Raw genomic sequence first — 814994 nt, 5'->3', positions numbered from 1 at the left:
TAATCCGTTGACCGATTTCCCACGTTGATGCTCTCTAACCAGCTTCAGTTTAAATTCGGCCTTGTGTTTTTTGTATTTAACCATAAAAATGCCCCCAAATAGTGTCTAACTTTTTGGGGGCAGTGTATTTGATGATACAGACTCTTTTTTTTGGAGCGGATTTTATTTAGAATAGAACATATATTTTAAAGCCTAGGTTGTTGATGAAACCTTCGCTTTTGAAATTGAATGTGGTTCTTTTGTTGGTGTAAAAGGTTGAAGTTGTATTGGTAGTTGATTGATTTATTTCGCTGTACAGGATATCAGCTGATAATAAATTCGTTTCGAGTGCAAATCTTTTGGATAAAAACCAGGTTATGCCACCATAGGCTCCAACAGCATATTGATTAGAGGTATAATCCTGATTTGAAATACTTTGTGTATTGCTTTCTTCTAATTTGCCATACGTATAAGCCGCTTTTCCGCCGGCGTAAGCAAATAAAGTTTTAAAGAGAGGGAAATACCTTTGATAACTTACATTACCGCCATAACTTTTGGTCTCTTGGGCTGTCCCGGAAAAGTTGTATTTATTCGTTCCATAGCTCAATTCTACTCCAATTTTGCTGTTATCTTGAATAAAATAACCATAACCTAAAGAAAATGAGCTGTTTTTTGTTGTGCTTTCAGTAGGTAAATTTTCATTGGTTTTATCGGTTGTAACATTTACCCCGAAACTTAAAGCATTTGTTCCTTTGGTTTGTGAAAAACCAGCCACAGAAAGGCATAGCACTGCCATAGCAGTTAATAATAATTGTTTTTTCATTTGTGTGTTTTTTTTGTGTATTCAATGATAGATAAAAAAATCAATTAACTATATGAATAGTTTTGTAATTTTTGAGTTACTGATTATTCGTGCACACAATTCATTTTATAAATGGAAACTCACCCCGATAGATGGCGTGAAGTTCTCCAAGGCAAGCTTGAAATTATGTTGTTGTTGATAGTTATAGGCTGAAAATTCATCATAATAATTTTGATGAAAATAGCTTACCATGGGAAAAGAGAATTCAATTGCAAATTTTTCGCTTGGAAAAAAAGCAAAGCCTGGACTTAAGCTCACGCCGTACCCTTTTAGGCGATTATTATAGCCAATTAAATAGTCTTCATTGTCAATAATTTTGGTGCTGTTAATTTGAAATAGGATGTTGGCTTGTGCATAAAATTTTAAAAAGGATTTTATGTTGAGGTATTTTCTTACAAATGGCGATAGCCCAATATTCAGTTCTTTAGAACCATAGGTATCTTGATAGACACCATACTCGCTGTTCCATTCGGTGTAGTGAACGCCTCTAAGTTTTGATAAGTTAAATGAAAGATCTAAGCCTATGGCAAAGTTATCTTGTAAAAAATAGGCGCCTTTGGTTGTAAAAGTAAAGTTGTTAATGCTACTGCTGTAGTCTTTTTGCTTTTCGGTTCCAAAGCTTAGATTAAGCCCCAAGAAGCCGGAGCCTTTGTCGGTTTGAGCATGCGCGCCCAAACCGATGGCGCATAAAGCGGCCATGATGGTTAATTTTGGTTTCATTTTTCATTTTTTGTGTGTAATCAATAATAAAGATTATTGCCACAAAAAACAAAAAAAATAACGTTTACGAAATCTTATTCTTTATTTTAATGTTCTGATAATCAGATCTTAAAAAAGAAATCCTGCGGAAGGTTATTCCGCAGGATTTGGTTTGATTTGCTTACGCTTATTTTTGGTTTACGAACACAAAATTATGATCGAACATATCCAGCTTTATTTTGCTGTCTTTGTCTATTTTGCCCGCCAGTATCTCTTTAGAGAGTTCGTTCAGAATTCTTTTTTGAATAACTCTTTTTAAAGGTCGCGCGCCAAACTGTGGGTCGTAACCCAACTGTGCCAACCAATCTAAAGCTTCATCACTGGCATCCATTTCGATACCCATTTCGGCGAGTGTTTGCTGTACTTGTTTAAATTGTAAGCTTACTATGTTTCGAATTTCGCTTCGATTTAATGGCGTAAACATAATCAGCTCATCAATACGGTTTAAAAATTCCGGACGAATGGTCTGTTTTAGTACTTCAAACAGCTCGTTTTTAGTTTTGGCGATGACCTCATCTCGGTTTTCATCACTCAAATCTTTGAAGTTATCTTGAATTAGGTGTGCACCAATATTGGAAGTCATGATGATGATTGTATTCTTGAAATTAACTGTTCTGCCCTTATTATCCGTTAAGCGGCCATCATCTAATACTTGCAACAAGATGTTAAATACATCTGGATGGGCTTTTTCAATCTCATCAAGCAATACAACAGAATAGGGTTTGCGTCTTACGGCTTCGGTGAGTTGTCCGCCCTCGTCATAACCAACATATCCTGGAGGCGCTCCAATTAGGCGAGAAACGGCATGTCTTTCTTGATATTCACTCATATCAATTCTCGTCAGCGCATTTTCATCGTTGAACAAAAATTCTGCTAATGCCTTTGCCAGCTCTGTTTTACCAACTCCAGTTGTACCCAAGAAAATGAAAGAACCGATTGGCTTACGCTTATCTTGCAAGCCAGCACGCGATCGACGAATGGCATCAGAAATGGCTTCGATGGCTTCATCTTGTCCGGCAACACGTTGGTGAAGTTCTGATTCCAAGTTGAGTAGTTTTTCGCGTTCGCTAGCAATCAATTTCGTAACCGGAATTCCAGTCCACCTGCCAACAACGCCGGCAATATCGTCAGCAGTAACTTCTTCTTTAAGCATTCTGCTATCGCTTTGCTGACTTTCTAGCTGCGCTTTTAGTTGCTCAAAGGTGTCTTGCGCCTCCTTAATTTTTCCGTAGCGGATTTCGGCAACCTTGCCATAATCTCCTGCACGCTCGGCCTGTTCTGCTTCGAGTTTATAGTGTTCTATTTGCTCTAGCTGATTGTTAATGTTATCTACAAGATCTTTTTCGCCTTGCCACTTCGCTTTTAATTCATCGCGCTCGGCAGATAAATTGGCAATTTCTTCTGATAAATCTTTAACTTTTTTATCGTCCTTTTCACGTTTAATGGCCTCACGTTCAATTTCTAATCGCATAATTTCACGATCGAGTGCATCAACGTTTTCTGGCACACTGTCCATTTCCATACGCAGTTTAGACGCCGCTTCATCCATCAAGTCAATTGCCTTATCGGGTAAGAAACGATCGGCAATGTAGCGTTGACTCATCTCTACAGCCGCAATAATGGCTTCATCTTTAATCCTTACTTTGTGATGCGTTTCGTAGCGTTCTTTTAATCCACGTAAAATTGAAATCGCATCTTGAGTATCGGGCTCATTAACCATTACCTTTTGGAAACGACGCTCTAAGGCTTTGTCTTTTTCTAAATATTTTTGGTATTCATCTAGCGTAGTGGCGCCAATTGCACGTAGCTCGCCACGCGCCAAGGCTGGTTTTAAAATATTAGCAGCATCCATTGCGCCTTCGCCACCACCTGCACCTACTAATGTGTGTATTTCATCAATGAAAAGGATAATTTCTCCATCACTTTGGGTTACTTCTTTTACCACTGCTTTCAAACGCTCTTCAAACTCACCCTTATATTTTGCACCGGCAATTAACGAGCCCATATCAAGCGAATACACTACTTTGCTTTTTAAATTTTCTGGTACGTCGCCTTTTATAATTCTGAATGCAATACCTTCTGCTATAGCGGTTTTACCCACGCCCGGCTCACCGATTAAAATTGGGTTGTTTTTTGTTCTACGTGATAAGATTTGAATTACCCGACGAATTTCTTCATCGCGACCGATTACTGGATCTAGTTTACCACTTTCTGCATATTCGTTTAAATTACGGGCATATTTGCTTAGCGCTTGGTAGGTTGCTTCCGCATTTTGGTCGGTTACGCGATTATCGCCACGTAATTCGGTTATCGCTTTTTTTAGATCTTTTTCGTTGACACCTTGTTCTTTTAAAAGTTTCGATGTGCTGTCGTTAACGCTTAGTATTCCAAGTAGCAAGTGTTCAACTGACACAAATTCATCTTTAAATTCTTTTAAAAAAGTTTGTGCTTTCTGTAATACACTATTGGTATTGGATGACAGATAGACATTGCTTCCGCTTACTTTCGGGAATTTGGCAATTTCTGCATCTAGATTTTGGTTTAAAGAATTTAGGTTAACGTTTAGTTTCTTCAAAACATAAGAAACCACATTCTCATCAACAGTAAGCAAACCTTTAAGTAGGTGTGCTGTTTCAATAGCTTGTTGCTGATTGCCTTGCGCTATTTCAGAAGCCTGCTGAATTGCTTCCTGGGCTTTTATTGTAAAATTGTTGAAGTTCATATTCCTTTTAGCTCAAAACAGATGCCATGTTAAATTTTGATTTTGTATCGGAAATTTTGTCTGCATCTTAATTTATTTTAAGACTAATTGTCTGTAAGCTAATGGATTATCATGAAATTTTGTCTGGCGTAAATGGGTAGCGCCTACGGCGCATGTTCTACGATCGTTTGTGGGAGGGTACAGATGGGTAGCACCTCGGGCGCATGGTTTGCGACATGGTTTGTTGGGGGTTACAAATGGGTAGCACCTACGGCGCATGTTTTACGATCGTTTGTTGGGGCTTACAAATGGGCAGCCTTATGCCTAACGTTTATTTTGCAAAACATCAATTATGTTTGTTTTACAACCAGTTGCATAGAATGCCCCATCGGGGCTACCCATTTGTAGAAAAATGCATTTGGTAAAATGTATTTTGATGGTGTTGGTTTTTTTATGCCCCGTAGGGGCTACCCATTTAAGTATCGATTAAATCTTTGAAGACATATTTTTCGTCATATTTGATTTTATTATCACGTAGGATTGCTAAATATTCAGTTTTAAAGTTTTTCTTTTTATGATGTTGTTTTTGGTTTAAAATATATCGAACTACGGCATCAATTTGGGAATGGCTATTGCTGAAAGCGCCATAACCTTCTTGCCATCGAAATTTATGTTTCGTGAAGCCCTGAGCATTTACAAATTCAGAACTATCGCCCTTTACCAATCTCATTAAATCGGATATTGACTGATTCGGATTTAAACCGATGAACATGTGCAGGTGATCCGGAACGGAATTAATGGCCAGCATTTTATGCCCATTATTTTGAACAATACCTGTAATGTATTGATGTAACCGATCTTCCCAATCGGCTAAAATTACAGATTTACGGTATTTAACTGCGAAAACAAGGTGGATGTGTAAGCGGGTGTAAGTGTTTGGCATAAAGTAATTTGGTTAAAAAGATAAACCAAAATACAAAATATGATCAAATCAGCGAACAGCCATGAAAGCTTTGAATTCTAGTGCAGTTCAATCTTATCTCAGAATTGTGCTTTTGCAAATAACAAAAGCTGGCTTTTGATAGGAGACAAGATTTTGCTGTTTTCGATTTACTTCCAATCAAAAGTATAGGTGCCAGATGCTAACTGCGCTACACCCTCCGTGATGACTTTGCCATTTAGATAAACTTTTAGGTTTTCCTCTTGCGGAAGCATTAGGGATGCAGTGGAATTTGGCGGTACAACAACTTTATAGGAAATTTCATTCCCATTTCGGATCCAAGATGATATAATTTCTCCATAAGGGCCTGTATGCTTAGCTTCAAATTGACCGAGTCCTTTCACAAAATGTGGGGCTAGAATCACATTCTTGAAACCAGTTTTTTCAGGATCTGGCTTGATGCCACCTGGAGATTTATATAACCAAGCACCAATTTCGCCGAACATGATGTGATTCATCGAGATGTCTGATTTTGCATCGATGGGCCAATTTTCGTACAGGGTTGTTGCACCATTTTCCATCCACCAACCCCAGCTTGGATAAGTTTTTTGGGCGGCAACTTTGTAGGCAACGTCACTGTAACCATTTTCGGATAATGCATTTAAAATGGCTTTTGTGCCTAATAATCCAACATCTAGATGGAAGCCATCTGCTTCTACCTTTTTTGCTAAATTGCTTGCAACTACAGCGATTGATTCTTCAGGAACAATTTTCCAATACAGCGGAACACTCATTTCGGTTTGTACACCCGAGGCATAAATTCCGGTTTGTTTATTGAAATACTTTGCGTTAAAAGCATCTTTAATTTTCTGAGCAAGAATCGTGTATTTTTCGAAATCGGCAGTTTTACCTAAAATTTTGGCTGCTTTTGCTAGAATTACGACATCCGCATAATAGTAACAAGTTGAGGTCAATTCGACCGGAGATTTAGATTTAACGGGAATCCAATCACCTAAACCCCAAGTGGTTAAGCCGCTAGGGTAGGTTTCATCTATATGATTCACATATTTACGAATGTTTTCATAACAATCGGCCAAGAGTTTGTCATCACCATAAAATAGATAAATATTCCAAGGGATAATGGCAATTGTACTGGTCCAATCTGGTCCATTTCCCCATTCGTAGCCCCAACCATCTGTTGGAATAATTGATGGAAGTACGCCATTCGGTTGTTGTTCATCTCGGTGATCGGCAAGCCATTTTTCGTAAATGGTAATTCCATCAAAACCATAAAGACCGGTTTCAATTGCGATTTGTGCATCGCCTGTCCAACCGTTTTTCTCTCTTTGCGGACAATCAGTAGGGTAACCAAACAAGTTTGAGAGGTATGAGTTGTTGGTGGCGGAGTAAATTTTGTTGATGATGGGTTCAGAGGAGTTGATATTTCCTGAAACAGGTACATCACTGTGCATAAAGTAGCCAACTAGATTTTTTTGACTCAACTGCACTGGCGCACTACTGTTTACTTCTACATATTGAAAACCCTTATAATTGAAATGAGGCATAAAAGTTTGTTCGCCTTTTCCGTTTAAAATTAAAATATCTGTTTGAAATGGGTCTGTATTATCTGTTGGACGATAGTGCGCATCAATATTTGAAATATCAACGTGTCCGTTGCCGTATAAACGTTCACCATGTTTCAATTTGATGATGGTTCCTGCTGGACCTTTGACCGTGATTTTACTTACCCCTGAAATATTTCTACCCAAATCGAATAGGTAATTGGTATCATTAAATTTCTTTAAACTTTTGCTGGCAATTTCTTCAACGTTACGGATGGGATGGAGCGCCTGCGTTACGATATTTTTGGAAGGCGCAGAACGATAAATCACATTTTTCCACTTAGAATCATCGTAATTTGCTGTATTCCAGCCATCTTTTTCTAATCTGGCATCATAATGTTCGGCAGTGTAAATGCTATTGAAAACAATCGGACTCAATGCTGTTTTCCAGTTTTTGCCTGATTTAATGGTTTCGACCGTGCCGTCATCGTAGGTAATACGAAGGTCTAAACAAAATGTGGGGCGGTTGCGCCATGGAGCTTTATCGAAATCCCAAACGGCGTTAGATTGATGATTGTACCAACCGTTACCCAATAATACACCAATTGCATTCTTGCCATCCACCAAATTTTTAGTTACATCGTAACTTACATAAAGTGTACGACGATCAAATCTGGTGTACATGGGATCCATGCGATGGTTTCCTACTTTTTCTCCGTTGATGGACAGTTCATATAATCCACCTGCGGCAATATAAGCCCTAGCCGATTTAATTTTTTTCTCTGTTGTAAATGTATTTCTGAAATAAGGAGCAGGTTTCAATTTCTCATTTTCATTATCAGATATCCATGCGCCTTGCCAATTTGCCATATCCATCATCCCAGTTTCAAAACTTGTTATATAAAATTGGTTTGACTTTTTCTTGTGCTCATCCGCAATCTCCACCCGCCAAAAATATTTAGTAAAAGGTTTTAGTGATTGGCCCGAATAAGTTATCAGTTGTTTTTCTGATTTTAACCAACCTGTATTCCATAAGCTTCCATCTGCTTTGGTGAGTGCTGTAGAATCTGTATCCACTAAAATTCGAAATGAAGTTTGTTTGGCGCCATTTTTAGTGCTTTGCATTTGCCAGGTGAAACGTGGTGCCGGGTTATCTATCCCGATTGGGTTTTGAAGATATTCTGTTTTTAAGTTGCTTAGGTTAAAAGCTTGGGCAAGTGCACCCGAAACAGGAGATAGGCAAAATACTAAGGCGCAGGCTTTCAGAAAATCAAATTTCATAGTTTAGGGATTACAGAAACTAAGTTATTAAAATTATATCCCTTTGAAAGTAAGACAGTAGAAATTTTACCAAATAAAAAAAGGCTAAGAAATTGTCTTAGCCCTGTGGTATCTTGTATGTGTTAGAAAATCTCAATTAGCCAAGCACTTCTTTCAATTTTTCAGTTTGATGATCTGCAAGTTTTTGAAGAGGCCCAGAGGCTAGCATCTTCATCATCATGTTTAAATCTGCAGAAATAATGTGTTTTGCGGTTGTGGTACCATTTCCATTGTCTTCAACAGTCCACTTCAATTCTAAGTCAAATGGTGCCTTTTCGGTTGGAATGGCAACAATTTCTTTATTTTCGATGCGATTAGAGATTTTGATTGCCAATTTTGCCATGTTTTGGATGGTAAATCGGGCTTCATCTTCCGTAGATTCCCAGTTGTAAATATTTTCTGGCATCAATTGTTGATGATTGTTCATATTGGAGAGAAAAGCATAAACCTCATGTGCAGGTTTATTAACTTCTACGGCGCTTTCAATAATCGTCATTATCTATTTAGGTTTTTAAGTGTTGTTTTTATTGATTTAGGATTCGGACGTTAATGCCTGACCCTGACCCCATTCTGCTGGATTTAAACGCCATTTACTCAACAATTCCATTTCGCTTTTAGCAATAATGCTGTGTTCTGCGGCATAATCAATTAATGCGCCATAACTTGATAAGGTTTGGAAGCGACATTTTGCAGCCGCGAAATTTTCATCAGCTTGTTCAAAGCCATAGGTAAAAATTGCAGCTAAACCCGCTACAGATAAACCTGCTTTGCGCAAAGCATCTACCGCTTGCAAACTGCTTTTCCCTGTAGAAATTAAGTCTTCGATTACAACAACGCGTTGTCCTTCTACAACTTCGCCTTCTATTAAGCTACCAGTTCCGTGTTCTTTAGCTTTTGATCTTACATAAATAAATGGCAAACCCAATTCTTGTGCCACCAAAACACCTTGAGGAATACCAGCAGTTGCAACACCTGCAATTACATCTACCGAGCCAAATTCTTCTTGAATCAGTTGAGCTAATTTTTGACGGATGAATGTTCTAACTTGTGGATGGGATAGGGTGATTCGATTATCGCAATAAATGGGTGACTTCCAACCCGAAGCCCAAGTAAAAGGATTATTAGGTTGTAATTTAATTGCTTTTATTTGTAATAAAAATTCCGCTACCTTTAATTCAATATCACTTTTATTATACATGGCCCAAAATTACAGAATTTATATTAACGATAACACCTTGTTTATCGCAGATGTTTTACCAGAGCAGAAAGAAAAAATACAACAACTTGAAATTCAGGATTTTGATTTGCAAACTTTTTACAAAAAATTAAAAAACGGGTCGAAGAAAAGCTACATTTTTATAACTAAAAAACCTGAAGAAACCTTTAAGAAGCTTAAAAAAGATTGTGAGGTAATTAAAGCAGCTGGTGGCTTGGTAGAGAGTGTAAATGGAAACTACTTGTTCATTTTTAGAAATAAAAAGTGGGATTTACCAAAAGGCAAGCTGGAAGACGGCGAAAATATGAAAGAAACGGCCGTTCGGGAGGTAGAGGAAGAGTGTGGAATTAAAGTTGCCAAACGCGAAAAAAAGCTGTGCAAAACCTACCACGTTTATCCAAATGGTTCCAAATTGGTTATCAAAAAAACAAACTGGTACAAAATGAAAGTCAAAGGTGAGCCAAAACTTATCCCTCAAAAAGAAGAAGGTATTGATGAAGCCGTTTGGTTAGATAAAAATCATCTTTCCAAAGTGATCAAAAACACCTTCCCGTCTATCATGGATGTTATGCGAGTTGGTGGCTTATTGTAAGGCAATGGCCATTTGAGGTTCTTTGTTTGAACTACCTAAATGGAACTGGATTTCGCTAACTTTCGAAATCCAGTTCATCCACTATATTTTTTACCCTTTTCAAATACTTACCATAATAATACCATGCCCACAATTCGGTAATTGCGCCGATGATTAAAATGGTGGCGAAACAGTTTAAAAGAATGTAAACTGGAGAGAGTTTGGTTGCGATTTTAACAAATATCGATTCCTGTTCTACAAATAGATAAGCCGAAATAAAGGCTACGCCAATAAATGCAATGATGTAAGTTAATGCTTTGTAAAGTTCGATGTTCAGTTTCATCTCATAATAAAACCAGAGGATGCTTTTTCTACTGTCCATGCTCATATCATAAGAATTTTTGTAAAACCGATAGAATTTTAAAAAGTAATAGGCTGTAAACCCACAGGTAATGGCATAAAATGCCAAATACATCAATTTCATATTTGGAGAAAAATTTAATAAGTATGGGAGTAATGCCAAGATAATCAATGCGACCACTTGATAATTAAATTCATGTTTCATTTTTCTTCTAATGATATCAATTGGTGTACGCGCTTCCTTTATTTTTAGCAAATCTGGAGAGATGTTTGTCTCTTCAACATCTTTAGCGTTCCAGTCATTTTTTAAACTATCAAAATTCATAACCGTTTTTCTTTATAATGGATTGTAATTTATCTTTGGTTCTGCTTAGCCGTACCCTCGCATTTACCTCACTAATGCCTAAATTTTCAGCAATTTCTCTATGCGATTGATCTTCTAGAAATAAAAATATTAATGCTTTTTCTACTGCGTTTAATTCTTGAACGGCTTTGTACAGGTAAGCGAGCCTTTCTTCTTTATCTGCACCATCACTTTCGTCAATTAAATCAATGCCATCCTCTAATGGCGATTTATCAACCTTGCGAATTTCCTTTTTAAAATAAACCAAAGCGGTATTTAGAGCCACACGATACATCCATGTGGTAAATTTGCTGTGTCCTTTAAAAGTTGGATAGGCTTTCCACAACTGCAATACAATTTCCTGAAATAGATCCCGCCGTTCTTCATCACCATGCATATACATCCTTGAAATTTTATGTATAATCGCCTTATGTTGATTAATTAGCGTAAGAAATGATTGCTCAGTTGTATTCATTTATAGCATTCGATTACTAAGTGAGCAGAAACTAATTTGAAATTGAGGTAATGGAACTGGCTGCCGTAAAAATATTGATCAAGTTACTTTTCATAATGGAGTTAATTTACACCATAAGTAATCGATTTTGCGAAACGTTACGAAAAAAAATAATTAATCTTCAGTTCTTGATTAAGAACTGAATAAAGCAGTGTATAAACTCATTCCCAGAAACAATAGAAAAGTTATCGCTAATATTATCGAACCTGTATAAAGATATATTGGAGTTGGCGATAGTTTCTCATACATTTTGGCATTTTCACTCATCACCTTACTATGGTTGTAACCACAGTTGGTGCAATTCATCGACGTAAATTTTTCTTCTGGAAGGATGGGAATGTTGAGAACATAAAAATAATTTTGGACAATTCTATACGTCACTTCAGTTTCGCCACATTGATCGCAGGGCGTAAACTGATCCTCATAGTAATTGAGCAGTTTTTCGGTTTTACCAAAGTTGATGAGCATTTTTAAATCGGTTACAAAAAGCTTAGTGCTTCTTTGGGTACAAATGGACTTACATCGCCATGGTTTCTTAAAATATCCCTAACAATGGTAGAGCTGATTGCAGAATATTCTGGCTTGCTCAAAAGTAAAATGGTTTCTACTTCAGGCATCATGGTTTGGTTAATTTGTGCAATTGCTCTTTCATATTCAAAATCAGATGCAGAGCGGATCCCACGCACCATGTAGGTTGCGTTTATTTTGCGACAAAAATCCACTGTTAAACCTTCGTAAGTTTGAATTTCGATGTTTTTATAACCCTTAAAAACGGTTTCTAAAATTTGCAAGCGCTGGTCTGCACTTAAAAAATTCTGTTTAGCACTGTTTAAACCAATGCCAACCACAATTTTATCAAAAAGGGGAGTTGCACGTTGTAGAATGTTGACGTGGGCAATGGTAATGGGATCAAAAGAACCTGGAAAAAGCGCTATTTTCATATTCAAATATAGTTAAAACTTGAAATTTACCATCCGAATTGGATATTTCTTTGGATAATTGGGTTCGAAATGAATTAGTTTTAGTGAAGCGTCGCGATTTGTAAACTGGTTATCCTAAAACTTCCTGTGCTAACCGAAACCGGCATTTTCGCCAAATTTATTTAAGGGAACTCGAAAAAGCTAAACGATGAATTACCGTATTTTCGGGTTTCGGTGAAGCCAATTTGATTGTTCATTTTCATGTGGCTTTGATGTTCAACAATCAATAAACCATTCGGTTTAAGTAGTTTTTGCTCTAAAACCATAATTGGAATTTGCGGAATATTTGGGAGATTATAAGGCGGATCGGCAAAAATTAAATCGTAAGCGCCCGTCATTTGCTTTAACAATTTGAAAACATCACCCTTGCGAACATCTATTTGATCGAAGTTATATTGCTTTGTGGCATTTTTAACCCAATTTACACAACCATAATCCTGATCGATGGCTAAAATACTTTCCGCTCCGCGTGATGCAAATTCGAATGTAAGATTGCCTGTACCACAGAATAAATCGAGCACCGTGCAATTTTCGATGTCGTATTGGTTGTTTAAAATATTGAAAAGCGCTTCCTTTGCCATATCGGTGGTTGGTCTAACCGGCAAATTAGCAGGGGGTTGTAAACGGATACCCTTTAGTTTTCCTCCAATTATTCGCATAAATCTAAAGCAAGCAAACTGCTGAAATAATGTTTTGGCATATCGGCCAGTAATTCGCTATTCTGTTTTTGAGTTGGAAGGAAAAAATAAAGCTGATTGAAGTATTTTAATAGGCAATTGTAGTAATCATCATCTTCATTAATGATACCTTGTAAGTAAACGGGAATATTTTCGGTAAGTTCCAGTTGTTCGATAATGAGGAGGAGGAAGTAATTAAATTCTTCTGCCGTTTCTGATGGATAATGATTTTGGAATTGTACTTTGTTATCTTTTAAATATAGTACGTTAAAAGACACAGAAGTAAAATCGATTAGCAGTGAATCATTTTCCAGATGATTGGATAATGCTAAGAGAGGGGCAGATTGAGGATAAACATTAGCGTGTTCTGGTAGTTGTTGTTGTATCTGCTCACCTAACGAAAATATGGTATTAAAGCCTAAAGCGCTATTGTGTTTAGTGTAAATTTTGCCTTCTGTATCTAAATACTTGGAGTAAACCGCTAGCTTGTCTGCATCAAACCACTCATCTGGAATAAAAACAAAACTGCTGGTATGGACGGCAACTTTTATACTGCTGTAATTGAGTGCTAAATAGGCATCTGTTTCAAAAGCTGTTTTGAGAGCTTGCTCAACATCTGCACAGCCTTGTTTGTCAAAAATGACATTAATCTCCTCATTATCATTACTTAATACCGCATAAGAAAAGCTATCGTTTGTTATTTTTAACAACAGATGGCAGTTCACCGATAATTCAGCTTTAAAATTCGGATCGACTAACAAAAGGCTGTTTTTACTCATTGAAACAAAAATAGAGTTTTTTGGTCATTATTGACAAAGAAATTAAAGGAGTTCTAATATCAATCGTTTTTCGCCACTTTAGGCCCATTGATCACAATCCGATGTTGTAGTCAAAATCTTTTTACCAAAATCAAACCTTCCACTTATCCGAAATTTAAAATATTCGCCTTAAATTCGAAACATGAGCTATAAACCTACTTATAAAGCTGCAAACACAATTGCAGGTACAATAGAGGAACATTTTGTAAAACTGCATGAAAATGCGGTGGCACAAGGTGAGGTAGATTTGGCAACTCAACCAGAGAAAAAAACAATCGAGGCTATAATTGATGTTGCTTTTTGGAGCAGTTTGCGAAAAGAAGAAGGGCATTCGCCCAGAATTTCCATTGCATTTTTGCCGCCATCGCAAACATCTAAACCTTTAATGTTTGCCCATAAATTAGCTTTAAATGCCAATACGCTTACCAAAATAGCGCCCGGAATAGAACGTTCTGGTATTCATTTAGGGGTTTGGGAAGAGGATGGCGAATTGTACATCTGGGGCACAACTTTGAATATTCCAAATTTTTGCTTTGTAGTAGATGTTTCCGAGCCAGGACTCATCGTAATTAAACATAGGCGCATTTATGGGATAGGAAAATATACCAATGTAGCCGTTTTAAAGGGCGAACAAATCAGAATTGTTGATGATACCAGTTGCAAAAACCGCGATTGTCCGCCAATTTTAAAGGCACTTTTAGATTTGACTGTTTTAGCCAGTTGGAACGATCCAATTAATATTTTAATCCAATTTTCGGTTTCCATGCGTGGGCATGGGAGAGGTGGGGCCTTGCTGATTGTTCCAAAAGATGATCAGAATTGGGAAGAATCTATCATTCACCCAATTACTTATTTAGTAGAGCCTCCTTTTTGCGGTTTATCTAACTTAGCCAAACAAAGTGGCAATCAAAGTGAAATTTTTTCGCAGGGCGCATTACGTCGAGAGGTTGAACATTTAGCAGGCTTAACTGCTGTAGATGGCGCCACCATCATAAACGACCAGTTTGATTTACTTGCCTTTGGTGCGAAGATTGGACGGGCAAAAGGCAAACCAACCGTCGATCAAATCGCTTTTTCAGAACCAATTGTTGGTGGAGAAGATAAAATTTTATTTCCGGGCCAATTAGGTGGTACAAGGCATTTTTCTGTGGCGCAGTTCGTAAACGATCAACATCAAGCGATTGGATTGGTTGCTTCGCAAGATGGTCATTTTACCATTTTTAGTTGGAGCAAGCAGCAAAACATGGTTATGGCCCACAGAATCGAAACTTTGCTCTTGTAAATTTATCTACCTTAAAAGCCAATTTTCCCTCAACGTAAACCGAATGTTGTTGGGCTAAATACTATTTTTTTCAGAAAATCCGTTTTCGAATTATCATTAAGCCAATCATTCCGTAGTTCATGTACATCGATAAAACTCAACTTATTGCACAAGCGTACCAACACACACCTACAAAAGAGCAATTGCTGTTTTGTCAGCGGATGTCGGTTTTTTTGCAGGAACAAGATGAGGACCGATGTTTTATTTTGAAGGGCTATGCTGGAACGGGTAAAACCACCTCAGTAGCCGCCTTGGTAAAAGTTTTAGGCCGTTTCGGTTTGCGGAGCGAATTATTGGCGCCAACTGGTCGTGCGGCGAAGGTGATGAGTCAGTATTCTTTTCGTAAGGCCTTAACCATTCATAAAAAAATTTACCGCAAACGTTCATCTACCTCGCCCGAATTACAATTTCAGATTGCCCCAAACTTAGCCGAGCATACCCTCTTCATTATTGATGAGGCTTCGATGATTGCCGATGAATTTAATGAAACGGGATCATCCATTCTTCGAGATTTACTCGAATTTGTGTACAATGGCAAAAATTGCTTTTTACTTTTTGTTGGAGATACCGCTCAACTTCCTCCGGTGGGAAGTTTAGAAAGCCCTGCCTTAAACGAAAAATACATTAAAGATAAGTTTGCGCTATCGGTAACCTCGGTAGAACTTAAAGAGGTGGTTCGGCAGGAAAAAAAGTCGGGCATTTTGGCCAATGCAACTATGTTAAGGAATCAAATTTCTAAAAACCCTGAGCACCCGATGCCCAAGTTCTTAACCAAAAACTACACGGATATTTACAATATGGCTGGGGCCCGCTTGGTAGAAGGTTTAGAATATGCTTACCGCAAATTTGGCATGGAAAATACTTTGGTGGTGTGCAGATCGAATAAATCGGCTAATGTTTACAATCAGCAAATTAGGGCTCGATTGCTTTACCGTGAGGAAGAATTAACGGGTGGAGACCAGATTATGGTGGTGCGCAACAATTACTTTTGGCTTCCAGAAAACGAAGAAACGGCGTTTATTGCCAATGGCGATATGGCGAAAGTGATTCGGGTGCGTGGCGAGGAAGAGCGTTATGGCTTTCGCTTCGCTGATGCCACTTTAGAGTTTATGGACTTTCCTGCTGCTGGGCAAATTAGTTGTAAGGTGCTTTTAGATACACTTAATTTGGAAACTGCAAATCTCCCTTACGAACAAAATAAAAAGCTTTTTGATGGCTTGGATGAAGATTACAGCCACATTGCCAACAAGCGCCAGAGAATGTTGGCCATCAAACAAGATCCATTTTACAATGCCCTGCAAATTAAGTTTGCCTATGCCGTAACTTGCCATAAAGCACAGGGCGGGCAATGGGACGCAGTTTTCGCCGATCAAGGGTATTTAACAGAAGAAATGATTGATTTGGATTTTCTCCGTTGGTTGTACACAGCGATTACGCGTGCAAAAAAGGAGTTGTATCTGGTAAATTTCGCTCCACAACTTTTCTCAAAAACTGCGCTCGAAGATTATTTTTAAAAGAAAGCTTTTGCTACGAAAACACATCAAATTTAAAAGAGTTCTGTATTTCCGTAGCAGATTAATCTATTTACTCGGCTTCGTCATCAGTAAGAAGCTTAATGTCTGTATCTGAGATGCTAATTAGACGCTCTTTATACAGCGAACCGATGGTTTTTTTGAACGCGCTTTTGCTGATTTGGAAACGGTGGTAAATTTCTTCGGGGGTACTTTTATCGCCCAATTCTATTAAGCCATTGTTTTTTTTTAGTTCGTTCATAATCATCACTTTCGAATCCAAGATATGACCATAACCACTTGGTTGTAAAGTCAAATCTATTTTACCTTCCACTCTAATTTTCTTAATCCACCCTTTACGAATTTCTCCCGGTTGAATATTATCAAAAACCTCGTTGTTGTATAGCAGTCCGATAAAAGTATTATTAATGATGGCATTATAACCTAAATCGGTTTCTTCCGTAATTAATAAACTTACTTCATCACCTTCCTCAAAATCAAAACCCTCTTCTTCAACAAAATCGTATAATTTTGAGGAGGCCAACAAACGATCGTTGGTTTCATCTAAATACAAGTAAACTACATATTTGTACCCTTTTTGCATCGGTCTTTTCTGCTCGCGAGTAGGCACATACACATCTTTATCGATACCTAAATCCATAAAAACACCATCGTCGCCATCAGAAACAACTTTTAAGAAAGCAAAATCGCCCACCTCTGCATAAGCCTTTTGTGTTGTACCTGTTAAGCGGCCATCTTTTTGTACAAAAACAAAAACTTTAATGTTATCGCCAATTTCTACGCCAGCGGGTACATATTGGTAAGGTAAAATCACCAGCTTATCGCCATCGGTTAAATTTAATCCAGCTTCTGTTTTGCTTAAAATTCTGAGTACGTTGTATTTTCCTATTTCAATCATTTTGTGATGGTTAACCATTTTCTTCAATGGCTTTTGTTTTTTGCAAAGTTAGCAATTTAACCGGAGTAGGTGTGTTTATTAATTATTAGCGGCCTATGCATTTAATTATTGCAACAAAAACAAATATTTGAATAATTGAGTTAAATTTGGAATTACATTAAAGGAATTTTATCCGCATGGAAAAACCCAAAAAGGCCAAAAAACCCAGTATATTCAGTTTGCTTTCTCAGTACAGAGGATTGATATTTCTGCTCATTTTTTTTGCTTTACTCAGTAACGGTATCAACCTATTGTTACCCAAAATTATAGCCGAAGGAATTGATACTTATACCGCTGGCACTTTCAAAATTGAGCCGATTTTAATCAAATTTGCGCTTGCCATTGTGCTCATTTTTATTTTTACGTATTTGCAAAGTGTGGTGCAAACTTATGCCTCCGAAAGGGTGGCTAAAGATTTGAGAACAAAACTTTCTGACCAGATTTCAAGGCAAAGCCATGCGTATGTATTAGAGGCGAACCCTTCAAAATTGCTTACCAATTTAACCTCTGATGCAGATTCGATTAAGATGTTTGTATCTCAGGCCATTGTTTCCATTGCATCATCCATTTTTTTAATTGTTGGAGCAAGCGTCCTACTTTTAATGATCAATTGGAAACTTGCACTTTGTGTAATTGCAATTGTTCCGATTATTGGAGGGGCATTTTACTATGTTTTAAGCAAGGTTAGGGTGCTTTTTACAAAAAGCAGGGAAGTTATCGATTGGTTAAACAAGGTTATTAGCGAAAGCATTCTGGGTTCAGCCTTAATTCGTGTAATCAACTCGCAACAGCTTGAGTATAATAAGTTTATTGATGCCAATTCTAAAGCCAGAGATTTAGGATTATCTATTTTGCGCCTTTTTGCCGGACTTATCCCGATTATTATTTTCGTGGCCAATTTGTCGAGCTTAAGTATCTTGGTTTTAGGTGGTCATTTTGTTATAAACGATAGCATGACTTTGGGAGAATTTACAGCTTTTAGTAGTTACTTATCCCTAATTGTTTTCCCGATTCTGGTTATTGGCTTTATGAGTAACGTAATTGCACAGGCCACGGCTTCTTACCAAAGAATTGAGGGTGTATTAAATGCACCAAAAATTAAGCATCCTGGTACCTTAACTAATTCTTTAAAGGGCAACATCGATGTAAAGGATGTGTCGCTTAGTTTTGGCCAAAAGCCCGTCTTAAAAAATGTTTCGTTCTCGGCCATGGGTGGAACGAAAACGGCCGTAATTGGTCCGACGGCGGCAGGTAAAACACAGTTGCTGTATATTTTAACAGGTTTAATTGAGCCCAACAGTGGCGAGGTTCTGTTTGATGAACGGCGGATTAACGAGTACAATCAAGAAAATTTTCACCAACAGGTGGGCTTTGTATTTCAGGATAGCATTATTTTTAACATGAGTATTCGGGAAAATATTGCCTTTAGCGATACGGTAACGGATGAATCGTTAGCCAAAGCCATTGAAACGGCAGAACTTAGGGATTTTGTAGATGCCCTGCCCGAAAAACTCAATACCATTGTTTCGGAAAGAGGAAGCAGCCTTTCTGGCGGACAAAAACAACGCATTATGTTGGCGAGGGCCTTGGCGGTAAATCCAAAAATTTTATTGCTGGATGATTTCACTGCCCGAGTGGATGCCAATACCGAAAAAAGAATACTGGCTAATATCCAAGAGAATTATCCCGGTTTAACCTTATTATCCATTACCCAAAAAATAGCATCTGTTGAGCATTATGATAAAGTTGTATTATTAATGCAGGGCGAAGTTATCGCAGAAGGAACACACACCGAGTTGCTCGCAAGCAGCCCAGAATATGTTCAGATTTACAATTCACAGCAGAGCACAAGCAATTATGAATTACAATCTTAACCAGCTTACTGCCAAGCAGGAAAAGCAATCTACCCTTAAAGCACTAAAACGCTTGCTTAGAATGATTTCGGCAGAAAGGAAGAACCTTTGGCTGGCCTTGATTGCTATTCTAATCAATTCCGGCCTTTTACTGGTTGGCCCACTCATTGTTGGTCACACGGTTGATGCCTACATTCGAACCAAGCAATTTCATGGGGTGCTGGTTTTTGGTGGTCTTTTACTTGCAGTTTATATGTTGGCAATGGTAACGGGTTATATTCAAACCAAAATGATGGGAGGCGTTGGTCAACGAATGTTGTTTACCCTAAGAAATGCCATCTTCAACAAACTTCAAGAGTTTCCTGTTTCCTTTTTCAATCAAAACAAGGCAGGCGATTTAATTTCGAGAATTAATAATGATACGGATAAACTGAATCAGTTTTTCTCTCAATCCTTAATGCAATTCATTGGCAGTATTGTGACTATGATTGGTGCAGGAATTTTTCTATTAAGCATAAATATAGATTTAGGTGCTGCCGCACTATCGCCAGCAGTATTGATTGTTTTGTTTACGGTTATCTTGTCCCCATGGGTTAAACGGAAAAATGCAATCAATTTAAAAAGTGTTGGTGCGCTAAGTGCCGAAGTACAGGAAAGTCTTAACAATTTTAAGGTCATTATTGCCTTCAATAGGCGCGATTATTTTAGGAAACGCTTTGACCAAGCCAATAAAGAAAATTATCGTACCGCAATAGGGGCTGGCTTATCCAATAACATTTTTGTGCCGGTTTATGGCATGTTTTCGAGCATGGCCCAATTGATTGTTTTGCTTTACGGCATTCATTTAATTTCTATCGGCGAGTTTTCCATTGGTTTATTGGTGAGTTATGTATCCTATGCCACAAATTTTTATAACCCTTTACGTCAACTGGCTGCACTGTGGACAAGTTTCCAGGTGGCTATGGCAAGTTGGGACAGAATTTCGCAAATTTTACTTTTAGAAACTGATTTAAATCAAATTGAGGCCAATACCGCAGAAACTTCAGATGCATTGTTGGAATTTAAAAATGTTCATTTCTCTTATGATGATTCGAAAGAAATTCTACACAATATTAATTTGAAATTTGAGAAGGGTAAAACCTATGCTCTAATCGGCCCGACAGGGGGAGGTAAAACCACTACAGCATCTCTTATATCTCGTTTGTACGATGCAACAAAAGGCACGGTTTTGCTTAATGGGAAAGATATTCGCTCCTTCAGCGCTGCCGAACGGACTCAAAAAATAGGTTTTATTTTGCAAGAGCCATTTCTATTTACCGGAACAGTTAAAGACAACATTTTGTATGGAAATAGCCAATACGCCAATGTGAGTGATGAAGCTTTAGAAAAAATTATAGAGGATGCTAATCTGAATGCACTTTTGGCCATCTTCGATCAAGGTTTAAAAACACCTGTTACTTCAAATTCGGATGGAATAAGTTTGGGGCAGAAACAGCTTATTGCCTTTATGCGAGCCGTTTTGCGAAATCCAGAACTGTTGATTTTGGATGAAGCCACTGCAAACATTGATACCATAACAGAGCAGTTGCTGAGTAGCATATTGAATAAGCTCTCTAAAGAAACTACTTTGGTAATTATTGCCCATCGTTTAAATACCATCGAAAATGCGGATGAAATTTATTTTGTAAACGAAGGTGAGGTACAGAAAGCTGGAACTTTGAATGATGCCTTGGGCATGTTGCTTAAAGGCAAAAGGGTAAGCTAAATCTCTCAAAAATCATTGGTAATCCATTATAGGCGATTAATTTATATGGTGTATTCACAAATCAAATCCATGAAAAAATATCTTATTCTTTTTTCACTACTCATTCAGACAATTTATTCCTTTGGGCAATTAACCCAAAAACCAATTTTTGTGCAAGATAGCCTGAAGCTTATTTCTTCGCAGTTTAAGTTTACAGAGGGTGCATCGGTTGATCAACAGGGGAACGTATTCTTTACCGATCAGCCGAATGATAAGATCTGGAAATACGATACGAATGGGAAACTCAGCTTATACATGGATAAAGCGGGTCGCGCCAACGGCACTTATTTTGACAAAAAGGGCAAGTTAATTGTTTGTGCCGATGAGCATAATGAAATCTGGTCTATTGATAAACACAAAAAAGTTAAGGTGTTATTCTCTGATTATGAGGGTAAAAAAGTAAATGGACCTAATGATATTTGGTTGGATGCCAAAGGAGGGATTTATTTTACTGATCCATATTACCAAAGGGATTACTGGACAAGAAAGCAACCAGAATTGGAGAGACAATTGGTTTATTATCTTCCGAAAGGAAAAAAAGAGGCCAGAATTGTGGCTGTTGATGTAGTTAAACCAAACGGCATTGTGGGCACACCCGATGGGAAGTTTTTATATGTGGCAGATATGGGTGCAAATCAAACGTATTGTTATACCATTAATGCAGATGCAAGCTTGAGCAATAAAAGGGTTGTATTGCCTCAGCATTCGGATGGGATGACTTTAGATAGCGAGGGGAATATTTACGTAACTGGAAAGGGCGTTACAATTTATACTGCTACAGGCGACAAAATTGGTCATATCGATGTACCGGAAGAATGGTGTGGAAATGTTTGCTTTGGAGGGAAAGATCGAGATGTTTTGTTTATTACGGCTTCGAAAGCTCTGTACACCATTAAAACCAATGCAAAAGGTATAGAGTAGATGTAATTTAATAGTTAAATTATATTTTCAGTAATTATTGAAAGTTTAATAATTTATTGCGTATTTTTGGGCTGAACTTAAAATAAGTGCTATGAATCCATCATCTAAATCCAATAAAGTTTTAGGCTTTATCATTTCCAATCTCATCATTCTTGCAATTATCGCTATAAACAGATCATTGCATGTAGAAAAAACAGGGGTATTGGTGTACTCACAATTCGTAATCCTGCCAATGCTGATGGGGATCATCAGCGCTTGGTTTTGGCGCGACTATAAATTAAAAACCAAAACAATTGTTGGCTATGCTGTAATCAACAGTTTACTTGCCATTGCGCTGAGCTATCTATTTTTAGGGGAGGGCGTGATTTGCTTAATTATTGTGTCTCCACTGATTCTCGTTTTTGTGATTACGGGTTCCTTTATCGGTAAGATGATGTTTAGGAAAAAGAATCAAACCCTAAATGTAAGTATTGTCTCTCTACTCTTTATGGTTTTTGTTGTTGATTCCATTTCCGATCATCACTATGAAAACATGGTATCTGATGAGATAATTATCAATGCACCCGCTTCCACCATCTGGAAAAATGTAGTCGCTTTCGAAAAAATCAACGCGCCAAATCAATATTGGTTATTCAAAATTGGTATGCCAAGTCCAAAGCAAACTACTGTAACTGGTTACCATAACGGGGCTGGGCGAAAATGCATATTTAGTAACGGCTATACGTTCGATGAAAAAATAGTAGCCTTTGATGTGAACAAAAATTTAACGTTTGATATTGTTGCTCAGCCGCAAGATCCAGAAATTATGGGGCATATAGACATTAAACGCGGTCAGTTTTTGCTAAAAGACAATGGCAATGGAACGACCACACTTATTGGCAATAGCTGGTATAAACTTCGGGTATTTCCCATTTGGTATTACGATGTTTGGGCAGAGAGCATCACTAGAAATGTTCATTTAAGGGTTATGGATCATATTAAAGAACTGAGCGAGCAATAATGTTTTCTTTTGTAGTTAAAAAACTTGGCTTCATTAAAAGCATCCCATTAACAGCTTTAATCTTCGACAGCGGAATAAAGCTTTGGCAGTATATTTTTGAACCTAAAAAACTAATTTTGCTTGATTCGTTAGAGGATATTGTTTTGAGTTGGGAAGGTGTAGATATTTCCTTGCACAAATTTGGCGGAACCCAATTTAACTTTCACAAAAATGAAATTGGCCATGTTCACAGCAACGGGATTTTAGATATTTTATTTGATCGTGAGACTAAAAACAATCTAATTTTGGAAGGAAAGGCAGAACAACATCATGTATTTGAAAAATCTGGTTGGATCAGTTTCTACATCAAAAGTGAAGCAGATATTCAACCTGCTGCACATTTGCTTAGAGAGTCTTATTTAAGAATTGCTCAAAAATCTACCTGAGCAATTCTTACATGGATTAACCCAGTTTTCTACCCGTATTAATTACACTTACACCATCAAATCTAGAGGTTGCGCTGCCGTGAGATACCGCACTAACTTGACTTGGTTGCCCTTTCCCATCAGAAAATGTTCCACCTAAACGGTAATCACTTTTGTCGCAAAGTTGCGTGCAGGAATTCCAAAATTCTTGAGTATTAGCTTGGTAGGCCGCATCTTTTACCATGCCAACTATTTTACCCTCTTTAATTTCGTAGGCCAGTTGAGAACTGAATTGAAAATTATAGCGTTGCTGATCGATTGAGTAGGAATTACGGCCGAACATGTAAATTCCCTTCTCTACATTTTTGACCATATCTGCTGCTGTTAAAGCAACTTTACCTGGGGCAAGCGATACATTTGGCATTCTTTGAAATTGAATACTATCCCAACTATCAGCATAACAACAGGCTTGCGATTCTTTCAATCCGATGATATGGGCTTGATCTCTAATGGTTTGATAATTAACGAGGATGCCATCTTTTATGATATCCCAATTGCCACATTTAACGCCTTCATCATCATAACCAACGGCGCCAAGAGAGCCCACTTCAGTTTTATCGGCTAGGATATTTACGTTTTTACTTCCGAAATTAAACTTTTTCGATTCCCATTTATCCAGTGTAAGGAAACTTGTTCCGGCGTAGTTGGCTTCGTAACCCAACACTCGATCCAGTTCTGTAGGATGACCAACTGATTCGTGGATGGTGAGGAAGAGGTGAGTAGGATCTAAAATTAAATCGTATTTGCCAGGCTGAACAGGTTTTGCTTTCAGTTTCTCATCAATATGGGCGGTTGCTTCCTTAACATCTTCAAAAATATCATAACGTTTTTTGTACATGGTAACGGGACCGCCTTTAATTTTTTCATCGTCTTTTGGGCTCAGGTATTCGTAGCCCATACCCATAGGGGCACTTAGCGCATTTCGGGTTTCAAATTTCCCGCCAGCGGCATCAATTTTGGTTACGGTAAATGTTGGCCAAATGCGGTGAATGTCTTGATCAATGTATGAACCATCTGTAGAGGCAAAATATTTTTGCTCATTTACCATAAACAGATTCGAATTGATGTATTTAGCGCCACCCTTTAAAGCCTCGTTATTTACGTTGAGCAGTAACTCAACTTTTTCGGTAATGGGTACTTCAAACGCATTTTTTTCGAGCGGTGTTTTCCAGCTTACTTCTCCATAACCCTTTTGTGGGGCAAGTTGAACGGGCTCGCTCATGATTTTTGAATTGCCTTTTGCAATGGCAACAGCCATAGCGGCCGCTTTGGCAATGCTATCGTTATCTAGGTTATTGGTGGCGGCAAAACCCCAAGAACCAAATGCCAGCACGCGAACCCCCAAGCCGTATGATTCTGCATTGGCCACATTTTCAACACGTTTTTCTTTGGTTGCAATTACTTGGTTCAAATATCTTCCAATTCGAACATCGGCATAGGTTGCCCCCTTAGATTTTGCTGCATTTAAGGCAACATCTGCCATTTTCTTTTTAAGCGCAACATCAACTGGTGTTAAAGCTTCCTCTACTGAAATTAATCGACCAAAAACAGGTACGCTTTCGAGCATTGAGGCACCAACGCCAACACCCGTCATAAATAAAAAATCCCTTCTTCTCAATTTTCGGAAATTTGATGGTAAAAAATATCGTAATGTAATAAGCGCTGACAAATTCACGATTTTGGCTGGAATTTGTCAACGCTATTTTGATGGATTTAATGATTTAATTATATCGCGTCTGATAAAGAAGTAAAGGTGAAATCTCTAATTTTCATTGGAGGAATCATTCCGCTTCCAGTTCTTACCGGTTTGCCCAATGCTTCTACATTGTTTAGCATAATTACAGGACTTTCATTAAACCTGAAATTTTTAATTGGGAATTTAATCTCACCGTTTTCGATGTAAAAAGTACCATCACGGGTAAGTCCGGTTAGGAGTAAAGTTTGAGGATCAACCGATCGGATGTACCAGAAACGGGTAACCAATATGCCTCTTTCTGTGCTTTTGATAAGGTCTTCAAGGCTCTGTGTTCCACCCTCTACCACGATGCTTCTACTAAAAGGCACAGGTTCTACACCTTTTTGTGCTGCCCAATATCTCGAATAGGACAGGTTTTTAACCACGCCATCTTTAACCCATTGGGTTCTTTTAATAGGCAATCCGTCCCCATTCCAAGGTGCAGAAGGGATGTCTAAATTAAGCGGATCGGAGTAAATGTTTACATTTTCTGAGAACAGTTGTTCGCCTAAGCGTGTACCACCGCCTTTTTTACTCATAAAGCTTCGGCCTTCATCTGCGCTGCGTGCATCAAAGCCTCTGAACATATTGCCCAGCATATCGCTTGCGGCTAAGGGTTCTAAAATAACAGTATATTTTCCGGGTTCAATTGCTTTTGCACCGGCAGATCCATTGGCTTTACTTGCAGCAATTTTGCTCAAGGCAAGCGTATCCATTTTGGATAAATCGTTAAAATCTTGCTCAACATAGCCCGATCCAGTACCTTGCTTATTTCTTACGGTAACCGAAAAAGAAACATTGGTGCCCTTGTTGTACGCAAATAAACCTTTCGAATTCATGATTGAATTAAATCGGGTAGAATTTTCTAAAAAGCCAGCCGCATCTAAATTTGCCGCTTTTGATACACTTAAGCTTTTGCCCACCATTTCGGCTCTGGTATCAGGCGTCATAGCGGCAGTATTTGCATTGTAAGTGGTAGATTCTGGGAAGGTTTGTGGGCCCAAAGGTGGCATAAACTCTGGATTTTCTGGAGCCAGCATCGCCAGTTCTTCTGCTCTTTTTACCACTTTTTGAAGGGAGGCATCATCAAACTCGTTTATGGTTGCCGAACCTGTTTTTTTGCCGAAGGTAGAACTCACACCAAGACTCATTACGCTGATTTGCCCTGCAGTTGAAACGGCATTGCGTGCATAGCGAATATTTCCTCCATCAGAGCCATTTAAACTTACCTCACAGAAATCTGCTTTGGAAAAACTGAGAACTTTTTTGAGTATTGCCTGGGCTTCTTCTTTACTTAATATGGCCATAATTATATTTTTCTTGCTGTGTTGATAACATTAACTCCATTAAATCTTGTTGTTGAGCTTCCATGAGAAACGGCACTGCTTTGTGCGGGCTGACCTTTTCCGTCATTAAATGAACCGCCCAAACGATAATCGCTTTCATCGCAAACCGCTGTACAGCTGTTCCAAAACTCTTGTGTATTGCTTTGGTAAGCCACATCATTCAGCATACCTACAATTTTCCCCTCTTTAATTTCGTAGAAAATTTGACCGCCGAACTGGAAATTGTAACGTTGCTGATCGATTGAAAAACTGCCATCACCGATGATGTAAATGCCCTTTTCTACGTTTTTAATCATATCATCCACACTTAATTTTTCTTTTCCCGGTTGTAATGAAACATTTGGCATGCGCTGAAACTGAACATCATCCCAGCCTTGCGAGTAACAGCAACCTTGCGATTCTGTTAAGCCAATAATGTGCGCCTGATCGCGAATGGCCTGATAATTTACCAGAACACCTTCTTTAATCAAATCCCATTTTTTACATTTCACACCTTCATCATCATATCCAACCGCGCCTAAAGAACCCACCTGAGTTTTATCGGCTACGATGTTTACTTTATCGCTTCCAAATTTGAATTTTTTCGATTCCCATTTATCTAGTGTTAGGAAACTCGTACCTGCATAGTTTGCCTCATAACCCAGAACGCGATCCAATTCGGTAGGGTGCCCAACAGACTCGTGAATGGTTAACCAAAGGTGAGAAGGATCTAAAACGAGATCGTACTTTCCAGGCTCAACAGATTTTGCTTTCACTTTCTCGCCAGCAACAATTGCAGCCGCCTTTGCATCTTCCAGCATGTCGTATCGGCCTTTATACCGCGTAACAATACCTGCAACTTTATCTTCTGGGCGGGCATTCATGTATTCGTAACCCATTCCCATTGGCGAACTTAAAGAGTTACGGGTTTTAAACTTGCCCGATTCTTTATCAATTCTGGTTACGTTGAAGTTTGGATAAATGCGATGAACGTCCTGATCGATGTATGAACCATCGGTTGATGCGAAATATTTTTGCTCGTTAACAGCAAAGAGCACAGAATTTACAAAATTAGCACCATTTTGCATGGCCACATTATTTACATTGAGCAAAAGATCTACCTTTTCTTTAACCGGTACTTCAAAAGCGTTAATTTCAATAGGCGTTTTCCAGCTTACTTCGCCAAATCCTTTTTGTGGCGCCAGTTGAACGGGCTCGCCCTGAATTTTAGAATTTGCTTTTGCAACGGCAACGGCTTGCTCTGCAGCTTTGGCAATGTCTTCTTTGGTTACCTTATTGGTGGCCGCAAAACCCCAACATCCATTTGCCAAAACGCGAATTCCGACACCATAAGATTCGGTGTTGGCTACGCCTTGAACACGTTTTTCTCGCGTGGCTACGAATTGGTTTAAATATCTGCCAATGCGTACATCAACATAGGTTGCGCCTTTAGATTTAGCTGCGTTTAGTGCAACATCAGCCAGTTCTTTTTTGATTTTTACATCTACTCGATCTAGGGCTTGTAGTGGGTCGATTGGATTTGCAAACGCAGAGAAGTCTGGTAGCATCAAAGCGCCCATACCCATTCCGGATAGGTAGAGGAAGTCTTTTCTTTTCAATTGGTTCGGTTTAGGTGATTTAACAACCCAATATAGCGAACTTTTTAAAGCGAAAGGCTTAGTGTTTATAACATTTTAGTTTCAATTGCTTATTTGTTCGCTAAAACCCTCAATTCGTACCAAAGAAATGCCGAGGTAGCCAAAAACAACAGCAAAAACCACCATTTAGAAATTTCTTCTTCAGCTGAATATTCAATTTTAGATGATTTCCAGTTCTTGCGCTCTTGATTTTTGATGAAATTGAAATTTTTGGATTGCTTCAACATAGATTTTACACTTAACCAATCTGATTTTTGATAGATGTAAATGGATGAGGACTCTTGATTAATTGTAGCATTTGCCCAACCCGAACGCTTTGGCCAGTAGAAACCATCCCATTCAAAAGGAAGTTCTATGTTTTGCCTAGGAGATATGTCAGTACCATCTATTGTCAATTTGGGCAATTTTTGATTGGCTAAATCAACAATTATTCTGAGTTTTTCATTAACCGATGGGAATTGCGGTTGAATCTCGATAGATTGATTTTCAATTTTCTTTCTTGAAGATTTAGCAAACAACATCGACCAAAACTCCCCATAATCTGCTGGCTTGCCGCCCAACTGCCATTGGTAAGTGGATGAAATAGAAGAAGTTAAAATTTTACCCATTCCACTTATTTGGCTGTTTACAACAACTTTTCCAGGTTCATCTGTGATGATGGGTTGATGATTTCCGGCTAATTTCAAGAAAAGAGTTTGGGTAAAGGGCAGGCTATTGAATTTAAAACCGTCGGTAGATTTTAATCCAGCTGGTTTTTCAGTTGAAGGAAGAACTTCGTATGAACCGAAGCTTTGTTTGGTTCCATCGGCCTTAGCATTTGTAACCCTCACAATTAATCCCATTCCGTTATTCACAGCACCGTATATTGCGGCTTTATCCGATGAGGAAATGGATGTAAGTTCTTGATCATCGATAACAACCACATCAATATTTTTCAGCATCGACTGATTAATTTGATTGAGGTTAGTAGCCTTAGTATTCAAAAAATCGGTACTGAATTTATTCTTACTAATTTGGCTTCTAAACGCAACAGGATATCCGTTTTCGAACAGCCATTTTTTAATAAATTTATATTCAAAATCAGGAAAAGAGGCCAATATTAAAACCCTGATGGCTTGCTTTTTCACTACTTCAAAAGGAATAGGATCAGCAGATAGCGTATCACTTTTCTGCAAGGAGATGAGCTGATAAACCGCTTTCCCACTCTGCTTTGGCTTGGTTTGGAGGGAAAAATTAATCTTGGCATTTGGCATCACCTCTACAGAATCTAAATTAGCACCTAAACCGCGCAACTTTAGCCAAACGGACTGATTTGTTTGATTGTTGTAAGCACCTTGCACCGTTAAATCTTCAGAAGCGTTCAGTTTTTTAGGCCAGTTAGCAGCAATAACACCAGTTGGGTTGGCGGATGGATGGAAAGAGCGTTGATAATTTGATAAAGCCTGTAATTGTGCGTCTTCAAGGCCATCGCCGTAAACATTAACCTTTTTAATTTCCGGATGCGCCTTTAAAAAGTACGCTAAATCAGGAATATGGTTGATTTTTAAATTTCTTTTACTCGGAAATAGACTCGAATCCAAATCAAACTTAGGCCCCTTAATGGCTGAAACTGAATCTATTGAAACCCCTGGCGTTAAAAGGTTCATCTCATAGGCAGGTTCTTCTTTTTTTACGGAATAGGTAATGGGAAGGATTAAAAGCGCAAAACTTGCCACCATTAATACCGATGATATCAATCTCCAAGTCAATCTCGCTTTATCTGCACGGCGAATTTCTTTAAACACCAAAAATGCCGCAAATGCAAGGGAAAGAAGGGTAATGATGAGCTTAAATTCCATACTTATCGGCCTGCATTTTTAAGATGATTAAAATAACTCCTGTATAAATTTACGTCTGGCCCAGCCACTTTCGCCTGTGGTTTGAGGGGTTCAAATCCAATTAATTTCTGAATGGCTTTCTGCACGGATTCAACATCTTTCAAATTAGCCACATTGGATGTGCTTATCTTGCGTAAACTTTTTAAAGCCGCTAAATAGGATAGGGGTTGACTGGAAGCAAGAACGATTAACTGCTTTTCGCCATCGCGTAACAATTGCCGCTCGCCTAAACTAAATGATTTTCCTGTTTTTTTATTTTCTAAAACGGATAGCAGAATCTTTAAATCATCAATAGAACGGTTTTTTTGTTCAAATGTAGCGTTTTGAACCGGTTCGGTAATTTTATCCAGCTCGCCAGTTAACCGCTTTTCTAATTTCAATTTTGAAGTTTTAACCGTTGTTTTTGCCACATAAGCTCTTGATTTTTGTTGCAAATCTTTGAGTAAACGCAGGGCCTTATACTCAAAAGGCAAAGCTTCTTGTGGTTTGTACGTTCTTAGGCGCAATTCAGAAGTCCACATTTCTGCTAAAACTGCCTTTAATTGCGCTTTCATTTCGGGTTCAAAAAAGGTGGCATCTTCTGCAACATCATGTTTATGCGAGTATTTATCTGCAATGGCCTGTGCATCCCCAAATTTCTCCTCCTCGTGCCTGTCACCTTCTTCATGTTCATGGTCGCCACCAATTTCGGTTTCCGATTCTTCACCCAAAAACTGACCATATCTTAACCTCAACAGCTTTTGATCTATTCCGAGCGTATTGCTTCTGTTTTTAAATTCTGCCGGAGATAGCGATCCCTGTTCCTTCAACAGTTTCTCCGTATCAATAATGATCTGCCTTTGGCTTCTAAAATACTCTGGAACCAGATTCACCCCATTCGTCATTCCAGCCATGCTCATTAACTCCGTTGTGTCAACAATAGACACAAAATAAACATCCGATCGGCTCGATTGGCCATGATTATCTTTCGCCTGGACGAAAAAGTAAAGTTCATCGCCGGGCTTCATACCCAACGATTTTAAGTCGATTAGCTTATTCAGCTTGATGTTGGTTTTGTTATTCACCTCAACACCAAAGTTTAATTTTTTTTCAGTAAAACTTACCCCTTCGCCCTTTCCACTAGCCATCGTGGCCGAAATGTACGTTTCGCTAATTCCATAATCATCAGTTAGTGTAACATCTAAAATTACTCTAGCTGCCTGTCCAATATCAATGGTGGTGTGGGGTTTAGGTTGAGTAATTTTGATGCGAACAGGAAAATCGGGAATTACTTCCATTTGGTAGAGGTCGGATTTTTTTCCATTCAATTCCAATTGATAAAAGCCAGATTGCGAGATTACTCTACTGAAATTCCAGTTTAGATGATCGGAAGTGCTTAAGTTCCAGGCATTCTTATCATTAAAAATGATTCTGAGTTTTTTGACTGAACCATTGGTTTTAATGCTCCAAGATATTTTAGCTCCCGTTTCTGCTTTAAGTGTAAATTGTTTTTGGGTTCTTTCTGCTCTTCTGGTGTAACTCGGCGGCGCAATGCGAAGCTGACAACTTTCAATTTCGGGAAGGATCACTTCTTTAATTTGATTTGCTTTACTTGGGGTTGGAAAGATATCTTCAATAACTTGCTCATACCAATAATATTTGTCCATCAAAACAACCCCTCCAAGTGTGATCAATAGGAAGGCAAGGCAAAGCGCCAACTTTTTCCAAGCTTCGTTTAGGCTTCCTGGAATTGGTAAATGTTGATTGATTTTTTCGACCTGGAGCTGTTCCAGCAAAGTAAGTTCAGATTTTGGTTTTAAGAACAGTTCGGCACTCTCTTCTAATTGTACAAACTTCGTATTCAGGTATTTTGCGACATCTGCGCTGTTAATTTTCCAAGTTGGTTTGAGCAATACAAAACAAATCAACACAGCGCTAAATGCGAGAATTAGATGCCAAATTTCGAATGTATAAGGGTAGCATAGGGCAATGATAATCAATAAAATAAAGGCGATAGCCAAACTTAGAAAAGCAATCTGCGCAAAATAAAGGGCAATCCACTTCCATCTAAAGCGCTCAATCCAATTCCTTCCTTCAGTTTTTAACATCATTTATATTTGTTTTTTTCTGAATGATAAAATTCGTTCGACCATTAATGCTAAAAACGCAATACACCAGATGATGTGATCCAAATTTTCATTTTCGATTTTATTGTAGGGCCCTGATTGACCGATTTTTGGTGCATTAAATTGCGTTTTATGTATAACCCTTTGATCGAGCGCGTGATCTTCAAAACCAAAATATGCTACATCTTGGTTGCTTAAAACAATCGGAATCAAAGCTTTTACAAATTGCTCGTTCCAAATCAAATCTGTCCATTGTGGGTTAAAACGACTGTAAAAATGAAATTGCTTTCTAGGTTTTTGGTTTTCCAGTATCAAAATGGCTTGCCCAAAACCATCCGACCAAATGTGCGCACCCCTTATTTTATCCAGCGCAATTCTTTTTCTTAATTCTATAGGTTGACTTTGGCTTTGATTTAAAAGCAATGTTGTGTGTTGAGTGATAATTTTACCCTTTTGATAACTGAGCACACGGGCGCTATCTTTCAGCCTGCTTAAATTCAATTCGGCAATAGGCTGATCGGATAGCCAAAAGCCAACATCAGCTTTGGTTTGCACAGGACTATTCCAATTCCTGATTTCTATTTTTCGTTTGGTAAAATCACTTATTGCGTTTAAACCTGCCCTTATATATTTAGAATCAGCCCCTTCAGGATCAAAAATCAGCACAGACATGGGCGGCAAGTTTTGCGATTCTTGTATTACATAACTTGTTTGGCTAGGTGTTGATTTTGCATCGTAATTTCTGCCCAAAAAGCTTTTCTGCCAGGTTTTTAGGGTATCGGTATGTGCTGTTTCTTTCCAAATTAACTTAAAGTTTGGTTTGGGTAAATTACTATCGAAATGCTTAAGTTGATGATCGGCAAAAAGGTAAACCGATGAACCGGTGGGTACTTGCTTGTTCAGTTGATTAAAAAGCGATGTATAGCTTAAATTGCTTTGTGGTTTAGCTTGTAACAGGCTGTCTGTCAGTTGGAATTGAGTAAAGCCCATATCGAAATTATGTAGCTCAAAACCAAGTTTTAAAAGCGAATCGACTGTTTTTTTGTTGGATTTGTAAACCTCATTAAACTGATTTTTTTGTACTAAAATCCAGCCAGAATCTTTATTGATGTTGATCCTTTTTTTGAGGTAGGGCTGCGCCAAAACAAAGGCAATTAAAATGAGGATTAAACACCTTAAAAAGAACAAGAGTAAATCGGTTATCTTTAAGCTTTTAGCGCTCGATGTGGCGCTTTCGCCCAGCAAGGCTACACTGCCAATTTTTAGGGTTTTGCCTTGTTTTATACTCCATAGATGGACAACTACAGGAATAATTAAACCTGCAAGTGCCAGTAAACCAATGGGATATAATAACTGCAACTTAAATTCTTTGCTTATTTCTTTGTTTTAAAAAATCTCTCAAAGCCTCATCCAAAGGCTCATTTGTAAAAACCATTCTATAATAGATTCTCCTGTCAAGCATCTTTATTCGGGTGTCTTCCAGATATAGATTGAGCTTGTTTTTATAATCAGTTCGGGCCTTTGCTAAGTCGATTTGTATCGTTTCACCCGTTTCCAAATCTTCAAAAGCAGTATAGCCTTTAAAATCTAACTCCATTTCATTTCTCGATACCACATGGAACACTACAATTTCGTGCCTCAATGTATTTAAGGTATCCAACAAATTGAAAATTTCGTTATCGGTTTGATAAAGATCGGTTACGAAAACAAGCAACTCTCTTTTTTGTGTACCGGCAAAAATCTCTTTATAATGAATGGGTTTTGTAAACTTTCCTTCCGGTTTAATTTGTTCCAATTGAAAGAACAGTCTTGCCAAGTGTTGATAATCCTGTTTGGCCGCCATGGAAAACAGTTCGGCATTTTTAAAAATGTACAGACCAATGGCATCGCCCTGCAAATTAGCCAAATAGGCTAGGCATGCTGTTAAATATCTTGAATATTCAATTTTGGTTACATCGCCATCACTATGATTCATAGATGCACTGGCATCCACTAAAAACCGAATCGAAATATTGGTTTCTACTTCCGATTCTCGAATGTAATATCGATCAGATCGGGCAAACATTTTCCAATCGAGAGAACGTAAATCGTCGCCCGGTTGATAGCTTCTATATTGACTAAACTCTAACCCAGCACCTTTTACGGTACTTTTATTAATGCCATTCATAAAGCCATCTATCGTAGTTTTCGCCGATAGATTAAGGTCTTTAATCGCCATTAATATTTTAGGATCGAGTAGTTTACTCATTAAATGTTTGTTTTGGGTCTTGCAATCGCTTTCACTAATTCATCCGTAACCTGATCAGACGATACATTTTCTGCCTCAGCCTTGAAGTTCATTAAAACGCGATGTCTCAAAACTGGGTAGGCCATGATTTGTAAATCTTCCATCATCACCGCGTACCTTCCGTGAAAAAGTGCTCTTGCCTTTGCGGTTAAAATTAAGGCTTGGCCAGCTCTCGGTCCGGCACCCCATCGAACCCATTCCTTTACAAATGGAACGGTTGTGGTATCTGGTCTGGTGGCACGGATAAATTCGCTGACATAGCTAATCAAATCATCGCTGATACTTACCTCACGCGTAAGCGTTTGTAGCTGTTTAATCTCTTCGGCGCCAATAATCGGATTTACAACCGCTTTTTTGGCTCCTGTGGTACTACTCAAAATCTGTGCTTCTTCAACAGCCGTGGGGTAACCTATTTTAATGTACAAGAGAAAACGATCGAGTTGCGCCTCTGGCAGGGGATAGGTACCTGCCTGTTCTATAGGGTTTTGTGTAGCCAAAATAAAAAACGGACGATCGAGCGGGTAGGTTTGTCCTCCGTAAGTTACCTCAAATTCTTGCATGGCTTCTAAAAGTGCCGATTGTGTTTTTGGAGGGGTTCTGTTCACCTCATCAGCAAGTACAATATTGGCAAACAAAGGTCCTTTGTTAAATTTGAAAAAGCGTTTGCCTGTAACGTGGTCTTCTTCTAAAATCTCCGTACCCACAATATCAGTCGGCATTAAATCGGGAGTAAATTGAATTCTTCTAAAAGATAAATCTAAGGCTTGCGACATTGTTCTAACCATCAGCGTTTTAGCTAAGCCGGGCACACCCTCCAATAAGCAATGTCCACCAGCCATTAAGGCTATTAGCATTTCTTCAATAATGAGGTCTTGGCCGACGATTACTTTCTGGATTTCGCTTTTTAACGCACTTAATTTGCCAATTAAATTTTTTATGTTGCTTTCTGAAGTCTCCAATACAATTATTTTTTTGATTTGAACTTATTGTGCCTCAATATAGGTCATATTGCCATTATTTTTGCCCTTGCGTTTAAACAATATCAAAAAATTTACAAGATATGTAACTTTAAAATCTGAATTAATGAAAATTGGCGCTATTTTAGAACGATGCAAAGATCTAAGTTTACTTTTGCGAGAATAAAATATAATTCTGGAGATTGGGATACCGACCAACGGATGCCCTCCAATTTGCTGAATTCCCTTTTAGAGTACACCACCATCCCTTTGGATGAAGAAGAAAAGATTGTGGATTTAAGCACCAACGACATTTTTAAATATCCATTTTGCTACTTAAGTGGTCATAAACTCGTTCAGTTTAGTAAGCAAGAGGCCAATAATTTTAAAACCTATGTGCATAATGGCGGCTTCGTTTTTGTTGACGATTGTAATCACGATGTAGATGGTTTGTTTGCCCGTTCGTTTGAAACGCAAATGAGCAATCTTTTTGGTGCACAGGCTTTGAAGAAAATCCCCAATAGTCACGCCATCTACAATTCTTTTTTTAAGTTCGAAAAAGGACCACCCACTACATCATTCGAGCTTAATGGTTGGGGCGATGATTTGGTACACGATTACTTAAAAGCCATCACCATAAACAATAGGATAGCGGTTTTATACAGCAATAAGGATTATGGATGCGAATGGGACTATGATTTTAAAAATAAGCGTTTCTTAGCAGAAGACAACACTAAATTTGGCGTCAATATTATTCTGTATGCGATGGGAGTGGGTTAATTAGGTTTATCAACTAGCTTTATTCAATTAGCTAATGAAGTAATGTGATAATTAGCTAATTGGCGAAGCGCCTTATCAATGAGGTTATTAATTAGCTAATGAGCCAATGTGATCTACCAATTAGCTAATGAGATAATGTGTTAATTAGCTAATTGGCAAAGCGCCTAATTAATGAGGTTATTAATTAGCTAATGAGCCATTGTGATCTACCAATTAGCTAATGAGATAATGTGGTAATTAGCTAATTGGCAAAGCGCCTAATCAATACGTTGATAATCAGACAATTGGTAAAGCGCCTAATTAATGAGGTAATAATTAGCTAATTGACAAAGCATCACATTAACAAATTATTTAATGATTAAATCAATACATTAGCACATTAACAAATTATCCAATTAGCTAATTCTCTCCTCCACTCATTCATTCATTCATTCAGTCATTCACTCACTCATTCATTCGGTCATTCACTCACTCATTCATTCAGTCACTCATTCATTCACTCATTCTCTAATTCAGTCATTCTTTAATTCATTCAAAAACTTAATCGTGAAAGCTACCTTTATCAAATTCGCATTATCTATTCTTGTACTTATAATGGTAAGTTCTAGTAAATCAGATGCTAAAACGCCATATTATTATCAATTAAAAATCTATCACATTAAAGGTCAGGCGCAAGAAAGTACGGTAGATGGCTATTTAAAGGACGCCTATTTGCCCGCCCTACATCGTGCAGGAATAGCCAACATTGGAGTGTTTAAGCCAATTGCAAAAGATACCGCCGAGCAATTGATTTATGTTTTTATCCCATTTAAAAAGTTTGATACTTTTTTGAAATTAGATGAAGCGCTAGCTAAAGATCAAAGCTATTTGGAGCAGGGAAAATCTTATTTAAACGCAGCCTATAACAATGCGCCATACAACAGAATCGAAACTATTTTATTAAAAGCCTTTAGTGCAATGCCCGAGCCAGCACTTCCGCAATTAACCTCATCTAAAAACGAAAGGGTTTATGAATTAAGGAGTTACGAAGCTGCAACCGAAAATTTATCGCTCAATAAAATCGGGATGTTTAACGATGCCGAAATCAGCATTTTTACCAATTTAAACTTCAACGCCGTTTTTTACGGTCAGGTGATTTCGGGTAGTCATTCGCCAAATTTAATGTACCTAACCACCTTTAACAATAAAGAAGATCGGGATAAACACTGGGCTGCATTTGGAGCAGAGTATAAAAAAATAAGCGGATTGCCTCAGTATCAGCATAATGTGTCAAAAAATGTTACGCTGTTTATTTATCCTACAGATTATTCAGATCTATAATCCAAATATGAACAGGCCGTTTTGTCTGTTCAGTTTGTTCATACCCAGAATAAGTTAATTGATCTGGTTAAATTTGATTTCCTATTCATATAGGGATAGACAACTAAGAAAGCCTTATCAGGATTGAAAGGCTTTCTTATTTTTTTACCCCAACAAAACCTATTCTTCGCACAAATTTGGCTAGATATTTGTATCTTTGTGGCTTCAGGCTATGATTTCTACTGTAGTTTGAAAACTTTTGCTGGGGCCGTTCTTGGATTTGACGGGGTGGCGAAAGTTATGTTAGCATGCAGTGCGTTGTACGGAGAGCACTTAAAGTGAACGTTCACATTTTAGTTGGCGAAAATACTTACGCCTTAGCTGCTTAGTTTAGAACTAATTAGCTTTTGTCCCTCTAGTTGCTGCATTGTTAGGCTAGAATCTGGGGCATCGAAATAACAAAGCTGGCCTTCGTGGAGATACGACGCAAGGTGAGATCAAGTATCTAAGGATTTAAATAAGGTCGGTTTTCAGCCCGTTTATTTCCCTAAAATCAATTGAAAAATAAGCATGTAGAAGGTATAATTTATCTCACAACTGGACAAGGGTTCGACTCCCTTCGGCTCCACCATCGAATAACCGTCATAGTAAATATGGCGGTTATTTTAGTTTAAACGAATATTTGAGGTATATCCAAGAATAATAAAAGATAACTAAATGTAATAAATTTGTACACCAGCCAAAAAAATCCATGTACCCACGAGCCTATCCATAAGGCTCCACTATTCCTCTAGCGCAAGCGTCCGATTGTGCTGATGTGATCTCTTTGATTGCCATAAATAATACCCACAGGCCCAAGCGAATCCTTGCGCCAGATGTGTTGATTTAACTAATTACTCTTCCCCAGCCCACAAAAAAAAGGGAACGATTTTTCAATCCTTCCCTTTAAAATAAAATTAATAATTATTTAAACTGTTCTGCCTGGGTATTGCTTTAAGGCCACTTCGAGGCAATCCATTGCGGTATTTAAATCATCTATGTTGAGCACATAAGCCATTCTCACTTCATTTTTACCAGAGCCAGGGGTCGAATAAAAACCAGTTGCGGGTGCCATCATAACCGTTTGATTGTTGTAATTAAAGTCTTCCAAAATCCACTGACAAAATTTGTCTGCATCATCAATCGGGAATTTAGCCACTACGTAAAATGCACCACCCGGATTTGGACAAAACACACCCTCAATTTTATTCAATCTGCCAACTAAGGTATCACGTCTTAAAGTATATTCCTTATTTACTTTTTCAAAATAAATGTCGGGCGTGTCCACAGCGGCGGTACCTGCAATTTGCTCTACCATTCCAGGACTTAACCGGGCTTGAGCAAACTTTAAACCCGAAGCAATCACTTCCTTATTTTTGGTAATTAAACAGCCCAAACGAGCACCACAAGCACTGTAACGTTTAGAAACGGTATCCATAATCACCACATTTTCATCTAAGCCTTCCATGTGCATTGGGGAAATAAATTCCCGCCCATCGTAACAAAATTCCCGATATGCCTCATCCGAAAACAAGAAAAGATCGTATTTCAGGCAAAGCGTTTTTAAGGCTTCCAATTCCTCTTTAGAGTATAAATAGCCAGTCGGGTTATTTGGGTTACAGATGATGATGGCTTTGGTTTTCTCCGTAATTAATTTTTCAAACTCTGCAATTGGAGGCAATGCAAAACCATTTTCGATGTATGATAGAATGGGTTTCACCACAACATTACTCATGCATGCAAAGCCATTGTAATTGGCGTAAAAAGGCTCAGGAATGATAATTTCATCGCCCTCATTTACACAGGTTTGCATGGCAATGGTAATCGCTTCTGATCCACCAACGGTAACCAAAATATTTTCTGGCTTAATGTTGTAACCCAGTTTGTTGTAGTATTCGGTAAGTTTTGTACGGTAAGCTAGGGTACCTTCTGATGGGGTATAGGCCCAAACATTAAAGTCGATATTTTTAATTGCATTTAGCATTCCTTCCGGTGTTTCAATATCAGGTTGACCGATATTTAAGTGAAAAACCTTCTTTCCGTCTTGTTTAGCTTGATCTGCAAAGGGGGTTAACTTTCTGATTGGCGATGCAGGCATCTGCAAGCCTTTTTGTGAAATTTTTGGCATGCCACAAAAATAAAAAAGTCCCGATGAAAATCGGGACTTTTTAAATATTATCAACTAAAATATTACTTTGATGATGCGGCTACCGTTTCACCTTTAATGTAAAGGACTTTAACAGGTGTTTTAGCATTAGAAGTAATGGTTACAGTTTTAGAAAAGGCAGATGGACCAGCCGCTGCGTTAAAGGTTACCGAAATTACACCAGTTTCTCCTTTTTTCAATGGAGTATTGGTATATTTAGGAACTGTACAGCCACAGCTACCTTCAGCTTTGCTGATAATTAAGGGCTCTTCGCCAACGTTGGTGTATTTAAAATCGTAAGTAACAGGTTTACCCATTACAATTTTACCGAAATCATGTGTTTCAGCTTCAAATTTAAATTCTGCAGGTTTAGTTTGTGCATTAGCAGCAATACCGAAACCCAATACAAAAGCGAATAATACTAAGATCTTTTTCATCATTTTATGTGTTTGATGGTGTTTATAAATTTTATAAAACAAATTTAATGTTTTAAGATGGAAACAAAAAGTATTCCAATTTTATTTTTTTCAGCTTCCAGAGGAAAATAAAACCATTCTAATAATAATTTGCTAACCCATATATAATTTTACAATTAAGGATAAAGGCAAACTTTTAATTTTGTATATATTTGCCGCAACCAATATTTGATTACGATGCAGAATGAAAAACTGATAACCAATTCTATTGATGCTTCTGAATTAAGTTTTAACGATTTTAAATCAATTGTTATAAACGACTACAAAATTGCTTACGAGAGTAGGCAAGCAAGTGTTTTAGGGCGGAGAGAAGTGTTAACAGGTAAGGCGAAGTTTGGCATCTTTGGAGATGGTAAAGAAGTACCACAAATCGCTATGGCTAAGGCTTTTAAAAATGGCGATTGGCGTTCTGGATACTATCGTGATCAAACCTTTGCCTTTGCAACGGGCATCTCCACCATCAAAGAGTTTTTTGCCCAGCTTTATGCAAACCCAACCGAAGGAGCAGATCCCTTTTCGGCCGGGCGACAAATGAATTGCCATTTTGCTACAAAATCGATCAATGAAGATGGAAGCTGGAACGATTTAACGCAAATTAAAAATTGTTCATCAGATATATCTCCAACAGGCGGACAAATGGCTCGTTTAGTTGGCTTGGCGTATGCTTCTAAGCTTTTTAGAAATAATAAAGAACTCGATTATTTAAAAAACTTCTCCGTACAAGGCAATGAAGTGGCCTTTGGTACAATCGGCAATGCATCTACATCCGAAGGGGTATTTTTCGAAGCCATAAATGCCGCGGGTGTTTTACAAATTCCGATGGCCATTTCCATTTGGGATGATGCCTATGGGATTTCCGTTCCTGCAAAATACCAAACCACCAAAGAAGATATTTCTGAAGTGCTAAAGGGCTTCCAACGCGATGCTGAGCATTTGGGATATGAAATTTACAAGGTTAAAGGTTGGGATTATCCGGCCCTTTGCGAAGTTTACGAGAATGCAATAAAGGTTTGTAGAGACGAGCATGTACCTGTTTTAATTCATGTTACAGAGCTTACTCAGCCCCAAGGTCATTCTACTTCGGGCTCTCACGAGCGTTATAAATCAAAAGATCGCTTGGCTTGGGAAACCGAACACGATTGTATTTTAAAAATGCGGGAGTGGATGTTAGAATCGGCTATCGTAACCGAAGATGAAATTGCCGAAATAGAAAAAAATGCAAAGATTTTTGTTAGAAATGCTCAAAAAGAAGCTTGGAATGAGTTTTTGGATAGCATTAAACCAGAACAAAAGCAAGTAATCGATTTTGTAAATGGTTTGGCAAAACACCAACCAGAATTATCAAAAGTAAGTGCCGCCTTAGCCTCTACCGCAGATGCACAGCGCAGAGAAGTATTTACAGCGGCACGCAAAGCCATTCGTTTATCCGCTAAGGTAAGTTCTCCAGAGCGAGATGCATTTTTGGCTTGGTATAAAAAACAAACCGAATTAAATTTCGAAAGATATAATTCAAAACTGCATACCGGCGGGAAAGAAAGTCCCGATCAAATTGCAGTTGTTGAAGCAGAATACAATCATCTTTCAAAAATGGTTGATGGGCGTGAAGTTTTAAACGCTTGTTTCAACGAAAATTTTGCAAGAGATCAACGACTTGTGGCATTTGGGGAAGATTTGGGGAATATTGGGGATGTTAACCAAGGTTTTGCCGGTTTACAGGCGAAATTTGGGGAATTAAGAATTACCGATACTGGAATTCGTGAGATGACCATTATGGGGCAAGGGATTGGCCTAGCCATGCGAGGTTTAAAACCAATTGCCGAAATTCAATACCTAGATTATTTAATTTTTGCCTTGAATGTGCTAAGCGATGATTTGGCTTCGCTATCGTATAGAACGAAAGGCATTCAAAAAGCACCGGTTATTGTGCGTACCAGGGGTCACCGTTTAGAAGGCGTTTGGCATTCAGGCTCGCCAATTAGCATGCTTTTGGGTTCTTTAAGAGGCTTGCATTTATGTGTACCACGTAACATGACTCAGGCTGCTGGAATGTACAATACGCTTTTCAGAGCAGATGAACCTGCTGTGGTAATTGAATGTTTAAATGGATACCGTTTAAAGGAAAAGCTGCCTAATAATGTGGGTAGTTTCACAGTTCCATTGGGTCAAGCTGAAGTGCTAGAGGAAGGTACCGACATTACGGTGGTATCTTATGGTTCTACACTTAGAATTATTCAAGAAGCAGCAGAAGAATTGGCAACAATGGGTATCTCGGTGGAAATTATTGATCCTCAAACACTTTTGCCTTTCGATAAAACAAACGTTTGCGCAACATCTTTAGCCAAAACAAACAAGCTTTTAGTGGTTGATGAAGATGTACCTGGTGGGGCTTCAGCATATATTTTGCAACAAATTTTAGAAAAACAAAAAGGGTATTTTCTGCTTGATGGTCAGCCGGAAACATTAACAGCAAAGGCACATCGCCCACCTTTTGGGTCTGATGGAGATTATTTCAGTAAACCATCCGTAGATGATGTGATTGAAACCATATACAAAATGATGCACGATGCCAATCCATCAAAATACCCAAGCATCTTTTAAAAAAAAATGTGAATTGGCGGCTGTATGATGTCTTAATTTACGTCTTACGTCGCCAAAATAGCCTTTTGCAACAAAAAGCACAGGGATTTAAAACTCATCTTTTGCGCCTGAGATTTGTTTCACTACTTTTCTGCCCTTTGGTGTCCTAGATGGTCCAAAATAAAATTTTGTCCGCTTTATTCACTTCTGAAGACAGACCTTTTCCTCCAAACGATATGAAAAATAGCGGCTTTCAATGTCATCGGCAGTTGGAAGTGCATGTATTGATGTTTTGGCTCGCTAAAAATGCTTTATCGAAGAAAACATACACTAAGGCGTCATTTTCCGAAGATTTTCATTGATGGTGAGTGGATAAATTTTATCAAAATGTATGAATCTTGTTGTGTAGTAATGACAATTTTATCTTACTTTTATTTAATTATCCTTAAACTCTGTCCCGCTATGCTCTATAACCATCCCAAAAAGAGAGATGTAATTCTCTGTACCCAAAATTTTAAGGTCGATATTGATTAGTTATTCATTTTTTTGTGTTTAACCAACTAAAATATTGTACAATCTCTCAATCAAATGAGCTGTTAACCCTAATTACAAAAAGGGTTAGCATTTTGTTATGTCTGGTATTTTTCGTTTCATCGTATTGCTTTTCTCAAACTCAGCAGCAACAAAAAGAGCTGGATGCACTTTTACTCTTGAATCAGAACAATACCAAATCAGATTCAACCAAGCTAATCATCTTAACAAAAGTGTATCGGCAGTACATGAAAATGCGGAACTTTGAAAAGGTGGATGAGTATGTGGACGAAACCATTGAACTGGCGCAGAAATTAAACCTGAGAAGATATTCCTTTAATGCCTATTACCGCAGAGGCCTATTCAATCATGGCTTTAATAAGTATCAAAAGGCAGAGGAAAATTATTTTGATGCCATTAAAGAAGCTACGGCTTTAAAAGATCAAAATCAGGTTGCTGGCTGCTATTTAAGCTTAGGTGCGCTGTACATGGAAATTCCTGATTATGCGAAATCCTTGGGTATGAATCAGAAAGCTTTAGAGCTTTACCAAAAATATGGTGATGAGGAAGATTTGGCGAATTGCTTCACCAATATTGCAGGGGTTTATCAAGATTTACATCAAGAAGCAAAATCATTAGAATATTTAAAAAAGGCACTTACCGTATATTTAAAAGAGGGCGATAAAAGCAGGGGCACAGCAGTAGTCCATCTAAGTATGGGCTTGGCTTATTTTACAGCATCAAAAGAAGAACAGATTAAAATTGGAATCCCCCCAAACCAAAGGCTAACCATTGCCTTAGACTATTTTAATAAATCATTAAAAGGTGGTGAAGATATTGACGATCAGGGTATTGTGGCGGAGTCGATCAAGTCTATTGGGGATGTGTATGCCGAAATGGGCGATAAAAATCTCGCCTTAAAATCTTATCAAAAGGCCATTCAGATTAGCAAAACGGCCGATAATAAAATCAATTATTCAGAAAGCCTGTATGCCTTGGGCGACTTTTACAAAAAACAAAAAGACTATGATAATGCTGTTGTTTTGCTGAGCAACAGTTTCAAGGTTGCCGAAGAAAATAAGTTTTTTGAGAACCAAAAGAACTCTGCCTATGCCTTGAGTGAGGCTTACGAAGAATTGGGCGATTTTGATCGATCTTTAGCTTATTACAAGCAATATGTCGAGATTAAAGATCAGATTTTCAATGAAGATAAGGAAAAGGAAATTACCCGCCAGCAAATGAGGATTGATTTTGGTGTGAAGGAAAAGGACTACTTATTGAGGCAAAAGATAACGGATGGAGAACTTCAAAGGCAATTCTTATTGGCCAAACAACAGCAACAACTTTTAATTCTGCGAAAGCAGGAACTTGCAATCAGCGATCGGGATAAGGATTTGCAAAGAATTAATTATTTGACGAAGAAACACGAGTTGGAAAACGCAAAGAAGCTCCAAAAAAGCGATTCCATAAGTGCTCAACTTCAGGCCATCATTTCTAATAAAAAAATCAGCAGTCAAGAGCAGCAAATTAGGTTCGATTGGAAGGTGAAAATCTTTTTAACGGTAGGCATTACATTGGTGCTTTTAACGGCGGTTATCATATTCTTCAATCAGCGAAAAACCACGCGATTAAATAAAATTATTAATCTGCAAAAACGCGAATTGGAGCAGTTGAGTAGGGTTAAGGATCGTATTTTTAGTGTGGTGAGCCACGATATGCGCACGCCTGTTAACTCGCTCATTTCCTTTATCCAAATGTTGGAGGATGGAAATATAGAGCAGGAAAAATTAAGTCGTTATGCGGCTTCCCTCAAGAATAATTTAACCTACACCTCTACCATGATGGAAAACCTGCTGAATTGGGCAGCAAGCCAAATGCAGGGATTTAATCCATATTTGGAAGAGTTAAACGTGCAGGAAACTGCTGATGAGGTAATTAACACCCTTAAGCAGCACGCCTCGCAGAAGAACATCATCGTAAACAATCACATCGAAAAAGATACTTATTGCAGCGCCGATTTAAACATGCTCTCGCTGGTTTTAAGAAATTTAATTAGCAACGCCATTAAGTTTACACCGAATGGGGGCAGCGTAACCATTGATACAGAACGCGCCAACGGCTACTTGAATGTTAAAGTTTCTGATACAGGCGTGGGCATGTCGCCAGCACAGATTAATCATTTTAACAAGCCAGGCTATCTTGGTTCTGGAGTGAGCACCTTAGGCACCAACAAAGAAAAAGGTACAGGTTTAGGACTATTATTATGCAGAACCTTTATCAGTTTAATGGATGGCAAAATAGCCGTTAATGCAGCTTATAAACAAGGAAGCCAGTTTATCATTTCTTTAAGAGAAAATCCAAAGTCAAGCGAATCAAAGCATAAAGTTATTTCATAAATCTAGAGAGCGTTTTTTTCTCGATAGATTTTTCTAACAACTCTTGTCTGTTGGAAGAACTTATGGGTACCGTAAAATTGAAATCCAAATGTACTTCGTGGTTGGTTAAGGTAGTAATGTGGTCGATATTGATGATGTACTGCTTATGTACTCTTCTAAACATGGAAGATGGCAACTGTTTTTCTAAATTCTTTAAACTCACCAATACAACATGCTTATCCAGACCGGTGTAGATTTTAGAGAAATCGCCCATGCTTTCAATATAAATTACATCATGGTATTTCAGTTTGCTAATCCCTTTGGTTTCTCTAAAGAAAAAGAAATCATCCGAATTGGACGGAGTGGGTTCTTCAATAACCTCTTTTCCTACCAAATTTTTTAAATCGATGTATTCGATGGCCTTATTTGCGGCTTTTAATAGTCTTTCGAAAGTTGCAGGCTTTACAATAAAGTCGATTGCATCAAGATTAAAACTTTCTGCGGCGTAGTGGCTATGTGAAGTGATAAATATAAACTGAGGGTGTTTTTTTAATGTTTTGAGTAAAGACATCCCCGAGAGTTCAGGCATATCAATATCAGAAAAGACGATATCAACATCGTTTTTATTCAAAAATTCTGCTGCTTCTATTCCGTTGGTACACACGGCAACAATTTGTAGAGACGAGATTTTCTTGAGGTGCATTTCAATGGCATCTCTTTCGATCTCGTTGTCATCTACTATTAAACAACTATACATCATTTAGGAACTGTTTTATAAAGGGTACTGATAATACAGGAATTAAAGATAAAGGTTTAAACTTTAACTAAAAAAGGTATTTTTAACCTTTTTGTAAACAATAATTGACATGAGTTGATCGCATTTATATAAATTTAATGCTTTTTTTCTCCTGTATAAAGTTTTTCTCCAGCTAAAATTTGAATTTGTAAGTCATTTTCTTCTGGAGGAACCGGACACCTATACCCACCACTGTAAGCACAGTAGGGATTGTAGGCCTTATTGAAATCGATTTCTATGGTTTCGTTTTTGATATCACTCATTTTCAAATCGATATATCTGCCGCCCCCATAAGTCTCTTTATTATTGGTTTCATCTGTAAAAGGAAGGAATAATAAGTCTTTGTATAAAGGATTGTTCGCCAATGCAATGCTCTTATATAAAGTAAGCTGATAATCTTTTCCATTTAAGTTGAAAGCTACCCTGGCATAGCGAGAAAATTCTTTGCTAGTGCCATCGTAGGTAGGCATTTTAAATATCTTTTCATTTTTCAAAATTTCGACTTTAGCCTCAATTTTATAGGTGCTATCTGCATCATAGAAATTCAAGTTCTTTAGGTCTTTTTCTTTTAAAGGAGAGTAGGATTCTTTAATGAAATCCTGCTTATAATTTTCACGATGTTTGGCAATTTGCTCCGCGTAGCTTTGTGCAAATGAGTTTAAACTACATAAAACCAATAAAATAGGGAGTATTTTGATCATGGGTGAAGCTTTATATTTAAACAATACTTACTTTATTCCTTAAAAACTGATCAGCTAAAACCAGCGCAGCCATAGCCTCTACAATAACAACCGCTCTTGGCACAACACATGGGTCGTGGCGGCCTTTTCCTTTAATTTCAGAAGCTTCACCTGCTGCATTAATGGTTTGTTGGTTATGCATAATGGTGGCAACAGGTTTAAAAGCAACTTTAAAAGTAATGTCCATTCCATTTGAAATGCCTCCAAGTATGCCACCTGCAAAATTCGTTCTGGTTTGAAAAACTTTCGAATCGGCTGCTTTTGGTTGAGGAATATCGTTGTGTTGCGAGCCTAGTAATTCGCTTCCGGCAAAGCCTGAGCCATATTCAAAACCATGTACTGCGTTGATACTCAGCATGGCTTTTCCTAAATCTGCGTGCAACTTATCAAAAACAGGTTCGCCCAAACCAGCTGGGCAACCTTTTACAATGCATGATATTTTACCACCCACGGTATCGCCATCTTTACGCACGGCATCAATAAATTCAATCATTTCATGCGCTGTTGCAGGATCAGCACAACGTACAATATTTTCTTCTCTAATTTGAAGCAGGGCGCTTAGATCGTTGGTTTCTAAATTTGGTGCATCAATTTTTCCAACTGAGGTTACATGGGCAAAAACTTCAATACCATGCTGTTTAAGCAATAATTTGGCAACTGCTCCGGCGGCAACGCGTGCTGCGGTTTCTCTGGCTGATGATCGACCTCCGCCACGATGATCGCGAATGCCATATTTGGCGTCGTAAACGTAATCGGCATGACTCGGGCGATACACATCTACATTATGGCCATAATCTTTAGATCGCTGATCTTCGTTCGGAATCAAAAGTGCAATTGGTGTACCAGTACTTTTCCCTTCAAAAACACCCGATAAAATTTGAACAGTATCACTTTCTTTTCTTTGGGTAGTAATTTTAGATTGACCTGGCTTACGCTTATCCAATTCTGACTGAATAAAATCGATGTCGATGTCTAATTGTGCCGGGCATCCATCAATAATTACACCGATGGCTATACCATGAGATTCTCCAAAAGTGGTGATGCGAAATAGTTGTCCGAATGAGTTGCCTGCCATGTTTTTTGTTGGATTATAGATTTTAGATGTGAGACTTGAGATTTTAGATATGAGATATTAGATGGAAGATATGAGACATAAAATGCTTGAGATATGAGATATTGATCTTATTTCTTTTGTTTAACATTTGGATGCTTCGTTTTACAGTTCTTTTACGTCGAAACCTGCTTTTTTCAAATCTTCCCAAAAATAAGGATAAGATTTTTCTACCACCTGCATTTCTTCAATCTCTACTTCATTTATCAGCAATGCTAGTGGAGCGAAAGCCATAGCCATGCGGTGATCTTCATACGTGGCAATCGTAATTTTATCTGGGAAATGAAGCTCATCTGTATTCAGCGTATAAATCAGGTTTTCTTCTGTTAAAGTGACACCGATTTTTGCCAATTCGTTTTGTAAAGCGGCAATGCGGTCTGTTTCCTTGATTTTTAAGGTTTCTAAGCCCGTAAAAGCCATGTTTTTACCTAAGGCAGCAGCAATAACAATTACCGTTTGGGCTAAATCAGGACATGTTTTCAAATCTAAAATTTGATTGGTTTCTAAAGACAAGCCTAAATTGCTGATCGAGATTCCGTTTTCAGTTTTGCTTGTTGCAATGCCAAAAATCTTCATGATTTTTTGAATCTGGCTATCGCCTTGAAGACTTTTATCTTTTAAAGCGGGCAAGCTAATTTCTGCTTCTTCTGCCAAGGCGGCAATGCTATACCAATAAGACGCTGCACTCCAATCTGGCTCTACAACTAATGTTCCTATTTTAAATGGCTGTGCTGCAATGGTAATGGAATTGCCTTCCCAAGCATGGCTGATGCCAACCTCAGCAAGCATGTCCAAAGTCATATCAACATAAGGTTTTGAGGTTAATTCACCTTCAATTTGCAACGTTAATCCTTGTGGAAGTATAGGCGCGATCATCAGCAATGCTGAAATGTATTGACTGCTTACATCGCCTTTAATTTTAACTTGTGAGGTTTTTTGGTGTAGTGGCCCAATGATGTTTAAAGGTGGAAAACCTTCATTTTCTGCGTAAGAAATATCTGCACCAATGGTTTTCAATGCTTCTGCAAGAATTCCGATGGGGCGTTGTTTCATTCTTTCTGTTCCGGTTAACAAAAAGTTGCCGTTTTTTGCAGATAAGTAGGCTGATAAGAAGCGCATAGCTGTACCCGCCGGACCAACATCTACCAGTGTAGAATCTTGTGTTTGCGGTTCAGAACTTTCTCCAGTTTCATCGCTCCATACCCCTAACTTATTCAGAATTCCGTTTAAAGTAACCGTATCGGCAGCATTGGATAGATTTTCTACCTTGACTAAGTTTTTGCTTAAAGCACTAATTATCAGCGCTCTATTGCATTCACTTTTAGAACCGGTAAGTTGGATTTCCGTATGAATATTCTTATTTCCTTTAAAAGAAACTAAGGCGTTTTTCGACATTATATTATTTATTTATGCTTAAATGCGTTGTTTTCAAATGCTTACCACGTTGACCAAAAAAGCGATTTGCATTTTAAAGGTTTCCATGAGCATTCGTATCTACAATACGTTTATATTTTAAATCAGCATTGCGAGGGAAAAGTAGTGTTTACGTCTTTTCCGTCATGTGAGTTCGGGCTTACAAACGATCTTTTAAAACCAAAAAGACCCTGAAATAAATTCAGGGTGACAACGCCTTATAGCTATCTTTTATAATTTGTCAGTCATGCTGAATTTATTTCAGCATCCTAATGATGTTTTATTGCTTTATTCTTAATTATTTGGGTGTTAAAATTGAACCCAGATTATATTAAGCCCGCCTTTTTACCTCGCAATGCGCTGGTGTAAAGGATTTGTCGTTAGCGCTGAACTTTTTATGCTCAACATCAAAACGACCAATCCTAAACTTATTTATTCACTTCTTGGTGTTGTTCAGCAGCTATACCTTGAGCCACTTTACCCGCATTCATAATTTCAGTTTGCTTACGAATGGATTCTCCGTGCACCAATTCTAAGAATTTCTCTGTAAAGTTTAAATCTAATTTTAAAGCTTTTGCAAAGGCATGACCTTTTTTAATGATGGCATCCCAACGGTTAACTTGCAAAATGGTTACTTGATTGTCGCGCTTGAATTCGCCAATTTTTTCTACAATGGCCATACGCTCACCTAATTTCTGCAATAAGATGTCATCGATTTTATCAATTGATTTACGTAAATCAGCCAATTTATCTACGAAAGCTTCGTTGGTAGATTCAGGTTCGCGAACGGTTAAACGATCTACCAATTCGGCTAATGCAGCTGGTGTAACTTGTTGTTTTGCATCTGTCCAGGCAACTGAAGGATCTACGTGAGATTCGATCATCAAGCCTTGCATATCTAAGTCTAATGCTTTTTGAGAGATGTAAGGGATCAATTCGCGGTTACCACAAATATGACTTGGATCATTGATAATTGGCAACTCAGGGCATAATGTTTTCAATTGAATGGCAAGTTCCCACATTGGCTCATTACGGAAAGAGCTTTTCTCAAAAGAGGAGAAACCACGGTGAATTGCACCAATTTTAGTAATTCCAGCACCGTTTATACGTTCTATGGCGCCAATCCACAATTGTAAATCAGGATTTACAGGGTTTTTAATTAAAACCGGAACATCATGTCCTTTTAAAGCATCTGCAATTTCTTGCACAGTGAACGGATTAACGGTGGAGCGTGCACCAATCCAAAGAATATCTACACCAGCAGCTAAAGCTTCTTCAACATGTTTTGCATTTGCAACTTCAACGGCAGTAGGTAAACCTGTTTCTGCTTTTGCACGTTTTAACCATTCTAAACCTATACTTCCGATACCTTCAAACTCTCCCGGACGGGTACGTGGTTTCCAAATTCCGGCTCTTAAAACAGATACTTTACCTGTTGCGGCCAATAAATGCGCTGTTGTTAATAATTGTTCTTCGGTTTCTGCGCTGCATGGTCCTGAAATGATTAAAGGCTCATTGTTAATGTTCAACCAAGTGTTTAAAGGTTGGATGTTTAAATTAAGTTTCATGATATTGAGGTGTTTTAAGGTCCAGCGTCCTTGTGGAAAGTCTGGAGTTATATTTTAATTATTTTATTGTTCTGTTAATTTTTTTTTGGATTCCAAACGTCGGATTCCTTTTTTTTTAAACTTTATCGTTTTTTTGATATTCTCCGAGGATATTAAAATTCGAGGTGTATTTTAACGCCTTTCTTACGGCCTTGTCATACTTTTCTGTACTTGGCCATTCTAAATCCACGTAAAAGTAATATTCGTTTCTTTTACCCAATACAGGCATAGATTGTATTTTTGTTAAGCTTACTTCTTGTTCTGCAAAGATATTTAACACCGTTGCCAACGAGCCCGCTTTGTGGCCAACTTGAAAACAAATTGAGGCTTTATTAATTTTCTTGCCTTCATCTGTTTTATCCTTTTTGAGGATGAGGAAACGGGTGAAGTTTTTCTTGTTGGATTCAACACGTCTTTCTAAAATATTTAAACCGTAAAGCTCTGCGGCTAAACTATTTGCAATGGCCATTGTGTCGGTAAGCTTTTCTTCTTGAATGCGCTTAGCGCAAGCAGCAGTATCGTTACTTTCAACAATTTTAATGTGCGGATAATCGTAAAAAAAATCGATACACTGGCGAATGGCGATGGGGTGGGAGGTTACAATTTTAATGTCTTCAAATTTAACCCCAGGCAGCGCCATTAAATGCAGTTGAATAGGCAAATATACCTCTCCAACTACCGAGAAGCCATAATCGCGAATCAGCGTGTAGTTTGGTAGCAAACTGCCGGCAATAGAATTTTCGATTGCCATAACTACAAAGTCAGCTTCGTTTTTTTCAAGCTTATCGCAAGTTTCTTTGAAAGAATTGCATTCAACGGCCTCAATCTCCTTCCCGAAGAATTTATAAGCCGCCTCTTCGTGAAAAGATGCTTTAATGCCTTGAATTGCTACTCGTTTTTTTGTTTCCATTTTTGCCTTAAACAAAAAAAAGTCCCAGCTATTTGCCGGGACTTTCTTATACATTTTAATATTTTTTATATATCTTTTTGCATATTAGCCCCGGTTCTTACTAAAATAGTAAAAGTAACCAAAGCTGTAATATGTGTTTTTATTTTGCATTTCTTTTTTTGTTGAGCCAAATGTAATAACAAAATTTAATTTGTCAAAAAGAAAATGAAAATAAATTTGATAGAATTAAATTCTCTTTGATTTAGACCGTTTCACAAACGGGTATGAATTGCTTTCTGATTGTAGATTAGATTGTTCGAAGCTGGTAAATCTTTGAAAGTTAGATCGGGAAACGTCAATGCATTTTCCTCAAACATCTCGCTACCAAAATCTAAAATTTTGTTTTAGGCCATCGAGCGTAATTGCGTTGCCTCATTTTCTAAATTGGATGATTTTTGCTTTCCCAATTGCTCGGCCTCATGCAATTCTCGTTGCATAATTTTTGCAATTTTGGTGCTTCCATCATGGCTCCATCCGGGAGGATTTAAGATGTACCGCACTTTATCCATAAAGGTTGGTGCTTTTTTAACATCGGCGGTTAAGGCTATAAATTCGTGGAAAATGATGTTTAACGGTCCAGTATCTTTAGGTTGTGTAGTTAAACCATACTTTACTTCATCTTCTGGTAATTCTGCTTGGAAAGTGCCAAACCATCTGTCCCAAAGGATTAAAACCATACCCATGTTCTTATCCAGATAGCGTACATTGCTGGCATGGTGAACACGGTGGTGTGATGGTGTAACGAAAACATACTCATACCATTTGGGAAATTTTATTTGGTATTGGGTGTGCACCAAGTTACCATAAATCTGCGTAACCAAATAGGCAAACAAGATATCCATTGCCGTAAAGCCCATAAATGCCAATGGCAAATAAAAGAACACGCGGTAAAGGGGTTCAAAAACGGTTGAGCGAAAGCCGGTGGTTAAATTAAAATGTTCTGACGAGTGGTGGGTAACGTGCATGGCCCAAAAAAACCGTACGTAATGCCCAACGGTATGCAAAAACCAATACAGAAAATCTTGCGCAAGAATCAAAACTGTCCAGTAAATCCAAATATTGGAAATTTGGAACAAACGAAATTGGTAGCAATATTCCAGTAAAAAGAAGGTTGCGGTTTTCATCCCCAGGTTAATTACAATGGCGGTAACCATGAGGTAAATATTGGTCCAGGTATCTTTTTTGGTGTATAATTTTCTATCGTGTGCATAGCTGAAATACATTTCAACCAAGGTTAAAACAATTACAAACCCAAATAGTGCTCCTACAGAAATATCGCTTCCGGTATATTTCATTTTATAAACTGTTATAATAATCCAAACTGCTTAAAATATCGGCGTTTGTTACACGGCAGTTAAACGTGCATTTGCCCGTGCTTTCTAAAAGTGAAAATAAGATGTTGCCATCCTCATTTTTTTTATCGCTTTGCATTAACTCCAACAACGCATCAAAACTGTCTTTTTTAATGTGATATTTCGGATATAGCAATAAAAGGTAGTCGCTAATGTCTTTCAGTTCTTCTTTTGTTAAAGTGCTGTTTTTGATGGAAAGTGCTGCTTCACAGATAAATCCAATGGCAATTGCTTCTCCATGCGTTAACGGATTTTCATCATTGGCTAAGGAGTATCCTTCTATGGCATGACCGATGGTGTGACCGAAATTTAAAATCTTTCTGAGGTTTTTCTCATGCGGATCAATCGTTACCACTTCGTTTTTAATCTCTACTGATCGGTAAATATCTGCTGCGGTTGGTGTTAAATAGTTACTTGCTTTAAGCTTTTCGTAATAGGCTTTATCGTAAATTAAACCATGCTTAATCATTTCGGCAAAGCCAGATAGAAGCTCTCGTTGTGGTAAGGTTTTTAAAAACTCGGTTTCGATGAAAACCATTTGTGGTAAGGTAAATGTGCCCACCATGTTTTTAACGTTATCGATATCAATTCCGGTTTTACCGCCTACCGATGCATCTACTTGAGAGAGTAGTGTTGTGGGTACGTTTATAAAATCGATGCCTCTTTTATAGGTTGATGCAATAAAACCACCCATATCGGTAATTACGCCTCCACCAAGGTTAATCAATAAGCTTTTACGGTCTGCTTCGAAATCCAACAGCGTTTTCCAAATGCCGATGCAAAAATCGATATTCTTATTTTCTTCTCCGGCAGAGGTTTCTATCAAATCAAAGTCAGAAAAATCGTCCATCAAGGCTTGAAAAACAGGCAGACAGATTTCGCTTGTATGTTCATCAGCAAGGATAAATACTTTGCTGTAGGTATTGCTTTCTAAAAGGGTTTTAAGTGCTTCTAAACCGCTTTCAAAATATAGGCTATGGCCAGCGCTGGTTAAGGTTTCCATTAAATTACTTCAATTTTATCTTGTCCGAATGTGATGATATCGCCAATTCTAACTTTATAGCGCTTACGGAACTCCACTTCGCCATTACATTTTACTTCACCATCTTCTACGGCGGTTTGGGCATCGCCACCACTTCCAACTAAGCCTGTTGCTTTTAGCAGTTGGATTAATGGAATAAATTCGCCCTCTAATTTGAATTGTATCATTTTGTTGCAAAAATACAATTATTTACAGCTTTTTGGTTTTAACAATCGATGCTTTTTATAATTTTGCATCCGTCTGACTTATTAAACATTTCATAAATGGAATTATCCCCCAATAAACAACCCAACTTTGATAATACTGAAGTTGCTTTCCGCCAAAAAACCAATGCAGAACTTAAAAAAGCTTATTGGCTTTTTAAAATGATTGGAAATAATTTCTTAACTCAAGTCGGCCCTGCAATCACTAACTTTTTTTTAAATATTGGCCTGCCCATTCAAGGTGCAATTAAGGCTACCATTTTTCAGCAGTTTTGTGGTGGCGAAACCATTGCAGAGTGCGATAAAGCGGTAAATCAATTGGCAAAGGGTGGTGTGGGTACTATTTTAGATTATTCTGTTGAGGGTGAAGAGGAGGAGCAGGTGTTTGATGAAACTTGCGAGGAAATCATCCGCACCATTTTAAGGGCCGATGGCGATGCGAACATTCCCATTACGGTTTTCAAGATTACAGGGATAGGTCGGTTTGCCTTATTGCAAAAGTTAGATGCCAAACAGCATCTTTCTGACGTAGAAAAGGCTGAGTTTGAAAAGGTAAAGCTCCGTTGTGAAATGATTTGTAGAACAGCCTTTGATAAAAAGGTACCAATTATGATTGATGCGGAAGAAACATGGATTCAAAATACCATTGATGAGCTGGCTTTGGATATGATGCGTAAATTTAACCGCGAAGGCATAATCGTTTACAACACCTATCAAATGTACCGCCACGATAAGCTAGCCGATATGAAGGCAGATCATTTAATTGCAAAGGCCGATGGTTTTATTTTGGGTGTTAAAATGGTTCGTGGGGCATACATGGAAAAGGAGCGTAAACGAGCTTTGGAAATGGGCTATCCATCACCTATTCAGAAAGATAAGGAGGCTACCGATTACGATTACAACCAATCGTTACGTTATTGTGTAGATCATATTGAGGAAATTGCCATCGTTGCCGGCACTCATAATGAAGACAGTAGTCGTTTGTTAACTTACCTTTTGGACGAGAAAAAAGTTCCTCATAACCATCCGCATGTATATTTTGCTCAACTTTTGGGGATGAGTGATAACTTAAGTTTTAACCTTGCCGATGCGAGCTATAATGTAGCGAAATATGTTCCTTATGGCCCAATAAAAGCGGTTATGCCGTATTTATTCAGACGTGCACAGGAGAATACATCCGTTGCCGGACAGACTGGGAGAGAGCTGGGCTTAATCGAACGAGAGTTAAAACGTAGGAAACTTTAATTCGCAGAAGCATGGTTGGTGTATTTGGGGGCGCGCCAACTCTTTACGCACAGTTACTATTTAAATTATAATTTTTTGTTTGGAAACGAAGGTTCTGTAATTCTTGCATCCTGTAAAGATTCGTGCACGAGCAACTTGCGTTAATTCATCAACTTAAGCATTATATTTTATTTGGAAATGAACGTTCTGTAATTCTTCCAATCCGACAGTCCCTCTGTACACTAAAGCCTCGCTGAAAAAGCTCGGGCTACCGTTTCCATAGGGTTTATAAACAGAGGTCTGTTTTTCAAATGTGTTAATGATATTGGGCGCTGGGAAACCGACCGATGGCGACAGTTCTCTCATTCCGTAGCTGATTGGTGCAATTATTTACGCACAACTACTATTTAAATTATAATTTTTTGTTTGGAAAGGAACGTTCTGTAATTCTTCCAATCCGACAGTCCCTCTGTACACTAAAGCCTCGCTGAAAAGCTCGGGCTACCGTTTCCATAGGGTTTATAAACAGGAGTCTATTTTTCAAATGTGTTTATGATATTGGGCGCTGGGAAACCGACCGATGGCGACAGTTCTCTCATTCCGTAGCTGATTGGTGCAATTATTTACGCACAACTACTATTTAAATTATAATTTTTTATTTGGAAACAAACGTTCTGTAATTCTTCCAATCTTACAGTCCCTCTGTACACTAAAGCCTCGCTGACAAAGCTCGGGCTACCGTTTCCATAGGGTTTATAAACAGGGGTCTGTTTTTCAAATGTGTTTAAAGGAATGCGTTGAGTTTGTTAATTTATTGGTGAGTTGCCCACTAAAGACGCTATGAATATCCCCTGCGCTATAGCACTGACCTTTCAAAATAAACCCGATAGTACGAATGCCAATTTTCTTCAAATTGGCAGCAGGATAGCGGGACTGGTGTTTCAAATGAAATACTGAACGTTCATTTTCAAATTTTTTTGAATTATGCCATAATAAAGCTAATAGTTAATTAGTTATAATCATCTGTTTATCAATAACTTATAAAATTTAGCAAACCTTATTTCTTCACTGAAAAGCCCTGCTTCCCGGTTAATAAGTCGTAAAATAGGATAAAATCGCTGGCTAAGCTGTAACCGGGATATTTAAATGTGGCTGGTTTGTTTTTTTCGAAGAAGAAATGCCCAACCCATGCAAAACCATAACCTAAAACGGGCATTGCCAAGAAAAAATGCCAATTGTGAAATAAGAAGCCTGTAAAAAATGCAAGCGCAACCAAGCCAGTACCAATAAAATGTAAAATTCGCGAGGTTGTATTGGTATGTTCTGTTAAATAGTAAGGATAAAATTCCTTTAGTGACTTAATTTTTTTTTCTGACATAGGTAAATTTACAGAATTCCGTGCGCTTTTAAGAATGCTTCTAGTTGAGCAGGTTTTTCTGTCATTAATAAGGTGTTTAGGCCAACTTTTTTAGCGCCTTCTATGTGCTGCGGACTATCATCAATAAATAAAGTTTCGGCTGGGTTTAAGTTATTTTCGTTTAAAACCTGCTCAAAAATATTGGTGTTGGGTTTGCGCAATTTCATGTGTTGAGAGAAATAAGCTTTCTCGAAATAGGCATCGTAGTTATTAATTTGGAAAGTTGTTTTTAGGTAATTGATAATCCAATTGTAGTGGATTTCGTTGTTATTACTTAATAGAAAAGTGCGATAATTGGCCTTTACTTTTAATAAAACATCATGGTTTTCTTGAATGGTGCCAATTAACAAGCTGTTCCAGGCTTCATCAATTTGAGCATCAGTTAAATCGGGATTGTTGGCGGCTTTTCTAATTCCGGCTCTAAATTCTGCAGGCGAAATGGCAGCGGTTTCAAAATCATCAAATAGTTGATTGTGCGCTTTATGTGCAAAGAAATTCTCGATATCTGCAATGCCTAATTTTTGGAAAGAAGCTTGGGCAATTTTAAAATCTATATCGAATATTACGTTTCCGTAATCAAAAATGATGTTTTTGATGTGTTGCATAAAGGATTATAATATGGTGCAAAGATATTATTGCTAAGTGAAGGTGGCGTATTAAATTTGTGTTTTTTACATAAAAATGCCTCGCAGATCATTTCCGCAAGGCATTTTTATGGCTATTAAAGTGATTCTACAAGAAGAGATTGGATTATTGGCTTCTCTCCGCTGCTTGCTTTAAAAATAAAATACACCGTATGAAATTTACCATCAGTAACTGGTTGGATGCTTACCGTGCTTTTTGACTCAGACTTGCCTAAAAGTTCTCCATCTAACCGATCTAATCGAACTTCAATTTCATAATTGCTGTTATTGCCGAAATTAAATTTGAATCCGCTGAGTTTGGTTAAATCAATCTTATTTAAACTGAAATGGCCTTCGTTTGCGGTCATGGCCAATGCATCAGCGCCTGACACTTCTTTTGTTTCAAATCCTTTTATGTTTTTGAGATCAGTGGCATCGATTTGATTGCTTTTTAGATTTACGGAATTGGTTGTGGTTAAAGGCTTTAGCTTGGCTGTGCCGGCATCGGTATAGGTGGCTTTTAGGTTTAACACAGATTTCTTTTTATCGACCGTGCCGCTTGGTGTTATTTTGCCAGATGTTGGTAAAGAGGCTACTACTTCTTTATTGCTCAAGGTCATGATCCACTCTGTAATTTTTTTCACTTCAGCTTCTTTCATTGCTGGATGGGCAGGCATTGGAATTTCTCCCCAAACGCCAGAACTACCTTTGAGCACTTTATTTGCCAAATAATCTACCGCGTTTGGATCGCCTTGATATTTAGAAGACACTTTTTCGAAAGCTGGGCCTATGGAGGTTGTTGATATTTTATGGCATGTGCTGCAATCAGATTTCAGCATTAAGGTTTTACCAATAAGGGTTTGAGCGGCCTGCTGATGACCCAATTGCGCCCCTGCTAAGTCCATTCCTTCAGTATAAGTATTGGAGATATAAACCCTTTGGTTATTTATTGATGCTCCTTTATCACTAATTAATACTTGGTAATCAATCGCTTTATTGGGAAACCAAAAACTTTTATTGCCACTTAAAACGATATCGACATTTGGCTGCTCATTGCCAGCGAATACTGGAATGGTTTGACTTTTTGCTGAAGCCTTGCTTTTGTCTGAAACGGTAACACTTACTGGATATTCGCCCGCAACTGTATAAGTATTGGTCAATTCGGGGCTTGTTGTGGTTTTCTTAATTCCGTTACCTAGGTTCCAAATATAGGTTAATGCGTCTCCATCAGGATCTACCGCTTTAACTTTTGCTGTAAGTTTATAGGGCAATAGGCCGCTTGTTTTGGCAATTTCCAAGCTTTCAATCTTTGGAGGTCGGTTGCCTTTTAAATAATCTATTCTGGTAATTCCGGCATCTGGATTTTTAGAGAACCATCCTTTTCCATATTCTAGAATATACAATTTGCCATCTGGCCCAAGTTCCATATCTATTGGTGCCGCTAAAGAAATTTTGGAAAGCATAGGCTCCATGCTAATGTAATCGCCTTGTGGCGACATGGTTATCGCTTTTACCCATCCCCGAATCCACTCATAAATAATTAATTTTCCGTTGTAGTAGGCCGGATAGGGCGATACACCTGGCTTTGCATAATATACAGGGCCTGCCATAGCCGTTCTGCCACCAGAACCTACTTGAGGGAATTCTTTCGATTCGCCATAAGGATACCAAATAAATGCGGGTTGGGCAGGGGGTACAACACCTAAGCCGGTATTGTTTGGGGAATTGTTTGTCGCACCGGCTGGATCAAAAGGGTTTCCATTTTGCCCGTTGGTATAATCGTAAGCCCGGTATGGATAGTTATTGCCAATGAAATAAGGCCATCCAAAATTGCCTGCTTTACGTGCCTGATTTACTTCATCATAACCTCGTGGTCCACGTGCTGCATCGTCGTTCGATGCATCGGGTCCCACCTCGCCCCAATATAAATAGCCTGTTTTTTGATCTACAGAAATTCGATATGGATTTCTGTTACCCATCACATAAATCTCCGGCTTTGCTTTTGGATCATTTTTGGGGAAAAGATTACCATCTGGTATGCTGTACGTTCCGTCGTCCTTTAACTTTATTCTCAAGATTTTTCCTCTTAAATCGTTCGTATTTCCGGCTGATCGTCTGGCATCGTATTGTTCTAAACCTTTCCTATTATCGAGCGGAGCGTAACCATTATTTACATATTGTTGTTTGGGAACATCGAAAGGGGTGGAGTTATCGCCGGTAGAAACATATAAAAGATTATCGGCCCCAAAAGCTATTGAACCGCCTGTATGACAACAAATTTCTCTTTGAGAATAAAATTGAAGGATAATTTTTTCTGATGCCTTGTCTATTTTATCGTTAACCATTTTAAAACGCGATAAACGGTTTACTGATTTGTCAAAAGGACTGTAAAAGAGGTAGATAAACTTGTTTATGGCGAATTTTGGATCTGCCGCCATGCCCAATAAACCTTCTTCTGCATTTACATCTGGGGTATTGGTTTTAAAGTAAACATCGAGTTTTCCAGCTAAGGAAAGTTTTTTAGTTTGGTTTTTATAGAGCATAATCTCGCCGCGGCGTTGCGCTACAAGGATGTCTAAATTAGGCAAAACGGTAAGTTCTGTAGGTTCAGTAAATTCACCCTGTACTAACTTCACACTTACAAACCGATCTTGGTCTGGCGTGTCTATTCGGGATTCACTTTTTAGTGCTATTTTCTTTTGGGTATAGCGATTGCTATTTAGGGTGGTTGCGTATAAGAAAGTTATGGCAAGAAACGAAATCGACAGGGTAAAAAATGTTTTCATCTATTTGGTTATGTATGTGACTTGATAAATATAGAGATTGTTTTCTAACTCGAAAAATTATTGCAGCTATCGCCTTATGCATTGCAAACATAGGCCTTATTTTGTGGCTGTAATGATGTAATCGGCTAATCCTTCAATCTCTTTTTTGCTAATCGCTCCGTTCCATGCGGGCATTCCCTTTGCAACAACCCCATTTGTTATGGTTTTTACGATTGATTTTTTGTCTGAACCGTAGGTGAATTTGCCACCGATTAACGATTTAACCACTTCAGTTCCTTGAAGTTTATCGCCATGGCAAGAGGCACACAGTTGTTTGAAAAGATTTTGAGGTGTGTTTGTAACCAAAGTGTTCTTAATGTTCGAAGTGATTTGCTGTGCCATTGTAGTTGTTTTATCGGTAGATGGGCGCAACCTCAAAATCATATCATAGGGGCGTTCGCCTTTGCTTTCAGGTAAATCAAAATTAGATGTGGACAGGTAAATAAATCCATCAGGCCCAACCACCAGCGATCGGATTCTTCCAAATTGTTTTTTGAGAAAGATTTCCTGGTCATTTTGCTTGTTTAAGGAGATGCTTAGTATAGATTCGCCTCGTAAACATGCAACTAACAAATTTCCTTCTAAAGCAGGAAATGCTTTGCCAGTATAAAATAATGCTTCTGATGGGCCTATAGAAGGTGTGTATTCAAAAAGTGGCGCCTTCATTCCTGCTTTGATATTTTGATGATGAATGATTGGCCAACCGTAATTTGCACCTTTCTCTATTACATTAACTTCATCGCCACCTGTGGGGCCATGTTCGGTTTCGTATAAATGGTTTGTGCCTGGTTGGAAAGTAAGTCCCTGTGGATTTCTATGTCCGTAAGACCAAATTTCTTTGTGGGCGGTATCATTCTTAACAAAGGGATTGTCGGTGGGGATGCTGCCATCGTAATTGATGCGAAGGATTTTACCGTTGTAAGCTTTTAAATCCTGTGCAAGCGCGGGTTGGTCGGCATCCCCAGTAGTGATATATAGTTTTTTATCGGGGCCAAAAACGAGTCTGCAACCCGTATGGTTTCGAGCTGCAGGAATGCCCTGAATTAAAATTTTAGGATGGATTAGCGTATCGTTTTTATATTCATATCGTATTACTTTTAACCATAAGCCGTTATGCTCTGCATAATTATGGGCTAAATAAATAAAGTGATTTCTTATAAAATCGGGGTGAATAACCATACCCAATAAACCTGTTTTTGATTCGGCTTTAATATCGTTAACGTTAAAAATTGGCTTATCTAAAAGTTTGCCGTTTCTGTACAGCCTTATCTGTCCGGGCCGTTCAGTGAACAACATCGATTTATCGGGCAAAAAAGTAATTTGCCAAGGCACAATGAGGTTGGTTGCCAGGGTATCAATCTTAAGAGAAAAAGCCGTGTTTTGTTGTTGATGTGCACTATTTATGAAGCTGGTTGCGAGCGCAAAAAGGCCTATGATTAAAAGATAGGTAAATGGTTTTCTCATAAGGTAAAGGGTTTGTTAAAACGTTTTACTATTTCGTTTAAATATAGGTAATTACTTGAAAATAAGTAGATATAGAGCTGTAAGTATGTTGAGGCTATTATTTTAAGATGAGAATGGTACCATCATTTTTTAATTTATAGTAGTATTGTTTTTCGTGTTTGCGTTTTAACACCTCAATATCTTCTACTTCGCCTTGTTTTCCGGTGTCATCTTTAATGGCATCGCCTTCTTTAACATTATCTAAGTCTTTCTCAGAACTGTTTTTACCCAATTTTTTCATTTTGATTAGATTATTTGAAGCAATATTAAGACAACGTTTTATAGTAGAATAAGTTTCGTTTTAAGAATCCCCGTTCTTGAGTTTGCTATAACGTGGGTAATAACCGCTTATATTAAAACTTTGAGATCGAGTTAAGTGAAACAAGGATCGCTTCGTCAGCTCGTGGTGGGGTGTTTATTTTCTTTAATGAATATCCCCTTATCTATTGTCAACATCTATTAATTTGAATGTGTAATCTACTCTCGTAGTCGCAAAATTCAGTTTTTTATACATTTATATATCTAATCCCTAATTAAAACAGTATGGAAGGCGTAATCACAGCTTACAATAAGCAGCGAGGCTTTGGCCTGATTTCTCAGTTCATGGTAGAGCAAAGCATTTACTTTGATATTGTTGAATGCAAAGTAAAAGGTTTGTATATCGGAAGTTCGGTTTTATTTGATGTGGCTATTACCAAGCGAGGTAGGGTTGCTAAAAACATTACGGCAGCGCCAAAGGTTAGAGTTCGGCGGAGAAAGAAGCAGATTTCTCAGGTTTCACTCTAACATGATCCTTTATCGGTACGAAGATTAGAACATCTAAGTTTACACCTTATTCGTTCCTATTTAAAATTTGGTTTTTTGGAAGTCCGAATTTTGATAGTTTGCGGTTTATACCCTAGCAAACTTTGTCGTCCGTTTTCGTAATTCGCACAACTCAAAGGGGTAAAGATTACATTATTATGATGAAAAATGGCCTCAGCGATTAATTAAAGTAATCTTCTTAAAATATTGTGTCTAAAGCAAAATAAAATAATTAGAATTGGATGACATTTATGCCTACATTAGGATATGGGCGATACAGTTAATTTTGTTTTAGGCGTAGTTTTCATACTAAGCGGTTTTAGTGTTTTTTGTGTAATTTTTGGCGGTAAAAATGCTGGGTAATTTCAGCTTCGTTTAAAAAAATTATCCTTCAATTCCTTCCGGAGCTCTATTTAAAAGCAACCTTCATGCTATGATTGGCTTTTCAATTTTGATATGGCCCATTATCAGCCTGCAATTTCCATTTTGACTATTCGCTTTTGCCGATTCCGAGCTGTATGAAAGTGTTTTTCAATTATCATAAAAAATTTTCGGCAAACATTACTTTTACAAGGGCGTTAATGAAATAGAATTAATCAATTTTATTTTACTCAAGACATATTATGGGAAATACATCATTAACCTTTAAACTAGGCGAATTAGAAATCAATCGATTAGGATATGGTGCAATGCAATTAACAGGAACGGGTGTTTTTGGTGAGGTTGCTGATAGAGAAAATGCGAAAAAAGTATTGCAAAAAGCTGTAGAACATGGTGTTAACTTTATCGATACTGCCGAGGCTTATGGGCCACAGTTTAATGAAACACTTATTGCCGATGCCCTTTATCCATACAAAGAAAACATTGTAGTTGCAACAAAGGGTGGCTTTAACCGGCCAGGCCCCAACAATTGGGTGCCCAACGGTACGCCAGATTTTATAAGGCAAAACATTGAAGGCAGCTTGCAGCGTTTGAAGGTTGAAACCATCGATTTGTGGCAATTACACCGCATTGATCCAAAGGTTAATGTGGAAGAAACTTTAGCTCCAGTTGTTGAAGCGGTTAAAGCTGGTAAGATTCGTTATGTAGGGTTATCAGAAGTGACTATAGAACAAATTAAGCAGGTACAGAATATTTTGCCAATCGTATCGGTTCAGAATATGTACAATTTAGCCAATAGGCAATGGGAAAATGTTTTAGATTTTACGGCGGAGGAAGGTCTTGCTTTTATCCCGTGGTTTCCATTGGCTTCTGGTCCTGCAAAATTGGAAGATAAAATTAAACAGATTGCCGAAAAGCATCAAGCAACAGTTGCTCAAATCGCATTGGCATGGTTGCTTAAACGATCGGCCAATATTTTATTAATACCCGGAACAAAATCTATTGTGCATTTAGAGGAAAACATGAAGGCTTCGGAAATTGAATTGAGTGCGGAAGAGTTTTCATCATTATCGAACTAAGTAGATTTAAACCCTCATTAAAAAAGAAATCCCGGCTTAAAAAAGGCTGGGATTTCGTGTTTTTATGGTGTGCCTGCCCAACGCGGATCTCCCGCTCACAGGACTTTTTTATCTCTATTTTTATATTCAACAATTTATGATTTTATTGGTTTTGTTTTGCACAATAATTTTGCACAATCTGTTAGTAACTAACATTTTGAAGATGCGCTTTGCATTTCTATTTGTTGGCCATTCATTTCAGTCATTATACTCCTTTTCGCTATAGAATATTTTAAATGCTTTCTGATCATTTTTTTCGCGTAAAGTTTTCGGAGTATCCTTAATTGAAAAATTGCCTTAAAATTTCGGAAATGGGTAAATTTTAATCTTAAAGAAATAGGCAATAATCTATTAATGAGGTAGCTACATCTATTTTTTTTATAAAACAATCCGATTTTTTTTATGTTTAAATAATAAATCTAATTGAAATGAAACTAGGAACGGTAAAATTTTATGATAAGGAGAAAGGTTTCGGATTTATAACCTCTTCAAATGGTTATTTCGAGTTGAGAGTTTATGCTCATGGGGTAGTTGATCAGATCGAATCCAATAACATTGTTCAATTTGATGTTGAGCAAACCAAGCTTGGTGTAGAGGCTGTAAAAGTTACTGTTTTAAGCGCATAAACTAATCATTGTTCAGTTTGTTCAAACCCATACATTTCTAAATGTATTGCCTAAGTTTATTACAAGCTTATCAGGATTGAGAGCGATATAGAAAAAATGACAAAGGGTAGGATAAAATTCCTGCCCTTTTTTATTTTAAAACCAATATTGTTCCTCGGTTTTTTAGCTTAAAATAGTACTGGTTGCTTTCTCTATATTTCAGGATTTCGATTTCTTCAACAAAGCCTTCTTTTCCGTATTCATCTTTTACCTTATCTCCAATCTTAATGGATTCGAGTTCTTTGATTGAGCTACTATGTTTGATAATCATGAGGCAATAATTATTAATTAATAGATATAATAATTACGAAACCCGCTAATTATCAGATTTTTATACTCTTAAAAAGAATATGTTTTTCTTCTGATTCAAAATTTTTAACATGGGTAGATGGCAAGCGCAAATTCATTCCTTTTAGCTGCAATCATTGTAAGATATTTCTTTGGGTTGATGTAGGCAGAAACCGGATAGGAGCGTTAAACGTGATTTACAAAAAATGGGGAAATAAAAAAGGCTCAATTTGAGCCTCTTAATTTGGTTTTTGTTACCTAACTTCTTCAAGTTTAGAATAGGTTTTTAGGTATTTCTTCAGCATTTCTCTCGCCACGTGGATTCTGGTTTTTACAGTACCAAGCGGGATTCCAAGTTCATCGGCAATTTCGTGGTATTTAAATCCTTCAAAATACTTAACAAAAGGAACACTGTAAACGTCGGGTAAGTGATTTAGCGCTTTTTGAATGTCATCAACAATCATTTTACTAATCGAACCATTCTTTTCGGCACTATACATTAAATTTGTGGAAGAAATATCTTCTTCCTGGGTAATCAGGGTTTTTGATTTGGCTATTTTACGGTAGTTGTTGATGAAGGTGTTCTTCATGATTACAAACAACCAGCCTTTAAAATTAGTGCCCTCTTCAAAATTGTTATAAAAGCGAATCGCTTTAAGCATTGTGTCTTGTACCAAATCATTAGCATCTTCTGCATCCTTCGTAAAATTTAACGCATGCATTTTTAATGATGTGGAGTGGCTGTTAACCATGTTGTTAAATTCAATCTGAGTCATGATGTTTATAGGTTAGGGGTGACGCCGAAATTTTATCAAACGCTGTACCATTCCAAAAAAAAGTTAATGTGTAAAATACTCGATTAATTACGGTTAAGTAGGCTTTAAGGCACGTGGGATGGAAAATCAGTAAAGTATAATAATTCTGTTATGTTTGATATTGGGTATTTATACGCAATTCATTTTGCTCTTTCTACGTGGTAAAGATTTTAATAATTGTACACTAATTAGCGCTAAAAGAAATACATTTTTTGTCGAAAAAGCTGTTGGCATGGGGGAGGGAAAAATCTTTTTAACCCAAACCAGAGCAGCCAATCCTTTCACCCATTTAATCTTTCTGGAAACCAATAGATTGTTTTATTGTTCTCAAATAGCAATGTAAGGTGTATAATGGTAGTAGATATTCTCGAAAGAAAAATAGGTGTAAATTTTAATGATGATGGCAGCGCTGAAATCTGGCTGTGGGCACCGCCTGCTACAGCAGTTTCTGTTTGGGTAAACGATTCGAAGTTGCCTTTAATCATGAAAAAGATGGATTTAGGTTATTGGTTTTTGCAAACGAGCTTAATTAAACCATTAGATATGTATCACTTTGAAATTTGCAAGGCGGATGGAGGTTTTACAGACCCAGCAGAAAAAGTGTTGAACCTTCCTGATCCCGCTTCGTTATTTCAATATGATGGCGTGGCTGGAAACTCCAAAGCATTTGATTTAAAAGGTTTTAATTGGACGGATGATGGCTGGGTTGGACTTGATTTGCAGGATTTCATCATTTACGAACTACATACCGGAACCTTTACACCAAATGGAGATTTCGAATCGATTGAAAGTAAATTGGATTACCTGCTAGGGCTTGGCATTACGGCAATCGAACTGATGCCCATTGCTCAGTTTCCGGGTAATCGCAACTGGGGATACGATGGTGTTTTCCCTTTCGCTGTTCAAAATACTTATGGTGGGCCTCTAGCCTTGCAACATTTAGTAAATGCATGCCATAAAAAAGGCTTAGCTGTCATACTAGATGTTGTTTATAATCATTTTGGGCCAGAAGGCAATTACTTTGCTGAATTTGGACCCTATTTTACAGATAAACATCAAACCCCGTGGGGATCAGCCATCAATTTTGATGATGCAGGTGCCCATGGCGTGAGAAACTATTTTATAGAGAACGCTTTAATGTGGTTTAGAGATTTCCATATTGACGCCCTTAGGTTGGATGCTGTTCATGCCATTCAAGATTTTGGCGAGGTACATATCTTATCGGAAATAAAATCAAGCGTTTCAAAACTTGCTGAATTAAAAGGTAAAAAATATGAGCTGATTGTTGAGCTCGACTTGAATGATAACCAATACATTAATCCACAAAATAAAGGTGGTTATGGAATGGATGGCCAATGGATTGACGAATTTCACCACGCTTTAAGGGTATCGGCTGGGCAAAAGCCCCATGGTTATTATGCAGATTTTAGTGGGGTAGCGCATTTAGCTAAATCTTACAATGATGCTTACGTTTACGATGGACAATTTTCTCCCCATCGTAAAAAGCATTTTGGAAAGCCCGCAAATGGTAACGGGGGCAAGCAATTTGTGGTTTTTTCTCAAAACCACGATCAGATTGGTAACCGAATGCTGGGCGAAAGAACCAGCACCTTAGTTAGTTTTGAAATGTTAAAATTGCTGGCAGGAGCCGTATTTTGCAGCCCATTTATACCTTTAATTTTTATGGGTGAAGAATGGGCGGAAACCAATCCTTTCCAATTTTTCATTAGTCACAGCGATAAGGATTTAATTGCTGCGGTTAGAAAGGGTAGAAAAGCAGAATTCGCCGCCTTTCACCATGAAGAGGATACGCCTGATCCACAAAGTGAAACAACTTTCAACCATTCCAAATTGGACTGGAACAGGTTAGATACGGGCCAACACAATAGCCTATTTACGTATTACAAACACCTCATTTCCTTGAGAAAAACCAATCCAATTTTAGCAGACCTTAATAGGGATAATGTAAAGGCTGAGGCTTTGAGTAATCAACAATGTGTTTTACTAACCCGTTGGTATACAAGTCAAAAAATGATTTGTTTGATGAATTTTTCCAATCAAGAGCAACACACCATCGTGCCAGAATATTCCAAAGATTGGTCTTTACTGTTAGATTCTTCTTCAACATCGTGGAACGGACCCACGTCAGATTTAAAAACAATATCGCCAGAAGGCAACATTATAATTTCACCAGAATCCATCCTTATATTTATTTGCGACCATGTTTAAGCCGAGCACTACCTATCGAATCCAATTCCATAAAGATTTCAACTTCAATTCGTTTGAAGAGATTATTCCTTACCTCGCTAACTTGGGGATTGATACGCTTTATGCATCGCCGATTTTTGAAGCCATTCCAGGCAGTACACATGGATATGATGTGGTTAATCCCTTAAAAATTAATCCGGAGATTGGGACAGAAAAGCAACTTTTAAAAATTTCCAAAAAACTTAAAGAGGCTGGAATTTCTTGGCTACAGGATATTGTGCCCAACCACATGGCATTCCATTTTGATAATAAGTGGTTGATGGATGTTTTGGAAAATGGCCCGAAATCGGATTTTGCTTCTTTTTTCGATGTAAATTTTAACCAAGCCGATGGAAAACTAATGGTTCCGTTTTTGGGTGAAGATTTAGAAGATGCCATAAAACATCATGCGCTGCAATTGGATGAAGGGGATGGAAAATTTGTGTTAAAGAGCGGTGATGCATGTTGGCCACTTAATGGCGAAACGACTAAAAAACTAAAAAAAGGAGACTTAAAAACATATAATCAGGATCCGGATTTTCTAATCGAATTGGCGCAGGCACAGCACTATCGTTTATGCAATTGGCAAGAAACCAATAGCAATATAAACTATCGTCGGTTTTTTACGGTTAACAGCTTAATTTGTCTTAATATCCAAAACCAAGAATCTTTTGACCTTTATCATCAATATATTTTTGAACTGGTAGAAAAGGGTATTTTTCAAGGCCTAAGGATTGACCACGTTGATGGGCTTTATGATCCGAAACAATACCTAGATCGACTTAGGAAAGCAGTGGGTGAGGATGTTTATATTGTTGTTGAAAAGATTTTAGAAGATGGCGAAGAAATGCCGAGCGATTGGCAGGCACAAGGCACTACAGGCTACGAGTTTTTGGCTATGGAGAACAATTTGCTTACCAATACGGCAGCGAAAAAGCCGTTTGACAATTTGTATCAGCAGGTTATAGGCAAAAAATTAAATCCACAAGCGCTCATTTACGAAAAGAAAAAGGCCATTTTATTTGAGCACATGCATGGCGAATTGGACAATCTATTTTCGCTGCTGATGTCTTTGGAAATCATTGAAGTTTCGAAGGCTGAATTGGTTCATTTAAAGCTGGCTTTGGCAGAAATGCTGATTCAAATGCCCGTTTATCGGTATTACAATCACAGTTTTCCATTAAGTGCGGAAGATGCAAAACGCGTTGAGCAACTTTTCCATCCAATACTTAAAGATAAAAACTTAGCTAAGGCGGCTGGCCAACTTCAAGAGTTATTGCTTAAAAAGCCCCTTGATGGCGATCAAAAATTAAATGCTAAAATTGGGCAATTTTACCAGCGCTGCATGCAATTTACAGGCCCCTTGATGGCGAAAGGCGTTGAAGATACGGTGATGTTTACCTACAATCGTTTCATTGGGCATAATGAGGTGGGCGATGCGCCAGATGCATTTGGAATTTCGACTTCAGAATTCCACGATAAAATGAGCAAACGACAGGAGCACTGGCCGTTAAGCTTAAATGGGAGCTCTACCCACGACACCAAAAAAGGGGAAGATGTAAGGGCAAGGTTAAATGTGTTAAGCGATTTGCCAACAGAATGGACGGCATTGGTGGATGATTTAATGCAGTTTGTCGGGGCATTGCAAGTCGCACAGCCCTCATTTAAGTGGCTTCATCCAAACGATCTATACCTAATTATTCAAACGCTAATTGGTGCTTTACCTTTTGAGGGAACCGATGGTGACGATTTTGAAAATCGCTTTGAACAATTTATTCAAAAAGCACTTAGAGAGGCTAAGAAAAGATCAGATTGGGCAGAACCCAATGAAAAGTATGAGGAAGAATTGAACAAATTTTCTCAGACCATTCTAAGCGACAAGCAGGATAGCTGGATAAAAATTAAGGTATTTTTGCAAGAAATTTCCGACTATTCGGTGGTGAATAGTTTGGCTCAAGTCGCCTTGAAATTTACTTGTCCGGGTATTCCAGATGTTTATCAGGGAACCGAACTTTGGGATTTGAGCTTAGTTGACCCAGATAACAGGAGGCCTGTAAATTATGCACTCAGGGCCAAGTATTTGGATGAAATTGAAAATGGCTCAAATCAAAAACTTTGGGGCGATCGCTTTTCGGGTAAGATAAAACTTTGGCTAACCAAGAAATTAATTGAAGTTAGAAAATCTAACCGTGATGTTTTTGAAAAGGGCGCTTATATTCCCCTAAAGGTAAAAGGAAAATATGCAAAGCATGTAATTGCCTATGGAAGAAAGCATCAACAAAGTTGGATTATCTCTGCCATACCGCTTGGAATGGCGCAGCTTTGCAAGTCGGCAAATACAACACCTCAAACAATAGATTGGGCAGATACTGAAATCATCCTCCCTGTTGAAGCCGCATTTAATTGGGAAGACTTACTTGCAGAAAAACATGCACATAAAGAGCTTGTAAATCAAGCTATCCCTGTGGGCGAAATTTTTGCGAGCTTTCCTGTAGCCATTTTAAAGCTTACACCAAAAAATAACAAACGTTCTGCGGGCATATTAATGCACATCAGTTGTCTGCCTTCCACCTTCGGAATTGGAGATTTTGGGCGTAATGCTTTTGAGTTTGTTGATTTCCTCCATCAATGCAGGCAAAAATATTGGCAAATTTTACCGCTTAATCCAACAAAATCAGAAAACGGCCATTCGCCCTATTCAAGCAATTCTGCAATGGCTGGAAATGACTTGCTCATTAGTCCGGAAAGTTTAGTGGAGGATGGATTGCTGACGGATGCTGATCTTTCAACTTTTCACATTCCAGAAAAGTCTTCCGTTGATTTTGAACAAGTTGAAAAAGCAAAAGATAATCTGTTAACAAAGGCTTATCAAAATTTTCTCCAATTAACTAATGATGAATTGGTTAAAGAATATACCTCTTTTTGCATTACAGCTAGCGATTGGTTGGATGATTTCTCTGTGTACAGCTCCATCAAGCAACGATTTAATAATCTAGAGTGGTACAATTGGCCTGAAGCATTCAAAAGGCGACATCCAAAAACGCTGGCTGATTTTGAAAAGGAGCATCATAAAGAGATTGAAGAAATGAAATGGCGGCAATTTATTTTTTATCGCCAGTGGAATAAATTAAAGGATTATGCAAATAGGAGACATATTCAAATTGTTGGCGATTTGCCTTTTTACTTGGATTACGATTCCGTCGAAGTTTGGTCGCAGCCGGGCAACTTTTTGCTGGATGATCATTTGAATAAAGTAATGGTTGCAGGCGTTCCGCCAGATTATTTTAATGAAAAAGGGCAACTGTGGGGAATGCCAATTTTTAATTGGGAAACCATGAAAAAGGATGGCTTTTCTTGGTGGGTTAACCGTTTAAAAAAGAACATAACGCTTTTCGATATTATTCGTTTGGACCATTTTAGGGCCTTCTCATCATATTGGGCGGTACCAGCAGAGGCTGAAGATGCTACTTATGGAAAGTGGATTGAAGGTCCGGGTACTTCATTTTTCGATATTATCAAAGAAAACTTGGGCCAATTGCCATTTATTGCAGAAGATTTGGGAGAAATTACGGATGATGTGGAAGAGCTGAGGGCAAAATTTGAATTGCCTGGGATGAAAGTGCTTCAATTTTCTTTTGGGGCAGATATTGCCTCTTCAACTCATATCCCGCACAATTATCAATCAACAAAATGCATCGCCTATTCGGGCACTCATGATAACAATACCGTATTGGGATGGTTTAAAACTGAAATTGATTCAGAAACCCGAAAGCGGGTATCGGATTATTTGGGTATAGCGGCTACAGAAGACAATTTGGCTAAAATGATTCTTAAAACCTGCTATGCTTCCATAGCCGAGGTTGCCATTGTTCCAATACAGGATTTACTGAATTTGGATGAAACTGCCAGAATGAATGTGCCGGGAACGAATGAGGGGAACTGGTTGTGGAAACTAAAGCGCAATGAAATCAGCTCGGTATTAAGTGCTTGGTTGCGGGCACAAACAGAAATGTATGGAAGAACCGTTTAGTTCTCCCATACATATACATTAACCTAAATTCGGTTCGGCGTCGTCATAAATTAGTACAGAGGCTTTTGGGTTTTAAAAGATATCCTATTTTCACCCAAACGCCCCTTAATTTGCTGTTTATTCCGCAGCAGCGTCTTGGTTTACAAAACCTTCTGCAATTTCGGTTAAGGCAACATCAGTTGCTTTTTCGTTTTCAAGGGTTTGACTCAAAAGATCAGCCACTTCTGTATGGCCCATGTTTTCAGCAAAAACCTTCAGCGTTCCATAGGTTGCAATTTCATAATGTTCTACTTTTTGAGCCGCTAAAATTAATCCCGCATCGCGAATCATTGTGCCTTCTTCAGTTTCCTCAATTATTCCATTGGCTTCTTCTAGCAAACCTGCCATGGCATCACATTTTTTAGCCACCGCTTTTTCTTCCAATAAAGAGAAAATTTGCTCTAAGGTATCGATGTGGCTTTCTGTTTCTGCAGTATGTTTATCAAATGCAGCTGCCAATTCTGGGCTAGTTGCAGCCTTTTTCATTTTAGGTAAAGCTTTAGATAAATGCTTTTCAGCCCAATAAATGTCTTTAAGTTCATCAACAAAAAACTTGTGAAACTCAGAATCTTCCATTTTGCCCGTTTCGTTTTGAGGCTTAGGAGCAGTCGATTTTGTAGTAGCTGTAGATTTTGTTGCTGCTTTTGCAGCTGGGGTGGCTTTAGTTGCAGCAGTTTTGGTATTTGTTTTTTTTGTGGTAGTTGCCATAATATTTATTTTAAGATGTATATGGACAACCATCTATTTTTAGAAAAGGTTTGAAGTATTTTGATTAGACCTCAAATTGCCTAAAATTGAATCAATAGGTAAGTATTAAAAGAAAAATCAAGCCTGGTGTGGATTGATTTTGATGTAAGATATATCGTAACTGCTGTGGTTCAATAAGTTACGTATTGTTGATGTGGCTGATAAAAAAATGAAAATTAGGCAAACTGACTGCTGTTTTGCTGATTTAGGTAGGCGGTTATGTGGTGGAGTGTAATGCTTTTAGTAGCCCTTATTGCCGATTTCAAGGTCTCTGCGGTAACGCCTAATCTGGTAGTCCAATAATTTCGATCTGTTTCTTCAGAGATTAAAATTATTTCTTCTTTCGTTTGGTTAAAATTTTTCATCGTAGCGGATTAATGTATCATTAACATACAAATGCGGGATTTTGTTTTACATTTTTAATTTTGTTTAAGTTGAAATTCGGCAATTGGCATATTCCATTCTGTTGTGCTTTCGATACGAATTTTGGAAACAAACTTTCGGCTAACTGGGTATTATTTACATAAAACACCAATTATGAAAAACACAATTGTACTGATACACGGCATGTTCCAGAATCCTAAAAGTTGGAAGAACTGGATTGCATTTTTTGAAAGCAAAGGTTATGAAGTTATTGCACCCGCATGGCCATTACACGAAGGCGAGCCTTCAGTTTTAAGAGAACAAGTTCCACTTGGTTTGGGCGATCTTGAATTGGATACCATTATCACATCGATAGAAACACTTATTTATAAACTCCCAGAGAAACCAATTGTAATTGGACACTCAGTTGGCGGCTTAATTGTGCAATTGTTGGTGAATAGGGGATTAGCGAAGCTTGGCGTTGCAATCAGTTCCGTTGCGCCAAATGGAATGGTAACCTTCGATTGGTCGTTTGTTAAAAATGCAGCAACCATCGCCAATCCGCTAAAAGGAGATGAGCCCATTTATATGGATGAAGAAACCTTCCAAGGTGCATTTGCGAATACCTTATCAGAAGCAGAGGCTAAATTAGCATTTGATGAAACGGCTACTCACGATAGTAGAAATGTGTTTAGAGATTGTATGGGAAGTTCGGCACAACTGGATGTAGAGTTGCCACATGTGCCCTTATTGTTTATTGCTGGCGAGCAAGATAAAATTTGTCCGGCCGATTTAAATGAGAAAAATGCAAAAGCCTATACAGATGTAGCCAGTGTAACTGAAATACAAGAGTTTCCTAACAGAAGTCATTTCATTTGCAACGAGCCAGGATGGGAAGAGGTTGCCACTTATATCAATAACTGGCTAGATGCTCAAGGAGTAGGAACTAATGACTACATAACAGCGTCTTAAATAATTTATAATAAACTTTTTATTCATTAGCCCGATGGAAATTTCATCGGGCTTTTTAGGTGATAGATATCCTCATCCCCTCCACAAAAAAGCCCTTATCGCTCTACAAATACAATGTAAAAAGCAATTGAAGTTAGCGGTAATTAAATTCATCAATTCTGTGTGTTGTGCGATTTTGTGGCGAAAATATGTGTTTTCGAATGTTTCGTGAGCTATAATTCAATAGCAAATAGATAAAAATGATGTGCAAAAATTGATGCTTATTCAAAAGATACCTTTCTTGGGCCCATCTCTCGTTATAAAATAAGCACCGTGTTTTCATAAAAATTCTCAAACCTTTTAAACAGTTTCCTGTTTTGCATGAGTGAGTATAAAATCATCTTAACCAAAACAAATAAACATGTCTGAATTTAGCAACGACCTCTTTTATAAGCTAGGTGAACTTTCCAATGATGGATATTTTATTTACAACCATTCTATAAAGCAATTTGAATACGTTAACGATGCCTTTTCAAGGATATTTGAAACGCAAACAATTGATTTTAAGTATAAAGCGCAATCCCTGCTCGCAAAAATTCACCCCGAAGATGTAGAGCATGTGATTAGCTGTTACGAAGAATGTTTAACAGATGGAATTTCAAAAAAATATGAATTTCGTTTACTACATGAAATCAATAGAGAAAAATATGTACGTGTAAATGTTGCGCCAATTGCTGCGGATCATAAGCTCGTTTTAGTAGGTACGGTAGAAGATATAACCGTAATGCGCCACAACAAAATTCATATTGAGCAAATTAACGCCCGAAAAAACATCACCTTAGAAGTATTGGCTCACGACCTTAAAGAACCCCTTGGCATGATGAGTTTAGCGGCGTCATCAATGGAAGATGGCATAGCCCAAACAGGCGATCGCTACATGATGAACTCGCTAGAATTTATTAAGGATATGTGCTCCAGAAACTTACTTTTGGTTAGAAGCATGATTAATAAGGAGTTCTTAAAATCAGCGGAGATAGAAATTGGAAAAGAGCGGGCCGATTTGGTTTGGGAACTTAGGGATGTGGTTCGGTTTTACAAAAGATCTAGATTGAGCGATACCAAACAATTTAGCTTTACTACTTCTGCGGATAAAATTTACATTCATGTGGACAGCATGAAATTTCTTCAGGTGATTAACAATCTAATCTCCAATTCATTAAAATTTACAGATGATAATGGAGCCATCCACGTTCACATCGAAGAACATCCCAATTCGGTAATTATATCTGTGGCAGATAATGGTATTGGTATTCCGGAAGAAGTACAAGATGGACTTTTCGATCGAATTCAAGAAGCACTCAGACCCGGTTTAAAGGGAGAAGAAAGTGGCGGTTTCGGAATGCGAATTATTAAAGCAATTGTTGATTTACACCGAGGGAAAATTTGGTTTAAGAGTAAAGTTGGCACCGGAACCACCTTTTACATCGAGCTTCCAAAGTAGGCATTTTAATATTCAAAAATCCGTAATTAAATTTGGGTTATGATTAAAATTATCCTAGTGGATGACCACCACATTATTCGTACTTCGTTACACGCACTTTTAGAAAAATTTGAGGGCATAAAAGTAGTAGCAGAAGTAGAAAATGGCTTCGAAGTTTTAAGGGTTTTGGATGAGGGTGTAGAAGCTGACATTATTTTATCAGATGTGGTGATGCCGGAGATGGATGGGCTAAGTTTAATCAAAGCGTTAAAGGAAAAAGGAAATGAAACAAAAGTGGTTTTACTTTCCATTTTAGAAGAAGATAAATATGCTTCAAATGCTTTTGTTTCAGGGGCTTTTGGTTACTTAACCAAGAATGTTGAAGCGGATGAATTGCTGTTTTGCCTGCAACATGTTATGAAGGGCAAACGCTATTTATCGTCCAATTTGTGCATATCTATACTCGAAAGATTTAATAAATATTTGGGCAGATTATCCGAAAATTCGAACCATCACATCGATTTCTCGGAGCGCGAAATTAACGTACTTAAGCTTATAGCCGATGGTTTAACCAACCAAGAAATTGCCAATCAGCTTTACCTTAGCAGGCGAACGGTAGAGAGTCAAAGAGAGGCATTGATTAACAAAACCGGGACAAAAAACTCAGTCTCCTTAATCCGTTTTGCCATGAGAAATGGTTACATTCAGTAAATTTCTATTCAAAATACCCCCGTTTTTTGCCCCTTTTTTAGGATGAAAAAATATTCCGTAAAAAAACGGGTATTTCTCCCTTAACTAAAACAGTTTAGTAGTTGTTAGGTATTCAATCAAAAGAATATACCTATGGAAAGCTTAAACTTTAAACTGGACATCTATCAGTACAAACAATCTCTTTTTGATCGTGCTTTTGCTTATACCAAAGATGAAGATGATGCAGCAGACTTAGTGCAAGATACCTTTATGAAAGCATTTCGCTTTTCCAATAAATTTGAGTTGGGCAGTAATGTAAGGGCTTGGCTTTTTACCATTCTAAAAAACACTTTCCTAAATCATTATCATAAAGTTAAGCGTAAAAATGAGGTGGTTACTCAAGGTGAAGAACTCACGTCGGTACAGCTTTTTCAAAGCGCAACCATCAATAAGGGTACGAATAAGTTTATGATGGAAGACATCCAAAAGGCACTTTCACTTTTGCCCGAAGATGGCAGAATTTGTTTTACCCGATATTTTGAGGGTTACAAATACCATGAAATTGCAGATGAAATGAAAATCCCATTGGGTACGGTGAAAACCAAAATCCATGTTGCCAGAATTTTGCTGAAAAAGATGCTCAAGAATTATAATGTTGGCGTTAACAATTAAGCCATGTTATCAAAGGCATTTGAAAGACTTGTTTAAAGGTCGGCCAAGATGATAAAATCGATTCTCCCTAGCTATTGAGCCAATTAAGGATTCTTATAAGTTGTTTTGCGGTTCTTGGCTCGCGCTTTGCTTTTTGGCAGCATATAACCGAATAGATGAAAGCCTCAACCTCACCCAAATATAGATGTGCAGTTATTGATGATGACCGAATGACTGTTGATATCCTGAGCAATTACATTTCTAAAATTGATAAATTAGAGATAACATACACATTTACCGACCCAAAAGAAGCCATCAATCAAATCGCTGAGCGTGATTTAATCGATTTCCTATTTCTTGATATTAGGATGGATATTTCTGGAATAGACGTGGCAAAAGTGCTACGCAATAAGGTTAAATATTTAATATTCGTAACCAGTTATCCAGAATATGCACTCGATGCCTTTACAGTTGACTGTGATAAATATCTCGTTAAGCCAGTGCTTTTCGCCGAATTTTTAAATGCCATAAACGAGATTATTCTTCGCGAGAAAAAACTCGCCCGAAAACCCAATAATCAAAGTTAGTTTCATTCTGGGTTATCATTTAGTTAAGTTTGAGCTTAAGTTGTCTTCACATCAAACATTGGCATTATCTTGCTGTTATATTTTTGATTTCCGTTATTTTCGGTTACCTTACTATAACAAAATATGAAACACTTTGATGCCATTATAATCGGTTCAGGTCAGGCTGGAGTTCCCCTAGCTAAAAAACTAGCACAAGCCGGAAAGAAAACTGCAATAATTGAAAAAAATAATATCGGTGGTACCTGCATAAATGTGGGTTGTACCCCAACAAAGGCCATGGTTGCCTGTGCCCGTGCCGTATATCAAGCCAGAAAGGCTAATGAATTGGGTGTAGAGATTGGACAAATTAAGGTTAATTTAAAGAAAATAAAAGGACGTAAAGATGAAATCGTTAACTCATTTAGAAACGGTGCGCAAAAAGGCTTAGAAACTACAAAGGGCCTCAAAATTATTTTCGGCGAAGCCAGATTTTCGGCCCCTAAAGAAATTACGGTTACCGCACAGGATGGTACCGAAGAAAAACTCACTGCAGATTGGATTTTTATTGATACAGGTGCTAAAACCGTTATTCCAGAGGTAGATGGCCTCGAATCAGTAGATTACCTAACCTCAACCAGTATTCTCGATTTAGAAGAAATTCCCGAACATTTAGTGGTTTTAGGCGGTAATTACATTGGTTTAGAATTTGGCCAAATGTTCCGCCGTTTTGGAAGTAAAGTAACCATCATCGAAAAATCTAAACGCATCATGTCTCGCGAAGATGAAGATATTTCGGATGAATTGAGTGAAATTTTAAAAGGAGAGGGCATCGACATTTTAACCGAAACTCACATTGCACACATCGAAAGTGAAAAGAAAAATCATCTGATTATTGATGTAAAATCTGGAACAAAAAGCGATAAAATAATATGCAGTCATGTACTAATTGCCACAGGTAGGGCACCTCAAACCGAAAAATTAGGTTTGGATTTGGCGGGAATAAAAACCGATGAAAAAGGCTACATTGTTGTAAATAAGAAACTAGAAACCAATGTTGATGGCGTTTTCGCCTTGGGCGATGTTAAAGGTGGACCAGCTTTTACCCATATTGCCTACAACGATTACACCATAGTTTATCGTAACTTAATCGAAAAAACAAATTACAGCATTTCCAATAGGCCAGTGCCTTACTGTATGTTTACCGACCCACAATTGGGGCGAATCGGACTATCGGAAAACGAAGCGAAAGAAAAAGGAATTAAATATAAAGTGGCTAAACTTCCAATGTCGCAAGTGGCAAGAGGGATAGAAACCAATGAAACTTTGGGTGTGATGAAGGCCATTGTAGATCCAGATACAAAAAAAATATTGGGTGCCTCTATTCTTGCGCCAGAAGGTGGCGAAATTATGTCGGTGCTCCAATTGGCTATCGAAGGCGGAATTACGTATGATCGGATTAGGTACTGTGTATTTGCGCATCCAACCTATTCCGAATCGTTAAACAATCTATTTATGAAAATAGAAGATTAACCAAACAAATGATTGAACTAAAAGGCGTTAGTAAAAGTTTTGGGCACACACAGGCTGTGAAACAAATTTCTTTTAAAGTTAACGAAAAGGAAAATTTGGTATTGCTAGGCACCAGCGGTTGTGGTAAAACAACAACGCTTAAAATGATTAATCGCCTAATTGAACCCGATGCTGGCGAAATCATAATCGGCGGTCAAAACATCACCCACCAAAACCCCGAAATTTTACGTCGAGGCATTGGCTATGTGATGCAAAATATCGGTCTTTTTCCGCATTATAACGTATCCGAAAATATTGCCGTTGTACCTAAATTATTGAAATGGGATGCTATAAAAACCAATCAACGGATTACAGAATTGGTTGAAAAACTACACTTGCCAAAACAGTGCTTAACCATGTTTCCGCATGAGTTAAGTGGGGGGCAACAACAAAGGGTGGGTTTGGCCCGCGCCTTGGTTACAGATCCGGCGGTACTTTTAATGGATGAACCCTTTGGTGCCCTTGATAATGTAACCCGATCGAGCATTCAAGCAGAATTTAAAGCCTTAGAAGAATTAAAGAGAAAAACCATTGTGATGGTTACGCACGATGTTCAGGAAGCGTTTGAACTCGCCGATCGCATTTGCTTGATGGATAAGGGCGAAATTGTTCAAATAGGCACACCCAAAGAATTACTGTACCATCCCACAAATGATTTTGCAAGAAAATTTTTAGATGGGCAGCGTTTGGCGCTCGAGTTTAAAGTGATTAAGATTAACGATTTGTGGGATTTCTTACCCAAACAACAAAGTTTAGAAACAGAAAAGGCAGACCAATTGAACCCAAGCATTTGGGATGCAATGGAAAGCATCCGCAAGGTAGAATCAGGCAAAATTCAAGTCGCAAATATACAAAGCGAACATAAAACGATTGATTTTCAGCAATTAACACAAGCCTTTAATCAATATAAATACCATAAGGCCCATGAATGAGCAACAGCAAAGTTTATGGAGCTTCATGCATGAGCAATCCGATAAACTGTTTAATCAAACTTTACAGCATCTGGGTTTAACCTTTATTTCCTTGTTATTTGCCATTATCATCGGTCTTCCCTTAGGCATTTTAATTGCCCGAAAACGAAAGTTATCCAGTAGCATTTTGGGCTTGGCAGGCATTTTGCAAACCATACCGAGCATTGCATTATTGGGTTTTATGATTCCTGTATTAGGCATTGGCGCGAAGCCAGCCATTGTAGCGCTATTAATTTATGCCCTGCTGCCCATCATCAGAAATACTTATACGGGCATTATCGGGATAGATCGGCACATTATTGAATCGGCAAGAGCGCTTGGCATGAGCAAAATGCAAATTTTATTCAAAGTAGAATTGCCCTTGGCTATGCCCGTAATTCTTGCTGGCATTCGCACCGCAACTGTAATTAATGTGGGGGTAGCTACTTTGGCATCGTACATTGCTGCGGGTGGATTGGGCGAATTTATTTTTGGAGGTATATCCTTAAATAACACCAATATGATTTTAGCAGGTGCAATCCCGGCAGCGCTGTTGGCCGTGATCTTGGATTTTCTTTTATCCATCATCCAGAAACTCGATTTTAAAAAGCTCAAAAAAGTGCTCTATGTTTTTCCTTTGCTGATTATTGTGTTAAGTATATTTTACATTTTACCTTCGGCATATGGCTCGAAACTAACCGCAGGTTTTACGCCCGAATTTATGGGTAGGCAAGATGGAGATTTGGGATTGAAATCTGAATACGGACTTAAAATCCATACCATTGTGATTAGCGATGCTGTAATGTACAAGGCGGCTTATGCAAAAGAACTTGATGTGATTAGCGGTTACTCAACAGACGGCAGATTGAAAGCCTTTGACCTAACAATTTTAAAAGATGACAAGGGAATTTTTCCGCCCTACTACGCGGCACCAATTGTACGCACAAGCTCTTTAAATAAGTTTCCCGAATTGGAAAAGGTGCTCAATCTCTTATCCGGAAAGATTACCGATTCGATTATGACCGATTTAAATTATCGAACTGATTATCTTCATCAGGCACCAGAACGTGTGGCAAAAGATTTTTTGGTTCGTAACAACTTGTACAAAGCGCCAAGAAATGGCAAAGAAGGTACGGTGAGAATTGGTTCTAAAATTTTTGGAGAGCAATATATTTTAGCAGAAATGTACAGCATGTTGATTCAGGGCAATACGGCTTATGGCGTTTCTACCAAAACAGGTTTAGGCGGTACAAAAATTTGCTTTGATGCTTTGGTGAACGACCAAATTGATTTCTATCCGGAATACACCGGAACGGGGCTTTTAGTGCTCTTGCAGCCAAATCCGAAATTATCAAAAGAAATTGCACACGATAAAGACCGAACCTACAATTACGTAAGCCGAGAATTTGCAAACAAATTCAAAATAAAATGGTTAAAGCCGATAGGATTTAACAATTCTTATGCGCTTATGATGAGGCAAAAACAATCAAAAGCCTTAAATGTTAATACCATTACAGACCTAGCAAACTATCAAGATAAAAATTAATGAATCTGGCCGAACAATACACTCAGATCAGGAAATATTCCGAAAAAATTTGTGCGCCATTAGCCACTGAAGATTATGTGGTTCAGCCAATTGTGGATGTAAGTCCGCCGAAATGGCATTTGGGGCACACCACTTGGTTTTTCGAAACTTTCATTCTTAAACCACACGCGCCAGCCTATCAAGAATTTGATGAAAATTACAATTACGTTTTCAATAGCTATTATGAAACTGTAGGCAATCGCGTGATTCGTACCGATCGGGGAAATTTAAGCCGACCAAGCGTAGCCGATGTGTATCGATACCGGGCATACGTGGATGAAGCCATGACTAAATTTTTAAATTCCGACATTGATGCCACTCTGATAGAACTAATTTTATTGGGTTTTAATCATGAACAGCAACATCAGGAACTTCTAATTACAGATATTAAATACATTTTAGGCAACAATCCACTTTTCCCTGCTTACGATACAAATTGGAAGGAAGTAGATTTACTTAAACCAGAAGTCGGTTTTATTAACATTGAAGAGGGAGTTTATGAAATTGGTTATCAAGGAAACGATTTCCATTTTGATAACGAACTTAACAGGCATAAGGTTTATCTGAACGCTTTTTCCATAAGCACAACTTTGATTACCAATGCCGAATATTTAGAATTTATTGATGCAGGTGGCTATCAGAACTTTAACTATTGGCATGCAGAAGGTTGGGACTGGGTGAAAACCAATCATGTAGTTTCACCTATGTATTGGCATAATATTGATGGAGCGTGGCATAATTATACTTTTGCAGGTTTAGAAAAGTTAAACCCGAACCAAGCCTTAGCCCATGTAAGCTATTACGAAGCCTATGCTTTTGCAAGCTGGAAGGGTATGAGATTACCAACAGAATTTGAATGGGAAATTGCGGCAAAGCACTTCAATTGGGGGCAACGGTGGGAGTGGACAGAAAGCGCATATTTACCTTATCCAGGTTTTAGTAAAGCGCCGGGAGCAATCGGCGAATACAATGGAAAATTTATGGTTAATCAGAAGGTTTTGCGTGGTGCATCTGTAGCTACACCCGAAAATCACAGTCGCATTACGTATCGCAATTTTTTTCATCCACCCCTAAGGTGGCAATTCACAGGCATTCGCTTGGTTAAATAATCAAATTTTATGAGCACGATTACCACTGAAACAACAACAACAAACAAAACACAATTTTTGGAAGAAACATTAATCGGCTTAAAATCTGAACCGAAGTTTATGCAGTCCAAATATTTTTACGATGAAAAAGGCGATTACATCTTCCAACAGATTATGAATATGGAAGAATATTACCTAACCGATGCGGAAATGGATATTCTTTCCAATCAAACTGCCCAATTGGCGAAGGTGATTACCGCACCAGGCGACCCATTTGATTTAATTGAACTTGGAGCGGGTGATGCAACAAAATCCGTACATCTACTTAAAGCGTTAATCGAGCAAAAGCATGATTTTACCTATTTTCCAATTGATATTTCTGAACACGTCATAGCAGATTTGGAAGAAAATCTGCCTTTGAAACTCCCAACACTAAATTTACAAGGCTTAAATGGAGATTATTTTGCGATGCTTAAACGGGCAACTGAAATTTCTAGTCGCCGAAAAGTAATGTTGTTTATGGGGGCAAACATTGGGAATATGAATGTAGATGAAGCCCGCGATTTTTGCATCGACCTTAGAAATCTGCTTTCGAAAGGCGATATGCTTATTGTTGGCTTCGATTTAAAGAAAAATCCACAGCAAATTTTAGCCGCTTATGATGATGAGGCAGGGATAACAAGTTCTTTTAACTTGAATCTGTTACAACGCATTAACAGGGAGTTGGAGGGCGATTTTGATTTGGATGGTTTTGAACACTATGCTTCTTACGATCCTGAAACCGGCGCTTGCAAAAGCTATCTTATTAGTTTGAAAAATCAAGAGGTAAAAATCGGCCAAAAGGAACGCATCAGCTTTGCGGCAAATGAATATATCTTTATGGAAATTTCTCAAAAGTATTCTTTAAAAGAAATTGAGCAATTGGCAAAATCGTCAGGTTTTAATGTGCTTACACATTTCTCTGATGCTAAAGGCTATTTTGTAGATGCAGTTTGGACGTTAAATTAGTCAGCATTAGGTTGGATTTGTTTGTTGGAATTAAGAATCCACAGCTCAAAGGTAGAGAAAACATTTCCCGACCAACACCCGGATTTTTGTTTTTAGCTTCAAGGATCTCTCCATTCCGCTGCGCTCCAGTCGAGAAGACGGATTGCTGAGGGGTTCTTGCGACCGTATTAAAGGGACGTTCATTTCGACCGTAGTGGAGAAATCCTTGAACTTTGGTAATTTCAAGGATCTCTCCATTCCGCTTCGCTCCAGTAGAGGAGACGGATCACTGAGGGATTCTTTCGATATTATCTAAGAAATCATTCAAAGATGTTTTTATTAAATCTCTAAATCTCTAACTAGTTAAAGTGATACAGAAAAACCACCTCGCCAGTGTATGCCGGCTTTGGCTGATCTTTAATGCATAAAATAGATTCGATAACCACTTTAGTAATGCCTCTTAAGTTAGTAATAGAAATGAGTTTGGCCTTAAGTTGAACTTCGTGATCGACCAAAACAGGCTGGCCAAATTTAAAATATTCTATGCCATAGTTGATTTCCATTTTGGTATTGCGAATGTCTGCAATCTGCTTCCATAAGTACGGAATGAGCGACAAGGTTAGATAGCCATGGGCAATTGTAGATTTAAACGGACCTTCGTTTTCCGCTTTAGTCTTATCTACATGAATCCATTGATGATCTAAAGTCGCATCAGCAAATCTATTGATCTGTTCCTGGTCAATTTTATGCCATTGGGAAATACCAAGTTGCTTGCCCAAATACGACTCATATTCCTCAAAACTCTCTACAATAAGCATAAACTTGTTTTTTACCAAAACTATATTAATTTCTTAATGAAAGTGAGCGTGTCTCCAAAAACTTTAAAACTTATAGGTGTATCATGGTCGGTAATCTTGGCATTGGCTTCGCTGATGGAGATTCTACATTCAGTCTTAAGGAGATGGCATAAATTCTTAATGAATAAATAGGCTAAACAAATAATCAAAATGTAGTGTTGTTGATATGACGCTCAATCACACATCATTTATCAAAAAGATTATACTCTAGCTGAAACTGTAACGCCAACTCAATCAAAACCTATGAATCAAAATTTACCCATTCAGGCTGACCATCTTTTTTGCTCAGAACCGAATACTTCACTACGCCTATCCGTTATTGTGCCGGCAAAAAACGAAGCTGACTTCATCGTTCAGGCGCTTGATGCCTTGCGGATGCAGGTAGATGAACAGGGTATGCCCATTAATGCTTCTACCTACGAAGTGTTGGTTTTGGCTAATAATTGCAGCGATAGCACCTATGCAATTTGCATGGAATATAAAAAACAGCATCCTGATTTTAATCTTTTTGCTGCATGCATTCAGCTTGAAGCGCCATATGCACACATCGGTACTGCAAGACGTTTGCTAATGGATGCCGCTTATCGTAGGTTGATGAGCGTTGCTGGCGCAAAAGGAATCATTGTATCTACAGATGCAGATAGTGAGGTTGCTCCAGATTGGGTGCATCATATCACATCTGAAATTGATGGCGGTGCAGATGTTATCGGTGGTCGAATTTTACCCAAAAACACACCTGCAATTAGCAAGCGCCAGCATTTAAGAGATGTAACCTATCGTTTCTTAAAAACGCGGTTAGAATCTGTTATCGATCCCAGAGAAACCGATCCGTGGCCACGCCATTTTCAATGTTATGGGCCAAGTTTGGCGGTTACTTGCGAAATTTATGATAAAGCTGGACGATTACCCGTTATCCCATATCTGGAAGATGAAGAATTTAGGAAAGCATTGAATAGAATTGATGCCAAAATTCGCCACTCGCCAAAGGTTCGCATTTATACATCAGGGAGGTTAGAGGGGCGTGTAGAATTCGGATTCTCCGTTCAGTTACAGCAATGGTCTGATATGAGTTTGAGAAGCGAACAGCAAAAGGTAGAATCGTTGGCTACACTGATGTTTAAATTTGAATTTAAAAATCGTTTACGAAGCATTTGGAAACTTGCAAGTACTGGTGGATGTTCCATGATAAATATTACAAGGTTGGCAAGCTGGGCAAAGGTAAACGATAGCGAATTACTTAAGGTTTTTGATGAAAGCGTGTATTTTGAATCGCTTTGGGAAAAGGTTGATCAATTGCTCTTACAACTCGATCACCCGGCATTGGCATTAGAATCTATCGACTCGGCCATCAAAACCATGCGGATGCATTTTAATCAGAAAAGCACGCCCCGTTTAAGGAAACTGGAAGGTGAATTATTACAGGGCACTGGCGCTATGGCAGGGTAGGATGGACAAATTACTTATTTCGGTTTTAACGTTGGTGAGCGGGAGGGAAAAGGCCTTCCGTAATTTTGTAGAGGGATTAAAACAAAGCACAACGCCACCCCATGAAGTTATTGTGGTGTTCATGAACCAAGAGCCCTGCGCAATTGAAGTGTTACCATTTCAAGTTAAAACCATTCGGCTTAACCACACAGGTACGCTACCGCTTGCTTCTGCGCGTAACCGTGCGGCAAAAGAGGCGAGTGGAGATTTGTTGATTTTCTTGGATGTTGACTGTATCGCAGATGCCAACCTAATCGCTAATTATGCATCTGCCAAGCAATCAGAAAGTTTGTTGGTTGGCCAAGTTAGATATTTGCAGAATAACGCCGATGAGCATCCTCAATTTTTAAAACAACTCATTGCTTTAAGCAGGCCCGATCCCATTCGGGCGGGTGTAAATCCTCTTCCCTATGAATTGTTTTGGTCGCTTAATTTCGCCTGTAGCAAATCAATCTTTAATTCAATTGGAGGTTTTGATGAAGATTTTATAGGCTACGGCGGTGAGGATACCGATTTTGCTTTCAAGGCGAGGGCCGTACAAATCCCATTAAAAACAATTGATGCACTTGCATTTCACCAGCATCATCCAAGCTATTCGCCACCCTTAAATCATTTTAGGGATATCATTTCCAATGCTGAATGCTTTTACCAAAAATGGAAAATCTGGCCTATGGAGGGTTGGATTAATAAATTTGAAGAAATGGGGTTGGTGATCAGGAAGCCTGATAAAATCGAGGTGCTGAGACTTCCGAAACCCTTGCAAATTGAACAGGCCGTTAAAGATTAATGCCCCGAAAATAGCTTTTGCGCTGTAGTCAAAATCACTTGAGCCAGCTCTTCCAATGCCTTTGGGTTTATGGTTTCTTCCCAGTTTACCTTTTTCGCTTTTAATTCCGTTATTAAGCCGAACCAATTTGCAGATAAAAGTTCATCAGGAGATAAAATCGCAATACCAGAAAGGTGGCGAATAGCTTCTCCTTTACACACCTGCTCATCAAATGGGCGATTTTCGGGTACGCCAATAAAGCGCTTATTTAATGTGGCTACTTCCATAACCGTATTATGACCCGTGTTGCCAATAATCAAATCAGATGCATTCATCAACTCAATTGGCTTTGTCGTTTGTCCGTGGAAAACAACATTGTTCAGCCCCAAATCTTGACTTGCTTGCAGTCCGATTACATGAAAGCGATAAGATGGGCAACATTTTGCGATATATTCTATAACAGATAAGTTAAATGAAGTGCCACCTTTGCCAATTAAGATTGAAACCGTTTTTCCATCAGTTTTATCCGTAGGCCCCAGCTGGTCAAACCTCGAAAAGCCACCCGTAAAAAAGGTTTTTTGATAGTTTTCGTCTTTCTGGCCCTGGTACATCGATTCGGAAAATGGGGCAACCAGCAGTTCCGCACTGCGGTAGGCCAATACATGGGGTAGGTCGTCGCGTTTACCATGCTGACGCATGATGATTGTCGGAATTCCTGAGAGGCGTGCGAGCAACGCAACTTCTACCGAAACATCTACCACTAAAATTAATGGATAAGCTTCTCGAAAAATGGCCGTCATCATTGCCGCTCTTTCTCTAATTCCCTTTACACCAATTGGAGCGTAATGAAAACCCATGGATGTGTCTTCCAAAACCAATTGTTCATCATCATTTTGGGCTGTATCAAATGGTAAATGCACAATCGATACATTTACGGGCAAATCTTTAACATTTGATAGTCCACTTCCCATCAAGATTATTGGAACATCACCCAGGGCTTTAACAATTTGCAAAGCCCTCATTAAATGACCAGAACCATGGTGGTGGATGTAAAATGCAATGGAGGTAGCCATTTCGTAATTATTTTTGGAAAACATCTATTCGGTAATCTGGCGTTCGGGAGCCATTTAAATGTTTTAAAGAAGAATTTAAAAAACAGGCGTGTACTTCATCACCAGATAAAGGATAATCCACTACAAAGTGCGTCCAGTGTACCAAAAGTAAAATTCCGCCTGCATTCAATTGTTTTTCAATCAAATTTTTGGTCACCATCAAATCGTCCATGGATAGATAATAGCCAACTTCACTCATCACCATCAAATCGAAGTGTTCTGAAGGAAAATTTTGAGGAATGCCACCAAGCCTAAATTCCACATGATTTTGATTTGCCAAGCGGATTTTCGCTTCTTGCAAAGCGGTGCCGCTAATGTCCATCGCGATGAGCTTGCTACAAAGCGCCTGAATCATATTGGTGAAAATACCTATCGAACAGCCGATTTCCAAACCCATTTCATACTGTCTTTGTGGGATTGCCTGTATGGATGTAGCATATTTTTCGCGTTCGTATTCACTTTTTTCAAAGTTCCAAGGATCGATGTTACTGCTATAAAGCGTCTCAAAATAATCTTCGGAGAGGCTTGCATTGGGATTGATCTTGCCTCTTTCCATGAAATATTCTCGCCCTGTAGTAAAATTGGCGATCATTTTTTCACTTAATATAAATCCAGTCGGATCATCGTCAATCAATTTTGTGGTTTGAGAGCTATGCGCATTAATGCATTTCTTTTTTAATTCAATTTCTGATGCGATGTTCAGGTACTTTAGTTCGTCATTTCCGAGTTTGGGTAAATCCCTTTCATCGGCAAGTTCGTAAAGCCATATTGGATATTCCCAAATTCTTGGTCGGTTAACATTTCCCCGTTCTAATGCCGCCATCAGCATTTGCCAAGTTGCACGGTGATCGCGATGTGGGTCGAGCTCGTAAGGCACCAACACCAAATCGGGTTTAAATCCATCCAAATCTGTAGCCAAACGGGATACCAAATTTTCAAAGCCATCTTCACCGCGGGCTGGCAATGCAGAATCTCGACCTTTGTAAAAGCTTATGGTATTGGGGCTCAATCCCAATAGAGTAATGGCTTCCTTGAGTTCTTCTTCGCGGAGCTTCGCCAATCTTTGTGCGGGATACAACTTTGAATTTGGATGCGATTGGCTACCATCTGTGGTTAAAATAAATTTCACCTGCGCCCCCTGCTTATTTAGTTTCGCAATTAAGCCTGCGCAAGCCAATGATTCATCGTCAGGATGCGGAACCAATACTAAGCATCGATTTATGGATTTTAAATCTGACACACTGATTTCTTTAGCAGACTGCTCGAAGCTTTCTATCTTAAATGCCGAATCCATAGGTTTTCTTTTGTTTGATGAAAAAATCGGCTACGTTTAATCGGGTGGCATCTGGTGCCGGCTGGCGGAGATAGAAAGTAAGATCTCTAAAAATGCGTTCCAGTTGGTAGGGCGCCATAAGTCCTCTAGCACCCACGCACTTATTGCTTTCGTCCATAATCTGCAAACAGATATCTTCAATGCTTACCCTTGTCATATTTGCAAAGGCAATAAGTTTTTCACTTTCCCCGCTTGTGTTGGACCATTCATCGTAATTGTGTCCAGCTTTTTCCAACCAAAGCCTGCCAGAAACCAATTGCATCATTATTTTAGCAATTCTCATTCGCTGAATTGGATCTTCGGTCCTGCCCAACTCCTTTAAATAGGTAATGGTATGCTCGGCAACGGCTTCCGCACCACCAAGGTGCACGGCAGCAAATCGAATGGCTCCACCACTAAAGTAAGGCTGTGTGAGGTATGTTCCTGGCGGAGATATAAAGTCTGATGCATCAATTACATAGCCAGAAAAATCAACTGTATAACTTCTTGATGCCTTCATGCCCAATGGTTTCCAACTGTCTTGATCGACTCTATCAATGCCAATTTTAGACATATCAACAATGCTCATTTGCCAGCCTTTTCTATCCTCGCTATCTATATTTCCGGTAACCAGTGCACGGTCAACTATACCCACGCCAGAGCAGAAGGTTTTGCTTCCCTGTATTTGGAATTGCTCTTCATTCTTTAAAAACACGATGCCATTTTGGGCTTGGGTGTTCCATACGCCAAAGAGATGCCCATGGTCTCTAACGCCATCGTACCACTTGGTGCGTTGCTCGGGGCTGGCATAAAGATGAATCAAATACAACGTATTAATGTGTCCTTCAAAAATTCGCCCCACCGAAAGGTTTGCTTTACCTACCTCTTTCAATAGCTCGAGCATTGCAGTCATATTGGGGAAATTAAAATCCAATGGTTCTCCAGGCAATACTACAGCCAACAGGCCACTCTTTTTAAGCCATTGAAACTCTTTTTTTAGTCCCTCTGGATCATGTTCTGATGCAGCAGCATGCGCCTCAATTTCCTTTAGGGTTTCTCTAAGGCCCTCCAAAAGGTAGGTTTTGCTTGTATATTGTTGTTCTATCTCAATCATTAGGATGCGGTCATGGCCATTTGTTTATTCGCTACTTGTTCAAGCAGTTGCTCGTATCTAGCTGTCATTTTTTTGATGTCGTATTGTTGTGCAGCCGCTGCCACCTTTTTTCTGTCCAATAATTGCGATTTATTAATGGCTTCGGCTAAGGCTGTTGAATCTTTAAAATCAACCAATATCCCCGAAAATTCATCGATTAATTCTGGAAGAGCACCCATTTTAAAGCCAGCAATTGGCGTACCGCATGCCATGGCTTCAGCCACCACTAAACCGAAAGGTTCTTGCCAACAAGGGGTAATTACGCAAACGCGTGCGCCGCAAATTAGTTTATTCAATTCCTTTTGATTTAAGAGTCCTAGGAATTCGACATTTTCATCAACCAATGGAAGAATTTTATGTCTATGATAATCGCGATCTGCAATTCCGCCTGCAACTTTTAATTTGATGCCCGCTTTTTTGCAAGCTTCAATAGCGAAGTGCAAACCTTTATCAGGGTGTATTCTTCCAAACCATACTGCATAACACTCTTCATTTGGATGCAAACTGCTTGTCCAATCGTCAATCATAATTCCATTCGGTATTACAGGGCAACTTTCAATTAAATGTTTCCAATTAATGGCACTTTGCTCCGAAACGGTTACGTAATTTATTACCGGGTGTTTACGTTCGGCTTGAATGGCTAAACCGAGTTCGTAAAATGGTGGGGTATGCAGAACCGTTAACATTGGCGTTTTTATGGTATTTGCCATTGTAATTGGAATATAGTGAAGGGAGTTGTTAAAAATAACGTCGAACCCAAAATCATCAATCGAGTTCATCAGTTTGAAATAAGCATGATGTTCTGCAATATATTCTGAAGGAAGATCTTTTCTCTTAATCCTGAATCCGCTATCCTCATCATAATCGTCATCCGATAGAATAGCATGTACAGGCAGGGTTTCGTCTGATTTGGAACTGGCAAATAGTAGCACTTCATGCCCTTGTTCGACTAATAATGTTGTAATTTGATGGGTGAAGACTTCTAAGCCACCTGCAAAGGGTGTTTTTATTGGATGTTTTAAATGAGCGATAATGCCGATTTTCATATTGTAGGTGGAGTATAATTGATCTTTACCTTTATTAACTCCGAAATCTTGCGATTGTTTAATTTTTCGCCAATCATATCCTTCATGTTGTGTTTTCCAATCCATGTGATAAAAACGTAAGCTTTACAGGTAGGTGCGTTTTTTACCAGTAAATCAGCTAGGTAATCAATTGTGGGCCAATTCCTTCCCTCAAAATGTATAAAAATGTTATTTATAGGGGCAAAAGGTTTAGTCGAAAAGCACTATTATTCGAAACTATTTGCCGATATGCTCTAACCAAGTACAACAATTTTCTTTTTCTAGTGTTGGTTTATAAAAAAGGAAAATGAATAAACCCGAATGGACCACCATCTTTTTAAACGACCTTGATCTTTCGCTAACCTTAGAGATTGTAATTAGAACTGTAATCATGTTCGTGTTAGTGCTATTATTTCTCCGCTCCACAGGCAAGAAAGGTGTGCGTCAGTTAAGTATATTTGAGGTTGCCATTATCATTGCGCTGGGCTCGGCCGCGGGCGACCCGATGTTTAATCAAGATGTTGCGATATTGCCGGCATTGGTGGTATTTGCGGTTATCTTAATGGTTTACAGGTTAATTACCTATCTCACATCAAAGAGCGAAAAAGTAGAACGTTTACTGGAAGGTGAACCGATGTACATCATAGAAGAAGGTAAATTTAGTCTTTCGGAAGCGGGCGATTCCAACTTTGCAAAGGATGAATTTTTTGCGGAGATGCGCGTGCAGAATATTGAGCACTTGGGGCAGGTTAGAATAGCCGTGCTAGAAACCAACGGCCAAGTGAGTTTTTTATACTATGATGTGAAAGAAACCAAGCAAGGGCTTCCCATATTCCCTAAGCCCTATAGTCTTAGGTCGGAGCATATTGCACAAAAGGGTTTGTATGCCTGTACCCGCTGTGGAAATGTGGAGGAGCTGGAAAGTAAACAGCAATGTACGCGCTGTGGCAAACACGAATGGGTACCAGCAATAAACACTATCCGTACGGTTTAGCGCATCTTAATCGGCATTAATTTGCTCCATTTCAAGGCTCATGTTCTTTGTTACAATCCTTTGGGCGGTTTTAATGTTATATATAAAAAGAAAAATATATGTGGATTTTATGGGCGGTGCTTGCGGCAATATCTGCTGCACTTGTTATCGTATTAACAAAAGCTGGATTAAAAAATGTAGATCCTAGTTTAGCATTTGCCATTCAGGCGCTGCTTATTGTATTCATTACCTGGGCAGTAGTGCTGTATCAAGGAAACTTTGAATCGTGGAGAGGGATAGAAAAAAACGCATGGATTTTTCTACTTTCAGCTGGTGTGTTTACTACGCTTTCAACCTTGTTTTCTTATAAGGCATTGAGTATGGGGCCTGCTTCATACGTGGCTACCATCGAGCGCATGTCGTTGGTGGTGGCAATTGTGCTCTCTGTAATTTTTTTGAAAGAAAAACTTACCTGGCAAATTGTAGTTGGAGGAACCGTGATGCTCGGGGGAGCCATTTTAATTGCATTATCAGATAGCGGAGAATAAATTTCGATTACAATCGCATCGAAAATAATGCCTGCTACAAAATTTAGATTAAACTTCACCGATCGGTTATATTCACGTTTCGTATGATTAGATGTGGTGCAACAAGATGGCCCATAACATCCATAAACGCAATTTTTTTTAAGCTGAATAGAAATGTTAAAACCTAGAGGCGGAAAAAAGGTGCCAGTTGAGCATCAGCTTGAAGTTTAATCAATTGCTGTTCGTTAAGTGGCTTGGTGCAGAAACCTTTAACCAAGCTGTAAGCGTTTGCTTTTTCTCTTTCGCTAGCTTCTGTAGATGAAGTTACAATAACCACTTTTGTATTGTTGTCATTAGCATGATCTTTTATCGCTTCTAAAAACGACCATCCATTCATTACCGGCATGTTAATGTCTAAGAATATGAGGTTAGCCACATTGTCATCATCTTTTTCGAAATGTTTTAGCGCCGGCAGTGCCGAATTGAATACCTCAGGTTCGGTTACCATGCCATAATCGTTTAATATGGTTGAATGTAAAAAGAGTGCGATATTATCATCATCAATAATCATGATTTTATAAATCTTTTTCAATTGGCTTCGACAAATTTGAGGGTTATAGATAAGACAACTAACATCAATAGAACACTACTTTTGCGCCTGTTGTTTTGTCGAAGCCATTTTTGATTAGGATTTATTTTCTTGGCCGGTGCCAATGTCATCTACAATCCCTTTTACCACGCCATCAAGCTTAATTGCACTTTCTACAATCATCGTACATATTGATTTTAACTCCTCGCTATCAGAGCGTTTCTCCAATATCTCGGTAAGGGCAAGGATGTTGGTTAAGGGAGCACGAATTAAATGGGCTTGCTGATAGGAAATTTTGTTCAAAAGAGAATTTGTTTGCTCAATTTTATTGATTGCACCTTCCAGATGCTCGCGATCGGACACAAATTGGGTGATGTTGTAACCTAAGCAAAAAATACCGAGTGGTTGCCCCGCATCATCAAAAATGGCCTTGTACTCCCATTGGGTATAAAGATAACCTCCTTTACCATCGTGCTTGCGGATTGTAGCCGGGTAAAGGTGACCTGGGTTTTCAAAGCATTTTATGGATACCTCCTGACAGGTTTGGCGGTCGTCTTCGTGCATCGTAACGTGATAGGGTTGGCCCACGAAGTCGTCAGATATGTAAGAGAATTGTTCAGCATAGTGTGGATTTACATAAGCGTAATTTCCATCCATACCGGCGATAATGATATAAAAATAATTAGACGATTCGAGCAGCGCCTTAGTTTCTGTCATTGATTTCATAGAAGATAGGGAAGTTGTTTGGTATTAAATAGCCTTAATTTCGAGCCGATTTATACATTCGTTTTACGGAAACGATATTAGCCTTTATATGCTATCGATCATCTGGAGCGTTTGAGTTTGTTTGAAAGGGTTAATTTTCTACAAAATAAATAATTTTTTACGCAGGTTGTATTTTTTTATTTAAATAAATGGCATCAGAATTTTTCCCTAGCGGTCGCTCTACCAGCCATCAAGTTTTGATATCCTTACACATATTTTAATCGGCATGTAGTGAAAGGTCAACTAAAATATCAATCACATACAGATAAGATTTGAGCTATTTGCCATCTTTTAAAACAAGTTATAAACAAAAATAAAGATTATTAAATTCATCATTAACAGCCTATTAGCTTTGGTTGTAAGCAAAGTATCCACATCTCTTTATTTTGCTAATATTTTTAGTATTTTTGATCTATAATTCAACCCTGTTATGATTAGAGAACTAGAGATACCCAAAAATAATGTACTTGATACGCTTGACAATCCAGGCCGTGTTTCAGGCTTCATATCTCCCGCAGAGGATTACAAACAAAGAAGATTGCATATTGCACAGCGGATTGTGAGCGATCCAACAAACACTTTTTATTTTGAAGCCGACGACGATCACATGAGGTATTTCGGCATTATGAAAGGCAGCATCATCATTGTAGATAAATCTATCCAAGTAAAATCTGGTATGTTAATCGTTTGCTGCGTAGATGATGAATGGCTTACCCGAAAGCTTCTTGTAAATGGTGCCCATACTTATCTGTGCATTAACGATGGGATGGACGCCTGCATGAACATTACAGGTAAAAACATCACCGTATTTGGAGCAGTTACATGGACCTGTTTACCCCATTCAAATCAGAACCATGTTCGCACTGGCCGATTGTAATAATTTCTATGCAAGCTGCCACAGGCTCTTCGAACCACAGTACAACGGCCTTCCGGTAGTGGTGTTGAGCAATAATGATGGCTGTGTAATTGCCCGTAGCAACGAGGCGAAGGCATGTGGTATTGCAATGGGCGCACCGTTTTTCAAAATTAAATCAGAAATTGAGAAGCACAAGATTGCCGTATTCAGCAGTCACTATACCCTCTACGGAGACATTAGCGCAAGGGTAATGACTAATTTGGCACGGTTTACCCCCGATGTGGAGGTGTACAGCATAGACGAATGCTTTCTGGGTTTAAGTGGTTTCGATAATTTATACGAGTATGGAAAGGAGATTAGAGAAACCGTAATTAAAAATACTGGGATTCCCATTAGCGTGGGCATAGCCCCAACCAAAGTGCTGGCCAAGGTGGCAAATAAAACCTCAAAAAAACACAATGGCGTAATGGTGCTTCAAACCGAAGCACAAATTGCAAATGCCCTTAGCGATTACCCTGTAGAAGATTTATGGGGCGTGGGTAGGCAGTTTGCGCACAAACTGATTAAAGGCGGAATAGAAACAGCCGCACAGTTTAGAGCCTTGCCTATGGATTGGGTGCAGAGCAACATGACCATTGTGGGCTTAAGAATGTGGCGAGAACTTTGGGGCGAAAGTTGCATTCCGCTAAAAACCGTACTCGATCCAAAAAAAGGCATGTGCACCAGCAGAGCCTTCGGAAAATTGACCACAGATTACAACCAACTTAAAGAAGCCACATCAAGTTATGCAGCACGCTTAGGCGTTAAACTCCGACGCGAAAAGCTCTGTGCCAGTGTAATTTCGGTTCGTTTGTTAACCAACAAATTTGGTCCCGAAGCTTTGCAAGCCTACCCAGCCATTACCATCCCCTTAGCCCATCCGGTTAACAACACGGTCAATCTCGTAAACACCGCATTGTTCGGCTTAAAAAAAATTTACCTCCGCGGTTATCTCTTTCAAAAGGTAGAAGTTACCGCCACAGGCTTGCTTCCAGAAACCGAAGTACAGCTGAATATTTTTACGGCATTTAAGGGCGTAAAACACGATCAGGTATCGAAAGTATTAGATCGACTTAATTTACACTATGGCTCAGGAACCTTAAGAATGGCTGGCGAAGGTAAAGCGCAAGAATGGACGATGAAGCGAGAATTTCTAAGACCCAGCTATACAACCAATTGGAACGACATTATAAAAGTTAAATAAGATGGAAGCATTAATCGAATTAATTAAACAGTACTTATTAAAGGAAGCATCAACCCTTAACCAAATTAACGATAAACCTAAGCCTAAAGGCAAGCCGTAAAACTATAGCACTGGTTGGCGTGTTATCCATTAAATGTAAAACATGTGCGCCAGATATACATTAACAGCCGAAGAAAAGGAAATCCTAAAAAGCCATCCACACCAAATTCAAGGTGAGTGGACCCCAAACTATAACCTCGCCATTACACAGAAAGGATTAGTAATTACTGCGGATGAGCCTGACATCATCCAGCAGATGACTTTTGGTATTGTACCTTACTTTGCCGATAGCTTAAAGCTAACGCGCGACACTTGGAACATTAAAAGCGAAACGGCAATGGAAAGCAAGCTCTGGCGGCCACTTTTGGTCAATCATAAAACCTGTTTGGTTATGGCCGATAGCTTTTACGAATGGAAAGAACTTGGGGTAGGCGATAAGCAACCTTACCGCTTTACCGTAAAAGACAGAAAGTTATTCTGTTTCGCAGGTTTATGGTCGCAATGGGTTGATCCTGAAACGAAAGAGAAATTCCGTACCTACGGCATTTTAACAACCGAGGCTAACCCTCTGGTTGCAGAAATACATGCTAAAAAACGCATGTCCGTAATTTTAACCAAAGCCGAAGAAGAAATTTGGTTGAGCAAAACTTTACCGCTTAATACCAAGCTTACTGTGCTCGATACGTTCCCGCAAGAGTTAATGAAACGAGAAATGGTGAGCAAACGCGTTAATGCGGTTTCAACCTTAAAAAAACCAAACAACGATTCCGATTTGTTATTGCCTTTGAATACGGACGAGGATTTGTAAATTCTGCTAGTCGGTATTTGCAATCCCTCAAGCTAGTCGGGATTTGCAAGACCGTCTTGGGAACTAAGGATTTTTAATCCTTTATAAATGATTGTACCAGTGGATTGCAAATCCACAGCTCTATGGACGAGATTTTTTGCTAGTCGGGATTTGCAATCCCGTCTTGGGAACTAAGGATTTTTAATCCTTCATAAATGATTGTATCAGTGGATTGCAAATCCACAGCTCTACGGACGAGATTGCAAATCTCGTCCAGCTTTTGCTAGTCGGGATTTGCAATCCCGTCTTGGGAACTAAGGATTTTTAATCCTTCATAAATACTTGTATCAGTGGATTGCAAATCCACAGCTCTATGGACGAGATTGCAAATCTCGACCAATCTGCTATTCGGGATTTGTAATCCCGTCTTGGGAACTAAGGATTTTTAATCCTTTATAAATGATTGTATCAGTGGATTGCAAATCCACAGCTCTAAGGACGAGATTGCAAATCTCGACCAGCTTTTGCTATTCGGGATTTGTAATCCCGTCTTGGGAACTAAGGATTTTTAATCCTTCATAAATACTTATATCAGTGGATTGCGATCCACAGCTCTATGGACGAGATTGCCAACCTCGACCAATCTGCCAGTCGGGATTTGCAATCCCGTCTTGGGAACTAAGGATTTTTAATCCTTCATAAATGATTGTATTAGTGGATTGCAAATCCACAGCTCTACGGACGAGATTGCAAATCTCGACCAGCTTTTGCTAGTCGGGATTTGCAATCCCGTCTTGGGAACTAAGGATTTTTAATCCTTCATAAATGATTGTGTTAGTGGATTGCAAATCTCGACCAGCTTTTGCTAGTCGGGATTTGTAATCCCGTCTTGGGAACTAAGGATTTTTAATCCTTCATAAATACTTATATCAGTGGATTGCGATCCACAGCTCTATGGACGAGATTGCCTATCTCCACCAAATCTGCTAATCGGGATTTGCAATTCCGTCTTTTTAAATGCTGTCTTTTTATCAATTATCTTGATAGTTTGGAAAAGGATGTTCAAATTCGTCATTGGAAATCAACCCCTTAGAAACACCATGAGCATCAAAAAAAATAGATTACGCGTATTAACGCCATCCAGAATTGTAGCACCTATTTTTATGATGCTATGCTTTCTTAAAGGTGCAGATGCGCAGAATACCGTAACCAAAGTTATTCCGGCAGAACTCAGCGAAATCTCAGGCTTGGTGATCTCTAAAAACAACCTTTTTTACGTACATAACGATAGCGGAGACACCTCGCGCATCTTTGCCATGGATGCCAAAGGCAATTTGGTATCTACAATATACTTTAAGGGCGATCCATCGATAAAACAACTTGGCGTTGCCGATTGCGAAGACATCGCTGCTGGCCCTGGCCCAATAAAAAATAAGAGTTATATCTATTTAGGCGACATCGGAGACAACGCCTCTAATCGTCCTTATGTTACCGTATATAGATTGCCAGAGCCGAGCAACTTTACCAAGAAGATGCAAATCGTAGGAGAAGCAATCCATCTAAAATATCCAAATGGACCGCAAGATGCCGAAACACTGATGGTTGATCCCATTACGAATGAGCTTCTCATCATATCCAAACGACAAGATACAGTTGGCATTTATTCGGCATCACTAAAGTTTAAAAAAAATGATACCGTTACCATGAAAAAGCAAGGCGGTCTTTTTCTTCCAGGCAAAGGTTTGCTGAAGTATATTGTTGCAGGTGATATCTCCCGTGATGGGCAGCAAATCATCATAAAAACTTATACGACTGTGTATTATTGGTTAAGAAAGGGAAACGAACCAATTGCTGAAACCTTAAAACGGACGCCCACAAAACTACCCTACACACTAGAGCGACAAGGGGAGGCCATTGGTTTTACTCCAGATGGAAAGTCATACTACTGCATAAGCGAAGGAAAAAACGCTATAATTTACAAGTATGCGCTCCCTGCTAAATGAAATTAGACATTCTTAATTAAGAAAAAATCTAAGAGCCCCGCCTTTCATACCTTACACAACTTAGGGGGTTCAAATTAAATGTTCTCAAAAAACTAATTTTAACTAATAAATCACCTCAACCATTAAGTTTTTCTAACTTATACCCATCAGCCAAAAAACTACCATCAATCAAAAATTAAAATCCACAAAAAAACCCTCCAGTTTTCACTGAAGGGTTTGTGGGCCCAGCTGGGCTCGAACCAGCGACCAAAAGATTATGAGTCTTCTACTCTAACCAACTGAGCTATAGGCCCCGGAAAAAACATTTGTTTTTTGCGAGTGCAATGTTACAAATTTGCATTCAAATTTCGAAAAAGATTTGCCCTAAAAATTAAATAAATATAAATAATAACTCATTTTCAATAGATTATAAGTTAAATCAAATTTAATTTGGCACAGCATAAACCTATTTGCCCTTTCATTGTTTATCGTTAAAACAAAATAAAGGAGCAGAAATAATAAGTTTTTCAGGCAATTAAAACCACAGTCAGCATACAAGCCAACACATAACTCAAAAGTAAAATAGTAGCGTATAAACTGATTGATGCAAGATGTGCTTAATATTTTATGAAATTTAGCTTAATTTTAACCTCAATCAGAAAATTATCCTCAGATTAGATTCAAAATGACATCATTCCCCATTACCCCAAACATTTTCAACACATATGCTCATGAATTATAAGCAACTCCAAGAAGATGTAGAGCAACACGTAAGCCAATACTTCGATACCCACAGCGATCCACGATTGGTTTACCACAACTATAAACACACCAAAGAAGTAGTTAACGCAGCACAGCAAATTGCCAATCACTATCAACTTAGCGAAGAAGATTTCTTTGTAGTTACCGTTGCGGCCTATTTTCACGATACCGGATACTTTGAAGACGCGCTAAACCACGAAGCAAAAGGCGCAGAACTGGCAGAAGAGTACCTAAGCAAGCACAAAGTGAACGCAGAAATTAGAAAAAGCGTAAGCGAAGCCATCTTGAGCACCAAAATCCCACAAAAGCCAAATACCCAGCTCGATAAAATTTTATGCGATGCAGACCTTTTTCATTTAGGACTGTCAGATTTTAGAGAAAAAGGCAAATTGATGCACAAAGAAGTAGAGCAGATTTATAAAAAAGACATCAATAAAAAAGAATGGCGCAAGAAAGACATCCAATTTATGGAGTCGCACCATTACCATACCGATTATGCCGCATTATTGCTTAACGATCAGAAACAGAAAAACATCGAAAAGCTTAAAAGCAAGCTAACCTCACAAGAAGTAATCGCCACAGAGATTGCAGAACCCAAAAACTTTGCCCCAGAAGTGGTAAAAAACGGCAATAAAAAATCTAAAGATAGCAGACCCGATAAAGGCATAGAAACCATGTTCAGGATTACATCGGCAAACAACCAGCGCCTGAGCGATATGGCCGATAACAAAGCACACATCCTCATCACCGTTAACTCCATTATGTTGTCCTTAATCGTAAGTTTGCTTTTAAGGCGGTTAGAAGATCATGGGAACCTTATTATCCCAACCTTTATCCTCCTAATGGTAAGTTTAACCTGTGTGGTGGTATCTATATTGTCAACCCGTCCATCCATCCCAAAGGGAGAATTTACCCAAGAAGATATGGACAACAAAAAAGTAAACCTGCTTTTCTTCGGTAACTTTTATAAAATGAGTTTGCCAAGCTATACCGATGGCATGGTTAAGGTAATGAACGATAAAGATTTCTTGTATGGAACATTAATAACCGATGTGTACTCGCAGGGCGTTGTTTTGGGGAGAAAATACAAGCTCATCCGTTTAGCCTACAATATTTTTATGTTTGGTTTAATAGCAGCCGTATTTGCATTTGTTATCGCATACGCCGTTTACGGTAAACTTTAATCACCCAAATGATTGCAACATCCCTTTTTAACAGAGATTTAAGCTGGTTAAAATTTAACGAACGAATTTTGGCCGAAGCCGAAACAAATACCGTTCCCTTATTGGAGCGAATAAAATTTCTGTCTATTTTTTCATCCAATCTAGATGAATTTTACCGCGTGCGGATGCCAGTTCTTTTAGCCTTGCAGAAGCTGAGCAATAAAGACAATAACGATATACAAATCGCTGATGATCTGTTGGTTACCGCCAATCAGCTCATTGCCAGTCAGCAACAGCGCTATGGGCAAGTCCTAAAAACCGATATCATTCCACAGCTCAAGCAGAACCACATCAACCTGATTTATGCAGAGCCATTTCCCGAAGAGATTGAAGAAGAAGTAAACCGATACTTTTTAAGTCAGGTAATGGCATTTTTGCAACCTGTGTATGTAGATGAAAAAACAGATTTCTTCCCATCCAATAACGAGCTTTATTTTTTAATCAACCTTAAAAATGGATCAAAAAATAAGGTGGTCATTTTAAATATTCCATCGAACGAGCTCCCACGCTTTTTAAAAATTGAGCAGGATAAGCAAACCTTTATTGTTTTTCTAGACGATATTTTGCGCCACCACCTGCATCAGGTTTTTCCTCACGATGAAGTGTTAGGCTGCTTTAGTTTTAAGGTAACTAGAGATGCGGAGATTGATTTAAAAGACGAATATTCGGGTAACCTATCCGATCAGTTAGAGAAGCAACTCCTCAAAAGAGATTTCGGCTTGGCAACCCGTTTCCTGCATCAACCAGGCATCCCAGCACCCATTCTAGATCTACTTAAAAAGCTTTTCAATTTAAAGAAAGCGAATATGGTAGAAGGTGGGCAATACCATAATCTTAAAGATTTGATGGCATTTCCAGTAAATGTTCCTAATCTATCAAACGATAAATGGTCGAAAATATGCAATACCGATGCAATAGGAGGAACCCTAACCGAAGAGATTTATAAAAACGACATCATCATCCATACGCCTTACCAAAGTTACGATAGCATTTTGCGTTTCTTTAATGAAGCCGCAATTGATGAAAGCGTAGAAGAAATTTGTGTAACCCTTTACCGTGTAGCCAGCGATTCTAAAATTGTAAACGCCCTAATCAGCGCAGCCAAAAATGGCAAAAAAGTTTCCGTTTTGGTCGAATTAAAAGCCCGATTTGATGAAGCCAACAACATTAAGTGGGCAAAAAAAATGAAGGCCGTAGGTGTAGAAATTATTTACAGCGTAACCGCACTAAAAGTACATGCAAAAGTAGCCCTCGTTAAAAGAAAAATTGGAGATAGAACCCGCAATGTTGGCCTCTTTGCCACAGGAAATTTTAACGAAAGTACAGCAGCATTTTATACCGATCATATTTTAATGACGGCCAATAAAGATATGCTTCGCGAAGTGGAGTTGCTATTCATTTTTCTGCGAAAGAGGGTAAAGCCCACCTCCGCCGATTTAATCAAATTCCAACACCTCTTGGTCGCACAGTTTAATCTTCAGTCAGCATTTATCAATCTAATCGATCGAGAAATTGAACATGCCAAAGCAGGTAAGCCGGCACACATTACCATTAAAATGAACAACCTCGAAGAAAAAGTTTTAATCAACAAACTTTACGAGGCATCAGAGGCAGGCGTAAAAATTGAAATGATTGTTCGAAGCATTTGCAGGTTAATTCCAGGCGTAAAGGGCATGAGCGAGAACATTCGCATAACCAGAATTGTCGATCGTTATTTAGAGCATGGCCGAATTTTCGTCTTTCATAATTTAGGCAAAGAAGAGGTGTATTTAGGCTCGGCAGATTGGATGAACAGAAACATTTACCGCCGAATAGAAGTATGCTTTCCCATTTATGATGAGCGCATTAAAGCCGAAATTTTAGAAATTATGAATATCCAAAAACAGGATAACATCCAAGCTGTTATTATAAACGAGCAAATGGAAAATATCCCTGTAAAAAAAGGAAAAGTTCCTTTTCAATCTCAAAAGGAAATTTATCAGTATCTAAAAAACAAAATTTAACACCTTATGAAAATTACAAAAATCACCATATCCTTACTATTTGTATTAACGGCTATTGCTTTTTTCGGTATTTCTTGTGTAAATGCAGAACATAAAGACAAGAATGAAGATACTGCCTCAAACTCGCTGCAACCAAAAGGCGATTTGCCGTATGATTTGGAAAATCCTGTAAAATACAACATGCCACAAAATCTTTTTGAAATATCAGGCATCGTGTTTCACAATGGAGATGCGAAAGAAGTTTTTGCCATACAAGATGAAGATGGGGATGTATTTCATTTGGGCTTAAGCGATAAGAAATCGAAGTTCACAAAATTTGGAGGTAAAGGCGATTATGAAGATGTAACCATCATCAAAAACCACGTCGTGGTACTAAAAAGCAACGGCGAGCTGCACACCTTCCCAATTTCCGAAATCAATAAACCAGAAGCCGGAAATGTAATTAAAACCAAAGATTTGGTACCAAAAGCAGAATATGAAGGCTTAGCAGCAGATGAAAAAACAGGCTTAATTTACATCTTAACCAAAGACAGTAAAGGCGATTCAAAAGCAAAAGAATCAAGCATTTACGCCTTTAGTTTTGCGGCAGACGGCAGCTTCAAAGCAAGCGGAACATTTGGTTTATCACATAAAGATATTGCTGCATCAGCAGGAAGCGATAAAACCAGATTCCGCCCATCAGCCTTAGCTAAAAACTTGAAAACCAACGAGTGGTACATCCTTTCTTCCGTAAATAAACTATTGGTGGTAACCGATGAAAACTTTAAAGTTAAAGCAACTTACCCATTAAATGGAAGTTTATTTAACCAACCCGAAGGTATTGCATTCGATAACAATAACAACCTTTACATCTCAAACGAAGGCGGAACATTAGCCGCCGGAAATATTTTAATGTTTAAAAATAAGAAACCGTAAATTAGCTTTACGATCATTGATAAATGCCCTGCTATGATTAAAAATTTTACCCTATTTTCAATTTTACTATTATTTTTTTTCACTGCATCGGCACAAAAAGATGTTAAGTACCGAGTAATTTTATTCGGCGATGCAGGCGAAATGAATACTGCACAAATGCAGGATTTAAAAAATGCCGCCAAACAAATCATCCCTAAAAAAACGACAGTAGTTTATCTCGGCGATAACATTTACCCCACAGGGATGGGCTTGCCAGGCAGTTTAGAAGAGGAGGATACTAAAAAAATCCTTCAATCGCAGTTCGAGCCAATGCGCAAAATGGGCGCTGCGGTTTATTTTATTCCGGGTAACCACGATTGGGATAAATCAGGACCAAAAGGATTGGCTAAAATTAAAGCACAAGATGATTTTTTAAAAGCGCAAAACGATCCATTGCTTAAATTGATACCCCAAAATGGTTGTCCAGATCCCGTTGCCATCCAACTTACCGATAAATTAACCATCATCGCGTACGATAGCGAATGGTGGTTGTTCCCCTATAACAAACAAAATCCAAATGGCGAATGCGATTGCAATACCAAGGACGAGGTTTTAGTAAAAATGGAAGACCTCCTAGAACAAAATAAAGGCAAAGTTATTTTGTTGGCTTCGCATCACCCGTTTCAAAGTTACGGGCCACACGGTGGATACTTCAATCTTCGCAATCACCTGTTTCCATTAACTTCCTTAAACAAAAATTTATACATCCCATTGCCTGTTTTAGGCTCGGTATATCCAATTTTAAGGTCAACCTTACTCAGTCCTGAAGATTTAAACCATCCTGCCTATAAAGATCTCATCAAATCTGTAAATGGTGTTTTTGGCGATTACCCAAATGTTACCTATGTATCCGGGCACGAACATGGTTTGCAATTAATAAAAAGCAAACAACTCCAAATTGTAAGTGGTTCTGGATCAAAGGTTTCGCCCAACAAGGAAGGTAAAAATTCCCTATTCCACGAAATGCAGCAAGGCTATGTGGTTGCAGATCAGTTGATGAACAATGATATGCGCTACGAGTATTATATTTATGCCGACTCTGGCGTGCAACGCGTTTTCAGCTACACCAAAAAATTCGAAACCATCACTCAAAAGGCGAGAAACCGAGATAAGCCAATTTTAGCCGACAGCATAACCATCAGAATAAAACCCGAATACGATAGTGTAGGCCGTTTCCACAGATATATATTTGGCGAAAATTACCGTAAAGAATATGCACAGAAAACCACCGTTCCCGTTTTAAGGATATCTAAACTTTTTGGAGGGTTAAAAGCCACCCAACGCGGAGGAGGTAATCAATCACGTTCGCTTCGTTTAGAAGATAAAAACGGCAAGGAATACGTGCTTCGAAGCGTAGAAAAGTTTCCCGAAGTGCTTCTGCCCGCACAATTGCGAGAAACCTTTGCTAAAGACATCATTAAGGACAACATGTCTGCCCAACATCCATTTTCTGCCTTAGTGGTTCCAGAATTAGCAAAAGCAGGCGGAGTGCCACATACCAACCCAATTATTGGTTGGGTATCGCCAGATGATAATTTAGGCGAATTTGAACCCGCTTTTGCAAATACCCTTTGTCTTTTAGAAGAAAGAGAACCCACAGGCGAATCGGATAGCTCGCCAAAAATGGATAAAAAACTAACTGATGATAACGACAACACACTAGATGGGCCAGCTTGGCTTCGCGCCAGAGCCTTGGATGTATTGCTCGGAGATTGGGATAGGCACGAAGATCAATGGCGATGGAAAGAAACCAAAAAAGATGGAGGCTCCCGTTACAGCCCAATTCCAAGAGATCGAGATCAAGTTTTCTTCCGGTCAGACGGTAAATTACAACGTTTTACCCAAAGCTCTTCGCTACTGCCAATGATGCAAGGCTACGAACGTAAAATTCAAAATATCGATTGGTTTTTGTGGGAAGGAAGAGAACTCAGCAGCCGTTGGACAGCCGACATTGATGAAAAAGAATGGGATGAGATTATAAAAGATTTCTGTGCGAATTATAACGATGCAGTATTCGAAAAAGCATTGAAAAAACTCCCAGAGCCTAGTTATTCGCTTCATCACGATGAGCTTTTGGCTCAAATGAGAACAAGGATTGAGATGTTGCCAAAACTGATGAACGATTACTATCATTTCTTCAATCGCATTGTAGATATAGAAGTAACCAATAAAAATGAATTGATACACATTGCTGATGCGCCCGATAATGGTATGGCCATCAAAATCAATAAAATATCCAAAGAAGGAAACATCAAAGAAGAGCTGTACAATCGCGTTTTCGATCCGAAGATAACCAAAGAAATTCGTGTTTACATGCACAATGGCAACGATAGTTTAATTTTGAACAACAAAACCTCAAAAATTAAATTGCGCATTATTGGCGGCAAAGGCACCAAATATTATGATTTTGAAAACAGCAATGCCTCTGTAACGCTCTATGGACGAAAAGATAAGGCTACTTATAAAGGTGAGGATGCAGATCGGGTGAGAAAGATCATCTCTAACGATACCTCAAACTTCAGCTACATTCCAAAAGACATGTATAAGAGAGCCTCATTAAACTTAAATGCAGGTTTCAATAACGATGATGGATTATTATTGGGCTTGGTGTACAAGCAAACCAACCCAGGCTTTAGGAAACAACCGTATGGCAATTCGCAAACCGTTTCATTTCTGCATTCATTTTCTACCTCAGCATTTAGGTTTAACTACAGAGGCGAGTGGCTCAAGGCATTGGGTAAAGGCGATTTTATTTTGAAAGCCGATGCCTATGCACCCAACAATACACAAAACTTTTTTGGTTTGGGTAACGATACCCGCTTCGATGAGCATGGCGATGAAATTAGATACTACAGAACAAGATTCAACCTCTATCAAATAGACCCCTTAATGCGTTGGAGAAGACCGAAATCAACCTTCAGTTTCGGGCCATCTTTACAATACTATAAGCTCGATGCAGATGATAATAACGGTCGCTTCATTAGAAACACAGCACAACTCCACTCATCAGATAGTTTAACCATTGATAATGAGAAGATGTTTGCCGGTGCTATTGTAAACTTTACCAACAACACCCGCGACAACGACTTACTACCAACACTTGGCAGTTATGTCGATTTTAAATTGGTCGGTTACAAAGGCATCAATAAATATTCAAATTCATTCGGACAATTAACCGCCAGCATTTCGCTGTATAAAAACTTAGATGGTAGGAAAGCATTTATCTTGGCAGATCGTTTTGGAGGAGGGGTAACCGTTGGAAAACCAGCCTTTTACCAAGCGCTTTATCTTGGTGGGCAGGGGAATTTGCTAGGCTATCGCCAATTTAGGTTTGCAGGAGAGCATATGTTCTACAACAATTTAGAACTGAGGGCTAAAATAGGCGATTTGGTCAGTTATATCTTACCCGGACAAGTTGGCTTATTGGGTTTTTATGATGTAGGGAGAGTTTGGAAACGGGATGAAGCCTCTACCACTTGGCACCATGGAGTAGGTGGGGGGGTGTATTTCGCTCCGGCATCACTCACAGTTGTGCGATTTGTTATGGGACACTCCACAGATGGTTGGTATCCATACGTTTCTATAAATTTTAGGTACTAAATTTGTGTAACATACTTATAGAGAGATTATCCAAGTATTACGTTTATCAGACTAATTTTATTTTAACCTGTATGTATCTTTGTAGAATAATCATCCAGTAAGCATATTCACCCTATAATTCACATCCCATAATAAACAAATACAATGAACACCAATGTAATACAGATTAATAAAAACGAATGTATTCATTGCCAGGTGGAATCCAATCTGTCATTCCGCCCACTTGTTGAATACCTCAAAACCAGATTGAAAACCGAGCAATCTGTAAAATCAGAGTTTTATAGGTTTTTGTTAGAAAAAATTGAGAAAAATGAAGCGCTTCTAGGCAACATTCCGGCAGAAGAATTATCGAAATATCAAGATACATTAGAATTAATTTTTACCATTCTAACCCCTTTGATGGCAAATGAAGATGATCTTTATTGGGCCCTGAGTACGCCAATTCCCGATCAGATTTTCTTTAGTACAAACGCATTTTACAACTTTTTTAAAGATCACGATCCTAAAAACAAAGTATCAAAAGATAACGAGCCCGTAGAAAAAAAGCAGTTGAAATTTATTTATAACCTAATTTTAGGTCGTTTCTATAATTTCAGTTCCGTATTAAAAAACGAGATCATCTATGCCCATATCGATACCGAAACTAAGTTAACTTCGTACTATAACATCCAAACCGATACTAAATTTGTAGAAATTTTACACAAAGGCGATTTGCCTGAAATTAATTTTGAAGAGCTTGGTCAGCATTTCCAAGACAATTCAGAGTTAGAATATTTAACAGAAGTTTTGCCACTATCAAACTTCCTCTTTGAAGGTTTCAGCGTAATTTCGATTACCGATGTTACCCTTCAACATGCAATTGATGGCATTAGAGATGCCTTGGTTAACCATAATTATCAAACCGAAGCCTATACCCATGTTATACAAGCCCTAAAAACATTGGGTGGAAATGGAAACCTAGAATTTGGTTTAATGCCATTTTTAACCGTTAACAAAAAGCTGGTATTTGACAATAAAGAGTTTTCTCAAAGCATGCTCATCAATTCGGCAAAGGCATCCAATTTGGAAGAAGAGGTATTCTATTCACTGGTAGATAAGTATAAAGAAAACCCAAGAGCCATTTTTGTCAGTTCTATTAACGACGATCAAATTGATAAAGACCCGTTTTTACGCGTGTTAAAAGCAGCAGGTGTTTGTTCTTATTCGGTATTGCCAGTTTATTACAATACTCAATTAGCGGGTGTTTTAGAAGTATATTCGAGCAAAGAAGTTTTGGTTGATGATAAATTATTATCCAGGTTGCGTCCCGCAATGCCACTTATCGGCCAACTTTTTCAGTACAGCATAGAAGAATTTGATGCCAAAATGGACGAAGTTTTGATGGATAAATTCACTGCGCTTCAACCCTCTGTAGAATGGAAGTTTAACGAAGCCATTTGGCATTTCCTTCAGCAAAACAAAAATAAAAGCTACCATAAATTAAAGGAGATAGAAACCGTTACCTTTAAACACATGTACCCATTATTTGGGGCTATTGATATTCGTAACTCAACCGTCGAGCGTAATAAGGCCTTGAAAGACGATATGGAAATTCAGCTGAACAGCCTTATCTCGACTTTAAAAGCCATTCGCAAGCATGTTTATTTAGAGCTAACCGATAAGTTGTTGTTCAATTGTAAGGATTGGATTAAACGCATCTGTGATTTTGCATCATCAAACGAAGAAAATTTACTAAAAGAGTTTTTAGAGTCAGAAGTTTACCCATTTTTATCCATCATAAAAGGGAATTATCCAAAAACTGCCGACATCATTGAAAAATATTTTGAAGTTATTGTTCCTGAAACGGGCGATGGTTTCAAAAATAGACGTCAACTGGAAGTTTCTATGCAGTTGATCAACACCGAAGTGAGTCAGTATTTAGAAACCGCTCAGCAAAATCTTCAAAGCTCTTATCCTTGTTATTTTGCCAAGTTTAGAACAGATGGTGTAGAGTACGACATTTATATCGGTCAAGAAATTGCACCAGATAAGCCATTCGATTTGATGTATTTAAAAAACATCCGCTTATGGCAATTAACATCCATGGTAGAGATTGCTCGCCTGTCTAAAGGCTTAATAGGCGAAATGCCAAGACCATTAGAAACCACACATTTGATATTTATCCACTCTAATGCAATTGATATTAGCTTTAGAAACGATGAGCGTAGATTTGATGTGGAAGGAGCGTATAATATTCGTTATGAGGTAGTTAAAAAGCGCATTGATAAAGTTTTAATCAAAAACAAAAATGAGCGTTTAACACAACCCCATAAAATTTCTATGGTTTACTTCAATGCCGAAGAAGCAAAAGAATACATGGAATACATCACCTACATGCAAGATCAAGGTTTGCTAAACGATGATTTAGAACTTTTGGAATTGGATGAGTTGCAAGGTGTTTCGGGCTTAAAAGCTTTAAGAGTTGGCGTTAAATACGTTACGGAGAAGAAACCCAAAGAAATTAAACCCATTGATGTGGATTTGATTGAAAGGGAACTTCAAAAACAATTGTAGAAAACCTTCATACCCCCCCCCTAAAAAATATAACCTCGCAGTTTCTATAAGCTGCGGGGTTTTCTTTAATGCTGAATTTATTTCAGCACCTTAATGGATGTTGATTTGCTTTTAGTTTTCAACGGCATTCGAAAAATTAAACAATTCAGTCTATTTGTACCTTAGTTTACCATCTCTAAACAAATCGAAAGCAGTTTGATAATTCGCAATACCCTGATTTACAATTTTCTTTGGTAAAGCAAAGGGTTTCTGTTCGTTTTTACTTTTGTTATACAGGTAGGTGTCAATCTTTCTATGCGGACTCAAAATAACCAAACTATCGCCTTTCATGTAAACCAATTTCTGGTAAGTGCCTAAAAAAACCCGTGATTCATATTTCTGATCCAGTACATTTTTCCCATAAAATTCACTGGTATAATTCCAACCCAATAAACTCCACAAGGTAGGGAACAAATCAATTTGAGAAGTCATTTTTGAAATGTTCCTATTTTCGGTGTTTTTCAAATTTAAGATCATACAGGGAATTTGATACTTAGAAATATCAATTTCGTTCTTACCAGCACTGCTGGCGCAATGGTCAGCAACGATGATGATTACCGTGTTTTTAAACCAAGGTTTCTTTTTAATCTGATCTATAAACTGCCCAATGGCAAAATCGGTATATTTAACAGCACCCTCTCTGCTGCCAGAAGGAATATCTATCTTGTTATTTGGGAAAGTAAAGGGTCGGTGGTTGGAGGTAGTCATAATAAAATTGTTAAACAACTGACCTTTTTTATATTTCTCATCCGCATCTTTAATGACCACATTAAAAATATCCCCATCGCAAATTCCCCATGCATTTTCGAAAGTAACTGCATCGTCTGATATTAAGGTTCTGGTACCATCGTAAGTTTCATTCAATAACTTTCTTCCCCGATCAACAATGTTGTAACCATTATTGCCGAAGAAATGATTCATGTTATCAAAATATCCATCACCACCATAAAAAAAAGTGTTCACATAGCCCTTTTCCTCAAATACATGCCCAACAGTGTAGAGGTGCTCATTATCCATGCGCCTAACTATACTGCTTCCTGGCGTAGGCGGGATGCCCAACGTTAGAGCTTCCATGCCTCTAACGGTCCGGGTTCCGGTTGCATACATATTGCTAAAGAAAACGCTGTGGTTGGCAAAAGAATCAAGCCTTGGCGTAATGTTTTGTGTATTGCCATAATGCGCCAAAAAATCGGCACTTAAACTTTCCACTGTAATCGTAATTACGTTAGGTTTATAGGCAGAATCTGTTCCTTTTAAGTTTCTTAAAATAGAAAAGCGATCATTTTTGAAGCTCGAATTGCTTTCGGTAAGTTCTTTCCTAACCAATGCAAAAGCATCTTTGTTGGCAATTAAGCTGTAAAAATCGTGGTAGTTTAATTCGTTGTTTTTAAAGGCAGCGAAGAAAGAATAGATACCCGCTTTACTAAGTTCATTTGTATATCGATTATTACCCTGTTCTGCCCAGTTATTTTTAACAATGAATAAAAAAAGCAATGCCGGTACAACGGTTAAAGTAGCATATAACAATCTGTTTTTAAATCGATTATGGCTTTTAAAACTGCTGCTGAAAATTTTGAGTTTATAAAAAAGATAAGTAAGGCCTAAAGCAATTAACAAGATTCCGCCAACCAGTAGGGGTAAAGGATAAGATTCGTTAATGTTATGAATCACCTCATAGGTATAGATGAGATAATCTACCGCAATAAAATTAAATCGGCTCTCAAATTCTTGCCAAAACGTAAGTTCAGCAAAGAAAGAAAAAAGGGTAATGACTAAGAATAGAAAAAATATAGAAAGTGTTAAAACGCGATTCCACTTTTTAACATAAAAGCGATGAGGGATTACCAACAGATATATGGAGTAAAGGGTGGTTAGGATTAATCCAGTGCCCAAGTCGAAAAGAAACCCAACCAGGTAAAATCTCATAACCTCTAAAAATTGAAATTCTGCCTTTTGCGCTGCAGAAACAAATAAAATTGTTCGGATGATGAAAGAAAATACGATGAAATAAATTAAGAAACCCAATAGAATTGAGTATCTGCCCTTAAATATTTGGTTCATTAATTGTTTGGATTTGCGCTAATGTACAAATTGATTCTGAAGAAATGCTGAAGATGATGATAGCAGGGTTTTGGTTTTAATGAAAATGCGGGCGTACAAAAATATTTTTTAAAATTCGTCCTTTCAATTTTGTCTCTCATTTGTAAAACGTCGATGAAGATTATTTAAACTCAATATTTGCCACTGAAACACAGAATATACGGAACAGCAAAATTTCATCTCTTTTAGCCTTGTACTGAAAGTTGAAGCACCTTAACTGAACATACCTACGCTAAGCCTTTAATTATATTAGGTTTGTAAAAAAATTAGAGATGTATTTTCAGAACGTACTTTTTATTATCTTTAAAGATTATTAGCCCTATAAAATCTTATGAAGAAAAAAGTTGTTCTTGTTCAGGATAACAAAGACATCCTAGACATTATGGATCAAGTTTTGGATGAGGAGGGATTTGATGTTACCGCATCATTAACAACCGAACCGATAGAAAATATAGATGAGATTGAACCCGATATCATCGTTATTGACGACCATATTAAAGGCACAAAAAAAGGATCAGAAATTATTAACGAATTAAAATCTGACCCTGAAACTGAAGATATTCCTGCCGTATTAACCTCTACATCAAACAAATTACCACAGCAGGCCGAAGACTGCAATGCTGATGATTACATAGAGAAACCTTTTGATATCGATCACATGGTTGATGTAGTTAAGAAAAACGTTTAAACCGCTTTCTCTAAAGTCGGTTTAAACGTATCGGTGTTTACAGTGGCGTTTAGCTCATGTAATATCGTATATAACCCAAAGTTGGTTCGGTTTACATAAATAAAGTGTTTAACACCTCTAGCTTGTTTAAATTCAGGCATTTTTGATATTTTTTCTCCATAAGCATACAACTGCTCAAAAAATTCTGGCTTACTAAAATCGAAAGATTTGCTGATGTAAGGTTTAGCAAAAAGCTCAATCATTTCTCTGTACGATTTATAATAGAACTCTATTTGTGCTGGGGTATCTTCCTTATGGATCATATCCAGTTTTCTAAAAGCATCTATCGTTTTATCCCGATCATTAATAACATCAGTAGATATTAGCGAGAAAAAAGGGTAATAAAAATCATCAGGCATTTCTTTTATACAGCCAAAATCGATTACACCTAAGTTCTCCTCTGGCGTAATCATAAAGTTGCCTGGATGTGGATCGGCATGTACAGCCCTTAACTCATGCTGCTGAAAATTGTAGAAATCCCACAATGCCTGTCCGATTTTATTCCTCAATTCTTGTGAAGGATTTGTTTTTAAAAACTCTTTCAAATGCAAACCATCAATCCAATCCATTGTTATAATCCGCTTACCCGATAGCTCTGGGTAATATCTCGGAAACACAACATGATCGAGATTGCTACAAGCCTCAGAAAACTCGATAGATCGTTTAACCTCCAACTCGTAATCTGTTTCTTCCAGCAATCGCTCTTCAACCTCTTTGATGTAAATATTTAATTCCTTTTCTGACATGCCAAGCAAGCGAAAGGCAAAAGGCTTAACCAATTTTAAATCAGATGAAATGCTATCGCCAACACCAGGATATTGAATTTTGACGGCTAATTTTTTTCCGTTTAAGGTGGCTTGATGCACCTGTCCGATAGAAGCCGCATTGCTGGAAACGAGATTGAAGCTGTCGTAAATGTTTTCGGGTGTTTTTCCGAAGTTCTTGGTAAAAGTTCTAACAATTAGCGGCCCAGATAAAGGCGGCGCATTGTATTGCGATTGTGTAAACTTATCAACGTAGGATTTTGGCAGGATGTTTTTATCCATGCTCAGCATTTGAGCAATTTTAAGTGCACTGCCCTTTAACTCACTTAACGATTTATAAATGTCAGTGGCATTATCTTCATTCAGCTGCGCTCTGTCCAAATCTGGATTAAAAAGCTTTTTAGAATAATGTTTAATGTAATTTCCGCCGATTTGAAAACCTGTTTTTACAAATTTCGCCGAACGCTCTACTTTTGTTGTTGGAATACTCTCTTGTGCTTTCATTAAATTTTAAAACCCCATTCTCTCTTTAAATTTTCCATTTCTAGACAAAAATTTTCCGTACTCCAGTAAATTATCAATAGGAGAGTGTTGGAAAAGATCAAAAGTTACATTGATGCCTTTTTCTATAGCCTCATCGCTTTTCTCAAAAGCCTCGCTCTCATCATTAACCCAAAAATTAACGATAAAGGCAAACTGAATCCAAAGGGCATCTTTGTATCGCTTACTTAAAAACCTACGCTCGGCCAATTCGCCGCTTTCAAGTCCTTCATTTATAATATCTTCGGCAAAGTTTTCGAAAATTGGTTTAACACCAGCAAGCACATCAGGAGTAGAAAATTTGCCTTTAAAATGCTTTAAGCTGTAAATAATAAAGCTTCGTTCGTTTTTAAGGTTTTCTAAATAACTATAAAAGAAAGAAAGCATCTTTTCTCTGGAAGTGTATTGGTTCCAAACCTCTTGCTCTTTAACCTTATTAATAGTATCGTGAGTAAGCTCAAACCAGATTGTTTTCTCAATACTTTCAAAGGAAGAAAAAAACTGGTAAAAATCAGCCTCTGTAATTTTCAATTTCTTAACAAAACTGTAAACAGTTTTTGGTTTCTCATTATGTGTTAAAACATAATCGAGATATGCAGTTCTAATTTGTTGAGCCGTTGCCATTTTGATTCTTTTTTTATTAATAACGGACAATTTACAAACTTGGTTTTGCTTGTGTATGTTTTATCAATCATTGCATTGTAATAATCATTTTCAAAATATTTGAAAGTTTATTTACAAGTCGTTCGTATTCGATTTTGAATGCTTTTGTTGAAAAATAACCGAACTAATTACTAAAAATATTAGTAAGTTTGTGTAACGTTAAATGGAATAAATTAGGGGATATGGTACAGCTAAACGATTTTTTATACGGCAATATGCAAGTGCCAAAAGTCTTTCACGATTTGTTAAATACAGATGCATTAAAACGCTTAGCTGGCGTACATCAAAGTGGAGCAATTTATTTGGTAAATCCAGATATTTGTCATTCTCGATTGGAGCATGCAATTGGTGTGATGATGTTGATACGAATGCTTGGCGGCTCAGAGCTAGAGCAAATTGCAGGGTTGTTACACGATGTTTCGCATACGGCATTTTCTCACGTGGGCGATTATGTTTTTGACAATGTAGATGAAAACTACCATGAACAGATCTTTGATGAAGTGCTTTCAAATTCCGAAATTCCGCAGGTTTTAATTCATCATGGATATACAATTGATCAAATTGTCTCAGGCAGATTTAGCATCCTTGAACAACCTTTGCCATTGCTCTGTGCAGATCGACTAGATTATACGCTTAGAGATGGCGTGTATGCAGGCATAATTTCCAGGCAACGTGCTCGGGAATTTTTAAATTCTATAAAACTAAAGGATGGAAAAATTGCGGTTACAAATGAAGTTGATGCCGATTGGATTAATCAATCTTTCAAAAAACTGAATAACGAAGTTTTTAAGCTTCCCATTTATTTATATGCAAATGGCAAAATGGCCGAGTTGATTAAGGATTTAATCCAAAAGGGTGTTTTAACTCAAAGCGACCTTTTTAAAACGGATACCATGCTGCTCAATAAGATAAGAAGTAATTTTGCAGGCTATGAAGCCATAAAATCAATCAAGCAACTTCGTGGATTTGCCGAATTTATGCGGCATGGGGCAGTTCCCAAAGTAAAAGATAGAACCTTAAAAGTATTAGTTGCCTGATGAAATAAAACCATATTATTTATTTGGCGTATATTGTAAAAAAGAAGAGCCATGTCAGTTTTAGAAATCATTTTAGTTGGAGCCGTTATTATATTAATTTTTGGTGGTAAAAAATTGCCGGAACTTATGCGGGGAATTGGTAAAAGTGTTAGATCTTTTAAAGAAGGTAAGGACGAACCCAATGGCAAATAAAATGCCTACAAACTTTATCCCATTCCAGCTGTTGTTAATTTGAATTAAATCTAAAATTATGGATGCCAAAGAGAACGCCGAAACGATTAAACAAGAAAATTCTAATTTAAAAGTGGAAAACCCTGCTAAAGGCATTAACGATTGGAACGATCGATTGGATGAGAATTTAGAACCAACAGATCATAATGATGTTGCTGCCGACGAAAAAGCGGAAGACTTTTCCAAGAAATTCGGAAGCGGAGATCAGTCTGACGATGATGGTAAATAAAAATTGATTTGGAACATCCCATCTAGTTTTCAGATGTCTTGTCTGAAATCTGAATAAACTTGTATCTTGACAAAGTCTTTGTAAATATTTTTTTACATCAACCCCTGTGAATTTTACACCAAACTCATTTTTTTGAATTTAAATGGTTAATTTATAGCAACTTGTTTTTTGTTGTATTTCATAAATAGTATATTGCATTCCGATTTTGATGAAATGCAATATTCCCCAAACAATACAAACAAGAAATGAATAAGGTCTTAATCTTTATTTTTATTCTATTTGTATCCATTACCACTCGCGTATTTGGTCAAAATATTTCAAATGAAGGAACAGATTTTTGGGCTGTTTTTCCAACCCATGTTCCGAATAGCCCGTCAACACTTGCAAATCTTGCCGTTTTTGTAACTTCAAAATTTGATACCGAAGTAACCGTAAGCTGCGGAACATACACGGCTACCAAAGCCATCCCTGCAAATACAGCTGTTCAGTTTGATGTTGATCGCAATGCGGCCTATATAAGTTTGGGTGAAGCCAATATCAATCTGATTAACAGGGGAATACATATTAAGGTTACAGATGGAAAACCGAAAGTATCGGCCTATACCCATATATATGCGGGTGCAAGATCAGCCGCTTCATTGATTTTGCCATTTGAAACACTTGGGCAAACCTATTATTCGATGAACTACACGCAATCGACAGGAGGAAATAATTTTCTTGCATTGGTGGCGGCAGAAGCAAACACAACCTTACTCATACATGAAAAAACGGGAACTGTAAAAACGATTACGCTTGCTAATGCCGGTGATGTTTACGAATATGTAGGCACAGGAAATGCAGATTTAACTGGGGTTTATGTAGAATCTGATCCAGCAACATCATCGTGTAAGCGTTTTGCCGCTTTTTCTGGCACCTCCGTTGTGATGATTGCCTGTACTGGCTCTCAAGATCCATTGTACCAACAACTTTATCCAACGGTAAGCTGGGGTAGAAATTATGGCGTTGTTCCTTTTATTGATAGACGGTATATCTTAAGAATCTTGGCACAAGACGATAATACGATTGTCAATTTCGCCGGACAAACAATTACGCTTAAAAAGGGAGAATTCTACGAAAGCACAATTTTAGTCGAACCAACTTTTATCACCTCTGATAAATTAATTAGTGTTGCGCAGTATTCATTAACCCAAGGCTGCTCCTCGGTGAATGGAACAAATTTAATTGGCGATCCGGAAATGGTTATTCTAAATCCAATTGAGTTTAACATTAAAGCGGTCACCGTGTTTTCTTCCTCACTACAAGCCATTGCGGTTCGGTATCTTAACATCTTAATCCGTGCAAATAAAACTGGCACTTTCAAAATAAATGGTGTAGCGCCAGTTGTGGCTTGGAAACCACTAACCAGTAATCCTACCTATGCCTATGCACAAATTCCGGTAAGCTCTAATAGTTTAACACTCACAGCCGATGAAGGATTCAATGCAATTGCCTACGGCTTTGGCCAGGCAGAATCTTATTCGTATTCTGCCGGAACAAACTTATCCTCTAACAATTATTTAACGGTTGTTAATGAAGCAAAAAAAGAGGAATATCCAAATGGTTGTATCGGTACTGAAGTCGATTTTAAGATTAATTTACCCTATCAACCTGATAAAATTACTTGGAGTTTAGATGGGGAGCCAGATGTGATTACACTAAACCCTGTTCCCGAAGTTAAAACCACAAACGGACAGAAAACCTACATTTATCGTTACCCAGCCAATAAAACCTACACAATAACAGGCGAATATCATTTGGGTGTGGTGGCGCATGTCCCCAACAATGCATCTAATTGCGTGAGCGGAGATTTGGTCACGAATTATGTGTTTACCATTTACGATTTGCCTACTGCTAAATTTACAGTTTCGCCCACAAGTTGCGCCAAATCTGATGTTACTTTTACCGATCAAAGTACATCAAATAATCCCGATTTCGGGATAACCAATTGGTTTTGGGATTTTGGTGATGGTAAAACATCAACAGAGCAAAACCCAAAACATCAATACGATGAAGAGGGAGATTATAACGTAACGCTATCTGTTAAATCGGGAACAGGCTGCTATTCAGATCCAACACCAGTTACTGTGGTAAGCATTTATCCATTGCCTGTTTCTGCCTTTAGTGCCCCAGCAATAAGTTGTATAAATACAGATGTATTGATTACAGATCAATCTACAATCAGCAGTGCAAAAACGCCCAATACCATCATAAATTGGCATTGGGATTTTGGCGATGGAACGCCGCCTGTAGATCAAACAACACCTGCAGCGTTTGCGCATCAGTACGCCACGCCAGGTACTTACACCATCTCTTTAACAACAACTTCGGCACGTGATTGCGTGAGTAATGTAGTAAGCGCTAGCATTACCATTACCAATTTACCTTCCGCAGATTTTTCGATCCCTGATATATGCTTGAATGATGCTTTTGCCCTTTTTGTAAATAAATCTGTTGACGCCACGGGTGGTAATGGTGCCTTTACCTACAAGTGGACTTTCGGTGATGCTGTCAATTCAACCCCATCCAACCCGAATACCAGCACGACTAAGGATGGTAAGCACAATTATTCGGTAGCAGGCACCTATAAAGTAACATTAGAAATTTCCAATGCAAATGGTTGCATTTCAACTAAAAATCAAGACTTTACGGTGAATGGAGCAGTAGAGAATGCCGAATTCACCATCCAAAACGAGGCGAATCTATGCAGCAGCGCGGATGTGGTCATCAATAATACATCCAATGCATTTTTTGGAAAGATTACCAAAATTTATATTTACAAGGACTTTCTTAATGCGCCGGGAGATTTTATCACCATTAATTATCCTACAAGTGATGATATTCGATTAAGCTACCCGTCATTTGGAGGTTTAACGGATAAAAAATACACCATTAGATTGGTAGCTTACTCTGGAGAAACCTGTTTTAAGATCAAAGATGCAGAGATCACGATTAAACCCACACCTCAGTTAGAGTTTACGGAGCTTGCTTCCGTTTGTCAGGCTGATGGCGATGTAATCATCAATCAAGCAAGGGAAACGTCCGGTATTTTAGGGAAGGGCGTTTATACTGGCGAAGGCATTGATGCTACTGGGAAGTTCGATCCTAAAAAAGTAAATATAGGCACACATACCATTACTTATACCTTTACGGCTGATAATGGCTGCCCAGCCTCTATCAGCCAAACGATAGTGGTTTATAAATCTCCAAGGGCCAATGCCGGATTCACCACCTATATTCTATCTGGTGGCGAAACAACCATTCAGGCATCTGCCGAAGGCGATAACCTAACTTATAAATGGACACCAGCTTTGGGGCTAAGTAGCGATCGGGTTTTGAATCCAGTAGCCTCACCAGTAAAAGACACCGAATATACACTCGTCGTTTCTACTGATCAGGGTTGTACGGCTACTTCAACCATTACCATAAAAGTTTTGCAGGCTTTAACTCCGCCAAATTCTTTCTCGCCAAATGGCGATAATATTAATGATGTATGGAACATCCAATATCTAGACAGCTACCCGAATGCCACTGTTGAAATTTTCAACAGACTAGGAACAAGGGTGTTCTTTAGTAATGGTTATAAAATTCCTTTTGATGGTAATTTCCAAAATGTATCTTTACCTGTGGGAGTTTATTATTTTGTCATTAATCCCAGAAATGGACGTAAATCAGTAACAGGACCGCTCACTATAATCAGATAAAATTGAAAAAATTAATTTTACTATTATCCCTCACTATTCTCTCAATAACTGGCTTTTCTCAACAAAAGCCACAATACACGCAATATATATTTAACCAGTATTTGCTTAATCCTGCATTGTCTGGCATAGAAAATTATGTTGATTTTAAAGCGGGCTATCGTAAGCAATGGGCCGGAATTTCTGATGCTCCACAAACATCTTTTGTTTCTGCGAACTGGGCGCTTGGCGATAATCAGCTCTGGAGCAATGCCTTAACCTCCTTTCCTGAGCAAACTGGAAATCCAATGGATCGAAATTATACTCAAAATTACACTTCCTCTCCATCTCATCATGGCATGGGGGTTACAGGCGTACTCGATAAAACCGGTCCAATATCACGGTTAGATGCAAATTTAACTTATGCTTATCATTTACAACTAAGTAATAATTTTAACCTATCAGTAGGTGTTGCAGCAGGGATTTCTAGAATTAGCCTAGATGTAAATGCACTTACGTTCGAAAACCCAAACGAGCCTATTTTATCAAGAGCCTTGGTAACACAAATTAAACCCGATGTAAGTGTTGGGTTGTGGCTCTATGGTGCTCGCTTGTTTGCTGGTTTGTCAGCACAGCAAATTTTACCTCAAAAATTAAGCTTCACTGGAGATGCTTCTTATAATCAGGGAAAAGAAATTCCCCATATCTTTGCAACTGCTGGTTATAAATTCTATGTAGATAATGAGATTGCAGCCATCCCTTCATTTATGGTCAAATTTGCCTCTCCAACACCTGCATCGGTAGATTTAAATATGAAATTTGCTTTTAAAGATAAGGTGTGGCTTGGTGGAAGTTATCGTAAAGGTGATTCCTTTGCTGCAATGGCCGGATTTAACATCGGTAAAATGGTCAATCTTACTTACTCATACGATTTTACCACATCCGAATTAAATCAGGTAAGCAACGGTAGTCATGAGATTGTTTTAGGTTTATTGCTAAACAACATCTACAAAGTTCCGTCTTACATCAAAATGTGGTAAAACCGATTCAAATTTTATGGATTAATCAATAGAAGCCGTTTAACGTTATAATTCTTTTCTTAAACGTGCTACCGGAATATTCATTTGTTCGCGATATTTCGCAACCGTTCGTCTGGCGATGTTGTAACCTCTTTCTTTCAAAATATCAGTTAGTTTTTCATCAGCCAAGGGTCTGCGTTTATCTTCGTTTCCAATGCAATCTTCAAGAATTTTTTTCACTTCCTTGTTGGATACTTCCTCGCCATTTTCGGTTTGAATGGCTTCAGAGAAGAAAGATTTCAATAAGAAAGTTCCAAATTCGGTTTGTACGTATTTGGAGTTGGCCACCCTCGATACGGTTGAAATATCCATATCGATTTTATCAGCTATGTCTTTCAAAATCATCGGGCGCATTTTGCGCTCATCAGCAGTGAGAAAATACTCATACTGATAGTGCATAATCGCATTCATGGTTTTAAGTAAGGTTTGCTGTCTTTGTTTTATGGCGTCAATAAACCATTTTGCCGAATCTAGCTTTTGCTTCACAAACTGAACCGCCTCCTTAAGTTTTTTATCTTTTGATGAGGCTTTATCATAGTGCTCAAACATTTCTTGATAAGAGCGACTTACTTTCAGTTCTGGTGCATTTTTAGAATTTAGCGTGAGTGTTAAAATTCCATCATTATTGCTGATGTGAAAATCAGGAATAATTTGCATTTGCTTGGTTGTTATTTGATTGGCATCACCCGGTTTAGGGTTTAAGCGCAATATTTCATTAACCACCTCCTTAAGTTCTTCGCTATCTAAGCCTAGGCTTTTTTCTAATTTATCGTAATGTTTTCGGGTAAATTCATCCAAATAATTTTCAACCACATTCATGGCTTTCACAATAATTGGGTTATTGGCATCTTTGCGCTTTAACTGAATCACCAAGCACTCTTTCAAATCTCTTGCGCCAATTCCCGGAGGATCAAAACTCTGTATCAAACGCAACATTTCAACCACATCCTCTTCCTCAACAATTACGTTCTGAGAGAAGGCCAAATCATCAATCATCGAGCCTAGCGGACGACGTAAATAACCATCATCATCTAAACTTCCAATAATTTGTTTACCAATGATAAAATCCTGATCGGATAATGGAACTAAATCGAGCTGTTCTTGCAAACTTTCGAAAAAAGTACTCTCAATCGCAATTGGGGTTTCTTTTTTCTCATCATCATCATCGCCATTATTGTAATTGGTGCTGTAATCGTTGGTATTGTCATCCTGTAGATAATCATCTACATTAAACTCATCTATGCTCGTTTCTTCCGACGATTTTTCGTAATCATCTGGCCCATCATTTAAATCGTCATACTCGCCTTTAGGCTCATCTGCCGTCATTAAACTCGGATCTTCGAGTGCCGGATTATCTTCTAATTCTTCTTTTACACGGGTATCTAAGGCAACAGTCGGTACTTGCAACAACTTTATAAATTGTATTTGTTGAGGCGATAACTTCTGTAATAATTTTTGTTGTAAATGTTGCTTTAGCATATTATGTATAAAAGAATTGGAGCAAAAATAAACAAATCATCTCAGATATTTTCCAGAATAGCATAAATGCTGACTTAATGGCTGATTTAAATTTTTGCTAAAACGTTTGTAATAACTTTAATGTTTGCTACTTTAGTAAATAAATCATTCTAAACTTCGTTCAATTATGGGATTTGTAAAAGAATTTAAAGATTTTGCCGTAAAAGGCAATGTTATCGATTTAGCAGTCGGTGTTATTATTGGAGCCGCATTTGGTAAAATTGTAAGTTCATTAGTAGAGGATATTATCACTCCAGCCGTACTGGGCCCCGCGCTAAAGGCTGCCAAGTTGGAAGATTTGACTAAACTGGTCATACCTGGAACGGCTATTAAGTATGGTAACTTCTTATCTCAGGTTATCACATTTATTATTGTTGCCTTGGTGCTGTTTATCATCATCAAAGTGGTAAATAACATGAAGAAAAAAGAAGTAGCAGCTCCTACTGCTCCTCCTGCACCAACAAAAGAAGAAATCCTTCTAACAGAAATAAGAGATTTGCTTAAAACTAAGGCATAATATTTGGAAGAGGCTGTGTCATAAACCACAAATAAGTGTGGCAAACAAAATTTTATTTTGAACCGTATAAGACACACCAGGAGCGATAGAAAATTCACACGCAAATTTGAATTTAAAATCAATTGGGCTTTTTGTTGTAAAATATTATTTAGCGACCTCAGACGTGAATTGAACTATGATGCAGCCTCTCTTACTCACTTTTTTTGCTTTTCGGCTTTGTTAAAATGATATAATCGCCTAAAATTTTGAATTTTTCCCAATCTGGTTTTTCAAGACTTTCGTCAGAAAATGAAGAAATATTTAAAATTTTTAACTTAGGCGCGTACATTTTAAGCTTTGCCAATGTGCCCAGTTTTTCGTCGCTATGAAAACGGCCGTTTAGTTGCAAAATTTTGATTCCTTTATGCGCTTTTGCAAACTTTGCAATTGACCAAGCCATAGTAGCATCCCAAAAATTTTGGGTTTGATAAACTTTCATTGTGCCCATGTTATGCCCGCCCAAAGTTTCAATAAACTTTTCGTTGTATCTACCTGTTGCAGTGTCTATTGGGAGAGGCGGTAAAAATGCCTTGGAAGTTTCAGGAAAGTTGTTTAGTGCCCCTAAACCGCTCACCGTTACCGCATTACTATATCGGGCGGCAGCATTTGCGGCAATTACCTGTAGCTGATTTAGTTTTGCATATTCAACCGCTGGGCGATAATCTATATAGTTTCCCCATGCCCTGCTTTCTTTGATAAAGTTTTTCTCTGAGATTACACCCGCTAGGTATTCATTTACAATGGGCTGAACATCAGTATGAAACATTTCGAGACTTAGGGCAATCTGTTTAGGATATTTTTCATTCAGTTTTTTAAATAGTTCTGCCTCCAAAATATGCCCGATGGAATCGTTATGCTCTTCTCCAAAAAATAAAACATCCGCTTTTTCAACGTCTAATACAATATCATCCAATGAGATGGTTTTTTGCTTTTTTACATCGTAAACCTTAAAAGTGGTATTTATATTTTGGGCATAAACTATACTCGGCAGCATAAATGCGACCATTAAAACAAGGATTTTCATGCCCTCAAAATAAGAAAATAAATTTCACCGATGAAATGACTACGCTTACCGTGTTTTAACCATTTCTTAAAGGTTCTCCGTTTAACCGCTTAATTTTTATAAATACTTTTGATTATCAATATAAATGCAAATGGAAAATCTAAATAATATAAACAAAAACTCTGGTCGGGTATGGAGCGGAGCAATAATTGTCATCATCGGATTGGCTTTTCTACTCAATAATATCGGATTAGATATTCCGAGGTGGATATTTAGCTGGCACACCTTTTTAATTGTACTGGGTTTGTTTCTTGGTTTAAGGAGAAATTTTAAGGGCATAGGCTGGTTAGTGGTACTCTTGGTTGGTATTTACAACACGCTCCAACGCATCCCCGGTCTTGATGTTGATATCTCTAAATATGCACTGGGTTTTGGCTTGGTAATCGTTGGCGCATTTCTAATTCTTAGGCCCAAATCCAATTTCGAAAAGAAGAAATTCAAGGCTAATTTCAATGATCAATTGGCGGAAACTGATGAACCCTCAACATTTAAAGGCAAAGAAAAAAATATGATGAATAACGATGTTCTTGATGTAACGGCAGTTTTTGGCGGTAGTCATCAAATCGTTTATTCGAAAGATTTTCAGGGAGGGGATATTACTGCAGTTTTTGGTGGTGCAGATATCAACCTGACCCAAACTGATTTTGTGGATACTGTTTCGCTAGATGTTACTGCTGTGTTTGGTGGAATAAAATTGGTTGTTCCGCAAAATTGGGCCATCAAATCAAATGTTACCGCCTTGTTTGGAAGTGTAGAAGACAAAAGAGCACACATGATGCCAAACGGAGAGATACATAAAACCTTAGTATTAGATGGTACAGCCATGTTTGGCGGTATCGAAATTAGAAGTTTTTAGAACGCCAAAGAAAATTGTTTACCAAAACTAACTAAACAGCTTTGATTACCAGACCTTTAACCATCCCTAAAATACAGAAAACATCATTAGCCTTCATCATCGTTTGGGTTTTTCTGTGTGCCATTGGTTTGCATTATTTTGTAAACTATTCATGGTCAATTTCTTTTACAGATAGTTTCGTCAATAATTTTCTTTTGGCATTGGCCTGCATCAGCATCAGCAACATGCTGGGCTATTATCAACCAAAAAACGAAAGGATCTTATACGTATTAATCGTAACACTGGCGCTCACCTTTGTAATCATCTACCTGGCGAAATATACGATGCAGTACATTTTTGTTGATTATAAAGACTACATCGACTTTTACAATTTCTCATTTCCCTTTCGGGGATTGATTTCTTTCATGTGCTTAGGCTGGTGTGCTTTGGCAAATATTTTATGGTATAGGCTAGAGGAACAATCTGAAACACAAGAGAGACTTTCTGCCGCGAAAGGTTTGGCAAAAGAAGCTGAATTAAACAAGCTCAGACATCAATTACAACCTCATTTTTTATTTAACAGCTTAAATTCGGTATTTGCCCTTACGATGGTAAACTCAAAAGAGGCGGGCGTGATGATTACCAAGTTGGCCTCCTTTTTACGGGGTACCTTAAAGCGGGATGATGAATTGTGGGTTTCGGTAGAAGAAGAAATGGAGTACATCCAGTTGTATTTAGATATTGAGAAAGTTCGATTTAGCCACCGCCTTAACATCGAAGTTAACGTAGCGGATGATACCTTGAACTTACGTTTGCCTGGCACGTTATTGCAACCCATTGTAGAAAATGCCATTAAGTTTGGTTTATACAATACCTCCTCAAAAATTACCATAAAGGTAGATGTAACTGTAGATGAGCAGCTTTTAAAGCTTCGAGTAGAAAACCCTTTCGATCCAGAAATGAAAGCGACCGGTGGAACTGGCTTCGGCTTAACTTCAATTAAGCGGCGATTATATCTTTTATTTGCTAACCCACATTTATTGCAAACTGAAATTGAGGCAAATAATTTATATATTACCACTCTAAAAATTCCACAAAAAAATGATCAGGACCATACTAATTGATGATGAGCCTTTAGCCAGAGATGTTGTAAAACACTACCTTTCAGATTATCCAGAAATAGAGGTAGTAGCGGAGTGTTGCGATGGTTTTGAAGGCTTAAAAGCAATTACTTTACACAAACCCGATTTAATTTTCTTGGATATTCAGATGCCTAAAATAAGTGGATTTGAAATGCTGGAACTGGTAGAGGAGAAGCCAGCGGTTATTTTTACCACCGCATTTGATGAGTATGCCATTAAAGCCTTCGAAGTTAATGCAGTAGATTACCTTCTTAAACCGATTGATAAAAGTCGCTTTGATGCCGCAATAAAAAGGCTTCCTGCGAAACTTAGCCAAGCAGATAATAATGATGCTATATTAAGTGCGGCGGCGTTAACCCCTGCTCAAAACAGTAGGGTGGTGGTTAAAAAAGACGGTGTGATTAAGATCATCCCAATTGCTGAAATAAACTACCTCGAAGCAGATGATGATTACGTTAAACTTAGCACGGTGGAGGGTAATTATTACAAAAACAAAACGATGGCCTTCTTCGAGCAGACATTAGATGCCGGACAGTTTATCCGTATTCATCGTTCGTACATCATAAACCTGGCGCAGGTAACTAAAATAGAACTTAAGGAGAAGGATAGTTATGTTGTATTACTCAAATCAGATATTTGGTTGCCGGTAAGTAAAACGGGCTATGTGAAGTTGAAGGCCGCATTGGGTTTGTAGGCCTGAGTTGGTTTATTTGAAATCCGATTCAAAGGCTACAATTTCGTTCGGCGGCTTGCTCGTTGATCCCCTCAGTCTCCATCAGATGCCAAAATTCTGAAAAGAATTACTACATTTGCTTTTCAAATAGTAAAAATAAAAACAAAACACTCTTGCAATTGTAGAGAAATCGCTTTATATTTGCACCTCTTAATTTTGAAATTATAATAGATAATATACAGTCATGAAAAGAACATACCAACCTTCGCAAAGAAAGAGAAGAAACAAACACGGCTTCCGCGAAAGAATGGCAACAGCTAACGGCAGACGAGTATTAGCATCACGTCGTGCTAAAGGAAGAAAAAGATTAACAGTTTCTGACGAACGCAAGCATAAAGCATAATTTTTGATTGCTTTTCCGAGCAATCGGAATCGGCAGATCAAATTCTGCAATTATCAATCAAAAATATATGTACACATTCAGGAAAGAAGAACGGTTATGCAGCAGAAAACATTTAGATCTGCTGTTTAAAAACGGTTCTTCTTTTTTATTATACCCATTTCGGGTTTCTTACCTCTTTATTGATGAAACTGCTGATGTACAGGCACAAGTAGTGATCAATGTTCCAAAAAAGAGATACAAAAGAGCGGTTGATCGCAATTTACTCAAGCGGCGCATTCGCGAAGCCTACCGCCTAAACAAACAAGAAAAGTTTTATAGCCAATTACCAGCAGGGAAAGGCTTACTGCTGTTTTCCATTCAATTTGTTGGGAAGGAAAAGTACGATTTTGAGTTTATTCAAAAAAAACTAATCGCAACCTTCAAACGATTTCAGAACTTAATCCAACCAAATGAAAGTCATCAATAAAATTTTCGGCTGGTTTTTTTTGGGATTAATTCGCATTTACCAATATGCAATTTCGCCTATGTTGGGTGCAAATTGCAGGTTTACACCAACATGCTCACAGTACGGTATCGAAGCAATTAGAAAGTATGGGCCTTTTAAAGGAGGTTGGATGGCTTTGAAGCGTATCGGTCGCTGCCACCCTTGGGGTAAGCATGGTCACGATCCGGTTCCTTAGTGCAGACAAAAATTCCGCCTAATTGGCTTTTAACCTTTCTGCTTTAAGCTTATCTTTGCCTTATGGCTAAAATACTTCAGATAGAATCAGCAACTTCAGTATGTTCGGTGGCAGTGTCCGTTGATGGAAAAACCGTTGCCTTAAAAGAAGAAGTAGGGCAGAATTTACATGCAAGCAGACTTACGATTTTTATCGAAGAAGTAGTTAAAATGGCTGGGTTAGCCTTAAGCGATTTAGATGCCATTGCAGTAAGTAAAGGCCCCGGTTCTTATACCGGGTTACGCATAGGCGTATCAACCGCAAAGGGATTATGCTATGCGCTTGATTGCCCCTTAATCGCCATCGAAACATTAGAAATGATGGCTGCCGGATTTTTAATCCAAAACCCGGATTATGAGGGCTTGGTTTGCCCCATGATTGATGCTCGTAGGATGGAGGTTTATACGACCATTTTCGATAGAAATCTAAATACGCTCGAATCAACCACAGCCAAAATTATCGATGAGCAAAGCTTTGCGGATTTTCTCCATCAGCAAAAAATAACTTTTATTGGAGATGGTTCTGCTAAATGTAAGGAAGCCATAACACACACAAATGCAGCCTTTTCTGAGGGGAACTTCAATTCGGCAAGTTACATGTCGTTACTTGCCGAAAAGGCCTTCAAAAATGGTAGTTTCGAAAATGTTGCCTACTTCGAGCCTTTTTATTTAAAAGACTTTGTTGTAACTCAACCCAAAAAGGCTAAAGCTTAAACACATCTGCACGTTACTTTCTGCTAAAAATAGAAAACAATTTTTTAAAGAAGCTCCCGCCCTCGTTATCGTTAATGCCTGGCATTACATCACTAAACTGAGGATGATTCACTACATCGCCGAATTTGATGCCTATGCCCATATAAAAGGAACCTCCATTCGGACCCGAACCAATGTTCGCGTCGTTCTTAATGATACCATTTACTTGGCTTGCCGTTGATAAAAGATTATCCGTTCCTAAAAACATTTCGAAGTTCGGGGTTTGATATTTAGCTTGTAAACCCACCATAAATATGTTATTGAGGTTGTAAAGGGGAGTAACGCTTCCCGAGAAATCATTGTAATTAAATGTATTTATAAAAGCAACATCGCCACCTTTATAAAAAAGATTTTTTGACACCGCCAGCGCTGGTTTGTAAAAACCATAGCTTTTAGAGAGGTAAACATCTATTTTTGCATTTGTAGGTGCTAAAAATTTGCTTCCCTGCTCTGACAAAAGAAAAATATCCTTTATTTCTTGATTGGTATTGCCCTGATTGAATGCAATATTGTTTATCGTTTTAAACGTGTTTGCTGTTGTTTTGGTTGTGTTGTTTCTCCACCAAATAAAGCCAAGATCTTTAATGTTGGCCATTAAAAATAATCCTTTTTTTGTTGTATAGTTGGTTCCAAAACTTATGGAAAGCCCTGGGTTTTTAAAGGTAGGAAAGAATGTTTTTTTATCAATTTCCTGAGTATCTGTAAAGTTGGCAGAGTAAACGCCCGCTAAGCCAATATCGAGTGAATTGGTTTCGGGGTTTATGTACAAATAAGAATCCGAAACCGATAGTTTATTATAAAGAATTCCACTTAACAAGCTTGCTTTTACGCCGAAAGCTAGTTTTTTATTGTAATTCTCTCGATAGGTAAAGCTAAATTGATGGTAGGTTTGTTGGTATCCCTTAACATTTAAAACATCGTTAAGTTCTGTAAGCGCTGGAAAACGGGTATAACTATCGAAAATAGCAATGGCATCATTGGGGTAATCAATCTGAGCATCGGATCTAATTTGCCATGCAAAACCCATTTCTTTTTGATATTTGTAGGATTTAAAAAGACGAAAGGTAGCCACATAGATGTTGCTGTTTTCAAAGAAATGGTTCATCTGTCCAGTTCCAACAGGCAAAGTTCTGGTATCATTTACCCCTTCTTGTGTAAGTTTTCTGATGATGTACTCGGCACTTCCTTTATTGGCGGCATTAAAGCCAAAGTTTGGCAAAAAGAAATTAGATGAAAATTTTCTGGAAGAATCGAGCGTGAACGATTTTTGAGATGGATTTTCAAAAGCATCGAACATGGTTTTTGTCCCAAATAAGGCATATTGCTGTGCGCTTACAGCTGTAAAGCTGATTACTGCCACAAAGGCGAGTAAAAGTTTCTTCATGTATATTGTTTTTTGTTTGGTTTGGTCTATAAACGGATATTTAAAGAATCTGGTATTTCTGGTTTTAAATATTTGTTTAAAAGTAAGTTAGTGATGAATTTTCCTTTATCTGCACTCATTTGATAATAAAAAGTGTCAAAGGTTTTTAAACCCTCATTAGCGCTCAAATGCTTGTAGTAAGGGGATAAAATGTTATTTCTAAAAATATCTGTAGAATTTTTTGTGCCAATGTAATAACTTACATTGGATGTGCTAGAAATTTGATTCAGCGCATCTTGATATCCAGCATTTTGGATTAGAAGTCTATTGTTTCTATAATCACTCAAAAAGGCTTGTATTGTACTTGCATTATTGGCTAAAACCAGCGTATTATCAATAATAGCATAATATGGTCGCCCGAATTTCTTAAAAGGTTCTCCATAAAAGCTAAACAATATATCCGACGATTTGAACAAGCGAATGTCTTCATTATAATCGGCACTTACATCCAGTAAAAGTTGTTTTACTTTCTCCCCATCGCTTAAGGCAATTGCAGCAAGTTTTTCGGTGGTGCTAAGTTGAAATACGATAAACTGATTTTTGGAATAAACCGGAAAAATCTGGTTTAAATCTACCCTAAAATTTGTTTTTACCTGTGTTACAACCTTTTTGGTATCTACCTCTTTTTTTCTGTTCTCTTGCCAAACGCTCAGTTTCTTAGCCCAACTACCGTAATTATCAAAAGCATATAAAACATAGTTTGCTGTATTATCCGGAAGTATATTGTTGAGGGTACTGTTTTGGGGAGCAATATTTTCGAATGTCTTTAGATAATTGTCTTCGTCCTTTAATTCAGTATAACCATTAAACAGGATTTTCTCTTTGCTGAAATTATAATTTAGAGCTGCAAAGCTGTTTTGTTTATTAAATATTGAAATTTCTCCATTTATATTTCCAGCGATGATATTTTTGAGCAACAGCGGTGCCTGATTAAAGTTGATGTATATGTGGGCCAGCACATTCTTATTGAGTACGTTATTGGCTTTTATATAATCAGTAAAAGGGTTTTCTGCTAACCTAATGGAAGCATCCTTAATTAATTTGAGTGAAGTGGAGGCGGTAATCACTTGATTTTGAAGCCCAACAAATAGAGATAAACTGTCATTTAACTTTACAGAATAAGCATTGCTCAAACCCTTTACCGGCGTAGATCTGCTTTTTATTTGTCCATAAAAATCTTGAATCGATTGCCGCGGTTGTATTTGGATGGTTAATAGAAAGTTAAGGCTTTTATTTGTGTCGGGTAAAACACTGATGTAAACCTCCTGATCTTTAATAAAGGCGTTCAAGCTCTTGTCGTCTATAATCAGGGTTTTAAGTTGTCTTAATAGATTGGTTTTTTCTATGCCCAATACCTGCTGGAGCAAACCTTGCCCTTCAATAATTTGGTAAAAACTCTTGTCGTTTTGAAAAGAGAAAAGCAAAGCGGCATTGTTAGTTGCAGATTGCAAAGCCAGGTCTTTAGCATTGTTCTCATTACTTAATCTTGAAAAATAAACATAAGCCAATGTTGCCACGCCTATCACCAACCCTGTCAATAAAATAATGATTCTTTTCATGTGTCTGTGCAACAAATTTAATTTATTACATCGATTAGTAAGAAGTTCTTCGTCAATTTATTAATTTAGCGATTGCTATAAGCAAAAGATTATGAATAAACGTATTATCCTTACTGCTTCTTTTTTTGGTGCTGTTGCTGTTTTACTTGGAGCTTTTGGGGCTCATGGTTTAAAAAGTTTAGTTGACGGGCCATCCTTAGAAATTTGGCAAAAAGGTGTTGATTATCAGTTCTATCATACATTTGCCCTGCTCTATCTTTCAACCTTTGCCAGATATAGGAACAAGCTTATTAATATTGCATATTTCTGTTTTACCTTTGGTATCGTTTTATTCTCAGGTTCATTATATTTGTTGGCAACCCGTAGCTTAACAAACATTGGCTTTACTGAATTTATAGGCCCAGTTACGCCAATTGGCGGACTTTTGTTTGTGCTTGGATGGATTATGTTGTTTTTTGCTGCCATTAAAGATAAATAATGAACACATTTGAAGCTGATATATTCACAGAAAGAGAAACACTTTTTGTAGAAGTTGTTTTGCCTTTATCCTTGGCTAAAAACTACACATATCGGGTACCTTTTGATCTAAATCATCAAATTCAGGTGGGTAAGCGTGTGGTTGTTCAATTCGGTAAGCATAAAATTTATACCGCGCTAATAAGTGCAATTACTACGCTTCCACCAACAATTTACGAAGCGAAATACATTATCGATGTAATTGATTCTGAGCCTGTAATTACCCCAACACAATTAAAATTTTGGGAATGGATGACGCAATATTACATGTGCAATGAAGGCGATGTAATGGCGGCAGCTTTACCCGCAAGCTTAAAATTAGCTAGTGAAACCATTCTTATTCTACGCGATGATTTTAATGAAACTACAGAACTTACAGAGAAAGAGGAGATTATTATTGCTGCACTAAAAAAACAGCACAAACTAACTGTAAATGATGTATCGAAATTACTTGGTCAAAAAACGGTTTACCCGATAATCAATCATTTACTCGATAAGGAGCTGGTTTTGGTGGCCGAGGAAGTTGTTCAGAAATACAAACCTCTGCTAAAATCCTACATCCTTTTAAATGAGTTTTACGCGGAAGAGGAAAATCTAAAGCAACTTTTTTCGATTCTGGATCGGGCTCCAAAACAGCTGGATGCTTTGCTAGCCTATTTGAAGCTACAAAAGGCAGGCTTGCCAATTTCTAAAGAGCAACTTTTAGAAGAAAGCAATTGTGGTCCTGCTGCCTTAAAGGCGCTAACGGATAAAGAGGTTTTTGTGGTGATGAAACGACCTGTTAGCCGACTGGCAAGCCACGACGATGATTTTAATGTGCATTTCACTTTAAATGATGAGCAACAAAAAGCTTATGAAAAAATTAAGCACTTTTTTGCCGAAAAGGATGTAACACTGCTTCATGGGGTCACGGCCTCGGGTAAAACTCAGGTTTACATTAAATTAATTGAAGAAATCATTCAGAATACAGATGGGCAGGTTTTATTTCTATTACCAGAAATTGCATTAACTACCCAAATTGTTGAACGGATTAAGCTATATTTTGGCAATTCTATTGGGGTTTATCATTCTAAATTTAACAACAGTGAGCGGGTAGAAATTTGGAACAAAGTTAGAAATGGTGCTTATAAAGTAATTCTGGGCGCTCGATCGGCAGTGTTTTTGCCCTTCCAGCATTTAAAACTGATTATTATAGATGAAGAGCATGAACCATCTTATAAACAATATGATCCCGCTCCACGGTACCAAGCTCGCGATTCCGCCATTTATTTGGCCCATTTACATCAGGCAAAAGTTGTACTTGGTTCTGCAACCCCTTCCTTAGAAAGCTATTACAATGCCTTACAAGGGAAGTACGGATTGGTAGAAATGAAAGAACGTTTCGGTGGTGTTCAACTACCCAACCAGCAGGTAGTAAGCATTTCCGAAGAAACGAAGCAGAAAAAGATGGTTTCGTATTTCTCTAGCGTACTAATTAAAGATATAGATTTAGCACTTTCGAAAAAGGAACAAATTGTGCTTTTCCAAAATAGGAGAGGCTATGCAACCATTTTAATCTGTGCAACTTGTGGCTATACACCCAAATGCATCAACTGCGATGTCAGTCTTACTTATCATAAAAGCAGCGGAAAGCTCCATTGTCACTACTGCGGTTACCAGCAAAGTAGCGTTAACATTTGTCCCGCCTGTGGATCTGTACATGTTGAGCAGAAAGGTTTTGGCACCGAGAGAATTGAGGAAGAACTAAAACTGCTCTATCCAGAGGTAACGATTGCCAGGTTGGATATGGATACCACTAGAACCAGAAACGGACTCCAACAAATTTTAACCGATTTTCAAGATAAAAAGACCGATATTTTAATTGGTACGCAGATGGTTGCAAAAGGTTTGGATTTTGAAAACCTAAACTTAATCGGCGTAATCAATGCCGATACTTTATTGGGTTATCCAGATTTCAGAGCATATGAAAGAAGTTTTCAATTGCTTGCGCAAGTTGCAGGCCGGGCAGGCCGACGTGCAGATCAAGGTAATGTTTGCATTCAAACCTATGATGCCGAAAATCGTATTATTAAGCAAGTTGTAAACAACGATTATGTTGGGATGTATAACGATGAAATTGCTGAAAGGGAGAAATTTCTTTATCCGCCATTTACAAAAATGATCTTTTTATCGGTTAAACATAAAGATGCTAACGTTTTAGATCTTGCAGCTACAATGCTTGCAAATACACTGAAAGCCAAATTTGGGGCACGTGTTTTAGGGCCAGAGCAACCTTTGGTAAGTAGAGTTAGAAACCTCTACATCAAACAAATCATTATAAAAGCCGATAAACATACCGCCATTCAAAAGGTGAAAAACGTACTAAAAGATACCATTACAGAATTCAATTCCATCAAGGAATTTAAAAGCGTAATGATTCAGATTGACGTAGATCCGTACTAATTTTTTTCGTTTAAGCTAAATTGAATCCCAATAGAAACAGGGTTTAAAAGATATTCCCATTTCCTATAAGTGGTAACCGTTCTGGCAACGCCATTTGGTTGCGTAAGATCCTGTTTTTCGTAGGAATAGTAAAAATCTAAATTGCTCTCTGCAAACGCGTTAATGAATGAATTTACATTAACTTTTATGCCCAAAACTGGTGTCAATACCAAACCGTTTTTGGTGGCATCAACGGTTTGCTCTGTACTGGCCACGAGTGAGTTTCTTGGTGTGATGGTTCCTGTAAAACGGTTTGAGCGATAGCCTAAGTCAAAGCCAAAGTAAGGTTGCACTCTAGAGTAATTGAAGTTTTTTTCGAAACCAATTTTGAATGAATAATCCGTTACCTTTCCTTTTCCAATCTCGCATGACGCACAGGTATTGTCGAATTCCTTATCACTTCTGTAATAATTTCCGCTAATGCGGTAACTGATTTGATTATCATTAAATTTAAACATCAAGCCATTTCCATATGCTTTAGAATAGTCTTGGGTATTAGTTTGGTTCATTACTTTTGGCAATTGCATTAAAGTAAATGCACGTAAGCCAATGGTATAGTTATAGTCGGCGCTGGATTGGGCAAACACGGTATAAGAAGTACACAAAAGAACGAGGCCAAGTAATATTTTCTTCATTGATAAGGATATTTTTGATGTAATTTTCATTCAATCTCAAAAGTAGAAATAATTCCTTACTAACTTGCAAAATATCTTTGTAAGCATAAATGAAATTAGAATATTTTTTAGTTTTGATTTACTGTTACTTACAGACCAAACAAAATTTTAAGATTGTTTCACGATTTAAAAACGCTAATTTTGAGACTTCATGGCCTATAAATTTGTTGATAATTACCGAGAACGTGGTGCGAGAAAAAAGCTTGTAGAGCTGTTAAGTAGTCGCGGTATCGAAGATGAAAATGTATTGAAAGCAATTGGCAAAGTTCCTCGCCATTTCTTTTTTGATGAAACTTTTTGGAATCAAGCATACAAAGACATTGCTTTCCCCATAGGTGATGGACAAACCATTTCTCAGCCATATACCGTTGCCTACCAAAGTGAATTGTTGCACATAAAAAAGGGCGATAAGGTTTTGGAAATCGGTACTGGCTCTGGCTATCAAACCTGCATTTTGATGGAACTCGGCGCAAATGTATTTACCATAGAAAGGCAGGAAAATATTTTTAATCGAACCATACAAGTTTTACCTGGAATGGGTTACAGGCCAACATTTTATTGTGGTGATGGATCAAAAGGTATTGCAGAGCATGCCCCATACGATAAAATTATTGTAACGGCAGGTGCTCCGTTAGTTCCGGAAATATTGCTCAAACAATTAAAAATCGGTGGAATTTTAGTAATTCCGGTGGGGGACGAGAAAACCCAGAAAATGGTTACTGTAATACGTGTGAGCGATACAGATTATGAAAAAATTGTTTTAGATACCTTTAGGTTTGTGCCTTTAGTTGGCGATCAGGCTTGGTAACTTAAAGCTACCCAAAACGCAATAGATTGATAGTTCATGTGTATTAATTGGCTGCAAGGCGATTACCTTTTCATGGCCCTGTCCATTTCGCGTTTAACGTCCTTGTCTTTCAAGCTGTCGCGTTTATCAAATTCTTTTTTACCCTGTGCCAATGAAATTTCCATTTTTGCGAAGCCACGTTCGTTAATGAAGATGCGTAACGGAACAATGGTGTAACCTTTCTCTTCTCCTTTAAGTTTAAGTTTTCTGATCTCTTTTTTCTGAAGCAATAGTGCGCGATCTCTCTTGATGTCGTGGTGATAAAAGGAACTGTGGCTATATTCCGAAATGTGAAGGTTTCTAACGTACAGGTTTCCACCGATAAACATGCAGAAAGCATCCGTCATGTTGGCTTTACCTTGCCTAATTGCTTTAATTTCCGTTCCCAAAAGGGCTATTCCTGCTACATATTTATCAATTAAATTATAGTCGAAATAAGCTCTTTTATTTTTTATGTTGATGTCGTTTTTCAAAATTTATATTCCTATCTGCAAATCAAATTCAGATCTGCGCTTTTAGTAACCGTTAATTTATGCGGAGTGCAAATATCTTAAAAATTGGGTGATAATTATTTTAAAATTAAATCAACACGCAGTATTTAACAGCTGATTTGCTCATCTGTTTGTAAAACCTCATTTTTATTTGCCGGTTAATCATTTATTCATTTAAGTTTGAAGTCTTTAAAACACCGCAATGAAATTAAAAAACATCCTTTTAGCTGTCATTTTTTTTATATCCCTGCAAGTAAAGGCACAACAGCCAACACTTTTGCCTCAATTTACGTTTTTCAAGCTTGATGGAAAACCATTCGCAAACAAGGATTTGAAACAGGGAAAAAAGAACTTGTTTATTCTATTTGATTGTACCTGCGAACATTGCCAACGGGAAGCTAAAGTGCTCAACACCAATTTTGCTAAATTTAAAGATGTAAATATTTACATGATCACCCTTGATGAGGCGTACATCATCCCTCAATTTTTCAAATCTTATGCCCCAGGCCTCAATACAAAACCTAATGTGATGGTACTTCAAGATAAAAACAAAATTTTTATTCCTGCATTTCTTCCGTCAAAATACCCTGCAATGTACCTTTACGCCACCAATAATAAGCTTTTACTCTACAACAGTGGTGATGGTGGTATTCAGAAAATTATGAAACTGCTTAAGTAACTACCTGATAATTAAAACAGGCATGTTTACCTTGTGCCTAACCGAATCTACTGTTGTACCAAAAATGAGGTCTTTAAGTCCTTTATGCCCATGCGCACCCATTACCAATAATTCTAGTTTATTCGAGTTGCTAATTTTTGCAATGGCATTTGCAGTTCCTCCAAAACCTATAAATGCCGAAGAGTTGTAGCCTAAATCGGCTAGGTTTTGCCTGTATTTTTCGAGATTTTCCCCATCGCTTTGCGTTTCATGGTCCATAACAACATCTCCGTGATAGCGCGCCGCGGCAGTTTCAACTACATGGATTAAATAGTAATGCGCATCTTTTCCACCTTGAATCAGCGCATGTCTAATCGTGTTTCTATCATTTTTCGAAAAATCAACAGCGATGCCAATCCGCTCATATGTCACTTTTTCTATATTTTCAATTTCCAGTGCATTGCCATGTGGAACCATTTGTCGCTCAGTGTTTCGCTTATTAATAATTGGATGAAAGAAAACATATAGCAACAAGAGCACAATCAGGATTACGACTGGGAAAATGATCACATAAATCCACCAATGGTTAGCCTCCTTCGTCCAGCCAGAAATTTCTTCAATAACGAGTTTAACATTCAGCGCAATTATTCCGAGTGCACTTGTCCACGCCAAAACCTTCACCCATAACTTAATGGCAAAATCTTTCATCAATTTTTTATCGGATGTGAAGTGAATCAGTGGAATAATAGCAAAGCCTAGTTGTAAACTAAGCACCACCTGACTGAGTACCAATAGTCCTCCAAGCGCATCATCGCCATAATGCAGAATGGTAAAAAATGCAGGTATAATCGCCAATAGGCGGGTAATTAATCTCCTAAGCCAAGGTTGAATCCTGAGGTTAATGTGGCCTTCCATAATAATTTGTCCGGCAAGGGTACCTGTAACCGTAGAACTTTGACCTGCAGCGATTAGGGCGATGGCAAAAAGGGCAGGGGCAATGTTCCCAAAAATATTAGACAATAGCTTATGTGCATCCTGAATTTCTGCTACTTCATGTAGGCCATTTTTATAAAACGCAGCCGCTGCTAAAATCAAAATGGCCGCATTTACAAAGAATGCGAGATTAAGCGCAACTGTAGTGTCAATTAAATTAAATTTTAATGCCTCTTGTATGCCTTTGGTTGTGCGTTCTATTTTTCTGGTTTGTACGAGTGATGAATGGAGATAGAGGTTATGCGGCATAACGGTAGCACCGATGATTCCAATTGCAATGTATAAGGCATCGCCACTTAATAGTGATGGTTCAAATCCCCTCGCAACTTCTTTCAAGGACGGCTCTACAATAAACATTTCGACTAAAAAAGAAATGCCAACAATAAAAACCATTGATACGATAAAGCCTTCCATGGCTCTCATTCCTTTATTTAGCAAGAATAAAAGTAAAATAGTATCGAAAATGGTAATGGAAATTCCCCAAATTAGGGGTAAGCCAAACAGCAACTGTAAGCCGATGGCCATTCCGATAATTTCGGCTAAATCGCACGCTATGATGGCAGTTTGCGCCAGTCCAAATAATGGAATGTTTGCCCAGCGTGGATAAGCATGTTTGGATGCTTGCGCTAAATCTAATCCTCTTACGATACCCAATCTGGCACTTAAAGATTGAAGCAAAAGCGCGATTAGATTGGACATCAACAAAACCCAAATCAGTTGATAACCAAATTTACTTCCGCCCGCCAAATCTGTTGCCCAGTTTCCTGGATCCATGTAACCTACGCTAATTAAGTAGGCTGGCCCAATAAAGGATAAAATTCGTTTCCAGCCTTTTCTTTTATCTGTTGCTACACTCTGATGTACTTCACTTAACGATTCAGATTTTGCCATTACTACTTATTAAAATATGTTTTGCCACTTCTCTACTAATATTGATTTGTTTATCGCTAGAAAGAATTTCTACTGAACCATCGAAATCCGTAACATCAGTAATTTGAATTTGTTTGCCAAGGGTTAGACCTAATTTTTCCAAGTGTTTTAAAAATGCTGAACTGTGCTGGCTTACGCCGGTAATCGTTCCAGAATCGCCAATCTTTAAGTCTATCAGTTTTATAAACTGGGTTTTTGCAAATCGTCCGTGTTTATCTGGAATGGGATCCCCGTGAGGGTCGGATTTTGGAAAACCCAAAAACTCATCTAACCTTTCAATCAAACTCACCGATTTGATGTGTTCTAATTCTTCTGCAACATCATGCACTTCGTCCCATTTAAAATTAAGCTTATCTACCAAAAATACTTCCCAAAGGCGGTGTTTACGCACAATATCAATTGCAGCTGATTTCCCTTTTTCCGTTAAACTAACCCCTTGATATTTAATATAATCGACCAATCCCTTTTCGGCTAATTTTTTAATCATATCGGTTACGGATGCTGGCTTAGTTTGAATTTGTTCAGCAATAGCGTTCGTTTGAACGGTTTCTGTTTTCTCCGCTAAGTGATAAATAACTTTAAGATAGTTCTCCTCTGTGAAACTTTGCATTTATATTTATCTAATTTAATTTTTAGGTAAATCTAAAAATTTTATTTTAAAATTTATATGATAAATTATGTTAAAATTTAGAATATAATTTGGTTATGTTTGTATTCTCAATACCTTTGAACTTATATGGCATCAGAATTAGATAAAATTGATTTTAAAATTTTAAGGATTTTACAAGAAAATGGTCGGATTACCAACCTTTTATTGTCGCAAGAAATTGGCTTATCACCAGCACCAACTTTAGAGCGTGTTCGCAAACTGGAAATGGCGGGATATATAAAAAGCTATCATGCTCTTGTTGATGAAGAAAAACTTGGATTAGGAATTAAAACCTTTATACAAATTCAACTCGATTTCCATAAAAACAATACGATCCAAATCTTTTTAGACGAGGTAAATCAAATTAAGGAAATTACGGAATGCCATCACGTAACCGGTCAGGCAGATTTTTTGCTTAAGGTTTATGTTAAGGATATAAAAGCTTACGAGCGATTAATCATGGATAAAATCAGTAAGATTTCTGTGGTTAAGACTTTCCAAACCATGATGATTATGTCAACCACTAAGAAAGAACCAATCGTTCCATTGGAGTACTAGTTTTAAAACTGTTTTCAAGTCTATTTTAAGCCTAAATTCGTTAAATAGTTGATAGGCTTTAGAAGCTTAGGTGTCTGAGGTTTCTAAGGTGGTTCATATGTGCGTGAGCAAGTTTCAGCATCAAATGCTTTCTTATCTTTCACTTTTTTTATTTTTCACCACCTAAGGTACCTAAGACACCTAAGTATTTTGTGGACATTCAATTTGCAGTAGCTAAGGGGTTTAAATTTATTATATCTTTATTTTTTCTTCCTAATTATTTGATGCAGTTAGATAGTTGTTAGGCTTTAGAGGCTTAGGTGTCTGAGGTTTCTAAGGTGGTTCATATATTCGTGTGTAATTTTATCACCAAATGCTTTCTTAATCTTTCACCTTTTTTATTTTTCACAACTAAGTTACCTAAGACACCTAAGTTGTTGATGCCAAGTGATGGTTTATGCGTATTACTGAAAGTCTTCCAGCCAATGCGTTTATGCAATCGTGGCAATCAAAGTGAAGGCCTATGCCCATGGATTGAGCCGAAACATCAATTCATTTGCAAAGGCTTTTTTCCCATTCTGAACAATATTTGTGCAATTGAAATTTATGAGTAACCCTTTGGGTACTTTCAACAATTTCATGTATGTAAGTATCTGGGCTTCGTGAATAGGTAAAATTCTTTCTACCGACTTCAGTTCTAACACCATGCAATTTTCGATAAATAGGTCTGCTCTCAATTCGCTGTCTAGCACAATATCTTTATAGGAAATCGTTATGCGTTCTTCTGCCGAGAAATTGATGTTCCTTAGTTGTAACTCTCTCATCAAGCATTTTTGATAAACACTTTCGAGCAAACCCGGACCAAGTGATTGATGCACTTCAATACAAGCGCCTGTTACTTTGTATTCTAAATTATCAAGAAAAGTTTTGTTAATCATATATAAATCAATAAAGTTTTGAACTTTTTGGGATGATTTTAACGATATAACTTTGGTTTATTTGGTTATAAAAATGAGAAGCAAATCATTGCGCTATACGTTTGGTTAGGCAAGCTTCTCTAAGGTTAACTGAGGTGTTCCAAGTGGTAAGATATTGAAATGAATATTATTTATGTTAAGAAATTTTCCGGTGTTTCGGAGTAAAATAAGCATTCATTAGCTAGGCAATTTCCAATCTATCGGACTTAAATTATTTTGTACCAACAATTGGTTTGCCTTCGAAAAATGTTTAGATCCGAAAAAACCGTTGTATGCAGAAAATGGAGAGGGGTGTGCGGCAGTAAGTACGTAATGCTTTTGCTGATCGATTAAGCTTGCTTTTTGCTGTGCGTATTTTCCCCAAAGTAAAAACACCAGGTGCTTACGTTTTTCTGAAAGCGCTTTTATAATTTCATCGGTAAAGATTTCCCAACCCCTGTTTTGGTGCGATCCGGCTTCCGATGCCCTAACCGTTAATGTTGCATTTAATAACAGTACACCTTGTTCTGCCCAATGAATTAAATTTCCATGATTTGGAGTTGTAAAACCTTCAATATCGGTTTCCAATTCTTTATAAATATTCTTTAAAGATGGCGGGGTAGCTATACCCTTTTGTACGGAAAATGATAATCCATGTGCCTGACCAACACCATGATATGGATCTTGACCTAAGATGACCACTTTCACTTCATCAAATGGGGTTGTATTTAAGGCATTGAAAATATCTGAGCCTTTTGGATAAACAGTTTTTCCATTTTGCTTTTCTTGTTGTAAAAAAGACTTCAAATTTTTCATGTAGTCCTTTTCGAACTCATCATCTAAAACGGCTAACCAACCAGGTTCTAATGCTGCTGACATATTTTTTGTTTAAGTAACTAAGCTTTCTTTTTTAAGATGGCTAACAAGTCTCCTTCTAAAGTTGTTTTAGGGCTTTCAACTATTCTCCCAAGCTCGATCCCTTTTTTATCGTAGATGATAAATGTTGGGACTCTTTGAATGTTTAAGCCATCAATAATCCCATTTTCAGCTTTTTTTGTTCCGTCAACTGCAATGATATCTACATTCTTTTCCTTGAAATGCAAAGCATCCAATACTTTAAAAAAGTTGGGAACGTTTACCTTGCTATCACCACACCATGTGCCAAAAACAATTTTTATTTTTTCCTTTTTAAGCAGTTTTTTCAGCTCGATTAAGGTTGCTGCATCTGGTGTATAGGCAGCGTAAATAGGATCGTACATTTCCTTGAATTCTGGAAAATTCACAATTCCTTCTCGCGTACAAGCATTAATTAGAATGTCTTTATTGTGAGATTGGTCGTGGATTTTTTTATTCATTTCTTGTGCAGAAACATTCATAGCAAGTACAATTAAGGTTAAGGAGAATAGAATTTTCATTTCGATATTGTTTGTATTTATGAGTTGTAAATTTTTAATGAAATTATTGTTTTAAAATCTAAATTCTGCCTTTTAAACACGATATTTGCAAAAAAAAAATAATTTAGATTAAAATTTATGCCAAATATTATCAGATTAATTGCGGGGTTTGCTTTACTGGGTGGCGCAGTAGCTTTATTTATTTTCGGGTTTTGGCCTTGGGGCATTATTGCTATACTTTTAGGTATCATTGTTATTGTAACCTATTTCTTTAATGAGAACATGCTTTTAGCGCAATGGTTTTTAAGAAAAGACAATATGCCTAAAGCCAAAATGTTTTTAAACAGGATTACCAATTACGAAACTCAATTAATTAAACTTCAACATGGTTATTACAACTTATTGGTTGGATTGATTGAAAGCAGAACTGCACCTATGCAAAGCGAGAAATATTTCAAAAAATCTTTAGCCTTGGGCATGCAAATGGATCATAATGTTGCCTTAGCTAAGTTAAGCTTAGCGGGTATTGCCATGGCAAAACGCAACAAACGTGAAGCCACAATGTATTTAGCAGAAGCCAAAAAAGCCGATAAAAATAAACTCCTTGCCGATCAGATTAAACAAATGAAAGATCAAATGGGTATGATGGACAAACAACAACAAGTTCGTTATAGATAGTAATTCTTTGCTTAATCATTGAGACAAAATTAACAATAAGTTATTTGAGATCTGAAACAAGCTCTTTTCTTTCGGCCTCCAACTGAATCTATCTTTGTCGTAGTAATCGATGTCACCATCAAATCATTTCGTAATACTTTGGCGTGTAAGTTGCTTTGCGAAAGTTTATTAGTATGCTGTCAAAAAATGTGAGCTTATAGATTTAATTCTTGTAGCATTTAAGATTTTTTCAGCTCTATAATTTCTTGTAGCTTTCCTTTATCATCCTTATAGGCTTCAATTTTACCAATGTTTGAAAGTGTAAATGAAAGCAAAGTTTTATTTGAAGAATCTATTCTATTTTCTTTCTTGTCTCTAAAGTTTCTATAAATATAGATAGGTGTTTTAAATATACCCCAAGGAATACCCCACCAACCAAATAACGCAGTAGAAATTATTGCACTATTATTGGTCTTGTCCAAACAGTTTGGGCATGCAATAGTTGGCTCAGTTTCAGATACCGTCACGAATATGAAACTCTTCACCTTATGTGAAGATGTTCCATTAAGTTTTTCTGTCTCATTATTGCAGATTGGACAGGGCAAATTCCTTAGAAATTGAGAGTAATGTTCGATTTCTTCGATTGAATACTCCATATTCTGCGCTAAAGCACCATTTAAAATATTAAGATCGAGGTTGCGTTTCTTAATTTCATTTTCAATAATTCCGAATACTTCTGGTCTTAGTCCTTGAGCACTTGTTGTAGTTATTCTAATCAACTCACTGTCCGACATCTGCTCATATGTTTTTTCAATGTCCTTTATGTCCATATATGCTTGGTTTATTTTAGAGTTTTTTTTTCAGATATGTGATTATTAAGCCATTGGTTTAGTTATAGGTTTTACAAAAAGATTAATTATATTTTTTATAATATCCTATACCTAGCTTTCTAGAGTTTATAGATTATTATTCCAGCCATCTATTTTTAGACTACAATAATCTCAGATTCTAAGTTAAATATTGGATGTATATAAATAGGGAAGGAGTCGCAAAATAGGATTTTTTCGGAATTATCTACATGGATTTTAATCGATTAATTAATATAATCTATTAAATCCAAAACTAAATCGATTTTAGGATTGTAGTTTATAGAAAATTATACACTTATGGCAACATCACAAGAAGGCAGTACTAACAATACTCAAGAAGAAAATAACATTCAAGATTTAGGCGGGTCAGAAGCGGTAAAAAAGCTTCGAGAATTGGCAGATAAAGCAGAAAGTTGCTTTTTTTGTACCAATATCAAAACAGGTATTCCATTATCAGTTCGGCCAATGGCCATACAACAGGTTGATGACGAGGGTAATATTTGGTTTATGAGCATGAAAGACAGTCACAAAAACGAAGAAATTGCTTCTGACCCTTTCACCCATTTACTTTTCCAAGCTGGTGCACATTCTGGATTCGTGAATATTTATGGCATTTCTGAAATCAGTAGAGATCAAGCTAAAATTGATGAACTTTGGAGTCCTTTTATCAAAACTTGGTTTCAAGGTGGTAAGGAAGATCCAAATATTACGTTAATTAAAGTAATTCCATCAGAAGGCTATTATTGGGATACCAAACACGGTACCGCGGTAGCCTTTTTGAAAATGGCTGCCTCTGTTATTACTGGAAGAACCATGGATGATTCAGTAGAAGGAACTTTGGATGTAGATTAAAGTAGGATGATTGGTTGGGACATGCTTGCACCAATTAAAGATAGAGCATGAGCATCAAATTTATTTATCTCCTAAATAATCAAATCCTTCTAATTCTTCTCTCACGTTTCGTTTACTCAAAAGATCCTCTTCTTCGGCTTCTGCTCTTTTGAAGAAAAAGGCTTCTGCCTGGATTCTTTTAATTAATTGATGAACTAAAGATAGATCAAAAGCATCTTTGCTCAACTTGATACAGTATTCTCTTTCATTGATTTCTAAACTTGAAATATTCATAAGTCAATCTTTTTAAATTATCGATTGCTGTAAATATAGAAAAGGCTTGCTAAACAATTGTTAGCAAGCCTTTTAAGTTTATGTTATCCTTTTGTTAAAAATAGTCTTCTTCAAAAAGTTTCGGCTACTTATGGGATAGAAATAATCCATCGTCGGTTTTCGCAACCTTTAAAATGCCTTTTCCTGTTAAGCCTTTAAGCGTAGTATCCCACTTTTTATTGCTCCAATCTGCTAGTTTCGATTTAACATCGCCAAGAAGATATTGTTCACCTTCTTTTACAAGGGCGTACAATTCCGTTTCTTCTGGAGTCAACTCAATTTTCTTCTTTTCCGGGCGCATTTGTGGGAAGAATAAAACTTCCTGTATGGTGCTTTGATTGGTCATTAACATCACAATTCTGTCGATACCAAAACCCAATCCAGAAGTTGGCGGCATTCCGTACTCTAAAGCACGAACAAAATCATCGTCCATTGCCATAGCCTCTGCATCACCGCGATCTGCAAGTTTCAATTGATCTTCAAAACGTTCTCTTTGGTCAATTGGATCGTTTAATTCTGAGTACGCATTTCCGATTTCTTTGCCGTTTACAAATATTTCAAATCGCTCTACCAAACCATCTACCGAACGGTGTTTTTTTGCTAGGGGAGTCATTTCAATCGGGTAATCGGTAATAAAAGTAGGTTGGATTAAATTCGCTTCTACCTTATCGCTAAAGATTTCATCAACTAATTTCCCACGCCCCATGGTAGAATCTGTTTCAATTCCTAAATCCTTGCAAGTTTGTAGGAGTTCTTCCTCCGTCATGGCCGAAACATCAATCCCGGTATATTTTTGAATCGATTCATACATGGTAAGTTTTTCGTATGGCCCCTCAAAATTAATATCGTTGTCGCCTACCTTAACCACTGCCGAACCATTTGTTGCAATGGCCACTTTTTCTAAACACTCTTCTACCATAGCCATCATCCAGATATAATCTTTATAGGCTACATATATTTCCATTGAAGTGTATTCCGGATTGTGCGTACGATCCATACCCTCATTACGGAACATTTTACCGAATTCGTAAACCCCGTCGAAACCAGCTACAATCAGTCTTTTTAGATATAGTTCATTTGCAATACGCAAATAAAGCGGCATATCTAGCGTATTGTGATGTGTTGCAAACGGACGAGCTGCTGCACCACCATGAATGGGCTGTAAGATTGGTGTTTCCACTTCCATCCAGCCTTGCTCATCAAAATAATTACGCATGGAGTTAATCACCTTGCTGCGTTTGATGAAGATTTGTTTATAGTCTGGATTTACCGTTAAATCTACATATCGCATTCTGTAACGCAATTCTGGATTAGTGAAGCCATCATAAACGTTTCCTTCATCGTCCCTTTTTACAATCGGTAATGGGCGAATAGATTTTGAAAGGATTTTAAATTCTGTTACGTGAATGGAGATTTCGCCAGTTTGAGTGGTGAACACATAACCTTTCACACCAATAAAATCTCCAATATCTAAAAGCTTTTTGAAAACCGTATTGTATAAAGTTTTGTCTTCAGTCGGACAAATTTCATCTCGTTTTAAATATACTTGGATACGACCGGTAGCATCTTGAATTTCGGCAAAGGAAGCTGCGCCCATGATGTTACGGCCCATAATCCGACCCGCTAAACTAACTGTCTTATAGGCTGTTTTATCTTTTTCGTAGTTTGCTAAAATATCTGCTGCACTTACGTTAATCTCATAAGATTCTGCAGGATAAGGCTCGATGCCCAATTGACGCAATTGTTTTAACGACTCACGTCGTAATATTTCTTGTTCTGATAATCCTATACTCATTTCAGGTATTTTTTGCAAAAGTAATGATTTTGCAGGGTTTTATTTTTGTGTTAATGTATAATTTTAATCGGCTTGAATATATCATCTAATTAGCGTTATGCTCCGTATGCATGCAGCCTTTTAAAACCAATCATAAATGTATTGAACTCGTATTCGACATCACCACAGCATCTTAATCGATGTTAAAACTCGGTATTTTACCTATCAATAAACATTTCTAATAATTGGCGAACACCCTAAAATAAATTTTAGAACCTAAGCTTATGAAATCTTTTAAAACTGATCCAAACTGCTGAATTGATTTCAGCATCTTGGTTCTTTTTTGCTTTGATTGATATTTCCTAAGCTAAAGTCAAGCTATTGAAGTATTTCAAAACGTCTCAAGAATAGACTAAGATTCTGCTTCGACACCTTCTTCATACATTTCGTCGATGGTATCTGCATATTTTTTTTCTACAATTCGACGTTTAATTTTCAGCGTTGGCGTAATTTCCCCTTCATCTATACTGAAAGGATTACGTTTAATTTTGAAGTTTTTAATCCGTTCGAATTTTGCCAATTCGTTAGAGATTTTTTTAATGTCTTTTTCAATCCAATCAATAATCTCCTGCTCGCGGATAAATGGATCATTTTCTTCGAAGAAAGAAGGCTTAAGGTTAAAAGTTTCTTCTAGTGTTTCTCTATTTGGAATGATGATCGCCGTGATAAATTCACGCTTATCTCCAATTAAAAAAAGCTGATCGATTTTAGGGCTTTTTAAATAGATGTTCTCTACCGGCGTAGGATAAACGTTCTTGCCATAAGCATTTACAATCATGTTTTTTAGCCGATCGGTTATTTGAAGATTTCCCTTGTAAAAGCGACCAATATCACCGGTATGAAACCACATATCTCTATCAATCGCCTCTGCGGTCTCCGCGGGTTTGTTAAAGTATCCTTTCATTACACAATGCCCGCGAACAATTACTTCTCCTTCTTCACACTGAAATTCTTCGTTAAAAGTTTCATGGGTTTGAATGTTTATAATTTGCTTGCTTTCTACGTCTTGTATGCCAATTTCAATGCCCGGTATAACGCGTCCAACCGTACCATAAACCTGTCTGTGGTATTCGGTAACCGACATCACAGGCGAAGTTTCTGTCAAGCCAAAGCCCTCCAATATTTTAATGCCTAAATCTCCGAAAAACTCGCCCACATTTTTTGGCAATGCCGCTCCACCAGAAATCATAAATTTCAATCGTCCGCCAGTTTTTTCCTTTATCTTACTGAAAACTAATTTTTCTGCAATTCCTTTTTTGGCAGATAGTAAAAGTCCAGGATTTTCGCCTGCCTCTTTTGCCACGCGATATTTATTTCCGGTTTCGAGTGCCCATGTAAATATTTTGGCTTTGGTGCCTCCACCTGCTGTTCCTGATTTTATGGCTTTATCGTGAATGCGTTCCAATAACCTCGGTACACAGCTCATCACTGTTGGTCTTACCTCGCCCATATTTTTAGCCAATAACTCTAGGCTTTGCGCAAATGCGATTTTACAGCCTTGTGCACAACACACATGGTAGGTTGCCGTGCGTTCAAAAACATGTGATAGGGGTAAGAAAGACAAAAATGTTTCTGTTTGATCGATTACAGGAATCTGTTGTAAACAAACTTTAACATTCTCCACAAAATTGCTGTGGGTAAGCATAACACCTTTCGGAGTGCCAGTTGTACCTGAAGTATAAATTAGTGAAGATACATCGCTCGGTAATACCAAACTTCTGCATTGCTCAATGTCTGCTTTTTCGGCAGCTGTAATTTGATGCTTCAGTGCAAGGATGTCTGAGAAGGCAATCACTTCAACCTTAACATCGCTCGGGATGGTCACTTTTTCAAAATCTTTAAACGCAGGTATAATGTATTTAAGTTCTCTGCAATTTGAGGCAACTTTTAATATTTTGCGATAAAGAAAATTATTCCCAACAAGAATGGCTTTTATTCCAGAATCATTAATGATGTAGGCTACTTCCTGCTCGGAAAGCGTAGGATAGATGGATACATTGATTACCCCAATTTGCTGAATACCTTGGTCATAATACACATATTCTGGTGAATTTTCAATCATTAAACCTAGCCTATCGCCTTTCTTTATGCCCATTTCTAAAAAGAAGGCAGACACTGCATCAGCTCTTTTTAATGTGTCTTCATATGAAATTTCAGTCCATTCGGCACCTTGCTTATGAATTAGAAAAGTTTCTTCTGGCTTGTGGATGTTTTTTACAACATTTCTCAACAGGGTAGGGACAGTTGAAAATTCGTTAATTAATGGCATGCTCGTTAGTTGGTGTGTTCGTTATAGTTAACAATTATAAGGCTTTTTGGTTTAAAAATGCAAATTGATGCTTTACTATAAATTTTGATAGGTTAAATCTCGTCTAATCAAAAACTTTCGATTTCTAATTTTTACAGGAGGATTGTGCCCTTAATCTTCAATAATGTGTTTGTGGAGAAAATTTGCTTATAAACGCAAAAAAGGTCCCATAAATGGAACCTTTTGAAAAAATATGCTTTAATTATACAGAAAAACTTTCGCCACAACCGCAAGTTCGACTGGCATTTGGATTCACAAAGTTGAATCCTTTTCCGTTTAAGCCATCGGTAAAATCCAGTTCAGTACCGGCTAGGTACAGAAAGGATTTCATATCCAATGCAATTTTGATTCCTCTATCTTCAAAAAACTGATCTCCAGTTTTCGACTCATTGTCGAAATCCAAATTGTAAGATAAGCCTGAGCAACCACCTCCTTTTACAGAAACTCGTAGAAAATAGTCAGAGCCCATCTCGGAATCTTGCATCAAATGATCTATTTTTTCTTTTGCTTTATCAGTTATCGTTATCATCGTATTTTAGATTTTAGTAATTAGATTTGAGGTTATAGATGTGAGATATGAGATATGAGATATGAGATATGAGACTTGTACTCTAGATAAAAGCTTTCACCTCAAATCTATCATCTTCTTTCTATCGTCTCCCATCTATTGTCTCAAGTCTATTGTCTCAAGTCTCCCGTCTACTAGTGGTGAGATTTTTCTAATACAATTGCTTCTAAACCATTTTTAACGCGATAATCGTTAATGGCAGATTTAATTGCATCTTCTGCTAACACCGAGCAGTGAATTTTTACTGGAGGTAAAGCCAATTCTTCAACAATATCCATATTATCAATGGTTAAAGCTTCGTCAATTGTTTTTCCTTTTAACCATTCTGTAGCTAAAGATGATGATGCAATTGCCGAACCACAACCAAAAGTTTTGAATTTAGCATCGGTAATTACGTTATCTTCTCCAACCTCAATTTGCAAACGCATTACATCGCCACACTCTGGTGCGCCAACTAAGCCTGTACCAACAAATTTACTGTCTTTATTTAATGTACCTACGTTACGTGGGTTATTGTAATGGTCAATTACTTTTTCTGAATATGCCATGGTATTTTTCGATTTTTGGTTTACGATTTCAGATTAGCTTCCATCGCAAATTATTAAATTTATATTGTATTGTGGATGTACATGTTGTAAATCCGCCACTTAAACTAATTTTAGTGTTCTGCCCACTCAATTTTACTCAAGTCAATTCCTTCTTTAAACATTTCCCAAAGTGGAGAAAGTTCTCTTAGGTGATTAACCGCTTTTTGAGTAACTGCAATAGCTTGATCAATTTCTTCCTCAGTTGTAAACCTACCTAAACCGTAGCGGATAGAAGAGTGTGCCAAATCATCAGATAAACCTAAGCTTTTCAATACGTAAGATGGCTCTAACGAGGCAGATGTACAAGCCGAACCTGAAGAAACTGCTAAATCGCTCATTGCCATCATTAAACCCTCACCCTCAACGTATTTGAAAGAAATATTGGCTACGTGCGGTAAACGATGTTGTGTATTACCATTAACATAACTTTCTTCCATTTTGTTTAAGGTCGATTCTAACCGATCACGCAAACCAGATAAGCGAATAGATTCGCTTTCCATTTCTAAACGGCACAGCTCGCAAGCTTTTCCCAAACCCACAATACCTGGAACATTTAAAGTACCAGAACGCATACCACGTTCGTGGCCACCGCCATCCATTTGTGAAGTTACTTTAACTCTTGGGTTTTTTCTGCGTACATAAAGTGCACCAACGCCTTTCGGACCGTACATTTTGTGTGCTGTAAATGCCATTAAATCAATGCCATCCGCATTCACATCAACAGGAATTTTACCTACTGCCTGCGTTGCATCCGTCATAAATAAAGCGCCATGTTTGTGCGCAATGGCAGAAATTTCTTTTATCGGCTGGATTACACCAATTTCATTGTTTCCATACATAATGGAAACTAAAATGGTTTCAGGCGTCATAGCAGCTTCCAATTCAGCTAAATCAATTAAACCATCCGCTTTAACACCTAAATAAGTTACCCGAGCACCATTTTTTTCAAGGTGTTTACAAGTATCCAATACCGCTTTATGTTCAGTAACCGCAGTAATAATGTGGTTACCTTTTTCTTTATACATCTCAAACACTCCTTTAATACCAAGGTTATCGGCTTCAGTAGCACCAGATGTAAATATAATTTCCTTTTCAGTACAGCCGATTAATTTGGCTACTTGCTCACGAGCATAATCAACTCCCTCTTCGGCCACCCAGCCAAAAGCGTGATTACGGCTTGCGGCGTTTCCAAATTTCTCGGTAAAATATGGTAGCATTGCTTCCAACACTCTCGGATCAAGAGGTGTAGTCGCATTATTATCTAAATATATCGGCTGTTTCATTTCAGTTCTGTTATTTGCAATACAAAGATACAAAAAAACTTATTTAACAATTATAATTAATAGCTATGAGGTTATAGTTAAAACCTGCATTTTTACATTCACATAACCTTAAATCTATGAATAAGATAGAACACATCGGCATCGCCGTAAAAGACCTCAACGCTTCAATAGATCTTTATCAGAAACTCCTCAACGCCGATTGCTATAAAACAGAGGAAGTTGCATCCGAATTTGTGAATACCGCTTTTTTTAAAACTGGCGATAATAAAGTAGAACTCCTCCAGGCAACTTCGGCTGATAGTGCAATTGCTAAATTTATAGAGAAAAAAGGCGAAGGTATTCATCACCTAGCCTTCTTGGTTGATGATATTTTAGCCGAGATGGAACGTTTGCATAGCGAGGGTTTTACTTTGCTTAACGATTCGCCTAAGAAAGGTGCCGATAATAAAATGGTTTGTTTCGTCCATCCAAAAGATGCCAATGGTGTTTTAATCGAAATTTGTCAAGAAATTAAGTGGATTTAAGCGTTCCTATTCGGGGCTTCACCACGAATCATCATTGCTTTGTTTGATGATTAGCCTCAGCATGATTTAGAAATGAACGGTTCTGTATTTCATCTGTGCTGTAGTCCTGCTAACCGCTATAGCCCAGCAGAAAAAGCTGGGGCTGCCGCTATTATCAGGTTTAGTAAGGGGAGGCAGTAGTTGTTTCGTAAAATCTAGATGTTGATGGTATTATCAAGCATCATCAAATACTTTATGTGATGTTAATTTTTTAGGCTAATCTGGAAATGAACGGTTCTGTATTTCATCTGTGCTGTAGTCCTGCTAACCGCTATAGCCCAGCAGAAAAAGCTGGGGCTGCCGCTATTATTAGGTTTAGTAAGGGCAGGCAGTAGTTATGTCGTAAAATCTAGATGTTGATGTTATTATCAAGCATCATCAAATACGTTATGTGATGTTAATTTTTTAGGCTAATTTGGAAATGAACGGTTCTGTATTTCATCGGTGCTGTAGTCCTGCTAACCGCTATAGCCCAGCAGAAAAAGCTGGGGCTGCCGCTATTATCAGGTTTAGTAAGGGCAGGCAGTAGTTATGTCGTAAAGCTATGGGTTTGTTCAATAATTCAGGATTAAACTAACTTTGTATAATGAATGATCATCAATCGTTAATTAAAATCATCAATAAAGATTTCGATATCCAAGCAGATCTTTCGGAAGAACGTTTGAGGCAAGCAATCATTGATGTCTTTGCTGATCTGGTCGATCATGATTTTTCGAAATTGATTCAAATTTTATACAAGGCCGATGTAGATCAGTACAAGTTGAAAGCACTTTTAGAAACATCAGAAGGGCGAAGTTCCGCGGAAGTTATTGCCGATGCTTACATCGAAAGGCAATTGGCAAAAATCGAAACTTGGAGGAAGTATTCAGGCAGATAGATAGCAATTCCTCACAACAACCCAATTGTAGGTTTGCTGTGAGGATTTTGCCAAGATTAAAATAATTTTTCTTGCGGTGGTTTTACACCAGCTAAACGTAAATAAACCGTAGCCTGTCCGCGGTGATGAGTTTGATGCTCGAAATCTTTCGTAAAAACCATGTCTTTAGTCATTTCAAAGCGATTCATAAACTTAACTTTTTCATTTAGTTGCTCCGGGGTTAATTTTTTCAAAGCATCAATTACATAATCATAGCCCGCCATAACCACCTTGGTTACATTGGCTTTTGATTTGTCTGTAATTTTTTCCACCTCACCTAATCCATAGGGAGGTTTTTCGCCTGTAGCAGTAGCCGTAAAACCATAGTTTGCATCGGTTAGGTGCAACATTTGTTCTGCAAACGAACGCATTTCTGGAGTTGGCTTCAGCGCATAACCCGATTCTGGCATGGCATCAAGATACTCTTTTGTGTAGGCTTTAGCCCGTTCCCATTCGGCAATTTTGGTGTCTGTTTGGGTTTGAGCATTTGCGCCGCTTAACACAAAAAACAGGCATAACATGCTCATTAATAGCTTTAAATTTCTCATAATATGTTTTGTTTAGTTGAAACAAATATAAGTTAGAAAGCCTTAAATTCCACTTGAAAAATTTGAGAATTTTAAAAATTTCGGTGCAGTTCTATGTTTAGTTGCTTGTTCAAAAGCATAGGCAAAGCCGATAATTTTTGGTTCTTCATAGGCGCCGGCCATAATGGATAAGCCAACTGGAAGTTCATAAATTTTGCCCATTGGCAGGGTAATGTGCGGAAAACCCGCCATGGCTGGCGGAGAACAGAAATAAAAGCCATTACCTGCATCGCCGTTAAACAAATCGATAGGAGAAGGGATACCGTATGTGGTTCCAGCTATTGCGTCAAGTTGGTTCTTTGCCATTAAATCAGTTATAATTTTTCTGGATGAAAGCACTTTAACTAAGGCTTCTTTATAAACTGTGCTGTTTAAATCGGGTGCTTTATCACTACTTTCTAGGGTTTCCTGCTTGAAATAAGGCATTGCCGTACTTTCGTTTGTCTTGTTGTAAGCAATTACTTCAGTCAGGTTTTTAACTTTAGCATTTGTTTTCTCAAGGTAGGCATTAAGCCCATCTTTAAACTCGCATTGCAACACGGTAAAACTGGCAGCGCCAATTACGCGCATTTCTTTTAAAAGTTCAATTTCAACAACTTCTGCGCCTAACTCTTTAAATTTTTCAATTGCATTTTTATACAATGCAACAACACCTTCATGGCCAGATAAGAATGATTTTTCAAATCCAATTCGTTTGCCTTTTAATGCACCAGTTTGTAAATATTTGGTGTAGTCTTGTGGCGCTTTCCCTTGGCTATTTTTTGTTATCTCATCTTCAGAATCGACACCCGTTAACACAGAAAGTAGGGTAGCTACATCGGCAACATTTCTGCCCATCGGACCTGCGGTATCTTGGGTTTTCGAAATTGGGATAATTCCACTTCTACTCAGTAAACCTACTGTTGGCTTTAAACCCACAATTCCATTTGATGATGAAGGCGCTGTTACCGAGCCATTGGTTTCCGTTCCAATTGCAATTGCACATAGGTTTGCAGAAACGGACGAACCGGAACCAGAGCTCGACCCACTCGGACTTCTATCCAAAATAAAAGGGTTTTTGGTTTGTCCACCACGGCTGCTCCATCCGCTGCAAGAGCGAGAAGAGCGGAAGTTGGCCCACTCACTCAAATTGGTTTTTCCAAGAATTACCGCGCCTGCCTCTCTTAGTTTTTTAACGATAAAAGCATCTTCCGAAGCCATGTTGCCAGCCAGCGCTAAGGAACCAGCGGTGGTTTGCATTTTATCTGCGGTGTTAATATTGTCTTTTATCAAAACTGGGATGCCGTGCATTAAACCTCTTATTTTCCCAATTTCTCTTTCAGCATCCATTTTTGATGCGATTGCTAAGGCATCTGGATTCAGTTCTATAACTGAGTTGAGTTTTGGACCTTTCTTATCTATTTTCTCAATCCGATCGAGATACATTTTAGTTAACGATCGGCTGCTTTGCTTACCACTTTTCATCAACTCCTGTAACTCGCTGATGCTAATCTCATTTAATTGGAACGGATTGTTGAAATCATCTGAGCTTTCTTCTTCGTTGTTAGCGATAATGGCTGCACCCGCCGGAATGCCCAAAGTGGTTATTAAACCTACGGTGGAGGTGCTTTTTATAAAATTTCTTCTGTTCATGGTTGAGTTAGGATGCTTGGAGAAATAAATATAGTTTTAAAAAAGCTTCTTCTTCAACAGGTTTTAAAAATCTTACAATTTAAAATTGTTTTTTACGCTTGTATTTCAGAAATAAAATTAGGATATTTGCACCTCTTAAAAAGAATTAGAAAGACTAATAGGAAATATCATAAGCGTTGTTGCCAGGCAAATTGCAACCAATGTTCTTGATGCTTTCACACATAACTAAAATAATATTCAAATGAAAAAAGATTTGCACCCTACTAGCTACAGACCAGTTGTTTTCAAAGACATGTCTAACGAATATGCTTTTTTAACAAAATCTTGCGTAGATACTAAAGAAACTATTAAATGGGAAGATGGTAACGAATATCCTCTATACAAATTGGAGATTTCTCACACTTCACACCCTTTTTATACTGGTAAAATGAAATTGGTTGATACAGCAGGACGTATCGATAAATTCAAAAACCGTTACGCTAAGAAATAATTTAGCAACAAAAAAGCATTTTTTGAAGTCCCTTTGCCAAAAGCATCGGGACTTTTTTTATTTTTGTTGCTTATGACAATCAATCTATTTGATGATTCTAGTTGGGAATCATTACGTCCTCTTACTTTTACCAGGCCTGTTGCCGATTTACGCATTGGTATTCTAACGATTGCAGAAAAATGGGCGAAATATTTAGGTGCCGATTTTGGTTATCAAACGCAAGAATATCTCTCAAAAAAATACCCTCTAAAGGCAAATGCCCAGCTTTTCATCAATGGATCTATCTGTCCAGATGAATCTTTACTGAATGCAATTGCTGCCCTAAAAGCAGGAGAGCGTTTATGTCAAGCTGATTTGCTTATTGCCTATTGCTCAGATCGTTCTGTTAAAATTGATCCTGAAGAACTAAAGTCTTTCAAGCCTATCAATTACTCAGGCGGTTTTACTCGTATCGTTTACCCAAATGACATTTTCACTTTTAACGGTACAGAGCTGAAAAAGGATTTCACATTGTTAACCCAAGGGAGGAGCTCTGGTAAATTGAGTGCTACAAACACGTTTTTAGGCGATGATATTTTTGTAGAAGAAGGGGCTACAGCAGAATGCTCCATCTTTAATAGTTTACAGGGACCCATATATTTAGGCAAAAACGCTCAGGTTTGGGAAGGGAGCATTATTAGGGGGAGTTTTGCCTTAGGAGAAGATTCTTCTGTTAAAATGGGCGCTAAAATTTATCCAAATACAACCATTGGCCCGCACAGTCGCGTAGGGGGTGAGATTAATAATGCAGTAATTTGGGGTTTCTCTTCAAAAGGGCACGAAGGCTATTTAGGCAATGCGGTTTTAGGTCAATGGTGTAACATTGGCGCTGATAGCAACAATTCGAATTTGAAAAATAACTACGCTGAAGTAAGGCTTTGGGATTATGAAAAGCGAAGCTTCCGTAAAACGGGATTGCAGTTTTGTGGGTTAATTATGGCCGATCATTCCAAATGTGGCATCAACACCATGTTTAATACCGGAACCGTAGCTGGAGTGAGTGCAAATATTTTCGGTCCTGGTTTTCCAAGAAATTTTATTCCAGATTTTGCTTGGGGAGGCGCTCAAGGTTTCGAAGTTTACAGCTTAAAAAAGATGTTCGAAACCGCCGAAAAAGTTTACTCCAGAAGAGATCTAGCCTTTGATGATGTGGAAAAAAAAATTTTAACACAAGTTTTTGAGATGACACAGGAACACAGGCACTTTTAATATCAGGCATTAAAATGGAGTGAAGGCTCAAATATTCAACGTTCAAACTTTATAATATCAAAACTAAAATATAATGAGAAAAAAAATTGTTGCAGGTAACTGGAAAATGAATTTAGATTACAACGAAGGTGTATCGTTGTTTAGTGAAATCGTAAATATGGTGAAAGATGAACGCAAGGGCGATCAGCTGGCTGTAATTTGCGCTCCATTTATTCATTTAAACAGCTTGGCCAAACTTGGTGGTACGGACGTAGCCATCGGCGCTCAAAATATTCACGATAAGGAAAGCGGTGCATATACAGGCGAAATTTCTGCAAAAATGATCAAATCAGTTGGTGTTGAATACGTTATCTTGGGTCACTCAGAACGCAGGCAATATCAAGCAGAAAGCGATGAACTTTTAGCTGCAAAAACGAAAACTGCTTTAGCACATGATTTAAAACCAATTTTCTGCATCGGCGAAACTTTGGATGAGCGCAATAATGGAAGTTACTACGAAGTATTAAAAAAACAATTGGTTAACGGTATTTTCAGCTTAACCGAAGAAGATTTTAGAAAGGTAGTTATTGCTTATGAGCCGGTTTGGGCAATTGGTACGGGTTTAACGGCCAGTCCAGAGCAAGCGCAAGACATTCATGCCTTTATCCGCAGTGAAATTGAAGCAAATTATGGTTTCAATGTGGCAGATGATACCACCATTTTATACGGTGGAAGTTGCAACCCGAGCAATGCAGCAAGTTTATTTGCTCAGAAAGATATTGATGGCGGCTTAATTGGTGGTGCATCATTAAAATCTCGTGATTTTACAGATATTATTAAAGCATTAAACAGCTAAATGCAGTATATAAAAGCCATATTTAAATTTAAAAGTATCGAAGCGTATCAACAGGATTTGCTGATTGCTGATCTTGCCGATTTGGGCTTCGATACTTTTGAAGATAGTGAGAACGGATTTACCGCTTTTGTAATCAAGGAAAACTTTGATGATAAAGCACTTGTTGATCTGTTAGATGCTCATTCAGAAGAATTTACGACTGAATATTCTTTAATGGACGTTGCAGACGAGAATTGGAATGCGGAATGGGAGAAAAACTTTAGCCCTTTAATTATCGATGATGTTTGCTATGTAAGGGCAACATTTCACGAGCCACAACCTTCTTATCCCTACGAAATCGTTATCGATCCTAAAATGGCCTTTGGTACGGGGCATCACCAAACCACCACCATGATGATGCAGTACATTTTGGCGGCAGATTTGAAGGATAAAAATATTCTAGACATGGGTTGCGGTACTGGAATATTGGCCATCTTGGCGGCAAAGTTTGGTGCAAATAAGCTACTTGCAATAGATTACGATGATATTTGTTATCAAAGTACCATCGAAAACGCGGCGCTTAATGGTGTTGAAAATTTAACAGCACTTTGTGGCAGTAAAGAAGTTATTCCAGATGAAGAATTTGATGTAATTTTTGCCAACATCAACCGTAATATTCTTTTGGATCAGATTGGTCGTTATGCAGAAGTATTGAAATCTGAAGGAAAAATTTTCTTTAGTGGTTTCTACTTGGCGCCAGATTTAGCCATGATTACGGAAGAATGTGCCAAGCACGAAATCCGCTACATCGATCATAAGCAAAATGGCGATTGGATTGCCGCTCAGTTCGAAAAATACTAAATGAATGAGCTTTAAGTGCTTGTTGAAGCATCGGGTTCACTCATTACCATCATCTTTCAAAATTAAAAATATGCGCATACATTTTATTGCGATAGGTGGAAGTGCAATGCACAACTTAGCTATTGCCCTACATAAAAAAGGTTACCAGATTACAGGTTCAGATGATGTCATTTTCGAGCCGGCAAAATCTAGATTGGACAAGTATGGTTTGCTACCCACTGAGATGGGTTGGGATGAAAATCGCATTACGAAAGATTTGGATGCGATTATTTTAGGCATGCACGCCAGAATTGATAATCCAGAACTGCTAAAGGCACAAGAATTGGGCGTTAAAATCTATTCTTACCCCGAATATATTTATGAGCAGAGCAGGGATAAAATTCGGGTTGTAATTGGCGGTAGTCATGGTAAAACGACCATCACGAGCATGATTTTGCACGTTCTTAACTTTTATAATCGCGATTTTGATTATTTGGTAGGGGCGCAGCTTGCCGGTTTCGAAACCATGGTTAAAGTTACGCATGAGGCGCCTGTAATGATTATTGAAGGAGATGAGTATCTGTCTTCGCCGATTGACCGCAGACCAAAATTCCATCTATACAAAGCCAATGTTGCGGTAATTAGTGGCATTGCCTGGGATCATATCAATGTTTTTCCAACATACGCAGATTACACGGCTCAGTTTGATAAGTTTATTGATACAATTGAAAAAGAGGGTACTTTAATTTATTGTGAAGCAGATGCTGATTTGACTGAAATTGTTAGTCATTCTAGTGCGCACATCACAAAGATTGGCTACGGCATTCCAGCGCACGAGGTTGAAAAGGGTATCACCTATTTGCTTCCAAAGCGTACCGAACTAAAGGTTTTTGGCGATCATAACCTCATGAATTTGAACGCGGCAAAGTTGGTTTGCAAGGAACTTGAAATTTCTGAAGAACAATTTAACGCCGCAATATCCTCCTTTACAGGTGCAGCCAAGAGACTAGAAGTGATTTCTGCGGATGATTCAACCAATGTTTATAAAGATTTTGCACACTCCCCTTCGAAATTGAAGGCAACAATTGATGCTGTTAAAACACAATTTACAGATCGTAAGCTGGTTGCTTGTATCGAACTGCATACGTTTAGTAGTTTGAATAAAGATTTTCTTAAAGAGTATGCAGGTGCAATGGATAAGGCCGATGACGCCATTGTTTTTATTGATATAAAATCTTTCGAGCAAAAAAGAATGGAGCCCTTTAGTGAGGACGACGTTCAACAAGCTTTTTCTAATCCCAACTTGAAATTTTTTAATGATGCGGCAAAGTTGAAAGCCTATTTGTTGAGTTTAAATTACCAGAACACAAATTTGTTGATGATGAGTTCTGGAAATTATGCGGGTTTCGATTTGCCGGAATTGGCTTCTGAATTGCCTAGGTAGCCTTGGCTTATTTCAAAGATGAAAAGCATCGGAGATCAAATTAAACAGAGTAGGGTGGCTTTGGGTTTGAGTCAAGCCAATGCGGCTAAAATGCTTAAAATTTCGACGCCTGCATTTTGTAAGATAGAAACGGGTCAAACCGATTTGAATGTATCGAGGTTATTGCAGATTTCAAAAGTTTTCAAAATCCCATTAACTCAATTATTTTCTGGTCATGTTGCAGAGATCGGATCTAGTGATGAGCTTATTGCACTAAAAAAAGAACTTATCGAAAAAGATGAAGAGATCAATAAACTTAGAAAAAAGGTTATTGATCTTTACGATAAGCTGGGGATGTAATCCCCCATATTCTTTTTTAGAAAATCTTTCTCATGGTTAAATGCTTTTTGCCAAAAGTTGCGCCTGTAGCTTTGTGGATGGCAATCATTTGCTCATTAAAATCGCCTACCCAACTCAATTCCAGTTCTTTATATTGGTTTTTAGGTAAAACATATTCGCCTAATCGGATGAAGAGAACCGATTCTAGGCCATGTTTTTGAAATTTTGGTTTTGTGCCCATTACAATGGCACGCATCCGTGTAACGCCAACCCAGCGGCGATAGGCAAATTTTAACTTTTCTAATAAGCCTAATTTTCCATCAAAGCCTTTAATCATTTGGTTGGCATCAGGAATTAATACCACGAAAGAAGCTGGTTCTCCATTAAAATAAGCAAATTGAATTAAGTGCTCATCCATGATGGGTTCCATACTCTTAAAGCTCTCTTGCAGGGTTTCTTTTTTAATAGGAACAAAGTTTTCAAAATCCTGCCAGCCGTCGTTATAAATTTCCATAAGGTCGTTTATGTATTTCTCGGCGTTTTTCTTGTCGAAATACTCAAACGTATAACCGGGTTTATTCCTTACCCAATTGGCAATTTTTGTAAATCGCTCTGGGAATGGAATGGTTAAATTGATGTGGTTGGTAAGTTGTTCGTATTCAGTTACAAATCCGTAAGCTTCAAAAAATTTCTGATAGTAAGGGAAGTTATAGTTCATCCCGAATGATGGGGGGGTAAATCCATCAACCAATAAGCCCCAGAAAGAATCATTCTCTCCGAAATTTATGGGCCCATCCATTGCTTTCATACCATTTTCTGCCAACCATGCCTTAGCGGTATCAAACAGTAAAAAAGCGGCCTTTTCATCATCTATGCATTCGAAAAATCCCATTCCACCTGTTGGCTGCTCGTAGTTAAAGGCTTTTTTCTCATTTATAAATGCGGCTACACGGCCAATAAGTTTTCCTTGCTCATCTTTCAATACCCATCTGGTGCATTTTCCATGATTAAAGAAATTGTTTTTGTTGGGGTCGAAAACGTTTTCTACCTCACTATCCAACGGACAGATAAAATTGTGATCGTTCTTGTAAAGAATTTTTGGTGTATTTAAAAAATCCTTTTTTAATGATGGGGAGCTTACGGGTATAATTTGCATGGGTAGTTTTAAAATTAAAAAGCATCCTACCCAGCTGGGCGGATGCTTTTCAAATATATAGTATTTTAAAGATTAATAATCGTCATCGTCATCATCAAAATTATCGAAGTTATCGAGGTCGTCCAATGGTAAATCAAAATCATCGTCGTCATCGTCAACAGATTTTTTTGCATTCTTAGGAATCGTGTCCTCATCATCAAATTCATCATTATCTTCTACCTCTTTTTTGGTAGTAGGTTTTGCTGGGATTTTCTTTGGCGCTTTCATTACACAAAAATAAAAATTGCTTTTATAGTTTAAAAATACAAAAAAACTTTTTTTAATAACAAGCTGGTTCCAAATTAATTAAAATTAATTATTCTGCGTTTTCGCCCACAGTATTTTCCTCTTTAGCAATATCTTTTAGCTGCGGAAGTTGAGTTAAATTATTCAAACCAAAGTAATCCATAAATAAGGAACTGGTGCTGTATAAAATCGGTCGACCTGGTGTTTCGGCTTTGCCATCTATGCTAATAAGTTCTTTCTCCAATAAACGTTGAACGGAATAATCAGAATTAACGCCTCTTATCTGCTCAATTTCGAGTTTGGTAATGGGCTGGCGATACGCGATGATGGCTAAAGTTTCCATTGCTGCCTGGCTCAATTTTTTCTTGGAGCGATGCAATTGAAGTTGATTAACGGTTTCGTGGTATTGCTTTTTAGTTAAGAACTGATAACCGTTATTTAGATCAACTAATCCTATTGCCGAATCTTCGGCGCTGAATTTTTCTTGAAGATAATCAATGCTTTCGAAGACCTGATTTTCTACAATCTCCTCGTCAAAAACAGCATTCAAAGCCAATATAATTTCTTGAACGCTGATACTCTGAATTGAGGAAAAGATAAGCGCTTCTACGTGTTGGTTAATTTGGGTTTGGAGCATGTACAAAAATAGAATTTTTGGGCATAAAAAAAGCGGTCTCGCTTTTAAAAACAAGACCGCTTCTTAACACACAAATGAAACCTGAATTAAGATATAGTTTTAGGTTAGGTTATTAAATATCTATATCAATTCTATAAGAACGTTTTGATAAACACTATCGTTTATTTCTAGTACAAGTTTAACGCTAAAGTTTATTGCTTGTAAGTTCTATTTAGTGAGTGGTATTAATAATTGAGTAAACGGTAAATTTTCTATTTTAGAGGGATAGAAATGGTTACGGTTGTACCGTTTATACTGTTTTGGCGAACATCTAGGTGTATAGGTTTTGCTCCAATCTGGCCTAAAAGGTTTAACCTTTCTTTGGTTAATTGCATGCCTTTGCTAATGTGAGATTCTTTTTTGTTCCTCAAAGAATTTTCGATTCCAATTCCATCATCAATAATTTCTATATTCAAATAGAATTCATCTATCAACTTGATATTGATTTGAATAACCCCACCCGTTTCCTTCGGCATAATGCCATGCCATATCGCGTTTTCTACATAAGGCTGTAGGAGCATAGATGGGATGAAGGTATCTTCTTCGTCGATATTTTCATCAACAGAGAACGTGTATTTTAGTTTATCTCCAAAGCGATTTTTTTCGAGTTTTAGGTATAGGTTTAGGTATTCCAGTTCTTCTTCTAAGGAGATGTAGCTCTTGGTGCAAATTTCTAAGTTTTTACGAATTAGCCTTGCGAAGCCGGTTAAAACTTTATTTGCTGAGGTTGTATTTTGGGTATTGATGTAATGTTGAATGGAATTCATTACATTGAACACAAAGTGAGGATTCATCATGGCTTGAAGGGCCTGTTGTTCCAGCATCAATACCTTATTTTTAAGCAAGAGTTGTTCTTGTTCTTTATCTTTTTGTTTTCTGGTAATGTAAACGGCAACCTTATAAAAAATATAAGCGACCAGGAGAATTAAGATAGATAGGAACCAAAGGCTTTGCCAAAAATGCTTTTTTATGGTGAACGAAATTTTGGCGGGTGGACCCCAATTTCCATTCTGGCTTTTGGCACTTACCTCGAAATTATAATCGCCCGGTTGTAAAGAAGAGAAATCAAGCCGTCGAGTTCTGGTTTCTATCCAGGCGGTATTTTCGTTTAAACGATAGCGGTAGGTAATATCGCTGGTGGTAAAATCTACAGCGCTGAAAGTAAATAGAATGATGTTGTTGCCGGTTTCAAATGTAAAGTTATTCTTATCAATAGGCAGGCGTTCGTTATCTCTTATAATTGAAGTAACGTAAACCTTTGGCAAATTCCTGCTGATGTTTTTATTGTTGTACTTAAATAGAATTAAGCCCCTGTTGGTACCAAAATAAGCGGTGCTATCATCAATAAATAAACTATTAATATCATCACTTAACAAGTCTTTACCGTAATCAAAATTTGCTACGCTTGGTTGTTTCGGGTAGTTGGTAATTTTATTTACCCCTTTATTGGTTAACACCCAAATCTCATTATTTTTAATAAAAAGCTTTGTACAAATGTTGTTGGTTAAGCCCTCTTTCTGGGTAATTTGTTTAGAAATTTTATTGTCTTTATAAAACAATAAGCCATAACCATCAGTGGCCAAAATTAAGGTGCCATCTGGCAATTGCTGAATGTCGTTAATTCTTTTGGTGAGTAAGGGATTTTTTTCGAAATGTTTGATGAGTTTTCCGTTAGAAAACTGCGATAAACCATTGATGTTAGAAAACCATAAATTACCTGCTTTATCGTAAAAAACGTGGTAGGAGCGATCTTTAAAGAAATCTTCTTTCTCTTTATATTTAAGCGAGTTAAATTCAAATTTGTTAATTCTGTCGGATAAAAATACTACACCCGATGAAAGGGCCAAAGCCAAATGATTGTTGTTTTCGCTCAAGCTAAAATGCTTTATAACGAACATGGAATTGTTTACTTCTTTTAGATATTTAACATCGGCGGTGCTTTTGTAAATGTTATTGAAAACGCCCATGCCATAATCAGAAGCAAAATAAACTGCCTGCCTTTTCGGATCGTAAGCAATTTGCTTGATGGTTTTATATTTTTTGAAATCGTCTAGCCCAACTTCATCCACTTGGTAGTTATTGATGCTCAAAATGTCGATCACCGCATCATCTGTGCCGAGCCAAAGTCTGTTTTTATGATCTTTTGTAATGCTTTTGATTACGTTGCTGCTTAAGCCAGATTCAGCATCAATAATGGATAGCCTCGAATTTACGTTGGGCAGCATGTAAATGCCCTGCGTGGTGGCAAACCACATATTTTGATTGGCATCTTTTATAACCTGATTTACAGCAATATCTTGCAGATATTGCACTGTTTTGCCATTTTTATTTAGTGCAAAGGCTCCATTTGCATTGGCTAACCAAACTTCTTTTGATGAATTGTCGTAGTAAAAATAGCCAGACATATTCTTGATCAAATTTTGTGGGATGGATATTAAGGTGTTTGAAGCACCTCTTTTAAATTCTTGTAAACCGGATCGATCCAGATAAACCAGCGATTTGTCCCCTTGATTAGAGGCCGTCATATAAGATATTGGATCGACCTGGGAGCTGATTAAGCTAAAGTGCTTTCCATTAAATTTCTGGACAGTTAAATCGCTATAAACAAATATGTTTCCTTGCTCATCTTCGTGAATAAAGGCATTTGTAAACTTACTTTTAGTATGGGGCGATACATACTTTTTGATTGATTTTCCATCCCAGCAAACAATTAAGTTGGAGTTGGTGCCGAGCCAGAGGCGTCCAGCCTTATCTTGAAGAAATGAAACAATTACGGTATTAAAATTGAGTTTTTTTAATAGGTTGTTGTTTTCTTGATTATAAAACTTTCCATTTTGTAGAAAGCTCAATTGGCCGTTCAGGGAGAAAAACCATATTCTTCCTGAGTGGTCTTCTGTCATTTTGAGAATTTGGGTATCGGGCAACCCATCTTCTATGGTAAAGTTCTGAAAATTTGTTCCATCGAAACGGCTTACGCCATTGTCTGTAGATATCCAGATGAAACCTTTTTTATCCTGCAAAATGTAATAACAATTATTACTTGCCAAGCCATTTTTAGAGGTATAGTGGGGGAGATAGGTGGTTTGTGAATATAGACTGGGTAATAAGCCAATCAAAAGCACAAATGTTGCCAGCGCAATTTTTAAAGCGTTGGTGAGCTGGCGCTGAAATTTGTGTTGGCTTTTAGTGGTCACTGCCTATTTTTGTAAATGATTTAATTTTTTCAAAGAAGTCGCTCGCTCTTCTTCTCGAGATATTAATGCTCTCCCCATTTTTTAAGAAAACCTGCAATCCGTTTTTCGAATTGTATTCTTTCAGATGGTTAAGATTTATGATGCTTGATTTATGGATCCGCACAAATTGTTCGGTTGGTAAAAGCTCTTCAAACTCTCTTAAAACTTTTGATACAGTAATTTTATCAGCGTTGCTTAAATGCACTACAGAGTAATTGCTATCGGCTTCGATGTAGATGATGTCGTCAACATCAATCATTTTAAAGCCTTGTCCGTAGGGGAGGGTTAGTTTTCTAATTTCGCTTCTACTGCCTAAACTCGAAGCTAGATTGGTCATTCTCTCATCTTTACCGTTTTGGTTTTGGTAAAGTTTAATGTGTTCGCTTACCTTTTCAACGGCAATTTTTAACTCATCAATATCAATTGGTTTCAATAAATAATCCAGCGCATTTGCCTTAATGGCTTTAAGTGCATATTGATCGTAGGCGGTGGTGAAGATAACTGCTGCGTTATGTTTTTGCGCATCTGGAACCAATTCGAAGCCATTTCCACCAGGCATTGCAATATCCAAAAAAATGAGGTTAACGGTATGGTGTGCTAAAATGTCTTTTGCTTCCGCCACAGATCGGGCTATACCAGTAATTTCTACTTCAGGACAATTCTGTTGTAGTAAGAAAAAAAGTGATGAACGTGCAAATTCTTCATCATCAACAATAACGGCTTTTAGTGTTGTCATAGTAAAGGTTTGTGAATGTATTAAAAACGGCTTATAAAAAAAAATGCAAAAGAAAAAAACCGCGTTTATAAATGTCACGTATATATCACCAAACGAAATCAAAACCATAAAACATAAAGGATTATGAAAAACAATGAACTTATAACACAAGATGAACTTCAAGAAGAACGTTTATTTAACAGCAGCTTAGGCAGAAGATCATTTCTTCAGTTTGCTGGAGCTAGTGCTGCGGGTATCGCGTTGATGGCGGCAGGATGTAAAAAAGACCGTAATTATGGTGACGTAAGTATGGGCGCAACTTTAGATTTCAAAGATGATTTTGGTGTATTAAATTACGCTTATGCACTTGAGCAATTAGAGGCTGCATTTTACGTAAAAGTTGCTTCTGCACCACCATCGTCATTTACTACAGCACAAAAAGCTTACTTCCAAGACATTCAGTTTCACGAAGTTGCACACAGAGAGTTTTTTAAAAATGCACTGGGTACTGCTGCAATTGGAAGCTTAGAGGTTGATTTCTCTTCTATTGATTTTACAAACGCTACTAGCGTTTTAGGTGCTGCAATGGCTTTTGAAGATTTAGGTGTTGCGGCTTACAATGGCGCAGGTGTAAGAATTAAAAGTACAGATTATTTAGTTTTAGCAGGTAAAATTGTATCGGTTGAAGCTCGTCACGCTGCTTATATCCGCGATATTATTTCTAACGGAACATTTGCTGATTTAGCAAGCTTAGCTCCACTTGGTGCAGTTAATGCAAACGGACTTGACGGAGCACTTACTCCTGATAAAGTTTTAGCTATCGCTGGAAAATATGTAAAAACAAAAATTAACGTAATTAACCTTTAAAATCTACAATCATGAATATCGTAAATATATTAGAAGAAATTGAAAAAGTTGATGGTGAGATCTATGAAAGATTAAGTCCACGACGTAACGCAATGAAAGATTTTTACAACATTGGTAAGAAAATTTCTTTAGCAGCACTGCCATTAGCTATGGGTTCCATGTTCCAAAAAGCTTATGGTCAAACCAATCCAAGTACGGTTAACGATGTTTTAGGTTTTGCCTTAGCACTTGAGTATTTAGAATGGAACTACTATAACAAAGCTTTAACATTAGCCAATACAACTTACATTCCTGATGGACCTGCAAGAGCGGCCATTACAACAATCCGTAACCACGAACGTGCACACGTAGATTTGTTAAAAGGTGCTTTGGGTATTACTGGTGCTGATGGTTACGTTTATGCAGATTTCGATTTTACAGCAGGTGGTGGTTTTGCAGATGTAGATACCAACTATCAAACCTTCTTAAAAGTAGCTTTAGCTTTTGAAGATACAGGTGTAAGAGCTTATAAAGGTCAGGCGCCAATTTTGAAAGGTAATGCAGTATTAACTACAGCACTTCAAATTCACTCAGTAGAAGCTCGTCACGCAGCACACTTACGTCAAATGGTTGCAGCAAATGTAACTGGTGCAAGTGGTTTAAAACCTTGGATTGCTTATTCAGCTAATGGTAACGATACAGGTATCGCAGCAGTTGATGCGGTTTATGCAGGTGAACAAAATACAACTCAAGCTGGTATTCAAATTACAGGAATCAACGGAACTTCAGTTACGCAATCTCAAGCGGCAGAATGTTTTGATGAATTCTTAACCGGTGCAGCTGTTAAAAACATTGCCAACTTATTTATCAAAGCTGGTAAGAAATTAACATAGTAAAAAAACATTTACATTATTAGGTAATGTTTAGTTTAAGGTAGGGAGGCAAAACTTAGGTTTTGTTTCCCTTTTTTTTTGTCACAAGCAGATCAATATCCGGCAGGATGGAGTGTGATAAACCAAATTAATTATTTTGAACCACAAAAGGTGATAACAGTGGTCATTCAAAATTCAAATGTAAAAATTGAATTATTATTCCAAATTCCGGTTAAAATTTAAAAATATTTGGAAATGAGCGTGTTGTGTTCCATTTGAAACATTAGCCCCGCTATCCCTGCTGCCAATTTGAAAAAAATTGGCATTCGTACTATCGTGTTTGGTTTTAACGGTTGCTGCCCCGATAGCAAGCGATTAATAAATTCACATTCCTGCTTGGTTGGCTACTGACATTGGATGTGTTAATGGGATTAATTTTTTTCCTAAACCGGAGCATAACGGCATCCCCCAAATTTTTTATTGGGGATATAGTGTAGAGCGGGACTGCCTAACTGAAAGCGTTGCTGAGCGTTCATTTCCAAAAAATATGGCCTTTTTTAAACCTTGTTAAATGGCTTGGACTTTAAATTTAGATGGAAATTGAATTATTATCGCAAATTCCGTTTAGAATCAAAAAATATTTAGAAATGAGCGTGTTGTGTTCCATTTGAAACATTAGCCCCGCTATCCCTGCTGCCAATTTGAAAAAAATTGGCATTCGTACTATCGGGTTTGGTTTTAACGGTTGCTGCCCCGATAGCAAGCGATTAATAAATTCACATTCCTGCTTGGTTGGCTACTGACATTGGATGTGTTAATGGGATTAATTTTTTTCCTAAACCGGAGCATAACGGCATCCCCCAAATTTTTTATTGGGGATATAGTGTAGAGCGGGACTGCCTAACTGAAAGCGTTGCTGAGCGTTCATTTCCAAAAAATATGGCCTTTTTTAAACCTTGTTAAATGGTTTGGGCTTTAAATTTAGATGGAAATTGAATTATTATCCCAAATCCAGGTTAAAATTTAAAAATATTTGGAAATGAGCGTGTTGTGTTCCATTTGAAACATCAGCCCCGCTATCCCTGCTGCCAATTTGAAAAAAATTGGCATTCGTACTATCGGGTTTGGTTTTAACGGTTGCTGCCCCGATAGCAAGCGATTAATAAATTTACATTCCTGCTTGGTTGGCTACTGATATTGGGTGTGTTAACGGCTTTACTTTGTTCCTAAACCCGAGCGAAACGGCATCCCCCAATTTTATTGGGGATATAGTGTAGAGCGGGACTGCCTAACTGAAAGCGTTACTGAGCGTTCGTTTCCAAAAAAAAGTCCTTTTTTTTAGACCTTGTTAAATGGTTTGGACTTTAAACTTAGACGGAAAACAGGTGCTGGTTGGCGCGTTACCAACCATGCGGTATCGATTAGCTTTAGTAAGTGATTACTTGCTCTTCTAAATGTTCGGGCAAATCGCGGTAATTGTATTTTTGTCCACGTAGCTGCGGCTCAAAACCTGCTGCTTTGATGGATTGCTGAATGCCATTTGCGGTGAAACGATGCGGTGCACCTGCGGCAGAAACCACATTCTCTTCAATCATAATTGATCCAAAATCATTTGCTCCTGCGTGTAAGCAAAGTTGCGCTGTTGCTTTACCAACTGTTAACCAACTTGCTTGTATGTTTTTAATATTTGGTAACATGATTCTGCTTAATGCAATCATTCGGATGTATTCATCGGCAGTTACATTATTGCTAATTCCGCGTAATCTTTTTAAGAGTGTTCCATCATCTTGGAAAGGCCATGGAATAAAAGCTAAGAAACCATTTGCATCGGCAGGTTTTTCACTCTGTACTTGGCGAATCCACACTAAATGTTCAAAACGTTCTTCTATGGTTTCTACATGTCCAAACATCATGGTTGCTGAAGTGGTAATGTCTAATTGATGGCAAGCCCTCATTACATCTAACCATTCTTGTCCGCCACATTTGCCCTTACTTATTAAGCGCCTTACGCGATCATTCAAAATTTCGGCTCCGGCACCTGGTAAAGAGTCCATACCGGCTTCTTTTAGTGCTTTTAGTACTTCTGTGTGGGTTATGCCTTCTAGTTTTGCAACATGTGCAATTTCTGGGGGTCCTAGCGCATGCAGTTTTAAATCTGGATATAATTCCTTTAATTTTTTAAATAAATCGGCATAAAAAGCAAGGCCAAGATCGGGGTGGTGACCACCCTGCAATAATAACTGATCTCCTCCCAAACGAAAGGTTTCTTCAATTTTAACTTTGTAGGTTTCAATATCGGTGATGTAACTGTCTTCGTGCCCTGGTCTGCGGAAAAAATTACAGAATTTACAGTTTGCAATACAAACATTTGTAGTGTTTACGTTGCGATCTATTTGCCAGGTAACTTTACCACTCGGGACTTGAATTTTTCGCAATTCGTTGGCTACAAACATCAATGATGCAGTGTCTGCATTGTGATATAAGTAAACACCTTCTTCTTGGCTTAAAAATTCGAAATGTAATGCCCGTTGCAGTAAATCGGCTGTATTCATAGTACAAATATAAGGAAAAGGGCGTGAAGGTTAGTTGGCTTAGGTTTGCGCTTTGTAAAAAAACGGCTCTGAATTATTAAAAGTTTAGATTCAATCAAATCGTTCTAGGCTGTGAGGTCATTTTTAATATCTTTACACTTCTAAAAATAAATATGGTAGATTTTAATCGTTTTACGCTTGCTAATGGCTTGAAAGTTTTGGTGCATGAAGATGCCACAACACCGATGGCCGTTTTGAATATTTTATATGATGTTGGTGCTCGCGATGAGAATCCTGAACAAACTGGTTTTGCCCACTTATTTGAACATTTAATGTTCGGTGGATCGGTAAACATTCCTAATTATGACGAGCCTCTGCAACGTGTTGGAGGTGAAAATAATGCTTTTACCAGTAATGATATTACCAATTATTACATCACCTTGCCATCAGAAAACATAGAAACGGCCTTTTGGCTTGAAAGCGATCGGATGTTGAATTTGGCTTTTTCTGAAAAGAGTTTAGAAACTCAAAGAAATGTGGTGAGCGAAGAATTTAAGCAGCGCTACCTCAACCAGCCCTATGGCGATGTATGGTTGAAATTACGTCCCTTGGCGTTTAAAAAACATGCTTACCGCTGGGCTACCATCGGGAAAGAGCTTTCACATATCGAAAATGCCAAGATAGAAGATGTTAAGGCTTTCTTTAAAAAACATTATACGCCTCAAAATGCAATTTTAGTTGTTGGTGGAAATGTAAAAACTGAGGATGTAAAGAAACTTGCAGAGAAGTGGTTTGAGCCTATTCCCGCTGGAGAAAAATACATCAGGAATTTGGTTCAGGAAGATAAACAAACTGAGGCTAGAACCGAAACAATTACCGCCAGTGTTCCGCTTAATGCTATTTATATGGCGTTTAAAATGCCTGGAAGATTAGATGCTGATTATTATGCTTTTGATCTTTTATCAGACATTCTTTCTCGTGGACAATCTTCCCGTCTTTATAATAGCTTATTAAAAGAGCAACAGCTTTTTAGCGACATTAATGCTTATATTTCGAGTAGCATAGATCCAGGACTATTTATTGTTGAAGGTAAATTGATAGAAGGTATTTCTATTGAAACTGCTGAAAAGGCAATTTGGGCTGAATTGGATCGGCTGAAATCAGAACTGGTATCAGAAACTGAACTGACGAAAGTTAAAAACAAAGTTGAATCTGTGTTGGTGTTTTCGGAAATGAGCTTGTTGGATAAAGCCATGAATTTGGCCTATTACGAATTGTTAGGCAATGCTGATTTACTAAATCAAGAGACTACAGAATTTTTGAAGGTAACCGCAGAAGACCTTAAGCGTATTTCTAACGATACCTTTCACCACAATTCTTCATCAACACTTTATTATTTAACCGACGGAAATGCTTAACAGACAACAAGCGCCTGATTTTAAGCAGGTATCGACAATAAATTTTATCCAACCTACAGAAAAAAAACTGGATAACGGGGTGCCCGTTTTTACCATTTATTCTGGCGAGCAAGATATCGTCCGCATTGAGTTTATCTTCAACAACGTTAACTATGATGTTGATAAGCCGCTTCAGGCTGTTGCCGTAAGCAGCTTATTGAATAATGGAACCCAAAAATTAACTTCAAAGCAAATTGCTGAACAGATTGATTTTTATGGGGCATTTTTTCAAACTGAGTATGTGCAAGATCAATCCTCAGTTACGCTATATTCTCTCAAGAAACATCTTGCATCTGTATTGCCAATTGCAAAAGATGTTTTATCGGATAGTCAGTTTCCGCAAACTGAAATTGATATTTACATTCAGAACCAAAAGCAGAAGTTACAGGTTAGTTTAAAAAAGAACGATATTCTTTCTCGCAAGGCATTTGCGAAGGCGCTTTTTGGCGATACGGCTTATGGTGCAGATATAAAGGCAGCACACTACGATGCGATAAAACGCGATGATTTAGTCGCTTATTTTAAAGCAGCCTACGCGCCAAACAATTGTACAATTGTTGTTTCTGGTAAATTTGATGAGGAAAGTTTTGGCTTGTTGAACCATCACTTTGGTCATGAATGGGAGGCAAGTGATGCCGTTAAAAACCATTTCGATTTTCCGCAAACCACACAGCAATTTATTTATCAAGAAAAACCTGAAGCTTTACAATCGGCCATTAGATTAGGTAAAATCGCCATAAATCGTAAACATGAAGATTTCGCCGGGCTACAAATATTAAACTGCGTTTTGGGTGGCTACTTTGGTTCGAGGCTAATGAATAACATTAGGGAGGACAAGGGATATACCTATGGAATTGGTTCGGGTATTTCTGCTTTGCAGGATGCTGGGTATTTCTTCATCGCTACAGAAGTAGGGGCCGATGTGTGCGCCAATGCACTCACTGAAATTTACAAGGAAATTGAGCTTCTAAAAACTGAATTGGTAAGCGAGGAAGAACTTAATTTAGTTAGAAACTATATGCTGGGCTCGATGTTGGGAAGTTTGGAAAACGTGTTCTCGCATGCGGATAAATTTAAAAATATTCATTTTGCAGGCTTAGGTTACGACTACTATGAAAAATATATTCAGACAGTTAAGCGCATTACGGCAAAAGAAATACAAGCACTTGCGCAGAAATACTTAAAAGCGGATGATTTTGTGGAAGTGGTTATTGGCAAGAAATAAAATAGAAATATCGAAATCTAAAATTCCAGACTGTAGTACGTGTCTGCACGTAGCATCAAGTGAAAATCTCTTTATTGTTTCGTGAAGACACGAACCAAGGCGGTGGCAATGCAATCTTGAATTATCAAACCTCATGTTACTAAAAATCCCGCAAACGATTTAGTCTGCGGGATTTTTCTATCTGTATTGGCACAGGTAGGCGGTTTGCACTTCTGTTTTTACTTTGAAGGAGGAATTTGGCGAAACCTCAAAGGATTGGCCTGCATCAATATCCTGCCATTCGGTTTTACCTTTAAGTAGGATCGTCAGTTTTCCTTCTATTACCTGCATAATTTCTTTGTTTGCTGTTCCGAATTCGTACTCTCCGGGGTTGATAATGCCGATTGTTGATTTCCCTTCAGTTGTTTCATAGCCTAAAGATTTTACTTGGCCATCAAAATATTGGTTTTCAGTGATCATATTAGTACAGGTTGTTATAATGTTTTTGTGAGAACGGCTTTTTGCTTATCTGCCTGATAGATTTTTTTTCTAAACTCTACGTAGTCGTTGTATTTTTCTGGCGGATATTTTTTGTCGTTCATGCTTTGACTACGTACATAAGTTATCATATTATCTTTACTGGAGAACTTTGCTGTGTAAGTTCCAAACTCTGATGTAATGGTTACATCTTTCGGAATAAACTCTAAAGTGTATCCTTTTGGTAAGGTGTAAGTGATCTCGTCTTCATCCGTATAACTGAATGGAACAGAGAAATACGTTTTCCTATTTTCAATCTTTAATGGTGCACTTTCTTGGCGATTGGTCTGATTCAAAGTTAGAAAAAACTTATCTCCACCTTTTGTTAAAAGTTGGTTGCTTTTAAAGTTGATTTCTTCATTAATAACAGGTTGTGTTTTGTCTTTTTGTTCGTATTTGTAAGTTAAGAGCTCGGCACCCGGAATATTAGTATTTCTAATGATGATCTTTCTCTGTTCTGCTGGTTCTTGCAAAGTTATTCCAAAAATATTTTCAAATTGCGCATTGCCATAAGTCGTCTTAATTCCGATTTCGGCGGTTTCATCCTCATTAAACTTGATGTTGGTTTTTTTGATTTGAAAGTTATCTTTGGCAGAATATACTGGTGTATGGATAATTTTTCCACCTTCTGAAGTTACCATTAACACATTCCTATCCGCATTGTCGTAACCAATAAATCCCATGGGGTTGTATTGGCTGGTACATTCTAAAAATGTCGTATCTTTTTCTAATGGTACACATAAGATCATGTGGTTGGCTTGGCTAATGCTCGAATAGTTTGGATTCATACTTGGCATTCCACTTCCAATAATGATTAAATTAGTTGGGATCCCAGCTTCATTAAGCAGCGCTTTCATAAAGTTAGATAAAGCCTTACAATCGCCATAATTTACTTCTGCAACCTTCTCCGCCAAAATGGGTCTGTAGCCACCAATTCCCAATTGTACACTTACATACCTCGTATTTTGTTGGAGGTAATTGTAAAGAATTCGTATCTTCTCTTTGGGTGTTTTAGCGTCTTTGATTAGGTTTTGAACCACTAATTTAGTGGCTTCTGGAAGTCTATTGCCATCAGTATTCAAATTGTGAATCCAGGAGCCAAAATCTTTCCAATTATCAAGATTACCGGATGCGCCATCAAATTCGAATTGGTTTGGGGCGGCTTTAACCCAATCAGAAATATTGCTCAAGCCAATGCTTAGCGGTTCGCTTTGCACTGCAGCATTATCGGTACTGATCCATTTGTATTGAATTTTATCTCCTATAACTACAGAATCCGTTTTTAGGTTCTTACTGGTTAGGTAGCGAAAGTTATACCCTTTATTTATTTGAATGGTATAAGATGTTTTTTCAGTCGACGTACCAAAACCCTTTATTGCTTGCCAGTATGGCATAGATTTTATTCCATTAAAATTTTGCGTGAAACTATATTCTATGGTGTAAGGATATGTGTTGCTTACAAATTTTAACAACTTTACACGGTTGTCTTGCAGGAGTGAAAAACCATCTGATGAAATTCGATCTTTTATATCAGAAGATTTATAGTCTTTCACTTTTTTTCCTGTAGCATCGTAAAGCGTTGCTTTAATGTTGCTGATGGGCGAAAACCTATCATAGAATTCTTCCAATTGTGCCCAATCATCACCAGCCTTATTTAAAATGGTTACGGCAATTGTATAATCGTATTGTGCAGATCCTATGCCTGTGATATCGAAAAATTGCTCTTCATTTCTAATTACTGCACTTGCGTCTTTGGTAAGGGTTTCTGGTATTTTGCTTGCATCGTAAACGCCTTGTGTAAAAGCACTAAAATAGGTTAGTATAGTTATTGCTAAACTTAAAAAGTATTTCATTAGGCTTTCTTTTTAAATACAACTTGTTCTGCTTGCTTTTCTACAATGGCCTTAAAAAGAGCCTTCAAATCAAAATACTCTTCCGATGTATATAAAGATTTGTTTATGCTGATGGTACTCTTCACCATCAATGCTTTTCCTTCGGTTATATAATTGATTGTAAATGTACCCTTATCTTCAGGCAGTTTATAAATACCTCCTTTTGGTAATTTATCAATCTCATAGTCATCAGGAAAATTCAGTGTGATTCTATAACTTTCCTTGTGTGGATAGGCGAAATCTACAGGAAACTTGCGTTCTTCTAGTTTAAAAGGATTCTCCTTTGTACGTTCAAAAAGGAGCGGCGTAAAATAGACAAGATTGCCAGCTTCTTCTACATTATCTTCTATCACAACATCCATAGATTCTGTTAAAAGTTCATCTAAATTATCGAGATTCTCGATTTTGTAATTTGACAGCTCTAAGCCTGGTTTGTCTTTTTTAAAGTTTTTTAGAAATTCGGTTTCATTATCGCTGTGTCTGTACCGATCTCTTAGAGCAAGTGCGGAATAACCCTTTGAATATTGATTGATTTTTCCAACTAGTTTATTTTCTTTATTAAGATTTAAGGAATAAATGAACAGCTTTTCAGTAGGAATAGTTGTTTCTGTAGAAATCCAACTTCCAGTGCCGCTTTTTAGATCCACATAAAAACCATTATGGCTTAAGTTCTCTTCATCAATCAAATCGATGGGTAATTCTTTATCTGTTGCATCTAAAAAATGAAGATCCTGGCCAGTCTTTGCAACTACAACGACATTGTTAAATGCGGATATAAGGGGGTAGCCTGGATGCTCGCCATGTGATCTTGTGCTGACTAGAACAGGATAGGCATCTATTTTTGCCTCTTTTAATAAACTTAGTAAAGAAAGATTGATATCTGCCGAGGTGCCTGTTTTCTTTTCAAATACTGTTTTTGGGTTTGTTCCGGTAGCACAAATCTCATAACTATTGTTCCATTTAACATTGCTTTTAACGTAATTGTAAATCAGTTTTAAACAGGTTAATGTATCCTTTTCGCCTTTTAATATACTGGGTAAAACCGATTTTGCATAACTGTTTTTATTGATGAAATGACCAAAATCCTCACGCTCAATCAAGTTGGCTATTATTTTGGCCCACGAACCATTATAGTCAACATAAGGTCTGTTTGGAAACTGTGTGCCAGTAAGCTCAAACTGTATTTTTGGGATGTAATCATCCATGGTGGTTACAAAAGGCTCATCTTTTAGTGCCGGCACATTGGCAACTGTATATTTGTCGTAAACACAGGTAGAATTTAAACCAGGAACATAATTCGCATTGCTTGTTTCATGAATTGGATGATCGACTTGGTAATAACCGCTAAAATTATGCTTGTAGGATAAGTATTCTGGGATTCTGACATTATACTCCGACCAAAGCGTGGGGATATCTGCTTGAAAATTCCAACTCTGAATGGTGAAAATGAAGTCTGATTTAATTTTATACTTAAATTCAATGATCGATCCTTCTTTAACATTCGGTAAAGCAAATTTCTTGAAGGTAAAATTCTTATCATAGGATTCAGAAAACTTTGCTTCTTTATTGAGTTTACTAACAACAGTTTTCCCATCTACCAGATTATAAGTAGCGCCATCCATGTAGTACAAATCTTCTTTTTCAGAGCCACTACTCCTTTGAAGCGTAATGGTATAATTTGCAAAATCGTAACCATTCTTATTTAAAATTTTGTAACGAATATGTCGTTCGAAAACATATACAAAATCATTCGTAACAGGGCTCACTTCGAAGTAGCAATCGCCTACATCGAAAAGCTTTATTGCAGATGCGGCAGAGTCTGGGCCGGTTGCCTTAGTTTCAAATTCTGAAGGTAGAACTTTACCAAATTTGAATTCTCGTTTAACGGATTTTTGGGTTTGGGCATTTGATGTTCCAATTCCGATGCAAAGCATCAAAACGGTAATTTTGAGAACGTTTTTATACATTTAATTGTTTTATTTTTGTTACAATGATAGAAACAAAAATCATATCCTTAAAATATTGTGGATATTTTTATAGCTTTTAAGAATGAAAATTCACAATATAATTTTGCTCGTATGCTTATAAGTATCTGGAGAACATCTAGTTAAGCGTAAATGAATTTCCAATCCTGATTTAGTGAATCACCCTTGTTTAAAATTAAAGTCATGAAGCCGAATCTTGACCAATCGTTTTAAAATCACTTCGGCTACGCTGATGAGTTCGCTTGCCGAGAAAAGCTAATTTGGAAATGCAATGTTCATACATCTAAAATACATGTTCGATTCTATTTTAGAATTTGACTAAGTTTTCTTATCTTTGCCTGGCAAATAATAAATCCTAATTTATTTGCTATGCAACTCGATTCCACAAAATTTATTGCCACAGGTTTAACTTACGACGACGTACTTTTGGTACCTGCTTATTCTGAAATTCTACCCCGTGAAGTCAATACATCCTCATTTTTAACCAAAAAAATAAAACTTAACGTACCATTGGTTTCTGCTGCAATGGATACCGTAACAGAAGCCGAGCTTGCCATTGCGATTGCACAAAATGGTGGTTTGGGCATGTTGCATAAAAACATGACGATTGAAAGACAAGCCGAAGAAGTGCGCAAGGTTAAGCGCTCGGAAAGTGGCATGATCCAAGATCCGGTAACGTTGCTTGAAAATGCAGTTGTGGCTGATGCCTTCAAAATTATGAAGGAACATAAAATAGGAGGCATACCTGTTGTAAGCAGCGATAATAAATTGGTGGGCATCATTACCAATCGCGATTTACGCTTCCAGAAAAATATGAGCAGACCAATTGCTGAAGTAATGACCAAAGAAAATTTGATTATTGCCCCAGAAGGTACCACCCTCATTCAAGCTGAAGAAATTTTACAAAATTATAAAATCGAAAAACTACCAGTGGTTAGTGCCGATGGTTATTTGAGTGGCTTAATCACTTTTAAAGATATTCAAAAGGTGAAGAACTATCCAGCCGCTTGTAAAGATGATCGTGGGCGTTTACGTGTTGGTGCTGCGGTTGGTGTTACTGCCGATACGCTGCAACGTGTTGATGCACTTGTACATGCGGGGGTGGATGTAATTACCATTGATACTGCTCATGGTCACTCTAAAGGCGTGGTAGATAAATTGAAAGAAGTTAAGGCAAAATACCCTGACTTACAAGTTATTGTAGGGAACATTGCAACTGGTGCAGCTGCTAAATTTTTAGCTGATGCAGGTGCCGATGCGGTTAAAGTTGGTATTGGGCCAGGTTCCATCTGCACTACTCGAATTATTGCAGGTGTTGGTGTACCACAATTGTATGCCGTTTTCGAATGTGCTAAGGCTTTAAAAGGTACTGGTGTTCCGGTTATTGCCGATGGTGGAATTAAACATACTGGCGATATTGCTAAGGCGATTGCCTCTGGAGCCAGCACGGTAATGGCAGGATCGTTATTTGCAGGCGTAGAAGAATCACCAGGCGAAACCATTATTTACGAGGGACGTAAATTCAAATCATACAGAGGAATGGGCTCTATTGAAGCCATGGAGCAGGGCTCGAAAGATCGTTATTTCCAAGATGTTGAAGATGACATTAAGAAATTGGTTCCTGAAGGTATTGTAGGTAGAGTGCCATTTAAAGGTACTTTGGCAGAGGTTATGTACCAATACATTGGTGGGTTGCGTGCAAGCATGGGCTATTGTGGTGCGGCCAATATAGAAGCTTTACAAGAAGCACAATTTGTACAGATAACAGCTGCTGGCATGCGCGAAAGTCATCCACATGATATTACCATTACTAAAGAAGCACCAAATTATACTCGATAAACTGTCCGCACAGTCAGTATTATCCAAGATTGAATTTTGAAAAAACGAGGCATCCGAAAGGAGAACCTCGTTTTTTTTTGGGAGTTTATCTGTTGCAAAGGTGCACTGTGTGAATAAAAAGATTTTAACTACGATTTTATCAGCGCTTTAGTGCTGCGGCTTCTAGAAGCGGGTAATTCAATATTTTGATTTTTGATTTAGCTTATCGGTAAAATAATTGTCGGTTAGAGGGAAACAAAATAAATTATACAAAATAAAATTTGGCAAATGCTTTTTTTTAATATATTTGCCTACTAAATCGATAGGGTTTATATATTTTAATAAAGACATCTCTCAATCGTTAACATCAGCAAAAATCTAAATCAAACACATTTAATTTATTATGAAACAAATTTTACCAATTTTCTTTTCATTCTTGCTTTTCGCGGGTTCCGCTTTTGCTCAGAATACGGTAACTGGCGTAGTGAAAGGCGCTAACAACACCACCATTCCGGGTGCAACCATAACCGTTAGGGGAACAACCATAGCCACTGTTACCGATGCTAACGGCGCTTTTACCATTGATGCAAAACAACAACCTCCATTTTATATTCGAATTAGCTACGTAGGCTACAAACCGCAGGATTTTCAAATCTTAAAACTTCAGACTACACCCATCGAATTGGTTTTGGTTGAAGATACACAGTTAGACGAAATCGTAGTAACATCTAGGAGACGTTCGGAAGTATTGCAAGATGTGCCAATCCCGATAACGGTTATAGGTGGGCAAGCCGCAGAAAATGCAGGTGCGTTTAATGTTAATCGACTAAAGGAATTGGTTCCATCGGTTCAATTATATGCTTCGAATGCAAGAAATACCACACTTAACATCAGAGGATTAGGTTCTACTTTCGGTTTAACCAATGATGGGATTGACCCAGGAGTTGGCTTTTACGTTGATGGAGTGTATCATGCTCGTCCGGCAGCTACCTCAACTGATTTTCTTGATATTGAACAAATTGAAGTCATTCGTGGCCCACAGGGCACGCTGTTTGGAAAGAATACTACCGCTGGGGCTTTCAACATCACCACCACCAAACCTACTCAAACGCCAACGGCAAAAGTAGAAATGAGCGTAGGAAATTATAATTTCTTGCAAGCAAAGGCATCTGTTTCTGGTGGTTTGGCTAAAAATCTTGCCGCAAAAATTTCGCTATCGGGCACGCAGAGGGATGGTACCATTTACAACACCAAAGAGGAGCGCAGGTACAGCGGACAAAATAATTTGGGTTTTAAAGGGCAATTGTATTATACCCCCTCTGATAGATTGAAAGTTTTGCTTAGTGGTGATGTGAGTGTTCAACACCCTGCGGGTTATCCTTTAGTTATTGCGGGTGTAACCACAACAGAAAGAAGTGCTTACCGTCAATACGCGAGAATTATATCTGACTTAGGTTACCAACAACCAAAAATTGATCCTTTCGCTAGAGAAATTAATACCAATACCCCTTGGAAGCACAATCAATCTATTGGTGGTGTATCTGTAAATGTGGATTATAAAATAGGCAATGGAACCTTAACTTCTACCACGGCATGGAGATTTTGGAACTGGGATCCAACCAACGATCGAGATTTCTCTGAACTTGCTGCGCTTACAAAATCTCAAGGTAATTCGCGTCACGACCAGTATTCGCAAGAGGTTAGATACGCTGGCAATTTAAGCGAAAAATTAAGTGGTGTAATTGGCGTGTTTGTTTTGGGGCAGAATTTGAAAGGATTAAACCAAACGGAAGAGGTAGGTAAAGACCAATGGAGGTTTGTGCAAACCAGTGCCACAGGTGCACAAGCGGCTTATTCTACTCCAGGTTTATTGGATGGCTTCGGAATAAAAACCAACTCAACCATAAAATCAATCAGTGCGGCTATATTCGGACAGGTAGATTGGGAGGTAATTGAGCATTTACACGTTTTACCAGGGTTAAGGTTTACTTATGATAAAAAAGATGTTGACTATGATAGAACCACTTACGGAGGATTGCAAACTACAGATGCTGCCTTGCTTGCTCTTAAAGCCGCTGTTTATTCCAATCAACAATTTACAACCAATGTTGATAATAAAAACTTGTCAGGAAATCTTACAGTTTCTTATCGTCCAACGCCGAAAATAAATGCCTATGCTACATTTTCTACGGCTTATAAACCGGTTGGTGTAAATGTGGGGGGCTTGCCAACAACCTCAACTGGTGCGGCGGATTTATCTGTAGCGGTTGTAAAACCAGAATATGTAGAGCATTACGAATTGGGCTTAAAAACAAAGCCATTTAAAGGTGCTATACTAAATGTAACCGCATTCAATACAGATATTAAGGATTATCAAACCAATGTTCAATCACCACAATTGGGGGTTAACAGAGGTTATCTTGCAAATGCAGAAAAAGTAAAGGTTAAGGGACTGGAGATTGATGGAACTTACCAATTAGAAAGGTTTTTAACCTTAAATGCAGCATTGGCTTATTTGGACGGAAAATATGTAACCTTTACAAATGCACCACTTCCATTAGAGGAAACAGGACATACTGAACTTATAAATAATGTGGCCACGCAGGTTGCTTTTAAGGACGCATCTGGCGGAAGATTGCCTGGAATATCTAAATGGAATATTTCTGGTGGCGCAGAATTTAGTACGCCAGGTAGTTTGGCTACCAAACCAGGTAGATATTTTATCGCTGGCGATGCCAGTTATCGGTCTGATTATTCATCGAATGCCACCCCTTCAAGTGTTTTAAATGTATCGGGTTATGGCTTATTCAATGCCCGATTGGGATTTAGATCAGAAAAGTTCTCTGCGTTTATTTGGAGTAGAAATATCGGCAACAGGAACTATTATGAGCAGTTACAGGCGGCGGCAGGTAACTCCGGCTTGTACGCAGGGGTACTGGGAGATCCGAGAACCTATGGTGCAACTTTGAGATTCTCTTTTTAACATTTAATCTTTTTTCTCTCTTATATTTGGTTAGAAGGCGTCGGATGTATTCGGCGCTTTTTTTTATTCTTGATGGCTGTTAATTTGGGCACAATTTGACGATGTCATCGCTATTAATCTGAAATTTGGTGTCTTAGCAGATGAGGCCGTATCATAAACCAAAATAATGATAGCAAACAAAATTTTATTTTGAACCACAAAAGAAACAAAAGGGCATAAAAGTAGCGATGCAATATTCGCAAGCATAATTTGCCTTTTAAAAATCATTGTTGATTTCTATTGCAAAGTATTATTTGGCTACCTTAAACAAAAATTGAATTATAATACAGGCTGCACCCAATATGTTAATTTATGTACGGCAAGTGCAAACTAAACCCGATAAGGCGGAAAGCCGCTATTTTTCATAGCGCTTGGAGGTAGAGCGGGACCGAACCCAACCGAAGTATTGCTGCAATTGCTTTTCAAATTTTTATTTTACTTGCTGTGAATGATTTGCTGGGTTTCAATTAAAAATGAAAATTGTGCCTTTTGATAGGTTGCTTGACTGTAGGTGAGGGTTCCCTCGATCAAGATAACCATCATATGAACCGATGAACAGCGAAATCATCAAATCAATAAAAACTAAAATAAACTATGGTTATACTGTTATAAACCATAAAAAAAGAAACGGTAACAGTTTTGTGCAGAATTTAAAATTGTTGGGAAAGGATAAAATCTTAACTTCGATAAATTTTTCTCAGAATGAATAAGCTTAAGTCGGTTTGTGTGTATTGTGGCTCAAACTTTAACGGCGATTTACAATTGCGAAATGCAATAAAACAACTCGCTGAAACCCTTGTTAATCAAGAAATCAGATTGGTTTATGGTGGTGGTAGCGTAGGTGTTATGGGCGTTTTGGCTGATGACGTACTCGCTTTAAATGGATTGGTAACTGGCGTAATTCCTCAATTTTTGATGGATAAGGAAGTTGGACACAAAGGCGTTACCGAAATGATTATTACCGAAAACATGCACCAAAGGAAACAAAAAATGGCCGATTTAAGTGATGGCTTCATTATTTTGCCTGGAGGTTTTGGCACGTTGGAAGAGTTTTTTGAAGTGCTAACCTGGCTTCAATTGGGCTTGCATAATAAACCCATAGGTGTATTAAACGTAAACGGTTTTTACGATCCATTGTTCGCCCAAATGGACATGATGGTTCAAAGTCGGTTTCTAAAACCTGCCAACAGGGATCTTGTGTTTAACGAAGCTGAGGCCACAACCTTAATCGAAAAAATGGATGGTTTCTCTGCTATACCCGATGAGGTTTGGTTTAGAGACAGAAACTTGAGCTAGGCACCAATCGTTTACGTCCAGAAAAACAATATTTAAGAAAGAACAGTTAAGCAATAATATAATTTATAAAAATGCAAGTTATTACCAGTCACGCAGAATTTGAACAACATCTCGGTAAAGAATTAGGCGTTTCATCATGGCATACTATTACACAAGAGCAGATTAATAAGTTTGCAGATGCTACCCTCGATCACCAGTGGATTCATGTTGATGAAGAAAGAGCAAAAAATGAGGGTCCATTTGGCGCAACCATTGCCCATGGCTATTTAACACTCTCCTTAATTCCTTATCTATGGAAAGAAATTGTTGATATCCAAAATCTAAAAATGGAAATTAATTACGGCATAGAAAGTTTGCGATTTGCGCAACCTGTAACCGTTAATAGCCGTGTAAGGTTGAAAGCAAAATTAGCATCAATCATTAATCTTCGTGGCGTTACCAAAGTGAATATGGGTATTGAAATGGAAATTGAAGGACAAAAGAAACCAGCATTTAACGGCGAAGTGGTGTTTTTATATCATTTTATTACCGCCTAGTTTTTTTGTTAAAGAACTATCCCTTGCCGAGATCGGCTTTTGATCATTTTATACTAGTCTTTTTTAAATTTCTTTTTAATAAAACCACCTATGGAAGGATCTTCCAAATCTTCCAAAGTGCTTAACTCGAGTTCAAGCGCGGTGGTGCTAATCTGAATTTCAATTAATGAAATAATTAGCGAAATCATAAAAAAGATTAGGCTTAGTGCAAAAAGTATTTCGGCAACGGTTTGCCATTCTAGATAGATAAAAAACATACAAAACAAACAACTTGCAAAGCTGAGCACCCCAAAAGCCTGCATGTTTTTGATCAATTTCAAACGATACCTCAAGTTCTTGATTTGCTTGTGCAAGCCGGATGTTTTTTCTCCATCTTCATACTTGGCTTTTAAACTGCGCACTAAGGTAGCCAAAGCTAAAAATCTGTTGGTATAAGCCAGCATAATTAAACTAATGGCTGGAAATAATAATGCAGGAATATTGATGGTAAGCTCCATTGTTTTGGTTTACTCAAAATTATTATTTTAAATGTATTAACTGCGTAAATGCCAGATTTTTATTAAAGAATAAAGCAAATCAACGCATTTTCGTCACCTAAACTGGTTGATTGCTATACCAGAAACCAAATCAGTCTCACCGATATTATCTAAAAATAAATTTAAATTGCCTGCATGAATATCGAATTCAACAAAAACGAAGACATTAATAAACAGCTGGTTTACGAGCTCAAAACGAAGCTTAAAAAAATTCATTTAGGCGGAGGTGAAAAAAATGCAGCCAAACAAAAAGCGAAAGGCAAATTGTTGGCTAGAGAACGCATTGAATATCTGATTGATGCAGGATCTGAATTTTTGGAAGTTGGGGCGTTCACCGCTGATGGAATGTACGCCGAACAAGGCGGTTGCCCATCGGCAGGGGTGGTTTGCGGAATTGGATATGTGAGTGGCAGGCAGTGTATGATTATTGCTAACGATGCAACTGTAAAGGCTGGCGCTTGGTTTCCTATGACCGCCAAAAAGAATCTTCGCGCTCAAGAAATTGCTATGGAAAACCGTTTGCCTGTAATTTATCTGGTAGATAGTGCTGGCGTGTATTTACCCATGCAGGATGAAATATTTCCAGATAAAGAACATTTTGGAAGAATGTTTAGGAATAACGCCTTAATGTCGTCAGAAGGCATAGTTCAAATTTCGGCTATTATGGGTGCCTGTGTTGCTGGCGGCGCATACCTTCCAATTATGAGCGATGAAGCCATGATTGTTGAAGGCACGGGTTCGGTATTTTTAGCAGGTTCATATTTGGTTAAATCGGCCATTGGCGAAGAAGTAGATAACGAAACTTTAGGTGGTGCATCTACACACTGCGAAATATCTGGCGTAACCGATTATAAACATCCAAATGATGAAGCCTGCTTAGATAGCATCCGCAACATTATGAGCATGTTGGGCGCTCCTCAAAACGCCGGTTTCGATCGGATAGCATCCGTAAAACCAAAAGAAAAAGAATCGGAAATTTATGGCCTCTTTCCCGAAAATAGGGAGAAGCAATATGAAATGATGGACATCATCAATCGCTTGGTTGATGCTTCTGAATTTGAAGAATATAAAAAAGGCTACGGACAGAGCATCATTTGCGGCTTGGGTAGAATAGACGGGTGGGCTGTCGGAATCGTTGCCAACCAACGTAAGGTTGTAAAATCCAAAAAAGGAGAGATGCAGTTTGGTGGCGTAATATATTCTGACAGTGCCGATAAAGCTGCCCGATTTATAATGAATTGCAACCAGAAGAAAATCCCATTGGTATTTCTTCAAGATGTTACCGGATTTATGGTAGGAAGCCGCTCCGAACACGGCGGTATTATTAAAGATGGGGCCAAAATGGTGAATGCAGTTGCCAACTCTGTGGTACCGAAATTTACCATTGTAATCGGAAACTCTTATGGTGCAGGCAATTATGCCATGTGTGGAAAAGCTTACGATCCAAGGTTAATTTATGCTTGGCCATCTGCGAAAATTGCGGTAATGGGCGGTTCGCAGGCCGCAAAAACATTATTACAAATTCAAGAAGCTTCATTAAAAGCTAATGGCGAAATCATCACACCAGAAAAGGAAGCCGAACTTTTAAAAGAAATTACAGATCGGTACGACAGCCAAACCACTCCATATTATGCAGCTGCAAGACTTTGGGTAGATGGTATTATCGATCCTTTGGAAACCAGAAAGGTAATTTCTATGGGAATAGAAGCGGCTAATCAATCTCCAATAACGAAAAAATTTAATGTGGGCATGATCCAAACCTAGACAGTCGATTTCATGCTAATGTTGTTACTGGATACATTTATAGAGATTTGTTAATAAGTAAACTATGTTGACAATGCGTACTTGCTGATCATTATTTAAAGCCTTAAATTTGTACTCCAATTTATGAATTTCAAACATACGATATAATGTCACAAGAAAACGAACACGTTCAGTGTTTAATTATAGGCTCTGGTCCAGCGGGTTATACTGCAGCCATTTATGCAGCCCGAGCTGATTTAAAACCAATTATGTACACCGGAATGCAAGCCGGCGGACAACTTACCCAAACCACTGATGTAGAGAACTTTCCAGGTTACCCAGAAGGAATTATGGGGCCAGAAATGATGGAAGATTTCCGCAAGCAAGCCGAACGTTTCGGTACAGATATTCGCTTTGGTTACATCAGTTCGGTAGATTTTTCATCAACACCGCACAAAGTAGTTGTTGATGAAATTAAAACCATCACCGCTGATACGGTAATTATTGCAACTGGTGCAACTGCCAAATGGCTGGGTTTACCAAGTGAGCAACAATATAATGGTTTTGGTGTTTCAGCCTGTGCAGTTTGCGATGGTTTCTTTTTTAAAGGACAAGATGTAGCCATTGTTGGGGCAGGAGATACTGCCGCAGAAGAAGCTACCTATTTAGCTAAACTTTGTAAAACGGTACACCTATTGGTGCGTAGAGACGAATTTAGAGCATCAAAAGCAATGGTTAGTCGTGTATTGGCCACACCAAACATTATTGTGCATTACAATACCGAAACGCAAGAAATTTTAGGAAACGGAAAGAACGTTACAGCGGTTAAGGTTTTGAACAATAAAACCAATGAAGAAACTGAGATTGCAGTGGAAGGGTTTTTTGTTGCCATTGGCCACAAACCGAACACCGATATTTTTAAGGGGCAACTAAATATGGATGAAACAGGTTACCTGTTAACCAAGCCAGGTTCTACTTTAACTAATATTGAAGGTGTTTTTGCCTGTGGCGATGTTCAAGATATGTATTACAGACAAGCGGTAACTGCTGCGGGTTCTGGCTGTATGGCCGCGCTTGATGCTGAACGCTATTTGGCTGCAAAAGAACATCCTGTAGAGGCATAAGAAGATTTTGTTATCTTTTGAAAAGGAGGAATCAGAAATGGTTTCTCTTTTTTTTTGCCTTAACTTTATTAATCTATTTTAAAATAAAGCGATAACATCCTATACCCCAAAAAGATACTACCCGAACGTTTGATTGGTAGTGTAACGAAAAAGTGAGATAAATGGAGTGGTTCTAATCTCTATATTGTAATAAATAACCCAAGTATTATCCCTAAACCAATTTTAAAACATGAACAAAATTCTTTCGACTTTTATTTGTGCCCTAATCAGTACATCCGCTTATGCGCAGAGCGATGTAAATCTAGGCATTATTCCTGCACCGGTATCCATTACCAAAAACAACGGGAATTTTGTACTCGATAAAACCGTAGTATTAAAAGCTACCGGTGCTGAAGGTGCAAAAATGAGCGAATTATTAAATGCGTTTATTGTAACGAAAGCTGGCTTTTCGTTACGCGAAGTGAGAGATTTACAAGCCAATCAAAAAGCAATTGTAATCACATCTGTTGGAGCAGATCAGTTGCCTGAAGAAGGGTACAACATTAAGGTGACCCCAAACCAAATTTTACTTACGGGTAAAGGAGCAGGATTGTTTTATGCAGTGCAATCCGCCATGCAAATGTTGCCTGAAAAAGTAAATGATAAAATCAACATTCCAGCAGTAAGCATTACCGATTATCCACGTTTCAAATACCGTGGCACCATGCTGGATGTTTCCCGTCATTTCTTCCCGATTTCTTTTATCAAGAAATACATCGATCAATTGGCTTATTACAAAATTAATACCTTTCATTGGCACTTAACCGATGACCAAGGCTGGAGGCTGGAAATTAAAAAATACCCAAAACTTACTGCGGTTGGCTCATCGCGAAACGGTACCATCATCGGTCATTATCCCGGAATAGGCAACTATCTTAACGAAGTTAAAGGCTTCTACACTCAAAATGAAGCTAAAGAAATTGTAAAATATGCGGCAGAGCGATACATTACGGTAATTCCGGAAATAGAATTGCCAGGTCACGCTTCAGCTGCCATTGCATCTTATCCAGAATTGAGCTGCTTTCCCGATCGAGATACTTTTGTGAGTGATAAAACCGCTTGGGCGGGCAGCAAAAAGGGAAAGCAGGTGCAACAAACCTGGGGCGTATTTGATGATATTTTTGTTCCGTCAGAAAATACCTTTACATTTTTAGAAAATATATTGGATGAAGTGATTTCGATCTTTCCGTCCAAATACATTCACATCGGAGGCGATGAAGCCCCAAAAACCTATTGGAAAGAATCTGCTTTTTGTCAGAATTTAATGAAAGAAAAAGGCTTAAAAGATGAACATGAGTTACAGAGTTATTTTATCCAAACGATAGAAAAGCATCTTAATGAAAAGGGTCGTTCAATTATTGGTTGGGATGAAATCTTAGAAGGAGGCCTTGCGCCAAACGCTACTGTTATGAGTTGGAGGGGAGAAGCTGGAGGTATAGCGGCGGCTCAACAAAATCACGATGTAATTATGACGCCGGGTTCAATGGGTTTGTACATCGATCATAAGCAATCCAATTCGCCTGATGAACCGGTAACTATAGGTGGTTTTGCTCCTTACCAAAAAGTATATGCTTATGATCCAATTCCAAAAGTTTTGACCACCGAGCAAGGCAAACACGTTATTGGGGTACAAGCAAACCTATGGACAGAATATATTAAAACCCCAGAAAAAGCTGAAAATCATGCCTTTCCACGTTTATTGGCATTGTCAGAAATTGCTTGGAGTCCGGTTTCTCGTAAAGATTTAAAAAACTTTACTGAAGACCGCCTGCCAGTCCATTTAGCCAAAATGGATAAAGCTGGCATCAACTATTGGGTGCCTACAGCCATTGGGCAAAGTGATAAAGCACTTACTGGCGGAGAATTTACAATTGATTTAAAGGCACCTGTTGCTGGTGCAAAAATTTATTACTCGTTGGATGAATCTCGCCCATCAGAAAATGCTTTCCTATACTCGGCGCCATTTAAAGTATCGGTACCGCAGGGAGAGAAGAGAACTTTGAAAACAATTGTTATCGTGCCTAGCGGAAGAAGAAGTGTGGTTATTGAAACCCTTCTAAACAATGGTGCGCCAGATGTTAAAACCGAGGTTAAAAAATAAAATCTTTTGTTTTAAAGCGTTAAATCGCTAATTTGGGACAAACAAAATGTTCCACAAAATGAAAACTAAGAAATATACATTACAGCATCTTTTGTTAGTAGCAGGGGTGCTGTTTTGTTTTGCCTGTACAGAAGAGAAACCAAAAGAAGTAAAAGTAGAACCAACCAAAGTTGAGAAAAACCCTTTTCGATTTTATAAAGATATAGAGGTAAAACCCGGATTGAATTTTGAAGTGCTGAGCTGGGGTAAGGGAGTCGATTCTATTGGTGGTTACCAAATTCTGATGTCAGATTCTGTACATTCTAATTTTAAATCTACTGCTGTTGAACGTAAAGGCATCATGACAGATGTTTGGAATATGGATTTGGATAATGACGGCAACCCTGAGCTTTACGTACAGCTTTTGAGTAAAAAAAATGTGTACGATTTGAACGTGTTTGAATACGCAGGAAACAATTTCAATAAAATTGGCTTCCCTTCGCTAAGTACAACTCAAAAAAAAGGTTATGAGGGAAATGACAAGTTTTTTATCAAAAATGGCGATTTGTTTCGTTCCTTTCCGGTAACCGATCCTGCCGATAGCACCAAGAAGATTGTTAAAACCTACCAATATAAATTAAGCGGCAATAGTTTCTCTACGAGTGAAATTAAACCAGAGTAATTAAAGGGATGAACGAAGCAGACCCAAGATTTTCAATAGTAGATCGAATTAGGAGTTTTAAATATGCTTTTAATGGGTTGAAAGTATTCTTTCTGAACGAGCACAATGGTCGCATTCATTTAGTAGCAGCGGTATTTGCAATAGCATTATCTATATATTTAAAACTATCTGGTTTAGAGTGGATTGCCATACTTTCGGTGATTTCTGCCGTATTTGTTGCAGAAATCTTTAACACTTCTATAGAAAAGCTTGCCGATGTAGCATCTCCATCCCATCACCCCAAAATAAAGATGGTTAAAGATTTGGCTGCGGCAGCTGTTTTAGTTGCCGCGTTTTTTGCATTAGCAGTCGGGGGGATTATTTTTATTCCGAAACTATTTTTTTAGCTCAGCAAGTGCTGCTCTAGATTCGTTCATTTTATCCTGAATAATTACATCCCATCTGCCTTGCATTTTATGGTTGCTGCCATGCTCAGTTTCTTCATCATAGTTTTTCTGCATGGTGTCAAAGAAACTCCCAATTTGGTTAGCCAAATCAGAAATTTGAGCTTTGTAGGTCTTTAAGGAGTAATTTCTGTTTTTTAATACTCGATCTGCCTCCAACAACAAAATATATTGAATATTGGCATGACCCTGCTCATGGTGGAGTAGGCTGGCACTCACGTCGGGATCCCTTATTTTATCCAATTTTACCCACGATCTATCTTTATCAATCGTAATTTCATTTTCGAGATTAATAACCACCCGGTTGCGGTACGTTGTAGATTCGTAGCTATACTTCCACGTCATGGCGGTAAGTGCAAAAAAAGGAGAACGTTGGTCGGCCTTGGCTTTATAGTGCGTTTCCCAATTTAACTGTACAGGTTCTGTAAAGTCTTGTTTAAAGGCGGTAGATGGCGAAGCCAGCAAGAAAAGTATCGGGATAAGCAGTTTTTTCATGTTAACTTTTGTAACGAAAAAACCGTGCCTAAAATTACGCTCCTGTAGAAATCTGATCTGTTATGCGCTCAAACTTTTCTATTAACAAAGCAATTCTTTCCTTTTCACGTTTCATAACGGCTGTTCTTAACAGGGTAGAGCAGAATAAAATCCAAAGAAAGGTAAGTGCCACAGCAAAAATCTGTTGGAACAATGTTAATCTGGGCAGTATTTCGATAAATGTAAAAATGAAGCCTAAAGATAGGGCAGTGGTGTAGAACCAATACATTTGATTGTATAAACGATAACGATTAACCTGATAAGTTTTTAGTCCAGCTAAAAATTCCTTAGGGTGAACCGTAAAATCATTTCTGGAGATTAATTTATAATCGCGGTATAGAATAATTGTGGAAGATAAAATGGACACTAAGAAAATCACAAAGCCTGCATGCGAGGTCCACGATTCGTATTCGTAAAATAACCACACTCCTGCAATGGCAATAAATGAGGCCAGCATGCCCACAATGTTTAAAGCCGATTTAATCTTTAATCCACTAACCTCTTTCTTAGCCTGTTGCAGCATTTCATCAGCAGAAAACTTAACTTCTACCTCGTGCTTTTGCCACAACTCCTGTATTTGATCAAACGCTTGCATACTGGTTATATAGTTCTGTTAATTTTTGTTTAATGCGATGAATCTTTACCCTTAAATTGCCCTCACTGATACCAGAAATGTCAGCAATTTCGTGGTAGGGCAATTCGTCGAGCACCATGGTAATAATCAAACGGTCGTTTTCTTCAAGTTTAGAAATACAAGTATATAAAAGCGCAACCTGTTCGTTTTTTTCAGAAAACTCTTCAATTTTATTCTCAATGATATTATCTGTTAGTTCATCTTTAGCTTGTCGCTTTTCAGATCTCAAGTAAGTTAAACACGTATTTACGGCAATTCTGTAAATCCAAGTAGAGATGAGGGATTTGTTTCTGAACTTATCGAGATTTTGCCAAACTTTTAAAAATGTTTCTTGTAAGAGATCGTTGGCGGCATCAGTATCGCCGGTATAGCCATAACACAAATGGAATATTTTTTTGGAATTCGAATCGAAGATTTCCTTAAATAACTTGTCTTTTTGTTCCATTTAAATTGTTGAGGTTGCTTTTTAGATTTTATAAAGGCAGTTTTGTTACAGCAGATTTCAAAAATAGGATAAATTTGCTGGCCTAAAAAATACCCTATGATTGGTGGATAAGCAAACAGTAATCCAATCCTAATTTACATAGATTCTGTTCAATTCATTGGAAATTTACGGTTCTTTAATCCTTTGCCGATTTCAGCCCTGTGTTCCGCTAAATCCCCGATGAAAAATCGGGGGATACCGCTTCACCCAGGTTTATGGTTAGCGTTTTACTGCATGTTTGGTGGCTAAGCAAACAGTAATCCAATCCTAATTTACATAGATTTTGTTTAATTCATTGGAAATTTACGGTTCTGTAATCCTTTGCCGATTTCAGCCCCGTCTTCCGCTAAATCCCCGATGAAAAATCGGGGGATACCGCTTCACCCAGGTTTATGGTTAGCGTTTTACTGCCTGTTTGGTGGCTAATCAAACATTAATCAAAGTATGATTTACATAGATTCTGTTCAATTCATTGGAAATTTACGGTTCTGTAATCCTTTGCCGATTTCAGCCCTGTGTTCCGCTAAATCCCCGATGAAAAATCGGAGGATACCGCTTCACCCAGGTTTATGGTTAGCGTTTTATTGCGTGTTTGGTGGCCTACCAAAAAGTAATCCAATCCTAATTTACATAGATTCTGTTCAATTCATTGGAAATTGACGGTTCTGTATTCCTTTGCCGATTTCAGTCCTGTGTTCCGCTAAATCCCCGATGAAAAATCGGAGGATACCGCTTCACCGAGGTTTATGATTAGCATTTTAGTGCGTGTTTGGTGGCTTACCAAAAAGTAATCCAATCCTAATTTACATAGATTCTGTTCAATTCATTGGAAATTGACGGTTTTGTAATCCTTTGCCGATTCCAGCCCTGTGTTCCGCTAAATCCCCGATGAAAAATCGGAGGATACCGCTTCACCCAGGTTTATGGTTAGCGTTTTATTGCGTGTTTGGTGGCCTACCAAAAAGTAATCCAATCCTAATTACATAGATTCTGTTCAATCCATTGGAAATTGACGGTTCTGTAATCCTTTGCCGATTTCAGTCCTGTGTTCCGCTAAATCCCCGATGAAGAATCGGGGGATACCGCTTCACCCAGGTTTAATGGTTAGCGTTTTATTGCATGTTTAGGGGTTTAAATTACCCTATGTTTGTGGACAACCTAGTTTGTTATTTCTCTCTTAAGCCGAATGCCCGTAAATTAACCAAATTATCCACCCTACATTTGGTACTTTACCGAACAATTAAACAACCGAATGGCCAATCCGAAAATCAAAATTTGTTAGCCAAAGTAAATATCGTAGTTTTACCAAATTAAAAGGGCCACAAACTATTATCTTTTATGAAGAAAAACAAACTCACGCTTTTTATTTTCATTGCACTCATTGCAGGTGTTGCATTGGGCTATATTTTAAACGTTAATTCTATTGATGTTTACAATCAGAATATTTTAAATGCTGATGCTAAGGTTAAAAGCATCGAAGTAAGCATTGCAAAATCTACCGATACCACTACCGCTGCATTTACGCAGCTTAAAGCCGAAAAGAAAGCCACCTCTAAAATAAAAAGAGAGAACGAAGAAATTCGCGAAAAGAAATTAGAATATTTTACGCTTTTAAGCGATATTTTTTTACGCTTAATTAAAATGATTGTAGCGCCATTGGTATTTACAACATTGGTTGTTGGTGTGGCTAAAGTGGGTGATATTAAGGCCGTTGGGCGCATTGGTGGTAAAACTTTGGGCTGGTTTTTTGCCATGTCGTTAATGTCGTTGGTGTTGGGTTTAATTTTGGTAAACTTATTCGAACCTGGTAAGCACATGAAACTGACCCTTCCTGATCAATTGGTTAACACTGGCATTCAAAGGGCATCCATGAGTGTTAAAGATTTTATTGCGCATGTTTTTCCTAAAAGTATTGCCGAATCAATGGCTACTAATGAGATTTTGCAAATTGTAGTATTCTCTCTTTTCTTTGGGGTAGCCACTGCCGCCATTGGCGATTTAGGCCAAGTGGTAATCAAAGCTTTTGATGCAATTGCACATGTGATTTTGAAAATGACCGGTTATGTAATGAATTTTGCACCTCTGGCGGTTTTTGGTGCCATGACAGCCATTGTAGCCAAACAAGGACTTAACGTGCTGAACACCTATGCCATTTTTATAGGGGAGTTTTACTTTGGCTTAGCCATCCTTTGGGCTCTGCTGATCTTTTTGGGCTTCTTAATTTTAAAGAAGCGTGTTTTCCGTTTGGTAAACGACATGAAAGAGCCTGCTATTTTGGCCTTTAGTACAGCAAGTAGTGAGGCCGCCTATCCTAAAACGATGATGCTTTTAGAGCGTTTCGGTTGTAAAGATAAAATTGTAAGTTTTGTTCTTCCCTTGGGTTACTCCTTTAACTTGGATGGATCGATGATGTATATGACCTTTGCCTCTTTATTTATTGCGCAGGCTTATGGCATCCATTTAGGTTTCGAACAACAAATATCTATGCTTTTGATTTTAATGCTCACCAGTAAAGGTATCGCTGGTGTGCCAAGGGCATCTTTAGTGGTTATTGCTGGAACAATTGCGAGTTTCAATATTCCTGAGGCAGGCTTGGCTTTGTTAATTGGCATTGACCCACTCTTGGATATGGGCCGCTCTGCAACAAACGTTGTGGGCAATAGCATTGCCACGGCTGTGGTGAGCAAGTGGGAGGGCGAGCTAAAAGAAAGCTAATCGCCTTTAAATATGGATTAGCCTTTATTAAACATATGATTTTAGGATGTTTAGAAGCTCGAAAAAAATTCTGAGCTTTGCATTATTAATTTATATCATTCACATATTCAATACCAATTTCCGTGTCAAACAAAGGGAAAAAAATATTCTTAGCGCTTTCGATCATCCTTCCGATGATCATTTATTGTTATATTTATTATCGGCCAATTATCCGTAACGCACCGTTTAGAAAAAAGGATTTTGTTTCTATGCAATTTAGCTGGGGGGTAAAGGATACTTTAGAAAATCACTATAACTCTAAAAATGGTGATTATCAATATATTAACTCAAAAGATTCGACGGTTAAGAAAACAGTTTTCCTGAAAAGTGATGACATTCTTTTTATGCACAGTAAGGCTAATGAGCTTGGACTTTGGAACTTTCCAGATACCATTGGTAATAAAAGTGCGAAATCAATGGCGGTTCCGCGTTACGATATGACTTTTAATTATAAAGAGAAATCTAAACATGTGATATTGTATGGCGATTTTGATGGTAACCCAAAGTTGTTAGATGCTGCCGTTCAAATGAGAAAGGTTATTGAAGAAACCATTAATCAAGCCGAAAAAAGAAGTGGCAAATAGAAGCTGAGGCTTCGAAATGGCCCCACTTGCCTGCTGGCCCATTTTCCCAAGCAATTTCGATCGCATTCGCCGTGGCCGGTGTGTTGGAAACCGACAGCATGTATCTTCAAGTTTTTGAGCACTGCCTTCATTAAATAAACCTGATCGAAGCGGGCACGGAGTGAAACGAAGTAAAAGAGGAGAGCAGGGCTGCTTAACCCGAAGAATTACTGAGCGTTCATTTCCAAAAAAAATTATATCATCCACATTTTGATTTAAGATTTAAGTATGACCTCGTTAGTGCCTTTGTTAATTAAACCTGATCGGAGCGGGCACGGAGTGAAACGAAGTAAAAGCGTAGAGCAGGGCTGCTTAACCCGAAGAATTACTGAGCGTTCATTTCCAAAAAATTACATCATCCACATTTTGGTTTAAGATTTAAGTATGACCTCCTTAGTGCCTTCGTTAAATAAACCTGATCGGGGCGGGCACGGAGTGAAACGAAGTAAAAGCGTAGAGCAGGGCTGCTGAACCCGAAGAATTACTGAGCGTTCATTTCCTAAAATTACATCATCCACATTTTGGTTTAAGATTTAAGTATGACCTCCTTAGTGCCTTCGTTAATTAAACCTAATAGGAGCGGGCACGGAGTGAAACGAAGTAAAAGCGTAGAGCAGGGCTGCTTAACCCGAAGAATTACTGAGCGTTCATTTCCTAAAATTACATCATCCACATTTTGATTTAAGATTTAAGTATGACCTCGTTAGTGCCTTCGTTAATTAAACCTGATCGGAGCGGGCACGGAGTGAACGAAGTAAAAGCGTAGAGCAGGGCTGCTTAACCCGAAGAATTAATGAGCGTTCATTTCCGAAAAATTATATCATCTAAATTTTTGATATAAGATTTATCAATGGTTAGATTTTACGCTTAACGAGCAACCAAACTTACGATTGAGGTGTAATTTTTGTATGGCGGTGCTTTCAATTCGTTTTTAGGAGAAATGGATTTGAATGTGCCTGCATTTAATGGGGAAGAATTATAGTTTAAAATATTTTCGATATGTGTTTGTGTGTTAAGAGTATTTATTCTATATTTGCACCTCGTTAAATAAAAATTATAAAACTAATATTTAAACAATGTACGCAATAGTAAATATAGCAGGACAGCAATTTAAAGTTGCTAAAGACCAGCACCTTTTTGTACACAGATTGCAAGGAGATGAAGGCGCTAGTATTGAATTTGATAATGTATTGTTGGTTGATAATGGTGGTGCAATCACTGTAGGGGCTCCTGCAGTTAAAGGTGCTAAAGTTTCAGCTAAGATCGTATCTCATTTAAAAGGTGATAAAGTAATTATTTTCCACAAAAAACGTAGAAAAGGTTACAAAAAGAAAAATGGTCATCGCCAGTTTTTCACCAAGATTCAGATTTCTGACATCACTCTATAATTAATTGTTAACCCAATCATTCTCTTTTTAGAGATTGAAAAAAATATAAAATCATGGCACACAAAAAAGGAGCCGGTAGTTCGAAAAACGGACGTGAATCGCATAGTAAGCGTTTAGGTATTAAAGTTTTCGGTGGTCAGTTAGCTATCGCAGGAAACATTTTAGTACGTCAACGTGGTACAAAACATCATCCAGATAAAGGTGTAGGTATTGGTAAAGATCATACTCTATTTGCTTTGGTTGATGGTACTGTAGTTTTCAGAAAGAAAGCAGATAACAAATCTTACGTTTCAATTCTTCCTTATGTTGAAACTGAAGTTGTTGCAGAACCAGTAAAAAAAGCACCAGCTGCTAAAAAAGAAGCTGTAGCGGTAGATGTTGTTTCTGAAGAAGCTCCAGCTAAAAAAGCACCTGCTAAAAAAGCAACTAAAAAAGAAGAAACTACTGAAGAAGCTGCACCAGCAGAATAATTAGTAATAAATTTATAAAAAGAGCTTTCTGATTCATTTCAGAAAGCTTTTTTTTTGCCTTTAAATTTATGTTGAGTAATACCGATTTACACGCTGCTGAAAACACCTCTTATTTATGGCCTAATACGCTCAAAATGAGCAAGAAGAATAATCTAATTGCCCTTAGTTAATTTATTGGTGTTTTAAAAAGAACTGCTTTAAGTTTTTGATGTGTTTTAATATTCTCTAGCCATTAACTGGGTAGTTAGCGCCAAAAGATTCGATTTAGCATCTTGGCTAACATTGATTTGATCAAATACTTTTAAGGCCTTGTTTAAATAGCTATTCATGCTTTCTTTAGCGATATTCTGGATATCTAACTCGTCATAAATACCTCTAATGGCTCTTACTTTTTCTTGGCTGTCGAAAGTTTTGTAGTCTGTCCACGTTTGAAGCTGCTTTTTAGAAGCTTCATCAGCCAATTCGAATGCTTTTAGTAACAGGAAGGTTTTTTTATTGGCAATAATGTCTCCGCCCACTTGTTTGCCAAATTTTTCAGGATCGGCATAAACATCTAAAATATCATCGTGAAGTTGGAAAGCAATGCCGATATTCTCTCCAAATTGATGAATCAAATCGGCATCTTTTTCTGAAGCACCTGCAATAATTGCACCCAACTTTAGTGCACCACCCAACAATACAGCAGTTTTTAAGCGAATCATGTTGATGTATTCGTTAATGCTTACGTCGCTCCGTTCTTCAAATTCCATATCCAATTGTTGGCCTTCGCAAACGCCCTGTGCTGTTGCATTAAAGGTATCTAACACATCTTTTAAGAAAATTGGATTAACCTTTGCCAAATTTTTATTGGCTTCAACCATCATCACATCTCCACTTAAAATTGCGGTGTTGGTGCTCCATTTTTCGTGTACGGTTGCCTGTCCTCTGCGCAAAGGGGCATTATCCATAATGTCATCATGTACCAAAGTGAAGTTGTGAAAAACCTCTACGGCCATAGCTGCATGGATTGAATCGTTGGCGTTTTTACCGAAAAGTTCGGTAGCCATAAGCACCAAAAGTGGACGTATGCGTTTTCCACCAAGGTTGATGATGTAAGTTATCGGATCGTATAGCTGTTTTGGCTGATCGGGGAACTTAAGATTTTGTATTGCAGTTTCTAAAAGTTTTTGGAGCTGTTCTATTGTTTGCATGAAATGGTTGCCGTAACAATGTGCTTATCCGCACAATTTGGTTTTAATATTTAATCTGGAATTAAGGTGAAATCAATCTGTCGTTTAGAAAGATCTACTTTTTTAACGCGAATCATCACCTCATCGCCCAATTGGTATTTTTTCTTTTTTCTCTGACCTACAATGCAGTAATTTTTCTCGTCGAGTACATAGAAATCATCCGAAATATCTCTCAGGCGAATCATTCCTTCACATTTGTTTTCTTCTATTTCTACATACATTCCCCATTCTGTAACGCCAGAAATAATGCCTTTGTAATTTGAGCCAATGTTATTTTCGAGGTATTCGGCTTGTTTATATTTAATGGATGCTCTTTCTGCTTCAGCAGCTCTTTTTTCCATGGCTGAGGAATGTGCAGAGGCCACTTCATAAAATTCGGCATCAGCAGATTTACCTCCATCCAAATAACCTTGTAGCAGACGATGTGCCATTACATCTGGATAACGGCGAATGGGAGAGGTAAAATGGGTGTAATATTCAAATGCCAAACCGTAATGACTGGTCTTTTTTGTAGTGTAAATGGCTTTTGCCATAGAACGAATGGCTAACGACGTCAAGATGTTTTGTTCTTTTTTACCTTCTACATCTGCCATTAAATAATTTAAGGATTTGGCTATTTCTTTGTCTGATTTGGTGTTGATTTTGTATCCAAACCGCGAGGCAAAGGTTGCAAATGTGTTTAGCGTTTCCATGTTTGGCGAATCGTGTACTCGATAAACAAATGTTAACTTCTTTTCTCCTTTGACCTTTTTGGCTATAAATTCTGCTACTTTTCTATTGGCTAGGAGCATGTAATCTTCAATCAATTTATGGGCATCTTTACGCTCTTTTACGTAAACACCTATTGGCTTTCCAAACTCATCTAGCTTAAATTTTACTTCGGTGCTTTCAAAACTTATTGCGCCATTTTTAAATTTACGATCTCGAAGGATGTAAGCGAGTTCATTCAATTTTTCAATTTCTTTCGCGTAATCGCCTTGTTTGGATTCAATTACTTCTTGCGCCTCTTCATAGCTGAATCGCCTGTCAGAATGAATCACTGTTCTTCCGTACCACTCATTTACGATATTTGCTTGTTCATCCAATTCGAAAACGGCTGCAAAGCAAAGTTTATCTTCGTGCGGACGAAGTGAGCATACACCATTGCTCAGTCTCTCTGGTAGCATTGGAATTACCCGATCTACCAGATAAACAGATGTTGCCCTGCTGTATGCCTCTTTATCTAAGTCTGTTCCTTGAATTACGTAATGAGAAACATCGGCAATGTGTACGCCGATTTCGTGATTTCCGTTGGCTAGTTTTTGATAGGATATGGCATCATCAAAATCTTTTGCATCTGCCGGATCTATGGTAAAAGTTAAAACTTTTCTGAAATCTTTGCGATTGACAATTTCTTTTGCGGGGATCTCCTCCGGAATGGCATTGGCTTCTTTTTCTACCTGTGGTGGAAAGGATAGTGGAAAACCATACTGAGCCAAAATGGCATTCATTTCTGTATTGTTTTCACCTTGATTGCCAAGTACATGTTTTACCACACCTATTGGGTTTTTAGCCCCTTCTGGCCAGTCTGTTAAGTTTACCAGAACACGTTGGCCGTTTCTAGCGTCAAGAATATCGGCCAGGGGCACGAAGATGTCGTGCATCATTTTCTTATCATCTGCAATAACAAAGGCAAACCGATCGGATATTTTGATTACTCCCGTAAAATCGGATTTTGCTCTTTTAATGATTTCTATAACTTCGCCATCTCGTTTACTGCCATTCTTTTTTGCAAATACGTAAACTTTAACGGTATCTCCATGAAGGGCATTTTTAAGTTTTCGAGGGGCTACGCGTATATCTTTCTCAAATTCATCATCTGGAATAATGTAGGCAGAACCGTCTGCTGTCATATCTACGTGGCCGATGATAAAGGTTTGAAGATCTTTAAGTTTGAATTTGCCTTTCTCTGGTTCTAAATAAACGCCAGAAGCTTTTCCATCTTTTAAAATTTCGAGTATGGTATCTCTTGATTCTTGATCATTCAGGTTTAACTTGGCAGATACCTGCTTATAATTAAGCGCTTGATTATCATTTTTCTCAAATATATCACTAACCAATTGATTTAGAACCAATTTTATATTTGCAGATTTTTTCTTTGCCATATGCTAAACTGAATTTATCGAAGATACAGAAAAGATGTAAAATAGCGGGTTATCGGCATGTAAAAAGTATCTTGAGCATGAAGTTAACCTATGATTAAACGCCAAATTAAAACCATGAGCTAACTGCCTGGAATGGCCTCGATTAATTTTTTGGTATAGGCTGCCTTTGGGGCGTTAAATATTTGCTCGGAGAATCCTTCTTCTTCGATTTTCCCTTTATTCATTACCAAAATCCGATCGGAAATATGCTTTACCACAGCCAAATCATGCGAAATGAAAATATAGGTTAGGCCAAACTCTCTTTGAAGATCGCGGATTAGATTGAGCACTTGAGCTTGTACAGAAACATCCAAAGCGGAAACCGACTCATCACAGATGATAAATTTGGGCTCTAAAGCCAACGCTCTTGCGATAACCACTCTTTGGCGTTGCCCACCACTAAACTCATGTGGATAGCGATTGAAATGCTCTTCTTTTAGTCCTACCTTTTGAAGTAATTCTAACACTCTTTTCTTTCTATCGGCTTCATTATCAAATAAATTGTGCACTTGAAGTGGTTCCAATATTGATTGGCCAATACTAAGTTTAGGGTTTAGGGATGCATATGGATCTTGAAAAATGATTTGGATGTCTTTTCTGAGTTTCCTAAGTGCTGGTTTTCCGATATGTGTAATATCTTGCCCATTGAAAACGATGCTACCTGAAGTGGGCTCAATTAAGCGTAAAATTGTTCTACCTAATGTGGTTTTTCCACAACCCGATTCTCCAACCAAACCGAGTGTTTCTCCAGGAAAAACATTAAAATTCAACTGATCTACAGCCTTAACGTAATCTGTTGTTTTGCCGAAAAAGCCGTTATGTATTGGGTACCATTTACACAGATTTTTAATTTGCAGCAATGGTTCTTGATCGTATAATTTTTTTCTTCTAAGCTGAATTTCAGTTTCTGTTAGCTGATTGGAAGCTTGAAGATGTGCGGATGCATCATCAATTTTTCCTGTTAGGAAGTCGGCCACCACGGGTAATTTTTTTAATTGAAGCGCAGGAGAGGGCCGACAGGCCAGCAAACCTTTTGTATAGGGATGTTGAGGGTTTTCGAAAATCATTTTTGCAGACCCTTGTTCTACAATCTCTCCTTTGTACATTACCGCTACTTCATCGGCAATCTCATTTACCACACCCAAATCGTGTGAGATAAAAATCATCGCCATATTTCTTTCTTCTTTCAGCTTAAGGAGCAACTGAAGAATGGTTTTTTGCACGGTAACATCTAGTGCTGTTGTGGGTTCATCGGCAATTAAAAGTTTTGGATTGCAGCTTAGCGCCATTGCAATCATCACCCTTTGCTTTTGTCCGCCAGAAATTTGATGCGGATAGCTCTCGAAAATTTTTTCCGGCCTAGGCAGCTGCACTTCGTTAAAAAGTGCAATGGTTTGTCTTTTTGCTTCTGCTTTACTAACTTTTTGATGCAAAATTATAGCTTCAGCTACTTGGTAGCCACAGGTGAAAACGGGGTTCAAAGATGTCATTGGTTCCTGAAAAATCATAGAAATCTGATTTCCCCTGAATTGTCTGATTTCATTTGAACTGAGGTTAAGCAAACTGATGTTTTCGAAATCAATGTCTCCGCTAATTTTGGCAGATTTTTCATCGTGCAAGCGCATGATGGAAAATGACGTAACTGACTTACCTGAGCCTGATTCGCCTACAATGCCCAAAACTGTACCTTCTTTAACCTTAAAACTAATTTTTTTTACGGCTTTAAACCAGGTTTTCTCCTCCTGATTAAAGAAATCGATACTTAAGTCTTCTACGTTTAACATCAGACTACAATTGTAATGTTTTCTGGCGAAATTATATCCATTCCTTTGAACTTTAATAGCACTTGTGCGGTAGTTATTACATCTTTTTGGCAATAGGTTACAATTCTGTCTAAATTCCTTTCTTCATAATACACTTGCCTCACTTGACTGCCATCTATATCATCTTTTGGAGTCGGAATGTTTAATATTGTTGCCAATAAATTTAAAGAGGTGTAATGTTTATAGTCGCCAAATTTCCACAACTCCATGGTATCTAAGTGATTTACTTGCCAAGGCTTTTTGCCGGTAAGTTCTAGTTGTATGGGAATATCTATGCTATTGACTAATAGCCTTCTGCACAGGTAGGGGTAATCAAACTCCTTCCCATTATGTGCGCAAAACATTAAACTACTGGATTGTTTTTCTAAGAGCGCGGAAAATTGGGTTAAGATTTGTTTTTCATCATCACCATAAATTGATTTGACTCTTAAAGAATAGGTTTTATCCTGATAGCTAAACACACCCAGACTGATGCAGATGATTTTGCCAAACTCCGCTAAAATTCCTGCTCTTTCATAAAATTCTTCTGCGCTTTGATCTGTAGTTCTTTGGTAGTGGGTTTTAAGCTCCCAAAGTTGTTGAAGGTGGGGTGGGACGTCTTGAAAGGATGAATATTGGGGAACAGTCTCGATATCGATAACCATTACCTGACTTAAATCTAGACTTTTTAGCATAAAACAAGATAGTGATTTTTTTAAAGAGTAAAAGGGGAAGGGGAAGACTAAAGGTGGAAAGACTAAAGGGGAAAGACCAAAGACCAAAGGTGGAAAGGGGAAAGACTAAAGGTGGAAAGGGGAAAGACTAAAGGTGGAAAGGGGAAAGACTAAAGGTGGAAGACCAAAGACTAAAGGGGAAAGTCCAAAGACTGAAAGATTGAGGATTAAAATGTTCTCGGCGGCAGGGCTTTGGATTTTTAATGCCCCAGAGTTGAAAGATTTCTTCGCTACGGTGGAAATGACCCATCAGCAATTCGTCTTCTTGACTGGAGTGCAGCGTAATGAGGAGATCCTTGAAACTAGCGATAAAAATGGTGAATACCGATTAGCCTATTGCTTGATTTTTAAAGAGATAAAAAAATTATAAATTTGAAGTATGGCTAAAAGTAAATTTGAACAATCTTTAACTGATGGTGCACATAAGCGACTATCGGACTTGATCGGCAATTGGACCGGCAATACCAAAACTTGGTTTGAACCAAATATCTTATCAGATGAATCTCCTTCAACTGCTGTAATTTCTTCCATTTTAGGTGGACGGTTTATTTCCTTTGATTATCAGGGTACCTTAGATGGTAAGTTTTATGAAGGAAAAATGATTATTGGTTTTGATATTCCATATCAGAAATTTACTGCAAGTTGGATTGATAGTTTTCACATGGGAACTCAAATTATGCTTTCAACTGGTGATGCCTCGACTGATGGATTTTCCATTGTTGGCAGTTATGGTAGTCCCGAATATGGAGATTTGCCTTGGGGATGGAAGACTGAGCTACAAATTATTAATCAGAATGAAATCGTTTTTACAGCTTATAATATTTCTCCTGAAGGAGAGGAGGCTAAAGCTACTGAATCCATTTATAAGAGAATTTCTAGCTAATTCTATCATTTTGGTCTAGAAATGTTTTCTCTGCCGTGGAGCTTTGTGTTTTTTCTTCCAAAGTTCAAGGATTTCTCCACTGTGGTCGAAATGACAACGCTTTAATACGGTAGAAATGACGCGTCGGTAATCCGTTCGGCTCGATTGGAGCGCACTTTCTGTAATCCGTCATCTCGACTGGAGCGCAGCGGAACGGAGAGATCTTTAAATTAGCAAAGTTCAAGGATTTCTCCACTGCGGTCGAAATGGCGATAGCTTAATACGGTAGAAATAACGTACAGACAAGCCTGCAATTGAGGAACGTCGGAAATCTAAATGAAAATTAAAATAAGCTTGGTGGGTTTCCCATTACTGGAATTTTCAGGTCTGTTCCTGTGGCTTTGTTTAATTTTTCAATAAAATAGGCCGAAAGCAGAGGCGAAGCCAACTCTACATTTTGATGTACGAAGAAATACAAGTTTTGCAAACCTTGTTCTTTCCATTTAACGATGCGATCTACCCATTCGTCTAATCGAGCGTAATCACTTTCATGGTTTGCGCCAACGTAGCGTACAAATGCGGTAGGTGTTGTTAAACGCATGTGCAGCATATCTCTTCTTCCTGCGGTATCTACAATAATATTCGCAATGCCATTTTGCTCAAATAATTCTGCAAATTCGTTTGCTATCGTTGGGTTTGAAAACCATTCTGCATTTCTAACTTCAACCCCTAGTGGAATTACTTTTGGAAATTCATTTATTACAATTTTAAGCCTTTCAAAATCTTTCGGTTTAAAGTTGTCGTGAAGCTGTAGAAAGGCCATGCCTAGCTTATCTTCAAAATTACTAATGGCATCGCAGAATTGTTCAACGGGTTCTTTTACGTTAATTAGTCTTTTAAAGTGACTAACTGTATTGGTTAATTTTGGAAAAAATTTGAAATCAGCTGGTGTTTTTTGCGTCCAGGTAATCACTTGCTCACTGCTCGGCATGCCATAAAAAGTGGCATTTAATTCAATTGAATTAAACTGAGTTGAATAGTAGGTGAGTTCATCTTTCGTGCCTTTTGGATAGAAGCCCTTGAGGTCTGCTTTGTTCCATTTTGCACAGCCTACGGATGCATGAAAGTTTTGTTTAGATTTATTGGCTTTTAAAATAGCTTCCGTTTGTGGTGCATCACTTGGGAGCTTGAAATCTATAATCGATGGATCTTCAACTTGTCCGAATTTCATATGATATTATTTTATGTCAAATATATCTAAATCTCCATAGATTAGTTTGTCGATGGCATCGTAAATTTCAGTTTTAAGCTTTTCCCAGAATAGGCGGCTTGGACAGTTTCCGAATTTAATTGCGATTAACTTAGGGGGCGCACCTTTCCAAGCTACCAGTTCTCGGTAATCCTCGTCTTTAGAGATTATAATAACTTTTTTTTTGTTACGGGCCAGATGGTAAACTTCCAAATCAGGCGTTTGATTTAGCGTTAGTAGATGGAATGAAATGCATTTAATCTTGATTTCATCCATTAACCATTTAGATATTATAGGGGAGATATTTTCGTCTAACCAAAATTCCCAATTATTCGTAAATGTAGTCATCCCTGAGTTGTCTAGCGCTAAAAAGCAAAGCTGCTTTAATATCATCACGTTCGAGGATGGGATGTTCCTCTAAAATTTCTTCATTTGTCATTCCAGAAGATAGGAGCTCTAGGATGTCAATTACCGTAAAGCGATTACCTCTGATTGTAGGCTTTCCACCCATCAATCCTTCGATTATCGTTATCCTTTCTAGCAATTTGTTTTGTTCATCAGCCATACTCAAATATAAAAAAAATACCCCGGTTAAAAAAACTAGGGTATTTTATCATTTAATGCAGAATTGACTTTTCTAGCTAATTCTAAGCTAAAAAACGGCCAATTAAATTAGTAGCCTAAAATCTTCAACACTTGTTTACTATTTTGTTCCTCGCCAAAAACCTCAAAATTGAAGCTTTCATCTCGGTTTCTGCGAATTAATACATGTTTCGGACTTGGCAATAAGCAGTGATGTATGCCTCCGTAGCCACTCAACACCTCTTGATAGGCGCCTGTGTGGAAGAAACCAAGGTACTGAACTTTACGCGTTTTCGGCATGAATACACTGTTCATATGTGCTTCTTGATTGTAGTAATCTTGACCATCGCAGGTGATTCCTCCTAAGTTAACACGCTCATATTCAGCATCCCAATTGTTAATTGGCAATAATATGTATTTTTGATTTAGTGCCCAAACATCGGGTAGGTTGGTGATGAAAGATCCATCTAGCATTAACCAACGCTCGCGGTCGTTTTGTTGTTTTCTGCCTAAAACTTTATATAAAATTCCTGATGCTTCAGCAACGGTATATTTGCCAAATTCGGTAATGATATCTGGCTCCATAACATCGTGGATGGCACAGATTTCTTTAATCCGCTTTACAATTTCGTTTACCATATACTCGTAATCGAAATCGAAAACCAATGAATCTTTAAATGGCATTCCGCCACCAATATCCAAAGTATCTAAATCTGGATTGATTTTTTTGAACTTACAATAAAGCGTTACATACTTTTCTAGCTCATTCCAATAATATGGCGAATCGGTGATTCCTGAATTAATGAAGAAGTGCAATAGTTTTACGCGGAAATTAGGATTATGAACGATTTTGTTATTGTAGAAATCAATAATATCTTCCATACGAACGCCCAAACGCGAGGTATAGAACTGAGAATCTGGTTGTTCCTCGGCCGCTATACGGATCCCTAAATTACATGGCGTATCAATATCAACCTCATCATCAAAAAGGTTAAATTCCTCCTTATTATCAAGTACTGGGATGATGTTTTTATAGCCATCATGCAGCATATCAATAATATATTGCTTGTATTGATAGGTTTTAAAGCCGTTGCAAATGATGGTTGTTTCTTTTGTTAAATGCCCTTTTTTCTCCAGTGCGTCAACCATTGGCATATCAAATGCTGAAGAAGTTTCTAAGTGAATATTGTTTTTTAGGGCTTCTTCAACAATATGTCTAAAGTGAGAACTTTTTGTACAGTAGCAATATTTATAATCACCACGGTAATTGTTCTTTAAAATGGCAGTTTGGAATAGAATCTTCGCTTGTTGAATTTTCTTGCTCACCATTGGTAAGTACGTGAAACGTAGGGGAGTACCATAGGTTTCAATCATTTCCATCAGGTTTAAATCCTGAAAATATAATTCATCATCTATAACATCGAATCCTTCCTGTGGAAAGCCAACACTTAGATCAAGAAATTCTGAGTAACTCTGCATTTACTTTTAAATAATTTTTGCAAAAATGTAATTTTAAATCGAGAATTAATCCTTATTCAAAATATTTTTACTGTTGGGAAACGCTTGGGTTTAAGACAAAGTTTTTAGGCAATTGTTTTCTACCAAAATATAACGCGCTGTTCCGAGTAAAGCACCTAACTATTTCAAGGGCAAATGGATTTCGGCAAGCATACATCTGGCGCTTCCGCCACCATTTTTCTCGATGGTGTAAAGTGGCGCATGTATCATTCTGCAATACTTAGCCAGTGAACTAATCTGTTCTTCTGTTAAGGATAAATAGGCTTGCTCCGACATCACCAACAGGCTTTCATTATCCGCATTCGAAACTTGTAACATATTGCCAGCGAAACGATTCATTTGCTCGAGCGTAATTTCTATAATCTGCTTTCCGCTATCCACCAACGTTAAGGCCACATGTTGTCTTTCTTCTTCGTTTTTAATGCTATCTAAACAAATAACAGCAAATTTATCGCCAATGCACATCATTACGTTGGTATGGTAGATAGGAAAATTGGTACTGTCAACTGCCTGAAAAGCAACGGGTTGATAGCCTGTTAACATGCAAAAGTTATTCAACACTTCCTCATCGGTGCGCACGCTTAAACAGGCATAGGCAATTTTGTTTGTGCGATCCAAAACCATGCTCCCAGTACCTTCTAAAAAGGCATGCTGATTTTCGTAGAAGCTGATGTCGCTAACGTGGTTAACCTCAAATTTGCCTTTTAATTCTTCCAAAATTTCACTTCTGCGCTCTAGTCTTCTGTTCTCTGAAAACATAGGATATAGAAAAACGGAGCCATCTTCATGGAAGGAAACCCAATTGTTAGGGAAAATTGAGTCAGGAGTTTCCGGTTGCAAAGTATCGTCCACTATTGTTACATCTACGCCGTTTGCACGAAGCATAGCAGCAAAAGCATCAAATTCTTGTAAAGCTTGCGTTTGTACGTCGCTAGCTGTTGATGCGATTTGAAATTTATTGTTTGCCGCCGTTTGCTCATTGAACTTAAAATCAACAGGGCGGATCATTAAGATATGGTTGGTGGTTTGCATTGTTGCGGGTGTTGGGTATTAAGTATTGAGTATTTAGTATCAAGTATCAAGTATTGAGTATCAAGTGTCGAGTATTAAGTATAAAGTATTAAGTATCGGGTATCAAGCGTAGAGTATCAGGTGTAGAGTATCAAGTATTAAGTATTAAGTATCGGGTATCAAGCGTAGAGTATCAGGTGTAGAGTATCAAGTAGCAAGCATTTAGTATCGGGTATCAAGCATAGAGTATCAAGTATCAAGTTTCAAGTAGCTATTATCGAGTGGCAAGTATTGAGTAGCAAGCATTTTGTTTCTAGTGTAAAGTACGTTAACAGGTTGCTGATGTAAAGTATGCAGTTTTCACGGAATTATGGAGTGATGCTGAATTTGCTTTTACATTTCGACTTATAAATCGTCTCTACAGATGGGTAAGCTCATGCAATGGAATCCGCCGCGAGCCCTGGATAATTCTGCCGATGGCATCAAAATTAATGTATCGGTTAGGGTTTCTGCATTTGCTTTGCCACTTTCTAAATCCTGAATTAAATCTTTTACATCAACTACATCAAAACCAGCATCTTTAAAAGCATCTACGGTTTTGTCGTTTCGGTCATAGCCTAAAACAACGCCTTCTTTAATGGCCAATAGGTTGCAAGAGTCCGTCCACTGTTCTCTCGAATCGTATGGAAACTGATTGTTGCCGCTATAAATAATTTTGGTTGGCTCAGTGCACTTTAAATCATTTTGGCTAATGTCGTTCAACAATGCTTCTACATGTTCAAAATGTTTGGGCTCTTGTGGGTTCGACTTGTTAAACTGAATGGCTGTGGTAGCTTCCAATTTATCGGGTTCTTTTAAAAAGTTTATTGGCTCGTAAGGGTTGTACTTTGGTGTATGTGCTATAGAGTTCAATATAACCCATGTATCGCGCTTAACCTGCGTAAAAACTGTATCAAGGTGCATGTAATCGCGTTTACTTGGAATTTTAACTACCGTTACCTTTTCTACTACATCCTGATCGAAAAGTAACTTAATGGCCTCATTTGCACCATGTTCTGAAGTTCTTTCACTGCAACCGATGAGCACGTGGTTGGGGCTTACCATCATCACATCACCGCCTTCTAAAGTGGTGCTGAAAGCGGGTTCATCGCCTGGGCGAAGGAAATGCATGGTAACATCTGGAATTTCCAAAATGTTGTTTTGATACGCTTCAAAAAGTGGGTGGTTGAAGAAAATATAGCGCATTAAAAGGGTTTCGCGTACGCGGGCTTTTTTTGCGGGTTTGTTCAGTAGAATGTGATTGTTAATGGTGGTGCCTACATCTCGGGTAAAAATTAAATTTGGGATGGGCGCAAAAATCATGGTATCGTTCGCCAGCGTTCCTGAAATTAAAATTTCTGCCAATTGCTTCGGATCGGTATTGGTTAACTCAATTTGAACCTGATACGTGCAGCCCTCAATGGCACAAACTGCTGCGACTAACTTCTCCCGGATGGATTTATCCTCCAACATTTCACTCAACAAATTCTGAATTTCTATGACAGACTTTGAGTTGTGGAAATCAGGATGGTTGGGTTTGTAAAAGTTACGATTGTCTTCTTCTGAATCGATTTTAGCCAATTTCCCCTTAATTTTTTCGGGATCGAGAAAATACATTAATAATTTGATGTAATAATCGTACTCCCCCTTGCGGATTGTATCTAAATGTACAATATCTTCAAAAAGCCAATCTTGGGCTTTTGAGGGTACAACCTTGCCCAAGCCACTATCTGGACTATGGATTAACAATTTACGCAACCTACCGATTTCGGTCTTTACGTTGACTTTGAAATTTTGATTTTGTCCGCTCATGAATATTTAGTTGTTACAAAGCTATTAGAATTTGGTGGAGTATCAAGTAACTGATGTGCGTATTCGGTATCAAAATGCTTTTGGGTTTTGTCTTTCAGCTTTCCGCTTTAATCCCTATTTTTACAGCATGAATTTTATTATTACCGAAACACAGAAAGCCATCCTTGAGCTTTATAAGGAAGAAGTTGCTGAAAGTGTAATCAATATACAAGATACCCGTAAGGAATTTGAAGGTCAGGTAACCATCGTGGTATTTCCAATTACCAAGTTCTCTAAAAAATCGCCCGAACAAACTGCAAATGAGATTGGTACATTCTTACAAAGCCATGTTGAAGAGGTTACCAAATTTAATGTGGTAAAAGGCTTTTTAAATTTGAGCATTGCCGAAAGTTATTTCATCAAGCAGTTTAATAATGAGATTTTAAGTCCAGATTTTGGAGTTTACCCTTCAAACGGCAAGAAGGTAATGGTAGAATATTCTTCACCAAATACCAACAAACCGCTTCACCTTGGGCATGTGCGTAATAATTTATTGGGTTATTCTGTTTCTGAACTACTGAAGGCCTATGGTTACGATGTGGTAAAGGTAAATTTAGTGAACGATCGGGGCATCCACATTTGTAAATCGATGTTGGCTTGGCAAAAGTGGGGTAATGGCGAAACACCAGAAAGCTCGGGTTTAAAGGGCGATCATTTGGTGGGCAAATATTATGTCATTTTTGATCAGGAATATAAGAAAGAAATTGAGGCTTTAAAGGCTGAAGGACAAACCGAAGATGAAGCGAAGAAAAACGCTCCGCTGATTAAAGAGGCACAACAAATGCTTTTGAAATGGGAGCAGGGTGATGAGGAGGTGGTTTCGCTTTGGAAAACCATGAATGAATGGGTTTATGCTGGCTTTAATGTAACTTATAAAAACCTTGGCGTTGATTTCGATAAGTTTTACTATGAAAGCAATACCTATTTATTAGGGAAAGATACGGTTGATGAAGGTTTGGCTAAGGGTGTTTTCTTTAAAAAGGAAGATGGCTCGGTATGGATTGACTTAACAGCCGATGGCTTGGATCAAAAATTGGTGTTGCGTGCCGACGGAACTTCGGTTTACATTACTCAGGATTTAGGTACTGCGGAAATGAAACACGACGATTTTAACATGGATGAGTCGATTTATGTAGTTGGTAATGAGCAAGATTATCACTTTAAAGTGCTTTTCTTAATTTTAGAAAAACTAGGCAAAAGTTGGGCGAAAGGTTTATATCATTTATCTTATGGTATGGTCGATTTGCCTAACGGAAAAATGAAAAGTCGAGAAGGGACGGTTGTAGATGCCGATGAATTAATTGAAAGCATGGTAACTACGGCCCGTGAAAAAACGGAGGAGCTTGGTAAAACTAACGACTTTACAACGGAAGATAAAGAACAGCTTTATAAAAATATTGGTTTAGGTGCTTTAAAATACTTTTTGCTAAAGGTAGAGCCTAAGAAAAGGTTATTGTTTAACCCTGCTGAAAGTATTGATTTTCAGGGAAATACAGGGCCATTCATCCAATACACACATGCTCGAATTAAATCGCTGTTAAGCAAAGCTGAATATAAATTTGCAGTGAATAGTGCAGATTTTTCAGGTATTTCTGATGTGGAGTTGGAGATGATTCTTTTATTGGCCAAATATCCATCAGAAATTGCCATTGCGGCGAAGGCTTACAGTCCGGCGAGTTTGGCCAACTATTTATACGAACTGGCGAAGCTTTTCAATAAATTTTACCATGAAGTGCCGCCAATTGTGAAAACGGAAGATGGGGAGGAAAAACAGTTCCGTTTAAACCTCTGTAAAAAAACAGCTGATGTGATTTATACGGGTATGCTCATTTTGGGCATTACCTCTCCAGAAAGAATGTAATTAGGTGGTTTCAAAATCTATTTTTAAAGCAAATGATTTACTAACTAACCCATGGTGAATGAATTGATTTTGCTTTGCCTAGTGGCTTTTGCTGCTGGTTTTATTGATGCCATTGTAGGTGGTGGCGGTTTATTGCAAACGCCTGCCACCTTATTAATTTTACCGCATTACCCCGTGGCAACCTTATTGGGTACAACCAAAATACCTTCCATAGCAGGTACTTCTTTAGCTGCATTTAAGTATTCTAAGCAAGTTAAATTTAATTTAAAGGTATTGATTGCTTGTGCAAGCGCGGCCTTTTGCACCGCGCTGTTGGGCGCATTCTTAGTGAGCAGGATCGACAATTCGGTAATTAAGCCTATTATTTTGGTGGTGTTGATTTTGGTTGCACTGTACACTTATTTCAATAAACAATTTGGCATTCATCAAGCTAAAAATCATACCCTAAAGCAACAGGTGTTAATGGCTGCAACCTTTGGTTTGTTGATTGGCTTTTACGATGGATTGATTGGGCCGGGTACAGGATCTTTTTTGATACTTGTTTTTATTGCAGTTTTAGGCTTCGATTTTATTGGTGCAAGTGCACATGCAAAAATAGTGAACATGGCTACGAACTTGGCCGCCATTATTTATTTCAGCTCTACAGGCCATATCTTATTTCAATATGCCATACCCATGGCTATTTTTAACCTAGGTGGGGCTTATTTTGGCACTAAGCTCGCTTTGCTTAAAGGCAATAAATTTGTTCGAATCTTCTTTTTGATTGTCGTTTTCGGAACCATTTTGAAGTTCGCTTACGACATTTTATATAAGTAAGTTAGGTATGTTTGAGAGATTTGAACAAGGGCAGTTTCATACCATTTGCGATCAGCTTGCTGCACTGGATGAAGATATGAAGTTAATTTTGGATCGGTATGGCTACCCACCTTTTTGGGCTCGGCCGAACACTTTCGAATCGCTGGTTCATATTATTTTGGAGCAACAGGTTTCGCTGGCTTCGGCATTGGCTGCATTAAACAAACTTAGAGGGAAAATCGACTTGATTACTCCTGAACGGTTGTTAAGTTTAAGTAATGAAGATTTACGGGCTTGCTATTTCAGTCGGCAAAAGACCATTTATGTTCGCCATCTGGCTGAAAAATTAGTTCATGGCGAGTTGTCGCTTGAGGCTTTAGAATTGATGAATGATGATGAGGTGCGGCATCAACTTAAGCTGGTAAAAGGTATAGGCGATTGGACGGTGGATATTTATCTGATTTTCATTCTTCATCATACGGATGTGTTTCCACTAGGCGATCTTGCCGCAGTAAATGCACTAAAACAATTGAAAAAATTAGATGCTTCTTCAAGCAAAGAGGATATTTTGTTTACGGCTTTGCATTGGAAGCCCTACCGATCGGTTGCGGTGATGATGCTGTGGCATTATTATCTGGAAAAACGGCGTTTGGGGCATAAATAACGAGAGTTGGGGATAAAAAAAGTATCTCTCAAAACTAACAAAGGGGTGTGTCACGAAACAAATTAGCTATGGCAGAGAAATTTATTTTGACTTGCTAAACCTTTTAAAGCACATCGTTCCTGCTGAATTTATTTCGGGCCTATGAATTGCCTTATTTTTCCCCTCGTAAATTAAACCGAAGGCAGGTTAATTCATTTATTTATAGTATTTTAGACTCAATATCTAGTCAGTTTTTTCGACACCAGATTTTACGGGTACGGGTTTCTTTTTACGGAAGCTTGCAAAACTCATTGGGCTTTTGGCTGGTCGTTCATCGCCAAGCAACGCACCCCATTGTTTAAACATTTCGGTGCGATCGAATATAACTTTTAATACAGCCACAATCGGTAGTGCAAGGAACATCCCAGAAACGCCTGCGACACTGCCGCCAATAAATACGCCAAGAATGGCAAAAAGGGCGTTTATTTTTACTTTAGAGCCTACAATTCTAGGCATTAAAATGTTATTGTCTAAAAATTGAACAAAGGCAATTACGCCCAAAACGGTAATTACGGGCCATAATTCTTGCGAGGAGGTTAGGGTTAACAGTACTCCAATTAGGTTGCCTATTAATGCCCCCACGTATGGGATTAAGTTTAAGATTGCAAAAATTACACCGATTAGTAAGGCATGTTTTATGCCGATGAGCATTAAAATACCGCCCAACAAGATGGTCATGTAGGTGATTTGAATTAGCAAACCAATAAGGTAACTTTTTATAATCGATTCGGTTTCATAAATGGCATCTTTCACTTTTGGGTGATGATTGGGTGTAAACCACATAAAGATGAAGCGCAATAAAATGTCTTTGTAAAACAGCATTAAGTAGATGTAAATTGGGAGTAGTCCGATAAATACGAATACGCCACTGAGGGTTACGGCGGCACCACCTGCAAGGGATGTGCCCATATTCATCAAATCATCGCTTTTATCCTGTATGAATGCTTTTTGCTGTTTATCGTTATAATGGGTTATTCTACTGATCCAATCGCTTAAGGAGTTGATGTGTTGGGTAACATTGGCTTTTATTTGAGGAAAATCTTTTGCTAAAATTCCAATTTGGTTGGAGAAAAACCAAACAATTAAGGCTACGAAAAGCGCCACGAGCATAATTGGAAGGATAATGGAAAGGCTTTCTGGGAATTTCTTTTTCTTTAAGAAACGGTAAACGGGCAACAGCATAATGCTGATAAAAAATGCCATAAGAATGGGCATGATAATATCGCGACCGATTACAACTACAGTAACCAGTGCCATTAGTCCCAGAAGTTCGATTGATCTCTTTACGGTTAAAGGAAAATTATTCATATTTAGTTTTAGAGTTCCTTGTTGTAAACATAGTGATTTTGGAAATGTTTTAATAGAGGCGTTTTTTTAAGGGAAATTGTGTTTTTGAGATTTAGTCGGCTGGCCGCCGCAGACGGGCTGGAGACCGTATCATTTTTTATTTTCCCACCGGAGTGGCCAAATTATTTTTTTATAATCCATTATTATGCGCTCTACTTTTGTATTTCTGCAGTAAAGCATTTAAACTGAATATTTATGCCACGGAAACACAGAATACACGGAACAGATAAAATTAATCAAGGGAAGTTTTAATTGAGCTTGCATGATATGTTCTTATTGACCTCGGCCTGGAAAAGCGACCTATTTAGGTGTAGTTGGTTTTTTAAACCCAATAGGAGCGGCATCCATTTGGCTTTTTCTGCCAAATGATACAGCGGATAGTGGGACTGAAGCAACCGATACCCACCGAACCTTGCTTTACAAATTTTTCTTATCCCCTTGAATTTTTGCATGATGATGGGAAGATGTGACTTTCAGAAACCCTAAATAGGAGCGTTCAGTTGGGCAAGAAATCCATTTTTTAACTGACGAATTAAAAAATAAAATTACTTCTACCCCATGTTTTACCCGTGGATTAGCCTTATTTTTGCAGTTTTAGAACAGACAAATGAATACTCAAGAAACCATTATTGCTTTATCTACGCCTCCGGGTTCGGGGGCGATTGGCGTAATCCGCCTTTCTGGACCTGACGCCATTCGATTAACGAATGAAGTTTTTGTAGGAAAGGATTTGGAAAAGCAGGCTTCGCACACCTTGCATTTTGGTTTAATAAAAGATGGCGAACAGCTTATTGATGAAGTTGTGGCGGGTTTGTTTGTTGCGCCAAAATCGTACACGAAAGAAAATGTGGTCGAAATTTCTTGTCATGGTTCTAATTATATTATTCAACAGATTATAAATCTACTGATTGGTAAAGGGGCAAGGGCCGCCAAACCTGGCGAATTTACTTTGCGTGCTTTTTTAAATGGCGCTTTTGATTTAAGTCAGGCAGAGGCAGTGGCAGATTTAATTGCTTCAAATTCAAAGGCTTCGCACGATGTGGCCTTGCAGCAAATGCGAGGTGGTTTTGCGAACGAGCTGAAGGGCTTGCGTGAACAATTGATTCATTTTGCCTCGATGATTGAACTGGAACTCGATTTTGCGGAGGAGGATGTGGAATTTGCCAATCGCGATCAATTGAGAAACCTCGTAACCAAAATAAATTATGTTTTACAGCGATTGATTTCTTCTTTCGAATTGGGGAATGTGATTAAAAATGGGGTGCCCATTGTTATTGCGGGTAAACCTAATGTGGGAAAATCGACCTTGTTAAATGCCTTGCTGAATGAGGAGCGTGCCATTGTATCTGACATCGCCGGAACCACGCGTGATACCATCGAAGATGAATTGAATATTGGTGGGGTGGTTTTTAGATTTATTGATACGGCCGGCATTAGAGATACGGCTGATATTATTGAGGCTTTGGGCGTTGAACGTACCCTCGAAAAAATGAAATTGGCCAAGTTGATTATTTATATGGCAGATGCCTCGCAGACGGTACCTGAACTGGATGAACAGATTAGGGGTTTAGCGAAATTGGAAATTCCGTATCTGATTTTATTGAATAAGGCCGATTTACTCTCTTCTGAGCAACGTGAATCGTTTACAGCTCTAGGTGTGGTATTTATTGCAGCTAAAGATAAAGTTGGGATTGATGAACTAAAAGTGACTTTGTTGGAACAGGTTAATTTACACCATATTAACACCAACGAAACCTTGGTCACCAATATCAGGCACGTGGAAGCTTTAAAACAAACCGAAACTGCTTTGCAACGTGTTCTACAGAACGTGGACAACCCCGTTACTTCTGATTTTTTAGCCATGGATATTAAACAAGCCTTACATTATTTAGGCGAAATTACAGGCACCGTTACTACCGACGATTTGCTTGAGAATATTTTTACGAAGTTTTGTATTGGGAAGTAGGTTGACACTAAATAACGCAAGCAGCTATAGATAAGGGGACGGTTAAATTCAATTGCGCCTATCCGTGGGATTACGAAGTGTGGAAGTCAAATCCAAATGCTATTCATTTGTTGTAGGTTATTTTTTCTTTTTGCTATAATTATATTGGGTGGGTAGGTATGTCAATTGGTTTTCTAAAAATTGGCTTTAAAACATCTTTTGATAGTCACTTGTAGCTTATCAGTCGGTACGCTATATTATAAAGGTTTTCATAAAACAGCATCAAATAAGAAACTAGTAAACATTTTTAGGTCGCAATACTCTTGTGGTTTTAAAAATGGAAACAAAAAATAATGATACGAAAGCTGATGTTAAAAATTAGGTGGATAAATAATTTTAATGTTTTCATAGAATCTTTCTACTTTAGGAAACGCTAAAACTAAAATACGCCCGACTAACGCTTTATGTCATTATTTCAAAAACCAATGATAACTATACAACTACAAAGTCAAGATAAATTTAAATTGATTTTGCAATGGAATATATCCAAGAACAACTTTCACAATACATTTATCCAAAATAATCTTCGTGGCAGTAAAGAGGGCCAATATCAAGAAGAGTTTTTAATTGACTGCTGAAGAAATCGATATAGTCGAGAATAGCTATAATTAACTGACCCTCAAATCCTAAAATAAAAATTACTTCTCCTAAAATAAAATTTAAATACGCTCATAAAATGTATCTAATAAATCCCGATAAAACCAGTATAAAAAAATTAGAAGAGAAGAAACTAAGCCAATTAGGAGTTAAAGAACGTAATCATTTACAAGAATGGATAGCCTCTAATCCTCAAGCACTGGGAGAAGATTTATTAATCATTCAAAAAGAATTCAATGGTTTTAATGATACTAACGAAAGACTTGATTTATTAGCTTTAGATAAACAGGGTATAATTGTAGTTATAGAAAATAAACTAGATGATAGTGGAAGAGATGTTACATGGCAAGCATTAAAGTACGCATCATATTGTTCTAGCTTGACAAAAGAACAAATTAGGAACATCTTTCAAGAATATTTGAAAAAGTCATTGAGTACCGATAGTGCCGAAGAAAAACTAGCTGAATTTTTTGAAAAAGAATACGAAGAAATTAGCTTAAATATGGGTGCAGGTCAGCGCATCATTATGGTTGCAGGCAAATTCAGGAAAGAAGTCACATCAACGGTGTTATGGTTGATGAACTATAAAATTAGAATTCAATGCTTTAAGGCAACTCCTTTTGTATTAGGCGAACACTGGTTTTTAACTGTAGAACAAATACTTCCAATCCAAGGAACGGAAGATTTTACTATTGGAATGGCAGAAAAAACCCAGGAGGATATTAGTTCACAAGAAGTTTTAAAGTCAAGGCATCATATACGCCTAGATTTTTGGAGTGAGTATATAAAATATAATAACGAACGGAATTTATTATTTAAAAACTCGTCACCAAGCAAGGATAACTGGATAGGAATTGGCATAGGCATCACTGGGGTTGGAATAAATAGTGTAATCTCGAAAAACTATGCAAGAGTTGAAATTTATATAAATAGAGGAGAGAAGGACGAAAACAAGAAAGTATTTGATTTCTATTTTAAACACAAGATAGAAATTGAAAGTCTTTTTGGGCAGGAATTGATTTGGGAGAGAATGGATGATCGGGTTTCGGCAAGAATTAAATGTCAGTTGAATGGGGTAAGTATTTTTGAAAAAGATAATTGGCATGAAATGATAACCTATATGTCTATAAATATCGAAAAACTAGAAAAGATTTTTAGACCGTATTCTTCAAAACTGTCTAGTTTTTTGAAAAATCAATAAACTGGCTTTAATATTATATAAATTCAACAAAAACCTAACTAAATAGGAATATGAAAATAACGCAACTCACTGTCACCAATTTTAGATTGCTGGAAAATATTACAATCAACATAGAAGATGACATAACCTTAATAGTAGGAAAAAATAACACAGGTAAAACGTCATTATTTGAAGTTATAAATCTATTTTTTGACACCAAGAATAGGATATCATTTCATGATTTCTCTTTAAATAGTCATGATGTTTTTAAATTATGCGATGCAAAATTTCAAAATGAATTGTTAGTTGAAATTGAGGATGATAAAAAAGATGAAATTGAAAAGTCTTTGATTAATGATATACCTAAGATCACTTTAAGTATTCAAGTTGAATATGATAAGGTGAAAGATTCTTTAATTAATATAAGTGATTTTATTTCCGATTTAGATGATACGAAATCAGATGCTACAATTCTTTTTAAATACGAACCTAAAGAAACAATTAATTTGTTTAGGTCATTCCATAATAGACCCAATAAGGACGTTGAACTAATAGAGTGGTTAAATGAGAATATATCATCTTTCTACACACTCCATGTTTTTGGTGGTGAAAACTTAATAGAAGATCATGTTTTAACGAAAATACTTTCTGTAATAAATTTTGAGACAATCCAAGCATCAAGAAAACTTGATGATACAAAAATGGATAAAAACAGATCTTTGGCACTTGGATTTTCTGACTACTATCAAAACATTCATGGAGATAATAATGCAGATGTAGAAAGTTTGAAAGATACGCTGAAAAGTGTTTCTACTGTTTTAGATGGCAAGTATGAAAAGGTTCTTGAAAAAATTCTTGAGAAATTGAAGTCTTTTGGTATTGATAAGGATATTAATATTCCTGAGATCATACTGAAATCAAAATTTGATCCTGAATCAATTATTCGAAACAACATAAAGTACTATTACAAAAGTGGTGATATAGAACTGCCAGAAAATTACAATGGATTAGGTTATAGCAACCTAATATTTCTTGTTTTAAAAATTGTAGCCTTTATTGAAAATTTCAAAAAAAACAAAGAAAAAAATGCAACTGAAATTCTGACAATTTTAATAGAAGAGCCTGAAGCGCATTTACATCCCCAAATGCAACAAGTTTTTGTAGAGCAAATAAGAGAAACAATTTCTAAGGCTTTAATTGAGGATAGTATTCAAGTACAATTAATTATTAGCACTCATTCATCTCATATGATTGCCGAAGCAGGTTTAAATGTCAAACGAAGCTTTGAAAGAATACGATATTTCAATAAATATAAAAAAGAAGATAGAACAATTGTTGAGGTAAAAGATTTTAATGAATTTAAGCATAAGGAAACAGATAAAGATACATTTCGATTTTTAAAACAATATTTAAATCTGCATAAATGCGATTTGTTTTTTGCAGATAAAGTTATTATGGTTGAGGGAATCACAGAAAAAATATTAATGCCATTATTTATTAGAAAAGTAGCTAAACAACTTGAAAATGAATATGTATCCATAATTGAAGTTGGAGGAGCATATACCCATAAATTTAAAGAATTTTTTAAGTTTTTAAATACAAAGGTTTTGGTAATAACTGACATTGATTCTGTGGACGCAATGACGAATAAATCTTGTCACGTACTAAAAGAGATGGCAAACACAAGTAATTCAACATTGTCAACCTGGTTACCTCAAAAAACAAAAATTTCTGAATTATTGGCCTTGACTTTTGATGAAAAACTAGATGAATCTAAAATTATTAGAGTAGCTTTTCAAATTAAAGAAGATGATGGAGATTTTGTGCCAAGAAGTCTAGAGAATGCCATAATTAATTGTAATCAAACATTTTTTAAAAGTAAATATTTAATCGAAGATGAAATAGAAAAAGAGGTTTATAAATCTTTTTCTTTTCAAAAGTTGAAGAACATAGATGAATTGATCTATATGGATACAAGTAGAGATCAATCTGATGTAGACCCTTCTTCAAAACAAAAGACAGATTTTACATTTGATTTAATGACTTTTGATGAAAAGGGAACTAATCTTGAATGGAAAGTGCCAAAGTACATAAAAGAAGGTTTAGAATGGTTGTCAAAAAACGAACATTTATTAACAGTAAAAGTTGATTAAGATGGAGGCATTTGAGCAAATAAAGCAATGTATTGAAGTTAATTCAAGCTTTGTGGTGGAGGCTGGTGCAGGTTCTGGAAAAACTTATGCATTAATTCAAACCCTGAATTATTTAATAGAAACTAAAGGAGAGGTATTACATACTAAAAAACAAAATATAGTTTGCATTACTTACACGAATGTTGCTAAAAACGAAATCATTAAACGGATTGAATATAATGACTTAGTTGAGGTTTCTACAATTCATGAGTTCTTATGGCAGTCTATCAAACAGTTTCAGAAGCAATTGAAAATTCAACTTTGTAAACTTAATGAAATAAGATTAAAAATTGATGAAACTAAAGGTAAGGAAACAAAATACATTAAAAATCTGAATGAGCGGATTAATTTAGTTAGTGAAGTTTTTTACAACGATTCTTCTTTTCGTGATTTTGAAAAAGGTGAACTTCATCATGACGACGTGATTGAGTTGTCAAAAATGCTTTTTAAAGAATATCCATTATTAACCTCTATTATCGCTCAGAAATTTCCATATATTTTAATTGATGAGTATCAGGATACTTCAATAGAAACAATTGAAGCTTTAATAGATTGTTTATTAATGCGTAATAAAGACAAGATAATCCTTGGATTTTATGGCGACTCTCATCAAAAAATTTACGATACTGGAATCGGAAGTCTTGAAAATTATTATGAAGGAGAAAATAAAGTACTTAGGTTAATCAAAAAAGAAGAAAATTATAGATCGTCAAGAGCTGTGGTTGATCTACTTAATAACTTTAGAACAAATATTAAACAAGAACCCAAAAGGGATGTAGACGGATCTATAAAATTTATTTATTGGGGAAATCATCCTGAAAAAGAACCCAAACAAAAGGTTAGAGAGTTTGAAGATTCCTTAAAAAAGTTTAAAAATGATTTTTATGAGGAAGTCAATCATAAATTGATTGGGTTGGGCTGGGATTTCAGTAGCAATAATTTAGATAAGATTTTAGTGTTAGCTAACAGTAGAATTGCAGATAGGGCTGGATTTTTGAAATTATATAAAATTTATTCTGAACGATATGGTCAATCAACGAAAGAACGACTTTTAGATAGAAATCATTTTCTAATTAAGTTGTTTACAGGATATATTGATAAAAAGACTTCTCAAGAAAGGGAGATTGGTTTAGAACATCTGATGACTTACTGGTTGGAAAATAATCATAATAAAGCGATTAGATTTTTAAGAAGAAATGGAACTGCTTTACATGAATTTCAGCATCCAAAGAAAAAAGAAATATCTGATATATTAGATGATTTATCCAATAATAGAAACAATAAAACAGTGAAAGAAGTATTGGATGTTGTTTTGCAAAAAGGGATTGTTTATTCTAAAAATTATGAAGAATTTATTTCTCGTATTTATCAAGATTTGGAAGGCTTTGATCCAGAAATCAAAGAAAAAATTGAAAAGGACAAATCCTTTTATGAGTCGTTTATAAATCTTTCATATAGTGAAATTATGAACTTTTGGAAACATATTCAAAATGAAACAGTTTTCTCAACTAAACATGGAACAAAAGGAGATGAATATAGAAATGTATTAACTGTGATTGATGACACTGAATGGAAGCAAGAATATAATTTTAATAATTTCTTTAATAATTGTGACGAAAAGCCTGAAAGGTCGTTAAGAACTCGTAATCTTTTTTACGTTGAGTGTTCAAGAGCCAAAGAAAATTTAGTTGTTTTAATGTTATCTAAAATTGAAGATGATGCTTTAGCAAATGTTAGAAGTTGGTTTGGGAATAAGAATGTTGTTGATATAGAACAATTTTAAACGATTAATTTTTAAGACAATTAACCTATGAACTCAAGCCAATTTCAGTCAGGGGATATATTAAAAGCTAACATTTGCGATATAAATAATGGGTTTCACCCAATTATATTTATTGATGGGAATTCTGATAAAGATTTCATCGGTGCAATGATAACCCATAGCGATTACAATAATGTTAATGTTTTAATGGACGAATCTCATTTTAAGTCCACATTCGATTTTAAATTTGAAAACACCTATCTTGTTTTAGGAAGATTTATCAAACCCGAAGAATGGGGGCCATTTAAAAAGATTGGAGAATTAAGTCATGTTGGACTCGAATTCGTAAATGAGTCTATAAATAATCTGCCAATGGAAACATTTAACGATTACTTTAATAGAATGAAGTAATATCATTAATGTATTTTGTACCTTTTTTGTACCTAAATCATCTTAACTGTCTATTAATCAGTATCAATTTACTTTCTGTATTGGGAACTAGCCTACACTAGCCTTTCCTCATCCACCCACCATTAAAATCAAATGCCTGGTTTCGTTTGTTAACGTGATATGCAAAACTCTCCCGATATTTCACAGACCATTTTAGGTGTCGCTGGGCAAAGAGGGACCGAAAAAAGTACCTGTCCATCTGAAATTGCAAGGATGTTGTTTCCGGATGATTGGCGCAAGCATATGAAAGAGATCGTTGACGCGGCCATCAAACTCCAGAATGAGGGGAAAGTTCTGATTACCCAGAAAGGCAATCCTATTGATACGAAAAAGATTAAGGGGCCGATTCGGATCAAAATCAGCTGAAGTTAAAAGAAAAGAATTTCGAGAGTTGTAATGATGGAATGCACTTAAAGTGGTATTTTCCAAGATTTTTGAATCGCTTCCAAAGTATATTCAAATTTCCATTTTTTCGCTAAATTGCCCTATGCTTTTCGAATTTGGCCTGCAGAGCTGCCTGCTGTTGATTTTTTTCTTTCACATACTGGTTTATTCATTTCTGTTTTTTAAGAGAAGCTTAAATCAAGATAACTATGCAGATCGGCTGGTCGGCTGGTTTTTGCTCATTGCTGCTTTGCTTATCGTACCTTTTATGGTTGGCTTCGCTGGCTGGTACGACAATCAGCCTTACCGCGATGTCCTTTTCTTCGTTCCCTTTGTGCACAGCCTTTTTATCGGGCCGCTGCTTTATTTCTACACCAGATCCATTTTCAACTATAGTTTCCGAATAAAAGGGATGGACTGGTTACATTTTTTGCCAGGCTTTATGTATCTGATGGCCACCATTGGAACAAGCCTTATCGATATTCTTTATTACAAAGGCTACCACTTTACGAATGAGGGTGAGGATGCCGATTTTGCAGATTGGTACACCCTTCTATCTACGTTCAGCGTTTTGGCTTACCTATTCCTTGCAATACGATACTACAATCAATACAAGCGTTACACGGCGATGGCAACCTCCTTTGCAGATCAGGCAAGCTTGAAATGGCTACGGAACTTTCTGTATGCCTTTGCCTTACTGAGCGTGCTACCCGTAGTAAGATTGATCCTTGCGAACTTTGAATTTTTCGAGCGTATGCGGTATTTCGGTCCATGGTACTATTATCTCGGCTTTGCTATCGTGGTTTATTATATTGCCATCAATGCTTTTCACGCCGTTTATCTTCCATTGCATAAATTGCAGTTCTATCCGAGCCTGCTTTCTGGTTTTGAAGAAGAAAAAACTTTAGCAATCGTGGAGACGCGCGAAGAAAACAATTCGATTGCATCACCCGCCAAGCCAGATGCGAAAATGATTGGTTTGGGAAACGAACTTGTGGCACTTATGGAAAAGGAAACGCTCTTTGAGCGTTCGGACCTTACCTTAAGTGAGGTTGCAAAGAAATTAGGAACCAATCAGGTGCTACTCAGCCGTGTGGTTAACCAACAATTTGGACTCAACTTCAACGATTATATTAATAAGTATCGTGTTAATGCGGTGATTGAAAGACTTTCATTGCCAGCCTTCAAAAACCAAACACTGTTGGCCATTGCATTTGACGCAGGGTTTAACTCAAAGGCGACCTTTAATAGAAGCTTTAAAAAATTTACTGGCAAAACACCAAAAGACTATCTTGATTTATGTGAAAAGTAGCAGATTATAATCTGATACCTATAGTTGTTGTCTCAAATCGTGATTTGAGGCGATGGGGGCTATGATTATTCGGAGTTTTGAAGAAAAAACCGATTATGAAACGACCATCATTCCTCTGCGCCCTTGTGTTAATCTGCTTGTCTGCAACGGCACAACAACCAAGCCCTCCCGCCACGGAGAAAAAAATTGATACGGTTAAAACTTACCTGCTTAAAGATGTGAGTATAAAAGGCAGTGTGCCCGCTGTGCAAATCAAAACCGGAAAAATTCTATTTAATGTCGAATCCCTGCCAACTGCTGCCGGCCTAAATGCGCTCGAACTCCTACGCCAGGTTCCTGGGGTAACGGTAGATGGGCAGGACAACGTTAAAATTAGCGGAAAGAATGGGGTGCAGGTATTGCTAGACGGCCGAATGCAAACACTTAATGCCCAGCAACTGTCAATTCTCCTCAAGGGGACTTCTGGTGCGAGCCTGAAAACAATAGAGGTGATTTCAAACCCATCTTCCAAATACGATGCCGCTGGAAATGCAGGGATTATCAACCTAATTTTTAAAAAATCAGGTGCTAATGGTTTGAGTGGAAATGTATTGGCGGGCTATCAAAAAATGCAGCATTATAGGCAAGACAATGCTGTGAATCTGAATCTTAAATCGAACGGACTTACTGCTTTTTTCAACGCCAATCTCGAAAATAGCCTTCAGTTTACCAAGGTAACCAGCAATCGAATCCTTTCCGATAAGGTATTAAGCCAACTCGGAACAGAAAGACAAGGCTATAGCAACACGATGGTTCGCTCTGGAATTGAGCTCAAAATGAGTAAAAGGAGTAAAATTGGTACCATTATCTCTTTCCAACGCACTTGGGATGATTTTCCGTCGAACGCCAGTACAAATGTCTCTGGAAGCAATCCCGATCTGCTCTCCACCAACGCGCTTGCCAATTTAACGGAAAACCGGTTCGGGGTAAACCTAAACTACCAGCTTACGGGCATCAAAGGCGAAAAGTTTTCCATAGAGGGCGATTGGCTTCGCTATTGGTCGAGCTTGGGCAACAATGTAAACAATATCTTTTCAGGCACAGGGCAGTCTTCAAAATCAGAGAACGACACTCAGACTGGCATAGACTTGTTTTCCATTAAAGCGGATTATACTCAAAAATTAGGTAAAGCGAATCTTGAATCGGGCCTGAAATTTTCATCCAGTGGAACAGCAAATCTTTTGAACGGAAAACAAACTTCTAGCAACTTTGGCGAAATTTTGCAGATTAATGATTTTCGCTACACAGAGAAAATAGCAGCTGCCTATTTTACGCTTGAGCAAACTTTTGGGAAATTTAACTTTCAGGCTGGGCTTCGCGGTGAATTTACCGACATGAAGGGTATTTCAATAGATGAATCAGGGATCAGGACAAATAGGCCTGATAGTTCCTACTTCAATGTTTTTCCGACTTTTTTTTCCAGATATCAGATGAATGAAAAAAGCAGCATCGGCCTTGCCTACAGCAGGCGCTTGGGAAGGCCATCTTTTCAAGACCAGAACCCATATTTATACCGTACCGATTTTTATTATGCTTCGAGAGGAAACCCCCTTCTTTTGCCACAGTTTACTCAAAGTATCGAACTGGATTATACTTTTAACGGGCAAACGCAAATCAAAGTGAGCTACAGTTCCACTTCCGATCTGATTGAAGTGATCCGGACTCAGCAGGCAGATCAGACCTTGGAAACGCCTGTCAACGCAGGGAGGAGGAGTTTCTTGAACCTTAGCCTATCCACGCCCTTCAAATTGTTAAAAGCTTGGAGCGGATATTTTTCGGCAGAACCCTATTACCAATTCTATAAGGCAGACTTATCGGCCTACTCAGGTCTTTCTGCTATTGACCAGGGTGGTTATGGTTTCAACGGTTACCTCAGCAACACAGTGGATTTGGGGGAGGGCTGGAAAGCTGGCCTAAGTGCTTGGTTCAATTATGCAAGTCGATCTTCTATTTATGCAACCAAGCCCATTTACAGCGTTGATTTTACGCTCAAGAAGCCAATATTTAACGATCGACTGAACCTCAGTTTGGCCATGCGAGATATATTCAATACCCAAAAATGGACCCAAACGGCGGTTTTAAGCAATCTTAACCAAACAAATTCCAGAAAATGGGAAAGCAGGGGCGTTTATATTGGGGTAAATTATAATTTCGGGAATAAAAAAATCAAGTCTGCAGGCAACGGAAAACAAAAAACAGAAGAGCAGGAGCGCATCAAGTCTCGGGGTTAAAGATTATGACTTATGGAAGCGTGGAGTTCGTGCTTCCTTAATGCTTTGCTGCGGTTGGGGTGAAACGCTAGATTCGATTAATTTTGCATATCTTCTTTGTGATTGAAACTTTAAGCTGTAGCGTTAGTCGTTTGGCAATCGTTTTAAGGAAAACAACGATTAAAACTCCATGAAAAAAACCGCCTCAATTGCCCAAATCCTGTTTGTGATGTTGTCTCTTACCATTGCTTATGGCTGTAAAAAAGACTCCATGCCTGCCAACAAGCCGACTGTAGATTCCTACCTTCCTATGCAGGTTGGAAATCTTTGGTATGCAAACCAAGAAAACTACACCGAGATTCAGGATAGCGTGATTATTGGTGGGAAGCTTTTTTATAAATTTTATTCTTTAATAGGTGGAGATGGGGTAGCCATTTCGTTCTTACGTATTGATGAGCAGGGAAAACTGATTGCCGGCGACACAAGAAATCCTGCTTTTAGGGCTGTGCGTGGTGATTTCAATGCTAAGGTTGGCGACAAATTCTTTACCACTGGCGACGGTACCGACACCGACCAAGAGGTGACTGTGATACAGAAATCAGATTCAGAAATTACTTTTTCTTTCGATGCGGTTTATCATCCAAACCTAAAAGGGCACCCTTTTCAAGTGAAGTACATCAAGGGGCAGGGTTTTCCTGGCAACTGGACCAAATTGAAGATAAACGGCGTGGTTTACAAATAATCCTTATAATCGGTACCATAGCAAGGGCAACCGTGCGGGCAATAACTAACTTGAATAAGAACAGAAAGCAAAAGATAGAAAATAATCTTATCCGACCTTCACGCCCTTCCAAAAAGCAATATAACCCTTGATCTCATGAGCCGCTTCCTTCGGGTTTGGATAATACCAAGCTGCATCTTCATTTCTTTGGCCATCTACTTCTAGGGTATAATAAGATGCTTCACCTTTCCACGGGCAAGTGGTATGTTTATTTGATGGCTTAAAAAACGCTTTATTTATCGATTCAGCAGGGAAATAGTGATTGTTTTCAATCACGATTGTATCGTTGCTTTCCGCCAATGTTTGACCGTTCCAGGTTGCTTTCATGTTATTGATTTAGAGATGTTGAGCTCTAAATTACCAATTTGTTTTGAAGAATTTTGCAATTGAAAACAAATGCTTCCTATTTTTACTAAAGCGTTCTATCATAAATTCTTGTATTGTTTTAGGGCTTTCGTTACCTATTTGTGCTTATGAGCTTATTTCAGTAAAATAATTGGTATGATAAAACATAATCTACTAAAGGCTGTTATAGGCAGCGATAGGTTTTGGATATAGATTGCCCAAATCGATGCTTAGGTAAATGCTGGCAGCAAAATACTTTGTAATCAGGTAGCGAATGGGGTTTCAACAACAAGTTTTTTGAGTGCAATAGATTACTTTCCGTTCAGCAGTTTAAATTTTAAATTCAATTAAACAGTATAATTAGATTAATATATGGCGTCAGGTTTTTTTGCAGTTTTAGATGATATTGCAGCTTTAATGGATGATGTGGCGGTGAGTGCCAAACTGGCGACAAAGAAAACGGCGGGAATACTAGGGGATGACTTGGCCGTAAATGCGGAAAAGGCAACAGGATTTCTCTCCTCAAGAGAATTGCCCGTATTGTGGGCCATTACTAAGGGCTCATTCATTAATAAACTGATCATCGTACCCGTCGCACTCTTGCTGAGTTCATTTTTTCCTGCTGCAATCACAGTTATTCTTTTACTTGGCGGGTGCTACCTTGCTTATGAAGGTGTAGAAAAGGTAGTTGAATATTTTTTTCCTTCGGCAACTGTTGCTGAGGTAAAAGAAGAAAAGCAGCCTGAAAATGAAGCTTCGCTGGAGCAATCAAAAGTGAAATCTGCAATTACAACAGATTTTATACTTTCTGTTGAGATTGTTATCATTGCTTTGGGCAGTGTTTCGGGTCAAGATTTATTGCTTCAAATCTTAACCGTTTCCATTGTTGCTTTGGTGGCTACGGTAGGCGTGTATGGGATTGTCGCCCTAATCGTTAGAATGGATGACGGTGGACATGCTTTGATAAAAAAATCAAATGGAAAGGGAATTGTAAATTCGGTGGGTACGCTATTGGTTAAGGCCTTACCGCTTGTTATCCGGATGCTCAGTTTTTTCGGAACGGTAGCGCTCATTTTAGTGGCCGGCGGGATTTTTGTGCATAACCTGAACTTTCTCCATGAGCTGATGCCTAACATCCCCTCAATGATCTATGAATTTCTAATTGGATTGCTGGTTGGGCTAGTTGCCCTGGGTTTATTTGCTCTAGTTAAGCTGCTGTTGGGCTTTTTTCGTAAGTAGGCGCCCCGCGATTAATTGATTAACAGCATCATCTTGCCTTTTACTAATTTGTTGTAGGATGATTTCGAATCCAATCGAGACATTTTTGAGATTAAGTGAATAGATTTTTCTTGTATAAAAATGATATTTGGTTTCTACGTCGCCCTCAACAGAGCCCACGCCTTATAGGAATGCAGATGTTTTCTATTTTCCAAAACATTTTTTCATTTTCTGCTGTAGTAAAATAGTACATATTAAGTGGGCAATGCCTGCAAAAACTACATTACCTATGGAAAACAAAGAAACAATTACCAGACGCCAAGCAGTTGCTGGTTTGGGTTTAGGCATTGCGGGTCTAGCCGTAACGCCCAGCTTCGCGGCAGAAAATTTATCAATTTCGGAAAAAGAGGCGATGGCACTTATCGATCCGACTACAAAATATCCACGACCTCCTTTTAAAGCACAAAAGCAGCCATTCCCTGGCTTAGCCAGCAAGATGGACCCTCGTCCAGACCATGGCGAGCAGACTTACAAGGGATCTGGCAGGCTGATGGGTAGAAAGGCATTAATTACAGGAGGAGATTCGGGTATGGGAAGAGCAGCTGCCATTGCTTTTGCCAGAGAAGGCGCCGATGTGGTAGTCAACTACCTTCCTGCTGAAGAACAGGATGCAAGAGAAGTGATTGAGCTGATTACCAAGGCTGGAAGAAAGGGCTATGCCATTCCGGGAGATCTTCGTGAAGAATCTTTCTGCAAGCGCCTAGTAGAAGAAAGCGTAAGCAAACTTGGAGGGCTAGATATTGTGGTAAGCAATGCGGCAAGACAGCAAACCAAGCCTTCAATACTAGACATTAGTACAGAAGATTTTGATGCGACGATGAAAACCAACATATACGGGCCATTTTGGTTATTGAAGGCATCGATCCCTCACTTAAAACCTGGATCAAGCATTATTGTAACAACATCTGAACAGGCTACTGATCCGTCGCCAGAACTTTTTGATTACGCTCAAACGAAGGCAGCAAATACAAGTACGGTACGATCGCTTGCTAAGTCTCTAGCACCAAAAGGGGTGAGGGTAAATGGTGTAGCACCTGGTCCGATTTGGACACCGCTCCAAGTAGGCGGAGGCGCAACAGATGAAAAGCTGAAAGAATTTGGTAAAGCTACTCCGATGGGAAGACCAGGTCAGCCTGCCGAATTGGCTTCGATTTATGTCCAGCTTGCCGATAATGGAGCAAGCTACTCAACCGGACAAATTTATGGGGCAATGGGCGGCGGTGGTCAGCCGTAAGCCAATTTAATATAAGAGTTACTATTAATTCCCTGTTACATCAATACGATGTGGCAGGGTTTTTTTGTTTGTAAAATCTGTCAAGTCGTGAAAAGCGCATCTTATGTAACTGTCACTGGAGCGCATCTCCTTTAACCGTCATCACGACTGGAGCGCAGCGGAATGGAGAGATCCTTGAACCCAATAGCAAAAACACATTTAAAAGATTTCTCCACTGCGGTCGAAAGGACGATTGTTGAATGAGTCAGCTCTCTCTAGAGGTGCACAATAGATTTTAGCTATAAGCTTATCAAGTTTTATGATTAGGGTTATTCGCCTTTTTAAGGTATTTTTATCTAGTGAAATAATTTAAAACGATAACCCTATTATACTATGGATCAAATGGAAAATGATATCAGCAAATGCCCTTTTCATAACCCTAGCCTAAAGCAGAACGTTGCTGGTGGTGGAACAAGAAATAAAGATTGGTGGCCCAACCAGTTAAAACTGAATATTTTAAGACAAAACTCTCCTTTATCAAATCCTGATTTGGATTTTAATTACCGTGAAGCCTTCGAAAGTTTGGATTTGGAAGCCGTTAAAGCAGACCTTCATGCCCTAATGACGGATTCTCAGGATTGGTGGCCCGCAGATTTCGGTCACTATGGTGGTTTGTTTATAAGGATGGCCTGGCACAGTGCCGGAACTTACCGTGTTGGCGATGGTCGTGGAGGTGCAGGGGCTGGTTTACAGCGTTTTGCGCCGTTAAACAGTTGGCCAGATAACGTAAGTTTAGATAAAGCGAGACGATTGCTTTGGCCAATTAAACAAAAATACGGGCGGAAAATTTCTTGGGCAGATTTAATGATTCTGGCTGGAAATATGGCGCTGGAATCCATGGGCTTTAAAACCTTTGGCTTTGCAGGCGGTCGTGAAGATGTTTGGGAAGCAGACGAATCTGTTTACTGGGGTTCGGAAAGAACTTGGTTGGGTGGCGACATTCGTTACGCCCACGGTTCGCCAGGTGTTGAGGGCGATGGTGTTTTAGTAAGCGATGACAATGCAGATGGCGATACCCATACGCGTAACCTTGAGAAACCTCTTGCCGCCGTGCAAATGGGATTAATTTATGTAAACCCAGAAGGGCCTGATGGAAATCCAGATCCTGTTTTGGCTGCGAAAGACATTAGAGATACCTTTGCACGTATGGCCATGAACGATGAAGAAACCGTTGCCTTAATTGCTGGCGGACATAGCTTCGGTAAAACACATGGAGCTGCCTCGGCAGATCATGTTGGTAAAGAACCTGAAGCTGCGGGTATTGAAAGTCAAGGCTTTGGATGGAACAATAGTTATGCCTCAGGAAAAGGCGCTGATGCGATTACGAGCGGATTGGAGGTTACTTGGACTAAAACACCTACCCAATGGAGCAACAACTTCTTTGAAAACCTATTTGAGTTTGAGTGGGAGTTAACAAAGAGCCCTGGTGGCGCGCACCAATGGCAAGCTAAAAATGCAGATGCCATCATTCCAGATGCTTTTGATGCAAATAAAAAACATTTGCCAACCATGCTTACAACGGATTTATCTTTAAGATTTGATCCAGCGTATGAGAAAATATCAAGGCATTTCCTCGAAAATCCTGATGCTTTTGCCGATGCTTTCTCAAGGGCTTGGTTTAAACTAACGCACAGAGATATGGGCCCAATTTCCCGTTATCTAGGTGCTGATGTGCCACAAGAAGAATTGTTATGGCAAGATCCACTTCCTGCTGTAAATCATCCTTTGATTAATGAAGGAGATATTCGCGCTTTAAAATCTAAAGTATTAGAATCGGGTTTAAGCGTATCAGAACTAATTTCTACCGCATGGGCGTCGGCTTCATCTTTCAGAGGTTCTGATAAGCGCGGTGGGGCAAATGGTGCCAGAATTAGGTTGGCTCCGCAAAAGGATTGGGAGGTAAATAAACCTGCACAATTACAGAAAGTTTTGAGCGTTCTCGAGGGCATCCAAAACCAATTTAACAAAGCACAGGGTGATGGTAAAAAAATATCATTGGCCGATTTAATTGTGCTTGCTGGCGCAGCTGCCGTAGAAAAAGCAGCAAGAGATGCTGGACATAACTTAACCGTTCCTTTTACTCCAGGTCGTACAGATGCTTCGCAAGCGCAAACCGATGTGGAATCTTTCGGTTATTTGGAGCCGATTGCCGATGGTTTTAGAAATTATAAAAAATCCAAAATATCGGTGCTTACAGAAGAATTGTTGATAGACAAGGCACAACTGCTGAATTTAACGGCTCCTGAACTGACGGTTTTGGTAGGTGGATTACGCGTGTTGGACATTAATTTTGATGGTTCTAAAAATGGCGTGTTTACCCAAAACCCCGGACTGTTAACGAACGATTTCTTTGTGAATTTATTGGATATGAGTACCGCTTGGAAATCTACTTCAGCTGATGAGGAGCTTTATTTGGGTACCGACCGTAAAACAGGTCAGCCGAAATGGACCGCTACCCGTGCAGATCTTGTGTTTGGCTCACATGCAGAATTGCGTGCTATTGCTGAGGTGTATGCGAGTAGCGATGCCGCTGAGAAATTTGTACACGATTTTGTGCATGCCTGGAATAAGGTAATGAATTTGGATAGATTCGATTTAAAACACTAAATAGTTGCTCATGCTTGGTTGGTGAATAATCCAACCAAGTAAGGCAGCTAGGTTAATCGCTTCCAAAATAATCGTACGGTATTAAGCATTTGGTACCGTACGATTTATCTATACAACTTTGGTGGTTTATGGAAAATTAGCTGTGTCAGGAAAGGAAAACTGCGTAAATTGTTGAAATTTGAATCCAGATTTTGGAACGGAGGATTTTTAATCTGCACCTCCAGAAAGCCGTTGATGAATATCTTAATCTTGAATGACTTAAATCATTTGTATAGAAAAAGAAATGGGAGACCTTTAACGGATGACTAACACTCCAAGCGTTCTTAAGCGCTAGCGAAGCAAGCAATATGCTATTTCGGCAAGTTTATTTACCAGATATAATTCAACAGCAGATGACACACAATGAAACCCTTAAAAATGAAGTGCTGAAGGCTTTAAGAACTGAGCCACTACTTTATGCCGTAAAGATCGAAGTAGTAGCAAATGAAGGTATCGTAACCTTATCTGGTATGGTTGATAGTTATGTGAAGAAAAGAACAGCCGAATATGTGGCAGCTAAAGTACCGGGGGTACTTGCGGTAGCGGAAAAAATCGACGTGAAATTCGGCGATGAAGATGCGAAGACAGACGAAGCACTAGCTGCAGAGGTGTTAAGTGCCTTACGATTTTGTCCCAACTTGATTAAAGATAGCATAAACGTTCTGGTTGAGAATGGCTACGTTACCTTAAATGGGAAAGTAAATTGGTTTGCCCAAAAAGAGGAGGCAGAGCGTTCCATTCACCACCTGGCGGGTGTAAGGATGATTACCAATAACATAAGCATTCGTTCTGAAAGTGAAGATGATGTTGAGAAAGCCGAAATCGAAAATGCACTTTTAAGAAGCTGGGCCATAGATGATGAGGAAATTGAGGTTTCTGTTCTCAATAACCAAGTTACGCTGATGGGAAAGGTACATTCACTTTATCAACGAGATACAGCCGAACGGATTGCTTGGAATGCTCCTGGTGTATGTAATGTGCATAATAAACTCATTGTGGAATACACCATCCGTCATACTGAATAAACAATCCGTCGAGGCCATATCACAACCAAAAGTAAGTGTGGCAGACAAAATTTTATTTTGAACCATAAAACACCCAAGAGAACACAAAAGTAGCGATGCAAAATTCACACACAAATTTAAATTGAAAATCAATTGGGCTATTTGTTGCAAAATATTATGTGGCGAGTACATGCCTAAATTGAACTATGATATACCCTCGTGTAAATTTAAAAAAGTGGCCGTAAAAATAAATTTAGGGCCACTTTTTTGTACAATCTTATTTTAATCAAAACGAGTTCGCTTTCAATCCAAAGGGAGAAAGATCAAGCAGTTCATTAACCATTAAAATGCTGCGATAAATTCAGCAGGACAGACGAATTTTAAAAGATGGTTTTAAAATATCGTCCTGAATTTATTTTAAGGTATCAGCCAGTTTTTAAAAGATATTCTTGTGATCCCGAACGCAGATTAATTGGTTAAATTGAAAGTTGCTCCAAAAACAACGTAATTTGATTTTATTGATCTAGTAGTTTCTGGCACTGCAAATTGGCGTGAAGCTCCATTATGTGTATAGGAAACCCAAATTGGCATCGTTGATTTTTTGGAAAGCTTAAACTCTTTCGAGGCTTTTGCACCGATATTTACAAACGAAATTTTATCGGGATCACCATAAGTATAATAAGCAGCTTTGTTATTAAATACCGCTCCTACAACTGGTGATAATTTAATGCTCGCAGGTAAATCGAAATTATATCCTACTTCGGCATAACTGGTGAAATTTTGTTTGCCTTTTTCGTCAAATTCATCTTTATATCTGTAATCGTTTCCTGCAATAAATGTACTCCAAGTAAACCATAGTGGAAGTTTATATTCAGAAAAATCGAACATTAACATTAAATCTAATGTGCTTACACCTGTATTTCCGAAATCGAATAATTTGTTTGAAACACCTTCAACTTTTTCAGTTGTTGGCCAATAATAATATTGAAGTGAAGTAGTTAAGTAATTTGTAAATGCATAATTTGCAACAAGATCGATTTCCTGATAGCCTCTATATTCGGCGCCAAAATCGTTTTCTTCAAAACTTTGTTTTTGAAAGTTATGCGTTGCCCAAAAACCTAAGGATAATTTTTCCGTTAAATTGTAGGTTCCATACAGTTGTGCTACAGGATAATTGCCTCCCCATGCTTGGCCTCGCCAAATATATCGAGAAGCTAAATCGAGGTTTAAATCCCACGTTCCTTTTACTGATTCAGTTGCTGTTGAATCGGTTGTTTTTTCCTGTGAAAAACAAATTTGATAACTTAGTAAAGTTAGTGCAACAATAAATAGTGTTTTATTCATTTTAATAATTGTTTGGTTTTCCGTTAATACAAGTTTGTGTGAGCTTGCTATCTTGATGAAAGATATTGGTTTCAAAAATGTTGAAATCGGCATGGTAACCGGGTTCTATTTTCGAATTTTTAAAATTTCTATTTAATATTTCGTTAGAAAAATAGGCCGTAACGGCACTTTTTCGATCAATTTCTTGGTCTTTGCCGATGTTATTGTTTTTTGATGAAATTCGATTACAAGCCGAATTTATTCCAACAAAAGGATCTAATTGTTTTACCACGGGGCCGTCGGTAGAAAAGGCTAAAGGAATTGCATGATCAATAACTTTTTTTATGGGATATATAAAATTTAGTCGATCTTGATCCAGAGCGTCAATAAAATTTTCTCCTAATTCATTAATAAAGACGGGTTGCATAACGGCAACTGTACCGAGCTTTTTCATTTGTTCTGCGTTTTTTTCTGACAAAAAACCTAAGTGTTCAATTCTATTTGGCACTTTGTTTTCGCCCTGAATAGCTTCATATACATCTAAACAAATGTTAACGGCTTTGTCGCCAATGGCATGGGTTGCAATTTTAAAACCCGCATCGATAGATTCTTTTGCAAGCGGATAAAAGGTTTCAAAATCAAGGCGCAGCACCCCGCAGTAATCCGAATTTCGATATGGTTTGGTCATGGCTGCGGTTTTGCCACTTAATCCACCATCTGAAAAGAATTTTACCGTATCTACAATTAAAAAATCCGATTTGAATTTTTGAGGCAATGGCAATGCTTCGTTTTGCCCGTCGGGAAGCCTAATGGCGATCGCATTAATTCTAATCTTAAGCAATCCTTCTTGGTTCATTTTATGATATGCTTCCAAAAGTTCTGGATGTACAGCAGGATCGGTTGCGGCAGTAATTCCGTAGCTTAACAACAAATCTTGTGCTTTCAAAATCATACTTTTGTATTCGTTGTATGTATATTTTGGAAAATGATTTGTAATTAAACCCAAAGCGGTTTCTGTAAAAATTCCGTTTGGTTTGCCTTCGGAATTCAAACGCATTTCGCCACCCGAGGGTACAATATTATTTTGTTTAAAAATTCCGGCTACTTCCATAGCTTTGGTGTTCGCAATGCCAATGTGCGCACAGCTACGAATTACAAAAACAGGCTTTTCGGTTTGCAACTGGTTTAAATCCTCTGCGGTAGGTAATCTTTTGTCTTCAAAAGAAACTTCGTTAAAACCCCTTACGATATACCACTGGTTGTTTGGGTTTTCAGTAATGAAATTCTGAATTTTAGAGAGCATTTCCTTTATGGATTGCACTCCTCTAACATCGAGCATATAGGTAAGCAGGTTACCGACCTTCCAGATATGAATATGTTCATCGCAAAAGCCAGGGAAAACAAATTTTCCGTTTAAATCAACAACCTGATCATAATTTGAAAAATCAATGTTTTCAATATTGATTTCAGAAATATTTGTGTTTTCTACCACAAAATTGTTAATCCATTCTGGTTGCGAATTGGTGAAAATGGATCCGTTAAAATAGAGTGTTTGCATTTAATTTTTTCTGGTACTTGAGCGATTAGAAATTAATCTCGGGCAAAGAATTGATGTATTCGCTGCGATTTCGAGCTATTTATCTCGGTTACATTGCGCTTTAAGCTGGTTATTCGTAAAAAAATTAAGAGAGCTTTTTAATCGCATTTTGAATTACTTGCAAGCCTTCCACCAGTTGTTCGTTTGTCATTACAATTGGAGGTAAAAGACGAATGCAATTGCTGTAAACTCCTGCACGAATAAGAATGACACCATTTGCAACCGCTTCTTTAATTACAGCTAAAGTAAAATCGGGATCGGGTTCTTTAGTATTTTTATCTTTTACAAATTCTATAATTTGCATCGCGCCAATGCCTCTCACATCGCCAATCTTTTCGTATTTAGTTGCCCAATTATTCAAGGTTGAAGAAATGACTTCGCCCATTTGAGTTGCCTTATTTAAAAAATCTTTCGAGGTTAATTGTTTAATGGTTTCGATAGCCGCTACGCATGCCACAGGCGACCCGCCATAAGTACCGCCTAAGCCACCCAAATGGGGTTTGTCCATAATTTCGGCTTTTCCTGTAACGGCGCTAATTTGAAAACCCGATCCAATAGATTTTGCCATACACACCAAATCGGGTACTACACCACTGTGTTCAATGGATAAAAATTTCCCTGTTCTACCCGCACCGGCCTGAATTTCATCGGCAATAAAAACTATCCCATGGGTATCGCAAATGGTTCTAAGCGCTTCTAAGAACTTTTTAGGAACAGGAATAAATCCGCCCTCACCTAAAACGGGTTCAATAATAATGGCTGCAACTGCCGAAGGATCTACTTGTGTAATTAAGGCATTGTGCAGTTGGCTAATGGAATAATCGATAAATTCGTCTTCCGTCATTTGTTCTGGGCGACGGTAGATGTTTGGAAAAGGAAGTCGGTAAATATCGGAAACAAAAGAACCAAAACCTCGTTTAAACAAACCGTATTTGCTTGTTAATGAAAGTGTTAATGTGCTTCTGCCATGATAGGCTCCTTCAAAACAAATAACAGCATTGCGGCCGGTATGATATTTTGCAATATTAACGGCATTTTCTACAGCTTCGGTACCGGAATTTGCCACTAGTGTTTTTTTTAAAAAATCTCCAGGACAAAGGCTGTTTAGCATTTCGGCTAGGGCTACATAGGGTTCAATAGTGGTAACAATATTACAAGAATGCACATAATGATCGAGCTGATTTTTTACGGCATCGATAACAGCTTTTGGACGGTGGCCTAAGTTTAGCATACCTATTCCTCCTGCAAAGTCGAGCAATACATTTCCGTCAACATCGGTAACAACCGCATCTTGTGCAGAATGAACGACTATATCCGTAGCTTTTGCAGAACCACTTGGTAGCGCATTTGCTCTTCGGTTTAAAATTTCAATAGACTTTGGTCCAGGAATTTGAGTTTTAAGTGAAATCATTTCTTTTATTTTTTTTGTATTTGCTATATTTTATTCCATAACTTAAATAGATTATTATACCTATTGCCATCCATGTAAAAAAACCAAACCAGCCCAACGCAGGAATTTCAATCATTAAATACAAGCAACTAAGTGCACCTAAAATGGGTATTGCATTGAACTTTCTTATTGAAGCGAAAATGGAAAATGTGATCAAAGTTCCTGTGAAAAGCAAAAACAAAACTTCGTGAAAATTTTCGTTTTCAATGTTTAAAACAGAACCTTTTAATCTATCCCAAGTAACATATAAGAATACAGCAACAATAATTGGCAATACAAAACGAGAATTTACATAAGGAATGGAATATTTACTTGCTTCCTTTTTAATTTTTGGCAAGGCTAAAACACCCAGGCACACTAATACGAATGCAAACAGCGTTCCGATGCTTGTTAAATCTGTTACTAATGAGGATGGCATAAAAAGCGTAGGAATTCCCACCAATATTCCAGTAACTATTGTAGAATAGGAGGGGGTTTTATATTTAGGATGCAGGGTAGCAAAACGTTTAGGTAAAAGGCCATCGCGGCCCATGCTCATCCAAATTCTTGGTTGTCCGAGTTGAAAAACCAACAAAACCGAAGTTGTTGCAATAACTGCAGAAACTGAAATAATATAACCAATCCAATTTTGGCCAACGGCTTCAAAAACATAAGCTAATGGATCATCTACCTTTAATTCCTTATAGCTTACCATACCGGTTAAAACCAAGGAAATCAAAATATATAAAACGGTGCAAATTAGTAACGCATATAGCATTCCTCTTGGCAAATCGCGTTGTGGATTTTTACATTCTTCTGCCGTTGTAGAAATTGCATCAAAACCAATATAAGCAAAAAACACAGCCGAAACTCCCATAAGAACGCCTCCCATTCCGTTAGGGAAAAAGCTAGGGGTACCGTTTTGCCCAATTGGAAGCCAATTGTTTGTATCGATATAGAAAAATCCTACGCCAATTACCAAAGCAATTACCAGCATTTTTAAAATCACCATTGCGTTTGATACTTTTTTGCTTTCTTGCATTCCGATATAGGCTACCCAAGTAATGAGTACAACAATTAAAAATGCAGGCACATTTATTAATAGTTTGTGCCCAAAAAGGTCGGGTGCTTCTTTAAAACCGTTTAATACATAAGTCATTTGGCTGGTTAAGACTTCTCCGCTTGCTACATGTTTAGTAATGCTTTCAACATCTTCTAAACCTGCAAAATAACCAGTAGAAAGCCAGTAAGGTAATTCTAACCCTACACCTTTAAGCAAATTATTAAAATAGCCGCTCCAACTAATAGCGACAACAATGTTTCCAATGGCATATTCTAAAATTAGGGCCCAGCCAATTATCCATGCAAATACTTCCCCAAAGGACACATAAGCGTAGGTATATGCCGAACCACTTTGCGGTACTCGTGAGGCAAACTCTGCATAACATAGCGCCGAAAAACCGCAGGTAATAGCAATGATTATGAATAATACGGATACACCAGGGCCACCATTAAAAGAGGCTACACCAATTGTGGAAAAAATTCCTGCACCTATTACTGCTGCAACGCCCATAAGTGTAAGATCGAAAACACTTAAGGTACGGTTCATTTTTTCATGACCATCATCTGCTCCATCCGAAGTTGAGATGCTTTTTTTTCTAAAGTCTAATAGTTTCATTAGTTATCATTTGTGGTTGATTGATAGTAGATACATTTTATAATTACCTATCACTATTTATTGCTTTTATAATGGCTGTAACTGCAATTTTGCTGGTTTGAATAGAACCATTCATAAATCCTTGGAATTGATCAGAGCAATGTTCGCCGGCAAAAAACAAATTGCCAATGGGTTTCGAAACTTCCGCACCATAGCGTGTCCATTGACCTGGCTTAAATGAGGAATAACTGCATTTTGTTAAGGGATTGTTTGGCCAATCGATTAGTAGGTAATTGTTCGCTTCAGAAGAAGCTTCGGCTTTAGCTCCTTTATAAACGGTATCGAAATAATCTAAATATTTAGTTCGAAGCGATTCGAAATTTTCTTTGTTACAAAATTTCATGGCATCGTCACCACCAAAATAAAAGGTATAAGTGCTTTCTTTTATGGTATCATTTTGCAACTGACTACTATCAAAACCATTGTGAATTACGTTGTTAAACAAGTATCCTTGATATCCGTTTTGCCGCCAAGGTTTGTTGTTAAATTTTTGAATATACTTGATATTTGTTCCGTAACCTAAATCCTGAATACAGCTTTTTTTAGTATCGGTCATGTTTTTAATGTCAATTTCAATATTTTTCAATACCGAAAAAGCAATGGTGCAGAGTACATAAGGGGCCTCTACCGATGTACCATTTTCAAATTCTAAAACATAATTTTGATTAGGTTGACTTATTTTTTTCAGTTTATGGTTGAGGTTGATGTTTTTGACCCTTTTTTCAAAAGCCTCAACCAAAGTTTGTGTGCCACCTTTAATTTTTAATACTTCATCACTGATACCAAAAACTTCAAAATTTTTGCCTACTTCGGGCAACATCATACTTAAGAAATTGGTTGCCGATTGTTCTCTAATATTTCCGCCATACTCACTTTCATAGGCTTTCTCCAAACATTTAATAAACCATTCATCACCATTTAGTTGTGCCAAATAAACCTCTAAAGAGGTATAGTCGATTTTTTCCGCAAATTTTTCGTCCTTTTCAGATTGAATTTGATCGTTAATAATTTTCGGAAGAATTTTTTTGTAAGCCGCTACCACTTCTCCATCCGAGTATATTTTTCCATCGTAAAAAAAAGTGTCCTTTAGTAGTTTATCTACTCTTACATCAATTTTTTCAATGTTAAATTCTTCCAAGTAACTGAGTAAATCTTCATGTGTAGTATCTACAAATTCGCCACCACACTCGGTAGTTAAGCCCAAAACAAAGTCTCTTTTCGTTTTTATTCTGCCACCAACTCTATTATCTGCCTCAAAAATTTTGTAAGGTATATTTAATTTTTCAAGTTCATAAGCTGCCGTTAATCCTGCAATACCGCCCCCTAAAATTGCAACGTATTTGTTTTCATCTTTTGAGGCCCATGCAAAATTTGATAGCGACGAACCTACTACAATACCTGAAATTGCGAGTGTTGTTGTTTTTAAAAATTTCCGTCTAGAATTGCTTTCAATGAGCTGATTAATTAATTCTGGATTTTCATTTTTGATTTCAAAAAAGGCTTTTTTAAGATGCTTTTTCAACCCTAAAAGGGATAAGGAATGTGCCATAGTTAATTTTCTATAATGATTGATTTTACATTTGTGAGTTCTCTAATACCCAATATTCCGAGTTCTCTTCCGTAACCTGATTTTTTTACACCTCCAAAAGAAATTCGAGAATCTGAACGAACCAAGGAGTTTACGAAAACGTTTCCGCTTTCAATTTGTCGGGCAAGTTGGTAAGCCTTTTCTAAGTCAGCAGTCCAAATGGCTGTAGCAAGTCCGTAGCGATGATTATTTGCCATTTGAACAGCTTCCGTTTGGTTTTTGCAACTCGTTATTGCTGCTAGTGGCCCGAAGCTTTCTTGCTGAAAAACAGGGTTGTTTTCGGATACATTTGTTACTAGTGTTGGCGTGAAATTGCAATTGTCTTGCTTGCCTCCAAAAATTAAGTTTGCGCCCTGATTTATGGATTCGTTTAGTTGATTTTTTAATTGGTTTGCCAAATCGATTCTTGCCAACGGACCTAGATTGGTGTTTTCATCTAAAGGGTTTCCTTGCGATAGTTGACTAATTTTTTGTTGAAACAGCTGTGTAAACTCTTCTGAAACAGCCTCTTCTACAATAAATCTTTTGGCACAAATACAAGCTTGCCCAGCATTCATCATTCTTGAATTTACGGCTACCTGCACGGCCTTTTCAATATTTGCATCGGCTAAAACAATAAAAGCATCAGATCCACCTAGTTCAAGTATTGATTTTTTGATATGCTTACCTGCTAAACTAGCCACAGATGAACCCGCCATTTCGCTACCAGTAAGTGTTACTAGCTGAATACTATCATGAGCAATTACCCTTTCTACTTGGGGCACATCGATAAAAACATTTTGAAAAACGCCTTCAGGAATTCCTGCTTCTAAAAATATTTTTTCGATTAGTTTTGCGCATCCTAAAACATTTGGAGCGTGTTTTAAAATAGTTGTATTACCAGACATTAAGCATGGCGCAACATAACGAAGCACTTGCCAAATAGGGTAATTCCATGGCATAATGGCAAACACGGTTCCTATCGCATCATAAGAAATTACGCTCTTGTACAAACCCATATCTACCACCGTATCTTCTAGGTATGAAGCAGCATTTTGTGCATAAAATTCAAGATTAGAAGCCGACTTTTCAACTTCTGCACGAGATTCACCAATAATTTTGCCCATTTCGGCAGTAATCATTTGTGCAACAATTTCTTTATCTCTTCTAAAAATAGAAGCTGCTTTCATTAAACATTCGGACCGATGCTCAAAGGGAGTGCTTTTCCATTTTAAATAGGCACTATTGGCTAAACTCAACTTGCGATCTACCTGATTGTCAGAATCCAGTTGATGTTCTAGAAAAGTTTCTAATGTATATGGATTGATGCTTTTAAATATCATAATAAAAATTTTGGCGATTTTTTTTGCGCATGGTTATAAACTACAGATCGGCAATTGTCATATTTGGGTCTATTGGCCAATAAATTGAAATGCCTGCATTGCCGCTTTTAGGGTCATCTAGATAGTTGAAAAAAGGTTCAATCCAGCGGAAACCATTTTTTATTTGTGCCGAAACGGTTGGGTCTTTTAATTCGCCCAATTCTAATTTTTTGCAATACTCTTCAATAGTCATTTCGTTTCTACACAAATCATATCCGTTTGTCATACCCACTGTTAATTGCCCTTTGCATCCTAATTGTTTTGCTATTTGCTGTCTGATTTGATAAATAGCACCACCTATTCCTTGGCGTTGATAACTGGGTTCAATTGATACATCTACACCGTAGAGCCATTCGCCATTTGGGTCATGCTTCGAAAGCGACATGTTATCGGTAATTTCTAAAAAGGTGTGAAAACCGGGATGGTAATTATATCGGAAAGTTGTACTTGCTCCGATAATCTTATCACCATCAAGCACAACAAGTTGGCCTTCTTTGAAAAGTGCTAAATAGCTAATATAATCGCTTTCTGAAATCAATTCCTTATCTGAAAGGGTAGGGAAAACTACTTTTTGCAATGCAGCCATACCCGCCGCATGAGATTCATTTGGGGTTTGAATCGTGTATTGCTTAAAACTCGATTGTACCATAATTACATTGTAAATCCTAAAATTAAAAACACAATGGCTGTAATTACGGTAGTAATAATAACATAAGGCAATTGAGAAATGGCTTGGGCAGTCATATTACTTTCGGTAGAAGATGCCGTTAAAATTCGAGAATCGGAATAGAAGCAAATGTTTGCACCCATCACTCCAGCAGATATTAAGGATCCCATACCAAGCATTGGATTCATTCCTGTTTCTTTAGCTAAAGCAAAAACAATGGGTGTTACTACGGCGTACACTCCCCAAGACGAACCTGTAGCAATAGCAATGGCGCCGATGGCGAGGAAGATCATTAAAGGCAATAGTTGTACTGGAAATGCTTTGATGCCACCTACTACGTACTTGGTAAGCCCCATTTGGTCGCCTACTTCTTTTAATAAATACGTTACAATTAATACGACTAAAACAAATGTCATCGTTTTGAAACCCTCTTCAAATTGTTCGAGTATGGCACTGAAAGGCATAACTTTTAGTAGCCAATACTGAGCAATTAACACGGTAAGGGCACACATAATTCCTTTGTAAACGTCTTTATCAAAATAAACCGTTGCCACTACTAAAACGATCATAGGCACAAGGAACGACCATACTGATTTTTTTTCTGGCAATACGTATTCTTTAATATCTATGCTTAACGATTCGGAATTTGGAGCGGCATTTGAGCCACCATCATCCACACGTTTTTGTGCAGTTTTAAAAGCTCCGAAATCGGGTATTACTTTTAAAATGTATAACAAAGCCACTAGCATGGCAACCCATGCATAAATGCTGAATGGTATAGTTGCCATAAAAACATCTATTTCGCCTGCATCTGCGCTATATCCACCACCATCTTTCATTAATCCGCCTACGTAAACGGTCCAAGTTGAAATTGGGAAAAGCACTGCAATAGGTACACAAACGGCACCAATTATATATCCTATTTTTTCGCGAGGTACACCAAATTTATCAGTAACATTTCGCATGGTTGCACCCACTGAAAGTGCATTTAAATAGTCATCAACAAAAAAAACAAAACCTAAAAAGTAAGTTGCCAATAAGCTTTGTTTTCTGTTTTTTAGTTTGGTAATTAGTTTATCGCCAATGGCGGAAATTCCTCCAGAAGCAATCATCAGCTGAATAAATGGCCCAAAAAGTCCGCAAACGATTAATACCCACAGTAAACTATTATAGTAGGTGCCATTAAAATTCGGCCCTTCACCTTTTTCGTTCAGCATTAAAATTTTGTAAACTCCGTTGATGAAATTGTTTGGAAATTTGTAAACGGCTGCGGCTTCGGTGGCAGCTTCCAATGCCTTTTCTTTTGACCCCGCTTCTGCAATTTGTTTTGCTGTTACGGTAATGGTTTGTGTACCAAAAGTGGTGTTGCCTGTAACCGGATCGACATGAATGAAGGCCAGCATGAGGAAACCGACAAAGGTGCCTGCAACAAGTGGAATTAGTGATGATTTTGTTTTAATTGCTAATAATATTACAATTAGCGGTGGTATAAGTGAGTAAATTCCCATAACAAATTAGTTTGGTTGGTTAATTATAAGTTGTTAGAAAGTGCAGGAGGGTTGTAGTGAGGTTTCTTTATAAAAGACTAAAAGACTTTGATAAAAAGTGATCACTGACAGCCTACCTGTAGGGAATGACTCAAGATTTTGTTTTAATACTAACTCATAGGCAATATTTGAAAAATTAAATGATTAAATTAAAAGCCACCATAGCTGATCAGTTTTAGTTCGAGATATTCTTTCAGGCCCTCGCTACCAGACTCATGCCCTATACCGCTGTGTTTCCAGCCAGAAAAAGGAAGTTCGGTTCCATGAGGTGCCCATTCGTTAATGCCTATCATTCCAAATTCGAGGTTTTCGGCATAAAAGTTTGCTTTTGCAATGTGGTTTGTAAACACATAAGCTGCCAAGCCATATTCGGTTTGGTTTGCCCATTGCAATACTTGTTCTTGTGTATCAAAGGGAATTGCTAAAAAAATTGGTCCGAAAAATTCGGTTTGTATAAACTCCTGTTCTTGTTTGGCTTCGATTAATGTTGGTTGCACAAAAAAACCTTTTTCGAGTGTTTGTCCACCATAGTGCAAAGTTGCCCCTTGCTCTTTAGCCTTGTTTATGATAGATAGCGTGTTTAGTTGTTGAGTTTTGTTGATTAATGGCCCCATAAAATCAACCGCATTACCATTTACACCCAATTGTATTTGAGCCAATTGTTCTTTAACTACAGCAATAAATTCATTAAAAATACTGGTATGCACATAAAAGCGCTGTGGTGCCACACAAACCTGCCCGCAGTTTCGTAGTTTTGCTACTACGGCTTGTTTTGCTACAGTTGCAACATCTACATCGTTTTCAATAATAACCGGGGCATTGCCGCCAAGTTCTAATGATAATTTTGTTGCTGTTTTTGAGGCACCATCCATCAGAATTTTTCCAACACGTGTGCTTCCGGTAAAACTAATTTTATGTAGTTTCGGATTTTGGATCATCTCCGCGCCCGAAGAAATTGGTTCGGAATTGATTAGATTATAAACCCCATTAGGAATACCTGCTTGATGCAATGCCAAGGCCATATTAAAACTTGAAAAAGCGGTAAACTCCGAACCTCGCATTACTACTGTGCAGCCTGCAGCTAATGCGGCTGCAACGGCACGAGCGGGATTGTAGGCCGGAAAATTCCATGCGGTAATTACACCTACCACACCAACAGGCTGATAAATTACAGATGAACGCTTGTCTGCACGATTAGTTGGGATAATGCGACCATAGTTTCGTTTTCCTTCTTCGGCATACCATTCGAATAAATTTGCAGAAACAAGCCATTCGCCACGCGCTTCGAGCATTGGTTTGCCTGTTTCTTTTGCGGTTTCGATGGCAAAATTTTCAACATTTTCTCTAATGAAATTTGCTGCTTTCTTTAAAATTTCGGCTCTAAAATAAGGCGTAGTTTTTTTCCAGGTTGGAAAGGCTTCATAAGCAGCATCTATGGCTAGTTTGCAATCTTTATCATTTCCGAAGGGTACTTTGGCTAAAATTTCTTCGGTAGATGGGCTTTGCAAATCCCATACATTGCCATCAATACCTTCTACCCAATTTCCGTTTATGTACTGTTTTTTCATTTAAACTGCTATTTCAAAATGAACATCTGTTAGAAAACCTTATGAAGCTTTTTGAATTTCTTCTTCTATTACCGATTGAAGTATTGATAAACCTTTTTCGAGTATGGCATCTTCAATAAATAAAGGGCTTAAAATTCTTATACAGTTACCATACGTGCCAGATGTAATAACGATCAATCCTTTTTCCAAACACCTGTTTACAATTTTCTTTGTTATTTCTCCATCGGGCAATTTGGTTTTTGGATTTGAAAACTCAATGGCAAGCATGGCACCCAGGCCTCTGACATCAGTAATATGATTCGGAAAGGTGCTTTGCCATTTAACAAAATGCGCTTTTACTGTTTTTCCCACTTTTTCGCCGGCTGCATTTATGTTATTTTTTTGCATGAAATTTATACTGGCTAATGATGCTACTGCACAAAGCGGGTTACCTAAATATGTACCGCCAATTAAGCCTGGTTTAATGGCATCCATTATTTCTTGCTTGCCCATTACCGCCCCGATTGGCATACCACCTCCCATAGATTTTGCCCATGTAGATAAATCGGGCGTAACTTCATAGTGCTCATACGCAGCCCATTTGCCTGTGCGACCAAAACCAGACTGAACTTCATCAAAAATTAAAAGGATATTGTTTTCGGTACAAAATTTTCTTAAATACTGCACATATTTTTTTGATGCAACAGTAAAGCCTCCTTCGCCTTGCACCAATTCTAAAATAATTGCCGCTGTTTGAGAAACCGAAACGTTTGAAGAAAACGTTTTGTGCAATTTCATAATCATTAGATCGTCAAACTCATCTTGAGTCATTCGATTAGCCATACTCGCTTTGTAGTAAGGATATTCTAAGCGATATACTTCAGGAGCATATGGTCCGGCACCTTCTTTATATTTTACATTTGAAGTTAAGGTCATTGCCATCATAGTTCTACCATGAAAAGAACCATCGTAACAAATAATGCCCGATTTGCCTGTAACTGCTCGGGCTATTTTTATGGCGTTTTCTATAGATTCTGCCCCAGAAAGCGTAAGCATTGCTTTTGTTGGCCCGCCGTGAGGAAGTAATTCGCAAAGTTTTTCAGTTAAATCCAGATATTCTTCATAAATAGATACGTTAAAAGATGCGTGAATAAATTTTTCAGCTTGTTTTTGAATGGCTTCAATAATTTCTGGTACGCCATGGCCCGCGTTATTTACGCCAATTCCGCCAGCAAAATCTATAAGTTCTCTTCCATCGGCATCGGTAATTATTGCTCCTTTAGCCGCTACAATACTAGAAGGATTAAAAATTCCAAGTGCATTTGGTACGCTATTTTTTCGTCTTTCGTAAAGTTTATCCGTTTTTGTCATCTTTATCTATACAACTTTTAATATAATCTAAATCGGGTGGAGAAAATTTGTGGATTTTTAAATAGAAGTTTGTTAAGGTGTTGTAAACCCCATCTATATGATTGATTTTCTCGTGTAAAAGCTCTTGTAAATGGTTATTATCTTTACACATCGTGTTTACTTCAATATCGAATTCGCCAGAAACGGATGCTAGAAAGCTAATTTCTGGCATTGCCATTAGCTTTTCTATTACATTATCAATTTGGGTTTTTGGTCTAACAGATAATAAAATGCGGGCATAGGAAGTAAGCTCCATTTTTTCGGGGTTAATTCTCCCATAAACCTTCACAATGCCGTCTTGAACAAGATTGTTATATCGAGTTCGTATTGTGCTTACTGAAACATCGAGTTCTTTGGCTAAATCGGTAAAAGAAATTCTTCCATCGACTTGCAATTTTTTTAATATTTCGAAATCAAGATTGTTTGACAGCAAACTCATATATGTGATTTTGTTTTTTTCAAATAATGCAAATTTTTTTAGAAAAACAAAATTATTTCCATAAATGATGAATTTTACTGTAAAATTTAAAGAAAAAAAGAACAAATCGAGTGGTAATTGTAAATCGATGTATTTATGTAAAAACCTTCTTTTTATAAGAGCACCTCTATTTATTTTACCTCCAAAAAATATAGGCATGAAATTGCCCATTACAGTGTATCATATCCATTTTCTTGAGCAGATGAGTACTCATCGCTTTATGGTTGTTTTGGAGTATTAGAATTTATTTTGTAAGAATAGAGCTTGCATGAAGCGGTTGTAAGTCTTGATTTTCTAATAACCGATCAACATCTCCATTTCAGGTTGCTTAAAAAATCTAAAGCCTACGTAATTCTAAGGGTGCTAAGTGTGGTAGAGAAAATTTTATTTAATGCGAATTAATCCGAAGTGCTGGAATTATAACATGCTTGCTAAACGCAAAATCTAATCACCAGAATAATTTAAATCAACAAGATTGAGGGCTCGTCAAGCTTTAAAAAACTTAATTTTTCATTTTTATAAGGCCAGTAAGATCAAGCAGCGTAATCCGGCTTCCAGATCGGTCGATCAGTTTTTCGTCTTTAAAATCAGAAAGGGTACGGCTAACCGTTTCGGTAGCCATGCAAGCCATCGCCGCTAAATCTTCTCTGGTAATGGTAAAAGAATCATTGCTTAAATTTTTTTCATACAACTTAACCAAAGTAATAGCCATTTTCTTCCTTACAGAATGATAAGCCAATTGCAGCAATTGTTCTTCTTTTTCACGGTTATCTCTGGATAGGAGGTGGATAAAATTTCTAGCTACTTCGGGGTAAAGGCTAAAAACACTTTCCATTTGTTCGGTAGGAATTAGGCAAAGCAAGCTATCTTCAATAGTCGTAGCGGTGTCGCCATAAGTGCTACCACTAAGTACAGCGTTTATCCCGATGTAATCCCCTTCACCGTACATACCTGTCATCAATTCACGTCCGTCCTGTGCCAGCTTAATGGTTTTAACTTTGCCTTGCGTAATGAGGTATAGCCCTTTGCCATGGTCATCTTCATAGTAGATAACCTGATTTTTTTTAAACTCCCTGCTCTTTTTGCCCTCAATAATTTTATTAAACGCTGCCAAACCATCTGTTTTAGCCACAAGAGTTTTAAAATCGTCAGAATTGCTTTTATGCTTTTGTTCTGCCACCGCCTTTTTTCTCAAGCGAATATCAATGGCATTCAACAGCTCCATATCATCAAAAGGTTTTATCAAATAATCATCAGCCCCCAGTTCCATTCCCTTCCGTAGGTCGGCATGTTCAGCTTTTGCTGTTAAAAAAATAAAAGGAATGCCCGAAGTTTCCACATGTTTATTCAGCATGTAGAGCACCCCGTAGCCGTCGAGCTCAGGCATCATAATGTCGCATAAAATAATATCGGGGATATTTTTTAGAGCCATATCCACGCCTATTTTTCCATTTTCGGCCTGAAATACGTTGTAACAAGCCATTTCTAGAATTTCCACCACATTTGCACGAATGGCATCATGGTCTTCAATAATCAGTACGCTTTTGTTCATGGTGATTACGTTTTTGGAAAAGTGAGCGTAAATAAGGTTCCCCGATCAATCCTGCTTTTAAAGCTCACGGTTCCGTTCATTAAGCCTGTATATCGAGATAAAATGCTCAATCCAAGGCCATTTCCAGAAATTTTGCCGGTGTTGTTTGCTCTAAAAAATGCTTCAAATAGGTGTTTGTGGTCGGTATCGGGAATGCCGATGCCATTGTCGCAAATTCTGATGGTACAGTTCTTTTTGTCTATTTTGGTATAGAATTGAATTTCACTGTGCTCACCCGAATATTTGATGGCGTTGTCGATAAGAATAATGATGCAATTTTTCAGGAGGTTCTGATCCAAGTGGATCATTTCTTCGGGTCCCCTGTGCTTAAAAATAATTTTCTGATTGCCTTTCAAGGTAATTTGCATTTCTCCACTAATCTCCTCAGCCATTTCTGCAAGGTTAAAATAACTCAGTTTGGGTTTAACCATCCCCGAATCTAGCTTTTCAAGTGAAAGAAAGTCGTTTAGAATAGCCGTAATGTTCATCACAGCATCTTTAATTTTAACTACGTGCTTTCCAATACTTACCCTGTCTTGGTTTTCGGCATATCGATCAATAAGCGATGCCGATAGTTGTACCATGCTTAAAGGCGTGCGAAATTCGTGCGAGGCAATAGAAACAAATCTACTTTTAAGCTGTCCGAGTTCTTTTTCCTTATTTAAGGACAGATTCAGTTCATCTTGGGTTTTTTGGAGCACTTTTACACTAGATTTTAACGAATAGGTGCGTTCCTCTACCTGTTCTTCAAGCAAAGCCGCATAATCCTGAAGCTTACTCTCGGCCTCCTTTTCACGCGTTAAATCGTGTATGAAACCCGCATAAATAATTCGCCCAGAATATTTAACCTCACTTACACCCAGCCTAAAAGGAAATTGACTGCCGTTTTTTTTCAAACCCACCAATTCCCTTCCAATTCCGATGATGCTCGCTGTTCCAGTTTTTTTATATTGGAAAAGATAACCATCATGCCTTGCCCGGTCGGGCTGAGGCATTAACATCGAGATGTTATTTCCAACCACTTCTTCGGCACCATAATTAAAAAGTTTACAAGCGGAGGGGTTAATGGATTCAATAATCCCATGATCATCTATGGTAATTAGACCGTCTATTGCATTATCAATGATCGCTTTAAGCAATACGGTGTTTTCCATAAATAAATTTATTAACAGATAAATAATTTAACTGTTTAGGCTATGTGAAGGACAGGAGGGATGATTCTCAAATACGTAACTAACTATCTAGCAGCGTGTTATTTTCCTTTTTTTACTAACCTGTACAAGGTACACACAATTATCCGCTAATAAACCAAAAGCAGGTGAGGCAGACAAAATTTTTTTGAGCTATATAAGACACAAAAGGGCACAACAGTAGCGATACAAAATTCACACGCGAATTTGAATTCAAAATCAATTGGCTTTTTGTTGTGAAATATTATTTGGCTACCTCAAACGTAAATTGAAAGATGATACAGCCTCGCCGATGCCTGACACAATCTCCCAAAATTAATCTCATACGCCCCGTTTGGCGCCTTAATATGTTTTTGCACAACCCTCTGTAAATAAACCTGATCGGAGCGGGCACGAAGTAAAGCGGAGAGCAGGACGAACATTAAAATGAAATACAGGTTTTGCTTTCCAAATATTGATTTAGAAACCTGCGTCTTGATGTTTTTTAAACTGTTTGTTGGTGTGTCTAGATGCAGACAACGTTGCTTTAGGGTAGCAATACCTTTTAACAACTAAAGCGCCTGCAACATAAACGAAAAGTAGGTGTGGGCGACAAATTTTTTGAACCATATAAGACACAAAAGGACACAAAAGTGGCAATACAAAATTCACACGCAGATTTGAATTTAAAGAGAAATGGGCTTTTTCTTGCAAAATATTATTTGGCGACCTCAAACGTAAATAAGATGATACTGCCTCATTACTGATGACGAACATTTGCAAAGGTGACCTTTATCACCCCAAATGGCGCCCAAATTCTTCAATTTTACTAGCTGTAGAACGAAACATTGCTAAACATCCTTATAAATCTAAATCAATGGAAAACTTATTGGTGCTCACCGATTTCTCCTTGCACGCTAAACATGCGGCAGAATATGCCTATTCAGTTGCCAAAAAAATAGGTGCCAATCTCATTCTCTGCAATGCCGTTATCGTCCCCGCAGAGATGCCACAGGCGGGCTTGGTAGTTTGGCCAATGGAAGAATCATCCGTATTGGAAGAAGCCAGCAGCAGCGAACTCGAAAAATTAAAAGAGCATTTGAAAAAGATTGATGAATCTCACGATAAAAAACCACAAATCGGTATCGTAAAGCAGTCTGGCTACCTTCAAGATGTGGTAAATGGACTTCTAGCAGATGACCTGGCAGATTTAGTTGTTATGGGTACACATGCTGAAGGATTTGGAAGCTTTATCGTCGGAAATCATGTTCGCACCATGATTGAGGCGGTTGATGTACCTCTTTTACTCGTTCCCTCGAAAGTTAAAATTGCACCCTTTAAAAATATTTATTTTGCTTCCGATCTCAGCGATCCGCATGGAGATAGCGCTTTTCTGAAACAGATCATTCCCTTGGCCAGCGCATTTAAAGCAGAGGTTTTTATTGCACACATTTCTACCCCAGCAAGTATTGCCGATGATATTTCTCAGAAAACGAAAGCGATGATTCTGGATTTTAGCAGTGAGCTTGGCTATCCCGGCATTCATTTCATTCGAATAAATGAGCAAAATGCAGTAGATGGACTCAACAAACTTATGGCGAAAGCACCCATGGATTTGCTGGTGATGGTTCATCGCGAGAAGAGTTTTTTCAAAAACCTTTTAAAAGGCAGCCATACGGAAAAGCTAACGAAAGATTTAGATTTTCCAATGTTGATTTTTAAAGCTGAATCACAACCCCTACACATTGCTTAAAATGCTCTGCCCAAGTTGAAGCTATTGGTAAATGGGCTTCCGCTGATGCACATCACATCATCTCTTGATTACGATCATGGCTGGTTAAGCTTGGCTTTCGCACCTTTACGCTACTACCTAAAAAATACCTGCCCATTTTAACAATTGGGGCGTAAAAAAAATCCATCATAATCTCAAAATTTAAGAAATCTCTATCGTGAAACACCTCTACCCATGCATCATGTTCATCTTTCTGGTTTGTCCGCTTGCTGCCCAAGCGCAGCAAAAAGACCGAACCAGATTGACTGATACGCTCAAAAACTATTCTGCCTACAAAAGAAAATTAAGCTTTGCGGGGGTTCTGCAAACGCGTTATGTACTTGCTTTAGATAAAAATGTTGATATCAATGGAAAGCATTTCGATCCTGCCACATCAAAAGCCATATCCAACACCTTTCTGGTAAAACGAGCTAGAGTAATGGTAAAAGGCGATATTAACGATCACTTTTCCGCCAATATTTTGGCCAATTTAGCTGAGTTTAACAGCGACCCAAGCAATAAGGTACTGGAGAATGCCTACATCAAATACTCGCTCAATGAATATTTTCACATTCAGGCAGGTCAATTTCGTCCGTTTTTTGGGATAGAAGATGCAGTGGCTGTTGACATTATCCGCACATTAGATTTTTCCAATCAATACTATGCCTTTGGGAAAAACGGCTGGCAGAGTTTTCAAACCGGAATTTCCCTTTTGGGAAATGTTATCCCCGGAGGTAAAGTCCGCTATTTCGTGGGCGCTTACAATGGCAACAACAAAAATCAGTCTTCTGATGACAACAATACCAAAAATCTGTATGGAAGATTAGAAGCCGACTTCCTAAAGGGCTGTACCATAGTTGTTAACGCAGGTTCGGGGAGTATCGCTTCTAGCAGCATCGGAAAAGCTTATGGCGTTGATGCTACCGCTAAAATTCCATTGTCCAAAAAATTCGATTTGCTTTTAATGGCCGAATTTAAAACAGGCGCGAACTTTTTGGCTTATAATGCCGATAAGCAGGTGCTTCGCCCTGATTTAAGCGAATACCAAATGCAGGGATTTTATTTCTTTCCGACACTGCGCTACAACCACGAAAGCCGTAGGCTAAGGGCGGTAGAATTTTCTTGCAGATATGAATATTTTGATGAAAACTACAAGCTGGCGAGCAATCCACGCCAAACGCTAATTCCTAACGTATCTCTCATTTTTGCCGATGATTTTTATGCCGCCGTTCAATTTGGTGTAGCGATAGATCGGTTCAAAAACGAAGTGCCCTTAAGCACCACATACAACCACAGCTTAGGCTATGTTCAATTACAAATACGCTTTTAAAATAATATTATGAAAGAGATCAATTTTACATCGCTCATCATCACCCTTGTGGTTGGTGTGGTTATCTGGTTTATACCTGTACCTGATGGGGTGAAACCCAATGCTTGGCATTTGCTCGCAATTTTTGTAGCCACAATTGTGGGCATCATTTCCAAAGCGGCAACTATGGGTACCATGGCCATTATCGGAATTACCTTATGCGCGGCAACGCAGGTGTTGGCCCCTGGCGACCCTACTAAATCCATTCTAAACGCTTTAAGCGGTTTTGGCAACTCTACAATATGGTTAATTGGTTTGGCCTTTTTTATCGCTCGTGGATTTATCAAAACTGGCCTCGGAACGAGGATTGCATACAGTTTCATCAAAATCTTCGGTAAAAGCCCACTCGGTTTGGCTTATGGATTAAATACAGCCGACCTAATTTTAGCTCCTGCAATTCCAAGCAATACGGCCAGAGCAGGCGGGGTTATTTTTCCGATTATGAAATCTATTGCTGTAAATATGGGCTCTATCCCAGAGAAAGCGGAAACCCACCGAAAAATAGGTGCGTTTCTCACTCTGAGCAGTTACAATGCAAATATGATTACCTCGGTTATGTTCTTAACCGCAACGGCAAGTAACCCCATGGCACAGAAATTTGCGAAAGATCTTGGCGTAACCATCACTTGGGGAAGCTGGGCAATCGCTGCACTGGTACCCGGTTTAGTGTGCTTCCTGCTGGTTCCTATATTTCTGTATAAGGTTTTTCCGCCAGAACTTAAAGAAACCAAAGAAGCTCCAGCTATTGCGGCTAAACAATTAAAGGAAATGGGTCCAATAACCATTAAGGAATGGTTAATGGTTGCTACATTTTTTATTTTGCTTGTGCTTTGGATTTTCGGAAACCTGTTTTCAATAGATGCTACAACAGGTGCATTAATCGGCCTGTGTATCTTGCTGTTATGTGGCGTACTCACCTGGGAGGATGTTAAATCAGAAAAAGGCGCGTGGGATACCATAGTATGGTTTTCATCTCTGGTAATGATGGGCTCTTTCTTAAATTCTTTGGGCTTTATTGGATGGTTTGGCCACTTAGTGGGCGGACAAATGACCCATTTAAGCTGGCAATTGGCCTTTCCAGTCATCATATTGGTGTATTCTTATTGCCATTACATGTTTGCCAGTGCCACCGCTCAGGTTGCCGCCATGTATTCCGTGTTTTTGGCAGTGGGTATTGCAGTTGGCGTACCAGGAACCATGTTGGCCATATTTCTGGGCGCTTGTGCTTCATTAATGGGTTCGTTAACACATTACGGACATGGTCCGGCACCAATATTTTTCGGAAGCACCTATGTAGATTTAAAAGATTGGTGGAAACAGGGTTTCTTTATGAGTGTGCTGTTTCTACTCGTTTGGTTTCTGGTTGGAGGTGCATGGTGGAAAATTATCGGTCTTTGGTAAACCACACATTTGGCTTAACTGCGATAAAAGACTGACGTAATTTGCAATTATTTCGACTTAAAAAAAGCTATCCAACACCTAAAATATAAAAATATAGATGAAACAAACCACCTTAACCTATAAATTGGTGATGGCCGCCACAGGACTTTTCCTCTGCTTTTTCCTGGTCATACACCTGTTGGGAAACCTGCAACTTTTGTTGCCTGCATCAGAAGCAAGGGAGCAATTTAATTGGTATTCGCATCTCCTGTCGGGAAATATACTGATCAATATAATCTCTTATGTGCTCTATCTTTCACTGATTGGACATGCCATTTATGCGCTCATCATCACCAATAAAAATGCAGCCGCTAGCGGACAGAAATATGTGTACGATAAGCGCAGTGAGGTGAGTTCGTGGAATAGCCGCAACATGGGCATATTGGGAACCATTATCTTGATTTTTTTGGTTATCCACTTTAAAGATTATTGGTACGTGTATAAGTTTGGTTACCTGCCGCTCGATGCAAAAGGGAATAAAGATTTGTATGCCATTGTAAATCAATCGTTTCAGCAGGGCTGGTATATCATCATTTATGAACTCTCTTTTATTGCACTTGGGTTTCATTTACTACATGGATTTTTCAGTGCATCCAGAACGCTAGGGCTTTATCATCCTAAATACTCAAAATGGGTTCGGGTTTTTGGATGGATGTATTCGCTAGCAATTACCCTGGGCTTTATGTTAATACCCATTTACATTTACTTTAACCTAAACGCACTATGATAGATGCAAAAATCCCATCTGGCAACCTTGCCGATAAATGGAGCAATTATAAAGACAGCTCAAAACTTATTAACCCTGCAAATCGTAAAAAGCTCGATATTATTGTTGTAGGTACTGGGCTTGCAGGCTCGTCTTGCGCCGCAACTCTGGCAGAACAGGGATACAATGTAAAATCCTTTTGTTTTCAAGATTCCGCCCGAAGGGCACATTCGGTAGCAGCTCAAGGCGGTGTAAATGCAGCAAAGAATTATAAAAATGACGGCGATAGTGTATATCGAATGTTCTACGATACCATCAAGGGCGGCGATTTCCGCTCACGCGAAGCCAATGTTTATCGTTTGGCCGAATGTTCATTGGCGCTTATCGATCAAGCGGTTGCGCAAGGCGTGCCATTTGCCAGGGAGTATGGGGGTTATCTAAACAACCGCTCTTTCGGGGGCGTGCAGGTATCGAGAACTTTTTATGCTCGTGGCCAAACTGGCCAACAGCTTATGATTGGTGCCTACCAAGCGTTGATGCGACAGGTATCGGCAGGTAAAGTAAAAACTTATACACGCCACGAAATGCTGGATTTGGTTCTGGTTGAAGGAAAAGCACGAGGCATTATTGCCCGGAACTTGGAAACAGGCGCAATTGAACGACATGCCGCCCATGCGGTGGTTTTGGCCACAGGTGGCTATGGAAAAGTGTATTACCTTTCTACGCTCGCAATGGGTTGCAACAGTTCTGCCATTTGGAGGGCACACAAAAAAGGAGCGTTTATGTCTGGAGTAAGTTGGATTCAATTTCATCCAACCTGTTTGCCACAAATTGGCGAAACGCAATCTAAACTCACGTTAATGTCTGAATCTCTACGTAACGATGGGCGAATTTGGGTGCCCAAAAAAGCAGGAGATGACCGAGTGCCGAATGATATTCCCGAAGAAGAAAGGGATTATTACCTCGAACGCAGGTATCCAACCTTTGGCAATCTATCACCAAGAGACATATCATCGCGGGCAGCAAAGGAAAGGATAGACGCAGGTTGTGGGGTAGGTCCAATGAAAAATGCCGTTTGCCTTGATTTTTCAAAGGCGATTAAAGAACAGGGAAGGGATAAAATTGAAGAAAAATACGGCAACCTGTTTCGGATGTATGATAAAATTAATGGTGTAGATGCTTATAAAGAACCCATGCTAATTTCGCCTGCGGCACACTTTACCATGGGTGGCCTCTGGGTTAATTATGATTTAATGACCACCATCCCCGGACTTTTTGCCTTGGGTGAGGCTAATTTTTCAGATCATGGAGCCAATAGATTAGGCGCCAATTCGCTGCTTCAATCCTGTGTAGATGGCTATTTCATTGCACCATACACCATTCCGAATTATTTGTCGGGAGAGTTGAAAACAGAAAAGATAACTACCGAGCATGTTGCCTTTGCCATTGCAGAAAATAACGTTAGAGCAGAATTAAATCAGTTTTTAAATCGGAAAGGGCATCTTTCAGCAGATTACTTTCATAAAACATTGGGCAAATTGCTTTACGATAAATGCGGACTTTCCAGAACCAAAGAAAGTTTAGAGGCGGCGATTATTGAAATCAAGGCACTTAAAAAATCATTCGATACTGATCTCAACATTACAGGAGATGAGCAGATCAATGCGGAGCTTGAAAAGGCGGGACGGGTTTCTGATTTTCTGGAACTGGGTGAGCTGATGTGTCATGATGCCCTTCAACGGGATGAATCATGCGGTGCGCATTTTAGAGAAGAATATCAAACATCCGATGGAGAAGCCGTGCGCAACGACCAAGATTTCTGTTTCGTTTCGGCTTGGGAATGGAAAGGCAAAGGCACAGCACCCGAACTCCATAAAGAACCCTTGGTTTTTGAGACTGTACAGCTCACCGTTAGAAGTTATAAATAGTTGAAAGGCTTATTGAACATTAATAAAAATACAATAAAATGAAATTATATTTAAAGGTCTGGCGTCAGGAAGATAGGGAAGCCAAAGGAGATTTGGTTAGCTATGAAGTTGATGGGATTTCTGAACATATGTCTTTTTTAGAAATGCTTGATTTATTGAATGAGCGACTAATTGGCAAAGGGGAGCGGGTTATTGAATTCGATCACGATTGTAGGGAAGGCATTTGTGGTGCCTGCGGCATGATGATTAATGGACGGGCACATGGCCCACTAACCGGAACAACCACTTGCCAGCTACACATGAGGAGCTTTAAAGATGGGGAAACGGTTTACATTGAGCCTTTCCGAGCCGCTGCTTTTCCCGTTTTGAGAGATTTAAAAATAGATCGCTCCGCTTTCGATCACATTATCCAATCTGGCGGTTACATATCCGCATCAACAGGCCAAGCACCCGAATCAAACAGTATTCCCATAGCCCACGAAGTAACGGAAGCAGCCTTTGATGCTGCGGCATGCATCGGTTGCGGTGCATGTGTGGCCACCTGTAAAAACTCAAGTGCCGCACTGTTTACTTCGGCTAAAATATCGCATTTAGTGCTGTTACCACAGGGTAAATTAGAATCTGCCGACCGTGTAATTAATATGGTTGCACAAATGGATGCTGAAGGTTTTGGGCATTGCTCTAATACAGAAGCCTGCGAAGTAGAATGCCCACAGCAAATATCGGTACTCCACATCGGACGAATGAATTACGAATACAGTAAAGCGCTGGTATTTAGGAAGTAAGAAATGGCTATTGGTACATAACGAATCGCCCCACCTTACCCAATAAACTACAAAGGAAATTTAAACCATGCTGAGACATTTTGGAGTGAAGAGAACTTATGCGCACAACCTGAAACTGGCTGTGTTACTAAGCCTTACTGCAGGTTTTGTAAATGCGGCAGGGTTTTTGGGTTTTTCGGCCCTAACTACTAATGTTACCGGGCATGCTGCTTTATTTGCAGAAGGCATAGCCAGACAAGACTGGGCTATAGCACGAACTGTAGCCATCTGGATGATGCTTTTTTTAGCGGGAGCATTTTCAAGCAGTATAATTGTAACCAAGATTGGGCATAATGCAAGGTTCTCCTTTGCCATTCCCATTGTACTCGAAACCCTAATCCTGCTATTTTCTGCATTTTCAGCATCGATAACTTATTTAAATTTCTCTTCCAATTTTTTTGCAGGCACCCTGCTCTTTGCTATGGGCATGCAGAATGCATTGGTTTCCGTAATTTCAGGCTCAGTGGTCCGTACCACACACCTTACCGGAACTTTTACCGATTTGGGTATAGAGTTGGCCCAACTCAGAACAGACAATTATGCCGCACAAGGCGAACTGATTTCCAGAATTAAGTTGCGGATTTCTATCATCCTGTTCTTTATGGCTGGTGCACTATCCGGTGCATATCTCTTTACCTTCATCAGTTTTAGGTCGTTTTTAATACCTGCATCTCTGCTCGGCTTTACGCTGCTGTATGATGTATTCCGCATAAATATGAAAAGGTATTATTCTAATTTTAGAGCCCGAAGTAAAGGTAAAGGCTTGTTAATCAGTGCAAAGGATGTTAACTTGTATAAATAATACATACCGGGTATTAATACCTACCTTTAATTAATTATTATCCCTTTACCACTTCTTTTAAGCAGCATAATTGTGCTGTATGAATCAATTTCTACGATTGATTTTGCCATAACCATTACCGTACATAAAAATGAAAGACCCTGAGTACATTATAGCCATTGGTGCATCAGCCGGCGGTCTGGAGGAAATCAATACCTTTTTCGACCATACACCGTTGGATGGGGTTTCATATATTGTGGTGCAACATCTTTCCGCCGATTTTAAGAGCAGGATGGCAGAAGTGTTGGCCAAACACAGCAAGCTATGTGTACAGGAGGCAACCGAAGGCGTTTTAGTAGAAACAAACCGAGTATATCTGATTCCGCATGACAAATTTATGACAATTCAAAAAGGTCATTTATATTTGAGAGATAAGGAGAAAACAAAAAGTCCGCATCTTATCAGAGGGCACTGAAAAAGTAGACTTAAAAATGGTCTATTAAAAGATTAGCGGATGGGTAGGTTATAAGATCTCCATCCGCTTTTTGTTTTTTGAGTATTCTTATATTTTTACGGGGCCCAATCTATTGAGATTTCTCGCCGAATTCTGGTATTTTATGGTTTTTTATAGGTTATTTTGTGGCAATGATAATCCCGCTTTAGAATTTGAGGATTCTTTTAAGATTAACTACGAATATCGCAACTTCTCAGCTGGCGCATGCGTGTCGCGTGTGCGAAATGAATAATTGTAATGCTTTGCTGGTCAATACCACACATCAATAGCCAAAAATAATTAATTTGAACAGTAGCAGTCTGTCTGATTAAGGGTACAATATTTCTGAATTTTCGTGTTTTTTTGATAGGTCGATTTTATTTCGTCATGCAAAAACATGCTGTTGTCAAGCAAAATCGAGCGTTCGTCAAACATATTCTATATTCTTTTTTTTTCTGTGCAGTTTCGCGCAAATGTGCCCTTATTGGGCCGTGGATAAAATTAAATGACTACAGAAAAGATGAAAGCGAACATAAAAGGAAAGATAAACGCCTATACCTTAACCGAAATATTAATTGTACTGGTTATCATAGGCATATTGGTGCTTTTAGCCCTACCTAATTTAATGCCGCTCATTACAAAGGCAAAAACCACTGAAGCCAAACTTCAGCTGGAACATTTGGCTAAGTTGGAACAAGGTTATTTCTATGAGCATTCCAAATACACTAGCGACTTAGCTGAACTTGGCTTTATACAGGAAAAACTATCTACAGACGGAAAAGACGGTAAAGCAAACTACAAGGTTACGGTGAGTGCTTCTAGCAACAATACGTTTACCGCAAAGGCCGTTGCAGTAGCCGATTTTGACGGAGATGGAACCTACAATGTTTGGCAGATTGATCAGGATAAAAACCTCAAGGAAATTACCGCAGACTGATGATTTTTTTCTGGATTATTTCGACTCTCTCACTTTTCGGAATCAGCTATCAAGACTTTAAGTATCGCGCAGTATATTGGTGGCTCTTTCCTATGCTTTTATTAGCGCTTTCTGCAATTAAATATCGCGAAACGGGCATGTATGGGCTAATGGAAAGTGTATTGGTAAATTCGACATTTGTCATTTTTCAGATGTTGGCTATTTCGCTCTATTTTTCCATCAAGAATAAAAGATGGTTGAATATTTTTGATGGCTATTTTGGCTTAGGAGATCTCTTATTTCTGCTGTGCATCACCAGTTACTTTTCTTTTTGGGGCTATTTGCTTTTCTACATCGTCAGCATTTTCTTGGTAATCCTCATCGTTGTTTTTTTGAGGATATTTTTTAAAAGGCCTGACGCAAAAATACCCTTGGCTGGCTATCAAGCCATTTTCTTTATCGTCTTCGCTTGCATTCAATATGCATTAGGTAAAGCAAATTTATCAGCAGAATATCTGTTTTTTAAATATCTAAAGCTTTGATAAGGATGGAAGAACAAAATATTTTTCACGAGATTTCAAAGGATACCGCACTCCAATACAGAATTGTTCCATCAAGGTTACAAGATGGCTTATTGGAGCTTTTGTGCGACACAGATTTGGATGCGAAGCTGCTTGAAGATGAGCTAAGTGTAGTTTTAAACAGGAACATCATTTTAAAGCCAGTTTCTAAAGCGGAAATTACAAGGTTACTCTCTACCCATTATTTAAGCGAATCATCTGGAGGGGCTGGGCAAGAGAAAATATCATCACTAAGTGCGGGAGACGATTTCTTAGCGACTTTAATTGACGAAGCCAGAAGGTTAAAGAGTAGCGATATTCATATCGAAGCCTTTGAGGAAAACTCTAGAGTTCGTATCCGAATTGATGGGATGATGATTGAACGTTACCGCGTGGCTCGTGCAGATTATCTCTCTTTGGTGAACAAAATCAAGATTATGGCCAACTTGGATATCGCAGAGAAAAGGCTTCCACAGGACGGTCGAATTCAATACCGCTCTGCAAAGCACAGTGCCTTCGATATCAGGGTTTCCGTACTTCCAACCCTTCATGGAGAGAAGATTGTGTTGAGGTTGCTGAGCAGCAACAGCACCAATATCGATTTGACCACGCTAGGTCTTTCCCCATCCGATATGGAACGGTATATGGAAGGGGTGCAACGCCCAAATGGAATTATTCTCATAAGCGGGCCTACAGGCTCGGGTAAAACCACCACGCTATATGCAACGCTCAAACTTTTAAATAAATCGACCAGAAACATCCTCACCATAGAAGATCCAATTGAATACACGTTGGAGGGTGTAAACCAAGTTCAACTTAAAGAGAGCATTGGGCTTGGTTTTGCATCTGCACTTCGCACTTTTCTAAGACAGGATCCGGATGTAATTATGGTGGGAGAAATTAGAGACCCTGAAACGGCCAACATGGCCATTAGGGCCGCGCTTACCGGTCACCTGGTGCTTTCTACCATCCACACCAATTCAGCTTGGGGAACGGTGAGTCGGTTAATTGACATGGGCATTCCGAGCTTTTTGGTGGCCAGTACGCTGAACACTTCTGTAGCCCAGCGTTTGGTACGTTTGCTTTGCCCACGCTGCAAGCAAGAACAGCCATTTCAAACCTCGCTATATCCAAGACAATTTGTAGCGCCAAGAGCAATCCCTAGCCACTTTACTGCAAAAGGCTGCGAAGCATGTTATTACACAGGCTATACCGGAAGAAAAGCAGTTTACGAAGTGATTGGGATAGATGCTGAACTCTCAACAGAAATCAAATCCGAGAATATGTCAATCAATGAGCTTCTTAAACATAAACAAATCAGCATGTTAACTGATAATGCCTTTGAGCTTTTTGCTACTGGAGAAACAGCGCTCGAAGAAATTTACCCACTACTCTTATCCATTTAAATGAAAAAAAATAAAGCAATAATCAAACTACTTTATGTAGCTTTTCTGCTCATCAGCTTTTCTATGAGCGTTTCTGGGCAAACTACAAGCACCTTAAACGACAGGATTAATGCCATTGATGAAAGGCTACACAACCTAGCCGTTACAGTGCCTAGTCTTAATCAGAAAGTTCAGCTTTCTATGTCTGGAGCTTCAGCACAAGAATTTTTGAGGGCATTAGCACAGGCAGCCAATCTAAACATCAACATCGATCCTTCGCTAAGTTTTAAAGTGTACAACAACTTTAGAAATGAAACGGCGCTCAATGTACTCTTGTTCATCGCAAAAGAGAATGATTTAGACATCAATTTTATTGGTTCAATATTATCGGTCACCAAAGTGCCTGTAGCACCGCAAATTATGCCTTCAAAGCAAATTCGGGTAACTTATACTGGAGCAAACGATTATCTGGGCTTTGAATTGAATAACGATAGTTTGGGGCAGGTAGCAAAAAAAATTAGCCAATTGTCTCAAAAAAATGTGGTGGTGCCAATCGCATTAATTGCTAAACAGGTAACTGCTTACATTGCATCTGCACCGTTTGAAACCGCATTAGAGAAAATGGCTTATGCCAATAACCTAAAGCTAAAGAAAACCAATGATGGTGTTTTTCTTTTTGAAGCGCTTGCTGAAGATGAGGAACTTTATTTGAATGGCGACAATGCAACCGCGGTTAAAAAGAGCAATCGAAATTTTGGGCAATCATCAGGTGGAAGTGGAAACTTTAATCTTTCTGGTAAAAAAGATGGGAAGGGAGAACGTTTGCTAAGCATTGATGCCGTTAACAGCTCGATACTTGATTTGATTAAATCTGCCTCTACAGAAATTGGCGCAAACTATTTTATTTATTCCGATATCAGGGGGAATGTAACCACCAAGCTTAACAATATCGATTACGAAAGTTTTCTTACGGCCTTGCTTCAGGGTACCGATTATACATTTAAAAGGGAGGCAGGGATTTATCTCATCGGAGAACGGAAATTGGAGGGCTTGAGAAGTAACCGAATCATTCAATTGCAACATCGATCTCTTGATACGGTACAAAATATGATTCCTCAAGAATGGAAACGCAACGTAGAAATTAGAGAATTTAGAGAGCAGAATACCCTTTTGATATCTGGATCTGCCCCGCAGATTAATGAAATTGAAGCCTTTATTAAACAAATAGACCGCGTAGTGCCGATGGTATTGATTGAGGTTACCCTTGTTGATGTTAGAAAAGGAAAAGTGGTAAAGACAGGGATAACGGCAGGTGTTTCTGATAGTGTAAAAACAGGAGGTACGATCTTACCCGGCATAGATTATACCTTTGGGGCAAATTCCATAAATAGCTTGCTCTCCAAAATTGGTAGAAATGGGGCCGTTAATTTGGGCAGGGTAACCCCAAATTTCTATGTTAAACTTAGCGCCTTAGAAACCAATAGCAATGTGGAGATAAGGTCGGTACCAAAACTTTCTACCTTAAATGGGCACTCTGCCAGTTTGAGCATCGGAAGCTCGCGTTACTACAGTCAAAAAACCCAAAATGTAATTCCATCATTAAACGCACAAACCGTGGTTACCGAGCAATTTACTGAGGTAAATGCCAATTTAGAAATTGACATTCGTCCGGTCGTGTCTGGCGACGATCAAGTAACCTTGAACATCAATGTGAACATTTCAGATTTTATTGGCAATCCGCCACTAAACGCGCCACCACCAAAATCAACCAGTAAATTCAGTTCCATTATCCGGGCTAAAAATGAAGATATGATTGTTTTGGGCGGGCTGGAGCGCACGGAAACCAGTGAGAGTGGTTCAGGCGTTCCCCTGCTTTCTCGAATTCCGATTTTGAAATGGCTATTCAGCAGTAAAGAAAAGTCTAACAACAAAGTAGTAACGGTGGTTTTCATCAAGCCGACCATTCTATATTGATTTTTTATGCTTGGAAATCAATTAAATACCATATTGGGGATTGAAATTCGCTTTTTAAGTGAAAATGCATACAGCTGTAGGTCTTGTTTGCTTAAGCGAAATGGAAATACTGTTGATATTGAGGTTGGAAAAATAGCGGAGGGATCTTTGGCGCAGGTGCTAGAAAAGTTGCCCAGAAATTACCCTGTTGCGCTGGTACTCACGGGCAGAGGCATTATACATAAAACGTTAAGCGTTGAGCAAGATATTGCGGAACCTTTTAAAATGGCCTTTCCAACAATTGAAAGCGCTGAATTTTATGCCCAGCATTACCCGCATGCGGAAGAGTTAACCATCAGTATTACACGTAAAGAAAGTATAGACGCTTTATTGACAAGCTTGGAGCTTGCAGGTTTAAATGTACTTGCCCTTAGCCTTGGTGGAATGGTGATAAGCCACGTGATTACGCAGTTTGAAAAGGAGGAAGGAGAAGTTGCATTTGATGGCCATTTGGTAAACATTTCCAATAGAGGGATAAAAAGTGATACCGCTCAAGCTATTCAATCTGAATTCAAAAAAATAAATCTTGCTGGAAATCGTATTGACGAGCGGAGCGTACTATCCTATGCGGTTGCCTTTCAATTGATGATGCTGGACAATGTCGAACCGATTTTGGCCGATGTAGGAGCTGTGAACAATCGGAGGGCATCATTTGCAGCTACTAATGCCATCAAAAAAAGAGCTATGTATTTTCTTGCTACGCTTTTTATTTCCTTACTCATCAGCTTTTTATTGTTTACCCATTTCAATTCTATCAATGCCGAACTGGCTTTAAAAGTGGGCCGCATAACCTCTAGCGGTAACCAGACCGAGCTTTTGAAAAAGAATACGGCTGAAAATCAGCTTGTGTTGAAGGCCTTAGGTTGGAATGGCGGCTACAGCTACAGTTTCCTAGCAGACGAAATTGGTAGGAGTATGCCTAAACAGCTTGCATTGACAGAACTTTCATTTAATGGGAATCCAACTAAGCTTGAAAAGCAGTCCAAATCTACCTTGATCGACATTTTGGGATCCTCAGACAATTTAATGGCGGTAAACAATTGGATTTATATCCTCAAAGAAAAAAAATGGGTCAAAAAAGTTAGTCTCTTGAAATATGAGGAAGATCAAGAACGCGAGACCTTCCGCTTTACGCTTAGAATCGAATATTGATGCTCATACAAAAACTCGACGATAAAAAAAGGAATATCCTATTGTGGCTGGCTATGCTGGCGCTAGTTTATATCGCTTATACATGCTCATTCAGTAACACCCTGGAGAGCATTCGTTTACACAATCAGTTGCAAAATGAACAGCAAAGTGTAGATGATACGGACAGTACATTGCCGCAAACGCTGCGGGAAAATGAATTTTACGAAACGGCCCTAAAGCGCTATGAGGTAAAGAAAGAAGATCGGGAGACACAAATTTGGCAGGCTCTATCTGGCATTACGGTAGCTAAAGGGGTAAAGCTAAGCTACAGTGCAGAACCCCAAGCAGAAACCGATACTACGGCCATAAAGCTCCATATTTTTAAGCAAAAGTTCACTTTAAAGGGCGGCTATTTCGAGCTCTTAGCCACGGTGGATGCTTTACACAAAACAAAGAACATAGGTCAGATTTCCAGTTTAAAGCTTGCCTCTAAAATTGAAAATGGAGCGGAAGAAAAGCAGAAAGACCTCACCCTTCAACTAGAGATGACAGGAATAGAATTCTAGTTCACCAACTCATTTAAATGAAATTTAGAAACCCTCATATAATCAAATAATCAAAACATGAAAATTAAAGCATTACTATTTCTTGCAACCTTTCCAACATTAGCATTTTGTCAAACTGGAATGAGAGACAATGCCGGTTTAATGGGCAACGCGGGAGCAACATCTGGCTTTTTCCAAACATTTAGTCCTGTAAATTACCCTAGTGGAGCAACGGGTTGGTGGCATTTGTTGGATGTAAGACATACCAACAACGATAACAACTATGCCATGCAGTTTGCTGGGAGTTTTTTTGATCAGAATTTGTACTTCAGGAAGACTAACGATTCAGCTACACAGCCTTGGTCTAAAGTTTTAACCGAGTTGAATGGCAGTTCTGGCATAGGAACATCGGCACCATCATCTTACTTTCATGGAGGTAATAACAAAGTCTTGGAAGTTTTAAACGCGAATAGCGGAATGCATAGCCAAGCACATCTTGTATTGAGTACAAATTCTACTTTGCAAGGTTCTTCTGCGGGTACTTTGACTTGGATTTCAAAGGGGTCTGCGCAAAATCAAGGCTTAGCTTACATAGCCGTTTGCAATGCCCTAAATTCTGTTACTAATGCATCTGGTAATATGTATTTCGCAACGGCAAACACTGGAGCACCAGAAATAAAGATGACCATTGATTACACAGGCAATGTGGGCATTGGTACCACTACACCAAAAGAAAAACTCTCCGTAAACGGCAACATTCGTGCAAAGGAAGTTAAGGTAGAAACCGCTAACTGGCCAGACTATGTTTTTGAAGATGGCTATAAAGTTAGCTCCCTCCAACAACTAGAAACTTACATCAAAACCAACAAACACTTGCCAGAAATTCCATCGGCAAAAGAAGCTGAAACGAACGGCATTGATGTGGGAGAAATGAATAAGAAACTCTTACAAAAAGTAGAGGAGTTGACGCTTTATTTAATTCAGAAGGATAAAGAAATGGTGGAATTAAAAAATCAATTCTTAAAAGAAAAAGAAGCTAATCAGGCTCAATTAGATGCCATAAACGCCAAACTAAGAAATAAATAAATTCAAATTAAAACGCAAGAAAAATGAAGAAATTATTCTTTTTACTCAGTCTTTACTTCTCAATAAACTCAGCTTTTGCTCAGTTTCACGATGACAAAAACCTCTTAAAAACCAGTACAATTAATTTAATTTGGGCAAATGGCCCTTCAGCGTTACGTTATGAAGTGGCCAACCTAGCCTATAATTCACATCACTGGCAGAATGGTGGAATTATCGTTGTAGAACTTTTTCAGAAGTCTTATTCAACGGATTATCAAAAATATATTATTGAAAATGGCTTTCAGCAAGGCGCCAATAGTGGTTCACCAAAGGTCACATTGGTAGAAAGTAAAGGTATTAAACACCTTGCAAGAGTGATTTTGGGGGATCCAATATCTTTAGGAACTGAATTTGCCGGCTATCCTAACTATTCGAGATCGATCTATGTGGATTGTTTTTATTACAGTCAGTACGTGGTGAAAATCAGTTATCTGCAAGACCGTGTAGATAATTTGACTGGCCATAATCAAATCAAAATCAATTTATCACCTATTGGAACGGCGATAGAAGATTTCACAGCTCCAACAATTCCAGATATGGATTTGACTACCTCCGGCAATCTAAAAATTGAAGGAACTGGAAATCATTATGTAATGGGCAACGTTGGCATTGGTACCACTACACCAAAAGAAAAACTCGCTGTAAACGGCAACATTCGTGCAAAGGAAGTTAAGGTAGAAACCGCTAACTGGCCAGACTATGTTTTTGAAGAGGGCTATAAAGTTAGCACCCTCCAACAACTAGAAACTTACATTAAAACCAATAAACACTTGCCAGAAATGCCGTCGGCAAAAGAAGCTGAAAAAGACGGCATTGATTTGGGCGAGATGAATAAGAAACTCTTACAAAAAGTAGAGGAGCTTACGCTTTATATGATTGAAATGAAAAAGGAGAATGAACAACTTAAAAAAAGAGTTGAAGCTGTAGAAAGGACCAAAAAATAACCTATCGCCAAGAGACGCTATTATTCTAAAACAGAAAAAATACTTAAAAAATTAAATATGATAAAAATAAGGATTAATGTTTTGCTAGTCTTTGTAATCGGATTTTTGGGCATTACAACAAAAATAAATGCCCAAACCGATTATTCTAAAGTTAGCATCGCCTCACCCAATGCTGCGGCCTTGGGTAAATTTGTTGATGTACCTGTTAACTATCATACCGGAATACCACAGATCAATATCCCCATATACACACTAAAAGAGGGCTCAATTGAATTACCCATTTCTTTGAGCTACCATGCAGGTGGAATTAAAGTTGCAGAAACAGCCAGCTGGGTTGGTACAGGCTGGGCCTTAAATGCTGGTGGGGTAATTACAAGAACCATAAGGGGCATAGCCGATGAAGGCGCAAACTCCGCAAATGGAGCACATGGTTATTTTGCCAACTACGGTCTGTATAACAACTACCCTAATGGTAATATCGATCCTTTCCGAGAACATGATAATGCCGTTTACAAAGGGACTGAAGACGCTGAACCGGATTTGTTCTTTTTTAACTTCAATGGACACACTGGGCAGTTCTATTTTAATGATGATAGAAGCCCAATTTTGGTATCTGGAAATGAAGATTTGAAAATAGATTATGTATGGCAAAGAACCGCTGTCGGTACAAGTGAAAGCGTAAACATACAGGGCTTCACAATCACAACCAATGATGGCACAAAGTATTTTTTTGGCAAACCCTCCACTGGTAGCATAGAAAAGGGTGTTCCGCCAATAGAAATGTCTTTTCCTACTGTACAAACAGAGCTTGGTACATCAGTAGCGTTAGATAGAATTTATTCCAGCTGGTACCTCTATAAAATAGAATCAGCAGATCAATCAGATGTAGTTAAACTGTTTTATGAAGCTGAATCTTTTAGCACTTTTTCTTGGTCATATTTCCCTCCCGTAACGAATGATATTGCTAACATCAATGCTTCCGGTATAAGGCCGTATTCGCTTTCTAGAATGTACGTTAAAGGCGTGAGATTAGCAGAAATCGTTTCTTCTCAAGGGAATGTTGTTTTCACCGCATCAGAGCAAGCCAGACAAGACTTGGCCAATGGCAATTTTGAAGGTGCAAATCCAGAAATCGAATTACCCAACACCGAGGCTAAGGCATTAAAAGAAATCGTAGTATCTGCTAATAAGCAGGTTATAAAGAAAATGCAATTCAATACCAGTTATTTTAATGAAGACGAAGCCAACGCAGTTCCACTTCCAACTACTTTGTTAACTAATGGGCTTAAGATTGGAACCGATAAAAAAAGGCTGAAGCTAGAGTCCGTTGTTGAAGTTGGTAGCGACGGACAGGCTTTGCCGCCTTATAGATTTGATTATTTCAGTAATGTACTACCAAGACGCCTATCCTTTGCGATTGATCACTGGGGATTCTATAATGCAGCAAGAAACACCAATGTTTTACCTATTTTATCTAAAGATACCTACACCATTATAAATAAAGATGGGGCAAATCGAGATTCGGCTTGGCCGGCCATGCAAAATGGAGCGTTAACAAAAGTTACCTACCCTACAGGTGGTTTCACAAATTTTGAATTTGAGGCAAATCAAGCGAAAGTTAATGCTTTGAGATACAATTTAGAATATGTTAATAGTTATTGGGTAGGTTATAATGGAAGTTATATTTTAGACTGGCCTAATGTGACTTTTACAGGCGATGAAGCCTACGAATTGATGTTTTCAAATACGGATTGTGGCTTCAATACAAACCTATGTTTGGCCAGTTATCGCATTATTGATTCAAAAGGTAATGTTGTGGCATCTGGCGGTGCTGATCCAAATAAAACAAGCACAATGGTTAAAAACATTCCTCCTGGCACATACACCATCAAAATGTTTAGAGATAACAGCATCACCACAAAAGGTGCGACATTGACAATCAGCAAATTTAAACCCTATTCCGTTTTAGATCCAATTGTCGGGGGCTTACGCATTAAAACCATTACCAAAAATCCTGCTAATGAATTACAGCAACCAATAACAGAGCGTTACAGTTATGATGATGCCAATAGATCATCAGGTATTTTATACGACAGACCTTATTATATCTCAGCAATTAGAAATACCCTACTTGGCCTCCTAGGAACCGTAACACCTAGTGAAACCGACAATAGTCCAAATCGGTATATAGGCGGTTGCTTAAATATCGCTCCAGTTGGTATGACACAACCTCCAGTTACAGCCATCATTTCACCGGTAAGTTCATTGCCGATGCAGAATGTGCAAGGAAACCATATCGGTTATAAAACGGTAACTGTAAGTCAAGATCTGAACGGTTCTAGCGTTTATCGCTATTTTGGCTCAAGCCTATTCGAAAACAATGTTGAGGATGTAGCGTACCGTAATTTATCCTCATCTTCTTATTGCGATCCAAAAATACCGAATTATCCCGCTGCGCCATTGCCATATAATTTTGAAAGGGGTGAGCTACAAGCTTAAACACATTTTGATGCCAAAGGGCAACTCTTGCGAAGTGTGAATTATAAATTTGATTATGATAGTACTAAAGTATTTACCCCAGGATTAATTATAAGAAATATTGCGCCTAATCAAGGTGGATTAATCACCTCTATGACAGAATATAAGCTGAGAGGCTATTGGAAAAAGTACAGCATTACCAACGAAACGCTGATAGATAAAAACACCTTCAAAGAATTAAGCACTAGCGATACTTTGTTTTACACTAGTCCTTATCACAGATCGGTTACCAGAAAAGCATCTACAAAGAGCACTGGTAGCAACTTAGCTACGAATTTCAAATATGTATTCGACTTTATACCAACCTTTGCAACATCTATGTCGGATGGCTGGGATACATATCAGAGTAGCTGTAAATCATGTGATGCCATCTATTCACAAAGAATTTCTACATCAGGAATTACAACTGGAGGTAAGAAATTAGCTTGGTTTAAGAGAAGAATTTGCTTGCTTAACGCACGAAAAAATTACGTTGATTATAGGAGGACTAATTTTATGGATCCGTCTAACGTCTATGCAAATGCGCACCTGAGTGCAAAAAATAATGCTGATGCAGCATTTAAGCCAATTTTAGAGATGCAAGATCAATTTATCAATGCACCCATTGAAACAACTTCTTGGGTAAATGGTAAGTTGGCCAGTGCAAATTTCAACTCTTTTAGCATTCAGCCAAGAGTGGAGTCTCTTGGTTGGAGCATAATTCCAAACGTTTTTTTAAATTCAATCAATAGCATCAAGTTAACGATACCTTTATCAGCAAGTTTTCAGCCTTCAGGCAACTCAAACAGTACAATCACAAAAGATAGTCGCTATACTCCAGATTACTTCTACAATAGCTTTAATGGCAGAATTGTAGAACAGAACAAAGACGGCCAGCCAAAGGATGTTTACTTATGGGGATATAACCAAAAATATCCAGTAGCTAAAATTTCCAATAGTGATTACAATACGGCAAAACAGTTCGTAAATCAAGCTATTTTAAGTAACCCAGCCAGTGATGCCCAGTTGCGAGAGGAGTTGAAAAAACTTTACATCAACCTTCCCAATGCCCAAATCAGCACCTACACCTACAAGCCATTGGTTGGGATGACCTCCCAAACCGATGCCAAGGGCATGACCACCTATTACGAGTACGATGCCTTCGGAAGGTTAAAGTATGTGAAGGACCAAAACGGCAACATCGTAAAAAGCAATGATTACCATTATAAGAACTAAGCGCTCGATCATGAACAGATACACAAAATTTTTATCCATATCGCTGGCACTGGCTGTCCAGCTCGGCACGGCACGTGCACAGAACCTTGTTTTAAACACCTATTCGGGCCAGCGCACGATTACCGCAGGCAAGAGCGTAACCCTCAAGGATGGGTTCTACGTTCCAGAGGGGAATACGCTGCGCATCTTTACCGGGACAAGCTATGTAAACTGCTTCCCCTTGAGCGCTGCGCCCAGTGCGAACCAGAACTACATTATGAGCCGGGTGTTCAAGACCGCAGGCGTAAACAGTGGCAATATAGACAATGCCAGGAGCGCCTGCGAGGAGATGCGGACCATAGCCTATTTCGATGGCTTGGGACGTCCAATCCAGACGATCTCGGTACAGGCCAGCCCAACGGGCAAGGACATCATCCAGCCCATGGCCTACGATGCCCTCGGTCGGGAGCGCTTCAAGTACCTGCCCTACACCGAGGCGGGCAACAACGGCGCCTACCGTGCAGACGCGTTGAGCATCGGCCAGCCAGCCTTTTACACCAGCACGGGCGATGCGGTAAAAACGCCGAAGCCATTCTCCGAAACGGTGTTCGAGGCCAGTCCGCTCAATCGAGTGCTGCAGCAGGGTGCCCCGGGCATCATCTGGCAGCCATCGGTAGGAGTGGATACGGGCCATGTGGTGAGGACCGACTACGGAACCAATGCCACGGGCGAGGTCAGGCTCTGGACGGTGGGAACCAACGGCGCTTCCTCCCTTAACGCCTTTTACCAACCCGGGAAGCTCTACAAAACAGTTAGCAAGGATGAAAACTGGAAAACTGCCGACGGAAAGGCCGGAACCACCGAGGAGTTCAAGGACTTTGAGGGGAGGGTCGTGCTGAAGAGGACCTGGGAAACCGGCACCAAAAGCCTAAGCACCTACTATGTTTACGATGACCTCGGAAATTTGGATTATGTACTTCCGCCAGCGGTAAACGAGAACGGGATCGCGGGCTATGCCAATCTGGCTTCCTTCATCGAGACAGATGAGGCCTTCCTGCGCTATATCTATGGTTACCATTACGATGGCAGAAAGCGGCTGATCGAAAAGAAGATCCCGGGCAAGGGCTGGGAATACATGGTGTACAACAAGCTCGATCAGGTAGTGCTGACCCAGGATGCCAACCAGCAAACAAAGGGTCAGTGGCTGTTCACCAAGTACGATGCACTGGGCAGAACGGTTTATTCGGGAATCTACAACAGCCCCGATACGAGAAACAACCTACAGACATCGGTAAACGGGCAGGGTGTGCTCTGGGAAAGCAGGGACAACGGTACCACAATAGGCTACACCAACAGCGCCTTTCCTCAGACCGCCACAAGCAACCAAACCATCAGCTACTATGACGATTATGCCTTTCCGGGCAATACGCTGGGCGGTGCAGCTGCCGGGCAGATGGACGGGGCAAGGATAAAGGGACTGCCGACGGGTACCAAGATCACTACGCTCGGCACGGGGACCATGCTCCTCACTACGTTCTACTACGATGAAGAAGGGAGAACGGTGCAGACCCGCGCGGAGAACCACCTTGGCGGAAGGGACATCACCGACAATACCTACAACTTTGCAGGCGAACTGACGGCAAGCCTGAGGACCCACACCCAGACCTTGAACGGAGCGGAGACGAAGATAGCCAACCGCTACGAGTACGACCATGCGGGCAGGAAACTGGCCACCATGGAAAGCATTAACGGGCAGGATGAGGTTACCCTGAGCAAGCTGGACTACAACGAGCTTGGCCAATTGAAGGGCAAGAACCTGCACGGTACCGACGGGACAACCTTTATGCAGAACACGGGCTTTGCCTACAACGAGCGGGGCTGGATGAAGGGCAGTACGAGCAAGGAATTCTCGATGGAACTGAGGTATGCAAATGGCACCCTGCCCCAGTACAATGGTAACATTGTCGACCAGAAATGGGGCCTAGGGGCAGTACTACCAAACACTTATACCTATACCTATGATGGATTGAACAGGCTCAAAAAGGGCATAAGCACAGGCATTGTAATGAGCGAGGAACTCACCTACGATGTGATGGGCAACATCAACACCCTCAACCGAGACAACACAGGTGCCAACCAATATAGCTATACAGGTAACAGGCTGAACTCGGTAGCTGGCGTAACGGCACAGAACTACCAATACGATGCCAACGGGAACGCCACCTTGGATGGCCGGAACGGGATGGCACTCACCTACAACTACCTGAACTTGCCCGCAACGGCCAACAAAGCGGGCGTATTGGTAGCCTATACCTACGATGCTTCTGGTAAAAAACTCACCAAGAACAGCAATGGCGCAATAAGGCAGTATGTAGATGGGATTGAGTACAATGGAAACACGATCGACATTATCCACACCGAAGAAGGCGTAGCGCAAAACAATAGCGGAAACTACAGTTACCACTACAACCTTACAGATCACCTTGGAAATGTGCGATATACTTTCGATATTTACAACGGAGCGGTAAGAAGGCTTCAGGCAGATGATTACTATGCCTTTGGAAAGAGAAGGTCGGTATCGCCAGTTGGATTGGACAACAAATACCTGTACAACGGAAAAGAGGTACAGGATGAGTTAGGTGAACATTATGATTACGGAGCAAGGTTTTATGATCCTATTATTGGTAGATGGAATGTTCCGGATATGCTTGCTGAAATGGCACCAAACCTAACTCCATTCAGATATTGTTTCAATAATCCAGTTAATTATACAGATCCTTTTGGACTGTGGGAAAGAACCGCCAATGGTTATAGTACAGATAAGAAAGAAGATATAGAACGATTTCTTTCCATGATGCAAACCGAATCTGCACTGAACAATAAGCCAAATATGTCCCAAATATCAAGCTTTCTTGATGCGGAGATGAAAACGGAAGGGTCTGGAATATTAAGTAACGGAGGAAAACTAATGGAAGGGTTCAATATAAGCAGCCAAAAAGATTTTTATGGCGGCAATAATTGGGTAACTGACCACAAATCCTATAATAAGTTTTGGCATCGCATACAAGGAGATTTAACCCCAGAAGCGTTGGACCCAAGGACCTTGAATCAGCAGTGGTATGGACTACTTGGCGATCTTTCTTACCCGGGCGGGGACAATCCAAAGAAATACAATGGAAAATATGATTACTCTTACCAACCAACTAACATTGTTGAATACCCCGGAATTTGGCATGATCTCAATTATGATAAGGCTGGAATAAACGGAATCAAAGGTTTAGCAACAAGTCCAAAGGTGATTAACGCTGATTGGACCTTTGTAGGACAAGAATTGTTTTTAGCGGCACACCCGATGTTAAGTGTTAAGCAAAGAGCTCAAGCTTTAATTTTGGGAGCTGGGCTTGGAATAATAGCCTTGCCTAAAACGCAGGTGTTTCTTCCATTGAAAATAATTTATAAAAATAAATAATGAAATATATTTTTCTTTTTTTAACAGCATCAATTTTAGCTTCTTGCAATATTAGTGCTGGAACCCATGGATCATTTAAGCAGTATGATTTCAAAGTCTCAAAGACAATTTTAGAAAAAGCTGTAAATGCCTTAATTGAAAATAATCCAAATATTATGAGGGATAGCTTGAAAACCCTTGATAACTACAACGATGGAACTACCTACTTCACTATAAAGATTGCAAGTAGTGGTATAAATAATGAATATGTAGTAAGGTATTACGGCGATGAAAAAGACTGGAATAGCGAACGCTCCTCTGCGATTTTTATTTGCTATGCCTACCATAATAACTATGGAGGCACAAGTGAAACTGATAAATTAACCAACGCTGAAAAAAAGGATCTATTAATTTATTTTGAAGCGAATTTTATAGAAAAATTACATAAGGAATTGGCTTTGAGTCAGAAGTAATTTATATACGGTACTGGCCCCTCGCCGGCGCACGCGTGTCGCGTGTGGGAAATGAATAGAATTACTACAAGCCCAACGATGTAAAAAATCGTTGGGCTTTGCTGTTTTATGATGCATAAGCTTTTTTGGCTTTAAAATCTCTTATAAGTGCGTCAATTACCAGGAACACCTCAGCTGGCGCACGCGTGTCGCGTGTGCGCAATGAATAGCATTACCACAAGCCCAACGATGTAAAAAATCGTTGGGCCTTTTTAGTCCAAGTTTAAGGTGTTTTAGTATTTTCGAAATAAGTCAAATACTAGTCTCAAAAACGGTAGGCCCCCCAGCTGACCCGCGAAGGCTTTGGCACAAACAATTATACTTGCTATGAGGGGAACAAGCTTAAGGAAATAAAGGGCTTTACCAACAGTCTGTACACGTATGATGTAAACGGAAACCTCAAAACAGACAGCCAGAAAGGAATCACTTTACAGTATAATTACCTCAACCTTCCAAGCCAAGTTACCGGAAGCCAAAGCATATCGTATACTTACGATGCTACGGGAAAGAAGCTCAAAAAGGTGTCTGTTTTCTGAATGGGAAGATCTACCGTTCTTGGAAATAATGAATATCTTTACAACGAAAAGGGGATCTAGGAAGGACAAATTTACTTGTTGATGGAGCAATGTTTTTAGGGGAAACTGCTTTTGATGATTCACATTACACGGGACAAAATTATCGCGACCCTTCAAAAATGGTGACTGACAATACCGCGGTTAATACTCAAAGATAAATTAAAATTCATGAGAACTATATATTATTGGATGAACGATTTTATACGAAAAACCAGAAACGAATCTGATCCATCCTTTTCAGCCTTGATGATGATTTCTTTTTTTCAAGTCTGGAATATTATTGTCATACTAAGGCTTTTCTTTAATCCAGGTGGCAAGAAATTGGCAATTGCGTCAGAAGTAGTCCCAGTTTCTATTGTTTGTTATCTTAGCCTTTTAGCTTTTGATTTTTTTTATTTGTATAAGAGACGACAAATTTATTTTGCTAGGATTGAAAATAGAAGTGATTTTTGGTATCGATTTGGACGAACTGCCTTTTGGATATATTTTATTTATTCAGTAATCTCAACAGTTGTGGTATTGCTTTTTTTCTGATTTTATCTCCTAAGCTTGCGCACGCGTGTGGCGTGTGCGAAATGAATAGAATTACCATAAGCCCAGCAATGTAAAAATTGTTGGGCTTTTTTAATCCAAGTCTAATGTGTTTAGTATTGTCGAGTTAAGTCAAATAAAAGGCTCAAAAAAGGCATAAGCCGCCAGTTGACCCGCGAAGGCTTTGGCACAAACAATTATACTGGCTATGAGGGGAACAAGCTTAAGGAAATAAAGGGCTTTACCAACAGCTTGTACACCTATGATGTAAACGGAAACCTCAAAACAGACAGCCAGAAAGGAAACACTTTACAATATAATTATCTCAACCTTCCAAGCCAAGTTACCGGAAGCCAGAGCATATCCTACACCTACGATGCTACGGGAAAGAAGCTCAAAAAGGTGTCCGCTGCTGGAACGGTTGATTATGTGGATGGCATCCAGTACAAGACCGGAAACATTATAGACTGTGTACAGACTGAAGAGGGCATTGCCAGAAACAGCAACGGGAACTACACTTACGAATACAACCTGAGCGACCATCTAGGCAATGTGAGGGCATCATTTTACAAAAACCCGAACACACAGTTATTAGAAGTTTTACAGCGAGACAATTATTATGCTTTTGGGCTTAGAAAATCTGCCGTTTTTGGAAATAATAAATATCTTTACAATGGGAAAGAGATTCAGGAGGAGTTAGGGGAGTATGATTACGGAGCAAGATTCTATGACCCGGTTATCGGTAGATGGAACGTGGTGGATCCGTTGGCAGAATTCCATTTCAATAGTAATCCATATAATTATGTTTTAGATAATCCTATTGCGTATATGGACCCCTTTGGTTTAGATACAGTTAAAACCAATCAACTAGTGCCACCCGCTCCTGGAGTTACTCCATTCAACCCTAATGTAGACGTAATTCAGTTGGATGATATTAGTGTCGTAGTGGTAAGGCCTGTTACAACTTCTCAAGATAATACAAGAAATAATATATTACCTTTAGCTCCAAATAATGCGATATTGGCCCCAGGACAATCGAATCCTACTTTAAATGCAGCTAGTCAAGCTCAAACAGCTTTTGATTTGATAAATGAAGTTAATCCTAAGATGTGTAAATTTGCACCATACTCAGGTGGAGCCTTAAAAGTCGTCGATCTGATGAATTCAAGAAATGGAAAAGAGGCACAAGAAAAAGTCTTAAGTTTTGCAATAGAACAAATAGGTGCTAAACTTGTAGGTTCTGGAACTGGTTTTACTGCGTTACAAGGAGTTCATTATTACTACAATAATACTTTAAGAGGGCTAAGCGAAATGGCTAATGCGGAAAATAAAGAAATGTTGTTTAATAGAAATATGTATAGGGTAAGCGGTGACGAAGTTTATATAAAAAGAGAAAGCCAAGCTAATAAGCGAATGTATGAATATTTAAATAAGATGAGAGAGATAATGAATCAGGACAAACGATGAAAAAAATAGGATTTATGACGCTTTTATTAGCTTTTATGGTATCGTGCTCCCAAAGTGAGAACAACAATAAGAAAGTATCGAGTTCGATCAGCAGTATCGAAGAGAATAAAGATAGTTTATTGGTTGATACCCTTATCAAACAACAAAAATTTATTTTAGCAAATGCCAAAATAGATAGTGTTATACTTTCAAAGCCTTTGAATCAAAAAGGATATTATTATCTTCAGAAAGGTTTTAGCTGCTTAATGTTAGGACATCATAAAGAAGCGGTATCTAACTTTGAACTAGCAATTTCATTAGGGTATAAAGTTGAGGAATCTAAAGCGATGATTGTAACAGCAAAAAAAATGAAAGAAACTTATGATCAATACAATTAAGGACTTTATTATTTCTTTCAATGTATACTCTTATTATTTTGTTGAATCTTTTTGGTTAACAGATGGGAATCATTCTAAAGAGTATAAAATTGGATCTAGTTTAACTGTTTTGTTAATTGTAAATTTCGGATGGATATATTTTATAAATAATCAAATTCCATTTAATTGGAAAGCAGCTGTTTTTTTTACTGGTTGTTATAATCTTTTAATTTTTGCATTTTTTCATACAAAGATTACGGGTATAATTGAGCGTAATAAATCAAAGAGATTTGTAAGATATTATCCTTTTTTTATTGTGTATTTAACAGTTGGGATCATTCTTTTTTTTATTGACATCTTTTATTATTAGATAACTTAATCTCAGCTGGCGCACGCCTGTCGCGTATGCGAAATGAATAGAATTATCACAAGCCCAACGATGTAAAAAATCGTTGGGCTTTTTTAAGTTAAGTATAATGTGTTTAGTATTTTCGAGTTAAGTCAGATATCAAGCTCGAAAACGATATATGCCCCAGAACGGCCAACAAGGCGGGCGTATCGGTAGCCTATACCTACGATGCTTCTGGCAAAAAACTCACCAAGAACAGCAATGGCACAATAAGGCAGTATGTAGATGGGATTGAGTACAACGGCAACACGATCGACATCATCCACACCGAGGAAGGCGTAGCGCAAAACAATGCCGGAAACTATGGCTACCACTACAACCTTGCAGACCACCTTGGAAATGTGCGATATACTTTCGATATTTACAACGGAGCGGTAAGAAAGCTTCAGGCAGATGATTATTATGCCTTTGGAAAGAGAAAGTCGGTATCGCCAGTTGGCTTGGACAACAAATATCTGTACAACGGCAAAGAGGTACAGGAAGAATTGGGCGAACAATACGATTACGGAGCAAGGTTTTATGACCCGGTTATTGGTAGATGGAATGTGGTGGATCCGCTTGCGGAAGCATCAAGGAGATTTAGTCCATACAATTATAGTTTTAACAATCCGATAAGGTTTGTAGATCCAGATGGAATGCTCCCTGAAGATAAAAGTCATACTCTGACACTCGAAGAACAAGCCCAAGCTGATTCCCAAAGGGCGATTGAAGGGCAGAATTTTGTAAATGATTTTAAGATTGAATGGCAGAATTTTTTAGCGGGCGTATATGGTTTTGAAACAACCAATCAGGATAATAGTAATCTCTATCCGGAGCAGGAAAATGAGCGAAATTATATTGCCGGAGATTTATCTGATAAAGACATTGATGGGGTTGGGGTACAAAACCCAAAGGATCCAAAACAGTATAAGCAACTATCAAAAGGTGAGATTGAACAATTGATAAAGAGCGGCTTATGGGATCATAGCGATAAAGGTAAAGGAGGAGGTAAACTTGATCTCTACAAAGACAAAAATGGTAATGTCTATGAGATGCGCAAGGGTGGAAAAGGATCAGGCGAGCCGATAGGAATTAACTTGAAACATTTGGATCAAATGAGCTTATCATTAAATGGATTTTGGAATACAAAATATAGATTTACAGGTCCATTAGCACCTGCTATACTTCCTACTCCGATTATTGCTCCCTTGCCTACCTTTACGCCAATGGAAATGCCAGTTGTCCCAAGAGTAGTACTCCCTGAATTCTTTTTTTGGTAAATTTTGTATATGAAGAAGCATGAAATAATATTGACACTGGGAATATGGGATTTTGAAGATATTTCTCACGACGAAATAACCAAGGAGATTGGTGTGATTCCAATCAAGCAATATTTTAAAGGACAGAAGGTAAATAGTAAACTTCCAGAGTCTAAGCTAGCAAAAGAAAATGGCTGGATCATAGAACCACCTGGGTTTCAAAAATACGATGACTTTTCATCCCAAATGGATTCCTTTATCACGTTAGTAAAGTTCAAGTACAAGTTCTTTAATATGTTATTTGAAAAATACCATTGTGAATTTTCGTGTGCTATATTTTTATCTGAAGGAAGTGAAGATAGCACTCCATGGGTTCACCTTGGGGATGATTATAATGAGGTTTTTGGCGAAAACAATGTTCATTTCGACTTAGATTTATATAGAATCCCGTAAAATCCTCAGGTAGCCACTCAGCTGGCGCACGCATGTCTCGTGAGCGAAATGAATAGAATTACCACAAGCCCAACGATGTTACAGATCGTTGGGCTTTATTAATCCAAGTTTAATGTATTTAGTATTTTCGAGTTAAGTCAAATATCAAGCTCAAAAAAGGTATAGGCCGCCAGCTGACCCGCGAAGGCTTTAGCACAAACAATTATACAGGCTATGAGGGGAACAAGCTTAAGGGAATAAAGGGCTTTACCAACAGCTTGTACACCTATGATGTAAACGGAAACCTCAAAACAGACAGCCAGAAAGGAATCACTTTACAGTATAATTACCTCAATCTTCCAAGCCAAGTTACCGGAAGCCAGAGTATATCCTATACTTACGATGCTACGGGAAAGAAGCTCAAAAAGGTGTCCGCTGCTGGAACGGTTGATTATGTGGATGGCATCCAGTACAAGACCGGAAACATTATAGACTTTGTACAAACTGAAGAGGGCATTGCAAGAAACAGCAACGGCAACTACACCTACGAATACAACCTGAGCGACCATCTGGGCAATGTGAGGGCATCGATTTACAAAAATCCGAACACACAGTTATTAGAAGTTTTACAGCGAGACAATTATTATGCTTTGGGCTTAGAAAATCTGCCGTTTTTGGAAATAATAAATATCTTTACAATGGGAAAGAGATTCAGGAGGAGTTAGGGGATTATGATTACGGAGCAAGGTTTTATGATCCGATTATCGGCAGATGGAATGTGGTGGATCCCTTGGCGGAGAAGTATCAGCATTGGTCTCCATTTAATTATGCTACAAATGAACCTGTATCAATTATTGATCCTGATGGTAGATCGCCATACGCCTTTTCTACGAGGTATGTTGACCCTCACGGCAATACTATAATCAATACAGATGATGGTAGGAATGATTTTTTTATGGTACCTTGGAATCGTCTTAATGAATTTCGGCAAAATGCATATTGGTCAAGTTTGCCAAATACTGGTCAGTCAGATTCACAAGGTTGGAACAATTACTGGCGAAGTGAATTTAGCCAAGTTCTTACTGAGGCTCAAATTGATAGGGCGGGTATCAATACATACAGACGAGAGGCTACTAAAGCCGCATTAGTAAAATCTATAATAACACATAGTGTAGCTGATTCATATGCTGCTGCGAAAGTGGTATTAGCTGATAGGTGGGGCGACCCAGTTGTTGTAACGACTAATATTGTTAGAGGGTTACATGCCTTTGTGAACATGCCATTTCCTAAAGCTGAACCTCATTTCGGATTTCCTGAAGTTGGAAACAATTTAAATCATGCAACAAGATATTTGGTCGAATCGGGGTTAAATATTGAAAAAAGTAAAAACAGCGATAATGAACGATCTGAAGCCAGCATCTAGGTATAAAACAAGTGTCAGAATTCAAGGTGTAGTCAAGGTCGATGGGGTGACTATAAAATATAGCGGCATAAAGCTTCCGAATGGTAGAATAAATATTGGGACAATGCAACCACCAAGAAAATGATTAAAAGAAAGCTTAAACAACAAGAAATTGATTTGATTAGCTATATGATCGAAATTACAGAAGAAGGCAAACGGATTGTTTCTAAGTTACCAGAAATCTTCGTCGAAGAAATGAATGATGGGGGAATGGGAAGCCTTAGAGTTGTGGTAGATGGAGAAGATAATAGGCGCACAGGTGGTGTCCTCGTGGATAAGGACTTCTATGACGAAGATGGAATGCTCTTAATTGTATCTATAATCTTAGATGCCGATAAGAATTTTTATGAATTGGACATTTTTAAGGGAGACTTTTCTCCCTTAAGAAGATTTCCTAGCGTTCCCTAAGCTGTCTCAAGCGTATCTCGGGTGAGAAATGAATAGAATTACCATAAGCCCAGCAATGTAAAAATTGTTGGGCTTTGTTTAATCGAAGTCCAAAGGGTTTATTATTTTCGGATAAAGTTAAATAAAGGCTCAAAAAGGACATAAGAATAGGCTTAGAATGAAATACGAATATCTTTAGGTATAAGTGTTGCAGCTAGAGTCCATGAATCCAGAGTGAATAGGTTTTCAGGCGTCCGAATTCGTACCTTTAGATGATGTCAAACAGACTTTAGAAAGAGGCGTTTTTGGTCGAATTCTGAACAAGATGATGCCAATTGAATCTTCGATTGCGAACTATGTGGGTAATGGACTAAAGTAAACATAAAAATGAAAAAGATACTTATCTTGGTAATTATGATATGTCTATTTATCTGTATCAAGTTTAAAATGGACTCAAAGAAAAATGCGCCTCTTGATAAGCTTTTAATTAATCATGTTTATCTTACAGGGACTGTAGTGTCTTACGATAAATCTACTAATCATTCTTTTGGAATTGTAAGGGTTAAAGTTGGGAAATCAAATGTAGAAAACATTGACTTTTCAAAATCCGATTTTTTATTTCCTTATAGGGTAAAAAAAAACTATGCAGAATTATATGGTTACATTCCGCCAGAAATAAAGGTTGGACAAACCATAATTCTAGATTCGAATCAAAAATCGGTTAAGTTTTATCAAAATGATAGTCTTTTAACGAGATTCGGCATTTACATTACTAATGATGAACGGAATATAGTTTATGTCAGAGAAAATACAAGATTTAGGTAATTTCCCCAGCTGGCGCACGCCTGTCGCGTGTGCGAAGTAAATAAAATTACCACAAGCCCAACGATGTAAAAGATCGTTGGGCTTTTTTAGTCTAAGTTAATCGGTTTTAGTGTTTCAATCCACACCGAAGCTTCTACGTACGATTAGCGATTCTACACAAGCAATTTACCAGCACATGTCGCTTAAAAATTTTGATTCAAGCTACAATTACTTTAACAAGCATTTTATATTTTAGCTTAATGCAAGCGATTACTCTAACGCTGGCGCAGGCCAGAAAAATTATTTTAGATGCAGCAGGCTTGGCAAGTCCGGCTCAGTTTGGTTATGGAATAGAAGCGGTTAATAAGGTGATCCAGCATTTGGGATTTGTGCAGCTCGATACCAATTACGTGGTTGAGCGGGCCCATCATCATGTGCTATATACCAGAGTTCCAGATTATGAAATTGGCTGGTTGTCAGCGCTATGTGAAGAGGGGAATGTATTTGAATATTTCAGCTCGGATGCTGGCTATTTGCCGATGGAAGATTTCCGCTTTTCATTGCCGATAAAACAAGCATTTAAAACCCAGCGGAAAGAAATTAGCAAGCCCGAAATCCTTTTGATGGAGCAGATAATGGATCAAGTAGAAAGAGATGGTGCCGTACGGGTGGGCGATTTTGAAAACGATAGGGTAGAGGCAAGTACCGGATGGTGGGACTGGCGCCCCGCAAAAGTTGCCTTAGAGCGATTATATTTCGACGGTAGGCTGATGATTAGTCGCGACAGTAAGTTCCACAAAAGGTACGATGTTCCACTAAATCTGGTGCCTTTAGATACCGACATGACCCTGCCAACCAACATAGAGTTTGCCCGTTTTATCATCAAAAGAACTTTGGGCGCATTGGGCATTGCCACCGTGAAAGAAATGGCTTGGCGGGCTAGAAGAATAAAAGGAAATTTGGTAAAAACCGAGTTGCAAAAAATGGTAGAAGAAGGCGCTGTTTTAAAGGTACAGATAGAAGCCCTTAAAGGCCCACATTACATGCTTCGAGAGCAAAAGACCGACGTGCAAATATCCAATGAAGTATTTATACTTTCTCCATTCGATATTCTGAATGTTTTTCGCCATCGCCTGAGGGAATTTTTCGATTTTGATTATCAAATTGAGTGTTTTGTTCCGGCAGCAAAACGAAAATATGGATATTTTTCCTTGCCCATTTTAGCGGGCGATACCTTCATTGCAAGGATGGATGCCAAAGCCGATCGTAAAAAGAAGATGCTAATGGTGCATAACATTCATTTTGAAGAAGTTCCAATCAACAAACAGTTAATAGAAAAATTTAGTACTGCATTAAAGGCATTCGCCACATTTAACCAATGTTACGACATTCGCTTTGCAAAATCCAACCGAGCAGACGATCTCGAAAGGTTACAAAATACTTTTTGATGATGTAAAAAATTTGTTAATGGCGTTTTTAAATGTACTTCTCCAATGCCATATGATTAGAGTTGCAACACATTTTATATATTTGAGAAAAATAAAAGATAATGCAAACCGGAACAGTAAAATTTTTCAACGAAACCAAGGGCTTTGGTTTCATAAAAAGCAGTACAGGAGAAGAAGTTTTTGTACATGCTTCAGGATTGGTACACAACATTAAAGAAGGCGATGAGGTAACTTTTGAGCTGCAAGATGGCAAAAAAGGTGTAAACGCAGTTGATGTTAGAATCGCGCTAGTATAAATCAAAAAGCTCCAAAAGCAAAATGCAGTTAGATTATCTCTTGCTGCATTTTTTTTGCCTAATGGATAAGGGCGGAGAGAGACTTGAATTGTTCTGATAAATCAGCAAATTCAATTAAGCTAAGCGTTTTTCCATTCCGATAAGCACAATATGCTCCTGTTTCGGTTCGCCGAAACGCCCTTCAATATCTTCAAACGCAATCGATTTACCAGTTGCAATATATCCATGTCTTTCGTACCAAGCGATCAGTTCTGTTCTACTGCTAATTACGGTGATGGCAATCCGGTTACATCCATTAGCCAAAGCAAATGCCTCGGCTTCTTTCAATAAAGCCTTTCCAATACCTTTCGCCTGATGGCTTGGCGAAACTGCAAACAAACCTAGGTAAAGTTCTGGTTGCTTAATTTCTAAATAAACACTTCCTAAAATTGCCCCATCTGCATCGCAATACTTTAGGATGCATACCTTTTCATGGTCTAAATAGCCCTCAAGCGTTTGCTCATCAATGCGAATGCCCCCCAAAATTTCAGCTTCGGTCGTCCAGCCTTTTTTTGATTCATCACCACGATAAGCGCTGTTAATCAGTTTTTGTAATTGTGGTATATCTTTATCATTCGCTTTGCTAATCGACATTGTATTTTGTTTTAAGGAGCGAAAATAAAATAAATTACGCAGTTCGGATTCAACTAAACAAAAACAAATTTGAATTTTCTCTCAACTATTTAAGCCCAACATTGTTCTTCCTAAAAATTAAGCGATGATTGAAAAAAAACAACTCCTATCCGAAAATCTTAAAGACTTTATGGACTATTCGTTAGAAGTAATGAACAGTATGGATGGCGCGGCAGACCATAATGCAAATGAAGTTGAAATGGTTAACGACAAAATCGATAACCTTAAAGAATATTTGGAAAATTTAAAGGCATCATATAACGAACATACCCAATATGGGCACGATTCGAGTCAGGATGCCCCGATAAGCGATATCGTTTTATAATCTATTCACCCTTTTCGTAGCGTTTGTCTCCTTCCTCATCTTCATGCACAATGAGAGAATCGGGCCTTGCACCAGCAGGGTTCGATCCTGTTCCTGTAGTTTTAGGCGTATTGAGCAAATCGTTGTTGTTTTCAGGCTTTGGCTGGATGTCGTCGTTCCCTAAAGCTTTTTGATTAAGTTGTTCCTGATCTTTTCTTTCGTTGCCATTTTCTAGGCCTGTATTCTTGTTTTCTTGATTTGCCATAACTAAGGGATTTATAAAGAAACAAGAATTAACTCGGAAGGTTTAATGAAACTGCTTTTTTTGATTCATGAATGTTTTTTTTTACCCAATAAATTTTTGCTTCGATCTCTTGCTATAATGCTGTTAATGGTTTCTAAAAATTGATCGAAATTAAGTGGCTTAACCAAAAAGCGATCGCCCTCCGCAAAAGCATCCATAGCGTAATTGCGATGTGCAGTTATAAAAATTACGTAGGCAACCTTCTCCCTTAGCATTCTGGCAATATCAATACCCGAAACGCCCATTTCAATATCAATTAGAAGAAAATCTACTTTCTCAAATTTCCAGAAAGCAGCCGTGGCATCCAGTGGGTCAGTAAAGCTACATTTAAGCGCTAACTTTTCCGTTAAAGAAACATAGTGCTCTAAAATATGCACCATTGCTTTGTCATCATCAATAATCACACAACTGTAAGCTGCTCTTTTTGAGCCATTCATAAGGATTTGATTTGGGGTTTTCGATGTTAAATATACTGGAATAGTTTTTTTTGAAAAAAATCATTTTGTTCATTTTTTAATAATTGTTTCTTGAATGAACAGGTTATTTACAAATTTTAGGTTTGTAATTATAATGCATTGGTTTACAGCACGTATTTTCTGTAAAAAAGATGAGAATTGGTTTGGAAAAGATTCGGTTTTGGTATGCATAAATTCTTTACAAAAAATATTTGGCGAAAATAATATCGGATCGCATTTTTTGAATTATATTTAACCCTGGTGACGATATATCTCCTGATTTGGGTCTGGTTTGCTATTTTAAAGTTGCGGTGAGAGGTAACATTAAGCTATGATTTTATAAGCAAAAAAGACTAACACCTGGTGTCCAATCTAGATGGTACTTCAAATCCCAAAGAATGTTGCAGGGTGCTTATGCACCCTGCATTTTTTAAGGTAAAATTTTCTGTCCACAGAAGATTCTAAAATCAAATCTCCTCCCTTAAATGAAAACATCAATCGTCCTATTCTTTGTATGTATAATTCAAACATTCAATGGTTTAGCTCAGCAGCCAGATTCTGTAATCTACATCAAGGTCGATTTCAAAAAGAAAATGCAGGTAATCGAAAATATTGGTTCATCAGGCTGTTGGTTTTCTGAAGGTATCGGAAAATATTGGCCCACTGAAAAAAAGGAACGCATTGCAGAACTGCTCTTCAGCAAGCAAAGCGATGAAAATGGGCAGCCTTTAGGCATCGCACTCTCTGCTTGGAGATTTAACATTGGCGCTGGTACATTAGAACAAGGCGATAAAAGCGGAATCAAAGATTTCCGAAAAAGATCCGATTCATTTTTAAACTCAGATGGTACTTACGATTGGACAAAACAAGAAGGCTATCGCTTTTTTCTGCAAAAAGCCAAAGATTACGGCGTAGAAACGCTAATTGCATTTTCGAACTCACCTCCAGTACAATACACCAAAAACGGACTTGGTTTTAAAACCGAAAAGGATTATCAATCGAATCTTAAAGCCGATTCATATATCGATTATGCCAGGTTTTTAACAAATGTAACCAAACATTTCGACGAAGTGGGTTTTCATTTCGATTATGTAAGCCCGGTTAATGAGCCTCAGTGGGATTGGTCGCGCAAGTATATGGAGGCAGATCAGGAAGGAAGCCCTTGGACAAACGACGAGATTTTCAAAATAACCAAAGCATTAAACGATCAGTTTGAAACAGCAAAGCTGAAGAGCAAAATTATCATTCCAGAAGCTGGAATGTTAAACTATTTGTACAACGGTTCTGGCAAGGCATCCAACCAAATCCAGCAGTTTTTTGGTCAGAAAAGCCAATTTTATATAGGCAATTTAAAACATGTTTCAAAAACCATTGCAGGGCACAGTTACTTTACCGAAGGCAATAACGACGAATTATTAAGCACACGCCAACACCTGGCCGATACCGTTAAAAAGTATAACATTCATTTCTGGCAATCAGAATATTCGATGTTAGCAGACGGTTTTAAAGAAGGGCAAAAAACCGATCGCACGGCAATGGATTGTGCCTTATTCCTTTCCAAAGTTATTCATACCGATTTAACAGTAGGCAATGCCACGGCTTGGCAGTTCTGGAATGCCTACGAACCTGGTAGTGCCACCATGAATACACGCTATTACCTCATCGCCTTGCAACCAGATCCCGATTTTAAGAATGGAAATTTTACACCCACAAAAAACCTTTGGATTCTTGGTCATTTTAGCCGTTTTGTTAAACCGGGCATGACAAGACTCTCAACAGAAAACAAAACGGATTCGAAAACAAGATCAAAGGATAAAAATCTGCTAACCGCTGCATTTGTTGATGGGGCAGGAAAGTTAGTCACTGTTGCAATCAACTATGGCTATGTTGCACAACAAGTAAAAATTGAGAGGATGAATACCTTACATGCCTATAAAAAAGGCACACGCTATCTTACCACATCCGATGAGCAGGTGAATTTGCAACCAGAAAAAATCGACGCGTTAAACAGTCAATTGTTGCTTCCTGCACGTTCAATATCAACCATCATTTTTGAATAAAATTAACATTGAACACTTTAATCATCAAACCTTGGTGTTTGATTCCCAGATATTGTGGATAACAAATTGAAGTCTTAACCATAGTCGATTTTTAGAATGCCAAATAACATTTTGCAGCCTAAAAACGATGTTACGAGCGCCATTTCGAACATGAACTTCGTGCCTTACATTTCTTATGAGCTTCGAGGGAAAGAATCCGAAACGGAAAATTACGCGTTAGATTCTATCAAAAGTTTTAGTGCCTTTAACCTCCATAACAATGGTTGGTTTACCTTACTCGTGGGGTTGTGCTTAAGCGGTGTAAAATGACTTTCCAAAAAGTGTTCATAATCATTAATCTGCGTGGCCGGATTCAGCATCAATGGGATTTCGGGTTTTTCGGCCTTCGCAAAGAATTCTTCAAGTTTTTGTATGTCGGGGATGCTCATGCTGCAAAGATAGGGAATTTTGAGGGCTGGTGATTTCAATAATGCATCTTTCCATCACATTATATTTAACCCATGCACCCCTTTCAACAGGATTTAATTTTTTTCAGAATATGATATGCCATGCTTAAACAATTTGTTTAAAACACCAGCCAAGCGAATACCCGCCATTTCCATGCGTTGGTTTGCAATGCCGATATTGGCTTTATAATAGTCTTCAGTTAAAATACTACCCGATGGGGTGGAAGCATAAATCTGACTGCTAATTTGATAACTTTCAAAAATCCAGTCCATCGGTTTTGCACGTTGCCATTTTCTAATTTGGCGGCGAGAAACCGAGTCGTTTTCAGCCATTTGCTCAATGCTTAAGTTTTGATAGTCAATTAATTTACTATCCCAAAGCGAGTGTAAATTTGTACCCTTACCCATAAACTGTACTTGTATGGTATTGCCGCCTTTATCTTCTGCCCGGCTAATGTGCATCGGTTGATGGACATCACCAACCAAGTGAATGATAAATTTCAAAGCCTCAATTTTCTTTGCCTTCGATTCATTGGGATTTTGCAATAGCGAAAGATTTAGATTGTATGCCTGAAACAAATTTTCCACCTGAAGATGTTCAACCGAATCTTTAAGCTGCCCTTTGTTTAAACCAAGAGGTAAGTTGATGAAATGCCAATTCCCTGTGTTTTTATATTCTGGCTGATTTCGGATTTCATCTGCCCAAGTACTTGCATCTTGAATTGATTCGTTGCCAAGCAATTCTTTAACTGCAGCTTTTGCTTCCCCACTCAAGTGCCTATCCGCAATGCTAGCAACGGTTTTATGCCCTTTAAAACCCCAAGAAATTATTATAATTGAAACTATTAATAAAGCAAAAATGCTTAGGTATTTCTTCATGCCGCGAAGATAATCATCTGCTATTTTGTTTGGGTTAAGTTGTGATAATGTTACAAGAATCTAATTTGATACGTATTTTTCCACCCGATTGGCAAAATCATTCAAATCAAAAGGCTTGTTGATGAAGTCTTCTGCATCGCATTTGGATTTTACATCATTCAAATGATTGTTGGCAGACATCATCATAACCGGAATTTGATAGGTTTTAATGCTGTGCTTCAATTGGTTGCAAATGTCCAATCCATTGCCATCGCCCAGCATGATATCTAGGATCACCAAATCGGGCATATGCTCCTGCATTTTTTGCCAAAAGTCTTTGGTGCCAACGCAAGTCCTCACATCGTAAAGTTCTTCCGTAAGCAAAAACTCTATAATTTCCCGAATGCTTGGGTTATCCTCAACTACATAGATGCACTTTTTCATAAGCTTCTATTTTGATGTTCTGATAATATAACCCAATTGATGGCTAGAAGTTTAGCTTAATTGTTAACAATTGCGGAGTTGTTAACTTTGCTCAGATATAGATGGGAAACCAATCCTAGGAAATAAGCTAGAATTGGTTTTTATACGCGTTTACCAAGGGCTTATTCCTGTATCAGGCGCATTGTCGTCACTATAGAATTGACCACTGGGCCCATCGTCTGGTAGAAGGGCGGCCTTAACTACCCGCGCTGCGGCATCTGGCACGGTACCTGGGCCAGAATGGTTATTGAAATCGGTAGCGGTATAGCCTGGATCAACGGCATTCACTTTGAAAGCGGTATCCTTTAAATTATTGGCCAAAACAATGGTATAAGCATTTAGAGCAGCTTTTGATGCAACATAAGCTGTTGGCTTTACTGCAAAATGTTTCCAAGATGGGTCATTATGTAAGGCCAGTGAACCCAATCCCGAAGTCACATTCACAATTCTTGGTGCTAATGAGGCATTCATTAAATCGAAAAACGCCTGCGTTACCGCTATTACGCCAAAGAAATTGGTTTGAAAGACATCCGTAAATACCTTCATATCAGTTTCTAAGGCATTTTGAGGCATCGCCCCTCCAATGCCTGCATTGTTAATCAACACATCCAAAATCTTTATTTTTGCTCCCAAAACTTTGCGGGCGTTTTTAATTGATTCCAAATCATCCACATCAATTTGTATAGCTTCAACCTGCGTTAAACCTTCGGCATGGAGCTGCTTAATCGCATCCTCTCCTTTTTTAAGATCGCGGCAACCTAAATACACATAATATCCCTTTTCCAATAATTGTCTGGCTGTTTCAAAGCCAATGCTTTTGTTAGCACCTGTTATTAATACTGTTTTCATGTCTTTTTTTTATAATACAAAGCTACCTGCACAATTTTTATTGGCGGTAACACATCCAACTGTTTTAATGGTACATTTCACGGATTTGGTTTCGATATCCAGCGGGCGTTGTGGAGGTTTCGCGTTTAAAAAAGCGATTGAAATAAGAAGCATCTGAAAAGCCAAGATCATAAGCGATTTCTTTTGATGATTTTGCAGTGTGAAACAACAAACGCCGAGCTTCCAATACCAATCGGTCGTGAATGTGCTTTATGGCCGGTTTTCCACTTTGTGTTTTAACCAACTCGCTTAAATGGCCTGCCGAAATATTTAACATAGAAGCATAATCGCCCACCTCATGGCATTGCTGAAAACACTCATCTATTTTTGCGTGAAATTTTTTAAGTATAATCTGATCACCGACACAATCACTAACTTTGAACTGTTCGGTATAGAGTTTACTCAAATACGTTAGTAATAGGCTTAGGTAGGCCATCAGCATACGCTGTTGCCATTCATTGGGTTGCTGGTATTCTGCATTAATTTTGAGCAATAAATCTTCGATAAAACCCAAATCTTTCTCACTAAGCAAAAGCTCATGACCATTTTGAACATTTTGAATAAGTGGAAGACTGAGCAGCGCTTCACCACCATGTAAAGAGACAAATGAACTGGTAAAAGCCAAGCCAGTGCTCCAAAGTTCCTTAAATTCTTCTTTAACAATTATATTTTCTGGTCCTGAAAAATAAACGGTATTGTCTTTTAGGATGAAGGGTTCGAGATCTATCCATTGGCGAGTGCCTGCTTTCCGAACCAAAACAATTAAAAAATGATCTTTTCGATGAGGGATGAGCAATTCCGTTTGCTGAGGTAACGTGCCTGTAAAGTTATAAACCCTAAAATGTTGATTTCCAGTTTCATCGGGTTCTAAATGATAAATGGGAAAGTTATGGGTGGCGGTAGGGATTTGCATCAATCAAAATTAGGATTTTTCTCCTGTATTCTTCATCAATAGAAATGCAAATTTCCAAGCAAAATAAATCCGTTACTTGTTAAGATTTACAACAAAGCAAAAATTTTATTTAGATATTTGAAGGATAGGAAAGATTATGAGAATAGCAACTTACAATGTAAATGGTGTTAATGGAAGATTGCCTGTGCTTTTGCGCTGGCTAGAAGAAGCCCAGCCCGATGTGGTTTGCTTGCAGGAGCTGAAAGCGCCGCAAGAAAAATTTCCGGAACAGGCCATTAAAGATGCAGGCTACAATGCCATTTGGCTTGGGCAGAAAAGCTGGAATGGTGTCGCTATTTTAGCACGTGGACTGGAAATAAAAGAATTAAGGAGAGGATTGCCAGGCGACCCAGATGATGAACACAGCCGATACATCGAAGCCATGATAGAAGGAATTGTGGTAGGCTGTTTGTACCTGCCTAATGGCAACCCTGCCCCAGGCCCAAAACTAGAGTACAAACTGCGCTGGTTCGAACGCTTACAATTACACGCTGCAAAATTATTGAGCTACGATTTACCGACCGTGATTTGTGGTGATTATAACGTAATGCCAACAGAACTAGACGTGTACAAACCCGAACGCTGGGTAGATGATGCCTTGTTTAGACCAGAAGTTAGGCAAGCCTTTAAAACCTTGGTAGATCAGGGTTGGACAGATGCCATTCGGAAACTATACCCAACTGAAGTGATTTATACGTTTTTTGATTATTTCCGTAATGCTTATGGCCGGAATGCTGGATTGAGAATTGACCATTTTTTGTTGAGTCCGCATCTAGATAAGCGACTAAAGTCTGCAGGAGTAAATTTAGACGTTCGCGGCTGGGAGAAAACAAGCGACCATGCACCAGTTTGGATTGAGATTGACTAAAAAAACAAACCTAGAAAGCATTTAATCTCCAAAACAGACAAATGCTTAAAGGTTTGTCAATTCCTTTACCTTTTCATTAAATAAAAAACGATCCAAAACCCCATCACTTCCAATTCGCTCAATTTCTCGAAACCTTTCTTTGCTTAATCGGGTTGTCTATAAGTATTTAATAGATTTCCTATGAAAAATTATTTCTCACGAGCGGTGTTCTTTGTATTCGTATTGTACAGCACAATACCAGCAAGAGCTAAGTCAACCGAAAATAGCATTCAGGCGTATTCAATTAACCCTGTCTATCAAGATAACATCGCCCCGGATGTATTCATTAACCAGGCTGTGCTTTACGGAATGAAAGCCATTCAGATGGGTGGCTTAGCCTCAAAAAAAGCTACAAACCCAAAACTTAAAGCCATTGGGGAAATGATGATTGATCAGTACAGCAAGTCAAATCAAGAACTGATTGCACTAGCCAAAACTAAAAACATTGCTTTGCCTATGACTAAGCCACAAGGAGGGCAACGACCAGATGGACGGGTAGATTCAGCCCCAGAAAATCTTCGTGATACATCGAGAAATCAAAACCAAGGGGAGGCAGGCAATTCAGGAACCATAAGCAAAAGCAGCGCCAACACCGAAATGGTGCTGACTGACAGCGATTTAACTCAATCAGTAGAGTCACTCAATAAACGCACAGACAAAGCCTTTGACGAAGCTTACATAAATGCCACCACTCGAAACTATAAAGGCCTAATCGCGCTCTACGAAGCAGGTGCAAAATCAAAAGATAAATCAATTCGCAGCTTTTCAAGCAAATCATTACCCGCTATAAAAAAACAATTGGCAGAAATTAGTCAAATCAAATAGGTTGAAATAAATCACATACCATGAATGTAAAAGCGTTGTTGCCTGAACAAAAGGTTGGAAAACAATCTGATATAGAAGAATCTAGAACGTTTCCAACAAATGAAGAGGCACAACAATGCTTTGATCTAGCCAAGGCCCGATTATTGGATGTATCGAATTGGCATGTCATCAGCAAAATAGAGGCAAGTGCTTTTTGTTTGGTAGATGCAACAAATAGCAAGGTGCAAAGAGGCCCTCAAATAGGCGATTTTATAAGAATTGATGTTCCCGGGCCTGGAACTAAGGCCGGAAAAGGCTTCGATTGGGTTAAGATAGAGCACATGGAAAACCACCAAGAAAACGCCGACCATATTTTTACTATGCGTGCTCGTCCCGATACAGCACCAGCAACTAATGCACACGAAACGACCCATTTTTTCAAATCAGAAGCCACATCTAATTTTATAGTACGTAAGCACGGGTTAACCGTTTCAGCAGAAGTGCATGGCCGTAACGAACTTCCAAATACAGAAGCCGATCATCTTATCGATAAAGCAAGAAACTTAGCGGTTGCAACAGGTAGTTTTTTAGGCTTCTCAGTAGTGCAATGGAATTTATTGGTAAAAGGAATTTTGAGTTAATATTCTCAAAAAAGCTTACTTAAAGTCGTCAACAATTTCCCCGTATTGGTTACTTTCAATCAATCTACAAGTATTTCTTAACGAGCATTTTGATCGCAAATACTTCAGTTATGGCCATCAACGGCGTACTTAAGATCAAATCTCATCCGTTTCAAATTTCTGTCATTCTTAAATCAAAAGGCAAACCTATTGCAACTTTTTTTGTTGTGGGTTTAGTATTTTTTACCTTTACGTTTTACATCCCATTTAGTTTCAATGAGTAAGTCACCCCATCTGCTAAGTAACGAACAACTAATCGAAGTTTTTAACTTAACACCTACAGCTACTGCAATACACGTTGGTGAAACTGCGGTTATTCAAAATGCTAACAATGCAATGCTTGAAATATGGGGCAAAGATAAAAGCGTGATTGGGAAATCTTTAGAGGAAGCCCTTCCAGAACTAAAAGGCCAGCCTTTTGTCGAAATGTTCAGGCGGGTGTGGAATGAAGGACTTATCATCTCCGGAAAAGATACTGCCGCCGATTTAGAAATAGCCGGAAAAGTTCAAACTTTTTATTTCGATTTCGAATATCGAGCCATAAAAAATGATGCGGGTGAAACCATTTGCATATTACATACCGCAGTAGATGTGACAGAACGCTTCTTAAAGCAAGAAGCCATAGAAATGGCTCAAGAAAAAGCGCTCGCCCTGCAAAGAGAGCAGGCGCTTAACGAAGAACTTGCTGCAACTAATGAAGAGTTGGTAGCAACCAATGAAGAGTTACAAGAAACCCAAGAAGCCCTTTCCGTTTTAAATAGCGAACTAGAAGACCGTGTAGAAACAAGGGTAAAAGAACTGATGGAAAGTGAAGAGCGCTTTAAAAATATGGCAGAAGCCACTGATATTTTTATTGCCGTTGGCGATGAACAGGGGAATGGCACTTATTTCAACTCCACTTGGACGGAGCTTACCGCAAGATCAATGCAAGATTTATTGGCTTTCGGCTGGGCAGATTTGTTGCATCCAGATGATCGCCAAAATTATATCAACATCTATTTATCGGCATTAGAATCTCAAAAAGAATTTACAGGAGAATTTAGAATTTTAGCTAAAGATGGCAACTACCATTGGCTATTGGCCAAAGGCTCGCCACGCTTTAGGGCAGATGGGGCATTTCTTGGCTACATCAGCTCGTGCATAGATATTACCGATCGTAAATTATACGAGCTAGAACGCCAGAACCTAAACTCACTTATAGAAGCCAGTGCCGAATTTATCGGGCTTTCCGATTTGAAAGGCAATATCGAATACTTGAATCCCAGTGCCATGTCCAAACTTGGATGGGCAACCTATAACAATCGGACCATGATGGATTGTGTCTATCCCGAAGACAGAACCCAAGCCGAAAATATTTTTGAAGAATTGATTAGCAAGGGTAACGTAAGTTATGAAATTCGCTTTTGGAATGAGCAAACCGAAATTCCATTTTGGATTGATTGGAATGGTTTTTTCATTAAAGACGCACTTAGTAACGAAGTAATTGCGCTTGCAACCGTAAGTTCCGATATTACGGAAAGAAAGCTATACCAAGAAGAATTACAAGCCATAAATGAAGACCTTGCCCTTTCAAACGAAGAATTGGCAACCACTAACGAAGAACTTGCGCAAACGCATGATGACCTGATTCAATACATTAATAAACTATCAGAGAGTGATGAAAAGCTAAGGCAAGCGATTGATACGGGCAAGATGGGTACCTGGAGCATTAATCCGGTAACCATCGAAATTACCGCCTCTCCATTTGTCAAAGAAACACTCGGCATAGCAATAGATGAGCCCGCAACGATGGAAAAAGTTATGGAAGCCGTCAATCCAAAATATCGTGGAATGCTTACCGAAGCTTTAACCAATGCTTTGGAAAATTACACGCCAAGTGAGAACGAATATCTAATTAACAACCTCATTACGGGTGAGGAAAAATGGGTTAGGGCAACAGGAAGGGTGTTTTTAGATAAGGAAGGGAATCCTTTAGAATACTCTGGTTTATTCATGGACATTACAGAGCGTAAACTCGACGAATTGCGTAAAAACGACTTCATCGGCATGGTAAGCCATGAATTGAAAACCCCATTAACCGCCATCAACGGTTTCGTACAAGTATTGCAACGCAAAGCGAAGCTGGCAGATGATGCCTATGCCGCAAATGCACTCGATAAAGCCGCTAATCAGGTAAGGAAAATGACAACCATGATTAATGGATTTTTAAATGTATCCAGATTAGAATCAGGAAAAATACTCATCGAAAAAAGCACATTCAAATTGGATGAATTGTTAAAAGAAGCAATCGATGAAACTTACATCTCTCAATCCACTCATTTGGTAAACTTAGCCAACAATTGCGATGTAGAAGTTTTTGCAGATAGAGATAAAATTGGGAATGTGATTTCCAATCTTATTAGCAACGCGCACAAATATTCTGCAAACGGAAGCCGTATTGATGTGAGTTGTGCAATTAAAAATGGAGAAGTAATCGTAGCAATTAAAGATGAGGGCATTGGCATTAATACTGATGACGCCAATAAGCTTTTTGAACGATACTACCGAGTAAAAGGAAATCATACCATTTCCGGTTTCGGTATAGGCTTATATTTAAGTGCCGAAATTATTTATAGGCATAACGGTAAAATTTGGGTAGAAAGCGAATTGGATAAGGGATCTACTTTTTATTTTACAATCCCTATTAATTAATCTTACTCCAGCTTTAAAGAGGAGGGAAGAATGCGCAATCACTTCCTTCCCTCAAACACCATATCAAATTGGGTCAAGCCGCGTCTGTTTTCGACCGTACCATTTTATTTCTGATTCTGCTTAAGGTTTCCATACGCATGCCCAAATAGCTCGCAATATATTTGAGCGGAATTTGTGTTATCCCTTGCGGACTCATTTCCACAAATCTTTCATATCGTTTTTGAGCAGAAGGAATTCTCGCCAATATGGATCGCTCTGAAGCTTGATGGTATTTCATAGCAAAGATAATTCTACTCAAAATGTTCGTTTCCGGAAATTGCAAGTATAATTTATCGATAAGTTCGTAAGGAATGGCCAACAATTCACAATCGTCCAAGGCCTGTAAATATTCTATGGATGGCTTAACCGTCTGGCTAGGATCGCGAAAGGCGCCAATAATTTCTTTCCCGAAGCTAAACCAAGTGCTGATATCTTTACCATCTTCCTTGATAAATCCCCTCACCATGCCACTATTTACAAAAAATAGATAGTTGTTTGGCTCCAATGGAGAGAGCAGGAATTTATTCTTTTTAACCTGTATGGTAAAAGTTTCGGCAATCAGCGTATCAATAAAACTTTGTGTAATGGGCTGTATAGCATTGAAATAGCGTATCAATTCTATCTGTGGTAGAGCTTGTGGGGATGGCATTGTTGTTTGGTTTTGCATCTATGTACGATAAAACTTATTGGAATGGTTTTTCAAACTGCATGAATTTATCCATAAATGTTTAATGTGTCAAGTATGGTTAAAAATCCATCAAAATTGCTTAAATTTAAAAACACCTCTAAAAATGGAAATCCCATTTTTCTAATCCCACCAGAAAATGTTAAGCAAAGAACAACATGCGCAGGCAAAATCTTTCCTGTCAGAATTAAATAACGCCCGTTATGAATACAGTTTCAGTAGTGAAGATTCATGGTCTATAACAGAATGTACCAGCGCTCAAAAAGCAACAATCGAAAAGGAATTTTATCCGGTGCTCTTTGTCCAATCTGGTTTTGAATCGCTACCGGCATTTTCGAACTTGGTTTCCTCATTACTAAACAAAACGCCAGAAAGTGATTTAGTCCAATCCAATCCATCCAAAGAAAGAATTTTCTTGGTTGCCTACTGCTTGAACAAAAAAGCTTAACCCTAACTCAACCGGTATCCGTCACTTGCCATCACTATCCTAAACGATAGCGCTATCCTTTGGTATAGTAGTATCTTTTTGATCTTTGCTATGGATAATTTTACAGCTCAAAATAAAATTATTTATATGAACATATTACACATCATCTCAAGCCCACGTGGTGGCGCTTCATTCAGTATTAAACTTGGCAATGCCGTTATAGAAAAGTTACAACAGGCCAATCCATCTTCAACATTAAAAGTACATGATTTGACCAATAAGCCCTTTCCTCACTTAGAAGAGGTGCATTTGAATTCATTTTACACTCCCGCAGAACAACACAGTGCAGAAATGACTGAAGCCATCAAGCATTCCGATCAAGCCATTGCCGAACTTTTAGCGGCAGATACAATCGTAATTGGTGTTGGAATGTACAATTTTAGCATTCCCTCAACCCTAAAAGCATGGATTGATCATATTGCCCGCGCAGGCAAAACCTTCAACTATTCTGCAAACGGACCAGAGGGATTAATCAAAGGAAAAAAAGTGTATTTGGCAATTACTTCAGGCGGCATCTATTCTGAAGGACCAATGAAAGCATATGATTTCACAGAATCTTATCTAAGAGCAGTGTTAGGCTTTATGGGTATCACAGATATCACCGTCTTTAGAGCTGAAGGCGTTAATTTCCCCGACCTAAAAGAAGTTGCACTCGATAAAGCTATTGAGAGCATCGTTCTCTAATACAATAACTTGCAAGGCAGAAAGCTTGCCTTGCAAGTTCTTTAATTTTAACCCAAATTTATGGCATTGCCATTGTCGAAGTGAGGCATTTCTATTGCTTAATAGGCTATTGCCAACCAAAATCACTTTTATTTTTTCTCTTCTCGGATTTTAGTCTTAGGTTCATTAGGTGGTTCAATTTTTAAATTTAGCTAATTTTCTTTTTTTGGATTTTGTCTTAGGTATCTGAGGTTTCTTAGTGGGTCAATTTTCAATTTAGCGTACCAACTCTTGCACATACTTTTCTCTTTTTAGATTTTTGTCTCACGTTTCTGAGCTTCCTTAGGTGGATCAATTTTCCAACACATCGTATATCCTCTGTTTTGAATCAAGTAAATCGATTTAATTTGAATTATAAATATTATTTTAGCACTTAATACACCAATCGAAACCAAATATTTTATGCCTAATTTTTATAGTTATTTCACCAGCAAAATGGTTGCTTTGTCCTTTTTTGGAATAACCTGCACAACTGCTGTTTACGCGCAAAGTACAAACTACACTTTCAACAAAAAGCCTCTAGATCAAAATGTGTCTGTACAATTACCCTTAGGCAGCATAAAAGCCAAAGGTTGGTTGCTAAAGCAATTAGAATTGCAAAAGGAAGGGGCAACGGGCATGGCAGAAGAACTCTACCCAGAGGATGATAACTTAGGGAAAAATTCAGACTGGCTCGGTGGAAAAGGATCTGGTTGGGAACGCGTACCCTATTATGTAAAAGGTTTGGTGGCACTGGCCTATACAATAGATGATTTGGGCTTAAAGAACAAGGCGCAAAAATATATCGACTGGACCTTAAACAACCAGCAACCAAGCGGATTATTTGGCCCACCAAAAATGAAAGATTGGTGGCCGCGCATGCCTATGATGTATGCATTGCAAAGTTATTATGAAGCCACAAATGATAAACGGGTAATCCCGTTTCTAACAAAATACTTTAAATATGAACTGGCCAATCTCGATTCCGATCCTTTAAGAGAGTGGGGGAAAGCCAGAGCAGGCGACAATATGGAAATTGCCATTTGGCTGTACAATAAAACTGGAGATCAAGCCCTCTTGGCTTTGGTAGAGAAATTAAAGAACCAAGCTTACCCTTGGACCGATATTTACACAAACAACCAGTTCTTCTTTTACGGAGACGATTTCCAACCCAAGCACATGGTTAACGTAGCGCAGGCACTCAAGCTTCCAGCCGTTTATGCACAAGCCAATGCCTTACCCATTTACCGCAATGCCATGGCGAAGGGAATTGAACACATTATGCACGATCATGGTCAGCCAGAAGGTTTAGGGTCTGGAACAGAGTTCTTGGCAGGGAGGAGTTCAACGCAGGGGGTAGAAACTTGTACCGTTGTAGAGTGGATGCAGAGTTTGGAAACTGCAGCGCGGATTCTTTCTGATGCCTCTATTGGCGATCAATTGGAAAAGGTGGCTTTTAATGCCTTGCCCGCACAATTTAGCCGCGATTTTAAAAACCATTCCTATTACACACTTCCCAATCAGGTGCATAGCGTTGATGGAGCGCAAGGCTTTAACCAAGATTATAGCACCGGCATTATTTCCAGTCCGTATTCAGGTTTTGGTTGCTGCCGATACAACATGCACATGGGTTGGCCATATTATGTTAAAAATAGTTGGGTGGCCACCCCAGATGGTGGTTTGGCTGTGGTGAGCTATGGCCCTATGGATGTGGAAGCATTGGTAGCCAATGAACAAAAGATTAAAATATCGGAAAACACCAATTACCCATTCAATGAGCAAATTAAGCTAGGCATCGCCGTAGAAGATGGAACGAATTTCCCACTTTCCCTGCGCATTCCATCTTGGTGCACCAAGCCACAGGTTAAATTAAATGGCATTAATCTAAATGGTGTCAAAGCTGGTCAAATGTATAAAATTCAAAGAAATTGGAACAATGGCGATCAAATTGAACTAAACTTTCCAATGGAAGTTGAAACACAAACAGCAGTAAATAATTCTGTGAGTATAACCCGTGGCCCAATAGTTTATGCCTTAGAAATGCAATCTTCAAAAAAAACGATAAAAAATCATAAAGTGTTAGGCTTCTCCGATTATGAAATCATACCCACCTCAGCGTGGAATTATGGTTTGATTTTGGGTAAAGGCAAAATAGATAACATCAAGGTAGAGCAGGGGGTAATGCCAGAAAATCCTTTCGATGGAACCAATACACCAATAAAGTTAAAGTTAAGGGCAAAGCAAATTCCAGCCTGGGGATTAGCCTACAACAAGGTTTCAGCCTTCGATGTACCTTTTAGCCCAGTTTCATCAACAGAAAAGGAAGAAGACATTACACTTATACCTTACGGAGCAGAAAGCATTAGATTAACCTGCTTTCCAGTAATTGGAGAACCAAAAAAGGCCATTAAAAGTCTGGATGAAGATTTTAGCCAAGCGATGCCTACAAACTGGGTGTTCTACGGTGGCGGTTGGTATTGGAAAGAAGGGGCCATACATTCGGCTTCCAACTCAAGTTCGGGCGGCTATGGCATACATGGGTCAAAAATAGTTGCAACGGGAACCAATTTTGCTGATTTTACCTATCAAGCCAAAGTAAATGTTAATACCGCTGGAGATGCTGGATTAATGTTTAGGGTGAGCAATCCTGCCATTGGTGCTGATGCTTACCAAGGATATTACCTAGGTTTAAACCCAACAACAGGGAATATAGAATTGGGTAAGTCCAGTAATCAAAAATGGATTGTTATCCGTTCTGTAAAATATCCCGTTAAAGTAAATAGCAATTACACCTTAAAAATAGTCGCGAAGGGCAATCAATTTGATGTTTTTATTGATGGGGCAAAACAACCTATTCTTTCAGCTACCGATAGCGAGTATGCCACTGGCTGCGTCGGACTTAGAACCTACAATGCACAAGCAACATTTGATGATGTAAAAGTTAGAAATCTATGAGTTAGTAATTTCAGGAAAATAGTAAAACTAATTTAATTATTATCACAGCCTTGCTAATTATTTTCAAAGAGGTAACCGCTGTAAGCCAAACCCTTAGCAACACTTTTAAAGTTATCTCCCGCATTTAAAGTTAAATGTGGGAACTTGCTTTTGAAGATATTTTGGACGGCAACCACCATCGATGTGCCACCGGTTAAAAAAAGACTATCAATAGCTTTGCTATCGATGTTGTTTTTTAACATAAAGTGATCCAGATAATCGCTAATTCTTTGAATGTCCTTTTCAATAATTTGCTGATACTCCATTCCACTTACCTGTTCATCAATCTCAATTTCCATGTTTGAATATTGAAAAGAAGCAGAATCAAGGCTGGATAAGGTTATTTTTGTTTTTTCTATCGCTTGAAATACCGAGTACCCAAGATTATGATCCACCAGCGTAATGAGGTTCCTAAACTTTTTATCGTTGTTAGAATAATAATAATAATCTTCCATATCTTTTTTAATTCTCAAACCATTAAAAAAGTTCATCTTATCCCAAGAGCATATGTTGGCAAATAAGGATTTTGGTACATTGAGGACTTTTCCCGGAGTAGCCTCGTAAAGGGTATTTTTACCAAAATGGGGTGTCCCGCGCTCCCACATAAATGCAGAATCGAAACTATCGCCACCAATGTAAATCCCGCCAGTTGCCATCATATCGTCCTTTCTATTTTGGCTTCCCACTTTCTCAGGATCTAAAACCAAATAAGTAAAGTCTGTAGTTCCACCACCTAAATCGGCTACAAGCACATTCTCTTTTCTCTGCAATGTTTTTTCGTAAGCAAAAGCAGCCCCAATTGGTTCAAATTGAAACTTAACTTCCGTAAAACCGGCCAGCTGTGCAGCCCTACTTAAACGTGTTTGGGCGAGCGTATCCTTTTGAGTATCATCATCATCAAAGAAAACCGGCCTGCCAATAACTGCTTTTTTACAATCCTGACCAATAATCTGATCGGCCCTTTCTTTAAGCTCGATTAAAATAAGCGAAACCAAATCGGAAGCATTATAACGTTTATTTTGTATTCTGGTTTCAATAAAGCTGCTTCGGGAGAGGATTTGTTTTATGGATTTTATGAAACGACCTTTCATACCATCATTTAGGTAGGCTGAAATGGCCGATTCGCCAATTACATACCTCTTTTGGTTAGACAGCTCCACATTTTCTGGAAAATAAATTAAGGATGGAATGATAATCGTATTCACGATTTCCTTTTTATCTTCGTCGTAAATGGCTAGGGCTGAATTGGTTGTGCCAAAATCAATTCCATACAAAAAGTTTTTCATCGCAAAAAAAGGGCTAGGTAGAGTCTAAAATATTGGGGCGACGAAAGTATAAAAAAAACGGTAAAAATGGAAACGATCGAGAAGATTCAATTCCGCGCACAAATCGTAAAAACGATTAGGATGCTTGCAAATATTGATCTACTATATCAATGAAATTAATCAAATCGAAAGGTTTTTCGATAAAACCATCTGCACCGCAAGCTCTTGCAATTTCTCCAATCTTTTCATATCCCGATAACAATAATACAGGAACATGAGCCGTGTTCGGATTTGATTTGATTCTTCTGCAAATTTCACTTCCGCTTTCAAATGGCAAGAATTCTTCGATAATTAGCAATCGGGGAAATTCTTTCTCAAACTGTAGTAATATCTCCCCGTTACTTGCATTTATCACATAGTATCCGCCAGCTTCAATAATCATTTGCATGGCCTCCAAGATCGTTGTGTCAGTTTCTATAATTAGTACGGTATCTTGCATATTCTATAGCTTAAGTTGACGCCTAGATAAACAAAACCTTTGCCAAATCACATTTCACCTATCTGGTTATGAATCAACAAATAGCGAGATACACATCGAATAGAAATAGGGCTTAATTTAAAAAAAATGAGAATAGTAGGATTACTTATACGAAGTAATTCTACAAAATTTACTATTATTGCCACGTAATTTACTATCGGCAAATGAATAGTTTCAGAAAAGGGCAAATTGTTGACTTGGATTTTAATTCCAGTCTTGGAACCATAATAGATGAGAACGGTCAGGATATTCCGTTTGAGCTAAATGATCGCTTAACAGATATCGCCATTAATGCGGAAGTAGTCTTTCAAATAGAACTTAGTCAAAAGGGATTGAGGGCCGTAGAGATAGCGGTTTCTTAGCACAAAATTTGGAAGGGGAATCTAAATTGTATTTAGTTCATTTCATTCTTCGTAGCAGTTGCTCCAATTAAAGGAATAATAAAATAAAATGTAGAGCCTTTTCCCACTTCGCTCTCCATCCAAATTTTTCCCGAATGTTTTTTAATAATTTCTTCACAGATATATAAGCCTACACCGAAACCCGCAATCGTTTTTGTGTTCGGCTGGTCAACCCTAAAAAAGCGATTGAAAAGTTTAGCCTGGTCTTCTTTGTGGATCCCAATGCCCTCATCTTCAATGCTTACTTGCACGAAATTCCCGATAATTTCACATCTGATGGCAATCAGTGAATCTTTTCTTGAATATTTGGCGGCATTGTTAATTAAATTATTCACCACAGTCCCTATTTTCTGTTGATCAGCAAAAACGTTAATCCTTTCTTCATCAATAACCTGTATAAAATGGCTTGGCATCAAAATTCGGCATTCTTCAGCGACAGATTTTATCAATGCGATCAAATCGAAGTTACTTTTATTGATTGTGATGTTTCCAGTTTCCAAAACAGAAACATTTAAGAATCCATCAATCATCCCAGACATTCTTTTCAACTGTATGCTTACTTTGGTTAGTGTTTCATCGGTAAAAGTATCTCGGTGCGGGCTAAGTTTGTATTGAAGTAACTGTACATAGGCGCTGAGCGATGTGAGTGGTGTTCTGAGTTCATGGCTCACCATGCCGATGAAATCATTCTTACGAACCTCATCTTCTTTTTGTTGCGTAATGTCTAAAACTGCCCCAGCAATATATTGAGCCTTTCCTTCTAAATCGTAATAAGCTTTCCCTGTAGATCGGAGCCATTTGAATTGGCTACCCCCAATTGAATTAATTTTGTACTCGATGTTAAATGCCACACGATTATGCAAGGCCTTCCTAATACTTCCTGTGAGATATTCAAGATGTTCATCCGCAACCAACGATTTTGCCAAATCCAAATCTAGCCTACCCGTGTTTAAGCCATGAATTCTTTGAGCACGTTCTGAAAGAATCAGTTTTTTAGAAACCAAATCAATATTCCAAGAACCCATGCTAGAGGCATCCATAGCCAGTTTCAAAATATCTTTGGCTTTTTCAAGCTCCTTTCTATAATTAACCTGTTGGGTAACATCTTTAATGATAACCAAAATACTAACCACCTCGTTCTGCTCATTTTTTAAAGGTTGGTATATGGTGTCATAATAGCCCTCCATAACCAAAGTAGAAACTTTTAAAGCATTGATGTAGAGTGGTTTTCCGGTTTTAAAAATATTTTTTAACTGATTTAGTACTTCTTTTTGCGGAGCCACTTCTGGTCGGGCAATTTCCTGGGGTAAGCCAATCACCTCATCTCTTGTTCTTCCCCAAAAGGCCAGAATGTTATCGTTGGCAAATTCTGTGATGAGCTCCGGCCCTTGCAAAACACACATCCCTAAGGGTGCTTTTTCAAAAAAGCCTCTAAATCTGTTTTCACTTTTATAAAGCTCATCTAAAATTTTTTCTAAACTATTTTGGGCAGTGGCTAAAGATGCATTGCTTTCTATAAGATCTGCATTACTAATTTTTAGCTGTTCGTTAATGTTGGATAAAGATGTGTTGAGTTTCTCTACCTTTTCTCTACTCAAAACTTCTTCAGTAACCTCAGATGCAACAACCATAATACTATCAATTATCCCATCTTCATTTTTCAGCGGAAAATTAACAAAGCTGTAATACCCCTCCTTAATTTCACCATTTTTTTTCAAAAAAACTTTCGAGGCCTCACCATAATAAGGTTTTCCTGTTTCAAAAACTTCCGCCAATATTTTTGGGTAAACTTGATCGGCTAATTCGGGTAGCGAATCGATAAATGGAGATCCTACAATTGCATCCGATTGATCAATAAGTTCGAGCATTTTGGTGTTAGCCAGCTCCAGAATATGGTTTTTTCCTTTTAAAACCGCGATACCAACAGGCGCCTCGGTAATCATATATTTGAGTCTGGCTTCGTTTATTTTTAAATCTCTGGTTCTCTCTTCAACCCGTTGCTCTAGTTCTTGATTCACCAATAGAAGGGCCTGCTGGGCTTGGTTTAACTCTTCATTAGTGGCCTCCATTTCCTCAAGGGTGGTGGCCAGTTCTTCATTTAAGTTTTGTTCTCTAATTAAAACCTCAATACTTTCAGTTTCAACCCGAAGTTTTTGCTCATAAATAATCACAATAACATGTTCAACAGGCAATTCGCCATCCATTACAGGGATGAGTTCCAAAGGCCATATACTCTCTTCTGATTTGGAAAAAATCGGGTTTAATTGTAAAGTGATTTTTTCTTTGAGCTTAACGCAAGCCGATATGCGTTCGAAGAACAATTTCCTACTTTCTCTATCAAAAAAATCAGCCGGTTTAAGAATTTCTTTCGCCCTAACCAATAGCGATAATCGCTCTAAAAGATTTATGTACGCTTTGTTTTGATTAATCAATTTTGGCTCCTGCGCAACATGCAGAATACATGTTGGATTTGCTGAATGATCCAGCAAAGTTTTCAAGAAAACGTCAGATAATAAATCCATTGATAGAGACTGCGTTGGTTTATTAAAATAACTGTCAGAAGTAAGGATGATAACAATTATAATTATCACAATTTACGAATAATTATTATAAAACTTTCATTCAAAGTAACAATCCGATTTCATCAACGCTTTTCCTTTGCAAACGAGGCAAGCCAACACAATTTGCTGAGAATTAACATATTTGATATAGCCACAATGTATGCCTCCATAATTAAAATTTAGGGTGACTTTTATCCTCGCACTTTTAAGCCGAAATCAAAAAATATTCAAATCCAACCGTATATTTCCCGTCGATTTCGGTATTTATACTTTGAATTAATCAGACAAAATCGAGCTTTTCACTGCTCCTCGTCTTAGTAAATTGCCATAATACATGTAAACTTCTCATACAAATGCCTCAATATTAAGTAAATGTTAAAATTTGCAATTATTTTCACAGTTGTAATAGATTGAAATTCAGTTCATTGATTTTTGTCAACTTAAATATTTTCATTATTGAACGATTTAATGGTTAACGATTATCTTTTTTTAAAAAAATATATATATTTGTTCTTACCCTTTCGAGGGTATGTTTTTCATAGGTAGATGTAGGGTCAGAACTTTGTTCTGGCCCTTTTTTGTATTAAGTCTTCAATAAAGCCTAATTTTGTTCATTATGATAAAAAAGAAAATAATCGTTGCCATTACCGGTGCAAGTGGATCTGTTTATGCTAAAGTTTTGCTCGATCAATTGTCTAAGCTTAACAATCAACTAGAAGCCGTAGGCGTGGTGATGAGTGATAACGCCAAAGAAGTTTGGCGCTTTGAGCTGGGAAATCAAAACTATAACGATTACAACTTTACATTTTACAACAAAAGCGACTTCAATGCGCCCTTTGCCTCTGGTTCCGCAAAATATGATACCATGATTATCATTCCCTGTTCTATGGGTACCTTAGGAAGGATCGCACATGGTATTTCCAACGATTTAATTTCTCGTGCCGCAGATGTTGTATTAAAAGAACGTAGAAAACTGATTGCTGTGGTAAGGGACACACCTTTTAGTTTAATTCACATCAACAATATGAAAACCATTACCGAAGCCGGTGGGATTATTTGTCCAGCCAATCCTTCATATTATAGTCTCCCAAAAACCATTGAAGAGGTTGCCGGTACCGTTGTAAGCCGAGTGTTAGATTTAGCAGGCTTTGAACAAGAAAGTTACCGTTGGCAGGAATAATTTCAATTTTTCAAAGTTTTAAATATTTTTGCGCGAAATATTAATAATATCATGAAAATACTTTTGCGCTCTATTTTTTGTATTACATTGTTATGCACTTTTTTCACTCAGCTTCATGCTCAGGATTTTGTTGTCACTTCAACAAACGATACCATTCGAGGTGAAATTGAAAAGGAGATCTTTGGTTTTTATAGATTCAAACCGCAAGGAAGCGATAATTCAATTAAAATTAAACGTCAAGAAATCAAAGAGTTTTACAAAGCTGAAAAAGAAGTTAACTTTTTGGTAAGACAAATCCCATGGAAAAGAAGACCAGAGTTTTTGGAAAGAATTATTAAGGGTAAAATCGATCTTTTTGAATACGGATCGTATGGTGGTGGAGCATATCATCCTGGAGCCCCAGGTGGTGCAGGAAGTTTTAGTGGCAGTGGCATGTCCATCATAGAGTGGTATGCTTGTAAATCAAATGGAGAACTTTTTGAAGTAAAAAGTACTTCTTTTTTTGGTTCACGTCGCGAACGTAAGGAGAATTTTTATAAATTAATCAGTGATAAGCCTGAGTTATTAGAGAAGTTTATGAAGAATGATGATTACAGTTTAGAGGCAATAGAAGCTTGCATTAAAGAGTATAATTCAAACTAGGTAACCAAGTAATACTAGAGTTTGTTTCTAATTGATGAATTGATCATAACTATATCAAATGCATCGTCTTCAATTTGTAAGTTCTCAATACACCAAACCAACAACTCCAAACAAATTTCTTATCTTTGCAGACTCAATGAAAAAGGTCGCATTTTACACATTAGGTTGCAAATTAAACTTCTCCGAAACATCCTCCATTGGTCGATTATTCACCGATGCTGGGTATTCTGTTGTAGAGTTTCAAGATCAGGCTGATGTATATGTGATTAATACCTGTTCTGTAACCGACCACGCCGATAAAAAATGCCGTAAAGTAGTTAAAGAAGCATTGAAGTATTCACCCAATGCTTATGTAACTATCGTAGGTTGTTATGCCCAATTAAAACCGCAGGAAATTGCTGAAATTGAGGGCGTTGATATGGTATTGGGTGCCGCAGAAAAATTCAGAATAGTTGAATATATTTCCGACTTAACTAAAAATCAAAAAGCGGTAGTTCACCAACAAAGCATAGAAAAAGTTAATCATAACTTTATTGCCTCCTATTCCATTGGAGATAGAACCCGCACGTTCCTCAAAGTGCAAGATGGCTGTGATTATCCCTGCACCTATTGCACCATACCATTGGCTCGTGGAGCCAGTAGGAGCGATACCATCGAAAATGTGGTTAACCGTGCAAAATTAATTGCAGAGGGCGGAGTTAAGGAAATCGTACTCACAGGCGTAAATTTAGGCGATTTTGGCATCCGAAACGGATCAAGAGAAGATAAATTTTTCGACTTAGTTAAGGCATTGGATGAAGTTGAAGGTATTGAAAGAATCCGCATATCTTCCATTGAACCCAATCTTTTAAGTAATGAAATTATAGAATTTGTATCCACCTCAAAAAGATTTGTTCCACATTTCCATATTCCATTACAATCAGGTTCCGATAAGATTTTAGGCTTGATGAAACGTCGTTACCGCCGAGATTTATATGTAGAGCGCGTAGCAAAAATTAAGGAAGTAATGCCCAATTGCTGTATTGGGGTAGATGTTATTGTGGGTTTTCCGGGCGAAACCAAAGAAGATTTCTTGGATACTTATCAATTTCTAAATCAGCTCGATATTTCTTACCTACACGTATTTACCTATTCAGAACGCGAGCAAACATTGGCAGCCGAAATGAGTGGCAGAGTTGCCGGTAGCGAAAGAAACGATAGAAGCAAAATGCTTCACATTCTTTCCGATAAAAAACGTAGAGCATTTTACGAATCTCAAATTGGTAGCGATGCAGAGGTGCTTTTTGAGGCCGATCAGAAATCAGGGTACATGCATGGCTTTACCAAAAACTATGTAAAGGTTCGTGCCAAATACGATCCAATCATGGTAAACGAGCTAAAAGCCGTTAAGCTTCTAGAAATTACTGCCGATGGCGAAGTAGAAGTAGCTGAATTGGAAACAATTTACGCGCTTCATTAAGCAAATAATTAAAAACGTTAATTAGCTTATTTGATGTGATCATTAGCTAATTTGTTGATGTGATGATTAGCTAATTGCCTTTATGCCAACATATTAGATAATTATTAATTTTTAACGAACAGCACTAGTAAAAGTGTTGAGGTTTAGTCAGCTAGAAATATAAAGTTCTCAACTCCGGTCTTTCGTCTTTCGCCTTTAGTCTTTCGCCTTTGGTCTCTGGTCTTTCCCATTTAGTCTCCGGTCTTTGGTCTTTACCCTTTAGTCTTCGGTCTTTAGTCTTTTGCCTTTAGTCTTTAGTCTTTAGTCTTCGGTCTTTAGTCTTTTGCCTTTAGTCTTTCCCCTTTAGTCTTTAGTCTCGGGTCTCCGGTCTTTGGTCTTTCCCCTTTAGTCTTCGGTCTTTAGTTTTCGGTCTTTAGTCTTTCCCCTTTCCCCTTTAGTCTTTAGTCTTCGGTCTTTAGTCTTTCTTCTTCAATCTTTCTTTACTATCTTCGCATCAAACTTTTTGTATGTTTCCAACCGTTTCGCACTTTTTACAATACCTATTCGGGATTAATCTTCCCTTACCGTTCAATACGTTTGGCGTTTTCGTGGCGCTCGCATTTATAGCTGGCTATTGGGCCTTTACCAAAGAACTTAAGCGTAAAGAAGCACTTGGGGTTTTACATCCATTTAAGAAAACAGTGGTTGTAGGTCAGCCTGCAACAACATCAGAACTTATTTTAAACGGTTTGTTTGGATTCATAATCGGGTACAAGCTCGTTTACGCACTGGTTAATTACAGTCTGTTCGTTAACGATGCACAGTCTGTCCTCATGTCATTGAAAGGAAACATCATTGGTGGATTATTTTTTGCAGGGCTGTTTGCATACTGGGATTATAAAGAAAAAGAAAAAAATAAACTCGCAAAGGTTAAAAATGTAGAAGTAACCGTGCATCCATATCAGTTGATGAGCAACTTAATTGTTTGGGCTGCGGTGTGGGGATTTCTGGGAGCTAAGTTTTTCGATAACTTAGAATATTGGGATGACTTTGTTCAACATCCGATTGAACGACTATTGTCTTTCAGTGGCTTAACATTTTACGGGGGGTTGATTTGTGGGGGTGCAGCGGTGCTTATCATTGCCAAGAGAAACGGAATTAAGCCTTTACACATGCTTGATGTAGGCGGACCGGGTATGATGCTGGCTTATGCAGTGGGCAGAATTGGCTGCCATTTGGCTGGAGATGGAGATTGGGGAATTGTTAATAGTAATCCAAAGCCCTTTTCGTGGCTTCCAGATTGGTTATGGTCTTACAAATACCCAAATAATGTTGTAGGTGAGGGCATTCCAATCCCAGGCTGTACAGGCAAGTTTTGCGCAGAACTTGCACAGGGCGTATATCCAACACCAATCTATGAGGTAATCATTTGCTTAATTCTTTTTGCATTCCTTTGGCAAATTAGAGATAAAATAAAAGCTCCAGGCCTTATGTTCGGCATTTACATGATTTTAAATGGCGTCGAACGTTTCTGTATCGAATTGTATCGTGTAAACTCAAAATACCATGTTTTTGGTCTATCTTTCACACAAGCAGAAATGATTTCGATATTTTTAGTGTTAGGTGGCATTATCCTTTCAGCCTATGCACTGCGTAATAAAAATAAGCTTGCTTAGCCTCAAATTCATTAAAATCCAACAAGAGAGGCGTCTTTTTGTTAAATAAGTATGAATTACGAATTACTGTGCAATAAGGTTATCACCATTGTAAAGCTTACGGGAAATTTCATCCGTAAAGAAGCGATGAAATTTGATGCCAACACAATCGAATACAAAGGTTTAAACGATATGGTTTCATATGTTGATAAAACAGCGGAGCTAAAGTTGGTTCAAAACCTCGAAAAACTAATCCCAGATGCAGGCTTTATTACAGAAGAAAAAACAATAAGCCGAGAAGGAAAAACTTATACATGGATTATTGACCCCTTAGACGGAACAACCAATTTTATACACGGAATTCCCGCCTATGGAATCAGCGTAGCGCTTTACGAGGATGGCGTGGCGGTGCTTGGAGTGGTTTACGAAATCAATAGGGGAGAAATGTTTTATTCTTTTAAAGGAGGAAGTGCTTTTTTAAACAAGAAGATTATTCAGGTTTCGTCTAATCCTGATTTGAAATCGAGCTTACTCGCCACCGGATTTCCTTACTATCAATTTGATCAACAAAGTCAATACCTCAATCTTTTGCAAGAAATGATGCAGAAAAGCCACGGCGTGCGTAGAATTGGAGCTGCAGCGATTGATTTGGTTTACACCGCCTGCGGCCGCTTTGATGCTTTTTTTGAGTATAATTTGCAACAATGGGATTTTGCCGCTGGATGCTTTATCGTTCAACAAGCGGGGGGAGAAGTTTTTGATTTCTCTGGAGGTAATGATTTTTTCAATAAACGAGAAATCCTTGCAACTAATGGGAAGCTTACAAGCGAAATGTTAGCAGCCATAAAAAAACATTTCAAATAGATCTTTAAAAACAAATAAGGGCGCACAAAATTTTGTTACGCCCTTATTTATTTCAGTAAAAATAAAATTTATAGTGCTTCCGAAACAACATCAGTTACTTCAGGAACCATTCTTTGTAACAAGTTCTGAATACCAGATTTTAAAGTCATAGTAGAGGATGGGCAACCACTGCAAGAACCACGTAACTCAACCGTCACCACACCTTCATCAAAAGATTTATAACTGATTGCACCACCATCTTGCTCAACCGCTGGGCGAACATAATCGTGCAAAATTTGCTGAATTTTAATTTCAGTCTCCGTACCTTCAAAGCTAGGTGCCTCTTCTGAAGTGGCTTCCTTAATTTTTAATTCAGATTCAACTGCGCCTTTTACAAATTCTTTTAAAATGGCCTCAATATCAGCCCATTCAGCATCTTCAGTTTTGGTAACCGTAACAAAATTACTGGCAAAAAACACACCAGCAACAAAGTTAAACTTGAATAACTCTTTGGCAAATGGCGAAACTTCTGCACTTTCTTTGGTGGCAAAATCTTCACTACCATTAATTAACAGCTTGTTAACCATGAATTTCATGGTGGCTGGATTAGGAGTTTGTTCTGTATATACGTTAATCGTCATGTCTTAATCAATTTGAATAAACAAAATTAACAATTACTCATCAATAAAGCTTTTCTGCGCTGTCTGTTTAGCGTCAATTTAATTGCTAAAAAACCCCTGTGTAATTAAATGGAGTGATGCTTCTCAATTGAACCTTAACCTCCTCAGCAACCGCTAAACTCTCAATAAAATCAGCAATACTGCTGGCATTAATTTTTGAGTTTGTTCGGGTTAACTCCTTTAAGGCTTCATAAGGATTAGGGAAATTCTCTCTTCTCAAAACCGTTTGAACGGCTTCAGCAATAACGGCCCAATTGTCATCTAAATCGGCATGCAACGCTTCTTCGTTTAGGATAATTTTATTTAAACCCCTTAGCGTGGATTGAATTGCAATGAGCGTATGCGCCAATGGAACCCCAATATTTCTTAATACGGTCGAATCCGTTAAATCTCTTTGTAAACGAGAAATCGGAAGTTTGGCCGCAAAAAACTCAAATAATGCGTTAGCAATGCCGGCATTTCCCTCTGCATTTTCAAAATCGATTGGGTTAACCTTATGAGGCATAGCCGATGAACCAATCTCACCTGCCTTAATCTTTTGTTTGAAATAGTTTTTCGAAATGTAGGTCCAAATGTCTCTGTCTAAATCGATTATGATGTTATTGATTCTTTTCAAGGCATCACATTGAGCAGCAAATTGATCGTAATGTTCAATTTGAGTGGTGTGTTGCGCTCTATTTAAGCCTAAGGTTGTGTTTACAAAGTTGTTAGAGAAATCTATCCAATTTACTTGTGGATAGGCAATGTGGTGTGCATTGAAATTTCCGGTGGCACCACCAAATTTTGCACTGTTTGGGATGGCTTTTAAGTTTTCCAGCTGAATACTTAATCTTTCAGCGAAAACCAAAAACTCTTTACCCAGTTTGGTTGGAGATGCAGGTTGCCCGTGTGTAAAAGCGAGCATCGGAATGTCTTTCCATGCTGTAGCCAAAGCATTAATTTTTTCGATTAAGGCATCGATAGATGGATAGTAGCTTTCTTGTAGGGCGAGTTTAATGGTGTAAGGGATTGCTGTATTGTTTATATCTTGAGAAGTTAAACCAAAATGGATAAATTCTTTGAATTCTTGAAGATTTAACTGATCAAATTTGCTTTTAATAAAATATTCAACCGCCTTAACATCATGGTTGGTTACCTTTTCTGTCTCTTTGATTTCGAGTGCATCAGCCTCTGAAAAATTCAGGTTAATTTTCCGCAGTTGCGCATAATTACTTTTATCAAATTTTTCCAGGCCTGGTAAATTAATCTCACAAAGTGCGATGAAGTATTCAATTTCAACAAAAACACGATATTTTATTAATGCTTCTTCAGAAAAATAGGCGGCTAAACTTTCGGTAGTCTTTCTGTAACGACCATCAACTGGAGAAATGGCTTGGAGTGAGGTTAAATTCATTATGCGAAATATATTTTTTCGCAAATTTACTACAATTGATGGATTTAACGGGTTTTGATGTGTAAAGAATTCCTGTGAAAACAAAAAAGGCCTTGGATAAATCCAAAGCCTTTTTCTAATGGTAGATTTAGACTACATTTTTGAAGTTGTGTCTTTCATCATAGTGTCTTTCATCATGGTGTCTTTCATCATGGTATCTTTAACTGTAGTATCAACAACAGTTGTGTCAACTGTAGTAGAATCTGCCGCACCATCTTTTTTCTCTGAGTTACAAGCAGCTACCGATAAAGATAAAGCTAAAGCTAAAAAGCCTAATTTGAATGCATTTTTCATGTTTTTTTGTTTTGTTGTTGTTTGAAATTAATTAATTCAACCTTTTATACGAAAAATATAAAAAGGTAACCCATGTTTTTCGAAAGAAAGGTTCTTTTATCGAAAAAATAAATTTCTGGGATTAAAATCTAAGGTCTAACTACCCAAAAATCGGAATGTATAAGAATTAAGGAGCGAAATTTACACGCAAAAAAGATTTTTTAAAATCGTAATTGATATTCGTTGATGCAAACGATAATTAACTCCCTTAATGGTTTAAACGAACTCAGGTGAGTTATATGTTTTCCAGAAATCTGTTGGGAGGAAAATATAATAATGGAATGAGTAATGCTTTTGCTTCCTCTGTGGTGCTAATCGCTTTGATATACCGGATCATTCTCCAAAATTAGCAGTTGATAAAAACAAAAAAGGCTTTGGATGAAATCCAAAGCCTTTTTATATAAGTTAATCTAAAATTAGTTTTTAACTTCAGTTTTTTCTGTAGTTACTTTTACAGTAGTATCTTTTACTGTAGAATCTTTAACGATTGTATCAACTTTGTTTGTATCAGTAACGATAGCTGAAGAATCAGTTAAAGTAGTATCAGCGCCATCAGCTTTTTTTTCTGAGTTACAAGCAACAACTGATAAAGATAAAGCTAAAGCTAAAAAGCCTAATTTGAATGCATTTTTCATTTTCGAATTTTTTTTAAGTAATTAATTAATTTCAATGGTTAATACCCAAATTATAAAAAGGTAACCCAAAAAAATAAAATATAAATAAAAAGGCCTTGAAAATATTTCCAAGGCCTTTTGTATGAGATAATTAAAACTAGTTTTTAACTTCAGTTTTTTCTGTAGTTACTTTAACAGAAGTATCTTTTACTGTAGAATCTTTAACAACAGTATCAACTTTGTTTGTATCAGTAACGATAGTTGAAGAATCAGTTACAGATGTATCAGCACCTTCAGCTTTTTTTTCTGAATTACAAGCAACAACTGATAAAGATAAAGCTAAAGCTAAAAAGCCTAATTTGAATGAATTTTTCATGTTTTATTTTTTTATTTAGTAATTAATTTCTGTCATTAATGCCGCAAAGATAAAAAGGTAACCCGTTTTTTACAAAAAAATTAAAAATATTTTAATTTTCTTTTTTGGGTTACCGTTTAAAGTGTACTGGTATTAACCAATTCTAGTAGCTCTAAATATTTTTGTCTAATATTGGGTTACTATTTATCGAAAAATGTATTAACTAGTGAATAACAGTTTAAAGAGTTCAGTTCCAACAGATAGAGAGGTTATTTTAGGTATTCTAAATAACTCCGAAGACACCCTTAACAAGTTATATAAGGCATATTTTGCGATGGTTTTGCAATTTATCCTCAATAATAATGGCGATGAAGATGATGCAAAAGATGTTTATCAGGAAGCCATTATAATTTTATACAACAAAATTAAGGAAGGGAATTTTGAACTCAGCAGTAAGTTAAAAACTTATATTTATTCGGTTTGTCGACGGATTTGGCTTAAGAAATTAACTCAAAATAGCAGAAAGGCTGGCAATATAACCGATTATGAGGATGTACTTGTTGTTGAGGATGATGTTGAGCACCATGAAGAACGTGATCTTCAATTTGTTAAAATGCAACACGCACTCGAACATCTTGGTGAACCTTGCAAAACCATTATTCAGGATTTTTATATCCACAATTTATCCATGCAGGATATTTGCGAGAAGTTTGGTTACACCAATACAGATAATGCAAAAACGCAGAAGTATAAATGCCTGCAACGTTTAAAGAAAATATTTTTTCAACCATAATAATTGAAATGAGGAACGATTTAGAGTTAGATGCAATTATTGAAGATTATCTATTAGGTAAGTTAACTCCACAGGAAACTGAGGCTTTTGAACAATTGCGCACTAAGGATGCAACAGTTGATCATAAGGTGGTTTCGCATAAGGTGTTTTTACATAAGATGGAACAATACGCCGAACAATTACATTTGCGAGAACAAATGGATAAAATCCATTCGGAACTTGACGTGGATGCTTTGGCCGCAACATTAAAACCTCATCCGTCAAAAATCGTTCAGCTGTGGCGTAAACACAAATCTGCCATTGCGGTAGCCGCTTCATTCATTGTGCTTTCGTTGGTATCAATATATTCTATACAACACAATAGCCAACAAGCCGAAAAAGTGATTCAGTTGAGTTACCAAGTTAACAACGCTATTAAAACTCAAAACACTTTAATTAGAGACATTCGCAAAACGGCTAACTCATCGCTTCCAAATAAGGCTGCAAATCAGGGTCGCTATGGTGGTACAGGCTTCGCCATTTCAACAAATGGTTATATCTTAACCAATTTACACGTGATTAATGGAGCTGATTCACTTTATGTTCAAAACAGTAAAGGAGAATCATTTAAAGTTAAGGCTGTTTATACGGACAGTCAGTATGATATGGCAATCCTTAAAATCAGCGATAGAAACTTTTCTAATCTTTCTTCATTGCCTTATACCATTAAAAGGAACAGTAGCAGCATAGGCGAAAACGTTTATACCTTGGGTTATCCAAAAGATGATGCTGTATTGGGCGAAGGCTATGTGAGTTCGAAGAATGGATTTGTGGGAGATACCACGCAATACCAGGTAGCCATTTCAGTTAATCCAGGAAATAGCGGTGGCCCACTTTTAGATAATAATGGTAATTTGGTTGGCGTAATTAGCGGTAAACCAGATCAAACGGAAGGTGCAGCCTTCGCCATCAAATCAAAATATATTTTAGAAGCCATGCGGGCCATTCCGCAAGATTCATTGGGTCAGAAATTGGTTTCGAACAAAAAAAGTTTATTGTCGGGATTAAAGCGTACGAAGCAGATAGAAAAACTGCAAGATTATGTATTTATGATAAAGGTTTACTAATACCCCAAACAAATTAATATATTGAACCCTGTTGGATTATCCTTCAGGGTTTTTTTATGGAAATATAATCTGGGTGTCTTAAATTAATATGAAGTCTATGTATTTAGTATAGTATTGATTAGATTTGTTTAAATCAATCTTAAATATTAAAATTATGAGTATAAGACTAGGCGATACCGCACCAAATTTCCAAGCCAATACATCAATTGGAGAAATAGATTTTTACGATTATCTGGGTGATAGCTGGGGTGTTTTATTTTCGCATCCAGCCGATTATACACCCGTTTGCACCACCGAGTTAGGTAGAACTGCTGCACTAAAAGACGAATTTGAAAAGCGTAACGTAAAGGTTTTGGCATTGAGTGTAGATTCTGCCGAATCGCATAAAGGTTGGATTAGTGATATTAATGAAACGCAAAACACTTCAGTTGAGTTCCCGATTATTGCCGATCCAGACAAAACGGTAGCCAACCTCTATGATATGATCCATCCAAATGCATCAGAGACGCTAACAGTTCGATCTTTATTTGTGATTAGCCCAGATAAAAAAGTGAAATTAACCATTACCTATCCTGCATCAACAGGAAGAAATTTTAATGAGGTTTTAAGGGTAATCGATTCTTTACAGCTCACCGCGAAATATAGTGTGGCCACACCAGCCGATTGGACAGATGGAGAAGATGTAATCGTAGTAAATAGTATAAAAACCGAAGATATACCTGAAAAATTCCCTAAAGGACACAAAGTGATCAAGCCATATCTGCGTACAACCCCGCAACCCAATAAATAATACTGCAAAATTATTAAAACACTCAACTTTACTGTTTAAAGTGCTTAAATCAATTGTAATTTATAGGCGTTTTATTATATTTGATAGTTTTGTTTCAATATTAACGCTTTTTCTGATTGTTTAATTCCTAAAAATTCCAATTGGTTTAAAGAAATGCTGATCAAAGCATAAAAGGTTTATTTATTTAATACAATTTTTATTTTTTATGGCAACCGGAAAAGTTAAATGGTTTAACACTGAAAAAGGTTTTGGATTTATTGTTCAGGAAGACAACAAAGACATTTTTGTTCATTTTAAAGATGTTTTGGGCGGAATCGAAAGCTTAAAAGAAAACGATGCAGTTGAATTTGAAGTAGCTGAAGGCAGAAAGGGTTTACAAGCAGTAAACGTGAAGAAAGTTTAAGCGATATCTATAAAAAATTACATCATCTCTAACTAAAAGCCTTTCAAATAGAAGGGCTTTTTGCTTTTAGTAATACTGCACAATCTCCACCGATATAATTAAGTTTTCATCGTTACCTACTTTACTGAAGATGAGAAATTTTTCTTGGTGTGGCTTGATTTTGTATTTTTTTACCAGTTCTTCTGGCTTAGCCGGATAGTTGCGCACAATTACATTTCCGCTCAAATTTTTCAGCTTCTTTAAATCTCCCGTTGAGTAGGTTTCATGGATCTTAAAAATACGACCAGGAAATTTCGGTTGTAAATCAGCCGAGGTAAACAGTTGGGTTTGTGGATGCAATTTTTGTAAATTGAACCTCGAACCAATTAAATTAAATGCTCCTGATTTTAACAAGGCAGCATCTGGTTCGTATAAATACTGCCCGACGTTAATCCTATCAGTAAATTGTATAGAAACCTCTGCTTCAGATCTTGAGAACACAAATTGTTTTTCCGTATCATTTAAGGTTAGGGCAACAATTTTTACATCTGATGTTGCCTCGCGTTCTAAAATCCACAGAATTTCCTTACACTCATTTTTTACACTTACAATATGGATTTCGCTAACGTATTTTAGTTCATTTATTCCGGCGGTTAAATCTAAGAGCGGGGCCGTTTTAATGATGATTCTTTTCGCCTTTGACAGTAAAAGATCAAGGTTGCTGACCACATCAGGCGTGCAATCTTGAAGCATAAAAACTTTCCCTTTTTCAGCTCGTCTTGCAGGGTCGATATAAATGGTATCAAAAACCAAATCATCAGTTTTTAGCAGTTCGAGGCCATCAACCGCTTTAAATTCGATATTCTCTGCGTTCAAAATGCTGGCGTTGTGTTGGGCAATTTGAGACAGCTCAGCATTAATTTCACAATGGATTACTTGTTTTACTGCTTTAGAGAAGTAATAGGAATCGACCCCGAAACCGCCTGTTAAGTCGATTAAAAGTGTTCCGATGGCGAGCTTAGATTTATACTTAGCCGTTGTTTCGGATGAGGTTTGTTCAATGGATAGCGCAGGTGGGTAAAAAATGTTTTCATGCCTAAACCAAGTTGGAAGTTTTTTCTCTGATTTTTTTTTGGCTGTTATTTGGCTGGCCAGCTCGGCCGATGAAACGTTGGTGAATACACTTTTGGATAAGGCGATTTGATTTATATCTGCATTTAAATTCGCATTGATAAAGTTTTGTACAGCCGGATCTAAAATGTATGGGTTCATCGTGAAGTGTTAAAATTTAACTCGCTGTTTTTCAATCTTTAGTGCTGATGAAATATTGTTTTTCAACCGTTTACAGAATAATATGGGACGATACTAATCCTCAGTTTTTGTTTTTCATCACCATTTGGCAAGTATGTCTGCTTTTAACTTCCAATAAAATATCTTTATTAACCGTTACTCGATCGATCGTTTGCTGATTATAATATCGGATGGTTACCAATTCAAGGCCTTTGTTGTACTTTACCGTAAACTCCGTTGCTAAATCACGAATCAGCTTTTCAATTTTATTGGCATCATCATCAATGCTAACCGAAAAACTTATGGCAGAATTGAGCATCGTATTGATTTTGATTCTATGCTTATGGAAAAGTTCAAAAATATTGCTCAAATTTTCTTCGATGATAAAAGAATAATCTTTAGGGAAAATGGAGATGAGCGCTTGATTTACTTTGAAAATGAAAGATGGAACGGGCAAAGGGTTATTTTCTTTGGTTATTGCTGTTCCAACGCCTTCTGGCTGAATGAAGGAGCGTACGAACAATGGTATGCCCTTATTTTGAAGTGGCTTAATGGTTTTTGGGTGGATAACTGTTGCTCCGTAGTAGGTCAGTTCAATCGCATCATGGTAAGAAAGCTGTGGAATTTTTTCGGTTTCATCAAACCATTTAGGGTCGGCATTTAATACTCCAGGAACATCTTTCCAAATGGTTAGGGCTTCTGCATTTAAACATGAGGCGAAAATTGCGGCTGAATAATCAGAGCCTTCACGTCCGAGTGTTGTGGTGTAGTTTTCACTGGTTCCGCCAATAAAGCCTTGCGTTACCACAATATGATCTTCCAGTAAGGGGAGTAGTCCTTTTTGGATGGTCTGATTGGTTTTTTCCCAATCTACTTTGCCTTCTTTGTACGTATTATCGGTTTGAATGAAGTTACGTGCATCAACCCAAAGGGCTTTGATGCCCATTTTATTTAACCATGCGGCTACAATTTTGGTAGAAACCACTTCGCCGATGGATACGATTTGATCGTAAATATAATCTGCATTACCATCTGCCTCATCCTCAATCAGCCAATCTATTTCTACGAAAGTATTGGCTACATCATCATAAACAGGATTTGACGTGCCCTCGAAAAGGGTTTCAATCAGGTTGAAGTGAAAATGTTTGATTTCTTCAAAAATGGCATGCGTATCTTCACTTTGTGTTAAAAAAGCTTGTGTAAGTTCTTCTAACTTATTGGTGATTTTGCCCATTGCTGAAATTACAATTAACAGTTTCCCATTTTTGTAATCGCGAATAATATCACCAACATTTTTTACTCCCGCTGCATCTTTAACCGAAGCACCACCAAACTTGAAAATATCCATATTTAAAATGCCTTTACTTGTGCTTTAGAAAATGATGCGTTTAACCATCCAGCTTCTAAATGCGCATTGTATTTGTTGTAGAAATTAATTGCAGGGGCATTCCAGTCTAAAACTTGCCAAACCATGCCGTTGTAATTTCCATTTTTTGATTCTTCGATTACCTTTTCGAAAAGTAATTTGCCCACACCTTTTCCTCTGCAATCTTCCGTAACGATGAAATCTTCGAGGTAGAGTCTGCAACCTTTCCATGTAGAATAGCGGGTGTAGAATAAGGCAAAGCCGATAATTGTTCCCTCATGTTCTGCAACATAAGCTTTCCAAACTGGACTTTTTCCAAAGCCTGCATCCACAAAGTGATCCAGATCTACGGTTACTTCTTCGGGTGCGCGTTCGTAAAGGGCCAGTTCATTAATAAGTTCTAATATTCTTGGGCAATCTTCAGCAATTGCGGTTCTGATGTTCACGTTCATGTAAGTTTTAATTTGCTGAGTCTGCTTTGAAATGTTTGATAATTCTTTTTCCAAAAATGGCACTCCCAATACGAACCATTGTGCTGCCTTCTTCGATGGCAATTTTATAGTCGGCGCTCATCCCAGTAGAAATCTCTTTAAAGGAATCTTCTTTTCTAAAAAAGCTTACTTTAATTCCATCAAAAAGCACTTTCAATTCTTGAAATTCTACGGTAATTTGTTTTTCATTTTTGGTGTTGGTGGCAATGCCCATTAAGCCAACAATCCGAATGTTTTTCAATTCTGCATATTCATCTGATCGTAAAAGTTCAATCACTTCATCAAAGTCGAGGCCGAATTTTGTGTCTTCATCGGCAATGTAAACCTGTAGTAAACAGTCTATTACCCTTTTATTTTTTAAAGCCTGTTTATTAATTTCTTGTAATAGTTTCAAGCTATCTACGCCATGTATTAGTTTTACGAAAGGAGCGATATACTTAACCTTGTTACTTTGTAAATGACCAATTAAGTGCCATTCAATATCGGCTGGGAGTTCAGCCTGTTTATCAACCATTTCCTGAACGTGGTTTTCACCAAAGATTCGTTGCCCAGCGTTGTATGCCTCCAATATGGTTTCAACAGTTTGGGTTTTGGAAACCGCAATCAATTTAACGCCATCAGATTCTACTTCGCTTTTATATTTTTTAAGATTATCAGCTATGCTCATTTATAACTATTTTTGGGTAAAATTAATAACCTTGTCGCAATTTGGGCAAAAAATAATATTTTAATTAAGCATGAGACGATTATTGTGGGTTTTGGCAATTGTGTTTTTGGCGCTTGGTTGTAGGCCAGGTAAACCGAAAGATATTCTAGAACCAGAAGAAATGGAGAAGATTTTATACGATATACATATTGTAGATGGCTATCTATCTACTGTTTATATTCCAGATTCTGCTAGAAAATTGGGTTCAGAGTATTACAATGGCATATATAAAAAATTCGATACCGATTCTGCACAATACACCAGAAGCTTGGCTTATTACTATCAAAATCCAGAAGATCTAGAAAAAATTTATAAAAACATTTCTTCAAAAATTAGTAAAGAAAAAATAAAAATTGATAAAGCTGATTCCGTAGCGCAAGCTAAAATTAGAAAGGCAGATTCGCTTAAATTGGCTAAAGACCCTAAGAAGTTGAAGGCAGATTCTTTGAAAAAAGTAGATTCCTTAAAAAAGGCCGAAGCAAAAAAAGTTGAGACTGCCAAAACTGTTGAATCTCGTGAGAAAGCGATCACATCGAAAATTTCGGCAAGAGCGAGGTTAAAAGCTAGAAGATCTGCTGATTCTCTGCGCAAAGTAAAAAGCAAAAAGGCAAGGTTATTAAAAGAGCAAACTTTACGTAAATAAATTACAAACCACTGCAAGCGTGGCACCAGAATATGTTATATCCCGAAAATTGTTTAGAGCGTTTAGGTTTTGTTGAGATAAGGCAATTGATTAGCAAACATTGCATGAGCCCAATGGGGCAGGCGATGGTGCAGAAAATGCAGGTGATGAATCGTTTTGATCAGATTGATAAGTTTTTAAAACAAACCAGCGAATTCAAAAGCATCCTGCAAAATCAGGAACCCTTACAAATCAACACCTTTTTTGATATTAAATCCTTGGTCGATAAGATTAGGGTGGAGGGCACTTATCTATTAGAAGAGGAGTGGTTTCAAGTTTATACTTCTTTGCAAACCGTTTTTTCTGTATTGCGATTTTTCGAAGAGCGGGCAGAAGTTTATCCAACACTGGAAGCATTATTTGAGCATTTGCCGATAGAAAAAAACATCCTTCGTAAAATAGAAACGGTTATCGATCCGAAAGGTAAAATTAAACCCAATGCTTCGAAAGAGCTACAGGAAATTACATCAGCCATTTCCAAAGCCGAGCAAGATGTGCGGAAGCGTATGGATTCGATTTATAAGCAAGCCATTGCCAACAACTGGGTAGCAGATGGGAGCTTGACGATACGCGATGGACGAATGTGTATTCCGGTTTTGGCAGAAAACAAACGGAAGTTGAAGGGTTTTGTTCACGATGAATCTGCAACCGGCCAAACGGTTTACATTGAGCCCGAAGAAGTTTTTACGTTGAACAACAAGTTAAGGGATTTAGAATTTGACAAGCGACGTGAAATCATCAAGATTTTAATCGCTTTAACCGATGATTTGCGCCCGTACTCGCCTTTGCTACTTTCATATCACGGTTTCCTTACCAAGCTCGATTTTGTACGCGCAAAGGCCTTGTTTGCGCTGGATATTGATGCAGAAATGCCGGGTCTTTTAAGGGAACCAAAAACGAAGTTAATTAATGCAAGGCATCCGCTGTTAACCCTTTCCTTTGCCTTGGAAAAGAAAAGCGTTACGCCGTTAAACATTCATATCGATGCAGAAACTAGAGTGGTTTTGGTTTCAGGACCAAATGCCGGTGGAAAATCAGTTTGCATGAAAACGGTTGGTTTACTGCAAATTATGTTGCAAACGGGGCTATTGATACCTGTTGACGCCAATAGTGAGGTTGGAATTTTTGAAAACATCTTTGCCGATATTGGTGATGATCAATCTATTGAAAGCGATTTGAGTACCTATAGTGCACACTTAAAAAAGATGCGCTATTTTGTGGAGCACGCCTCGCCAAAAACGATGGTTTTAATTGATGAGTTTGGAACAGGTACCGATCCGCAGTTTGGCGGCCCCATGGCGGAGGCCGTTTTGGAAGTAATGAACAACAAGAAAGTTCGTGGCGTAATTACCACCCACTACTCCAATTTAAAGCTCTTTGCTGGCAATACCGAGGGTTTGGAAAATGCCTCCATGCTTTTCGATAATTCAAAAATGAAGCCCCTCTACATTTTAGAAATGGGGAAACCGGGTAGTTCTTATGCCTTTGAAATTGCCCAAAATATTGGTTTACCTAAAGAGGTTATCCAGCTGGCGAGACAAAAAACAGGCTCAAATCAAAACCGGGTAGATACCATGCTGGTTGATTTGGAAAGGGAAAAAAAGAATGTTTATGATGCCAAGGTAAGCCTTGCAAATCAACAAAATAAGGCAAAAAATTTAGTTGCCGAAAATGAAAAGCTGAAATCCTTTTTAGAGGAAAACAAAAAAATCCTAATTAAAGAAGCCAAGCAAGAAGCCCAAAACATCATTAAAAGTGCCAATAAGCTTGTTGAAAACACAATTGCAGAAATTAAGGAAAAGCAGGCAGATAAATTGGTTACCAAGGCGCTTAGGCAGAATTTACAAAAAGAATTGGTAAATAATGCGGTACCTAAAGATAAGCCAAAACCTGTTCAAATTGTAGTGGGAGGCGAAATTGAGGTAGGCGATTGGGTTAAATTTACCGACAGTGAAACCACAGGTCAGGTGTTAGAAATTAACAGGAACGAGTTGGTTTTGGCTATTGGTGATTTACGTTCAACTGTGAAGAAAAATCGTGTACAGAAGATTAGCAACAAAGAGGCCAAGAAAGTGATTCAAAGCAGTGCTAATTCTTTCGCAGGGCGAATGAACGATGCGGTTTCTAATTTCAAGGCAGAACTTGATTTGCGCGGAATGAGGACCGAAGATGCGCTGTTTGAAGTTGAAAAATACTTGGATAAAGCCATTATGCTCGGTTTTCCATCCATTAAATTGGTACATGGGAAAGGTGATGGAATCCTCCGCAAAATGATTCGGGAGTATTTGAGAAAGTACAGTCAGGTAAATAGGATGGAAGATGAACATGCCGATCGGGGTGGCGATGGCATTACTTATGTCTATCTCAATTAGGTATTTGAGGTGAGATTGGTTTGAGTCCTAACGGAGAAAATTATCTGTAGCAAACAAAAAATTATTTTGAATGATCTAATTCACAAAAGTTGCGATAAAAAATGCACAAGTAAAAATAGAATTTAAAATCATTGTGCTTTTTGTTACACTATATACCCCAATCAGCTTGTTTTAAAAGACGTTTTTATTGTCCCAAACTTAGGTTGTTCAAGATTTTATCTCAACGAAATATATAAAACTTATTAGCTGTAACGTTGTTATTTTTAAAACGTTACGGTTATGAAAGCAATGTTACTCAGCCTATTGGTAGTGATTTTAGCTACTGGTTGCAAAAAAAATAGCAATAATAGTAATGAAGAAATGGAGCCACTTCCTGATGTTGAGCTTAAATCTAAAGTGCTTGCATCTGGCCTAAATTTGCCATGGGAATTGGTGTATGGGCCAGATAATTTTATTTGGTTTACCGAAAAATCAGGTAAAATTAGTCGCCTGAATGCTTCAACTGGTCAAGTTACCCCATTGCTAACCATATCAGACGTTCGAGTGAATGGAGAAGGTGGATTATTAGGGATGGTGCTCCATCCTGAATTTGCCACAAATCCATTTGTATATGTGGTTTACGATTATGGTAATCCATACAAGGCCAAGGTAGTGCGATACACCTATTCTGGAGGGAGCTTAAATAGTCCATTAGTTTTAATCGATCAAATTCCGGCATCATCTATTCATAACGGCTCGAGGTTACTCATTAGTGGAGGCAAACTTTTTATCACCACGGGCGATGCTTCTGATACTAATCAGCCTCAAAATACGGCATCGCTTTCAGGTAAAGTTTTAAGAATCAATTTAGATGGAACAATCCCAGCTGATAATCCAATTGCAAATAATCCGCTTTGGTCTTTAGGGCACAGAAATGCGCAAGGTTTGGTTCAAGTAGGAAATAAACTCTTTGCTTCTGAACATGGTCCGGACTCAGATGATGAAATCAATTTGATAGAAAAGGGGAGAAATTACGGCTGGCCAAATATTAAAGGTTTTTGCGATGAGCCGAGCGAACAAGCATTTTGCGGTGCAAATAATGTTGCACCTCCATTAATCAAATGGACACCTACCATCGCGCCAAGTGGCCTTTCGTACTACAATTCAGATTATATTCCACAATTTAAAAACTCACTTTTATTGGCTGTGCTTAAAGGTACCAAGTTGATGCAGTTGAAGTTAGATGACGCACAAACCAAGATAACGGGTACGAAAGATTTTTATGTAAATACTTACGGCAGGTTAAGAGCGATAACACAATCGCCAGATGGAAAAATCTATTTCTGTACGAGTAATGGAAGTGATGATAAAATTATTGAACTTTCGAAATAGAATTACTTTTTCTTATTTCCAGGGCATTTTTTACAACGCTTACCTTTTTTAAATTTTTCACAACACTTTTTATGCTCTGCTGTGCAGCTAAAGATGAAACCCATTCCTTTCTGGAATTCAGGATCGGTAGGCAGTATAAAGGTGGTATCGTCTCTCTCGTAAATCATTGCTTTACAAAGGTAAGCGTTATTTAGATTAATTCCAATTAATTGATATTCCGCTAATGTTTAATTTCTTTAGTAAAGGATGCCGATTGTAAATGCACTTTTGTATTTTAGCGGACTAACCAAAATTTCATAAAATGATAAATAAAGTGGTATCAGATGCCGAAGCGGCCATTCGCGATATTTCAGACGGAGCCACAATTATGCTCGGTGGTTTTGGACTCTGTGGCATTTCAGAAAATTGTATTAACGCATTGGTTGCAAAGAATGTTAAAAATCTTACCTGTATTTCCAACAACGCTGGGGTAGATGATTTTGGAATCGGCTTGATGCTCAAGAAACGTCAGGTTAAAAAAATGATTTCTTCTTACGTAGGTGAAAATGCTGAATTTGAAAGGCAGTTGCTCAGCGGTGAATTAGAGGTTGATTTGATTCCACAAGGCACCTTGGCAACACGTTGTTTAGCGGCTGGTTACGGCATGCCTGCAATTTTTACACCGGCGGGTGTGGGTACCGAAGTTGCTGAAGGTAAAGAAATCAGAAATTTTGATGGAAAGGATTATCTAATGGAATATGCATTTGATGCAGATTTTGCCATTGTAAAAGCCTGGAAAGGGGACACTGCTGGCAATTTAATTTTTCGTTCTACCAGCCGAAATTTTAATCCTATCATGGCCATGGCAGGCAAAGTAACCATTGCAGAAGTAGAAGAATTGGTTGAAGCAGGGGAGCTCGATCCAGATTATATTCATACACCTGGCATTTACGTACACCGAATTTTCCAAGGAAAGAATTACGAGAAAAGGATTGAACAGCGGACGGTGAGGAAGGGGTAATTAGCTGATGTGTACACAGCGATAATTAATAATTAGCTGATTTGATGATTGGGTAATTAGCTAATGTATCCACAGCGATAATCAATAATTAGCTAATTTGATGATTAGATAATTAGCTAATGTGGGCACAGCGATAATTAATTAGCTGATTTGATGATTAGGTAATTAGCTAATGTGGGGACAGCGATAATTAATTAGCTAATTTGAGGATTAGATAATTAGTTAATGTGTGCAGAGCGATGAAAATGAACTTATAATTAGCTGATTTGATGATTAGATAATTAGCTAATGTATCCACAGCGATGAAAATAAACTTATAATTAGCTAATTTGATGATTAGGTAATTGGCTAATGTGGGCAAAGCGATACAAATGAAGTAAATAATTAGCTAGTTTGATGTTTGGGTGATTAGCTAATTATTAAAAAGTAAAATATGAATGATGATAAAATAAATGAAAATTTAATTGTTAAGCTGAGTTTTGAGTTTTCATTGATGATTATTGAGTTTGCGGAGGGGTTAGAGTTAAAAAGAAAGTTCGTGGTGGCTAATCAGTTATTAAAATCAGGTACAAGTGTTGGAGCCAATATATGGGAAGCTCAGAATGCGGAAAGTAAAGCCGATTTTATACATAAAATGAAGATTTCTGCTAAAGAGTGTGATGAAACCAAATATTGGCTACTCTTATGTAAGCACTCAACTCAATATCCAAATTGTGATGGTCTTTTAGAAAAGATTGAAGTTTTGCAGAAAGTGCTCAATAAAATTATTTCAACATCTAAACGGATTGGTAATTAGCTGATGAAACAATGTGCTAATTAGCTGATGAAACAATTCGATAATTAGCTGATGAGACAATTAGCAAATTACCACATTAGCTAATTAATAGGCAGTTTGATTAATTAGCTAATTAGCAAATTACCACATTAGCTAATTAATAGGCAGTTTGATTAATTAGCTAATTAGCAAATTACCACATAAGCTAATTGATAAGCTAATTAATAACATTAACAAAATAACAAACTACATATGTTTTCGAAAGAAGAAATTGCGCAACGAATCGCTAAAGAAATTAAAGATGGCTACTATGTTAACCTTGGGATTGGCATACCAACATTGGTTGCGAATTACATTCCAAAGGGTATTAATGTGGTTTTGCAATCAGAAAATGGATTGCTCGGAATGGGACCTTTTCCTTTTGAAGGGGAAGAAGATGCTGATTTGATTAATGCGGGAAAACAAACCATCACTACATTGCCAGGATCATCAATTTTTGATTCGGCGATGAGTTTCGGAATGATTAGGGCGCAAAAGGTTGATTTAACCATACTCGGCGCAATGGAAGTTTCAGAGCAGGGTGATATCGCGAACTGGAAAATACCAGGGAAAATGGTTAAAGGAATGGGTGGTGCAATGGATTTGGTTGCATCAGCCAAGAACATCATCGTCGCCATGCAGCATATCAATAAAGCGGGCGAAAGCAAGCTCCTGCCCAAATGCACGCTCCCCCTAACAGGCGTTAAATGCATCAAAAAAATTGTAACTGAACTCGCCGTTTTGGATGTTTTACCAGAAGGTGGCTTTAAACTTTTAGAACGTGCCCCAGGTGTAAGTGTCGAGTTCATCCGTCAATCTACTGCTGGTAAACTGATTGTAGAAGGGGAGATTCCAGAAATGAAATTGGATTAACCTAGTTTGGAATATTAGCGAACAACCTGAAAAAAATTTCGGGTGATGAAGCCTATAATCAAGCCCTAAAATTGGTCTTTCATGCGGAATTTAGTTCAATGTTGTAATGGATGCTTTAAATCGAAGCCACGTTGAATTAAACTCATTTTCAGCCTAATACAAAAGCACACAACTTAATACCCAGCTGTTAAGGGCATTTATTTGTGTGCTTTCATTGTTAAAAGGGAATAAGGGTTGAGCCCCTTATCATTCACCTCGTTCTTATGACTCTAATCCGGTAAGAATGCTGTTTCTTAAATCAACTGATATTTGTTCTGTAATGGAGATAAGCTCGTCGGGTTCATTGGTATTGTTCATTATTACCTTGTCACAGCTTTCTCTGTAGGGTAAAAGATATTCCTTATAAGCGGGCAACACATGGTTATGCCATTTGTAAAGTACATCTTCTTCTGGATAGCCGCGCTCCAAGCCATCGCGTTTAATGCGTCTATCCAACGCAACTTGTTCATCAGCATCTACAAAAATTTGATGGTCTAGCAATTCTGCAATTTCTTTGAAGTGAAGGATAAACAGGCCTTCAACAATAATGATGGGCGCAGATTTGATCTCCAAAATTTTAACCACAGCTAGTGGATTATTGAAATTATATTCCTTTTTGTAAACCACTTCACCACTCAAAAGCTGTTTAATATCTCTTAAAAACTGATCGCTATCAATTGTTGAAGGCAAATCAAAATTGTAGAGTTTATTTTCTTCCTGTGTCATTTCTCCTGCTGGGATGTAATAATCATCCTGAGAAACTAGGGTTACTTCATCTTGCTTAAAGTGGTGTAGAAAGCAGTTCAGAAAAAATGTTTTGCCCGATCCGCTTCCGCCGGCAATACCAATTATAAATGGCTTTTTATTTAAACTCATTGGGCACTATACGTTAAATTGCAAAAAAATCTTTTGTCTAGAGCACCTAATGAATCGGCTACGGCTTTAGTCATCACAATTATAACATCTTTTGTAGATTCGTTCTCTGTAAATTTACCAACAACTTTTGCAAAGGTTGTGCGGTTTGTCATGGGGTTGGTAATTTTTATCACTCTTCCAATCGGAGCCGTTCTGTGCAATACCAACATTTTTGAGGCATCAAGATCCTGATCCTGAATCCAAACTGCTGTTCCTTTTTCTTCAATTTGGCTTAAACCATATACACTTGGATCACGACGAAGCTTTGGATCTTTCACCATTGTGCTATCAGGATTTCCTTCTTGGTCTTCCTTTGAGGCCTCGTTAACCGATTTCGGTTGTGGTGGTTTCGGGATGATTAACTTTTGGCCATTCGTTAGGATATTATCCTTCATCTTATTGGCAACCCTAATTTGGTAAGCAGTTAGATTGTATTTTTTTGCGATACTGAAAATGTTATCTCCATCTACTACTGTATAAATAAAACTTTCTTCTTTATTCGCAGGGATTTCTTTAATGGCTTCAGCCGGTTTTTCAACTTGTTTAGGTACTTCTACCACAATATCCGAAGGGATTTTCAACACTTGCCCTGTAGATAAGGTGTTGTCATCTAAATTGTTCAACTTTCTGATTTGGTAGGCGGTTATGCCATACTGTTTCGCAATTGAAAAAATACTTTCGCCTTTCAGAACGGTATGTGTACCAGCTGCATCTTTAGATGGATTGGCTTGAATAGATTGTTCCGGCGCTGCGCTTACAACAGTACCATCTTCAACATTTTTGGTTGCAGGAATTTTTAACTTTTGCCCGATGCGGAGGTTGTTGCCAGAAAGATTATTTGCTTTTTTAATTTCTTCAACTGTTGTGCCGTACTTTTCTGCAATTTTCCCTAAAAACTCTTTCGGCTGAACGGAGTGCTCAATCATGGTTTGGCTACCATTTTCAACTGGCGCTGAGCTTGTTTCTTGAAGTTTCGTTGCAGGGGTTTCTACACGTTCTGGTGTTTGTGCAGAAGTGTTTTTGGCGGGGATTTTTAATACCTGGCCAATGCTCAAATTGCTACTGGTTAGATTATTTAAAGCTTTAATCGCATTTACGGTTGTTCCGTATTTTTCGGCCAGCATGTTAAGGTTGTCTTTTGCCTTAACTGTATGTTCGATTATATCATTGGTGTTTGCGGCGCTTGGGAGTGCATTGCTCATCCCCGTTGAAGTGAATGGGATATTTGTGGGAACCTTAATGATTACACCTACTTTAAGGTATTTGTTATCATTAAAAGCCATAATATCTTTAGGGGAGACATTGTATCTTCTGGCTATGGAATAGTAAGTGTCTTTTGCTACGGCCTGATGAACGATAAGTTTCTTGCCATTATTGTTTTCGACACCGATGGAGTCTGTTACTGCGACTGACTTGGCTTTGGCTACATTTAAAGCAAGTATAAGTACAGCAGTTATGTATATTTTGTGCATTTATTTTTTATGTAAATTTTCTAGTCAAAGGGAGCAATTATACGAATAATAATATTAAACGGGTAGTAGTTTGTTGTTGGCATACGAGTAAAAATCAGATTACTTTTTTGCCGCAAAACGCGTATTCGCTTTATAAACAAACACTTGCAATATTACCTTTTCTTACAATTACGATTAATAAACGAACATATAAATCAGGTATTGTTCAAAATGCAATTCGGCAGCAAACTTTTCTCTAATTGATTTGTTACGTAGGCAATAAAAACAAAAATAAAATGGACGCTAAAGAAATAAGTTTAAACGAAAAAGAAGTTAAACCAGTTGTAGATCTTTTAAATGATTATCTGGCAAACTACCATATTCATTACCAAAAGTTAAGAGGCTGTCACTGGAACATCAAAGGGCAAAATTTCTTCACCTTACATGTTAAGTTTGAAGAGTTATATACCAATGCACAACTTACTATTGATGAAATTGCTGAGCGTGTTTTAACCTTAGGTAAACCACCACATAGCCGTTTTGCAGATTACATTAAAGAATCTAAAATCAAAGAAATTGATACCATCGGAATGGTTGATTTGGATATGGTTGATGCAATTCTGGAGGATATGGCAACCTTAATCGAACTTGAAAGAGAACTTTTAGAGGCAACTGACCAAGCTGGTGATGACGGATCGAATGACATGGTTAACCGTTTTATGCAGTTTAAAGAGAAAAATACCTGGATGTTGCGCTCTTTTGCAGGTAAAAAATAAATTTCAGAACTTCTCGGCCACAGATTGACAGATTAATCTAATAATCCATCGATCTGTGGCTTTTTTGTTTTAAAGAACTGCTATTTATTTATCTTTGATTCATGGCATATAGAAGTTTAGCAGAGTGTGTAAAAGACCTTGAAAAACACGGTCATTTAATTAGAATCAAAGAAGAAGTAGATCCACATCTAGAAATGGCAGCCATCCATTTAAGGGTTTACGAGAATAAGGGTCCAGCCATATTATTTGAAAAAGTTAAGGGTAGTCCGTTTCCTGCGCTATCTAATCTTTTCGGAACTTTAGATCGATCGAAATTCATTTTTAGAGATACCCTGCCAAAGGTGCAACAATTGGTTTCGCTAAGAAACGATCCGATGAAAGCACTAAAAAATCCATTCAAATATGCAGGTTCTGCTATGTCTGCCTTATCTGCATTGCCTCTAAAAACGCCATCAGCGAAACGTAACTTCCAAAAAACAAGCATTAGCGCCTTACCCCAAATTATTAATTGGCCAATGGATGGCGGGCCATTTGTAACCATGCCTCAAGTTTATACTGAGGATGTAGAAAAGCCAGGTATTTTAAATGCGAACTTAGGGATGTACCGCATTCAGTTGGGTGGAAACGATTACATTCAAGATAAAGAAATTGGTCTTCATTATCAAATACATAGGGGAATTGGTGTTCATCAATCCAAAGCAAATGCACGGGGCTTACCGCTTAAGGTGAGTATTTTTGTAGGTGGCCCGCCCTCGCATCCATTGGCTGCGGTGATGCCCTTACCTGAAGGCTTATCTGAAATGACTTTTGCAGGCGCACTCGGAGATCGGAGGTTCAGATATTTTTATGATGAGGAAGGCTTCTGCATTTCTGCGGATGCCGATTTCATCATTACGGGAACTGTACAGCCGAATGAAAATAAACCAGAAGGACCATTTGGCGATCACTTGGGTTATTACAGTTTAACGCACCCTTTCCCTTTAATGAAAGTACATAATGTGTATCATAAAAAGGATGCCATTTGGTCTTTTACAGTGGTTGGTAGGCCTCCGCAGGAAGATACCAGTTTTGGTGCCTTAATACACGAAATAACCGGAAGCGCGATTCCGCAGGAAATTCATGGCTTAAAAGAGGTGCATGCTGTGGATGCAGCTGGTGTACACCCGCTTCTGTTTGCTATTGGGAGCGAGCGCTATACGCCTTATTTAAAGGATAGGAAACCGCAAGAAATTTTAACTATTGCCAATCACATTCTGGGGAAAAATCAATTGAGCCTTGCAAAATATGTCTTTATTGCGGCCAGGGAAGATGACGAAAACTTAAGTACCCATCACATCGAATCCTTTCTCAGTCACATTTTGGAAAGAATTGACTTAACAACAGATTTGCATTTTTACACCAATACCACCATTGATACTTTAGATTATAGTGGTGATGGCTTAAACAGTGGATCGAAAGTTGTATTCGCAGCTGCAGGAAGTAAAAAGCGAACGTTGTGGGATACTGTTCCTCATGATTTAAACCTACCAACAGAATTTAGCCGTCCTAACATTGCCATGCCTGGGGTTTTGGTTTTGAAAGCAGATGCTTATGTGAATGCTGAAAAAACTGCTGCCGAAATTGCTTTGCTTAACATGGCACTAATGGGCACCAATTTGGAAGGTTTGCCGCTTATTGTATTGGCCGATGACGCTGATTTTGTAGCAAAAACCATTGATAATTTGGTATGGGTAACCTTTACAAGGAGTAACCCTGCGGCCGATATTTATGGCATCAACGATTTTATCGTAAACAAACATTGGGGTTGTAAAGGTTCTTTAATTATTGACGCTAGAAGAAAACCACACCATGCACCTGAGTTAATTAAGGATGTTGAAACGGAAAAATTGGTAGATCGCATGGCGCAGCAGGGTGGAGCGTTGCAAGGGATAATTTAATTTGAATATTTCAAATAATATTTGGATTTTTAGAAACATCCCCTTGAAATGCAAAAAAAAAATCCTAAAGTTATTTTTCTTATCGTGCTGTTGATTTGTTCTTCCGCTAAGCTGAACGCACAGATTAAGGCAATAGATAGTCTTGCAAATCAATTGGGTACTTATGCACTTAAAAATAAAACAGCTGAACTTTTTATCCATTTTGATAAGAATATTTACACCAATAATGACCGAGTTTGGTTTACTGGTTACCTGCTCAAAACGGCAACGGATTTAGAACGATACACCACCTTATATTTGTCGTTAATTAGCAATCAAGATAGTAGCGTAATCTTGCATAAAAAGTTCTTGATTGAAAAGGGTTTTGTTTTTGGAAACATGATTTTGCCAGATTCCATTTTTAGTGGAAATTATAGGTTTGTTGCCAGTACCAATGTTAAATTTAAGAGTAAGCCAGACGTTGAATTTATTCAGCAAGTAAGCATAAAATCTACAATCATCGATCCGATGGTCCCGAACCTATCGTTGTTTAATCGCAATAGCGATCAAACGGGAAATGGTACCGTTCTCCTAAAAGTATTATCGAGCGATAATCGTTTTGTTTCTGATGCAGATGTGAGCTACACAATTGGTAGAAATAATAACATTATAAAAACAGGTAAGGCCAAAACCAGTATTATTGGTGAGCTGATGATTGATTATCCAGTTGACAAAATTCATGCAGAGAATAATGAAGTTTCAGCAGTAATCAAGAAGAAAAACGAGTTTAGGCAAATCAAATTTACAATTCCAATTGAGAATTTTCAACCTTACCGCGTAAATTTCTATCCCGAAGGCGGTTATCTGATTGAGGGCATCAAAAATAAAATTGGTTTAGAGATTAAAAACGTTGAGGGCATTCCCATTCAGGCTTCCGCAGTTTTGTGCGTCAACGACCGAATCTTAGACACCTTAAACACCAACTCTACCGGTTTGGGAAGCTTTTCGATGATTCCTGCTCAAGGCTCAAAATACACGATCAAATTGCTAAAAAACAGTGAGTTAGTTGGAAATTATCAGCTGCCAAAACCTTTAAGTAAGGGAACAAATGTTAAATTAACTCGTGCCTTAGCCACAAATGAATTGCGATTTATTGCAGAGAGCAATTTTAAAAATAAGGTCCATGTTGTGGTTCACGATTTCCAAAACATCTTTCTATTCTCGGATTTAAATTTAGACCCGAAAATACCCACAAGAGTAATTTTAAAATTAGAATCGGTGCCAAAAGGCCTAAATGCCATCACTATTTTAGACAGTCTTTATAACCCAATTGCAGAACGAATTTTCTTTGCACATTACGATGAAATAAGTCGCTTTCAAATTAATTTGGACAAGGAAAGCTACTCCACTAGAGATTCTATCAATCTAAACTTAAAAATTCTTGGAAAAGATGATACAGCATTCAATGGGCTGGTTTCAATTGCGCTTGTACAGAAAAATAGATTAGCCTTGGTTAATAAAAAGAATATTGTTGATTACGCCTATTTGGAAAATGAGTTGAATCCTTTACCACAGAATTTGCTGGGTGTAAAATATGATGATGAAAAATACTTAGAAGATATCTTATTAATTAAAGGGTGGCGCAAATTCAAATGGCCCGAAGAAAAAGAGTCGTTATCCAATGAGGAAAAAGAGGTGTCTGAATATGAGTATGTTGGAAAGATCACCAGAAATAAAAAGCCTCTAAGTAAAGTGGTTTCAGTTCAAACTTTTGCTGGCTATAACATCAATTCGTTTAATACAGACAGTACTGGCAGATTCTTGTTGCCTACTCAGGCGCTTTTAGCGGAAGATAATACCAAGGTTTGGCTTACACTTTCCGATCAAAAATATGCCGGTTATACCATTAAACTGACAGATCCATCTGATGAAATAAAATCCATTCAAAAGAATATTCGTTTTCAGCAAAACACGCTTGATGTAAATGTTATTCCCAAATTTTCCGAACAAATTACTTCTGTAGCTGGAATAAAGTTGAATGAAGTAAACATTAAAAAAACAAAAGATACGCAGTTTGGATTTAACAATGCCGTGCTGGGCGTAAACAGCTGTGGAGATTATGTATGTGTTGCTAACATTCTAAATTGCCAAAATCATATGGTTGGAACCATGCCTGTAAAGGGTAAAAGCTACTATTCAAATGGTAGGATGATTGTTTATGCGGGTTGTAGCGAAAATGAAGATAAACCCAATTTTGTTTTTCTAAATAAGATTAATGTTGCCAAGGAATTTTATATGGCAGATTTAACAAATAAAAATGAGCCGATAAACTTTCCAACGCTCTACTGGAACTATCAATTTCAGATAAACAAAGCAGGGCAAAATTCCTTGAAGTTTACCACGGGAGATTTAATTGGTGATTTTGATTTGATTATTCAAGGGATTTCTGAAAATGGAGTAGTGTATGGCGAAAAGACAATCCAAATCAATAAGCCTTAAAAGGGCATATCGAAACAATTTTTTCAATAGCAAATCTTTCAATAATAGTTTGATTTCAAACGATGCCTTTGGGTAATTTAAAATGCCATCAAACAAAAAAAGGTTTTGAGTTAATGCCTCAAAACCTTTTTTTATGATTTGCTTAAACTTAGAATCTTACTCCGAAAGTTAAGAATACATTGTTTCTGGTGGTTTTAACATCAGCCAATGGTTCAGAATAATCGTTTAATTCATATGGACTAGAATTGAAATTGGTCTGTAAGTTTTGATAGGTTACATCAACATAGTAATTGTCAATGCGATAGCCTATACCGCCTGAATAATATTTCTGTTCGTAAAATTTATCTGCGCCATCTTTAATTCCACTTCCATTTACGCCGTAACCGCCCCTTAAGCTTAATTCGTTGCTCACTTTGATTTCTGCACCGAAACGGTAATTAATTGCTTCTTTGTAAGAATTTTTAATGAAGGCATTATTGCTATTAATGGTTGTTAAATCTGAGCCCTGATCTGCGGAGAATCTCATTGTTGAGTAATCTATATAATCAATATCAGCCGAAATTAAAGCTCTACCAGCAATAATGTAGCTCGCACCAGCAGATGCCTTTAATGGTGTACGTAAGTTATAGGTGAATGTATAGTTCTGACCTGGATTGTTGGAATTGTAACCAGTCAACTGGCTATTCACACTCTCATTAGTATTATCTTGAACATTCATCCAAGTAGGTGATTGGAAATTAACGCCTATACGAAAATCGTTAGTCGGTTTAAAGATCATACCCACTTTTAGATTAATACCACCACCTTTCGTCTCTTGATTTCTCACATAGTTTAAAAGGTAGTTTTCATTTCCTTCATACAAATTGGTGTTTTCGTTAAAGGAATTCAAAGTACCCGATTCTGTATAAGTTGCATCGCTAATGTACCTCACATTTACGAAGCTTACTGCAGCACCTAAGTAAAACTTATTTGAGAAGTTTAGAGCTCCGGCAACATTAAATTCTGACGTTGAACCCAAGCGAGATTCGTTCCAGTTTTGATTAAAGCTTGTGCCTGTATAAGGCTCGGCCGAAAACGAATTAGGATAATTGGTGGCATTGCGATTGATTAAATAGCTATTATAGGCATCACCCGCTAAGGTATTATCAATTCCGAAAGCATTTGCCTGCTCCGCTAGGGCATCGCGGAAAGAGCTGTTAGCATTCGTACCGCTATATTGAAATTGATTAAAGAAATCATTATTTCTATTGTAACCAACACCCAATACTGCACTTACAACACCTTGCTCAGTGTTAGAGCCTTTAGCTTTATAAGTCGGCGTATAAAAAACCACACCTAAATTATTTAAATTCAGTTGCCCTTTAGAATCTTTAGTGGTATTGCCTAAAAAAGCATTTTGAGTGCTTACGCCATTATATTCTGGTGTAATGCTGAATTCCGATTTGGTAAATAAACCCAAACCAGCTGGATTTGCACCTATAGAACCCATATCTCCACCTACACCAATTTGTGCGCCACCCATGGCTTTAAATCTTGCAGTGCTTCCATAACTACTTTGAGAGAAACGATAAGCATCAGGCGCGTAACTCTGCGCATATAGTGTCCCGGTAGCGGCTACTGTAACCGCTATACAGGTTAAAATTATTCTTTTCATCTTATGTTTAATTGTGTGTCGCTGATACTATCCTCTTCCTGCTCTACCTGGTCTGGCACCACCGCCGCCACCAGAACTTCCTCCGCCGCCATTAGATCCACCGTTTGATGGAGGTGGCGAATAACTTGGAGCTGGTCTTTCCTCACGAGAAGGTCTGCTCATTTGAGGTTGTGGCCTACTTGGTTGATTATTCGGTTGAACGTTTCTAGAAGGACGTCCGTTTGGATTGCTAGAGCTAATTGCTCCGTTATTGCCTCCAACAGTTGATGATCTTCCTGGTCTTCCATAATTCGGACTAAAAGTATTTGATCCTCTAGGTATACCAGTATCATTGCTTCCTGGTCTAGCTCTATAAGTTCTGTTGGTTGCTACACCACCACCGTAGAAGCCGCCGCCGCCGTAATATCCGCCACCGCCATAATAACCTCCGCCCCAACCGAAACGGTCATAGTAGGAGTTAAGCCCCCAAGAATTCCAGCCATAGAAAGGGCTATTCCACCCATAACCGAAGTTACCGTAGTAAAAAGGATTGTTCCAGATGCTGCCATAATAGCCACCGCCCCAGTTCAAGCCATAACCATTGTTCCAGCCTAAGCCGTAACCTAAATAATTGTTATTGTAGTAATAATTGTCGAAATATGGGTCGTAATAACCTCTCCATGAGTAGCCATTATAAAAACGGTTAATTCTGGAAGAATAATCCATGTCGTAATACGGATTACTTGTGCCATAATATTCATCATATTCGGCTTGATTTTGGCCTTGACCTTGGGCTTGCTGTGTTTGCACAGGCGCCATATATTCTACCTCCTTGGCTTTTGCAACGCTGTTATAAACATCGTCGTTAACAGTTTTTTGAGCCAATTTCGGTGTTGAGCATGATGCAACCAACCCAGCGGCCGCAATCATAACAATGGGTAAAAATTTAATTGGTTTCATTGTGTTTATATTTAGTTGTGTGTGTCAACAAGTTGAAGATGATTACAAATTTATTTGCCTTTAACGAGATTCTCGGTCAGATTATTGTTTTAAAAACATTGACATCGATTCTTAATCGTTTTGTAGGCATAAATTTATAAATTTGTGGCTCAATTTCACATTATTTAACACACAAATTACGTTCCAAATACATAATATGAGCAAAGAAATTACAAGTAGAGAAGCAGATTATTCCCAATGGTATAACGATATTGTACTGAAGGCAGACTTGGCAGAGCACTCGGCCGTGCGTGGATGTATGGTTATTAAGCCTAATGGCTATGCTATCTGGGAAAAAATGCAAGCGGTTTTAGATAAAATGTTTAAAGACACAGGGCACCAAAATGCATATTTTCCATTATTCATTCCTAAGTCATTTTTTTCTAAAGAAGCATCTCACGTAGAAGGCTTTGCCACTGAGTGTGCAGTTGTAACACATTACCGATTAAAAAATGACGGAAATGGCAACATCGTTGTTGATGAAACAGCCAAATTGGAAGAAGAATTAATTGTTCGCCCAACCTCAGAAACCATCATTTGGAATACCTACAGAGGTTGGATTCAATCTTATCGCGATTTGCCAATTTTAATTAACCAATGGGCTAATGTGGTGCGTTGGGAAATGCGTACGCGGTTATTTTTACGCACGGCAGAATTCTTGTGGCAGGAGGGACATACCGCTCATGCAACCGCTCAGGAAGCCATTGAAGAAACTGAACGTATGCTTCATATTTATGCCGATTTTGCTGAAAACTGGTTGGCAGTTCCTGTAATTAGAGGCCGAAAATCTCCCAACGAGCGATTCGCTGGTGCCTTAGATACTTATTGCATTGAAGCGCTCATGCAAGATGGAAAAGCCTTACAAGCTGGAACATCACATTTCTTGGGGCAAAATTTCGCTAAAGCTTTTGATGTTAAATTTACCGGTAAAGATGGTAAGTTGGATTACGTTTGGGCTTCATCTTGGGGTGTTTCTACCCGATTGATGGGTGCATTAATTATGGCGCATAGCGATGATTCTGGATTAATCATTCCACCAAAACTGGCGCCAATTCAAGTGGTAATTGTGCCAATTTACAAAGGAGATGAAGACCTGGCGAAAATTACATCCTATGTTAATGAGTTAACAATGAGGTTGAAAGGTTTAGGCGTTTCGGTAAAATACGATGATCGTGATACGCAACGCCCAGGTTTTAAGTTTGCCGACTACGAATTGAAAGGTGTGCCAATCCGTATTGCTATTGGTGGACGCGATTTAGAAAATAAAACTGTTGAAATTGCCCGTAGAGATACTAAACTAAAGCAAACCATCCCACAGGAAGGCCTAGATATTTATATTGTTAAATTGCTGGAAGACATCCAAACGGCTATGTTTAACAAGGCATTGGCTTACAGGGATGAACACATTACCGAAGCCAATAGCTACGAAGAATTTAAGGCCTTGCTAGATGGTAAGGCAGGTTTTATTTCTGCCCATTGGGATGGTACATCAGAAACCGAGCAGAAGATTAAAGAAGAAACCAAAGCAACCATCCGTTGTATTCCACTAGATAACAAATTGGAAAATGGTGTTTGTATTTATTCAGGCAAACCATCAACGCAAAGGGTATTGTTTGCAAGAGCTTATTAAATGATCTGAGCACCGAGATATAGAATTGGAAGTTAAATCTTCTTTAAATTTTAAGTGCTCAAATCTCTTATCCCATATTTTAGATTTTAATTTATAATGAAATTCGCAACAAAGGCTATCCATGCAGGCCAAGAGCCTGACCCAACAACTGGGGCGGTAATGACACCAATATATCAAACCTCTACTTACTGGCAAAAATCTCCCGGAGATAACAAAGGCTATGAATATTCTAGAGGAACCAATCCAACCCGTAAAGCGTTGGAAGATTGCCTTGCGGCTTTAGAGAATGCCAAATACGGCTTGGCATTTTCGAGTGGAATGGGCGCAACAGATGCAGTTTTAAAGTTGCTGCAACCTGGCGACGAAGTGATTACTGGTAACGATTTATACGGAGGTTCTTATCGAATTTTCACCAAAATCTTTACTAAATATGGCATCAAATTCCATTTTCTTGATCTTTCTAAGCCTGAAAATATGTTGCCATACATCAATGACAAAACCAAGCTGGTTTGGATAGAAACGCCTACCAACCCAACCATGCAAATTATTGATATTGAGGGTATAGCAAAAATTACCAAAGAGAAAAATTTAATTTTAACCGTTGATAATACTTTCGCTTCGCCATACCTGCAAAACCCGATTGATTTAGGTGCCGATATTGTGATGCACTCGGTTACGAAATATATTGGCGGTCACTCTGACGTAGTAATGGGCGCTTTGGTAACCAATGATGAAAACCTTTACAAAGAACTTTGGTTTGTGTACAATGCCTGCGGTGCAACCCCTGGGCCACAAGATGCCTTTTTAGTTTTAAGAGGCATTAAAACCCTGCATTTAAGAATGAAGGCTCATTGTGAGAATGGCGAACGCATTGCCCGCTATTTAAAAACGCACCCAAAAGTGGATAAAATTTATTGGCCAGGTTTTGAAGATCATCCAAACCACGATATAGCAAAAAAACAAATGCGTGGTTTCGGTGGTATGATTTCGATAACGTTAAAGGGGGCGGATCTTCAAGAGACATTTAGAATTTCTTCCAACTTTAAAGTATTTACCCTGGCCGAGTCATTAGGCGGTGTAGAATCCTTAATTAACCACCCCGCAACCATGACGCACGGATCAATACCAAAAGAAGAACGTGAAAAAGTGGGGGTTACAGACAACTTATTGCGTTTAAGTGTTGGTGTTGAAGATATTGACGATTTATTAGAAGATTTAGAACGCGCCTTAAAATAAGTTCTTTTGATCTTTGAATCGAGTCATTCGATAAGTGAAAGCAATTGCTGATTTTCTTCGAATGACTTTTTAGTTTGTATATAAATGGATTTTTTAGAACTGCGTAATTTTCTCGATCAAAAGGTAGAACAATACAATCAACCTAATTTTATTGCAAATGATCCGGTTTGTATTCCGCACTTGTTCGAAAGAAAACAGGATATAGAAATCTCTGGTTTTTTTGCTGCGATTTTGGCCTGGGGACAGCGGAAAACCATCATCAATAAGTGTAAAGCGTTATTGGAGCGGATGGATTTTGCACCATATGATTTTGTACTCAATCATGGCGATGGTGATTTAAAGTCGCTTTTAGGATTTAAGCACAGAACCTTCAACGATACAGATTTACTTTATTTCATTGCTTTTTTTAAACAGCACTACTCGCAGTTTAATAGTTTGGAAGATGCTTTTATTCCGCATTACAACATTTATCCATCTGCTTATCTGGAACTTGATAGGCTTGAACCCATAGTTGAAGCATCATTGGATGACTCTTCAAACGGTGCGTTAAATTTTACGATAGAGGCGGCTTTGAATCATTTTAGGACCTACTTCTTTTCGTTGGAGGATTTTCCACATCGAACCAAGAAGCACATTTCATCGCCAAGGCAAAAATCTACTTGTAAACGTTTAAATATGTTTCTGAGATGGATGGTCAGGAAGGATAAAATGGGTGTTGATTTTGGTATTTGGAATACCATTAAACCCGAAGATTTAATTTGCCCATGCGACGTTCACGTAGATCGGGTTGGGCGTTTGTTGGGCTTGATTCAAAGAAAGCAAACCGATTGGCAAACTGCTGTAGAATTAACCCAGCATTTGAAGGAATTTGATGCGCAAGACCCTGTAAAATACGACTTTGCACTTTTTGGCTTAGGTGTTGAAAAAATATTATAGATTGACATTTTATTGAGAAATGTCAAAAAAAAGTTCGATATATCAATCAATCTTCTTAATATTACAGTATTGTTTTGTTGAAACATAAAACATGCCTATCCTTATAATCGTATTGAACAATGATTGCAGTTAACCTCTCGGATGAAGATAGATGGAAGAGATACAACAATTTTTCACCGCTAATCTCTATCTTCAAAAAATTTCATCCACTAAATGATGAGATGGAGGAACGGATCAATCAATATACTTTTCCAGTTAGTTATAAAAAAAATAAATTCCTTGTTTCCCCAGTCGATCGGAATAAATACTTGTTCCTGATTGTAAAGGGGGTTGTTAGAGGTTTTGTGAAGGACGGCAAAGCCGAAATTACCACTTGGATTGCGAAAGAAAACGAAGTGGTTGGTACCATCCGCAACCTATGGCTAGTAGGAGATTCGGAAGAATATCTTCAGGCTTTGGAGGATGTGGAATTAATTGCTATCCCACATGTGTTATCCGATTACCTCTACGAGAATTTCCCCGAAGCTAACATCGTCGGCAGAAAGATGATGGAATTGTATTATCGATCTGCTGAAGAACGTGCTTTCTTGTGTCGGATTTCATCTGCTGAAAAAAGATATAAGAGATTTTTACTTTCCTTTCCCGATTTAATTAATCGAGTTTCCCTCAAACACATCGCTTCATTTTTAGCTGTCCGGCTGGAAACCTTAAGTAGGATTCGAGCAAAGATTTAATGATAGTAATCGATGTTCCAATCTTATCTTCGATTTAGGAGACTTGAGGCATTTTCTGACAGCATTTTCTAATTTTGATTCTTCAGCTAACACTGGGAAGTTACCTATTTTGGAGAATTTTGAATTATAGATGATGATTTGATATGCTTTACAATTTATGTTTTATTTCCTATGAGCTCAAATGACATACTATTTCCTCATGGCCGCAAAATACACTGAGTGCGTTGGTAAATGATTTTAAAAAAATTAATAACTAGCCATGATTACGACCTTTCTGTAGGGCCATTAAGCGGATAAAGTGGCGTAATTCGAGAGCGTTGTGTATCATTTTTGTTTACATAGGCTGGTATGATTGCAGGAACGGTGGGGGTGTTTTAAGTTAGCCTAAAGTAGATGTAATGTACTAAACTGTAGATTTTGAACCTGCATGGATAGATTTAGTGAGTAAATAGATAGACAAAAAAAATGGAATTGAATTGTATGATTAATTATATAAAAATCATAATTTTGGTAGAATAAAATATAATTTTATTAAATTGCACCATATATCAAATAAAAATGAAAGCAAAGAATGCCGGAAGTACATTTACAGTACTTATAGCTGATGATCATGAAATCATCCGTCGTGGACTAAAAAGTTTAATATCTGATTTTTGGGTAGGTGTAGAAATCATTCATGCATCAACTATGGAGCAGGCTTTGGTTGAGGTTCAAAAATCCCCGAACTTGATCATTATAGATGTTAATTTGCCGGGCGGAAATAATTTGAAAGTAATCGATCAAATTAAATCGGTTCAATCGAACGCTAAAATCCTTGTGTTTTCATCCCTGAACGAAAACATATACGCCGTACCATACTTGAAATCTGGGGCATCGGGTTACCTAACTAAAAATGCAGAAGAGTCTGAGATTGTAACGGCAATCACAACCATTTTAGCAGGAAGTCGCTATTCGAGTAGAAATGTGAAAGAAAACATGTTCAACAGCATTCTTGGTAACGATGGCGATAACCCTTTTACGAAACTATCTGGCAGAGAATTAGAGGTTGCTGAACTTTTAACCAAAGGCATTGGCGTCCTAGAAATTTCTAACCAGCTGAATTTACAAATGGGTACCGTAAGTACGTACAAACTCAGACTTTTCCAAAAACTTAAGATCAAAAGCATCATTGAGTTGGCAGAAAAAATGAGCATTTACGAAAAATAAAATAGAGGCTGTCTCATAAATCATTTTGCGCTTGTGCTTGCCAAGTAATATTCTGCAACAAATAGCTCATTGATTTTAAATGCAAATTTGCATGTGAATTTTGCATCGCTACTTTTGTGTCCTTTTGTATGTTTTGTGGTTCAAAATAAAATTTTGTCTGCCACATTTACTTTTGGTTATGATACAGCCTCTTCCAATAAAAGCCCTCGAAGCAAAAAGAAACAGGAGTCTCTTTAGTTTTGGCATATAAAATATCTTTCAGTGCCCCTGCATTGCTTGTTGTCTAGTACCTAATTTCTCCGTGCCTTCATTACCTCCGTGGTAACAACTTTTGCAGCGTACTTATTTTTTATCTTTCTTAGCCGTTCCTACGCCATTTTCGTCACCACCCTCGTTTGGTGTGCTTCCTGCTTTTCCAAACTTCTCTGAGGCACCCTCTCCATTTTGATCAAACGAAGCCTTCTCCTTAGATGTGCCGGATGTTTTCGTGTTTTTTTTCTCGTCTTTATCCAATTGGCTATCTTTTTCAGTTTTCATAATTCGTAGATTTTATAAAAATAGAACAGCCTTGAGCGCTAAAAGTTTCATTTGATTTCAATTGCTGTGCTCTTGATAATGATGGCTGAGGAGATTGTTCAAATCAAAAATCTAAAATTTCTCCCGCTCGCAATCGTATTGTATCATTAGGTGGCGATAGCTTTATTAAACAAAATTAAGTTTTGAAACCTATAAGAAACCTAAATTGCAAATAGAGCTAGGCTTCATTTTATTGTTAAATACAATTTTTAATCCCAATTTTCTATCTTTAAATATGATTCATTTTAAAGCTGAAATTGAGCGTTTTGACAACATGGGAGAGAAGACCGGGTGGAGCTATGTTTTTATCCCTGAAAATTTGGCAACTCAAATTAAAGCAAATTGCAGAGTGAGCTTTAGGGTAAAAGGGAAAATTGATCAGCTTGAAATTTCAGGAATGGCAACCATGCCGATGGGTGAGGGCGATTTTATTCTTGCGCTTAAAACAGCGCTGAGAAAAAAATTAAAGAAAGAAGCAGGCGCTCAAGTAGAACTGTTTTTAGAAGAAGATAAAGATTTTAAAGTAGAAATGCCTGAAGATTTGGAACTGTGCTTATTGGATGAGGCATACCTCATGGACAACTTTTTAAAGCAACCAAAGTCACATCAGAATTATTACATCAACTGGATCAATCAGGCAAAAACCGATACCACCAGAACCAAAAGATTAGCCATGACTGTTACGGCAATGCAAAAACAGCAAGATTTTGGAGCAATGATCAGGGAAAGTAAATCCAAAAATTAATGTTGCTCAAAATTAGCATTCGAAAAACGAAGATATTTTTAGTTTAGAAAGTGAATTAAACCGTTCGCTTATAATTTCTAAACCAACTGCTTACCTTCATTTGGATTACCCCCAAAAATGCTTCTCTAAATATACGAGTACTCATTTTTGACGTTCCTTCCGTTCGATCGGTAAAAATGATGGGTACTTCTACAACATTAAATCCAAATTTAATGGCGGTAAATTTCATTTCGATTTGAAAGGCATAGCCCACAAATTTTATTTTATCTAAGGGAATGGTTTGAAGCACAATCCTCCGATAGCATTTAAAGCCTGCGGTAGCATCTTGAATGTTAATTCTGGTAATCAGGCGCACGTACATGGAGGCAAAGTACGACATCAAAACCCTGCCCATAGGCCAGTTCACCACGTTTACGCCCTTAACATATCTCGACCCTATGGCTAGGTCAGCACCATTTACGCAAGCCTCACGTAGGCGAGACAAATCATCAGGATTATGAGAGAAATCCGCATCCATTTCGAAAATGTACTGGTATTCCCTTGCCTTCGCCCAGTTAAACCCATAAATATAGGCCGTTCCTAAACCCTGTTTGCCAGCACGTTCTTCAATAAATAAATGGCCAGAATACTCAGCCTGTAACGACTTTACAATATCAGCAGTGCCATCCGGCGATCCATCATCTATAATTAAAACATGAAAAGGTTGGGTCAAAGAAAATACCTTTCGGATTATCTTTTCGATATTTTCCTTTTCGTTATAAGTTGGAATAATGACTAAACTATCTGACACAATAAAGTATGTAAATTAAAATCCTTTGTCGGTTTATGCTGGCGAAAGTAAATATTAAAAATGAAAACATCACGATTTTTCATCATTTAGAAAGGCCTTAGTTGCTATCTAACTTCTTGCATTAATTTTTTAATCAACTGCGAAAATAGGATTAAAGCTACGCCTGCAATTAGAGAATAGAGCGCCAAAGCCTTATAACCTTCTGTATAGGCAATTAGCTTAGTCGGCAAAGTCGCATCATCTATGCTCGACATTTCCGCACCCAATTTTCCGGCAGCAAGTTGCCCGAAAGCGCTAAACAGGAACCAAAGCCCCATCATCATACCAAACATCCTTTTTGGTGATAGTTTGGTAATAATCGACATGCCAATTGGGCCGATGCACAACTCTCCAAGTGTAAGCAATAAATAAGCAAAGGTGAACACGTTTAGCGAGCTAATTCCGTCCACATTGGCAAAGAAACGAGTTGCATAAAAGGCGTAAAAACTTGCGGCTAAAAGAATAAAGCCCAAACCAAACTTAACCACCGTATTCGGCTCAAGCTTACGTTTGTACAGTCCCAACCATAAAATCCCAACAATAGGACTAAATACAATTACAAAAAACGAATTGACGCTGTTGTTTACAACATTCGGGTCGATATTAAAGAATAAGATTTTGTGGTCTAAATTATCTTTAGCAAACAAGGATAGAGAGCCACCGCTTTGCTCTGATATTGCCATGAAAATGAAGTAGCAAAATATAAATACAAATGCAGCCAATAATTTATACTGAGCCTTTTTATCTTTTATTTTAACTGTTTCATAAATGAAGTAAATCATTGCAATAACACCAAGCGTGTACATGAAATAATCGGTAAAGGAAGTATTGCGCACCATGATGAAAATCAGAGGAATACACAATAATGAACCAACATAAACTGCTATTTCATAAATTTTTTGCTTGGTTTTTGCGAGGTGCAACAATGGCGAAATCCCAATAGGGCCCAAATGTTTTTTGGTAAAAATGAATGTACCTAAACCAAATGCCATCACTAAAGCCGCAGAAAGGAAACAGTAATGCCAGTTATAGTATTTGCCTAAGTAAATGCACAGCGCACCGCCCAATAAACCTCCAACGTTAATTCCAGCGTAAAAAAGGCCGTAACCCGCATCTCTGCGGTTATCTTTTTCGTGGTAGAGTTCTCCAACCATCGAAGAAATATTGGGTTTAAAAAAGCCTGTTCCAATGATAGATAGGGTTATGCCTACATAAAATAAATCTTGGGGTGAAAAGGCCAAGATTAGGTTTCCAATAATCATTAGTGAGCCACCCCAAAACAAAGATTTCCTAAAACCTAAAATTTTATCGGCAAAGATTCCACCTATAAAAGTAAAGGCATAAACAAAGGCTTGGATAGCACCATATTGTAAATTCGATTTTTGATCGCTAAGGTGCAGTTGATCGACCATGAAAAAGGCCAATACACCACGCATCCCGTAGAAACAGAAACGTTCCCACATTTCAACCAGTGATAAATACCAAAGTTGCTTAGGGTATTTTCCTTCAAAATTCTGAATCTCTTCTAAAGAAATCGTTTTGTCAGTCGCAATTGCCATACTATTTTACGCCGTGCATTAATTTTTTGATGATAGGCGTAAGGAGCATAATAAAAATTCCAAGACCTACAGGAATTAAAGTAAAAATTAAAAAGAAGGTTGACATGGAATACTGTGCGGTGATTTTATCAATCATGCCACCCATGGTACCTGCAATTTTATTTCCAATAGCAATCGCTAAATACCAAATGCCAAACATAATTCCGATCATTCGGCCTGGTACCAATTTAGAAACATAAGAAAGACCAACAGGAGAGATAAAAAGCTCACCCATGGTATGGAAGAAATAAGCTAAAATAAGCCAAATCATGCTTACAGATGCTATTTTTGCACCCGACGGTATCGAACTAGAACCATAAGCCAAAGCGGCGAAGCCTATACCTAGTAAAATCATGCCTAAACCATTTTTAACAGTGGCAGTTGGGTTGTATTTGCTTTCCCAAATCTTTGATACAAGCGGTGCAAAAGAAATGATAAATAATGAATTTAATACACCAAACCAAGTTGCAGGAACTTCAGCTTTAACATCGCTATATTGATTTTTAAGCATGTAGATAACGATAATCCAGATCAGGGCGAAGCCGAAGGCCAGAATAATATTGCCTAATGCAAATTTGCCGAAGGTTTTTCTAAATAAACTGAAAAGTACGTAGGTAATGATGACTAAAGGTACCACCGTAATTAAGGTATTGGCAATATTGAAAATAATTTTGGCATTTCCTTCCAGTAACCTTGCGGTGTAATCTTTCGCAAAAATGGTCATCGATCCACCTGCTTGCTCAAAAGCAGCCCAAAAGAATATGGTGATAAAGGCGAGTACAATAACCACAATCATCTTATCTCTAAGTTTTGAGGTGTATTGCGCAATTCTTTTGATTAGGATAAAAATAAATAAACTCAGTGCAACAATGATCGCGAAGTTATCGCCCGTTAATTTCCCAACGGTAAAATTAAAAACGGTATGCCCCGAAATTTTTGAGTAGGGGTCGTTGATGATCCAAACCAATCCAATTACAGAAATTAGAACGATTAAAACAATATCGAATAAAGAGAACGGGTTCTTTTTAGCCTCTGCTGGGTCTTCATCCTCATCAACAACTTCAACATTGTTAACAGGTTTCAAACCAATAGATCCGAAAATATTTTTGGTAAAGTAGAATTGGAGCATGCCCACAAACATAAAGATACCAGCGAGGCCGAAACCATAACTCCAACCCCAATTCGGGCTTTCGCCAATGTAACCGCAAAGTAGCATACCTAAGAATGCGCCCGAATTTACACCCATGTAAAATATGGTATAAGCACCATCTTTTTTCTCTGGATGTTTTTTGTACATGTGCGATAAAATTGATGTCATGTTAGGTTTGAAAAAACCATTTCCCACCACTAAAAGGCATAAACCTAAGTACATGAAAATGGGATTAACCTCAAAAGCCATCGAAAGGTGGCCCAAAGTCATTAAAAATGCGCCAAGAATAACTGCCCAACGGTATCCAATTAACCTATCGGCAATGTAGCCACCCAAAATTGGCGTTAAATAAGCCAAAGAAGTGTAAGATCCATAAATGGCCAAAGCATGCTCTCGTGGCCATCCCCAACCTTTGTTTTCACCAAAAATTGATGAGGTTAAAAACAATACCAATAAGGCACGCATCCCATAATACGAAAATCTCTCCCACATTTCGGTAAAGAAAAGTACGAACAGACCTGCCGGGTGACCCAATACCTTTTCTTTAAAGAAATCGTCCTTGGTTTCAATAGTTGTTTGCATAAAACTTTTGTTGGTTTTAGTTTATGAATTCAGAATTTGTGTGTTGTTTAAGTTAGTTTAGCAGGGCGCAATATAGTCAGCGATTGGCAAACTCACAAATTTTTAACCTTTGATGAACGTAATGAAAATGTTAGAATGATGGCCTATTCAAACTTTCTAACGGGTTTTACATTTTTCTTGGGATCTGCATAGAGCTCATCACTCGCATTTGGATTGTTTTTAAGTTCCAAATTTTCTTGAAGTTTTAGCCTTCCGCCAATTACTTTTAAACCATCGGTATTCCCGTCTGATCCATAATATTCATATCGGCCTACCATTTCTGGATCAAAAGGAGCGAGGTGATCAAAAACGATTGCGCCTGCACTGGCTTCGGTTTTCAAAACCATGGCATTGGATTTTGTATATTCAAAAATCACTCGGTTTTTCCCCTTCAAATCTTTGCCATCAAACACAGGCGCACCAAATATGGCCTTTTCTTTATCGAAAGATAAAATCTCGATTACCTTTTTAGTGGTGCTTTGCGTATTTCCTTTCCAGCCTAAAAGCACATAATAAGGTAATCTGCCACCAGAGGTGATGGGGATAATTTCATAATATCGGGCACCAAACCACTTTAAATTATCGCCAATGGCATTTGGGTCTTGGATGTTTTCGGTTTGATCAATTAAAGGGAAAAGTTTTAGCGGTCCATTTCCAGTATTCATTTGTATGGCCCCATAGTAGCGATAGGTTCCATTTTCCAATTGAAGGTACCAACTCAAAATTCGAAATGCCTGGTCGGAAGATTTTACAATGGATACATTTTTTAAAGAATCAAAAGAGTAGCTGAAGGAGTTGGGGACTTTCAGTGCTTCTACCAATGTTTTTACAAATTTGCCGTTTTTTGCAAGTCGCTGTTCATCACTATCTTCCATTTTTATAGAAGCATTCGTTTTGATTAAGCTATCTTGAAAAACATCGAGCTTGCCATTTGTTTGCTGTGCTTTTAAAGCATTGCTTGTAAAAACAATAAAAATTAAGATGTAGAATTTAGCACTTTTCATGTATAATGTATAAAGATAAGTTTGCTGGCAGATATGCCAGCAACTTGATATAATTACCTTACAATTTTTCGATCACCAGAGCACTTGCACCACCACCACCATTACAAATTCCCGCCACGCCGATTTTACCGTTATTTTGCGCCAAAACGGAGAGTAAGGTGACCACAATTCTAGCGCCCGATGCGCCAAGTGGGTGACCAAGAGAAACTGCCCCACCATTTACATTTACCTGTTTATCGTTCAAATTGAGGAGTTGATTATTGGCGATTGACACAACAGAAAAAGCCTCGTTGATTTCAAAAAAATCTACATTTTTAATGTCAATATTGGCTTTAGCTAAAGCTAGTGGAATCGCTTTCGAAGGTGATGTGGTAAACCATTCTGGCGCTTGTTGGGCATCAGCAAAACCTAAAACCTTAGCTAAAGGGCTTATACCGAGTTCTTTTGCTTTTTCTGCGCTCATTAAAACTAAGGCAGCAGCACCATCATTCAAGGTTGATGCGTTTGCGGCAGTAACCGTTCCATCTTTCTTAAATACAGGTTTTAAGCCCGGTATTTTATCAAATTTAACCGCCGAAGGTTCATCATCTGTATCAATGATACTAATTTCGCCCTTGCGGTCTTTAACCTCTATGGCTACAATTTCATTCTTAAATTTCCCTGCGGTTTGAGCAGATTGTGCTCTTTTGTACGATTCGATGGCGAAATTATCTTGTTCCTCACGTGTGATGTTGCATTCGCTTGCACAAAGTTCTGCTGCCGAACCCATGTGGTAGTCGTTATAAACATCCCAAAGCCCATCTTTCACCAAACCGTCGGTAACCTGTCCGTGACCCAATCTGTAGCCATTTCTAGCCTTATCCAAGTAATATGGTACATTGCTCATGCTTTCCATTCCGCCTGCTACAATAATGTCGTGATCGCCATTGGCAATACTTTGTGCCGCCAACATGATGGCTTTAGTACCCGATGCACATACCTTATTGATACTGGTTGAAGGTAAATCGGGTAAACCGGCATATTTCGCTGCCTGTGTGGCTGGCGCTTGACCTAAATTTGCAGAAAGCACGTTTCCCATGTACACTTCTTCAATTTGGTTTGGACTTAAGCCTGCCTGATCTACTGCGGCTTTAATTGCAAAACCACCCAATTGGCTTGCCGAGAATTGAGCCAATGACCCTCCGAAACTTCCAATAGGGGTTCTTACAGCCGATACAATTACAACTTCTTTCATGTAAACTATTTTTTATGAATTTTTGGTTAGGCCACTAAGGTAGGCATTTTTTGATATTGCATAAGCGCTCAATCGTTCATTTTAGCGTGTTGTAGCCCAGCACTCATCATAATTTTGGCCTAATACAAACACATCTGCCTCTTTTGCTTGATTTAAAACCCAATTGAGTAGAAAATCCTTTTAACTCATGGCAATTGCAAACAAAAACAGTAAAATGTATATTAGATAAAAATGTTATTTTTGACAGCATCTTAATTGTATTGTTTTGGCCAAAATCAAAAGAAATTCCCATAAAATCCTATATCGTAAATATTCGTCCAATTTAAAATACGTGATGATGATTTTTGCGGTATTCATCATCACCTTGTTCTTACCTAAGCAACCCCGCTTTCGCTATGAATTTGAAAAGGGCAAAGTTTGGATGAATAAGGATTTGATTTCTCCATTTAGTTTCGCCATCCTTAAAACCAATCCTCAGGTTAGCAATGATAAAAAGAACGCGTTAAAGGACATATTACCGATTTATCAGTTCGATAAAAGTATAACAGATAACGCTTTAGAAGAATTTTCAAACGAGTTCGACATCAAATGGCGATCTACCCAATTGGATGAAAAAGAAAAAATTCAATATAAAGCTGAGGCTTATAAGTTACTACAGAATATATATGCCAAGGGAATTATTGGCTTGAATGTAAAGCATCAGATTGGTGGCAAGAACTACGATTTTTCGTTCATTGAAAACAACATATCAAAACAAAAAAACACACAGGATATTTTTACCGCTGAAACGGCTCTTCAGTTTTTTAAGGCGAGCTTCAAGGCACCTAATCAAGTTATGGGCGATTTGATTGCCAATTTGGCCGAAGATCACATCACACCAAACATCATTTTTGATGAAAGATTAACGCAAACTGTGCAAGACAATACCGTTAATAATGTATCAACCACCAAAGGGATGGTGCAGAAAGGGGAACTTATTGTGGCTAAGAATGATATGGTTGATGATGAGATCTATCAGAAGCTAGAATCTTACAAGGCAACTTACGATGCACAAACCAAAACAATAGGAAGCCAAAGCTTGGTGTATTTGGGTCAGGTAATCTTAGTGGCTTTTATTATTACCATCCTGATTTCGTTCCTATTTTTATTTCGAAAAGATATTTTTGCAGACAACCGCCAGCTTTCGCTCATTTTAATTGTAACTACGGGAATGTTGCTCTCGCTGACTTGGGCGCTTAAAATGAACCTTTCCAGTTTGTATTACATTCCATTTTGCGTAGTGCCGATCATCATCAGAATTCTATTTGATACCCGATTGGCGCTCTACCTGCACATGCTGGTAATTTTAATTGCGGGTTTTTTTGTAGCCAACAGCTTTGAGTTTGTGTTCTATCAGGTAACAGCCGGTATGGTTGCCATTTTTAGCATCAAAAACTTTGTAAAAAGAGAACGATTTTTGGTCTCAGCGATGTTCATTTTGCTGGCCTATTTTGTATCATTTGTCGGGATTGCCTTATTGCGTGAGGGATCGTTTAGAGAGATAGAATGGATTAATTTTGTGCCTTTTGTATTTAGTGTATTGCTTTCCTTATTGGCCTATCCTTTAATTTACTTGTTCGAAAGGGTGTTTGGTATTACTTCTGATGTGGCCTTGATTGAGCTGACCAATACCAACAATAAGCTTTTAAGAGAGCTTGCCTTTAAAGCCCCAGGAACTTTTCAGCATTCTTTGCAAGTGGCAAACTTAGCCGAGGCGGCTATTTTCAAAATCGGGGGGAACTCGGTTTTGGTTAGGGCAGGCGCACTTTACCACGATATTGGTAAGGTAGATAATCCACAATATTTTATTGAGAACCAGAATACGGCCGTGAGTCCACATGATAAGTTGCCTTACGAGCAAAGTGCTCAGATTATCATTCAACACGTGCACAAAGGAATTGAGATTTTAAGGAAGAATCAAATCCCAGAGGCCATTATCGATTTTATTAGAACGCACCACGGAAATACAAGGGTAGATTATTTTTATCAATCGTTCTTGAAAAATTCGCCAGAAAAATTTGTGGATGAAAACATTTTCCGTTATCCGGGCCCAATTCCATTTAGTAAAGAAACAGGTGTTTTAATGTTGGCCGATTCGGTTGAAGCCGCCTCAAGAAGTCTGAAAAATCCGGATGCCCAGAACATAAATGACATTGTTGAGCGGATAATTAACTATAAATTGGAACAAAATCAGTTAGATGATTGCGATTTAACATTAAAAGATATTGAAACTATCAAATTGATTTTCAAGACGATGCTGATGAGTATCTATCATGTGCGAATAGATTATCAACAACTTTAGTAAAATTTTTTTTGCAGAATAGGTTGTTTTACTATATTTGCACACCGAAAAACAAGTCGGATGACGAGTTTTAAAGAAAAAAGGAGAGGTGCCTGAGTGGCCGAAAGGAACAGTTTGCTAAACTGTCGTACTGGTAACGGTACCGCGGGTTCGAATCCCGCCCTCTCCGCAAAATAAATTGGCAAAATTACTCGGATTTATCATTTTAAAACCGTTACTTTGCAATCCCTTCGAAAGAGGGTAAAAAAAGGAGATACCAAGTTCGGGATGTAGCGTAGCCCGGTATCGCGCCTGCTTTGGGAGCAGGAGGTCGTAGGTTCGAATCCTGCCATCCCGACAAAAGTTCAATCCACTTTACAAAAGGATTAAAAAAAGGTGATACCAAAGTTCGGGATGTAGCGTAGCCCGGTATCGCGCCTGCTTTGGGAGCAGGAGGTCGTAGGTTCGAATCCTGCCATCCCGACATCAAATCGAAAGATTGAAGAATAAGCCCTCTAGATGAAAATTTAGAGGGTTTTTTTGTGTCAGGCTCTTTGGTTAATCAAAAAATAACCGCAATAAATTTAGGCTAATTAAATTTCCTTTTCTGGGTATTAGTCAAGCAAATATTCTAGTCATAATCCTTACCTTCGTCATCAACCCTACTATTAAATTATTGTATTACAGTTGTATATGCCCTATTTAAAAAAAATAGCCAAAGTTTTGGGCTTTGGTGCGGTCTACGCTCATCTGAAAGATCTGCGCATTAAACTAAAAGGATACAATGTTTTAGATGCCGAGCAGACATTCACTTTTCTAAAACCATTTTTGATAAAAATAGCTCTGGGAAAAGAATATGCGCTGCCAAATGTGATGGATTGTTCAGACCATTTAAAGTATATTTTTAAAGATCTTAAGATTTCTACTGACCATTTATATGTTTGGAATTACACTAACCCTAAAGTTAAGGCCTATCTTTCTAAGTTCGGCTCAGTAATCATCGGAAATAAAGTAATGTTAACTCATCGAGATCACAGTGGTTTTTATAAAGATGTTTATGATAATGACAATAGGGAAACCATTGCTGTAGCTACAGTTATTGCGCCGTTTAGTCATAACCAGGATGAGTATGGCTACTATGGCTATTACGATTATCTGTTTTTTGTTGCCGTAAAAATAGCTCGTATTGTTCAGGCTCTTCCACAGATTGACCGCTCAACTACATACGTTTCTTATGCTCTTTTTGGCGGTAGCTACGAAACTGAATACTTAGAACTTTTCGGGTTAATGCCTGAGAAATTAATGGACAGTCAGAAGTACAAATTGATATCTCCCCAAGTGCTTATGGCAAACGGCACCAGTTGGCATCCCAATTTGGAGGATATTCAAACCATGAAAAACCTAATTAAAAAAAATCATCAAATTGAAAAGACAGAAGCCAAAAGAGTTTACATAAGCCGTGCTGGAAGAAGAAAAATTATAAACGAGGCTGAATTAATTACCTTGCTTAAAAAATTCAATTTCGAAATTGTAGAAGATAAAAAAAGATCTGTTAAAGAACAGATTTCCATTTACAGTAATGCGTCATTTGTAATTGGTCCTCATGGCGCTTCATTTGCAAATATTATATGGTGTTCGCCTCATGCGCACTTATTTGAATTGTTTTCCAGCAATTATGTGCCTGATTACTTTGCTTATCTAGCCAATTTGATGCAAATGGACTATTCGGCTTATTATGAAGGCACGCCAGATGTAAACGTAAGTTTTCGAGATGGATCTATTGAAAATATTTATGTATCAATACCTAAGTTGGAAGTTTGTTTAAATAACATCTTCAAAACATAGCTTATTATTGATTGATTTACGGATGTAATAACCTCAGCGAAAGCCGAATAAATTTATTCCTCAAGTCACATCGGATTTTGGAGCGCTGAAGATAATTATTTAAACTTTTTTAACCTAAATTCAAAAAGAAGAAGTTTAATTGTATATTTGAGAATTCATCTTAACAATCTTTTAATCCCTATTATTAATTAATGAAAAATCTATTCAAAATCGCTTTAACTGCTCTGATGCTTTTAAGTGTAGAGTCTTACGCTCAAGAATCAATAATCCCTGAGATTAAATATGCAGATCTAGAAAAATACATTGATTTAGCAAAACAAAATTATACTAAAATCAAAATTCTAGACGCCAAAACCGAAAGCATTAAAACCGCAATTCCAATAGCAGCAGTATCTTATTTGGACCCTTTTAGTGGATCGTATTTTTACAGACCTACGGGAAAAACGGTAATTGATCCCTTAAATCCTTACAATGTAAACGGATTTCAATTTGGAATTAACCTTAATCTTGGTGCTTATTTGCAAAAGCCATTTCAAGCCAAAAAAGCCAAATACGATTACAAAGTAGCCCAGCTAGAGCAAAAGGATAATGAAATCCAAGTAACGTTAGAGGTGAAAAAAAGATACTACGATTATATTCAACAAATTGCAGCACTTAAAATTTTTACCCAAAGCGCTCAAGACAGTAAGAGTGTAGCCGAGAGTTTGCGAAATAGATTTGAAAAAGGTGAAATTACCTTGGAAGCTTATAACCAATCTAGAATCATCCAAACCAATGCTTTTACTTCAAAAATTCAAGCTGAAGCAAACTATTTAAGAGCAAAAGATCTTTTAGAGGAGATTGTAGGTCAAAAACTTTCTGATATTAAATAATACAGTCAATTAGTATAGATGGATATTAAGTCTTTTTTAAAGCTGGTTAATAAATATAAATGGGTTCTAATTTTAGTACCCATTATTGCTGTAACAATAACCTACTTTTTAGTACAAAAATTACCTAAACAATACGCTTCTGAAGTTCAAATCTCAACAGGGATTTTGGATCCTTCTAAAAAAGTTATCAGCACGGAAAACGTCGATTTCTTTAAAGTAAGCCAGCAGTTTAGCAGCATTATGGAAAAGTTTAGGATGAAGAAAATCATCAATATTCTATCCTATAATTTGATCCTGCACGACTTGGAGCAGCCAAAAAAAACCTTTAGACCTTACAGTAAGAAAATCGATTCCCTAAATGCAACTGCTAAGCAAGAAGTTATCCAAGTGCTTAAAGAGAAATTGGCTACAAAATCAATTTTAACCTTAGGTGATAACAAGGGCAAGTACAAGCTGTACGATATTGTTGGCTCAATGGGCTATGGTGAAGAGGATTTACTAAAAAAATTGAGCGTTACGCATGCGGATAACAGTGATTACATCAACGTTGAATTTATCTCAGAAGATCCAGATCTTTCAGCATATGTAGTGAATACCCTTGCTAGTGAATTTATTAGTAATTACAGTGCCGATGTCAATATCAATCAAACCAATTCGATTGTTTTGTTGGATTCTTTACTGAAGGCCAAAGAATTGGTGATGAATGAAAAAAACACTGCATTGTCTTCATTTAAGAGGAATAAGGGTGTACTCAATTTGAATGAACAATCAGCAACTGTTTATGGTCAAATTTCTCAATATGAAGCACAACGAACAGATGCGATAAGGCAAATGCAATCCAACCAAGGGGCAATTGCTACCATTGAAGCAAAATTAAGAGGGAGCGATGCCTTTATTGGAGGAAGCAGCAGAGCTGATAATCGTGAGATCATCAATTTAAAGAGACAACTTAAAATTGCAAGTGATGCCTACGTTGATGGGGGCTTTAAAGCATCAGATCAGAAAAAAATTGACTCTTTAAATAGAATAATTAGCTCCAGAAGCGCCGATAATGAGGATCAAAATGTATTAGATCCACGAGCTTCAAAGCAGGCACTTGTTCAACAGAAAATTAATTTGGAGATTGCCATGCAACAAGCTAAAAGCAGCTTGAACTCAATTAATTCAGAGTTATCTGTTTTGAGGGCTAGATACAGCAGTATGGTTCCTTTTGATGCAGACATTTCCAATTATGAAAGGGATGCAGATTTAGCTACGAAAGACTACACAGCCGCTTTAGAGCAATATAACCAAAGTAAAACAGATCAGAATTTAGGCTTGCACCTACAAATTGAAGAACCTGGCTTACCAGGAAATCCTTTACCATCAAAAAAGATTTTATATCTGGCGGGATCGGGCATAGGTAGCTTCGCTTTGTGTTTATCTGCACTTTTTCTGTTGTTTATGTCAGATAGCTCCATTACAACTGTACAGCAGTTAGAAAAACTAACGAAATCAAAATCGATCGGTATTCTCAATAAAATTGAAGGAGATGAACGAAACATCCGCGATATCTGGAATGATAAAAGTGATAATTTGAATTATGAAGTTTATCGCGATTTATTAAGATCAATTCGGTTTGAAATTACCAAACAGCTTGAAAAAGACGATAGTAAAATTGTCGGTATCACCAGTTTAGGCTCAGGCGAAGGAAAAACATTAGTTGGCTACAGCTTAGCCTACGCATTTGCCGCAATAGGTAAAAAAGTTTTGCTAATAGCAGATGAATTACCTGTGGTACAAGCGCAAAGCAAACAGTTGGCTACCAATCAGAATTTTCAAACCTTTTTAATTAAAAAGCAGATTCAAACTGAAGATTTGATCACAGTAATGAATAAAAATACGGCAAGAAGTTCACTTTTAGAAAGCCAAAGTATGGAAAGTTTAAAAGGTGGCTTTGAGGTATTGAGAAAAGAGTTTGATATCATTTTAGTTGATGTTAACAGTTTAAGAGATATTAATATTGCTAAAGAGTGGTTACTGTTTACTGAAAAAAATATAGCGGTATTTGAATCAGGAAAGTCAATGGCCAGTACGGATATGAAGCTTGTTGAATATGTAAAAGAATTACCAGATTTCTCTGGTTGGATTTTGAATAAAGTGGCCAATTCCAAGTAATGAAAATCGGCTTGTTAACCTCTATGATGAAGAAAAAAACTTCTTAAATCAGCATGCATAGAATTTTACTTTATACGCTAGTTGCATATTGTTTTCTGTATGGGATCATTGCCCGAGAAATCGGGGGGATTCCTGTTGGAATTTTTATTGAAGTTTTTTTAGTTTTAATATTTATTGCAGCTACAATAAAATCATCGGGCGACGATTGGAAGGATTTAAAACAAGACATTCTTTATGTGATCTTGTTTTGGTTCGTAATTAGTGTTTTAGAAATTGTTAATCCAGGGTCTGCTACAATTGGATGGTTGGCAGAAATCAGAACTACTGCGCTGTACCCCTTGTTGATGGTTATGGCAGGTTTCTTAATTTTTAAAACCAATCGTGATCTTGACATATTTCTAATCATCATCATTGGCTTATCAACGCTTGCCTCCTTAAATGGCATTAAGCAATTGTACATAGGTTTATCCAAAGGAGAACAAGCATTTTTAATACAAAATGCGAGCACCCACTTACTATGGGGGAGGTTAAGGGTATTTTCTTTCTATTCTGATGCCGGACAATTTGGTGCTGCACAGGCTCATATTGGGGTTATGGCCTTAATACTTTCTTTTATACCCATGAAACTTTGGAAAAGATTGTTGTTACTGGCTTGTGCCTTCTTAAATCTTTATGGAATGCTAATTTCGGGTACCAGAGGTGCACTCTTTGCCTTAGTTGCAGGCGTGCTCTTGGCCATATTATTAAGCAAGAATTTAAAAGCGATATTAATTGGTGGTTTTGTTGCCTTGAGTTTTTTATGTGTTTTAAAGTTTACGCACATTGGAGATGGAAACTATCAAATTTTCAGACTCAGAACAGCATTAAATCCTGAGGACGCATCGTTAAATGTTAGAATGAACACTCAAAGAAATCTTCGCCTTTATATGGAAGATTTGCCATTTGGCGGTGGCTTAGGTGTAATCGGATTTAATGGCGTAATGTATAATTCCGATAAATATTTATCTACCGTTCAACCCGATAGTTATTATGTTAAAGTGTGGGCCATGTACGGTATAGTTGGCTTTACCATTTGGTTTTGCATTATGATGTTTATTTTGGGTAAGTGCTGTGGTATTACATGGCGTATTAAGAATCAAGCGCTAAAAATTAAAATGATAGCGCTTACGGCTGGCTTTGCTGGTATTTTGGTTTGTAGCTATGGTAATGAAGTAATCAATATCATGCCTACATCCATTGTAGTGTATTTATCATGGGTATTTATTGCAATTGCACCAAAATTAGATCGTAAAGAACAAAGTTTATTGTTGTCTTAAAAAAGAAAATTATGCCATTTGAAATTTTTGTACTTCCTGGTATCATCTGCTTAATTTTCGCATTTGTAAAAGGTTATAAATACTATGATCAAGTTGCTGAGGAGGATAACGACAATTATTAATTGATATTCATGGTAGCGATTCACTATATATGGTTTGTTTTTCAAATATTAATTGGGTATAATCTTGTATTGCCCATTATTTTATTTGTGGCCTATTGGTTCACAAAGAAAAAGAACCAACACCTTCAAAGCATTAGTAATTATGATTATGCCATCATCGTTACCGCTTACGAGCAAACCGATTTATTGCATCCAGCAATTGCATCGATCCTAAAACTCAACTATTCAAATTATCTCGTTTATATTGTTGCAGATAAATGTGACATTTCAAATTTGAGATTTGATGATCCAAGAATCATATTATTGCGCCCGGAAACTACTTTGGCCAGCAATACCAGATCTCACCTTTATGCCATAGCTAATTTTAAACGCCAGCATGAAATTTTAACCATTATCGATAGTGATAATTTAACGGATCCAGAATACATCAATAAGCTTAATGTTTATTTCGATAAGGGTTTTGAAGCAGTTCAAGGCATTCGGAATGCCAAGAATTTAAATACAACATATGCCTGCTTAGATGCTGCCAGAGATCTATATTATCATTTTTATGATGGAGAGGTTTTATTTAATGTCGGTTCGTCGGCTACGCTTTCAGGTTCAGGAATGGCTTTTAAAACAGCGTTATATCAAGCCTGTTTTCAAAATTATGATTTAACCGGAGCTGGTTTTGACAAAGTTTTGCAAGCGAAGATTCTATTGATGAACAAAAGAATTGCCTTTGCTGAGGATGCAATTGTTTATGATGAAAAAACAAGCAATTCTAAACAACTGGTTAGCCAACGTTCTAGGTGGATAAACACCTGGTTTAAGTACTCAAAGTTCGGATTTGGAATTATGTTTAAGGGCTTGAAAAACTGGAATTTAAATCAGTTTCTATTTGGCTTAATCATTATACGTCCGCCTTTGTTTATCTTTATTTTATTGTCTGGCATGTGTCTTGTTGCCAACATTTTTTTAAGTGCTTCTGTATTTTTGGTATGGATATTGGCTTTCTTGTTATTTATTTTAGGTTTCTGGATTTCATTGAGATATCACTCTGCCGATCCCCGTATTTACAAATCACTAGTCAACATTCCAAAATTTATATACTTCCAATTGCTCTCGTTATTACATTCAAAAAAAGCCAATCAAAGATCTGTTGCCACAAAACATAACGTAAATTGATGTGCAGAAATTTAGCGATCTATTCATGAACCAAAATTGTAATATTTAAAGTCAAAGCATCTTGAAAAACAGAGATATCATAATTGTTGGGCAGCAGGCTTGGGATACTGAGATTGGAAGTAATTGTAAAAACATTGCTTTAGAATTCTCGAAGACCAATCGGGTTTTGTATGTAAATCCGCCACTGGATCGAATTACTAAGTTTCGAGGAAAATCTGATCCTAAAGTTCAAAAAAGATTAGATGTTATCTCTGGTGACCAAAACGGTTTAGAGAAAATTGCGCCAAATTTATATAACCTTTACCCCAATAAACTTATCGAATCTATCAACTGGCTGCCGGGAGATTTTATCTTTGATTTGTTTAATAAAATAAACAATAAGCGCTTTGCCAGTTGCATCAAAGCGGCAATCACTGAACTCGGGCTTAAAGATTATATTTTGTTTAACGATAGTGATATTTTTAGGAGTTTCTATCTTAAGGAATTGATTCATCCATCATTGAGCATCTATTATTCTAGAGATAATATGATTGCGACCGAATACTATCGCAAACACGGACTAAAATTAGAGCCCAAAATTATTGCCAAAAATGATTTGTGTACGGCAAATTCTGAATATCTTAAAAACTACTGCAAACAATTTAATCCCAACGCTGAATATGTAGGGCAAGGCTGCGACTTAAGTATTTTTAATGATTTTCATGATGATACAGAGACGGAAGAATTTAACAATATAAAATTACCTATAATTGGTTACGTTGGGGTACTTACCTCTGCCCGGTTGGATATAGATTTAATTTCTCATTTGGCTACCAATAAGCCTGAATGGAGCATTGTTTTGGTAGGACCAGAAGATGAAGCATTTAAAAACAGTAATTTACATCAACTGCCTAACGTTCACTTTTTAGGACCAAAGTCGCCAGAAGATTTGCCTAAATATGTCAATCTATTTGACGTTTGTTTTAATCCACAGGCCATTAACCCCCTAACCATTGGTAACTATCCACGCAAAATAGATGAATATTTAGCAATGGGTAAGCCAACAGTAGCTACCAGAACCGAATCGATGGTTGTTTTTAAGGACTATGTTTCTTTGGTAGATGACAAATTTGAATATGTACCAGCCATTGAGAAATTACTTGAGGGTAATAATTCGGATTTAATTGAAGCCAGAAAGCGCTTTGCTTTATCTCATAGTTGGGAAAATTCGGTGAATTTAATTTACAAAGCTATAGATCAAACATTAAAGAGTTGAAATGAAAGTCGCGCATCTAATCATGGCCTATAAAAATCCAGCTCAACTGGAAAGGATGATCAAATCAATGCATCATCCCGACTTTTATTTTTTTATTCATCTTGATAAAAAAATAGATATCGCACCATTCATTTATCTGCAAAATTTAGAGCATGTGAAATTTATTGAGAATCGGGTTTTGTGTAATTGGGGTGGTTTTTCTTTTGTTAATGCAATTTTATCTTCCATTGAAGAACTACTGGTTACCCAACAGCAATTCGATTTTTATAATCTTATGAGTTCTCAGGATTATCCAATTAAACCGGTATCTCATATTCATAATTTCTATCAAAATCATGTTGGTAAAAGTTTTGTATCTTATGATGAAGAAAGCGATAAAACCTGGTGGGCTCATGCCGTTACTAGGTTCCAAATGTATCACTTTACAGATCTTAATTTCAAGGGAAGATATTTTATTCAGGCGTTGATGAATAAGTATTTACCTAAAAGAAAATTCCCTCTTCCTTTAAAATTGTACGGCAGTTCTATTTCCAGCTGGTGGAGTATTTCGAATGAGGCAGCGCATTATTTAGTAAATTACATGAAGAAAAGCGCTAAGCTCAAAAAGTTCATGAGATTTACTTGGGGTTCTGATGAATTTATCATCGCTACAGTTTTAATGAATTCTGATCTTCAAAAAACCATAATAAACAATAACTTACGCTTTATTACTTGGGAGGATGGTTCTGCCAATCCACGAATTTTAACCATCAACGATATGGAATCGATTAAAAAATCAGATAAGCTGTTTGCCAGAAAGTTTGATATTTTGGTTGACGATAAAGTGCTGGATTCAATTGATCTGGAGAATCAGAAATTAGATTAACTTTTCAGCGATTTCATCAGTAATATATCGTAATTGTACTTAATTTGACGATAAACATCTCTCATTACTCTGATTAAAAAGTTTGGATTTTCTTTCCAACTGCTCCTCTGCATGGTGCTGGGTTCATTTTCTGAGTTTTTCTGAAGGAAAAGATTTGCATAATCATTATAGAACAAGCCTTTACCTCTGTTTTGGATAAAAGAAATACACATTTTATATTCTGTTACATCGCCTTTAATGCCCTCAGGGTATCTTCCAAACTTGGTGAAAAATGACGATCTTCTTAAATGAGGGTGATCTGTATAATAATAAATCTTAGTATAGTTTGAAGCAAATTTATTGATGTACATCTCAGAAAAATCACTGCTAAACGGTTTAAGATATGGGTATGGATAATATGCATAGAATTTAACAATATCTAACGCATCATCATGTTCCATAAAATTTAAGGCCAACTTAAACTTCTCAGGAAATTCTGCACTGGGTTCAAAATCCTCCTGCACATATAAGGTATAAGGCTTATCAACAGCGTCCTGTCCTTTATTGATGTTGTTTCCCAAACCTTTGTTTTTTGGGGTTGTAACGAGCTTAAAATTGTAATCTCTGCTCAGCTTGTTCAATTTATCTAAATGCTCCACTTTACTTCCATCATCGGAAACAACGATTTGACCAAAGGAACAGTTTAAGTTCTTATACGATTTTAAAAGATGTTCTAAAGATTCACTACGGTTATAGTGGGTAATTAAAAGAGATACTTGAGGGAAGCTATGCATTAATGATAAAAATAATTTTAGAAAATTTATTGATTATTCATTTTTACTCGTCTTTGTATCATGCGGTTCATGCGGTTTTAAAAGCGATAATAAATTTCTAAATTCTAATGAAATTCTTGATGTGATGGCTTGCGTAAATGTACCATCTCTCTGTAGCGTGCGTGGGGCAGTCCAGGCTCTTGCAGCATTTGATCTTACTTGCTTTACTTTGCCGTATTGCATCAAATCAAAACAAAATCTGCCATCGTCTCCACGGGTATTGTGCATAATGTAACCCACCTTTAAACCATATTCTTTAACATAGCCCATGCTAATTCCAAATGCATTTAAATACGGCCTATTAATGTGCCTTAACTCTGCTGCAACATCTTTAAGACGTTCTAACATAAACAATTTCCATCTCGGAAAACCAGCCTCTGGGATAAAAGAATATCTACCATACACACAAACAACACCTGGTTCTGTTAGTACCGCCATCATTTTATCTAACCAACAAGTCGGATAAACACAATCGGCATCAGCCAGCATAATGTATTTACCCTTGGCATGCTCCATGCCCATTTGACGGGCAGGACCACAGCCTTGTATAACTTGAAAAAAAGTGGTTATTTTTAGTTTATCTAGCGTTTTTTGAGTGTTGTCTTGCGAATTATTATTAACTACAATAATCTCTAAAGGTATTTTAGTTTCCAAATTGGCTATACTGGCCAAATTTCTCAAAATGTTTATTTCTTCATTCCAAGCAGCAATCAAAATGGTTACTAATGGTGTTCCCTGCTGGAGTTTTTCGAGTTTCGAATTGATTTCTTCAAAAACTTGTTCAGGAACTTCGTCCACGTTTTTGTAAGGAAAATGATATTGGGCAATCCAATCGGGCTTATTGAATAAATACATTGAAGAGGGATGATTGTAAATTTTATTGTAAAAATATGAATCTTTTACTTTTCCTTATCAAAATATCGAATTATTTTAAAACTATTAACACAGAAATGGTTAAATTCTTTAGCTATTTTAAAATTTAGATTTAATTTAGCTGCTTAAAGCTGTTATGGGAATTAGAAAGTACATTTTGCAAGATTGGCATGCCAATTTAGTTAACCCTACAAAAGGAAAATATATTGTAGTGCTATTTAGAATTGCCCAACTTATTGTAAGGCACAAAGCAACAAAAATTATTTTCTTTTGGTATTTACTTTTCTACCGAATTACCATCGAATGGTTTATGTGTGTAGAACTTTCATGGAAAACTTCCATTGGCCCAAACTTCCAATTGTGGCACGGTACAGGGCTCGTTATCCATCCGAATACAATTATAGGATCCAATTGCAGCGTTCGCCAGTGCACAACCATCGGGGTAAAACAAGATGCGGAGGGTGCATATTCAGGTCAGGCCCCTGTTCTAGGTGATTTTGTTGATGTAGGTTGCAATAGTGTAATTATTGGCAACATCCGTATAGAAGATCATGTTTCTATTGGCGCGGGCTCCGTGGTGGTGAAATCTATAGCCAGAAATTCCGTTGCGGTTGGAAATCCTGCAAGAATAATCCGCTCAAGTGAAAACTTAAATTAAGGCGAGTTCGGCCTAAAAAATATCTTTTAATAATGAAGGACCCTGAAATAAATTTAGGGTTGATGACCGGCATTGAGCCTCTTCCAAAGGTCGTTCGTCATGCTGAATTTATTTCAGCATCTTAATGGATATTCCCTTGTTTTGCTTTTTTCTTCCTTATTGCGCAAACTGAACTGATCTGAAATTAGAATTTAAGCACCTTAACCGCTTTTTTAACGATTTTATTATAAAGTTTTTTGAGGAATCTCACCAAGTCACTTTTAGGCTTTACGTCTGACCATTTTGTTTGCTTCAGGTATTGAAAGAAAAGATCCTTATAATGCTCATTTGCCTCGTAGCCTTTATAAATAGGCTTCATCCCAGTAAAATGGATGAGGTAAGGGTTTTCAATTTCATTTTGAGCGTAACAATTCCATAAACGATCCAATTCGAACCACTTTTCATTAAAAGTAACATTGAGGCTGTACTGGTCTGCAAAATTTACGTAACGAATGTTTTCTTCAGCACATTCAAACACTTTTTTTGGGATATTCAAATTGCGCCATTCTTGAGGCTTTAAGATAAAAAGCCCTGAATTAAAATATTTACTTTGCGGATCAAGACCAAGTTCTTGATAATTTTTTATGCCACCCCATGGAGAACTTACCACCTCCGATCGATCGCTAACGGCAGCGATTGAAAACTCACCAATATCGGTATTCCACAATTTAGATATATCTTCCAAAACAATCATGTCAACATCTAAATAAATTGCTTTTGTGGCCTCAGGGTCAATAAAATACGGAATACAAATTCTAGCGTAGGTATTGGCCGGAAAAGTCGTGTTGTCTAAAGGAAGTTTTAAATCTTTAGGAATCGCCTCCTCCATTGTTTTCCAAATGATATTTAGTCGATTTGTTGTTAGGCTTTCAATTAGTTTTTGCTGGTTTGCTTTCGAAATTCCATCATTAACAATGTATAGATTGATGGGCTCATTGGTTATATGATTGGTTTCAATTGATTTTAATAAAGCCGCCATTAAGACAACAAACTGATTATCACAAACGGTTACTAAGGTTATTGGTTCCTCATTTCTCATGCAAAGTAATATTAAATCGTTCCTTGTTTTCTAAAATTTTTAAATGTGCTCGAAATCAGAGACTTCAATTCTTTGTAGCCCAAAAAGTAGATATCAATAATAGAAAATTTATGATAGTCTTTTTGGATAACATAATTGGAGATAATGATGGCTGCTAGAATTGGGAAAACAGCGCCTACAACTACACCGTAGATATTCCCGAAGATGTAAATCCCAATGATATCGGAAAGGAAGTTTACGGCCAGCATAACAATTATTTTAACAAAATTAACCTGAGGCTTATGGATGGCATCTAGGGTAACGGCCATAAATCGGTCGAGTGGATAGAATAAGGAAAACGCAATGCAGATTCTAAAAATATTAACAGCTTCCATTCCCGCAACTGTACCTTTATATTGCCCTCCACCAATTAAACTCATGGCAATGCCGGCAAATAAATAAGCTATTATTGAGATGGGTATGAGTGCAATTGTAATCATACCAATATATTTCTTCATGATATAAATTACCTGCGCTCTATCACCAATATTGAAAGCCTTTGAAAGTGAGGGCATAGCCGTTGCAACAAAGCTTCTAAGCGGAATTTCCACAACTTCCATTAGCCTTCTTCCTAAATTATAAATGGCCAAAGATGAAGGACTTAACATGAAGTTTATCACAAACGTATCGGTTACGCCAAATAAATTACTACTTATTGATGTACCTACAGTGTACTTTCCGAAATCGAACAGCTCTTTTATGCAAGCTTTACTTTTTGCAAAAAAGAACTTAATGCCTGACCAGCCCATGAAAATAGTGAGCAAGCTTGTAATTAAAGATGATGCTAGATTAGCCATCATCAAGTTTTGCAAATTATTCAGTTTGAAAAAGATTAAACCAACTAGGAAGATGATAAGGAGCAATACTTGAGTCACTCTGATGTAAAGCAACCTATCAAAACGGAGTTCGCCTTGCGTAATGCACATGGCGATAATCATTGGTAACGAAAAAAGTAGGTTTAAAGCGAAGTATTTCAAAAAATAACTCAAACTTTCATCTTTAACATAGCTTAAAAAGAAAAGAATTGGAATATTTACGAGGATAAATATTAAGGTTATGGTTGATGCAATAAACCAAGTAGAGCCAATCACTTCTTTTCCTCGTTCTTCTGTAGTTCCAGAATAAAACTTTATAAATGCCGTGGTGAGAAAACCTTGTCTAAAGGTATCTAGAAATGAAAGCATGGTTTGGAAAAAAAACCAGATGCCCATATCAGCAACACTTAATGATCTGTAAAGTATTGCTGTAAATACAAAGATTAGTACAGACATACCGCCAGTTCCTAAAAGAGATAGAAAATGGACGTTTTTTAATTTTGGGATGATGTTCATCAATTTACTCGATTATCTTTATTATCTTTTTTCAATTAGGGATGTTTACAAGATATTTAATAATCAATTTTGCTTTTATTAAAAGAGCATATCATATTTATCATAATAAAGTTTAAATTTATAACAAATAAATCAAACCCCGAAGTGAATAGAAGAAATGCCGTTAAAAATGTGCTTGCGCTAAGTTTTTTATCTGTTGCTGGTTTTTCTGGATATAAATATTACAGTCGTTTTAAGGAAGCCAACATAAAAGAAATTTACAGCTATAAAAATCTGATTGCCGAGTTGGCAGAAACCATAATTCCTAAAACGGATACGCCAGGAGCCAAACAGGCTAACGTTCAAGACTTTATAATCAATATCATTACCAATTGTTCTTCTGTACCAGAGCAGAATACTTTCTTAGATGGTTTGGATGATGTACAAGACTATTGCAAATCAAATTATCAAACGGATTTCGTTAAATGTACAGCAGAACAGAAAATAGAGGTAATGCGCCATTTTGAAGAAAAAAGCCTATACAAAATCGGCATCTTGAATAAAATTAATAAAAAACTATTGGGGCAGCCATTTTTTGTAAGGCTAAAAGCTTTAACCGTAATTGGTTATTGTAATTCTTTCTATGGCGCTACAGAAGGCTTAGCTTACGACTATATTCCTGGTGCCTATCAGGCTTGTATCGCAATTCAACCTAATCAAAAATCTTGGGCAACAAAATAAACGATGAATATTAATACAGGTTCGAATTTGGAAAATACATTTGATGCCATTGTAATTGGTTCTGGAATAAGTGGTGGATGGGCAGCAAAAGAACTGACACAAAAGGGATTGAAAACTTTGGTGCTTGAGAGAGGGCGAGACGTAAAACACGTTTCAGATTATCCGACGGCTAATTTGAAGCCATGGGAATTTAAAAATGGCCTATTCAATACCCAAAAAGATATTATGGAAAGCCCCATCCAAAGCGGTGGTTTCGATCCAGGCGATCGACATTTTTATGTGAATGATACCGAACACCCTTATATTCAGGAAAAACCCTTCAACTGGATACGGGGCTATCAAGTAGGGGGGCGCTCATTGATTTGGGGAAGGCAATGTTACCGCCTAAGTGATTTGGATTTTGAAGCCAATGCAAAAGATGGCAATGGTGTAGATTGGCCTATTCGATATCAGGATATTGCACCCTGGTATGATTATGTAGAAAAATATATTGGTGTAAGTGGGCAGGTGGAAAACCTTTCTCAGCTTCCCGATGGACATTTCTTACCTCCCATGGATTTAAATTGTGTTGAAAAACACTTGGCATCATCTCTCAAAAATAAAAATGGAGATAGATTGCTTACTATTGCAAGGGTGGCCAATTTAACTAAAGGCTGGGACAATAGAGGGCCATGTCAATATCGAAATCTCTGCTCAAGGGGATGTCCGTTTGGGGGATATTTTAGCAGCAATAGCTCAACTTTGCCAGTAGCTTTTGCCACAGGCAATTTAACACTCAGAGATTTTTCTATCGTTACCGAAATTATTTATGACGACACAACGAAGAAAGCCACAGGCGTACGAGTAATTGACAAAATAACTAAAAAAGAGTATGAGTACTTTGCTAAAATTATCTTCTTAAATGCCTCTACCATTGGTACAGCCTCTATCTTGTTAAATTCCAAATCCAAACGTTTTCCTGATGGATTGGGAAATGACAGCCAACAAGTAGGTAGAAACTTAATGGATCATCATTCCTCAGCAGGAGCTGGAGGTATGTATGAGGGTTTCAAAGACCAATATTACAAGGGTAGAAGGCCCGCAGGATTTTTAATACCGAGGTATAGAAATTTAAAACATGAAAAAACAGATTTAGGTTTTTTACGCGGTTATAATTTACAAGGCCACGGAGAAAGACAAGAATGGCCCGATCGCTTTCAAAACACAGACGGTTTTGGGGTAGATTTTAAAAGCAAATTAACAACACCAGGCCCTTGGACAGTTTGGATGGCTGGTTGGGGAGAGTGTTTGCCCTACCAGGAAAATAGAATTACATTAAATAATGAAAAGAAGGATGCTTGGGGGCAACCATTGGTTAATATCGATTTTTCATTTAAGGATAATGAAGAGAAGATGATGGAGGATATTCAGACTACATCTGCCGAAATGTTAGAAAAAGCTGGTTTCAAAGATATTGGTACCTTCAACTATAAAAAGCCCGGTGGCTCTACCGTTCATGAAATGGGCACTGCAAGGATGGGCCGAGATGCTAAGACCTCTGTTCTTAATGCCCATAATCAATTACATGATGTGAAAAACGTATTTATTACGGATGGAAGCTTCATGACTTCCTCAGCATGCCAAAATCCTTCATTAACTTACATGGCAATGACGGCCAGAGCTTGCGAATTCGCCTACCAGCAGTTAAAAGCAGGTTTGCTTTAATCATATTTAGCCATAAAAAAAGGGAATGACTGTTAAGATCATTCCCTTTTTTTATGATGTCTTTTCGAATTATAATTTGCCGATTCCTGGAATTAAAGATTTGAACGCCGTTAAATCTTCAACAGCGTCTTGTGCGGTTGCCTTATAAACATTATCTGAGTTCCTCGTAATGACCGTAGCCTTACTTGACATTTGATTTAGAATTAAGCCATCAACATTATTGAAAACCAAGTTGTTGTAAACCTCAATTGTGCTATAAGTGTCGTAAACATCCAATAAACGTCCTTCAAAGTATTTTGGAAGACCAGTATTTAATTTACCTACAGTATTATTGTAAATTTTAGAAGTACCTGGTTTAAAAGTAGTAATGGCCTTGAGGTATGGCGGTACCTGAACTTCAAACGCGCCATAACGGGTTGAATTCCAAACTACATTGTTATAAATCTCTACGCCGGCATCTTTCGTAATGCTACACACCCATGCCCGAACCATATTGCCTTGGTGGTTGGTACATTTATTATCAAATATTTTACCATTTCCAATTAAATGAAATATACCATTATGGTTTCCATTTGTAGAATTTACATTATTAATCGTGTTGTTAGAAAATTCATAGTCTTCAGCTAAACCTAAGAAAACACCATCAGATAAATTTGGCGAATTTGTGATTGAGCAACCGCTCATTTTGAAATTTTTGATTAGGCCAGAAAAACCATCATTGGTATGAGTACCCTGTGAGGCAAAGAAAGTAGATATATTATCAGCTTTAATGTTAATCAATTGGATATTATTGGAGAAGCTGGCTGGCGTTCCGTCATATTTTTTATTTATTGAAAAAACCATACAAACGTCGCCGATATTGGAAAGCGTCATATCTTTAAGCGTCAAGTCGTTAGCTTCATTATAAAAGTTAAATGCCCTATAGGCACTATTTTCAATAGAAATACCGCTGATGGTTACACCATTCATTGTGGTCAAACTAACATTACCCCCTACAATTTTTACCGCATTGGCTCCGTTAACGGTGCAATCTTTTAAATTATCGAATTGAAAGTATGAATATGTTCCGGGTTTAACGATAAAGTTTTTACCAACCTGGTTTTTCAGTACTAATGGTCCTGTACCTGTTCCAACTTCAACAGTTACTATGGAAGGCTGTGGTACAACTACCACAGGTGGAGTTGGTACTTCTACAGTTGTTGAGCTAATTTCTTCGATAACATCCTTTTTTTTACATGCCGTAAACCAGAGCAATAGAAAATATAAAGGGATCATTTTGTTTGTCATTCTGAGTAATTTTAATGTTACGTTTTAGCTCATTAAACGAGATAGGAATTATTATATTGCTCTAATATAGTGTATTTTAAAAAAAATAAAACTTTTTTTGAATTTAGGTGTTGATAATAATCAATTTTTAAAAAAATGACTAAAGAAATGCATTTTTTTGACTGATAAAAAAGACATGCTTAGGATTTCAGCTTTTTCTTATTGTAATTGAAACGCATTTCAATGTGCTGGTAAGTAAAAGACGCAACCAAATAAACCACCAAGAAGTTAAGCAGAAATAAATAAGAATAGGCAGTATTTGGTAGTTTAAGCAATCGGATAAAAAATACATTGAAAACACTAATGAACAGGGTGTGAATCATGTATATCGAATAAGAGTATTTACCGAGGTTTTTTAACAACGTCGGCTTGTTCAGAATTTGAGAAATGAATCCCTTTTCGAATGCAAAAATTAGAATAGCTACGAAAAATATAATTTCGAAAATATAGCCAAATGATTTTAACGTTTCTCCATTTACAACAGCTACCAATACGAGTGATAAGATAAAGATTTCTAAGATTGTGAATACAGATTTCCTAATTTGGCTTAATTCTGAATAAATTAGATTAAAGGTATAAAAGCATACTGTGCCGATGAAAAAGCCTGTCAATCCCCTTAAAAATCCATAGTCAAAGGTGTAATTCAACTTTGTTGCTCCAGTTATTGTGAAGATTATGAGCAGAGAAAGTAACGCAATAATCAAATATACAAAGGGCTTTATTTTAGTGTATTTCTTGCTCAATAACAGACAAGTAATCCCAAAAACGAGGTAACTTATTACTTCTGCGCTAATGGACCAACTCACCATATTCCAACTTAAATTATTGATGCCAGGCATTTTGATTGAATTTAAAAGCAACAGGGAAGAAAAAAAAGTAGCTGGAGTATTTTCAAGCGAATTGTTAATTTGGATGTGATTTTGCATTCCAATTTTAATGCCTTCAACAATCAAAAAGATGAGCAACAGAATTATGTGAAGGGGATAGAGCCTGTAAAGTCTCTTTTTAACAAATAATTTCAAGTCACTTAAAGTTTCAATAGACTGGTAAGAATAGCATACCACGAAACCACTTAATACAAAGAAAAAATCTACAAAAACATCAGCGTTGTAAATAAAACTATTGTTAAGAATTGGGGTGTCAGAAAAGGCACTCATGTGATAAAACACAACCAAACTCGCAAAAATGCCTCTAAAAATATCGAGAACCGTAAATCTATGTTTCATCAAATAGTCTGTGTAGGGATTTAGCTAAATTATTTATCTAAATTTCTAAATAGATATAATAAGTAGTTTTGCAATTATAGTGATTTAACTGAAATTTTTGGTATCATAAGATAGATGCTTAAATCTTTTTTGGAAAATTTTTTGATAACGAAGTAATTTTTAGAAAACCTACGGAGTAAAATAGTCTGCGCAGCATCCTTTCGATTATAATACCATTTTGGTTCGTCTATTTTATCGCCAATATCTGTTAAAAAATGGGTGTTAAAAACAATCCAAACCCGCGGATTGGCGGCAAATTTTTCGAAGTCTGGTTTCAGATTTTCTAAGTATCCATCAAAATCTCCCGATTTATTTCTAAAATCGTGCCCTTCTATAGCCTTAAACTTAAAGGAATACATTTCTTTGTAGAGTTTGTAACCAGGTAAGTTGTTCCAATACACATATACTGCATCACCTTTCTCATAATGATTGTTTATGTAAAATAAGGCCTCCCTTTGATAAGACTTTTTGTGTATATAGAACAGATCTGGGTTAATGGTGAATGCAAAAGATTGACTTACAGGGCCAACTAAAATTAAGCAAAAGAGGGCTGTAATTAAGGTTTTGGCCTGGTATCGATTGGTAAATGCTTCAAAGCCCTTGGCTAAAATAATGATGAATAGGGGTGATATGAATACCCAGAAGCGTTCAGTTAGGGGGTAAAGTTCAAGGCCCGACGCTAAAAACATTAATAAAATGGCAATACTTAGGATAATGATGTCATATTTATTCTTTTTAAAAAAAACGAAGAAGCCCAATATCAAAAACGCAATGGGTAAAAAAGGCATTTTTAGGATTACATTAACAATTTGATGCTTAGATAGACTATTGAAATTCCACAGTAGGCCTAATGGATAATCAATCATTCTGTAAAAGTTCATCAGAAACCATTTTAAATCTGATATAGAATTGGGTGGAAATGGCATAAAATTATCATAAGCTCTAAACCAATATGCAATCCACTCAGATTCGGCGTGTTTATGTGTAAAAAGAAGGTAGTTTAAGCCAAAACTTAAAATCCAAATAAATGAAGGAATGAGATTAAGGAGGAACAGATTCCAATTTTTCTGTAGAAGATATTTTATAGATAGGCCAATGCCGATACCAGCGAGAATAAAAATAGAAGAATAAGAAAACCAAATGATGCAAGCCCCATAAAGTCCCCATAAGAAAATCGATTTTTTTTGTGTTCGCTCTCTAAATTTAATCATCAACCAAAGGCAAAGTACCGTTCCCAACAGTTCGGTAGAATATTGCTTAATCTCTACAGAATGATAGATGAGCGCTGGCGACAAGCTTAAAATGGCAAGGGCAAGAAGGGAAGCGCGATTGTTTAAATAAAATTTGCTTACTGGAATAAAAAACAATAGAGATAGGAGGCCGGAAAGCAATGGTATAGTTCTTAATGCCATCTCATTGTTGCCAAATAGAGAAGTGCAAAGCTTTACTAAAATTAAAAATCCGATGGGTGCTTTTTGCTGATAATATAAAGGTTGCGTAATTAAATCATGTAAGTTTAACTTAACGATACTCGTAGATAGATACACCTCATCCATCCATAAAGATCGATTATCGAAAAAATGAAAAAATCGAATACCAATGCCCAAAAGTAAAATCGCAAACAATAGCGTATTTTGTTTCTTGGTATTGAAGGAGAAATCGTTAATGTTCAATATATTCATTTATAGGGTGATAAAGATTCGCAATATCGGATTTTTTAATAATTTTACGTTCATAAATGATGACCGAAAATAGTATAGATTGGCGAAAAATTAAACTTGTTATTTTTGACGTTGATGGAACGCTTTACGATCAATCCAAATTAAGGTGGCGCATGTTATTTGCGCTTTTGGGTTATTATTTTTTTAGACCTTGGAGATATAAAGATTTTTTAATTTTACATCATTTTAGGGCAGAAAGAGAAAAGAAAGCGGGCTTTTTTGGAGATAACCTTAATCAATTGCAGTATGAGTGGTGCAAAGAGCAGGTTAATCTTCCTTTAAGTAGAATAAAAAAGGTAGTGGATAAGTGGATATTCGATTATCCAAATCAATATCTGGCCAGTTGTAAATACCCTGATTTGGATTTTTTTTTTCAATCTTTGAGAAATCAACACATCAGGATTGCAGTATATTCTGACTATGATGCAGAACTGAAATTGAAGGCAATGAACTTAAATGTTGATTTGAGTGTTGCCTCAACCGATCAATCTGTAAACGCAATGAAGCCTTTGCCAAATGGATTGATAAAAATTTTAACTAAATTTAGCATTGAAGATAAAAATTCTTGTCTTTTTATCGGAGACAGGGTGGAACTGGATGGGGAGTGTGCGAAGCGTGCAGGAGTTCCATATTTAATTATAACTAAACAACAAGCCAAAATAAACCTTTACAAATCACTCTCAAATAACCTGCTTAACGAAAGTTAGGCCATCCCTATTATGACAGATCAATTTACATTGCCAGACGATTCCTTTTCGTCTGACGAATCAGATGCGACAGAAATGCGCCCAGCATCGGTAAAAGAGTACGTAGCAATTGCTCGTCCAGATAATTGGATTAAAAATCTTTTTATGTTTCCGGGAATGCTGTTTGCCTTGTCTATTTTTCACACGCCATTTTCATTAGAGTTAGTAGTAAAAATTGTTATTGGGTTAGCCAGTATATGCCTAATTGCCTCTGCTAACTATGTAATTAACGAATATTTAGATGCTGGGTTTGACAAATACCATCCTTTAAAGAATACGCGTTCATCCGTAATTACGATCATCAACCCGAAAATACTATATAGCGAATATTTAGTATTAGCCGTTATCGGCATTTTGTTAGCATATTTCGTTTCCTCTAAATTCCTTTTTACGGCCTCCTTCTTATTGATCATGGGGATTATTTATAATGTAAAACCTTTTAGAAGCAAGGATCGTGTTTTTTTAGATGTTTTAAGTGAGTCAGTTAACAATCCCATTCGGTTTGCTGCAGGCTGGTTTATATTTAGCCCTGCCTTGGGCATCCCCAATAGCAAATGGGATTTGAATTGGATTAATACCTTTCCACCGGTGAGCATCATTATAGCCTATTGGATGGGCGGGGCATTTTTGATGGCTACTAAGCGCTTTGCAGAGTTTAGACTAATTGATAATCCACATGTTGCGGGATTGTATCGTAAATCTTTCAAAATTTATACAGAAAATAGCCTCTTGGTATCTATGTTCTTTTATGCAATAACCTGTGCCTTTTTTATGGGGATATTTTTGGTAAAAGATAGAATAGAGCTCTTGGTTAGTTTCCCATTCTTTGCGTTGTTATTTTCTTGGTATTTGCGCATTGGATTGCTTAATGACTCGCCCGTACAGGGTTCTGAGAAATTGTACACCAGAAAGTGGTTTATGTTGTATTTAGTGCTTTTTACCATGTTGTTATGTGGATTGATGTTTATCGACATACCTTGGCTACATTGGTTTTTGAAAAATGCAAACAATTATTAAGGAACAAGGAATTGAAATGTAGATGAAAAGAGCACATTATGACTTAGTTGTAGTAGGTACAGGTTTTGCATCGAGTTTTTTCTTAAAAAAGTATCTGTCAAAGGCCAAACCTGATCAAAAAATTCTTGTTTTAGAACGCGGGCATTTCTATCCGCATGAGGAGCGATTAAAGGCTAAAAGGAAAGAGCCTACCGATTATCAAAAATACGAGGAACCTTGGGAAAAGGCCATAAACAACCACAGCACCTATAAAAAATGGCCTTTTACAACGGGCTTAGGTGGATGCTCTAACTGTTGGTGGGGCTGTACACCTCGGTTTATGCCCAACGATTTCAAAATGAAAACCCTTTACGGCATTGGGGAAGATTGGCCTATTGATTATGATGATTTAGATGCTTACTATTACGAAGCAGAAGATTTAATGCACGTTTCTGGACCCGAAGGCACTCCATTTCCAAGAGTCGGCAAATACCCGCTGCCTGCCCATGAATTTAGTGTAGTGGATAAAATACTCCATAGAAAATACGGCAATCAGTACATCAGTCAACCCACAGCCAGAGCAAGCAGAAGCACTGTTGGAAGAAACAGATGCATGACCTCTAGCACTTGTGATACGTGCCCCGTTAACGCAAAATTTACGATTGAAAATTCTAATCTGGGTGTTTATGAAGATGAGCGTGTAGAGTTGGTTTATGGTGCGCAAGTTTACAGTTTGGAATTCGTAGGAGACATGGTGAAAAAGGTGTACTTCAAACAAGAAGGAAAAGAGCAAAGCATTGGAGGAGAGGTTATTGTGCTAGGTGCCAATCCGTTTTTTAACACTAATATTTTACAAAATGCAGGAGATCAAAATCCATTTGTGGGTAAAGGGGTTGGAGAGCAATTGGGGGTACAGGTACTAATCTATTTAGATAACATGAGTAACGCTGGAGGAAGCACATGGGTAAATGCAAATGGCTATATGCTTTATGATGGTGATCACAGAAAAGATTTTGCAGCCTGTTTGATGGAAGTTAGTAATGCACCATATTACATTCGGCTAGAAAGGGGTAAGTATTTAAATATTGCGAGCTTCCGTTTGTTGTTTGAAGATATACCACTTGATGATAATTATGTGAAACACACAGCAAATAAATTTGTGCCAGACGTGTTTCATACAAAAAGATCAGACTATACATTCAAAGCGTTAGATAATATGAAGCAGAAACTTCCAGATATTTTATCTTGTTTGCCGGTAGAAAAACTAAAGTTTCTAGATCCTTTTCCAAACGAAGGGCATATCATTGGCGGAACAAGAATGAGCGCAGACCCTAAGTTGGGTGTTGTTGATAAATACATGATTCATCATCAGTATAGAAATTTATTTGTTTTAGGGGCTGGAGCATTTACAACCTATAGTGCTTCTAACCCTACGCTAACGCTTTCTGCAATGTCGCTATTTGCTGCCGATAAAGTATTTTAACATGGATAGAAGGAAGTTTTTAATTTTAACTGGTGTTGCCATTGGGGGAGTGGCAATCCCATCGTCGGTTTTTTTTGTTTCTAATTCTGTTAAAAAATATGCGGTATTGTTTATAGAAAGAGAGTTAGATTATTTGATCTTGGAGCCAGGGAGTGTTGTAAAATATGTTGACGAGTATTTTACACAGACGAATAATTTACTAGAGCGCGTAAAATGGAAGGCCATGTACTATTTGCATGTGGGTTGGCAAAAATCAGATCAAATTTTAGAATTGATTAAATATTATTTACTCTCGAGCGATTTTTTTATAAATAAAATGGATGAAAGTAAGATGGTCAAATATTTGGGTTTGTATAGTCCTTATAAAAGTCCCGTACCCAATCCTTTCGCTTATACTTTGCATCCGCCATCAGAAATTAAGAACGGTTAGTTTTAAGCTTATCTAATATTTTGGTTCTGAACGATTTCATAAAAATGATTGGCATCGCCCTAAAGGTATAAGCAATATCCAATTTGAATGATCTTCTTAATAACTTAATGGCATGGGCAAATTCAAATTCGCGAAGGAGATTATGTTTTGCAAGCTCTACCAAGCTCAACATATACCGTTTTTGAAAAATTCGCAGTTCATTTTTTCGAAGAACGTCTTTGAATTTTTCTATTTTAATTTCTAGGTCAGCAATGTAGAGAAATTCAAGTATTTCGCTTCTCTTGCGTCCGTCGTACACGTTTATTTCATCTAATCTTTTTAACCAAAGCCTATCCAATGTATAAGCAACCCTGGCTTCTTTTGATAAAATGGTTTCGAGATATAGGCACCAATCATCTCCAATATGTATCCTTTCATCCCATCCCGATATTATCGATGATTTTCTCATAATTACCGAAGAAGAAGGGGCTGGGCAGGTATCTATATAAAGTGCTCTGAGTTCATCGCTTTCCAAGTTTATCCAATCATTTTTAACCCTGTTGTTGTAAGGAATTAGCGCATCATCATTCATTAAAAAATCAATAACCTTTCCATCAATCGTTTGCTGATCCCAGTTGGTGAAAACAAAGTCAAGATTTTCGCTTTCGAGTTTTTCTACAGAGCGTGTTAAAAAATCAGGGTACCAGATGTCATCAGAATCGAGCGTTGCAATAATCGATCCTTTAGCGTATTTAAAACCGACATTCCTTGCAGATGCCTGTCCGCCATTTTCTTTATAATGATATTCAATGCTTGGGTACTTTTTTAAAATTTCTACTGTATTATCAGTAGAGCCATCATCTATCACTAAAATTTGAACGAATTGATAAGTTTGGTTAAGAACACTTTCTATGGCATCAGGTAACTTATCGGCTCTGTTGTATGTGGCAATAATAACGGTAACTAAATTGGATGGCTTAATCATTAGGGAAGATGAAAGTGTGGATGCTCTTTAGTATTTATAAAATTATTGGGGTTTCTATCTTGTATTGTTGATGTCAATTATCAAAGGGGCACTTTTTTACTGATGATTGTAAAAAAATAACGTAAATCTTGTAGTATAGTAATTATTTTCTGGTGGAATAAAAGAAGATGTATGCAAAAAATGAGCCAACCATAAGGCTTAGTTACAGCCTGCGCTAAAAGCAACGAAATTGGTGCGAAAACTAAATAAAAATCGTTCATTATTAACTCATATGGCGCAGAAACTGGACAAATAATAATACAAATTTTGTACTTGAATGCTAATCTTCTGATAAAAACTAGGGTAAAATAAGACAGGATGGCTAAAAAAATCCAAATATTAAAAATATAGTATATGATTGCACTCAGTCCTGCAATTTCAAATATTAAAATAAATCTTTCCCATGTCTTAAAACGTTTTGGTTCAATAGATACTGCAAAGGTTTTGGTATTGGATAATATGTCGTTTTCCCGATCGAAATATTGATGCCATAAAATCCCACGTAATCCATAAAATAATGACCAAGTTCCAATTGCAAAAATCCAGATCATATTGAGTTCAGTTTTGCACCAAAAAAACAGGTTTGTTGTCATCAGCAATGATGGGAAAAAGTGGGCGCCCATTGCATCGCACATCGGTCCGAAAAAACCTCTCTTTTTTAACCTAATAGGTGGAACAGAATATAGGGTAAACACGACGTAAGCAAGAATATAGAATGTTAGCGAGATCAGATCTGGATAAATAAAATAGCCAAAAACCGCTCCCATCACAAGGCAGGTTGCTAAAATTACACCACGCCAAATCGGTTTAAGATTTGCCATTCTGTTTTTCTTGCAGGCTATTGCATCTTCCTTAATATCAGTTACATCGTTTACTACGCTTACGTAAATGGCTCCTGTTACAATTGCTCCCAATAAAAAAAGAATACGTAGGCCAACTGTTTCTAAAGAATAATTATTAAGCATTGATGTGGCATAACCCACAAATAGTAAGGGTACCAGTTTGTATTCCCACCATTCTCCATACCGCGTAAACTTCAGTAGTTTCATGCCTTTGGTTTAATTAAAAGGGCCTTTTTGTAACTTACGAGCGCTTCGATACAAAAGGCGGTGATGATTTCCTCCGATCCCCAACCTACCGTTTTGGAAGGCCCGGCATAAAAAAAGATGTGCCTTTTCCAACATCCTGTTTCCGATTGTATGTTTAGCAGCTGATTCACAGCAATTTCCAATTGAAAATCTGTATGCCTCAGATTAATTAAGGTTAATATTGCGAGCGCATTTTCAAATGCGCAGGTGCCGAACATACCATTTGCATCTATTTGCTTATAGATCCGATCAACAATCATTTCTTTAACTGGCTCTAATTGTTGAACGTTAGGATAATTTCTAGATACAAAATAATAAATTGAAAAAGGATTTTTGTACCATTTGTCGCTATGAGCTTCTTTATTCTCGGTAAGTATTCCTATCAAATAATTGATAATTGGTTTAGTTTTTTCATTTAAACCGAGATAGAATAATGTGTTTGCGTTGACTACGGCGTCAATATCATTTCGCCCAACCTCATACTTAAGCCAAAATGCTGAAGAGTGTATGGGCCGTTTAAGTTCTCTTCCAGTTATCTTCCAGAAATTTAAATCCTTGTTAAATGTTGGCCTTAAAACGATCCAGGTATAAAATAATCCTTTCCTGTTTCTACTGCCATAAAATATCTTGGAGTTTTCTGGAAAATCGATTTCCAAGGCCCTTAAAAAATAAGAAGCAATTGCAGTATCATCTAAATCTGCAGGCATATATTTAAATAGAGGATTCCACTTAGTGAAGTAATTCCAAACGCCACCACCCATCATTTGATATTGTAAAAAACCGGTGGTTAAGCTCAACATTTTACTCACCTTGGGCAACTCCTTAATGCCTAAAAGGCAACAGGCAATAATTGATGTTGGGAATACCGTACTATCAGGAACACACCATTCCAGCATTTCGTCATCAGGTGCGTAATAGCAACAAAATTCACCATTTGGAAATTGATGCTCGTAGAGATAATCTACACCTTTATCAATCGCATTGTCAATTTTACCCAGCAAATCTTCACCTTTCCTTTCCATTGATTTATTTTTTAATCAGTTGCTTTTATGGCTTCGTTAATTAAATCGGCAAATATTTTCTCTGGTTTCTTGGGGATTGTTTTACGGATATATTCTGCCGATTTTTTCCCCATCAATTCCCAGCCATCTCGTTTTTGCCAGGCTCTTTCCATCGCTTCTTCAAAATCCTTTTCATTGCATTCACCAATAAATCCAGTTTCACCTTCCTCTAGTACTTCAGCATTTCCTCCAGCATTGGTAACAATTGAAACTCTACCTAAAGACATCGCTTCGATTATTGTAAGGGGCAAACCTTCACTTCTAGAGGGTAAAATTAAAGCGTGATGATGTTTCCATATTTCATTTAGATCGCCATTAAATCCTCCAAAAGAAATGTTCTGAACATTTAAGAGTTTTGCCATTTCCATAATGCCCTCTTGATCTGGTCCCTTTCCTATAAATGAAACAGAAATATTTCTAGCTCTCCACTTTGGCTGATCTAATATCCTCAATAACACATCCTGTCCTTTATCAATTACAAATAAACGACCAATGCAGGCGAGTTTAAATCCATTTGACACCTCTGGATAGGGTTGGGGATGTACTTCTACCTTAACGGGATTGATTACTACGCTGCTATTTGGAAGTCTAATTCCGAATTGCTCCTCTGTTAACTTGAGATTATGTTTTGAAACGAAAAGACATTTCGCAGCTTTTAAAAGCGTTTCACGCATGAAATCTCGATCTCTTTGATCCGGCCAATAAAAATCAACCGCTTTATGGCAAACGATGATATAAGGTATTTTTAATTTCAGGCACTCATAAGCGAATGCTAAGCCATCGAAATTTATCCCTTGAGAAATGACCGCAAAATCTGGTCTGTTTTTTCTTAAAAATTTAGCCAATTGGCTTGCAACTCGATTTGGCTGATAGGGAGTGATTTTCAATTTCGCGCCAAACTGGTAAATCAAATCTGTGAGTTTTAAATAAACAGTTCTGGCCAAGCTGTTTTGAGGCCATAATTCTTTCAAATGAATATTGGTGTCCGTTAATTTTATAAACTCAGGGTGTTGCTTGTTGATTTCGTTTTTATAAATCGTAATGTCAGAAAGGCCATGCTTTAAAAGCTCCGGAACACTTTTAGCCCAAAGTTCTTCGCTTCCGCCCCAATCATCAAGACAACAGGTAATTATTGCTAATTTCTTTTTGTGTGCAACCATAATTAAGTTGATGAATTAGGTGTTTTAAAAAGTTTGGCATAATCACCTTCCATATTTAATAATTCGGTATCGGTTCCATGTTGCAATATTTTGCCGCCAGAAAGTACATAAATGTAATCAGCATGTTTTATGGCTGAGTGCCTGTGGCTTATGATAACGGCACTTCTATTATCGATTCTTTTTCGGAACGAATCATAAAGCTCTTTTTCTGCAACCGCATCCAAGGCACTTGTTGCTTCATCAAAAATTAATATTCGAGCCGAACTAAATAATGCTCTAGCAATTGCTAATTTTTGCCATTGTCCGATACTCACTTCATGACCGTCTTCGAACAAACGGCCCATCATTGTTTTATACTGATTCGGGAATTGCGTTATAAAATTGTGCGCACCAGATTTTTTAGCAGCATCGATAACATCCTCTTCTGCAAAAGGTTTGGATATGTTACCAAAGCGAATATTATCTTCTACGCTAACATTGTACTTTGAAAAGTCCTGGAATACAGGGCTGATCTGATTTCGGTAGTCCGATTCATCAAGTTCATTAATATTCACTTCTCCGAGTGTTATCTCACCCAAATTTGGCTTGTATAACTTGCATAAAAGTTTAATCAAGGTCGATTTTCCGGCGCCGTTTAGTCCAACGATGGCAATAATTTTGCCTGATGGAATTTTTAAATTGATATTGGTTAATGTTGCCTTGGCGGCATGCGGGTAAGTAAACGATACATTTTTAAATTCTAAATCAAGATCGATGTTTTTAGAAATGGATTTAAAATTAGTGGCTTCGGATTCTTCAGCCTTCAAATTAAACAATTCGAATATGCTGTTGATGAAAATATTGTTATGATATAGAATTGAGATGCCTGAAGAAATATTTTGAATGAGCGTGAACGACTGAGGGAAGATAACCAAGAACAGTACAATATCACCTACGCTCGTTGTTCCTCTTACGGTGCCAACGGCAATGTAGCCAATGCAAGCGAAGAAACCCATACTCGCCATTGATGTAGTTACCGTTTCACTCAACGTTCTTTTATAAGATAGTTTGAGATTTTGCTGGAAAACCTCGACCCGAATTTTTTTATACAGATTGTTGAGGTAATTGCCTAAACCAAAAGCCCTTATTTCTTTGGCAGATACATCAGATGTAAGCAAATTACTTAAATAGGCAGATTTTCTTTCTAAAGGGGTGTGTTTAATTCTCCATATATTTTGCTTGTTGGAAAAAAAGATCCGAACAAAGAGCGTAGGCAGCACAAAAGCCACTAAGAGGGGTAAAAGTAGCCAGTTAATGGTGAAGATGAGTGAGCCAACTGCGGCTAGGTTTAAAATATTCTTAGCAATTTCCAGCATGGTTGTAATCACCAAGTTTGGCCGATCGGAACCTGCTTCTTTCGCTCTACTTAAAACATCGTAATAATCTGGACTTTCAAAATAAGAAAGATCTAATGATATGGCTGTTAGATGTATCTTTTCATCGATGTAATGCGCAACTTTTGTTGCCTGCACCTCTGTAATATAAGCTGATATTGCCTTGGCAATGGCATAGCCCACAGCTAGTAAAGCGGCAATTAATACATATTTTATAACATCACTTTCAGAATTTTTATCTGCGAGGTTGACATGAGATATTTTATCAACGAGAATTTTGAGGGCATAAATAGATCCTAAAAATAAAATTGTTTCGGTAAAAATCATCATCACCGAAAGAAAAAGCCAACCTTTTGAAGCTTTTAAAACTAAAAGAAATGTTTTTTTTAGATTAAGATTGGTTGTTAGCTTTTTAACTTTTTCAGTAAAAATGTTAATCATTTAGAATTCGCGATACAATATAATACAATAGGGGGATCTTGTTAACAAAAATGCAACCCTATAAAGGTAAATATTTTAGTCTTAAAAAAAATCAAAAAGTAAGAATGTAAGTAAACTTTAGCGGTATGATGGCCTGTTTGGCTCAATTATACACCTAGATTGTCTTTCAGTACAATTTTCCTATTATATCTATTGTATTTTCTTCATCATCATATTCCTTTTATGAAATTGTAACATAGATTCCTTACTTTTACGGTAAATGATCCCCGTTTCCATTATTACAGTTAATTTCAATCAACATCAGGTGAACATCGATTTCCTAAAATCGATTAAATTATCCAATCCTAATTATCCCATTGAGCTTATTTTTGTTGATAACGGGAGTGCGATAGAGCATGAAGCCGAATACAAAAGTATATATCCAGAATTGGTTTACATCCGGTCGGATCGGAATTTAGGCTTTGCTGGTGGCAATAATTTAGGCATTCAAGCTGCTACAGGAAAATATCTTTTATTGCTTAACAACGATACAGAAATTACACCAAATTTGGTTGAAGTTTTAGTGAGCGAGATGGAGGCCAATCCGTCAATTGGTTTAATTTCCCCTTTGATTTTATATTTCGATCAGCCCAAAACAATTCAATATGCGGGTTTTACAGAAATGAACTACCTCACTTGCAGAAATGAAGGGATTGGCAATATGCAAATTGATAGTGGTCAATACGATAAAGACAGCAGAGAAACCGGCTATTGCCATGGTGCTGCCATGATGTGTAGAAAGGCTGACTTGGAAACTGTAGGCTTAATGGCTGAAGAGTTTTTTCTATACTATGAGGAGTTGGATTGGTGCGAAAAATTTAAAAAGCAGGGTAAAAAAATCTGGTTTACAGGTAAAACCAAAATTTATCATAAAGAATCTATAAGCGTAGGTAAGGAAAGTAAGATTAAGACTTATTTTATGACTCGCAATAGGATGCTTTTTATAAGAAGAAATACAGGCTTCCTAAACACCACATTATTCAGCATTTACTTTGTTTTATTGGTTTGCAGCAGGGATGCACTCGCTTACCTATCCAAAGGAAGAAAAGATTTAATTAAGTGGATGTATCAAGGGGTTTTCTGGAATGTAATGCATTCAAAAAACAGTAAAAATTTAGGATTTAAAATTTAGTATCAAATGATAGTTGCGCTCTGGATTGCACTCTTTTTAGTTATTTACACGTTTGTGGGCTATGGCTTTTTACTTTACCTCCTAATTTTAATTAAGCGGATATTTAAAAAGCCGATACAATTTAAATATAGTGAAAGCCTGCCAACGGTAACCTTGCTAATTGCAGCTTATAATGAAGAGGGGATCATTGTCGAAAAAATTCACAATACTTTAGCGCTAGATTACCCAAAAAATAAACTTCAAATCGTTTTTATAACGGACGGATCTAATGATCGCACTCCAGAACTCATCAAACCCTTTTCTGAGGTTTTACTCCTACATAGTTCTGAACGCACTGGTAAAATGGCTGCAATTAAACGTGCAATTCCGTACGCGAATGGAGAAATTATGATTTTTACGGATGCCAACACCTTTTTAAACAAATTGGCCATAAAAGAACTGGTTAAACACTACCAGAATGAAAAGGTTGGGGCAGTAGCTGGTGAAAAACGAATTTTAGTTGATGAAAAGGCGGATGCCAGCTCTGCGGGTGAAGGTTTTTACTGGAAGTATGAATCGAAACTTAAAAAATGGGACTACGAACTGTATTCGAACGTAGGTGCTGCAGGAGAATTGTTTAGCATTAGAACGGCACTTTACCAGCCTGTTGAAAGTGACACCATCATCGACGATCATATGATTGCCATGCGAATTGCAGAGAATGGATACATTATTGCTTACGAACCTGAAGCCTACGCTATGGAAACGGCCTCGGCTGATACAAAAGAGGAGCTAAAACGAAAAATTAGGATAGCTGCTGGTGGTATTCAATCTATTTTCAGATTAAAGAAAGCTGCAAATCCTTTTCACTACCCTTTGCTAACCTTTCAATACATCTCCCACCGAGTTTTGCGGTGGACAATAACCCCGTTTTTACTTATTTTGGTTTTTGTACTCAATATCCTAATCGTTGCAGAAACTAACTTACTGTTTTACAAGCTATTATTGCTTGCGCAAAGTGCATTTTACCTACTCAGCTTGCTGGGGCTTTTCTTCGAGCGTAGGAACATTAAAATAAAGGCTTTTTTTATTCCATATTATTTCTGCGTGATGAATTATGCAGTAGTTGCCGGTATTTTTAGATACCTTAAAAAAAATCAAAGTGCGGCTTGGGAAAAATCAAAAAGGAAATAGATTTCCTAATATCTCCAATAATTAACATGCACAGTCGAATTGCTGAGCATTGCTAATGAAGCGATATAGTTTTCTTCCAGAATAAAACTCTGAATTTGATATTGAGCATTATTTCTTAAAACGGAATTTGACAAGCAGTCTATTGACGAAAGATCATCAACTAAGCCTTCTCCAGTTGCTTTCAACAAAGCTTCTTTTCTTGTCCAAAGTTGGTAGAAGGTTAAAATCTTATTTTCAGATTGATTTATTGTACTGATTTCAATATCGTTGAAGCAATTTTCAAAAAGGGGGCTGAAATCAAAGTTTTCATTCATCAATTCAATATCCACACCAACTTCAGATGCATTAATTACAAACAGCAATAGGTTGCCGCTATGGGAGCTATTAAACTCAATTCCATCTACAGCAGGTTTTTTATTCTTTTTCGATTTAAAACAAATCTCCGATGGAATGCCTCCATTTGTGAATTGGCTCAAAATCTTCCGTGCAAAATATCTGCTGGTAATGTAGGTAATTTTTGAATGGTGATGCGAATACCTTTCACTTTTTGCTATTTCTTCGTCGTTTAAAACCGCTTTATAGTTTGATATTTTGTTAAAATAAGCTTCAATGGAAACACAGAAAACGTGTGTTTCTTTAATGTTCAAATCTTCTTCTTCTCTAAAATCTTTCCAATTAATGGGGTCAATTGAAGCTTGTTCCATCAAGTTAATTAGGATTTAGAATCTAATGTTCTTTGTAAAATTTCTGCAAATTCTTTATCGTTTGGAGGGAAAAGGAAAGTTTTATGATCGCCGGGCACTTCGTGTATGTTTACACCATCTAAAGCATAATCCTTCCAGCCTAGGTAGATAGGGTCGTCCAGAAAGTAAATTCTTTTCTTAACCCTGAATAAATCTACTTTTATGTCGAAAGGTTTCATTGCGTAATTTTGATAGGCCGTTTCGTAACTTTTAACAATTTCTTCCTTAAAATTAACTTCTTCTTTTTTCGTTTCTGATTTCGCTCCAAATAGGACTTTAAGTTTATAGGTAATTGATTTCTTCTGATATACGTAAACTTCTCGAGGATTGACCAAAAATGATTTGCCGAAGAAGCTTAATTTACGAAATTGTCTAAAAATCTTTTTTGCTATTTTTTGGAGTTTTGTTTGCTCAAAGTCTCTTCCTGCTGCATTTGTATCCAAAATGCCGAGCATTTTAACTTCTTTGCCCATCTCACGTAGTTTTTTTGCCATCTCATAGGCAATTAACCCTCCATACGAATAGCCTGCAATAGCATACGGTCCAATGGGATCATTGTTAATGATTTCAGCATTATAGCGTTCAGCGAGTTCTTCAATAGAATATCTAAATTCAGTTTTACCATCTAATCCCAGTGCTTGCATTCCATAAACAGGTTGTTCACTGTGCATATATTTACCTAATGAACTGAATACCAATACATTCAATCCGCCTCCGTGTATGAGGTAAATGGGTATTTTATTACCTGTTTTTTTAATTGCTACTAAAGAATCCCATTTAATTTCTTTCTCATCGATATCAATCATCCTCGCAAGTTTCTCAATAGTCGAATTTTCGAAAAGGGTTGCCAGCGGTAAGCGTCTTTGCGTTTCTTTTTCAATGGCTATCATTACCTTTACAGCCAACAAGGAATGCCCGCCAAGTTCAAAAAAATCACTTTTAGTGCTGATGCTTCCCAGATTGAGAATATCTTTCCAGATTTTTAATATCAACTTTTCTGATGGGGTTACAGCTTCAGAAAATACCGTGTTGTGATCTACTGATTCAAAATTGATGTAAGGGAGTTCCTTCCGATTTACTTTACCCGTTTTGGAAAGTGGAATTTTGTTTAAAATCACCAACTCGCTCGGCACCATGTATTCTGGCAAGGTTGAAATTAAATTGCTCTTCCAATTCTTAATGATTTCACTGGTATCAGATGTGCCAATAATATTGATGGAATCTTCATTAATTTGAAGCTTATCCTCAGCAATAGAAAGCTCGCTTGGAATTGGCGTCCCGATTTTTTTATTGGTGTTCGGAATAAATACGGCTTCGAAATTGCCATCTGTTCCATCGTTAGACCATCTTACATGGGTTTGGAAGCCCAGTTTCTCTCCTAATGCCCAAAAAATATCTGGCTCTAAGCCCTCGTTTTCTATATGATTTAATTTGTTTCTTAGAATACCAACTGTATCCGTTTCAGATAATGATTTCAACTGTTCTATTAATTCAAAATCACTTCTCAGTCTTAAGTTTGGAATGTTTTTTAATAAAATGGCTTTTAATGGTAGCGTGCTTAGCTTTTGCTCCAATTCAGAAAAATCATATAAACTATTCCAATCGATTGTTTTTTCAGGCTCAATTACTTCGATGTTGGAATTAACGTACAGCCAAACATCATAATGATATTTTGTTGTCTCATTCAGGTGACGGCCTTTTCTAAGTTGAATTTCTACATGATTGATTTTTGGCAATTCTTTTTGAAGTTGATAGAAAAAATCAGGATCTACCATCAGCTCATCTTCAATTTCGATTCTCCTGTTAATCCTTTCTTCAAAATCGGCAATGCTTAAGTGATCTGAGCTATGCAAGAATTGATCGGCCGCATGGTGCATCCTTAATGAATGTTTACCTTGAACGTCGCCAATAAAAATACAGCCAGATTCGATCGTGTTTGCGGCCTTTGCAATAACATCAAACAAATAATCGCTACTCGAAAAATATTGAACTACACTATTAATCAGCACAAGATCAGGAGAAACCTTGTTAACCTGACTAAAATCATTTGCTTCAGCTACCAATGCAGAAACGTTTTTCCACTTATTCGGGTTTGCTTCTATTTTTTTGTTGATGTAGTCTATCGCAACAGGTGAATAATCGGTTGCGATGTAAAGCTCTGTTTGTGGTGAGAGTTCTGAAATCAGTTGTCCATCTCCACAGCCAATTTCTACAATTCGTTTGGCTCCAATTTCTTTGATTCGATTGATGGATTCGGAAAGCCATTCTTCAGTATGCGTATCATATTCATCAGAATTGCTGATTTGCTTTAAAATAGATTTTGTGATGCTGCCCTCTGGTGCAATTTCATCTTTGGGGATAGCGCTGATACCTGCATCATACAAAATATTCCATCTTTCTAGCCAGGAAACGGTTTCTTTCTTTGAAGCTTTCGCGGCATCGACGGTTAAATAGGCGATAAGTTTTTTATCTCCATTTTTATCTTCTTGAACGTTAACAACAGCTTGTCTAACTCCCTCTTGTTCAGTTAAACGGGCTTCAATTTCTCCCAGTTCTATTCTGTAACCTCGAATTTTAACCTGATGATCAATCCTGCCTAAGCAAATAAATTCTCCTGATGGCATTAGTTTTCCCAAATCGCCCGTGCCGTACATTTTTGCATTTGCTTGAGTGGAAAAGGGATCGCTTATGAATTTTTCTGTCGTTAGTTCATCTCTATTTAAATAACCTTGCGCAACGCCCAATCCACCAATGTATATTTCGCCTGCTTCGTTGGTTCCAACAATGTTTTTATGCTGATCTAGAATATAAACTTGGGTATTGTTTATTGGTGTGCCAATAGTGATGATTTCGTCTTCTGCGGTAATTTGCTTAAGTGTTGACCAAACTGTGGTTTCTGTTGGGCCATACATGTTCCATAACTGGGCACAGTTTTTAAGTAATTTTATTGAAAGCTGTTTTGTTAAAGCTTCGCCACCGCATAAAACTTTAATAGGCATGGCTTTTTCCCAACCAGAATCTAATATCATTTGCCAGGTAGATGGCGTGGCCTGCATTAGGGTAATGCCTTCCTGTTGCATAATATCGAGCAAAATCCGCCCATCCTTAACGGCTTCATTATCGGCAATAACGACTTCTGCTCCAGAAATTAAGGGCAATAGCAATTCTAATCCAGAGATATCGAAACAAATGGTGGTTATGGCCAAAACTTTATCACTTTCTGATATACCCGGCTTGTTTTTCATGCTGAGTAGAAAGTTTAACATATTTAGCCGAGTAATTTTAGTTCCCTTTGGTTTACCTGTTGTACCAGATGTGTATAGTATGTAGGCTAAGGATTGTTCATCAAACTTATCGTTGCTAAGGCTGGTTGAATATTGACCTAAATTGTCGAAAATATTTTCAATCGCAAGTTCCTTTGTATGGGCTTTAAGCTTGCCATGATGTTTTCTTGAAACCAAAAGCATTTTCGCTGCCGAATCTTGGAGCATAAAGTCTATTCGTTCAAGCGGATATTCAGGATCTAGAGGGAGGTATGCCGCACCAGACTTAATTATTGCCACTATAGAGATGAGCATTTCTACCGACCTATCGATTAAAACCCCTACAATGGCTCCAACGCCAATACCTTCTTGCTTTAAGAAATTTGCCAACTGATTGGATTTTTCGTTTAAAGATTTATACGAAAGATGGGTTTTGTTGTAAGAAATTGCGGTTTTATTTGGATAATCAACAGCAGCCTGATTAATCAATTGTACAAGATCATAATCTTTTAAGGAGAAATGATTCTGATTTCCATCATTGTGGCTCATGTTTGGTGTTTTATCAGCGTAGGCTTTACTTACACCATTAGGTAAAAATTTAGATTTTAAATCGCTGATTATAACGTTTGGATTAGATACGATTTCCTCTAATATATCCAAATATACATTGTTAAAAGCATTTATGGTTTCTTCTTTAAATAAATCGGTATTGTACGACCACTCTAATACAAAATGTTCTTTTGAGCCCGTTATGTTTAAATAGACCTCAAAATTTTCATAAGCTCTTGGGTTACTGATTAACTTATAATCTAGTCCTTCGAAATAAACAGCCTGATCCATGCCCATATCGATATTGAAAATGACGGGCACAAGTGTAATTCTGGATGGGTCTCTTGGGATGTATAACTTTTTAATCAATTCACCAAAAGTTAAACGCTGAAAATCGTAAGCATCTAGCACTTCGCTTTTTCGTTGTTTAAGATAATCGATAAACGATTTTTGTGGATCAATTTTACTTTTGATTGGCAATAAGTTTACGCAATGGCCTACTAAATCACAAAGTTCCGAAGACTGTTGTCCGGAGGCTGGTAGGCCAATTACAATGTCTTTACTATTTGTTTTAAAATAAATGAATAACTCAAATGCTGTAAGTAGGGTGGTAACCAAACTACTGCCTACCTTAGCGCCAGTATTTTTTATCCTATTGGCAAACTCGCCCTCGATGGGATAGTCAATCCTATTTCCTTTATGTGTACGTGGCGATTTCCGTGCAAAATCGACTGGAAGATCGACTAGTGGGGTATGATCTTGATATAGGTTTAGCCAAAAATCCTCAGTTTCTTTAAACTCTTGGCTAAGTTGAAATTCTTGCTGCGCAATTGCATAATCACTTATTTGGGCAGGTTTTGCTAAGTTATTGTGCTTTCCTTCGCGGTATAAGTTGTATAATTTTGCTAAATCTTCTATAATAATGCCTATTGACCAGCCATCTCCGATTATATGATGGATGATTAAGGTGAAATAGTGTTTGGTATCGGTTAATTTTTGAATGAATACTTTAAACAATGGACCTTCATAAAGGTCTAAAGGAACTTCCATCTCCGTTCTGACGAATTTTTTAAGATATTCGTCTTGATTTTCAATTGATGAAATGTCCTCTAATTGCAGTTCTACAGGGTAATTTTTATAGATAATTAACGATTCGCCATTGGGGCTAATGGTTGATCTAAGTGCTTCATGGCGTAATACAAGATCATAAACAGATTTTTGGAATGCTTCAAAATCGAGATGTCCGTTTAACACTAACGAAATAGATTCGTTATAAGATAAATTAGCATCATTACCACCAATAACGCACGCAAGCCAGATTTCTCTTTGTGATTCGTTAACAGCGGTAATTTTCTCTATTTCTTTAGTTTCCCCAAATGGGTTAAAATCTACAGGTATAAAACTCTGCATGGTTATTCTTTATAATTTAATTTATTACTGCACTTGAAGGTATTTTCCTGGATTCACATCGTCTTTGATAAACCACGCCGGGTTACCTTCTTTATCTTTTCCTAATTTGGCGCCCTTTACTGGCGGATGATCTGCACTGATGACTACAGCAGTAGGGTCAAATAATTTATTCACCTGATTTTTTTCTGGAAAAAAGCCAGCTTCTGCCATTTCCTTTAAACCTTCTCTAAAACTTTCAATTACTTTCTCAATGTCGTGATAAGATGTGGCTTCTGTAATGAAACAAGGGAAACCATCGAGAATGTGGATGCCTTTTTCTCTTAACAAGACAAAAAGTAACTCGCTGTAGGGGATTTCTTCTTGATTTTTAATTTTCCATAAAGACCCGTAGTTGGCCACAAATATTGGCAATTGCCATTTTTCAAATTCTTTGTTAATTGCTTCAGCAATGTATTTGCCCTTTTCGTTTAGTTCTTGTTGTAAAGCTGGCCCTCTTTGTTTCATATAATTTAAAGAGGCTTTAGCTGATGCAAGCGCTAAAGGATGACGAACGAAGGTACCTGCGAAGTAGGTAACACCCACTTCAGGATAGGAGGCATCACCATAGTTCCAATTTCCACCATCTAATGCATCCATGAGATAGCTTTTCCCAGCAATAACGCCAATTGGTGTTCCGGCACCAACCACTTTTCCGTATGATGCAAGGTCGGCCTTGATGCCAAAAAGTGCCTGAGCACCTCCAGGATGAAATCTGAATCCTGTGATTACTTCATCAAATATTAAAACTGTTCCTGATTTTTCTGTTACTGCTCTTACCTCTTTCAAAAAATCGATGGGTGTAAATTCTGGTCTTCTGCTTTGAATGGGTTCAACCAAAACGGCGGCAATTTCATCGGCTCTTTCTTTGATGATGGCTAAGGATTCATCTGTTCCGTAATCCAGAACCAAAATATTTTGAACAGATTCTGGCATAATGCCCGCAGCTGCTGGGAATGATTTAAGTTTCTTCGTCCCTCTAACCAAAACTTCATCAACAATACCATGGTAAGAGCCTGTAAAAGCCACAATGAGCGATCTGCCGGTAACTGTTCTGGCAATTCTTACACAACCTAAAACGGCCTCAGAACCTGTACTACACAAGGCCGAACGGTCAAAACCTGTAAATTCGCAAATTAATTTACTTACTTCTGCTGCCAGTTCGTGTTGCGGGCCAACTTCATAACCTTTTTCAATCTGATCATGCATGGCGTTTTTGATTACATCGGGTTGGTAACCAAGCATGTTGGAGCCAAATCCATTCAGTACATCAATGTATTCATTGCCGTCCAAATCCCAAAGTTTACTGCCTTTTGATTTATTGATTACAATAGGATAAACCAATTCTTTTGTGGCAGGCTTAAACCCAGTTACAACCCTCGGATCGGCCATGTATGAACGGCTTTTGCTGGTGTAATCTTTGCTTTTGAAGGTTTTCTTATTGTATCGTTCAGTTAAATCCTTTAAAAATTGCGCTTGTTTCGGATTTAAGCTTGTAGATTGTTTTTCGATTTTTGGTGTTGCACCAAATGGTTTCTGTATCTCAGCTTTTTCTTCAACCGAGAGTTCTGAATCGTTATTTTTGGCTGGCTGTGTTGGCTTTGAAACAGATACGGCACCATTTACTTGTTGTTTTGGATAAGAAACTGGTAATTGCGTTTGCTGCATTAAAATCACCTGCTTTGATAAAATTTCCAGCTGTTGGGCTATCAGTCCTAAAGCACTGTCGCTGTTGGGTAACGAAGCTGAACCATCAAATTGCGGTGCAGAAAATTGTACTGGGCTGCCGTTGTTTTTTGTAAAGCCATTATGTGTTTCGCTTACAATATCTTGCGGTGTATTTTCGTCGAGGTATGCAACTAATGATTCAATGGTTGGGTATTCTTCATTTAACTTTCTAAATGTAATGGGTAAACCAAATTCTTTTTTCAAAGAAATTGCAACCTGTGTAAGCAGTAAAGAATCTAATCCGATTTCTAAAAAATTTGCATCTGATTCTACTCCATCCATTTCAATACCTGAGGCATTTTCGAGCACTTGCTTAACTTTAGCAGTTAGATTATCTTTTCTCATCTTCTGAGTATTTAATTTCGTTTCTTGCTGGTTTATATCGTTGTATTTGGCGATTTGATTTGCTCCCGCTATGTTTTTATTTTGAATTTCTACCCAGTATTTATTTCTATCGAACTGATAGGTTGGTAGGTTTAAAAATGCTCTCTTCTCATTTTCAAACGGACAATTTAGATTCGGTTCTGCACCATATATCCATAATTGGCCTAAGGCTTTTAAAAATGAGGCATAATCATCTTGATTGGCGCTTATGCTTGATACGACTTTAGCTGATTTTGATGAATTTGCAGCAATCTGTTTTGCTAAAGTAGCTGTAACATTTCCGGGCCCAACTTCTAAGAATAATGGATTATATTCATTTAGAATCTGTTCTATCGCCTTAGAAAACAAAACGGGTTTTCTCAAATGTGTTGTCCAGTACGCCGGATCTAATGCCTCTTGATCTGTTAAAAGGTTTCCGGTTACTGTAGATATGATTGGTGTTTTTGGTATAGATAGTTTAACTGTAAGTACAACTTCTTTAAAATGATCCAAAATTGGATCCATCATAGAAGAATGAAATGCATGGCTTGTAAACAATAGTTTGTTTATAATTTCGCTTTCATCCAATTGCTTACTTAGCGCGGCTATCTGTTCTTTCGGTCCTGCAACAACAACTAATTGTGGACTGTTAATGGCGGCTATACATACTTCATCTTTGAGGTAAGTGCTTACAGTTTCTGCAGATGCTCTTACCGAAAGCATATCGCCATTTGGCAAATTGCTGATTAAGGCTCCTCTTGTAGAAATAAGTTTTAAGCCATCTTCTAAGGAGAAAATTCCTGCCAAATGGGCTGATACATACTCGCCTATGCTATGACCGCAAAATAGGGTAGGTTCTATTCCAAAACTCATCCAGAGTTTCGCTAGGGCATATTCGGTTACAAATAATGCGGGTTGCGTCCACCTGGTATCTTTGAGTTTATCGCTCGCTTCTTCAGATACCTGATCAGGAAAAATGATTTCTTTGATGTCTTGATGGATGTATTGTAGAAGAATTTCTGCGCATTCATCTACAGCAGCTTTATAAACCGACTGGGTGTTATACAAAGCTAAACCCATGTTTAAATACTGAGCGCCTTGCCCTGGAAACATGAAAACCAGCTCGCCAGGTGTTTCGGTGAGTAGGTTGGCACTGGTAGAGGGGGCCTTCGCTAAAGTTTCCAGTAATTCTTCTTTAGATGATGCTACGGCAAATCTCCTATATCTGAAATCGACTCTCGATTTATTTAGGGTGTACGAAATATCGGCAAGGTTGACGCTTGGATTTTGTTTTATAAATTTAGCTAATGCCTCAGCATAGTTTTCTCGGCTGAGCTCGGAATTTGCAGACCATGTGATCAGCGTTTGTTTATGCTCGGGCGCAGCTTGTTGTAATTCGTTTTGATATTCTTCTAAAATGACATGAACATTTGTACCGCCTACGCCGAAAGAACTTACTCCTGCAATTCTCTTCGCATCTGTTTCCCATTCTGTTAATGAACTGTTTACAAAGAACGGACTGTTTGCAAAATCTATATTTCTATTTGGAGTGGTGAAGCCCAAAGATGCTGGCAATTTTTTATGATAGAGCGCAAGGCAAGTTTTTATTAAACCTGCAACTCCTGCGGCTTGGGTTAAGTGGCCGAAATTGCTTTTAACCGAACCGATTGCGCAATACTGGTTTTTATCCTGTTCTCCAAATGCATCTACCAACCCTTCAAATTCAATCGGATCGCCGATTGGGGTTCCGGTTCCATGTGTTTCTACATAGCTAATTGCGGAAGGATCAACTCCGGCATCTTCAATGGCACAGGCTATAGCGTCTGCTTGTCCTTCCGAACTTGGGGCGGTAAAACTGCCTTTTCCCAAGCCATCATTATTTATGCCTACGCCTTTTATTACCGCAAAGATGGTGTCTCCATCTTGTTTAGCATCCTCTAATCTCTTTAAAAGTACCACACCTGCACCATCACTAAAAACAGTTCCTGTTGCAGTATCATCGAAAGGTTTGCAATGGCCATCTTCACTTAACATACTGCCTTCTTGGTAGATGTGTCCGCTATTAATTGGCGAAGTAATGCTAGCTCCCCCTGCCAAAGCAACAGTGCATTGTCCTGCTCTTAAACTGTTAACGGCCTGTGTAATGGCCAATAAGGATGTTGAACAAGCGGAATTTACACTGACCGCAGGCCCTTTTAAATTTAAATGATAGGCCGTTCTGGATGCGGCATAATCTTTCTCGTTTACCGATAAAACTTGCATCTTACCTTGGTTTTCTACCTGATCGGGATGCGAGAGCACATTGTTTTCGTAGTAGGTATTGGTTCCAAAGCCTGCAAAAACACCAACTTTCTGGTCGTATTTTGTGGGTAAATGGCCAGTTTTTTCTAACGTTTCCCAAGCGATTTCTAAGAAAACTCTTTGCTGTGGATCCATTAACGCTGCAAGTTTAGCGTTGATGCCGAAAAATGCAGGATCGAACTGAGTAGCATCGGTTATAATTCCTCTGGCTTTTACATAAGATGGGTCGTTTCTATCGTCTTCTGGAATACTTTCATCTAATTCTGACGCCGTAAAGAAGGTTGTCGTTTCTTTTCCTTGTACAATAAAGTCCCAAAAATCTTCAATGGTATCCGCTCCTGGGAAACGGCCAGACATGCCAATTACCGCAATATCTGAAGATGTTGATGTATTTGTGGCGCTTAGCGTTTTGGATTTGCTGCTCGCTGCCGTTTTATCAATAAACTTAGCCAATTCAGAAATGGTTGGGTATTGATAAAGTTTGGTAACACCCAAATTGTAAGCAAATTGATGTTTAATTGCTGCAACGGTTCTTTGCGCCAATAGTGAATTGCCACCAAGATCGAAGAAATTATCGTTAACACCGATTTTTTCTATTTCCAAAAATTCAGTCCATACGCTGTAAAGTTTCTGTTCGGTTTGAGTTTTTGATTTTTTATAGATTGTGTTAAGGTCTGGCCTGTTTATCTTGATTTTATTTAATACCTTTTTATCAACTTTGCCATTACTGGTAAGTGGAATTTCATCAATTTTGATATAAATCCGTGGCACCATGTAATCGGGCATTTTTTTCTGCAAAAATTTAATCAACAATTGCTGATCTATTTTAGCGTTCGTTTTAATGTAAGCCACAAGTTTTTTTTCGCCTAACGAACTTTCTTTGGCTAAAACCACACTTTGTTCAATTCCTGCAAAGTGGCTAATGTTGGTCTCAATTTCGCCAAGTTCGATACGATAGCCATTTATTTTAACTTGATCGTCTATCCTGCCCATGTATTCAAAACTTCCATCAGGCATCAACTTGGCTAAATCTCCTGTTCTGTATAGGCGGGCATTCAAATCATTGCTAAAATGATCTTTAATAAAACGATACTCGGTTAAATCTGGGCGGTTTAGATATCCTCTTGCCAATCCTTCGCCACCGATATAAAGCTCACCTTCTTCCTCGAGGTGGGTTTTTTGCTGTGCATCATTTAGCACATAGGCATAAAGTGTTGGAATTGGCGATCCGATAACACTTTTGCTGCTTTCACAATGTTCGTTTGTAATTTCGATATACGTTACATGTACGGTGGTTTCTGTAATGCCATACATATTGATGAGCTTGCATTGCTCGTAACGATTTTTCCAAACTTTTAACTTTGATGGATTTAAAGCTTCGCCTCCAAAAATTACATAGCTTAATGGTAAGGCTATCTCTTTTTGATTTAAGATATATTCCTGTAAAATATAGAAGGCCGATGGCGTTTGATTTAACACCGTAACATTTTCCTTTATAAGCAAATCGCCAAAAGCTTGGGCATTTTTAGCAGTTTCTTTTGGAACGATGATGAGTTTTCCTCCAAATAAAAGTGCGCCATACATTTCCCAGACCGAGAAATCGAAGCAGAAGGAGTGAAACATCGTCCATACATCGGTTTCTTTAAAGTCGAATAAGGGTTGATCGGTAAAGAACAAACGAACCACATTGTGGTGTTCGATCATAACGCCTTTTGGATTACCCGTAGAACCCGAAGTATAAATGATATAGGCTAAATTACTGGGTTTTAAATCAGTAGAAGGAACGGTTTTAGGTTGTGCAGAAATTGTTAACCAATCTGCTTCTAAATCAATAATTTGGCCGTCAAACGAAAAATCTTTTAACAAAAGGTGGCTAGACCGATCGGTTATTAGAAATTTGCTTTTTGTATCTTCCAGTATGTATTCAATTCTATCTTTAGGATATTCTGGATCTATCGGAACGTAAGCCCCGCCAGCCTTTAAAATGCCCATCAAACTAATCATCATTTCGATAGAACGATTAATGAAAACGGGTATTAGGTTATCTTCCTTAACACCTTTTAATCTTAGGTAATGTGCAAGCTGATTAGATTTTTCTTCTAATTCCAGGTAAGTTAAGGATAGGTTATTGTGTACTAAAGCAATATTCGTCGGCGTGGCTTTAGCTTGCGCAGAGAAAATATCATTTATTGTACTTCCGGTCATCATGTTATAAATAAATAGGGATATTATTTATGATTAAATTTATGCTATTGACTTAGTTTTTAACTGTTCATTGCTATAGAATGGTTAATTAACAAAATATTTCGTACTGATAAATTTTTATGATAAAGGTTAAATACCTTTTTGTGATATTGCTGAGTGAGATGAGTTTGTTTGGCATAAGAGCAAAAATATAACCTTCAGTTTATTGCCAATGCAAGGCTGAAGATTGGATGATTAATAGGGTTGATGCTATAATAAATATAATTCATGTTAATGGCTGATAAGTGTATTCAACTTAAAACCACGTCAATAAAATTTAAAATTTGTAAACCAACAACAATCCAAATATAATAAAACAAGACGTATTTATGATAACGATTGAGTGTCATAATTTGACTTTGTACATGAAAAACTACAATAAAATGGTTTATTGATTAAGTATTTTATTCTTAATTGGTGTAAAACAACTAATTAATTGATTTGTATTTTTTTGTAAAAATGCGATTACACAATTGGATTAGCAATACTGAAAATTTGGTATATCTGAAAGTTTTGAGGAGCATGAGAAAGGGGGCTTAAATCCATAAGTCCCCTTTAAACCAAACAAACTATTTATGAAGTGATAGTATAACCAATAGCTGAAAAAAATGTTTTAAAAAAAAAGAGATTAAAATAAATTAATCCCTTTCTGATGGCAATCAAAATCGTCCCGTTGATTTTGTTGTTAACATACAAACTTGTTTAAATTTTATGGTGCAATCAATACCAAGATATTGGTATTTTACATAAGCTGAATTTAGAAAAGATTAAGCTGGGCAGGCTGGTACAAATCTGGATTGAAGCTATAAACTTCATCATGGCTGGTTTCGGCTTTTACATAGTAAACTTCGCTTTCTTCATGCCTGGATGCTACCTTAACAAAGGTATCTCCCGCAACGGCTTTAAACAAGGTTTCTACCAATTGTGGGTTATTGTTGTCTTTTGATAAATGCGCCAGCAATAAGTGGCTCATTTTCTCGTGTTTGTGTTTCAAGAATAAATCCAGAGCTTCGGCATTGCTTAGGTGGCCTTTGCCGCTGGTAATTCTTCTTTTTAGAAAATAGGGGTAACTACCGTTTTGCAACATTTCGGTATCGTAATTTGCTTCTAAGAATGCCGCATTACAATCTTTAAAGTGATGGATCAAGCGATCGCAAACGGAACCAATATCTGTAAATACGCCCACTTTGACCTTGTTGCATTCTACAGTAAAGCTATAGGGATCTGCTGCATCGTGATGTTTTGAAAAAGCAACTACCTTAAGGTTGCCGATGTTGATGGATTGATGATGGCTAAGTGAAAACACATTTCCTTCATCAAGCATCAGTCTGCTGTTTTTTAGGGTGCTGGTACTGATATAAACAGGGAGTTTGTATTTTTTCGCAAAAACCGCAAGCCCCTTTATGTGGTCGCTATGTTCGTGAGAGATAAAAATGGCTTTTATTTTGGAAGGGGATAGACCTAGCCTTAACATTCTTTTTTCTACTTCTTTGCAGGTTAGGCCAACATCAACCAAAATGGCTTCATTGGCGTTACCAACATAGTAACAGTTGCCATTGCTGCCCGAATTAATTGATGTAAAGTGTAATGCCATTTTCAGTGTGCAAGTTAAGGCTTATTTGCATGCAAACAAGAATTGGGGAGGAATAAAATGGATTTTAAAGCTGTTCAAATTAAATAGGAGTGCCATTGTATTCTGCTAATCGGGTTAATAGCGGCAAAAAGGCCTGGATTAAATTAATTTCTTCGGGGGAAAAGATTTTCTCCATGGTTTGGCTAAGCCATTCTTCCTTAATTCTTCTGGTGGCAACAATGTGTTTCTCGCCCAATGGGGTTAATCCGATAAATACTTTTCGCTTGTCTTCTGCACTGGGGAATCTTTCTACACACTTGGCTTCAAACAATCTGTTTATGATTTGGGAGATGGCTTGCTTAGAAACGCGCTCCATATCCGCTAGTTCTGTGGAAAGTACTTTGCCATGCTGTTCTAATAAAGACATGGTCAGTAATTCTGCATTGCTAAATTCCGAGCTCACGTTCTGTTTGCGTAGCTGCCGGGTAAGGCGGGTAACTGTGCTTCTCAATTGTGCTGCAATTTCTTGTGTGGGACTTGGCATGTTAATGGTAAATGTACTTTACAAATATAGTGGATATTTATTTGATATTAAAATGGTAGGTATAGAAGAAACACCGTTTTATGATCTAAATATGATATATTTTTAGATTATAGATTTCTGGAATCAATAGGTTTTATTTAAATTTGTAAAGTTACTTTACTAATTATTCATGAGCATTTTTCGATCCTTAAGGCATTACAACTATAGATTATTTTTTACAGGCCAATCCATCTCCTTAGTGGGAACGTGGATGCAACGCGTCGCAATCAGTTGGCTGATTTATCGCTTAACGGGCTCTGCATTTTTATTGGGTTTGGTTACTTTTTTAAGTTTAATTCCATCATTGGTTTTGGCGCCCTATGCCGGCAGCTATGTCGATAGGCACAATAAATTCAAGATCCTTATCATAACGCAGGTAATTTTAATGCTTCAAGCAGGGGCGCTTGCATTAATGATTTGGTTTAAGCATTACGATATTTTTTGGATCGCCGCACTTTCATTGGTGCAGGGTTTGGTTAATGCTTTTGATGTAACTGCAAGGCAATCTTTGATGGTGAACCTGGTGGAAGATAAGGAAGATTTACCGAATGCCATCGCTTTAAATTCTTCTGTATTTAACGCCGCAAGATTGGTTGGACCTGCTTTAGCAGGCGTGATTCTCAGTACATTGGGCGAAGATATCTGTTTTATCATCAACTTTGTCAGTTTTATTGCGGTATTGGGCTGTTTGCTGATGATGAAGTTGAAATTAGCGGAACATAAAAAATCGACAGAAAACATTTGGGTTGATTTGAAGAAGGGGTATGCGTATTTGAGAACTTCCCCTGATTTAGCTTCCATGATCTTGATGATGGCCGCGTCCAGTTTATTGGTAATTCCATTTACGACCCTGCTTCCTGTTTTTGCCAAGGATATTTTTAGTGGTACGGCAACCACGTTTGGATGGTTTGAGAGTGCGGCAGGTTTCGGTGCTTTTTTCGGTGCCATTTACATGGCTACGCTGAAAGCTGGTCAACACCTTCAAAAAATCATCATCATATCTGCGCTTTTGCTTGCTGTTTCTGTAATTGCACTGGCCATATCACCCTCATTAATATTGGCTTTAATTTGTACGGGTTTGGCAGCACTTGGTTTGATGGCGCAAACCTCATCTATCAATACATATTTGCAAACTCATGCTGATGATTTGATGCGCGGTAGAACGTTAAGCTATTACATTATGGCTTATCAAGGTGTTTTACCAATAGGAAGTTTGCTAATGGGCTATTTTGCGCATCAATTTGGAACCCAACTTGTTGTAGCCTTCGAAGGTGTTGCTGGCTTACTGATTGTCGCCGCTTACGTTTATTACGAAAAACACAAAAGTGAGTTTAGGCAAAACGCTGTATCGGTAAGTTAGTGCACTACCAATTGGCAATCGACCATGATTTTTTGATAATCCTGAAGTTCAATTTCTCTATTAATGAGTTGAAGCAAAAGTTTTATCGCATTTTCGCCTACTGATTCTGGGTTTTCCTCTATGGAGGCTATCGGTGGGGAGTCTAAATAACTGATAAAGGGCGTGTTTCCAAAACCGATACATTCTATTTCATCAAATTTCGGGTGATGGATGGATTTGAGGTATTTAATGGCATCGAACAGAATGGGTTCTTTAAATGCAACCAAAGCGGTGGGCATGTTTTCGCTGTCTTTGAAAAGATTTTGAATGGCCGATACCGTATTTTCCTTATCAAAATCGGTGTATGCAACCAATTCGGCTTGAAATGGTACTTGATTGTCTTTTAAGGCATTAATGTATCCATTAAAACGATCGTGGGTAAAATTAATCATTTTGGGTCCGCCAAGATAGGCTATTTTTTGATGGCCTCGGTTGATTAAAAATTTGGTCGCTTGATAGCATCCCTGAAAAGTATTCCCTAAAACTTTATGGCAACTGAGGTTAAAGCTTGGGTTACGTGTATAGTAAACCACCGGAATGCCCATGTTTTCAAACTGATCTAAATGACTAAAATCTTGAGTGTTTTTTGATATGGCAACAATTAGCCCATCCACACGGCTTTTTAATAACATATCGGCCAGTTGGATTTCTTTTTCAAGTTCATCGTGAGATTGGCTGATGATGACATTGTATCCGTTTTTCATGGCGAACTGCTCTACACCATAAATGCTTCGGGTAAAAAAGTAATCCAATAAATTGGGTAAAATGATTCCGATAATCCTCGATTTTCTTTCTTTTAAATTAATGGCAGATTTGTTTGGCGTAAAGTGTAAATCGCGCGCCATTTCCTGTACACGTTTCTTCGTGTATTCATTAATTGTGGGGTAATTGTTAAGGGCTTTAGATACTGTTGATACGGACATCTTGAGCTTTTCGGCCAAGAACTTAAGGGTAATAGGGGTGTTTTGCATCTGCTTTTCCAATCTCTATGCATAGATAAGAAAAATTTCTCAATTATTTCAAACGTTTGAAATGCTATACAAGTTCATTTTGTGCCTTTTAAAGCATTTTATTAATGATTTTTATCTTGACAACTTTCTACATTCGTATAACCTAAATCACCCTAACCAAATCAATATGAAGGAATCTCTACTAAAAGCCCCAGATGCTTTAAAATTACTGGAAACACAACATTTTCTTTGTCGTAACACCCAGCTTTTTTTATGGGTTAATGATTACGCTTAAAAGACAAAATCGTACAATCTTTTTTAATTATCTGATTTCAACATTCAGTGCAATTTAATCTTCTGCAAAATTTCTTTTGCAGAAAATTCAGCCTTGCGAGTGGATTTAATCAGTGTTGACTACGCTTTACATTTCAACCAAATAGATTTAATTTTTTTATAATTATGGATAGACTTTACATTTTGAAAAGGATTTTGCCATTTTTTAAATTTGAGGCCACTCAAAAAGCAAAAATTCTTTACTCATTAACTTTCCTGATGCTTTTTTCTCTTGCCGCAGTTGCCCAAACAACGATTACAGGTACCGTGAAAGATGCAAAAGGGGTAACCTTACCGGGCGTAAGTGTTAGGGTTAAGGGAACACAAACGGGTGCAGTAACCGATGACAATGGAAAGTTTTCCATCAGGGCTGCATCTACCACTGGCATATTAGTTTTTGTGTATGTGGGTTACATCAACAAAGAGATTCCCATCAATGGCAAAAACACCATCAACGTAAGTTTAGATGAAGATTCGCAAGGCTTAGATGAGGTGGTGGTTGTGGGTTATGGTGCACAGAAGAAATCAACTTTAACCGGTGCCGTTGCGCAAATTGGTGCAGAAGAGATTATGAAATCGCCTACGCCGAACCCAACCAATAGCTTAATCGGTCGGTTGCCTGGTTTACTTGCAGTACAAACCAGTGGACAGCCAGGTGCCGATGGAGCATCATTAAAAGTAAGGGGAGTTGCAACCTATGGGGTAAACAATGCGGCTATCGTGGTGGTAGATGGAATTGAGCGTCCGAGTTTTTCGGATGTAGATCCAAGTGAAATTGAAACGGTTACGGTGTTGAAAGATGCTGCCTCTACCGCCATTTACGGGATTAGAGGTGCAAATGGTATTATTGTAATTACCACCAAACAAGGTAAAATTGGCAAACCAAAAGTTACCTATACCGGGAACTATGCGCTGCAAACCTACACGGGCTTAGCCGTGGGCCTAGGTGCTTATGATAGCGCAGTGCTCTTAAATCAATCCTATGTAAACGATGGTAAAGCACCTTTCTTTACAGATTTAGATATCCAGAAGTTTCAGGATGGTTCTGACCCACTGGGTCATCCAGATGTGAAGTGGTTTGATTATCTGACTAAAAAATTCTATTCGCAAACGCAACACAACATCAATATTAATGGTGGAACTAAAATTGCAAAATACTTTGTTTCTGCGGGTTATGCCTTTCAGGATGGTATTTTCAAAAAATTTGATTCTCCATACGGCATTAATACGGTACCCAACTACAACCGTTACAATTTCCGTTCAAACGTAGATTTAACTTTGAATAAGGATTTTACTGTTGGCATTAAATTGGGCGGTCGTTTTGCAGATCGATACCAACCTGCCGGATTATTGTCTTCTTCAGCTTTCTCTTATGATACGATTGAGGGGATGATTTCTAGGATTTTGCAAGTGCCTGCTTATGCCTATCCGGTTACTTTACCCGATGGCAGAATTACTGCCAATCCAAATATAGGTACCAACATTTGGAACCCTTACGCGGTGCTCACCCGTTTCGGTACACGTAATGATGACATCAATACAATTGAAAGTACATTCAATTTGGATTACAAATTGGGCTTCATTACCAAAGGATTATCATTCAAAACCAATTTTGGATACGATTCTTATTATAACAACGTAGCCAGAAGAAATGCCAACTGGGCAGCATATGTGTATAATGCAGCAACAGGGGCAGCAACTTTATCTACCGATACCAGAAACCGTGATGAACCTTTGGGCGAAGTGCAAGGTGGTGGGGTTACTTCAGGTAGCACCAACATGAACCTACAATCTGGTTTCTATTACGATCGTAGTTTTGGTGGTCATGCAGTATCGGCATTGGTTTTGGGCACACGTCAATTAATTCGTTCTACAGGTAGCACTGCCTTTACCGCTCCGCCAAGGGCTTCGCAAGGTGTTGCTGGTCGGGTAACGTATAATTACAACGAACGTTATTTTGCAGAGTTTAATGCCGCGTATAACGGATCGGAAAATTTTGCTCCGGGTTTACGTTATGGATTCTTCCCGGCCGTTTCGGCAGGGTGGACCTTAACCAACGAGCCTTTTTGGAAAAAGAACAATGCCTTAACCTATTTAAAAGTAAGAGGTAGTTATGGTTTGGTGGGAAATGACCGCGTGTCAGATTCTCGTTTCCTGTACTTAACCAGTTATGCGGCCAATTCATCGGCACCGTTTGGCAATCCGCTGTCCATTTCAAATTTTCCAACCATCTGGATTCCAGATCCTCAATTTGCCAACGTATCCAATGCATTGGGTAACGATGAGTTAACCTGGGAAACGGGTACTAAAAGAAATATTGGTTTAGAAGCCCGTTTTATAAAAGATGCCTTAAAACTGAACGTAGATTTCTTTGACGAAACCCGTAGAGATATTTTAACGCCAACATTAAGTGGTTCGGCACTTTTCGGTCATACCTATCCAAACCTAAATAAAGGCGTTGTGTATAACAAAGGTTATGAAGTAGAACTCGATTACCAAAAAATGGTTGGTGCAGTTACTTTAGGTATCAATGCGCAATTGAGTTATGCAAAAAACAAAATTGTTGAAAATGATGAACCGGATGGATTGCCGGCCGCCTCAATAAGAAAAGGAACAAGCGTTGGTCAGTTTTTTGGCTATGTAACCGATGGTTTCTATCAATCTGCTGCGGATATTGCTGCTTCTCCAAAACAACAAGGATATAGCCCAATATCTGGCGATTTAAAAATGAAAGATTTAGACGGTGATGGATTAATTACCACTTTAGATCAGCAGGCCATCGGTTATACCAATAACCCAGAATACATTTACAGTTTTAGCCCAAGAATTACGTATAAAGGCATATCGCTTTCGGTACTTTTTCAAGGAGTTGCCAACGTAAGCTCGAATGTAATTTTAACTGAACAGAACAACGGGCAACAGATGTATCCATTCATGCTAGAATCTTGGACACCTGCCAATGCCGCAACTGCAACTTGGCCAGCACTTCACGCTAGAGGTACCGCTTCCTTAAATTATGCTTTAAACGATTTTACCCTACAAAATTCTGCTTATCTGAAAATTAGAAACGTAGAACTGGCTTGGACTTTACCAAAAGAATGGTCTGCAGCATTAAAATTAAGTAATGTAAGGGTTTACCTAAACGGACAAAACTTGTACACCTGGACTAAATACAGAATGTACGTTGACCCAGAAAATGTGAATACAGTGAATACAGCTTTCCCGTTACAGGCGCTTTATCCAACGTCTAAGGTCTTCAATTTTGGTATGAACATTAATTTTTAAGATAATGAAAAAATATACGATACATATAACAATCCTTTTGTTAACACTCTTCTCGGTATCTTGTAAAAAGGATTACTTAGAAAGAACACCTGGAGTGGCTTTGGATGAAGATCAAATCTTTTCCGATCCGGCACAAGCCGCTCGATTTGCCGACAACGCTTACAACTATGTTATTACCAAATATGTAAGGTTTAACGATCACCGTGGCTGCACTGCTCAGGCATCTGACGAGGCCGTATCAGGAAACTCAGAAGGATCGGTAACTTCCTTAAATAGAGGATTATATCACGACCATTCTACAGGGCCATCTTTAAATGATATTTATGGTGTTTGGAGATTGATGTACGCAGGTATAGCCATTGAAAACAAAATGCTTGCCCGCTTAGCCGAAGTGCCAGCGGCGCCCCCTGCAACGGTTCCAATCTTCGATCCGGTTAGAGTAGAAGGCGAAATGCGGTTTTTAAGGGCTTTATCATACTTCGAACTGACCAAAAGATTTGGAGGCGTGCCACTTGTTACGCAAGCCTTTGATGTAAATGATGATGTGAATTTCCCACGCAATTCATTTGATGAGGTAACTAAATTTATTGTTAGTGAGTTGGATGTGGCCGTAACTAAATTGGGTAACGATGCAGATTATACCGCATCGATGTATGGCAGACCAACAAAAGGTGCTGCACAAGCCCTAAAAGCACGTGTACTCTTATACGCGGCTAGCCCTTTAAATAATCCAACCGGCGATAAAAGCAAATGGAAAGCTGCAGCTGATGCAGCACAGGTGTTGATGGATGGCAGATATTTGTTACAACCTACTTATGGCGATTTATTAAATCTGCCGAATTCTCCTGAGTACATTATGATTAGGATTAAGGGACCAACACCTCTTGCCGGAGAAATGATGCAAGATTTTTCAATGTCGCCAGGATCTGGCGGTGCGCAAGGACAAATGAATCCGACTCAAAATCATGTTGATATGTATGAGATGGCTAATGGAAAAGCAATTACCGACCCTACATCGGGCTATGATCCTCAAAAGCCTTATGCCAACCGTGAGCCTCGTTTCTATAACAACATCATTTATAATGATTTAGATTGGCAAGGCAGAAAAATCCAAATGTGGTCAACACCTGCTGGGGCTTTAGATTACAATACCACCATTACCTATACCGCAACCAGATACTATTGTAAAAAATACTGGCCAGAGGTTTATCGTACTGTTGGAGGCAGCACAACTTTACTCAATTACATCTATTTCCGTTATGGCGAGGTTTTGTTAAACTATGCCGAAGCTCAAAATGAAGCGGTAGGGCCTGATGCCTCTGTATATGCGCAATTGATTGCCATTCGTAAACGTGCAGGTATTGCAGCCGGAACAGATAATCTTTATGGCTTGAAAGCAAATATGACTGCCGACGAGATGCGTGTTGCAATTAGGCACGAACGTGCTATCGAATTGGCTTTTGAAGATCACCGATGGTACGACATCATGCGATGGAAAATCGGCGCATCAACCATCGCTGTACCAATGAGAGGTATGGATGTGGTAAGACAAACCAATGGAACTTTCGTTTATACGCCTTTTGTACTCAGCCCAACTTTCCAAAAAACGTGGACTGAAAAACAGAATTTATACCCAATCCCTAGGGCAGAGATTTATAAAAGCAAAGGGATATTAACCCAAAATCCGGGTTGGGAATAGTCAGTTAATCAATATAACGCTAAAAAGATTTATTTAAGATGAAATTATCAAAATCAAAATATATTGTTTGCCTGCTCTTTTTCTTAGCAGGTATGCTTAAAGTTTATGGGCAAAACCCCGACGAACTGTTAACCATTAAAGGAAAAGTGGTCGATCAGGATAAACGCCCTATACCTGGTGTGGTGGTATCCATTCAGGAAGATAAAAAGAACAAAACCGTTAACACTGATGCGGATGGTGCATTTAGCATCGAAGCCACCACAACTGATGTGCTTGTATTCAAATTTGTGGGTTATGGTACTGTTTTAAAGCCTGCATCGGAAATTAACAATGGCGCAGTGGCGATGAAGAAAAGCTTAATTGATGCTGGCGATGATGATGATGTTTATATCCCATTCGGAATTAGAAAGCGGAGAGAGGTTACCGCATCCATTAGTACAGTTAGTTCTGATAACCTTCCGCAAATTCCATCATCATCTTTAACCAATGTGTTTGCAGGGCGTTTACCGGGCTTAGCCATTTATCCAAGTGGTTCTCAGCAACCGGGTTACGATGTATCTAGTTTTTTAATCCGCGGACGCTCATCTTACAACAGCAATCAAGATCCTTTGGTTCTGGTTGATGGTATCGAACGTGATTTCAGATCGATGGATTTGGGTGAGATAGAAAGTGTTAGCGTGTTGAAAGATGCCGCAACCCTCGCTTGGTACGGTATGTATGCCGCCAACGGTGTAATCTATGTTAAAACCAAAAGAGGTAGCGCAACATCAACAAAAGTAACCTTCGATGCTCAGGCAGGCTTACAAGCACCCCTTCAAGTGGCAAGCCCATTAGATTCTTATACCTATGCAACCTTATATAATGAAGCTTCTGTAAACAGTGGCGGTGCTGCCGTGTATTCTCCTGTAGCACTTCAGGCCTATCAAGATGGTTCTGACCCGTTTAAATATCCAAATAATAATTTCGTAAGAGATTTTACCAAAAAAGTTGCCCCAACACAGCGATATGTAGCTACGGTTACAGGCGGTAATGCCTTCATTAAATATTATACCTTACTGAGCGCCTATCAACAAGGTGGTTTTTATAAAGGCGGTAAAAATGATACCTACAACGCCAATGCCGATTTTACGAGATATAATTTGAGAACAAATCTGGATTTGCATGTCAATAAAAATTTAGATGTTGCTTTGGATATTGGTGGGCGTATTACCAACCTTAATTTCCCAGCAGTGGGTACAGGCGGTTTTTTAAGTGCCGTTTATTCTACACCGCCAAATGCATTCCCGGTTTTAAATCGTGATGGTTCTTATGGTGGCAATTCCATCTTTACAAGCTCTAATCCACAGGCAATGCTTGAAGCCAATGGGGCCAGTACCGATTTGGTTCGGAACATGATTGCAACCATTAGTGCTAAGCAAAAAATGGATGGAATTTTAAAAGGCCTATCTGCTGAAGTATTTTATGCTTATGATATTTTTGGTTTGTATCGTTCTGGATTTACACAGAGTTATGCCACCTCCGAAATGCTATCATCAGGGAGCTACCAAACCTATGGAACGGCTGCCAAGGTAGATTACCTGCCAAACACCTTCTCAGGGAACATCAGAAAAAGTGAATTTTGGGCTGGTTTTGATTACAATAGAACTTTCGGTAAAAACGATATTAAATTTACGACTAGAGTATCCAGACAAAACTATGCATCTTTCGGAAGTTTAGATGTACGACGTGAAGGTTGGTCTAACCGCTTGTCTTACAATTATAACCAGCGTTATTTTCTAGATTTTACAGGCACATATTCAGGTTCAGAGAACTTTGCGCCGGGTAAACGCTATGGTTTCTTCCCGGCTATTTCAGGCGGATGGATTCTATCTGACGAAAGCTTTATGAAGGGCACTTCAAATTTTCTTGATTTCTTAAAAATCAGAGGTTCCTACGGACTGGTAGGGAACGATGCCCTAGGTAATGCCAGAAGGTTTGCCTTTAACGATTTTTATAGTAGAAGTACAACAGGTTATACCTTCGGAACTACTTTTGCTGGTGTTGGTGGTACTGCACAATTGGCAGCGGCAAATCCAGATTTAACCTGGGAAAGGGCTTATAAATCAAGCATCGGATTTGATGCCAGATTGTTTAAGCAAGCCCTATCCATCAGTGCAGATTATTTTTATGAAGATAGAAAAAACCTTGCCACAGCCTCTCAAATACCAAGTTTATTAGGGCAAACCGCCATTTATGTAAACGAGGGAGAAGCCGAGTATAAAGGCTTCGAAACGGGCATTAATTTCAATAAAAAGTTAGGTGAGTTGAATTTGAATGTTTTTGGAAACTTCACCTACAATGTGAGTAAAATTTTAGCCGTAAATGAGGCCGCAAATTTGCCAGCATACCAAAAATCTTTAGGCCATCCAATTAGCAGTGTAATTGCACCATCGGCTACGGCCTCTACAGCTGCGGGTTACATCACCAATATGTTAATTTCCGACGGTATTTTTCAAAGTCAAGCCGAAATTAATGCCTCACCACAACAAATTTTATCTAAAGATGTTAGGCCAGGAGACATCAAGTATGTCGATCAAAACGGTGATGGTATCATAAACGACCTCGATCGTGTAAGAACAGACTTTAACTTTGTACCTAAAGCATATTTCGGTTTTGGTGCTTCTGTTGGCTTCAAAAATTTCGATATGAATTTCTTGTTTCAAGGCACAAGCGGTCGTTCGATTTATATACAACAATTGGTTAATGCGGGTACCACAAACAACGGCTTCTTAAATCAATTTAGTGTAGATAGGTGGACACCAAGCAACACTGGTGCCGCTTTCCCAAGATTGCTTTTAGCCGATCGTGGAAACAACACAGCTGCTTCTGATTTCTGGATTCGCTCTGGAGATTACATCAGATTGAAAAATGTGGAGTTAGGCTATTCCTTACCAGCTCATTTCGTTAAAAGATTAAAACTAAGTCAGCTTAGGTTTTATGTGAGTGGTTTAAATCTTTTAACCTTCGATCAGCTTGATGGGCTTCCAATTGATCCAGAATTGCCAGAATCGGGTTACAATTCCAATATCAATGGTGTATCAAGTGCATCCTATCCATATATGAAAATATATTCTTTTGGTGTGAATTTGAAATTTTAATAGAAAAGACGATGAAAAAAAATATATTCTATTTAGTTTTTATGCTTGTAGCCGTTTGTGCAACCAGCTGTAAAAAAGAGAGTTTCCTGCAGGATGGCTCTTTTAGTGGAACAAACGATATTACAGAAGCTCAGCTTTGGGCCAATCCAGATTATTCCAGAAACTTTTTAAACAACGTGTACTCGGTTTTATCTGATCGTTACAATTTAGATGATGGCGCCCTGTTGGCTTCTGGATCAGACGAAGCGGTAAATTCCAATTTAAACTCCTCCATCAATATTTTAAATAATGGTACCTGGAGTCCATCCAGAACATTTGATGAAGTGTATGCCGCCATGTATGTGGGCATTCGTAAAGCCAATATGTTTTTAGAAAAAGTAGATGGTAGTGCCATCATTCCGATTGATGAAGTGCTTCCTGCAAATGTGCCTGCAAACCAAACTTATGCAGCCCAGGTAGATCGTTTAAAAGGACAAGCATTTTTCCTTCGGGCATTCTTTCAATTCGAGCTGCTTAAACGTTACGGGAGCTTTCCAATTGCTACCAGAACACTTAGCCTGACGGATGATTTGGACTTACCAAGAAACAGTTTTGATGAATGTGCAAAACAAATTGCAGCCGATTGTGAGGAAGCGATTTTAAGATTGCCTTTATCGCCCACAGAATGGAGAGCTACAGATAGAGGTAGGGCTACACAAACTGCTGCAATGGCACTGAAAGCCAGATTGTTGCTTTATGCTGCAAGTCCACAGTATAATCCATCAAACGATTTATCGAAATGGCAAGCGGCGGCAGATGCAGCGAAAAGAATTATGGATACAAATAAACATGCCATTTATACTTCTTACCCAAATATTTGGTTGTGGAATGTTGGTGCCTTTAACTCTGAAACGATTTTTGCAACCTCTACGTTAAACACGGTATCTATCGAAACCAATAATGCGCCAATTAGTTACGATGCGGCAAATGGGCGCACCAACCCAACACAAGAATTGGTAGATGCCTTCGAAATGAAAACAACAGGTAAACCCATTAGCGATGCGGGCTCAGGTTACCTTGCCAGCAACCCTTACGCCAACCGCGATCCACGATTGGGATTTACAGTATTCTACAACTCGGCATCCATTCAACCTGCCCTGAGTAGCAACACCGCTTATGTGGCAACTTTATTTAAAGCCAAGCCTGTTGAAACTTTTGTTGGTGGTAAAGATGGTTTGGGTTTAAATGTAAATGCAACCAAAACAGGCTATTACATGCGTAAATATTTAAGTGAAAGCGCAGTTTGGGCAGGTACAGTAACCAACGTGCGCAGACCATGGATCTTTTTTAGATACGCAGAAGTGTTATTGAATTATGCCGAAGCGCTAAACGAAGCGCAGGGCGTGGGTGCGCAAACCGAAATTTTACGTGCACTAAACTTTATTAGAGATAGAAACGGCGTAAAAATGCCGCTGCTACAAACGACCAATCCTGCCGGTAATGGATATGTAATTCCATCACAAGCAGAGTTTCGCAAAAGAATTCGCAACGAACGTAGGGTAGAGCTTTGCTTCGAAGAACACCGTTTTTACGATGTGCGCCGTTGGAAAGAGGGCGAAATAACTTTCAATAAGCCAGTTACAGGTATGAGGATTGTACAAACAAGTGCAACTACTTTTAGCTATACTCCATTTACAGTTGAGAATAGAGTGTTTACTGCAAAAAATTATTTGTACCCAATTTCACAGAATGAATTAAATAAGGCACCAAAATTGGGTCAAAACCCAGGATATTAATAGAAAACTAAATTTTGCTCAAATTTAGGCGGTCGGTAGAAATGCCGACCGTTAATTAATTAATTGTTAGTTTTAACACCTCAATTAATTTACAGCTAAAAACACAAATTATGTTAAAATCGACCTTTAGAGTATTTTTAATCTGCTTTTCGCTTCTTTCATCAATCAGTTACGCTCAAGTTAGCTCTATTCAAAACATTCAGGCACGTAAGGTTTTAAGCTTAAATGGCAAATGGAATTACATCATCGATCCTTATGAAAATGGTTACTATGATTATAGGCACGACCCTTTTGATCAATCGAAAACAGGAACAGGTGGCTACTTTGATGATAAGGTTCAGAAAGATAAATCAGAATTGATTGAGTATGATTTCGATCATTCGCCGCAAATGAACATACCGGGCGATTGGAACTCGCAGTCAGAAAAACTCGAATTGTACGAAGGCAATATTTGGTTGCGCAGAAAGTTCGATGCCAAGCCAGAAAAAGGCAAAAGGTACTATGTTTATTTTGCTGCTGTAAATTATGAAGCCCATGTTTACCTAAATGGCAAAAAATTGGGGGTACACAAGGGTGGTTTTACGCCATTTCAGTTCGATGTAACCAATAACCTCAAAGTTGGAGAAAATTCCATCGTACTTAAGGTAGATAACATCCGCAAGCAAGATGAAATTCCGACTGTGAACACCGATTGGTGGAATTATGGCGGAATAACCCGCGATGTTTATTTGGCTGAATTTCCAGATCACTTCATTAGCGATTACAAACTTCAATTGGTAAAAGGGAATAAAAACCTTTTAAATTTCTCATTAAAGTTGGCTGATGCTACATCTAATCAAGAAGTTACGCTATCCATCCCAGAATTAAAGTTAGAGAAGAAATACAAAACCGATTCGGAAGGGAAAATCTCTGATGAATTTGTATGGAACAATTTAAACCTATGGGCACCAGAAAATCCGAAACTTTATGCAGTAAACATTAAAACCGATAAAGAAAATATTGATGACAAAATTGGTTTCAGAACCATTCAGGTAGAAGGCGATAGCATTCTTTTAAATGGAAAATCGGTTTTTTTGAGGGGAATTTCTTTGCATGATGAAAACCCCTTGCTGGCTGGGCGCTTGCGCTCAGAAGGCGATATGCGAATGATGCTGCAATGGGCCAAAGATATGAACTGTAATTATGTTCGCCTGGCGCACTATCCACACAACGAAGAAATGATTCGTTTGGCAGATGAAATGGGCTTATTGGTTTGGGCTGAAGTTCCGGTGTATTGGACCATCAGTTGGACCAATCCAGCTACCTATGCCAATGCTAAACAACAACTTACTGATTTAATTGTACGCGATAAAAATAGAGCCAGTGTTATTGTTTGGTCTATCGGGAACGAAACGCCGTTAAGTGATGCCCGATTGAGTTTTATGAGCAATTTGGCCGAAACTGCTCGCGCTTTGGATGATACCCGATTGGTTGCCGCCGCTTTAGAAGTGCATAGAGAAGGCAATAACATTATTTTAAACGATCCGCTGGGCGAGAAGATAGATTTGGTGAGCTTTAACGAATATGCCGGTTGGTATTGGGGTGGGAGTCCATCAGAAATTACCAAATACAATTTCGATATAAAATATAAAAAACCAGTGGTGATTACCGAGTTTGGTGGCGATGCTTTAGGTGGCTTCCATGCAGATGAAAATACCCGTTGGAGCGAAGAATATCAAGAAGCACTTTACAAAAACCAAATTAAAATGCTCAGTAAAATTGGTGCATTAAGAGGGATGACACCTTGGATTTTGACCGATTTTAGATCGCCGAGAAGACAACATCCCATTTATCAGAATTTTTGGAACCGTAAAGGCCTAATTAGCGAAACCGGAAAGAAAAAGAAAGCCTTCTTTGTTTTGAAGGATTTTTATGCAGAAATGCAAACCAAATACAAATAGATTATACCATGAAAAATGTAGGTTCGATAACTAAATTTATGCTTTCGGTTGCATTGTTGACCTTTTCTTGCGCGAAAAATAAAGCGACCAGTATTGAGCCTACACCACAATCGGCGGCAGTGGAAACCACCTTGCAGGGGGCAATGCCTTTCCCGATGGGGGCTGCGGTTAATATAAGTTTGCTAAAAAACAATTCTGATTACCGCAATTTGGTGGTAAAAGAGTTTAATAGCGTTACCGCTGAAAATGCGATGAAATTTGCTTCCGTGCATCCATCAAAAGATGTGTATAATTTTGCAGATGCCGATTACCTTGTCGATTTTGCTCGACTAAACGGAAAGCGGGTGCATGGACATACCTTAAATTGGTATAAATCTTTGCCAGATTGGGTAAACAATTTTCAAGGCACCACGGCCGATTGGGAAAACCTATTGAAAACCCATATTCAAACGGTTGTTGGTCATTTTAAAGGAAAGATTGTATCTTGGGACGTGGTAAATGAGGCCATTAACGAAGATGGAACCATGCGAAACAGCATTTGGGTGCAGAAATTAGGTGCAGACTATATTGGACGAGCATTTCAATATGCGCATGAAGCCGATCCAGGTGCCTTATTATTTTATAATGATTACGGACATGAATTTGGTCCGACAAAACGAACAGCTATTTTAAACTTGGTTAACAGCTTAAAAATTAAAGGCATCCCGATTGATGGAATTGGATTACAGATGCATACGCGAGTAACGCAAAGCGATGATAATTTAATCAACGCCATTAACCTTGCTGCGGCAACAGGCCTAAAAATTCACCTTTCTGAGCTCGATATTGCTTTAAATCCAGAAAATAATCAAACCCTAACCTTTACAGCCGCACTTGGTGCGCAACAAGCCGCTAAGTACAAAACCATTGTGAAGGCTTACAATGCAATCCCTAAAAACCAACAATTTGGAATAACCACCTGGAACGTTACCGATGCAGACAGTTGGATACCAACAAATTATAATCGACCAGATTGGCCTTTGCCTTTTGATGCACAGTATCAAAAAAAGGCAGCTTATCAAGCAATTTTAGATGCAATTAAATAGAAATACCATATTATAAATGAAACATTATTTACCATTAGCACTCATTCTATCCCTATCTCTTTCTGCTTTTGCTCAAAATCAAAAGATAGAAAAGAAAATCGATTCTGTTTTAAAACTGATGACTTTGGATGAAAAAATTGGTCAGTTAAACCAATACAATGGAGGCGATGCAACCGGACCAATTACCAATAACGCTTCCAAAGCAAAAGAAATTAGAGATGGCAAAGTTGGTGCAATATTAAACATCAAAGGCGCAAAAGAAACACGAGCAATGCAACAGGTTGCCATGCAATCGAGGATGAAAATTCCTTTGCTTTTTGGTTTAGATGTAATTCATGGCTATCGGGTTACTTTTCCAATACCCTTGGCAGAAGCGGCAAGCTGGGATTTAGGCTCGATAGAAAATGCTGCTCGTGTGGCTGGAAGAGAAACGGCCTCATCTGGTGTGCATTGGACCTTTGCACCCATGGTTGATATTGCTCGCGATCCACGTTGGGGCAGGGTAATGGAAGGTGCAGGAGAAGATACTTATTTGGGATCTAAAATTGCCTTCGCCAGAGTAAAAGGCTTTCAAGGTAAAGGATTGGGGAATTTAGATGCCGTGATGGCCTGTGTTAAGCACTTTGCCGCCTATGGTGCTGCCATTGCAGGGCGAGATTATGCCGCGGTTGATATGAGTGAACACACCCTTTGGGAAGTGTATTTACCTCCTTTTAAAGCCGCTCTTGATGCCGGTGCAGGCACTTTTATGAATTCTTTTAACACTTTAAATGGAATCCCAGCAACTGGAAACGCTTATTTACAAAGAGATATTTTAAAAGGAAAATGGAAATTTAATGGTTTTGTGGTAAGTGATTGGGGTTCAATTGGTGAAATGATTGAGCATGGTTTTGCTAAAGATAAAAAGCAAGCCGCAGAATTGGCCATTAAAGCTGGAAGCGATATGGATATGGAAAGCCTGAGTTACCTGCCTAATTTAGCCAAGTTGGTTGCAGAAAAGAAAGTTCCGGTTGCGGTAATTGATGATGCGGTTAGAAGAATCCTCCGTAAGAAATTCGAATTGGGTTTGTTTGATGATCCATATCGTTTTAGCAATGAGGCACGCCAGGAAAAAGAACTGAACTCGCCAGAAAATAGAAAGGCTTCTTTGCAAATGGCCGAAAAAAGTATCGTTTTGTTAAAAAACAACAATCAGGTTTTACCCTTATCAAAAAATTTGAAGAAAATAGCCGTAATCGGGCCATTGGGAAAATCTGAAAAAGATATGCAGGGATTTTGGTCAATCGCTTGGGAAAATGATCAACTCGTTTCTTTGTACCAAGGCTTAAAAAATAAAGTTGGCGATAAAACCGAATTACTTTATGCAAAGGGTTGCGGAATATCGGATACCTCGAAAGCGGGTTTTGCCGAAGCCTTAGCGGTTGCCAAACAGGCAGATGTAATTGTAATGGCCGTGGGAGAAACCTTAGATATGAGCGGCGAAGCCAAAAGTAAAACCAATATCCACATGCCTGGCGTACAGGAAGATTTGATTAAAGCCATGCAGGCTACAGGAAAACCTGTTGTGGTATTGGTAATGGCAGGCAGACCTTTAATTTTTAACTGGACAGCCGATAACGTACCTGCAATTATGTACACTTGGTGGTTGGGTAGCGAAGCTGGAAATGCAATGGCCAATGTTTTATTCGGCGATTACAACCCTGCAGGAAAACTCCCGATGACTTTTCCTCGTGATGAAGGACAGATACCCTTGTACTACAATTATTTAAGTACGGGGCGCCCGGCTAAAAACGATGAAGAAACCGTTTACCGTTCAGGGTATCTCGATTCGCCAAATAGTCCGAAGTTTGCCTTTGGCTACGGTTTAAGCTACACCACTTTCGAATATAGCAACTTGAAATTAAGTGCCACACAACTTAAAATGGATGGCAAAATTGAAGTGAGCTTTACCTTAAAAAACACAGGTAAATATGATGGTGAAGAAGTTGCACAGTTGTATTTGCAAGATAAATTTGCTTCGGTGGTGCGTCCGGTTAAAGAGTTAAAGGACTTCCGGAAAGTATTTTTGAAAGCGGGCGAAAGCAAGAAAATTACTTTTCTAATTGATAAAGACAAACTTTCGTTTTACAACCAACAACTTAAATGGGCTGCAGAAGCGGGGGATTTTAAATTATTGATTGGCACTGCATCGAACAATATAAAATTAGAGCAAGATTTTGTGTTGGTTGAATAATTTGCTGTAATACAAACGCAGCGTTTAAAAACAAGACATTTTGAAACCATAATTTGATCTCTTTTTAGGAGGGATTGGGGCGTTTTATGCCTGAAAAATGAGGGGGAATGGGTGTTTTTTACAGGCTTTGTATTTATTAAACCCGATAGTACGGAAAGCCACAATTTTTCATTGTGCTTGGAGGGATAGCGGGACTGATGCACCCGAAGATGTACAGGCATTGCTTTTCAAATGATTTTGAGTGCGGAAATTTTAAATAACCCTTAACCTGCTGGATGCATGGCTAACCAGATTAAAAATATAGAATGTTACAAGTAAACCCATTGATAAGATCGTTAATACTCTTTTTTGCCGCCTTTTGGGTGATAAATGCTGATGCACAAGATGCCGGTCGGAAAACGATTAGCTTAAACGACCAATGGGAATTCCACAAGGAAAATGGCTCGGTTGAAAAAGTAAACATTCCGCATACTTGGAATGATCAGGATGTTTTGGATGATGTTTCGGGTTATTATCGTGGCTTGGGCATTTACAAGCGTAAGCTTAATCTGGATGAAAGCGCCAAGGGCAAGGCTGTTTTTCTGGTTTTTAATGGTGTTGCACAAGAGGCCGAAGTTTTGGTAAATGGAAAATTGGCGGGTAAACATATTGGCAGTTACACCCGTTTTATTGTACCGATTAGCCCATATTTAAACTACAGCGATGATGTAATTGAGGTGAGGGCCAATAACCGCTTTAACGAAGACATTGCACCCTTAACGGCCGATTTTACCTTTTTTGGTGGGATGTACCGAAATGTTACCTTGCTGATAACCAATCCAGTGCACTTTTCTCAAAGGGAAAACGGAAGTTCTGGCGTTTTTATCACTACACCACAGGTTTCTGCAACAACGGCAAGTGTGCAAATCAAAAGTTCTATTGATAAGCCCTCCACGGGAGTGAAAAAAGTGCAGCTTTTAACAACCGTGTTTGATGCTCGCGGTAGGGCAGTAGCCAGCCAAACAACTGCTTTAAACTTGGTTAACGGCAATGCAATTTATGTACAAGATATAAAATCAATTAAAAACCCTGAGCTATGGTCGCCAGAAAACCCCTATTTGTACCGGGTGGTGAGCAAAATAATTGATGTTAAAACGAAGGCGATTATCGATCAGGTTTCTAATCCGCTTGGTTTTAGATGGTTTAAATTTGATGCCGATAAGGGCTTCTTTTTGAATGATAAACCTTTGAAGTTGATTGGGGCAAGCCGGCACCAAGATTATGAAAACTTAGGCAACGCCACGCCAGATGCCCTGCAAACCCGTGACATAGAATTGCTTAAAAACATGGGCGGCAATTTTTTAAGGGTTGCGCACTATCCGCAAGACCCCTTAATTTTAGAAGCCTGCGATAGATTAGGCATTTTAGCCTCAGTTGAAATTCCGGTAGTAAATACCATTACCGAATCGGAAGCATTTACAGCCAACTGTTTAAACATGCAAACTGAAATGATTAAGCAAAACTTTAACCACCCAAGCATTATTATTTGGGCCTACATGAATGAAGTTTTGCTTCGTCCTAAGTTTTCTAATGATAAGCCACGCCAACAAATTTATTATGAGCACATTCGGGAGCTTGCGCAAAAATTAGATGATTTGACTAGAAAAGAAGATCCATCTCGATATACTTTGTTGGTGAACCACGGAGCTTTTGATGTGTACAATAAAGTAGGCTTAACCAAAATACCAATGATTGTGGGTTGGAACTTGTACTCTGGATGGTACTCTGGCGCTCCGGCAGATTTTGCTAAGTTTCTGGATCGGCACCACAAAGAGCTGGCCGACAAACCGATGTTGGTAACGGAATATGGTGCTGATGCTGATCCTAGAATCCGCTCGTTTTTGCCTGTTCGGTTTGATAAAAGTATAGAATATGCCATTCAATTTAATCAAGTGTATTTGAATGCCATGTTGAGCCGACCTTTTGTAAGCGGTGGCATGGCTTGGAATTTAGCCGATTTTAATTCCGAAACCCGTGAAGAAACTATGCCACACATTAATAACAAAGGCTTATTAACCATTGGGCGTGAACCAAAAGATACGTACTTTCTTTATCAAGCCTATTTGGCCAGCAAACCCTATCTTAAAATTACATCCGCACAATGGAAAGAAAGAGGTGGTGTGGCAGATTCGGCTTATGCTAGCTGCTCGCAACCCTTGCAAGTGGCTACAAATTTATTATCTGTAGAGTTATTTCTAAACGGCAAAAGTTTGGGCGTTAAAACAGCTATAGATCACATTTGCCAGTGGGATGTGCCTTTTGTAGATGGAAATAACCAAATAAAAGCCGTTTCTGGAGAAAATAGTGATCAAATTGACGTGAATTTTCAGCTTCAGCCTTACCGCTTTGCAGATCAAATTCAGTTTAAAAACATAAATGTGCTTTTGGGTTCAAAACGATTTTACATTGATGAGAAAGAACATCAGCTTTGGATGCCTGATCAGCCTTACCGAACCGGAAGTTGGGGCTGGATTGGTGGAGAGCCGTTTAAAGGAACCAACAACCGCATTACTTACGGTAGCGATAAAAATATTTTAGGAACCGATAACGACCCGATTTATCAAACTCAACAAGTTGGCATTAAGCAATTTAAGTTTGATGTTCCAGATGGTGAATACGAGCTTTCGTTACATTTTGCCGAGTTGGTTGGCGGAGAAACTAAAGAGGCATTGGCTTATAATTTAGATAACAACCACAAAAAGGAAGTGGTAGAACAGCGCATTTTTGATGTGGCAATAAATGGCGTTTCCTTTATGAGCAAGCTGAACATGGCAAAGGATTTTGGTTATACTACGGCAGTTAAAAAGAAAACCACCATAACCGTTCAAAACGGGAAGGGGATTGCGATAGATTTCAATGCGATTGAGGGTAAGCCTGTTTTAAATGCCATTCAACTCAGAAAAATATATTAAAATTTGCTCGTTAAAGTTGCCCATTTAATTGTTTAAGCGTACCCTGTTAAATTAAAGAAACCTACGTTTTTTAAAAGCTTAAGAATATTGATTGATGTTAAAGAAAATTAAATATATAACCTTATTAAGCCTACTGTTTACGAGCAAGTTATTGTTGGCACAACAATCTGTTCGATTAAATAACAATTGGGAATTTTTGCGTCAAGATTTGGGCGGCATTTGGGAGGCCGTTCGTCCCGTTGGGCTCGGTAATCCTGAAGCGGTGCCGATTTGGCAAAGTGTTACCCTGCCACACTGCGTTAATGCCTTAGATGCTGTAGATCCTGAGGTGAATTATTATCAGGGGCCATCTTGGTATCGTACCCAATTGGCTATAAATAATCCGTATCAAAAGGGCAGAACCATTTTGCATTTTGAAGGTGCCGGACAAAAAACAGAAGTTTATGTGTACACCACCAAAGTGGCTGCGCATGTTGGCGGTTACGATGAATGGACGGTTGACATTACCGATGCAGTAGCAGAATTTGAAAAAACGGAGGTTTATAAAAAACAATTTAAAGGAAAGATTCCGGTGTCAATCCGCACAGATAATAGCAGAGATTTGGAAATGATTCCTTCTGATTTATCTGATTTCAATGTGTATGGCGGCATTTATCGCTATTTAAACTTGGTATATGCCCCTGCGCTTTCTGTAGATAAACTTTTTGCGAAAGCAGAAGTTGATGCGCAAGGCAAATTGGGTAAATTGAATGTTCATGCTCAATTTTATAATCCAAAAGGTATAGATAAGGCCACCATTCAACTTCAGTTATTAGATCCCAGCGGAAAGTTGCTTGCAAAATCAAATAAGAAATTAGATGCATTGTCAGGCAATTTAGATTTGTGGACTTTTGAATTGAAAAAACCTCAACTCTGGTCAACGGATAAACCAGCACAATACACGGTTCAATATGAAGTCATTTCATCAGCAGGAAATGCCAAAGGCGAAGAAAAAGTAGGCTTCAGACACATCGATTTTATAGAAAAAGGCCCTTTCAATCTAAATGGCAAGAGATTGCTCCTCAGGGGCACGCATCGCCATGAAGACCATGCAGGGGTAGGCTCGGCAATGACGGAGCCCATGATTCGCCAAGAAATGCAAATGATGAAAGATATGGGCGTAAATTTCATTCGCTTAGGCCATTACCAACAGTCCAGAATTGTATTGAATCTTTGTGACAGTTTGGGCATTTTGGTTTGGGAGGAAATTCCATGGTGCAGAGGTGGCTTAGGTGGAGAAGTTTATAAGCAACAAGCACGCAGAATGCTAACCAACATGGTTGAGCAACACTATAACCACCCAAGCATTGTGATTTGGGGTTTGGGTAACGAAAACGATTGGCCAGGAGATTTTCCTGAATTTGATAAGGAAAAGATTAGAACCTTTATGAAAGAATTGAACGACCTTTCGCATAAAATAGATCCCGCTCGTTACACGGCCATTAGGCGTTGCGACTTTTGTAGCGACATTGTAGATGTGTATTCACCATCCATTTGGGCAGGCTGGTATCGAGGTGCCTACACCGATTACAAAAAGGCTACAGAAGAAGAATTTGCTAAGGTTAAGCGTTTTTTGCATGTAGAATGGGGTGGCGATAGCCATGCTTTACGTCACTCTGAAAATCCAGATAAAGCACTCAGTAAAATTAAAACAGGTGGAAGCGCAGATGAGCGAGCAGGCGATGCTTCACTTTATGGTGGTGCAGCCAGAATTTCTAAAGATGGCGACTGGAGCGAATCATACATCGCTAATTTAATTGATTGGCACCTGAAAGAACAAGAAAACATGCCTTGGTTAAGCGGAACTGCATATTGGCCTTTTAAAGATTTCTCGACAGCGATACGTCCAGATAACCCGGTACCTTACATGAATCAAAAGGGGGTAGTAGAAAGAGATTTTACCAAAAAAGAATCCTATTATGTGTTTCAGTCCTACTGGACAGAAAAACCAATGGTGCACATTTACGGTCACACTTGGCCGGTTCGCTGGGGCGATGAGGGCGAAGAAAAAATGGTCAAAGTATATTCAAACTGTAGCGAAGCGGAAATCTTCTTAAATGGTAAAAGCTTTGGTTCGAAAAAAAGAAACAGCCAGGATTATCCTGCTGCAGGCTTACGATGGAATCTTCCGTTTTTAAAAGGCGAAAATACGGTGAATGTGATCGCCAAAAAAGGTAAAGAAACCGTAACCGATGAAATTAAGTTCAACTATCAAACCGAGAAATGGGGCAAGCCAAACCGATTGGTGCTGAAGAAAATTGCTCAACAAGATGATGTTGCCACAGTAGAAGTTAAGCTATATGACGATAAAAATGTGCAGTGTTTGGACGCCATTAATTGGATAAATTTCGGTTTAACTGGAGATGGTAAACTAATTGATAATCAAGGTACTTCATCTGGTTCAAGAAAAGTGCAAGCCTACAATGGTAGAGCCATAATTAAAGTAAAATTAAACAAAGGTACAAGCATTGTTTCTGTAAGGTCTGATGGATTGAAAACTGTATTTACCGAATTATAAGCTTATGAAAAAAATCATCCCAACCCTAATACTAATCATCTCACTTTTCGTAATAACAGGTTTCACCAGGATTAAAACTCCTGCTGAAATGGACATAATCGCCTTGAAAACCGAAGCCAAAAAGCTGTTGCAAAAGCAAATCTTACAAGAGGCCGCATGGGCTATGCAACAAACACCCATTACGGTAACCGCATCATCATCACCAAGAAGTGCGGGTGGAAAGCACGATTTTTTTTCAGAAGCCGACTACTTTTGGCCCGACCCCAAAAACCCAGATGGACCATACATTAACCGAGATGGATTGACCAACCCCGATAACTTTGTAGAACACCGTAAGGCCTTGATTCGTTTAAGCAAAATTGTTGGCGCATTGGCATCAGCGTATAAACTTACGGGCGATGAAAAATATGTGAAACAAGCAGTAAAGCATTTAAGCGCTTGGTTTATTAATACCGAAACCAAAATGAACCCCAATTTGCTTTTTGCCCAGGCCGTCAAAGGCAAATTTACTGGTCGCAACTATGGTATTATTGATACCATTCACCTAATGGAAGTAGCTCAGGGCGCTTTGATTATGGAAAATGCAAAAACATTCGACAAAAAAACAGCTCAAGGCGTAAAGCAATGGTTTGCCGATTACATCCTTTGGCTCAATACCAGTAAACCCGGTATTCAAGAAAAAACGGTAAAGAATAATCATGCCACGTGCTGGGCCATGCAAGTAGCCGCTTTCGCTAAACTCTGCAAAGATGAAAACATGCTCGATTCTTTGCGCATAAGTTATAAAACCATTCTACTGCCTAATCAAATGGCAGTTGATGGCAGTTTTCCATTGGAAATGGCTCGCACAAAACCCTATGGTTATTCTATTTTTAATTTGGATGCCATGACTATGCTTTGTCAAATCCTATCTACACCGAAAGACAATCTGTGGAATTTTGAAACGGCGGATGGAAAATCTATTAAAAAAGGGATTGCTTACCTATACCCATACATTGCCGATAAAAGCAAATGGACGCTCAAACCCGATGTAATGTATTGGGAAAACTGGCCTGTAGCCCAGCCATGCCTACTTTTTGGTGCCGTGCAGTACAATCAAGATGAATGGTTTAGAACATGGAAAAAGTTAGATCACGCCCCTAAAGTCGAAGAAGTAATCCGCAATCTTCCTATCCGCAACCCTTTAATTTGGTTATAATGAGCACATTGAAATCCATAACAAACATGATAAGCTATAAGCCTAATCTCAGATTTCCTCTAGCGCTAGTGGTTTGCATGTTCTTCGTTTCAATATTTGGGACAAAAGTTGCTTTCGCGCAAGAGTGGCAATCAAAATTTGTCAAAATGAATAAGGATGGGCATTTACAATACACTGCCGACGAAAAAGGCAATACCATTCCCGATTTTAGTCGGGTAGGCTATCATCAAAACGCAAAAGCCATTCCTCAGGTTAAAGTCGTTGTAACCCTTTCAGCTACAGGCAACAATGATGAAGCTAAAATTCAAGATGCCATCAATCAATTGGCAATGAAACAACCTGATGCAAATGGTTTGAGGGGAGCAATTTTACTAAAAGAAGGCATTTACAACATCCCAGGAAGTCTCAAAATCGCTGCAAGCGGAATCGTATTGCGTGGAGAAGGTGCGGAAACTAAACTCCTAGCCACAGGCATCGGCAAGCGTAAAACCATAATCGCCTCTGGTGAAGGAAAACTAAGCGAAATTGCAGATACAAGGGTAAAAATTACCGATCATTATGTTCCCGTTGGTACAAAATCACTACATCTTGCATCAACCCAGGGCTTTGCCGTTGGCGATCAGATTGTAGTCTATCGTCCGGCAACGGCCAATTGGATTCACGATTTAAAAATGGATCAAATTGAACCGGGAACTGGCACCATTCAATGGACGCCTGAAGATTATAATTTCGAATTTGAAAGGAAGATTATCGCCATCAAAGGGAATGAAATTAAATTAGACAACCCGATTGTGATGGCTATGGAAGATCAGTACGGAGGTGGATTAGTTTATAAATGCAGTTTTAAAGGCAGGATATCTGAAGTAGGTATCGAAAACTTAGCGCTAGAGTCTGAATATAAGAGTGATACAGATGAAGAACATGGATGGGATGCAATATCATTTAACAAAATTGAAAACAGTTGGATAAGCGGTGTAAGCAGTAAATATTTTGGTTATTCGTGCGTTAATCTTTCACACGATAGTAAACAAATTACCGTGAAAGACAGCAAATGTTTGGCTCCAAAATCACAAATTACAGGCGGTAGAAGGTATTCTTTCAACAATGATGGGCAACTGAACTTATTTATAAACTGCTATGCATCAGAAGGTAGGCACGATTATGTTACAGGTGCAAAAGTTTGTGGCCCGAATGTATTTTACAACTGCGTATCAGAAAATGCAAAGGGAGACATTGGGCCTCATCACCGCTGGGCCATGGGTACTGTGTTTGATAACATTAAAACCGATGGCGAAATCAATATTCAAGATCGCGGTAATTGGGGAACAGGGCATGGTTGGGCAGGTGTAAATCAAGTGCTTTGGAATTGCACAGCCGCAAAAGTTACCGTTCAAAACCCATACGTAAGTGGGTCAAATTATGCCATTGGCGTTCAAGCAGAAAAAACTGAAGGTCGGTTAAAGGGCAGGCCAAATGGCGTTTGGGAAAATCAGAATAAAACGGGGTTAAAGCCTTCATCATTATATTTAAAACAGGTAGAAGAAAGCAAGAAATAATATGAATTTAAAAATTAAGTTATCGGCCTTAATGTTATTGTCTTTCAGTATGGTAAAGGCACAAAAAGTAGATGTTGCCAAAGCCTTTGCATCGGCACAAAAACAAACTGACCTACTTGTAAAAAATGTTGATTCTGCACGGGCAATTAAGCCCCTATTGGTTTCGCCCCGAACGGTAGAAAAAGGAGCATTTAAAATGGTGGTTTCTAAAGATTGGACAAGTGGATTCTTTCCTGCCGAACTTTGGTATTTTTATGAATATACAAAAGATAAAAAATGGTTAAATTTAGCTAAAAAATATACGCAAGATATTAAAAAAGAGCAATTTAACACGGGTACGCACGATTTGGGCTTTATGATTTACTGTCCCTTCGGAAATGGCTATAAGTTAACGAAAGATACTGCCTACCGTTCGGTTATTATTCAGGCAGCGAAATCGCTTTCTACCAGATTTAACCCAACCGCAGGTGTCTTAAAATCATGGGATCATAATGGCGATAAATGGAAATATCCAGTAATTATCGATAATATGATGAATCTTGAATTGCTTTTCGAAGCCACCAAATTCACTGGCGATTCATCTTTCTATAAAATTGCAGTATCACACGCCAATACGACGATAAAAAACCACTTCCGACCCGATTTTAGTTCATATCACGTAATTGATTATGACATTCAAACAGGTAAGGTTCTGCAAAAATTAACGGCGCAAGGCTATGCAAACGAGTCGGCATGGGCGCGAGGACAGGCTTGGGCTTTATATGGCTACACCATGTGCTTTAGAGAAACAAAAGATCCAAACTATTTGAAACAGGCCAACGGGATAGCTAACTTTATTTTAAATAGTAAAATAACACCGGCCGACGGAATTCCGTATTGGGATTACAATGACCCACAAATTCCAAATGTATCCAGAGATGCATCAGCGGCAGCAATAACCGCGTCGGCGCTGTATGAGCTGGCTAAATATAGTAAAGCCGATGCCAAGAAATACAAATTGGCCGCCGATAAGATTTTGTTATCACTTAGCACAAAATATGTAAGTAAACCAGGTGCCAATTACGGTTTTATTTTAGAGCACAGCACAGGCCATCGCCCAGCAAAATCAGAAATAGATGTTCCCATTAACTATGCTGATTATTATTATTTGGAGGCGCTGTTGAGAAGTAAAAAATAGATATGAGGGCATTTAAACGTTCATGTTTTATCGTATGGCTTAGCGTAATTGCCTTGGTGGCCTTTCGTGCCGAAAACTTGCCGAAAACCAAAGTGGTTATAGGCTATGTAGGTGGGTACAGGGGTTTGGTAGATGTTTCTAAAATTGCAGCGCAAAAGCTTACCCACATCAATTATGCCTTTGTGAACGTAAAAAATAATCGGGCTTTCTTAAATCGGGAAGCAACCGATACGCTAAATCTCCAAAATTTAAATAAACTGAAGGCGGTAAACCCCAACTTAAAAATATTGATTTCTATTGGCGGTTGGGCTTGGAGCGAAAATTTTTCTGATGCCGCACTTTCTGATACGTCTAGAAAAGCATTTGCCCAAAGTGCAGTAGCCATTATCGAACGATATAATTTAGATGGTATTGATATCGATTGGGAATACCCCGCAATTGCCGGAGAAGAGGGTAACGTTTACAGGCCAGAGGATCAACAAAACTTTACTTTATTGCTGAAGGACCTGCGCGAGGAATTAAATCGTTTAGAAGCAAATCAAAAATCGAAAAAACTACTAACGGTTGCGGTTGGTGGCTTTGTCAATTTTATCCGCCATACCGAAATGGCACAGGCACAACAATATCTGGATTTTGTAAATCTAATGACTTACGATTTCTACAATGGAGATTTTGCAGGGCACCATACCAATTTATACAATTCCAAAAGTCATCCAGCAGAAAATGATGCCGATAAAACTTTTAAAGCCTTCGTTGCAGCTGGTGTTCCTGCCCATAAATTGGTGATGGGGATTGCTTTTTACAGCCGTGCCTTTACCCTAAAAGGAAATTCAATAAAAGGTTTAGGTGATTCTGTTATAAGTAGCAGATACGGAAAGGGTTATACATTTATTAAAGACAGTTTAATAAATCAAAAAGGATTTGAGGCTTACTACGATAAAGAGGCAAAAGCATCTTATATCTTCAACCAGACAACGCGTGAGTATATGACTTACGATGACGAAAAATCCGTTCAAGAGAAATGCGAATATGTAAACAAAAATAAAATGGGTGGGGTGATGTTTTGGGAGTACGATGCAGACCTTAACAGTTACTTACTCAATCAGATAAACAAAACATTAAAGTAATCGGATTGACAAGAATAAAACAAATCATGTGATGAGGAACGTATCCGCTTAATTTATAAATTGTTAGCGTGCAAAAAAAATGTGTTAAAGATGAATCAAAAATAAAAAGCAGAAATATTTTCAATTTTTTAGGTCATTCGCCCGATTTATTCGGAAATTCGGCTGATAGGAATTGTTTAGGAACAGCCTAATTTGTGCTTCCCAAAACATAATAATAACATTAATAGAGCAAAATAAATGAAACAAAATCTCAGTATCCTTTTAATTTTGGCAAGCGCATTTGCTGCATCTGCCCAAACTAAAAAAGCAACAAAGCCTGTGGCAAAGGCCGTTCAAGTTTATACCGTTGGCAATAAAAAGGTAACGGTGTACACCACTGCCGAGAAAACAGACTATCGAATGAGTAAAACGGAAACCTTAAGTTTTACCGAAAATAAGCAACCGTTTGAAACAGAGCCTTGTATCTTTATCGATCCAACCGTAAAGTATCAAACTATGGTGGGTATTGGAGGTGCCTTAACGGATGCATCGGCAGAAACTTTTGCCAAACTTTCTAAAAAAAATCAGCAAGAGCTGCTAACAGCATATTATAGTGCTAACAATGGCATTGGATACACTTTAGCACGCACAAACATCGCCAGCTGCGATTTCTCCAGCGGAAGTTACACTTATGTTCAAGATAACGATAAAGACTTAAAAACGTTCAGCGTTAAACATGATGAGGCCTTCAAAATTCCGTTGATTAAGCAAGCCATTGCTGCCGCAGGAGGAAAATTGCCACTTTTTGTAAGTCCATGGTCTCCACCAGCTTGGATGAAGGATAATAATAGTTTGGTTCAGGGTGGTCATTTATTGCCAGCATTTCGCCAAAGTTGGGCCAACCACTACGTAAAATTTATCAAAACTTATGAGGCCATGGGTATTCCAGTTTGGGGCTTAAGCGTTCAAAACGAACCAATGGCAAAACAGAAATGGGAATCGTGTGTATTTACCGCCGAAGAAGAACGCGATTTTATCAAAAACTTTTTAGGCCCAACCTTGCAAAAACAAGGCTTAGCCTCTAAAAAATTAATTGCATGGGATCATAACCGCGATCAGATTTTCCAAAGAGCCAGCACAATTTTAAACGATAAAGATGCCGCTAAATATGTTTGGGGAATTGGTTTCCATTGGTATGAAACCTGGACAGGTAGCGAGATGCAATTTGGTAACGTACGCCAAACGCACGATGCATATCCGGATAAAGCCCTAATATTTACAGAAGGTTGTAAAGAAAAATTCGATGTTAAAAAATTAGATGATTGGACTTTAGGAGAGCGCTATGGAAACTCTATGATTAATGATTTTAACAGTGGAACAGCCGCTTGGACAGATTGGAATATTCTTTTAGATGAAAACGGTGGCCCAAACCATGTGGGTAATTTCTGTTTTGCCCCGGTACATGCCGATGTTAAAAATGATAAGTTAATTTATACCAATGCCTACTACTACATGGGGCATTTCTCCAAATTTATCCGTCCAGGCGCGAAAAGAGTGGGATCCGCATCCAGCAGAGATAAATTGCAGGCAACAGCTTTCCTAAATACAGATGGAAAATTAGCCGTGGTAGTGATGAATCAATCCGGCGATAAATTAAAATACAGCTTGTGGATTAAAGGACAAGCGGCAACAACAACAAGTTTACCGCACTCCATCACCACATTGGTAGTAGATTAAATAGAACGCTCAAAATAAAAAATCAGATGATAAAAGAAGTGGAAAGCCTATTTTCCTTAAAAAACAAAGTAGTTGTGGTAACAGGTGCTACAGGTGTTTTGGGAGAGGCTTTTGTAAATGGCCTTTGCGGAGCTGGTGCATCAATCGTAGTAATCGGTAGAAACGAAGAAATCGCCAAAAAAAGGGTAGAAGAAGCTAAAATTGCAGGTTGTAAAGCCATTTACATCATTGCCGATGTGCTGGACGAGCAGAATTTAATCGATGCGAAAGATAGAATTATTGATGAGTTTGGAAAAATAGATGCATTGGTAAATGCGGCAGGAGGAAACGTGGCAGAAGCCGTAGTTCAACCAGCCAACGATGTATTTGATTTAAATATTTCTGCCTTAAAGCAAGCTTTCGATCTTAATCTTTTTGGTACGCTCTTGCCCACCCAAATTTTTGGTAAAGAGATTGCCAAACATGGTGGGAGTTTAGTAAACATTTCTTCCGTTTCGGCAACGCAGGCGGTTACAAGAGTTTTAGGCTATTCGCTTGCTAAATCAGCAATAGATAGTTACACAAAGTGGATGGCAGTAGAGCTGGCGAACCGTTATGAGGGGAAAATCCGAATGAATGCACTGGTACCTGGTTTTTTCATCACCAATCAAAATAGGGCATTGTTAACCAATGAAGATGGTTCGTTAACGCAAAGAGGGCAGGCCATTATCTCGAAAACCCCTTTTAAACGCTTTGGCGAACCAGAAGAATTAATTGGTGCCTTGATTTACCTTTTGAGTGATGCATCAAAATTTGTAAACGGAGAAAATATTACCATAGATGGAGGTTTTTGTGCCTTCTCAGGAGTTTAAAGCTTTAACAATATAAACTGAAAATCATACAAACCTATAGCTCCTTTACAAAGCGTAATCAACCACAAAGGGCTAATCCCAAAACAAAATGAAGTACAAAAAATTAGAACAAACTTGGCGCTGGTACGGACCAAATGATCCGGTTTCTTTACAGGATGTGAAACAAGCAGGAGCAACAGGCATTGTAACAGCATTGCATCATATTCCGCATGGAGAAATTTGGCCATTGGAAGATATTCAGGAACGGAAAAAATTGATTGAGGCTTCAGGCTTAACTTGGTCGGTAGTGGAGAGTGTTCCCGTTCACGAAGCCATTAAAACGCGTAGAGCCGATGCAGACTTGTACATCGAAAATTATAAAACCTCACTTCGCAACTTATCCAAATGCGGAATCAAAGTGGTGTGCTATAATTTTATGCCCGTTTTAGATTGGACACGTACCCAGCTGGATTTGGCGATGAAAGACGGTTCTAAAGCCCTGTATTTCAATTGGATTGATTTGGCGATTTTCGATTTGTATATTTTAAAAAGGGCAGATGCAGAAGCTGATTATTCGCAATCCATTTTGCAAAGAGCTATTGACAAATATTCGAAGTTAACCGCGCAGGATCTGGATGATTTAAGAATTAATGTTTTAATGGGCATTCCGAACGAAAAAGAAATTGAATTGGAAACCCTTCGCAACAGCATTAACGAATATAAAGCAATTGGTACGCAAGGATTAAAAGAAAATTTGAAGTATTTCCTTTCCTCGATTGCTGGTGTTTGTACGGAAGAAGGCATTAAAATGACCATTCACCCCGATGATCCACCATATCCAATCTTGGGGCTTCCAAGAATTGCGAGCACCATAGAAGATTTCGAATACATCATAAATGAAGTCAATCAAGAATTTAATGGCGTATGTTTCTGTACAGGGTCATTGGGCGCAGGGATGAAAAACAATGCTTTAGAGATTTTTGAAGCCGTTAAAAAGCGTGTTTATTTTGCCCATTTGCGTAACGTAACCAAAGATGAGGATGGCAGTTTCTACGAAGCAGATCATTTAGGTGGCGATGTTAACATGTACGAGATTATGAAAGCGATTTCTGAAGAAAATGCACAGAGAGATACATCAATCCCATTTCGGCCAGATCATGGTCATCAAATGTTGGATGATTTAGCTAAGCAAACCAATCCAGGTTATTCTGCCATCGGCCGATTGAGAGGCTTAGCTGAATTAAGAGGTTTGGAAATTGGTGTAACGGGTAATTATTAAACTGTTTTAGATAAAATATTAAAGGTCTGTTTCTTTACCAGAAGCAGACCTTTTTTATATAAGCAAGCTACTGAAAATAAAGCATATCGAATACTTGAAGGTTACAGTTGCCCCAACTTTACTTTTAAAAGCGCTTTAAGTTCAGTCTGGCTCAAAATTTGTTTAGCTTTGAACATGGAAAACAGCAACACCCCTGAAAAGAAAATTCTAAAACCATCAGTTGTACACGATGATTTACCAGAGGTTAAAAAGCCAGAGCATCTGCGTAAAATGCCTTTAAGTCAAGATGATGCCTTGCCAGAAAATCCAGAGCGCAATTACCATCACGAAGAATTTCGGTCCATTTCTGGAAGCCACGACGAAATCAAACACGCTGATGATGATGTTTGGAACGGAGAAGATGCTTAATTAACTTTTCGAGCTAGAGCATTATTTATTCAGGCTCACAATGTTGTCTTAATTGCTTTGGTCCTTGAGGCCAAATGTAAGAGGTAGTTTGTTTTTTCCAGCCCAAACTTTTATAAAATCGATCTGCACCAGGTGCTGCACTTAAATTTACGAAGTGATAGTTAACAAGGGTATCATTTAAGGCTGTAACCAAATACTTGCCCAATCCCTTTCCTTGATATTCAGGATCAACAACGATATCTGCCAGCATAGCGTAATACCTACCATCACCAACAACCCTTCCAAAGGCAATAATGCGATCATCATCATAAACGAAAATGGTAGTGGTACTATTTTTAAATGCCAAGGCAATTTCCTCAGCTATTCTATGTTTCCATGCCACTTTTTGAAATAGTGAGCGTACATTGCTCCAGTCAATTTGCTCTAAATTGGGATTTAATTGGTATTGATAGGTGGTATTTGACATTGTTGTCTCCATGTTTATCATTATTTATGAGGACACAACCCCGTAACTATTCCAAAAGTTTTAAAATTTTGCTAGATCGCGTACCACCGTCGGCGTTACACCCACCAGTCTTGGGATTAAACTATTAGTACCCTTATTAGGAATGGAGCCAAACTTTGAATCAATTACAATTGTTCAATTAAAGAATTAAAAGCGAAAAAAGGATGAACAACGAAGAAAACGAGCAGGCACAATCAGCATCTGATTTACCTACTGGAATTAAAGGAGACAACACAGTTAAAAATCCTGATGATTGGACAACTGGCGATGAGCCAATGACAGGTGCGCAAGGATCATATTTAAAAACGCTTTCTGATGAAGCAGGTGAGGAGTTTGATGATAATTTAACCAAATCTGAAGCATCAAAGCGTATAGATGAGTTGCAGCACAAAACCGGGCGTGGTTTAAATAACAACCAATAAAAATTTGACCTATCCGCTTGGTGGGTGGCACGGCCTCCAGTCGTCCATTACGGTTGAGATTGCATCGACTTAGAATTACAAATGACAGGAACTTTATTGAACAAATCAGAAAAGATGATGTTGTGATAGTACACTACAAAAAAATCTATCACCATGGAAAGCAATAATCAGTACGATAAAACAAAGTCAAATGTAAAGGATTCTGAAGAAACCAAAGATTTAAAGCAAGATGACAACAAATCTCAAGCAACCGACGGAGCTAACTCATCAAGGGAGGGGACCAAAGAAAAAGATTTGGGCGATTTAAGCGAACAAGTTAAAGGCAGTGATGCAGATGCTGATCAAAGCGTTGGCGAAAAGTACAACTAGCAGCTTAGATAACTTGTTAAAAAAAAGAGCCGTCTAATTTTTAGACAGCTCTTTCTAAATGTACCCCGGAAGGGATTCGAACCCCTGACCCACGGTTTAGAAAACCGTTGCTCTATCCAACTGAGCTACCGAGGCTCATTTTTTAATGTCTGCAAATATAGAAGTTCTCTTGAATAAGAAAAAATATATTTTAAACTATTTACCGGCTATTTTTTTATATTTTTAAGTAATTCAGGATAAGTTAATTAGAGGCACGGCATCGACTGCAAATTCCAGAAACAATGAGGTTTACCTGCTCCACTTTAAAATCTTTAGGTAGTTTTAAGGTTGGAATCTTCACCTCATCCAAACAATAGACTCGTAGGCACTTACTACAATTAAAATGTACATGCCCATCCTCATGTCGATTAGCAGAGCATCCATCCGAACAAATGGCGTAATTGGCCGTTCCTTGATTATCAATTACCTTATGTATAATCCCTTTTTCCTCAAAGGCCTTTAAAATTCGATATAAGGTAACCCGGTCAATATCCTTACCCACAACGTTTTCTAAATAAGGCTGAGAAGTTGCCGAATTTCTATTCGATAAGATTTCTAAAACCTGAAGCCGAGCCCCGGTTCGCTTTAAACCGTTGCTCACCAAGAGGTCTTCGTATTTTTTTGCCTTGAGATTTTCCATCAGAAGATGAATTATTTAATCATTATCTCAACAAATATAAAGTTTTCTAATTGCAACTGTATGTCTTTTAATGATTCATTTACAATGATTTTTAAATAATCTAATTATTTTATTTGGTAAGTATAAAATTAAATTTAGATTTGTCTAAAAATATATTTAGATTAATATCGTATGAAATCCATAATTCTGTCCTTTTTATTCATAGCCTCTATCCATAATCTTTTCGCGCAAAATGGTTCCCTAACTGGTCGTGTTAAATCGGGTGATTCTGATGTGGAGAATATCACTGTAAAAATTGTGGGTTTAAATAAATCTGCCAAAACCGATCCATCCGGAAATTATCAAATCAACCAACTACCGATAGGAAAACACACCATAATTTTTTCTGGTTTAGGTTATCAATCCAAAAAAGCCGTACTGGCTTTATCAGATTCCCCTGCAATACTAAATGTAGAACTTCTTGAATCAGAGTCTAATTTAAACGATGTGGTGATTACAGGCGTTAATCGGGCAACACAATTGCGCAAAAGCCCTGTGCCTATTGCGGTTATGAGCAAAAAAGCAATGGATCAAAATATGAACACCAATTTAATAGATGCCATTGTTAAAGGTGTACCAGGCGTGAGCGCAGTTACAACGGGCCCCAATGTATCAAAGCCATTTATTCGTGGTTTGGGTTATAATAGGGTGTTAACCTTATATGATGGTGTTCGGCAGGAGGGACAGCAATGGGGCGATGAGCATGGAATAGAAGTAGATGAATATGGCATCAGCAGGGCTGAAGTTGTTAAAGGACCCGCCAGTTTAACCTATGGCTCAGATGCCTTAGCGGGGGTAATCAACATGATTCCTTACAGTCCGAATTTTGACGATGGCAATTTGAAAGGCGATTTCACCACCAATTACCAAAGCAATAACGGTATGCTGGGTGCGTCATTCGGTTTGGCTTACCATAAAAACGATTGGAAATATACCGTCCGTGCCACCGGAAAAACAGCGCATAATTATTACAATAAAATTGATGGCTTGGTTTATGGCACCGCTTTCCGCGAATACAACTTGTCAGCTTCAGCAAGGTTGGATAAAAAATGGGGATTCTCTAAAACAGCGATCACCTATTACGATAACCTGATGGAAATACCCGATGGCAGTAGAGATTCATTAACCAGAAAGTTTACGAAGCAAATTTCAGATGCGGCAGATGACATTAAAAACCGGCCAATTGTGCCAGATGATCAATTGAAAAGCTATTCCATCAATCCGCTGCATCAACACATTCAACATTATCGCCTGTACAATACCAGTCAGTTTAAATTTAGAAATAGCGATTTGAATGTTTTGCTCGGTGCACAACAAAGCGTAAGGCGAGAATATAACCACCCAACAGCGCCCAACCAAGCTGGGCTTTACGTGGTGTTAAATACCTTGAATTATGACTTTAAATATAACTTGCCAGATTTCTCGGGTATAGAAAGCACATTGGGAATCAACGGAATGTTGCAAGGCAATAGGAGTAAGGATGCCACAGATTTCCCAATACCGGATTATAATCTATTTGATATTGGAGCCTTTTATTTTGCAAAGAAATCAATGGGAAAGATCGATGTTTCAGGAGGGATTCGCTTAGACCGCAGAAAGATGCAGTGGAGCGATTTTTATGTGGGTACAAACCAACAAACCGGCTTTGGCGAACAAGCACAAGCAAGTAATCCCTTGGCCAATTTACAGTTTCCGGCATTTAAAAAAAATTACTATGGCTTGTCGGGCAGCATAGGGTTAACTTATAACGTTTCCGAAAGATTATTAATCAAGGCCAACATTGCAAGAGGCTACCGAGCACCAAACATTACTGAAATCGGCTCAAACGGATTAGATCCAGGTGCACACATTGTTTATTTGGGTAATAGGGGCTTTAAGCCAGAGTTTAACCTTCAACAAGATATTGGGCTTATCGCGTATTTGAAAGATGCCGAATTAAGTTTAGAGCTCTTTAACAATTCCATTCAGAACTACATTTACCAATCGCGGTTAACAGATGCCAATGGCAACCCAGTGGTCATTGTTCCGGGTAATTTAACCTATCAATATCAACAATCTAAAGCCAGGTTGTACGGGGCCGAAATCAGCATTAATCTTCATCCATCAAATGTGAAGTGGCTCAGTGTGAACAATAGTTTGAGTTACGTGGTTGGACTTAATAAAAACGAAGAATTATTGAAAAAGCATGGTGCAGACGCGAAATATTTGCCTTTTATACCCCCTTTGCAAATCCGTTCGGAAATTAAGGCCACTGCGCAACAAAACATCGGCGTATTTGATAAACCTTATCTTAGAATAGATGGTGCATTTTATGCAGATCAGAATCGGTTTTACGCGCTAGATGAAACGGAAACATTTACAAAGGGATATAGCTTATTTAATATAGGGATTGGTTCTACCTTAAAAACAAAAAATGGAAAGGTGCTGTTTGATGTTCTTGCCCAAGTAGATAACATCTTCAACACAGCCTACCAATCCAATTTGAATCGGTTAAAATACTTTGAATATTATAGTGAATCTCCCAATGGAAGATCGGGCATTTATAACATGGGAAGAAACATCAGCGTTAAAATAATTGTGCCGATCAATTAATCTGTCCATCTTCTATTTTAAACATTTACCGCTTACATTTACATATGGAAAATTCATTAAGCGAAGAAAGACTAGATTTTTTAAGGCAATCTCTCGGCAAAGTCATCACCAACTCGCCATCAAATTTTATGAATTGGTTGGCACCCGTGCTCCTTAAGGCAGAACATGGGATTTTAATCTGCCAATACACCATCCGTAAGGAGATGACCAATCCCTATCAAATTTTACATGGTGGGGTTACCGCCGGAATTATCGACGATTTAATTGGTGCAACCGTTTTTACGATGGGCTTAAATCAACGCTACACCACGGTAAACAATTATATAGATTATTTTGCCCCTGCCAAGGAGGGAGATGAAGTAGTGGCAGAAACCTCAATTGTGAAACGTGGTAAGACGATATTAAATCTTCAATGTGAGGTATTTTTACCCGCCAAAAAGCGTTTAATAGCAAAAGGTTATTCCAACATGTTAAACATAGGTTAAGCCAAGTTTTAAAAATGTAGAATTATTTATTAATTTCTTAAAATTGGCAAAACATTCTCGTTTATAGGTTGTTGTAACTTAACCAAAAATATTTGAGCCATGTTAGAAAATTATTCATCCCTGCAATTTATTGTAAGAGGCAAAATTTTTAAAGGATTTTGCATGCGCATTCAAGACGATTTTCACGAAACCTATGCCGTTGTTTTAGATGGCTATCATTCTTTTTGTATCTGGTTAGATAACAAAAACGAAAAGTGGTGTTCTTCAAAAAATGTTGCCATTGATCCTGACGCCATTGACGAAATTATTAATCGAATTTCTTTGCCTGCGCAGGTTTCTTAAACAAAACCAAAACTCATCTAATTCTCAAACGTTCTTTAGCCCCAATATTAAAAAAATCCCTGCTGATTAAATTTTCAGCAGGGATTTTTTGATTTAAGCTCTCAGTTAGAAACACTTAATACATTTTATATCCATTAAGATGCCGAAATAAATTCAGCATGACGAACGCCTTTTGAAAGCGGCTCATCGAAAATCGTCACCCTGAATTTATTTCAGGGTTAGTTTTTCCAACGATATTTTCATTAGTCCGAACTCACGATTTAAAGCCTCGTTGAGGCTTTATCATAATTCAATTTAGCTCTGAGGTCGCCAAATAATATTTTGCAACAAAAAGCCAAATTGATTTCAATTCAAATTGTGCTTGCAAATATTGCATCGCTACGTTTATGCCCTTTTGTTTCTTTTGTGGTTCAAAAAAATAAAATTTTGTCTGCCAAACCTACTTTTCGTTTATCATATAGCATACTTAGCTTTTTTAAACGATATTTTTCTTAGACCGACGTCTTGTGATCAAGTTTTAAAGCACCAATTATTAATCATCTTTGTGCACTATCCAAAAAACATGTAACTCAGGGCAATGGCAGTACAAACGCCAACTAAATCAGCCAATAACATCGAGCCAATGGCATAACGTGTATTTTTTATACCAACTGAGCCAAAATAAACGGCAACCACATAAAATGTAGTATCAGAAGCCCCTTGGAAAACGCCAGAAAGTTTGCTTGCAAAGGAATCCGGACCGCTAGAAATCATGGTACTCACCATCATTCCACGAGCCGCACCACCACTTAACGGCCTAATCAGCGCGGTTGGCAGCGCATCAACAAATTTTGTATCAGCACCAAAAAAAACAAAAGCATTCTTAATCCCCGTCATTACCACATCAAAGGTTCCGCTGGTTCTTAGCATACTTACCGCAACCAAGATTCCAACCAAATAGGGGATAATTTTTAAGGCTGTCTCAAATCCACCTTTGGCACCATCCACAAAAGCATCAAAAACATCAATCTTTTTATAAAGCGCACCAAGTACAATCAGTAAGAAAATCAATAAGATAATCCCACCACTCAACAAACCTGAAAAAGATTTGATGCCCTCTGCGTTTAATTTGCTTACATACCATACTAACAGTCCGATGATGGCCGAAATACTCAATACCCAGGTTATAATTACGGGTTGAAGCAGGTTAATTCGTTGCCTAAAAGATACAATGAGCATGGCAGCCATTGTGCCAACAAAAGTTACAATTAAGCAAGGAATGAAAATATCTGTAGGGTCTTGTGCATTTTGGGTAGATCGGATAGCAATTACACTCACTGGGATTAAGCAAAGCCCAGCAGCATGAAGGCACAGAAACATGATTTGGGAGTTGCTGGCCGTATCCTTATTTGGATTTAACTCCTGCAAACTCTCCATGGCCTTAATGCCAAATGGGGTAGCGGCATTATCCAATCCTAATAAATTTGCCGAAAAATTAAGGATCATATGGCCCATTGATGGATGTCCTTGAGGAATGTCAGGAAATAATTTCGAAAAGAAAGGACCTATAATTCTAGATAATAAACGAATCCCGCCCGCTTTTTCGGCAATGCTCATTAAACCCATAAACAAAGCCAGTGTTCCGATTAATTTAATACAAAGATCAACCGCAATCCAACAGGTTTCTATAATTCCATCTAATTTTAGCGGGTTCGATGGGTCAGAAGATTTTCCAATCACCATCCAGTTAAATATATCGCTCTGTCCGAAAAAGGAACATTTAATACTGGCTACAACGATAGCAATAATAATAAACGCCGACCAAATTCTGCTTAATGCCATTAGGGTTATTTAGGTTTTATTTGAGCTTGTAAATTAGTGCTTTTACTTTAAAAATCATAAAAGCGTAAGGAAGTGAATATAACCCAATCTTGGATATTTCAGTTAAAATTTAACAAAAGATTCGTGGATGAGCAGTAAAAACTACGCACCACGAATCTAATGTATTTTTTAATTCTTGATTGCCAGCAAATTAGGGTTTAGCATCCGTTAATTCAAAACCCCAGGTTTTTCCTTTTTCAGTTGCTGGAATCCCATTTGTCATCCACGCAGGGGCTTTAGCACCCTTCAAATAATAATCGAAAAATTGCTGTTCTCGAATTTGAATATCCTTACGGTTTTGGCGTTGAACCAAATTATGTGCTTCACCGTTATAATTTAACAACCAAACCGGTTTGCCCAATCTGCGTAAGCCTGTAAACATTTCAATACCTTGATACCAAGGCACAGCTCCATCTCCATCATTTGCCATAACCACTACAGGAGTATTTACCTTTGGAAACATAAAGAGAGGAGAATTTTCGATATACAATTCAGGTTTTTCCCAAAGCGTTGCACCAATTCTACTTTGTGTTTTTTCATATTGAAACTGACGGTTAGCGCCCGATTCCCAACGAATTCCACCGTATGCAGAGGTCATGTTAGCCACAGGAGCACCAGCCCAAGCGGCCGCATACAGATTGTTCTGGGTAATTAAATAAGCCACTTGGTAGCCACCCCAGCTTTGTCCTTGTATCCCTATTTTGCTGCCATCAACCCAATTGTTTTTCTTTAAGCTTTCTACACCAGAATTAATAAACTCTACAGCCGATTGACCGGGATGACCAGTTTCATAACTAATATCCGGAGCAAAAACTAAATATCCATTACTTACAAAAAATGGAATGTTTAAACGCGATGGAGTAGGCGCAGGTGCTTGATAAGTGTATAAACCTTCTGATAGTTTTTCGTAGAAATAAACAATCATTGGATATTTTTTATTTGGATCGAAATTTTCGGGTTTATACAAGATCCCTTCAGATGAATAACCCTTTGGCGTGGTCCATTTCACCAATTCGGCGGTGCCCCAATTGTAATTTTGCTGCTGAGGGTTTGTACTTGTTAGCTTTGTTTCGGTTTTGAAATCTGTAGTAACATACACATTTGGCGATTCTACATAATTTGCTTTGTCGTAAATGTACACATCGGTATCTTTAGCTTTCAACAAATTTGAATACTTGCTCTTAGCCATTACAACCAATTCTGGTGCTTTTACCGAACCCACATTGGTACGATAAAAACCATTTTCTTTGGTTAAATTATTAAACCCATCCAACCAAACCAGTTCATTAGATTTCACAAATTTGGCATCTGCATTTCTTTCTAACCGATTGGTTTCTTCGGTTCTTTGATAGCGGAACGTAATCTTATTTGCCCTTCCAAAGCCAGCTGTAATGTTTTTTGGTTGCGTTTTGCCTTCCGGCGAAAAAGACCAAATGTCGTATCTGTCATTCAGTAAAACAGCTTTGTCGTCTTCTGTCCAAGTGGCAATACCATAAGCCCAAGGCAAATCAGGAACATCATTTTCTTCGTTTACAAATTTTACATTTAAGCCCGAAGTTAGTGGGGTTATCTTTGCAGTTGCCACATTATAAGTGTACCAGTTAGCCGTTTTACGATCGAAGTATAAAACATAATTTCCAGCAGGAGAGGTCATCGCATAACCATTTAAACTTTCTATTATTTTTTTACGCTGACCCGTTTTGGTATCAACCAGATAATAATCTTTATCGGTAGAGCCACTCCATTGCGATTCAACCCGACGGCCAAAATCAGTTGATGCCAAAACAAAATTTGCATCACCCTCGGCAACCATATTCGCATCAGGTAAATTCAAATCAGTTAGAGGAATAACTTTTGGATCGCTGCTGTAAACATCAATCACTGCCAAATAACTTTTTTTACTGTCTCGCTCTGCATTTTTAAGCTGCATGGGTTGTAAGTAATCATCTTTATAATTCCATACATCAACTTTAGCCACTTCAAAATCTACAATGGTGGTATCTTTTGGCTTTTTAATTGGCGCAATGCCGAAGAACAATTTTTTACCATCCTTACTAAAGTTTACACGTCCATCGCCACTAACCGACCATTTTGCAGGTAAACCAAGCATATCAAAATCAACAATGGTTTGCGCAGTATCTAAGGTTAAAGAACTAAAATAAACGTTGTAATTTTTTATCTCTTGTTTTTCAGGACTTTGTTCTCCAACAAATGCAATGTGTTCGCTCTCACTATCAAACACAAAGTTTTTGAATGAACCTTTTCCCTTAACGAGGGTTTTTAGTGTACCTTTTTCGGTATCCAGTAAGAATACGCCTTGAGGAGCAGTTTTATCTTTTTTGGAACCGCTACAAGCAAAAACCAATTGTTTACCATTTTTGCTGAAAACATATTCGGTAACAAATTTATAGGTTTTATCCACGCCCGTTAACAAATTCTTAACCACCAAATCCGTCCCTTCATCTTTTTTTGCACTTGCACTTGGTTCATCATCAGCAAAATCAGCATCACTGTCTTTTTTGTCAACAGCGGGGGCTTTTTTAGCGGTGTCTAATTTATCCAATTGGTAAGCCATAAAACCAAAACCATCCTCCGGAAATTTGAAGGATTTAACCCGAGCTATTTTGGTGAGGGTATTGGTGGTCAAATTGACAATCCCTAAAGAATCCTTTGGCATATCATCTGCCTTTTTCTTCTTAATTTTTGCCTGACGTATATCTTTGTACAGAGGGCGGATGTTAAATGCGGCGAACTTAGAGTCGTTGCTAAATTCCCCATTCACCCCCCTCGGAATGGTCATTTTGGTATTGGTTTTCAAATTAGAAAGGTACAGTTTCGCATCGCCTTCCTGTTGTACCACACCGTATAATGCCCAAAGGCCATTGTTTGATAATTGCTTAATGCCTACAGCTTCCCAGGTATCATAAACAGAATGATCTAAAGGTTTTTTTTGTGCGTAAGCAAAGCTGACAACGAATAACAGAATTATTGTAAGTCTTTTTTGCATCTTAAGGATAAATAAATGAGTTGTTTGAGAATTCAATCTCCTAAAATTGGAAAATTTTAGCTTATTAAGAAACATGTATGCCAAATATTACAATTTCTCACCTCTTTTGACTCGATTTCTGTAATCCGTCCTCTCGACTGGAGCGCAGCGAAACGGAGAGATCTTTGAACCCAATAACAAGAATCTCTTTAAAAGATTTCTCCACGGCGGTCGAAACGATGGTGCTGTAAATGTTTTCTCGCTTACTGAGTTGTGAATCTCCAATCCACATAAGCCCAAAGGTTGGCTTTAACTAGCGCCAACAAAAAATCCCGATTGCTTCTAAACAATCGGGATTTTATACGCTTATAATTTATTATTTATTGAACAATTATTTTTTTGCTTGTTGTTGTTGACGCATGTAATCATCCAAACGCGTTTGGAATTTAGATTTTTTCTTTTTCTCATCAACAGGTCTAGCTTTGTTCTGTTGAATTAAAGCGTGAATTTTATCGTCATCAACCATTTTACGAATTAAGAACTGCTGTCCAAAAGTCATTAAGTTGGCTAAGAAATAGTAATAATTTAAACCCGCTGGGTAGCTATTTAAAACACCCAAGAAAATTACAGGCATGATATAACCAATGTACTTCATTTGTCCGGTAGCACCCGAAACCTGATTGTTGAAATAAGTCATGATTAAGGTAGAGATGGTCATCAATACACACATCAAACTTAAGTGGTCGCCAATAAAAGGTATCTTCACGCCAAAACGGATAAATTCATCATAAGTAGATAAATCTTTCATCCAAAGGAAACTTTCGCCCCTCAACTCGAACAAATTCGGGAAGAAGAAGAAGAATGCCATAACCAGCGGCAATTGTAAAACCATCGGTAAACAACCACCAAGCGGATTTACGCCAGCCTTCTTATACAATTTCAAATATTCTTGTTGTACAAGGGTCGGGTTATCTTCACCTACTTTAGCTTTAATCTCATCCATTTCAGGTTTTAAAACCCTCATTTTAGCCATCGATAAATATGACTTGTAAGTAAGTGGAGATAATGCAACTTTAAGTAAAATGGTCAGCACCAAAATGATTAAGCCATAATTCCATCCAAAGCTGTTTAAGAAATTAAACACAGGCAATACAATGAAACGGTTAATGTATTTTAATGGCCAGTAACCCATATCCACCTGTTGCTCCAAATCATATCCTTGAGCTTTTAAAGCAGAAAATTTGTTTGTGCCAAAGTAAAATTCCATTTCGTAAGCTTGGTTAGCTAAATGGCTGTATGGCAACTGCATGTGCGCACCGTAAAATTTAACTTCGCCAGGTGTAGTTGGAATTTTAACTTCTAAACTTCCTTTCTCAAAAGCCTGTTTAGCAATTAAAGAAGCCGAGAAAAAGTGTTGTTTAAACGAAAACCATTGGATTTTACCCTTCGTTAAATCTTCTTTTTCATCTTTAGAAACACTTAAGTGATTCACGTCTCCGTCCAGATATTTGTAATAAGGTGCAGAATAGCGGTGTTCGCTTTCAAGAGATTTTTCTTGTTGCAATAAAACAGTTTCCCAGTTTAAGCCGATGCTGTTACCAGAAATAACTTGTTGCATGCCCACTAAGTTAATGTTAAACCCAACCTTGTTGCTCGAAGGTTTTAAATCATAAACATATTCTACATAAGCGTTTGCACCATAATCGGCACGCATGGTTAAAGTATTACCAGCCTTTGTAGGTTTAAAAAATAAATCGTTAGTGTTAATAACCTTGCCAGCGGCGTTTAGGTTTAAACCAAAATTGTTCTGCTTACCATTAAACAAAACCAAAGGCTGACCACTAAATGTTTTCTGACCTTTAATTTCTACTGAAGATATTTTACCACCTTTATTGCTCAGGGTGATTAATAAATTTTCGTTTTCTAAGGTTACATTTTGTTCAGTACCCGTTAACGCAGTACCAAAAGGGCCCTTTAAGGCTAATGAATCAACAACTGGTTGGGTTGAAGCAACCTTTTTTGTAGTATCTAATTTAGGAGCAACTACGCCAGCTTTTTTTAAAGAGTCAGCCTTCTCTGTTTCTTTGGCCTTTTTCATTTCAGCCTCGCTAGGCTTAAAAAAGTAGAATGATCCGGCCAAAATGATCATAATCAGGAACAATCCTGTAAAGGTATTTCTATCCATTATTTATGTTTATACTGCTTTTAATTCGTTTTCTTTTTCGCAAACTCCATCGCAGCGGCCACAAATTTAACAAAAAGTGGGTGAGGATTTGCAACTGTTGATTTTAATTCGGGGTGAAATTGTCCGCCAACAAAAAATGGATGGTTTTTAAGCTCCACAATTTCAACCAAATTGGTTTGAGGATTTATACCAGAAGCAATCATTCCAGCATCTTCATATTGCTTCAAATAATCGTTGTTGAACTCGTAACGGTGGCGGTGGCGTTCCGTAATATGCTGTTTCCCATAAATAGAAAAAGCTTTTGTACCCTTTTTAATGTCGCAAGGGTAAGCACCCAAACGCATGGTGCCACCTTTGTTGGTTATTTTTTTCTGCTCCTCCATCATATTAATAACCGGATTTGCCGCATTTTCTTCGATTTCTGTCGTATGCGCATCTTTTAAACCCAAAACATTGCGCCCAAATTCGATAACCGCACACTGCATGCCCAAACAAATTCCGAAGAAAGGAATATTATGCTCGCGCACGTATTTAATGGCATCAATTTTTCCCTCAATACCACGACTACCAAAGCCGGGAGCAACTAAAACACCATGTAAGTGGCCGAGTTTTTCTTTTACGTTATCAGGAAACAAACCTTCAGAATGAATGTACTCAACCCTAACCTTACATTCGTTTTTCGAACCAGCATGTACAAAAGATTCGATAATCGATTTATAAGCATCGGGTAACTCCACATATTTACCAATCAAACCAATTTTAACATCGGCCGTTGGGTTTTTCAACCGACCAAGGAAATCTTTCCAGCTCTCCATATCCGGGTCGTTCTTCGTTGGAAGCTTTAATTTCGATAATACCGTTTTATCCAGTTGTTCTTTTAACATCAGCAATGGAACATCGTAAATGGTAGATGCATCCATCGATTCGATTACAGCATTGATGTTAACGTTACAGAAAAGCGCTATTTTTTTTCTAATGTCTTGAGAGATATGGTGTTCTGTACGGCAAACCAAAATATCGGGCTGAATACCATATTCCAATAAAGCTTTAACCGAGTGTTGTGTCGGTTTTGTTTTTAATTCGCCAGCAGCAGCCAAATAAGGCACAAGCGTTAAGTGAATTACAATGGCATTGGTGCTTCCTTCTTCCCACTTAAACTGGCGTACCGCCTCAATAAACGGTAACGATTCAATGTCGCCAACCGTACCACCAAGTTCCGTAATCACAATATCGTAGTCGCCGCTATCGCCCAAAATGCGCATGTTGCGTTTAATTTCATCGGTAATGTGCGGCACCACTTGAACCGTTTTACCCAAATATTCGCCTTTACGCTCTTTATTGATTACGTTCTGGTAAATGCGCCCTGTGGTAATGTTGTTTGCCTGAGAAGTTGGAACGTTTAAAAAACGCTCGTAATGACCAAGATCCAAATCCGTTTCAGCACCATCTTCAGTAACAAAGCATTCGCCATGTTCGTAAGGATTTAAAGTTCCCGGATCGATATTAATGTACGGATCGAATTTTTGGATGGTTACACGGTAGCCACGTGCTTGTAAAAGTTTAGCTAAAGAAGCGGAAATGATGCCCTTTCCAAGAGAGGAAGTAACACCGCCCGTAACAAAAATATACTTTGTCATGATTGTGGTTTTTTACAGCTGATGTAATAATTGCTGCTTTTTGTACGGGATACAAAGGTAAGAAAATTCCTTGTTTCTATAGTTTTTAAAGCAAGATATTTTAAAAATTATAAAGCCATGTGATTCAGAAAATTAACTAGTCCATTTGCCCAATTCTAATTTCATGTAAAGCAAATACACAGCAATTATTAAGCGTTTGTCCTGTTTTTCGCTAAATCTTTTTTGTTTGTATGGCTACGAAACGAAAAACTCTGCAACAAAAAAGGATACCGCTTCACCCAGGTTTATAAACTTAATTCGGTGCTTTGCTACTTCAGTTGCAAGGTTGCAAAATCATAATGCCTTAAACCTTTTCCTAAATACATCAATCCTTCGTTTGTTTTCTTGCTGCAATAAGGAGGGGTATAAGTTCATCAAAATGTTCACCAGCATCATAATCAACGCAAATAAGAATTTAGCTTTAAACATTAGAACGAGCGCATAAATACAAACGGCGAGGAAAGCAATTAAGTGGTTGATTTCTGCAAGCGTCATTTCGTTGCACAAATGATCCAATTCAGCAGGTTCTACCTTATTTTTAAGTTTAAGCTTCGGATTGAAGAATTTGAAGAAAGTATTTTTCACAATCCACTTAAAAATTCCGATACCTAAAAATTTGTTCAGCTTCTTGCTTTTAATGAAATTCAGATGGGTTAAGTTTTTTTCGTAGAAGGTAGTTTTAATTAATAATGCGTTGATTATCATGCCAACAATCCATGAAATAAACGCGATAGAAAGGCTGTGTGTGAAATATTTAATCACTTTATAATCAATAGGGTGTGGTAAAAGTTTAACAGCAATTATAGTAAATTTTAACTTTTTGTTCCTTTTCGCTCCAGGCAATATAAAGGTTATTCTCTTTGCCTAAGCGATATTTAAAGCCGTTCAGTCCCGATTTTTTTAATTCCTCATACAAGGCTTTATCCGGAACGTAACCATCCGCTTTATCCTCTGGCAGTACAGCAGGTTCCAAAAAGTTATCCTCACTAAAAAAATCATCCGCAATGGTTTTTACAAAAATAATCTGATCTTTTTCTTTCGATAAATCTACATTAGGATCGGTGCTACCCAACAACTCGGTGCCTTTAATTTTGGTGCTGTAAATTTCCTTGCCATCAGCATTTTTAATGCTAAAATTCAGAACCATTTCTTCTGGCTTTCGCCCGGTAAGCTCAATTTTAAACGTATCAAGCGTTTTTAAACTAGAAAATGATTTGGTAATGCTTTGGTTAACATTTTTAAATTCTATTGATGCCGACTCTTTTTTGTTGTTGGAGTTACAGGCCATCAAAGCAATTAGGCAAATAAATAGGAGCGAAAAATTTCTCATATCCAAAACTAATAATTTTATGCTAAATGGCAGTTAAAATTTGGGGTGGGGGTAGAATTCGTAGTTCCTCTTGCAATTAATTGGATTGGTAAAACCTCAATCTAACTCAACCAATATTTAAAATCTTTGTCCATCTCTATCTTGATTTGTTCCAAAGTATGATCTTTGCACATTCGCTATAGCATGACAGCTAACGTTGGAGCTTTGCGAAGGTGGGGAATTAGAAGTACAAATGTTCAATTTCTCAGAAATGTTGATTAGAATTCCAATGCTCACATTTAGTACAAATGCCCCGCTTTTGCACAACCCCTGTTATGCGTTTGTACTTTTATCTGTTCTGTTGATAATTGTTTCTATTCTGTCAAATATTTTGATTTCGTAATTGTCAAAATTTGCTTTTATATCTTTTGATTTGTCAATATTCTCGTAATATTCTAAAACACTTGAGGGTACTCCATAGTCACTAGCAATTCTTCCATTATCTGTCAAAGCATTATATTCAAGTTTGACTAAAAGTTTGTCAATACCAGCAACATCTTCAAACGCTTTACCAATGTCTTGAGCTTGTATAAAGCGATACATAATGTTAAAAACGCCAAGGTATTTTACAACCTGATATTTTAAGGTGTTATAAACAAATTCGGCTGTGTCCGAAATTGCTTTGTCAATTTTTACATTCTGTGAAATTTTATATTTTATAGAACCAATAAAACCACCTGTCAAATAGAAATGCAATAAATGAGTTAAAGTCGAAAATTCACCATTTAAACCTTTATAGTCAATTAAGAAAATTAGTTTCTGATTTTTTACTATTGGTCGAATTACTTTCAAGATAACTTGGAAACCATCATAATCAATATCCATCTTATAATTGACAACCCTAATAAGTGTTTTAATTGATTCTATTTCAGAAGCCGATAATTTTTTGATTTCATCATAAATTGTTATCTTATCAAGTCTACTTACAACCTTGTACAAGTTAAATATTTCATCTGGAATTCCTCTTATTTCTTGTTCAGCTTTTATATCTTTTTTTCTATCTTGGTCGGCTTTTGAAAGAAACTCGTCCTTTGAGTAAAACAAGTCAATTTCGTCCTTTGGTGCTTGTAAATCATAATTTTTATGTTTGATTCCTTCTGGTTCAGATTCAATTGCTTTCATAAAGTCATTCTGGAGAACGATAACTCTTCCTGAATAATGATATAAGAAACGCCCTGCTCTTCCAGCAATATTTTTGGCGTCAAATTTCTTAAGTTCTTTATCTCCTTTTTTACTATGAAGTACAATTAAGTTTTTTGCAGAAGTATTAACGCCTTCTGTAATTGTAGTTGTTGATAACAGAACTTTTAACTGACCTGTATTAAATAATGAGATAATCTCTTTTTGAATATACTTTGGTATTAAACCGTGGTGAACACCAATTCCCTTTTGTAAAGCTTTTATTATTGTCCAATCTTTGCTGAAATTTTTAGATATATGTTTTATGAAATCTGAATAATCACTGTCAGAATGATTATTCAAAACATCTGATTCTAAAAGTGTTGTAGCATATGTCTCCGAGTAATTTCTTGTCGAACAATAAATTATAGTATTTTCATTGATTTCATTGATTTTTTTGACTATCTCAATAAGTCTATCTGTTTTCTTATTGGACACAAAATCAAATTCTAAAAATTTATTAATTTCAATATGCTTCTTAGACTTAATATCTTCATACGATTTGCTTACAATTTCATACTGGTTGTAATTTATTAATTCAATTTCGTTTTGAGTAAGAAATTTGTCAAATGAGCCATTATATCCTGTTTTTGTAGAATCATAAAAATCTATATATGGACCGGCTAATAAGACATCAACATTATTTTCCAAAGCATAAAACACAGACAAACGATATGCAACATCTCTTTCATTTTCTTTTACTTCCTCATCAATTAAATATTCGTTGTCAATTTTATAAATCTCATCAACAAAAGCGAAATTAAATGTTATACTAGTTGGATTTTTTTCTTTGAAAGATAAAAATCGTTCAGGTGTGTAAATAAATAGGTTGTTTTCTTCAAATTCACTGACTTCGCTTAAAGTATGAATTTTGTATTTCCCTCTAAAATACTCATAGTTGTCATCGGATATTAACTTTTCGAGATTTTCAGAAAGTAACGCAATAGTTGGGAAAATTAACACTACGTTTTCGTAGTTCATTTTTTTAATAATTTCAAAAACAATATGAGTTTTACCAAACGAAGTGCTTGCTGATAAAAAATATCTGTTCAATTTCCCTATTTGAAACAGGTCCATAATTTTCATTTGATATTTATGGACTTTTAAATTCTCATTTGTGTGTAAAGTACTTTCGTAAAGCAATGAGGAAAAAGTGTTTAAATTATATTCTTCTATTTCTGTCTCTTGATTGAACTGGCGATTCAATATGTCAAAATAATGAGGTATGCCTGCAACATTGGAAATGTATTTTAGAAATTTTAAGTCAGATTGATTTAGGGTATCATTTTTTATTTCGTTGAAATAATCGCATACAGATTTAATAAGAATATCATCAGATATTTCTTTTGAATTGAATTTGTTTATTTGTCTTAAGACATTAGTGGTTTCTTCAATTCTATCCATTTAATTACATCTTCTTTAATTGCTTTTACGTCTTTCATGGGTACCAAAATAAAAAAAATAGAATAGTCAAGAGTTATACTGAAAGTATTCGCTGCGTATTTTTCAATAATATATTTTGGAATATTTTTAATACTATCATCATATCCTAAATCGTCTTCTTCATACAATAACATTACTGGATAAACCAGTTTCATATTATGTTGTTTAAGTTCGTCAATTATTGATAAATATGGGTTTTCTTCCCAGTCTTTAATTACTGTTTCTATTTTAGAACCTTTATAATATAGATTATTAATTTGATTTGAAATTGCAAATACATTTGTCCTCAAATAATCATCTGAAATAGCTTTATCGATATTTTTAAAAATACTATCTACTCCAGTTTTATAATTCCTATGGAATTTTACTTCTCCAAACCAGAGTTCTGTTTGATTATTATTTTCAATTAAATGGTAAGAATCATATCCTTTCGTTTCTGAATTTTCTAATGGATTATAGAAGTATCCTCTTGCAATTAATGGCTGAGATTTAAACAAAACATATAAAACACTAAACAATATAACCTCTCCTAAAAAGCCGTATTTAATTTTTTTGTCAAGGTCTAAATCTGGGTTGTATTTTAATCTTTTTTGTAAGGCTATGTAGTGTAATTTGTCATAATCCTTATTTTCAATTTCAAATTCGTTAAATGAGTATTCTAAAATTGAATTGTAGATAATTTCAGTAAAGTCGTTTTTGTTAACTGATTTGAAACATTGGTCATTATCAACTGAAACAATAGTTTTTGTTATTCCTGCAGTTGTATTTGGCAAGTCATATTGATAAACAATTGTTTTCTCTATTAGGTCAAGTAATGATTGTCTCATTCGTTCATCTGTTTTTGGTTTGCAGTCGTTAATGGCATAACGCCTAACTCTCAAATATACAAAAGTTTACATTTTCTACTAATAAATTAGGTTGAGATAACTTGCAGTAAGATAGCTTAATGACGTAATCTCTGACATCGTGTGTTCAACGGAGAAACTTGCATATTTGCATGCATCTATTTTAAATTCGATAACAAACAAGATTAAAAACTTTGCAACTGCTTAATAATTAGCACAGGCATAAAGTATATTTCATTCGCATTTCAAAGTCAATTTAGCGAAATAAAAACACAAAAAATATAACTAATTTTATAGCCACAAATTAACCGTGATAGCGTGTAAATAACTGATTATAAGAAATTTAATTGAGCTTCTATCTTAATGATTAAAGCCCTTTAACACCCCGATAATCAAACTTAGTATTTAGAAAATTAATGGAAAATAAAAAAGAGAGATACAGCCCAGAAATAGAAATCATCGACTATAAACCAGAATATCAAGCGGTATTTAAAGCACTAAATGAGGAATGGATTTCGACCTATTTCACCATGGAGGCCGCCGATTACAAGGCTTTGGATAACCCACAAGGCTATATTTTAGATCAAGGAGGCTGTATTTTAATGGCGCGGTATCAAGGCGTGGTGGTAGGCGTGTGTGCGCTAATTAAAATGGCTGATGACGAATACGATTATGAGTTGGCAAAAATGGCGGTTTCGCCGAAGGCACAAGGGAAAAATATCGGTTTTTTGCTGGCAACCGCCGTTCTGGATAAAGCCAAATCTTTAGGCGCATCTAAAGTTTACCTAGAAAGCAATACCATTTTAGAGCCAGCCATTAATTTATACCACAAATTAGGCTTTACAAAAGTTGAAGGTAAGCCAACGCCTTACAACAGATGCAATATTCAAATGGAATACACTATAAAATAAATTGTTTCGGTTTAAGCTTATAAGTGAAAGACTGGAGCAAATCAATACCCATTAAGATGCTGAAATAAATTCAGCACGACCGACGAATTTAAAAGATGGTTATTTGGCTTTTATTCTAATTTCAGGGCTTTCAAAAGTTTATTTAACTTTTTAAGATCTTCTGGCGTATCAATCGCAACCGTTTCTAAATCAGTAACTTTGGTTTGAATGTAAAATCCATTTTCTATCCATCGCAATTGCTCTAAACTTTCTGCAATTTCTAATGAGGATGGAGGGAGCTTGGTAATCGCTTTTAAGGATTCAGTTCGGTACCCATAAATACCCACGTGTTTATAAAACTGATGTTTCTCTGCCCAAACGCCTGGTTCACCGTTTCTAATAAATGGAATGGGACTTCGGCTGAAGTAAATTGCCCTTCCATTAACATCAATTACCACCTTTGGACTATTTGGGTTGTACACACTTTCCTGACTTTCTATCGATTTAATTAAAGTAGCCAGCTGTACCTTATCTTCTGTAAAGCAACTGGCCAACAAATCAATCTGAGCAGGCTCAATAAAAGGTTCATCACCCTGTATGTTGATAACAATGTCGTATTCGGGCAATTGCTCCGCAACTTCTGCACATCGATCCGTTCCGCTCTGGTGGGTTGAAGCCGTAAAAACAGACTCGCCGCCAAAACTTTTTACTTCATCAGCAATCCTTTCATCATCAGTGGCTACAACCACTTTTGATAAACTGCCGGCTTTCATGGCTTGCTCATATACCCGTCGAATCATGCTTTTTCCAGCAATATCCACTAAGGGTTTCCCAGGAAAACGGGTAGAAGCATAGCGTGCAGGGATAATTCCGATGATTTTTGGCATATGATATACTTTATTAAAACAAACCGTTTATTTCAGCTTCTATAGATTGAATTACCGTTCCTAAATCTTCAGGGTTATTGGTGAAATCCAATTTATCCTTATCCAAAATCAACAGCTTACCCAAATCGTAGCCCTTAATCCAGGCCTCGTACTTTTCGTTCAGTTTAGAAAGATAATCAATCCGAATACCCGCTTCGTACTCACGTCCACGTCTTTGGATGTTATTAACTAAAGTGGGCACCGAGGCACGTAAATACACCAACAAATCTGGCGGTTTTATAAAGGAAGTGATGTTGTCAAAAATGGCTCTATAGTTATCATGGTCTCTTGTGGTCATTAGGGCCATGTCATGCAAGTTTTCAGCAAAAATATGCGCATCCTCATAAATGGTTCTATCCTGAATAACATTTCTTTTGTTTACTTCAATTTCGGTAATCTGCTGAAAACGACTGTTCAAGAAGTAAATTTGAAGGTTAAAGCTCCAACGTTTCATGTCGCTATAAAAATCTTCCAGATAGGGGTTATTGTCCACCGCTTCGTATAAAGCTTCCCACCCATAATGCTTTGCCAATAAACCAGTTAATGTAGTTTTACCCGCGCCTATGTTTCCTACGATTGCTATGTGCATTTTTATTAGAGATTATGAGATTTGAGATAATAGATTTGAGATACGAGATAATAGATTTGAGATACGAGATATTAGATAAGAGATATTAGTTAAAAGGTATTAGATAAGAGATATTAGATTTGAGTTAAGATGCTGCTTATAAGTGAATAGATTTGAGCTTTGCGAAAGCTGTTAAAACAATTGCTTCTCAAATCTATTAAAATTATTAAAAACTTTTAAACCCAATTAAATTACGCACATCCCTAATGGTTTTTTGTGCACTTTCTCTGGCTTTTAATGCACCGTGTTTCGCTACTTGACGTAAATAGGTTTCATCTTTCGATAATTCTTCTATACGCTCGCGTATTGGAGTGTTGAAAACAATCATATCTTCTGCCAACTGCTTTTTCATATCGCCATAACGGATTTGCATTTTGTTATACAAACCGTCAAAATGTTCAATGGTATCTGGCGTAGAAACAATCTTCATCAAATCAAATAGGTTTTGAATGGCTTCCGGCTTCGTTTGGTTTTCCTCCGTTGGTCCGCTATCACTAACCGCTCTGGCAACCTTTTTACGAATAACTTCTGGGCTATCGGCCAAATAAATGCAATTGCCATCGCCGTCAGATTTGCTCATTTTACCTTTTCCTTCCAATCCCGGCACTTTTACCAGATTTTCAGCATAATTAAAAGCAAAAGATTCAGGGAAATAATCTGCATTGTATAATCTGTTAAAACGGTTTCCAAAAGTTCTGGTCATTTCCAAATGTTGCTCCTGATCTTTACCAACAGGCACTTTCGTTGCCCTGTGGATTAAAATATCGGCCGCCATTAAAGTAGGGTAGGTTAACAAACCCGCATTCACGTTTTCTGGATGCGAACGAATCTTATCTTTAAAAGAGGCACTGCGCTCCAATTCGCCCAAATAGGCATTCATGTTTAAGTATAAATAGAGCTCCGAAACCTCTGGAACGTCTGATTGAACGTAAATTGTCGTTTCCTCAGGATTTATTCCACAAGCTAAATACTCTACCAAAACGTGTTTCACATAGCCATGTAAATCACCAGGAGTAGGGTGGGTGGTTAAAGAATGTAAATCGGCGATAAAAAAATAGCAGTTGTAATCGTACTGCATCTTCACAAAATTCGTTACCGCACCAAAATAATTACCTAAATGTAGCTTTCCTGTTGGCCTAATGCCACTCACCACTGTTTCTTTCATAATGGCACGAAATTAAAAATAAATTACCAGCAATTATGGTATAGATTTAATTTTATCCGATTCTATCAAGTTGAACGGCCTAATCAAACTGAATTTGATGTTGTAGATCAATAATCTAACTGCTTTATGCTGTTGAAATTGAGTACGGTATCCATACTCCATTCAACCAATAGACCATTTGTCAGAATGGTATAGTTTGAAGATTTAGTGTATTGTAATGCGCTGGAAATGAGAGAGGGATATGACCATCTTGTTGGGATTTATGAATTATCAAACTAATTTCTATTTTTGACACATCTATGATTCACTTTCTAAGGCAAGTACACCGAATATGGTTTTTATTCTGGATACTCTTTTTCTTCGCGCTCTTTTACCCGATGTATTACTTAACATCTCGCAATCCGAAGCACTATGTATTGCTAAACTTTTGCAGAAAAGCCAATAGTTTCCTGTGTAGTCTATTTTCAGGTGTTGTTTTTCGCTATACATACGAAGAGAAATTAAGCGATAGGCAAACCTATATTTATTGTGCCAACCATACTTCAAACTTGGATATTATGGTTTTTTGCATCATGTGCCACGGTAAATTTCATTTTATGGGGAAAGAAGAGTTGCTAAACAATCCCGTTCTGGGCATTTTTTTTAAAACCATCGATATTGCCGTTAATCGAGATAGCAAAATATCGGCATTTCGAGCCTTTAAAAAGGCAGGTGAAAATTTAGAAAAGGGGATGAGCTTAATCATTTTTCCGGAGGGGAAAATAGATGATAACTATCCGCCAAAGCTCGGTGAATTTAAAAACGGGCCATTTCGATTGGCAATAGACAAAAACATTCCCTTAGTGCCTGTTAGCATTGTTAATGTTTGGAAAATCAATTGGGATGATGGCGCGAAGTATGGAAGTAAGCCGGGAATTTGCGATATTTACATTCACAAACCGATTGATACCTCAAAATTGGCTGATTTGGATGCCGATATATTGAAAGAAAAGGTTTTCCAACTGATTGATAGTAAGATAGAATAGATATGAATTTAGACGCAAAAACCATTTATAAAATTGCCGATTTGGCTAGAATTCATATTGATGAGCAAGAGGTAGATACCCTCATTCCAGAAATGAACAAGATTTTGTCTTTTATGGAAAAATTAAACGAGCTGGATACCACTCAGGTTAAACCATTGGTGTACATGAACGAAGCCGTAAATGTTTGGAGAGAAGATGTGGTTAAACAAGAAATTTCGACAGCAGATGGTTTAAAAAATTCCGCTAAACACAGCGATCAGTTTTTTATGGTTCCTAAAATTATTGAAAAGTAATTTTCCTCGACTGTAACATCTCGACCATTCAGCTTGTCTAAAAAAGAAAAAACATGGAGAAACCGCTCATTACTATAAAAGAAATTGGTCGTAAATATGTAATTGGAACAGAAGTTATACACGCTTTAAAATCGGTTTCATTAGATATTAACAAGGGAGAATTTGTGGCATTAATGGGTCCTTCAGGTTCTGGTAAATCAACTTTGATGAATATTTTAGGCTGTTTAGATACCCCATCTAGCGGCACCTATATTTTAAACGGAACCAATGTAAGCCAAATGACGGACGATGCACTTGCAGAGGTTCGAAATAAAGAGATTGGTTTTGTTTTCCAAACCTTTAACTTGCTACCACGCTCAACCTCTTTAGATAATGTTGCACTCCCTTTAATTTACGCTGGCACGAGTAAGAAGGACAGGGATGCCAGAGCGGCAAAAGCACTTGAGAATGTTGGTTTAGGTAATCGTATGGATCATAAGCCGAACGAACTCTCTGGAGGTCAGCGCCAACGTGTAGCCGTTGCCAGAGCATTAATCAACAACCCTTCTATCATCCTTGCCGATGAGCCTACAGGAAACTTAGATACAAAAACATCTATTGAGATTATGGCGCTGCTCGAAGAAATCCACAGCAAGGGCAACACCATTATTTTGGTAACCCACGAGGAAGATATTGCCCAACATGCACACCGAATTGTACGTATGAGAGATGGATTGATTGAAAACGACTATCAAAATACAGAAATTAAATCCGTATCGCCACGCTTACAGGCACTAAATGAAAGTGGTAGCGATTGGGAAAAAATTAATTAATTTCGAGGTTTATTGTGAATTTTCTGGGTTTCAAAAAATAGCCCTTAAATTATCCCATTTTTAACCTTTTTGAAATGAAAATCTATACCAAAACCGGAGATAAGGGCCAAACATCTTTAATTGGCGGAACCCGTGTACCCAAATATCATTTAAGGATTGAAACCTACGGAACCGTAGATGAGTTAAACTCGTATATTGGATTAATCATGTGTCAGGCCATTGATCCGCTTTATCAGAAGTTGCTTAAAGAAATTCAAGACAGACTTTTTACGATTGGCGCATCATTAGCGGCTGATCCGGAAAAATCTAAAATGAAGATCCCCGATTTGCATGATGCAGATATTAGCTTGTTAGAAAAGGAGATGGACGACATGAACGAACTTCTACCCGCATTACAACATTTTATTTTACCTGGCGGAAATACAGTTGTTTCATACTGCCATATTGCCAGATGCGTGTGTAGGAGAGCAGAAAGATTAACAGTAGAACTTGCAGAAAATAGCTTTGTAGAGGAGCGTGTAACCATTTATTTGAATCGTTTGAGTGATTATTTATTTGTTTTGGCACGAAAACTGAATATGGATTTTGAGGCAGAAGAAAACATTTGGATTCCTCGAATTTAATAGTTGATAAATAAGTTTGTTTTGCTCAAAAATTTTAATATACTTTGCGCATTATTAAGAACAAGAATTTAATATAATTGAAGATATGTATTGGACATTAGAACTAGCATCGCACTTGGAAGACGCACCATGGCCTGCAACTAAAGATGAATTAATTGATTACGGAATCCGCTCTGGCGCCCCTGTTGAAGTGATCGAAAACTTACAAGCATTAGAGGATGATGGCGAGCCTTATGAAACGATTGAAGAAATTTGGCCAGATTACCCGACCAAAGAAGATTTTTTCTTCAACGAAGACGAATATTAAAAACCAACATGTAAAGCCCTGAATTTGAAGTATTCAGGGCTTTTTTTTTGCCAACTAATTGCGACTTTTCTACGCCCGTAGGCTCTATACAGAAAAACAATTTCGAACTTTTCTTTACATTTTTTAAACAAAAGTATAATCATAGTGTTAATACATCAAACTTAATTACTTAAAAAAAATTAACACTATGGGAAATTTATTGTATTTGGTCGCAGTAGTATTGGTAATACTTTGGGTCATAGGATTTGTGTTTCACGGCTTCGGCGATGTGGGCGGAATAATCCACGTTTTATTGGTGATCGCAGTAATTGCAATCTTGCTTAAAGTGATTGGCAGGGCAGCATAATAAACATAAAGCGAGCATTATTGATTAGATAAGCATAGCTTAAAATCAGTAAAACTTAAAAAGGGAACCTCATTATTTTGAGCTTCCCTTTTTTTATATTTTAATGTGGGTCGGTTTAATACAAAACCCAAATGGATTAAAATGCTGAAATAAATTCAGCAGATGGTTTGACTTAGGTTTTAATTATGATTAAGGGGCTGAAATAAATTCAGCATTCCGGATGGCTTATTCAGCATCACGGATTGGCTTTAAGTGATTTCAAAAAAAAGAACTTATTTTTTAAGGAGCAATTCTGCCAATTCTAAATCGATCGGGTAAGTTATTTTAATGTTGTTTCTTTCGCCTTCGGTGATGTTAATATCATAACCAATGGCCTCTACCACGCTTGCATCATCGGTAAAGTTAGCATTAAATGCTTGTTGATAGGCTTCTTTAAGAATGGCCAAGCTGAAAGTTTGTGGCGTTTGTACCAAATAGATTTCATCTCGGTTTAAGGCCGAAGTTTTCTCACCCTTGAGCAACCGAACGCTATCGCTTGATTGTACCGCTGCAATGGCATTTCCAGTCTTCACAGCATGGTTAAAACAGTTGTCAATCAGCGTTTTTGAAACTAAAGGACGCACAGCATCATGTATCGCTACAACGCCTTCTCCTTCAATAGAATCTATTGCATTCTTTACCGAATGGAATCGTTCAGTTCCACCTGATATAACCTCATGTGGAATGCGAAAATTAAATTCCTCGCATAATCTAGCCCAATAGTTATGCTGTTCTTGATTGAGTACAATTAAAATTTTAGGTTGAGAATCGCTTAAAGCAAAAGCTTTAACCGTATGCATTAAAACCGGAAGGTTGTTAAGCAACAGAAATTGTTTTGGGGTTTCAGTCTGCATCCGATTACCAGAACCGCCTGCCACAATTATAGCGTAGTATTTTATCATTAGGGATCAAAGTTTAAATATCAAGTACCTCGTTTGAGTTAGATACTTGATATTTACTTGACTGAAAGCTAGATAATTAGCATGGCATCGCCATAACTATAAAACTTATATTTTTCTTTTACGGCAACTTCATACGCATTCATCACGTTTTCGTAACCACCAAATGCACTTACCATCATCAATAAAGTTGATTCTGGTGTATGAAAATTGGTAATCATAGAGTTGGCTATGCTGAAATCGTATGGAGGGAAGATGAATTTACTGGTCCAGTCGTTTGCCGCCTTTAAAGTTCTGTTTGCGGAAACAGCCGATTCGATAGAGCGCATAGACGTAGTTCCTACTGCACAGATTCTTCTTTTCTCTTCTAAAGCTTTATTAACGATGTTGGCGTCCTTTTGCTCAATGATAAATTGCTCAGAATCCATTTTGTGTTTAGTCAAATCTTCAACCTCCACAGTTCTAAAAGTGCCTAAACCAACGTGTAATGTTACCTCAGCAAAGTTAACGCCTTTCAGTTCTAAACGTTTCATCAACTCACGGCTAAAGTGTAAACCTGCGGTTGGAGCCGCCACAGCACCTTCATGCTTAGCAAAAATGGTTTGGTAACGTTCTTTATCTTCGGCAGTAGCCTTGCGCTTAATGTATTTTGGAAGCGGTGTTTCGCCTAAAATTTCAACATTTCTTCTAAACTCCTCGTCAGTTCCTTCAAATAAGAAACGGATGGTACGACCGCGGGAAGTTGTGTTATCTACAACCTCAGCCACCAATAAATCGTTATCACCAAAATATAACTTATTACCAACACGAATTTTACGAGCAGGATCTACTAAAACATCCCACAAACGCAACTCTTTATTTAATTCACGCAATAAGAAAACCTCGATTGTAGCACCAGTTTTTTCTTTGTTACCATATAAACGGGCTGGGAAAACTTTCGTGTTGTTTAGAATCATTACGTCTTTGTCGTCGAAATAACCTAAAACATCTTTAAATATTTTATGCTCAATTTTACCACTGTCTTTATGCAACACCATCAAACGTGCTTCGTCGCGTTGTTCGGCCGGATTGTTGGCAATAAGAGATTCTGGTAAGTTGAATTTGAATTGTGATAATTTCATTCCTGATGAATTTTTTGAGGTGCAAAAATACGAATTTAATTTTTCTTTTTCTTATTTTATCAAACGCATTTGTACTATATTATGTTTTGATTGTTATTTGGTCAAAAATGTGTTGTTATACTGCATCCATCGTATAAAATTAATTAGTTTTGAAAATGGGTTGTAACCTTTTGTTATCCTCTGTGTCTAAACTCTAATTATGATAATCTTCAGGCTAATTGGCGAGAGCTTCCGTTTTGCATTTGATGCGTTGCGTCAAAATAAGTTGCGTACTATGTTATCGCTTCTGGCAATCACTATTGGTATCTTTACCATCATTGCCGTATTTTCGGCAGTAGATAGTTTTAGGGCAAAATTGCAATCAAGTGTTGATAAGCTGGGTTCGAATACCTTATATGTTCAGAAATGGCCCTGGATTTTTGGAGATTATCCTTGGTGGAAATATGTCAATCGCCCAGAGCCCTCGCTAAGAGATTTTGCTGCACTTCGTGATAGAATGGAAAATGCAGATGGCATTACCTTTGAAATTTCGACAGGAAATAGAACGATAAAATACAGAAGTAGTTCGGTTGAGGGCATATCGGTTACAGGTGCTTCTCAAGATTTTAACAAAACTTGGAGTTTCGAATTACAAGCGGGTAGGTATTTTACAGATAATGAGAGTAAAAACGGATCGCCGGTTTGTTTAATGGGCGCGGATATTGCCGAAGGATTATTTGGAAGTGAAGATCCAATTGGCAAACAAGCTCAAATTTTAGGGCGTAGGGTTACGGTAGTTGGCGTATTCAAAAAAGAAGGTGAAGATATGCTTGGCACTTCACTGGATAAAAGTGTAAACATTCCGATTAACTTCGCCAAAGGCATTTTGGATGTTCAAAACGAAAGATACAATCCACAAATTACCGTTAGAGGTTCTACTAATGTTTCTTTAGAGGAAGTTGAAAGTGAATTAACGGGCTTAATGCGTTCTATTCACCGAATTAAACCAGGTCAGGAGGACGACTTTGCACTCAATAAAACCACTATGATTTCCAATCAGTTAGATACCATGTTCAATATGGTAAACCTTGCAGGATGGGTAATTGGGGGCTTCTCTATTTTAGTTGGGGGATTTAGTATAGCAAACATCATGTTCGTATCGGTGAAAGAGCGTACAAACATTATTGGTATTCAAAAATCGCTAGGGGCAAAAAACTACTTTATCTTGCTTCAGTTTATTTTCGAATCCATATCACTTTGTATTTTGGGCGGATTGCTCGGCTTATTCTTCGTGTTTATTTTCGCCAAAATTATCACAGCGGCATCGGGCTTCGAAGTGATTTTGGGTTTCAATAATATCATACTTGGCATCGGAATTTCCGTTATTATCGGCACCATATCAGGCTTTTGGCCAGCATACTCTGCTTCGAGGTTAGATCCTGTTGAGGCGATTAGAAGTTAACCCTAAATCATCTATCGCCGTGGTTCCTGTCTTCGCGAAACAATTAATTGATTTCTACAGGCTTTGTCGGTAAGAATATCTTTATATCGATGGTACGTGGTGACCGGTATCATACATTAAAAATTATCCAAGCCTATTAATCATGTTAATTGGCTATAGGAATTTTCCATTGGGCCTTAAACAGCGTTCACATTAATCTAGATAAAAAACAAAACCCCTCAATAATTTAATTTATCAAGGGGTTTTGTTGGTTCAGCTTTAGGTAATTAATTTAATTTTGCTAAAGCTTCTTTAATTCTCTTTAGTGCTTCCACCAAACTTTCATCTGATGCGGCATAAGATAAGCGTATGTAGTTGTTGTTTCCGAATGAATCGCCACCTACGGTAGCCACGTGTCCAACGTTTAGTAAGTAAAGTGATAAATCTGAAGAATCTTTAATCACATTGCCTTCAGCATCTTTTTTACCGAAGAAGGCATTAATCTCTGGGAAGAAATAAAATGCGCCATCAGGTAAATTGGTTTTAACACCAGGAATTTCATTTAATAAATTATAAACAAGTTCTCTTCTGCGTAAGAAAGCTTTTTTCATTTCTAAAACACTTTCTAAACCTTGCTCGTAGGCAACAATACCTGCTCTCTGTGCAATGGAGCAAGTTCCAGATGTGGTTTGACCTTGTAGTTTATCGTTAGCAGCAGCAATTTCTTTGTTAGCCGCAATGTAGCCTAAACGCCAGCCAGTCATGGCAAATGCTTTAGAGAAACCGTTTACAATAATTACGCGGTCTTTGATGCTATCAAATTGTGCGATGGATTCATGTTTATCCACAAAGTTAATGTGTTCATAAATCTCATCAGAAAGGATATAAATGTTTGGATGTTTTTCAAAAACCTTAGCTAATGCTTCAAGCTCTGCTTTGTTATAAACAGATCCAGTTGGGTTGCAAGGTGAAGAAAACATAAACAGCTTTGTTTTCGGGGTAATGGCAGCCTCTAATTGCTCGGCCGTTATTTTGAAGTTGCTCTCTAGGTCAGTATCAATAAAAACTGATTTTCCTTCGGCTAGCGTAACCATTTCTGAATACGAAACCCAATAAGGAGTTGGAATAATTACTTCATCGTCAGGATCAATTAAGGTTAAAATCACATTTGACAAAGATTGTTTGGCACCTGTAGAAACTACAATTTGTGATGCATCGTAATCTAAGTTATTTTCTGTTTTTAGTTTGTTCGCAATGGCCTGACGAAGATCAGGATAGCCTGGTACTGGCGAGTAACGAGTATAATTTTGATCTAACGCAGTTTTAGCTGCATTTTTAACATGGTCAGGCGTATTAAAATCGGGTTCGCCAACACTTAAACTGATTACATTTACGCCTTTGGCAGATAATTCACGGCCAAGTTTGGTCATTTTAAGGGTTGCAGATTCTGATAAACTGTTAATTCTTTTGGATAAGGTGCTCATGGTTAATTACTTTGAGCGCAAATATATAAACCAAATATTATTCTGCACTAAAAAAGACGGAGTTTTTGTCAATTAATTTATTTGATAACCGTATTTTTGAAAAAAAATCCTCGTGACGGTTAAGAAGAAAGCAATTGTAATTTCGTTGGTGGTGAGTGTGGTTTTGATGCTGGCCAAATTTGTGGCCTATTTCATAACAGAATCTAACGCCATTTTAACCGATGCCGCAGAAAGTATTGTAAACGTTATAGCCGGCAGTTTCGCATTTTACAGCATTTATTTGAGTACTCGACCGCGTGATGAAAATCATCCATACGGGCATGGTAAAGTAGAATTTTTCTCTGCATTTGTTGAGGGAATTTTGATTTTGATTGCAGGGGTAATTATCATTTTTAAATCTTCTTACAATTTAGTTTATCCGCATCAGGTTGGCAATTTATTAGAAGGTACGCTTATTATTGGCATCACTGGCTTAATCAATATGGTTGTAGGTTTGTATCTTATTAACGTAGGGAACAAACATCACTCCGTTACCCTAAAGGCCGATGGAAAGCACTTATTAACAGATACCTATACAAGTGTAGCTATTGTTGTTGGGCTAATTCTCATTCAAATTACAGGCATTATCTGGATGGACAGTTTATTATCCGTTCTGGTTGGCTTTTACATTGTTTACTCCGGATACAAGCTTACACGTGGCTCTGTTGGAGGCCTTATGGATGAAAGCGATTTTACTTTGGTTGAAGAGGTGGTGGATGTACTACAAAAAAACAGACATAATCCTTGGATTGATGTTCATAACCTGCGTACACAGCAGTATGGCCCAGAATTTCACATCGACTGCCACGTAACTTTGCCCTATTATTTCGATTTAAATAAAGTTCATCGCGAGATTTCTCAAATTGATGAGCTCATTAATAAAAATGGTTTCCGAAAGGCTGAGCTTTTTATACATGCCGACCCATGTTTGCCAGAGTGTTGCCACTATTGCCATATGAGTGAATGCCCTGTTAGAAAAGAGGCATTTAAAGATGAAATTGTATGGACGCCAGAAATCGTGATAAAAAATAAAAAGCATTTTGATCGTGAGTTACTTTAACGTTCGGGTATATGGTTTGCTCATTAACCACAACAATGAGGTTTTGGTAAGTGATGAGCAGGAATACGGCATCAGGTTTAGTAAGTTTCCAGGTGGTGGCTTAGAGCTTGGCGAAGGGCTTATTGATGGCTTAAAACGCGAGTTCGTAGAAGAATGCCAAGCAGAAATTGAGGTGCTCGCTCATTTTTACACCACCGATTTTTTTGAAAAATCATCATTCAACGATAGCCAGTTGATTAGTATTTACTATCTCGTAAAAGAAAAGGCGCCTTTGAAACTTGCTTTTAAAACAAAAATATACGATTTTGATGGCGATGGCGAATTGCTTCAAGCTTTCCGTTGGGTAAAAATTAATAATTTATCAATTGATGAAATTACCTTTCGAACCGATAAAACCGTTGCCGAACTTTTAAAAAAACAATTTGCAGATTCTTCAATATAAATTTCATGTCCGATTCTTTACAACCCGAAAACGCTCAACTTAATTTAACAGAAAGAGATCAAAAGGTAATCTGGCACCCTTACACCCAAATGAAAAATGCCTTGCCGCATATCCCTATTGTAAGGGGAGAAGGGGTATATGTATTTGATGAGCATGGGAAAAGATATATTGATGCGGTTTCTTCTTGGTGGGTAAATATTCACGGCCACACACACCCCCACATCGCTAAAAAAGTAGCTGAACAGCTCACCGTTTTAGAACACGTAATTTTTGCCGGCTTTACCCATGAACCAGCGGTTTTATTGGCTGAACGATTATTGCCACTTCTTCCTGGGCAGCAAGATAAGGTGTTTTATACCGATAATGGATCAACTGCGGTTGAAGTAGCACTAAAAATGTGCTTGCAATATTGGGATAACAAACAACAACCCAAGAATAAAATTCTGGCGTTTAAAAACGCCTACCATGGCGATACCTTTGGGGCAATGTCTGTTAGTGGGCGAAGTATTTTTACCGATGCTTTTAATAGTTTGTTGTTTGATGTAGCGTTTATTGATTTGCCGAATGCAGATAATATCGAAACACTGAAAGCACAGATAGCAAACCTTAAAGCAGAAGTAGCCTGCTTTATTTTCGAACCTTTAATTTTAGGTTCGGGTGGTATGTTGATGTATGAGGCCCAATATCTGGATGAATTGGTAGCCACTTGCAAACAGAATAATATTCTGACCATTGCAGATGAGGTAATGACAGGCTTCGGCCGTACAGGTACCTATTTTGCCTGCGAAAAATTAACGCATAAGCCCGATATTTTTTGCTTGAGTAAAGGTTTAACCGGTGGAACCATGCCCCTAGGCGTAACTACCTGTACAAATGAAATTTACAATGCTTTTTTAAGTGATGATAAATTGAAAACCCTGTATCATGGTCATTCTTTTACTGCAAATCCGATTTCTTGTGTCGCCTCATTAGCGAGTTTGGATATTCTTTTAGAAAGTACCACGCTGGAAAATATTAAGAGAATAGAAGCCAAACACGCTGTCTTTTTACAAGAAATAAAAAACCATGTTAAAGTAAAAGCCATCCGCCAAACCGGAACCATTATCGCAATAGAGTGGGAGACAGGTAACGAAACTTCGTATTTAAGCAATCTTCGGAATTTACTTTATGCTTATTTTTTAGATAAGGGAATAATTTTAAGACCTTTAGGAAACATCATTTATATTTTACCGCCCTACATCATCAGTAACGAGGACTTGGACTATGTTTACGGTGCTATCAAATCGGCTTTAGAGGAAATTTGATAGCAGCGGTAGGAAATTAAATTTTAATATCCATCTTTCATCCGAACTCATTTTCCATCTTAATGAATTTTAATTAACTTTTATCTTTTTTCCTTAAAACTTAAACTGAATTCAGGTTAACTTAATAATTGAGTTCGCTGTAACAAAAACATCCCTTAAAACGAGCAAAAAACCTGTAATAAATTTAAGAGATTAACGATGTTCTATGGCTCATCAACAGAAAGTTAACGACAAGAAAGTGTTATACCGCACAGAGAAGAATAACAATTACGACTCATTTTTTTATGATTTTTGTGTTATTTTTAGCAGTCTCTTTACCCCATTTTGCCATCTCGGTTAGTAGTGGTATTAATGTTGCTCCAAATTTTGTTAGCTCATATTCAACCCTTAACGGTGGCTTTGAGGTATAAACGGTGCGCTTTATAAGCCCGTCAGCTTCTAATTCTTTTAATTGTAAACTAATTGTTCGTTCAGTAACCATTGAAAGCTCCTTACGAAGTTCATTGTAACGTTTTTTTTCAATTAAATGAATAAGGATTACAGCTTTCCATTTTCCACCTATGTATTTCATTGTCAGGCTTGTGCTGCAAGGAAATTCTTTATTATCTATACAATACATCTATTACTATCAATTTTAACAGTTATTGCAAATATAAGCAACTATAATTAGGTTTGTAGCTATAAAAAATATAGTTAAAAAACTCTTTAAAGAAATGAAAAAAAATAATTTATTTCCACTGTTGGTATTCGTTGCTTTCTTTGTTGTAAACTTCAAAGTAGAGGTATATGCCCAAGTAAAAAGTGATGCAACCAAGCAATTGGTAGTAGTTTCAAAAATGAACATTCGTCCCGGAAACGTTGCCGTTAATAATCAAGGTGTTATTTTTGCAACGCTTCATCCTTTAGGAAATCCGTCCGTACAGTTAGCCCTTATCAAAGGTGAAAACAAAATTGAACCATTTCCAAACTCAAGTTGGCAGAGAGAGGCCGGAAAGATGGCCACAGCGCATTCTTTTGATACGCCTTTGGGCATTAATACTGATGAAAATGGTAATGTATGGGTAATTGATATGGGTTTGAATTTCGGACAAACAAGACTGTTTGGCTTTAATGCAAAAAGTAAAGAAAATATTTTTTCTTTAACCTTTCCTGAAGAAGTAGCTCCAAAGGGATCATTTATTCAAGATTTGGCTGTTGACATAAAAAATGGCTTTATTTATCTCGCAGATATTGCCAATCCGGGAATTCTGGTGGTTAATATCAGCAAAAAGGAGGTAAAACGTTTAAAACAACATCCTTCTTTTTTAAGCGAAGATATTGATATGATTATTGATTCAAAGGTGATCAATTTTGGAGGTAAGCCGGCACGAGTAGGTGTAAATCCAATTACGATTTCGGCAGATAAAGAAACACTGTTTTATGGCGCAATGAATGGAAAGACATGGTACAGCATTTCAGCAAGAGCAATAAGAGAAAACAAGAAAGATGATGAAATTTCATCAACGATAAAGAAAGTGGGAAGCAAGCCTATTTCAGATGGTGTTGCAACGGATAGTAATGGTAATCATTACTACACAAATTTGTGTGATAAAGGCATAGATAAATGGAATGCTAAAACAAAAAAACTAGAACCCGTAATTAGGGATGCTAGATTACTTTGGTTAGATAACGTGAGCTTGCAAGGCGGATATATCTATATGGCTGTTAATCAACTTGATAAAACACCAGCTTTTACTGGCACGACGGATTTAGGAAAACCACCATATTTTATATACAAAATGAAAATAAACTGATTGTGAATGATTTTGTACAATAGGCACCAATAAGATACTTGTTTATTAAAATTACACCTATCGGTCGAGTATTCCAATCGGCCGATAGGTAATGGGGTTAGAAATTGGTTGGCGATGCACCAACCAAAAATCACGGTCTATCGATTAGCCAAGCGGCATTTTTGTAGTATCCATATAAAGAATGTTCCAGCGGTGGCCATCTAAATCAACAAAACCACAACCATACATCCAACCATCTTTAAAGCCGGGTTCTGCATATAGTGCGCCCCCTGCATCAACTGCCTTTTTTGCCATTTCATTTACTTCTTCAACACTTTCTGCATCGATAGAAAAAAGCACTTCAGTGCCTAATTTTGGATCTGAAATTTTAGTCGCAATAAAACCCTCAAATAGAGGTTCTTCGAATAACATAACGATAAAATTGTCATCTCCAACCATAAAACAGGCAGAATCTTCGCGACTTCCGAATTTAAGGTTGAGTTTGAAACCCAATTGAGTAAAAAATTCTTTTGATTTATTCACATCCTTAACAGGAAGATTGATCCAAAGTGATTTTGTCATAACGTTTATATTTTGTTGTGTGTAAAGATAGGTGAGTAACTCAGTATTTGAGCGAGCCAATAGCGAAATTTTAGGGGGTGTTTTGAGACAGATTAGCTAAATTTTATAAAGCTCTGCAAGCTTTTTAGGTGCAACATTACAATAGGATAAGGTAAGGGCGTCTTGTATCATCTCATCTTGTAGATGTTTAATGTCAAAAATCGTCCAGCCTTGTTTCCCCCAAGCGTCTGTAGCGGGAAAGATGTACTCAGGCTTAAAATCACAAAATACAGACTGATCTATTGGAGAAAGTTTCAAGCCTACTTTTAGCTTTTCTACATCTAACGTAGCAAAAATCTTTTTATTTACCCTAAATGAAGTTTTCTCGAAATGAGGCTGCTCTATGGTTTCGTTAAATGATTGTGCTAGTGTTGTAAACGTTTCGGCATTCATTACTTTATCTGGCTTAAATTACAATTTAAATAATTTTTGCGGATGTTGTTCTGCATGGTTTAAAATTAAATTGAGAATATAGCTGTTGGATTGATAAGTTGACAGATTTTCTTTAATTGGCGCTAGTCCATCAGCCAAATAGTTTTTATCGGTAAAATAGCCCATACCATAAAACTTTCCTTTTTCTACCACGAGGCAGCTAAACTCTTCATCTTTTCTACCCTCATCAACCAATGCGAAGCTGGGCTGCATATTTTGAAGCTCTTGCAAGGCATTATTTAATCTTTTGTTGTAAATGGCAACGGTTTCAATTCCGCTGCATGCGCCAAAACATTGGCCATTTTCATGAGCGGTACATTTTGTAGCCGTTTTTTGTAAATAACAAAGTTTAGCACAAAGTTGGTATTGATTAACCAGTTGATTCAGAAAATTATAGCCATCTAATAAGTTATTAAAGCTTTGTAAGGCCTTATTATTTTTCTTATGCTTATCAATTGCTAAACGGAGGTAGCCATTCTGATCTTCAAAAACATACAGGTCATATTTATGCTCGTAGCGCTTCATTGCTCGATTATTCTCGGGCCATAAACGTTTTATTTCGTTTGCTTCTAAAATGAGCGCCATTAACTCAGTCCCGCAAATTACATAATCAACGTTATAAATGGTTCGCAGAAAATCTTGACGTTGCCTATTTGGCTTATTGCCCGTGAAATGACTGGTTACTCTCTTTTTCAGGTCTTTGGCCTTTCCTACATAAATAATTTTGCCTTTATTATCCTTAAAATAATATACACCAGGTTGATTGGGAAGATTCAGAATCGCTTTTTTATCCAAATGGGGCGGCAATACCTGTTCTTTGGATGTTTTTTTCAGCATTTCTGCAATAACCCCTTCTTGATCTGCTTCTAAAAGAAGATTGAAAAGAATGCTGGTGGCATCTGCATCTCCACCTGCACGGTGTCGGTTTTGAATTGGAATATTTAGCGCACTGCAAAGTTTACCTAAGCTATAGGAAACCTTGCCCGGAATTAATTTCCTGCTTAGCCTTACCGTACAAAGTTTTTTGGTTTGCAAATCGTACCCCGCATAAGAAAGGTGGTGTTTCAGAAAGGAATAGTCGAAATTTACATTGTGCGCAACAAAAACCTTATCATACAGTAGCTCATAAATTCTTGGCGCTACTTCTTCAAAAGTTGGCGCATTTGCAAGCATCTCATTATCGATACCTGTTAATGCGGTAATGTAAATTGGAACTTCTCGCTTAGGATTAATGAGCGTAGTGTAGGAATCAACAACTTGATTGCCATCATGGATGTTAATGGCGACTTCAGTAATGCCATTTGCTGAAGCATGACCACCTGTTGTTTCTATATCTACAATTGCATATAACATCTAAAGCTCGATTATAATACAAAGCTATACTAAAATATTTAGTAATAAAAATCTGTTTCAGGCTTTTTTACAATTTGTGGGTGTAAACAGGGTTTTGCCAAAATATGCACTCAGAAATTTTTTGAGCATAAAAAAAGCGACTGCATAATAAATGCAATCGCTTGTATATTGATATTTCGTTTTAATTAAAGCTTACTTAAAAGTTTACTCAAATTTGGTTTTATACCGATAGAGATGGGCACAGTATTGAACACCCTGTTTTGGATTTTACCAGTACCATACATATAACTGGCTTCAACAAATAAATTTGCGCCACCTATGTTGTATTCGATACCACCACCAGCTTCTATAATGCCCATAGAGTTGGTTTTGTTGTCCATATTTACTTGCAATGTTGCCGAATTTACACCTGCTTGGGGGGTTAAAATAAATCCACCGCCGCCGCCAGCGAAACCATAAAATGCCCATTTATCTACAATTTTTCTGTAACCTAAGGCAACATTTAAAAGGTATGTAGTTGCGCGACCATTTTGCAATGTGTAGGTATAACCAGCATCTGGGGTAATCTGATTAAAGGTAAAAGCATGTAAGCTAACTTTTGGATATAAAAACAATCCACCATCTCCTAAACCTAAATTTATGCCCAAACTGGTTGAGAATTTTGGTTTCAAATAGTCGGATGTTTCTCCCATGGGAAAGGCAAAACCAATTCCACTCATGGAATACAATTTATCTGGTCTTCCAGTTTGTGCTTTAACATTTGTGGTTATTGCTATAGCTAACAACATCATTCCACCTAGTAGTTTTAATTTCATATTGATCAATTTTCGGTTAACAGGTTTACTTTTTGCAGCATTTCTGCAATATCAAATGGTTTTTCTAGATAATCATCTGGATGATGTTGTTGAGATACAATATAATCTTCATCATACCTGGCAGATGCCATTATTACTGGAATGGTTTCGGTTGCTGGGTTCGATCTTAATTCTTTAAACACAGCTCTGCCATCCATGCCATTAAGCATAATGTCCAGTATGATTAAATCTGGATTGAACTCTCGAACAGTTTTAAAGATATATCTGGGCGATAATAAAGGATAAACACGGTAATTCTCAGACTCTAAGGCGAGTTGGAAAACTTCTAATATATCTGGGTCATCATCTACGACCAATATTCTTTTCAATGGAGATAATCAATTAGTTAATCAAATAAACACTCCTAATACAAATTGAATTGGATAATGTTTTATTTTGTTACTAGAATTGATTATCTCATTGATATTGAGGGGTATTTTTGACGTTTGGCCTAGCTAATCTTCTTTGTTAATGGCCTTCGATTTGTTTTTAAGCAGGTTATTTTTGATGAAATTTGTGAATATGTCTTTATAAGGATTGGTTAATGTATAAGATACACCCCCTGATAATACCACCTGATTGCCCAACACACTTTTTATGTGTTGCTTAGATACAATTGCCGTTTGACTGATCTGGATAAATGCCGGATGTTTTTTTAACATTTTGATCATCTTTACGAAGCTTACTTTAGAGCTTAGGTACGAATCTTTAATCGTTCTAAAATATATTTCTTCTTTCATTTCTTCTATAGCGATTAACTCATTTAAATCAATTCTTACCAAATCGCCTTCAGCGTTCTGGAGCGGAATGTAGAAAAAATGATCTTCAAATATTGAAAAAGGTAAAAATGTTTTTTTCCCGGTAGGATAAAGGTTATTTATGGTCTTTGCAAAATGAAGAATAGAATACGGTTTCAACAGATACGCATCTGCATCAACTTTAAAAGCGTCTATTGCATAACGGGCATGTGCGGTTGTAAAAATGAGGTGTTTGGTTTTTTTTCTGAGCAACGTAGCCAATTCAATTCCAGATATGGCAGGCATTTCTACATCCATAAAAATAATATCAACAGGATTTGATACAGAAATTTCTGCAAGGGCTTTAAGTGGCTCGGTAAAGCTTTGAACAAGTTGTAAATCAGGCAACTTGTTCATATAGGCTTTTAAGCTTTCAAGAGAATGCGGGTCATCATCGATAGCGATGCAACTTATTGACATTTAATTTAGTTTTGGTTTATCAAATTTACAATTTCAAAATCAAATATCGAAAAATCGAGATTTCATAAAGTATTGCAGTTAGTTGGTAACGGAAAAACCAATTTCCGTGTATTTAAGTTAAAAAACAATATTTGTTTGATCCGATTTAAATTTAAACTTTAATAATAACCAATTTCGCCCTAAAATATTGATTATCATCGGTATAGTAATCAAACGAAGCTAAATTATGGTAAGAATAGGCTAAACGCTTTCTAATGTTCTCCATCCCAGAATTTAAACCGCTTGCATTGGGTTTTAAATTGGCCAGGTTTGAGGTTTCTATAGTTAAATTGCCATCATTTTGGTCAATATAAATTTCGGCAGGGTGGTTCATATCATTTAGGTTGCCATGTTTAAAAATATTCTCCACGAGCGTAATCAAAACCAGAGGGATAATTTTCAAGGCCCTCACTTCGTCATCGTAATCGAATCTAATTTGGAGCGAATGGTTTTGCCGAAGCTGATGCAGATTAATTAAATTTTCTACCTGATCAATTTCATCGCCTAGTAAAATAAATTCTCCCTCTTGGTTACTATCAACGGCATACCGCATCATTTCTGACAGCGATAGAATGGTTTCTGCGGCGATGGGTGAGGCTTCTCTGGCATTGTGATAAATGAAATCCAAAGTGTTAAACAAAAAGTGAGGCTGAATCTGGGCCCTCAAAAAGGCATTTTCTGATTTTGCAATTTGAATAATGTTGTTTAAGCGTTGTTGTTCGAGCTTTGCTGTTTTTTTTCGTTCTTTAAAAAAGTTGATTAAAAAGTAATAGCCGGTTGCAAAGCCTGTAAAAAATGTCCATCTGTACAGCGGACCTATAAAATAAGATACGCTAAGCTCGAATTTCTTAATGCTCACATAGCCACCATATTTAATGGATAAAAATTCGATCCCATAAATCGCAAAAAAATAAATTCCAATCTCGGTTATCAAGAAAAGGGGAAGCCTCCAATATACTTGTTTGGCATCTTTAAGACTAAAAGTTAAAACATAATGGGCATGAACGTAAAATAAAGTAATGTTGAGCGCATAGTGTATTACATAGTTGCGCAATGTACCAAACCTACCACTTAGTAAGCCCGCTATAATTGCTTCATAGATGATGAAGAAAGTCCATGTTATGATGTGGATTCTTTTCTTCTTGATAAAGCCCAAAAAACCTTTCGTATCGGCGTTCATATTGTCCGTGTAGGATACCATATTGTATGTGTAAGGATTTTTTATCTGGTTGATTATCAGGCTATTTTCATAGAAAAAACCACTATGAAAAAGCTACAAAAAATCACCAAAAAAACAGTTTTCGTTTTTAAAAGAAACGGCTTAACCTTTAATTATTCAACCGATCCAACCGATCCAATTTCAACATCCGTATCTGGAGGAAACATGACCTTTATTCAAAAACGTTAAAATTTTATAAGAACAGGCAGCTCTATGATCTGCCTGTTCTTATTGTTTTTTCTTTGATGTATGCCTGTATTTCATCTCTATAATTGTTGCCAATATTTACCGTTAGGCCGTTAACCATTTTTAGCATGTTGCCTTCTACTTTTTCGATATAATTTTTGGCGATGATGAAAGAACGATGCGCTTGCGCAAAGTTTGAAAATTCCTTTAAAATCACTTTAATTTCTGAAAGTGCAATGTAAGTCACGATGGTTTCTTCCACCGTGTAAATCCGAACATAATTTTGCAAACTCTCTACAGCTACAATGTCGCGGTAACGCACCTTGATGAGGTTATTTCGATCATTTTTGTTCCTAACGAAAAAGTAGTCGTCTTCTTGCTGAATGTTTATAGTGGGCAGAGTTGGCGTTAGGGGGAACAATCGGTTTATGGTTTCGGCAAAGCGAGCAAAAGTGTATGGCTTTAGTAAATATGCACTTGCATGCATCTCAAATGCCTCATAAGCATATTTGGAATGCGATGTAGTGAATATCAATTTGCTGGTTTTATGACGTATGGCTTTTGAAAGTTCGATTCCAGAAATCATGGGCATATCTACATCCATAAACACAATATCTACATCGTTACCTGCGGAAATTTCAGTAAGCGCCTCTAAAGGGTCGGTATAAGCATGCGTAAGTTGAATGTTTGATAATGTGTTGATGTAAGACTTTATGCCATTAATCGCGTGAATGTCATCGTCGATTACAATACATTTTAATTTCATTTTTCGATTGAGTAGGATAATTTTATCGGCAAATTAAGGCTTGAATCTCAAATTAAGAAATAAATTGCGTTTGTAAGGGTTTTTATTACGTTCGTAAAGGATATCGTGCTGCTCATATAAAATTTATAAATGTATTTGCCTATTATTTTCTAATCAATTCATTTTGAACCAATTAAAATCCTTTCTGAATGTTTTAAAAGGATTTCCTGCTACCTCGTCTATTACAACATGCCAAATTATAATACAACATGCGCTCAGTCGAAAAAATGTTAAAAGCGAAAAATTGCAAAGCCGAATGCCAAGTATTGTAAATTGGGAAAATTGTGTTTTCTCGATTTTGCGTGTTGGCTTTTAACGGCTAAATATTGTTTAACTTTAATTGAAAAAAGAAACTTTTTAAATGTAGTTTTGTTTAAATAATGATTCTTAATGTTTAAACAAAATAAATGACTTATACCATTGCGGATCTTGAACAGCTTTCGGGCATTCAATCTCATACCATAAGGATATGGGAGCAAAGGTATAATGCGCTTACTCCAATGCGGTCTGAGGGCAATACGCGGTTTTATGATGATAAACAGCTGGTTAAACTTTTAAATATTGTAAGTTTAAATCAGTCTGGTTTAAAAATTTCCAAAATTTGTAAACTTTCTGAAGCTGATGTTAAGCGTCTTCTGGATAAAGAATACCATCAAGATTCATTAGATCTACAATCGGAATATTACATTACGCAGTTAATAAAGTTTGGGATCGATTTTGACGAAAAATCATTTTGCAGTTTACTGGATCAGGCCATCAGCATAAATGGTATATCCAACACTTATAAAAAAATTATGTACCCGATTTTGGTAAGATTGGGTTTTATGTGGTTAAAAGACGATATTTGTCCGGCCCATGAACATTTTTTAACCAACATTATCAGGCAGAAACTTTTCTCTGCCATAGATCAAATTCCAATAGTTGAAGAAGATAACAATACTTGGTTGCTTTTTCTTCCAGAGGATGAAGACCATGATATTGGCCTTCTTTATGCCAATTATTTTCTTCGATCGGTCAATCAAAAGGTGATTTTTTTAGGGAGTAAGGTTCCTTTAAGCTCGCTCGAGAAGGTTTTAGCGACACATAAAATAGATCATGTGTTGCTGTTTATGGTTAAAGCTAGGCAGATTAGTTATGCTCAGCATTATATCGACCAACTGGAAGCAATATTTCCATCAACCCCAATTCATTTGGCTGGTAATGTAAATATCTTTGAAAAAATTAGAAAATCAGATCACATCAATTGGATAAAAAGTTTAAACGATTTTGAAAATGCCATCCCAACCCATTTACCCCATGAAAGAACTGTTTGATCAATTATCCGCAGAATGCAGTAAGCTCACCACGAAAAGGTACAGCACAAGCTTTTCGCTTGGCATTTATTTTTTAGGCAAGGAGATTAGACAACCCATATATTCAATTTATGGTTTCGTTCGCCTAGCCGATGAAATTGTTGATAGTTTCCATCAATTCGATAAAAAATATTTATTGCAAAAATTTAAGGAAGATACTTTTGAGGCGATAGAAATGGGCATAAGCTTAAACCCTGTATTAAATGCTTTTCAAAAGATAATTAACCAATATCAAATTGACCATGAGTTGATTACGCTTTTTTTGAGAAGCATGGAAATGGATTTGAGTGAGCAGGTTTACACACCAGCGCTGTATGATGCGTACGTGCTGGGTTCGGCAGAGGTGGTGGGTTTAATGTGTTTAAAGGTTTTTACAAAAGGGGATGAGCAGGAATATCAACGTTTAAAACCTTACGCAATGAAGCTGGGTTCAGCTTTTCAAAAAGTTAATTTTTTAAGGGATGTAAAGGCCGATCATCAGGCATTGAAAAGAAGTTACTTCCCGAATGTAGATTTAGCGGTATTCTGTGATAACCAAAAGAAACAAATTGAGGAGGAAATTGAAGCCGAATTTAACGATGCACTTGTTGGCATAAAAATGTTACCATTACACTCAAGAAATGGCGTTTACTTAGCTTATGTTTACTACAAAAAGCTGTTTAACAAAATTAAAGGCTTAAGCGCAGAACGGATAATGACAGAGAGAATCCGAATCCCGAACCACCACAAAATTGGTTTAATGTTTGATTCTGTTATTCGCCATAAACTCAACGTGATTTAAGGACTAATTCCGCTCAATGACCGAACAAGTTATATTAGTTGATCAAAATGATCTGCCCATTGGGCATATGGAAAAAATGGAGGCTCATGTTAAGGGCGAGCTTCACAGAGCTTTTTCTATTTTCATCTTCAATTTTAATAATGAATTGCTTCTTCAACAACGTGCATTAGATAAGTACCACTCTGGTGGTTTGTGGACAAATACCTGCTGTAGTCACCAACGCGTAGGAGAAAGTAATATGGATGCCGCAAATCGCAGACTTTTCGAAGAAATGGGGATGCGTTGCAATTTAGAATATGGATTCAACTTTATCTATAAAGCACATTTTGAAAGTGGCTTGATTGAGCATGAATTCGATCATGTATTCTTTGGTATATCTGATGATCTTCCTGTAATTAATAAGGATGAGGTAGAAAGCTATCGGTATGTCAATCTAGCTTCTTTAAAATTAGATATTGATTCTCATCCTGAAATGTACACACCTTGGCTTAAAATCTGTTTAGACAAGGTGATTCTTCGTACCGAAATGGACTCAAAATAAAAACGGGCATACAGCCTAAGCCATATACCCGTATCTAAATTAACGCTCTCGAGGACAAATATAGGCTTTTTTCCATACTCGGCTAGTGATTAACAATTCTGTTACGTTTATATTATAATAGTATGATAAAAAACTTGAAGGCTGATTAAAACTTTTCACTTTTCTTTATTTAATTGTTTGACTATCATTAAAATAGATGTTTAACTATATTTTTTCTGACAATTTGAACAGTAGTAGGTTTGTCTGTGGGTTTTCCCTAATTCTTTCTTTTCTATGGGATGCCCTTTTGGACAGGTTTTCTGATTATATACTTCCCAGTGTTTGATTAAAGTTCCTTCCTTTCTCCACTTTAGAAAATCGAAACTGTAGGCGACAACCGCTTTGATGAGCAATTTGATTTTTGCAAGGGGTAAATCTTTAATTTTACTTAGAGGATGAATTTTTGCACGGTATAGTGCTTCATTTTTGATGATGTTGCCTACACCTGCAAAAATGTGTTGATCTAAAAGTATATCGCAAATGTGGGATTCTGGATTTTCTTTCAAGGTTTTGATGGCCTGTTTATCATCCCATTGATCAGACATAATATCTATCGACCAATCATATAAATCCTTGGCATTGCCTTCCAATAAATCAACTTTGCAGGTGTAGAAGTTAATTTGATCTTTTTTAAAAGTTAAGCCGAGTTTTAAGGGTGTTTTCTTGGTGTCATTAATGAGGTAGGTGCCAAAAAGCATCAAGTGGATTTGAATGGTAAAATCATTAAAACAAATTAAAAAATGCTTACCTAAAGTTCTAAATTCCTGCACTTTTTGGTGCAGAAGTCTGTCTTTAGCAATGGTTTTTACATTTCCAGAAACCTCAATAATTTCAGGCTTATGCAGAGGAAGATCATCGATCAGTTCTTTTAAAATTACAATGGATGGTCCCTCTGGCATGTTAAGCGGTTTTTACTTTTTTAAATTTGAAATTCTTTTTAATGAAATGGTTGAAATATCTCCCTTTCGATACGGAAGACTTGAGCATTTCAAAGGTTTTTAACGGTACATTTTTATACTGATAAACCATTCCGGTAACAAAGGTTATGGTTAATGATTTGGAAGTTGCATCATAACTGAAATGACTAATTACGGATGATGGCATATTTGCTAAAGTGATGTAATGCTCAGGATTCGTTCTTTAACTCTGATTCTTCTTTGGCCACCCGTATTTTTTCTTTCTTTAAGTCGATACGGATGATGTTGTACAAACTCATGTAAACATTTGCCATCCATACGATTGAAAAGCCCGCAACGATGTAGCCTCTCCAATCATCATAAAGTAGTGTATATTTAGTAATCAGCAGGATGATTAGAGTAACATAATGACTAAAACAGTATTCGCAGGTAAAAACATAAAAGAACTTGCGCTTAATGAGTTTATTGCAGTCTTTTGATTTACCCACGCAAAATTCTCTTGCTTCTCTAAAAATTTCTTCCTTGGTAACCGTCCATGCGATGCAGGCCACAGGAAGTGCGAGAATAAATAGGTTGTAAATGTGTGATTCCATGAGGATGAAAAAATGTTAAGAGGGATTGTTTAGACAACCTCAATTTGTAAATAATGTTTTGCTTAAGCCATAAACATTTTGTTTACATTTATGTTTACCAATAAACTATTATGGAAAGAACAGAAATTAGATCTCTACTTGAGGTCATCAATCAACAAGTAAGTTCTTCGGTTTTAGGCGGAATGGATGATGCGTATGAAGAACTTGAAACGATGGGTTTAATCACCATAAATCGCGATTCCATACAATGGGCATCAGCCATAACCCCTGCTGGAATTGCCTATCTGGGACACGACTAACATCAGTGCTCATTCAAAATTCTTTGATCCGATTATTCAGGTATTTCTTTTTAAATTTGCAGCATGTTGGAGGTTTTTTCTTAAATCCATCCGCTCACCTTTATGAATAATTTCGAATTAAGTTTACGAACGGTTAATGTTACCCGCTATGTTACTCCTTTGCGAGAGGGTGGCTCTATGCCCGCAATTGCCGAAGCCGACGATGGTTTTTTATACGTTTTAAAATTTCGTGGAGCGGGGCAGGGGCCTAGAGCGTTAATTGCTGAGTTGATTGGTGGCGAAATTGCCAGAATTTTAGGTTTCAAAGTGCCTGAATTGGTTTTTGCTCACTTAGATGAAGCTTTCGGCAGAACTGAACCTGATGAAGAAATTCAGGATTTATTAAAGGCTAGTGTGGGTTTAAATTTGGCCTTGCATTACCTTTCTGGCGCAATTACATTCGATCCCACTGTTACTGTGGTGGCTTCGAAATTGGCATCCCAAATTGTGTGGTTAGATTGTTTTTTAACCAATATGGACCGAACATGCCGAAATACAAATATGTTGCTATGGCATAAAGAGTTGTGGTTAATCGATCATGGTGCTGCCTTATACTTTCACCATTCTTGGCAAAATTGGAAAGTGCAAGCAGAAAAACCCTTTGTTTTAGTCAAAGATCATGTTCTGCTGCCTTGGGCATCCGAATTGGAATTGGTTGATAGGGAGTTTAAAGCCATTTTGAATACCGAAAACATTCGTGCTGTTGTTGATTTGATTCCAGATGTGTGGCTTGAAGAGGAAACAAATTTCGAAAGCAAAGAAGAACATCGTGATGCTTATGCGTATTTTTTAGAAACGCGATTGGCACATTCTGATATATTTTTAAAGGAAGCACAGCATGCAAGAGAAATTCTTATTTGAGTATGCTGTAATTCGGGTGATGCCTAGGGTAGAACGCGAAGAATTTCTTAACGTGGGTATTATTTTATTTTGCGCTAAAAAGAAATATCTCCAAAGCATTTTCTATTTAGATGAAAGCAAATTACTTGCATTCTCAAAGGATATTGATTTGGATGAAATAACCGCTAATCTGAAAGCTTTTGAGAAAATTAGTAATGGATTAGAGGGTTCTGGGCCAATAGGCAAATACGATCAGCCATCCCGCTTCAGATGGCTTACCGCAACCAGAAGTACGGTTTTACAATGTTCAAAAGTTCATCCTGGTTTCTGTGATGATCCAAATGAAACCTTGATGAAACTACATGAGGCTTTGGTTTTGTGATTTTTTTCATTTTCTTGGCTACCTAAAGGTTAGCTTTACTCATTTTTAACCCTTTTATACTGATTTCAATTGCCTAAAGAATATTTCAAAAATCTTCAAGACTTACTTCACGTAGAACGCGAAGAAGATTTACAATCATATTTAAAACTTACCGAAAATACTTCTGCTGCGGATAGGCGTGCGTTGGGTTTAACTTGGTACCCAATTGCAATCAGAAATACTGAAATTGGTCGTGGCGATTATTTAACCGTTGAATTGGAGCGCACCACACATCACGAATTTTCACATCAATTTAGATTTGGATCATCAGCTGTTTTATTTTCTAACCACGATGCTAAGGTTGATCGTATAGACGGCGTGATTACACATGTAGGTGGCCATAAAATGAAGATTAGCCTTCGGATAGATGAAATGCCCGACTGGGCAAGAGATGGTAAGCTTGGCGTTGATTTGCTATTTGATAACAACAGTTATGATGAAATGCAATTGGCGCTGAAACAAGCAACCAACCTCGCCGATCAACCATCAGAAAATAAGCTCATCAAAATATTAACCAAGGGGGATAAACCATCTTTTCAATCGGAAGAAAAGTTTATCCTCCCAAATGCCCTGAATGCATCGCAGCAACTTGCGGTAAATAAAATTGTTTCCGCAGATCATTTAGCGATTGTTCATGGTCCGCCTGGAACGGGTAAAACTACCACTCTTGTACAGGCCATTAAATCGTTGGTAAAGCACAGCGACCAAAAGATTTTGGTGGTTGCACCCAGCAATACAGCGGTTGACTTATTGACCGAAAAGCTTGCAAAAGAAGGTTTAAACGTTATTCGGGTTGGAAATCCAGCTCGGGTTTCTGAACATTTAATGGCCGCTACGCTTGATCATAAAATGGCAGACCATGCCGAAATGAAGAACATCAAAACCTTAAAAAAGCAGGCCAATGAGTATAAAAATATGGCTCATAAGTATAAGCGTAGTTTCGGTAAAGCGGAAAGAGATCAGCGCAAAGCCCTTTTTAATGAGGCACATAAGATTGGCAAGGAAGTAGAACAGTTGGAGCAATACATTATGGATAATTTGTTCAACAAGGCACAAATTATCACTGCTACTTTAGTTGGTGCAAATCATTACACGGTAAGAAACCTTACTTACAATACCATTATCATCGACGAGGCTGGCCAGGCTTTAGAACCTGCCTGTTGGATTCCTATTTTGAAAGCACAAAAGGTGGTATTGGCAGGTGATCATTTTCAATTATCACCTACTATAAAATCAAACGAAGCCGCCAGAAATGGGCTAAGCAAAACTTTGCTGGAGAAATCTGTGCACCTCCATCCAGAAGCTGTGGTATTGCTTAATGAGCAGTATAGAATGAATGAAAAAATTATGAAATACTCATCGCAGGTATTTTATGAGGATCAATTGAGCGCACATGATTCGGTTGCCCATCATTTACTTTTTGCAGAAGATGAGGCATTAAGCTTTATTGATACGGCGGGATGTAGTTTTGATGAGAAATTGGATGGAACGAGTACAACCAATCCAGATGAAGCCAATTTCTTGATTAAACACTTAGTTAAGCTTGTGGAAGATTTAGCACAAAAAAAACTAACGAATAGCTTTCCAACATTTGCAATCATTTCACCATACAAGCAACAAATTCAAATTTTACAGCGTTTGGTAAAGGAGGAAGAAAAGCTATTTCCTTATCAGGCTTATATTTCGGTAAATACGATAGATAGTTTTCAAGGGCAGGAGCGCGATGTGGTTTACATCAGTTTAACACGGAGCAATCCTGAGGGCTCAATTGGTTTTCTGGCGGATACTAGAAGAATGAATGTTGCCATGACTAGGGCCAAGAAAAAACTTGTAGTTGTTGGAGATGGCTCAACCTTATCGAAATCAGCATTTTATGCCAATTTTATTCAATATGCAGAAAATTTAGGTGGATATCACAGTGCATGGGAATTTGTGGAATTATAAAAAAAATGATCTTTATCACTTTTTGGAATACTGTTGAAATCATTAATTTTGTTAAATTTGAAAAAAATCGTCCTATATCAAAATCTCTCAAATGACTACAAATCTGAAAATTTTAATTGCTGATGATAGCGAGTTGATGCGAATTGTAATGAGGGGCTTTTTTACCAAATTGCTCATTTCGCCAGAAATCAAACAAACATCCAGTCTATCCGAAACCTTTGAATTACTAAAAGGTGAAACTTTTGACCTATTGATCTTAGATATCAACATGCCGGATGGCGATAGCAGCCCCAAGACCGTGCAAGAAATCCATGCCATGCAGCCCGATTTAAAAGTGTGCATGTTTTCTTCAAACGACAAAGCTTTGTTCGCCCACAGTTACTACGAGGCTGGTGCTGTTGGTTTTATTCAAAAGGACGAAAATATGAATGCTTCCACCACTGAACTTGTTGATCAGCTGTTTGCGAGCTAAACTTTTTGTAATTTTTGATCTTCGAGTTTGCCAGAAATTGATGCGCCGGCAACTAATAGTTCTTGGGTGATTGTTTTGGTATATTCGATAATTTCGGCTTTAAAATCTTTAACTGAAGCACCTGACCTAATTTCTTCTAGTCTTTTTTCCCACTGGCCTGTAAGTTCAGCTTGGGCAATTTGTTTGTCTTTTACAACCTCGTAAACGGCTAATCCCTTTGTTGTTGGCACCAGATTGCGTTTCTCTCTGGTAATGTATTCTCTGGTAATGAGCGTTTCTATAATTGAGGCACGCGTTGCCGGGGTACCCAATCCACTGTCTTTCATGGCATAACGAAGTTCTTCATCTTCAATTTCCTTGCCCGAAGTTTCTAATGCCTTTAACAAAGAGGCTTCGTTGTACATGGGTTTTGGCTTGGTTTGCTTTTCTAGTAAAGACTTTTCTGTTATTGGCAGTTGTTCACCAACCGCAACTTTTGGTAAGGCTGCATTGTCTTCATCTTTTTTATCATCTTCTGTTTCGTTAAAAACAGCGCGCCATCCCGCAGAGCGGATTACCGTTCCATTGGCAATAAAAGTTAGGCCAGATTGTATCGTAATCTTTGTAATTTCCTTTAAACATTCCTGATGAAAAGCTTCAATCATTCGTCCAACAACCATGTCATAAACGGCCTGTTTATCACTGCTTAGGCCATAGGCAGCTTCCCCTGTGGGTAGAACGGCATGGTGATCGGTTACTTTCTTCGCGTTGACACTGCGTTTATTCAGTTTTGCCGTTTGTAAAAACTGAGCTTGTTTTCCAAAATCGGGATGATCGGTAAATTTTGAAATCAAATCGGGTACGCCAGCGAAAACATCATCGCCAATGTAGCGGCTTCCTGTACGCGGATAGGAAACCAATTTGCTTTCGTACAAATTTTGTAAAATGTTGAGGGTTTGATCGGCTGTAAATCCTTTCTTTTTATTGGCTTCTTGTTGCAAGCTGCTTAAATCGTGCAATAAAGGTGGCGGTTCTTTCCTTGGCTTTGCTTCTACAGCCGTTATATTTCCGCCGTTTGCAAAGCCTGATGGTACATCTTCAATTAATCCAAAAAGTTTTTCGGCCTCTGCTTTATCCTTATAATTGCTAATGGAAACGGCTTTAAAGGTTTGCTCGTCTTTAATCAGTTGAATGCTAATTTGATAGTACGTTTGTGGTACAAAATTTTTTATTTCCAAAAAACGAGCACAAATCATGGCAAGGGTAGGCGTTTGGACCCTTCCTAGGGAAAGAACAGTTCTATTCCCTGCCGAAATACTAAGGGCTTGGGTAGCGTTCATACCCACCAGCCAATCAGATTCTGATCGGCAGTGTGCGGAATTGAAAAGGGTATCGTAATCTGTGCCAGGTTTTAAATTTCTAAAACCATCTTTAATGGCTTCATCCGTTTGCGATGAAATCCACAAGCGTTTAAATGGCTTTTTGCATTTCAAATAATAATAAATGTATCTAAAAATCAGTTCGCCCTCGCGTCCAGCATCCGTTGCGACAATAATTTCAGATGCTTCATCAAACAATTTTTTGATGGTGTCCAGCTGTTTTCTAACGGCAGGGTCTTCAACAAAACCATCTTTGGTTTTTATTTTCCGAATGGCGAGCTTAAATTTTTGAGGCAGCATAGGTAAATGCTGTTTTCGCCAGCCAATAAAACCATAATCTTGCGGTGGTGCCAATTGTAAGAGATGCCCAAAAGCCCAAGTAAAGGAATATCCTTTACCTTCAATGTATCCATCTTTTCTGGTAGTCGCTCCAAAAACTTTAGCAAGTTCACGACCAACAGAGGGCTTTTCTGCAATTACAATCTTCATGAATTGAAATGGTTTTCTAAACCCCAAAGATGATTAAAATTATTTGTGTACAACCTAATTTTTTACTCACAACATAACCTATTGGCTTAGAAACCTTTTCTGCATTTTTGTGTTCGCAGGGTAGCTTTTAGTAACAAAATCGATTTATTAAAATCTAAAAAATAGATATGAATCAGCTTTACGAATTAGAAGGGTGTACGATTAAGGTGGATATAGAACCTAAACTTATTCGGGTGTATGGCAATGCAGAATTGTGGCGTTTTTTGGATGGAGCGCCGAGTTTAAGGTTTGATGTGTTGATAGATACCATCAAGAAAGATTATGAAAATCATCTTGGAAAGCCATTAATGATAACCAATGATTCTCTAATTGTAGAAATTGTTGCCCATGTATATTGCGATTACATTGGATTGATCTTCAATCGTTTAGTGAAAATTAGTTTGATACAAAGGTTAGTGACCAAACTTTTGAAAAGGGCGGAAATTGTAGATTGCGGTGAAAAAGGCGTTGATAGCAATCGGTGGCTGTGGGATTATTTAGCGAGATATAAATTACAGATTGTTAAACTTTTACCCAAAAAACTCAATTCAACCAAGTTAAAACAGCATTAATCCATATTTGCTGCCAACACATCTTCTCGGTTTAAAACCATACTTGCCGCCAATTGCTCGTTTAAAAACTGTGAATTATAAGCTTGATCTGAATTGTTGATGAACATCACCGTTCGATCAGAAATGGTATTAATGACTTGATTGGCCAATTTGGAGTTTACCGCAGGGCAACCCTGACTTCTGCCCAATCTACCCAATTGATTGATACTTTCCTGGCAAACGTAATCTGCACCATGTACCACTATAGCCCTTTCTCTGGCGTTGTTGTTAAAACCCAAATCCATTCCATCTAATTTCAAAGAGCGCCCGTGCTTACCAAAGTAAGTTTCGCCTGTTAAATAGAAGCCGATGCTGCTTTGGTTTGAATTGATGTTATTGGAAAAACTGCTTGGTTTATCGCCTCCACTGTTTTGTCCATGTGCTACCCAAGTATTCAAAAGCAGTTCTTTTTTATCTAAATCAATAATATAAAGACGCTTTTTAGAACTTTCTTGATCGAAATCGGCAATGGTTAAAATGGATTTTGAATGCAGCAAACCAGCATATTTCAAGTTGTAAAATCCAGTTAAAGCCTTTTCGAAAACGACTTCGCTTAATCCAGCAGAATCTAAATGTGCGGTGTGATATAAGTTTGAAATGTAGCGACTGTATAAACTGTCTTGCGCTATATTTTTTACCGTTTGTTCTTGTGTGTGTGGAGCTTCTTTCGCTTTCCAACCTGTTCCGACAATGCTGATACTCACCAAAATAATCGTAGCAATGCCCAAGATGTTTCTCTTCATTAAAAGGATGTTTGTTTCAAATATAGAATAAGTATTACGATGAGAAAATAGATTTGTTGTGTCTGTTTAAATTGTCAGGATGTTTAGCAGTGTTCCTTTACATTAAGATGACAATAATAGATCTTTTTATAACCATTTGGAATGCCCTTTGAAATTAAATGTGTGATTATCACCAACAAAGCACGACCTTAGATGTTGTCATTTAAAGCTTTACAGAATGAAAATTTTACTTACAGGCGCAAACGGTTATATTGGAACTCGACTTTTGCCATTGCTTTTAGAAGAGAAGCACGAAGTGGTTTGTATGGTCCGCGATAAAAGAAGATTTGCGCTGCAATCTGATTTGAGTGACGAGGTTACCATTATTAATGGTGATTTATTAAATGCAGACACCTTAACAGAAATTCCTAATGATATTGATGCGGCCTATTATCTGGTGCATTCCATGTCATCAAGCGATGCAAAGTTTGAAGAGATGGAGAAAACATCTTCGGAAAATTTCTCCTCGGCGATACAAAAAACCAATTGCAAGCAAATTATCTACTTAACTGGCATTGCCAACGACGATCATTTATCAAAACATTTAGGATCTCGGTTGGCTGTTGAAGATGAACTTAAAGCATCAGGAATTGCTTGTACAATTTTGAGGGCAGCAATTATAATTGGTTCTGGAAGTGCTTCATTTGAAATTATTAGAGATTTAACCGAAAAGATTCCGGTTATGATCACCCCGAAGTGGGTGAAAACACGCTGTCAGCCCATTGGTATTAGAGATGTATTGGCTTATTTAACAGGTGTTTTGCATAATGAGAAATCATATAATGAAACCTTCGATATTGGTGGGCCTGATGTGTTAACCTATCGAGCTATGCTTCAGGGCTATGCAGATGAAAGGGGCCTGAAACGGTGGATCATTACCTTGCCCGTGTTAACACCCAGGTTATCATCTCTTTGGTTAAACATCATCACACCCGTACCTTATTCGCTTGCCCGTAGTTTGGTGGATAGCATGAAGAACGAAGTGGTTTGTAAAGACAATAGAATACACGAAGTGGTACCCAGAAAATGTTTAACCTACGCTGAAGCACTTCATTTAGCTTTCGAAAAGATTGATCAGAATTCTATTGTTTCGAGTTGGAAAGATGCGCTTAATAGAGGTTATCTGACTTCAAACTTTATGGATCAAATCAAAGTTCCGCAAAATGGCACTTTACAATATAAAGTTAGAATGCCTTTTGAGCGTAAGGCTGAAGAGGTTTTCGATAACATTTGGAGCATAGGGGGCAATCGGGGCTGGTACTATATGGATTGGCTTTGGCACTTTAGAGGATTCTTAGATAAAATGTTTGGAGGCGTTGGCACCAGAAGGGGGCGCACCAGCAATACCGATATACAAGCTGGCGATGTTTTGGATTTTTGGCGGGTACTGCTTGCCGATAAGAAAAGTAAAAGGTTGCTCTTGTTTGCCGAAATGAAAGTGCCTGGAGAAGCTTGGCTGGAACTGAAATTAATTGATTTTCATGGCAAAGCTTTTCTATCGCAAATTGCTACTTTTAGGCCAAAAGGCTTATGGGGCAGAATGTATTGGTACGCCATGTGGCCTTTCCACGTTGTGTTATTTAAGGGGATGGCGAAGCAGATTACAACATATAAACCAGAAAGTTAAATCATTTGTCTATTTTTACGGCTTAATATCAAACAAATGCCTAATCAAGATAAAGATTATTCTTTCTGGACCAAATACAAGCGTTTCGCATCTACAGAAATTATTATGTATTTGATTATGATTATTGGTATTGCCCTCGGCATTCTTATTTTGAGCTAAGTTCGGTTTAGGCCTAATTGAGAAAGGCTAAAACAAATCAACATCCATTATAAGGTGCTGAAATCAATTCGGCATTACGGACTAAGTCAAAAGATGATTATAGAATGTCTTTCAGGTTATATGCTAATTTTTCACCTAGGTTATTTTAAGCTAAGCGCCAATTTCAAATAATCTGCCGAATTTACATCCGCAATAAACTTCGAAAAGGCTTCATAACTTGTAGCGGGGAACGTACCATCATTCAGCACAAATTTTCTGTAATAAGTGAGCTTTTTGCCATCGATAGTAGTTTTTGAAATATACTCACCAAAAGGACTTTTCAAATTTTTGCGCTCTGGCTTAATAAATTCCATTTGAACGTTATCGGGTAGCGTGTAAGTAATTTCATCCTCATCGGTAAATCCACGATTCAGGTACACAGGCAAGGTTCTGTTCCGCACCTCAGGAATCGATTTTTTAATGTTGAATGCGTTCAGTTGTAAAAACATCTTCTGCGCATTAACCGGCGCGTAATTTTTAATGTTGATGTCGATATTTTCAGTAACTTCTGGATGTATATCTTTTTTTTGACTATAGATAACTGATTGAAAATCAATATTATCTATGTCGTAATAATCTTTAAGCAGTTTGTGCTGTTCGGCGACGGGTTTACCAATAATGTGCTCTTGATTATCGTACTGGGCACCAGAAAAAACAGTATTTACTTTTCCCGTAACGTTTCCATCGGCTTTCAAAATCAAATCTGCCTTTCTAATCTGAAGGTTGTTTTCTGTGGTCAATTTTGGCGTGTGGAGCAATTTTCCACCTTCAGCTGTACAGGCTAATACTAGCCTATCGTCTGTAAAATCACTTAAAAAGCCGAATGGAATTTTTTGACTCGTACATTCCAGCCAAGTGGTATCGCCCTTTAGCGGCATGCATAAAATGATGTGATTGCCTTGCACCATGCTGGCATAACTTGCATCGAAACTTTTTTTGGTACTGCCAGCCTCTACCACGCAGTAATAAGAATCGATGTTTACTGCCCTCAATAGGCTTTGCATATAGTTTACTAATGCTTTGCAATCCCCATATCCCAATCGATCTACCTCTGAGGCCGGCACGGGTTGGAAACCACCTATTCCGATTTGAACACTGATATAACGGGTTTTATCTTGGAGATATTGGTAAATTTTTCTGGCTTTATCTTGATCCGTCTTTTCATCTTTCACAAGATTTTTAATGTACTCAATTGTAGATGGAGCGAGTTCATTTCTTCCTTTCAATAAATCATCATAAATCCATTTGCCTAAATCCTGCCAATTGGAATAGCTTCCCCTTTTACCAAAATAAGTAAATTGTTGAGGGGCAATTTTTACGCTCGTTTCATAGCTTTCGGCATCCGGACTGTAGGGTTCTGTTTTTACCGCTACCACATTGCTTACTTTCCAAATGCGTGTTATTTGCTTTTCGGTACGGCTTTCTTCAGGTTCACCAGAAAAATTTTGAGCTTTAATTCTAACCACATCCGTGGGTCTACAAATAAAGGTGTACCTGCTTTTTTCAATCGAAACATCGTTACCGGGTTTCGGTACCCAGTCTGGTATAATCAGGTTTTGCTTGCTCCTAATTTCGAAATTATAAACTATGGTATATGGAAATTGATTAATAGAGGGTAGGTAGTGCTTTATACGGCTATCCACAAATAAAGAGAAACCATCTGCTGCGCTAACATCGGCGAAATTGTTTTGGTTAAATTTACTGATGAGCATGCCTGATGCGTTGTATATCTCTCCTTTGATACTTTTGATAGATACGTTTTTATCATAATGCAAAACCAATCGAGCATCTTCTTCACCATTCTCATTAAATACGGTAATTGCCTTTTTTACATTAAGCATCACATTGTCGGGAGATTGCATATCCACAACGCGTTCCTCATTCCTAATGCAAGAATTGGCCCTATTGCGCAGATTTGAAGGAATTAAATCAACGTCGTAATTGTCTTGGCAAAAAACAGGATTTGATAGGAAACAGAGCAATATAAAAGTGATGATTGACCTCATTTAGCGTTTTTTAAATAGAAGTTCTGTTTTTTGGTTTTGGATAATTTTACTGTAAAACGCCTTCAGTACCAAATATTCTTCTGCCGGGTATATGGCATTATTAAACTGTAAAATTTGGTTGCAGGAAATTGAATGATCCTGAAAAGTAGTTTGGAGCAAGTATTTTCCACCATTGTTCGGTAGGCCAATAGCCATGTCCTTGGGTTTTTCCAGTAATTCATATTGATCTGGCATGGCGATATTGATGATTATTCGTTCATCAGAAGCTGTACCTAAATCGATTGGATAGGTTCTGTCATTTAAGTTATATGGGTTTTTGGTAATGGTATTAATGAAAAACGGACTTAAATAGAATTGCGATGTAATGCCATCGTAAACCGTAAATTCTACGTCGTAACGCTCAGTTAAAGCATTTTCTACGCTATCCAAATTTTCAATTGTTTGATTTAAAATCTTAATTTTGGGCAGTCGATCATCCAATTTCTCTACATACTCATCGGTAGAACTGTAACGTTTGATGTCTTTTCTTTTGTTATAAGCTGCATATCCAAAACTGTGCGTGGTAATGGTGCCGATAATTTTACCGTCTTCATTCAGTTTGCCTGTTAAAATGTAGCTGGTCATCGTTTTTTGCGATGCTTTTAAATCCATCCAGTAAGAGGCCTTTTTTAAATTAATTACTCTACCTTGATCGTTTATGCAACGCAGTGGTAATAATCCGAAGGGTAGGAGCGGTTCTGATGCATCTAAAAGGTAGCTTTGATCGCCGATATTTACTTTGGCCACCACATAATTAAAATCGCTTACCACAGGGTACAGCTTGTTTACCGTTCCATTATCACGGGTAGAAAGAATTACGGCTTCTGCATCTAAATTTGCGGTTAGGAGTGCCGAAATTAGATTTAAGTTGATGTCGCCAGTATTTCCTGATCGAAGTTCCAAGGATTTTTTAATGTTGTCTTCAGAGTACATGCCAACATAATTGTTCCACTTAATTTGTTTTTTTACGTAATTATAAATGGCTTTGGCTTTGCTTAAATCGTCAGTTGCATCTTTCGTTATGGTTGGGATAAGATCTTTGTACACATCTTTTCGTTTCATCTGTAACCCGAAACTTTTATCGGTTGCCAACTCATAATTGATGTCTTCCCATTTTTTTGTGTAGGCTGTTTTGCCGCCATTAAGATTTTGTACCTCAGCTAATTCAAAGTAAATGGCAGATTTGAAGTTGCTCGGTGCTGTCATATTTTCTTCCTCAATAAATGCGGGCACGTTTTTCATGAGATAGGTAATTTTCGAACAATCAATGGTTGCGCCAGATAACCTTAAACATTCTTTAGCAAGTTCTACCTTTTGATCAGATAATTTTTGACTTCCGCGCAGGGAAACATTGTATGTGTAAATGCCCGGGATGTAAACCAGATATTCGCTATGTACTTTGGGGATATTGCTTTGAAATTCCCAAGTTTTGAAGTTAAATAAGTTTGGAGAGTTTAAACGATAGCTATACTCTATAACAGAACCCTCTTTAAGGTTGGGCAATGTGAATTTAGCGAGCATTAAATATTTGGATTTATTTTCAAGAAAAACACTCTTTTTATCCATAGCAGTTGCCACGAATTGGCCATTTTCAAAATTAAATGTTGATGCTTTTAAATCGGTAATGGTTTCTTCTCTGGTTTTATCCTTATACAAAGGGATGATGATGTTGGCATGATCAAAGCCTTCTTTGGAATAGATTTTGATTTTAACATGGTGTTCGAAAACGAGTTCTAAAGATCCCTTACTATCGTTTAGCTGAATAGAAGCGGTTCCAAACTCTTTTAAAACCACAGCATTGGCATTACTATCGAGTTGTTTTTTATCGAATTGATAATCATCAAATGTGATGGTTCCGAAGCTAAAGTTTTGAGCGTAAGCGGAAAAGCTTAATAGAAATAGGATAATTGTGGCTAGCGTATTTTTCATTAAGAGCGTTTAATAATTAAATGGCAATTTAAAGTTAGCAAGTAAGATTAAGAAATAATTTTACAATTATATTTTCAAATTAGTTACCGCTTTTAAGGAAGTAATGAAACCTTTTTAGCATTTTTGAATAAAAATAGTTTAGAACGTTGGTGACAAATCAATGTCTCAATCTCACATCATAAAATAATGAAATTAAATTTAAAACGTCCCTTAGCATTTTTCGATTTAGAGGCTACTGGTGTAAATGTTGGCGCGGATAGAATTGTCGAAATTGCAGTTTTAAAAGCCATGCCAGATGGTTCGGAAGTGGTTAAAACGTGGCGTGTAAATCCAGAAATGCCCATTCCACTACAAACATCCCTGATTCATGGAATTTATGATGAAGACATTGCAGATGCGCCCACATTTAAAACCCTAGCGCCAGAAATTGCCGAATTTATTGGAGAAAGCGATTTAGCCGGTTACAACTCGAACAAATTTGATATTCCAATGCTGTTAGAAGAATTTTTAAGGGCTGATGTGGATTTTGATATGAACGACAGAAAGTTTGTTGATGTGCAAAACATTTTCCACCAGATGGAGCAACGTACACTAAAGGCAGCCTATAAATTTTATTGTCAGGAAGATTTAGTTAATGCCCATGCCGCAGAGGCAGATGTTATTGCAACTTACAAGGTTTTGTTGGGACAGTTGGAAATGTACAAGGAAACGGAGTTTGAAAGTAAGCAAGGGGTAAAAAGCATTCCTGTGGTAAATGATGTTGATGCACTGCATGTTTTTACCAACATCAATAAGCCTGTAGATTTTGCGGGAAGAATGGTTTACAACGACAATAACGAAGTTTGTTTCAATTTTGGCAAGCACAAAGGTAAAACTACCGAACAGGTTTTCTCTGTGGAACCGAGCTACTATGCATGGATGAAACAAGGTGATTTTCCGTTATACACCAAAAAGAAATTGGACGAAGAATGGGCTAAGTTTAATGCCAAGAAACATGAGAATAGAGCACCACGTCCACAAAATCCATCTCCAGCAAACAAGCCTTACCAAAAACCGGCACCTCAGCCAAAAAAGGAAAAACCTGCCGAGCCGATTAACACCGACATGTTAGAGCAGTTGAAAATGAAGTTTGGGAAATAATCCTACTGCCCCAATTCGATAACATGTTATCCTTGAGTTAACTATATATGATAAAGTTTTTTAAAATTGTTTTTGCCTTATCCATTCTCGCAGGATCAGTTTGCGCACAAACACAGTTGCCTATAGAGCCAATCTTTCAAAATACGTACGCGAAAGGTACTAGAAATGTAGATGGTAAACCAGGTCAAAAATATTGGCAAAATATCGCTAATTATAACTTAAAGGTTAATTTTAACCCAGCTAGCCGACTGCTAAAAGGAAGTGTCGAGGTGGTGTACACCAACCACAGTCCAGATACCTTAAAAGAAATTTGGTTTAAGCTTTACCCTAATTTGTACAAGAAGGGTACGCCAAGAAAGACTAAATTTGCAGAATCGGATTTGGGTGAAGGGGTGAACATCAACAAAATGGTTTCCAATGGGAAAACGATAAGCAATTTTAAGATTGACGGAACCAACATGACCGTTAATGTTCCTGCGGTGTTGCCAGGAAAATCCATCACCTTTTCTATTGATTACCATTACACATTAAATCGGGGGTCGCACATGCGCACCGGACAGGTAGATGAAGGTTCGCATTTTGTGGCTTATTTTTTTCCTCGAATTGCCGTTTATGATGATGTAGATGGTTGGAATAAATTTCCATATACCGGTTCGGAAGAATTTTATAACGACTTTGATCATTTCAATGCCGAAATTACCGTACCGGGTGGTTATGGGGTTTGGGCCACTGGCGATTTAAAAAATGCATCTTCTGTTTTTCAAAAAGATGTGGTGAAACGAATGTTATCGGCCGAAAAAAATGATGCTGTTATAGATGTAATCACGGAAAAAGATTTAGCCGAAAAGAAAGTTACCCAGCCAAATCCGTTCAATACATTCAAGTTTGAAGCGAAGAATGTTACCGATTTTGTTTTTGCTTTGAGCGACCATTATTTATGGAAATCTTCCAGTTTGGTTGTAGATCCGACTACAAAAAGGAGAACCCGCGTTGATGCTGTTTTTAATCCAAAGCATAAAGATTATTATGAAGTGATTGATTTTGCCCGCAAAACGGTCGAATCCATGAGTTATAAGTTCCCAAAATGGCCCTTTCCTTACAATCACGAAACTATTTTTGATGGCTTAGACCAAATGGAATATCCAATGATGGTTAATGATAATCCAGTTGACAATCGGGCTGATGCCATTACTTTAACAGATCATGAAATTTTTCATACGATGTTCCCTTTTTACATGGGCATAAACGAAACCAAATACGGTTGGATGGATGAAGGTTGGGCCACAATAGGTGAGTGGCTTATATCGCCGATGATTGATTCTACGATAGTTGATGAATACGGCATCCAGCCAACAGCCTCATCATCAGGTGGAAAAGATGATACTCCAATTATGACGCTTACCCCAGATCTTAGAGGTTCTGGTTCCTTTACCAACTCTTACCCAAAGCCTGGTTTAGCCTATTTATACATAAAAGATTATTTGGGGGAAGAATTGTTTACAAAAGCTTTGCACACTTACATCAAAAATTGGAATGGTAAACACCCTATGCCCTATGATTTCTTTTACAGCATAAATGCTGGCAGTGGCAAAAATTTGAATTGGTTTTGGAAAGCTTGGTTCTTTGAAGGGGGCGTTACAGACATGGCCATCAAAGCCGTAAGCAAAACAGCAGATGGCTATTCAATTATCATTGAAAATAAGAGCATTAAGCCTTTACCAATCGACTTAACGCTAAGCTACAGCAACGGAACTGTTGAAAAAAATCACAGTACAATTGGCGTTTGGGAAAAAGGAAACAAACAGGTTGTAATTGACATTAAAACCAATAAAACACTTGAAAAAGTAGTGATGGGTAGTGCCCACATACCAGATAAAGTGAAAAGTGATAATAGTTATTCGGTTAATTAAGGGATTTAGTTTAAGAAGATTTTAAGAAATCGATATTTCTTTTTAAACCTTTAAACTTGGTGCGCTTAACCGCAGAACCTTTAAAGACTTTGGTGAAGACCTCATCCGTTAGCTCGATGAGGTCTTTCTCATTTAAATCCAGCAAGCCTTTTTGCGGATTAAAAGCTTCTTCATTGTGTGCTTTAGAAAAACGGTTCCAAGGGCAAACGTCCTGACAAATATCGCAGCCAAACATCCAATTGGCCATTTTATCTTTAAACTCTGTTGGGATTTCTTCTTTCAACTCGATGGTGAGGTAAGAAATACACTTTGATGCATCTACAACTTGTGGAGCAATGATGGCGTCAGTAGGGCAGGCATCCAAGCAGCGCGTACACGTACCACAGTGGTCGGTTTGGAAAGGATAATCGTAGTCCAGCTCCAAATCAATAATTAATTCTGCCAAAAAGAAGAAAGAACCATCCGTTTTGCTAATCAGATTCGAGTTTTTCCCAACCCAACCGATTCCAGATTTTTTGGCCCAAGCCCGATCCAAAACCGGAGCCGAATCAACGAAAGCTCTGCCAGATACTTCACCGATATTTTCTTCAATAAAGGATAAGAGGAATTTTAGCTTTTCTTTGATTACCGTGTGATAATCCTGCCCATAAGCGTATTTGGAAATTTTTGGTGCATGAACATCTGTTTGGTTTTCTTTTGTATAATAGTTTAAAGATAAGGAGATTACAGACTTCGCATCATCAACCAATAACCGTGGGTCTAATCGTTTATCGAAGTAATTTTCCATGTATTTCATTTCTCCATGGTGGTTATTTTTCAGCCATTTCTCTAAGCGGGGGGCTTCTTCTTCTAAAAACTCGGCTTTCGAAATTCCACAAGATAAAAAGCCTAGGCGAATGGCTTCATCTTTAATTAATTGGCTATATTTTGCAGAATTGTTGTACACAGATTTACAAAGATAGGGCTTATGTTTTAAAACCTTTTTACTAATCGCTTGTTGTAAAATAAGAAAACTAAATTAATTAATTACTGGCTTCTGAATGGTTAGAAGCCTTTACTCAAATAAGAAAATGGAAAATATAGATCCAAAACATGTCGAGTCTGGGGAAGCTCCGAAACCGATAGAGAAAGATTACGAAAGTCATAAAGAAGATCCAGGACCCGCGAAACCTGCTGTAACCGAAAGGGATGAAAATGGAGCAGGCTCGGTTTTGAAATGGATTCTGCCAATCGCCGTGATTATAGGCTTAATTGTGTGGTTAGCGCTTAGAAAATAATTAGCTTTAGATTAAATTTGAAATGCCGGTAAGTGATGTTGCCGGCATTTTTATTTTAGTTAGGATTTGCTAAGCTTTATTTTAAAAGCTTTGTTTGATACAAATCTGTTCTTCTGTCTTTTAAAACCTTTACAGTGCCATAGTGATGCAATTCATCCAATAAATGCAAATCCACATCTACCACAAGAACCATCTCCGTATTTGGGGTTGCTTCGGCCTTCACGGCATTGGTAGGAAAGGCAAAATCTGAAGGAGTAAACACCGCAGATTGTGCAAACTGTATATCCATGTTGTTTACCTTCGGGAGGTTACCCACGCAGCCTGCAATAGCTACATAACATTCATTTTCTATGGCTCTGGCTTGGGCGCAGTGGCGCACACGTGTATAGCCATTTTGGGTATCAGTTAAAAATGGAACAAATAATATTTGCATCCCTTGATCTGCATAAATACGACTCAACTCTGGAAATTCTACATCGTAACAGATCAAAATGCCCACTTTGCCACAATCGGTATCAAATACCTGTACCTTGTCGCCGCCCACCATTCCGTAATACTTTTGCTCGTTGGGTGTGATGTGGATTTTTCTATACTCATCAATTTTTCCAGTTCTATGGCATAAGTATGTAGCATTGTATAATTTACCATCTTCCAGCAAAGGCATGCTTCCGGTGATGATATTTACGTTATAACTGAGGGCATACTCGTGCATCCTATCCACAATTTCCTTCGTTTTTTCTGCCAATTTCCGCATGGCCTCAACTTCTGGTAAGTGATTGTAGGGCTGAAGGAGCGGCGTATTGAACAGCTCTGGAAACATGATAAAATCTGATTTGTAACCGCTCAATGCATCGACAAAAAATTCCACCTGCTCATAAAAAACATCCATATCGGGGAATAAGCGCATTTCCCACTGTACCAAACCTAAGCGAATGGTCATGGCCGAACGTGCCGATGCATCTATTCCTTGATAGTAAATGTTATTCCATTCAATCAAAGTTGCATATTCTTTCGACTCACGATCGCCAGGTAAATAGTTTTTTAATACCTTTCTAACGTGGAAGTCATTTGAAATTTGAAAGGTTAAGGTTGGATCGTAAATTTCTTTGGATTTTACTTTGTCTATATATTGTCTCGGACTTAATTCCTTTGCATGGGCATGGTAGCCTGGAATACGTCCGCCGGCAATGATACTTTTTAAGTTTAAGCTTTCGCAAAGTTCTTTTCGGGCTTCATATAACCTTCTACCCAATCGCAAGCCCCTAAACTCTGGATGGACAAAAATTTCGATTCCGTAAAGTGTGTCGCCATTAGGATCGTGGGTAGAAAAGGAGTAATCGCCGGTAATCAGTTTATAGGTATGCCGATCTCCATATTCATCATACTCTACAATTATGGCCAACGAACAGGCTACTACTTTATCATCAACTGCAATACAGAGTTGCCCTTCTGGAAAGATCGTTAAAAGTTTAGCGATGCTTGATTTTGGCCAAATTGATCCGCCCATACTATCATAGGCTTGCAGCATGGATTCCTTTAAATCGTTATAATCTTCGAGGGTTAATTTTCGTAATTCGATATTCATAAAATGTTTGGTTTACAATTAGGAACAGAACAGATGCTTCAATGTTTGTTTTCGGATCACTTTACCGCTAAAAAATATAAATTACCATACTCCTTTTAGGAATAAATAGTTTTATTTGGTATGTTTAATCATGACAGAAAATGAAATTATATACATTATAAGAGGGAGTATTTTTAGAGTGTACAACACGCTTGGTCCTGGACTTTTAGAATCGGCTTACGAGGCAGCTTTGAAATATGAATTGGAGAAATCTGGATTACAGGTTCGAAGTCAGGTTGCCTTACCGATGATTTACGAAAATATTTGAGTTGATGTTGGTTATAGATTGGATTTGGTAGTAGAAGTTAAAGTAATTATTGAGTTAAAATCTGTTGAAATGATGCTGAAAGTTCATCATAAGCAATTACTTACCTATTTAAAGTTATCGGGGATTAAACTCGGTTTGTTGGTTAATTTTAATACGGATAACATTGCAGATAGTATTTATAGGAAAGCTTATGGTTTGAAAGATTTTTGAAGTTGTTTTTTGCAGATAAGGGTGGGAGATTTGAGGAGATAGGAAGGATTTTTTCTTTTTTCCCCGCAGATGGACGCAGATAAGGGACGCAGATTTAAGGAGACACGAAGAATTGAACTTGGGGAAGGATTTTTTATTTTTTTCCCCGCAGATGGACGCAGATAAGGGACGCAGATTTAAGGAGATAGCACGGATTGAATCTAGGGGATGGATTTTTTTTCCCGCAGATGGGCACAGATAAGGGACGCAGATTTAAGGAGATAAATTTTAGTTTTTGGGTATAAGGGTTGGTGCGATAATAAATGTTGTGACCTAAATCTGTCTTGATTGGTCGTTTTATCGTTTGAAATTTGAGGGAAATCTTGGAACTAGAACAACTTTCCTGTTTGCCCTGGATAATTTTTCTTCAAATGTTTGTAAGCTGCCTCCGTAACCTCACGACCTCTAGATGTACGCATGATGTAGCCCTCCTGAATTAAAAATGGCTCATAAACCTCTTCGATGGTACCCTCGTCTTCTCCAACAGCAGTTGCAATGGTTTTTAAACCCACTGGGCCACCTTTAAATTTATCAATTATCGTTACCAGAATTTTGTTGTCCATTTCATCCAAGCCATGCTCATCAACATTTAACGCATTTAAGGCATAGCGAGCAATTTCGGTGTCGATGTTGCCATTACCTTTAATTTGTGCAAAATCTCTTGTTCTTCGCAGTAGTGCATTGGCGATACGGGGTGTCCCACGGCTTCTGCGGGCAATCTCATATGCACCCTCGTCGTTAATTGGAGTTTTTAAAATATCTGATGACCGTAATACGATTGTGGTTAATAGTTTGGCGTCGTAATAAGCTAAACGTGCATTGATGCCAAAACGGGCTCTTAATGGGGCCGTTAACAAACCAGAGCGTGTAGTTGCACCAACGAGCGTAAATGGGTTCAAAGAGATCTGTACAGAACGGGCATTTGGTCCAGTTTCTAACATGATGTCTATTTTGAAATCTTCCATGGCAGAATATAAATACTCTTCAACAAGGGGAGATAAACGATGAATTTCATCAATAAATAAAATATCACCGGTATCTAAACCTGTTAACAAGCCCGCTAAGTCGCCAGGTTTATCCAGCACTGGGCCAGAAGTAACTTTAATGCCAGCACCCATTTCATTCGCTATGATGTAAGAAAGTGTAGTTTTGCCCAATCCCGGAGGTCCATGCAGCAACACATGATCCAAAGCTTCGCCACGCAGTTTAGCGGCCTGAACAAAAATCCTGAGATTTTCCATTACTTTTTCCTGCCCCGTAAAATCTTCGAAAGCTTGTGGTCTTAAAACCCGCTCTATATCGCGATCAGTTGGGGTTAAGTGGCTTGCCTCTGGATCCAGATTTTCATTCATATTTGATATCAGGTGTTGGTGTTATGGTATGGTCGAATACTATACTGCAATATTTGGCTAAATTAAAACAAAATACTCAAATTATTAGCATTTTGTTTTCGGTAAAGTGGTGTTTAAGAATTCGGTTTTTTAAATTTATCAGAAACCACCATATCTTTTGATCCGGCGGTGTATTTGTAAAAGCCTTCACCAGTTTTGATGCCTTTTCTTCCAGCAGCAACCATATTAACCAATAACGGACATGGTGCATATTTAGGATTTCCAAAACCATCGTGCAAAACCTTTAAAATAGCCAAACAAACATCTAGACCGATAAAATCTGCCAATTGTAAAGGCCCCATCGGATGTGCCATCCCCAATTTCATAACGGTATCAATCTCATAAACACCTGCTATACCCTCAAACAAAGTGTATATGGCCTCATTAATCATTGGCATTAAAATTCTGTTGGCTACAAAACCAGGGTAATCGTTTACCTCAACCGGGACTTTTTGCAGGCTTTCGGAAAGTGACATAATCAGCTGAGTCGTTTCGTCACTGGTTTGATAACCTCTAATCACCTCAACCAATTTCATTACGGGTACGGGATTCATAAAGTGCATTCCAATTACTTTATCGCCACGTTGAGTAACAGATGCAATTTGAGTAATGGAAATAGAGGATGTATTTGATGCCAAAATAGCTTCATTTGGCGCTGATTGATCAATCTCTTTAAAAATCTTCAGCTTTAGATCGATGTTTTCAGTTGCCGCTTCTACTACTAAATCAGCTTCTTTTACACCCTCTGAAATAGAGGTGAAAGTGAGTATGTTTTTTAGCGTCGCTGTTTTCTGATCATCTGTCAACGTGCCTTTCGAAACTTGTCTGTCTAAATTTTTAGTGATGGTTTGCAATGCCTGATCGAGCGCATTTGGATTTACATCGATAAGATTAACTTGAAAACCGAATTGAGCAAAGGTATGTGCAATGCCATTGCCCATTGTACCCGATCCGATGACTGAAATTTTTTCTATCATTTTGGTTAGTTTTTCGACTTAAAAAGATTGAGTTTTTTTGTAAGTTGGTTTTGTCCTATAAATCTTAAATTATGGGGCTAATCTAGTTTTCACCCATTCTTTTTTGATCCATTCGTAGTTAATCCTGTCGTGTAAACGGCTGCGTCTGCCTTGCCAAAATTCTATCCTTGTTGGCTTAACAATGTACCCACCCCAGTGCGCCGGTTTGGCTACCATTTTATCCTCATTCTTTTTACTAAATTCTTCGAAACGTTCTTCTAAAAAAGCTCTGTCGGGAACTACCTGGCTTTGTGGAGATACAATGGCTCCGATTTGACTTGCTTTTGGGCGGGTAAGGAAGTAAGCCTCAGAGGTTTCCTTATCTAGTTTCTCAACAGATCCTTCTATTCTTACCTGTCTCTCCAACTCTGGCCAAAAGAAAACTAGGCAGGCATAAGGGTTCCTTTTTAATTCTTTCCCCTTTGCGCTTAAGTAATTGGTAAAGAAGCGGAATCCATCTTCATCAACACCTTTCAGTAATACGATGCGAGCATCGGGTCTGCCTGATTTATCTGCGGTAGCCAAAGTCATCACATTAGGCTCATAAATTTTTGCTTCAACGGCGTGGTCGAACCATTTTTTAAACTGAGTAATGGGGTTATCATCTACGTCAGTTTCGTCTAATGTTGCGCTTTTGTAATCTTGGCGCAGGTTTTGTAGAAATTCATTTGTAACTTGCATTTAACAAAAATAGGCATCTTTTATGGTGCTACAAATGATATTTATCATGCTGAACAATATAAAACCAAAAACAGGCCGAATACTGATCTCAGAACCCTTTATGGCCGATCCAAATTTTAAAAGATCTGTTGTTTTATTAACTCAACATGATGAGGAAGGTTCAGTTGGGTACATCTTAAATCAGGTAGGTAATCTTATTTTGAGTGATGTGATACAGGATTTATGGGAAGGCAATAATCACATTTATTTTGGGGGACCGGTAGCAACGGATACACTGCATTTTATACATAGATGTTATGATAAACTACAAAGCGGTGAACCTATTGGAAACGGACTATTTTGGGGTGGAAACTTTGAGACTTTAAAAATCTTAATCAACACCAATGCGATAAGCGAAGATGAAATTAAATTTTTTATGGGATATTCTGGATGGGATGATGGGCAATTGGCCAAGGAACTGGAACAGAATTCCTGGATGGTGAGCGATGTATCAGACCCTGATATTATTTTTAACGTGGACGATGAAAAGCTTTGGCGAGATGTGATTGTTAATTTGGGCCCTAAATATGCCCATATCAGTAATTTTCCATCCGATCCTAATTTGAATTAGTGGTGGTGGTAAAAGATTTTTGATTCTTTTTCAATGGGCAAATTGGATGAATCGCTAATTGTTCCTTCCAATTGATGTCTTAAATCATTTTTAATACTCACATTCGTATTGCTAACGAATCAAAAATCTTCAAGAATAAATAAAATCTGAATTTTGAGTTTTGGTATCTCGGTTATAACGACATCCCAAACTATATCATAATCAATTCCGAAATAATGATGGATAATTCTATTTCTCAAATCCGACATTTCTCTCCAAGAAACTAACGAGTATGCTTCTTTTAAATCAGGATGTATCTTAGAACTTGCTTCACCAATAATCTCAAGGCTTCTACAAATGGCTTTTGATAGCCTTTCGTCTTCTAAGAAATTTTGATAGGTATTTAGTTCGCTTTCTTTGAGAAGGTATTCGCATTCTTTTAAGATATGTTTTAAAAACTCAACTTGAGAAAGTAACATATTCAACAGAATTTAAAATATGAGGACCAATAAATGGACTGAGCGATTGTTTGGTTACCAAATCCACCTTCCTACCAAATAAATTTTCTAAAAAATAATTCAGTGACATGAAATTTTTGAAAGTCTTTCTATCCTTTTTAATATCCACAAGTAAATCAATATCGCTATCCAAGTTTGCGTTGTTCGTTAAAAAAGAACCAAAAAGCCCAATCTCTAATACCCCGAAAACTAAAAGGTCCTGTCTTTTATCTTGAAGATTATGAAGTATTTCACTTTTTGTTATCAACCTTTCCATGCTTTAAAAATAAGGAAATTACTCTAATTACTCATACTTTCTGCGCTTTCCTCTACCTTCCTCCTAAGTTCATCCTTATAGGCTTGCATTTTAGCAGTGAGTGCATCATCAGCAGTAGCTAAAATTTGTGCAGCCAATAAACCTGCGTTTTTAGCTGCATTTAAAGCAACTGTTGCTACCGGAATTCCATTCGGCATTTGTAAAATAGATAAAATGCTATCCCAACCATCAATAGAATTTGATGACTTTACTGGCACACCAATTACGGGCAATGTGGTAATGGAAGCCACCATTCCAGGTAAATGCGCAGCTCCACCAGCACCTGCTATAATTATCTTTAAGCCTCTACTGTGCGCTTCCTTGGCGTAAGTAAACATCCGCTCGGGTGTTCTATGTGCAGATACTACCGTAATCTCATAACTGATTCCAAATTCTTTAAGTATGTCAGCAGCGTCTTGCATAACAGGTAAATCAGATTTGCTACCCATTATAATTCCAACGCTGAAATTTTGTGAATTTGTATTGCTCATGATGTGTCTTTTACGTTTTATAGAGATAAAATTATGCGATTACTTTTAATGTTTTTTGTACGTATCTGGCTTTCTCAATAGCTTTTTCCCGATCGATATCTACAATGGTAACATGACCCATCTTGCGGAAAGGCTTAGTATATTTTTTGCCATAAAGGTGTACATAAACACCATCAATTGACAAAACCTTTTCCAAATGTTCATATTTTGCTACGCCTTCATAACCCTTCTCGCCCAATAAATTAATCATAATGGCGTTCGTAATGCTACTAGTATCGCCCAAGGGCAAATTATAAATAGCGCGTAAATGTTGTTCAAACTGCGAAACATAATTGCCTTCAATAGTGTGATGGCCACTGTTGTGCGGCCGCGGAGCAACCTCATTTACAAGTAGTTCTCCATCTTTGCAAACAAACATCTCAACCGCCAAAATTCCGGTAATATTCATGGCAGAGGCAATGTTCTTCGCAATATTTTCAGCTTTTTGCTGCAAACTTTCTGCATAGGTTGATGGAGAAATTAAAAACTCCACCAAGTTGGCTTCCGGATTAAATTCCATCTCCACCATCGGGAAAGTTTTCATATCACCTTTTGAGTTTCGAGCAACAATTACGGCGACTTCTTTTTCAAAATCTACCAGCTTCTCAATAATACAAGGTGCATCAAAAGCCTTATTTAAATCCTCTGCACTGTTAATGCGTATTACCCCTTTACCATCATAGCCATCCTTCCTAAGTTTTAGGATGTAGGGGAAATGAAAGGGGCTATTCTCCATATCTTCCTTTGTATTTACAATTTGGAAAGGAGAGGTGGGTATATCATTTTCTTTAAAAAATTGTTTCTGAACACCCTTATCCTGAATCAACCGAATTACTCTCGATTGCGGAAAAACCTGTTTGCCCTCTTTTTCGAGTTGCTCCAAGGCCTCGATATTTACTTTTTCAATTTCAATGGTAATAATATCGGCCTTTTTACCAAAATTATAAACGGTATCAAAATCTGTGATGGAGCCGTTTTCGAAATAATTTGCGATGTGCTTGCAAGGAGCGTCAGGATCGGGGTCTAAAACTAAAGAAGTAACATTATAATTAATCGCCTGTTGGATCAGCATTCTGCCCAATTGTCCACCGCCTAAAATGCCCAACTTTAATTCGCTTATTTGTTTTGCCATCAAAGAAATTGATTTTTTTAAGATGCAAAAATAATAAAAAGAATACGGATAGAGGAACAATGATTCATTTGAATGAATTAAACTTACACTAGTTGTTTTGCCGTACCACACAAAACAAAAGGAATACCGCTATGCGCTTAGAACGTAAAACTTATAACTTTGCCGAATGAATGCTGATGCAATAATTATTGGGGGAGGAGCTTGCGGGTTAATGTGCGCAGCACAAGCCGGCTACTTGGGTAAGAAAGTAATCGTACTCGAAAAAAATGAAAAGCCGGGTGCAAAAATTTTAATTTCAGGTGGCGGCCGTTGCAATTACACCAACCAATTTGCCTCAGCAGAGCAGTTTATATCCGAAAATCCACATTTCATTAAGTCTGCTTTTACACAATGGACCGTCGATGATACCATCAACTTTTTCGAAACCTATGGCATCAACGGAAAAGAGAAAACTTTAGGGCAGTTATTTCCAGATGAAAAAAATGCCAAAGATGTGGTTGCCATGTTTACTTCCATTTGCGCAGACCTTGGTCAGGAAATTAGGTGCAACGCCGATGTAAAAGACATCGAAATTTTGCCAGAAGGCTTTAAGGTATCTTACGAAAAGCATGGAAAATTAATCGCTTTAACGGCCGAAAAGTTGGTTATTGCTACAGGCGGCCTACCCATTCCGAAAATGGGCGCAACAGATTTTGCCTTGCGCTTTGCCCGCAAACATCATTTAAAAATTATCGAAACTGCACCCGCTTTGGTGCCCCTAACCATTACAGGCAAAGATGAAGAATGGTTTGCTCAACTTTCGGGTAACTCCGTGCTTTGCGAAGTGAGCAATGATGAGATTGCCTTCGAAGAGAACATTTTATTTACGCACTGGGGTTTAAGTGGCCCCGCCATTTTGCAAATCTCCTCTTTTTGGCGAAGGGGAGAAGTGGTTAATTTAAACTTGCTTCCCCATCATAATATTACCTCAATTTTGGATGATGAACGTAAATCGAACGGAAAAACAATGTTATCCACCCTGCTGAATCGGTTTTACACCAAAAAATTTACCGATGCGCTAGGGAAGTTTCTGCCTTTAACAAAGCAAGTTGCATCGTTAACCAAAGTAGAATTAGAGTTAATTGAGCAAACCATTCACCATTTCAAAGTTAAGCCAGCTGGAGATAAAGGTTATGACAAGGCAGAAGTAATGCGTGGTGGGATAGATACCAACGAAATTTCATCAAAAACTTTAGTCTGTAAGAAAATCCCGAATCTATATTTCGGTGGGGAATGTTTAGATGTTACTGGTTGGCTTGGGGGGTACAATTTTCAATGGGCCTGGGCCAGTGGTTTTGTAATCGCACAAAATCTTTAGTTAATACAAACGTTAACGCTGATTTTCTAAATCACAGCCTTTTGGCTCCATAAATCATTAATTTTTTTTTAAAATGTACGGTCAGTAATTCTTTGCCGATTGCAGCCCTGTGTTCCGCTAAATCCCCGATAGAAAAAATCGGGGGATACCGCTTCACCTAGGTTTAGAATGATTGTCCTGTCCCCTCCAGCCTTTTAGGTCTTTCGGTCTTATATTTATTAGGATTCTTAGGTGGTTCAAAACAATTTTAAGTGACGGTGATTTAGAGATAAACATTGGGCATAATTTCCCATGCCCATGGTTTTTTAAACGTTTTAAAGGTGCGCAGTTGCGAGAAATACAAAACTTCGCTCGTTTTACGGTTTGCAATATCTCTTCTGTGTAGGTTGCCCACAGTGGTATAAAGTTCACGCGTTTTAAAATCGTAAACCCGTTCAGTCATATCGCCAGAATTTTGGTTGAAGTAAAGATTTATCGCACTCGTTAAAAACCAATCCTTATTTTCAAACTTAAAGGTATAGCCCAATTCCCACCGCCATTCCGAGCCACCTTGAAATCTTAAATAAATCTGTTGATCTTTAATCGCAATTTGTTGCAAGGGATCGCCCAATTTTCCACCTTCTTCCGATCGGAGTATGAAATCGTTATTTTGGTTAGATAAATGATAAATACCAGTTGCTTTATCTTTAAAAAATATCGCCAGGATACGAGGTTTCTGGGTTTCCTTTATAATTTCAGTGGTATTGTCGCCATAAGTTCTCGTTTCATCTGTAGTTTTATCCGATTCGAAAATTACCGCTAAATCTTCAATTCCATCATTGTTTAAATCGCCATTGGCAGATTCTATTATGCCCCAATTATTGGGTGTAAGTGCTTGAACAGAAGTACCTTCAGATTTTATTTTTGGAAATGAAAAGGTATTTTGAGCAAAACCAACTTGCGTAAAAAGTAGAGATATAAGGAGATAGAAAATTTTCATTTACATGTACAACGGTTGGTATCTTTATAAAACGTTCGTATCTGGCATTTAGTTTAAATTGTAAATACCTATCGTTTTCTTTAAATGTAGGTTCTTGCAGAGCATCTTTAAGCCCTTGTGATGCCGATTTATAGACAAAAGTGTTAAAAATCACTTACTTTTGTAAAAACTATTCTCTTTTGCAGACCGATATTTTTGCCATTACGCCCCCTTTTACCCAGCTCAATACTCCGTATCCGGCAACGGCGTACATAAAAGGTTTCTTAAATACCAAGAACATTGCCTGTACACAGGCAGATTTGGGCATTGAGGTGATACTAGAACTATTTTCTAAAAAGGGTTTGCAGAATATCTTTAAGGTCGACCTGAAACCAAAAAGTGACAATGCCAAACGGATTTGGGCTTTAAAAGATGAATACCTCAAAACCATCGATTCTGTTATTGGCTTCCTTCAAGGACAAAACCCCACTTTAGCCCTTCAAATTTGTGGAGATGATTTTCTTCCTCAAGCTGCTCGGTTTAACCAATTAGAGGAGTTGGATTGGGCCTTTGGTGCAATGGGTGCTCAAGATAAAGCCAAACATTTAGCTACCCTTTATCTAGAAGATATTTCGGATTTTATTGTCGAATGCGTTGATGAAAACTTTGGTTTCAGTAGATATGCAGAACGATTGGGTAGGAGTGCAAACACTTTCGACGAGCTCTACCAAGCCCTGCAACAAGCGCCTTCCTACATCGATCAGATGCTGATTTCAATATTAAAGGAAAAAATAGAAACCATTCAACCAAAACTGTTTCTCATTTCAGTCCCTTTTCCCGGAAATTTATACAGCGCTTTCCGTTGTGCACAATGGGTAAAGGCCAATTATCCAGAAATCAAAATTTCTATGGGGGGAGGTTTTCCAAATACCGAATTACGTTCCCTATCTGATAGCAGGGTATTCGAATTTTTTGACTTCATCACCTTGGATGATGGCGAATTGCCAATTGAACTGCTCATTCAAAATATTGGCGGTACAATTCCAGCTGAAATGCAAACTTACAAAAGAACCTTTCTTTTAGAAAATGGAATAGTTACCTATAAAAACGATTCTTTTAGAAAAGACTACAAACAAGCCGATGTAGGTACTCCAGATTATTCGGGTTTATTGCTCAATCAATACATTTCTGTAATCGAAATTGTAAATCCCATGCACCGCATGTGGAGCGATGGACGTTGGAATAAACTCACCATGGCACATGGATGTTACTGGGGTAAATGTACGTTTTGCGATATTTCACTCGATTACATTAAAGTTTACGAGCCTGTACAAGCCAAGCAGATTGTAGATCGCATTGAAGATTTATGTGCCAAAACAGGTCAAAATGGTTTTCATTTTGTGGATGAGGCCGCACCGCCCGCTTTAATGAGAGAAGTTGCCTTGGAGATTTTGAGAAGGCAGTTGGCAGTTACCTGGTGGACAAACATTCGTTTCGAAAAAAGCTTTACCCAAGATTTATGTTTGCTGTTGAAGGCATCAGGCTGCATTGCCGTTTCTGGTGGTTTAGAAGTTGCTTCCGATCGTTTGTTAAAGCTTATAGATAAGGGTGTTACAGTTGAGCAGGTAGCCAAAGTAACCCGTAATTTCACCGAAGCGGGCATTATGGTGCACGCCTATTTAATGTATGGCTATCCTACACAAACCATTCAAGAAACGGTTGACAGTTTAGAAATGGTTCGTCAGCTTTTCGAAATGGGTATTTTACAATCCGGTTTCTGGCATCAATTTGCCATGACGGCGCATAGCCCCGTTGGCATGTATCCAGAAAAATTTGGCGTTGTTAAAGAAACCGAAACCATCGGCACTTTCGCCAATAACGACATCAATTACACCGATCGCACGGGTATTGATCATAATAAATTCAGCTACGGACTAAGGAAATCGCTGTTTAACTTTATGCATGGCATTTGTTTCGATTATCAATTGCAAGATTGGTTTGATTTTAAAATTCCGAGAACTACAATTCCAGCCAATTTTATTGAAAGGGCTTTAAATGATGATAACCAATTCAATACCAAGCCAACGGCAAAAATAGTTTGGATAGGCGGAAAACCGAGTTCGGAATATTTTACTAAAACTAAAAAAGGCAATTCGTGGGAAATGGCAACACTTACTTTTCACGATAAAAAACAAAGCTTTTCCATTCAAACCAATAAAGCTGAGGGCGTTTGGTTAACCTCCATTTTAGATAAACTGCACGTGTCGAAGGAAAAAGTTTATTCTTTTGCAGATATTAAAGCAGATTTTGAAACCGAAATGGAAAACTTTGAATTGTTCTGGTACTCAAAACCCATCAATACGCTTAGGGAATTTGGTTTGCTTACCTTATAGTGGAGGCATGAGATTTGAGGCATGAGATTTGAGACATGAGACGTGAGACATGAGACGTGAGATTTGAGACGTGAGACGTGAGATTTGAGACGTGAGATTTGAGACATGAGACGTGAGATTTGAGACGTGAGACATGAGACAGAAGAAATTCGGCCTAGATTAAACCTTCCCGACTCCTGACTTCAGACTCCTGGCTTCCGACTCCTGCCTATCAACTTCTCTCAGGACTATTCTTCCAAGACTATCACCTCAAATCTCATATCTATTTTCTCACATCTCCTATTACTAGTCGCAGTGGGGCACGGTGAAAGTCCAGGTTTCAGATTCTCCTGTGATGATGTAGCCATTTCCTCTAGCATTTTCAAACCACAATTTGTTGCGCAATTTTTCTCTTGTACCTACTTCGTTCATCGTGGCGCTATCGTAAAGGCGACCATTAATCATTACATATTTTATTTTCTCCGAATTGCGAATGTCATCCAATGGGTTTGCATCCATAATTACTAAATCCGCTAATTTACCCACTTCTAATGATCCAATTTCTTTATTCATGCCCAAGTAAGATGCACCGTTCAATGTTGCTGCTCTAATGGCTTGTAGTGGAGAGAAACCTCCCTGTACCAACATCCACAATTCCCAATGCGCACCCAAGCCTTGAATTTGCCCATGAGCGCCCAAATTTACTTTTGTGCCGCCTTCGGCTATTTGTTTTGCAGCTTTAGCAACGTTGATGTGGTTGTAATCGCTGTATTCTGATGTGGTTCTTCTTCTGGCTCTTGAATCTATGATGGAACGTGGGGTGTAAGTCATTAACTTTTCATTTTCCCAAACATTAGTTCTATCGTACCAATAATTTTCTCCCCACTGACCGCCATAAGCCACAATTAAGGTTGGCGTGTAGGCAACTTCGGTACTGTTCCAAAAATTAATGACATCTTTATAAACAGGCAAAACAGGTATGCTATGTTCAATTCCAGTGTGCCCATCTGCAATCATATTCATATTGGTGAAAAAGGTAGAACCACCTTCGGGTACCACTTCCATTTTTAACTGCCTAGCGGCCTCTAAAACTTGTTGGCGTTGCTCTCTTCTAGGTTGATTGTAAGATTTAACAGAAAAGGCTCCAACGGCTTTCAACCTGCGCAAATTTGCCAATGCATCCTCTAAACTGTTGATGACAACTTTGAAATCACCATCTGCACCATATAAAATAGAACCTGTAGAGTAAACCCTCGGACCAACCATTCTCCCTGCTTTAAGCATTTCACTTTGGCTGAAAACCATTTCCGTATTGCTCGATGGATCGTGAGCGGTGGTTACACCAAAGGCTAAGTTTGCCATATAACTCCAGTCGGCCTGTGGCGTAATACCATCCGGGCTTGTGCGCAAATGGGCATGAACATCAATAATTCCCGGCATGATGGTTTTTCCATTTACATCAATTACTTTAGCATTAGCCGGAATTGTAATGGCATCGGCTTTACCAATTGCCGTAATTTTATTTCCATCGGTTAAAATGGTGCCCTTTTCAATTACTTCATCACCCTTCATCGAAATAATTCTTGCACCTTTTAATGCGATAATTCCCGTAGGAACGTCAGTCTTTAAAGTCAAATTAATTTCTTTAACAGATGGTTCTATTTTGGGTGTAGTGCCATCAAAGTTAAAAGCACCATTTACATCAACCGTAAAATATTTCGGACCAAGCGTCCAATGTAAGTATCGGCTGTCTGCACTCCACTGTATGTACGTACCGCCATCTGTAGTTACTTTTGCAACCGGGATGGATTTATTTCCAGCGGAGGCATCTTGAGCACTTCCGACGTTAATCATCGGTGTAATGTAAACGTTAAATAACTCATTAAAAGCCAGCCATTTATTGTCTGGGCTTATTACAAATTGGGTGGCATATTGAGAAGTGAAATGCGTTTTTTCGTTTGCGCCATTCAAATCGATGCTTTTTAATGCCTTCTTACCATCGGCATAACTTTGAAAATAAATTCTCGTATCGGTATTGTTGAATTGAGGTCTGATGCCATTTTCTGAAACCAATGTTTTTCCTCCGCCATTAGCCGACATCACGAATATGCCTGTGCCTCTGCCGTAATTATAGCCCAAAACATCGTTTCCACTGCCTTTTCGGAATACAATTTTATCTCCCTTGGTAGCGTATTGCGGTGAGTAATAGAAGCCCTTTTCATCGCTCAACGTAATGGTTTTACCGGATTTTAAATCTGCTCGCTTGATTGCACCACGCAGCTCATCGCTCCAAGTGGTAAACACCACGAATTTTCCATCGGGACTAAAACTCGGTTCAAATTCAAAATCCAGTCCATTAGTTAGTCGTTCTGGCTTACCATTTGGAAGTTCTTGCTTGTAAAGATAACCAGCGGCATTAAATACAATGGTTTTCCCATCAGGAGAGGTGCTTAATTGCCTCAGCATTTTCGCAGAAAAATCAGTAGAAAAAACTTCTTGCTCGAAATGTAAGGCTTTTTGAACCGTTTGAATGGTATTGGCTTGGAATGGAATGTCGCTGTTGATTAAGGTTCCGATTTCTGTTTTTCTAATTTTCCCTTTGGCGTAAAAAACCAAAGCCTTACTATCTGGGGTCCACGCAAAGTTTGGGTAAACGCCGAAAATTGCCCAAGTTTCTTGCTGATCGTGAGAAAGATCTTCGTTTACAGGCCATTCTTCACCCGTTTTAAGGTTCTGTACATACAAAGTAGATTTTAATCGCACACGCTTAACAAATGCAATTAAATTTCCATCTGGAGATACCTGCGGCCTGCAGGCACCGCCTTGTTCGTTTATTAAGGTACTGAGTTTTCCTGTAGTTAAATCCAACTGGCGAATGGCATAGATGGTTCCATTTGGGTCTTTACTGTATTCAAAGTTGGGCCCCGGACTTACATCTTCACTGAAATATAAAAATTTACCATCTGGCGAAACGTTTGGCTCTCCGGCATCTTGTTGATCGTTTTTTCTTTTAGTTAATTGTACCCCATCGCCACCGTTTATGCTGTACATCCACATTTCGCCAGCGCCTAAAGATCTGCTCGCTGTAAAATGTTTTCTGGCCACCAAATATTCGCTGTTTGGCATCCACGTTGCATTATTTAATAACCTGAAACTCTCTTTTGTGACCTGTTTTTTATTAGAGCCATCTCTGCTCATTATCCAAATGTTGTCGCCTCCGCTCTTATCGCTCGTGTAAGAAATGTACTTTCCGTTAGGGCTAAATCTGGGCTGAACATCCCAAGCAATGCCACCACTTATTAATTTGGCCATCCCGCCACTAAAGGGCATTGTGTAAATATCACCAAGTAAATCGAAAACAATTTCTTGCCCATCAGGGCTTACATCAATGTTCATCCAAGTTCCCTCGTCGGTATTGATATTGATGGTTTTGGTTGTACCTTGATATTTCTCTATATCCCATTTCTTGTCTTGGGCATTCGAAGTGGAAATAATCAATAAAAAAGCGGAAAGTATGTAGAGGTTTTTCATTTAAAGGGGATTAAATTGTTGTGCAATTTAGTAATTCAAATGCTTTTTTATAGTTTTGATACTCCCGATTTATGACAGCAATAGAGATTTTACAAAAATACTGGGGACATCAAGCTTTTAGGCCCTTACAACAGGATATTATTAGCGCTGTTTTAGAAAAAAAGGATAGTTTGGCACTGCTTCCAACCGGAGGGGGTAAATCCATTTGTTTTCAGGTACCTGCTTTGGTAAACGAAGGCATTTGCATCGTCGTTTCGCCATTAATTGCCTTGATGAAAGATCAGGTAGAAAATTTGAAGGCGAAAGGGATTGAAGCGATAGCCATTTATGCAGGGATGGGCAAGCGGGAGATTGATATTTTGTTGGATAACTGCATCTATGGCAAAATCAAATTTCTGTATTTATCGCCAGAACGATTATTGTCTGATTTGGTTCGAATCAGAATCTCCTACATGAATGTCAACCTCATCGCCGTTGATGAAGCGCATTGCATTTCGCAATGGGGATATGATTTCCGACCTCCTTATCAGCAAATTGCCAAGCTAAGAGAAATTCATCCAGATGTGCCTGTTTTGGCACTTACAGCAACGGCTACCGAATTTGTTAGAAAAGATATCATAGAGAAACTTGAAATGAAAGATCCGCAAATCTTTGTGAAGAGTTTTGCTAGAGATAATCTCTCTTATGTGGTTTTTAATCAAGAAGATAAGTATAAAAAGCTCATTCAAATCTGTAAAAATGTAAACGGTACAGGCTTGGTGTATGTGCGCAATCGCAGGGAAACCGCTGAAGTTTCGAACTTCCTCAATCGCAACCAAATCAAGGCTGATTTTTATCACGCCGGCTTAGAGCGCGATGTTCGATTTAAAAAGCAAGAAGAATGGAAGCAGAATAAAATCAGAATAATGGTTGCAACCAATGCCTTTGGTATGGGTATTGACAAGGCCGATGTAAGAACCGTTGTGCATTTAGATTTACCAGAAAGTTTAGAAGCTTACTACCAAGAGGCTGGTAGAGCAGGTAGAGACGAAAAACGAAGTTATGCCGTTTTGCTGGCCAACCAGTCTGATGTTTTGAGTTTAGAAGCTCGATACATCAATAGTTTTCCTTCAGCAGACGACATCAGAAAAACCTACCATTATTTAGGTAATTATTTTCAACTTGCCTTCGGCGCAGGAGAGGGCTTAAACTTTACTTTCGATATTGCTGACTTTTGCAAACGATTTAATATCAGTGTATTAAAGACCATTTCAGCTTTAAAGTTCTTAGAACACGACGGTTATATTACCTTGTCAGAAAGTGTGTTCCTACCATCAAGGATGATGTTTACGGTGAGTCACGAAGATGTTTATCGATTTCAAATCGAGAATAAAGCTTATGATTCTGTCATTAAAACCATCCTCCGATCTCATGGCGGCGCTTTCGATGGTTTCGTAAAAATAAGTGAGTCGGATTTAGCCAAAAAGATAGGCGTATCCTATCAAGATGTGATTGGCATTTTAAATAAACTGCAATCAATAGAAATGCTCACCTACATTCAGCAAACAGATCAACCACAGTTGCAATATGTACGGGCACGTGTGGATATGGATCATTTCCACGTAGATGCTAAATACCTAGCCCTTAGAAAAGATATTTTACATAAACAAGTTAACGCAGTTGTTGCCTATGCATCTACAACTGTTTGTAGAAGCATTCAATTGCTCAATTATTTTGATGAGCACAATGCCGTAAAATGTGGCGTGTGCGATGTTTGTTTGGCAGAAAAGAGGGCTGAAAATGAAAATCAAATCAATGATCAACTCGATTTTGAAATCATTTCATTATTGCAACAGCAAGCATTAACACTCGATGATTTAGTACACAATATTAAAATTGGAACCGAAAACGATCGGATAGATGCCATTAGAGAATTATTAGATGCAGGTAAGGTAAAATCTGACGGTAAGAAATATTATATTTAGCCAGCTTTTGCAAGGTATAAAGATTAGAATTGCCTCCGCCAATCAAAAAAATACGAATTAACCTCCTTTTAATCAAATGATAGAAAAAGACAATAAGAAAACCATTCGCTCTTGGGCATTTTTCGATTGGGCAAATTCAGCCTATAACCTAGTAATTACATCCACCATTTTTCCGGTTTATTATGTGGCCATAACCACCACAAAAGAACACGGAGATGAGGTTACCTTTTTTGGTAAAACCTTCATAAACACGGTACTATCTAATTATGCACTTGCATTTGCCTATCTGGTAATGGTGGTTTTGTTGCCGATTTTATCATCCTATGCCGATGCCAGAGGGAAAAAGAAATTTTTCATGAAGCTATTTACTTACGTAGGGTCTTTTGCTTGTATGGCACTGTTTTTCTTTAAACTCGAAACTTTAGAAACTGGTATAATTTGTTTTGTGCTAGCTGCAATGGGTTATGTTGGTGGGGTGATGTTTAACAACGCTTATCTTCCAATTATTGCATCAACTGGTAATCAGGACAAAGTGAGTGCCCAAGGATTTTCTTATGGCTATGTTGGCAGCGTTATTTTACAATTGATCTGCTTTGTTTTTGTTTTGAAACCTGAGCTCTTTGGCATTACCGATAAATCTTTGCCAGCTCAAATATCCTTTTTGTTGGTTGGCATTTGGTGGTTTCTATTTGCACAAATTCCGTTTAAGGCCTTACCTAAAGATGTTCCGAACGAAGCTTCCGCAAATAAAGGATTTATAAAAAGTAGCTTTGGCGAGTTTGTCAAAGTTTGGAACCAATTGAAGCAAATGAAGTTTTTAAAAACCTATCTAATTGCTTTCTTTTTTTATTCAATGGGTGTGCAAACCATTATGCTGGCTGCCGCTGGCTTTGGTGCAAAGGTTTTGAAGTTAGAATCTGGAAGTTTAATTGCCGTTATCTTGATTATACAATTGGTAGCCATATTGGGTGCGTGGTTAATGTCGCTATTGGCTAAAAAAATGGGTAATGTAAATGTCTTAATTTTAGTGGTTTTGGTTTGGATTGCTTGTTGTATTTATGGATATACTATCGTTAACGAAACTCAGTTTTATGCTTTGGCAGCTATTGTGGGCCTAATTATGGGGGGTATCCAATCCCTATCTCGTTCTACCTATTCCAAACATATTCCAGAAAACACCACAGATACGGCTTCCTTTTTTAGCTTTTACGATGCAACAGAAAAATTAGCAATCGTAATTGGTTTATTTAGTTTTGCATCGATTGAAGGCATCACGCATAATATGCGCCAATCTATTATCGCTTTGGCATCATTTTTTGTAATAGGATTAATCTTTTTACTGGTTTTACGCAAAAACGAACGCAAAGAATTGCTAAAATCGTAAGTTTGTAGCCTGAAGATGATTATGAAAGTAGAATTATTTGTGCCCTGTTTTGTCGATCAATTATACCCTGAAACTGCTTTTAATACCTTAAGATTATTAGAAAAATCTGGATGCAAGGTAGAATATAACTCAAAACAAACTTGCTGCGGACAACCAGCCTATAACGCCGGTTATTGGGATGAGGCAAAAGAAGTTGGTACAAAATTTCTGAATGATTTCACAGAAAATACCTACGTTGTAGCACCTTCAGCTTCCTGCGTGGGTATGGTGAAAAATGGTTTTAACGATCTGTTTACCAATACCATAGTTCATAATAAGTGTAGAAGTTTACAATCAAACATTTGGGAGCTTTCTGATTTCCTGATCAATGTTGCCAAAAAGGATTATTTTGGTGCTGAGTTAGAAGGTAAAGCCGTTTACCACGATTCTTGCAGTGCTTTACGCGAGTGCAAAATAAAGGATGAACCCCGTCAATTGTTATCAAAGGTACATGGATTAGAGATGCTTGAAATGGAAGATACTGATATGTGCTGTGGTTTCGGTGGCACTTTTGCCGTTAAATTCGATGCCATCTCATCTGCAATGGCAGAGCAGAAAGTAAATCACGCGCTTGCCCAAAAAGCCGATTATATCATTTCGACTGATTTATCCTGTTTACTCCATTTACAAGGTTATATCGATAAAAATAATCTTCCTATAAGAACCATGCACATTGCCGATGTGCTTTGCAATGGTTGGTTGGAAAGTACCGAATACTAACAACTTTTTTACATCTGATTGTTAGCGATTTAACACAATTTAACATGCTTTATGTTTTATGTGCAATACCTTTGTTAAACCTTTTTACAACTTCGTTCTCTAACTCACAAAACAATCCAAAAAATGAAAAAAATAATTTTAGCTTTAATGAGTGTTTTTTCAATGGTGTCAATCGCTGATGCACAAAAGAAAACTTCAGGAGCCATACAATTTGAAACAACCGTTGACCCTTCAGCAATGGCCTCAGCAAGCGGCATTCAGTTAACCGATCAAATGAAAGCCCGAATGCCCTCAACCAGTAAATCAAATTTCGAGTTATTGTTTACAGCAACCAATGCAAGTTACATGCCTGTAGAGGAAATTGAAGACAGTAACGGCGCCGGTGGTGGAAACGGTGGTGGTATGGGCCGTATTATGATGCGCTTTGGTGGTGGCGCTGGCAATCGCGAATACTACTACACCTTTGCTGATCAGAAAATTGCAGAGGTATTCGACTTAAATGATACTACTTATTATATGCCAAGTAAGTTAACGCTTTCTACCACTGGTCCAATCGGATCAATGCGAATCGGCGGAAACAGAACTCCAGGCGATACATCTAAACCAAAACCAGTGGCTCCGCCAACTATAGAAGTGGTTAAAACAGATTCGACAAAAAAAATACTTGGATTTAACTGTAAACAAGTTATCGTGAGGTCAACAAGAGCGATTAAACTTTTAGACATGGATAAAAACGTAGTGGAAGAAACCAAAATCTGGTACACTAACGATTTAGGTTTCAACTTTTCACCAAATCCTAATATGTGGACCGAGGGAACAGTATTGGCTATTGAAGGTAGAGGAAACAGCTCAATCGCTAAAAGTATTGAATACAGGAATGTGAGTGCAAAAGATGTTACAGCACCTAAAAAAGCCAAATTAATTACCGAGGAGGAATATAAAACTAAAATGGAGAACATGATGAAACGTTTTAGAAACAACAGACCTCCAGGTGGTGGTCAAGTAAGAACATTCGGAATCAATTAATTATAAACTAGTTTTGTAAAAAACCTACTCCATTAAACCGAGTAGGTTTTTTTTTGAGCGTTTTCCCCCAAAAAATTGAGGTGTATTCCAGAAAAATTTGAGTTTATGGGTCTTGCTTTTTTAAAGCCACATCCAAAATGTTTATTATTGGGGCGCATTCCATAAAACAACCGATGAAAAACGACAGCACATTATTAACCACAAAGAAGCATTTTGAAATTCTAGATGGCTTGAGGGGTTTAGCCGCAGTGGCAGTTGTTGTTTTTCATTTCATGGAAATAGCCATTACCGATTATAGCAAGAATTTCATAGGTCATGGCTATCTGGCTGTAGATTTTTTCTTTTGTTTATCGGGTTTTGTAATTGCCTATGCCTACGATACAAAGGCCGAGGACCTAGGAATAACGCAATTTTTCAAGTTAAGACTTATACGCCTCCATCCATTGGTGGTTATTGGTTCGGTGCTAGGTTTGTTAACTTTTATTGTCGATCCCTTTGTGAGTTTATATCCGGTGTATGGTTTCGGTAAAACGCTGCTCTTGTTTTTATCATCACTTTTTCTAATTCCATATCCAATAGTACAGGAGCGTTATTTTAATTTTTTTAACCTAAATGCGCCGAGCTGGTCGTTATTTTGGGAATATATTGCGAACATCTTCTACATATTTTTATTATATAAAATCGGTAAAAAATATTTGATTAGCTTAACGCTAATTGCAGCTGCGGTACTTTTTTATGTTGCCACAAAATCAACAAACTTATCTGGTGGATGGGGTGGAACAACTTTTTGGGATGGAGGTGCGCGTGTGTTTTATTCATTCTTGGCAGGAATGCTTGTTTATCGCTCCAACTGGATCATCAAGAATAATCTAGGATTTATAGGCATTTCCATCTTATTACTCTTGGCATTTTTGATGCCATATTCTAATGAATTTAATTGGATTTCTGAACCGTTTATCGTGCTGGTATATTTTCCTTTGTTGGTTGCGCTTGGCGCAGGAGCATCATTAAAGCCCTCTTTAGAAAAGGTTTGCAAGCTGTCGGGCGAAATTTCATACCCTTTGTATATGACACATTATCCCTTCGTGTGGATTTTTTTAACCTATGTTACAACAACTAAACCAGATATGTCTGTGTTAAAAGTGGTTATTCCAGTTTCCGTTATCCTCCTTATCGCTTTTGCCTATTTGGTGATGGTGTTTTTAGATATTCCCATACGCAATTACCTAAAAGATAAATGGCTTAAGCTTAGGTCTAAAAGTGTCATTTAAAATGATTTTTTGAGTCAAAACTTGCATTTCGACCTAAAAAAGAGCATCTTCGCGTTAAATAAAAATCACTTGGTATGTGATTTAGAATTCACAATTTTTTTAAACCGTTCCGAAATTTAACAAAGGATTAGGAACAAATCATAGTTGTAGATGATTAACATTACTTTACCTGATGGCTCTGTCCGTCAGTATGAAAAGGGCACTTCTGCCCATCAAATTGCATTGTCAATTTCCGAAGGTTTAGCTCGAAATGTATTAGCCGCAGAAGTTAATGGGCAAGTTTGGGATTCAACCAGACCGATTGAAGAAGATTCAAGCGTAAAGCTTTTAACTTGGAATGATCCTGAAGGTAAAACTACTTTTTGGCATTCATCTGCGCATTTAATGGCTGAGGCATTAGAAGCACTTTATCCAGGCACCAAATTTGGTATTGGTCCGGCAATTGAAACAGGGTTTTATTACGATGTAGATTTTGGCGAAAAAGAATTTTCATCGGATGATTTCAAAGCCATTGAAACCAAAATGATTGAATTGGCTAAGCAAAAGGAAATTTTTACGCGCGAGAGTGTAAGCAAAGCCGACGCCATTAAATACTTCACCGATAAGGGCGATGAGTACAAATTAGATTTAATTGAGGGTTTAGAAGATGGCAAAATTACATTTTATACCCAAGGGCAATTTACCGATTTATGCCGTGGCCCACACATTCCAAATACCGGTTTTGTTAAAGCCGTAAAATTAATGAATGTTGCTGGTGCATATTGGCGAGGTGATGAAACCAAAAAACAGCTCACCCGTATTTATGGCGTAACTTTCCCTAAGGCAAGCGAGCTAACCGAATACCTGGCGATGATTGAAGAAGCAAAAAAACGCGATCACCGCAAATTAGGTAAGGAGTTAGAGTTGTTTATGTTCTCTGAAAAAGTTGGTGCTGGTTTACCCATGTGGTTGCCTAAGGGTACAGCCTTACGTGAGCGTTTGGTTAATTTCTTAACTAAAGCACAGTCCAAATCAGGATACGAGCAGGTGGTTACCCCACACATTGGAAATAAAAATTTATACGTAACCTCTGGCCATTGGGATAAATATGGTAAGGATTCTTTCCAACCCATAAAAACTCCGCAAGAAGGAGAGGAGTTCTTTTTAAAACCAATGAACTGTCCGCATCATTGCGAAATGTACAAGTTTAAACCCCGTTCTTACAAGGATTTGCCAGTACGGTTTGCGGAGTTTGGAACGGTGTATCGGTATGAGCAGAGTGGAGAGCTACATGGGTTAACCCGTGTACGTGGCTTTACTCAAGATGATGCACACTTGTTTTGTATGCCAGAACAAGTTAAAGATGAGTTTAAGAAAGTAATTGATTTAGTGCTTTTTGTATTTAAATCTTTGGGTTTTGAAAACTATACCGCTCAAATTTCGTTAAGAGATCCAGATAACAAATCGAAATACATAGGTTCTGATGAAAATTGGAAGCTGGCAGAAAGTGCAATTGTAGAAGCAGCCCAAGAAAAAGGGTTGAACACGGTTGTAGAATATGGTGAAGCAGCCTTTTATGGCCCTAAACTTGATTTTATGGTTAAGGATGCACTGGGCAGAAAATGGCAGTTGGGAACCATTCAGGTAGATTATAATTTGCCAGAACGTTTCGAATTGGAATATACAGGCAGCGATAATTTAAAACATCGCCCAGTAATGATTCACCGTGCACCATTTGGTTCATTAGAAAGATTTGTTGCCGTATTGATTGAACATTGTGCCGGAAATTTCCCATTATGGTTGAGTCCGGAACAGTTTACCATTCTTCCTATTTCAGAAAAATATGAAGATTATGCAAAAAAAGTTTTAGATGAGCTAAATAATTCCGATATTCGCGGGCTGATTGACTACCGAGATGAAAAAATCGGACGCAAAATTCGTGATGCGGAAGTTAAAAAAATCCCTTACATGCTCATTATCGGTGATAAAGAGATGGCCGAAGGAAAAGTTTCGGTTCGTAAACATGGTACTGGAGATTTAGGTGAAATGACGTTGGAAGAATTCAACAATTTATTAATAAAAGAAATAACAGTTTAATTAAAACAGTACAAATTTGGCATTAGGAAGACCAGGATTTAACAGGGGACCACGTCCACCTTTTAAGAAGAAAGAAGCAGAACATAACATTAATCAGTTTATTAAATCGCCCGAAGTGCGTTTAGCTGGCGATAATGTTGAACCAGGGATTTATCCTTTGGCTAAAGCTTTGGCGCTTGCTGATGAACTGGAATTGGATTTGGTAGAAATTTCTCCAAACGCAGTACCACCAGTTTGTAGGATTATTGATTACAGTAAGTTTGTTTACGAGCAGAAGAAAAAGCAGAAAGAGATTAAATCAAACGCTAAACAAACTGTTATTAAGGAGATTCGTTTTGGTCCTAACACGAACGATCACGATTTCCAGTTTAAATTAAAACACGCAGTAAGCTTTTTGGAGAACGGTGAGAAAGTTAGAGCTTATGTGCATTTTAAAGGTAGAGCAATTGTTTACAAAGAACAGGGTGAAATTTTATTATTGAAATTTGCTCAGGCTTTGGAAGATGTAGGAAAAGTAGAGTTGTTACCTAAGTTAGAAGGTAAACGTATGTTCCTAACTGTTGCCCCTAAAGTAGCAAAAAAATAAAAATAGGTTTATAAATTAAAAAACAGGTTATGCCAAAAATGAAAACCAATTCCAGTGCTAAAAAGCGTTTTTCGCTTACTGGAACAGGTAAAATCAAAAGAAACAACGCATACAAAAGTCACATCTTAACAAAGATGAGCACTAAACGTAAACGTGCACTAGGTCAAACAAGTCTAGTTTCAGACGCTGATTTAGGTAACGTTAAACGTATGCTTTGCATCGGAAAGTAATTTATTAATTTCACCAGGTATCAGGCTTTAAAGTTTCCGATTGAACGGAACGCCGCTTGCCAAAAAACAACAACAACATGCCACGTTCGGTAAACGCAGTAGCTTCGAGAAGAAGAAGAAAAAAAATCCTTAACCTAGCAAAAGGTTATTGGGGAGCAAGAAGTAAGGTTTATACTGTTGCTAAAAACACAGTAGAAAAAGGTTTGCAATATGCATACCGTGACCGTAAAGTTAAGAAAAGAGAATTCCGCGGATTATGGATCCAACGTATTAATGCAGGCGCTCGTCAGCACGGTATTTCTTACTCTCAATTAATCGGTAAATTAGCTTCAAAAGAAATCGGTTTAAACCGTAAAGTATTAGCTGATTTAGCAATGAATCATCCTGAGGCTTTCAAAGCTGTAATTGATGCAGTAAAATAGAAATCTTCGCCAAGGCGATTATAATATTTAAAAAGGGTTTTGATATTTATCAGAACCCTTTTTTGTTGCAGATGATTTTTATTTTCAATGTGCTTTGGTACCTGTCTCCAAGCACCATTCTTAGAGGGTTTTTTTTGGTTCGTAAAAACACGAAAAAAGGCATGTGGTATTTGTAATTGTTTTAGTTTACAAATCAGATTGCCATGGTACGTCCCCCCACGTACCATTGTTGGAAGATGTGTTTTTGGTTCGTGAAGACACGAACCAAGGCATTTGATTGTTTTAGTTTAAAGATCGCCATGGTACGTGTCCCCACGTACCATTTTCGGAAAATATTTTTTTGGTTCGTGAAGACACAAACCAAGGCATTTGATTGTTTTAGTTTAAAGATCGCCATGGTACGTGTCCCCACGTACCATTTTTGGAAAATATTTTTTTGGTTCGTGAAAACACTAACCTAGGCGGTGGTGCCAAAGTTTTATCGTTATGCTGATAAGACTAATTCAAACTGTTCGTGAACTTCATTCGAATTCCACTCTGAAAATTTAGGATGGTTTTAAAGATTTCAATCAGAGTTACTTTCTCTATTTTTGTAAGTGAATCAATCTCAATAAAATTATTTGGAGCCGTATTCATTTCGGTGATTAGCCTAGCCTGATGTTTTAATCTCAAACTCATGAGGTAGTAGTAAGCTTGCGATAATTCTTCAAATTGATTTTCTGTAAAAATGCCGAGTTCTTTAAGCGCTGTTAAACGTTCACCGGTATTTTCCTTTTGAAAAATTCTATTTTGAAGGGCATAAACCCTTGCCAAATCTACAATTGGAGTCATAGCCGTTTTAATATCAAATACTTCTTTCTTCTCTATCTTTTGTGTTCTGATGTTTTTAAAATAGGTGAGGGGTGGTTCGTAGAGTAATGCATTTTTTGCGAGATACACGTAAAATTTTTCTATGGGTTTTTGGAGTTCCTCATTAACGAAAGATCTTAACTTTTCCATAATGCTTAAATCACCATAAATTGCCCTGCAATCGAAAAAGGCAGCAAATTTTACAGCTGCTTCCGGTAGAGCCTCTTCAATCCAATTTTTGTAATTGTATTTCCAATGGGCTAAGGAATGAGTCCAATTCGGGTTAGAAGCCATATAATCGCCGTCGCAGTACACAAAACCTACATAGTTAAGCTTATCAGAAACCTGACCAGCGAAATCTAGAAAGTACGAACGTATGGCAGCCCGATTTTCTTCAGTCGTATCTTCATAAATAATCGCGTTATCCTGATCCGTTTTCAGACTCAATTCTTTCCTGCCTTCGCTTCCTAAAACCATAAATACAAATTTGGCAGGCGGCGGCCCAAGCTTAGCAATTACTTCTTCTATAATTTTTAGCGAAATGGTATCGGCAATGGTGGTTACCACTTCGTTTACAATTTTGGCATGTACACCCCTCTCCAATAACTGCGAAACGATGAGGGGAACTTTTTTGCCACTTGTTCTTCAAATCGTGGGTATTTACGGCCGATTTAACAGATTGAATGAAAACCAGTGGAGACTCTGCTTGCTCACTTAATAGCCTGTTCCGACTTAAAAAGCCTAAAAAATTTCCGCCGTCAGCCACCAAAAGATAACGAGAATGCGTACTAAACATCATCAGTATGGCCTCATAAACAAAGGCTTGAGGCGAAATGGTGATGATGTTTGGATCCATCACCTCGCTTATGGCTAAATTGGTACTGCGCTGCTTGGCAATTACTTCATCCCTTAGGGTAATATCGGTTACAAAACCTAAAAAGTTGTTTTGGGCATCTCTAACAAATAAACAACTCGTTTTATGTTCGGCCATTTTAGCTGCAACCTCAAAAATGGGTGTTTCGGGCAAGCAGCTTACAATTTTTTTATAGGTGATGTCGCCGATTCTGGAAGTATATATTTTATCTATTAACTTATTTTCCATGCCATAATCGATGTATAATTCTTCTAAAGAACGATTGATTGGGGAAGACTAACGCTTTAGTGAAACGGTGTTCTTGTTGATATACTGAAGTTAAGGATATTCTTTCATTGCTGAGTAGGTGAAAGAAAATTTTAGCCGTATTGAGCGCATCTGCTAAAGCGTTGTGCATATCAGCGGGCTCTTCATTAAAAAGTAAAGCATAAAACCGATTCAGTTTCAAATGGCTAAGAGCAGCTTTGTTTGCAAAATTTGCACTTGCTAACATCGTACAATAGAATTTCGAGTTTTGGAATATATTTTCTTTACCTAATCTGTACAGTTCAATATTAATCATGTGAAAATCGAGTTCAATAAAATGCCCGATAATGAGTGGCTTAAATTTAAGCATATCGTTGTTAAACAACTCCATAACCTCACTCAATGCTTCACCATGAATTTTTAAATAGTCGCTTGTGATGTGATGAATTTTTTCGGCAGACTTATCTATTTTAAAATCATCATTTTTTATGAAATGGTTTTCGCGCTTTACTTCCTGGTAATTGCTGTCATAAATAATCCATGCAATTTGCACAATGTGGGGCCAATTTTTTTCTTTCGAATAGGGCGCATTCCAGTTTTTAGGTAAACCAGAAGTTTCAGTATCAATAACGAGGAAAAAATCTTGCAAATTGGGTGATTAGTTTGGGTTTAGCTCTCAAAGTTAAGGGGCCATCAGTGGTTCTTCCATTTCAAAGATAATTAATTTAAGCATTTAATGGGCGTTTGGAGATGCCATAAATACCTAACTGATTGTGTAACCAAAGAAAAAAGGATGGTTTCGGCTTGAAAAATCAGTGGCAAAAAAAAAGCACCTTATCAATGATTTGATAAAGTGCTGATAAAAATGGGGTTATGTTTAAATATTGAGCGCCAAATACACCAACGCCGCAATGGTAGCCCCAATAATTGGCCCCACAATTGGTACCCAAGAATATGCCCAATCGCTGCTACCTTTTCCTTTCATCGGGATTAGGGCATGCACAATGCGTGGACCTAAATCTCTAATTGGATTAATGGCATAACCCGTAGTACCACCTAAGGCTAAGCCAATAACCCATACCAAAAAGGCGACAGGGATTGCGCCTAAAGAACCAAGGCCAATTGGGGTTTTATCGGTTCCCATTTCTGCGTTGGTAAAATAGAAGATTACGAAAATCAGCACAAATGTGCCCAGTATTTCTGAGAAAAGATTAGATTTCAAATTTCGAATGGCTGGCGATGTTGCAAAAGGTGCCGCCTTCAAGCCTTGATCGTCGGTTGCATCAAAATGATCTTTATACATCACCCACACTAAAAAAGAACCCACTATTGCACCGCAAAGTTGTGCCAAGATATAGTACGGAACTTTGATCCAAGCAAATTTTTGTGCCAGTGCTAAGGCTATCGTTACCGCTGGATTTAAATGCGCTCCACTATATGGTGCTGCAATAACTACACCCACAAAAACAGCCAATGCCCAAGCGGTAGTGATAACCATCCAACCGCTATCGTTGCCCTTGGTGCCCTTTAGCACCACATTAGCCACCACACCATTTCCTAAAAGAATTAAAAGCGCTGTGCCTGTAAATTCTGCTACAAATTCTGTCATGAGATTTTTGGTTAGTCGTTTTAGTCTTCAGCATTGACACGAGCGGCTTTAATTGCCCTGTTCCAGCCCTTAATTCTTTCTGTATTGTCTATACCAGCTTCAGCTACAAAAGTTCGGTTTATCTTCCATTGCGATCGGATTTGGTCGATACTATCCCAAAAACCTGTTGCTAAGCCTGCTAAATAAGCAGCACCTATGGCGGTAACCTCGGTAACTTCAGGCCTAATTACTTTAGAGTTTAGCAGGTCTGCTTGAAACTGCATTAATAAATCGTTCGCGGTTGCCCCACCATCAACTCTTAATTCGGCTATGCTCACGCCTGCATCCGCTTCCATGGCTTTCAATACATCCATCGTTTGGTAGGCGATGCTTTCTAGAGCTGCCCTTGCAATGTGCGATTTGTTTGTACCTCTCGTTAATCCGGTAATCGTTCCTCGCGCGTGTTGATCCCAATGGGGTGCACCCAAGCCTGCAAAGGCTGGAACCACATAAACACCTTGAGTATCTTTAACTTTTTTAGCCAGTGTTTCAACATCGGCTGATTTCGAAATTAAACCCATTTCATCCCTCAACCACTGCACAACGGCTCCACCAATAAAAATACTTCCTTCTAAAGCGTAAATTACTTCGTTGTTGATTTTCCATGCAATGGTGGTTAAAAGATTATTGGCCGAAATTTTAGGTTCTTTGCCAATGTTCATCAACATAAAACAACCCGTGCCGTAAGTATTTTTAACCATACCAATTTCTGTACACATTTGGCCAAATAATGCCGATTGTTGATCGCCTGCAATGCCTGCAATTGGAATTTTTGCAGCTAGAATATTACCTGCGGTTTCTCCATATACCTCGCTAGATGATTTTACCTCTGGCAGCATCTGTTTGGGAATGTTAAAAAGCGAAAGCAATTCTTCGTCCCATGATAGGGAATGGATGTTATATAGCATGGTTCGGGAAGCATTGGTTACATCCGTAACATGGGTTTGTCCGTTGGTTAATTTCCAGATTAGCCAACTGTCTACCGTTCCAAAAGCCAATTTCCCTGCATCTGCTTTTTCTCTAGCCCCCTCTACGTTTTCCAGTATCCATTTTGCTTTGGTGGCCGAAAAGTAAGAATCAATAATTAATCCTGTTTTCTCTTGGATTTTTTTTGCTAAGCCTTGTTTCTTAATTTCATCGCAATAGGTTGATGTTCTTCTATCTTGCCAAACAATGGCATTGTAAATCGGCTGTCCCGTCTCTCTATCCCAAATTACTGTTGTTTCTCTTTGATTGGTGATGCCGATAGAATTGATATCTTTTGCTGTTAAACCAGCTTTAACAATAACCTCTGCGGCAACCGAAAGCTGTGTTGACCATATTTCAGCCGGATTATGTTCTACCCAGCCTGCCTGTGGGTATATTTGGGTAAATTCTTTTTGGGCAATGGCCACAATTTCGCCATTGTGATTAAAAATAATTGCCCTCGAACTTGTGGTTCCCTGATCGAGAGACAGGATGTACTTACTCATAATGTATAATTGGTTAGGTATTAATTCGCTAGTTCTGGTTGTTCTACATTGCTGTTAGAATTATAGATATAGCCATCAGCTAAAGTATTAAAAATTTCTATTTGATTATTTTCCCAGTTTTTGTCTGCATTTAATTCTTTGGCCAGGAGGGCGGCCACTCTCGTACTCATTTGTTTTGAAGCCTGTGCATCGATAAATAATATTCTTAACCTCCTGCTCAGAATGTCTTCAACAGTCTCTGCCATTTCATGTCTGGCCGACCAAACCACCTCAGCTTCGGTATATGGATATTGAGGATGAAGTTTTACTTTGAATTCGGGTTCTGCTTCCATTAAAAACTCAATTTCAACCCGATCCGTTCCATAAATATTCATATAGCTATCTCCATTAGGTTCAGCACTTCCGTGTATGGCTAAATTTTCAGTTACACATGCTTTCGTTTCTAAACCAACATGCTTTATGGCCAAATCGACCGTTTCCTCTGCCATTCTTCTGTAGGTAGTCCATTTACCGCCAGTGATGGTGATTAAACCCGGTGCAGATATAATGAGTTTATGATCTCTGCTGATTTCCTTTGTGCTGTTACCATCGCCAGATGTTGGCGCAGCTAATGGCCTTAATCCAGAAAAAACACTTAAAATATCCCGTTCCAAAGGTTTCCTGTTGAAGTAAGCCGATGCTGTATTCATAATGAAATCAACTTCTTCTTTCAGTGCTCTAGGTTCTAAGCTGTGTTCATTTAGGGGAGTGTCGGTAGTTCCAACTAATAAATGATTGTGCCAAGGCACTGCAAAAAGCACCCTACCATCTGAAGTCTTTGGAATCATTAGGGCTGAATTACTATTTAAAAAACTTTTTTCAAATACAACATGAACACCCTGACTCGGTCGTACCATTTTTTTGGATTGGGGATTATTCATATGTAAGATTTCATCAACAAAAACGCCCGTCGCATTGATCACTACTTTTCCATGAAAAGTATTCGTCTTCCCTGTTAAGGTATCTTCTGTTTCAATGCCAGAAATCTTCCCGCTAGAATCTTTAATCAGATTGGTAACTTTGGTGTAGTTTAAAAGCGTTGCGCCCTGCTCGGTAGCGGTTTGTGCAATGTTAATGGCGAGTCTTGCATCATCAAATTTTCCGTCGAAATATCGGATAGAACCTTTTAGGCCTTCAGCTTTAATGCCAGGCATGATATTCAAAGTTTGTTCTTTCGAAAAGAATTTTGATTTTCCGAAACTAAATTTTCCCGACAGCCAATCATAGAGCGTTAATCCGACCAAATATTTAGTAACGGAAAACCAATCATAACATGGAATGATAAATTCCTCTTTATCAACCAAATGTTTTGCATTTTGTTGCAATAGGCCACGTTCTTTTAATGCATGCCTTACCAAGCCGATATCACCCTGTGCCAGATAACGTACGCCGCCGTGCACCAGTTTTGTACTTCTACTGGATGTGCCTTTTGCAAAATCAGATTGTTCTACAAGTAATGTTTTAAAGCCTCTACTGGCAGAATCTAGTGCAGTGCCCAAGCCTGTAGCACCACCTCCAATTATAACCAAATCCCATATTTCATTTTCAGGTATATTCGTGTTGTGTAATCTTTTCATTTAGGATTAAAAATAATAAATCGAAACAATACGCAAGTATATATAATTATTATCGAAACAATATTATCTATTTGTTAAATTTTATTAAATATTGGTGGAAAATATTTTAGTCGTTGTTTTATTTGCTAATTTGCAGTCGATATAACAAAAGGTTTATGATGAATTTAGCTGAGCGGCACCAGTTTATACTTAGTCGATTACAAAAGGATCAATACATTAACGTGGTTGATTTATGTAAGGAATTGAAAGTGTCGTCTGTTACCATTAGAAAGGATTTAAAACTGCTTGAAGATAAAAGCTTACTTTTCCGTACGCATGGCGGGGCAACGGTAAATAATCCTTACACGGTAGATCGACCTGTTAATGAAAAGGAAAAGATTCAATCTACCGAGAAAAATAAAATAGGCATAGCGGCAGCCTCACTTTTAAACGAAAATGATTCGATTGTAATTGCATCTGGCACTACGGTGTTATATTTTGCGAAAAATATAGCGCCTAATACCAATTTAACAGTAGTTACTTCGGCTTTAAATGTGGCGCTGGAATTAATGCGTGAGCCAAGCATAGAAGTAATACAGTTGGGCGGTTTGCTGAGGAAAAGTTCATCATCAGTGATGGGTAGTTATGCCGAGCAAGTTTTGCAAGATTTTTATTTTAATAAATTATTTTTAGGGGTTGATGGGATTGATTTAGATTTTGGCCTAACAACCACAAATGCGATGGAGGCTCATCTAAATCGGAAAATGATTGGCGCCTCTCAAAAAACAATCGTGTTGGCCGATTCTACAAAATTTGGCAAAAGAGGCTTTGGCAAAATATGCGGACTAGAAGAAATTGATCACATAATTACAGATAAAGGAATTTCTGAACAAATTGTTAAACATTTAGAGGGTTTAGGTGTTACTGTAACTATCGTATAGGAAATTCCATTCTGTACAGCTAAACCAAAAGTATAATTTGAACATGGAAAAAAAACGAATACACATTTTAGAAGACGATCAAGAAATTAGAAACGTGATCGAAATTCTCTTAAAGGAAGAAGGCTTTGAATTACAATTATCCTCGTCATTTGCTGAACTGAAAAAAAACATTCAAGATGCCATGCCCGATCTTTTTCTATTGGATGTGATGTTGCCAGACGGTAATGGGGCTGAAATTTGCGAAGATTTGAAAACAGATATTTTTACCAAACACATTCCAATCATTGTAATGTCTGCTCAAAATAACAGTGAGCAAAAAGCTATTGATGCTTTTGCTGACGATTATATCAGCAAACCATTTGATATTTACGATGTTTTGGCAAGAATCAATGCGCAGATTAAACGTAGTGAAGAAAAAAGAACCTCGAAAGCCTAGTTAGATATAGATATGCAGAAACTCCAGTCCACCCGGCTGGAGTTTTTTTGTTTTAAAGATTGAAACATTTAGGTTTTCATTTAATTAATTTTTTTCGCAACTTCAAGTTTAAATGGAAATCCCTAAACCAGAAACAAAAGCCTTAGAACCAATTATAGAAACCGAGGAAGACCTTCGTTTAGCTATTTTTTTAAAAGCTGAAATTGAAAAGGATAACTTGGCGTCATTTCTGTATGATGATGTTGCTCAGTTGTTATCTCAATTGGATGGCCAATCAAATATCAGTCTCAGCCCAGCATTACAGCTAGCCATTTCTAAAACTTTAAATCAGGTTAAAAAGGTCTCATTTGCCTTGAAACCCAGTGTTTATGAAACTCATGGACTGTTTGCTGCATTGAAGGCTTTATTTTCCAATCGCTTCAACATTGACAGTGAGGATGCTTTTAATGATTTTATTAAGTTACCTGATCATTTGAGTGAGGAATTGGAACAGGCCATATTCCGACTTACCCAACAGACCTTAGATTGTATTGATATTCATGTCCTCATCGGTTTAAATATGTCGGTTAAGCGTTTGGATGATAATGTAATTCGATTGACCTACAGCTTTGCTTTCGATCCTAAAGCCCCTTTATTGCCCAGAACAGATTTTGCAGAGCAGCTAAGGTCAATCGTGTATCTGCTTTCTGGCAAATTGATTTTTAGAGAGTATGCTCAAAACGAAGTAGAGGTTGTTGTTTATCTCGAAGGGAATAACTTTCGCTAAAGCATCGTAACAACCAATTTGGTGATCATAGACGCCATGCGTTCAAACAAAAAATGCCACCCATAATGGGCAGCATTTCAGTGCGGAGAGTGGGGGATTCGAACCCGCGGACCCTTTGACAAGTCAACAGTTTTCAAGACTGCCGCAATCGACCACTCTGCCAACTCTCCGGCGCAAAAGTACAAATCCAAGTTAAATCTGCAAACTTTAATTGAGATTTTTAACAGATATTTTTAATCCATCCAGCTTATCGTATCAAAAACTGATAATAGCAATGTCGATATATTAAACCGTCAGCAAGAATGGCAAATGAAATATTGTTGTTTAAAATCGAATCGCTTTGCCTTATTATTGTTTGCTTTCCGCTAAGATGAGGCATGTTCTTGTTTTAAGTTCAAGCGATTTAGATCGGGATAAAACAAAAAATGCCACCCGTATTGGGCAGCATTTAAGTGCGGAGAGTGGGGGATTCGAACCCGCGGACCCTTTAACAAGTCAACAGTTTTCAAGACTGCCGCAATCGACCACTCTGCCAACTCTCCGCGACAAAAGTACAAATCCCATTTAAATCTGCAAACTGTGTTGGAGATTTTTTTCACAAAAGTTGATAATTGCTTAACACAGAGCCAGAAAAAGTTATTTCTTGCTCAGATTTTCTTCAATTGGAGTGCTTTTTTTGAACAAATTGAAGGTGGGACGGATGATTTTAACGCTCCTTTTACTCACATCAACGCTGGCATTAAGCTCAAATCCGATTAAAAGAATCAAAGAATTTAGATAAAGCCAGATCATTACGACGATTAAAGTCCCGATTGACCCATATACCTTATTATACGAAGCAAAGTGATTGATGTAAAATGAAAAGCCCCAAATGGTAATAAATGCCAAGATTGTTGCCAGCCATGAGCCCGCACTAAAGAGCTTCCATTTTTTGGTATGAGATGGGCCGTACCGGTACAAAATGGAAATGGTGATAAAGTACAGGATTGCCAATAACGCCCATCTGGTAAACTGTATTGCGAACACAACTAAGCTGTCTTTAATATGCAATTCATTTTTAATGTACGTGAGCAGGATTTCTCCAAGCGCCATTGCACTAATGCAGATGATGATGGAGAAACAGATTACTGTAGTCAAAATCAAAGCAATAAGGCGTTGTTTCAGCCAACCCCGCGTTTCAATAATCAAGGATGACTTATTAAAAGCCTTCATTAAATTTTTAACGCCATTTGTAGCGAAGAAAATTGCCGAGAAAAAACCGAATGAAAGTAATCTACTATTTTGATTTTTAACGATGTCTTTCAAAGTAGTTTCAAATGCATCGTAAGCATTATGGGGTAAAACGAGCTCAATTAAACTCAATAACTGATCTTGGAAACCGTTTATCGGTATAAATGGAATTAACGTAAACAGGAAGATGATTCCAGGGAATATGGCCAGCATGAAGCTATAAGCCAATGATGATGATTTGTTTACTAAAGAATCTTTTCCAATCTCTTTAAAAAAGAAAGTTGCAACGGTGTAAAGCGGGAGTGGACTAAAACCAGGCAAAACGCAAACCTTCGTCCATTCGATAAACCGCGAATAAGGCGAAAATTTAAGAAGTTGCTTGTGTAACCATTCCATTTTTAACTATTGATTAAAAAAATACTGAGAGCTTCTGCATAAAGTTTTTAGGCGGATTTGTTGGTTTATTTCTTTTCATATCTACAAATACTAAAGTTGTAGTGCCTAGGTTGATGAGTTCTTCTTTTTCGTTGTACAATTCATATTCAAAGAAAATCCTGATGCCTGGCAACTCTCTAACAATTGTTTTGACCGTAATTTCCTGATCATACAATGCCGGCTTTATATACTTGCATTTTAACTCTAAAACAGGCATCATAATGCCTTCGGCTTCCATAGAACTGTAGCTCATACCCAAGCTACGTAACATCTCTACACGGCCAACCTCATAATACTGCGCGTAATTTCCATAATACATATAACCCATTTGGTCGGTTTCGCCATAACGAACTCTAATTTTGGTGGTGTGGGTGTACATTATTTAAAAATGTTTCTTTTATTCAAAGCTTCGCGATATTTCTTTGCGTTAATTTCATGCTGTTCTTTAGTTGCAGCAAAGTTATGGTATCCAGAAAAATCTTCCTTAGCGCACATGTATATGTAATCATTTTGATCGCGATTTAGTACCGCATCAATCGCATTAATACTCGGCATCATAATTGGTCCCGGAGGTAAGCCTGCATATTTATAAGTGTTGTAAAGCGATTGTACCTGTAAAAGCTTATTGGTTACCCTTTTTACAGTAAAATCGTTATTTGCAAAAATTACGGTTGGATCTGCTTGCAGTAATTGACCACGATTTAACCTATTTAAATATAAGCCCGCAATAATGGGCATTTCTTTATCGTAAAGGGCTTCGGCATCAACAATCGAAGCTAAGGTATAAACCTGCGCAGGGGTCAAATTTAAGGCCGATGCCTTTTGTTTGCGTTGTACATTCCAAAATTTGTCGTACTCTTTGTGCATGCGTTCAAAGAAATCAATAGGCGTCACATTCCAATACATTTCATAGGTGTTTGGAATAAACATGGCATAAACATTATCTTGATTAAATCCATATTTGCTAATCAAAGCAGTAGAATCTAATACATGAATGAAACTCAAAGAATCGGCTTCTAAATTGCTTGCCAAGTAGGCAGCAAAGTTTTCCTTCTTACGGATATTCTGAAATTTCAATTTTACAGGTTCTTGGTTCCCCGCTTTTATCATATTAATTAAAGTACGATTGGTCATACCTTTTTTTAAGCGATAACGGCCTGGTTTCACATTTGCAACCAAATTCATTTTTTCTGCAGCGGTTGTAAAAGAAGATACACTTCTAACAAGATCTTTATTTTTTAGGTTTTCTAAAAGTGCATCAAAATTACTTCCAGTTTTAATGTATAAATATTTTTGATTTTCGGTAACATTAGGGGCAAAGTAAACCTTGTATAGGTTTAAGGCAAAATATCCAGCAATTAAAATCACTACAACAGCGATGGCAAGGATTGTTTTTTTACCACTGCTCATGCTCTTTTTTTCTACTTCAGTCATTTTTGTATTCTACGTATTTATGGTTGTTGTTTGTTAGATAGTGTAATGTTGATGCGCGTTCCGATGGAAACTTTTGTTAAAGAATCAACCAACATTGGGTCTTGTTTTACAATTACTGCATTTGCACTGTCGGTAATTGGGCCATCGTATAAAATATCTCCCAGCATTAGATTTGATCCTTTAAGACTAAATTTTGCCTCATCCATGGTTAAGCCAATTAGCTGAGGAATATCTACTTCCTCGCTTCCTCTACCGTCGCCTAAAACCAAATCGATTCTGGAACCGACAGGAATGATTTCTCCTGCTTTTATCGGTTGGCCACCAAATGATGCCTGTAAAACCACATCTCTACTTACATCTGGTTTATAAGTGGTATCACCAAGCTTTAACCTCGAACTTTCTATAATCGCCTGTGCCTCCCTTAACGATTTAAACTCAATATCAGGAAATTTAGTATTCGGTGTTTTGCCCGCGTTAATGGTTAAATAAATGGTTCTGTTATCTTTAACAAAGGTATTTGGGTCTGGATCTTGATCAATTACAATGCCGGGAGGTTGATCCATGATGAAGACGGAATCTACTTCATACTTCAATCCAGCCTCTTCCAATTTGATTACGGCTTGCTCGAAGGTTAGCCCTTTAACCAACGGCACATTTAGTCCCTCGCCATGCTTGGTGTAATACCTCAAACTAAAGAAGGCGATGAGTAATAGCCCAACTACAGTTAAAATAGCGGCAATAACGTTGTTTCTAAATGATCGGGTTTTTAAATAATCTATAAATTTAGACATGAATGTTAATTTCTGGGGTTATGCGTACAAACTCAAATGTAATTAATTTAATTATTGAATAAGGAATGATAAAGGCTTTAAAAATACCGTTCAATAATAATTAAAATAATATACTCTATTTATCGCTTTTTAATTCAATAATCAGGCCATCAAAATTAAAGAATGCACAAAGATATTTATATTTTTGACGATAAATTTTTATTCAAATTCTATTTAATAAAGGATTCTCCCGATGAAGAAAACGATTGCATTGTTAACAGGCGGTACCACAGGCGAATGGGTGGTTTCAGTAAAAAGTGCAGCAACCATTGCTCAAAATATCGACGCCAATTTATACGACGTTTATAAAATAATGCTTAATGATAAAGGATGGTTTTATGAACCTTCTGATTCTGTTAAAATAGAAATTGATAAAAATGATTTTTCGTTAATGATCGAAGGTCGTAAAATTAAGTTTGATGGGGTTTTTATCGTCATTCATGGCTCGCCTGGCGAAGACGGGAAATTACAGGGCTACTTCGATATGTTGAACATTCCATACACAACCTGCAATGCTTTAACTTCGTCCATAACCATGAATAAGGGTTATACCAAAGCAATTGTTGAAGGTATAGATAATTTATACACCGCAAAATCGGTGCAGATTTTTAAGAATGGGAACTATAGCCTAAGTAAGATAAAGCAAGATTTAAGGTTGCCTTATTTTGTTAAACCCAACAGCGGTGGCAGTAGCATTGGCATGAGCAAGGTAAAACATGCTGATGATCTGAAAATAGCCATTGAGAAGGCTTTTAAAGAAGACGACCAAATCTTAATTGAAGAATTTGTAAGCGGTAGAGAATTTTCGATTGGTGTTTTTGGTGCCGATGGAAAAATTACGGTATTACCAACCACCGAAGTGATTCCAGCAAATGAATTCTTTGATTTCGAAGCAAAATACACGCCTGGTGCTACGGAAGAAATTACTCCCGGACGAATGAATGCCGAAGAATTGACGAGAGTACAGCAAGTGGTTACAGATGTATATAAAAAGCTGAATTGTAGGGGCGTTGTGCGTATTGATTATTTCTTGGAGCACGAAACAGGGAAATTCTACTTTATAGAAATCAATACCATCCCTGGCCAAACCGCCACCAGTTTTATCCCTCAACAAGTTGCGGCAATGGGCTTAACCCTAAAAGAATTTTATACAAGTTTGATGAAGGAAACCTTAGGCTAAGCCCTGATCTCATGGATGTTCAGCATTTAATCAATAAAGGATTTACGGTTAAGCATTATCCAAAAGATTCCATAATTTACGAACCTGGCGCAAAACCAAGATTTGTGTACTTTATTAAAAGCGGGGAGATCAGAATGGTTACCGTAAGCGATGAGGGAAAGGAATTTATCCAAGGCGTATTTAAAACTGGAGAATATTTTGGTGAACCTGCAATTTTAGTTAACCGACCTTATTTGGCTTATACCATTGCAAATAAAGATTCGGAAATTATAGCAGTAAGTCAAGTCGATTTTTTAAGCCTGCTCAAAAATGATCCCGAATTTAGTATGGATTTGATTAAGGTGTTGGGCAACAGACTCTTTTATAAATCGATGATGTTGGAAGAATTGGCCAATGAGAAGGCGGAGCATCGTCTGTTAACCATCATCAATTACCTTTTTAACGATGTGCAAAGTGGATCGAGTTTAGCGGTTACCCGACAAGAGCTGGCCGACATGACCGGCTTGCGTGTTGAAACCGTAATAAGAGGAGTGAAGCTTCTAGCCGATAAAAAACTCATTCAACTCAAACGCGGCAAGATTGTAAAAACCTAATCAAACTATTGTGGCAAAAAAAGGTTTGATGATATGATGTAGGTCATGTTTTAGGGCCATGCTTTTGGCTAAATTTGCATCATCAAATCAAGATTATGGCAGAGTTAACTAAATTCCAAGCGGTGTTACAATGTAAATGTCCACGTTGCCGGAAGGGCGATATTTTTACAGGCAGTGCTTACGCTTTCAGACTACAGAAAACAAACATCAATTGCCCTTATTGCAACTTGAAATTTGAGCGAGAGCCAGGTTTTTTCTATGTATCGATGTTTGTGAGCTATGCCATGAATGTAGCTGAAATTATAAGCATTGGGGTTGCATCCTATGTTTTAGGTTTGGCTTTAGTTTACGAAAATCTTTGGTACTATGTGGGTTTGATTTTATTAGGCGTTTTGCTTTTATCACCAATTAATTATCGTTACTCGAGGGTTATTCTATTACATTGGTTAACCCCCGGACTTGGTTATGTTCCTGGTAGTGGAGATAAAAAGTTTTAAAGGCGAAAAAAAGAATTTAAAACCTGCTAAATATAAAGTGCTGAAGTGAGAGATATAAAAACTTTCTTACCCAATGCTCTTAATTTAACGCTAACTCCTGGTTTAGACGGGTTATTACTCAACACAACATAAACAACTTGGAAAGCAATAGCAGCAATACTTCGGTTTAGTTCTGTCTCGCTGTACCTCCAAGCGCTATCAAAAATAGCGGCTTTCCGTCCCATCGAGTTTAAATTGCACTTGCAGTGAATCGATTACCGTTTTGGGTGCTTAAAAAGTATGAGGCGTTTATGCTTCATGAAAAGAGCATTTAAGGATTTCAACCAATGTTTTAACTCTTTCTGCGGAAGTGAGCTCAAATTGGTATTCATCTTCAATATTACCCATTTTTGTTTTATTGTTTCTATGCTGCATCTTACTGCTTACAAATTGTTTTGCTGAAGCATGAAATTCTGTAGCGCCTGTTTTATCGATAAGCTCCTTTAAATTAGTCTCATTTATGCCTGCACCAGGCATGATTGTGATTGTCCCATTGGCCAATTCAATTAAGCTGCTTAAAGTAGCTGCACCCTGAATTGCAGATGAAGAACCGCCAGATGACAATACCCTGACAATTCCCAACTCAATCAAATCTTCCAGCGCCTTTTCCAAATTAACACTCATATCAAATGCCCTATGAAAGGCAACAGGTAGGGGTTTGGCGAGGTCGATAAGTTCCGCACAACGTGTTTTATCAATATTTCCATCCGCCTGAAGTATTCCGGTAACTATTCCTGTGCAACTTAATGATTTGCAGATTTTTACGTCTTCCTTCATCAGTTCAAATTCTAGATCAGAATATAGAAAATCGCCACCCCTTGGCCGAATGATTGGCCAAACCTCAATAGATAGATACTTTGTTGACAGCGCAATTTGGGCATAGCTTGGAGTGGTTCCACCTTCAGCTAAATTATCGCAAAGTTCAACCCGTTTTGCACCCCCATTTTGGGCAGCTAATGCAGATTCATATCCATTTGCGCAAACTTCTAAACCCCATGCGCCTAAGTTATTTTTATAGATTTTGGTGGGCCTATCAACATTCATTTGGTAGAGCATTTAGATGGATATTTGAAGAAACTAATAATAACTTTTTCCTTTAATTAAAAGATCTTGCTTTTCTGCATTACAAACGGCATAACTAAAACCTTGCTGAATGGCATAGGCACCATATTCGCCCTTCTTATTGATGGCTAGGAAGCCCACTTGTATGTTTTTTGCGGTTTCGGGTTTCTTTTTAATGATTCTCATAACAGCTTCCTTGCATGCCGCTTCTGGCGTAAAACCTTGTCGCATCAGTTCTACAACTAAAAAAGATCCAACGTTTCTCACCACTTCTTCTCCAACACCGGTAGATGTTGCGCCACCAATCTCATTATCTACATATAATCCTGCACCAATTATAGGGCTATCGCCAATTCGGCCATGAAGTTTATAAGCCATTCCGCTAGTGGTGCATGCACCAGAAATATTCCCTTTATCATCAATGGCAAGCATGCCGATGGTATCATGGTTATATTGATTGCCTGGCAACTTCTGTGGGGCAGCCTTTTCATACAACTGATTTTCGATGTTCATCACGGGAGCATACTTGGCCGTTTTAAGCCATTCTTTCCAAGCCTTTTCACTTGCGGGGGTAAGTAGATTTTCTTTTTTAAAGCCTTGTTCTAAAGCAAATTGTAAAGCTCCATCTCCAGCAAGCATTACGTGAGGTGTTTTTTCCATTACCTTACGGGCCACAGAAATTGGATGTTTGATGTGCTCTAATGCTAAAACCGCACCGCAATTACCCAATTCATCCATGATACAGGCATCAAGCGTAACACGCCCATCACGATCTGGCAGGCCACCATAACCTACTGATTGATTTTTTTCATCGGCTTCAGGTACCCAAACGCCTTGTTCAACGGCATCTAAGGCCTTTCCGCCTTTTGATAAAACTTTCCAAGCATCCGCGTTGGCAGCAATTCCAAAATCCCATGTTGAGATTACGATTGGGAGATTGGCCACCTTTGTTGCTTTTGAGGGCATTAAATTAGCCATGCTGGTTTTATCCATTGCCAATAAGCCTGCTGAGAGGGCAGAGGTCTTTATAAATTTACGACGGTTGAACATTGTAGGGACTGTTAATTTTTAAGGATCGATTTTTGGTTAGGATGTGAATATTATTGGATCGTGAATTGATCAGCATCCCGAAGGAATGGAAATTGTCGTCTGATTTTCACAAGTTCTTCGTAATTGATGCTAAAAGTGTATAAATCTTCATCTTCTGGTTTGTAATAAACGGTATTTCCATAAGGATCTATACACATCGAATGGCCACTATGATATACCTGATTTCCATCATGGCCAACTCGGTTTACGCCAATCACATAGCTTTGATTTTCGATTGCCCGAGCAGTGATTAAGGCTTTCCAATGTAACGAACGTTTATCTGGCCAGCTGGCAATGAGCAATAAGATATCATATTCTTCTTTTTGATTTCTCAACCAAACTGGAAAGCGTAAATCGTAACAAATGCCCAAACGGATTTTCCATCCTTTTAGCGTTACAATAAGTTTCTCGGTACCCGCTGTGAAATTTTTATCTTCATCACCCAAACCGAATAAATGGTGCTTATCGTAGTGCTGGTGTTCACCATCTGGATGCATCCAAATTAAGCGGTTATAATATTTGCCGTTTTCTTTGATGATTAAACTACCTGTAACCACACAATTGTAAAGACCGGCCATTTTCTGCATCCATTGCATCGTTACGCCACCCATTTCTTCTGCCAAAGCCTCAGCATTCATGCTAAAGCCACTGTTGAACATCTCAGGCAAAACAATTAAATCTGTTTTTTCTCTAACCCCCATAGAAAGTCGCAAAGCAAGATTCAATAAATTCTTCTCGATGTTTTCCCAAAAAAGATAAGCCTGAAAAACAGTTACTTTCAGGTTTTCGATTTGAGTGTAAACAGGTGCTTCCATATGGTTCATTTTGTAAATTTAAACATGTCTTAATTTTTCTGCAGCTGAAGACAGGGTTGAATTTTCCTTTGCAAAACAGAATCTAATAATTTTATAATCTGTACCTTTTTGGTAGAATGCCGAAACGGGGATGGCGGCAACTCCAAATTCTTTTAATAGTCTAACGCTAAAGTCTTTATCACTTTCATCGCTTATATCACTATAACTGGCACATTGAAAATAAGAACCACTACAAGGTAGCAATTTAAAGCGACTTTCTGCTAAGAGATTTCTAAAGTAATCGCGTTTTTGTTGGAAGAAATTAGCGATGCCTGTATAATTTTCTGGTGCTTTAATGTACGTTGCTATTGCTTGTTGCATTGCACTATTAACGCTGAAAACATTAAATTGGTGTACTTTCCTAAATTCGGCAGTTAATTTCTCTGGCGCTAAACAGTAGCCTAACTTCCATCCGGTAGCGTGTAGAAGCTTGCCAAATGAGGCTATGATGAAACTTCTTTCTCTTAATTCTGGGTAAAGCATTACACTTTCGTGTTTTTTGCCGTCGTAAATGAGGTGCTCGTACACTTCATCACTCAAAATCAAAATGTCGGTACCATTGATCAGCTTAACCAAAGCCTGCATATCCTGATTAGATAAAATACTTCCTGTGGGGTTTTGCGGAGAATTTAAAATAATCATTCTGGTATTGGCCGTAAACAATTTCTTAACCATATCCCAATCAATACCATAATTGGGCGGTGTAAGTTCATAAGTTTTAACGATGCCGCCTAAAAGTTTGATGGTTGGTGCATAACTGTCGTAAGCCGGTTCAAAAATGATGACTTCGTCGCCCGGATTAATGATGGTGGCTAAGGCCGTAAATATGGCTTGGGTACCACCTGCCGTAACTGTAATTTCGGTTTCTGGATTGTATTTTACCTGATAGAGATGTTCTACCTTCTCGGCAATATTTTCTTTTAGCGCTGTATTGCCCGGCATAGGGGCGTATTGGTTAAAGCCATCTTTCATGGCTTTTGTAACTAAATCAATTAGTTTAGGGTCGCATGCATAATCTGGAAAACCTTGCGAAAGGTTAATGGCATTGTATTCATTGGCGAGTTTTGACATGACCGAGAAAATGGTTGTACCTACGCCCGGGAGTTTCGATTGTATATTCAGCATCTATAAGCGAAAATAGGAAAAAAGCAACTAAGATTAAAGTATATGTGTTTGGGAAAGGCATTACAGTGAAAGAGGAGTAATCTATTTTATCTAGGCTTCTCCCTTAAAAAATGTATGATGCGCCCTCTTCAGAATTTATTTTTGTATCATTTTAAATATTTTTAATCGTTATTAATAATTAATCCAAATAAAGCCTTTTATTTGTAACGAAATATAATCTTTCTCATTTTATGAAATATAAGCACATCCTGAGTGTTGGATTTCTCTTCACTATTGCATCTGCATTTGTCATTCCGAAGAAATCAGCACGAACTTTTGTATCCAATTACGAGAATGTATTGGGAACATCTTTAGAGTTAAAATTTAAAACCAGTAGCGAAGCAGATGCGGAACAGGCAGAACGTAATGCTTTAGCAGAAATAGATCGTTTAGATCAAGTTTTAAGTGCATACAAAGCTGATAGTGAATTTAATAAGTGGTTGAGAAACGGCCATCAAGCCACCAAAATCTCTGCTGATTTATTTGAAGTATTAAAGGCTTTCGAAAATTATAAAGTTTTAACTAATGGTGCTTTAGATGCTTCGGCAGAAGTTGTGGGCAAAGTTTGGAAAAAGGCATCAATTGAAAATCGTTTGCCAAGTACCTCCGAGTTACAGCAAGCCGTAAACCAAGTAAAGCAAAAACACTATGTTTTAGATGAAGCTAACCAAAGCGTAACCCGTTTAGATGATGCTCCTTTAGCTTTAAACTCTTTTGCTAAAAGCTACGTCATTGCTAAAGCGGCCGACAAAGCGATTCAATCGGCAGGTATAGAAAATGTAGTGGTGAATATTGGTGGCGATATGGTAATTAAAGGATCACAAGCGGAAAGGATAGCAATTGCCAACCCAATGGCTGATGCAGAAAATGATATCGCATTAACCACTGTACAGGTTTCAAATATGGCTGTTGCCACGAGCGGAAACTATCGCAGAGGTTTCAATATAGATGGTAAATGGTTTTCGCATATTGTTGATCCGCGCACAGGTAACCCAGTTTCTGAAATCATCAGTGCTACTGTAATCGCGCCAAATGCAAGTGAGGCGGGCGCATTAGCTACCTCGTTTAATGTATTATCTATCAGTGAGATAGAAAAATTAGCTTCGACCAGAAATGGTGTTGAATATATGTTGGTCACCAAAAATGGCGAAGAAGTTAAAAGTAAAGGCTGGTTTAAATATGAAGTTAATACAGCGAAGCCAGTTCTAAATGCTTCCAAGCATTCGGCAGATAAGCTATGGAATACCAAATTTGAATTGGTGGTAAATTTAGAAATTGCACAGATTGAAGGGATGCGGGTTCGCAGACCTTTTGTAGCGGTTTGGGTAGAAAACGAAGCGAAAACACCAGTTCGTAATATTGCGCTTTGGTACAATAAGCCACGTTGGTTACCAGATTTAAAATCGTGGACTCGTAGCAACGGCGATGAGTTCAAAAAAGGTGCTGATGGTAAATTGAGTTCAACCAGCTCTGCAACACGTGGACCAGGCAAATATAGCTTAGCTTGGGATGGTAAAGATGATAGCGGAAATTTAGTAAAAGCTGGTACTTATACGGTTTACATTGAAGTGGCGCGAGAACATGGTACTTACCAGATACTGTCGCAAACCATGAAATTTACAGGCACCGCCAAAAAAGTAGAATTAACCCCAAATACGGAATTAGCTTCAGCATCTCTTGACTACAGAAAAATCGGAACCCCAAAAAAATAATGTAATTGCTGCGCCAGTTGGCTTGGGCAAGAAAGCGATAAAAGAAGATAGTGGTAAAGCAAAAGGGAAAAAGCGTTTAGCAGGCTTATCTCGTTGGTTGCACATCTATTTATCCATGGTTAGTTTTACTATTCTATTGTTTTTCGCGGTTTCGGGTTTAACGCTAAACCATGCAGATTGGTTTACCTCTGGCAAAGAAGTGGTTACCAAAGATTCTGGAAATGTGGAGGTGAGGTGGGTAAATCAAACCGATACTGCAAAAATAAATAAGCTACAGTTGGTAGAATTTTTCAGGAACGAGCACCAAGTTAAAGGGGCCTTAAGTGATTTCAGAATCGATGATCGTGAATGTAGTTTAACTTTTAATGGACCAGGGTACATTGCAGATTCTTTTGTGGATCGTGAAACGGGTAAATACGAGTTAACCGTTACGCGTTTAGGCGCTGTAGCCGTAATAAACGATTTGCATAAAGGCCGAGATTCTGGAAAAGCCTGGTCGTGGATTATTGACATTTCTGCTGTATTGATGACTTTGGTGTCCATCTCTGGCATCATCTTAATTTGTTTCATTAAGAAAAAGCGCTTGAGTGGTTTCCTCATTGCAGCAGTCGGAACAATTGCTTGCTATTTGATTTACAAGTTGTTTGTACATTAGCGCTTTAACGGCCCTACTAAAACCTAAAAACCACTGTAGTATTGAACTTTCAGTGGTTTTTTTGTGGCTTGATGATTTTAAGTTTCTCTATCCAAATTTAGTGTGCAACCACAGCTGCATCAGTAGAAGCCTCAATTTCTGTCCGGATAAATCTTCTACCAATTAACAAACAAAATAAGGCTATAAAAGCCGCCATTGCCATAACCAAGGGCATCGGCACGACTGAATGTTCGCTAAACAAACTCACCATAACAGATGCTAATGCCCCTAAACCCATTTGTAAGGCACCCATCAGGGCTGAGGCACTACCTGCATTTTTGCTAAATGGTGCTAAAGATAAAGCTGCTGCATTTGGATTGATGAAACCTAAACAGCATAGAAACAGCGCGATGAAGCCTATGGTTGAATATAGATTTAATAAGTTATTTAAAGCGAAAATTAAGAAGATTAGGCTGAAAATACATTGAGCAATTAATGCCCATGTTACAATTTTCTTACTGCTAAACCACCTTAAAATGAGACTGTTTACTTGGCTCGATCCAATAAAGGAAACTGATAAAAGGGCGAAAATCCAGCCATATCCAGTTTTACTCACCTCATAAATTTTCATAAAAACCGTGGGTGAGGAAGAAACGTAGGCGAATAAGCCTGAAAAGGTTATCGAACTAATTAAGGCATAGGTATAGAACTGAGGTTCTTTCAACACAATCAAGAAATTGGTTAAAATTGGCTTAGGTTTTAGGGAATAGGTTGGGTCGGGTTTATAGCTTTCTGGTAATTTAAATATAGAAGCCAAGAGCATAAGAATGGCCATAAAACCTAAAAACACAAACACGTATTTCCAACCTAATGCTGCAATCAAATAGCCTCCGGCAGTTGGGGCAAGCATAGGTGATACTGCAATAACCAGCATTAATGAAGCAAAAACTTTAGGACTTTCTTCAACTGAAAATAAATCGCGAACCATGGCAACGGAAGCAACCGCAGTGGCGCAGCTCCCAATGGCCTGTACAAAACGAAGTACAATGAGCTGATTAATATCTGTTACGGCTAAACAACCGATTGAAGCCACGATATATAACAATAAGCCAAAATACAAAGGCTTTTTGCGACCGTATTTATCTAGTAATGGCCCGTATAATAATTGTCCGAAAGAAATTCCGATGAAGAAGCTGGATAGTGATAGCGATACGGCAGATTCTGTTGTTCCTAAATCTTTTGCAATATCAATAAACCCAGGTAAATACATGTCAATAGAAAAGGGACCAAGTGCAGCTAACGAGCCTAAAATTAAAATAAGGTAGAAGTGTTTTTTTTTAGGCATAAGAATTTCCGATTTTTTTGAAGCCGCAAAGATTGGGAGATTTATTGTCTTAAACTATTTTTAAGGTTGAATGATTGTAAAAAGGAGTAAGCCAATTGTAAATAATTCAAAATGTAGCCTTGATCTTAAAATGTGATGCATTTTATATTTAGATTTATAGTCTATGACTTTTAAAACCAAGGAAAGCCGTTTATTACTCGTTCTGGGTAGTTTTTTTGTGGCAAATGCGATTTTATCTGAATTTATTGGCGTTAAATTATTCAGTGTTGAAGAGACACTTGGGTTTAGCAAATTCGACATTAATTTGTTCGGCGTGCCACATTTGTCATTTGTAATGTCTGCAGGTGTTTTAACCTGGCCCATCATCTTTATCATGACGGATATTATTAATGAGTATTTTGGGGTTCAGCAAGTTCGATTTCTATCCATTTTAACATCAATCCTTATTGCCTTTGCTTTTCTGGTGGTTTGGGGTTCTATGCATTTAACTGCGGCCGATTTCTGGGTACATCAAACCATTAATGGGGAGGACGTGAACATGAACAATGCCTTTGCTGGCATTTTTGGGCAGGGGATGTGGATTATTGTAGGATCAATTACTGCATTTATTATCGGGCAAATGGTGGATGTAGTTATATTCCATCGGATAAAGAAATTTACAGGTGACAGATCGCTTTGGTTACGTGCAACTGGGTCAACTTTAGTTTCGCAATTTGTAGATAGTTTTGTGGTAATTTTTATCGCTTTCTACATCAATCCTCAATATCATTACAGTTGGCAGCAGGTTTTTGCCATTGGCTTAGTGGGTTACACGTATAAATTTATTGTAGCCATTTTAATGACACCAATTTTGTACCTCGTGCATAGAATTATTGATGGCTATTTAGGTAAAGATTTGGCGCATAAACTTATGGATGAGGCAGCGAAGGGTTAATCTCTCATGGAAACATTTTTGATGTTCAATTATGGGGATTTAGAAATATGATTTCACGCAAAAGGTCGGACTCGCTCCGACCTTTATGCTTAACAACAAAACAAATAAAAAAAATTAACTTAAAAATTTTTTCAGACGGCTTCAGCCTCTGCAAAGGTCGAAGTCGATATTTTTTCCTCTTTATAAATCTGTCTTCCGGTGTAAGCTATAAATACAGCCTCATCCAAAAGCAGATCACGATTTTTAATCAAATTTTCTAACTTAACTGTTCCGATTACATACTTATAGCTGCTGGCCGAATAGCGTTCGCTGATGTTATCAAATTCCAAAAGGCTAATCAAGTCTTCATCAGCATAACGTAAATAAATTTCCAACAAAATATTTTCGGTATGGCTTACACCATTCTCCTGGTGATATTTTTTATACTCGTAGCGATAATCATATCTTAAAGCGGCAATATCAGAAAGCACTGCGGCGCCTGTTGGATGACCACCTGCGCCTTTACCAAAAAAGAATTGTTTATCTGCAAAGGCAGCTTGCACGGTTACCGCATTGTACTCATTCTCAACATTATATAAAAAATCATCTTTTGCAACCAACTTAGGCAATACGTAGGTTACAATTTGTTTGGTATTCACTTTTCTAGCTGTTGGAACCAACTTAATTTTGAAGTTTTTTTCCTTCGCATAATTAATGTCATACTGAGAAAGGTTTTGAATACCAATATTTAAAATATGATCGGGATTAATGAATAAGCCATAAGCATGTGCTGTGGCAATGGCCAATTTGTATTTAGGATCGTAACCACCCACATCCAAAATTGGATCTGTTTCTGCAAAACCTAAATCCTGCGCTTCTTTTAAAGCCGAGCCATAACTCTGGTTTTCATTGAAGATTTTTGAAAGAATGTAATTTGAAGAACCATTAAAGATACCGCTTAGAGCATGGAACAATTCGTTATCGTAATATTCCTCCAAATTTCGAATGATTGGGATACTGCCACATACTGCACCTTCATACAGGAGCGATGTACCGTATTGTTTTTGCAAATCTACCAGCTCTTTTAAATGCGTAGCAATCATTTTTTTGTTTGCAGAAACCACATTCTTACCGCTTTTAAGTGCTTTAGTTACAATTTCGTAGGCAGCATCGGCATCGTTAATCAATTCTACAACGGTATTAATTTCCGTGTTATCTAAAATTTCATCCCGGTTGGTGGTAAATAATTCTTTGCTTAGCGTACGGGTTTTTCTTGGATCTTTAATTGCAATTTTAATAATTTCTAGGTTTAGGTTTTGGCTTTGAATAATATCCAATAAGCCTTGCCCTACAACACCGAAACCAAATAATCCTATTTTTAAATTTTTACTCATCTTATGTCTAATGTCAAGAATTGATTAGCATTCATCTATTGCAGATAAGTTCTACCGCTCAATTTTCATTTTTTATACTTTCTTCAACTCCAATTCGGATGTTACTGACTTTAAGCCGTATGCTGAAGTTTGATTATTTTTTTATTGCTGCTTTCTTTTATAAAGTTTCCAATAATATTAGTGAGTGCATTGGTTTCAATCAGGAAGCCATCATGGCCATAATCAGAATGTAAGGCGTAAAATTCTGCCCCCTGAATATGATCGGCCAAATATTTTTGTTCAGAAATGGGAAACAAAACATCGTTTTCAATTCCAATCACAAGGGTATTGGCTTTAATCAGGCTAAGCGCATCGGCAATACTGTTGCGATTTCTGCCCACATTGTGGCTATCCATAGCTTTAGTTAAGTAGTAGTAACTGTAAGCGTTAAAGCGATTGATTAATTTTTCACCTTGATAATTCTGATAGGAAGACGCCCGGAAATTATCGGTTTTCTCGTTTACACTTTCTACCTGTGTACTGCCGTAGGCATCGTAAGTTCTGTAACTTAACAGGGCAATACTACGTGCAACTTTCAGTCCCTTGCTGCCACCATCTGGTTGATTTGCGTAGAATGTTCTGTCGGCAGTAATGGCCAAGCGCTGACTTTCGTTAAAGGCAATGCCCCAAGGAGAATGCACGGCATTTGTAGCTACCAGAATCAAGTTTTCGATTTTACTCGGTTCAGAAATGCTCCATTCAACAGCTTGTTGGCCACCTAACGATCCTCCAATTAAAACCTTAATTCGATCTATTCCTAAATGCATGGCTAAGACCTGATGTGCAGAAACAAAATCGCGGACGGTGAATTGCGGAAAGCTCAAGTAGTATGGCGCACCCGTTACCGGATTTGTACTTAACGGACTGGTGGTACCATAATTAGAACCTAAAACATTTGCACAAATGATGAAATGATCGTTTGGGTTAAATAATGCATTGTTTCCAAATAATCCCGACCACCATTCTAACACGTCCGAATTTGCGGTTAGGGCATGACAAACCCAAATCACATTATCTTTATTCGCATTTAGCTTGCCATATGTTTGATAGGCAATTTGCAGATTTCGTATTTTTTTACCGTTTTCTAATTTAAATTGTTTGGGATGACTATATGTTGAAACTGAGCTCATTCTAAATTGTATTGTTGTAATAACTTTAATCGGAAACTATTAAGCCTGCACAGCATCTGTTTTAACTTTGGAACCAATTGCGGCAAAGGCTTGCTCAAAATCTGCCTTAATATCATCGATGTGTTCTATCCCTACAGAAACCCGTAAAGCATTTGGTTTAACCCCTGCGGCTAACTGTTCGCTATCGCTCAATTGCTGATGCGTTGTTGCAGATGGTTGTATAATTAAGGTTTTGGCATCGCCAACGTTGGCTAGGTGCGATACCAGTTTTAGGTTGTCTATTACCTGTGTTGCGTTTTCTTTGCTTCCTTCCAGTTCAAAGGAGAGCACGGCACCAAAACCATTACTCAAGTATTTTTTAGCCAAATTGTTGTATTTGCTGCTGTTTAAACCAGGATAATGCACTTCTTTAACCAATGGATGATTTTCTAACCAAATGGCCAATTCCAATGCGTTATCTACGTGGCGCTGTACCCGAAGGGATAGCGTTTCTAAACCTTGAAGCAGCAAAAATGAGTTGAAAGGCGATATTGAAGGACCCAAATCTCTCAAACCTTCTACACGGGCCCGAATAATAAATTGGATGTTTCCAAAAGGACCGCCAATTCCGAAAACATCATTAAAAATGAGTCCGTGATAGCCCTCTGATGGACTAGTGAACTGCGGGAATTTTCCATTACCCCAATTGTACGTTCCACCATCAACAATAACACCGCCAATGCTGGTACCATGTCCGCCTATCCACTTGGTTGCAGATTCTACAACGATATGTGCACCGTGTTCTAAAGGTTTAAATAGATAACCAGCAGCGCCAAACGTATTATCCACTACAAGCGGTAAATCGTGCTTTTTGGCAATGGCTGCAATTTTTTCGAAATCAGGAATACTAAAAGCCGGATTACCAATAGTTTCGAGATAAATGGCCTTGGTTTTTTCTGTTATTTTTGATTCAAATTCTTCAGGCTGATCTGGATTCGCAAAATCTACATGAATCCCAAGGCGTTTAAATGCAACCTTAAATTGATTGTATGTTCCGCCGTAAATGTGTGATGAAGAAACGATATGATCTCCTGCTTCTAAAATGTTATTCAGTGCAATAAACTGTGCAGCCTGTCCGGATGCTACAGCTAAAGCTGCTACACCACCTTCCAAAGCGGCAATTCTTTTCTCGAACACATCGGTAGTTGGATTCATTAAACGGGTGTAAATATTTCCAAATTCCTTTAATGCAAATAGATTGGCACCATGTTCTGCATTTTTAAATCCGTAAGAAGTCGTTTGGTAGATCGGAACAGCTCTAGAGCCTGTTGTTGGATCTATTTCTTGACCCGCATGTAATTGTAAGGTTTCAAATTTATATGAGGTTGACATAATTTAATCGTTTAATAAGTGAATGTTAAATGGTTTGAGTAGGACATTCTGAAAAATACGGTTGATAATTTCAAGAATCCAGAGATCGCGTACCCTTAGCTTAAGGGCCTTCCAATTTGAAAACAAGAGAGGAAGATTTTTAGTGTTATTGCATGCAACAGCACATACAATCCACAACTTGCACAGGGGAAAAAATGTTACCAGTGGTAGTTACCTTTTTGAGGTTTAAACTAGGCTCGCTTAGCGATTGAAGATTTAATGCTTTCATCAAGTTTATAATTTATATTTCCAAATAACACCATGTTACTTGGTCTGGAATTGGCACCTTCTCTTTCTGAGGGTTGCCAGTGGGTCAGGGAGCCAGTCTCTCGCCACTTCTTTATAAATCAATCCTGAAGATTGACTTTTATTTGGCTTTTGCCAAATAATATTCCAAATGTCTGAAATATATTTTAAACAACAAAATTATATTTTGAATTTTAGTTAAAGTGTTGTAAGTCAAGCTGATTCTTTGCTATAAAAATTACAATCATAAAGTTAATGCGGAGTTAACTCTAAAACTTTAAGTTTGCATAACCTAAATTATTCCTAATTAACCATGGTAAAGTTTAAATTTTGTTGTTTAGCCATGCTGCTTTGTTTTGGCTTTTTTACTGCTCAAGCCCAATTCGGTGGTTTGAAGGACAAATTATTAAAAGTTGGAGCATCACAAGGTGCAAAGGCTTTAGGCGTAGATAAACTGCTTAAACAACCAGCTGCAATTACCACGAGTTTTGAAGATGTAAATCGGGAGGGCGAAATGATGCCTGATTTTAAAAGTAAGGAAAAGGCTCAACCACTTTATTTATTGCCAAAAAACCCTGAAGGTGGTTTTGTGCTCTGTGCAGGCTTTTACGAAATGACCAACAAAAGTTATTGCCTAAAAGCGGGTACTTTTGCCCCTTCAAAAGGTGATGGCTACATGTTTGCGCCGGTTTTAGGACCAAAGGAAGACATTGTGGTGAGCATCTTAAAAAGTGCCGAAAAGCACCCTGAGGTAGAGCAGCATGATATTCAAGTGTTGTTGTGGACCATCATTGCAAGAACAAAATTTGCAGATTATTCTGGACAAGTTAAAGTTACGGCCTTGCAGTTGCTAACGCCGAAACAACTTACGCAATTAGAAGGAGGTGCATTGGGAGTTCTTCCTTTTGATGTTATGGAAAAGGCTAAAGACCAACTTCCATCGGGTGTAAAGGCGGTTTTTGAAGCCGAAAATAACATTCGGCAGTTGGTTTCATCCGGTAACTACACTTATGCCGACATGGAAAAATATGCGATAATAGTTGGTATGGCGCCACCAAGAAGCGACGTGCCTAGTGGCATTTGGACTAAACATCCTGACGGCTATTACATTCGTTATTTCCCTTCGGGATATTCAATTACAAAGGTACAGCTGTATGTGCCTACAGAACTAATTGCAACTGGAACTAAGCTGGTTTACGATGCGGCGGGAGATATTGCTTGCCCTGCAAACACGGGTTCTCAGCGTTTGGCGCAAACCAACGAGCCTTTAAATCCTAATTACGGATTAAAACTCACTACAATTTGTAATCCTAAATAATCGAAGACGGAGAAATCTTTTAACTTGGATAAATCAATATGAAAAGATTTCTCCGTTTTTTAAAAGGCGGTACGCGATTTTATACAATCTAAATCCTTAGGCTAAAGCCTGTTCTAAATCAGCGATGATATCATCCACATGCTCCAAGCCAACGGAAATTCTAAGCAAGTTTTTTGGGGTTTTGCTATCTGGGCCTTCAACTGAGTAACGGTGTTCGATTAAGCTTTCTACGCCACCTAAACTTGTGGCCTGTGCAAATAATTGAACTTTGTTTACCACCTTATTGGTTGCATCTACATCGCCCTTAACTAAAAACGACATCATTCCTCCAAAATCTTTCATTTGCTTTTTGGCAATTTCGTGCTGTGGATGACTTTCTAATCCTGGATAGAAAACAGCCTCGACATTTGGATGACTCAGTAAATATTGCGCAACCTTTTTCCCATTTTCGCAATGGCCTTTCATTCGGTAGGCCAATGTTTTTATGCTCCGGCAAAGTAAAAAACAATCGAATGGAGAGGGTACGGCACCTCCGGTTTGTTGCACATTTTTGATTTTATCCCACAAGTCATCTTTTTTTGCGGTCACTAAAATTCCGCCCAATACATCGCTGTGTCCACCAAGGTATTTTGTACTGCTGTGCATCACTAGGTCTGCACCGAGCAAAATCGGGTTCTGCAAAATAGGCGAGGCAAAGGTACTATCACAAGCCAAAGTGATCTGATTGGCTTTGGCGATTTTTGAAATTTCTTCGATATCGGTAACCTTAAGCAAGGGATTAGATGGGGTTTCGATCCAGATAAGTTTGGTATTTGGTTTAATCGATGCTTCAATTAAAGCTAAATCTGTCTGATCTACAAAATCAAATTCTAAACTTTCATTGAAAATGGTTAAGAGCTGTTTTTTGATGCCCCAATACATATCATCGGGTGCAATAATGTGGCTTCCGGGTTTCAAGGCTTGGAAAAGACTCATTCCACAATTATTACCTGATGCAAAAGCTGCAGCATCTTCTCCAAATTCTAATTTGGCCACTGTGTTTTCTAAAGCAGACCGATTTGGGTTACTTACTCTACTGTACATATGCCCGCCCGGATATCCACCATGTTCATCACGAAAGAAAGTGGTTGATAAATTTAAAGGTGTGGTTACATCACCAGTAGCACTTTTAACAAGATTAGAGGCGTGAATAGCAAGGGTTTCGGGTTTCATGATGATTTAGCTTTTTTGGAATTCTTTGGAAGCGCAATTTAATAATTTGAAGCTAATTTTTGTTTGTTATTTGTTTTGGCAAGATTTATGTGTTCTGTTTGGAGAAATTTAAATTAAAACTAAAATGAAAAGATTATTTATAGCCATTGCGATTGCATGTTCTACCTTGATTACTTTACAAAGCTGTAATACTGCGAAAAGAGTAACAGCAGGCGTTACAGGTAGCAGAGGTACTGTAGTTCGCGAATGGGTAGTGAGCAATGTTTCGCTAGATGGTTTACCTGATGGCGCAGTACAAGGTTTATTTGGTGAAAAATCTTACAAATGCTTCGAAGGCAGTACCTGGAATTTAACCAATAGCGGTAATGGATCGTACACTTTACCAGCATCAAGCACATGTGGAGCGGTAATGCAAACCATTTTCTGGTCTGCAGCACCAAAAGAAGAAACCTTCCAATTTAAAAAAATATATGAAGGTGATAAAGCTAAAAACGTTACAGAAGGTTATCGTTTAATTTTAACTGAGCTTTCTAGCACACAAATGGTGATGAAATCGCCAATTGAGTTTGGTGGTAAAACAGCCAATATCATCTTAACCTTTGTGCCTGCGGCAAGATAATTTCATTTACCTATGGAATATTTAGAGAAGCACTTCTGAAAAGAGGTGCTTTTTTTATTTACACTCCTTTTTTATGACTTGTTTGTGCAATACGGGCGGATAAACACGAACATGGGTAGCATGCATGGTTTGTTACAAGAAAATGATTTTCAAATCCCATCAATATTGTATTTTTGTTCAAAATAAATCAGAAATGAATACAACTGAGCAAGTTGAAAAAATATTAGCTGATACTTCATTATCAACTGAACTGCAAAACATAGCCAAAAAAGTCCTCAATAAAGAACGGATTAATTTTGATGAAGGTGTTTACCTTTACGAGCATGCTGAATTGGGCTATTTGGGTGTTTTGGCCAATCATATTCGAGAAGAGAAACATGGCGATAAAACCTATTTTAATCGCAATTTTCACTTAGAGCCAACCAATCTTTGCGTGTACGATTGCAAGTTTTGTTCTTACTCTCGATTAATCAAACAAAAGGAAGAAGGCTGGGCTTTAACAATGGAGCAAATGCTTGATATTGTTAAGAAATATGATGATGAGCCTGTAACCGAAGTACACATTGTTGGGGGTGTTTTGCCTCAATATGATGTTGAATTTTATTCTGCCTTATTTTCGGCCATCCAAGCACACCGACCTGAATTGCACGTTAAAGCCTTAACGCCTGTTGAGTATCACTATATTTTCAAAAAAGCAAAAATTGATTATGCAACGGGCATGAAATTAATGAAAGAGGCTGGACTTCAATCTATGCCTGGTGGCGGTGCTGAAATCTTTCACCCCGAAATTCGAGAACAAATAGCTAAAGATAAATGTACTGGCGAACAATGGCTGGCCATACATGAAGAATGGCATAAATTGGGTATGCGTAGTAACGCAACCATGCTCTACGGACACATCGAGAAATTCTGGCATCGGGTAGATCATATGGAGAAACTTCGAGCCTTACAAGATCAAACAGGTGGTTTTCAAACATTTATTCCTTTAAAATTTAGGAATCAACACAACCAAATGAGCAATGTTCCTGAGTCTTCGGTAATCGAGGATTTAAGAAACTATGCCATTGCCCGCATTTACATGGATAATTTCGATCATATTAAAGCCTATTGGGCAATGATTAGTCGCGAAACGGCCCAATTATCTCTTAATTATGGTGTTGATGATATTGATGGAACATTAGACGATACCACAAAAATTTATTCAATGGCCGGGGCCGAAGAACAAACGCCTGCCATGAGTACCCGCGAATTGGTAAACCTTATTAAGCAAGTAGGCCGGAAAGCGATAGAACGCGATACTTTATATAATGTGGTTACCGATTTTGAAAACGTTGTTTTTGAAGAAGAGAAAAAACCGCAATACTATAAGTTACCAGTGGTGAGTTAAGGAATGATCTAGTTAATGAGAGAATTAGTGAATTAGCTAATTAGTGAATTAGCTAATTTGATAATTGGATGGATTTGAAATGAAAGATTTACGCACTGCAACATTCGGAATTAATGAGTGAAGTAGGGAATTAGTGAATTAGCTAATTTGATAATGGGATGGATTTGAAATGAAAGATTTGCGCACTGCAACATCCTGAACTAATGAGTGAATTAGGGAATTAGAGAATTAGTGAATTAGCTAATTTGATAATGGGATGCCTTTGAAATAAAAGATTTGCGCACTGCAACATTCGGGATTAATTAGTGAATTAGGGAATTATTGATTTAGAGAATTGGCGAATTTGGTAATGAGACAGCGCTGAAATGAAGATTTATCCTTCGCAAAATTCAATCATTCAATCATTCAAAATTCAATCATTCAAAATTCAATCATTCAAAATTCATTCAGTCAAAATCCAATAATTAATAAAAAAAAATGAAGCAAATTTATATTATCCGCCACGGCGAGACGGAACTCAATAGACAAGGCATAGTACAAGGCAGAGGTATAAATTCTGATTTAAACGATACCGGTAGGGCTCAGGCTGAGGCATTTTATCAAAAATATAAGGATATCCCCTTTGATAAAATTTACACTTCAGATCTGAAACGCACTTGGCAAACCGTTCAAAAATTTATTGATTCTGGTTTGCCATGGGAAAAGCTTTCTGGCTTAGACGAATTGGCTTGGGGTGTTTGGGAAGGACAGCGAAACTCTGAAAGTGCACGCGAGGCTTTTCGTGCCATGTTACAATCTTGGGAAGAAGGTGATTATACAGCCCATTTTGAAGGGGGTGAAAGCGTTCAGGAAGTGTATGAGCGTTTAAAAGTGCCGATGGAAGTGTTATCTACACGGCCAGAAGAAGAAACGGTACTTTTGTGTATGCACGGAAGAGCCATGAGGGTTTTTCTTTGCCTGTTGCTTCAAAAACCTTTAAATGAAATGACTGAATTTCCACATCAAAATACAGTTCTGTATAAAATGGGTTTCGAGGATGGACAGTTTACCGTTTTAGAATTTAATAGTGCTATCCATTTAGATGGTTTAGTGATTGGATAATGTTGTAAAGCATTACAGTTTAGGCTTTAACCAAATGAGATTGGTGCTGTATTTTAGCATGAGCCTCGCTTTGTTACCATAAAATAAGATTAAGAATACCTTGAATAAAATAAAAATATCGGCTGTTGCTTACACCAACACCAAAGCTTTTATATACGGATTAGAGCATTCGGATATCATTAATAGGATAGATTTAAGTTTAGATATCCCGTCAGATTGTGCCGCGAAAGTAATTAGCGGCGAGGTAGATATGGGCCTAATGCCTGTAGCTGCAATTCCGCTAGTGCCAAATGCAAACCTCGTAGCAGATTATTGTATCGGCAGTGATGGTGCGGTAAACTCCGTTTTTATTTTCAGCGATGTACCTGTGCAGGAAATTAAAACCTTAAAATTGGATTCCCATTCCAGAACATCTAATAATCTTGCTAAAGTTTTGCTTAAATTCTACTGGAAACAGGATGTTCAATTTACAACCGATCCAAATGCAAAAACAGATGCCATCGTTTTAATCGGCGACCGTACTTTCGGTAAAAAAGATAATTATGCTTTTGCATATGATATGGGCGCCGAGTGGAAAAACTTTACCGGCTTGCCTTTTATGTACGCTGCTTGGGTAGCGAATAAACAAATTTCGCAGGCCTTTAAAGATGAATTTAATGCGGCTTTAAAATTTGGCTTGGAAAACAGAAACGAGGTGCTTAAGGATTTACCTAAGACAGAAAACTTCGATTTAGCAGATTATTTATATAACAAGCTCCAGTTTGAGGTTACGGAAGATCGAAAAAAAGCATTAAATATGTTTTTGGCATACATTGAGCAACTCTAAGTGCCAAGGCTATAAAAACAAAATGCAACCTTTGTTAAAAGATTGCATTTTGATTATGATTGTTTTGAATGCAGCTTTGAGGGCTGTCATCTAACTGAGAAATCGAATTTTGAAACTACCTTAATGACTCTTCATTTTTCCTGCTACTTTTTCCAAGGCACTTTTCATTTTGGTTAGGGCACCAGTTATAGCAAGATCGTAAGTATCTCCAAAATTAGTAACTGCAATTGGCTCTTTACCAGCAATTTTGGCTTCTAGTAAGCACCTTTTATCATCCAAGCCATCTTTGCTGCCATTTTCGTCTGATAAATGAACTTCTAATCTTGTAATTAAATCATTAAACCTGCTCAATGCATCCGTAATTTGGGTTTGAATTTTCGTTTCGTATTCTTGATGGATGGTTAAACTCTTGTCGGTATTCAGTTGAATCGTCATAATAAAAATATTAGGTTAAACTATATAAAACTAACAGTCGAGAAGCCTAAACGTTTTTAATTAGAAATGTTTAACTGTAAAATATTGGATATGAGCATCATTGATTTCTTAAATCGCGATCAAATAAAAAGGATGATACAGATTGAACATAAGTAGATCAAGCGCACAAAACTTTGTGATTAAACCTGATAGGAACGAGCACGGAGCGAAGCGGAGTAAAGTGGATAGCAGGACTAACGAAGCCACAATGTACCGAACCCATCATTTCCAAATCAACATTGAACACCTATAACCCAACAGATACGGGTTCGTGTAGATCAAGCGCACAAAACTTTGTGATTAAACCTGATAGGAACGAGCACGGAGCGAAGCGGAGTAAAGTGGATAGCAGGGCTAACGAAGCCACAATGTACCGAAGCCACAATGTACCGAAGCCATCATTTCCAAATCATCATTTAACTGATAAATCAAATCGAAGTCGATTACAGCGCTAAACAACCTAGAAACCTTCCATCAACCCCGTCATGCCTCCAAACAAACTAACAATCTTTTAACTTTTCAACAAAACAGTTGTAGAATGCCTAATCGTGCTATCTTTATAGCTTTTGCAAATTAAATTCAGTTTTGGCTAAAGATACAAATAAAGAAACCCCGTTAATGCAGCAATACAACGCCATTAAGGCGAAGTATCCGGGTGCACTTTTACTTTTTAGAGTTGGCGATTTTTATGAAACCTTTGGTGAAGATGCCATTAAGACGGCACAGATATTAGGCATTGTACTCACGCGAAGAGGCACGGGACCCAATGGCGGTGCTTTAGAACTTGCGGGTTTTCCACACCACTCGCTAGATAATTATTTATCTAAATTGGTAAGGGCAGGGCAACGTGTGGCAATTTGCGATCAGCTTGAAGATCCAAAATTGACGAAAAATATTGTTAAACGAGGTGTAACTGAACTGGTAACGCCTGGCGTTGCTTATGGCGACAATATCTTAAATCAAAAATCAAATAATTATTTAGCTTCTGTTTTCTTTGATAAAACCCAACTAGGTGTATCGTTTTTAGATATTTCTACAGGCGAATTTATGATTGCACAGGGAAATAGCGATTACATTGATAAGCTTTTACAAGGTTTTAAACCAACAGAAGTTATTTTTCAAAAATCTAAGCGACAGAATTTCATTGAGCAATTCGGAGATCGTTTCTACACTTTCGGCTTAGATGAATGGCCTTATACAACCGATTACGCCCAAGAAACCCTTACCAAACATTTTGATGTAGCCTCGTTAAAGGGATTCGGGATTGAGCGTTTACAGAGCGGAATTGTTGCTGCGGGTGTTATTTTGCATTATTTAGGCGAAACTGAGCATCGCAATTTACAGCACATTACCTCGATTAGCAGAATTGAAGAAGACCGCTACATGTGGTTGGATCGTTTTACCATTCGCAATTTAGAACTGGTGAATTCGCCAAACGATAATGCCGTTACCTTATTTGATATTTTAGACCACAGCTGTACGCCAATGGGTGCGCGTTTGCTACAAAAGTGGATTATTATGCCACTTAAAGAGCTGAAGCCCATTGAAGAACGCTTGGGTATGGTCGATTTTTTTGTGAACAACGAAGCGCTTCAGCAAGAGTTTTTAGCCCACATTAAGCAGATAGGTGATTTGGAAAGATTAATTTCGAAAGTCGGACTACAGCGTGTTGGTCCGCGGGAATTGGTAGCCTTGAAAAGAGCTTTAACACATATAGAAGCGGTTAAAAATTTGGCTGCTGGCTCAAAAAATCCATTTCTTATAAAAATTGCAGATCAGTTAAATCCGTGTTTGGCTATACGCGAGAGAATTGAAAAAGAAGTTCAACAAGACCCACCGGCATTGCTAATTAAAGGCAATGTAATTAACGATGGCATTGACGAAGATTTGGATCGATTGCGAAAAATTGCTTTTGGAGGTAAAGATTATTTGGTTCAAATTCAGAAACGTGAAGCCGAGGCGACAGGAATTCCATCTTTAAAAATTTCTTTTAACAATGTGTTTGGTTACTATTTAGAGGTTACACACACGCACAAAGATAAGGTGCCAGAGGGTTGGATTAGGAAGCAAACTTTGGTAAATGCAGAGCGATACATTACCCCTGAGCTTAAGGAATACGAGGAACAGATTTTAGGTGCTGAAGAAAAAATTCAGGCCATTGAAATTCGTTTGTATAATGAGTTGATGTATGAAACAGCCAGCTACATCAAACCCATTCAACTTGATTCTTTCTTAATTGCCCAGTTGGATTGCTTGTTGTGTTTTGCGCAGTTGGCCGAGAAAAATCATTACGTTAAGCCGAGTGTAAACAAAGCCAAGGTGCTGGATATTAAAGGGGGTAGGCATCCTGTTATTGAAAAACAACTGCCTGTTGGACAAGAGTATATCACGAATGATGTTTATTTAGATACGGATAGTCAGCAAATTATTATGATTACTGGTCCGAACATGGCGGGTAAGTCGGCAATTTTAAGGCAAACGGCCTTAATTGTTTTAATGGCACAAATGGGCTGTTTTGTGCCTGCCAAGGCTGCGGATGTTGGAATTGTAGATAAAATTTTTACCCGTGTTGGGGCATCTGATAACATTTCATCAGGAGAAAGTACCTTCATGGTGGAAATGAACGAAACGGCGAGTATTCTGAATAATATATCTGATGATAGCTTAATCCTGTTAGACGAAATAGGCCGAGGAACAAGTACTTACGATGGAATTTCTATTGCTTGGGCCATTGCCGAGTTTTTGCATCAACACCCAACTTCTCGACCGAAAACGTTGTTTGCAACCCATTACCACGAGCTAAATGAGTTGGCTAACACCATGCCTCGAATTAAGAATTTTAACGTTTCGGTAAAGGAAATGACCAATAAGGTAATCTTTTTAAGAAAATTGGTTCCTGGTGGGAGCGAGCATAGTTTCGGAATCCATGTTGCAAAAATGGCGGGTATGCCTCCAAAATTAATCGGCAGGGCAAATGAAATTTTAAAGAAATTAGAAATAGACCGCACCGAAGGGCAAAGCATTAAAGACAGCATTAAAAAGGTTCAAAATCAAGCCTATCAATTGCAAATGTTTGCGATAGACGATCCAGTTCTGGTTAAAATTAGGGATACATTAAATAATTTGGATGTAAATGCGTTAACTCCTGTAGAAGCTTTACTAAAATTGGATGAGATACAGCGGTTGATTAAAAATTAAATTTTTTGATTTGTTCGCATTTGATGGGATAAAGAATATTGATATGAAGTACGAAAAACATTCTTTTTGGCTGGTTTTAATCCTCTCTGTTTTAATGTTCTCTTGTGGTAGCCGAAAATACACCGTAAAAAGTGATACCAAGGCATCGAAAGTTGCCGATGCCATGGCAAGTTTAAAAAGTAAAGAGCTCTATCGTTTTATAACCGACTGGACCGGTGTAAAATATCGCTTCGGCGGTTTAGACAAAAGTGGGATAGATTGTTCCGGTTTTGCTTTTCTTTTGGAAAAAGAGATTTATGGAATTACCCTTCCCAGAATCTCCCGCGATCAGGCCAATGTTGTAAAGCATAAAAGTGTAGATCGTTTAAATGAGGGGGATTTAGTATTCTTCTCATTTGCCGGCAGGGATGTAGATCATGTTGGTGTGTACCTTAACAATGGTTTTTTTGTACATGCAAGCACAACCAGAGGGGTAATTGTAGATGATTTGAACTTACCAGCTTATCAAAATGTTTTGGTAAAATCGGGTTCGGTACGGTAGTAGGGATGAATAGAAAGATATGCGTTTATTTTTTATAATTATATTATTATCAGTTGCTTACATCGGTAAAGCGCAAGTTAAACTTTTAAGTTTAGATGAACTTGACGCTCGATTGGCTAATGGAAAGGACACTACCTATGTAATTAATTTTTGGGCCACTTGGTGTTCGCCATGTGTGGCCGAACTACCCGGATTTGAAAAACTGCGTTTAGCCAATGTCAACAGGCCTGTAAAAGTTTTGCTGGTGAGTTTAGATTTTAAATCGAAACTTCAAAAAGCAGTGATTCCCTTTGTTCAGAACCAAAAACTTAAAGCAGAGGTTTTCTTACTTAATGAGCCCAATCAACAAGAATACACCGGGAGGATAGACAAGAAATGGTCTGGAGCCATACCTGCTACGCTATTTGTAAAGGCCAAAAAACGTCGATTTTACGAACAGGATTTTACAGAGGCCGAATTAAATAAAGCCTTTTCGATGTTTGTGGCTAAGCCTTAAATTTTTATATCGTTACAAAACAACTGATAATGAGCGAATTACTTATCCATTAAAAGATTAACAAGCTCTTTTAATTCTTCTACTTCCTGTTCTAATTTTACTATGCGATGCTCTAGTGCCTCATTTGCTTGAAAAGTTGGTGCCTCACTTGTTTCCACAATCGTTTCCGTTTCTGCTTGTTCGCCAAGTAAGTGGATAAAACGAGCTTCTTTCTGACCGGTTTTCTTGGCCAACTGCTTTACAAATGGTAGCTCCTCGTTTGATAATTCAATTAGTTGATCTAAAATTTCTTGAATACTTTCAAACTCGAATAACCTACCCGAATTGCTATTGATTTCGCCCGGCGTTAATGGTCCCCGCAAAAGCAACAGGCAAATGATAGAAAGTGCTGATGGAACCAGCGGATAAACAATTCCCAGATTGTGTTTATATTTGATCACCCGACTTGAACCGCCTGTAACGGTAGAAATTAAGCCTTTAATTTTTAACAAATTCAATGTCAAGGTTACCGTTTCTTCATCATAATTTACCACCGGATTTCTGGAACTTTTTTGATTGCAGGCGGCTGTTAAGCTATTTAACGTCATTGGGTAGTAATCAGGCGTGGTTCTGCTTTTCTCAATCAGCGAGCCTAATACACGTTGTTCTTCAAAGGATAAATTGGGTAGCGTTTTAATATTTTCCATTTGCTAAAAATAGAAATTGAGATAACATTTTGGAAATTATTTTGTTATTGATTGTTTGCAGTGCTTATATAGAAATATTACTCAATAGAATTGTTCTAAATTTCCGAATCACTACAATTTCAACATTAAGTTTCCGAACTTTAAAAAAGGATAACCATCTCTAAATATTTTTTATGCAGTCATCAGATAATAAAAAGAATTCAGGCGATAGCAGGCGTGATTTTCTGAAAAAGAGTTCATTAATTACTGCCGTAGCCTTAACGCCCGCAGTGGCTATGAAGGCCGCAGAAAGCCAAGCAGATGAGCGCTTTGCAGCGCTCTTCGAAAAAATTCCACTTAACATTACTGTTAACAATAAAGCTTACAAAGCCTCTATTGAGCCACGGGTGTCGTTACTAGACTACCTACGTGAGGAGCTTCATTTAACGGGCACAAAAAAAGGTTGCGATCATGGTCAATGTGGTGCCTGTACGGTGCATGTGGATGGCGCTAGGGTTAATTCCTGTTTAAGTCTTGCTGTAATGAATGAAGGCAAAAAAATTACCACCATTGAAGGCTTAGCAAAGGGAGAGGAATTGCATCCCATGCAACAGGCTTTTATTAAACATGATGGTTTTCAATGTGGTTATTGCACTTCAGGACAGATTATGTCTGCTGTTGCTTGCGTAAGGGAAGGTCACGCGAATAGTCGTGCAGAAATTAGTGAATACATGAGCGGAAACATCTGTAGATGTGGTGCTTATCCAAATATTGTTGATGCAATAGTTGAAGTGAAGGAAGGAGGTGCCAACGTATGATTAACTTTCAATACTTAAGAACCACGACTGCAAAATCAGCGTTAACACTTCTGCAAAAAGATAAAAATGCCAAATTTCTTGGTGGCGGAACCAATCTAATTGATTTGATGAAAAGGGGTGTTACCGCACCCGAAAAGTTAATCGACATCAATCATGTGCCATTAAAGCAAATCGAATTGGTGGGATCAAAGATCCACATTGGCGCAATGGCGACGAACACTGCGGTTGCAGAGCATCCATTAATTCAGGAAAAGTTGCCCTTGCTCTCTTGGGCTTTAAATGCTGGTGCTTCTGCACAATTGAGAAATGTAGCAACAGTTGGTGGAAATATGATGCAAAGAACACGCTGTGGATATTTTTACGATACGGAAATGCCTTGCAATAAACGAGAAGCAGGGTCGGGTTGTGGCGCCATAGATGGCTTCAACAGGATGCACGCCATTTTTGGTACATCAGACAAGTGTATTGCGGTTCATCCAAGTGATATGTGCATTGCCTTGGTTGCTTTAGATGCAGAAGTGGTGTTAGCCACTCCAAAAGGCGAAAGGAAAATTCTATTTAAAGATTTTCATCGTTTGGCAGGAGATACCCCTCAGTTAGACAATAACTTAAAAGCGGATGAAATGATTGTTAGAGTAGAAGTTCCCTTAAATAATTTCGCCAAAAACGCCTATTATTTAAAAGTAAGGGATCGCGCATCCTATGCATTTGCTTTGGTGTCTGTGGCGGCTGGCTTAGAACTTCAAGGCAATAAAATTGTCAATGTACGCTTGGCAATGGGTGGGGTTGCTCATAAACCTTGGAGGTTGACCAGCGCAGAAGATTTCCTTAAAGGAAAAGAAGCGACTACCGAAAATTTTGAACAAGCTGCGAAGTTATCTATGACGGGTGCAAAAGGATTTGGGGAAAACGATTTCAAATTAACGCTTGCTCCAAACACAATTATTGAAGCCTTAAACCTAGCAAAATCAAAAGCGTAATGATGGAAAATCGAATTTTAAAAGACGAAAATGATCGCGTAGATGGATTTTTGAAAGTTACGGGCGGGGCAAAGTACTTTGCTGAATATGAGTTGCCTGGTTTAACTTATGGTGTTTTGGTTACCAGCACCATTACCAAAGGAAAAATAACTTCGTTAAATACAAAAGAAGCAGAGAAGGCGCCTGGTGTTATTGCCGTGCTTTCTCATCTGAATAAACCATCTGCACCAGCTTACGAGCAAGAAGGTGGCTCGCCAATGAAAATCTTTTATACCGACAAGATTTTTTACAACGGCCAACCCATTGCAATTGTAGTTGCAAACACTTTTGAAAGGGCAACTTATGCAGCATCCTTAGTGAAAGCAACCTACGCAAAAGAAGCCTTTAATACCGATTTGGAAAAGGCACTTAAAGATACAAAGGCCAAAAAATTACAAGGGCAGCCAGATTATAAACGCGGTACAGAAAATGCCTATAAAACTGCAGAAGTGAAAATTGAGCAGGAATATGTGTTGCCAATTGAAACGCATAACCCTATGGAATTGCATGGAATTATTGCTGATTGGCGACCTGCAAACAAAGTTACCGTATATGCAAAAACGCAAGGTGTAAAGGCTACACAAGGAACCATTGCCAATGTATTTAAAATTCCGATTGAGAACATTCAAGTAAATTCTGAATTTGTTGGTGGAGGTTTTGGAATGGCCTTAAGGACTTGGCCACTTGAAATTGCCACGGTTATGGCTTCCAAACATATTGGCAAACCTGTTAAACTGGTGATTACGAGGATGCAAATGTTCACCATGGTGGGCAACAGACCAGCTGCCATTCAAAAAGTTGGCTTAGGTGCAACTAAAGATGGCAAGCTGACCGGAATTACACATAAGGCATTCGGAGAAAGCTCTACCTATGAGAACTTTACAGAAGGTGTAGTGAACATGGCTAAATTTATGTACCAATGCGATAACGTGAACACATCTTATACCATAGTTCCTGTCGATTTGGGCGTGCCGATTTGGATGCGTGGACCAGGGGAAGCAACAGGAGCATTTGCGCTTGAAAGTGCTATTGATGAATTGGCGCATGAGCTGGATATGGATCCCTTGGATTTTAGAATTAAAAATGATCCAGAAATGGATCAGCAAAAAAATAAACCATTCTCTAGCAAAAACCTAAAAGAGGCCTATAAACTGGGGGCCGATAAAATAGGATGGAGTAAGCGGAAAAATAAGCCAGGAAGTTTAGTCGAAGGATCATGGAAAACCGGATATGGTGTAAGCGTTGGAGTATTCAATGCCAACAGGGGCAAAGCAAGCGTTAAGGGAATTCTTAAAGCAGACGGAACCTTAGTGCTTCAGAGTGCCACAAGTGATATTGGGCCCGGTACTGGAACGGGTATGGGCCTGATTGCGAGTAAATTACTGAATATTCCAACCAGCAAAATTACTTTTGAGCTTGGAGATTCATCACTTCCACCTGCACCTAGCCAAGGTGGCTCAGCAACTTTATCCACCATTGGTTCTGCCGTAAATGACGTTTGTGTAGCTTTAAAATCTACTATTGCAGAACTGGCTGCAAATTCCAACATGGATGCAACTTCTAAATTTGTCGATGTACTCAAGAAAAATAATCTTCCATCTATCGAAGTAACCAAAGAAAGCCAAAGCGGTAAGGAACGGGATAGCTACTCGATGTATTCTTTCTCCATTCATTTTGTGCAGGTGAAAGTTCATAGTCTTACAGGAGTTGTTAAGATTAGCAAAATCGTTTCTGTTGGAGATTCTGGAAAAATTGTGAGTCCAAAAACAGCAAGAAGTCAGATGGTTGGCGGTGCAGTTGGTGGTATTGGGATGGCACTAACCGAAGAGTCCATTTTAGATCATCGCTATGGGCGATACATAAATAATAACTTCGCCGATTACCATGTTCCGGTAAATGCCGATGTTCCAGAAATTGAGGTGATTTTTATTGATAAACCAGATTACTTGGTTAACCCAATGGGTGCAAAAGGAATGGGCGAAATTGCTTTAATTGGATTTTCAGCAGCCCTAGCTAATGCTGTATTTAATGCCACTGGTAAGCGAATTAGAAAGCTGCCAATTACCCCAGACAAAATTTTAGCTTAAGTTGCGTTTGTGATGATTAAACCGAATTCACTGTAGCTTAAAATTTTCATTAATTAAAAAAAATGCGAACCCAATCAGGTTCGCATTTTTTTTGATGTTAAATTTTTTATTTTTTGTAAGTAGCTGCTAATTTTAATGCGTTGTAAGCATTAACAATTCCACCACTCACGCATAAATCAGAAAAAGGGACAGAAACGCTTTGAGCATCTGGACCTTCGCCTTTTTTGTAGGATACGTTATGATTTACTTTTACAACTGATTTCATGATGATGTCTTTCACTTCCACAGCCGTTAATTTTGGATAGTAAGAGCGAATTAAGGCCGCTAAACCGGCCACTACTGGCGATGCCATACTTGTACCATTTTCTTCCTTGTATTTTGAACCCGGTACGGTAGAATTGATGTTTACGCCAGGTGCAAAAACATCTACTTGTGTTTTACCAAAGTTAGAGAAACTGGCTTTTAAAGTTTCATCATCTTTCCAACCAGACGCGCCTACTGTAATCCATGAACTGGCAACTGTACCGTCTAAATACTTACTGGTAGGGAAGTTGTTCTCAATTTCTAAGTCCTTATTATCATTACCGGCCGCATGTACCAAAAGTACATCTTTAGAAACTGCGTATTTTACGGCTTCATCTACAGTAGCTTTATCCCAGCTGTAAGCCTTTCCGAAACTCATGTTAATTACTTTTGCGCCATTATCTACGGCATAACGGATGGCGTTTGCAACGTCTTTATCTCGCTCATCACCATTTGGTGTACAACGAACGCCCATAATGGCTACATTATCTGCAACGCCCATGATGCCCAATTTATTGGTTCTGTCTGCTCCGATAATTCCAGATACATGAGAACCATGTAAAGCATCTGGCCCAGCTACATCATTGTTTCCATAAAATCTTTCTTTGCTGTTGTTTGGATCATCGCCAACAATTCCGCGGGGATCGAAATCTACGTTTAAGTTATAATTGGCTTGTTGCCCGTAATATTTTATACCCTCCAGGATTTGGTCGTTATAAAACTCAGTAAAGGTCATATCCTTTAAAGCGCCACCAACTGCATCTTTAATCCTGCCTTCCACATCTGTTTGTGGTTTAAAATTCTCAAAATCAGCAGCAGTAGGTACATCTTTTCCGATTTTCTTTACTACTGCATCTAAAGCATTTTTAAAACCAGTGATGCCTGATAAATTTGCTTTGGCTTCTCCAAGTTGTTGCTCTAAATCAGTTCTTTGTTTTTTGAAGGCTTCAAAATCTTTTTTATCCTTTTCAGAAACATTTGCATCCGTGGTATTTGCAAATCTAACCTGATCTCTGCGTACCAAACGGGTTAGTTCTAAGGTTTCGTTGTTGATGGATTCTTTAGCACCACCCAAGAAGTTCCAACCATGTATGTCATCGATGTAGCCGTTTTTGTCGTCATCTTTACCGTTGTCAGCAATTTCTTTAGCGTTAACCCACATTACACGCTTTAAATCTTCGTGCTGGGCATCTACACCGCCATCATTTACAGCAACAATTACTTTGGTTGATTTTTTTCCTTTCAAAAGTTCTTTATATGCTCGCTCGGTGCTAATTCCGAAGGTTGTATCGGATTTTAGATCGAGATTTTGCCAATTTGGTTTTTGCGCAGAAGCCATAAAAGGTAATGCACTTACTGTTGTAATACTCAACAGCATTTTAAAAATTTTACGCTTATTCATATTGGGATTTTTGTATTTAACGTTGAAAGATAATTTTAATTTTTTTGAAATTGATAAAATCTATCAAAAATGATTTCTGAGGGATAAAAGTTGAGGTGAAGTTTTGTTAATAAAAAAATCCCGAGTATAAAATACTCAGGATTCAATTGGTTTTGTATGGCAACTATTTTAAACTTAAAGCAATCTTTTTAGCCATTTCAGTATGCCCTTCTATAACTTTTAATGTATTCGTTGCCCAGGTTTTAATCGCTTGGTCTCTATTGGCAACACCTTGTTTAAACAAGTCCACAGTCTTATCGTGGTCAGTCACCATCATCGCAATGTAGTGTTTGTCAAAGTCTGAGCCTGTCATTTTTTTCATCTCATCCAAGTGCATCTGATCTTCAGCAGGCAGCCCATCAGCCGTAATCACTTTTTTATCTTTCGCCAATGCTTTTAATTCTGTGTTGGCTTTGGTGTGGTCGGTAAGCATTTGGCTGGCAAAGTTTTTAACTTCGGCACTTTGAGCATTTTTTAGCGCAATTTTAGCAGCTTCAACTTCCATAATGCCACCTACTGCCGCTTTTTTTAAGAAGGTAGAACCCTCTTCATCTAAACCGCTTTGTGTACTTTCAGCGCCAGTTATGTGGTTTCCGTTTACCATATTGGTGTCGCCCGCAACACTGTCTTTGGTGGTGGATGATCTTTTATCTGCGCTTTGGCAGGCTTGAAATGTTAATCCACAACTCAGTGCGAACCCTATATAAAATACCTTTTTCATGCTTTAAAATTTTGATGTAATTACAAAACAGAATTGGGTGGAAAAGGTTTTTTTATAAATTAAGGTACAGGTTTTTCATACACGTTTGGAACAACGATGCCCATCTGTCTTTCTGGGTTCTGGATGGCAGAAAAACCAAATTGTTCGTATAAGCCATGTGCATCTAAAGTGGCCAATTGGTAGCGGCGAAGCCCTTGCAAATCTGGATGGAAAATCATTAAAGCCATCAGTTTTTTGGATAAGCCCAATCCTCTATATTCTTCTTCAATATACACATCACAAAGCCATGCAAACGTGGCCTTGTCGGTAATCCAACGGGCAAATCCAACTTGTTCCCCACCTTTATAAATGCCAAAGCACAAAGCATTCTCTATGGAACGCTTTACTGTTTCTAAGGGAATATTTTTAGCCCAATAAGATTCAGTGCTAAGGTAACGATGTATTGCCTCTATTTTTAACAACTCTTTTTGATCTGAAAAAACAAAGCCGTTTTCTATAATCTCCATCCAACACTGTATTTATTATTGTTAACGAGATGATGATATTTTTGGTATAAGAAGTTAATTTACAATTAATTACGCATGTTAATGTACTGTAAAGGCTGACCAAAATCTTCGGCTCTGCAAACATTCATCACGGCTTGTAAATCATCAATTTTTTTGGCGGTAACTCGTATTTGATCATCCATGATAGCCGGCTGTACCTTTAGGCCACTTGCCTTAATTTTGGCAACAACCTTTTTCGCTGCTTCTTTATCTAAGCCTTCCTTAATTGTAATCTCTTTACGAATCATATTTCCCGAGGCGATGGTTTCTTTACCAAAATCCAAACTTTTTGGGTCCAAGTTTTGTTTCATCATCCGTGAAATTATTGAATCCGTAATGGCTTTCAACCGCATGTCATCTTCGGTAACAATGGTTACAACGTTGGTTTTTTTATCCAAATCGACCGTGCTTTTAGAACCGTTGAAATCGAAACGATTTAAAATTTCCTTTTTGGCATTATTAATCGCATTATCAAGTGTTTGCGCGTCCACTTTACTTACAATATCAAAAGAAGGCATGTTTTTAGCTTTAAAGTAAAAAAATAAGTAGATTTAAGATAAATTAATCGACCCCACAAAAAAACGAAAAATAATATGAAAACCACTAAATCAAAGTCTTTAAAAAAGCTTACTAAGAAAGATGTTAAAAAGCAGTTAGAACAATCGATTACCGATAAGTTCCTAGATGTTATCAAAAGCTTAGGGCACGATGTATCTGACATTAGCAATGAAGTGGGGAAAGCAAGTAAAAGAGTAGCTAAAAAACTAACTAAAAAATTCACGGTAATTAAAGCCGATGTTGGCCATAAAATTGATGATTTGGTTAAATCCAATAAGTCAGCTAAAAAAGAGGTAAAACCAACCGTAGCAAAGATTATAGATAAGGCAGAAAAATCTGCTCAAAAAGTTGTGAAAAAGGCTGTTTCCAAGTCGAAACCTGTGGTACAAAGCATAAAAGTAGGCGCTATCGCAACAGAGGAGAAAGCGGAAACAGCAATTTCTAAACCAGTTGCTAAAGCTGCAACCGCGGTTAAAAAGGCAGTTGCAAAGCCAGTGGCGAATGCGAAAGTTGCTGTCGAAAAGGCTGCTGCAACCAGCAAAAAAGCAACAGTTAAAGCCACATCTGTAACCAAAGATACCGCGACAAAAGCTACAACAGCCGTTAAAAAAGCCGTTACGCCAAACAAGAAAAAATAATTTGTTAACGTTAATACGCTAATGAATTAACATCGATTTAACAAATTAATTTGCAGTTTTGAGACATCCCTGTTTAGGCAGGGATTTTTATTTTTTTAGATGAGCAAGAAGAAGTTACCATTTTTTAATCGCGAGATCAGTTGGTTGTATTTTAATGAACGTGTGTTGCAGGAAGCCGCAGATGAAACCGTACCACTAATTGAGCGTATTAAGTTTCTATCTATATTTTCATCAAACTTAGAAGAATTTTATCGGGTTCGGGTGGCCACAATGACGCGGCTTACCAATCTAAACGAAAAAGCTAAAGCATTGCTTGGGTTTAATCCAAAAAAAATACTGAATGAAATTAAAAATATTGTTGTAAAGCAAGAACGTAAATTCGATCAGCTTTTTCAAGCCACGCTGATTAATGAGCTGGCGCAAAACAGAATCTTTATTTTAAATGATACCCAGCTGAACGTAAGTAGGGGCGCCTTTGTTAAAAATCACTTTCGCGATAAAATTTTGTCCAACTTGGTTCCGATTATGTTGGATATGGATAAACCCTTTCCCGAACTGAAAGATCGATTTTTGTATTTCTTCGTAAAATTATCCAGAACAGACAATAAGGTAAAGGAAAAATATGCTTTGATTGAGATGCCACCGAGCCTCCCTCGCTTTTTGGTATTACCTGAAACCAACGATTTAAAGTTCATCATTTTGGCAGAGGATATCATTCGCTATTGCTTGGACGATATATTTTATGTGTTTACCTACGATAATTTAGAAGCTTATTCAATTCAATTAACAAGAGATGCAGAACTTGATATTGATAAAAACATAAATGATAAGTTTATAGAAGATTTAAAGAATAGTTTAGAAAAGCGTAAAAAGGGGAAACCCATGCGTTTGCTCTACGATTCTGCTATGCCCCTAAACATGCTTACCGTTTTGGTAAACAAGCTAAAACTAGAGGCCGAAAGTTTAATTCCAGGTAACCGTTACCACAAATTTGGCGATTTTATTGCCTTTCCAAACGTAGGAAAAAAGGAATTGGAATATACGCCAAACGTTCCGCTGAAGGTTCATGGTTTGCATAGAACGGAGAGCGTTTTTGCAAAAGTTGCGCAACGAGATTACCTCATCAATTTGCCATATCAATCTTACGATTATATCATTTTGTTTCTGAGAGAAGCGGCCATCGATCCAAAAGTGACGGATATTCAAATCACACTGTACCGCCTTGCAGAAAATTCCAAAGTAATTAATGCCTTAATTAATGCTGCCAAAAACGGAAAAAATGTTTCTGTTTTGCTCGAATTGAAGGCCCGCTTTGATGAACAGGCCAACATCTTCTGGACTACCCGTCTAATGGAGGAGGGGGTTAAGGTAAATTATGGTTTAACTGACTATAAAGTGCACTCTAAAATATGTTTGGTTAAAAGAATGGAAAAGGATAAGCCGGTTTACTATGCCAATTTAGCTACCGGTAACTTTAATGAAAAAACAGCTGGTTTATATTGCGACCACAGCATTTTCACGGCGAAAAAAGAAATTACAAACGATTTGGTAAAGCTCTTTGATGCCTTGAGCAAAAGAACTGTAACCAAAGGATTTAAACATCTAATCGTTTCACCCTTAGAGAGCAGATCTAAATTGGTTAATTTTATTAACCGCGAAATTCGAAATGCTAAGGCTGGAAAATTAGCTTATATCTTACTGAAAGTGAATAGTTTAGCTGATGAAGGACTAATTGCCAAACTATACGAAGCAAGCAATGCAGGGGTTAAAATCCAATTAATTATTAGAGGAATTTGCTGCCTAGTGCCTGGTGTAAAGGGCTTTAGCGAAAACATTACGGCTATTAGTATCATTGATAAATTCTTAGAACATGCCCGTGTTTATATCTTCAGCAATAATGGAAAAAACGACATGTACTTATCGTCAGCCGATTTAATGAGCAGAAACTTTGAACATCGGGTAGAAGTTGGTTTTCCGGTTCTTGATCCTGACGTGAAGCAAGAGTTGCAGGACATCATCGACCTTCAGTTACAAGACAACACAAAATCACGGCAGATTAACGCGCTGAACAACAACAAATACCACAAAAACAGATTGAGTAAAAAGATACGCGCGCAGATTGATATTTATAATTATTTAAAAACCAAGCACCAATAGAATGTTAAGATACGCAGCCATAGATATCGGATCGAATGCGGTTAGATTGCTTATAGCAGACATTAGTAAACAAGATGGAAAATATAAGTACAAAAAAAATACGCTGATTCGTGTTCCACTCCGCTTGGGCGACGATGCTTTCCTAGATCAGCACATTTCATCTAGAAAGGCAGGTGATTTGGTGAAAACAATGGCTGCATTTAAAAACTTAATGGATGTTTACCATGTTACCGAATATCTAGCCTGTGCTACTTCTGCCATGCGTGAAGCTAGTAATGGTGCCGAAATTGTTAAACTAATTAAAGCAGAAACGGATTTAGACCTCGAAATTATTGAAGGTCAACGTGAAGCCAATATCATTTACGCCAACCACATTGAGGAAGAGCTGGATGAAAATAAAACTTACCTATACATTGATGTGGGTGGTGGTAGCACGGAGCTTTCAGTTTTTGTGAAAGGTGTACCCGAAGCATCGAGGTCTTTCAACATTGGAACGATCCGCATTCTCGACAATCAGGATAAAGAAGAAACTTGGGAAGAAATGAAGGTATGGGTGAAAGATAACACCAAAAATTATAAGAATTTAGCTGGAATTGGAACAGGTGGAAACATCAATAAGCTCTTTAGGATGTCTGATGAGAAAGAGCATGCACCATTATCTTTACAAAAGCTAAATGCAATGTATAACAAGCTGACCAGTTATTCTTTAAAAGAGCGAATCCATACTTTGGGTTTAAATCCAGATCGAGCTGACGTAATTGTTCCGGCTTGTGAAATTTACCTCACTTTAATGAAATGGACAGGAATTAAGCAAATTTTTGTGCCTAAAGTCGGTATGGCCGATGGGATTATCAAACTTTTAATTGAAGAAAAATTAGATTAGGTCTTAGATTAAAAAATAGGTTGGGTTTTCGTTTTTTCGACCGTATTCAAGGGTCGTCATTCAGACCGTATTAAACGATCGTCCTTTAGACCATAGCGGAGAAACCTTTGACTTTGGAGATTATAAATCTGTAATTTTTACTTGAAAAGCATTTCTCGACAAGCTTAATTATCCACATCTTAATATTATTGAGACCTCATTCAGCAGCATCTACTTTATTGTAGGCGAGACGTAAAAAATCTTTGACTTCATCATTCAAATCTTCTTCGAAATATATTCTTAAGTGGTGATTGTACTGTGGCGTGCCCGCTACTTGAACAATTTTAGTGAAACAAAAATTATCATCAAAGGGTTGCGGAAAAGGAATTACGAGGTGAATAAAATTCTTTCCAACCTGCGTAATGTAAGCGAATTGGTGCCTTCCCGCTATTGCAATCATAGTTTTAAGCGGCACTAGCTTTATTGTGCCGATTCCATTTAAGGTATCAACAAAAAAACGGAATAAGCTTAAAGCATATTCCGTTTTTCCTTCTAAAAAATGGTTTATTTCTTGATTTTGCATCTTACTAAACCTTTTAAATAAATAATGGCCAACTGTTAGCTTTCCAATAATTTTGTGGCAGCTTCATCAACAAACCATGTCAGCTTTCCATCAATTGGATCAATGAGTTGTGATGGGTAAGTGTCAAAGTCTTTCACCTCACCGCCGATAACATGTTTGATGGCTTCAGCTTTATTTTCGCCAAAAACCAAAAACGCAACATTTTCTGCTTTATTAATTAATGGTGCAGTTAAGCTAATTCTATAGGTGTTCAATTTTTCTACAAATACCGATGAAACGGTAGCCTCCTCGTTTTTAACAAGCTTAGTATGCGGAAAAATAGAAGCGGTATGCGCATCATCACCCATACCTAATAGTATAAAATCAAAGATGGGATCGCTCCCTTTAAAATGGTTGTCAATTGCTTTTTTATACTCAATTGCCGCTTTTTCTGGCGCCAAGGTTGTGTTGATGTAAAAGATATGATCTTCAGCAATTTCAAGTTTGTCAAACAGTTCCTTTTTTGCCATTAAGCCATTGTAATTTTCATCATCAGATGGAACATTCCTTTCATCGCCGAAAAAGAAATAAACCTTTTCCCAATCAATTCGATGTTTACATTCCGTTGCAAGCAGGTTATAGAGTCTTTTTGGAGAATTGCCACCAGTTAAAACGAAGTTAAACCGGTCATTTTCTTCAATCGACACTTCAGCAACTTTGATAATGTAATCAGCTAAATCTTGATTCAGTTCTTCTGGTGTTTTGTATATGAGTAAATTCATTTTTGTTGGATCACGCTTTAAATGTAAACGAAGCAATCTTTATCTCATCAAGTAGTTGAATAATAAAGATTGCCTTTTGTATCCCATGATGGGATGAGTATTATTCCTTATTCTTTAATGGTAAATTAAACCAGTGGAAGCCATCCCTTGCAATTAATGCCTCGGCTTCTTCTGGTCCCCAGCTATCTGCAGGGTAGTTCGGGAAGTTGATTGATGTTTTGCTTTCCCAAGTGTTCAAAATTGGCATTACTAGCTCCCATGCAGCTTCTACTTGATCGCCGCGCATAAATAAGGTTTGATCGCCCATCATCGCATCAAGCAATAAAGTTTCGTAAGCTTCTGGGGTATCGCTATCGTAAGTTCCTTTGTAATCAAAAACCATATCCACCGGATTTAACACCATATCCAAACCTGGTCTCTTTGCTTGCACTTGCATACGAATGCTCATTTCTGGTTGAATGCTGATTACCAAGCGGTTTTGTTGCCAGTTTTCTGTTACACCAGATGAAAAGATTTGATGCGGAACATCCCGAAACTGAATGGTTATTAAAGATGAAGTTTGGTTTAAGCGCTTTCCAGTTCTTAAGTAGAAAGGAATGCCTTGCCATCTCCAATTGTCGATATGGAATTTTACGGCAGCGAAGGTTTCTGTATTGGAATGAGGATCTACCCCTTTTTCTTGGCGGTAACCCGGCACTTCTTTACCTTCTACCCAGCCTTTACTATATTGCCCACGAACAGTGTGAAAACGGATATCTTCGGCAGAAAATGGGCGCATGGCTTTTAAAACTTCCACCTTTCTGTTCCTAATTTCATCGGCATCGAAATTGATTGGGGCTTCCATTCCAATTAAACAAAGCAATTGCAATAAATGGTTTTGAATCATATCCCGAAGTGCACCAGCACCTTCGTAATAACCACCACGATCGGCAACGCCCAATTGCTCTGTTACCGAAATCTGAACGTGATCAATATAAGATCTGTTCCATAGAGGCTCGAATAAGGAGTTTGCAAAACGGAAAGCCATCATGTTTTGCACGGTTTCTTTACCTAGATAATGATCTATTCTATAAATCTGTTTCTCGGTAAATATGTTGCTTAAAAGTTTATTCAATTCTTTAGCAGAATCCAAATCATGGCCAAAAGGTTTTTCGATTACAATTCTACTGTTGTCTTCATTCTGCGTGAGCTTGTACTTTTGCAAGCACTCGGCAATAATTGGGAAAAAGTTTGGTGCTACAGCCAAGTAGAAAATAACCTGTGTTTCTGGGCCGTATTCTTTTTGATATTTTTCTACACTTGCCTTTAAATTTTGGAAAGTTTTAGGTTGAGCAAAATCGGTAGGGCAATAACTAATTTTACTTCCAAAATCATCCCATTTATCTTTTTTCACTTTTCCTGTGCGAGAAAACTCATTAACAGCATCTTCTAGCGCTTTGTTGTAGCTATCATCTGTAAATTCCGTCCTACCTGTGCCAATAATTGCAAAATTATTGGGCATATAACCTTCAATAAAAAGATTGTATAAAGCAGGGGCTAGTTTTCTTTTGTTTAAATCACCTGTACCACCAAATATGACAAATATTGTGGGGTTTAACGCGGTTTTGGTTTTCATTTTATGTTGTATTCGTGTGGTTAATTTTAAGATAGTTTATTCCAGTCGGCATGGAAAACGCCATCTTTATCAATACGTTCGAAGGTGTGTGCACCGAAGAAATCTCGTTGTGCCTGAATTAAGTTAGATGGCATTCTACCCGTTGTAATGGTATCGAAGTAGGTTAGGGTAGAAGCAAAGGCCGGAATTCCAACACCTGCATTTATACAGGCCGAAATGGTTTTACGTGTTCCGGCAATGGTTCCGTTAATGATTTTCTGGATGCCAGCATCGCCAAATAGATGCTCCAGAGCGTTGTCCTTATCGTAAGCCTGATAAATATCTTCTAAGAATTTAGCTCTGATGATGCAACCGCCTCTCCAAATTTTAGCAATTTCTTGCAATTGTAAGTCGTATTGATATTCTTTAGATGCCTGCACCAACAGATGCATGCCTTGCGCATAAGCACTAATCATCGAGAAGTAAAACGCATTTTCCAAATCGTCAATGCTGATGTCGATTTTATTATCTTTTTTACCAAAAGCATTTTCTAAGGAAACCCTTAAGGCTTTGAACTTGGATAAATCGCGATTAGAGACGGCTTCGTTTATGGTTGGAATTGGTAGCTGAAGTTCCATAGAAACTTCTGACGTCCATTTACCTGTACCTTTAGAGCGGGCTTCATCTTTAATTTGATCCAATAAATCGTTTTGTGTTTCAGTATCCTTGAACAAAAATATTTCGGCCGTTATTTCTAAAAGGAAGGATTGGAGTCTGCCTTCGTTCCATTTTTTGAACACTTGATAAATTTGCGCATTGCTATAGCCTAAACCATTTTTAAGGATTCCATAAACTTCTGCGATGAGTTCCATGATGGCGTACTCGATACCATTATGTACCATTTTAACAAAGTGACCCGATGCGCCTGGGCCTATATACGTTACACAAGGATCGGAACCCACTTTAGCAGCTACGGCTTCAAAAATATCTTTTACCACGCTGTAGGCTTGTTTATCGCCACCTGGCATCATACTTGGTCCGAAACGAGCACCTTCTTCGCCACCAGAAATGCCCATTCCAAAGAAATGTAGGCCATCTTTTTCCAATTCATCCACCCTACGATTGGTGTCTGTGAAGTGCGAATTTCCACTATCAATTATAATATCGCCTTTGCTTAAAAGCGGCTTTAATTCTGCAATAACGCTATCTACAATTGGTCCGGCAGGAACTAAAAGAATTAGGGTGCGCGGTGTTGATAAGTGACTGATGAATGCCTGAATATCATCAAAACCTTCCAATTGATGTTTTTTACCTTCTTCTTCAAGTTTTGCAATCATTTTTTGGTCTTTATCGTAACCTGTTACGGAAAAACCTTTATCAGCCATGTTTAGTAAGAGGTTTCGGCCCATTGTGCCCAAACCAATCATTCCCAATTTATATTGTTTAGAATCGTTATTTGACATTTTTTATTTTTTATTATGCACCCAAAATTAGGGTTTACAAATTAATATTATAGTGTGTAAGGTTAAAAGATTGTAATAAAATCGGCTTATGATTTTGGTTCTACCGTAAAAATATTATACTTATCGGCAAGTTTCCAAAGTTTGGCACCTCCTTTAATTCCGTCTCTATTGCTTACAAGTTTAATATTGTCGTCGAGTTTAAAATCGATGTGTTTAGAATTTCCACCGCCTATATATAAGGCATCATAATTGAAAACTGTTTTATAAATGTCGATTACTTTCTTTAACCGTTTATTCCATCTTTCTGTACCGATTTTCTCAAAAGCTTTATTTCCGATGTAATCGTCATAATCTTCTTCTTTGTTGATTGGGAAATGTGCCAACTCTAAATGGGGCAGAAGTTCTCCATCAAAAAGTAATGCAGTACCAAAGCCTGTGCCTACCGTAAAAACAATTTCAAAACCTTTACCTTCAACAACACCCAAACCTTGTTGATCTGCATCATTCACTAATCTTACTGATTTGTTCAGTGCATTTGCAACGCGCTGGGCCAAATCAATATCTTCCCATTTGTTCTTGGCCAAATTGGGAGCTGTTTTAACAACGCCATTTTTTACATAACCTGGAAAGCCTATGGATACCCGATCATAGGTGATTGGAAAGGGTTTTATTAAATCTATTATGCCTGTAACGATATCTTTTGGTATGGCCTCTGCAGGCGTTTTACTTTTTAAATATTCGGTGAGCATGTTTCCATCTTCATCTAAAAGGACTGTTTTAATGCTTGTACCGCCGATATCTATGGATAAAATGTTGGAATTGGTAGCTTTATTTTTTGTAGCCATTGTTTTGTTTTTTTGTCAAACTGATATTTACAAATTAATCAAAACAAAAAAGATTAAACGAATAGAAAATGAACTAATTTAAAATAATAACTATAAAGTCTATGTATATTGTAGTTATTTATTATGTTTGTTGTTTATTGAAGCCCTAATTCTATCGGTTATGCATCATATAAACTACCTTGCTTTTGCCATCCCTGCGTTCTTTCTTTTTGTTTTTATCGAATATAAAATTGCGCAGCAAAAAAGAAAGGCTGCCGTTTTTAAATATGAGAGCACCGTGGCCAATTTTAGCGTAGGTATTGCAGAGCGATTGCTCAATCTTTTCATTGCGGGTAGTTTTTATCAGATATATATTTGGGTTTATAACAATTACTCCATTTTTGATATTCCTAACAAATGGTACGTTTGGATTTTACTGCTTTTGGCTACAGATTTGGTTTGGTATTGGTACCATCGTTTAGGACATGAAATTAATTTTCTATGGGCTGCACACATTGTTCACCACCAGAGCGAGGAGTTTAATTTATCGGCTGCTGCAAGGATAACCACCATTCAGGCCATTTTTAGAAATGTTTTTTGGTGCCTACTGCCCTTGGTGGGTTTTCACCCTAACATGATTATTACCATACTTTTAGCGCATGGCGCTTACTCATTTTTTACCCATACTCAACTCATTGGGAAAATAGGTTGGCTAGAAAATATTTTCATTACCCCCTCGTTACACGGGGTGCACCACGCATCAGATGAAAAATATTTAGATAAAAATTATGGTGATGTATTTGTATTTTGGGATAAACTCTTTGGAACCTTTCAAACTGAGGAGGAGCCACCAAAGTATGGTTTAACTCATCCCATTAAGAGCTTTAGCTTTTTGTGGCAACATTTTCATTATTATCTGGAAATTGGAGCGGCTTATAAGCGCGCAACTACATTTAAAGGCAAATGGAATGCGTTATTCGGAAGCCCTGCGCTGATGGATCAAAATATCCGGCCTGTACTGGAGCAAAAATATTTCCAGCATTCTCAACCGAAATCATCTAAGTTTAAATTTAAAATTTACGCCAATATTCAGCTGATTTTGGTGGTGGTTTTACTTACGCTGACAACACTTTTTTATAGCTATTTCCAATGGGTTGATGGTATGGCCATGCTGGTTTTTGTGCTGCTTACCTTAATTAACATAGGTGCCTTATTGGAGCAAAGAAAATGGATTTATTACTTGGAATGCTTTAGATTGATTTTACTTTTTGCCTTCACTTTTTACAAATTTGAGCATTTCGAATTTTCGATTTTACCCATCATCGGCTTAGTTATCTTAGAGCGAACAATTTCTTTAAGAAAAGTTTACATGAGGTATGTGGTTTACCAGCTAAAGTCCCGATAAGAACCTTTCTTTAGGTTTCGAACTTACTATACACAAGAATGTTACAGGTTTAGGTTTCATTTTGTTAAATTATGGTTGTGCAAACGTTTGTCCTTTGGGTAATGAAATTGTTACGACCTTCTACTTTGACCTTTTTCACGTGCTTGCTTTTTGATAAATCCTTTTAAAACGTTGTAAATCGCATAATTAAACTTGGCTTTGTCTTCCCAAACTTACAAAATGTATGTTTTGTGTGCCTCCTATTTCCAAGCTTCATCTCTTAAATACAAAGTTTTTTTCCGATTTCCGTAAATTGTGTTTAGTTTCGATTTGTTTTTATAATTTTATTAACGAAACCATAAAAAGTATAAAACTAAACAATCCGTAATTTATGAGCTTCCATTCCTCTTTTTTAACAATGGCTTAATATAAATTTAATGCTGATCCCATTACTTTGCCGCTAATCCGAAAAACGAAATAAGCAAAAAATTACCCTATTAATTAAACCTAGTAACCGGATTTACATATGAATAAACTTTTTACTCAAACTGTTTCTGTGCTTCGGCATAGGAAAAACCTTGTGTATGCACTCCCTAAGCATCCTCAAGAAGATGAGAAGAGATCACTTTTAACGTCGACATCCCTTTCATTTTGTTTCAAAATCTTAACCCTCAGCATTTTATTTCTGGCCACCGGCGCAGGCGAGTTATTTGCTCAGCAACCCATTAATCAAAATGTTACCATTAAAGGAAAGATATTAGATGACGAAGATGGGTTGCCGCTTATCGGAACAACGATTAGCGATAATGCCAGACGTGTTTTAGGCGTTACCAATCAAAATGGAGAGTTTTCTGTATCTATTATAAAAGGTGGTACAATCTCATTCAATATGGTGGGTTATACGCCAATTAGTAGAATTTTTTCTGCCAACCAAACAGGCGTAACCATTCGATTGAAATCTTCTAGCAGTCAACTAAATGAGGTAGTTGTAACGGCATTAGGTATCAAAAGGGAAGAAAAAGCGTTGGGTTATGCGGTAACGAAAATTGATAGCACCCAACTTACGGATGCGGTATCTACCAACTGGACAGACGCACTGTCGGGTAAAGTTGCTGGGTTAAACTTGGTTAGATCCAACAGCGGGCCAGCAGGATCAATTAAAATCATTTTGCGTGGAGAAAACAACCTGACTGGTGATAACGAAGCCTTGATAGTTGTTGATGGAGTGGTGATTAACAATAGTGGGGGTAGGCGTACTGCCAATGGATCAGATGCTGTATATGGAACAGGTAGCGATAACATGCCGGCTGATTATGGTAGCACAACCAATGATATTAATCCCGAAGATATTGAAAGTGTAACCGTGCTTAAAGGCCCTGGTGCGGCGGCCTTATACGGCCAAAGGGGGGCTAATGGTGCGATTTTAATTACCACCAAGTCCGGCAACTCTAAAAGAAAGAAAGTAGGCATTAAATTCACCTCTAACGGGTCTTTCGAGGAGGTTAACCGTTGGCCAGATTTGCAGTATGAATACGGACAAGGTTTAGACGGTGCAGCATATTATTCTTATGGGGCATCTGCCGATGGCGCCAGCACAAGTGGAACCAGTTCGGCATACGGGCCTCGTTTTGATGGACAAATGTTCTTTCAATATGACCCTGTAACACAAACACAAGGGAAAACAAGAACGCCTTGGGTGCCTTACACCAATGAAATTAGAGACTTTTTCAGCACGGGTGAAAATTTAACAAACTCATTAAGCATTGATGGAAAAATCAGAACAACAACTGCCCGTGTATCCATCACCAACCAAAACAATACTTGGATTGTTCCAAAAACGGGAATAGAGCGGACAACGGTTACGTTATCGACCAATACAGACATTACTAAAAAACTTAAATTTTCTACAAAGTTTAATTACGGGAATCGGTTTAGCGATAACTTGCCCGGTGCAGGTTACGGTAACCAATCATTAATGTATTGGTATATTTTTTGGCAGCCAAACGCAAGTTTAGATTGGATTAAAAATTATTGGGTAAATGGTCAGGAAGGCAGACAAATTAAATATCCATTTAGTTCATTCCCTGAAAATCCTTATGCGGTTGTAAATGAATTTATAAACAAAACTGGTCGTAACAACTTAACAGCGAATGCCCAATTGAGCTACCAGATTACAAAAAATCTTAGCGTTCAATTGCGTACAAGTATTGATATGGCGAAGGAGAAACGTGCGCAAGAACGTCCTTACGATGCTGGTAGTAAATTAATACAAGGTTCTATTCGTAAACAAAATATTTATTCGCAAGAAACCAACAGCGATTTCTTGGTTCGCTACGAAAAACAAGTTGGTAAAGATTTAAACTTCAATCTATCTGCCGGAGGTAGTCAGTTGAGAAATAAATACAACAAATCTGATTTACGTGCAGATGGTTTAAGAGTGCCAAACGTATATGAACTAACTAATAATTTATATCCATTGGTGTCTATTCCAGATACCAGCAGATACAGAATAAACAGTTTTTACGGAATCCTATCTACCAGCTATAAAAATTATTTGTATGTAGATGTTACCGCTCGTAAAGATTGGAGTAGCGTTTTGGCTACCGTAACTAGAACAGATAACGTTGGTTTCTTTTATCCGTCCATTAGCGGAAGTTTTGTATTGTCTGAATTCTGGAAATTGCCAAAAGCCATCAGCTTTGCTAAAATCAGAGCTTCAGTATCGCAAGTAGGTAGTGGCGGTACAACGCCATACAGAACAGCTTATACCTATTCTTTGGCCTCTAATGGAATTTACCCAGATAGTGCTTTACAAAACCCATCAATATTACCTAATGAGAATTTAAAACCTTTAAAAACAACTACTTATGAGGTTGGTACCGAAGTGAGCTTGTTTAAGAACAGATTAGGTTTTGATGTTGCAGTTTATGCGGGTAACACTAAGAATCAAATTTTAACACGTGTGGTAGATCGTTCATCTGGTTATAACCAAGCATTAATTAACGCTGGACAAGTAAATAACTTAGGGGTAGAGGTTGCTGTGAACGGAACTCCGATTACGGTTAAGAATGGATTTAAATGGACAGTGAATTTGACCTTTGCATCCAATCAAAACAAAATTAAGGCTTTAACCGATAGTTCGATCATTTTAAGAACTGGACCGGTAGCTGGCGGACAGATTGTTGCCAAAGTTGGTGGTAGTATGGGCGATTTATATGGCAGAGGCTATGTTCGCGACCCAGACGGCAATGTAGTTTATGATGCCACAACAGGATTTGCAAAAATTACTACTGATGTGGTTTACTTAGGGAATACCATGCCGAAATACAAAGGAAGTATTGGAAATAACTTCAGTTACAAAAACTTTAGCTTAAACGTTCTTTTTGATGCCCAATTGGGTGGCGTAGCGCACTCTTTATTAAACTATAAATTGGCAGAACAAGGTAAATTAGCCGTAACACTGCCAGGAAGATACGGTGGTATTATCGGTAACGGTGTGGTGCAAAAGGCAGATGGAACCTATGTGCCAAACACAACGGTTGCTTATGATATTGATGAATACTATCGCTCGCATATGGGTACGGATAATGCAGAAGGAAGCACTTTTAGAACAGATTTCATCAAATTCAGAGAGGCCTCATTCAACTATAGGTTTAATCCGAAGTTCCTTAAAAAATTAGGCTTATCAACTGCATCGTTCGGTGTGTATGGTCGTAACCTCTTCATTTGGTCGCCATGGCCAATGTTCGATCCAGAATTTGGAACACTTGCTGGTTCTGATATTGTTACCGGATTCGAAGTAGGGCAGTTTCCATCAACCAGAACGTACGGTTTCAATTTATCAATTGGCATATAATCTTTTAAACCATGAAAAAGAATCTATATAAAATTATCAGTGCGGTTTTAGTGTCCATTACAACACTTTCCTCATGCGATAAAGGGTTTCAAGAAATCAATGTTGACCCAATAAACATCATCTCTACTAAACCAGAAAAATTATTGGCTCCGGCTTTAGTAAATACTTTAACTCCGGCAATGATTCGTAACCGTAACTTCAACAATGAGTTAATGCAAGTTACGGTTGCCATTAGCGATGGCGATGGAACGGTTTTTAGATACGAATACAGAAGTACATTCTCTGATTATTTGTGGAATGCCTGGTATGTTCAGCTAACCAACTTTAAAGATATTTACAAGCTGGCTGGGCAACCTGGTATGGTTAACAAATCTTATCAAGGCATTTCGTTGGTTTGCCAATCGTGGGTGTATGCCATGCTTAGCGATACCTATGGAGATATTCCTTATTCTAAATCTAACCTAGGCAATAGCGGCGTTTTAGAAGCCCCATTTGATAAGCAAAAAGACATCTACCTAGATATGTTTAACAAGCTGGAAGAAGCCAATACACTTTTAAGTGCAGGTACAACCATTGTTCCAACAAGTGATCCTGTTTTTAATGGAGATATTGCAAAATGGCGTAAATTCTGTAACTCGTTATATTTAAGGCTTTTGTTAAGGGTTTCAGGTAAATCGGAGGTTTCGGCTCAAGTGATCGCAAAAATTAAAGAGATTGTTGATACCAAAAGCGCTACCTATCCGATTATGACCAGCAATGCAGATTGTGCAACCATAAAATGGAGCGGAACAATCGGTACCGATGCTTATGTTTCACCTTATGTAAACGGTGTTCGTGCACAGGATTTTAGGTCGCCTTCTTTAGGTAGTTTCTTCATCGAACATTTAAGAGATTGGGCTGATCCTCGTATCGATACCAACACTCCAAATGGAGATGGTGGCGCTAATAGATGGGGGATTGCACAGGGACCAAATGGATATTCTGGCGTGCCGAGTGGTTATGCAATTGGTACAGGCGTAGTGAAACAAGCCTATTTTTATTCTTACGATCAGGCATTAGGATCAGGCACATATGGGGTAAGATCATTACAACAATCTACAAAAACAGGTATTCTAATGAATTTTGCAGAGGTTCAGTTTATTTTATCTGAAGCTGCCGCTAAAGGATGGATTAATGGTTCTGCCGAAACTTTTTATAACAATGGGATTGCAAATTCTATTAATTATTGGGTACCTGCATTTCCAACTTCAACAAGCTCAAGTACATTCACAAAATATGTAACAGATGCAGATATAGATTGGGACAATAGCCTATCACTTGATGGAAAAATGGAGCAAATTCATTTGCAAAAATATTATGCCCTGTTTTTGGTAGATATGGAGCAATGGTTTGAATACCGCAGAACAGGTCATCCTATTTTGCCAAAGGGCCCAGGTTTAAGAAATGGTGGTGTTATGCCGGCAAGAATGACTTATCCTGTGTATGTTCAATCTGCAAATCCAACCAATTATCAAACAGCTGTAGCTGCTCAAGGTCCAGATTTGATTTCTACTAACGTTTGGTGGCAAAAACCGTAATCATTACCCAATAAAATTCTTAAAATGAAAAAGATAATATTTTATAGCATGATTTTACTCTCTATTCCATTTATTTGGTTGGGTTGTAAAAAATCAAATTATCCTGGCGGAGTAGTAAGTAAATACTTCCCTTTATATGATTTAAGGAATCTATATAAAGGATCGGAAGTTACTTTAAATGAAGATAATATGTTCGGTGCCAACAGTGTAACTGGCGTAGTGATATCAGATCACTCAGGTAAGAATTTACCAGCAGGATTATTAGTTATTCAAGATAAACGCAGGCTCAATCTGATTAGAGGTATCTCCATATCAATTGGCGCAGATGCAAGTAAATATGTTCCGGGTGATTCAGTAGCCGTTTCCGTTTCGGGGGCCGTGTTAAAAAGGGTTGATGGCATTTTACAAATTACTGGTGTTGATGGTAGCGCAGTATCTAAAATTGCCTCAAACGTAGTGATTCCTGCCTATCGGGTGGGCAGTAGTTTCATTTTAGCCAAGCCGAATGATTATGAAAGTACACTCGTAACCATTGTAAAAGCAGGTTTTGATCCGGTTGCTAAGCCAACGGATACCTATTTGGGTGATAAAATAATAAATGATGGTTTCGATAATTTCACGCTCCATACAGAGCCTGCCGCAACATTCGCAAATAATACCGGATTGAATTTCAATGCGAATTATTTTGGAATCGTTTTCAATACTCAGGATAAAGACGGGAACCTAAAACCTCATTTACGCATACGTACCTTAAAAGATGTTATTGCGTTAAGTTCTACACCAGATATAGCCTCGATAATCATTTCAGGTTACATGGCTGATGCAGAAGGTGGTGATGGAAATTATGAATACATGCAGTTTTTGGCTACTCGAAATATCGACTTCGCCGTAACACCATTTTCAGTAGTTGTTACCAATAATGCTGGTGCGTCCAGTCCAACGGGTATCTTTCCAACAAAAGGATGGGCTACTGGAGCAGATGCACTTGCAAGTCCTGCCGGATTGGTTTCGAGAACCTATAAATTCAATTTAACGTCGGGAACGGTTGCAAAAGGGGAATTCTTCTATGTGGGTGGTTCTACTAAGTTAATTAATGGTGCAAACTCTACATCTATTGCCGCCTCAAAATGGATTAGATCTAAAAATTACACTACTGCAACTCCTGCAAATGCGCCAGCAGGAAATGGGGATGGATTTGGCTTATACACCAGTGGCTTATTTGCAAACTCCGGTAATGCTTCTGGCTTTGCAGTGTTTGAAGGTACAACGGTTGATGTTAACTCTGTACCTATTGATGTAATCTTTATTGGAGCTGGTGGAAGTTTGTACAGCGCACCTTCTGTTGGTTATAAAATAGCCAATACCGACTTTTATGATAAGATTGATCCAATTTCACTTACTGTACAACCTTTTTACAGAAGTGGAACCAATACCTTAAGTTTCAACTACCAACTCCCTGCCGATCAAGGCTTTTGGAATAAACTTGGTGGTGTTTATAATCCAACTTTAGGTAAATGGGTGAAAGCGAGAACTCAAAATGACTTGGACTTATCGAAATCTTCACCATTATCTGCTATTGAGAGTTACCACCTTAGACAAACTTTGGATGGATCGGGTGTTGTGTTGAGAACAGATACCATTTATCAAACCAGATTAAAATAAAAAATCCCAATCAAGGAAGTCTAAATTTGGCTTCCTTGATTTTTTTCAGAAAAATCCCCTCATACAATCTAATGAATAGACGATCATTCATTCAAAAAACAGGATTGCTAACCACAACTTTGTTTGTTAGCTTAAAATCTTTTTCCGCATTTTCTTTAATTGATAGCGATAACAAAATTAGTGGGCAGGTAAGCAGTAAAGGCAAAGGCATTGCCAACGTTGTTGTTTCTGATGGCTTTAGTGTAGTTCAAACCGACAAAAAAGGGAATTACACGATAGAAGTTAATCCACTAGCCAAATTTATTTGGATTAGCACACCTTCCGGTTACGAATTTACTACCGATAGTTTTTTAGCAAAACACTATGAGCAATTGGCCAGTAAAACTACCCTTAATTTTGAACTCAAAGCGATGAAAGTTGATGATCACAAACATAACTTCATCATCTGGGCCGATCCACAGGTAAAAAACCAAAAGGACGTAGAAAAAATGATGACTACTTCGGTTCCTGATACCAAAAAGGTAATCAGTGCGATGGGTAAAATTCCCGTACACGGTATTACAGTAGGTGATATTGTTTGGGATAACCATGCGCTTTTTGAAGATTACAATAAAGCAGTGGTAGAGATGGGCATTCCATTTTTTCAATGTCTGGGTAATCATGATATGGACTATCGAATGGGTGGCGACGAAACTTCAGATAAAACCTTCCAAGAGCATTATGGGCCAACCTATTATTCATTTAATCGGGGCAAGGCACATTATGTAGTTATGGATGACGTGCGCTATCTCGGTGTAGAAAGAACCTACGACGGCTTCATCACTCAAGCACAGTTAGATTGGCTGGCAAAGGATTTGAAATATGTGGCCAAAGATGCTTTGTTGATTATCAATCTTCATATTCCGGTGCACAATTCGGTAAAAAACAATAAAGATTTATATGCCCTTTTAAAAGGCTTTACAAACGTCCACATTATGTCTGGCCATACACATTACACCCGAAATGTAATTACTGATGGTATTTTTGAACACAACCATGGAGCAGTTTGTGGTGCTTGGTGGACGGGGCCTGTTTGCGAAGATGGAACACCAAGAGGTTATGGCGTTTACCAAGTTAATGGTACCGAGCTAAAATGGTACTACCAACCCACGGGTTTGAGCCGAAAAGAGCAAGTTCACATTTATGTAGATGAACTAACCAACCAAAAAAGGCTTATTGCAAATGTTTGGAACTGGGATCCAAAGTGGAAAGTAGAATACTTTCTGGATGGGAAAGCCATGGGCGAAATGGAAAACCAAAAAGGCTATGATCCACAAACGGTAAAGCTTTACAAGGGCGATACTTTACCTGCCGGAAGAACTTTCCCTGAGCCACATTCAACGGAGCACCTGTTTGTAGCGCATTTTGCACCTGCTGTAAGCAAAGTAAAAGTTGTTGCCACAGATCGTTTTGGCGAAAGTTTCGAAGCAGAGTTTAACGGATAGTTTTTCAAATATCAACCATATTCAAATCTAAATACATGAAATTAAGCACATTTACATTTGTTTTAGTTACTGTCTGTTTGTATTCCGTGAAATCTTTTAGTCAAGCTCAATTCCCGGCTTTTAGTGCAGAAGCTCATCGAGGTGGAAGGGGTTTGATGCCTGAGAATACCATTTTGGCGATGTTGAATGCAATGAAAATTGAAGGCATCACCACCCTCGAAATGGACACGCACATTACAAAGGATGGAAAAGTTGTGGTTACACACGATGATTATTTAAGTCCTGCTTTTATGCGTACGCCAGATGGGAAAGATATTCCAGCTACCGATGCAAAGAAATATCCCATTTTTGGAATGCCTTACGCTGAGTTAAAACAATTCGATTTGGGTTCAAAGGCTTTGCCAGGTTTTCCTAAACAAGAAAAAATTAGAACTCAAATCCCACTATTGGCAGATTTAATTGATGCAGTTCAAAAGGATGTAAAAAAAAATAAAAGAAAGCCATACTTCTATAACATTGAAACGAAATGCGATGTGAAGGGGGATGGCGTTACCAATCCAGATCCTGAAACTTTTGTAAACCTATTAATGGATGTACTCAAAAAGAAAAAGGTTTTAGATTATGTGGTGATTCAATCTTTTGATAAAAGAACCATTCAAATCATCCATCATAAATATCCAAAAATAAAAACCTCATTCTTGGTGGCAAATAAAAAAACCTACGAGGAAAATATTGCCGATTTGGGTTTCAAACCCTTTATTTTAAGTCCGGCTTTACAAATGGTAAATGCCGAATTAGTTAAAAAGGCACATGATGATGGGGTTAAAATTATCCCATGGACAGCGAATACGCCCGAAGAAATAAAAAAACTTATAAATTTGAGTGTGGATGGAATTATTTCTGATTACCCAGATGTATTGGTTCAAACAAAATAGACTATAAAAAATCTAATCGCAATTATGAATTCACTTTTTAACAAAACGCTTGTCTTATTCGGTTTAATTCTTACAATCAGTTATGGGTCGGTACAGGCTCAGGCGGTTAAATGGGATAGCACGTACAGGCCAGCAAATTTCCCTAAAAAAGTTGCTGAATTTAAGGCCGATGTGAAATCTAAATCAGATGTTGTATTTTTAGGCAATAGCATCACCGCCGGGACAGATTGGGCGAAGCTGCTGGATTTACCCCAAGCTAAAAATCGAGGCATCTCGGGCGATATTTCCTTTGGCGTTTTAGAACGTCTTCAGGATGTTATTGATGGTAAACCAGCCAAAATATTTGTACTGATTGGCATAAATGACATTTCTAGAAACATCCCTGATACCGTAATTTTGGCGAATTATAAGAAAATAATTGCGAGAATTAGAAAAGGCTCTAAGAAAACAAAGATCTATTTCAACACGCTTCTGCCTGTAAATAGTTCCTTTGGAGCGTTTAAAAATCACTACCACAAAGATGAACACATCCTTTGGTTAAATGATGAGATTAGAAAGCTTTCTGCGAAGAATGTAACCATTATCGATTTATATCCAAACTTTACCGATAATGATAAGCACCTGAAGGCAGAGCTTACAAAAGATGGCTTGCATCTTATTCCCGCAGGTTATCAGGTTTGGGCAGAATTCCTTAAAAAAGGGGGCTATTTAAATTAATAAGCCATTGCCAGCCAACATAATTTGCGATTTATCAATATTTAATAAGCTAGGTATATATCCTAGCTTTTTTATTTTGCTATAATTTAAAATAAACCGTTCAGTCTCTAAATTTTCATCTCCATTAAAAATAATGCCTTTAATTTTAATTCCGTGCTGATTTAAGAGATTGATGGATAGGAGGGTATGATTAATGCTGCCCAGATAATTTTGTGAGATTAGAATTACCTCGACGTTCAATTTTTTAATTAAATCTACTATCAGCTCTTTTTCATTTAGAGGCACCATCAAACCGCCCGCACCTTCGATAATCAAATTATTCTCCGTTTGTGGAATGTTGATTTGGTTTAAATCGATTTGGATGCCGTCTAATTTGGCTGATAGATGTGGCGACAAAGGTTGCGTTAATCGATAGCTTTCTGGGTGGATGGTGGTCTGCTTATTGCTGATTAAATTGGCAATAGTCAAGCTATCGCTCATCTCTAAATCTCCAGATTGAATCGGTTTCCAATAATCTGCTTTTAGTTTTTCAGTTAGGATTGCGCTGATTAAAGTTTTGCCAATTCCCGTTCCAATTCCGGTGATAAAATATTTAGCCATTACGCTGAAGTGTTTTTAAATGTTGAACCAATAAAATGATTTCTTCATCTGTATTGAATGTATGAAGGCAAATTCTAAGCCTTTCTTTTCCCATTGGTACAGTAGGGCTTAAAATGGCACGCACATCAAAGCCTTCCCCTTGCAAATAAGCGGCTGCTTTCTTTGTTTCATCATTTGATGAAAATACAATACCTTGAATGGCACTCATACTCGGTAAAGATTGAATGTTGTTTTCTTCAATCAATCTTCTGAAAAGCTGAATTTTTTGGTGAATTTGATTGCTATCGAGCTTTGGTAAGATTTGATATGCAGACTTCACCGCCATAATATTATGGATGGGGGCGGCAGTGGTATAAATAAATGAGCGGGCGAAATTAATTAAATAATGCCTCAAACTTTTGCTCCCTAATACAATTGCCCCATGTGTGCCCATCGCTTTGCCAAAGGTTACAATTCTGGCAAAAACCTGTCCTTCGAGCTGGTTTTGAATCACCAATCCCTTGCCCAGATCACCAAAAATACCCGTTGCATGTGCTTCATCAACAATTAAATTGGCATTGTATTTCTCGCAAAGCGATGCAATTTCTTTAAGCGGAGCCAAATCTCCATCCATTGAATACACACTTTCTACAACAACAAATACGTTTCCTTTAGAAACTTTAAGCTTAGCTTCTAACTCATTTACATCGTTGTGCCCGAATTTTAGGCGAGTTGCGTGGCTTAATCTGCAACCATCAATTAAGCTTGCGTGGATAAGTTCATCGGTAATGATGGTATCTCCACGTTGAGGGATGCAAGACAGTAAACCCAGATTTGCATCGTAACCTGAATTAAAAATCAAGCCACTATCTGCTTCGTGAAATTTGGCTATAAACGCTTCCGTTTCTTCAATTTCGGCGGTATTGCCACTTAACAACCTCGATCCGCCTGAACCATTTTTATAGGTAGCAAGATTAGCAATATTGGCGGAAATCAACTCTTTTAATTCTTCAGACTTCGCAAAGCCCAAATAGTCGTTTGAACAAAAATCGATCGGGGGAAAGTGCTTGGATAATTTTCTGAGGGAAAGATGATCTGCTCTTTCTTTCAATTTTGCATTTAGAAAATCCTCAATATTGTTCATTGCTCAAAAATAAAGAAAGCGTTCCGTTTATGGGAACGCTTTCCTAAAAAAAACTATGCTTTTAAAATTTATTCAATCAATCTTCAAACTATCCTTGGCTTGGTGGATTAGATACAACAGGTGTTTTATCTTTTTTACCTCTGCCCATGCCTGGTTTTCTATCTTTCATTTTCTCTCTTTGTTCGGCCCTTAAAGTTTCCATTTTGGTTTTTTGCTCAGCCGTTAAAATGTTATCTAAGTCGGCTTTTGCTTTATCCATAGAAGCTTTCATTTCACCTCTTTTGCTTTTCATATCAGCAGGGTTTCCGGTTCTCATGGCATCCATTTTTTTCGCTCTGTCTAACTCAACCTGGTACACTTTAGTTTTTTGGTCGGCAGTTAAACCCAATCTTTTTTCCATGCCTGCCGTTGCTTTTTCAGCTCTTTGTTCAGCAGTCATTTTTGGCATTTCTCTTCTTGCCCTTTTTGTTGTGTCTTGAGCAAAGGCAGCAGTGAAACCCATTACCGCAATTGCTATTGTTAAAATCGCTTTTTTCATGTTTGTATCTTTTTATGTGTTTAATTGATAGATGGAAAAAAGTACAAACGGTTTAATCGGGTGTTGTTAAAAAATGTTAATTCTTGTTGAGTTGAGAAATTGATTTTTGCATTTGTGCCATCATTTGCGTTAAAGTTTCCATGGTTGGATCTGGTGCTGGTTCTGGCAATGAGGTAGATATATAAGCTTTAGCTTTCCAAATTTCTAAGATATCATCGGCAGCAATGGTATAAGCATCGTACACTTTATTGTCTGATATTAATTTAAGGTCTTTGTTTTCTCTAAAACGGTTCCCCGCTCTTTTATAAACCACACCTTCATTTTTACTAATTACAATATAAGTTTCTCCAGTCTTTACCTCATTCCAATTATCCAAATACTCGCCAATAATTACACTGCCAGGTTGAACAGGCAACATACTATCGCCCATAATTTCGAAGGCACGAAAAGTACCTTGGCGGAGGGCGGCTAAAGGCAACTGAAATTTAGGCAAATCGCTAATGTATTGAGGATCGGAAAAACCATTCAAATAACCTGCACTTGCTTTAACCGGAACCAGCTCAATATTCTCTCTATCGTTTTGATCAACAGAAATACTAAGTACTCTTAAGTTAGATCCTGTACTTTTTGGTTTCGGTTTCCAGCTATCAGAAATTTTTTCATTGATGAATTCATCGATGGTTAAGTCGAAATATTCAGCTATTTTTTTTAGCAAATCATATTTCGGCTCGGCACGGTCTTCTTCATAGGCACCAATAAGCGATCTCTTGATTTCCATAATATCAGCGAAATTTTGCTGTGTATGGCCTTTTTTCTTCCTGAGGTACTTTAAATTATTTGAAATATTTGACATAAAAATAAATTTTAAAATAAATTTGGAATTACTAAAATAGTTAGTAATTTTATGCTCATAAAGTTAGTAATATTATTTTGATTTGCAAGAGCATATACTAAATAGCTTAGTTTAAATTTTAAATCCGTTATTATGAAAAAGTTTGTTTACATCGTTACCGACAGAAACCGCACAACCATGCACGTGGGCATGAGCTCTGATTTAATTAAGACATTGGATTTCTATAAGCAAATGCCAAACTTATTTTTTGATAACGGTAAGCAGCTAACCCGCTTAGTTTATTTTGAAGAATTTAAAACTGAAGCACAAGCTTTAAGTCGTTTTAAATTAATTAGTCGTTTCACTAGAATGCAAAAAGAACGTTTGGTAAGGTCTTGCAATCCAGATTGGATTGATTTAACTGTTGGTTTAGATTTTGAAAACATCCTGCTGCATAGAAACATTACCAACCAAGTTAAACTGGCTTTTACAAGTCTCTCTTAAAGAACAGCTACATGATTTTCTCTATATAAAAAAAGCGATCAAGTATAATTTGATCGCTTTTTTTGTGCGTATTTAATCCGGGATCAGGACAAGCCCGAAGGGAAAAAGAACACAGCAAATTAACTTATGTCAAAATGCTGAAATGAATTCAGCTATTTGTACGGATTATAAAATAGTAATCATACATCGTCACACTCCATGTAATTTAGGATTTCAGTTCATTTTAATAGATATTTTAGTGAACCCTAAGTCAAATTATTAAACTATTTGGTGCTGAGCAACAATCCTTCTAAGTCTTCAAAATTCAATCCTTCAAAACTCATTCATTCAAAACTCATTCATTCAAAATTCAATCATTCAAAATTCAATCATTCAAAATTCAATACTTCCAAACCCCTACCAACCCGGTGCGAATGTTAAGCCAAATACTCCCGCTTTAACATCTTTACGTTGGAAAGGGATGGCATAATATGGTTCCAATACAAAGTAGCCAAACACGTTTACTCTTAAAGAAACACCAACGCTCATTGCAGGTACACGTTCAGTAGTAGATTGATATGAGCCAATGACCACTCCGTTTTGGTCTCTTACAGGTACATCGGTGTAGGTTGGCTCGCTTTTAAAAGCAACCTTGGTATCGTTCGTCCAGGCTAAGCCAGCATCAAAAAATAGGTTTAAATCGGTAAATAAGAATTTAGATGGAATTGCTGCTAATTTCTTAGGTCCAGTAAACGGCAAACGCAATTCGAAATTAAAAACTGCAATTTTACTTCCAGTTAATTGGTTAATATCGAATGATTGATCTGATCTCTGTGATGTTGTTTTGTAGATTGAGTTCGATTCATAACCTCTAATCAAGTAGGGGTAACCCACGTACATTGGATATAAGCGATCTGCATCTTTCCCAATTCTAAGGGTATTGTAAGAACGTGCCGCAATGGTTATGGGTTTCAATCTCCAATACTTTCTTAAATCTGCCGTAATGCCAGCAAAATTGTAGGTTCCGAAATATTTTTCACCGCTTACCCTGTATCTAAAACCATCCAAAGGGCCAGTTAATCCGAAAATCGAATTATCACCAACAAAACCAGCGTTTAATTGGTAAAGTGTGAAAGATCTAAAAGGAATTCCGTAATCTAATGAAGCTTGGTCGTTAGAAATTTTACTTCGATCAGAACCTAAGTAAAAACCATCTGGACTGTAATAGTTGCTATAGCGATCTATGCGGTAGCTGTAATGCGAAAACGCACCACCTAATTCAAATCTGTGAATTTTACTAAATGGATACGCACCAAAAACCTGAACTTGATCTTCAAAGGTTCTAATAATGTCCGTTCTGTAATTTATCGCATCAGTTGTTTGGTTGTTTGCGATGGGCAATTGCTCAAAACCATAAGAACTAAAACCCGATACATAAGGGATATGCGATACTGCTGCACCCCAGTTGATTCTGCTTTTTTGATTGATGTAACCAACCAATCCCCCAAAATCATAAATTTCTCCATTAACCGATAAATTGGCAACGATTTGATTTGTGCCCAAAATATCGCTAAACATACCCACTATACCACCAGAAACACCAGTTCCAAAACGACTGCTGGAAACGCCAACTCCACTATTTGCCAGATAATCTAGTCTGAATTTTGGCGTGTAAGGAATTGTTTTTAGTGAATCGGCAATTACCTTTTCGAAACGATCGTAATTGTTTAGGTTGGAATTGATGATGTTAACACCTACATTTTGCATTGGGGGAAGAATAGCTGCATCGAAATTCTCTTCTTGATTGCCAACGCGTTTCGCTTTAAAGCTATTTAATTTTGCATTGTATAAAGTGTAGCGCTGGTAGCGATAATAGCTGTACACAATATCATCAGTTGTAGAAACCGAAATCGCTGGAGAAAACTCCGTAATTCCACTAATCCCTGTAAAATAGTCTGTCAGTTGATCGACTGTGTTATCGGCAAAATTGTAGCGATACAAATTTCTGAAGCCGTCTCTATTGGACAGGAAGTAGATGTTTTGACTGTTTGAAGAAAACTGCGCGTTGAGGTTATTCGCTCCAGGAAAAACATCTAAATTGCTTACAGATTTGCTCGCAATATCATAAATGGCTAGGTTGATTGGATTAACCGCATTTACATTTTGAGCTTGGATGGCCGCTCGATCTGATGAAAACACCAATTTCTTACCGTCAGGAGAGTAGCTTGGCGCATAATCTGAATACACATCATTGGTAATTTGGGTAATGGCCTTGGTATCTAAGTTATAAGAAAATATGTCGCTTTGGCCTTCAACCATACCCGAGAAAGCAATGTCCTTACCATTTGGCGACCATGTTAGGTTACCAAATTGCTGCACTTGTACCATCGCTGTTTGCGAGACAGTACTGCCATTTGCCACATTGATAATCATCATCTGGTTTTTGCCATGACTGAAAATGCTAAATGCAAATTGCTTACTATCTGGCGACCAAGCACCGGCAGATTCAATAAAATTGAAATCATCAATATGTCCGTTGGAAATTTGACTGCTAAGTTTTCTAATGATTGTTCCTGTTTTCGCATCTGCCAAAAACAAATCTATACCGAACAGATCTTTCTCAGACATGAAGGCTAAATACTTACCATCAGGGCTAAGGGCAGGGGCTACGTTCATGTTTCCTGCATTTTTATTATCGATGATTTTGGTTCCTGTAATTTTGATTTGGGAACTATCCGCCTTTAGCATAGGCTTATAATGTTCATCAATTGCATTTTTCCATAAACCAGAAAGGGTTTTATCATCGTAACCGAACGTATATCTTATGGCATTTTCATAACCATATTTCGCTGTATTCTTAAAAAGGGGAACGATTGTGGTATCGCCGTATTGAGAACCGATGTAGGTCCAAAAGGCTTGGCCATACCGGTAAGGAAAGTATTTGTTGGAGTTGGTTAAGTCTTTCAATGAGGGAATGTCTCGGTTCAACATGGCATCGCGCATCCACATCGAAGTAAAAGCATCTTTCTTACCAATTGATAAGTATTCTGCCATACCTTCAACCATCCACAATGGGGTATTTCCAACATTTTCTAAACTTATGGAGTCTTTTTCAAGTAGAACGTGGTATTGAAAGGCATGAACCAATTCATGGCCCAAAACGTGCCTGGTTTGACTATTCAATTCCATAACAGGCATAATCACCCTGTTTTTAAGTGCCTCGGTAACCCCACCGGTACCAATGCCAATTTCACCCTGAAGTGCTGTGGTTTGCTGAAAATCTGGATGATTATTGTATAAAATGATTGGATTCTTCTTCAAAAAAGTATCTCTAAAAACTTCTTGATGCATCTTATACCAAGTTTCTGCATCTTGAGAAAATCTTTTTAATAGATTTTGATTTTTGATGTAGTAATAAATTTCGAAATGCGGGGTTTGTAAAACCTGAAAATCAAGCTTTTTGTACCTCACCTTATTTTGCCCAAAGTACTGTGCTTTAACTGATAAAGAAAGCATAAGCAGGAGTAAAATTGGGATGTATCGCCTCATTAAAGTAAAGCCTATTTTCATATGTTTGGTTTTAGTAAAAGTTATAATCATTTACGAAAATGAAATGGTGTAAGATTTGAAAAATAAAAATAGCAATTGTTTAATAAACTGTTTAAAATTTAACAATTTAAAAAGGTTTTTTATTTTAATGGTGCTTGTAGTCGCCCTTTCGCGACCTTGTGAAACCCATGTTTTGCTCAGTTTTTTTTAGTTTTTTTCAATATAGCAAAGGGGGCGGCAAAGTGAATTTCTATACGAAGCGCGATGAAGCAAGAATTTACGATGGAAAAGAAATCTATTTCGTTGAGTTGTGTACTGGAGCAAGTGGGGGATGATACTATGTAAGTTTCCAAATAGTTCTTTAAAAAGAGCTTTGCTTTAAGACGCTTTTGGAGCACTCTCCATTATACTTGAGGATTTTAACTATCTGTTAAAGCCGCAACAATATCAATGATTGAAAAGCACCATATTTCGGCAGTTTCATCATAATGTTTACGTATGTGTTTGCCTGCAAAAACGGTAAACGCTTTATTCCATTCTACTTTATTGATATTGCGTCAAAAACTTCTATTGGCTAAACCTTAAATGCTCTAACATATGCCAATAGAAATTTAAAGAAATCATCAATTCCTAATTTCAATTATCAACCTTTTTCTTTTCTCTCTCTTCTTGTCGTTGTTTTCTTTTTAGTTCTCGCTCTTCCTTTTTTGTAAGAGGAACAGTAGTTGTAGGCTGATTTTGAGTAAGTTCAGTTTTGTTTTCTTCCTTTTTCACTTCTGGCTGAACTGTTGCTGGAGAAGTAGGATTTTCAGGGTCTTCAGGAACAATAAATTCAGTTGAATCTACCAATACACTATCTGTAGATGTGGTATCGGCAACGTATTGAGGGCTTGGACAGTTAATGGTTCTGGTAATCGGAACGGTAGATTTAGGGAAAGGTCCGTAGGTATATCCGGTAGATGGATCTAAATAAACTTTCTCCATAAATTTAGCAAATATGGGAAGCGCAGTTCTCGAACCTTCGCCCTGTTCGCCATTTTTAAAGTGAGCGGTTCTTTCATCGCAACCTACCCAAACACCGGTTACTAAATCTTTGGTCAAGCCCATGTACCAAGCATCCACATAATCTGATGAGGTTCCGGTTTTGCCACCGATTTGGTTATTCTTTTTAAACAAGTTAGGCCATTCCCATAACGCCTGTGAGGTTCCGCCTGGTTCATCCATACCACCACGGAACATATAAGTCATTAACCAGGCAATTTCTTCAGTTAAAACTCTTTTTGTTTTTGGCTTAAATTCATCAATGATATTGCCATCCAGATCAGTAATTTTTTCAACCAAAATCGGATCTGTTTTAACACCCTTGTTCATAAAGGTGCTATAAGCCTTCACCATTTCGTAAACTGTAACGTCGTTTGAGCCTAAACTCACTGACGGCACTGATTCCAAATGACTGTCTATACCACACTCGTGCGCATATTTCACTACGTTATCCCATCCAACTTTTTCGGTCACTTGAGCAGTAATGGTGTTTACAGATTTAGCCATAGCCCAACGCAAACTCATCTCCCGATAGGAAATGCTATAATCGGCATTTTTAGGTTCCCAGTATTTTGTCTCTCCTTTATCTTGATATTCTATCTTTACAGGCTTATCTGTAAATTCATCACATGGGCTCATGCCTTGCTCCAATGCGGTTAAATAGGCAAATGGCTTAAAAGTAGAGCCGGCTTGGCGTTTAGACTGGTTTACGTGGTCATATTTGAAAAACTTATGATCGATTCCACCAACCCAAACTTTTATTTTTCCGCTCGACGGCTCCATGGTCATCATACCCGTATTCAAGATTTTGCCATAATAACGGATAGAATCTAAAGTGGAAAAGGATGTATCGCGATCGCCCTTGTAGGTAAAAATTTGCATCCGCTTCTTTTTATTGAAATAGGCCAAAACGGAATCAGGCTGGTTAGGAAATTTTTTCTGTAACAAGCTGTAGATGGGCAAGTTCTTCATCGCCCGATCAGGATAATCAACCTTTTGCTTTTCAGAATCGTACCAAGGGTCTTCGTTGCCCCAAACATTATAAAATCTACGTTGCAAGGTTTTCATTTGCTCGGCAACAGCCTCTTCGGCGTACTTTTGAAGCTTAGAATCAATAGTCGTGTAAATTTTCAATCCATCTTCGTAAAGGTCGTATTTATTATCGGCGCACCACTTTTCTAAGTATTTTGCAACGGCAGCACGTAAATAGGAATCGCCATCACTGCCATCTTCCATTTTTCCCTCCTTAAGTTTTATCGGTTCTTTGCTTAATAATGCAAGACTATCTTTACTTAAAAACTTATACTTATTCATTTGGCCCAAAACCACGTTTCTACGTTCTAAAGCCTTTTCGGGGTTTTTTCTTGGGTTATATAATGAAGTACCCTTCAACATCCCCACAAGCAAAGCTGCGTCTGTTGGCTCCAGTTCTTTAGCTTCCTTATCAAAATAAATACGACTTGCGGTTTTTATGCCATAAGTGTTGTTTCCAAAAGAAACCGTATTTAAATACATGGTGATGATATCGTTTTTTGAATAGTTCGATTCAAGCTTCACGGCGGTCATCCATTCCTTTAACTTGGGTATAATGGTTCTGAGCAGTGGAAGTTTAGATAACACACCTGACGATTTGTTGTAGCGTGTTCTGTAGAGGTTTTTTGCTAGCTGTTGCGTAATGGTACTGGCACCACCATCTTTACCCATACCCACCACCGCACGCACTACGGCTTGAGCATCTATTCCCCAATGTTTGTAAAAACGAACATCCTCGGTAGCCACTAAAGCATTAATAATACTTGGCGAAATTTCATTAAAATTAACAGGTGTTCTATTCTCTTTGAAGTACCTTCCAATTAGTTTTCCATCAGATGTATAAAGTTCGGAACCTACCCTTAACGTTGGTGCTTTGATATCACGATAGCTTGGGGAGTAACCAAAAAGCCATAAAAAGTTTAATTGTAATGCGGAGAAGAAAATTATTATAAAAAAAATACCGATTGCCGAATAACGTAAGTACTTGTTTTTTATCTCTTTAAACATATGGGTGAAGATGTTGTATTGGTAAATGCTTTGGGGTTAAATATAAAAAACTCCAAATGCAAATTAACGTATTTAATTTACTTATTTTTTAGTTCTATATTTAAATAAATTGATGAACTAACAATCAAAATTTACATATAAGTATGAAAAACGAATTTAAGAGCTTAATTGTACAGGGCGACAAGAAATTTTCCTTGAAAAATGTTAAAACAGATTATACAGGTGGCTATACAAAACAAAAGGCAAAAGATGCCCTGATTAATTCTAAAATTGAGATTAACCACCTTCAAGAAAAGCTTTACGCTTCTGCAACACATTCTGTTCTCATTCTTTTTCAGGCGATGGATGCCGCCGGTAAGGATAGTGCGATAGAGCATGTGATGAGCGGCTTGAACCCACAAGGCTGTCAGGTTTTTAGTTTTAAGGTGCCCACTTCAGAAGAATATCAACATGATTTTTTATGGAGACATTATAAAGCCTTGCCAGAAAGAGGACGCATCGGAATCCACAACCGTTCGCACTACGAAAATGTATTGGTTTGTAAGGTACATCCAGAATACATTTTAAGCGAAAATATCCCGGGCTTTGCCGATGTGAAGAAAATTGGTAAAGATTTTTGGAAACAGCGTTATCAAAGTATTCGCAATTTTGAAGAACACCTAACCGCAAATGGAACGGTGATTTTAAAATTTTTCTTAAATGTAAGTCGGGAAGAACAAAAAGAGCGTTTTTTGGAACGGATAGATGACCCAACAAAGAATTGGAAGTTTTCTTCTGGGGATATTAAGGAGCGTGCCTTGTGGGATGATTATATGAAGGCTTATGAGGAAGCGATAAATGAAACCAGCACCGAAAATGCACCTTGGCATATTATTCCTGCAGATAAAAAGTGGTTTGCCCGATTAGCCATAAGTGAAATTATTGAGGAGAAAATGAAAAGCTTAAATCTAAAATTTCCTATTTTAGGAGAAGAAGAACAGGGTAAGTTAAGTGAATCTAAAATGGCCTTGTTGGGGGAGTAGGCTGGTATGAACAACGTTTAAGAATCTTATAACAACAAACAAAATCAATATGGAACGTGGCGGCTGGGTTTACCTCATGACAAACGCTCATCACACCACTTTATACACAGGAGTAACATCTAATCTGCGGGTAAGAATTAAGCAGCACAAAGATAAAGTCTATAGAAACAGTTTTACTTATAAGTATAACATTGAAAAGCTGGTTTACTTCAATTTTTTCCCATCAATACAAGAGGCTATTTCTGAGGAAAAGAGAATTAAAGGCGGGAGTAGATTGAAAAAACTTAAACTTATAAATGATCAAAATCCTGAATGGATTGATTTATGGACTGAAATTGAAAAGTGGTAATTGTTTACCATAGGTCACGAAATATCCGGGATTGCTTCGGCTCACTCAAACCCAGCCTCGCAATGACGATCGCGTTTACCCACGTCATTGCGAACCGAAGCACGGGAATAGTGTGTCGGGGTGAAGCAATCCCCGCGTTACCAGCTGAAACTTTAATCAACTGCCTTCTGTAACTTAAAAAGTCCGACACAAAACTCGGGGATTGCTTCGGCTCGCTCAAACCCAGCCTCGCAATGACGATCACTTACGAGGCTCGCTCAAACCCTGCCTCAATATGACGATCACGTTTACCCACGTCATTGCGAACTGAAGAAGTGGAATAGTGTGTCGGGGTGAAGCAATCCCCGCGTTACCAGCTGAAACTTTAATTAACCGCCTTCTGCAACTTAAAGGTACTACATAAACTCAGGGATTGCTTCGGCTCTCTCAAGCCCAGCCTCGCAATGACGATCGCTTGCGAGGCTCGCCCAAACCCAGCCTCGCAATGACGATCACTTGCGAGGCTCGCGCAAACCCAGCCTCAATATGACGAGCAATTACCAACTGTAATCCATTTTAAACATACTCAAATCGGCTTGATGGGTTTTATTACGTTTAATCTCTAAATCATAAATCGTTCTACCCAAATTTTTCATAAATGGAAAACAAACGGTATCGTATTCGTACTTATTGTCGTTAAAAATGCCATCGTCATTACTTTGAATCACCGCGGTTAAAAAATATTCAATGTTGTTTTTAAAATCAACGAAGTAAGAATTGTCTATGATAAACCCATAACTGTCGCCATACTTATTGAATATTCTAATGTTTGAATCCAAAACTGCATCCTTTTCCCTTCCGTAGTACAACATTTTGGCATATGTGGGCCAAAATTCTTTGGGATTATATTTTGGGTAATCGCTCTCCGTTGGGAATTTACTCATATAAGTGTATATCAACTTATAATCTTCTGCTGTAAAGTTAAACTGTTCCTTTGTTGGGAAAGATGCAGGACAGATTAATTTCTGCATCAATTTCTGTTGATCATTTATGGCAAAAGCATTTTTATCGACTAAACTAAAAGGCTTGTTCACTAAATTGTCGGCGCTATCCAAATAACCTTTACCCATAACCAAATTGCTTAAACTTAAATCATAATTTTTTGGATCATATTGTGCGGTTTGGTTGTAAACTAACTTTTTTCCATTGTAAAACTTAATTGGATTGGTATGCCTAGCCGATTCTCCTGCGTCGCCAATAGCCAATCTATTTAAAATTCTACTGTGATTTAAGCCGTTTTGTTTCAATTTTGCATTGATTTCTGCCCTGCCAATAAATTCATAAAGTCGATTAAAAGCATCATTATCGCTGGTTAAAAGAATTTTTTTGATATAATGCTCAATGGAGGGGAAACCCTCTTTCGCGCTGAGGTCAGTCAAAACTTTAGTTTGACCTTTATATGCGCTATCGGTTATCATCATACTTTTCGAGGTTAAACCGGTAGATTTTAAACGATTTACCTTTTCCAATGCAAAAACTACAGCAGCCAGCTTTACCGTACTGGCAGGATAGAAATAATGGTTTGGGTTGAGGTTATAACTAAAGGTTTTAAAGTGGGCTATATTTTTCGCATCGCGATCAATTTGTGTGTATAAAATTTGAACCTGGTTTTGCTCTGGGTGATTTAGTACCGATTGAAATAGTTCCGGTTTCGACGCTAACAATTTTTTTAAGAAAACTGTATCTGTTTTTTGCGCCATAGCCGATAAACCAAAGAGATGAAATAAAATGAAAACTACTTTCTTCATTAGGTAAGGATTGATTTTTAAAGGTAAAATTTTAAGCCCATAAAGCTATAATCCAACATCCATTTTACAGTATGCATTATTTTACTACTTTTGCAGCGCTTTTGGTTCCCGACTTTACAATCGGGATTAAAAGGGAATGCAGTGTAACTCTGCAACTGTCCCGCAGCTGTAAGCTCCGCAACGATTTTTCAATCTTAAAGCCACTGTTAACAAAAACGGGAAGGCAGAAAACATCGGGAGTAAGTCAGAAGACCTGCCTTAGCATATAATTTCATAGCTTTCGGGGATTGAAGCTAGGATTGAGGTACTAAACGTATTACGTATTTTCATTTCCTTTTCTAATCTGTTGGCTGTGGGTAAAACTCACAATCAAATGAACAAAAAAAGAATTTTAATTGCAGCGGGCCTAGGGTTTGCTCAATTAACGCTTAGCCAATCGGCTACTGCTCAAGACAGTTTAAAACTTAAAGATGTTGTAATTTCTGCAACAAAAAACAATCAAAAACAATCGCAAACAGGTAAAGTCGTTTCCATCATTAGCCGAGAAACCTTGGATCGCAGTCATGGAAAATCCCTTCCAGAATTAATTAGCGAGCAAGCTGGAATTATCGTTGCCGGCTCCAGTAGCAACCCAGGGCAGAACAAATCGGTATTTTTTCGTGGTGCAGGGAGTGCTTATGCCGTAGTGTTAATAGATGGAATTGTTCAAAACGATCCTTCAGGTAATGGCGGTGCTTTCGATTTGCGTTTATTCTCCATAGATCAGATCGATCACATAGAAATTTTGAGAGGCGGGCAATCTACCATTTACGGATCGGATGCCATCGGGGGGGTAATCAACATCATCACCAAAAAGGGTGGACCAAAAGGAAATACCATTTACGGTGTGGCCAGTGCAGGCAGTTACGAAACCTATAAAGGTACTATCGGACTGAATGGAGCGGTAGATGGTTTTTCTTACAACATTAATTACACGCACAATAAAACCGACGGCATTTCAGAAGCAGCAAACCCAGTAGGCAATACAGCTGTATTTGATAAAGATGGCTTTAAAAGCGACGGCGTGAACGCTAACTTTGGAATTCAATTGGATAAACATTTTTCGGTTAATCCATTTGTCCGTTATTTTCATGGAAACTATAATTTCGATGGAGGCTCTTTTACTGATGCTGCCAATTATTCCATCTTAAAAAATGTTGCCGCCGGAACCAATGCCAAATATGAATTTAATACAGGCAAAGTAACCTTAAATTACAGTTACGAAAGCACGTTAAATGATTCCCGCACTTCGTTTCCAAGCGTTGGGCAAGGTAAAATATCTTTAATTGATTTATTCTATAACCAAAAGTTGGGCAGCAAGTTAGATTTATTGGTCGGTATTGATAACCGCGTAATGAAACTAACATCGGGCGTCAATCGTCCAGAAACCAATATCTTTGCCGCTTATGGTTCGCTATTCTTGCATGATTTGAGTGTATTTAACCTAGAAGTTGGTGGCCGATACAACAAACATGAGCAATATGGCGAAAACTATACTTATACCATAAGCCCAAGCATCAACATTATTAAAGAAGTTAAATTGTTTGGAACCATTTCAACGGCATTTAAAATACCCACGTTAAGCATGCTTTTCGGACAGTTTGGTGCAAATCTGGCGCTTAAGCCAGAAAAATCACAGAATTATGAGGCAGGTGTAAACTTTAACTTCGCTGATGAGAAATTTACTTTAAGAGTGGCCGGCTTTAAACGAGATTTAACCGATGCCATTATTTACGCCTATCCCGCAGGATACATCAACCAAATCAGCCAAAAAACCAAAGGTTTTGAAGTAGAACCTGCCGTTAAAATTGGTGTGTTCAACATCAATGGTTACTATGCTTATGTAGAAGGCAATGAATTTAACTTCGTTGATAATGCAATTGCAGATTATCTATTTAGAAGACCAAAGCATACTTTTGGGCTAACTGCTGGTGTTCAAGCCACCGAAAATTTATACGTCAGCGCAAATTACAGATACTTCGGGAACCGTACAGATGGTAACTTTAGTACCTACCAAGTAGAAACCTTGCCAGCCTATAAACTATTAAATGCCTATGCCGAATACGCATTGGCGAAAAAGAGAGTTAAAATCTTCTTCGATGCAAAAAATATACTAAACGAAAAGTACACCGAAATTATAGGTTACAACAGCTTAGGTTTCAACTTTAATACAGGTGTAAGTTTTAATATCCGATAAGAAAATATAACTTTGCACCTTTAAAACTTCCATACTTAATCATAACTACCAATTATAAATATGTCACATTTAAAATTTAATCCACGTACGGCTATATTGTTATTCATGATACTGGTTTTAACGGCTTTCCGCTTGTTGGTAACCTTCAATTCTGATGCATTGCAGTTTGCTAATTTTTCATCAATAGGAGCTGTTGCATTGTTTGGTGGAGCTTATTTTAAGGACAATCTTAAAGCATTTGCCTTTCCATTATTGAGTTTGTTCTTAAGCGATTTCATTCTTGCTACCACAATTTTTAGTAAATACAGCAATGGCTTTTTATACGAAGGTTGGTACTGGGTGTATGGCGCTTTTGCACTGATGGTCTTAGTGGGAAGGGTTTTGTTGAAAAACATCACTACCGTGAGTTTAGTGTCATCTACATTGGTAATCGTTTTTATCCATTGGATTGTTACCGACATACCAGTATGGTTTAGAAATCCAGCTTTTACACAAGATTTAGCGGGATTTTGGTTATGCTTAGAAAAAGCCATTCCTTTCGAAATTAGATTTTTAGAAGGAACAATTATCTATGGTGCAATCCTTTTTGGAGCATTTGAACTTCTAAAAGCAAAATACCCGGTGTTGAAACTACAAACACAAAAATTGTAAATTCAGCATCGTAAAAAAATATCAATCCTCTTTTGTTCATTCAAAAGGGGATTTTTTTTAACTTAAATCAATTTAATCACATCCCTATATGAAAGTAGTATCATTTTTGCCAGCTGCCACCAAAATGATTTACGATATGGGCTTACAAGAACATCTGTACGGTGTTACTTTCGAGTGCCCTAAAGAAGCGACAAATTTGCCAAAAATTGTGAGATGTGTTCTTGAAGGAAAACATTATAGCAGCATAGAAATTGATCGGATATTCTCCGCATCAAAAGCACAAGGCAAAAGTTTGTATTGGGTGGATGATGAATTGCTGGAGGGCATATCTCCTGATGTAATCTTCACTCAAGACATTTGCGAAGTGTGTAATATCGATACCGTTTGTACAGAAACTGCTGTAATGAAACTTAGCAAGCAGCCAAAGTTGGTTCCACTATCGCCAAACAACCTGCAAGATGTATTCGAATGTGCCATAACCATAGCAAAGGCTTTAGGTAAAGAGGAAGTTGCTTTAAATTACCTAGCCAAACTCCAAAAAAAAACCGATGACATTTTAGATCAACTTCGGGCAAACCGTGCACCATTGAAACGTGTAATGCTCATGGAATGGATAGAACCCATTTACAACTGTGGCCATTGGATTCCTTTCCAAATCGCAGCGGCAGGGGGAGTAGATATGCTTTCCAATCCTGGCGGAGATTCGATCGTTAACCAATGGGAAAAAATACGGAAGTATAACCCTGAGGTTTTGGTGATTGCGCCATGTGGTTTTGATGTTGTACGAAGCATTGAGGAGATGGAAATCCTGATTCAAAAACCCGGTTGGAAAGATTTAGAAGCAGTAAAAAATAACCAGGTGTACGTTGCAGATTTCGATATGTTTACACAGCCAAGCGTAGGTACTTTGGTAGAGGGCATAGAAGCATTGGCTTGTATGTTTCATCCAAATATTTTCACACCAAGCGAGCACATTGGTAAAAAATACATTAAGTACTCCGAACACCTAAAACAACAAGTTGCCGTTCAGAAATAATCTATATTGAACATATGATGAAATTAGTTGTTTTAACAGGCGCAGGCATCAGTGCAGAAAGCGGTCTTAAAACCTTTAGAGACTCAGATGGGCTATGGGAAGGCTACAACATCCATGATGTGGCAACGCCAGAGGCTTGGCGGCGCAATCCGCAATTGGTACAAAATTTTTACAACGAAAGAAGAGCACAAGTGCTTGCCGCACAGCCCAATCGGGCACATGAAATTCTCGCCCAGCTAGAAGAACACTTTGATGTAAACATCATTACCCAAAATATTGATGACTTACATGAAAGGGCAGGCTCCACACAAGTCACACACCTGCATGGCATCATAACCAAATCACAATCAAATCTTAATCCCAACCTCACTTATCCAATAAACGGTGCAGAAATAACGATGGGTGCTTTGTGCGAATTAGGCTCGCAGCTTAGGCCGCATGTGGTGTGGTTTGGAGAAGCAGTCCCCATGATTGAAACCGCCGCACAAATTTGCAATCAGGCCGATTTGTTTGTACTTATTGGAACCTCGCTAGCCGTTTATCCGGCGGCAGGACTAATCGATTTTGTTCCATCATCAGTTGCCAAATACATAATCGATCCCGTTATTCCTGATGTTGGGCGCTATAAAAATGTCGTCAAAATTGAACAAAGAGCCATAGCGGGCGTACAAACATTAAAAGAAATCCTGCTCAATGATTACTAAAAAGCAATGTATCTTCAATTGGAGTGGCGGGAAAGACAGCACGCTAGCACTTCACTACGCCCTGCAAAATCCAGAAATTGAGATTAAATACCTAGTCACTACGTTAAGCGAAAAATACAATCGTGTGTCGATGCATGGTGTACGAGAAGAACTCTTGATTAAGCAAGCGGAAAGCATCGGGATCCCGCTAATACAAATTAAGCTTCCAGATATGCCTGATATGGAAACGTACGACCGAATCATGCATCAGCAATTAACTTCATTAAAGGAAAAAGGCATAACCCACGCTATTTTTGGAGATATATTTCTAGCTGATTTGAGAAAATACAGAGAAGATAAACTTGCAGAGCTAGGTTTAAAAGCCATTTTCCCTTTGTGGGATAAAAACACAACGCTTTTAATTGATGAATTTTTAAAACTGCACTATAAAACCATCATTGTTTGTGCGCAACAAAATCTCCAACACCTGTGTGGAAAAGTAATCACAACTGAATTAATCAAAGCTTTATCACCTACCATTGATCCCTGCGGAGAAAACGGAGAGTTTCATACTTTTGCATTTGAAGGACCTATTTTTAAGCAGAAGATTGATTTCCAACTCGGAGACCTTGTATTCAGAACCTTTAATACGCCAATAAAATGCGCCGATTTGGATGTTGAAAATGAGGCTGTTAGTACAGAAATAGGTTTTTGGTATTCCGATTTGATTTAAATAATAGAAATTTTAAAAACTTTTTGGCATCATTTTTTCTTTAGTATGTGTAATAACTAAAAAAACACATCCCGTGAAACCTGTTTGGCTAAGGTTAGGACATCAAAAGCTGAACTCGCTTCATTACAAAAAATTGAAATTATGAAAAAGATATTTGTAGTAATCGCATTAAGTTCTGTAATGTTTGCTTGTAACAACAAAGCAAAAGAAGAAGCAGCATTAAAACAAAAAGAAGCAGAAAAACAATTGGCCATCAAAGCTGTAAAAGATAGTTTACGCTTAGACAGCTTTAAAAAAGTAGAGCTAGTTAAAAAAGAACAAGCAGAGCAAGCTAAACAAGAAGCCGCTTTAGCAGCAGCAAGAAGGTCAGGCGCTAGATCAGCATCTTACGCAAGTTCAGGTTCAGGAGGTTCATCAAGCACCTATGGTGGTACACAAGCTACCGCTAAGAAAAAAGGTTGGAGTGATGCTGCAAAAGGATCCGTAATTGGTGGTGTTGCAGGTGCAGTTGGTGGTGCTTTAATCGACAAGAAAAAAGGTAGAGGTGCAGTGATTGGTGGTTTAGTTGGAGCAGGTGGTGGTTATTTAATCGGTAGAGGCGAAGACAGAAAATCAGGTCGTGTACAACCTAAAAACTAATTTTTTTTATAATATTTTAAAGCGGTTATGTTTCATAGCCGCTTTTTTTGTGCCCATCCAAATGGTTTTATATATTTAACGCAACTTAAATTAAATATGCAGACAGAACCAACAAAAAAAGGACAGATACAGCACTATGTAATGTTTTGGCTTAAACCTCAGTTAAGCAAAGCTGAAGTAAGCAATTTCGCTAATTTTTTCGAAACCCTTAAAAAAATCTCCTACATCAAAACACTCAGTTATGGTTTGGCTGCGCACACGCCAGTTCGCCCCGTAACCGATAATTCATTTACCTATTCGCTAACCTTAACTTTCGATTCCCTAGAAGATCACAATGCTTACCAAGAAGATGAAATTCATCTTGATGCCGTAGCAGAATTCTCGCAAAACTGGTATAGGGTAGTGGTTCACGATACTGTGATTTTATAAGTGAAAAATGTGCGCTCGGAATAATAAATATATCTCTGAAAGAAAACCACGTATCTGAATTCAATTGAAGGTGACGATACTTTCAACCCATCCGACAGGCTGAATCAACAATCCGTCATGCTGAATTTATTTCAGCATCTTAAGAATACTAGATTTCTTCTAGCTCTTGTTATTATCAGTTAAAAGGGGTTTACGTTATATTATTTGGCGCTTTTTCCACTCAAAATAAAATTCTGTAAACGTATTTATTGACCTAATATTCAGTATCTTAAATTTACGATGTTAATGTAATGGTTTAAAATTTAGTCTTTATTTGCACTAACTTACCTTGAAAATGCCAAATAAAATTCTGATTGAATAGATTACGTGTTGTATATCAGTTGTTTAGAGGGTTTAATTACTTAAAATTGATGCCTTTTATACGCTAGTGTAAAATCGGAGCGCATCAGCTTAAATCTCTCTATAACCGTCGCGATGAAGGTTTCATCTAAAATCTCAAACACATCATTTACTCCCCCTCCACTCAAATCTAATTCAGCTAATTTATAGCTCTGTTCAAATGTGCCCTGTTCAAATTTTACAATGTATTTTTGGTTCATCGAGAAGATGGTGATTTTACATTCAGGATGCGGAAGCTCTGCTATTACTCTCATTTTGTTTTAATCTTAATGGTAAGCGGTGTTTAAATTATATCTCTATCGATTTTTGATTCAAGGTGCCCCGTACTTCAAGAATTTCAAAGCGGGCAAATAGTTCTTCAGAATACCACTTGCGTGCCCTAGTCATTTTGATTACATCAGCATGGTCGAAAGATTTGTAGGCGTAATTCTTCATGCTTTCAACATCCTCCCAAATGGAAAATGTAGCTTGATCGAAATAAGGGTTTTCTCCAACTCCTGCCGATAGAATAAATCCCGGAGCCGAGCGCATAGAAACTGCTGCCCTTTTAATATTATCTCTAAATTCCTTAACTTTTTTAAATTTGATTGCAGCTCGGGTAATTACCGCAACCTTTCCTATGGGTTTGTTTTTGTTATCTAGTGTAAAAGGTTGTTTTCCAGACCACAAACCATGTGCAGTTAGAGGGTTAAGTAAAATGGTAAACTCTTCCTTTCCAAACCATCTAAACCATTTCATCACGATAGAATTGTGGTTAAACTCATCATAATCCTCTCGGGTTTCCCAAGTAGTAAGGATTGCCCAATGCTTAAAATCGGGTGCTAAGTCAACCTGAGCGTCTTTCCCGCTACCCATTAACTTCCAAAAGGCGCACTTTTTATTTAACCATAAGGGCAAGCGTAAAAACGCCATTCCAATAAAAGCAAAGGGAATGGTGGCGGTTCGGTACTTCGTTATAGTTAAAGCTACAATCATGTTCAAAAGGATTAATTTGGTCAAAACTAATGATTTTAGAAACAATTGTGCGGTTAAAGAATTGCAATATTCTATCGCTTAAGGATATTTGTAATGCAAATGCCAATTTTGTTAATGTGGCATCATAAAAAACCGAAATCAGAATATGATGTTTAACTTTGTAATCCTTAATTAAAGAAATCTAATGGCAGAAGATTTAATCATCAATAAAACAGCGTCCAAAACAGAACAATATGAATCCTTGATTCCACAAATTCAAGCACTTCTCACCGGCGAAACAGATTTCGTAGCCAATATGGCGAACGTTTGTGCAGCATTAAAAGAGCAGTTTGGATGGTTTTGGGTAGGTTTCTACCTTGTTAAATCAGATGAATTAGTACTAGGCCCATTCCAAGGTCCAGTGGCTTGCACGCGGATTAAAAAAGGCAAAGGTGTGTGTGGTTCATCATGGGCAGAGGTAAAAACGATAATCGTGCCCGATGTGGATCAATTTCCAGGACATATTGCCTGTGCTACAGCATCCAAATCAGAGATTGTTCTACCCCTAATAAAAGATGGAGAAGTAGTAGGGGTGTTGGATGTAGATAGCGAATACTTAAATCATTTTGATGATACCGATCAGATTTATTTAGAGCAAGTTATACAAATCCTATTAAATAATAAGTTTAACTAATTTTGAAGTTACCACCAGCCTATTATCAAAATCAAGATGCCGTTTTTCTAGCTCAAGATTTGCTTGGTAAAGTTTTGTACACTCAAATTGAGGGGGAAATCACAGCAGGAATCATTGTTGAGACAGAAGCGTATTTTGGAGTTAAGGATAAGGCTTCTCACGCGTATGGTGGTCGTAGAACCAACCGTACCGAAATCATGTACAGTGCAGGAGGTATTGCCTATGTATATTTGTGCTACGGCATGCACAACCTATTTAATGTGGTTAGTTCTGTAAAAGATGATCCCCATGCCATTTTGATTAGAGCCATCGAACCATTGATTGGCCGAGAAATAATGGAAGAGCGAAGAAAGATGCCTTACACCAAGAGCGCGATTTCATCGGGGCCGGGTTCTGCTGCCAAAGCACTAGGCATTGATAAATCCTTTAACGCAAAAGATTTGAACGGAACGGAAATCTGGATCGAAGATCAATCCATAGCTTACACCCAAGATGAAATTTCAGTTGTGCCACGTGTAGGCGTTGCGTATGCTCAAGAACACGCACTTCTGCCTTTGCGATTTTTTGTAAAAGGAAATAAATATGTAAGTAAACCCAATAAGGTTTAAATTTCGCTCAAACATTTTGCCCCTCAGCCTGTTTTTCATTCAAATACTTAAAAGATGAAAAACGAAAAAAATATATCGATTTTAAAAGAAATGGCAGAAAGCGTGCGTACTTGTATGTTCACCACATTTTCTGCAAGCGATGAATTTGGAAGCAGACCAATGGGCACAGCCAAAATTGAAGATGATGGAAGCATTTGGTTCTACACCAATGAGTATTCACTTAAATCTAAAGAAATATCAAAAGATGATAATGTGCTTTTAGCTTACAGCGATCCTTCTAACAACACGTATTTAACTGTTAAAGGTAAGGCCGAACTCGTTGACGATAAAGTTAGGAAAGAATCATATTTCTCGCCATTTGTAAAAGCCTGGTTCCCAGATGGTGTTGAAGATCCAAGATTAATCTTAATCAAGGTAACACCAGATGAGGCTGAATATTGGGATTCATCATCTTCGAAAATTGTGGTATTATTCAGTACATTGAAAGCGATTGTGACTGGTGAAACGCCTGATTTGGGAAAACACGATACGATGAAATTTTAATTAAATATTTATTTCGGTTTAAGGCTCAATGTAAAGGTCAAGCGGCATTGCCAATTTGAGTAATCTTAAAAACCTTTTTATTATCCCGAACTCACGTTAAATATAATTTCTTTAAAAGCAGGTTTGGAAACGATACCTGCTTTTTTTGTAATATTGAGGAATGAAATTCGAAAACAGTTTAACCTTTGCCAAGGCGCAAGATAGTCATGATACCTTAAGTAAATTCAGGTCTGAATTTCACTTTCCTAAGCAGAATGATAAAGTATTTATATATCTGTGTGGTAACTCTTTAGGACTTCAACCTAAAGCAGCAAAAGAGGTGCTTAACAAGCAGTTGGATAACTGGGCTAACCTTGCCGTAGAGGGTTGGTTTGATGGAGAAGAACCTTGGATGTTTTATCATAAGGCGCTTAAAAAGTTAATGGCGCCAATAGTTGGCGCATTAGAGACTGAAGTTTGCCCAATGAACACCTTAACGGTAAACTTGCACTTGTTGATGATAAGTTTTTATCAACCCAAAGGACAACGCTTTAAAATCATAATGGAGGGCGGTGCTTTTCCTTCCGATCAGTATGCCATAGAAAGTCAAGTGAGGTATCATGGTTACGACCCAAAGGAGGCGATTATAGAGGTTTTTCCGAGGGATGGCGAAGAAACATTAAGGACGGAAGATATTGTTGCTCAAATCAAAAAAGACGGCGATGAGATTGCCTTGGTTCTCTTCGGAGGCATCAATTATTACACTGGGCAATGGTTCGATATGTCGTCCATTACCAAAGCTGGTCATGCAGTCGGCGCAATTGTTGGTTTTGATTTAGCCCATGCTGCCGGAAATGTTCCGGTAAAACTGCATGATTGGGGTGTAGATTTTGCATGTTGGTGTTCGTACAAGTATCAAAATTCTGGACCTGGGGGTATCAGTGGAATTTTTGTGCATGAAAAGCATTTTAATGGCGATTTGAGTCGTTTGGCGGGTTGGTGGGGCTATCAAGAGGATAAGCGCTTTAAGATGGAAAAGGGATTTGTTCCAGAAGCAGGTGCAGATGGTTGGCAAGTGAGTTGTACACAGGTAATACCAATGGCATTGCATCATGCAGCTTTACAAATATTTGAATCGGCAGGCTTTATTCAACCACTCCGAAATAAAAGTATTAATTTAACTGGGTATTTAGAATTTATTATTAATCAAGTAAATAAGAATTTGGGAGTGGAGCAATACAAAATTATAACGCCAAAAAATCCAGCAGATCGGGGTGCTCAGCTTTCCATCATTGCAGCAGAAAAAGGAAAACAAATTTTCGACGGACTGGTGGCTCAGCATGTACTTGGCGACTGGAGAGAACCAGATGTAATCCGCTTAAGCCCGATTCCCCTTTATAACTCTTTCGAAGACATTTATCAAACCGGAAAGGTATTGTTGGAAGTGAGTCAGAAAATCTTGAACCGCTAGTGTTACATCATCCAATTAAGCTAAAATCAATAAACAATAAGATCCATATATGATTAATTACAATCCCAAAGATTGGTTTACGTTTATATTCCACATCCATAAGGCAGATACATTTAGAAAGTTATGGCCATTGATGCTTAGCGTTGCCATTTTCTCTGGAGTGGTGGCTTTCCTTGAACTCAATTTTTTTCAGCTTTCCAAAAGCAGTTATGTAAGTAATGTGGGCATGATGCACAGCCTTTTAGGTTTTGTAATCTCTATGCTTCTGGTGTTTAGAACCAACACCTCTTACGATAGATGGTGGGACGGACGCAAGTTATTGGGCTCACTAACAAATGTAAGCCGAAACTTTGCCATGAAAATCAAAGCCCTCAAGCTACCCGAAGAAGATTTGCGCTTTTTTGAATACGGCATCCCCAAATATGCTTTCGCACTGAAAGAGCATTTAAGGGAAAAGAAGTATTTCGGTAAAAACAGCTTCCTAATTGAAGTTGAAGATGGAAAACACATTCCAAATCAAATTGCCAGCAGCATGATTACGAGGTTGTATGAACTATTGGAAAGACAATTAATATCACAAGAACAGCTGATTGTATTAACCAATGATGTGAATCAGTTTACGGATATTTGTGGAGGTTGTGAACGGATCAAGAATACCCCAATTCCATTTTCCTACAGTGCATTTATCAAGAAATTCATTTTCGTGTATGTGCTAACCATTCCAATTGGTTGGGTGTTTAGTTTAGGTTATTTTCTTGTCTTAATTGTTCCTTTTATCCTCTATGTATTAGCGAGTTTGGAGTTGATAGCTGAAGAAATAGAAGACCCTTTCGGCATTGATGCGAACGACTTGCCTGTGGACACCATCTGTAATAACATTGAAAAGCACGTAGAGGAAATTTTAAGTTAATGATTAAAATTGCATGGCATCCTATTTATGCGCATCCACTGCCTGAAGGTCATCGCTTTCCCATGCTTAAGTACGAACTTATTCCGGGACAGCTATTGCATGAGGGCACCATTACACAAGAAAATCTTTTCAGTCCAGAGCCAGTCAGCGAAGCGATTATTCTCTCTACCCACAATCGAGAGTATTGGGAACAGCTAAAGCATCTTACCTTATCGCCAAAAGAACAAAGGAGAATAGGATTCCCTTTGAGTGCACAGCTTATTGAGCGAGAGTTGCGCATTACTCAAGGCACCATTGATGGAGCAGCATTTGCCCAACAGTTCGGAATTGCATTTAATGTCGCCGGCGGCACCCACCATTCAGGAAGCAACTGGGGTGAAGGATTTTGTATGTTAAACGATCAAGCCATTTGTGCTAACTACTTATTAAATAATAAATTGGCTAATCGAATCTTAATCATCGATTTAGATGTTCATCAGGGGAATGGTACCGCAGAAATCTTTACCAACAACCCAAATGTATTTACTTTTTCCATGCATGGCGATAAGAATTTTCCTTTTAGGAAAGAAATATCAAACTTAGATGTTCCCTTGGCTGATGGCATTGAAGATGAGGAATATCTGAACCTTTTAAATGTTAACCTAAACAAGGCCCTTGAAATTTCAAAACCCGACTTTGTATTTTACTTGGCTGGTGTTGATGTTTTGGCCACGGATAAACTTGGTAAATTATCCTTATCTAAAATGGCCTGTAAAGAGCGAGATCGGCATGTGCTGGAAATGTTTAAATCAAAAGGACTTCCGGTACAGGTTAGTATGGGTGGTGGTTATTCAACGGATATTAAAGACATAGTAGATGCACACTGTAATACCTACCGATTGGCTTTTGATATTTTTAGTTAGGATTGCCTCTTAATCCCTAAACGTTTGGAATATTACTATCTTCGCGCATTATGTTGGAAATCATCTATCAAGACGAATACCTAGTTGCCATCAATAAGCCACACGGATTATTGGTGCATCAATCTTCCATTGCCAGAGATGCAACTGAATTTGCCTTGCAGATGTTGAGAGATCAAATTGGGCGCCATGTAAGTCCAGTTCATCGCTTAGATAGAAAGACAAGTGGTATTTTACTTTTTGCTTTTGATAAGGTGTCAGAAACAGCTATGCACCAGCAGTTTATGAATGCTGAAACCGAGAAAAAATATCTTGCTATTTTGAGGGGTTTCTCTCCAGATCAAATGGAAATCGATTACCCTTTAGCAAAAGAAAACGGAACCATGCAAGAGGCCGTCACCTGCTTTAAAACTTTGCAACATGCAGAAGTTGATGTGCCTTTTGGAAAACATCTAACATCTCGGTATTCGCTGGTTGAGGCCATGCCCAAAACAGGTAGGATGCACCAGCTTAGGCGACACTTTAGTCACATTCTGCATCCCATTATTGGAGATCGAACGCACGGATGCAACAAACAAAACAAATTCTTTTTAGAACAATGGGATATGACCACCATGCTACTCCATGCATCTGAATTAAGTTTTGCCCACCCAATTACCAAAGAGAAAATCCACTTGAAAGCCAACCTGCATACAGAATTTAAGCGGGTGATGAAAATTATGAATATGGAAGTCCAGCACAATTTTTCCGTTTAAAATGTGTTTATATACAATCTATGAATAAATCCCTACGTTTAGCCCTCCCAGTTTTAGCGCTTTTTATAAGCAGTTGTTCTTCAGTATATATGCCCAATGTGCCCAATACGCCGATGTTGAGCAAACAAGGAGAATTTAGCGGCGGTGGCCACATCTCTTTAAAAGGCAACACCAGCATTAACGGTGCCTATGCCGTTTCAGATCATATCGGCGTGCTGTTTAGCGGTTCAGTAATGGATAATGAACGCAAGGCGAAAGATTTTAATCATAAACTCATCGAAATTGGTGGTGGTTACTTTGATACGTTCGGACCAGACAACAATAGAATAATTGAGATTTATGCAGGGGTGGGTAAAGGCTGGAGCGACATTACCTTTAGAGATTTCAAAAATGATGTCTTAATCAGCAGTCAGTTACAAGAAGTAGATTACCGGAAATCCTTTCTCCAAGTAAACTATAGCTCAAAAAAGAAAAATAATTTCAAGCTTTTCGGTACAAACTTTCCGATCAACTACGGTACAGCGCTTCGGATTAGCCATGTGAAAATGGATAGATTTTTTTTGAATGGCGTCGTTCAACCTAAAGAGGATAACATTTTCTTTGAGCCCATCTTTTTTACTCGAATGCAATTGAGTAAGATTATTCAACTGCAATATACAACGAGCAGTAACATTGGCTTAAAAAACCGAGATTATATGTCTGCGGGTAATTCCATTTTTACAATTGGTCTTATTTTTAACGTCGGCGGAAAATAGCTGCGATTGATGCCTTATAAGTTTTTTCAATCTGAAGGGATGTTCAAAGCTCTTGTTTTGTTTTGAAACCTAAGAAATAATAGGATAGAGGCCGTTAATAAGCCAAAAGTTAAGCCATACCAGATTCCGTTTACGCCTAAGCCCAATGGAAAGCCTAGCACATAACCGACAGGAATACCTACGACCCAATAGGCTAGAAAAGTAATAAAAGTTGGAACGTTCACATCGCCTAAACCGCGTAGAACACCTAGTCCAACAACCTGAGTACCATCGAACAATTGAAAAAAACCTGCAATAATTAAGAGTTGAGCAGCAATTGGGATTACGGTTATGTCATCAGTATAAATGAACGGCAATAGGTTATGAGCCAAGGCAAAAATTATTGCCGTAAAACTCATAAATACAATAATGACATGGTAACTGGCTATTGCAGATCTGCGTAAATCAACAAAATTGCTCTTACCAAAATTATTTCCCGTTTTGATGGTTGCTGCCGAAGCTACGCCACTGGCAATCATGTAAGTCATTGCGGCCAAGCTAATGGCAATTTGGTGCGCCGCCTGTTCTACAGCGCCAATTGTTCCAATCAGAAGAGCAGCACCACTAAATGCGCTAATCTCAAATGAATATTGCATTGCCACAGGCATCCCGATTTTAATAATCTTAAGCGCCCTAACTCGATCGATAAACGTAGCCTTAAACGCTACCAGGTATTTCTTGAAATTCTTTGATCGCAGCACATAAACACTCATAGCTACGGCCATTAAAATTCTATCGATCAATGTGCTCCATCCAACCCCACTCACTCCTAATGATTTAAAGCCAAACATCCCTTTCACCAAGATTATCCCCAATATGATGTTGATGAGGTTTCCCCATAAGGAAACAAACATGGCTTGTTTGGTAAAGCCCAGACCTTCAGCAAACTGTTTAAAGGTTTGAAAAATTAATAAGGGGATAATGGAAATGGATAGTAAACCCAGATATGGTTTTGCATAGGCCACAACCGCCGGCGTTTGATCCAAATGATCAATAATTAGCAATACACCAAAGTGAACTAAAACATAGAGTAAAATGCCAATAAGGATATTAATTATTAAACTGCTGGATAAAAGCCGTCCACATTCAGCAAAATTTTGTTTTCCATTTTCTTGAGCAATAAGCGGTGTTAAGCCATAAGAAACGCCCAAGCCAATCACCAAAATCAATATAAATATGCTGTTTACCAGTGAAACTGCGGCCAGTTGGGTGGTATCAGTAAAATGACCAACAATAATACTATCAGCCATTTGAACCAAAGTATGACCAATTTGAGAGCCCACTATGGGCAATGCCAAGTGAAGATTTTCCTTATAATACGGTTTATATTTGGCGTAAAGTGTAGATAACATAGGTTTGCAAAGGTCGGTTTTTTAAGCTTTAGAAAAGCTACTTAACCAAAAGTTAATTTTGCATCCCGCTTTATGAGGGCAAAAGTTTCCTACAATGGCACAAGAACGCTTTTAATAAGGAATTACTTAACAGCTGTGAAATATTCTTCCTTTTCAGAGGTATTGGACTTAATTACATTGGTTAGAATTAAACTCACCAAAACCTTCTGTGCTTTTCGGTAGGAGCTTCTTAATAACTTGCTGTATTCTTTCAAGGTAATTTTTCCATTTGCATCAAGATACTCCAACAGTTTTTTCTCATTATCTGAATAGGAGATGAGCACCCCATCGTTTTTGTATTCTTGTTTTAAAACATCTACAATTATTCTGCTTGCGAGCACGCTTTTATCATCAATACGAATATAAGCCCACCACTTTTTATTTTCATCCATGGCATAATGTGGCTTAATGTCGCTTTCAGGAATATTGACAACGAGAACGAGTTTATCATCCACGTAAACTTCCTCAAAATTTGGTTCTATAGCGGGCTTGCAAAACTGGTGCGCCGCGGTAAGAATCATGTATTTTTCTTCTTCTTCAGATTTTACCCCTTTAATCGAGCCATCATCTGCCACGCCAATCAATAATTTACCACCTTTATTATTAGCAAATGCAACCAAGCTTTTAGCGATCTTCTCTGTATTGGTAATGGTTTTTTTAAAATCTAACCGTACCCCTTCACCCTGCAAAATCAAATTCTTTATACTCGCCATATCATCAAATTAATAAGCAACACGAGGTTTTTCACCATGATGCAAATTTCTTACATACACCTCGTTCATTACAGTGGCACAAAGCTCACCTTCTGCATTGGTAATTTCCATTGGGTAAGCTTTAACAAATTTCCCAACCGTTTTTAAGACGTGTTCAGCTTCTGCTAACATTTCATCGTTTATATTAATGGTGAAATATAAGCTAGATCGCCCTGGTTTTAAGTATTGAATAGAGGCACTTTTCAACCAAACGCGAACTTTGAAACCTTGCCTTTGCAACAATTGATCAAATAATAATGCATAAAAAGGATCGGTAGCTGCATAAATTGTACCTCCAAATATAGAGCCATTATAGTTTTTGTTTAGGAAGCTTTTGCTTAATTTAACGGTACAACTCCTAAATTCTTTATCAAATTTTTGAACCCAAATGCGTTGAAAAAATAATGGGGGATAAAAACGCATAGCCCATTTAAGGGTGTTTGGTGATACGATCATAATTACTAATATCAGAAACATTTGCCATGTTTTAAAGTTTTTATGAGGGATGTTTATTAACATTGGTTGATGGCTGGCATGTTTGGGTAATTAATGGTTGTTATCAATGTTATTTTTAAATTGTTGCAGGAACAGATAAAAAAATTAAAACCAAAATGATAGCATGGTTGTTAGCTTTATAGATAACAATAAAAAAAACTATGAAAAAAATAATCTTAAGTCTTGCTTTTGCCGGCACCTTGATGGTAGCCACATCAGCATGCAATTCATCTAAAAACATGGCCGGCTCAACGGACAGTACTACGATGGATTCTACAACAATGGCTCCAGCGGACACAACAAAAATGACTACACCGACTGACACCAATACAAAGATGCCACCGGATACAACAAAGAAAATGCCTCCAATGTAGGCTAAAGGAGCTCCAGATTTTATTCTGGAGCTTTTTTTATTTAAGAACTATTTTTTTTATTTGGGGTTATTTGTACTTTCAGCAATTAAACCAGATATAAAATAATGAACCCCAACCCAGCAAACAATCGTAATATCATTTTTCTTGTCATCGTAGCTGCCCTTGGTTATTTTGTAGATATTTATGATCTTGTTTTATTCTCCGTTGTACGCGTTAAAAGCCTTACCGAAATTGGCGTATCAGCCAGCGATTTGAAAGCAGATGGAATATTCATCATCAATGTTCAAATGTTTGGTTTGTTGCTTGGTGGCTTGTTGTGGGGGATTTTAGGCGATAAAATGGGTAGAATTAAAGTACTATTCGGGTCCATTCTACTGTACTCTTTAGCTAATATTGCCAATGGTTTTGTAACCACAGTAAACAGCTATGCTTTAATTCGTTTCATTGCAGGTATAGGTTTGGCTGGGGAGTTAGGTGCAGGAATTACGCTGGTTACCGAAACCATGGATAAAGAAAAACGTGGCTACGGCACCATGATTGTTGCGGGGATTGGATTGCTTGGTGCTGCTGCTGCCGCAACCATTTCAGAAAATTTTAGTTGGCAAACATCTTATTTTGTTGGCGGAGGGATGGGCTTGATGCTGTTGTTATTGCGTGTTGGTACTTTCGAATCAGGATTGTTCAAACATGCAGCAAACCAGAAGCAAGTTTCGAAAGGAAATTTTTTCATGCTTTTTAGTAAGAAGGAAAGGCTATTAAAATATTTATACTGCATTCTTATTGGCATTCCATTATGGTTTGTTGTTGGTATTTTGGTTACGCTATGTCGCGAGTTTGGACAAGAACTACATGCAACAGAAACCCTCGATGCAGGTAAAGGAATCATGTTTACTTACTTTGGTATTGCCATTGGCGATGTGGTGACAGGTTTATTGGCTCAATTTCTAAAATCGCGCAGAAAAACCGTATTCACTTTTCACTGCCTTTCCGTGGTCAGCGTTGTGGTATATTTAACCAGCTATGGCTTATCTGGCTCAGCTTTCATCTGGATTTGCCTATTTATGGGCTTTTCAGTTGGGTATTGGGCAACCTTTGTAACCATCGCAGCAGAGCAATTTGGTACAAATATTCGTGCAACCGTTACTACAACTGCACCTAACTTCGTTCGTGGAGCACTCATTCCCATTAACTTACTATTTGGCTATTTGGCATCTAAATACAGTAATGTTACGGCGGGCTTTATCGTTATGGGTATTTTAACACTTATTGCTATGTTTGCCCTAAGCCAACTCAAAGAAAGTTTCAATAAAGATTTAGATTATCTAGAAGAATAAGATTTTGGGTTCTAAAATCAACTGTCAATCAAATGTACTTTCTAAACTTAAATCAGCTTTGCTTTGCGAATAGCTTTAAATTTGCAGAGCTTAAAACAGCAACACCATGTTCAAAGAAGAAGTAGCGGAGAAATATCAGCAAATCCAGGATGAAATTTGTAGAGGATTAGAAATAGCTGATGGAAAAGGAAAATTTGAGGAGGAACTTTGGGAGAGGGAAGGTGGAGGAGGCGGCCGTACCCGAATTATGCAAAATGGTGCAATTATAGAAAAGGGCGGTGTTAACTTTTCTGCTGTTTATGGAAAACTTCCCGAAGCCATAAAGAAGGCTTTTAACGTTGAGGAGGAAGATTTTTTTGCCACCGGTGTTTCCATTGTGATCCATCCAAATCATCCCTTAGTGCCAATCATCCACATGAATATTCGATATTTCGAATTAAACGAAGAAACCCGATGGTTTGGCGGGGGCATTGATTTAACGCCGCATTATGTTTTCGAAAATGATGCTCGGTTTTTCCATCACAAATTGAAACTTGCCTGCAACGAACATAGCGAAAGTTTTTATCCAAAATTTAAAGCCCATGCGGATGATTACTTTTACATCAAACATCGAAATGAAACCCGTGGAATAGGAGGGATCTTCTACGATCGCTTGAAACCTGAAAATACCGATTTATCTTGGCAACAAATTTTAGATTTTTCTGTAACCATAGGTCAGAGTTTTCTGCCAATTTATACGGAATTGATGGAGCGTAATCGGGATAAAGAATTCTCAGAGCTTCAGAAACAATGGCAATATCAGCGCCGAAGCAGATATGTTGAATTTAATTTGGTTTATGATTCAGGTACTAAATTCGGACTGGAAACCAACGGACGCATAGAATCTATTTTGATGAGTTTGCCACCTCAAGCAAACTGGGGCTATAATGTTCAGCCTGGGATGGATTCAGAAGAGTATAAAACATTACAATTGCTTAAAAAGGGGATTAACTGGGTTTAATATGGTAGCGCTGAACGAGAAAGAGCTTTTAATATTAGAGACATTGGTAGAGGGCAATGCCGAAAAATTTGGCTTTTTAAAATCACATTTTGAATCTCTTTATGTAGAATCCCGAAAAACTACTGGGACTAGCTTAACCATTACTTTCGGCTATTTGAAAAATTTCGATGATGAAGAATTTGTAAATGCTTTGATTAGTGCCGAACCTAAATTAATTTGCCCAAATTTAAAAAATGAATTAACCTATTGTTTGGATATTACAAATGGTAAAATGGATTTTCTTGAAGTTGCTACTAACGGAAATGAAATTTGGGACGGTGTTTTAGACAACTGCACTCTCGTTCAAGATAAAGTCTAATCGCAAATTCATTTGTTCAAATTACTGCACATTATTTCTCAAAATTTTCGTTAAAAATCTGATTTTTTATCAACATTTCTTGAAAAAAACACTCATATATAAAGTAACAGAATAAGTTGTGCTTTAAATTGTTGATATAAGTCAAAAAGCGACCGAAATGAACTTTTTTCTGTAGTATTAATGAGATTTATTTTAAGTTTGTGTATGGAAAAGTTAGAAAAAATTCAAATGCTCAATACTTTTTTAGCCCGAGTGAAACATCTTAGAGGATACGGAGATATGAATTCCTATAATTTGGTCAAAGAATTTAAATCTTTCGGTAAATTAACAGAAAATCCATTGCCATCAAATCAAGTTGATGATATTATTAATGAATTATCTTCACCAAGGACTTGGAATAATGGTAAGAATAACTTCATCCAGAATATTGAAACGTTCATCGATGATATTAAAGGAAAATAATTTAACAAGCTAACCAAATATAAAACCCATTAAAAGCGTAAAATATCTTACGCTTTTTTTGTGGTTAAGACTTTGATTAGAACAAGCCATACAATACAGGTTGAAGCTGAAAAATCGTCATTTCGAACGTAGTGGAGAAATCCTTGAAACAATGGTATTTCAACCCCCACCGCACGTGTCTGTACGTACCATTATTGGAACTATTTTATCGATTCCTGATGAAACGAGATAAGGCAAAGAACGGTGGGGAGAAATCTGTGAACGTTGCTAACGTAAAAGATCTCTCAATTCCGCTGCGCTGCATTCGAGATGACGGATTGCTGAAACTCCCTATTAAAATAGATATTGGAATTGTCTTATAATTAATATTATGTTAAGTTAGTATTTGATGCATTCCCCACCTCGCTGTAAAATCTCGGATTTTATTAAAATTCTTGGAGTTTTCTTTTTAGCTCTTGAACCTTATCTTGAGCATTTTTACGGGTGTAGATGTCGATTAGCAATTGAGCCGTTTTCTTATCGTTTGGATTAATCTCATTGGCTCTTTGCAAGGCAAATTGAGCTCTGTTGATTAACGCTGCATACTTAGAATTCTTATCTGCCTCATTCTTTTTTAAGGTTTCGTTAGCAGTGTTGATGTAAGCCAAACTTAATTGATAGAGCGCATCAAAATAATTCTGATCTGTTGCCAAGGCTTTATCGTAAGCTAAAATGGCTGTAGGATTATTTCCATTTACTTGTTGTAGGTAGCCGTAAAGAAAGTAAAGCAATTTGCTTCCTTTCTCCACCTTCAAATTGTTTTCTATCAATCCAGTAGCTTTTGAATAGTTTTCAGTATCCAATAGCAAATTGATATAATCGTTTGTTAAGGCATGATTGTAAGGATTTAACGCCAAACCATCTTCTAATATTTTGATTGCTGTTTCATTATCTAATTTGGAAACATACATTTGAGACAGTTTTTGATAAACCGACGGATTTCTAATTCCAAACTCTTGCGCTCTTTTGAAATACTTCACGGCTTCGTCATAAGACTGAATATTTAAGGCGCAAATTGCTGTATTGAGCGCCAAAGCGGTATCTGCTGGGAAACTATCACTCACTTCCCTTAAATCATCATAGGCTTCTTTGAATTCGTTGTTGAAATACGCAGATGTGCCCTTGTCTTGTTTTTTAATTAGGATATTATGATTTGAAGCTTTTATTAAACCTGAATTATCTTCATACTTATCTAATTCTTTTGCTTTTTTTACAGCCTCCAACGAAGTGTTGTAGTACTTGTCGGCATTATTTGGATCGGTATCAATTATAGATGCAAATGATGTGAGATAAGCCTTTATTGACCAGGTTTCTGACCAATTTTTTGTTTTCCTGTCATTCTCGGCAGATTCAATGGATTTTAACCCTTCAGTTATTATACCCAGTTGTTTTTTTTCATCCTCTTTGTTTGCTATTGAGGCTTGCAACTTCCCTACCGAATTGCGTGCAATCAGAATTTGGCTCTTTTGTGCCAACGCATTAAGGGTTGTAAACGATAAAATGATGAATGAAAGTGTGAAACGATTTTGCATAGGATAAATTTGAATCTTCTAGAATTAAAACTTACGGATTGTGTAAAAATAAACATAAAAAAAAGACCCCCGAAATTTCGAGGGCCTTTTTTATGATTTGCAATTATTGTTTAGGCAAGGCGTCTAAACGTTTTTTAACGTCATCGTAATTTTTGGTGTCATTTCTGAAAGCATAAATTGTTTTCAGTGTTTCTAAAGCAGCAGCACTTTTTGGATCAATTTCAAGTGCTTTTTTATAATAAGGAAGAGATTTATCCAGTAAACCATTCATTTTGGTGGTTACCTCGTTAAATTCTTTAACCTTTTTTGAATCGATTTTATTACGATCGCCTTGTAGCTTTAAGGCTTGAGAAAAATAAATGTTTCCTAAAAGCACTTGGTAATTTGGGTTATTTGGCTCTTTAACTGCAAGTGCATTAAGCATTTGCTCTGATTTAGCCGCATCGCCCCTATTGATGTAAATTTGTGTTTCTGTTTTTATAAATTCAGCATCATCTGGATATTTCGCAATCGCTTCTTTTAAAATCTCTAAACCTGCTGTTGTATCTTTCTGTTTAGATAAAGTAATGTCAATCAATTCACCGTACAATTCTTTTGATTGTGGCGAACCTAAAGAAATCACTTTCTTGAACTGCTTAATTGTGTTTGGGTAATCATTTAAAGTTCTGGCTGCAATACCAGCATTTAAGTACATTGCTGTATCCTGAGGATTAAGCACTGTAGATTGTACAAACTTCTCATAAGCTGCTTTATAGTCCTTTTTGTTGTAGGCAATTACTCCACCGTTTCTAACTGCATTAGCGATATTGGTTTCAGAAGTTGCGATGTTGTCTTTTTCACTACCTTTTGCATCTAATTTTTTTGCTTCAACAAGTGCATCTTGTGCGATCTTGATGTTAGCATCTGCATTAGCAAAGTTCACAGTATCTAAAACGGCAATTGATGAAGCCATCAACGCACGGTAAGACCAAGCATCAGGTAAAACTTTTGATTTTTCGTCAGCAATAGCTTTATCGGTATGGGCTAAGCCAGCTTTTAAAGCTTCTAATTTTTTATCCAAAGTTGTTGATGGATTAGAATTTGAAAACTGAAAAATTCCCCATGATTTTTTTGCCTCCGCAATCTCACTTTTCTGAGCAAATGCAAAGCTTACTACACCTGCTAAAATTATACTTAGAACTACTCTTTTCATAAAATTATTATTCTTTTCTTATTTATTGGATTAATTTTCGTCTTCCGTTTCAGTATCTGAATCGCCGTCTTCCTCTTCAGTTTCATCAGCATCAGCACTTGGGTCAGCTTCCAGTTCTTCACCATCCACCACCAATACGTCGGCTAAATCTACTGTTTCTTCTTCATCTTCCTCGTGGTCTATCTTAGTTACCGACGCAATTTCATCATCTCCTTTTAACGAGATTAAACGGACGCCTTGTGTTGCGCGTCCCATAACCCTTAATGCAGATACCGGAATTCTGATTACAATGCCTGATCGGTTAATAATCATCAAATCTTCGCTATCTGTAACGTCTTTAATGGAAACTAATTGTCCGGTTTTCTCGGTAACGTTAATGGTTTTTACGCCTTTTCCGCCACGGTTGGTTACCCGGTAATCTTCAATATCGGTACGTTTTCCATATCCCTTTTCTGATACAACTAACACCGTAACTTCAGGATTGTTTACAGCAATCATGCCAACAACTTCATCTTTATCGTGTGCAAGTCTTACCCCGCGTACACCTGTAGCCGTTCTACCCATCGGACGAACAGTGCTCTCATTGAAACGGATGGCTCTGCCTGAGCGTAAGGCCATTACAATTTCACTTTGTCCATTGGTTAAGCAGGCTTCCAATAAAACGTCACCTTCGTTAATGTTAATTGCGTTGATACCGTTAACACGTGGACGAGAATAAGATTCCAGAGAGGTCTTTTTAATGGTACCTTTTTTAGTACACATAATAATAAAGTTGTTCTCTAAATAATCTTGGTCTTTAAGGTTTTTAACTTTGATGTACGCCTTAATTTTTTCATCTTTCGGGATGTTGATGATGTTTTGAATGGCCCTTCCTTTACTTGTTCTTGATCCTTCCGGAATCTCATAAACCCTTAACCAGAAACATCTTCCTGCTTCGGTAAAGAACAACATATAATTGTGGTTAGTGGCCACGAGCATGTGTTCAATAAAATCTTCATTTCTTGAGTTACTGCCTTTTGATCCTTTTCCACCTCTACCCTGCGCTCTAAATTCTGTAGCTGGCGTACGTTTCACATAACCTTCATGCGAAATTGTAATTACTACTTCTTCATCATCGATAAAATCTTCCATGCTCATATCTTCTGCTGAATGAACAATGGTTGTACGTCTTTCATCACCAAATTTCTGGCGAATATCGGCCAATTCATCTTTGATAATTTGCATACGCAAACCTTCATCAGCTAGGATAGATTTCAAATGCTCAATGGTTTTCATCAATTCAGCATATTCTTCCTTAATTTTATCACGCTCTAGTCCTGTTAAACGACGAAGCGTCATATCCAAAATTGCACGTGCCTGAAGATCGCTCAAGCCGAACTTCTCCATCAATCCAACGCGGGCTTCTTCAGGAGTTTCTGATGCACGAATTAATTTAATTACCTCATCTAAATGATCTAAAGCAATTAAATAGCCTTCTAAAATGTGGGCACGCTTTTCAGCTTCAGCCAACTCATATTTGGTACGACGAACAATTACATCATGGCGGTGATCTACGAAATGCACAATTAAATCCTTCAGATTTAGCATTTGTGGACGACCTTTAACCAGTGCAATGTTATTTACACTGAAGGAAGTTTGTAAAGCGGTGTATTTGTATAAGTTGTTTAAAACGATTGATGCATTAGAATCACGCTTGATTTCGTAAACGATGCGGATTCCATCCTTATTTGATTCATCTTTGATGTTCGAAATGCCTTCCAGTTTTTTCTCACCCACTAATTCAGCTGTACGCTCAATCATTTGTGCTTTGTTAACTTGGTAAGGAATTTCAGTTACGATGATCACTTCGCGATCTTTAATGTTTTCGATTTCTGCCTTTGCGCGCATTACGATACGTCCACGGCCTGTTTCGAAAGCTTCTTTAACCCCTGTGTAACCATAAATAATACCACCTGTTGGAAAATCTGGAGCTTTTACAAACTTCATTAATTCCTCAATGGTAATATCTTTATTATCGATGTATCCTACAACGCCATCAATAACTTCGGTTAAGTTGTGTGGAGCCATATTAGTGGCCATACCAACGGCAATACCTGACGACCCATTAACCAGAAGGTTAGGGATTTTTGCTGGAAGGACAGTTGGTTCTTGTAGAGTATCATCAAAGTTTAACTGAAAATCTACAGTGTCTTTATTGATATCTGCAAGCATTTCCTCTGCTATTTTAGAGAAACGTGCCTCAGTATAACGCATTGCTGCCGGAGAGTCACCATCAATGTGACCAAAGTTACCCTGCCCATCTACCATTGGGTAACGTAAGCTCCAATCTTGAGCCATACGAACCATGGTAAAATATACGGAAGCATCACCATGGGGGTGATATTTACCTAAAACCTCGCCCACAATACGGGCTGATTTTTTGTGTGGTTTGTTGCTGGTTACGCCAAGATCGAGCATACCGTACAAAACACGGCGGTGTACTGGTTTCAATCCATCGCGTACATCAGGCAAAGCCCTGGATACGATTACCGACATTGAATAGTCAATGTAGGCCGATTTCATCTGCTCCTCTATATTAATTTGGATGATTTTGTCGTTTTGTTGATTTTCTAAATCTTCTGCCATAAATTATTATTCTCGTTATCAAAAACGATATTTCAAAAAGGTATTATTATAACCTTGCGAATTTAACAAAATTATGGCGGATTAAGGCATTGTGGAAAAGTTTTGGGCATTGATAATGGTTTTTGAATGCTAAAGTTTTTTACAATGTTAGAGGGGCTCCTAATTGGTTTTTCAATTAATTGATGGGATGCTAGTGCGACTGCTAGAAAGGGGTATTTGGAGGGAGCAATTTACGCCAGATAAAAAAAATTCGCGAATCTTGTTTTTCCTCCGAACACAATCTTTACCTCTGAGGGATAGAAGTGTTTTGAACATTGTATGAAAGGATGCTCTGCAACAGTACATTGAGACGATTTCTTAGAGCGGATATGTAACACAGGTTTTCAATTTACTACCATCATCCTAAAATAAAATTATATTTTTGTGTGCATATCTAAATACCCAATGGCTAAAGAAAGAAAATCAGCTATGATATTTATCATGGTAACGCTCTTGATAGATTTTACCGGTTTCGGAATCATTATTCCGGTTTTACCGAAGCTCATACAAGAATTTACAGGTGGAAGTTTAAGTGTTGCTGCCGATTACGGTGGCTACCTAATGGTTGCTTTTGCCTTGGCACAATTTATCTTCTCTCCAATAATGGGGGGCTTGAGCGATCAATATGGAAGGCGGCCGATATTGCTTTTTTCTTTGTTTGGATTAGGTATCGACTATATTTTTCTATCCTTTGCTCCATCAATTCTCTGGCTCTTTGTTGGAAGAATTATAGCTGGTGTTACCGGTGCAAGCTTTACCACCGCAATGGCTTATATAGCAGATATATCTGAGCCAGACAAGAAAGCCCAAAATTTTGGATTGGTTGGTGCGGCCTTCGGCGTCGGCTTTATCTTAGGTCCAGTAATTGGTGGCTTGTTTAGTACATTCGGACTGCGTGTTCCCTTCATGATTTCTGCAGGATTGGCATTGGTGAATTGGTTGTATGGATATTTCATATTGCCTGAATCATTGTCCAAGGAAAATCGTAGAAATTTTTCATGGAAGAGGGCTAATCCAATAGGTTCATTTTTAAATGCTTCTAAGTATCCTGCCATTTTGGGTTTGTTGGCTACGCTCCTATTGCTGTATATTGCTAGTCACTCGGTACAATCCAATTGGTCTTATTATGTAATCGAGAAATTCAAATGGGACTCTACCATGATCGGCTATTCGCTAGGCGTTGTGGGTTTAATGGTTGCACTTGTTCAGGGTGGCTTGATTAGAGTGATCATTCCCAAAATTGGAAATAGGAAGGCAATTTATTCAGGCTTAATTTTATATGTTATCGGTTTTGTTTGTTTTGCCTTTGCCTCAAGTGGTTTTTTGATGATGGTTTTTATCATCCCGTATTGTTTGGCAGGAATTGGTGGCCCAGCCATGCAGAGCATTATTTCTAATCAGGTTCCAGAAAATGCACAGGGAGAAATTCAAGGCATTACCACAAGCTTGCAAAGTTTAGCAGCCATCATCGGGCCATGGGTTGCGTCGCACATTTTTGTCTATTTTATTCAGAACGGTACACCTTTATATTTTCCGGGGGCACCATTTATTTTTAGTGCATTTTTAACCTTGATTGGTTTATTTATTGCGATTAGGGCATTGAGGAAATATCATTAAAGGCGATTATTTATTCAAGAATAGTCTTTAATCTCAAAATCTATAGCAGCTCGTTAGCTAAGTTGGCGAGTTCGCTTCTTTCCCCTTTATGCAATGTAATGTGCGCATACAGTGGGTGGTTTTTCGCGTTTTCGATTAAGTAAGATAATCCATTACTTTCCGAATCTAAGTAAGGCGTATCAATTTGATAAATATCTCCTGTGAAAACAACTTTAGTGTGTTCTCCAGCTCTTGAAATAATGGTTTTAACCTCGTGAGGTGTTAAATTCTGCGCCTCATCAACAATAAAGAAAATTTTGGTTAAAGTTCTACCCCGAATAAATGCGAGTGGTGCAATGGCTATTTTTTCAGTTGAGATTAGTTCATCAATCTTTGCTGACATTTTATCATCGCCTATAAATTGTTCTTTGATGAAACGAAGATTATCCCATATGGGCGCCATAAATGGATCTGTTTTTGATTTTGCGTCGCCAGGTAAAAAGCCAATATCCTTGTTGCTGAGTGAAACGATTGGTCGCGTTACGTAAATCTGTCTGAAATTTTTTCGCTGTTCTAATGCACTGGCTAAGGCCAAAAGTGTCTTTCCTGTACCTGCATTTCCCTGTATGCTTACCAACTTAATATCTGGATTTAAGAGTGCATTGATGGCAAAGGCCTGCTCTATGTTTTTTGGTTTAATGTTAAAGATCGCGTCAGAAGAAACTGATGAAAGGGTTTTTTGGCTATGGTTGTAAAATACGTTAGCAAGCTTACGTTTGTTTTTTAATATATAGAAATGATTGCCGTTTTTGGTGGGTAATTCAATATCAACGGTGCCAATAGTTTGGTTTTTCTTGATGTTATCGATGATGGTTTCTGAAAAGTTACTGATTGCGGTTTTACCTGCGTAAAGTTCATCAACGTTCTTTATTTTGCCTGTTTCGTAATCTTCTGCGTTTAGGTTTAGTGCTTTGGCCTTTAGTCTTAAACAAATGTCTTTTGATACCAGAACAACCCGCTTATCGGGATTTTCTTCTTGCAAACTCAAGGCAGCATTTAATATTTTATGATCGGTTTTGCCTCTTCCATATACTTCTTCTGCATCAATGCTTAAGGGGTTCTCATTTAAAACGACCTTAAACTTTCCAGAATTCGAACCTTTCAAGGCAATCCAATCGCTAATTAACTGATGCTTTGATGTTTCATCTATTAGGCGGATGAAACTTCGAGCTTCAAAATTGCGGGTGTCGTTACCACTTTTAAAATTATCCAGCTCTTCTAAAACCTGAATAGGAATGGCCACGTCATGCTCTTTGAAATTGTGGATTGCTTCGTGGTCGTACAAAATAACCGAAGTATCGATAACGAAGATTTTCTTTGATGGAATGGTGATTGTTTTACCTTTCTTGGCCATAAGGTAAATTTAGGATTTCTTTAATTAAATCTGTAAGCGGATTATGGATAAAAAAGCGAATTCTGAAAACCATTTAGCACGTTCTGAATTTTCGGGCATAAAAAAACGGGGTTCTTCTTCTTGCGATTTAGTTCCCCGTTTTTACTTCAAAAACAACCTTGGTCGTATTTTAAAGCATCTAATCTTTGTAACTTTGATTTTTCCGATGTCGTTAGGTTCTAAAACTTTTGCGATTCGTGAAAATTTATTTCCAACTGATTCCTTCCGTAAAATTCTTCAGTTTTCCATAATTTCTGTTAGGTCTTGCGATTTTCTCATTTTCCCATCTTTCGATTTCAAAATGTATATTCTTACTCGGTTTAACCCTTTCTGAAATGATCGTTTTCCTGCTGAACATATCCGAAACATTTCCCTTTCGGTTCTTTATTTCTTTTGGATTGTTTTGTCAGAATTCAAAGTACTTCGTATTTGATATCATCTAATTTAGTGCTAAAAGGCTTACTCGTCAAGAAAAAGTTAATTGTTTCTTTTAACATTGTTATCCACCTAATAATCAGTGTTGTTAACAATTCAAAAATCAATTAACGTCCATCAAAGCTTACATGATAAGTTTTTTGAACTTTGTTAACATTTCGGCGTAACGGTCTTATTAACAGGTATATTGATTTTAATATGGAATCGTTGATTCATTTTCTGCTTAAAATTCCAAAATCTGAAAAAAAGTTAATTTAAAATGCCAACAAAAAGCATAGCGAATATGTTATTTTTGTACCATGCAGATTAGGCAACCCATTAGAAACATACAAGATTTTTTATTGAGTACGTATTTTGCCGATGGCTTGCGCATAACAATTGGCGTTTTACTCCCCTCTCTTATTTTGGCGCAGTTTGGTTTGCTTAAGTATGGAATGACCCTCTCGCTTGGCGCTTTGTGTGTAAGTGTTGTAGATAGCCCAGGACCTATGGTGCATAGGCGCAACGCGATGTTGATTACCACTGTTCTCATTTTCGTATTTTCCATTCTTACAGGCCTAACAAACAAAAACCATTACTTTATTGGCTTTTTGCTCGCCGTTTCAAGTTTTATATTCTCTATGTTTTACATTTATGGTGTTAGGGCTGCTGCAATTGGGACGGCCGTTTTGCTCATAATTGTTTTAAGTATTGATGACATTCGCCCTTGGCATGATGTATTAATTCATGGCTTAATGGTTCTTGCTGGTAGTTTGTGGTACACCGCATTAAGTTACTTTGTTTATCGCCTTAGGCCATTTCGACTTGTTCAGCAATCGTTAAGCGATTCTATTTTAGAGGTTGCAGAATTTTTAAGAGAGAAGGCAAAGTTCTATCATCAAAATAATAATTACGATAAAACCTATGCAGATTTACTTCAATTACAAGTTTCAGTACACGAAAAGCAAGATGCAGTGCGAGAACTGCTTTTTCGCACGCGCGAGATTGTAAGAGATTCTACCCCGGAAGGGCGATTTTTGCTATTGGTTTTTGTTGATATGGTTGACTTGTTTGAGCAGGTGATGTCCACCTATTACAACTACCAACAATTGCACGATCAGTTTGATAAATCGGGCATACTACCAGATTATGAAATGGCGATCAAGAGAATTTCTTACGCCTTGGATGATATCGCTTTTGCACTAAAAAGCGGTGGTAAACCTACCGTTTCTAAGCGGTTATTGATTGAAATTGAACGCCTCAAAGTAAAAATAAATGACTTGGAGCGAAACAATACGAACCAGGAATACAATACCATCGGCATCATCGCACTGAAAAACATTGAGGTGAATATTGAAAATATTTTATCTCGTGTTAAAACCATTTACAGTTATTTTAAGATTCGGAACAGTAAAGACATCCGTCAGGCTGAAGTTGATACAGAGAAATTTATTACCCGACAAAAATTCGATTTTAGTTTATTTACAGAGAATTTGACTTATGGTTCTTCTACTTTCAGACATTCGTTAAGGGTTACTGTGGTGATGCTTTTAGGATTCGTTGTATCGCAACTCCTTAATTTTTCGCATAGTTATTGGATTTTGCTCACCATTCTGGTGATTTCCAAACCTGGATTTAGTTTGACGAAAGAACGAAATTATCAAAGGTTAATCGGCACAACTATAGGGGCTTTTGTGGGTATGGCGGTAATTACTTACATCCATGATAAAAATACCCTATTCGCCATTTTGCTATTTTGTATGATTGGCTGCTACAGTTTTCAACGAAAAAACTATGTGGTAAGTGTGCTGTTTATGACCCCATATATTTTGATCCTATTCGATTTTCTTGGTATGGGATCCATCGCGCTAGCAAGAGAAAGAATATACGACACGTTTATTGGTTCTGGAATTGCGCTTTTAGCCAGTTATTCGCTTTTCCCAACTTGGGAACACGAAAAAGTTAAGGAGGCCATGTTAAACATCCTTAAGGCAAATAAGGCCTATTACGCACAGGTTGTAAAATTATACTTTGATAAAAATTACAATAGAACGGAATATAAATTAGCGAGAAAAGAGGTTTACGTAAGTACAGCGAATTTGGCATCTTTATTTCAAAGAATGTTTTCTGAACCTAAGAGCAAGCAGCTGTTCATTAAGGAAATCCATCAATTTACCGCTTTAAGTCATTTGCTGTCTTCGTACATCGCTACCTTATCTCTTTATAATAAGGAACATCAATTCACTTTTGAAAGCTTCGATGCGCTGAAACCAATTTCTAACAATACCGATTATCTTTTGGATGTATCGATAGAAAATTTGCTACAAGGTAAAAATACGATTGAGAATGTTCCATTAATCAGATTAACGGAAACCGGAATAACGGTTATGAAAGGCGAAGATTTAATACCCGAGCAATTTGATTTGATTCAGAAAGTGGCTTACGATATTTACAAATTGTCGGTAAAAATTAAACTTTAAACTCTTTAATTCTGTACCACACTTCATTTGAAGTGTTTGTCTTCATGATTCACAATGTCCATAATTTAAAACAAAGGGTATAACTCGTTTGTTAACCTGCATTAAGCAAAAAATTATGGAAAAGTTATATACTGCCGAAGTAACGGCAACGGGCGGAAGAGACGGTCATGTAAAATCAAGTGATGGTATAATCGATTTTGAATTGAGAAAACCAAAAGAACTTGGCGGCCAAGGCGGGGCAACTAACCCTGAAGAATTATTTGCTGCAGCTTGGGGTCCTTGTTATTTAGGTGCTTTGGGTTCTGTAGCTGAGCGTGAAGGTGTAGATGTAAGTGAAGCTTCGGTAAATGTTTTGGTGTCTTTTAATAAGGATGGCAACTCTTTTGTTTTATCTGCCGACTTAGATGTGCATATCCCAGGCATTTCTCACGAAGAAGCTCAGGCAATTGCTGAAAAAGCACACCGGGCATGCCCATATTCTAAGGCGACAAAAGGAAATATTGAAGTGAGAGTTACTGCGGTATAGTCACAAGTATTTTTAAAAAGAAAAAGCGATCAATTGATCGCTTTTTCTTTTTTATGTAATTGGTTTAAGCCATTTCTTCTGCAATTTGGGTATTGGCTGGGCGACCGTTTTTAAAGGCATCGCGGGTTTTTAAGCCCAATAACTCGAACATGGCCATGTCATCAACAAATGCTGGATTTGGCGTGGTTAACAATTTATCACCGGCAAAAATAGAGCTTGCCCCTGCCATAAAACAAAAGGCTTGTTCTAATGTACTCATTTCATTTCTTCCTGCTGACAGACGTACAATAGAGTTAGGCATAACGATGCGTGCAGTTGCAATCATTCGTACCATATCCCAAATCGGTACGCGAGGCTGGTTTTCTAAAGGTGTTCCTTTTACGGGTACCAATGCATTAACGGGAACAGATTCTGGATGTTTTTCCATGTTGGATAGCGTTTGCAACATCGAAACGCGATCTTCAACCGTTTCACCTAAACCAATAATTCCACCGCTACAAACTGTAAGTTTTGCTTTGCGAACGTTTTTTATGGTATTTAAACGATCATCATACGTTCTGGTGGAAATAATTCTCTTGTAGTCATCCTCTGAAGTATCGATATTATGATTGTATGCATATAAGCCGGCATCTGCTAAACGTTGTGCCTGATTTTCGGTAAGCATTCCCAAGGTACAGCAAACTTCCATGTCCATTTCGTTTACCGCTTTAACCATTTCAATAACTCGGTCAAAATCACGGTTATCTCTAACTTCTCTCCAAGCAGCACCCATACATAAACGCGATGCACCACCTTCTTTTGCCTTAACGGCTGCGCTAACCACTTGGCTAACCTGCATTAAAGGTTGAACTTCTAATTCTGTATGGTAACGGGCCGCTTGTGGGCAGTATGAACAATCTTCGGCGCAACCTCCTGTTTTTATGGAGATTAGCGAGCTTACTTGCACTTCATTGTAATCTTTATTTTCTCTGTGGATGGTTGCGGCTTCGTAAACCAAATCTAAAAATGGTCTATTGTAAATTTCTGATATTTCTTCTTTGGTCCAGTCGTGTCTTGTAGCTTGCATATTGGATCAGTATTGTTTTTTATTGAGTACTAAATGATCAAATTTTATAGTAGTAGTTTGCTGGCTAAACCCAAAATTAGGAGGAAGCCAAAAACATCGGTAAAAGTAGTAATAATAATAGATGATGCAATGGCCGGATCGATACCAACACGCTTCAAAATTAAGGGGATCCCTGCTCCTGTTATGCCCGCAATAACCAAATTGCCCGTCATAGCCAAAAAGATCACCAATCCTAGCATTGGGTTTCCATCAAAGAAGAATGCGAAAATAAATACGATTAAACCATTTGCCGCGCCGTTTATTAAGCCGACTGTAAATTCTTTCAATACAGTTCGATAAGCTTGTTTATCTGTCAAATCGTATAATGAAATACGCCTAACGGTTACCGCTAAAGCTTGTGTGGCCGCGTTGCCACCCATACCGGCTATAATGGTCATGTAAGCGGCTAAAGATGGAATGAGTTTAATTGTAGGGTCAAAATAGCGCACTACAGATGAAGCCAAAAAGGCAGTACCCAAATTGATAATTAACCAAGGTAAACGCGATTTTACCGCCTCAACCCAGTTACCACTAAGCTCTTCATCTTCAGAAACCCCAGAGATTTTCAAGATATCTTCGGTACTTTCTGCTTCCATCACATCGATAACATCATCAAAGGTTACTCTACCCAATAACTTGTGCAACTCATCCACAACGGGAATACTGGTTAAGTTGTACTGAGAAATCAGATTGGCCACCTCTTCTTGATCTGTATCTGGGCGCACATACACGGCATCCATTTTTACCAACTCGGTAATTTTGGCATTATGCTTTGCTTTTATAATGTCTTTTAGAGAAACAATCCCTTGAAAAATGTCATGATCATCAACGACGTAAATGGTATAAAATTCTTCCATTTCTTCGCTTTGGCGGATAATTTCATCAATTGCATCCTTTTTGGTTAGGTTGATGTTGACACAGATTAGATCTGTATTCATCAAACCACCAGCGGTTTTTTCGTCGTAGGTTAAGAGGTTGCGGATATTCGATGCATCTTCCTCATTAAGATCTTCCAGAATTTCTTTCTGCTCGTGGTCTTCGAGTTGAGAAATGATGTCTGTTGCATCATCATAATCCAGTTCTTCAACAATTTCTGTACGCTTATCCGGATGGAGCTGGAAAAGTAAATCCTCAGGATGGGATTCTTCATCCATTTCCGAAATAATTTCCGAAGCTATCTCTGCGGGAAGGATATTGATAATGTGTTGCTGCTCTGCTTTATCCAGCCTTTCGAAAAGAATGGCAATTTCGGAGGCATGATAATCTGCCAAAACCTCCTTTAGAGTTTCATCACCAGCTAAAATTGCATTTTTAACCTTAAGTACGTCGCTTTTATCTATTTCGAATGATTGCATTTTTAACCGAGCCAAAAAACTTGTTAAAGCTACTAATAATTGGATATAGTTTTAAAGCATTTCTCAGTTTTAAGTTACTTAAACCAGCCCCTACGCCAAAAATATATCACTTGAACGATGGCGATAATGACCATAACTGCCCAAACATAAACATAGCCATGTGGTTGGTATAATTCTGGCATGTTTGCTGGCAGCACTTTTCCGGTAACGGGGTCTTCTCTGCTAAAATTCATTCCGTAAATCCCCGCAATAAAAGTAAGCGGTATAAATATGGAGGATATGATGGTGAGCACCTTCATAATCTCATTCATTCTGTTGGAAATTATAGATAAGTTCATATCTATATTGGCAGAAGCAATTTCCTTTAGCGACTCTATAAAATCAATAATTTGAATGCAGTGGTCGTAAGCATCTTTTATGTAAGTTTTGGTAAGGTCTGAAATGAGGTCGCTATCGCTCCTTAAAATATCGTTTAGTTTATCTCTTTCCGGCCATGCAACCTTTCTAATCATAATAAGAGAGCGCTTAATTCCTTGAGTATCATACATAATCCTTTTATCTGGATTATCAAATAGGCGATCTTCTATCGCATCCAATTCTTCGCCCCAATAATTTAACAATGTGAAATAATTATCGATGATCACATCCATAATCGCGTACATTAAATAGCTGCTTCCACCGATGCGGATATTTCCTTTTCCAATTTCTAAGCGTTTTCTAACGGGATTAAAGCAATCTTCATAATTCTCCTGAAAGGTGATCAGGCATTTTGAGGTGAGAATGAATGAAATTTGCTCATTGCACAAATCATTCTCTTCGTTTAGGTACAAATGCCTACTCACGGCAAAAACATACTTATCGGTATCATACTCATCCAGCTTGGGGCGTTGGTAAGAGCTGGTAATGTCTTCCAAAACCAACCTGCTGATGTTTAATTTAGAGTTTAGCGTTTCAAAAATACTAGGATCGGCTAGGCCTTTTATATCAAACCAATAATAAAAATCTTTATTTTGAGTAAGCTTATCAATATCGTTGATATTTTTAAGTTCGTCTTTTTTATACGTGTCGGCGTTGTAAGTATGTAGCGTAATAATTGGTTTCAGGGCACTATCATCTATAGCATACAAGCCTGGACTTGTACCAGGTTCGGGAACTTTATAGTGCTTATGTCTGCTGCGCGGCTTGTTTTTAGCCATAACTTATAAATATAATTTGGCCTGTGGACCTTGATTAAAGAGTAAATCGACTATGCTTAAATTCGGCAAGAATTGATGCCTATCTTCAAAAACCTGAAAGTATGGCTTATTGTTTACAATATCTTCCGTTTTCTTCGGATTCATCATTCCGCGATAATCTAAATCCTTTTCAATATCATCTAGGTATTCAGCTGTGCTATTGAGTTCGATATTCAATTTTAGCTTCTTTAGCAACCATTCTAAAATTTGTGTATTGTAATCGAATAGAAATTCGAACTTTTGATTGTAAAAGGGAGCAAGTTCATCTTCATAAAATTCGAAGTAAGCCGAGCTTCTGTAACAACTTTCTAGGCTTAACCAATGCAAGCGTTGCCAATTGAAATCGTAGCTAATCCGAATATCTTTCATTATCGTATGTGTTTTAGCACCTTTTACCAAGGGAACAGTAATGTCTAATTTGCCGTTTGGCGAATAGATACTTGCCCTGTTTCGGTAGGTTTGTTTAACCAAGTGCTCATACTTTTCGATTAAAATATCAGGGCTTAGTTTTTGTAATAGACTAAAATATCCAACTGGTGGAAGATAAAATAAGGGAAGTATAGCTGTATTTTGCATTTGAAGATTTATGTTTGTAACTCAAACGTTTTAAAAATAATGATTAAAAGAGGGATTGCGCACGTTGGTGTATTTTTTTTGTACCTGTTATCGTTGCTTCCTCTATCTGTTCTGTTTTTTTTTGCAAGATTACTATATTATCTTCTTTATTACGTAATTGCTTATCGAAAAAAGGTAGTTCGGCAGAACTTAATTAATTCCTTTCCTCAAAAATCATTGCCGGAAATTATTGTTATCGAGAAAAACTATTTCAAATATCTTGCGGAACTGATTTTCGAAATTGTAAAACTCACCACCATTTCAGAACAGGAAGTTTTAAAGCGCGTAAAGTTTAAGGGACTTGAACAGTTAGAAAAGCATTTTAAAACCGGTGAAAGTGTTTTGGCTTGTACCGGGCACTATTGCAACTGGGAATTGGGAACACTTGCCTTGGGTCTTAAAATTTCTGCCAAAACAATGGTGATATTTAAACCCATTAAAAATAAAGTGTTCGAAGCTTGGTTTGATGGTTTGAGAACAAAATATGGCAATATATTCATCGCCATGCGACAAACCTTGCGGGGTATGGCGGCTTATAAAAATGAACCTACGCTTTTATGTTTTGCTAGCGATCAATCGCCAACTAGAGAGGAAACCAAGTATTTTGTTGATTTTTTGCACCAACCCACTCCCGCCCTGCTAGGAGTCGAAAAAATTGCCAAGTCAACCAATCGCCCTATTTACTATTTTAAAGTAAGCCGGCCAAAACGAGGCTTTTACAATGTTGAGGTATTGCCTATGTGCCTCGATCCATCTAAAACGTCTGATTACGAGATTACCAATTTACACTTCCAATTTTTACAAGATATTATAAACGAACAGCCCCAATTTTGGCTTTGGAGCCATAAGCGCTGGAAATTTAAACCCGAATAAATTCAATGAATCCATCAGTAGCCATCGTAATTTTAAACTGGAACGGTAAAGCGTTTTTACAACAATTTTTACCCGGGATTTTACGTACAGAGTATGATAACTTACAAGTCATTGTTGGTGATAACGCCTCAACTGATGATTCTGTAGCATTTCTGAAAGCCCAGTTTCCATCCGTTAAGATTATTCAAAACAGTTTAAATTATGGCTTTGCAGGGGGCTACAATAAAGTTTTAGAACAGGTTGAAGCCGATTATTTTGTATTACTGAACTCTGATGTAGAGGTAACACCAAACTGGATTAAACCTGTTATCGATTTAATGGAAAGTGATGCACAAATTGCTGCGGCACAACCAAAAATTAAATGGCAACTGAATAAAAAACAATTTGAATACGCAGGTGCTGCGGGTGGCTATTTAGATATTTATGGCTATCCATTTTGCAGAGGAAGGCTTTTTAATGTTTATGAATTTGATAGCGGACAGTATAATGAAGCGAAAGAAGTTTTCTGGGCCAGCGGTGCTGCCTTCTTCGTTAGAAGCAACTGTTGGAGAGAAACAGGTGGCTTAGATGCCGATCTATTTGCGCACATGGAAGAAATAGACCTATGTTGGCGTTTGAAAAATTTAAATTATAAGATTCTATATTGCCCAGACGCCGAAGTTTACCATGTTGGCGGCGGCACGCTGCAAACCGAAAATCCTTTTAAAACCTACCTAAATTTTAGAAATAACTTAATTATTATGCAGAAAAATTTGCCGAAAGGTGATGCTGTGTTTCGCATAACATTAAGAATGTGGATTGATTTTATTGCCTGGTGGCATTTTCTACTTACTGGCAAACCAAAGTTTACTTTAGCCGTTAGCAAAGCGCATTTTCATTTTGTTAAATCAATATTTAAAACTGCAGCCAAGCGGAAAGCCACTCAGAAACCTTATTTTAAACATGCTGGGGTGTATAGCAGTAGCATTGTTTGGGCCTTTTTTATTAAGAAAATCAAGTATTTTTCTAAGCTTAGTTGAGCTGCCCATTTATCTAGTTTACAAGTATTGGTGGTTGAATCAGGCATTCTTATTGGTTTTCAATCCCTTTCCTAACGCACCTAAAACTTTAATTGATTCACTACAATTGCAAATTAAACTCGATGGCACGGAAAGCCGCTATTTTTCATAGCGCTTGGAGATACAGCGGGGCCGAACTAAACCGAAGTACTACGGCTATTGCTTTTCAAAATCTTTAATTTATAAACTCCTTACTAAAAAGAAGGCTAGCTTGAAAAATTATGGAGCAATTAATAAACTTTCAATCGCTAAACGATAGCCTTTCATCCCGAAACCGGTTAACACCCCTTGGCAATTCTTTCCTGTTAAGGATACATGGCGATAATCTTCGCGAGCGTAGATGTTAGAGATATGTACCTCAACCACAGGAGTTTTGATGGCGGCAATCGCATCGGCGATGGCAACGGATGTATGAGTATAACCTCCAGCATTGAGTATAATTCCATCGTAAGAGAAGCCTACTTCGTGCAGTTTGTTGATAAGCTCTCCCTCCACATTACTTTGGTAATAATCAATTTCGATGATGGAATAAATGCTTTTTAGTTCCTTGATATAATCTTCGATACTGGTATTTCCGTAAATAGATGGCTCCCTCACCCCCAAAAGATTTAAATTAGGCCCATTAATAATTTGTATTTTCATATGCTGTTGTACCGTTAAATGTTGTAACGTTGCAATGTTATAAAAAATCTCAAATAAAAACATGCTTTGGTCACCATATCTTAAAGGATTTAAATCTTATTTGCAATTGGAGCGATCGCTTTCTGGAAATTCGGTTGAGGCTTATTTGGGTGATATTGATAAGCTACAACAATATTATCTATCCATAAACCGTGCGCCTGGAATTACCGAAATCAACACCTCAGATCTGAAAACATTTATTTCTTGGCTGAACGATTTGGGCATGCAGGCCAGCACACAAGCCCGGGTAATATCTGGACTGAAAGCTTTTTTCGGTTATTTAATGATTGAGGATGTAATTCAAAACAATCCATCTGCCCTGATTGAAGCACCAAAATTAAGCAGGAAACTGCCCGACACATTAAACATTTACGAAATTAATGGACTTATTGAAGCCATTGATGCTTCTAAACCTGAAGGTATGCGAAATAAAGCCATAATTGAGGTGCTTTATGGTTGCGGATTAAGGGTAACGGAATTAACGGAACTCAAAATTTCAAATCTATATCCGCAAATTGAATTTATAAAGGTGCTTGGTAAGGGCAATAAAGAAAGGTTAGTTCCAATTGGTGGCGTGGCGCTAAAATTTATTGACCTTTATCTAAAGGAAGTTAGGGTGCACATGAATATAAAGAAGGGAAACGAAGATTTCATCTTTTTAAATCGCTTTGGGGCTAAGCTTTCGCGCATTTCGATTTTTAATTTGATTAAAAGCTTAGCGATAGCAACTGGACTGAAGAAAACCATAAGTCCGCATACTTTGCGCCACTCTTTTGCCACACATTTAATTGAAGGCGGTGCCGATTTGCGGGCCGTGCAGGAAATGTTGGGCCATTCGAGCATTACCACAACCGAAATTTACACGCACATTGATCGAGATTATTTGAGGGAAGTAATCACTCAATTTCACCCCAGATCTTAATTATCGGTTGACTAAAACTTTCACCATCCGATCTTTTCCTTGCATATCTTTTCTTAATTCAATGGTATCTAAGCCCTTGTCTTTTAGCATGTTTAGGGTTTCATCACCCAAATATTCGTTAATCTCAAAATACAAAAGTCCATTGTTGTTTAAGTTGGAAAGGGCAAAATCCGCAATCTTACTATAAAAAATAAGGGGCTCATCATCCGTTACAAATAAAGCGATGTGTGGTTCGAAGGAAAGTACATTTTGATGCATGGCTTCTTTTTCTAATGCCCTGATATATGGAGGGTTACTCACAATTACATCAAACTTTAAGTCGGTTTTATAGGTTAAGATGTCGGCCTCAATAAACTTCACATCGGTATTAATCATGTTGGCATTTTCTTGGGCGGTAGCTATTGCTCTGCTCGAAATATCTATTGTAGTAACTTTAACCTGAGGAAGATATTTTTTAATGCTGATCGGGATACAGCCTGAACCCGTTCCAATATCTAAAACCTGAATATCTGCCCTCCCCGCCAAATCGTGGATTACCCAATCTACCAATTCTTCTGTTTCTGGCCGGGGAATTAAAACATGCTCATTTACCTTAAATATAGAACCATAAAAATGCGCCTCGCCCAGAATGTGTTGAATGGGCTTTCCTATTTTTAAATCATTTAAGATGCTGAGGAGTTTTTGGAAATCGATAAAAGAGAGGGAAATATCTCTAATCATTTTCAATTTACTTGGCGATAACTTCAAGACATTTTCGGCCGCAAGGCTAAATAAAGCCTTGCTTTCATCAATATCGTAAATCTCCTCAAGCTCCAATTGGAAATGCTCTTCTAGTTCTCCTATTCTCATTGATGTAAAATTAACGATTTGAAGTGATATCGAGTTTATTTTAACCTACCCATCTTCCATTTTTTACTACTTTTGCTTTTAATGACTCACGAATTTTATATTAAACGATGTTTGGAGCTGGCCGTGCTGGGAATTGGAAATGTAAGCCCAAACCCGATGGTGGGCTGCGTAATTGTTGTTGATGATAAAATTATTGGTGAGGGCTACCACCAAAAATATGGCGAAGCACATGCAGAACCAAATGCTGTGAAAGCCGTTATTGATCGATTTGGAGCAGATGCAGAAACCCTTCTGCAACAAGCCACTGCATACGTAAATTTAGAGCCTTGTGCCCATTTCGGAAAAACACCCCCTTGTGCCGATTTATTCGTAAAGCACAAACTAAAAAAAGTAGTTATTGGCAACAGAGATCCATTTTCTGGTGTTGATGGCAAGGGCATTGAAAAATTAAAAAATGCTAGAATTGAGGTTGAAAGCGGAATTTTAGATGAGGAGTGTAAATATTTTAATCGGAGGTTTTTTTCTAGAATACAAAAACAACGCCCTTATATCATTTTAAAGTGGGCCGAAACCGCTAATGGTTATTTTAGCACCCTAGATGGTCACCAGAAGTGGATTAGCGGTGCCTTAGCCAAACGTTTAACCCATCAATGGCGTACTGAAGAAGATGCCATTTTAATTGGCAAGCAAACGGCAATTATGGATAATCCACAATTAACCAGCAGAGAATGGCCTGGTAAAAACCCCGTTCGATTAGTTATTGACAAAGACTTGCAGGTTCCGCAAAGTAACCACATTTTCAATAGCGCAGCCAAAACCATCATCTTTAATGAGGTTAAAACTGATGTGATTGACAATGTTCATTACATTCAGATGGAAGATATGCACTTCTATTTGGCCCAAAAAATAGCATTTCAGCTGTACCTGATGGATGTACAATCTGTAATTATTGAAGGCGGTGCAAACATTTTAAATCAGTTTTTAACCGCTAATCTTTGGGATGAGGCCCGTGTATTCACTGCCCCAAACAGCTGGCCAAATGGATTGCGATCGCCTATTATTAACGGTGAATTACGAGAGCAAATCCATATTGGACTGGATAAACTTTCTATTTATATAAACCATACAATTTAATGATATACATTATTTTAAGTGTTCTTTGTAGTGTAACCGTTGCCGTATTGTTAAAGCTGGCCAAACGATATCAAATCAGCATTATCCAAGCCGTTACGGTTAACTATTTCGCCGCATTGTCATTGTGCTTTCTGTTCTTCAAACCCGATATTAAAGCGCTACATGCAGATGCACCCTGGCCTATTTACATGGGCTTGGCAATATTGCTGCCATCTATATTTTTGATTCTTGCTGCATCCGTTAAAAAATTGGGTATTGTTAAAACGGATATTGCACAGCGTCTATCTTTGTTTATCCCAATAGTTGCTGCCTATTTTATTTTTAAAGAAGAATTTAATGCATATAAGCTTATTGGTTTGGGCATAGGGTTTTTAGCCATATTTTTTACCTTTTTTAGGAAGGAAAAGGATGGCGACCAAACAAACAATTGGTTATATCCAATATTGGTATTTCTTGGTTTTGGTTTTATTGATGTTCTTTTTAAGCAAATAGCACTATTTAAATCGCTGCCTTACACCACTTCCCTGTTCACTGTGTTTTGTTTGGCCTTTTGTGTCTCCTTAATTATTGTGGTGGTCATGCTACTAGCTAAAAAAACCAAATTGCAACTGGTTAATTTGGCCTGTGGCTTAATCTTAGGGATGTTTAACTTCGGCAATATTTTGTTCTATTTGAAAGCCCACCAAGCACTGGCTCAAAACCCATCAACTGTATTTGCAGCTATGAATTTGGGTGTTATTGTGCTGGGTAGCCTGATCGGAATCATCATATTTAAAGAAAAGTTAAGCAAGCTGAATTATGCAGGAATACTATTTGCCTTGGTTGCAATCATTTTTATAACGTTATCTCAGTTGCATGCTATTCGATGATTCTTACAAAACAATTTCCAAGCCATCAGAAGGTGTTTTTCGCGATAAGGGGAGTAAGTTTATAGGTTATGCCTATCCTATTCGTTCGGAAGCGGAAATTAAACCTATAATATCTGGTTTAAGGAGTGAACATGTCAAAGCAAGGCATTTTTGCTATGCCTACCGTTTAACGCCAGATCGATCAATTTTTAGAATTAATGATGATGGAGAACCCTCTGGGACGGCGGGTCGGCCGATTTTGAACTGTCTTTTATCAGAAGATTTGACCAACATTTTAATTGTCGTAGTGCGCTATTTTGGTGGAACTTTATTGGGTGTTCCTGGTTTAATCAATGCCTATAAAATGGCTAGTATAGAGGCAATTAAGGCGGGCACCATAATCACGAAAACCGTTAACGATGTTTACGAGGTGCAATTTGAATACTTGCAAATGAACGATGTGATGAAATTGCTGAAGGAAGAAAGTTTAGACATGCTTTCCCAAAATTTCGATATACACTGCACATTAACTTTTGAGGTGAGAAAAGCACAACTGAATCAAGTTTTAACTAAGTTTGATAAAATAGACGGCGCAAAACTGAAATACCTCAGTACAACGTAGGTATCTGCTTGAGCTAAGTGTTTGACAATTAAAATTTCATACCATACTGAACCCCATGAAAATAGCTGAAAGTGACTTAATCATTAATCCCGATGGCAGTATCTATCATTTAAATTTACTGCCAGAAGATGTTGCCGAAACGGTAATAACCGTTGGCGATCCCGATCGTGTTGGTGAAGTAAGTAAACATTTCGATCGCATAGAATTCAAAAAAGGCAAGCGTGAATTCATTACCCATACCGGTTTTGTTGGACAGAAAAGAATTACGGTGCTTTCCACAGGTATCGGAACGGATAACATTGATATTGTTTTAAATGAACTTGATGCTTTGGTGAATATCGACTTCCACACTCGTGAGGTAAAAACCAATCTAACATCCTTAAACATCATTCGTATCGGAACCTCAGGTGCTGTACAGCCAGACGTACCAATGGGTACAATTTTGGCATCTAGTTTTGGTTTGGGTATGGATGCTTTAATGAATTACTACATCCACGAACTTGCTGGCGATGAACGAAGTTTACTTGATGAAGTTAAAACACACTTTGCACATTTAAAAAACATCCATCCTTACCTCACTTCTGCAAACGACGTTCTCTTAAACACCATTGGGAAAGATATGGAAAAGGGCATTACGGTTACTGCACCAGGCTTTTATGCACCACAAGGTCGGCAAGTTAGGGCGAAAAATGCAGTGTCAAATTTTATAGGCTTAATCAATAGCTTCAAAAGCAATCATAATCGCATCACCAATTTGGAAATGGAAACCGCTGGAATTTATGCCTTAGCTAAAGTTTTGGGTCATAAAGCCTTATCGGTAAATGCTATTTTGGCAAGTCGTGTGAAGTTAGAATTTAGCCAAAACCCCAACAAAATTGTGGAGCAGGCCATTAAAATGGTTCTCGAAAGGATTTAGGTTGCGATAAATGATATAAAATGAGGATGTTTGGCAAATTCCTCATTTTAAAGATAGTACAATTGGGAATAGCAGATACCCTTAAATAAATTTAGTATGAGCGCGTCATGCTGAATTTATTTCAGCATCTTAATGGATGTTTATTTCCTTTAGTCTATCCCCTTTGGCCTTTCTCCTTTAGTCTTTCCCCTTCGGTCTTTCCCCTTCGGTCTTTCCCCTTCGGTCTTTTTTCTTTGGTCTTTTTGCTTTAGTCTTTTCCCCTTTGGTCTTTCTCCTTTGGTCTTTTTGCTTTAGTCTTTTTCCTTTGGTCTTTCTCCTTTAGTCTTAAAAAGAACTCAAGCTAATACACAAAACTGTCGTCTAAACAACCTGCGGAATATTTTCTTTAATCAGCTCATGTCCTTCCGAATCTAAGTATGTACAGGTCATTTCATCCACATCAATTACCCATTTCTCAACGCCAGCATCTGCAGCTTGCTTACAAAATGTAGTAAAATCGGTTTCTCCACTTTGGTGAACACTTAGAGCGTGTTTCAATTTCTCTACGGATGATTCATCGTTGATGACCAAATTAGGGTATTCATCTGGGCTCACTTGCTGCGAGTGGTCATCCCCATCAAAGTAAACTGATAAGCCATTAGAAACATAAACGTCGTTTCGTTTTACACCCAAAGCTTTAATTTCTGATATAAATTTTGGGAAATCGGCCCCTGTTTCTATTTTGGATTCTGCAATTTTAATTTCTTCAATGCTGAACATAATTACTTGTTAAGTGAAACTTTGTAAATGGTTGTTTGCGTGTATAAGTCTTCCGGACGTAAAATGGTTGATGGAAATTCTGGAATGTTAATCCCATTTGGATGATGTTGAGTTTCTACACAAAAGGCATCAAAGCCATTATAGTCTTTTCCGCCTTTTCCATTCTTAACACTTAAATACTTAGCGGTATATAAATGCGCTACAGGTTCGGTAGTGTAAATACTTAATGTTAAACCGCTTTGCTCCTCATTTGTTTTGCTTGCTAAAGATAAATCTCCATAAATCTTATCCAAAACAAAGGTTTGGTCATAACCATAATCCGGATTCCAGTTTTGATCTAGGTATTTAGCTTGAGTAAAATCAAGCGGAGAATCTTTCACTGCAATTAATTTACCTGTAACACAATAATTTTCATCCTGTTCGAGGTAGTTTGATGCAAAAATCTGTTGTTTATGTTTGCCAATATATCCGCCCTCTGGCGCTAGATTAAAATAGCCATGGTGTGTTAAATTAATGGCTGTAGCTTGATCTGTTTCAGCCTCATAACTTAATATAAGCTCATCATTTTCAGTAAGTTCGAAAGTTAAATCCACGATTAAATTTCCGGGAAAGTTTTCTTCACCACCAACACTTTCATATTGAAGCGTAACCAACGATTGTTCCTCGTTCCAATCCACAATATCCCATACTTTTTTATCGAAGCCAAGCAAACCGCCGTGCAAACAATTTGCACCATCATTTTTTTCTAATTGATAGATTTTTTCATCTATTGTCAAGCGACCATCTTTAATTCTATTGGCGTAACGCCCAACCACTGCGCCCAGATACGGGTTGTTTTTTAGGTAATCTTTATCCAGATACTGTTCAAAATCATCAAAGCCAAGAACAATATCCTGCATATCGCCATGCGCATTTTTAACAACGAACTTATTTATTGTGGCGCCATAATTAAAGATTTTTACATAAGTACCTTTGCTATTGGTAAGTTCAATCGCGATGACTTCTTCGCCATCAATAAAATTTCCTGTGGGTGTTTGCTGAATGCTCATAAATTGTAACTTAGGGCTTTGTTTCCTAAACAAACATACTATTATTGTTCGCTTTAATAAATATTTTTGATCATTTGGATTGAAGTATTCTGATTAGGGTAAAAAAAATAAAACCACTGCACTCTCAATCATTGATGATTGAAGTAATTTAGGTGTTTTGGTAAAATTTAGACATGAGAAAATTAAAATTAGACGAGTTAAACCGTCCAGATATCGAATCATTTAAAGCGCAAGAAAAATTACCTGTCATTGCCGTTTTGGATAATGTACGAAGTATGCACAACATTGGTTCGATATTTAGAACCGCTGATGGATTTGCCTTAGAGAAAGTGGTACTCTGTGGCATTACTGCGCAACCACCACACAGAGAGATTGAAAAAACGGCTTTGGGGGCCACGCAATCTGTCGATTGGATTCACTATCCAAGCACTATGGAGGCCATTGATGAACTAAGAACCTTGGGTTACGAAATTGTGGCCATAGAACAAGCCGAGAAAAGCACTATGCTGAATGCTTTCACGCCCAATCCTGATAAAAAATATGCCCTAATTTTTGGCAATGAGGTGGACGGCGTGAGCGATGAAGTTATGGCCAAAATTGATGAGTGCATTGAAATACCACAATTTGGCACCAAGCATTCTTTTAATATCGTGATTTCTGCCGGCATCGTTTTCTGGGATTTCTTTGCGAAGTTAAGATTGTAATTTACCAGCATTCAGAACCTTGAGGGCTCTGAATACAAGCTCTGAAATTTCTCCCTTTCCCTGCGCCCAATCTCGGTGACCATTAAATGATCGTCCTTTCGACCGTAGTGGAGAAATCTTTTAATGTGATTTTTGTTATTGCTTTCAAGGATCTCTGCGTTCCGCTGCGCTCCAGTCGAGATGACGGTTAAGGGAGTTGCGCCTCAGAGATAACAGCGTCGATTAGTTAAATACTATAGTCAAGTGAAATTTGTAACTAGGGTCTTTTTTTGATAAATTGGAGTTTGGAACACTATTAATGATAATTTTTGAACAAAAAATGCAAAATCTCTTTTTAAAAAAACTTCAAATAAAGCCTAATTTCGTTGTTAAGGTAGAAAATGCACCAGAAAATGCAAGTGATATTTTTGGGGAAATTCCCAATGATGTAACCTTCAACTTTGATGGTTCAATGGATTTTGATGCCATAATCACCTTTTCAACCAGCAAAAAACAGCTTCATTTACAGATAGAAGGGAATTTGAGCCGAATACATGCAAAAACTATTTTTTGGGTATTTAGCCCCAAGAAAAATTCTAAAATCGAAACCGATTTAGATTTAATGAAAACATGGAAGGAGCTTGAGGTTTTCGGTTTAGCTCCTTGCGCATCGGCCGCTGTTAACGAAATTTGGACTGGGTTGAGGTTGAAGCTAATTTCTGAAGTGAAACCATCTGGTATGCGTAACGACCACATCAAAACCAATGAGTTTGGTGCTTACATAGATACAGAAAACAAAAAAGTAAAACTTCCAGAAGATCTGTCCGAGGCCTTAATTCCGCATCAAGCAGCTTTAAACTATTTTAATGATTTGGCTTATTCACATCAGAAAGAATATGTGCTATGGATCTTATCAGCCAAACAAGAAAAAACTAGAAATGCTAGAGTGAATAAGGCGCTTGAAATGCTCTTAAGTGGCAAGAAAAATCCATCCGTTAAGTGACAGTTTATCCAACTATTTTCCTGAATGTTTACGATTTTGTACAGTAATCTATCCAATTTCAGGTATGTAAAGTCTGTTGGGTAACATTTTTGTGAAATAATTTTAATATTGTAATTTATTGATTATATGGTGTTTACGACGATTTAACTAATTTTGGCAAGATTTTTTCATGTGGGGGTTAAAACAGTATGACTAGAAAGCTGTTGTATGACTATTATTTACAAAAAATAAAAACATGAATTCAAAAATTACAAAATCAACAATGTTGATTGCTTTATTAGGTTTATCATCACAATTGTTCGCACAGGAGACCCCAACTACATCTGGTAGATTTGGAAAACAATCATTAAGAACATGGAGCGTAGGTGCACATGGAGGTATATTAAGCCAAAACACTTTTCTAGGTGGTGGAAGCGTTGACGCAAGAGAGTTTAAAAGTATTGGTTACGGTGCATTCGTAAAAAAACAAATTTTACCTGCCTTAGGTTTACAAGCAGACTTCCTACGTGGAGACATTAAAACTGCTAACTATACACCAAACGGTACAGTAACTCCAACTAATCTTGAGCAAAAAAATAGCATCTCTTGGTCAGGATCATTAACAGCAGTATTGAATATTGCCAACTTTAGCTTAAACACAGAGAATGCAGTATTAATTCCATACGTAAAAGCGGGTGCTGGTTATATGTCTTCAGATTCTCAAATTGGAAACACTGAAGTATTTAACGCTAGAGAAGGTTGGTTCATCCCAACTGGAGTTGGATTTAAATTTGGTGTATCAAAAGGAATCAATATTGATTTAGGTTACGACATCAACTTTATCAAATCATCTCCAACCGTTAAAAATGCTTATAACGAAAGTAGATTCTCATATGCACACGCTGGTTTAGAATTTGCTTTAGGAAACAAAGAAAACTCTCAATTGCAAAACTACAGTGCAGTAGCAGATTTGCGTAAACAAAGCGCAGAAGAAAGTGCTGAATTAAGAAGAGCATTATCTACTGCTGAGCAAAATGCACAAAGAGATAGAGATCAATATGCTAAAGATTTAGCTGACGATGATAATGATGGAGTAGCTAATAAATTTGATAAATGCCCTGGTACACCTTCAGGAACTGTTGTAGATGGTTCTGGTTGTCCATTAGCTGCACCAACAACTAAAGTTATCAAAGAAACTACGGTAATTACAGAAGCTGACCGTAAAGTGGTTAGAGATGCAATCTCAAACTTAGAATTCGATTTAGGTAAATCAACAATCCGTTCTAAATCAAATGCTACCTTAGATAGAGTTGCTAACCTATTGATTGAGAAAAACTTCAGTTTAAAATTAGCTGGACACACAGATAACACTGGTGGCAGAGAATTAAACTTACGTTTATCAAAAGATAGAGCAGAAGCCGTAAAAGCTTATTTAGTTTCTCAAGGTGCTAATGCATCAAGAATCGAAGCTACTGGTTACGGACCTGATCAACCAATTGCAACCAACAAAACTGCAGCTGGTCGTCAACAAAACCGTCGTGTAGAATTTACATTATACTAGTTGTAAAGCAACACTTAACAAAAAACTCCCGATGAAAATCGGGAGTTTTTTTTTGAACAAAATTTGAAATGATTTGGAGGGGAAATTACGATAGTCCCTTTTTATTTTTATAGGTCATCTTTGCTTTGGTGCCAGCACTGTAGTTGTAGTTTTTTAAATTACTGGCTTTCTTCTCGTGAAAGGCGGCACCACGTTCAGATGAATCATCCTCTTCGTCACCTTTTTTCTTTTTGGGTTTTGGTCCAGCATCAACAATCTTCAATTCTTCAGGCAATTCCATCACCTCCATTCTTTGTCCAACCGCTTGCTCAATTTTTTTTACTTCAATTAATTCAATATCCGTAGAGAAAGTAATGGCAACCACATCTTCATCTGTACGCTTAACAATTCGCTGAATTAAAGTTTCCTTCTGCTCTGGCAATTCCAAATGAATAATAAATGGAATACCCTCTATATTCAAATCCGTTAAATTTTCGTTTGCAACGATAAGGATTCTCGATTCTGGATTCTCTTTAAAGTCCTCAATGTCATCATAACCAGCATCATCAAAAAATAAAGGCTTGTAAATGGTGATTTCGGTCTCGTTTACGTGATTGAAATTTTTGTAAACAGTTTGGGCTGTTAATCTGGTGTTTACAAAAACTAAAACTTTATCAAAAACATCCGCATCGCTTAAAAGCAAAGTTAAAAGATTAAGCTTTGTTCTGAAGTTAGGTACGTGATACAGCATCTGTTGGTAAACTTCAGCCTTCTGTTCCCCAATTTCATCTACCTCAATCGTGGTGGTAGAGTCTTTCATAAAAGGACTTATCATCAGCTTTAATTTCTCATGGATGACTTCTGTAAAAACCACGTGTTGCGATTTATAAGCACTATTTGCCAACTCAACAACAGGCAATTGCAAGCCTTTTTTAACGATTAACTCTGCATTGTCAACAATAAACAACTGTATTTTATTGGTGTTAAGTGCCAATTTTAAGTAAAGCGCTCTAGCTCTATCGGGTACGGCAACAATAATGTCAACACCATCGGTAATTTCATTCATTTGAGTATCAACTGCACCCCTGCTGTCAATTCCAATAATTCTAAATGTATTATTACGGTTTAACAATTTAAACTGTTCTAAAACGTGGTCAACATGCTCTGCATCAGGCACTAATATTAGTGCCCTTGGCGCCTCTTCAAAAGCATATTTCAATTTCATCAGCGTAGCCAACACATAGGTTGTTGTTTTTCCAGAACCTTCCGGACCAACAGCTATAACATCTTGTCCGCCTAAAATGCGTGACATGGTTCTGGCTTGAATTTCCTTTGGGGTTAAAAATCCGGCATCAGTCATGGCAGCAACCAATGGCTTACTGAGTTTTAATTTATCTAAAGACACAATTGTTGTTTTAATATATGATTTGCAAATATCCTTAAAATAATTAGCTTTCAAGAAATCAATTGAAACTAGGAGCTGAAAATGAATAATTAAATTTCCAAACACAGCCTTCTTTCTAAAATGAAGATTCAAGCAAAATTAGTTTTATTATATAATAGCCCACTTATTCCTAAATCCGAGCCCAAAAAATAGTTTATTCAAACGCGAAAATTACATAGATAAAAATAAATAATAAAATAAATACTACTTAATCTATAGATTTAATATAATAATTATATATTTGCTAAACGTTTACGAGGAATAGGTTTAGGTGTAAAACAAAAAGGTTTTAAATATGTCTCTCTACTTTCAATTTCCGGCGATAGATGATTATCCAAATCTTAACCATCAATCCATTAATGAAACCGAAACGGATTTAAATTTCAAAGAGGAAGATCAATTATCAGTTGAACAGATTGCTGAGTTGAAAAATTATTTAACCTTTAAGCAGTTTTAAAATATGGCCAGTTGACCGATTGGAAGGTATGGGTTTCATAAACCTTGGTACAATGGTTCGAATCCATTACTAGGCCGCTAAGTGTAGCTCATAGCACTTAAATGCCTGATTTTTGCTCAAATCAGGTAAACATTTGGTTATCTTATATTTGTTTTGTTGTTAGCAAGGCTATCCGCGATGGATAGCCTTAACTATTTAATTCAAAATAAATAAAACATTCTATTTCCTTATTGGTTAATTAGTTAATTCACATTATACAAATCTATTACAGATTAATTTGTTTGGTTTATGAAAGGGATTTATGGATATAAATCCCTTTTTCTATGATAGGCAAATTGCAATAAATCTTATATTCGCTCTGTCACATCTCAATCTGATTTTAATGAATAGAAAATATTTCCTGTCTTCATTCCTAGTTGCAACAACTGCTATTCCTGCCTTCAAAACTTTAGCGAAAGCAGTTGATAGCGAAGCCTCCCCTTCTTTCAAGATACCACCCTATTTAAAACCCGGCGATACCATCGGAATTACAAGTCCTGCCGGATACATCACCACCGACCAAATTCAGCCATCAGTTTTACAAATGCAAACTTGGGGATTAAATGTTAAAGTAGGTACAACCATAGGAAAGCGCGATTTTACCTATGGTGGAACCGATGATGAAAGGCGTGGTGATTTTCAGCAAATGCTTGATAATCCAGATGTTAAGGCCATTATGTGCGCCCGTGGTGGTTATGGTTTTGTTAGAATACTTGATAAGCTCGATTTTACCCATTTCAAAAGAAATCCGAAATGGATTATCGGTTTTAGTGACATTACCGTTTTACATTGCCATTTGACTAGAAATTATGGCATTGCTTCTATACATTCGAAAATGTGCAACAGTTTTCCAGATGATTGGGCCCTCGCCGAACCCATTCAGGTGGAAACTATTTTGTCGATTAAAAATGCCTTGATGGGCGAAAAGATGACCTACACCGCCCCACTTAACCAAAAAAATAGAAATGGAAAGGCTGAGGGCATTTTAGTGGGTGGAAATTTAAGCATTATAGAAACCTTAGCGGGCAGCGAATCTGATTTGGATACACGCAATAAAATCCTTTTTGTTGAAGATACCGGCGAATATCTATACAGCATCGACAGAATGTTTTGGAATTTAAAACGAAGCGGGAAATTGAAAAACCTAAAAGGGCTAATCGTTGGTGGATTTAAAATCAAACCTGATGATGCTGGTGAAGAATTTGGAAAGACCATTTACGATATTGTTTTAGAAAAGGTTTCAGAATACAATTATCCAATCGCATTCGATTTTCCAGTCGGCCATCAGAGAAATAATTTCGCTTTAAAATGCGGCATTAGGCACACCTTTGAAGTTACCGCAAATGGTTCTGTTTTAAATGAGCTTCCATAGCTACCACTTAAACTGTTTTTACTTCGTCTTCGCTGTAATCCTTAATATCAGTGATGTAGCCATTTATCAATAAAAAATCGAATAGTGGTTTCGCCTCTGGAGTTACGGGCATATTTGCAGTTGTAATCACCTCATTCGTTTTCTTATCCAAAAAAGGATAGGCAAATAAGCGCACGTTTTTGCTAAACATATCGTTTACATAACTCAATAATTGGCCCGAATAATTTTCTCCGAAATTGGTTGAGTTAAATACAAATTTGAGGTTGTTGATGTTGGTGGCTAAGCCTACGCTTTTCGGCTTGCAACGATCTAAATACTTAGCTAAGCGATTATGACGTGTGAAGTTGGATACGATAACGATGTTTCCGGTATCGCACATTTCTTGGGTACGCTTGGCAACGGCCTCTAAATCAACATCATCTGGGGTTTCTTGTGCTTCAGTAAGTACGTTGGTTAATAAAACTTCAATCATTACGGCTAAATTCCCTTCGGCAACTTGATTGGTGCGTTTAAATTGATCGGTAGCTTTATTAAACAAATTAAAGTTAGGCAATGATTTTTGACCGTATTTGGTTCTCAAAATCATAATATCCTTTTTATACAATAAATCTTTAGCTTGACGTGGGTGGGCATCAGAATCGAAAATGGCTGCTGCTGAAAAATCTTTCATAATCATATACAGATTAAGTAAGATGTTGTTGGCATTGGGAAATGCTGGGCCTTTAACCGAAATCAAATCAATTTCAACCGAATCGATTGTTAAATTATCAGCCAAAGATTCAACCATCAATTGCGGATCTTCGTGGTAATAAAATGCTGCATATACGAGATTTACACCAATAATTCCCAGTACACGCTGTTGCATGTTCACATCTGTATCCAACAGCCTTACATGGAAAAATATTTCATTTGGTAAGCCTCCTGGTTCACTTTGGAAACAAATTCCAACCCAACCGTGGGGCTCGTTGGTTCGTTTGTAATTGAGTGTAGTAACTGTATCGGCAAAAGCAAAGAACGTACGGCTTTCATATTTCTCACCAGATAAGCGTTCGTTAAGCAAACTGAATTCGTGATCGAGCATTTGAAGCAGTCGGTTCTGACTTACGTATCTGCCTGAAGCTTCGGCACCATAAATGGCATCACTAAAGGTCATATCATAAGCAGACATGGTTTTAGCAACCGTTCCGGATGCGGCCCCAGCGTTAAAAAAGTTCCTTGAAACTTCTTGGCCAGCACCTATTTCGGCAAAAGTGCCGTAAATGCGTGGGTCAAGATTTATTTTTAACGCTTTTCGCTTCGTATCCAGAATTTCTCTTTCCATTTTGCAAAAATAGCAAAAATCATTAGTTCGCTGGTATTCTTGGTTGATTAGTTATGACGAAACATTAGATGAATACTTAAAAAAATAGGGTTAACGCCATCCAGCATTAACCCTATAAAACCTAAACCTAAAACGATTATGAAAAATCCTCTTTCGAGAAAACCTTTAGTTACGATACTACAATTTCTTTGTGTTGTAATTTGCTATCGTCTTTTTTGCTGATGTTGATGCTTAATATGCCATCTTTATATTCAGCGGTAATTTTATCTCCATCTGCGCTTTCGGGTAAATTAAATGATCTGGCGAATGAGCTGTAATCAAATTCTTTACGGGTAAAATCTTTAGCAGATGCTGTTTCTTCTTTTTTCACTTCGGCCCAAACAGAAAGCGTATCTTTCTTTAAATTAATCTGAAAGTCTTCTTTTTTCAAACCAGGCGCTGCAATGTCAATAACATAAGCACTTTCAGTTTCACTGATGTTCACATTTGGCGATTTGTTGACCATTTTGTTTTTAGTAATGGCATCGCTAAACAATGAATCAAAAACATTGTTAAAGTAAGGTGCTGTGTTGCGGGTTCTGTTGTTAAAATTTACAAGTGTCATATCTATAATTCTTTATTTTTTAATTTGATAATACAGCATATTCAACTTACATACCAATTCAAATATTTATGATTTTTAAGACATTTTGGCAAAAAAAAAGCAAATCAAAAGACAAATTGACAGATATTAGAAGTTTTTCTGATCAATTTAACTATAAAACCAACATTCATCTTCGGTTTATTGATTTCGATTTAATGGGCCACGTAAACAATTCAGTGTACTTCACATACCTCGAAATTGCCCGAACAAAGTATTGGGAGGAGATTATAAAATGGGATTGGAAAAAAACAGGGATTGTAATTGCCCATGCCGAATTGGATTATATTTTACCAATTGTAATGAATGATAAAATTGCTGTTCATGTTAAAACCTCACGCATCGGAACGAGCAGTTTCGATTTAGAATATCAAATTGTGAAAGTTAAAGGGAATGAAGAAATCATTTGCAGCAAAGGCAAAACCGTTTGTATTGCAGTAGATTACACCACCAGCCGACCCACGGCCATTCCAGAAGCTGAAAAGCAAAAGATGTTGGGTTTTGAGCAGCTTTCCAGCTGATTGGTTAACATGAGTTCGGGATAACAAAAATCTCTACTATAATTAGCTATGACCCTGAAATCAAGTCAGGACGATTTCCTCCGAATATCTGTAAATTCATCCGGCATGCTGAATAAACATCCCGTCATGCAGAATTTATTTCAGCATCTTAAGGGATATTGATCTTATCTGTCTTTCCCCATAGGGCTTAAACAGACCTTAAGTGAATTAAGAATATGCACACAGATTCAGTGAAAATCTAATCTGTGTGCATCTAAACAAAACTTAATTTTGATCTGGAATCATCTTTCCAGGGTTTAGAATGCCCTTAGGATCAAATACTTGTTTAATACCCCTCATTAAATTTAAGTGAATTTCTGAATATTTAATGGGCATATATTCTTTTTGAACCAATCCGATCCCATGCTCTCCCGATAGTGTACCCCCCAGCGCAGTTGTCAATTCAAAGATTTCGGTAATGCCGTATTTGAGCTTGTTTTTCCAATCGTCGTCACTCATTCCGGCTTTTATGATGTTAACATGCAAATTTCCATCGCCTGCATGGCCATAGCATACACTTTCAAAGCCATATTTGCTTCCGATTTCTTTTATGCCATTAATTAATTGAGGTAAAGCAGCACGGGGCACAACGGTATCTTCTTCTTTGTAAACTGAATTGGATTTTACAGATTCTGCCATCGTTCGACGCATTCTCCATAGTTCTTCTTTTTGTTGTGCGGTATCTGCAAAAAGAACATCAGTGCAGTGATGCTCCTCCAGCACGATATTGGTTTTTTCGCAGTTTTTGAAAATATCATCCAAATCATCACCATCAAATTCAATCATCAATAATGCTTTCACATCATCCTTTAAATCAAACTTAATGTCGTCAAATTTGATTACCCATTCCACTCCCTTTCTCTCCATAAACTCTAATGCAGATGGGGTAACTCCAGCCCTAAAAATAGCAGATACTGCTGCGCAGGCTTCTTCGTTTGTACTAAAAGAACCCATCATTAAAACGGATTGCGAAGGTTTTGGCAACAGTTTGGTTACGATTTTAGTAACCACGCCCAGTGTACCTTCAGAGCCAATCATCAATTGGGTTAAGTTATAACCTGAGGCATATTTTAAGGTGTTAGCGCCTGTCCAGATGATGTCGCCATTGGGCAATACTACTTCTAAGTTTAAAATATATTCGCGTATGGTTCCATATTTTACCACCCTTGGTCCACCTGAGCCATGTGCTACGTTTCCACCGATGAAACATGAACCTTTACTGCTTGGATCAACTGGATACAGCAAGCCTTGCTCTCCAACTGCATTAATGAAAACCTCTGTAATTACGCCTGGCTCAACCGTTGCCTGTAAATTTTCAATATCAATTTCAATGATCGACTTAAATTTTTCCATCGACAAAGAGACGCCTCCAAAAATTGGAAGGGCTGCTCCGCTTAAACCTGTGCCCCCGCCCCTCGGGGTAACTGGAACATGGTGTGCATTACAAATTTTAAGTAAAGCCGATACTTCTTCGGTAGTGGTGGGTTTTACAACTACTTCTGGTTGAAAATGAAGGTCTTCAGTTTCATCATGGCTATAGTTTTCTAAACTTTCGGTGTCGGTAAAAACTTTTTCTTCGCCAATGGCATTTTTTATTTCTTGTAATATTTCAGAATTAAGCTTGGTAAAATTCATTTTTAATCTGCTGCTGTATAGGTTAGTTTAACAAAGGAATGGCCAATTTGACCTGGCATTGGAGGGTTAAGTTTCTTGATGCTTACGTTAACGGTTTCAATAAATGGATAAAGATCAATCACTCTGGAGATGATGTTGTGTAAAACCGTTTCCAAAAGTTTTTGCGTGTTCTTCATTTCAGATAAAATGATGGTATTCAGGTGCTCATAGTTTACGGTTTGGCTTAGCTCATCTTCAAAACCCCTAGCCATAAATTCCGTTTCTAAATCTACGATGAAATGGGTACCAATTAATTGTTCTTCTGGATAAAATCCATGCAGGGCAAAACACTTTACATCTTTTAAAGCTACGCTTTGTTTAAATCGACTCATTTATTACTTTATGTACGCAAAATTAATTTTTCTTATTGAATATAATGCCCATTTGCGTAAATTGTTACCTTTGAAATGAATGTAATTTACAAACCAGATAATTAATTACACATGAGCAAATCAGTAAGAAAAGACTTGTACGAAGCACCAGACTACTATCTATTAGATGAATTACTAACTGACGAACATAAACTTATACGCGCTACGGCCAGAGAATGGGTTAAAAAAGAAGTTAGTCCGATTATTGAAGATTATGCGCAAAGGGCAGAGTTTCCTAAACATCTAATTAAGGGCTTGGCAGATATTGGTGCTTTTGGTCCGACTATTCCTGTAGAGTATGGTGGTGCAGGTTTGGATTACACTGCTTACGGAATCCTCATGCAAGAAATAGAGCGTGGCGATTCTGGTATTCGCTCAACGGCATCGGTACAAGGGTCGTTGGTGATGTACCCAATTTATGCTTATGGTAGCGAAGAACAACGAAAAAAATATTTACCTAAGTTGGCTAGTGGAGAGATGATGGGTTGTTTTGGATTAACCGAACCCGATCATGGATCTAACCCTGGTGGCATGGTTACCAATATAAAAGATGCAGGTTCGCACTACGTGTTAAACGGTGCGAAAATGTGGATCAGCAATGCGCCTTTTGCCGATATTGCGGTGGTGTGGGCGAAGGATGAAGCCGGAAAAATCAGGGGTATGGTGGTAGAACGTGGTATGGATGGTTTTTCTACGCCAGAAACCCATAACAAATGGAGTTTACGCGCATCAGCCACAGGCGAGTTGGTATTTGACAATGTGCAAATTCCAAAAGAAAATGTTTTTCCAGAGATTAGTGGTTTGAAAGGGCCTTTGGGTTGCTTAAATCAAGCACGTTATGGTATTGCCTGGGGTGCATTGGGTGCAGCAATGGATTGCTATGATACTGCATTGCGTTACTCAAAAGAACGTGTGCAGTTTGGAAAACCAATTGGTGGCTTTCAATTACAACAAAAGAAATTGGCTGAAATGGTCACCGAAATTACGAAAGGACAGCTATTGGTTTGGAGACTCGGCGTACTTAAAAGTGAGGGAAGAGCATCCGCAGAGCAAATTTCGATGGCAAAAAGGAATAGCGTTGAGATTGCTTTAGACATCGCCCGAAACGCTCGTCAAATGCTTGGCGGAATGGGAATTACAGGCGAGTACTCAATTATGCGACACATGATGAATTTAGAATCGGTAGTAACTTATGAAGGTACACACGATATTCATTTGTTAATAACAGGGATGGATATTACAGGCTTAAACGCGTTTAAATAGAAATAGGAATTTATTGAAATTTGGAAACCTTACTCCAAATGATTAAGAAGATTATAAAGAATGGATTATAAAAAATATACCTACATCCCCGCTCCTCCCGAAGAAGTGTATTTAGCACTAACGAAAGATACCAGCTTGAAACTGTGGACAGGTGCCGAGGTAGAATTTGAGGAAGTTCCGGATACGGAATTTACGCTTTGGGATGGAGACATTGCCGGCAAAAATATTGAGTTTGAATTTGGAAAAAAGATTGTTCAACAATGGTATTTTGGTGAAGAAAATGAGCCGTCAATTGTAACCATGAAACTCCATGAAGATAAAAGTGGTACCTCACTAGAATTTCGCCAAACAAACATCCCTGATGAAGATTTTAAAGATTTTACAGCAGGAATTGAGGAATATTATTTGGGTGGATTGGTCGATTTCTTTGACGAATAAAACATAAACCTCGGCTTACTGTTTATTGATTTTAATCTAAATCTAAAATCATGAATAAAACCGTAGGACTCGTACTAATCATTGTTGGAATAGCCATGTTGGTTTGGACTGGCTTCTCGTACACGAAAAGAGAAAAAGTTGTAGATGCTGGACCCATCCAGATCTCTGCTGATAAAGAAAAATCGGTTAATTGGCCACCCTACGCAGGTGGAATCATTTTAGTAGCAGGGGTTATTGTATTTGTTACTTCTAAGAAGAGATAATTCAGTCAGCGGTATTTGACGAAAAATCTGTAATGCATTATTGCACAGGCAGATTCTTCGTTATCAATAATTAAACTCCTCATCACCCTGAATTTCTTGTAGGGTTTTATCTTGTTTTAAAGTTAAACTAAAAGGCAAGTTTCATAATTGCTCTAAGATGCTGAAATAAATTCAGCATGACGGATTGTTTATTCCGCATGATGGATGGGTTTAAGGTATCGTCACCCTGAATTTATTTCAGGGTCTTAGCTAGGTTTTTAAATGTATTTTCGGTGGGCATAATGGCGAACCAATTTTGATCCCATTAAGATGCTGAAATAAATTCAGCATGACGGATTGTTTATTCCGCATGATGGATAGCTTTTGTTTTCCGAGCCGATGGTATTTTAAACTTCGTTACTATACACAAATCGGATTGCATCTCTTAAATTATATTTAGAAGCCATTACCTCACCGTACGCACCCGCGCTACGAATGGCAAATACATCCCCTCTAAATGATTCTGGTTGCTCTACTTCTTTACCGAAGCAATCCGTACTTTCGCAGATTGGTCCAACGATATCGTATTTCACAAAACTGGCATTGGTCTCCAATTTTTTTGTTTGGGTAAGATTTTCGATTTTATGGTAGGCTTGATACAATGCAGGACGCATTAATTCAGTCATACCAGCGTCTAACACCACAAAGTTTTTCTTTTTTCCTTTTTTGATGTACAATGCTCTGGTTATTAGCGATGCAGATTGACCTACCAAAGCTCGTCCCAATTCGAAATGTACTTCTTGATGGGCTTTAACCTCCAAAAATTCATGGAAAATTTTAAAGTAAGATTCAAAATCGGGTATTTGATGATCTGGGTTGTGGTAATCGATACCAAGACCGCCACCCACGTTTAAAATTTGAAGCGTAAAGCCTTTATCCTCAAACCATTTGGCAAATTCGTTTACCCGTACACAAAGATTTTTGTAAACATCTAAATTGGTAATTTGAGAACCGATGTGAAAGTGAATGCCTATAAATTTAAGGTTTGGGCACGATTTTAACATTTCGGCACATTCTGGTAAATCCCAAGAATTTACGCCAAATTTATTTTCATCTAAACCAGTGGTAATGTTGTGGTGTGTGTGGGCATCCACATTTGGGTTAATGCGAATGGCAACTTGAGCCGTTTTCTGTTTTTTAGATGCAAGTTCATTTAAAACCTCCAATTCTTGTACAGACTCTACGTTGAAGCAGAAGATATCTAAATCTAAAGCCTCATTTATTTCTTTGTCTGATTTACCAACTCCAGCAAATACAATTTTTTTGTGATCGAAACCAACCTCTACAGCTCGCCTTACTTCTCCTGAGCTTACGCAATCTGCACCAAAACCAATGTCTTTAATTTGTTGAAGCAGAACTTGATTAAAGTTTGCTTTTAGCGCATAGTGGATGTGAAACTGAAATGGCGCAGCTGCTGTTGCACAAGTTTGCAAGGTTTTTTGCAACAAATCCGTATCGTAATAGTAAAAAGGTGTTTCTATATTGTTAAACTTTGATATATCTTTATCGGCGAACATGTTCAAATTTCTTATTATAATTTTAATTTTATTCTTTGGGCTAATTTATTGGGGCAATTACCTTGATTTAAAGCATGGAAGAATTACCCGTAAACAATACAACGGAAAAATTCGATTTTTTATCGTTCTACTGTTCATTATTTTATTTCTGTTCTTTATTCGAAAATAAAATCATCAAAGTTCTTATTCACAAATTTTTAAATACGCTTACAAAAACCATCACCTAAATGAAAATTGTTGCTGCCATATTTATTGTTTTCATTATTTCTGCTGGATTATTCAATTCCTATAGAAAGCATCAAAATGAACAATTGCCATCAAGCTTTTTGGCCTTTCATTTCCTAATCGGCTTGATGGTGATAGCGGGAGCTTTCTATCTCCTATTCGAATAATCTATTGTGCAAACTTCTTAGCGCTTCGGTTTTGTATTCGCTTAATATCAACAACGAAACATTGTAATTACTTCCACCGTAAGAAATCATACGAATTGGAATGTGTTTTAAGCCTTCCAAAACTCTACTTGCAAAACCGTGTTTCTCCGAGCCAAAATCGCCTACCACGCAAACAATACTGTGGTCGGTATCTACTTCTACGGTACCAAAACTTTCCAGTTCTTCGATAATTTTTGGCAAATGTGCCGTTTCATCAATCGTTAACGATACCGCCACTTCTGATGTGGTAATCATATCAATCGGTGTTTTGTAACGTTCAAACACTTCAAATACACGACGAAGGAAACCATAGGCCAAAAGCATCCTGCTGGATTGAATACGGATTGCCGTAATGCCATCTTTCGCAGCGATTGATTTTATTTTGCCTTTTTCGCTATCATGCGTAATCAAAGTACCAGCGGCACTTGGCTCCATGGTGTTAAGTAAACGTACTGGAATTTTGTATTTCTGTGCCGGGAAAACCGATTGCGGATGCAAAATTTTCGCACCAAAATAAGCCAACTCGGCGGCTTCATCAAAAGACAATTGCGCAATTGGTTTAGTACCCTTTACAATACGTGGATCGTTGTTGTGCATCCCATCAATATCCGTCCAAATTTGAACTTCTTCAGCGTTAATTGCAGCCCCTAATAGCGATGCGGTATAATCACTTCCCCCACGGCGTAGGTTATCAACCTCGCCAAAACTGTTTCGGCAAATAAAACCCTGAGTGATAAACAGTTTGTTGCCCTTATGTTCAGCCAAAATTGGCATTAAATGTTTGTTGGTAAACGGAATATCGGGTTCATTATCTTCATCCGTTTTCATAAAATCAAGCGCAGGTAATAGTACAGATGCTACACCAATTGATTGTAAATAAATATGATACAAGGTTGTTGATAATAGTTCTCCTTGGGCTAATACTACTTTCTCCTCAATTGAGGTAAAAATATCGTTGGTTAAAACCGCCAAAAAGCTAAAATGATAATCGATGACTTCATTTCCCATTTCCTGAAAATCAGTTGCTGGCAACAGTTCAACAACAAAGTCCTTATATTTTTGGTATAAATTTTCAATCGCAACACTTCCCTTCTGCTTATCTCCTGCTAAAAAATAATTTGAAATTTCTACTAAACTGTTTGTTGTACCAGAAACGGCCGATAAAACAACGATTTGTTCTTCGTTTGGATTAATAATATCCAACAACTTGGTCATGCGCTCGGGACTACCAACTGAAGTACCCCCAAATTTTAATATTTTCATTTAGTTCTGTATTGGTTTTTATTGAGAATGAAGCTATTATATATTTTACAAAAAAATAAAATTATAATGGTTCCATTTTTATACTGGAATATGTAATTTTCTTTATTATTGTATCGGGGCGTGAAATTAAACAAAACCATATTAAAATCAACATCCTCAACAAAATAAAATTTGGATGAGCTTAAAATAAATTGGTTTAAACCAAACATCATCACCTTAAATTTGTTCAACACCAGATATTAATCACAAAACAAAGCTCAATGCAAGCAATTGATCAATCAACTCAAGCCACAATCAATCAGTGGTTAAACGGAAATTACGACGAAAATACAAAGGCAGAAATTCAAGCCCTTGTTGATAAAGATGCAACTACAGAACTTACCGACGCTTTTTATAAAAGTTTAGAGTTTGGTACTGGCGGTTTACGTGGAATTATGGGCGCTGGCTCAAACCGAGTAAACAAATACACTATTGGCACAGCCACCCAAGGTTTGGCTAATTATTTAAATCAAAAATATTCAGGCGAAAAAATTAGTGTGGCTATTGCACATGACAGCAGAAATAACTCTGATTTCTTTGCAAAGATTACTGCTGATGTTTTCTCCGCAAACGGCATTCACGTTTATTTTTTCTCGGCTTTAAGGCCAACTCCAGAGCTTTCATTCGCCGTGCGCCATTTTGGTTGTAAAAGTGGCGTAATGCTCACTGCATCACATAATCCTAAAGAGTATAACGGCTATAAGGCTTATGGTGCAGATGGTGGTCAATTTACATCACCTGATGATAAGTTGGTCATTGATGAGGTAAATAAAATTACAAGTATCGATGAGGTAAAGTTCAATCGAGTGGAGGAAAATATTGAGTTGATTGGAGAAGATGTAGATCAACTTTATTTAGATGGCATAACAGCCCTTTCACTATCTCCCGATGCCATTAAAAGACAACATGATTTAAAAATTGTCTATTCTCCCATCCACGGAACGGGTATAACTTTAGTGCCAAAGGCATTGGAGCAGTTTGGTTTTACCAATGTTACCTTGGTTGAAGAACAAAGCAAGCCAGATGGTAACTTCCCAACCGTTGTTTATCCAAATCCAGAAGAAAAAGAAGCTTTAACATTGGCCATGAATAAGGCGAAAGAGATTGATGCAGATTTGGTTCTGGCTACGGATCCTGATGCAGATCGTGTTGGTATTGCCGTAAAAGATAACGATGGCGAGTGGGTTTTGCTTAATGGAAATCAAACAGGAAGTTTATTAATCAACTATATTTTAACAGCTTGGCAAGAAAATGGTAAGCTAACGGGTAATGAGTTTGTGGTATCTACCATTGTAACCACCAGTTTAATTAAAGCCATTTGTGATGCTAAAAATGTGGAATATTTTAACACCCTTACGGGCTTTAAATGGATTGGGCAGATCATCACCCAATTACAAGGAAAGAAAACTTTTATTGCAGGTGGCGAAGAAAGCTACGGTTACTTAATTGGCGATTTAGTTCGGGATAAAGATGCTGTGGTTTCTGCCGCATTCATCGCCGAAATGACAGCTTACTACAAAGATAAAGGCGCAAGTTTATACAATGCTTTGTTGGATATGTATGTTGAGTACGGCTTATATAAAGAAGATTTAGTTTCACTTACTAAAAAAGGTAAAACTGGAGCCGAAGAAATTAAGGCCATGATGGAGAAGTTTAGAAACAACCCACCTGCTTCATTAGGTGGTTCTAAAGTTTCCGTATTAAAGGATTACGAATTGAGTCAGGAAACAGATTTAGCTACGGGGAAAGTTTCTAAATTGGATTATCCAACATCTGATGTTTTACAATTTATTACCGAAGATGGGAGCATCGTTTCTGCACGCCCGAGTGGTACAGAACCCAAAATTAAATTTTATTGCAGTGTGAATGCAGCCCTAGCAGACCGCAAAGATTTCAAGGCAGTTAATGAGCAATTAGGTGATAAAATTAAATCTGTAATGGCTGATTTACAGGCTTAACAGCGTATAAATATTTTGTTTCAAAATCCAGATGTCTGATTGGCATCTGGATTTTTTTATGATTACAACCAAACACCACATTCCAAACTGACAGCAATTTGTTAATTTGGAATCATTTCTGAAGTCGTTCTCTGCTTTTCTTTGTGGCTATCATTTTCTTTGCATACTTTTGTCGCAAATAACATGTTCAAGAAGCTAGTCATATATCTATTAATCGCATTCACCCTATCTCAAGGTGCAATGCAATTGGTGGTTTATTCTAGTTACCAAATGAATAAAGAATACATCACCAGTGTATTTTGTATCAATAAAGCGCATCCAGAATTACATTGCGATGGACAATGTTTCCTAGCTCGAAAATTGAAGGATCTGGAGAGCAAAAACAAACAAGCGCAAGAGAATATCAAAAGAGTTGCAGAGGCTGAACCTAGATTTCAAGTCGTTGCAGTCAATCAGGATCTCCCGTATTTCCTTATTAAATCAGAAAGTGGTTACATCGAAAAGCCGGTGAAAGACCTTTCTGTTTCTATTTTTCATCCACCGAAAACGGTTTAAGTAAAATTTAATTTTTGTCGTTATCCTGAATTTGTTTCAGGTACTTGTCAGTCATTTTTGAAAGATTGCGCTTAACGACCTTATCCTCAGGAATTTCTTCCAGAGTTTTTTATTATTTAATTTTTTTCATAATCGATTTTCACAAGATGAAATTATCACAATACTTATTGGCATTGTTATGCCCGCTTATATTTTTAACATCATGCAAAAAAAATGATGATACTGTTACGCCCGACACCAAATCTACCTTTACTATGGAGTTTGAAAATCAAGTAAATGGTGCGCCATTGGTTTTAAATACAACAAGTTACAAAAACGCTAAGGGCGAAGATTTCAAAATCAATATCTTTAAATATTATGTGAGCAACATTAAATTAAGTAAAGCAGATGGAACAGTCTATTTAATTCCGGAGAGTTACTTTTTAATTGATGCGGCGAAATCAGATTCGCAAGAAATAACCTTAAAAGACATACCAACAGGCGATTATACGCGAGTGGAATACACCATTGGGGTGGATTATGCCCGTAATTTTGCAGGTGCACAAACTGGAGCTTTAGACCCAACCAATGGCATGTTCTGGACTTGGAATAGTGGATATATTTTTGTCAAATTTGAAGGCACTTCGCCACAATCTACGGCAGCAAATAATGCATTAACCTTTCATATTGGAGGTGTGTTAGACCCTAACAATACCATTAGAACCTTTGCTACAGACATTAATGCAGCAAATCCATTAAGAATAAGAACGGATAAAAAACCTGATATGCACTTTATTGTAAATGCTGCAGCATTGTTTACGGGTAAAGCTGATGTTAGTTTTTCCAAGCTTAATTTCACCATGGGTGGCGAAAATTCGGTTCTAGTGGCCAACAACTATGCTAATGGATTATTCCGTTTAGATCATATTCATAATTAGGATGTGGAGGAAATCTATCGTCTTTACAATGCTTTTTTTAAGCATTGCATTGATGTATGCTTGTAGTAAAGAGGAATCGGAAGTTAACCCTGAAGAAAAGAACATTACCTTTTCAGTTCCATCCAATTTCCCTACTCCAGCATACAATTTTGAAGATAACAAACTAACGAATGCAGGTTTCGCTCTGGGAAAAAAACTGTTCTACGAAGCCAGATTATCTGCCGATAAAAGTGTGTCTTGTGGAAGTTGCCATCAACAATTTGCTGGTTTTGCTCAGCTCGATCATCGCGTTAGTCATGGCGTTAACAATTGTCAGGGCAAAAGAAACACGCCTCCCCTTTTTAATTTGGCTTGGCAAAAGGCCTTTTTTTGGGATGGTGGAGTAAAAAATATAGAAACTTCACCAATAAACGCGATAACGGATGCTTGTGAAATGGGAACAGATTTGCCAACGATAATTGCGTTCCTCAAGAATACAGCACCATATCCTGATTTATTTAATAAGGCATTCGGATCTACTGAAATCAATTCTCAACGGGTACTTAAATCTATTACACAGTTTACTGCGGTATTGGTTTCCGGAAATTCTAAATACGACAAAGTGATGCGCAAAGAAAGTGGAACAGCTTTTACGGCAGCAGAAATGGCTGGTTATAATTTGTTTAAAGCAAAATGCGCCTCCTGCCATGCAGAGCCGTTTTTTACAGATTTTTCTTATCGTAGTAATGGATTGGATCAAGTAAGTGCAGATGAAGGACGCTCCCACATTACTGGCCTCAGCACCGACATTGGTAAGTTCAGGGTGCCAACGCTGCGCAATATTGAATATACAAGCCCCTACATGCATGATGGTCGTTTCTATAGCTTGGATGAAGTTTTAGAACATTACAATTCTGGGGTTAAGGCTGCTCCAAACTTGGACGTTCAACTTCAAAATGGAATTACTCTGAGCACAACTGAACGAGATCAAATCAAGGCATTTTTAAAAACGTTAACAGACAATGAATTTATCAAAAATACATTATACAGTGAGTCGTAAACTGCTCATTTTAGTTCTCATGCTGATGGGTACACAAGCCATAGCATGCGACATTTGCGGTTGTTTTATGGGAATTACACCATACCTAAATAGAAATAGCATTAGTTTATTGTACCGATATCGATCTTTTAATGGCTATAATGGTCAGCAACATTCCTTATTTCCAAAAGGAGGAAGCTTTTTTATCCCTTCAGATCGTAAAAATTCGCCCATCACCAATCACGATGGCAACCCAGAGGATTATGAACTGTATCGATCTTTAGAGGTACGCGGGAAATACTTTATCACCAGCAGATTGGAAGTAAATGCCATTTTACCCTACGTATCAAACAGCGAGCGATATAACGGCTACACCTCTACGCTTTCGGGCATAGGAGATGTCAATTTTTATGCAGGCTATCATTTAGTTCAAAAAACGGAAAGTAAATTTAAACAGCAACTTATTGCAGGCGCAGGAATTAAACTTGCTACAGGAAAGAATGATTTCAAAAACAATGAGGGCATTCGCTACTCCTCTCTGATGCAGGGCGGTACTGGAAGTACAGATGGATTTGTTTACCTTAATTATCTGGTTGGAGTTGGCAAGTTCGGTGCGAGCCTCAACACCTCCTATAAAGTAAATGGAACAAATAGTGAAGAGGAAAGCATTGCGAACAGCACCACAAGCTTCTTAAATATTTTTTATACCCAAAGAATTGGTCAAGATGTTCAGGTTATGCCATCAGCACAGTTTTTTTATGAATACTCTGGAGGAGAAAAATACAAGGGCGTAAAAACCGGAGAGCATGTAATGAACAATTTGATGGGTGGTATTGGTTTAGATGTGTTTTACAAAAACGTAGCCTTCAATGCCGGCATACAAAAAAACATTTGGGAGGGCGAAACAGACCATCCAATGAGTGCAGGAAAAGTTCATTTGGGAATCACATACAATTTTTAATATCAGATAAAATGAAATTGAGAAACATCTTAGCGTTTGGTTTAGTTGTAATGACAATAGCCTCCTGCAAAACCGAACCTGATTCATCAGCCATTCGTACAGAAGTGCTGAACATCCACGATAAGGTGATGATTGACGGTGAAAAGGTAATCAAAAATAAAATGAAGCTTGATACACTTTTGCTAGCAGAAAAAGCTAAACAATCGCCCGATACAACGAAAATTGTTGATTTGATTAGCAGACTAAACAAAGCCGACGAAAACATGATGGATTGGATGCATTTTTTTAAAGATGATTTTAAAGGTAAAAATGAAGATGAAAATTTAGCCTACTATAAATCTCAAATGATAAAAATTAGAGCGGTAGAAGACGGCTACATCCAAGTGACAAAAGAATCAGATTCAGTCCTTAAGATATTGAAAGCCAGCGCCAAAACTCCCACATCGGTACACAAAAATTAAATTTAATAGCATGAAAAAAATAAGTTTTTTAATTACGGCGATAATTTTTATTGCATTTTTAAGTCAGTCGTCTGCAAATATTACGGTAGCTCATACGCTCGCATTACCAACCGATTCAATTCAAAAGGTAGAGGTAGATCTGGTTTGTAAGATGAAAGTGAAACCAACTTCATCAAAAAGCACGGTGTACAACAAAAAGACGTACTATTTTTGCAGCGAGAGTTGTAAGCAAAAATTTGTTGCGAAACCAACAAACTATGTTAAAAATAAATAGGAAACCATTCCATGTAAGTATATTTACAGCATAATAAAATTACCATGATCAAAAATCATTTCTTTATAGCCATTTGCCTAGCATTGTTCACTTTTTTCTATGCCTGCAAACAGGATAAGAAACTTCCGTTTTATGGCGAACGACATGCCGAAACCGTAAAGGATGCCAACGGGACGGAAAAAATCGACACGGTTTATCAAACGATTCCAAATTGGTCTTTCTTAAACCAAGATAGTGTGGTTACAACCAATAAAGCTACCGATGGAAAAATCTACATTGCTGATTTTTTCTTCACTTCATGTACCACCATTTGCCCTACCATGCACCGCAATTTGATGACGGTTTATAATGAGTTTAAGAGCAATCCAGATGTGATGTTTGTATCGCATACCATTGATTTTAAATACGATAAACCATCTGTATTGAAGAAATATGCGCAAAAACTAGGTGTTGATGGATCGAAATGGCAATTTCTGTATGGCACTAAGGATAGCGTTTACACCTTGGCAGAAAAGAATTACCTAGTAGCTGTTGGCGAAGATAGTACAGCCAAAGATGGCTACATTCATCAAGGATATTTGGTTTTGATAGACAAAGACAGGCGAATTCGTGGTGCCTACGATGGTACCAAGGAAGATCAGGTTGAACAATTGAAAAGAGATATTCCGGTTTTGTTAGCCGAATACAAGAAATAGAAATTAGAATTTTTTTGTCATTTCGAGCGAATCGGGGTTGCTTGTTATTCCGCTCGAAATGACTTATTAATAAAACATAACATGCGCAAGTTTATCATCCATTCCATATTGATCTGTTCAGTAATTGCCATCATAATTTCTTGCCAAAATCAGGAAACCATCGATTTGCAAAACTACATGTCGAATGGAAAGGATATCTACAAAGCAAAATGTCAGAATTGTCATGGCGAAAATGGTGAGGGTTTAGGTCAGTTAGCTCCGCCTCTTACCGATTCAGTTTTCCTGAAAACCAATAAGGCTCGTTTAGCTTGCATAATTAAAAATGGAGCTAGTGAAACTTTAGTGATCCATGATAAAACCTATCAAGAAAAAATGCCAGGATTTCCTGAATTGGCGGATATAGATGTGGCTCAGGTAATGGTTTATGTAACGAATTCATTTGGAAACAAACAAGGCTTTGTATCTTATGATCAGGTTTCTACCCAATTGCAGAATTGCAAATAATCAAAATTCTTAATTTTTTTTGGCTAAAAAAGCCCATCTTTGCGCAAAATGCAGGTTGTTCTATCGCTGTTTCGAGTAAAATCGAGAGAGAGGAAAGTCCGGGCAACGCAGGGCATCTCGCTTTCTAACGGAAAGGGGTTCAAGAATGAAAACTTGAATTACGGATTAGTGCAGCAGAAAATATACCGCTTCGATTTATCGGAGTAAGGGTGAAAACGTGCGGTAAGAGCGCACGAGCATTGCAGGCAACTGTAGTGGTTTGTAAACCCCGGGAGTTGAAAGACCAAATAGGCTAACGCATGTAGGGCTGCCCGTCCGATGTTAGTGGGTAGGTCGTTAGAGATAAACGGCAACGTTTATAGTGGATTAATGATAGAAATTTCGAGTAATCGAAAAACAGAACCCGGCTTATAGACCTGCATTTTTTTAATTTCTTCTTTGCAATTGTTTTGGAATGCGTGAATTAGGGTTCTGATTGACCAAAGGGGATTTAGTTCTTGAACGCTTCAACTATTTGACAATCAAATTGATTAATTACATCTATTTTGATGTTAAAAATGCAGAACTTAAACTCAAAATAAAACTCAACTTTTTATTTTATCTCTGCATAAAACCTTTTATAAAATTTACCGTTTATAGCAGAAAATGATTGTATAAAAAACTATACATTAGTTAAAAAACAATATATTCGCACTTATAAGAGCATAATAAAATCCCGAATGGCTAAACTATTAATAATTGATGATGAACGGGCGATAAGAAGTACCTTACGCGAAATTCTTGAATACGAAAATTACGAAGTAGAAGATATTGATAATGGCATTGATGGTCTGGAAATGATCAAGAAAGGCAATTTCGATCTTGTACTTTGCGACATCAAGATGAATAAGATGGATGGTATGGAAGTGTTAGAGCAAGCACAGGTTATTAAACCAGATTTACCTTTCATCATGATTTCGGGGCATGGAACAGTTGAAACCGCAATTGAGGCCAGCAAAAAAGGTGCTTTCGATTTCATCTCCAAACCACCAGATTTAAACCGACTGTTAATAACCGTTCGCAATGGTCTAGATCGTGGGACATTGGTTACGGAAACGAAGGTTTTAAAACGTAAAGTCAGCAAAACCCGCGAAATTCTAGGCACCTCTGAAAGTATATCTAAAATTAAAGAAACAATTGAGCGTGTTGCCCCTACTGAAGCGCGTGTTTTAATTACAGGTGCAAATGGTAGTGGTAAAGAGTTGGTGGCCCGTTGGTTGCACGAAAAGTCGAACCGTGCAGATAGCCCTTTAATCGAAGTAAACTGCGCGGCAATACCTTCAGAATTAATTGAAAGTGAATTGTTTGGGCACGAAAAAGGTTCTTTTACTTCTGCTGTAAAACAGCGTATTGGTAAATTTGAGTTGGCTAACGGCGGTACCTTGTTTTTGGATGAGATTGGCGACATGAGCCTTTCTGCACAGGCAAAAGTACTTCGTGCTTTGCAAGAACATAAAATTGCACGCGTAGGTGGTGAGAAAGAGATTGAAGTAAACGTGCGCGTGTTGGCCGCTACAAATAAAGATTTACTAAAAGAAATTGAAGACGGTAATTTCCGAATGGACTTATACCACAGGCTAAATGTGATTAATATTCACGTTCCTCACTTAACAGAAAGAATTGATGATATTCCGGTAATTGCTCAGAATTTTCTGGAGCGCATTTGCGATGATTACGGAATGCCGGTTAAGAAAATTAATGAGGGTGGAATGGCCGCTTTGCAAGCTTTACCTTGGACAGGTAACGTACGTGAACTGCATAATATGATTGAGCGTTTAATTATTTTAAGTGATAAGGTAATTACTGAAAATGATGTTCGTGCCTTCGCCAACCCTGGTGGTGGTACAAACATTGGGGCAGCAACTAGCACTCAAATTGCTGGTGCAGCAGGCTCTAATTTAGCTTCTACTTTCGATAGTTTTAATAATTTCCAAGATTATAAAGACCATGCAGAGCGAGAGTTTATCAAATTTAAGCTAGAAAAAAACAACTGGAATGTTTCCAAAACGGCCGATGAGATTGATATTCAAAGAAGTCACCTGTACAGTAAAATTGAAAAGTTCGGTTTAAAGCGAGCAGAAACCACGTAGGTTTTTAATTCTATTAAGACAGATCAAGTTGGAATATAAGAGAGCAATCTTGGATTATTCCAACTTTTTTTTGAACTAATTTATAGATCTTTGTATTGAGAACTATCCCATATAGTCATTTTGGCGCATCAGCAAAGCTCTGTATTTATTGAAGATGGCTGTTTTAGATACGAAACCCATGTATCGATTCGTGCCATCTACCACTGGCAAAATCCAAACGTTGTCTTGCTCCATTTTCTGTAAAACCGATTTTAAATCTTCATCAGAATGAATCAAAGCTGGGGCAGATTGTACTAAATGTGAAGCGGTAATCGATTCTTTATCTGCATTGTTAATCATTTCGTTAAAGAGTTCCTCCACATAAATGATTCCTTTAAAATCCCCAATTTCGTCGGTAATGGCACAAATGTTTTTATGCGACTGCAAAATATCTTTCATTTTAAAAGAAATTAGCTCATTCATGTTTAACTGGGGATAGTTTTTTTCGACCAGATATTTTAGTTTCATCTGATTTAGTACTGTGGTGTCTTTATCTTCATGTGATAAAAGTTCGCCTTTATCAGCCAATGCTTTGGTATAAATCGAGTGCTTTTGAGAACTGCGATTAACGGCATAAGAAATAGCCGTGGTAATCATCAATGGAACCATCAAAATATAGCCACCTGTAATTTCTGCAATTAAAAAGATTCCTGTTAATGGAGCATGCATAATAGCACCCAATGCACCCGCCATGCCCGCTACAATGAAATTGGCAACGTTTAGTTCTGCAATTCCGGTTAAATTTACCGCATAGGCAAAAATGAAACCGATTAAACCGCCCATAATCAGGCTTGGGGCGAACGTTCCGCCGTTACCACCTGCACCCAAGGTAACCAGGGTGGCTATTGATTTCATAAAGATGGTTACTAAGGTGAACAGAACAACCAAAGCAGGTATGTTGTTGTAATCTGAGAAAATGCTATTGTTAATCACCGCCAGGTAATCTCCACTTAGTAAATTCTTTATGGTAATGTAGCCTTCTCCATAAAGGGTGGGAAAAAGAAAAACCATTACACCCAGCATCAGGCCTCCAATAACCACTTTGCTATATGGGCTTTTCACTTTATAAAAAAGGCCCTTAACTGCATAATTGGCTTTTGTAAAATAAATGGAGAATAAACCAATAAGCAGGGCCAAGATAACGTAGTAGAACAATGCATTAACCTGCCAGCCTTCCGTTACTAGGAAAAACAGCTGTTGGGTATAAAATAAACGAGCCACCACGGCTGCAGTTGCCGCAGAAAGTAATAAAGGTATAAATGCAGGTATGGTAAATTCTGGCAAGAGAATTTCGATGGCAAAAACAATTCCTGCGATAGGGCTATTAAATGCACCTGCTATCCCAGCTGCTGCACCACAAGCCACTAACATCGTAATTTCCCGGTAAGATAAGCCAAGCAATCGACCTAAGTTAGAGCCTATTGCTGATCCACTGGTTACAATGGGTGCCTCCAAACCTGTTGAACCTCCAAACCCAACGGTAATCGCCGCAGTAATAATTTGCGAATAAATATTATGTGGTTCTACCCTGCTCGATTTCTTAGAAATGGCATAAAGCAAAGGCGTTAAACCCGTTTCGAACTTGCTCTTTCTGATGAAATATTTGATGTAGAGTACAGTGAGGAAAATGCCAATCATGGGAAAGATGAAGTATAAATAATACTTGTACTTCCAGTGCCAATCAGACTGTAAAAACTCTTCAATGTGATGCGTAAGGCTTTTTAAAGCAGCAGCAGCCAATCCGGCTAAAATACCTACAATTACGGCAAGTATAATTAAGAAATTACGGTTTGATAGTTTAGATTTCCTGTATTGGTTTAGCGTATCAAGGTAATTTACAAATCGGATGTACATGCTTTGGGATTTTTCTATAGAGCGAATAATCCAAATGTAGCAAAATTGTTTATGGAGGATAAATTTTTTGACCTTATTTAAGCGTCAAATTTATCCAGTAGTTTAATCAACGTTGCAAAATCTTTAGGGTATGGCGCATCAATCACAATGTCTTGATCGTTCAAACCTTTAAAAATTAAATGGCGAGCATGCAATGCAAAGCGCTTCATGATGGGCTGCTCTTCTTCGCCCTTTGTTAATTTGTAACCGCGCTTAATAGATGATAAAAATACTGGTTTACCACGATACATCTCATCGCCAACAATTGCAGCCCGTTGCGTAGCCAAATGAATGCGGATTTGGTGCATTCTTCCCGTTATCGGCTTACACTCTACCAATGTATAATGTTTATAATACTTTAATGAATCGAAGATGGTTTCTGCCCGCTTACCCTCTGCCCGATCGATGGTTACATTTTTATTTCCATCGTTTAAAATGGGCAAATCAATCAAGAGTTTATCAAATATTACATGGCCATCTACCACTGCATGATACGTTTTATTTACTTTTCTACGCTCAAATTGCATGGAGGCATGACGATAACCCTCTGGATTCTTAGCGATAATTAAAGCCCCTGATGTTTCCTTATCCAACCGATGACATACCTGTGCATCATCACTGTACTGTTTAGCAAGCCGTAAAACATTCGTTTCACCCGAGCCTCCCCGCTCATCAAGAGAAGCCAGAAATGGTGGTTTGTTGATAACAATGAAATCGTTGTCTTCGAAAAGAATAAGGTCTTTAAAATTTGGAAACTTCAAACTGTACAAGTATTAATGAAGTGCAAAAATACGATTTATTTTTTTAAGGGTGCTCTAGCGATCTATTTAATTGAAAGGGAATAGTTTGATTATTTCATAACAAAGCCACAAAATCGCGGTTGGCCCAACGAATTTGTGGCTTAAAATTTATTTGAGTGGTTTAGGAAAGTTCGAATTTATACCCCACGCCTTTTACTGTTGATACGTAAGTTTCTCCTAGTTTTTCACGGAGCTTACGAATGTGAACATCGATGGTTCTATTGGTTACCACTACAGAATCTTCCCAAATGTTTTTAAGGATAGATTCGCGTGTGTAAACTTTACCAGGTTTTGAGGCCAATAAATAAAGCAACTCAAATTCTTTTTTGGCTAAAACTACTTTATTTCCACCCTGAAAAACTAAATAGGCTTCACGATCAATAACTAAATCACCTATTTCTAATTTATTTTCTGATACCTCTTCGGTACCTGAATTTCTTCGCAGGATGGCGTTAATTCGACTAACCAAAGCACGTGGCTTAATTGGTTTGGCGATATAATCATCAGCACCCACATTGAAACCGGCAATTTCTGAATATTCTTCGCTCCTAGCCGTTAAAAATACCATAAACGTATTTTTAAACTCCGGGATGGCTCGCATCAAGCGACAGGCTTCAATACCATCCATTTTAGGCATCATGATATCTAAAATAATTAAATCAGGATGAACCTTTTTGGCAACCGTTATACCTTCTTGTCCGTTTGAGGCCAAGAAAACTTGATATCCTTCTTTCTTTAAATTGTATTCAATTAATTCCAGAATATCTGGTTCATCATCAACAATTAATATTTTCTGACCTGGATTGTTCATAAATTAAATATTTGTTACGAAAGTAGTGTCTCTGATGCAATATACCGTTAAGTCTAAGTTAATAAATTGTTAACGACTTAAATTAGTTTAACATTGAGTTTCTTTTAACGTAACGTTTTTGCTAAAAACGCATCCAGCTCTTCACCACGCAGGTTTTTGGCGGCGATTTTTCCACTTGGATCAATTAAAAATGAAGCTGGTATAGCTTGTACTTGATATTTTCTCACCGTGCTGCCATTAAAATCTTTCAATTCGCTAACATGTGTCCACGTTAAACCATCCGCTTTAACTGCGCCTAACCATGCCGCTTTATCCGTATCCAAGGATATGCCTAAAATGTCAAAGTTTTTATCTTTGTACTGTTTATAAACCTTTACCACGTTCGGGTTTTCTTGGCGACAAGGTTGACACCAAGATGCCCAAAAATCGAGTAGAACATATTTGCCTTTATAATCTGAAAGGCTAACGGCTTTACCGTCCGCTGTGTTGATTGTAAATGCTGGTGCTGGTTGGCCAATTTGTACAGCTTTGAGCATCGCCATTTGTTTTACAAAGGTATCTACCGTTGCATTTCCTTTAATGTCTTGCTTTATCTCATCGCTAAATTTTACCAGTTCAGCTTCATATTCCTGCGGACTCAAAGTATTCATAGCATAGAAACTCGCCAAGGTACCTTTATTATCTGCGGCAAATTTTAGTATTGATTGGTTTAGTTGTTTGATGTATGATTCATATTGAGGCTTTAAACGCTCTAAAATGGCGCTTCTATCTTGAGGTTGTTGGCTTACCTGAGCTTCGAAATCGGCTTGCAACTTTTCTGCTTGTTTAGCAAAGTTATTTCTAAGGGCGTTTAACTCTGATAGTTTTTCTACTTCATGGGCACCGGAGATTTTGTAAGCCAAGGTTTTATCTGCTAAATCTGCTTCCAATTTAATTTCATCACCATTTTGTGCAATGAGCATAAATTCATGGTTACCTACTGATACCCTGAAAAAATCTACTGAGGGGGTCTTACGAATGAACTTGAACGCGCCCTTTTCAGAAAGATTGGTAGAATCTATGGCAATCATCTTACTGCCTTGCATCCCAAATAGGAACACTTTTTTTTCTGTTCCTGGGTTTTGGAAGGTCCCGTCGATTACAAAGCTATCTTTGGGTTTACATGCAGCAAATGCCACTGCGATCAATACAATCAGGCTAATATGTTTTAATTTCATCGGTATGTTAATTATGGATTATGTGTTCTTATTTTAACTTTTCAAGAATCAATTCGTTTAGTTTTTTAGCATCTGCTTTGCCCTTTGCAAGTTTCATTACATCGCCAACAAACAAGCCTAAAACACCTTTCTTGCCTTTTTTGTATGCCTCTACTTGTTGTGGATATTTGCTGAATACCTCATCAATGTATCCGCCCAACTCATCTCCGTTTTCGGAAATTAACAGGTTTAGTTTTTGCGCTAATCCTTCAACATTTGATACGTCTTGCTTTTCCAAAGCGGGCAACAACTGTTGAATGGCAATTTGTTGAGTAATTTTCTTTTCATCAACTAAGTTAATTGCTTCTGCGAGGTGCGCAGCTTTCACTTTATAGTCGGCAATGGAAATACCGCTCTCATTTAAGAGCGCCCGTATTGGACCAATTAGCCAGTTAATTAGGCTTTTTTTATTGGTTACTGTGGCAAGGGCATTGTTGAAATAAGCGAGTAAATCAATGTCTTCTGCAAAAAGCGTTGCATCAGCTTTACTGATTCCGAATTCGGCAATCATTTGTTTAGCAATGTCATTCGGGAGTGCAGGCATTGCCGATTTAATTTCAGCCAACCAAGCATCAGAAATCACCACTGGCTGTAAATCTGGATCTGCAAAATATCGATAATCATTTGCTTCTTCCTTGGTTCGCATGGGCGAAGTTGTTCCTTTTTCGGCATCGAAATTTAAGGTGCTTTGAATGATTTCTCCACCATTTGTGATGACTTCCACCTGTCGCCCAAATTCAAATTTCATGGCCCTGCGTACGTTACGCATAGAATTTAGATTTTTCACTTCGCAGCGGGTACCAAATGTTGTTGATTCCTTTTCTCGGATGGAAATATTTGCATCGCAACGTAAACTTCCTTCTTCCATATTCCCATCGCTTACGTTTAAGTGGCGTACCAACTTTCTAATTTCGCCTAATAAAGCAGAAGCTTCCTCCGCACTGCGAATATCTGGCTCGGTTACAATTTCGATCAAAGGAACGCCTGCCCGGTTTAAGTCAACCAAAGAATAGTTATCATCTTGATCGTGAATGCTTTTGCCAGCATCTTCTTCCAAATGAATTCTGTTTATGCCAATTTTCTTGGTCGAACCATCAGCAAGTTCCACTTCTAAAAATCCTTTAACACAAATGGGTTGGCTATCTTGCGTAATTTGGTAGCCCTTTGGTAAATCGGCATAGAAATAGTTTTTCCGATCGAAGTGATTGGTTTGGTTTATGGTGCAGTTTAAAGCCAGGCCAATTCTAATGGCTTTTGAAATGACTTCTTTATTAAGTTTTGGCAACGCACCCGGCAATGCTAACGATACAGTAGATATATTTTGATTAGGCAAGGCGCCAAAAGAAGCACGCTCAGCAGAGAAAATTTTTGTATTTGTGTTTAATTGAACGTGAATCTCCAATCCTGAAACGAGTTCGAATTTATTTTGGTTTGTACCTAAACCCATATAAAATGATGCCTTTAAATGTTATTTGAAGCAAATATAGTTAAAGTATGTTAAATCAGATGTCTCAATTAAACTACTCTACGGAGCTTATGTTTTGGGTATTGTTAAAGAGCAAAAAATATAACCCCAAATTATGAATGTAGAGTTGTTATTGATTTAACGATACCTTTCGTGGTCATTAATTATCGAATGAAGTTCTCAATTACTTTACTATCTGATAAAAAATAAGAATATGGCTTTGATGATTTACTTTCTGAGATTAATCCCATTTTAATAAGCTCATTGATGTCTTTACTCGCCGTTTGCCTAACAATTTGATGCTCACGTGCATACGAATTTAATGTAATTGTATTTTTATCCTTTAGATATAGATATCCAATTAAATCTGCTTGTCGTTTGTTAAGCCCTCTGCTTAAAAGTTCATATGATATTGTATTGGCTTGTTTGCGTTCTTCTGATTTCCGATCTCTATACTTTACAAGTTTTTCGAAGGCTACTTTAATATTTTTAACACTATATGATATGAAATAATTTAAATCGTTGTCATCATATTCTGTCTTTAAAAAAGCTTTATCATATTGGGTTCTTGATTCGAGTATAACTCTTGAAATTGAAATATTCTTAACTAAAACATATCCTTTTTTTAGTAGGTACCAATAGAATAAAGCTCTTGAAGTTCTTCCATTTCCATCAATAAAAGGATGGATAAAGCCAATAAGAAAGTGGATCATGGAAGCTTTTACTATCGGATGTATAAAATGCTGATCATCGTTAATAAAATCGCAAAGTTGTTGCATTAAAAGTTCAACTTCCTCCCAATGGGGCGGTATGTGGGCAACTTCTCCGTCTAAATGATCTGTTACATAAACTTCACTCGTCCTAAAATTGCCAGAATATTTCTCCGCTTCGGTATTTGCGGTCATTCTTTTGTGAAGTTCAATGATGAGTTTGAAATCAATTGGAATGTCGAGAAATTCGTTTATATATTGGATGGCCCGCAAATTATTGAAAATCATTTGTTCAGACTCATTTCTCGGGCTTCTCCCGCTTTTGAGCATCTCTCTTGCTACTTTGGTTGTTGTCGCGGCTCCCTCAACCTGGGAAGAGGCAACCGCTTCCTCTAGCAGTGAATTTCTCAGAAACTCATCCCTGTCAGAAGACAGGATTGGGTTTTTTTGCAATCCTCCTAATAATTTAGAATCAAAATCATGTAGGTTTTTGGAAATGTAAGATGATAGAAAATAGTTGAATTTGTATTTTCCTAAAACAATGTTTTCATACTTTGAAGATCTATAAGACTTTATCAAAGTCCAATTTTTCACCGGGTCCTCAAAAGGTGTTACCTTCTTGTATTTTAAATCGTCCCAATAGTAATATCCTTCATCAGCCTTACTTAAGAAATCATCAAAGTCACCTTTCCAAACTCGTTTCAGGTAATCGATATTGATCTCAATAAAGGGAGGTTTCTCTAGTTTCATTCCAACATTGTTAAATTGTCGTTTAAAATTAACAAAGTTTACATCATTTCGCAAGTTATTTTTAATATATATATCTCTGTTACAATAGATACTTTGGCACAACGTTTGAATATTCAGTAATACACACAAATACATTAGATTATGAAAAAGTTATTAATCATCTCCGCGATTGTAGGTATCGTGGCTTTAACATCTAATCAATCAAACGCTCAAGTCAGTTTAAACGTTAACATTGGTGCCCAACCCACATGGATTCCGGCGGGTTACCAAAGTGTTAATTATTACTATCTCCCAGAAGTTCAGTCTTATTATTACGTACCGCAAAGACAATTTGTTTATTTAAGCGGAAATCGTTGGACCAGATCGAGGTACCTCCCTGCTAGATACAGAGGTTATGATCTACACCGAGGTAGAAAGGTAGTGGTTTATGGAAATAGTCCATATCGCAGCTACAATACGCATAGGGTAAAATATTCCAATCATGTGAATTATTACAGAACTTCTTATGGTGGCGGAAACCGAGTGAGGTACAGCGCTCCTAGAGGTCGTTACAAACCGCAACACTTTGACAATAGACGCCATGATAGTAGAGTAAATTCAAGCTTGTTCTCCAGAGGACATAGAGAGAAACATGGCAGGCACTAAACAATATGCAGCAATCAACACCATTTTGTTGAATCGAACTTGATTTTGAGTAATCGAGACAAACAAAAAGAGGCAATTTTCTTAAGCGAAAATTGCCTCTTTTCATTTATTAATGCTTTGGGTGCTGTGAAAACATCAATTTATTGGGGTATAAAGCTTTCCGCTTTTTCCAACACTGTTTTTAATCCAGCAGCATTTTTACCTCCAGCGGTTGCATAAAAAGGCTGACCTCCGCCCCCGCCTTGAATTTCTTTTCCCAATTCTCTCACAATGTTTGATGCGTTCATGCCTTTTTTCACCAATTCATCAGAAAGCATAATCGTGATGCCTGGCTTACCATCTATCTCAGTAGTGAAAACCAAGAAAAGATTATCTACCAAATCTTTAATGGAGAATGCTAAGTTTTTAATGGCATCAGCATTGGGTAAATCGATATGTGTTGCGATTAAATTAACATCATTGATGGTTTTCATATGATGAACTACCTCGTGCTTCAAGTTATTCACTCTTTCCGAAGTAGACTTCTCGATCTCTTTTTTCAGTTTGGCGTTTTCGTCGAGCAGGGCTTGAACAGCTGCTGCTAGATCTTTAGCACCATTCAATAAGGATTTTAATTGACCAAGTTCTTTGCGTTGATCTAAGAAATATTGCTCTGCTTTATCTGCTGTAATGGCTTCAATCCTGCGTACTCCGGCTGCAACTGCACTTTCCGCAATAATTTTAAATGAACCAATTTGCCCTGTAGCTTTAACGTGGGTACCACCACAAAGTTCTTTAGAGAAATGATCGTCGAAGGTAATCATCCGAACAAAATCGCCATATTTTTCGCCAAATAAAGCGGTTACACCACTTTCTATGGCATCTTGATAAGGGACATTTCTTTGTTCTTTCAGTTTTATGTTTTGCCTGATTTTCTGATTTACAATCACTTCTATTTGAGCCAATTCTTCGTCCGTTACTTTTGCGAAGTGAGAAAAATCGAAGCGCAAGTAATCTGCATTAACCAATGAGCCCTTTTGATTTACATGTTTGCCCAAAACTTGCTTAAGCGCGGCATGTAGTAAATGGGTTGCGGAGTGATTATCCTCTGTTAAAATCCGTTTGTCTTCATCTACCACTGCCCAAAACTTACCCTCAAGGTTATCAGGTAATAAATCTGTAAAATGAACGGTTAAGCCATTTTCTTTTTTGGTATCGGTAATATCAACCCAAAACTGGCGACTATGATCTTCCAAACGGCCTGTATCTCCAACCTGACCACCACTTTCAGCATAGAAAGGTGTTTGGCGCAATACAATTTGATATTGTTCCTTTCCTTTTGCCTTTACCTTGCGATATTTTAAAATTTCGGTTTCAATTTCTAAATCATCGTATCCAACAAATTCACTTTGATCATCAGTATTGACAATTACCCAGTCGCCCGTATCAATTGCAGTGGCTGCGCGACTGTCATCTTTCTGTTTTTTAAGCGATTGCTCGTATCCAGCCAAATCTACACTCCAACCCTTTTCTCTCGCCATTAACTCCGTCAAATCTATCGGGAAGCCAAAAGTATCAGATAATTCGAATGCAAAATTCCCTTCAACTACATTATTGTTGGCTTGGTATTTTTCAAAACGTTGAATACCTGTAGATAACGTCCTTAAAAAAGAAACTTCTTCCTCTAGAACAACTTTTTGTACGAAATCTTGCTGAGAAATCAATTCTTCAAATACCCCTTTAAACTGCTCGGCTAATAACGGAACCAGTTGATTTAAAAAAGGTTCTTTGAAATTTAAAAAGGTATAGGCATAGCGTACTGCTCGGCGTAAAATTCTACGAATTACATAACCAGCCTTATTGTTTGATGGCAGCTGTCCATCGGCAATTACAAATGAAATGGCACGAATATGATCGGCCATAACCCGCATAGCGATGTCTGTTTTCTCATCTGTACCATACTTTACACCCGATTTTTCTGCAATAAACTGAATCATTGGTTGGAAAACATCGGTATCGTAGTTAGAAGTTTTTTCTTGTAAAACCCTCACCAAACGCTCGAAACCCATTCCAGTATCAACATGCTTAGCTGGTAAACTTTGCAAGGACCCATCTTTCAATCGGTTGAATTGCATAAATACATTGTTCCAAATTTCAATTACTTGTGGATGATCGGCATTTACGAGCGTAGCACCATCAACCAAAGCCTTTTCCGCATCGGTACGGCAATCTACGTGAATTTCAGAGCATGGGCCACATGGCCCCGTATCGCCCATTTCCCAAAAATTATCTTTCTTATTTCCAGGCAAAATATGGCTTTCATCTACATATTGTTTCCACAAATCATAGGCCTTTTGGTCTTTTGCTAAGCCTTCCTTTTCATCACCTTCAAAATAGGTTACATACAGCTTATCCTTCGGTATTTTATACACCTCAGTGAGCAATTGCCAGCTCCAATCAATGGCATCCTTTTTAAAGTAATCGCCAAAACTCCAATTGCCCAACATCTCAAACATCGTGTGGTGGTAGGTATCAATCCCAACTTCTTCTAAATCATTGTGCTTTCCTGATACGCGTAAACAACGTTGTGTATCGGCAACACGAGGATATTTTATTGCGGCCTCACCTAAAAACAAATCTTTAAATTGGTTCATTCCGGCGTTTGTAAACATCAACGTAGGGTCGTTTTTAACTACAATTGGTGCCGATGGTACAATATGATGTTGTTTCTCTTTAAAAAAATCTAGGAATGCCTGTCTAATCTCTTGTGCTGTCATTGGTATAATATTGGAGGAACAAAATTAAAATTTTATTGCGTTAATCAGGAAAAATAGAGATACATTTGAGCACTTTAATTAATCGATGTAAAACCCTAATAATCAAGCACAAGTTATGCCGTATAAAGAAAGAGACATTAATAAAATGTATTATACCATGGGCGAAGTGACTGAAATGTTTAATGTAAACGCATCTCAAATCCGTTTTTACGAAAAGGAATTTGATATTCTTCAACCCAAAAAAAATAAGAAAGGCAACCGCCTTTTTACACCAGAAGACATTGAAAATTTGAAAATCATTTTTCATTTGGTTGATGAAAAAGGATTCACCCTAAAAGGCGCAAAAGATTACTTAAAGAATAACAGATCAGGCGTTAAAGAAAACCAAAAGATTATAGATTCATTAGAAAAACTAAAAGGATTTTTAGTAAACCTAGCTCAAGAATTATAATTGTATTTTTAATTTGATTTTCATCACCATAAATTACTACATTTAAAAACAACAAATCACTCTATTTTTTTTGACGTCCCGGTTAACGCCCACGCATGAAAATATTAAGTTTTTTGTTGATTCTGTTATCAACTCCTACCCTTTTTGCGCAAAACAATCTCGGTCCGAGGCTCACGGCTATGGGCAACAATGGCGCAGCCGTTTCTGATGTTTGGTCTGTACAGGCCAACCCAGCTGCGATATCCAATCTGCAAAAGCTATCAATTTCCATCAACTATATTAAACACCTTTTCAGTAATGAAATTAGCACACAAGCTTTTGTTGCTGTGCTTCCCTTTAAGCAAAATTTTGTTGGACTAAGTTTTCAGCGTTACGGATTTTCTGCCTACAATGAGCACAAAATTGGTTTTGCTTATGCCAAAAAATTTGGTGATAACTTTTCTACCGCCATCAATGCAAATTATCACCAAATCAAAATTTCGAGTTATGGTGCTACAAAGGGCTTTTCTGTGGATTTGGGCGCCCTTTATCATTTCGATAATCAGCTGATTTTTGGCGCATTCGTGAGCAATCCCTCAAAACAAAAGTTCAATAGTGCAGAAATTGCCGCTAATATTCCAATTTCATTTAACATTGGTGCAAGTTATTTGGCATCTGATAGGGTTTTACTTGCTGCAACTATAAGTGAAGTTATTCATAATCAAATAGAAGTGAAATTTGGTCTCGAATATCAACTCATGAGTTTACTGAGCTTACGTGGCGGGTTGAGCGCCAAGCCATTTAAACAATATGCAGGCTTTGGATTAAACTATAAGAAATTCTTACTAGACATGGCAACTACCTACGATGCGAATTTAGGTTCTGCGCCCCAGATTGCCCTAGGATATGCGTTTTAGTTTGTTGATTTTGCTAATTGTGCTATTTGTACTCAATGCAGGCGCACAAAGCGTTGAACAAGAGGTTAATCTGCATGATATTTTAGAAAGCGTTGCCGAGAATTTACCTGATGATTATGACCTTACCGAACTTATTGATGTATTAGATCGGCTAAGAAAGCACCCCATTAATTTGAATCGAACTTCGCCAGAAGAATTAAAAACATTGGTTTTTCTTTCGCCCTTGCAAATCAGCAATTTTTTCAGCCACATAAAAGAGAATGGAAATTTTGTGGATGTTTTAGAGTTACAAGCCATTGATGCTTTTGATGTAAACACCGTTAAATGTTTGCTCCCCTTTGTCACTTTAAGTCAAGAATCAGCCTATGAACAACTTACCTTCAAAAACTTGAAGAATTTGGGAGAACATGATTTGGTGATGCGCTATGCTCAAACCTTGCAAAAACAAAAAGGCTTCACCGATTTGCCCGGTAATCGCTATTTGGGTGGCCCTGAAAGATTCCAAACTAGGTATCGGTACCATTACGGAACGATTGTTTCTGCTGCATTAACGCTTGAAAAGGATGCGGGCGAAAAATGGCTTGGTAAACCCATTGATTTTCTTTCTGGAAATGTATCGATTTATAAATTTAGACAGATTAAAAAAGCTGTCTTGGGTGATTATACTCTACAATTTGGACAAGGGCTAACGATGTGGTCGGGATTTGCTTTTGGCAAGGGCCCTGACGTTACGAGTATTGCAAAGAAGGACCTAGGTTTAAGGCCTTATCGTTCTGCAAATGAATATTACTTTTTAAGAGGTGCATCTGCAACAATTAATCTTTACAAAAATTTTGATGTAACACCTTTCTTTTCATCCAAAAATTTGGATGCAAGCCAAGAGATGGACGACAATGCAAACTTGCTGCAAGCCACGATTAACCAAACTGGCTTGCATAGAACACCCTCAGAAATAGAAAATAAAGCTGTATTGAGTCAACGGATTTTCGGTGCAGCAGTTCAATACAACAAAAATGATTTAGGCCTTGGCGCTATTGCTTACCACAGTATTTACGGAAATCGATTCATTACGCAGTCTTCGCTATATGATCAATTCAGTTTTACAGGCGATGCTTTAACGAATGTTGGATTATTCTACAATTACACCTACAAGAATTTTTATTTCTTTGGCGAAGGCGGAAAAAGTTTAAAAAGTGGTTTAGCTTATGTAAATGGGGTGCTGATTAGCTTGTCGCCAACTGTTTCCGCTGCAATAAGTTATCGCCATTACGATGTAGATTATCACAACTTTTTCAACCAAGGTTTGGCAGAATCGAGTGAAGCGGTTAATGAAAGGGGAATTTATGCCGGTTTAAATCTGATCCCCAATAAGCATTGGTCATTTTCATTTTATGGGGATTACTATAAATTTCCTTGGCTAAAATATTTGGTTGATGCTCCGTCAAAAGGTTTCGAAATATTGGGTCAATCAATTTACACCCCAAACAAAACGTTTAAGATTTTATTAAGATTTAAAACAGAAAATAAACAACAGAATGCAGACTTGGAACTGCCCATCCATCAGTTAGACGACGTAAAAAAGGAAGGTTACAGAGCGGAAGTAAACTGGCAACTAAACAAAAAATGGCTATTTCAAAATAGAATAGAATGTTCCCAATACCAGAAAGGTGAAAATACACCTGAATTTGGCTATTTACTTTATCAAGATGTGAGTTATGCACCTATGTTTTCGAAATTCAGGGGCAATGTTAGAGTTGCATATTTCAACACTGCTAGTTACAATAGTCGTATTTACGCTTATGAAGATGATGTTTTGTACAGTTTTGCTTTCGGTATGTATAGCGGAAAAGGTTTTAGAACCTATTTGAATTTGAAATACAACCTAACTAAGAAGCTTAATGTATGGGCAAGGTATGCGATGTTTAGTTACAAAAATGTTGAAACTGTAGGTACCTATCTAGATGAAATACAAGGGAATAAAAAGTCAGAAGTTAAACTTCAGTTGAGGTATCAATTTTAAATATGTTTAAAACGGAATATCCCTTTGCTCGAATCTTATTGCCCATGATTATGGGAATTGTGCTGTTCTATTTTTATTCAAATCCGTACAGCCTTACGGTACTGAAGGTTTTTGTATCGTTTTGCTGTTTATTTCTTTTATTCGTTAATCTGTACTATAAAAATCTTAATGCGCAACGCTTTAAAGGATTTGTAGGGATTTCAATCTTTACATTTTTCTTTATGTTGGGCGGTTTGCTTTGCGTGCTTAATAATGATCGGCTTGATGAACATTACTTCGGAGACAAAAAATTCTCACATTTAAAGATTTTGGTTCAAGATGAACCGGAGCAAAGCAATCAGATTCTTCGATTTAAGGCAACCGTAACAGGTGGCTACACCTCATTTAAACAACAAAGAGCAACTGGCCAGCTGTTAGTGGCCATAAAGTTAGACAGCCTCCATCCCATCAAATTACAATACGGTGATGAGTTAATCATTGCTGGAAAACATGTAGAAATTGAACCACCTTACAATCCATCAGAGTTTAACTTTAAGGGCTGGTTGGCCTCACAAAATATTTACAATCAGGCCTTTATTAATCAGATTCAGGTTATTAAAACACAAAGGAATAAAGGTAATCCGATTTTAGCGTTTGCGTTAAAGCTAAGGGAAAAGCAAATCAGCAAATATCGAAATCTGATTAAGAATGATGAAGCCTTTGCAGTGGCTTCTACTTTAATTTTAGGCTATCGAGCCAATTTGAGTCAGGAAACCTTGGCTGCCTATTCTAAAACCGGAACCATACATGCCCTGTCCGTTTCAGGAAGCCACGTGGCCATACTATTCTTAGTGTTAGATTTCTTTTTAGGTTTTCTAGAGAAGAAGAAATCGCTTAAAGTGCTGAAGTTCATTGTAATATGTACTTTAATTTGGGCCTACGCAACCATTACCGGCCTATCTCCATCAGTAATTAGGTCGGCGATTATGATTTCCATTTTTATTGCTTCTAAAACCTTTGCACAAAATAAGAATAGCTATAACATATTGGCCTTTGCGGCCTTCTGCCAATTGCTTTATAATCCCTTCCTAATTTGGGATGTGGGATTTCAATTGTCGTATATTTCCGTTTTTGGCTTAATCTACCTTCAACCTAAAATTTATAAATGGATTTTTGTTAAGAATAATTGGCTTGATAAAGTTTGGCAGCTTATTGCACTTTCTTTATCTGCCCAAGTAGTTACTTTCCCATTAAGTATTTACTATTTTCATCAGTTTCCTGTTTATTTTTTGTTGGGTAATTTGTTTATCGCCATCCCGTTATTTATCATCATGTTACTAGGAATCGCCATTTTAGTGCCGGTTCTGGATCACTTAGCACCCATTTTTGAATGGATCGTTGTCATTACAAATTACATATTAAAAAGGATTGCCGATTTACCCTACTCCACATTTTCTGCCTTATGGATTAATCTTCCAGAACTTTTGCTCTTAAGCCTTTCGCTCGGGCTATTCGTTTATTCCATGTCGAAATTTAACAAGAAAGCTTTATTTGCTGCACTCACTCTTTTTATAATTTACCAATCGCTGGTTATCTATAATGGTTTCAGCGCCAGCCAACAGAGAAAAATCATATTCTTTAGTCTTAGGAAACATTATGCCTGTGCTTTTATTTGTGCTCACACCGCAATTTTAGCAACAGATTTAACCGCTGACCATAAAAGCTATCAATATTTTGTTAAACCTGCTTTAGATGAAATGCAGATTAAAACCATTGATTTTATAGATCTCCGTCGAGATACCGCCATTAAAGGACTGATAAAAAAAGATCATCAAATTATTTTTGATAGGTATAAAATGTTATTGATTGATGAATCTCTAAACGGTAAAAAAATAAAACTTTCAGGATCGTTTTCGAGTTTATGGTTGCATAACAACACCAAATATAAATTAGAGCATAGTCCAACTGGGTTGTGTTACAGCTCATTAATCATTGATGCCAGCAATAAGGATTACAAGATTAGCCAGTTCAAATCTTTTGCAGATAATAATAAAAAAGGTGTTCACATTTTAAAGAAAAATAAAGCATATTTGATCGACCTAAGTGAATAGAATGGATAACATGGTATTATATCAGGTTGCGGATAGAGTCGCCACCATTACAATAAATCGCCCAGAAAAACGAAACGCCTTAAACCCACAACTTATTTCTGAACTTACAGAAGCTTTAATTGATGCCTCTGAAGATGATTTGGTTAAGGTAATTATCTTAAAGGCAAACGGCGATGCCTTTAGTGCTGGTGCCGATTTGGAATACCTTCAACAACTTCAAAACAACACGTTTGAAGAAAATGTAGCCGATTCAAATAAACTTAAAAAGCTTTTCACAACCATTTATTATTTACCAAAGGTGGTTATTGCCCAAGTTGAGGGTCATGCAATTGCTGGCGGTTGCGGTTTGGCCAATGTTTGCGATATTGTTTTTGCAACACCAGAAAGCAAATTTGGCTATACCGAAGTAAAAATTGGTTTCGTACCAGCCATAGTATCTTGCTTTTTGGTTCGTAAGGTAAGTGAAACCGTAGCCAAAGAAATACTGCTTACGGGTAAAAGTTTTAGCGCTCAACAAGCACTCGAATATAAATTGATAAATTTTGTAACAAATTCATCAGAAATTAATCTGAAGGTAAAAGAATTTGCTTTAAGTTTGTGTAACGAAAGTTCTGGAAACTCATTAAGCATAACTAAACAATTAATTACGCAAACCACAAATCCATCTTTAGAGAAAAGTTTAGAAACCGCTGTTCAAATCAATGCCCGAGTAAGAGAGAGCGATGATTTTAAAAAAGGCATTGCATCTTTCTTGAATAAAGAAAAAATTAACTGGTAAAACAAAAACTAAAAATAAACAACATGTTTAAATCAATCAAAACGAGCGTTGTAGCGCTTATCTTAGTTAGTGCCGCAATTATTGCACACGCACAGAAAAAAATCACAGAAGGAACGCTAACTTATGGTTTAGAATATAAACTTACAGATGAGCAAAAAGCGGCCATGGGTGGCCAAGAACCACCTGCAGAAGTTAAGGTTAAATTCAACAATGGTTTAACTAAAATTGAAATGGAGCAAGGACCAGCTCTAATCAGCATCATTTCAGATAATAATGAGAAAACAGGCTTAATTTTAGTTGATGTGCCAATTGCTCAAAAACAATATGCGGTTAAACAAACTAAAGCTGATGTAGAAACTGCTTTAGCAGGTATGGGTAAATACACTGATTTTAAGGCTACTGGCGAAAAACAAACGATTGCCGGTTACAACGCAGAAAAATACACTTATAAAGATGATAAGGGCGGTTCTCACGAATTATGGGCAACCAAAGATTTAGATTTACCAAATGTTGGTGCACAATCTTATTTCCCAGGCTTAGCAGCTTTTCCTGTTAAATACACAGTAACACAAAGAGGAATTGAAACTACCAATACTTTAAAATCAATTTCTGAAGCTAAAGTTGGTGCAATTTCAATCGCGGTGCCAACAGGTTACGAAGAAACAACCATGCAGGCATTAATGTCTATGGGTGGTGGCGAATAATTAATTCAACACCTTTTACAAAGGCTTTTTAACTACCGGCTTTTTATTAAATTAGCCGAAAGTTAAAAAGCTTTTTTTATGCCTGAAATTTTAACAAATCAGTGCATTCCCAAAAGCCAATCATAAAACCAAAACACCTCATTTTACATGAAAAACGTATTATTCAAATTATCAATCTTTGTTGTTGCGCTATGCAGTTTGGTTGATGTAAAAGCTCAAAGCATCAATTGGGCAAAGGATGGTAACTCCTATTACCAAATCTCCAGTGGCGAAATTGTATCCATTTCACCCCCTAAAAATGAAAGGAAGGTGGTGATTTCAAGAGCTATGTTAACCCCTGCTGGAACCAGTAATTCCATTGCTGTTCGAAGCTTTCAATTGTCGGCAGATGGAAGTAAAGCCTTAATTTACACCAACAGTAAAAAGGTTTGGCGTTACGATACACGAGGTGATTATTGGTTGGCTGATTTAACCACTAATAAACTTACTCAAATTGGTAAAGATAAGCCAGAATCATCATTGATGTTTGCCAAAATTTCTCCAGATGGAAGCAAAGTTGCCTATGTTAGCAAACACAATCTATATGTAGAAAATGTTGATGGAACAGGATCAAAAGCCTTAACAACAGATGGTACGGACCGATTAATTAATGGCACCTTTGATTGGGTTTACGAAGAAGAATTTGACTGCAGAGATGGCTTTAGATGGAGTCCTGATAGCAAAACCATTGCTTATTGGCAAATTGATGCCACGAAAATCAAAAACTTTTTAATGATCAATAACACCGATTCTATTTACCCTTACACCATTCCGGTAGAGTATCCAAAAGTAGGCGAAAATCCATCGGTTTGTAAAGTGGGTATTGTTGATGTTTCCTCTGCAAAAACAAATTGGTTAAACGTTCCGGGCGATAATGTGCAACATTATATTCCACGCATGCAATGGATTCCCAATAGTAATGAAGTGATTTTGCAACAACTTAACCGCGAACAGAATGAAAGTAAAATATTTGTGTGCAATGCCGCAACAGGCGATGCTAAAGCACTATATTCTGAAAAAGCAAAAGCATGGATTGATGCGCAAGATGAATGGAAATGGTTAAGCGACAATAAAGAATTTACCATTCTTTCAGAAAAAGACGGATGGAACCACCTCTACAGAATTAGCAGAGATGGTAAAAAAGAAACTTTGGTTACAAAGGGAAACTACGATGTTATCGACATTAAGTTAATTGATGAGAAAAATAACATGGTTTATTTCATGGCTTCTCCAACTAATGCTACCCAAAAATATTTGTATAAAACCAAGTTAGATGGAAAAGGCAAATTAGAATTGGTAACTCCCTCTATCCTACCAGGCACCCACAGTTATGATATTTCTCCAAATGCAGCCTTCGCCCGTCATACCTACAACAGTTCTGTAGTAAGACCCATTACCGAATGGATGAACTTTACTACCGGAAATCCATTTACCATGGATGGCAGCTTAACCACGCAATTATCCAAACAAGAAGCACCCAAAAACAAAGTAGAATTTTTTAAGGTGACCACTGAGGATGGTATTGAAATGGATGGCTGGATGAAGAAACCAGATAACTTTAACCCAGATAAGAAATATCCCGTTGTGTTTTATGTGTATGGCGAACCGGCCTCTCAAACCGCAGGCGACACTTATGGAGCCGGACGTAACTTTTTATATGCTGGCGATATGGCTAAAGATGGATACATTTATATTTCTATGGATAATCGAGGTGCTCCCGTTCCAAAGGGAAGTACTTGGCGTAAAAGTATTTACAAAAATATTGGTGTAATCAATATTCGCGATCAGGCCATGGCTGCTAAAAAATTATTGGCAAGCAATGCTTTCATGGATAAGGACCGTGTAGCCGTTTGGGGTTGGAGCGGTGGGGGTTCCTCTACCCTTAATTTGATGTTTCAATACCCAGAAATCTATAAAACAGGTATAGCCATTGCGGCAGTAGGTAATCAGCTCACTTATGACAATATTTATCAGGAGCGCTATATGGGTACACCTTTTCCAAGTAAAGAAGCTTATGTAAAAGGTTCGCCGGTTACTTATGCTAAAAACTTAAAAGGCAATTTACTTTACATTCATGGTACTGGCGATGATAATGTGCACTACCAAAATGCAGAAATGCTGATTAATGAGCTCATTAAAAATAAGAAGGTTTTCCAATTGATGAGTTACCCTAACCGTACCCACAGTATTTCTGAAGGTGATGGAACGAGTGAACACCTCTCGCTAACCTACACGAAGTTTTTGAAAGATAATTGTCCTCCAGGAGCAAGATAAGCACAAGAAAGCAACCTTCGGGTTGCTTTTTTTATGAGATGTACTGCAAGCTTAACATAGCAATACCAATTGCAATACCAAAACTCAGCAAGGTGCCAATTAGCACATATTCCGTTAATTTAATGTCGTGTGCATCCTTCAAATCGCCAAATCTGAAAATAGATTTTGCGCCTAGCAGGAAACCAACTGCCTCAAAATGATTGGTTAATATAAATAAGAAAATGAGTACACGTTCTAAAATACCAATATATTTCCCTGCACTTTGTAAAGATTGTGGGCTTTGTGGCTGATTTGTAGGAATCCATTTGGCTATAATTACCCGCATTAAAATTGAAGTTGGCATGGTTAAAAATAATGCTCCAGCAATAATAACCCAACTATTGGTATGGTTTAAAAAGCTAATATCAATGCTTCCTTTATAAAATAAATGCCATATGAAAACTATAGAGCTAAAGTGTACAACCTGATCTACGAAAAACAATATCCTCGCGTTCTTTTTAGTTTGAAATAAAGCTTTACATGCATCAATAATTAAATGAAGCAAGCCAATTGATAATGCCGCCCTCCATACATCAAAGCTCAGGAAAACAATAAATATCAACACAATATGAATCGCCACATGTAGATATAATTTTCCCGATTTCAGTTTTTTTGTTTCTTTATCTTTTACCCAAGAGTTTGGCTGTAAGAAGAAATCTCCTATTAAATGGGCGAGTATCAGTTTAATTAGGTAGATGTCCATTATTTTGAAATCTTTAGATTTAATTTTTTACGATAAAGCTTATCCATTTCCATAATTTCAGAATAATGTGCTCTCTTTAATGCCTCACTTACAGATGATTGTGTTCTGCCGGATCGAATAGCCAACTCACTTTGAACAATATTTTCATTTTCGAGAGCCAGCTTTACCATCTCGGCTGCCACAACGCCCCAACTATCCATAGCAATTAGTGCCAGCCTGATCAATACATTTATTTCTTCATCAAAATCTTGAAAATCTGTTTTTACAGCCAAATTAACTTTTGCCTGTTTTAAGCTGTCAAATGCAGATCCTGAGTTTACAAATACGTCTCCGCTTGATTCTGAAAGTTTTTTTCGTTTATTTTTAACAGTGCCAATTCCAATGCCCATTCGCACATCTGCCAGCTTATTTGCTCTAACACAAGCTTTTAAGTAAGCAGCCACTTTTATGGCATTTTCTGGCTGTACCTCTACTTGAAAACTATCCCCACGATAAATTTCCCACTTATTGTTTTCTCCAGAAACTACTTTTAAAGCTGTTTTCAAACTAAGTAGCCAACTATCTTTAATCTTTCTAGAGCCTATTATATCCCCTGTTATAATACAAATCATTATACTAATATAGCTTTAAATTATTAGTTGTCAAAAATTATCGGGTAATTAGCCGATAATCCAATTTATCGGGTAATTAGCCGATATTTCCATTTATCGGGTAATTAGCCGATATTGCTTTTTATCGGGCCCATGTGCGGTAAGACTAAAAACTAATAAAGAATATTATTGTTAATCAATCATGGCGTTAATCACATTCACTAAAAGAGGCATTTACTGCAAGCAAGGCGATTTTTATGTAGATCCATGGTGGCCTGTAGATTACGCCGTAACCACTCATGGCCATAGTGATCATGTTCGTTTTGGCAATAAATACTACCTCTGCCATACCCTAACTAAGCCAATAATTAAAAGACGAATTAGCGAAGATTTAAATGTAGAAACCTTGGCTTATGGCGAAAGTATTGTTAGAAACGGGGTAAACATATCTTTTTTTCCAGCAGGTCATATCATTGGATCATCGCAGGTGCGCTTGGAATATAAAGGTGAAATCTGTGTGATTTCTGGCGATTATAAAATAGAAGATGACGGCATTAGTGATGTTTTCGAACCCGTAAAATGCCACAGTTTTGTATCAGAAAGTACGTTTGGTCTTCCTGTGTATAAATGGCAAAAGCAAGATGTTGTTTTTAATGGTATAAAAAATTGGGTGGGTGATAACATTAATCAACAAAAAACCAGTGTTTTAATTGCCTATAGTTTAGGTAAAGCACAACGTTTAATTAAAAATTTAGCGGGTGATGTTCCGATATATGTGCATAATAGCATTGCCAACTTAAATGAAGTGATTATTTGCGCTGGCGTAAATCTTCCGGAAACAATCAGAATAACTCCAGAAACAACAAAAGAACAATTGCAAAAAGGAATTGTGATTGTACCACCCGCCATGAGAGACAGCCGCTGGATTAAAAATTTAAGTCACCCTGTTACAGGTATTTGTTCTGGATGGATGCAGGTGAGGGCTCATCGTCGCTGGCAAAGTGCGGATGCTGGGTTTGCATTGAGCGATCATGCAGATTGGCCAGGATTAATGGAAGCGATAACGGCTACAGGTGCAGAGAAAGTATATGTAACACACGGCTTTACAGCTGCTTTTAGTCGTTTTTTAAATGATAATGGAATCGAAGCATCTGAAGTGACCACCAAGTTCGGACAAGAAGACGACGAAGAAAATAAAGTTGATTTAGCGGATACCCAAGATGCTAATGTTGACATCAAAAATCAAAAGGCCGAATGAAACGCTTTGCTCAATTGATTCAGCAGCTCGAACTGAGCAATAAAACCAACGATAAAATCGCTGCATTGGTTAATTATTTTAACCAAGCAGATGATAAAGATAAAGTTTGGGTAATTGCATTGTTTACGGGAAAAAAGCCCAGAAGACCAATTAAATCGGCTTTGCTTAAATATTGGGCGATAGAAATTACCCAAACGCCAGAATGGTTATTTTCTGAAAGCTATTCTAACGTAGGCGATTTAAGCGAAACCATTGCTTTGCTCCTGCCCCCTGCCGAACAAAGCTCAGATCATCAATTGCACAAATGGATAGAAGATTTGCATCAATTGGAAGGAAAAGATGACGACACCAAAAAGAATTTCATATTAAACGTCTGGAATACTTTAGAAAACCAAGAACGCTTTATTTTTAACAAATTAATTTCTGGAAATTTCAGAATTGGCGTATCGAATAAAATGTTAGTGAATGCTTTGGCTAAGCAAAGTAGTTTGGATAGTGCGCAAATTATGCACAGCATTATGGGGAAATGGGATCCATACGAGATCACTTTCACGGAGCTCATCAATGGGATACACGTTAATACAGATAATTCTTGGCCATATCCATTTTGTTTAGCCTATGCGCTGGAAAACGAGCCTTCTAGCTTAGGTAGTTTGCAAGAGTGGCAAGCCGAATGGAAATGGGATGGCATTCGAGGTCAGATTGTAAAGCGTAATGGCGAGTTGTTTATATGGTCGAGGGGTGAAGAATTGGTTACAGAACAGTTTCCAGAATTACACTTTTTAATTGATATTTTACCAGATGGTGTGGTACTAGATGGAGAAATTTTGGCTGTGCAGGATAAGAACGTGCTGTCTTTTAGTACGTTGCAACAGCGTTTAAATCGCAAAACGATCAATAAAAAACAATTAGAAGATGCTCCAATTGGCTTTTTTGTTTACGATATTTTAGAATATGAAGCGCAGGATTTCCGTGAGCAGCCTTTAAGTGAGCGCAGAAAGGTTTTAGAGCAGCTTATTGGTAGCTTGGACGACAGTGCTGTCGTTTTATCGCCGGTAATTAAGTGTAATACTTGGGAAGAGTTGGCAGATTTAAGGCAAACTTCCAGATCGATTAATAGTGAAGGGATTATGCTTAAAAAGCTAAGCTCTCATTATCACAGTGGCAGAAAACGGGGCGATTGGTGGAAATGGAAGATTAATCCTTACACGGTTGATGCAGTAATGATTTACGCCCAAAAAGGTAGCGGGCGAAGGGCAAATTTCTTTACAGATTATACATTTGCCGTTAGAGATGGCGAAAATTTAGTAACGATTGCAAAAGCATATTCGGGCTTAACAGATAAGGAAATTAAAGAAGTAAACTCCTTTGTAACTAAAAATGCCATTGAAAAATTTGGACCCGTGCGAACCGTAAAGCCAGAGCTGGTTTTTGAAATTGCATTTGAGGGGATAGCAGAGAGCAAACGCCATAAAGCGGGCTTGGCCTTACGTTTTCCGCGAATTTTACGGTGGCGGAAAGACAAAAAGGCTGATGAAATTAATACTTTAGAAGATTTGAGACAGTTGTTGGCATCAACATTTATTAATGGCTAGAACTGAACCTCTTTTCACATTGATATCAATATTAATTTGTGCTTTGTACACTCCTACCAAGTTTTCTCGATATTTTACCTAAGTTCATTAAACCCGACAGCAGTGAAAATACTTTTTAAGTGCAGTTTTGGTGAAGGTGTGTTGGTGCTGAGGTACGAAGCACGAGTTACCGATGAAAACAATGCTTGAAAATCAGGTGAACAGGTATTGTTTAAAAAGATTGTAACGAATGGCGGGGCTGTGGTAACCAAAGAATTACTGTACTTGCTTTACAAAAAATAAAAATTAAATTAGTTCCTCAACATACATGGATCAATCGAAAACCAAAGGCTACAAAAAAATTAAGCAATGGCTTAAAGCCAATGGTCGGAAGCCGTTTAAATTTCAGGAAGATGCATGGCAACACTATTTGAATGGCTATAGTGGCTTAGTAAATGCGCCTACAGGATTCGGAAAAACGTTTTCTTTGTTTTTAGCAGTAGCTATAGAAGCCTTAAATGCTTCAGAAACAAGCAATAAAAAGGCGAAAGATCGCTTACAATTAATCTGGATTACTCCACTCCGCTCCCTGGCTAAAGACATTGCCAGAGCCATGCGCGAGACCTTATTGGAGCTGGAACTGGATTGGCACGTTGGCGTGCGCAATGGCGATACCTCACAAGCTGAAAAAGTACAGCAGAAGAAATCGATGCCCGAAATTCTTCTAATTACGCCTGAAAGTTTGCATCTTCTATTGGCGCAAAAAGGTTCATCAACATTGTTTAAAAATCTAAAATGTATTGTTGCTGATGAATGGCATGAACTTTTGGGCAGTAAACGCGGTGTGTTGGTAGAGTTGGCCGTATCTAGAATTAAAGGTTTACAAAAGTTAGAAAAAAACCAATTTTTAAGAGTTTGGGGCATTTCTGCTACCATTGGCAACATAGATGAAGCGCTTGATGTTTTAGAACCTAATGAAGCGGAGAAAAGAATTATTATAAAAGCCGACTTAGAGAAAAAAATCATTATTAAATCTATTCTACCAGATGACATTGAAACTTTGCCTTGGGCTGGGCATTTGGGCTTAAAGTTGGCTTATAAACTGCTGCCCATAATAGAAAAAAGCAAAACCACTTTAATTTTCATCAATACCCGTGGTCAGTCGGAAATGTGGTATCAACATTTGTTGAACATAGAACCGGAACTAGCAGGGAGGATTGCCATACACCACGGATCAATTGATTTTGAACTCAGGAATTGGATTGAAGATGCTTTACACACCGGGCAATTGAAGGCGGTTATTGCCACATCATCGCTTGATTTAGGGGTAGATTTCAAACCTGTGGATACGGTGGTACAAGTTGGTTCGCCAAAAGGGGTAGCCAGATTTTTGCAAAGGGCTGGTCGATCGGGCCACTCGCCCCACGAAACTTCGAAAATATATTTTTTGCCTACCCATGCCCTAGAGCTGGTTGAAGCAGCTGCAATTAAGGAAGCTGCCAAAACCAATAATATTGAAAGTAGAGAGCCTTTTATTATGGTTTTTGATACCCTGATTCAATACCTAGTTACTTTAGCTATTGGCGATGGTTTTGATGATAAAGTAATTTACCAAGAGGTTAAAAACACTCATGCTTTCAAATTGATTTTACCTGAAGAATGGGCCTGGGTAATGCAATTTATTACCTCTGGGGGCGATAGTTTGAGTGCCTACAACGAGTTTAAAAAGGTAACGAAAGATGAAGACGGACTTTGGAAAGTAAAAAGCAGGCAGTTGGCCATGCGTCATCGTTTACACATTGGTACCATCGTGAGCGATGCAATGTTGAAAGTGAAATTTATTTCTGGTGGTTATATTGGAATGGTTGAGGAATATTTCGTAACCCGTTTAAAAGCTGGAGACAATTTCAGATTGGCCGGACGGGTTTTGGAATTTGTTCAGGTAAAAGATATGACGGTGGTGGTTAGAGTAAGCAAGCAAAAAAATGCGATCTCCCCAAGCTGGAATGGTGGCCGTTTGCCATTATCATCCAATTTAGGTTCCGTACTAAGAAAAAAATATAACGAAGCGCTGGATAAGACCCATCAAGACGAAGAACTAGATGTTGTTTATCCCTTATTTCTTTTGCAAGAAAAAAGGTCGCATGTGCCTAGAAATGATGAATTGTTGATTGAATTGATTAACAATAAAGAAGGTTTTCATCTTTTTGCCTATCCCTTTGAAGGCCGCTTGGTACATGAGGTTTTGGCTGCGCTAGTGGCTTATCGATTGAGTAAACTTTTACCAATTAGCTTTTCTATAGCCATGAATGATTATGGTTTTGAATTGCTAAGCGACATTGAGATACCGATGGATGAATCTATCGCTTATGAGGTTTTTTCGCCTAAAAATTTAACAGAAGACATTACATTAAGCATTAATTCGACCGAAATGGCAAGAAGAAAGTTTAGAGATATTGCCTGTATTTCTGGCTTGGTGTTTCAAGGTTATCCGGGAAAATATGTTGCCAATAAACATTTGCAGTCATCCGCAGGTTTATTTTTTAATGTTTTTAGTGATTACGACAAACATAATTTACTTTTGCGACAAGCATACGATGAAGTGTTTTATCAGCAATTGGAAGAGCCAAGATTAGCTGCAGCTTTGGAGAGAATTCAAAATGGAGCAATCATCATTACGAATCCGAAAAGTTTTACACCACTATCTTTCCCTATTAAGGTAGATAGTTTAAGAGAGAACATGAGTTCGGAAGAGTTGGAACAAAGAATTGCTCGAATGAAAGCAGAATCGGAGAAAGTAAGATAATTGAAAACGAGCCTCAGGAAGTGAAAGTAAATTTACTTCCAAACTGAACTCCTATAAATACAGCTGAAATTTAATGACCATTACAAGCCACGGTGAAGAACTGATTTTAGATAAAGAAAGGGCTTTATTTTTACCTCAACACAAACTTCTAGCCATAAGCGATCTGCATTTGGGTAAATCTGCACATTTCAGACAGGCGGGTGTACAAGTGCCAGCAACAATTGCCGAAAGCGATTTGCATAGGTTAACCATACTTATAGAAAAGTATAATCCAGCAACTTTATTGATTAATGGGGATATGTTTCATCATGGCTTGAATACGGATATTGATGAATTTGCTTTATGGCGAAAAAAATACCACGAACTAAATTTGTTGTTGGTAAAGGGTAATCACGATCGGCTAAGTCCCGCAGATTATAGCGCATTGAATATAGACATACATGAGCCGAGTTTTTGCTTAGGGCCATTTTGCTTTATCCATGATGCCCCCCAATGCACCGAGGAGGAGTTGTATCCAATTAGTGGTCACATTCATCCAGGGGTTTCTATTGTTGGTAAAGCCAAACAACGATTAAAATTCCCTTGTTTTTACTTTGGTGAGGAGTATGCGGTTTTACCCGCATTTAGTTTATTTACAGGTCTATACAATATTTACCCTAAAAAAAGCGAGCGTATTTTTGCAGTAACCCCAAAAAACGTTGTTGAGGTTTAAACTTTGCTATAAGAATCGATAACTTGTTTAAGTTGCGCCGCTTGAAGTACACCGCTTTGTCTCCAAACTTGTTTACCCTTTTTAAATAACATTAAGGTAGGCACACTTTGAACGCTAAAGGAAGAAGCGACCGTTTGGTTTTTATCGATATCAATTTTGATAATCGATACTGAATCACCAACCTGGGATTTTAGTTGTTCCAATATTGGCTTCATCATTTTGCAAGGGCCGCACCACTCTGCAAAAAAATCGACCAAAACGGGCTTATCACCATTAATTAAATCTGAAAATTTCGACATGATTTCTATTTAAGATAAAAACGAGGGTAAGTCGGTTTGGTTTTTAATTGCCCTTTAAAACGCATGGATTTCGGTCGGTCTAGATTTGTAATCCTTTATTTGAAAGGCAGTTTCTTTATCAAAAAGGATTACAAATCCTTAGCTCATAAGACGGGATTGAAATCCCGACTAGCAAATGATTCAAATATGTTTACGCGCCAATCAACAATTCTTCATTTAACGCGCCCACCCAATTGTCAAATAACGACTGCTCTATTTTAATTACCTCAGCCGCATGGTTTTCCCAATCTTCTGAAAAATTAACCAATTGGTTCATCATTTCTTCTAAGTGGCCTTCCTCTTCCAAAATGATAGATTTCACATTGACTTTGCTTTTTGCATCATCTAAAACAGATTGATAAATTGGGTAGAGCTCATCTGCACGAACCTCAATCGCATAGGTAACGAAAAGATATGCCGCGAACTTCAAATCATAGCCATCTAACTTAAATTTTGCTTTCAAATATCTACAAACTGCAATATCTAAAGCATGCAAATAGTATTTAGTGTTATTTGGCGAAAGCAATTCAGAATTTGTATAAGTCTTACAGTTTATTTCATCAACTTTAGCAATTTGCTTTTTTAGATAGTAGGCATGTCTATGTTCTTCAGCGGCATGCTTCAGCACAATGAGGTTCACATTTTCTTTATGTTCTGATGCTGATATTTTTTTTGCACCTGCATTTTCCATATAGGAAAGTGTGTTTAACCATTTGGCGTGCAATATATTATCACTAACTATAGAATTTAAAATCGATTTTAACATGTTCACTAATTCAATTGATAAATTTTAATTGCTGGCTCATTTAAGCTCATGCATTTCAGCCTTTAAGGGATTAAATTTCTCTGTTAAAATCCCAGTTTTCCAGATAATCTGCTACTCTACGTACAAACATTCCACCTAGCGATCCATCAACTACTCTATGGTCGTAAGAAAGTGATAGAAACATCATGTGACGGATGGCAATCACATCACCATGTTCGGTTTCTAAAACAGCTGGCTTCTTTTTAATTGCTCCAACAGCCAAAATGGCCACCTGAGGCTGGTTTATAATAGGCGTTCCCATTACATTACCAAAGGAGCCCACATTAGTTAAAGTGAATGTACCACCTTGGGTTTCATCGGGTTTTAGTTTAGAAATTCTAGCCCTATTTGCTAGGTCGTTTACCGCTTTTGTTAAGCCCACTAAGTTAAGTTGATCGGCATTTCTGATAACAGGAACGATTAGGTTACCACTTGGCAAAGCAGCCGCCATTCCAATGTTAATATCACGTTTTTTAATAATCTGCGTTCCATTTACAGAAACGTTAATCATTGGAAAATCTTTAATTGCTTTAGCAACAGCTTCAACAAAAATTGGTGTGAAAGTTATTTTCTCGTTCTCCCTTTTTTCAAAGCTGTTTTTAACTTTATTTCGCCACAGTACCATATTGGTAACGTCTGCTTCAACGAAGGAAGTTACGTGCGGAGAAGTGGTTTTACTCATTACCATATGGTCGGCAATCAGTTTACGCATCCTATCCATTTCAATAATCTCATCGCCACCACTTACACTTGTTGTAGATGTTTTATTTGGAACTGATGATGCTTGTGGTGTTGAAACTTTATTTTCAGACTGCTCAATTACAGGCGTTGGCGGCGTAACAACCGTTTGACTTGATGCTTTTTCACCATTTTTACTGTTGATGTAATTTAACAAATCATCTTTGTTTAGCCTTCCATCTGCCCCAGATCCCTTAATTGAATCTAGTTCTTGTAATGAAATATTTTCTTGTGCGGCGATACTCTTTACCAAGGGTGAATAAAAACGATCGGTAGAAGCGCTATTTGTGGCGTCATTTTTTTCCTCAACAGGCAATTGGTCTATTCCTGGTATTGTTTCAGTTGTATTTTCCACAACCGTTGCGGCAGCTGGTTCCTCCACCTTCGGATTTTCATCCCCTCCAGTCTCAATGATTGCGATTACATCACCAACCTGTGCAACTTCATCGGCAGCAAAAAGTTGTTTGATTAGTTTACCTGCCACTGGTGATGGAACTTCAGAATCTACTTTATCAGTCGCAATTTCTAAAATGGTATCATCTAAATCAATGGAATCTCCAGGCTGCTTTACCCACTTTATTATGGTTGCTTCTGCAACACTTTCACCCATTTTTGGTAACAATAATTCGTATTGAGCCATATTAAATCACAGTATATTATATTGGTAGTGGTGCAAAAATACAGTTTTTATTCTTTCCGCTATGCTTCTTTAAGTATATTTAATAGCATCATCAAGGCCGAAGCGGCTGAACGTTCTATATTTTGAATGCGTTTGTTGCTGAAATTAAACACTTTAGCAACGGTTTTCTTTTTGCTCGAAACTGCAATCCAAACGGTACCTACAGGCTTATCTTCTGTACCGCCATCTGGCCCTGCAATTCCACTTACCGCAATTGAATAATCGGTTCCAAAGTTCTTTAAAGCACCCTCGGCCATTTCTGTAACGGTTTGTTCACTTACTGCACCGAATGTGGTTAGCGTACTTTCTTTTACGCCCAAAACAGATTCTTTAAGCTCGTATGCATAGGCTACTGCGCCACCCCAATAAACTGAGGAGCATCCTGGATGCTGGGTAATCAAGTGGGCAATATAGCCACCCGTGCAACTCTCCGCGGTAGAAAGTGTTAAGCCTTTCTCTTTCATAATGTTGATAATTGCCTTTTCTAAAGGAATATCTTCATCTATAACAACATATTTACCTACCTGATCTATAATTTGCTGGGCAAAATCATTTACTTCTGCTTTAAGCTTTGCCTCATCATTCCCTTTTGCCGATAAACGTAAACGTACTTGACCCAGTTTGGGCAGGTAAGCCAATTTAATATGGGCTGGCAAACAATCCTCTATGTGTTCAATTTCCTTTGCCAGAAAAGATTCGCCAATATTGGCGGTTAAAATGGTTTTATGTACAATTGAAGGCAATTGGAAACGACTTGTAATTTTTGGTAGAACTTCATCATCCATTAAATACATCATTTCATAAGGAACGCCTGGCATCGACACAAAAATCTTTCCCCTTTGCTCAAACCACATACACGGAGCGGTTCCGTTTTTGTTTACAATAACTTGGCAACCATCTGGCACGTCTGCTTGCTGAAGGTTAATATCAAGTAAAGGTCTATTGAACTTTTTGAAAATTTGACGTACCATATCCAATGCCCCTTCATCCCTTCTAAAACCCATGTTGAAATATTTGGCAAGCGTCTTTTTCGTGATATCATCTTTTGTTGGGCCTAAACCACCCGTTATTAAGATGATATCAGCGCGTTTTTCTGCTGCTTCTAAGGCTTCTATAATGTGTTGTTCATCATCAGAAACGGAAGTAATTTGTTTTACTGAAACACCAATTAAATTGAGTTGTTTAGCCATCCAGGCTGAGTTTGTATCAACAATTTGGCCGATGAGAATTTCATCACCAATGGTTATAATTTCGGCTAACATATGTTTATTGGTATGTGTTGTAAAAACCTTGACGCTTGCTCAACTTCAAATCTTGAAGAATTGAGGCTTTAACTTTAATCGTTACGGAATAACTTCTATAAGCACCATACGGAACCCAGTTAATGCTCATGTCCCAACAATGCAAATCACGGTATATACCAATATTCATCGGCGTAAGTCCATTGTTTTCAAAGTCGTAGCCAGAGTTAAAAGTGACTTTCCACTTTGGTGTTAAGTTTACATCACCATTAAAGTTTAAAGTATTGCTCACTCTACTGATACCCAGATCGTTGGTGTATTGAAAACTGTAAGAAAATGAAAAATTCCAAGGGATGTTAAAATCCACAAATGCATTTGGATCGCGACTAATTGCGGCCAACTGTTCAGACTGAATATCTGTTAGTCCATTTTTCTTTGAGGCTGCATCCAATTTATCATTGGCTTCATTCTTTTTCTTTAATGCTTCAGGGTTTAAACTGTAATCGAATGAAAAGCCGATAGAGGTTAAACGAGGCAGTCTCCCGCCTCGGCGCCAAGTAAACACATCACTTCTTACAAACGACCTTAATCCAGATGCCGTATCCAATTGAGAGTCTAATGCATAAGGATCCAACGTTCCGTTATAATTAATCCCAAGCTTATCTGTGAATTGAGAACGACCACTAAAACCAAGCGTTGAAAGCTTGTTTCTAGTCGCTAAAAAGTTATATGATCCGCTAATGGTTAAGCCTTGAATGATTGGGATTTTGCGCTCGCCCGTTCCAGTTGTATCCTTACTGGATTTGACTTTTAGCTCTACCGTGTTATCCAAGCCAAACCCAATAGATGCTGACCTAGCCGAGAATGAACCCGGAAAAGCACTATTTTCTAAGATTGAATATCTTAGGTCCTGCCCGAATGTATCCTTAATTGTTCTTCCATTTTGATCAATTGCTGCTAAATATGGTCCACTTCCTGCTTTAGTAAAATCAGGTGAGTAATTGAACGACACATTTGGTGTCATCACATGTCTTAAAGCTTTGATATTTCCTAAATTTTTGAATTCTTTTTTGCCATAAATTTTGGTCGACATGCTTGTAGATAAATTGTAACTACCTGCCCTCTTGAATCCGCTAATGGTATCTGTTCTGTAAGTGTAACTTCCATCTGCAAAGGAAGTGTATCGATTTCTGGTGGTTTGAAAGTTCCAAACCTCATTATATGTACCCCCTAAACTAAAGTTTAAGTATTTCAGTGCCGTAAAAGACATACTTACCGGAATGGTATGCGAAAATCCTGTTTTTAATCTCTTTAAACCATCGTTTTGGAAGAGTAAACTATCTTTAGTGCTAATGCTGTTATTTCCTTGCAACCCATAACCGATTGTAATTTTCTGATACCATTTCTGTTCTCCCGTTCTGGTTTTAGAATCGAAAGGACTGAAAGTAGGCACGTTAAATGTAGCTTGCGGTAAACGTACGGATATATCTTTGGTACTTAGGGTTTGATCGCTCCCTAAACTTAACGAGTAATTCATACCATTTGGATAGGCTTTTGCGTAACTAATGCTACTGCTCATGGTGTTATTCGCAATTGCACGCTGATCATAACTTGCGTTCGCAGCAGTAGCCGTATAATATGTACTAGATCCCAAATTTACACTTGCACTGAAGGTAGTACCAGGTTTAGCATTTGCATTTTGGCTATGCGACCAAGTTAAATGGAATACCTTAGCCGGATTTCTGAAAGCTTCCGTTCCCTCCAAGCCATTTTTTGTACTCGAATAATTGAAGTTTATATTTCCATTGTACTTATATCGCTTAATATAGTTGCTTAATAAACTTGTTTCATATGATCCGTTGGTATAAATCGTTCCCAAAAATTTGGCGTCCCAATAATCATTTAAACCTAAATAGTAACCTCCGTTTTGCAAGAAGAAACCACGGGTTGCATCCTCACCTGGTGTAGGTAAGATCAAACCAGAAGTTCGTTTATTTGGTTTCGGGAAAAAGGCAAAGGGTAAAGCGAAAGGAGTTGGTATGTCTTCAATAACCATGTAAACAGGCCCGGTAACAATCTGTTTCTCAGTAACAACACCTTTGGATATCATCAAACCAAAATGTGGATGGGGCAAATTACAAGTGCTGTACATTACATTTTTAACGTGCAATTCATCGTCTATCTGTTTCTTGCTTTGTCCACCAGAAAAGAAACCACCCTCCTGTTCGGAGAAAACGCCAAAAACCTTAGCTCTGGTTGTTTCAGAATTGTAATAAAGCGAGTCGGCAATTGCAGTGCCTTCCGCTCCCGATTTAAAAATCGGTCTTCCTAAATACCGTTTCGTTTTTGGATCGGTATAACCACTCGCAAAAATGGTATTGTTTTTTTTATCGTATTTGATATATGCTGCATCCAGCTCAAAATCTCCGTAAACAACACGAGCATTTCCATACATATAAACAATGCTCTTGTCTTTGCTGAACTTTACAGAATCTTCTGCTTTATATTCAACTTTTTGATCGAGATCGCTGGTATTTTTGGTGACTTTTTTGGTCGTATCTTTTTTTGAAGTGTCTTGCTGAACGATTTGTTGCAATGAAAAATGAGAAAATGCGTTAGCTTTACCAACAGCAAGTGTTAATAAAATGACAGAAATTAGTAAAATAGAGCTCTTAAGAAGTTTCAAATTCGTATTTGAATGTTATTTTTGCACAAATGTTTAATCAAAAACGTTCAAAATTAGTGAAAAATATAGCATTGATGTATCTTAAAACCATTTTAACATTTATTATTTGTTTTGTATTAGTCAATACAATTGATAATCAAGCCGTTGCACAAGAATATAAAATTAAAACAATTGTAATTGACGCTGGCCATGGCGGTAAAGATGGCGCCACCCACGGCGTTTATTCTAAAGAAAAAGATGTGGCATTGAAAACCGCGCTTAACTTAGGTAAGGCATTACAGGATAGTATCAAAGACATTAAAATTATCTATACCCGACAAACGGATGTATTTATTCCCTTATACGAGCGGATCAACATTGCAAACAACGCTAAAGCGGATTTATTCATCTCCATTCACCTAAATGACATGCCTGTTCGTGTATCAAGAGTGGTAGATTATTATAAAAAAGTTAGAGGCAAGAAGGTTCCTGTTTATCGTACGGTAACCTCTAAGAGTACATCAACCCGTGGTACAGAGACTTTCGTTTCGGGTACGGGCCGTTTAGGTGAGCAAGATGAAGTAATCAAAAGGGAGAATGCAGCCATGTTCTTAGAGGATAACTATCAAAAAAACTACGAAGGCTTTATTGCCAACACGCCAGAAAACGACATCATGTTATCTTTGATGAAGCAAACCAACCGCGAAAGAAGTTTGAAGTTCGCTTCTATGCTTCAACAAGAATATGTTAATGCGGGTCGAATCAATCGTGGTGTGCAGGAAAAAAGCTTGGCCGTTTTAGCCAGAGCTGCCATGCCAGCAGTTTTAACTGAAATTGGTTTTGTGAGTAATCCGGAGGATGAAGACTATATGAATTCTGAAGAAGGCCAAAATGAAATTGTAAATGGTTTTATAAAAGCCATTAAAAATTATAAACGCATAGCAGAAACATCGTTCTAAATATCCTTAAATGAAGATTAAAAATCTATTAGTTGTTTTATCACTCGTATTAATATGCTCATCAATTGATTCTTTCGCACAAGGATACAAGATCAAGACAATTGTAATAGATGCAGGTCATGGCGGTAGAAAGCCTGGTGCATCTGGCAGTTTCTCAACCGAAAAAAACATTTCTTTAAAAGTTGCGCTCAAATTGGGTGAAAAACTAAAGAATGAGATGCCCGACATTAAAATTATTTACACCCGTACCAAAGATGTAGATGTTGATTTGTACAGGCGTGCAGAAATTGCAAACGACGCAAATGCTGATTTATTTATTTCTATTCATTGCAATTCAATGCCTCCAGGAAACAAGGGCATAAAGGGTGTAGAAACCTTGGTTGCAGGATCAAATCGTTTAAAAGAGCAAGATGCCGCGATTCGTGAAAATGCCGATATTAAATTGGAGAAGAATTACAAAAGCAAATATGATGGTTACGATCCATCCAATCCAAGTACATTTATTCTTTTATCTTTATTAAAAAACACCTTTAGAGATAAAAGCATTAAATTTGCAAAATTAATCCAAAACAGCTACGTAGAAAGAGATAAAAGATTTAATCGCGGCGTTAAGGAACAAGGGGTTTTGGTTTTGCAAAGATGTGGAATGCCGGCTGTTTTAACCGAAGTTGGCTTCATATCGAATACTGAAGAAGAAAAATACATCAATTCCGATAAAGGACAAGGAGAAATAGTTGATGCCATTTTTGCGGCAATAAAAGCTTATAAAAAAAATATAGAAGTTAAATAGTTGGCATTATAAATGATAAACTTTTTTATTTATAAGTCATAAAACATTATAAACAACCAAACAATTGGTGTTACTCTTTGTAATTACAATTACATATTTAAACATCAGCAACAACAATTACGCTCTGGCAAGCAATAAACAACTAAATTTACTGCTTGAGCCATTAAATAGAAACACTCATGAAAATTAAGAACGAAACTAAAGTAGGTATATTAGCCGCATTTGCAATAGCTTTATTAATTATTGGATACAACTTTTTAAAAGGCAACTCAATTTTTTCTAACGAAACAAACTTATTTGCAAGATATACGAGGGTTGATGGTTTAACAGTTTCAAAACCAATCTTGATTAACGGATACCAGATTGGTCGTGTAGCAAAATTACAATTAGAGCCAGGTGGAACAATCTTAGCTACGTTAAGCATTAACAGCAAGTATGAAATTCCAGAAAATAGTATTGCCCGTTTAGAAGGCACTGATTTACTTGGTAGCAAAGCGATTGTAATGTCTTTAGGAAACTCTAAAAAAATGGCTGAAGATGGCTTTTTGTTGAATGCCAATGTTGAGAAAGGTTTAATGGAACAAGTTCAGCCGGTACAGAAAAAAGCAGAGCTGATTATTGGTAAAATGGATTCCATTTTAAGCAGTGTGAATTCTATCTTAAACCCTAATTTCCAAAAGAATGTAGATAAAAGCTTCAGTAGTATTGCGGGAACTTTAGCTTCATTAGAAACCACCTCTAAAAAAGTAGATGGATTAGTTGGTTCTGAGAGTGCTCGTATAGAAGCTATTTTCAAAAATGTTGAAGGCATTACAGCCAACCTAAACAATAACAACAAAAAAATCAGCGATATTTTAACCAACATCAATACCGTTACCGACAAATTTGCAGCGGCTAACTTTAAGCAAACGCTAGATAATGCAAATAACGCTATCGCTGATTTACAAAGCGTTATCTCAGGTATTAAGGATGGTAAAGGCAGCTTAGGTCTTTTGTTAAACGATACCAAGATGTACGATAACTTGAATAGTGCTTCTAAAAATCTTGATGCATTAATGATTGATTTAAAAGCAAATCCAAAACGCTACGTACACTTCTCTGTATTTGGTGGAGGCAATAAAACGGATAAATAGTTTAGGCTATCTTAAAATAGAAAAGGCTTTCAAATCTGAAAGCCTTTTTTTATGATTCAATTTTTTTGAAATCAGATTTAAAGTGGATAGGTTTTGCCCTCAATAGCCAATTCCGTATTTTCAAAAACCGATTGAGCCTCTTCTAACAGCATCTGTAATGTTTTATAACGGGATGAAAAGTGTCCAATGATCAATTTCTTTACGTGATTAATTTTGGCCACCTCACCTGCTTGTAAGGCCGTTGTATGATGTGTCTCGTTTGCCCGATCCAAAAGTTCGTGCATAAAAGTGGCTTCGTGATACAAGGTATCGCAATTTTTAATCATCGGAAAATATCGTTCGTCTAATAAAGTGTCAGAACAATAGGCATAACTTCTTGGCGGATCTGCCGGTGTTGTGTAATCCTCACTCAACAAAATATCACCATTAGGCAATTCTACGTTCAATCCTTTCTTTAGCACCGTGTAATATGCCATTGGCACCTCTTCTGCTTTATCTTTGATTAGTTTACGCTGTCTTTGCTTCTGTTCAAAAATGAAGCCCGTACAGGGAATTCTGTGATTTAAAATAATGGTCTTCACAATCAAATCGCTATTTTCAAAAATTTGAGTGGATGCGGTTGGATCAATAGGAAAAAACTCGAGAGGATATCGTAAAGTTGTATCGGAATGTTTAAATTGAATTTCCAAGATTTCCAACAAGGCCGCCGGACCAAAAATTTGCATCGGTTTAATGCGCCCATTGAGGTGCAAACTAGAAAGCAAACCAATTAATCCAAAGTAATGATCTCCATGTAAATGACTGATAAAGATGTAATCAATCCGGGCCGATTTTAAATTGAAGCGAATCAATTGTTGCTGTGTACCCTCACCACAATCAATTAAATAAAACTTTTCATTACAATTTAATAGCTGAGCCGTGGGATTTCGATTGAAAACCGGTGTTGCAGAACTACTTCCCAAAATTGTAACTTCAAATTTCATTTTTCTAAGATATAAAAAGCCTCGTAGAATGTTTAAAACTACGAGGCTCGTCGTTATTATTTATACGTAATTATTTTTCGCCTCTGAATTCTTTTTCCAACTCATCCATAAAAATGAAATCTGTTGCTTCCTCCAATGTATTTACAAACGTTACAGATTGAAATATGTTTGAAAGTTCTATAATTGACGCCAATTGGTCGTTTATTCCAGTTACGATAAATAAGCCATTAGCACTTTTGCAAAGTCGATCGCCAACCAGTAAGCAACTTAAATCCTGCGCGTCGGTACATTCTTTTACATGGCTTAAATCAACAATTATATTTTTAAATCCTTCAGCATTAAGCAAATACAATTCTGATTTTAAACCTGGTGAATTATCGTTCGTAAACTTAGGCTCTTTGAGCTTTAAGGTTACATATTTGTCGTGTTTATCTACAGAAAATTTCATCGCTCTCGTTTGTTTATTTTACTAATGTATAAAATTTTTCGAATTAAAGTCTTTCGATTGCGTTAAGTACATTCGTTTCGATTCTACTGGAGATAGAATCCGCATCGGCTTTGACAAATTTCTCTCCCACGATCTTCTCGTACAATTCTATGTAACGATCTGATATTGAATTGATGATTTCGGGTGTCATCATTGGAACTTCTTGTCCATCTTTCCCCTGAAAACCATTTCCAATCAACCATTTTCTAACAAATTCTTTAGAAAGCTGCTTTTGTGGTTCGTTGTTCTTTTGACGGTCGTCGTAACCTTCAGCATAAAAGTATCGAGAAGAATCTGGCGTATGGATTTCATCGATTAAATAAATCACTCCATCAGCCTTACCAAATTCATATTTTGTATCGACCAAAATTAAGCCAGACTTGGCTGCAATTTCGGTTCCTCTTTGATATATGGCAAACGTATATTCCTCTAATTTTTCATAATCTGTCAACGAAACAATGCCTTTTGCTAAAATGTCTTCTTTTGAAATATCTTCATCATGCCCTACCGATGCTTTTGTGGTTGGTGTAATGATGGGCTGAGGCAATTTATCGTTTTCTTTTAAACCATCTGGTAAACTTACCCCACAAATACTGCGCTTACCAACATTGTACTCTCTCCACGCATGGCCTGCTAGGTAACCCCTAATCACCATTTCTACCTTAAATGGTTCGCAAATACGCCCTATGGTAACCATTGGGTCGGGTACATCTAGAACCCAATTTGGGACAATATCTTGTGTAGCAGATAGAAATTTAGCTGCAATTTGATTTAACACTTGGCCTTTAAATGGAATGGGTTCAGGCAGAACCACATCAAAGGCCGAAATTCGATCGGATACGATCATCACCATTAATTTATCGGCTATGGTATATACATCACGTACTTTACCTTTATAAAAATTGCTTTGATTTGGAAAATCAAAATGGGTTTCTTTTAGTGCTTTCATCAGGGTATAAAAATAGGAAAAATTATGAAATCTTGAGGTTATAAGCGGCTAGCACGATGATAAAAACAATAAAAACCTCGTAGTTTCTTAACCACGAGGTTTAAATGATTTTAGGTAATATTCAATATATGGAACGTTTCAATATTATTGAATATCGCCATAAGCTTTTAAGATGTCTTTTACCAATTTGTGTCGAACAACATCTTCTCCGCTCAAATATATGATGTCTATACCTTTAATGCCTTCTAAAATGCGAAGCCCGTTATGTAAACCCGACATTTGTTTTTTTGGTAAATCGATCTGAGTTACATCGCCAGTAACGATGAATTTGGCTGTAGGCCCCATCCTCGTTAAAAACATTTTTAATTGCATATCGGTGGCGTTTTGTGCCTCATCCAATATTACGAAGCAATTGTCTAACGTACGGCCACGCATGAAAGCTAAAGGCGCAATTTCGATGGTTCGGTTTTCGATGTAAACTTTTAATTTCTCAGCCGGAATCATGTCGTCCAAGGCATCGTAAAGTGGTCGTAAATATGGGTCTATTTTTTCTTTTAAATCGCCGGGTAAAAAGCCGAGGTTTTCGCCAGCTTCTACTGCGGGGCGGGTTAAAATAATGCGCTTAATTTCTTTGTTTTTTAAAGCGCGTACCGCTAAAGCAACAGCGGTATAAGTTTTTCCGGTTCCAGCGGGACCAATCGCAAATAATATATCATTTTTACCAATGCTGGTTACCATTTTTCTTTGATTGGCCGTTCTGGCTTTAACCAACAAGCCATTTGTACCAAAAACGATTACCTCACCACCCCCAGCACCAGCTTCAGCGGTTACTTTTTTCTCTACCCCTGCTGCCTTCGCTCCGAGGATGGATTCCACATCATTATTGCTCAGCGAACTATATTTTTCCATGTGGGCAACTAATGCGTTAAACTTCTCTTCAAACGACTTAAGTTCCTGTTCATCACCGAGAACTGTCACGCCACTTCCTCTCGCTACAATTTTCAACTTCGCGAAAGCACCTTTAATCATTTCGTAATTCTCATTGTTAGCCCCCCAAAAGTGAGCCGGATTTACGGTATCCAGAGTTAATTTTAATTCGTTCAAACTGTAGTATTTTAAAAAGTTATCGGGGTATATTAATTAAAATTTGAATATTTGCAGACGCTTAGGCCTCTACACAAGAATAAGCAATAATAATGAATTTTTAATGGGGATAATTACTTTAACAACAGATTTAGGTTCAAAAGATTTTTACCAGAGCGCTCTTAAAGGTAGCCTGTTAAGTTTGATGCCTACTGTTAATTTAGTTGATATTACCCATGAAGTTCCCTCATTCAATATTTCATACGCCGCCTTCGTTTTAAAAAATGCTTACCCCTATTTCCCAAAGAATACGGTTCATTTAATTGGTATTGATTCTGTTTACAGCGAGAATACCAAATACATTGCCATAAAGCATAAAGATCATTTCTTTGTGGGTGCAGACAATGGCATTTTCTCTCTACTTTTTGATGATGTTCCAGAAGACGTAGTAGAGCTGAACATTATGCAAGATCTAAAATATTTACATTTTCCATTGGTAGATATTTTTGTAAAAGCCGCAACGCATTTGGCAAAAGGCGGTAAATTAAAAGATATTGGTTTACCTGTAGCAGAGATTGAGCATAAGATGCTGTTACACCCTGTTATTGAACGAGATATTATTAGAGGTAGCGTAGTTTATATTGATACTTTCTGCAACGTAATTACCAATATAACAAAGGAGCTTTTCACCAAAATCCAAAAGAATAGAGACTTTACTCTATACTTTAGAAAGAGCGAAACCATCACCCAATTAAGTTGGCATTATAACGAAGTGCAAGAGGGCGAAAAGCTTTGCCTGTTTGGTATTAGTAACCATCTAGAAATTGCCATTAACAAAGGTAAAGCCAGTGGTTTGTTAGGCCTGCATTTGGGCGATATCGTGCGGGTAGAATTTCACCCTTAAAGGTGGTATCTGATACATTTCAAATCCTTCAATGAAGCTGTACTCAAATAATTCTGTTTGATTTTATTCCAATTCAAACAACAATAACCCTTTTTACGTTTATTCAACATGAAGAAGTACATCTCTTTGCTCTCTGTTTTACTATTGAATTTTACGGCTTTTGCCCAACAAGATACCATGGCCTACTCTGCACAAAGGGTTAAGGTAAACTCCTTATTGGCCGAGCGCAGTGCCCGGTTTGGCCAGTACGATGAAAGTTTAAATAAACGTACTGGAATTTTTGGCTGGCAAACTAAGCGAGATATTAAAAACTCGAATGAAATCCTTCGCCAGGTGGTGTTAACCGACAACAATATTTTTAAAGAATTAAAAGTTTTGATGGATTATAAAGATTTACAAAACCAACAAAAGGTTGCTGTAGCAGATAATTCTGAGGCAAGAATTGAAAACTACAGGAGAACAATCAAAAAACTTCAAGATCAAAACGAGCAATTAAAACAAACCTCCAAATCTGGTGGAAAGAATTTATCCAATTACATCATCGCTTTTTTAGTTTTAGTTATGGCCGGTGGATTTTACTTCTTCAACAAAAAATTAAAACGTTATGAAAAAGCTTCTGTTTAAAACGCTGGTTAAAATTAACAAGGTGATTTTACCAAGTCTGTATAAGAAAGACCCGAATAAGCTCAGTACTTTTCAGAAGGCGATTTTGGGTTATCGCTATTGGGTACTCACTAGGGCTCTGGATTGAAGAAAAGTGCAGAACCTATCTAATGTAATAAATTCTGCACTGGAGAAAATAGTTATTTCTTAAAATGTTCGATAATCAATGTCGCCAATTCAGTACCGATACGCTCTTGCGCTTCGTTAGTTGAAGCACCAATGTGTGGCGTTAACGAAATTTTTGGATGCGATAAAATTTCTGCTAAAGGTGTTGGCTCATTGTCAAAAACATCTAAACCTGCAAAAGAAACTTTACCAGAATTAAGGGCATCAATTAAAGCAGGCTCATCAATAGTTCCACCACGAGAGCAGTTTACAATACCCACACCATTTTTCATTTTCGCAAATTCTTCAGCGCCCAAAATTGGTTTGTCTGCAAATGGAGTATGCAAACTCAAGAAATCGCTATTCGAAATCACTTCATCTAGAGAAACCGTTTTGATTGGAATGCTCACCGATTTTCCACCTTGAAACTCCAAAGTAATTTCCGATTCTGATGGATATAAATCATAAGCCAAAACATTCATGCCCAAACCCAAAGCTACTTTAGCTGTTGCCCTACCAATACGTCCGAAACCAATTATACCAATGGTTTTGCCGCTTAATTCTGTTCCCTTTGCATACGCTTTCTTAAGGTTATTGAACTGAGTAGCACCCTCAATAGGCATTTTTCTATTGCTATCCTGTAAAAATCTAATGCCCGTAAATAAATGAGAGAATACCAATTCTGCCACTGATAATGAAGATGCAGCAGGCGTATTTACTACGGCAACCCCTTGGCTACGAGCGTATTCAACATCAATGTTGTCCATCCCTACACCACCTCTACCAATCAATTTAATGTTAGGAACGGCATCAATAAGCTCTTTTCTAACTTTAGTAGCACTACGTACCGTAATGGCATCATAATTTTTCAAAGCATCTGCCAACTGGTCTTGCGGAATGGTTTCCGTATCTACCTGAAAACCTGCTTTTTCTAATAATTCTTTTCCGATTGGGTCTATCCCATCGTTTGCTAATATCTTAATCATGTTATGATTTAACTGAATGAATCGACAATCCAAATAAAGGCGTCAATTATCTGTTTATGTTTAAATTAATTTGCTTTTGCTTGTTGTTCTTCGAAAGCCTGCATGGCCTCAATTAAAGCATGCACGCTGGTAATTGGAAGCGCGTTATACATAGATGCACGGAAACCACCCACACTTCTATGTCCTTTAATGCCCACGATACCTTGCTCCTCTGCAAATTTTAAAAATGGTTTTTCCAATTCAGCATTTTCCATTACAAAGCAAACGTTCATTTTAGAACGATCTTCTATCGCGCAAGTACCTTTGAACAATGGGTTACGATCAATTTCTCTGTAAAGGGCTTCAGCCTTTTGTTTATTTTCTTTTTCAATTTCGGCAACCCCACCTTTCGATTTTAACCAACGAAGGTTCAATAATGCCACATAAATAGAAAATACAGGAGGCGTATTGTACATCGAGCCATTATCAATATGCGATTGATAGTTCAACATAGATGGGTTTTTACGGTCGATTTTACCCAATGCATCGTTTTTCACAATTACAATTGTTAATCCCGCAGGACCAATATTTTTCTGCGCACCCGCATAAATCAAATCGAATTTCGAAACATCAATAACTCGGCTCATAATGTCTGATGACATATCGCAAACTACCGGTACATTGGTTTCAGGCACTTCAAACAATTCTGTACCATAAATGGTGTTGTTAGATGTGTAATGGAAATAAGCACTATCCGCAGGAATTTCAAAATCTTTCGGAACGTATGTATAATTAGAATCTTTTGAAGAAGCAACAACATTAACGTTTCCAATAATTTTAGCTTCCTTTAATGCTTTGGTTGCCCAAACGCCAGAATCTAAATAACTTGCGGTTTGGCCATCGCCCAGTAAATTTAACGGAACCATAGCAAATTGTAAGCTTGCACCGCCTTGTAAAAATAAAACGGAATAACCCGATGGCACATTTAATAACTCTTTTACCAACTTATCTGCCTCAGCAACAACGGCCTCAAACTCGGTTGTTCTATGCGAAATTTCTAAAATCGATAATCCATCGTTAAAATCTAAAACTGCATTTGCAGCTTGTTTAAACACTTCTTGAGGTAAAATACAAGGGCCTGCGCCAAAATTATGCTTCATCTTATTATATAATGTTTTATGGGCGTAAATGTAAAATTTTTAAAGCAGTTATGCCTACAAAATCGTATCATAAAAAATTAAATTTTGTTAAAAAAAAGGCTCAAATTCATTGTTTTGTTGCGTTTTTCTCAATTAAAACGATTAACTAAAACGCTAAATGAAAAGTATAAATTGAAAAGCAAAATCAGCGGTGCTTTTGAGCCAGCAGTCCCGCCATCTGCTACAATCTTTTTGCGATGGTATCTCCTAAAATCAAAGGGAATCTCCGCAAAAAGTATTTTCGCTCCTGTCGGGTTTAAATTACTTAATACCCTGCCCCTTAAAACCGTCAAGTAAAAGCAAGTTCCTCCCCCAATTAAGGCGTGTTTTTTAATTTCACGATTAGTTTCAGGTTAAACTGCCTTCCAGTTAAATAATTTGGAATTGCATATTGCACATTATCAACGTCTTTCAGCCATAAATAAGAAACCGTATTATCAATATTGAGCATATTAAAAACCTCAAAAAATAAAATCACTGAATTGAAGTTTCTATCTAAAAACTTGGGTTTGTGTATGGCGGCATCATCCAAAAAGTCTTTCGAAAAACCAATATCAACGCGTTTGTAGGATGGAATAAAAAATTGATCTAAATATCTCGCCGTTTGCGATGGGCCAATTGGTAATCTCGATCCATAAAGTGCATTCAGGTGTACTTTGTAGGTCGGGCTATTGAGCAGCCTGTCTTGAAAGAAAATTGAAAAATTTACCCGTTGGTCAGTCGGGCGTTTTAGATAACCCGGATAAATTGTTGCACCATTTTGAATATAACTGTCGCCAATTACATCCTCGTTTGCATGCATCACAGATAATCTGAAATAAGAAACCATATCCTTCACAAATTCCCCACCGATGCTAAAATCGGCACCATAAGCATATCCTTTAGACACTTCATTTGCTAAGTATTTTATGCGTAGGTTATCAATTTTATATGGAATTAATCGATCAGAATATTTGAAATAGCCCTCAGATGTAAACTTTAATCGGGTTCCTAAAGCATCGAAAGCATATTCATAGCCTAGTGAGGTGTTGTAAGAACTCTGCGCTTTCTGGTTAACGTTTAACACCCCATTAAAATCGCGAATGGTTCGGTATGAAGGTGGTTGCTTGTAAACCCCTAAAGTAAACCTTAAAATTTTATTGTTGGAATTTGGTCTGTAAGCAAGCAACATTCTCGGACTAATCAACAACTGTTTGCTTAACGAACTGTACGTAGCACGAGCGCCCAATTGCAGTTCGGCATAATTAGAAAGCGAATAACTATCTTGAATATAGGCACTGTAATTGGTGATATCGAGATTGTTCTCCACATTAATCACATTCTGTAAGATGATGTTTTTAGAATTGTTAGGCAATATAAAGCCAGCAGAATCGGTGTAATTGTACTCATTTAAACGGTCTTTGTACCGCGCTTGGTCAAACTTTAAACCCCATGAAAATACATGATTATTAAAATTTTGATCGACCTTAATTTCGGAAGCATAAGTTTGAGTGTTTAAGCTGTTTCTGCCATAATTATAGTAACTGCCAATACCCCGGTTTTTGTTTACCACACCGAAGTTTTCGCCAGAAAAAGTATTGTCAACCTCATCAAAAATATAGCGTCCATCAATATCGAAACGCTCCCGCTCTACGGTAATAAAATAACTATTTATAAATTTTATAGCTAATTTGGGCTTTGGTAAATAGGTTGCTGAAATGGCAGTTCCGGTCGTTCGATAATCATCAATTTCTTGCCCTTCGTAATCAACATTAAGTTTTAAGGTTGTGTTTAAAGTCCCAAATATGGTTTCCCGATTTTCTGGCACCAACTTAAACTGCCCTAAATTTAGATTCCCTAAAAAGCTTAGATTAAATTTGGGCGAGAAATTATACTGATACATCAATTGTGCATCGGCAAAGTTTGGGTTATAACTTCCCTTTTCATCTTGCTTATTCAGTACGCTAGAATTATTCTTATATCTTAATCCTAACAATAAAAAACTGTTTTTGAAAACTCTTTTTGTAGATAATGATGTATTTAAAAAACTGGTGCTTAAAATGGTTTGGTTGCTATCGGGAACATCGTATTTAATATCGAGCACTGATGAAAGTTTATCACCATATTTGGCTTCAAAGCCACCGGCAGAAAATTTTGCTTTACTAATCAAATCGCTGTTGATGAAACTTAAGCCCTCCTGCTGACCATTTCGAATCAATATTGGCCGATTAATTTCTATATCGTTGATATAGATTAAATTTTCATCGAAATTGCCCCCACGTACACTGTACTGTGCGCTTAATTCGTTATTGGTAGAAACACCCGGTAAGGTTTTAAGCATGGTTTCAAAATTGCCAGATACGAGTGGCATGGAAGAAACATCTCCAATGTTTAAGGTAGTTGTATTGCTGAGCTGATTTTGCTTATTGGTAATATTAACCTGCTCCAGTTCGCTAATGTTGGCCAACATAGTAACTTGTTGATTTATTCTTGTGCCAGAAAATTCAACAAACTTCTTGGTTTGCGGCTGGTATCCTAACAATGAGTACTTTATAGTGAAATTTTTGGATTTTGAATAAATGGTATATACGCCAAATTCATCTGTAACGGTTGATTGTGCTTGGCCTAAAATGATAACCGTTACCTGCGGTAATGGAAGTTTCTCTTCATTATAAACGATTCCTGATATCCTAACCAATGGCTGCGCAACAGCAATACTGAAACCCGCAACCAATAGGAAAAGAATGATCCGAAATTTGAGCATAGGTTAATGTATCGATTGGGTTATTTGTTTTCACTGATGAGTAGGCTTATTATAAAGTTGTGATAAACTGAATCTTGCGGTATTCATCGATATCAGACAATTTAAATGGTAATGGATTTAGTTGCGCTCCCTTTCATCTGTGAAATGGTTTCTGCTGGGTTTTCTGTACCAAAAATTGCATTTCCTGCCACAAATGCATTGGCGCCAGCTTGTACTAACGCACCAATATTTTGTAAACCCACACCGCCATCAACCTCAATTATTAAATCTTCGTTAACCCCATCTATCATCCTTTTCAAGTCATTAATTTTCTTGTAAGTATTATGAATGAATTGCTGTCCACCAAAGCCCGGGTTAACCGACATAATGAGCACCAAATCCAAATCGCTAATTACATCTTGCAATAATGCTACAGGTGTATGAGGATTTAGCGCAACACCCGCTTTGCAACCCGATGATTTAATTAACTGAATGCTTCGATGTAAATGTGTACAGGCCTCATAATGAACAGTAATTCGATCTGCGCCAGCTTTAGCAAAATCTGCAATATATTGATCTGGCTCAACAATCATTAAATGGACATCTAATGGTTTGCTTGCATGTTTTTTAACGGCTGCCATTACGGGGAAGCCGAAAGAGATGTTGGGTACAAAAACACCATCCATCACATCAACGTGAAACCAATCGGCCTCACTGTAATTAATCATTTCGATGTCGCGTTGTAAGTTTCCAAAATCCGCTGAAAGTATAGATGGTGCAATAATGTATTCCATGCAATAAAGATATAGAAATAGCGAGAAACAAAAAACCCTTTCAGCATAAACTGAAAGGGTTTTTACTATTTAAACGATCCACAAAAATAGATGTAGCTCTACTTGAGTGTAACGGTTTACAACTAAGCTTGTGGCGCAGCTGGTTTTTCTGGTCTTGGCAATAAAACTTTACGAGAAAGTTTCATTTTGCCTTGTTTATCGATGTCTAGTAATTTAACTTCGATTTTATCACCTTCTTTTAACACACCGTCCATCGTTTCTAGGCGTTCCCACGAAATTTCTGAAATGTGTAATAAACCATCTTTACCTGGCATAACCTCAACGAATGCTCCGAATGGCATAATTGACTTTACTTTACCTTGGTAAACTTCACCAATTTCTGGTTTAGCTACAATGTTGCGAATACGCGTAACAGCGGCATCGATTGAGGCTTTGTTATCTGCAAATACCTCAACAATACCTTTTCCATCAACTTCTTCGATAGAGATTGATGCGCCAGTTTCGCGTTGCATTTCTTGAATAATTTTACCTCCAGGGCCGATTATTGCACCGATAAATTCTTTATCAATTGTCAAAGAAACAATACGTGGAGCATGTGGTTTGTAATCTTCATTAGGCTGGCTAATCGTTTTCTTCATCTCATTTAAGATGTGTAAACGACCTTCTTTAGCTTGTAATAAAGCTTTTGTTAATACTTCGTATGATAAACCATTGATTTTTAAGTCCATCTGACAAGCAACAATACCATGTTCAGTACCTGTTACTTTAAAATCCATATCACCTAAATGATCTTCGTCACCTAAAATATCAGAAAGAATGGCGTATTTACCTGTTTTCTCATCAGTAATTAAACCCATTGCAATCCCAGATACTGGCGATTTGATTTTAATACCTGCATCCATAAGCGCTAACGTACCTGCACAAACCGTTGCCATTGATGATGATCCGTTTGATTCTAAAATATCAGAAACGATACGGATGGTGTAAGGATTAGCTTCGCCTTCTGGTAATACTTTTTTCAAAGAGCGTTGCGCTAAAGCACCGTGACCAATTTCACGGCGACCAGCACCTCTGTTTGGTCTTACCTCACCAGTAGAAAAACCAGGGAAATTATAGTGCAATAAGAATTTGTTATAGCCATTAAAGAAAGCACCATCAATCATTTGCTCATCATCTTTACTTCCTAAAGTAACCGATGTTAACGACTGCGTTTCGCCACGTGTAAACACAGCAGAACCGTGTGCAGCTGGTAAATAACCAACTTCGCTCCAAATAGGGCGAATTTCAGTTGTTTTACGGCCATCTAAACGAATACCTTCATCTAACAATAGATTTCTAATCGCATCGTACTGAACATCATGATAATAATGTTTAGCCATTGCTTTAGTTAAATCTGCAGTATCTTCTGGCATAGCCTCAAAAAACTCATTGATAATTGCGGTAAAGCCTTCTTTACGAACGTCTTTATTGCCACCAGCTTTTGCTACTGCATAAACTTTATCATAAGTATCTGCGTAAACCTTAGCTTTTAAATCAGCATCATGGTCTTCGTGGTTATATTCGCGTTTTACAGTTTTACCTGTAGCCTCTGTCAATTCCACTTGGATAGCACATTGAACTTTAATTGCATCGTGTGCAAATTTTAAAGCCTCAACCATTTCATCCTCTTGAATTTCATCACACTCGCCTTCAACCATGCCTATATCGTTAGCAGAACCTGCAACCATAAATTCTAAAGTTGCACGCTCCAATTGGCTAGCCAATGGGTTGATTACCAATTTGCCATCAATTTTAGCTACACGTACTTCAGAAATTGGACCGTTAAAAGGAATATCAGAAACTGATAATGCAGCAGATGCCGCTAAACCTGCCAAACAATCTGGCATAATATCTTTATCAGCAGAGATCAATGAAATCATCACCTGAGTATCAGAGTGATAATCACTTGGGAACATTGGGCGTAAAGCTCTATCCACCAAACGAGATATTAAGACCTCGTAATCAGATAATCTCGCCTCACGACGTAAAAAGCCTCCTGGAATACGACCTGTAGCCGCATATTTTTCTTGATAATCAACCGATAATGGTAAAAAATCAGTACCTGGTTTAGCACCAACAGTAGATACTACAGTTGCTAACAACATCGTATCGCCCATTTTTACTACAACCGAACCATCAGCTTGTTTAGCCAATTTACCAGTTTCAATTTCTACAATTCTGCCATCGCCCAAATCGAACGATTTTTTTATTACATTCATTTAAATAGAATTATGGTGTGTTTTCCTCTTTCTACACACCTTGTTTATATATGTTTTTGTTTTGCTAGCTCAATAAATTAAGGGTTGCTTAACTTATAAAACTTAACCTCACATTTGTAAAGTTAAGTAAAATTAAAAAGCCATTCCCTAAAGAATGGCTCTTGTTGATAAAATTACGCTTATTTTTGTTTGATGATATCACGAAGCGATAAAGCTTTAATGATAGCACGATAGCGCTCAATATCTTTTTTGTATAGATAAGCCAAAATACCGCGGCGTTTACCTACCAATTTTTGAAGTGACAACTGAGTAGAGAAATCTTTACGATTTTTCTTTAAGTGTTCTGTTAAGTGCGCAATACGGTATGTAAATAACGCTACTTGACCTTCTGCAGAACCCGTATTGGTTTCTACTTCGCCGTGTTGTTTAAAGATTTCGGCTTTCTTTTCTGGACTTAAATACATTCTTGAATAATATTAAAGTGTAAATTAATTAAATTGTGGCGCAAAGATAAGGGTATTTTTATTTATAACCAAGTGTATTTCAGAGATTGAGAATTTTATCTTGCACTTATTTATTTGCAAAGCAAGCACAGTGCTCATGGGTTACTTCTTCCCCGCCCTTAAACAATCTTTTGGTTACCTTATTGGCATCACGAAGCCGAATAGCATTGCAATCAACTCCTTCAGTTCGAGCAAAAAAGGATTTTCGTTAAGTAGGGTTGAAAAAAGTTCTGACCTGCAAGTACTTACGACATTTTATTAATGCGCTGCAATTCTTGCACATCTAACTGATCTTTTATTCTATTGGTTGCTTTTTTATTTTCAAGCAAATGATTGTAGTGCAAGAAATAAATTTTATAATCAGATATTTCATCTACCGTTGCCATGGCTAAATACTCATCGAATTTGTCTTTATCTAATCCAGGTATATCCGTCATCAAATCTGCATACATACCGTCATCCATCATCACCTCACAGTATCCAGCAATTATTGGCACATCAATTAACATATCATATCGGCCGTAACCCATTTCGTCAATGGCTTCAATCAAGTTCTTTCTATTTTCTATGGTATCTTTTAAGTAAATGTCCAAATCGCCTGTTGTACGGTTATAACCATAACGATTTACGGCAAAACCGCCTACAATTAGATAATTTACACTATGCTTTGCAAATGTTTCCAAAAGCAATAACATTTCTGGGCTTTCCCTATCAAAAGACATAATTTAAAGGTTAGACCTACGAATAACTAAGCCCAAACCTTGTGGTTTTTTTAAAGGAGAACCACCATTTAACGCAACTGAAGTACGGTTTAGGTTTAATAAAGCCAGGATTTTATGCTCTGAAGAAGACTTTAGATAAGTGTACTCTCGCTCGGCAGCAATACTTGCTTTATCGATGTTGGTATCATATATTTTCAAATGGCCCATTACATCAAAAATACAAAATTACCTTACATTTATCAATAATATTGTTCATTTAGATGCTAATTAACACAATTTGATGGTACAATTAAATGCAATTTAATACTCCAACACAAAAAATGATTTACTTTTGTAAGGATGATTCAAAATCAATTTAGCATTTTCGAAAGCGAGTTACGCGTCCGCCCAGACGATATAGATATGTTTAACCATGTACATAACAGCAAATATTTAGATTATGTATTGGCTGCACGTTACGAGCAGATGGAAAAATTCTATGGAATGCCTTGGGAACATTTTACGAAGCAAGGTTTGGGTTGGGTGGTAAGTCATGTTGATATTCATTTCAAACGCCCCCTTTTGATGAATGACTTAATGCTAATTAGAACGGGTATTTTAACCATGAATGATAAAGGCTGTGCAGTTCAGTTCGAAATCATCAATAAAAAAACAGGCAAAGTAGCATCAGATGGAATTTTCGATTACGTTTTAATTGATTTAAATACCAGCCGTGGAACGAAAGTTACTGAAGACATGATAAAGGCATATAGTATATAAGCTCATTTCCTTTTATCTACTTTGTTATTTTATTGAATTTCAGCTATCAAAATTTCACAGTTCATAATTTTATTTATCTTTAGAAAATCAAAAAACCAAAGCCATGATAGTATCAGCAATCCGTTTGAGGTTCTAAAAAAATCAAGGATTCGCTTCATTTTCAATTAAGTATGGTTGCATTAATGCAACTCAACTGGTTTAGTTATAATCTTTTATCTCAACTTTATGTCACAGTCTAAGAAGACAAAGGGCAAATTATCCTCATTTTTTGAGTTACTGGTACAATCCCTAAAAGGTAACGAGGTCGATCTAACTGCAATTAGCATCAAGCGTGCAATTATTTTATTAGCCATACCTATGATGTTGGAAATGGCTATGGAATCGGTATTCGCTTTGGTAGATTTATATTTTGTAGGTCATTTGGAAAATAGCAGCAATGCCATACAAACTGTTGGTTTAACCGAATCTGTTTTAACCATAATTTATTCGTTGGCGATTGGATTAAGCATGGCGGCAACTGCAGTTGTAGCCCGAAGAATTGGTGAAAAGAATCCTGAAGCAGCGTCAAAAGCAGGGATGCAAACTATAGTAATCGCAGTTTCAATCAATATTTTAATTAGTATAGCAGGCTTAATTTATGCTAGAGATATACTGCTCTTAATGGGGGCTTCTATTGAGACAGCCAATCACGGAACGGACTTCGTTCGCATCATGATGGGCGGTAGTCTCATTATAGTTCTATTGTTTCTGATTAACGGAATTTTTAGGGGTGCGGGCAATGCAGCCATTGCCATGCGAAGTTTATGGATTGCAAATATTGCCAACATTATCCTTTGCCCCATTTTCATTAATGGTTTAGGGCCTATTCCTGCATTTGGTTTAACAGGTGCTGCAATTGCTACAACCATTGGTCGCGGCTTGGGTGTTTCATATCAAGTTTATAATTTGTTTAATGGCAAAAATGCATTGAAAATACGACTCAGTTATTTCATTCCCGATTTTGTACAAATTAAAGCCATTGTAAAAATTGCTGCACCAGCAATCTTTCAATTTGTAATTGCAAGTTGTAGTTGGGTTTTCTTAGCGGAGCTTGTAGCAACAACGGGCGGTGATGAAGGTTCGGCAGGTTACCAAACGGCTCTGCGTTTGATGATGTTTTTTATGCTTCCGGCTTGGGGGTTAAGTAATGCGGCGGCAACCTTAGTTGGTCAAAATTTAGGCGCTGGGCACATAGACCGCGCACAACAATCCGTTTTTCAAACGCTAAAATACATTATCATCTTCATGGCCATAGTAAGTGTGCTGTTTTTAAGCTGTGGACATTTGTTTGCTGCATTTTTTACTACTGACGAAAAAGTAATTGCAATTGCAGGTAAAGCACTCAAAATTTTAAGTGTAGGTTTCGTTATATATGGTGCGGCAATGGTTTTTAGCAGTGCATTTAATGGTGCAGGAGATACTTGGACACCCACCAAAATCAATGTTTTTGCCTTTTGGTTATTCCAAATCCCTTTTGCCTACTTTTTGGCAAAATGCCTCGAAATGGGTCCAACTGGGGTATTTATTGCAATACCAACAGCTGAAGCAGGTATTGCAGCAGCGGCATTTATACTATTTAAAAAAGGCAAATGGAAAAAAACTGTTGTTTAAAGCAATGCATTTGAAGTCAAACCAGACTTGATTTATGTTAATCTAGTCGTTCAATTGGTGCTTTTACAATCCATTTTGGCACTTACATTTTCCATTAAAAAACATATCTTTGCGCAAAGATGAAGCATATACGTAATTTTTGCATTATTGCACATATAGACCACGGGAAGAGCACTCTAGCCGATAGGTTGTTAGAATATACCGAGACAATTTCCAAGCGTGAGGCGCAGGCACAGTTGCTCGATAATATGGATTTGGAGCGTGAGAGGGGCATCACAATTAAAAGTCATGCCATACAAATGAACTATAAAGTTGGGGATATAGAATATAATTTCAACTTAATTGATACACCCGGACACGTAGATTTTTCTTATGAAGTTTCTCGGTCAATTGCAGCTTGCGAAGGTGCTTTGCTGATTGTTGACGCATCGCAGGGAATTCAAGCCCAAACCATCTCAAATTTATATTTGGCTTTAGAGCACGATTTAGAGATTATTCCGATTTTAAATAAAATGGATTTGCCTGGTGCAATGCCAGAGGAAGTAAAAGATCAAATTATTGATTTAATCGGCTGTAAAAGAGAAGATATTATCCCAGCCTCTGGCAAAACGGGGCTTGGAATTCCAGACATTATTCAAGCCATTGTTGATCGAGTTCCTGCACCGGTTGGAGATCCTGATGCCCCACTACAAGCTTTGATTTTCGATTCAGTTTTCAATTCATTTAGAGGGATTATAGCCTATTATAAAGTTGTAAACGGCGAAATCAAAAAAGGCGATAAAGTAAAGTTCATCAACACTGGTAAGCAGTATTTAGCTGATGAAGTTGGGATTTTAAAGTTGGACATGTCGCCACGTAGCGTGGTAAAAACAGGTGATGTAGGATACATTATTTCTGGAATTAAAGAAGCCCGTGAAGTAAAAGTGGGCGATACCATTACTACAGTTGAACGACCATCCTTAGATGCAATTCAAGGTTTTGAAGAAGTAAAGCCTATGGTTTTTGCCGGAATTTATCCGGTTGATACCGATGAATTTGAAGAATTGCGTGAAGCCATGCATAAATTGCAATTAAACGATGCTTCTATTGTTTTCGAACCAGAAAGTTCGGCGGCTTTAGGCTTTGGTTTCCGTTGCGGTTTCTTGGGCATGCTGCACATGGAGATTATTCAAGAGCGCTTGGAGCGTGAGTTCGATATGACGGTAATTACTACTGTTCCCAACGTATCGTACATTGCTCATACTACAAAAGGCGATGAAATAACTGTAAATAACCCTTCAGATTTACCTGATCCAAGTAAATTGGATTCTGTTGAAGAACCATTCATCAAAGCCAACATCATTACAAAGGCCGAATTTGTTGGGCCAGTAATGTCGCTCTGTATTCAGAAGCGTGGGATCATTATTAATCAATCTTATCTCACTTCTGATCGTGTTGAGCTGATTTTTGAAATGCCAATGGGTGAAATTGTATTCGATTTTTATGATAAATTGAAAACCATTTCTAAAGGGTATGCGTCGTTTGATTACCATCAAATAGGCTACCGCAAATCTGATTTGGTACGTTTAGATATGTTGCTAAACGATGAGCCTGTTGATGCATTATCTTCCTTAATTCATAGAAGCAATGCTTACGATTTTGGTAAGAAGATTTGCGAGAAATTGAGAGAATTGATACCTCGCCAACAGTTTGAAATTAAAATTCAGGCATCAATCGGGGCAAAAGTAATCGCCCGCGAAACGCTTAGTGCATTGCGTAAAGATGTAACCGCAAAATGTTATGGTGGTGATATCTCTCGTAAGCGAAAACTTTTGGAGAAACAGAAAAAAGGTAAAAAACGTATGCGCCAAGTTGGAAACGTAGAAATTCCGCAAAGTGCATTTATGGCGGTTTTGAAATTGGACTAGATTTCCTATGGTTATTATAAATAGTCAGAGTAGTCAATTAGCCAATCGCTTATGGGGATTTAGTTCTTTTATTTCGAACAGTATTGAATATGGATATCCGCTTGTAAATTTGGGTTTTCATAAGTATAAAAGATATTTCGAAGCAACAAAGGCTAATGATTTTTCCAGCTATCCGATTTCGGTTACAAGAACAGGAATTTCACTACTTGATTATTTTTACAGCAATATTTTCAAAAATTGGTCGAACATAACCTATAGAAAATTTGGTAGAACGCCCGTGTTGCACAAATTCTATAGAACAACTTTTGCCGAAGATAAAACTTCAACAATATTCGATTTAAACCGAGCAGATTTTGTTGAGGATGCAACAAAAAGAAGGGTTTTGGTGCAAGGTTGGATGTTTAGAGATCCGAATAATGTGCGAAAGCATCGAGATCTAATTTGTAAATTTTTTAAGCCTGTTGAACCCTACTATTCTGCGGTTGAAAAGGAAATCAATGAAGCAAAATTGGCAGCAGATGTTTTGATTGGCGTGCACATTAGAAGGGGCGATTATGCCACCTTCGTGGGCGGTAAGTGGTATTATTCTGACGAACAATATGCGCAAATGATGCAACAGCTGGTTAATGAATATGCTGAAATTGGAAAAACTTGTGCGTTCTTTATTTGTTCAAATGAAGTAGTTGATTTATCACATTACAAAGGGTTGACTGTTTTGATAAAGGAAAGACATTTTATAATCGATCTGTATTCATTGGCAAAATGCGATGCCATTATCGGGCCACCCAGTACTTTTAGTCAGTGGGCTGCATTTTACGGCCAAAAACCTCTAACCATGATTTTAAGTGGAGACCAGCAAATGGGTTTCCCGAAATATAATGATTCATTTCTTCCAGAAATTGACTTTCCAGAAAGAAGCCTTTACACATTTTAATTAAAGTTTAATGAAATTATTAGACGGTAAATACGTATCAGAAAAAGTTAAAGTTCAAATTGCAGAAGAAGCTGCAGAATTTTTGAATAAGAGCGGTCGCAAGCCACATTTGGTTGCTATTTTGGTTGGTAATGATGGTGGTAGCGAAACGTACGTGGCCAGTAAGATGAAAAACTGTGAAAAGGTTGGTTTTAAGTCATCACTTCACAGGTACGATAATTCGGTTACAGAAGAAGAGTTATTGGCTAAAATTGAAGAAATTAATCAGGATGATGATGTGGATGGATTAATTGTTCAATTGCCCTTACCAAAGCATATCGATCCAGAAAAAGTTACCGAGAAAATTGATTACCGTAAAGACGTTGATGGTTTCCATCCGGTTAACTTAGGGCGAATGATGCGCAACCTACCCTGCTTCATCCCTGCTACACCGTATGGAATTTTATTGATGTTGCAAGAATATAATATTGATACCGCCGGGATGCATTGCGTTGTTGTTGGTCGAAGTAATATTGTGGGTAGCCCCATGAGCATATTGATGGCTCGTAATGCTAAGCCAGGAAATTGTACTGTCACGCTAACACATTCGCGTACAAAGGATTTAAAAGAACAGGTTTTACAAGCCGATATCATCATTGCTGCAATAGGAAAAAAGAATTTCATCACAGCCGACATGGTTAAGCCAGGTGCGATTATTATCGACGTAGGCATTAACAGAGAAACTTCTACTGAAACCAAATCAGGTTTTAAACTTTATGGCGACGTAGATTTTGACCATGTCGCTCCAAAATCCGCTTACATTACTCCAGTTCCTGGTGGTGTAGGCTTAATGACAATAGTGGGTTTACTTAAAAATACGCTGGCTTCTGCAAGGAAAGAAATATATTCTTAAACAAGTTTCTGGCTTATTGATCAAGGAATCGAACTTATACATTAGAAAGCAACTCAGGTTTTGAGTTGCTTTTTTTTACGTATATATTTTTATATCTGATACGTAATAACTATCTTCGTGTATAAAAATTATTTTATGGATTCGAAACTTACGCTGAGTTTTAACCAAGATGTAGTTAAACAAGCAAAAAAATATGCTGCCGATAATAATATCAGTTTATCGCGTTTAATTGAGCATTTATTGATTCAGGTTACCTCCAGCAATCATAAATCTCTCGAAGATTATCCTATTTCTGATTGGGTTAATATGGTTGCCGAAGGCGAGATAGAATACAAAAAAACGGTTAAGTCTGCTCGCAAAAAATCAAAAGATGAATTCTTTTCTTCTAAAAAGTAATTGATGAAGATATTTTTGGATGCAAATGTTCTCGTTTCAGTATTGAATAAAGAATATCCACTTTTCACCTATTCATCAAGAATTCTAAGTTTGGCTTCACACCGTAAATTTGAATTTTACACTTCTCCGCTTTGTTTAGCGATTGCGTTTTATTTTGCGGAGAAGAAACACAAAACGCAGTTGGCCAAACAGAAAATTGATTTGCTTTGTCAGTACTTAAAAATTGCTGGCGATACACCAAGTGGGGTTTTTGATACCCTATCTAATAAATCAATTCATGATTTCGAAGATGGATTGGAATATTATGCCGCGTTATCGGTTGATTGTACATGCATCATCACTGAGGATATTGAAGATTTTTATTTCGCTGACATCGAAGTGATTAACTGTCAGGAGTTTTTTAGACGGCATTTGTTAAATTAACTAGGGATGGTGAAGGCTGCGACATTAATCAGGAATCTTGAATAATAATAAATTCCTCGATTTACCCCCACAATTTACTCCACCAGCTTTCTTTAAAACCAATGTACAAGCCATCCTCCCTCAATTCTGTAGGAAAAATGTTAATATAATCGCCTTGGCCCTCCGCTCCTCTTCCTGTTTCCAAATTGTATGCATAGCGATGGATAGGACATACAAGCTGACCATTTTTGCACCAACCGCCTCCAAAATTTCCACCCGCATGTGGGCAAAAAGATTGAGTTGCATAAATTTTACCAGCAGTTTTAATGATGCATACTTGTTTTCCATTCACTGCGATTGTTTTAATCGAATCAAAAGTTGGAATTTGGGCGGTATTTAAAACTTTAAACCATTGCATATTCCAAAAATACAGCAAATAAATATCAGTGTTATTTCATCTTTGCATTAAATTTTAAAAGAGGAACTGCTACACCATATTTTTTTAGGATATTTGCATCCTCAAAAATGAAACAGGAAATACCAGAAGACGGCACATTGCTTCCATTAATGGAAGAATTTTATACCATACAAGGCGAAGGATTTAATACTGGAAAAGCGGCTTATTTTATTCGTTTGGGTGGTTGCGATGTTGGTTGCCATTGGTGTGATGTAAAGGAGAGTTGGGACGCCAATTTGCACCCGCTTACTCCATCAGACGTAATTGTCGATCATGCAGACCAGTACCCTGGAAAAGCCGTTGTAATTACAGGTGGTGAACCCTTAATCTACAACTTAGATTATTTAACCAATAAGCTAAAGGAAAGGGGTATTCTAACTTTTATTGAAACTTCTGGTGCTTACCCGCTTTCAGGCAATTGGGATTGGATTTGCTTATCGCCTAAAAAGTTTAAAGCACCGCGTCCAGACATTACTCCGTTTGCTCACGAGCTCAAAGTTATTGTATTCAATAAAAGTGATTTTAAATGGGCTGAAGAATATGCTGCAATGGTATCGCCAACATGCAAATTATATTTACAGCCGGAGTGGTCGAAATCAAAAGAAATTACTCCGCTCATCATTGATTATGTAATGGCAAACCCAAAATGGGAAATTTCTTTACAAACGCATAAATTTTTAAATATTCCATAAATAGTTTACATTAGCTTTAACCAAATGTTGATGTAATGAAACTTCGCTTACTCCTTATCTTTAGCGTACTAAGCCTTTATTGCTTTGGCCAATCATCCCCAAATAAAAAAGCACAAAACTTGTTTGAAAAAGCTAATCCAGCTTTACAGAAGCAAAATTATACGGAGGCTACGCAATTCTTAGAAAGTGCTGTACAGGCAGATCCTCAATTTCAGGTTGCCTATATCGTACTGGCAGATGTTTATAAAATTCAAAAGAAATATCCAGAAGCAAAATCTGCTTACCAGAAAGCAATCGATATCAATAAAAATGTTCCCCCAGATGTACTGTTTGGTCTGGCCGAAACTGAATTTGCAACAACCGAATATATTAAGGCTAAACAGCACTTTACGGAATTCTTGGCTTCAGATAAATCATCTGATAAAACCAGAAAAGCCAAAAAATATCTGCTCGATTGTGATTTTGCAGTTGAAGCCATAAAAAAGCCAGTAAAATATACGCCATACAATTTGGGTAAGAATGTGAATACCACTGATGCTGAATATTTTCCAGCGCTTACAGCCGATGGAGAAACGCTCATTTTTACGCGACAAATAAATGGTAATGAAGATTTTTGGACAGCTCAGTTTAAAAATAACTCCTGGAACCTTGCTACTCCACTATCCAACAAAATCAATACATCAAAGTATAATGAAGGTGCTCAAACGATATCACCAGACGGTAAATACCTTTTTTTTACAGGTTGTAATCGTCCGGATGGATTAGGGAGATGCGATATTTATGTGTCTCATCGTGAAGGTAAAGATTGGGGCGAACCTTACAACGTTGGTTCACCTGTAAATTCAGAGTACTGGGAATCTCAGCCTGCGATCAGTCCTGATGGAAGAACGCTCTACTTTATTAGCAATAGACCTGGTGGTTCTGGCGGATATGATATTTGGAAAAGTACAATAACAGATGATGCTAAATGGGGACCTGCAATCAATTTAGGTGCTGACATCAATACAGCCTATGATGAGAATACACCTTTCTTGCATGCCGATGGAAAAACGCTCTACTTCTCTTCTGATGGTTGGCCAGGTTTCGGAAATAAAGATATATACTTTAGCCGAATAGATGAAGCTGGTAAGTGGCAAAAACCCAATAATATTGGCTATCCCATTAACTCTTTTGAAGATGAGAGTGGCTTAATTGTTAGTGCTGATGGAAACTTGGGGCTATTTTCTTCTAATTTGAAAGATGGGTTTGGTGGGCAGGATATTTATAGTTTTGGAATTCCAGAACTGGCTAAACCGCTGAAAATTACATATGTAAAAGGTACGGTGAAAGATAAGGACAGTCATAAAACCATAGAAAGTAATGTGCAAGTAATTGATTTAAAGACGAATAAAACTGTTTTTGATGATTATACAGATGCAGAAACAGGGCAGTTTTTAGCAGTTATGCCTGTTGGAAGCAACTACATGTTTAACGTAAGTGCAGAAGGCTATTTGTTTTATTCAGAAAACTTCGAATTAAAAAGTGGCGACATTAATAAACCTTATCAAATTGAAGTGAGTATTGAAAAGATAAAAGCGGGAGCAAATGTAACTTTAAGAAATATTTTCTTTGATACCAATAAGTACAATCTTTTACCTCCATCAATTAAAGAATTGGAAATTTTGATTAATTTTTTAAATGAGAATGAAAAAGTAAATATCGAAATTCAAGGCCATACTGATAATGTGGGGGATGATAAATTAAACGAAAAACTATCTTTGAATAGGGCAAGTGCTGTTTACGATTATCTAGTTAAAAATAATATAGATCAAAAAAGACTTACCTTTAAAGGCTTCGGAGAAACAAAACCGATTGCGGACAATAAAACAGAATTAGGCAGAAAAAATAACCGAAGAACATCATTTTTCATTACAAAAATCTAACATGTCTCAAAACTATAACAACCACAAAAGATTTTACCCACTGTTCCATTTCATAACCATACCCCTCACTGTGCTTGGCTTGGGTTTGGCTATTTATACCGTAATATCTATACCAAACATAGTTACTGGTTTAATTGCTTTAGCTTTTGTATTGATATTGTTTACAGCCTTTATGGCACGAATGTTTTCGTTAAAGGCACAAGATAGGGCCGCAAGAGCCGAAGAGAAATTGCGCTATTTCATATTATCTGGCAAACCTTTACCCGCACAGCTTAGGTTGAGGCAAATTATAGCGCTCCGATTTGCGAGTGATGATGAACTAATATCTTTGGTTGATAAAACGCTTTCGGGCAATTTATCTCCGCAGGAAATCAAAAAAGAGATTAAAATGTGGCGTGGCGATTACCACAGGATATAATTTTATAGTTGCTGTGATGGATCAGTTCAAGTTTATTAGCCCTTCAAGAAGATAAAAATAGAACAGAATTAGAACTTTTTACCCTTCATTACCTTAATCTCTGAACCTTCTGCCAACATAACCGAATCTGGCTGGACACCATTCAGAAATGCAAAATCATTTCCATAATTTGCAGTAAAATCTACGTCAATTTTGAAATCCTGAACCGGATAGACTTTCCATCTCGGATGTTCTACGCCATACTCAGAAGTTCTATTGGGTCCTATTTTTGTGTAGCCCCAATAATGCTCAGTGATAAATTCTTCTTCGCTACCCGCTGGAATATCTATTGCATTTGAATCGGCTTTGACATAAAATTTATTCCATATTCTATTTTTCCAAAGATAATCTACCTCAATTTGATGTTCTTGTTCAATCCAAACATGCTTCATGGGCAAGGTTTGATATTTTTCTTTATAGATGGTATTTGCAACAAAAGTTATGGCGGGCAAAGGAACGATTTCTTTGATGAATACGGCGCCCCGTTTTAAAACTCCATTATCGTAATACTTCACATAAAAGCGCAGGTTAACCTCCTCAAAGTTAGTATGGTATGGAATATTGATACCCCTCAATTTTACATTTAGAAACATAAAACCAACCAAGCTTACATAAAACTTCCCTTGCCAGTCATCTAGCTCGGTATGTGGAGGTAAATATTTCTTTAAAATTTCGGCGTCAACAGCGTACTGTGCTAAAGCCAATTTACGCCATTCTGCCGTGAGGAATACTTTTGAATTGTTCAATTTATAAAATTGCTTGTCTAATTCTAACCAACTTAGTTAGAGTTTCTTCTAATAAATCTAAATGCAACATGTTTGCGCCATCAGATTTTGCGTTTGCTGGATCGGGGTGTGTTTCGATAAATAAACCATCCGCCCCTACTGCAATAGCTGCTTTTGCAATGGTTAAAATCAGCTCAGGTTTCCCACCTGTAACGCCACTACTTTGGTTCGGCTGTTGTAGAGAATGTGTACAATCCATCACCACCGGTACACCAAAACTTTGCATTTCTGGCAAACCTCGGTAATCTACAATTAAATCTTGATAGCCAAAGGTGTTGCCCCTATCGGTTAAAATCACTTTATCATTACCGGCTTCTTTCACCTTTTCTACAGCAAACTTCATTGAGCCAGCTGAAAGAAATTGACCCTTTTTAACATTAACCACTTTTCCGGTGTGGGCGGCAGCAATTAATAAATCGGTTTGGCGACACAAAAATGCCGGTATTTGCAGCACATCTACATATTCGGCAGCCATTGCAGCTTCGCCGCTTTCATGAATATCTGTAACCGTTGGCACGTTAAATTCTCTACCAATTCTTTCTAAAATTCGTAATGCTTTTTCGTCGCCAATTCCAGTAAACGAACTTCCTTTACTTCTATTCGCCTTGCGGTAAGAGCCTTTAAAAATGTATGGAATCTGCAGTTTATCGGTTATTGTAATGATTTTTTCTGCTATCCTCATTGCAATATCCTCACCTTCGATTGCACATGGACCAGCCATCAAAAAGAAATTTCCAGACTGTGTGTTTTTTATATTATCTAAATAGTTAAGCATAATTGATTTTTCAGATTTGAGCGCTCTGTATTCGAGAGACTCAACTCTATTTTTAGTTTCCTAATTCGGACATAAATTTGATTCTCATCAATTGAATCTCTTCTCTGGTATAATCGGTTTCACCAAGTTCATTCAGCGCTTCGTCAATGGAATCACTCTCCGCTGCTCTAAAATAATCGAAAACTTCATCCTGCCTATCATCATCAATCACTTCATCGATGAAATAGTTCAAATTAAGCTTTGTTCCCGAATTAACGATAGATTCAACTTCCTTTAGAATTTCTTCGTAGGTAATTCCTTTTGAATCGGCGATGTCTTCCAAACCAATCTGTCTATCTATGTTTTGGATGATCGAAACCTTCATTTGCGATTTATTGGCCTGTGTTTTTATAATCAGGTCAATTGGACGCTCTACATCATTATCTTCCACATATTTTTTAATGAGATCGATGAAAGGTGTTCCAAATTTCATCGCTTTTCCAGAGCCTACCCCAGAAATCTGACGCAGTTCTTCCATCGTTATTGGATAATGCGTACACATTTCTTCTAAAGATGGATCTTGGAAAACAACAAATGGTGGGACGTTTTTTTGCTTAGCGATTTTCTTGCGAAGATCTTTCAACAAGAGCAAAAGTTGGTTATCCAACGTTCCAGAACCGTGCTTTACTTCATCCTCATCATCATCTGTACCGCTTTCAATCGGCTCGTTTAACAGAAATTTTAAGCTATATGGATTGATGATGAAATCTTTCCCTTGCTTCGTTAATTTCAGCAGACCATAGTTGTCTATATCCTTGAATAGGTAGTTGTTTAAAACAGCTTGGCGAACGATTGATTTCCACATCAACTCGCCATCTTGTTTGCCAATTCCAAACTCAGGTAATTTACTGTGTTCGTATGCAATGGTTTGAGCCGTTTCTAATCCAAGAAAAACATTCAATAAATGTACATCATCAAATTTCTCGCCCGTGCTTTCGATAAACTTTAATAAGATTGATAGGTGCTGTTCTGCATCAAACTGCTTTTTAGGTTTTTTGCAATTGTCGCACATGCAATTACAACCCGTTTCATTAAAGTTTTCGCCGAAGTAATGCAAAATTTGCTTCCTTCTGCAAACGCCAGATTCAGCATAATCAATAACCTCTTTCAAAATTTGAGTACCGATTTCCCGTTCAGAAACAGGTTTATCTTTCATAAACTTTGCGAGCTTATCTACATCCTTCTGAGCGTAAAAAGCGATACAAACCCCTTCTCCACCATCCCGACCGGCTCTACCAGTTTCTTGGTAATAACCTTCCATGCTTTTGGGTACATCATGGTGAATTACAAATCGAACGTCGGGTTTGTCGATGCCCATACCAAAAGCAATTGTTGCCACAATTACCTCTGCATCTTCCATTAAGAAACGATCTTGAGTATCGGCCCTAACCTTTGGATCTAAACCAGCATGGTAAGGTAGAGCACTTATTCCGTTAAGGTTTAAAGCTTCCGCAACCTCTTCTACTTTTTTACGGCTTAAACAATAAATAATACCAGATTTACCTGGATTCGATTTAATGTATTTTATAATTTCTTTCGTAATGTCTCTTTTTGGGCGGATTTCATAAAATAGGTTCGGCCTGTTAAAAGAAGATTTAAACAGGGTGGCTTCTGTCATTCCAAGATTTTTAACAATATCTTGTTGAACTTTTGGCGTTGCTGTAGCCGTTAATGCAATAATTGGAATGTTATCGCCCAAGCCACTAATTACCTGCCTTATTTTGCGGTATTCCGGCCTGAAATCGTGTCCCCATTCAGAAATACAATGGGCTTCATCAACCGCAACAAAAGAAATTTTGATGAGATTTAGAAAATCGATGTTATCTTGTTTGGCCAACGATTCTGGCGCAACGTATAATAATTTAGTTTGACCACTTAAAAGATCAGACTTAACTTGTGTAATTTCAGATTTGTTTAGTGATGAATTTAGAAAATGGGCGATGCTGTCATTTCCACCAAAAGCCCGCAATTGGTCAACTTGGTTTTTCATTAAAGCAATTAGCGGTGAAATCACTATAGCTGTTCCTTCGCTCATTAAAGCTGGTAATTGATAGCATATAGACTTCCCTCCGCCCGTTGGCATTATAACAAAAGTATTGTTGCCTTCTAAAATATTTGTTATGATCGACTCCTGATCACCTTTGAAATTATCAAACCCAAAGAAATTTTGCAGGTTATCAAATAACGACTTTTTCACGTCCATTTTGTGTAATAAAATATGCGATGCTATTTTTGTATCCAAAATAACATAATTTTACAAGAATTTCAAGTATTAACAGACAATTTTTTTCTCTTTGAAAAGTAAAAAATCAATTATCCAATCCGCTGTAAGCACATTAGAGCTTGAGGCAGCCGCAATTTTAAATGTTGCAAAGAATCTAAACGATGATTTCGAAAAAGTGGTATCCACTATTTTAGAATGCAATGGTCGTGTGGTGGTAACTGGAATTGGTAAAAGTGCCATTATCGCTCAGAAAATTGTGGCTACATTTAACTCGACAGGCACGCCTGCCATTTTTATGCATGCTGCTGATGCCATTCACGGAGATTTGGGTATGATCCAACGAAACGATGTTGTAATCTGCTTATCAAAAAGTGGCAACACGCCCGAGATCAAAGTTCTAACCCCCCTCTTAAAGGCATCAGGAAATAAATTGATTGGCATGGTTGGCGCGCTCAACTCTTTTTTAGCCGATCAAGCGGACATGGTTTTGAATACTTCGGTAGATAAAGAGGCTTGCCCACACAATTTAGCTCCAACTACCAGTACAACAGCACAGTTGGCCATGGGCGATGCACTTGCAATTTGTTTGTTAGAATGTAGAGATTTTAATGAATCTGATTTTGCAAAATACCATCCAGGGGGCTCTTTGGGTAAAAAATTATACCTGAAGGCTAGAGATTTAGCACTATCCAACGAAAAGCCATCCATCCATCCTAAGGCATCTGTTAAGGAAGCCTTAATCGAAATTAGCAAAAACCGTTTGGGTGCAGTTGCTGTTATTGATGCTGAGAATAGAGTGATAGGCGTAATTACTGATGGGGACATCAGGAGAATGCTTGAAAATTACTCGAATATTGAACACTTAAAAGCCGAGGATATTATGGGGAAAAACCCTAAAAGTATTCAGTTCGACGCACTCGCTGTTGATGCTCTTGCTTTAATCAGAGAAAATAGCATCACACAGTTGCTAGTTCTAGAACAAAATACTTACTTTGGCATAATCCATTTGCACGATCTTTTAAACGAAGGGATTGTGTAATTTTAACTTATATAATGAACAAAGATTTTTATGCCTTAATTATGGCTGGGGGCGTCGGAAGCCGCTTTTGGCCAGTGAGCAGAACTGAATACCCTAAACAGTTTATTGATTTTTTTGGAGTTGGAAAAACCCTAATCCAAAGTACTTACGAAAGATTTTTAGAAATCTGTCCACCAGAAAATATTTTTATCGTAACCAATGAAATCTATTCGGATCTGATAAGGGAGCAAATTCCTCAGTTAAGCGATAACCAGATTTTAGCTGAGCCGCTGATGCGAAACACAGCACCTTGCGTGGTTTACGGAAGCATGAAAATTTATGAGCTTAACCCAAATGCTACCATTGTTGTAGCGCCTTCTGATCATACCATTGCAGATTTAGGTGGTTTCGTTAAATCAATAGCCCAATCTCTTGATGCCGCATCGAAAAATGATTGCTTAATTACATTAGGCATTAAACCCAACCGTCCTGATACAGGCTATGGTTACATCCAACATACCGATTATGTTTTAAATACGGATGCCGACCTACATAAGGTTAAAACATTTACCGAGAAACCAAATCTAGAGCTTGCGAAATCGTTCTTATCAAGTGGAGATTTTCTTTGGAATGCCGGGATTTTTATATGGTCAGCAAAATCAATTCTATCTGCGTTCGAAAAATATTTGCCCGATATGTATGAGATTTTCAATCTTGGCCGTGCAGACTTGAACGGTGTTGGAGAAAGAGCCTTTATAAACAATGCCTATTTTCAATGCACCAACATCTCTATAGATTTTGGAATTATGGAAAAAGCAGATAATGTATATGTACTTCCTTCTGATTTTGGTTGGTCTGACTTAGGTACCTGGGCTTCCATTTACGAAATGGCCGACAAGGATTATGTTGGTAATGCAGTAATTCCTTCTGAACAGGTAATCATGTTCGACTCATCAAACTGCATGGTAAATGTACCCAAAGACAAGTTGGTTATTTTGAATGGTTTACATGATTATATTGTGGTAGAAAATAACAATATGTTGATGATTTGCCCACGCGATGAAGAACAAAAAGTAAAAGAATTTGTGGCCGAGGTTAAATCTCGTTTTGGAAATAAGTTTATTTAAGTTTTAACAACCATGGGTAATTTTCCTTGGGTTTAAACCTAAAAGAAAAGGTTCGTGCAGTAGTTGGTACGAACCTTTTCTTTTTACGCATTGTTTAGTGTCGCAGTACCAAAAAAATGCAATCCGTCCTCTGAATTTATTTCAGCATCTTAACCGACCTTAAAATAGGTTTACCCTTATGCGCATTGAAAACAGCTCTAAAAACCCAGCTAAGACCCTGAAATAAATTCAGGGTGACGATACCTTAAACCCATCCATCATGCAGAATAAACAATCCGTCATGCTGAATTTATTTCAGCATCTTAATGGGATCAAAATTGGTTCGCCATTATGCCCAACGAAAATACATTTAAAAACCCAGCTAAGACCCTGAAATAAATTCAGGGTGACGATACCTTAAACCCATCCATCATGCAGAATAAACAATCCGTCATGCTGAATTTATTTCAGCATCTTAATCATTATTGTTTAAATTTATTATTTCTCCTTTAGGGATTAAACCGACTCGCATTATAGACTTTTTTAAAGCGCTCGCTGTCTTACCGCTTCGTATAAGATTACGCCTGCAGAAACAGAAACATTTAGTGATTCTATTTTACCGGCCATTGGAATTTTCGCCAAATGATCGGCAACGCGAAGTAGATCATTGGAAATCCCCTCATCTTCTGATCCCATTACAATTGCAGTTGGAAGGGTATAATCTGGGGCATAAATTAAATCATTCGTTTTTTCTGTACAGGCAACAATTTGCAAACCGCTTTCCTGCAAAAATAAACAGGTTTTATGGAGGTTGGAGTGTCTGCAAATCGGAATACTAAATAAGGCACCTGCCGATGTTTTTATCGCATCTGCATTGATTTGTGCAGCGTTTTTCAAAGGTACAACAATTGCATGAACACCCACACACGCCGCTGTTCTGGCAATTGCACCCATGTTTCTAACATCGGTAACGCTGTCCAAAACCAAAACTAAAGGAACTTCTCCCCTTTCGAAAACGGCAGGAACAATGTCCTCGATATTTTGATAGGTAATGGGTGAAATTACCGCAATTACGCCCTGATGGTTTTTTTGAGACATTCTATTCAACTTTTCTACCGGAACCGAATTTAAGGGAATAAGCGTGCCTACCAAAAGTGCTTTTAATTCTAGAAATAACTCACCAGCCAAGCCACGTTGCAAATAAATTGTTTCAATATCCCTACCTGCTTTAACAGCTTCAATAACGGCTCTGATACCAAAAACAAATTCATTATTTTCTTTTGCGCGTTGCGGTCTTCTAAAATTATCCATGTTTTTAAATTGTTAGGCAAAAGTATTCAAATAAATGTTTTAGCCCTAATCTATCTCATTCTTATTAACATTTAATTGTTTAAAATTTGTTTTGAAATTTAAAATGATCAATAAATTAATCTGATTATGCTTCAATTTGTTAACAAACAACTAAAAACTTCTTAAAACAATCGGGACAAAATTTAACTACTTTTGTTTTATGATTAACGATAACGAACAGGGCGGAAAGAATAGCATCATATCCAGAAAAGCCAGATTAGGCAATACGGTAAGTTCTATGGGCAAATTACCCCCTCAAGCATTGGATTTAGAAGAGGCCGTTTTGGGCGCCCTAATGCTCGAAAAAGATGCTTTATCTGCCGTTATTGATATTTTGAAACCTGAAATTTTTTATCAGGAATCTCATCAGAAAATTTTTGAAGCCATTCATCTCTTATTTGAGAAATCAAAACCGGTTGATATTTTAACGGTTACAGCCGAATTAAGGCAACTTGGTACTTTAGAAATGGTTGGTGGTGCTTACTACATTACCAATTTAACCAATCGTGTAGCTTCTGCGGCAAACATCGAATATCATGCAAGGATTATCTCCCAAAAATATATACAACGGGAACTGATTCGCATTTCTACAGACATCATTACCAATGCTTATGAAGATACCACGGATATTTTCGATTTATTAGACCATGCCGAAAAAGGACTTTTCGATATTGCTCAAAACAATCTGCGTCGCGATACGCAGAAAATGGACGATATTATTAAACAATCCTTAGCCACATTAGAAGAACTTAGAACTAAAACGGATGGACTAACCGGAGTTCCGACAGGTTTTACGGGCTTGGATCGAATTACAGGTGGTTGGCAGAAGCAAGATTTGGTGATCATCGCAGCACGTCCGGCAATGGGAAAAACCGCATTTGTGTTAACGTGTGCACGAAATGCTTCTGTTGATTTTCAAAAACCAACAGTGGTGTTCTCTTTGGAGATGTCGTCTGTTCAGTTGGTTAATCGTTTGATTTCTGGTGAAGCTGAAATTGAACAAGAGAAAATCAGAAAGGGAAATCTCCAAGAATGGGAATGGCAACAAATGCACAGCAAAATAGGCCGTTTAACCGAAGCTCCACTCCTAATTGATGATACCCCAGCATTAAATATTTTTGAATTTAGGGCAAAGTGCAGAAGGTTGAAATCTCAATACGACATTCAGTTGGTTATAGTCGATTACTTGCAGTTGATGCACGGTAAAGGCGAAGGCAAAGGTGGCGGTAACCGTGAGCAGGAAATTGGTAGTATTTCGAGAGCTTTGAAATCCGTAGCGAAAGAATTGGATGTGCCTGTTTTAGCGCTATCTCAATTGAGTCGTGCGGTGGAAAGCAGACCTGGTTTACAAGGGAAAAGACCAATGCTTTCAGATTTACGTGAGTCTGGGTCAATTGAGCAAGATGCCGATATGGTACTTTTCTTATACCGACCAGAATATTATGGCATTACCGAAGATGAGCAAGGTCGTTCTCAGGCGGGTATCGCGGAGGTAATTATTGCAAAACACCGTAACGGTGAAACCGGAATTGTTCCGCTTAAATTCGTTGGTAAGTTTGTTAAGTTTGTCGATTTGGAAGAAGATTTCAGCGCACCATCTTCATTCGCTTCAGATAGCCCATCTTCTGGAATGTACCCATCTCAAGATTTTGAAAAGCAAAGCAATGTAATTATTCGTCCTTCAAAAATGGATGATTATAATGATGAAGAACCGCCATTTTAAAAATGCTAGGTTGTAAAATAAAAAAGGAAAATGCGAAACACATTTTCCTTTTTTTGTTTAAAAGCGGTGACTTTTTTAAAAAAGATAGCCAATAAAAATACCTATCAAGACAATTACAGGCGGGCTTATCTTTGTGAAATTTAATAAAAGAAAAGTAGCTAACATTATGCCCAAAAAAAGCCAATTAAAGCCCATAGGAATTAATAATAACACAAATGCTGCGATGATAAAGCCAACACTTACCGCATTAATTCCCGACAAGCTGTGGCGGATTCTAGAAATTTTCTTCAAATCATCCCAAAATGGAACAATAAACAAAACCAGAATGAGCCCAGGTAGATTAATTCCAATTACACCAATAAGGCCGCCCAAAATTTGTCCCCACATTCCATAACCAAAACTTTTCATGCTTAGTGCACCAAGGTAACTTGTAAATGAAAACGTTGGCCCTGGCAATGCTTGTTGAAGTGCATAGCCTGATAAAAAACCAGAAGCCTGTAGGTAATGCTTCATTTGCACAAACTCGGTAAACATGAGCGGAACGAGTACCTGCCCCCCTCCAAAAACCAAAATACCGTTACGATAAAAGTTTTCCAATAAACGAATGGGTAAACTAAAGGGCGATGTTCTATTGATAATTGCACCTACCAAGGCGAAGAGCAGTAATGCACCAAGAAAATAAATCAACTTTCTGGGGTTAATATTCGAGAATAACCTAACGCGTAAATCAGCCTCCTCTTTAGGCGTTTCTATCGCAGATGAAATCATACCGCCCACCAAAATGGCAATTGGAAATACGTATGCATTTCTAAGTACAAAAGTGGCAATTACGGATCCAATGGCTAGGAAGATAGAAACCTGAGTTTTTAAAACCTTGTTTCCCAATTTATACGCCCCATAACCCACAATGCCTAAGGCGATGGGTTGAATGTATTCGAGAACATCATTAAACTTTTGCTTTTGATCCAGCAAAGCATAGCTTATGGCCGCAAGGGTCATGATTGCGGCAGTAGGCAAAATCCATATGATAAATGTAATAATGGCCAGTTTGAGTTTTCCAACCTTCCAAGCAATACCCACAAGCGTTTGGGTAGATGCCGGGCCAGGCAAAACTTGAGCTAAAGCGTTCAACTCAAGTAGTTCCTCTTCAGAAATGAATTTCGTGCTGTGCACAAAATATTTCAAAAGAAGCGCCAAATGCGCTTGTGCTCCACCAAAAGATGTAAATGTAAAAAAGATTACATTCCGAATAAATAGCCATTGCTTTTTGGCGTTCATTGGTTTTATCTGATTTTAAAATCGTTAAAGAACAAGCTTTGTCTATTACTCGTCCTCATAGTCTAATCCCGAAGCCGAGTTAAATGCACCTTGTAATTCCGAGAAAGCATGCATATCTCTTTTAGTTCTAGCCACTTCCATTCCTTTTGCATAAACTGAAATGGCTTGATCTTTTTGGTTGTCTTTCTCATATAGTTTACCCAAATGATAGTAAGTTCCAACATAATCCGGATGTTTATCCGTTAATTGAAGGTAAAAAGAATATGCTTTTTCCTTATCATTTTGGGCGTTATACTCTGTGGCTAAGGCATATAGTATAAATGGATCATTCGGATCACTTTCTAAAAACTCTAATAACTTACTCAAACGGCTAGATGACATTTTATTTCCTTGCTTTTTTAATTAAATTTGCAGAAAGACCTTATATATTTAAACATAATACTTATGAAAATATTAGTTTGTATCAGTAACGTGCCAGACACAACGACAAAAATAACTTTTACCAACGATAATACCGAATTCAATACTGCAGGTGTACAATATATTGTTAACCCTTACGATGAAATCGCCTTATCAAAAGCTATTGAGTTAACTGAAGGTGGTAAAGGTACGGTAACTGTAATTAATGTTGGAGAAGCGAGCAACGATCCAACCATTAGAAAAGCACTTGCAATTGGTGCAGATGACGCCGTGAGGGTTAATGCGAGCCCGCGTGATGCATACTTCGTGGCCAAGCAAATTGCAGAATACGCAAAAGATAAAGACTTTAATCTCATTTTAACCGGTCGCGAATCTATTGATTACAACGGAAATCAGGTTGCTGCAATGGTTGGAGAGTTTTTAGATATTCCATCAATTTCAATCATAAAAAAATTAACCGTTGATGGTGATACTGCCACTTTAGAAAGAGAAATTGAAGGTGGTAAAGAAGTTGTAACCGTATCTGGAAAATTTATTGCCAGTTGTGCTGAAGGTGTAGCAGAACCAAAAATTCCAAATATGCGTGGCATTATGAGCGCGAGAACAAAGCCGTTAAATGTGGTTGAAGCCGTTGCTATTGATGAAGTATCTAAAGTTACCAAATATGAAACCCCTGCCCCTCGCGGTCAAGTTAAATTGGTACCTGCAGATCAGACAGCGCAACTAATTGATTTACTGCACTCGGAAGCGAAGGTAATCTAAGCTCAAATTAAGCAAAACAAATAATCAAACCTTTTACAAGTCCTTTTCTAAGGATCTAGAAATAAATATATGTCAGTATTAGTATATGTAGAACAAGCTGAGGGTAAATTTAAGAAATCTGTTTTCGAAGCCGTTTCTTACGCCAAAGCCATTGCAGATCAACAATCTACCAATTTAACCGCAATTTCAATTGGTAATGTTGAAGAAAGTGAATTAAAGGCACTAGGGAAATATGGCGCTTCTAAAGTTTTGAATGTGAGCGCTGACCAGCTAAAGACTTTTGTTAATCAAGCCTATGCAAGTGTAATTGCCAATGCCGCCGAAAAAGAATCCGCAGATGTGGTTGTTTTATCTAACTCTTTCTCCGGTAAAGGTTTAGCGCCACGTATTGCAGTAAAACTTAAAGCTGGTTTAGCTGATGGTGCTGTCGAACTGCCATCAACTGATGGCAAGTTTTCCATCAAAAAAACCGCATTTTCTGGTAAAGCATTCGCAATTACAGAATTAACTTCTGCAAATAAGGTTATCGCCTTAAATCCAAATGCCTTTGGTGTTAAGGAAAATGCAGCTGATGCAGCCATCGAAAACTTTACCGCCGATGTTAAACAATCAGATTTAGGTACAGTTATAAAAGAAATTGTAAGGGCTACAGATAAAGTTTCCTTACCAGATGCGGAGTTGGTTGTTTCAGCAGGTAGAGGTTTGAAAGGACCAGAAAATTGGGGAATGATCGAAGAATTAGCAGGTTTGCTAGGCGCAGCTACTGCATGTTCTAAACCAGTTAGTGATGCAGACTGGAGACCGCACTCAGAACACGTTGGTCAGACCGGAATTTCCATCAGTCCGAATTTATACATTGCCATTGGCATCTCAGGTGCAATTCAGCATTTGGCTGGCGTAAGTTCATCAAAAGTTATTGTTGTAATCAACAAAGACCCTGAAGCACCTTTCTTTAAAGTTGCTGATTATGGAATTGTAGGTGATGCTTTTGAAGTTGTTCCTAAATTGATTGAAGCATTAAAAGCCCACAAAGCATAGTTTTGTCTGCCAGAGTTTGTTAAATACTGATTAACAGGGTTTAACAAACTCTCCACGACGCAAAATAATATGAAAAAAGTTAAATTAGATATTGTAGGTTTATCTTATAGCCAAACTCAATCTGGTGCCTATGCATTGGTTTTAGGAGAAGTTAATGGACGAAGACGTTTACCGATTATTATAGGTGCATTTGAAGCCCAAGCCATTGCGATAGAGATTGAAAAGATGACGCCAAGCAGGCCATTAACGCATGATTTATTTAAATCGCTTGCAGATACATTTAATTTAAGTATTCAAGAAATTATTATCTACAACCTTGTGGATGGCGTTTTTTACGCCAAGCTAATCTGTACAGATGGTAGAGCTACGCATGAAATCGATGCGCGAACATCAGATGCGATTGCCCTTGCCGTTAGATTTAATGCCTTAATTTATACTTACGAATTCATCTTAGCATCAGCAGGTATCGTTATTGAAGGTAATGATTTTCTTTTCCTAGAAAACATGGATAGCATTGCCAAAGAGCCGGATGCCGACATAACCCCCAGCTCTTCCAAATCTCAAGGATATGGCGATTTAACTTTGGAAGAATTACAATTAAAACTTCAACAAGCCATTGCAGATGAGGCTTATGAAAAGGCAGCAAGACTACGAGACGAACTAAATAAGCGGGGAACCTCTTAATGCTTACGCCCAAATTTTTCTACAATGATCTTTATATCGGTCACTGATTAGCTAAAACAAAAAAGACCCAAATTATTTCAAATAATTTGGGTTTATTTTTGAATTATGTTTTAAAATAGTTCTATATTCAACTTTTAATCAAAAATCAAACAAATCTATATGATGAATGTTAAGTTTCGCTTAACCATAATGAGTTTTATGCAGTTTTTTGTGTGGGGCGCATGGCTAATTACAATTGCGAATTATTGGTTTGGAACAAAACAATGGGATGGTACTCAATTTGGTGCAATTTTCGCTACCATGGGCTTTGCCTCGTTATTTATGCCCACATTAACGGGAATAATAGCAGATAAATGGGTTAATGCAGAAGTTTTATATGGCATACTTCACATCTTATACGCCGGTGTTTTATTTTATCTACCACAGGTAGAAAGTCCTAACGCTTTCTTTTGGACTATCTTGCTGGCCATGTGCTTTTACATGCCAACAATTTCGTTAAGTAACTCCATATCTTACACCACTTTAAAATCTGGAAATTTTGATGTTGTCAAAGATTTCCCACCAATAAGAGTTTGGGGCACAGTGGGTTTCATTGCCGCCATGTGGATTACTAATTTAACTGGAAACAAGGCAAGCGCTTACCAATTTTATATCGCGGGCTTTGGCGCCCTGTTACTGGGAATATATGCCTTTACCTTACCAAAATGTAAGCCAAGTAAGCTGATCGCAGAGAAAGCATCCTTAATCCAAACCTTGGGTTTAGAGGCCTTTAAGCTTTTTGCTAACTATAAGATGGCTTTGTTTTTTATATTTTCCATGTTTTTAGGCGGCGCTTTGCAACTCACAAATGCCTATGGAGATGTGTTTTTAGATGAATTTAAAAACTTTCCAAAATATGCAGATTCATTTGTAGTGAAATATTCGACCATCATCATGTCTATTTCTCAGGTTTCTGAAACGTTGTTCATCTTGGCAATTCCGTTTTTCTTGAAACGATTTGGCATCAAAAAAGTAATGATTATCGCTATGCTGGCATGGGTTTTCCGCTTCGGACTCTTTGCCTATGGAAATCCAGCGGGCAATTTATGGATGATTATTCTCTCTTGTGTAGTTTATGGAATGGCTTTCGATTTCTTCAATATTTCAGGTTCGTTGTTTGTAGAAACATCTACAACAGCCAAAACCCGTTCATCGGCACAGGGCATGTTTATGATGATGACCAATGGGTTTGGTGCCGTTTTTGGAAGTTTGGTATCTGGCTGGATGATTGATAAGTACTTCACCAAAACTTTCACTTCAATAGAAGCAACGTCTGCATTCGTAGGTGCAGATCCAAGCAATAATCATTTACTTAACTTTGTAAAAAGCCAAGGTGTAAGTATTTTAAATAATGGTACTTTCGATAAAGCCATACATATGAAAGATTGGCACAGCATCTGGCTCTCTTTCACCATTTACGCATTAATAATTACCGTATTATTTGCGCTGTTATTTAAGCACAAGCACACCAGAGCCGAAGTAGAAGCTATCGAAGCCATTAGTCACTAAATTAAATCTCTCTAAATCCCCTATGTCAGCCGGTAAGTATAGAAAAGAACAGAATTGCCTAAATTGTGGAGCACATGTAGAAAAACATTATTGCAGCAGCTGTGGTCAGCCTAATTTAGAGCTCAAAGAAAGTTTTTGGGGTTTTATAAGTCATAGTATAGCACATTACTTCCACTTTGATAATAAGTTTTTCCAGACCTTAACTCCGCTCCTAACAAAGCCAGGACAAGTTACGCTCGATTATTTGGCGGGCAAAAGAGCTCGCTATATTAATCCAGTGAGCATGTATATATTTGTGTCGATTGTTTATTTTTTAGTGGCGTATTCTCCAGAGCACAAGTCGAAGCAAACTCACGTCAACGTTAAAACAAGAAATGAACAAAAGGCAGTTTTAGACAGTGTTGATAAAGAACTTCAAAGTGCTGGAATAAAGGTTAAGGCACCGGCGATTGTAAACAAAGTTAAACAAGGCATACAGGAAGATTTAGATCAAGCAAGCTTTAAAGACTTGGGTTTTGAAGAACAAACACTTGTATTGGCCAATTTAAAGCGAGAAACTCAAACGAATAAATCAGACTCATTAGCCGAGGTTATTGAAAGCTTCACCACCATACATGATGAGCGAAATGATTCTACTTATGAGGCTTACCTATCCAGACAGAGTAAGTTGCCCATTTTACGTAAAGACAATTGGTTTGAACGTATGGTTAAAAAGCGTTCTATAACCTTCGGACAAAAATCTGAAGTGATTCAAGAAACCTTGGAGCACAATCGTCCAAAGCAATATTTCTTGCTCATGCCCCTACTTGCCTTGTTTATCATGTGGAATTTTAGGCGAAATCACATTTATTACCTCGATCATTTGATTTTCACCATACATGGAATGACTGCATACTTTGTGGTACAAATATTCACCGTACCAATTATCAAGTATATTTTAGGTGGAAGTGGTTTTATCAAAGGATTGATCGAACTCGCCGTTGTGGTATGGGTTTGTTGGTACATGTTTAATGCCCTTAAGATATTTTATCAGCGAAAAAAGGTTATTGGTAAGATGATTATGATTTTCTTGCTTTATGGTATAGCCATCGCAATTACAGAAACTGTGATGTTAAACATTATTTACTACGTAGCCGTTTAAAAACTTATAGCACATAAAAAAGCCTCTCAATTTCCTTAATTGAGAGGCTTTTCCGTTTAGTGATGACTTATTTTCTATCCTTTATGTCAACAAATTCCCTATCGGTTTCACCAACATAAATTTGACGAGGACGACCGATTGGTTCTTTATTTTCATGCATTTCTTTCCATTGAGCAATCCATCCTGGTAAACGACCTAAGGCGAATAACACGGTAAACATTTCTGATGGGAAACCTAAAGCGCGGTAAATTATTCCGGAATAGAAATCTACGTTTGGATACAATTTACGATCGATGAAATATTGATCTGTTAAGGCTGCTTCTTCTAATTTTTTGGCTATTTCTAAAATTGGATCGTCGATACCTAAGTTTTCTAAAATATCATCGCAAGCTTTTTTAATGATTTTAGCTCTAGGATCAAAGTTTTTATAAACCCGGTGTCCAAAACCCATCATGCGGAACGAATCGTTTTTATCCTTTGCCTTGTTAATCCATTTTTCTGTATCACCACCATCGGCTTTAATTAATTCAAGCATATCAATTACCGCTTGGTTTGCTCCGCCATGAAGTGGTCCCCATAAAGCTGCAATCCCCGCAGAAATAGATGCATATAAATTACAATCTGATGAGCCTACAATTCTGACCGTTGATGCAGAACAGTTTTGCTCGTGATCGGCATGGAGAATAAGCAATTTATTCATTGCACTAACCACAATCGGGTTTACATCATAATCTTCGGTACGCTGGCCAAACGTCATCCAAAGGAAATTAGTAACATAGTCGTATTTATTTTTTGGATAAATAAGCGGGTGACCCAGTGATTTTTTATAGATGAAGGAAACGATTGTAGGCAATTTTGCCAGCAATTTAATTATCGTTAAATCTTGTTCTTCTGCAGTTTGATTTGGTTTTAAACACTCTGGATAAAATGTAGAAAGTGAGAAGATTAGAGAACCCAATTGACCCATTGGATGAGATCTTGATGGATAGCCATCGAAGAACTTTTTCATGTCTTCATGTATCAGCGTATGTTTACTGATTTCGGATTGAAAGCCATCTAACTCTTGTTGAGTTGGCAAGTTGCCATAAACGATTAAATATGCAACTTCTAAAAAGCTAGATTTTTCAGCCAGTTGCTCGATAGAATAACCTCTATATTTTAAGATTCCTTTTTCTCCATCTAAGAAAGTGATTTTGCTTTTGGTGGAACCGGTATTTTTGAAACCAGTATCCAAAGTAACAAAACCCGTTAAATCTCTCAATTTTGAAATATCAATGGCCTTTTCGTCTTCTGTTCCTGTAATTACTGGCAATTCAATCGTCTTACCGTCAACTTTAATCTCTGCAATATCTGACATATTATTCTATTGTGTTTATAGCTCTCTAAATTATATAAAAATTAGTATTCGTGCATAGCAAATCTGTTAAATAAATGTGAAATATTAGTCAAAAACACGTAACAATCATGCTTAATTTAACCCAATTTCTATGCTATTTTGCTTTTATTTCTTCAACCACTCTCCCGCACTCCAGCATATCTTTTCCGTAGTAAGGATTTTTAATCTCTTTATTGGCTGATAACCAATCTCCACCATCGCCATTATTGGCCATAGGGCAATGGTGAATATAGATAGTTCCTGCTGTAACATCGGTACTTTTAAATAATCCGATTAGATCGGCACTTAAAACCGTGAAATCCTTTCTCTGCGACTTTAAATCTGAAACCGTTGCGATTTTTTTTGCTACACCAGCCGTCAATTCGCAGCCTTTATAATCTGCTAAACTGGTTTGTAAAGATGAAGCAGCTTTTTGCACTTCAATAGAGTCTGATTGTACAAGGGCATTTTTAAGATCAATGTATTGGGTAAAAATTGCTGATGCCGTTTTATTTTTTAAGGATACTGTTTGTTCTACAACTGAAGAATCTTTACCTGTACTATTGGCGGTTTCTGACGACTTATTTTTTGCTGGATTGCAGGCCATCAAAGTAGCTAAAATGGCGATTCCGAATATTCGTTTCATGCTATTTGGTTTTGTGCTCAAAATAGCAATTAAAATATTAAAACAATAAAAAAAGCCCTACAAATTGCAGGGCTTCCAAAATATATGATGATTAAATTATAGTTTGAAGTTGTAACCGATTCTTAAAGCATATTGACCGGTTTGTCTGAAATATGTAGTTGAAGCGCTATCGTTAACATAACCTTCATATCTTACGCCGATGTCTAAACCATTATTCCACTCGTAACCAAAACCACCTGAATAGATGAAGTTTGTTTTAGCACCATCTTGGATACCAAAACCAGCACCAGCTTCAGTAGCTAGATACATTCTTTTAATAGCAAACACTTTAACACCACCTTTAGCAGCGATAAAATCTGGATCTACAGTATTGTTTCTGCTCATTAATTTTGTGTAACCACCAGATGCTGTTACCGCTACATCTTTAGTTAAATCCCACTGTAGTTTCAAATCCGCACCATAAGAATAATCCATTGGAGATTTATCTCTAAATAACCCACCGTTAATACCTACACCAACTTTAAATCCCATACCGCTATCCATCATGGTAGAAGTAGTAGTCATAGTTTCTGTAGTTTGTGCCTTTAAATTTGTCGTCGTAAATAAGGCAAGTGCAGCAAAAGATGTTGCAAAAATTTTAGTAATTGTTTTCATTTTAGATACTTTAAGTTAATAATTAAGGGTTTTGGTATATATACGATAAAACAGGTGATCTGGATTTATTTTAGTTTCATTTTTTTCAGAATCTTCTAAAACAAAAAATCCTCCGACTTGGGAGGATTTTTTGTTATTCGGCATTGTAAGCTTACAAGCTGAAACCGTAAGCTAAACGAAGACCGAAAAATCCGGTGCTTGTGCTGTTCTGAGCTAAACCTTCATATTTAACACCTAAATCTAGACCATTGCTCCATGCGTAACCAATTGCAGGAGAATACACGAAAGAAGTTCCTGAACCATCTTTAGTACCGAAACCAGCACCAAGTTCGGCCAAGCCATAAACGCCAGCACCTGTAGAGTTAAAGAAATATTTAACACCTGCTTTTACTGGAATATATCCGTAACTAGGAAAATCGATACCAGAGTTGCCGATTTCTTTGCCACTTAAGTGTGTATAACCTGCTGTAACTGGGATAGATAATTGTTTATCAATATCAAATTGGTAACGTAAATCAGCACCTAATGCAACACTATATGCATCGCTAGTTGGGATACCAGCCGTGATTCCTATACCTAATTTTTGAGTTTGTGCACTTGCGTTTGTAGTGATGAATAATGCCACAACAGCTGCTGAAGTAGCAAGAATTTTAGTAAATGTTTTCATTTTGAAATATTATTTTTTGAGTTAAACTAATATACAGCCACAATTACAAAAGATGTGCCAAATAGCCTTTTTTGGCACTTTTAAAACGTTTTATTGTGTCAGATGTAACTCATAAAAAACAATATTTATTTAGCTAAAACCTTTTGAATAATTGCTTGTTTTAAAAGGTTATTTGTGGTTGAAGCATCGAGCCAATTAATTGTAATTCCATCTTTCTCCATTTTTCTAAAAAAGGTGTTTTGTCGCTTAGCATATTGGCAAATCGCTGTTGCTAATCTAACTTTAAGTTCTGCAAAAGTCAGATTACCATGGAGATAGTTAACAATAAATTTATATTCCAACCCGTAATATATCAGCGCCTCGGCTGCAACCCCTTCTTCCAAAAGCTTTTCCACTTCTTGAATCATGCCTTCCTCGAACCGTTTATCCAACCTACTCGATATTTTAGCTGTCGTTACATCAATTTCATTTCTAAGGCCGAAAACAAGAGGTTTTAGTGGCGGCCTTTCTACCTCCTTTAGTGTATGATGTTTCAAATAGGCTACAACCTCTAGCGCTCGGATGATTCTTTTCTTTGAAGAAATGTCAACTTTAGTAAGATCTACAGCAGTGTTTGCGGATTTAAGCTGAAGAAGTAAATCTTCTTTTGAAATCAAATCCAACTCATTTCTAAGCGATTCATTTTTAGGAACGGCAGTGTAAGGTTGGTTTTGTAAAATGCTGTGAATGTACATACCAGTGCCTCCACACAAAATTGGAACTTTGCCTTTTGCTCTAATGGCTTCAAAAGCATTAAAGAAATCATTTTTAAAGGCATCTACATGGTAACGTTCGCCCGGCTCAAGAATATCAATTAGATGGTAGGGTATATCTTCACCGCCAATATTATACTCCGATAAATCCTTTCCGGTGCCAATATCCATGCGTTTAAAAATTTGCCGGCTATCACCACTGATAATCTCAGTATGGAGTTCTTTTGCAACAGAAACAGCAAGTTTTGTTTTACCCGAGGCGGTTGCGCCTAAAATTACGATTAGGTTATGCTCTGCCATTTAAAACTTCAATATATATTTTATGCTGCCTGTATTAAAAACTTGCAAGGTACTATTTTGGCTGTCAGCCTTATCTAATTGCCGTTGATAATCTTCATTTAAGATGAAAAACTGTGGTTCAAGGAAATTTTTGCATTCAAAACCTAGGGTGAGATAGGCCTCTCCTGCCGACCAATCTCGATCAGCATATGTCATTAAGTCGTTGGGCTGATGGGATTCGCGAAATGAGGAGATGAGTTTACTGAGTCCGCCTGATACGGAATAGCCAGCTTGTACAGCAAAACGTATAAGTTCGGCTGATTTGTAATGTTCAGTATGATTCATTTTGCGCAAAGCTGAAAATGTGGCCACGGCAACCAATTCTGTTTTAAAAAACAACCCTAACTTATATCGGCTGCTTACGTAACCCTGAAGATGGTTGGAATTGAGAAAGCTTTCTGCGAGGGGTTTGGTTAATTTTTCAATCTTCGTTTGGCGACCATGAATTTTTCTATTCACGCCCAAAATTGATTTCAGTCGCGCGATCACTTGTGTACTTTTGCTCAACCAAACATCTTCCCATAAATGTATGAGCTTAATGCCCTTGTTGGCGTAATGTGCTTGAAGGGTAATCAAATCTTGAGGAGCATGTGGGTTTTCTAAATTGATGAGATTTAAAATCACTCCTTCAGCTTGAAACAAATGATATTCAGTATCGGGTATTTCAATAAAATAGATTCCATGCTCGGAGAGTGAAGATAAAAGCTGATTGGGCCAACTTTTGGATGGATTTATTTTTTTTGAAATGGACTTATTCAATCAGTTTAAATTGCGGCTTTGAAAAATATCAAAGCCGATGCAAATTTAATCAACCGAATGTTAAATCCATTGTTTTTCTTTGAAGTTTGTATGGATAATTTCGATTAGCACCTCAATCTCTTTCAGCTTTTCCTCATCAAGTTCAGTAATGGATAAACCCTCTTTATGATCTCCATACCTTTCTAGATTTTGGCTAGAAGATTCAAATTCAGTGGTGTTAAATTGCACCTCAACCTGGCTCCCATTGATATAAATCCCTGCAAAGAAACGTTCGGTAATTTTCTCACCCTCTGTTTCTACATTTTTTTCGCTATACAAATCGTAACCTGTTTCTGAATTCTCATGCACGGTATATCCTCGTGTTGCGTAAGGCTGTAAACTGGCTCTAATGGTTTGAAAAATTTCTACAAGGTCTGTTTTCATAATTGATTTTTTGTATATCGATTAAACACCGTAACACTTGTATTGTTTAAATTATGTTAAGCTTGCCACCACTTTTGAACTGGGTAATTCTGATTCAAAACGAACGTTTCACCAAGTTTGGGGGTTACTATTGGGAATTGTTGTTTTTCGGCTTCTGCTACTACCCTGTTAATGGGTTCATTCCATGGGTGCATGGCTAAACTAAACTTTCCCCAATGTATGGGCATAAGCACTCGAGCTTTTAAATCTTTTGCTGCCTGCACCACTTCTTCAGGAAACATGTGGATATAGGGCCAATACGCATTGTATTGTCCGCATTCTAAAAGTGCCAAATCAAAGGGGCCATAAGTTTCCCCTATTGACTTAAAATGACTGTCGTATCCTGAATCTCCACCTAGGAAAATTTTGTGTTGATCTGTTTTTAAAAGGAAAGCAGACCATGCGGTTTGATTTCTTTTAAACTTTCTCCCTGTGAAATGCCTTGCTGGTAATGCAGTGAAATTTAACCCAGTTGAAATGGATACGTCTTGATACCATGCGAGCTCGTGGATTTTAGTTTTGGGAATGCCCCACTTCTCTAAGTGAGCGCCCACGCCTAAAGAGGTAACAATCTGTTTGCTATGGGGCGCAACCGTTAGGATGCTTTGATAATCTAGATGATCGTAATGATCGTGGGTAATTAACAAAACATCAATATCCTCAAAATCAGAAGCTTTTATTATATCTGTACCTGGAAAAGCCTTGCTCCCAATAAAAGAAAAAGGAGAGGGTGTTTTACTAAAAACTGGGTCGACCAAAATTCTCTGTCCATTAATTTTCAATAAATAAGAGGAGTGACCGAACCAAATGATTTCTGGATTGGTAGATATTTGTTTTTCAGTTAAGGATGGTTTAACAAACTCCAATGGATGTTTGGGAGTCCTATTTGGATGTTTTTTAAAGAAGAAGGCATTTAAGATTGTAAAAATACTGACGCCTTCTGGTTGCATTGGCGTAGCCGATAAGTTTTGAATGGCCCCATCGCGGTAGTTAGGAAGGCTTCTTATCTTGTTAAGCCGCTCGCCTTTTGGTAAGGCTCCGAAAACAGGTAAGTTTGTTACTATGAGAAAGATAGTTATAAGCGCAACAACAATATAAATGATTAACATGGATTGGAAAATTTTGGCCAATCTACGAATAGGAACTTAAATTTAGCTGCTTTGCAGTGATATATTACAGAATCCTGTAAAATGCAAAAAAGGGTTTCGGCATACCGAAACCCTTTTTTTCTTACTCGCGAATATTATTTGCCAGTATTTTTCTTTTCAGTTACTTCTGCACGGATTTCTTGTGCTAAAACTTTAAGATCTTGCATTGCTTTACGCACACGAGTACCAGCAGCTGCATTGCCAGCATTATAAAATTTTTCTACATCTGCTTCAATCGCAGCAACAGCAGCTTTAACTTTTGAGAATTTTTCCATCGCTAATTGATGTTTTTAAGGTTTAAAAAATTTATTTTGTCAATTATACATATTTACGCTCAATTAACAACAGAAAGAAATTATTTATTTGCAATAAGTTTTGCACATTTTGAGTGCCAAAAAAACGCCCTGACACTATTTTAATGGTATTTTTTTTAATATTGTAAATTAAATAATACAAAAATCATTCGTGTTTAGTGGAGCTGTCTTGATAGCTTAATTAAATTATCAAATGTGTTGTTGGCGCTGTTAATGCAAGCTTCTGGATCTGCTTCCTGCACAGTCTCATTTAAAACCGAAACAAAACTTTTCCATTTGGAGCCCAGTTCATCGCCATAAACGCCGTAATAATGTAGCCCGTTTTCTGAATGTTGAAAATTCGTATTGGCGAGAATTTGCTTTTTAATTACGTTTCCACCCAGTGTAGCCCCTTCTAACACATATAATGCGCCTAAAACTGCTGGTGTTGTTTTATCTGGAACAAATAAATCGAAATTCAATTCAGGCAGGGTAAATCTGTCTATGCCCCAATATTCCAAATCTTTTTCCAGTGCATTGAGTTTCAATCTGTCGGCCATTTGAAGTTTATTGGCAACATCTACATCGAGCATGTTAGCCAGTTTGTTTTCAAGTTTCTGGTGAATGATGTAATTGATGGTGAGCAGCTTTTTATAGGCTTCTATTGTTAATGATTTGTTCATAATTTCATCAACAAACATTAAAGATTCCAGTTCCTTGTGCTTATCGGCCGTTTCTGTTCTTAATATATTGGCAATCATAAATTGGTATTGTGTAAATAAAAAGGGGGGAAAAAGAAAAGATTCGAATTTAAAATCCGAATCTCTTATCTATTTTATGTTATTAATTTAACCGCAAGTGTTGATTAAACCAGAAATCGTGTACAGAATGTACGCATTTGACTAAATTATCGTAACCATCTGGTTTGGTTAGATAAGCATTCGCTCCAAATTCCATCGAAGCTTTCACATCATCGGGATTATCTGATGTTGAAAACAAGATTACTGGGATAGATTTTAAATAAGGAATATCTCTTATAAACTTTAATAGATCAAGGCCAGATAAGCCTGGTAGGTTTAAATCCAATAAAATTAATTTTGGTTTGGTTTTACTTTCGGCAAAGCGTTGCAGTTTAAGCAATGCCTCTGCCCCATCTTCAACGATGGTTAAATTTAAAGAATCCTTCACCTCTTGTACCGCGCTCTGCATAAAAAATGCATAATCGATATCATCTTCAACGTAAAATATATCCGGCGTTTTCATTTATTTATTTTCAAAAGCTACATAAAAAGTGGAACCTGTATTTAACTGGCTTTCAAACCATACTCTTCCGTTGTGTTTTTCTACAACTCTTTTTACTATTGCTAGGCCAACTCCTGTTCCTTCTATCTCCTTAACATTGTCCATGCGTTTAAACAACTCAAAAACCCTGTCGTAATAACGGTTATCAATTCCTATACCGTTATCTTTAACCATATATACAATTTCGTCGTCATTTACATATCCCGAAATCTCTATTTTAGGCTTTTCTACCATTGATGAGTATTTAACGCCATTACTAATCAAATTTGTAAACACTTGCCCAATCATTGTTCGATCGCCTTTCAGGTCTGGTAATTGCCCTAAAATCAATTCAGCATTGTCTGCTTTAAAAGCCGACCATACTTCTGCACTGGTTTCTTGGATGAGTCGCTTCATATCTACCACTTCAAAACCAATTTCTGAGCGGCCAACTCGGGCTAGGTTTAAAATTTCTTTGATCAGAAAGTTCATTTTTTCTGCACCATTTAAAATCCTTGCCAACATTTTCCGCCCCTGATCATCAATAGTTTTATTTTTGAGCAAAAGTTCCGTGTACGTTTTGATGGATGTTAATGGTGTTCTTAAGTCGTGGGAAATGGTGTAACTGAAAGTATCAAGCTCTTCATAAGCGGATTGGAGTTTCTCATTTAAAAGCCTTATTTCGTTTGCTTTCTTGTTAATATGAGAGATGATGACCTCCCTAATCCTTAAAACCGAAGCCACTTCTTCAGGTTTCCATCTTTCGGACGTATTGTTTACAATTTGCGCCCAGGTTTCAAAAGATTTCCTTGGTGACAGGGTTAATAGACCATTTTCTGATTCTTCAACGGGTTTATTTGGATTCCCTGCCCAATTTACGGTCGAAATTTGCTCTGGCTTAAACCAAATGATAAATTCATCAGGGTTTTTACTAATGGTACAGGCCAAAATTCCTGAGGCGATATTTTTGTATTTTTTTGCGGGGGTATAGATTTCGGATAGTCGATGCGTATAGTAAATCGTTTCGTCGCTATTTTTCTTCAACCAGCTTGCTAACTGAAGTATATCATCTTCTTGCGGGGTGGCGCCAAGGGTGTATAGCTTACCTTCAAAGATAATGGCTACGCCAGAAGCTTGGGTGAGTTCTAAGATGGTTTCGCTATGCCCGGTGAGGGCTTCAATTAAAGTTTTGTCTTTAGCAAGGTAATTAGAAAGGCTGGTGTTGATATTCTTAAATTTCTCAACAAATTCTAAATCCTCTTCTTCTTGTCTATATTCTAGTGCGGATGACAAAATTTGCCCAATCAGTTTAGAGCCTTCACGTGCTCGATAATCGATAAATTTCGGGCTGTAATTATGGCAAGCAATTAAACCCCACAATTCGCCATGAGAAATTAATGAAATACTGAAGCTGGAATACACACCCATATTTTTTAAATATTGTATGTGAATAGGCGAAACTGCCCTTAAACTTCCATTGGTTAAATCTAATGGTTCGTTTTCATTAAAGGTAACAATTGGGGCATCTTCGGTATTTACATCGGCTATTAAGCGGGTTAAATTCAGCTTATAAAGGGCCCTAGCCTGTTGCGGAATATCTGTTGCTGGATAATGCAAACCAAAAAAAGGTTCCAAGTTGTCTTCTTTTTCTTCAGCAACGACTTCTCCATGGCCATCATCTAAAAACTTATAAATCATAATTCGATCATAATTAATAAGCTTTTTTACCTCAATGGCTGCTCCTTTTAATAAGGCAGATACAGTTTTCCCTTTGAGCATAGCTGAAGCCGAGCGACCAATTGAGCTTTGAATGTCGTATTGTAAAGTAGCAGGTTCAAATTCCAACAACCAAAAGTTGTTTGATGGTGAAATGATTAAATAGTAAGGTTTTCCACCGATGTCTAAAAGATAAGGACTAATCGAATCGAAACTCTTTTTTATGGCACCAAGCTTTAGTAAATCTTCAATATTAAATTCAGATGCATCCTGATTCAGAAAATGATTTAAACTGGATAATGGTTGATCTAATAAATTTTTTGCGCTTTCTTTTATAAATAAACCAACATTCTCACTGATGTAAGAGATTTTAAGATCCGATTTATTCACGGCAATTAAAAAACCATGTGATTGTATTTTGCCGGGAATGTGAATTGGCTCTTTATCGCAATTGGTTAAGTTTACAGAAAAATTATTCATAAAAAATATAGGGTTTTGCAAAAATATCAGATTTTTTTAATTGGCAAAATAAGTTCGCCTTTTAGAAATTTTATATTTTACTGAATTGGGTTTTTCGATTTATTATTTATTATATATTTGTTAAAATTTTAATTCATTATCCCAATTGGCAAAGAAAAACATTTTGGTTATCGAAGATAATCATGCAATCCTTGATGTAATTACGCTCATATTAGAAAGCGAAGCTTTTAATGTTTCTGGATTAAACAAAGGTGTAAATTTTATAGATCATGTTCTAGAATTTGAGCCTAGCGTTATCATTATGGACATTATGCTTCCGGATATTGATGGACGGGTATTGCTAAAGGAACTAAAGGAAACGGATGCGACTAAACATATTCCGGCCCTAATGATTTCTGCTCGATATAATGCTACCAATTACATGCTTGATGGTGTTGAAGCGGATGATTTTATGGCTAAGCCTTTTAACATTGATGAGTTAATGGACAAAATTTATGCACTTTTGAAGAAATCAGAAAATTAATCCGTCATTCCCGGCAGTTTTATACCTCCAGATTTTAAATTTTCCATAAAAGCTTTTTGAAAGGCAAGCTTGGTATCCATAAACCCATGTGCTTTTACCCAAATATTTAATGCCACTTTAAAACCGCTATCTTCTAAACTGGAAACTCCTATTCTTCGTTCTGGCGTTTTTAAACAATTTTTAAATTCGTCTGCTGTTTTATTAAATATTGTTGCAATTTGTTCATAATCAATTCCGTAGCTAAATTTCATTTCGATATCTAGCCTTCTGCTTCCCTGTCGACTGATATTTATAATGACTTCGTTTGATAATTTGCTGTTTGGAATAACCACAGTGCGATTATCAAATGTATTGACTATGGTGTAGAATATTTGTATCGAACTTACTGTTCCCTCTTGACCTTGAGCAATGATGTTATCGCCCACTATAAACGGTTTGAGTAATAAAATGAGTACGCCACTTGCAAAGTTTTGCAAGGTACCAGATAGCGCCAAACCGGCAGCTACGCCAATACCACCAATTAACACCGTTAAGAAGGTTAATTGAATGCCAATCATCGGCATTACGGTTAATACCAAGAATATGCGTAAGGTGATAACAATTAAACTGCTTAGAAATGGCCTTAATGATGGGTTCACATCCCTTCGATGCATTCCAGATTGTAACCATCTTCCAATAATTTTAATGAGCCAAAGCCCTACGAAAAGCAGCACAAAGCCCATTATAATGGATGGCCCTTTTGCTATAATCCACTCGTATGCCTTGTTATAGAAGTAGTCTATCTTATCTGCCTCAATATTCATAATTTGGGTTTAGGTTTATTCCTTTTTTGCAGGTTTATCTTTAGTAACGCTTGTTTTTTTCGCGTCCTTTGCAGAGGTTACTTTTTCGTTAGCGCCTTTGGCTTTTGAATTTTCTGGAGCAGTAGCTTTGCTACTTTCTGCGGAGGTTTTTGAGTTTTTCATATTGGATAGGTTTATTTTTTTATTCTTCGATTAACCAGGCTTTTGCTTCTTCTATTTCTTCTGGTTTAAAGCCTTTGGATGCTCCAGGAGTAGCCACAGTGAATACATCAGTAAACCACTCTACACCTTTTTCATGGCTTACTACAGCTATTTTTTTCCATTTTGTGAAGTTCTGTAAACCTGCCTTTGCATCTTGCACCCATGCACCTGCCGTAAAGTTTTTTACATCAGTTTCTAGTACCAATAAGTATCTAATTTCATCAAAGCGATCGGCTGTTCTTTTAAGGCCAGGCAGCAGCACATTTTTCAAATCATCAGCATCTACTTCGCCTGTGGCTCTAACCGCAAAAATATTTTCAGGAAGTCCTGTAATCTCTGTTAACATAGTTTTAGTTTTCTGTTAGAACAAGATTAAAGTGAAGAAGTTTGGAAAATGATAAATTCTTGAAAGTTGTGAACTGATTCCAAACAGTTATTCAAATGTGGATGTTATAGGATTGAAATTTAAAACATAAAATTAACTCTATGAAAACCAATCTTTTGAAAGTCTCTGCAGCAGTTTGTGCTTTAGCGATAACCATTTCTGCTTGTAATAGTGGCTCTAAAACCACTACGACAACAACAGATTCTACCATCACCGATTCTACAACAAGCAGCAGCTTAAAGCCAGCGGGCCCAGCTCCAGAATGGGGTAAAACCATAAAACCTGAAATGCAGGCGGTTATCGAAAAATTAGCCAGTTATGGTGATAAACCGATAGAAAGTTTGAGCGCGGTTGATGCTCGCAAAAATCACACACCTACAGATGCGGTTATGGATTTGGTTAAAGAAAACAACATCAAAATGCCTGAAGCGATGGTTGATACCATGGGAAAAGACATTGATGTAGCTGGTGGAAAAATTCACTTGCGTGTTTATACTCCAAAATCGGGCAATGGGCCTTTCCCATTAATTGTATATTACCATGGTGGTGGTTTTGTAATTGCCAACTTAGATGTATATAATGCTTCAGCGCAGGGCTTGGCTGAGCAGGTTGGTGCCGTTGTGGTATCAGTAGCTTATAGATTGGCACCTGAAAATAAGTTCCCAACTGCACACAATGATGCCTTTGCTGCTTATGAATGGGCGGTTAAAAATGCATCGACTTTAAAAGCTGACCCAGCTAAAATTGCTGTAGTTGGTGAAAGTGCTGGCGGTAATTTAGCGGCGAATGTATCTATCATGGCCAGAGATAAAAACATCATGCTTCCAGTACATGAAGTATTGGTATATCCTATTGCGCAATCAAAAATGGATACTGAATCTTATAAAATGTATGCCAATGCAAAGCCGCTTAACAAAGCGATGATGGCTTGGTTTACAGAGAAATATTTAACATCAATGACTGAAGCCCAGAACCCAAAAATCTCATTGGTTAATGCCAATTTGAAAGGTTTACCGCCAACAACAATTATTACCGCTGAAATAGATCCGTTAAATAGCGATGGCGTAATGTTGGCAAACAAACTATCAGCAGCGGGTGTAAAAGTAAATAGCAGAAACTACGAAGGTGTAACACACGAATTTTTCGGAATGGCTATTTTAGTGCCAGAAGCAAAACAAGCCCAAGCATATGCTGCAGAACAGTTGAAAGCAGCATTTAAAAAATAATAATCACAACCTTATTAAAAAGAAAAGCATTGCCAATTGGCGATGCTTTTTTGCTTTATAGAATATCTATTTGAAATTTAGGCACCTTTTTTAGAACCCAAACTTTGCATTAATTGATCGTACAAATCGTCGCTGGTGGCCTTTTGCGGTTTCATTTTCTTAACGGTAGCACGTTTACCTTTTGCTTTGGCCTTTATAATTTTGAGTAATTCTTCACTGTAGTCATCTTTAAACGCACTAAGGTCGAATTTTGAGCTGTATTGTTTAATTAAGGCTAAACCAACATCCATTTCTTTTTTTGAAATGGTTACGTCATCCACCTTGGTAATTTCAGAAAGGCTTCTAATTTCTTGCTGAAACCGAATCTTCGTGACCACAATTACGCCTTCCATTGGATGAATGACGCAGAGATTCTCGGTATTTCTAAGAACGAAACGGGCAACCCCTGCTTTGCCAGATTTCTCTAAGGCTTTTAATAAGAGGGCGTAAGCTTTCTTGCCTTGCTTTTCGGGTTCGGTATAGTAAGATGTTTCGTAATAAATGGGATTGATTTCCTTTATGTCTACAAAATTTTCCAATTCAATAATTTTGGTTTTCTCTGGTGCCGCTTCTTCGAAATCGTGCTTATCCAAAATCACATATTTATCTTTAAGGAAAAAGCCTTTTACAATCTTTTCGTAAGGAACTTCCTTATGGGTATCCTCATTAACACGCAAAAATTTAATTTTGGCTTGGTCGCGTTCATCTAACATATCCAAATCCAGATTACTATTCTGTACCCCAGAAAATAACTTTACAGGTATGTTAACTAAACCAAAACCAATTGAACCTTTCCAAATAGATCTCATATCATTTTTTTATAAACTTACTTACTAACAAGCGCTTAAATGATATTGTTTTGCCGTATAAATGCGTAAATTGAGGAAATCCCAAACTATTTAGGTAATTGTATGTTATTTAAGTATCTAATCTTCCGAAATACATATGAAAATCGCCTATATTTCAACCTACCCACCACGCGAATGCGGGTTAGCTACGTTTAATCAAAATTTAGTTAACGCTTTAAGCTTAAATCCTTCTTACGACGCGAGTAAAAGTTTCATTGTAGCTTTAAACGAATCCGATCAATTAGACGAACACCATTATCCTAACGAAGTTAAGTTCGTTATTCGCCAGCAGAACCAAAACGATTACATAGAAGCAGCTGACTTTATTAATAATAGTGATGTTGATACCTGTATCATCGAGCATGAGTTTGGTATTTACGGCGGCAATAGCGGCGTGTTTCTGCTATCGTTAATTAACCGATTGAAAAAACCTTTCGTTACCATTTTGCATACGGTTTTAAAGGAACCAAATTTTATGCAACAAACCATTATTAAAGAGATTGCTTTGAAATCTTCTAAAATTGTGGTGATGAGCAAAAAAGCAGTGCTATTTTTGAATAGTATTTATCAAATTCCTTCCAACCAGATTAAGCTGATTGAACATGGAGTACCTGATTTGGAGCCAATTATTGAAAACGAAGTTTCGCAAAGCGAATTGTTTAAAAATAGAAAAGTCCTATTTACTTTTGGATTAATCAGCAGAAACAAGGGTTTAGAAACAGTTATTAAGGCACTCCCATCCATTGTAGCTCAACATCCAGATGTTTTGTATGTGATTTTAGGCAATACGCATCCAGGAGTGGTTAAGCATAATGGCGAAGAATATCGCGATAGCTTAAAAACATTAGCTAAAGATCTTGGCGTGGAAAACAATATTGCTTTTGTAAACAAGTTCGTGTCTGAGGAGGAGTTGCACCAATACCTTACAGCCTGCTATTTATACATTACACCTTATTTAAATGAAGCTCAAATTACCAGCGGAACATTATCTTACGCTGTTGGAGCAGGTGCAGCAGTAGTTTCTACCCCCTATTGGCATGCACAAGAATTACTTGCTGATAACAGAGGTAAGCTTTTTGATTTCAAAAACGACGAACAATTGGCTACCATTGTAAATACGCTATTGAGTAATAAAGATAAACATGCTGAACTCAAACAAAATGCATATCGCTATGGCTTAAAATTAAGATGGCCAGCCATTGGCAATGTTTATTTAGATGTTTTAGGTGAAGCATTGGCAAAAGGTGAAAAACCAAAACGAGCTGTACCACCAATTATAGATGTGGACAGCATGCCAGCGTTGAATTTAAATCATATTGCATTATTAACTGATGATACGGGAATTATCCAACATGCTAGATTTGGGATTCCAAATTTGAAGGAAGGCTATTGTATTGATGATAATGCACGGGCACTCATTATGGCCTTAATGGCTTACGAACAAGATAAGAACCCAAAGGCGGTAAAGTTAATGCCAATTTATTTGAGTTTTATTCAATACATGCAAACCGATAATGGCAACTTTAGGAACTTTTTGAGTTTCAACAGGAACTACTTAGATGAGGTGGGTTCTGAGGATTCTTTCGGACGAACAATTTGGTCTTTAGGCTATTTAATTGCGAGTGCGCCGAATAATTCTTACCGAGAATTCGGACGAGAGATATTATCCCATTCCATTCCACATTTTAAAGATTTAAAATACTTACGTGGTATGGCCAACACCATCATTGGATTGGCTTATTACTTGTCAGTTCACCCAGGTGATGAACTCTTGGTAAAAGAAATCAATCAACTGGCAAAATCACTCACCGATTCTTACAAACAAAATAAGGATGGTGACTGGCACTGGTTTGAAGATATATTAACGTACGACAATGCCATTTTGCCACTTGCGTTATTGCATCATTATGAGGCTACTGGAAATCAGGAATCTTATAAAATTGCCATGGAAAGCGTTCAGTTTTTAAATACTTTCTCTTTTGAAAATGGTTATTTGAATCCTGTTGGAAATGCAGGTTGGATGAAAAAACACGGTAAGAATCCAATTTACGATCAACAGGCAATTGAAACGATGGCCATGGTGCTGCTTTACTCTAAAGTGTTTGAAATTACCAAAAACGATCAATACTTGAATCAAATGCAGATGAGTTACGAGTGGTTTCTGGGAAAAAATAGCTTGCACATACCATTGTATGATTTCGAAACGCATGGCTGTGCAGATGGCTTACAATTCAATAGTGTAAACAGAAACCAAGGTGCAGAAAGTACTTTAGCCTATTTTATCTCCCATTTGGCGGTGCTTAAGGTAGCAGAAATAGAATACGAAACACTATCTTCCCTACTTGAGGAAGCAGAAAAGTGCACATAGTAAATATTGTCTCGAAATATAAAGCATGATTCATTTAATGAGTCATGCTTTTTTTATGGACCTTTATTTTCTAATGATTTGGATTAAGTTGGCATAAAAGTAGAGATGGGATATCCTTAAGCACCATTTAACCCTTATAATCATAATTTGACACCACAAATCCAGCTTTTAAGGGGTCTTGAGCTTTGGAACAACCCAAATCTACATTCTAAGTTTTAAGTAGAACATAAGGCAAAAATCATTTTAGGAAATCCTGTCCGTCTCAATCTTCATCCTACCAAAATCAGCACGGTAAATAAAAAGGGTGATTTAGCATTCACTAAATCACCCTTTTGGAAATATTCTTGAAATTCGAATCAAGACAGGTCTGTTAAGTTTAGTCTGGCTTGTTTTCAAGCAAGCGATTTAAAAGCAATTCCAAATTTACGGTTGCGAACGATGAGCTGTAATCTGACAAGCCATAAGGGATAATGAGTTCTCCATTGCTGATGATGGATCCACAAGAATAAACTACGTTCGGTACGTAACCTTCGCGTTCATCGTTATTCGGGATGATAAGCGGTTCTTTTAAGTGTCCAATTTCCTTACTAGGATCATCTAAATCCAAGAGGCTGACACCAATACAGTATCTTCTCATTGGTCCCACACCGTGCGTAATTACAATCCAGCCCTTTTCGGTTTCAATTGGCGAACCGCAGTTTCCAATCTGAACCAATTCCCAATCGTATCGTGGTTGTTTAAGCAAAATTGGATTTTCCCAAACATTCACTTTATCCGAAAACATCAGGTAATTATTCCATCCATCAATCCGGCTCATCATTACATATTTACCATTTATTTTTCGAGGGAAAAGAGCTAAATTTTTATTTTGCGCGCCATCGCCATATAAAGGAATTACTTTAAACTCATAGAAATCTTCTGTTTGTACCAACTTCGGAATAATCAGCGAACCATCAAAGGCAGTGTAGGTTGCATAATACAATACTTTGCCGTCTTCTTTAATAAATTTAACGAACCGGGCATCTTCAATTCCTTTTCGTTCAAATTCAGAGATTGGGAAAATTACTCGATCGGAAATATCAGTATCTTTTGAAAAGCTAATGGTGTGATAAGTATCTGAAAGCCAAAGCACTTTATCATATTCCACGACACGAGCAGGGTTCTCTTTATGTAGCGTTTTAGAATCTCTGATGATGTTACTTAAGCTGGTGTACTCAAATTTTTCGTCTAGTTTTGATTCTACTTCTTCTAAAACTGAGGAGTCGATTTGTGCATATGCAGCCTTTTTGAAGAACAGTTTTTTGACGTAGATGGCATTTTTTACCACCTCCGCCTCATCAACATAATTGCCTACAGGTAAAACTTGAATGTTGTTTTTCGAATCAATTAAGGCTCTTCTAAAAACAATTGAAGAAATATGACCTTCGCCAACCGCCCTAAAACTAATAATCACTCTTTTTTCGCCCTCTACTAAATCGGTTTGATCCGGATCATCAACAATACTCGGATTGAAAAATGCAGCGGATTCTATTGAATATTCGTGAGTGAAGTAAGCGCCAATGAGCAGCTTTGTATATAAATCAATATCCTCAAAATCGACGCCTAAAACTGCAAATTGCTTTTTTAATTTCTTGCAATGGCGGGTTAATATTTTGGTGATGTTTCTATGCCTTTTGGAGTACTCCTGTAAAATTGGTGAAATTAATGAGAATACTTTTTCATCTGGAAACTGCAAAACTTTCTTAATTACTTCGAGGGCTCTTTCATCACCATTAAAAAAGAATCTGGCAATTACACGCTTCGTATCGGGGTTAACTTTAACGGGTTTACGCTCTATATATAATCTCATTATTTACGCTATTATGTTGAATGGATAATTTTTTCCTAAACGATTAATTTAGAAACGAAATTTAGTTAATAATTGTTTATAAAAATTCAGTTTTAACCTTTTAAAAGCGAATATTTTGATTTAACCCAAATTGATTAAAATATTTACCTTTAAATTAAATTTAAAGACAAAAAAATCTGAATGCCCTACATCAATACATCTATAAACATTGACCCGATTAAAGAAGAAGCAAGGTTACAAAAACTTCTGGACTATGAAATACTAGATACCCCCGCAGAAAATGGCTTTAACCACATCGCACAGTTGGCAAAAGGAATTTTCAATGCCGAAAATGCCTATGTTGCGTTTGTTGATGCAGACCGCATATTTTTAAAAGCTGACACGGCAAATCAAGAATCATCATCCATTAAAAAAGAGGACTACCTTTTCCCAATAGCAAGTTTAGAATCTCGACCTGTTGTTTTAGAAGATACTCGCGCGCTTTCTGGATTTGACCAGAATGAACAGTTTGTACTTCCTGATATTGGTTTTTGTGTCACATCTCCAATCGTTACAGCCGATGGCTATGTAATTGGCAGTGTTGGTGTAACCGATAGCAAAACTAAGCAAGTTACTGAAGACCAAATCAATATGCTCAATTTGCTATCTAAAATGGTTTTGGATAAGTTAGAAACCCGTTTGGCAATCAGGAAGTCGTTTAGGGCGCAAGATGACCGACTGCACATGTTGGTACATGATTTGAAAAATCCAATGACGACCATTTCGCTTCAATCGGAATTGGCCGGAAGAATTCCTGGTGCTGGCGAAAAGGTTGCCTTAATTGCCGGTAAAATTAATCAGCAATCGAAATTGATGATCGAGAATTTGAATTTTATCTTAAGTGCGGCACGAAAAGAAAAAGAAACCTTTAAAATGCAAAAGGTTAAGGTCGATTTAAAATTGGTTTTAGAGCGGGTGCTTGCTCAGCTGAGCCGATTGAACCAAACTAAAAATCAAAATATAAAGTTTTCCGTTGAAGAGATAGCGGAAGTTTATGGCGATGAAAGTAAGTTAGATCAAATCTTTTATCATCTTATCGAAAATGCCATCAAGTTTTCTGAAACGAATCAAGAGATTCAGGTTTCAATTACTTCAGCCGATAACTTGGTGGTTATTGCCATTAAAGATTATGGCAGAGGATTAACTGAAGCGGACTTGGAGCGTTTGTTTGTAAAGTTTGCCAAACTAAGCTCCAACCCTACTACCTTTGAAGACTCCAATGGCTTGGGTTTATTAACTGTTAAGATGCTGGTTGACATGCATAAGGGGAAAGTTTGGGCAGAAAGCGAAGGACAGAATTTGGGCAGTACCTTTTTCGTAGAATTGCCAATTAAATAACAGGCTCAATCAATTCTGCTAAACTCATTTCTTCGAGCACAATTCTTTCAGGATCGCTTCTTCTTTGAAAAGACCATTTAATCAATCGGATCAGGCCAGCTTCAATTTCAATTCCGGTAATGTCGCCATCACTAAAACAGCAGCAGCCGCTATTAAAGTAGCCCGGTTTGTATTTTCCGAATGTGGGCGCCTTGTCTTCTTCCTTAATTCGTTTTCGTAATTCTGCATTCAATATACTAAGTTGCTTGCGATCGTTTTCCTCTTTTGCTTGATTGATTTTAAGATAAATACGTTCCAAATGGGTTAAGGAGGCAAAAACAGGCTGGTGGGTATGACCAGTGATTAATGCAATGTTTTTTTGATTTTCCATCCAGCTGTACATCAATGTGTTGTGTTCAGTTTTCAATTGATCGTCGTAAGCAGGCGTATTGGGATTGATTTGTAAGTATGACTGAAAGGGTGCCCAAATTGTGCTTACAAACCACTTGCTAAACCAATTGCCATCGCTTTGCAAATCTCCTTGATGACCATGAGTTAGAAATATGTTTAGCGTTTGCTGATTAATGACAGTTTTTAAAATTACGCCTTCATAGATTGGTATTTTTTGCCCATAAATTCGGTTTAGGTTAAAGCTGGATAAAGGATCGTTATCCCAATACAAATCATGATTTCCAAAAACCTTGGTAAAGGCATTCCTGATTATAAATGCTTTTTCACAATCGAAGGTATCTTTATTGTGTTTGATAACCGTTTCAACTAGATTTTCCCAAAGCTCTTCACTATCACCTAAATTGATGTAATTAAAATCTGCCGAATTATAATACTTTAGGGCAGCCAAATAGTTTTTTTCGGCTAGGGCAAAATCATCTGCAAAATCTCTAGCACCTTTATGCTGATCAGAAAGTATGATAAATTTATCTTGTGCAGTTACGTTGAAGATTAGGCCCCGTTTACCAGGCTTTGTGCTTATGGTTTTGAACAAACTACTTAATGCGTCGTGAATTCGTTTTTTATTTGGTCTGGAGCCGTATTTGTTCGTCATCCGAATAACCCAGCTACTTAACCAACGCTGTAATAATTTTCGCATTAAGGGATTTTACGTTTAAATTTCGCAACAATTCCAAAATAACAAAAATAGGCGGTAATCGTTTTAAAAGTTTTATTCTACTGCTGTATTTAACGGAATACGGCGTTATTGAATACACCCATTTCAAATTGATTTACTAATTTTGTTAGTATGTAAAAGATCAAGAAGTGCAGATTTACCGTTACAACAAATCATTAATTGCCGATGCATCCTGAATTTATTTCAGGTCTTTTTGGATTAAAAGACTTTTTTGTGATTCCAAACTCAACTTTATTATCATTTTAGGAAAGCAGGGTTAGCATTTCATCTAACTTCAAAGATCTCTCCATTCCGCTGCGCTCCAGTCGAGATGACGGTTACAGAAGCTGCGCTCCGGTCGAGATGACAAATATCTTTTATAAAAAAAGGTCGCAGCGTTAGCCACGACCTAATTGAATATTTAACCTTTATGGTATTAAGCGTAAGCTACTGCATCTCTTGAAGCCAACTTGGTTGAGCCCATTAGGTATTCATCTACTTTTCTGGCGGCTTCTCTACCTTCAGAAATTGCCCAAACTACTAATGATTGGCCACGACGAACATCTCCAGCAGCAAAGATTTTGGCAATATTGGTTTGGTAGGTATGCTCAGAGGCGTTTACATTTCCTCTGTTATCCAATTCTACACCTAATTTTTCAATCAAGCCTTCTTTTTGGGGATGTAAGAAACCCATCGCCAAAAGAACCAGTTCGCAAGGCAAATCTCTTTCTGTGCCAGCAACTTCAGTAAATTTAAGAGGTCTTCCGTTTGCATCAATTTCCCACTCTACATCAACCACCTTTAAGGCCTTCAAATTGCCATTTTCATCCGCGATGAACTGTTTTGTGTTTACCGACCAAGCCCGTTGCGCGCCTTCTTCGTGCGAAGAGGTGTGTTTTAACAGCATCGGGTAAGTTGGCCAAGGCATGTTCACATTTCTGGCTTGAGGCGGCATTGGCATGATTTCGAATTGCGTAACCGACTTTGCCCCATGACGATTAGATGTGCCAATACAATCAGAACCTGTATCGCCACCGCCAATCACAATCACGTTTTTACCTGTAGCCTTAATTTCCTCAACTTCGACAGGTCTATTGGCAACACGTTTATTTTGTTGCTTTAAAAAATCCATTGCGAAGTGAACGCCTTTTACTGAGCGACCGTCAATTGGTAAATCGCGTGGAATGGTAGAACCTCCGGCCAAAACCAGTGCGTTAAAATCTCTCAATAAAGTGCTGATCTCCACATTTTCACCCACATTGGCATTGCACTTAAATACAATTCCCTCCTCTTTCATCAAATCGATACGGCGATCAATCACATTCTTTTGAAGTTTGAAATCTGGAATTCCATACCTCAATAATCCACCCGGAGCATCATCACGTTCGAAAACGGTAACTTCATGTCCGGCTTTATTTAACTGAGCAGCCGCCGCTAAACCCGCAGGTCCTGAACCAATTACGGCCACTTTTTTACCAGTTCTAATTAACGGCGCTTTTGCCTTCACGTATCCCTTTTCAAAAGCTATTTCGATGATGTGCTTTTCAATTTCCTCAATAGATACGGGCGGACGATTGATGCCCAATACACATGCAGATTCGCATGGTGCAGGACAAATTCTACCGGTAAATTCTGGAAAGTTATTTGTACTTAATAAAATGTTCGCTGCTTGCTCCCATTTTCCTTGATAAACGGCATCGTTAAACTCTGGAATCACGTTACCCAAAGGGCAACCCGATTGGCAAAATGGAACACCGCAATCCATACAACGAGCGGCTTGCCTGTTTAATTCGTCTGAAGGCAATTCATGTAAAAATTCCCCGTAATGTTTTATTCTTGTTGCAGCCTCTTCTCTTGTGGGTGCAACTCTATCGTATTCTTGAAATCCTGTTACTTTTCCCATGGCTTAGTGCGTTTTTACTTGTTGGTTACGTTTGGCTAAAACAGCTTTGTATTCTTTCGGGAATACTTTTACAAAATGGCTGGATTGAGTTTTCCAATCGCTTAAGATAAATTCTGCTACTTTACTGTCTGTTAAACGGATATGCGTTTTAAGTAAAGCTAAAATTCGTTCTTCATCTTCAGCCTGTAATGGATCAAGATCAACCATTTCCTTATTGCACTTGCGGGCGAAAGTTCTGTTTGGATCATAAATCCATGCTACACCTCCACTCATTCCAGCAGCAAAATTGCTACCTGTATCGCCTAGGATAAGCACTTCTCCACCAGTCATGTACTCACAACCATGATCACCTACCCCTTCAACTACTGCTGTAGCTCCAGAGTTACGAACCGCAAAGCGTTCTCCAGCTTTACCACGGGCGAATAATTCACCTGATGTTGCGCCATAAAGGGCTACGTTACCGATGATAATATTTTGCTCTGGTATAAAGGTTGAGTTGGAGAATGGATAAATGGCTAAGCGGGCTCCTGACAAACCTTTCCCAACATAATCGTTGGCTTCGCCTTCTAATGATAAGGTTACCCCACGTGTGTTAAAGGCTCCAAAACTTTGTCCTGCAGAACCCACAAATTTAAAATTAATGGTATCTGGCGGTAAACCAGCGCCTAAGTGAACTTTGGAAATCTCATTAGAAAGCATTGTTCCTATCGATCGATCTGTATTTTTAACTTCGAAGCTTGCAAAAACAGGTTCGTTGTGATCTATTGCATCTTTTGCTGCTGCAATTAATTTATGATCTAAAACATGATCTAATCCATGATCCTGACCTTCAGTATTGAATAATGGAAGTCCATTGTCTTCTGCTTTGTAAAGAATTGCAGATAAATCCAAGTGTTTTAATTTCCAGTCTTCGGCAGGTAATTCGCGTACTTTTAAAATATCGGCTTGGCCAATCATTTCATTAATTGTTCTGAAACCCAATTCAGCCATAATTTCGCGCAATTCTTCGGCTAAGAAATGGAATAGATTTACCACGTGGTCTGCATCACCACTGAACAATTTCCTTAATTCAGGATCTTGTGTAGCAACACCAACTGGGCAGGTATTTAAATGGCATTTTCGCATCATAATACACCCAGCAGTTACTAAGGCGGCTGTTGCAACGCCCCATTCTTCAGCACCCAATAAAGCCGCTATGGCAATATCCCTTCCGGTTTTTAACTGGCCATCTGTTTGTAATACAATACGATTACGCAACTTATTTTTAACTAGCGTTTGGTGGGCTTCTGCTAAACCAAGCTCCCATGGAAGACCAGCGTGTTGAATGGAAGTTAGTGGCGATGCACCTGTTCCTCCATCGAAGCCTGAAACCAAGATTACATCAGCATGTGCTTTTGCTACCCCTGCGGCAATGGTTCCAACCCCAGCTTTAGAAACCAATTTTACATTGATTCTTGCCGCACGATTTGCGTTTTTCAAATCATAGATCAATTGGGCTAAATCTTCAATTGAATAAATATCGTGGTGCGGTGGTGGAGAAATTAAACCTACTCCTGGTGTAGAGTGACGTACTTTCGCAATCCACTCATCTACTTTATGTCCTGGCAATTGCCCACCTTCTCCAGGTTTTGCGCCTTGAGCCATTTTAATTTGGAGCTCATCGGCATTAGTCAAATAATAACTCGTTACCCCAAAACGGGCTGAAGCTACTTGTTTAATCGCCGAGCGCATGCTATCGCCATTTGGCAATTTGGTATAACGCATTTCATCTTCGCCACCTTCTCCTGTATTGCTCTTTCCGCCAATGCGGTTCATGGCAATGGCTAAAGTAGAATGTGCTTCATGCGAGATCGAACCAAACGACATGGCACCTGTGGCAAATCTTTTCAGAATTGCTTCTGTAGATTCTACTTCATTTAAAGGTACTGAAGGGCGACTGTAGTCGAATTCAAATAATCCACGGATGGTATAAGCCTGTTGCGTTTGCTCATTCACCAACTTCGAGTATTGTTTAAAAATGCTGTAGTCGTTTTTACGAGTCGCATTTTGCAACAAGTGGATGGTTTGAGGATTAAATAAATGTGCCTCGCCTTTACGACGGAATTTATATGTACCGCCTGCTGGCAATAAGTTATCTATTTGAGCGGCTGGACCAAAACTGCGGTGATGCTTAATTAAAGTTTCTTTAGCAATTTCATCCAAGCCCAATCCACCAATTCGAGATACCGCGCCTGTGAAATACTGATTAACAACTTGTTTGTTTAAACCTAAAATCTCAAAAATTTGCGCCCCTTGATAAGACTGTAGGGTCGAGATTCCCATTTTTGAGAAGATTTTTAGCAGACCACTGTTAACGGCGTAGATGTAGTTTTTGGTTAATTGCTCTGCCGATAAACCAGATTCTGCTTGGAAGCCATTTATTGTTTCCAAGGCTAGATATGGATTGATTGCGGTAACCCCGAAACCTAATAGGGTAGCAAAGTGATGCACCTCCCAAATGTCGCCCGCTTCAACAACGATTCCTACAGCACCACGATAACCTTTGCGGATTAAATGATGATGCACAGCCGAAACAGCTAATAATGAAGGCATTGCGGCATGTTCAGAATCGATTGCCCGATCTGTTAATACAATCACTTGGAAACCATCTTCCACGGCATCAACGGCATAGCGACACAAACGATCTAAGGCTTTTGCCATAGCGCCTGGCTTGCCATCGGCTCTAAAATAGGTTTGTAAAGTTTTGGCCTGGAAAACGCCCGTATCAATACTTCTTAATTTTTCTAGTTCTTGATTGGTTAAAATTGGATGTTTAATGGCTACGCAATGCGATTGTAAAGGATTTTCCTCTAACAAGTTACCATTGCTACCCATAAAGCTTGCCAAACTCATAACCACCTTTTCCCGAATCGGATCGATTGGTGGGTTGGTTACTTGGGCGAATAGCTGTTTGAAATAGCTGGATAAATGCTGTGGACGCTTCGAAAGAATCGCAAGCGGTGTATCCGTACCCATCGAACCAATTGGTTCTTTAGCCTCAATGGCCATTGGTTTTAGCAGTAAATCTATATCTTCTCTGCTGTAACCGAAAACTTGTTGATATTTAAAAATAGACTCTTCTGATAAGCCGGTAAACATTACGCGTGGTTCTGGCAATTCTTCCAAACGGATTTGGTATTGATTGATCCAATCTGCATAAGGACTTTGGCTACAAACCTGCTGTTTGATTTCGTTATCGCTGATGATTCTACCCTGCTCCATATCAACCACAAACATTTTGCCTGGAGTTAATCTACCTTTTTCAATAATAGTGCTCTGATCGATTGCTAGTGCACCTGCTTCAGACGCCATAATTACACGATCATCAGAAGTGATGGCATAACGAGATGGGCGTAGTCCGTTACGATCTAAAGTTGCTCCAATCAGTTTCCCGTCGGTAAATGCAATTGCTGCAGGTCCGTCCCAAGGCTCCATTAATGTGGCATGAAATTCATAGAAGGCCCTTTTAACTGGATCCATATCTTCATTTCCATCCCAAGCCTCAGGTACCAACATCATTAATACGTGCGGAAGGGTTCTTCCTGCATGGAGCAATAACTCAATTACGTTATCCAAACAGCCTGAATCAGAATTGGTCTCATCAATCACTGGAAGTAGCATATCCAATTCTTCTGGTGTAAAATAGGCAGATGCGAAAGATTTCACTCCGGCCCTAAACCAGTTTAAATTTCCCTGTAGGGTATTTATTTCGCCATTGTGCGCTATAAAACGGAAGGGTTGTGCTAGGCGCCAAGATGGAAAAGTATTGGTTGCAAAACGCGAATGCACTAAGCCTAGTGCAGAAACCATTCGCTTATCGCTCAAATCGGTAAAATAAGTACGTACCTGCAAAGAGGTTAGCTGACCTTTATAAATAATGGTTTGCGCGGATAGCGAAACGATATAAAAATCTTTGCCGCCGTTAACGGTATTGGCGATTAACTTGATTAAATAGTTTTTAAAAATGTAAAGTTTGCGCTCAAAGTCTGCCCCAGGTGCTACGGCATAAGGACGAGCAATAAAAACTTGCTCAATTTCTGGCTCTACTGATAATGCCATGTTACCGATATCGGTGGTATCTACATCAACCTTTCTGAAGCCTAAAATTTCAAGGCCCAGTTTTTCAGCCGCACGATAAATTAATTCTCTACATTCTTCTCTTGAGCGAATGTCTTTCGGCATAAAAAGCATGCCCACACCGTAATTGTTGGTTTCGGGAAGGCTGAAGCCAGCTTTAAGGCATTCGTCGTAAAAGAATTCATGGGGAATTTGCAACATAATACCAGCGCCATCGCCCGTATTTGGTTCTGCGCCACAAGCTCCCCTGTGATCTAGGTTTTCTAAAATGGTAAGCGCATCGGAGATAATTTGGTGAGATTTTCGCCCTTTCACATGCGCAACGAACCCAATACCGCAGGCATCGTGTTCAAATTGCGCATCATACAATCCACTGGTTGGTTTCATTCTTTGCTCGTTAGTTGTTAGTGTATAGGAAACACTAAGATAAAAAAAATGAGGCGCAAATTATAGAGTTTATATGACTTTTAGGATAATTTTAGTTTTTACATAATCATAGCATTATAATTTGCTGAATTGATAAATAACTGCTGTAAAAATTTCGAATATTATAATTACGAAAATTCTCTATAAACCTAGTTTTTAGGCAACTATTGCCAAAAAAGAATGATGAAATTTATTTACCCTTAAATTTATTATTTATTGATAAATAATCTTAATAAAACAGGATAGCTTCATCATTCTTTCCATCTCAAAAATTGATGGAGATTTTAAATCAAATAAAATTTTATCAATTTATGAATCAACCACATAGCCAATATAGTGAAAAATTTAAAAAAATGAATTTTGGGAAACCACTTGTTTTACTACCTTTGTGCCGGGCAAGTCTTTTACGACCAGCTCCCTTTGAACTCCCCCAGGGTGGGAACGCAGCAAGGGTAGAAGGTTGTAGCGGTGCGATAGAAGGTGCTTGCCCTTTTTTTACCCCCTAATCCCCTGAAGGGGGAATATTAAATTCTTCAGGGGTTCTAACAGAGAGCCTAATAATCATTTAAAGAATTTATAAGCATGAAATTTTTCATTGACACAGCTAATCTTGATCAAATCAGAGAAGCACAAGATCTTGGCATTTTAGATGGCGTAACCACCAACCCTAGCTTAATGGCTAAAGAAGGGATTACTGGCGAACAAAATGTAATTAACCACTACAAAGCAATTTGCGATATTGTTGACGACAATGTAAGTGCTGAAGTAATTTCTACAACCTTTGATGAAATTGTTAAAGAAGGTGAAGCTTTAGCGGCATTAAATCCGAAAATTGTTGTAAAAGTACCGATGATTAAGGATGGCGTTAAGGCCATTAAATATTTTTCTTCAAAAGGAATTAAAACCAACTGTACCCTGATTTTTTCTGCAGGACAAGCTTTATTGGCAGCAAAAGCTGGAGCAACTTATGTATCTCCATTTTTAGGTCGTTTAGACGATATATCTAGCGATGGTTTGGTTTTGATTGAAGACATCAGAACAATTTTTGACAACTACGGTTATGAAACTCAAATTTTAGCTGCATCCATTCGTGGTCCGTTGCATATTGTTAACTGTGCTAAATTAGGTGCTGATGTAATTACCGCTCCTTTGGCGGCTATCGCGGGTTTATTAAAACACCCACTTACCGATAGTGGCTTGGCAACCTTCTTGGCAGATCATGCTAAGGCGGCTGGAAAATAGACTTAGATAAACTTTTATACAAAAGCCCAAATGTTCGCATTTGGGCTTTTTCTTTTTGATCTGTTCTACGTTAGTTAACATGAAGGCATTGCTGATGATCATTCTTGCTTCACCTTTTGTTTATAGAGCTAAGTTCAAACATAGCTGTTGTTGGCAAGGGCAGCTTTTATTTTATTGTAATCAATCTGCTCATCGGGTTCTATAAGTATTCCCTTAACCCCTGCCCCATTGGCTGCTTCCACATCGCGTGGTTTATCCCCGATCATAATAGACTGTTTAGGATCGATATTGAATAAATCGATGGCATCTAAAATCATCCCTGAGGCGGGTTTTCGGCATTTACATTCGCCACCTACTGTTGGATGATGCGGGCAGTAATAAAATTTTGCTATATCTGCACCTTCTGCTACAAAAGCATCTTTTAACAGTTGATGCATTTCATCGAGCTGTTCTACGGTGTACCTTTTAAGTGCAATGCCACCTTGATTGGTGATTACGATGAGTAGGAAGCCTTCATCAAAGAGTTGCTTTAAAACCGGTATTTGATAGTCTAATACTTTGAAGTCTTCTACACGGCAGATGTAATCGTAAATTTCGTGATTCAAAACGCCATCACGGTCGAGGAAAATAGCTTTATTCATAATTAAAGTTTAGAGATAAATGAAGATTTATCTTAATGGCGCCAAAAATACTGAAATTTTAGTGGCATCCTAAAGTCCAATTCATTTAGTTGTTGTGCGTAAGTTGATTCGTGTCTAAATCATTATTTTATAACTTAACATGGCCTTTTTATCATCTCGATTGAAGGCATTTATAGCTCTTGTCTAATTCTGTAAATTGGCTCCACAAAAAGGCGATCGGTATCCTGATTCGATAATTATTGCCAAAAAAAATTGCAACGATAATTAATTTGCCTATAAATCAATATACTAGCAGAATTTAAAAACTTTTATTTGCAGGAAATGCATTAGAACCCTATATTTGCACCACTTTAAAACAAACCAGTAACGGTTTAAATAAAGTAGATTCCGTAGCTCAGCTGGTAGAGCATTACACTTTTAATGTAGTGGTCCTGGGTTCGAATCCCAGCGGGATCACAGATATTCAAAAACCATCTTTTATTAATTTTAAAGATGGTTTTTTTGTTTTATTCTATTTTCTAACGTTGACTAAACTCTATAACCGAGATTTTGTGTCCGATGTTCGCGATCCAAGCCTTCTGCGATTAAAAAAACAAAATTTGATAAGTAAGAGTTTAGATTTTGTTGATTAGTTTCATTGTTTTCAAATCATAAATTCCAATTTCGTTTTTGTCTGCGTTATCGTGTTTACCATTATTGTTTGTATCGTAATGGCCAGTAGTAATAATAGTTCCTGTCGTCTTGTTAACTACCCAAGTATTTACAAACAATTTACTATCAGTTAATTGAGTTTGTTGTTTTCCATCTGTGGACAGGATGATTATTTGAGTAGGGCTATCCCAATCAATTCCTTTATTTCCGTCGACGTCAGCAGTGTTTGCTAAAACAAATAAACAATTAATTCCTAAGCTGTCAATTTTAATTTGTTCGACCTTGCGAAAATATTTATCGATTGGAAAGTTAACTTGATTCGTCTGCCCGTTTTTGGTGTCGATGAATAAAAGGTATCTATCTTTCAATTCGCCCATTTTGCCAAAGTTTTCAATTCTAGCAACCACATACCCAGTTCCTTCAACTTCTGTAAGCTTGTTAAAGCTAACCTTGTCGTAATTCTCTTGCCCATATATTGTGAAGGAGAAAGTTGTTAAGACAAATAAAAATATATGTTTCATTTTCTTTAGTTTGAGTGTTTGATACTATTTTAAATATACAAAAGATAAATCCTGTCACTTTCATTAAATTGTTAAAACATGTTAAAGCGAATTGGATTTAAATGATATACGTAAAGGTTAAATCCCAATAATCTCTACTAAAGAGCGTTCAATATTTGTCATAATAATCCATCATCCAGATTAATTATACTATTGAATCTGTCACTAAGTGATTTGAGATAATGTTAGAGAGGCCAACAAAAGGCGCAGGAAGCTTCGCCATTTGCGTTTTAGATAGATTAATCAAATAGCAGTTGATCAATCTCAAATCGAAAAATATGGATTAAAATAACAACCATCATTGCTAGTAAATAAGGTTTGGCATACCTTAAATTTTTTCTAAGTGCATTGAAAATCAACAGGCCAGAACCAGTTAGCATAACTAAAATTAGAGCTGCCCAATTTAGAATGAATTCATGGATTGGCAAACTTTCAATCCTTTCAGACTCTGCCCCCTCGCCATATAATCCCCAGTATGTTAGAGGGATTGCCAATACGTAAAGGAATGCCCATAAAAGAATTAGCGAAATAAGCGGCAAGAAAAAATGCCGAATGGAAATAAAAAATTTGATTGTTTTACCCATAACGTGGTTATTGGAAAGACTTTGCGATTGTTTCTTACTATGATTGATAAATAATTCCGGGCTATTTGTAACCAGAAGTTCAGCACGAATATAAAAAATCCATCCTTTTCCACGCCGAGTTAGTACTTGTCTTTGCCAACTCTTCGGAGCAGTATATCCTGGAACGTTGGGCGGAGTCATTTAGTAAAATCGGATTGTTAGCAACATAACTGCATCCTGATTGAGGATTAGATTTCTCAGAAAGCGAATCTATCGTACTGAAACGCACAATAATGGGGTCATAGAATCTTGCACCGTAATCATACTGTTCACCAAGCTCATCCTGTACCTCTTTGCCGTTGTACAGGTATTTGTTGTCCAAGCCTACTGGTGATACCGACCTTTTCTTTCCAAAGGCATAATAATCATCTGCCTGAAGCCTTCTTACCGCTCCGTTGTAAATATCGAAAGTATATCGCACATTTCCAAGGTGATCTGTAAGGTTGTAGTGGTAACTGTAGTTTCCGCTATTGTTTTGCGCCACCCCCTCCTCGGTGTGGATGATATCGATCGTGTTGCCGTTGTACTCAATCCCATCTACATACTGCCTTATTGTGCAATTGCTGTTCTTGGTGAGTTTTCTGCCCGAATCATCGTAGTTATAGGACACCGATACGCCCACCACTGCCCGTTGCGGGGCTATAACTTTTTTGAGTCTGGTATTTGACTTAACTCGAAAATACTAAACCAATTAAACTTAACTTAAAAAAGCCCAACAATTTTTACATCGTTGGGCTTGTGTTAATTCTATTCATTTCTCACACGCGACACGCGTGCGCCAGCTGAGGATCAGCTTAAAACTATTTATTCCATATCTTTTCGAAATTTTCTGCAGTTAATTCTGACTCCAAATTTCCTAAATCGAAGGAACTCATATCGAAAATACCATATGTGCCATATTTATAATTTGCACTTGGGTGTTTATGGACTAGGTCATTATTTTTGTTGAAACCTATCTCTCGAACAGGAAATCCATCACCGTCGAGTTCCAAATAGATGTAATCAATAGATCCAAATTTACTTAGATCAATATCCTCAGAAGTAATCTTTATGTAATACATCTTATTTTTTAATTTTTAATATTGGTGTTTCTTTAAACCATAAATTAGGTTTTCCCCAATTGTACATATGGACATGAAAGTGGTAAGGTAATGATGCACCTGTTTTTCTATTATATCCACCACCTTTTACTGCTTTGACGACTCTAGAACCTAGAGCTCCTTTTCCCTCAACTAATTGATTTGAAATTACAGTATTTCCAGTTCTGATAAAATCGCTTGATTGAAGTTGAGTAATGTGTTTAGCATTTAGTAATTCACCACCGGCATACGCTAATGGCGCATAAGTGGCAGCTCCTTCGATAAAACTGTTTAAATATTTTGCATCAACCTTGGCTCTATCTTCTGGGGACATAGCAAGATAAGCTTTTGTGTCGTTATATTGGCCTACATAAGTTTCCGTCCAAAAAAGGCTACCGACATTTAGCATGGTTTGAGATAGGCCATTAAGTAAATCAGTTCCTAACGTAGATTCTGAACTTAACCATCGTTCCCAAGTTGCGCCAATATTGCCATTACTAAAAGGGTCAGAGGCTATTAATTGCTTATAAAAAGATGAAGTGTAGCTGTCTTTTTTCTTCTTAGGTGGGTCTTTTTCCTGTTCTTCATTCTGTGGTGCACTACTTTTGCCCAAGAATGCCGCTATTTCTTCAGCGTTACTGGTGGTATACCCTTTAGCTGTCTCTACCCACATGCCATTGGGATCCAATTTTCCAACGGGATCATTCAAACCATAATTATATGGAGAGTGCGAGTTATACTTCTCAGCAAGCGGATCCACCACATTCCACCTACCGATAACCGGGTCATAAAATCTTGCACCGTAATCATACTCTCCTAACTCCTCCTGAATCTCTTTTCCATTGTAAAGATATTTATTATTTCCAAAAACGGCAGATTTTCTAAGCCCAAAAGCATAATAATTGTCTCGCTGTAAAACTTCCAATAACTGTGTGTTCGGGTTTTTGTAAAATGTTGCCCTCACATTGCCTAGATGGTCGCTTAGGTTGTATTCGTAGGTGTAGTTGCCGTTGCTGTTTCTTGCAATGCCCTCTTCAGTCTGCACAAAGTCTATTATGTTTCCGGTCTTGTATTGGATGCCATCCACATAATCAACCGTTCCAGCAGCGGACACCTTTTTGAGCTTCTTTCCCGTAGCATCGTAAGTATAGGATATGCCCTGGCTTCCGGTAACTTGGCTTGGAAGGTTGAGGTAATTATACTCTAAAGTGATTCCTTTCTGGCTGTCTGTTTTGAGGTTTCCGTTTACATCATAGGTGTACGGACTGTTGGTAAAGCCCTTTATTTCCTTAAGCTTGTTCCCCTCATAGCAAGTATAATTGTTTGTGCCAAAGCCTTCGCGGGTCAGCTGGGGGGCATACCGTTTTTGAGACTAGTATTTGACTTATTTCGAAAATACTAAAACACCTTAAACTTGGACTAAAAAAGCCCAACGATTTTTTACATCGTTGGGCTTGTGGTAATTCTATTTATTTCGCACACGCGACCCGCGTGCGCCAGCTGAGGGCTACTTCAGAAAAAAATATCTGCTAAAGCGATAACTAAGAAAATTACCACAATACCAATAATTCTATTACTAAAATCTTCAATATCAATCACTTCGTCTAAATCGGATTTTCTTTTAGTTTTATCCGGTTTAGAAATAGTTCTTGAAATAAAAAAGTAGCCCTTCCTTGTCCAATAACCGATACCTCCAAGTATCCATCTACCGATTAAAATAGATAAAAAATCAAATAAAACCCCCATTTGTATTTAATATTTAATTTGCTTCCTTGAGTTTTTTTGCAACTGTGACACTTTTACTGACAATTGTTTTGGAAGTGACTGGCAGTATTGTTTTATTTAACGCCTTAACAGCTAGTCCTCTTGTTTTTCCAGATAGCCTTGCCACAAAGGTCCCTTTCACCAGTTTTGAGAACGTAGCTATGTTGACTTTTGGGGTAATTCTATTCATTTCGCACACGCGACACGCGTGCGCCAGCTGGGGAACATCTTGAACATCTGGAACAAGCTAAGTCGTTATCAGGGAGAGATTAAACTCCTCTTATAAATATCCTGATAATCTAAAGTTATATTCTTCTTGTTTCTTTTATATATAGAGAGTTTAAGTGAGCCTCTCTTTTTAATTAAAGAATCCCCTTTTTCAATTTTTGATTCCCACAGTGGAGGTATTTCATATCTGTATCCGTTGGATATTATACATATTTTAACATTGTGGTTTCGCTTGTCTTGATATAACGAATCTACATTTCCATTAAAACCCTCATTTAAATCACGATCTATTATTAGTTCTTCTCTTCTTTCACCAAAACAGACCTGATAAAAAAAATAGCCAAAAAGTAAAATAAGAGGGATATAAAAAATAAAATAGAGAATATATTTATCAAGTTTTTTCATACGCACAACAATTACAAATTAGTATACCCAAGTTTTACTAATGCTATACATCCCACCTACTTGCAGTTCTGGTCCTTTTGGCGCAATAAAACTTGGTGAAAAGCCACCTTGACCAGTAGTATAACCTCTTTGGTTTTTTCCAAAATTATTAGGGTTCATAGCTTTTAATCCTCCTGTATGTGAATCTAAACTTCCTCCAGTACCTACACCTACACCTCCAATAGGTGTATTGAAGCCCACATTATAGGCTCCTCCATTTCCAGCAAAGTCATCTACAGCAAATTGATTACCTCCGGTTGGTTTAATTGCACCTATATCTACACCTATTCCTCCTCCAAAACCAATATTCCCATTAAAAGTAAAATAAGGTGTACTATTTTTGGTAGCGTCATTAACAACTCCAAAACCAAATCCAAATCCTCCCACAAGTGCGCCATTGACAGACAAGCCATAGAAACTTCCATCTGTCTGTCTTGGTATAAATGTTGAGCCAGCTTCATTAGTAAAAACTTCAGTTGAATTATTTTCTAAAGTTATTCCATCTCTAGTTAATGTTCCATCTATATTCAGATTAATACTTTCCCCCATCACTGTTCCATCCGCTTTCTTTGGAGTTATTTCTGCTGATTTCCCTACATATTGTGCTTTATCACCCTGAAATTCTTTTGCTGTTTTTTGATCAACAACCCTATCATCCCAAATATATTTATCATTCTTTTTAACCCAATCAGTTCCCTCCATCCCATCAGGATCGACAAATCTTATCGGATTATTGAAACCATAATTATATGGAGAATGTCTCCTCATCTTCTCTGCCAACGGATCCGCTACATTCCATCTACCAATAATCGGGTCATAAAACCTAGCTCCGTAATCGTATTGTTCGCCCAATTCATCCTGTACCTCTTTGCCATTGTACAGATACTTGTTGTCTAATCCAACTGGCGATACCGATCCTCTCTTTCCAAAGGCATAGTAATCATCTGCCTGAAGCCTTCTTACGGCTCCGTTGTAAATATCGAAAGTATATCGCACATTTCCAAGGTGATCAGTAAGGTTGTAATGGTAACTGTAGTTTCCGCTATTGTTTTGCGCCACTCCCTCCTCGGTGTGGATGATGTCGATCGTGTTGCCGTTGTACTCAATCCCATCTACATACTGCCTTATTGCGCCATTGCATTTCTTGGTGAGTTTTTTGCCAGAGGCATCGTAGGTATAGGCTACCGATACGCCTGCCTTGTTGGCCGTTACTGGCAGGTTCAGGTAGTTGTAGGTGAGTGCCATTCCGTTCCTACCATCCAGCGTAGCGTTCCCATTGGCATCGTATTGGTAGTTCTGTGCGGTTACTCCAGCTACTGAGTTCAGCCTATTGCCTGTGTAACTGTATTGGTTGGCACCAGTGTTGTCTCGGTTGAGGGTGTTGATGTTGCCCATCACATCGTAGGTGAGTTCCTCGCTCATTACAATGCCCGTGCTTATGCCCTTTTTGAGCCTGTTCAATCCATCATAGGTATAGGTATAAGTGTTTGGCATTATTGCCCCTACGCCCCATTTCTGGTCGGCAATGTTCCCATTGTACTGGGGCAGGGTGCCATTTGCATACCTCAGTTCCATCGAGAATTCCTTGCTCGTACTGCCCTTCATCCAGCCACGCTCGTTGTAGGCAAAGCCCGTGTTCTGCATAAAGGTAGTGCCATCGGTACCGTGCAGGTTCTTGCCCTTCAATTGGCCAAGCTCATTGTAGTCCAGCTTGCTCAGGGTAACCTCATCCTGCCCGTTGATGCTTTCCATGGTGGCCAGTTTCCTGCCCGCATGGTCGTACTCGTAGCGATTGGCTATCTTCGTCTCCGCTCCGTTCAGGGTCTGGGTGTGGGTCCTCAGGCTTGCCGTCAGTTCGCCTGCAAAGTTGTAGGTATTGTCGGTGATGTCCCTTCCGCCAAGGTGGTTCTCCGCGCGGGTCTGCACCGTTCTCCCTTCTTCATCGTAGTAGAACGTGGTGAGGAGCATGGTGCCCGTGCCTAGCGTAGTGATCTTGGTACCCGTCGGCAGTCCCTTTATCCTTGCCCCGTCCATCTGCCCGGCAGCTGCACCGCCCAGCGTATTGCCCGGAAAGGCATAATCGTCATAGTAGCTGATGGTTTGGTTGCTTGTGGCGGTCTGCGGGAAGGCACTGCTGCTATAGCCGATGCCATCTGTGCTGCGCTGCTCCCAGAGCACCGTCTGGATGTCTGCCTTTGCCTGCTGGGCGGCCCTCCCATCGGGGCTGTTGTAGATTCCCGAATAAACCGTTCTGCCCAGTGCATCGTATTTGGTAAACAGCCACTGACCCTTTGTTTGCTGGTTGGCATCCTGTGTCAGCACTACCTGATCGAGCTTGTTGTACACCATGTATTCCCAGCCCTTGCCCGGAATCTTTTTCTCGATCAGTCTCTTTCTGCTGTCGTAGTGGTAACCATAGATATAGCGCAGGAAGGCCTCATCTGTCTCGATGAAGGAAGCCAGATTGGCATAGCCCGCGATCCCGTTCTCATTTACCGCTGGAGGAAGCACGTAGCTTAAGTTTCCGTAATCATCGTAAACATAGTAGGTACTCAGGCTTTTGGTGCCGGTTTCCCAGGTCCGCTTCAGCACGACCCTGCCCTCAAAGTCCTTGAACTCCTCGGTGGTTCCCGCCTTTCCGTACGCAGTTTTCCAGTTTTCATCCTTGATGACCGTTTTGTAGAGCTTCCCGGGTTGGTAAAAGGCGTTAAGGGAGGAGGCGCCGTTGGTTCCCACCGTCCAGAGCCTGACCTCGCCCGTGGCATTGGTTCCGTAGTCGGTCCTCACCACATGGCCCGTATCCACGCCTATCGAGGGCTGCCAGATGATGCCCGGGGCACCCTGCTGCAGCACTCGATTGAGCGGGCTGGCCTCGAACACCGTTTCTGAGAATGGTTTCGGCGTTTTTACCACATCGCCCGTGCTGGTGTAAAAGGCGGGCTGGCCGATGCTCAGTGCGTCGGCACGGTAGGCGCCATTGTTGCCCACCTCGCTATAGGGCAGGTACTTGAAGCGCTCCCTGCCGAGGGCATCGTAGGCCATGGGCTGGATGATGTCCTTGCCCGTTGGGCTGGCCTGTACCGAAACGGTTTGCAGGGGACGCCCAAGCCCATCGAAATAGGCTATGGTCCGCATCTCCTCGCAGGCGCTCCTTGCATTGTCTATATTGCCACTGTTTACGCCCGCGGTCTTGAACACCCGGCTCATGATGTAGTTCTGGTTGGCACTGAGCGCAGCACTCAAGGGGAAGCAGTTTACATAGCTTGTCCCGGTAAAGATGCGCAGCGTACTCCCCGCAGGCGCATAAAATCCGTCTGTAAGGGTTACGCTTTTGCCTGCGGTGATGGTAGGTTGCCCCAAATAGGTATTCAAAACAAGGTTCTGTGCACGTGCCGTGCCGAGCTGGGCAACGAGTGCCAGCGATATGGATAAAAATTTTGTGTATCTGTTCATGATCGAGCGCTTAGTTCTTATAGTGGTAATCATTGCTTTTTACGATGTTGCCGTTTTGGTCCTTCACAAATTTCAACCTTCCGAAGGCATCGTACTCATAATAGGTGGTCATGCCCTTGGTATCGGTTTGGGAGGTCATCCCAACCAATGGTTTGTAGGTGTAGGTGCTGATTTGGGCGTTGGGAAGGTTGATGTAAAGTTTTTTCAACTCCTCTCGCAACTGGGCATCACTGGCCGGGTTCTTTAAAATGGCAAGGTTCAAATAACTGATGGCTGTGTTATAATCTGCACTGACAACTTGCGCCACTGGATACTGATCGTTATAACCCCAGATGTAAACGGTACTGATGCCATTTTCTGCCCTTTTGGATAGTAGATTGCCATGCTTGTCAAACTTTTCGTAGTTCATCCTCACTTCCAAGGAATTGTTCGAACCTGTATTTGTCTTCGACCTGCTTGGCACTACCACATTCAAAGTTGGGTCGAGCAAATAATCTGTTCTGCTTATTTCTTCCTTTCCGTTAGTCTTACGAACCTGATCCACTTGTGTATCTAATTGATGGCTAGAGATCAAGCCCAATCTGCCTGTCTCTTCGCTGCCCGTCAGGGAAAGGTCCAATGGGTATTTGATCTCATTTGTGATTTGATTTCCCGTGCTCAAATTATTCGTTGTCTTCGTAAGCTGATAATGAATCGGTGCACGGCCATACTCATAGTTCTCTGTCTGAACTACAGGAGTGGTTGGATTATCAAAATAGGTAGTGGTTTTTGATTTTATCTTATCGAAACCTGTATAAAGCTTAAAATAAGGGACAGCTGTAGTATAATCGCAGGTATTGCGATTTATATTTCCATTACGATCAGGACGGCTACCATATGTTGTAACATGATTATCGAATGGACCGTAATAAAAATAAATACAACTTTCATTAATGCCGTCGGCTCCTGTAACATCATAGAAATCTGCTGGTAAATCAGATGGATTTTGAAGGTATCTTTCTGAAAACGATTGGAAACTGATTAAATCGGTATTGATTGATTCCACATAATCTTCCAAGTTTTCCGTATTGTTGGCATAAGGTGAAACGAAATTATACTCGTATTCTTCCTTTTTTAATAAGTTATTGCCTTTAAAATATTGCTTGGATAATAACTTGCCACGTGCCCACTCCTTTGGTTCCGTTAGGCCCAAGGTTTTAAAATTATAAAATTGACTGAAATAAGGCTGTACAAATGAAAATCTACTTTCAGACGTGAGGTTATTGGCGGGATTTGCAACATCCACATGATTTTCCTTTACATATTCATAACCTGCAAATGATCCTGATGTGCTTTCCAACGGAACGATGGAATTGGATGAAAACTTTATATTAAAATAATCCTTGTAAACCCCATATGGGTCACGGAGATGCCCTATTTGATATTGGAGATATTGAGGTAAAGAAACAAGCCTGCCCGAGGTAAAATTTGGTATGGTTGCATTAGCATAGGGATTAACATAACTATATGTTTTTTTATCTACCAAAACATTATCATGGTTAAAGGCATTTATTTCCTTAATCCGTAAGCCACCAACGTTAATCATATTGGTCAAGGGATTAAGTTCTCGCCACCTGACAAAAAAACTCAGGTTATAGGGTTGGTTATCTGGCTTAGAGTTCGGTTTGTTTAAATAGGTAATGGCAACCGTCATCTCATAAGTTCCAGCATTAAGGTTTACCCAATAATTGTCTTTTCCATTTCGAGCAGGAGCATTATTATATGGATAACTGGTTGAGGTGGTGTTGAATTGCCTTAAAATTGTTTTGCTATTATCAGAATTAACGCGCTCAAGTTTGAAATCTACGTTATCAGCCAGGTATGGGAGGTCTTTTTCCAATGTAGAAATTCCGAAATTTGTATTTACGCTCCAGTTATTCTGGGTGGTGAACCCTAGCCCACCTACTGTAAATCTTTTACGGAAGTAACGTACCCCGTTAATCGTTTCATTTGGCGCAGGATAACTGGTGCTTCTGCTGTAACTACTGATAGACAAAGCCTCGTATTTCTCTAGAAAATTATCATCCTGATAGGTTTCCAATAGTTCTTTAGGTGCGTTCCACACGCCCGCGGTATTGCCTTCATATACAAATTCCTTTTTGCCTCCCTCGGGATAGGTAATGCTCTTCAAAGCAAACAATTTGGCATACTCAGCTTTAACCCGCTTATCCCCTCCAGCAATCTTGGGATCGAGATTGGGGATCATTCCATACATGGAAGCATTGGCTATACCGTTGTAATAACCCCAATGATCTTGCGCAAAAGAGAATTTAGAGGGCATTTGTGGTAAAGTGTAATAATCGAATGTATAGTTTACAGGTTGGAGCCCCGAAGCGGTAATGCTTATTCCATCAAGCCTGAGCCTCTTATAACGATAATCTGAAGGATTTCTAGCCTCATCATAAAAATTAGCTATGTTTTTGATGTCGAAGGCTTCACCATAAAAATAGCTGTAGTTGAAATGGATTTTCTTTACATTGTTGTTGCTATTGTCGTAAACATTAATCTCATCAAGTCGTTCGGTTGGCATATCTTGCCTGCCTAGGGTAGAAAATTCAATTCTCCCTCCAGGAAAATTGATTACCTTAATCCTGCTGTCATAAATTAATGGATTTGATATGTTCGTAGAATAATCAACTGATGCTGCTCCAATAACAGCCTGTTGTCCATTCAATTGATAAACACGGTAATTGAATTGATCATAGCTATATGTGATGGTGTCATTGTAAGTATTTTTTATGGATTTGATTTGCCAAGCGTTAGTTACATTGGTCTGTAGGTTCATAACTGACATTTGTTGTTTTGAACAACCTTCTTGGCCAAAATTGACCGCTATGCCATTTGGCAACTTTAAATTCCAAGAATACAATTTGGTTTGCGATGGTCCATCGTATTTACTTACATCAATATCCTCTTTTGGGTATAAAAGGAATTTATTTCGATTTTGGCTGAACATGAAACGACCGGAATAACCCAATGCCGAATAGTAAAATTCATCGGGCATGTAATCGATACCGCCACGTTTAGCTGAGTTTATGTAATCGATTCTATCATCACTTACCGAAGAATTTGGAACTAGGCCCAACTTCGGTTTCTGCATAAAATAATTCACGCTGTTTGGAGCATTTGTACCACCATACAAATAATAATACTCATCTGGTATTCCCCTAGTCTTTCGAGAAATCTCTCCACCGTAGCTTAAGTTCCATCCAAGTCCTACCCATGTTGCATCTTGGCTTAACCGTATGCCACCAGCATGATAGTCGAGTGTTACCGGAACGCTTACCCCTTTGATATTAATTTCATAAAGTGGAATACTGATGTTTGGCACCCCTGTGTACATAGAAACAGGAGTTTCTATTGATTTGTTGAAAGCGGATACTTCAGGGGATTTGAAAGTAACCGATGGGCCGCTTCCCTGTCCATGAGAAGCGAACCAACTGAGATACAAGCCTAAAAACAATAGGCTCTTGCGATAATGTACTGTCATATTTTTAAATTGAATTTTTTAAGTATTTTGATTTATAACTGAATTGATATGGTTTGAAAAATATTGTTTCTTGATTTTTAATTGTCCTAAAAACTATTGCTCATCTGGAACATCGGCAGGTACATCGCAATCAGGATTACCCCTACCGCAAGGCCCAGGAATATGATGATCAGAGGCTCTAAAAGTCCGCTGATGGCGGTGGTTTTATACTCTACTTCTTCGGTATATTGATCGGAAAGCTGAGCAAAGAAATACTCCAATCGGTTCACCTCTTCAGCAATGCGGATCATCTGGATAAACTTGACCGGATAAAAAGCGTGCTTGGCAAGCGTTGCAGACAATGAACTTCCCAATAAGATGTCCTGCTCGGCCAAAACGAGTGCCTGCTCGATGGGGTAAAAACCGATCATCTGCCGCACCATGCCCAACGATTGCAACAGCGGCGTGCTGGTACCCGTAAGCAGGCGCATGGTGTTCGCAAAGCGGGCCAGGTAGATCTTGCTCACGATTTCGCCAACCAGCGGTATCTTTAGGAGCGCCAATGCGCTGTATTTCTTGAACCAGGGCCTGCTTCTGGAAAAAAAGTAAGACACCACCATTCCGATCAGTAGGAAAAGTAGCAGGTAGATGTAGCGGTCCAGCCATTCCGAAAAGCTTACGATCAGGCCGGTAATGTAGGGCAGTTTGCCTCCAAATCGCTTGAACACATCGGCAAACATGGGCACCACGAACTTGATCATGAAGAAAATGGCGGCGAGGGAAGTGCTGAGCACCAGTATGGGATAGGTAACCGCTGCAATAATCTTTCGGCGTTGGCTGATCTTGGCCTTGTAGTATTTCGCCAGTTCGCCCAGTACCTCTGCAAGCTTCCCGGTCTCCTCGCCTATCTTTATGCTGAAATATTCATATTGGCTAAACTTATCGTTTCCTTGGAGCGTCTCCGATAGCGATTTCCCTGAAACAACCGATTGGTTGATGGTCTCAAACAGAGCGGTGTCCTTTTTTGATGTGAATGAGCTTGCCGTAAGGTCGAGGGCGGTCTTGATGTCGATACCTGACCGGATCAGCGTGCCCAGCTCATTATAAAAGCCTTCCTTCTTCTTGTCGGGAAGCTGGCCATCCCCAAATGAGATGTCCCTCGACAAAAAACCCAATGCTCCCTTTACGTTGTCCTTTGGGGCGGTCTTCTTGGCGCTGGTCTTAAAGTCTGAAAGGTTTATTGTTGCCATGGTTATCTGTATAAATCTGTTGCACTGTAGGTCTTGTTGATGTCGATCGGTACGGTAAGGCTATTCTTGAGCCGAATGGTGAAACGAATTTGGTCGAGCGTATCTGTCTGTTGTGTCTCCCTGCCTTCGAAAAAAGCATTTAGGGCTTCTGTCCGAAGCTTGAAGGTATCTGTATGCAGTTGACCGATCGCTCTGGTTACAAATCCAGCCTCAAAGCCATACTGCACAGCACTACTGTCTGAAAGAAGGTTTATCCCCTTTTCTGAGCGGACGATCGCCCTGCTACCGAGAAAGTCCTTCTCCAATACCTGCCGGAGAGCGAGCACCTCATCGGTCTGTTCGTTCTTTTCGCGAAAGTGCTGGTAATAGTCGCCGATTAGGCCATATGCCGTGTAGCAGATGCCCACACAGATTGCCGAGAGCAGCATGGCAAAGGTGACTTCAAGAAGTGTGAAAGCGTTAATTTTTTTCATCGGCCATTGCTTTTTTTGTTTTGTACAAACACCTGATCTCGCCCAGTTTTACCGCTCCTTGCTCTGCCCTGATCTCGAGTGTTGAAAGCCCTTCAGCTCCGCTGTTTTCGGATGAGATGAGGTAGTCCACACTATCGATGGTGAGTTGCGTATTTTCAAACTCGCCCTTTTTGCTGATTTCGTTCTTCAACAGCTTGAGCTGATTGCTCACCTGTATCTTCTTCTGCGATACACTTCCCCGCATCACATTGCCGAACAGGGAAATGGCGATGGAGAAGACAACCATGATAATGACCATGGCGATGAGCACTTCGATGAGCGTAGAAGCTGATATTCTTTTTGAGATCAGTTTAGCCATTTTAAAATCCCGTTTGGTTCTTTTGATTGAAATACGCCTGAGCTTAGGTAATAGCGGTTTCTGGCCTTTCTGTTGATGAATACATCGATCAGGAAATTCTCATAAAGCGTGGATGGTGTCTGCATGACAAACCTATCGCAGGAAACCTTGCCATCGATGTGCACACCTTTTTCGAGTTTTACCATCCCGGGGCAGTACACCTCTCCTTTTATGCGTGTATTCTTTCCAAGTTCTATCATCAAGGGCAAGGCCGATTTTGTTTCATCATAAGCGAAAAGCAATCCGTTAAGCTCCGTTTGTTCGCCCAGTATAATCTTGGGCCGTCCGGCCAGTTTTTTTTTGCCCAAAACGCCCAGCACAGATGGATATTGGAACACTGCACCCTTGCCCACAGCAATCGAATCCCGTGCAAAAAGCTGGCAGCTTCCCTTAAATCCTGCCTCCACACTTATGGCTGGCGCAAAAACCATCACATCCCTCAAATCTGCCCTAGCGGAAATATGGACTAAAGTGTCGGAGTAGATGATGGTGTTTCCATGGATCTTAAAGTCGATGACTTGTTCCCTTGGCAAAACATACCGTCTGGTTGGCAGAAAAAAGGAATTTTCCTGATCTTTCTGACTCAATTGGGCCATTTTTTTTGGATCCAGATCTAGATTTCGGTTCAATTGCGAGATTGTGCTTTCGTTCGGTTTGGTCAGACTCCGATCGCTTTCTCCTATCCGCCCATAAACCGCCTCCTCACGCCTGTAGGGGTTCCCATCCACATAGGCCTTGCGGATGCCTGATTTGGGCACCTTCACGTTGCCAATAATTTGGGTTTCGCCACTTACCGAAACAGGTCTGTCTTCGTCACTCAGGTAGATGGCCAGTGAATCCATTTGACACGCTTTTCCAACGATGAAGGCACGTTTCAGGGTATCTTGCAGGATAAAAGACTTCAGAATAGCGACCGAATAGAGTCCCCATGTGGTTTTTTGTACGGAAATGCTATCGGTGCCGAGCCCGTACAGATCGATCTTTTTTTCAGCCACGCTGTCATTTTTTTCTGCCAGCGCAACCTGCAAGCCCGAATCTAGGTTGATGAGCAAGCGCTCAAAACGAACCGACTTGAGATAGGCATTCCTGTAATGTGCGGCCAGCATGATCAGCGAAGCGGAAATGACTGCAATAAAAAAAGCAATCAGGATCGAGAAGTAAAGAGCACCAGCTTTTACCATCTTATTTCTTGCGCACCTGCTTTTTCAGTTCGGCAATCTCTTTACCCTGTTCTATGACATAAAGCGTAAGCTCTTCGATCTTCTGCAGAAGCTTGCGGTTCATTTCGCCCAGTTCAACACCTGATGCCTCTGCCTCTTTTGCCGAAGGCATTTCTGGAAGGTGCCTATTGGCTTTGATGTAGGCTTCTAAGTCTCCCAGTGTTCCGACCTTATAACCATCCTCAAATACATAATCTGGCCAGTTGGTAGCTTCTACTTTTATTTCTTTTGCACGAATGTTGCCGTTAACGGAAAGTGCTTCTTTAGGACTTGCTGTGCCCATTCCAATGAACCCGTTTGGAGCAATTGTCATTGCCAATACATCCGCAGAATTATTTCTAGTAAAAAAACTAAGCGAGCCGGCAACAGCTCCTGCTCCACCATTTAGTAGTTTAGAGGTAATCTTTGCGATAGTAGGTTGTGTACCATCATTAACTAGGTTTCTAAAGCTTATTTCCGGACCTTCGCCGCCCACAATTGAGTTCTTGGTAAGGCTTACAAGATTGGTGTTGTAAGTAGAGATAATATCTAAGGGGACTGTTGGGCTTGCCGTACCGATTCCAATATTGCCATTTGGAGCCATTGTCATGGCCATTACCTCTTTGTTAAGATTCTTTGTAAAAAAGTTGAGTGATCCAGCAACAGCTCCACTAGTTCCACTTAGAAGGCCGGCTTGAATTCTGGCGATATCGGGTTGTGTGCCGTCATTTACTAAGTTCCTAAATGCCATTCCAGGTCCTTCACCCCATCCGATTGTATTTTTAGTCAGGCCAAAAAGGTTAGTATTCGAACTCGTAACAACTTCAAGCTTTGTTGAGGGGTTTGTTGTGCCGATTCCCACGTTTCCGTTCGATATAAATGACATATAAACATCATTATAATCTTTGCCGATCCAGCCATATGTTGGGCTTGAAATTCCATTATTTACATAGCCAAGCACTCCTATTCCAAAAAAGTTTTTGGTATTATTTTCATTTGTAAGATAATACCCCCTTGCCCATCCAGATGTAGATCCAGGGAAATTTGCCTTAATCTTAATACCATAAGCATCATTTAAACCGATTAAAATATTAGGATCTTGTGCTAGAGCATTCAATGTGATGGCTAAGGCAATTAGGGAAAGCAATAATTTTTTCATAAATTTTTTAATTAAATATATTTGTTCTTGTTTTTATGGTACTTTACGATCTTTTTCGGCTACCCTCCCGTCAAAGTCGAGAGCAACCATTACAAAAGGAATTTTGAATTCAAAATCCCTCCATTACTTTGTATTATTTATTTTTTTTAGAATTAAATCAAGTTTCAGATCAAGTTCATTTATTTTTTTATTGGATTCTTTTATCTCCTTCTCCTTTTCAATTAGATGTAGTGTTAATTCTTCAATAATTTTTTGCTGTGCTTTAATCGTCTCACTTACAGAAATTCCATTTTCTTCAATGTTTTTAGCGTCTGCGATTCCTGGTAAGTGCTTGTTTGCTTTGATGTAGGTTTCTAACTCTCCTAGCGTTCCAACTTTATAGCCTTCTTCAAATACATAATCTGGCCAGTCTCTTGTTTCTACTTTTACTTCTCTTGCACGAATGTTGCCGTTAACAGAAAGTGCTTCTTTTGGGGTGATTGTTCCAATACCTACGTTGCCGTTTGGAAGAAATGTCATTTTTACAGCTTTAGCCGCTATAATTGAAAAAGGATGATTTGTGGACGTGCCGACCATTCCTCCGGCTGGCGCTCCAAAAAATCCGTTTTCATGAACCCAAGATCCAGTATTAATGTTATTCGACGTTAGGATTGATTTTGCGTCTGTATAGCCGTGCACTTCCATTACCTTAGTCCAACCGTCGTTGTTTTCTGGAGTTGTTGTGCCGATACCTACATTACCTGATGATACACGCAACCCACCACCACCGATGTCTACAAAACTTTTACCATGAAGCGTTCCCGGATCTAGTATAATGCCTGTATCCCATTGAAGCTTCAATTGTTGATACGGTGCAACCCAATCACCAGCAGTTCTGTAAATTCCATAATTTAGCGGTGCTGGACCATACCAACTTATCCCAGATGGCTCTGTTGATCCATTTACATCATTAAAAGTAATCTTAGCGGTGGGGTTTGTTGTACCGATACCCACATTGCCACCCATAATGGTAAAATTCCCATCGGTTTTCATTCCGAAATATTTTGTAGTAAACTGTCCATCAACTCCAAACATGTTCTGAAAACCCTTTTGCGAAAATAAAACAGTTGAGTTCGGAAATGGTGAATTTGAACTCGTTATAACGGTCGATTCAATTTGTGCATCACCTTTAACTTCTAACTTGTGTGTTGGACTATTTGTCCCAATACCCACATTCCCATTTGCAGGGAATGTGTTTTGTGCTAACGATGCATAACCAGCGCCGAAAATAAGAGCAGTTAATAAAATTTGTTTTTTCATATTATTTTTTTGTTTGATTTTCATTAAAAAATTCTTTTTATCATCGTGAAAAAGCCTGTCAACCTACGCTCAAGCCACGATACTTTTGGGAGTATAATCTTTCCGTTATTATATTTTTCTATAAGGAGGGAATCACCCTGATACTTGCACAGTTTGCCATCTAAGCGCCCGTTGTTATAGAAACCTGTTTTTAAAATCTTTCCATCCACGTCATATTCCATAAATTCCCCATCTATGCTTCCAAATTTGTAATGCGTAACCGATTGAAGTATGCCATCCTCTGTCCAAGCACGCCAAGCACCATGCTTTAAACCCGTTTTAAATGTGCCTTGAACTTTAAGGTTGTTGTTGTTATAATATTCGCTGTAATCTCCATCCAACAATCGCCCACTAAAGCCCCCTTGGGTATGGTTAAGCACATTACCACTATACCAGAAATAGTGTTTTTCCAAATTGGTGTGCTCAATTTGCTTTTCAGCAGGTAGTAGATGAAAAACAGCCTTACCCCAAGAATAATTAACCGTGTGGCTATAGGATTGTAGAAGTGCAGATGTTATGCTTTTCTGTGCAAATGCTTGTGTTACAAAAAGCATTGTGAAAAACATCATGAAGCTTGTTTTTTTCATTGTCTTTTAATCGATATAAATTTGCTTGCCTTTTGATAGGTGACTTTTACAGAATCACCAACGAACTTGTTAATTTTAAGGCCACTAGCCTGCTCACCTTCACTAAGCATCGTTTCATGTCCGTTTACACTGAAAATACCTACCTTTTTTTTACTTTGAGGATTAAGGATATAGCCTAAAAAGAGTATGCCATACCAATTAATTTCAGGTTTGGTGAAGGCCGTATTTTGACTTGATTGGCTGACGATCGGATGCTCATCAAGAGGTTTTTCTTCAGGAGCATCATCGAAACCCCTAAACGGATCAGGGTAATCTGCATGAAGAGAATAGGTGTCTTGGCTATGATCGATTAATTTAAAATAGCCCTTTCGAGAAGAATTGTTCGAGCTTATTGGTGTGGTTTCATCGCCTGTAGTTGCTGCGTATATTCTATACCCGATGATGCCCCAAACCGCTATTACGCAACAAATTAGAAGATAAACTGATTTTCTATTCTTCATTATTGTATTGTAAAAGTTCGGTAATCGCTAAAACTGCTTTTATTTCCTGCCTTATCTATCGCTCTGGTACGCCACACAAAGGTTTCGCCTTGTGTGCCACTGCTAATGGTTTGTTCATTTGTAGTCAAGAGCGCTGGGTAATTGGTATTGTAAAGGGTAACGGAATCTTTTTGGTACAAATACAGCTCATACTTTTCTGCATCTGTAACCTTATTCCATAAAAGCTTTGTGGGCAGGGTGATGGTTTGTTTGTTTGCTGGAGAAACTAAATCGGGCTTTGATGGCGCTGTTACATCATAAACCAAATTCCTTACCACGCTCCATTTCGATACCTCGGAGGTACTTTCTGCGCGCACTCGATACTGATAAGCACCTTCCTTTAGCAGCTTATGAAGAAAAACTGTATTGTCGCTCACCGCGTTTAGGGTCAGCTTCGTTTCATCGGCAAAGTTCTGATTATCGATTTGAAGCCTGTATTGACTTGCACCAAAAAGTTTAAGCCAACTAAAACTAATATTCGCATCGGATGTATAGTAAACATCGGTTGGAGTTGAAAGCTGTACGGATTGCTCTTTTAATGAGGACGGATGGATAACAAGCGAATTTGTGGTATAACTGCTTACGCTGCTTCCATTTTCCGCTCTTACCCGCCACTCATAATTTCCTGGTTCAAGGGTAAATGTAAACTTGTCCGTTTTAATCAACGTGTCCAGTACAAATTTTGAAGCATTGCTAAATTTCGGCGCAACAACCTGTAGCCGATAGCCCAAAGCGTCTGCCTGCGGTTCCCACCAAAAAGTTTGCTGGTAAATATTGGATTCGGATTGATTGGCCGGAGAAATGATGACTACCGTTCGGCTCGTAAGTGAGGGTTCAATAAACTCGGTACAGCCGTAAAAAAGTGTACAGATTAAGGCCAATAAACCCAGGGAGTTTATTTTATTTAAACGAATCATAATTAAAGGGGTAAGAATGGATTAAGGAGATGAATGAGTTGAAGCGATGCCCCTAAACATAAAATAAATGAGGTTGCAAGTTTTGGATATGTCAATATCTCCCCACCTTTCCGGTGGCGCTTGATGATGATATCGCTTTTTTTCTCCATAAATGCTTTTTTATAGATGGTGCCGAAGATAATCTTAAGATTTTCAGTACCCTTTAACGAAATGGCATTACCATCAATAGAAATGATTTTAGAATCGTTGATGATGAAAGATTTATGTACTCTTGAAAATTCATGCTCGGGCAAGCTATCTTCCATTTCTTTCATGGTATTATAACAGCAAAACTTCTTATCCCTTTCCAAATGAAGAATAACATAATTTTGCAAGGCCTCTATATAAATGAGGTCGTTACACTTAATCAATACCTGTTTAATCCCTTTCGAATCTGCCTTTATAAAAAAACAATCCGAAATGGGTTGCAATCTGGGCAGTTTAGGATGGTGAGCAAGCTGAGTGATGTGATCAAACTTGTTAATGCATTTTACGAAACGATTAAAAGAAATTGGCTTAAGCAGATAATCAAATGCCTGATATTCAAAAGCTTCAAAAGCTCTGTCAATTTGATTTGATACGATGATTATTGCGGCAAATTGCCTAATTCGCTCTAGCCATGTTTCGTTGTTTATTAAAAACTTATCGTCTATAAACACAATTTCTGGTCGTAAGGAATATACCGGATCGAAGCTTTCGGGTTTCTGCATAGAATAGCCCTTAAGCTCGGTAATTGGATAATTATTAATCAAACCACAAAGCGGTTCAACAGAAGAAATTTCCCCTATAATGTAACAGTTAATCATTAACAATTGAATAAATGCTAGAATAGAAATACAACAACAGGGAAAGATTACAGACTCAACAGAATTAACTGATAATGAGAAATGTATTCGGGAAACAGGTGTAGTTGATTAATGATACAACCCATTTAGATTTATACAAATATCGAGATTATTTTTCAGACCGCGCAATAGAAGCATCCATGCCCAGCTGTATATTAACTACTACATTTGTCGCCATTAATCCCAAAATTAATTATATTTATTTTTTAATGTAATAATATGAGCCAGCAACAACCAAACAACTTACAGCGCTCCATCAAAATCATGATGTTTGCGTATTTGTCCCTATTTTCTAATCAACTGTTCGCCCAGAAAGAATTAAGTCCAAGACAAACCTATCCGGGCTTATTCGAGCAGGTGCAGATGGCTAGAATTTATCCCGACAGTAAATCATTCGCTGATGCCATCCCAAAAATGCAACCCACGGCTATTATGCTTGATTACAATGCGCAAAAGAAATTGAAGGATTTCAACTTAAATGCATTTGTAAATCAGCACTTTTCATTGCCCGAAAATCACAACGCCGTTTATCAATCGGATATTAGCGCTGGTATTGAAAAACATTTAGACACCCTATGGACGGTTTTAAAAAGAAACCCCGATACTTTGTCTGCATTCAAAACCTCTTTGCTCCCACTGCCTAAACCCTATATCGTGCCGGGCGGTCGGTTTAGGGAGATTTATTATTGGGATTCGTATTTCACCATGTTGGGATTGCAAAAGGCAGGAAAAGTGGAAGTGATTAAAGATATGATCGACAACTTTGCTTTTCTGATTAATAAATATGGCTTTATTCCGAACGGAAACAGAAGCTATTATTTAACCCGTTCGCAACCCCCATTCTTTGCGGCCATGGTTCAATTGCTCACTAAAGACAATCCTGATGTTAAAATCAGCGATTATAAAGATGCCTTGGAAAAGGAATATGATTTCTGGATGAAAGGCGCTACAAACTTAAAAAACGGCACTGCTGTGAACCACTCGGTAAAGTTGTTGGATGGAACTGTTCTGAATCGCTATTATGATGCAGGCGACCAACCCCGCGAAGAATCGTATAGGGAAGATGTAGAATC

At 37.8% G+C, this 814994-nt stretch carries 708 protein-coding genes, 9 tRNA genes, 3 other RNA genes, 2 pseudogenes and 2 riboswitches (1 of these 724 only partly in view); of the genes and pseudogenes, 382 read left to right on the top strand and 340 right to left on the bottom strand.

Annotated features, from left to right (window positions below):
• Positions 1-166: 166 nt before the first annotated feature.
• The 7 genes from DHW03_RS06850 to pyrE form a co-directional block, all read right to left on the bottom strand.
• On the bottom strand, positions 167-802 hold the full coding sequence (locus tag DHW03_RS06850; RefSeq protein ID WP_109924945.1) for an outer membrane beta-barrel protein: 636 nt from the start codon (positions 800-802) through the stop codon (positions 167-169).
• A gap of 105 nt (positions 803-907) precedes the next feature.
• Positions 908-1561 carry a hypothetical protein gene (locus DHW03_RS06845; RefSeq protein WP_109924944.1) on the bottom strand — a complete coding sequence of 218 codons (654 nt, stop codon included), beginning with the start codon at positions 1559-1561 and terminating at the stop codon, positions 908-910.
• A gap of 166 nt (positions 1562-1727) precedes the next feature.
• The gene (gene clpB / locus DHW03_RS06840; RefSeq protein ID WP_109924943.1) at positions 1728-4322 is read right to left on the bottom strand and encodes an ATP-dependent chaperone ClpB; all 2595 of its coding nucleotides are present in this window, start codon (positions 4320-4322) and stop codon (positions 1728-1730) included.
• A 454-nt stretch (positions 4323-4776) separates the two neighbouring features.
• Complete coding sequence (gene tnpA, locus DHW03_RS06830) at positions 4777-5244, bottom strand: IS200/IS605 family transposase (RefSeq protein ID WP_109924941.1); 468 nt, start codon at positions 5242-5244, stop codon at positions 4777-4779.
• A 167-nt stretch (positions 5245-5411) separates the two neighbouring features.
• On the bottom strand, positions 5412-8084 hold the full coding sequence (locus tag DHW03_RS06825) for an alpha-L-rhamnosidase (protein ID WP_109924940.1): 2673 nt from the start codon (positions 8082-8084) through the stop codon (positions 5412-5414).
• A gap of 136 nt (positions 8085-8220) precedes the next feature.
• Entirely contained in the window at positions 8221-8619 is a 399-nt protein-coding gene (locus tag DHW03_RS06820; RefSeq protein WP_109924939.1) for an SRPBCC family protein, read from the bottom strand.
• 36 nt (positions 8620-8655) lie between these two features.
• Positions 8656-9321, bottom strand: coding sequence for an orotate phosphoribosyltransferase (pyrE, locus tag DHW03_RS06815; RefSeq protein WP_109924938.1), 666 nt, complete (start codon positions 9319-9321; stop codon positions 8656-8658).
• Between pyrE and DHW03_RS06810 the strand changes: the two genes are divergently transcribed.
• A complete protein-coding gene (locus tag DHW03_RS06810; protein ID WP_109924937.1) occupies positions 9320-9931 on the top strand; it encodes an NUDIX hydrolase in 612 nt (203 codons plus the stop codon). The two genes, pyrE and DHW03_RS06810, sit on opposite strands and share 2 nt — an antisense overlap.
• 55 nt (positions 9932-9986) lie before the next feature.
• Here the strand turns inward: DHW03_RS06810 and DHW03_RS06805 are convergent, their stop codons facing one another.
• From DHW03_RS06805 to DHW03_RS06780, 6 genes are all read right to left on the bottom strand, one after another.
• Positions 9987-10595, bottom strand: coding sequence for a hypothetical protein (locus DHW03_RS06805; RefSeq protein ID WP_109924936.1), 609 nt, complete (start codon positions 10593-10595; stop codon positions 9987-9989).
• Positions 10585-11088, bottom strand: coding sequence for an RNA polymerase sigma factor (locus DHW03_RS06800; protein WP_109924935.1), 504 nt, complete (start codon positions 11086-11088; stop codon positions 10585-10587). Before DHW03_RS06800 ends, DHW03_RS06805 begins: the two co-directional genes overlap by 11 nt.
• Positions 11089-11259: 171 nt before the next feature.
• Complete coding sequence (locus tag DHW03_RS06795) at positions 11260-11595, bottom strand: hypothetical protein (RefSeq protein ID WP_109924934.1); 336 nt, start codon at positions 11593-11595, stop codon at positions 11260-11262.
• 11 nt (positions 11596-11606) lie between these two features.
• A complete protein-coding gene (gene coaD, locus DHW03_RS06790; protein WP_109924933.1) occupies positions 11607-12068 on the bottom strand; it encodes a pantetheine-phosphate adenylyltransferase in 462 nt (153 codons plus the stop codon).
• Positions 12069-12229: 161 nt separating this feature from the next.
• Complete coding sequence (gene rsmD / locus DHW03_RS06785) at positions 12230-12766, bottom strand: 16S rRNA (guanine(966)-N(2))-methyltransferase RsmD (RefSeq protein WP_109924932.1); 537 nt, start codon at positions 12764-12766, stop codon at positions 12230-12232.
• The gene (locus tag DHW03_RS06780; protein ID WP_109924931.1) at positions 12757-13563 is read right to left on the bottom strand and encodes a DUF3822 family protein; all 807 of its coding nucleotides are present in this window, start codon (positions 13561-13563) and stop codon (positions 12757-12759) included. Before DHW03_RS06780 ends, rsmD begins: the two co-directional genes overlap by 10 nt.
• Positions 13564-13744: 181 nt before the next feature.
• Between DHW03_RS06780 and DHW03_RS06775 the strand changes: the two genes are divergently transcribed.
• Positions 13745-14884 carry a putative sensor domain DACNV-containing protein gene (locus DHW03_RS06775; RefSeq protein WP_109924930.1) on the top strand — a complete coding sequence of 380 codons (1140 nt, stop codon included), beginning with the start codon at positions 13745-13747 and terminating at the stop codon, positions 14882-14884.
• Positions 14885-15003: 119 nt separating this feature from the next.
• Complete coding sequence (locus DHW03_RS06770) at positions 15004-16437, top strand: ATP-dependent DNA helicase (RefSeq protein ID WP_109924929.1); 1434 nt, start codon at positions 15004-15006, stop codon at positions 16435-16437.
• Between the two features lie 70 nt (positions 16438-16507).
• Here DHW03_RS06770 and DHW03_RS06765 read toward each other — a convergent pair whose 3' ends face one another.
• Positions 16508-17353: a CvfB family protein gene (locus DHW03_RS06765; protein ID WP_109925038.1), complete on the bottom strand. Its 846-nt coding sequence runs from the start codon at positions 17351-17353 to the stop codon at positions 16508-16510.
• Positions 17354-17529: 176 nt separating this feature from the next.
• Between DHW03_RS06765 and DHW03_RS06760 the strand changes: the two genes are divergently transcribed.
• The 5 genes from DHW03_RS06760 to DHW03_RS06740 all read left to right on the top strand — a co-directional run bounded on the left by DHW03_RS06760 (position 17530) and on the right by DHW03_RS06740 (position 23395).
• Complete coding sequence (locus DHW03_RS06760; protein ID WP_109924928.1) at positions 17530-19266, top strand: ABC transporter ATP-binding protein; 1737 nt, start codon at positions 17530-17532, stop codon at positions 19264-19266.
• Positions 19211-21010: an ABC transporter ATP-binding protein gene (locus DHW03_RS06755; RefSeq protein WP_240618484.1), complete on the top strand. Its 1800-nt coding sequence runs from the start codon at positions 19211-19213 to the stop codon at positions 21008-21010. The genes DHW03_RS06760 and DHW03_RS06755 overlap by 56 nt, the downstream gene beginning before the upstream one ends.
• A 69-nt stretch (positions 21011-21079) precedes the next feature.
• Positions 21080-21970, top strand: coding sequence for an SMP-30/gluconolactonase/LRE family protein (locus DHW03_RS06750; protein WP_109924926.1), 891 nt, complete (start codon positions 21080-21082; stop codon positions 21968-21970).
• A gap of 91 nt (positions 21971-22061) precedes the next feature.
• Positions 22062-22970 carry an SRPBCC family protein gene (locus DHW03_RS06745; RefSeq protein WP_109924925.1) on the top strand — a complete coding sequence of 303 codons (909 nt, stop codon included), beginning with the start codon at positions 22062-22064 and terminating at the stop codon, positions 22968-22970.
• Positions 22970-23395, top strand: coding sequence for a luciferase domain-containing protein (locus DHW03_RS06740; protein WP_240618483.1), 426 nt, complete (start codon positions 22970-22972; stop codon positions 23393-23395). Before DHW03_RS06745 ends, DHW03_RS06740 begins: the two co-directional genes overlap by 1 nt.
• 16 nt (positions 23396-23411) lie before the next feature.
• On the opposite strand, the gene DHW03_RS06735 is transcribed toward DHW03_RS06740, so the two are convergent.
• The 8 genes from DHW03_RS06735 to DHW03_RS06700 form a co-directional block, all read right to left on the bottom strand.
• Complete coding sequence (locus DHW03_RS06735; protein WP_109924923.1) at positions 23412-25052, bottom strand: TldD/PmbA family protein; 1641 nt, start codon at positions 25050-25052, stop codon at positions 23412-23414.
• A gap of 107 nt (positions 25053-25159) precedes the next feature.
• Positions 25160-26476: a TldD/PmbA family protein gene (locus DHW03_RS06730; RefSeq protein ID WP_109924922.1), complete on the bottom strand. Its 1317-nt coding sequence runs from the start codon at positions 26474-26476 to the stop codon at positions 25160-25162.
• Between the two features lie 2 nt (positions 26477-26478).
• Positions 26479-28113: a TldD/PmbA family protein gene (locus DHW03_RS06725; RefSeq protein WP_205940964.1), complete on the bottom strand. Its 1635-nt coding sequence runs from the start codon at positions 28111-28113 to the stop codon at positions 26479-26481.
• Between the two features lie 89 nt (positions 28114-28202).
• Complete coding sequence (locus DHW03_RS06720) at positions 28203-29990, bottom strand: hypothetical protein (RefSeq protein ID WP_109924920.1); 1788 nt, start codon at positions 29988-29990, stop codon at positions 28203-28205.
• A 2-nt stretch (positions 29991-29992) separates the two neighbouring features.
• A complete protein-coding gene (locus DHW03_RS06715; RefSeq protein ID WP_109924919.1) occupies positions 29993-32119 on the bottom strand; it encodes a DUF4175 family protein in 2127 nt (708 codons plus the stop codon).
• Positions 32120-33493 (bottom strand): BatA domain-containing protein, encoded by a 1374-nt coding sequence (locus DHW03_RS06710; protein ID WP_165825369.1) that lies wholly within the window; start codon positions 33491-33493, stop codon positions 32120-32122. It abuts the gene before it with no gap.
• Between the two features lies 1 nt (position 33494).
• Positions 33495-34382: a DUF58 domain-containing protein gene (locus DHW03_RS06705; RefSeq protein WP_240618482.1), complete on the bottom strand. Its 888-nt coding sequence runs from the start codon at positions 34380-34382 to the stop codon at positions 33495-33497.
• Positions 34382-35380 carry an AAA family ATPase gene (locus DHW03_RS06700; protein ID WP_109924917.1) on the bottom strand — a complete coding sequence of 333 codons (999 nt, stop codon included), beginning with the start codon at positions 35378-35380 and terminating at the stop codon, positions 34382-34384. The genes DHW03_RS06705 and DHW03_RS06700 overlap by 1 nt, the downstream gene beginning before the upstream one ends.
• A 150-nt stretch (positions 35381-35530) precedes the next feature.
• Between DHW03_RS06700 and DHW03_RS06695 the strand changes: the two genes are divergently transcribed.
• From DHW03_RS06695 to ssrA, 3 genes are all read left to right on the top strand, one after another.
• On the top strand, positions 35531-36157 hold the full coding sequence (locus tag DHW03_RS06695; RefSeq protein WP_109924916.1) for a DUF4159 domain-containing protein: 627 nt from the start codon (positions 35531-35533) through the stop codon (positions 36155-36157).
• Between the two features lie 546 nt (positions 36158-36703).
• On the top strand, positions 36704-37477 hold the full coding sequence (locus tag DHW03_RS06690; RefSeq protein ID WP_240618481.1) for an NIPSNAP family protein: 774 nt from the start codon (positions 36704-36706) through the stop codon (positions 37475-37477).
• 243 nt (positions 37478-37720) lie between these two features.
• Positions 37721-38087: a transfer-messenger RNA gene (ssrA, locus tag DHW03_RS06685) on the top strand.
• 336 nt (positions 38088-38423) lie between these two features.
• On the opposite strand, the gene DHW03_RS06680 is transcribed toward ssrA, so the two are convergent.
• Both DHW03_RS06680 and DHW03_RS06675 read right to left on the bottom strand, forming a co-directional pair.
• A complete protein-coding gene (locus DHW03_RS06680) occupies positions 38424-39623 on the bottom strand; it encodes a pyridoxal phosphate-dependent aminotransferase (RefSeq protein WP_109924914.1) in 1200 nt (399 codons plus the stop codon).
• 62 nt (positions 39624-39685) lie between these two features.
• Positions 39686-40078, bottom strand: coding sequence for a DUF1573 domain-containing protein (locus DHW03_RS06675; RefSeq protein ID WP_109925036.1), 393 nt, complete (start codon positions 40076-40078; stop codon positions 39686-39688).
• 216 nt (positions 40079-40294) lie between these two features.
• On the opposite strand from DHW03_RS06675, the gene DHW03_RS06670 reads away from it, so the two are divergent.
• Positions 40295-42715: an alpha-ketoacid dehydrogenase subunit alpha/beta gene (locus DHW03_RS06670; protein WP_109924913.1), complete on the top strand. Its 2421-nt coding sequence runs from the start codon at positions 40295-40297 to the stop codon at positions 42713-42715.
• A gap of 605 nt (positions 42716-43320) precedes the next feature.
• Positions 43321-45621, top strand: coding sequence for a tetratricopeptide repeat-containing sensor histidine kinase (locus DHW03_RS06660; RefSeq protein ID WP_165825368.1), 2301 nt, complete (start codon positions 43321-43323; stop codon positions 45619-45621).
• On the opposite strand, the gene DHW03_RS06655 is transcribed toward DHW03_RS06660, so the two are convergent.
• From DHW03_RS06655 to DHW03_RS06615, 9 genes are all read right to left on the bottom strand, one after another.
• Positions 45611-46360: a LytR/AlgR family response regulator transcription factor gene (locus DHW03_RS06655; RefSeq protein ID WP_109924910.1), complete on the bottom strand. Its 750-nt coding sequence runs from the start codon at positions 46358-46360 to the stop codon at positions 45611-45613. The two genes, DHW03_RS06660 and DHW03_RS06655, sit on opposite strands and share 11 nt — an antisense overlap.
• A gap of 131 nt (positions 46361-46491) precedes the next feature.
• Positions 46492-47097 (bottom strand): DUF1684 domain-containing protein, encoded by a 606-nt coding sequence (locus DHW03_RS06650; RefSeq protein WP_109925035.1) that lies wholly within the window; start codon positions 47095-47097, stop codon positions 46492-46494.
• A 16-nt stretch (positions 47098-47113) separates the two neighbouring features.
• The gene (gene aroC, locus DHW03_RS06645) at positions 47114-48211 is read right to left on the bottom strand and encodes a chorismate synthase (protein WP_109924909.1); all 1098 of its coding nucleotides are present in this window, start codon (positions 48209-48211) and stop codon (positions 47114-47116) included.
• Between the two features lie 141 nt (positions 48212-48352).
• A complete protein-coding gene (gene aroA, locus DHW03_RS06640; RefSeq protein ID WP_109924908.1) occupies positions 48353-49642 on the bottom strand; it encodes a 3-phosphoshikimate 1-carboxyvinyltransferase in 1290 nt (429 codons plus the stop codon).
• Between the two features lie 446 nt (positions 49643-50088).
• On the bottom strand, positions 50089-51228 hold the full coding sequence (locus DHW03_RS06635; RefSeq protein WP_109924907.1) for a chorismate mutase: 1140 nt from the start codon (positions 51226-51228) through the stop codon (positions 50089-50091).
• Between the two features lie 115 nt (positions 51229-51343).
• Positions 51344-52177, bottom strand: coding sequence for a prephenate dehydratase (locus tag DHW03_RS06630; RefSeq protein WP_109924906.1), 834 nt, complete (start codon positions 52175-52177; stop codon positions 51344-51346).
• 383 nt (positions 52178-52560) lie between these two features.
• A complete protein-coding gene (locus tag DHW03_RS06625) occupies positions 52561-53511 on the bottom strand; it encodes a sterol desaturase family protein (RefSeq protein WP_240618480.1) in 951 nt (316 codons plus the stop codon).
• Between the two features lies 1 nt (position 53512).
• The gene (gene aroB / locus DHW03_RS06620) at positions 53513-54571 is read right to left on the bottom strand and encodes a 3-dehydroquinate synthase (RefSeq protein WP_109924905.1); all 1059 of its coding nucleotides are present in this window, start codon (positions 54569-54571) and stop codon (positions 53513-53515) included.
• Entirely contained in the window at positions 54571-54777 is a 207-nt protein-coding gene (locus DHW03_RS06615) for an RNA-binding S4 domain-containing protein (RefSeq protein WP_109924904.1), read from the bottom strand. Before DHW03_RS06615 ends, aroB begins: the two co-directional genes overlap by 1 nt.
• Before the next feature lie 96 nt (positions 54778-54873).
• Between DHW03_RS06615 and DHW03_RS06610 the strand changes: the two genes are divergently transcribed.
• A complete protein-coding gene (locus tag DHW03_RS06610) occupies positions 54874-56058 on the top strand; it encodes a proline dehydrogenase family protein (RefSeq protein ID WP_109924903.1) in 1185 nt (394 codons plus the stop codon).
• Positions 56059-57094: 1036 nt separating this feature from the next.
• On the opposite strand, the gene DHW03_RS06605 is transcribed toward DHW03_RS06610, so the two are convergent.
• From DHW03_RS06605 to DHW03_RS06585, 5 genes are all read right to left on the bottom strand, one after another.
• The gene (locus DHW03_RS06605) at positions 57095-57415 is read right to left on the bottom strand and encodes a DUF962 domain-containing protein (protein ID WP_109924902.1); all 321 of its coding nucleotides are present in this window, start codon (positions 57413-57415) and stop codon (positions 57095-57097) included.
• A gap of 8 nt (positions 57416-57423) precedes the next feature.
• Positions 57424-58059, bottom strand: a complete 636-nt coding sequence (locus DHW03_RS06600; RefSeq protein WP_109924901.1) for an HAD family hydrolase — start codon at positions 58057-58059, stop codon at positions 57424-57426.
• Positions 58060-58175: 116 nt separating this feature from the next.
• Positions 58176-60863, bottom strand: a complete 2688-nt coding sequence (locus DHW03_RS06595) for a PQQ-dependent sugar dehydrogenase (RefSeq protein ID WP_109924900.1) — start codon at positions 60861-60863, stop codon at positions 58176-58178.
• Between the two features lie 96 nt (positions 60864-60959).
• A complete protein-coding gene (locus DHW03_RS06590) occupies positions 60960-62366 on the bottom strand; it encodes a PQQ-dependent sugar dehydrogenase (RefSeq protein WP_109924899.1) in 1407 nt (468 codons plus the stop codon).
• A gap of 97 nt (positions 62367-62463) precedes the next feature.
• On the bottom strand, positions 62464-62646 hold the full coding sequence (locus tag DHW03_RS06585) for a hypothetical protein (protein WP_109924898.1): 183 nt from the start codon (positions 62644-62646) through the stop codon (positions 62464-62466).
• Positions 62647-62948: 302 nt separating this feature from the next.
• On the opposite strand from DHW03_RS06585, the gene DHW03_RS06580 reads away from it, so the two are divergent.
• The 3 genes from DHW03_RS06580 (at position 62949) to DHW03_RS06570 (ending at position 65334) form a co-directional block, all read left to right on the top strand.
• On the top strand, positions 62949-63191 hold the full coding sequence (locus tag DHW03_RS06580) for a cold shock domain-containing protein (RefSeq protein WP_109924897.1): 243 nt from the start codon (positions 62949-62951) through the stop codon (positions 63189-63191).
• Between the two features lie 641 nt (positions 63192-63832).
• Positions 63833-64669: an aldo/keto reductase gene (locus tag DHW03_RS06575; protein ID WP_109924896.1), complete on the top strand. Its 837-nt coding sequence runs from the start codon at positions 63833-63835 to the stop codon at positions 64667-64669.
• 467 nt (positions 64670-65136) lie between these two features.
• Positions 65137-65334, top strand: a complete 198-nt coding sequence (locus tag DHW03_RS06570; RefSeq protein WP_109924895.1) for a cold shock domain-containing protein — start codon at positions 65137-65139, stop codon at positions 65332-65334.
• A 130-nt stretch (positions 65335-65464) separates the two neighbouring features.
• Here the strand turns inward: DHW03_RS06570 and DHW03_RS06565 are convergent, their stop codons facing one another.
• Both DHW03_RS06565 and DHW03_RS06560 read right to left on the bottom strand, forming a co-directional pair.
• On the bottom strand, positions 65465-65644 hold the full coding sequence (locus tag DHW03_RS06565) for a hypothetical protein (protein WP_109924894.1): 180 nt from the start codon (positions 65642-65644) through the stop codon (positions 65465-65467).
• A 271-nt stretch (positions 65645-65915) separates the two neighbouring features.
• Positions 65916-66437, bottom strand: coding sequence for an RNA polymerase sigma factor (locus tag DHW03_RS06560; RefSeq protein ID WP_109924893.1), 522 nt, complete (start codon positions 66435-66437; stop codon positions 65916-65918).
• A 390-nt stretch (positions 66438-66827) separates the two neighbouring features.
• On the opposite strand from DHW03_RS06560, the gene treZ reads away from it, so the two are divergent.
• The gene (gene treZ, locus DHW03_RS06550; protein WP_240618479.1) at positions 66828-68705 is read left to right on the top strand and encodes a malto-oligosyltrehalose trehalohydrolase; all 1878 of its coding nucleotides are present in this window, start codon (positions 66828-66830) and stop codon (positions 68703-68705) included.
• Positions 68698-72753, top strand: coding sequence for a malto-oligosyltrehalose synthase (gene treY, locus DHW03_RS06545; RefSeq protein ID WP_109924891.1), 4056 nt, complete (start codon positions 68698-68700; stop codon positions 72751-72753). Before treZ ends, treY begins: the two co-directional genes overlap by 8 nt.
• A gap of 117 nt (positions 72754-72870) precedes the next feature.
• Here treY and DHW03_RS06540 read toward each other — a convergent pair whose 3' ends face one another.
• Both DHW03_RS06540 and DHW03_RS06535 read right to left on the bottom strand, forming a co-directional pair.
• Positions 72871-73500: a YciE/YciF ferroxidase family protein gene (locus DHW03_RS06540; RefSeq protein ID WP_109924890.1), complete on the bottom strand. Its 630-nt coding sequence runs from the start codon at positions 73498-73500 to the stop codon at positions 72871-72873.
• Between the two features lie 215 nt (positions 73501-73715).
• On the bottom strand, positions 73716-73904 hold the full coding sequence (locus tag DHW03_RS06535; protein ID WP_109924889.1) for a DUF3606 domain-containing protein: 189 nt from the start codon (positions 73902-73904) through the stop codon (positions 73716-73718).
• 172 nt (positions 73905-74076) lie between these two features.
• On the opposite strand from DHW03_RS06535, the gene DHW03_RS06530 reads away from it, so the two are divergent.
• The 10 genes from DHW03_RS06530 to DHW03_RS06485 all read left to right on the top strand — a co-directional run bounded on the left by DHW03_RS06530 (position 74077) and on the right by DHW03_RS06485 (position 84440).
• Positions 74077-74874 (top strand): alpha/beta hydrolase, encoded by a 798-nt coding sequence (locus DHW03_RS06530; protein WP_109924888.1) that lies wholly within the window; start codon positions 74077-74079, stop codon positions 74872-74874.
• A 400-nt stretch (positions 74875-75274) separates the two neighbouring features.
• The gene (locus DHW03_RS06525; RefSeq protein ID WP_109924887.1) at positions 75275-76354 is read left to right on the top strand and encodes a PAS domain-containing sensor histidine kinase; all 1080 of its coding nucleotides are present in this window, start codon (positions 75275-75277) and stop codon (positions 76352-76354) included.
• Between the two features lie 39 nt (positions 76355-76393).
• Positions 76394-77044, top strand: a complete 651-nt coding sequence (locus DHW03_RS06520; protein ID WP_109924886.1) for a response regulator — start codon at positions 76394-76396, stop codon at positions 77042-77044.
• Positions 77045-77176: 132 nt separating this feature from the next.
• A complete protein-coding gene (locus DHW03_RS06515; protein WP_109924885.1) occupies positions 77177-77695 on the top strand; it encodes an RNA polymerase sigma factor in 519 nt (172 codons plus the stop codon).
• Between the two features lie 155 nt (positions 77696-77850).
• Positions 77851-78261: a LytR/AlgR family response regulator transcription factor gene (locus tag DHW03_RS06510; protein WP_109924884.1), complete on the top strand. Its 411-nt coding sequence runs from the start codon at positions 77851-77853 to the stop codon at positions 78259-78261.
• Positions 78262-78384: 123 nt separating this feature from the next.
• Positions 78385-79770 (top strand): dihydrolipoyl dehydrogenase, encoded by a 1386-nt coding sequence (lpdA, locus tag DHW03_RS06505; protein ID WP_109924883.1) that lies wholly within the window; start codon positions 78385-78387, stop codon positions 79768-79770.
• Between the two features lie 8 nt (positions 79771-79778).
• Entirely contained in the window at positions 79779-80741 is a 963-nt protein-coding gene (locus DHW03_RS06500; RefSeq protein ID WP_109924882.1) for an ABC transporter ATP-binding protein, read from the top strand.
• Positions 80734-82305, top strand: a complete 1572-nt coding sequence (locus DHW03_RS06495) for an ABC transporter permease/substrate-binding protein (protein ID WP_109924881.1) — start codon at positions 80734-80736, stop codon at positions 82303-82305. Before DHW03_RS06500 ends, DHW03_RS06495 begins: the two co-directional genes overlap by 8 nt.
• Positions 82305-83453, top strand: coding sequence for an ergothioneine biosynthesis protein EgtB (gene egtB / locus DHW03_RS06490; RefSeq protein ID WP_109924880.1), 1149 nt, complete (start codon positions 82305-82307; stop codon positions 83451-83453). Before DHW03_RS06495 ends, egtB begins: the two co-directional genes overlap by 1 nt.
• Before the next feature lie 9 nt (positions 83454-83462).
• Positions 83463-84440 carry an L-histidine N(alpha)-methyltransferase gene (locus tag DHW03_RS06485; protein WP_109924879.1) on the top strand — a complete coding sequence of 326 codons (978 nt, stop codon included), beginning with the start codon at positions 83463-83465 and terminating at the stop codon, positions 84438-84440.
• 338 nt (positions 84441-84778) lie between these two features.
• Here the strand turns inward: DHW03_RS06485 and DHW03_RS06480 are convergent, their stop codons facing one another.
• Positions 84779-85237: a MaoC family dehydratase gene (locus DHW03_RS06480; protein ID WP_109924878.1), complete on the bottom strand. Its 459-nt coding sequence runs from the start codon at positions 85235-85237 to the stop codon at positions 84779-84781.
• Between the two features lie 282 nt (positions 85238-85519).
• Here DHW03_RS06480 and DHW03_RS06475 point away from each other — a divergent pair, with 282 nt between their 5' ends.
• Positions 85520-86722: a glycosyltransferase gene (locus DHW03_RS06475; RefSeq protein ID WP_109924877.1), complete on the top strand. Its 1203-nt coding sequence runs from the start codon at positions 85520-85522 to the stop codon at positions 86720-86722.
• 1 nt (position 86723) lies between these two features.
• Positions 86724-87548: a glycosyltransferase family 2 protein gene (locus DHW03_RS06470; RefSeq protein WP_109924876.1), complete on the top strand. Its 825-nt coding sequence runs from the start codon at positions 86724-86726 to the stop codon at positions 87546-87548.
• On the opposite strand, the gene DHW03_RS06465 is transcribed toward DHW03_RS06470, so the two are convergent.
• The 4 genes from DHW03_RS06465 to DHW03_RS06450 are packed head-to-tail and all read right to left on the bottom strand — an operon-like array spanning position 87545 to position 92255.
• On the bottom strand, positions 87545-88600 hold the full coding sequence (locus DHW03_RS06465) for a glycosyltransferase (RefSeq protein WP_109925033.1): 1056 nt from the start codon (positions 88598-88600) through the stop codon (positions 87545-87547). The two genes, DHW03_RS06470 and DHW03_RS06465, sit on opposite strands and share 4 nt — an antisense overlap.
• A 7-nt stretch (positions 88601-88607) precedes the next feature.
• Entirely contained in the window at positions 88608-89933 is a 1326-nt protein-coding gene (locus tag DHW03_RS06460; protein ID WP_109924875.1) for a bifunctional PIG-L family deacetylase/class I SAM-dependent methyltransferase, read from the bottom strand.
• Positions 89917-91065, bottom strand: coding sequence for an acyl-CoA dehydrogenase family protein (locus tag DHW03_RS06455; protein ID WP_109924874.1), 1149 nt, complete (start codon positions 91063-91065; stop codon positions 89917-89919). Before DHW03_RS06455 ends, DHW03_RS06460 begins: the two co-directional genes overlap by 17 nt.
• Positions 91065-92255, bottom strand: a complete 1191-nt coding sequence (locus DHW03_RS06450) for a glycosyltransferase family 4 protein (protein ID WP_240618478.1) — start codon at positions 92253-92255, stop codon at positions 91065-91067. The genes DHW03_RS06455 and DHW03_RS06450 overlap by 1 nt, the downstream gene beginning before the upstream one ends.
• Positions 92256-92475: 220 nt before the next feature.
• Here DHW03_RS06450 and DHW03_RS06445 point away from each other — a divergent pair, with 220 nt between their 5' ends.
• A complete protein-coding gene (locus DHW03_RS06445) occupies positions 92476-93162 on the top strand; it encodes a DUF421 domain-containing protein (RefSeq protein ID WP_109924873.1) in 687 nt (228 codons plus the stop codon).
• A gap of 98 nt (positions 93163-93260) precedes the next feature.
• Entirely contained in the window at positions 93261-93689 is a 429-nt protein-coding gene (locus tag DHW03_RS06440) for an EamA family transporter (protein ID WP_109924872.1), read from the top strand.
• A 163-nt stretch (positions 93690-93852) separates the two neighbouring features.
• On the opposite strand, the gene DHW03_RS06435 is transcribed toward DHW03_RS06440, so the two are convergent.
• Together DHW03_RS06435 and DHW03_RS06430 are read right to left on the bottom strand one after the other, a co-directional pair.
• Positions 93853-94260 (bottom strand): response regulator, encoded by a 408-nt coding sequence (locus tag DHW03_RS06435; RefSeq protein WP_133248506.1) that lies wholly within the window; start codon positions 94258-94260, stop codon positions 93853-93855.
• A 93-nt stretch (positions 94261-94353) separates the two neighbouring features.
• Positions 94354-94974 (bottom strand): PAS domain S-box protein, encoded by a 621-nt coding sequence (locus DHW03_RS06430; protein ID WP_165825367.1) that lies wholly within the window; start codon positions 94972-94974, stop codon positions 94354-94356.
• Positions 94975-95452: 478 nt separating this feature from the next.
• Here DHW03_RS06430 and DHW03_RS06425 point away from each other — a divergent pair, with 478 nt between their 5' ends.
• The 4 genes from DHW03_RS06425 (at position 95453) to DHW03_RS06410 (ending at position 99950) form a co-directional block, all read left to right on the top strand.
• On the top strand, positions 95453-95899 hold the full coding sequence (locus tag DHW03_RS06425) for a LexA family protein (protein WP_109924869.1): 447 nt from the start codon (positions 95453-95455) through the stop codon (positions 95897-95899).
• Positions 95877-97121, top strand: coding sequence for a Y-family DNA polymerase (locus DHW03_RS06420; RefSeq protein ID WP_109924868.1), 1245 nt, complete (start codon positions 95877-95879; stop codon positions 97119-97121). Before DHW03_RS06425 ends, DHW03_RS06420 begins: the two co-directional genes overlap by 23 nt.
• Positions 97122-97263: 142 nt before the next feature.
• Positions 97264-97968 carry an SOS response-associated peptidase gene (locus DHW03_RS06415; protein WP_109924867.1) on the top strand — a complete coding sequence of 235 codons (705 nt, stop codon included), beginning with the start codon at positions 97264-97266 and terminating at the stop codon, positions 97966-97968.
• Positions 97969-99047: 1079 nt separating this feature from the next.
• Positions 99048-99950, top strand: a complete 903-nt coding sequence (locus DHW03_RS06410; RefSeq protein WP_133248505.1) for a hypothetical protein — start codon at positions 99048-99050, stop codon at positions 99948-99950.
• A gap of 219 nt (positions 99951-100169) precedes the next feature.
• Here DHW03_RS06410 and DHW03_RS06405 read toward each other — a convergent pair.
• Positions 100170-100243, bottom strand: a tRNA-Ile gene (locus tag DHW03_RS06405).
• 417 nt (positions 100244-100660) lie between these two features.
• On the opposite strand from DHW03_RS06405, the gene DHW03_RS06400 reads away from it, so the two are divergent.
• The 5 genes from DHW03_RS06400 to DHW03_RS06380 all read left to right on the top strand — a co-directional run bounded on the left by DHW03_RS06400 (position 100661) and on the right by DHW03_RS06380 (position 111024).
• Positions 100661-101875 carry a Pycsar system effector family protein gene (locus DHW03_RS06400; RefSeq protein ID WP_109924865.1) on the top strand — a complete coding sequence of 405 codons (1215 nt, stop codon included), beginning with the start codon at positions 100661-100663 and terminating at the stop codon, positions 101873-101875.
• 8 nt (positions 101876-101883) lie between these two features.
• Positions 101884-103917 (top strand): polyphosphate kinase 1, encoded by a 2034-nt coding sequence (gene ppk1, locus DHW03_RS06395; RefSeq protein WP_109924864.1) that lies wholly within the window; start codon positions 101884-101886, stop codon positions 103915-103917.
• A 6-nt stretch (positions 103918-103923) separates the two neighbouring features.
• On the top strand, positions 103924-104832 hold the full coding sequence (locus DHW03_RS06390; protein ID WP_109924863.1) for an SdiA-regulated domain-containing protein: 909 nt from the start codon (positions 103924-103926) through the stop codon (positions 104830-104832).
• 33 nt (positions 104833-104865) lie between these two features.
• A complete protein-coding gene (locus DHW03_RS06385) occupies positions 104866-108471 on the top strand; it encodes a BamA/TamA family outer membrane protein (protein ID WP_109924862.1) in 3606 nt (1201 codons plus the stop codon).
• A 144-nt stretch (positions 108472-108615) separates the two neighbouring features.
• The gene (locus DHW03_RS06380) at positions 108616-111024 is read left to right on the top strand and encodes a GAF domain-containing protein (protein WP_109924861.1); all 2409 of its coding nucleotides are present in this window, start codon (positions 108616-108618) and stop codon (positions 111022-111024) included.
• Between the two features lie 150 nt (positions 111025-111174).
• On the opposite strand, the gene DHW03_RS06375 is transcribed toward DHW03_RS06380, so the two are convergent.
• Positions 111175-113124 carry an LTA synthase family protein gene (locus DHW03_RS06375; RefSeq protein WP_109924860.1) on the bottom strand — a complete coding sequence of 650 codons (1950 nt, stop codon included), beginning with the start codon at positions 113122-113124 and terminating at the stop codon, positions 111175-111177.
• A 370-nt stretch (positions 113125-113494) separates the two neighbouring features.
• On the opposite strand from DHW03_RS06375, the gene DHW03_RS06370 reads away from it, so the two are divergent.
• Positions 113495-113851 (top strand): response regulator, encoded by a 357-nt coding sequence (locus DHW03_RS06370; protein WP_109924859.1) that lies wholly within the window; start codon positions 113495-113497, stop codon positions 113849-113851.
• On the opposite strand, the gene DHW03_RS06365 is transcribed toward DHW03_RS06370, so the two are convergent.
• Both DHW03_RS06365 and DHW03_RS06360 read right to left on the bottom strand, forming a co-directional pair.
• Positions 113848-115158, bottom strand: a complete 1311-nt coding sequence (locus tag DHW03_RS06365; RefSeq protein ID WP_109924858.1) for an ABC1 kinase family protein — start codon at positions 115156-115158, stop codon at positions 113848-113850. The two genes, DHW03_RS06370 and DHW03_RS06365, sit on opposite strands and share 4 nt — an antisense overlap.
• 6 nt (positions 115159-115164) lie before the next feature.
• Entirely contained in the window at positions 115165-115818 is a 654-nt protein-coding gene (locus DHW03_RS06360) for a TetR family transcriptional regulator C-terminal domain-containing protein (protein WP_109924857.1), read from the bottom strand.
• A 221-nt stretch (positions 115819-116039) separates the two neighbouring features.
• Between DHW03_RS06360 and DHW03_RS06355 the strand changes: the two genes are divergently transcribed.
• From DHW03_RS06355 to DHW03_RS06335, 5 genes are all read left to right on the top strand, one after another.
• Positions 116040-116894, top strand: coding sequence for an HD domain-containing protein (locus DHW03_RS06355; RefSeq protein WP_109924856.1), 855 nt, complete (start codon positions 116040-116042; stop codon positions 116892-116894).
• Positions 116895-116945: 51 nt separating this feature from the next.
• The gene (gene tatA / locus DHW03_RS06350) at positions 116946-117086 is read left to right on the top strand and encodes a twin-arginine translocase TatA/TatE family subunit (protein ID WP_109924855.1); all 141 of its coding nucleotides are present in this window, start codon (positions 116946-116948) and stop codon (positions 117084-117086) included.
• A gap of 58 nt (positions 117087-117144) precedes the next feature.
• The gene (locus DHW03_RS06345; RefSeq protein WP_109924854.1) at positions 117145-117354 is read left to right on the top strand and encodes a hypothetical protein; all 210 of its coding nucleotides are present in this window, start codon (positions 117145-117147) and stop codon (positions 117352-117354) included.
• Positions 117355-117599: 245 nt separating this feature from the next.
• Complete coding sequence (locus DHW03_RS06340; protein WP_109924853.1) at positions 117600-121094, top strand: PKD domain-containing protein; 3495 nt, start codon at positions 117600-117602, stop codon at positions 121092-121094.
• 2 nt (positions 121095-121096) lie between these two features.
• The gene (locus DHW03_RS06335) at positions 121097-122110 is read left to right on the top strand and encodes a PorP/SprF family type IX secretion system membrane protein (protein WP_109924852.1); all 1014 of its coding nucleotides are present in this window, start codon (positions 121097-121099) and stop codon (positions 122108-122110) included.
• Between the two features lie 45 nt (positions 122111-122155).
• Here DHW03_RS06335 and rpoN read toward each other — a convergent pair whose 3' ends face one another.
• Complete coding sequence (gene rpoN / locus DHW03_RS06330; RefSeq protein ID WP_109924851.1) at positions 122156-123628, bottom strand: RNA polymerase factor sigma-54; 1473 nt, start codon at positions 123626-123628, stop codon at positions 122156-122158.
• A 166-nt stretch (positions 123629-123794) separates the two neighbouring features.
• Between rpoN and mscL the strand changes: the two genes are divergently transcribed.
• The gene (gene mscL / locus DHW03_RS06325; protein ID WP_109924850.1) at positions 123795-124184 is read left to right on the top strand and encodes a large-conductance mechanosensitive channel protein MscL; all 390 of its coding nucleotides are present in this window, start codon (positions 123795-123797) and stop codon (positions 124182-124184) included.
• A gap of 190 nt (positions 124185-124374) precedes the next feature.
• Here the strand turns inward: mscL and DHW03_RS06320 are convergent, their stop codons facing one another.
• Positions 124375-125247: a ChaN family lipoprotein gene (locus DHW03_RS06320; RefSeq protein ID WP_109924849.1), complete on the bottom strand. Its 873-nt coding sequence runs from the start codon at positions 125245-125247 to the stop codon at positions 124375-124377.
• A gap of 130 nt (positions 125248-125377) precedes the next feature.
• Between DHW03_RS06320 and DHW03_RS06315 the strand changes: the two genes are divergently transcribed.
• The 7 genes from DHW03_RS06315 (at position 125378) to tsaB (ending at position 129771) form a co-directional block, all read left to right on the top strand.
• Positions 125378-126142, top strand: coding sequence for a LiaF transmembrane domain-containing protein (locus tag DHW03_RS06315; protein WP_109924848.1), 765 nt, complete (start codon positions 125378-125380; stop codon positions 126140-126142).
• A gap of 41 nt (positions 126143-126183) precedes the next feature.
• Positions 126184-127245, top strand: a complete 1062-nt coding sequence (locus DHW03_RS06310) for a sensor histidine kinase (RefSeq protein ID WP_240618477.1) — start codon at positions 126184-126186, stop codon at positions 127243-127245.
• Positions 127223-127957, top strand: coding sequence for a LytR/AlgR family response regulator transcription factor (locus DHW03_RS06305; RefSeq protein ID WP_109924847.1), 735 nt, complete (start codon positions 127223-127225; stop codon positions 127955-127957). Before DHW03_RS06310 ends, DHW03_RS06305 begins: the two co-directional genes overlap by 23 nt.
• 223 nt (positions 127958-128180) lie before the next feature.
• Positions 128181-128339 (top strand): 50S ribosomal protein L34, encoded by a 159-nt coding sequence (gene rpmH / locus DHW03_RS06300; RefSeq protein ID WP_010601723.1) that lies wholly within the window; start codon positions 128181-128183, stop codon positions 128337-128339.
• 67 nt (positions 128340-128406) lie between these two features.
• Positions 128407-128805: a ribonuclease P protein component gene (locus DHW03_RS06295; protein ID WP_109925030.1), complete on the top strand. Its 399-nt coding sequence runs from the start codon at positions 128407-128409 to the stop codon at positions 128803-128805.
• The gene (yidD, locus tag DHW03_RS06290) at positions 128789-129019 is read left to right on the top strand and encodes a membrane protein insertion efficiency factor YidD (protein ID WP_109924846.1); all 231 of its coding nucleotides are present in this window, start codon (positions 128789-128791) and stop codon (positions 129017-129019) included. The genes DHW03_RS06295 and yidD overlap by 17 nt, the downstream gene beginning before the upstream one ends.
• A 62-nt stretch (positions 129020-129081) precedes the next feature.
• Positions 129082-129771: a tRNA (adenosine(37)-N6)-threonylcarbamoyltransferase complex dimerization subunit type 1 TsaB gene (tsaB, locus tag DHW03_RS06285; RefSeq protein WP_109924845.1), complete on the top strand. Its 690-nt coding sequence runs from the start codon at positions 129082-129084 to the stop codon at positions 129769-129771.
• 13 nt (positions 129772-129784) lie between these two features.
• Here tsaB and DHW03_RS06280 read toward each other — a convergent pair whose 3' ends face one another.
• On the bottom strand, positions 129785-131194 hold the full coding sequence (locus DHW03_RS06280) for a DUF5723 family protein (protein WP_109924844.1): 1410 nt from the start codon (positions 131192-131194) through the stop codon (positions 129785-129787).
• A gap of 26 nt (positions 131195-131220) precedes the next feature.
• The gene (locus tag DHW03_RS06275) at positions 131221-132792 is read right to left on the bottom strand and encodes a hypothetical protein (RefSeq protein ID WP_109924843.1); all 1572 of its coding nucleotides are present in this window, start codon (positions 132790-132792) and stop codon (positions 131221-131223) included.
• Positions 132793-132883: 91 nt separating this feature from the next.
• Between DHW03_RS06275 and DHW03_RS06270 the strand changes: the two genes are divergently transcribed.
• Positions 132884-133270, top strand: coding sequence for a DUF423 domain-containing protein (locus tag DHW03_RS06270; RefSeq protein WP_109924842.1), 387 nt, complete (start codon positions 132884-132886; stop codon positions 133268-133270).
• Positions 133270-135750 (top strand): replication restart helicase PriA, encoded by a 2481-nt coding sequence (priA, locus tag DHW03_RS06265; RefSeq protein ID WP_109924841.1) that lies wholly within the window; start codon positions 133270-133272, stop codon positions 135748-135750. Before DHW03_RS06270 ends, priA begins: the two co-directional genes overlap by 1 nt.
• On the opposite strand, the gene DHW03_RS06260 is transcribed toward priA, so the two are convergent.
• A complete protein-coding gene (locus tag DHW03_RS06260; RefSeq protein ID WP_109925029.1) occupies positions 135747-136424 on the bottom strand; it encodes a hypothetical protein in 678 nt (225 codons plus the stop codon). The genes priA and DHW03_RS06260 overlap by 4 nt on opposite strands.
• 190 nt (positions 136425-136614) lie before the next feature.
• Here DHW03_RS06260 and DHW03_RS06255 point away from each other — a divergent pair, with 190 nt between their 5' ends.
• Positions 136615-137271 (top strand): protein-L-isoaspartate(D-aspartate) O-methyltransferase, encoded by a 657-nt coding sequence (locus tag DHW03_RS06255; RefSeq protein ID WP_109924840.1) that lies wholly within the window; start codon positions 136615-136617, stop codon positions 137269-137271.
• 62 nt (positions 137272-137333) lie between these two features.
• On the opposite strand, the gene smpB is transcribed toward DHW03_RS06255, so the two are convergent.
• Positions 137334-137783: an SsrA-binding protein gene (smpB, locus tag DHW03_RS06250; RefSeq protein WP_109924839.1), complete on the bottom strand. Its 450-nt coding sequence runs from the start codon at positions 137781-137783 to the stop codon at positions 137334-137336.
• A 220-nt stretch (positions 137784-138003) separates the two neighbouring features.
• On the opposite strand from smpB, the gene DHW03_RS06245 reads away from it, so the two are divergent.
• A complete protein-coding gene (locus tag DHW03_RS06245) occupies positions 138004-138480 on the top strand; it encodes a TlpA family protein disulfide reductase (RefSeq protein WP_109924838.1) in 477 nt (158 codons plus the stop codon).
• Here DHW03_RS06245 and DHW03_RS06240 read toward each other — a convergent pair whose 3' ends face one another.
• The gene (locus tag DHW03_RS06240; protein WP_109924837.1) at positions 138481-140343 is read right to left on the bottom strand and encodes an Nramp family divalent metal transporter; all 1863 of its coding nucleotides are present in this window, start codon (positions 140341-140343) and stop codon (positions 138481-138483) included. It abuts the gene before it with no gap.
• Entirely contained in the window at positions 140330-140992 is a 663-nt protein-coding gene (locus DHW03_RS06235) for a metal-dependent transcriptional regulator (RefSeq protein WP_109924836.1), read from the bottom strand. Before DHW03_RS06235 ends, DHW03_RS06240 begins: the two co-directional genes overlap by 14 nt.
• Positions 140993-141118: 126 nt before the next feature.
• Here DHW03_RS06235 and DHW03_RS06230 point away from each other — a divergent pair, with 126 nt between their 5' ends.
• Positions 141119-141589, top strand: a complete 471-nt coding sequence (locus tag DHW03_RS06230) for an Lrp/AsnC family transcriptional regulator (RefSeq protein WP_025142637.1) — start codon at positions 141119-141121, stop codon at positions 141587-141589.
• Between the two features lie 500 nt (positions 141590-142089).
• Here DHW03_RS06230 and DHW03_RS06225 read toward each other — a convergent pair whose 3' ends face one another.
• The 3 genes from DHW03_RS06225 to DHW03_RS06215 form a co-directional block, all read right to left on the bottom strand.
• Positions 142090-142506, bottom strand: a complete 417-nt coding sequence (locus DHW03_RS06225) for a GxxExxY protein (RefSeq protein WP_109924835.1) — start codon at positions 142504-142506, stop codon at positions 142090-142092.
• Positions 142507-142722: 216 nt separating this feature from the next.
• The gene (gene ung / locus DHW03_RS06220; protein WP_109924834.1) at positions 142723-143403 is read right to left on the bottom strand and encodes a uracil-DNA glycosylase; all 681 of its coding nucleotides are present in this window, start codon (positions 143401-143403) and stop codon (positions 142723-142725) included.
• A gap of 17 nt (positions 143404-143420) precedes the next feature.
• Positions 143421-143939, bottom strand: coding sequence for a TlpA family protein disulfide reductase (locus DHW03_RS06215; RefSeq protein ID WP_109924833.1), 519 nt, complete (start codon positions 143937-143939; stop codon positions 143421-143423).
• A gap of 117 nt (positions 143940-144056) precedes the next feature.
• On the opposite strand from DHW03_RS06215, the gene DHW03_RS06210 reads away from it, so the two are divergent.
• Complete coding sequence (locus tag DHW03_RS06210) at positions 144057-144596, top strand: hypothetical protein (RefSeq protein ID WP_109924832.1); 540 nt, start codon at positions 144057-144059, stop codon at positions 144594-144596.
• A gap of 218 nt (positions 144597-144814) precedes the next feature.
• On the opposite strand, the gene DHW03_RS06205 is transcribed toward DHW03_RS06210, so the two are convergent.
• Positions 144815-145405, bottom strand: a complete 591-nt coding sequence (locus DHW03_RS06205) for a hypothetical protein (RefSeq protein WP_109924831.1) — start codon at positions 145403-145405, stop codon at positions 144815-144817.
• Between the two features lie 336 nt (positions 145406-145741).
• Here DHW03_RS06205 and DHW03_RS06200 point away from each other — a divergent pair, with 336 nt between their 5' ends.
• A complete protein-coding gene (locus DHW03_RS06200; protein WP_109924830.1) occupies positions 145742-146296 on the top strand; it encodes a pyridoxamine 5'-phosphate oxidase family protein in 555 nt (184 codons plus the stop codon).
• Positions 146297-146356: 60 nt separating this feature from the next.
• On the opposite strand, the gene DHW03_RS06195 is transcribed toward DHW03_RS06200, so the two are convergent.
• From DHW03_RS06195 to DHW03_RS06170, 6 genes are all read right to left on the bottom strand, one after another.
• A complete protein-coding gene (locus tag DHW03_RS06195) occupies positions 146357-146569 on the bottom strand; it encodes a hypothetical protein (RefSeq protein ID WP_109924829.1) in 213 nt (70 codons plus the stop codon).
• A gap of 124 nt (positions 146570-146693) precedes the next feature.
• Positions 146694-148403 carry a lysine--tRNA ligase gene (gene lysS / locus DHW03_RS06190; RefSeq protein ID WP_109924828.1) on the bottom strand — a complete coding sequence of 570 codons (1710 nt, stop codon included), beginning with the start codon at positions 148401-148403 and terminating at the stop codon, positions 146694-146696.
• Positions 148404-148794: 391 nt separating this feature from the next.
• A complete protein-coding gene (locus tag DHW03_RS06185; RefSeq protein WP_109924827.1) occupies positions 148795-150711 on the bottom strand; it encodes an AMP-dependent synthetase/ligase in 1917 nt (638 codons plus the stop codon).
• 241 nt (positions 150712-150952) lie between these two features.
• The gene (locus tag DHW03_RS06180) at positions 150953-151279 is read right to left on the bottom strand and encodes a HesB/IscA family protein (protein WP_109924826.1); all 327 of its coding nucleotides are present in this window, start codon (positions 151277-151279) and stop codon (positions 150953-150955) included.
• A 173-nt stretch (positions 151280-151452) separates the two neighbouring features.
• Positions 151453-151866: a Fe-S cluster assembly scaffold IscU gene (gene iscU, locus DHW03_RS06175; RefSeq protein WP_109924825.1), complete on the bottom strand. Its 414-nt coding sequence runs from the start codon at positions 151864-151866 to the stop codon at positions 151453-151455.
• A gap of 110 nt (positions 151867-151976) precedes the next feature.
• On the bottom strand, positions 151977-153188 hold the full coding sequence (locus tag DHW03_RS06170) for an IscS subfamily cysteine desulfurase (RefSeq protein WP_109924824.1): 1212 nt from the start codon (positions 153186-153188) through the stop codon (positions 151977-151979).
• A 116-nt stretch (positions 153189-153304) separates the two neighbouring features.
• Between DHW03_RS06170 and mce the strand changes: the two genes are divergently transcribed.
• Positions 153305-153712, top strand: a complete 408-nt coding sequence (mce, locus tag DHW03_RS06165) for a methylmalonyl-CoA epimerase (protein WP_109924823.1) — start codon at positions 153305-153307, stop codon at positions 153710-153712.
• A 625-nt stretch (positions 153713-154337) separates the two neighbouring features.
• The gene (locus DHW03_RS06160; protein WP_109924822.1) at positions 154338-154628 is read left to right on the top strand and encodes a hypothetical protein; all 291 of its coding nucleotides are present in this window, start codon (positions 154338-154340) and stop codon (positions 154626-154628) included.
• A 56-nt stretch (positions 154629-154684) separates the two neighbouring features.
• On the opposite strand, the gene DHW03_RS06155 is transcribed toward DHW03_RS06160, so the two are convergent.
• Both DHW03_RS06155 and DHW03_RS06150 read right to left on the bottom strand, forming a co-directional pair.
• Entirely contained in the window at positions 154685-155215 is a 531-nt protein-coding gene (locus tag DHW03_RS06155) for a DinB family protein (protein WP_109924821.1), read from the bottom strand.
• Between the two features lie 42 nt (positions 155216-155257).
• Positions 155258-156886 (bottom strand): amidase, encoded by a 1629-nt coding sequence (locus DHW03_RS06150; protein ID WP_109924820.1) that lies wholly within the window; start codon positions 156884-156886, stop codon positions 155258-155260.
• A 241-nt stretch (positions 156887-157127) separates the two neighbouring features.
• Between DHW03_RS06150 and DHW03_RS06145 the strand changes: the two genes are divergently transcribed.
• From DHW03_RS06145 to DHW03_RS06120, 6 genes are all read left to right on the top strand, one after another.
• Positions 157128-157376 carry a type B 50S ribosomal protein L31 gene (locus DHW03_RS06145; protein WP_025142617.1) on the top strand — a complete coding sequence of 83 codons (249 nt, stop codon included), beginning with the start codon at positions 157128-157130 and terminating at the stop codon, positions 157374-157376.
• Positions 157377-157448: 72 nt separating this feature from the next.
• A complete protein-coding gene (locus DHW03_RS06140) occupies positions 157449-158624 on the top strand; it encodes a GlmU family protein (protein WP_109924819.1) in 1176 nt (391 codons plus the stop codon).
• Between the two features lie 73 nt (positions 158625-158697).
• On the top strand, positions 158698-159459 hold the full coding sequence (gene tpiA / locus DHW03_RS06135; RefSeq protein WP_109924818.1) for a triose-phosphate isomerase: 762 nt from the start codon (positions 158698-158700) through the stop codon (positions 159457-159459).
• Positions 159460-160299 (top strand): 50S ribosomal protein L11 methyltransferase, encoded by an 840-nt coding sequence (gene prmA / locus DHW03_RS06130; protein WP_109924817.1) that lies wholly within the window; start codon positions 159460-159462, stop codon positions 160297-160299. It begins immediately after the preceding gene.
• Positions 160300-160369: 70 nt separating this feature from the next.
• Positions 160370-161722 (top strand): UDP-N-acetylmuramate--L-alanine ligase, encoded by a 1353-nt coding sequence (locus DHW03_RS06125; protein WP_109925028.1) that lies wholly within the window; start codon positions 160370-160372, stop codon positions 161720-161722.
• Positions 161723-161740: 18 nt separating this feature from the next.
• Positions 161741-162061 carry a helix-turn-helix domain-containing protein gene (locus DHW03_RS06120; protein WP_109924816.1) on the top strand — a complete coding sequence of 107 codons (321 nt, stop codon included), beginning with the start codon at positions 161741-161743 and terminating at the stop codon, positions 162059-162061.
• Between the two features lie 16 nt (positions 162062-162077).
• On the opposite strand, the gene DHW03_RS06115 is transcribed toward DHW03_RS06120, so the two are convergent.
• The 5 genes from DHW03_RS06115 to DHW03_RS06095 form a co-directional block, all read right to left on the bottom strand.
• Positions 162078-163196, bottom strand: coding sequence for an N-acetyltransferase (locus DHW03_RS06115; protein ID WP_109924815.1), 1119 nt, complete (start codon positions 163194-163196; stop codon positions 162078-162080).
• 72 nt (positions 163197-163268) lie between these two features.
• Positions 163269-163463, bottom strand: a complete 195-nt coding sequence (locus DHW03_RS06110; protein ID WP_109924814.1) for a hypothetical protein — start codon at positions 163461-163463, stop codon at positions 163269-163271.
• A gap of 88 nt (positions 163464-163551) precedes the next feature.
• Entirely contained in the window at positions 163552-164118 is a 567-nt protein-coding gene (gene scpB / locus DHW03_RS06105) for an SMC-Scp complex subunit ScpB (protein ID WP_109924813.1), read from the bottom strand.
• Between the two features lie 251 nt (positions 164119-164369).
• The gene (locus tag DHW03_RS06100; RefSeq protein WP_109924812.1) at positions 164370-167351 is read right to left on the bottom strand and encodes a ligand-binding sensor domain-containing protein; all 2982 of its coding nucleotides are present in this window, start codon (positions 167349-167351) and stop codon (positions 164370-164372) included.
• Positions 167341-168126: a LytR/AlgR family response regulator transcription factor gene (locus DHW03_RS06095; RefSeq protein ID WP_109924811.1), complete on the bottom strand. Its 786-nt coding sequence runs from the start codon at positions 168124-168126 to the stop codon at positions 167341-167343. Before DHW03_RS06095 ends, DHW03_RS06100 begins: the two co-directional genes overlap by 11 nt.
• Before the next feature lie 123 nt (positions 168127-168249).
• Here DHW03_RS06095 and DHW03_RS06090 point away from each other — a divergent pair, with 123 nt between their 5' ends.
• Positions 168250-168972, top strand: a complete 723-nt coding sequence (locus DHW03_RS06090) for a ferritin-like domain-containing protein (RefSeq protein ID WP_109924810.1) — start codon at positions 168250-168252, stop codon at positions 168970-168972.
• An 11-nt stretch (positions 168973-168983) separates the two neighbouring features.
• The gene (locus tag DHW03_RS06085) at positions 168984-169844 is read left to right on the top strand and encodes a ferritin-like domain-containing protein (protein ID WP_109924809.1); all 861 of its coding nucleotides are present in this window, start codon (positions 168984-168986) and stop codon (positions 169842-169844) included.
• Between the two features lie 1406 nt (positions 169845-171250).
• On the opposite strand, the gene mqnC is transcribed toward DHW03_RS06085, so the two are convergent.
• Entirely contained in the window at positions 171251-172375 is a 1125-nt protein-coding gene (gene mqnC / locus DHW03_RS06080) for a cyclic dehypoxanthinyl futalosine synthase (protein ID WP_109924808.1), read from the bottom strand.
• 152 nt (positions 172376-172527) lie between these two features.
• Between mqnC and DHW03_RS06075 the strand changes: the two genes are divergently transcribed.
• Both DHW03_RS06075 and DHW03_RS06070 read left to right on the top strand, forming a co-directional pair.
• A complete protein-coding gene (locus DHW03_RS06075; RefSeq protein ID WP_109924807.1) occupies positions 172528-173772 on the top strand; it encodes a M16 family metallopeptidase in 1245 nt (414 codons plus the stop codon).
• Positions 173765-175036 carry a M16 family metallopeptidase gene (locus tag DHW03_RS06070; RefSeq protein WP_109924806.1) on the top strand — a complete coding sequence of 424 codons (1272 nt, stop codon included), beginning with the start codon at positions 173765-173767 and terminating at the stop codon, positions 175034-175036. Before DHW03_RS06075 ends, DHW03_RS06070 begins: the two co-directional genes overlap by 8 nt.
• 177 nt (positions 175037-175213) lie before the next feature.
• Here DHW03_RS06070 and ppnP read toward each other — a convergent pair whose 3' ends face one another.
• Genes ppnP through DHW03_RS06055 form a run of 3 tightly spaced genes read right to left on the bottom strand, consistent with a single transcriptional unit; the run spans position 175214 to position 179411 of the window.
• Positions 175214-175495 carry a pyrimidine/purine nucleoside phosphorylase gene (gene ppnP / locus DHW03_RS06065; RefSeq protein WP_109924805.1) on the bottom strand — a complete coding sequence of 94 codons (282 nt, stop codon included), beginning with the start codon at positions 175493-175495 and terminating at the stop codon, positions 175214-175216.
• Positions 175496-175509: 14 nt separating this feature from the next.
• The gene (locus DHW03_RS06060; RefSeq protein WP_109924804.1) at positions 175510-177405 is read right to left on the bottom strand and encodes a DUF3857 domain-containing protein; all 1896 of its coding nucleotides are present in this window, start codon (positions 177403-177405) and stop codon (positions 175510-175512) included.
• Entirely contained in the window at positions 177405-179411 is a 2007-nt protein-coding gene (locus tag DHW03_RS06055; RefSeq protein ID WP_109924803.1) for a DUF3857 domain-containing protein, read from the bottom strand. Before DHW03_RS06055 ends, DHW03_RS06060 begins: the two co-directional genes overlap by 1 nt.
• Positions 179412-179798: 387 nt before the next feature.
• Here DHW03_RS06055 and guaB point away from each other — a divergent pair, with 387 nt between their 5' ends.
• From guaB to DHW03_RS06030, 4 genes are all read left to right on the top strand, one after another.
• Positions 179799-181268: an IMP dehydrogenase gene (gene guaB, locus DHW03_RS06050; protein WP_109924802.1), complete on the top strand. Its 1470-nt coding sequence runs from the start codon at positions 179799-179801 to the stop codon at positions 181266-181268.
• A gap of 382 nt (positions 181269-181650) precedes the next feature.
• Positions 181651-184230, top strand: a complete 2580-nt coding sequence (locus DHW03_RS06045; RefSeq protein WP_109924801.1) for a TonB-dependent receptor — start codon at positions 181651-181653, stop codon at positions 184228-184230.
• A gap of 741 nt (positions 184231-184971) precedes the next feature.
• Positions 184972-185565: an LOG family protein gene (locus DHW03_RS06035; RefSeq protein ID WP_109924799.1), complete on the top strand. Its 594-nt coding sequence runs from the start codon at positions 184972-184974 to the stop codon at positions 185563-185565.
• A gap of 71 nt (positions 185566-185636) precedes the next feature.
• On the top strand, positions 185637-186101 hold the full coding sequence (locus tag DHW03_RS06030) for a MaoC family dehydratase (RefSeq protein WP_109924798.1): 465 nt from the start codon (positions 185637-185639) through the stop codon (positions 186099-186101).
• Positions 186102-186154: 53 nt separating this feature from the next.
• On the opposite strand, the gene DHW03_RS06025 is transcribed toward DHW03_RS06030, so the two are convergent.
• Positions 186155-186598, bottom strand: a complete 444-nt coding sequence (locus DHW03_RS06025; protein WP_109924797.1) for a DUF2721 domain-containing protein — start codon at positions 186596-186598, stop codon at positions 186155-186157.
• A gap of 174 nt (positions 186599-186772) precedes the next feature.
• Between DHW03_RS06025 and DHW03_RS06020 the strand changes: the two genes are divergently transcribed.
• The 5 genes from DHW03_RS06020 to DHW03_RS06000 all read left to right on the top strand — a co-directional run bounded on the left by DHW03_RS06020 (position 186773) and on the right by DHW03_RS06000 (position 192691).
• The gene (locus DHW03_RS06020; protein WP_109924796.1) at positions 186773-188401 is read left to right on the top strand and encodes an acyl-CoA carboxylase subunit beta; all 1629 of its coding nucleotides are present in this window, start codon (positions 186773-186775) and stop codon (positions 188399-188401) included.
• A gap of 146 nt (positions 188402-188547) precedes the next feature.
• Positions 188548-189504, top strand: coding sequence for a thioredoxin-disulfide reductase (gene trxB, locus DHW03_RS06015; protein ID WP_109924795.1), 957 nt, complete (start codon positions 188548-188550; stop codon positions 189502-189504).
• Between the two features lie 229 nt (positions 189505-189733).
• Positions 189734-191644, top strand: a complete 1911-nt coding sequence (locus DHW03_RS06010; RefSeq protein WP_109924794.1) for a beta-N-acetylhexosaminidase — start codon at positions 189734-189736, stop codon at positions 191642-191644.
• Positions 191645-191702: 58 nt separating this feature from the next.
• The gene (locus DHW03_RS06005; RefSeq protein WP_109924793.1) at positions 191703-192305 is read left to right on the top strand and encodes a hypothetical protein; all 603 of its coding nucleotides are present in this window, start codon (positions 191703-191705) and stop codon (positions 192303-192305) included.
• Positions 192306-192313: 8 nt separating this feature from the next.
• Positions 192314-192691: a diacylglycerol kinase family protein gene (locus DHW03_RS06000; RefSeq protein WP_109924792.1), complete on the top strand. Its 378-nt coding sequence runs from the start codon at positions 192314-192316 to the stop codon at positions 192689-192691.
• On the opposite strand, the gene DHW03_RS05995 is transcribed toward DHW03_RS06000, so the two are convergent.
• Genes DHW03_RS05995 through DHW03_RS05985 form a run of 3 tightly spaced genes read right to left on the bottom strand, consistent with a single transcriptional unit; the run spans position 192680 to position 194361 of the window.
• The gene (locus DHW03_RS05995; protein ID WP_109924791.1) at positions 192680-193243 is read right to left on the bottom strand and encodes a DUF922 domain-containing protein; all 564 of its coding nucleotides are present in this window, start codon (positions 193241-193243) and stop codon (positions 192680-192682) included. The genes DHW03_RS06000 and DHW03_RS05995 overlap by 12 nt on opposite strands.
• A gap of 34 nt (positions 193244-193277) precedes the next feature.
• Positions 193278-193877, bottom strand: a complete 600-nt coding sequence (locus tag DHW03_RS05990; protein ID WP_109924790.1) for a hypothetical protein — start codon at positions 193875-193877, stop codon at positions 193278-193280.
• Entirely contained in the window at positions 193864-194361 is a 498-nt protein-coding gene (locus tag DHW03_RS05985; RefSeq protein ID WP_109924789.1) for an RNA polymerase sigma factor, read from the bottom strand. The genes DHW03_RS05990 and DHW03_RS05985 overlap by 14 nt, the downstream gene beginning before the upstream one ends.
• A gap of 1377 nt (positions 194362-195738) precedes the next feature.
• Between DHW03_RS05985 and DHW03_RS05975 the strand changes: the two genes are divergently transcribed.
• The 4 genes from DHW03_RS05975 (at position 195739) to rpmA (ending at position 199635) form a co-directional block, all read left to right on the top strand.
• Positions 195739-197115: a dicarboxylate/amino acid:cation symporter gene (locus DHW03_RS05975; protein ID WP_109924787.1), complete on the top strand. Its 1377-nt coding sequence runs from the start codon at positions 195739-195741 to the stop codon at positions 197113-197115.
• A 248-nt stretch (positions 197116-197363) separates the two neighbouring features.
• Positions 197364-197738, top strand: coding sequence for a hypothetical protein (locus DHW03_RS05970; protein ID WP_240618476.1), 375 nt, complete (start codon positions 197364-197366; stop codon positions 197736-197738).
• 1115 nt (positions 197739-198853) lie between these two features.
• Positions 198854-199165, top strand: coding sequence for a 50S ribosomal protein L21 (gene rplU / locus DHW03_RS05965; RefSeq protein ID WP_025146774.1), 312 nt, complete (start codon positions 198854-198856; stop codon positions 199163-199165).
• A 53-nt stretch (positions 199166-199218) separates the two neighbouring features.
• On the top strand, positions 199219-199635 hold the full coding sequence (gene rpmA, locus DHW03_RS05960; RefSeq protein WP_109924785.1) for a 50S ribosomal protein L27: 417 nt from the start codon (positions 199219-199221) through the stop codon (positions 199633-199635).
• 215 nt (positions 199636-199850) lie between these two features.
• On the opposite strand, the gene DHW03_RS05955 is transcribed toward rpmA, so the two are convergent.
• The 4 genes from DHW03_RS05955 to DHW03_RS05940 form a co-directional block, all read right to left on the bottom strand.
• A complete protein-coding gene (locus DHW03_RS05955) occupies positions 199851-200825 on the bottom strand; it encodes a polyprenyl synthetase family protein (RefSeq protein WP_109924784.1) in 975 nt (324 codons plus the stop codon).
• A 50-nt stretch (positions 200826-200875) separates the two neighbouring features.
• Positions 200876-203008 carry a ribonuclease R gene (gene rnr, locus DHW03_RS05950; RefSeq protein ID WP_109924783.1) on the bottom strand — a complete coding sequence of 711 codons (2133 nt, stop codon included), beginning with the start codon at positions 203006-203008 and terminating at the stop codon, positions 200876-200878.
• 119 nt (positions 203009-203127) lie between these two features.
• Positions 203128-204831, bottom strand: coding sequence for an ABC transporter ATP-binding protein (locus tag DHW03_RS05945; protein ID WP_109924782.1), 1704 nt, complete (start codon positions 204829-204831; stop codon positions 203128-203130).
• Positions 204831-205544 (bottom strand): 3'-5' exonuclease, encoded by a 714-nt coding sequence (locus DHW03_RS05940; RefSeq protein WP_109924781.1) that lies wholly within the window; start codon positions 205542-205544, stop codon positions 204831-204833. The genes DHW03_RS05945 and DHW03_RS05940 overlap by 1 nt, the downstream gene beginning before the upstream one ends.
• Positions 205545-205677: 133 nt before the next feature.
• Between DHW03_RS05940 and DHW03_RS05935 the strand changes: the two genes are divergently transcribed.
• Both DHW03_RS05935 and DHW03_RS05930 read left to right on the top strand, forming a co-directional pair.
• Positions 205678-205953 (top strand): hypothetical protein, encoded by a 276-nt coding sequence (locus tag DHW03_RS05935; RefSeq protein ID WP_109924780.1) that lies wholly within the window; start codon positions 205678-205680, stop codon positions 205951-205953.
• A gap of 9 nt (positions 205954-205962) precedes the next feature.
• Complete coding sequence (locus tag DHW03_RS05930; RefSeq protein ID WP_109924779.1) at positions 205963-206466, top strand: DUF1579 domain-containing protein; 504 nt, start codon at positions 205963-205965, stop codon at positions 206464-206466.
• Between the two features lie 322 nt (positions 206467-206788).
• Here DHW03_RS05930 and DHW03_RS05925 read toward each other — a convergent pair whose 3' ends face one another.
• From DHW03_RS05925 to DHW03_RS05900, 6 genes are all read right to left on the bottom strand, one after another.
• The gene (locus tag DHW03_RS05925) at positions 206789-207676 is read right to left on the bottom strand and encodes a DUF72 domain-containing protein (protein ID WP_109924778.1); all 888 of its coding nucleotides are present in this window, start codon (positions 207674-207676) and stop codon (positions 206789-206791) included.
• A gap of 6 nt (positions 207677-207682) precedes the next feature.
• Positions 207683-208042: a DUF5615 family PIN-like protein gene (locus DHW03_RS05920; RefSeq protein ID WP_109924777.1), complete on the bottom strand. Its 360-nt coding sequence runs from the start codon at positions 208040-208042 to the stop codon at positions 207683-207685.
• Positions 208023-208259: a DUF433 domain-containing protein gene (locus DHW03_RS05915; protein ID WP_109924776.1), complete on the bottom strand. Its 237-nt coding sequence runs from the start codon at positions 208257-208259 to the stop codon at positions 208023-208025. Before DHW03_RS05915 ends, DHW03_RS05920 begins: the two co-directional genes overlap by 20 nt.
• A gap of 107 nt (positions 208260-208366) precedes the next feature.
• Entirely contained in the window at positions 208367-209755 is a 1389-nt protein-coding gene (locus DHW03_RS05910; RefSeq protein ID WP_109924775.1) for an arginine decarboxylase, read from the bottom strand.
• Between the two features lie 159 nt (positions 209756-209914).
• Positions 209915-210826 (bottom strand): citrulline utilization hydrolase CtlX, encoded by a 912-nt coding sequence (gene ctlX / locus DHW03_RS05905; protein WP_109924774.1) that lies wholly within the window; start codon positions 210824-210826, stop codon positions 209915-209917.
• A gap of 384 nt (positions 210827-211210) precedes the next feature.
• Positions 211211-212656: an arginine deiminase family protein gene (locus DHW03_RS05900; RefSeq protein ID WP_109924773.1), complete on the bottom strand. Its 1446-nt coding sequence runs from the start codon at positions 212654-212656 to the stop codon at positions 211211-211213.
• A gap of 127 nt (positions 212657-212783) precedes the next feature.
• On the opposite strand from DHW03_RS05900, the gene argS reads away from it, so the two are divergent.
• Genes argS through DHW03_RS05885 form a run of 3 tightly spaced genes read left to right on the top strand, consistent with a single transcriptional unit; the run spans position 212784 to position 216015 of the window.
• On the top strand, positions 212784-214556 hold the full coding sequence (gene argS, locus DHW03_RS05895) for an arginine--tRNA ligase (RefSeq protein WP_109924772.1): 1773 nt from the start codon (positions 212784-212786) through the stop codon (positions 214554-214556).
• A gap of 51 nt (positions 214557-214607) precedes the next feature.
• Entirely contained in the window at positions 214608-215372 is a 765-nt protein-coding gene (locus DHW03_RS05890) for a sulfite exporter TauE/SafE family protein (RefSeq protein WP_109924771.1), read from the top strand.
• A 7-nt stretch (positions 215373-215379) separates the two neighbouring features.
• Entirely contained in the window at positions 215380-216015 is a 636-nt protein-coding gene (locus tag DHW03_RS05885; protein ID WP_109924770.1) for a DNA-3-methyladenine glycosylase family protein, read from the top strand.
• A 222-nt stretch (positions 216016-216237) separates the two neighbouring features.
• Here the strand turns inward: DHW03_RS05885 and DHW03_RS05880 are convergent, their stop codons facing one another.
• Complete coding sequence (locus DHW03_RS05880) at positions 216238-217362, bottom strand: AI-2E family transporter (RefSeq protein WP_109924769.1); 1125 nt, start codon at positions 217360-217362, stop codon at positions 216238-216240.
• Positions 217363-218008: 646 nt separating this feature from the next.
• Between DHW03_RS05880 and mnmE the strand changes: the two genes are divergently transcribed.
• The 9 genes from mnmE (at position 218009) to DHW03_RS05835 (ending at position 230274) form a co-directional block, all read left to right on the top strand.
• On the top strand, positions 218009-219367 hold the full coding sequence (gene mnmE / locus DHW03_RS05875; RefSeq protein ID WP_109924768.1) for a tRNA uridine-5-carboxymethylaminomethyl(34) synthesis GTPase MnmE: 1359 nt from the start codon (positions 218009-218011) through the stop codon (positions 219365-219367).
• A gap of 715 nt (positions 219368-220082) precedes the next feature.
• Positions 220083-221204: a DUF4268 domain-containing protein gene (locus tag DHW03_RS05870; RefSeq protein WP_099438174.1), complete on the top strand. Its 1122-nt coding sequence runs from the start codon at positions 220083-220085 to the stop codon at positions 221202-221204.
• Positions 221205-221254: 50 nt separating this feature from the next.
• Positions 221255-223336 (top strand): ATP-dependent nuclease, encoded by a 2082-nt coding sequence (locus DHW03_RS05865; RefSeq protein ID WP_109924767.1) that lies wholly within the window; start codon positions 221255-221257, stop codon positions 223334-223336.
• Between the two features lies 1 nt (position 223337).
• Entirely contained in the window at positions 223338-225158 is a 1821-nt protein-coding gene (locus DHW03_RS05860) for a UvrD-helicase domain-containing protein (protein ID WP_099438176.1), read from the top strand.
• A 27-nt stretch (positions 225159-225185) separates the two neighbouring features.
• Positions 225186-225548, top strand: coding sequence for a hypothetical protein (locus DHW03_RS05855; protein WP_109924766.1), 363 nt, complete (start codon positions 225186-225188; stop codon positions 225546-225548).
• Between the two features lie 159 nt (positions 225549-225707).
• Complete coding sequence (locus DHW03_RS05850; protein WP_109924765.1) at positions 225708-225953, top strand: DUF3253 domain-containing protein; 246 nt, start codon at positions 225708-225710, stop codon at positions 225951-225953.
• Positions 225954-226074: 121 nt separating this feature from the next.
• Positions 226075-227283 (top strand): helix-turn-helix domain-containing protein, encoded by a 1209-nt coding sequence (locus DHW03_RS05845; protein ID WP_109924764.1) that lies wholly within the window; start codon positions 226075-226077, stop codon positions 227281-227283.
• Between the two features lie 95 nt (positions 227284-227378).
• The gene (locus DHW03_RS05840) at positions 227379-229553 is read left to right on the top strand and encodes a TonB-dependent receptor domain-containing protein (RefSeq protein WP_109924763.1); all 2175 of its coding nucleotides are present in this window, start codon (positions 227379-227381) and stop codon (positions 229551-229553) included.
• A 169-nt stretch (positions 229554-229722) separates the two neighbouring features.
• Positions 229723-230274: a hypothetical protein gene (locus tag DHW03_RS05835; RefSeq protein WP_109924762.1), complete on the top strand. Its 552-nt coding sequence runs from the start codon at positions 229723-229725 to the stop codon at positions 230272-230274.
• 87 nt (positions 230275-230361) lie between these two features.
• On the opposite strand, the gene DHW03_RS05830 is transcribed toward DHW03_RS05835, so the two are convergent.
• Positions 230362-230640 carry a DUF427 domain-containing protein gene (locus tag DHW03_RS05830; protein WP_109924761.1) on the bottom strand — a complete coding sequence of 93 codons (279 nt, stop codon included), beginning with the start codon at positions 230638-230640 and terminating at the stop codon, positions 230362-230364.
• A gap of 390 nt (positions 230641-231030) precedes the next feature.
• On the opposite strand from DHW03_RS05830, the gene DHW03_RS05825 reads away from it, so the two are divergent.
• The 4 genes from DHW03_RS05825 (at position 231031) to DHW03_RS05810 (ending at position 236880) form a co-directional block, all read left to right on the top strand.
• Positions 231031-231897, top strand: coding sequence for a DUF808 domain-containing protein (locus DHW03_RS05825; protein ID WP_109924760.1), 867 nt, complete (start codon positions 231031-231033; stop codon positions 231895-231897).
• A 268-nt stretch (positions 231898-232165) separates the two neighbouring features.
• The gene (locus DHW03_RS05820; RefSeq protein ID WP_109925027.1) at positions 232166-233170 is read left to right on the top strand and encodes an SDR family oxidoreductase; all 1005 of its coding nucleotides are present in this window, start codon (positions 232166-232168) and stop codon (positions 233168-233170) included.
• A gap of 372 nt (positions 233171-233542) precedes the next feature.
• Positions 233543-235816 (top strand): catalase/peroxidase HPI, encoded by a 2274-nt coding sequence (gene katG, locus DHW03_RS05815; RefSeq protein ID WP_109924759.1) that lies wholly within the window; start codon positions 233543-233545, stop codon positions 235814-235816.
• A gap of 392 nt (positions 235817-236208) precedes the next feature.
• Positions 236209-236880, top strand: a complete 672-nt coding sequence (locus tag DHW03_RS05810) for a BON domain-containing protein (protein ID WP_165825366.1) — start codon at positions 236209-236211, stop codon at positions 236878-236880.
• Between the two features lie 447 nt (positions 236881-237327).
• Here DHW03_RS05810 and DHW03_RS05805 read toward each other — a convergent pair whose 3' ends face one another.
• The 13 genes from DHW03_RS05805 to DHW03_RS05745 form a co-directional block, all read right to left on the bottom strand.
• A complete protein-coding gene (locus DHW03_RS05805; protein ID WP_109924757.1) occupies positions 237328-238203 on the bottom strand; it encodes a hypothetical protein in 876 nt (291 codons plus the stop codon).
• Position 238204: 1 nt separating this feature from the next.
• Entirely contained in the window at positions 238205-239740 is a 1536-nt protein-coding gene (locus DHW03_RS05800) for an amidohydrolase (protein ID WP_109924756.1), read from the bottom strand.
• A gap of 124 nt (positions 239741-239864) precedes the next feature.
• Entirely contained in the window at positions 239865-241190 is a 1326-nt protein-coding gene (locus DHW03_RS05795; protein ID WP_109924755.1) for an aspartate aminotransferase family protein, read from the bottom strand.
• Positions 241177-242886, bottom strand: a complete 1710-nt coding sequence (locus tag DHW03_RS05790; RefSeq protein WP_109924754.1) for an amino acid permease — start codon at positions 242884-242886, stop codon at positions 241177-241179. Before DHW03_RS05790 ends, DHW03_RS05795 begins: the two co-directional genes overlap by 14 nt.
• 43 nt (positions 242887-242929) lie before the next feature.
• Complete coding sequence (locus DHW03_RS05785) at positions 242930-244474, bottom strand: FAD-dependent oxidoreductase (RefSeq protein WP_109924753.1); 1545 nt, start codon at positions 244472-244474, stop codon at positions 242930-242932.
• A gap of 2 nt (positions 244475-244476) precedes the next feature.
• Entirely contained in the window at positions 244477-245835 is a 1359-nt protein-coding gene (locus DHW03_RS05780; RefSeq protein WP_109924752.1) for an NAD-dependent succinate-semialdehyde dehydrogenase, read from the bottom strand.
• Positions 245836-245875: 40 nt separating this feature from the next.
• Positions 245876-246523 carry a GNAT family N-acetyltransferase gene (locus DHW03_RS05775; protein WP_109924751.1) on the bottom strand — a complete coding sequence of 216 codons (648 nt, stop codon included), beginning with the start codon at positions 246521-246523 and terminating at the stop codon, positions 245876-245878.
• A gap of 2 nt (positions 246524-246525) precedes the next feature.
• Positions 246526-248049: a Na+/H+ antiporter NhaC family protein gene (locus tag DHW03_RS05770; RefSeq protein WP_109924750.1), complete on the bottom strand. Its 1524-nt coding sequence runs from the start codon at positions 248047-248049 to the stop codon at positions 246526-246528.
• A gap of 188 nt (positions 248050-248237) precedes the next feature.
• A complete protein-coding gene (locus DHW03_RS05765) occupies positions 248238-249656 on the bottom strand; it encodes an aldehyde dehydrogenase family protein (protein WP_109924749.1) in 1419 nt (472 codons plus the stop codon).
• Between the two features lie 39 nt (positions 249657-249695).
• Positions 249696-251006, bottom strand: a complete 1311-nt coding sequence (locus tag DHW03_RS05760; protein ID WP_109924748.1) for an aspartate aminotransferase family protein — start codon at positions 251004-251006, stop codon at positions 249696-249698.
• Positions 250990-251484 (bottom strand): Lrp/AsnC family transcriptional regulator, encoded by a 495-nt coding sequence (locus tag DHW03_RS05755; protein ID WP_165825365.1) that lies wholly within the window; start codon positions 251482-251484, stop codon positions 250990-250992. The genes DHW03_RS05760 and DHW03_RS05755 overlap by 17 nt, the downstream gene beginning before the upstream one ends.
• Positions 251485-252025: 541 nt before the next feature.
• The gene (locus tag DHW03_RS05750) at positions 252026-253075 is read right to left on the bottom strand and encodes a response regulator (RefSeq protein WP_109924746.1); all 1050 of its coding nucleotides are present in this window, start codon (positions 253073-253075) and stop codon (positions 252026-252028) included.
• A 5-nt stretch (positions 253076-253080) separates the two neighbouring features.
• The gene (locus tag DHW03_RS05745; protein ID WP_109924745.1) at positions 253081-254268 is read right to left on the bottom strand and encodes a PAS domain-containing sensor histidine kinase; all 1188 of its coding nucleotides are present in this window, start codon (positions 254266-254268) and stop codon (positions 253081-253083) included.
• Positions 254269-255160: 892 nt separating this feature from the next.
• Between DHW03_RS05745 and DHW03_RS05740 the strand changes: the two genes are divergently transcribed.
• The 9 genes from DHW03_RS05740 to DHW03_RS05700 all read left to right on the top strand — a co-directional run bounded on the left by DHW03_RS05740 (position 255161) and on the right by DHW03_RS05700 (position 264532).
• A complete protein-coding gene (locus DHW03_RS05740; RefSeq protein WP_165825364.1) occupies positions 255161-256036 on the top strand; it encodes a universal stress protein in 876 nt (291 codons plus the stop codon).
• Positions 256037-256256: 220 nt separating this feature from the next.
• Positions 256257-257384, top strand: coding sequence for a porin (locus DHW03_RS05735; RefSeq protein ID WP_109924743.1), 1128 nt, complete (start codon positions 256257-256259; stop codon positions 257382-257384).
• A 9-nt stretch (positions 257385-257393) separates the two neighbouring features.
• Positions 257394-258824, top strand: coding sequence for an anion permease (locus DHW03_RS05730; protein WP_109924742.1), 1431 nt, complete (start codon positions 257394-257396; stop codon positions 258822-258824).
• Between the two features lie 97 nt (positions 258825-258921).
• Positions 258922-259590 (top strand): succinate dehydrogenase cytochrome b subunit, encoded by a 669-nt coding sequence (locus DHW03_RS05725; RefSeq protein WP_109924741.1) that lies wholly within the window; start codon positions 258922-258924, stop codon positions 259588-259590.
• Complete coding sequence (locus DHW03_RS05720) at positions 259587-261497, top strand: fumarate reductase/succinate dehydrogenase flavoprotein subunit (RefSeq protein ID WP_109924740.1); 1911 nt, start codon at positions 259587-259589, stop codon at positions 261495-261497. The genes DHW03_RS05725 and DHW03_RS05720 overlap by 4 nt, the downstream gene beginning before the upstream one ends.
• 38 nt (positions 261498-261535) lie before the next feature.
• Positions 261536-262282, top strand: coding sequence for a succinate dehydrogenase/fumarate reductase iron-sulfur subunit (locus DHW03_RS05715; RefSeq protein ID WP_109924739.1), 747 nt, complete (start codon positions 261536-261538; stop codon positions 262280-262282).
• Positions 262283-262349: 67 nt separating this feature from the next.
• Positions 262350-263123 carry a YoaK family protein gene (locus tag DHW03_RS05710; protein WP_109924738.1) on the top strand — a complete coding sequence of 258 codons (774 nt, stop codon included), beginning with the start codon at positions 262350-262352 and terminating at the stop codon, positions 263121-263123.
• Positions 263124-263253: 130 nt separating this feature from the next.
• A complete protein-coding gene (locus tag DHW03_RS05705) occupies positions 263254-263577 on the top strand; it encodes a chemotaxis protein CheB (RefSeq protein WP_109924737.1) in 324 nt (107 codons plus the stop codon).
• A 523-nt stretch (positions 263578-264100) separates the two neighbouring features.
• Positions 264101-264532 carry a type IV pilin protein gene (locus DHW03_RS05700; RefSeq protein WP_240618475.1) on the top strand — a complete coding sequence of 144 codons (432 nt, stop codon included), beginning with the start codon at positions 264101-264103 and terminating at the stop codon, positions 264530-264532.
• A 275-nt stretch (positions 264533-264807) separates the two neighbouring features.
• On the opposite strand, the gene DHW03_RS19180 is transcribed toward DHW03_RS05700, so the two are convergent.
• A complete protein-coding gene (locus DHW03_RS19180; RefSeq protein WP_133248504.1) occupies positions 264808-264990 on the bottom strand; it encodes a hypothetical protein in 183 nt (60 codons plus the stop codon).
• A 68-nt stretch (positions 264991-265058) separates the two neighbouring features.
• Here DHW03_RS19180 and DHW03_RS05690 point away from each other — a divergent pair, with 68 nt between their 5' ends.
• The 21 genes and pseudogenes from DHW03_RS05690 to DHW03_RS05585 all read left to right on the top strand — a co-directional run bounded on the left by DHW03_RS05690 (position 265059) and on the right by DHW03_RS05585 (position 289311).
• Positions 265059-266477, top strand: a complete 1419-nt coding sequence (locus tag DHW03_RS05690) for a GspE/PulE family protein (RefSeq protein ID WP_109924735.1) — start codon at positions 265059-265061, stop codon at positions 266475-266477.
• Positions 266478-268430, top strand: coding sequence for a type II secretion system protein GspD (locus DHW03_RS05685; protein ID WP_240618474.1), 1953 nt, complete (start codon positions 266478-266480; stop codon positions 268428-268430).
• Between the two features lie 6 nt (positions 268431-268436).
• Complete coding sequence (locus DHW03_RS05680; protein WP_109924734.1) at positions 268437-269621, top strand: PilN domain-containing protein; 1185 nt, start codon at positions 268437-268439, stop codon at positions 269619-269621.
• Positions 269621-270166: a hypothetical protein gene (locus tag DHW03_RS05675; protein ID WP_109924733.1), complete on the top strand. Its 546-nt coding sequence runs from the start codon at positions 269621-269623 to the stop codon at positions 270164-270166. The genes DHW03_RS05680 and DHW03_RS05675 overlap by 1 nt, the downstream gene beginning before the upstream one ends.
• A 57-nt stretch (positions 270167-270223) precedes the next feature.
• Complete coding sequence (locus DHW03_RS05670; protein ID WP_205940963.1) at positions 270224-271231, top strand: hypothetical protein; 1008 nt, start codon at positions 270224-270226, stop codon at positions 271229-271231.
• 23 nt (positions 271232-271254) lie between these two features.
• Positions 271255-272214, top strand: coding sequence for a hypothetical protein (locus tag DHW03_RS05665; RefSeq protein WP_109924732.1), 960 nt, complete (start codon positions 271255-271257; stop codon positions 272212-272214).
• 57 nt (positions 272215-272271) lie between these two features.
• A complete protein-coding gene (locus DHW03_RS05660) occupies positions 272272-274713 on the top strand; it encodes a hypothetical protein (RefSeq protein ID WP_133248503.1) in 2442 nt (813 codons plus the stop codon).
• A 36-nt stretch (positions 274714-274749) separates the two neighbouring features.
• Positions 274750-275967 (top strand): RHS repeat domain-containing protein, encoded by a 1218-nt coding sequence (locus DHW03_RS05655; RefSeq protein ID WP_109924730.1) that lies wholly within the window; start codon positions 274750-274752, stop codon positions 275965-275967.
• Positions 275945-276610: pseudogene (locus tag DHW03_RS19670) on the top strand (DUF6443 domain-containing protein); the annotation flags it as partial. The gene DHW03_RS05655 and the pseudogene DHW03_RS19670, both read left to right, overlap by 23 nt.
• 30 nt (positions 276611-276640) lie before the next feature.
• Positions 276641-279415, top strand: a complete 2775-nt coding sequence (locus DHW03_RS05650) for an RHS repeat domain-containing protein (RefSeq protein WP_165825363.1) — start codon at positions 276641-276643, stop codon at positions 279413-279415.
• The gene (locus DHW03_RS05645) at positions 279415-279867 is read left to right on the top strand and encodes a hypothetical protein (protein ID WP_109924728.1); all 453 of its coding nucleotides are present in this window, start codon (positions 279415-279417) and stop codon (positions 279865-279867) included. Before DHW03_RS05650 ends, DHW03_RS05645 begins: the two co-directional genes overlap by 1 nt.
• A gap of 1313 nt (positions 279868-281180) precedes the next feature.
• Entirely contained in the window at positions 281181-282479 is a 1299-nt protein-coding gene (locus DHW03_RS05635) for an RHS repeat domain-containing protein (protein WP_240618473.1), read from the top strand.
• Positions 282476-282856: a hypothetical protein gene (locus DHW03_RS05630; protein WP_109924725.1), complete on the top strand. Its 381-nt coding sequence runs from the start codon at positions 282476-282478 to the stop codon at positions 282854-282856. Before DHW03_RS05635 ends, DHW03_RS05630 begins: the two co-directional genes overlap by 4 nt.
• 729 nt (positions 282857-283585) lie before the next feature.
• Positions 283586-284503 (top strand): RHS repeat-associated core domain-containing protein, encoded by a 918-nt coding sequence (locus DHW03_RS19490; protein ID WP_109924722.1) that lies wholly within the window; start codon positions 283586-283588, stop codon positions 284501-284503.
• A gap of 9 nt (positions 284504-284512) precedes the next feature.
• Positions 284513-284935 carry a DUF4279 domain-containing protein gene (locus tag DHW03_RS05610; RefSeq protein ID WP_109924721.1) on the top strand — a complete coding sequence of 141 codons (423 nt, stop codon included), beginning with the start codon at positions 284513-284515 and terminating at the stop codon, positions 284933-284935.
• A gap of 257 nt (positions 284936-285192) precedes the next feature.
• Positions 285193-285639 (top strand): hypothetical protein, encoded by a 447-nt coding sequence (locus tag DHW03_RS19485; RefSeq protein WP_240618472.1) that lies wholly within the window; start codon positions 285193-285195, stop codon positions 285637-285639.
• Entirely contained in the window at positions 285531-286337 is an 807-nt protein-coding gene (locus DHW03_RS19480) for an RHS repeat-associated core domain-containing protein (protein ID WP_317046800.1), read from the top strand. Before DHW03_RS19485 ends, DHW03_RS19480 begins: the two co-directional genes overlap by 109 nt.
• 120 nt (positions 286338-286457) lie before the next feature.
• Complete coding sequence (locus DHW03_RS05600; protein WP_109924720.1) at positions 286458-286784, top strand: DUF6984 family protein; 327 nt, start codon at positions 286458-286460, stop codon at positions 286782-286784.
• Positions 286785-287210: 426 nt separating this feature from the next.
• Entirely contained in the window at positions 287211-287588 is a 378-nt protein-coding gene (locus DHW03_RS05595) for a hypothetical protein (protein WP_109924719.1), read from the top strand.
• A 239-nt stretch (positions 287589-287827) separates the two neighbouring features.
• Entirely contained in the window at positions 287828-289015 is a 1188-nt protein-coding gene (locus DHW03_RS05590) for a winged helix-turn-helix domain-containing protein (protein ID WP_109925024.1), read from the top strand.
• 101 nt (positions 289016-289116) lie between these two features.
• The gene (locus DHW03_RS05585; protein WP_109924718.1) at positions 289117-289311 is read left to right on the top strand and encodes a cold-shock protein; all 195 of its coding nucleotides are present in this window, start codon (positions 289117-289119) and stop codon (positions 289309-289311) included.
• Between the two features lie 114 nt (positions 289312-289425).
• Here the strand turns inward: DHW03_RS05585 and DHW03_RS05580 are convergent, their stop codons facing one another.
• Positions 289426-289944 (bottom strand): GNAT family N-acetyltransferase, encoded by a 519-nt coding sequence (locus DHW03_RS05580; RefSeq protein WP_109924717.1) that lies wholly within the window; start codon positions 289942-289944, stop codon positions 289426-289428.
• Positions 289945-290068: 124 nt separating this feature from the next.
• Here DHW03_RS05580 and DHW03_RS05575 point away from each other — a divergent pair, with 124 nt between their 5' ends.
• Positions 290069-290308: a hypothetical protein gene (locus DHW03_RS05575; protein ID WP_109924716.1), complete on the top strand. Its 240-nt coding sequence runs from the start codon at positions 290069-290071 to the stop codon at positions 290306-290308.
• 1 nt (position 290309) lies between these two features.
• Here the strand turns inward: DHW03_RS05575 and DHW03_RS05570 are convergent, their stop codons facing one another.
• Positions 290310-290552: a hypothetical protein gene (locus DHW03_RS05570; RefSeq protein WP_109924715.1), complete on the bottom strand. Its 243-nt coding sequence runs from the start codon at positions 290550-290552 to the stop codon at positions 290310-290312.
• Positions 290553-290617: 65 nt separating this feature from the next.
• The gene (locus tag DHW03_RS05565) at positions 290618-291028 is read right to left on the bottom strand and encodes a LytR/AlgR family response regulator transcription factor (RefSeq protein WP_109924714.1); all 411 of its coding nucleotides are present in this window, start codon (positions 291026-291028) and stop codon (positions 290618-290620) included.
• Positions 291029-291531: 503 nt separating this feature from the next.
• Between DHW03_RS05565 and DHW03_RS05560 the strand changes: the two genes are divergently transcribed.
• Entirely contained in the window at positions 291532-293106 is a 1575-nt protein-coding gene (locus DHW03_RS05560) for a glycoside hydrolase (RefSeq protein ID WP_109924713.1), read from the top strand.
• A 209-nt stretch (positions 293107-293315) separates the two neighbouring features.
• On the opposite strand, the gene DHW03_RS05555 is transcribed toward DHW03_RS05560, so the two are convergent.
• The 5 genes from DHW03_RS05555 to DHW03_RS05535 form a co-directional block, all read right to left on the bottom strand.
• Positions 293316-293534 (bottom strand): DUF6965 family protein, encoded by a 219-nt coding sequence (locus tag DHW03_RS05555; protein ID WP_109924712.1) that lies wholly within the window; start codon positions 293532-293534, stop codon positions 293316-293318.
• A 93-nt stretch (positions 293535-293627) separates the two neighbouring features.
• Complete coding sequence (locus DHW03_RS05550) at positions 293628-294431, bottom strand: S1/P1 nuclease (protein ID WP_109924711.1); 804 nt, start codon at positions 294429-294431, stop codon at positions 293628-293630.
• 60 nt (positions 294432-294491) lie between these two features.
• Entirely contained in the window at positions 294492-294854 is a 363-nt protein-coding gene (locus DHW03_RS05545; protein ID WP_109924710.1) for a response regulator transcription factor, read from the bottom strand.
• 150 nt (positions 294855-295004) lie between these two features.
• Complete coding sequence (locus DHW03_RS05540; RefSeq protein WP_109924709.1) at positions 295005-295742, bottom strand: SDR family oxidoreductase; 738 nt, start codon at positions 295740-295742, stop codon at positions 295005-295007.
• 64 nt (positions 295743-295806) lie between these two features.
• Complete coding sequence (locus tag DHW03_RS05535) at positions 295807-296694, bottom strand: helix-turn-helix domain-containing protein (RefSeq protein ID WP_109924708.1); 888 nt, start codon at positions 296692-296694, stop codon at positions 295807-295809.
• A gap of 136 nt (positions 296695-296830) precedes the next feature.
• Between DHW03_RS05535 and xth the strand changes: the two genes are divergently transcribed.
• The 4 genes from xth to DHW03_RS05515 all read left to right on the top strand — a co-directional run bounded on the left by xth (position 296831) and on the right by DHW03_RS05515 (position 301815).
• Positions 296831-297601, top strand: coding sequence for an exodeoxyribonuclease III (xth, locus tag DHW03_RS05530; protein WP_109924707.1), 771 nt, complete (start codon positions 296831-296833; stop codon positions 297599-297601).
• Positions 297602-297781: 180 nt separating this feature from the next.
• On the top strand, positions 297782-298465 hold the full coding sequence (locus tag DHW03_RS05525; protein WP_109924706.1) for a DUF4142 domain-containing protein: 684 nt from the start codon (positions 297782-297784) through the stop codon (positions 298463-298465).
• 20 nt (positions 298466-298485) lie between these two features.
• On the top strand, positions 298486-299085 hold the full coding sequence (locus tag DHW03_RS05520; protein ID WP_109924705.1) for a hypothetical protein: 600 nt from the start codon (positions 298486-298488) through the stop codon (positions 299083-299085).
• A gap of 255 nt (positions 299086-299340) precedes the next feature.
• On the top strand, positions 299341-301815 hold the full coding sequence (locus DHW03_RS05515; protein WP_109924704.1) for a PAS domain S-box protein: 2475 nt from the start codon (positions 299341-299343) through the stop codon (positions 301813-301815).
• A 73-nt stretch (positions 301816-301888) separates the two neighbouring features.
• On the opposite strand, the gene DHW03_RS05510 is transcribed toward DHW03_RS05515, so the two are convergent.
• The gene (locus DHW03_RS05510; RefSeq protein WP_165825362.1) at positions 301889-302503 is read right to left on the bottom strand and encodes a Crp/Fnr family transcriptional regulator; all 615 of its coding nucleotides are present in this window, start codon (positions 302501-302503) and stop codon (positions 301889-301891) included.
• A 175-nt stretch (positions 302504-302678) separates the two neighbouring features.
• Here DHW03_RS05510 and DHW03_RS05505 point away from each other — a divergent pair, with 175 nt between their 5' ends.
• The 3 genes from DHW03_RS05505 (at position 302679) to DHW03_RS05495 (ending at position 306683) form a co-directional block, all read left to right on the top strand.
• Positions 302679-302987 carry a hypothetical protein gene (locus DHW03_RS05505; protein WP_109924702.1) on the top strand — a complete coding sequence of 103 codons (309 nt, stop codon included), beginning with the start codon at positions 302679-302681 and terminating at the stop codon, positions 302985-302987.
• A gap of 126 nt (positions 302988-303113) precedes the next feature.
• A complete protein-coding gene (locus DHW03_RS05500; RefSeq protein WP_109925023.1) occupies positions 303114-303710 on the top strand; it encodes an FMN-dependent NADH-azoreductase in 597 nt (198 codons plus the stop codon).
• Positions 303711-304151: 441 nt separating this feature from the next.
• Positions 304152-306683, top strand: coding sequence for a beta-L-arabinofuranosidase domain-containing protein (locus DHW03_RS05495; protein WP_240618471.1), 2532 nt, complete (start codon positions 304152-304154; stop codon positions 306681-306683).
• Positions 306684-306736: 53 nt separating this feature from the next.
• Here the strand turns inward: DHW03_RS05495 and DHW03_RS05490 are convergent, their stop codons facing one another.
• Both DHW03_RS05490 and DHW03_RS05485 read right to left on the bottom strand, forming a co-directional pair.
• Positions 306737-308008, bottom strand: a complete 1272-nt coding sequence (locus DHW03_RS05490; RefSeq protein ID WP_109924701.1) for an Hsp70 family protein — start codon at positions 308006-308008, stop codon at positions 306737-306739.
• A 115-nt stretch (positions 308009-308123) separates the two neighbouring features.
• Positions 308124-308486 (bottom strand): response regulator, encoded by a 363-nt coding sequence (locus tag DHW03_RS05485; RefSeq protein WP_109924700.1) that lies wholly within the window; start codon positions 308484-308486, stop codon positions 308124-308126.
• A 203-nt stretch (positions 308487-308689) separates the two neighbouring features.
• Between DHW03_RS05485 and DHW03_RS05480 the strand changes: the two genes are divergently transcribed.
• Positions 308690-308887, top strand: a complete 198-nt coding sequence (locus tag DHW03_RS05480; RefSeq protein WP_109924699.1) for a hypothetical protein — start codon at positions 308690-308692, stop codon at positions 308885-308887.
• Positions 308888-308919: 32 nt separating this feature from the next.
• Here the strand turns inward: DHW03_RS05480 and DHW03_RS05475 are convergent, their stop codons facing one another.
• Positions 308920-311448, bottom strand: coding sequence for an ATP-binding protein (locus tag DHW03_RS05475; RefSeq protein WP_109924698.1), 2529 nt, complete (start codon positions 311446-311448; stop codon positions 308920-308922).
• A 655-nt stretch (positions 311449-312103) separates the two neighbouring features.
• Here DHW03_RS05475 and DHW03_RS05470 point away from each other — a divergent pair.
• The 5 genes from DHW03_RS05470 (at position 312104) to DHW03_RS05450 (ending at position 317266) form a co-directional block, all read left to right on the top strand.
• The gene (locus DHW03_RS05470; RefSeq protein WP_109924697.1) at positions 312104-312667 is read left to right on the top strand and encodes a UbiX family flavin prenyltransferase; all 564 of its coding nucleotides are present in this window, start codon (positions 312104-312106) and stop codon (positions 312665-312667) included.
• 51 nt (positions 312668-312718) lie between these two features.
• Positions 312719-313309, top strand: a complete 591-nt coding sequence (locus DHW03_RS05465) for a hypothetical protein (RefSeq protein ID WP_109924696.1) — start codon at positions 312719-312721, stop codon at positions 313307-313309.
• A 136-nt stretch (positions 313310-313445) separates the two neighbouring features.
• The gene (gene mtaB / locus DHW03_RS05460) at positions 313446-314768 is read left to right on the top strand and encodes a tRNA (N(6)-L-threonylcarbamoyladenosine(37)-C(2))-methylthiotransferase MtaB (RefSeq protein ID WP_109925021.1); all 1323 of its coding nucleotides are present in this window, start codon (positions 313446-313448) and stop codon (positions 314766-314768) included.
• 506 nt (positions 314769-315274) lie between these two features.
• Positions 315275-316423 (top strand): prolipoprotein diacylglyceryl transferase, encoded by a 1149-nt coding sequence (locus DHW03_RS05455; protein WP_109924695.1) that lies wholly within the window; start codon positions 315275-315277, stop codon positions 316421-316423.
• Positions 316424-316474: 51 nt separating this feature from the next.
• Positions 316475-317266 (top strand): inositol monophosphatase family protein, encoded by a 792-nt coding sequence (locus DHW03_RS05450; protein ID WP_109924694.1) that lies wholly within the window; start codon positions 316475-316477, stop codon positions 317264-317266.
• Between the two features lie 68 nt (positions 317267-317334).
• Here the strand turns inward: DHW03_RS05450 and DHW03_RS05445 are convergent, their stop codons facing one another.
• The 5 genes from DHW03_RS05445 to DHW03_RS05425 all read right to left on the bottom strand — a co-directional run bounded on the left by DHW03_RS05445 (position 317335) and on the right by DHW03_RS05425 (position 320680).
• Positions 317335-317886: a NifU family protein gene (locus tag DHW03_RS05445; RefSeq protein WP_109924693.1), complete on the bottom strand. Its 552-nt coding sequence runs from the start codon at positions 317884-317886 to the stop codon at positions 317335-317337.
• Positions 317887-317971: 85 nt separating this feature from the next.
• Positions 317972-319318, bottom strand: a complete 1347-nt coding sequence (gene purB, locus DHW03_RS05440) for an adenylosuccinate lyase (RefSeq protein WP_109924692.1) — start codon at positions 319316-319318, stop codon at positions 317972-317974.
• Positions 319319-319450: 132 nt separating this feature from the next.
• Positions 319451-319651 carry a hypothetical protein gene (locus tag DHW03_RS05435; protein WP_109924691.1) on the bottom strand — a complete coding sequence of 67 codons (201 nt, stop codon included), beginning with the start codon at positions 319649-319651 and terminating at the stop codon, positions 319451-319453.
• Positions 319652-320106: 455 nt separating this feature from the next.
• Positions 320107-320325, bottom strand: coding sequence for a hypothetical protein (locus DHW03_RS05430; RefSeq protein ID WP_109924690.1), 219 nt, complete (start codon positions 320323-320325; stop codon positions 320107-320109).
• Positions 320326-320461: 136 nt separating this feature from the next.
• Positions 320462-320680 carry a hypothetical protein gene (locus tag DHW03_RS05425; protein ID WP_109924689.1) on the bottom strand — a complete coding sequence of 73 codons (219 nt, stop codon included), beginning with the start codon at positions 320678-320680 and terminating at the stop codon, positions 320462-320464.
• A gap of 205 nt (positions 320681-320885) precedes the next feature.
• On the opposite strand from DHW03_RS05425, the gene DHW03_RS05420 reads away from it, so the two are divergent.
• From DHW03_RS05420 to DHW03_RS05405, 4 genes are all read left to right on the top strand, one after another.
• A complete protein-coding gene (locus tag DHW03_RS05420; RefSeq protein ID WP_109924688.1) occupies positions 320886-321452 on the top strand; it encodes an RNA polymerase sigma factor in 567 nt (188 codons plus the stop codon).
• 8 nt (positions 321453-321460) lie between these two features.
• Entirely contained in the window at positions 321461-322558 is a 1098-nt protein-coding gene (locus tag DHW03_RS05415) for a S1 family peptidase (protein WP_109925020.1), read from the top strand.
• A 154-nt stretch (positions 322559-322712) separates the two neighbouring features.
• The gene (locus tag DHW03_RS05410; RefSeq protein ID WP_109924687.1) at positions 322713-323348 is read left to right on the top strand and encodes a peroxiredoxin; all 636 of its coding nucleotides are present in this window, start codon (positions 322713-322715) and stop codon (positions 323346-323348) included.
• A gap of 205 nt (positions 323349-323553) precedes the next feature.
• Positions 323554-323751, top strand: coding sequence for a cold-shock protein (locus DHW03_RS05405; protein ID WP_109924686.1), 198 nt, complete (start codon positions 323554-323556; stop codon positions 323749-323751).
• Positions 323752-323817: 66 nt separating this feature from the next.
• On the opposite strand, the gene DHW03_RS05400 is transcribed toward DHW03_RS05405, so the two are convergent.
• From DHW03_RS05400 to DHW03_RS05385, 4 genes are all read right to left on the bottom strand, one after another.
• Entirely contained in the window at positions 323818-325002 is a 1185-nt protein-coding gene (locus tag DHW03_RS05400) for a THUMP-like domain-containing protein (protein WP_109924685.1), read from the bottom strand.
• Between the two features lie 100 nt (positions 325003-325102).
• Complete coding sequence (locus DHW03_RS05395) at positions 325103-326368, bottom strand: aspartate kinase (RefSeq protein WP_109924684.1); 1266 nt, start codon at positions 326366-326368, stop codon at positions 325103-325105.
• A gap of 2 nt (positions 326369-326370) precedes the next feature.
• Positions 326371-326838, bottom strand: coding sequence for a GNAT family N-acetyltransferase (locus DHW03_RS05390; RefSeq protein ID WP_109924683.1), 468 nt, complete (start codon positions 326836-326838; stop codon positions 326371-326373).
• 7 nt (positions 326839-326845) lie between these two features.
• On the bottom strand, positions 326846-327544 hold the full coding sequence (locus tag DHW03_RS05385) for a YggS family pyridoxal phosphate-dependent enzyme (RefSeq protein WP_109924682.1): 699 nt from the start codon (positions 327542-327544) through the stop codon (positions 326846-326848).
• Between the two features lie 70 nt (positions 327545-327614).
• Here DHW03_RS05385 and DHW03_RS05380 point away from each other — a divergent pair, with 70 nt between their 5' ends.
• The 6 genes from DHW03_RS05380 (at position 327615) to DHW03_RS05355 (ending at position 334695) form a co-directional block, all read left to right on the top strand.
• A complete protein-coding gene (locus tag DHW03_RS05380) occupies positions 327615-328226 on the top strand; it encodes a DUF4296 domain-containing protein (RefSeq protein ID WP_109924681.1) in 612 nt (203 codons plus the stop codon).
• Between the two features lie 32 nt (positions 328227-328258).
• Positions 328259-330637, top strand: a complete 2379-nt coding sequence (locus DHW03_RS05375) for an endonuclease MutS2 (RefSeq protein ID WP_109924680.1) — start codon at positions 328259-328261, stop codon at positions 330635-330637.
• 279 nt (positions 330638-330916) lie between these two features.
• Positions 330917-332008 (top strand): PQQ-dependent sugar dehydrogenase, encoded by a 1092-nt coding sequence (locus tag DHW03_RS05370; RefSeq protein ID WP_109924679.1) that lies wholly within the window; start codon positions 330917-330919, stop codon positions 332006-332008.
• Between the two features lie 301 nt (positions 332009-332309).
• Positions 332310-333008: a CoA transferase subunit A gene (locus DHW03_RS05365; protein WP_109924678.1), complete on the top strand. Its 699-nt coding sequence runs from the start codon at positions 332310-332312 to the stop codon at positions 333006-333008.
• A gap of 433 nt (positions 333009-333441) precedes the next feature.
• Positions 333442-333804 carry a four helix bundle protein gene (locus DHW03_RS05360; protein WP_109924677.1) on the top strand — a complete coding sequence of 121 codons (363 nt, stop codon included), beginning with the start codon at positions 333442-333444 and terminating at the stop codon, positions 333802-333804.
• A gap of 231 nt (positions 333805-334035) precedes the next feature.
• The gene (locus tag DHW03_RS05355) at positions 334036-334695 is read left to right on the top strand and encodes a CoA transferase subunit B (protein ID WP_109924676.1); all 660 of its coding nucleotides are present in this window, start codon (positions 334036-334038) and stop codon (positions 334693-334695) included.
• A gap of 261 nt (positions 334696-334956) precedes the next feature.
• Here DHW03_RS05355 and DHW03_RS05350 read toward each other — a convergent pair whose 3' ends face one another.
• Positions 334957-335610: a uridine kinase family protein gene (locus DHW03_RS05350; RefSeq protein ID WP_109924675.1), complete on the bottom strand. Its 654-nt coding sequence runs from the start codon at positions 335608-335610 to the stop codon at positions 334957-334959.
• The gene (locus DHW03_RS05345; RefSeq protein ID WP_109924674.1) at positions 335607-337121 is read right to left on the bottom strand and encodes a LysM peptidoglycan-binding domain-containing protein; all 1515 of its coding nucleotides are present in this window, start codon (positions 337119-337121) and stop codon (positions 335607-335609) included. Before DHW03_RS05345 ends, DHW03_RS05350 begins: the two co-directional genes overlap by 4 nt.
• A gap of 275 nt (positions 337122-337396) precedes the next feature.
• Between DHW03_RS05345 and DHW03_RS05340 the strand changes: the two genes are divergently transcribed.
• From DHW03_RS05340 to DHW03_RS05330, 3 genes are all read left to right on the top strand, one after another.
• Entirely contained in the window at positions 337397-337876 is a 480-nt protein-coding gene (locus DHW03_RS05340; RefSeq protein WP_109924673.1) for a Dps family protein, read from the top strand.
• Positions 337877-337977: 101 nt separating this feature from the next.
• A complete protein-coding gene (locus DHW03_RS05335; RefSeq protein ID WP_109924672.1) occupies positions 337978-339813 on the top strand; it encodes a UbiD family decarboxylase in 1836 nt (611 codons plus the stop codon).
• Between the two features lie 48 nt (positions 339814-339861).
• Entirely contained in the window at positions 339862-342291 is a 2430-nt protein-coding gene (locus tag DHW03_RS05330) for a hypothetical protein (RefSeq protein WP_109924671.1), read from the top strand.
• 148 nt (positions 342292-342439) lie between these two features.
• Here the strand turns inward: DHW03_RS05330 and DHW03_RS05325 are convergent, their stop codons facing one another.
• Complete coding sequence (locus DHW03_RS05325) at positions 342440-343945, bottom strand: OmpP1/FadL family transporter (protein WP_109924670.1); 1506 nt, start codon at positions 343943-343945, stop codon at positions 342440-342442.
• A 27-nt stretch (positions 343946-343972) separates the two neighbouring features.
• Positions 343973-344884, bottom strand: coding sequence for a hypothetical protein (locus tag DHW03_RS05320; RefSeq protein WP_109924669.1), 912 nt, complete (start codon positions 344882-344884; stop codon positions 343973-343975).
• Between the two features lie 196 nt (positions 344885-345080).
• On the opposite strand from DHW03_RS05320, the gene proS reads away from it, so the two are divergent.
• From proS to DHW03_RS05295, 5 genes are all read left to right on the top strand, one after another.
• Positions 345081-346553 (top strand): proline--tRNA ligase, encoded by a 1473-nt coding sequence (gene proS, locus DHW03_RS05315; RefSeq protein WP_109924668.1) that lies wholly within the window; start codon positions 345081-345083, stop codon positions 346551-346553.
• Positions 346554-346649: 96 nt separating this feature from the next.
• Entirely contained in the window at positions 346650-347789 is a 1140-nt protein-coding gene (locus tag DHW03_RS05310; protein WP_109924667.1) for a cystathionine gamma-synthase, read from the top strand.
• An 84-nt stretch (positions 347790-347873) separates the two neighbouring features.
• Entirely contained in the window at positions 347874-348725 is an 852-nt protein-coding gene (locus DHW03_RS05305) for a TIGR02757 family protein (protein ID WP_109924666.1), read from the top strand.
• A 119-nt stretch (positions 348726-348844) separates the two neighbouring features.
• The gene (locus tag DHW03_RS05300; RefSeq protein WP_109924665.1) at positions 348845-349459 is read left to right on the top strand and encodes a Crp/Fnr family transcriptional regulator; all 615 of its coding nucleotides are present in this window, start codon (positions 348845-348847) and stop codon (positions 349457-349459) included.
• Between the two features lie 558 nt (positions 349460-350017).
• Positions 350018-350665, top strand: a complete 648-nt coding sequence (locus tag DHW03_RS05295) for a response regulator (RefSeq protein ID WP_109924664.1) — start codon at positions 350018-350020, stop codon at positions 350663-350665.
• A gap of 342 nt (positions 350666-351007) precedes the next feature.
• Here DHW03_RS05295 and DHW03_RS05290 read toward each other — a convergent pair whose 3' ends face one another.
• Complete coding sequence (locus DHW03_RS05290; RefSeq protein ID WP_109924663.1) at positions 351008-351202, bottom strand: hypothetical protein; 195 nt, start codon at positions 351200-351202, stop codon at positions 351008-351010.
• Positions 351203-351476: 274 nt separating this feature from the next.
• Here DHW03_RS05290 and DHW03_RS05285 point away from each other — a divergent pair, with 274 nt between their 5' ends.
• Positions 351477-351986, top strand: a complete 510-nt coding sequence (locus tag DHW03_RS05285; RefSeq protein WP_109925019.1) for a YdeI/OmpD-associated family protein — start codon at positions 351477-351479, stop codon at positions 351984-351986.
• Positions 351987-352041: 55 nt separating this feature from the next.
• On the opposite strand, the gene DHW03_RS05280 is transcribed toward DHW03_RS05285, so the two are convergent.
• From DHW03_RS05280 to DHW03_RS05260, 5 genes are all read right to left on the bottom strand, one after another.
• Positions 352042-352776 carry a polyprenol monophosphomannose synthase gene (locus tag DHW03_RS05280; RefSeq protein ID WP_109924662.1) on the bottom strand — a complete coding sequence of 245 codons (735 nt, stop codon included), beginning with the start codon at positions 352774-352776 and terminating at the stop codon, positions 352042-352044.
• Between the two features lie 104 nt (positions 352777-352880).
• Positions 352881-354374: a peptide MFS transporter gene (locus DHW03_RS05275; RefSeq protein ID WP_109924661.1), complete on the bottom strand. Its 1494-nt coding sequence runs from the start codon at positions 354372-354374 to the stop codon at positions 352881-352883.
• Position 354375: 1 nt separating this feature from the next.
• Positions 354376-356145, bottom strand: coding sequence for a peptide MFS transporter (locus DHW03_RS05270; RefSeq protein ID WP_109924660.1), 1770 nt, complete (start codon positions 356143-356145; stop codon positions 354376-354378).
• Positions 356146-356288: 143 nt separating this feature from the next.
• Positions 356289-357188, bottom strand: a complete 900-nt coding sequence (locus DHW03_RS05265) for a hypothetical protein (protein WP_109924659.1) — start codon at positions 357186-357188, stop codon at positions 356289-356291.
• 58 nt (positions 357189-357246) lie between these two features.
• Complete coding sequence (locus DHW03_RS05260; protein ID WP_109924658.1) at positions 357247-358422, bottom strand: acetyl-CoA C-acyltransferase; 1176 nt, start codon at positions 358420-358422, stop codon at positions 357247-357249.
• Positions 358423-358687: 265 nt separating this feature from the next.
• Here DHW03_RS05260 and DHW03_RS05255 point away from each other — a divergent pair, with 265 nt between their 5' ends.
• The 11 genes from DHW03_RS05255 (at position 358688) to DHW03_RS05205 (ending at position 370341) form a co-directional block, all read left to right on the top strand.
• A complete protein-coding gene (locus tag DHW03_RS05255; protein WP_394340899.1) occupies positions 358688-360763 on the top strand; it encodes an HD family phosphohydrolase in 2076 nt (691 codons plus the stop codon).
• A gap of 82 nt (positions 360764-360845) precedes the next feature.
• A tRNA-Ser gene (locus tag DHW03_RS05250) sits at positions 360846-360932 on the top strand.
• A 94-nt stretch (positions 360933-361026) separates the two neighbouring features.
• Positions 361027-361100 (top strand) — tRNA-Pro (locus tag DHW03_RS05245).
• 52 nt (positions 361101-361152) lie between these two features.
• Positions 361153-361226: transfer RNA gene (locus DHW03_RS05240), tRNA-Pro, on the top strand.
• Positions 361227-361435: 209 nt separating this feature from the next.
• Entirely contained in the window at positions 361436-362587 is a 1152-nt protein-coding gene (locus tag DHW03_RS05235; RefSeq protein WP_109924656.1) for a glycosyltransferase family 61 protein, read from the top strand.
• Positions 362588-362778: 191 nt separating this feature from the next.
• The gene (locus tag DHW03_RS05230; RefSeq protein WP_109924655.1) at positions 362779-363459 is read left to right on the top strand and encodes a TolC family protein; all 681 of its coding nucleotides are present in this window, start codon (positions 362779-362781) and stop codon (positions 363457-363459) included.
• Between the two features lie 18 nt (positions 363460-363477).
• The gene (locus DHW03_RS05225) at positions 363478-365616 is read left to right on the top strand and encodes an exopolysaccharide transport family protein (RefSeq protein ID WP_109924654.1); all 2139 of its coding nucleotides are present in this window, start codon (positions 363478-363480) and stop codon (positions 365614-365616) included.
• Between the two features lie 53 nt (positions 365617-365669).
• On the top strand, positions 365670-366932 hold the full coding sequence (locus DHW03_RS05220) for an O-antigen ligase family protein (RefSeq protein ID WP_109924653.1): 1263 nt from the start codon (positions 365670-365672) through the stop codon (positions 366930-366932).
• A gap of 131 nt (positions 366933-367063) precedes the next feature.
• Positions 367064-368221 carry a glycosyltransferase gene (locus tag DHW03_RS05215; protein WP_109924652.1) on the top strand — a complete coding sequence of 386 codons (1158 nt, stop codon included), beginning with the start codon at positions 367064-367066 and terminating at the stop codon, positions 368219-368221.
• Between the two features lie 61 nt (positions 368222-368282).
• A complete protein-coding gene (locus DHW03_RS05210; RefSeq protein WP_240618470.1) occupies positions 368283-369476 on the top strand; it encodes a glycosyltransferase in 1194 nt (397 codons plus the stop codon).
• A gap of 1 nt (position 369477) precedes the next feature.
• Positions 369478-370341, top strand: a complete 864-nt coding sequence (locus tag DHW03_RS05205; RefSeq protein ID WP_109924650.1) for a beta-1,6-N-acetylglucosaminyltransferase — start codon at positions 369478-369480, stop codon at positions 370339-370341.
• Here the strand turns inward: DHW03_RS05205 and DHW03_RS05200 are convergent.
• Together DHW03_RS05200 and DHW03_RS05195 are read right to left on the bottom strand one after the other, a co-directional pair.
• On the bottom strand, positions 370338-371114 hold the full coding sequence (locus DHW03_RS05200; RefSeq protein ID WP_109924649.1) for a glycosyltransferase: 777 nt from the start codon (positions 371112-371114) through the stop codon (positions 370338-370340). The two genes, DHW03_RS05205 and DHW03_RS05200, sit on opposite strands and share 4 nt — an antisense overlap.
• Before the next feature lie 33 nt (positions 371115-371147).
• Positions 371148-372008: a glycosyltransferase family 2 protein gene (locus tag DHW03_RS05195; RefSeq protein WP_109924648.1), complete on the bottom strand. Its 861-nt coding sequence runs from the start codon at positions 372006-372008 to the stop codon at positions 371148-371150.
• A 154-nt stretch (positions 372009-372162) separates the two neighbouring features.
• Between DHW03_RS05195 and DHW03_RS05190 the strand changes: the two genes are divergently transcribed.
• Positions 372163-372684: a serine acetyltransferase gene (locus DHW03_RS05190; RefSeq protein WP_109924647.1), complete on the top strand. Its 522-nt coding sequence runs from the start codon at positions 372163-372165 to the stop codon at positions 372682-372684.
• 184 nt (positions 372685-372868) lie between these two features.
• On the opposite strand, the gene DHW03_RS05185 is transcribed toward DHW03_RS05190, so the two are convergent.
• On the bottom strand, positions 372869-373762 hold the full coding sequence (locus DHW03_RS05185; RefSeq protein WP_109924646.1) for a glycosyltransferase family 8 protein: 894 nt from the start codon (positions 373760-373762) through the stop codon (positions 372869-372871).
• 11 nt (positions 373763-373773) lie between these two features.
• Positions 373774-375132 carry an oligosaccharide flippase family protein gene (locus DHW03_RS05180; RefSeq protein WP_109924645.1) on the bottom strand — a complete coding sequence of 453 codons (1359 nt, stop codon included), beginning with the start codon at positions 375130-375132 and terminating at the stop codon, positions 373774-373776.
• A gap of 144 nt (positions 375133-375276) precedes the next feature.
• Between DHW03_RS05180 and DHW03_RS05175 the strand changes: the two genes are divergently transcribed.
• Both DHW03_RS05175 and DHW03_RS05170 read left to right on the top strand, forming a co-directional pair.
• Positions 375277-375852: a gluconate 2-dehydrogenase subunit 3 family protein gene (locus tag DHW03_RS05175; RefSeq protein ID WP_165825361.1), complete on the top strand. Its 576-nt coding sequence runs from the start codon at positions 375277-375279 to the stop codon at positions 375850-375852.
• A 3-nt stretch (positions 375853-375855) separates the two neighbouring features.
• A complete protein-coding gene (locus DHW03_RS05170; RefSeq protein WP_109924643.1) occupies positions 375856-377556 on the top strand; it encodes a GMC oxidoreductase in 1701 nt (566 codons plus the stop codon).
• A gap of 69 nt (positions 377557-377625) precedes the next feature.
• Here the strand turns inward: DHW03_RS05170 and DHW03_RS05165 are convergent, their stop codons facing one another.
• The 3 genes from DHW03_RS05165 to DHW03_RS05155 all read right to left on the bottom strand — a co-directional run bounded on the left by DHW03_RS05165 (position 377626) and on the right by DHW03_RS05155 (position 381829).
• Complete coding sequence (locus tag DHW03_RS05165) at positions 377626-378843, bottom strand: hypothetical protein (protein WP_109924642.1); 1218 nt, start codon at positions 378841-378843, stop codon at positions 377626-377628.
• A gap of 179 nt (positions 378844-379022) precedes the next feature.
• Complete coding sequence (locus tag DHW03_RS05160) at positions 379023-380108, bottom strand: acyltransferase family protein (protein ID WP_109924641.1); 1086 nt, start codon at positions 380106-380108, stop codon at positions 379023-379025.
• Between the two features lie 74 nt (positions 380109-380182).
• Complete coding sequence (locus DHW03_RS05155) at positions 380183-381829, bottom strand: glycosyltransferase family 39 protein (protein ID WP_109924640.1); 1647 nt, start codon at positions 381827-381829, stop codon at positions 380183-380185.
• A 56-nt stretch (positions 381830-381885) separates the two neighbouring features.
• Between DHW03_RS05155 and DHW03_RS05150 the strand changes: the two genes are divergently transcribed.
• The 4 genes from DHW03_RS05150 to DHW03_RS05135 are packed head-to-tail and all read left to right on the top strand — an operon-like array spanning position 381886 to position 385523.
• On the top strand, positions 381886-382575 hold the full coding sequence (locus DHW03_RS05150) for an HAD family hydrolase (RefSeq protein WP_109924639.1): 690 nt from the start codon (positions 381886-381888) through the stop codon (positions 382573-382575).
• A 12-nt stretch (positions 382576-382587) separates the two neighbouring features.
• A complete protein-coding gene (locus tag DHW03_RS05145; RefSeq protein WP_240618469.1) occupies positions 382588-383631 on the top strand; it encodes a UbiA prenyltransferase family protein in 1044 nt (347 codons plus the stop codon).
• A gap of 22 nt (positions 383632-383653) precedes the next feature.
• A complete protein-coding gene (locus DHW03_RS05140; RefSeq protein WP_109924638.1) occupies positions 383654-385093 on the top strand; it encodes a GMC oxidoreductase in 1440 nt (479 codons plus the stop codon).
• Between the two features lies 1 nt (position 385094).
• Complete coding sequence (locus DHW03_RS05135) at positions 385095-385523, top strand: hypothetical protein (RefSeq protein WP_109924637.1); 429 nt, start codon at positions 385095-385097, stop codon at positions 385521-385523.
• On the opposite strand, the gene DHW03_RS05130 is transcribed toward DHW03_RS05135, so the two are convergent.
• The 5 genes from DHW03_RS05130 to DHW03_RS05110 form a co-directional block, all read right to left on the bottom strand.
• Complete coding sequence (locus tag DHW03_RS05130) at positions 385510-386487, bottom strand: glycosyltransferase family 2 protein (protein WP_109924636.1); 978 nt, start codon at positions 386485-386487, stop codon at positions 385510-385512. The genes DHW03_RS05135 and DHW03_RS05130 overlap by 14 nt on opposite strands.
• A gap of 80 nt (positions 386488-386567) precedes the next feature.
• The gene (locus DHW03_RS05125; protein ID WP_109924635.1) at positions 386568-387575 is read right to left on the bottom strand and encodes a UbiA family prenyltransferase; all 1008 of its coding nucleotides are present in this window, start codon (positions 387573-387575) and stop codon (positions 386568-386570) included.
• Positions 387572-388636: a hypothetical protein gene (locus DHW03_RS05120; protein ID WP_109924634.1), complete on the bottom strand. Its 1065-nt coding sequence runs from the start codon at positions 388634-388636 to the stop codon at positions 387572-387574. The genes DHW03_RS05125 and DHW03_RS05120 overlap by 4 nt, the downstream gene beginning before the upstream one ends.
• Before the next feature lie 11 nt (positions 388637-388647).
• Positions 388648-389835 (bottom strand): glycosyltransferase family 4 protein, encoded by a 1188-nt coding sequence (locus tag DHW03_RS05115; protein ID WP_109924633.1) that lies wholly within the window; start codon positions 389833-389835, stop codon positions 388648-388650.
• Between the two features lie 2 nt (positions 389836-389837).
• The gene (locus DHW03_RS05110; protein ID WP_109924632.1) at positions 389838-391649 is read right to left on the bottom strand and encodes an ABC transporter ATP-binding protein; all 1812 of its coding nucleotides are present in this window, start codon (positions 391647-391649) and stop codon (positions 389838-389840) included.
• A gap of 259 nt (positions 391650-391908) precedes the next feature.
• On the opposite strand from DHW03_RS05110, the gene DHW03_RS05105 reads away from it, so the two are divergent.
• Together DHW03_RS05105 and DHW03_RS05100 are read left to right on the top strand one after the other, a co-directional pair.
• Positions 391909-392820, top strand: coding sequence for a glycosyltransferase family 2 protein (locus DHW03_RS05105; RefSeq protein ID WP_109924631.1), 912 nt, complete (start codon positions 391909-391911; stop codon positions 392818-392820).
• 6 nt (positions 392821-392826) lie between these two features.
• Complete coding sequence (locus DHW03_RS05100; protein ID WP_109924630.1) at positions 392827-393993, top strand: glycosyltransferase family 2 protein; 1167 nt, start codon at positions 392827-392829, stop codon at positions 393991-393993.
• Positions 393994-393998: 5 nt separating this feature from the next.
• Here DHW03_RS05100 and DHW03_RS05095 read toward each other — a convergent pair whose 3' ends face one another.
• The 5 genes from DHW03_RS05095 to DHW03_RS05075 form a co-directional block, all read right to left on the bottom strand.
• On the bottom strand, positions 393999-394697 hold the full coding sequence (locus DHW03_RS05095; protein ID WP_109924629.1) for a 4'-phosphopantetheinyl transferase family protein: 699 nt from the start codon (positions 394695-394697) through the stop codon (positions 393999-394001).
• Between the two features lie 8 nt (positions 394698-394705).
• Positions 394706-399958, bottom strand: a complete 5253-nt coding sequence (locus tag DHW03_RS05090; RefSeq protein WP_109924628.1) for a non-ribosomal peptide synthetase — start codon at positions 399956-399958, stop codon at positions 394706-394708.
• 24 nt (positions 399959-399982) lie between these two features.
• Positions 399983-406594 (bottom strand): polyketide synthase, encoded by a 6612-nt coding sequence (locus tag DHW03_RS05085; RefSeq protein WP_109924627.1) that lies wholly within the window; start codon positions 406592-406594, stop codon positions 399983-399985.
• A gap of 793 nt (positions 406595-407387) precedes the next feature.
• Entirely contained in the window at positions 407388-408224 is an 837-nt protein-coding gene (locus DHW03_RS05080) for an MBL fold metallo-hydrolase (RefSeq protein ID WP_109924626.1), read from the bottom strand.
• A gap of 79 nt (positions 408225-408303) precedes the next feature.
• Positions 408304-408747: a MarR family winged helix-turn-helix transcriptional regulator gene (locus DHW03_RS05075; protein ID WP_109924625.1), complete on the bottom strand. Its 444-nt coding sequence runs from the start codon at positions 408745-408747 to the stop codon at positions 408304-408306.
• Between the two features lie 169 nt (positions 408748-408916).
• Here DHW03_RS05075 and DHW03_RS05070 point away from each other — a divergent pair, with 169 nt between their 5' ends.
• Positions 408917-410146: an MFS transporter gene (locus tag DHW03_RS05070; RefSeq protein ID WP_109924624.1), complete on the top strand. Its 1230-nt coding sequence runs from the start codon at positions 408917-408919 to the stop codon at positions 410144-410146.
• Here the strand turns inward: DHW03_RS05070 and DHW03_RS05065 are convergent.
• Positions 410143-411156 (bottom strand): LacI family DNA-binding transcriptional regulator, encoded by a 1014-nt coding sequence (locus DHW03_RS05065; protein ID WP_109924623.1) that lies wholly within the window; start codon positions 411154-411156, stop codon positions 410143-410145. The two genes, DHW03_RS05070 and DHW03_RS05065, sit on opposite strands and share 4 nt — an antisense overlap.
• A gap of 438 nt (positions 411157-411594) precedes the next feature.
• Between DHW03_RS05065 and DHW03_RS05060 the strand changes: the two genes are divergently transcribed.
• The 17 genes from DHW03_RS05060 to DHW03_RS04980 all read left to right on the top strand — a co-directional run bounded on the left by DHW03_RS05060 (position 411595) and on the right by DHW03_RS04980 (position 441421).
• Positions 411595-414753, top strand: a complete 3159-nt coding sequence (locus tag DHW03_RS05060; protein WP_109924622.1) for a SusC/RagA family TonB-linked outer membrane protein — start codon at positions 411595-411597, stop codon at positions 414751-414753.
• Between the two features lie 4 nt (positions 414754-414757).
• On the top strand, positions 414758-416452 hold the full coding sequence (locus DHW03_RS05055; RefSeq protein ID WP_109924621.1) for a RagB/SusD family nutrient uptake outer membrane protein: 1695 nt from the start codon (positions 414758-414760) through the stop codon (positions 416450-416452).
• 38 nt (positions 416453-416490) lie between these two features.
• Positions 416491-419589, top strand: coding sequence for a SusC/RagA family TonB-linked outer membrane protein (locus DHW03_RS05050; protein ID WP_109924620.1), 3099 nt, complete (start codon positions 416491-416493; stop codon positions 419587-419589).
• An 11-nt stretch (positions 419590-419600) separates the two neighbouring features.
• Positions 419601-421364, top strand: a complete 1764-nt coding sequence (locus tag DHW03_RS05045; protein ID WP_109924619.1) for a RagB/SusD family nutrient uptake outer membrane protein — start codon at positions 419601-419603, stop codon at positions 421362-421364.
• Between the two features lie 110 nt (positions 421365-421474).
• Entirely contained in the window at positions 421475-423304 is a 1830-nt protein-coding gene (locus DHW03_RS05040; RefSeq protein ID WP_109924618.1) for a glycoside hydrolase family 2 protein, read from the top strand.
• Between the two features lie 8 nt (positions 423305-423312).
• Positions 423313-424389 (top strand): endo-1,4-beta-xylanase, encoded by a 1077-nt coding sequence (locus DHW03_RS05035; protein ID WP_240618468.1) that lies wholly within the window; start codon positions 423313-423315, stop codon positions 424387-424389.
• Positions 424390-424405: 16 nt separating this feature from the next.
• Positions 424406-426622 (top strand): glycoside hydrolase family 3 N-terminal domain-containing protein, encoded by a 2217-nt coding sequence (locus tag DHW03_RS05030; protein ID WP_109924617.1) that lies wholly within the window; start codon positions 424406-424408, stop codon positions 426620-426622.
• Positions 426623-426927: 305 nt separating this feature from the next.
• The gene (locus DHW03_RS05025) at positions 426928-429573 is read left to right on the top strand and encodes a glycoside hydrolase family 2 TIM barrel-domain containing protein (protein ID WP_109924616.1); all 2646 of its coding nucleotides are present in this window, start codon (positions 426928-426930) and stop codon (positions 429571-429573) included.
• A gap of 94 nt (positions 429574-429667) precedes the next feature.
• Positions 429668-432130 carry a glycoside hydrolase family 2 TIM barrel-domain containing protein gene (locus DHW03_RS05020; RefSeq protein ID WP_109924615.1) on the top strand — a complete coding sequence of 821 codons (2463 nt, stop codon included), beginning with the start codon at positions 429668-429670 and terminating at the stop codon, positions 432128-432130.
• A gap of 4 nt (positions 432131-432134) precedes the next feature.
• The gene (locus DHW03_RS05015; RefSeq protein WP_109924614.1) at positions 432135-433328 is read left to right on the top strand and encodes an alginate lyase family protein; all 1194 of its coding nucleotides are present in this window, start codon (positions 432135-432137) and stop codon (positions 433326-433328) included.
• Positions 433329-433474: 146 nt separating this feature from the next.
• Positions 433475-434884 (top strand): hypothetical protein, encoded by a 1410-nt coding sequence (locus DHW03_RS05010; protein ID WP_240618467.1) that lies wholly within the window; start codon positions 433475-433477, stop codon positions 434882-434884.
• A 1-nt stretch (position 434885) separates the two neighbouring features.
• Positions 434886-436061 (top strand): glycoside hydrolase family 88 protein, encoded by a 1176-nt coding sequence (locus tag DHW03_RS05005; RefSeq protein WP_109924612.1) that lies wholly within the window; start codon positions 434886-434888, stop codon positions 436059-436061.
• A gap of 2 nt (positions 436062-436063) precedes the next feature.
• Positions 436064-437188, top strand: coding sequence for a glycoside hydrolase family 18 protein (locus DHW03_RS05000; protein WP_109924611.1), 1125 nt, complete (start codon positions 436064-436066; stop codon positions 437186-437188).
• Positions 437189-437425: 237 nt separating this feature from the next.
• On the top strand, positions 437426-438904 hold the full coding sequence (locus DHW03_RS04995; protein WP_109924610.1) for a glycoside hydrolase family 30 protein: 1479 nt from the start codon (positions 437426-437428) through the stop codon (positions 438902-438904).
• Positions 438905-438930: 26 nt separating this feature from the next.
• Positions 438931-439755 carry an SDR family oxidoreductase gene (locus DHW03_RS04990; RefSeq protein WP_109924609.1) on the top strand — a complete coding sequence of 275 codons (825 nt, stop codon included), beginning with the start codon at positions 438931-438933 and terminating at the stop codon, positions 439753-439755.
• A gap of 88 nt (positions 439756-439843) precedes the next feature.
• Positions 439844-441013, top strand: coding sequence for a mannonate dehydratase (uxuA, locus tag DHW03_RS04985; RefSeq protein ID WP_109924608.1), 1170 nt, complete (start codon positions 439844-439846; stop codon positions 441011-441013).
• 174 nt (positions 441014-441187) lie between these two features.
• Entirely contained in the window at positions 441188-441421 is a 234-nt protein-coding gene (locus DHW03_RS04980) for a hypothetical protein (RefSeq protein ID WP_109924607.1), read from the top strand.
• Between the two features lie 25 nt (positions 441422-441446).
• Here the strand turns inward: DHW03_RS04980 and DHW03_RS04975 are convergent, their stop codons facing one another.
• Positions 441447-441899, bottom strand: coding sequence for a GNAT family N-acetyltransferase (locus tag DHW03_RS04975; RefSeq protein WP_165825360.1), 453 nt, complete (start codon positions 441897-441899; stop codon positions 441447-441449).
• A gap of 191 nt (positions 441900-442090) precedes the next feature.
• On the opposite strand from DHW03_RS04975, the gene DHW03_RS04970 reads away from it, so the two are divergent.
• Both DHW03_RS04970 and DHW03_RS04965 read left to right on the top strand, forming a co-directional pair.
• Positions 442091-442348 (top strand): DUF3072 domain-containing protein, encoded by a 258-nt coding sequence (locus DHW03_RS04970; protein ID WP_109924605.1) that lies wholly within the window; start codon positions 442091-442093, stop codon positions 442346-442348.
• Between the two features lie 153 nt (positions 442349-442501).
• Positions 442502-442717, top strand: coding sequence for a hypothetical protein (locus tag DHW03_RS04965; RefSeq protein WP_109924604.1), 216 nt, complete (start codon positions 442502-442504; stop codon positions 442715-442717).
• 61 nt (positions 442718-442778) lie between these two features.
• On the opposite strand, the gene DHW03_RS04960 is transcribed toward DHW03_RS04965, so the two are convergent.
• Positions 442779-442852 (bottom strand) — tRNA-Arg (locus DHW03_RS04960).
• 106 nt (positions 442853-442958) lie between these two features.
• A complete protein-coding gene (locus DHW03_RS04955) occupies positions 442959-443396 on the bottom strand; it encodes a Fur family transcriptional regulator (protein ID WP_109924603.1) in 438 nt (145 codons plus the stop codon).
• A gap of 171 nt (positions 443397-443567) precedes the next feature.
• Between DHW03_RS04955 and DHW03_RS04950 the strand changes: the two genes are divergently transcribed.
• The 3 genes from DHW03_RS04950 to DHW03_RS04940 all read left to right on the top strand — a co-directional run bounded on the left by DHW03_RS04950 (position 443568) and on the right by DHW03_RS04940 (position 446854).
• Positions 443568-446027 (top strand): TonB-dependent receptor, encoded by a 2460-nt coding sequence (locus DHW03_RS04950; RefSeq protein WP_109924602.1) that lies wholly within the window; start codon positions 443568-443570, stop codon positions 446025-446027.
• 44 nt (positions 446028-446071) lie between these two features.
• Positions 446072-446512: a PaaI family thioesterase gene (locus DHW03_RS04945; RefSeq protein ID WP_109924601.1), complete on the top strand. Its 441-nt coding sequence runs from the start codon at positions 446072-446074 to the stop codon at positions 446510-446512.
• 99 nt (positions 446513-446611) lie between these two features.
• Positions 446612-446854, top strand: a complete 243-nt coding sequence (locus tag DHW03_RS04940) for a hypothetical protein (protein WP_109924600.1) — start codon at positions 446612-446614, stop codon at positions 446852-446854.
• Positions 446855-447403: 549 nt separating this feature from the next.
• Here DHW03_RS04940 and DHW03_RS04935 read toward each other — a convergent pair.
• The 8 genes from DHW03_RS04935 to DHW03_RS04900 all read right to left on the bottom strand — a co-directional run bounded on the left by DHW03_RS04935 (position 447404) and on the right by DHW03_RS04900 (position 460379).
• A complete protein-coding gene (locus tag DHW03_RS04935; protein ID WP_109924599.1) occupies positions 447404-448675 on the bottom strand; it encodes a nucleoside recognition domain-containing protein in 1272 nt (423 codons plus the stop codon).
• A 190-nt stretch (positions 448676-448865) separates the two neighbouring features.
• Entirely contained in the window at positions 448866-451721 is a 2856-nt protein-coding gene (locus tag DHW03_RS04930; RefSeq protein WP_109924598.1) for an alpha/beta hydrolase family protein, read from the bottom strand.
• A 370-nt stretch (positions 451722-452091) separates the two neighbouring features.
• Positions 452092-453885: a membrane protein insertase YidC gene (yidC, locus tag DHW03_RS04925; RefSeq protein WP_109924597.1), complete on the bottom strand. Its 1794-nt coding sequence runs from the start codon at positions 453883-453885 to the stop codon at positions 452092-452094.
• A 20-nt stretch (positions 453886-453905) separates the two neighbouring features.
• The gene (locus DHW03_RS04920) at positions 453906-455522 is read right to left on the bottom strand and encodes a CTP synthase (RefSeq protein WP_109924596.1); all 1617 of its coding nucleotides are present in this window, start codon (positions 455520-455522) and stop codon (positions 453906-453908) included.
• A 333-nt stretch (positions 455523-455855) separates the two neighbouring features.
• Positions 455856-456266 carry a glycosyl-4,4'-diaponeurosporenoate acyltransferase CrtO family protein gene (locus DHW03_RS04915; protein WP_205940962.1) on the bottom strand — a complete coding sequence of 137 codons (411 nt, stop codon included), beginning with the start codon at positions 456264-456266 and terminating at the stop codon, positions 455856-455858.
• A gap of 85 nt (positions 456267-456351) precedes the next feature.
• Entirely contained in the window at positions 456352-456891 is a 540-nt protein-coding gene (locus DHW03_RS04910; RefSeq protein ID WP_133248501.1) for a hypothetical protein, read from the bottom strand.
• Positions 456892-457203: 312 nt separating this feature from the next.
• A complete protein-coding gene (locus DHW03_RS04905) occupies positions 457204-459513 on the bottom strand; it encodes a helicase-related protein (RefSeq protein WP_109924594.1) in 2310 nt (769 codons plus the stop codon).
• Positions 459480-460379, bottom strand: coding sequence for a HamA C-terminal domain-containing protein (locus DHW03_RS04900; protein WP_133248500.1), 900 nt, complete (start codon positions 460377-460379; stop codon positions 459480-459482). Before DHW03_RS04900 ends, DHW03_RS04905 begins: the two co-directional genes overlap by 34 nt.
• Positions 460380-460813: 434 nt before the next feature.
• Here DHW03_RS04900 and DHW03_RS04895 point away from each other — a divergent pair, with 434 nt between their 5' ends.
• Complete coding sequence (locus DHW03_RS04895) at positions 460814-461308, top strand: GNAT family N-acetyltransferase (protein ID WP_109924592.1); 495 nt, start codon at positions 460814-460816, stop codon at positions 461306-461308.
• 110 nt (positions 461309-461418) lie between these two features.
• Here DHW03_RS04895 and kdsB read toward each other — a convergent pair whose 3' ends face one another.
• The 3 genes from kdsB to trpS form a co-directional block, all read right to left on the bottom strand.
• A complete protein-coding gene (gene kdsB / locus DHW03_RS04890) occupies positions 461419-462174 on the bottom strand; it encodes a 3-deoxy-manno-octulosonate cytidylyltransferase (RefSeq protein ID WP_109924591.1) in 756 nt (251 codons plus the stop codon).
• A gap of 13 nt (positions 462175-462187) precedes the next feature.
• On the bottom strand, positions 462188-462802 hold the full coding sequence (locus DHW03_RS04885; RefSeq protein WP_109924590.1) for a deoxynucleoside kinase: 615 nt from the start codon (positions 462800-462802) through the stop codon (positions 462188-462190).
• A gap of 205 nt (positions 462803-463007) precedes the next feature.
• Complete coding sequence (gene trpS, locus DHW03_RS04880) at positions 463008-464006, bottom strand: tryptophan--tRNA ligase (protein WP_109924589.1); 999 nt, start codon at positions 464004-464006, stop codon at positions 463008-463010.
• Positions 464007-464383: 377 nt separating this feature from the next.
• Here trpS and DHW03_RS04875 point away from each other — a divergent pair, with 377 nt between their 5' ends.
• The 6 genes from DHW03_RS04875 (at position 464384) to DHW03_RS04850 (ending at position 467412) form a co-directional block, all read left to right on the top strand.
• Positions 464384-465031 (top strand): lysophospholipid acyltransferase family protein, encoded by a 648-nt coding sequence (locus tag DHW03_RS04875; RefSeq protein WP_317046794.1) that lies wholly within the window; start codon positions 464384-464386, stop codon positions 465029-465031.
• Positions 465032-465033: 2 nt separating this feature from the next.
• Positions 465034-465324 carry an Asp-tRNA(Asn)/Glu-tRNA(Gln) amidotransferase subunit GatC gene (gene gatC, locus DHW03_RS04870; RefSeq protein ID WP_109924587.1) on the top strand — a complete coding sequence of 97 codons (291 nt, stop codon included), beginning with the start codon at positions 465034-465036 and terminating at the stop codon, positions 465322-465324.
• A 53-nt stretch (positions 465325-465377) separates the two neighbouring features.
• On the top strand, positions 465378-466136 hold the full coding sequence (locus tag DHW03_RS04865) for an ABC transporter ATP-binding protein (protein WP_109924586.1): 759 nt from the start codon (positions 465378-465380) through the stop codon (positions 466134-466136).
• A 74-nt stretch (positions 466137-466210) separates the two neighbouring features.
• Complete coding sequence (locus DHW03_RS04860) at positions 466211-466759, top strand: cob(I)yrinic acid a,c-diamide adenosyltransferase (protein ID WP_109924585.1); 549 nt, start codon at positions 466211-466213, stop codon at positions 466757-466759.
• Between the two features lie 85 nt (positions 466760-466844).
• Positions 466845-467066, top strand: coding sequence for a DUF2795 domain-containing protein (locus DHW03_RS04855; protein ID WP_010603503.1), 222 nt, complete (start codon positions 466845-466847; stop codon positions 467064-467066).
• A gap of 187 nt (positions 467067-467253) precedes the next feature.
• Positions 467254-467412, top strand: a complete 159-nt coding sequence (locus DHW03_RS04850; protein ID WP_109924584.1) for a lmo0937 family membrane protein — start codon at positions 467254-467256, stop codon at positions 467410-467412.
• A gap of 272 nt (positions 467413-467684) precedes the next feature.
• Here the strand turns inward: DHW03_RS04850 and DHW03_RS04845 are convergent, their stop codons facing one another.
• Entirely contained in the window at positions 467685-468353 is a 669-nt protein-coding gene (locus DHW03_RS04845) for a 2-C-methyl-D-erythritol 4-phosphate cytidylyltransferase (protein ID WP_317046793.1), read from the bottom strand.
• A gap of 68 nt (positions 468354-468421) precedes the next feature.
• Positions 468422-469471 carry a tRNA preQ1(34) S-adenosylmethionine ribosyltransferase-isomerase QueA gene (gene queA / locus DHW03_RS04840; protein ID WP_109924583.1) on the bottom strand — a complete coding sequence of 350 codons (1050 nt, stop codon included), beginning with the start codon at positions 469469-469471 and terminating at the stop codon, positions 468422-468424.
• A gap of 199 nt (positions 469472-469670) precedes the next feature.
• Between queA and DHW03_RS04835 the strand changes: the two genes are divergently transcribed.
• A complete protein-coding gene (locus DHW03_RS04835) occupies positions 469671-470912 on the top strand; it encodes an ABC transporter permease (RefSeq protein WP_109924582.1) in 1242 nt (413 codons plus the stop codon).
• 266 nt (positions 470913-471178) lie between these two features.
• Here DHW03_RS04835 and DHW03_RS04830 read toward each other — a convergent pair whose 3' ends face one another.
• A complete protein-coding gene (locus DHW03_RS04830) occupies positions 471179-472375 on the bottom strand; it encodes a pyridoxal phosphate-dependent aminotransferase (RefSeq protein ID WP_205940961.1) in 1197 nt (398 codons plus the stop codon).
• Positions 472376-472487: 112 nt separating this feature from the next.
• Here DHW03_RS04830 and DHW03_RS04825 point away from each other — a divergent pair, with 112 nt between their 5' ends.
• The 3 genes from DHW03_RS04825 to bioA are packed head-to-tail and all read left to right on the top strand — an operon-like array spanning position 472488 to position 475220.
• On the top strand, positions 472488-473474 hold the full coding sequence (locus DHW03_RS04825; protein ID WP_109924581.1) for a cation diffusion facilitator family transporter: 987 nt from the start codon (positions 472488-472490) through the stop codon (positions 473472-473474).
• Complete coding sequence (locus tag DHW03_RS04820) at positions 473461-473916, top strand: NUDIX domain-containing protein (RefSeq protein ID WP_109924580.1); 456 nt, start codon at positions 473461-473463, stop codon at positions 473914-473916. Before DHW03_RS04825 ends, DHW03_RS04820 begins: the two co-directional genes overlap by 14 nt.
• Positions 473917-473921: 5 nt before the next feature.
• Positions 473922-475220, top strand: coding sequence for an adenosylmethionine--8-amino-7-oxononanoate transaminase (gene bioA / locus DHW03_RS04815; RefSeq protein ID WP_109924579.1), 1299 nt, complete (start codon positions 473922-473924; stop codon positions 475218-475220).
• Between the two features lie 274 nt (positions 475221-475494).
• On the opposite strand, the gene DHW03_RS04810 is transcribed toward bioA, so the two are convergent.
• Complete coding sequence (locus DHW03_RS04810) at positions 475495-475791, bottom strand: winged helix-turn-helix transcriptional regulator (RefSeq protein ID WP_205940960.1); 297 nt, start codon at positions 475789-475791, stop codon at positions 475495-475497.
• Positions 475792-475933: 142 nt separating this feature from the next.
• On the opposite strand from DHW03_RS04810, the gene DHW03_RS04805 reads away from it, so the two are divergent.
• Positions 475934-477013 carry an L-dopachrome tautomerase-related protein gene (locus DHW03_RS04805; protein WP_109924577.1) on the top strand — a complete coding sequence of 360 codons (1080 nt, stop codon included), beginning with the start codon at positions 475934-475936 and terminating at the stop codon, positions 477011-477013.
• A gap of 144 nt (positions 477014-477157) precedes the next feature.
• Here the strand turns inward: DHW03_RS04805 and DHW03_RS04800 are convergent, their stop codons facing one another.
• The 7 genes from DHW03_RS04800 to DHW03_RS04770 all read right to left on the bottom strand — a co-directional run bounded on the left by DHW03_RS04800 (position 477158) and on the right by DHW03_RS04770 (position 482688).
• The gene (locus tag DHW03_RS04800; protein WP_109924576.1) at positions 477158-477574 is read right to left on the bottom strand and encodes a VOC family protein; all 417 of its coding nucleotides are present in this window, start codon (positions 477572-477574) and stop codon (positions 477158-477160) included.
• Positions 477575-477670: 96 nt separating this feature from the next.
• Entirely contained in the window at positions 477671-478006 is a 336-nt protein-coding gene (locus DHW03_RS04795) for an MmcQ/YjbR family DNA-binding protein (RefSeq protein WP_109924575.1), read from the bottom strand.
• Between the two features lie 18 nt (positions 478007-478024).
• On the bottom strand, positions 478025-479398 hold the full coding sequence (locus DHW03_RS04790) for an exonuclease domain-containing protein (RefSeq protein ID WP_109924574.1): 1374 nt from the start codon (positions 479396-479398) through the stop codon (positions 478025-478027).
• 185 nt (positions 479399-479583) lie between these two features.
• Complete coding sequence (locus DHW03_RS04785) at positions 479584-480213, bottom strand: hypothetical protein (protein ID WP_109924573.1); 630 nt, start codon at positions 480211-480213, stop codon at positions 479584-479586.
• A 5-nt stretch (positions 480214-480218) separates the two neighbouring features.
• The gene (locus DHW03_RS04780; protein ID WP_109924572.1) at positions 480219-480581 is read right to left on the bottom strand and encodes a response regulator; all 363 of its coding nucleotides are present in this window, start codon (positions 480579-480581) and stop codon (positions 480219-480221) included.
• 126 nt (positions 480582-480707) lie between these two features.
• Positions 480708-481469, bottom strand: coding sequence for a LytR/AlgR family response regulator transcription factor (locus DHW03_RS04775; protein WP_109924571.1), 762 nt, complete (start codon positions 481467-481469; stop codon positions 480708-480710).
• A gap of 151 nt (positions 481470-481620) precedes the next feature.
• The gene (locus DHW03_RS04770) at positions 481621-482688 is read right to left on the bottom strand and encodes a sensor histidine kinase (protein WP_165825359.1); all 1068 of its coding nucleotides are present in this window, start codon (positions 482686-482688) and stop codon (positions 481621-481623) included.
• An 84-nt stretch (positions 482689-482772) separates the two neighbouring features.
• Here DHW03_RS04770 and DHW03_RS19255 point away from each other — a divergent pair, with 84 nt between their 5' ends.
• Positions 482773-482916 carry a hypothetical protein gene (locus DHW03_RS19255; protein WP_165825358.1) on the top strand — a complete coding sequence of 48 codons (144 nt, stop codon included), beginning with the start codon at positions 482773-482775 and terminating at the stop codon, positions 482914-482916.
• A 22-nt stretch (positions 482917-482938) separates the two neighbouring features.
• Here DHW03_RS19255 and DHW03_RS04765 read toward each other — a convergent pair whose 3' ends face one another.
• Entirely contained in the window at positions 482939-483679 is a 741-nt protein-coding gene (locus DHW03_RS04765) for a LytR/AlgR family response regulator transcription factor (RefSeq protein ID WP_109924569.1), read from the bottom strand.
• 446 nt (positions 483680-484125) lie between these two features.
• On the opposite strand from DHW03_RS04765, the gene DHW03_RS04760 reads away from it, so the two are divergent.
• The 3 genes from DHW03_RS04760 to idi are packed head-to-tail and all read left to right on the top strand — an operon-like array spanning position 484126 to position 486392.
• Positions 484126-485031 (top strand): MerR family transcriptional regulator, encoded by a 906-nt coding sequence (locus DHW03_RS04760; protein ID WP_109924568.1) that lies wholly within the window; start codon positions 484126-484128, stop codon positions 485029-485031.
• Positions 485015-485851, top strand: a complete 837-nt coding sequence (locus DHW03_RS04755; protein WP_109924567.1) for a phytoene/squalene synthase family protein — start codon at positions 485015-485017, stop codon at positions 485849-485851. Before DHW03_RS04760 ends, DHW03_RS04755 begins: the two co-directional genes overlap by 17 nt.
• A gap of 16 nt (positions 485852-485867) precedes the next feature.
• A complete protein-coding gene (idi, locus tag DHW03_RS04750) occupies positions 485868-486392 on the top strand; it encodes an isopentenyl-diphosphate Delta-isomerase (protein ID WP_109924566.1) in 525 nt (174 codons plus the stop codon).
• Between the two features lie 200 nt (positions 486393-486592).
• Here the strand turns inward: idi and DHW03_RS04745 are convergent, their stop codons facing one another.
• Genes DHW03_RS04745 through DHW03_RS04735 form a run of 3 tightly spaced genes read right to left on the bottom strand, consistent with a single transcriptional unit; the run spans position 486593 to position 487941 of the window.
• Positions 486593-487330, bottom strand: coding sequence for a DNA-formamidopyrimidine glycosylase family protein (locus tag DHW03_RS04745; protein ID WP_109924565.1), 738 nt, complete (start codon positions 487328-487330; stop codon positions 486593-486595).
• Position 487331: 1 nt separating this feature from the next.
• Entirely contained in the window at positions 487332-487535 is a 204-nt protein-coding gene (locus DHW03_RS04740) for a KTSC domain-containing protein (RefSeq protein WP_109924564.1), read from the bottom strand.
• Positions 487536-487557: 22 nt separating this feature from the next.
• Positions 487558-487941, bottom strand: a complete 384-nt coding sequence (locus tag DHW03_RS04735; RefSeq protein ID WP_109924563.1) for a hypothetical protein — start codon at positions 487939-487941, stop codon at positions 487558-487560.
• A gap of 110 nt (positions 487942-488051) precedes the next feature.
• Here DHW03_RS04735 and DHW03_RS04730 point away from each other — a divergent pair, with 110 nt between their 5' ends.
• From DHW03_RS04730 to DHW03_RS04710, 5 genes are all read left to right on the top strand, one after another.
• Positions 488052-488240 carry a hypothetical protein gene (locus tag DHW03_RS04730; protein ID WP_109924562.1) on the top strand — a complete coding sequence of 63 codons (189 nt, stop codon included), beginning with the start codon at positions 488052-488054 and terminating at the stop codon, positions 488238-488240.
• 102 nt (positions 488241-488342) lie between these two features.
• Positions 488343-489140 (top strand): HipA family kinase, encoded by a 798-nt coding sequence (locus tag DHW03_RS04725; RefSeq protein WP_109924561.1) that lies wholly within the window; start codon positions 488343-488345, stop codon positions 489138-489140.
• Positions 489118-489501 carry a DUF3037 domain-containing protein gene (locus DHW03_RS04720; protein WP_109924560.1) on the top strand — a complete coding sequence of 128 codons (384 nt, stop codon included), beginning with the start codon at positions 489118-489120 and terminating at the stop codon, positions 489499-489501. The genes DHW03_RS04725 and DHW03_RS04720 overlap by 23 nt, the downstream gene beginning before the upstream one ends.
• 69 nt (positions 489502-489570) lie before the next feature.
• The gene (locus DHW03_RS04715) at positions 489571-491484 is read left to right on the top strand and encodes an AAA domain-containing protein (protein WP_109924559.1); all 1914 of its coding nucleotides are present in this window, start codon (positions 489571-489573) and stop codon (positions 491482-491484) included.
• 91 nt (positions 491485-491575) lie between these two features.
• Positions 491576-491956: a response regulator gene (locus DHW03_RS04710; RefSeq protein WP_109924558.1), complete on the top strand. Its 381-nt coding sequence runs from the start codon at positions 491576-491578 to the stop codon at positions 491954-491956.
• Here DHW03_RS04710 and DHW03_RS04705 read toward each other — a convergent pair.
• Entirely contained in the window at positions 491953-493803 is a 1851-nt protein-coding gene (locus DHW03_RS04705) for a DNA topoisomerase 3 (protein WP_109924557.1), read from the bottom strand. The genes DHW03_RS04710 and DHW03_RS04705 overlap by 4 nt on opposite strands.
• 167 nt (positions 493804-493970) lie before the next feature.
• Here DHW03_RS04705 and DHW03_RS04700 point away from each other — a divergent pair, with 167 nt between their 5' ends.
• A complete protein-coding gene (locus DHW03_RS04700; protein WP_109924556.1) occupies positions 493971-494414 on the top strand; it encodes a hypothetical protein in 444 nt (147 codons plus the stop codon).
• On the opposite strand, the gene DHW03_RS04695 is transcribed toward DHW03_RS04700, so the two are convergent.
• Positions 494411-495196 (bottom strand): murein L,D-transpeptidase catalytic domain family protein, encoded by a 786-nt coding sequence (locus DHW03_RS04695; protein ID WP_109924555.1) that lies wholly within the window; start codon positions 495194-495196, stop codon positions 494411-494413. The genes DHW03_RS04700 and DHW03_RS04695 overlap by 4 nt on opposite strands.
• A 217-nt stretch (positions 495197-495413) precedes the next feature.
• Here DHW03_RS04695 and DHW03_RS04690 point away from each other — a divergent pair, with 217 nt between their 5' ends.
• Positions 495414-496862 carry an SDR family oxidoreductase gene (locus tag DHW03_RS04690; protein WP_109924554.1) on the top strand — a complete coding sequence of 483 codons (1449 nt, stop codon included), beginning with the start codon at positions 495414-495416 and terminating at the stop codon, positions 496860-496862.
• A 36-nt stretch (positions 496863-496898) separates the two neighbouring features.
• The gene (locus DHW03_RS19565; protein WP_262503167.1) at positions 496899-497021 is read left to right on the top strand and encodes a hypothetical protein; all 123 of its coding nucleotides are present in this window, start codon (positions 496899-496901) and stop codon (positions 497019-497021) included.
• Positions 497022-497161: 140 nt separating this feature from the next.
• Here DHW03_RS19565 and DHW03_RS04685 read toward each other — a convergent pair whose 3' ends face one another.
• The gene (locus DHW03_RS04685; protein WP_109924553.1) at positions 497162-499066 is read right to left on the bottom strand and encodes a DUF3857 domain-containing transglutaminase family protein; all 1905 of its coding nucleotides are present in this window, start codon (positions 499064-499066) and stop codon (positions 497162-497164) included.
• Entirely contained in the window at positions 499067-501034 is a 1968-nt protein-coding gene (locus DHW03_RS04680; protein ID WP_109924552.1) for a DUF3857 domain-containing protein, read from the bottom strand.
• Positions 501035-501220: 186 nt separating this feature from the next.
• On the opposite strand from DHW03_RS04680, the gene DHW03_RS04675 reads away from it, so the two are divergent.
• Positions 501221-502174 carry a 3'-5' exonuclease gene (locus DHW03_RS04675; protein ID WP_109924551.1) on the top strand — a complete coding sequence of 318 codons (954 nt, stop codon included), beginning with the start codon at positions 501221-501223 and terminating at the stop codon, positions 502172-502174.
• Between the two features lie 47 nt (positions 502175-502221).
• Entirely contained in the window at positions 502222-504084 is a 1863-nt protein-coding gene (locus DHW03_RS04670) for a M1 family metallopeptidase (protein WP_109924550.1), read from the top strand.
• 10 nt (positions 504085-504094) lie between these two features.
• Here the strand turns inward: DHW03_RS04670 and queG are convergent, their stop codons facing one another.
• A complete protein-coding gene (gene queG, locus DHW03_RS04665; protein ID WP_109924549.1) occupies positions 504095-505030 on the bottom strand; it encodes a tRNA epoxyqueuosine(34) reductase QueG in 936 nt (311 codons plus the stop codon).
• 124 nt (positions 505031-505154) lie between these two features.
• Between queG and DHW03_RS04660 the strand changes: the two genes are divergently transcribed.
• Positions 505155-505361, top strand: coding sequence for a hypothetical protein (locus tag DHW03_RS04660; RefSeq protein ID WP_109924548.1), 207 nt, complete (start codon positions 505155-505157; stop codon positions 505359-505361).
• Between the two features lie 76 nt (positions 505362-505437).
• Here the strand turns inward: DHW03_RS04660 and DHW03_RS04655 are convergent, their stop codons facing one another.
• On the bottom strand, positions 505438-506946 hold the full coding sequence (locus DHW03_RS04655; protein WP_109924547.1) for a carbon-nitrogen hydrolase family protein: 1509 nt from the start codon (positions 506944-506946) through the stop codon (positions 505438-505440).
• A gap of 130 nt (positions 506947-507076) precedes the next feature.
• Here DHW03_RS04655 and DHW03_RS04650 point away from each other — a divergent pair.
• Positions 507077-507463, top strand: a pseudogene (locus DHW03_RS04650) (GxxExxY protein).
• A gap of 368 nt (positions 507464-507831) precedes the next feature.
• On the opposite strand, the gene ruvB reads toward DHW03_RS04650, so the two are convergent.
• The 3 genes from ruvB to pdxH all read right to left on the bottom strand — a co-directional run bounded on the left by ruvB (position 507832) and on the right by pdxH (position 510590).
• On the bottom strand, positions 507832-508854 hold the full coding sequence (gene ruvB / locus DHW03_RS04645; RefSeq protein WP_109924546.1) for a Holliday junction branch migration DNA helicase RuvB: 1023 nt from the start codon (positions 508852-508854) through the stop codon (positions 507832-507834).
• Positions 508855-508967: 113 nt separating this feature from the next.
• Positions 508968-509870 (bottom strand): 3-hydroxyacyl-CoA dehydrogenase family protein, encoded by a 903-nt coding sequence (locus tag DHW03_RS04640; protein WP_205940959.1) that lies wholly within the window; start codon positions 509868-509870, stop codon positions 508968-508970.
• A 69-nt stretch (positions 509871-509939) separates the two neighbouring features.
• Entirely contained in the window at positions 509940-510590 is a 651-nt protein-coding gene (gene pdxH / locus DHW03_RS04635; RefSeq protein WP_109924545.1) for a pyridoxamine 5'-phosphate oxidase, read from the bottom strand.
• A gap of 46 nt (positions 510591-510636) precedes the next feature.
• Between pdxH and DHW03_RS04630 the strand changes: the two genes are divergently transcribed.
• Positions 510637-511200, top strand: coding sequence for a YqgE/AlgH family protein (locus tag DHW03_RS04630; RefSeq protein ID WP_109925012.1), 564 nt, complete (start codon positions 510637-510639; stop codon positions 511198-511200).
• A gap of 119 nt (positions 511201-511319) precedes the next feature.
• Here the strand turns inward: DHW03_RS04630 and DHW03_RS04625 are convergent, their stop codons facing one another.
• The 4 genes from DHW03_RS04625 to DHW03_RS04610 are packed head-to-tail and all read right to left on the bottom strand — an operon-like array spanning position 511320 to position 513654.
• Complete coding sequence (locus DHW03_RS04625; RefSeq protein ID WP_109924544.1) at positions 511320-511658, bottom strand: HepT-like ribonuclease domain-containing protein; 339 nt, start codon at positions 511656-511658, stop codon at positions 511320-511322.
• Positions 511639-511953 (bottom strand): nucleotidyltransferase family protein, encoded by a 315-nt coding sequence (locus DHW03_RS04620; RefSeq protein ID WP_109924543.1) that lies wholly within the window; start codon positions 511951-511953, stop codon positions 511639-511641. The genes DHW03_RS04625 and DHW03_RS04620 overlap by 20 nt, the downstream gene beginning before the upstream one ends.
• A gap of 23 nt (positions 511954-511976) precedes the next feature.
• Complete coding sequence (purE, locus tag DHW03_RS04615) at positions 511977-512483, bottom strand: 5-(carboxyamino)imidazole ribonucleotide mutase (protein WP_109924542.1); 507 nt, start codon at positions 512481-512483, stop codon at positions 511977-511979.
• Positions 512484-512514: 31 nt separating this feature from the next.
• On the bottom strand, positions 512515-513654 hold the full coding sequence (locus tag DHW03_RS04610; RefSeq protein ID WP_109924541.1) for a 5-(carboxyamino)imidazole ribonucleotide synthase: 1140 nt from the start codon (positions 513652-513654) through the stop codon (positions 512515-512517).
• Positions 513655-513820: 166 nt separating this feature from the next.
• Here DHW03_RS04610 and DHW03_RS04605 point away from each other — a divergent pair, with 166 nt between their 5' ends.
• Positions 513821-515011, top strand: a complete 1191-nt coding sequence (locus DHW03_RS04605; RefSeq protein ID WP_109924540.1) for a BaiN/RdsA family NAD(P)/FAD-dependent oxidoreductase — start codon at positions 513821-513823, stop codon at positions 515009-515011.
• Between the two features lie 262 nt (positions 515012-515273).
• Here the strand turns inward: DHW03_RS04605 and DHW03_RS04600 are convergent, their stop codons facing one another.
• Positions 515274-515990, bottom strand: coding sequence for a hypothetical protein (locus tag DHW03_RS04600; RefSeq protein ID WP_240618466.1), 717 nt, complete (start codon positions 515988-515990; stop codon positions 515274-515276).
• A gap of 179 nt (positions 515991-516169) precedes the next feature.
• Between DHW03_RS04600 and DHW03_RS04595 the strand changes: the two genes are divergently transcribed.
• Entirely contained in the window at positions 516170-518362 is a 2193-nt protein-coding gene (locus DHW03_RS04595; RefSeq protein ID WP_109924539.1) for a B12-binding domain-containing radical SAM protein, read from the top strand.
• A 285-nt stretch (positions 518363-518647) separates the two neighbouring features.
• Here the strand turns inward: DHW03_RS04595 and DHW03_RS04590 are convergent, their stop codons facing one another.
• Positions 518648-521872: an amidohydrolase family protein gene (locus tag DHW03_RS04590; RefSeq protein WP_109924538.1), complete on the bottom strand. Its 3225-nt coding sequence runs from the start codon at positions 521870-521872 to the stop codon at positions 518648-518650.
• Between the two features lie 71 nt (positions 521873-521943).
• On the opposite strand from DHW03_RS04590, the gene DHW03_RS04585 reads away from it, so the two are divergent.
• The 9 genes from DHW03_RS04585 to rplT all read left to right on the top strand — a co-directional run bounded on the left by DHW03_RS04585 (position 521944) and on the right by rplT (position 531590).
• Positions 521944-523836, top strand: a complete 1893-nt coding sequence (locus DHW03_RS04585; RefSeq protein ID WP_109924537.1) for a RecQ family ATP-dependent DNA helicase — start codon at positions 521944-521946, stop codon at positions 523834-523836.
• A gap of 76 nt (positions 523837-523912) precedes the next feature.
• Entirely contained in the window at positions 523913-525220 is a 1308-nt protein-coding gene (locus tag DHW03_RS04580; RefSeq protein ID WP_109924536.1) for an MFS transporter, read from the top strand.
• Between the two features lie 21 nt (positions 525221-525241).
• Positions 525242-525979: a (Fe-S)-binding protein gene (locus DHW03_RS04575; RefSeq protein ID WP_109924535.1), complete on the top strand. Its 738-nt coding sequence runs from the start codon at positions 525242-525244 to the stop codon at positions 525977-525979.
• A gap of 123 nt (positions 525980-526102) precedes the next feature.
• Positions 526103-527005 carry a hypothetical protein gene (locus DHW03_RS04570; protein ID WP_109924534.1) on the top strand — a complete coding sequence of 301 codons (903 nt, stop codon included), beginning with the start codon at positions 526103-526105 and terminating at the stop codon, positions 527003-527005.
• 173 nt (positions 527006-527178) lie between these two features.
• Positions 527179-528276, top strand: coding sequence for an acyltransferase family protein (locus DHW03_RS04565; protein ID WP_109925010.1), 1098 nt, complete (start codon positions 527179-527181; stop codon positions 528274-528276).
• A gap of 150 nt (positions 528277-528426) precedes the next feature.
• Positions 528427-530352 (top strand): threonine--tRNA ligase, encoded by a 1926-nt coding sequence (gene thrS, locus DHW03_RS04560; protein WP_109924533.1) that lies wholly within the window; start codon positions 528427-528429, stop codon positions 530350-530352.
• A 16-nt stretch (positions 530353-530368) separates the two neighbouring features.
• On the top strand, positions 530369-530938 hold the full coding sequence (infC, locus tag DHW03_RS04555; RefSeq protein WP_109924532.1) for a translation initiation factor IF-3: 570 nt from the start codon (positions 530369-530371) through the stop codon (positions 530936-530938).
• A gap of 29 nt (positions 530939-530967) precedes the next feature.
• On the top strand, positions 530968-531168 hold the full coding sequence (rpmI, locus tag DHW03_RS04550; protein WP_109924531.1) for a 50S ribosomal protein L35: 201 nt from the start codon (positions 530968-530970) through the stop codon (positions 531166-531168).
• A 77-nt stretch (positions 531169-531245) separates the two neighbouring features.
• The gene (rplT, locus tag DHW03_RS04545; protein ID WP_025144714.1) at positions 531246-531590 is read left to right on the top strand and encodes a 50S ribosomal protein L20; all 345 of its coding nucleotides are present in this window, start codon (positions 531246-531248) and stop codon (positions 531588-531590) included.
• Between the two features lie 498 nt (positions 531591-532088).
• Here rplT and DHW03_RS04535 read toward each other — a convergent pair whose 3' ends face one another.
• The 6 genes from DHW03_RS04535 to DHW03_RS04515 all read right to left on the bottom strand — a co-directional run bounded on the left by DHW03_RS04535 (position 532089) and on the right by DHW03_RS04515 (position 538295).
• On the bottom strand, positions 532089-533042 hold the full coding sequence (locus DHW03_RS04535) for a DUF294 nucleotidyltransferase-like domain-containing protein (protein WP_240618465.1): 954 nt from the start codon (positions 533040-533042) through the stop codon (positions 532089-532091).
• The gene (locus DHW03_RS19475) at positions 532948-533541 is read right to left on the bottom strand and encodes a CBS domain-containing protein (RefSeq protein ID WP_240618464.1); all 594 of its coding nucleotides are present in this window, start codon (positions 533539-533541) and stop codon (positions 532948-532950) included. The genes DHW03_RS04535 and DHW03_RS19475 overlap by 95 nt, the downstream gene beginning before the upstream one ends.
• The gene (locus DHW03_RS04530; protein ID WP_109924529.1) at positions 533531-534208 is read right to left on the bottom strand and encodes a 3'-5' exonuclease; all 678 of its coding nucleotides are present in this window, start codon (positions 534206-534208) and stop codon (positions 533531-533533) included. The genes DHW03_RS19475 and DHW03_RS04530 overlap by 11 nt, the downstream gene beginning before the upstream one ends.
• A gap of 228 nt (positions 534209-534436) precedes the next feature.
• A complete protein-coding gene (locus DHW03_RS04525; RefSeq protein ID WP_109924528.1) occupies positions 534437-535168 on the bottom strand; it encodes an MIP/aquaporin family protein in 732 nt (243 codons plus the stop codon).
• A 20-nt stretch (positions 535169-535188) separates the two neighbouring features.
• A complete protein-coding gene (gene glpK, locus DHW03_RS04520; protein WP_133248499.1) occupies positions 535189-536679 on the bottom strand; it encodes a glycerol kinase GlpK in 1491 nt (496 codons plus the stop codon).
• A 20-nt stretch (positions 536680-536699) separates the two neighbouring features.
• Positions 536700-538295: a glycerol-3-phosphate dehydrogenase/oxidase gene (locus DHW03_RS04515; RefSeq protein WP_109924526.1), complete on the bottom strand. Its 1596-nt coding sequence runs from the start codon at positions 538293-538295 to the stop codon at positions 536700-536702.
• 155 nt (positions 538296-538450) lie between these two features.
• Here DHW03_RS04515 and DHW03_RS04510 point away from each other — a divergent pair, with 155 nt between their 5' ends.
• The 3 genes from DHW03_RS04510 (at position 538451) to DHW03_RS04500 (ending at position 540417) form a co-directional block, all read left to right on the top strand.
• On the top strand, positions 538451-539215 hold the full coding sequence (locus tag DHW03_RS04510; RefSeq protein WP_109924525.1) for a DeoR/GlpR family DNA-binding transcription regulator: 765 nt from the start codon (positions 538451-538453) through the stop codon (positions 539213-539215).
• A 43-nt stretch (positions 539216-539258) separates the two neighbouring features.
• The gene (locus DHW03_RS04505) at positions 539259-539651 is read left to right on the top strand and encodes a response regulator transcription factor (RefSeq protein ID WP_109924524.1); all 393 of its coding nucleotides are present in this window, start codon (positions 539259-539261) and stop codon (positions 539649-539651) included.
• Positions 539652-539763: 112 nt separating this feature from the next.
• On the top strand, positions 539764-540417 hold the full coding sequence (locus DHW03_RS04500; RefSeq protein ID WP_109924523.1) for a hypothetical protein: 654 nt from the start codon (positions 539764-539766) through the stop codon (positions 540415-540417).
• Between the two features lie 83 nt (positions 540418-540500).
• Here the strand turns inward: DHW03_RS04500 and DHW03_RS04495 are convergent.
• The 6 genes from DHW03_RS04495 to DHW03_RS04470 form a co-directional block, all read right to left on the bottom strand.
• Positions 540501-540587, bottom strand: a tRNA-Ser gene (locus DHW03_RS04495).
• 285 nt (positions 540588-540872) lie between these two features.
• Positions 540873-540959 (bottom strand) — tRNA-Ser (locus tag DHW03_RS04490).
• Between the two features lie 94 nt (positions 540960-541053).
• Positions 541054-542043, bottom strand: a complete 990-nt coding sequence (locus DHW03_RS04485; RefSeq protein ID WP_109924522.1) for a YihY/virulence factor BrkB family protein — start codon at positions 542041-542043, stop codon at positions 541054-541056.
• A gap of 13 nt (positions 542044-542056) precedes the next feature.
• Positions 542057-542461, bottom strand: a complete 405-nt coding sequence (locus tag DHW03_RS04480; RefSeq protein WP_109924521.1) for an acyl-CoA thioesterase — start codon at positions 542459-542461, stop codon at positions 542057-542059.
• A complete protein-coding gene (gene mltG / locus DHW03_RS04475) occupies positions 542461-543516 on the bottom strand; it encodes an endolytic transglycosylase MltG (RefSeq protein WP_109924520.1) in 1056 nt (351 codons plus the stop codon). Before mltG ends, DHW03_RS04480 begins: the two co-directional genes overlap by 1 nt.
• A 17-nt stretch (positions 543517-543533) precedes the next feature.
• Positions 543534-544307, bottom strand: coding sequence for a PASTA domain-containing protein (locus DHW03_RS04470; protein WP_109924519.1), 774 nt, complete (start codon positions 544305-544307; stop codon positions 543534-543536).
• Positions 544308-544539: 232 nt separating this feature from the next.
• On the opposite strand from DHW03_RS04470, the gene DHW03_RS04465 reads away from it, so the two are divergent.
• The 3 genes from DHW03_RS04465 to DHW03_RS04455 all read left to right on the top strand — a co-directional run bounded on the left by DHW03_RS04465 (position 544540) and on the right by DHW03_RS04455 (position 546616).
• Entirely contained in the window at positions 544540-545526 is a 987-nt protein-coding gene (locus DHW03_RS04465; RefSeq protein ID WP_109924518.1) for a D-alanine--D-alanine ligase, read from the top strand.
• Between the two features lie 11 nt (positions 545527-545537).
• Positions 545538-546119, top strand: coding sequence for a Crp/Fnr family transcriptional regulator (locus DHW03_RS04460; RefSeq protein WP_109924517.1), 582 nt, complete (start codon positions 545538-545540; stop codon positions 546117-546119).
• Positions 546120-546214: 95 nt separating this feature from the next.
• Positions 546215-546616 carry a DUF983 domain-containing protein gene (locus tag DHW03_RS04455; protein ID WP_109924516.1) on the top strand — a complete coding sequence of 134 codons (402 nt, stop codon included), beginning with the start codon at positions 546215-546217 and terminating at the stop codon, positions 546614-546616.
• 288 nt (positions 546617-546904) lie between these two features.
• Here the strand turns inward: DHW03_RS04455 and DHW03_RS04445 are convergent, their stop codons facing one another.
• The 4 genes from DHW03_RS04445 to DHW03_RS04430 are packed head-to-tail and all read right to left on the bottom strand — an operon-like array spanning position 546905 to position 550785.
• Positions 546905-547699: a copper homeostasis protein CutC gene (locus DHW03_RS04445; RefSeq protein WP_109925009.1), complete on the bottom strand. Its 795-nt coding sequence runs from the start codon at positions 547697-547699 to the stop codon at positions 546905-546907.
• A 33-nt stretch (positions 547700-547732) separates the two neighbouring features.
• Complete coding sequence (locus tag DHW03_RS04440) at positions 547733-548767, bottom strand: N(4)-(beta-N-acetylglucosaminyl)-L-asparaginase (RefSeq protein ID WP_109924514.1); 1035 nt, start codon at positions 548765-548767, stop codon at positions 547733-547735.
• 50 nt (positions 548768-548817) lie between these two features.
• Positions 548818-549621 carry a nitrilase family protein gene (locus DHW03_RS04435; RefSeq protein WP_205940971.1) on the bottom strand — a complete coding sequence of 268 codons (804 nt, stop codon included), beginning with the start codon at positions 549619-549621 and terminating at the stop codon, positions 548818-548820.
• 18 nt (positions 549622-549639) lie between these two features.
• Positions 549640-550785, bottom strand: coding sequence for a methionine aminotransferase (locus tag DHW03_RS04430; protein ID WP_109924513.1), 1146 nt, complete (start codon positions 550783-550785; stop codon positions 549640-549642).
• Positions 550786-551015: 230 nt separating this feature from the next.
• On the opposite strand from DHW03_RS04430, the gene DHW03_RS04425 reads away from it, so the two are divergent.
• Together DHW03_RS04425 and DHW03_RS04420 are read left to right on the top strand one after the other, a co-directional pair.
• Positions 551016-552536, top strand: coding sequence for a DUF2271 domain-containing protein (locus DHW03_RS04425; protein WP_109924512.1), 1521 nt, complete (start codon positions 551016-551018; stop codon positions 552534-552536).
• On the top strand, positions 552502-553191 hold the full coding sequence (locus tag DHW03_RS04420; RefSeq protein WP_205940958.1) for a PepSY-associated TM helix domain-containing protein: 690 nt from the start codon (positions 552502-552504) through the stop codon (positions 553189-553191). The genes DHW03_RS04425 and DHW03_RS04420 overlap by 35 nt, the downstream gene beginning before the upstream one ends.
• 97 nt (positions 553192-553288) lie before the next feature.
• On the opposite strand, the gene DHW03_RS04415 is transcribed toward DHW03_RS04420, so the two are convergent.
• Entirely contained in the window at positions 553289-554515 is a 1227-nt protein-coding gene (locus tag DHW03_RS04415) for a multidrug effflux MFS transporter (RefSeq protein WP_109924511.1), read from the bottom strand.
• A 163-nt stretch (positions 554516-554678) separates the two neighbouring features.
• On the opposite strand from DHW03_RS04415, the gene DHW03_RS04410 reads away from it, so the two are divergent.
• Positions 554679-555449, top strand: coding sequence for a queuosine precursor transporter (locus tag DHW03_RS04410; RefSeq protein ID WP_109924510.1), 771 nt, complete (start codon positions 554679-554681; stop codon positions 555447-555449).
• A gap of 131 nt (positions 555450-555580) precedes the next feature.
• Here DHW03_RS04410 and DHW03_RS04405 read toward each other — a convergent pair whose 3' ends face one another.
• The 3 genes from DHW03_RS04405 to DHW03_RS04395 form a co-directional block, all read right to left on the bottom strand.
• Positions 555581-556822, bottom strand: a complete 1242-nt coding sequence (locus DHW03_RS04405) for a homoserine dehydrogenase (RefSeq protein ID WP_109924509.1) — start codon at positions 556820-556822, stop codon at positions 555581-555583.
• A 110-nt stretch (positions 556823-556932) separates the two neighbouring features.
• Complete coding sequence (locus DHW03_RS04400; RefSeq protein ID WP_109924508.1) at positions 556933-557991, bottom strand: homoserine O-acetyltransferase family protein; 1059 nt, start codon at positions 557989-557991, stop codon at positions 556933-556935.
• 39 nt (positions 557992-558030) lie between these two features.
• The gene (locus DHW03_RS04395; RefSeq protein ID WP_109924507.1) at positions 558031-559362 is read right to left on the bottom strand and encodes an O-acetylhomoserine aminocarboxypropyltransferase/cysteine synthase family protein; all 1332 of its coding nucleotides are present in this window, start codon (positions 559360-559362) and stop codon (positions 558031-558033) included.
• Between the two features lie 277 nt (positions 559363-559639).
• A riboswitch (SAM riboswitch) is annotated at positions 559640-559750 on the bottom strand.
• 210 nt (positions 559751-559960) lie between these two features.
• Here DHW03_RS04395 and DHW03_RS04390 point away from each other — a divergent pair.
• A complete protein-coding gene (locus tag DHW03_RS04390; protein ID WP_109924506.1) occupies positions 559961-560965 on the top strand; it encodes a hypothetical protein in 1005 nt (334 codons plus the stop codon).
• Positions 560966-561061: 96 nt separating this feature from the next.
• Here the strand turns inward: DHW03_RS04390 and DHW03_RS04385 are convergent, their stop codons facing one another.
• A complete protein-coding gene (locus tag DHW03_RS04385) occupies positions 561062-562177 on the bottom strand; it encodes a trans-sulfuration enzyme family protein (RefSeq protein ID WP_109924505.1) in 1116 nt (371 codons plus the stop codon).
• A gap of 124 nt (positions 562178-562301) precedes the next feature.
• Here DHW03_RS04385 and DHW03_RS04380 point away from each other — a divergent pair, with 124 nt between their 5' ends.
• The 4 genes from DHW03_RS04380 to DHW03_RS04365 all read left to right on the top strand — a co-directional run bounded on the left by DHW03_RS04380 (position 562302) and on the right by DHW03_RS04365 (position 566110).
• Positions 562302-562796, top strand: coding sequence for a hypothetical protein (locus tag DHW03_RS04380; protein WP_109924504.1), 495 nt, complete (start codon positions 562302-562304; stop codon positions 562794-562796).
• Between the two features lie 193 nt (positions 562797-562989).
• Positions 562990-564183 carry an aminofutalosine synthase MqnE gene (mqnE, locus tag DHW03_RS04375; RefSeq protein WP_109925006.1) on the top strand — a complete coding sequence of 398 codons (1194 nt, stop codon included), beginning with the start codon at positions 562990-562992 and terminating at the stop codon, positions 564181-564183.
• Positions 564184-564660: 477 nt separating this feature from the next.
• On the top strand, positions 564661-565284 hold the full coding sequence (locus DHW03_RS04370) for a histidine phosphatase family protein (protein WP_109924503.1): 624 nt from the start codon (positions 564661-564663) through the stop codon (positions 565282-565284).
• 100 nt (positions 565285-565384) lie between these two features.
• The gene (locus tag DHW03_RS04365; RefSeq protein ID WP_109924502.1) at positions 565385-566110 is read left to right on the top strand and encodes a menaquinone biosynthetic enzyme MqnA/MqnD family protein; all 726 of its coding nucleotides are present in this window, start codon (positions 565385-565387) and stop codon (positions 566108-566110) included.
• Between the two features lie 120 nt (positions 566111-566230).
• Here DHW03_RS04365 and DHW03_RS04360 read toward each other — a convergent pair whose 3' ends face one another.
• Entirely contained in the window at positions 566231-566545 is a 315-nt protein-coding gene (locus tag DHW03_RS04360) for an HPF/RaiA family ribosome-associated protein (RefSeq protein ID WP_109924501.1), read from the bottom strand.
• A 624-nt stretch (positions 566546-567169) separates the two neighbouring features.
• On the opposite strand from DHW03_RS04360, the gene mutS reads away from it, so the two are divergent.
• The 3 genes from mutS to DHW03_RS04345 are packed head-to-tail and all read left to right on the top strand — an operon-like array spanning position 567170 to position 570819.
• Positions 567170-569782 carry a DNA mismatch repair protein MutS gene (gene mutS, locus DHW03_RS04355; protein ID WP_109924500.1) on the top strand — a complete coding sequence of 871 codons (2613 nt, stop codon included), beginning with the start codon at positions 567170-567172 and terminating at the stop codon, positions 569780-569782.
• 43 nt (positions 569783-569825) lie between these two features.
• On the top strand, positions 569826-570323 hold the full coding sequence (locus DHW03_RS04350) for a C40 family peptidase (protein ID WP_109924499.1): 498 nt from the start codon (positions 569826-569828) through the stop codon (positions 570321-570323).
• A 19-nt stretch (positions 570324-570342) separates the two neighbouring features.
• On the top strand, positions 570343-570819 hold the full coding sequence (locus DHW03_RS04345; protein WP_109924498.1) for a TlpA disulfide reductase family protein: 477 nt from the start codon (positions 570343-570345) through the stop codon (positions 570817-570819).
• Between the two features lie 38 nt (positions 570820-570857).
• Here the strand turns inward: DHW03_RS04345 and DHW03_RS04340 are convergent, their stop codons facing one another.
• Positions 570858-571505, bottom strand: coding sequence for a YceH family protein (locus DHW03_RS04340; protein WP_109924497.1), 648 nt, complete (start codon positions 571503-571505; stop codon positions 570858-570860).
• A 173-nt stretch (positions 571506-571678) separates the two neighbouring features.
• Here DHW03_RS04340 and DHW03_RS04335 point away from each other — a divergent pair, with 173 nt between their 5' ends.
• Genes DHW03_RS04335 through DHW03_RS04325 form a run of 3 tightly spaced genes read left to right on the top strand, consistent with a single transcriptional unit; the run spans position 571679 to position 575408 of the window.
• Complete coding sequence (locus tag DHW03_RS04335; protein ID WP_109924496.1) at positions 571679-572302, top strand: (2Fe-2S)-binding protein; 624 nt, start codon at positions 571679-571681, stop codon at positions 572300-572302.
• Positions 572299-573282, top strand: coding sequence for an FAD binding domain-containing protein (locus DHW03_RS04330; protein WP_109924495.1), 984 nt, complete (start codon positions 572299-572301; stop codon positions 573280-573282). The genes DHW03_RS04335 and DHW03_RS04330 overlap by 4 nt, the downstream gene beginning before the upstream one ends.
• A 2-nt stretch (positions 573283-573284) precedes the next feature.
• The gene (locus tag DHW03_RS04325) at positions 573285-575408 is read left to right on the top strand and encodes a xanthine dehydrogenase family protein molybdopterin-binding subunit (RefSeq protein WP_109925005.1); all 2124 of its coding nucleotides are present in this window, start codon (positions 573285-573287) and stop codon (positions 575406-575408) included.
• A 106-nt stretch (positions 575409-575514) separates the two neighbouring features.
• On the opposite strand, the gene DHW03_RS04320 is transcribed toward DHW03_RS04325, so the two are convergent.
• From DHW03_RS04320 to DHW03_RS04305, 4 genes are all read right to left on the bottom strand, one after another.
• Positions 575515-577113, bottom strand: a complete 1599-nt coding sequence (locus tag DHW03_RS04320; protein WP_109924494.1) for a S8 family peptidase — start codon at positions 577111-577113, stop codon at positions 575515-575517.
• 163 nt (positions 577114-577276) lie between these two features.
• The gene (locus DHW03_RS04315; protein WP_109924493.1) at positions 577277-577873 is read right to left on the bottom strand and encodes a DUF4142 domain-containing protein; all 597 of its coding nucleotides are present in this window, start codon (positions 577871-577873) and stop codon (positions 577277-577279) included.
• 59 nt (positions 577874-577932) lie between these two features.
• Positions 577933-578379 carry a GNAT family N-acetyltransferase gene (locus DHW03_RS04310; protein ID WP_109924492.1) on the bottom strand — a complete coding sequence of 149 codons (447 nt, stop codon included), beginning with the start codon at positions 578377-578379 and terminating at the stop codon, positions 577933-577935.
• A 65-nt stretch (positions 578380-578444) separates the two neighbouring features.
• Complete coding sequence (locus tag DHW03_RS04305; protein ID WP_109924491.1) at positions 578445-578936, bottom strand: YajQ family cyclic di-GMP-binding protein; 492 nt, start codon at positions 578934-578936, stop codon at positions 578445-578447.
• A gap of 75 nt (positions 578937-579011) precedes the next feature.
• Here DHW03_RS04305 and DHW03_RS04300 point away from each other — a divergent pair, with 75 nt between their 5' ends.
• The 3 genes from DHW03_RS04300 (at position 579012) to DHW03_RS04290 (ending at position 582654) form a co-directional block, all read left to right on the top strand.
• Positions 579012-579614, top strand: a complete 603-nt coding sequence (locus DHW03_RS04300; RefSeq protein WP_109924490.1) for a hypothetical protein — start codon at positions 579012-579014, stop codon at positions 579612-579614.
• Between the two features lie 99 nt (positions 579615-579713).
• Positions 579714-581771 (top strand): polyphosphate kinase 1, encoded by a 2058-nt coding sequence (gene ppk1 / locus DHW03_RS04295; protein ID WP_109924489.1) that lies wholly within the window; start codon positions 579714-579716, stop codon positions 581769-581771.
• Between the two features lies 1 nt (position 581772).
• Entirely contained in the window at positions 581773-582654 is an 882-nt protein-coding gene (locus tag DHW03_RS04290; RefSeq protein WP_109924488.1) for a Ppx/GppA phosphatase family protein, read from the top strand.
• Between the two features lie 196 nt (positions 582655-582850).
• On the opposite strand, the gene DHW03_RS04285 is transcribed toward DHW03_RS04290, so the two are convergent.
• The 5 genes from DHW03_RS04285 to DHW03_RS04265 all read right to left on the bottom strand — a co-directional run bounded on the left by DHW03_RS04285 (position 582851) and on the right by DHW03_RS04265 (position 587879).
• Positions 582851-583216 carry a DUF5655 domain-containing protein gene (locus DHW03_RS04285; RefSeq protein ID WP_109924487.1) on the bottom strand — a complete coding sequence of 122 codons (366 nt, stop codon included), beginning with the start codon at positions 583214-583216 and terminating at the stop codon, positions 582851-582853.
• 35 nt (positions 583217-583251) lie between these two features.
• Entirely contained in the window at positions 583252-583977 is a 726-nt protein-coding gene (gene pgl, locus DHW03_RS04280) for a 6-phosphogluconolactonase (RefSeq protein ID WP_109924486.1), read from the bottom strand.
• A gap of 100 nt (positions 583978-584077) precedes the next feature.
• The gene (zwf, locus tag DHW03_RS04275; protein ID WP_109924485.1) at positions 584078-585592 is read right to left on the bottom strand and encodes a glucose-6-phosphate dehydrogenase; all 1515 of its coding nucleotides are present in this window, start codon (positions 585590-585592) and stop codon (positions 584078-584080) included.
• 26 nt (positions 585593-585618) lie between these two features.
• Positions 585619-587034 carry an NADP-dependent phosphogluconate dehydrogenase gene (gene gndA, locus DHW03_RS04270; protein WP_109924484.1) on the bottom strand — a complete coding sequence of 472 codons (1416 nt, stop codon included), beginning with the start codon at positions 587032-587034 and terminating at the stop codon, positions 585619-585621.
• Between the two features lie 86 nt (positions 587035-587120).
• Positions 587121-587879, bottom strand: a complete 759-nt coding sequence (locus tag DHW03_RS04265) for an ROK family protein (protein WP_109924483.1) — start codon at positions 587877-587879, stop codon at positions 587121-587123.
• Between the two features lie 160 nt (positions 587880-588039).
• Between DHW03_RS04265 and DHW03_RS04260 the strand changes: the two genes are divergently transcribed.
• From DHW03_RS04260 to DHW03_RS04230, 7 genes are all read left to right on the top strand, one after another.
• Positions 588040-589263, top strand: coding sequence for a sterol desaturase family protein (locus DHW03_RS04260; RefSeq protein WP_109924482.1), 1224 nt, complete (start codon positions 588040-588042; stop codon positions 589261-589263).
• A 505-nt stretch (positions 589264-589768) separates the two neighbouring features.
• The gene (locus tag DHW03_RS04255) at positions 589769-593098 is read left to right on the top strand and encodes a SusC/RagA family TonB-linked outer membrane protein (protein WP_109924481.1); all 3330 of its coding nucleotides are present in this window, start codon (positions 589769-589771) and stop codon (positions 593096-593098) included.
• A gap of 11 nt (positions 593099-593109) precedes the next feature.
• Entirely contained in the window at positions 593110-594675 is a 1566-nt protein-coding gene (locus DHW03_RS04250) for a SusD/RagB family nutrient-binding outer membrane lipoprotein (RefSeq protein WP_109924480.1), read from the top strand.
• Between the two features lie 24 nt (positions 594676-594699).
• Positions 594700-596337 (top strand): DUF5689 domain-containing protein, encoded by a 1638-nt coding sequence (locus DHW03_RS04245; protein WP_109924479.1) that lies wholly within the window; start codon positions 594700-594702, stop codon positions 596335-596337.
• Between the two features lie 71 nt (positions 596338-596408).
• Positions 596409-597821 (top strand): calcineurin-like phosphoesterase C-terminal domain-containing protein, encoded by a 1413-nt coding sequence (locus tag DHW03_RS04240; RefSeq protein WP_109924478.1) that lies wholly within the window; start codon positions 596409-596411, stop codon positions 597819-597821.
• Positions 597822-597856: 35 nt separating this feature from the next.
• Positions 597857-598756, top strand: coding sequence for a glycerophosphodiester phosphodiesterase family protein (locus DHW03_RS04235; RefSeq protein WP_109924477.1), 900 nt, complete (start codon positions 597857-597859; stop codon positions 598754-598756).
• Between the two features lie 24 nt (positions 598757-598780).
• Positions 598781-599473 carry a GDSL-type esterase/lipase family protein gene (locus tag DHW03_RS04230; protein WP_109924476.1) on the top strand — a complete coding sequence of 231 codons (693 nt, stop codon included), beginning with the start codon at positions 598781-598783 and terminating at the stop codon, positions 599471-599473.
• Here DHW03_RS04230 and bioD read toward each other — a convergent pair.
• From bioD to DHW03_RS04210, 4 genes are all read right to left on the bottom strand, one after another.
• Positions 599465-600073, bottom strand: coding sequence for a dethiobiotin synthase (gene bioD / locus DHW03_RS04225; RefSeq protein WP_109924475.1), 609 nt, complete (start codon positions 600071-600073; stop codon positions 599465-599467). The genes DHW03_RS04230 and bioD overlap by 9 nt on opposite strands.
• A complete protein-coding gene (locus DHW03_RS04220) occupies positions 600066-601196 on the bottom strand; it encodes an aminotransferase class I/II-fold pyridoxal phosphate-dependent enzyme (protein WP_109924474.1) in 1131 nt (376 codons plus the stop codon). The genes bioD and DHW03_RS04220 overlap by 8 nt, the downstream gene beginning before the upstream one ends.
• Positions 601197-601284: 88 nt before the next feature.
• Positions 601285-601734, bottom strand: coding sequence for a hypothetical protein (locus DHW03_RS04215; protein ID WP_133248498.1), 450 nt, complete (start codon positions 601732-601734; stop codon positions 601285-601287).
• A 76-nt stretch (positions 601735-601810) separates the two neighbouring features.
• Entirely contained in the window at positions 601811-602587 is a 777-nt protein-coding gene (locus tag DHW03_RS04210; RefSeq protein WP_109924472.1) for an XRE family transcriptional regulator, read from the bottom strand.
• Between the two features lie 132 nt (positions 602588-602719).
• On the opposite strand from DHW03_RS04210, the gene DHW03_RS04205 reads away from it, so the two are divergent.
• The gene (locus DHW03_RS04205) at positions 602720-603070 is read left to right on the top strand and encodes a GIY-YIG nuclease family protein (RefSeq protein WP_109924471.1); all 351 of its coding nucleotides are present in this window, start codon (positions 602720-602722) and stop codon (positions 603068-603070) included.
• Between the two features lie 396 nt (positions 603071-603466).
• Here the strand turns inward: DHW03_RS04205 and DHW03_RS04200 are convergent, their stop codons facing one another.
• Entirely contained in the window at positions 603467-606619 is a 3153-nt protein-coding gene (locus DHW03_RS04200) for a peptidase MA family metallohydrolase (protein ID WP_109925004.1), read from the bottom strand.
• Positions 606620-607234: 615 nt separating this feature from the next.
• Positions 607235-609679 (bottom strand): transglycosylase domain-containing protein, encoded by a 2445-nt coding sequence (locus DHW03_RS04195; RefSeq protein WP_109924470.1) that lies wholly within the window; start codon positions 609677-609679, stop codon positions 607235-607237.
• A 143-nt stretch (positions 609680-609822) separates the two neighbouring features.
• Here DHW03_RS04195 and DHW03_RS04190 point away from each other — a divergent pair, with 143 nt between their 5' ends.
• Together DHW03_RS04190 and DHW03_RS04185 are read left to right on the top strand one after the other, a co-directional pair.
• Entirely contained in the window at positions 609823-610701 is an 879-nt protein-coding gene (locus tag DHW03_RS04190; protein ID WP_109924469.1) for a polyphosphate kinase 2 family protein, read from the top strand.
• Between the two features lie 49 nt (positions 610702-610750).
• Positions 610751-611050 (top strand): GIY-YIG nuclease family protein, encoded by a 300-nt coding sequence (locus DHW03_RS04185; protein ID WP_109924468.1) that lies wholly within the window; start codon positions 610751-610753, stop codon positions 611048-611050.
• Positions 611051-611586: 536 nt separating this feature from the next.
• Here the strand turns inward: DHW03_RS04185 and DHW03_RS04180 are convergent.
• Positions 611587-612837 (bottom strand): serine hydrolase, encoded by a 1251-nt coding sequence (locus tag DHW03_RS04180; protein WP_109924467.1) that lies wholly within the window; start codon positions 612835-612837, stop codon positions 611587-611589.
• Between the two features lie 85 nt (positions 612838-612922).
• A riboswitch (cobalamin riboswitch) is annotated at positions 612923-613112 on the top strand.
• A gap of 98 nt (positions 613113-613210) precedes the next feature.
• Between DHW03_RS04180 and DHW03_RS04175 the strand changes: the two genes are divergently transcribed.
• The 7 genes from DHW03_RS04175 to DHW03_RS04145 all read left to right on the top strand — a co-directional run bounded on the left by DHW03_RS04175 (position 613211) and on the right by DHW03_RS04145 (position 619244).
• Positions 613211-615073 (top strand): TonB-dependent receptor plug domain-containing protein, encoded by a 1863-nt coding sequence (locus tag DHW03_RS04175; protein WP_109924466.1) that lies wholly within the window; start codon positions 613211-613213, stop codon positions 615071-615073.
• 60 nt (positions 615074-615133) lie between these two features.
• A complete protein-coding gene (locus DHW03_RS04170; RefSeq protein WP_109924465.1) occupies positions 615134-615724 on the top strand; it encodes a DUF6580 family putative transport protein in 591 nt (196 codons plus the stop codon).
• An 88-nt stretch (positions 615725-615812) separates the two neighbouring features.
• A complete protein-coding gene (locus DHW03_RS04165) occupies positions 615813-616760 on the top strand; it encodes an ABC transporter substrate-binding protein (protein WP_109924464.1) in 948 nt (315 codons plus the stop codon).
• A gap of 14 nt (positions 616761-616774) precedes the next feature.
• A complete protein-coding gene (locus DHW03_RS04160; protein WP_109924463.1) occupies positions 616775-617464 on the top strand; it encodes an SIR2 family NAD-dependent protein deacylase in 690 nt (229 codons plus the stop codon).
• The gene (locus tag DHW03_RS04155; RefSeq protein ID WP_109924462.1) at positions 617454-618176 is read left to right on the top strand and encodes a Dph6-related ATP pyrophosphatase; all 723 of its coding nucleotides are present in this window, start codon (positions 617454-617456) and stop codon (positions 618174-618176) included. The genes DHW03_RS04160 and DHW03_RS04155 overlap by 11 nt, the downstream gene beginning before the upstream one ends.
• Positions 618177-618317: 141 nt before the next feature.
• The gene (locus DHW03_RS04150) at positions 618318-618815 is read left to right on the top strand and encodes a YMGG-like glycine zipper-containing protein (protein ID WP_109924461.1); all 498 of its coding nucleotides are present in this window, start codon (positions 618318-618320) and stop codon (positions 618813-618815) included.
• 96 nt (positions 618816-618911) lie between these two features.
• Entirely contained in the window at positions 618912-619244 is a 333-nt protein-coding gene (locus DHW03_RS04145) for a Dabb family protein (protein ID WP_109925003.1), read from the top strand.
• Positions 619245-619645: 401 nt separating this feature from the next.
• Here DHW03_RS04145 and DHW03_RS04140 read toward each other — a convergent pair whose 3' ends face one another.
• Together DHW03_RS04140 and DHW03_RS04135 are read right to left on the bottom strand one after the other, a co-directional pair.
• On the bottom strand, positions 619646-619897 hold the full coding sequence (locus tag DHW03_RS04140) for a hypothetical protein (RefSeq protein WP_109924460.1): 252 nt from the start codon (positions 619895-619897) through the stop codon (positions 619646-619648).
• Between the two features lie 34 nt (positions 619898-619931).
• Complete coding sequence (locus tag DHW03_RS04135) at positions 619932-620642, bottom strand: DUF3291 domain-containing protein (protein WP_240618463.1); 711 nt, start codon at positions 620640-620642, stop codon at positions 619932-619934.
• A 160-nt stretch (positions 620643-620802) separates the two neighbouring features.
• Here DHW03_RS04135 and DHW03_RS04130 point away from each other — a divergent pair, with 160 nt between their 5' ends.
• From DHW03_RS04130 to DHW03_RS04095, 8 genes are all read left to right on the top strand, one after another.
• Positions 620803-621291, top strand: coding sequence for a GAF domain-containing protein (locus tag DHW03_RS04130; protein WP_109924458.1), 489 nt, complete (start codon positions 620803-620805; stop codon positions 621289-621291).
• A gap of 2 nt (positions 621292-621293) precedes the next feature.
• Positions 621294-621899, top strand: a complete 606-nt coding sequence (locus DHW03_RS04125; RefSeq protein WP_109924457.1) for a DNA-3-methyladenine glycosylase — start codon at positions 621294-621296, stop codon at positions 621897-621899.
• A gap of 54 nt (positions 621900-621953) precedes the next feature.
• Complete coding sequence (locus tag DHW03_RS04120) at positions 621954-622442, top strand: pyridoxamine 5'-phosphate oxidase family protein (protein ID WP_109924456.1); 489 nt, start codon at positions 621954-621956, stop codon at positions 622440-622442.
• Between the two features lie 160 nt (positions 622443-622602).
• Complete coding sequence (gene kynU, locus DHW03_RS04115) at positions 622603-623892, top strand: kynureninase (RefSeq protein WP_109924455.1); 1290 nt, start codon at positions 622603-622605, stop codon at positions 623890-623892.
• Positions 623893-623941: 49 nt separating this feature from the next.
• Entirely contained in the window at positions 623942-624802 is an 861-nt protein-coding gene (locus DHW03_RS04110; RefSeq protein ID WP_109924454.1) for a bestrophin family protein, read from the top strand.
• On the top strand, positions 624802-625704 hold the full coding sequence (locus tag DHW03_RS04105) for a histone deacetylase family protein (protein ID WP_109924453.1): 903 nt from the start codon (positions 624802-624804) through the stop codon (positions 625702-625704). The genes DHW03_RS04110 and DHW03_RS04105 overlap by 1 nt, the downstream gene beginning before the upstream one ends.
• 50 nt (positions 625705-625754) lie before the next feature.
• Positions 625755-626456 carry a pseudouridine synthase gene (locus DHW03_RS04100; RefSeq protein WP_109924452.1) on the top strand — a complete coding sequence of 234 codons (702 nt, stop codon included), beginning with the start codon at positions 625755-625757 and terminating at the stop codon, positions 626454-626456.
• A 20-nt stretch (positions 626457-626476) separates the two neighbouring features.
• On the top strand, positions 626477-627211 hold the full coding sequence (locus DHW03_RS04095) for a hypothetical protein (RefSeq protein WP_109924451.1): 735 nt from the start codon (positions 626477-626479) through the stop codon (positions 627209-627211).
• 26 nt (positions 627212-627237) lie between these two features.
• Here DHW03_RS04095 and DHW03_RS04090 read toward each other — a convergent pair whose 3' ends face one another.
• The 3 genes from DHW03_RS04090 to DHW03_RS04080 form a co-directional block, all read right to left on the bottom strand.
• Complete coding sequence (locus DHW03_RS04090) at positions 627238-628602, bottom strand: MATE family efflux transporter (protein ID WP_109924450.1); 1365 nt, start codon at positions 628600-628602, stop codon at positions 627238-627240.
• Between the two features lie 122 nt (positions 628603-628724).
• Entirely contained in the window at positions 628725-629354 is a 630-nt protein-coding gene (locus DHW03_RS04085) for an AlbA family DNA-binding domain-containing protein (RefSeq protein ID WP_109924449.1), read from the bottom strand.
• A gap of 9 nt (positions 629355-629363) precedes the next feature.
• Entirely contained in the window at positions 629364-629849 is a 486-nt protein-coding gene (locus tag DHW03_RS04080; RefSeq protein WP_109924448.1) for a DUF4442 domain-containing protein, read from the bottom strand.
• A gap of 200 nt (positions 629850-630049) precedes the next feature.
• On the opposite strand from DHW03_RS04080, the gene DHW03_RS04075 reads away from it, so the two are divergent.
• The 5 genes from DHW03_RS04075 (at position 630050) to DHW03_RS04055 (ending at position 633416) form a co-directional block, all read left to right on the top strand.
• Positions 630050-630262: a coproporphyrinogen III oxidase gene (locus tag DHW03_RS04075; protein WP_109924447.1), complete on the top strand. Its 213-nt coding sequence runs from the start codon at positions 630050-630052 to the stop codon at positions 630260-630262.
• 104 nt (positions 630263-630366) lie between these two features.
• Positions 630367-631596, top strand: a complete 1230-nt coding sequence (locus tag DHW03_RS04070) for an MFS transporter (RefSeq protein ID WP_109924446.1) — start codon at positions 630367-630369, stop codon at positions 631594-631596.
• Between the two features lie 106 nt (positions 631597-631702).
• A complete protein-coding gene (hemF, locus tag DHW03_RS04065) occupies positions 631703-632596 on the top strand; it encodes an oxygen-dependent coproporphyrinogen oxidase (RefSeq protein ID WP_109924445.1) in 894 nt (297 codons plus the stop codon).
• Between the two features lies 1 nt (position 632597).
• The gene (locus DHW03_RS04060) at positions 632598-632954 is read left to right on the top strand and encodes a hypothetical protein (RefSeq protein ID WP_109924444.1); all 357 of its coding nucleotides are present in this window, start codon (positions 632598-632600) and stop codon (positions 632952-632954) included.
• 204 nt (positions 632955-633158) lie between these two features.
• Positions 633159-633416, top strand: coding sequence for a hypothetical protein (locus tag DHW03_RS04055; protein WP_109924443.1), 258 nt, complete (start codon positions 633159-633161; stop codon positions 633414-633416).
• Between the two features lie 425 nt (positions 633417-633841).
• On the opposite strand, the gene DHW03_RS04050 is transcribed toward DHW03_RS04055, so the two are convergent.
• From DHW03_RS04050 to gyrA, 3 genes are all read right to left on the bottom strand, one after another.
• Positions 633842-634987: a tetratricopeptide repeat protein gene (locus DHW03_RS04050; RefSeq protein ID WP_109924442.1), complete on the bottom strand. Its 1146-nt coding sequence runs from the start codon at positions 634985-634987 to the stop codon at positions 633842-633844.
• A gap of 103 nt (positions 634988-635090) precedes the next feature.
• Complete coding sequence (locus tag DHW03_RS04045) at positions 635091-636179, bottom strand: tetratricopeptide repeat protein (RefSeq protein ID WP_109924441.1); 1089 nt, start codon at positions 636177-636179, stop codon at positions 635091-635093.
• A 30-nt stretch (positions 636180-636209) separates the two neighbouring features.
• Positions 636210-638804 (bottom strand): DNA gyrase subunit A, encoded by a 2595-nt coding sequence (gyrA, locus tag DHW03_RS04040; RefSeq protein WP_109924440.1) that lies wholly within the window; start codon positions 638802-638804, stop codon positions 636210-636212.
• Positions 638805-639248: 444 nt separating this feature from the next.
• On the opposite strand from gyrA, the gene DHW03_RS04035 reads away from it, so the two are divergent.
• Positions 639249-640460, top strand: a complete 1212-nt coding sequence (locus tag DHW03_RS04035; protein WP_109924439.1) for a TCR/Tet family MFS transporter — start codon at positions 639249-639251, stop codon at positions 640458-640460.
• A 40-nt stretch (positions 640461-640500) separates the two neighbouring features.
• Here DHW03_RS04035 and DHW03_RS04030 read toward each other — a convergent pair whose 3' ends face one another.
• Complete coding sequence (locus DHW03_RS04030; RefSeq protein ID WP_109924438.1) at positions 640501-641853, bottom strand: PhoH family protein; 1353 nt, start codon at positions 641851-641853, stop codon at positions 640501-640503.
• Positions 641854-642626: 773 nt separating this feature from the next.
• Between DHW03_RS04030 and DHW03_RS04020 the strand changes: the two genes are divergently transcribed.
• Both DHW03_RS04020 and DHW03_RS04015 read left to right on the top strand, forming a co-directional pair.
• On the top strand, positions 642627-644786 hold the full coding sequence (locus DHW03_RS04020; RefSeq protein ID WP_109924436.1) for an FUSC family protein: 2160 nt from the start codon (positions 642627-642629) through the stop codon (positions 644784-644786).
• 115 nt (positions 644787-644901) lie between these two features.
• Positions 644902-645312, top strand: a complete 411-nt coding sequence (locus DHW03_RS04015) for an organic hydroperoxide resistance protein (protein ID WP_109924435.1) — start codon at positions 644902-644904, stop codon at positions 645310-645312.
• Positions 645313-645376: 64 nt separating this feature from the next.
• On the opposite strand, the gene bioB is transcribed toward DHW03_RS04015, so the two are convergent.
• The 4 genes from bioB to DHW03_RS03995 form a co-directional block, all read right to left on the bottom strand.
• On the bottom strand, positions 645377-646378 hold the full coding sequence (gene bioB, locus DHW03_RS04010) for a biotin synthase BioB (RefSeq protein WP_109924434.1): 1002 nt from the start codon (positions 646376-646378) through the stop codon (positions 645377-645379).
• 44 nt (positions 646379-646422) lie between these two features.
• Positions 646423-647772 (bottom strand): magnesium transporter, encoded by a 1350-nt coding sequence (gene mgtE, locus DHW03_RS04005; RefSeq protein ID WP_109924433.1) that lies wholly within the window; start codon positions 647770-647772, stop codon positions 646423-646425.
• Positions 647773-647846: 74 nt separating this feature from the next.
• Positions 647847-648968, bottom strand: a complete 1122-nt coding sequence (gene corA, locus DHW03_RS04000; RefSeq protein ID WP_165825357.1) for a magnesium/cobalt transporter CorA — start codon at positions 648966-648968, stop codon at positions 647847-647849.
• A gap of 3 nt (positions 648969-648971) precedes the next feature.
• Positions 648972-649583: a WbqC family protein gene (locus DHW03_RS03995; protein ID WP_109924432.1), complete on the bottom strand. Its 612-nt coding sequence runs from the start codon at positions 649581-649583 to the stop codon at positions 648972-648974.
• Positions 649584-649622: 39 nt separating this feature from the next.
• On the opposite strand from DHW03_RS03995, the gene DHW03_RS03990 reads away from it, so the two are divergent.
• Positions 649623-650495, top strand: coding sequence for a lysophospholipid acyltransferase family protein (locus DHW03_RS03990; RefSeq protein ID WP_109924431.1), 873 nt, complete (start codon positions 649623-649625; stop codon positions 650493-650495).
• Between the two features lie 5 nt (positions 650496-650500).
• On the top strand, positions 650501-651514 hold the full coding sequence (locus DHW03_RS03985) for a glycosyltransferase family 2 protein (protein WP_109924430.1): 1014 nt from the start codon (positions 650501-650503) through the stop codon (positions 651512-651514).
• A gap of 258 nt (positions 651515-651772) precedes the next feature.
• Here the strand turns inward: DHW03_RS03985 and aroQ are convergent, their stop codons facing one another.
• A complete protein-coding gene (aroQ, locus tag DHW03_RS03980; protein ID WP_109925001.1) occupies positions 651773-652195 on the bottom strand; it encodes a type II 3-dehydroquinate dehydratase in 423 nt (140 codons plus the stop codon).
• Between the two features lie 61 nt (positions 652196-652256).
• Between aroQ and xerD the strand changes: the two genes are divergently transcribed.
• Positions 652257-653156, top strand: coding sequence for a site-specific tyrosine recombinase XerD (gene xerD, locus DHW03_RS03975; RefSeq protein WP_109924429.1), 900 nt, complete (start codon positions 652257-652259; stop codon positions 653154-653156).
• Here xerD and prmC read toward each other — a convergent pair whose 3' ends face one another.
• Positions 653157-654005 (bottom strand): peptide chain release factor N(5)-glutamine methyltransferase, encoded by an 849-nt coding sequence (gene prmC, locus DHW03_RS03970; RefSeq protein WP_109924428.1) that lies wholly within the window; start codon positions 654003-654005, stop codon positions 653157-653159.
• A gap of 81 nt (positions 654006-654086) precedes the next feature.
• Between prmC and ribD the strand changes: the two genes are divergently transcribed.
• From ribD to DHW03_RS03950, 4 genes are read left to right on the top strand one after another with little or no spacing between them, the layout of a single operon-like run.
• Positions 654087-655139 carry a bifunctional diaminohydroxyphosphoribosylaminopyrimidine deaminase/5-amino-6-(5-phosphoribosylamino)uracil reductase RibD gene (gene ribD, locus DHW03_RS03965; protein ID WP_109924427.1) on the top strand — a complete coding sequence of 351 codons (1053 nt, stop codon included), beginning with the start codon at positions 654087-654089 and terminating at the stop codon, positions 655137-655139.
• Positions 655139-656008: a DMT family transporter gene (locus DHW03_RS03960; RefSeq protein ID WP_109924426.1), complete on the top strand. Its 870-nt coding sequence runs from the start codon at positions 655139-655141 to the stop codon at positions 656006-656008. The genes ribD and DHW03_RS03960 overlap by 1 nt, the downstream gene beginning before the upstream one ends.
• Complete coding sequence (locus tag DHW03_RS03955) at positions 655995-656609, top strand: IMPACT family protein (RefSeq protein WP_109924425.1); 615 nt, start codon at positions 655995-655997, stop codon at positions 656607-656609. The genes DHW03_RS03960 and DHW03_RS03955 overlap by 14 nt, the downstream gene beginning before the upstream one ends.
• Positions 656610-656664: 55 nt before the next feature.
• Positions 656665-657525, top strand: coding sequence for a nucleoside phosphorylase (locus tag DHW03_RS03950; protein WP_109924424.1), 861 nt, complete (start codon positions 656665-656667; stop codon positions 657523-657525).
• Between the two features lie 360 nt (positions 657526-657885).
• Here the strand turns inward: DHW03_RS03950 and DHW03_RS03945 are convergent, their stop codons facing one another.
• Together DHW03_RS03945 and DHW03_RS03940 are read right to left on the bottom strand one after the other, a co-directional pair.
• Positions 657886-658284: a DUF1398 domain-containing protein gene (locus DHW03_RS03945; RefSeq protein WP_109924423.1), complete on the bottom strand. Its 399-nt coding sequence runs from the start codon at positions 658282-658284 to the stop codon at positions 657886-657888.
• Between the two features lie 2 nt (positions 658285-658286).
• Positions 658287-659333: an aldose epimerase family protein gene (locus DHW03_RS03940; RefSeq protein WP_109924422.1), complete on the bottom strand. Its 1047-nt coding sequence runs from the start codon at positions 659331-659333 to the stop codon at positions 658287-658289.
• A gap of 173 nt (positions 659334-659506) precedes the next feature.
• On the opposite strand from DHW03_RS03940, the gene DHW03_RS03935 reads away from it, so the two are divergent.
• The 3 genes from DHW03_RS03935 to DHW03_RS03925 all read left to right on the top strand — a co-directional run bounded on the left by DHW03_RS03935 (position 659507) and on the right by DHW03_RS03925 (position 662559).
• The gene (locus DHW03_RS03935; RefSeq protein ID WP_109924421.1) at positions 659507-660037 is read left to right on the top strand and encodes an RNA methyltransferase; all 531 of its coding nucleotides are present in this window, start codon (positions 659507-659509) and stop codon (positions 660035-660037) included.
• Positions 660038-660356: 319 nt separating this feature from the next.
• Positions 660357-661019 (top strand): YdeI/OmpD-associated family protein, encoded by a 663-nt coding sequence (locus tag DHW03_RS03930; protein WP_165825356.1) that lies wholly within the window; start codon positions 660357-660359, stop codon positions 661017-661019.
• A 235-nt stretch (positions 661020-661254) separates the two neighbouring features.
• Positions 661255-662559: an OmpA family protein gene (locus DHW03_RS03925; protein WP_109924419.1), complete on the top strand. Its 1305-nt coding sequence runs from the start codon at positions 661255-661257 to the stop codon at positions 662557-662559.
• 85 nt (positions 662560-662644) lie between these two features.
• Here DHW03_RS03925 and DHW03_RS03920 read toward each other — a convergent pair whose 3' ends face one another.
• The gene (locus tag DHW03_RS03920; protein ID WP_109925000.1) at positions 662645-663943 is read right to left on the bottom strand and encodes a DEAD/DEAH box helicase; all 1299 of its coding nucleotides are present in this window, start codon (positions 663941-663943) and stop codon (positions 662645-662647) included.
• Between the two features lie 334 nt (positions 663944-664277).
• Here DHW03_RS03920 and DHW03_RS19250 point away from each other — a divergent pair, with 334 nt between their 5' ends.
• From DHW03_RS19250 to DHW03_RS03915, 3 genes are all read left to right on the top strand, one after another.
• Entirely contained in the window at positions 664278-664439 is a 162-nt protein-coding gene (locus DHW03_RS19250; protein ID WP_165825355.1) for a hypothetical protein, read from the top strand.
• Between the two features lie 5 nt (positions 664440-664444).
• Positions 664445-664516, top strand: a tRNA-Met gene (locus tag DHW03_RS19245).
• 305 nt (positions 664517-664821) lie between these two features.
• Positions 664822-665850 (top strand): S66 peptidase family protein, encoded by a 1029-nt coding sequence (locus DHW03_RS03915; RefSeq protein ID WP_109924418.1) that lies wholly within the window; start codon positions 664822-664824, stop codon positions 665848-665850.
• A 7-nt stretch (positions 665851-665857) separates the two neighbouring features.
• On the opposite strand, the gene DHW03_RS03910 is transcribed toward DHW03_RS03915, so the two are convergent.
• Both DHW03_RS03910 and DHW03_RS03905 read right to left on the bottom strand, forming a co-directional pair.
• Positions 665858-667171 carry a nicotinamide mononucleotide adenylyltransferase gene (locus DHW03_RS03910; protein WP_109924417.1) on the bottom strand — a complete coding sequence of 438 codons (1314 nt, stop codon included), beginning with the start codon at positions 667169-667171 and terminating at the stop codon, positions 665858-665860.
• A gap of 169 nt (positions 667172-667340) precedes the next feature.
• Positions 667341-667775, bottom strand: a complete 435-nt coding sequence (locus DHW03_RS03905) for an Hsp20/alpha crystallin family protein (protein ID WP_109924416.1) — start codon at positions 667773-667775, stop codon at positions 667341-667343.
• A gap of 68 nt (positions 667776-667843) precedes the next feature.
• On the opposite strand from DHW03_RS03905, the gene DHW03_RS03900 reads away from it, so the two are divergent.
• Positions 667844-668332 (top strand): acyl-CoA thioesterase, encoded by a 489-nt coding sequence (locus tag DHW03_RS03900; RefSeq protein ID WP_109924415.1) that lies wholly within the window; start codon positions 667844-667846, stop codon positions 668330-668332.
• A gap of 264 nt (positions 668333-668596) precedes the next feature.
• Here DHW03_RS03900 and DHW03_RS03895 read toward each other — a convergent pair whose 3' ends face one another.
• Together DHW03_RS03895 and DHW03_RS03890 are read right to left on the bottom strand one after the other, a co-directional pair.
• On the bottom strand, positions 668597-670006 hold the full coding sequence (locus DHW03_RS03895) for an FAD-binding oxidoreductase (RefSeq protein ID WP_109924414.1): 1410 nt from the start codon (positions 670004-670006) through the stop codon (positions 668597-668599).
• A gap of 2 nt (positions 670007-670008) precedes the next feature.
• Positions 670009-670377 (bottom strand): dihydroneopterin aldolase, encoded by a 369-nt coding sequence (locus DHW03_RS03890; RefSeq protein ID WP_109924413.1) that lies wholly within the window; start codon positions 670375-670377, stop codon positions 670009-670011.
• A gap of 111 nt (positions 670378-670488) precedes the next feature.
• On the opposite strand from DHW03_RS03890, the gene DHW03_RS03885 reads away from it, so the two are divergent.
• The 3 genes from DHW03_RS03885 to DHW03_RS03875 are packed head-to-tail and all read left to right on the top strand — an operon-like array spanning position 670489 to position 672380.
• Positions 670489-671679 carry an acyl-CoA dehydrogenase family protein gene (locus tag DHW03_RS03885; protein WP_109924412.1) on the top strand — a complete coding sequence of 397 codons (1191 nt, stop codon included), beginning with the start codon at positions 670489-670491 and terminating at the stop codon, positions 671677-671679.
• 60 nt (positions 671680-671739) lie between these two features.
• Positions 671740-672117, top strand: a complete 378-nt coding sequence (locus DHW03_RS03880; RefSeq protein ID WP_109924411.1) for an SRPBCC domain-containing protein — start codon at positions 671740-671742, stop codon at positions 672115-672117.
• 50 nt (positions 672118-672167) lie between these two features.
• Complete coding sequence (locus tag DHW03_RS03875) at positions 672168-672380, top strand: hypothetical protein (protein WP_109924410.1); 213 nt, start codon at positions 672168-672170, stop codon at positions 672378-672380.
• Positions 672381-672766: 386 nt separating this feature from the next.
• On the opposite strand, the gene lysA is transcribed toward DHW03_RS03875, so the two are convergent.
• Entirely contained in the window at positions 672767-673936 is a 1170-nt protein-coding gene (gene lysA, locus DHW03_RS03870) for a diaminopimelate decarboxylase (RefSeq protein ID WP_109924409.1), read from the bottom strand.
• Positions 673937-674163: 227 nt separating this feature from the next.
• On the opposite strand from lysA, the gene DHW03_RS19240 reads away from it, so the two are divergent.
• The gene (locus DHW03_RS19240; RefSeq protein ID WP_165825354.1) at positions 674164-674328 is read left to right on the top strand and encodes a hypothetical protein; all 165 of its coding nucleotides are present in this window, start codon (positions 674164-674166) and stop codon (positions 674326-674328) included.
• Here DHW03_RS19240 and DHW03_RS03865 read toward each other — a convergent pair.
• Complete coding sequence (locus DHW03_RS03865; protein ID WP_109924408.1) at positions 674317-675630, bottom strand: aspartate kinase; 1314 nt, start codon at positions 675628-675630, stop codon at positions 674317-674319. The two genes, DHW03_RS19240 and DHW03_RS03865, sit on opposite strands and share 12 nt — an antisense overlap.
• Before the next feature lie 260 nt (positions 675631-675890).
• Here DHW03_RS03865 and DHW03_RS03855 point away from each other — a divergent pair, with 260 nt between their 5' ends.
• The 11 genes from DHW03_RS03855 to DHW03_RS03805 all read left to right on the top strand — a co-directional run bounded on the left by DHW03_RS03855 (position 675891) and on the right by DHW03_RS03805 (position 685141).
• Positions 675891-677627 carry a phospho-sugar mutase gene (locus DHW03_RS03855; protein ID WP_109924406.1) on the top strand — a complete coding sequence of 579 codons (1737 nt, stop codon included), beginning with the start codon at positions 675891-675893 and terminating at the stop codon, positions 677625-677627.
• Between the two features lie 270 nt (positions 677628-677897).
• The gene (locus tag DHW03_RS03850; RefSeq protein WP_133248497.1) at positions 677898-678182 is read left to right on the top strand and encodes a hypothetical protein; all 285 of its coding nucleotides are present in this window, start codon (positions 677898-677900) and stop codon (positions 678180-678182) included.
• Between the two features lie 146 nt (positions 678183-678328).
• Positions 678329-679099, top strand: a complete 771-nt coding sequence (locus tag DHW03_RS03845) for an MbnP family protein (protein ID WP_109924404.1) — start codon at positions 678329-678331, stop codon at positions 679097-679099.
• Between the two features lie 28 nt (positions 679100-679127).
• Positions 679128-680138 (top strand): cytochrome-c peroxidase, encoded by a 1011-nt coding sequence (locus DHW03_RS03840; protein ID WP_240618462.1) that lies wholly within the window; start codon positions 679128-679130, stop codon positions 680136-680138.
• A complete protein-coding gene (locus DHW03_RS03835; RefSeq protein ID WP_109924403.1) occupies positions 680101-681078 on the top strand; it encodes a transporter family protein in 978 nt (325 codons plus the stop codon). Before DHW03_RS03840 ends, DHW03_RS03835 begins: the two co-directional genes overlap by 38 nt.
• Before the next feature lie 11 nt (positions 681079-681089).
• The gene (locus DHW03_RS03830; protein WP_109924402.1) at positions 681090-681539 is read left to right on the top strand and encodes a hypothetical protein; all 450 of its coding nucleotides are present in this window, start codon (positions 681090-681092) and stop codon (positions 681537-681539) included.
• Between the two features lie 10 nt (positions 681540-681549).
• Positions 681550-681813: a YHS domain-containing protein gene (locus DHW03_RS19405; RefSeq protein WP_205940957.1), complete on the top strand. Its 264-nt coding sequence runs from the start codon at positions 681550-681552 to the stop codon at positions 681811-681813.
• A gap of 44 nt (positions 681814-681857) precedes the next feature.
• Entirely contained in the window at positions 681858-682508 is a 651-nt protein-coding gene (locus DHW03_RS03820; RefSeq protein ID WP_109924401.1) for an SCO family protein, read from the top strand.
• An 81-nt stretch (positions 682509-682589) separates the two neighbouring features.
• Positions 682590-683012 (top strand): c-type cytochrome, encoded by a 423-nt coding sequence (locus tag DHW03_RS03815; protein ID WP_109924400.1) that lies wholly within the window; start codon positions 682590-682592, stop codon positions 683010-683012.
• Between the two features lie 47 nt (positions 683013-683059).
• An RNA gene (rnpB, locus tag DHW03_RS03810) (RNase P RNA component class A) lies at positions 683060-683439 on the top strand.
• Between the two features lie 292 nt (positions 683440-683731).
• Positions 683732-685141 (top strand): sigma-54-dependent transcriptional regulator, encoded by a 1410-nt coding sequence (locus DHW03_RS03805; protein ID WP_109924399.1) that lies wholly within the window; start codon positions 683732-683734, stop codon positions 685139-685141.
• A 102-nt stretch (positions 685142-685243) separates the two neighbouring features.
• Here the strand turns inward: DHW03_RS03805 and DHW03_RS03800 are convergent, their stop codons facing one another.
• The 6 genes from DHW03_RS03800 to DHW03_RS03775 all read right to left on the bottom strand — a co-directional run bounded on the left by DHW03_RS03800 (position 685244) and on the right by DHW03_RS03775 (position 692865).
• Positions 685244-687034 (bottom strand): chloride channel protein, encoded by a 1791-nt coding sequence (locus DHW03_RS03800; protein WP_109924398.1) that lies wholly within the window; start codon positions 687032-687034, stop codon positions 685244-685246.
• Positions 687035-687111: 77 nt separating this feature from the next.
• On the bottom strand, positions 687112-687834 hold the full coding sequence (locus DHW03_RS03795; protein WP_109924397.1) for an RluA family pseudouridine synthase: 723 nt from the start codon (positions 687832-687834) through the stop codon (positions 687112-687114).
• A gap of 160 nt (positions 687835-687994) precedes the next feature.
• Positions 687995-688684, bottom strand: a complete 690-nt coding sequence (locus DHW03_RS03790; RefSeq protein ID WP_109924396.1) for a response regulator transcription factor — start codon at positions 688682-688684, stop codon at positions 687995-687997.
• A gap of 104 nt (positions 688685-688788) precedes the next feature.
• Entirely contained in the window at positions 688789-689901 is a 1113-nt protein-coding gene (locus DHW03_RS03785; protein ID WP_109924395.1) for a peroxiredoxin family protein, read from the bottom strand.
• Positions 689902-689929: 28 nt separating this feature from the next.
• A complete protein-coding gene (gene gatB, locus DHW03_RS03780; RefSeq protein WP_109924394.1) occupies positions 689930-691387 on the bottom strand; it encodes an Asp-tRNA(Asn)/Glu-tRNA(Gln) amidotransferase subunit GatB in 1458 nt (485 codons plus the stop codon).
• A 182-nt stretch (positions 691388-691569) separates the two neighbouring features.
• A complete protein-coding gene (locus DHW03_RS03775; protein ID WP_165825353.1) occupies positions 691570-692865 on the bottom strand; it encodes a Fic family protein in 1296 nt (431 codons plus the stop codon).
• A gap of 141 nt (positions 692866-693006) precedes the next feature.
• Here DHW03_RS03775 and DHW03_RS03770 point away from each other — a divergent pair, with 141 nt between their 5' ends.
• A complete protein-coding gene (locus tag DHW03_RS03770) occupies positions 693007-693510 on the top strand; it encodes a hypothetical protein (RefSeq protein ID WP_109924392.1) in 504 nt (167 codons plus the stop codon).
• Between the two features lie 140 nt (positions 693511-693650).
• On the opposite strand, the gene alaS is transcribed toward DHW03_RS03770, so the two are convergent.
• Entirely contained in the window at positions 693651-696266 is a 2616-nt protein-coding gene (gene alaS / locus DHW03_RS03765) for an alanine--tRNA ligase (RefSeq protein WP_109924391.1), read from the bottom strand.
• A 115-nt stretch (positions 696267-696381) separates the two neighbouring features.
• Here alaS and DHW03_RS03760 point away from each other — a divergent pair, with 115 nt between their 5' ends.
• From DHW03_RS03760 to DHW03_RS03730, 7 genes are all read left to right on the top strand, one after another.
• Positions 696382-696717 (top strand): MerR family transcriptional regulator, encoded by a 336-nt coding sequence (locus DHW03_RS03760; RefSeq protein WP_109924390.1) that lies wholly within the window; start codon positions 696382-696384, stop codon positions 696715-696717.
• A 95-nt stretch (positions 696718-696812) separates the two neighbouring features.
• On the top strand, positions 696813-697613 hold the full coding sequence (locus DHW03_RS03755) for a PorV/PorQ family protein (RefSeq protein WP_133248496.1): 801 nt from the start codon (positions 696813-696815) through the stop codon (positions 697611-697613).
• The gene (locus DHW03_RS03750) at positions 697603-699633 is read left to right on the top strand and encodes a helix-hairpin-helix domain-containing protein (protein WP_109924388.1); all 2031 of its coding nucleotides are present in this window, start codon (positions 697603-697605) and stop codon (positions 699631-699633) included. Before DHW03_RS03755 ends, DHW03_RS03750 begins: the two co-directional genes overlap by 11 nt.
• A 2-nt stretch (positions 699634-699635) precedes the next feature.
• Positions 699636-701723: a ComEC/Rec2 family competence protein gene (locus DHW03_RS03745; protein ID WP_109924387.1), complete on the top strand. Its 2088-nt coding sequence runs from the start codon at positions 699636-699638 to the stop codon at positions 701721-701723.
• 1 nt (position 701724) lies between these two features.
• Positions 701725-702501: an enoyl-CoA hydratase/isomerase family protein gene (locus DHW03_RS03740; protein ID WP_109924386.1), complete on the top strand. Its 777-nt coding sequence runs from the start codon at positions 701725-701727 to the stop codon at positions 702499-702501.
• 23 nt (positions 702502-702524) lie between these two features.
• A complete protein-coding gene (locus tag DHW03_RS03735) occupies positions 702525-703205 on the top strand; it encodes a DUF4412 domain-containing protein (protein WP_109924385.1) in 681 nt (226 codons plus the stop codon).
• A gap of 147 nt (positions 703206-703352) precedes the next feature.
• Positions 703353-705518, top strand: a complete 2166-nt coding sequence (locus DHW03_RS03730; RefSeq protein WP_109924384.1) for a S9 family peptidase — start codon at positions 703353-703355, stop codon at positions 705516-705518.
• 31 nt (positions 705519-705549) lie between these two features.
• On the opposite strand, the gene DHW03_RS03725 is transcribed toward DHW03_RS03730, so the two are convergent.
• On the bottom strand, positions 705550-706260 hold the full coding sequence (locus DHW03_RS03725) for a DUF3307 domain-containing protein (RefSeq protein ID WP_109924383.1): 711 nt from the start codon (positions 706258-706260) through the stop codon (positions 705550-705552).
• Positions 706260-706871 carry a SatD family protein gene (locus DHW03_RS03720; protein WP_109924382.1) on the bottom strand — a complete coding sequence of 204 codons (612 nt, stop codon included), beginning with the start codon at positions 706869-706871 and terminating at the stop codon, positions 706260-706262. The genes DHW03_RS03725 and DHW03_RS03720 overlap by 1 nt, the downstream gene beginning before the upstream one ends.
• Positions 706872-707052: 181 nt before the next feature.
• On the opposite strand from DHW03_RS03720, the gene DHW03_RS03715 reads away from it, so the two are divergent.
• The 4 genes from DHW03_RS03715 to pdeM all read left to right on the top strand — a co-directional run bounded on the left by DHW03_RS03715 (position 707053) and on the right by pdeM (position 713200).
• Positions 707053-708108: a ligase-associated DNA damage response exonuclease gene (locus DHW03_RS03715; protein ID WP_109924381.1), complete on the top strand. Its 1056-nt coding sequence runs from the start codon at positions 707053-707055 to the stop codon at positions 708106-708108.
• The gene (locus DHW03_RS03710; protein ID WP_109924380.1) at positions 708105-709703 is read left to right on the top strand and encodes an ATP-dependent DNA ligase; all 1599 of its coding nucleotides are present in this window, start codon (positions 708105-708107) and stop codon (positions 709701-709703) included. The genes DHW03_RS03715 and DHW03_RS03710 overlap by 4 nt, the downstream gene beginning before the upstream one ends.
• Before the next feature lie 307 nt (positions 709704-710010).
• A complete protein-coding gene (locus DHW03_RS03705) occupies positions 710011-712488 on the top strand; it encodes a ligase-associated DNA damage response DEXH box helicase (RefSeq protein ID WP_109924379.1) in 2478 nt (825 codons plus the stop codon).
• Between the two features lie 73 nt (positions 712489-712561).
• Positions 712562-713200 (top strand): ligase-associated DNA damage response endonuclease PdeM, encoded by a 639-nt coding sequence (pdeM, locus tag DHW03_RS03700; protein WP_109924378.1) that lies wholly within the window; start codon positions 712562-712564, stop codon positions 713198-713200.
• Here pdeM and trxA read toward each other — a convergent pair.
• The 5 genes from trxA to DHW03_RS03675 all read right to left on the bottom strand — a co-directional run bounded on the left by trxA (position 713197) and on the right by DHW03_RS03675 (position 719687).
• Positions 713197-713499, bottom strand: a complete 303-nt coding sequence (trxA, locus tag DHW03_RS03695) for a thioredoxin (protein ID WP_109924377.1) — start codon at positions 713497-713499, stop codon at positions 713197-713199. The two genes, pdeM and trxA, sit on opposite strands and share 4 nt — an antisense overlap.
• Positions 713500-713689: 190 nt before the next feature.
• Complete coding sequence (locus tag DHW03_RS03690) at positions 713690-714304, bottom strand: hypothetical protein (RefSeq protein ID WP_109924376.1); 615 nt, start codon at positions 714302-714304, stop codon at positions 713690-713692.
• Between the two features lie 70 nt (positions 714305-714374).
• Positions 714375-715721 (bottom strand): dihydrolipoamide acetyltransferase family protein, encoded by a 1347-nt coding sequence (locus DHW03_RS03685; protein WP_109924375.1) that lies wholly within the window; start codon positions 715719-715721, stop codon positions 714375-714377.
• 59 nt (positions 715722-715780) lie between these two features.
• Positions 715781-717022, bottom strand: a complete 1242-nt coding sequence (locus tag DHW03_RS03680) for a competence/damage-inducible protein A (protein WP_109924374.1) — start codon at positions 717020-717022, stop codon at positions 715781-715783.
• A 4-nt stretch (positions 717023-717026) separates the two neighbouring features.
• Positions 717027-719687: a putative LPS assembly protein LptD gene (locus DHW03_RS03675; protein WP_109924373.1), complete on the bottom strand. Its 2661-nt coding sequence runs from the start codon at positions 719685-719687 to the stop codon at positions 717027-717029.
• A gap of 74 nt (positions 719688-719761) precedes the next feature.
• On the opposite strand from DHW03_RS03675, the gene DHW03_RS03670 reads away from it, so the two are divergent.
• The 3 genes from DHW03_RS03670 to DHW03_RS03660 all read left to right on the top strand — a co-directional run bounded on the left by DHW03_RS03670 (position 719762) and on the right by DHW03_RS03660 (position 722548).
• Positions 719762-720625, top strand: a complete 864-nt coding sequence (locus DHW03_RS03670; protein WP_109924997.1) for an N-acetylmuramoyl-L-alanine amidase family protein — start codon at positions 719762-719764, stop codon at positions 720623-720625.
• A 10-nt stretch (positions 720626-720635) separates the two neighbouring features.
• Entirely contained in the window at positions 720636-721415 is a 780-nt protein-coding gene (locus tag DHW03_RS03665) for an N-acetylmuramoyl-L-alanine amidase family protein (RefSeq protein ID WP_109924372.1), read from the top strand.
• Positions 721416-721594: 179 nt separating this feature from the next.
• Positions 721595-722548 carry an MlaD family protein gene (locus DHW03_RS03660; protein ID WP_109924371.1) on the top strand — a complete coding sequence of 318 codons (954 nt, stop codon included), beginning with the start codon at positions 721595-721597 and terminating at the stop codon, positions 722546-722548.
• A 77-nt stretch (positions 722549-722625) separates the two neighbouring features.
• Here the strand turns inward: DHW03_RS03660 and DHW03_RS03655 are convergent, their stop codons facing one another.
• From DHW03_RS03655 to DHW03_RS03640, 4 genes are all read right to left on the bottom strand, one after another.
• Positions 722626-723531, bottom strand: coding sequence for a ribonuclease Z (locus tag DHW03_RS03655; protein WP_109924370.1), 906 nt, complete (start codon positions 723529-723531; stop codon positions 722626-722628).
• 70 nt (positions 723532-723601) lie between these two features.
• Positions 723602-723979: an STAS domain-containing protein gene (locus tag DHW03_RS03650; RefSeq protein WP_109924369.1), complete on the bottom strand. Its 378-nt coding sequence runs from the start codon at positions 723977-723979 to the stop codon at positions 723602-723604.
• Positions 723980-724022: 43 nt separating this feature from the next.
• A complete protein-coding gene (locus DHW03_RS03645; protein WP_109924368.1) occupies positions 724023-724967 on the bottom strand; it encodes a phosphoribosylaminoimidazolesuccinocarboxamide synthase in 945 nt (314 codons plus the stop codon).
• A 144-nt stretch (positions 724968-725111) separates the two neighbouring features.
• Complete coding sequence (locus tag DHW03_RS03640) at positions 725112-726071, bottom strand: PhoH family protein (protein WP_109924367.1); 960 nt, start codon at positions 726069-726071, stop codon at positions 725112-725114.
• A gap of 103 nt (positions 726072-726174) precedes the next feature.
• Here DHW03_RS03640 and DHW03_RS03635 point away from each other — a divergent pair, with 103 nt between their 5' ends.
• From DHW03_RS03635 to DHW03_RS19235, 3 genes are all read left to right on the top strand, one after another.
• Positions 726175-726954 (top strand): SAM hydrolase/SAM-dependent halogenase family protein, encoded by a 780-nt coding sequence (locus DHW03_RS03635; protein WP_109924366.1) that lies wholly within the window; start codon positions 726175-726177, stop codon positions 726952-726954.
• Positions 726955-727062: 108 nt separating this feature from the next.
• On the top strand, positions 727063-727578 hold the full coding sequence (locus DHW03_RS03630; RefSeq protein WP_109924365.1) for a hypothetical protein: 516 nt from the start codon (positions 727063-727065) through the stop codon (positions 727576-727578).
• Positions 727559-727705, top strand: coding sequence for a hypothetical protein (locus tag DHW03_RS19235; protein WP_165825352.1), 147 nt, complete (start codon positions 727559-727561; stop codon positions 727703-727705). The genes DHW03_RS03630 and DHW03_RS19235 overlap by 20 nt, the downstream gene beginning before the upstream one ends.
• Before the next feature lie 52 nt (positions 727706-727757).
• Here DHW03_RS19235 and DHW03_RS03625 read toward each other — a convergent pair whose 3' ends face one another.
• From DHW03_RS03625 to DHW03_RS03585, 8 genes are all read right to left on the bottom strand, one after another.
• A complete protein-coding gene (locus DHW03_RS03625) occupies positions 727758-728708 on the bottom strand; it encodes a D-2-hydroxyacid dehydrogenase (RefSeq protein ID WP_205940956.1) in 951 nt (316 codons plus the stop codon).
• A gap of 65 nt (positions 728709-728773) precedes the next feature.
• Positions 728774-729847, bottom strand: coding sequence for a 3-phosphoserine/phosphohydroxythreonine transaminase (gene serC / locus DHW03_RS03620; protein ID WP_109924364.1), 1074 nt, complete (start codon positions 729845-729847; stop codon positions 728774-728776).
• A 355-nt stretch (positions 729848-730202) separates the two neighbouring features.
• On the bottom strand, positions 730203-732629 hold the full coding sequence (locus tag DHW03_RS03610; protein ID WP_109924362.1) for a TonB-dependent receptor: 2427 nt from the start codon (positions 732627-732629) through the stop codon (positions 730203-730205).
• Positions 732630-732730: 101 nt separating this feature from the next.
• A complete protein-coding gene (rpe, locus tag DHW03_RS03605) occupies positions 732731-733402 on the bottom strand; it encodes a ribulose-phosphate 3-epimerase (protein ID WP_109924361.1) in 672 nt (223 codons plus the stop codon).
• Positions 733403-733524: 122 nt separating this feature from the next.
• Positions 733525-735660: a polyribonucleotide nucleotidyltransferase gene (gene pnp, locus DHW03_RS03600; protein WP_109924360.1), complete on the bottom strand. Its 2136-nt coding sequence runs from the start codon at positions 735658-735660 to the stop codon at positions 733525-733527.
• 179 nt (positions 735661-735839) lie between these two features.
• The gene (gene rpsO, locus DHW03_RS03595; protein ID WP_025146265.1) at positions 735840-736124 is read right to left on the bottom strand and encodes a 30S ribosomal protein S15; all 285 of its coding nucleotides are present in this window, start codon (positions 736122-736124) and stop codon (positions 735840-735842) included.
• Positions 736125-736408: 284 nt separating this feature from the next.
• The gene (locus DHW03_RS03590; protein ID WP_109924359.1) at positions 736409-736885 is read right to left on the bottom strand and encodes a hypothetical protein; all 477 of its coding nucleotides are present in this window, start codon (positions 736883-736885) and stop codon (positions 736409-736411) included.
• A gap of 3 nt (positions 736886-736888) precedes the next feature.
• On the bottom strand, positions 736889-737083 hold the full coding sequence (locus tag DHW03_RS03585) for a hypothetical protein (RefSeq protein WP_133248494.1): 195 nt from the start codon (positions 737081-737083) through the stop codon (positions 736889-736891).
• A gap of 141 nt (positions 737084-737224) precedes the next feature.
• On the opposite strand from DHW03_RS03585, the gene DHW03_RS03580 reads away from it, so the two are divergent.
• The 7 genes from DHW03_RS03580 to DHW03_RS03550 all read left to right on the top strand — a co-directional run bounded on the left by DHW03_RS03580 (position 737225) and on the right by DHW03_RS03550 (position 743846).
• A complete protein-coding gene (locus tag DHW03_RS03580; RefSeq protein WP_109924357.1) occupies positions 737225-737644 on the top strand; it encodes an acyl-CoA thioesterase in 420 nt (139 codons plus the stop codon).
• Positions 737645-737869: 225 nt separating this feature from the next.
• Positions 737870-739294, top strand: a complete 1425-nt coding sequence (locus DHW03_RS03575; protein ID WP_109924356.1) for an MATE family efflux transporter — start codon at positions 737870-737872, stop codon at positions 739292-739294.
• 119 nt (positions 739295-739413) lie between these two features.
• Positions 739414-741201: a translation elongation factor 4 gene (gene lepA, locus DHW03_RS03570; RefSeq protein ID WP_109924355.1), complete on the top strand. Its 1788-nt coding sequence runs from the start codon at positions 739414-739416 to the stop codon at positions 741199-741201.
• A gap of 7 nt (positions 741202-741208) precedes the next feature.
• The gene (locus DHW03_RS03565; protein ID WP_109924354.1) at positions 741209-742135 is read left to right on the top strand and encodes an alpha-1,2-fucosyltransferase; all 927 of its coding nucleotides are present in this window, start codon (positions 741209-741211) and stop codon (positions 742133-742135) included.
• Between the two features lie 10 nt (positions 742136-742145).
• A complete protein-coding gene (locus DHW03_RS03560; RefSeq protein ID WP_109924353.1) occupies positions 742146-743027 on the top strand; it encodes a bifunctional 5,10-methylenetetrahydrofolate dehydrogenase/5,10-methenyltetrahydrofolate cyclohydrolase in 882 nt (293 codons plus the stop codon).
• 135 nt (positions 743028-743162) lie between these two features.
• Positions 743163-743423, top strand: coding sequence for a DUF6364 family protein (locus DHW03_RS03555; protein WP_109924352.1), 261 nt, complete (start codon positions 743163-743165; stop codon positions 743421-743423).
• Between the two features lie 3 nt (positions 743424-743426).
• On the top strand, positions 743427-743846 hold the full coding sequence (locus tag DHW03_RS03550; protein WP_109924351.1) for a PIN domain-containing protein: 420 nt from the start codon (positions 743427-743429) through the stop codon (positions 743844-743846).
• A gap of 61 nt (positions 743847-743907) precedes the next feature.
• Here DHW03_RS03550 and DHW03_RS03545 read toward each other — a convergent pair whose 3' ends face one another.
• Positions 743908-744243: a Rieske (2Fe-2S) protein gene (locus DHW03_RS03545; RefSeq protein WP_109924350.1), complete on the bottom strand. Its 336-nt coding sequence runs from the start codon at positions 744241-744243 to the stop codon at positions 743908-743910.
• Positions 744244-744350: 107 nt separating this feature from the next.
• Between DHW03_RS03545 and DHW03_RS03540 the strand changes: the two genes are divergently transcribed.
• Genes DHW03_RS03540 through DHW03_RS03530 form a run of 3 tightly spaced genes read left to right on the top strand, consistent with a single transcriptional unit; the run spans position 744351 to position 747314 of the window.
• Positions 744351-744974 carry a 7-carboxy-7-deazaguanine synthase QueE gene (locus tag DHW03_RS03540; protein ID WP_109924349.1) on the top strand — a complete coding sequence of 208 codons (624 nt, stop codon included), beginning with the start codon at positions 744351-744353 and terminating at the stop codon, positions 744972-744974.
• A 35-nt stretch (positions 744975-745009) separates the two neighbouring features.
• Positions 745010-746896, top strand: coding sequence for an OmpA family protein (locus DHW03_RS03535; RefSeq protein ID WP_109924348.1), 1887 nt, complete (start codon positions 745010-745012; stop codon positions 746894-746896).
• Between the two features lies 1 nt (position 746897).
• On the top strand, positions 746898-747314 hold the full coding sequence (locus DHW03_RS03530) for a DUF6526 family protein (protein WP_109924347.1): 417 nt from the start codon (positions 746898-746900) through the stop codon (positions 747312-747314).
• A 68-nt stretch (positions 747315-747382) separates the two neighbouring features.
• Here the strand turns inward: DHW03_RS03530 and DHW03_RS03525 are convergent, their stop codons facing one another.
• The 3 genes from DHW03_RS03525 to recQ are packed head-to-tail and all read right to left on the bottom strand — an operon-like array spanning position 747383 to position 751155.
• Complete coding sequence (locus tag DHW03_RS03525) at positions 747383-748099, bottom strand: YqjF family protein (protein ID WP_109924346.1); 717 nt, start codon at positions 748097-748099, stop codon at positions 747383-747385.
• A gap of 1 nt (position 748100) precedes the next feature.
• Positions 748101-748913: a 3-deoxy-8-phosphooctulonate synthase gene (kdsA, locus tag DHW03_RS03520; RefSeq protein ID WP_109924345.1), complete on the bottom strand. Its 813-nt coding sequence runs from the start codon at positions 748911-748913 to the stop codon at positions 748101-748103.
• 52 nt (positions 748914-748965) lie between these two features.
• Positions 748966-751155: a DNA helicase RecQ gene (recQ, locus tag DHW03_RS03515; RefSeq protein WP_109924344.1), complete on the bottom strand. Its 2190-nt coding sequence runs from the start codon at positions 751153-751155 to the stop codon at positions 748966-748968.
• A gap of 91 nt (positions 751156-751246) precedes the next feature.
• On the opposite strand from recQ, the gene DHW03_RS03510 reads away from it, so the two are divergent.
• Together DHW03_RS03510 and DHW03_RS03505 are read left to right on the top strand one after the other, a co-directional pair.
• Positions 751247-752215, top strand: coding sequence for a KpsF/GutQ family sugar-phosphate isomerase (locus tag DHW03_RS03510; RefSeq protein ID WP_109924343.1), 969 nt, complete (start codon positions 751247-751249; stop codon positions 752213-752215).
• Positions 752216-752229: 14 nt separating this feature from the next.
• Complete coding sequence (locus DHW03_RS03505; RefSeq protein WP_109924342.1) at positions 752230-753321, top strand: mannose-1-phosphate guanylyltransferase; 1092 nt, start codon at positions 752230-752232, stop codon at positions 753319-753321.
• A gap of 522 nt (positions 753322-753843) precedes the next feature.
• On the opposite strand, the gene rlmB is transcribed toward DHW03_RS03505, so the two are convergent.
• Positions 753844-754611: a 23S rRNA (guanosine(2251)-2'-O)-methyltransferase RlmB gene (rlmB, locus tag DHW03_RS03500; RefSeq protein WP_109924341.1), complete on the bottom strand. Its 768-nt coding sequence runs from the start codon at positions 754609-754611 to the stop codon at positions 753844-753846.
• Between the two features lie 199 nt (positions 754612-754810).
• On the opposite strand from rlmB, the gene dnaB reads away from it, so the two are divergent.
• Entirely contained in the window at positions 754811-756373 is a 1563-nt protein-coding gene (dnaB, locus tag DHW03_RS03495) for a replicative DNA helicase (RefSeq protein WP_109924340.1), read from the top strand.
• Between the two features lie 75 nt (positions 756374-756448).
• Here dnaB and chrA read toward each other — a convergent pair whose 3' ends face one another.
• Together chrA and DHW03_RS03485 are read right to left on the bottom strand one after the other, a co-directional pair.
• Complete coding sequence (gene chrA / locus DHW03_RS03490) at positions 756449-757651, bottom strand: chromate efflux transporter (RefSeq protein WP_109924339.1); 1203 nt, start codon at positions 757649-757651, stop codon at positions 756449-756451.
• Between the two features lie 45 nt (positions 757652-757696).
• Positions 757697-758032 carry a tetratricopeptide repeat protein gene (locus DHW03_RS03485; protein WP_109924338.1) on the bottom strand — a complete coding sequence of 112 codons (336 nt, stop codon included), beginning with the start codon at positions 758030-758032 and terminating at the stop codon, positions 757697-757699.
• A gap of 63 nt (positions 758033-758095) precedes the next feature.
• On the opposite strand from DHW03_RS03485, the gene DHW03_RS03480 reads away from it, so the two are divergent.
• From DHW03_RS03480 to DHW03_RS03460, 5 genes are all read left to right on the top strand, one after another.
• Positions 758096-758833 carry an electron transfer flavoprotein subunit beta/FixA family protein gene (locus DHW03_RS03480; protein WP_109924337.1) on the top strand — a complete coding sequence of 246 codons (738 nt, stop codon included), beginning with the start codon at positions 758096-758098 and terminating at the stop codon, positions 758831-758833.
• 69 nt (positions 758834-758902) lie between these two features.
• Entirely contained in the window at positions 758903-759871 is a 969-nt protein-coding gene (locus tag DHW03_RS03475) for an electron transfer flavoprotein subunit alpha/FixB family protein (protein ID WP_109924336.1), read from the top strand.
• Positions 759872-759940: 69 nt separating this feature from the next.
• Positions 759941-760555: a bifunctional nuclease family protein gene (locus tag DHW03_RS03470; RefSeq protein WP_109924335.1), complete on the top strand. Its 615-nt coding sequence runs from the start codon at positions 759941-759943 to the stop codon at positions 760553-760555.
• 162 nt (positions 760556-760717) lie between these two features.
• Entirely contained in the window at positions 760718-762103 is a 1386-nt protein-coding gene (locus DHW03_RS03465) for a nucleoside permease (RefSeq protein ID WP_109924334.1), read from the top strand.
• Positions 762104-762125: 22 nt separating this feature from the next.
• Positions 762126-763244, top strand: coding sequence for a DUF3667 domain-containing protein (locus DHW03_RS03460; RefSeq protein WP_109924333.1), 1119 nt, complete (start codon positions 762126-762128; stop codon positions 763242-763244).
• Between the two features lie 67 nt (positions 763245-763311).
• Here DHW03_RS03460 and DHW03_RS03455 read toward each other — a convergent pair whose 3' ends face one another.
• The 12 genes from DHW03_RS03455 to DHW03_RS03400 form a co-directional block, all read right to left on the bottom strand.
• Positions 763312-764601 (bottom strand): citrate synthase, encoded by a 1290-nt coding sequence (locus DHW03_RS03455; protein WP_109924332.1) that lies wholly within the window; start codon positions 764599-764601, stop codon positions 763312-763314.
• Positions 764602-764734: 133 nt separating this feature from the next.
• Positions 764735-765265 (bottom strand): DUF3347 domain-containing protein, encoded by a 531-nt coding sequence (locus DHW03_RS03450; protein WP_109924331.1) that lies wholly within the window; start codon positions 765263-765265, stop codon positions 764735-764737.
• Between the two features lie 96 nt (positions 765266-765361).
• Positions 765362-765919 carry a hypothetical protein gene (locus DHW03_RS03445; RefSeq protein WP_109924330.1) on the bottom strand — a complete coding sequence of 186 codons (558 nt, stop codon included), beginning with the start codon at positions 765917-765919 and terminating at the stop codon, positions 765362-765364.
• Between the two features lie 151 nt (positions 765920-766070).
• Complete coding sequence (locus DHW03_RS03440; RefSeq protein ID WP_109924329.1) at positions 766071-766586, bottom strand: outer membrane beta-barrel protein; 516 nt, start codon at positions 766584-766586, stop codon at positions 766071-766073.
• A 125-nt stretch (positions 766587-766711) separates the two neighbouring features.
• The gene (gene miaA / locus DHW03_RS03435; RefSeq protein ID WP_109924328.1) at positions 766712-767638 is read right to left on the bottom strand and encodes a tRNA (adenosine(37)-N6)-dimethylallyltransferase MiaA; all 927 of its coding nucleotides are present in this window, start codon (positions 767636-767638) and stop codon (positions 766712-766714) included.
• Positions 767639-768436, bottom strand: coding sequence for a hypothetical protein (locus tag DHW03_RS03430; RefSeq protein ID WP_109924327.1), 798 nt, complete (start codon positions 768434-768436; stop codon positions 767639-767641).
• Between the two features lie 60 nt (positions 768437-768496).
• Entirely contained in the window at positions 768497-768859 is a 363-nt protein-coding gene (locus DHW03_RS03425; protein ID WP_109924326.1) for a hypothetical protein, read from the bottom strand.
• 56 nt (positions 768860-768915) lie between these two features.
• Positions 768916-770007: an MBL fold metallo-hydrolase gene (locus DHW03_RS03420; protein WP_165825351.1), complete on the bottom strand. Its 1092-nt coding sequence runs from the start codon at positions 770005-770007 to the stop codon at positions 768916-768918.
• Between the two features lie 134 nt (positions 770008-770141).
• Positions 770142-770321: a histone H1 gene (locus DHW03_RS03415; protein ID WP_109924324.1), complete on the bottom strand. Its 180-nt coding sequence runs from the start codon at positions 770319-770321 to the stop codon at positions 770142-770144.
• Between the two features lie 194 nt (positions 770322-770515).
• Complete coding sequence (locus tag DHW03_RS03410; protein ID WP_109924323.1) at positions 770516-771100, bottom strand: biliverdin-producing heme oxygenase; 585 nt, start codon at positions 771098-771100, stop codon at positions 770516-770518.
• An 82-nt stretch (positions 771101-771182) separates the two neighbouring features.
• Complete coding sequence (locus DHW03_RS03405; protein ID WP_109924322.1) at positions 771183-771602, bottom strand: response regulator; 420 nt, start codon at positions 771600-771602, stop codon at positions 771183-771185.
• Positions 771603-773816 (bottom strand): ATP-binding protein, encoded by a 2214-nt coding sequence (locus tag DHW03_RS03400; RefSeq protein ID WP_109924321.1) that lies wholly within the window; start codon positions 773814-773816, stop codon positions 771603-771605.
• 145 nt (positions 773817-773961) lie between these two features.
• On the opposite strand from DHW03_RS03400, the gene DHW03_RS03395 reads away from it, so the two are divergent.
• Entirely contained in the window at positions 773962-774339 is a 378-nt protein-coding gene (locus DHW03_RS03395) for a response regulator transcription factor (protein ID WP_109924320.1), read from the top strand.
• Here DHW03_RS03395 and DHW03_RS03390 read toward each other — a convergent pair.
• From DHW03_RS03390 to DHW03_RS03385, 3 genes are read right to left on the bottom strand one after another with little or no spacing between them, the layout of a single operon-like run.
• A complete protein-coding gene (locus DHW03_RS03390) occupies positions 774336-775142 on the bottom strand; it encodes a mechanosensitive ion channel family protein (protein ID WP_109924319.1) in 807 nt (268 codons plus the stop codon). The two genes, DHW03_RS03395 and DHW03_RS03390, sit on opposite strands and share 4 nt — an antisense overlap.
• Positions 775143-775157: 15 nt before the next feature.
• On the bottom strand, positions 775158-775304 hold the full coding sequence (locus DHW03_RS19230) for a hypothetical protein (RefSeq protein WP_165825350.1): 147 nt from the start codon (positions 775302-775304) through the stop codon (positions 775158-775160).
• Between the two features lie 19 nt (positions 775305-775323).
• Positions 775324-775689: a SpoIIAA family protein gene (locus DHW03_RS03385; protein ID WP_109924318.1), complete on the bottom strand. Its 366-nt coding sequence runs from the start codon at positions 775687-775689 to the stop codon at positions 775324-775326.
• Between the two features lie 140 nt (positions 775690-775829).
• Here DHW03_RS03385 and DHW03_RS03380 point away from each other — a divergent pair, with 140 nt between their 5' ends.
• Entirely contained in the window at positions 775830-776954 is a 1125-nt protein-coding gene (locus DHW03_RS03380) for an alpha/beta hydrolase (RefSeq protein ID WP_109924317.1), read from the top strand.
• Positions 776955-777031: 77 nt separating this feature from the next.
• On the opposite strand, the gene ku is transcribed toward DHW03_RS03380, so the two are convergent.
• Entirely contained in the window at positions 777032-777802 is a 771-nt protein-coding gene (ku, locus tag DHW03_RS03375; protein WP_109924316.1) for a non-homologous end joining protein Ku, read from the bottom strand.
• Between the two features lie 136 nt (positions 777803-777938).
• Between ku and DHW03_RS03370 the strand changes: the two genes are divergently transcribed.
• Positions 777939-780209, top strand: coding sequence for a glycosyltransferase family 4 protein (locus DHW03_RS03370; protein WP_109924315.1), 2271 nt, complete (start codon positions 777939-777941; stop codon positions 780207-780209).
• Positions 780210-780585: 376 nt separating this feature from the next.
• On the opposite strand, the gene DHW03_RS03365 is transcribed toward DHW03_RS03370, so the two are convergent.
• On the bottom strand, positions 780586-782058 hold the full coding sequence (locus DHW03_RS03365; RefSeq protein WP_109924314.1) for a glycoside hydrolase family 130 protein: 1473 nt from the start codon (positions 782056-782058) through the stop codon (positions 780586-780588).
• A 180-nt stretch (positions 782059-782238) separates the two neighbouring features.
• On the opposite strand from DHW03_RS03365, the gene DHW03_RS03360 reads away from it, so the two are divergent.
• Positions 782239-783435 (top strand): sensor histidine kinase, encoded by a 1197-nt coding sequence (locus DHW03_RS03360; protein WP_109924313.1) that lies wholly within the window; start codon positions 782239-782241, stop codon positions 783433-783435.
• On the opposite strand, the gene DHW03_RS03355 is transcribed toward DHW03_RS03360, so the two are convergent.
• The 3 genes from DHW03_RS03355 to gltB all read right to left on the bottom strand — a co-directional run bounded on the left by DHW03_RS03355 (position 783428) and on the right by gltB (position 790946).
• Entirely contained in the window at positions 783428-784522 is a 1095-nt protein-coding gene (locus DHW03_RS03355) for a metallophosphoesterase (protein ID WP_109924312.1), read from the bottom strand. The genes DHW03_RS03360 and DHW03_RS03355 overlap by 8 nt on opposite strands.
• A gap of 454 nt (positions 784523-784976) precedes the next feature.
• The gene (locus tag DHW03_RS03350; RefSeq protein ID WP_109924311.1) at positions 784977-786443 is read right to left on the bottom strand and encodes a glutamate synthase subunit beta; all 1467 of its coding nucleotides are present in this window, start codon (positions 786441-786443) and stop codon (positions 784977-784979) included.
• 3 nt (positions 786444-786446) lie between these two features.
• Positions 786447-790946 carry a glutamate synthase large subunit gene (gltB, locus tag DHW03_RS03345; RefSeq protein ID WP_109924310.1) on the bottom strand — a complete coding sequence of 1500 codons (4500 nt, stop codon included), beginning with the start codon at positions 790944-790946 and terminating at the stop codon, positions 786447-786449.
• A gap of 432 nt (positions 790947-791378) precedes the next feature.
• On the opposite strand from gltB, the gene ffs reads away from it, so the two are divergent.
• An RNA gene (gene ffs / locus DHW03_RS03340) (signal recognition particle sRNA small type) lies at positions 791379-791478 on the top strand.
• Positions 791479-791567: 89 nt separating this feature from the next.
• Entirely contained in the window at positions 791568-792227 is a 660-nt protein-coding gene (fsa, locus tag DHW03_RS03335) for a fructose-6-phosphate aldolase (protein WP_109924309.1), read from the top strand.
• A gap of 134 nt (positions 792228-792361) precedes the next feature.
• Here the strand turns inward: fsa and DHW03_RS03330 are convergent, their stop codons facing one another.
• Positions 792362-792868 carry a D-glycero-alpha-D-manno-heptose-1,7-bisphosphate 7-phosphatase gene (locus DHW03_RS03330; protein ID WP_109924308.1) on the bottom strand — a complete coding sequence of 169 codons (507 nt, stop codon included), beginning with the start codon at positions 792866-792868 and terminating at the stop codon, positions 792362-792364.
• A gap of 383 nt (positions 792869-793251) precedes the next feature.
• On the opposite strand from DHW03_RS03330, the gene DHW03_RS03325 reads away from it, so the two are divergent.
• Positions 793252-793324 (top strand) — tRNA-Lys (locus tag DHW03_RS03325).
• Positions 793325-793482: 158 nt separating this feature from the next.
• Here DHW03_RS03325 and DHW03_RS03315 read toward each other — a convergent pair.
• The 18 genes from DHW03_RS03315 to DHW03_RS03225 form a co-directional block, all read right to left on the bottom strand.
• On the bottom strand, positions 793483-794040 hold the full coding sequence (locus tag DHW03_RS03315) for a hypothetical protein (RefSeq protein WP_109924306.1): 558 nt from the start codon (positions 794038-794040) through the stop codon (positions 793483-793485).
• A 278-nt stretch (positions 794041-794318) separates the two neighbouring features.
• Positions 794319-794663 carry a hypothetical protein gene (locus tag DHW03_RS03310; protein WP_109924305.1) on the bottom strand — a complete coding sequence of 115 codons (345 nt, stop codon included), beginning with the start codon at positions 794661-794663 and terminating at the stop codon, positions 794319-794321.
• Between the two features lie 79 nt (positions 794664-794742).
• Positions 794743-795312 carry an RHS repeat domain-containing protein gene (locus DHW03_RS03305; RefSeq protein WP_240618461.1) on the bottom strand — a complete coding sequence of 190 codons (570 nt, stop codon included), beginning with the start codon at positions 795310-795312 and terminating at the stop codon, positions 794743-794745.
• A 452-nt stretch (positions 795313-795764) separates the two neighbouring features.
• Positions 795765-796895, bottom strand: coding sequence for an RHS repeat domain-containing protein (locus DHW03_RS03295; RefSeq protein WP_240618460.1), 1131 nt, complete (start codon positions 796893-796895; stop codon positions 795765-795767).
• Positions 796896-797293: 398 nt separating this feature from the next.
• Positions 797294-797527: a hypothetical protein gene (locus DHW03_RS03290; RefSeq protein ID WP_109924301.1), complete on the bottom strand. Its 234-nt coding sequence runs from the start codon at positions 797525-797527 to the stop codon at positions 797294-797296.
• Between the two features lie 276 nt (positions 797528-797803).
• Complete coding sequence (locus DHW03_RS03285) at positions 797804-798178, bottom strand: hypothetical protein (RefSeq protein WP_109924300.1); 375 nt, start codon at positions 798176-798178, stop codon at positions 797804-797806.
• 18 nt (positions 798179-798196) lie between these two features.
• Positions 798197-801424: a DUF6443 domain-containing protein gene (locus tag DHW03_RS03280; RefSeq protein WP_449577883.1), complete on the bottom strand. Its 3228-nt coding sequence runs from the start codon at positions 801422-801424 to the stop codon at positions 798197-798199.
• Positions 801425-801680: 256 nt separating this feature from the next.
• The gene (locus DHW03_RS03275) at positions 801681-805199 is read right to left on the bottom strand and encodes a hypothetical protein (RefSeq protein WP_109924298.1); all 3519 of its coding nucleotides are present in this window, start codon (positions 805197-805199) and stop codon (positions 801681-801683) included.
• A gap of 86 nt (positions 805200-805285) precedes the next feature.
• The gene (locus DHW03_RS03270) at positions 805286-806428 is read right to left on the bottom strand and encodes a type II secretion system F family protein (protein WP_109924297.1); all 1143 of its coding nucleotides are present in this window, start codon (positions 806426-806428) and stop codon (positions 805286-805288) included.
• A 2-nt stretch (positions 806429-806430) separates the two neighbouring features.
• Positions 806431-806901 carry a PulJ/GspJ family protein gene (locus DHW03_RS03265; protein WP_109924296.1) on the bottom strand — a complete coding sequence of 157 codons (471 nt, stop codon included), beginning with the start codon at positions 806899-806901 and terminating at the stop codon, positions 806431-806433.
• The gene (locus DHW03_RS03260) at positions 806888-807259 is read right to left on the bottom strand and encodes a type II secretion system protein (RefSeq protein ID WP_109924295.1); all 372 of its coding nucleotides are present in this window, start codon (positions 807257-807259) and stop codon (positions 806888-806890) included. Before DHW03_RS03260 ends, DHW03_RS03265 begins: the two co-directional genes overlap by 14 nt.
• Positions 807247-808479: a hypothetical protein gene (locus DHW03_RS03255; protein ID WP_109924294.1), complete on the bottom strand. Its 1233-nt coding sequence runs from the start codon at positions 808477-808479 to the stop codon at positions 807247-807249. Before DHW03_RS03255 ends, DHW03_RS03260 begins: the two co-directional genes overlap by 13 nt.
• A 1-nt stretch (position 808480) precedes the next feature.
• Positions 808481-809656 carry a hypothetical protein gene (locus DHW03_RS03250; protein WP_109924293.1) on the bottom strand — a complete coding sequence of 392 codons (1176 nt, stop codon included), beginning with the start codon at positions 809654-809656 and terminating at the stop codon, positions 808481-808483.
• A gap of 123 nt (positions 809657-809779) precedes the next feature.
• The gene (locus tag DHW03_RS03245; protein WP_133248492.1) at positions 809780-810955 is read right to left on the bottom strand and encodes a hypothetical protein; all 1176 of its coding nucleotides are present in this window, start codon (positions 810953-810955) and stop codon (positions 809780-809782) included.
• Between the two features lie 23 nt (positions 810956-810978).
• Positions 810979-811581 (bottom strand): toxin-antitoxin system YwqK family antitoxin, encoded by a 603-nt coding sequence (locus DHW03_RS03240; RefSeq protein WP_109924291.1) that lies wholly within the window; start codon positions 811579-811581, stop codon positions 810979-810981.
• Positions 811578-812081, bottom strand: a complete 504-nt coding sequence (locus DHW03_RS03235) for a hypothetical protein (RefSeq protein ID WP_109924290.1) — start codon at positions 812079-812081, stop codon at positions 811578-811580. The genes DHW03_RS03240 and DHW03_RS03235 overlap by 4 nt, the downstream gene beginning before the upstream one ends.
• Complete coding sequence (locus DHW03_RS03230; protein ID WP_109924289.1) at positions 812081-813037, bottom strand: fibronectin type III domain-containing protein; 957 nt, start codon at positions 813035-813037, stop codon at positions 812081-812083. The genes DHW03_RS03235 and DHW03_RS03230 overlap by 1 nt, the downstream gene beginning before the upstream one ends.
• Positions 813038-813039: 2 nt before the next feature.
• Positions 813040-813882 carry a LytR/AlgR family response regulator transcription factor gene (locus tag DHW03_RS03225; RefSeq protein WP_109924288.1) on the bottom strand — a complete coding sequence of 281 codons (843 nt, stop codon included), beginning with the start codon at positions 813880-813882 and terminating at the stop codon, positions 813040-813042.
• A gap of 258 nt (positions 813883-814140) precedes the next feature.
• Between DHW03_RS03225 and treF the strand changes: the two genes are divergently transcribed.
• Positions 814141-814994, top strand: partial view of an alpha,alpha-trehalase TreF gene (gene treF / locus DHW03_RS03220; RefSeq protein ID WP_109924287.1) — the 5' portion only. 733 nt of this gene lie beyond the right edge of the window; only the first 854 of its 1587 coding nucleotides appear in the window; its start codon is at positions 814141-814143; its stop codon lies beyond the right edge, outside the window.

The sequence above is a fragment of the Pedobacter yonginensis genome (genome assembly GCF_003173595.1).
GTDB classification, from domain to species: Bacteria; Bacteroidota; Bacteroidia; order Sphingobacteriales; family Sphingobacteriaceae; genus Pedobacter; species Pedobacter yonginense.
This window is presented reverse-complemented; position numbering and strand designations above follow the sequence as displayed.

What these genes read in the sequence shown, in the direction of transcription:
- DHW03_RS06850 (WP_109924945.1), bottom strand. Translation starts at nt 802, where the DNA reads ATGAAAAAACAATTATTATTAACTGCTATGGCAGTGCTATGCCTTTCT.
- DHW03_RS06845 (WP_109924944.1), bottom strand. Translation starts at nt 1,561, where the DNA reads ATGAAACCAAAATTAACCATCATGGCCGCTTTATGCGCCATCGGTTTG.
- clpB (WP_109924943.1), bottom strand. Translation starts at nt 4,322, where the DNA reads ATGAACTTCAACAATTTTACAATAAAAGCCCAGGAAGCAATTCAGCAG.
- tnpA (WP_109924941.1), bottom strand. Translation starts at nt 5,244, where the DNA reads ATGCCAAACACTTACACCCGCTTACACATCCACCTTGTTTTCGCAGTT.
- DHW03_RS06825 (WP_109924940.1), bottom strand. Translation starts at nt 8,084, where the DNA reads ATGAAATTTGATTTTCTGAAAGCCTGCGCCTTAGTATTTTGCCTATCT.
- DHW03_RS06820 (WP_109924939.1), bottom strand. Translation starts at nt 8,619, where the DNA reads ATGACGATTATTGAAAGCGCCGTAGAAGTTAATAAACCTGCACATGAG.
- DHW03_RS06810 (WP_109924937.1), top strand. Translation starts at nt 9,320, where the DNA reads ATGGCCCAAAATTACAGAATTTATATTAACGATAACACCTTGTTTATC.
- pyrE (WP_109924938.1), bottom strand. Translation starts at nt 9,321, where the DNA reads ATGTATAATAAAAGTGATATTGAATTAAAGGTAGCGGAATTTTTATTA.
- DHW03_RS06805 (WP_109924936.1), bottom strand. Translation starts at nt 10,595, where the DNA reads ATGAATTTTGATAGTTTAAAAAATGACTGGAACGCTAAAGATGTTGAA.
- DHW03_RS06800 (WP_109924935.1), bottom strand. Translation starts at nt 11,088, where the DNA reads ATGAATACAACTGAGCAATCATTTCTTACGCTAATTAATCAACATAAG.
- DHW03_RS06795 (WP_109924934.1), bottom strand. Translation starts at nt 11,595, where the DNA reads ATGCTCATCAACTTTGGTAAAACCGAAAAACTGCTCAATTACTATGAG.
- coaD (WP_109924933.1), bottom strand. Translation starts at nt 12,068, where the DNA reads ATGAAAATAGCGCTTTTTCCAGGTTCTTTTGATCCCATTACCATTGCC.
- rsmD (WP_109924932.1), bottom strand. Translation starts at nt 12,766, where the DNA reads ATGCGAATAATTGGAGGAAAACTAAAGGGTATCCGTTTACAACCCCCT.
- DHW03_RS06780 (WP_109924931.1), bottom strand. Translation starts at nt 13,563, where the DNA reads ATGAGTAAAAACAGCCTTTTGTTAGTCGATCCGAATTTTAAAGCTGAA.
- DHW03_RS06775 (WP_109924930.1), top strand. Translation starts at nt 13,745, where the DNA reads ATGAGCTATAAACCTACTTATAAAGCTGCAAACACAATTGCAGGTACA.
- DHW03_RS06770 (WP_109924929.1), top strand. Translation starts at nt 15,004, where the DNA reads ATGTACATCGATAAAACTCAACTTATTGCACAAGCGTACCAACACACA.
- DHW03_RS06765 (WP_109925038.1), bottom strand. Translation starts at nt 17,353, where the DNA reads ATGATTGAAATAGGAAAATACAACGTACTCAGAATTTTAAGCAAAACA.
- DHW03_RS06760 (WP_109924928.1), top strand. Translation starts at nt 17,530, where the DNA reads ATGGAAAAACCCAAAAAGGCCAAAAAACCCAGTATATTCAGTTTGCTT.
- DHW03_RS06755 (WP_240618484.1), top strand. Translation starts at nt 19,211, where the DNA reads ATGTTCAGATTTACAATTCACAGCAGAGCACAAGCAATTATGAATTAC.
- DHW03_RS06750 (WP_109924926.1), top strand. Translation starts at nt 21,080, where the DNA reads ATGAAAAAATATCTTATTCTTTTTTCACTACTCATTCAGACAATTTAT.
- DHW03_RS06745 (WP_109924925.1), top strand. Translation starts at nt 22,062, where the DNA reads ATGAATCCATCATCTAAATCCAATAAAGTTTTAGGCTTTATCATTTCC.
- DHW03_RS06740 (WP_240618483.1), top strand. Translation starts at nt 22,970, where the DNA reads ATGTTTTCTTTTGTAGTTAAAAAACTTGGCTTCATTAAAAGCATCCCA.
- DHW03_RS06730 (WP_109924922.1), bottom strand. Translation starts at nt 26,476, where the DNA reads ATGGCCATATTAAGTAAAGAAGAAGCCCAGGCAATACTCAAAAAAGTT.
- DHW03_RS06720 (WP_109924920.1), bottom strand. Translation starts at nt 29,990, where the DNA reads ATGGAATTTAAGCTCATCATTACCCTTCTTTCCCTTGCATTTGCGGCA.
- DHW03_RS06715 (WP_109924919.1), bottom strand. Translation starts at nt 32,119, where the DNA reads ATGATGTTAAAAACTGAAGGAAGGAATTGGATTGAGCGCTTTAGATGG.
- DHW03_RS06705 (WP_240618482.1), bottom strand. Translation starts at nt 34,382, where the DNA reads ATGAGTAAACTACTCGATCCTAAAATATTAATGGCGATTAAAGACCTT.
- DHW03_RS06695 (WP_109924916.1), top strand. Translation starts at nt 35,531, where the DNA reads ATGCAAAGATCTAAGTTTACTTTTGCGAGAATAAAATATAATTCTGGA.
- DHW03_RS06680 (WP_109924914.1), bottom strand. Translation starts at nt 39,623, where the DNA reads ATGCCAAAAATTTCACAAAAAGGCTTGCAGATGCCTGCATCGCCAATC.
- DHW03_RS06675 (WP_109925036.1), bottom strand. Translation starts at nt 40,078, where the DNA reads ATGAAAAAGATCTTAGTATTATTCGCTTTTGTATTGGGTTTCGGTATT.
- DHW03_RS06670 (WP_109924913.1), top strand. Translation starts at nt 40,295, where the DNA reads ATGCAGAATGAAAAACTGATAACCAATTCTATTGATGCTTCTGAATTA.
- DHW03_RS06655 (WP_109924910.1), bottom strand. Translation starts at nt 46,360, where the DNA reads ATGATGTATAGTTGTTTAATAGTAGATGACAACGAGATCGAAAGAGAT.
- DHW03_RS06650 (WP_109925035.1), bottom strand. Translation starts at nt 47,097, where the DNA reads ATGATCAAAATACTCCCTATTTTATTGGTTTTATGTAGTTTAAACTCA.
- aroC (WP_109924909.1), bottom strand. Translation starts at nt 48,211, where the DNA reads ATGGCAGGCAACTCATTCGGACAACTATTTCGCATCACCACTTTTGGA.
- aroA (WP_109924908.1), bottom strand. Translation starts at nt 49,642, where the DNA reads ATGTCGAAAAACGCCTTAGTTTCTTTTAAAGGAAATAAGAATATTCAT.
- DHW03_RS06635 (WP_109924907.1), bottom strand. Translation starts at nt 51,228, where the DNA reads ATGAAACTTAATTTAAACATCCAACCTTTAAACACTTGGTTGAACATT.
- DHW03_RS06630 (WP_109924906.1), bottom strand. Translation starts at nt 52,177, where the DNA reads ATGGAAACAAAAAAACGAGTAGCAATTCAAGGCATTAAAGCATCTTTT.
- DHW03_RS06625 (WP_240618480.1), bottom strand. Translation starts at nt 53,511, where the DNA reads ATGAAATATACCGGAAGCGATATTTCTGTAGGAGCACTATTTGGGTTT.
- aroB (WP_109924905.1), bottom strand. Translation starts at nt 54,571, where the DNA reads ATGGAAACCTTAACCAGCGCTGGCCATAGCCTATATTTTGAAAGCGGT.
- DHW03_RS06615 (WP_109924904.1), bottom strand. Translation starts at nt 54,777, where the DNA reads ATGATACAATTCAAATTAGAGGGCGAATTTATTCCATTAATCCAACTG.
- DHW03_RS06610 (WP_109924903.1), top strand. Translation starts at nt 54,874, where the DNA reads ATGGAATTATCCCCCAATAAACAACCCAACTTTGATAATACTGAAGTT.
- DHW03_RS06605 (WP_109924902.1), bottom strand. Translation starts at nt 57,415, where the DNA reads ATGTCAGAAAAAAAAATTAAGTCACTAAAGGAATTTTATCCTTACTAT.
- DHW03_RS06600 (WP_109924901.1), bottom strand. Translation starts at nt 58,059, where the DNA reads ATGCAACACATCAAAAACATCATTTTTGATTACGGAAACGTAATATTC.
- DHW03_RS06595 (WP_109924900.1), bottom strand. Translation starts at nt 60,863, where the DNA reads ATGAAAACATTTTTTACCCTGTCGATTTCGTTTCTTGCCATAACTTTC.
- DHW03_RS06590 (WP_109924899.1), bottom strand. Translation starts at nt 62,366, where the DNA reads ATGAGAAAACCATTTACCTATCTTTTAATCATAGGCCTTTTTGCGCTC.
- DHW03_RS06585 (WP_109924898.1), bottom strand. Translation starts at nt 62,646, where the DNA reads ATGAAAAAATTGGGTAAAAACAGTTCTGAGAAAGACTTAGATAATGTT.
- DHW03_RS06580 (WP_109924897.1), top strand. Translation starts at nt 62,949, where the DNA reads ATGGAAGGCGTAATCACAGCTTACAATAAGCAGCGAGGCTTTGGCCTG.
- DHW03_RS06575 (WP_109924896.1), top strand. Translation starts at nt 63,833, where the DNA reads ATGGGAAATACATCATTAACCTTTAAACTAGGCGAATTAGAAATCAAT.
- DHW03_RS06570 (WP_109924895.1), top strand. Translation starts at nt 65,137, where the DNA reads ATGAAACTAGGAACGGTAAAATTTTATGATAAGGAGAAAGGTTTCGGA.
- DHW03_RS06565 (WP_109924894.1), bottom strand. Translation starts at nt 65,644, where the DNA reads ATGATTATCAAACATAGTAGCTCAATCAAAGAACTCGAATCCATTAAG.
- DHW03_RS06560 (WP_109924893.1), bottom strand. Translation starts at nt 66,437, where the DNA reads ATGACTCAGATTGAATTTAACAACATGGTTAACAGCCACTCCACATCA.
- treZ (WP_240618479.1), top strand. Translation starts at nt 66,828, where the DNA reads ATGGTAGTAGATATTCTCGAAAGAAAAATAGGTGTAAATTTTAATGAT.
- treY (WP_109924891.1), top strand. Translation starts at nt 68,698, where the DNA reads ATGTTTAAGCCGAGCACTACCTATCGAATCCAATTCCATAAAGATTTC.
- DHW03_RS06540 (WP_109924890.1), bottom strand. Translation starts at nt 73,500, where the DNA reads ATGGCAACTACCACAAAAAAAACAAATACCAAAACTGCTGCAACTAAA.
- DHW03_RS06535 (WP_109924889.1), bottom strand. Translation starts at nt 73,904, where the DNA reads ATGAAAAATTTTAACCAAACGAAAGAAGAAATAATTTTAATCTCTGAA.
- DHW03_RS06530 (WP_109924888.1), top strand. Translation starts at nt 74,077, where the DNA reads ATGAAAAACACAATTGTACTGATACACGGCATGTTCCAGAATCCTAAA.
- DHW03_RS06525 (WP_109924887.1), top strand. Translation starts at nt 75,275, where the DNA reads ATGTCTGAATTTAGCAACGACCTCTTTTATAAGCTAGGTGAACTTTCC.
- DHW03_RS06520 (WP_109924886.1), top strand. Translation starts at nt 76,394, where the DNA reads ATGATTAAAATTATCCTAGTGGATGACCACCACATTATTCGTACTTCG.
- DHW03_RS06515 (WP_109924885.1), top strand. Translation starts at nt 77,177, where the DNA reads ATGGAAAGCTTAAACTTTAAACTGGACATCTATCAGTACAAACAATCT.
- DHW03_RS06510 (WP_109924884.1), top strand. Translation starts at nt 77,851, where the DNA reads ATGAAAGCCTCAACCTCACCCAAATATAGATGTGCAGTTATTGATGAT.
- lpdA (WP_109924883.1), top strand. Translation starts at nt 78,385, where the DNA reads ATGAAACACTTTGATGCCATTATAATCGGTTCAGGTCAGGCTGGAGTT.
- DHW03_RS06500 (WP_109924882.1), top strand. Translation starts at nt 79,779, where the DNA reads ATGATTGAACTAAAAGGCGTTAGTAAAAGTTTTGGGCACACACAGGCT.
- DHW03_RS06495 (WP_109924881.1), top strand. Translation starts at nt 80,734, where the DNA reads ATGAATGAGCAACAGCAAAGTTTATGGAGCTTCATGCATGAGCAATCC.
- egtB (WP_109924880.1), top strand. Translation starts at nt 82,305, where the DNA reads ATGAATCTGGCCGAACAATACACTCAGATCAGGAAATATTCCGAAAAA.
- DHW03_RS06485 (WP_109924879.1), top strand. Translation starts at nt 83,463, where the DNA reads ATGAGCACGATTACCACTGAAACAACAACAACAAACAAAACACAATTT.
- DHW03_RS06480 (WP_109924878.1), bottom strand. Translation starts at nt 85,237, where the DNA reads ATGCTTATTGTAGAGAGTTTTGAGGAATATGAGTCGTATTTGGGCAAG.
- DHW03_RS06475 (WP_109924877.1), top strand. Translation starts at nt 85,520, where the DNA reads ATGAATCAAAATTTACCCATTCAGGCTGACCATCTTTTTTGCTCAGAA.
- DHW03_RS06470 (WP_109924876.1), top strand. Translation starts at nt 86,724, where the DNA reads ATGGACAAATTACTTATTTCGGTTTTAACGTTGGTGAGCGGGAGGGAA.
- DHW03_RS06465 (WP_109925033.1), bottom strand. Translation starts at nt 88,600, where the DNA reads ATGGCTACCTCCATTGCATTTTACATCCACCACCATGGTTCTGGTCAT.
- DHW03_RS06460 (WP_109924875.1), bottom strand. Translation starts at nt 89,933, where the DNA reads ATGGATTCGGCATTTAAGATAGAAAGCTTCGAGCAGTCTGCTAAAGAA.
- DHW03_RS06455 (WP_109924874.1), bottom strand. Translation starts at nt 91,065, where the DNA reads ATGATTGAGATAGAACAACAATATACAAGCAAAACCTACCTTTTGGAG.
- DHW03_RS06450 (WP_240618478.1), bottom strand. Translation starts at nt 92,255, where the DNA reads ATGGATTGGAAAACACAACATGAAGGATATGATTGGCGAAAAATTAAA.
- DHW03_RS06445 (WP_109924873.1), top strand. Translation starts at nt 92,476, where the DNA reads ATGAATAAACCCGAATGGACCACCATCTTTTTAAACGACCTTGATCTT.
- DHW03_RS06440 (WP_109924872.1), top strand. Translation starts at nt 93,261, where the DNA reads ATGTGGATTTTATGGGCGGTGCTTGCGGCAATATCTGCTGCACTTGTT.
- DHW03_RS06430 (WP_165825367.1), bottom strand. Translation starts at nt 94,974, where the DNA reads ATGACAGAAACTAAGGCGCTGCTCGAATCGTCTAATTATTTTTATATC.
- DHW03_RS06425 (WP_109924869.1), top strand. Translation starts at nt 95,453, where the DNA reads ATGATTAGAGAACTAGAGATACCCAAAAATAATGTACTTGATACGCTT.
- DHW03_RS06420 (WP_109924868.1), top strand. Translation starts at nt 95,877, where the DNA reads ATGTTCGCACTGGCCGATTGTAATAATTTCTATGCAAGCTGCCACAGG.
- DHW03_RS06415 (WP_109924867.1), top strand. Translation starts at nt 97,264, where the DNA reads ATGTGCGCCAGATATACATTAACAGCCGAAGAAAAGGAAATCCTAAAA.
- DHW03_RS06410 (WP_133248505.1), top strand. Translation starts at nt 99,048, where the DNA reads ATGAGCATCAAAAAAAATAGATTACGCGTATTAACGCCATCCAGAATT.
- DHW03_RS06400 (WP_109924865.1), top strand. Translation starts at nt 100,661, where the DNA reads ATGAATTATAAGCAACTCCAAGAAGATGTAGAGCAACACGTAAGCCAA.
- ppk1 (WP_109924864.1), top strand. Translation starts at nt 101,884, where the DNA reads ATGATTGCAACATCCCTTTTTAACAGAGATTTAAGCTGGTTAAAATTT.
- DHW03_RS06390 (WP_109924863.1), top strand. Translation starts at nt 103,924, where the DNA reads ATGAAAATTACAAAAATCACCATATCCTTACTATTTGTATTAACGGCT.
- DHW03_RS06385 (WP_109924862.1), top strand. Translation starts at nt 104,866, where the DNA reads ATGATTAAAAATTTTACCCTATTTTCAATTTTACTATTATTTTTTTTC.
- DHW03_RS06380 (WP_109924861.1), top strand. Translation starts at nt 108,616, where the DNA reads ATGAACACCAATGTAATACAGATTAATAAAAACGAATGTATTCATTGC.
- DHW03_RS06375 (WP_109924860.1), bottom strand. Translation starts at nt 113,124, where the DNA reads ATGAACCAAATATTTAAGGGCAGATACTCAATTCTATTGGGTTTCTTA.
- DHW03_RS06370 (WP_109924859.1), top strand. Translation starts at nt 113,495, where the DNA reads ATGAAGAAAAAAGTTGTTCTTGTTCAGGATAACAAAGACATCCTAGAC.
- DHW03_RS06365 (WP_109924858.1), bottom strand. Translation starts at nt 115,158, where the DNA reads ATGAAAGCACAAGAGAGTATTCCAACAACAAAAGTAGAGCGTTCGGCG.
- DHW03_RS06360 (WP_109924857.1), bottom strand. Translation starts at nt 115,818, where the DNA reads ATGGCAACGGCTCAACAAATTAGAACTGCATATCTCGATTATGTTTTA.
- DHW03_RS06355 (WP_109924856.1), top strand. Translation starts at nt 116,040, where the DNA reads ATGGTACAGCTAAACGATTTTTTATACGGCAATATGCAAGTGCCAAAA.
- tatA (WP_109924855.1), top strand. Translation starts at nt 116,946, where the DNA reads ATGTCAGTTTTAGAAATCATTTTAGTTGGAGCCGTTATTATATTAATT.
- DHW03_RS06345 (WP_109924854.1), top strand. Translation starts at nt 117,145, where the DNA reads ATGGATGCCAAAGAGAACGCCGAAACGATTAAACAAGAAAATTCTAAT.
- DHW03_RS06340 (WP_109924853.1), top strand. Translation starts at nt 117,600, where the DNA reads ATGAATAAGGTCTTAATCTTTATTTTTATTCTATTTGTATCCATTACC.
- rpoN (WP_109924851.1), bottom strand. Translation starts at nt 123,628, where the DNA reads ATGCTAAAGCAACATTTACAACAAAAATTATTACAGAAGTTATCGCCT.
- mscL (WP_109924850.1), top strand. Translation starts at nt 123,795, where the DNA reads ATGGGATTTGTAAAAGAATTTAAAGATTTTGCCGTAAAAGGCAATGTT.
- DHW03_RS06320 (WP_109924849.1), bottom strand. Translation starts at nt 125,247, where the DNA reads ATGAAAATCCTTGTTTTAATGGTCGCATTTATGCTGCCGAGTATAGTT.
- DHW03_RS06315 (WP_109924848.1), top strand. Translation starts at nt 125,378, where the DNA reads ATGGAAAATCTAAATAATATAAACAAAAACTCTGGTCGGGTATGGAGC.
- DHW03_RS06305 (WP_109924847.1), top strand. Translation starts at nt 127,223, where the DNA reads ATGATCAGGACCATACTAATTGATGATGAGCCTTTAGCCAGAGATGTT.
- rpmH (WP_010601723.1), top strand. Translation starts at nt 128,181, where the DNA reads ATGAAAAGAACATACCAACCTTCGCAAAGAAAGAGAAGAAACAAACAC.
- DHW03_RS06295 (WP_109925030.1), top strand. Translation starts at nt 128,407, where the DNA reads ATGTACACATTCAGGAAAGAAGAACGGTTATGCAGCAGAAAACATTTA.
- yidD (WP_109924846.1), top strand. Translation starts at nt 128,789, where the DNA reads ATGAAAGTCATCAATAAAATTTTCGGCTGGTTTTTTTTGGGATTAATT.
- tsaB (WP_109924845.1), top strand. Translation starts at nt 129,082, where the DNA reads ATGGCTAAAATACTTCAGATAGAATCAGCAACTTCAGTATGTTCGGTG.
- DHW03_RS06280 (WP_109924844.1), bottom strand. Translation starts at nt 131,194, where the DNA reads ATGAAGAAACTTTTACTCGCCTTTGTGGCAGTAATCAGCTTTACAGCT.
- DHW03_RS06275 (WP_109924843.1), bottom strand. Translation starts at nt 132,792, where the DNA reads ATGAAAAGAATCATTATTTTATTGACAGGGTTGGTGATAGGCGTGGCA.
- DHW03_RS06270 (WP_109924842.1), top strand. Translation starts at nt 132,884, where the DNA reads ATGAATAAACGTATTATCCTTACTGCTTCTTTTTTTGGTGCTGTTGCT.
- priA (WP_109924841.1), top strand. Translation starts at nt 133,270, where the DNA reads ATGAACACATTTGAAGCTGATATATTCACAGAAAGAGAAACACTTTTT.
- DHW03_RS06260 (WP_109925029.1), bottom strand. Translation starts at nt 136,424, where the DNA reads ATGAAGAAAATATTACTTGGCCTCGTTCTTTTGTGTACTTCTTATACC.
- DHW03_RS06255 (WP_109924840.1), top strand. Translation starts at nt 136,615, where the DNA reads ATGGCCTATAAATTTGTTGATAATTACCGAGAACGTGGTGCGAGAAAA.
- DHW03_RS06245 (WP_109924838.1), top strand. Translation starts at nt 138,004, where the DNA reads ATGAAATTAAAAAACATCCTTTTAGCTGTCATTTTTTTTATATCCCTG.
- DHW03_RS06240 (WP_109924837.1), bottom strand. Translation starts at nt 140,343, where the DNA reads ATGGCAAAATCTGAATCGTTAAGTGAAGTACATCAGAGTGTAGCAACA.
- DHW03_RS06235 (WP_109924836.1), bottom strand. Translation starts at nt 140,992, where the DNA reads ATGCAAAGTTTCACAGAGGAGAACTATCTTAAAGTTATTTATCACTTA.
- DHW03_RS06230 (WP_025142637.1), top strand. Translation starts at nt 141,119, where the DNA reads ATGGCATCAGAATTAGATAAAATTGATTTTAAAATTTTAAGGATTTTA.
- DHW03_RS06225 (WP_109924835.1), bottom strand. Translation starts at nt 142,506, where the DNA reads ATGATTAACAAAACTTTTCTTGATAATTTAGAATACAAAGTAACAGGC.
- ung (WP_109924834.1), bottom strand. Translation starts at nt 143,403, where the DNA reads ATGTCAGCAGCATTAGAACCTGGTTGGTTAGCCGTTTTAGATGATGAG.
- DHW03_RS06215 (WP_109924833.1), bottom strand. Translation starts at nt 143,939, where the DNA reads ATGAAAATTCTATTCTCCTTAACCTTAATTGTACTTGCTATGAATGTT.
- DHW03_RS06210 (WP_109924832.1), top strand. Translation starts at nt 144,057, where the DNA reads ATGCCAAATATTATCAGATTAATTGCGGGGTTTGCTTTACTGGGTGGC.
- DHW03_RS06205 (WP_109924831.1), bottom strand. Translation starts at nt 145,405, where the DNA reads ATGGACATAAAGGACATTGAAAAAACATATGAGCAGATGTCGGACAGT.
- DHW03_RS06200 (WP_109924830.1), top strand. Translation starts at nt 145,742, where the DNA reads ATGGCAACATCACAAGAAGGCAGTACTAACAATACTCAAGAAGAAAAT.
- DHW03_RS06195 (WP_109924829.1), bottom strand. Translation starts at nt 146,569, where the DNA reads ATGAATATTTCAAGTTTAGAAATCAATGAAAGAGAATACTGTATCAAG.
- lysS (WP_109924828.1), bottom strand. Translation starts at nt 148,403, where the DNA reads ATGAGTATAGGATTATCAGAACAAGAAATATTACGACGTGAGTCGTTA.
- DHW03_RS06185 (WP_109924827.1), bottom strand. Translation starts at nt 150,711, where the DNA reads ATGCCATTAATTAACGAATTTTCAACTGTCCCTACCCTGTTGAGAAAT.
- DHW03_RS06180 (WP_109924826.1), bottom strand. Translation starts at nt 151,279, where the DNA reads ATGATAACGATAACTGATAAAGCAAAAGAAAAAATAGATCATTTGATG.
- iscU (WP_109924825.1), bottom strand. Translation starts at nt 151,866, where the DNA reads ATGGCATATTCAGAAAAAGTAATTGACCATTACAATAACCCACGTAAC.
- DHW03_RS06170 (WP_109924824.1), bottom strand. Translation starts at nt 153,188, where the DNA reads ATGAAACAGCCGATATATTTAGATAATAATGCGACTACACCTCTTGAT.
- mce (WP_109924823.1), top strand. Translation starts at nt 153,305, where the DNA reads ATGAATAAGATAGAACACATCGGCATCGCCGTAAAAGACCTCAACGCT.
- DHW03_RS06160 (WP_109924822.1), top strand. Translation starts at nt 154,338, where the DNA reads ATGAATGATCATCAATCGTTAATTAAAATCATCAATAAAGATTTCGAT.
- DHW03_RS06155 (WP_109924821.1), bottom strand. Translation starts at nt 155,215, where the DNA reads ATGAGAAATTTAAAGCTATTAATGAGCATGTTATGCCTGTTTTTTGTG.
- DHW03_RS06150 (WP_109924820.1), bottom strand. Translation starts at nt 156,886, where the DNA reads ATGAACAGAAGAAATTTTATAAAAAGCACCTCCACCGTAGGTTTAATA.
- DHW03_RS06145 (WP_025142617.1), top strand. Translation starts at nt 157,128, where the DNA reads ATGAAAAAAGATTTGCACCCTACTAGCTACAGACCAGTTGTTTTCAAA.
- DHW03_RS06140 (WP_109924819.1), top strand. Translation starts at nt 157,449, where the DNA reads ATGACAATCAATCTATTTGATGATTCTAGTTGGGAATCATTACGTCCT.
- tpiA (WP_109924818.1), top strand. Translation starts at nt 158,698, where the DNA reads ATGAGAAAAAAAATTGTTGCAGGTAACTGGAAAATGAATTTAGATTAC.
- prmA (WP_109924817.1), top strand. Translation starts at nt 159,460, where the DNA reads ATGCAGTATATAAAAGCCATATTTAAATTTAAAAGTATCGAAGCGTAT.
- DHW03_RS06125 (WP_109925028.1), top strand. Translation starts at nt 160,370, where the DNA reads ATGCGCATACATTTTATTGCGATAGGTGGAAGTGCAATGCACAACTTA.
- DHW03_RS06120 (WP_109924816.1), top strand. Translation starts at nt 161,741, where the DNA reads ATGAAAAGCATCGGAGATCAAATTAAACAGAGTAGGGTGGCTTTGGGT.
- DHW03_RS06115 (WP_109924815.1), bottom strand. Translation starts at nt 163,196, where the DNA reads ATGCAAATTATACCCGTAAGCTCCCCATCATTAAAAAAGGATTTTTTA.
- DHW03_RS06110 (WP_109924814.1), bottom strand. Translation starts at nt 163,463, where the DNA reads ATGAAAGCGCCAAAGAAAATCCCAGCAAAACCTACTACCAAAAAAGAG.
- scpB (WP_109924813.1), bottom strand. Translation starts at nt 164,118, where the DNA reads ATGCTCCAAACCCAAATTAACCAACACGTAGAAGCGCTTATCTTTTCC.
- DHW03_RS06095 (WP_109924811.1), bottom strand. Translation starts at nt 168,126, where the DNA reads ATGACAACACTAAAAGCCGTTATTGTTGATGATGAAGAATTTGCACGT.
- DHW03_RS06090 (WP_109924810.1), top strand. Translation starts at nt 168,250, where the DNA reads ATGAAAAACAATGAACTTATAACACAAGATGAACTTCAAGAAGAACGT.
- DHW03_RS06085 (WP_109924809.1), top strand. Translation starts at nt 168,984, where the DNA reads ATGAATATCGTAAATATATTAGAAGAAATTGAAAAAGTTGATGGTGAG.
- mqnC (WP_109924808.1), bottom strand. Translation starts at nt 172,375, where the DNA reads ATGAATACAGCCGATTTACTGCAACGGGCATTACATTTCGAATTTTTA.
- DHW03_RS06075 (WP_109924807.1), top strand. Translation starts at nt 172,528, where the DNA reads ATGGTAGATTTTAATCGTTTTACGCTTGCTAATGGCTTGAAAGTTTTG.
- DHW03_RS06070 (WP_109924806.1), top strand. Translation starts at nt 173,765, where the DNA reads ATGCTTAACAGACAACAAGCGCCTGATTTTAAGCAGGTATCGACAATA.
- ppnP (WP_109924805.1), bottom strand. Translation starts at nt 175,495, where the DNA reads ATGATCACTGAAAACCAATATTTTGATGGCCAAGTAAAATCTTTAGGC.
- DHW03_RS06060 (WP_109924804.1), bottom strand. Translation starts at nt 177,405, where the DNA reads ATGAAATACTTTTTAAGTTTAGCAATAACTATACTAACCTATTTTAGT.
- DHW03_RS06055 (WP_109924803.1), bottom strand. Translation starts at nt 179,411, where the DNA reads ATGTATAAAAACGTTCTCAAAATTACCGTTTTGATGCTTTGCATCGGA.
- guaB (WP_109924802.1), top strand. Translation starts at nt 179,799, where the DNA reads ATGCAACTCGATTCCACAAAATTTATTGCCACAGGTTTAACTTACGAC.
- DHW03_RS06045 (WP_109924801.1), top strand. Translation starts at nt 181,651, where the DNA reads ATGAAACAAATTTTACCAATTTTCTTTTCATTCTTGCTTTTCGCGGGT.
- DHW03_RS06035 (WP_109924799.1), top strand. Translation starts at nt 184,972, where the DNA reads ATGAATAAGCTTAAGTCGGTTTGTGTGTATTGTGGCTCAAACTTTAAC.
- DHW03_RS06030 (WP_109924798.1), top strand. Translation starts at nt 185,637, where the DNA reads ATGCAAGTTATTACCAGTCACGCAGAATTTGAACAACATCTCGGTAAA.
- DHW03_RS06025 (WP_109924797.1), bottom strand. Translation starts at nt 186,598, where the DNA reads ATGGAGCTTACCATCAATATTCCTGCATTATTATTTCCAGCCATTAGT.
- DHW03_RS06020 (WP_109924796.1), top strand. Translation starts at nt 186,773, where the DNA reads ATGAATATCGAATTCAACAAAAACGAAGACATTAATAAACAGCTGGTT.
- trxB (WP_109924795.1), top strand. Translation starts at nt 188,548, where the DNA reads ATGTCACAAGAAAACGAACACGTTCAGTGTTTAATTATAGGCTCTGGT.
- DHW03_RS06010 (WP_109924794.1), top strand. Translation starts at nt 189,734, where the DNA reads ATGAACAAAATTCTTTCGACTTTTATTTGTGCCCTAATCAGTACATCC.
- DHW03_RS06005 (WP_109924793.1), top strand. Translation starts at nt 191,703, where the DNA reads ATGAAAACTAAGAAATATACATTACAGCATCTTTTGTTAGTAGCAGGG.
- DHW03_RS06000 (WP_109924792.1), top strand. Translation starts at nt 192,314, where the DNA reads ATGAACGAAGCAGACCCAAGATTTTCAATAGTAGATCGAATTAGGAGT.
- DHW03_RS05995 (WP_109924791.1), bottom strand. Translation starts at nt 193,243, where the DNA reads ATGAAAAAACTGCTTATCCCGATACTTTTCTTGCTGGCTTCGCCATCT.
- DHW03_RS05990 (WP_109924790.1), bottom strand. Translation starts at nt 193,877, where the DNA reads ATGCAAGCGTTTGATCAAATACAGGAGTTGTGGCAAAAGCACGAGGTA.
- DHW03_RS05985 (WP_109924789.1), bottom strand. Translation starts at nt 194,361, where the DNA reads ATGGAACAAAAAGACAAGTTATTTAAGGAAATCTTCGATTCGAATTCC.
- DHW03_RS05975 (WP_109924787.1), top strand. Translation starts at nt 195,739, where the DNA reads ATGAAGAAAAACAAACTCACGCTTTTTATTTTCATTGCACTCATTGCA.
- DHW03_RS05970 (WP_240618476.1), top strand. Translation starts at nt 197,364, where the DNA reads ATGCAATTTAGCTGGGGGGTAAAGGATACTTTAGAAAATCACTATAAC.
- rplU (WP_025146774.1), top strand. Translation starts at nt 198,854, where the DNA reads ATGTACGCAATAGTAAATATAGCAGGACAGCAATTTAAAGTTGCTAAA.
- rpmA (WP_109924785.1), top strand. Translation starts at nt 199,219, where the DNA reads ATGGCACACAAAAAAGGAGCCGGTAGTTCGAAAAACGGACGTGAATCG.
- DHW03_RS05955 (WP_109924784.1), bottom strand. Translation starts at nt 200,825, where the DNA reads ATGCAAACAATAGAACAGCTCCAAAAACTTTTAGAAACTGCAATACAA.
- rnr (WP_109924783.1), bottom strand. Translation starts at nt 203,008, where the DNA reads ATGGCAAAGAAAAAATCTGCAAATATAAAATTGGTTCTAAATCAATTG.
- DHW03_RS05945 (WP_109924782.1), bottom strand. Translation starts at nt 204,831, where the DNA reads ATGTTAAACGTAGAAGACTTAAGTATCGATTTCTTTAATCAGGAGGAG.
- DHW03_RS05940 (WP_109924781.1), bottom strand. Translation starts at nt 205,544, where the DNA reads ATGCTAAAAAGTCTAGATTTAAGTCAGGTAATGGTTATCGATATCGAG.
- DHW03_RS05930 (WP_109924779.1), top strand. Translation starts at nt 205,963, where the DNA reads ATGGCTAAAAGTAAATTTGAACAATCTTTAACTGATGGTGCACATAAG.
- DHW03_RS05925 (WP_109924778.1), bottom strand. Translation starts at nt 207,676, where the DNA reads ATGAAATTCGGACAAGTTGAAGATCCATCGATTATAGATTTCAAGCTC.
- DHW03_RS05920 (WP_109924777.1), bottom strand. Translation starts at nt 208,042, where the DNA reads ATGACTACATTTACGAATAATTGGGAATTTTGGTTAGACGAAAATATC.
- DHW03_RS05915 (WP_109924776.1), bottom strand. Translation starts at nt 208,259, where the DNA reads ATGGCTGATGAACAAAACAAATTGCTAGAAAGGATAACGATAATCGAA.
- DHW03_RS05910 (WP_109924775.1), bottom strand. Translation starts at nt 209,755, where the DNA reads ATGCAGAGTTACTCAGAATTTCTTGATCTAAGTGTTGGCTTTCCACAG.
- ctlX (WP_109924774.1), bottom strand. Translation starts at nt 210,826, where the DNA reads ATGCAAACCACCAACCATATCTTAATGATCCGCCCTGTTGATTTTAAG.
- DHW03_RS05900 (WP_109924773.1), bottom strand. Translation starts at nt 212,656, where the DNA reads ATGAGCGGACAAAATCAAAATTTCAAAGTCAACGTAAAGACCGAAATC.
- argS (WP_109924772.1), top strand. Translation starts at nt 212,784, where the DNA reads ATGAATTTTATTATTACCGAAACACAGAAAGCCATCCTTGAGCTTTAT.
- DHW03_RS05890 (WP_109924771.1), top strand. Translation starts at nt 214,608, where the DNA reads ATGGTGAATGAATTGATTTTGCTTTGCCTAGTGGCTTTTGCTGCTGGT.
- DHW03_RS05885 (WP_109924770.1), top strand. Translation starts at nt 215,380, where the DNA reads ATGTTTGAGAGATTTGAACAAGGGCAGTTTCATACCATTTGCGATCAG.
- DHW03_RS05880 (WP_109924769.1), bottom strand. Translation starts at nt 217,362, where the DNA reads ATGAATAATTTTCCTTTAACCGTAAAGAGATCAATCGAACTTCTGGGA.
- mnmE (WP_109924768.1), top strand. Translation starts at nt 218,009, where the DNA reads ATGAATACTCAAGAAACCATTATTGCTTTATCTACGCCTCCGGGTTCG.
- DHW03_RS05870 (WP_099438174.1), top strand. Translation starts at nt 220,083, where the DNA reads ATGTATCTAATAAATCCCGATAAAACCAGTATAAAAAAATTAGAAGAG.
- DHW03_RS05865 (WP_109924767.1), top strand. Translation starts at nt 221,255, where the DNA reads ATGAAAATAACGCAACTCACTGTCACCAATTTTAGATTGCTGGAAAAT.
- DHW03_RS05860 (WP_099438176.1), top strand. Translation starts at nt 223,338, where the DNA reads ATGGAGGCATTTGAGCAAATAAAGCAATGTATTGAAGTTAATTCAAGC.
- DHW03_RS05855 (WP_109924766.1), top strand. Translation starts at nt 225,186, where the DNA reads ATGAACTCAAGCCAATTTCAGTCAGGGGATATATTAAAAGCTAACATT.
- DHW03_RS05850 (WP_109924765.1), top strand. Translation starts at nt 225,708, where the DNA reads ATGCAAAACTCTCCCGATATTTCACAGACCATTTTAGGTGTCGCTGGG.
- DHW03_RS05845 (WP_109924764.1), top strand. Translation starts at nt 226,075, where the DNA reads ATGCTTTTCGAATTTGGCCTGCAGAGCTGCCTGCTGTTGATTTTTTTC.
- DHW03_RS05840 (WP_109924763.1), top strand. Translation starts at nt 227,379, where the DNA reads ATGAAACGACCATCATTCCTCTGCGCCCTTGTGTTAATCTGCTTGTCT.
- DHW03_RS05835 (WP_109924762.1), top strand. Translation starts at nt 229,723, where the DNA reads ATGAAAAAAACCGCCTCAATTGCCCAAATCCTGTTTGTGATGTTGTCT.
- DHW03_RS05830 (WP_109924761.1), bottom strand. Translation starts at nt 230,640, where the DNA reads ATGAAAGCAACCTGGAACGGTCAAACATTGGCGGAAAGCAACGATACA.
- DHW03_RS05825 (WP_109924760.1), top strand. Translation starts at nt 231,031, where the DNA reads ATGGCGTCAGGTTTTTTTGCAGTTTTAGATGATATTGCAGCTTTAATG.
- DHW03_RS05820 (WP_109925027.1), top strand. Translation starts at nt 232,166, where the DNA reads ATGGAAAACAAAGAAACAATTACCAGACGCCAAGCAGTTGCTGGTTTG.
- katG (WP_109924759.1), top strand. Translation starts at nt 233,543, where the DNA reads ATGGATCAAATGGAAAATGATATCAGCAAATGCCCTTTTCATAACCCT.
- DHW03_RS05810 (WP_165825366.1), top strand. Translation starts at nt 236,209, where the DNA reads ATGACACACAATGAAACCCTTAAAAATGAAGTGCTGAAGGCTTTAAGA.
- DHW03_RS05805 (WP_109924757.1), bottom strand. Translation starts at nt 238,203, where the DNA reads ATGAATAAAACACTATTTATTGTTGCACTAACTTTACTAAGTTATCAA.
- DHW03_RS05800 (WP_109924756.1), bottom strand. Translation starts at nt 239,740, where the DNA reads ATGCAAACACTCTATTTTAACGGATCCATTTTCACCAATTCGCAACCA.
- DHW03_RS05795 (WP_109924755.1), bottom strand. Translation starts at nt 241,190, where the DNA reads ATGATTTCACTTAAAACTCAAATTCCTGGACCAAAGTCTATTGAAATT.
- DHW03_RS05790 (WP_109924754.1), bottom strand. Translation starts at nt 242,886, where the DNA reads ATGAAACTATTAGACTTTAGAAAAAAAAGCATCTCAACTTCGGATGGA.
- DHW03_RS05785 (WP_109924753.1), bottom strand. Translation starts at nt 244,474, where the DNA reads ATGGCACATTCCTTATCCCTTTTAGGGTTGAAAAAGCATCTTAAAAAA.
- DHW03_RS05780 (WP_109924752.1), bottom strand. Translation starts at nt 245,835, where the DNA reads ATGATATTTAAAAGCATCAATCCATATACATTAGAAACTTTTCTAGAA.
- DHW03_RS05775 (WP_109924751.1), bottom strand. Translation starts at nt 246,523, where the DNA reads ATGGTACAATCGAGTTTTAAGCAATACACGATTCAAACCCCAAATGAA.
- DHW03_RS05770 (WP_109924750.1), bottom strand. Translation starts at nt 248,049, where the DNA reads ATGGGAATTTACTCACTTATACCACCGCTAATTGTAATATTATTAGCA.
- DHW03_RS05765 (WP_109924749.1), bottom strand. Translation starts at nt 249,656, where the DNA reads ATGAAAAAACAGTACATAAACGGAAATTGGGTAGAAGGTATTGATGGC.
- DHW03_RS05760 (WP_109924748.1), bottom strand. Translation starts at nt 251,006, where the DNA reads ATGACAAAAACGGATAAACTTTACGAAAGACGAAAAAATAGCGTACCA.
- DHW03_RS05755 (WP_165825365.1), bottom strand. Translation starts at nt 251,484, where the DNA reads ATGAGTTTGCTGTCAAACAATCTTGATTTCGAAATATTAAAAAAATTG.
- DHW03_RS05750 (WP_109924746.1), bottom strand. Translation starts at nt 253,075, where the DNA reads ATGAACAAAAGCGTACTGATTATTGAAGACCATGATGCCATTCGTGCA.
- DHW03_RS05745 (WP_109924745.1), bottom strand. Translation starts at nt 254,268, where the DNA reads ATGGAAAACACCGTATTGCTTAAAGCGATCATTGATAATGCAATAGAC.
- DHW03_RS05740 (WP_165825364.1), top strand. Translation starts at nt 255,161, where the DNA reads ATGGAAAACTTATTGGTGCTCACCGATTTCTCCTTGCACGCTAAACAT.
- DHW03_RS05735 (WP_109924743.1), top strand. Translation starts at nt 256,257, where the DNA reads ATGTTCATCTTTCTGGTTTGTCCGCTTGCTGCCCAAGCGCAGCAAAAA.
- DHW03_RS05730 (WP_109924742.1), top strand. Translation starts at nt 257,394, where the DNA reads ATGAAAGAGATCAATTTTACATCGCTCATCATCACCCTTGTGGTTGGT.
- DHW03_RS05725 (WP_109924741.1), top strand. Translation starts at nt 258,922, where the DNA reads ATGAAACAAACCACCTTAACCTATAAATTGGTGATGGCCGCCACAGGA.
- DHW03_RS05720 (WP_109924740.1), top strand. Translation starts at nt 259,587, where the DNA reads ATGATAGATGCAAAAATCCCATCTGGCAACCTTGCCGATAAATGGAGC.
- DHW03_RS05715 (WP_109924739.1), top strand. Translation starts at nt 261,536, where the DNA reads ATGAAATTATATTTAAAGGTCTGGCGTCAGGAAGATAGGGAAGCCAAA.
- DHW03_RS05710 (WP_109924738.1), top strand. Translation starts at nt 262,350, where the DNA reads ATGCTGAGACATTTTGGAGTGAAGAGAACTTATGCGCACAACCTGAAA.
- DHW03_RS05705 (WP_109924737.1), top strand. Translation starts at nt 263,254, where the DNA reads ATGAAAGACCCTGAGTACATTATAGCCATTGGTGCATCAGCCGGCGGT.
- DHW03_RS05700 (WP_240618475.1), top strand. Translation starts at nt 264,101, where the DNA reads ATGACTACAGAAAAGATGAAAGCGAACATAAAAGGAAAGATAAACGCC.
- DHW03_RS05690 (WP_109924735.1), top strand. Translation starts at nt 265,059, where the DNA reads ATGGAAGAACAAAATATTTTTCACGAGATTTCAAAGGATACCGCACTC.
- DHW03_RS05685 (WP_240618474.1), top strand. Translation starts at nt 266,478, where the DNA reads ATGAAAAAAAATAAAGCAATAATCAAACTACTTTATGTAGCTTTTCTG.
- DHW03_RS05680 (WP_109924734.1), top strand. Translation starts at nt 268,437, where the DNA reads ATGCTTGGAAATCAATTAAATACCATATTGGGGATTGAAATTCGCTTT.
- DHW03_RS05675 (WP_109924733.1), top strand. Translation starts at nt 269,621, where the DNA reads ATGCTCATACAAAAACTCGACGATAAAAAAAGGAATATCCTATTGTGG.
- DHW03_RS05670 (WP_205940963.1), top strand. Translation starts at nt 270,224, where the DNA reads ATGAAAATTAAAGCATTACTATTTCTTGCAACCTTTCCAACATTAGCA.
- DHW03_RS05665 (WP_109924732.1), top strand. Translation starts at nt 271,255, where the DNA reads ATGAAGAAATTATTCTTTTTACTCAGTCTTTACTTCTCAATAAACTCA.
- DHW03_RS05660 (WP_133248503.1), top strand. Translation starts at nt 272,272, where the DNA reads ATGATAAAAATAAGGATTAATGTTTTGCTAGTCTTTGTAATCGGATTT.
- DHW03_RS05645 (WP_109924728.1), top strand. Translation starts at nt 279,415, where the DNA reads ATGAAATATATTTTTCTTTTTTTAACAGCATCAATTTTAGCTTCTTGC.
- DHW03_RS05630 (WP_109924725.1), top strand. Translation starts at nt 282,476, where the DNA reads ATGAAAAAAATAGGATTTATGACGCTTTTATTAGCTTTTATGGTATCG.
- DHW03_RS05610 (WP_109924721.1), top strand. Translation starts at nt 284,513, where the DNA reads ATGAAGAAGCATGAAATAATATTGACACTGGGAATATGGGATTTTGAA.
- DHW03_RS05600 (WP_109924720.1), top strand. Translation starts at nt 286,458, where the DNA reads ATGATTAAAAGAAAGCTTAAACAACAAGAAATTGATTTGATTAGCTAT.
- DHW03_RS05595 (WP_109924719.1), top strand. Translation starts at nt 287,211, where the DNA reads ATGGACTCAAAGAAAAATGCGCCTCTTGATAAGCTTTTAATTAATCAT.
- DHW03_RS05590 (WP_109925024.1), top strand. Translation starts at nt 287,828, where the DNA reads ATGCAAGCGATTACTCTAACGCTGGCGCAGGCCAGAAAAATTATTTTA.
- DHW03_RS05585 (WP_109924718.1), top strand. Translation starts at nt 289,117, where the DNA reads ATGCAAACCGGAACAGTAAAATTTTTCAACGAAACCAAGGGCTTTGGT.
- DHW03_RS05580 (WP_109924717.1), bottom strand. Translation starts at nt 289,944, where the DNA reads ATGTCGATTAGCAAAGCGAATGATAAAGATATACCACAATTACAAAAA.
- DHW03_RS05575 (WP_109924716.1), top strand. Translation starts at nt 290,069, where the DNA reads ATGATTGAAAAAAAACAACTCCTATCCGAAAATCTTAAAGACTTTATG.
- DHW03_RS05570 (WP_109924715.1), bottom strand. Translation starts at nt 290,552, where the DNA reads ATGGCAAATCAAGAAAACAAGAATACAGGCCTAGAAAATGGCAACGAA.
- DHW03_RS05565 (WP_109924714.1), bottom strand. Translation starts at nt 291,028, where the DNA reads ATGAATGGCTCAAAAAGAGCAGCTTACAGTTGTGTGATTATTGATGAT.
- DHW03_RS05560 (WP_109924713.1), top strand. Translation starts at nt 291,532, where the DNA reads ATGAAAACATCAATCGTCCTATTCTTTGTATGTATAATTCAAACATTC.
- DHW03_RS05555 (WP_109924712.1), bottom strand. Translation starts at nt 293,534, where the DNA reads ATGAGCATCCCCGACATACAAAAACTTGAAGAATTCTTTGCGAAGGCC.
- DHW03_RS05550 (WP_109924711.1), bottom strand. Translation starts at nt 294,431, where the DNA reads ATGAAGAAATACCTAAGCATTTTTGCTTTATTAATAGTTTCAATTATA.
- DHW03_RS05545 (WP_109924710.1), bottom strand. Translation starts at nt 294,854, where the DNA reads ATGAAAAAGTGCATCTATGTAGTTGAGGATAACCCAAGCATTCGGGAA.
- DHW03_RS05540 (WP_109924709.1), bottom strand. Translation starts at nt 295,742, where the DNA reads ATGAAAACAGTATTAATAACAGGTGCTAACAAAAGCATTGGCTTTGAA.
- DHW03_RS05535 (WP_109924708.1), bottom strand. Translation starts at nt 296,694, where the DNA reads ATGCAAATCCCTACCGCCACCCATAACTTTCCCATTTATCATTTAGAA.
- xth (WP_109924707.1), top strand. Translation starts at nt 296,831, where the DNA reads ATGAGAATAGCAACTTACAATGTAAATGGTGTTAATGGAAGATTGCCT.
- DHW03_RS05525 (WP_109924706.1), top strand. Translation starts at nt 297,782, where the DNA reads ATGAAAAATTATTTCTCACGAGCGGTGTTCTTTGTATTCGTATTGTAC.
- DHW03_RS05520 (WP_109924705.1), top strand. Translation starts at nt 298,486, where the DNA reads ATGAATGTAAAAGCGTTGTTGCCTGAACAAAAGGTTGGAAAACAATCT.
- DHW03_RS05515 (WP_109924704.1), top strand. Translation starts at nt 299,341, where the DNA reads ATGAGTAAGTCACCCCATCTGCTAAGTAACGAACAACTAATCGAAGTT.
- DHW03_RS05510 (WP_165825362.1), bottom strand. Translation starts at nt 302,503, where the DNA reads ATGCCATCCCCACAAGCTCTACCACAGATAGAATTGATACGCTATTTC.
- DHW03_RS05505 (WP_109924702.1), top strand. Translation starts at nt 302,679, where the DNA reads ATGTTAAGCAAAGAACAACATGCGCAGGCAAAATCTTTCCTGTCAGAA.
- DHW03_RS05500 (WP_109925023.1), top strand. Translation starts at nt 303,114, where the DNA reads ATGAACATATTACACATCATCTCAAGCCCACGTGGTGGCGCTTCATTC.
- DHW03_RS05495 (WP_240618471.1), top strand. Translation starts at nt 304,152, where the DNA reads ATGCCTAATTTTTATAGTTATTTCACCAGCAAAATGGTTGCTTTGTCC.
- DHW03_RS05490 (WP_109924701.1), bottom strand. Translation starts at nt 308,008, where the DNA reads ATGAAAAACTTTTTGTATGGAATTGATTTTGGCACAACCAATTCAGCC.
- DHW03_RS05485 (WP_109924700.1), bottom strand. Translation starts at nt 308,486, where the DNA reads ATGCAAGATACCGTACTAATTATAGAAACTGACACAACGATCTTGGAG.
- DHW03_RS05480 (WP_109924699.1), top strand. Translation starts at nt 308,690, where the DNA reads ATGAATAGTTTCAGAAAAGGGCAAATTGTTGACTTGGATTTTAATTCC.
- DHW03_RS05475 (WP_109924698.1), bottom strand. Translation starts at nt 311,448, where the DNA reads ATGGATTTATTATCTGACGTTTTCTTGAAAACTTTGCTGGATCATTCA.
- DHW03_RS05470 (WP_109924697.1), top strand. Translation starts at nt 312,104, where the DNA reads ATGATAAAAAAGAAAATAATCGTTGCCATTACCGGTGCAAGTGGATCT.
- DHW03_RS05465 (WP_109924696.1), top strand. Translation starts at nt 312,719, where the DNA reads ATGAAAATACTTTTGCGCTCTATTTTTTGTATTACATTGTTATGCACT.
- mtaB (WP_109925021.1), top strand. Translation starts at nt 313,446, where the DNA reads ATGAAAAAGGTCGCATTTTACACATTAGGTTGCAAATTAAACTTCTCC.
- DHW03_RS05455 (WP_109924695.1), top strand. Translation starts at nt 315,275, where the DNA reads ATGTTTCCAACCGTTTCGCACTTTTTACAATACCTATTCGGGATTAAT.
- DHW03_RS05450 (WP_109924694.1), top strand. Translation starts at nt 316,475, where the DNA reads ATGAATTACGAATTACTGTGCAATAAGGTTATCACCATTGTAAAGCTT.
- DHW03_RS05445 (WP_109924693.1), bottom strand. Translation starts at nt 317,886, where the DNA reads ATGACGATTAACGTATATACAGAACAAACTCCTAATCCAGCCACCATG.
- purB (WP_109924692.1), bottom strand. Translation starts at nt 319,318, where the DNA reads ATGAATTTAACCTCACTCCAAGCCATTTCTCCAGTTGATGGTCGTTAC.
- DHW03_RS05435 (WP_109924691.1), bottom strand. Translation starts at nt 319,651, where the DNA reads ATGAAAAATGCATTCAAATTAGGCTTTTTAGCTTTAGCTTTATCTTTA.
- DHW03_RS05430 (WP_109924690.1), bottom strand. Translation starts at nt 320,325, where the DNA reads ATGAAAAATGCATTCAAATTAGGCTTTTTAGCTTTAGCTTTATCTTTA.
- DHW03_RS05425 (WP_109924689.1), bottom strand. Translation starts at nt 320,680, where the DNA reads ATGAAAAATTCATTCAAATTAGGCTTTTTAGCTTTAGCTTTATCTTTA.
- DHW03_RS05415 (WP_109925020.1), top strand. Translation starts at nt 321,461, where the DNA reads ATGAGGAACGATTTAGAGTTAGATGCAATTATTGAAGATTATCTATTA.
- DHW03_RS05410 (WP_109924687.1), top strand. Translation starts at nt 322,713, where the DNA reads ATGAGTATAAGACTAGGCGATACCGCACCAAATTTCCAAGCCAATACA.
- DHW03_RS05405 (WP_109924686.1), top strand. Translation starts at nt 323,554, where the DNA reads ATGGCAACCGGAAAAGTTAAATGGTTTAACACTGAAAAAGGTTTTGGA.
- DHW03_RS05400 (WP_109924685.1), bottom strand. Translation starts at nt 325,002, where the DNA reads ATGAACCCATACATTTTAGATCCGGCTGTACAAAACTTTATCAATGCG.
- DHW03_RS05395 (WP_109924684.1), bottom strand. Translation starts at nt 326,368, where the DNA reads ATGGATATTTTCAAGTTTGGTGGTGCTTCGGTTAAAGATGCAGCGGGA.
- DHW03_RS05390 (WP_109924683.1), bottom strand. Translation starts at nt 326,838, where the DNA reads ATGAACGTGAACATCAGAACCGCAATTGCTGAAGATTGCCCAAGAATA.
- DHW03_RS05385 (WP_109924682.1), bottom strand. Translation starts at nt 327,544, where the DNA reads ATGAGCATAGCTGATAATCTTAAAAAATATAAAAGCGAAGTAGAATCT.
- DHW03_RS05380 (WP_109924681.1), top strand. Translation starts at nt 327,615, where the DNA reads ATGAGACGATTATTGTGGGTTTTGGCAATTGTGTTTTTGGCGCTTGGT.
- DHW03_RS05375 (WP_109924680.1), top strand. Translation starts at nt 328,259, where the DNA reads ATGTTATATCCCGAAAATTGTTTAGAGCGTTTAGGTTTTGTTGAGATA.
- DHW03_RS05370 (WP_109924679.1), top strand. Translation starts at nt 330,917, where the DNA reads ATGAAAGCAATGTTACTCAGCCTATTGGTAGTGATTTTAGCTACTGGT.
- DHW03_RS05365 (WP_109924678.1), top strand. Translation starts at nt 332,310, where the DNA reads ATGATAAATAAAGTGGTATCAGATGCCGAAGCGGCCATTCGCGATATT.
- DHW03_RS05360 (WP_109924677.1), top strand. Translation starts at nt 333,442, where the DNA reads ATGAATGATGATAAAATAAATGAAAATTTAATTGTTAAGCTGAGTTTT.
- DHW03_RS05355 (WP_109924676.1), top strand. Translation starts at nt 334,036, where the DNA reads ATGTTTTCGAAAGAAGAAATTGCGCAACGAATCGCTAAAGAAATTAAA.
- DHW03_RS05350 (WP_109924675.1), bottom strand. Translation starts at nt 335,610, where the DNA reads ATGAGTTTAAATAAAAAGCCATTTATAATTGGTATTGCCGGCGGAAGC.
- DHW03_RS05345 (WP_109924674.1), bottom strand. Translation starts at nt 337,121, where the DNA reads ATGCACAAAATATACATAACTGCTGTACTTATACTTGCTTTAAATGTA.
- DHW03_RS05340 (WP_109924673.1), top strand. Translation starts at nt 337,397, where the DNA reads ATGGACGCTAAAGAAATAAGTTTAAACGAAAAAGAAGTTAAACCAGTT.
- DHW03_RS05335 (WP_109924672.1), top strand. Translation starts at nt 337,978, where the DNA reads ATGGCATATAGAAGTTTAGCAGAGTGTGTAAAAGACCTTGAAAAACAC.
- DHW03_RS05330 (WP_109924671.1), top strand. Translation starts at nt 339,862, where the DNA reads ATGCAAAAAAAAAATCCTAAAGTTATTTTTCTTATCGTGCTGTTGATT.
- DHW03_RS05325 (WP_109924670.1), bottom strand. Translation starts at nt 343,945, where the DNA reads ATGAAAAGAATAATTTTAACCTGTATAGCGGTTACAGTAGCCGCTACC.
- DHW03_RS05320 (WP_109924669.1), bottom strand. Translation starts at nt 344,884, where the DNA reads ATGAAACCAATTAAATTTTTACCCATTGTTATGATTGCGGCCGCTGGG.
- proS (WP_109924668.1), top strand. Translation starts at nt 345,081, where the DNA reads ATGAGCAAAGAAATTACAAGTAGAGAAGCAGATTATTCCCAATGGTAT.
- DHW03_RS05310 (WP_109924667.1), top strand. Translation starts at nt 346,650, where the DNA reads ATGAAATTCGCAACAAAGGCTATCCATGCAGGCCAAGAGCCTGACCCA.
- DHW03_RS05305 (WP_109924666.1), top strand. Translation starts at nt 347,874, where the DNA reads ATGGATTTTTTAGAACTGCGTAATTTTCTCGATCAAAAGGTAGAACAA.
- DHW03_RS05300 (WP_109924665.1), top strand. Translation starts at nt 348,845, where the DNA reads ATGATTGCAGTTAACCTCTCGGATGAAGATAGATGGAAGAGATACAAC.
- DHW03_RS05295 (WP_109924664.1), top strand. Translation starts at nt 350,018, where the DNA reads ATGAAAGCAAAGAATGCCGGAAGTACATTTACAGTACTTATAGCTGAT.
- DHW03_RS05290 (WP_109924663.1), bottom strand. Translation starts at nt 351,202, where the DNA reads ATGAAAACTGAAAAAGATAGCCAATTGGATAAAGACGAGAAAAAAAAC.
- DHW03_RS05285 (WP_109925019.1), top strand. Translation starts at nt 351,477, where the DNA reads ATGATTCATTTTAAAGCTGAAATTGAGCGTTTTGACAACATGGGAGAG.
- DHW03_RS05275 (WP_109924661.1), bottom strand. Translation starts at nt 354,374, where the DNA reads ATGGCAATTGCGACTGACAAAACGATTTCTTTAGAAGAGATTCAGAAT.
- DHW03_RS05270 (WP_109924660.1), bottom strand. Translation starts at nt 356,145, where the DNA reads ATGCAAACAACTATTGAAACCAAGGACGATTTCTTTAAAGAAAAGGTA.
- DHW03_RS05265 (WP_109924659.1), bottom strand. Translation starts at nt 357,188, where the DNA reads ATGAAAAGTGCTAAATTCTACATCTTAATTTTTATTGTTTTTACAAGC.
- DHW03_RS05260 (WP_109924658.1), bottom strand. Translation starts at nt 358,422, where the DNA reads ATGAAAGAAGTTGTAATTGTATCGGCTGTAAGAACCCCTATTGGAAGT.
- DHW03_RS05235 (WP_109924656.1), top strand. Translation starts at nt 361,436, where the DNA reads ATGCCCTATTTAAAAAAAATAGCCAAAGTTTTGGGCTTTGGTGCGGTC.
- DHW03_RS05230 (WP_109924655.1), top strand. Translation starts at nt 362,779, where the DNA reads ATGAAAAATCTATTCAAAATCGCTTTAACTGCTCTGATGCTTTTAAGT.
- DHW03_RS05225 (WP_109924654.1), top strand. Translation starts at nt 363,478, where the DNA reads ATGGATATTAAGTCTTTTTTAAAGCTGGTTAATAAATATAAATGGGTT.
- DHW03_RS05220 (WP_109924653.1), top strand. Translation starts at nt 365,670, where the DNA reads ATGCATAGAATTTTACTTTATACGCTAGTTGCATATTGTTTTCTGTAT.
- DHW03_RS05215 (WP_109924652.1), top strand. Translation starts at nt 367,064, where the DNA reads ATGGTAGCGATTCACTATATATGGTTTGTTTTTCAAATATTAATTGGG.
- DHW03_RS05205 (WP_109924650.1), top strand. Translation starts at nt 369,478, where the DNA reads ATGAAAGTCGCGCATCTAATCATGGCCTATAAAAATCCAGCTCAACTG.
- DHW03_RS05200 (WP_109924649.1), bottom strand. Translation starts at nt 371,114, where the DNA reads ATGCATAGCTTCCCTCAAGTATCTCTTTTAATTACCCACTATAACCGT.
- DHW03_RS05195 (WP_109924648.1), bottom strand. Translation starts at nt 372,008, where the DNA reads ATGTATTTATTCAATAAGCCCGATTGGATTGCCCAATATCATTTTCCT.
- DHW03_RS05190 (WP_109924647.1), top strand. Translation starts at nt 372,163, where the DNA reads ATGGGAATTAGAAAGTACATTTTGCAAGATTGGCATGCCAATTTAGTT.
- DHW03_RS05185 (WP_109924646.1), bottom strand. Translation starts at nt 373,762, where the DNA reads ATGAGAAATGAGGAACCAATAACCTTAGTAACCGTTTGTGATAATCAG.
- DHW03_RS05180 (WP_109924645.1), bottom strand. Translation starts at nt 375,132, where the DNA reads ATGAACATCATCCCAAAATTAAAAAACGTCCATTTTCTATCTCTTTTA.
- DHW03_RS05170 (WP_109924643.1), top strand. Translation starts at nt 375,856, where the DNA reads ATGAATATTAATACAGGTTCGAATTTGGAAAATACATTTGATGCCATT.
- DHW03_RS05165 (WP_109924642.1), bottom strand. Translation starts at nt 378,843, where the DNA reads ATGACAAACAAAATGATCCCTTTATATTTTCTATTGCTCTGGTTTACG.
- DHW03_RS05160 (WP_109924641.1), bottom strand. Translation starts at nt 380,108, where the DNA reads ATGAAACATAGATTTACGGTTCTCGATATTTTTAGAGGCATTTTTGCG.
- DHW03_RS05155 (WP_109924640.1), bottom strand. Translation starts at nt 381,829, where the DNA reads ATGAATATATTGAACATTAACGATTTCTCCTTCAATACCAAGAAACAA.
- DHW03_RS05150 (WP_109924639.1), top strand. Translation starts at nt 381,886, where the DNA reads ATGATGACCGAAAATAGTATAGATTGGCGAAAAATTAAACTTGTTATT.
- DHW03_RS05145 (WP_240618469.1), top strand. Translation starts at nt 382,588, where the DNA reads ATGACAGATCAATTTACATTGCCAGACGATTCCTTTTCGTCTGACGAA.
- DHW03_RS05140 (WP_109924638.1), top strand. Translation starts at nt 383,654, where the DNA reads ATGAAAAGAGCACATTATGACTTAGTTGTAGTAGGTACAGGTTTTGCA.
- DHW03_RS05135 (WP_109924637.1), top strand. Translation starts at nt 385,095, where the DNA reads ATGGATAGAAGGAAGTTTTTAATTTTAACTGGTGTTGCCATTGGGGGA.
- DHW03_RS05130 (WP_109924636.1), bottom strand. Translation starts at nt 386,487, where the DNA reads ATGATTAAGCCATCCAATTTAGTTACCGTTATTATTGCCACATACAAC.
- DHW03_RS05125 (WP_109924635.1), bottom strand. Translation starts at nt 387,575, where the DNA reads ATGAAACTACTGAAGTTTACGCGGTATGGAGAATGGTGGGAATACAAA.
- DHW03_RS05120 (WP_109924634.1), bottom strand. Translation starts at nt 388,636, where the DNA reads ATGGAAAGGAAAGGTGAAGATTTGCTGGGTAAAATTGACAATGCGATT.
- DHW03_RS05115 (WP_109924633.1), bottom strand. Translation starts at nt 389,835, where the DNA reads ATGGTTGCACACAAAAAGAAATTAGCAATAATTACCTGTTGTCTTGAT.
- DHW03_RS05110 (WP_109924632.1), bottom strand. Translation starts at nt 391,649, where the DNA reads ATGATTAACATTTTTACTGAAAAAGTTAAAAAGCTAACAACCAATCTT.
- DHW03_RS05105 (WP_109924631.1), top strand. Translation starts at nt 391,909, where the DNA reads ATGATCCCCGTTTCCATTATTACAGTTAATTTCAATCAACATCAGGTG.
- DHW03_RS05100 (WP_109924630.1), top strand. Translation starts at nt 392,827, where the DNA reads ATGATAGTTGCGCTCTGGATTGCACTCTTTTTAGTTATTTACACGTTT.
- DHW03_RS05095 (WP_109924629.1), bottom strand. Translation starts at nt 394,697, where the DNA reads ATGGAACAAGCTTCAATTGACCCCATTAATTGGAAAGATTTTAGAGAA.
- DHW03_RS05090 (WP_109924628.1), bottom strand. Translation starts at nt 399,958, where the DNA reads ATGCAGAGTTTTATACCTGTAGATTTTAACCCATTTGGGGAAACTAAA.
- DHW03_RS05085 (WP_109924627.1), bottom strand. Translation starts at nt 406,594, where the DNA reads ATGATGACCGGAAGTACAATAAATGATATTTTCTCTGCGCAAGCTAAA.
- DHW03_RS05080 (WP_109924626.1), bottom strand. Translation starts at nt 408,224, where the DNA reads ATGGCATTACACTTTACATCAATTAATTCGGGCAGCAATGGCAACTGT.
- DHW03_RS05075 (WP_109924625.1), bottom strand. Translation starts at nt 408,747, where the DNA reads ATGCCAAGTCCCACACAAGAAATTGCAGCACAATTGAGAAGCACAGTT.
- DHW03_RS05070 (WP_109924624.1), top strand. Translation starts at nt 408,917, where the DNA reads ATGAGCATTTTTCGATCCTTAAGGCATTACAACTATAGATTATTTTTT.
- DHW03_RS05065 (WP_109924623.1), bottom strand. Translation starts at nt 411,156, where the DNA reads ATGCAAAACACCCCTATTACCCTTAAGTTCTTGGCCGAAAAGCTCAAG.
- DHW03_RS05060 (WP_109924622.1), top strand. Translation starts at nt 411,595, where the DNA reads ATGGATAGACTTTACATTTTGAAAAGGATTTTGCCATTTTTTAAATTT.
- DHW03_RS05055 (WP_109924621.1), top strand. Translation starts at nt 414,758, where the DNA reads ATGAAAAAATATACGATACATATAACAATCCTTTTGTTAACACTCTTC.
- DHW03_RS05050 (WP_109924620.1), top strand. Translation starts at nt 416,491, where the DNA reads ATGAAATTATCAAAATCAAAATATATTGTTTGCCTGCTCTTTTTCTTA.
- DHW03_RS05045 (WP_109924619.1), top strand. Translation starts at nt 419,601, where the DNA reads ATGAAAAAAAATATATTCTATTTAGTTTTTATGCTTGTAGCCGTTTGT.
- DHW03_RS05040 (WP_109924618.1), top strand. Translation starts at nt 421,475, where the DNA reads ATGTTAAAATCGACCTTTAGAGTATTTTTAATCTGCTTTTCGCTTCTT.
- DHW03_RS05035 (WP_240618468.1), top strand. Translation starts at nt 423,313, where the DNA reads ATGAAAAATGTAGGTTCGATAACTAAATTTATGCTTTCGGTTGCATTG.
- DHW03_RS05030 (WP_109924617.1), top strand. Translation starts at nt 424,406, where the DNA reads ATGAAACATTATTTACCATTAGCACTCATTCTATCCCTATCTCTTTCT.
- DHW03_RS05025 (WP_109924616.1), top strand. Translation starts at nt 426,928, where the DNA reads ATGTTACAAGTAAACCCATTGATAAGATCGTTAATACTCTTTTTTGCC.
- DHW03_RS05020 (WP_109924615.1), top strand. Translation starts at nt 429,668, where the DNA reads ATGTTAAAGAAAATTAAATATATAACCTTATTAAGCCTACTGTTTACG.
- DHW03_RS05015 (WP_109924614.1), top strand. Translation starts at nt 432,135, where the DNA reads ATGAAAAAAATCATCCCAACCCTAATACTAATCATCTCACTTTTCGTA.
- DHW03_RS05010 (WP_240618467.1), top strand. Translation starts at nt 433,475, where the DNA reads ATGAATAAGGATGGGCATTTACAATACACTGCCGACGAAAAAGGCAAT.
- DHW03_RS05005 (WP_109924612.1), top strand. Translation starts at nt 434,886, where the DNA reads ATGAATTTAAAAATTAAGTTATCGGCCTTAATGTTATTGTCTTTCAGT.
- DHW03_RS05000 (WP_109924611.1), top strand. Translation starts at nt 436,064, where the DNA reads ATGAGGGCATTTAAACGTTCATGTTTTATCGTATGGCTTAGCGTAATT.
- DHW03_RS04995 (WP_109924610.1), top strand. Translation starts at nt 437,426, where the DNA reads ATGAAACAAAATCTCAGTATCCTTTTAATTTTGGCAAGCGCATTTGCT.
- DHW03_RS04990 (WP_109924609.1), top strand. Translation starts at nt 438,931, where the DNA reads ATGATAAAAGAAGTGGAAAGCCTATTTTCCTTAAAAAACAAAGTAGTT.
- uxuA (WP_109924608.1), top strand. Translation starts at nt 439,844, where the DNA reads ATGAAGTACAAAAAATTAGAACAAACTTGGCGCTGGTACGGACCAAAT.
- DHW03_RS04980 (WP_109924607.1), top strand. Translation starts at nt 441,188, where the DNA reads ATGGAAAACAGCAACACCCCTGAAAAGAAAATTCTAAAACCATCAGTT.
- DHW03_RS04975 (WP_165825360.1), bottom strand. Translation starts at nt 441,899, where the DNA reads ATGGAGACAACAATGTCAAATACCACCTATCAATACCAATTAAATCCC.
- DHW03_RS04970 (WP_109924605.1), top strand. Translation starts at nt 442,091, where the DNA reads ATGAACAACGAAGAAAACGAGCAGGCACAATCAGCATCTGATTTACCT.
- DHW03_RS04965 (WP_109924604.1), top strand. Translation starts at nt 442,502, where the DNA reads ATGGAAAGCAATAATCAGTACGATAAAACAAAGTCAAATGTAAAGGAT.
- DHW03_RS04955 (WP_109924603.1), bottom strand. Translation starts at nt 443,396, where the DNA reads ATGGAAAATCTCAAGGCAAAAAAATACGAAGACCTCTTGGTGAGCAAC.
- DHW03_RS04950 (WP_109924602.1), top strand. Translation starts at nt 443,568, where the DNA reads ATGAAATCCATAATTCTGTCCTTTTTATTCATAGCCTCTATCCATAAT.
- DHW03_RS04945 (WP_109924601.1), top strand. Translation starts at nt 446,072, where the DNA reads ATGGAAAATTCATTAAGCGAAGAAAGACTAGATTTTTTAAGGCAATCT.
- DHW03_RS04940 (WP_109924600.1), top strand. Translation starts at nt 446,612, where the DNA reads ATGTTAGAAAATTATTCATCCCTGCAATTTATTGTAAGAGGCAAAATT.
- DHW03_RS04935 (WP_109924599.1), bottom strand. Translation starts at nt 448,675, where the DNA reads ATGGCATTAAGCAGAATTTGGTCGGCGTTTATTATTATTGCTATCGTT.
- DHW03_RS04930 (WP_109924598.1), bottom strand. Translation starts at nt 451,721, where the DNA reads ATGCAAAAAAGACTTACAATAATTCTGTTATTCGTTGTCAGCTTTGCT.
- yidC (WP_109924597.1), bottom strand. Translation starts at nt 453,885, where the DNA reads ATGGATAGAAATACCTTTACAGGATTGTTCCTGATTATGATCATTTTG.
- DHW03_RS04920 (WP_109924596.1), bottom strand. Translation starts at nt 455,522, where the DNA reads ATGACAAAGTATATTTTTGTTACGGGCGGTGTTACTTCCTCTCTTGGA.
- DHW03_RS04915 (WP_205940962.1), bottom strand. Translation starts at nt 456,266, where the DNA reads ATGATAATCAACGCATTATTAATTAAAACTACCTTCTACGAAAAAAAC.
- DHW03_RS04910 (WP_133248501.1), bottom strand. Translation starts at nt 456,891, where the DNA reads ATGAGAAATTTTTCGCTCCTATTTATTTGCCTAATTGCTTTGATGGCC.
- DHW03_RS04905 (WP_109924594.1), bottom strand. Translation starts at nt 459,513, where the DNA reads ATGGATAGAATTGAAGAAACCACTAATGTCTTAAGACAAATAAACAAA.
- DHW03_RS04900 (WP_133248500.1), bottom strand. Translation starts at nt 460,379, where the DNA reads ATGAGACAATCATTACTTGACCTAATAGAGAAAACAATTGTTTATCAA.
- DHW03_RS04895 (WP_109924592.1), top strand. Translation starts at nt 460,814, where the DNA reads ATGGAAAATAAAAAAGAGAGATACAGCCCAGAAATAGAAATCATCGAC.
- kdsB (WP_109924591.1), bottom strand. Translation starts at nt 462,174, where the DNA reads ATGCCAAAAATCATCGGAATTATCCCTGCACGCTATGCTTCTACCCGT.
- DHW03_RS04885 (WP_109924590.1), bottom strand. Translation starts at nt 462,802, where the DNA reads ATGCACATAGCAATCGTAGGAAACATAGGCGCGGGTAAAACTACATTA.
- trpS (WP_109924589.1), bottom strand. Translation starts at nt 464,006, where the DNA reads ATGAAAGAAACAGTGGTGAGTGGCATTAGGCCAACAGGAAAGCTACAT.
- DHW03_RS04875 (WP_317046794.1), top strand. Translation starts at nt 464,384, where the DNA reads ATGTATTACTTAACATCTCGCAATCCGAAGCACTATGTATTGCTAAAC.
- gatC (WP_109924587.1), top strand. Translation starts at nt 465,034, where the DNA reads ATGAATTTAGACGCAAAAACCATTTATAAAATTGCCGATTTGGCTAGA.
- DHW03_RS04865 (WP_109924586.1), top strand. Translation starts at nt 465,378, where the DNA reads ATGGAGAAACCGCTCATTACTATAAAAGAAATTGGTCGTAAATATGTA.
- DHW03_RS04860 (WP_109924585.1), top strand. Translation starts at nt 466,211, where the DNA reads ATGAAAATCTATACCAAAACCGGAGATAAGGGCCAAACATCTTTAATT.
- DHW03_RS04855 (WP_010603503.1), top strand. Translation starts at nt 466,845, where the DNA reads ATGTATTGGACATTAGAACTAGCATCGCACTTGGAAGACGCACCATGG.
- DHW03_RS04850 (WP_109924584.1), top strand. Translation starts at nt 467,254, where the DNA reads ATGGGAAATTTATTGTATTTGGTCGCAGTAGTATTGGTAATACTTTGG.
- DHW03_RS04845 (WP_317046793.1), bottom strand. Translation starts at nt 468,353, where the DNA reads ATGATAAAATACTACGCTATAATTGTGGCAGGCGGTTCTGGTAATCGG.
- queA (WP_109924583.1), bottom strand. Translation starts at nt 469,471, where the DNA reads ATGAAATTATCACAATTCAAATTCAACTTACCAGAATCTCTTATTGCC.
- DHW03_RS04835 (WP_109924582.1), top strand. Translation starts at nt 469,671, where the DNA reads ATGATAATCTTCAGGCTAATTGGCGAGAGCTTCCGTTTTGCATTTGAT.
- DHW03_RS04830 (WP_205940961.1), bottom strand. Translation starts at nt 472,375, where the DNA reads ATGAGCACCTTATCCAAAAGAATTAACAGTTTATCAGAATCTGCAACC.
- bioA (WP_109924579.1), top strand. Translation starts at nt 473,922, where the DNA reads ATGTCCGATTCTTTACAACCCGAAAACGCTCAACTTAATTTAACAGAA.
- DHW03_RS04810 (WP_205940960.1), bottom strand. Translation starts at nt 475,791, where the DNA reads ATGAAATACATAGGTGGAAAATGGAAAGCTGTAATCCTTATTCATTTA.
- DHW03_RS04805 (WP_109924577.1), top strand. Translation starts at nt 475,934, where the DNA reads ATGAAAAAAAATAATTTATTTCCACTGTTGGTATTCGTTGCTTTCTTT.
- DHW03_RS04800 (WP_109924576.1), bottom strand. Translation starts at nt 477,574, where the DNA reads ATGACAAAATCACTTTGGATCAATCTTCCTGTTAAGGATGTGAATAAA.
- DHW03_RS04795 (WP_109924575.1), bottom strand. Translation starts at nt 478,006, where the DNA reads ATGAATGCCGAAACGTTTACAACACTAGCACAATCATTTAACGAAACC.
- DHW03_RS04790 (WP_109924574.1), bottom strand. Translation starts at nt 479,398, where the DNA reads ATGTTATATGCAATTGTAGATATAGAAACAACAGGTGGTCATGCTTCA.
- DHW03_RS04785 (WP_109924573.1), bottom strand. Translation starts at nt 480,213, where the DNA reads ATGAAATTAAAACTACTAGGTGGAATGATGTTGTTAGCTATAGCAATA.
- DHW03_RS04775 (WP_109924571.1), bottom strand. Translation starts at nt 481,469, where the DNA reads ATGTCAATAAGTTGCATCGCTATCGATGATGACCCGCATTCTCTTGAA.
- DHW03_RS04770 (WP_165825359.1), bottom strand. Translation starts at nt 482,688, where the DNA reads ATGAACGCCGATACGAAAGGTTTTTTGGGCTTTATCAAGAAGAAAAGA.
- DHW03_RS19255 (WP_165825358.1), top strand. Translation starts at nt 482,773, where the DNA reads ATGAAAAAGCTACAAAAAATCACCAAAAAAACAGTTTTCGTTTTTAAA.
- DHW03_RS04765 (WP_109924569.1), bottom strand. Translation starts at nt 483,679, where the DNA reads ATGAAATTAAAATGTATTGTAATCGACGATGACATTCACGCGATTAAT.
- DHW03_RS04760 (WP_109924568.1), top strand. Translation starts at nt 484,126, where the DNA reads ATGACTTATACCATTGCGGATCTTGAACAGCTTTCGGGCATTCAATCT.
- DHW03_RS04755 (WP_109924567.1), top strand. Translation starts at nt 485,015, where the DNA reads ATGAAAGAACTGTTTGATCAATTATCCGCAGAATGCAGTAAGCTCACC.
- idi (WP_109924566.1), top strand. Translation starts at nt 485,868, where the DNA reads ATGACCGAACAAGTTATATTAGTTGATCAAAATGATCTGCCCATTGGG.
- DHW03_RS04745 (WP_109924565.1), bottom strand. Translation starts at nt 487,330, where the DNA reads ATGCCAGAGGGACCATCCATTGTAATTTTAAAAGAACTGATCGATGAT.
- DHW03_RS04740 (WP_109924564.1), bottom strand. Translation starts at nt 487,535, where the DNA reads ATGCCATCATCCGTAATTAGTCATTTCAGTTATGATGCAACTTCCAAA.
- DHW03_RS04735 (WP_109924563.1), bottom strand. Translation starts at nt 487,941, where the DNA reads ATGGAATCACACATTTACAACCTATTTATTCTCGCACTTCCTGTGGCC.
- DHW03_RS04730 (WP_109924562.1), top strand. Translation starts at nt 488,052, where the DNA reads ATGGAAAGAACAGAAATTAGATCTCTACTTGAGGTCATCAATCAACAA.
- DHW03_RS04725 (WP_109924561.1), top strand. Translation starts at nt 488,343, where the DNA reads ATGAATAATTTCGAATTAAGTTTACGAACGGTTAATGTTACCCGCTAT.
- DHW03_RS04720 (WP_109924560.1), top strand. Translation starts at nt 489,118, where the DNA reads ATGCAAGAGAAATTCTTATTTGAGTATGCTGTAATTCGGGTGATGCCT.
- DHW03_RS04710 (WP_109924558.1), top strand. Translation starts at nt 491,576, where the DNA reads ATGACTACAAATCTGAAAATTTTAATTGCTGATGATAGCGAGTTGATG.
- DHW03_RS04705 (WP_109924557.1), bottom strand. Translation starts at nt 493,803, where the DNA reads ATGAAGATTGTAATTGCAGAAAAGCCCTCTGTTGGTCGTGAACTTGCT.
- DHW03_RS04700 (WP_109924556.1), top strand. Translation starts at nt 493,971, where the DNA reads ATGAATCAGCTTTACGAATTAGAAGGGTGTACGATTAAGGTGGATATA.
- DHW03_RS04695 (WP_109924555.1), bottom strand. Translation starts at nt 495,196, where the DNA reads ATGAAGAGAAACATCTTGGGCATTGCTACGATTATTTTGGTGAGTATC.
- DHW03_RS04690 (WP_109924554.1), top strand. Translation starts at nt 495,414, where the DNA reads ATGAAAATTTTACTTACAGGCGCAAACGGTTATATTGGAACTCGACTT.
- DHW03_RS19565 (WP_262503167.1), top strand. Translation starts at nt 496,899, where the DNA reads ATGCCTAATCAAGATAAAGATTATTCTTTCTGGACCAAATACAAGCGT.
- DHW03_RS04685 (WP_109924553.1), bottom strand. Translation starts at nt 499,066, where the DNA reads ATGAGGTCAATCATCACTTTTATATTGCTCTGTTTCCTATCAAATCCT.
- DHW03_RS04680 (WP_109924552.1), bottom strand. Translation starts at nt 501,034, where the DNA reads ATGAAAAATACGCTAGCCACAATTATCCTATTTCTATTAAGCTTTTCC.
- DHW03_RS04675 (WP_109924551.1), top strand. Translation starts at nt 501,221, where the DNA reads ATGAAATTAAATTTAAAACGTCCCTTAGCATTTTTCGATTTAGAGGCT.
- DHW03_RS04670 (WP_109924550.1), top strand. Translation starts at nt 502,222, where the DNA reads ATGATAAAGTTTTTTAAAATTGTTTTTGCCTTATCCATTCTCGCAGGA.
- DHW03_RS04660 (WP_109924548.1), top strand. Translation starts at nt 505,155, where the DNA reads ATGGAAAATATAGATCCAAAACATGTCGAGTCTGGGGAAGCTCCGAAA.
- DHW03_RS04655 (WP_109924547.1), bottom strand. Translation starts at nt 506,946, where the DNA reads ATGAATATCGAATTACGAAAATTAACCCTCGAAGATTATAACGATTTA.
- ruvB (WP_109924546.1), bottom strand. Translation starts at nt 508,854, where the DNA reads ATGAATGAAAATCTGGATCCAGAGGCAAGCCACTTAACCCCAACTGAT.
- DHW03_RS04640 (WP_205940959.1), bottom strand. Translation starts at nt 509,870, where the DNA reads ATGATAGAAAAAATTTCAGTCATCGGATCGGGTACAATGGGCAATGGC.
- pdxH (WP_109924545.1), bottom strand. Translation starts at nt 510,590, where the DNA reads ATGCAAGTTACAAATGAATTTCTACAAAACCTGCGCCAAGATTACAAA.
- DHW03_RS04630 (WP_109925012.1), top strand. Translation starts at nt 510,637, where the DNA reads ATGCTGAACAATATAAAACCAAAAACAGGCCGAATACTGATCTCAGAA.
- DHW03_RS04625 (WP_109924544.1), bottom strand. Translation starts at nt 511,658, where the DNA reads ATGTTACTTTCTCAAGTTGAGTTTTTAAAACATATCTTAAAAGAATGC.
- DHW03_RS04620 (WP_109924543.1), bottom strand. Translation starts at nt 511,953, where the DNA reads ATGGAAAGGTTGATAACAAAAAGTGAAATACTTCATAATCTTCAAGAT.
- purE (WP_109924542.1), bottom strand. Translation starts at nt 512,483, where the DNA reads ATGAGCAATACAAATTCACAAAATTTCAGCGTTGGAATTATAATGGGT.
- DHW03_RS04610 (WP_109924541.1), bottom strand. Translation starts at nt 513,654, where the DNA reads ATGGCAAAACAAATAAGCGAATTAAAGTTGGGCATTTTAGGCGGTGGA.
- DHW03_RS04605 (WP_109924540.1), top strand. Translation starts at nt 513,821, where the DNA reads ATGAATGCTGATGCAATAATTATTGGGGGAGGAGCTTGCGGGTTAATG.
- DHW03_RS04600 (WP_240618466.1), bottom strand. Translation starts at nt 515,990, where the DNA reads ATGAAAATTTTCTATCTCCTTATATCTCTACTTTTTACGCAAGTTGGT.
- DHW03_RS04590 (WP_109924538.1), bottom strand. Translation starts at nt 521,872, where the DNA reads ATGAAAAACCTCTACATACTTTCCGCTTTTTTATTGATTATTTCCACT.
- DHW03_RS04585 (WP_109924537.1), top strand. Translation starts at nt 521,944, where the DNA reads ATGACAGCAATAGAGATTTTACAAAAATACTGGGGACATCAAGCTTTT.
- DHW03_RS04580 (WP_109924536.1), top strand. Translation starts at nt 523,913, where the DNA reads ATGATAGAAAAAGACAATAAGAAAACCATTCGCTCTTGGGCATTTTTC.
- DHW03_RS04575 (WP_109924535.1), top strand. Translation starts at nt 525,242, where the DNA reads ATGAAAGTAGAATTATTTGTGCCCTGTTTTGTCGATCAATTATACCCT.
- DHW03_RS04570 (WP_109924534.1), top strand. Translation starts at nt 526,103, where the DNA reads ATGAAAAAAATAATTTTAGCTTTAATGAGTGTTTTTTCAATGGTGTCA.
- DHW03_RS04565 (WP_109925010.1), top strand. Translation starts at nt 527,179, where the DNA reads ATGAAAAACGACAGCACATTATTAACCACAAAGAAGCATTTTGAAATT.
- thrS (WP_109924533.1), top strand. Translation starts at nt 528,427, where the DNA reads ATGATTAACATTACTTTACCTGATGGCTCTGTCCGTCAGTATGAAAAG.
- rpmI (WP_109924531.1), top strand. Translation starts at nt 530,968, where the DNA reads ATGCCAAAAATGAAAACCAATTCCAGTGCTAAAAAGCGTTTTTCGCTT.
- rplT (WP_025144714.1), top strand. Translation starts at nt 531,246, where the DNA reads ATGCCACGTTCGGTAAACGCAGTAGCTTCGAGAAGAAGAAGAAAAAAA.
- DHW03_RS19475 (WP_240618464.1), bottom strand. Translation starts at nt 533,541, where the DNA reads ATGGAAAATAAGTTAATAGATAAAATATATACTTCCAGAATCGGCGAC.
- DHW03_RS04525 (WP_109924528.1), bottom strand. Translation starts at nt 535,168, where the DNA reads ATGACAGAATTTGTAGCAGAATTTACAGGCACAGCGCTTTTAATTCTT.
- glpK (WP_133248499.1), bottom strand. Translation starts at nt 536,679, where the DNA reads ATGAGTAAGTACATCCTGTCTCTCGATCAGGGAACCACAAGTTCGAGG.
- DHW03_RS04515 (WP_109924526.1), bottom strand. Translation starts at nt 538,295, where the DNA reads ATGAAAAGATTACACAACACGAATATACCTGAAAATGAAATATGGGAT.
- DHW03_RS04510 (WP_109924525.1), top strand. Translation starts at nt 538,451, where the DNA reads ATGATGAATTTAGCTGAGCGGCACCAGTTTATACTTAGTCGATTACAA.
- DHW03_RS04505 (WP_109924524.1), top strand. Translation starts at nt 539,259, where the DNA reads ATGGAAAAAAAACGAATACACATTTTAGAAGACGATCAAGAAATTAGA.
- DHW03_RS04500 (WP_109924523.1), top strand. Translation starts at nt 539,764, where the DNA reads ATGGAAATCCCTAAACCAGAAACAAAAGCCTTAGAACCAATTATAGAA.
- DHW03_RS04485 (WP_109924522.1), bottom strand. Translation starts at nt 542,043, where the DNA reads ATGGAATGGTTACACAAGCAACTTCTTAAATTTTCGCCTTATTCGCGG.
- DHW03_RS04480 (WP_109924521.1), bottom strand. Translation starts at nt 542,461, where the DNA reads ATGTACACCCACACCACCAAAATTAGAGTTCGTTATGGCGAAACCGAC.
- mltG (WP_109924520.1), bottom strand. Translation starts at nt 543,516, where the DNA reads ATGACTGAAGTAGAAAAAAAGAGCATGAGCAGTGGTAAAAAAACAATC.
- DHW03_RS04470 (WP_109924519.1), bottom strand. Translation starts at nt 544,307, where the DNA reads ATGTCTAAATTTATAGATTATTTAAAAACCCGATCATTTAGAAACAAC.
- DHW03_RS04465 (WP_109924518.1), top strand. Translation starts at nt 544,540, where the DNA reads ATGAAGAAAACGATTGCATTGTTAACAGGCGGTACCACAGGCGAATGG.
- DHW03_RS04460 (WP_109924517.1), top strand. Translation starts at nt 545,538, where the DNA reads ATGGATGTTCAGCATTTAATCAATAAAGGATTTACGGTTAAGCATTAT.
- DHW03_RS04455 (WP_109924516.1), top strand. Translation starts at nt 546,215, where the DNA reads ATGGCAGAGTTAACTAAATTCCAAGCGGTGTTACAATGTAAATGTCCA.
- DHW03_RS04445 (WP_109925009.1), bottom strand. Translation starts at nt 547,699, where the DNA reads ATGAATGTTGATAGGCCCACCAAAATCTATAAAAATAACTTAGGCGCA.
- DHW03_RS04440 (WP_109924514.1), bottom strand. Translation starts at nt 548,767, where the DNA reads ATGTTCAACCGTCGTAAATTTATAAAGACCTCTGCCCTCTCAGCAGGC.
- DHW03_RS04435 (WP_205940971.1), bottom strand. Translation starts at nt 549,621, where the DNA reads ATGGAAGCACCTGTTTACACTCAAATCGAAAACCTGAAAGTAACTGTT.
- DHW03_RS04430 (WP_109924513.1), bottom strand. Translation starts at nt 550,785, where the DNA reads ATGCTGAATATACAATCGAAACTCCCGGGCGTAGGTACAACCATTTTC.
- DHW03_RS04425 (WP_109924512.1), top strand. Translation starts at nt 551,016, where the DNA reads ATGAAATATAAGCACATCCTGAGTGTTGGATTTCTCTTCACTATTGCA.
- DHW03_RS04415 (WP_109924511.1), bottom strand. Translation starts at nt 554,515, where the DNA reads ATGCCTAAAAAAAAACACTTCTACCTTATTTTAATTTTAGGCTCGTTA.
- DHW03_RS04410 (WP_109924510.1), top strand. Translation starts at nt 554,679, where the DNA reads ATGACTTTTAAAACCAAGGAAAGCCGTTTATTACTCGTTCTGGGTAGT.
- DHW03_RS04405 (WP_109924509.1), bottom strand. Translation starts at nt 556,822, where the DNA reads ATGAGTAAAAATTTAAAAATAGGATTATTTGGTTTCGGTGTTGTAGGG.
- DHW03_RS04400 (WP_109924508.1), bottom strand. Translation starts at nt 557,991, where the DNA reads ATGAGCTCAGTTTCAACATATAGTCATCCCAAACAATTTAAATTAGAA.
- DHW03_RS04395 (WP_109924507.1), bottom strand. Translation starts at nt 559,362, where the DNA reads ATGTCAACCTCATATAAATTTGAAACCTTACAATTACATGCGGGTCAA.
- DHW03_RS04390 (WP_109924506.1), top strand. Translation starts at nt 559,961, where the DNA reads ATGGTAAAGTTTAAATTTTGTTGTTTAGCCATGCTGCTTTGTTTTGGC.
- DHW03_RS04385 (WP_109924505.1), bottom strand. Translation starts at nt 562,177, where the DNA reads ATGAAACCCGAAACCCTTGCTATTCACGCCTCTAATCTTGTTAAAAGT.
- DHW03_RS04380 (WP_109924504.1), top strand. Translation starts at nt 562,302, where the DNA reads ATGAAAAGATTATTTATAGCCATTGCGATTGCATGTTCTACCTTGATT.
- mqnE (WP_109925006.1), top strand. Translation starts at nt 562,990, where the DNA reads ATGAATACAACTGAGCAAGTTGAAAAAATATTAGCTGATACTTCATTA.
- DHW03_RS04370 (WP_109924503.1), top strand. Translation starts at nt 564,661, where the DNA reads ATGAAGCAAATTTATATTATCCGCCACGGCGAGACGGAACTCAATAGA.
- DHW03_RS04360 (WP_109924501.1), bottom strand. Translation starts at nt 566,545, where the DNA reads ATGACGATTCAACTGAATACCGACAAGAGTTTAACCATCCATCAAGAA.
- DHW03_RS04350 (WP_109924499.1), top strand. Translation starts at nt 569,826, where the DNA reads ATGAAGTACGAAAAACATTCTTTTTGGCTGGTTTTAATCCTCTCTGTT.
- DHW03_RS04345 (WP_109924498.1), top strand. Translation starts at nt 570,343, where the DNA reads ATGCGTTTATTTTTTATAATTATATTATTATCAGTTGCTTACATCGGT.
- DHW03_RS04340 (WP_109924497.1), bottom strand. Translation starts at nt 571,505, where the DNA reads ATGGAAAATATTAAAACGCTACCCAATTTATCCTTTGAAGAACAACGT.
- DHW03_RS04335 (WP_109924496.1), top strand. Translation starts at nt 571,679, where the DNA reads ATGCAGTCATCAGATAATAAAAAGAATTCAGGCGATAGCAGGCGTGAT.
- DHW03_RS04330 (WP_109924495.1), top strand. Translation starts at nt 572,299, where the DNA reads ATGATTAACTTTCAATACTTAAGAACCACGACTGCAAAATCAGCGTTA.
- DHW03_RS04325 (WP_109925005.1), top strand. Translation starts at nt 573,285, where the DNA reads ATGGAAAATCGAATTTTAAAAGACGAAAATGATCGCGTAGATGGATTT.
- DHW03_RS04320 (WP_109924494.1), bottom strand. Translation starts at nt 577,113, where the DNA reads ATGAATAAGCGTAAAATTTTTAAAATGCTGTTGAGTATTACAACAGTA.
- DHW03_RS04315 (WP_109924493.1), bottom strand. Translation starts at nt 577,873, where the DNA reads ATGAAAAAGGTATTTTATATAGGGTTCGCACTGAGTTGTGGATTAACA.
- DHW03_RS04310 (WP_109924492.1), bottom strand. Translation starts at nt 578,379, where the DNA reads ATGGAGATTATAGAAAACGGCTTTGTTTTTTCAGATCAAAAAGAGTTG.
- DHW03_RS04305 (WP_109924491.1), bottom strand. Translation starts at nt 578,936, where the DNA reads ATGCCTTCTTTTGATATTGTAAGTAAAGTGGACGCGCAAACACTTGAT.
- DHW03_RS04300 (WP_109924490.1), top strand. Translation starts at nt 579,012, where the DNA reads ATGAAAACCACTAAATCAAAGTCTTTAAAAAAGCTTACTAAGAAAGAT.
- ppk1 (WP_109924489.1), top strand. Translation starts at nt 579,714, where the DNA reads ATGAGCAAGAAGAAGTTACCATTTTTTAATCGCGAGATCAGTTGGTTG.
- DHW03_RS04290 (WP_109924488.1), top strand. Translation starts at nt 581,773, where the DNA reads ATGTTAAGATACGCAGCCATAGATATCGGATCGAATGCGGTTAGATTG.
- DHW03_RS04285 (WP_109924487.1), bottom strand. Translation starts at nt 583,216, where the DNA reads ATGCAAAATCAAGAAATAAACCATTTTTTAGAAGGAAAAACGGAATAT.
- pgl (WP_109924486.1), bottom strand. Translation starts at nt 583,977, where the DNA reads ATGAATTTACTCATATACAAAACACCAGAAGAACTGAATCAAGATTTA.
- zwf (WP_109924485.1), bottom strand. Translation starts at nt 585,592, where the DNA reads ATGAAAACCAAAACCGCGTTAAACCCCACAATATTTGTCATATTTGGT.
- gndA (WP_109924484.1), bottom strand. Translation starts at nt 587,034, where the DNA reads ATGTCAAATAACGATTCTAAACAATATAAATTGGGAATGATTGGTTTG.
- DHW03_RS04265 (WP_109924483.1), bottom strand. Translation starts at nt 587,879, where the DNA reads ATGGCTACAAAAAATAAAGCTACCAATTCCAACATTTTATCCATAGAT.
- DHW03_RS04260 (WP_109924482.1), top strand. Translation starts at nt 588,040, where the DNA reads ATGCATCATATAAACTACCTTGCTTTTGCCATCCCTGCGTTCTTTCTT.
- DHW03_RS04255 (WP_109924481.1), top strand. Translation starts at nt 589,769, where the DNA reads ATGAATAAACTTTTTACTCAAACTGTTTCTGTGCTTCGGCATAGGAAA.
- DHW03_RS04250 (WP_109924480.1), top strand. Translation starts at nt 593,110, where the DNA reads ATGAAAAAGAATCTATATAAAATTATCAGTGCGGTTTTAGTGTCCATT.
- DHW03_RS04245 (WP_109924479.1), top strand. Translation starts at nt 594,700, where the DNA reads ATGAAAAAGATAATATTTTATAGCATGATTTTACTCTCTATTCCATTT.
- DHW03_RS04240 (WP_109924478.1), top strand. Translation starts at nt 596,409, where the DNA reads ATGAATAGACGATCATTCATTCAAAAAACAGGATTGCTAACCACAACT.
- DHW03_RS04235 (WP_109924477.1), top strand. Translation starts at nt 597,857, where the DNA reads ATGAAATTAAGCACATTTACATTTGTTTTAGTTACTGTCTGTTTGTAT.
- DHW03_RS04230 (WP_109924476.1), top strand. Translation starts at nt 598,781, where the DNA reads ATGAATTCACTTTTTAACAAAACGCTTGTCTTATTCGGTTTAATTCTT.
- bioD (WP_109924475.1), bottom strand. Translation starts at nt 600,073, where the DNA reads ATGGCTAAATATTTTATCACCGGAATTGGAACGGGAATTGGCAAAACT.
- DHW03_RS04220 (WP_109924474.1), bottom strand. Translation starts at nt 601,196, where the DNA reads ATGAACAATATTGAGGATTTTCTAAATGCAAAATTGAAAGAAAGAGCA.
- DHW03_RS04215 (WP_133248498.1), bottom strand. Translation starts at nt 601,734, where the DNA reads ATGAAAAAAGCGATTTTAACAATAGCAATTGCGGTAATGGGTTTCACT.
- DHW03_RS04210 (WP_109924472.1), bottom strand. Translation starts at nt 602,587, where the DNA reads ATGTCAAATATTTCAAATAATTTAAAGTACCTCAGGAAGAAAAAAGGC.
- DHW03_RS04205 (WP_109924471.1), top strand. Translation starts at nt 602,720, where the DNA reads ATGAAAAAGTTTGTTTACATCGTTACCGACAGAAACCGCACAACCATG.
- DHW03_RS04200 (WP_109925004.1), bottom strand. Translation starts at nt 606,619, where the DNA reads ATGAAAATAGGCTTTACTTTAATGAGGCGATACATCCCAATTTTACTC.
- DHW03_RS04195 (WP_109924470.1), bottom strand. Translation starts at nt 609,679, where the DNA reads ATGTTTAAAGAGATAAAAAACAAGTACTTACGTTATTCGGCAATCGGT.
- DHW03_RS04190 (WP_109924469.1), top strand. Translation starts at nt 609,823, where the DNA reads ATGAAAAACGAATTTAAGAGCTTAATTGTACAGGGCGACAAGAAATTT.
- DHW03_RS04185 (WP_109924468.1), top strand. Translation starts at nt 610,751, where the DNA reads ATGGAACGTGGCGGCTGGGTTTACCTCATGACAAACGCTCATCACACC.
- DHW03_RS04180 (WP_109924467.1), bottom strand. Translation starts at nt 612,837, where the DNA reads ATGAAGAAAGTAGTTTTCATTTTATTTCATCTCTTTGGTTTATCGGCT.
- DHW03_RS04175 (WP_109924466.1), top strand. Translation starts at nt 613,211, where the DNA reads ATGAACAAAAAAAGAATTTTAATTGCAGCGGGCCTAGGGTTTGCTCAA.
- DHW03_RS04170 (WP_109924465.1), top strand. Translation starts at nt 615,134, where the DNA reads ATGTCACATTTAAAATTTAATCCACGTACGGCTATATTGTTATTCATG.
- DHW03_RS04165 (WP_109924464.1), top strand. Translation starts at nt 615,813, where the DNA reads ATGAAAGTAGTATCATTTTTGCCAGCTGCCACCAAAATGATTTACGAT.
- DHW03_RS04160 (WP_109924463.1), top strand. Translation starts at nt 616,775, where the DNA reads ATGATGAAATTAGTTGTTTTAACAGGCGCAGGCATCAGTGCAGAAAGC.
- DHW03_RS04155 (WP_109924462.1), top strand. Translation starts at nt 617,454, where the DNA reads ATGATTACTAAAAAGCAATGTATCTTCAATTGGAGTGGCGGGAAAGAC.
- DHW03_RS04150 (WP_109924461.1), top strand. Translation starts at nt 618,318, where the DNA reads ATGAAAAAGATATTTGTAGTAATCGCATTAAGTTCTGTAATGTTTGCT.
- DHW03_RS04145 (WP_109925003.1), top strand. Translation starts at nt 618,912, where the DNA reads ATGCAGACAGAACCAACAAAAAAAGGACAGATACAGCACTATGTAATG.
- DHW03_RS04140 (WP_109924460.1), bottom strand. Translation starts at nt 619,897, where the DNA reads ATGAGAGTAATAGCAGAGCTTCCGCATCCTGAATGTAAAATCACCATC.
- DHW03_RS04130 (WP_109924458.1), top strand. Translation starts at nt 620,803, where the DNA reads ATGGCAGAAGATTTAATCATCAATAAAACAGCGTCCAAAACAGAACAA.
- DHW03_RS04120 (WP_109924456.1), top strand. Translation starts at nt 621,954, where the DNA reads ATGAAAAACGAAAAAAATATATCGATTTTAAAAGAAATGGCAGAAAGC.
- kynU (WP_109924455.1), top strand. Translation starts at nt 622,603, where the DNA reads ATGAAATTCGAAAACAGTTTAACCTTTGCCAAGGCGCAAGATAGTCAT.
- DHW03_RS04110 (WP_109924454.1), top strand. Translation starts at nt 623,942, where the DNA reads ATGATTAATTACAATCCCAAAGATTGGTTTACGTTTATATTCCACATC.
- DHW03_RS04105 (WP_109924453.1), top strand. Translation starts at nt 624,802, where the DNA reads ATGATTAAAATTGCATGGCATCCTATTTATGCGCATCCACTGCCTGAA.
- DHW03_RS04100 (WP_109924452.1), top strand. Translation starts at nt 625,755, where the DNA reads ATGTTGGAAATCATCTATCAAGACGAATACCTAGTTGCCATCAATAAG.
- DHW03_RS04095 (WP_109924451.1), top strand. Translation starts at nt 626,477, where the DNA reads ATGAATAAATCCCTACGTTTAGCCCTCCCAGTTTTAGCGCTTTTTATA.
- DHW03_RS04090 (WP_109924450.1), bottom strand. Translation starts at nt 628,602, where the DNA reads ATGTTATCTACACTTTACGCCAAATATAAACCGTATTATAAGGAAAAT.
- DHW03_RS04085 (WP_109924449.1), bottom strand. Translation starts at nt 629,354, where the DNA reads ATGGCGAGTATAAAGAATTTGATTTTGCAGGGTGAAGGGGTACGGTTA.
- DHW03_RS04080 (WP_109924448.1), bottom strand. Translation starts at nt 629,849, where the DNA reads ATGATCGTATCACCAAACACCCTTAAATGGGCTATGCGTTTTTATCCC.
- DHW03_RS04075 (WP_109924447.1), top strand. Translation starts at nt 630,050, where the DNA reads ATGAAAAAAATAATCTTAAGTCTTGCTTTTGCCGGCACCTTGATGGTA.
- DHW03_RS04070 (WP_109924446.1), top strand. Translation starts at nt 630,367, where the DNA reads ATGAACCCCAACCCAGCAAACAATCGTAATATCATTTTTCTTGTCATC.
- hemF (WP_109924445.1), top strand. Translation starts at nt 631,703, where the DNA reads ATGTTCAAAGAAGAAGTAGCGGAGAAATATCAGCAAATCCAGGATGAA.
- DHW03_RS04060 (WP_109924444.1), top strand. Translation starts at nt 632,598, where the DNA reads ATGGTAGCGCTGAACGAGAAAGAGCTTTTAATATTAGAGACATTGGTA.
- DHW03_RS04055 (WP_109924443.1), top strand. Translation starts at nt 633,159, where the DNA reads ATGGAAAAGTTAGAAAAAATTCAAATGCTCAATACTTTTTTAGCCCGA.
- DHW03_RS04050 (WP_109924442.1), bottom strand. Translation starts at nt 634,987, where the DNA reads ATGCAAAATCGTTTCACACTTTCATTCATCATTTTATCGTTTACAACC.
- DHW03_RS04045 (WP_109924441.1), bottom strand. Translation starts at nt 636,179, where the DNA reads ATGAAAAGAGTAGTTCTAAGTATAATTTTAGCAGGTGTAGTAAGCTTT.
- gyrA (WP_109924440.1), bottom strand. Translation starts at nt 638,804, where the DNA reads ATGGCAGAAGATTTAGAAAATCAACAAAACGACAAAATCATCCAAATT.
- DHW03_RS04035 (WP_109924439.1), top strand. Translation starts at nt 639,249, where the DNA reads ATGGCTAAAGAAAGAAAATCAGCTATGATATTTATCATGGTAACGCTC.
- DHW03_RS04030 (WP_109924438.1), bottom strand. Translation starts at nt 641,853, where the DNA reads ATGGCCAAGAAAGGTAAAACAATCACCATTCCATCAAAGAAAATCTTC.
- DHW03_RS04020 (WP_109924436.1), top strand. Translation starts at nt 642,627, where the DNA reads ATGCAGATTAGGCAACCCATTAGAAACATACAAGATTTTTTATTGAGT.
- DHW03_RS04015 (WP_109924435.1), top strand. Translation starts at nt 644,902, where the DNA reads ATGGAAAAGTTATATACTGCCGAAGTAACGGCAACGGGCGGAAGAGAC.
- bioB (WP_109924434.1), bottom strand. Translation starts at nt 646,378, where the DNA reads ATGCAAGCTACAAGACACGACTGGACCAAAGAAGAAATATCAGAAATT.
- mgtE (WP_109924433.1), bottom strand. Translation starts at nt 647,772, where the DNA reads ATGCAATCATTCGAAATAGATAAAAGCGACGTACTTAAGGTTAAAAAT.
- corA (WP_165825357.1), bottom strand. Translation starts at nt 648,968, where the DNA reads ATGGCTAAAAACAAGCCGCGCAGCAGACATAAGCACTATAAAGTTCCC.
- DHW03_RS03995 (WP_109924432.1), bottom strand. Translation starts at nt 649,583, where the DNA reads ATGCAAAATACAGCTATACTTCCCTTATTTTATCTTCCACCAGTTGGA.
- DHW03_RS03990 (WP_109924431.1), top strand. Translation starts at nt 649,623, where the DNA reads ATGATTAAAAGAGGGATTGCGCACGTTGGTGTATTTTTTTTGTACCTG.
- DHW03_RS03985 (WP_109924430.1), top strand. Translation starts at nt 650,501, where the DNA reads ATGAATCCATCAGTAGCCATCGTAATTTTAAACTGGAACGGTAAAGCG.
- aroQ (WP_109925001.1), bottom strand. Translation starts at nt 652,195, where the DNA reads ATGAAAATACAAATTATTAATGGGCCTAATTTAAATCTTTTGGGGGTG.
- xerD (WP_109924429.1), top strand. Translation starts at nt 652,257, where the DNA reads ATGCTTTGGTCACCATATCTTAAAGGATTTAAATCTTATTTGCAATTG.
- prmC (WP_109924428.1), bottom strand. Translation starts at nt 654,005, where the DNA reads ATGAGAATAGGAGAACTAGAAGAGCATTTCCAATTGGAGCTTGAGGAG.
- ribD (WP_109924427.1), top strand. Translation starts at nt 654,087, where the DNA reads ATGACTCACGAATTTTATATTAAACGATGTTTGGAGCTGGCCGTGCTG.
- DHW03_RS03960 (WP_109924426.1), top strand. Translation starts at nt 655,139, where the DNA reads ATGATATACATTATTTTAAGTGTTCTTTGTAGTGTAACCGTTGCCGTA.
- DHW03_RS03955 (WP_109924425.1), top strand. Translation starts at nt 655,995, where the DNA reads ATGCTATTCGATGATTCTTACAAAACAATTTCCAAGCCATCAGAAGGT.
- DHW03_RS03950 (WP_109924424.1), top strand. Translation starts at nt 656,665, where the DNA reads ATGAAAATAGCTGAAAGTGACTTAATCATTAATCCCGATGGCAGTATC.
- DHW03_RS03945 (WP_109924423.1), bottom strand. Translation starts at nt 658,284, where the DNA reads ATGTTCAGCATTGAAGAAATTAAAATTGCAGAATCCAAAATAGAAACA.
- DHW03_RS03940 (WP_109924422.1), bottom strand. Translation starts at nt 659,333, where the DNA reads ATGAGCATTCAGCAAACACCCACAGGAAATTTTATTGATGGCGAAGAA.
- DHW03_RS03935 (WP_109924421.1), top strand. Translation starts at nt 659,507, where the DNA reads ATGAGAAAATTAAAATTAGACGAGTTAAACCGTCCAGATATCGAATCA.
- DHW03_RS03930 (WP_165825356.1), top strand. Translation starts at nt 660,357, where the DNA reads ATGCAAAATCTCTTTTTAAAAAAACTTCAAATAAAGCCTAATTTCGTT.
- DHW03_RS03925 (WP_109924419.1), top strand. Translation starts at nt 661,255, where the DNA reads ATGAATTCAAAAATTACAAAATCAACAATGTTGATTGCTTTATTAGGT.
- DHW03_RS19250 (WP_165825355.1), top strand. Translation starts at nt 664,278, where the DNA reads ATGTCTCTCTACTTTCAATTTCCGGCGATAGATGATTATCCAAATCTT.
- DHW03_RS03915 (WP_109924418.1), top strand. Translation starts at nt 664,822, where the DNA reads ATGAATAGAAAATATTTCCTGTCTTCATTCCTAGTTGCAACAACTGCT.
- DHW03_RS03910 (WP_109924417.1), bottom strand. Translation starts at nt 667,171, where the DNA reads ATGGAAAGAGAAATTCTGGATACGAAGCGAAAAGCGTTAAAAATAAAT.
- DHW03_RS03905 (WP_109924416.1), bottom strand. Translation starts at nt 667,775, where the DNA reads ATGACACTTGTAAATTTTAACAACAGAACCCGCAACACAGCACCTTAC.
- DHW03_RS03900 (WP_109924415.1), top strand. Translation starts at nt 667,844, where the DNA reads ATGATTTTTAAGACATTTTGGCAAAAAAAAAGCAAATCAAAAGACAAA.
- DHW03_RS03895 (WP_109924414.1), bottom strand. Translation starts at nt 670,006, where the DNA reads ATGAATTTTACCAAGCTTAATTCTGAAATATTACAAGAAATAAAAAAT.
- DHW03_RS03890 (WP_109924413.1), bottom strand. Translation starts at nt 670,377, where the DNA reads ATGAGTCGATTTAAACAAAGCGTAGCTTTAAAAGATGTAAAGTGTTTT.
- DHW03_RS03885 (WP_109924412.1), top strand. Translation starts at nt 670,489, where the DNA reads ATGAGCAAATCAGTAAGAAAAGACTTGTACGAAGCACCAGACTACTAT.
- DHW03_RS03880 (WP_109924411.1), top strand. Translation starts at nt 671,740, where the DNA reads ATGGATTATAAAAAATATACCTACATCCCCGCTCCTCCCGAAGAAGTG.
- DHW03_RS03875 (WP_109924410.1), top strand. Translation starts at nt 672,168, where the DNA reads ATGAATAAAACCGTAGGACTCGTACTAATCATTGTTGGAATAGCCATG.
- lysA (WP_109924409.1), bottom strand. Translation starts at nt 673,936, where the DNA reads ATGTTCGCCGATAAAGATATATCAAAGTTTAACAATATAGAAACACCT.
- DHW03_RS19240 (WP_165825354.1), top strand. Translation starts at nt 674,164, where the DNA reads ATGAAAATTGTTGCTGCCATATTTATTGTTTTCATTATTTCTGCTGGA.
- DHW03_RS03865 (WP_109924408.1), bottom strand. Translation starts at nt 675,630, where the DNA reads ATGAAAATATTAAAATTTGGGGGTACTTCAGTTGGTAGTCCCGAGCGC.
- DHW03_RS03855 (WP_109924406.1), top strand. Translation starts at nt 675,891, where the DNA reads ATGCAAGCAATTGATCAATCAACTCAAGCCACAATCAATCAGTGGTTA.
- DHW03_RS03850 (WP_133248497.1), top strand. Translation starts at nt 677,898, where the DNA reads ATGAATAAAGAATACATCACCAGTGTATTTTGTATCAATAAAGCGCAT.
- DHW03_RS03845 (WP_109924404.1), top strand. Translation starts at nt 678,329, where the DNA reads ATGAAATTATCACAATACTTATTGGCATTGTTATGCCCGCTTATATTT.
- DHW03_RS03840 (WP_240618462.1), top strand. Translation starts at nt 679,128, where the DNA reads ATGCTTTTTTTAAGCATTGCATTGATGTATGCTTGTAGTAAAGAGGAA.
- DHW03_RS03835 (WP_109924403.1), top strand. Translation starts at nt 680,101, where the DNA reads ATGAATTTATCAAAAATACATTATACAGTGAGTCGTAAACTGCTCATT.
- DHW03_RS03830 (WP_109924402.1), top strand. Translation starts at nt 681,090, where the DNA reads ATGAAATTGAGAAACATCTTAGCGTTTGGTTTAGTTGTAATGACAATA.
- DHW03_RS19405 (WP_205940957.1), top strand. Translation starts at nt 681,550, where the DNA reads ATGAAAAAAATAAGTTTTTTAATTACGGCGATAATTTTTATTGCATTT.
- DHW03_RS03820 (WP_109924401.1), top strand. Translation starts at nt 681,858, where the DNA reads ATGATCAAAAATCATTTCTTTATAGCCATTTGCCTAGCATTGTTCACT.
- DHW03_RS03815 (WP_109924400.1), top strand. Translation starts at nt 682,590, where the DNA reads ATGCGCAAGTTTATCATCCATTCCATATTGATCTGTTCAGTAATTGCC.
- DHW03_RS03805 (WP_109924399.1), top strand. Translation starts at nt 683,732, where the DNA reads ATGGCTAAACTATTAATAATTGATGATGAACGGGCGATAAGAAGTACC.
- DHW03_RS03800 (WP_109924398.1), bottom strand. Translation starts at nt 687,034, where the DNA reads ATGTACATCCGATTTGTAAATTACCTTGATACGCTAAACCAATACAGG.
- DHW03_RS03790 (WP_109924396.1), bottom strand. Translation starts at nt 688,684, where the DNA reads ATGAACAATCCAGGTCAGAAAATATTAATTGTTGATGATGAACCAGAT.
- DHW03_RS03785 (WP_109924395.1), bottom strand. Translation starts at nt 689,901, where the DNA reads ATGAAATTAAAACATATTAGCCTGATTGTATTGATCGCAGTGGCATTT.
- gatB (WP_109924394.1), bottom strand. Translation starts at nt 691,387, where the DNA reads ATGGGTTTAGGTACAAACCAAAATAAATTCGAACTCGTTTCAGGATTG.
- DHW03_RS03775 (WP_165825353.1), bottom strand. Translation starts at nt 692,865, where the DNA reads ATGAAACTAGAGAAACCTCCCTTTATTGAGATCAATATCGATTACCTG.
- DHW03_RS03770 (WP_109924392.1), top strand. Translation starts at nt 693,007, where the DNA reads ATGAAAAAGTTATTAATCATCTCCGCGATTGTAGGTATCGTGGCTTTA.
- alaS (WP_109924391.1), bottom strand. Translation starts at nt 696,266, where the DNA reads ATGACAGCACAAGAGATTAGACAGGCATTCCTAGATTTTTTTAAAGAG.
- DHW03_RS03760 (WP_109924390.1), top strand. Translation starts at nt 696,382, where the DNA reads ATGCCGTATAAAGAAAGAGACATTAATAAAATGTATTATACCATGGGC.
- DHW03_RS03755 (WP_133248496.1), top strand. Translation starts at nt 696,813, where the DNA reads ATGAAAATATTAAGTTTTTTGTTGATTCTGTTATCAACTCCTACCCTT.
- DHW03_RS03750 (WP_109924388.1), top strand. Translation starts at nt 697,603, where the DNA reads ATGCGTTTTAGTTTGTTGATTTTGCTAATTGTGCTATTTGTACTCAAT.
- DHW03_RS03745 (WP_109924387.1), top strand. Translation starts at nt 699,636, where the DNA reads ATGTTTAAAACGGAATATCCCTTTGCTCGAATCTTATTGCCCATGATT.
- DHW03_RS03740 (WP_109924386.1), top strand. Translation starts at nt 701,725, where the DNA reads ATGGATAACATGGTATTATATCAGGTTGCGGATAGAGTCGCCACCATT.
- DHW03_RS03735 (WP_109924385.1), top strand. Translation starts at nt 702,525, where the DNA reads ATGTTTAAATCAATCAAAACGAGCGTTGTAGCGCTTATCTTAGTTAGT.
- DHW03_RS03730 (WP_109924384.1), top strand. Translation starts at nt 703,353, where the DNA reads ATGAAAAACGTATTATTCAAATTATCAATCTTTGTTGTTGCGCTATGC.
- DHW03_RS03725 (WP_109924383.1), bottom strand. Translation starts at nt 706,260, where the DNA reads ATGGACATCTACCTAATTAAACTGATACTCGCCCATTTAATAGGAGAT.
- DHW03_RS03720 (WP_109924382.1), bottom strand. Translation starts at nt 706,871, where the DNA reads ATGATTTGTATTATAACAGGGGATATAATAGGCTCTAGAAAGATTAAA.
- DHW03_RS03715 (WP_109924381.1), top strand. Translation starts at nt 707,053, where the DNA reads ATGGCGTTAATCACATTCACTAAAAGAGGCATTTACTGCAAGCAAGGC.
- DHW03_RS03710 (WP_109924380.1), top strand. Translation starts at nt 708,105, where the DNA reads ATGAAACGCTTTGCTCAATTGATTCAGCAGCTCGAACTGAGCAATAAA.
- DHW03_RS03705 (WP_109924379.1), top strand. Translation starts at nt 710,011, where the DNA reads ATGGATCAATCGAAAACCAAAGGCTACAAAAAAATTAAGCAATGGCTT.
- pdeM (WP_109924378.1), top strand. Translation starts at nt 712,562, where the DNA reads ATGACCATTACAAGCCACGGTGAAGAACTGATTTTAGATAAAGAAAGG.
- trxA (WP_109924377.1), bottom strand. Translation starts at nt 713,499, where the DNA reads ATGTCGAAATTTTCAGATTTAATTAATGGTGATAAGCCCGTTTTGGTC.
- DHW03_RS03690 (WP_109924376.1), bottom strand. Translation starts at nt 714,304, where the DNA reads ATGTTAAAATCGATTTTAAATTCTATAGTTAGTGATAATATATTGCAC.
- DHW03_RS03685 (WP_109924375.1), bottom strand. Translation starts at nt 715,721, where the DNA reads ATGGCTCAATACGAATTATTGTTACCAAAAATGGGTGAAAGTGTTGCA.
- DHW03_RS03680 (WP_109924374.1), bottom strand. Translation starts at nt 717,022, where the DNA reads ATGTTAGCCGAAATTATAACCATTGGTGATGAAATTCTCATCGGCCAA.
- DHW03_RS03670 (WP_109924997.1), top strand. Translation starts at nt 719,762, where the DNA reads ATGTATCTTAAAACCATTTTAACATTTATTATTTGTTTTGTATTAGTC.
- DHW03_RS03665 (WP_109924372.1), top strand. Translation starts at nt 720,636, where the DNA reads ATGAAGATTAAAAATCTATTAGTTGTTTTATCACTCGTATTAATATGC.
- DHW03_RS03660 (WP_109924371.1), top strand. Translation starts at nt 721,595, where the DNA reads ATGAAAATTAAGAACGAAACTAAAGTAGGTATATTAGCCGCATTTGCA.
- DHW03_RS03655 (WP_109924370.1), bottom strand. Translation starts at nt 723,531, where the DNA reads ATGAAATTTGAAGTTACAATTTTGGGAAGTAGTTCTGCAACACCGGTT.
- DHW03_RS03650 (WP_109924369.1), bottom strand. Translation starts at nt 723,979, where the DNA reads ATGAAATTTTCTGTAGATAAACACGACAAATATGTAACCTTAAAGCTC.
- DHW03_RS03645 (WP_109924368.1), bottom strand. Translation starts at nt 724,967, where the DNA reads ATGAAAGCACTAAAAGAAACCCATTTTGATTTTCCAAATCAAAGCAAT.
- DHW03_RS03635 (WP_109924366.1), top strand. Translation starts at nt 726,175, where the DNA reads ATGGGGATAATTACTTTAACAACAGATTTAGGTTCAAAAGATTTTTAC.
- DHW03_RS03630 (WP_109924365.1), top strand. Translation starts at nt 727,063, where the DNA reads ATGAAGAAGTACATCTCTTTGCTCTCTGTTTTACTATTGAATTTTACG.
- DHW03_RS19235 (WP_165825352.1), top strand. Translation starts at nt 727,559, where the DNA reads ATGAAAAAGCTTCTGTTTAAAACGCTGGTTAAAATTAACAAGGTGATT.
- DHW03_RS03625 (WP_205940956.1), bottom strand. Translation starts at nt 728,708, where the DNA reads ATGATTAAGATATTAGCAAACGATGGGATAGACCCAATCGGAAAAGAA.
- serC (WP_109924364.1), bottom strand. Translation starts at nt 729,847, where the DNA reads ATGAAGCATAATTTTGGCGCAGGCCCTTGTATTTTACCTCAAGAAGTG.
- DHW03_RS03610 (WP_109924362.1), bottom strand. Translation starts at nt 732,629, where the DNA reads ATGCTCAAATTTCGGATCATTCTTTTCCTATTGGTTGCGGGTTTCAGT.
- rpe (WP_109924361.1), bottom strand. Translation starts at nt 733,402, where the DNA reads ATGGAATACATTATTGCACCATCTATACTTTCAGCGGATTTTGGAAAC.
- pnp (WP_109924360.1), bottom strand. Translation starts at nt 735,660, where the DNA reads ATGAATGTAATAAAAAAATCGTTCGATTTGGGCGATGGCAGAATTGTA.
- rpsO (WP_025146265.1), bottom strand. Translation starts at nt 736,124, where the DNA reads ATGTATTTAAGTCCAGAAAAGAAAGCCGAAATCTTTAAACAACACGGC.
- DHW03_RS03590 (WP_109924359.1), bottom strand. Translation starts at nt 736,885, where the DNA reads ATGTCTTTTGATAGGGAAAGCCCAGAAATGTTATTGCTTTTGGAAACA.
- DHW03_RS03580 (WP_109924357.1), top strand. Translation starts at nt 737,225, where the DNA reads ATGATTCAAAATCAATTTAGCATTTTCGAAAGCGAGTTACGCGTCCGC.
- DHW03_RS03575 (WP_109924356.1), top strand. Translation starts at nt 737,870, where the DNA reads ATGTCACAGTCTAAGAAGACAAAGGGCAAATTATCCTCATTTTTTGAG.
- lepA (WP_109924355.1), top strand. Translation starts at nt 739,414, where the DNA reads ATGAAGCATATACGTAATTTTTGCATTATTGCACATATAGACCACGGG.
- DHW03_RS03565 (WP_109924354.1), top strand. Translation starts at nt 741,209, where the DNA reads ATGGTTATTATAAATAGTCAGAGTAGTCAATTAGCCAATCGCTTATGG.
- DHW03_RS03560 (WP_109924353.1), top strand. Translation starts at nt 742,146, where the DNA reads ATGAAATTATTAGACGGTAAATACGTATCAGAAAAAGTTAAAGTTCAA.
- DHW03_RS03555 (WP_109924352.1), top strand. Translation starts at nt 743,163, where the DNA reads ATGGATTCGAAACTTACGCTGAGTTTTAACCAAGATGTAGTTAAACAA.
- DHW03_RS03550 (WP_109924351.1), top strand. Translation starts at nt 743,427, where the DNA reads ATGAAGATATTTTTGGATGCAAATGTTCTCGTTTCAGTATTGAATAAA.
- DHW03_RS03545 (WP_109924350.1), bottom strand. Translation starts at nt 744,243, where the DNA reads ATGCAATGGTTTAAAGTTTTAAATACCGCCCAAATTCCAACTTTTGAT.
- DHW03_RS03540 (WP_109924349.1), top strand. Translation starts at nt 744,351, where the DNA reads ATGAAACAGGAAATACCAGAAGACGGCACATTGCTTCCATTAATGGAA.
- DHW03_RS03535 (WP_109924348.1), top strand. Translation starts at nt 745,010, where the DNA reads ATGAAACTTCGCTTACTCCTTATCTTTAGCGTACTAAGCCTTTATTGC.
- DHW03_RS03530 (WP_109924347.1), top strand. Translation starts at nt 746,898, where the DNA reads ATGTCTCAAAACTATAACAACCACAAAAGATTTTACCCACTGTTCCAT.
- kdsA (WP_109924345.1), bottom strand. Translation starts at nt 748,913, where the DNA reads ATGCTTAACTATTTAGATAATATAAAAAACACACAGTCTGGAAATTTC.
- recQ (WP_109924344.1), bottom strand. Translation starts at nt 751,155, where the DNA reads ATGGACGTGAAAAAGTCGTTATTTGATAACCTGCAAAATTTCTTTGGG.
- DHW03_RS03505 (WP_109924342.1), top strand. Translation starts at nt 752,230, where the DNA reads ATGAACAAAGATTTTTATGCCTTAATTATGGCTGGGGGCGTCGGAAGC.
- rlmB (WP_109924341.1), bottom strand. Translation starts at nt 754,611, where the DNA reads ATGGATAATTTTAGAAGACCGCAACGCGCAAAAGAAAATAATGAATTT.
- dnaB (WP_109924340.1), top strand. Translation starts at nt 754,811, where the DNA reads ATGATTAACGATAACGAACAGGGCGGAAAGAATAGCATCATATCCAGA.
- chrA (WP_109924339.1), bottom strand. Translation starts at nt 757,651, where the DNA reads ATGAACGCCAAAAAGCAATGGCTATTTATTCGGAATGTAATCTTTTTT.
- DHW03_RS03485 (WP_109924338.1), bottom strand. Translation starts at nt 758,032, where the DNA reads ATGTCATCTAGCCGTTTGAGTAAGTTATTAGAGTTTTTAGAAAGTGAT.
- DHW03_RS03480 (WP_109924337.1), top strand. Translation starts at nt 758,096, where the DNA reads ATGAAAATATTAGTTTGTATCAGTAACGTGCCAGACACAACGACAAAA.
- DHW03_RS03475 (WP_109924336.1), top strand. Translation starts at nt 758,903, where the DNA reads ATGTCAGTATTAGTATATGTAGAACAAGCTGAGGGTAAATTTAAGAAA.
- DHW03_RS03470 (WP_109924335.1), top strand. Translation starts at nt 759,941, where the DNA reads ATGAAAAAAGTTAAATTAGATATTGTAGGTTTATCTTATAGCCAAACT.
- DHW03_RS03465 (WP_109924334.1), top strand. Translation starts at nt 760,718, where the DNA reads ATGAATGTTAAGTTTCGCTTAACCATAATGAGTTTTATGCAGTTTTTT.
- DHW03_RS03460 (WP_109924333.1), top strand. Translation starts at nt 762,126, where the DNA reads ATGTCAGCCGGTAAGTATAGAAAAGAACAGAATTGCCTAAATTGTGGA.
- DHW03_RS03455 (WP_109924332.1), bottom strand. Translation starts at nt 764,601, where the DNA reads ATGTCAGATATTGCAGAGATTAAAGTTGACGGTAAGACGATTGAATTG.
- DHW03_RS03450 (WP_109924331.1), bottom strand. Translation starts at nt 765,265, where the DNA reads ATGAAACGAATATTCGGAATCGCCATTTTAGCTACTTTGATGGCCTGC.
- DHW03_RS03445 (WP_109924330.1), bottom strand. Translation starts at nt 765,919, where the DNA reads ATGAAAACAATTACTAAAATTTTTGCAACATCTTTTGCTGCACTTGCC.
- DHW03_RS03440 (WP_109924329.1), bottom strand. Translation starts at nt 766,586, where the DNA reads ATGAAAACATTTACTAAAATTCTTGCTACTTCAGCAGCTGTTGTGGCA.
- miaA (WP_109924328.1), bottom strand. Translation starts at nt 767,638, where the DNA reads ATGGCAGAGCATAACCTAATCGTAATTTTAGGCGCAACCGCCTCGGGT.
- DHW03_RS03425 (WP_109924326.1), bottom strand. Translation starts at nt 768,859, where the DNA reads ATGAAAACAGACCTTGTAGAAATTTTTCAAACCATTAGAGCCAGTTTA.
- DHW03_RS03420 (WP_165825351.1), bottom strand. Translation starts at nt 770,007, where the DNA reads ATGTTAATCATTTATATTGTTGTTGCGCTTATAACTATCTTTCTCATA.
- DHW03_RS03415 (WP_109924324.1), bottom strand. Translation starts at nt 770,321, where the DNA reads ATGGAAAAATTCTCAAAAGTTAAAGCTGCTGTTGCTGCGATTGAAGCA.
- DHW03_RS03410 (WP_109924323.1), bottom strand. Translation starts at nt 771,100, where the DNA reads ATGATTGCCAATATATTAAGAACAGAAACGGCCGATAAGCACAAGGAA.
- DHW03_RS03405 (WP_109924322.1), bottom strand. Translation starts at nt 771,602, where the DNA reads ATGAAAACGCCGGATATATTTTACGTTGAAGATGATATCGATTATGCA.
- DHW03_RS03400 (WP_109924321.1), bottom strand. Translation starts at nt 773,816, where the DNA reads ATGAATAATTTTTCTGTAAACTTAACCAATTGCGATAAAGAGCCAATT.
- DHW03_RS03390 (WP_109924319.1), bottom strand. Translation starts at nt 775,142, where the DNA reads ATGAATATTGAGGCAGATAAGATAGACTACTTCTATAACAAGGCATAC.
- DHW03_RS19230 (WP_165825350.1), bottom strand. Translation starts at nt 775,304, where the DNA reads ATGAAAAACTCAAAAACCTCCGCAGAAAGTAGCAAAGCTACTGCTCCA.
- DHW03_RS03385 (WP_109924318.1), bottom strand. Translation starts at nt 775,689, where the DNA reads ATGTTAACAGAGATTACAGGACTTCCTGAAAATATTTTTGCGGTTAGA.
- DHW03_RS03380 (WP_109924317.1), top strand. Translation starts at nt 775,830, where the DNA reads ATGAAAACCAATCTTTTGAAAGTCTCTGCAGCAGTTTGTGCTTTAGCG.
- ku (WP_109924316.1), bottom strand. Translation starts at nt 777,802, where the DNA reads ATGAGATCTATTTGGAAAGGTTCAATTGGTTTTGGTTTAGTTAACATA.
- DHW03_RS03370 (WP_109924315.1), top strand. Translation starts at nt 777,939, where the DNA reads ATGAAAATCGCCTATATTTCAACCTACCCACCACGCGAATGCGGGTTA.
- DHW03_RS03365 (WP_109924314.1), bottom strand. Translation starts at nt 782,058, where the DNA reads ATGAGATTATATATAGAGCGTAAACCCGTTAAAGTTAACCCCGATACG.
- DHW03_RS03360 (WP_109924313.1), top strand. Translation starts at nt 782,239, where the DNA reads ATGCCCTACATCAATACATCTATAAACATTGACCCGATTAAAGAAGAA.
- DHW03_RS03355 (WP_109924312.1), bottom strand. Translation starts at nt 784,522, where the DNA reads ATGCGAAAATTATTACAGCGTTGGTTAAGTAGCTGGGTTATTCGGATG.
- DHW03_RS03350 (WP_109924311.1), bottom strand. Translation starts at nt 786,443, where the DNA reads ATGGGAAAAGTAACAGGATTTCAAGAATACGATAGAGTTGCACCCACA.
- gltB (WP_109924310.1), bottom strand. Translation starts at nt 790,946, where the DNA reads ATGAAACCAACCAGTGGATTGTATGATGCGCAATTTGAACACGATGCC.
- fsa (WP_109924309.1), top strand. Translation starts at nt 791,568, where the DNA reads ATGAAATTTTTCATTGACACAGCTAATCTTGATCAAATCAGAGAAGCA.
- DHW03_RS03330 (WP_109924308.1), bottom strand. Translation starts at nt 792,868, where the DNA reads ATGAATAAAGCTATTTTCCTCGACCGTGATGGCGTTTTGAATCACGAA.
- DHW03_RS03315 (WP_109924306.1), bottom strand. Translation starts at nt 794,040, where the DNA reads ATGAAACATATATTTTTATTTGTCTTAACAACTTTCTCCTTCACAATA.
- DHW03_RS03310 (WP_109924305.1), bottom strand. Translation starts at nt 794,663, where the DNA reads ATGGGTAAAACAATCAAATTTTTTATTTCCATTCGGCATTTTTTCTTG.
- DHW03_RS03290 (WP_109924301.1), bottom strand. Translation starts at nt 797,527, where the DNA reads ATGGGGGTTTTATTTGATTTTTTATCTATTTTAATCGGTAGATGGATA.
- DHW03_RS03285 (WP_109924300.1), bottom strand. Translation starts at nt 798,178, where the DNA reads ATGAAAAAACTTGATAAATATATTCTCTATTTTATTTTTTATATCCCT.
- DHW03_RS03280 (WP_449577883.1), bottom strand. Translation starts at nt 801,424, where the DNA reads ATGAGCCGGGTGTTCAAGACCGCGGGCGTAAACAGTGGCAATATAGAC.
- DHW03_RS03275 (WP_109924298.1), bottom strand. Translation starts at nt 805,199, where the DNA reads ATGACAGTACATTATCGCAAGAGCCTATTGTTTTTAGGCTTGTATCTC.
- DHW03_RS03270 (WP_109924297.1), bottom strand. Translation starts at nt 806,428, where the DNA reads ATGGCAACAATAAACCTTTCAGACTTTAAGACCAGCGCCAAGAAGACC.
- DHW03_RS03265 (WP_109924296.1), bottom strand. Translation starts at nt 806,901, where the DNA reads ATGAAAAAAATTAACGCTTTCACACTTCTTGAAGTCACCTTTGCCATG.
- DHW03_RS03260 (WP_109924295.1), bottom strand. Translation starts at nt 807,259, where the DNA reads ATGGCTAAACTGATCTCAAAAAGAATATCAGCTTCTACGCTCATCGAA.
- DHW03_RS03255 (WP_109924294.1), bottom strand. Translation starts at nt 808,479, where the DNA reads ATGGTAAAAGCTGGTGCTCTTTACTTCTCGATCCTGATTGCTTTTTTT.
- DHW03_RS03250 (WP_109924293.1), bottom strand. Translation starts at nt 809,656, where the DNA reads ATGAAAAAATTATTGCTTTCCCTAATTGCCTTAGCCATCACATTGAAT.
- DHW03_RS03245 (WP_133248492.1), bottom strand. Translation starts at nt 810,955, where the DNA reads ATGAAAAAACAAATTTTATTAACTGCTCTTATTTTCGGCGCTGGTTAT.
- DHW03_RS03240 (WP_109924291.1), bottom strand. Translation starts at nt 811,581, where the DNA reads ATGAAAAAAACAAGCTTCATGATGTTTTTCACAATGCTTTTTGTAACA.
- DHW03_RS03235 (WP_109924290.1), bottom strand. Translation starts at nt 812,081, where the DNA reads ATGAAGAATAGAAAATCAGTTTATCTTCTAATTTGTTGCGTAATAGCG.
- DHW03_RS03230 (WP_109924289.1), bottom strand. Translation starts at nt 813,037, where the DNA reads ATGATTCGTTTAAATAAAATAAACTCCCTGGGTTTATTGGCCTTAATC.
- DHW03_RS03225 (WP_109924288.1), bottom strand. Translation starts at nt 813,882, where the DNA reads ATGATTAACTGTTACATTATAGGGGAAATTTCTTCTGTTGAACCGCTT.